Origin of the sequence: Nakamurella sp. A5-74 (assembly GCF_040438885.1) — a bacterium.
Lineage (GTDB): Bacteria > Actinomycetota > Actinomycetes > Mycobacteriales > Nakamurellaceae > Nakamurella.
The window spans coordinates 3,614,375-4,522,021 of the sequence record NZ_CP159218.1 but is presented as its reverse complement, the minus strand read 5'-3'; the positions used below and the strand labels follow the sequence as shown (position 1 = coordinate 4,522,021).

General features: G+C 69.0%; 843 protein-coding genes, 5 tRNA genes, 9 pseudogenes and 4 riboswitches (2 of these 861 only partly in view). Of the genes and pseudogenes, 453 read left to right on the top strand and 404 right to left on the bottom strand.

Translation table 11 applies throughout. The annotated features are described in order from the left end of the window. Positions 1–432: the end of a hypothetical protein gene (locus tag ABLG96_RS20810; RefSeq protein ID WP_353649212.1), read on the top strand. The gene continues 606 nt to the left of window position 1, outside the view; the window shows 432 of its 1,038 coding nt (coding positions 607–1,038); its start codon lies beyond the left edge, outside the window; the stop codon is at positions 430–432. A 341-nt stretch (positions 433–773) separates the two neighbouring features. On the opposite strand, the gene ABLG96_RS20805 is transcribed toward ABLG96_RS20810, so the two are convergent. Beyond that, the gene (locus tag ABLG96_RS20805; protein WP_353649211.1) at positions 774–1,715 is read right to left on the bottom strand and encodes a hypothetical protein; all 942 of its coding nucleotides are present in this window, start codon (positions 1,713–1,715) and stop codon (positions 774–776) included. Then, the gene (locus ABLG96_RS20800; RefSeq protein ID WP_353649210.1) at positions 1,712–2,233 is read right to left on the bottom strand and encodes a SigE family RNA polymerase sigma factor; all 522 of its coding nucleotides are present in this window, start codon (positions 2,231–2,233) and stop codon (positions 1,712–1,714) included. Before ABLG96_RS20800 ends, ABLG96_RS20805 begins: the two co-directional genes overlap by 4 nt. Positions 2,234–2,390: 157 nt before the next feature. Here ABLG96_RS20800 and ABLG96_RS20795 point away from each other — a divergent pair, with 157 nt between their 5' ends. Together ABLG96_RS20795 and ABLG96_RS20790 are read left to right on the top strand one after the other, a co-directional pair. Further along, positions 2,391–3,674, top strand: a complete 1,284-nt coding sequence (locus tag ABLG96_RS20795) for a mannosyltransferase family protein (protein WP_353649209.1) — start codon at positions 2,391–2,393, stop codon at positions 3,672–3,674. A 33-nt stretch (positions 3,675–3,707) separates the two neighbouring features. Next, positions 3,708–4,151, top strand: coding sequence for an HIT family protein (locus ABLG96_RS20790; protein WP_353649208.1), 444 nt, complete (start codon positions 3,708–3,710; stop codon positions 4,149–4,151). On the opposite strand, the gene pxpB is transcribed toward ABLG96_RS20790, so the two are convergent. The 4 genes from pxpB to ABLG96_RS20770 all read right to left on the bottom strand — a co-directional run bounded on the left by pxpB (position 4,135) and on the right by ABLG96_RS20770 (position 8,404). Beyond that, positions 4,135–5,775: a 5-oxoprolinase subunit PxpB gene (pxpB, locus tag ABLG96_RS20785; protein ID WP_353649207.1), complete on the bottom strand. Its 1,641-nt coding sequence runs from the start codon at positions 5,773–5,775 to the stop codon at positions 4,135–4,137. The two genes, ABLG96_RS20790 and pxpB, sit on opposite strands and share 17 nt — an antisense overlap. 11 nt (positions 5,776–5,786) lie before the next feature. Then, on the bottom strand, positions 5,787–6,554 hold the full coding sequence (locus tag ABLG96_RS20780) for a 5-oxoprolinase subunit PxpA (protein ID WP_353649206.1): 768 nt from the start codon (positions 6,552–6,554) through the stop codon (positions 5,787–5,789). A 90-nt stretch (positions 6,555–6,644) separates the two neighbouring features. Then, positions 6,645–7,397, bottom strand: a complete 753-nt coding sequence (locus ABLG96_RS20775; protein ID WP_353649205.1) for a class I SAM-dependent methyltransferase — start codon at positions 7,395–7,397, stop codon at positions 6,645–6,647. Between the two features lie 74 nt (positions 7,398–7,471). Further along, a complete protein-coding gene (locus ABLG96_RS20770) occupies positions 7,472–8,404 on the bottom strand; it encodes a WcbI family polysaccharide biosynthesis putative acetyltransferase (protein ID WP_353649204.1) in 933 nt (310 codons plus the stop codon). 196 nt (positions 8,405–8,600) lie between these two features. On the opposite strand from ABLG96_RS20770, the gene ABLG96_RS20765 reads away from it, so the two are divergent. Then, the gene (locus ABLG96_RS20765; protein WP_353649203.1) at positions 8,601–9,332 is read left to right on the top strand and encodes a GAF and ANTAR domain-containing protein; all 732 of its coding nucleotides are present in this window, start codon (positions 8,601–8,603) and stop codon (positions 9,330–9,332) included. Here ABLG96_RS20765 and ABLG96_RS20760 read toward each other — a convergent pair. The 5 genes from ABLG96_RS20760 to ABLG96_RS20740 are packed head-to-tail and all read right to left on the bottom strand — an operon-like array spanning position 9,329 to position 14,163. Beyond that, positions 9,329–10,225 (bottom strand): alpha/beta hydrolase, encoded by an 897-nt coding sequence (locus ABLG96_RS20760; RefSeq protein WP_353649202.1) that lies wholly within the window; start codon positions 10,223–10,225, stop codon positions 9,329–9,331. The genes ABLG96_RS20765 and ABLG96_RS20760 overlap by 4 nt on opposite strands. Further along, on the bottom strand, positions 10,222–10,944 hold the full coding sequence (locus ABLG96_RS20755; protein ID WP_353649201.1) for a TetR/AcrR family transcriptional regulator: 723 nt from the start codon (positions 10,942–10,944) through the stop codon (positions 10,222–10,224). Before ABLG96_RS20755 ends, ABLG96_RS20760 begins: the two co-directional genes overlap by 4 nt. A gap of 47 nt (positions 10,945–10,991) precedes the next feature. Continuing rightward, positions 10,992–11,984, bottom strand: a complete 993-nt coding sequence (locus ABLG96_RS20750; RefSeq protein WP_353649200.1) for a glycosyltransferase family 2 protein — start codon at positions 11,982–11,984, stop codon at positions 10,992–10,994. Then, a complete protein-coding gene (locus ABLG96_RS20745) occupies positions 11,981–13,027 on the bottom strand; it encodes a glycosyltransferase (protein ID WP_353649199.1) in 1,047 nt (348 codons plus the stop codon). The genes ABLG96_RS20750 and ABLG96_RS20745 overlap by 4 nt, the downstream gene beginning before the upstream one ends. Positions 13,028–13,071: 44 nt before the next feature. Continuing rightward, the gene (locus ABLG96_RS20740; RefSeq protein WP_353649198.1) at positions 13,072–14,163 is read right to left on the bottom strand and encodes a glycosyltransferase; all 1,092 of its coding nucleotides are present in this window, start codon (positions 14,161–14,163) and stop codon (positions 13,072–13,074) included. A gap of 88 nt (positions 14,164–14,251) precedes the next feature. Here ABLG96_RS20740 and ABLG96_RS20735 point away from each other — a divergent pair, with 88 nt between their 5' ends. Continuing rightward, positions 14,252–15,247, top strand: coding sequence for an FkbM family methyltransferase (locus tag ABLG96_RS20735; protein WP_353649197.1), 996 nt, complete (start codon positions 14,252–14,254; stop codon positions 15,245–15,247). 46 nt (positions 15,248–15,293) lie between these two features. Here ABLG96_RS20735 and ABLG96_RS20730 read toward each other — a convergent pair whose 3' ends face one another. After that, positions 15,294–16,568, bottom strand: a complete 1,275-nt coding sequence (locus tag ABLG96_RS20730) for a glycosyltransferase (protein WP_353649196.1) — start codon at positions 16,566–16,568, stop codon at positions 15,294–15,296. Beyond that, positions 16,565–17,659, bottom strand: coding sequence for a hypothetical protein (locus ABLG96_RS20725; protein WP_353649195.1), 1,095 nt, complete (start codon positions 17,657–17,659; stop codon positions 16,565–16,567). Before ABLG96_RS20725 ends, ABLG96_RS20730 begins: the two co-directional genes overlap by 4 nt. 97 nt (positions 17,660–17,756) lie before the next feature. Between ABLG96_RS20725 and ABLG96_RS20720 the strand changes: the two genes are divergently transcribed. The 3 genes and pseudogenes from ABLG96_RS20720 to ABLG96_RS20710 all read left to right on the top strand — a co-directional run. Continuing rightward, positions 17,757–18,857 carry a hypothetical protein gene (locus tag ABLG96_RS20720; RefSeq protein WP_353649194.1) on the top strand — a complete coding sequence of 367 codons (1,101 nt, stop codon included), beginning with the start codon at positions 17,757–17,759 and terminating at the stop codon, positions 18,855–18,857. A 143-nt stretch (positions 18,858–19,000) separates the two neighbouring features. After that, a complete protein-coding gene (locus ABLG96_RS20715; RefSeq protein WP_353651610.1) occupies positions 19,001–20,284 on the top strand; it encodes an MFS transporter in 1,284 nt (427 codons plus the stop codon). 60 nt (positions 20,285–20,344) lie between these two features. Next, positions 20,345–20,539: pseudogene (locus tag ABLG96_RS20710) on the top strand (cation transporter); the annotation flags it as partial. A gap of 27 nt (positions 20,540–20,566) precedes the next feature. Here the strand turns inward: ABLG96_RS20710 and ABLG96_RS20705 are convergent. The 14 genes from ABLG96_RS20705 to ABLG96_RS20640 form a co-directional block, all read right to left on the bottom strand. Beyond that, positions 20,567–21,169: a recombinase family protein gene (locus ABLG96_RS20705; RefSeq protein ID WP_353649193.1), complete on the bottom strand. Its 603-nt coding sequence runs from the start codon at positions 21,167–21,169 to the stop codon at positions 20,567–20,569. A 289-nt stretch (positions 21,170–21,458) separates the two neighbouring features. Further along, positions 21,459–22,661, bottom strand: a complete 1,203-nt coding sequence (locus ABLG96_RS20700) for an acyl-CoA thioesterase/bile acid-CoA:amino acid N-acyltransferase family protein (protein WP_353649192.1) — start codon at positions 22,659–22,661, stop codon at positions 21,459–21,461. 274 nt (positions 22,662–22,935) lie between these two features. Beyond that, positions 22,936–23,439, bottom strand: coding sequence for a 2'-5' RNA ligase family protein (locus ABLG96_RS20695; protein WP_353649191.1), 504 nt, complete (start codon positions 23,437–23,439; stop codon positions 22,936–22,938). Between the two features lie 626 nt (positions 23,440–24,065). Continuing rightward, positions 24,066–24,761, bottom strand: a complete 696-nt coding sequence (locus tag ABLG96_RS20690; RefSeq protein ID WP_353649190.1) for an N-acetylmannosamine-6-phosphate 2-epimerase — start codon at positions 24,759–24,761, stop codon at positions 24,066–24,068. Continuing rightward, a complete protein-coding gene (locus tag ABLG96_RS20685) occupies positions 24,758–25,714 on the bottom strand; it encodes an ROK family protein (protein WP_353649189.1) in 957 nt (318 codons plus the stop codon). The genes ABLG96_RS20690 and ABLG96_RS20685 overlap by 4 nt, the downstream gene beginning before the upstream one ends. Next, on the bottom strand, positions 25,711–26,673 hold the full coding sequence (locus tag ABLG96_RS20680; RefSeq protein ID WP_353649188.1) for a dihydrodipicolinate synthase family protein: 963 nt from the start codon (positions 26,671–26,673) through the stop codon (positions 25,711–25,713). The genes ABLG96_RS20685 and ABLG96_RS20680 overlap by 4 nt, the downstream gene beginning before the upstream one ends. After that, positions 26,670–27,770, bottom strand: a complete 1,101-nt coding sequence (locus tag ABLG96_RS20675; protein ID WP_353649187.1) for a Gfo/Idh/MocA family oxidoreductase — start codon at positions 27,768–27,770, stop codon at positions 26,670–26,672. Before ABLG96_RS20675 ends, ABLG96_RS20680 begins: the two co-directional genes overlap by 4 nt. Beyond that, positions 27,767–28,783, bottom strand: coding sequence for a Gfo/Idh/MocA family oxidoreductase (locus tag ABLG96_RS20670; protein WP_353649186.1), 1,017 nt, complete (start codon positions 28,781–28,783; stop codon positions 27,767–27,769). The genes ABLG96_RS20675 and ABLG96_RS20670 overlap by 4 nt, the downstream gene beginning before the upstream one ends. Next, positions 28,780–29,850, bottom strand: a complete 1,071-nt coding sequence (locus ABLG96_RS20665) for a Gfo/Idh/MocA family oxidoreductase (protein ID WP_353649185.1) — start codon at positions 29,848–29,850, stop codon at positions 28,780–28,782. The genes ABLG96_RS20670 and ABLG96_RS20665 overlap by 4 nt, the downstream gene beginning before the upstream one ends. 122 nt (positions 29,851–29,972) lie before the next feature. Beyond that, positions 29,973–30,965: an ABC transporter ATP-binding protein gene (locus ABLG96_RS20660; protein WP_353651609.1), complete on the bottom strand. Its 993-nt coding sequence runs from the start codon at positions 30,963–30,965 to the stop codon at positions 29,973–29,975. A gap of 125 nt (positions 30,966–31,090) precedes the next feature. After that, positions 31,091–33,061 (bottom strand): dipeptide/oligopeptide/nickel ABC transporter permease/ATP-binding protein, encoded by a 1,971-nt coding sequence (locus ABLG96_RS20655; protein ID WP_353649184.1) that lies wholly within the window; start codon positions 33,059–33,061, stop codon positions 31,091–31,093. Continuing rightward, positions 33,058–34,017: an ABC transporter permease gene (locus tag ABLG96_RS20650; RefSeq protein ID WP_353649183.1), complete on the bottom strand. Its 960-nt coding sequence runs from the start codon at positions 34,015–34,017 to the stop codon at positions 33,058–33,060. The genes ABLG96_RS20655 and ABLG96_RS20650 overlap by 4 nt, the downstream gene beginning before the upstream one ends. Before the next feature lie 95 nt (positions 34,018–34,112). After that, on the bottom strand, positions 34,113–35,768 hold the full coding sequence (locus ABLG96_RS20645; RefSeq protein WP_353649182.1) for an ABC transporter substrate-binding protein: 1,656 nt from the start codon (positions 35,766–35,768) through the stop codon (positions 34,113–34,115). Between the two features lie 234 nt (positions 35,769–36,002). After that, positions 36,003–38,498, bottom strand: coding sequence for a sialidase family protein (locus tag ABLG96_RS20640; RefSeq protein ID WP_353649181.1), 2,496 nt, complete (start codon positions 38,496–38,498; stop codon positions 36,003–36,005). Positions 38,499–38,882: 384 nt separating this feature from the next. Here ABLG96_RS20640 and ABLG96_RS20635 point away from each other — a divergent pair, with 384 nt between their 5' ends. Continuing rightward, positions 38,883–39,638, top strand: coding sequence for a FadR/GntR family transcriptional regulator (locus tag ABLG96_RS20635; protein WP_353649180.1), 756 nt, complete (start codon positions 38,883–38,885; stop codon positions 39,636–39,638). A 127-nt stretch (positions 39,639–39,765) separates the two neighbouring features. Here the strand turns inward: ABLG96_RS20635 and ABLG96_RS20630 are convergent, their stop codons facing one another. The 6 genes from ABLG96_RS20630 to ABLG96_RS20605 all read right to left on the bottom strand — a co-directional run bounded on the left by ABLG96_RS20630 (position 39,766) and on the right by ABLG96_RS20605 (position 43,912). Continuing rightward, entirely contained in the window at positions 39,766–40,371 is a 606-nt protein-coding gene (locus ABLG96_RS20630; protein WP_353649179.1) for a hypothetical protein, read from the bottom strand. Between the two features lie 143 nt (positions 40,372–40,514). Beyond that, positions 40,515–41,084, bottom strand: a complete 570-nt coding sequence (locus ABLG96_RS20625; RefSeq protein WP_353649178.1) for a thermonuclease family protein — start codon at positions 41,082–41,084, stop codon at positions 40,515–40,517. Further along, a complete protein-coding gene (locus tag ABLG96_RS20620; protein ID WP_353649177.1) occupies positions 41,084–41,395 on the bottom strand; it encodes a hypothetical protein in 312 nt (103 codons plus the stop codon). Before ABLG96_RS20620 ends, ABLG96_RS20625 begins: the two co-directional genes overlap by 1 nt. Before the next feature lie 450 nt (positions 41,396–41,845). Further along, positions 41,846–42,583, bottom strand: coding sequence for an SDR family oxidoreductase (locus tag ABLG96_RS20615; RefSeq protein ID WP_353649176.1), 738 nt, complete (start codon positions 42,581–42,583; stop codon positions 41,846–41,848). Positions 42,584–42,598: 15 nt separating this feature from the next. Then, positions 42,599–43,462, bottom strand: coding sequence for an SDR family oxidoreductase (locus ABLG96_RS20610; protein WP_353649175.1), 864 nt, complete (start codon positions 43,460–43,462; stop codon positions 42,599–42,601). Beyond that, positions 43,463–43,912, bottom strand: a complete 450-nt coding sequence (locus tag ABLG96_RS20605) for a hypothetical protein (RefSeq protein ID WP_353649174.1) — start codon at positions 43,910–43,912, stop codon at positions 43,463–43,465. 198 nt (positions 43,913–44,110) lie between these two features. Here ABLG96_RS20605 and ABLG96_RS20600 point away from each other — a divergent pair, with 198 nt between their 5' ends. Beyond that, positions 44,111–46,804, top strand: a complete 2,694-nt coding sequence (locus ABLG96_RS20600; RefSeq protein WP_353649173.1) for a LuxR family transcriptional regulator — start codon at positions 44,111–44,113, stop codon at positions 46,802–46,804. A 915-nt stretch (positions 46,805–47,719) separates the two neighbouring features. On the opposite strand, the gene ABLG96_RS20595 is transcribed toward ABLG96_RS20600, so the two are convergent. Then, complete coding sequence (locus ABLG96_RS20595; protein ID WP_353649172.1) at positions 47,720–48,115, bottom strand: RidA family protein; 396 nt, start codon at positions 48,113–48,115, stop codon at positions 47,720–47,722. A gap of 87 nt (positions 48,116–48,202) precedes the next feature. Between ABLG96_RS20595 and ABLG96_RS20590 the strand changes: the two genes are divergently transcribed. After that, complete coding sequence (locus tag ABLG96_RS20590; RefSeq protein WP_353649171.1) at positions 48,203–49,183, top strand: YafY family protein; 981 nt, start codon at positions 48,203–48,205, stop codon at positions 49,181–49,183. Positions 49,184–49,417: 234 nt separating this feature from the next. Here the strand turns inward: ABLG96_RS20590 and ABLG96_RS20585 are convergent, their stop codons facing one another. The 4 genes from ABLG96_RS20585 to ABLG96_RS20570 all read right to left on the bottom strand — a co-directional run bounded on the left by ABLG96_RS20585 (position 49,418) and on the right by ABLG96_RS20570 (position 51,431). After that, positions 49,418–49,759, bottom strand: a complete 342-nt coding sequence (locus tag ABLG96_RS20585) for a hypothetical protein (protein WP_353649170.1) — start codon at positions 49,757–49,759, stop codon at positions 49,418–49,420. A gap of 3 nt (positions 49,760–49,762) precedes the next feature. Continuing rightward, positions 49,763–50,221 carry an NUDIX domain-containing protein gene (locus ABLG96_RS20580; protein WP_353649169.1) on the bottom strand — a complete coding sequence of 153 codons (459 nt, stop codon included), beginning with the start codon at positions 50,219–50,221 and terminating at the stop codon, positions 49,763–49,765. Between the two features lie 98 nt (positions 50,222–50,319). Continuing rightward, a complete protein-coding gene (locus ABLG96_RS20575; protein ID WP_353651608.1) occupies positions 50,320–50,844 on the bottom strand; it encodes a pyridoxamine 5'-phosphate oxidase family protein in 525 nt (174 codons plus the stop codon). 128 nt (positions 50,845–50,972) lie between these two features. Further along, positions 50,973–51,431, bottom strand: a complete 459-nt coding sequence (locus ABLG96_RS20570; RefSeq protein ID WP_353649168.1) for a phosphotransferase — start codon at positions 51,429–51,431, stop codon at positions 50,973–50,975. A 53-nt stretch (positions 51,432–51,484) separates the two neighbouring features. On the opposite strand from ABLG96_RS20570, the gene ABLG96_RS20565 reads away from it, so the two are divergent. Continuing rightward, positions 51,485–52,750, top strand: a complete 1,266-nt coding sequence (locus ABLG96_RS20565; RefSeq protein ID WP_353649167.1) for an IS256 family transposase — start codon at positions 51,485–51,487, stop codon at positions 52,748–52,750. Between the two features lie 4 nt (positions 52,751–52,754). Here the strand turns inward: ABLG96_RS20565 and ABLG96_RS20560 are convergent, their stop codons facing one another. Further along, complete coding sequence (locus ABLG96_RS20560; RefSeq protein WP_353651607.1) at positions 52,755–53,267, bottom strand: phosphotransferase; 513 nt, start codon at positions 53,265–53,267, stop codon at positions 52,755–52,757. A 357-nt stretch (positions 53,268–53,624) separates the two neighbouring features. On the opposite strand from ABLG96_RS20560, the gene ABLG96_RS20555 reads away from it, so the two are divergent. Next, positions 53,625–53,789 (top strand): hypothetical protein, encoded by a 165-nt coding sequence (locus tag ABLG96_RS20555; RefSeq protein WP_353649166.1) that lies wholly within the window; start codon positions 53,625–53,627, stop codon positions 53,787–53,789. On the opposite strand, the pseudogene ABLG96_RS20550 reads toward ABLG96_RS20555, so the two are convergent. Continuing rightward, positions 53,790–54,192 (bottom strand): annotated as a pseudogene (locus tag ABLG96_RS20550) (class I SAM-dependent methyltransferase). On the opposite strand from ABLG96_RS20550, the gene ABLG96_RS20545 reads away from it, so the two are divergent. After that, positions 54,136–54,348 (top strand): hypothetical protein, encoded by a 213-nt coding sequence (locus tag ABLG96_RS20545; protein ID WP_353651631.1) that lies wholly within the window; start codon positions 54,136–54,138, stop codon positions 54,346–54,348. The pseudogene ABLG96_RS20550 and the gene ABLG96_RS20545 overlap by 57 nt on opposite strands. A 146-nt stretch (positions 54,349–54,494) precedes the next feature. Here ABLG96_RS20545 and ABLG96_RS20540 read toward each other — a convergent pair whose 3' ends face one another. The 3 genes from ABLG96_RS20540 to ABLG96_RS20530 form a co-directional block, all read right to left on the bottom strand. Further along, a complete protein-coding gene (locus ABLG96_RS20540) occupies positions 54,495–54,968 on the bottom strand; it encodes a 2'-5' RNA ligase family protein (protein ID WP_353649165.1) in 474 nt (157 codons plus the stop codon). A gap of 438 nt (positions 54,969–55,406) precedes the next feature. Then, positions 55,407–56,006 carry a phosphotransferase gene (locus tag ABLG96_RS20535; protein ID WP_353649164.1) on the bottom strand — a complete coding sequence of 200 codons (600 nt, stop codon included), beginning with the start codon at positions 56,004–56,006 and terminating at the stop codon, positions 55,407–55,409. A gap of 44 nt (positions 56,007–56,050) precedes the next feature. After that, positions 56,051–56,257, bottom strand: a complete 207-nt coding sequence (locus ABLG96_RS20530) for a hypothetical protein (protein ID WP_353649163.1) — start codon at positions 56,255–56,257, stop codon at positions 56,051–56,053. A 211-nt stretch (positions 56,258–56,468) separates the two neighbouring features. Here ABLG96_RS20530 and ABLG96_RS20525 point away from each other — a divergent pair, with 211 nt between their 5' ends. Next, on the top strand, positions 56,469–57,485 hold the full coding sequence (locus ABLG96_RS20525; protein ID WP_353649162.1) for a DUF932 domain-containing protein: 1,017 nt from the start codon (positions 56,469–56,471) through the stop codon (positions 57,483–57,485). A gap of 19 nt (positions 57,486–57,504) precedes the next feature. Here ABLG96_RS20525 and ABLG96_RS20520 read toward each other — a convergent pair whose 3' ends face one another. Both ABLG96_RS20520 and ABLG96_RS20515 read right to left on the bottom strand, forming a co-directional pair. Then, positions 57,505–58,062, bottom strand: a complete 558-nt coding sequence (locus ABLG96_RS20520; RefSeq protein WP_353651606.1) for a KUP/HAK/KT family potassium transporter — start codon at positions 58,060–58,062, stop codon at positions 57,505–57,507. Positions 58,063–58,936: 874 nt separating this feature from the next. After that, entirely contained in the window at positions 58,937–60,226 is a 1,290-nt protein-coding gene (locus ABLG96_RS20515) for an amino acid permease (protein ID WP_353649161.1), read from the bottom strand. 52 nt (positions 60,227–60,278) lie between these two features. Here ABLG96_RS20515 and ABLG96_RS20510 point away from each other — a divergent pair, with 52 nt between their 5' ends. Both ABLG96_RS20510 and ABLG96_RS20505 read left to right on the top strand, forming a co-directional pair. Beyond that, positions 60,279–61,280: a helix-turn-helix domain-containing protein gene (locus ABLG96_RS20510; protein ID WP_353649160.1), complete on the top strand. Its 1,002-nt coding sequence runs from the start codon at positions 60,279–60,281 to the stop codon at positions 61,278–61,280. Between the two features lie 324 nt (positions 61,281–61,604). Continuing rightward, positions 61,605–62,477, top strand: a complete 873-nt coding sequence (locus tag ABLG96_RS20505) for an aldo/keto reductase (protein ID WP_353649159.1) — start codon at positions 61,605–61,607, stop codon at positions 62,475–62,477. Between the two features lie 304 nt (positions 62,478–62,781). On the opposite strand, the gene ABLG96_RS20500 is transcribed toward ABLG96_RS20505, so the two are convergent. Next, entirely contained in the window at positions 62,782–63,282 is a 501-nt protein-coding gene (locus ABLG96_RS20500; protein WP_353649158.1) for a 2'-5' RNA ligase family protein, read from the bottom strand. 535 nt (positions 63,283–63,817) lie between these two features. On the opposite strand from ABLG96_RS20500, the gene ABLG96_RS20495 reads away from it, so the two are divergent. The 3 genes from ABLG96_RS20495 (at position 63,818) to ABLG96_RS20485 (ending at position 65,916) form a co-directional block, all read left to right on the top strand. Continuing rightward, positions 63,818–64,411, top strand: a complete 594-nt coding sequence (locus ABLG96_RS20495; RefSeq protein WP_353649157.1) for a TlpA disulfide reductase family protein — start codon at positions 63,818–63,820, stop codon at positions 64,409–64,411. Positions 64,412–64,567: 156 nt separating this feature from the next. Beyond that, on the top strand, positions 64,568–65,389 hold the full coding sequence (locus ABLG96_RS20490; RefSeq protein WP_353649156.1) for an alpha/beta hydrolase-fold protein: 822 nt from the start codon (positions 64,568–64,570) through the stop codon (positions 65,387–65,389). A gap of 260 nt (positions 65,390–65,649) precedes the next feature. Next, entirely contained in the window at positions 65,650–65,916 is a 267-nt protein-coding gene (locus ABLG96_RS20485; RefSeq protein WP_353649155.1) for a hypothetical protein, read from the top strand. Positions 65,917–66,153: 237 nt separating this feature from the next. On the opposite strand, the gene ABLG96_RS20480 is transcribed toward ABLG96_RS20485, so the two are convergent. After that, positions 66,154–66,357 (bottom strand): hypothetical protein, encoded by a 204-nt coding sequence (locus ABLG96_RS20480; protein ID WP_353649154.1) that lies wholly within the window; start codon positions 66,355–66,357, stop codon positions 66,154–66,156. A gap of 179 nt (positions 66,358–66,536) precedes the next feature. On the opposite strand from ABLG96_RS20480, the gene ABLG96_RS20475 reads away from it, so the two are divergent. Then, positions 66,537–67,055, top strand: a complete 519-nt coding sequence (locus ABLG96_RS20475) for a sigma-70 family RNA polymerase sigma factor (RefSeq protein ID WP_353649153.1) — start codon at positions 66,537–66,539, stop codon at positions 67,053–67,055. Further along, a complete protein-coding gene (locus tag ABLG96_RS20470) occupies positions 67,052–67,819 on the top strand; it encodes a hypothetical protein (RefSeq protein WP_353649152.1) in 768 nt (255 codons plus the stop codon). Before ABLG96_RS20475 ends, ABLG96_RS20470 begins: the two co-directional genes overlap by 4 nt. Before the next feature lie 392 nt (positions 67,820–68,211). Here the strand turns inward: ABLG96_RS20470 and ABLG96_RS20465 are convergent. After that, positions 68,212–68,699, bottom strand: a pseudogene (locus tag ABLG96_RS20465) (carboxylesterase/lipase family protein); the annotation flags it as partial. Between the two features lie 59 nt (positions 68,700–68,758). Here ABLG96_RS20465 and ABLG96_RS20460 point away from each other — a divergent pair. Continuing rightward, positions 68,759–69,061 (top strand): hypothetical protein, encoded by a 303-nt coding sequence (locus ABLG96_RS20460; RefSeq protein ID WP_353649151.1) that lies wholly within the window; start codon positions 68,759–68,761, stop codon positions 69,059–69,061. Between the two features lie 106 nt (positions 69,062–69,167). On the opposite strand, the gene ABLG96_RS20455 is transcribed toward ABLG96_RS20460, so the two are convergent. Then, on the bottom strand, positions 69,168–69,311 hold the full coding sequence (locus ABLG96_RS20455) for a zinc-binding dehydrogenase (RefSeq protein ID WP_353649150.1): 144 nt from the start codon (positions 69,309–69,311) through the stop codon (positions 69,168–69,170). A gap of 176 nt (positions 69,312–69,487) precedes the next feature. Continuing rightward, entirely contained in the window at positions 69,488–69,694 is a 207-nt protein-coding gene (locus tag ABLG96_RS20450; protein WP_353649149.1) for a hypothetical protein, read from the bottom strand. Positions 69,695–69,766: 72 nt separating this feature from the next. Between ABLG96_RS20450 and ABLG96_RS20445 the strand changes: the two genes are divergently transcribed. Then, positions 69,767–70,393: a WHG domain-containing protein gene (locus ABLG96_RS20445; protein ID WP_353649148.1), complete on the top strand. Its 627-nt coding sequence runs from the start codon at positions 69,767–69,769 to the stop codon at positions 70,391–70,393. A gap of 352 nt (positions 70,394–70,745) precedes the next feature. On the opposite strand, the gene ABLG96_RS20440 is transcribed toward ABLG96_RS20445, so the two are convergent. Beyond that, positions 70,746–72,089 carry a DUF6596 domain-containing protein gene (locus ABLG96_RS20440; RefSeq protein ID WP_353649147.1) on the bottom strand — a complete coding sequence of 448 codons (1,344 nt, stop codon included), beginning with the start codon at positions 72,087–72,089 and terminating at the stop codon, positions 70,746–70,748. Further along, a complete protein-coding gene (locus ABLG96_RS20435) occupies positions 72,067–72,435 on the bottom strand; it encodes a YciI family protein (RefSeq protein WP_353649146.1) in 369 nt (122 codons plus the stop codon). Before ABLG96_RS20435 ends, ABLG96_RS20440 begins: the two co-directional genes overlap by 23 nt. A 391-nt stretch (positions 72,436–72,826) precedes the next feature. Between ABLG96_RS20435 and ABLG96_RS20430 the strand changes: the two genes are divergently transcribed. Further along, entirely contained in the window at positions 72,827–73,465 is a 639-nt protein-coding gene (locus tag ABLG96_RS20430) for an SIMPL domain-containing protein (protein ID WP_353649145.1), read from the top strand. A gap of 33 nt (positions 73,466–73,498) precedes the next feature. On the opposite strand, the gene ABLG96_RS20425 is transcribed toward ABLG96_RS20430, so the two are convergent. After that, the gene (locus ABLG96_RS20425) at positions 73,499–75,529 is read right to left on the bottom strand and encodes a hypothetical protein (protein WP_353649144.1); all 2,031 of its coding nucleotides are present in this window, start codon (positions 75,527–75,529) and stop codon (positions 73,499–73,501) included. A gap of 147 nt (positions 75,530–75,676) precedes the next feature. On the opposite strand from ABLG96_RS20425, the gene ABLG96_RS20420 reads away from it, so the two are divergent. Beyond that, the gene (locus tag ABLG96_RS20420) at positions 75,677–78,073 is read left to right on the top strand and encodes an EAL domain-containing protein (RefSeq protein WP_353649143.1); all 2,397 of its coding nucleotides are present in this window, start codon (positions 75,677–75,679) and stop codon (positions 78,071–78,073) included. A 29-nt stretch (positions 78,074–78,102) separates the two neighbouring features. On the opposite strand, the gene ABLG96_RS20415 is transcribed toward ABLG96_RS20420, so the two are convergent. Continuing rightward, a complete protein-coding gene (locus tag ABLG96_RS20415) occupies positions 78,103–78,972 on the bottom strand; it encodes a protein phosphatase 2C domain-containing protein (RefSeq protein ID WP_353649142.1) in 870 nt (289 codons plus the stop codon). A gap of 143 nt (positions 78,973–79,115) precedes the next feature. Here ABLG96_RS20415 and ABLG96_RS20410 point away from each other — a divergent pair, with 143 nt between their 5' ends. After that, positions 79,116–79,952 (top strand): aldo/keto reductase, encoded by an 837-nt coding sequence (locus ABLG96_RS20410; RefSeq protein WP_353649141.1) that lies wholly within the window; start codon positions 79,116–79,118, stop codon positions 79,950–79,952. Positions 79,953–80,027: 75 nt separating this feature from the next. On the opposite strand, the gene ABLG96_RS20405 is transcribed toward ABLG96_RS20410, so the two are convergent. Then, a complete protein-coding gene (locus tag ABLG96_RS20405) occupies positions 80,028–81,149 on the bottom strand; it encodes a winged helix DNA-binding domain-containing protein (protein WP_353649140.1) in 1,122 nt (373 codons plus the stop codon). Between the two features lie 32 nt (positions 81,150–81,181). Here ABLG96_RS20405 and ABLG96_RS20400 point away from each other — a divergent pair, with 32 nt between their 5' ends. The 3 genes from ABLG96_RS20400 (at position 81,182) to ABLG96_RS20390 (ending at position 83,244) form a co-directional block, all read left to right on the top strand. Beyond that, a complete protein-coding gene (locus ABLG96_RS20400; protein WP_353649139.1) occupies positions 81,182–82,093 on the top strand; it encodes an alpha/beta hydrolase in 912 nt (303 codons plus the stop codon). Positions 82,094–82,189: 96 nt separating this feature from the next. Next, positions 82,190–82,720 (top strand): hypothetical protein, encoded by a 531-nt coding sequence (locus tag ABLG96_RS20395; RefSeq protein WP_353649138.1) that lies wholly within the window; start codon positions 82,190–82,192, stop codon positions 82,718–82,720. Positions 82,721–82,749: 29 nt separating this feature from the next. Then, complete coding sequence (locus ABLG96_RS20390) at positions 82,750–83,244, top strand: YetF domain-containing protein (protein ID WP_353649137.1); 495 nt, start codon at positions 82,750–82,752, stop codon at positions 83,242–83,244. A gap of 10 nt (positions 83,245–83,254) precedes the next feature. On the opposite strand, the gene ABLG96_RS20385 is transcribed toward ABLG96_RS20390, so the two are convergent. The 5 genes from ABLG96_RS20385 to ABLG96_RS20365 form a co-directional block, all read right to left on the bottom strand. After that, the gene (locus ABLG96_RS20385; RefSeq protein WP_353649136.1) at positions 83,255–84,562 is read right to left on the bottom strand and encodes a DUF6596 domain-containing protein; all 1,308 of its coding nucleotides are present in this window, start codon (positions 84,560–84,562) and stop codon (positions 83,255–83,257) included. Positions 84,563–84,604: 42 nt separating this feature from the next. Next, complete coding sequence (locus ABLG96_RS20380; protein ID WP_353649135.1) at positions 84,605–84,997, bottom strand: hypothetical protein; 393 nt, start codon at positions 84,995–84,997, stop codon at positions 84,605–84,607. Positions 84,998–85,074: 77 nt separating this feature from the next. After that, entirely contained in the window at positions 85,075–85,791 is a 717-nt protein-coding gene (locus ABLG96_RS20375; protein ID WP_353649134.1) for a DUF998 domain-containing protein, read from the bottom strand. Between the two features lie 149 nt (positions 85,792–85,940). Continuing rightward, entirely contained in the window at positions 85,941–87,125 is a 1,185-nt protein-coding gene (locus tag ABLG96_RS20370) for a zinc-dependent alcohol dehydrogenase (protein ID WP_353649133.1), read from the bottom strand. Further along, on the bottom strand, positions 87,122–87,628 hold the full coding sequence (locus ABLG96_RS20365) for an SRPBCC family protein (RefSeq protein WP_353649132.1): 507 nt from the start codon (positions 87,626–87,628) through the stop codon (positions 87,122–87,124). The genes ABLG96_RS20370 and ABLG96_RS20365 overlap by 4 nt, the downstream gene beginning before the upstream one ends. Positions 87,629–87,769: 141 nt before the next feature. On the opposite strand from ABLG96_RS20365, the gene ABLG96_RS20360 reads away from it, so the two are divergent. From ABLG96_RS20360 to ABLG96_RS20350, 3 genes are all read left to right on the top strand, one after another. Further along, the gene (locus ABLG96_RS20360; protein WP_353649131.1) at positions 87,770–88,714 is read left to right on the top strand and encodes an SDR family NAD(P)-dependent oxidoreductase; all 945 of its coding nucleotides are present in this window, start codon (positions 87,770–87,772) and stop codon (positions 88,712–88,714) included. Next, positions 88,711–90,321, top strand: coding sequence for an NAD(P)/FAD-dependent oxidoreductase (locus ABLG96_RS20355; protein ID WP_353649130.1), 1,611 nt, complete (start codon positions 88,711–88,713; stop codon positions 90,319–90,321). Before ABLG96_RS20360 ends, ABLG96_RS20355 begins: the two co-directional genes overlap by 4 nt. A gap of 119 nt (positions 90,322–90,440) precedes the next feature. Then, complete coding sequence (locus tag ABLG96_RS20350) at positions 90,441–90,602, top strand: hypothetical protein (protein WP_353649129.1); 162 nt, start codon at positions 90,441–90,443, stop codon at positions 90,600–90,602. 73 nt (positions 90,603–90,675) lie between these two features. Here the strand turns inward: ABLG96_RS20350 and ABLG96_RS20345 are convergent, their stop codons facing one another. Next, positions 90,676–91,062, bottom strand: coding sequence for a Rid family detoxifying hydrolase (locus tag ABLG96_RS20345; protein WP_353649128.1), 387 nt, complete (start codon positions 91,060–91,062; stop codon positions 90,676–90,678). A gap of 544 nt (positions 91,063–91,606) precedes the next feature. On the opposite strand from ABLG96_RS20345, the gene ABLG96_RS20340 reads away from it, so the two are divergent. The 4 genes from ABLG96_RS20340 to ABLG96_RS20325 all read left to right on the top strand — a co-directional run bounded on the left by ABLG96_RS20340 (position 91,607) and on the right by ABLG96_RS20325 (position 95,283). Next, complete coding sequence (locus tag ABLG96_RS20340; RefSeq protein WP_353649127.1) at positions 91,607–93,100, top strand: protein adenylyltransferase SelO; 1,494 nt, start codon at positions 91,607–91,609, stop codon at positions 93,098–93,100. 69 nt (positions 93,101–93,169) lie between these two features. Next, positions 93,170–93,811 carry a hypothetical protein gene (locus ABLG96_RS20335; RefSeq protein ID WP_353649126.1) on the top strand — a complete coding sequence of 214 codons (642 nt, stop codon included), beginning with the start codon at positions 93,170–93,172 and terminating at the stop codon, positions 93,809–93,811. Between the two features lie 7 nt (positions 93,812–93,818). Then, on the top strand, positions 93,819–94,259 hold the full coding sequence (locus ABLG96_RS20330; RefSeq protein ID WP_353651605.1) for an ATP-binding protein: 441 nt from the start codon (positions 93,819–93,821) through the stop codon (positions 94,257–94,259). A gap of 25 nt (positions 94,260–94,284) precedes the next feature. Further along, positions 94,285–95,283, top strand: coding sequence for an SDR family oxidoreductase (locus ABLG96_RS20325; protein ID WP_353649125.1), 999 nt, complete (start codon positions 94,285–94,287; stop codon positions 95,281–95,283). Positions 95,284–95,620: 337 nt separating this feature from the next. On the opposite strand, the gene ABLG96_RS20320 is transcribed toward ABLG96_RS20325, so the two are convergent. After that, on the bottom strand, positions 95,621–96,601 hold the full coding sequence (locus ABLG96_RS20320; RefSeq protein ID WP_353649124.1) for an NAD-dependent epimerase/dehydratase family protein: 981 nt from the start codon (positions 96,599–96,601) through the stop codon (positions 95,621–95,623). A gap of 91 nt (positions 96,602–96,692) precedes the next feature. Further along, a complete protein-coding gene (locus tag ABLG96_RS20315; RefSeq protein WP_353649123.1) occupies positions 96,693–97,709 on the bottom strand; it encodes an aldo/keto reductase in 1,017 nt (338 codons plus the stop codon). Positions 97,710–97,974: 265 nt separating this feature from the next. On the opposite strand from ABLG96_RS20315, the gene ABLG96_RS20310 reads away from it, so the two are divergent. Together ABLG96_RS20310 and ABLG96_RS20305 are read left to right on the top strand one after the other, a co-directional pair. Further along, on the top strand, positions 97,975–99,528 hold the full coding sequence (locus ABLG96_RS20310) for an alkaline phosphatase family protein (RefSeq protein WP_353649122.1): 1,554 nt from the start codon (positions 97,975–97,977) through the stop codon (positions 99,526–99,528). Between the two features lie 151 nt (positions 99,529–99,679). Continuing rightward, the gene (locus tag ABLG96_RS20305) at positions 99,680–100,168 is read left to right on the top strand and encodes a hypothetical protein (protein ID WP_353649121.1); all 489 of its coding nucleotides are present in this window, start codon (positions 99,680–99,682) and stop codon (positions 100,166–100,168) included. Between the two features lie 50 nt (positions 100,169–100,218). Here the strand turns inward: ABLG96_RS20305 and ABLG96_RS20300 are convergent, their stop codons facing one another. After that, entirely contained in the window at positions 100,219–101,700 is a 1,482-nt protein-coding gene (locus ABLG96_RS20300) for an MFS transporter (protein WP_353649120.1), read from the bottom strand. Between the two features lie 118 nt (positions 101,701–101,818). Here ABLG96_RS20300 and ABLG96_RS20295 point away from each other — a divergent pair, with 118 nt between their 5' ends. Further along, positions 101,819–102,541 (top strand): TetR family transcriptional regulator, encoded by a 723-nt coding sequence (locus tag ABLG96_RS20295; protein ID WP_353649119.1) that lies wholly within the window; start codon positions 101,819–101,821, stop codon positions 102,539–102,541. 9 nt (positions 102,542–102,550) lie between these two features. Here the strand turns inward: ABLG96_RS20295 and ABLG96_RS20290 are convergent, their stop codons facing one another. The 4 genes from ABLG96_RS20290 to ABLG96_RS20275 form a co-directional block, all read right to left on the bottom strand. After that, the gene (locus ABLG96_RS20290; RefSeq protein WP_353649118.1) at positions 102,551–102,757 is read right to left on the bottom strand and encodes a hypothetical protein; all 207 of its coding nucleotides are present in this window, start codon (positions 102,755–102,757) and stop codon (positions 102,551–102,553) included. A 276-nt stretch (positions 102,758–103,033) separates the two neighbouring features. After that, on the bottom strand, positions 103,034–103,225 hold the full coding sequence (locus ABLG96_RS20285) for a hypothetical protein (protein ID WP_353649117.1): 192 nt from the start codon (positions 103,223–103,225) through the stop codon (positions 103,034–103,036). Between the two features lie 72 nt (positions 103,226–103,297). Continuing rightward, positions 103,298–104,056: an SDR family NAD(P)-dependent oxidoreductase gene (locus ABLG96_RS20280; RefSeq protein WP_353649116.1), complete on the bottom strand. Its 759-nt coding sequence runs from the start codon at positions 104,054–104,056 to the stop codon at positions 103,298–103,300. Continuing rightward, complete coding sequence (locus ABLG96_RS20275) at positions 104,053–104,745, bottom strand: hypothetical protein (protein WP_353649115.1); 693 nt, start codon at positions 104,743–104,745, stop codon at positions 104,053–104,055. The genes ABLG96_RS20280 and ABLG96_RS20275 overlap by 4 nt, the downstream gene beginning before the upstream one ends. Before the next feature lie 53 nt (positions 104,746–104,798). On the opposite strand from ABLG96_RS20275, the gene ABLG96_RS20270 reads away from it, so the two are divergent. After that, entirely contained in the window at positions 104,799–105,350 is a 552-nt protein-coding gene (locus tag ABLG96_RS20270; protein ID WP_353649114.1) for a MarR family transcriptional regulator, read from the top strand. 25 nt (positions 105,351–105,375) lie between these two features. Here ABLG96_RS20270 and ABLG96_RS20265 read toward each other — a convergent pair whose 3' ends face one another. The 3 genes from ABLG96_RS20265 to ABLG96_RS20255 are packed head-to-tail and all read right to left on the bottom strand — an operon-like array spanning position 105,376 to position 109,234. Beyond that, entirely contained in the window at positions 105,376–106,803 is a 1,428-nt protein-coding gene (locus tag ABLG96_RS20265; protein ID WP_353649113.1) for a DUF1116 domain-containing protein, read from the bottom strand. Further along, entirely contained in the window at positions 106,800–108,347 is a 1,548-nt protein-coding gene (locus ABLG96_RS20260) for an FdrA family protein (RefSeq protein WP_353649112.1), read from the bottom strand. Before ABLG96_RS20260 ends, ABLG96_RS20265 begins: the two co-directional genes overlap by 4 nt. Continuing rightward, positions 108,344–109,234 carry a DUF2877 domain-containing protein gene (locus ABLG96_RS20255; RefSeq protein WP_353651604.1) on the bottom strand — a complete coding sequence of 297 codons (891 nt, stop codon included), beginning with the start codon at positions 109,232–109,234 and terminating at the stop codon, positions 108,344–108,346. Before ABLG96_RS20255 ends, ABLG96_RS20260 begins: the two co-directional genes overlap by 4 nt. Before the next feature lie 67 nt (positions 109,235–109,301). Here ABLG96_RS20255 and ABLG96_RS20250 point away from each other — a divergent pair, with 67 nt between their 5' ends. After that, positions 109,302–111,113, top strand: coding sequence for a PucR family transcriptional regulator ligand-binding domain-containing protein (locus ABLG96_RS20250; RefSeq protein WP_353649111.1), 1,812 nt, complete (start codon positions 109,302–109,304; stop codon positions 111,111–111,113). A gap of 115 nt (positions 111,114–111,228) precedes the next feature. Here the strand turns inward: ABLG96_RS20250 and ABLG96_RS20245 are convergent, their stop codons facing one another. Then, on the bottom strand, positions 111,229–111,531 hold the full coding sequence (locus tag ABLG96_RS20245; protein ID WP_353649110.1) for a thioredoxin family protein: 303 nt from the start codon (positions 111,529–111,531) through the stop codon (positions 111,229–111,231). Positions 111,532–111,538: 7 nt separating this feature from the next. Next, on the bottom strand, positions 111,539–111,838 hold the full coding sequence (locus ABLG96_RS20240; protein WP_353649109.1) for a hypothetical protein: 300 nt from the start codon (positions 111,836–111,838) through the stop codon (positions 111,539–111,541). 69 nt (positions 111,839–111,907) lie between these two features. Between ABLG96_RS20240 and ABLG96_RS20235 the strand changes: the two genes are divergently transcribed. Then, entirely contained in the window at positions 111,908–112,723 is an 816-nt protein-coding gene (locus ABLG96_RS20235; RefSeq protein ID WP_353649108.1) for a TIGR03619 family F420-dependent LLM class oxidoreductase, read from the top strand. A 165-nt stretch (positions 112,724–112,888) separates the two neighbouring features. On the opposite strand, the gene ABLG96_RS20230 is transcribed toward ABLG96_RS20235, so the two are convergent. Both ABLG96_RS20230 and ABLG96_RS20225 read right to left on the bottom strand, forming a co-directional pair. Beyond that, positions 112,889–114,055 (bottom strand): NAD(P)/FAD-dependent oxidoreductase, encoded by a 1,167-nt coding sequence (locus ABLG96_RS20230; protein ID WP_353649107.1) that lies wholly within the window; start codon positions 114,053–114,055, stop codon positions 112,889–112,891. Between the two features lie 247 nt (positions 114,056–114,302). Continuing rightward, positions 114,303–115,511 (bottom strand): ATP-binding protein, encoded by a 1,209-nt coding sequence (locus tag ABLG96_RS20225; protein WP_353649106.1) that lies wholly within the window; start codon positions 115,509–115,511, stop codon positions 114,303–114,305. A 160-nt stretch (positions 115,512–115,671) separates the two neighbouring features. On the opposite strand from ABLG96_RS20225, the gene ABLG96_RS20220 reads away from it, so the two are divergent. Beyond that, the gene (locus ABLG96_RS20220; RefSeq protein WP_353649105.1) at positions 115,672–115,902 is read left to right on the top strand and encodes a hypothetical protein; all 231 of its coding nucleotides are present in this window, start codon (positions 115,672–115,674) and stop codon (positions 115,900–115,902) included. Next, on the top strand, positions 115,895–117,748 hold the full coding sequence (locus ABLG96_RS20215) for an ABC transporter ATP-binding protein (protein ID WP_353649104.1): 1,854 nt from the start codon (positions 115,895–115,897) through the stop codon (positions 117,746–117,748). The genes ABLG96_RS20220 and ABLG96_RS20215 overlap by 8 nt, the downstream gene beginning before the upstream one ends. Before the next feature lie 646 nt (positions 117,749–118,394). Here ABLG96_RS20215 and ABLG96_RS20210 read toward each other — a convergent pair. Further along, positions 118,395–119,714, bottom strand: a complete 1,320-nt coding sequence (locus ABLG96_RS20210; RefSeq protein ID WP_353649103.1) for an LLM class flavin-dependent oxidoreductase — start codon at positions 119,712–119,714, stop codon at positions 118,395–118,397. Further along, positions 119,711–121,111, bottom strand: a complete 1,401-nt coding sequence (locus ABLG96_RS20205) for a PLP-dependent transferase (RefSeq protein WP_353649102.1) — start codon at positions 121,109–121,111, stop codon at positions 119,711–119,713. The genes ABLG96_RS20210 and ABLG96_RS20205 overlap by 4 nt, the downstream gene beginning before the upstream one ends. Positions 121,112–121,147: 36 nt before the next feature. Continuing rightward, positions 121,148–121,257, bottom strand: a riboswitch (SAM riboswitch). Between the two features lie 82 nt (positions 121,258–121,339). On the opposite strand from ABLG96_RS20205, the gene ABLG96_RS20200 reads away from it, so the two are divergent. The 3 genes from ABLG96_RS20200 (at position 121,340) to ABLG96_RS20190 (ending at position 124,437) form a co-directional block, all read left to right on the top strand. After that, positions 121,340–121,864: a hypothetical protein gene (locus ABLG96_RS20200; protein WP_353649101.1), complete on the top strand. Its 525-nt coding sequence runs from the start codon at positions 121,340–121,342 to the stop codon at positions 121,862–121,864. 34 nt (positions 121,865–121,898) lie between these two features. Further along, on the top strand, positions 121,899–122,744 hold the full coding sequence (locus tag ABLG96_RS20195; protein ID WP_353649100.1) for a TIGR03620 family F420-dependent LLM class oxidoreductase: 846 nt from the start codon (positions 121,899–121,901) through the stop codon (positions 122,742–122,744). Positions 122,745–122,958: 214 nt separating this feature from the next. Continuing rightward, positions 122,959–124,437 carry a solute carrier family 23 protein gene (locus ABLG96_RS20190; protein ID WP_353649099.1) on the top strand — a complete coding sequence of 493 codons (1,479 nt, stop codon included), beginning with the start codon at positions 122,959–122,961 and terminating at the stop codon, positions 124,435–124,437. Between the two features lie 90 nt (positions 124,438–124,527). Here the strand turns inward: ABLG96_RS20190 and ABLG96_RS20185 are convergent, their stop codons facing one another. Next, positions 124,528–125,856: a reverse transcriptase family protein gene (locus tag ABLG96_RS20185; protein WP_353649098.1), complete on the bottom strand. Its 1,329-nt coding sequence runs from the start codon at positions 125,854–125,856 to the stop codon at positions 124,528–124,530. A 323-nt stretch (positions 125,857–126,179) separates the two neighbouring features. Then, positions 126,180–126,770: a hypothetical protein gene (locus tag ABLG96_RS20180; protein ID WP_353649097.1), complete on the bottom strand. Its 591-nt coding sequence runs from the start codon at positions 126,768–126,770 to the stop codon at positions 126,180–126,182. Between the two features lie 216 nt (positions 126,771–126,986). On the opposite strand from ABLG96_RS20180, the gene ABLG96_RS20175 reads away from it, so the two are divergent. From ABLG96_RS20175 to ABLG96_RS20155, 5 genes are all read left to right on the top strand, one after another. Next, positions 126,987–127,868, top strand: coding sequence for an FAD binding domain-containing protein (locus ABLG96_RS20175; protein ID WP_353649096.1), 882 nt, complete (start codon positions 126,987–126,989; stop codon positions 127,866–127,868). Then, positions 127,868–128,422, top strand: coding sequence for a (2Fe-2S)-binding protein (locus ABLG96_RS20170; RefSeq protein ID WP_353649095.1), 555 nt, complete (start codon positions 127,868–127,870; stop codon positions 128,420–128,422). Before ABLG96_RS20175 ends, ABLG96_RS20170 begins: the two co-directional genes overlap by 1 nt. After that, entirely contained in the window at positions 128,422–130,830 is a 2,409-nt protein-coding gene (cutA, locus tag ABLG96_RS20165; protein WP_353649094.1) for an aerobic carbon-monoxide dehydrogenase large subunit, read from the top strand. The genes ABLG96_RS20170 and cutA overlap by 1 nt, the downstream gene beginning before the upstream one ends. A 190-nt stretch (positions 130,831–131,020) precedes the next feature. Beyond that, the gene (locus tag ABLG96_RS20160; RefSeq protein WP_353649093.1) at positions 131,021–131,653 is read left to right on the top strand and encodes a carbon monoxide dehydrogenase subunit G; all 633 of its coding nucleotides are present in this window, start codon (positions 131,021–131,023) and stop codon (positions 131,651–131,653) included. Positions 131,654–131,778: 125 nt separating this feature from the next. Further along, positions 131,779–133,311, top strand: a complete 1,533-nt coding sequence (locus ABLG96_RS20155; protein WP_353649092.1) for a peptidoglycan-binding domain-containing protein — start codon at positions 131,779–131,781, stop codon at positions 133,309–133,311. A gap of 18 nt (positions 133,312–133,329) precedes the next feature. Here ABLG96_RS20155 and ABLG96_RS20150 read toward each other — a convergent pair whose 3' ends face one another. The 4 genes from ABLG96_RS20150 to ABLG96_RS20135 form a co-directional block, all read right to left on the bottom strand. Next, on the bottom strand, positions 133,330–133,941 hold the full coding sequence (locus ABLG96_RS20150) for an MBL fold metallo-hydrolase (RefSeq protein WP_353651603.1): 612 nt from the start codon (positions 133,939–133,941) through the stop codon (positions 133,330–133,332). Beyond that, positions 133,938–135,026 carry an S-(hydroxymethyl)mycothiol dehydrogenase gene (locus ABLG96_RS20145; RefSeq protein ID WP_353649091.1) on the bottom strand — a complete coding sequence of 363 codons (1,089 nt, stop codon included), beginning with the start codon at positions 135,024–135,026 and terminating at the stop codon, positions 133,938–133,940. Before ABLG96_RS20145 ends, ABLG96_RS20150 begins: the two co-directional genes overlap by 4 nt. Before the next feature lie 39 nt (positions 135,027–135,065). Beyond that, complete coding sequence (locus ABLG96_RS20140; protein ID WP_353649090.1) at positions 135,066–135,788, bottom strand: lysophospholipid acyltransferase family protein; 723 nt, start codon at positions 135,786–135,788, stop codon at positions 135,066–135,068. Between the two features lie 84 nt (positions 135,789–135,872). After that, a complete protein-coding gene (locus tag ABLG96_RS20135; protein ID WP_353649089.1) occupies positions 135,873–137,063 on the bottom strand; it encodes a Fic family protein in 1,191 nt (396 codons plus the stop codon). Between the two features lie 201 nt (positions 137,064–137,264). On the opposite strand from ABLG96_RS20135, the gene ABLG96_RS20130 reads away from it, so the two are divergent. The 4 genes from ABLG96_RS20130 to ABLG96_RS20115 are packed head-to-tail and all read left to right on the top strand — an operon-like array spanning position 137,265 to position 141,831. Then, on the top strand, positions 137,265–138,188 hold the full coding sequence (locus ABLG96_RS20130; protein ID WP_353649088.1) for an MBL fold metallo-hydrolase: 924 nt from the start codon (positions 137,265–137,267) through the stop codon (positions 138,186–138,188). A 1-nt stretch (position 138,189) separates the two neighbouring features. Next, positions 138,190–139,221 (top strand): sugar ABC transporter substrate-binding protein, encoded by a 1,032-nt coding sequence (locus ABLG96_RS20125; RefSeq protein WP_353649087.1) that lies wholly within the window; start codon positions 138,190–138,192, stop codon positions 139,219–139,221. Positions 139,222–139,231: 10 nt separating this feature from the next. Then, the gene (locus tag ABLG96_RS20120) at positions 139,232–140,803 is read left to right on the top strand and encodes a sugar ABC transporter ATP-binding protein (protein WP_353649086.1); all 1,572 of its coding nucleotides are present in this window, start codon (positions 139,232–139,234) and stop codon (positions 140,801–140,803) included. Continuing rightward, entirely contained in the window at positions 140,800–141,831 is a 1,032-nt protein-coding gene (locus ABLG96_RS20115) for an ABC transporter permease (protein WP_353649085.1), read from the top strand. The genes ABLG96_RS20120 and ABLG96_RS20115 overlap by 4 nt, the downstream gene beginning before the upstream one ends. Before the next feature lie 39 nt (positions 141,832–141,870). On the opposite strand, the gene ABLG96_RS20110 is transcribed toward ABLG96_RS20115, so the two are convergent. Then, the gene (locus tag ABLG96_RS20110) at positions 141,871–142,860 is read right to left on the bottom strand and encodes a glycerophosphodiester phosphodiesterase family protein (protein ID WP_353649084.1); all 990 of its coding nucleotides are present in this window, start codon (positions 142,858–142,860) and stop codon (positions 141,871–141,873) included. 70 nt (positions 142,861–142,930) lie between these two features. Further along, the gene (pdxY, locus tag ABLG96_RS20105) at positions 142,931–143,833 is read right to left on the bottom strand and encodes a pyridoxal kinase PdxY (protein ID WP_353649083.1); all 903 of its coding nucleotides are present in this window, start codon (positions 143,831–143,833) and stop codon (positions 142,931–142,933) included. 74 nt (positions 143,834–143,907) lie between these two features. Here pdxY and deoC point away from each other — a divergent pair, with 74 nt between their 5' ends. Continuing rightward, complete coding sequence (deoC, locus tag ABLG96_RS20100; RefSeq protein ID WP_353649082.1) at positions 143,908–144,645, top strand: deoxyribose-phosphate aldolase; 738 nt, start codon at positions 143,908–143,910, stop codon at positions 144,643–144,645. 160 nt (positions 144,646–144,805) lie between these two features. Here deoC and ABLG96_RS20095 read toward each other — a convergent pair whose 3' ends face one another. Together ABLG96_RS20095 and ABLG96_RS20090 are read right to left on the bottom strand one after the other, a co-directional pair. Beyond that, complete coding sequence (locus tag ABLG96_RS20095) at positions 144,806–146,293, bottom strand: long-chain fatty acid--CoA ligase (RefSeq protein ID WP_353649081.1); 1,488 nt, start codon at positions 146,291–146,293, stop codon at positions 144,806–144,808. Between the two features lie 86 nt (positions 146,294–146,379). Further along, positions 146,380–147,396, bottom strand: coding sequence for an EamA family transporter (locus ABLG96_RS20090; protein WP_353649080.1), 1,017 nt, complete (start codon positions 147,394–147,396; stop codon positions 146,380–146,382). A 136-nt stretch (positions 147,397–147,532) separates the two neighbouring features. Here ABLG96_RS20090 and ABLG96_RS20085 point away from each other — a divergent pair, with 136 nt between their 5' ends. Continuing rightward, positions 147,533–148,087, top strand: coding sequence for a CGNR zinc finger domain-containing protein (locus ABLG96_RS20085; RefSeq protein WP_353649079.1), 555 nt, complete (start codon positions 147,533–147,535; stop codon positions 148,085–148,087). A gap of 15 nt (positions 148,088–148,102) precedes the next feature. Here ABLG96_RS20085 and ABLG96_RS20080 read toward each other — a convergent pair whose 3' ends face one another. Both ABLG96_RS20080 and ABLG96_RS20075 read right to left on the bottom strand, forming a co-directional pair. Then, positions 148,103–148,621, bottom strand: a complete 519-nt coding sequence (locus ABLG96_RS20080) for an SRPBCC family protein (protein ID WP_353649078.1) — start codon at positions 148,619–148,621, stop codon at positions 148,103–148,105. Beyond that, positions 148,622–149,050, bottom strand: a complete 429-nt coding sequence (locus ABLG96_RS20075) for a nitroreductase family deazaflavin-dependent oxidoreductase (protein ID WP_353649077.1) — start codon at positions 149,048–149,050, stop codon at positions 148,622–148,624. Between the two features lie 73 nt (positions 149,051–149,123). Between ABLG96_RS20075 and ABLG96_RS20070 the strand changes: the two genes are divergently transcribed. Continuing rightward, positions 149,124–149,882 carry a TetR/AcrR family transcriptional regulator gene (locus tag ABLG96_RS20070; protein ID WP_353649076.1) on the top strand — a complete coding sequence of 253 codons (759 nt, stop codon included), beginning with the start codon at positions 149,124–149,126 and terminating at the stop codon, positions 149,880–149,882. A 12-nt stretch (positions 149,883–149,894) separates the two neighbouring features. On the opposite strand, the gene ABLG96_RS20065 is transcribed toward ABLG96_RS20070, so the two are convergent. After that, entirely contained in the window at positions 149,895–150,170 is a 276-nt protein-coding gene (locus ABLG96_RS20065) for a GlsB/YeaQ/YmgE family stress response membrane protein (RefSeq protein ID WP_353649075.1), read from the bottom strand. Between the two features lie 360 nt (positions 150,171–150,530). On the opposite strand from ABLG96_RS20065, the gene ABLG96_RS20060 reads away from it, so the two are divergent. Further along, positions 150,531–151,163, top strand: coding sequence for a hypothetical protein (locus tag ABLG96_RS20060; protein WP_353649074.1), 633 nt, complete (start codon positions 150,531–150,533; stop codon positions 151,161–151,163). A 36-nt stretch (positions 151,164–151,199) separates the two neighbouring features. Here the strand turns inward: ABLG96_RS20060 and ABLG96_RS20055 are convergent, their stop codons facing one another. Together ABLG96_RS20055 and ABLG96_RS20050 are read right to left on the bottom strand one after the other, a co-directional pair. Continuing rightward, a complete protein-coding gene (locus ABLG96_RS20055) occupies positions 151,200–151,451 on the bottom strand; it encodes a DUF6458 family protein (protein WP_353649073.1) in 252 nt (83 codons plus the stop codon). Positions 151,452–151,579: 128 nt separating this feature from the next. After that, positions 151,580–152,509, bottom strand: coding sequence for a Ku protein (locus ABLG96_RS20050; RefSeq protein ID WP_353649072.1), 930 nt, complete (start codon positions 152,507–152,509; stop codon positions 151,580–151,582). A gap of 110 nt (positions 152,510–152,619) precedes the next feature. On the opposite strand from ABLG96_RS20050, the gene ligD reads away from it, so the two are divergent. Further along, positions 152,620–154,752, top strand: coding sequence for a non-homologous end-joining DNA ligase (gene ligD / locus ABLG96_RS20045; protein ID WP_353649071.1), 2,133 nt, complete (start codon positions 152,620–152,622; stop codon positions 154,750–154,752). 68 nt (positions 154,753–154,820) lie between these two features. Here ligD and ABLG96_RS20040 read toward each other — a convergent pair whose 3' ends face one another. Continuing rightward, positions 154,821–155,984, bottom strand: a complete 1,164-nt coding sequence (locus ABLG96_RS20040; RefSeq protein WP_353649070.1) for an anhydro-N-acetylmuramic acid kinase — start codon at positions 155,982–155,984, stop codon at positions 154,821–154,823. Positions 155,985–156,200: 216 nt separating this feature from the next. On the opposite strand from ABLG96_RS20040, the gene ABLG96_RS20035 reads away from it, so the two are divergent. Together ABLG96_RS20035 and ABLG96_RS20030 are read left to right on the top strand one after the other, a co-directional pair. Then, a complete protein-coding gene (locus ABLG96_RS20035; RefSeq protein ID WP_353649069.1) occupies positions 156,201–156,800 on the top strand; it encodes a sigma-70 family RNA polymerase sigma factor in 600 nt (199 codons plus the stop codon). Further along, the gene (locus ABLG96_RS20030; protein WP_353649068.1) at positions 156,797–157,549 is read left to right on the top strand and encodes a hypothetical protein; all 753 of its coding nucleotides are present in this window, start codon (positions 156,797–156,799) and stop codon (positions 157,547–157,549) included. The genes ABLG96_RS20035 and ABLG96_RS20030 overlap by 4 nt, the downstream gene beginning before the upstream one ends. An 18-nt stretch (positions 157,550–157,567) precedes the next feature. Here ABLG96_RS20030 and ABLG96_RS20025 read toward each other — a convergent pair whose 3' ends face one another. The 5 genes from ABLG96_RS20025 to ABLG96_RS20005 all read right to left on the bottom strand — a co-directional run bounded on the left by ABLG96_RS20025 (position 157,568) and on the right by ABLG96_RS20005 (position 162,165). After that, a complete protein-coding gene (locus tag ABLG96_RS20025) occupies positions 157,568–158,578 on the bottom strand; it encodes a hypothetical protein (protein ID WP_353649067.1) in 1,011 nt (336 codons plus the stop codon). Further along, positions 158,575–158,913, bottom strand: a complete 339-nt coding sequence (locus tag ABLG96_RS20020; protein WP_353649066.1) for a PadR family transcriptional regulator — start codon at positions 158,911–158,913, stop codon at positions 158,575–158,577. Before ABLG96_RS20020 ends, ABLG96_RS20025 begins: the two co-directional genes overlap by 4 nt. 77 nt (positions 158,914–158,990) lie before the next feature. Further along, positions 158,991–160,331, bottom strand: coding sequence for a DUF222 domain-containing protein (locus ABLG96_RS20015; RefSeq protein ID WP_353649065.1), 1,341 nt, complete (start codon positions 160,329–160,331; stop codon positions 158,991–158,993). A gap of 470 nt (positions 160,332–160,801) precedes the next feature. Then, entirely contained in the window at positions 160,802–161,686 is an 885-nt protein-coding gene (locus ABLG96_RS20010; RefSeq protein ID WP_353649064.1) for a hypothetical protein, read from the bottom strand. Beyond that, on the bottom strand, positions 161,683–162,165 hold the full coding sequence (locus ABLG96_RS20005) for a sigma-70 family RNA polymerase sigma factor (protein ID WP_353649063.1): 483 nt from the start codon (positions 162,163–162,165) through the stop codon (positions 161,683–161,685). The genes ABLG96_RS20010 and ABLG96_RS20005 overlap by 4 nt, the downstream gene beginning before the upstream one ends. 127 nt (positions 162,166–162,292) lie before the next feature. Between ABLG96_RS20005 and ABLG96_RS20000 the strand changes: the two genes are divergently transcribed. Beyond that, positions 162,293–162,517 carry an antitoxin gene (locus tag ABLG96_RS20000; RefSeq protein ID WP_353649062.1) on the top strand — a complete coding sequence of 75 codons (225 nt, stop codon included), beginning with the start codon at positions 162,293–162,295 and terminating at the stop codon, positions 162,515–162,517. After that, positions 162,514–162,921: a PIN domain nuclease gene (locus tag ABLG96_RS19995; protein ID WP_353649061.1), complete on the top strand. Its 408-nt coding sequence runs from the start codon at positions 162,514–162,516 to the stop codon at positions 162,919–162,921. Before ABLG96_RS20000 ends, ABLG96_RS19995 begins: the two co-directional genes overlap by 4 nt. A 126-nt stretch (positions 162,922–163,047) precedes the next feature. Here ABLG96_RS19995 and ABLG96_RS19990 read toward each other — a convergent pair whose 3' ends face one another. The 6 genes from ABLG96_RS19990 to ABLG96_RS19965 all read right to left on the bottom strand — a co-directional run bounded on the left by ABLG96_RS19990 (position 163,048) and on the right by ABLG96_RS19965 (position 170,740). Further along, positions 163,048–163,473, bottom strand: coding sequence for a pyridoxamine 5'-phosphate oxidase family protein (locus ABLG96_RS19990; RefSeq protein ID WP_353649060.1), 426 nt, complete (start codon positions 163,471–163,473; stop codon positions 163,048–163,050). 147 nt (positions 163,474–163,620) lie between these two features. Beyond that, positions 163,621–164,130: an adenine phosphoribosyltransferase gene (locus ABLG96_RS19985; RefSeq protein ID WP_353651602.1), complete on the bottom strand. Its 510-nt coding sequence runs from the start codon at positions 164,128–164,130 to the stop codon at positions 163,621–163,623. 175 nt (positions 164,131–164,305) lie between these two features. Further along, a complete protein-coding gene (locus tag ABLG96_RS19980; protein WP_353649059.1) occupies positions 164,306–165,637 on the bottom strand; it encodes an MATE family efflux transporter in 1,332 nt (443 codons plus the stop codon). A gap of 569 nt (positions 165,638–166,206) precedes the next feature. Then, on the bottom strand, positions 166,207–168,663 hold the full coding sequence (locus tag ABLG96_RS19975; protein ID WP_353649058.1) for an FtsX-like permease family protein: 2,457 nt from the start codon (positions 168,661–168,663) through the stop codon (positions 166,207–166,209). Position 168,664: 1 nt separating this feature from the next. Continuing rightward, positions 168,665–169,417 carry an ABC transporter ATP-binding protein gene (locus tag ABLG96_RS19970; protein WP_353651601.1) on the bottom strand — a complete coding sequence of 251 codons (753 nt, stop codon included), beginning with the start codon at positions 169,415–169,417 and terminating at the stop codon, positions 168,665–168,667. 216 nt (positions 169,418–169,633) lie between these two features. Continuing rightward, positions 169,634–170,740, bottom strand: coding sequence for a crosslink repair DNA glycosylase YcaQ family protein (locus ABLG96_RS19965; protein WP_353649057.1), 1,107 nt, complete (start codon positions 170,738–170,740; stop codon positions 169,634–169,636). Between the two features lie 368 nt (positions 170,741–171,108). On the opposite strand from ABLG96_RS19965, the gene ABLG96_RS19960 reads away from it, so the two are divergent. Both ABLG96_RS19960 and ABLG96_RS19955 read left to right on the top strand, forming a co-directional pair. Next, on the top strand, positions 171,109–171,786 hold the full coding sequence (locus tag ABLG96_RS19960; protein ID WP_353649056.1) for a ferritin-like domain-containing protein: 678 nt from the start codon (positions 171,109–171,111) through the stop codon (positions 171,784–171,786). A gap of 11 nt (positions 171,787–171,797) precedes the next feature. Continuing rightward, positions 171,798–172,556: a ferritin-like domain-containing protein gene (locus ABLG96_RS19955; RefSeq protein WP_353649055.1), complete on the top strand. Its 759-nt coding sequence runs from the start codon at positions 171,798–171,800 to the stop codon at positions 172,554–172,556. A gap of 21 nt (positions 172,557–172,577) precedes the next feature. On the opposite strand, the gene ABLG96_RS19950 is transcribed toward ABLG96_RS19955, so the two are convergent. After that, positions 172,578–173,243, bottom strand: coding sequence for a hypothetical protein (locus ABLG96_RS19950; RefSeq protein ID WP_353651630.1), 666 nt, complete (start codon positions 173,241–173,243; stop codon positions 172,578–172,580). Between ABLG96_RS19950 and ABLG96_RS19945 the strand changes: the two genes are divergently transcribed. Continuing rightward, positions 173,182–173,664 (top strand): class F sortase, encoded by a 483-nt coding sequence (locus ABLG96_RS19945; RefSeq protein WP_353649054.1) that lies wholly within the window; start codon positions 173,182–173,184, stop codon positions 173,662–173,664. The two genes, ABLG96_RS19950 and ABLG96_RS19945, sit on opposite strands and share 62 nt — an antisense overlap. A gap of 15 nt (positions 173,665–173,679) precedes the next feature. Here ABLG96_RS19945 and ABLG96_RS19940 read toward each other — a convergent pair whose 3' ends face one another. The 4 genes from ABLG96_RS19940 to ABLG96_RS19925 all read right to left on the bottom strand — a co-directional run bounded on the left by ABLG96_RS19940 (position 173,680) and on the right by ABLG96_RS19925 (position 178,853). Beyond that, positions 173,680–174,423, bottom strand: coding sequence for a response regulator transcription factor (locus ABLG96_RS19940; protein WP_353649053.1), 744 nt, complete (start codon positions 174,421–174,423; stop codon positions 173,680–173,682). Beyond that, positions 174,420–175,619, bottom strand: coding sequence for a histidine kinase (locus ABLG96_RS19935; protein WP_353649052.1), 1,200 nt, complete (start codon positions 175,617–175,619; stop codon positions 174,420–174,422). Before ABLG96_RS19935 ends, ABLG96_RS19940 begins: the two co-directional genes overlap by 4 nt. 91 nt (positions 175,620–175,710) lie before the next feature. Beyond that, entirely contained in the window at positions 175,711–176,769 is a 1,059-nt protein-coding gene (locus ABLG96_RS19930; protein ID WP_353649051.1) for an alpha/beta fold hydrolase, read from the bottom strand. Between the two features lie 383 nt (positions 176,770–177,152). Next, the gene (locus ABLG96_RS19925; RefSeq protein ID WP_353649050.1) at positions 177,153–178,853 is read right to left on the bottom strand and encodes an FAD-binding dehydrogenase; all 1,701 of its coding nucleotides are present in this window, start codon (positions 178,851–178,853) and stop codon (positions 177,153–177,155) included. A gap of 107 nt (positions 178,854–178,960) precedes the next feature. On the opposite strand from ABLG96_RS19925, the gene ABLG96_RS19920 reads away from it, so the two are divergent. Next, on the top strand, positions 178,961–180,049 hold the full coding sequence (locus ABLG96_RS19920; protein WP_353651600.1) for an FAD-dependent oxidoreductase: 1,089 nt from the start codon (positions 178,961–178,963) through the stop codon (positions 180,047–180,049). 305 nt (positions 180,050–180,354) lie between these two features. Here the strand turns inward: ABLG96_RS19920 and ABLG96_RS19915 are convergent, their stop codons facing one another. Beyond that, entirely contained in the window at positions 180,355–180,558 is a 204-nt protein-coding gene (locus ABLG96_RS19915) for a cold-shock protein (protein WP_353649049.1), read from the bottom strand. A 214-nt stretch (positions 180,559–180,772) separates the two neighbouring features. Between ABLG96_RS19915 and ABLG96_RS19910 the strand changes: the two genes are divergently transcribed. Beyond that, positions 180,773–181,456, top strand: a complete 684-nt coding sequence (locus tag ABLG96_RS19910) for an MSMEG_1061 family FMN-dependent PPOX-type flavoprotein (RefSeq protein ID WP_353649048.1) — start codon at positions 180,773–180,775, stop codon at positions 181,454–181,456. A gap of 329 nt (positions 181,457–181,785) precedes the next feature. On the opposite strand, the gene ABLG96_RS19905 is transcribed toward ABLG96_RS19910, so the two are convergent. The 4 genes from ABLG96_RS19905 to ABLG96_RS19890 form a co-directional block, all read right to left on the bottom strand. After that, positions 181,786–182,838 carry an NAD(P)-dependent alcohol dehydrogenase gene (locus tag ABLG96_RS19905; RefSeq protein ID WP_353649047.1) on the bottom strand — a complete coding sequence of 351 codons (1,053 nt, stop codon included), beginning with the start codon at positions 182,836–182,838 and terminating at the stop codon, positions 181,786–181,788. 267 nt (positions 182,839–183,105) lie between these two features. Further along, a complete protein-coding gene (locus ABLG96_RS19900; protein ID WP_353649046.1) occupies positions 183,106–183,879 on the bottom strand; it encodes an amino acid ABC transporter ATP-binding protein in 774 nt (257 codons plus the stop codon). Beyond that, positions 183,876–184,688 carry an amino acid ABC transporter permease gene (locus ABLG96_RS19895; RefSeq protein ID WP_353651599.1) on the bottom strand — a complete coding sequence of 271 codons (813 nt, stop codon included), beginning with the start codon at positions 184,686–184,688 and terminating at the stop codon, positions 183,876–183,878. The genes ABLG96_RS19900 and ABLG96_RS19895 overlap by 4 nt, the downstream gene beginning before the upstream one ends. Before the next feature lie 53 nt (positions 184,689–184,741). Beyond that, positions 184,742–185,812, bottom strand: a complete 1,071-nt coding sequence (locus ABLG96_RS19890) for an ABC transporter substrate-binding protein (RefSeq protein ID WP_353649045.1) — start codon at positions 185,810–185,812, stop codon at positions 184,742–184,744. Positions 185,813–186,011: 199 nt separating this feature from the next. Between ABLG96_RS19890 and ABLG96_RS19885 the strand changes: the two genes are divergently transcribed. From ABLG96_RS19885 to ABLG96_RS19875, 3 genes are all read left to right on the top strand, one after another. Continuing rightward, a complete protein-coding gene (locus tag ABLG96_RS19885; protein WP_353649044.1) occupies positions 186,012–187,574 on the top strand; it encodes an AI-2E family transporter in 1,563 nt (520 codons plus the stop codon). Further along, the gene (locus ABLG96_RS19880) at positions 187,571–188,449 is read left to right on the top strand and encodes an SDR family NAD(P)-dependent oxidoreductase (RefSeq protein WP_353649043.1); all 879 of its coding nucleotides are present in this window, start codon (positions 187,571–187,573) and stop codon (positions 188,447–188,449) included. The genes ABLG96_RS19885 and ABLG96_RS19880 overlap by 4 nt, the downstream gene beginning before the upstream one ends. Before the next feature lie 281 nt (positions 188,450–188,730). Continuing rightward, positions 188,731–189,411 (top strand): response regulator transcription factor, encoded by a 681-nt coding sequence (locus tag ABLG96_RS19875; protein WP_353649042.1) that lies wholly within the window; start codon positions 188,731–188,733, stop codon positions 189,409–189,411. Here ABLG96_RS19875 and ABLG96_RS19870 read toward each other — a convergent pair. After that, the gene (locus ABLG96_RS19870) at positions 189,375–190,796 is read right to left on the bottom strand and encodes a HAMP domain-containing sensor histidine kinase (protein WP_353649041.1); all 1,422 of its coding nucleotides are present in this window, start codon (positions 190,794–190,796) and stop codon (positions 189,375–189,377) included. The genes ABLG96_RS19875 and ABLG96_RS19870 overlap by 37 nt on opposite strands. 116 nt (positions 190,797–190,912) lie before the next feature. On the opposite strand from ABLG96_RS19870, the gene ABLG96_RS19865 reads away from it, so the two are divergent. The 4 genes from ABLG96_RS19865 (at position 190,913) to ABLG96_RS19850 (ending at position 195,371) form a co-directional block, all read left to right on the top strand. Further along, positions 190,913–191,647, top strand: a complete 735-nt coding sequence (locus tag ABLG96_RS19865; protein ID WP_353649040.1) for a phosphatase PAP2 family protein — start codon at positions 190,913–190,915, stop codon at positions 191,645–191,647. A gap of 205 nt (positions 191,648–191,852) precedes the next feature. Further along, positions 191,853–194,018, top strand: coding sequence for a heavy metal translocating P-type ATPase (locus tag ABLG96_RS19860; RefSeq protein ID WP_353649039.1), 2,166 nt, complete (start codon positions 191,853–191,855; stop codon positions 194,016–194,018). Positions 194,019–194,116: 98 nt separating this feature from the next. Further along, the gene (locus ABLG96_RS19855; protein ID WP_353649038.1) at positions 194,117–194,587 is read left to right on the top strand and encodes a hypothetical protein; all 471 of its coding nucleotides are present in this window, start codon (positions 194,117–194,119) and stop codon (positions 194,585–194,587) included. Positions 194,588–194,672: 85 nt separating this feature from the next. Beyond that, entirely contained in the window at positions 194,673–195,371 is a 699-nt protein-coding gene (locus ABLG96_RS19850; RefSeq protein ID WP_353649037.1) for a DUF305 domain-containing protein, read from the top strand. A 144-nt stretch (positions 195,372–195,515) separates the two neighbouring features. On the opposite strand, the gene ABLG96_RS19845 is transcribed toward ABLG96_RS19850, so the two are convergent. Together ABLG96_RS19845 and ABLG96_RS19840 are read right to left on the bottom strand one after the other, a co-directional pair. Beyond that, positions 195,516–196,004, bottom strand: a complete 489-nt coding sequence (locus ABLG96_RS19845; protein ID WP_353651598.1) for an N-acetyltransferase family protein — start codon at positions 196,002–196,004, stop codon at positions 195,516–195,518. A 5-nt stretch (positions 196,005–196,009) separates the two neighbouring features. Continuing rightward, the gene (locus ABLG96_RS19840; RefSeq protein WP_353651597.1) at positions 196,010–196,357 is read right to left on the bottom strand and encodes a metalloregulator ArsR/SmtB family transcription factor; all 348 of its coding nucleotides are present in this window, start codon (positions 196,355–196,357) and stop codon (positions 196,010–196,012) included. A 155-nt stretch (positions 196,358–196,512) separates the two neighbouring features. Between ABLG96_RS19840 and arsB the strand changes: the two genes are divergently transcribed. The 5 genes from arsB (at position 196,513) to ABLG96_RS19815 (ending at position 200,976) form a co-directional block, all read left to right on the top strand. Further along, positions 196,513–197,625, top strand: coding sequence for an ACR3 family arsenite efflux transporter (gene arsB / locus ABLG96_RS19835; protein ID WP_353649036.1), 1,113 nt, complete (start codon positions 196,513–196,515; stop codon positions 197,623–197,625). Beyond that, on the top strand, positions 197,622–198,035 hold the full coding sequence (locus tag ABLG96_RS19830; RefSeq protein WP_353649035.1) for a low molecular weight phosphatase family protein: 414 nt from the start codon (positions 197,622–197,624) through the stop codon (positions 198,033–198,035). The genes arsB and ABLG96_RS19830 overlap by 4 nt, the downstream gene beginning before the upstream one ends. Before the next feature lie 91 nt (positions 198,036–198,126). Then, positions 198,127–199,563, top strand: a complete 1,437-nt coding sequence (locus ABLG96_RS19825) for an NAD(P)-binding domain-containing protein (protein ID WP_353649034.1) — start codon at positions 198,127–198,129, stop codon at positions 199,561–199,563. 355 nt (positions 199,564–199,918) lie between these two features. After that, the gene (locus ABLG96_RS19820) at positions 199,919–200,251 is read left to right on the top strand and encodes a metalloregulator ArsR/SmtB family transcription factor (protein ID WP_353649033.1); all 333 of its coding nucleotides are present in this window, start codon (positions 199,919–199,921) and stop codon (positions 200,249–200,251) included. After that, on the top strand, positions 200,251–200,976 hold the full coding sequence (locus ABLG96_RS19815; protein ID WP_353649032.1) for a cation transporter: 726 nt from the start codon (positions 200,251–200,253) through the stop codon (positions 200,974–200,976). Before ABLG96_RS19820 ends, ABLG96_RS19815 begins: the two co-directional genes overlap by 1 nt. A 31-nt stretch (positions 200,977–201,007) precedes the next feature. Here the strand turns inward: ABLG96_RS19815 and ABLG96_RS19810 are convergent, their stop codons facing one another. Then, on the bottom strand, positions 201,008–202,306 hold the full coding sequence (locus tag ABLG96_RS19810) for an MFS transporter (RefSeq protein ID WP_353649031.1): 1,299 nt from the start codon (positions 202,304–202,306) through the stop codon (positions 201,008–201,010). A 75-nt stretch (positions 202,307–202,381) separates the two neighbouring features. On the opposite strand from ABLG96_RS19810, the pseudogene ABLG96_RS19805 reads away from it, so the two are divergent. Beyond that, positions 202,382–202,730 (top strand): annotated as a pseudogene (locus ABLG96_RS19805) (metalloregulator ArsR/SmtB family transcription factor). A gap of 116 nt (positions 202,731–202,846) precedes the next feature. On the opposite strand, the gene ABLG96_RS19800 reads toward ABLG96_RS19805, so the two are convergent. Next, positions 202,847–203,125, bottom strand: a complete 279-nt coding sequence (locus ABLG96_RS19800; protein ID WP_353649030.1) for a GlsB/YeaQ/YmgE family stress response membrane protein — start codon at positions 203,123–203,125, stop codon at positions 202,847–202,849. A 270-nt stretch (positions 203,126–203,395) separates the two neighbouring features. Here ABLG96_RS19800 and ABLG96_RS19795 point away from each other — a divergent pair, with 270 nt between their 5' ends. Further along, entirely contained in the window at positions 203,396–205,243 is a 1,848-nt protein-coding gene (locus ABLG96_RS19795) for a serine/threonine-protein kinase (RefSeq protein WP_353649029.1), read from the top strand. 215 nt (positions 205,244–205,458) lie between these two features. On the opposite strand, the gene ABLG96_RS19790 is transcribed toward ABLG96_RS19795, so the two are convergent. From ABLG96_RS19790 to ABLG96_RS19775, 4 genes are all read right to left on the bottom strand, one after another. Further along, entirely contained in the window at positions 205,459–206,259 is an 801-nt protein-coding gene (locus tag ABLG96_RS19790; RefSeq protein ID WP_353649028.1) for a copper resistance CopC family protein, read from the bottom strand. Beyond that, complete coding sequence (locus tag ABLG96_RS19785) at positions 206,256–207,074, bottom strand: YcnI family protein (protein ID WP_353649027.1); 819 nt, start codon at positions 207,072–207,074, stop codon at positions 206,256–206,258. Before ABLG96_RS19785 ends, ABLG96_RS19790 begins: the two co-directional genes overlap by 4 nt. A 91-nt stretch (positions 207,075–207,165) precedes the next feature. Continuing rightward, complete coding sequence (locus ABLG96_RS19780; RefSeq protein WP_353649026.1) at positions 207,166–207,735, bottom strand: hypothetical protein; 570 nt, start codon at positions 207,733–207,735, stop codon at positions 207,166–207,168. A 79-nt stretch (positions 207,736–207,814) separates the two neighbouring features. Continuing rightward, positions 207,815–208,438 (bottom strand): DUF6474 family protein, encoded by a 624-nt coding sequence (locus ABLG96_RS19775; protein ID WP_353649025.1) that lies wholly within the window; start codon positions 208,436–208,438, stop codon positions 207,815–207,817. 241 nt (positions 208,439–208,679) lie between these two features. On the opposite strand from ABLG96_RS19775, the gene ABLG96_RS19770 reads away from it, so the two are divergent. Further along, positions 208,680–210,368, top strand: coding sequence for a TM0106 family RecB-like putative nuclease (locus ABLG96_RS19770; RefSeq protein WP_353649024.1), 1,689 nt, complete (start codon positions 208,680–208,682; stop codon positions 210,366–210,368). 251 nt (positions 210,369–210,619) lie between these two features. Here ABLG96_RS19770 and ABLG96_RS19765 read toward each other — a convergent pair whose 3' ends face one another. Continuing rightward, positions 210,620–211,579: a hypothetical protein gene (locus ABLG96_RS19765; RefSeq protein ID WP_353649023.1), complete on the bottom strand. Its 960-nt coding sequence runs from the start codon at positions 211,577–211,579 to the stop codon at positions 210,620–210,622. A 227-nt stretch (positions 211,580–211,806) separates the two neighbouring features. Here ABLG96_RS19765 and ABLG96_RS19760 point away from each other — a divergent pair, with 227 nt between their 5' ends. The 4 genes from ABLG96_RS19760 (at position 211,807) to ABLG96_RS19745 (ending at position 216,894) form a co-directional block, all read left to right on the top strand. After that, complete coding sequence (locus ABLG96_RS19760) at positions 211,807–212,388, top strand: PadR family transcriptional regulator (RefSeq protein WP_353649022.1); 582 nt, start codon at positions 211,807–211,809, stop codon at positions 212,386–212,388. Further along, positions 212,385–213,959 (top strand): DHA2 family efflux MFS transporter permease subunit, encoded by a 1,575-nt coding sequence (locus ABLG96_RS19755; protein ID WP_353649021.1) that lies wholly within the window; start codon positions 212,385–212,387, stop codon positions 213,957–213,959. Before ABLG96_RS19760 ends, ABLG96_RS19755 begins: the two co-directional genes overlap by 4 nt. 443 nt (positions 213,960–214,402) lie before the next feature. Beyond that, positions 214,403–215,020 carry an RNA polymerase sigma factor gene (locus ABLG96_RS19750; protein WP_353649020.1) on the top strand — a complete coding sequence of 206 codons (618 nt, stop codon included), beginning with the start codon at positions 214,403–214,405 and terminating at the stop codon, positions 215,018–215,020. Next, complete coding sequence (locus ABLG96_RS19745; RefSeq protein WP_353649019.1) at positions 215,017–216,894, top strand: hypothetical protein; 1,878 nt, start codon at positions 215,017–215,019, stop codon at positions 216,892–216,894. The genes ABLG96_RS19750 and ABLG96_RS19745 overlap by 4 nt, the downstream gene beginning before the upstream one ends. A 217-nt stretch (positions 216,895–217,111) precedes the next feature. On the opposite strand, the gene argS is transcribed toward ABLG96_RS19745, so the two are convergent. Beyond that, positions 217,112–218,845, bottom strand: a complete 1,734-nt coding sequence (argS, locus tag ABLG96_RS19740; RefSeq protein ID WP_353649018.1) for an arginine--tRNA ligase — start codon at positions 218,843–218,845, stop codon at positions 217,112–217,114. Between the two features lie 168 nt (positions 218,846–219,013). Between argS and ABLG96_RS19735 the strand changes: the two genes are divergently transcribed. Continuing rightward, complete coding sequence (locus ABLG96_RS19735) at positions 219,014–219,889, top strand: endonuclease/exonuclease/phosphatase family protein (RefSeq protein ID WP_353649017.1); 876 nt, start codon at positions 219,014–219,016, stop codon at positions 219,887–219,889. A gap of 19 nt (positions 219,890–219,908) precedes the next feature. Here the strand turns inward: ABLG96_RS19735 and ABLG96_RS19730 are convergent, their stop codons facing one another. Further along, on the bottom strand, positions 219,909–220,655 hold the full coding sequence (locus tag ABLG96_RS19730; RefSeq protein ID WP_353649016.1) for an SDR family oxidoreductase: 747 nt from the start codon (positions 220,653–220,655) through the stop codon (positions 219,909–219,911). A gap of 106 nt (positions 220,656–220,761) precedes the next feature. On the opposite strand from ABLG96_RS19730, the gene ABLG96_RS19725 reads away from it, so the two are divergent. Continuing rightward, entirely contained in the window at positions 220,762–221,607 is an 846-nt protein-coding gene (locus ABLG96_RS19725) for a LysR family transcriptional regulator (RefSeq protein ID WP_353649015.1), read from the top strand. Positions 221,608–221,638: 31 nt separating this feature from the next. Here the strand turns inward: ABLG96_RS19725 and ABLG96_RS19720 are convergent, their stop codons facing one another. After that, positions 221,639–222,400 (bottom strand): SDR family NAD(P)-dependent oxidoreductase, encoded by a 762-nt coding sequence (locus ABLG96_RS19720; RefSeq protein ID WP_353649014.1) that lies wholly within the window; start codon positions 222,398–222,400, stop codon positions 221,639–221,641. 240 nt (positions 222,401–222,640) lie between these two features. Between ABLG96_RS19720 and ABLG96_RS19715 the strand changes: the two genes are divergently transcribed. Beyond that, positions 222,641–223,447 carry a hypothetical protein gene (locus ABLG96_RS19715; protein WP_353649013.1) on the top strand — a complete coding sequence of 269 codons (807 nt, stop codon included), beginning with the start codon at positions 222,641–222,643 and terminating at the stop codon, positions 223,445–223,447. A gap of 73 nt (positions 223,448–223,520) precedes the next feature. On the opposite strand, the gene ABLG96_RS19710 is transcribed toward ABLG96_RS19715, so the two are convergent. Together ABLG96_RS19710 and eccCb are read right to left on the bottom strand one after the other, a co-directional pair. After that, positions 223,521–225,473, bottom strand: a complete 1,953-nt coding sequence (locus tag ABLG96_RS19710) for a M13-type metalloendopeptidase (protein ID WP_353649012.1) — start codon at positions 225,471–225,473, stop codon at positions 223,521–223,523. A gap of 187 nt (positions 225,474–225,660) precedes the next feature. After that, entirely contained in the window at positions 225,661–229,965 is a 4,305-nt protein-coding gene (gene eccCb, locus ABLG96_RS19705) for a type VII secretion protein EccCb (protein ID WP_353649011.1), read from the bottom strand. Positions 229,966–230,232: 267 nt separating this feature from the next. Between eccCb and ABLG96_RS19700 the strand changes: the two genes are divergently transcribed. The 3 genes from ABLG96_RS19700 to ABLG96_RS19690 all read left to right on the top strand — a co-directional run bounded on the left by ABLG96_RS19700 (position 230,233) and on the right by ABLG96_RS19690 (position 233,749). Beyond that, entirely contained in the window at positions 230,233–231,567 is a 1,335-nt protein-coding gene (locus tag ABLG96_RS19700) for an EsaB/YukD family protein (protein WP_353649010.1), read from the top strand. A 254-nt stretch (positions 231,568–231,821) separates the two neighbouring features. Further along, complete coding sequence (locus ABLG96_RS19695; protein ID WP_353649009.1) at positions 231,822–232,628, top strand: sugar phosphate isomerase/epimerase; 807 nt, start codon at positions 231,822–231,824, stop codon at positions 232,626–232,628. After that, positions 232,628–233,749: a Gfo/Idh/MocA family oxidoreductase gene (locus ABLG96_RS19690; RefSeq protein WP_353649008.1), complete on the top strand. Its 1,122-nt coding sequence runs from the start codon at positions 232,628–232,630 to the stop codon at positions 233,747–233,749. The genes ABLG96_RS19695 and ABLG96_RS19690 overlap by 1 nt, the downstream gene beginning before the upstream one ends. A 163-nt stretch (positions 233,750–233,912) precedes the next feature. On the opposite strand, the gene ABLG96_RS19685 is transcribed toward ABLG96_RS19690, so the two are convergent. After that, entirely contained in the window at positions 233,913–234,743 is an 831-nt protein-coding gene (locus ABLG96_RS19685) for a UbiA family prenyltransferase (RefSeq protein ID WP_353649007.1), read from the bottom strand. A 101-nt stretch (positions 234,744–234,844) separates the two neighbouring features. Here ABLG96_RS19685 and ABLG96_RS19680 point away from each other — a divergent pair, with 101 nt between their 5' ends. From ABLG96_RS19680 to ABLG96_RS19660, 5 genes are all read left to right on the top strand, one after another. Next, positions 234,845–235,909 carry a 3-oxoacyl-[acyl-carrier-protein] synthase III C-terminal domain-containing protein gene (locus ABLG96_RS19680; RefSeq protein ID WP_353649006.1) on the top strand — a complete coding sequence of 355 codons (1,065 nt, stop codon included), beginning with the start codon at positions 234,845–234,847 and terminating at the stop codon, positions 235,907–235,909. Further along, a complete protein-coding gene (locus tag ABLG96_RS19675) occupies positions 235,906–236,418 on the top strand; it encodes an isoprenylcysteine carboxyl methyltransferase family protein (RefSeq protein ID WP_353649005.1) in 513 nt (170 codons plus the stop codon). The genes ABLG96_RS19680 and ABLG96_RS19675 overlap by 4 nt, the downstream gene beginning before the upstream one ends. Then, complete coding sequence (locus tag ABLG96_RS19670; protein WP_353649004.1) at positions 236,415–237,467, top strand: NAD(P)/FAD-dependent oxidoreductase; 1,053 nt, start codon at positions 236,415–236,417, stop codon at positions 237,465–237,467. The genes ABLG96_RS19675 and ABLG96_RS19670 overlap by 4 nt, the downstream gene beginning before the upstream one ends. Before the next feature lie 180 nt (positions 237,468–237,647). Continuing rightward, positions 237,648–238,421 (top strand): DeoR/GlpR family DNA-binding transcription regulator, encoded by a 774-nt coding sequence (locus tag ABLG96_RS19665; RefSeq protein ID WP_353649003.1) that lies wholly within the window; start codon positions 237,648–237,650, stop codon positions 238,419–238,421. Positions 238,422–238,470: 49 nt separating this feature from the next. After that, positions 238,471–239,484, top strand: coding sequence for an NAD(P)-dependent alcohol dehydrogenase (locus tag ABLG96_RS19660; RefSeq protein ID WP_353649002.1), 1,014 nt, complete (start codon positions 238,471–238,473; stop codon positions 239,482–239,484). Here ABLG96_RS19660 and ABLG96_RS19655 read toward each other — a convergent pair. From ABLG96_RS19655 to ABLG96_RS19640, 4 genes are read right to left on the bottom strand one after another with little or no spacing between them, the layout of a single operon-like run. Next, positions 239,447–240,019, bottom strand: coding sequence for a mismatch-specific DNA-glycosylase (locus tag ABLG96_RS19655; protein ID WP_353649001.1), 573 nt, complete (start codon positions 240,017–240,019; stop codon positions 239,447–239,449). The two genes, ABLG96_RS19660 and ABLG96_RS19655, sit on opposite strands and share 38 nt — an antisense overlap. A 44-nt stretch (positions 240,020–240,063) precedes the next feature. Next, positions 240,064–240,270 (bottom strand): hypothetical protein, encoded by a 207-nt coding sequence (locus ABLG96_RS19650; protein ID WP_353649000.1) that lies wholly within the window; start codon positions 240,268–240,270, stop codon positions 240,064–240,066. After that, positions 240,267–241,121 (bottom strand): hypothetical protein, encoded by an 855-nt coding sequence (locus ABLG96_RS19645; RefSeq protein WP_353648999.1) that lies wholly within the window; start codon positions 241,119–241,121, stop codon positions 240,267–240,269. The genes ABLG96_RS19650 and ABLG96_RS19645 overlap by 4 nt, the downstream gene beginning before the upstream one ends. Continuing rightward, positions 241,118–241,450 (bottom strand): hypothetical protein, encoded by a 333-nt coding sequence (locus ABLG96_RS19640; protein ID WP_353648998.1) that lies wholly within the window; start codon positions 241,448–241,450, stop codon positions 241,118–241,120. Before ABLG96_RS19640 ends, ABLG96_RS19645 begins: the two co-directional genes overlap by 4 nt. Before the next feature lie 253 nt (positions 241,451–241,703). Here ABLG96_RS19640 and ABLG96_RS19635 point away from each other — a divergent pair, with 253 nt between their 5' ends. From ABLG96_RS19635 to ABLG96_RS19625, 3 genes are all read left to right on the top strand, one after another. Further along, positions 241,704–242,750 carry a hypothetical protein gene (locus ABLG96_RS19635; protein WP_353648997.1) on the top strand — a complete coding sequence of 349 codons (1,047 nt, stop codon included), beginning with the start codon at positions 241,704–241,706 and terminating at the stop codon, positions 242,748–242,750. Between the two features lie 70 nt (positions 242,751–242,820). Next, entirely contained in the window at positions 242,821–243,156 is a 336-nt protein-coding gene (locus ABLG96_RS19630) for a WXG100 family type VII secretion target (RefSeq protein ID WP_353648996.1), read from the top strand. A gap of 100 nt (positions 243,157–243,256) precedes the next feature. Continuing rightward, positions 243,257–243,559, top strand: a complete 303-nt coding sequence (locus ABLG96_RS19625) for a WXG100 family type VII secretion target (RefSeq protein WP_353648995.1) — start codon at positions 243,257–243,259, stop codon at positions 243,557–243,559. A gap of 186 nt (positions 243,560–243,745) precedes the next feature. Here the strand turns inward: ABLG96_RS19625 and ABLG96_RS19620 are convergent, their stop codons facing one another. Together ABLG96_RS19620 and ABLG96_RS19615 are read right to left on the bottom strand one after the other, a co-directional pair. Continuing rightward, the gene (locus ABLG96_RS19620; RefSeq protein ID WP_353648994.1) at positions 243,746–245,410 is read right to left on the bottom strand and encodes an alpha-amylase family protein; all 1,665 of its coding nucleotides are present in this window, start codon (positions 245,408–245,410) and stop codon (positions 243,746–243,748) included. Positions 245,411–245,546: 136 nt separating this feature from the next. Then, complete coding sequence (locus ABLG96_RS19615; RefSeq protein ID WP_353648993.1) at positions 245,547–246,158, bottom strand: TetR/AcrR family transcriptional regulator; 612 nt, start codon at positions 246,156–246,158, stop codon at positions 245,547–245,549. A 123-nt stretch (positions 246,159–246,281) separates the two neighbouring features. Here ABLG96_RS19615 and ABLG96_RS19610 point away from each other — a divergent pair, with 123 nt between their 5' ends. The 3 genes and pseudogenes from ABLG96_RS19610 to ABLG96_RS19600 all read left to right on the top strand — a co-directional run. Continuing rightward, positions 246,282–247,229: a proline dehydrogenase family protein gene (locus ABLG96_RS19610; protein ID WP_353651596.1), complete on the top strand. Its 948-nt coding sequence runs from the start codon at positions 246,282–246,284 to the stop codon at positions 247,227–247,229. 156 nt (positions 247,230–247,385) lie between these two features. Then, on the top strand, positions 247,386–249,029 hold the full coding sequence (gene pruA, locus ABLG96_RS19605) for an L-glutamate gamma-semialdehyde dehydrogenase (protein WP_353648992.1): 1,644 nt from the start codon (positions 247,386–247,388) through the stop codon (positions 249,027–249,029). Positions 249,030–249,047: 18 nt separating this feature from the next. Further along, positions 249,048–249,158: pseudogene (locus ABLG96_RS19600) on the top strand (VOC family protein); the annotation flags it as partial. 132 nt (positions 249,159–249,290) lie between these two features. Here the strand turns inward: ABLG96_RS19600 and ABLG96_RS19595 are convergent. Next, the gene (locus tag ABLG96_RS19595; RefSeq protein WP_353648991.1) at positions 249,291–250,262 is read right to left on the bottom strand and encodes an aldo/keto reductase; all 972 of its coding nucleotides are present in this window, start codon (positions 250,260–250,262) and stop codon (positions 249,291–249,293) included. A 92-nt stretch (positions 250,263–250,354) separates the two neighbouring features. Here ABLG96_RS19595 and ABLG96_RS19590 point away from each other — a divergent pair, with 92 nt between their 5' ends. Continuing rightward, entirely contained in the window at positions 250,355–251,656 is a 1,302-nt protein-coding gene (locus ABLG96_RS19590; RefSeq protein WP_353648990.1) for a UDP-glucose/GDP-mannose dehydrogenase family protein, read from the top strand. Positions 251,657–251,800: 144 nt separating this feature from the next. Here the strand turns inward: ABLG96_RS19590 and ABLG96_RS19585 are convergent, their stop codons facing one another. Further along, complete coding sequence (locus tag ABLG96_RS19585) at positions 251,801–253,039, bottom strand: hypothetical protein (RefSeq protein WP_353648989.1); 1,239 nt, start codon at positions 253,037–253,039, stop codon at positions 251,801–251,803. A 42-nt stretch (positions 253,040–253,081) separates the two neighbouring features. Further along, the gene (locus ABLG96_RS19580) at positions 253,082–254,413 is read right to left on the bottom strand and encodes a cyclopropane-fatty-acyl-phospholipid synthase family protein (RefSeq protein ID WP_353648988.1); all 1,332 of its coding nucleotides are present in this window, start codon (positions 254,411–254,413) and stop codon (positions 253,082–253,084) included. Between the two features lie 317 nt (positions 254,414–254,730). Between ABLG96_RS19580 and ABLG96_RS19575 the strand changes: the two genes are divergently transcribed. From ABLG96_RS19575 to ABLG96_RS19545, 7 genes are all read left to right on the top strand, one after another. Next, positions 254,731–255,528 (top strand): pentapeptide repeat-containing protein, encoded by a 798-nt coding sequence (locus tag ABLG96_RS19575; RefSeq protein ID WP_353648987.1) that lies wholly within the window; start codon positions 254,731–254,733, stop codon positions 255,526–255,528. A gap of 301 nt (positions 255,529–255,829) precedes the next feature. Then, the gene (locus ABLG96_RS19570) at positions 255,830–256,345 is read left to right on the top strand and encodes a sigma-70 family RNA polymerase sigma factor (protein WP_353648986.1); all 516 of its coding nucleotides are present in this window, start codon (positions 255,830–255,832) and stop codon (positions 256,343–256,345) included. Beyond that, entirely contained in the window at positions 256,323–257,447 is a 1,125-nt protein-coding gene (locus ABLG96_RS19565; protein ID WP_353648985.1) for a hypothetical protein, read from the top strand. The genes ABLG96_RS19570 and ABLG96_RS19565 overlap by 23 nt, the downstream gene beginning before the upstream one ends. Before the next feature lie 49 nt (positions 257,448–257,496). Continuing rightward, positions 257,497–258,276, top strand: a complete 780-nt coding sequence (locus ABLG96_RS19560; RefSeq protein WP_353648984.1) for an SDR family NAD(P)-dependent oxidoreductase — start codon at positions 257,497–257,499, stop codon at positions 258,274–258,276. Between the two features lie 62 nt (positions 258,277–258,338). After that, a complete protein-coding gene (gene pyrE, locus ABLG96_RS19555; RefSeq protein ID WP_353651595.1) occupies positions 258,339–258,923 on the top strand; it encodes an orotate phosphoribosyltransferase in 585 nt (194 codons plus the stop codon). A 97-nt stretch (positions 258,924–259,020) separates the two neighbouring features. Next, entirely contained in the window at positions 259,021–259,641 is a 621-nt protein-coding gene (locus tag ABLG96_RS19550) for an RNA methyltransferase (protein WP_353651594.1), read from the top strand. Positions 259,642–259,728: 87 nt separating this feature from the next. Further along, positions 259,729–260,019 (top strand): putative quinol monooxygenase, encoded by a 291-nt coding sequence (locus ABLG96_RS19545; protein ID WP_353648983.1) that lies wholly within the window; start codon positions 259,729–259,731, stop codon positions 260,017–260,019. A 138-nt stretch (positions 260,020–260,157) separates the two neighbouring features. Here ABLG96_RS19545 and ABLG96_RS19540 read toward each other — a convergent pair whose 3' ends face one another. Beyond that, the gene (locus ABLG96_RS19540) at positions 260,158–260,973 is read right to left on the bottom strand and encodes a lysophospholipase (protein ID WP_353648982.1); all 816 of its coding nucleotides are present in this window, start codon (positions 260,971–260,973) and stop codon (positions 260,158–260,160) included. Positions 260,974–261,098: 125 nt separating this feature from the next. Here ABLG96_RS19540 and ABLG96_RS19535 point away from each other — a divergent pair, with 125 nt between their 5' ends. The 3 genes from ABLG96_RS19535 to ABLG96_RS19525 all read left to right on the top strand — a co-directional run bounded on the left by ABLG96_RS19535 (position 261,099) and on the right by ABLG96_RS19525 (position 265,035). After that, positions 261,099–261,365, top strand: a complete 267-nt coding sequence (locus ABLG96_RS19535) for a hypothetical protein (protein WP_353648981.1) — start codon at positions 261,099–261,101, stop codon at positions 261,363–261,365. Beyond that, the gene (locus tag ABLG96_RS19530; protein ID WP_353648980.1) at positions 261,358–263,649 is read left to right on the top strand and encodes an MMPL family transporter; all 2,292 of its coding nucleotides are present in this window, start codon (positions 261,358–261,360) and stop codon (positions 263,647–263,649) included. The genes ABLG96_RS19535 and ABLG96_RS19530 overlap by 8 nt, the downstream gene beginning before the upstream one ends. A 69-nt stretch (positions 263,650–263,718) precedes the next feature. Further along, entirely contained in the window at positions 263,719–265,035 is a 1,317-nt protein-coding gene (locus tag ABLG96_RS19525) for a TIGR01777 family oxidoreductase (RefSeq protein ID WP_353648979.1), read from the top strand. 122 nt (positions 265,036–265,157) lie between these two features. Here the strand turns inward: ABLG96_RS19525 and ABLG96_RS19520 are convergent, their stop codons facing one another. From ABLG96_RS19520 to ABLG96_RS19505, 4 genes are all read right to left on the bottom strand, one after another. Further along, positions 265,158–266,141: a hypothetical protein gene (locus ABLG96_RS19520; RefSeq protein ID WP_353648978.1), complete on the bottom strand. Its 984-nt coding sequence runs from the start codon at positions 266,139–266,141 to the stop codon at positions 265,158–265,160. A gap of 271 nt (positions 266,142–266,412) precedes the next feature. After that, positions 266,413–267,087 (bottom strand): DedA family protein, encoded by a 675-nt coding sequence (locus ABLG96_RS19515; RefSeq protein WP_353648977.1) that lies wholly within the window; start codon positions 267,085–267,087, stop codon positions 266,413–266,415. A 114-nt stretch (positions 267,088–267,201) separates the two neighbouring features. Further along, positions 267,202–267,438, bottom strand: coding sequence for a hypothetical protein (locus ABLG96_RS19510; protein ID WP_353648976.1), 237 nt, complete (start codon positions 267,436–267,438; stop codon positions 267,202–267,204). After that, complete coding sequence (locus ABLG96_RS19505; RefSeq protein ID WP_353648975.1) at positions 267,435–268,091, bottom strand: SigE family RNA polymerase sigma factor; 657 nt, start codon at positions 268,089–268,091, stop codon at positions 267,435–267,437. The genes ABLG96_RS19510 and ABLG96_RS19505 overlap by 4 nt, the downstream gene beginning before the upstream one ends. Positions 268,092–268,388: 297 nt before the next feature. Here ABLG96_RS19505 and fbaA point away from each other — a divergent pair, with 297 nt between their 5' ends. Continuing rightward, positions 268,389–269,417, top strand: coding sequence for a class II fructose-bisphosphate aldolase (gene fbaA, locus ABLG96_RS19500; protein ID WP_353648974.1), 1,029 nt, complete (start codon positions 268,389–268,391; stop codon positions 269,415–269,417). A gap of 117 nt (positions 269,418–269,534) precedes the next feature. Next, on the top strand, positions 269,535–270,131 hold the full coding sequence (locus tag ABLG96_RS19495) for a DUF2231 domain-containing protein (protein WP_353648973.1): 597 nt from the start codon (positions 269,535–269,537) through the stop codon (positions 270,129–270,131). Positions 270,132–270,205: 74 nt separating this feature from the next. Here the strand turns inward: ABLG96_RS19495 and ABLG96_RS19490 are convergent, their stop codons facing one another. Continuing rightward, entirely contained in the window at positions 270,206–270,700 is a 495-nt protein-coding gene (locus tag ABLG96_RS19490) for a winged helix-turn-helix domain-containing protein (protein ID WP_353648972.1), read from the bottom strand. A 434-nt stretch (positions 270,701–271,134) separates the two neighbouring features. On the opposite strand from ABLG96_RS19490, the gene ABLG96_RS19485 reads away from it, so the two are divergent. Continuing rightward, on the top strand, positions 271,135–272,358 hold the full coding sequence (locus ABLG96_RS19485) for a peptidoglycan-binding protein (protein ID WP_353648971.1): 1,224 nt from the start codon (positions 271,135–271,137) through the stop codon (positions 272,356–272,358). 124 nt (positions 272,359–272,482) lie between these two features. Here ABLG96_RS19485 and ABLG96_RS19480 read toward each other — a convergent pair whose 3' ends face one another. Together ABLG96_RS19480 and ABLG96_RS19475 are read right to left on the bottom strand one after the other, a co-directional pair. Next, a complete protein-coding gene (locus tag ABLG96_RS19480; RefSeq protein WP_353648970.1) occupies positions 272,483–273,979 on the bottom strand; it encodes an MFS transporter in 1,497 nt (498 codons plus the stop codon). Between the two features lie 266 nt (positions 273,980–274,245). Next, positions 274,246–274,908 carry a TetR/AcrR family transcriptional regulator gene (locus ABLG96_RS19475; RefSeq protein ID WP_353648969.1) on the bottom strand — a complete coding sequence of 221 codons (663 nt, stop codon included), beginning with the start codon at positions 274,906–274,908 and terminating at the stop codon, positions 274,246–274,248. Between the two features lie 477 nt (positions 274,909–275,385). On the opposite strand from ABLG96_RS19475, the gene ABLG96_RS19470 reads away from it, so the two are divergent. Then, positions 275,386–277,023, top strand: a complete 1,638-nt coding sequence (locus ABLG96_RS19470; RefSeq protein ID WP_353651593.1) for a molybdopterin-dependent oxidoreductase — start codon at positions 275,386–275,388, stop codon at positions 277,021–277,023. A 58-nt stretch (positions 277,024–277,081) separates the two neighbouring features. Next, the gene (locus ABLG96_RS19465) at positions 277,082–277,435 is read left to right on the top strand and encodes a cupin domain-containing protein (RefSeq protein ID WP_353648968.1); all 354 of its coding nucleotides are present in this window, start codon (positions 277,082–277,084) and stop codon (positions 277,433–277,435) included. Positions 277,436–277,608: 173 nt separating this feature from the next. On the opposite strand, the gene ABLG96_RS19460 is transcribed toward ABLG96_RS19465, so the two are convergent. Continuing rightward, complete coding sequence (locus ABLG96_RS19460) at positions 277,609–279,033, bottom strand: MFS transporter (RefSeq protein ID WP_353648967.1); 1,425 nt, start codon at positions 279,031–279,033, stop codon at positions 277,609–277,611. 76 nt (positions 279,034–279,109) lie between these two features. On the opposite strand from ABLG96_RS19460, the gene ABLG96_RS19455 reads away from it, so the two are divergent. From ABLG96_RS19455 to ABLG96_RS19420, 8 genes are all read left to right on the top strand, one after another. Beyond that, positions 279,110–279,742, top strand: coding sequence for a TetR/AcrR family transcriptional regulator (locus ABLG96_RS19455; protein WP_353648966.1), 633 nt, complete (start codon positions 279,110–279,112; stop codon positions 279,740–279,742). A 308-nt stretch (positions 279,743–280,050) separates the two neighbouring features. Further along, positions 280,051–281,070 (top strand): LacI family DNA-binding transcriptional regulator, encoded by a 1,020-nt coding sequence (locus ABLG96_RS19450; protein WP_353648965.1) that lies wholly within the window; start codon positions 280,051–280,053, stop codon positions 281,068–281,070. Between the two features lie 72 nt (positions 281,071–281,142). Further along, entirely contained in the window at positions 281,143–282,417 is a 1,275-nt protein-coding gene (locus ABLG96_RS19445; protein WP_353648964.1) for an ABC transporter substrate-binding protein, read from the top strand. Beyond that, the gene (locus ABLG96_RS19440; RefSeq protein WP_353648963.1) at positions 282,414–283,355 is read left to right on the top strand and encodes a sugar ABC transporter permease; all 942 of its coding nucleotides are present in this window, start codon (positions 282,414–282,416) and stop codon (positions 283,353–283,355) included. The genes ABLG96_RS19445 and ABLG96_RS19440 overlap by 4 nt, the downstream gene beginning before the upstream one ends. Further along, on the top strand, positions 283,345–284,193 hold the full coding sequence (locus tag ABLG96_RS19435) for a carbohydrate ABC transporter permease (protein WP_353648962.1): 849 nt from the start codon (positions 283,345–283,347) through the stop codon (positions 284,191–284,193). Before ABLG96_RS19440 ends, ABLG96_RS19435 begins: the two co-directional genes overlap by 11 nt. Further along, the gene (locus ABLG96_RS19430; RefSeq protein ID WP_353648961.1) at positions 284,190–285,524 is read left to right on the top strand and encodes a family 1 glycosylhydrolase; all 1,335 of its coding nucleotides are present in this window, start codon (positions 284,190–284,192) and stop codon (positions 285,522–285,524) included. Before ABLG96_RS19435 ends, ABLG96_RS19430 begins: the two co-directional genes overlap by 4 nt. Then, positions 285,521–286,456 carry a glycoside hydrolase family 43 protein gene (locus ABLG96_RS19425; protein WP_353648960.1) on the top strand — a complete coding sequence of 312 codons (936 nt, stop codon included), beginning with the start codon at positions 285,521–285,523 and terminating at the stop codon, positions 286,454–286,456. Before ABLG96_RS19430 ends, ABLG96_RS19425 begins: the two co-directional genes overlap by 4 nt. Next, entirely contained in the window at positions 286,453–289,266 is a 2,814-nt protein-coding gene (locus ABLG96_RS19420) for an arabinofuranosidase catalytic domain-containing protein (protein WP_353648959.1), read from the top strand. The genes ABLG96_RS19425 and ABLG96_RS19420 overlap by 4 nt, the downstream gene beginning before the upstream one ends. A 177-nt stretch (positions 289,267–289,443) precedes the next feature. Here the strand turns inward: ABLG96_RS19420 and ABLG96_RS19415 are convergent, their stop codons facing one another. From ABLG96_RS19415 to ABLG96_RS19360, 12 genes are all read right to left on the bottom strand, one after another. After that, complete coding sequence (locus ABLG96_RS19415; protein ID WP_353648958.1) at positions 289,444–290,226, bottom strand: SRPBCC family protein; 783 nt, start codon at positions 290,224–290,226, stop codon at positions 289,444–289,446. A gap of 5 nt (positions 290,227–290,231) precedes the next feature. Further along, positions 290,232–291,089, bottom strand: coding sequence for a xanthine dehydrogenase family protein subunit M (locus tag ABLG96_RS19410; RefSeq protein WP_353648957.1), 858 nt, complete (start codon positions 291,087–291,089; stop codon positions 290,232–290,234). Then, a complete protein-coding gene (locus ABLG96_RS19405; RefSeq protein ID WP_353648956.1) occupies positions 291,086–293,542 on the bottom strand; it encodes a xanthine dehydrogenase family protein molybdopterin-binding subunit in 2,457 nt (818 codons plus the stop codon). The genes ABLG96_RS19410 and ABLG96_RS19405 overlap by 4 nt, the downstream gene beginning before the upstream one ends. Next, positions 293,539–294,012: a (2Fe-2S)-binding protein gene (locus ABLG96_RS19400; RefSeq protein ID WP_353648955.1), complete on the bottom strand. Its 474-nt coding sequence runs from the start codon at positions 294,010–294,012 to the stop codon at positions 293,539–293,541. The genes ABLG96_RS19405 and ABLG96_RS19400 overlap by 4 nt, the downstream gene beginning before the upstream one ends. A 151-nt stretch (positions 294,013–294,163) precedes the next feature. Continuing rightward, positions 294,164–295,321 carry an XdhC/CoxI family protein gene (locus tag ABLG96_RS19395; protein ID WP_353648954.1) on the bottom strand — a complete coding sequence of 386 codons (1,158 nt, stop codon included), beginning with the start codon at positions 295,319–295,321 and terminating at the stop codon, positions 294,164–294,166. Beyond that, the gene (locus ABLG96_RS19390) at positions 295,314–296,453 is read right to left on the bottom strand and encodes a VWA domain-containing protein (protein ID WP_353648953.1); all 1,140 of its coding nucleotides are present in this window, start codon (positions 296,451–296,453) and stop codon (positions 295,314–295,316) included. Before ABLG96_RS19390 ends, ABLG96_RS19395 begins: the two co-directional genes overlap by 8 nt. 12 nt (positions 296,454–296,465) lie before the next feature. Further along, entirely contained in the window at positions 296,466–297,359 is an 894-nt protein-coding gene (locus ABLG96_RS19385; RefSeq protein ID WP_353648952.1) for a MoxR family ATPase, read from the bottom strand. Positions 297,360–297,662: 303 nt separating this feature from the next. Beyond that, entirely contained in the window at positions 297,663–297,845 is a 183-nt protein-coding gene (locus ABLG96_RS19380; protein WP_353648951.1) for a hypothetical protein, read from the bottom strand. Between the two features lie 116 nt (positions 297,846–297,961). Beyond that, positions 297,962–299,053, bottom strand: a complete 1,092-nt coding sequence (gene hpaD, locus ABLG96_RS19375; RefSeq protein ID WP_353648950.1) for a 3,4-dihydroxyphenylacetate 2,3-dioxygenase — start codon at positions 299,051–299,053, stop codon at positions 297,962–297,964. Beyond that, complete coding sequence (hpaE, locus tag ABLG96_RS19370; protein WP_353648949.1) at positions 299,050–300,585, bottom strand: 5-carboxymethyl-2-hydroxymuconate semialdehyde dehydrogenase; 1,536 nt, start codon at positions 300,583–300,585, stop codon at positions 299,050–299,052. Before hpaE ends, hpaD begins: the two co-directional genes overlap by 4 nt. Next, on the bottom strand, positions 300,582–301,295 hold the full coding sequence (locus ABLG96_RS19365; protein ID WP_353648948.1) for a GntR family transcriptional regulator: 714 nt from the start codon (positions 301,293–301,295) through the stop codon (positions 300,582–300,584). Before ABLG96_RS19365 ends, hpaE begins: the two co-directional genes overlap by 4 nt. Then, entirely contained in the window at positions 301,292–302,800 is a 1,509-nt protein-coding gene (locus ABLG96_RS19360; RefSeq protein WP_353648947.1) for a fumarylacetoacetate hydrolase family protein, read from the bottom strand. The genes ABLG96_RS19365 and ABLG96_RS19360 overlap by 4 nt, the downstream gene beginning before the upstream one ends. A gap of 66 nt (positions 302,801–302,866) precedes the next feature. Between ABLG96_RS19360 and ABLG96_RS19355 the strand changes: the two genes are divergently transcribed. Beyond that, positions 302,867–304,765, top strand: coding sequence for an FAD-binding monooxygenase (locus ABLG96_RS19355; protein WP_353648946.1), 1,899 nt, complete (start codon positions 302,867–302,869; stop codon positions 304,763–304,765). Between the two features lie 61 nt (positions 304,766–304,826). On the opposite strand, the gene ABLG96_RS19350 is transcribed toward ABLG96_RS19355, so the two are convergent. The 3 genes from ABLG96_RS19350 to ABLG96_RS19340 form a co-directional block, all read right to left on the bottom strand. Further along, entirely contained in the window at positions 304,827–305,450 is a 624-nt protein-coding gene (locus ABLG96_RS19350) for a GNAT family N-acetyltransferase (protein WP_353648945.1), read from the bottom strand. Positions 305,451–305,579: 129 nt separating this feature from the next. Further along, the gene (locus ABLG96_RS19345) at positions 305,580–306,233 is read right to left on the bottom strand and encodes a class I SAM-dependent methyltransferase (protein WP_353648944.1); all 654 of its coding nucleotides are present in this window, start codon (positions 306,231–306,233) and stop codon (positions 305,580–305,582) included. 27 nt (positions 306,234–306,260) lie between these two features. Continuing rightward, a complete protein-coding gene (locus ABLG96_RS19340; protein WP_353648943.1) occupies positions 306,261–307,109 on the bottom strand; it encodes a helix-turn-helix transcriptional regulator in 849 nt (282 codons plus the stop codon). Between the two features lie 101 nt (positions 307,110–307,210). Between ABLG96_RS19340 and ABLG96_RS19335 the strand changes: the two genes are divergently transcribed. Further along, a complete protein-coding gene (locus ABLG96_RS19335) occupies positions 307,211–307,981 on the top strand; it encodes an SDR family oxidoreductase (protein ID WP_353648942.1) in 771 nt (256 codons plus the stop codon). A gap of 21 nt (positions 307,982–308,002) precedes the next feature. On the opposite strand, the gene ABLG96_RS19330 is transcribed toward ABLG96_RS19335, so the two are convergent. Beyond that, a complete protein-coding gene (locus tag ABLG96_RS19330) occupies positions 308,003–308,344 on the bottom strand; it encodes a hypothetical protein (protein ID WP_353648941.1) in 342 nt (113 codons plus the stop codon). 96 nt (positions 308,345–308,440) lie between these two features. On the opposite strand from ABLG96_RS19330, the gene ABLG96_RS19325 reads away from it, so the two are divergent. The 6 genes and pseudogenes from ABLG96_RS19325 (at position 308,441) to ABLG96_RS19300 (ending at position 311,634) form a co-directional block, all read left to right on the top strand. After that, positions 308,441–309,739 (top strand): M18 family aminopeptidase, encoded by a 1,299-nt coding sequence (locus ABLG96_RS19325; RefSeq protein ID WP_353648940.1) that lies wholly within the window; start codon positions 308,441–308,443, stop codon positions 309,737–309,739. Positions 309,740–309,894: 155 nt separating this feature from the next. Continuing rightward, positions 309,895–310,197, top strand: coding sequence for a WXG100 family type VII secretion target (locus ABLG96_RS19320; protein WP_353648939.1), 303 nt, complete (start codon positions 309,895–309,897; stop codon positions 310,195–310,197). Further along, positions 310,194–310,478, top strand: a complete 285-nt coding sequence (locus ABLG96_RS19315; RefSeq protein ID WP_353648938.1) for a WXG100 family type VII secretion target — start codon at positions 310,194–310,196, stop codon at positions 310,476–310,478. The genes ABLG96_RS19320 and ABLG96_RS19315 overlap by 4 nt, the downstream gene beginning before the upstream one ends. A gap of 121 nt (positions 310,479–310,599) precedes the next feature. Further along, complete coding sequence (locus ABLG96_RS19310; RefSeq protein ID WP_353648937.1) at positions 310,600–311,004, top strand: DUF3151 domain-containing protein; 405 nt, start codon at positions 310,600–310,602, stop codon at positions 311,002–311,004. Between the two features lie 67 nt (positions 311,005–311,071). After that, positions 311,072–311,473: pseudogene (locus tag ABLG96_RS19305) on the top strand (DUF664 domain-containing protein); the annotation flags it as partial. Between the two features lie 74 nt (positions 311,474–311,547). Beyond that, complete coding sequence (locus ABLG96_RS19300; protein ID WP_353651592.1) at positions 311,548–311,634, top strand: DUF664 domain-containing protein; 87 nt, start codon at positions 311,548–311,550, stop codon at positions 311,632–311,634. 33 nt (positions 311,635–311,667) lie between these two features. Here ABLG96_RS19300 and ABLG96_RS19295 read toward each other — a convergent pair whose 3' ends face one another. After that, positions 311,668–312,360, bottom strand: a complete 693-nt coding sequence (locus ABLG96_RS19295) for a hypothetical protein (protein WP_353648936.1) — start codon at positions 312,358–312,360, stop codon at positions 311,668–311,670. Positions 312,361–312,438: 78 nt separating this feature from the next. On the opposite strand from ABLG96_RS19295, the gene ABLG96_RS19290 reads away from it, so the two are divergent. The 6 genes from ABLG96_RS19290 to ABLG96_RS19265 all read left to right on the top strand — a co-directional run bounded on the left by ABLG96_RS19290 (position 312,439) and on the right by ABLG96_RS19265 (position 317,161). Beyond that, positions 312,439–313,728: an adenylosuccinate synthase gene (locus ABLG96_RS19290; protein WP_353648935.1), complete on the top strand. Its 1,290-nt coding sequence runs from the start codon at positions 312,439–312,441 to the stop codon at positions 313,726–313,728. 64 nt (positions 313,729–313,792) lie between these two features. Beyond that, a complete protein-coding gene (locus tag ABLG96_RS19285; RefSeq protein ID WP_353648934.1) occupies positions 313,793–314,626 on the top strand; it encodes an aldo/keto reductase in 834 nt (277 codons plus the stop codon). 135 nt (positions 314,627–314,761) lie between these two features. Then, on the top strand, positions 314,762–315,091 hold the full coding sequence (locus ABLG96_RS19280; RefSeq protein WP_353648933.1) for a YciI family protein: 330 nt from the start codon (positions 314,762–314,764) through the stop codon (positions 315,089–315,091). A gap of 3 nt (positions 315,092–315,094) precedes the next feature. Next, complete coding sequence (locus tag ABLG96_RS19275; protein ID WP_353648932.1) at positions 315,095–316,324, top strand: DUF6596 domain-containing protein; 1,230 nt, start codon at positions 315,095–315,097, stop codon at positions 316,322–316,324. Between the two features lie 193 nt (positions 316,325–316,517). Then, positions 316,518–316,646, top strand: a complete 129-nt coding sequence (locus ABLG96_RS19270) for a hypothetical protein (protein WP_353648931.1) — start codon at positions 316,518–316,520, stop codon at positions 316,644–316,646. Positions 316,647–316,870: 224 nt separating this feature from the next. Beyond that, entirely contained in the window at positions 316,871–317,161 is a 291-nt protein-coding gene (locus tag ABLG96_RS19265) for a DUF2277 domain-containing protein (RefSeq protein ID WP_353648930.1), read from the top strand. Positions 317,162–317,173: 12 nt separating this feature from the next. Here ABLG96_RS19265 and ABLG96_RS19260 read toward each other — a convergent pair whose 3' ends face one another. Further along, positions 317,174–318,640 (bottom strand): MFS transporter, encoded by a 1,467-nt coding sequence (locus ABLG96_RS19260; RefSeq protein ID WP_353648929.1) that lies wholly within the window; start codon positions 318,638–318,640, stop codon positions 317,174–317,176. 112 nt (positions 318,641–318,752) lie between these two features. Here ABLG96_RS19260 and ABLG96_RS19255 point away from each other — a divergent pair, with 112 nt between their 5' ends. After that, positions 318,753–319,619: a helix-turn-helix transcriptional regulator gene (locus ABLG96_RS19255; protein WP_353648928.1), complete on the top strand. Its 867-nt coding sequence runs from the start codon at positions 318,753–318,755 to the stop codon at positions 319,617–319,619. A 201-nt stretch (positions 319,620–319,820) separates the two neighbouring features. On the opposite strand, the gene ABLG96_RS19250 is transcribed toward ABLG96_RS19255, so the two are convergent. Then, complete coding sequence (locus ABLG96_RS19250) at positions 319,821–321,881, bottom strand: glycogen debranching N-terminal domain-containing protein (RefSeq protein ID WP_353648927.1); 2,061 nt, start codon at positions 321,879–321,881, stop codon at positions 319,821–319,823. Between the two features lie 380 nt (positions 321,882–322,261). On the opposite strand from ABLG96_RS19250, the gene ABLG96_RS19245 reads away from it, so the two are divergent. The 5 genes from ABLG96_RS19245 (at position 322,262) to ABLG96_RS19225 (ending at position 328,196) form a co-directional block, all read left to right on the top strand. Next, complete coding sequence (locus ABLG96_RS19245; protein WP_353648926.1) at positions 322,262–323,362, top strand: ABC transporter substrate-binding protein; 1,101 nt, start codon at positions 322,262–322,264, stop codon at positions 323,360–323,362. Continuing rightward, positions 323,359–324,534, top strand: coding sequence for a sugar ABC transporter permease (locus tag ABLG96_RS19240; protein WP_353648925.1), 1,176 nt, complete (start codon positions 323,359–323,361; stop codon positions 324,532–324,534). The genes ABLG96_RS19245 and ABLG96_RS19240 overlap by 4 nt, the downstream gene beginning before the upstream one ends. Further along, entirely contained in the window at positions 324,531–325,424 is an 894-nt protein-coding gene (locus tag ABLG96_RS19235) for a carbohydrate ABC transporter permease (protein WP_353648924.1), read from the top strand. Before ABLG96_RS19240 ends, ABLG96_RS19235 begins: the two co-directional genes overlap by 4 nt. Beyond that, positions 325,421–326,422: a LacI family DNA-binding transcriptional regulator gene (locus ABLG96_RS19230; protein ID WP_353648923.1), complete on the top strand. Its 1,002-nt coding sequence runs from the start codon at positions 325,421–325,423 to the stop codon at positions 326,420–326,422. Before ABLG96_RS19235 ends, ABLG96_RS19230 begins: the two co-directional genes overlap by 4 nt. A gap of 253 nt (positions 326,423–326,675) precedes the next feature. Beyond that, a complete protein-coding gene (locus ABLG96_RS19225; protein ID WP_353648922.1) occupies positions 326,676–328,196 on the top strand; it encodes a glycosyltransferase family 39 protein in 1,521 nt (506 codons plus the stop codon). A 14-nt stretch (positions 328,197–328,210) separates the two neighbouring features. Here the strand turns inward: ABLG96_RS19225 and ABLG96_RS19220 are convergent, their stop codons facing one another. The 6 genes from ABLG96_RS19220 to ABLG96_RS19195 all read right to left on the bottom strand — a co-directional run bounded on the left by ABLG96_RS19220 (position 328,211) and on the right by ABLG96_RS19195 (position 333,786). Beyond that, the gene (locus ABLG96_RS19220) at positions 328,211–328,402 is read right to left on the bottom strand and encodes a hypothetical protein (RefSeq protein ID WP_353648921.1); all 192 of its coding nucleotides are present in this window, start codon (positions 328,400–328,402) and stop codon (positions 328,211–328,213) included. Positions 328,403–328,728: 326 nt separating this feature from the next. Further along, complete coding sequence (locus tag ABLG96_RS19215) at positions 328,729–329,829, bottom strand: Gfo/Idh/MocA family oxidoreductase (protein ID WP_353648920.1); 1,101 nt, start codon at positions 329,827–329,829, stop codon at positions 328,729–328,731. Between the two features lie 5 nt (positions 329,830–329,834). Next, a complete protein-coding gene (locus ABLG96_RS19210; protein ID WP_353648919.1) occupies positions 329,835–330,611 on the bottom strand; it encodes a ThuA domain-containing protein in 777 nt (258 codons plus the stop codon). Positions 330,612–331,095: 484 nt separating this feature from the next. Then, complete coding sequence (locus tag ABLG96_RS19205) at positions 331,096–332,109, bottom strand: beta-propeller fold lactonase family protein (protein WP_353648918.1); 1,014 nt, start codon at positions 332,107–332,109, stop codon at positions 331,096–331,098. 25 nt (positions 332,110–332,134) lie between these two features. Continuing rightward, positions 332,135–332,971, bottom strand: coding sequence for a maleylpyruvate isomerase family mycothiol-dependent enzyme (locus tag ABLG96_RS19200; protein ID WP_353648917.1), 837 nt, complete (start codon positions 332,969–332,971; stop codon positions 332,135–332,137). A 53-nt stretch (positions 332,972–333,024) separates the two neighbouring features. Next, on the bottom strand, positions 333,025–333,786 hold the full coding sequence (locus ABLG96_RS19195) for a class I SAM-dependent methyltransferase (RefSeq protein ID WP_353648916.1): 762 nt from the start codon (positions 333,784–333,786) through the stop codon (positions 333,025–333,027). Positions 333,787–333,882: 96 nt separating this feature from the next. Here ABLG96_RS19195 and purD point away from each other — a divergent pair, with 96 nt between their 5' ends. The 4 genes from purD to ABLG96_RS19175 all read left to right on the top strand — a co-directional run bounded on the left by purD (position 333,883) and on the right by ABLG96_RS19175 (position 338,286). Then, complete coding sequence (gene purD / locus ABLG96_RS19190) at positions 333,883–335,184, top strand: phosphoribosylamine--glycine ligase (RefSeq protein WP_353648915.1); 1,302 nt, start codon at positions 333,883–333,885, stop codon at positions 335,182–335,184. Between the two features lie 175 nt (positions 335,185–335,359). Further along, positions 335,360–336,496 (top strand): glycosyltransferase, encoded by a 1,137-nt coding sequence (locus ABLG96_RS19185; protein WP_353648914.1) that lies wholly within the window; start codon positions 335,360–335,362, stop codon positions 336,494–336,496. 11 nt (positions 336,497–336,507) lie between these two features. Then, entirely contained in the window at positions 336,508–337,674 is a 1,167-nt protein-coding gene (locus ABLG96_RS19180; RefSeq protein WP_353648913.1) for an aminotransferase class I/II-fold pyridoxal phosphate-dependent enzyme, read from the top strand. A 414-nt stretch (positions 337,675–338,088) separates the two neighbouring features. Continuing rightward, positions 338,089–338,286 carry a hypothetical protein gene (locus tag ABLG96_RS19175; protein ID WP_353648912.1) on the top strand — a complete coding sequence of 66 codons (198 nt, stop codon included), beginning with the start codon at positions 338,089–338,091 and terminating at the stop codon, positions 338,284–338,286. 155 nt (positions 338,287–338,441) lie between these two features. Here ABLG96_RS19175 and ABLG96_RS19170 read toward each other — a convergent pair whose 3' ends face one another. Both ABLG96_RS19170 and ABLG96_RS19165 read right to left on the bottom strand, forming a co-directional pair. Beyond that, a complete protein-coding gene (locus tag ABLG96_RS19170) occupies positions 338,442–339,305 on the bottom strand; it encodes a metallophosphoesterase (protein ID WP_353648911.1) in 864 nt (287 codons plus the stop codon). 231 nt (positions 339,306–339,536) lie between these two features. Then, positions 339,537–340,472, bottom strand: a complete 936-nt coding sequence (locus tag ABLG96_RS19165; protein WP_353648910.1) for a LysR family transcriptional regulator ArgP — start codon at positions 340,470–340,472, stop codon at positions 339,537–339,539. 70 nt (positions 340,473–340,542) lie between these two features. Here ABLG96_RS19165 and ABLG96_RS19160 point away from each other — a divergent pair, with 70 nt between their 5' ends. Next, positions 340,543–341,151, top strand: a complete 609-nt coding sequence (locus ABLG96_RS19160; protein WP_353648909.1) for a LysE family transporter — start codon at positions 340,543–340,545, stop codon at positions 341,149–341,151. Positions 341,152–341,183: 32 nt separating this feature from the next. Here the strand turns inward: ABLG96_RS19160 and ABLG96_RS19155 are convergent, their stop codons facing one another. Then, complete coding sequence (locus tag ABLG96_RS19155) at positions 341,184–343,019, bottom strand: molybdopterin-dependent oxidoreductase (RefSeq protein WP_353648908.1); 1,836 nt, start codon at positions 343,017–343,019, stop codon at positions 341,184–341,186. A 314-nt stretch (positions 343,020–343,333) separates the two neighbouring features. On the opposite strand from ABLG96_RS19155, the gene sigK reads away from it, so the two are divergent. The 5 genes from sigK (at position 343,334) to purB (ending at position 348,156) form a co-directional block, all read left to right on the top strand. Continuing rightward, positions 343,334–343,927 (top strand): ECF RNA polymerase sigma factor SigK, encoded by a 594-nt coding sequence (gene sigK, locus ABLG96_RS19150; protein WP_353648907.1) that lies wholly within the window; start codon positions 343,334–343,336, stop codon positions 343,925–343,927. Further along, complete coding sequence (locus ABLG96_RS19145) at positions 343,924–344,667, top strand: anti-sigma factor (RefSeq protein ID WP_353648906.1); 744 nt, start codon at positions 343,924–343,926, stop codon at positions 344,665–344,667. Before sigK ends, ABLG96_RS19145 begins: the two co-directional genes overlap by 4 nt. 289 nt (positions 344,668–344,956) lie before the next feature. After that, the gene (locus ABLG96_RS19140) at positions 344,957–345,529 is read left to right on the top strand and encodes a SigE family RNA polymerase sigma factor (RefSeq protein WP_353648905.1); all 573 of its coding nucleotides are present in this window, start codon (positions 344,957–344,959) and stop codon (positions 345,527–345,529) included. Beyond that, positions 345,522–346,676 carry a hypothetical protein gene (locus ABLG96_RS19135; protein WP_353648904.1) on the top strand — a complete coding sequence of 385 codons (1,155 nt, stop codon included), beginning with the start codon at positions 345,522–345,524 and terminating at the stop codon, positions 346,674–346,676. The genes ABLG96_RS19140 and ABLG96_RS19135 overlap by 8 nt, the downstream gene beginning before the upstream one ends. 61 nt (positions 346,677–346,737) lie before the next feature. Next, positions 346,738–348,156, top strand: a complete 1,419-nt coding sequence (gene purB, locus ABLG96_RS19130) for an adenylosuccinate lyase (RefSeq protein ID WP_353651591.1) — start codon at positions 346,738–346,740, stop codon at positions 348,154–348,156. A 48-nt stretch (positions 348,157–348,204) separates the two neighbouring features. On the opposite strand, the gene ABLG96_RS19125 is transcribed toward purB, so the two are convergent. From ABLG96_RS19125 to ABLG96_RS19105, 5 genes are read right to left on the bottom strand one after another with little or no spacing between them, the layout of a single operon-like run. Next, entirely contained in the window at positions 348,205–348,951 is a 747-nt protein-coding gene (locus ABLG96_RS19125; protein WP_353648903.1) for a response regulator transcription factor, read from the bottom strand. 55 nt (positions 348,952–349,006) lie between these two features. Beyond that, entirely contained in the window at positions 349,007–351,664 is a 2,658-nt protein-coding gene (locus ABLG96_RS19120) for an ABC transporter permease (RefSeq protein ID WP_353648902.1), read from the bottom strand. Next, on the bottom strand, positions 351,661–352,350 hold the full coding sequence (locus tag ABLG96_RS19115; protein WP_353648901.1) for an ATP-binding cassette domain-containing protein: 690 nt from the start codon (positions 352,348–352,350) through the stop codon (positions 351,661–351,663). Before ABLG96_RS19115 ends, ABLG96_RS19120 begins: the two co-directional genes overlap by 4 nt. Then, positions 352,347–353,015: an ATP-binding cassette domain-containing protein gene (locus tag ABLG96_RS19110; RefSeq protein ID WP_353651590.1), complete on the bottom strand. Its 669-nt coding sequence runs from the start codon at positions 353,013–353,015 to the stop codon at positions 352,347–352,349. The genes ABLG96_RS19115 and ABLG96_RS19110 overlap by 4 nt, the downstream gene beginning before the upstream one ends. After that, entirely contained in the window at positions 353,012–353,656 is a 645-nt protein-coding gene (locus ABLG96_RS19105; protein WP_353648900.1) for a hypothetical protein, read from the bottom strand. The genes ABLG96_RS19110 and ABLG96_RS19105 overlap by 4 nt, the downstream gene beginning before the upstream one ends. 122 nt (positions 353,657–353,778) lie before the next feature. On the opposite strand from ABLG96_RS19105, the gene ABLG96_RS19100 reads away from it, so the two are divergent. Beyond that, positions 353,779–355,092 carry an ATP-binding protein gene (locus ABLG96_RS19100; RefSeq protein ID WP_353648899.1) on the top strand — a complete coding sequence of 438 codons (1,314 nt, stop codon included), beginning with the start codon at positions 353,779–353,781 and terminating at the stop codon, positions 355,090–355,092. 36 nt (positions 355,093–355,128) lie between these two features. On the opposite strand, the gene ABLG96_RS19095 is transcribed toward ABLG96_RS19100, so the two are convergent. After that, positions 355,129–356,325 carry a hypothetical protein gene (locus ABLG96_RS19095; protein ID WP_353648898.1) on the bottom strand — a complete coding sequence of 399 codons (1,197 nt, stop codon included), beginning with the start codon at positions 356,323–356,325 and terminating at the stop codon, positions 355,129–355,131. A gap of 111 nt (positions 356,326–356,436) precedes the next feature. Between ABLG96_RS19095 and ABLG96_RS19090 the strand changes: the two genes are divergently transcribed. Together ABLG96_RS19090 and ABLG96_RS19085 are read left to right on the top strand one after the other, a co-directional pair. Next, a complete protein-coding gene (locus tag ABLG96_RS19090) occupies positions 356,437–356,676 on the top strand; it encodes a hypothetical protein (RefSeq protein ID WP_353648897.1) in 240 nt (79 codons plus the stop codon). A 76-nt stretch (positions 356,677–356,752) separates the two neighbouring features. After that, the gene (locus tag ABLG96_RS19085; protein WP_353648896.1) at positions 356,753–356,938 is read left to right on the top strand and encodes a hypothetical protein; all 186 of its coding nucleotides are present in this window, start codon (positions 356,753–356,755) and stop codon (positions 356,936–356,938) included. A 305-nt stretch (positions 356,939–357,243) separates the two neighbouring features. On the opposite strand, the gene ABLG96_RS19080 is transcribed toward ABLG96_RS19085, so the two are convergent. Further along, the gene (locus ABLG96_RS19080; protein WP_353648895.1) at positions 357,244–358,080 is read right to left on the bottom strand and encodes a lysozyme; all 837 of its coding nucleotides are present in this window, start codon (positions 358,078–358,080) and stop codon (positions 357,244–357,246) included. 315 nt (positions 358,081–358,395) lie between these two features. On the opposite strand from ABLG96_RS19080, the gene ABLG96_RS19075 reads away from it, so the two are divergent. From ABLG96_RS19075 to ABLG96_RS19065, 3 genes are read left to right on the top strand one after another with little or no spacing between them, the layout of a single operon-like run. Beyond that, positions 358,396–358,956, top strand: coding sequence for a DUF1453 domain-containing protein (locus ABLG96_RS19075; RefSeq protein ID WP_353648894.1), 561 nt, complete (start codon positions 358,396–358,398; stop codon positions 358,954–358,956). A gap of 51 nt (positions 358,957–359,007) precedes the next feature. Next, the gene (locus ABLG96_RS19070; RefSeq protein WP_353648893.1) at positions 359,008–360,249 is read left to right on the top strand and encodes a histidine kinase; all 1,242 of its coding nucleotides are present in this window, start codon (positions 359,008–359,010) and stop codon (positions 360,247–360,249) included. Continuing rightward, a complete protein-coding gene (locus tag ABLG96_RS19065) occupies positions 360,246–360,986 on the top strand; it encodes a response regulator transcription factor (RefSeq protein ID WP_353648892.1) in 741 nt (246 codons plus the stop codon). The genes ABLG96_RS19070 and ABLG96_RS19065 overlap by 4 nt, the downstream gene beginning before the upstream one ends. A 233-nt stretch (positions 360,987–361,219) precedes the next feature. Here the strand turns inward: ABLG96_RS19065 and ABLG96_RS19060 are convergent, their stop codons facing one another. Beyond that, the gene (locus ABLG96_RS19060) at positions 361,220–361,759 is read right to left on the bottom strand and encodes a hypothetical protein (RefSeq protein ID WP_353648891.1); all 540 of its coding nucleotides are present in this window, start codon (positions 361,757–361,759) and stop codon (positions 361,220–361,222) included. Positions 361,760–362,116: 357 nt separating this feature from the next. Continuing rightward, on the bottom strand, positions 362,117–363,241 hold the full coding sequence (locus tag ABLG96_RS19055; protein WP_353648890.1) for a DUF4185 domain-containing protein: 1,125 nt from the start codon (positions 363,239–363,241) through the stop codon (positions 362,117–362,119). A gap of 321 nt (positions 363,242–363,562) precedes the next feature. Between ABLG96_RS19055 and ABLG96_RS19050 the strand changes: the two genes are divergently transcribed. Further along, entirely contained in the window at positions 363,563–364,147 is a 585-nt protein-coding gene (locus ABLG96_RS19050; RefSeq protein WP_353648889.1) for a dihydrofolate reductase family protein, read from the top strand. 76 nt (positions 364,148–364,223) lie between these two features. Here the strand turns inward: ABLG96_RS19050 and ABLG96_RS19045 are convergent, their stop codons facing one another. Beyond that, positions 364,224–364,670 carry a hypothetical protein gene (locus ABLG96_RS19045; RefSeq protein WP_353648888.1) on the bottom strand — a complete coding sequence of 149 codons (447 nt, stop codon included), beginning with the start codon at positions 364,668–364,670 and terminating at the stop codon, positions 364,224–364,226. Positions 364,671–364,778: 108 nt separating this feature from the next. On the opposite strand from ABLG96_RS19045, the gene ABLG96_RS19040 reads away from it, so the two are divergent. Beyond that, complete coding sequence (locus ABLG96_RS19040) at positions 364,779–366,920, top strand: NAD(+) synthase (protein WP_353648887.1); 2,142 nt, start codon at positions 364,779–364,781, stop codon at positions 366,918–366,920. A gap of 184 nt (positions 366,921–367,104) precedes the next feature. Here the strand turns inward: ABLG96_RS19040 and ABLG96_RS19035 are convergent, their stop codons facing one another. After that, positions 367,105–367,668, bottom strand: a complete 564-nt coding sequence (locus tag ABLG96_RS19035; protein ID WP_353651589.1) for an XRE family transcriptional regulator — start codon at positions 367,666–367,668, stop codon at positions 367,105–367,107. A gap of 84 nt (positions 367,669–367,752) precedes the next feature. Between ABLG96_RS19035 and ABLG96_RS19030 the strand changes: the two genes are divergently transcribed. The 3 genes from ABLG96_RS19030 (at position 367,753) to ABLG96_RS19020 (ending at position 371,853) form a co-directional block, all read left to right on the top strand. Continuing rightward, positions 367,753–368,709, top strand: a complete 957-nt coding sequence (locus tag ABLG96_RS19030) for an NAD(P)/FAD-dependent oxidoreductase (RefSeq protein WP_353648886.1) — start codon at positions 367,753–367,755, stop codon at positions 368,707–368,709. Between the two features lie 151 nt (positions 368,710–368,860). Continuing rightward, complete coding sequence (locus tag ABLG96_RS19025; RefSeq protein WP_353648885.1) at positions 368,861–370,963, top strand: M3 family metallopeptidase; 2,103 nt, start codon at positions 368,861–368,863, stop codon at positions 370,961–370,963. Continuing rightward, a complete protein-coding gene (locus tag ABLG96_RS19020) occupies positions 370,963–371,853 on the top strand; it encodes a phosphoribosylaminoimidazolesuccinocarboxamide synthase (RefSeq protein ID WP_353648884.1) in 891 nt (296 codons plus the stop codon). The genes ABLG96_RS19025 and ABLG96_RS19020 overlap by 1 nt, the downstream gene beginning before the upstream one ends. Here the strand turns inward: ABLG96_RS19020 and ABLG96_RS19015 are convergent. Further along, entirely contained in the window at positions 371,802–373,526 is a 1,725-nt protein-coding gene (locus ABLG96_RS19015) for a GGDEF domain-containing protein (protein WP_353648883.1), read from the bottom strand. The genes ABLG96_RS19020 and ABLG96_RS19015 overlap by 52 nt on opposite strands. A gap of 62 nt (positions 373,527–373,588) precedes the next feature. Next, positions 373,589–375,295: a GGDEF domain-containing protein gene (locus ABLG96_RS19010; RefSeq protein WP_353648882.1), complete on the bottom strand. Its 1,707-nt coding sequence runs from the start codon at positions 375,293–375,295 to the stop codon at positions 373,589–373,591. A 536-nt stretch (positions 375,296–375,831) separates the two neighbouring features. Between ABLG96_RS19010 and cysK the strand changes: the two genes are divergently transcribed. From cysK to ABLG96_RS18990, 4 genes are all read left to right on the top strand, one after another. Next, positions 375,832–376,767: a cysteine synthase A gene (cysK, locus tag ABLG96_RS19005; RefSeq protein WP_353648881.1), complete on the top strand. Its 936-nt coding sequence runs from the start codon at positions 375,832–375,834 to the stop codon at positions 376,765–376,767. Positions 376,768–376,816: 49 nt separating this feature from the next. Next, the gene (gene cysE, locus ABLG96_RS19000) at positions 376,817–377,413 is read left to right on the top strand and encodes a serine O-acetyltransferase (RefSeq protein WP_353648880.1); all 597 of its coding nucleotides are present in this window, start codon (positions 376,817–376,819) and stop codon (positions 377,411–377,413) included. A 94-nt stretch (positions 377,414–377,507) separates the two neighbouring features. Continuing rightward, positions 377,508–378,140 (top strand): DinB family protein, encoded by a 633-nt coding sequence (locus tag ABLG96_RS18995; protein WP_353648879.1) that lies wholly within the window; start codon positions 377,508–377,510, stop codon positions 378,138–378,140. A gap of 71 nt (positions 378,141–378,211) precedes the next feature. After that, on the top strand, positions 378,212–379,069 hold the full coding sequence (locus ABLG96_RS18990; RefSeq protein WP_353648878.1) for a hypothetical protein: 858 nt from the start codon (positions 378,212–378,214) through the stop codon (positions 379,067–379,069). 129 nt (positions 379,070–379,198) lie between these two features. Here ABLG96_RS18990 and ABLG96_RS18985 read toward each other — a convergent pair whose 3' ends face one another. Further along, complete coding sequence (locus ABLG96_RS18985) at positions 379,199–379,828, bottom strand: MBL fold metallo-hydrolase (RefSeq protein WP_353648877.1); 630 nt, start codon at positions 379,826–379,828, stop codon at positions 379,199–379,201. Between the two features lie 23 nt (positions 379,829–379,851). On the opposite strand from ABLG96_RS18985, the gene ABLG96_RS18980 reads away from it, so the two are divergent. Beyond that, on the top strand, positions 379,852–381,189 hold the full coding sequence (locus ABLG96_RS18980) for a CAP domain-containing protein (protein ID WP_353648876.1): 1,338 nt from the start codon (positions 379,852–379,854) through the stop codon (positions 381,187–381,189). Positions 381,190–381,363: 174 nt separating this feature from the next. On the opposite strand, the gene ABLG96_RS18975 is transcribed toward ABLG96_RS18980, so the two are convergent. After that, entirely contained in the window at positions 381,364–382,110 is a 747-nt protein-coding gene (locus ABLG96_RS18975) for a CPBP family intramembrane glutamic endopeptidase (RefSeq protein WP_353648875.1), read from the bottom strand. A 130-nt stretch (positions 382,111–382,240) separates the two neighbouring features. Between ABLG96_RS18975 and ABLG96_RS18970 the strand changes: the two genes are divergently transcribed. Both ABLG96_RS18970 and ABLG96_RS18965 read left to right on the top strand, forming a co-directional pair. Continuing rightward, on the top strand, positions 382,241–383,527 hold the full coding sequence (locus ABLG96_RS18970) for an acyltransferase (RefSeq protein ID WP_353648874.1): 1,287 nt from the start codon (positions 382,241–382,243) through the stop codon (positions 383,525–383,527). 126 nt (positions 383,528–383,653) lie between these two features. Then, on the top strand, positions 383,654–384,619 hold the full coding sequence (locus tag ABLG96_RS18965) for a hypothetical protein (protein WP_353648873.1): 966 nt from the start codon (positions 383,654–383,656) through the stop codon (positions 384,617–384,619). 100 nt (positions 384,620–384,719) lie between these two features. Here ABLG96_RS18965 and ABLG96_RS18960 read toward each other — a convergent pair whose 3' ends face one another. Next, positions 384,720–385,253, bottom strand: coding sequence for a phospholipase A2 (locus ABLG96_RS18960; protein WP_353648872.1), 534 nt, complete (start codon positions 385,251–385,253; stop codon positions 384,720–384,722). A 129-nt stretch (positions 385,254–385,382) separates the two neighbouring features. On the opposite strand from ABLG96_RS18960, the gene ABLG96_RS18955 reads away from it, so the two are divergent. From ABLG96_RS18955 to ABLG96_RS18930, 6 genes are all read left to right on the top strand, one after another. Beyond that, complete coding sequence (locus ABLG96_RS18955) at positions 385,383–386,075, top strand: hypothetical protein (RefSeq protein WP_353648871.1); 693 nt, start codon at positions 385,383–385,385, stop codon at positions 386,073–386,075. Between the two features lie 219 nt (positions 386,076–386,294). Further along, a complete protein-coding gene (gene purS / locus ABLG96_RS18950) occupies positions 386,295–386,543 on the top strand; it encodes a phosphoribosylformylglycinamidine synthase subunit PurS (protein ID WP_353648870.1) in 249 nt (82 codons plus the stop codon). Beyond that, positions 386,540–387,241, top strand: coding sequence for a phosphoribosylformylglycinamidine synthase subunit PurQ (gene purQ / locus ABLG96_RS18945; protein ID WP_353648869.1), 702 nt, complete (start codon positions 386,540–386,542; stop codon positions 387,239–387,241). Before purS ends, purQ begins: the two co-directional genes overlap by 4 nt. Then, on the top strand, positions 387,238–389,541 hold the full coding sequence (gene purL / locus ABLG96_RS18940) for a phosphoribosylformylglycinamidine synthase subunit PurL (RefSeq protein WP_353648868.1): 2,304 nt from the start codon (positions 387,238–387,240) through the stop codon (positions 389,539–389,541). The genes purQ and purL overlap by 4 nt, the downstream gene beginning before the upstream one ends. Then, the gene (locus tag ABLG96_RS18935; protein ID WP_353648867.1) at positions 389,541–390,359 is read left to right on the top strand and encodes a copper homeostasis protein CutC; all 819 of its coding nucleotides are present in this window, start codon (positions 389,541–389,543) and stop codon (positions 390,357–390,359) included. Before purL ends, ABLG96_RS18935 begins: the two co-directional genes overlap by 1 nt. Before the next feature lie 27 nt (positions 390,360–390,386). Beyond that, on the top strand, positions 390,387–391,601 hold the full coding sequence (locus tag ABLG96_RS18930; RefSeq protein ID WP_353648866.1) for an SLC13 family permease: 1,215 nt from the start codon (positions 390,387–390,389) through the stop codon (positions 391,599–391,601). Positions 391,602–391,773: 172 nt separating this feature from the next. On the opposite strand, the gene ABLG96_RS18925 is transcribed toward ABLG96_RS18930, so the two are convergent. Further along, complete coding sequence (locus tag ABLG96_RS18925) at positions 391,774–392,409, bottom strand: alpha/beta hydrolase (protein ID WP_353648865.1); 636 nt, start codon at positions 392,407–392,409, stop codon at positions 391,774–391,776. Between the two features lie 352 nt (positions 392,410–392,761). Between ABLG96_RS18925 and ABLG96_RS18920 the strand changes: the two genes are divergently transcribed. Then, positions 392,762–393,070, top strand: coding sequence for a sterol carrier family protein (locus ABLG96_RS18920; RefSeq protein ID WP_353651588.1), 309 nt, complete (start codon positions 392,762–392,764; stop codon positions 393,068–393,070). A gap of 129 nt (positions 393,071–393,199) precedes the next feature. On the opposite strand, the gene ABLG96_RS18915 is transcribed toward ABLG96_RS18920, so the two are convergent. Then, on the bottom strand, positions 393,200–393,655 hold the full coding sequence (locus ABLG96_RS18915; protein ID WP_353648864.1) for a pilus assembly protein CpaE: 456 nt from the start codon (positions 393,653–393,655) through the stop codon (positions 393,200–393,202). A 92-nt stretch (positions 393,656–393,747) separates the two neighbouring features. Between ABLG96_RS18915 and ABLG96_RS18910 the strand changes: the two genes are divergently transcribed. The 3 genes from ABLG96_RS18910 (at position 393,748) to purM (ending at position 397,377) form a co-directional block, all read left to right on the top strand. Next, positions 393,748–394,530, top strand: coding sequence for a VOC family protein (locus ABLG96_RS18910; RefSeq protein ID WP_353648863.1), 783 nt, complete (start codon positions 393,748–393,750; stop codon positions 394,528–394,530). 181 nt (positions 394,531–394,711) lie between these two features. Then, positions 394,712–396,298 carry an amidophosphoribosyltransferase gene (gene purF, locus ABLG96_RS18905; protein ID WP_353651587.1) on the top strand — a complete coding sequence of 529 codons (1,587 nt, stop codon included), beginning with the start codon at positions 394,712–394,714 and terminating at the stop codon, positions 396,296–396,298. After that, positions 396,295–397,377, top strand: coding sequence for a phosphoribosylformylglycinamidine cyclo-ligase (purM, locus tag ABLG96_RS18900; RefSeq protein ID WP_353648862.1), 1,083 nt, complete (start codon positions 396,295–396,297; stop codon positions 397,375–397,377). The genes purF and purM overlap by 4 nt, the downstream gene beginning before the upstream one ends. Positions 397,378–397,613: 236 nt before the next feature. Here the strand turns inward: purM and ABLG96_RS18895 are convergent, their stop codons facing one another. From ABLG96_RS18895 to ABLG96_RS18875, 5 genes are all read right to left on the bottom strand, one after another. After that, entirely contained in the window at positions 397,614–397,856 is a 243-nt protein-coding gene (locus ABLG96_RS18895; RefSeq protein WP_353648861.1) for a hypothetical protein, read from the bottom strand. 170 nt (positions 397,857–398,026) lie between these two features. Further along, entirely contained in the window at positions 398,027–398,266 is a 240-nt protein-coding gene (locus ABLG96_RS18890) for a DUF3073 domain-containing protein (protein ID WP_353648860.1), read from the bottom strand. Positions 398,267–398,346: 80 nt separating this feature from the next. Beyond that, the gene (locus ABLG96_RS18885) at positions 398,347–399,309 is read right to left on the bottom strand and encodes an asparaginase (protein ID WP_353648859.1); all 963 of its coding nucleotides are present in this window, start codon (positions 399,307–399,309) and stop codon (positions 398,347–398,349) included. Positions 399,310–399,355: 46 nt separating this feature from the next. Then, positions 399,356–400,336 (bottom strand): pyridoxal-phosphate dependent enzyme, encoded by a 981-nt coding sequence (locus tag ABLG96_RS18880; protein WP_353648858.1) that lies wholly within the window; start codon positions 400,334–400,336, stop codon positions 399,356–399,358. 57 nt (positions 400,337–400,393) lie between these two features. Further along, positions 400,394–401,515 (bottom strand): folate-binding protein, encoded by a 1,122-nt coding sequence (locus tag ABLG96_RS18875; RefSeq protein WP_353648857.1) that lies wholly within the window; start codon positions 401,513–401,515, stop codon positions 400,394–400,396. Between the two features lie 245 nt (positions 401,516–401,760). Between ABLG96_RS18875 and coaA the strand changes: the two genes are divergently transcribed. The 3 genes from coaA (at position 401,761) to pgm (ending at position 405,596) form a co-directional block, all read left to right on the top strand. Continuing rightward, the gene (coaA, locus tag ABLG96_RS18870; protein WP_353651586.1) at positions 401,761–402,720 is read left to right on the top strand and encodes a type I pantothenate kinase; all 960 of its coding nucleotides are present in this window, start codon (positions 401,761–401,763) and stop codon (positions 402,718–402,720) included. A gap of 324 nt (positions 402,721–403,044) precedes the next feature. Continuing rightward, the gene (locus ABLG96_RS18865) at positions 403,045–403,893 is read left to right on the top strand and encodes an aminotransferase class IV (protein WP_353648856.1); all 849 of its coding nucleotides are present in this window, start codon (positions 403,045–403,047) and stop codon (positions 403,891–403,893) included. Positions 403,894–403,937: 44 nt separating this feature from the next. Next, on the top strand, positions 403,938–405,596 hold the full coding sequence (gene pgm, locus ABLG96_RS18860) for a phosphoglucomutase (alpha-D-glucose-1,6-bisphosphate-dependent) (RefSeq protein WP_353648855.1): 1,659 nt from the start codon (positions 403,938–403,940) through the stop codon (positions 405,594–405,596). A 57-nt stretch (positions 405,597–405,653) separates the two neighbouring features. On the opposite strand, the gene ABLG96_RS18855 is transcribed toward pgm, so the two are convergent. From ABLG96_RS18855 to ABLG96_RS18840, 4 genes are all read right to left on the bottom strand, one after another. After that, positions 405,654–406,556 carry a DUF559 domain-containing protein gene (locus tag ABLG96_RS18855; protein ID WP_353648854.1) on the bottom strand — a complete coding sequence of 301 codons (903 nt, stop codon included), beginning with the start codon at positions 406,554–406,556 and terminating at the stop codon, positions 405,654–405,656. Positions 406,557–406,802: 246 nt separating this feature from the next. Beyond that, entirely contained in the window at positions 406,803–407,444 is a 642-nt protein-coding gene (locus ABLG96_RS18850) for an FABP family protein (RefSeq protein ID WP_353648853.1), read from the bottom strand. Positions 407,445–407,626: 182 nt separating this feature from the next. Next, positions 407,627–408,328, bottom strand: coding sequence for a DUF2993 domain-containing protein (locus ABLG96_RS18845; protein WP_353648852.1), 702 nt, complete (start codon positions 408,326–408,328; stop codon positions 407,627–407,629). Between the two features lie 36 nt (positions 408,329–408,364). After that, positions 408,365–409,012, bottom strand: a complete 648-nt coding sequence (locus ABLG96_RS18840; protein WP_353651585.1) for an alpha/beta fold hydrolase — start codon at positions 409,010–409,012, stop codon at positions 408,365–408,367. A 320-nt stretch (positions 409,013–409,332) separates the two neighbouring features. Between ABLG96_RS18840 and ABLG96_RS18835 the strand changes: the two genes are divergently transcribed. Both ABLG96_RS18835 and mshD read left to right on the top strand, forming a co-directional pair. Then, complete coding sequence (locus tag ABLG96_RS18835) at positions 409,333–410,028, top strand: response regulator transcription factor (RefSeq protein ID WP_353648851.1); 696 nt, start codon at positions 409,333–409,335, stop codon at positions 410,026–410,028. Between the two features lie 25 nt (positions 410,029–410,053). Beyond that, entirely contained in the window at positions 410,054–410,989 is a 936-nt protein-coding gene (mshD, locus tag ABLG96_RS18830) for a mycothiol synthase (protein WP_353648850.1), read from the top strand. A 253-nt stretch (positions 410,990–411,242) separates the two neighbouring features. On the opposite strand, the gene ABLG96_RS18825 is transcribed toward mshD, so the two are convergent. After that, on the bottom strand, positions 411,243–411,602 hold the full coding sequence (locus ABLG96_RS18825) for a hypothetical protein (RefSeq protein WP_353648849.1): 360 nt from the start codon (positions 411,600–411,602) through the stop codon (positions 411,243–411,245). Here ABLG96_RS18825 and pstS point away from each other — a divergent pair. The 4 genes from pstS to pstB all read left to right on the top strand — a co-directional run bounded on the left by pstS (position 411,601) and on the right by pstB (position 415,885). Then, positions 411,601–412,632: a phosphate ABC transporter substrate-binding protein PstS gene (gene pstS, locus ABLG96_RS18820; RefSeq protein ID WP_353648848.1), complete on the top strand. Its 1,032-nt coding sequence runs from the start codon at positions 411,601–411,603 to the stop codon at positions 412,630–412,632. The two genes, ABLG96_RS18825 and pstS, sit on opposite strands and share 2 nt — an antisense overlap. A gap of 202 nt (positions 412,633–412,834) precedes the next feature. Then, positions 412,835–414,052: a phosphate ABC transporter permease subunit PstC gene (pstC, locus tag ABLG96_RS18815; RefSeq protein ID WP_353648847.1), complete on the top strand. Its 1,218-nt coding sequence runs from the start codon at positions 412,835–412,837 to the stop codon at positions 414,050–414,052. Continuing rightward, positions 414,049–415,095, top strand: coding sequence for a phosphate ABC transporter permease PstA (gene pstA, locus ABLG96_RS18810; RefSeq protein WP_353648846.1), 1,047 nt, complete (start codon positions 414,049–414,051; stop codon positions 415,093–415,095). Before pstC ends, pstA begins: the two co-directional genes overlap by 4 nt. Positions 415,096–415,105: 10 nt before the next feature. Next, on the top strand, positions 415,106–415,885 hold the full coding sequence (gene pstB / locus ABLG96_RS18805) for a phosphate ABC transporter ATP-binding protein PstB (protein WP_353648845.1): 780 nt from the start codon (positions 415,106–415,108) through the stop codon (positions 415,883–415,885). Positions 415,886–416,560: 675 nt separating this feature from the next. Here the strand turns inward: pstB and ABLG96_RS18800 are convergent. The 6 genes from ABLG96_RS18800 to ABLG96_RS18775 form a co-directional block, all read right to left on the bottom strand. Then, positions 416,561–418,066, bottom strand: coding sequence for a peptidase S10 (locus ABLG96_RS18800; protein ID WP_353648844.1), 1,506 nt, complete (start codon positions 418,064–418,066; stop codon positions 416,561–416,563). 36 nt (positions 418,067–418,102) lie between these two features. Then, positions 418,103–418,780, bottom strand: a complete 678-nt coding sequence (gene phoU, locus ABLG96_RS18795; protein ID WP_353648843.1) for a phosphate signaling complex protein PhoU — start codon at positions 418,778–418,780, stop codon at positions 418,103–418,105. A 117-nt stretch (positions 418,781–418,897) separates the two neighbouring features. Further along, complete coding sequence (locus ABLG96_RS18790; RefSeq protein WP_353648842.1) at positions 418,898–421,600, bottom strand: LCP family protein; 2,703 nt, start codon at positions 421,598–421,600, stop codon at positions 418,898–418,900. Between the two features lie 241 nt (positions 421,601–421,841). Beyond that, positions 421,842–422,480 carry a hypothetical protein gene (locus tag ABLG96_RS18785; RefSeq protein WP_353648841.1) on the bottom strand — a complete coding sequence of 213 codons (639 nt, stop codon included), beginning with the start codon at positions 422,478–422,480 and terminating at the stop codon, positions 421,842–421,844. Next, entirely contained in the window at positions 422,470–423,585 is a 1,116-nt protein-coding gene (gene dusB / locus ABLG96_RS18780) for a tRNA dihydrouridine synthase DusB (RefSeq protein WP_353651584.1), read from the bottom strand. The genes ABLG96_RS18785 and dusB overlap by 11 nt, the downstream gene beginning before the upstream one ends. 132 nt (positions 423,586–423,717) lie before the next feature. After that, a complete protein-coding gene (locus ABLG96_RS18775) occupies positions 423,718–424,665 on the bottom strand; it encodes a TIGR03560 family F420-dependent LLM class oxidoreductase (RefSeq protein ID WP_353648840.1) in 948 nt (315 codons plus the stop codon). A gap of 209 nt (positions 424,666–424,874) precedes the next feature. Here ABLG96_RS18775 and ABLG96_RS18770 point away from each other — a divergent pair, with 209 nt between their 5' ends. From ABLG96_RS18770 to ABLG96_RS18750, 5 genes are all read left to right on the top strand, one after another. After that, entirely contained in the window at positions 424,875–427,124 is a 2,250-nt protein-coding gene (locus ABLG96_RS18770; protein WP_353648839.1) for a peptidoglycan recognition family protein, read from the top strand. A 161-nt stretch (positions 427,125–427,285) separates the two neighbouring features. Next, complete coding sequence (locus tag ABLG96_RS18765) at positions 427,286–428,116, top strand: inositol monophosphatase family protein (protein WP_353648838.1); 831 nt, start codon at positions 427,286–427,288, stop codon at positions 428,114–428,116. Positions 428,117–428,293: 177 nt separating this feature from the next. After that, complete coding sequence (locus ABLG96_RS18760) at positions 428,294–429,355, top strand: InlB B-repeat-containing protein (protein WP_353648837.1); 1,062 nt, start codon at positions 428,294–428,296, stop codon at positions 429,353–429,355. A gap of 647 nt (positions 429,356–430,002) precedes the next feature. Next, on the top strand, positions 430,003–435,102 hold the full coding sequence (locus ABLG96_RS18755) for an ExeM/NucH family extracellular endonuclease (RefSeq protein ID WP_353648836.1): 5,100 nt from the start codon (positions 430,003–430,005) through the stop codon (positions 435,100–435,102). A 258-nt stretch (positions 435,103–435,360) separates the two neighbouring features. Continuing rightward, on the top strand, positions 435,361–436,215 hold the full coding sequence (locus ABLG96_RS18750) for a sigma-70 family RNA polymerase sigma factor (RefSeq protein WP_353648835.1): 855 nt from the start codon (positions 435,361–435,363) through the stop codon (positions 436,213–436,215). A 9-nt stretch (positions 436,216–436,224) separates the two neighbouring features. On the opposite strand, the gene ABLG96_RS18745 is transcribed toward ABLG96_RS18750, so the two are convergent. From ABLG96_RS18745 to ABLG96_RS18730, 4 genes are all read right to left on the bottom strand, one after another. Further along, the gene (locus ABLG96_RS18745; protein ID WP_353648834.1) at positions 436,225–436,917 is read right to left on the bottom strand and encodes a GAF and ANTAR domain-containing protein; all 693 of its coding nucleotides are present in this window, start codon (positions 436,915–436,917) and stop codon (positions 436,225–436,227) included. Next, positions 436,914–438,191, bottom strand: coding sequence for a potassium channel family protein (locus ABLG96_RS18740; RefSeq protein ID WP_353648833.1), 1,278 nt, complete (start codon positions 438,189–438,191; stop codon positions 436,914–436,916). Before ABLG96_RS18740 ends, ABLG96_RS18745 begins: the two co-directional genes overlap by 4 nt. 50 nt (positions 438,192–438,241) lie before the next feature. Then, positions 438,242–439,162: a PAC2 family protein gene (locus ABLG96_RS18735; protein WP_353648832.1), complete on the bottom strand. Its 921-nt coding sequence runs from the start codon at positions 439,160–439,162 to the stop codon at positions 438,242–438,244. A 279-nt stretch (positions 439,163–439,441) separates the two neighbouring features. Next, on the bottom strand, positions 439,442–439,933 hold the full coding sequence (locus tag ABLG96_RS18730) for a DUF2505 domain-containing protein (RefSeq protein ID WP_353648831.1): 492 nt from the start codon (positions 439,931–439,933) through the stop codon (positions 439,442–439,444). 96 nt (positions 439,934–440,029) lie between these two features. Here ABLG96_RS18730 and ABLG96_RS18725 point away from each other — a divergent pair, with 96 nt between their 5' ends. The 3 genes from ABLG96_RS18725 to ABLG96_RS18715 all read left to right on the top strand — a co-directional run bounded on the left by ABLG96_RS18725 (position 440,030) and on the right by ABLG96_RS18715 (position 443,244). Next, positions 440,030–441,091 carry a UDP-N-acetylmuramate dehydrogenase gene (locus ABLG96_RS18725; protein WP_353648830.1) on the top strand — a complete coding sequence of 354 codons (1,062 nt, stop codon included), beginning with the start codon at positions 440,030–440,032 and terminating at the stop codon, positions 441,089–441,091. A gap of 63 nt (positions 441,092–441,154) precedes the next feature. Continuing rightward, positions 441,155–442,459: an Ig-like domain-containing protein gene (locus ABLG96_RS18720; RefSeq protein ID WP_353648829.1), complete on the top strand. Its 1,305-nt coding sequence runs from the start codon at positions 441,155–441,157 to the stop codon at positions 442,457–442,459. An 86-nt stretch (positions 442,460–442,545) separates the two neighbouring features. After that, on the top strand, positions 442,546–443,244 hold the full coding sequence (locus tag ABLG96_RS18715; RefSeq protein ID WP_353648828.1) for a hypothetical protein: 699 nt from the start codon (positions 442,546–442,548) through the stop codon (positions 443,242–443,244). Between the two features lie 6 nt (positions 443,245–443,250). Here the strand turns inward: ABLG96_RS18715 and ABLG96_RS18710 are convergent, their stop codons facing one another. After that, positions 443,251–443,412 carry a hypothetical protein gene (locus ABLG96_RS18710; RefSeq protein WP_353648827.1) on the bottom strand — a complete coding sequence of 54 codons (162 nt, stop codon included), beginning with the start codon at positions 443,410–443,412 and terminating at the stop codon, positions 443,251–443,253. A 221-nt stretch (positions 443,413–443,633) separates the two neighbouring features. Between ABLG96_RS18710 and ABLG96_RS18705 the strand changes: the two genes are divergently transcribed. After that, the gene (locus ABLG96_RS18705; protein WP_353648826.1) at positions 443,634–444,143 is read left to right on the top strand and encodes a YbjN domain-containing protein; all 510 of its coding nucleotides are present in this window, start codon (positions 443,634–443,636) and stop codon (positions 444,141–444,143) included. Positions 444,144–444,154: 11 nt separating this feature from the next. Here the strand turns inward: ABLG96_RS18705 and ABLG96_RS18700 are convergent, their stop codons facing one another. Further along, complete coding sequence (locus tag ABLG96_RS18700) at positions 444,155–444,409, bottom strand: hypothetical protein (RefSeq protein WP_353648825.1); 255 nt, start codon at positions 444,407–444,409, stop codon at positions 444,155–444,157. Positions 444,410–444,930: 521 nt separating this feature from the next. Between ABLG96_RS18700 and ABLG96_RS18695 the strand changes: the two genes are divergently transcribed. The 3 genes from ABLG96_RS18695 (at position 444,931) to ABLG96_RS18685 (ending at position 447,438) form a co-directional block, all read left to right on the top strand. Then, a complete protein-coding gene (locus ABLG96_RS18695) occupies positions 444,931–445,722 on the top strand; it encodes a hypothetical protein (RefSeq protein WP_353648824.1) in 792 nt (263 codons plus the stop codon). Positions 445,723–445,783: 61 nt separating this feature from the next. Next, positions 445,784–446,527: a phosphoglyceromutase gene (locus ABLG96_RS18690; RefSeq protein WP_353648823.1), complete on the top strand. Its 744-nt coding sequence runs from the start codon at positions 445,784–445,786 to the stop codon at positions 446,525–446,527. Between the two features lie 236 nt (positions 446,528–446,763). Beyond that, entirely contained in the window at positions 446,764–447,438 is a 675-nt protein-coding gene (locus tag ABLG96_RS18685; RefSeq protein WP_353648822.1) for a class I SAM-dependent methyltransferase, read from the top strand. A 160-nt stretch (positions 447,439–447,598) separates the two neighbouring features. On the opposite strand, the gene ABLG96_RS18680 is transcribed toward ABLG96_RS18685, so the two are convergent. Then, positions 447,599–448,519, bottom strand: a complete 921-nt coding sequence (locus tag ABLG96_RS18680; RefSeq protein ID WP_353648821.1) for an aminoglycoside phosphotransferase family protein — start codon at positions 448,517–448,519, stop codon at positions 447,599–447,601. A gap of 28 nt (positions 448,520–448,547) precedes the next feature. Between ABLG96_RS18680 and ABLG96_RS18675 the strand changes: the two genes are divergently transcribed. The 5 genes from ABLG96_RS18675 (at position 448,548) to ABLG96_RS18655 (ending at position 453,248) form a co-directional block, all read left to right on the top strand. After that, positions 448,548–449,291, top strand: a complete 744-nt coding sequence (locus tag ABLG96_RS18675) for a class I SAM-dependent methyltransferase (protein ID WP_353648820.1) — start codon at positions 448,548–448,550, stop codon at positions 449,289–449,291. 150 nt (positions 449,292–449,441) lie between these two features. After that, positions 449,442–450,641: an ATP-binding protein gene (locus ABLG96_RS18670; RefSeq protein ID WP_353648819.1), complete on the top strand. Its 1,200-nt coding sequence runs from the start codon at positions 449,442–449,444 to the stop codon at positions 450,639–450,641. After that, positions 450,638–451,318, top strand: coding sequence for a response regulator transcription factor (locus ABLG96_RS18665; protein WP_353648818.1), 681 nt, complete (start codon positions 450,638–450,640; stop codon positions 451,316–451,318). Before ABLG96_RS18670 ends, ABLG96_RS18665 begins: the two co-directional genes overlap by 4 nt. A 170-nt stretch (positions 451,319–451,488) precedes the next feature. Continuing rightward, positions 451,489–452,421 (top strand): Ppx/GppA phosphatase family protein, encoded by a 933-nt coding sequence (locus tag ABLG96_RS18660; protein ID WP_353648817.1) that lies wholly within the window; start codon positions 451,489–451,491, stop codon positions 452,419–452,421. Continuing rightward, the gene (locus ABLG96_RS18655) at positions 452,418–453,248 is read left to right on the top strand and encodes a sugar phosphate isomerase/epimerase (RefSeq protein ID WP_353648816.1); all 831 of its coding nucleotides are present in this window, start codon (positions 452,418–452,420) and stop codon (positions 453,246–453,248) included. Before ABLG96_RS18660 ends, ABLG96_RS18655 begins: the two co-directional genes overlap by 4 nt. 54 nt (positions 453,249–453,302) lie before the next feature. Here the strand turns inward: ABLG96_RS18655 and ABLG96_RS18650 are convergent, their stop codons facing one another. From ABLG96_RS18650 to ABLG96_RS18640, 3 genes are all read right to left on the bottom strand, one after another. Beyond that, the gene (locus tag ABLG96_RS18650) at positions 453,303–453,776 is read right to left on the bottom strand and encodes a GNAT family N-acetyltransferase (RefSeq protein ID WP_353648815.1); all 474 of its coding nucleotides are present in this window, start codon (positions 453,774–453,776) and stop codon (positions 453,303–453,305) included. Positions 453,777–453,852: 76 nt separating this feature from the next. Next, entirely contained in the window at positions 453,853–454,308 is a 456-nt protein-coding gene (locus ABLG96_RS18645; RefSeq protein ID WP_353648814.1) for an SRPBCC family protein, read from the bottom strand. 5 nt (positions 454,309–454,313) lie between these two features. Further along, positions 454,314–455,144 carry a class II fructose-bisphosphate aldolase gene (locus tag ABLG96_RS18640; RefSeq protein WP_353648813.1) on the bottom strand — a complete coding sequence of 277 codons (831 nt, stop codon included), beginning with the start codon at positions 455,142–455,144 and terminating at the stop codon, positions 454,314–454,316. Positions 455,145–455,287: 143 nt separating this feature from the next. On the opposite strand from ABLG96_RS18640, the gene ABLG96_RS18635 reads away from it, so the two are divergent. Continuing rightward, positions 455,288–455,764: a hypothetical protein gene (locus ABLG96_RS18635; protein WP_353648812.1), complete on the top strand. Its 477-nt coding sequence runs from the start codon at positions 455,288–455,290 to the stop codon at positions 455,762–455,764. A gap of 27 nt (positions 455,765–455,791) precedes the next feature. Here ABLG96_RS18635 and ABLG96_RS18630 read toward each other — a convergent pair whose 3' ends face one another. The 5 genes from ABLG96_RS18630 to ABLG96_RS18610 form a co-directional block, all read right to left on the bottom strand. Then, positions 455,792–456,703 (bottom strand): sugar isomerase, encoded by a 912-nt coding sequence (locus ABLG96_RS18630; protein ID WP_353648811.1) that lies wholly within the window; start codon positions 456,701–456,703, stop codon positions 455,792–455,794. Positions 456,704–456,913: 210 nt separating this feature from the next. Continuing rightward, a complete protein-coding gene (locus tag ABLG96_RS18625) occupies positions 456,914–457,846 on the bottom strand; it encodes a carbohydrate ABC transporter permease (RefSeq protein ID WP_353648810.1) in 933 nt (310 codons plus the stop codon). 1 nt (position 457,847) lies between these two features. Next, positions 457,848–458,804, bottom strand: a complete 957-nt coding sequence (locus ABLG96_RS18620) for a sugar ABC transporter permease (RefSeq protein ID WP_353648809.1) — start codon at positions 458,802–458,804, stop codon at positions 457,848–457,850. A gap of 202 nt (positions 458,805–459,006) precedes the next feature. After that, on the bottom strand, positions 459,007–460,347 hold the full coding sequence (locus ABLG96_RS18615) for an extracellular solute-binding protein (protein WP_353648808.1): 1,341 nt from the start codon (positions 460,345–460,347) through the stop codon (positions 459,007–459,009). Positions 460,348–460,764: 417 nt separating this feature from the next. Then, positions 460,765–462,246 (bottom strand): Ca2+-dependent phosphoinositide-specific phospholipase C, encoded by a 1,482-nt coding sequence (locus ABLG96_RS18610; RefSeq protein ID WP_353648807.1) that lies wholly within the window; start codon positions 462,244–462,246, stop codon positions 460,765–460,767. Positions 462,247–462,480: 234 nt separating this feature from the next. On the opposite strand from ABLG96_RS18610, the gene cysS reads away from it, so the two are divergent. The 4 genes from cysS to ABLG96_RS18590 are packed head-to-tail and all read left to right on the top strand — an operon-like array spanning position 462,481 to position 466,369. Continuing rightward, positions 462,481–463,875, top strand: a complete 1,395-nt coding sequence (cysS, locus tag ABLG96_RS18605) for a cysteine--tRNA ligase (protein WP_353651583.1) — start codon at positions 462,481–462,483, stop codon at positions 463,873–463,875. A gap of 1 nt (position 463,876) precedes the next feature. Then, positions 463,877–464,839: a 23S rRNA (guanosine(2251)-2'-O)-methyltransferase RlmB gene (gene rlmB / locus ABLG96_RS18600; protein WP_353648806.1), complete on the top strand. Its 963-nt coding sequence runs from the start codon at positions 463,877–463,879 to the stop codon at positions 464,837–464,839. Then, complete coding sequence (locus ABLG96_RS18595) at positions 464,836–465,759, top strand: hypothetical protein (protein ID WP_353648805.1); 924 nt, start codon at positions 464,836–464,838, stop codon at positions 465,757–465,759. The genes rlmB and ABLG96_RS18595 overlap by 4 nt, the downstream gene beginning before the upstream one ends. Before the next feature lie 52 nt (positions 465,760–465,811). Next, positions 465,812–466,369 (top strand): hypothetical protein, encoded by a 558-nt coding sequence (locus tag ABLG96_RS18590; RefSeq protein ID WP_353648804.1) that lies wholly within the window; start codon positions 465,812–465,814, stop codon positions 466,367–466,369. 131 nt (positions 466,370–466,500) lie between these two features. Here ABLG96_RS18590 and ABLG96_RS18585 read toward each other — a convergent pair whose 3' ends face one another. From ABLG96_RS18585 to ABLG96_RS18575, 3 genes are read right to left on the bottom strand one after another with little or no spacing between them, the layout of a single operon-like run. Beyond that, positions 466,501–467,442 carry a metal ABC transporter permease gene (locus tag ABLG96_RS18585; protein WP_353648803.1) on the bottom strand — a complete coding sequence of 314 codons (942 nt, stop codon included), beginning with the start codon at positions 467,440–467,442 and terminating at the stop codon, positions 466,501–466,503. A gap of 1 nt (position 467,443) precedes the next feature. Then, positions 467,444–468,445 (bottom strand): metal ABC transporter ATP-binding protein, encoded by a 1,002-nt coding sequence (locus ABLG96_RS18580; RefSeq protein WP_353648802.1) that lies wholly within the window; start codon positions 468,443–468,445, stop codon positions 467,444–467,446. Beyond that, positions 468,442–469,410: a zinc ABC transporter substrate-binding protein gene (locus tag ABLG96_RS18575; protein ID WP_353648801.1), complete on the bottom strand. Its 969-nt coding sequence runs from the start codon at positions 469,408–469,410 to the stop codon at positions 468,442–468,444. Before ABLG96_RS18575 ends, ABLG96_RS18580 begins: the two co-directional genes overlap by 4 nt. Positions 469,411–469,579: 169 nt before the next feature. Here ABLG96_RS18575 and ABLG96_RS18570 point away from each other — a divergent pair, with 169 nt between their 5' ends. Then, positions 469,580–470,992 carry a serine hydrolase domain-containing protein gene (locus tag ABLG96_RS18570; RefSeq protein WP_353648800.1) on the top strand — a complete coding sequence of 471 codons (1,413 nt, stop codon included), beginning with the start codon at positions 469,580–469,582 and terminating at the stop codon, positions 470,990–470,992. A gap of 178 nt (positions 470,993–471,170) precedes the next feature. Here ABLG96_RS18570 and ABLG96_RS18565 read toward each other — a convergent pair whose 3' ends face one another. From ABLG96_RS18565 to ABLG96_RS18555, 3 genes are all read right to left on the bottom strand, one after another. Then, positions 471,171–471,779: a hypothetical protein gene (locus ABLG96_RS18565; RefSeq protein ID WP_353648799.1), complete on the bottom strand. Its 609-nt coding sequence runs from the start codon at positions 471,777–471,779 to the stop codon at positions 471,171–471,173. Positions 471,780–472,055: 276 nt separating this feature from the next. Continuing rightward, complete coding sequence (ugpC, locus tag ABLG96_RS18560; protein WP_353648798.1) at positions 472,056–473,198, bottom strand: sn-glycerol-3-phosphate ABC transporter ATP-binding protein UgpC; 1,143 nt, start codon at positions 473,196–473,198, stop codon at positions 472,056–472,058. Between the two features lie 289 nt (positions 473,199–473,487). After that, positions 473,488–473,868 carry a hypothetical protein gene (locus ABLG96_RS18555; RefSeq protein ID WP_353648797.1) on the bottom strand — a complete coding sequence of 127 codons (381 nt, stop codon included), beginning with the start codon at positions 473,866–473,868 and terminating at the stop codon, positions 473,488–473,490. Here ABLG96_RS18555 and ABLG96_RS18550 point away from each other — a divergent pair. From ABLG96_RS18550 to ABLG96_RS18535, 4 genes are all read left to right on the top strand, one after another. Continuing rightward, complete coding sequence (locus tag ABLG96_RS18550) at positions 473,855–474,154, top strand: hypothetical protein (RefSeq protein WP_353648796.1); 300 nt, start codon at positions 473,855–473,857, stop codon at positions 474,152–474,154. The genes ABLG96_RS18555 and ABLG96_RS18550 overlap by 14 nt on opposite strands. Next, positions 474,147–475,034, top strand: coding sequence for an FAD:protein FMN transferase (locus ABLG96_RS18545; RefSeq protein WP_353648795.1), 888 nt, complete (start codon positions 474,147–474,149; stop codon positions 475,032–475,034). The genes ABLG96_RS18550 and ABLG96_RS18545 overlap by 8 nt, the downstream gene beginning before the upstream one ends. Next, positions 475,031–476,575: an RnfABCDGE type electron transport complex subunit D gene (locus tag ABLG96_RS18540; RefSeq protein ID WP_353648794.1), complete on the top strand. Its 1,545-nt coding sequence runs from the start codon at positions 475,031–475,033 to the stop codon at positions 476,573–476,575. The genes ABLG96_RS18545 and ABLG96_RS18540 overlap by 4 nt, the downstream gene beginning before the upstream one ends. Before the next feature lie 141 nt (positions 476,576–476,716). Then, the gene (locus tag ABLG96_RS18535) at positions 476,717–477,343 is read left to right on the top strand and encodes an LON peptidase substrate-binding domain-containing protein (RefSeq protein ID WP_353648793.1); all 627 of its coding nucleotides are present in this window, start codon (positions 476,717–476,719) and stop codon (positions 477,341–477,343) included. Positions 477,344–477,492: 149 nt separating this feature from the next. Here the strand turns inward: ABLG96_RS18535 and ABLG96_RS18530 are convergent, their stop codons facing one another. Further along, positions 477,493–479,073 (bottom strand): family 10 glycosylhydrolase, encoded by a 1,581-nt coding sequence (locus ABLG96_RS18530; protein ID WP_353648792.1) that lies wholly within the window; start codon positions 479,071–479,073, stop codon positions 477,493–477,495. 136 nt (positions 479,074–479,209) lie between these two features. Here ABLG96_RS18530 and ABLG96_RS18525 point away from each other — a divergent pair, with 136 nt between their 5' ends. From ABLG96_RS18525 to ABLG96_RS18515, 3 genes are all read left to right on the top strand, one after another. Next, positions 479,210–480,652, top strand: coding sequence for a protealysin inhibitor emfourin (locus ABLG96_RS18525; protein WP_353648791.1), 1,443 nt, complete (start codon positions 479,210–479,212; stop codon positions 480,650–480,652). Between the two features lie 96 nt (positions 480,653–480,748). Beyond that, a complete protein-coding gene (locus ABLG96_RS18520; protein WP_353648790.1) occupies positions 480,749–481,822 on the top strand; it encodes a LacI family DNA-binding transcriptional regulator in 1,074 nt (357 codons plus the stop codon). 40 nt (positions 481,823–481,862) lie between these two features. Beyond that, positions 481,863–482,621, top strand: coding sequence for a class I SAM-dependent methyltransferase (locus tag ABLG96_RS18515; RefSeq protein WP_353648789.1), 759 nt, complete (start codon positions 481,863–481,865; stop codon positions 482,619–482,621). Here ABLG96_RS18515 and ABLG96_RS18510 read toward each other — a convergent pair. The 4 genes from ABLG96_RS18510 to ABLG96_RS18495 form a co-directional block, all read right to left on the bottom strand. Beyond that, complete coding sequence (locus tag ABLG96_RS18510; protein WP_353648788.1) at positions 482,538–483,230, bottom strand: GNAT family N-acetyltransferase; 693 nt, start codon at positions 483,228–483,230, stop codon at positions 482,538–482,540. The two genes, ABLG96_RS18515 and ABLG96_RS18510, sit on opposite strands and share 84 nt — an antisense overlap. Beyond that, complete coding sequence (proS, locus tag ABLG96_RS18505; RefSeq protein ID WP_353648787.1) at positions 483,230–484,657, bottom strand: proline--tRNA ligase; 1,428 nt, start codon at positions 484,655–484,657, stop codon at positions 483,230–483,232. Before proS ends, ABLG96_RS18510 begins: the two co-directional genes overlap by 1 nt. A gap of 159 nt (positions 484,658–484,816) precedes the next feature. Further along, a complete protein-coding gene (locus ABLG96_RS18500) occupies positions 484,817–487,171 on the bottom strand; it encodes a bifunctional alpha,alpha-trehalose-phosphate synthase (UDP-forming)/trehalose-phosphatase (protein WP_353648786.1) in 2,355 nt (784 codons plus the stop codon). Positions 487,172–487,208: 37 nt separating this feature from the next. Next, complete coding sequence (locus ABLG96_RS18495) at positions 487,209–487,781, bottom strand: peptide deformylase (protein WP_353648785.1); 573 nt, start codon at positions 487,779–487,781, stop codon at positions 487,209–487,211. 296 nt (positions 487,782–488,077) lie between these two features. Between ABLG96_RS18495 and ABLG96_RS18490 the strand changes: the two genes are divergently transcribed. The 3 genes from ABLG96_RS18490 (at position 488,078) to ABLG96_RS18480 (ending at position 491,040) form a co-directional block, all read left to right on the top strand. After that, complete coding sequence (locus ABLG96_RS18490) at positions 488,078–488,659, top strand: helix-turn-helix transcriptional regulator (RefSeq protein ID WP_353648784.1); 582 nt, start codon at positions 488,078–488,080, stop codon at positions 488,657–488,659. Between the two features lie 149 nt (positions 488,660–488,808). Continuing rightward, positions 488,809–490,758: a VanW family protein gene (locus ABLG96_RS18485; protein ID WP_353648783.1), complete on the top strand. Its 1,950-nt coding sequence runs from the start codon at positions 488,809–488,811 to the stop codon at positions 490,756–490,758. Between the two features lie 206 nt (positions 490,759–490,964). After that, a tRNA-Thr gene (locus ABLG96_RS18480) sits at positions 490,965–491,040 on the top strand. Between the two features lie 85 nt (positions 491,041–491,125). Here ABLG96_RS18480 and ABLG96_RS18475 read toward each other — a convergent pair. After that, a complete protein-coding gene (locus ABLG96_RS18475; RefSeq protein ID WP_353651582.1) occupies positions 491,126–492,367 on the bottom strand; it encodes a DUF4032 domain-containing protein in 1,242 nt (413 codons plus the stop codon). A gap of 362 nt (positions 492,368–492,729) precedes the next feature. Between ABLG96_RS18475 and ABLG96_RS18470 the strand changes: the two genes are divergently transcribed. After that, entirely contained in the window at positions 492,730–494,172 is a 1,443-nt protein-coding gene (locus tag ABLG96_RS18470; RefSeq protein WP_353648782.1) for an amidase, read from the top strand. Between the two features lie 33 nt (positions 494,173–494,205). Here ABLG96_RS18470 and ABLG96_RS18465 read toward each other — a convergent pair whose 3' ends face one another. Beyond that, entirely contained in the window at positions 494,206–494,601 is a 396-nt protein-coding gene (locus ABLG96_RS18465; RefSeq protein ID WP_353648781.1) for a VOC family protein, read from the bottom strand. A gap of 102 nt (positions 494,602–494,703) precedes the next feature. Between ABLG96_RS18465 and ABLG96_RS18460 the strand changes: the two genes are divergently transcribed. Both ABLG96_RS18460 and ABLG96_RS18455 read left to right on the top strand, forming a co-directional pair. Beyond that, positions 494,704–495,693, top strand: a complete 990-nt coding sequence (locus ABLG96_RS18460; RefSeq protein ID WP_353648780.1) for a WYL domain-containing protein — start codon at positions 494,704–494,706, stop codon at positions 495,691–495,693. A 199-nt stretch (positions 495,694–495,892) separates the two neighbouring features. Beyond that, positions 495,893–496,696 (top strand): alpha/beta hydrolase, encoded by an 804-nt coding sequence (locus tag ABLG96_RS18455; protein ID WP_353648779.1) that lies wholly within the window; start codon positions 495,893–495,895, stop codon positions 496,694–496,696. Positions 496,697–496,790: 94 nt separating this feature from the next. Here the strand turns inward: ABLG96_RS18455 and ABLG96_RS18450 are convergent, their stop codons facing one another. Then, a complete protein-coding gene (locus ABLG96_RS18450; protein WP_353648778.1) occupies positions 496,791–497,159 on the bottom strand; it encodes a DNA polymerase ligase N-terminal domain-containing protein in 369 nt (122 codons plus the stop codon). 343 nt (positions 497,160–497,502) lie between these two features. Between ABLG96_RS18450 and ABLG96_RS18445 the strand changes: the two genes are divergently transcribed. Further along, a complete protein-coding gene (locus ABLG96_RS18445; protein ID WP_353648777.1) occupies positions 497,503–497,805 on the top strand; it encodes a DUF3263 domain-containing protein in 303 nt (100 codons plus the stop codon). Between the two features lie 48 nt (positions 497,806–497,853). Next, complete coding sequence (locus ABLG96_RS18440) at positions 497,854–499,425, top strand: ATP-dependent DNA ligase (protein ID WP_353648776.1); 1,572 nt, start codon at positions 497,854–497,856, stop codon at positions 499,423–499,425. 17 nt (positions 499,426–499,442) lie between these two features. Here the strand turns inward: ABLG96_RS18440 and ABLG96_RS18435 are convergent, their stop codons facing one another. The 3 genes from ABLG96_RS18435 to ABLG96_RS18425 are packed head-to-tail and all read right to left on the bottom strand — an operon-like array spanning position 499,443 to position 502,269. Continuing rightward, a complete protein-coding gene (locus tag ABLG96_RS18435) occupies positions 499,443–500,492 on the bottom strand; it encodes a S66 peptidase family protein (protein WP_353648775.1) in 1,050 nt (349 codons plus the stop codon). A 53-nt stretch (positions 500,493–500,545) separates the two neighbouring features. Continuing rightward, on the bottom strand, positions 500,546–501,499 hold the full coding sequence (locus ABLG96_RS18430; protein WP_353648774.1) for a phosphatidylcholine/phosphatidylserine synthase: 954 nt from the start codon (positions 501,497–501,499) through the stop codon (positions 500,546–500,548). Next, positions 501,499–502,269 (bottom strand): phosphatidylserine decarboxylase, encoded by a 771-nt coding sequence (locus ABLG96_RS18425; RefSeq protein ID WP_353651581.1) that lies wholly within the window; start codon positions 502,267–502,269, stop codon positions 501,499–501,501. Before ABLG96_RS18425 ends, ABLG96_RS18430 begins: the two co-directional genes overlap by 1 nt. 134 nt (positions 502,270–502,403) lie before the next feature. Here ABLG96_RS18425 and rfbC point away from each other — a divergent pair, with 134 nt between their 5' ends. Beyond that, the gene (rfbC, locus tag ABLG96_RS18420; protein ID WP_353648773.1) at positions 502,404–502,973 is read left to right on the top strand and encodes a dTDP-4-dehydrorhamnose 3,5-epimerase; all 570 of its coding nucleotides are present in this window, start codon (positions 502,404–502,406) and stop codon (positions 502,971–502,973) included. Between the two features lie 152 nt (positions 502,974–503,125). Here rfbC and ABLG96_RS18415 read toward each other — a convergent pair whose 3' ends face one another. The 4 genes from ABLG96_RS18415 to ABLG96_RS18400 are packed head-to-tail and all read right to left on the bottom strand — an operon-like array spanning position 503,126 to position 508,932. Continuing rightward, positions 503,126–503,935, bottom strand: a complete 810-nt coding sequence (locus ABLG96_RS18415; RefSeq protein ID WP_353648772.1) for an HAD family hydrolase — start codon at positions 503,933–503,935, stop codon at positions 503,126–503,128. After that, positions 503,932–506,460 carry a phosphoribosyltransferase domain-containing protein gene (locus tag ABLG96_RS18410; protein ID WP_353648771.1) on the bottom strand — a complete coding sequence of 843 codons (2,529 nt, stop codon included), beginning with the start codon at positions 506,458–506,460 and terminating at the stop codon, positions 503,932–503,934. Before ABLG96_RS18410 ends, ABLG96_RS18415 begins: the two co-directional genes overlap by 4 nt. After that, a complete protein-coding gene (locus tag ABLG96_RS18405; RefSeq protein ID WP_353648770.1) occupies positions 506,457–507,659 on the bottom strand; it encodes an HpcH/HpaI aldolase/citrate lyase family protein in 1,203 nt (400 codons plus the stop codon). The genes ABLG96_RS18410 and ABLG96_RS18405 overlap by 4 nt, the downstream gene beginning before the upstream one ends. Position 507,660: 1 nt before the next feature. Next, complete coding sequence (locus tag ABLG96_RS18400; protein WP_353648769.1) at positions 507,661–508,932, bottom strand: hypothetical protein; 1,272 nt, start codon at positions 508,930–508,932, stop codon at positions 507,661–507,663. 249 nt (positions 508,933–509,181) lie between these two features. Here ABLG96_RS18400 and ABLG96_RS18395 point away from each other — a divergent pair, with 249 nt between their 5' ends. From ABLG96_RS18395 to ABLG96_RS18380, 4 genes are all read left to right on the top strand, one after another. Then, positions 509,182–509,757, top strand: a complete 576-nt coding sequence (locus tag ABLG96_RS18395; RefSeq protein ID WP_353648768.1) for a TerD family protein — start codon at positions 509,182–509,184, stop codon at positions 509,755–509,757. 193 nt (positions 509,758–509,950) lie between these two features. Further along, a complete protein-coding gene (locus ABLG96_RS18390; protein ID WP_353648767.1) occupies positions 509,951–511,156 on the top strand; it encodes a DUF475 domain-containing protein in 1,206 nt (401 codons plus the stop codon). 65 nt (positions 511,157–511,221) lie between these two features. Then, positions 511,222–512,190 (top strand): cyanophycinase, encoded by a 969-nt coding sequence (locus ABLG96_RS18385; RefSeq protein WP_353648766.1) that lies wholly within the window; start codon positions 511,222–511,224, stop codon positions 512,188–512,190. A gap of 384 nt (positions 512,191–512,574) precedes the next feature. Further along, positions 512,575–513,063 carry a GNAT family N-acetyltransferase gene (locus ABLG96_RS18380; protein ID WP_353648765.1) on the top strand — a complete coding sequence of 163 codons (489 nt, stop codon included), beginning with the start codon at positions 512,575–512,577 and terminating at the stop codon, positions 513,061–513,063. Positions 513,064–513,075: 12 nt separating this feature from the next. On the opposite strand, the gene ABLG96_RS18375 is transcribed toward ABLG96_RS18380, so the two are convergent. Beyond that, on the bottom strand, positions 513,076–513,870 hold the full coding sequence (locus ABLG96_RS18375) for a hypothetical protein (RefSeq protein WP_353648764.1): 795 nt from the start codon (positions 513,868–513,870) through the stop codon (positions 513,076–513,078). Between the two features lie 265 nt (positions 513,871–514,135). Here ABLG96_RS18375 and cphA point away from each other — a divergent pair, with 265 nt between their 5' ends. Beyond that, the gene (gene cphA / locus ABLG96_RS18370) at positions 514,136–516,892 is read left to right on the top strand and encodes a cyanophycin synthetase (RefSeq protein ID WP_353648763.1); all 2,757 of its coding nucleotides are present in this window, start codon (positions 514,136–514,138) and stop codon (positions 516,890–516,892) included. A 94-nt stretch (positions 516,893–516,986) separates the two neighbouring features. Here the strand turns inward: cphA and ABLG96_RS18365 are convergent, their stop codons facing one another. The 3 genes from ABLG96_RS18365 to ABLG96_RS18355 all read right to left on the bottom strand — a co-directional run bounded on the left by ABLG96_RS18365 (position 516,987) and on the right by ABLG96_RS18355 (position 520,363). Beyond that, positions 516,987–517,328, bottom strand: a complete 342-nt coding sequence (locus ABLG96_RS18365; protein ID WP_353648762.1) for a DUF6457 domain-containing protein — start codon at positions 517,326–517,328, stop codon at positions 516,987–516,989. Between the two features lie 34 nt (positions 517,329–517,362). Further along, positions 517,363–518,568 carry a gephyrin-like molybdotransferase Glp gene (gene glp, locus ABLG96_RS18360; protein WP_353648761.1) on the bottom strand — a complete coding sequence of 402 codons (1,206 nt, stop codon included), beginning with the start codon at positions 518,566–518,568 and terminating at the stop codon, positions 517,363–517,365. Positions 518,569–518,632: 64 nt separating this feature from the next. Next, on the bottom strand, positions 518,633–520,363 hold the full coding sequence (locus tag ABLG96_RS18355) for a Mur ligase family protein (protein WP_353648760.1): 1,731 nt from the start codon (positions 520,361–520,363) through the stop codon (positions 518,633–518,635). On the opposite strand from ABLG96_RS18355, the gene ABLG96_RS18350 reads away from it, so the two are divergent. Then, positions 520,362–520,499 (top strand): hypothetical protein, encoded by a 138-nt coding sequence (locus ABLG96_RS18350; RefSeq protein WP_353648759.1) that lies wholly within the window; start codon positions 520,362–520,364, stop codon positions 520,497–520,499. The two genes, ABLG96_RS18355 and ABLG96_RS18350, sit on opposite strands and share 2 nt — an antisense overlap. Here the strand turns inward: ABLG96_RS18350 and ABLG96_RS18345 are convergent. From ABLG96_RS18345 to ABLG96_RS18330, 4 genes are all read right to left on the bottom strand, one after another. Next, on the bottom strand, positions 520,477–521,538 hold the full coding sequence (locus ABLG96_RS18345; protein ID WP_353648758.1) for an NlpC/P60 family protein: 1,062 nt from the start codon (positions 521,536–521,538) through the stop codon (positions 520,477–520,479). The two genes, ABLG96_RS18350 and ABLG96_RS18345, sit on opposite strands and share 23 nt — an antisense overlap. Further along, positions 521,538–521,864 (bottom strand): hypothetical protein, encoded by a 327-nt coding sequence (locus ABLG96_RS18340; protein ID WP_353651580.1) that lies wholly within the window; start codon positions 521,862–521,864, stop codon positions 521,538–521,540. The genes ABLG96_RS18345 and ABLG96_RS18340 overlap by 1 nt, the downstream gene beginning before the upstream one ends. A gap of 77 nt (positions 521,865–521,941) precedes the next feature. Further along, a complete protein-coding gene (locus ABLG96_RS18335) occupies positions 521,942–522,205 on the bottom strand; it encodes a DUF6199 family natural product biosynthesis protein (RefSeq protein ID WP_353648757.1) in 264 nt (87 codons plus the stop codon). Next, a complete protein-coding gene (locus ABLG96_RS18330; protein WP_353648756.1) occupies positions 522,202–522,495 on the bottom strand; it encodes a DUF6199 family natural product biosynthesis protein in 294 nt (97 codons plus the stop codon). The genes ABLG96_RS18335 and ABLG96_RS18330 overlap by 4 nt, the downstream gene beginning before the upstream one ends. A gap of 219 nt (positions 522,496–522,714) precedes the next feature. Here ABLG96_RS18330 and ABLG96_RS18325 point away from each other — a divergent pair, with 219 nt between their 5' ends. Next, positions 522,715–524,151 carry a protein kinase gene (locus tag ABLG96_RS18325; RefSeq protein ID WP_353648755.1) on the top strand — a complete coding sequence of 479 codons (1,437 nt, stop codon included), beginning with the start codon at positions 522,715–522,717 and terminating at the stop codon, positions 524,149–524,151. A 235-nt stretch (positions 524,152–524,386) separates the two neighbouring features. Next, positions 524,387–526,015: a chaperonin GroEL gene (gene groL, locus ABLG96_RS18320; protein WP_353648754.1), complete on the top strand. Its 1,629-nt coding sequence runs from the start codon at positions 524,387–524,389 to the stop codon at positions 526,013–526,015. Positions 526,016–526,326: 311 nt separating this feature from the next. On the opposite strand, the gene ABLG96_RS18315 is transcribed toward groL, so the two are convergent. From ABLG96_RS18315 to ABLG96_RS18300, 4 genes are all read right to left on the bottom strand, one after another. Continuing rightward, positions 526,327–527,280: a hypothetical protein gene (locus tag ABLG96_RS18315; RefSeq protein WP_353648753.1), complete on the bottom strand. Its 954-nt coding sequence runs from the start codon at positions 527,278–527,280 to the stop codon at positions 526,327–526,329. A 229-nt stretch (positions 527,281–527,509) separates the two neighbouring features. Beyond that, positions 527,510–528,466 carry an aldo/keto reductase gene (locus ABLG96_RS18310; protein ID WP_353648752.1) on the bottom strand — a complete coding sequence of 319 codons (957 nt, stop codon included), beginning with the start codon at positions 528,464–528,466 and terminating at the stop codon, positions 527,510–527,512. A gap of 121 nt (positions 528,467–528,587) precedes the next feature. Then, positions 528,588–530,081 (bottom strand): hypothetical protein, encoded by a 1,494-nt coding sequence (locus ABLG96_RS18305; RefSeq protein WP_353648751.1) that lies wholly within the window; start codon positions 530,079–530,081, stop codon positions 528,588–528,590. Between the two features lie 73 nt (positions 530,082–530,154). Continuing rightward, positions 530,155–531,837 carry a DNA repair helicase XPB gene (locus ABLG96_RS18300; RefSeq protein WP_353648750.1) on the bottom strand — a complete coding sequence of 561 codons (1,683 nt, stop codon included), beginning with the start codon at positions 531,835–531,837 and terminating at the stop codon, positions 530,155–530,157. A gap of 280 nt (positions 531,838–532,117) precedes the next feature. On the opposite strand from ABLG96_RS18300, the gene ABLG96_RS18295 reads away from it, so the two are divergent. After that, positions 532,118–532,792: a hypothetical protein gene (locus ABLG96_RS18295; RefSeq protein WP_353648749.1), complete on the top strand. Its 675-nt coding sequence runs from the start codon at positions 532,118–532,120 to the stop codon at positions 532,790–532,792. Between the two features lie 98 nt (positions 532,793–532,890). Next, positions 532,891–535,476 (top strand): DUF3516 domain-containing protein, encoded by a 2,586-nt coding sequence (locus tag ABLG96_RS18290; protein WP_353648748.1) that lies wholly within the window; start codon positions 532,891–532,893, stop codon positions 535,474–535,476. Positions 535,477–535,613: 137 nt separating this feature from the next. On the opposite strand, the gene ABLG96_RS18285 is transcribed toward ABLG96_RS18290, so the two are convergent. Then, positions 535,614–537,872 carry a helicase C-terminal domain-containing protein gene (locus ABLG96_RS18285; RefSeq protein WP_353648747.1) on the bottom strand — a complete coding sequence of 753 codons (2,259 nt, stop codon included), beginning with the start codon at positions 537,870–537,872 and terminating at the stop codon, positions 535,614–535,616. A 139-nt stretch (positions 537,873–538,011) separates the two neighbouring features. On the opposite strand from ABLG96_RS18285, the gene ABLG96_RS18280 reads away from it, so the two are divergent. The 6 genes from ABLG96_RS18280 to ABLG96_RS18255 all read left to right on the top strand — a co-directional run bounded on the left by ABLG96_RS18280 (position 538,012) and on the right by ABLG96_RS18255 (position 541,875). Beyond that, on the top strand, positions 538,012–538,194 hold the full coding sequence (locus tag ABLG96_RS18280) for a hypothetical protein (RefSeq protein ID WP_353648746.1): 183 nt from the start codon (positions 538,012–538,014) through the stop codon (positions 538,192–538,194). Positions 538,195–538,229: 35 nt separating this feature from the next. Beyond that, positions 538,230–538,793, top strand: a complete 564-nt coding sequence (locus ABLG96_RS18275) for an NTP transferase domain-containing protein (RefSeq protein WP_353648745.1) — start codon at positions 538,230–538,232, stop codon at positions 538,791–538,793. A gap of 214 nt (positions 538,794–539,007) precedes the next feature. Beyond that, complete coding sequence (locus ABLG96_RS18270; protein ID WP_353648744.1) at positions 539,008–540,447, top strand: NAD-dependent malic enzyme; 1,440 nt, start codon at positions 539,008–539,010, stop codon at positions 540,445–540,447. A 14-nt stretch (positions 540,448–540,461) separates the two neighbouring features. After that, entirely contained in the window at positions 540,462–540,959 is a 498-nt protein-coding gene (moaC, locus tag ABLG96_RS18265) for a cyclic pyranopterin monophosphate synthase MoaC (protein ID WP_353648743.1), read from the top strand. A gap of 23 nt (positions 540,960–540,982) precedes the next feature. Next, on the top strand, positions 540,983–541,456 hold the full coding sequence (locus tag ABLG96_RS18260) for a MogA/MoaB family molybdenum cofactor biosynthesis protein (protein ID WP_353651579.1): 474 nt from the start codon (positions 540,983–540,985) through the stop codon (positions 541,454–541,456). Further along, positions 541,453–541,875: a molybdenum cofactor biosynthesis protein MoaE gene (locus tag ABLG96_RS18255; RefSeq protein ID WP_353648742.1), complete on the top strand. Its 423-nt coding sequence runs from the start codon at positions 541,453–541,455 to the stop codon at positions 541,873–541,875. Before ABLG96_RS18260 ends, ABLG96_RS18255 begins: the two co-directional genes overlap by 4 nt. 197 nt (positions 541,876–542,072) lie before the next feature. Here the strand turns inward: ABLG96_RS18255 and ABLG96_RS18250 are convergent, their stop codons facing one another. Then, a complete protein-coding gene (locus ABLG96_RS18250; RefSeq protein WP_353648741.1) occupies positions 542,073–542,375 on the bottom strand; it encodes a helix-turn-helix transcriptional regulator in 303 nt (100 codons plus the stop codon). 205 nt (positions 542,376–542,580) lie between these two features. Between ABLG96_RS18250 and ABLG96_RS18245 the strand changes: the two genes are divergently transcribed. From ABLG96_RS18245 to ABLG96_RS18235, 3 genes are all read left to right on the top strand, one after another. Then, positions 542,581–543,312: a class I SAM-dependent methyltransferase gene (locus tag ABLG96_RS18245; protein ID WP_353648740.1), complete on the top strand. Its 732-nt coding sequence runs from the start codon at positions 542,581–542,583 to the stop codon at positions 543,310–543,312. Further along, entirely contained in the window at positions 543,309–544,154 is an 846-nt protein-coding gene (locus tag ABLG96_RS18240; protein ID WP_353648739.1) for an MTAP family purine nucleoside phosphorylase, read from the top strand. The genes ABLG96_RS18245 and ABLG96_RS18240 overlap by 4 nt, the downstream gene beginning before the upstream one ends. 69 nt (positions 544,155–544,223) lie before the next feature. Next, positions 544,224–546,275 carry a prolyl oligopeptidase family serine peptidase gene (locus tag ABLG96_RS18235; protein ID WP_353648738.1) on the top strand — a complete coding sequence of 684 codons (2,052 nt, stop codon included), beginning with the start codon at positions 544,224–544,226 and terminating at the stop codon, positions 546,273–546,275. Between the two features lie 465 nt (positions 546,276–546,740). Here ABLG96_RS18235 and ABLG96_RS18230 read toward each other — a convergent pair whose 3' ends face one another. Further along, positions 546,741–547,148, bottom strand: a complete 408-nt coding sequence (locus ABLG96_RS18230) for a nitroreductase/quinone reductase family protein (RefSeq protein WP_353648737.1) — start codon at positions 547,146–547,148, stop codon at positions 546,741–546,743. A 49-nt stretch (positions 547,149–547,197) separates the two neighbouring features. Continuing rightward, a complete protein-coding gene (locus tag ABLG96_RS18225) occupies positions 547,198–547,770 on the bottom strand; it encodes a hypothetical protein (RefSeq protein WP_353648736.1) in 573 nt (190 codons plus the stop codon). Between the two features lie 380 nt (positions 547,771–548,150). Here ABLG96_RS18225 and ABLG96_RS18220 point away from each other — a divergent pair, with 380 nt between their 5' ends. Together ABLG96_RS18220 and ABLG96_RS18215 are read left to right on the top strand one after the other, a co-directional pair. Beyond that, a complete protein-coding gene (locus ABLG96_RS18220; RefSeq protein WP_353648735.1) occupies positions 548,151–549,014 on the top strand; it encodes an NAD(P)H-binding protein in 864 nt (287 codons plus the stop codon). A 261-nt stretch (positions 549,015–549,275) separates the two neighbouring features. Then, positions 549,276–550,067: a hypothetical protein gene (locus ABLG96_RS18215; protein ID WP_353648734.1), complete on the top strand. Its 792-nt coding sequence runs from the start codon at positions 549,276–549,278 to the stop codon at positions 550,065–550,067. Positions 550,068–550,109: 42 nt separating this feature from the next. On the opposite strand, the gene ABLG96_RS18210 is transcribed toward ABLG96_RS18215, so the two are convergent. Continuing rightward, positions 550,110–550,559 (bottom strand): nuclear transport factor 2 family protein, encoded by a 450-nt coding sequence (locus tag ABLG96_RS18210; RefSeq protein WP_353648733.1) that lies wholly within the window; start codon positions 550,557–550,559, stop codon positions 550,110–550,112. A 108-nt stretch (positions 550,560–550,667) separates the two neighbouring features. Here ABLG96_RS18210 and ABLG96_RS18205 point away from each other — a divergent pair, with 108 nt between their 5' ends. Then, positions 550,668–551,048, top strand: coding sequence for a helix-turn-helix domain-containing protein (locus tag ABLG96_RS18205; protein WP_353648732.1), 381 nt, complete (start codon positions 550,668–550,670; stop codon positions 551,046–551,048). Positions 551,049–551,063: 15 nt separating this feature from the next. Here the strand turns inward: ABLG96_RS18205 and ABLG96_RS18200 are convergent, their stop codons facing one another. The 5 genes from ABLG96_RS18200 to moaA form a co-directional block, all read right to left on the bottom strand. Beyond that, entirely contained in the window at positions 551,064–552,809 is a 1,746-nt protein-coding gene (locus ABLG96_RS18200; protein WP_353648731.1) for a pyruvate dehydrogenase, read from the bottom strand. 180 nt (positions 552,810–552,989) lie between these two features. After that, a complete protein-coding gene (locus ABLG96_RS18195; protein WP_353648730.1) occupies positions 552,990–553,850 on the bottom strand; it encodes a hypothetical protein in 861 nt (286 codons plus the stop codon). A 145-nt stretch (positions 553,851–553,995) separates the two neighbouring features. Further along, the gene (locus ABLG96_RS18190; protein WP_353648729.1) at positions 553,996–554,748 is read right to left on the bottom strand and encodes a hypothetical protein; all 753 of its coding nucleotides are present in this window, start codon (positions 554,746–554,748) and stop codon (positions 553,996–553,998) included. 198 nt (positions 554,749–554,946) lie between these two features. Beyond that, positions 554,947–555,246, bottom strand: a complete 300-nt coding sequence (locus tag ABLG96_RS18185) for a MoaD/ThiS family protein (RefSeq protein ID WP_353648728.1) — start codon at positions 555,244–555,246, stop codon at positions 554,947–554,949. Further along, positions 555,239–556,330, bottom strand: a complete 1,092-nt coding sequence (gene moaA / locus ABLG96_RS18180; RefSeq protein WP_353648727.1) for a GTP 3',8-cyclase MoaA — start codon at positions 556,328–556,330, stop codon at positions 555,239–555,241. The genes ABLG96_RS18185 and moaA overlap by 8 nt, the downstream gene beginning before the upstream one ends. Positions 556,331–556,430: 100 nt before the next feature. On the opposite strand from moaA, the gene ABLG96_RS18175 reads away from it, so the two are divergent. Continuing rightward, complete coding sequence (locus tag ABLG96_RS18175; RefSeq protein ID WP_353648726.1) at positions 556,431–557,804, top strand: MFS transporter; 1,374 nt, start codon at positions 556,431–556,433, stop codon at positions 557,802–557,804. Positions 557,805–558,015: 211 nt separating this feature from the next. On the opposite strand, the gene ABLG96_RS18170 is transcribed toward ABLG96_RS18175, so the two are convergent. Continuing rightward, positions 558,016–559,017: an LLM class F420-dependent oxidoreductase gene (locus tag ABLG96_RS18170; protein WP_353648725.1), complete on the bottom strand. Its 1,002-nt coding sequence runs from the start codon at positions 559,015–559,017 to the stop codon at positions 558,016–558,018. Positions 559,018–559,179: 162 nt separating this feature from the next. On the opposite strand from ABLG96_RS18170, the gene ABLG96_RS18165 reads away from it, so the two are divergent. Together ABLG96_RS18165 and ABLG96_RS18160 are read left to right on the top strand one after the other, a co-directional pair. Next, positions 559,180–560,019, top strand: a complete 840-nt coding sequence (locus tag ABLG96_RS18165; protein ID WP_353648724.1) for a DUF2786 domain-containing protein — start codon at positions 559,180–559,182, stop codon at positions 560,017–560,019. Continuing rightward, positions 559,988–560,545 (top strand): TIGR04338 family metallohydrolase, encoded by a 558-nt coding sequence (locus ABLG96_RS18160; RefSeq protein WP_353648723.1) that lies wholly within the window; start codon positions 559,988–559,990, stop codon positions 560,543–560,545. The genes ABLG96_RS18165 and ABLG96_RS18160 overlap by 32 nt, the downstream gene beginning before the upstream one ends. A 4-nt stretch (positions 560,546–560,549) precedes the next feature. Here the strand turns inward: ABLG96_RS18160 and ABLG96_RS18155 are convergent, their stop codons facing one another. Next, complete coding sequence (locus tag ABLG96_RS18155) at positions 560,550–561,263, bottom strand: PIG-L deacetylase family protein (protein WP_353648722.1); 714 nt, start codon at positions 561,261–561,263, stop codon at positions 560,550–560,552. 87 nt (positions 561,264–561,350) lie between these two features. On the opposite strand from ABLG96_RS18155, the gene ABLG96_RS18150 reads away from it, so the two are divergent. Then, a complete protein-coding gene (locus tag ABLG96_RS18150; RefSeq protein WP_353648721.1) occupies positions 561,351–561,983 on the top strand; it encodes a DUF2461 domain-containing protein in 633 nt (210 codons plus the stop codon). Between the two features lie 289 nt (positions 561,984–562,272). Continuing rightward, positions 562,273–563,544 (top strand): MFS transporter, encoded by a 1,272-nt coding sequence (locus ABLG96_RS18145; RefSeq protein ID WP_353648720.1) that lies wholly within the window; start codon positions 562,273–562,275, stop codon positions 563,542–563,544. A 51-nt stretch (positions 563,545–563,595) separates the two neighbouring features. Here ABLG96_RS18145 and ABLG96_RS18140 read toward each other — a convergent pair whose 3' ends face one another. The 3 genes from ABLG96_RS18140 to ABLG96_RS18130 all read right to left on the bottom strand — a co-directional run bounded on the left by ABLG96_RS18140 (position 563,596) and on the right by ABLG96_RS18130 (position 567,207). Next, entirely contained in the window at positions 563,596–564,678 is a 1,083-nt protein-coding gene (locus tag ABLG96_RS18140) for a class I SAM-dependent methyltransferase (protein WP_353648719.1), read from the bottom strand. A 166-nt stretch (positions 564,679–564,844) separates the two neighbouring features. Then, entirely contained in the window at positions 564,845–566,527 is a 1,683-nt protein-coding gene (locus ABLG96_RS18135; RefSeq protein WP_353648718.1) for an MDR family MFS transporter, read from the bottom strand. A gap of 74 nt (positions 566,528–566,601) precedes the next feature. After that, positions 566,602–567,207 carry a TetR family transcriptional regulator gene (locus tag ABLG96_RS18130; protein WP_353648717.1) on the bottom strand — a complete coding sequence of 202 codons (606 nt, stop codon included), beginning with the start codon at positions 567,205–567,207 and terminating at the stop codon, positions 566,602–566,604. 144 nt (positions 567,208–567,351) lie between these two features. Between ABLG96_RS18130 and ABLG96_RS18125 the strand changes: the two genes are divergently transcribed. The 6 genes from ABLG96_RS18125 to ABLG96_RS18100 all read left to right on the top strand — a co-directional run bounded on the left by ABLG96_RS18125 (position 567,352) and on the right by ABLG96_RS18100 (position 572,280). Continuing rightward, complete coding sequence (locus ABLG96_RS18125) at positions 567,352–567,849, top strand: hypothetical protein (RefSeq protein ID WP_353648716.1); 498 nt, start codon at positions 567,352–567,354, stop codon at positions 567,847–567,849. 116 nt (positions 567,850–567,965) lie between these two features. After that, on the top strand, positions 567,966–568,403 hold the full coding sequence (locus ABLG96_RS18120) for a TOBE domain-containing protein (RefSeq protein ID WP_353648715.1): 438 nt from the start codon (positions 567,966–567,968) through the stop codon (positions 568,401–568,403). Then, positions 568,400–569,368 (top strand): molybdate ABC transporter substrate-binding protein, encoded by a 969-nt coding sequence (gene modA / locus ABLG96_RS18115; RefSeq protein WP_353648714.1) that lies wholly within the window; start codon positions 568,400–568,402, stop codon positions 569,366–569,368. Before ABLG96_RS18120 ends, modA begins: the two co-directional genes overlap by 4 nt. Positions 569,369–569,442: 74 nt before the next feature. Continuing rightward, on the top strand, positions 569,443–570,204 hold the full coding sequence (locus tag ABLG96_RS18110) for an ABC transporter permease (RefSeq protein ID WP_353651578.1): 762 nt from the start codon (positions 569,443–569,445) through the stop codon (positions 570,202–570,204). After that, positions 570,201–571,373: an ATP-binding cassette domain-containing protein gene (locus tag ABLG96_RS18105; RefSeq protein WP_353648713.1), complete on the top strand. Its 1,173-nt coding sequence runs from the start codon at positions 570,201–570,203 to the stop codon at positions 571,371–571,373. Before ABLG96_RS18110 ends, ABLG96_RS18105 begins: the two co-directional genes overlap by 4 nt. A gap of 91 nt (positions 571,374–571,464) precedes the next feature. Beyond that, a complete protein-coding gene (locus ABLG96_RS18100; RefSeq protein ID WP_353651577.1) occupies positions 571,465–572,280 on the top strand; it encodes an HAD-IIA family hydrolase in 816 nt (271 codons plus the stop codon). Between the two features lie 245 nt (positions 572,281–572,525). Here the strand turns inward: ABLG96_RS18100 and ABLG96_RS18095 are convergent, their stop codons facing one another. Then, complete coding sequence (locus ABLG96_RS18095; protein ID WP_353648712.1) at positions 572,526–573,416, bottom strand: transglycosylase family protein; 891 nt, start codon at positions 573,414–573,416, stop codon at positions 572,526–572,528. Positions 573,417–573,423: 7 nt separating this feature from the next. Then, a riboswitch (cyclic di-AMP (ydaO/yuaA leader) is annotated at positions 573,424–573,569 on the bottom strand. Positions 573,570–573,946: 377 nt separating this feature from the next. Here ABLG96_RS18095 and ABLG96_RS18090 point away from each other — a divergent pair. Beyond that, a complete protein-coding gene (locus ABLG96_RS18090) occupies positions 573,947–574,567 on the top strand; it encodes a haloacid dehalogenase-like hydrolase (protein WP_353648711.1) in 621 nt (206 codons plus the stop codon). 19 nt (positions 574,568–574,586) lie between these two features. Here ABLG96_RS18090 and ABLG96_RS18085 read toward each other — a convergent pair whose 3' ends face one another. After that, a complete protein-coding gene (locus ABLG96_RS18085) occupies positions 574,587–574,898 on the bottom strand; it encodes a hypothetical protein (RefSeq protein ID WP_353648710.1) in 312 nt (103 codons plus the stop codon). Between the two features lie 220 nt (positions 574,899–575,118). Between ABLG96_RS18085 and ABLG96_RS18080 the strand changes: the two genes are divergently transcribed. Beyond that, positions 575,119–575,505: a cold-shock protein gene (locus ABLG96_RS18080; RefSeq protein WP_353648709.1), complete on the top strand. Its 387-nt coding sequence runs from the start codon at positions 575,119–575,121 to the stop codon at positions 575,503–575,505. A 128-nt stretch (positions 575,506–575,633) separates the two neighbouring features. On the opposite strand, the gene ABLG96_RS18075 is transcribed toward ABLG96_RS18080, so the two are convergent. Together ABLG96_RS18075 and ABLG96_RS18070 are read right to left on the bottom strand one after the other, a co-directional pair. Beyond that, positions 575,634–576,176, bottom strand: coding sequence for a DUF2771 family protein (locus ABLG96_RS18075; protein WP_353648708.1), 543 nt, complete (start codon positions 576,174–576,176; stop codon positions 575,634–575,636). Continuing rightward, positions 576,173–577,711, bottom strand: coding sequence for an MFS transporter (locus ABLG96_RS18070; RefSeq protein ID WP_353648707.1), 1,539 nt, complete (start codon positions 577,709–577,711; stop codon positions 576,173–576,175). The genes ABLG96_RS18075 and ABLG96_RS18070 overlap by 4 nt, the downstream gene beginning before the upstream one ends. Before the next feature lie 787 nt (positions 577,712–578,498). Here ABLG96_RS18070 and ABLG96_RS18065 point away from each other — a divergent pair. Beyond that, positions 578,499–579,866, top strand: coding sequence for a DUF3027 domain-containing protein (locus ABLG96_RS18065; protein WP_353648706.1), 1,368 nt, complete (start codon positions 578,499–578,501; stop codon positions 579,864–579,866). Beyond that, complete coding sequence (locus ABLG96_RS18060; protein WP_353648705.1) at positions 579,866–583,003, top strand: ATP-binding protein; 3,138 nt, start codon at positions 579,866–579,868, stop codon at positions 583,001–583,003. The genes ABLG96_RS18065 and ABLG96_RS18060 overlap by 1 nt, the downstream gene beginning before the upstream one ends. Positions 583,004–583,013: 10 nt before the next feature. On the opposite strand, the gene ABLG96_RS18055 is transcribed toward ABLG96_RS18060, so the two are convergent. Beyond that, on the bottom strand, positions 583,014–583,547 hold the full coding sequence (locus ABLG96_RS18055) for a DUF2530 domain-containing protein (protein ID WP_353648704.1): 534 nt from the start codon (positions 583,545–583,547) through the stop codon (positions 583,014–583,016). 88 nt (positions 583,548–583,635) lie between these two features. Between ABLG96_RS18055 and ABLG96_RS18050 the strand changes: the two genes are divergently transcribed. From ABLG96_RS18050 to ABLG96_RS18040, 3 genes are read left to right on the top strand one after another with little or no spacing between them, the layout of a single operon-like run. After that, positions 583,636–585,474, top strand: a complete 1,839-nt coding sequence (locus ABLG96_RS18050; RefSeq protein WP_353648703.1) for an MFS transporter — start codon at positions 583,636–583,638, stop codon at positions 585,472–585,474. Positions 585,475–585,497: 23 nt separating this feature from the next. Beyond that, positions 585,498–586,337, top strand: coding sequence for an RNA methyltransferase (locus ABLG96_RS18045; RefSeq protein WP_353648702.1), 840 nt, complete (start codon positions 585,498–585,500; stop codon positions 586,335–586,337). Between the two features lie 49 nt (positions 586,338–586,386). After that, a complete protein-coding gene (locus ABLG96_RS18040; RefSeq protein WP_353648701.1) occupies positions 586,387–587,031 on the top strand; it encodes a DUF2537 domain-containing protein in 645 nt (214 codons plus the stop codon). Positions 587,032–587,363: 332 nt separating this feature from the next. Here ABLG96_RS18040 and ABLG96_RS18035 read toward each other — a convergent pair whose 3' ends face one another. The 3 genes and pseudogenes from ABLG96_RS18035 to ABLG96_RS18025 all read right to left on the bottom strand — a co-directional run. Beyond that, positions 587,364–589,256 carry an ABC transporter ATP-binding protein gene (locus tag ABLG96_RS18035; RefSeq protein ID WP_353648700.1) on the bottom strand — a complete coding sequence of 631 codons (1,893 nt, stop codon included), beginning with the start codon at positions 589,254–589,256 and terminating at the stop codon, positions 587,364–587,366. Next, positions 589,253–590,032 carry an ATP-binding cassette domain-containing protein gene (locus tag ABLG96_RS18030; RefSeq protein WP_353651576.1) on the bottom strand — a complete coding sequence of 260 codons (780 nt, stop codon included), beginning with the start codon at positions 590,030–590,032 and terminating at the stop codon, positions 589,253–589,255. Before ABLG96_RS18030 ends, ABLG96_RS18035 begins: the two co-directional genes overlap by 4 nt. 201 nt (positions 590,033–590,233) lie before the next feature. Continuing rightward, positions 590,234–591,064: pseudogene (locus ABLG96_RS18025) on the bottom strand (ABC transporter ATP-binding protein); the annotation flags it as partial. A 359-nt stretch (positions 591,065–591,423) separates the two neighbouring features. Between ABLG96_RS18025 and ABLG96_RS18020 the strand changes: the two are divergent. After that, a complete protein-coding gene (locus ABLG96_RS18020) occupies positions 591,424–593,286 on the top strand; it encodes a Na+/H+ antiporter (protein WP_353651575.1) in 1,863 nt (620 codons plus the stop codon). 26 nt (positions 593,287–593,312) lie between these two features. Then, complete coding sequence (locus ABLG96_RS18015) at positions 593,313–593,681, top strand: hypothetical protein (RefSeq protein WP_353648699.1); 369 nt, start codon at positions 593,313–593,315, stop codon at positions 593,679–593,681. Between the two features lie 35 nt (positions 593,682–593,716). Here ABLG96_RS18015 and sepH read toward each other — a convergent pair whose 3' ends face one another. The 3 genes from sepH to ABLG96_RS18000 form a co-directional block, all read right to left on the bottom strand. Further along, positions 593,717–594,712 carry a septation protein SepH gene (gene sepH, locus ABLG96_RS18010; protein WP_353648698.1) on the bottom strand — a complete coding sequence of 332 codons (996 nt, stop codon included), beginning with the start codon at positions 594,710–594,712 and terminating at the stop codon, positions 593,717–593,719. 146 nt (positions 594,713–594,858) lie between these two features. Next, a complete protein-coding gene (locus ABLG96_RS18005) occupies positions 594,859–596,508 on the bottom strand; it encodes a fucose isomerase (RefSeq protein WP_353648697.1) in 1,650 nt (549 codons plus the stop codon). A 361-nt stretch (positions 596,509–596,869) separates the two neighbouring features. Continuing rightward, complete coding sequence (locus ABLG96_RS18000) at positions 596,870–597,712, bottom strand: SDR family oxidoreductase (protein ID WP_353648696.1); 843 nt, start codon at positions 597,710–597,712, stop codon at positions 596,870–596,872. Positions 597,713–597,903: 191 nt separating this feature from the next. Between ABLG96_RS18000 and ABLG96_RS17995 the strand changes: the two genes are divergently transcribed. Then, complete coding sequence (locus ABLG96_RS17995; RefSeq protein ID WP_353648695.1) at positions 597,904–599,184, top strand: L-fuconate dehydratase; 1,281 nt, start codon at positions 597,904–597,906, stop codon at positions 599,182–599,184. Then, positions 599,184–600,164, top strand: coding sequence for an aldo/keto reductase (locus ABLG96_RS17990; protein WP_353648694.1), 981 nt, complete (start codon positions 599,184–599,186; stop codon positions 600,162–600,164). Before ABLG96_RS17995 ends, ABLG96_RS17990 begins: the two co-directional genes overlap by 1 nt. Before the next feature lie 47 nt (positions 600,165–600,211). Here ABLG96_RS17990 and ABLG96_RS17985 read toward each other — a convergent pair whose 3' ends face one another. Then, positions 600,212–601,123 carry an amidohydrolase family protein gene (locus ABLG96_RS17985; RefSeq protein ID WP_353648693.1) on the bottom strand — a complete coding sequence of 304 codons (912 nt, stop codon included), beginning with the start codon at positions 601,121–601,123 and terminating at the stop codon, positions 600,212–600,214. Positions 601,124–601,222: 99 nt separating this feature from the next. Between ABLG96_RS17985 and ABLG96_RS17980 the strand changes: the two genes are divergently transcribed. After that, the gene (locus ABLG96_RS17980; RefSeq protein WP_353648692.1) at positions 601,223–601,906 is read left to right on the top strand and encodes a FadR/GntR family transcriptional regulator; all 684 of its coding nucleotides are present in this window, start codon (positions 601,223–601,225) and stop codon (positions 601,904–601,906) included. 199 nt (positions 601,907–602,105) lie between these two features. Here ABLG96_RS17980 and ABLG96_RS17975 read toward each other — a convergent pair whose 3' ends face one another. The 5 genes from ABLG96_RS17975 to ABLG96_RS17955 all read right to left on the bottom strand — a co-directional run bounded on the left by ABLG96_RS17975 (position 602,106) and on the right by ABLG96_RS17955 (position 607,194). Continuing rightward, the gene (locus ABLG96_RS17975; RefSeq protein ID WP_353648691.1) at positions 602,106–603,263 is read right to left on the bottom strand and encodes an ABC transporter substrate-binding protein; all 1,158 of its coding nucleotides are present in this window, start codon (positions 603,261–603,263) and stop codon (positions 602,106–602,108) included. Positions 603,264–603,382: 119 nt separating this feature from the next. Further along, positions 603,383–604,342 carry an ABC transporter permease gene (locus ABLG96_RS17970; RefSeq protein WP_353651574.1) on the bottom strand — a complete coding sequence of 320 codons (960 nt, stop codon included), beginning with the start codon at positions 604,340–604,342 and terminating at the stop codon, positions 603,383–603,385. Between the two features lie 128 nt (positions 604,343–604,470). Then, on the bottom strand, positions 604,471–606,036 hold the full coding sequence (locus tag ABLG96_RS17965) for a sugar ABC transporter ATP-binding protein (RefSeq protein ID WP_353648690.1): 1,566 nt from the start codon (positions 606,034–606,036) through the stop codon (positions 604,471–604,473). Then, positions 606,033–606,458 carry an RbsD/FucU domain-containing protein gene (locus ABLG96_RS17960; RefSeq protein WP_353648689.1) on the bottom strand — a complete coding sequence of 142 codons (426 nt, stop codon included), beginning with the start codon at positions 606,456–606,458 and terminating at the stop codon, positions 606,033–606,035. Before ABLG96_RS17960 ends, ABLG96_RS17965 begins: the two co-directional genes overlap by 4 nt. A 139-nt stretch (positions 606,459–606,597) precedes the next feature. Beyond that, on the bottom strand, positions 606,598–607,194 hold the full coding sequence (locus ABLG96_RS17955) for a glucose-6-phosphate isomerase family protein (protein ID WP_353648688.1): 597 nt from the start codon (positions 607,192–607,194) through the stop codon (positions 606,598–606,600). 163 nt (positions 607,195–607,357) lie between these two features. Between ABLG96_RS17955 and ABLG96_RS17950 the strand changes: the two genes are divergently transcribed. The 7 genes from ABLG96_RS17950 to ABLG96_RS17920 all read left to right on the top strand — a co-directional run bounded on the left by ABLG96_RS17950 (position 607,358) and on the right by ABLG96_RS17920 (position 614,166). Further along, positions 607,358–608,881, top strand: coding sequence for an FGGY-family carbohydrate kinase (locus tag ABLG96_RS17950; RefSeq protein WP_353648687.1), 1,524 nt, complete (start codon positions 607,358–607,360; stop codon positions 608,879–608,881). Then, entirely contained in the window at positions 608,881–609,921 is a 1,041-nt protein-coding gene (locus ABLG96_RS17945) for an NAD(P)-dependent oxidoreductase (protein ID WP_353648686.1), read from the top strand. Before ABLG96_RS17950 ends, ABLG96_RS17945 begins: the two co-directional genes overlap by 1 nt. Continuing rightward, the gene (locus ABLG96_RS17940; protein WP_353648685.1) at positions 609,921–610,850 is read left to right on the top strand and encodes a shikimate dehydrogenase; all 930 of its coding nucleotides are present in this window, start codon (positions 609,921–609,923) and stop codon (positions 610,848–610,850) included. Before ABLG96_RS17945 ends, ABLG96_RS17940 begins: the two co-directional genes overlap by 1 nt. Further along, positions 610,847–611,779, top strand: a complete 933-nt coding sequence (locus tag ABLG96_RS17935; RefSeq protein WP_353648684.1) for an aryldialkylphosphatase — start codon at positions 610,847–610,849, stop codon at positions 611,777–611,779. Before ABLG96_RS17940 ends, ABLG96_RS17935 begins: the two co-directional genes overlap by 4 nt. After that, positions 611,749–612,429, top strand: a complete 681-nt coding sequence (gene eda, locus ABLG96_RS17930) for a bifunctional 4-hydroxy-2-oxoglutarate aldolase/2-dehydro-3-deoxy-phosphogluconate aldolase (protein WP_353648683.1) — start codon at positions 611,749–611,751, stop codon at positions 612,427–612,429. Before ABLG96_RS17935 ends, eda begins: the two co-directional genes overlap by 31 nt. Beyond that, on the top strand, positions 612,426–613,253 hold the full coding sequence (locus ABLG96_RS17925; protein WP_353648682.1) for a GntR family transcriptional regulator: 828 nt from the start codon (positions 612,426–612,428) through the stop codon (positions 613,251–613,253). Before eda ends, ABLG96_RS17925 begins: the two co-directional genes overlap by 4 nt. 76 nt (positions 613,254–613,329) lie before the next feature. Then, a complete protein-coding gene (locus ABLG96_RS17920; RefSeq protein WP_353648681.1) occupies positions 613,330–614,166 on the top strand; it encodes a PfkB family carbohydrate kinase in 837 nt (278 codons plus the stop codon). Between the two features lie 196 nt (positions 614,167–614,362). Here the strand turns inward: ABLG96_RS17920 and serC are convergent, their stop codons facing one another. The 3 genes from serC to ABLG96_RS17905 form a co-directional block, all read right to left on the bottom strand. Beyond that, on the bottom strand, positions 614,363–615,490 hold the full coding sequence (gene serC, locus ABLG96_RS17915; RefSeq protein WP_353648680.1) for a phosphoserine transaminase: 1,128 nt from the start codon (positions 615,488–615,490) through the stop codon (positions 614,363–614,365). Positions 615,491–615,800: 310 nt separating this feature from the next. Continuing rightward, entirely contained in the window at positions 615,801–617,465 is a 1,665-nt protein-coding gene (locus ABLG96_RS17910) for a DUF2079 domain-containing protein (RefSeq protein ID WP_353648679.1), read from the bottom strand. Positions 617,466–617,528: 63 nt separating this feature from the next. Continuing rightward, positions 617,529–617,870 carry a YciI family protein gene (locus ABLG96_RS17905; RefSeq protein WP_353648678.1) on the bottom strand — a complete coding sequence of 114 codons (342 nt, stop codon included), beginning with the start codon at positions 617,868–617,870 and terminating at the stop codon, positions 617,529–617,531. 87 nt (positions 617,871–617,957) lie between these two features. Between ABLG96_RS17905 and ABLG96_RS17900 the strand changes: the two genes are divergently transcribed. Together ABLG96_RS17900 and ABLG96_RS17895 are read left to right on the top strand one after the other, a co-directional pair. Next, positions 617,958–618,704 (top strand): N-acetyltransferase, encoded by a 747-nt coding sequence (locus tag ABLG96_RS17900; RefSeq protein ID WP_353648677.1) that lies wholly within the window; start codon positions 617,958–617,960, stop codon positions 618,702–618,704. 24 nt (positions 618,705–618,728) lie between these two features. Beyond that, entirely contained in the window at positions 618,729–619,049 is a 321-nt protein-coding gene (locus ABLG96_RS17895; protein ID WP_353648676.1) for a hypothetical protein, read from the top strand. A 102-nt stretch (positions 619,050–619,151) separates the two neighbouring features. Here ABLG96_RS17895 and ABLG96_RS17890 read toward each other — a convergent pair whose 3' ends face one another. Next, complete coding sequence (locus tag ABLG96_RS17890; RefSeq protein WP_353648675.1) at positions 619,152–619,703, bottom strand: helix-turn-helix transcriptional regulator; 552 nt, start codon at positions 619,701–619,703, stop codon at positions 619,152–619,154. 47 nt (positions 619,704–619,750) lie between these two features. On the opposite strand from ABLG96_RS17890, the gene ABLG96_RS17885 reads away from it, so the two are divergent. The 6 genes from ABLG96_RS17885 (at position 619,751) to ABLG96_RS17860 (ending at position 625,153) form a co-directional block, all read left to right on the top strand. Then, a complete protein-coding gene (locus tag ABLG96_RS17885; protein WP_353648674.1) occupies positions 619,751–620,557 on the top strand; it encodes a class I SAM-dependent methyltransferase in 807 nt (268 codons plus the stop codon). A gap of 45 nt (positions 620,558–620,602) precedes the next feature. Then, on the top strand, positions 620,603–621,298 hold the full coding sequence (pdxH, locus tag ABLG96_RS17880; protein WP_353648673.1) for a pyridoxamine 5'-phosphate oxidase: 696 nt from the start codon (positions 620,603–620,605) through the stop codon (positions 621,296–621,298). Between the two features lie 22 nt (positions 621,299–621,320). Next, positions 621,321–622,634, top strand: a complete 1,314-nt coding sequence (locus ABLG96_RS17875; RefSeq protein WP_353648672.1) for an MFS transporter — start codon at positions 621,321–621,323, stop codon at positions 622,632–622,634. Positions 622,635–622,773: 139 nt separating this feature from the next. Then, entirely contained in the window at positions 622,774–623,487 is a 714-nt protein-coding gene (locus tag ABLG96_RS17870; RefSeq protein WP_353648671.1) for a hypothetical protein, read from the top strand. A gap of 152 nt (positions 623,488–623,639) precedes the next feature. Continuing rightward, on the top strand, positions 623,640–624,206 hold the full coding sequence (locus ABLG96_RS17865; protein ID WP_353648670.1) for a hypothetical protein: 567 nt from the start codon (positions 623,640–623,642) through the stop codon (positions 624,204–624,206). Beyond that, positions 624,203–625,153, top strand: a complete 951-nt coding sequence (locus ABLG96_RS17860) for an aldose 1-epimerase family protein (RefSeq protein ID WP_353648669.1) — start codon at positions 624,203–624,205, stop codon at positions 625,151–625,153. The genes ABLG96_RS17865 and ABLG96_RS17860 overlap by 4 nt, the downstream gene beginning before the upstream one ends. Positions 625,154–625,395: 242 nt before the next feature. Here ABLG96_RS17860 and ABLG96_RS17855 read toward each other — a convergent pair whose 3' ends face one another. Together ABLG96_RS17855 and ABLG96_RS17850 are read right to left on the bottom strand one after the other, a co-directional pair. Beyond that, on the bottom strand, positions 625,396–626,727 hold the full coding sequence (locus tag ABLG96_RS17855; protein ID WP_353648668.1) for a citrate synthase: 1,332 nt from the start codon (positions 626,725–626,727) through the stop codon (positions 625,396–625,398). After that, the gene (locus tag ABLG96_RS17850; RefSeq protein WP_353648667.1) at positions 626,687–627,526 is read right to left on the bottom strand and encodes a pentapeptide repeat-containing protein; all 840 of its coding nucleotides are present in this window, start codon (positions 627,524–627,526) and stop codon (positions 626,687–626,689) included. Before ABLG96_RS17850 ends, ABLG96_RS17855 begins: the two co-directional genes overlap by 41 nt. A gap of 7 nt (positions 627,527–627,533) precedes the next feature. Between ABLG96_RS17850 and ABLG96_RS17845 the strand changes: the two genes are divergently transcribed. Beyond that, positions 627,534–628,523 carry a polysaccharide deacetylase gene (locus ABLG96_RS17845; protein ID WP_353648666.1) on the top strand — a complete coding sequence of 330 codons (990 nt, stop codon included), beginning with the start codon at positions 627,534–627,536 and terminating at the stop codon, positions 628,521–628,523. A 105-nt stretch (positions 628,524–628,628) separates the two neighbouring features. Beyond that, entirely contained in the window at positions 628,629–629,813 is a 1,185-nt protein-coding gene (locus ABLG96_RS17840) for a polysaccharide deacetylase (RefSeq protein WP_353648665.1), read from the top strand. Positions 629,814–629,860: 47 nt separating this feature from the next. Here ABLG96_RS17840 and ABLG96_RS17835 read toward each other — a convergent pair. The 4 genes and pseudogenes from ABLG96_RS17835 to ABLG96_RS17820 form a co-directional block, all read right to left on the bottom strand. Continuing rightward, positions 629,861–630,351 (bottom strand): annotated as a pseudogene (locus ABLG96_RS17835) (AIM24 family protein). A 407-nt stretch (positions 630,352–630,758) separates the two neighbouring features. After that, positions 630,759–631,007 (bottom strand): winged helix-turn-helix transcriptional regulator, encoded by a 249-nt coding sequence (locus ABLG96_RS17830; protein ID WP_353648664.1) that lies wholly within the window; start codon positions 631,005–631,007, stop codon positions 630,759–630,761. A 174-nt stretch (positions 631,008–631,181) separates the two neighbouring features. Further along, positions 631,182–631,886 carry a class I SAM-dependent methyltransferase gene (locus tag ABLG96_RS17825; RefSeq protein WP_353648663.1) on the bottom strand — a complete coding sequence of 235 codons (705 nt, stop codon included), beginning with the start codon at positions 631,884–631,886 and terminating at the stop codon, positions 631,182–631,184. Positions 631,887–632,303: 417 nt separating this feature from the next. Then, positions 632,304–632,627 carry a hypothetical protein gene (locus ABLG96_RS17820; protein ID WP_353648662.1) on the bottom strand — a complete coding sequence of 108 codons (324 nt, stop codon included), beginning with the start codon at positions 632,625–632,627 and terminating at the stop codon, positions 632,304–632,306. Positions 632,628–632,789: 162 nt separating this feature from the next. On the opposite strand from ABLG96_RS17820, the gene ABLG96_RS17815 reads away from it, so the two are divergent. Continuing rightward, complete coding sequence (locus tag ABLG96_RS17815; protein WP_353648661.1) at positions 632,790–633,596, top strand: MerR family transcriptional regulator; 807 nt, start codon at positions 632,790–632,792, stop codon at positions 633,594–633,596. A 297-nt stretch (positions 633,597–633,893) separates the two neighbouring features. Here ABLG96_RS17815 and ABLG96_RS17810 read toward each other — a convergent pair whose 3' ends face one another. The 8 genes from ABLG96_RS17810 to ABLG96_RS17775 form a co-directional block, all read right to left on the bottom strand. Further along, positions 633,894–634,250, bottom strand: a complete 357-nt coding sequence (locus ABLG96_RS17810; protein ID WP_353648660.1) for a hypothetical protein — start codon at positions 634,248–634,250, stop codon at positions 633,894–633,896. Between the two features lie 288 nt (positions 634,251–634,538). Further along, positions 634,539–635,222, bottom strand: a complete 684-nt coding sequence (locus ABLG96_RS17805; RefSeq protein WP_353648659.1) for a WYL domain-containing protein — start codon at positions 635,220–635,222, stop codon at positions 634,539–634,541. Then, the gene (locus ABLG96_RS17800; RefSeq protein WP_353648658.1) at positions 635,219–636,160 is read right to left on the bottom strand and encodes an alpha/beta hydrolase; all 942 of its coding nucleotides are present in this window, start codon (positions 636,158–636,160) and stop codon (positions 635,219–635,221) included. The genes ABLG96_RS17805 and ABLG96_RS17800 overlap by 4 nt, the downstream gene beginning before the upstream one ends. Before the next feature lie 184 nt (positions 636,161–636,344). Then, positions 636,345–637,079 carry a class I SAM-dependent methyltransferase gene (locus ABLG96_RS17795; protein ID WP_353648657.1) on the bottom strand — a complete coding sequence of 245 codons (735 nt, stop codon included), beginning with the start codon at positions 637,077–637,079 and terminating at the stop codon, positions 636,345–636,347. 190 nt (positions 637,080–637,269) lie between these two features. After that, complete coding sequence (locus ABLG96_RS17790) at positions 637,270–638,841, bottom strand: HAMP domain-containing sensor histidine kinase (RefSeq protein ID WP_353648656.1); 1,572 nt, start codon at positions 638,839–638,841, stop codon at positions 637,270–637,272. Then, the gene (locus tag ABLG96_RS17785; protein ID WP_353648655.1) at positions 638,822–639,565 is read right to left on the bottom strand and encodes a response regulator transcription factor; all 744 of its coding nucleotides are present in this window, start codon (positions 639,563–639,565) and stop codon (positions 638,822–638,824) included. The genes ABLG96_RS17790 and ABLG96_RS17785 overlap by 20 nt, the downstream gene beginning before the upstream one ends. A gap of 514 nt (positions 639,566–640,079) precedes the next feature. Beyond that, positions 640,080–640,529 carry a Rieske (2Fe-2S) protein gene (locus tag ABLG96_RS17780; protein WP_353648654.1) on the bottom strand — a complete coding sequence of 150 codons (450 nt, stop codon included), beginning with the start codon at positions 640,527–640,529 and terminating at the stop codon, positions 640,080–640,082. A gap of 170 nt (positions 640,530–640,699) precedes the next feature. Further along, positions 640,700–640,772: transfer RNA gene (locus tag ABLG96_RS17775), tRNA-Arg, on the bottom strand. An 87-nt stretch (positions 640,773–640,859) separates the two neighbouring features. Here ABLG96_RS17775 and ABLG96_RS17770 point away from each other — a divergent pair. Further along, on the top strand, positions 640,860–641,261 hold the full coding sequence (locus ABLG96_RS17770; RefSeq protein ID WP_353648653.1) for an MmcQ/YjbR family DNA-binding protein: 402 nt from the start codon (positions 640,860–640,862) through the stop codon (positions 641,259–641,261). Positions 641,262–641,296: 35 nt separating this feature from the next. On the opposite strand, the gene ABLG96_RS17765 is transcribed toward ABLG96_RS17770, so the two are convergent. Then, positions 641,297–642,460 carry a hypothetical protein gene (locus ABLG96_RS17765; protein WP_353648652.1) on the bottom strand — a complete coding sequence of 388 codons (1,164 nt, stop codon included), beginning with the start codon at positions 642,458–642,460 and terminating at the stop codon, positions 641,297–641,299. Positions 642,461–642,716: 256 nt separating this feature from the next. On the opposite strand from ABLG96_RS17765, the gene ABLG96_RS17760 reads away from it, so the two are divergent. Next, positions 642,717–643,229, top strand: coding sequence for an O-acetyl-ADP-ribose deacetylase (locus ABLG96_RS17760; RefSeq protein ID WP_353648651.1), 513 nt, complete (start codon positions 642,717–642,719; stop codon positions 643,227–643,229). Between the two features lie 33 nt (positions 643,230–643,262). Here the strand turns inward: ABLG96_RS17760 and ABLG96_RS17755 are convergent, their stop codons facing one another. Genes ABLG96_RS17755 through ABLG96_RS17735 form a run of 5 tightly spaced genes read right to left on the bottom strand, consistent with a single transcriptional unit; the run spans position 643,263 to position 647,527 of the window. After that, on the bottom strand, positions 643,263–643,856 hold the full coding sequence (locus ABLG96_RS17755; protein ID WP_353648650.1) for an energy-coupling factor transporter transmembrane protein EcfT: 594 nt from the start codon (positions 643,854–643,856) through the stop codon (positions 643,263–643,265). Further along, entirely contained in the window at positions 643,853–644,533 is a 681-nt protein-coding gene (locus tag ABLG96_RS17750) for an ABC transporter ATP-binding protein (RefSeq protein ID WP_353648649.1), read from the bottom strand. Before ABLG96_RS17750 ends, ABLG96_RS17755 begins: the two co-directional genes overlap by 4 nt. Before the next feature lie 2 nt (positions 644,534–644,535). Continuing rightward, positions 644,536–645,654 (bottom strand): thiolase family protein, encoded by a 1,119-nt coding sequence (locus ABLG96_RS17745; RefSeq protein WP_353648648.1) that lies wholly within the window; start codon positions 645,652–645,654, stop codon positions 644,536–644,538. After that, positions 645,651–646,826 carry an AMP-binding protein gene (locus ABLG96_RS17740; protein ID WP_353648647.1) on the bottom strand — a complete coding sequence of 392 codons (1,176 nt, stop codon included), beginning with the start codon at positions 646,824–646,826 and terminating at the stop codon, positions 645,651–645,653. The genes ABLG96_RS17745 and ABLG96_RS17740 overlap by 4 nt, the downstream gene beginning before the upstream one ends. Beyond that, complete coding sequence (locus tag ABLG96_RS17735) at positions 646,823–647,527, bottom strand: biotin transporter BioY (protein ID WP_353648646.1); 705 nt, start codon at positions 647,525–647,527, stop codon at positions 646,823–646,825. The genes ABLG96_RS17740 and ABLG96_RS17735 overlap by 4 nt, the downstream gene beginning before the upstream one ends. Before the next feature lie 133 nt (positions 647,528–647,660). On the opposite strand from ABLG96_RS17735, the gene ABLG96_RS17730 reads away from it, so the two are divergent. Together ABLG96_RS17730 and ABLG96_RS17725 are read left to right on the top strand one after the other, a co-directional pair. After that, positions 647,661–648,536 carry an alpha/beta fold hydrolase gene (locus tag ABLG96_RS17730; RefSeq protein WP_353648645.1) on the top strand — a complete coding sequence of 292 codons (876 nt, stop codon included), beginning with the start codon at positions 647,661–647,663 and terminating at the stop codon, positions 648,534–648,536. 170 nt (positions 648,537–648,706) lie between these two features. After that, entirely contained in the window at positions 648,707–649,204 is a 498-nt protein-coding gene (locus ABLG96_RS17725; protein ID WP_353648644.1) for a molybdopterin-binding protein, read from the top strand. A 109-nt stretch (positions 649,205–649,313) separates the two neighbouring features. On the opposite strand, the gene ABLG96_RS17720 is transcribed toward ABLG96_RS17725, so the two are convergent. Then, positions 649,314–649,655, bottom strand: a complete 342-nt coding sequence (locus ABLG96_RS17720; protein WP_353648643.1) for a hypothetical protein — start codon at positions 649,653–649,655, stop codon at positions 649,314–649,316. A gap of 135 nt (positions 649,656–649,790) precedes the next feature. Between ABLG96_RS17720 and ABLG96_RS17715 the strand changes: the two genes are divergently transcribed. Next, positions 649,791–650,045: a hypothetical protein gene (locus ABLG96_RS17715; RefSeq protein WP_353648642.1), complete on the top strand. Its 255-nt coding sequence runs from the start codon at positions 649,791–649,793 to the stop codon at positions 650,043–650,045. Positions 650,046–650,072: 27 nt separating this feature from the next. On the opposite strand, the gene mscL is transcribed toward ABLG96_RS17715, so the two are convergent. The 4 genes from mscL to ABLG96_RS17695 all read right to left on the bottom strand — a co-directional run bounded on the left by mscL (position 650,073) and on the right by ABLG96_RS17695 (position 652,631). Then, positions 650,073–650,513: a large conductance mechanosensitive channel protein MscL gene (gene mscL, locus ABLG96_RS17710; RefSeq protein WP_353648641.1), complete on the bottom strand. Its 441-nt coding sequence runs from the start codon at positions 650,511–650,513 to the stop codon at positions 650,073–650,075. Positions 650,514–650,684: 171 nt separating this feature from the next. After that, complete coding sequence (locus ABLG96_RS17705) at positions 650,685–651,374, bottom strand: SAF domain-containing protein (protein ID WP_353648640.1); 690 nt, start codon at positions 651,372–651,374, stop codon at positions 650,685–650,687. 113 nt (positions 651,375–651,487) lie between these two features. Continuing rightward, complete coding sequence (locus ABLG96_RS17700) at positions 651,488–651,901, bottom strand: FmdB family zinc ribbon protein (RefSeq protein ID WP_353648639.1); 414 nt, start codon at positions 651,899–651,901, stop codon at positions 651,488–651,490. 100 nt (positions 651,902–652,001) lie between these two features. Then, positions 652,002–652,631 carry a 5-formyltetrahydrofolate cyclo-ligase gene (locus tag ABLG96_RS17695; protein ID WP_353648638.1) on the bottom strand — a complete coding sequence of 210 codons (630 nt, stop codon included), beginning with the start codon at positions 652,629–652,631 and terminating at the stop codon, positions 652,002–652,004. Positions 652,632–652,800: 169 nt separating this feature from the next. On the opposite strand from ABLG96_RS17695, the gene ABLG96_RS17690 reads away from it, so the two are divergent. The 7 genes from ABLG96_RS17690 to ABLG96_RS17660 all read left to right on the top strand — a co-directional run bounded on the left by ABLG96_RS17690 (position 652,801) and on the right by ABLG96_RS17660 (position 658,611). Next, positions 652,801–653,622, top strand: a complete 822-nt coding sequence (locus tag ABLG96_RS17690) for a transporter substrate-binding domain-containing protein (protein WP_353648637.1) — start codon at positions 652,801–652,803, stop codon at positions 653,620–653,622. 138 nt (positions 653,623–653,760) lie between these two features. Beyond that, positions 653,761–654,984, top strand: a complete 1,224-nt coding sequence (glp, locus tag ABLG96_RS17685; protein ID WP_353651573.1) for a gephyrin-like molybdotransferase Glp — start codon at positions 653,761–653,763, stop codon at positions 654,982–654,984. After that, positions 654,981–655,727, top strand: a complete 747-nt coding sequence (locus ABLG96_RS17680; protein WP_353648636.1) for a GNAT family protein — start codon at positions 654,981–654,983, stop codon at positions 655,725–655,727. Before glp (ABLG96_RS17685) ends, ABLG96_RS17680 begins: the two co-directional genes overlap by 4 nt. Next, the gene (locus tag ABLG96_RS17675; protein WP_353648635.1) at positions 655,720–656,259 is read left to right on the top strand and encodes a YbaK/EbsC family protein; all 540 of its coding nucleotides are present in this window, start codon (positions 655,720–655,722) and stop codon (positions 656,257–656,259) included. The genes ABLG96_RS17680 and ABLG96_RS17675 overlap by 8 nt, the downstream gene beginning before the upstream one ends. 493 nt (positions 656,260–656,752) lie before the next feature. Continuing rightward, a complete protein-coding gene (gene glpR, locus ABLG96_RS17670) occupies positions 656,753–657,658 on the top strand; it encodes a gephyrin-like molybdotransferase receptor GlpR (RefSeq protein WP_353648634.1) in 906 nt (301 codons plus the stop codon). A gap of 41 nt (positions 657,659–657,699) precedes the next feature. Beyond that, positions 657,700–658,458 (top strand): 2-phosphosulfolactate phosphatase, encoded by a 759-nt coding sequence (locus ABLG96_RS17665; protein ID WP_353648633.1) that lies wholly within the window; start codon positions 657,700–657,702, stop codon positions 658,456–658,458. A gap of 80 nt (positions 658,459–658,538) precedes the next feature. Continuing rightward, a tRNA-Ala gene (locus ABLG96_RS17660) sits at positions 658,539–658,611 on the top strand. Positions 658,612–659,270: 659 nt separating this feature from the next. On the opposite strand, the gene ABLG96_RS17655 is transcribed toward ABLG96_RS17660, so the two are convergent. Next, positions 659,271–659,981, bottom strand: a complete 711-nt coding sequence (locus ABLG96_RS17655) for a helix-turn-helix domain-containing protein (RefSeq protein WP_353648632.1) — start codon at positions 659,979–659,981, stop codon at positions 659,271–659,273. Between the two features lie 86 nt (positions 659,982–660,067). On the opposite strand from ABLG96_RS17655, the gene ABLG96_RS17650 reads away from it, so the two are divergent. Both ABLG96_RS17650 and ABLG96_RS17645 read left to right on the top strand, forming a co-directional pair. After that, on the top strand, positions 660,068–660,922 hold the full coding sequence (locus ABLG96_RS17650) for an NAD(P)H-binding protein (protein WP_353648631.1): 855 nt from the start codon (positions 660,068–660,070) through the stop codon (positions 660,920–660,922). 337 nt (positions 660,923–661,259) lie between these two features. Further along, positions 661,260–662,792: a stealth conserved region 3 domain-containing protein gene (locus ABLG96_RS17645; protein WP_353648630.1), complete on the top strand. Its 1,533-nt coding sequence runs from the start codon at positions 661,260–661,262 to the stop codon at positions 662,790–662,792. A gap of 37 nt (positions 662,793–662,829) precedes the next feature. Here ABLG96_RS17645 and ABLG96_RS17640 read toward each other — a convergent pair whose 3' ends face one another. Continuing rightward, positions 662,830–663,780 (bottom strand): phosphodiesterase, encoded by a 951-nt coding sequence (locus ABLG96_RS17640; protein WP_353648629.1) that lies wholly within the window; start codon positions 663,778–663,780, stop codon positions 662,830–662,832. Positions 663,781–664,238: 458 nt separating this feature from the next. Here ABLG96_RS17640 and ABLG96_RS17635 point away from each other — a divergent pair, with 458 nt between their 5' ends. The 8 genes from ABLG96_RS17635 (at position 664,239) to ABLG96_RS17600 (ending at position 675,867) form a co-directional block, all read left to right on the top strand. Then, the gene (locus tag ABLG96_RS17635) at positions 664,239–665,009 is read left to right on the top strand and encodes a DM13 domain-containing protein (protein ID WP_353648628.1); all 771 of its coding nucleotides are present in this window, start codon (positions 664,239–664,241) and stop codon (positions 665,007–665,009) included. A gap of 183 nt (positions 665,010–665,192) precedes the next feature. After that, positions 665,193–668,069 (top strand): phosphoenolpyruvate carboxylase, encoded by a 2,877-nt coding sequence (gene ppc, locus ABLG96_RS17630; RefSeq protein WP_353648627.1) that lies wholly within the window; start codon positions 665,193–665,195, stop codon positions 668,067–668,069. Between the two features lie 251 nt (positions 668,070–668,320). Then, complete coding sequence (locus tag ABLG96_RS17625) at positions 668,321–669,379, top strand: LacI family DNA-binding transcriptional regulator (RefSeq protein ID WP_353648626.1); 1,059 nt, start codon at positions 668,321–668,323, stop codon at positions 669,377–669,379. A gap of 91 nt (positions 669,380–669,470) precedes the next feature. Beyond that, a complete protein-coding gene (locus ABLG96_RS17620; protein ID WP_353648625.1) occupies positions 669,471–670,766 on the top strand; it encodes a sugar ABC transporter substrate-binding protein in 1,296 nt (431 codons plus the stop codon). A gap of 115 nt (positions 670,767–670,881) precedes the next feature. Beyond that, positions 670,882–671,754: a sugar ABC transporter permease gene (locus ABLG96_RS17615; protein ID WP_353651572.1), complete on the top strand. Its 873-nt coding sequence runs from the start codon at positions 670,882–670,884 to the stop codon at positions 671,752–671,754. Further along, the gene (locus tag ABLG96_RS17610) at positions 671,751–672,653 is read left to right on the top strand and encodes a carbohydrate ABC transporter permease (protein WP_353648624.1); all 903 of its coding nucleotides are present in this window, start codon (positions 671,751–671,753) and stop codon (positions 672,651–672,653) included. Before ABLG96_RS17615 ends, ABLG96_RS17610 begins: the two co-directional genes overlap by 4 nt. 2 nt (positions 672,654–672,655) lie before the next feature. Further along, entirely contained in the window at positions 672,656–673,738 is a 1,083-nt protein-coding gene (locus ABLG96_RS17605) for a glycosidase (RefSeq protein WP_353648623.1), read from the top strand. A 59-nt stretch (positions 673,739–673,797) separates the two neighbouring features. After that, on the top strand, positions 673,798–675,867 hold the full coding sequence (locus ABLG96_RS17600) for a hypothetical protein (RefSeq protein WP_353648622.1): 2,070 nt from the start codon (positions 673,798–673,800) through the stop codon (positions 675,865–675,867). A 222-nt stretch (positions 675,868–676,089) separates the two neighbouring features. Here ABLG96_RS17600 and ABLG96_RS17595 read toward each other — a convergent pair whose 3' ends face one another. Further along, positions 676,090–676,905, bottom strand: coding sequence for a hypothetical protein (locus tag ABLG96_RS17595; RefSeq protein WP_353648621.1), 816 nt, complete (start codon positions 676,903–676,905; stop codon positions 676,090–676,092). Between the two features lie 162 nt (positions 676,906–677,067). Here ABLG96_RS17595 and ABLG96_RS17590 point away from each other — a divergent pair, with 162 nt between their 5' ends. From ABLG96_RS17590 to ABLG96_RS17580, 3 genes are read left to right on the top strand one after another with little or no spacing between them, the layout of a single operon-like run. After that, the gene (locus ABLG96_RS17590; protein WP_353648620.1) at positions 677,068–677,439 is read left to right on the top strand and encodes a response regulator; all 372 of its coding nucleotides are present in this window, start codon (positions 677,068–677,070) and stop codon (positions 677,437–677,439) included. Then, on the top strand, positions 677,436–677,834 hold the full coding sequence (locus tag ABLG96_RS17585; protein WP_353648619.1) for a response regulator transcription factor: 399 nt from the start codon (positions 677,436–677,438) through the stop codon (positions 677,832–677,834). Before ABLG96_RS17590 ends, ABLG96_RS17585 begins: the two co-directional genes overlap by 4 nt. 23 nt (positions 677,835–677,857) lie before the next feature. Continuing rightward, entirely contained in the window at positions 677,858–679,345 is a 1,488-nt protein-coding gene (locus ABLG96_RS17580; protein WP_353648618.1) for a HAMP domain-containing sensor histidine kinase, read from the top strand. Here the strand turns inward: ABLG96_RS17580 and ABLG96_RS17575 are convergent. Next, complete coding sequence (locus ABLG96_RS17575) at positions 679,312–680,793, bottom strand: cryptochrome/photolyase family protein (RefSeq protein WP_353648617.1); 1,482 nt, start codon at positions 680,791–680,793, stop codon at positions 679,312–679,314. The two genes, ABLG96_RS17580 and ABLG96_RS17575, sit on opposite strands and share 34 nt — an antisense overlap. 45 nt (positions 680,794–680,838) lie before the next feature. Next, positions 680,839–682,743: an AMP-binding protein gene (locus ABLG96_RS17570; RefSeq protein WP_353648616.1), complete on the bottom strand. Its 1,905-nt coding sequence runs from the start codon at positions 682,741–682,743 to the stop codon at positions 680,839–680,841. A gap of 282 nt (positions 682,744–683,025) precedes the next feature. Here ABLG96_RS17570 and ABLG96_RS17565 point away from each other — a divergent pair, with 282 nt between their 5' ends. Together ABLG96_RS17565 and ABLG96_RS17560 are read left to right on the top strand one after the other, a co-directional pair. Continuing rightward, positions 683,026–684,177 (top strand): epoxide hydrolase family protein, encoded by a 1,152-nt coding sequence (locus ABLG96_RS17565; RefSeq protein WP_353648615.1) that lies wholly within the window; start codon positions 683,026–683,028, stop codon positions 684,175–684,177. A gap of 97 nt (positions 684,178–684,274) precedes the next feature. Beyond that, positions 684,275–684,862 carry an ABATE domain-containing protein gene (locus tag ABLG96_RS17560; RefSeq protein ID WP_353648614.1) on the top strand — a complete coding sequence of 196 codons (588 nt, stop codon included), beginning with the start codon at positions 684,275–684,277 and terminating at the stop codon, positions 684,860–684,862. Positions 684,863–684,867: 5 nt separating this feature from the next. Here ABLG96_RS17560 and ABLG96_RS17555 read toward each other — a convergent pair whose 3' ends face one another. Both ABLG96_RS17555 and ABLG96_RS17550 read right to left on the bottom strand, forming a co-directional pair. Next, on the bottom strand, positions 684,868–685,584 hold the full coding sequence (locus ABLG96_RS17555) for a hypothetical protein (RefSeq protein WP_353648613.1): 717 nt from the start codon (positions 685,582–685,584) through the stop codon (positions 684,868–684,870). Between the two features lie 175 nt (positions 685,585–685,759). Beyond that, positions 685,760–686,803 carry an LLM class flavin-dependent oxidoreductase gene (locus ABLG96_RS17550; RefSeq protein WP_353648612.1) on the bottom strand — a complete coding sequence of 348 codons (1,044 nt, stop codon included), beginning with the start codon at positions 686,801–686,803 and terminating at the stop codon, positions 685,760–685,762. 98 nt (positions 686,804–686,901) lie between these two features. Between ABLG96_RS17550 and ABLG96_RS17545 the strand changes: the two genes are divergently transcribed. After that, entirely contained in the window at positions 686,902–688,122 is a 1,221-nt protein-coding gene (locus tag ABLG96_RS17545; RefSeq protein WP_353648611.1) for a cysteine desulfurase-like protein, read from the top strand. 202 nt (positions 688,123–688,324) lie between these two features. On the opposite strand, the gene ABLG96_RS17540 is transcribed toward ABLG96_RS17545, so the two are convergent. The 4 genes from ABLG96_RS17540 to ABLG96_RS17525 form a co-directional block, all read right to left on the bottom strand. Then, entirely contained in the window at positions 688,325–688,774 is a 450-nt protein-coding gene (locus tag ABLG96_RS17540; RefSeq protein ID WP_353648610.1) for a class F sortase, read from the bottom strand. A gap of 341 nt (positions 688,775–689,115) precedes the next feature. Further along, on the bottom strand, positions 689,116–689,826 hold the full coding sequence (locus tag ABLG96_RS17535) for a CHRD domain-containing protein (RefSeq protein ID WP_353648609.1): 711 nt from the start codon (positions 689,824–689,826) through the stop codon (positions 689,116–689,118). 82 nt (positions 689,827–689,908) lie between these two features. Then, complete coding sequence (locus ABLG96_RS17530; RefSeq protein ID WP_353648608.1) at positions 689,909–690,565, bottom strand: zf-HC2 domain-containing protein; 657 nt, start codon at positions 690,563–690,565, stop codon at positions 689,909–689,911. After that, positions 690,562–691,113, bottom strand: coding sequence for a sigma-70 family RNA polymerase sigma factor (locus ABLG96_RS17525; RefSeq protein ID WP_353648607.1), 552 nt, complete (start codon positions 691,111–691,113; stop codon positions 690,562–690,564). The genes ABLG96_RS17530 and ABLG96_RS17525 overlap by 4 nt, the downstream gene beginning before the upstream one ends. 320 nt (positions 691,114–691,433) lie before the next feature. On the opposite strand from ABLG96_RS17525, the gene ABLG96_RS17520 reads away from it, so the two are divergent. The 7 genes from ABLG96_RS17520 to mmuM all read left to right on the top strand — a co-directional run bounded on the left by ABLG96_RS17520 (position 691,434) and on the right by mmuM (position 698,722). After that, complete coding sequence (locus ABLG96_RS17520) at positions 691,434–692,573, top strand: acyl-CoA dehydrogenase family protein (RefSeq protein ID WP_353648606.1); 1,140 nt, start codon at positions 691,434–691,436, stop codon at positions 692,571–692,573. Positions 692,574–692,650: 77 nt separating this feature from the next. Next, positions 692,651–693,442 carry an enoyl-CoA hydratase gene (locus ABLG96_RS17515; RefSeq protein WP_353651571.1) on the top strand — a complete coding sequence of 264 codons (792 nt, stop codon included), beginning with the start codon at positions 692,651–692,653 and terminating at the stop codon, positions 693,440–693,442. 121 nt (positions 693,443–693,563) lie between these two features. After that, positions 693,564–694,343: an electron transfer flavoprotein subunit beta/FixA family protein gene (locus tag ABLG96_RS17510; RefSeq protein WP_353648605.1), complete on the top strand. Its 780-nt coding sequence runs from the start codon at positions 693,564–693,566 to the stop codon at positions 694,341–694,343. A 70-nt stretch (positions 694,344–694,413) separates the two neighbouring features. Then, positions 694,414–695,373 (top strand): electron transfer flavoprotein subunit alpha/FixB family protein, encoded by a 960-nt coding sequence (locus ABLG96_RS17505; RefSeq protein ID WP_353648604.1) that lies wholly within the window; start codon positions 694,414–694,416, stop codon positions 695,371–695,373. Positions 695,374–695,633: 260 nt separating this feature from the next. Then, entirely contained in the window at positions 695,634–696,428 is a 795-nt protein-coding gene (locus ABLG96_RS17500) for a TIGR03084 family metal-binding protein (protein ID WP_353648603.1), read from the top strand. 13 nt (positions 696,429–696,441) lie between these two features. Then, positions 696,442–697,500 carry a TIGR03617 family F420-dependent LLM class oxidoreductase gene (locus tag ABLG96_RS17495; protein WP_353648602.1) on the top strand — a complete coding sequence of 353 codons (1,059 nt, stop codon included), beginning with the start codon at positions 696,442–696,444 and terminating at the stop codon, positions 697,498–697,500. A 256-nt stretch (positions 697,501–697,756) separates the two neighbouring features. Next, complete coding sequence (gene mmuM, locus ABLG96_RS17490) at positions 697,757–698,722, top strand: homocysteine S-methyltransferase (RefSeq protein WP_353648601.1); 966 nt, start codon at positions 697,757–697,759, stop codon at positions 698,720–698,722. A 206-nt stretch (positions 698,723–698,928) separates the two neighbouring features. Here mmuM and ABLG96_RS17485 read toward each other — a convergent pair whose 3' ends face one another. Then, the gene (locus tag ABLG96_RS17485) at positions 698,929–699,447 is read right to left on the bottom strand and encodes a hypothetical protein (RefSeq protein ID WP_353648600.1); all 519 of its coding nucleotides are present in this window, start codon (positions 699,445–699,447) and stop codon (positions 698,929–698,931) included. A 7-nt stretch (positions 699,448–699,454) separates the two neighbouring features. Here ABLG96_RS17485 and ABLG96_RS17480 point away from each other — a divergent pair, with 7 nt between their 5' ends. Beyond that, complete coding sequence (locus ABLG96_RS17480) at positions 699,455–700,474, top strand: Ig-like domain-containing protein (RefSeq protein WP_353648599.1); 1,020 nt, start codon at positions 699,455–699,457, stop codon at positions 700,472–700,474. Between the two features lie 511 nt (positions 700,475–700,985). Here ABLG96_RS17480 and ABLG96_RS17475 read toward each other — a convergent pair. Next, entirely contained in the window at positions 700,986–702,857 is a 1,872-nt protein-coding gene (locus tag ABLG96_RS17475) for a long-chain fatty acid--CoA ligase (protein ID WP_353648598.1), read from the bottom strand. A gap of 212 nt (positions 702,858–703,069) precedes the next feature. On the opposite strand from ABLG96_RS17475, the gene ABLG96_RS17470 reads away from it, so the two are divergent. Further along, complete coding sequence (locus ABLG96_RS17470) at positions 703,070–703,990, top strand: cation diffusion facilitator family transporter (protein ID WP_353648597.1); 921 nt, start codon at positions 703,070–703,072, stop codon at positions 703,988–703,990. Positions 703,991–704,021: 31 nt separating this feature from the next. Here ABLG96_RS17470 and ABLG96_RS17465 read toward each other — a convergent pair whose 3' ends face one another. From ABLG96_RS17465 to ABLG96_RS17455, 3 genes are all read right to left on the bottom strand, one after another. Continuing rightward, positions 704,022–704,447, bottom strand: a complete 426-nt coding sequence (locus ABLG96_RS17465; protein ID WP_353648596.1) for a VOC family protein — start codon at positions 704,445–704,447, stop codon at positions 704,022–704,024. Between the two features lie 249 nt (positions 704,448–704,696). Next, complete coding sequence (locus tag ABLG96_RS17460; RefSeq protein ID WP_353648595.1) at positions 704,697–706,253, bottom strand: catalase; 1,557 nt, start codon at positions 706,251–706,253, stop codon at positions 704,697–704,699. 48 nt (positions 706,254–706,301) lie between these two features. After that, complete coding sequence (locus tag ABLG96_RS17455; RefSeq protein WP_353648594.1) at positions 706,302–706,775, bottom strand: Fur family transcriptional regulator; 474 nt, start codon at positions 706,773–706,775, stop codon at positions 706,302–706,304. A 243-nt stretch (positions 706,776–707,018) separates the two neighbouring features. Here ABLG96_RS17455 and ABLG96_RS17450 point away from each other — a divergent pair, with 243 nt between their 5' ends. Beyond that, on the top strand, positions 707,019–707,327 hold the full coding sequence (locus tag ABLG96_RS17450; RefSeq protein ID WP_353648593.1) for a thiamine-binding protein: 309 nt from the start codon (positions 707,019–707,021) through the stop codon (positions 707,325–707,327). Next, positions 707,327–708,202 (top strand): DUF72 domain-containing protein, encoded by an 876-nt coding sequence (locus ABLG96_RS17445; RefSeq protein ID WP_353648592.1) that lies wholly within the window; start codon positions 707,327–707,329, stop codon positions 708,200–708,202. Before ABLG96_RS17450 ends, ABLG96_RS17445 begins: the two co-directional genes overlap by 1 nt. A gap of 163 nt (positions 708,203–708,365) precedes the next feature. Here ABLG96_RS17445 and ABLG96_RS17440 read toward each other — a convergent pair whose 3' ends face one another. Beyond that, positions 708,366–708,989, bottom strand: a complete 624-nt coding sequence (locus ABLG96_RS17440; protein WP_353648591.1) for a superoxide dismutase — start codon at positions 708,987–708,989, stop codon at positions 708,366–708,368. A 190-nt stretch (positions 708,990–709,179) separates the two neighbouring features. Then, on the bottom strand, positions 709,180–711,024 hold the full coding sequence (locus tag ABLG96_RS17435) for a phospholipid carrier-dependent glycosyltransferase (protein ID WP_353648590.1): 1,845 nt from the start codon (positions 711,022–711,024) through the stop codon (positions 709,180–709,182). A gap of 23 nt (positions 711,025–711,047) precedes the next feature. Between ABLG96_RS17435 and rsmI the strand changes: the two genes are divergently transcribed. From rsmI to gndA, 8 genes are all read left to right on the top strand, one after another. Continuing rightward, positions 711,048–711,878 (top strand): 16S rRNA (cytidine(1402)-2'-O)-methyltransferase, encoded by an 831-nt coding sequence (gene rsmI, locus ABLG96_RS17430; protein ID WP_353648589.1) that lies wholly within the window; start codon positions 711,048–711,050, stop codon positions 711,876–711,878. Between the two features lie 40 nt (positions 711,879–711,918). After that, on the top strand, positions 711,919–712,581 hold the full coding sequence (locus tag ABLG96_RS17425; protein WP_353648588.1) for a hypothetical protein: 663 nt from the start codon (positions 711,919–711,921) through the stop codon (positions 712,579–712,581). A gap of 346 nt (positions 712,582–712,927) precedes the next feature. Beyond that, complete coding sequence (locus ABLG96_RS17420; protein WP_353648587.1) at positions 712,928–713,398, top strand: GatB/YqeY domain-containing protein; 471 nt, start codon at positions 712,928–712,930, stop codon at positions 713,396–713,398. A gap of 116 nt (positions 713,399–713,514) precedes the next feature. Beyond that, complete coding sequence (locus ABLG96_RS17415; RefSeq protein WP_353648586.1) at positions 713,515–715,188, top strand: GGDEF domain-containing protein; 1,674 nt, start codon at positions 713,515–713,517, stop codon at positions 715,186–715,188. 8 nt (positions 715,189–715,196) lie between these two features. After that, on the top strand, positions 715,197–715,781 hold the full coding sequence (locus ABLG96_RS17410; protein WP_353648585.1) for a hypothetical protein: 585 nt from the start codon (positions 715,197–715,199) through the stop codon (positions 715,779–715,781). A 675-nt stretch (positions 715,782–716,456) separates the two neighbouring features. Next, on the top strand, positions 716,457–717,878 hold the full coding sequence (locus ABLG96_RS17405; protein ID WP_353648584.1) for a VCBS repeat-containing protein: 1,422 nt from the start codon (positions 716,457–716,459) through the stop codon (positions 717,876–717,878). A gap of 255 nt (positions 717,879–718,133) precedes the next feature. After that, positions 718,134–719,273: a hypothetical protein gene (locus ABLG96_RS17400; RefSeq protein WP_353648583.1), complete on the top strand. Its 1,140-nt coding sequence runs from the start codon at positions 718,134–718,136 to the stop codon at positions 719,271–719,273. Positions 719,274–719,401: 128 nt separating this feature from the next. Further along, entirely contained in the window at positions 719,402–720,886 is a 1,485-nt protein-coding gene (gene gndA, locus ABLG96_RS17395; protein ID WP_353648582.1) for an NADP-dependent phosphogluconate dehydrogenase, read from the top strand. Between the two features lie 174 nt (positions 720,887–721,060). On the opposite strand, the gene ABLG96_RS17390 is transcribed toward gndA, so the two are convergent. Further along, positions 721,061–722,575: an MFS transporter gene (locus tag ABLG96_RS17390; protein ID WP_353648581.1), complete on the bottom strand. Its 1,515-nt coding sequence runs from the start codon at positions 722,573–722,575 to the stop codon at positions 721,061–721,063. Positions 722,576–722,773: 198 nt separating this feature from the next. On the opposite strand from ABLG96_RS17390, the gene ABLG96_RS17385 reads away from it, so the two are divergent. The 9 genes from ABLG96_RS17385 (at position 722,774) to ABLG96_RS17345 (ending at position 734,509) form a co-directional block, all read left to right on the top strand. Then, positions 722,774–723,376: a helix-turn-helix domain-containing protein gene (locus ABLG96_RS17385; protein WP_353648580.1), complete on the top strand. Its 603-nt coding sequence runs from the start codon at positions 722,774–722,776 to the stop codon at positions 723,374–723,376. Between the two features lie 73 nt (positions 723,377–723,449). Then, positions 723,450–725,282, top strand: coding sequence for a methionine--tRNA ligase (metG, locus tag ABLG96_RS17380; protein WP_353648579.1), 1,833 nt, complete (start codon positions 723,450–723,452; stop codon positions 725,280–725,282). 3 nt (positions 725,283–725,285) lie between these two features. After that, positions 725,286–726,140, top strand: coding sequence for a TatD family hydrolase (locus ABLG96_RS17375; protein ID WP_353648578.1), 855 nt, complete (start codon positions 725,286–725,288; stop codon positions 726,138–726,140). A 270-nt stretch (positions 726,141–726,410) separates the two neighbouring features. Further along, a complete protein-coding gene (locus ABLG96_RS17370) occupies positions 726,411–727,991 on the top strand; it encodes a ubiquitin-like domain-containing protein (protein ID WP_353648577.1) in 1,581 nt (526 codons plus the stop codon). An 8-nt stretch (positions 727,992–727,999) separates the two neighbouring features. Beyond that, a complete protein-coding gene (locus ABLG96_RS17365) occupies positions 728,000–729,373 on the top strand; it encodes a transglycosylase family protein (protein ID WP_353648576.1) in 1,374 nt (457 codons plus the stop codon). A gap of 9 nt (positions 729,374–729,382) precedes the next feature. Next, positions 729,383–730,288 (top strand): 16S rRNA (adenine(1518)-N(6)/adenine(1519)-N(6))-dimethyltransferase RsmA, encoded by a 906-nt coding sequence (gene rsmA / locus ABLG96_RS17360; RefSeq protein ID WP_353648575.1) that lies wholly within the window; start codon positions 729,383–729,385, stop codon positions 730,286–730,288. Between the two features lie 35 nt (positions 730,289–730,323). Next, on the top strand, positions 730,324–731,241 hold the full coding sequence (locus tag ABLG96_RS17355) for a 4-(cytidine 5'-diphospho)-2-C-methyl-D-erythritol kinase (RefSeq protein ID WP_353651570.1): 918 nt from the start codon (positions 730,324–730,326) through the stop codon (positions 731,239–731,241). Further along, positions 731,238–733,106 carry an ABC-F family ATP-binding cassette domain-containing protein gene (locus tag ABLG96_RS17350; protein ID WP_353648574.1) on the top strand — a complete coding sequence of 623 codons (1,869 nt, stop codon included), beginning with the start codon at positions 731,238–731,240 and terminating at the stop codon, positions 733,104–733,106. Before ABLG96_RS17355 ends, ABLG96_RS17350 begins: the two co-directional genes overlap by 4 nt. 434 nt (positions 733,107–733,540) lie before the next feature. Then, positions 733,541–734,509, top strand: a complete 969-nt coding sequence (locus ABLG96_RS17345) for a DUF1731 domain-containing protein (RefSeq protein WP_353648573.1) — start codon at positions 733,541–733,543, stop codon at positions 734,507–734,509. Positions 734,510–734,836: 327 nt separating this feature from the next. On the opposite strand, the gene ABLG96_RS17340 is transcribed toward ABLG96_RS17345, so the two are convergent. The 3 genes from ABLG96_RS17340 to ABLG96_RS17330 form a co-directional block, all read right to left on the bottom strand. Then, positions 734,837–735,565 carry an alpha/beta fold hydrolase gene (locus ABLG96_RS17340; RefSeq protein ID WP_353648572.1) on the bottom strand — a complete coding sequence of 243 codons (729 nt, stop codon included), beginning with the start codon at positions 735,563–735,565 and terminating at the stop codon, positions 734,837–734,839. Positions 735,566–735,759: 194 nt separating this feature from the next. Beyond that, positions 735,760–737,415 (bottom strand): monocarboxylate uptake permease MctP, encoded by a 1,656-nt coding sequence (gene mctP / locus ABLG96_RS17335; protein ID WP_353648571.1) that lies wholly within the window; start codon positions 737,413–737,415, stop codon positions 735,760–735,762. Beyond that, a complete protein-coding gene (locus tag ABLG96_RS17330; RefSeq protein ID WP_353651569.1) occupies positions 737,412–737,621 on the bottom strand; it encodes a DUF3311 domain-containing protein in 210 nt (69 codons plus the stop codon). The genes mctP and ABLG96_RS17330 overlap by 4 nt, the downstream gene beginning before the upstream one ends. Positions 737,622–737,955: 334 nt before the next feature. Here ABLG96_RS17330 and ABLG96_RS17325 point away from each other — a divergent pair, with 334 nt between their 5' ends. Next, on the top strand, positions 737,956–739,605 hold the full coding sequence (locus tag ABLG96_RS17325; protein ID WP_353648570.1) for a fatty acyl-AMP ligase: 1,650 nt from the start codon (positions 737,956–737,958) through the stop codon (positions 739,603–739,605). A gap of 55 nt (positions 739,606–739,660) precedes the next feature. Next, on the top strand, positions 739,661–740,215 hold the full coding sequence (locus tag ABLG96_RS17320; RefSeq protein ID WP_353648569.1) for a hypothetical protein: 555 nt from the start codon (positions 739,661–739,663) through the stop codon (positions 740,213–740,215). A gap of 84 nt (positions 740,216–740,299) precedes the next feature. Here the strand turns inward: ABLG96_RS17320 and pth are convergent, their stop codons facing one another. Then, positions 740,300–740,896, bottom strand: a complete 597-nt coding sequence (gene pth / locus ABLG96_RS17315; RefSeq protein WP_353648568.1) for an aminoacyl-tRNA hydrolase — start codon at positions 740,894–740,896, stop codon at positions 740,300–740,302. Positions 740,897–741,016: 120 nt separating this feature from the next. Here pth and ABLG96_RS17310 point away from each other — a divergent pair, with 120 nt between their 5' ends. Continuing rightward, a complete protein-coding gene (locus ABLG96_RS17310) occupies positions 741,017–742,099 on the top strand; it encodes a 3-isopropylmalate dehydrogenase (RefSeq protein WP_353648567.1) in 1,083 nt (360 codons plus the stop codon). Positions 742,100–742,219: 120 nt separating this feature from the next. Here ABLG96_RS17310 and ABLG96_RS17305 read toward each other — a convergent pair whose 3' ends face one another. The 4 genes from ABLG96_RS17305 to ABLG96_RS17290 form a co-directional block, all read right to left on the bottom strand. Next, positions 742,220–742,897: a 50S ribosomal protein L25/general stress protein Ctc gene (locus tag ABLG96_RS17305; RefSeq protein WP_353648566.1), complete on the bottom strand. Its 678-nt coding sequence runs from the start codon at positions 742,895–742,897 to the stop codon at positions 742,220–742,222. A 371-nt stretch (positions 742,898–743,268) separates the two neighbouring features. Then, on the bottom strand, positions 743,269–744,324 hold the full coding sequence (locus ABLG96_RS17300; RefSeq protein ID WP_353648565.1) for a beta-eliminating lyase-related protein: 1,056 nt from the start codon (positions 744,322–744,324) through the stop codon (positions 743,269–743,271). A 51-nt stretch (positions 744,325–744,375) separates the two neighbouring features. Continuing rightward, positions 744,376–744,918, bottom strand: coding sequence for an NUDIX domain-containing protein (locus tag ABLG96_RS17295; RefSeq protein WP_353648564.1), 543 nt, complete (start codon positions 744,916–744,918; stop codon positions 744,376–744,378). Further along, entirely contained in the window at positions 744,918–745,673 is a 756-nt protein-coding gene (locus ABLG96_RS17290) for an SDR family oxidoreductase (protein ID WP_353648563.1), read from the bottom strand. The genes ABLG96_RS17295 and ABLG96_RS17290 overlap by 1 nt, the downstream gene beginning before the upstream one ends. Positions 745,674–745,865: 192 nt before the next feature. Here ABLG96_RS17290 and ABLG96_RS17285 point away from each other — a divergent pair, with 192 nt between their 5' ends. Genes ABLG96_RS17285 through ABLG96_RS17270 form a run of 4 tightly spaced genes read left to right on the top strand, consistent with a single transcriptional unit; the run spans position 745,866 to position 748,082 of the window. Further along, complete coding sequence (locus ABLG96_RS17285) at positions 745,866–746,174, top strand: PadR family transcriptional regulator (protein ID WP_353651568.1); 309 nt, start codon at positions 745,866–745,868, stop codon at positions 746,172–746,174. Continuing rightward, positions 746,171–746,524: a DUF1048 domain-containing protein gene (locus ABLG96_RS17280; RefSeq protein WP_353648562.1), complete on the top strand. Its 354-nt coding sequence runs from the start codon at positions 746,171–746,173 to the stop codon at positions 746,522–746,524. Before ABLG96_RS17285 ends, ABLG96_RS17280 begins: the two co-directional genes overlap by 4 nt. Then, positions 746,521–747,333, top strand: coding sequence for an ATP-binding cassette domain-containing protein (locus ABLG96_RS17275; protein WP_353648561.1), 813 nt, complete (start codon positions 746,521–746,523; stop codon positions 747,331–747,333). The genes ABLG96_RS17280 and ABLG96_RS17275 overlap by 4 nt, the downstream gene beginning before the upstream one ends. After that, the gene (locus tag ABLG96_RS17270; protein WP_353648560.1) at positions 747,330–748,082 is read left to right on the top strand and encodes an ABC transporter permease; all 753 of its coding nucleotides are present in this window, start codon (positions 747,330–747,332) and stop codon (positions 748,080–748,082) included. Before ABLG96_RS17275 ends, ABLG96_RS17270 begins: the two co-directional genes overlap by 4 nt. A gap of 142 nt (positions 748,083–748,224) precedes the next feature. Here the strand turns inward: ABLG96_RS17270 and ABLG96_RS17265 are convergent, their stop codons facing one another. The 5 genes from ABLG96_RS17265 to ABLG96_RS17245 all read right to left on the bottom strand — a co-directional run bounded on the left by ABLG96_RS17265 (position 748,225) and on the right by ABLG96_RS17245 (position 754,249). After that, positions 748,225–749,556 carry a DUF6421 family protein gene (locus tag ABLG96_RS17265; protein WP_353651567.1) on the bottom strand — a complete coding sequence of 444 codons (1,332 nt, stop codon included), beginning with the start codon at positions 749,554–749,556 and terminating at the stop codon, positions 748,225–748,227. Positions 749,557–750,378: 822 nt separating this feature from the next. Next, the gene (locus tag ABLG96_RS17260) at positions 750,379–751,536 is read right to left on the bottom strand and encodes a glycosyltransferase family 4 protein (RefSeq protein ID WP_353648559.1); all 1,158 of its coding nucleotides are present in this window, start codon (positions 751,534–751,536) and stop codon (positions 750,379–750,381) included. Between the two features lie 8 nt (positions 751,537–751,544). Next, the gene (locus ABLG96_RS17255) at positions 751,545–752,513 is read right to left on the bottom strand and encodes a ribose-phosphate diphosphokinase (protein WP_353651566.1); all 969 of its coding nucleotides are present in this window, start codon (positions 752,511–752,513) and stop codon (positions 751,545–751,547) included. Positions 752,514–752,515: 2 nt separating this feature from the next. Beyond that, positions 752,516–754,009, bottom strand: a complete 1,494-nt coding sequence (gene glmU, locus ABLG96_RS17250) for a bifunctional UDP-N-acetylglucosamine diphosphorylase/glucosamine-1-phosphate N-acetyltransferase GlmU (RefSeq protein WP_353648558.1) — start codon at positions 754,007–754,009, stop codon at positions 752,516–752,518. A gap of 169 nt (positions 754,010–754,178) precedes the next feature. After that, a tRNA-Gln gene (locus ABLG96_RS17245) sits at positions 754,179–754,249 on the bottom strand. A gap of 63 nt (positions 754,250–754,312) precedes the next feature. On the opposite strand from ABLG96_RS17245, the gene ABLG96_RS17240 reads away from it, so the two are divergent. Further along, the gene (locus tag ABLG96_RS17240; RefSeq protein ID WP_353648557.1) at positions 754,313–755,302 is read left to right on the top strand and encodes a glycosyltransferase; all 990 of its coding nucleotides are present in this window, start codon (positions 754,313–754,315) and stop codon (positions 755,300–755,302) included. A 176-nt stretch (positions 755,303–755,478) separates the two neighbouring features. Then, the gene (locus ABLG96_RS17235; protein WP_353648556.1) at positions 755,479–756,477 is read left to right on the top strand and encodes an acyl-CoA desaturase; all 999 of its coding nucleotides are present in this window, start codon (positions 755,479–755,481) and stop codon (positions 756,475–756,477) included. A 50-nt stretch (positions 756,478–756,527) separates the two neighbouring features. Here the strand turns inward: ABLG96_RS17235 and ABLG96_RS17230 are convergent, their stop codons facing one another. Beyond that, positions 756,528–756,893: a hypothetical protein gene (locus ABLG96_RS17230; RefSeq protein ID WP_353648555.1), complete on the bottom strand. Its 366-nt coding sequence runs from the start codon at positions 756,891–756,893 to the stop codon at positions 756,528–756,530. A gap of 329 nt (positions 756,894–757,222) precedes the next feature. On the opposite strand from ABLG96_RS17230, the gene mfd reads away from it, so the two are divergent. The 4 genes from mfd (at position 757,223) to ABLG96_RS17210 (ending at position 763,945) form a co-directional block, all read left to right on the top strand. Then, positions 757,223–760,789 (top strand): transcription-repair coupling factor, encoded by a 3,567-nt coding sequence (gene mfd / locus ABLG96_RS17225; protein ID WP_353651565.1) that lies wholly within the window; start codon positions 757,223–757,225, stop codon positions 760,787–760,789. Further along, positions 760,786–761,517 (top strand): polysaccharide deacetylase family protein, encoded by a 732-nt coding sequence (locus tag ABLG96_RS17220; RefSeq protein ID WP_353648554.1) that lies wholly within the window; start codon positions 760,786–760,788, stop codon positions 761,515–761,517. Before mfd ends, ABLG96_RS17220 begins: the two co-directional genes overlap by 4 nt. 503 nt (positions 761,518–762,020) lie before the next feature. After that, a complete protein-coding gene (locus ABLG96_RS17215) occupies positions 762,021–763,166 on the top strand; it encodes a DUF1972 domain-containing protein (protein ID WP_353648553.1) in 1,146 nt (381 codons plus the stop codon). Beyond that, positions 763,163–763,945: a CDP-alcohol phosphatidyltransferase family protein gene (locus tag ABLG96_RS17210; protein WP_353648552.1), complete on the top strand. Its 783-nt coding sequence runs from the start codon at positions 763,163–763,165 to the stop codon at positions 763,943–763,945. Before ABLG96_RS17215 ends, ABLG96_RS17210 begins: the two co-directional genes overlap by 4 nt. Positions 763,946–764,066: 121 nt before the next feature. On the opposite strand, the gene ABLG96_RS17205 is transcribed toward ABLG96_RS17210, so the two are convergent. Continuing rightward, positions 764,067–764,441, bottom strand: coding sequence for a hypothetical protein (locus ABLG96_RS17205; protein ID WP_353648551.1), 375 nt, complete (start codon positions 764,439–764,441; stop codon positions 764,067–764,069). A 151-nt stretch (positions 764,442–764,592) separates the two neighbouring features. On the opposite strand from ABLG96_RS17205, the gene ABLG96_RS17200 reads away from it, so the two are divergent. The 5 genes from ABLG96_RS17200 (at position 764,593) to ABLG96_RS17180 (ending at position 776,834) form a co-directional block, all read left to right on the top strand. Further along, a complete protein-coding gene (locus tag ABLG96_RS17200; RefSeq protein WP_353648550.1) occupies positions 764,593–764,997 on the top strand; it encodes a hypothetical protein in 405 nt (134 codons plus the stop codon). Between the two features lie 28 nt (positions 764,998–765,025). Next, positions 765,026–770,302 carry a PKD domain-containing protein gene (locus ABLG96_RS17195; RefSeq protein WP_353648549.1) on the top strand — a complete coding sequence of 1,759 codons (5,277 nt, stop codon included), beginning with the start codon at positions 765,026–765,028 and terminating at the stop codon, positions 770,300–770,302. Between the two features lie 342 nt (positions 770,303–770,644). Beyond that, positions 770,645–774,166, top strand: coding sequence for a PKD domain-containing protein (locus ABLG96_RS17190; RefSeq protein WP_353648548.1), 3,522 nt, complete (start codon positions 770,645–770,647; stop codon positions 774,164–774,166). Further along, on the top strand, positions 774,163–775,692 hold the full coding sequence (locus ABLG96_RS17185; protein ID WP_353651564.1) for a lipopolysaccharide biosynthesis protein: 1,530 nt from the start codon (positions 774,163–774,165) through the stop codon (positions 775,690–775,692). Before ABLG96_RS17190 ends, ABLG96_RS17185 begins: the two co-directional genes overlap by 4 nt. Beyond that, the gene (locus ABLG96_RS17180) at positions 775,689–776,834 is read left to right on the top strand and encodes a glycosyltransferase (protein WP_353648547.1); all 1,146 of its coding nucleotides are present in this window, start codon (positions 775,689–775,691) and stop codon (positions 776,832–776,834) included. The genes ABLG96_RS17185 and ABLG96_RS17180 overlap by 4 nt, the downstream gene beginning before the upstream one ends. Here ABLG96_RS17180 and ABLG96_RS17175 read toward each other — a convergent pair. Together ABLG96_RS17175 and ABLG96_RS17170 are read right to left on the bottom strand one after the other, a co-directional pair. Continuing rightward, entirely contained in the window at positions 776,801–778,105 is a 1,305-nt protein-coding gene (locus ABLG96_RS17175) for a hypothetical protein (protein ID WP_353648546.1), read from the bottom strand. The two genes, ABLG96_RS17180 and ABLG96_RS17175, sit on opposite strands and share 34 nt — an antisense overlap. 46 nt (positions 778,106–778,151) lie before the next feature. Then, positions 778,152–779,093: a glycosyltransferase family 2 protein gene (locus ABLG96_RS17170; protein ID WP_353648545.1), complete on the bottom strand. Its 942-nt coding sequence runs from the start codon at positions 779,091–779,093 to the stop codon at positions 778,152–778,154. Between the two features lie 190 nt (positions 779,094–779,283). Between ABLG96_RS17170 and ABLG96_RS17165 the strand changes: the two genes are divergently transcribed. Further along, a complete protein-coding gene (locus ABLG96_RS17165) occupies positions 779,284–781,248 on the top strand; it encodes a polysaccharide biosynthesis tyrosine autokinase (protein WP_353648544.1) in 1,965 nt (654 codons plus the stop codon). 46 nt (positions 781,249–781,294) lie between these two features. On the opposite strand, the gene ABLG96_RS17160 is transcribed toward ABLG96_RS17165, so the two are convergent. Continuing rightward, a complete protein-coding gene (locus ABLG96_RS17160) occupies positions 781,295–781,939 on the bottom strand; it encodes a hypothetical protein (protein ID WP_353648543.1) in 645 nt (214 codons plus the stop codon). 292 nt (positions 781,940–782,231) lie between these two features. Between ABLG96_RS17160 and ABLG96_RS17155 the strand changes: the two genes are divergently transcribed. The 4 genes from ABLG96_RS17155 to ABLG96_RS17140 are packed head-to-tail and all read left to right on the top strand — an operon-like array spanning position 782,232 to position 785,889. Beyond that, entirely contained in the window at positions 782,232–782,678 is a 447-nt protein-coding gene (locus ABLG96_RS17155; protein WP_353648542.1) for an adenylyltransferase/cytidyltransferase family protein, read from the top strand. Next, on the top strand, positions 782,678–784,204 hold the full coding sequence (locus ABLG96_RS17150) for a sugar transferase (RefSeq protein ID WP_353648541.1): 1,527 nt from the start codon (positions 782,678–782,680) through the stop codon (positions 784,202–784,204). Before ABLG96_RS17155 ends, ABLG96_RS17150 begins: the two co-directional genes overlap by 1 nt. 48 nt (positions 784,205–784,252) lie before the next feature. After that, positions 784,253–785,191 carry a hypothetical protein gene (locus tag ABLG96_RS17145; protein ID WP_353648540.1) on the top strand — a complete coding sequence of 313 codons (939 nt, stop codon included), beginning with the start codon at positions 784,253–784,255 and terminating at the stop codon, positions 785,189–785,191. 5 nt (positions 785,192–785,196) lie between these two features. After that, complete coding sequence (locus tag ABLG96_RS17140) at positions 785,197–785,889, top strand: MazG family protein (protein WP_353648539.1); 693 nt, start codon at positions 785,197–785,199, stop codon at positions 785,887–785,889. Positions 785,890–785,906: 17 nt separating this feature from the next. On the opposite strand, the gene ABLG96_RS17135 is transcribed toward ABLG96_RS17140, so the two are convergent. Further along, positions 785,907–786,953 carry a Gfo/Idh/MocA family oxidoreductase gene (locus ABLG96_RS17135; RefSeq protein WP_353648538.1) on the bottom strand — a complete coding sequence of 349 codons (1,047 nt, stop codon included), beginning with the start codon at positions 786,951–786,953 and terminating at the stop codon, positions 785,907–785,909. Between the two features lie 111 nt (positions 786,954–787,064). Here ABLG96_RS17135 and ABLG96_RS17130 point away from each other — a divergent pair, with 111 nt between their 5' ends. The 7 genes from ABLG96_RS17130 to ABLG96_RS17100 all read left to right on the top strand — a co-directional run bounded on the left by ABLG96_RS17130 (position 787,065) and on the right by ABLG96_RS17100 (position 795,703). Beyond that, positions 787,065–788,042 carry a sugar kinase gene (locus tag ABLG96_RS17130; protein WP_353648537.1) on the top strand — a complete coding sequence of 326 codons (978 nt, stop codon included), beginning with the start codon at positions 787,065–787,067 and terminating at the stop codon, positions 788,040–788,042. 46 nt (positions 788,043–788,088) lie between these two features. After that, complete coding sequence (locus ABLG96_RS17125; protein WP_353648536.1) at positions 788,089–788,706, top strand: bifunctional 4-hydroxy-2-oxoglutarate aldolase/2-dehydro-3-deoxy-phosphogluconate aldolase; 618 nt, start codon at positions 788,089–788,091, stop codon at positions 788,704–788,706. Positions 788,707–789,057: 351 nt separating this feature from the next. After that, positions 789,058–789,172: riboswitch (SAM riboswitch) on the top strand. Between the two features lie 239 nt (positions 789,173–789,411). After that, positions 789,412–790,725, top strand: a complete 1,314-nt coding sequence (locus ABLG96_RS17120; protein ID WP_353648535.1) for a bifunctional o-acetylhomoserine/o-acetylserine sulfhydrylase — start codon at positions 789,412–789,414, stop codon at positions 790,723–790,725. 59 nt (positions 790,726–790,784) lie between these two features. Then, entirely contained in the window at positions 790,785–791,966 is a 1,182-nt protein-coding gene (locus ABLG96_RS17115) for a homoserine O-acetyltransferase (RefSeq protein ID WP_353648534.1), read from the top strand. A gap of 155 nt (positions 791,967–792,121) precedes the next feature. Further along, the gene (locus ABLG96_RS17110) at positions 792,122–792,811 is read left to right on the top strand and encodes a succinate dehydrogenase cytochrome b subunit (protein WP_353648533.1); all 690 of its coding nucleotides are present in this window, start codon (positions 792,122–792,124) and stop codon (positions 792,809–792,811) included. A 16-nt stretch (positions 792,812–792,827) separates the two neighbouring features. Further along, on the top strand, positions 792,828–794,960 hold the full coding sequence (locus ABLG96_RS17105; RefSeq protein ID WP_353648532.1) for a fumarate reductase/succinate dehydrogenase flavoprotein subunit: 2,133 nt from the start codon (positions 792,828–792,830) through the stop codon (positions 794,958–794,960). After that, entirely contained in the window at positions 794,957–795,703 is a 747-nt protein-coding gene (locus ABLG96_RS17100; protein WP_353648531.1) for a succinate dehydrogenase/fumarate reductase iron-sulfur subunit, read from the top strand. Before ABLG96_RS17105 ends, ABLG96_RS17100 begins: the two co-directional genes overlap by 4 nt. Positions 795,704–796,230: 527 nt before the next feature. On the opposite strand, the gene ABLG96_RS17095 is transcribed toward ABLG96_RS17100, so the two are convergent. Further along, complete coding sequence (locus ABLG96_RS17095; RefSeq protein WP_353648530.1) at positions 796,231–796,677, bottom strand: SRPBCC domain-containing protein; 447 nt, start codon at positions 796,675–796,677, stop codon at positions 796,231–796,233. Next, complete coding sequence (locus ABLG96_RS17090; protein WP_353648529.1) at positions 796,674–797,015, bottom strand: metalloregulator ArsR/SmtB family transcription factor; 342 nt, start codon at positions 797,013–797,015, stop codon at positions 796,674–796,676. Before ABLG96_RS17090 ends, ABLG96_RS17095 begins: the two co-directional genes overlap by 4 nt. 79 nt (positions 797,016–797,094) lie before the next feature. Here ABLG96_RS17090 and fgd point away from each other — a divergent pair, with 79 nt between their 5' ends. Both fgd and ABLG96_RS17080 read left to right on the top strand, forming a co-directional pair. Continuing rightward, complete coding sequence (gene fgd / locus ABLG96_RS17085) at positions 797,095–798,096, top strand: glucose-6-phosphate dehydrogenase (coenzyme-F420) (RefSeq protein WP_353648528.1); 1,002 nt, start codon at positions 797,095–797,097, stop codon at positions 798,094–798,096. 41 nt (positions 798,097–798,137) lie between these two features. After that, positions 798,138–798,797 carry an NAD(P)H-binding protein gene (locus tag ABLG96_RS17080; RefSeq protein WP_353648527.1) on the top strand — a complete coding sequence of 220 codons (660 nt, stop codon included), beginning with the start codon at positions 798,138–798,140 and terminating at the stop codon, positions 798,795–798,797. 13 nt (positions 798,798–798,810) lie between these two features. Here the strand turns inward: ABLG96_RS17080 and ABLG96_RS17075 are convergent, their stop codons facing one another. Both ABLG96_RS17075 and ABLG96_RS17070 read right to left on the bottom strand, forming a co-directional pair. Then, the gene (locus ABLG96_RS17075; RefSeq protein ID WP_353648526.1) at positions 798,811–799,530 is read right to left on the bottom strand and encodes a sulfite exporter TauE/SafE family protein; all 720 of its coding nucleotides are present in this window, start codon (positions 799,528–799,530) and stop codon (positions 798,811–798,813) included. 221 nt (positions 799,531–799,751) lie between these two features. Further along, entirely contained in the window at positions 799,752–801,851 is a 2,100-nt protein-coding gene (locus ABLG96_RS17070) for a TerD family protein (RefSeq protein ID WP_353648525.1), read from the bottom strand. Positions 801,852–802,068: 217 nt separating this feature from the next. Between ABLG96_RS17070 and ABLG96_RS17065 the strand changes: the two genes are divergently transcribed. From ABLG96_RS17065 to ABLG96_RS17050, 4 genes are read left to right on the top strand one after another with little or no spacing between them, the layout of a single operon-like run. Next, a complete protein-coding gene (locus ABLG96_RS17065) occupies positions 802,069–802,452 on the top strand; it encodes a hypothetical protein (protein WP_353648524.1) in 384 nt (127 codons plus the stop codon). 14 nt (positions 802,453–802,466) lie between these two features. Further along, positions 802,467–803,351, top strand: a complete 885-nt coding sequence (locus tag ABLG96_RS17060) for an ABC transporter ATP-binding protein (RefSeq protein WP_353648523.1) — start codon at positions 802,467–802,469, stop codon at positions 803,349–803,351. Continuing rightward, complete coding sequence (locus tag ABLG96_RS17055; RefSeq protein WP_353648522.1) at positions 803,348–804,313, top strand: hypothetical protein; 966 nt, start codon at positions 803,348–803,350, stop codon at positions 804,311–804,313. Before ABLG96_RS17060 ends, ABLG96_RS17055 begins: the two co-directional genes overlap by 4 nt. A 40-nt stretch (positions 804,314–804,353) precedes the next feature. Next, complete coding sequence (locus ABLG96_RS17050) at positions 804,354–805,316, top strand: hypothetical protein (RefSeq protein ID WP_353648521.1); 963 nt, start codon at positions 804,354–804,356, stop codon at positions 805,314–805,316. Positions 805,317–805,513: 197 nt separating this feature from the next. Here ABLG96_RS17050 and ABLG96_RS17045 read toward each other — a convergent pair whose 3' ends face one another. Next, complete coding sequence (locus ABLG96_RS17045) at positions 805,514–805,894, bottom strand: NUDIX domain-containing protein (protein WP_353648520.1); 381 nt, start codon at positions 805,892–805,894, stop codon at positions 805,514–805,516. Between the two features lie 150 nt (positions 805,895–806,044). Between ABLG96_RS17045 and eno the strand changes: the two genes are divergently transcribed. The 3 genes from eno to ABLG96_RS17030 all read left to right on the top strand — a co-directional run bounded on the left by eno (position 806,045) and on the right by ABLG96_RS17030 (position 808,531). Then, positions 806,045–807,328 (top strand): phosphopyruvate hydratase, encoded by a 1,284-nt coding sequence (eno, locus tag ABLG96_RS17040; protein ID WP_353648519.1) that lies wholly within the window; start codon positions 806,045–806,047, stop codon positions 807,326–807,328. Positions 807,329–807,552: 224 nt separating this feature from the next. Then, positions 807,553–807,978, top strand: coding sequence for a septum formation initiator family protein (locus tag ABLG96_RS17035; RefSeq protein ID WP_353648518.1), 426 nt, complete (start codon positions 807,553–807,555; stop codon positions 807,976–807,978). Further along, entirely contained in the window at positions 807,959–808,531 is a 573-nt protein-coding gene (locus ABLG96_RS17030; RefSeq protein ID WP_353648517.1) for a DUF501 domain-containing protein, read from the top strand. Before ABLG96_RS17035 ends, ABLG96_RS17030 begins: the two co-directional genes overlap by 20 nt. 51 nt (positions 808,532–808,582) lie before the next feature. Here ABLG96_RS17030 and ABLG96_RS17025 read toward each other — a convergent pair whose 3' ends face one another. Continuing rightward, the gene (locus ABLG96_RS17025; RefSeq protein WP_353648516.1) at positions 808,583–810,055 is read right to left on the bottom strand and encodes an MFS transporter; all 1,473 of its coding nucleotides are present in this window, start codon (positions 810,053–810,055) and stop codon (positions 808,583–808,585) included. Position 810,056: 1 nt separating this feature from the next. Next, on the bottom strand, positions 810,057–811,427 hold the full coding sequence (locus ABLG96_RS17020; protein WP_353648515.1) for a M20/M25/M40 family metallo-hydrolase: 1,371 nt from the start codon (positions 811,425–811,427) through the stop codon (positions 810,057–810,059). A 132-nt stretch (positions 811,428–811,559) separates the two neighbouring features. Between ABLG96_RS17020 and ABLG96_RS17015 the strand changes: the two genes are divergently transcribed. Next, positions 811,560–812,663, top strand: coding sequence for a M48 family metallopeptidase (locus tag ABLG96_RS17015; protein WP_353648514.1), 1,104 nt, complete (start codon positions 811,560–811,562; stop codon positions 812,661–812,663). 325 nt (positions 812,664–812,988) lie between these two features. Continuing rightward, positions 812,989–814,182 (top strand): amino acid deaminase, encoded by a 1,194-nt coding sequence (locus ABLG96_RS17010; protein WP_353648513.1) that lies wholly within the window; start codon positions 812,989–812,991, stop codon positions 814,180–814,182. A 110-nt stretch (positions 814,183–814,292) separates the two neighbouring features. Here the strand turns inward: ABLG96_RS17010 and ABLG96_RS17005 are convergent, their stop codons facing one another. Both ABLG96_RS17005 and ABLG96_RS17000 read right to left on the bottom strand, forming a co-directional pair. Continuing rightward, the gene (locus ABLG96_RS17005) at positions 814,293–815,525 is read right to left on the bottom strand and encodes an alpha-hydroxy acid oxidase (RefSeq protein ID WP_353648512.1); all 1,233 of its coding nucleotides are present in this window, start codon (positions 815,523–815,525) and stop codon (positions 814,293–814,295) included. A 64-nt stretch (positions 815,526–815,589) separates the two neighbouring features. Then, a complete protein-coding gene (locus ABLG96_RS17000) occupies positions 815,590–816,261 on the bottom strand; it encodes a GPP34 family phosphoprotein (RefSeq protein ID WP_353648511.1) in 672 nt (223 codons plus the stop codon). A 57-nt stretch (positions 816,262–816,318) separates the two neighbouring features. On the opposite strand from ABLG96_RS17000, the gene ABLG96_RS16995 reads away from it, so the two are divergent. Then, positions 816,319–817,017, top strand: coding sequence for an FCD domain-containing protein (locus ABLG96_RS16995; RefSeq protein WP_353648510.1), 699 nt, complete (start codon positions 816,319–816,321; stop codon positions 817,015–817,017). Further along, positions 817,014–818,030 (top strand): exopolyphosphatase, encoded by a 1,017-nt coding sequence (locus ABLG96_RS16990; RefSeq protein WP_353648509.1) that lies wholly within the window; start codon positions 817,014–817,016, stop codon positions 818,028–818,030. Before ABLG96_RS16995 ends, ABLG96_RS16990 begins: the two co-directional genes overlap by 4 nt. A 139-nt stretch (positions 818,031–818,169) precedes the next feature. Here the strand turns inward: ABLG96_RS16990 and ABLG96_RS16985 are convergent, their stop codons facing one another. After that, positions 818,170–820,659 (bottom strand): DUF2156 domain-containing protein, encoded by a 2,490-nt coding sequence (locus ABLG96_RS16985; RefSeq protein ID WP_353648508.1) that lies wholly within the window; start codon positions 820,657–820,659, stop codon positions 818,170–818,172. 224 nt (positions 820,660–820,883) lie between these two features. Here ABLG96_RS16985 and ABLG96_RS16980 point away from each other — a divergent pair, with 224 nt between their 5' ends. From ABLG96_RS16980 to ABLG96_RS16965, 4 genes are all read left to right on the top strand, one after another. Beyond that, positions 820,884–821,630 carry a uracil-DNA glycosylase gene (locus ABLG96_RS16980; RefSeq protein WP_353648507.1) on the top strand — a complete coding sequence of 249 codons (747 nt, stop codon included), beginning with the start codon at positions 820,884–820,886 and terminating at the stop codon, positions 821,628–821,630. 7 nt (positions 821,631–821,637) lie between these two features. Next, positions 821,638–821,711 (top strand) — tRNA-Leu (locus ABLG96_RS16975). Between the two features lie 170 nt (positions 821,712–821,881). Next, positions 821,882–822,658: a Bax inhibitor-1/YccA family protein gene (locus ABLG96_RS16970; protein WP_353648506.1), complete on the top strand. Its 777-nt coding sequence runs from the start codon at positions 821,882–821,884 to the stop codon at positions 822,656–822,658. Continuing rightward, a complete protein-coding gene (locus ABLG96_RS16965; protein WP_353648505.1) occupies positions 822,655–823,002 on the top strand; it encodes a hypothetical protein in 348 nt (115 codons plus the stop codon). The genes ABLG96_RS16970 and ABLG96_RS16965 overlap by 4 nt, the downstream gene beginning before the upstream one ends. Here the strand turns inward: ABLG96_RS16965 and ABLG96_RS16960 are convergent. Beyond that, positions 822,992–823,894, bottom strand: a complete 903-nt coding sequence (locus tag ABLG96_RS16960; protein ID WP_353648504.1) for an SGNH/GDSL hydrolase family protein — start codon at positions 823,892–823,894, stop codon at positions 822,992–822,994. The two genes, ABLG96_RS16965 and ABLG96_RS16960, sit on opposite strands and share 11 nt — an antisense overlap. A gap of 196 nt (positions 823,895–824,090) precedes the next feature. On the opposite strand from ABLG96_RS16960, the gene ABLG96_RS16955 reads away from it, so the two are divergent. Both ABLG96_RS16955 and ABLG96_RS16950 read left to right on the top strand, forming a co-directional pair. After that, positions 824,091–825,455, top strand: coding sequence for a cystathionine beta-synthase (locus ABLG96_RS16955; protein ID WP_353648503.1), 1,365 nt, complete (start codon positions 824,091–824,093; stop codon positions 825,453–825,455). Beyond that, a complete protein-coding gene (locus tag ABLG96_RS16950; RefSeq protein WP_353648502.1) occupies positions 825,452–826,615 on the top strand; it encodes a cystathionine gamma-synthase in 1,164 nt (387 codons plus the stop codon). Before ABLG96_RS16955 ends, ABLG96_RS16950 begins: the two co-directional genes overlap by 4 nt. A gap of 256 nt (positions 826,616–826,871) precedes the next feature. Here ABLG96_RS16950 and ABLG96_RS16945 read toward each other — a convergent pair. The 4 genes and pseudogenes from ABLG96_RS16945 to ABLG96_RS16930 form a co-directional block, all read right to left on the bottom strand. Continuing rightward, a pseudogene (locus ABLG96_RS16945) lies at positions 826,872–827,615 on the bottom strand (glycosyltransferase 87 family protein); the annotation flags it as partial. 174 nt (positions 827,616–827,789) lie between these two features. Then, positions 827,790–830,195, bottom strand: a complete 2,406-nt coding sequence (locus tag ABLG96_RS16940) for a hypothetical protein (protein WP_353648501.1) — start codon at positions 830,193–830,195, stop codon at positions 827,790–827,792. Further along, positions 830,192–830,884: an ABC transporter ATP-binding protein gene (locus tag ABLG96_RS16935; RefSeq protein WP_353651563.1), complete on the bottom strand. Its 693-nt coding sequence runs from the start codon at positions 830,882–830,884 to the stop codon at positions 830,192–830,194. Before ABLG96_RS16935 ends, ABLG96_RS16940 begins: the two co-directional genes overlap by 4 nt. A 50-nt stretch (positions 830,885–830,934) precedes the next feature. Beyond that, complete coding sequence (locus ABLG96_RS16930) at positions 830,935–831,462, bottom strand: PadR family transcriptional regulator (RefSeq protein WP_353648500.1); 528 nt, start codon at positions 831,460–831,462, stop codon at positions 830,935–830,937. Positions 831,463–831,794: 332 nt separating this feature from the next. On the opposite strand from ABLG96_RS16930, the gene ABLG96_RS16925 reads away from it, so the two are divergent. Together ABLG96_RS16925 and ilvA are read left to right on the top strand one after the other, a co-directional pair. Then, complete coding sequence (locus ABLG96_RS16925) at positions 831,795–833,045, top strand: ROK family protein (protein WP_353648499.1); 1,251 nt, start codon at positions 831,795–831,797, stop codon at positions 833,043–833,045. Positions 833,046–833,107: 62 nt separating this feature from the next. Further along, a complete protein-coding gene (gene ilvA / locus ABLG96_RS16920; RefSeq protein ID WP_353648498.1) occupies positions 833,108–834,319 on the top strand; it encodes a threonine ammonia-lyase in 1,212 nt (403 codons plus the stop codon). A 93-nt stretch (positions 834,320–834,412) separates the two neighbouring features. Here the strand turns inward: ilvA and greA are convergent, their stop codons facing one another. Further along, positions 834,413–834,904, bottom strand: a complete 492-nt coding sequence (gene greA / locus ABLG96_RS16915; RefSeq protein ID WP_353648497.1) for a transcription elongation factor GreA — start codon at positions 834,902–834,904, stop codon at positions 834,413–834,415. 457 nt (positions 834,905–835,361) lie between these two features. On the opposite strand from greA, the gene mca reads away from it, so the two are divergent. The 3 genes from mca to ABLG96_RS16900 all read left to right on the top strand — a co-directional run bounded on the left by mca (position 835,362) and on the right by ABLG96_RS16900 (position 837,309). After that, positions 835,362–836,333 (top strand): mycothiol conjugate amidase Mca, encoded by a 972-nt coding sequence (gene mca, locus ABLG96_RS16910; RefSeq protein WP_353648496.1) that lies wholly within the window; start codon positions 835,362–835,364, stop codon positions 836,331–836,333. Further along, positions 836,330–836,671, top strand: coding sequence for a hypothetical protein (locus ABLG96_RS16905; protein WP_353648495.1), 342 nt, complete (start codon positions 836,330–836,332; stop codon positions 836,669–836,671). The genes mca and ABLG96_RS16905 overlap by 4 nt, the downstream gene beginning before the upstream one ends. Before the next feature lie 83 nt (positions 836,672–836,754). Beyond that, positions 836,755–837,309 (top strand): hypothetical protein, encoded by a 555-nt coding sequence (locus ABLG96_RS16900; protein WP_353648494.1) that lies wholly within the window; start codon positions 836,755–836,757, stop codon positions 837,307–837,309. A 182-nt stretch (positions 837,310–837,491) separates the two neighbouring features. Here the strand turns inward: ABLG96_RS16900 and ABLG96_RS16895 are convergent, their stop codons facing one another. From ABLG96_RS16895 to ABLG96_RS16885, 3 genes are all read right to left on the bottom strand, one after another. Next, positions 837,492–837,815: a hypothetical protein gene (locus tag ABLG96_RS16895; RefSeq protein ID WP_353651562.1), complete on the bottom strand. Its 324-nt coding sequence runs from the start codon at positions 837,813–837,815 to the stop codon at positions 837,492–837,494. A gap of 50 nt (positions 837,816–837,865) precedes the next feature. Continuing rightward, positions 837,866–838,552, bottom strand: coding sequence for a hemolysin III family protein (locus tag ABLG96_RS16890; protein WP_353648493.1), 687 nt, complete (start codon positions 838,550–838,552; stop codon positions 837,866–837,868). 282 nt (positions 838,553–838,834) lie between these two features. Further along, positions 838,835–839,272 carry an HIT domain-containing protein gene (locus ABLG96_RS16885; RefSeq protein ID WP_353648492.1) on the bottom strand — a complete coding sequence of 146 codons (438 nt, stop codon included), beginning with the start codon at positions 839,270–839,272 and terminating at the stop codon, positions 838,835–838,837. Between the two features lie 177 nt (positions 839,273–839,449). Here ABLG96_RS16885 and ABLG96_RS16880 point away from each other — a divergent pair, with 177 nt between their 5' ends. From ABLG96_RS16880 to ABLG96_RS16860, 5 genes are all read left to right on the top strand, one after another. Further along, complete coding sequence (locus ABLG96_RS16880) at positions 839,450–839,965, top strand: 2'-5' RNA ligase family protein (RefSeq protein ID WP_353648491.1); 516 nt, start codon at positions 839,450–839,452, stop codon at positions 839,963–839,965. Positions 839,966–840,000: 35 nt separating this feature from the next. Beyond that, positions 840,001–840,768, top strand: coding sequence for an isoprenyl transferase (locus tag ABLG96_RS16875; protein WP_353648490.1), 768 nt, complete (start codon positions 840,001–840,003; stop codon positions 840,766–840,768). A gap of 181 nt (positions 840,769–840,949) precedes the next feature. Continuing rightward, the gene (locus ABLG96_RS16870; protein WP_353648489.1) at positions 840,950–841,669 is read left to right on the top strand and encodes a response regulator transcription factor; all 720 of its coding nucleotides are present in this window, start codon (positions 840,950–840,952) and stop codon (positions 841,667–841,669) included. A 6-nt stretch (positions 841,670–841,675) separates the two neighbouring features. After that, positions 841,676–843,352: a HAMP domain-containing sensor histidine kinase gene (locus ABLG96_RS16865; protein WP_353648488.1), complete on the top strand. Its 1,677-nt coding sequence runs from the start codon at positions 841,676–841,678 to the stop codon at positions 843,350–843,352. A gap of 396 nt (positions 843,353–843,748) precedes the next feature. Beyond that, positions 843,749–845,026 (top strand): PhoH family protein, encoded by a 1,278-nt coding sequence (locus ABLG96_RS16860; protein WP_353651561.1) that lies wholly within the window; start codon positions 843,749–843,751, stop codon positions 845,024–845,026. 186 nt (positions 845,027–845,212) lie between these two features. On the opposite strand, the gene ABLG96_RS16855 is transcribed toward ABLG96_RS16860, so the two are convergent. After that, complete coding sequence (locus tag ABLG96_RS16855) at positions 845,213–846,526, bottom strand: hypothetical protein (protein ID WP_353648487.1); 1,314 nt, start codon at positions 846,524–846,526, stop codon at positions 845,213–845,215. Here ABLG96_RS16855 and ABLG96_RS16850 point away from each other — a divergent pair. Next, positions 846,516–847,241: a hypothetical protein gene (locus ABLG96_RS16850; protein ID WP_353648486.1), complete on the top strand. Its 726-nt coding sequence runs from the start codon at positions 846,516–846,518 to the stop codon at positions 847,239–847,241. The genes ABLG96_RS16855 and ABLG96_RS16850 overlap by 11 nt on opposite strands. 105 nt (positions 847,242–847,346) lie before the next feature. On the opposite strand, the gene ABLG96_RS16845 is transcribed toward ABLG96_RS16850, so the two are convergent. Further along, a complete protein-coding gene (locus tag ABLG96_RS16845) occupies positions 847,347–848,117 on the bottom strand; it encodes a GNAT family N-acetyltransferase (protein WP_353648485.1) in 771 nt (256 codons plus the stop codon). Positions 848,118–848,196: 79 nt separating this feature from the next. On the opposite strand from ABLG96_RS16845, the gene ABLG96_RS16840 reads away from it, so the two are divergent. Further along, on the top strand, positions 848,197–848,808 hold the full coding sequence (locus tag ABLG96_RS16840) for a DUF1684 domain-containing protein (protein WP_353648484.1): 612 nt from the start codon (positions 848,197–848,199) through the stop codon (positions 848,806–848,808). Positions 848,809–848,928: 120 nt separating this feature from the next. Here the strand turns inward: ABLG96_RS16840 and ABLG96_RS16835 are convergent, their stop codons facing one another. From ABLG96_RS16835 to ABLG96_RS16815, 5 genes are all read right to left on the bottom strand, one after another. Beyond that, positions 848,929–850,368 (bottom strand): class II fumarate hydratase, encoded by a 1,440-nt coding sequence (locus ABLG96_RS16835; protein WP_353648483.1) that lies wholly within the window; start codon positions 850,366–850,368, stop codon positions 848,929–848,931. Between the two features lie 84 nt (positions 850,369–850,452). Next, positions 850,453–851,190: a DUF4245 domain-containing protein gene (locus tag ABLG96_RS16830; RefSeq protein WP_353648482.1), complete on the bottom strand. Its 738-nt coding sequence runs from the start codon at positions 851,188–851,190 to the stop codon at positions 850,453–850,455. Between the two features lie 124 nt (positions 851,191–851,314). Beyond that, positions 851,315–851,584 carry an exodeoxyribonuclease VII small subunit gene (locus tag ABLG96_RS16825; RefSeq protein ID WP_353648481.1) on the bottom strand — a complete coding sequence of 90 codons (270 nt, stop codon included), beginning with the start codon at positions 851,582–851,584 and terminating at the stop codon, positions 851,315–851,317. Continuing rightward, positions 851,581–852,849, bottom strand: coding sequence for an exodeoxyribonuclease VII large subunit (gene xseA, locus ABLG96_RS16820; RefSeq protein ID WP_353651560.1), 1,269 nt, complete (start codon positions 852,847–852,849; stop codon positions 851,581–851,583). Before xseA ends, ABLG96_RS16825 begins: the two co-directional genes overlap by 4 nt. 14 nt (positions 852,850–852,863) lie before the next feature. Continuing rightward, a complete protein-coding gene (locus ABLG96_RS16815; protein WP_353648480.1) occupies positions 852,864–853,508 on the bottom strand; it encodes a lipid droplet-associated protein in 645 nt (214 codons plus the stop codon). A 106-nt stretch (positions 853,509–853,614) separates the two neighbouring features. Here ABLG96_RS16815 and ABLG96_RS16810 point away from each other — a divergent pair, with 106 nt between their 5' ends. Then, positions 853,615–854,643 carry a 4-hydroxy-3-methylbut-2-enyl diphosphate reductase gene (locus ABLG96_RS16810; protein ID WP_353648479.1) on the top strand — a complete coding sequence of 343 codons (1,029 nt, stop codon included), beginning with the start codon at positions 853,615–853,617 and terminating at the stop codon, positions 854,641–854,643. A gap of 71 nt (positions 854,644–854,714) precedes the next feature. Here ABLG96_RS16810 and ABLG96_RS16805 read toward each other — a convergent pair whose 3' ends face one another. From ABLG96_RS16805 to ABLG96_RS16780, 6 genes are all read right to left on the bottom strand, one after another. Further along, on the bottom strand, positions 854,715–855,203 hold the full coding sequence (locus tag ABLG96_RS16805; RefSeq protein ID WP_353648478.1) for a DUF6542 domain-containing protein: 489 nt from the start codon (positions 855,201–855,203) through the stop codon (positions 854,715–854,717). Continuing rightward, on the bottom strand, positions 855,200–856,453 hold the full coding sequence (locus tag ABLG96_RS16800; RefSeq protein WP_353648477.1) for a DNA recombination protein RmuC: 1,254 nt from the start codon (positions 856,451–856,453) through the stop codon (positions 855,200–855,202). The genes ABLG96_RS16805 and ABLG96_RS16800 overlap by 4 nt, the downstream gene beginning before the upstream one ends. A 61-nt stretch (positions 856,454–856,514) precedes the next feature. Then, positions 856,515–857,339, bottom strand: coding sequence for an inositol monophosphatase family protein (locus ABLG96_RS16795; protein ID WP_353648476.1), 825 nt, complete (start codon positions 857,337–857,339; stop codon positions 856,515–856,517). A gap of 91 nt (positions 857,340–857,430) precedes the next feature. Beyond that, the gene (locus tag ABLG96_RS16790) at positions 857,431–858,078 is read right to left on the bottom strand and encodes a lysoplasmalogenase (protein ID WP_353648475.1); all 648 of its coding nucleotides are present in this window, start codon (positions 858,076–858,078) and stop codon (positions 857,431–857,433) included. 29 nt (positions 858,079–858,107) lie between these two features. Further along, a complete protein-coding gene (locus ABLG96_RS16785) occupies positions 858,108–858,683 on the bottom strand; it encodes a methylated-DNA--[protein]-cysteine S-methyltransferase (protein ID WP_353648474.1) in 576 nt (191 codons plus the stop codon). Next, positions 858,680–860,236 carry an AlkA N-terminal domain-containing protein gene (locus ABLG96_RS16780; RefSeq protein WP_353648473.1) on the bottom strand — a complete coding sequence of 519 codons (1,557 nt, stop codon included), beginning with the start codon at positions 860,234–860,236 and terminating at the stop codon, positions 858,680–858,682. Before ABLG96_RS16780 ends, ABLG96_RS16785 begins: the two co-directional genes overlap by 4 nt. Positions 860,237–860,328: 92 nt before the next feature. Here ABLG96_RS16780 and ABLG96_RS16775 point away from each other — a divergent pair, with 92 nt between their 5' ends. The 4 genes from ABLG96_RS16775 to ABLG96_RS16760 are packed head-to-tail and all read left to right on the top strand — an operon-like array spanning position 860,329 to position 862,780. Then, a complete protein-coding gene (locus ABLG96_RS16775; protein WP_353648472.1) occupies positions 860,329–861,003 on the top strand; it encodes a methyltransferase domain-containing protein in 675 nt (224 codons plus the stop codon). 11 nt (positions 861,004–861,014) lie between these two features. Then, complete coding sequence (gene ychF / locus ABLG96_RS16770) at positions 861,015–862,094, top strand: redox-regulated ATPase YchF (protein ID WP_353648471.1); 1,080 nt, start codon at positions 861,015–861,017, stop codon at positions 862,092–862,094. 57 nt (positions 862,095–862,151) lie between these two features. Beyond that, positions 862,152–862,382, top strand: a complete 231-nt coding sequence (locus tag ABLG96_RS16765) for a hypothetical protein (RefSeq protein ID WP_353648470.1) — start codon at positions 862,152–862,154, stop codon at positions 862,380–862,382. Next, a complete protein-coding gene (locus tag ABLG96_RS16760; RefSeq protein ID WP_353648469.1) occupies positions 862,382–862,780 on the top strand; it encodes a TA system VapC family ribonuclease toxin in 399 nt (132 codons plus the stop codon). Before ABLG96_RS16765 ends, ABLG96_RS16760 begins: the two co-directional genes overlap by 1 nt. A 69-nt stretch (positions 862,781–862,849) precedes the next feature. Here ABLG96_RS16760 and ABLG96_RS16755 read toward each other — a convergent pair whose 3' ends face one another. Beyond that, entirely contained in the window at positions 862,850–863,731 is an 882-nt protein-coding gene (locus ABLG96_RS16755; protein ID WP_353648468.1) for an SDR family oxidoreductase, read from the bottom strand. An 86-nt stretch (positions 863,732–863,817) separates the two neighbouring features. Here ABLG96_RS16755 and ABLG96_RS16750 point away from each other — a divergent pair, with 86 nt between their 5' ends. From ABLG96_RS16750 to ABLG96_RS16740, 3 genes are all read left to right on the top strand, one after another. Beyond that, entirely contained in the window at positions 863,818–864,396 is a 579-nt protein-coding gene (locus ABLG96_RS16750; RefSeq protein ID WP_353648467.1) for a helix-turn-helix domain-containing protein, read from the top strand. Between the two features lie 8 nt (positions 864,397–864,404). Further along, the gene (locus ABLG96_RS16745; protein ID WP_353648466.1) at positions 864,405–864,731 is read left to right on the top strand and encodes a hypothetical protein; all 327 of its coding nucleotides are present in this window, start codon (positions 864,405–864,407) and stop codon (positions 864,729–864,731) included. 158 nt (positions 864,732–864,889) lie between these two features. Beyond that, positions 864,890–865,147 (top strand): hypothetical protein, encoded by a 258-nt coding sequence (locus tag ABLG96_RS16740; RefSeq protein ID WP_353648465.1) that lies wholly within the window; start codon positions 864,890–864,892, stop codon positions 865,145–865,147. Here the strand turns inward: ABLG96_RS16740 and ABLG96_RS16735 are convergent. Both ABLG96_RS16735 and ABLG96_RS16730 read right to left on the bottom strand, forming a co-directional pair. Beyond that, positions 865,084–865,710, bottom strand: coding sequence for a histone deacetylase (locus ABLG96_RS16735; RefSeq protein ID WP_353648464.1), 627 nt, complete (start codon positions 865,708–865,710; stop codon positions 865,084–865,086). The genes ABLG96_RS16740 and ABLG96_RS16735 overlap by 64 nt on opposite strands. Before the next feature lie 104 nt (positions 865,711–865,814). After that, positions 865,815–866,669, bottom strand: coding sequence for a DUF559 domain-containing protein (locus ABLG96_RS16730; protein WP_353648463.1), 855 nt, complete (start codon positions 866,667–866,669; stop codon positions 865,815–865,817). 276 nt (positions 866,670–866,945) lie between these two features. Here ABLG96_RS16730 and ABLG96_RS16725 point away from each other — a divergent pair, with 276 nt between their 5' ends. From ABLG96_RS16725 to ABLG96_RS16715, 3 genes are read left to right on the top strand one after another with little or no spacing between them, the layout of a single operon-like run. Then, a complete protein-coding gene (locus tag ABLG96_RS16725; protein WP_353648462.1) occupies positions 866,946–867,566 on the top strand; it encodes a GNAT family N-acetyltransferase in 621 nt (206 codons plus the stop codon). Between the two features lie 25 nt (positions 867,567–867,591). Beyond that, complete coding sequence (locus ABLG96_RS16720; RefSeq protein ID WP_353648461.1) at positions 867,592–868,854, top strand: glycosyltransferase 87 family protein; 1,263 nt, start codon at positions 867,592–867,594, stop codon at positions 868,852–868,854. Continuing rightward, entirely contained in the window at positions 868,851–870,080 is a 1,230-nt protein-coding gene (locus ABLG96_RS16715) for a glycosyltransferase 87 family protein (RefSeq protein WP_353648460.1), read from the top strand. The genes ABLG96_RS16720 and ABLG96_RS16715 overlap by 4 nt, the downstream gene beginning before the upstream one ends. 4 nt (positions 870,081–870,084) lie before the next feature. After that, positions 870,085–870,193, top strand: a riboswitch (TPP riboswitch). On the opposite strand, the gene ABLG96_RS16710 is transcribed toward ABLG96_RS16715, so the two are convergent. After that, positions 870,191–870,511, bottom strand: coding sequence for a hypothetical protein (locus tag ABLG96_RS16710; RefSeq protein ID WP_353648459.1), 321 nt, complete (start codon positions 870,509–870,511; stop codon positions 870,191–870,193). (Overlaps the previous riboswitch by 3 nt.) 16 nt (positions 870,512–870,527) lie before the next feature. Between ABLG96_RS16710 and ABLG96_RS16705 the strand changes: the two genes are divergently transcribed. The 12 genes from ABLG96_RS16705 (at position 870,528) to ABLG96_RS16650 (ending at position 887,763) form a co-directional block, all read left to right on the top strand. Further along, positions 870,528–871,445: a thiamine ABC transporter substrate-binding protein gene (locus tag ABLG96_RS16705; protein WP_353648458.1), complete on the top strand. Its 918-nt coding sequence runs from the start codon at positions 870,528–870,530 to the stop codon at positions 871,443–871,445. Positions 871,446–871,453: 8 nt separating this feature from the next. Continuing rightward, entirely contained in the window at positions 871,454–873,187 is a 1,734-nt protein-coding gene (locus tag ABLG96_RS16700; RefSeq protein WP_353648457.1) for an iron ABC transporter permease, read from the top strand. A gap of 1 nt (position 873,188) precedes the next feature. Continuing rightward, entirely contained in the window at positions 873,189–874,232 is a 1,044-nt protein-coding gene (locus ABLG96_RS16695) for an ABC transporter ATP-binding protein (protein ID WP_353648456.1), read from the top strand. 38 nt (positions 874,233–874,270) lie between these two features. Then, complete coding sequence (locus ABLG96_RS16690) at positions 874,271–875,125, top strand: (deoxy)nucleoside triphosphate pyrophosphohydrolase (RefSeq protein ID WP_353648455.1); 855 nt, start codon at positions 874,271–874,273, stop codon at positions 875,123–875,125. 191 nt (positions 875,126–875,316) lie between these two features. After that, complete coding sequence (locus ABLG96_RS16685; RefSeq protein ID WP_353648454.1) at positions 875,317–876,417, top strand: ABC transporter substrate-binding protein; 1,101 nt, start codon at positions 875,317–875,319, stop codon at positions 876,415–876,417. 31 nt (positions 876,418–876,448) lie between these two features. Then, a complete protein-coding gene (locus ABLG96_RS16680) occupies positions 876,449–877,315 on the top strand; it encodes an amino acid ABC transporter permease (RefSeq protein WP_353648453.1) in 867 nt (288 codons plus the stop codon). A gap of 1 nt (position 877,316) precedes the next feature. Further along, on the top strand, positions 877,317–878,198 hold the full coding sequence (locus tag ABLG96_RS16675; protein ID WP_353648452.1) for an amino acid ABC transporter ATP-binding protein: 882 nt from the start codon (positions 877,317–877,319) through the stop codon (positions 878,196–878,198). Between the two features lie 222 nt (positions 878,199–878,420). Next, a complete protein-coding gene (gene typA / locus ABLG96_RS16670; RefSeq protein ID WP_353648451.1) occupies positions 878,421–880,304 on the top strand; it encodes a translational GTPase TypA in 1,884 nt (627 codons plus the stop codon). A 152-nt stretch (positions 880,305–880,456) separates the two neighbouring features. Then, complete coding sequence (locus ABLG96_RS16665; RefSeq protein WP_353648450.1) at positions 880,457–882,475, top strand: ABC transporter substrate-binding protein; 2,019 nt, start codon at positions 880,457–880,459, stop codon at positions 882,473–882,475. 266 nt (positions 882,476–882,741) lie between these two features. Next, a complete protein-coding gene (locus tag ABLG96_RS16660; protein ID WP_353648449.1) occupies positions 882,742–884,844 on the top strand; it encodes an ABC transporter family substrate-binding protein in 2,103 nt (700 codons plus the stop codon). A gap of 232 nt (positions 884,845–885,076) precedes the next feature. Beyond that, positions 885,077–886,630, top strand: coding sequence for an ABC transporter permease (locus ABLG96_RS16655; protein ID WP_353648448.1), 1,554 nt, complete (start codon positions 885,077–885,079; stop codon positions 886,628–886,630). After that, entirely contained in the window at positions 886,627–887,763 is a 1,137-nt protein-coding gene (locus tag ABLG96_RS16650) for an ABC transporter permease (RefSeq protein WP_353648447.1), read from the top strand. Before ABLG96_RS16655 ends, ABLG96_RS16650 begins: the two co-directional genes overlap by 4 nt. 31 nt (positions 887,764–887,794) lie before the next feature. Here the strand turns inward: ABLG96_RS16650 and ABLG96_RS16645 are convergent, their stop codons facing one another. Further along, the gene (locus tag ABLG96_RS16645) at positions 887,795–888,412 is read right to left on the bottom strand and encodes a PH domain-containing protein (protein WP_353648446.1); all 618 of its coding nucleotides are present in this window, start codon (positions 888,410–888,412) and stop codon (positions 887,795–887,797) included. A 58-nt stretch (positions 888,413–888,470) separates the two neighbouring features. Between ABLG96_RS16645 and ABLG96_RS16640 the strand changes: the two genes are divergently transcribed. The 4 genes from ABLG96_RS16640 (at position 888,471) to dapC (ending at position 892,545) form a co-directional block, all read left to right on the top strand. Continuing rightward, positions 888,471–890,309, top strand: a complete 1,839-nt coding sequence (locus tag ABLG96_RS16640; protein WP_353648445.1) for an ABC transporter ATP-binding protein — start codon at positions 888,471–888,473, stop codon at positions 890,307–890,309. Continuing rightward, a complete protein-coding gene (locus ABLG96_RS16635; protein ID WP_353648444.1) occupies positions 890,287–890,979 on the top strand; it encodes a hypothetical protein in 693 nt (230 codons plus the stop codon). The genes ABLG96_RS16640 and ABLG96_RS16635 overlap by 23 nt, the downstream gene beginning before the upstream one ends. Before the next feature lie 67 nt (positions 890,980–891,046). Beyond that, on the top strand, positions 891,047–891,388 hold the full coding sequence (fdxA, locus tag ABLG96_RS16630) for a ferredoxin (RefSeq protein ID WP_353648443.1): 342 nt from the start codon (positions 891,047–891,049) through the stop codon (positions 891,386–891,388). A gap of 20 nt (positions 891,389–891,408) precedes the next feature. Further along, complete coding sequence (gene dapC / locus ABLG96_RS16625; protein ID WP_353648442.1) at positions 891,409–892,545, top strand: succinyldiaminopimelate transaminase; 1,137 nt, start codon at positions 891,409–891,411, stop codon at positions 892,543–892,545. An 82-nt stretch (positions 892,546–892,627) separates the two neighbouring features. On the opposite strand, the gene ABLG96_RS16620 is transcribed toward dapC, so the two are convergent. After that, entirely contained in the window at positions 892,628–893,203 is a 576-nt protein-coding gene (locus tag ABLG96_RS16620) for an SWIM zinc finger family protein (protein WP_353648441.1), read from the bottom strand. Continuing rightward, positions 893,203–894,819, bottom strand: a complete 1,617-nt coding sequence (locus ABLG96_RS16615) for a DEAD/DEAH box helicase (RefSeq protein ID WP_353648440.1) — start codon at positions 894,817–894,819, stop codon at positions 893,203–893,205. The genes ABLG96_RS16620 and ABLG96_RS16615 overlap by 1 nt, the downstream gene beginning before the upstream one ends. Positions 894,820–895,046: 227 nt before the next feature. On the opposite strand from ABLG96_RS16615, the gene ABLG96_RS16610 reads away from it, so the two are divergent. Together ABLG96_RS16610 and ABLG96_RS16605 are read left to right on the top strand one after the other, a co-directional pair. Beyond that, complete coding sequence (locus tag ABLG96_RS16610; RefSeq protein ID WP_353648439.1) at positions 895,047–895,799, top strand: TetR/AcrR family transcriptional regulator C-terminal domain-containing protein; 753 nt, start codon at positions 895,047–895,049, stop codon at positions 895,797–895,799. A gap of 89 nt (positions 895,800–895,888) precedes the next feature. Beyond that, positions 895,889–896,104, top strand: coding sequence for a hypothetical protein (locus ABLG96_RS16605; protein WP_353648438.1), 216 nt, complete (start codon positions 895,889–895,891; stop codon positions 896,102–896,104). 274 nt (positions 896,105–896,378) lie between these two features. Here the strand turns inward: ABLG96_RS16605 and dapD are convergent, their stop codons facing one another. Beyond that, positions 896,379–897,356, bottom strand: a complete 978-nt coding sequence (dapD, locus tag ABLG96_RS16600; protein WP_353648437.1) for a 2,3,4,5-tetrahydropyridine-2,6-dicarboxylate N-succinyltransferase — start codon at positions 897,354–897,356, stop codon at positions 896,379–896,381. Positions 897,357–897,422: 66 nt separating this feature from the next. Further along, entirely contained in the window at positions 897,423–897,662 is a 240-nt protein-coding gene (locus ABLG96_RS16595; protein WP_353651559.1) for a glutaredoxin domain-containing protein, read from the bottom strand. A 92-nt stretch (positions 897,663–897,754) separates the two neighbouring features. On the opposite strand from ABLG96_RS16595, the gene dapE reads away from it, so the two are divergent. Beyond that, positions 897,755–898,840 carry a succinyl-diaminopimelate desuccinylase gene (gene dapE, locus ABLG96_RS16590; RefSeq protein ID WP_353648436.1) on the top strand — a complete coding sequence of 362 codons (1,086 nt, stop codon included), beginning with the start codon at positions 897,755–897,757 and terminating at the stop codon, positions 898,838–898,840. Here the strand turns inward: dapE and ABLG96_RS16585 are convergent. Continuing rightward, positions 898,825–899,487: an NAD(P)H-dependent oxidoreductase gene (locus ABLG96_RS16585; RefSeq protein ID WP_353648435.1), complete on the bottom strand. Its 663-nt coding sequence runs from the start codon at positions 899,485–899,487 to the stop codon at positions 898,825–898,827. The two genes, dapE and ABLG96_RS16585, sit on opposite strands and share 16 nt — an antisense overlap. Positions 899,488–899,563: 76 nt before the next feature. Between ABLG96_RS16585 and ABLG96_RS16580 the strand changes: the two genes are divergently transcribed. Both ABLG96_RS16580 and ABLG96_RS16575 read left to right on the top strand, forming a co-directional pair. Then, positions 899,564–900,139 (top strand): TetR/AcrR family transcriptional regulator, encoded by a 576-nt coding sequence (locus tag ABLG96_RS16580; RefSeq protein WP_353648434.1) that lies wholly within the window; start codon positions 899,564–899,566, stop codon positions 900,137–900,139. 149 nt (positions 900,140–900,288) lie between these two features. Continuing rightward, positions 900,289–901,017 (top strand): TIGR00730 family Rossman fold protein, encoded by a 729-nt coding sequence (locus ABLG96_RS16575; RefSeq protein ID WP_353651558.1) that lies wholly within the window; start codon positions 900,289–900,291, stop codon positions 901,015–901,017. A 153-nt stretch (positions 901,018–901,170) separates the two neighbouring features. Here the strand turns inward: ABLG96_RS16575 and ABLG96_RS16570 are convergent, their stop codons facing one another. Both ABLG96_RS16570 and ABLG96_RS16565 read right to left on the bottom strand, forming a co-directional pair. Continuing rightward, entirely contained in the window at positions 901,171–901,923 is a 753-nt protein-coding gene (locus ABLG96_RS16570; RefSeq protein WP_353648433.1) for a ZIP family zinc transporter, read from the bottom strand. A 5-nt stretch (positions 901,924–901,928) separates the two neighbouring features. Further along, positions 901,929–902,231 (bottom strand): hypothetical protein, encoded by a 303-nt coding sequence (locus tag ABLG96_RS16565; RefSeq protein WP_353648432.1) that lies wholly within the window; start codon positions 902,229–902,231, stop codon positions 901,929–901,931. Between the two features lie 163 nt (positions 902,232–902,394). Between ABLG96_RS16565 and aroC the strand changes: the two genes are divergently transcribed. From aroC to aroQ, 4 genes are all read left to right on the top strand, one after another. After that, a complete protein-coding gene (aroC, locus tag ABLG96_RS16560) occupies positions 902,395–903,612 on the top strand; it encodes a chorismate synthase (RefSeq protein ID WP_353648431.1) in 1,218 nt (405 codons plus the stop codon). Then, a complete protein-coding gene (locus ABLG96_RS16555; protein WP_353648430.1) occupies positions 903,609–904,124 on the top strand; it encodes a shikimate kinase in 516 nt (171 codons plus the stop codon). The genes aroC and ABLG96_RS16555 overlap by 4 nt, the downstream gene beginning before the upstream one ends. Then, a complete protein-coding gene (gene aroB, locus ABLG96_RS16550; protein ID WP_353648429.1) occupies positions 904,121–905,269 on the top strand; it encodes a 3-dehydroquinate synthase in 1,149 nt (382 codons plus the stop codon). The genes ABLG96_RS16555 and aroB overlap by 4 nt, the downstream gene beginning before the upstream one ends. A 95-nt stretch (positions 905,270–905,364) precedes the next feature. Further along, entirely contained in the window at positions 905,365–905,796 is a 432-nt protein-coding gene (gene aroQ, locus ABLG96_RS16545) for a type II 3-dehydroquinate dehydratase (protein ID WP_353651557.1), read from the top strand. A 19-nt stretch (positions 905,797–905,815) separates the two neighbouring features. Here aroQ and ABLG96_RS16540 read toward each other — a convergent pair whose 3' ends face one another. The 3 genes in view from ABLG96_RS16540 to ABLG96_RS16530 are tightly spaced (at most 52 nt apart) and all read right to left on the bottom strand, a layout consistent with a single transcriptional unit that may run on beyond the window. Next, the gene (locus ABLG96_RS16540; protein ID WP_353648428.1) at positions 905,816–906,889 is read right to left on the bottom strand and encodes a DUF3626 domain-containing protein; all 1,074 of its coding nucleotides are present in this window, start codon (positions 906,887–906,889) and stop codon (positions 905,816–905,818) included. Then, entirely contained in the window at positions 906,886–907,527 is a 642-nt protein-coding gene (locus ABLG96_RS16535; RefSeq protein ID WP_353648427.1) for a nitroreductase family protein, read from the bottom strand. The genes ABLG96_RS16540 and ABLG96_RS16535 overlap by 4 nt, the downstream gene beginning before the upstream one ends. A 52-nt stretch (positions 907,528–907,579) precedes the next feature. Next, positions 907,580–907,647: the 3' end of a hypothetical protein gene (locus tag ABLG96_RS16530; RefSeq protein WP_353648426.1), read on the bottom strand. Its footprint extends 235 nt past the window's final position; 68 of the gene's 303 nt are visible here — the last part of the coding sequence; its start codon lies off the right edge, out of view; it ends in the stop codon at positions 907,580–907,582.

Genomic DNA, 907,647 nt, shown 5'->3' with positions numbered 1-907,647 from the left:
GGGGTGGTCGGTTCGGGAGTGGACACCGTCGGGCTCGGCGCGGTGGTCGAGGACTGGGTGCTGCTGGTCGGCGCCGTGGTGCTCTCGGTGGCTGTGGTGCTCTGGGTGGTCGGCGTGCTCGAGGAGGAGGAAGCAATCGGCTCGTCGCCCGGTGGATCCACGGGCAGCTCGTCGCGCGGCGGTACCCAGGGCAGCGGGCTCCGGTTCCGGTCGGCCCGCCGTGGCCAGGCGGATACGGATCCCGTGACCGTCACAGTGACCGGTAGTTCGACTGCCGTCTGCTCGGTGTCGGAGGTCGGTGGATCGGAGACGACCGGCGGCCCTGCATACCGCTCGGTGCCCAGGGAGCGCTGCGGGGCAGTCCCACCGGCCAGCGAAGCGCCGACGACCAGGACGGTCACGGCGCCGGCCATGGCCACCGCCGGGCCGTAGCGGGCGGTGCGGGTGGCCGAGCGCTGATTCGGCTGCTCGCTGCGGTGTCGTCCCATGGCGTCACCGTAACAACACATTTCCGCAGGTCAGACCGGGTAAGCCTGGCGGCGTAACGATTTGGTATCGGAGCGATACCGGCTCTCGTGATCTGCGGCCGAACGGGCGATCGGAGACGCACGGACCGAAGAGTGAGGTCTTCGACATCTGTGGATCCGAGGCCCGCCGGTCGTCGACGAGTGGACGGGAACCATCCGTTCCGGTGACCCGGCGGTGCGTCTCGCGCACGATGCTCGCCTCCGTGCAGGCCCGAGGAGGCCGTCCCGGAACTTGGGGCGGGCAGGTCAGGACACGGCGATCAACAGCGGACGCGCAGTGGCGACGGTGGCGTCGATCTCGCCGCCGGAGGGGCGGGTGTCGCGGAACACGGCGACCTCATAACCGCGGCCGTACACCCAGATCCAGAAGCCCTCCGCTGAGGATGAGGTGTAGGCATCCGACTGGCCGGCCACCGGTCGACATACCGGGCTCGCGCTCGCGCAACTCGCGTTTCTCGAGGTGCGGATGTTCACCAGCAGGCTCCCGGTGCTCGAGGGGAGCGACGTCGGATCCCGGCACAGGCTGATCCGCGCATCCTGGAGCACGGTTCCGAGCACGGTCGCACGCACCCGCGGCAGGTCCGCGGCGGCGGTCAGGGCGCACCGGTCAGGGACCGGTCCTGCCGTGCTCGACCCCGATCCGGCAGCCGACGACGAAGCCGCGGACGATGCCCCGATCGATGCACTGGTCGAGGCATCCGAGGAGGCCGGCGAGGGTGCCATCGAGCCGGACTCCGACATCGACCCTGCTGCGGTGGTCGTGGCAGCGACGGACGAGCCCGGCGCGGCGGACGATCCGGCCACCCCGGAGGATGCGGCGGCGGTGGTGGCTGCAGCGGAGGTTCGGGTCATTGCGGCGGTGTCCCCGGGGTCCGCCCGGATCAACAACACCGTCCCGGTGCCGGCCACCGCAACCAGGGCTGCGGCGAGGATGCCGATGCGCAGACGTCGCGCCGTTCGGCCGGCGGACTGACCGGCGGACCGCCCTGACGACCGCGCGCTGCGCTGCGTCGCGCTGAGGACCGTCAACGGGGTGACGGTCGTGGGCGGCTCCTCCGCGACCACGTCGCCGAACAGCGCCTCGAGTTGCTGCGCTTCCGAAGGGGTCACGTCATCCGCGGGGTGGGCCTGCGGAACGGGGTCGCGGTCCTCGCCGTCACCGGGCGGTCTCCTGGGATCATCGGTCATGACGCACCACCGATCTCATCGTGGTTCGAAACGGCGGCGAGCGCTCGTCTGAGCGCCGACAGACCTTTGACCGTCTGTGATTTCACGGTTCCCTCGGAACAGGTCATCAATTGAGCCACTTCACGCACGCTGAGGCCTTCGTAGAATCGGAGCACCAGGGTGGTGCGTTGTCCGGTGGGGACCTGGCGTAGGGCGTCCCGCATTTCCTCGCGGTTGACAGCGGCTTCGGCAAGGTCGAACCGGTCGACACTGTCCGGCAATTCCTCCGTCGGCTTTTCCCGTCGCCATGGCCGCCGTGATTCATCGATGTTCGCGCGTATGAGACAAGTGCGCAGATATGCCGAACGCGCCGATGGGTCGGCAATCTTCTCCCACGCACCGTGCACTTTGACGAAGGCGATCTGGGTGAGGTCGTCCGCACGGTCCCAATCCCCGGAGAGGAGGTAGGCGGTACGCCGGATACGGCCGCGTCGGGCGAGGACGAACTGCGAGAACTCCACCTCCTCCTCCGGTGTCACTGGATGCCCTCCTCGAAAGAGACGTGAGCGGGATGCTGTTCGGTTGCCCGGATCCGCACCTCCGATCGGGACGCCACTGCGGATCATCCCACGGGCGCGGTGGAGGAGCAGGTGCGCGTCGCGCAGCAGGCGGACCGTCGAGAAGATCCGCAACGGTGTGACGCGGGTCACTGCCGACGCGGACATCGACCGCCGCCGACGTTCCCGTCTCAACGATGTGACCGCCCTCGACCCGTTCGTCCGCCGACATTCCGGCGTCATTCCCGCCGTGGCGGCGCCGGCGCCGGACGGGATCCGTCGGAATGTCCGCCGGCCGATACCTGGCACCTGGTTGGCACGCCTTCGGTGCGTGATGCGTGCACTTCTTCCGGCCGTCATCTATCTCGCCGGACAAGCGCTGACGATGCGACTGGTGGCTTTTGTCGGAACGCGTCACGAGCAGGGCTTCGCCGAATTGCTGAACAGTTGGGACGGATTGCACTTCCTCGAGATCGCCCGGAACGGATACACCTTCGCGGTGGGACCGGACATCCGCAACTCCCCGGCGTTCTTCCCCGGGTATCCCGCTCTGGTCCGCTGGACCTCGGACCTGACCGGCGTGTCCCTGGAGACTGCTGGATTCTGCGCCTCCACCGTCTCCGGTGTCGCGTTCGCCTACGGCCTCGTCCGACTCGCCGGCCGGTTGCCGGGCGTCGATCGGCGCACCGCGATGCTGTGGGTGGGGCTCGTCTGCGTCGCGCCGCTGTCCATCGTGCTGGCGATGACGTACACGGAATCGTTCTTCTGCGCCCTCGCGGTCTGGTCGCTGGCCTGCGCCCTGGAGAACAGGTGGCTGTGGTGCGGTGCGCTGGCGCTCGTCGCCGGTCTGGTCCGGCCGACGGGGTTCGCGCTGAGCGGTGCACTCCTGCTGGTGGCGGTCATCGCCCTCGTCAGGAGACGGGCAACGGTCCGGCAGCTCATCGCCGCACTGGTGGCGCCACTGGGCACGATCGGCTACCTCGGGTGGGTGGGACTCCGGGCCGGCAGTCCGACCGCCTTCTTCGACACCCAGGCCAACGGGTGGGGGACGAAGTTCGACTTCGGTGCCGGGACGCTGCGCTTCGTCACCAAGGCACTGGACACCGCGCCGGCCGTGCTCGACCTCGTGGTCGTGGTGGTGATCGGAGCGTCGATCATCCTGCTGGGGCTGCTCGTGAGACAGCGCCGACCGCTGCTGCTGATCGCCTACACAGCACTGGTGATGGTGAGCAACATCGGCTCGGACGGGATCATGAACTCGAAGGTGCGGCTGATGGTGCCGGCGTTCCTGCTGCTGCTGCCGGTGGCGGTGTGGCTGGACCGGCAGAGCACAGCGGTGCGCTGGACCGGCATCACCGTGTTCGCCATGGCCGGCATCTGGTACAGCGCCTACGGGCTGATCATCTACCGCTACGCGATCTGATCGCTCCGCAGCCCACGCTCTACAGTCATCCGGATGGACAGCGCTGCGTCGACCGGCGGCTGTGTGTTCTGCGCCATCGTGGCGCCGGCTCCCGGGGTGCCTGCGGCACCCGCGGCCATGGTGCTCGACGAGCCGACCGTTGCCGCCTTCCTCGATGTGCGACCGCTCTTCGAAGGGCACGTGCTCGTCGTCCCGCGCGAGCATCACGTCACCCTCGGCGACCTACCAGCATCCCTGCTGACCGACGTCATGCTGGCGGCGCAGCGGGTTTCGGTCGCGGTGACCACAGCGCTCGGAGCGCAAGGCAGCTTCGTGGCGATGAACAACGTCGTCAGCCAGAGCGTTCCGCACCTGCATGTGCACGTCGTCCCGCGGATCCGGGGCGATGGTCTGCGCGGCTTCTTCTGGCCGCGGCGGAAGTACCGTTCCGAGCAGGACCTGCATGACTGGGCCGCTCGGCTCAGGGCCGTGCTGTAGCCGGCGCGTCAGGCAGCGGTGGGTGGGGCCCGGCGAGGGCGAATCGGATCGTCATCCCCGGAGTCACCTGGGCCAGCGCCGCCAGCGCGGCGCGCCGGACGACGCCGATCACCGGATATCCGCCGGTCAGCGGGTGGTCGGCGAGGAAGAGGATCGGCTGCCCGTCCGGCGGCACCTGGATCGAACCGGTGACGACGCATTCGCTCGGCAACTCCGCTGCGTCGATCCGGGCCAGCGGGTGCGCTCCGGCCAGCCGGATCCCGACCCGGTCGGCGCTGGTGGTCACCGTCCACGGGGCGCCGAGCAGTCGCGCGATCGACGCGTCATCGAACCAGTCGTCCCGCGGCCCCAGGTCGATGGGAACCGTGATCTGGTCACGGGGAAACTCCTGCCAGCCAACGGGTTCGGGCGCCGACCCTGACCTCGCGGCGGCGGCACTCCGAACGGCGAGCACGTCGCCCCGCGCGATCGGTGCCGGGCCCAGCCCTGCCAGGGTGTCCCTCGACAGGCTCCCCAGCACGGGAGCGACGTCGAAGCCGCCGCGCACCGCGAGCATCGTCCGGGCGCCCGAGAACGGCCCACCGAGGGTGAGCAGGTCCCCGTCCTGCAGCGCGATCGGCCGGCAGTCGCTGATCTCGGTCGTCCCTCGATCGTCCGCGCGGGCCACGATGATCGGAACCGGCGCCCCGGTGGCTGCGACCACCACCGACCCGCGGGCGACGGCCCGGAAGCGGCCGAACAGGATCTCCAGCACCGCCGTGTCGCCAGGATTGCCGACGAGTCGGTTCGCCAGCCGCATCGCCGGCAGGTCCAGTGCGCCACTGCCTGAAACCCCCAGCGCTGCAACGTCATCGCGGCCTCCGTCCTGCAACAGCGTGCGGGCGCCAGGTCGTTCGACGATCAACGCCGGTCCATGCGTGGGTGCTGCTGGACGCTGTCCGGCCGCAGTCGGGGTGACCTCGACCCGCCCTCTGGCCACGACGAAACGCACCCGGTCGCCGGGTCGCAGCGCGGCGGGTGGTTCGCGATCCACGTCCCACATCGACAGCGTCGTGGTGCCGATCAACTGCCACCCGCCCGGACTCTCGCGCGGGTAGACCCCGCTGAAGCGGCCGGCCAGACCGACCGACCCGGCAGGGATCCGCACCCGCGGCGAGGCGCGGCGGGGGACGTCCAGCAGCGGATCACCACCGACGAGGTATCCGAAGCCGGGTGCGAACCCGACGAACGCCATCGTGTATTCGGCGCCGGTGTGGCGCCGCACCAGCTCGGTCGGGCTGATCCGGAGCAGGCCGGCGACCTCGGACAGATCCTCGCCGTCGTAGACGACGGGGATCTCCAGCAGCGTCTGATCCTGCCCCGCATCCTCGTCACCGAGCGGTGCGGCGCTCACCGCGTCCAGCAGCTCGACGAGCATCGCCCGGCTGAGAAGTGCGGGGTCGAAATGCACCAGCACCGTGCGCGCGGCGGGGACCACCTCGCCGACACCGGCGATGGCGTCGGGACTCCTCTGCAGGGCGGCGAGGCGTCGCAGCAGACCCAGCGCGGCCTCGAGGTCGGGCAGCTCGACCAGCACGGCCCGCTCGCCGGCGACCATGGTCCGCCGATCCGATCGATCGGTCACGGAGCGGTCGGTCATGGAGCGGGGGCGAACGGACCGATCCGCACACCGGCGGACTCGAGTCGTCGTCGCAGGGCGCCGGCCATCGCCGCAGCGCCGGGGGTGTCGCCGTGCACGCAGATCGAATCGGCCCGCAGCGCGATCGTCGATCCGTCGACGGCGACCAGCTCGCCGGTCTCGACGAGCCGCAGCATCCGAATCGCGACCTCGTCGGGGTCGTGCAGCACGCTGCCCGGTGCGTTGCGCGGAACCAGCCGACCGTCGGCGGTGTAGGCGCGATCGGCGAACGCCTCGCGGGCGGTGCGCAGACCCTGCTCCTCGGCGATCCGCAGGACGACGCTGCCGGGCAGGCCGAGCAGCACCAGCGAGTCGTCGACGTCCCGTACGGCCCGCACGACATCCGCGGCCTGCCGCTCGTCGTGCGCGATCCGGTTGTAGAGCGCCCCATGGGGTTTCACGTAGCTGACGCGGCCACCGGCAACAGCGGCGAGCGCCTGCAGCGCGCCGATCTGGTAGACGATCTCGGGGACGAGGTCTGCGGAGGCGACGTCCAGGTCGCGCCGACCGAAACCGGCCAGATCCCGGTAGCCGACGTGGGCGCCGATACTGCTCCCGGTGCGCACCGCCGTCCGCGCGGTGGCGAGCATGCCGCGCGGATCACCGGCATGGAATCCGCACGCGATGTTCGCGCTGGAGACCACTTCGAGCATGGCCGCGTCGTCGCCGAGGGTCCACCGTCCGAAGCCCTCGCCGATGTCACTGTTGAGGTCGATGCTCGTCATCCGCGCGCCTGTCCGTGGTTCGCCACCGTCCCAGCATCGGTCCCGGATCGCCCGTTCCGCAAGCGTCGCTCTTCGGCGCAACGCGGCGGATCACGGTCTGCGTGCGTCCACGAGGTGACGCGTCGAGTGCGCGACGAACGGCTGCCCGCCACGCATCCGGGCATCGAGCTCACGCAGTGCGCTCTCGTATCCGGCAGTGGTGAAGTCCGGGACCCACCAGACGCACTTCCGCAGAATCCAGACGATGGCACCCACGTCGAAGAACTCCAGGCGACAGCGGGCGGTGCGCAGATCCTCGACCTCGAGTCCGGCGGCGGTGGCTGCAGCAACCTCCCGCTCGGGGTCACGTCCGGTCCGGTTCTCGGGCAACGGTCCGAGGAGGAACTCGATGAGCTCGAACGCAGAGGCCGGCCCGACGTGCTGCGCGAAGTACCGACCACCCGGACGCAGGACGCGGCGGATCTCGGCCCACGGCGGCGTCACCGGATGGCGCGCGGTCACGAGGTCGAACGAGGCATCGGCGAACGGCAGCGGGGCGCCCTGTTCGGTCTCGACGACTCGCACGCCCCTGTCCGCCAACCGTTCCCGAGCCCACTGCGCATTCGGCGCCCACGACTCGGTGACGGTCAGCTGTCGAGGCAGGAGGGGTATCTCGGAGATGAGCTCGCCGCCGCCGGTGTCGATGTCGAGCGCGCACTCGGCACGACCCAGGCGCTCGGCGAGCAGCCGGACAAATCTCCACGGCGGACGCTCCTCGGTCGCTCTGCCGTCCAACCAGGAGAAACCCCATCCGCTGACATCAGCGGATGCGGCTTCGGACACCAGTTCGTCGAAGGATCGCACGCTGGGAGGGTGTCAGCCCTGGGCAGGCAGCGCAATCCGTGCGGCGGCTCCACCAGGATGCGGTCCCGGCACGTTCATCGCTCGAGTGCAGCCAGCCGGTCCCGGTACCGGCCCAGAGTGCGCCCCACGAGATCGGGCCGCTGCCGGTACAGCTCCAGCACCGGCTCCGCCACGATCTCCCACGCGACCGGCTCGTCATCGATCTGCCACGACTGCGCGGCGGCAGCGGTCGGGAGGTGCAGCGCTTCGCGCACAGCGGGTGCAACCGGGGTACGGATCCGGCCGAGCATCTCGTACTCGGGGACGGCGGGTTCGCCCGACCATCCGAGCACCGACAGCACGCCCCGCCCCAACGCTCCCAGCACTGCGTTGGACGGGTGGTTGACGGTCCACATCGCTGACGCCCCGGCAGCGATCACCGCATCCACCGTGTCGACGTCCAGGCCCGCGGTGCGCCGACGGAGCTCGGTGATGCTCGCGGCCGACAGTTCCTGCACGGCTGCGGGGTCGGGGTCGCTCGCTGCGACGAGCTCCACCGCGCGGGCGACGTCCCACCCGCGATCGGCCGCGGTCAGCAGGCGCAGGTCGTGGTAGTCCACCAGCGGTGCGTCGACCGATCCGCCGGCCTCGTCGTGGGCGTGCACCTGCCATGGATGCAGGCCCTCGTAGTGCGTGCTCGGGACGGTGACGACCTGCCCGGAGTCGGCCAGCTTCTCGATCAGCTGTCGGGAGCCGCAACCTGGGATGCGGTATTCGTCCTTGACCGGTTGTGTGACGAGCACGCCGGCGATCGGCAGCAGCGCGTGCAGCCGAGCGACGTCGGCAGCGGACATCTCGAACACCGGCGGCAGCCGGACGAACCGCACACCGTGCTCGAGCGCGACCGGGGCGATCATCCGCCGGATCGATTCGGCCTGGCAGTTGCCCCAGACGAATCCCAGACTCCCGCGCGGGACGACGGCGGGATCCAGTTCCGTCCACGGGATCGCGTTCTCGGTGACCGGCATCGTCGGTGCTCCTCTGATCTGCCGGGGTCCGGGACCGCCGGGGGCTGCCAGGGTCCGGGACCGCCGGATTCCCCACCTTAACGGCCTGCGGGCGGCTCGGACCGGCCATAATCGTCGACCGCCGGGTCCGACGGGCGGTAGCTTCAGACCACGGCGGTAGGTCCGTTCCGCCACAGAGCACCGCCAGGAGGCACCGATGAGCACCCGCGCCGCTGCGCAACTGGCCGACCTCGTGTCGGCAACACGTGACTCGCCGGTCGTCCAGCCCGGATCCGGGCTGGACGCCGTCATCCGGGCGGTCGCGTCGCTGCAGGTGGCCGATGTCGTCACCATCACCGAGCGCATCCCCTCGAAGGCCTTGGTCGTGGTGGCGACCTCCGACCCTGCCGCCGCGCCGCTGGGCGACGTCTATGACGAGCACGATCCGAGCCCGTGCATCACCGCTGCGGCGACGGACACCGTCGTCTTCAGCTCAGACCTCGCCGTCGACCCGAGGTGGCCCGACTGGTCGGCCGAGACGCTGGGGCACGGGATCCACGCGGTGATCAGCGTCGTGCTGCATCGCCGGACCGGACCGCTTGGCTGCCTGAACCTCTACTGGCGGCAGCCACACCAGATCGATGCGGACGAGTTGGACATCGCGCAGCTCGGTGCGGTGCACGCCTCGCTCGAGTTGGCCCATCACCGGCAGGAGATCAACCTCTGGAAGGCGATCGACGCCCGCAATCTCGTCGGTCAGGCGCAGGGGATCGTCATGGCGCAGTTCGACATCGACTCCGGGCAGGCCTTCGCGCTCATCCGCCGACTGTCCCAGTCGAGCAACACCAAGGTGCACGTCGTCGCCGACCGGATCGTCCAGAATCGCCGGCTGGTGCTCCCTGATCCCGGTGTCGATGTCGTCGTCGGCGAACCTGCGTCGGCGCTCTAGCCGAGGGGACCGGAGCGCGCAGCCAGGTCTCGGACGAACCGGACGATCTCGGCCGGTTCCTCCTCGGCCATGAAGTGCCCGGCCTCGATGGGCTCGTAGCTGAGGTCGGGTGCCCACGCGCCCCAGAGCGCGGCAGCGTCGAAGCCGAGCTGGGAGCCCCAGTCCTGGGAGATGACGCCCACCGGCATCGTCAGCTGCCGTCCGGCGGCGCGGTCTGCCAGGTCCATCTCGAGGTCGATGCCGGCGGTGGCGCGGTAGTCGGCGACGATGGAGTCGACGGCGGCGATCGAGCTGTCGAGGTAGTGCCGGCGGACCTCAGGGGTGAACGTCGAACCGGTCGGGTCCCAGGCGTCCAGGAACGACCCGAAGAACTCGGGTGCGACGGCCCTGATCATCTTCTCCGGCAACCCCTTCGGCTGAGCCATCAGATACAGGTGCCAGGCCACCTTGGCGTTCACTCCGCTCAGCACGTTCCAGGTGTCCAGGGTGGGCAGCACATCGAGAATCCCGAGGTACCGCACGGTTTCCGGGTGATCGAGCGCCGCACGGACACCGACGAGCGCGCCGCGGTCGTGGCCGATCAGACCGAACCGCTCGTGTCCGAGGGCGCGCACGGCCTCGATGACGTCGAGGCCCATGGTGCGCTTGGAGTAGGTCTGCGGTCCCTGCTCCGGCGGCTTGTCGCTCCGGCCGTAGCCGCGCAGGTCGGCGAGGATTACAGTGTGGTCCTCGACGAGCTCGCCGGCGACGGCGCGCCACATGTAGTGGGTCTGCGGAAACCCGTGCAACAGAACGACAGCGGGTCCGGTGCCGGCGCTCGCGACACTGAGTTCCACCCCTTCGGCGCCCGGCAGGGTGGTGTAGTCGAATCCGTCGATGGTCAGCTCGATCATGGGATGTCCTTCGGGTCGGGGGTGCCTGAGTTGGGGGTGGTGGCCGGGGCGGGGTGCCCGGAGAAAATGCCGGCGGGAAGCGGTGGGGTGCCGGGGGTGGCTGACGCGCTCAGCGCCGGCAGCAGTACGGCGTCGACGAGCGCCTCGAGGTAGGGGTCTGCGATGTCGAGACCGTTCAGCCGCCGCAGCAGGATCGCGGAGCCGGCCACTTCCTCGTAGGCGAACGGGTCGGTGCCGGCCGGAAGCTCCCCGCGGGTGACGGCGGCCTCGACCACGTTGACCGGGAGCCGGGCCCCGGTGGGGCCGACCGATCGTTCGATCTCCTCGCACAGTTCGGGATCCTCCAGACCGGCCTGCAGGAGCAGCAGTGCGGCTCGGCTGTCGGCGGCCTGCATGGTCCTGGCCAGCCGGCGACACAGCGCGAGCAGGTCACCGCGCAGGCTCCCGGTGTCGATCTCGGTAGCGCCCTCGCGGGCAGCGGGTCCTGCCTTCAGCGCAGCGATCACCATGTCCCGCTTGGACTTCCATCGCCGGTAGAGGGTGGCCTTCGAGGCGCCTGCTCGTCGCGCGACCTCCTCGAAGGTGACGCCGTCGTACCCACGTTCCGCGAGCAGGGCATTTGCCGCCGCGAGGATCTCGCCCTCCCGTCGGTCATCTCGCGGACGTCCCCCGGTGCGGGGGGCGGGATCAGGAGGATCACCTTGCTTCGGATACGGCACGATTCGTATCGTAACAGGAGGAACCGTTCGTGTTCGTCAGGGACAGGTCAGTCGTGCGGGGGAGGCGGGTCCGCTGTCAACTCGAGGATGCCGTCGTCGGGTCGGTAGTCGATCGCCCCCGCTGCGGCGAAGGCCTCCAGCCAGCCCTCCATCGGGAAGGTTCCCCAGCGATCCCGGAACACATGGGCGTTGCGGACGATCGCGGCCAGGTGCTGCCATGGCGGGGAGCTGGTCGGGTGGTGCTGGTGGAACGCTGCTGCCCCGCCGATCCAACCGAGCCCGCCGCCGCGGGCCGCGACACCCCTCGCGAAGTCGGTGTCCTCGCCGCCGTAGCCGCGATACCCGGGGTGGAAACCGCCCGAAGCGTGCCAATCGCGCGCTGTGACGGCGAAGTTGAGCGACCAGAACAGCCGCACGTCGCGCGTCAGCTGGATCGCGCCGGGCGGCAGCACGGGGCGCGCCGAATGAGGTGCCGACCAGGAATCCAGGTCGATCAGCGGGTAGTCGGCGACGCCGGCGGGCAGCGGCGGCAGGTAGCTGACCTGGCCGCACCACAGGATCGGACCCGTGAGGTCGACGGGGTCTCGACTCGCTGCGCTGGCTCGACCAGCGTCAGGGTTGTGTGTTGGTTCGGGGTCTCGACTCGCTGTGCTCGCTCGACCACCGTGCGTCGCAGCGCGGTAGTCGGTGATCAGATCGGGATGCGCCAGGCAGTCGACGTCCAGGAACACCAGCAGATCAGCACCCCACTCGAGCCCGGCGCTCGCGCCGACGTTGCGGGCCGCCGCCAACGGCAGTTCGGCGTCTTCGCCGACCGGCAACTCGACGACAACCCGGTGGGCGACATCGACGGGGCCGTCCGCCGCGCGTGCGACCAACTGGGCCACGTCGCTGTCGGCCATCGCCACCACCACGTGCAGGATCGAGTCCGCGGTGACGAGGCCGTCCAGCGAGAGCAGCTGACGCTGCAGATGGCGGTGCCGGCCGTGGACGATGATGACCACAGCCGTGCGAGGCACGTTCAAGGCTGGACGTGTCATGTCGCCTGCTCGAGCAGCCACTTGGCTGCCCGACGGGCGCCGTCCTGGACGCTCCACGCCGACCAGTCGTCCGCCGGTCCGGCAGAGACCCTGTCCAGCAACGCGTCCCAGTCGCCGACTGTCGGCCAGTCGGGCAGCACCAACGATCCGATGCCGAGGGAACGCACCAGCTCGGCGGTGGCGTCCTGCTCGCCGAAGGGGCGGGGCTGCGGGATGATCACGGACCGTCGCCCGGTTACCGCGAGGTCGGCGATGGTGCCCAGTCCGGCGTGGGCGATGACCACATCGGCGGCAGCGAGCCGCTGCCGCCACTGCTGGACCGGGAGCAGCTCGGCGTCGAGCTGCCAGTTCCAGGTGCGGGATGCGGCCGCGGCTGCGCGCCACTGCTGCTGCGGGGCCGGGTCGGTGCCGAAGGCGGGAATCACCGTCCGTCCGGCCACCTGTCCTGCGGCGGATCGTGCGGTCGCCGCTACTTCGGCGCCGATCCCGCCGGCGAAGAACGTGCGGGACGCCCACGGCCGCAACCATTCCGGCGCGGTGGGCGGACGCGGCCACGGTGCGAGCAACCCGCGGCTCAGCTCGAAGGCCAGTCGATGGGGGGCGTCGTCACGTCGCCCTGGGAGCAGTACCGACACCACCGGAACGCCGGAAAGTCTGGCGACACAGGCGATCTCGGCGGACACGTCGGAGACCAGCAGGGCAGGTGAGTGTTCGGCGATCGCGGCCGTCAGCTGCTGGTGGCGCAGCTGCAAGCCGTGGTGACCGATCGGTACCCAGTGCAGCAGGCCGCCGGCGTCCGGGTCTTCGTAGCGGGCGGCGGCAGCGGGATCGGCGCCGTCGCCGGTGTCCCAGGCCAGCTCCAGCCAGTCACGGCGAGCCGTCGAGCCCGCCGGTACCCAGGCGTCCAGATCGGGTGGGCGCGGCAGCGAGCTCAGCAGGAAGACATCGGCCTCGAGGTGGCGCAAGATCTCCCGGGCTCGGCTGCGGTGGCCCCCGCCATGGTGATGGACGTAGTAGAAGATCTCACCCGGCACGGCCGTCATCCGGCACGTTTCTCATCCTGCACAGCTGTCATCCCGCACAGCTGTCATCCCGCACGGTCGAACCCGCGCAGGGCGTCCAGGCCGGCGAACAACTCCAGGTACTCGGATGCCATGCGGCGCAGAGAGAACAGGCGTGCCGCTGTCGCTGCCGTCGCCGTGCGATCGAGGTCGACGACCCGATCGACCGCCGCTGCCATCGCGGGGACATCCCAGGCCGTGACCAGCGAGCCCAGCTCGGGTCGGCAGATGACCTCGCCGAGACCTCCCACCCGGAAGCCGATCACCGGGGTGCCGCAGCAGACCGCCTCGGCCGCCGACAGCCCGAACGGCTCGGGCCAGACCGAGGTCATCAGGCAGGCCGCGGATTGCTGCAGGACGGCGGCCACCCCGCGCCGGTCGAGGTGCCCGAGGTAATCGATGGTGCCGCCCAGCCGGGGACGGACCTGGAGATCGAAGTACTCCCGGTCGCCGATCGGCCCCATCAGGCTCAGCGGGCGTCCAGCCGCACGAGCCGCGTCGATCGCCAGGTGGGGCGCCTTCTCCGGCACCATCCGGCCGGTCCAGGCCAGATCGTCGCCGCCGGGTCCTGGTCTGAACAGGGCCGTGTCGACGCCGTTGTGGATGACGTGCGCCGGGGTCGCCAGGAGCTCGGAGAACTCGTCGGCGATGTAGCGGGAGACGGCGACGAAGCCGGTGCCCCGACCTCCCGTGCGGATCGCCGACTCCAGCCAGGAGAACGGTGGGGTGTGCAGCGTGGTGACCATCGGTGGCAGCAGCGCGGAGGTCGCGATCGGCAGATAATGCAGGGTCTGGTTGTGGACGGCATCGATGCGGCTGTCCGCGGCGATCTCGGCCACAGCGGACATCAGGGCGTGGTGCTGGTAGAGCTCGAGATCGGACGGCCGGGTCTCGTCCCGCGCGGCTGTCGCGGAAAGGGTCAGCTCCGGGTAGGTGCGCAACTCGGAGGCGATCGACTGATCCGATCCTCGCGGTGCGTACAGCGTGGTGTGAGCTCCGAGCGCTGTGAGCTCCTTGCACAGATGCCAGGTGTGCGACTCCATCCCGCCGGCGAACGGTTCGGCGACGGGATGGCGTGGGTGTGCCAGCACGGCGAGGTGGGGGGCGGCGACAGTCATCCTCGTTCCACTGCCCGCTGGGGGCGGGGACGAAACGGGACAGAACCCCCGGGGTGACCGGGCTCGCCACCTGGCTACGTTGGTGCCCATGACCAGCGCAGATCGCCCCATCTCCGGAGGGAACGCCTCCACACCGCCGGACCGCTCGCTCGCCCAGGACGCAAATGCGGCCCTGCGGCACGGCGGGTCCGCTGCCGAACTGCGCGCTGCCACGGACGTGCGGGAACTCCTGGACCCGGCATTCGAGGACCGGACCGATGGCCGGCCACCGATCTCGGTGGTCGACATCGGAGCCAACCCGCTCGACGACGTCACGCCGTACACATTGCTGCTCGACTCCGGGGCCGCGCACGTCACCGGCTTCGAGCCGCAGACCGAGGCATTGGCCGACCTGCAGCGCCGGGCCGGTCCGCAGGAGACGTACCTGCCGCACGTGGTCGGCGACGGCAGGAGTGCGACGCTGCACCTGTGTGCGAGCTCCGGGTTCGCCAGCCTGCTGGCACCCGATCCCGCGCAGCTCGAGCTGCTCGTCGACTTCCCCGGGCTGGCGACCGTGGTCGACACCCTGCCGGTGGACACCCGTCGGCTGGACGACATCACCGAGATCGAGCACATCGACCTGCTGAAGATCGACATCCAGGGCGGCGAGCTCGCCGTGCTGCAGGCCGGTCGCCGCGCGCTCTCGGCGACCGCTGCCGTTCAGGCGGAGGTCGGCTTCCACCGGCTCTACACGGGCCAGCCGACGTTCGCGGACGTCGATCTGGAGTTGCGCGCGCAGGGCTTCGTCCCGCACCGTTTCGTCACCACCCGTACCTGGCCGATGGCTCCGGTGCAGTGGGCCGATCCGCTGGAGCTGGCGTCGCGGCAGCTGGTCGAGGCGGACGTGCTGTACGTCCGCGACCCGGTCCGGACGGATCTGATGACGGACGGGCAGCTGGCCAGGCTGGCGCTGATCGCCGACGCCGGCTACGGCAGCTTCGGACTGGCTCTGCGCTGCGTGCTGGAGTTGGTGCGCCGGGGGGTGCTGGACGCATCGGCCGAGGGTCGCTACCGCGCGCTGGCGGCGCAGCGACTGGCGCTCTGATCGCGGGCACCTGGCAGCGGAGCTCGGTGGCCGGACCGGCTCCCACTCACCACCCCGCCCACCAGCGCTCCAGGGAGACGTCCGCGTCGATCAGCCGGTACTCGACGGACCCCCGGCTGGTTAGGCTCTCATCGCGGGCAACGGAGCGGGCATGGCGGAGTTCCATGACGTCGGGAATGCTCAGATCCCCTGTGGCACAGGCGGTCTGCAAGGTGGTCGTCAGCTGGAGAGGCGCCCGGACTTCCGCCAGGTAGCGCGTGCGAGCGGCGATGTGCGGAGGCACCTCGCCGGCGTGCACCCGGGGGTCGTCGGCCAGCAGTGGAGGCAATCCCTGTCGGCCTTCGACATCGGGGAACCACACGGCTGCGTCCGAACCCTCCAGCAGCCCGGCCGCCGCGGCGATGACGGCGGCGTCGGCTGCGGTGCCGGTCACCGGCCCGAGATATCGCACGGCGATCTGCGGGATCTCGTGCCACAGCGCGGATCCTCGGGTGGACGGCAGCGGGACGAGGCGGGCGAGCCGGATCGTCTCCAGGTTCTTCGCGAGCGGGTCTGCCGGGCGGCCGCCGGCGTCCGGCCCGTCGTGCCACGCGACCGCTCCCGGTGCGTACCGGCGGTCGACCCCAGCCACCCACGAGCGCCAGGCCAGATCCCAGTCCTCGCCGCCGTACCCGACAAAGTTCTCGTCGAAGCCGCCGATGGCGGTGAACGACCGGCGGTCGATGGCGAGCACCGCCGAGATCACCAGGCGGAAATCGTCGTCGCCGGAGTGCAGCAGGTCGTCGGTCCTCGCATAGCCGTCCGCCAACCAGGCGGGCTCCGGCAGGGGTGTGACCCCGGCCGCCGCCAGATCGGCGCCGGCTAGCAGGGTCAGCACCGTGTCGGGCGTGAGACCGGCGAGGTCGATGTGGCGCCGCCGGGCGACGACCATCCCCCCGTGTCCTCGGTCGGTGTCGCGGAGCGCTTGCACCATGCGTACCAGGTAGTCGCCGGTGGGCAGGGTGTCGCCGTCCAGGAAGACCAACAGCTCCCCGGTCGCGGCGGCGGCACCGAGATTGCGCGCAGCTGCCGCCCGGAATCCGAGATCCGGCTGCCCGACCACCCTGCAGCGGAAGCCGAGTTCGTCCGGGATCACCGGTGACGCCGGTGAACCGTCGTCGGCCACGATCACCTCGAAGCGGACGCCGCCGACCTGCTGATCCAGGGCCCGCAGCAGCAGGTCCACAGTCGCCGGGTCGTCGTAGTACGGCACCACGACCGAGACCTCCGGTGGATCGTGCGGCGCGAGCGTCGGGGCATCCCACGGCGGGCGCCCGCTCACCGGAGCGCCCGGAGCGCCGCCGACCGGAGCGCCGCCGACCGGAGCGTCGCCGACCGGAGCGCTGCCGACCGGATCGCCGACGACTGGGCGGCAGCGGCCGCAGCACAACCCGCCCGCTCGAATCCGCTGGGCCGCAAGGCATCACACCAGGTCGTCGCGGGTCTCAGCAGTGCCGCGGCGATCGCCGACGACAGATCGTCCGTCAGGACGAGGCTTCCCGGCAGCAGCTCCGCGACCTCCCGGGTGTACGGGTTGTCGAGCGTCACCGGACGGCGGCCGCAGCCGATCCACCGATGCAGCGAGCCGGAGGCCGAGACGTGGCTCGGTGCGACCACGGGCACGGTGACGGCCGAGATCCGACGGTCCAGCTCCTCGTCGTCCAGGTAGCCGGTGATCTCGAGGGCGCGGCCGCCCGCCCGGTGCCGCAGGTCGTCCACGAGCCAGTCGTGTCCCGCGGACGGGCCCCCCAGAGCCACCAGACCGACTTCGTCCCGGCCCAGCTGATCGAGCACGGCCAGCACCTCCGCGTGACCCTTGCCCGGATACAGGTACCCGAGGATGCCGACGGTGGGTGCCGTCCGGACGGCCGCAGCCGCGGCTGATCGCCGCGCGGCAGGGCGTCCGGGCACCGGCAACGGCACCACGACTGTCCGCACCGCCGGCGCGATGGCGGCCAGCAGCGCCCGTTCGTGACGGCTGGACACCTGGACCGAGATCGCGGCTACGGCGATCCGGTGGTAGGCCGCTGCGCGGCGCGCGAACCGTTCGGGACCGTCGGAGGGTTGCGGCAGGTCGTGCAGGGTGACGCTGATCGGATGCACGGCGGCCAGGCCCTCGACCAGCGCCGCGGCGTCCGCCGGGGTCGCACCCAGCAGCCGATCGGTGACGTGCAGGTGGACGGGGGTTCCGGACGGCAGCGCCTCCTGGGACAGCGCCTGCAGCACGGCCCCGAGGGTGGGCGGTGCCGGACGATCGAGATGGCAGATCGGCTCGCCCGCCGCGGCGGCGAGTTCGAGAGCGTGCCGGGTGACGCCGTGCTCGGGTGGTCCGAACACCAGGTGCAGCGCCGCGGGCGCGGTCGGTGCGGTCATCCGGGTACCCGTTTCCGTGGACGCTGTCGGGGAACCGGTCGGTGGGGCGCTGTGTCCCGGCCGGCGATGGTGTCCCTGACGACAAGTGGGTGGTCTGGTGGTCGACCGGTTCCCCGAGCCGACGGCGATGACGCAACCTCGGCTCCGGGTGCTGCACGTCCCTGGCGAGCACGCCTACGTCCGCCATCTGGAGCCGGTCGCCGAGCGCGCTGCGCTCTTCAGCACCCTGCCCGATCCCACTCCGCCGGTCGTCCCGGGGAGCTGGCATCCGAGCGTGGTGCTGGATCCCGCCTGGCAGCAGGCACACGCGGGGACCTTCGACGTGGTCCACCTGCACTTCGGGTACGAACATCTGAGCCCGGCGGAGGTCACTGCCTGGTCAGCAGCGGTGCACACTGCGGGCGCGCTGCTCGTCGTCACCGTCCACGACATCGACAACCCGCACCTGACGGACCAGACCCGCCACCACGACAACCTGCGGGCGGCGCTCGACGCCGCTGATCGCATCGTCACCCTGACCTCGGCGGCCGCGTCCGTGCTGCGGCAGCGGTGGGGAGTCGAGGCCGTCGTCATCCAGCACCCGCACCTGCTTCCGCTCGAGCTGGTCGGGACCAGGGCCGCACCGCGCTCGCTCGACGCGCCGCAGATCGGCGTTTCGCTGGGCGCCCTCCGGGCGAACATCGACACCGCGGCAGTACTCGACTTCCTGGACGGGTGGCCGGGACCGACGCCGACCGTAAGGGTCTCGCAGCAGCTCTTCGACGGCCGAGGCCGTGACGACGGGGAGCGGAAGGCAGCGGGGGCGAGGCTGCTGTCAGGCGCACAGGAGGGCCGCTGGCGGTTGGATGTCGTCGCACCCGGGGTTCCTGACGAGCAGCTCTGGCGGTGGTTGTCGTCGCTGGATGCGCTGCTGCTGCCGTACCGCTGGGGGACCCACTCGGGTTGGGTCGAGGCCTGCGCGGACGTCGGTACCGCCGTCATCGCGCCCCAGCTGGGCTGCTGGGCGGACCAGCGCCCGGTGCTGACGGTGCCGCGGTGGGCCGAAGCGGGGGCGGTGGACGCCGCGGCAGTCCTGCATCGGTTGGGCGATCCGACCGATGGCGCGGGCGGTGGCCAGCGCCCGCTGGCCAGAACGGTCAGGGAGGCGGAACGCTCGGAGGTCCATCGTCTGCACGACGCCGTATACCGATCATCCTGATGTGCGTGCTCATCCGGTGAATGATGAGCGGCTGGATGGGGTGCACCACTTTCGGACCGCAGGCGGACCCCTCCTGACCGGTACCGTGACGAACCACGCCACTGGCTCCAGGTTGGTTACCGTGCAGCATCCCGAGGGTGGGTATGTCAGCGATGAGAAGTGCCGGGGTTCCGACCGGGAACGAACCTGGGCTGCGGCCGTGGCATTTCGTGTTGTCCTTCGGCCTGGTCAGTCTGCTGGCCGACATGGTGTACGAGGGTGCTCGCAGCATCATCGGTCCGTATCTGGCGACCCTGGGAGCATCGGCCACCATCGTCGGCGTGGTCGCCGGCGCCGGCGAGTTCATCGGCTACGGCCTGCGGGTGATCTCCGGGTACCTGGTGGCCCGCAGTCGGCACTACTGGGCGTGGACCATCACCGGATATGCGCTCACCGTGCTCAGCGTCCCGCTGATCGGCGTCACCCATCTGCTGGCCCCGGCCCTGGTGCTCTACGCCACCGAAAGGCTGGGCAAGGCCGTCAGATCGCCGGCCAAGGACACGCTGCTCTCGCACGCCTCCACCCGGACCGGCCGCGGAACCGCGTTCGGTGTGCACCAGGCGATGGATCAATTCGGCGCCGTCGTCGGACCGCTGCTGCTGGCAGCAGTGTTGTCCTGGCGCCAGGGTGACTATCGGCTCGCCTTCGGCGTGCTCATCGTCCCGGGTGTGCTGGTGCTGGTGCTGCTGCTGTGGTTGCGGCGCCGCGTACCGGACCCCGCCGCCTACGAACAATCGGCCAACCCTGCACCGACCTCGACCTCGACCTCGACCTCGACCTCGGCCGGCACAGACACCGCGGACCCGGCGAAGTATCAACGACCGGTACTTCCTGCGCTGGTGTGGCGCTACATCGCCGCCGTTGCGGTGTTGTCCTGCGGCATCGCCTCCTTTCCCCTGCTGGCCTTTCACGCCCAGACCAGGGGGCTACTCACCGAGGCGGCGATCCCGGTGCTGTTCGCGCTGGCCATGCTGGTCGATGGGATCAGCGGCCTGGTGGTGGGACGGATCTACGACCGGAACGGACCGCGGGTGTTGCTGCTGGTCCCCGTCGCAGCATCGTTTGCTGCTGTCGCCTTCACCAACACCCCGGCGCTGGTCTGGGTCGGGGTGGCCATCTGGGGCATCGTCAACGGCATCCTGGACTCCACCATCAAAGTTGTCGTCACCCAACTCGTTCCGTCGAACGCCCGCGCGGCTGCCTTCGGTTGGCTGGCTCTGGTCCGCGGGCTGGGCCTGCTCGTCGCCGGCGGCGTCCTGGGCCTGGTGTACGACCACAGCATCACCGCCGTCATCTGGCTGATCATCGCCGCCAACACCGTCGCCCTCCTCGTCTTGTGGACGGTGCTCCGACGGCTGACCGCACCTGCCGACACCCCGATCGCCTGATCCCGGGCTCCACGCGGCGAGGGGCACCCGATCATCAGGGGTAGGCGGGTGTGCGCCACCGGGCTGCTGCTGAACTCGCTGTTGGGCTGGTCCTGGGCTGATCCGATCGTCGCTCTCGTCATCTCTGCTGTGGCGGTCAGAGAGGGCCGCGACGCGTGGAAGGGCGATTCCTGCTGTTCGCCCATGGCTGCAATTCCCGTTGCGGTGGTGGAAACCTCGGGCTGCGACGGGTCGTGCGAGTGCTGCGCACAGTGACGCGCGCCTGACTGGTTGTACGGCACCTCAGGACGACGCTGCGGCCTCCAATTCGGTGGGTGCCGCGTCGAGGTAGCGGCAAATGGTGGGTCGGGCGACGCCGAACTCGGTGGCGATCTGGGCGACGGTGGAGCGGTGCCGGCCCTTCTCGACCATCTCCTCGTACATCTGCCGGGCCACCCGGGCCTGGCGGGTGCCGAGCTTGGGTTTCTGGCCGCCGGTGCGGCCGCGAGCCCGGGCGGCGGCGAGGCCGTCGTGGGTGCGTTCGGGCATGAGGGCGTGTTCGTATTCGGCGATGGAGCCGAGGATGTGGAAGGACATTCGGCCGACGGCGGTGGAGGTGTCGATGCCTTGATCGAGGACGACCAGGTCGACCGCGCGGGTGTTCAGGTCGTGGGACAGGTCGATGAGGTGTTCGAGGGATCGGCCGAGCCGGTCGAGCTTGGTGATGACGAGCTGGTCGCCCTGGCGGCCGGCGACGGCGAGGGCTTGCTCGAGCTGGGGTCGGCGGGCGAGTTTGCCGGAGGCGTGGTCGATGAAGATCTGGTCGCAGCCGGCGGCGGTGAGGGCGTCGTGTTGCGCTTCGGGGTGTTGGTCGCGGGTGGAGACCCTGCCGTAGCCGATGCGCAAGCCCGGACTGTAACGCAAACCCCCAAGCGCGTGACATAGGTGTCTACACGGGTTGCTTTACAAACTCGACCTGCTGCGACGGGTGGCGGGCCAGGTTGTAACGCGAACGATCGTTCGCGGACAGGCGAGCATGAGCGGTGTCGTCCACCGCGGTCTGAACCGTCCACCCCGACGGTCAACCGATGTGGGGGCGGACCCATCGGGTCTGCCCCTAGATCAGTTGACCGAGGGGGAAGCGGTTCTGGAGTTGAGGTGTCCGAGGCAACTGGGGAGTTCGGAATCGCTGGCGTCAGGACGACAGGAATGCCAGGATCTTCGGCCAGGCGTCGGCTCGTGCGGCTTGGTCCGCCTGGTAGCTACCGCCGGTGAGGAGGTTCTGCCCGTCGGCGGTGGTGGCGCTCGTAGCAGTGGACGGTATGTACGGCGCCGCGAACCCGACGAGGTGGCCTGCGTCCGGGTAGTTCAGGAGCTGTGCCGGGGTGCGATCGTGCTCCGTCAGGCGTGCGTTGATCGTCGTGCTGTTGGGGCAGGAGGACCACACCTCGTCATGCCCGCCGCAGATGAGCAGGATCGGGCCGGTGATGTTCTCGACCGGGATGGTGGCCGGGCTCGTCGATGACTGTTTCAGGGAGTCGGCGGCGGGGGCGGTCGGAACGGGCTGTTCGCTGAGCGTCCAGGCGGGGGCTGATCGGTCCGGTAGCCCGGGGGTTGCTTCGGCGCCCGGCACGGAGGCGATCACTGCGTGGACCTGGTCGGGGAAGTGGGCTGCGGTGAGGAGCGCGGCCTCGCTGCCGCGGGAGTCTCCCCAGAGCACGATGCGATGTGGGTCGACCCCGGGCTGCGCTGCGAGCTTGGTGATCGCGGACCGGAAGTATTCCAGTGGTATGCGCTCGAGGTTCGTGGGGAGTCCTGGTTCGTGGAAGTACGCCAGTGAGAGCGCCGGGTAGCCGCGGGATGCCAACGCGGCGGCCACGATCGATGAGCCGGCGTTGCCGCCCTCGGAGCCACCGATGACCAGGACCGCGGTCCGCGATGTCGTGGCAGACCGCTTGGGCTGGAACATGTCTGCGTAGAGGCCGCCGGATGCCGGCCGTAGCTGCGTCCGGGTGACGCCGGCACCGCTGGGCAGCAGTCTGGTGAGCGTGGTCGTCGCGACGGTGCGACCGTCCACCTGGACGCTCTCGGTCATCACCAACGGGGTCGGTCCGATGAAGCTTGCTCCGAGACGGCCGGGCGTCAGCGTCTCTGTCAGGCCCATCGGGTCGGCGGCACGGTAGTCGCCCGCGGACGGTACTTGGCGGGTGTTGAAGCCTCCGTGTTCGTCGGCGATGAACTCCGCCTGGGATGTCCAGTCGGTGCCGTCCGCAGCGGCGGTGTCCAGACGAAGTGTTGCCTGTTCGCCGGGTCTGAGACCGCTGACGGTGCTGATGAAGGGCACGTCGTACATCCCCGTCGATGGGGTGGCTTGAAGCCGGACCGTGTTGGGCTGCACGTCCGTGTTGGTGACCGTTCCGGTCGTTGTGATCGTGCTACTTGCGGGTGTCGGTGACGGCTGTCCGGAGGCAGCACCGCCGTCGCAGCTGGTGACGAGGGATATCAGCACCACCGTCGCAACGATCCAGTGCGCCGTCCTACCCAGTGGTCGGGATCGTCGGCTCTGCCCCCGCACGCTCATCCCTGGATCTTGGCACGGTGGTCAGTGCGAACGCACGTGCCTGTCCTCACCTGCGGCAATGGACTCGGTAGAAGCACTCTCGCTCGCGCGGTCACTGCAGCAGGATCCGGTGGCCGGTGTCGCCGTCCTCGATGCCGCCGCGAACCAGGTGTCCGCTAAGAGGGAGCGACGTCAGGGTGGCACTGACGGCGCGGCTTACTTGGTCGGAGTCCAGGCCCATGGCGATGGTGATGTGCGGCGTCCACTCGTCGGGTGCGAAATACGGCCACGGTTCGACGAGATACGGCGCGGCGGCGGCCTGGACGCGGCGGTGCTCTTCGAGCAGTGCGGTTGTCGGGCGGATGCCCAGGTGGACGATCCCGCCAGGGAAGACACCGATGGTGACGGCGTCGATCTGGATCGGCTCGCGGGGGACCGCGCCGCACGCTCTGGCTACCGCGTCGCCGTTGAACGAGTCGGCCACCACGAACGAGAGGTGGGGGATCTGCACTGTTCCGACGAGGGACGGGCAGCCAGCGTCGGCCACCGCGCGCCAGATCGCGGTTACGGCCCGCGACAGTTCGATGTCGGGCCACGCCACGACGCCGACGGTCATCGCGGTTTCTGCGAGACCGGGCTGTAGTGGCCATCGAGGGTGACGGTCATGGTGCGACCCTGCCAGATTGCGTCAGCCAATCATCACCCGGACGGGCGGGGCCGGTTCGGGCCTCGCTGATCGCGGCAGGCGGAGTGTGGCCATGGATGACTACGCCTGTTCCCCATCCCCGCGCGTAGGGGCGCTTCGGAGACCTCCGGCCCATACCGAGACAGTCCCGACCCGGCCATCCCGAGAACGGGAGTGACAGGAGAGAAAGTGTCGCGGAAGTCGTGTCCGCTTTACGTTGTAACGCAACCTCAGATTTGGCGCGTACACGGGAAGCTTTACAACTTGGCGCTGATGTAAAGGTAACGATCGGTTGCTTTCCACACGCGGGACAAGACCCTGCTGCGAACCTTGGACACAAGGGGTGGGGTCGCGATGATGATCAGCGGCATCTGAATGACAGTCCCGGTGGGGTCCTTCTGTCTGAGCGAGGTGACGAGAATCCTTGACGCGAAGGGCGCCGACGTCATTAGTCGCGCAAGCTGCCGGTGTGCCTGGTGGCCGATCAGGTGACGGGCAGAGGCAGGTTGTACAGGCCGAAGAGCGTTCCGGTCAGGACCTGGGGGCCTTTCCGTCACCTACCGGTGATTGGGAAGAGCGTTGACGAACCAACTGGTGATGGTGCTCGGGTGGGTAATCGCTGTACCGACGACCACGCTGTGAGCACCGAGCTGGAGCGCATTAGCTGCCTGTTCAGGGGTGTGAATGCGTCCTTCTGCTACTACCGGGGTGCCGGTGGAGTTCTTTATGGCGGAAAGCAGCTCGAGGTCAGGCCCGTCGGTCTTGTTGCTGTAGGGGGTGTATCCGGCCAATGTGGTTCCAATGACATCGACGCCGGCGTCGACAGCGTTAAGTGCTTCCTCCAGCGTCGAGATGTCCGCCATGACCATCGCGGAGGTGTCGGCGTGCAGACGTGTGACGACCTCGGTTAGGGAAAGTCCGTCGGGTCGAGGCCGTGTGGTCCCGTCGATCGCGACGATGTCAGCACCGGTCTGCGTGACTGCGAGAGCCAACTCAAGGGTTGGGGTGATGAAGACGCCGCGGTTGCCTGACTTGACCAGGCCGATGATGGGGTTGTCGGTGATCTTGCGGATGGCGTTCAGGTCTGAGAGACCTTGTGCCCGGATGCCTGCGGCTCCACCCATCAGACAAGCTCTTGCCACTCTGGTCATGGTGTCGGAGTGGCGCATGGGTTCCCCGGGGTATGCCTGACACGAGACCACGAGCCTGCCCTTGAGCATCTCGAGTTTGGCAGCATTGGTCAGGTAGTTCATGCTTCCTTCCAGATGAGGCTGGCGGCGCCTAGGATCGCAGCATCAGTGCCGAGACGTGCTGCTACGACAGGGGTGTCGCGCAGGATCGGGATCGCCTCCGTCCTGATCCCGGTGCGGACGGCGTCCCACCAGAGCTCCCCGAGCTGGGCGACGCCGCCGCCGATGACGACGAGGTCGGGATCCAGCACGTTGAGCAGACCACCGATCGCCTGTCCGAGTGCTGCGCCGCCTTCCCGAATCACTGAGATCGCGATCGGATCACCGGCGTCGGCTGCCGCCGCAACCTGTGGGAGTCCGCCCACGGCAGTCCCGCTGAGCGCTGTGTAGTGGGCGACCATGGCCGGTCCGGCGGCGACCGCTTCCAGATGGCCGGTTACACCGCAGGTGCAGACCCGAGTGCCGGCCAGGGGTGTTGGCAGATGCCCGATCTCGCCGGCTGCGTGCCGGGATCCGGAGACCAGTCGACGGTCGTGGACGATCGCTGCTCCCACCCCGGTTCCGACGGCGATGTACACCAGGTTCCTGGCCTCGCGGGCAGCTCCCGCTCGAAGTTCTCCCAACGCATGGGTGTCGACATCGTTGTCGACGGCCACCCGCACACCGGTGCGAGATGCGAGCTCCGATCGCAGGTCTATGCCCGCCCACCCGGGGAACGTGTCGGTGGAGGAGATGACAGTGCCGCGATCGGTGTCGATCACCCCGGCGCTGCCGACCCCGATGCCGATCAGCTCCACCGGCATCTCCGCGAGCAGGCGCTGGATGAGGGCCGCAGTGGCATCGAGGACAGCGGCCGCACCCGCAGCGCTCGGCGTGAGGATCTGAGCGCGGGCGATGATGCTTCCGTCGGCCAGGACGATGCCGGCGGCCGTCTTGCTTCCACCGATGTCGACGCCGACCACCGCCGCTGCCGGCGGCGTGCCGGCGCCGCATCGGAGGTCGTCGGGTCGCCTCACAGCAGTCCGACTGCTTCCAGGTGAACTCGCACCTTCTTGCTCTCGCTGTCGTCCAGCGCACGCATGGGGAGGCTGACCTGATTGCTGTCGATGATGCCCAGCAGCATCAGTGCCGTCTTGAAGGCGCCGACCCCGCGGGTCGCCCCGAACGTAGTCGCGGGATCCGCGGCATCGACGATCTTGAACAGCTGCGTGAGCCGATTCTGTTGCGCCGCAGCACCAGTCCAGTCACCGGCGGCCGCCATCGCGTGCAGCCGGACGTAGCCGGCCGGGTCGACATTTGCCAGACCGGGCACGGACCCGTCGGCACCGCCCAGCAGCATCCCGTCGACGACGACCTCGTGCCCGGTGAGCGCCGAGAAGCCGGTGAGCCCGAGATCGGTGAGCGTGAGCACGAGCTTGCGGAAGGCCACGTCATCGCCGCTGGAGTCCTTGACGCCGTCGATTACGCCGTCCCTTGCCAGCTCGACCAGCAGATCGTTGGTCAGCTTGGTGTGTACGCACACCGGGATGTCGTAGGCCAGCACCGGCAGTCCGGTGGCGGCGCGGACCGCTCGAAAGTGGCGATCGATCTCGTGGGCGCCGACCAACGCATAAAAGGGTGCGGTGATGACCACGGCATCTGCGCTGAGCTTCTCTGCAGCGCGGACCCTGTCGATGACGCGGGGTGTGGTGGTCTCGATGCTTCCGGCCAGGACGGGAACCTGTCCGGCAGCGGTGCGCACGACCACGTCGAGTACCTGGTCGCGTTGCCGATCGGTGAGGAACACGGTCTCCCCGGAGCTGCCGAGCGGGAACAGTCCGGAGCAGCCGGCGGTGAGCAGGTGCGCGACGAGCCGCTCCAGGGAGCGGACATCTACCTCGCGGTCGGCGGTCAAAGGCGTCACGACCGGCGGGATGACGCCGGTGTAGCGCGGCGCGATGGGATGGGCGTTCAGTGGCTGGGCGGTGATGGTCACGGACTCTCCTTGAGGACTGGTGTGGCGGTGCGAGCGAGCTGGACTGGTTGGCCGCTGCGGGTGGAGGCGTAAGCAGCCTCGATGACCCGCAGCGATGCGCAGGCCTGCGCGAGGGTGTAGCGAGGTGGCTTCTTGTCGAGCACAGCGTCGACGTGGTCGTTGAGGAACCTGCGCAGGATGGCTGTCGAGCTGGGTCCGTCGACCGGGACCGCACTGATCGATTCGGTCCCTGTTCCGTAGCGGGTCACCTGCGGGTGGTCGTCGTCGGCGACGGCGTGACCGTGGGATCCGAGCAGTCGGATGCTGCAGGACACCGGCCCCGATCCGGGCGCGGCCGGGATCCGGCCCAGGGTGACGGTGGCGGTGACCCCGTTCTGCAGGAGCAGGGAGACGATGGCGGTGTCCTCCACCCCCGCCTCCTTGTGTGCTGCGCTGAAGAGAGTCGCTGCCTCACAGTGGATCTCGACGGTCTCGAGCCCGGTGAGCTCGCGGATGTAGTCAACGGGGTAGAGCAGAAAATTGAGCAGTTCACCGCCACCGGACAACGACGGGTCGACGACGAGTTCCGGTCGTTCGACGGACGTCGCGAAGTGGGCGCCGGAAGCGAACCACTCGACGTCGACGTGCAGCGGCAGACCGAGGTGTCCGGCATCGATCCAGCGCCGAAGACGCTGCACCGCTGGGGAAGCCAGCCGGTTGACGACACTGACCGTGGCGCCGGACGCCGTGGCAGCTGCGGCGATCCGGTCGGCGTCGGCGACGGTTGTCGCGACAGGCTTGTCGATCAGCACATGTCTGCCGGCCTCGAGGGCGCGGATCGCCAGGTCTGCGTGGCGGGTCGGCTCACTGCACACGATCACCAGGTCGGCGGCATCCGCGGCCAGCAGGTCCTGGACGCGGGCAAAAAAGGGGATGCCGAGGGTCGCTGCCGCTGAGGCAGAGTCGTCCTGCATCCAGGAAGGGGTGTCAGGATCCTCGGCGACGCCGACCAGCTGCACGCGGGGATGGTCGGCCAGGATCTGCGCATACGGAACTGCGTGCCGGATCCCGGACAGAAAACCAACGCGGAGCTTCGGTGTCGGGACGATGGTGTTCATGAGGAAATCACTGCTTGATCTGCCATCCCGGTGTCGGTGATCTCCACGGCACGCCCGGTGTCCAGGGAGCGTTGGGCGGCCAGCGCGGTGATCAGGGCGGTGCGGACCTCTACGGCTCGGACCAGTGGGGCGGCGCGCCCGGTGATCACCTCCGCCCAGTGGGTCAATTGGGCTGTCATCGCGTTCTCGACCGAGCTGGGTGCCGGGCGGATCGCGTCGCTGTGCAGCCCGGGGTCATCCTCCGTGCTGTGCGCGAGCGTGCCTTCGGTTCCGGCAACCACGATGCGTCGCAACACATCAGCGTGCTTGCGCAGTGCATAGGAGATCTCCAGCAGCGCCAACGAGTCGTCGTCGAATCGCACCGTGAGGTGGAAGCTGTCGGGAACCTGCATCCCGGCAGCAAAGCTGGGGAAGGAACGCGCAAAGACCCGCACCGGCGCCCTGCCCAGCAGCCAGACAGCCAGATCGAGGCAATGGCTGCCGTTGTGCACCGGGTGGCCGCCGGACTTCTCGCGATCCAACTGCCATCCGCGCCACCCGCCGGGCCAGACGTAACCGGTGTACCAGCTGACGTGGGTCAGTCGGGGACGGCCGATCGAGCCGGCACGGACCGCGGCGGCCAGCGTGGCGACGGCCGGTTGGAAGCGGACGGTTTGGCCGACCATCAGGCTGGTCGCCGCGGTCGCGGCCGTCATGGCGTCGAAGTCCTCCACGTTCAGCGCGGCCGGCTTCTCGACGTGCACATGCTTCCCGGCGCGGCCCGCGGCCACGGCGACCCGTGCGTGATCCGGAGTGGCGTTGACGATGTCGACACCGTGCACCGCCGGATCGGCGAGGACCCGGTCGAGGTCGGTGGTGGGAATGGCGCCGGGGTAGTGCGCAGCCACGGCCGTGGCCCGAGAAAGATCGGACCCGTAGACGTAGCGGACGTCCAGTTCGGGGATCTGCGCGAGCGCGGCCAGATGGTCGCGGGCGATCGCTCCGCTGCCGATCACCGCGACGCCGACGCTCACGTGAGCACCACAGGGACCGCGGCGTCGCTGTCCTCGGCACGCAGTGCTGTCAGCACCGCGGTACCGGGCTGCGCCAGCAAGGCGCTGCTGCCTCGATGGATCGCCGCAGCAACCTCGTCGAGTTCGGCAGCGACGGCCTGCTGCATCCATTCCGGGGTCGTCGCGCCCGCGGCGTTGTAGGCCTGCCGGGCGCGGGAGGCCGCACGCAGCGAGTCGTTTCCGCTCGCTCCATTGAACAGTTCCCACTGCTCTGTCACGGTTCCGTCGACGTACTTGACGACCGTGGACGTGCGGAAGTCGGCGACCAGGGCCGCCTCCCTGCCGGTGACCCGCAGGGACCACTCCGGGTGATGGGCCGAGGTCGACACCTCGTGCACTGCGATGGCGTTGTTCTGGAAGGTCATCGTGGTGCGGTGCACGGTCGGGGCGTGATCCCCCGGTCGGTCGGGGGTGGCGCCGGCGACGCACCTGGTGGCGTCGGGTACACCGAAGATCCAGACGAGCAGGTCGAGTTCGTGGATCTCGTGGAGCAGCTCACCACCGCTGCGGCGTCGATCCAGCTTCCACCAGTCCGCTGTGTCTTCCGGCAGGTGGACCAGACGCGATCGCACGGCACGGCCCTCCAGGAGCTGACCGAGTGCTCCGCTGGTCGCCTCCCGATGGAGCCGTTGCACTCCGGGCAGGCAGCGCAGGATGTGGCCGACCATCAGGAGCCCCTGGCTGGTGTGCGCAGCCGCGAGGACATCCTCGACATCGGTTCGTGTGATGGCCAGCGGCTTCTCGACGAAGACATGTCGCCCGGCCCTGAGCAGCTCGATCGCAGTCGCGGCATGGGTGTGGTTCGGAGTGGCGACCATGACCAGATCGACGTCGTTGCAGGAGATCAGCTCCCGCGGGTTGGCGGTCCTGGCGCCTACCGCAGTGGCCAGCGCCTCCGCGGACTCGGCGTTCAGGTCGCTGACGGCGATCACGTCGAACTGCTGGTGCTGCTGTGCCGCTGTGGCCAGTGCGGTGCCGAAGAACCCGGTGCCCAGGACTGCCACGCGGATCGGTCTGACCTCGGCCATGTGATGCCTTTCCAGTCGGTGCGGTGCGGTGCGGTGCGGTGCGGTGCGGTGCGGTGCTGTGCGGAGCGGAGCTGTGCGGTGCTGTGCGTCGGTTGGGGCGAAGGACTGGCGGCAGCGCTTCGTCAGCCGGTCAGGGATTCTTCGGGTGCCTCTCCCGGCCTGGTCAGTTGGTGGAAGCAGCGCACTGTCCTCATCGGCATCCGGCTGAGTACTTCGACGGGCGGCATCGACGTGGCGCACTCAGCGCTGGCCTTCCAGCAGCGTGGATGGAACGGGCAGCCGCTTGGTGGGTGCACGGCCGAGGGCACGGGCCCGTCGAGGGGGATGGGATGGATCTCCTCGATGATGCTGGGGGTGGCGGAGAACAATGCCCGGGTGTACGGATGCCGGATCCCCTGTGGAATGTGTTCGCTGGGAAGCTCTTCGACGATCCGGCCGAGGTACATCGTCACGATCCGATCGCTCATCCGGCGCACGGTCTGGATGTCGTGGGAGATGAACACCAGCGCCAGGTGCAGCTCTTCCTTGAGTTGCAGCAACAGGTTCAGCACCTGTGCCCGGACAGAGACGTCGAGCGCGGAAGTGGGTTCGTCGGCCACCAGCAGGGACGGGTTCAGAGCCAACGCCCGAGCAATCGCGACCCGTTGGCGTTGCCCGCCGGACAGTTGCGTCGGGAGGGCATCGGCGGCGCTGAGCGGAAGGCCGACGAGGTCGAGCAGCTCGCGCACCCTGGCGTCGCGTGCGGCCGTGTCGCCCACGCCGTGCACGGTGAGCGGATCCCGGATGATCAGCCGCACCGGCAAACGGCGATTCAGCGCGGTGGAGGGGTCCTGGAAGATCATGCCGACATTGCGTCCGAACTCGACGCGCCGCTGTTGGGCGCTCATCTCCCAGAGAGCGTTGCCCTTGAACAGGACGCGGCCCTGCGCTGGTTGCTGGAGACCGACGATCGTCCGGGCGAGCGTGGATTTCCCGCAGCCGGACTCGCCGACGATGCCCACCGTCTCCCCGGCGCGCACGGTGAGGTTCGCGCCGGTCAATGCATAGACGGTGTCCTTGGAGAACAGCTGCGATCCGTTGATGCGATGCCGGACATTGACATCCTGCAGCTCCATCACCGGCACGCCGGACGGATCGTGGCGCGCGAGGACGTCGTGGAGATCCTGCGCGTCCGGGTTGACGGTGCCGTCGTTCGTTGCGGTGGCCGGGACAGCGATGGACGGATTGTACGGAGCGGGGTTCATACGAGCACTTTCATCCTTCCGGGGCGGTCGGGAGTGCTTGCGGGGTGGTGGCAGGCCACGAGATGGCCGTCGGGTGCCTGCACGGCCGGCGGCTGTTCGGTGCGGCATTCTGCCGTGGCCATCGGGCATCGTCCGGCGAAGCGGCAGCCGGGCGGGAAGTCCGCCGGTGAGGGCACCACTCCCTTGACCTGGGTGAGGGTGCGGTCGCCCACCTCCAGCGACAGCACTGCCGACAGCAGTCCTCGGGTGTAGTGGTGCTCAGGTCGGCCGATCACCTGGTCTATCGCGCCGGATTCGACGACCCGGCCGCCGTACATCACCACGATGCGGTCGGCGATGTCGGAGACCAGGGCGAGATCGTGCGAGACCAGCACCAGTGCGAAGCCGAGCTCGTCCTTGAGTCGCAGCAGCAGCTTCATCACCTGGGCCTGCACGGTGACGTCCAACGCGGTGGTCGGTTCGTCGGCGACTATCAGCTTGGGTTCCCGGGAGAGCGCCATGGCGATGAGCACACGCTGGCGTTGTCCGCCGGACAATTCGTGCGGGAACGCCTTGAGCGTCCGTTGGGGGTCGAGGTTGACCAGCTCGAGCAGTTCCGTTGCGGTGCGTTTGCCGCCGCGGCGGATGAACTGGCCCAGTTGTTGCTTGATGGTCATCGCCGGGTTCAGCGAGGACAACGCGTCCTGGTAGATCATGGCGATCCCGCGGCCCATCAGGGCGCGGCGCTGTGCCGGGTTGAGCGTCAGCAGATCGCGGCCGTCGAAGGTGATGCGTCCGCCGACCTCAGCGCCCCGCGGCTCCAGGCCCATGATCGCCAGTGAGGTCAGCGACTTGCCGCAGCCGGACTCGCCGATCAGTCCGAGCACCTCGCCGGGCCGGACGTCGAAATTGACCCCGTCGACCACGTTGACTCCGTTGTGGCGACCGGCGAACCGGATGGTCAGATCCTGCACGCTCAACACCGGTGCTATGTCGGAGAAGTCGCGCAGCCGTGGACGAATCCGGTCGGCGGCCTCGGCGAGGCCGGGAAGTTCCACCGGCGCTGCCGCTCCCGTCTGTTCGACGGCGTCGATCTCTTCTGCGACGGCAGCTACCTTTGCCGCCTTGGCGGCTTTCGCCGATGGGGCGGCGAGGGCGTCGGAGATTCCTTCGCTCAAGATGTTCAGGGACACCACCGTCAGGAAGATCAGCAGTCCCGGGAATGCGGTGGCCCACCAGCCGCCCAGCAGTAGAAGATCCTTGCCTTCGGCGATGACGCTGCCCCAGGACGCGAAGGGCTGCTGCACGCCGGCACCGATGAAGCTGAGCGACGCCTCGAAGACGATCGCATCGGCCACCAGGACGGTGCAGAACACCAGGATCGGAGCGGCGCAGTTGACCGCTACGTGGCGGACGAGGATGAAGAAGGAACGGGCTCCGATGATCTTCTCGGCAGCGACGTAGTCCTCGCCGTACTGGGCCAGGACGTTGGCCCGGACGATCCGCGCGACCATCGGCGTGTAGAGGAAGCCGATCGCGATGATCAGCACCGGCAGGGATCGTCCGAAGACGGCGACCAGGACCGCGGCCAGTGCGATGCCGGGGAAGGCCATCACTATGTCCAGCAGTCGCATGATGAGTTCGTCGATGATCTTGCGACTGGTCGCTGCCACGGCCCCGATGACGGCGCCGGCGACCAACGCGATGGCGGTTGCTCCCAGCCCGATCGCGAGGGACCAGCGGGCACCCTGCGCCAACCGGGCGAGGATGTCGCGTCCTTGACCATCCAGACCGAACAGGTGCTGGGCGCTGGGGGCCTTGTCGGCGCTGACGGTCTGCAGGTTGGGATCGATGCTGATCAGCATCGGCCCGAACAGCGCGCCGAGCACGATCAGGCTGATCACGAGGACGGCGATCCAGCCGACGGCGGTCAGCCGACCCAGTCGCATGCCGGGTGTGGAGAGCTTCTGTGCCAATTGGGATCTCATGCGTGACTCCGAAGCCGCGGGTTCGCCATCAACGAGAGGACGTCCACGATCAGGTTGATGACGACGAAGCCGAGGGCGATGGTCAGCACCGCGCCCTGCACGATTGCGGGTTCGTTGTTCTTGACGGCCTCGATCATGACCTGGCCCATCCCGGGCAGGTTGAACAGTTGCTCGATGACCACGGCGCCGCCCATCAGGTAACCGATCCGCAGACCCAACACGTTCAAGGGATTGATCAGCGCGTTGCGCAGCACATTGCGCCCGACCACCACGATCGGTGGCAGACCGCCGCCGCGGGCGGTGCGGACGTAGTCCTTGTCCAGTTCTTCGACCATCGACGTACGGATGATCCGGGTCATCTGGGCAGCGATCGGCAGGGCCAGGGAGATGGAGGGCAGGGTCATGGTCTGCAGCCAGCCGCTGATGGAATCGGCGGGGTTGACGTACCGGCTCGCGGGAAAGATCGCGTGGTCGATCGCCAGCCACTGCACCAGCAGCAGTGCCACCCAGAAGGACGGCGCCGCAACGCCGAGCAGGGTGACGATCCGGATCAGCTGGTCGGGCCACCGGTCGCGGAAGATCGCCGAGACGATGCCGAACACTGTGGCCAGCACCAGAGCGATGATCAGACCCAGGAAGGTCAGCTGCAGAGTCAGCGGCAACGAGGTTGCGATCATGTGGGTCACGCTCTCGCCGGTGGCAAGGCTCTTGCCCAACCTGCCCTGCACGAGTTGCCCGAGGAAGTCGAAGTAGCGGACGAAGAACGGATCGTTGAGCCCGTTGGCCTCACGGAACTGCGCGAGCTGGTCGGGGGACACGGGCGCATCGGCGAACACGGCGATGGCCGGATCCGTGTCGGAGAACTGCATGACGGTGAAGACGAACAGGATGATCCCCAGCACCAACGGGATGAGGAAGATCAACCGGCGACCCAGGAGGCGCAGCACCACGGCCATGATCCGGTTCTCCTTTCAGCAGATCGCAACGTCGGATGGGGCGAGCGCCGGCCGCACACGTCAGCGGCACGGGGCGCTCGCCCCCCGTTGGACGGTCAGGCGGTCCGCTTGGCCTTGGTGAGGTTGAGGCCGGGGATGTCCAATGGCTGCAAGCCGCTGAGCTTGGTCGGGTCCCACGCGGTGAACAGCTGCATGTGCATCACCGGGTAGATCACCGCCTGCTCGGCGATGAAGTCCATGGCCTTGTCGATGAGCTGCTTGTGCTTGGTGGCGTCGGCTTCCTCGAGCGCTGCCTGCAGCTGCTGGTCGAGTTCCTGGTACTCCGGAGTGTCGCCCCACTTGTTCCACGGCAGGAACGGCGTCGACTTCGAGTAGAACCACCGGATGTTGAGGTCCGCGTCCGCGCCGAACTGGTTCGGGTTACCCGAGAAGGTGAGCGCATCGGCAGGATCTCCCGCCGCCACCTTCGAGTTGAACGCGGCGGTCTCCTGGACATCAAGGGTGGTGTTGACGCCGATGGCATCCCACCCTTCCTTGATGGTGTTGACCGCGATCTTGGTCCAGGAGATGTTCGTCGAGAGCAAGCGCACCTCGAGCGACTTGACTCCCGCCTCGACCAGCAACTGCTTCGCCTTGGTCGGGTTGTAGTCGAACTGTGTCGCGGCCTTGGCGTAGTCGGGGCTGGCTTCGTGCAGGAATCCGGTGGCGGGCGTGCCCTTACCGGCGATGGCGACGTCGATCAGCTTCTGGGTGTCGATCGCCATCCGCAGTGCCTGACGAACGCGTTCGTCGTCGAACGGCTTCTTGCTCGTGTTGAACGCCAGGCCCAGCAGATTCATGCTGTCGGCGCCTTCGACGGTGAGGCCCTTGGCCTTGAGCGCATCGATGTTGTCCTGGGGGATGTTGTCGCTGACCTGCACACCGCCGACCCCGGAGGTGAGTAGACCGACCCGAGCAGCAGCGTCGACGGACACGTTCCACTGCATGGTCTTGAAGGCAGGCTTGAGGGGCCCGTTGTAGCCGTCGTGGGCGGCGAACTTGGTGAACGAGGTATCCTGGTGGCCGGCGACCTTGAACGGTCCGGAGCCCAGCGCGTTGGCACCCAGGTTGAAGAAGTCGTCAGCCTGCCCGTCGAAGTGGTGCTTCGGAATGATCTTGACGATCGAGAACCGTTGCACTGCGGCAGCGAACGGGAACTTCAGGGTGATCTTCACGGTGCTGTCGTCGACCTTGGTGACTTCCTTCAGCCAGCTGGCGAAGAAGGCGTTCGTCAGCACGGCCTTGTCGGTCGACAGGACGCGGCCGAACGAGTAGACGACATCCTCTGCGGTGACCGGCTTGCCGTCGTGCCAGGTTGCTCCGTCGCGGAGCTTGACCGTCCACTCGGTGGCGCCCGGGTCCTGCGGCATCTGTGCGGCCAGCGCGGCGAAGGGCTTGCGGCTGACGGCTTCGGCATCCCACAGGGATTCGTACACGTGGTTGTGCGCGGCCATCGCGAACGCTGAGCCGGTGTTCAGCGGATCCCAGCTGCTGTTGTTGTTATAGCCGATCACGGCGTCCACATTGTCCAGGCCCGATGCCGGGGTGCCCTGGCCGGCGTTGGAGCTGGACTCGGGACCACCGCAGGCCGCGAGGGAGGCCGTCAGAGCTCCGGCGACTGCGAGCGACCCACTGAACCGCAAGAAGGATCGTCTGCTCATGCCGGCGGCGGCGAGGGGGAGATCAACGGGGGTGGGAAGAGAACTGCTCATGAAGAACCTCCGGGTGCCTGTCGAGGACGGCCTTGTCCTCGCGGGGTAGGTGAGCTGGACGGGGGAGAGTTAGACGTAGGACATCCAACGTCGTATGCCTATGGGGACTGTGCCATAGCGGTAGGGGAGAGTGCAAGAGCCCCGCCTGAACAGATTCAGCACTTCACGCGCGTCACAGCGCCGCCGGACCGAATCGTGGTCCGGCGGCGCTGTGACAGTGGGTTTGCGGAAGGCTTAGGACTTGGATGCGGTGAGCCAGCTCAGCGGCACTCTGCTGAAGTTGATGCCGGTGTAGGGCTCTTCCCAGAACACGCCGATGTCGCCGCCGGGCAGTGTGATCATGCTGCTGTAGGCGTATCCGTTCGCTTTGAGCGTGCGGGAGTACTTCCAGGTGGCGCCGCCGTCCTCGCTCAGCCGGACGACGCCGTCGTTGCGGCCTGACCTGGTGGAGTTGGCGAACAGCATCCGGTCTTTCCCGTCGCCCAGGTCCGGGTAACTCAGAGCAGCTGGCTGGCAGAAGATGTCTGGCAAGGCCGCGTCGAACGTCACCTGAGACCAGCTCGCACCGCCGTTTGCACTGGTGGCGATGGCCACCTTGCCGGTTCCGCTGCTGTTGCGCATGAACATCCGGATGGTGCCGTCGGACTTCTCGGCTATGGCAGCCTCGTGCAGGCTCGCACCGGACGCGGTGGCAGTCTGCGACTGGATCGTTGCACCGCCATACGTGCGGCCGTCATTGGGTGAGGCGCCACGGTCCCAGGTGGCGCCGTTGTCGTCGCTGTAGATAGTCGAGGACGACAGCACGCCGTTACCGTTGGTGTAGTAGATCGGGAAGACCAGCCGGCCGGCGTGCGCGCCGTGCTGAAGTTCGATGCCATTGCCTGGAGAGGTCCCGATGAAGGTCATCCATGACTCCTTGACCTGCGTGTTCAGGTCGACCGGGTTCGACCACGTCACACCGTCATCGTCGCTGTAGATGAGTTTGAGGAAGAACGTGCGTGCCTCCAGCAGCGACTGGTTCGGGTCGGCGCCGTTCTTGAGGTAGATGTTGCCTCTCGCCGCCCCTGCCAGGGTCACGTTTCCGGCGGAGTCGACCGTATAGCCGGTCAGTGTTCCGCCACTGGTGTACACGGTGCCGTTGGGACGCAGGCTGTATGCGGCGCCGCCGGTGTCGGTCAGGACCTGATAGCCGTTCGCGTCGTACCCGGTACCGGCCTGGGCGTTCACCTGGCCGATGCCGCCGGGGGTGTGATCGACGAGCAGGAAGATCCGACCCGTTCCAGAGTCCTGGACCATCGCCGAGTCGATGGTGGACGCGCCGGCGGCGCCGGTTCCTGGGTAGTTGAGCAGTACCTGCGGTGATCCCCAGGTGGCTCCGCTGTCGGTGCTACGGCGAAGAATAGTGTTGATGTCGTTGGGGCTGTCGGCGGCAGAGGGGACCCGCTGATCGGCGGCGGCGAGGATGGTGCCGGCCTGGGTGCGGAGCAAGGCGGGGATGCGGTAGTTCTTGGACGAGGCGTACCCGTCGTCGAAGACGGACTGATAATTCAAAGCGCTCGCCCCGGAGATGTTCTTGACCTCGCTGTCGTTCAGTGTCGAGGAGTAGACGCGCACCCAGTTGATGGTGCCGTTGAAGTACCACTGCCCCCCACCGCTGTCGACATTCCGACCGATCCACATGCCGTTGAGACCGCTGATAGAGGAGAAGAAGCCCGCTGTGGAGACCCAGCCGACCCGGTAGCCGTCTGCGTACAGGTGGCCGCCTGTGGAGGTCATGGCGATCGCCACGGTGTGAACGGCGCCGTCGTTGTAGGAGCCGGGGACTTCGACCTTCGCGCTGTAGGTCCCGTTGCTGCGTGCCTCGTAGTAGAGGTTGCCGTTGTTGACCGACAGGGTGATGTTGCTGGACGGGTTCGTGGTGTTGGAGGCGCTCAGCAGGGTCTTGGTCACCGCCGTGCTGGTGGTGGAGAACTGGGCTGCGATGGTGCCGGACGACAGCCCGCTCACCGAGGCCAGATCGCTCGTCTTGTCCAGGAACGTCGACGAGCCGTTGAAGCTCTGGTTCACCGCGTAGCTCAGTAGAGTTGTCTGGCTCGGACTCAGAGTGAGGACATCAGCCGCGCTCAACGCGGTCGAGTAGACCCTCACCGAGGCGATCGTGCCACTGTAAAACCACTGGTTACCGGTGTCGTCGGCGTTTTTGCCGACCCACAGCCCGTCCAGGCCCGTGACGGACGAGAAGAAGGCGGTCGAAGTACCGGCGTAGACCTGGTACCCGTCGACATAGATGCGGGTTCCACCGGTTCCGACCGTGACGGCCACGGTGTGGAACTGGTTGTCGTTGTACGTCCCCGGCGCCGTCAAGTTGGTCGCGAAAGTCGTTGCGGCACCGACATTCTCGCGCACCTCGAAGTGCAGTGCTCCAGCGTTCACGGACAGCGTGATGTTACTGGAGGGATCAGCGACGTCCGAGGCACTGAGGATCGTCTTGGCTGCCGCAGTGCTGCTGGTCTTGAACCTGGCCACCACGGAACCGGTAGTGAGCGACCTGACACTGTTGAGATCGGCGGTGTGATCCACGAACTCGGAGGTGCCGTTGAAAGTGGTGCTGGACGAGTAGTCCAGCAGGGGCGCGGGTGGAGCCGCGCCCGCAACCAGCGGAAGAGCGACGGGGACCGCGGCGACTACTACGAACGCGGTCGCGGCGGAGATCAGGCGGCGCAGGAGCATGGATGATCCTTCGGAGGAGTTGAATTGGGCAGGCCGAATTCACCAATCCGCTGGTGTTCCCAGGACGACGATGGGCCGGACACGGGCGGATGGTGTGCAAGATGTGGGTCGAGCAGCCCCATCGGAGGGTGGCTCTTCGACCGAACTGTGTTGGCCGACTCGCCTCAGGTGGGCTTCGTCCCAATGCGTACGTCACGCGCAAGGGCGCCGTACCGTCCAGGCGATGAAGCGTGCGGCTATGCATGCAGGTGATCTCCCGGAAGCCGGCCCAGCCAGACAGTCCAACGACCAGCTGGCGAAAGTAGATGGCATCAGACGTATGACATCCAACGTCTGTGGTCTAGGGTTGAATGTGCCACAGCAGATCCACGAAGGGCAATAGCGATGACCCAACTGGCGTCAAGAGTCTCTCCCGCTCAGCGCGGTCCGCGGCATCCCCGCAAGGACAGCGTCGTCGAGCTCATCAAGGCCTACATCGTTCGCAACCAGCTACGCCCGGGGGACTCCATGCCCAACGAGCTGGAGCTTTGCGCTGAGCTCGACGTCAGTCGGGGAAGCTTGCGCGAGGCGATCAAGACGCTCTCGGCGTTGGACATCGTCGAGGTGCGTCACGGCTTCGGTACCTATGTCGGCAGCATGTCCTTCAGTGCTCTCGTGGAGTCGTTGGCATTTCGAAGTCTGCTCAGTAGCGCCGATGACCAGAGGGTGCTGCTTGATCTCGTCGAGGTGCGTCAGATGCTGGAACAGGGCCTGGCCGATGGCATCATCCGGGCGGCGGCCAGCGGCACCCTGAGTGACGAGCTACGCACAATCGCCAATGCGATGGCAACGAAAGCCTCTGCCGGAGAAGAATTCCTAGAAGAAGACCGGCAATTTCATCTACTTCTGATGGAACCTCTCGGCAACGATCTCATTGGGCAACTGACAGGGGCTTTTTGGGACGTTTTTGCCATCGTCGCCCCGGTTCTCGGCCCGGTTGATGACGATCTCCAGACCACTGCGCGGGCGCACGCACAGATCGTTGATGCTGCGGCCGCCGGAGATCTGGAGCAACTGCTGCAGGCCATCTCAAATCACTACGAACCTATCCGACGCCGGGTGCACGCTCTGTCCGACTTGCGTCGGCGCAGTGAGGTTTGAGAAATACCTTCTGTCTCCGCGCCTTCGAGCCCCTCCCGTCCGCCGCAAGCAAGCGCCGATAATAAATATTATGTCAACTAGTCTTGAATACTTTGCAGGACAACCACTCTCGCCCTCGGTTGTGCAGTCACCAGGTGCGTGCAGCCGGCGGCCGCCTGGCTGGCCACCAGTGCGACGAGAACGGGGAATGCTCTTGGAGTCCGGCGGCGAACCGCTGGATGTAATACGCATCGTTCTCGGGCGATCGCTTGATGTGGTCCCCAAGGTAGAGCTGCCGAAACTGGTCACCAGTGCCCTCTAGGACCTGGCCGCGCACGGCCGCCTTGCGGATCATCACACCGGAGGATGCACCCATCCTGCCGGCGCGCCCGTAGACGTACGCCGGTTCTTCTGCGTCGAAGAAATCCCACCCTGAGTTGAGATGGACGGCGGCCCCGATGACGACCATGCCGTCGTCCCGGGAGAAGGGCTTGGGGAATGTCGGGACGGCCCAGATCGCATCGTAGCCGGATTCGTCGTCGTTTTCCTGACGCACTGCGCCGGCGGGAGGTTTCGCTGCTCCGGCCGGCAGGGGCCGCGTCAGCGCCATCTTCTTGCGGGACTCGGCGTCTACGGCGTCCATGCCGGCGCGGATCACGGCCACCCGCCGGGCGGTCTCCGGATCCGCAAGCATGCGGTTGAGTCGATCGTTGCCGCGGACGAACGGTTCCGCGGTGCTGTGGTCGCTGGTCATGGGCGGGTCTCCTCTGCCAGGGGGAACATCGCTGCTGTCGTTGCGGTTACTGCCACTGCTCGATGCGGTGTCGGCGCAGGCACGGGCACTGTTGTACAACGCGTCGCCTGACCTCGATAGCGGTCTGCGCGCATTGACGCATCTCAGCACTCTCCCCACAGGCCCAGGTTCTGGTGGCGGGCGTAGTTCTGGAGCCGGACGTACTCGCTGCGCTGCTCGTAGAAGCTCGCGCCGTAGGTGTACTCGCGGGCGGCGCCTGCGCCGATCTGCTCGGCGCCCACGTCCAGGCCGCCGTGCCGGGCGTAAGCCAGGGTGCGGTCGTACTTGTCGGTGTCCGCCTGGCTGGCGTCGTGGGCGATCCGGATGGTCTGACCGTTCAGTGGCCGCAGGAGATCCCTGGCCATCTCAGCGCCGCACTGCGCCGGCTTCCCGTCGTGGGCCAGCTCGGGCGAGTTGATACCGATCAGCCGGACCCGACCGATCACCCCGTCGTCGCGTCGGACTTCGATGGTGTCCCCGTCGATCACCCGGGTGACGGTCACCTCGATACCGACGGCTGCCTCGGCCGCGTCCTGTTTCTCCGGGGTCGGGTCGTTGGCCATGCTGATCGGGATGAGGATCGCGCCGGTCAGCAACAGCAGGCCGCCCAGCACGCTGCCGAAGGTGGTTGAGGATCTCCGGATCACCCGCACCCTGGTCGGTTGCCGAACCATCACGAGTCCCGGTCGTCGTCGGTGGCGGGGTCCTGGCCGGCGAGGACCCGCAGCAGCACCCCGAGATCCTGATCAGTGACGAACCGGGACTGTTGCTTCACCCACGTCCAGAACATCTGCGAGGCGAACACTTCTCGCCGCCAGGCCGTCCGGTACGCCGCGTCACCCGCGGCCGTCCCGGTGTCCGGTGGGACCGGCTGACCCCCGACCGCCCCGATCCGGGTGGCCTCCCGGTTCAGCGCTGCGCTCGCCGCGGCAGCTTCACCGGCCAGCGACCGGCCCCGCTCGATCTCGTCGTCGTACTCGGTCATGAGGTCCCCCGACCTTCTCGACTACTGGTCGTCTTCGACGGTGAACGGCTGGGAGTCAAAGGACACCGGGCTGAGCGCCCGGTGAACAGTCTTCGTGCGCGCCACAATCGGAACGAATTCCCAGTCTAGCGATGCGGTCGTATCGACCGCGGTACCGGCCTTCGGCGATGACATCACGTCTCACCAGAGGCCGACCATCAACAGCGTCGACGAACGAGCAGCGGCCGCGTCGCGCACCCGACGGCGGTACCGGCGCAGCACCGCGCGGTGAACCCGCGAGCTTGGCGAAGCTGTCAATCCATCTCGCGGTCGAACCAGTCATCGAGGCCTCATGCGCCACATTCTGAAGGCCGAAGCACTGTCAGCTGACCTGGGGTCACCTGGCAGCTCGACAGCCGACATCGCAGTCTCGCTGCACGGCCAAATTACGGTCGTGCAGCGAGCGGGTGCCTACGCCTGCGCGGTAGGTCGCACCACCACTTCGCCGATGTCGACCCCGGATGGCTGTCCGATCGCGTACGCGATGGCGGAGGCGATGGCCGATGCGGGCATGGCGATCTTGTCGATGGTCGCCTGCAGCCCTACACGCACCTCGGGATCGGGGATGACGCCCATACCTTCGGTCGAGGTCATGCCAGGGGTGATGAGCGTGACCCGAAGGTCCGCGCCGGCTTCTTGGCGCAGTCCCTCGCTGATGGCGCGGACGGCCATCTTGGTGCCGGAGTAGACCGACATGGTCGGGACAATCCTGAGAGTCGCGGTGGACCCAACGTTGATGACGTGACCGGCGTTCTGGGCGCGGAACACCGGGAGTGAGGCGGCGATGCCGTAAAGGACGCCTTTGATGTTGACGTCGATCATGGCTTCCCAGTCGTCGACCCTGAGGTCGTCGATAGCGGAAATCGGCATGATCCCGGCGTTGTTGACCAGGACGTCCAGGCGCCCGTATGTCGTGGTGGCCAACGCGATGAGGGCCTCCATGTCGGCGCGTCGGCTGACGTCGGTGGGCAGCCAGACTGCCTCGCCGCCCGCCCCCACGATGCGCGTTGCCAGGGCCTCGAGTCGATCTGCCCGTCGGGCTCCGAGAACGATCTTGGCGCCGCGCTCGGCGAGGTGCAGAGCTGTTGCCTCTCCCATACCGCTGCTGGCTCCGGTGATGACCACGACCTTGTTGTTGATGTCATTCATGAGGTTCTCCTTCTCTCAGACCTGGGCCAGTCCGCCATCGGCGAACAGTTCAACCCCGTGGATGAAGCTGGCGTCGTCGGACGCAAGAAACGCGACTGCCTTGGCGATCTCGCTGGTCTGGGCTATGCGTCCGATGGGGCTTCCGGCGCCCATGCGTTCGATCCCGACCTGGACCTGGTCTGCGCCCTGTGCGCGGGCGAGGGCGTTGCGCAAAGATTCGGTGTCAACGGCGCCGGGACTGAGCACGTTGATGCGGATGCCGGTGCCCTTGATGTCCTGGATCCAGGACCGGATGAAGTCGCGGACCGCTGCCTTGGCGCGTCCGTACATGCTCATTCCGCGAGGGGGATTGATCGAGGCGGTCGAACCAACGATCACGACCGATCCGCCGGCCGACATGTGGGGGAGTGCAGTCTGGACGGTGAACAGGACGCCCTTGGCGTTGATGTTGAACGTGGCGTCGAACTCCTTCTCGGTGATCGCACCCAGCACCGAGTGGTACCCCGCACCTGCGTTGGCGATCACGATGTCGAGGCGCCCGTGCTTGGCAACCACGTCTGCGTAGACGGCAGCCATATCCTGCTCGCTGGAGACATCGGCGACCTGTCCCGTACAGGCAGGGCCGATCCTGTTGGTGGCGTCGTCGAGGGTGCTCTGGCGACGGCCTGTGATGACGACCGTGGCTCCAAGCTCGACGAGCTCCTCCGCAATAGCCAGGCCAATCCCTGAACCTCCACCGGTGACGACGGCGATCTTGTTGTTCATGTGCTGCATGGTTGTGCCTTTCGTAGGTTTCTGCGCACCGCTGCGTTCTGGTGGAACCTGCGCAGTGGGCGGTCGTGAGTGGGCAGGTCGCCGTAGTGGCAGCTGTCCGGCCAATCAGGCAGGCAGTTGCGGACTGCGCATCGCCGGCGCCGCCGCGTCATCGGCTCGCCAGGCCTGCCAGCCGCGGCACAGCACATAGGCAACCAGCGTTGCCACCACGAGGCTGCTGTCGCTGATGCTGTCCCGCACCGAGTCGGTAGCACCGAGGTTCACCAGAGCGAACACGGAGACGGCCGACTTCTGGATCAGCAGGAGTTCCCAGATGCCACGTTGCCGGCGAGGAGCCCACGCGAGCAGCAGCCACAATCCAGCGAAGACGAGGTAGGCGGTCGTGCGCCAGAACTCCGTCAACATGTACGCCTCGGGCGCGTTGGCGACCCGCGAGATCCCGTTGGCAAATGGAATGAGGGTCGAGAGTCCGGTGACGGCCATCAGCGTGCGGCCGGTATAATCCGCCCACCGTGCAGGGGGGGTGATGCTCTTGGAAGCGGTGAAGACTGACATGTCGATCCCTTCTTCGCGGCTACGGCCCTGGGCGGGCCACGGTCTCCCTCGGCTGGTGTCTCCGGTGTCAGGGGTTGTCCGCGATGCCACAACAACAATCGCGTGCCCGGTGGCGTCGTCGCGTCGGTGGAAACCACCTAGATCCGATGGCACCTACCGGTCCAGTGGCCACGTAGAAACAGAACTAGAATGCAGAACGTGCGGAACCCGGCGACGTCTTCTACCCCGGTCATTGGTAGGCGGGTCGAGATCGCCCGGATCGACGAGTTGCTCGACACGGCTCGCAATGGACGGGGAGCGGTTCTCGTCCTGCGCGGGCCTGCTGGCATCGGCAAGAGCCGACTGCTCGAGCAAGCCACCGGCGCGGCGACCGGATACGACGTCGTCACGGCCTGCGGAACGGAGTTCGAGGCCGACCTGCCGTTCGCCGCGTTGCACCAGCTCTGCGCCCCGCTGCTCTCCCAGCTCGACGACCTGCCTGCGCCGCACCGCGACGCGCTCCGGGTCGCGTTCGGGCTCGCCGCCGGCACCCCGGAGGTGTTTCGCATCGGCTTGGCGACCCTGGAGCTGTTGGCGCGAGCCGCCCGGAACCGGCCGTTGTTGTGCGTGATCGACGATGCCCACTGGCTGGACAGCGCGTCGACGCAAGCGTTGACGTTCCTCGCCCGGCGGATCACCGTCGAACGGATCGCCATGATGTTCGCATTCCGCACACCGTCTCCAGTGGACGAGCTGGATCGGCTGCCGGGCCTGGTGATCGATGGGTTGAGCGATGCCGAGGCGCGGACGCTCCTGGCGTCGCAGAGCCATGTAACGCTCGACGAACAGGTACGTGACCGGATCCTGACCGAGGCCCGCGGGCATCCGCTGGCGTTGCTCGAAATGCCTACCGCCGGCGGCTTCGCCCCGCTGGACTTTTCCTCGGTGCCGACCCGGATCGAACGCGGTTTCGTCGAACGGCTGGACACGCTGCCCGAAGGTGCGCAAATGCTCATGATCGTCGCAAGCGCCGATCCGACCGGGGACCCTGGCCTGCTCTGGCCCGCCGCGCGCCTGCTCGACATTGATGTGCCAACCAGCACTGCTGCCGCGACCGCCACCGGGCTGGTTGAGTTCGGCACCCGCATCCGTTTCTGCCACCCACTCGCGCGGTCTGCGGTCTACCGAGTCGCGGACGCGGAGCGGCGTCGCAGCGCCCATCGGGTGCTGGCTGAGGCCACCGACGCGATCGCGGATCCTGACCGGCGGGTCTGGCACCGCGCACAGGCCGGCACCGGCCCCGACGACGACGTCGCCTCCGACCTGGAACGGTCCGCCGCTCGGGCTCAGGCACGCGGAGGCGTGGTCGCCGCGGCGGCCTTTGCCGAACGCGCGGCCGAGCTGACGCTGGATGCGGCACGTCGGATCGATCGGACCATCGCGGCGGCGGAGGCCCATCTGGAGGCGGGCGCCACCGATACCGCGGCGAGCCTGCTCGCTACGGTCGAAACCACGGGCCTGGACGCGCTTCGCTACGCCCAGGTCGATCAGCTGCGCGGCCGGATCGCATTCCTGCGACACAACGACGGAAAGGGCCCGGACCTCATGCTGCGCGCTGCGCGGCGGCTGGCCGAGGTCGACCCGCAGAAGTCGCGGGAGTGTCTGCTGGATGCGCTGGAGATGAGCATGGTCGTGGGCCGGGCACACGGTGTCATGGACCGGGTCCTGGAAGCGGCTCGGTCCACCGCGCCGGCAGCCGGTACACCCGACGTGCTCGACGCCCTGGCCGTCCTGTCCACCCAGGGGCACCTTGCGGCCGCTCCGCTGCTACGCAAGGCTCTTGACGGCGGCGACGAACCCCTCTGGGTGCGGCGCCCCGCGCTCTCCGTCATGATCGCCGGGGAGCTGTGGGACCAGCCTGTGCACGCGGAGATCGTGGAGTGGCTGCTCAAGACCGGTCGCGAGTCAGGCTCCCCGATGGGTCTGCGGCTGGGTCTCGCCCAGGCGACATCGAGGGCGGTGCTCACAGGCGACCTCGCCGAGGCGATGGCTGCGGTCGCCGAGGAAGAGGCGATCGCTGATGCGACCGGGACGATCCCGCTGAGCTATCCACGCCTGCACCTGGCCTCGATACGCGGGAACCGCGAGAACGCGCTTGAGCTGTTCGCCGAGGCCACGGCAGCTGCGACGGCTTCGGGTTCGGGACAGCTGATGGCCAACGTGCACTGGGCGGCGGCCGTGCTGCACAACGGCCTGGCCAACTACCCGGCCGCACTGGCCGCTGCGCAGCAGGCCAGTGTCCACGGGGACCTTCTCCTTGCCGGACTGGCACTGCCTGAACTGATCGAGGCCGCGGTTCGTTGCGGAGACCACGCGGCGGCGACCGTGGCGTTGAAGTCGTTGACCGAACGGACCTCCGCAGGCGGCACCGGGTCCGGTCTGGGTATTGCCGCCTACGCGCGCGGGCTGGTGACTGGCGACGAGGAGCACTACCGGCAGGCTGTTGAGCTCTTGCAGGACAGCCCCCTGTTGCCCTACCGGGGTCGGGCGCTTCTGCTCTACGGGGAGTGGTTACGACGTGAGGGTCGTCGGCGGGACTGCCGCCTGCACCTCCGCGCTGCGCACGACCTGTTCTCCGGGGCGGGGATCGACGCGTTCGCCGAGCGCGCCGCCGGTGAGTTACGTGCCACGGGCGAGAGGGCTCGTAGTCGCTCCGGGCCTGCGCAGGACGAGCTCACCATGCAAGAGCTAAACATCGCGCGACTGGTCGCCACCGGCGCGACTTCCAACGAGGTGGCAGCTCGGCTGTTCATCAGTCCTCGTACGGTCGACGCCCATCTGCGCAACATCTTCAGCAAGCTTGACATCTCTTCGCGCAGACAATTGCGGGACCGGCCCAAGATCGGCTCCTGACGACCCGGTGAGTCGGGCTATCCAAGAGCATCAGGCCTAGCGCTTGCGAGCTCGCCGGCTCTCAGGTGCGGGGGCTCGTTTGGGTCGGGCGCGCGCGTGCGCGTGCGCGCATTGTTCCCTGAGTGCCCATCAGCATCAGAAGTTGTGTGGGTGTCTCTGCCGCGTTGGCGAACGAATGGGGGTGTGGATATCGAGGTGTGGATATTGAACTCGACGGCCTCGCCAGAGGTGAGCACGAGGTCGTGCTCACCGAGCAGCAGGCGTAGGAGTACGTAGCTCACCGTGCGTGCCCGGCTCCGTTCAGGTGCGCGGATCACGGAAGTCAAACCACGAGCTGCGCGCTGAACGCCACGTCATCCAGTCACCACGGTCAACACAGTAAGGCGACAACAACAATGATCGAATCGTTACTGCCGGTCTACGACACTCACGGCCGGATGATGGGTCTCATCACCACAGAAGACCTCGCTGTTGGATCTGATGGTCGTTGCGATCTGTGCGCCTCGTCGCGGCCGCCGAGCCTGCATGTCAGCGATCTCATGTGCTGGCGAGGGCCGGATCTCCGCCAAACCTGCCGGGAGAACGGCCTCCGGGTCTCCGGGACTAAACGTGACCTCGCGGCGCGCCTTCACGATGCCGCAGTCCTCCCCAGCGAGATCGTCAACGTCGGGGGTGTGTGGAAGTGGCGGCCCGCACTTGACAGGGCAGAAACAACCGTCACATTATCGCCGATAATAATGATTATGTCAACCTGAAGACCCATTATTGCAGGTGATGACCGATGCGAGCCTCTCCCCACACAACTCCCGCACCCCATCGGCCCGAGGCTGCTGACAGCGGAATGCACGGGTGCTCAGCCGTGCCGCTCGCGCCGAGGTGTCCGGCGTGAGCGGCACAAACAGCCGCCAGCCGAGGTCAGGCGACGGCCGTTCCCTCAAGCTCGACCATCTGGCCGGGTACGGCCAGCCGCGTCACTTCGAGCATGGTCGTGGCCGGTGCAACCCCGGCTGCTCCGAGCCGCCCCGCCAAAACGCCGTAGTGCGGGAAGAGCTGATCGATAGACGTGGTGAACACGTTCAACCGCACCAGATTCGCCAGGGCCATACCCGCGTCGTTGAGCACCGCCTCGACATTGTCCACAGCCAATGCCAGCTGCGCACCCATGTCGCCTTCATGCCGGGGCTTCCCGTCGCTGCTCATGGCCGTCTGCCCCGAGATGTACAGGGTCCGAGTGCCTTCGACGACGAGTTCACCCTGATTGAACCCCATCTCCGACGACCAGGTGACCGGGTTGATTGCAGTGCGTTCCATCTTGGTTCCTTTCGAGAGACCTGCTGACAAGCACGAACCTCTCAGGGCAAGGTGACACCCGCTGTCACATATGGCTAGCGTCGCTGTGTGCGTGCCGAACGGTTGATCTCGCTGGTGCTGATGCTTCGTCAACGTGGAGTCGTCACGGCTGCGACGCTCGCTCAGGAGCTGGAGGTGTCTCGTCGAACGGTGCTGCGCGACATCGAGGCGTTGTCCCTGGCCGGCGTTCCTGTCTACGCCGAACGCGGTCGGTACGGAGGATTCGCACTGTTGCCCGGTTGGGAAGCCGACTTCGCCGGCCTGAACCAGGACGAAGCTCTGGCATTGCTCGTCGCGGGGCAGGGCCGCGGCGACGGTGCGCTGGGACTGGGCGCAGCGCTGTCCACGGCGGTGCGCAAGGTGGTGGATGTGCTCCCCGCCGGACATCGGGTCAGCGCAGGTGCAGCGGCGCGGCGCCTGCTGATCGAACCTGAGGCCGACCTTGTGACACGCGTGCCCGAGGCGGGCAGTGCGTCCACGTCCGCACTCATCGAGGTCCGTCGTGCGGTGACCGCCGGACATCAACTCCGCATCCACTACGCAGCTTCTGGACGAGCACCATCCTGGAGGACGGTGCACCCCATTGGCCTGGTCACCGCGCGAGACCGGGCCTACTTACTGGCGACCAGAGACGGCGCCGACCGCACCTACCGGCTGTCCCGAATCCTGGCGGCGCAGGAGCTTCCTCTCCCAGCCGAGCGGCTCGACCGAGTCGATCTCGAGCGTCTGTGGCGCGATCGGTGCGCGCAGTACCTCTCCGAAGTCGATCAAGTCACCGCGGTGGTGACGGCAATCCCCGCTCGGCAACACGATCTGGCACGTGCCGCGCTGGCTGTCCGCGTCGGCGAACCCACCATGGACGGCACGGTCCGGTTGGAGGTCACCTTCCAGGACATCGAGCATGCCGAGTGGGCACTGTGGCAGGTGGTCGACGACGTCGAAGTGCTGGCACCCGAATCCCTTCGCGCTCATCTACGTGACCGCGCCAACCGCATCGCGGCCCGCCATTCGTCACCCGCGCATCGGTGAGCTCGCTGACCTGCCGCTATGACACGGAGCTTGCAACGGATGCACGATTCGGTCAGCTGGCGGAGGGTGGTCTCGGCCTGCGGCGAAGCTGGTTGGCGGGGCTTCGGGGCGAGGGTCTTGCTCGTGAGCCTGCGTGCGGAGCTAGCCAGATCATGTCCGACGGACGCGGCATACCAAGAGATCCGATATTGCCGGTTCCCACTTATGCCCGAGAGCTGCTGTCTCCCAACGTGTTTACGTCAGGTGGGCAGGTCTGATGGGATCGGTGAACGACACCGGCTTTCCGGTGTTGTGGGCGTAGGCGATCTCCCGGCGCGTGGACTCGCCGATGTACCCGCCGGGGTTCACCACCAGAACTCGGTCGGCTAGATCAATCTTCTGCAGGTGGAGTTCGCCCAGGGCGACCTTCTGTTCGCGCGTGAGGTTGTCATTCGGCTCGTGATCCTCTGTGCGGGCGAAGATGCCTGGCGCGACGACGATGGCGCCTGCGAGCGTCAGGTGGCGGTTCGCTGTGAGCATCTCTGCCGCGAACCGGACAGACCCGCAGATGCACACGATCTCAGGTCGGTCGGGCATGGATCAGTCCTTCGGACTGAGCGAGAGAACTGCACGACTGACGATGTCTGGAATATCGGGGTTCGCCACCGGCCCGCTGCGCAGGGCTTCTGGCTGCCACCATCGGCCTGCGGTGATGATCTCTCCCGCGCTTGGGCCGGCGGGCCGCACTGCGGTTTCCGAGGACATGGTCAAGGCGAAGTAGACCGAACTGGCTCGGATCTCGGCGCCGGCGTAGCTGTAGGTGTGGGTCTCACTGTGGAACAGCTCTCCGAGCGCGGTCCCAGGAACGTCGATCCCGGTTTCCTCCCACAGCTCTCGCTGCGCTGCGGCCCGGGCAGTCTCCCCCGCCTCGATCCCGCCACCGATCGTGAACCAGAACGGGGTACCGGGATGCGTCGGATCGTGTCCGCTCAGGAGCAGGACCCGACCCCTAGGGCTGACCGGGATGACGCGCGCTGTCTGTCGATCGATGACGGCCATGCCCCCAGTGTCGCAAAGGACTCTCACGGACCGAGAGTCACTCCGGAAGTCAGGCAGCGGCTGATTCCAAACTTGCAACGAGTGTCGACGCACTTCCCTCAAGTCGATCGCGGTGCCATCCACATCTGGCGGGGTGCGTGACCTGTGCGTCGGAGCCAATGCTCGGTGTAGACGATCCGGGACGGCGTGATGATCGTCAGTGGGTCGCCCGGCGGCTCTGAAAGGGATCGGCCGCGTTCCACGTGGTCGGATTGCCAACGCACTGCCTCCCAGTACACGTCAGCGTCGGGATCGTCGCGTGGGATGGTGCGGGCGGTGCCGAACAGCTGAGCGCCGCGGCTGCTGGCCAGACCAACCAGCGGAGAAACGATGCCGACCGAAACGCGGGGGTCTCGCTGTAGGTTGCGGGACTTCACCGAGGCATCCCAGCTGGTGTAGAAGATCTCGAAGGCCAGGTGGAAGTACCGCACCGGGGTGGCTGTGGGTGATCCATCGGTGTTGGTCGTGGCGATGACGGCCGTGTTGTGCGTCGAGAGCAGGTTCAGGATGCGTTCCTCAAGCGCCTCGCGCGTGAGCTCCCCTGTCGGAGACTCTTCTGCGAGCCATGGGTTGGTGATCGGCATAGTCCAGGATCCCATCGTCCTGCGGGGACAGCACCAGCATGAGCCGGCCGGTCGGCACATTCTTGCCCTTAGACAGCACTCGCGTGCCGCTCGGGAGTCCGCTCGGTACTTCGACCCCGCGGCCGCAGTTATCCCAAGCGCCGTAGCGCTGTCTCGATCACGACCTCGATCCGAGACGTCATGCCAGCCGCATCAACGGGACGACGCCCAGCAACCTGACCGCGGATCCACTTCGGCTGACTGTCGTCATGGTGCAGCAGCGCGTACAGGTCCCACCACGGATTGAGAGGCACGCCGGCGATTGACTCATAGAGCGATCGAAGCTGGTCGGACCACTCGGGCGAATAGAGCGCCGCCAAGTATCGCCGGCAGTGCCCGATGTCGATCGCTCGCGACCCCCGGTGGGCGCCGTTCCAGTCGACCAAGCCGGTGATTCTCCCGCGCGACCACAACATGTTGACGGGCAGGAAATCACCGTGCAGGAAGGCATCAGTGTCCCTGGGCGGAGGCGGGGTTGAGTCCTGCAGAGTGGTGTACGACGACGATGTTGCTGGTGAGCGTGTCCTGCCTGAGGTAGGCGCGGTCACCGGGTGATCCTTCGAGTGATCTGCGAAAACCGACTCGAAGAAGGAGCATCACGATGACCGCTGTGCCCAGTATCGACCCTGAACGGTTCCTGCACGAGCATCTGGCCCAGGCCAGCCCTGATCTGATGCGGGACATGCTGTCCACGTTCGTGAACGCGTTGTTGTCGGCGCAGGCCGACGGTGTGTGTGGCGCCGGCTACGGCCTGCGGGATCCGGATCGGACGAATCAACGCAACGGGTACCGGCATCGGGACCTGGACACCCGCAGCGGCACGATCGATGTGGCGATCCCGAAACTGCGGGAGGGAACGTTGTTCCCGGAGTGGTTGCTGACCCGACGGCGGCGGGCGGAAGCCGCCCTGACCAGCGTCGTCGCGACGTGTTACCTGCTGGGGGTTTCCACCCGCAGGATGGACAAGTCGGTCCAGGCGTTGGGGATCACCGGCCTGTCGAAGTCCCAGGTGTCCGAGATGGCGAAGGACCTCGACGGTCAGGTCGAGCAGTTCCGGACCCGCCCGTTGGATGCCGGCCCGTACACGTTCCTGGCCGCTGACGCCTTGTCGATGAAGGTCCGGGAAGGCGGCCGGGTGGTGAAGATCGCGGTCATGGTCGCGACCGGTGTGAACGCCGACGGTTACCGCGAGATCCTCGGCGTGCAAACATCTTCGACGGAATCTGGTGCCGGGTGGCTCGCGTTCTTCCGGGATCTGCACGCCCGCGGGTTGACCAAGGCCGGCAAGGTCGCGATGGTGACCTCCGATGCCCACCAGGGACTGATCGAGGCCGTCGGTGCCACGTTGACCGGCACGTCCTGGCAACGCTGCCGAACCCACTACGCAGCGAACCTGATGTCGGCCACCCCGAAGAGCAGCTGGCCGTGGGTGAAGACCCTGCTGCACAGCGTGTACGACCAGCCTGATGCCCCCGCGGTACACGCCCAGTTCGACCGGGTCATCGACGCGCTCACGCAGAAGCTGCCCGCCGTGACCGCGCACCTGGAAGCAGCTCGCGAAGACATCCTGGCCTTCACTGCGTTCCCGAAAGAGATCTGGCGCCAGATCTGGTCGAACAACCCCAACGAACGACTGAACCGGGAAATCCGGCGCCGCACCGACGTGGTCGGGATCTTCCCCAACCGCGACGCCGTGATCCGCCTCGTCGGCGCTGTCCTGGCCGAGCAACACGACGAATGGACCGAGATGCGCCGCTACCTCGGCCTCGACGTCCTGACCCGAGCCCGCGCTGTCCTGGACAACCACCCTCTGCCCGAGAAGGAGGCAACCACCGACCCCACCACCATCGGTCAGCTCACAGCCTGACCGATCAACCAGCACGAGGGACCACCCCCACTCGTACACCACTCCACCGGGCTTGACCCGGAGGCGGCGCCGCCGCCATGACGCCGAACGCCGCCATCCACACAGCTGGTTTCTGTGCACCGACCGGTATCTGAAACTGGCTCGGAGGAACGATCCAGGAGTCCGTCCAGGGCCTGAAGTCTTTAGCGGGGAGATCGAGGGAATGAAGCAGTACAGCAAGTTCCGCGATCCTCGTCATCCACGATCGAGGGTCCGCCGGGCTGAGGTCGACATGCCCCTGCAACCGTGTCATGAGCATCGACGGCAAACCTCCGGTCGCAGCACCGGAGACATCGGAAGCCAGGACGCTCGGAACCGGGAGCCTAGTTCTCGCCACCAGACCGAGGTTGGCAATCTCCTTCTCCAAGGTCCCCTGCAGGTCGACGCAGCCGGGGTACTGCCGCAGTACGACGAACGAGCGCGCTCCATCTCGTTCAACGGTCAGCCGGTTCACAGCCGATGAAACGCCCCCGGTCATGCGGCGGTAGCCGACGACGCGACTGCCCTGACCCATCGACGACGCAACCCAGGCGAGAGTCTCCCCAGAGGGCCGGCGCTGCCTGAACCCGCCATCCCTCCAGTCGCCGCCGGTCACGAGCGGGAGCTTATTCGCAAGGGCACGGCGGCGCGGTCGAGGTGTCAGCTCCTGGAGACCGCGACCTGCGCAGTTGCTGTGGGTGTTGAAGTAGCTCCGGTCTCCAGCGGCTGTCGAGTTCGGCTGATCTGGAATCGCCACCCGGCGTGACGCGGATCCGATGGGTAGGTTGCAGGCGTGGCCGCGTCCGATGATGATTGCGCTCGGACCGCCGGGCCGGGCGCATCCGAAACACCCTCCGTGACGACCACTCTCGACTTCGACGCGGCGACGCGGGATCTTCAGCAGCTGGTGGATGCTCTGGCTGCGATCGAACAGGACGCGGACTTCGGCCCGATGTTCGCCGGAGTGTGGTTGGAGGCCACAGCTCTACCGCTGTACCTGTCGCGAGATCGCGCATCGTGATCAGCCGATCTCGATGGCCGCCCACTGATAGTGACTTCCGTTGTCTAACCAACCCCAGGTCTCGAAGGTGATCAGGTGACCGATCCCGCTCAGGAGCGATTGAACCTGTTCGTCGGTTCGCTGCTGGAACAGGCGCTCGTGTTCGTCGATCCGGGTGATGGGAGGAGTTGATCCCCAGAGGCCGATCGCAAGAAGGCTGCCCGTCCGGAGAACGCGCCGGAACTCATCGAGGGCCTGGGTGATCTCGTCGTCCGGTAGGTGCATCAGTGTGCTCATGCTCCATCCGGCGTCGGCTGTCATCGTTGAATGGAAGGTCAGTCGCCGATGCGACGGAGGTGTTCAGCCCTTGCTCGCGGCAGAGGGTGACGCCGACCTCCGACAGATCCACTCCGGTGTACGTCAGACCAGCTCGTTGCAGAAGGAGCCCGTCGCGGCCGCCACCGGCGCCGACCTCGAGGATGGAGGAGATCTGCTGGTCTCTGCATGTGCTGATGAACCATTCGATCTGGCTGTCTCGTTCTTCGCCGGCGGGGCGGCCTACCCGCGTCGTCAGCTCTGAGTCGTAATACCTCCGCGAGGCGCTGTCGTCCCACATGTCCCTGAACGCTACTGGGATTCAGGACACCAAGACGCTTGGCCGTTGGTGCTCGTTGGTGCTGTGGGCGCCCAGCCGGTGCCTGACCGGGCCGTCGCGGATTCGGCGCACTAGCCGAGCGTCTGATCACCGACGGTGCATTCGACGGTGCGCAGGCCATCGGGGTGACGCCGGTAGATCGTCAGCGATCGCGCCCAGCCCTGGACTGCGAGGCCCGCCGCTTGTGCCAGCATGGTTTCGGTTTCGGCTCGTCGGCGTCCGATCGTCATGTGAGGAACGAATCGCGGGGGGCTGGGCAGTCGCAGCGCTTCATAGGATCTGCGGTGCAGGTCGACGATGTGGTCATTGCCCGTGTCGGCCGTGAGGAACAGGTACTCGTCGTCCCAGAGCAGCGGGGTCGCGAGCCGCACGGGGAACGGCTTCATGGCCAAGGCCCGCAGCGCATCGAGATCGGACTCTTCAGGTATGGGGAAGATGATCGTGATGTGCGCGGCGACCGCATCCGCGAGAGGGTCCCACCGACCACGAAATTCCTCGACCTCAGCCAGATCGGCGTCCGGGAAGATCACACCGACCAGACTCATGTCGGCAGGGTAGTGATTAGAGCGCTTGATTCACCAGCTGCGCTATTCGGGGTGGGCGTGGTGGCGGAGCCAGCCTGCAGTCTGCCGAGTTCGCGTCGCTTCGCTGGTGGAGCTGCGCTCGCCGGAGAGCAAGGCGGCGACGGAGTCGGCCTCGTCCGCCTGGTCGTCGAGCCACGCGGCCCGCGCGCTGTAGATCATCGGGGTTCGGCGTCGGCACTTGGGGTTGGGTCATTGGGCATCCTCAATGGTGAGCAGATGTGTTGCGGGATAGGTGATCCGTGGTGCAACGCCGGAACGACCATCCAACCGGGCCGAAGCTGCCAGGCCGGCACTGTCCTGGTGGTCATCGTGGCCCCCGCGAAGTTGTCATGCCGTGATGCCGCACCCCGAGCACCGACACTCTCGTGGTTGTAAGGAGGTGACCGATCCCTGCGACTGTCATGGCTGGAGCTCCGAAGGGGGAAGCTGCACCGCACTCAGGTCCAGGTGAGCCAGGACGGCATCGACGGTCTCTTCCGCCGTAAGTCGGGTGCTATCAATCCACCAGCCGCGCCGGGACGTCTGCTCACGCAAGATCCGGTGCAGCTCGGTCGCTCTCCACGCCGCGTTGTAGGCGTTCTTGGATCGCCCCTCCTCGCGCTTGACGATCTCAACCAGCTCCGGGTTGAGCACGACCAGGTGCACCTCCGGCCAGGGCAACATGGCAAGGAAGTGTTCGAGCATCTCGCCGATGATCACGTCCTCGATGACGACATCGAAGCCGCCGTCCGAGTATCGGGCGGCAACATCAACTGCAGCTCGGTAGCGCATGAGCAGCTGCGCCGTCGCCTCGCTGTCGGATCGGGGCGACATGTCGACCCTGCCAGTCACCACCATGGCCCTGATGCCGTCGCCGGCGACGTGCACGCCACGCTCGAAGCGTTTGGCCAGCAGCTCCCCAACCGTGGACTTGCCGGCGCCCGGGATCCCGGTCAGCACAAAGATGCGCGGCGATCTCCGCTTGAGATCAGAGGCAGGCAACGGCGCATCGGTAGACACCTAGGGCTCCCTTTTGCACTGCGGTCCCAGCCCTGCCGCGCGAACTACTGGCCAGGACGAGGGGTGGTGCCGCCTTCGTCGTCGTCGTTCGCGCTGAGCTTGTCCAGGGCGTCGTAGTTCAGTGTCCGTCCGGTCTCAGATGCCATCCGCTCGATGTCCGCGAGCTCGTAGATCCCGCCGAGTTTGAGCCGAGCGACGGGCTCAGGAAACCACGTCTTCGCCATCAGTTGCGTGACCCGCGCTCGACTCACGCCCAGGAGTGCACCAAGTTCCGCTGCTCCGAGTAATCGCACGGTGTTGATAGTAGCCATGCGCAGATGCTAACCCGCATAGTCCCTATCTGCCTAGCCTCAAAATACCTAGCGGTAGGTAGTTGCAGACTAGGCAGATGGGTAGTACTATTGAGGTATGCCGATGAGGCCGGATCGACCGGCCGAGGCAGACCGAAGGGGAGAGCTTCCAATGGCTCACAACATCGAGCAGTTCGCGGATGGCAGCAGCGCGTTCGTGTCGGCGCGGGAGCACGCGTGGCACCGGCTGGGCACGGTCGTGCCGCAGGAGTTCACCGCTGCCGAGGCGATGCAGTACGCGCATCTGGGCGGGTGGAACGTGCGGAAGTCGCCGCTCACCACGTCGGTCCTGTCGGCCGAGGGTGTGACCACAGTGGAGGTGCCGGACCAGTTCGCCACCCTCCGGACAAACCCGAAGACCGGCACCCCGGAGGCCCTGGGCGTGGTGGGCAACGGGTACCGGCCGATCCAGAACGAGGAACACGCGGACCTGCTCAATACGCTGGTTTCCGAGTCCGGGGCGCACTTCGAGACCGCCGGCAGCCTCAAGGCCGGCCGTCAGGTGTTCATCACCATGAAGGTCCCTAACACGCTGATGGTCGGTGGCCGCGACGCGGTCGATCTGTACCTGGTGGCCCTCAACAGCCACGACGGCAGCAGCGCGTTCCGGTTGCTGGTGTCGCCGGTGCGGGTGGTGTGCGCCAACACGCAGGCCGCCGCGATCCAGTCCGCGAAGTCGTCGTATTCGATCCGGCACACCTCCGGTGCCGCCGGGTACGTGGCGGAGGCCCGTAACGCGCTGGGTCTCACGTTCAAGTTCGCGGAGGCGTTCCAGGCCAAGGCCGACGCCATGATCAGCGAGCAGATCAGCCGCGACGAGTTCGACGCGTTGATCGGCGCGGTGTGGTCCTCCGATGCGGCGGACTCCGGCAGCAAGCGGGCCCGCACCATCCAGGCCGACCGCAGCCGGGAGCTGCGCCGCCTGATGTGGACCGCCGACACGAACGAGAACATCCGGGGCACCCGGTGGGCGGCGTACCAGTCCGTCACCGAGTACCTGGACCACACGGCCCCGGTGTCCAAGTCCGTCGGCCGCAGCGCCGCCGACGCTGCCCGCGCGGAACGGGCGCTGACGTCCTCGACCGTCGAGAGCGTGAAGGTCCGGGCGTTCGACCTGCTGACCGTGTGATCAGTGGCGGGCCAGGAAGTTAGAGTCCGCGCAGGATCCCGGGTCGGGCCACAATATGCGGCAGACCGGTCGCCGCCAGCACCACGAACCAGAGCACCATCACCGGCCCGAACAGCCGCCCGATGCGGTGGGTGCCCAGGCGCTGCACCAGAAACAACCCGGTGACGATGGCGATACCGATCGGCAGCACCACACCGTGCGCGCCCGGGGCGACCACCTCGACACCTTCGATAGCCGAGAGCACCGAGATCGCCGGCGTGATCAGGCTGTCACCGTAGAACAGCGACGCGCCGACCACCCCCAACACCATGGCCAGGGCGACTCGGCGGCTCCGGGCCCGCAACTTCTCCCGGATCAGCGCGGCCAACGCCATAATCCCGCCCTCGCCGTCGTTGTCAGCCCGCAGAATGTAGGCCACGTACTTGATCGACACGATCACCGTGACCGACCAGAAGACCAGCGACACAACGCCGTACACATCCTCCGCGGTGGGCTGGACCGCGTTGCCATCGATCGAAAAGACGGTCTGCATCGCATACAACGGGCTGGTCCCGATATCGCCGAACACCACTCCGATCGCGCCCAGGGCGAGCCCGAACAGTCAGCCGCTGTGCACCGCCGGATGATCCGGATTTCCCCGCTCCGCCCGCGGCCCAGCATCCGCATCTGCAGTCAGTTCGACGTCACTGGACGTCTCGGTCCCAGCTTCGCTCAAAACCCGGCCTGCGGCCTCGGAAGGTGGTTTGCGGTCATCAGCGCCGGTCATAACACGCAGTGTGCCCGACCACCAGCGCTACCCAGACACCCACCTACCAGGTCAGACCTGAGAGATCCTGGAGATACGGCACATACATCAGCGTCGGTGACAGCGCCTCCTGCGATGGATCGACGCGCTGGACCGCTCAGTCCGACAAGACCGGATGAGCGGCCTCGCTGCCAGATTCGATCCGGCATAGTCGACGTCCCGAGACTGTGCCGTGGCAGTAGACCGCGACCCGCAGCGACAACATCGACTGGGACCAGAGTGACGATGTCCGCTTGCCGTGTCCGGTTTACAACGTCTCACAACCTCGAATCGCATCCGGACACGGGAACCGTTACAACGTCTCGCAAACAATCGTTCGCGGACACAGGTAGCAGTTGGAAAGTGGTGTCCGGGGCTATTCGATCCTGAGATCGGAGTTGTCCGGGACGGCGTCGAGCGTCCGGGAAGCTGTGCGTCGAACTCGATCCACCGCCGAACGCGAGCGACCACGGTGGCGACCGTACGGGTGTCTTCGTCCTGCTCCGGAGGGGCAATCAGGACGCACTGGCACACGGCCAGTGGAGCGCTGTCGGGGTGCTCGCACACAGCCCTGAAAAACATCTGCTGCCTGCCCGGCCATTTGTCGAGGAGCGCGCACGTTGCCGATGAACCGAGAGCTGTGACAGCGAGCGTCGGCAAGCTGTCCTCATGTCGAGTGCGGGCTCGTCTGCTTCTTGTTGGATGGGTTGCTCAGGGACCGGGAGAGGAGCCGACTCAGGAGTGCCAGCACGACGACCGCCACCGGGATGAGCGCGTGCTGGGCCGCGGTCGGCACCACCAACACAGTGATCACGAGGGTGCTGATTGCCGCGACCCGGCCCCCACCGGTGAGTACCCGCACAGCGGCCGCTGCGGCAATGACGTAGACGGCGACGACCAGGGTCGACGGGATCACGACGAGGGTGTCGGTGCCCCAATCGCGCCAGGCGGCAATGGCAAGGCCGGCGGCGGCGATGCCGGACACCGCCAGAACCCCACCCACCGGCACTCCGTTGCGGTTGATGGTGGCGATCGGGGTCGGTAGCCAACGGTCGGCCGCGAGGGAGTGACCGAGCCGGGAGACGCCGGCGATGAACGCGTTGGTGGTGCCGAGGCTGATGACCACAGCGATCACGGCTGCGACAGGGCCGGCCGCCGCCCCGAGCGCCTCCTGCAGCAGGATGCCGATCGCGACGCGGTCCGTCGCGGGATCACCGTAGGTGCCGGTCAGGACGACAGCGCAGGCCGTCCCGAGGTACAGGACGCTGACGATGACAACCGTGGCTGCGACCGCTCGGGGCACGTCACGATCCGGATCCCGGAACTCTCCCACCAGGTGTGAGATGGCTTCCCATCCGGCGAAGGCGAAGAACAGCACAACCACCGCCGACCCGATGGGCGCAACTCCCTGTGGGGCAAAGGGTGTCAGCTCTTCGAGTCGCATGCGCGGCACCGTCACCGCGATGATCAGGGCGAGAGCAAGACCGACCGACCCTGCCAGCCACAGCTGTGTGCGCGCACTCACCCGCACCCCGAGCAGGTTCGCGCCGGTCGCCACCAGCAGGATCAGGACAGCCACCCCGATCGCCGCGCCCCCACCCAGATCGCAGGCGTCAGCAACGTAGTAGCCGCCGGTCAGCGGCACGATCGTCTGACCGACAGAGCCGGCGACGAAGAACAGCCATCCGGTGATCCCACCGGCCGTCGGTCCGAACCCCGCCCGCGCGTAGGACGCGACGCCCCCGGCATCAGGAAAGCGGCGCGCGAGAGCCGCGAACATCACCGCCAGCGGAACACCCAACAGGCTCGCGATCGCCCAGGACACCAGCGATGCGGGCCCCGCCATGGAGGCGACCTGCCCGGGCAGGACGAGTACCCCTGCACCCAGGATCGCCGATACGTACAGAGCGATCCCCTGCCCCACGCCGATGTGCTTGACGAAACCGTTTCCTGCCATGCGCCGACCATGGATCACCCGACAACGCCACGGAAGTGGCAGACTCGCCACCATGCGCAAGGAATCGGCCACCCGAGACCGGACGCGGCAGAAGTCGCGCAGTCGGCAGACGGACCCGCATCGCGTCGTCGTCATCGCAACCCAAGACGTGCCTCTGTTCGAGCTGGCGATCCCCTGCGAGATCTTCGGTGTCGACCGCACAGATCTGACCCCGGACTGGTACGAATTCGAGCTGGTCGCAGGCACGACCGGGACCACCACGAGCCGAGGACTGACGGTCCCTGCCGGGCGAGGCCTCGCGGCACTCGAAGACGCGGACACGATCATCGTCCCGGCCTGCAGCAGCATCCACACCGCAGCGCCACCCGAGCTGCTGGCCGCGTTGGTGGCGGCGAACGGGCGCGGCACACGGATCGCGTCGGTGTGCTCCGGCGCCTTCGTCCTGGCAGAGGCCGGCCTCCTCGCTGGCCGGCGCGCAACGACACATTGGATGCACGCCGACGAACTCGCTGCGCGCTACCCATCGGTGACGGTCGACGCCACCGTCCTCTACATCCATGACGGCCTCTGGACGTCCGCTGGCAGTGCAGCGGCGCTGGACATGTGCCTGGAACTCGTCCGCCTGGACCACGGCGCCGCTGTAGCCAACGAAGTTGCCCGCCGCATCGTGGTGCCGCCCCATCGCAGTGGTGGCCAAGCCCAGTACCTGCGTCCGCGACCGACATCGATCGGATCCGATCTCGCCGAGACATTGGACTGGGCACGCAGCAATCTCGCCACCGTCACGATCACCGCCATCGCAGACCACGCCGGGGCCAGCGCCCGCACCCTGCACCGGACCATCACCCGCCTCACCGGGAACTCGCCACAGGAATGGCTGCTCCGCGAACGCACCCACGCCGCTCAAGAACTACTGGAGAGCACCACCCTGACCATCGCAGCGATCGCCGCACGGACCGGACTCGGCAGCGCCGCCAACCTCCGCACCCACTTCGCCAACAACATCGGGATCCCGCCCAGCGAGTACCGCTCGAGGTTCTCAACGGTCGGCTGATCCGTCGGTCAAGCGGGTCTCCTTCAGTCGCTGATTCATGGGGAGGTGCGTGGCTCGAAGAGGCCTTTGGCTTCGAGGTTGCTGATGGACGGTGGCCATGGTCTGCGGGGTGGACCAGGCATGCTCTGGCGAGCTGCGCTGCGGAAGCTTTGGGGGTGGTGCCGAGGACGAACAGTGCGGCGTACTGGGGCACGATGAGCCCGAAGGGCTGTGTCGGGCCCGGGGATCCGACGTGGTGGGTGCCTCGAGCGAATGAGTCACGTACTGGTCCGCAAACCGGGCGGATTTGAGCTCAAGCGGGGATGAGGTTCTAGCCTTCCCGGCATGACAACGTCATCTCTGTGGTCAGTCAGTGGTGGACCCCGGCAGGGCCTGGGCCTGATGCGCCTGCGCGATCCGGAGCCGGGCTCGGCGCCCGACCCGGATCGTGACCCGGTGGGGCTCGTGCATGCCGCGCTGGACCAGGGCGTCACAATGCTCGACACCGCGGAGATGTACGGCAACGAGGCGCTGGTCGGGCGCGCGATCGCCGGACGACGCGACGAGGTGGTGCTGTGCTCGAAGTTCGGGGTTGTGTGGGGCACGTCCGGTCGCTTCGACGACTGGAGCGTTCATGCCGATGCCGCCACGGTGGTCAGGTCCTGCGAGGCGAGCCTGCGCCGGCTGGGTGTGGATGTAATCGACCTGTACTACTTGCACCACCGCTGTGAGCAGACGCCGATCGAGGAGACCGTTACCGCAATGGCGGGCCTCGTCGAGGCGGGAAAGATCCAGGCGATCGGGTTGTCCAACGTCAGGATCGACGATGTTCGCCGCGCCCACGCCGTGCATCCTGTGACGGCGCTGCAGGAGCAGTGGTCGCTGGCCGCGAACGCGGCTGAGGGGTTCCTGCCGATGCTGGCCGAGCTGGGCATCGCCCTCGTCGCGCACTCACCACTGAGCCACGGCCAACTCACCGGCAAGGATGCGCCCAGCGGTGTCCGGGAAGCGCTGATGGGACCCGCAGTGCGGCTCGGTGCGACGCCCGAACAGGTCGCTTTGGCCTGGGTGCACCACCAGCAGAGCAGGCACGCTCAGCCCATTGTTCCGCTGCCGGGAGCTACCAGCATCCGGCATCTGCGAGCGAACATCGCAGCCGCGTCGATCGAGCTGACCGACAGCGAACTGAACAAGCTGGACGACATCGCCGCTGTCTGAGAGCGACGCTTGTCACGCAGAGCTCGACCTGCCACATGGTCACCTGCGATAGCGCGAGTGATCGCTGGGGCCAGCGATGCCTGTGGGACTATGTTGCGATTGCCGTGTCCGCTTTACGTTGTAATGCAACCTCTTTCAGCATCCGGACACGAGTTCCTTTACATCTGAAACGGAAACGATCATTTCTTTGCTGTCGGTGTGTAGGTGCGATGTCCGAAGGGTCGGTCGGCGCGTCGCGCTGGTGCGTGTACACGGGGTCCAAGCGGTCCAACGCGTGGTTGTATGCCTGCTGCTCGCACGCTCACTAGAGCGGGATCCGGTGACCGGTATCGCCGTCCTCGATGCCGCCACGAACCAGGTGGCCGCTGAGAGGGAGCGACGTCAGGGCGGCACTGACGGCGCGGCTTACCTGGTCGGTGTCCAGGCCCATGGCGATGGTGATGTGCGGGCTCCACTCGTCGGGTGCGAAATACGGCCGCGGTTCGACGAGGTACGGCGCGGCGGCGGCCTGGACGCGGCGATGCTCTTCGAGCAGGGCGGTCATCGGGCGGATGCCCAGATGGACGACTCCGCCGGGGAAGACACCGATGGTGACGGCGTCGATCTGGATTGGCTCGCGGGGGACGGCGCCGCACGCTCTGGCTACCGCGTCGTCGTCGAACGAGTCGGCCACCACGAACGAGAGGTGGGGGATCTGCAATGTTCCGATCAGGGACGGGCAGCCAGCGTCGGCCACCGCGCGCCAGATCGCGGTCACGGCCTGCGACAGTTCGGCGTCGGGCCACGCCACAATGCCGACGGTCATCGCGGTTTCTGCGAGACCGGGCTGGCGTGGTCATCGAGGGTGACGGTCAGCGTGCGGGTCATGGTGCGACACTGCCAGATCGCTTCAGCCGATCACCACCCGTCGGGACCGTGGTACGGCGGGGCCGGTTCGGGCCTCGCTGATCGCGGCAGGCGGAAGTTGTCCCTGGATGACAACGCCTGTTCTACATCCCCGCGCGCATGGCCGCTTCGGGGGCTTCCGGCCCATCACGAGACAGTCCCCGACCCTGGCCATCCCGATAGCGGGAGCGACGGGAGACAGGAGTAAATGTGTCGCGGAACTCGTCCGCGTTACACGTCTCACAACCTCGGACATGGTGCGGACACGGCAACCTAAACAACTTGGAGCCGATGGCAAAGAAACGATCGTTTGTCACGCACATGAGGCTCCGGTCACGCCGCAGCCGTTCAGATCTGCTGCTCGGTGGGTAGCATCGGATCCGACCTGTGACGGGTGGGCACGGGGATCACACCCCCGCGAGCAGTATTCGCGTCGCGCACTGGAGGGGAATCGAGTGATCGGCAATTTTCGTCGCGTCGCTGCCGCCCTGCTGGCACTTGCGTGTTCGCTGTCTGCATGTTCCAGCGGCACCGACGTCAGCGTGCCCCAGGGTGGGGGATTCGAGCTCGTCTCCCCGGGCGGACTGAGTGAGTTCGACTATCCCGCAGCACAACGCAAGCCTCTGGGTGAGATCTCCGGTCCGACCCTGACCGGTGACGGCCGGGTGTCCGTTGCTGACTATCCCGACAAGGTGGTGGTGTTGAACTTCTGGGGTTCTTGGTGCACCGCGTGCCGGGCTGAAGCGCCCCTGCTGGCAGCGGCAGCGCGGGAGTTGGCATCGGACGGCGTCCAGTTCGTCGGCGTCAATGTTCGCGAGTCCGATCGGCAGAACGGAGCGGACTACGACTCGGTGCGCGGAACGCCGTACCCCTCCATCTACGACAAGCAGGTCCAGGTACTGGCGTCGATCCCCGGGTTCCCGATCACCGGGATCCCCTCCACGATCGTGCTCGACCGGCAGCATCGGGTGGCACACGTGTGGATCCGAGCCTTCGCATCCCCCTCTGAGCTGCAGTCAGTGGTCAAGATAGTCGCCGCCGAATCGTGACCAGCCGGTGCGGGAGCCCATTTCTTGCGCAACGATGCAGTCCGGCGCGTGGGGACGGAGTGACAGAGAGTCAGGTGTCGCGGAAGTCGTGTCCGGTGTGTCGGAGGGTCCGACGGCAGCGGCGTTTCGCTGCAGGAGTTCAGTACGTTGGACACCGTGACCGAGCCGAACGATGCCGCCGCCGAGCCCGGCATACCGCGGAACTACCCGCACGGACCTGATTCATCCAGACGCGACGGAGTGCCACGGGGTCGCATCGAAGGCTTCGCCTGGAACGACAGTGCGGTGTTCCCGGGCACCACCAGGATCGTCCAGGTGTACATCCCCGCGCAGTACTCGGGCGGCGAGTTGGCCGCGCTGATGGTGTTCCAGGACGGCCAGATGTACCTGGATCCGGACCTCGAGATGCGCGCGGGCATTGTCTTCGACAACCTCATCCACGATGGGTCGATGCCCACCACTATTGGAGTGTTCGTCGATCCGGGACAGCTCGGAAACCGCAATGCCGAATACGACCCGGCCGATGATCGGTACGCGGAATTCCTGATCACCGAGATCATTCCCGCGGTACGAGACCAGCTGGGACTGAACATCACCGAGGATCCGGACCTTCGGGCGATCTGCGGAGGATCCAGTGGCGGCAACTGCGCGTTCACGGTCGCTTGGCAACGCCCTGACCGGTTCGGCCTGGTGCTGGGATTCGTGTCGAGCTTTGCGCAGATCCCGGGAGGCAATCCATACCCAGAACTGATCCGCCGCACTTCACCGAAACCGTTACGGGTGTTCTTGCAGGCGAACCGGTGGGATCTGAACTTCGATCATTCTGACCTGAACTGGTACAGCAACAACCTTCTGGTCGCAGCCGCTCTTGCTGAGAACGGCTACGACCATCGCATCGAGCTTGGCGACGGTGCCCACAACGCCAACCACGGGGGTGTCATTCTTCCAGATGCTCTGCGCTGGCTCTGGAGAACATAGGCGCTAACCGGTTCCTGCTTGTGCTCCTCCGCGATGATCAGTGCGACGCTCTGCCGCTGACTGTCAGGTGCCGTCCTCGACCTGGGCCGATGACGGGGAGTGACAGGAGTGAAAGTGTCGCCGAGGTCGTGTCCGCTTTACAACGTCTCACAACCTCGGACTTGGCGCGGACACGGGAAGCTTTACAACTCTGTGCAGATGACAAGGAAACGATCGTCTCGCGAACATGAGCTGCGGTGGTTGGTGGCAGGATGCGAGCCATGGGTAGCCATGCAGGAAGAGCTGGTCCAGACGAAGTCCGAGTTCCGGTCGGCCAAGCCCTGCCAGGTTTGGAAATCCACGCCCTGGGACCGGCGGAGACTCCGCTGGAAGCGTTCGTTCTGATCAAGACGTTGGATGCCGATGGCTTGCCGAGCTGGTCGTACAGAACGTCGACGCGCTTGAATCGGGAGGAACTGCTTGGGGCCTTGACGGTCCAGGTGGACGTTCTGCGCAAGGAACTTCGAGATGAGTGGGACGACGACTGACGAGCGGTGAAGGTTCCGATTCCTGCCGGGCAGGGTCGGGCAGTCGCTGTCCGCCTCCTGACCGTCAGCTACGGCTGCAGCGGATCGCCTCGCAGCCGCCAGCGAGTGGGTCGGTTCTACCGCTCGGTGACTGCCTCGCCCAGCTCGACGAGCTGCGCACTCGCGGGCAGGTCAGTGACGCCGAGCGGGCCGCTGCGTGTCATTCACTGCTTGCCGGTGGCTGACAGCAGACTGCTGCTACCGCTCGAGGTACGAGGCGCCTCGCGAGATCTTCGCGTTGCGCCGAACCTCGGCGACGAAGGAAACGATGAAGCCGCTGATGCTGAGGCAGACCAGTAGCACCAGCCAGATCGGCGGATCCGGCGCAACAACGAGCAAGAAGAGCTGGAGCAGGATGTTGATAGGCGCGAGAACGATCATCACGTAGCGGGGCTTCTCCACTTCGGCAGTCTTTCGTCATCTCCAGTTATTACCAACCGGCGTCACCCGATCGGTGCGACTGACCGTCAAGACGACGAAGTGACCAGCTCAGACCCGCCCTTCTCACTGGTGTGCAACGCTGCGGGGTCTGGCGACCGAGAGTGGATATGGGCAGACGGCGCGGCAGTGACGACAGTGGCGTGGGGTTGCTGTTCGAGCAGCATCACGCGGCGATCTGGCGGTATCTGGCCGGCCGGGTCGGTTCCGCTCACGCGGATGATCTGGCTGCGGAGACGTTCCTGGCTGGACACCGCCGGTGGCACACCTACGACCCGGAGCAGGGCCCGCCGATCGCATGGTTGTTCGGCATTGCCACGAGAGCGGTGCACAGTCATCGACGCGATGAGCTGCGTCATCTCAGACGCATGCAGGCGATCGCGTCAGCGGGTGTGGACGAGCCGCCGGCCGATCAGAGCATCGATCAGGTCGATGCGCACCGGCGGTTGCAGCGTCTCATCCCCGATCTGCTGCAACTCGATGACACCGATCGGGACATTTTGCTGCTCATCGCTTGGGCTGGCCTATCACCGACCCAGGTCGGTGAGGCCCTCGAGCTGCTTCCGGCCACCGTCCGCTCCCGACTGCATCGAGCCCGCCGGCGGCTACGCCGCGCCGAAGAACTCCAACCTGTCACCGCCGAGAAAGGCGAAACCCTATGAGTTCCCAGCACGAAGACTTTGCGATCTGGAAGGACGCCGAGCTGGATGCCGCGTTGGACGATCTGCTGGCAGCGGGAGTGCGGTCCGGCGATGGACGAGATGCAACGCCGCGGCCGGCAGGTCAGGGTTTGCCTCTTCTCGGACGCCGGCGATGGCCGGTGCCGCTGATCGCTGCTGCCGCCGTCATCGCCACGATCGTCGGGGTGGTGGCCATCGTCGCGGACCGTCAGCGAACTGCGGAACGCCGCACCGCCGCGGCTGCGGTGTCCGTCAGCGACGGTGTCGCGGATGTCGGAGGTGTGCGGTTCCCGGTTCCCGCAGGATGGTCCGTGGCCGCCTACCCACGGGACGATGTGGTCGTTGCGTGCGTCGCCGCCGCACCCTCCGCCGACTGCGCGGGTGTCACCGTCACGATCACCGTGCCCGGCGGCCCGACCCTGCCGAACTCTTTCGACTTCCCGGTGTTCGGTGACAACTGCGCACCGGGCGACGGCAAGTACGTCCAGGTTGACACCTCGGTGGCTTTGGGTGGGCGGCCGGCGATCCACTACTGGGGGTACTGCACGCTGGACGCACCGCAGGCGCACCTGTGGATGTTGCTGGACCGATCCCTGGCGATCACCACACCGCGAGGGAAATGGGCCGACCAAGGAGCCTTGATCGCCGCAGGTGTTGACCTGCGCACCTGGTCACGCCAACCGGGGCCGCGGTTGATCGAGTGGGCTGAGGCATCCGAAGCGGTCAGCTCCACATCCGAGCGATAGCAGCCTCGGTGGACTGTCGACGTGTCACGGCGGGTGCCTGTCCGGGCGATGACCCCGGAGGCGCTCGGGGCCGTCGTTCCTGTCTTCCGGATCAGCAGACCTAGAGCATCCGACTCTCGTTCACCTGATGGGACCGAGGTGACGGAAGTGAAGGTGTCTCGATTGCCGTGTCCGCTTTGCGCTGTAATGCAACCTCTTTCAGCATCCGGACACGAGTTCCTTTCCATCTGAAACGGAAACGATCGTTCACGTTCGCCGGTGGCAGCGAGCGCCGCTTGGCAGACCGTTGCAGCCACGAGACGCAAACCGCGCTGAGCCCGGACATGCGGACGTTCTCAGAGCTGGTTGTCGGGGTGTGGACAATTAGCTGCGTCCCTGTCCGGTGGAAAGGCTCAGCCCCCGAGTGTCTCCGCTACGGGTCGTTGCGGGTGGTACGCGGCCCGACCCGGGTCCCCGGTGGTGGCGAACGCGACCCGGGCGATGTGCACCCGAGCCGCGAGGCCGGCCTGTGCGGGTCGGGGCCGAGTAGGCCTGTGTCTCCGTGCAGCCACGGCCTGTCGGCGATGTCGAAGACGAAGAGCAGCTCGACAGTATGGCCGGCGCCAAGTCACCCGTTCAGGGCCGTCGAACGGTACTTGAAGGAGTAGACGTATGTGCGGCCGTCCGAGGTCCGAGCATGGGCCTGCACCATGCGCGCCGTACCGGCCCCGAACAGGGCTTCTCCGAGCACGGCAGACCACAGTTCACCCTGAGTCGCGCCCGGGGCGCGGAGATCGCTGTCCCGGAGGTTCGCGGACGCACGCGCGGCAAGGGCGAGCACGTCGGGCTCCCTGGAGGACTCCAGGTTGCCCTGCGGCACGAGGTGGAGGTGCCCCTCTTCGGGCGGCTCGATGCGGTTCGACGCCGTCGACGTGGCCCGCATCTGGCGGTGGCTGCTGGATGTCGCACCGCAGGACGTCCGCCGCCCAACCTGGCCGGCACCGCGACGCCCAGGAGATCGCCGCCGATGGCGTCGATCAGTTCTTCGGAATCCCGGATGCGCTGCCCGGCAGCACCTGGTGGATCGAACAGGGCTGGGGTAGCGCGCGCGAACGCCGGATCATCAACACCAACGGAGTGATCGGGGACAGCCGGAGTCACATCCTGGTGATGCTCACGTCGCACCCCATGGCCGTCACCTTCTGGGTGGCCACGAGAGCGGCGACCTCCGGAGTTGCGGCACTGGCCGGCGCCGTGGACTGAACGGAGATCGTCTCCGGTAACACTTGATCACCACCGCTCAGGCTCCACGTCGGCGTGGTCGGGTGAAGTCGGGGACAGAATCCAGGATGTAGCGGTCCTGTTGGATTCAACAGCCAGCCGATCCACCGGGGTTGGGTTCCAGGATCACTTTGCCGGTGGTGGTGCGTGATTCGGCCAGTGTCAGCGCCTCCGCTGCTGCGGTGAGCGGGAATCGCGCGGCGATGTGTGCGGTCAGGGTTCCCGATGCCAACAGGGCCAGAACGGCGGTGAGGTCGGAGTTCAGACGCCGACGAAATCACCTGCGGGCCACGGTGTGTCCCGCCCAGAAGTTGTAGAAGGTGGCGCCCCGGCGGTTCGGCATCAGCTTCCAGTAGACGATCCGACCCATCATTCGCGCGAACAGCCCCAGCATCGAGTCGTCGTCGTTCAGGCTGGTCGCGGTGCCGTAGGCGGCTGGCCCGGATAGCGCCCCCGACGCATGCCCTGCTCGGCGAACGACACGCCGGTCGCCTCGACGCGGACGAGGACCTCTCGGCGGGTCGGTGGCGCAACACGGCGGGTGCGGATCTGCAATCCGTCCGGCTCGACGATTCCGGGAAGAACGACGTCGGTGGCAACAATTTCGGTGGTCATGTGGAGCTCTTCGTGATGGGCAGTCGCTGTAATTACAGACTATAACCGCAGGAGAGGAGGTATAACAACAGGATGATCACAGAGCCGGAACGCATGACCTCGGAAGGGCCCCGAGCTCGGTACCGGCAACAGGTTCGCGAGGAGATCCAGCAACAGGCCTGGCAGCAGATCGAGTCGGCCGGCGCATCAGCACTGTCGCTGAAGGCGATCGCCACCGGCATGGGGATGACCGCACCCGCGCTGTACCGCTACTACACCGGCCGGGACGAACTGCTCACCCAGCTGATCGTCAGCGCCTACCGGGACCTGGCCGAGCTCGCCGAGGCGGCGGCCATTTCCGCCGTAGCACCGCAATGCCTGATCGCCATCGCCGGTGCTCTCCGGCAATGGGCCCTCGCCCACCCGCAGCGATACCTGCTGCTGTACGGCACTCCAGTCCCCGGCTACCGGGCACCGGACGAGGCCACCGAACTGGCCCGCCGGATCTTCGCGCCGATCACCACGGCGTTCGACGCACTGCCCGGAACCGACGGCACGACGGCGGTAACCTTCTGGACCCGATTGCACGGCGTGCTCAGCCTCGAGTTGGCCGGCCACTTCACCACCATGAATTTCGACCCCGCTGAGCTCTGGGACGCTGAAGTGCGCTCGCTCATCCAGCCGGGCCGGGTGGCAGCTGGCCGAGCGAGCCGTCCGTAGAGGTCGAGCAGATCACGCTCGCGCGCCCAGGAGCGGCCGCAACTCGTCCAGCGTCAGTGCGGTCGAGGAACCCGCGCACCTGTGCGATCGCAGTCAGGACGAGTGCTGCACTGGGTACCCGGTCAGCAGAGCGGCGCCGGGGGCGGCCCGCCGGCCGCTACCGTCCAGAACAGCCGACGGGCCTGGGTCACCGCTGCGCTGTTGAACGAGCGACCTGGTGTTCCGTTTCCCATCGCAGCGGGGACTGATGCATGGAACAAGCTCCGATCGAAGAAAGTTCGGGCTGCCACCCCGGCCGACACGACGGGTGTGCCGGATGGCTCGAGCCGTGGAGAGCGCCGATCCGAGACCCTCAGGCACCGTGCCGCCGACCGGCACCGCCCAATCCGTCGCGCCGTGCGCGCAGGTGCTGTCGCTCCACGTCGTTGCGGGACAGCTCGATGGCGCGGTCGTAGGCGACCGCCGCACCGTCGAGGTCGCCCCACCGGGCCAGCAGCTCGGCCACTGCGGCCGGCAGGTAGGGGTAGCGAGCCAGCTGCGGTTCGCGCTCCAGTGCCGCCAGTTCCGCGCGCAGTTCGGGGCGTCGAGCGCCGGAGAGGTGGCTCCTGGCCACCAACGCGTTGAGCCGGACGACCGGGGTCGGCCAGCGCCGCAGCAGGGCCTCGTACCAGCGCACGAGCTCCGGCCAGTCGGTCTCGGAGAAGCTCGGGGCATTCATGTGCAGGCCCGCGATCACCGCCTGCACGGTGAATCGACCGGGACTGCGACCGCCGGTCGTGATGCTGGTGAGTACGGCGGTGATCAGGTCGAGACCCTCGTCGAGATCGGCACCCTGCCAGCGAGTCCGGTCCTGGTCGGCCATCAACACCAACCGCCCATCGCCATCGATGCGGGAATCGCCCCTGGCCCTGGTGAGCAACAGATGGGCGAGCAGTGCCCTGGCATCGTCCACCACCGGGTCGGGCAGTGCGGCGACGAGCAGTCGCGCTGCCCGGACAGCGCGTTCCGTCAGGTCGGAGCGCTGCAGGGTGCCGGCCACCGACGTGTGTCCGGCCGCCGACATCACCTGGAGCACGGTGAGCAGCGTGTCCAGGCGCTCCGGAAGCTCGGTGGGGGAAGGCACTCGGAACGGGATCCCGGCACGGGCGATCTTCTTCTTCGCGCGGGTGATCCGAGCAGCCGCCGTCGCAACCGGTACCAACAGCCCGGCGGCGACCTCTTCGGTGCTCAGGCCGCCGACCAGCCGCAGCGTCAACGCGACCCGTGAGTCCGGAGCCAGCGCCGGGTGACAGCAGATGAACATCAGCCGCAGGACGTCCGTCGGCTCGTCTGATGCGTCGGCGCTGTCCGAGGCAGCTGCGCCCAGCGGCGGACCCGGCTCCATCAGCAGCGGGAGCTTGCGCCGCAACAGATCTGCCCGCCTGAGGCCGTCCAGGGCGATCCGCCGCGCGGCCGTCGTGAGCCAGGCGACCGGAACGTCCGGTACAGCGCCGGGCCACGCCCGGAGTGCGCGGAGGTAGGCCTCCTGCGCGCACTCCTGGGCCAGGTCGAGATCCCGGGTGACCCGCACGGTGCTGGCCAGGACCTGCGACCAGTGGTCGCGGTGGGCTCGCTCGACGAGCCGGGTGACCTCGTCGCCGCCGGGACGGATCGGGCCCCCCGGGTCGGTCGGTTCAGACCGGGGGAGCCGAGTCATCGTCCGTGCTCATCACCGGCCGAATCTCCACGTGTCCGCTCGGGCACTGCTCGGCCAGTGCGATGGCCACGTCCAGGTCCGCGACGTCCACGACGTAGTAGCCGCCGAACACCTCCTTGGTCTCGATGAACGGACCGTCGGTGACGGTCGGCTCGTCGCCCGTGTTGTCGACGGTGGTGGCCAGCGAAGAGCGCTCCAGCGCCGCACCGTCCAGCACGGAACCACCGGCCGCTCGCACCGCATCGGAGAAGGCTCGGTGCTTGGTCATCTCCTCGGCCCACGTCTCCGGGCTGACGGTGTCGAACCAGGACTCGTCGTCGTGCAGCAGGAACATGTACGTCGGCATCGGGTACTCCCATCATCGGCGACGGCCCTGGGGCCGCCGCATGGTTGCTGTCATCGGGATGACGAACGGCATCGGCTCCGATCGACACCCGGCTCGGACGAGTTCCGCGGACGTCCGGGTCAGCGGAGGGCGTCTCCGGCCGTGCAGGGGGACAGGAAGATTCCCGTGCGCGACGAAGGTGCCGTTGGCTGCCGACACCCACCGCCCCGCGCCGGCCGTCCGATATCACCAGTGCTCCGCTCAGCAGGGAGCTACGGCGGATGCGATGGACCGCCGGACTGTGAGCGGGTCGTCATCGACTGATCCTGTCAGCGCGGTCAGGACCGCGCCAGACGACCGAACTGCGCTGCAGGCCGACCGGTCGCCGGTGGCAGGGGGCAGACTGGACGGCATGAGCGAGCCATCGGGTATCACCGTCAGCGCCACCGCCGTGGTTGCCGCCCCCGTCGACCGGATCGTGATCGATCTGGGCATCGAGACGCTGCGACCGGATGCGGGAGAGGCGTTCCGCGCGACGGCGACCGCCGTGGAGCGGGTGCTGTCGATCCTGGCGGACAACGGCGTCGATTCACGTTCGGTCCGCACCCGCGACCTGAGCTTCGGGCCTCGCACCAACTGGCAGGCCGATCGCGAGGTTCTCCTCGGATACGCCGCGTCGCAGCAGCTGCTGGCGACGCTCACCGACCTCGCTTCGGTCGAGAAGGTGCTGTCCGAGGTGGCTGCGCACGGGGGTGCAGGGGTGCGGATCAACAGCGTCGAGCTGACGGCAGCCGAACCGGAGCAGGCGCTCACCGATGCCCGCGAAGCCGCTGTGGCACAGGCGTTGTCGAAGGCTCGGCACTTTGCCGCACTCGCCTCCCGGTCGCTCGGTGCGCTGCAGTGGCTCACGGAGGGAGCCGGTGCCGCAGGTCCACGTCCGACGGCCGCGGCGTTCGCGCTCCGGTCTGCGAAGGACGCGACGATGCCGGTGGCCGCCGGCGACCGCGATGTTGCCGTGACCGTCACCGCCAACTGGGATTTCGCCGACTGACGCGCTGGTGCGACCCGCCGCCCCGGCGGCCGGTCATTCCGGGATGAGCTCCACGGACACCGTCTGGTTCTCGATGCTGAGCGGCAGTGCTGCCGAGAAGGTGATCCGCACCGATTCCCCCGGCGCGAGCGGGCCGATGGTGCAGGAGACCGATTTGGCCAGCACGCCGATCGGGCCGCACGGACGGCCGTCCGCTGCGAGAGTCATCAGCAGGGAGACGGAGCTCCTGGCGACGATGACCATCGGCGCGCTCGTCCGACCGGACTCGTTGAGCAGCCTGGTGGTCCGGCTGAAGCCCAGGCCTGGCGTGATCTCCAGGTCGGACCAGTCGTCCCCCAGTTGGACGACGAGCGGGGATGCCGGTTCGGTGACGGTCCTGCTGGTGACCGTGGTCGTGGTGGTGGGCGGTCGGGCCGACGACGATGCCGACGTGACGGGCGGCTCGATGCTGGTTCCGGTGGGGGCCGGAGGTGTCGGACTCGGACGCGGTACGGGCGGCGCCGTGAGAGCGGGCGGCATCGCGACGCCCGACGTCGGCAACGTTGTCGGAGTGGGCGCCGTCGTCTTTGTGGGCGCCGTTGTCGGAGTGGGCGCCGTCGTTGGAGTGGGCGCCGTCGTTGGAGTGGGCGCCGTCGTTGGAGTGGGCGCCGTCGTTGGAGTGGGCGCCGTCGTTGGAGTGGGCGCCGTCGTTGGAGTGGGCACCTTCGTTGGAGTGGGCGCCGTCGTTGGAGTGGGCGCCGTCGTTGGAGTGGGCGCCGTTGTCGGAGTGGGCGCCGTTGTCGGAGTGGGCGCCGTTGTCGGAGTGGGCGCCGTTGTCGGAGTGGGCGCCGTTGTCGAGGTGGTGGCCGTCGTCGGAGTGGAGGCCGTCGTCCGGGCGACGGAGGTGCCAGGGATGGCCGGGTCGGTGGTCGAGAGTGCTGGGGACGTCCAGGAAGTGACCGTGGAGCTCGCAGCGGCGGTCCGAGCCCTCCGGCTGGTGACCGCGCCTTCGGTCACCGCTCCCGCGCCGTCGCCCTGGGACGTCTCGGGATCGGTGGTTCGCGGACCGGTCCCAGCGGTCGACAGTCCGGACGGGGTCGGGTACAGCAGGGTGAGCCGGGTTGCGGACGGCGAGGTCTGCGTCGCCGCGCCATCAGCGGTGGTCGGAACGGGGTTCTGCAACAGCTGGGCCCTCAGCGTGCTGACGCCGGGGACAGTGACCGCAACCACCAGGAGGCCGAAGGCTGCCAGGACAGCGGTCGTCGTCACCAGCAGACCCCGGGAGTGTTCGGCCTGCAGCGTTGCGATGCGTGCCGGCCGGGGAGTCGAACTGCTCGCCGGCGTGGGCGCGGACCGCAGATAGGGCTGTGCGGCGCTCCCGAGCACGACCGCGGCCAGGATCACGCCCGGTGCGGAGCGGAACGACGCCAACCAGGCACCCGTTGCGCTGCATCCTTCACAGCGCGCGGTGTGGGCGGCGAGGAGATCAGCGGCGTCCTGGTCCAACTCGCCGACGGTGCGGTGTTCCAGCAGGCGGAGGAAGGGCGCATGCGAGCCGTCTGCGCGGGCCAGCGCACGTGCCACCACTCCGTTCGCGATGGCCTCCTCGGCGCGGCGGAGCACAGCCGTCGCCTCCTCGGTCGGGATGCCGGCGACCTGAGCGGCCCTGGCGAGCTCGACCTCCTCGACATGCACCGCCCACAACAGCATCTGCCACGAGGCGATCAGCTCAGCACTCGCCAGCGAGGCATCGTGCATCATCGCTTCCGACGCGGCACGTGGTCCTGCCGGCGTCCGTGCGGCGTCAGGCGCGCCGTCGGAGTCGTCGGCCAGCTCGTCACGGAGTGCCAGCGAGAGCGACGCGCCGAAGTTCACTCCAGCGGGACCGGGCGCCGTCACTGCTGCGACCGCCGCGTCGAACGTCCGATCGACGACCTCGTCGATCAGGTCCGGCGCGATCCGGGAGGCCAGCGCCAGCCGTCGGAGGAGGGAACGGTAGCGGGCATCGAGGGCGTCCCTGGCCGCGAGGTCTCCGGCGCGCAACGCCCGGATGAGCTCGGCGTCACTGGATGTGGGTGGAGCCACGATCGACGAGCCTCCTCACTTCCGCTCCCGGAGCGGACGTGGCCAGACGGACACCCTGCCCGGCGTTCCGGCGGGTCTCGGGGCACAATCTGGTCCCCGGAGCGCAGGCACGACCCGGATCCAGCGGTCCGATTGTACGCTGAACGGGTGGCGAGAGTCGGCCCGGCGGTCACCCCCGGAAACCTCCCGGGCGCCCAGCGTGTGCTGGCTGCCGTGGTCTCCGGACCAGGGGGGCGCATCGTCGAACCCGGTGCCCACGCCGATCATGCCGGTGCGCATCACCGCGCGGCCCGACCCGGTGGACAGCCGAGAACGTGGCGATGGGCGGCTGTCGCCGTCGCCGGTGCATCTGTCGTCGGCTACGCGGGCCACATCGTGCTCGCCGCCGGCGAACCCGCGGCCGTCGCGACCCACCGCTACCTGTGGATCTGGCTGATCACGGGAGTGCTGACCATGGCGCTGATCCTGATGGGCATCTGGGTCCATCGGCCACGGCGGGCCTGGCCCTGGCTGCTGACCGCGGCGACGGTCGGGTTGTTCACCAGCTGGCCGGCCAGGGCGTTGGGCACCGGGGTGCCGTCCGCCGATTTCACCGCCTTCGTGGTGGCCGGCTGCGCCCTGCTGCTGGGCGCGTCGGGGGTGGCCATGGTGTACGCCCGCGGGCACCCGTTCACCCTCGCGTCCGCGCTGGACAGTGCCGTCATCGGGATCGGCTATCTGGGGCTGCAGCTGCACAGCCGGACCCTGCCCGCGTTCGCGCAGTACGGCGACCTGGACGCCTGGCTCTACGGCATCGTCACGCCGATCGGGATGGCGATCAGCCTGGTCTCCGTCGCCCACCTGCAGTTCCACCGGCCCGCCCACTCGCGGAGCTTCCGTTACCTGCTCGTCGGATATCTCTTCGCCGCCGCGCCGATCACGGTCAGCGGTCTCGGCGTGGTCTCCGAGCCGATTCTTGTGCTTGCGCTGTCGACCGTTCCGTTCGTGTTGCTGCTGGGCGCGGCTGCCGTCGATCCGTCGATGGTCGACCTCACCGAGCCAGGTCGCTGCCCCACTGATGAGTTCGGCGGCGGCTGGCGGTTCGTCGTGATGGTGGCTGCCACCGCGCTGCCCTGCATCGGAGCGCTGATCCTGCCGCCCGACAGCGCCCCGCAGGCCTGGGTGGTCGCCGCCATCCAGGTGATGGTCATCGTGCTGGTCGTGCTCCGTTCGCGGCTTGCCGTCCGCTGGTGGGCGACCGCCACGGATTCGATGAGCCGGTTGGCGGTCACCGATCCGCTGACCTCGCTGGCCAACCGGAGAGGCCTCCACGAGGCGGTGGCCTCGCTGGAGCACCCGCGCTGCGCCGTGCTCTCGTGCGACCTCGACGGGTTCAGTCGCGTCAACACCGCGGACGGGCACCGAGTGGGCGACCTGATCCTCCGCACAGCCGCCGACCGCCTCCGACGCGTGGTGCCACCAGCGGCATTCGTCGGCCGGCTGGGCGGGGACGAGTTCGCGGTCGTGCTCCCCGGCCCCCTGTCGGCCCTGCTCATCGCGCAGGCCGCAGAACAGATCAGGGTGGCCCTCGCCGAACCGTTGGCGACCGGGACCCGCACCGTGGCGATGACGGTCAGCATCGGCACCGTCACCTCACGTCACGCGGAACCACCCGGCCTCGAGGGCTTCACCGAACTGCTGCGGGAGGCGGGCCTGGCGCTGCGGGCGGCGAAGGACCAGGGTGGCAACCGCGTCGTGCGCTACAGCGCCGATCTAGACCTGCGCGCCGTGCGGGAGAGCGCCGTCCAGGACGGGCTGGGCGATTCGCGGTGCTTGGACCTGCATTACCAGGCAATCGTCGACATGAACACCCGAACGGTCATCGGCGCGGAGGCGCTGCTCCGCCTGAAGACACCGGCTCTGGGTTCGGTCCCGCCGTCGGAGTTCATCCCGATCGCGGTGCGCACCGGGCAGATCATCGGGGTCGGTCAATGGGTCCTGCACCGCGCGCTCGACGATCTGCGTTCCGCGCGTGACGCGCTGCCGACCGATTTCCTGCTGTCGATCAACGTCTCCGCCCGTCAACTGGACTCCGGCGACCTGGTCGGTGACCTGCAGCGGGCGGTCGGCGACGACCGGTGGTTGGCCGAGGCCCTGCGGCTCGAGATCACCGAGTCCGAGATCGCCGGACCTGGTGCCATCGACGGTCTGAACAGGCTGGTCGACGCCGGCTTCCATGTCGTCATCGACGATTTCGGCACCCAGTACGCCAGCCTGCAGTACCTGACGAATCTGCCGGTGGAGACCATCAAGCTGGACCTGAGCTTCGTCGCCAGGATCGTGGAGAGCCGCGCCGACCGGTTGGTCGTCCAGCACGTCATCGCACTCGGCAACGACCTGGGGCTCACCATGGTGGCCGAGGGCGTGGAACGGCAGGACCAGGCCGATCTGCTGATGGAACTCGGGTGTCCGTCCGCGCAGGGCTATCTCTACGACCGGCCGGCTCCGGGACTCCGCAGGTTGGGCACGATCGGATCGACAGCCCAGGACCCGACTCCGAGCTGAGCGCCGATCGTGGGCTCGGGCCCCGACACTCAGGAGCGGGTGTCCTCGACGGCCGGGATGCGCATCGTGGGTGAGTCGTCTGCCGACGACCGGGCCGGGGGCTCCGTCAGGTGGGCCGAGGTCGGGTCAGCCGAGTTCGGGTCGGCAACGACGTCGGCGATGATCGCCGTGACGTTGTCGGGGGCGCCGGCCGCCAGGCTGAGCTCGATGAGCCGTTCGGCGGCGTCCTCGGCGTCGGTGCCGTCGATGGTCTCGCAGATCGAGTCGATGTCGACGTAGTCGGTCAGGCCGTCCGAGCAGAGCAGGTACCGATCGCCGATCCGCGGCGCGAAGGTGGTGTACGCCGGTGACACGGTGGTGCCGTTGAGCGCCTTGAGGATCACGTTGCGCCGCGGGTGGTGAGCGGCTTCCTCCGGTGCCAGCAGGCCCTGGTCGACGAGGTACTGGACGAAGGAGTCGTCCTTGGTGATCTGGATCAGGTCCGTGCTCAGGTCGGGATGCCGCTCGGCCTGCTCGGCGCCCTGCTCCAGGAAGTATGCGCGGGAATCGCCGATCTGGGCGAACACCAACCGGGTGCCCGACCAGATCATCGCCGTCACCGTCGTGCCCATTCCTTCCAGGCTCGGGTCGGCCTCCACCTGGTCCAACAGTGAGTCGGTCGCCCGGCGGACCGCCCCGGTGATCAGCTCGTAGACGTCCGCGTCGGCATCGACGTGGTCGAGGGCGGCGAACACCTCGACGACCGTCCGGGACGCGACCTCACCGGCCGCGCTCCCGCCCACTCCGTCGGCGACGACGGCCAGCCCGGATCCGACGTGGAACGCGTCCTCGTTGTTCGGCTTCACCAGCCCGATGTCACTGCGTCCGACGGCCGAGACGGTGTACGCGCGCACGCTCACCTCTCGGCTCGGTCCAGGACGGGCGGGTGGGCATCCGTCGACGAACTGCAGCAGCGTCTGTCGCTGCGACGTCCGCAATGGTAACGATCCGGCTACGCAGATGCGCGTGCAGCATCCCGCTGCTCGTTTGGTAGACCGGAGACATGACAGATCATCCAGTACCCACCATCACCCTCAACGACGGGACCACCATCCCGCAGCTCGGCTTCGGCGTGTTCAAGGTCGACCCCGACGAGACCGAGCGCATCGTCACCAGTGCCTTCGAAGCCGGGTACCGACACATCGACACCGCCGCCATCTACGGCAACGAGGAGGGCGTCGGCCGTGCCATCGCCTCCTCCGGGATCCCCCGCGACGAGCTGTACATCACCACCAAGCTGTGGAACGACCGCCAGGGCACCGAGTCCGCCTTCGCCGCTCTGGACGAGAGCCTCACGAAGCTGGGGCTGGACCACGTCGATCTGTACCTGATCCACTGGCCGGCCCCGGCGGGCGACAAGTACGTCGAGTCCTGGAAGGCGTTGGAGCTACTGCAGAAGGAAGGAAAGACGCGCTCCATCGGTGTCTCCAACTTCCTGCGACCGCACCTGGACCGGCTGCTGGACGAGACCGACGTCGTCCCGGCCGTCGACCAGATCGAGCTGCACCCGGCGCTGCAGTCGACGGATCTCACGGAGTTCGCCCGCAGCAAGGGAATCCAGATCGAGGCCTGGGGCCCGCTCGGTCAGGGCAAGTACCCGCTGCTCGAGGAGTCAGCAGTCACTGCGGCAGCATCCGCCCATGACGCGACCCCCGCTCAGGTCGTCATCGCCTGGCACCTGGCCAAGGGGAACATCGTGTTCCCGAAGTCCAGCAACGCCGGCCGGATTGCCGAGAACCTCGCGTCCGTGTCGGTGACTCTCGGCGCGGACGAGATCGCCGCCATCGATGCCCTCGAGAGCGGCAACAGGGTGTCCGGACACCCGGACGAGGTCAACTGATCCACTCGGTGATCGAGCGAACAGAGTGAGTCGAGATCCCGTTCGCTCGATCTCCTCCCAGCAGGCCGCGGTGGGTCAGTCGATCTGGACCACTGCCGGGACACTGGGAGCGGCGAACTCCAGGTAGCGCAACGCCTCCTGCTCCACCTCCCGGCGGATTCGCTGCGACCACCGGGAGGTGGGCGCGACGGTCAGCGTCGCCCGCTTCGGTGTGACGCGGAACCGCCACGTCCCGTCCACGAGTCCATCGACGAGCACTGTGGCCGGCATGATTCCGTTCTTGGTGTACACCAACGGTTTCCGCGCGGTCGGCACCAGTCGAGCGTCGTCCGTGCGGGAGTGCAGCGCCGAGTCCCATTCGGCCATCATCCGCACCGGCACCGGGATGTCGCCGCCGGGACGGGGCGCGTCGGGGAGGTCGACCAGATCGCCGGCGGGGCCCTCGAGATGGACGAACTCGTCGTCGAGCGCGCGGAACGTCCGGGGCCATCCGCTGACGCCGGTGAACGCGGTGAGAGCTGCCGCCGAGGTCGGGCCGTAGGCGGCGACGTAGCGACGGGCGAGATCTGTTCTGGCAGCAGCGATCTCGTCCTCGTCCAGCGGCAGGTGGTCGATGCTGGGATGCGGTCGGTACCGGCCGGGGGAGTTGTCGCCCCAGAGCATGCTCGGCGGGACGGCGATCATCGGCATGAAGTTCCGGGCCAGTCGCGAGAGCATCCGGACGTCGCTCTCTCCGGCCGCGTCGCCGACCGGGAACTCCGACAGGACCGCCTGCCCGAGTGCGCTCCAGGAGATCGGCCCGGACTCGGAAACCGCCCGCATCCGGGCGATCGCCGCAGACCTGTCGACCTCGGCCATCGCCGCTCTCATGTGCGGCGGGAAGTCCCTCTCCAGCAACGGCACGGTGAGGGTCCTCAGTGGGTGCACCTCGTCGCCGGCGATCACGTGGATCGTCGAGCGGAACAGCGCGAGCCGCACCAGTCGGCCGTCCGTGAACGCGGTGTCGATGTCGCGGGTGCTGATGTCCTGGATCCGGCTCCACAGCGCCGTGTAGGGCGGGTGGGTCGCCTGCCCCTGCACTGCGATCAACCGCCGGACGAGCGTCACCGGATCGACCAGGACCCGCTCGAGCAGTCCCTGTCGCGCGAGATAGGCGCGGTTGAGCGCGCGGGCGGTCAGCACCTGGTCCGAGTTCATCCGCCACCTCCCCACGAGTGCATGATCACGCCATGATGAACGACGCGCTGGCCGCTGGTCATGCGGACCGAGGGTACTTCGAGGGTTTCACCGAGCGTCTGATCGATGTCGGCGAGGCCCGGATCTTCACCAGGAGCGCGGGTGAGGGCCCCGCGGTGCTGCTGGTGCACGGACACCCCAGGACCTCGGGGACCTGGCACCGGGTCGCGCCGCAACTGGTGGCCGCTGGACACACTGTGGTCTGCGCGGATCTGCGCGGGTACGGCAGGTCGATCGGTCCGGAACCGACCCCCGATCATTCTGCGCACTCCAAACGGGTGGTTGCGGGTGATCTGCGGGCTGCGATGGATCAGTTGGGGCACAGTACTTTTGCCGTGGTCGGACACGATCGGGGAAGCTATGTCGCCTTCCGGATGGCGCTCGATGCGCCCGCGGTGGTGACCAGGGTGGCGTTGCTGGACTGCATTCCCATCATCGAGCACCTCGAACGCATCACCACACAGTTCGCCACCCGGTGGTGGCACTGGTTCTTCTTCGCCCAACCCGATGTGCCGGAGCGGGTCATCAGTGCCGACCCGGATGCCTGGTACCGCGGAGATCCAGCCGTGATGGGTGAGCAGAACTACGCCGAATGGCGGGCGGCGACGCGCGATCCCCGGGTCGTCAGGGCCATGCTCGAGGACTACCGCGCCGGGCTGGGCATCGACGCGCAGGACGAACGCGACGATCGGTTCGCCGGCCGGCGACTGCGGATGCCGACCCTGATCGCCTGGTCGCAGCACGACGACCTGGAGGAGCTGTTCGGGGACCCCGTGCGGATCTGGCACGGCTGGGCCGATGACGTCACCGGCGTCCGGATCCCGTCCGGTCATCACATGGCCGAGGAAGCTCCCGACGCCTTGGCGGCCGTGTTGGCCGAGTTCCTGCATCCGGAACGGGACTGACGACCTGGGTCCGGTGACGCACCCTCCTGGGCCGCAGTGCTTTTGCCTGCGGCGCGCCGTCGGCGCGATCGATCCTGCGCGGAGAACACTCGATCCGTGTCGCCCTCCGATGAAGCTGCGTCGACTCTGTCCGACATCCCGCGCGCCGGCCGCGGTCGGCCGGGGCTGGTGCTCCGTCGGATCACGCTCGGTCTGGTCGCGTTGGTCGTGGCCGTTGCCGCAACCGGTCTGCTGGGTGTGCACAGCACGTCCGTCGCGGCGACCCGGGGCGCGTGGACCCTGACGGTGGAGTACGCAGGGGTGGCCCGCGCCGGGTTGGACGTCCCGTTGCAGATCACGGTCCAGCACACCGGTGGATTCGCCGACGAGATCGACCTGGCGATCAACCGCGACTACCTGTTGCTGTTCGAGCAGCAGGGGTTCTATCCCGATGCGTCCGCAAGCACGTCCCTCGGCGATGACGTCCTGCTCACCTTCGACGCACCGCCTGAGGGTGACACCTTCGTCGTCGACTTCGACGCGTACGTGCAGCCCGCCGCGCAGCAGGGCGCCCGCGGCACGGTCGCCGTCCTCGACGGCACCGAGCGGCTGGTGCAGGTCGAGTTCCGGACCGCGCTGTTTCCCTGACCGACTGCTGAACCGAATAGAGGCCCCTGATGGAGATCGTCGTCCGTGCCGCCGTCATCTATCTGTTCCTGTGGATGATCACCCGGCTGGTCGGTCGCTCGACCGTCGGCGAGTTGAGCACCTTCCAGTTGATCCTGTTCATCACCATGGGCGACATGGTCCAGCAGGCGGTCACGCAGCAGGACTACTCGGTCACCGCCGGCATCCTGGCGATCTCGGTGTTCACCGTGCTGACGATGGGACTGTCATGGGCGAACGCGCGTTGGCCGGGGATCAGGAAGATCACCCACGGCGTACCGGTGGTGGTCTTGGAGAACGGCGCCACCGACCCCGCAGTGCTGCGGCGGGAACAACTGTCCATCGACGATCTCAAGGCCGCGGCGCGTCAGCAGGGATTCGAGGCCCTGACCGGAATCCGACTGGCGGTGCTCGAGGCCAACGGTCAGATCTCGTTCTTCGCCCGACAGGGCAGCGGCGGTTCGGACGGAACGTCCGGGGCGGCGCAGAAGCCGGCGGTCGGCTAGGACCGAGGTGTCATGGATCGGGACCCGATTTCACCGCCGGAACTGGCGGCCGCTGTGCGCGGATCTCCGCGGCGCGCCCTGCGAACAGCTCCCGCTCCTGCACATTGCGGGTCAGGGCGGCGGCCTGGTCGAACGCAGCGGCCGCTTGGTCCCGCCGGCCCGCCAGGTCGAGCAGCTCGCCGCGGACACCCGGCAGTTGTGGATAGCCCTGGAGCGCGGCTGTGTCCACGGTGTCGAGCAGCGCCAGCCCGGCGTCCGGCCCGACGGCGCGACCGTGCGCCATCGCGCGGTTGAGTTGGACGACAGGCGTCGGCCAGACCACTGCGAGTGCGTCGTACAGTGCAGCGATCCGCGGCCAGTCCGTCTCGTCCGCGGTCAGCGCTGTCGTATGTGCGGCGGCGATCTCGGCCTGCAGGGTGTACCTGCCGAACGGACCGTGGCAACCGTGAGCCTCGGCGAGCGCCGAGAGACCGCGACGGATCAGCAGCGGGTCCCAGCGTCGGCGGTCCTGGTGCTGCAGCAGCACCGGGCGGCCGTCCGGTCCTGTTCTGGCGGACGCTCTCGACTGGGTCAGCTCGAGCAGTGCGGTCAACCCGTGGGCTTCGGCCTCCGAGGGCATCAGTGCCGCGGTCAGACGGGCCAACCGGAGCGCCTCGATGCTCAGTGCGGGACGCATCCAGTCGTCGCCCGCGGTGGCGCTGTAGCCCTCGTTGAAGACGAGATAGATGACCTCCAGCACGGTGGCCAGACGGGTGGAAATCTCCTCGCCCCCGGGCATCTCGAACCGAACACCCTTGTCCCGCAACGTCTTCTTCGCCCGGGAGATCCGCTGCCCGGCAACGGACTCCGGGATGAGGAAGGCCCTGCCGATCTCATCGGTGCGCAGACCGGTCAGGCAGCGCAAGGTCAGGGCCACCCGGTACTCGCGGGTCAGCACCGGATGGCAGGCGGTGAACAGCAGTCGCAGTACGTCGTCGCCGATCGGATCGTCGAGCGCATCGTCCACGGCGTCCTGGTCGTCGATGGCACCAGGGGTCCCGCGGCCGATCGTCTCGACAGCAGCACGGTGGCGTGCGTCCCGTCGAAACCCGTCGACGGCACGGTTCTTCGCCGTCGTCATCAGCCAACCACCCGGGTTGGGTGGGACACCGGAGGTCGGCCAGTGCTCCAACGCCGCGACCAGCGCATCCTGGGCGAGATCCTCGGCCGTGCCGAGATCGCCGGTGATGCGGGCGAGGCCGGCCACCAGTCGTGCCGCCTCGATCCGCCAGACCGCCTCGACCCTTCCGGCGGGTGGGTCGTGGGTCGGGGTCGTCATCGATCCATCATGCAGACCCACAGACATCGGCGGCGTGAGCGGTCAGGACTGTGGCGAGCCGTGGGTGTCCGACGACGGCATGTCCTCCGAACCGAAGACCTTGAGTACCCGGGCTTCACCGACCCAACCGGGCCAGAGGTCGAGATGTAGCCGCAGGAAACGGGAGGTCCACTCCACCGCTTCCTGTTTCGTGCTGGTCTCGTAGACGGCGTAGCTGATCATCTCCTTCGACTCGGCGAACGGGCCGTCGGTGACGGTGAGACCGGAGCTGTCGACGGCGAGCCTGGAGCCGGCAGCGCTCGGGGCCAGGCCGGCGTTGTCCAGCAGGACGCCGGCGCGGGTGGCCTCCTCGCCGAGTTGCATGATGCCGGCCATCAGCTCGGTGGGTGGCGGGGTGGCGGGGGCGGTGCCTTCGAGCAGGACGAGGTGGCGCATGGGTTTTCCTTCCGATGGATGGTGCTCGGGTGATCGTCGTGAATCGCGTGCGGTGGGTCCAGCAGTGCGGGGCCCGCTCAGCGTCCCGCGGTGTCCGGCATCTGCCGGTATCGATGCACGGCCAGCGCACTGAGCAGGATCAGCACGCCGACCACACCGAGGGTGAAGGCGGGGATGCCGGCGGCGCCGAGCAGACCCGAGGCCATCCCGACGAACGTCAGCAGGAACAGCGGAGCAACGATGCGGCAGGCGAGGGCGAGTCCCTCGAAGCCCTCGCCGGACAGCCGGCCGGCCAACACGAGCAGGGCGACGGCCAGGGCGGTGAAACCCACACCACCAGCCGCGAAGTGCACCAGAGCACTGGTGCTCATCACACCGGTCTGTGGTGTGCCGACCGGGAAGCCGGCTGCCGGGTCGACCCGGAAGACCCCGGCCGTGACCAGGCTCAGACCGAACACTGCGATCAGCCGGGGGGCCCAGGTGACGGCGGCGCCGCCGGACAGCGCACGCCGCAGGCCCGCTGCGAAAGCGATGACCATGAGGCCGCTGAGCACGAAGTTGGTGGTCTGAATCCAGCCCCGGTCGCCGAGGGACAGTTGGCTCCAGGCGTGCCGCCGGACGTCGAACCCGTCGCGGGTGGCGGCCTGGAGGAGTGAGGTGAGGAGGTAGACCGGGCCGGCGATGACGCCGTACCCGAGCAACGACTTGGTGACGCGGTCGGCGGTCAGTGCGGCGGCGGTCGAGACGGTCCCGGCGCGGGTGGGGATCCGGTGGTTGCGGGTGGTGGTTGTCATGGAGGTCTCCGTCGGTGTCGGCCCCGGTCCTCCGGGGCGATCACCTACCCCACGAACGGGCCGCGCGCTTCTTGCACCATCGGCGGATCTTGTTCCCACCACCCCACCGCGGTCGGGCGAGCCCGAGCAGCTCACCCGACCATCCCGCGTCAGGGCTTGAGGACGACCTTGATGCAGCCGTCGGACTTCTTCTGGAACGTCTCGTAGGCCTGTGGCGCCTCGGTGAGCGGGACGCTGTGGGTCGTCAGGTCGAGTGTGCCGAGAGGGTCCGATGGGTCATTGACGAGCGGCAGCAGGTCGTCGATCCAGCGCTTGACGTTGCACTGCCCCATTCGCAGCTGCAGCTGCTTGTCGAACATGTCCATCATCGGCATCGGGTCGGCGGTGCCGCCGTACACGCCACTGACGGAGACGGTGCCACCGCGCCGGACGGCTCCGATCGCGGTGTGCAGCGCAGTGAGGCGATCGACGCCGACCTTCTCGATCAGTTTCTGCGCCAGCGTGTCCGGGAGCAGACCGACGGCTGCCTGGGCGATCTTGCCGACCGTTGCGCCGGCGCCGCCGTGGGCTTCCATGCCGACGGCGTCGATGACGGCATGCGGTCCATACCCACCGGTCGCCTCGCGCAGCGTGCCGGCGACGTCCTCCGCGGTGTCGAAGACCTCGATCCCGTGGCGCTCGGCGAGCGCGCGACGCTCCGGCACCGGATCGACCCCGATCACCCGATGGCCCAGGTGCCGGCCGATCCGGGCGGCGAACTGGCCGACGGGACCGAGTCCGAGCACCGCAAGGGTGCCGCTCTCCGGGGTGGCCGCGTACTGCACGGCCTGCCATGCGGTGGGCAGGATGTCCGACAGGAACAGGTACTTGTCGTCCGGGCCCTCCGGCGAGATCTTGATCGGTCCGTACTGCGCCTCGGGCACCCGCAGGTACTCGGCCTGACCGCCGGGGACCGAGCCGTACAGCGAGGTGTAGCCGAACAGCGAGGCGCCCTTCCCCTGGTCGCGGACCTGGGTCGTCTCGCACTGCGACTGCAGTCCCTCACCGCACATCGTGCAGTGACCGCAGGAGATGTTGAACGGGATGACGACCCGGTCGCCCTTGGCCAGGTGGGTGATGTCCGAGCCGACCTCCTCCACGATGCCCATCGGCTCGTGTCCGAGGATGTCTCCGGGGGCCAGGTAGGGCGCCAACACCTCGTACAGATGCAGATCGGAGCCGCAGATCGCGGTCGACGTCACCTTGATGATCACGTCGTTGGGCTTCTCGATCCGCGGATCCGGGACGTCCTCGACACGTACGTCCCGTTTGCCGTGCCAGGTCAGTGCCCTCATGACTTCTCCTCGCGCTCTGCTGGACCCTCGTCGAGGGAATGGGAAGACCGGTGGTGCACCGTGGGTCGGGCGGCCTGACCGACGGCGAGATACTCGAGGCGTCGTAGCGATTCGACGTTGCGCCAGTGCAGCATCGCCGACCGCAGCGGACGCGGGACCAACGTGCCGGGGCCCTTGACGGCGTCCTCGACGATGGTCACCCGGCAACCAGCTGCCCGGTCCTCGATGGTGAGCACGACCGACGCCTCGCCGGCCGGCCAGCCGCGGGCCAACAGCTCGATGCGCTGATCCGGTTGCCAGCCAAGACATTCCGTGACGTCGTCGATGAGCAGCGGCCAGACACCGAAGGAGTGGTGGATCTTCGCTCCCTCGGCGGGCCAGCCGGCGTCGACGTCCCGGATGCGGGACGACCCGACGACCCAGAGGCCGAACAGCCAGCCGTCGGCCAGCACTTCGCTGACCGCGCCGGATCCACAGGGCATGTCCCGATGCGTTGTTGCCATGGGAGTCTGTTGCCCGTTCGATCGCGCGCCAAACGATTCGTGGCGCTGCGGGGAGGGGTTGAGGCCGGGACCGCTGGGGCACCGTCGAGGGATGACGTCATCTGCGACCGACGCCCGCTGGTCCGCACCAGGGATCGCCCGGTGAGCCCCGACGGGCGCGGCTCGTCCGCGGGTTCCGCGACACGGACTGCCGTGGTGATCGGTGCCTCCAGTGGCATCGGTCGCGCGACCGCCATCGCTCTCGCCGCGGAAGGGTGGTCCGTCGTCCTCGCCGCACGGTCCCGGCAGTCGCTCGAGTCCGCGGCTGCGGAGTGCCGGTCTGCTGCACCTCTCGGTGAGTTCTCGGTGTTCGAGATGGACGTCACCGATCCGCCGACCGTGCAGGCTCTCCTCGACGACGCGATCGCCCGGCACGGGCACGTCGACGCGGTGGTGCACACGGCCGCTGTCATCGGGTACGGGAAGTTCGAGGACGTGCCCGCTGCCGAGTTCGAGCGGGCTGTCGTGACAAACCTGCTGGGCAGCGCCACTGTCGCCCGGGCGACGCTCGCGGTGTTCCGCACTGCGGGCCGTGGGCACCTCGTGCTGTTCGGATCCCTGCTCGGCAAGATTGCGGTGCCCTTCATGAGCCCGTACGTCGTGGGGAAGTGGGGGGTCCAGGCACTGGCGCGGACACTGCAGATCGAGACGAGAGACGCGAAGGACATCGACGTGAGTCTGGTCAGTCCCGGCGGTGTCGACACCCCTGCGTACCTCCATGCCGCCAACCGCGCCGGACGCGAAGGCCGCCCCCCGCCGCCGGTCGATCCGCCGGAGAAGGTGGCGCGCGCAGTGGTGAGGCTGATGGACCACCCGCGTCGGGACCGCTCGGTCGGGATCGCCAACGGCGCGATCGTGACCGGTTTCCGGTTCCTGCCCGCTGTCTTCGACCTGGCGGTGACCCCGCTGGTGAAGGTGGCTGCGCTGTCCCGTCGCTCGATGGCACCGCACTCCGGCAACGTCTTCGAAGCGCTCCCCGGCAGCGACACCACCCACGGTGTGTGGAACCGGGCGGGTCTGCGGCGCGAGCAGGAGCCGCCGTCATGAGTCGGCGGGGCGGGCCGACGGAGCGGGTCGACGCAGTGGTGATCGGCAGCGGACCGAACGGTCTGGTGGCGGCGAACGCACTCGTCGATGCCGGCTGGTCGGTGATCCTGGTCGAGACCGAGGACACCGTCGGCGGTGCCGTGCGGAGTGCTGATGACGTCACGGCACCGGGATTCACCACGGACCTGTTCAGTGCGTTCTACCCGCTGGCTGCCGCATCGCCGGTGATCCGCGGGCTCGATCTGCAGGACCACGGACTGCAGTGGAGCCAGGCACCGGTAGTGCTCGCGCATCCATTGGCGGACGGCCGGGTGGCGGTGCTGGAGCACTCCGCCGACGACACCGCTGCGGGACTGGATTCCTTCGCCGCCGGCGACGGAGCCGCGTGGACCGAACTGGTCGCACAGTGGGCTGACCTGCGTGACCCGCTGCTGGATGCACTGTTCACCCCGTTCCCACCGATCCGGGCGGCCACCAGGGTGCTGCAGCGTGCGCGGGTCAGGGGCACCCTCGACCTGGCGCGCCTGGCGGTGATGCCGATCAGGCACTTCGCGCAGGAACGGTTCACCGGCGACGGTGGGCCGTTGTTGTTGACGGGCAACGCCTTGCACTCGGACGTACCCGCTGAAGCAGCCGGCAGCGGCATCTTCGGCTGGCTGCTCAGCATGCTGGCGCAGGACGTCGGGTTCCCGGTGCCGGTCGGCGGGGCCGGGCAACTGGCCCAGGCGCTCCGTCGGCGGTTCGAGTCCCTCGGGGGACAGGTGCGTACTGGGACGCGGGTCACCGACATCCTGGTGACAGGGGGCCGCGCGATCGGTGTTCGCACGGCAGGCGGGTCGACGATCGGTGCGAGGGCAGTGCTGGCCGACGTCAGTGCGCCATCGCTGTACCGTTCGCTGCTGGACAGGGCCGTTGTGCCGCCGCGACTGCTGGCCGACCTGCGACAGTTCCGGCCGGACACCCCGACGCTGAAGCTGAACTGGGCGCTCGACCGGCCGGTTCCCTGGTCGGCGCGCGGGGCCCGCGGCGCGGGGACCGTGCACTTCGGGGTGGACGTCGACGGGTTCGTCGACTACGGCGCGGATCTCACCGTCGGCCGCGCTCCCCGGAATCCGTTCGTGCTGTTCGGCCAGATGACCACCGCGGACTCCTCGCGCTCGCCGGCCGGGACCGAATCGGCGTGGGCATACACCCACCTGCCGTCCGCGGTCGCCGACGATCCGGCGGTGGTCGCGCGCCAGGTGGCGCGGGTCGAGGAGCAACTGGAGGAGCTGGCACCGGGATTCGGCGGTTCCGTGCTCGGCCGTCTGGTGCAGAGTCCCGCCGATCTCGAGTCGGCCGATGCGAATCTGTTGGGCGGCAGCGTGAACGGTGGCACAGCGTATCTGCACCAGCAGCTGTTCTTCCGGCCGACGGTCGGCCTCGGACGGGCCGAAACGCCGATCGCCGGGCTCTATCTGGCATCCGCCGCAGCGCATCCCGGAGGCGGCGTACACGGCGCCAGCGGCTGGAACGCGGCGCTGTCGGCGATCCGGGACGCGGGACCGTGGGGGCAGGTACGCAAGCGCCTGACCCGGACTGCGTGGGGTCGGATCCTGCCCCGCTGACCGGTCCGGGGGCCACCCGGGGCCGGGGCGTGAATCCGTTCGGCGTGAAAACGCCGAATCGGTGCTGGGAACACGCATTTCTGCCGATTCGCTCAGGTGCCGCCCGGCAGGCGCAGGGGGTGGGCGGCGCCGTCGGCGGCATCGATCCGCTCATCGCCGCGACCGCTTTGCTGGGGGCGGCGGAGGGTCTGGGAGTTCAACTGGTGAGCAGTGGCCTGGCGTCGGTGGACGCACAGGCAGCGCTCGACGCCCAACTGGCACTGGTCTTCGGTGTGCCCTGACCTCGAGCCGTCTCGCGCCCCATGCGTCCGGGTGTCGTCCCCGGTTCCTCATCACCGCGCGGGCGGACGGCGTTCAGTCAGCCGGGGCAACCGCAATGGCCTCGATGGAGACGAGCAGCCCCCGGGGCAGGCGCACATGTGCGGGAGCCGATCGAGCCGGTGGCGGATCAGGCATGTGCCGGGCATAGACATCGTTGAGCCGCCCGAAGTCCTCCACGTCCGCGTAGAAGATCGTCGTCTTGACGACGTCGTCCATGGAAGCGCCGGCCGCGGCCAGCACGGCGGCAAGGTTGATGAGCGCCTGCTCCGTCTGCGCCTCGATGCCCTCCGGGACAGCACCGGTGGCGGGGTTGATCCCGGCCATGCCCGAGCAGAAGATGAAGCCGCCGGCGACGATTGCCTGGCTGTACGGTCCGAGCGCGGCAGGGGCCCGGCCACTCGTCACTGCCTGTCGCGTCATTTCGTCCCTTTCCCACCGGAGGCCGCAGCGTACGTCCGAGGACGGTGTCGTGTCACGGGTTCCGGGGTCGGACCGCCGCGAACTCCTCCACGCCATCACGTCCCGGAGCCGCTCGATCCGAATGGTCGGGTGAAGTGGGACCGCAGGTCGGCAGTCCCGTCCGCGCTACGCAGGACGACTGCGCCCGCTCCCAGTGTGATCGCTGGTCCGGCGAGAGGTGCCGCGCTGCCACGGTTGTGGACCGGACCGCGATCGCATCGACAAGACCTCCGGCGCCGACCGGGTGTGTCATCGCCTTCATCGACCGCCGGGTCGCCGCCGCCCAGCTGCGCACGACGGCGATCTCGTCCTGGAGGAGCGGATCGTCGCCGGGGCGCTGCGTCACGTCGGGGATGCGACATACGCGGTGCGCTTCCACATCACGTCGACGAGGGCACTGGCCGAGAACCTTGCCTGTCGAGAACCGTGCCTGTCGAAGAACCGTGCCTGTCGAGAACCGTGCTTGTGGGAGAGCCGTGCCGGCCGGAGAACGTAGCCTCGAGGGATGACCAGCACCCCGACCTCGACGGTGCAGCTCGCGCACACCTTCGCCGATGAGCTGCCGGAGCTGACCCTGGACTGGCAGGCAGCGGAACTGCCCGCGCCAGAACTGCTGGTGCTCAACGAGTCCCTCGCGCGTCAGCTCGGCTTGGACCCTGCCGAGCTGCGTAGCCCGGAAGGGCTCGGCGTGCTCACCGGAACCAGGCCGCCACCGGGTGCGCGCCCGGTCGCCCAGCTGTATGCGGGGCACCAGTTCGGCTCCTGGAACCCGCGCATGGGTGACGGCCGGGCGTTGCTGCTGGGCGACCTCACGGCACCGTCCGGGGCGCGATTCGACCTGCACCTGAAGGGATCCGGCCGCACCCCGTTCGCCCGCGGTGGTGACGGCTACGCCGCCGTCGGCCCGATGTTGCGCGAGTACGTGCTCAGCGAATCGATGGCGGCGTTGGGCATTCCGACCACCCGGGCGCTCGCCGTCGTCGCCACCGGGGCCGTCGTCCGGCGAGAACGGGCACTGCCGGGTGCGATCCTGGTGCGGGTCGCGGCCGGCCATCTGCGCGTCGGTAGCGTCGAATACGCCCGCGCCACCGGCGATGTCGCGCTGCTGCGCCGGGTCGCGGACCATGCGATCGCCCGGCACCACCCGACCGCCGCCGATGCTGCCCACCCCTACCGTGCCCTGTTCGAGGCCGTTGTTGCCGCCCAGGCCCAGCTGATCGCGCAATGGATGGCGGTGGGCTTCATCCACGGCGTGATGAACACGGACAACATGACACTGTCCGGCGAGACGATCGACTACGGGCCGTGCGCGTTCCTGGATGCCTACGATCCGACCACCTGGTTCTCCTCGATCGATGAGCTGGGTCGCTACGCCTACGGCCGCCAGCCGGCGATCGCCGAATGGGATCTCGCGCGTCTGGGGGAGGCCATGTTGCCGCTCCTGGGTGACGACCCGGAGGTCTCTGACGACCTGGACACCGCGGTCGCCTGGGCGACCGGTGCGCTCACCTCGTTCGGCGCCCTGTATCGCGCCGCGCGCAGAGCGCGCTACCTGGCGAAACTCGGCCTGCCGCAGGCGGTTACGGCTGACGAGACGGATCCCCTCATCGAGCAGCTGCTGACACTGCTCAAGCAGGGGAGGGTGGACTTCACCGGCTTCTTTCGAGCCCTGACCGCCGCGGCGTCCGGGGATGACGCGATGCTCAGTGGCCTCGGCGCCCCGGAGGTGGAGCTGCAGACCTGGCTCGGGCAGTGGCGACGGGTCGGCGCGGACAGCATCGATGCGGCCGCGATGGCGGCGGTCAACCCGGTGTACATCCCCCGCAACCATCTCGTCCAGGAAGCCCTCGACGCCGCCACCGCCGGGGATCTCGCACCGTTCACCACCCTGGTCGACGTGCTCCGGGACCCGTTCGTCGAGCGTCCGGGTCTCGACCGCTACGCCCTCCCGGCGGACGCCGACTTCGCGGCGGATTTCCAGACCTTCTGCGGCACTTGAGGTGGCCCGCGGAGGGTGGTCAGCCAGGCGACCTGGAGTGGGGTTGTCCGGTCTGAGAGGCTGACCTGCGTGAGCACCCTGCTGGAGTTGTTCCTCGACGCCGCGGACGGCCGGTTCCCACCTGCCGACGGCACCGTCTCGGTGATCCCGTCGTGGCGGGCGGGTCTCTCGGCGGTGGTGTCGTTCACCGCCCACACGATCATCGCCACCGACACCCCCGAGGTGCTCAAGGACGTGCGACCCGACGCCTACGGCGCGGCGCTGCATCCCGGCGTGCTGGCGACCCTGGCCCGCTACCCGGCACGGATCGGCGTCGCCGACGCGACCCTCGGCGGCCGAGGCCGGGGTGGGGGATCCGCTGAGCTCGTGGTGCGGACGGATCTCGACGACCACCCGCGGGTCGTCTACGCGCGCGCCATCAGGGACGACGTCACGGTGCACGGCGCACCGGAAGGTGCCGACGACCACGGACTGGTCACCGTCGGAACCGGTCTGGGCGGTCGACGGGAGATCTCGATCGAGCTGTTCGGCGATCAGCCCCCGGGAACGGGCCGGCGGCTGATCGACGAGGCGCTGCGGCTGATCCCCGATCAGCAGCCCGTGTTCGCCGCGGTCGCACCCGGCAACGCACGGTCGCTGCGTGCGTTCCTGGCCTCTGGATTCGCACCCATCGGGTCCGAGGTGATCATCGAGCACCACCCGGTGGGCTGAGCAGCCGCTGTCCGGCCGTCACTCCGATGGTCCACCATCAACCCGATGCCCCGCACGCCGACACCAGGTGACCCTGCTGCGCGCCGAGGTGGACAGTTCACTCACCAGCCATGGGGGGCTGGTGATCGTCGCCGGAGAGGTCGGCATCGGCAAGTCGGCACTGATCGGTACGGCGATGGAGCAGGCGCGTGCGGCCGGTTTCCTCGCCCTTGCCGGTACCTGCTGGGACTCCGACGCCGCCCCCGAACTCTGGCCGTGGACCCAGCTCATCAGGGCGATGCACCGGTCGTTGGGCGCCGCGGAGTTCCTGCGACATCAACGAGGCGCCAGATCGAGTTGCGCGGCCCGCCAGATCTGCTCTGGCCGGCTTCTTCCACGATCGAGCAGAGAGGAACGAACGAGTCGAGATCCCGTCACCTCCGCGACCGGCCCTACGATCGGCGCATGACGCCGAGACCAGTGGCACAGCAGCCGTGAGCGCACTCCGAGTCCTGTTCATCGGGGGGAGCGGGGTCATCAGCTCCGCGTGTTCCCGCCGGGCCGTCGAGCTCGGTCTGGACCTGACCGTGCTCAACCGGGGCGAGACGACGCTCCGCCCACTGCCCGAAGATGTCCGTGTGCTGCGCGCCGATGTGCGGGACGCAGCGGCCGTGCGGTCGGCGATCGGCACCCAGGAGTTCGACGTGGTGGTGAACTGGCTGGCGTTCACCCCGGAGCACGTGCAGGTCGACGTCGACCTGTTCGGCGGCCGGGTCGGTCAGTACGTGTTCATCAGCTCGGCGTCGGCCTACCAGAAGCCGTTGTCCCGCTTGCCTATCACCGAGTCCACGCCGCTGCGGAACCCCTACTGGACGTACTCACAGGAGAAGATCGCCTGCGAGGACCTGTTGGTCAGGGCATACCGTGACATCGCATTCCCGGTGACCATCGTGCGGCCGTCGCACACCTACGACCGGACCAAGCTCCCGTGCGAAGGCGGCTGGACGGTGGTCGAGCGGATGCGTGCCGGCAAGGAGGTCGTCGTGCACGGGGACGGGACGTCGCTGTGGACACTGACGCACCACGACGATTTCGCGCAGGGATTCGTCGGGTTGCTGGGCGATCAGCGGACCATTGGCGACAGCTTCCACATCACTTCGGACGAGGCACTGACCTGGGACCGCATCTTCCGGACCATCGCGACGGCAGCCGGTGTCGAGGCCAGGATCGTGCACGTCGTCTCCGACGCGATCGCAGCCGTCGACCCGAAGTGGGGGGCCGGTCTGCTCGGCGACAAGGCGCACTCGGTGGTGTTCGACAACAGCAAGGTGCGCGCGATCGTCCCGGACTTCCGGCCTTCCATCCCCTTCGATCGCGGGGCCCGCGAGATCATCGACTGGTTCGACGCGGATGCGAGCCGCCGCGTTGTCGACCACGAGCTGGACATCCGGATGGACCGGCTCATCGAGGCCTACCGCCCCCGCGCACTCTGAACCGGCGGGTCCGTGACCGCGGGTGGGGCGCTGCTCCGCGGCCCCAGCTCATCGGCCCACCCTCCCCGGCCCCAGCTCATCGCCCCACCCCCGCGGCCCCAGCTCATCGACCCACCCCCGCTGATCGAGCGAACGGAGTGAGTCGAGATCCCGTTGTCGTGCAGCCGGTCTCGTCAGCTCCTCTGATCGAGCAAGCGAGGAACGAGTGCGGCGAGATCCCCTGACTGTCCGCCGGTCTCATCACTTCCGCCGATCGAGCGAACGGAGTGAGTCGAGATCCTGTTGTTTCGCAAGAGGTCTCAGTCCGCCGATCGCTTGACGCGGAAGTCGCTCGCGCTCAGTCGATCTCGGACCGGAGAGGCCGGGCGACATCGAGCTGCCCGTGGTCGATGAGCCATCGGACGGCATCGAGGATCGCATCCTCGGGTTCGAAGGCCGGGGCGAACCCCAGCAGGGTGCGGGCCTTGTCGATCGAGGCGTACTGACTGCGCCTGAGGTGTTGCCAGCTGGTGTCCGCGAACTCTGGGGTGGTCCCGTCCTGGAACTCCGTCCAGCTGACGGAGCGGGTGCGCAGCGGTCGACCGAACCAGTGCGACGCCAGCTCGAGGTAACCGCGGACGGTCAGGGCCGACGGCGCGACCACGTTGAAGGCCTCGCCGGCCGACTCCTGTGGGTGCTCGACAGCGAGGGCGAACGCCTGGGCCACGTCATCGGCGTGCACGTGGTGCATCAACTCGGTCCCCAGGCCGGGGATCGCGATCTCCTCACCGGCCGAGATCGCGTGCCAGACCTGTGGATCCAGGTTCCCGAGCGGACCGATCGGCGTCCAGCCGGGGCCGCTGATGTGACCGGGGTGCAGGACGGTGGTGGCCAGGCCGCCGCCGCTCGTCTCGGCCGCCAGCAGGTCGGCGATGGCAGCTTTCTGGATCCCGTACTCACCGAACGGTGGTGAGGTGTCATCCTCGCGCACGGGCAGTTTTCGGCTGTTGCCGTACCGCCAGATGGATCCGCAGTGCAGCAGCTGCCCGGTGGCGCCGCGGATCGCCTGAACCAGCGCGGTGGCCGATGCGGGCGTGAAGCAGATCAGATCCACCACGACGTCCGCTCCCAGTGCGGCCACCCGCGAGCCGAAGGTTCCTGCGGCGTCCTCGGCCTCGCGGTCGACGGTGAGCGCGGTGACGTCCGTCCACGCGGGGTCGTCGCGATAGGGCCGGCTGGTGCCGCGGGAGAGGTTCAGTGCGTCGTGGCCGGCCCGGACGAGTCGGGGCATCAGGAAGGTGCCGATGTGGCCGCTGCCGCCGATCACTGCGATGCGCATGAGTGCCGACCCTAGCGGTGCGTGCTGCCCCGATCACCGCGGCATTGGTCTCGCCTTCTGAGTCACTCGACCGCCGTGGTGCGGGGTGTGCTCATTCGCGACCCGAGGAGATCCATCGCGGATCGCCGTTGATGTTCCGGTCGCCGACCACCAGATCGGCTGCGGATCCCAGCCGGGCGAGCTGGTCGTCGGTGAACGACAGGTCGATCGAGCCCAGGTTCTCCCGCACCCGCTCCACACGTCGGGTGCCGGGGATCGGAACCACGCTGAGCCCCAGTGCCTTTCCCTGGGCGAAGAGCCAGGCGAGGGCGACCTGGGCGGGCGTCGCGTCGAGCTCGTCGGCCACCCCTCGCACCACGTCCACCACGGCCTGGTTGGCATCGAAGTTGTCGTCGAACCGCGCCCGGCCGGCGAGCATGCCCGATTTGACCGTCTCGCGGGTCAGCGTCCCGGTCAGGAACCCACGCCCCAGCGGGGAATAGGGCACAAAGCCGATCCCCAGTTCGGCGGCGGCAGGCACCACCTGCGCCTCGACGTCGCGCGACCAGATGCTCCACTCGCTCTGCACGGCGGCGATCGGATGCACGGCGTGCGCAGCGCGCAGTTCGTCTGCGGTCACCTCCGACAGTCCGAGGTGGCGGACCTTGCCGGCGGTCACCAGCTCCGCCATCGCACCGACGGTCTCCTCGACCGGGATCTGCGGATCGCGGCGGTGCAGGTAGTACAGGTCGATGACGTCAGTTCCCAAGCGCCGCAGCGACTCCTCGCAGCACTGGCGGGCATAGGCCGCGTCACCGCGGGTGGCTGCGCCAGCGGTCGGATCGCCGGTGATGCCGAACTTGGTGGCCAGCTGCACCTGATCACGCCGGCCGGGCAGGATGCTGCCGACCAGCTCCTCGTTGGTTCCGGCAGGCCCCGACACCCCCTCGCGTGGCGCGCCGTAGACGTTGGCGGTGTCCAGGAAGGTGACGCCGGCGTCGATGGTCTCGATCAGCGTGGTGCGCGCGGCGTCGTCGTCGACGGTCCCGCCGTAGACGTGACTGAGCGCCATGCAGCCGAATCCGAGTGGGCTCACGGCGAGCGTGTCCCCGAGCTTCGTGGTGGTCATCAGATCCTCTTCTCCGGGCCGCACCTGCGGCCCGCTCTCCACGCTAGGACTGTGAGTGCACTCGAAGGCAAGTCGCACGGCTCGAGGATCGGTCTGAGGGCACGAGTTCGCCGTGGGAGCCCGTCGCCGACCCGCAGCACATCGGCGGATGTTCACCCACCAGCCATTTCCAGGACACCCGGCGCGATCCCCGCAGTCGTTGCCCGGAGAAACGATCTGGCAAGTGTCGGGGCACCATGATCCCGGCCGAGACCTCGGAGACAGCATGCTCGTCAGAACGATGCACAGTCGGTTCGCCATCCCCCTCCTCGCAGGCGTCGTGGCGCTGGCCACGGGCCTCCTACCGGCCGCGCAGGCGCCAGCCGCGGCACAGTCCCACCCGGTGGGCCGGTCCCACCCGGTAGATCAGTCCCACCCGGTAGACCAGTCCCACCCGGGCACCCAGTCCCACCGAGCGCCGACCCCCAAGATCGGGCACGTCTGGACGATCATCCTCGAGAACAAATCGTACGAGGCGACCTTCACCGGCTTGAACCAGAACAGCTACCTGTGGAAGACGCTGCCCAGCTACGGCGAATTGCTGACGCAGTACTACGGCACCGGGCACTACTCGCTGGACAACTACATCAGCGCCGTGGCCGGACAGGCGCCGGCGCCCGCCAACCAGGCCGACTGCCCGCAGTACACCGATGTGGCACCCGGTTTCCCCGCCGCCGACGGCCAGACCTATGCGGCCACCGGCTGCGTTTATCCGAAGCAGGTCTCGACGATCTTCAACCAGCTCGACCAGGTCGGGAAGAGCTGGAAGATCTATGCACAGGACATGGGCAACGATTCGACCCGGGAAAACGCCTACCAGTGCGGCATACCGGGCAGCCCCGCCGGCGCCGGTGTGGTGGATCCCGGCGGCGCCACGCCGACCGACCAGTACGTGCCCAAACACAACCCGGCGCCGTGGTTCCACGCGCTGATCGACAACCCGAAGGACTGCGCCCGAGTGGTGCCGCTGGAGGGTCTGCCGGCGGCCGGCGGGCACGCGACGGTGCCGTCGATCGAGCAGGATCTGAAATCGGTCAGGACGACACCGGCCTTCTCCTGGATCTCGCCGAACAACTGCTCGGACGCTCACGACGCGACCTGCAAGGGCGACAACCTCTCCGGCGACCCGGCCAACCACCAGGGCGGTCTGTACGCAGCAGACCTTTTCCTGGAGAAGTACGTCCCGATGATCATGGCCTCGCCCGCGTTCCAGCAGGACGGCGTCATCCAGGTCATCTTCGACGAGGCATTCCCGCCCTATCAGATGTACGGAAACTCCGTGGCTGACAAGGCTTACGCAGGCGACGCCGCCTTAGGCACCGACAGCGCGACGGGCAAGCCCGTGCAGGCCGAGGCCAACACGGCGCAGTCGGTCGTCGCCTGCTGCAACGAGCTGCCTGGCCCGAACACCGACCAGCCCGGTGACCTGGCGTTCAACCAGGACACGACTCCCGGTGGCGGTATCACCGGCGCCGTCTTCATCAGCCGTTTCATCACCCCAGGTTCCATCAGCAAGCAGCCGTACAACCACTACAGCTGGTTGCGCAGTACCGAGGACACATTCGGAATCCATACCGGTGGTATCGACGGCAAGGGGCACCTGGGATACGCCGGCATGGACGGACTCCGGACGTTCGGCGCTGATGTCTACAACAACCCGCAGGGTTGGGCGCTGCGGCCGGCACCCTCGGGCAGCTCGGTGTACCCGGCCACGGCGAGTGCGGCCGAGGCCGTCCACCCGAAGGTCGTGCGCCGCGCGGTCCGGGTGGCCGGACACTGAGCGGCACCCTCGCGCCTGCCGCGCGATCCAGACAGCCGGCGCGGTGTGCCTGTCCGTCGGTCTCGCGGCGTGCACCGGCAGTGCGACCAGCGGGGCGAGCACGGCGGCGCCGTCAAGCAGCGGCGCAGGAGGGATCGCCTCCCCTGCCGTGGTGAGCGCGCCGGCCTCCCAGGCCGGGTCCCCCGCCGACGTCGCGCGGGTCTACGGGTCGGTACCGATCCCGACCGCACCGTCGGCGCAGCCCATCGCGTCGGCGTCGGAAGGACATCCGACGATCCTCGAGATGGGCGCTCCCGTCAGGGTTTCGCTGCCTGGGTCGGTCCGGGCGGTCGTCACCGCGCTGGGCCCGGTCGAGCTGACACCGGCGCCCGGCACACCGAGCACTCCCGGGATCATCACCGTTGACGTCGTCACCGAGCAAGGAACGCTGACGGTTGCGGCCGGTGACTTCAGCTCACGCGATGAGACCGGCAGGGTGGTGACCCTGCAGCCCCGATCGGCGCGGTCGGTCACGGCGACCCCCGGGCACCCCGCTCGGGTCGTCGTCCGCGGGACTTATGACGGCGGTGCTGCGCAGGTGACCTGGCGCCACGACGGCCGCGTGGTTGCCGTGTGGGACTTCAACATCGAGCTCGACTGACCGAGACCGGTCTGAACCGCGGGCATTCCTCGAAGTGGCGAGCCGACCGGTCAGACGGACCCGGTCAAGGTCGGCGCCTCGGCGAAGTCGTCGATGTGGGAGTCGGCCGCATGCCGGCGGCGGACGCGAGCCGACGGAGCGGCGAGCGCGGCCAGCAACGCGAGCACGCCGACCACGGCACAGGCCCAGAATCCGAGGGTGAAGGCGTGATCCGTCGGCGCTCCCTGGGGAGTGACGTTCGAGGAGATCAGCGCTGCGATGACGGCCGTGCCGATGCTGCTGCCGACGGTCCGCACCACGGTGTTGGCACTGATGGCCTCGCCGGTCTGGGCCGCGGGGACGCTCTCCACGATGGCGTTCGACATGGCCGCCAGGGCCATCCCGATGGCGACACCGGTGAGCACACCGGAGAACACGATCTGCCAGAGCTGCCCGTGGCCGAGAGCCGGGACCGCGAAGGCGACGACCACCGCGACCGCGCCGACGACCATCGGGATCTTCGGACCCGCCTTGCGGATCAGTGCGCCGGCCACCACGCCGGTGATGACCATGGCGATGACGGTGGGCAGCAGGAACAATCCGGACTCGCTGACGGTCTTGCCGAACCCGTACCCGAGGACCGGCGGGAGCTGCAGCAGCGTGGGGATCAGGATGAACGTTCCGAACATCGCGAACCCGAAGCTGAGCGCCACCAGATGCGCGCTCCACACGCCGGGGTTGCGGAACAGTCGGACGTCGATCAACGGTTCCGCCACCCGCAGTTCGACCCGCACGAACACGACGAGCGCGGCGACACCGATCAGCAACAGCACGATCGTCCGGACGTCGCCCCAGCCCCAGGTCCCGCCCTCGCTGATGGCGAGCAACGACGCCACGAGGCCGACGGACAGGATGCCCGTTCCCAGCAGATCGAGCTTGCCGGGCGTGCGGACCGGGGATTCGGGCATGCCGAAGATGGTGCCCAGCAACGCGATCGCCACCAGCACGGCCGGCAGCCAGAACAGCCAGGGCCAACCGAGTCCCTCCACGATCGGGCCCGCCGCGACGATGCCCACGCCGGCGCCGATGCCGAAGATCGCCGACAGCAACCCGATGGTGACGCTCACCCGCTCGCGGGGCAGCTCGTCCCGCACGATGCCGATGGACAGCGGCAGCACCGCACCGGCTGCACCCTGCAACACCCGCGCGAGCACCAGCACCAGGAGGTTGGGCGCCAGAGCGGCGAGGATCGTGCCGGCCAGCAGCAGGGAGAGCACCACGATCATGATCTTGCGTTTGCCGACCATGTCGCCCAGACGGCCGAGGATGGGGGTCAGCACGGAGGCCGAGAGCAGGTAGGCCGTCAGGATCCAGCTGGTGCTGCCGGTGGATGCGCCCAGGTCGCGGCCGATCGTGCCCAGGGCCGGCGCGACGAGCGACTGCAGCACCGCGAACGACAGGCCACCCAACGACAGGTACGCGATGAGGGCGCCGGAGCGCGTCGTGTGCTCCCCGGGGCTCGGGACGGTCTTCGACAGTGCTGGGGACGACACGAGGGCACTCCTGAGGTGTGTAAACGTTTGCTGACTTCGCCACTGTAGGCCTCGCGCGGCCGATGTCAACGATGGTTTACTTCCTTGTGTCGGACATCGCACGGACAGGAGCGCCCACATGGCCAGTACGAGCGATGCCGCAGTCGACCCACCCCCCGCAGTCGACCCACCCCCAGCGGGCGACGGTTCGCTGCCGGACGCCGAGTTGATCCGACTCGGCAAGGACGCTGCCGGCACCCGTCGCGCGCTGCTGCGGGCAGCCCGCCGGCGGTTCGCCACCGAGGGTTACCGTGCTGCCACCGTCCGACACATTGCGGCGGACGCCGGTGTGAACGTCTCGCTGATCAGCCGCTACTTCGGTTCCAAGGAGGGTCTGTTCCAAGCGTGCATGAGCCGTAGTGCCGACGAACTGGACCCGCAGGCGGGCACCGAGCCCGCCGATCTCGACGCAGTGATCGCTCGCGTCGTCGCACACGTGCTCGACTCGCCGAACGCCGACGATCCCCTGCAGTTGCTGCTGCTGCTGCGGTCATCGGGTGACGAGAACGCGGACGCCATCCGACGCCGGACGCTCGAGTCCTTCACCGAACGGCTGGCGAACCGCGCAGGCTGGCGCGCCGACGATCCCACGACCGACGACCTGCTGCTGAGTGCCCAGATCGCCATCGCCACCATGCTGGGGGTGGTGATGTTGCGGGCCTCGACCGATGTCCGGCCGATGGCCACCGCCACCGCCGAGGAGCTCACGGCGCCATTGAGTCGCGTCCTGCGGTCCCTGTTGGCGGGGCCCGGCGTCGCCTGCGCGGACGGGAGAGATCCGGCGACGCAAGCGTTCCGGTAGGACGTCTGGTCAGGAGGCGCCGAGGGTCTTGGCCAACTCGTTCGAGAAGTCCACCACCGGCTTCAGGTCGTCGCCGGCGACGTTGATCACGCCGTCGGCGGTCTTCAGGTAACAGGTGTAGCTGCCCTCGACGCCGGTCCCGTCACACAGCCCAGAGGAGACCGGGGTCTTCTCGGTCTTGACGGCGGCGGAGATCCCCGCATGGTCCGACCCCACCAGGAACGAGATGACGACCGAGTCGCTGCCCTGGTCGGAGATCGATTCCGACCCGGACCCCGGTGTCTTGACCCAGCCAGCGACCTTGGCGGGGAACGACTTTCCGGCGCCGGCCTTGATGACGACCTGCTTGCCGGAGCCGGCGGAAGCGGCGGCTGACGATGAAGCGGTGGGCGCGGAAGACCCAGGGGCGGAGTACTCGTTCGTGGAGGACTCGGTCGTGGAGGACTCGGACGAGGTGGGCGACTCCGACGATGCCGTCGGCTCGGAGGTGGACTATTCGGTCGTGGACGATTCGGTCGTCGGAGAGCCGGAGGTGGTGGAATCAGCCGTCGAGGATGCGACGGCGGGGGCCGTGGTGGCCGGCGGTGTCGCCTGGGCGGGCTTCTCGTCCGAGCCGCAGGCGGCCAGGAACAGGGTCGCGGCGGCGAGGAGGGCAGGGGTGGCGGTCTTCAGCTTCGTGTTCACGGAGCAGGACGCCAGCAATTGTTGCCGTCCTGTCCTGGCCGTTCGGAGAAATGGATCCCGGCCCGCGGACCCTCATGCGCCGCGGGCACCCTTACCGCCGTCCACCGAGAGGATGGCGCCGGTGGTGAAGGAAGCGAGCGGCGAAGCGAGCCAGGTGACCGCGGCGGCCACTTCCCGTGCCAGACCCAGTCGGCCGAGAGGTGCGGATGCTCCGACCCGGTTCCGGACCGTCTCGTCCAGTGCGGTGATGGGTCCGGAGTCGATCGCGCCAGGTGCCACCGCGTTGACGCGGACCCCGCGGTCGGCGTGGTCGAGCGCCGCAGTTCTGGTGAGGCCGACGACCCCGTGCTTCGCGGCGACGTAGGCAGACATCCCCGGGGCGCCGGTCAGGCCGGCGGTGGAGACCACGTTGACAAGTGAGCCGCCGTCCTGCAGCGCACCGAGTTGGTACTTCATCGACACCAACACCCCGCGGAGAGTGACGGCGAGAACCTGGTCCACCACATCCAGGTCGAGGTGCTGCAGCGGTGCCGGCGGGTGGGCGACCCCGACGTTGTTGACCGCGACGTCAAGACCGTCTTCCGCTGCGATGCGGACCAACGCCGCGACCTGGTCGTCCTGCGTGACGTCGACGGGCACGGCGCGGCACACGTAGCCGGCGCCGACGAGCTCGCTCCGCAGGTCCTCGAGCCGGCCGCGATCGCGCGAGGCAATGGTGAGCCTGGCGCCGGCCGCACCGAGCTCATGGGCGATGGCAGCACCGATCCCGCCGTTGGCTCCGATGACGAGGGCCGAACGCCCCCGCAGGTCGGAGGGCCCGGGTGTCGTCACGACGGGCCGTCCTGGCGTTGGCGGGGGATCAGGAAGCCGGCGACCACCAACCAGACGAGGGATCCGAACCGGCCCACCGGAATGAGTATCTGCAAGGGATCGGCAACCATGGACAGGATGCTCAATTCGGCCAGCAGGGCCACCGCCATTCCTGCGAGACAGAGGGCCCGCGGCATCAGATCGAGCAGCAGCCCGGGAACGGCGATCCCGGCCACCAGCAGGCCCAGACCGATCACGTGGGCGAAACCGCCGGTGGCGAAGGAGAGGTGCGCGAGGGTGTCGATCGACCCGGGGACGGCGCCGCCGTCCGAGCTTCCCAAGGTCCAGGTGACGCAGGCCGAGATGATCAGCAGGACGGCCGCGACGGTGCCGCCGACCAGTCCGATGGTCGGTCCCGGAACGCGGATGCCCAGACGATGTTGCCGTGCGTGGAAGGCCGCCGTCCCGATTCCGAGCGGGACTGCTGAGGCGAGTTGCAGGAGTGCTGCGATCCGCACCGCGTCGCGTTGTTCGAGGTAGAACGCGCTGACGGTCGCGGCCGGACCGGACGGTGAGGGGATGAACTCTCCCCCGGTGAGGATCGCCGTGACGGCCAGACTCGCCACCAGGAACGCCAGGCTGAGCGTCATCAGCCAACCGGGGTGGGGGCCGAGCGGTGCTCGGGAGGCAGGAGTGCTCATTTGCGTCATGGCCTGAACCGTACACAAGGTGAATGATTCCGCAAGTGCTATAGCGTGGTGGCATGACTGCGCCGCAGCCGCACCGCCGGATCGCCTTCCTGCTGTCCCAGCTGGGCTCTGCTGCTGCAGCAGCCTTCGACAGCGCCGTACGGGAACTGGGGATCTCGCCGTCGGAGGCCGGTTTGCTGCGTCTCGTCGGCCGCGCTCCGGTGGTGAATCAGCGGTCGGTCAGCACTCAGCTGGGTGTGGGGCCGAGCCGGGTGGTTGCCGTCCTTGATCGGTTGGAGTCCGGCGGCCTCGTCGAGCGTCGACGGAGCGCCGGCGATCGCCGCAACCATGAGATCGCGCTGACCGATCGCGGGCGCGAGCTGCTGGGGCGGTTGCGCGCGGTTGCGGAACGTCATGAGCTCGCCTTCGTCGCGCCGCTGACCCCCGATCAGATCCGGCAGCTCGGGGACACCCTGGCAACGATCGCGGCAGCCCGCGGGCTGTCTGCGGACGTGCACCGCGAAACGGCGGTGGCGTCGACCGGGCCCGACGAGCGGGCCACGGTGCCGTCCGGGGACAACGCGGCGGCGGTGCGCCGGAAGTCCACCGTCCGCCACCCGGGGTGAGGAACTGCGAGACGACGCGACCGGATCAGGTCGACGGCACCGCCGCGGCCAGCGCAATGATCGCCTGCTCGAAGCAGTCCATCGGCGGCGTCACCAGACCGGCGCCGACCTGACCGGTGCCGGCAACCCGGCCGGCCATGCCGGTGTTGATCTGCGGGGCGATCCCGGTCCGGAGCACCCGGGTGACGTCGATCCCCGTCGGAGCGCCGCGGAACTCGAGGATCGGGACCGCGAAGGCCGGGTTCTCACCCAGGGTGATCTCGTACATCCGTCGGGTGACGGCCAGCGCATCCGGCACCGCCCCGCCGACCAACCGGACGATTGCCGGAGCCGTGGCCATCACCATGCCGCCGATCCCCATCGTCTCGGTGATCGCCGAGTCACCGATGTCCGGGTTGGCGTCGTCCGGCCCGAAGCCGGCCAGGAACAGGCCCTGCGGTGTGTTGGCCGGAGCAGCGAACCAGGCATCCCCGGTGCCGGAGACCCGGATCCCGAAATCCGTTCCGTTGCGGCACATCGCCGTCACCACCGCAGATCCGGGGATCCCGGCAGCGGCGTCACCCATCAACTTGCCGCACGGCATCACCAGGTTGAGGGCGAAGTGGTCGTTGCGGGACACGAACGCGGCCACCTGAGCCACGTCTGCGGTCGGCAGCCCCGAGTCGATGAGCGCCGGGAGGATCTCGCGCAGGAACATCAGCGTGCCGGCCCGGTTGCGGTTGTGCCCCTCGTCGCCCATCTGCACCATCTGGCCGACGATGGCCGTGATGTCGATCTCACGGCCACCGGCGATCGTGCCGCGGACCGCGGAAGCGAGAGCAGGCCCGAGGATGTCGGCCATCCAGCGCAGCCGGGTGATCACCTCGGGTCCGTAGGCGCCGTAGCGGAGCACCTTGCCGAGACCTTCGTTGAGCGAGCAGTGGGCCACGCGTTCGGGGTCGTTCGCGTCCACCAGCCGGAACATCCACATCGACGGTGAGACCACCCCGGCCATCGGGCCGACGGTACGGTGCTCGTGGCACGGTGAGAACGAAACACCTTCGCCCGCAGCAAGTTTCGCCTCAGCCTCTGCTGCACAGGTGGCGAGTCCCTCGAAGAGCATCGCACCGATCAGGGCGCCTCGCATCGGTCCCGATGCCCGCTCCCACTGCAGCGGCGGCCCGGCGTGCAGGAACTGTCCGGGTTGCAGACCCAACGCCTCCGATGCCGGCAACACGTCGACCAGCAGCGCACGGACGCCCATCATCGCTGCGAGGGCACGGGCATCGGCAGTGGGGCGGCGCGGATCCGAGAGCACCGTGTGCAGTGCGGCCGAGACGTCGTCCGACGTCTCCGACGGCCGGAAATCGACATCGAGCACCGGAACAGCCTGGCTCTGCAGGGCCTCGGTGAGTAGATGTGCCCCGGCGGCCAGCACGGACGGTGGAGTACCGAGCAGATCGGCAGGACTCATCGGACGCCTCCTCGGGCGATCGTGGCAGCGTTGCGGGCCGCTGCGGAGTTGGACGTGTACACGCGTGCGCCGGCGGCGACGAGCGCCTCGGCCTGCCGGCGTAGATCCTGCGGATCGGATTCGGTGCCGCACAAGGAGACCACCACGTCGAGCGCGGAATCGCGGTCGACGGCGGCGCGGATCGCAGGTGCCAGACCGGCTGCCGGGTCGGGTTCTGCGCAGTGGCCCAGCACCACGTCGAGCAGGATCACCCGTACCTGTGGATCGGCGGTCTGATCGGCGATCAGACCGAGCCGGACGGACGGATCGATCATCGGGTGCGGACGGCCGAGGGTGAACGCATCGTCACCGAGATCGACGACGACGTGTCCCTGGCCGGTGAGCACCGGACGTCCGGGTTGCAGTGCTTCGGTCGGCAGCGCGTCCGCGGGTCGCAGGGGGATGTTCGAACGAATGCTTCCCAGCGCCGCGGCAGCGACGATCATCGCCTCGTCGGCCAGCGTGCCGCCGGCGAACAGTCCGCGCAGATCGCCGGTGTCGGCGGCGATCTTGCGGTCGGTGCCCCACTCCGTCCAGTTCGGTGTCGGCACACCGAGGGTGGCCAGCAGCACCTCGACGGCACTGGTGATGTCGGGGTTGCCCGTGCCCAACAGAACGGTGCTGACCGGGGTGCGCAGCGAGGCAGCCGCGGCCAACACCTTCTGTGCGGTCGCGGGATGCGGCGGCTTCGACACCAGGACGATGTGGTCGGTCCCTGGATCGTCCTCGAGCAGCTGCAGGGCGGTCAGCGCGCTGGCCCCGCCCACCGCCTCCGACAGGTCGCGACCACCCAGGCCCAGTACGTGCGAGACCCGGACGCCCGCCGCATCCAACAGGCAGCTCAGCTGCTGGGCGCCGGTGCCCGAGGCTGCGATGATCCCGACAGCGGGACCGGATGTGCTGCCGCCCAACACGTTCGCGAACCCGAGGCCCACTCCGGCGATGATGGCGGTTCCGCAGTCCGGGCCCATCACCAGCACGCCGGCTTCGGCGGCCCGCCGCTTGAGCAGCACTTCGTCGGCAACGGGGACGTTGTCGGAGAAGATCATCAGGTGTTTGCCGGCGGCGATCGCATCCAGTCCCTCGGCCAGCACCTGTTGACCCGGAACGGAGAGCAGGGTGATCGTCGAATCCGGTTCGCTGCGGGCCGCGGACCGCACGGTGCGCGGTGGTTCGAGATCGGCTCGCGCGCCCGGAGCCGGTGCGGAGGCAGCTGCCAGGGCACCGTCGACGGCCTCGAGCGCCGCGGTCAGCGCCGCGTCGTCCACGGCACGGATCGCGACGATGAGCTGTTGCGGCGTGACTTCTTCCGGCACCGTGAAGCCCAGCCCGCGGGTGAGCTCGACGTTCAGCTCGGTGGCCATGGCCACCTGGGCTGCGCTGACCCCAGCCGTGCTCGCCGCCGCCTGGGCGACCCGCAGCAACGTCACCGAGTCGTGGTAGCTGCCGGGACGGAACTCCACCCGCTCGTGCGAGGTCGTCGCCGTGGTCTCGGTCGAACTCATCGGGTGGCCATCCTTCCGGTCTGCCTGGGGTGCATGGAGGTCGGGTCGGGCCGGGGTCCGATGTCGCGCGCGGCGTGGGCGGCGGCCGGTGCCGCAGCAATCAGCGCCCCGGTCAGTCCCAGCAGCAGGTCCGCGCCGGACGTGCTCCCCAACCCCAGTACGGCCTGGGTAGCTCGCCTGCGGTGCTCGTGGCTCGCTCCCGGCCGCAGGGTGAGCAGCAGCGAGCGGACCTCGGGTGAAGCATGGCCGGCCAGTGCGGCACGCAGCAGGTCCGCGGACAGCGCCGTCGTGCGGTCGTGCAGGTCAGGGGTGATCGCGCCGCGCAGCTGCCCCAGCAATCCAGGGCGGTCGGTCATCCGCAGGGCCAGGGCGACCCCGGCCAGGACGTCGTCACCCGCGGGGGTGGATCCGGGGCCGCGCCCGACCAACGATCGGGCCGCCTCGACGAGACGCGAGCCGGTTGCCAACGCGGTGAGTAGCGGAAACACGGTCTCGGTGCTGAGCCCGCGGACGGCGGTGGAGGTCAGCTGCGCCAGCTGCTGTGGTGCGTCCGGATCGACCGGCTGCGGGGCGGTCCCGCTCGGCCAGTACCGCAGGATCCGGTGCCGTCTGCCATCGACCGACAGCGTCCCGGCACCGACCTGCACCCGGCTGCCTGGTTCCGGTGGAGCGACCTCGGTGAGCAGGAGGGTGTTTGCAGTTCGCGTCGCATTCGCGGCGGACGTGATGGCGATCAGCCGGGCTCCGCCTCCGGTGTCGATCGCTGCCAGCGCAGCGCGGCTGCGGACCGCCACCACCTCGCCCGCGCGCTCGGGTCCGCGCAGCAGCTCGGCCAGGTAGTCGGCTGCGGCCGCTCCCGTCGGCATCGGCGGCTGCCGTCCACCCATCGTCACCCGGCCGACGGTAGACGGGCACGCAGGGCCCCTTCATGACAACTGTTGACGACCATCTGGCGTGGACCCCGTTGTTTCTGCTGAGATCATCGGGTTCATCCAGCGGGGGCTGCGCAGCGAGGAGCACGACATCACCACTTCGGACACGCCTGCCCGGCCCCGGTCGACAGCTCGCACGATCGCACGCCGCGGCTCGTCCGGCTCCGGCCCTGCCCGGACGGACGGCAGGACCGGCGTGTCGACCGTCGGCGAGATGCTCCGCGGGATCACCGTGCGCGAAGCCTTGAGCCTGCCGGTGCTGGACGGCTTCGAGGTGGTCGCCGGCGCAGCCGGTCTGGACCGGATGATCCGGTTCGTCAACATCATGGAGGTGCCGGACGTCCTGCCCTGGACGCGTGCGGACGAGTTGCTACTCACCACCGGCTATCCGCTGCGTTCTGATCCCGGGGCCATGACGACCCTGGTGGCGGCACTTCACGAGCGCGGGCTGGCCGCGTTCGCGGTGAAGCCGGGTCGCTACCTGCAGGAGTTGCCGCCGGCGATGATCGCCGAGGCCGACCGCCTGGGATTCCCGCTGCTGCTGGTGCCGGACGGCGTCGGATTCGACGTGATCCTCAACCAGGTGCTGTCGGAAGTGTTGGGACGCCAGGCTTCTGCGCTGTCCCGCGCCGCAGCGGCGCACCAGGCGTTGCTCGAGATCGTGTTGCACGGAGGTGGTCTGCCGGAGGTCCTGCAGGCGCTCCCGGACCAACTCGGCGATGCCGCCGACGGCGTCGGGGTCATCCACGTAGACCGCAGTGGCCGGGTGACAGCGGCCGCCGGAGCCGAACTCCCACCCGCCGCGGACGTGCTGTTCGACGATGATGCCCAGTTCCGTACCGCGGGCTACCCGCACGGATCGCACACGCTCACGGGCGGGGTTCGTGCGCTCGTTGCTTCCGTCGTCGCTGCCGAGGACCACGGTGACCTGATCGCGATCCGCACGGCCGGTGAGTGGGACGGTCAGGACGTCATCACGCTGGAGCGGGCCGCAACGGTCGCCGCCCTCGTGGTGGCCCGCGAGCTCGCGGTGGCCGCGGTCGAGACCAAGTATCGCGGTGACTTCCTCCGGGATGTGTTGTCCGGCAGGGAGTCAGAGACGGCGGCACGTTCAGGTGCGGAGGGATTCGGCTGGGATCTGACGGGGCCGCTGGTGGTGGTGGTCGCAGGGGCCGCGAACGAGGACGATCAGCATCGGCGCCGCCGGGCGGCCCAGCTTGCCGCCGCCTGGACGTCCCGGGTTCGTCGGATGGATCCGGCGGCCGCCTCGGCGACCTTCGCGATGGAGGCGGTCGCGGTGCTGCACGCGCCCGACGGCACCGTGCCCGACGTCGAGCGGATGGCTGAGCTGCGTACCGGACTCGCGGTTCCCGGTCTGCCGTTCGACGGTGTGCTCGGGGTGTCGCGGGTGGTGGCCGGGGTGGCCGGGCTCGCCACCGCCTATGCCCAGGCCTGGGAGGCGGTGCGGGTGGGACGGCGATTGGCCGGCCCGGGATCGGTGGCGCGATTCGACGACCTGGGTCTGTACCGGTTGCTGTCGTTGGTGCCGGATTCCGCCGAGTTGCGCTCGTTCCTGGTCGACACCCTGGGCCCGCTGGCCCACCCGGAGGGCGACGTGGAGAACGACGAACTGCGCCGGACCCTGCAGGTGCTGCTGGACACGAACCTCAACGTCGCCCAGACCGCCCGACGACTGCACTTCCACTACAACACGCTGCGCTACCGGATCGGCAAGCTGGAGCGGCTGATCGGACCGTTCACCGACGATGCGCGGCTGCGCGCCGATCTCACCGTCGCGCTGCACGTCTGGCAGATGCGCGTCGCCCACAACTGACGGCACAGGTGACCGACCGGCGGTGCTTTCCGACGCAACTCAGCAGGTGGCCGGGTTCTGCCGGCTCAGCGCAATTCAGGGTGTAGGCGGGCTGGGCCTTCCTCGGTGCGGAGCGTTATGGGTGGGACAGGGCTTCGACCAGCTGGTTCACGGTGGGGGAGGCGGCGATTCCGTCAGGGGTCCGGTACAGCCGACACGACAGTCCGACCTGTTCACCTGGCTGGGCGAAGGGGTCGCGGCCGTCGATGAGGACCGTCGGCGAGCCACGGAAGTTCCAGAGGTCGGCCTGCTCCGGGGTGGTCACGAGGACCTTCTCCACCTCGAGGTGCAGGGCGAGGGTCTCGAGCGCCTCACGCAGGCGCGCGTCGGCCAGCTGCCAGTTGGGGCACTCGTCGAAGTACAGCAGTTGGACGTGCATACCTGCATCATCCCCTTGCCACGCCTGACAGCCCGGATTCCTTCCCGCTCGGGAGTGAGGGCACGGCGGTGAGATACGACCCGAATGGGTCGCGCTGGTGTGAGCCCATCGCGAACCCGCCGCCGTACAGGTGCACGACGAGCGGAGCGGGCCGGTTCTGCGGGGCCGGGAGGAACAGGTCCATCTGCAAGGGCCGATAGCCGATGGGCCGGGCAAACACGATGTCGCGGATCGACTGCTCCCGGCCGTTGGCATCCAGCGGCGGCGCGTCATCGGGTGGGAGCTGATCGAGACCCGGGGCGCTCATGGACTCGATCGTGTCACCAGGTTCCCTCCCGCGGGGAATGCAGATCCCCGGGTCGGAGTTGCCCCGACCATGGAGTTACAGGTCGTGCTACCGGACGAATCACCCTCGATGGGGGTCGGCACGCTGGTCGAGCTGGCGCAGGCCGCCGAGGATCTCGGCTTCGGCACCGCCTGGCTGCCGGATCACATCCTGCCGCCCGGCGAGTACGGATCGGCATTCGGCGGTGTCTACGAGCCGCTGGTGACGATCGCCCATCTGTCCGCGGTCGCCCGGCGGATCCGCTTCGGCACCTCGGTGGTGGTCGTCCCGCTGCGGAACCCGTTCGTGCTCGCCAAGCAGGTGGCGACGGTGCAGGAGCTGTCGGCGGGCCGGCTGAGCCTCGGGGTGGGTGCCGGCTGGGCCGAACCCGAGTTCGCCGCCGTTGGCGCCGAATTCTCCTCCCGCGGCGCCGTCACCGACGACGCGCTCGCGCTGCTGCGGCACCTGTGGTCGGGTGACGGGGCTCCGTACACCGGCAGGCGGTTCTCCTACGAGCAGGGCACTTTCGCCCCGGTCCCGACGACGCCGGTGCCGATCGTGGTCGGCGGCAACAGCACTGCGGCGCTGCGGCGGGCCGCGCGGTTCGGTGACGTCTGGCAGGGACTGCCGGCCGATGTGGATGCCTTCCGGGAGCGCCGGGCCGTGCTGGCCGAGCTCGCCCGCGGGCGGACGGTTGCTGCCGCGCTTCGGATCTCCTGGGACGGGTCGTCACCCGTCCGGGCGGTGATCGAACAGGTCGATGCCTACCGCGAGGCGGGGGCCGACGCGGTGGCAGTGCACTTCGGTGCGGTGGCGGGAACCCGGGAGCGCATGCAGGAGTTCATGTCTGCGGCGACATCCGGTTGATCGCCCGGCCGTGTCGATGTACTGGTCGGCCTGTTGGGCGCCACCGCCTCGTTCCCGATGGCGTTCCCGGTGGGGATCATCGCGGTGACGCTGCTCGCCGCCCTCCACCCGCCGGCTTCCGCCCGGTGGTGCTCGGTCCGTGGCCGGTTCCGTAGCTTGCGTCGGTCAGCACCGCACGACCCCAGCGGGGGAAGCGGCGCACGCCCTGAGCAGTGCGACCAGATCGCGCGCGCCGAGTCGCCCGTCGGCGAGGCCGAACTCGACGAGGGAGGCGAACAGCCGCCGGTCGGAGCCGGCCGCTGCGGTCGCGACGTCGACGAAGCCTGACCGTCGGGTGGCCTTGTTCACCAGATCGCTCTGGCGCAGGTGCTTGTCCAGGGCCGTCCGCATCGACCGTCGATACTGCGCGACGGGGTCTGCGGCCAGCGCCGCGACGCCGGCGAGCGAGCCTGACACGACCGCGTAGTAGATGCCCTCGCCGGTGAGCGGGTTGATCAACGAGGCCGCGTCCCCGACCAGCAGCACCCGGTCGTGGCCGTAGTCCGGGCGTCCGGTCGACAGCGGCAGCCGGTGACCTCGCACCTGCGCACCGGCGGCGTCGGGCAACAGCTCACCCAGTCGCTGCGTGAGGTGGGCGCGACTGGGTGGCGTTCCGGTGAGCAGTTGGCCGTAACCCACGTTGGCGGTGCCGTCGCCCACCGGGAACGCCCACGCGTAGGCGGGCCAATCCGCGGTGGCCATCCGCAGCAGTTGCCGGCCGGCCGGCCACGGATCGGCGGCGACGTAGCCGCGGACCGCCACGGCCACCGTTCCGGCGGGCGCCGGTGCCGCTCCGCTCGTGCGGCGCACCACCGATTCGGCTCCGTCGGCGCCGATGACGACCCGTGCCCGGTATGAGTCGGCGACCAGGACGTGATCGCCGCGGCGGACAATCGATCGCACCCGGCAGCGGGCCAGCTGCGCGCCGGCGGCGAGCGCCGCACGGACCAGCCGTTCGTCCAACAGCTTTCGCGGGATCACCCGGGCGGGCCGGGCGAACGCACCGGAGGCGCGGACACCGCTGGGGGAGACCAGATCCAGCGAGGTGATCGGTGCGGTGCCGGCGACGAGCTCGTCGAGATCGACGCCGAGGGCGCCGAGCACGTCCAGGGCCTGGGGTGCGACGCCGTCACCGCACACCTTGTCGCGCGGGAACTCCGCGGCGTCGAGCAGCAGCACCGAGGCGTCGGGACGCGCCTTCAGGGCGGCGAGCGCTGCCGCCGCACCCGCAGGTCCGGCGCCGACGATCGCGACATCCCAGAGCGTCTCCGGGCCAGCGGTGTGCGCGTCCATCACCTGAGGTCTACCCACACCAGGTCACGGTCACCGCTGCCGGGGAATCGATCGTCGCGCCGATCCTGGTCGGTCGACCGGGGGTGCTCACAGAAGCGGTCGCCAGTGCGAGCAAGTTGCCACCCTCCGGCGAAAGATCGTCGCTGGGGACGGGTTCTGCGAGCGAGTCGGGGCGTCTGTACCCACGCGTGCCCGCCGGCGACGGCGTCGGCACCGGATGACGGGACTCGGCCCACGTCCGCGGTCATCAGCCCACCGACAGCAGGTACTGGCCGAAGTGCGGCACGGTGAAGGCGATCCGCCCGCGTTCGCCGGAGTAGATGAGGCCTTTCTTGAGCAGTGCGTCACGGGCCGGCGAGAGTGATTGTGGCTTGCGACCCAACAGGTCCGCGACCGCTGAGGTGGGGACGGAACGCACGTCGTCCAGCTCGGCGGGCTCGAGTGCAGCCGCGGCATCGGCCATCGCCCGCAGGTACTCACGTTCCCCGGGGGTGGCCCGCTCGTACCGGGATCCGAAGAACCCGACCGCCAGCTCGGCCTCGGCGCTCGGCGCGGCGACGACGATGTCGGCGGCGGTGATCGGCGAACCGGGGGCTGCGTCCCAGGCGACCTTGCCGTAGGCCTGGATGAAGTAGGGATAGCCGCTGGTCAGTTCGTACATGGCCGTCAGTGCCGCATCGTCGAACGCTGCTTGTTCCTGCAGCGCAGGTGATTGCAGCGCTCGGTCGGCCGCCTCGCGGGGAAGCCGATCGATGCGGGCATAGCGGAACAGTCGCTCGCTGTAGGACTTCGCCGCGCTCAGCACCGCGGGCAGGTGGGGGAGCCCCGCACCGACGATCAGCACCGGCAGACCCGCCTGACTGATCTCGTGGCAGGCCGCGCACAGCGCCGACACGTCGTCCGGGTGCAGGTCCTGCATCTCGTCGACGAACAGACCGACCCCGCGTCCGAGATCCGCTGCGGCGCCGCCGATCTCGGTGAGCAACTCGACCAGATCGATCTCGATGTCACCGGAATCGGCGCGGCCCGCGACGGCGGGAACATCGATGCCGATCGACCAGCGATCCCGCACCTTGCCACCCGCATCGATGGCATCCCGCTGCGCGAACGAGCGGAGCACCCCGAGGACGTGATCGGTGTCGGTGCGCTCCGACCGGCCCAGTTCCCGCACCGCCGTGTGCAGCGCAGCGGCCAACGGGCGACGCAGACGTTGGTCCGGTCGCGCCTCCCACTTACCGGTACCCCAGCCGGCGCGGACCGCAGCCGAGCGCAGAGCATTCAGCAATACCGTCTTGCCGACCCCGCGCAGTCCGGTGAGCACGACCGACCGCTCGGGACGCCCGTGCGCCACCCGCTGCAGGGTGATCCCGAAGGCGTCGAGCTGGTCGTCGCGTCCAGCGAGTTCGGGTGGGCGTTGGCCGGCGCCGGGGGCGTACGGGTTCTTGATGGGATCCACGATCGGACTGTATCTGCCCGTCTAGTGTCAGTCCGATATTTGGCTAGCGAGTCTGATCGAGTGGGCGGGATGCGGACTTGCGACGGACCGCCAGCCCGTCAACTTGCGTTGACGTCAGATGGGTGTCAATCTGAATTGACACGCCGATGACGGAGGTTCCATGGAGAGTCAGACGCTGCAGCAACTCATCGACGCTGCGGGAAACCCCGATCCGCTGGTGGCGTTGCGCGCCATCCCGCCGATGCAGCAGGAGATCTCCGGGTTGGAGGCGGTCGCGGTCCGCCGGGCAAGGGTCGCCGGCCTCTCCTGGGCGCAGATCGCCGGCGCTCTCGGAGTGAGCCGTCAGGCAGTCCACCACAAGCACGGTGGATCGAGATTCTCCCGTGGCTGAGACACCGGTGGTGGAGCTGCCCCCGGCAGGCGCGCGAGGGGCCGGGGCGCGAGAGCCCTCGGGAGGATCCGGGGTGCTGGAGGCCGAGGCGCGACCGGACACACCGGAGATCCCGGCGGCGCCGTTGCGCAGCCTGATCGGATACCTCGCCGAACACCGTCGGGTGCTCGTCGTCATCGTCGTGATGTCGCTGGCCGGGGCGGGCCTGACCCTGCTGCAACCGCTCCTGATCCAGCGCATCATCTCCTCCGTCGGCGGTTCGGGCTCGCTGAGCACGGCAGCTTCCTGGCTGGTGGCTGCCGTGCTCGGCGCGGCGGTCGCCGGGGCCATCCAGCAGTTCCTGTTGGAACGGACTGCGGAGGGGGTCGTGCTGTCTGCGCGTCGCCGGCTGGTGTCGCACCTGCTGCGCCTGCCGATCGCCGTCTACGACACCCGTCGGGCGGGGGACCTGGTGTCCAGGGTCGGCTCGGACACCACAATGGTCCGGACCGCACTCACCGGCGGGCTGGTCGACGCGCTCGGGGGCGGGGTGGTCTTCCTCGGTTCCCTGGTGGCCATGGTGTTCATCGACCCGGTGCTGCTGGGCATCACGCTCGCCGTGGTGGCGGTCGCAGCGGCCAGCGTGATCGTCGTGTCCGGACGCATCCAACGGTTGACCCGCTCGGCGCAGGACGCGGTGGGGCGGTTGGCATCCGGGGTGGAGCGCGGGGTGTCGGGGGTACGCACGATCCGCGCGGCCGGAGCCACCGAACGGGAAATCGACCGGGTCGGAGCCGAGGCCACCAGCGCGTACGACTTCGGGGTCAGGGTGGCCAGGATCGGTGCGCTGCTGTGGCCGATCAGCGGACTCGCCGTGCAGGGATCGTTCCTCGCGGTGCTCGGACTGGGTGGCTACCGGGTGGCCGCCGGCGTGCTGAGCGTCGCCGACCTGGTGCAGTTCGTGCTGTACCTGTTCATGATGCTGATGCCACTCGGACAGTTCTTCGGGGCGGTGACCACGGTCAGGGCGGCACTGGGCGCCCTGGCCAGGATCGACGAGATCCTGGCCGTCCCGGCAGAGCAGGACCACGAGCCCGCGGACCGCCGGTCCGCTCCGCCGGCCGCGGTGCGCAGCGGGGGTGTCGAGATCACCTTCACCGGCGTCGATTTTCGCTACCAGGCCGATCGGAGCGTGCTCAGGGAGGTGAGCTTCACCGTTCCCCGCGGATCGACGACCGCCGTGGTCGGACCTTCCGGAGCGGGCAAGTCGACGCTGCTGGCGCTCGTGGAGCGGTTCTACGATCCGACGGCCGGCTCGATCCGGATGGACGGCGTGGACCTGCGTGCGCTGCCGCGCAGCGTGGTGCGGTCCCGGATCGGCTACGTCGAACAGGATGCTCCCGTGCTGGCCGGCACGATCCGCGACAACCTCGTGCTGGCAGCGCCGGCGGCCGACGACGTCCGCTGCCGTGAGGTGCTGGCAGCGGTGGATCTGCTGGCGCGGGTGGAGGAGTACCCGGACGGGCTCGATGCCGTACTCGGGGACGACGGGGCCGGCCTCTCCGGCGGCGAGCGACAACGGTTGGCCATCGCCAGGGCCTTGATCACCGAGGCGCCGCTGCTGCTGCTGGACGAGCCGACCGCCAGCCTCGATTCACGGACGGAGCAGGCCCTCACCGCGGCCATCGCGTCCGTTGCCTCCCGGCGGACCGTGCTGATCGTCGCGCATCGACTGGCGACCGTGATCCACGCCGACCGGATCGTCGTGCTGGACCGTGGGCGGGTGGCTGCCATCGGTACCCATACCGAACTGCTCGACAGCAACGATCTCTACCGCCAGTTGGCTCAGCACCAGCTACTGGCCTGACGCTGGACGAGACCGGCTGTGGCACACAGGGATCTCGACTCGTTCCTCGCTGGATCACCGGCGGGCTGCGTCGGCTCCGGTGGTCCCCTTCGACTTCTTCGTCGCTCAGGACAGGGAGCAAGCGAGGAACGAGCGCGTCGAGACCCTGTCAGATCATCGACGGGCTGCATCGGGGCCGGCTGTGGCACAACGGGATCTCGACTCCTGCGTCGCTCGATCACTGCCAATTCCGCTGGTCCCCTTCGACTCCTTCGTCGCTCAGGACAGGGAGCAAGCGAGGAACGAGCGCGTCGAGACCCCGTCAGATCGGCCCGCCGGTTGTGACACAACGGGATCTCGACTCGTTCCTCGCTCGATCACCGGCGGGCTGCGTCGGCTCCGCTGGTCCCCTTCGACTCCTTCGTCGCTCGATCAGCGAGAGCCGCGCTGGTCGAGCGAGCGTCTGCTCCGCTGGTCGAGCAAGCGAGGAACGAGCGCGTCGAGACCCCGTCAGATCGGCCCGCCGGTTGTGACACAACGGGATCTCGACTCCTGCGTCGCTCGATCACCGAAGGTCACGCTGGTCCCCTTCGACTCCTTCGTCGCTCAGGACAGGGAGCAAGCGAGGAACGAGCGCGTCGAGACCCTGTCAGATCGTCGCCGCCGGTCAGAAGTCGAGCAGGTTGGCACGGAAGCCGCCGGCGCCGAACTCGTTGCGCAGTAAGCCTCTTCGGCGCAAGATCGGCACCAGGTCGCCGAGCATGCGGTACAGCGTCGTCGGGTGCAGGTCGCCGGAGAAGATGAAGCCGTCGTTGTCGGCGACCTTGCCGAACTCCTCGATGAAGTCCGCCACCTGGTCGGCCGTACCGACCAGACCCTCCCGGTCTGCGATCTTCCCCTTGCGCGCCAAACGGGTTCCGGCCTCCCGCAACGTCGGCCAGCCGGCTGTGCCGTCGCCCAGCAGGGCGCGGATGCTGCCACGGGAGACGTGCTCGGCGAAGAAGCCGGGATCGACGACGGTGTCCAGCCCGACATCGATCAGATTGGTCTCCAGATCGCTGGAATGACCTTCCAGTACCCGGATCAGGTCGGCTTCGGACGGCTCGCGGGATGCTGCCACCACCCGGTCGACGGTCTCGCTGTCGGCGACGATCTCCGGTTTGATGACGAACAGGATCCGGATGTCGGCGGCGCTGCGGCCGGCTTCGGTGGCTGCCTGCAGGACCTTCTCCCGGTACCCCCTGACGGCGGAGACGTCCATCGGCGCCAGGGCCAGCTGGACGTCCGACTGCTTCCCGGCGAACTGCAGGCCCCGCGGGGATCCGCCAGGAGAGACGATCACCGGGTCGCCGAGCTCGCCGAAGGGCAGCGCGTTGAGCGGTCCCTCGGCGCGGAAGTACTCTCCGTCGAACCGGGGGGCCCGGATCTTCGCGCCGTCGGCGAACCGGCCGGTCTCGACGTCGGCGATCAACGCGCCGTCGTCCCAGCTGTGCCACAGCTCCCTGATCACCTGCATCCACTCGTCGGCCCGGTCGTAGGCACCGTCGTGGGTGAGGCGCTCGAGCCCGTAGTGGTGGGCGCTGCCGACATCGGTGACGACGTTGATCCCGAACCGGCCGGCAGCCAGATGGGCCAACGTCGCGAACTGCCGCGCCGCCGGGTAGGGGTGGACGGTGCCGGCGTTGACAGTGGGCACGACTCCGATGTGGCTGGTGGCCGCCAACAGATAGGGCGCCAACAACAACGGGTCGTGCTTCGGACCGCCGTACGCCGCGCGGACCCGCAGGTCGAGTGTCCCCGGATGACCGATCGACGGTGCGTCCTCGATGATCACCAGGTCCATCCCGGCCTGCTCGAGTGTCCGGACCGACTGCTGGTAGATGTCCGGGCGCTCCCACCGGTAGTTCCAGCGGTAGTCGTCCCGGCCCCAGGCCTGCGGTCCGAATCCGCGGCTGAAGAACCAGCCGAAGTGCTGCAGCCGCGTCACGGGGCGCTGACCTCGGCGAACTGCGCGGACGCCACCGAGGACGCGGCATCCGTGGTTGGAAAGCTCTGCCACTGAACGATTCCGAGCTCAGTCAGCGCGACGGAGTCGAACGCCTGCTGCAGATCGTCCAACAGATCTCGGGCATCCTCGGTCCCGACGGAGACGCGGATGGTGCCGGCGTGGATGCCGAGTCGGGTGCGCTCGGCGTCGTCGAGCAGCCAGTGCGTGGTGGACGACGGGTGCAGCACCAGCGAGCGGACGTCGCCGATGTGAGTCATGTGCGAGAAAACCTGCAGCGCACCGATGATGGCGGCAGCACCAGCCTCGCCGCCGGCCACGGTGAAGGTGAACACCGACCCCTGGCCGGCCGGCAAGTACTTCCGGGCGAGAGCGTGGAAAGCGTTCGAGGCCAACCCCGGATGGTCCACCGACAGCACCTCGGAGCGGTCGTCGAGCCACTGCGCCACGGCGAGCGCGTTGCGGGAGTGCTGCCGCATCCGCAGCGACAACGTCTCCAGGCCCTGCCGGAGCAGGAACGCGTTGAACGGCGAGACCGTCGCGCCGGTCCTGGCGGAGACGACGTCACGGGCATACGCGGAGAACGCCCGTCGGCCGTGCACCTGCGTGAAGCTCTTGCCGTGCAACGCTGCAGACGGTGAGTTGAGGTGTGGGAACAGTGCAGGAACTGCGGCCCAGTCGAAGCTCTCGCCGCTGACGACCACGCCGGACAATGCCGCGCCCTGACCGGTGAGGAACTTCGAGGCGGAGTGGATCACCACGTCGGCCCCCCACTCGAGCGGGCGCAGCAGATACGGCGTGGCCAGGGTGTTGTCGACGACGAACGGCAGACCGTGGTGGTGTGCGACGCCCGCCACCAGCTCCAGGTCGATCAGATCATTGGTGGGGTTGGGAATGGGCTCCGCGAACAACAGGCGAGTGGTCGGTCTGATCCGACGCGCCCAGTCGTCGGGATCGGACGGATGGTCGACGAACTCGACCTCGATCCCGAATCGGGCGAAGTTCTCTGTGAACAGGTTGGCCGTGCCTTGGTACAGCGCCCTGGAGGACAAGAAGTGATCGCCCGCACCCAGTAGCGCGAGCAGGGCCACGTTCGTCGCCGCAGCACCCGAGGCGAGCAGGATCGCGTCGGTCCCGCCCTCGAGGTCTGCCAGTCGCTGCTCGACGACGCCGACGGTCGGGTTGCCCAGCCGGGAGTAGCTGTAGCCGGTGTCGTCACCGGTGAACCGCTCGTGCGCCTGCTGGTGACTGTCGAACACGTACCCGGCGGTGAGGTGGATCGGCGGGATCCGGGAGCCGTGGCTGCGATCGGGAGAGGCGCCCGCATGGATCTGCCGGGTGTCGAACCCGGACGCGGCGTCGGGGGTGGGTGCAGTCATGTCAACGGTCTTCCTGACGAGCCGCATCGCAGCGGACGGGTGTGCTTGCACGAGGGGCTCGTGCCGGGTCCTCACCTGGGGCACCCCGCCACATCCGTGAGGGTTGCCGTCCGACCAGCCAGGGCTGCGCGTCGGAACTCATGACCTGCGAGGAAGGTATGGCCGACACGCAGCCGCTGTCAACCGGACATCTCGGGCGAGCGAGGAGAGCCGTGCCACCATGGGGGCATGGCTGAACGTGGGGGTCGGGCAGATCACGCCGTCCCGGAGGTGCACAGTGAGCCGGCGGCCGAGCTGAAGGTCGTCGCCGTCGCCGCTCCGCTCTCGAAGGACGCCCGAGAACAGCTCGCGCAGCGGATGGGCCCCTCATTCCTGGTGTTGGACATCCGCGCTGCGCCGCGCTCGGCGGATCTGGTGATCGCACCCGTCGTCAGCCCGCAGACCATCGGCGCCCTCAAGCAGCAGTTCCCCCAGGCCCGGGTGGTCGTCGCCGAGATCACCGATCCGTCCTGGGGAGTCCAGCTGCCCGGCCCGGTGGGGCGGGCCGTCGATGCCGGTGCCGACGGCTATCTGGTGGCCGACAGCCTGCAGGACGTCGCGGCCTATGCGGCGTCGGAGGACCGACCGGTGCTGGCCGCGCCGGCCTTCGGCCAGCTCGACGTGCGGCGCGAGTCGCTCGACGAGATGGTCACCGAACTCCTCGCGCTCCGGCAGGCCGAACTGGGCCCCGGTACGGGCGCGGACACTGCTTGACCTGAAGTCGCCTTGAGCTTCTAACGTCCCGGGTATGACTGCCTCCGGACCCCGTCCTGCCCGCATCGTCGCCCAGCACATCGGGGGTGCGCACGGGGTCACGGTCGACATCGGGACAGACGGTCGGCACGGCGAGCGGGCACAGCAGTTGGCGACCGCCGGCTACGGCGCGCTGTGGATCGCCGGCGGGAGTCTGCACTCCCTCGATCTCGTGCTGGAGCTCCTGCAGGCGACCGAGCGAGCGGTGATCGCGACGGGGATCATTCCGCTGGACGTCTTCGGTCCCGACGAGGTGATCCGGGTGTACCGGCTCGCCGAGCAGCACCATCCCGGTCGATTCCTCGTGGGTCTCGGTGGACCGCAACAGTCGCGGGCGCTGGCGAAGCTCGGCGCGTTCCTGGATTCGCTGGACCGTGCGGGAGTTCCTGCTGATCGCCGCATCCTGGCTGCGCTGGGCCCGGTCAAGCTGCGACTCGCTGCCGAGCGAGCACTCGGAGCTGTGCCGCTGCTCGTCACGGCCGACTGGGTGCGGACCACTCGGGCCGCGCTCGGCGAGGCAGTGGCACTCGTGGTCTCACTGCCGGTTGCACTGACCGGCACCGCTGAGTCGGGGCGGGCTGCACTCCGCCCGATGCTGGATTTCCTGTTGCAGGTCAACGGGTATCGACAGAACCTGCTGCGCTGTGGATTTACCGCGGAGGAGCTCGACGGTCGGTCCGACAGGGTGATCGACGGGATCACCGCCCACGGCGACACGGGTGCGATCGCGCGTCGTGTGCAGGAGTACCTGGACGCTGGTGCGGACCAGGTCGATCTCTCGCCGGTGGGGGAGGCAGCGCACCGCGACTCGCTCGTGCTGGCGCCGGTGCTGCAGGCCTGATCCGTTCGGCTCGCGCCGGAGTGCGACTGCACGCGCGGCCGATGCGTGGACTCCACAACGCCGGACAGCCGAATCTGGCAGATTCCACCCGCCCGTCCGGTTCAGTGCAGCGCTAGCGTTCGCGCAACCCACCGGCGGTCGCCGGTTGCCACAGCACCAGCACCGGCGTGGCCGCTCAGTGGTCCGTGCATCGCCTCGACCAGGAGGATCCGTCATGGCATTCGGTTGGAAAGTGGTTCCCAGTGATGCCCCGCCCGGATCGGTGGTCAAGCCGGACGAACGCCTGAGTTGGCCGAAGACGATCGGCATCGGTGCCCAGCACATCGTGGCGATGTTCGGGGCGACCTTCGTGTTCCCGTTGATCATGGGCCTGAACGCGAACCTGGCCATCATGTTCTCCGGCGTCTGCACGATCATCTTCTTGTTGGTGGTGCAGAACAAGATCCCCAGCTATCTGGGCACCTCAGCCTCCTTCGTCGGTGCCGTGGTCGCGATCCGGGCCGCCGGCGGCGACAACGGAAGCGTCACCGGAGCCATCCTGGTGGCCGGTGTCGTGCTGGCGATCGTCGGCCTGATCGTGCACTTCGTCGGAGCCCGGGTGATCAGAAACCTGCTGCCGCCGGTGGTTTCGGGTGCTGTCGTGCTGCTGATCGGCTTCAACCTGGCGCCGGTGGTGGCCAACACCTATTGGCCCCAGGACATGACGGTCGCCCTGCTGACGGCGCTCTTCACGATCATCGCGGCGGTCGCGTTCCGCGGCTTCTGGTCGCGGATCGCGATCTTCCTGGCGCTCATCTTCGGGTATCTGCTGTCGTGGCTCTTCGATGGCGTCTTCGGCCAGATCACCTCTGTGCTGCCGGGCCAGGGCCTGTTGAACCAGGCGGGTGAGAAGTGTGCGGCCGCCGGTCCCTACTGCGTGGCAACACCTTTCGCCCACGACCGGGTCGACCTGAGCGGTGTCGGTGCGGCCGACTGGTTCGGACTGCCGACCATGCACGCGCCGACGTTCGGGGTGAACTTCATCCTGCTCGCGCTGCCCGGCGTCATCGCGCTCATCGCGGAGAACACCGGCCACGTCCGCGCGGTCGCCGAGATGACCGGCGAGGACCTGGACCCGTACATGGGTCGCGCGCTCTTCGGCGACGGCCTCGGCACCACGATCGCCTCCGCCTTCGGCGGGTCGCCGACCACCACCTACGCCGAGAACATCGGCGTGATGGCGGCGACCCGGGTCTACTCGACGGCGGCCTACTACGTGGCGGCGATCGTGGCGATCCTGTTGGGGCTGGTACCGAAGTTCGGTGCCATCGTCAACGCGACCCCGGGTGGTGTGCTCGGCGGGATCACCGTGGTGCTCTACGGGATGATCGGCCTGTTGGGCGCCAAGATCTGGAAGGAGAACCGGGTCGACTTCGGCAATCCGGTCAACCTGGTCCCGATCGCCGCCGGGATCATCTGCGGCATCGGCAACGTCACGATGGGTTTCGGCTCGCAGTTCGCCCTCAGTGGTATCGCGCTCGGCACCATCGTGACGATCGTCGGCTACCACCTCGCCCGCTGGCTCGCGCCGCAGGAGCTCAAGGAACCCCTCGGTGGCGGCAAGAGCTACGTCGGCGGAGCAGCGATCTCCACCGGCGACGTCGTGGACGATTCCGGGCGACCGGTGAAGGAGGCTCGCGGCAAGGAGGGCTGACGCCCGTCCATGGGGTGGGTTCGCAACCGTTGATCGGGCGGACCGACTCTGCGGCACGCGCACGATGGTGCGGCGGATTGTGTCGGGCCGTCAGACAGACCAGTCGACGGCTTCGAAGCTCGCGCGGAGGCGCGCTCCGCGGTCCGAGTTGGTGGAGGCGATCCAGGAGATCCGGCCCAGCAGGTGGGCGCGGAAGTCTGGCTGTCCGGTCCTGTTCGCCGCGCCGGGACCGCGCTGCCGTGCCTCGTGCAGCACCGCTTTCACCTGGTCGTACTCACTGCGGGCGACGTTGGTGCGCTGGTTGACCACGATCCCGGTGACGCTCTGCCGTTCATGTGCGTGTCGAACGCGGGTCTTGTCGGGGTGCACCCGGAACGCCTCCTCACGCACGATCCGGCCGACGGCGGCGATCAGGCCAGAGGCATTGCCGCGCAGTGCATGTCGGGTTCCGGAGAACGTCAGATCGTCGGCGTAGCGGGTGTAGGTGGCCCCGGCGGACTCGGCGAGTGCAGCGAGCCGGCGGTCGAGCGGGAACAGGACCAGATTGGCCAATTGAGGGGAGGTCGAGGCACCCTGCGGCAGGTGGGGCGCGGCCAGTCGGCGACGAAGACGGAAGTCGCGCGACGGGTCCCGCCCGGCAGGCATGGTCGTGAGAACGGCCACCGGGGTGGCGTGGGTGGTGAGTCCGGTCAACAGGTGGGCCACCGGTTCCGGGTAGCCGGCGGCACGCAGCACCCCCCAGACCCGGGCTGCGGTCACCGAAGCGAAGAAGTGCTCCAGATCCAAGGTCACCACCAACTGGGCGCCCACGTGCTCGCGAGCGCCGGTGATCGCCGACCGCCCCAGGACGAATCCGTGGCAGGCGGGATGCACCGGGATGGGGGCGAGTACCTCGTCGAGGATCTGTCGGTGGCAGGTCCTCATCCGTGGTTTCGGCACCTCGAGCAGCCGCGCACCCGCCGACCGCTTGACCCACTCGTAGCGGTAGTGGGCGATCCCGGCCGATCGGGCCCGGCGCGCGCGGAGACGGGTGTCGGCGTGGGCGTCGAGTTCCGCGATGGTGATGCCCAGCAGGTCGGCCAGTGCGCCCGCATCGTCGATGCGGGGGGTGCGGAACGGCCGATGGACGGTCGAGGTGGGCGCCGGCAGCACGAGTTTCGGAACGGGGAGCGGTCGTGGCGCCACTCGGGCGCGCTCGAATGCGGCGCTGGCCAGGATGAACATGGCCAGCTCGCGGGGGCGGTCCGCGGGGGGCCGTGGATGGGCCTCGAGTAGTTCCGCGGCCAGGTCCCTGAGCCAGGCCCGACGTCGCCCCACCACGCGGAACAGGCTCAGTCGCAGGTGGTCAGCGTCCCAGTCACCGGCCAGTGCGGCGTCCGCCAGCGTGGTCGCGAGCCGCTGAGCATTGTTCGAGGTCATGGGGCCGCCGCGAGGTCCGGCTGCGGTGTCCTCCGGCTGGACGGGAATGGCATGCGGCGGTGCTGGGCGACCGATCCCTGCTGGGCGGGCACCGTCCTGCGCGGAGCGCAGATGGGGTGCCTGCTCGGTGGTGCCAACTGCACTGTGCGCACCCCGGGGGTACCCCGGAGCGGTCGGGCCGTCTCCGGCCGACGTTCTCGTCCGCACCGCCGCATCGACCCACCATGCCACGGCGGGATGACCGCGGAACGATGCCCCGCGAACCGCGTGGGCATGATCTGTGACCGAAGATCCTCGACTCGTGCGAACACCGTCACGGCGGATCAGTCCCGGATCGTCTGCGTCCTTCGCCACCGAATCGGTCCGAGTTGTCCGAGGGCGGTGAGGCCGGCCACGCTTTCGCCACCACGGGCCATCGCCCAGTCGGCCCGCTCGGCGGCGGGTACCTCCGGGTCGACCTCCACCCGGGCGCTGAGCGCGAAGGCCGTGTCGCTGATCTCGGGTTCACGGTCGAGGTACCAGACCGTGCCCCGGGCCGCGGTGCGCACGGCATCCGCGCCCGTGGTGTCGGTGCGGAGGCCTCCGGCCAGGTCGAGCGTCCGTTCCAGCCAGTGCTCCTCGGGGAACTCGATGCCGGCGGCATCGGCGACGGCGAGGAGCGCCGCCCGCACCTCGTGGGGATCCGGCCCACCGCGACCGAGCGCGAGCTCTCTGCTTCCCCGGCGCCGGTCGGTGCGCACGATCAGGGTCACCTGGCCGCGGACGGCGGCCGGATGGATCGAGTGCAGCTCCGCCCATCGGACGTGGCGTCCGCGCTGCCTGATGCCGTGCTCGTCGATCACGATGTCGCCGTGCCACCCGACGTCGATCTCGACGTGCGTCGGGCCCACCCAGCGGATGCGGGGGTCAGGCATCGATGCGATCCTCGTCCTGGTCCATCCCAGCAGTGTGTCGTGAAGTGGACGCCCTGCGGGAGCGCCCAGCGACGGTCACCTTCTCCTCCGGCGCTCACCCCATCGGCCACGGGCCGCGCTGATGGTGATCCGGACGTCAGCTGTGACCGAAGAATCGCCCATTCCGTGGCAGTTCGTGCCGTACAGCAGAGGGGCTCGTGGGGCAGGATCGGGGAGATGAAGCCGCCCCCGTTCACCTGGCACGGGCCCCGGTCCGTCGACGAGGCGATCGCGGTGCTCGGCGAGGTCGGCAGCGAGGGCAAGGTGCTGGCCGGCGGGCAGTCGCTGCTGCCGGTGCTCGCCATGCGACTGGCCGCCCCGGCCCACCTGGTCGACATCAACGCCGTCGAGGGGCTCGACACGATCACCGTCGACGCCTCCGGCGTCACCATCGGCGCGCTGGTCCGGCACACCGGGCTGCTTCGGCATCCTGCGGCAGGCAATGCGCAACCGCTGATTCCGCAAGCCCTCAGCTGCGTCGCCCACGCCACCATTCGGAACCGCGGGACCACCGTCGGTTCGCTGGCCCATGCCGACCCTTCGGGTGAGATGACGAGCGTGCTGGCGCTCCTCGGCGGGAGCATCACGGCTCAGTCGACCCGGGGGGCACGCACCATCGCCGCCGCGGACTTCTTTGTCGGACCGCTCGAGTCGACCCTGGCTCCGGACGAGCTGGTGGTCTCGGCGCACTTCCCCGGCACCGTCAGGGAGCCAGGGACGACGAGCGGCACTGCGTTCGCCGAGATCGCCCGCAGGCACGGCGACTATGCCCTGTGTGGAGTGGCTGCGATCGCCAGGGTGGACGCCGGCGGTGCACTCCTGAGCCTGCGCTGCGGCTACCTGTCGGTGTCGGAGGTGCCGCTGGTGCTGGAGTTGACCGATGCCTGGAACGACTCGGAGCGCGCCGCCGTCGAGCTCGCGCGCGTCGGGGTCGACCCGTCGTCGGACATCCACGCCACTGCCGAGTACCGCCGCTCGCTCGCCGGGGTGCTGACGGCGCGGGTCGCCCGCACCGCCATCGCGAAAGCCCGGAGCGTCCCCGAGCTGCGGGCCGGTTGATGACGGAGAGCAGACCGGCCGGTCGACGTCTGCCGGTGACGGTCACGGTCAACGGTGTGGCGCGCACCGCCGACGCCGAGCCCCGGCGGACGCTGTCCGATTTCGTCCGCCACGACCTGGGTCTGACCGGTACGCACGTCGGCTGTGAGCACGGCGTCTGCGGCGCGTGCACCGTGCTGATCGACGGCGACCCCGTGCGCTCCTGCCTGGTGTTGGCGGTCAGCGCGCAGGGTCACGACGTCACGACCGTCGAGGGTCTCGGCCAGCCGGACACGGTTACGGAGCTGGGCCCGGTGCAGCGGGCGTTCCGGGACTGTCACGCTCTGCAGTGCGGATTCTGCACGCCGGGCTTCCTCACCACGATCACCGCCGGCATCGCCGAGAACCCGACGCCCACCCGCGACGAGGCCGTCGACATGATCGCGGGAAACCTGTGCCGCTGCACCGGATATCAGAACATCGTCGAGGCAGTGCTGACCGCGGCCCGGTACGCCGCGGGGGACGACACGCCCGGTGGCCCGGCCGGACACGGTGCTGCGGGGGTGGAGCACTGATGGCCACCCGCTACTTCGGCGCGCCGGTCAAGCGGACCGAGGACCTGCGGTTGGTCACCGGCCGCGGTCGGTACACCGACGACATCGGGGCCGGTTCGGCGGAGGGGCTGCTGACCCTCGAGGCGGCGTTCCTGCGCTCACCGCACGCGCACGCCCGGATCGTGGATATCGACGTCAGCGACGCGATCGAGATCGACGGCGTCATCGCCATCTACACCTACGAAGACCTGGAAGGTGCTGCGGCAGAGCCTCTTCCGGTGCTCATCCCGCACCCCGCGCTGCACGCGCCGCGGACCAACCACCCCCTCGCCAAGGACGTCGTCCGGCACGTGGGTGAGGCGATCGTGATGGTGGTCGCCACCGATCGGTACATCACCGAGGATGCGGTCGCGGCGATCGGGGTCAGCTACGAATTCCTACCGCCGGTGATCGGGCTGACTGCCGCGCGCGCAGCGCACCACTTGGTGCATCCGGATGTCCCGGACAATGTGTCCGCCCACCTCGTGCAGGAATCGGGTGATGCCCGAGCTGCCATCGCGGCCGCCCCGCACGTGTTGGAGTACACGCTCGAGATCGAGCGTTCGTGCTCGATGCCGTTGGAGGGCAAAGCTGTTCGGGCGCGGTACGACGTCGACGACCAATCGCTGCGGGTGTATTCCTCCACCCAGACCTCGACCAGTGTGCGGGCGGCGATCGCCGCGAAGTTGGGCATGCAGCTGGGCAAGGTCGAGGTGATCGCACCCGACGTGGGTGGCGGTTTCGGGGTCAAGATCATGCATCCGTGGCCCGAGGAGATCATGGTGCCGTTCGCTGCCCGGCAGCTGCAGCGGCCCGTCAAGTGGACGGAGGATCGCCGCGAGCACTTCATCTCCTCCTCGCACGAGCGCGCTCAGCAACACGAGGTCCGGGTCGGATTCGATGACGCCGGAAGGGTTCTGGGACTCGACGTCACCTTCTGGCACGACAACGGCGCGTTCACCCCGTACGGCATCATCTGCCCGATCGTCACGTCCACCCAGTTGCTCGGGCCGTACAAACCTGGCGCCTACCGGGTCGAGTTCTCCTCCGTCTACACCAACACGGTGATCGTCACCCCGTACCGCGGCGCCGGCCGGCCGCAGGGTGTGTTCGTGATGGAACGGACGATGGACCGGATCGCCGAGACGCTGGGGATGGACCGCACCGCAGTGCGTTCGGCGAACTTCATCCAGCCGGACGAGTTCCCCTACGACCACGGGCTGATCTTCCAGGACGGGCGCCCGCTGATCTACGACTCGGGCAACTATCCGGACCAGCTGACGATGCTCAAGGAGATGATCGGTTGGGACTCCTTCGACGCCCTGCAGGCAGCGGCGGCAGTCGACGGCCGGCGGTTGGGCATCGGAATCGGTTGCTACGTAGAAGGAACCGGACCGGGGCCGTACGAGGGCGCGCACATCCAGGTGCAGACGGACGGCACGGTCGATGTGGCGATCGGGCTCACCAGTCAGGGGCAGGGGCATCAGACGGTGTTCGCCCAGATCGTCGCTGACGAGCTGGGGGTGCCGTTCGAGAAGATCAGGGTGGTCACCGGCGACACTCGCCGTTTCGGCCACGCCGTCGGCACGTTCGCCTCGCGGGCTGCCGTGATGTCCGGGTCCGCTGTGGCGCTCGCCGCCCGCAAGACCCGTGCCAAGGCACTGGAGGTTGCGGCAGACACCTTGGAGTGCAGTGCGGACGACCTCCAGATCGAGGACGGGGTCGTGTCGATGAAGGGCAACCCGAGCGTGTCGATCCCGCTCGGGCAGGTCGCGGTGCTGTCGAACCCGCTGCGGTACGCCTTCGACGAGGCCGCGAAGGCCGCGACCCAGTTCGCTCGACCGACCGATCCGTCGGTGCCGCCGGTCCCCGCGGGCCGCGAACCGGGTCTGGAGGGCAAGGACTACTACTCCCCGCCGCGGTCGACCTTCGCCTCCGGTATGCATGCCGCGATCGTCGAGATCGACGACGAGACCAGCGAGATCAGGATCGAGAAGTACTGCGTGGTGCACGACTGCGGCAACCTGATCAACCCGATGATCGTCGAGGGTCAGGTGCACGGTGGCGTTGCCCAGGGCATCGGCGGCGCGCTGTACGAGATCATGGCGTACGACGAGCACGGCCAGCTGCAGAACGCTTCGTTCATGGACTTCCTGATGCCCTACGTGACCGAGATCCCGCAACTCGAACTCGGTCACCAGCAGACGCCGTCCCCGCTGAACCCGTTGGGGATCAAGGGGGCCGGGGAGGCCGGCGTCATCCCGGTCGCCGCGGTGATCGCCTCCGCCGTCGAGAACGCCCTTGGTATGCGGATCTCGGCCATGCCGCTCAATCCCTCACTGCTGCACGGCCTTCGGGCCGCCGCGGCTGCGACAGCGGTCGAATCATGACGGGATCTCGACGCGCTCGTTCCTCGCTCGCTCGATCACCGTGGGTTCGGTGGTCCGGTGGGCGCGGCGACAGTGGCGGATTCATGCGGGAGCGGTGGACTCATGTAGGCAGCGGTGGATTCGTGTCGGGCGGTCGCCGCGCTCGTTCCTCGCTTGTTCGATCACCGGGGCTTCACATACAGGAGAACTCATGAAGGTCAGCGGTTCGTCCGTCCTGCACGCCCCGCCCGCCCAGGTGTGGGCGGCGGTCAACGATCCGGCCGTGCTGGCCGGCGTCATCCCCGGCTGCGACGTGTTCTCCGAGATCGGTGACGGCCACTTCGGGATGACGGTGAGCCTCGGGGTGGCCGCCATCAAGGGCAGCTACTCGGGTGAGGTGAAGCTGTACGACAAGGTCGAGTCGGTGTCTCTGACGATGCGCGCCACCGGCGCCGGAGCTCCCGGCACCATCGACACCACCGTTGCGGTGCGGCTCACCGACGTCGGCGACGGCACCACGAAGCTCGACTACGACGCCGACGCCATCGTCGGTGGAATGGTCGGCGGCGTCGGACAACGTGTCCTGGCGTCGGTCGCGAAGAAGACGGCCGGCCTGTTCTTCGCCGCCATCGACGACGTGCTCACCGGCCGGAAGGAGCCGGGCAAGCCGGCGATCGCTGCCCCGTCCGGAGCTGTTGAGACCGGCACCACCCCGCCCGCGGTGACCGGACGCCCGGTCCCTGCGGCCGCGGCGGTCAACCCGTTGATGGCCGCTGCGTTCGGGGCGATCAGCGTGCTGATCGGCGTCCTGGTGGGCGCCAGGATCGGGTCCCGCCGGCCCTGAACCGCCTCCGACGGATGGCTTCAGGAAGGCCCGCGACCTGCGGTGATCATGGCTACGGCCGTCACGGAATGCGGTCGACGTTCCTCGATCGGCTAGCGTGGGCCGTTGCAACTCACCCTTTCGGGGTGACGCAACCGCAGATCAACGACAGCAGGGCCGGATCGGGACGGCCACCGAAGACCAACAGGCGACCAGGCGCACCGCATCCGCGGGTGGCACCGGATCGCCGGGTGGAGGATGACGTGGCCGACGATCGACCCGACGGGATGCCGGGCCAGCACGGCCCCCCCGACCGCTTCTCAGACAACGAGATCACCCTGCCGAACATCTTCGGCGGCGTTCCCCGGTCAGACGAGGATCCTGACCGCATCGTCGAGAACCTGCGGGCCAACGCCCACGGCACGGTGCCGACCCCACCGACTCCGCCGACCCGGGCGCTTCCGCCGTCCGCTGTTCGCCCCGCCGCATCGGGGCAGGGCTGGGGTGCCGGTCCGGTTCCAGGACCGTACGGAACACCCGGTCCCCACGTCTCCGGACAACCCGGGCGTCCGCAGTACGTCGGCGTTGCGCCCGTTCCGCCGGCACCCGATGCCGACGGCGGCCGGCGGCGGCGCTCCCTGTGGGGAGTGCTGGGTGTCGTCGCGGCCACCGTCGCTGTCGTGATGACGGCGATCTTCATCGCGCCGCAGTGGAGCGGCTCCCCTGCACCTGCTCCCGGGCCGTCGGTCACGACGGCGCCGACTGTGTCGACGCCCAGCATCACCGCAGCCACGACGGCCACCGACGCCCCGCCAACGGGCCGGAGCCCGTCGACCACGAAGCCGTCCCCTGCTGCTTCGACGACCCCCGGTGCGGCGTCCACCAGGGTGGTCACCCGGACCGTGACCGCCAGTGGCGCTGGACCAGCCCCGACGTCGGGTCCGTCCCGGCCGACGGCGGCGCCCGCGACGCCCAAGCCCACCCCGACGAAGCCGGCCGCCACCACACCGACCACGACCGGACCGACAACCACACCGACCAAGACCAGACCGACAACGACGAAGCCCACCCCCACCACGAAGCCGAAGCCCACGACGCCGGCGGTCGACAACTCGTTGGGAGCCCCGCGCCAGGACATCGCCTGCTCGAGCGGGTACCTCGTCCAGCTCGCGTCCGAACTGACTCCCGAGGCGTTCCGTGCCAGGGTTGCGGCGCTCCGCGCACAGGGGATGGTGCCGAGTGATGCGAAGGCCGCCGACTCACGCACCTCGTGTCGGATCTTCGCCAACCAGCGCAACACCTTTGTGCTGTACGCCGGCACCTATGCGGGCAAGTACGACGGGTGCGGCGCGCGGATCGGTGGACCGGCCGACTCGTTCATCAAGGGCGCCAACCCGTCCACCTCGGGGGAGTTCGTCAGCTGCGTGTGTGGCGTCGGTCCGGGTAGCCTCCCGCGGCTGGCCGGCGGGACCGATCAGCGCGGCTGGACGGGCGAGCTGCAGCGCTTCCTGGCCGGCAGGTTGAACATCTCCGTCGGCGAGCTCGGGGCCGATCAGTGGGGTGTGTACAACGCCGGTACCCAGGCTGCGGTGGAACGCTTCCAGCAGGAGAACCGGTTGCCGCAGACGGGTTCCGTCGACGAGCGGACCTGGCGGAGCCTCGAGAAGGCCGGCTGCTAGAGCGAACTGTCCGCCGGATCAGCGACCGAGTGCCTCGGCCTCCGTGCCGATGGTGGTCGAGTCGCCGTGCCCGGTGTGCACCACGGTGTCGTCCGGCAGGGCGAACAGCACCCGGCGGATCGACTCCTTGATCTGGTCCTCGTCCGAGAACGACCGGCCGGTGGCGCCGGGCCCGCCCTGGAAGAGGGTGTCGCCGCTGAACAGGACCCCGAGCTCCGGCGCGTACAGACACACCGCGCCGGGAGCGTGACCAGGGGTGTGCAGGACGGTCAGCGTCGTCCCGCCCACCTCGAGCTGCTGACCGTCCGTGAGCGCACCGTTCGGGGTGACGTCCGGGTGCGTGAGCTCCCAGACCGGGGAATCGGCCGCGTGCAGCAGGATCGGGGCGCCGGTCACCTCCGCCAGAGCGGGGGCGACCCGCACATGGTCGTCGTGGGCGTGGGTGCAGACGATCGCGGTGACCTTCCGATCTCCGACCACGGCGAGGATGTCCTGCACCGAGTGCGGGGCGTCGATCACGATGCACTCCGCGTCGTCGCCCACCACCCAGACGTTGTTGTCGACATCGAAGGTCTGACCATCCAGCGAGAACGTGCCGGAGGTGACGGTGTGGTCGATGCGTGCCATCAGAGCATCACGACACTGCGCAGCACGTCGCCGTGGTGCATCTTGTCGAATGCGGCCTCGACGTCGTTGATGCCGACGGTCTCGGTGACGAACGCCTCCAGCGGCAACCTGCCCTGCAGGTACAGGTCGATCAGCATCGGGAAGTCGCGGGACGGCAGGCAGTCGCCGTACCAGGACGACTTGAGCGAACCGCCGCGGCCGAAGATGTCGAGCAGCGGGATCTCAGGCACCTTCATGTCGGGCGTCGGAACACCCACCAGCACCACGGTTCCGGCCAGATCTCGGGCGTAGAACGCCTGCTTCCAGGTCTCCGGCCGACCGACGGCGTCGATCACCACGTCCGCGCCGTTGCCGTCGGTGAGCGCCTGGATGGCCTCGACCGGATCGGTGTCCTTGCTGTTGACGGTGTGCGTCGCCCCCAGCGATTTCGCGGTCTCGAGCTTCCGCGGGTCGATGTCGACGGCGATGATCTTCGAGGCTCCCGCCAGAGCGGCGCCGGCGATGGCGGCAGCACCGACGCCGCCGCAGCCGATCACGGCGATCGAGTCGCCGCGTCCCACCCCGGCGGTGTTGATGGCGGCACCGAGTCCGGCCATCACGCCGCAGCCGAGCAGGCCGGCGACCTCGGGCTTCGCAGCCGGGTCGACCTTCGTGCACTGGCCGGCGGCGACCAGCGTGTAGTCGCTGAAGGCGCCGATGCCCAGCGCAGGAGACAGTTCGGTGCCGTCCTGCAGGGTCATCTTCTGCTGGGCGTTGTGGGTGTCGAAGCAGTACCAGGGCTTGCCTCTGCGACAGGCCCGGCATTCGCCGCAGACCGCACGCCAGTTGAGGATCACGTAGTCGCCGGGAGCGACCTCGGTGACACCCTCGCCGACCTCCTCGACGATGCCCGCGGCCTCGTGGCCCAGCAGATACGGGTAGTCGTCGCCGATACCACCCTCGCGGTAGTGCAGATCGGTGTGGCAGACCCCGCAGGCCTGCACCTTCACCACGGCCTCCCCGGGCCCGGCATCCGGGACGTTGATCGTCACGACCTCGACGGGCGCGCCCTTGGTCCGGGCGATCACCGCGGTGCTGGTACGGGGCATGGACTGACTCCTTCGTCGGGGGGCTGCTCGCCGACCAGCCTAATGAGCGGGCGTGACGTCCGTGTCGGGGGCGAACGGCTTCCCGCGCACCTGCTCCACCAGTGCGGTGATGGCGCTCATGACCGCGGCCGTCGCTTCGACCGACGCCTGGTGGTCGCTCCGTCCTGCCCACCGCGACAGGTCCACCGGCTCCCCGACGAGGATGTCGACGCGGCGGCGACGAACCACGTTGCGCCAACCGGGCTTCGCACCCCACTGGCCGATCGGGATGACGGGAATTTCGGGCATGGTGAGTGCCAGCCTGGCCGCGCCACTGCGGGCCGGACCCGGTCGCTGGTCGGCTGCGCGGGAGATCCGACCCTCCGGGTAGATCACCACCAGGTGACCGCGGCGCAGCTCGGCGGCCGCGGCCTCCAGGGCCGCCGCCGCGTTCGTCGATCCCCGGTCGACGGGGATCTGCTTCATCGCGCGGCCGAGATGACCGAGCAGCGGCACCTTGAAAAGGTGGCCCACGATCAGGAAGTGCGGGAACCGGCGGTGCCCGATCACCATCCGGGCGATCGCGGTCGTCTCGGTGACGGCGAGGTGGTTGGGCACCAGAAGTGCCGGCCCGGAGCGGGGGATCGACGCCGAGCGGCTGAAGTGCACCCGGTGCGGCAGCACCGAGGCCAACCAGAACACCCCGAACCCGAGCCAGACCTTGAACCGGTGCCAGACGCGGCCCAGCCCCGTGCGTGGCTCCACGGACGCGGTCTCGGACATCGGTCTCCTCGGTTCGGTGGTGCCACCAGTATCGGTGACACCGCACGCGGGGTTCGCCGGTCCCGGTGACCGGCGGAACGAAGGTCAGCGCTCCCGGCGGGACCGTTCACTGAATGCGTCCAGAGCGTCCAGGACTTCGACCGCCGCCCAGGTCCGGTTGCGGCGGGTGCTACCGATCTGGGCCAGCACCCCGTCAGTGACCAACCGGTCGATCGCCAACTGGGCGTTGGGTGCGGTCACGCGGAGATGCTGGACGGCGAACCGAGAGTTGATCACCGGCTGACGTTCCAACAGCGGTACCAACCGGCGCGCTGCTGATCCCTGCCTGGCCGTCACCCGTGACTCCCATCGGCGATGGATGTCGGCCAGGTCGTCGATCAGCACCCGGCTCGAGGCGACGGCGGTCTGGGCGGCGCCGGCGAACACCTCAACGATCGGGGAGATGCGGCCCGCCCGGTAGTGCCGCAGGGCGTCGAAATAGGCCGCAGTGTCGAGCAGGAGCCCGGCCGACATCGGTGCGGTCAGCGTCCTGGTCACGTCGGCCCGACGCAGCATCGCCTGCATGAGTGCGCGGCCGGTGCGGCCGTTGACCTCCAGGAACGGGTGCACCGTCTCGTACTGCGCGTGGGCGATGGCGATCTGGGCCAGCGCCGGCAGGTCCGCACGCTGCACGAAGGCGACCAGATCGGCCATCAGTTCCGCCACCCGGGACTGGTGCGGTGGTACGAAGGGCGCCCGCTGGGGTCCCATCGAGCCGCCGCCGAGCCACACCTGCTGGTCGCGCCACCGACCGCGGCGGTCCGGGCGCGACGTGGCCATCAGCGTGCGTTGCACCTGCACGATCAGGTCCTCGTCGAAGCTGCCGGCTGCGGCCAGCGCGAGCTCGTCGGCCCGGACGTGGCTGACGATCTGGCGGGCGTGCGGCTCCTGGGTCTCGTCGATCTCGGCGAGCATCACCGAGCGGGCCGATGCGGTGACCCGCTCGATCGCCGAACTGGCGGTGCACTCCATCCGCAGCAACAGCGGCCGGATCGAGGCGTCCGCCCGACCGTGTTCGGTGTCGAACCGGATGAGCTCCGCCGTCGCCTCGGTGGCCAGGGCAGCGACGAGCGGGTCCAGCCGCACCTCGGCAGCGCTGATCAGGGGAGGGACGGACGCCCGGTACGGACCCGATGCCGTGACGTGGGCGCTCGCGGAGTCCCGGACGTCACTGGCCGGTTCCCAGTGACGCTCCTCGTAGGACACCGGTCGCCAGGCGTCGTCGGGCGTCGTCATCGACGTGCGGTCCACCTCTCCGGATATGTCGTCATCCGATAATAAGGGCCTTTGTGACTTCGGATGCTTGGCTTTCCGACCGCGGGCCCGCCGTTGCCATCGGTAAGAGCAGAACTGCGGCTCGACGCCGTTGACATCGATTTCTCGCTGCTCCTACCTTCGGCCGGACAGCTCACCGACGAGTATCGAAGGAGGCCACCGATGTCCTATTCCATCTGGATGCTGGAGTACTCGCACTGCAAGGAGCATCCCGTCGGATGCATCTTCTACGGCGTCTGGGACGGCACCACCCGGATGTTCGCGTACTCCTACGCCTACATCGAGGGCAACGGGCACAAGATCCTCGTCGATGTCGGCCACGACAACCGGGGATCGAACCAGGCCTACAACGACGCCAACGCGATCGTCGACTTCCAGGCCCCCGATGTCGTGCTGGCCAAGCTCGGGGTGACCCCGGAGGAGATCGACACGGTCATCCTCACCCACGCCCACTACGACCACGCCGGCGCGGCCCGCTGGTTCCCCAACGCCACCTTCCTGCTGCAACGCGTGGAGCTGGAATCCTCCCGCTGGGCGCTCGACAACGCCCACCTGTACGCGTCCATCATCGGCGCCCTCGATCCCGAGGACGTCACCATGCTGGAGGAGCTGGCCGCCTCCGGGCGGCTCCAGTTGCTCGACGGACCCGTCGAGAACCTGTTCCCCGGACTGCACATCCGGACTGCACTGGACACCCACACCATGGGCGGTCAGTACGTGGTGGTGGAGTCCGGCGGTGACAACTGGGTGGTCACCGGCGACGCGCTCTACTCCTACGAGAACGCCGAGGGCATCAACGGGTCCGGAGTACCGGTGAACATCGGCTTCGGTGGCGGCAGTGGCTGGCGTGGACTGCAGATCATCGACGAGATGACCCGCACCGCAGGCGATACGAACCGCCTCGTCATCGTGCACGAGTACGACACCTTCCGCCGTCATCCGTCCCGCAGGTACGACGACGAGCTGCACGTCGCCGAGCTGGTCCTGGCCCCGGGTGAGCAGTCCAGGATCGACGAGCCCGCCCGCACCACCGCGAAATCCCCCGCCCGCACCGCCTCGGGCACCGTCGCCCACAAGGAGCACTGACATGCGCAGGAACACAACACTTCTCGTCACCGCGGCCCTGGCCGCCCTGGTCTCGTTCACGGCCTGCAGCGTCCCGGACGGCGGTGCCACCGGCAGTACCGCGCCGGCACCTGCGGGATCCGCGGGAGCTGCCCCGGCCGGATCCGCAGGTGGTGAACCGGGGAGCAAGGTCGTCGGCATCGTCACCATCAGTGCCACCGACGCGAACAACGCCCGGGTGATCGCCGGTGCCACCGAGGCCGCGAAGGCCGCCGGCTGGACCGTCGAGGTGGTCGATGCCGCCGGCAACGCGGACCAGGCCAACACAGCCATCAGGAACTTCGTCAACAAGAAGGCCGGGATGATCTTCGACCTGGTGTTCCCGACCACCTCGCTGGGCAGTGGGCTGAACGCGGCCAAGGCGGCGAACATCCCGGTCGCCACCTGGGGCGGCGGTACCGGAACGGGCGTGGTGGTCACCACCGGCAACGGCGCCCCGTTCGCCGAGCCGGCCACCCAGGCCATGATCGATGCGATGGGCGGCAAGGGATCCGTGCTCGCGCTGACGTACCGGACCGGCCAGGTCTGTCGTGACCGGGAAGGGCTCTTCGACACCATGATGAAGGAGAAGGCGGCGGGCGTCACCGTGACCAAGAACGAGGTCAACATCCCCGGGTTCCTCCAGGACGGGGCCCGGTACGCCACGGCCTGGTTGTCCGGGCACCCTGCCGGCGGTGAGCCGCTGGCGGTGTGGGGATGCTGGGAGGATCCGACGCTCGGCGCCATCTCCGCCCTCAAGCAGCAGGGCCGGACGGACGTCCTCACCTACGGCATCAACGGATCTGCCACGGCCATCAAGGCCGTGCAGGACGGGTCGCTGACCGCGACGGTCTACGAGGACGGCAAGGCCGAGGGGGGCACCATGTTCAGCACCGTGCAGAAGGCGATCAGCACCGGTGACATGACCCCGCAGACGATCGACGTGCCCGGCATCCTCGTCACCAAGGACACCGTGAAGGCCTTCGTCGCCGAGCATCCCGAAGCCCTGAGCTGACGGTCGGACCATGACAGCACCACAGTCGGGCCCCATGAGCGTCGACGAGAGCGTCCCACCCCTGGTGTCGATCCGGGCGCTGAGCAAGAGTTTCGGCGGGGTGCACGCCCTGCGGGAGGTGACGCTGGACATCCGTCCGGGTCTGGTGCACGGGCTGATCGGGGCCAACGGCGCCGGCAAGTCCACCCTCGTCAAGTGCCTGGCCGGGATCCAGCCACCCGACTCGGGCGAGATCGTCATCGACGGGGCTCCGGTCACCATCTCCACGCCCGATCAGGCGACCGCACTGGGGCTGGCGTTCATCCACCAGGAGATGAGCCTCATCCCCGGCTGGAACGTGCTGCGCAACATGATGCTCGGGCAGCGGCCGCCGACGGTCGCCGGCCTCATCGACTGGCGCCCCGCCAGGGCCAGGGCGCGTGAGGTGGCCGGCCGGCTGGGGATGCAGTTCTCCCTGGCCACGAACGTCGACGACCTCAGCGTGGCCGACCAGTGGCTGGTGCTCATCGGGCGTGCGCTGTTGCGTGACGCCCGACTGATCGCGATGGACGAACCGACGGCGTCGTTGTCGGCCACCGAGGCCGAGCGGCTGCATCGGATCATCCGCGACCTCGCGGCCGGTGGCACCGCCGTCATCTTCGTGTCCCACCGGCTCGACGAGGTCAGCGACCTGTGCGAGGACATCACGGTGTTCAAGGACGGGGCGGTGACGGCCAGGACCATCGCCACCCGCACCTCGAAGGCAGAGCTGGTCAGGGCCATCGTCGGGCGTGATCTCGAGATCGCCGAGCACGGCCACGAACCGGCACCGCACGGTCGCCCGGTGCTGGAGGTCCGGGACGTCGGTGACGGTCGCCGAGTGCGCGACGTCTCGCTGACCGTGCACGCCGGTGAGGTGGTCGGGCTGGCCGGACTGGTCGGCGCCGGCCGGACCGAGCTGGCGAAGATCATCTACGGCGAGGCCCGACGCAGCACCGGTCACGTGCTGCTGGACGGCGATCCCGTCCACTTCGGCGAGCCGGCGGACGCGGTCGCGGCGGGCATCGGTCTGGTCCCCGAGGAGCGTCGCAGCGAGGGCCTGTTCCTGGAACGGTCGATCGACTTCAACATCAACGTCGCCCGGTTCGGATCATTGCGCACCTCCTCCGGCTGGCCCTGGCTGCGGATGCGCGAAGGGCGGCGGCGGGCGCGTGAGGTCGCTACCCGGGTGACCGTGAAGGCCGGCGACGTCGGTGACCCGGTGGGCTCGCTCTCCGGCGGCAACCAGCAGAAGGTCGCGATCGCCCGCTGGCTGCTGGACCGACCGAAGCTGCTCATCCTGGACGAGCCGTCCCGCGGTGTCGACGTGGGCGCCCGGTCCGAGGTCCACCGGGTGATCCGGGAGCTCGCCACCACCGGCACCGCCGTGCTGGCCATCTCCTCCGACAACGAGGAACTGGTGGGCCTGTGCGACCGGGTCGTGGTGCTGGCAGAGGGCCGCATCACCGGCGAACTGGCCGGACCCGCCATCACCGTCGACAGCATCCTCGCGCTCAGCTTCGCGCAGGATGACGACCATCGATCCGAGGAGCAGTCAGCATGACGAGCCTGATCAAGAGCGAGACCGGTTCCGGCGCATCGGATCCCGCGCCCGAGCCGGGTGCCCGCCGCCGGCACGGCCGGGTGACACCGCTGCTCATCGTGTCGAAGTACGGCACGTTGATCGCGATGGCGATCATGATCGTCGTCTTCAGCATCACCGTCGACAACGGTGCCTTCCTCACCGGCGGCAACCTCATCAGCATCGTCAACCAGTCGGCGCTCACCGCCATCATCGCGTGCGGCCTCACGATGGTGCTGGTGGTCGGCGAGTTCGACCTGAGTGTCGGGTACGCCGCCAGCCTGGCCGGCGTCCTGGTCACCGGGCTGATCGCGAACCAGGGTCTGCCCATCGCGGTGGCCGTGCTGGTCACCCTGGCGACGGGTGCCGGGGTCGGCGCCGTGAACGGCCTGCTGGTGACGAAGGCCAGGGTCAACGCGGTGGTGGCCACCCTGGGTGTCGGCACCATCCTGACCGGCCTGGCCTTCGGCTACACCGCAGGCTCGCCCATCGTCGCGGTCCCCCGGGAGTTCACCTACCTGGCCCTTGGCAAGCTGCTGGGTCTGGCGAACCCGATCTGGTTCATGCTGTTGGTGGTAGCCGTACTGTGGATCATCCTGAACCGCACGGCTTCCGGACAACGCATCCAGGCAGTCGGTGCGAACCGCAGCGCCGCCAGGCTCGCCGGGATCCGCACCGACCGCTCGAAGATCTCGGCCTTCGTCATTGCCGGCGTCTGCGCAGCCTTCACCGGGATCCTGCTCGCGTCGCTGCTCGGCAGCGGCACGGTGAGTGCCGCCGACAGCTACCTGATGGACTCCTTCGCCGCCGTCTTCCTCGGTTCGGCCACCTTGCGGGACGGCGAGTTCCACATCGTCGGCACCCTGATCGGAGTGCTGGTGGTGAACGTCGGTTTCAACGGCCTGGCGCTGCTGGGAACACCGACCTTCTGGCAGTACGTCTTCAAGGGCGGGATCCTGGTCGTGGCGGTCGCCCTGTCGACGATCGCGCGCAGGTACGCAAGACCCTAGCGGTGTCCCGACCCTGAACACGCCCGCACCGATGCCCGGTCAGGTGGGTGGGGGAACTGGGAAGCCGTTGCGCTGCAGCAGGTCGCGCAGGATCGACGGGTAGTTGGTGATGACGCCGTCAACCCCCAGCGCCAGCATGCTGGTCATGTCGGCCTCGGAGTCGACCGTCCACGGGATCACCTTCAGCTCCGCGGCGTGCGCCTCGCTGACGATCTCCGGTGTCAGGTCGCCGAGCTTGGGGGAGACGGCCGTGAGACCGTCGATCCTGGTTGCCGCAGCGACCAGTCCCGCGCCGATCCCGCTGGACAGGGCGACCAGCGGGAGCGACGGATCGATGCCGTGCATCACCTGCAGCGAGGGCCAGTCGAAGCTCTGGATCGTCACCCTCTTCGTCATTCCGGCCTTCGTGATCTGCTCCTGCAGCAGCTGGGCGAACTCCTGCCGGGGGACGGACTCATCGAGCTTGTCGGTGTCGATCTTGATCTCGATGTTGAAGCGGATCGTGCTGTCTCCCAACGACTTCGTCAGATCGAACAGCGCTGACAGCGCAACGATCCGAGCGCCGGCGGTGGGCTGCTGGGACGGGAACGTCGGGTTCTTCGTCGTCCCGCAGTCGAGCGTGGAGAGCTGGGCGAGGGTCAGATTCTTGATCAGCTTGCCGGCATAGGGGTACTCGGGATCTCCGGTGGTCGCCGGTGCCGTGTCCTGGCAGATCTCGTCGTTCACGTCGTTGTCATGGTTGATGACGACGATCCGGTCCTTCGTGATGTGCGTGTCGAGCTCGAGCGTCGTGACGCCGAGCTCCATCGCATGCTGGAACGCGGGCAGGGTGTTCTCGCTGCGTTCTCCCGCGCCACCGCGGTGGGCCTGGAGGTCGATCGTGCGGACCGTGCCCAGGTCGGCTGCGGTGCTGGTGGTGCTCGACGCGCTGCCGGGGCCGGCCGGCGGACCGGCCGTACTGCACCCGGTCAACGCGAGCGCACCGACAGCGCAGCGCAGGAGCAGCGGACGGATCAACGGTGAGCCCATCGCTCCACTCTGCCGCACCCCGTGATCGAGCAGCGAGGTACGAGCGTGACGAGATCCCGGTCGACGACCCTCAGGCGATCTTCTCGACGACGAACTCGCCGGCGGGATGAGCGATCTGCTCCTGGGCGTCGATCAGCCGGATCTCCCGCGACCCGGCCGCTGCAGTGGCCGTCATGACGGCGAAGACGGAGGAGGCGACCCGCCCCAGTGCTCCCTCGATGCCGTCCGGCAGGTGCGCCAGGAACAAGGCTGCCGTCATGTCGCCGAGCCCGTTGAGCGACAGCGGAAGGCGCGGGGTTCGCACCAGGTGAGCTCCCGAGTCGTCGACCGCGAGCATGCCGATCTCGTCGTCCCCCACGCCCGCCGCGTTGGCCGACTCGACCGAGGTCACCAGCACGGTGCCAGGACCGGTGGCTCGCACCTTCTCGACCGCGGCCAACACGTCGTCCAGCGAGGAGACGTCGGCGAAGCCGGCCAGCTCCGGCTGGCGTCCCTCGGGCGGGACGGCTCCGTCACCGGCCAGGAAGGCCAGCTCGAAGATGTTGGGGGTGATGATGTTCGCGGTCGGCACGACCTGGTCGCGCATCATCGCCGGGATGCCCGGCAACACGAAGAACCCTCGCCCGACGTCGCCCAGCACCGGGTCGCAGCAGTAGCTCGCCGCCGGGTTCAGTGCCCGCACCTGCGCGACCGTGTCGAGCACGACCTCGGCGACCCCGGGGCTTCCCTGGTAGCCGGTCAGGACCGCATCGACGGTCCCCAGCACACCGCGGTCGTCGATGCCGGCGATCACCTCCCGGACGTCGGCCGGGTCCAGGATCGGCCCGCGCCACCGGCCGTAGCCCGTGTGGTTGGAGAAGTGGACCGTGTTGACCGGCCAGACGTCGTGCCCGAGCCGCTGCAACGGAAAGGTGGCGGCGCTGTTGCCGACGTGGCCGTAGGCCACCGAGGACTGGATGGACAGGATGCGCATCGGGAGAGCGTACGACTCGGGCTCGGCCGCGACCGTGCGCGGCGGTCACGCGCGGGGCATGACATCCTGGATCCATGCCGCCCGGCGCCGATGGATCAGCCACGATCGAAGTGCACCCTGCGGCAACGATCCCTGCCGCACAGCTGGCCGGGCGGTTGCAGCACACGCTGATCGGTCAGGCGATCACCGAGGCAGAGGTACGCACGCACGCCCAGGAGTGCCTCGAGTTCGGCTTCGACGCCGCTGTCGTGCCACCGACCTGGGTGGCGGCCGCGCGCCAGGAGCTGGCCGGCAGCAGCGTCCGGGTCAGCTCGATCATCGATTTCCCCTACGGCATGATGACGACGGCCGGCCGGGTGGCCGAGACGAAGGCTCTGGTCGACGCCGGCGTCGACGAGCTCGACGCGACCGTCAACATCGCCCTCCTGCTGAGCCACCGGGTGGATCGGTTCGTCGCCGACCTCAGCGCGCTGGTGCAGGCAGCCTCCCCGGTGGGCGTGAAGGTGATGCTCGAGTTGCCGCTCCTCACCGCAACCCAGCGCGACAAGGTGGTGGCCGCAGCGGTGGATGCCGGCGTCGCCTTCGTGAAGAACGCCTCCCGGGGCGCGGTCGGTATCGCCGACCCGGCGACGATCAGCTTCCTGCGGCGCTCCGTGCCCCCGTCGGTGGGCGTGAAGGCCGCCGGCGGGATCAAGACCATCGAACAGGTGCGCGCGCTGTTGATCGCCGGCGCCGACCTGATCGGCACCTCGTCGAGCGTGTCGATCGTCGGCGGATCGGCGCGCGCCCGTGGGTCGTTGTACAGCTACTGAGCTGAACGACGGTAGGGAGATGACGACGGTCGGAAGATGACGACGGTCGAGCGACGAAGGTCTCGAGACCGGTTGCGCCCCAGGGGATCTCGTCTCGCTCGTCCCTCGCTCGATCACCGAAGGTCGAGATCCCCGTTGCGTTCGAGACTCCCGGTGCGCATCACGCCTGGCGGATCTCCCGCTTGAGGATCTTGCCGGTGGCTGTCTTCGGCAGAGCCTCGATGACGTTCACGTGCCGCGGATACTTGTAGGCCGCCAACCGGTCCTGGACGAACTGCGACACCTCTGCAGGATCGACGGTCTCGCCGGGCTTCACCACGATGTACGCAGCGACTTCCTCGCCGAGATCCTCGTGCGGCACGCCGATCACCGCCGCCTCGACGATCGACGGGTGCTCGTAGAGCACCTCCTCGACCTCCCGCGGGTAGATGTTGAGCCCGCCGCGGATGATCAGGTCCTTGATGCGATCGACGATGTAGTAGTAGCCGTCCTCGTCGCGCTTGGCGAGGTCGCCGGAGTGGAACCAGCCGTCGCGGATCGCGTCAGCGGTGGCGTCCGGCTTGTTCCAGTAGCCCTTCATGATGTTCTCGCCGCGGATGACGATCTCACCGACCTCGCCGTTCGCGACTTCGGTGCCCTGGTCGTCGACGACCGCCATCTCGACCCCGCGGATCGGGAAGCCGATCGATCCGGGCTTGCGTTCGGCGTCCGGATGGTTGAACGAGGCCACCGGCGAGGTCTCCGACAGACCGTAACCCTCGAGGATGGCGGCGCCGAAGGTGCTCTCGAACTTCCGCAGCAGCTCAACCGGCAGGGATGCGCCGCCGGAGGCACAGGTCCGCAGCGTCTCCAGGTCCTTCTCGCGGCCGGCCGCCTGACCGAGCAACGCGCCGTACATCGTCGGCACGCCCTGGAAGATGGTCACCTTGTCGCGGGGGATGACGTCCAGGGCCTTGACCGGGTCGAACCGCGGGATCAGGGTCAGTGCCGCACCGGCGGAGAACGCGGTGTTCAGGCCGCAGGTCATGCCGAAGACGTGGAACAGCGGCAGGCAGCCCATCACCACGTCGCCGGGACCCATCGGCATCAACGTCTCGAGGGTGGTGCCCGCATTGCTGCGCAGGTTGTGGTGGGTCAGCTCGGCGCCCTTGGGTCGGCCGGTGGTGCCGGAGGTGTAGAGGATGACGGCGGTGTCGCCGTCCGCGCGATCGACGACGTCGTCGACCGGCGTGGCCTCGCCGATGATCCCGCCCAGCGCCACGGCATCGGCCCCTTCGATGCCGACGAACCGGGCACCCGCTGCCGCTGCGCCGGCAGCAGCCTCGCCGGGCATCGCGAAGATGATCTTGGCACCGGAGTCGCTGAGGTAGTACTCGACCTCGCGCGACTTGAACAGTGGATTCATCGGCACGACGACTGCGCCCAGTCGCAGCGCGCCGAAGTAGATGACCGGAAATGCTGGGATGTTGGGCAGCATCAGGGCCACCCGGTCACCGGCTTCGATGCCCTGCGCGCGCAACCATCCGGCCATCCGGCGGGTTGCCTCCTCGACCGTGCGGTAGTCGAGGTGGACGTCGTCGAGGATCAACGCGGGCTTGTCCGGGTGGAGATCGGCGGTGTCGACGAGGTTCCGGGCGAGGTTGGTCATGGCACTCCTTCGGGCTGACCTGATGGTGACCCCATCATGCCTGGTACGCCGGCGGCAGCTCGGTGGATCCACGATGCCGCCGCGGTTCAGCCGGCGGGGGTGGCCTCGATGATCGTCGGGCCGCTCGCCGGATCGCCGTCGCCGAGAGTTCGTGACGTGCTGCCGTACTCGCCGACCCGGACCAGCACCACCCCGCCCAGGACCAGGACGCCGCCGAACAGTTGTAGCGCGGAAGGCTTCTCCCCCAACAACAACCAGGCGATCAGGACGGCGAACAGCACCTCGGTGAGGCCGAAGAACGAGGCCATCGTCGAGCCGAGGATCTTGGCTGCGGCGATGCCGACCTGGTAGGCGAGCAGGGACGTCACGAGGGACAGGTAGAGGACCGGCACGATCCAGCTCAGCTGCACGCCGACCAGGGTGACGGTGCTGGACCCGAAGTGGATCGGCAGCAGCCCGACGGCGGCGACGGCGAGCAGCACGAGCACCCCCACCACCATGCCCGCGCTGACGACCACCAGCGACGGGAGCCCGTCCTCGGTGCGGGCGCCGAGGACGAAGTAGACGGCGAGCCCGACCGCGGCGCCCAGACCCCACAGGATGCCGGGCACCGAGACGCTGGCCGCGCCGAAGACGTCGAGGATCAGCGTCAGGCCGACCACTGCGATCGCAGCGCCGACGAGCGTGGCGTTGGCGGGCCGCAGACGGGTCCGCAACCATTGCCAGGCGACGACCAGCAGGATGCCCGAGTACTCCATGAGCAGGGCGACGCCGATCGACAGGTACTGGACGGCATTGAAGTAGCAGACCTGGGCGGCGGCGATACCGAAGACTCCGAAGAGCGCAACGATGCCTGCCCGTTCGCGCAGGATCGGCCAGCGACCGCGCATCATCCATCCGCTGACCGGGAGCAGCAGGATCGCCGGGATCCCGATGCGCAGCAACACGATCGCGTCGGGCGTCCACCCTGCGTCCAGCAGCGGACGAGCCGCGATGCCGGAGCTGCCGAAGGTGGCGGACGCGATCAGTCCGGCGATCACACCGGTCAGTGGCATCGAGCGGGTCCGGGTCGTGGTGGGAGCGGCGGCAGTGCTGGCGGTCATGGCGGACCTCGGATGCAGGGGTGGATGCGGGATGATCGGGACGCCGGCCGGATGGCGGCAGACAATCCTGTCATGACTGAAAAAGCTTATGCTCGTGACATGAGCACTCTAGCGAGCGGAAACGTCAGGAGTCAACATGCTGTTCACCCATGACACCGACCTGATGCTGCAGTGTGCCGCCGCTCTGGTGAACACCGCGCCGAGCGACGCGAGCGGGGAGCCGGAGCGAATGCTGTCCCGGGACGACCTGTTCCGCTACTTCCGCTCCTGGCAGTACACCGGCGCCCTGCTCGGCACCGAGGCAGAACTGCAGGAAGTGCGCGCGATGCGGAGCCGTCTGCGGCGGGCCTGGCAGCTGGACACCGAGGCGCTGGTCGACGAGGTGAACCTGCTGTTGCAGGAAGGTCAGGCGCTGCCGCAGCTGGTGAACCACAGTGACCTGGGCTGGCACGTCCATGCGACCAGGGCGGACCAGCCGTTCGCTGTGCGAGTAGGCGTTGAATTCGCGGTGGCGGCGATCGACGTGATCCGGGCCGACGGCATCAACCGGCTCCGGGTGTGCGAGGCCGACGGGTGCGACGACGTACTGGTCGATCTGTCGAAGAACCGTTCCAAGCGGTTCTGCGACACCACCTGCGGTAATCGGGAGAACGTCGCTGCCTACCGTGCCCGGCAACGAGCCGCGGACTGATCGCCCTGGTGGGACTCAGCTGCCGGAGCGATCGTTCTCAGAGCTGATCGTGTCGGCCAGCCGCTGCAGGGTCCGCTCCATCGAGCCGACGGCGCGGCGCGGATACCCCAGCGCGCGGATCACCGGCGCGGCCAGCGCTGCGCCCCAGTCGTAGCTGTGCAGGACCAGGGTCGAGGTGCTGTCCTGGCCGGGGGCCGACTCCTGCGGGATCAGTTGGAAGCGCCAGCGGTGTCCGCCGACGAACCGCCGGCCGCGATACTCCCCGACGGTCTCCCAGGCCAGCGCCCGGCCTTCGTCGAACTCGATGACCCGGTTGAGCGAGCGGTAGTTCGCCCTGCCCTGCTGCATCGCCATCGAGAACTTCGCGCCGGCGGAGAGCCGAACAGGCCCGCGCGCCTCCCCCCGCAGAGTTCCGGAGCCGTCGAGGTCGCTGTGCCGGGACGGATCGGCGAGCACCTCGAAGATCGTGTTCGGGGTGGCGTCGATCGCGCGCTGGACCGTGACGGTTCGGTCAGCGCGCCCCGGAGCGCCCACTCAGCTGGTCGGTTCGAGAAGGAAGACGGGGATCAGGCGGTCGGTCTTCGTCTGGTACTCGGCGTACGGCGGGTAGGCGGCGACACAGCGATCCCACCACTGCGCCCGCTCGTCGCCGGTGATCTCACGTGACCGCAAGGTGTGCGACTGGGTACCGTCCAACACGGTGACGTGCGGGTCGGCCTTGATGTTGTTCACCCAGACCGGGTCCTTGGCGTCGCCGCCCTTGCTGCCGACGGCCGCGTAGTTGCCGTCGTGTTCGACGCGCATCAACGGGACTCGACGTGGCTGGCTGCTCTTGGCGCCGGTCATCGTCACCACGACGATCGGTAGGCCCATCACGTCGACGACGGAGGTGTCGCCACCGGCCGCGTCGATCTTCTCGAGCTGCTGCTGGACCCAGGGAGTGGCATTCGCGGGAGCGGTCATGTCCCCATTGTGCGCCCTTCGCGCCGGTCGCGTCCGTGCGAGATCATCGCTCTCTTTTCGATAGTCTGCTGCCATGTCCACCGAGCAGCCTGGATCGAGCGGGACCGGATCGAGCGGCAGCGGATCGAGTGGGACCGGGTCCAAGAAGCCGACAGCGCGGGCGATCGCTCGCGAGTCGCTCACGGCGGAGATCCTGGTGTTGGCTCGTCGTCATCTGGTGGAGCACGGAGCGGACGGGCTGTCGCTGCGCGCGATCTCGCGTGATCTGGGGATGGTGTCCTCCGCGATCTACCGCTACTTCCCGAGCCGGGACGACCTTCTGACCGCGCTGATCGTGCAGTCGTACGGAAATCTCGGCGACGCGGTGGCGTCAGCTGGGGATCAGCCGGATGCGTCCTTGCGACAGAGATTCATCGACATCTGCGGGGCGGTGCGCGTGTGGGCAAAGGGCCATCCGCAGGAGTGGGCCCTGATCTACGGCTCCCCGGTGCCCGGGTACCAGGCGCCGCAGACCACCATCGAGCCGGCAACGCGGGTGATCCTGCTGGTGTTCGACGTAGTGGTGGCGGCGTGGGGTGCCGGCCGGCTGGAGGTCGGAGACACCGAACTCGACCCGGTACTGGTGATGCAGGCGGCTCAGGTGCTGGACGGCCTGGGCCGCACGGCGGAGGTGCCGCCGATCGTCGTGGTGCGGGCCGCCGAGTGCTGGACGTACCTGCTCGGCGTGGTCAGCTCGGAGCTCTTCGGCCAGTTGGCGAACACGTTCGATCCGGCCGACCGGTTCGCCCTGTGGTGCTGGGCGAACCTGGCCGACCGGATCGGACTGCGCTGAGGTGGCTGCAGATCAGCTGATCGACTTCTTGCCGGAGAACCGGACGAAGAGGAAGACGACGATGATCGCACCGATGATGGAACCGATGATGCCGGAGGCCTGGAACCAGCCGTCCTTGGAATCCGCCCCGAAGAACAGGCGGCCGAGGAAACCACCGACGAAGCTTCCGATGATCCCGAGCAGGATGGTCAAGGGGATGGACATGCCACCGGTGCCCTTGACCACGAGACGGCCGATCGCGCCGGCGATCAGGCCGATGACGATGAGCATGATGATGAAGCCGATCATTGACTACTCCTCCTGTTGACGTGCGACTTTGGTCGCGCCGTCCAGGTGGTACCCCCCCTCCTCCTTCACGAAACGGTCACGGCGCTGGTTTCCGGGTGGCGGCCGACAGCAGTTCGGAGCAGTCTGGACGCGTCAGGAGCGGACCAGGTGATCGACTGTCGGGGTGCGGTCACCGGAGCAGGCGCAGTGCAGCTATGCCGGGCGTGGCCGGGATCGGCGTCCGGCAAGATCGGGAGCGGTGGTGCGCCCGCACATCGGCAACGAGCTGCGCCACCGATCCCGACCAGGCAGTGTCCCGTGACCGAACGAGCCGTGCCGGCCGCCGTCGACGGCGTGTGCCGCTGATCTCGAGGAGAGGCCATGAGTGTCGTACTGGTCGGGGCCAATCCCGGACTGCAGTTGTTCGACGACGCCGGCGTGGTCGCTGCTGCAAGCCTGTGGACCGTCGACTGGTCGGTGTGGGGCGTCGGGACGGCGATGATCGTGGCCGACCGCAGCGGGTGGCGAACGATCGGCACCGACGAGCATCTCGCGCGGATCCTGTTGGAGCGCTTCACCCGGCACTTCCCTGAATTCAGCGGCCTGGGTCCGACGGACGACATCACCCACCTGGACGACCGGGTGGAGATCTCCTCCGACCTGTTCTCCGGTCTGCGCGCCAGCGGTGGCGGGGTCCGACTCCGGATCGGCGGCGTCAAGGACCGTCGTCAGTTCGCGGATCCGTCGTTCCCGCTCGGGGACACGTCGCTGGCGCTCTCGAACGTCTACCTACCCTGCGAGCTGGGCGAACTCTCCATCGACGGCGCGTCGGTCGAAGGCGCCCCCAAGTGCGAGTACGTCGGGGGTCGCTGGTCGTCCACGAGTTACCTGGCCGTCGCAGAGGTGTGGAGCGAGAACGAGGAGCCGGCTGCGGTGGCCACGCTCAACGGTGCCGGGTCGACGGGTGGCTCCACCGGACCGCGGCGTCACCTGCGCGCGGTCCAGCCGCGCTGAGGTCTGCCGATCGCAGCGATGCGGGGCGTCGTGCCCTCAGATGCCGTCGATCCGATCGTCACGCTCGGTGACGTACTGGCGCCCGGCCTGATCAGTGGTGATCGCGGTCGAGCGATTGCGCCGGGTGCGCGGCAGCTGGACCGCCAGACCGAACAGCAGAGCGATCAGACCGCCGGCCATCACGATGTAGCCGATGATGTGGACGTCGATTCCACTGATGTCGAAGTTGACCGCGAAGGCGAGGATCGCGCCGATCACCAACAGCACAATGCCGATGCCGATACCCATGTCGATCTCCATCTCTCGGCCGCCCTCAGCGGCACAACGGCTGCGCAAATGCGACGGCCTTCGGTCTGCTACCCGTCCGCTTCGGTGACCAATCGTCCCGGATGGGTGATTGGCCGTGCCCGATCGGGTCAGCCGGCCTTCGACGACCGTCGACGAGCCGGCTTCTCGTCCTCGTCCTCGTCGTCGTCCTTGTCCGCGGCCTTCGCGCGGGCGGCCGTGGTCTTGGCGCCGGTCGCCTTCTTGGCGGGGGTCGTCTTCTTGGCGCTCGGTCCGCTGCCCGCTTCCTTCCGCTTGGCGACGCTGCGTTCGAGGGCGGCCAACAGGTCGACCACCTCTGCGTCCTCACCGTCGTCGTCGGCGGTCTTCGTCGGGAACGCCTCGCCGCCTTCCAGCTTCGCGTCGATCAGCTGCTGCAGTTCGGCGCGGTAGCTGTCGGTGAAATTCTCCGGGTGGAAGTCGTCGGCGAACGAATCGACGAGCATGGTGGCCATCTTCTTCTCGGCCGGGGAGAGCTTCACCGGGTCTTCGAGCGCCGGGAACTCCGCCTCGCGGACCTCGTCCGGCCAGAGCAGGGTCTGCAGCACCAGGATGCCGTCCCGCACCCGTAGTGCGGCGAGCCGCGTCTTCTGGCGCAGGGCGAAACTGACGATGGCCAGCCGATCGGTCTTCTCCAGCGTCTCCAGCAGCAGCTGGTAGGGCTTGGCGGACTTGCCGGCCGGCTCCAGGTAGTAGGCCTTGTCGTACATCAGCGCGTCCACCTGCTCGGTCGGGACGAAGCTCTGGACCGCGATCTCCCGGTCCTCCTCCGAGGGCAGGCTCTTGAAATCCTCCGCCGACAGGACGATGGTCTGCCCGTCCTCGCTGTTGTACGCCTTCTCGATCTCGGCGAACGGGACCACCTCGCCGTCGAGTTCGCAGATGCGTTGGTAGCGGATCTTCCCGCCGTCCTTGCCGTGGACCTGGGAGAACTTGACGTCCCTGTCCTCGGTCGCGCTGTACAGCCGCACGGGCACGTTGACCAGCCCGAACGCAACGGAGCCTTTCCAGATGGATCGCATGGAACCATGATGACCTGTCCCACCGACAGTAGCGAGGAGAATCGGGCGACGAACTTGTCGACCGGCAGGTCCGCACGTTCCGCACGGGCTGAAGGACGGAGGTGTCGTCGATGCCGCCGAGGTCTCGCGCCACCGGCTCCGACGAGCAGACGACCGTCCGGGTCGACGGTCGACAGCTGGCCGTGACCAACCTGGACAAGGTGCTGTACCCGGAGACCGGGACCACCAAGGCCGAGGTGCTCCGGTACTACGCCATCGTGGCGCCGGTGCTGCTCCCGGTGCTCGAGGGTCGCCCGGTGACCCGCAAGCGATGGCCGCACGGGGTGGCGAGCGACCCCTTCTTCGTCAAGAACCTGGAGCCGGGAGCGCCGTCCTGGATCGCGCGGGAGACTCTTCCGCACACCGACGGCCCGGTGACCTACCCCCTGGTCGACTCGCCGGCCGTGCTCACCTGGATGGCGCAGATGGCGGCGCTGGAACTGCACGTGCCGCAGTGGCGGTTCCACGACCACCTACCGGACCGTCCGGACCGGATGGTGTTCGACCTGGATCCGGGCCCCGGGATCGGCCTACCGGCGTGCGCCGAGGTGGCGCTGTTGCTCCGGGAAGTCCTGCAGCAAGCGGGCTCTGATGCCGTCCCGGTGACGAGCGGGTCCAAGGGTATCCACCTGTACGTCCCCCTCGACGGCCGGCGGACGTCGGACGAGGTGTCGGCGGTGGCCAAGGCCGTCGCCGAGGCGCTGCAGGCCCAGCGACCGGGCACGGTCACGTCCAGGATGGCGAAGTCGTTGCGGGACAGCAAGATATTCCTCGACTGGTCGCAGAACAGCGCTGCCAAGACGACGATCGCGCCGTATTCGTTGCGAGGTCGGGAAGCGCCGACGGTGGCCGCACCCCGAACATGGGAGGAGATCGCGGACCCGGCACTCCGCCAGCTCGATCTGGATGAGGTCCTCGAGCGCGTCCGGGGCGGCGACGATCCGTGGGGTGAGTTCTTCGCGGCGCCCGACGGACCGCAGCGCACAGATGAGTCCACCAGCCTGTCGGCCGATCCGGGCCGCACCGAGGATCGGCAGAGCGATGCCCGGGTGGCCGCGGCAGCGTATGCCGTGGCAGCCATGCAGTCCCGCGGAGCGACCGGCGGTGAGGACAAGGTGGTGAAGTACGGCAGCCACCGCTGGGCGGACCCGAACGAGGGGCCGCGCGGGAGGGTCGTCCGACGTGACCTCGCGCAGCCCCGGGAGAGGTCTGCCCGATCGGAGGTCGCACGGGTGGCCGGGGCCGCGCAGGTGCTGCCGATGGCGGCAGTTGCCGGTACGGCCGGCAGCGTGACGGGTGAACAGTGGCGGTACGAAGGGAAATGGGACGGGATCCGGGCGATCGCCGAGGTCGACGCCACGGTCGAGGGGCGCGGCTCGTTGCGATTGATCGGACGTTCGGGGCGGGATCTGACCGGCGGCTATCCGGAGCTCGTCGAACTGATCGAGCTCGTTGACGGCCACCGGGTGGTGGTGGACGGCGAGATCGTCACCCTCGACGGCGACGGGCGGACGAGCTTCCCGAGGTTGCAGCAACGGATGAACGTGAACTCCCCGACCCCGAGGCTGATCCGCTCGGTGCCGGTGCGCTATTTCGCCTTCGACGTGCTCGAGGTCGACGGGGTCTCGTTGCAGGGCAAGGCCCATGACGATCGGCGTCGGGTACTGGATGTGCTCGGGCTCGCCGGCGAACACGTCGAGGTCCCCGGCCGGATCGACGGGCCCATCGAGGCGGCGCTGCGGTTCACCGGGGAGCAGGGTTGGGAGGGTGTGATCGCCAAGCGAGGTGATTCGCTCTACCGCCAGGGGACCAGGAGTGCGGACTGGGTGAAGATCAAACACCAACGCGCGCAGGAGATCGTGGTGATCGGTTGGCGCCGCGGAGGTGGCCGACGTACCGGTGGTATCGGGTCGCTGCTGATGGCGGTTCCGGACGACGACGGCGCCCTGGTGTACTGCGGCCGGGTGGGAACGGGCTTCACCGACGCAGCGCTCGCTGCGCTCGAGAAGCAGTTGGGAGACCCCGTCGACCGGCCGGCCGCGGAGGTCCCGCGGGAGGACGTCAAGGACGCGGTGTGGGTGCGCCCGGAGCTGGTGGGCGAGGTGGCATTTCTCGAGTGGACCCCGGACGGCCGCCTGCGGGCGCCGACCTGGCGCGGGGTACGCCCCGACAAGGACCCGGCCGACGTGCGCCGGGAGAGCTGACCATGGCGGTGATCCAGCACGCTCGCTGATCGGGCGACGGAGGAGTCGAGATCCCGTCGGGTGATCGATCAGGCTGTGTGCAGTACCAAGGCTGTCGGCATCGGTGCCTGTTGCATCGCCCAACCGCTGCCGGCCGGCGTGATACTGCCGAGCACCCGTGGACCGGCGGCCCCGGTGCAGGACGGGACGTTTCCCGGGAGTCCGTGCGCGGTCAGGTAGCCGATCAGTGCGAACGCGATGGCCTCCTTGGTGTCCGACGGTGCGCCGAAGGTATCGCTGGTGGTGATCTCGACGCCCGGCAGCCGGTTCCGGATCATCGTCATCAGCGTCGGGTTGCGCACGCCGCCGCCGGACACCACCAACAACTCCAGACCGATCCGGATCGCCTCCGCAGCAACGACTTCCGCAGTGAGGGCAGTCAGGGTCGCAACCAGGTCCGCGCCCCGGAGGTGGGGGAACTGACGTGTGATCTCGGCCAGGTAGCCGGCGTGGAAGAGCTCCTTGCCGGTCGATTTCGGGGCCGGCAGGGCGTAGTACGGCTCGGCGAGCAGCCACCGGAGCAGATCCTCATCGGGCGTGCCTGCCGCTCCGAGTGCGCCGTCGGCGTCGAAGTATCGGCCGGTGAGCTGCAGGGCGGCAGCATCGATGAGAGCGTTGGCCGGGCCCAGGTCGTAGGCGTAGGGGAGGAAATCGTCGGACGGACCGGGGACGACCGTGACGTTTGCAATCCCGCCGAGATTCAGTGCGCTGCAACGCTTCCCGACCTGACCGAGCAGCAGCAGATCCAGGACCGGGACCAGCGGCGCACCCTGTCCGCCGGCGGCGATGTCCCGGCTGCGGACATCGGAGACGACGCTCGCTCCGGTGGCCTCGGTCAGGAAGGCAGGCTGCCCGAGCTGCAGGGTGCCGCGCGCGCGGCCCTCCTCGATCCAGTGGAAGACCGTCTGGCCGTGGGTGCAGACCAGATCGACCTCGCCGCAGTCGGCGATGGTGGCCGCCGCACAAGACGCGAAGAACTGGCCGAGCTCGGTGTCCAGAGCGCACACCTCGGCCATCGGCAGTGCCGACGGCGGGAGGGCTGCGACCAACCGTGCGCGGAGCGCAGCCGGGTAGGCCGTCGTACCGCTGGTGACGAGCGTTCCGTGCAGAACGTCGCCCTCGGCGGTGAACTCGACGACGGCGACGTCGACCCCGTCGTGGGAGGTCCCGGAGATCATGCCCAGTACGCGCATCGGTCCACCGTGGCACAGGACGCGATGATCGGCGCGACCGGCGAGGTCCCCAGGGAGCCGGGGCCGCCCTGGTGGCCAGGGATTCTTTCTCGAACTCGTCCTCGACTAGGCGCCGCGGAGGTCGACAGACGTGTAGACGTCGATGAGGCGGCAACGCGGAAGACTGATCGGGGGCAGCACGTGGGGACGGCAGAAGCGAGCTGGGCGCGAGAGCAGGTGCCGAGACGGCGGGAGCAGAGCCGGGTCGCGGTCGGGGAGCGCGTGAACGCCGGTGACGGCGCCGCGGGCGCTGCCGAGGCCGACCTCGTGGCGGTGCGTTTTTCCGAGTTCGTCCGGGCCGCCCGTCCCGGTTTGGTGCGCTACGCAGCGCTGCTGTGCGGCAGCTCAGGGCTGGCGGACGATCTCGTCCAGGAAGTGCTGGTCCGCATCCACCGGAAGTGGAACGCCATCGAGGGCAACCCGCAGGCCTATGCGCGGGCAGCCGTCACCCGGGAGTTCCTGTCGTGGCGACGGGCGCCGGCGCGCCGGCAGATCCCCATGAGCCAGTCGATGCCCGACGCCGCTGTCGGCGGCGACTTCGACGACGGCCCGGATCCGGCGGTATGGGCTGCGGTGCAGGCACTTCCGCCACAGCAGCGGTCTGCGGTCGTCCTGCGGTTCTACCTCGATCAGAGCGACGACCAGATCGCGGCGGCCATCGGCTGCCGGGCCAACACCGTCCGCACCCATGTCTCGCGGGCGCTGGTCGTCCTGCGCGGCGTCATGGGCGACTCGCGCGACGCAACCACACCTCGTGATGGAAGGGATCAGCGATGACCGACGACATCGAGCGGCGTCTTCGGGAGATGCTCCGGGCACGCGCCGACGCGATCGTGGTGCCGGACCGACCGTGGGTGCCGGGGCGGCGTGGGTGGGTTCGGGTGGTGGTCCCGCTCGGTGTCGCGGCGGCGGTGGCAGCCGCAGCGGTTGCCACCTCGACGCTGGTGCCGCCGGGCGCCGAGGTCGGCCCGGGTGCGCCGGCAACGCATGCGTGCCCGACGGCGGAGCCGTTCATGTTCGCGACCCCGGAGCCGATGGACACCCTGCCGCCCCGGTCGGTGGCTGTCCTCTCGGGCAGTTCCGTGGTGTCGTACAGCCCGCTGCCGCCGCCCCCGAGCACGTCTGAGGCCACGCCGGCGACCGGCCCCTCGGGTACCGCAGCCTCGACGTGGGTGACCGCGCCGATACCGGCTCCGGTGAGCAGTGGTGCAGACGTCCCCGAGTCCGGATCGGTGTCCTCGACGCCGGACTGGGAGAAGGCCGATCCCTGTGCGGCGGTGCTCGGGGGATTCGTGACGATGTGCGACGAGGACGGTCAGTTGTGGGCGGTTCCGGAGGTCGACGGAGTGATCCTCGAGCCGGCGGGCTCCGAGGGCTCGGTCACCGGAGCGTCGCACACCGCCGGAGCCCGCCGACCGGCGACGGTGTGGCGGACACCGTCCATCCGCAGCGTCCCCAACGGACCGGAAGGCTGGGCGACGGAATCCCCGCTGACCTGCGAGACGACGACTCCCTCCCGGCGGTGATCCTGGGCATCGCCGGGCTCACCCGGTGAGCGGAACCGTGTCGGTCGGACCAGCCGCGCGATCGACCAGTGCGGTCATGGCGCGCGCGGCGGCGAACACCAGCATCGGGGCCGCCACCAACTGCAGGAGAAGGTGTCCGACGGGGAGGTCGATCAGGGTGTATCGCAGATCAGAGTTCGGCCACAGGTTGGCTTCCAGCGCGGCCCCGACGTAGACCATGCCGAGGGCAGCGACGACGGGAACGGCGGCGCGCGCGGTTCGGGATGCCAGGCTCACCAGGCAGATCAGCAGCAGGAGTCCGCCGAGGAGAAGTCGGCTGTTGTGGAAAAGGAAGCCCAGCGGCCCGGGCATCGAGGCCGAGAGCGAGAACGGCCGCAGCGGGCCGGTCGCCACATAGGCCACCGCAGCGCCGGCTGTGACCACGGCAACGATGGCGAGACCGGGGGAGCCCAGCAGGCGGCGGCCGTCGCGAACCCGCCGCGGATCCCGGTTGAGCGCGGCGCTGGTCCCGAGCAACGGCAACCAGCCGAACTCTCGGACCGCTGCGTCGAGGTCCGTCGTGGTCACCAGGACGAGTAGTCCGCCGATGAAGAGCACGTTCGCGGCGATCGACGATCGGTGCGCCCACCGGCCCGCGCCGAGCAGCGTGAGAAGCCCGGCGAGTGCCGCGACGATCCACGCGGGCACCAGTGCGCTCAATCTCCAGAACAACCCCGACGGTCCCTCGAAGACAGGAAGGCCCAAGTCGATGGCGCGTGCGGCGGGGACGAGCAGCAGCACCGGCAGCACCACCGCAGCAATGGCGGCTGCCCGAGCCCGCGCTCGCGATGGCGGGGCCAGGAGCGATCGCCCGCGCACCCGGATCGACAACGCGAACAGCGCGATCGTCTCTGCGCTCACCGAAATCCGACCGGCATCCCCGGCGTCGGCCAGCGTGGCGCGGATCTCGGCGGCACGGTGCTCGCGGTACGACCGGGGAAGCAGCCGCAGTCCCGCTCGGATCGACCACGGGATTTCGGGGGCGCTCACGAGGACAGTCCTGGCTGGATGCGGCGGACCCTGGTCAGGGCGGCGCCGGCTTGCTCATGTCGCTTGGTTGCTTCCGTGTGGAGTACCTCGACCCCGCTCGCGGCGAGTCGGTAGTAGCGACGCATTCGCGAGTCGACCACTTCCTCACGATCGACCTCGATGAGCTGCTGTGCGCTGAGTCGATCGAGAATGCCGTAGAGCGTGCCGACGCGCATGGTCGTCTGTCCCCCCGAGAGTGAGCTGACCTCGCTGATCAACGCGTAGCCGTGGGCGGGGCCGCCGGCGAGAGCGCTGAGCACGAGGAACGTCTGGTCCGTCATGCTGCTGGGTGCCATGCGCTGAATATATCGTTCAACGGAGTATCCCGCCGCCTGACCCTTCGAAGCCCACGTGTTCTGGGTGGCGGACAGGGTCAGGTTCGTAGCGGCGTGGGCACGGATCGTGGGGCCGGTGGTCGGAATTCGGACGCGGCGGATTCGCAGGGCGGATCGGGGCGTCGTGTCGGTCGGTAGGAGCCGGGTCGTCGGTCCCAGATGACTTGTCCTGCAGTGCCTTCGCCGCTCAGCTCGTCGCGGTGGACGATCGTGTGGTGGGCCGGGCAGAGCAGGGCTGCATTGTCGAGGTCGGTGGGGCCGCCGTCGACCCAGTGCACGAGGTGGTGGGCGTCGCACCACTGTGCGGGGATGTCGCAGCCGGGGAATGTGCAGTGCCGATCACGGGCCCACAGCACCCGTTTCTGGGCCAGGGTGAACAAGCGCTGCTCTTTGCCGCAGTCCAGGACGGCGCCGTCGGCGCCGAGGACGAGAGGGATGATCGTGGCGTCGCAGGCGAGTTTGCGGACGGTGTCGGGTGCGAGCAGCGTGCCGTCGGCGATCGTCCCGGTGCAGGTCCCGGCTCCGGTGCGCTGCTGCAGATCATCCAGGTTCATGGTGACGTTGAGGGTTGCAGTCGGTGCTGCCGTGACGCCCTGTCCCTGGGCGAGGACGGAGCGGCGCAAAGCTTCGATCAGCGCCTCACCGCGGCGCCGATCGGCGGGCCGGTTGTCCCGTTCCTTCGTCTCTGCATCGGGTCGGGGTGCTGCGAGGGTTTGGATGGCTGCTTCGAGGATGCTGAGGCCTTCGTTGTCGACGACGAGTCGGTATTCGTGCAGCCCGGTGGACGTTTCGGTGGGCGATGAGAGTGAGATGTGGCGGCGGCAGCGGTCCTGGAAGTCAGCGAACTCGTCGGGCTTGCTGTGGTGCGCGATGATCCACTGGCGCAATTCCCGAACGCCGCGGGGTCCGTGTTCGGCGCCATGATTCACCAGTTGCTTCAGCACGATCGGGTGCGCACCTGGCAGCAGCTCCGGCGCCAGTTTGTCGTACTCGCCCTGCACGACGACGGCGGTGGGCAGGTCGAGGTCGGCGGTGCGGATGGAGTCGGCGATCTCTGCGAGCTCGGGGCGTCTCAGGATGTGCGCGGCTTTCGCGATGGTGGTTGCTTCGCGGCGGGAGTGCCAGCCGTGTTCGGCGATCCAGCCGCGGGTCGACGCCGACTGGGACGCTTCCACCACACCGCGGGTCTCGGCGTCCGCGGTGACGATCACGCTAGCAGCGCCGGCCAGAGCTCGCAGTTCCGCGAGCTCGCTGAGGAACTCACCCAATTCGCCGGTGGGGCATCGGAAGATGTTGGTGTGCAGTGTTTTCAGCCCGGCACTCAGCGCAGCGGCGTGTTCGCGGATGTCCGCGACGCTCGCTCCACTCGTGCTGTTCATGGGTACGACGCTACTCAGCAGGTCCGACAGTCAAGATCCCTGAAGTGCCTGTAGGGCATCAGGTCCGGTCACGATCCGGTCACGATCTCCGCGGACCTGGCAGTGCTTGCTGAGGTCGTGATGCATACCCGGTCCTGGCCTGGCCGGATCTCGACTCGGTCGTTCTTCCCTCGCTCGATCACCGTGGACTTCCGGAACACGAATGATCGACTCGGTCGGTCATCGCAACAAGGGTTGTCGAACGATGCAGGAGCCGAGATCCGCGGTGCGCCAACGGGATCCCGTCTCCGTCGTTGCTCCTGGGCTCGATCGCTGTGGTGATGGGATGGCGACTCGCTGCGCTCGCTCGATCCCGACGGACCCGGCAGACCACCCGGCGGCGCAGGACTCGGCTCCCGCCGGCGTGATGGGGTTGCGAATCCCTGTGCTCCGTCGCTCGCCATGGCAGCCATCGCTCCGCCCCGGCCTGGTCAGCGGAGCGAGTCGCGGATGTCCTGCACCTTCACCAGATCCACCGGTGCCGAGATGGTGACGGGCGGGATTGCCGACAGCACCAGCTCGACCCGCTCGTGGGTTGCAGGCAGACCCGCGCCGCCCCAGCAGCCCAGACCCACCACGACGCGATCGCCGATCAGCGGGATCGGGTTGACGATGATCCGGTCGCCTCTGTCCTGGTAGATCATGCCGAGGAACGCACCATCGGTGGCCCAGCCCTGGCTTCCTTCCCAGCCCAAAGCCGGCACTGCGGGCCCGGAGTCGGGTGGGACGCTCTCGGCCCCCGAGGACGGAGCCGGCGGCGGATTGAGGAAGACGACACCGCTCGCCACCCATCCGGTCATCGTCGTCTTGTTCACCCGTCCCGCCAGCACGGAGTCGATTGTGATCTCGACCTGCGAGGACTGCCACCCGAGGTCCCCGTCTTCGTCGGTGGACGTCGTCCCGGTCGGTCGCAGCGTTCCGGTCACCAGCGCATTTCCGCGCTGGACGGCTTCGTCGGCGTAGCTCTTGAAGTCGCCGTAGGCGCAGCTGGCTGCACTGATCGGCAACCCGGCCACCGTCACCACTGAGGGCGAGGTGGAGGACGTCGGGCTCAGGGGCGCCGCCGAACCTCCCGGGTCGGAGAGCCCGGAGCCGCCGTGACCGTTCAGGGACAGGACGGTCACCGCACCCCCGAGCACCAGCACGACAGAGGCGGCGGCCACCAGCATCGTCCGCCGAGAATGCCGAGGTGTCTGCGACGGCACCGTTCGGTCCCGAAGATCGGCAGCGTCCACCGACCGTGCCTCGGCGGCCAGGGCCGCCCGGACCCGGTCCTCGGTGCTCGCGAGATCGTTCAGGAGTTCGTCGTGGGTCATCGGGTATCTCCGATCCGAGTGCGCAGGGTGCGCAGGGCCTTGTAGGCGGACGAGCGGACGGCGTCGGCCCGGATGCCGAGCACCTCGGCGGTCCGTTCGACCGACCAGTCGAGGAAGTACCGCAGGATCACCACGTCGCGCTGCCGGTCCGGGAGGCTGCGGATGGCGGCGACGACGTCGCCGTCGGTCACCGTGGGCGGGGATTGGGCGGCGAGCGGCGCGGGACTCTGTCTCTCCAACCAGCGGCGGGCGACGATCCGCCGTCGGACCTGCGACCGTGCACGGTTGACGACGGCAACCCGGAGGTAGGCGAGCGGATCGCCGGTGATCCGCTGCGGCTCGAGTGCGGCGAACACGTCCTGCACGGTGTCTTCTGCGCTCTCGACGTCGCCGAGCCACATCACCGCCAGTCGTACCAGCTCCAGGCGGTGGGCAGCGAACAACTGTTCGCGGTCGGGGTGCGGTGACGCGGTGCTCACCAACGCAGTGTCGGGGTGGTCCACTTCAGGAGGTCGCGCGACGTGCCGCCGACGTGAACCGGCGGTGCGGGATCCACGAACGGAGGGTCGGTGCTACCCTGTGATATCAAATCGAGGTGGGTGAGCGATGCGCGATGTTCTAATCCGCGGCGTCCCGGACGACGTGCTGGCCGCCATCGACGCGCACGCCGGCCGACTGGGCTTGTCTCGCAACCAATACCTGCGGCGGAAGCTTGTGCTGGATGCCACTGGCTCCGGTGGGGCGACCGTCACCGCCAACGATCTGCGGATGTTCGCCGTGTCGTTCGGCGATCTGATCGACGACGACATGATGGGCGGCGCCTGGCGGTGACGACGAGTTGGCTCATCGACAAGTCCGCGCTCGTCCGTGTCGGCTCGAGCCCCGATGTCGACGAATGGGCAACGCGCATCGAGCGCGGCCTCGTGCACATCACCACCGTCACCCGGCTCGAAGTGGGCTTCTCGACCAGGACCGGGACTGACGCCCGTGCGGCGTTCCGGAACCCTCCGCTGGCCCAGATGCCGGTCGAGTACCTCACGCCCGCCATCGAGGATCGCGCTCTCGAGATCCAGTTGTTGCTCGCTGAACAAGGTCAGCATCGTGCTCCGTCGATTCCTGATCTCATCGTTGCGGCCACTGCCGAGCTGACCGACCTCACGGTGCTGCATGTGGACAAGGACTTCGACCTCATCGCCGCGGTCACCGGGCAGTCCGTGGAACGTCTGACCGGCTGAGTCCGACGCCGCGTTCGGCGGGCCCGGTGGGCAGCGAACACGCTGCGCCCGGCCGAGAGCATCCCGCCGACGTGAACCGAAGGCCACGACCCGCCACGAACGGGCCGGCTGTCCCGTGCGCACCCTCTATTCCGTGCGCACCCTCGACGGGGTCAGGACCAGTGGGACCGAGAAGGCCGCGGAGAACGCCGCCGCGTCGTCGAACATCGCGCCGATCCGTTCGGTGTACTTGGCGAGGTAGGCCGGATTGCGATCCGCAGGAAGTTCGTCCGGGGCGATGTTCACCACTCCCTCGATCCGGACGTTGTCCCGCCCGATGTCGGTGACGTCCAGGCCGAGCACCGCCCGGGGGTTCAGAGACAGGTTCCGCAGCTTTCGCGTGCCGGGCCGGGTGAACATGAGCACGTCGTCCTCGCGGGCCAGGAACCAGACCGGGATCGTCGTCGGCTGGCCGTCGTCCCGCACCGTGGTGAACCAGGCGATCAGGTTGCTGTGCAGGCGAGCCGCGACGTGCTGTCGGCGGGCCTCGGGGAGGAGATCCAGGTCTTTCATCGCGCGGTGTCCGTTCCTCGAATCGTCCCCGAACGCGATACCAGCGCTCGGCAGGACCAACTCTGCGGTTCTGAGGTACCCGCCGGGATCGGGAGAATGTCGGAGACCGCAGCGCTGCTACCTCAGATCGTGACGGCGAGCGAAGCGTCAGTAGTGACGCAGCGACCGCACCGGGATGCCGTACTCGCGCAGGGCTGCCCGGCCACCGAGCGCGTCGAGTTCGATGGCCACCGTGACCGAGGTGACCTCGGCGCCGGCGCGCCGGAGCAGCCTGATCGCGGCTGCCGCGGTGCCGCCGGTCGCCAGGACGTCGTCGAGCACGGCGATGCGCGCGCCGGTGGGGACGTCGTCGGGATGCGTCTCGATGCGGGCCGTTCCGTACTCCAGGTCGTAGTCCTCGCCGATCACCGCGCCCGGCAGCTTGCCGGCCTTTCGGACAGCCAGCATGCCGCGACCCGTGGTGGCAGCGGCTGCTGCGGCGAAGACGAACCCGCGTGCCTCGAGTCCGGCGTAGAGGTCGGCCGGTCCGGCCAACTCGAGCATCCCCGCAGTGAGCTCGGCCAACGCGACCCCGTCGGCGAAGACCGGGGTCAGGTCGCGGAAGAGCACCCCTGGAACCGGGAAGTCCTGCTGCAGACGGGTCAATCGATCGATCACGGCGCCTGCGGCCCGGACGGCTGGGCTCTCTTCGGAAGTCACCCGACCACTATGACGGGTGCTCGCCGGGCTGATGCACGTGCGGGATCTCGACTCGCTGCGCTCGCTCGATCAGCGTCGGCCGGGTTGCCGCGCTCGCTCGATCAACGTCGGCTGGGTTCGCGCGCTCGCGCGATCAGCGTGAGCCACCGAGCACCAGCCAGTCGTCGCGGCGGTATCGCAGCCCCTGCGCCAGTGCCCTGGCCATCAGGTAGACCCCGCAGTAGACGATCCACAGCCACAGCAGACCGACGGGACCGTCCGGCGCCCAGTGCCCCACGGCCCACGCGAACGGCAGGTAGCCGGCCACCGCGACCAGGCCGCTCCAGGCGAGAAACCGTCCGTCGCCAGCACCGATCAGCACCCCGTCGAGCAGGAACACGTACCCGGCCACCGGCAGGGCGATGCCGACCACGATCAGCCCCAGTGCCACCGCCCGGCGCACCTCCGGGTCCGGTGAGAACAGCGCACCGATGAACGGGTGGGCGAGCAGGATCGCCACCCCGATCGTCGCCCCGGCGACCAGCGACCAACGGACCATCCGGTCGGTGATCACCCGCACGTCCGCGGCATCACCGGCGCCCAGCGCTCGCCCGGTGAGAGCCTGCGCGGCGATGGCGAGCGCGTCCAGCCCGAGGGCCAGGAAGTTCCAGATCGTCGAGACCACCTGGTGGCCGGCCAGCGCGGCCGCTCCTTGGCCGACCGCGACGGCGGTGGTCGCGAGGATGCCGATGCGCAACGCAACGGTGCGGATCAGCAGCGGGACGGCGCTCGCACCGGCCCCCCTGATGCCGCGGACGTCTGGTCGCAGCGACGAGCCGTGCAGCCGGGCGTGACGGGCAACGACGACGACCAGCACCCCGGCCATCACCGTCTGGGTGATCGACGTGCCGATCGCCGATCCCGCCACCCCCCAGTGCAGGCCCAGCACGAAGACCAGGTTGAGAACGACGTTCAGCGCCGCCCCGCCGGCCGCCACCCACAGCGGGGTGCGGGTGTCCTGCAGACCGCGCAGGACGCCGGTCGTCGCCAGCACGACGAGCATCCCCGGCAGGCCGACCAGCGACCACAACAGGTAGACGGTGCCCTGATGGCTGACCCCCGGCTCCGAGCCGAAAGCGCGCACCAGCGGTCCCGCGGACGGGATGCCGACGAGCGCGATCGTCATGCCGATGGCCATGGCCAGATGGATGCCGTCCATCCCGAGGGACAACGCCCGGCGCAGATCGCCGGCCCCCAGCAGCCGCGACACCTGGGAAGTGGTCCCGTAGGCCAGGAACACCGACAGCCCGACCACGGTCAGCAGGATGGTCGAGCCGATGCCGACCCCGGCGAGCGGAGCGATGCCGAGATGGCCGACGATCGCGGTGTCGGCCAGCAGGAAGACCGGTTCCGCGAGCAGCGCGCCGAGGGCGGGGAGGGCAAGCCGGGCGATCTGACGGTTCAGGCTCGGTTCGGCGGCAGACACACTGCTGATCGTTCCAGAGGGCAGATCCGACCTCGGGCGGCAATCCGGTCAGGTCGAGCCGGGCGGTGGTGGACAGGTCGATCCGCGGACCGTGAGGCTCGGCCAGAAGTCGACCCGCTGCAACGAGCGTTCCGGTTGTGTCATCGGCCGCACCAGCAGGTCTGTAGCGGCGACACAGGCATTCTTTTCGTCAGCATCACCCTTGCCGGCGGCGACGACGTCGGGCGTGTCAGGGCCGGCCGGCGACGGGTGCGCTCCACCATCGGCTCCCTGAACTTGTCGCTGGTGTTGCGGGCAGTCGCTGGCTTCAAGGACGTCCGTGACGCCAGCGACTGCCCTTGTCACCAGCGAGAACACGTGCGAGCGCCTTGTCACCAGCAAGAACTCCCGCGGCGGGGCCGGGCTGGACCCCTCGACCAGCCCAGCCCAGCCCAGCCGCCCAGCGCACCGCCAGCCCAGCCACCCGACCGGGCCGACGCAGTGCGAAGGCGCAACGGCGTCACCGGCGACCCCATCGTCACCGGCGACCCCGGGGGCCGGCGGACCCCTGTACCGCCGGAGCCCCGGGGTCAGCCCTGCTCGGCCAGCGCAGCTGCCGGCGAGACCCGGGTCGCGGTGCGGGCGGGAAGTGCCGAGGCCAGCAGGCCGGCCACCAGGGCGGCCCCGATCACCAGCAGGATCTGCCCCCACGGCACCTGCCAGACCACGTCCCGGCCGATCTCCGCGGTGACCGACGAACTGCCCGCCAGCCCGTACCCGATGCCCAGTGCGGCACCGGTGAGCGCGCCGACCGCGGCCAGCAGCAGCGCCTCGACCGAGATCATCCGGCGGAGCTGGGACCGCTGCAGGCCCAGCGCCCGCAGCAGCGCCGACTCGCGGGTGCGCTCCAGTACCGACAGCGCCAGGGTGCTGGCGATGCCGACGAGCGCGATCAGCACTGCCACGGCGAGCAGCGCGGTGGCGATCGTCAGGACGGTGCCGAGCGCATCCTCGTTCATCGCACGTTCGGCTGCGCTGCCACCCACTTCGACGGCCGGCATCGAGGACGTCGCCCGACGCAGTGCCCCGTCGGCGGTGGCAGCGTCCACACCTGCCGGTACCGCGGCCCAGAGGGCGACCACCGGTGCTCCGGACGAGAGTCGTTGCAGCACAGCACTGTTGACCACCAGGACGCTGGCCCCGGCGGCGTCGCCGAGATGCCCGGTGCGTACCTGCAGGTCGACCCGGCCGGCGCCGGTGCCGAAGGCGATCCGGCTGTCGTTCCGCACGCCGCTGTCGGCCCACCAGTCGGGAACCTCCACCACGCCGTCGGGAACGGTGGTCCCCGCCGCTCCCAGTGCCTGCGCGGAGGGTGCGATGACGAGCGCCGGTCCGTCACCGAGAAGTTCGGTGAGCGCGCCGCCCGCCGGGGCCGTCGCGCGCAGCCGGGCTCCGCGGACCTCGCCGGGGTCGAGGCCGGCCACCCGCGCCGCCTGCAACACCGAGGACGGCAATGCTGTTCCTCGGGTGTCGGTCACTGCCAGTGGAACCGGGAAGCGTTGTGAGAGTTCACGATCGAGGGTCGCGCCGGCTGAGGCCGCGCCGACCTGCAGGGTGACGATGAGGGCAACGCCGACCAGCAATGCAGCACTGGTGGCCGCTGCTCGACCGGGTGTCCGGAGAGCGTTGGCAGTGGCCAGCCGGCCGGGGATGCCTGCCAACCGCGCCACCGGTCCGAGAGCACGCATCACCAGCGGGAGGGCGGCTCGGGTGAGCAGCAGTACGCCGATCGCCGACACCGCAGCCGTTCCGAGGGCGAGCGCGAACGATCCGGTGGAGGCTGCGTACAGCAGGCCGCCGGCCCCGCCGAGGGTGAGCACCAGGCCGGACACCACCCGCAGAATTCCCACCCGCCGGGTGGAGGCCTCCGGACTGATCGGTTGCAGCGCGGCCAGCGGAGCGACCCGGCCGGTCCGGATCGCCGGGAAGGCCGCTGCCCCGGTGGTGATGACGATCCCGGCCAGCAGCGCGATCAGCAGCCCGGCGACATCTGCGACGACCCCGCCCTGTGCCGATCCGAGCTGCGTGGTCAGCGCGGCTGCGGCACCGTACCCGGCCAGCACCCCGACGATCGATCCGAGGGCGCCGACCGCCAGACCCTCGAGCACCACCTGTCCGGTCACCTGACCGGAGGTGGCTCCGATGCAGCGCAGCAGCGCCAGCTCGCGTCGTCGCGCCGTGGTCAGGATCGTGAAGACGTTCGCGATGACGATTCCGCCCACCAGCAGGGCGATCGCCGCGAACCCGAGCAGCAGGGTGCCGAGCAGGTCGCTGCCGTCCGTCACCGCGGTGACCCGTTCGGCGGCGAACTGCGCGCCGGTCAGCACCTCGGACCCGCCGGCAACTCCGGACGGGACCACGGCGCGCAGAGCAGTGACGACCTGGGCGGGATCGACGCCGTCGGCCACGCTCACCGCGACGAGGTCGGGGTTGACCCCTGGGATCTTCTGCACGAGCGCCGGAGGTGCGAAGACGTCCGCGCCTCCGAGCCCGCCACCCGCAACGATCCCGGCGACCGTCAGCTGCTGATCGCTCGTCCCGGCACCTGCCAGGGTGAGCGTCGACCCCAGCCGCAGCCCGGCCGATGTCGCGAAGTCCTCCCCGACCACCACCTGTCGATCGTCGGGCCAGGTGCCGGCGGACAGGGTGAACCAGCGCAGTGACGGCGACGGGACGCCGGCGATGCTGGCGTATCCCTTGGCGGCGTCGGTGCGGTAGGCGGTGGATCCGCTCAGCGAGCTCTCGACAGCGGCGACCCCGCTCACCGCGAGCAGGGTCTTCGCCGGGACCTCGGGGGCCGGGACGATCAGCACGTCCGCGGTGCGCCCGATGCCGGCGACCTGGTGGGCCAGCGACGCCTTCGCGGTGGCGTTGTAGGTGATGCAGGCAGCGGTGAAGCCCACGCCGATGACGACCGTCACCAGCACCGAGATCAGTCGCCGCGGTCGGTGGGCGAGTTGTCGGCGCACCAGCTTCCAGAGCACCACCTCAGGCCCCCAGATCGCGCATGGCGGCGAGCACGTCGTCCGCGGTCGGCTGCTGCAGTGATCCGGCGACCCGGCCGTCGGACAACAGCACGGCCCGATCGGCGTAGGCGGCGGCGACCGGATCGTGGGTCACCATGACGATGGTCTGTCCGAGCTCGCGGGCACCGGCGCGCAGGAAGGCGAGCAGCTGGTGGCCGGTCCGGGTGTCGAGTGCGCCGGTGGGTTCGTCGGCGAACACGATGTCGGGGCGGGTGATCATCGCCCGGGCGATCGCAACCCGCTGCTGCTGGCCACCCGAGAGCTCGGACGGCCGGTGCTGCAACCTGTCCGAGATGCGCAGCGCGGCGGTGAGTTCGCGGTAGTGGTCGGGGTCCGCGCTGCGGCCGGCGAGCTCCAGCGGCAGCAGGATGTTCTGCGCGGCCGTCAACATGGGCAGCAGGTTGAACGACTGGAACACGAAGCCGAACCGGTCCCGGCGGATGCCGGTGAGCGCGCGGTCGTCGAGCGTCGTCAGCTCCACGTCGCCGAGCCGGATCGACCCGGACGTCGGAGCGTCGAGGCCCGCGAGACAGTGCATCAGGGTGGACTTGCCGGAGCCGGAAGGTCCCATCACCGCGGTGAACGAGCCGCGCCGGAAGTCCACGTCGACCCCGTCGAGCGCCCGCACCAGGGTGTCGTCGGTGCCGTAGGTCTTCCGCAGGTCCAGAGCCCGCAGGACGTGATCGTTCCCGGCCGGGTTCGGCGGCGGGATCATCCGGGTGCTCGTCTCGGTGGCAGGCATGCGATGTGCTCGTTTCGTGTCGTCGAAGTGGACACGGACAACGCTAGGAATTCGGGCCGCCTGCCGGATCGGAGCACGGGACGGGATCTCGGCGAGGGTGAGTGCGTCCGCGGGGGCAGTGGACGGGCGCCGGGTACGACCACGGTCTGATGCTCAGTGCGTTGGGAGTGCTCGGTGCGCGGAGAGTGCTCAGTCCGCGGGGAGCTCCAGGCCGAGGCCGAGCCATTCGGCCAGCGAGTCGAGCTCGGCGCGAACCGAGTCCTCCGCGTCGTCCGGGTACAGCGGGTCGCGGTGCAGGGCGGCGACCCGCAGCACCCCGGCGGCGCGATCCGCGGTGGCGTCCACCTTGCCGACCAGCTGGTCACCGACCAGGACGGGCAGCGCGTAGTAACCCCAGCGTCGCTGGGCAGCCGGCTTGTACATCTCCAGTTGGTAGTCGAAGGCGAAGATCTCCGTCATCCGCTTGCGGTCGAAGACCAGCCGGTCCAGCGGGGAGAGCAGTGCGGTCCGCCCGATGAACGGTCGGTCCAGCTGGGTCGGGTCGACGCGCCACTGGCCTCGCACTCCCTCGATCACGGCAGGCTCACCGACTCCTCCGACGCCGTTCGGTTCGATCGGAGTCTCCACGGCCTTCGCCCTGGCGAGGCCGAGCGCAGTGAGTCGCCGTTCGGCGAGCCGGTGCTGGGCCTGCTCGAGCGGCACCGACGGGAGATCCGGGTGGACGTTGCCGGCCAAGTCCCAGAGCTTCTCCCGACCACGGCGCCCGGCGACCGCGACCTCGCCGCGCCGAGCCATCATCTCGACCAGTCGACCGACGTTGCGATTGTTGTTCCACCCGGACGAGCGCCACGGCACGACGCAGGTGTCCGGAAGCTCCCCGATCACCTGGGGACCTCCGGTGGCCAGCGCCGCGAGGACGTCGCGGCGGCAGGCGTCGTTCGCGGTCACCCAGTCCCGGGATGCCCGCTGCCAGCCCTGCAGCGGCTCCGGGCCCGGCCACCCGGCCATCGCCGCGGTGAACAGCGGGAGGTCCGTTGCCGGACGGGCGAAGTTGTCGAGATCGAACAGGGTGCGGTCCGCGAGAGCCGCAGCGATCGTGTCGGTCGCGATCCAGGCACCCAGCCGGCTCCAGGCGACCAGTTCGGCGCTGGGGGCTACGGCCGACGTCGGGTCCAGCTGGAACGCCGTGAGGTGCTCGGTCAGCCGGAGGATCTGATCGGGGCGGTCGGCGTCCAGCAGCTGGGCGCGCACGGCGACCTGCCGCGCGTCGGTCAGCGTCAACCGGTGGGGGAGCACCGATAGACGGTAGCGCCGAGATCCGACGATTCAGCCCCGGGCGGTCGCGCTGAGTGACTGAACGTGGCTCTGGAGCCGACCCCATCCCTGCACACCACCCGTTCGGCGGGTTTGAACGACCGCACAGCGCCGATCTGTCTGCTTTGCACAGAATTGGCCGACCGGAAGTCCTCGACGGCGCCGGGTTCCGGTCCGTCCGAGTGAACCTGAGGGTTGCACCCATCCGTGACTGCGGCCACCCCGAACCGCGACTGTCCACTACGGACGTCACGCGTATCAGTTCCCGGCCCGGTTCGACCGGTTCGGCGCCGCAGCACCACTCCGCGACGACGCGAGAGCGTTCGTGACACGAGCGAAGGGAACACCCCATGGCAGGCGAAGAGAGGATCTTCGGCGGAAAGCCGGTACTGGAGTTCAGCACCAGCACCGACCGTCGCAAGTTCCTGAAGATGGCAGGACTGGTGGGCTTCGGAGCCACATTCGTGGCTGGCGGTCTGCTCGGTGGAGCCGGCGTCGCCGGTGCTTCACCGGCGAACATCATGCGCGGGGCCGCTCCGGCCGCGGGCACCGAGGGAGACGTTGAGATCCTCAACTACGCCCTCACCCTCGAGTTCCTCGAGGCCGACTTCTACTCCCAGGGCCTGGCCAAGGGTCTGCTCTCGGGTCGCGAACTCGAGCTGGTGACTCCGATCGAGGATCACGAGAAGACGCACGTCAGCGCAGTCTCCGACACCGTCAAGGCGTTCGGTGGCACCCCGGTCTCCAAGCCGAAGATCACCTACCCGGACGGGACCTTCGCCTCGCGCGATTCGTTCCTGAAGACCGCTTCGGCGTTCGAGGAGCTCGGTGTGACCGCGTACCACGGTCAGGTTCCGCTCATCAAGAGCGTGGACGTTCTCGCAGCCGCAGCTTCGATCGCGGGCGTCGAGTCGCGTCACGCTGCGGTGATCGCCAGCCTCATCGGCGGCAAGCCCTTCCCGTCCCCGTTCGAGGCGAAGGCCGACATGGCCACCGTTCTCGCGGCTGCCAAGCCGTTCATTTCCTGAGGAGAGCATCCATGACCACCACAGCACGCGATCTCGTGCACGGAAACGCTTCGGAGCTTTCCGGAGCTCAGGGCCTCAGCGCCCTGAACAACAAGTTCAACCTGGCCGGGGCACCTGATTTCGCCAACGACCTCGAGGTTCTGAACTACGCCCTGACGCTGGAGTACCTGGAAGCAGCGTTCTACAAGCAGGGCAATGAGGCCAACCTGCTCTCGGGCGTGGAGAAGGAGTACCTCGCCACCATCGAGTCGGATGAAGCGACCCACGTCAGTGCACTCACCGACACCATCAAGTCCCTCGGTGGGTCTCCGGTCGCCGCTCCCGGCGTCGATTTCGGTGAGTCGTTCGCCAGCCGTGACAGCTACCTGAAGACCAGCCACGTCTTCGAGAATCTGGGCACCAGCGCCTACCTCGGTGCTGCCGGCTTCATCAAGGACAAGGGCATTCTGCAGGCTGCTGCCAGCATCTTCGGTGTCGAGGCTCGGCACGCAGCTGTCGTCGGCAACCTGCTCGGCCTCAAGGCCGAGGGTGGCGTCTACATGGGGGCCTTCGAGACCCCCAAGGACAAGGCGACCGTCCTGGCCGCTGCCACACCGTTCATCAAGGGTGGCCAGATGGGCTCCATGCCCAACGGTGGCGTGCAGACCGGCGGCGGCAGCACTGCCGGTGGCCCGAGCACGGGTGCCATCGTCGGCGGCATCGCATTGCTGGGTGCGGCCGGTGCGGCTGCGGTCGCAGCGCGTCGCTACGCCCACGACGACGCCACCTGAGCCTTCCCGCTCACGGCGTCATCAGTAGTAGTTCCTGAAGTCCGGGACAGCGGGTTCTGAGAGCTCATTCGTCCCGTGCCGAAGCTCACCGGGCGGATCCGTTTCGACGGATCCGCCCGGTGTGGCACGGTGGGCAGGTCCCACCATCCCTACTTCGCGGAGTCCGGTTCCTGGACAGCACGCTGCCGGACCCGCACCGACCGACGGAGACTCCCCGATGAATGCCCGCCTGGCACCCCCCGAGCGTCGACGCCGGATGCGCATGCGGTTGTGGGCCAGCGGAGTGCTCGCGGCTCTCGGGGCTCTGCTGCTCGTCCTCGGCTCCTGCAGCAGTGCGACACCTCCCGACTCCCCGACGTCCGCCAACGCCGGCGTGATCGACGGCGAGGCCGGCACCGCGGCCAGTGCTCCGACGTCCAGTGCGATCAGCACCTCCGTCGAGGACAGCGGCACCCCCTCGAGCGCGTCCTCCACCGATCCGACCGCTGCGTCCGACCCCTCCACGTCACAGCCCTCCACCTCGGCGTCGGCCACCACGAAGCCGAGCACGAGCGCTCCCGCGTCGAGCACTTCAAAGCCCGCCGCATCGACGACCACCGCACCCAACACCAGCGTCACCCCGCTGGTGTCGGTGAAGGGGCCCATCCTGCCGGAATCGGAGCCGACGACACTGACGATCCCGGCCATCGGGGTCACCGATTCGCCAGTCCTGAACATGAGCGCGGCGGCCGACGGCTCCATCGAGGTTCCCCCGCTGGACGACACCAAGTCCAGCGGCTGGTTCAACGGCTCGCCGACGCCCGGCGAGATCGGCCCGTCGATCCTGCTGGGCCACGTGGACTCCAGGGCCAACGGTCCGTCAGTGTTCTACAAGCTCGGTGACCTCAAGCCGGGTGACGAGATCCAGGTGGCCCGCCGGGACGGCACGGTGGCGACCTTCAAGGTCGACGGCGTGCGGGAGTACGCCAAGGACAAGTTCCCGACCCAGGTCGTGTACGGCAACCTGGACCACGCCGGTCTGCGACTGATCACCTGCGGCGGAACGTTCAACCCGTCGGTCGGTCACTACGAGTCGAACATCGTCGCGTTCGCCACCCTGGTCTCCTGAGCCCGCGCGGCCCGGTCAGCTCCGGACCAGGCCGGTCTCGTAGGCCACCAGCACCAGTCCCACCCGGTCCCGAACCGCCAGCTTGGACAACAGCCGTCCCACGTGTGTCTTCACCGTGGCCTCGGCCATGTACAGCTGGATGGCGATCTCCGGGTTGGTCGCTCCGGCCGCGATCAGCTGCAGCACTTCCCGCTCCCGGGCGGTCAGCACGTCCAGTCGCGCGGCGGAGGCGCGGTCGGGGCCCGGCAACTGATCGACGACGGTGGCGATGAGCCTGCGGGTAGCGCTGGGAGCCACGACCGAGTCGCCCGCGGCCACGCTGCGGATCGCGCCCAGCAGGTCTTCCGGGCGGGCGTCCTTGAGCAGGAATCCGGACGCGCCGGCTCGCAGCGCAGCGAACACGTACTCGTCGATGTCGAACGTGGTCAGCACCAACACCTTCGGGCCGGAGCGCACGGGCGCCTCCGCCCCGGGACCGGCCGCTGCCGGTCCGCTGCGGGCGGGTGCGTCGTGGGCGGCGACGATCTCCTGGGTCGCCCTGACCCCGTCGAGCACCGGCATCCGGACGTCCATCAGCACCACCTCGGCGTCGGCTGCGCTCCCACCCGGAACCAGCGCGGCGATCGCCTGGCGTCCGTCCGGAGCCTCCCCGACCACCACCATGTCGTCCTGGGCCTCGACGAGCATCCGGAAGCCGGTGCGCACCAGCATCTGGTCGTCGACCAGGAAGACCTTGATCGGCGGCGCGGCCTGGGTCATCGGTGGTTCCCGGCGGGATCGGCGGCGGCCAGAGCGCCCTGCTGGGGGGTCGGGATCGTCGCGGTGACGATGAAGCCGCCGCCGGAGCGGGCGTGGGCGGCAACGGTTCCGCCCTGCAGGGTGACCCGCTCACGCATCCCGATCAGGCCGTTGCCCTGACCGTCACCGGCCGCGGCCGCACCCCGGCCGTCGTCCAACACCGAGACGTGGACCTCGCCCGGTGCGTAGTGCACGTTGACCTCGGTGCTCGCGCTCGAACCGGCGTGTTTGATGACGTTGGTCAACGACTCCTGGACCAGCCGATACGCGGCCAGACCGGCACCCGGCGGTACCGGGCGTTCCTCGCCGGTGATCTGCAGCTGCACCCGTTGCCCAGCGGCGCTGACCTGGGCGACCAGGTCGGCGACGTCTCCCAGCGTGGGCGCCGGCGCGAAGTCCGGATGGCTGGATTCCGGTTCGCCGCCGGTGCGCAACACCCCGACGAGTCGCCGCATGTCGCCCAGAGCGGCCCGCGCGGTACCGGCGATGGTGGCCAGCACCTCCGGTGCGAGCTCCGGCTTGGTCCTGGCCGCAGCGCGCCCGCCCTCGGCCTGGACGACGACCACCGACAGCGAGTGCGCCACGATGTCGTGCAGTTCCCGCGCGATCCGGGTGCGTTCCTGGGCCGCGGCCATCTCGCTGCGCCGGATCTGCTGTTCCTGCAGCAGCCGGTCCCGCTCCGCCACGGCAGCGGCGGAGTCCCGGGCGTGGGTCTCCTGTTGTCGACCCACCAGGAAGGCGACGGCAACGGTGGTGGCGGTGATGGCGCCGTTGGTCAGCGCGCCTCGTGGATCGTCGAATCCGAAGAACGCCACCGAGGAGATGGCGGCGCCCAACAACCCCAGCAGCAGCGCGCTCCAGCCCCAGCGGCGGTTGCGCGCGTACGCGGTCGCCGCGTGCACGACCAGCGGGACCGCGAGGTCGCCGACCTGGTATCGGTAACCCACCGCGACCTGGACCAGCGCCAGGGCGGCGACGATCACGGTGACGGTCTCCGGGAACGACCGCCGCCAGAACAACGGTGCGATCAACAGCATCGAGAACAGGGTGGTGCCGCCGCCCTGGGCTGCGGTCGCGAGGGCGAGGATGAGCAACACGGCGGGGATCGCCGCATCGCGCGCCCACACGTTCTGGGCCCAGAACTCTCGAAACGTCACGGTGTCCACGCTAGGCGGTCGCCCGCGACCTGCCATCCGACCGTGGTCGGAGTGCGATTCGGTGCGGCCGACGGCGGTGTCCTTCGTGTCGTCAGCGGTACGCGGTCTCCAGGTAGTGCGCCGCGGCGTCGCCGAGCACCGCCGGCCAGCGGGCGAACAGCTTGTCGGCCGTCGGTGCGGTACGGACACTCCACCCGGCCCGTTCGGCCGCGATGGCACGAAGCTGCCCCGGAGTGGTGCCGAGATCGTCGTCAGCCTGGATGAACTGCACCTCCGACGCGCCGGCCCACGAGCCCACCCAGCGGGGCGCAGGGCTGCCGCCGTCGGCGATCCACTGGCTCCCGACCTCGTCGAGATCGGCCGACACCGCGGCGCGGAAGGAGGGCGCGAGCCACCGGCCGCCGAGCGCCGAGAGTGCTCGGTCGTCCATCCGACCGCGCGCCCGGGTCCAGGCGCGCTCGTCGGTGAGCTGCTCTCCGGCGGCGGCCCGTGCCCAGGCCTCGAGCGGACCGCGCCAGGACTGCGTGGTGCCGGAACTGCGGCGCAACAGCGAGCGGCGCGCTCGGGGCGCGGCCGGCTCCGCAGTACCACGAGCGGCCACGGCGACCACCCGGCTGACGGCTCGCGGGCTCCGCTCGGCGACGTCCAGTGCGATGCTCGCACCTGATCCGACGCCGACCATCACGACCCGTCCGACGGCGAGGGTGTGGATCATCATCAGGATGTCGGCGGCCAGGTCGTCCCGGCCGCCCAGGCCGACCGGATCGGACCGGCCGATGCCAGGTCGGTCGATCGACAGCAGCCGTACGGACTCGGGCAGAGTGAGCTCGTGCATCATCCATCCGGGGGACAGCCTGGAGGAGGCGGTGTCCGGGACCACGATGCACGGCACTCCACGGGGGTTGCCGTACTCGGCCCAGGCCAGTGCGCGTCCGTCGACCAACCTGATCCCCGCGAACGGACGCACCCTGGGCGGTGCCACCAGGGGAGCTGCGTCGGGCGGCAGATCTTCCAGGGAATCCGGGACGGCCGACGCCAGGGACGGCCAGCTCAGCGAGACGTCGCCGAGTGACGTGGAGGTGGGGGAGGCGTGCTGGTACATCCCGTCTGATTCCCCCGAAACATCGACCGGACGAGCAACCTGCGTCATGACCCCTCGAACCCTCCGACTGCCACCGGACGCCTGATTGCGTCCAGATCCCGCGGCAACCGCTCTGTACAGATACCGACGTCTCAAGTGTGGGGCTTGGTGTCGTGGGGTTATCGAACCGTGACCGGCGTTTCCGCAGGTGGCGGCAACGGTGTGTGACGCAGGTCCGCCACTCGCGGGCGCGAGTGCGGATGAGGCACGGCGAAAGAGGACAATCAGCGGGCTTGTCGTCGAACATCAACTACGGAGCGAAGGCGTGGAAGCCACAACCGCCCGATCGGTATGGATGATCGCCTGTCTGGGTGAACTTCTGAGCCGCTGTGGTGTTGCTGCGGGTGTTCATCTGCTGTGCATCCGACACCCGGCGCCTGCATTCCGCGGCGTCACCCGACCGCGCGTCCGGCGGTACGCCCGGAGAGCAGGCAGCCGCCGAGGAAGGTGCCCTCCAGCGCCCGGTATCCATGCACGCCGCCGCCGCCGAATCCCGCCGCTTCACCTGCCGCGTACAGCCCTGGGATCACCTGTCCGAAGGGGTCGAGCACCCGCCCGTCGAGGTCGGTCTCCACGCCGCCCAGCGTCTTGCGGGTCAGGATGTGCAGTCGGACGGCGATCAACGGACCGTGCGCGGGGTCGGCCAGCGCGCAGTCGTCGGCCAGCCGCATCCAGCGGTCCCCGAAGAACCTCCTGGCCGCCGCCACCGCGGTCACCTGCGGATCCTTGCCGAGTCCCGACGACACCTGCAGGTCGCGCAGGCGGACGGTCTCCGCGACGAGCGCGGGGTCGACGAGATCCTCACCGACCAGGGCGTTCATCTTCGACACCAGCTCCTCGACGGTCTCGGCGGCGACGAAGTCGACCCCGTCGTCCAGGAATCTCTGCACAGCCGGGGTCGGGCCGGAGCCGAGCCTGGCCTTGGCCAGCTGGATGACCGAGCGGTCTGTCAGGTCGGGGTTCTGTTCGGATCCGGACAGGGCGAACTCCGGCCCGATGATGCTGCGGTTCAACACGAACCAGCTGTGTCCGTGCCCGGTCGCAGTGATGTGCCGGACGGTGCCGAGGGCGTCGAAGCCCGGGTACAGCGGGGCCGGCAAACGGTGACCGGAGGCGTCCAACCAGAGGGACGTGGGGCCGGCCAGGATTCGGATGCCGTGTTCCGTCCATACCGGCGAGTGGTTGATGATGCCCTCGGGGTAGTGCCACATCCGGTCCTCGTTGATCACGTGGGCGCCTGCCCTGGCCGCGTGTCCGATCATCAGACCGTCGGTGGAATCCGGCACGCCGGAGATCATCGTCCGCGGTGCCCCGCCGTGGCCGCCTGGCCAGTTCCTGCGCACCAGTTCGTGGTTCGCCCCGATCCCCCCGGAGGCGACGATCGTCGCGCCTGCGGTGATCGTGAAGCTACCGATCACGTCCCGGGACGACGGCACACCTCGAGCGACGTCGGACGGCGCGAGTACCTCGCCGACCGCGCCGGTGACCGCCCCGTCGGCACGGCTCAGATCGGTGACCCGGTGCCGGAACAGCAGCGTGGTCCGGCCGATCCGCGCGTGTTCGGTGACCCGGCGGACGAACGGTGTGACGACACCCGGCCCGGTACCCCAGGTGACGTGGAACCTCGGCACCGAGTTGCCGTGCATGGTGCCGCCGGGAGTGACGGGATAGCCGCCCCGCTCCGCCCATTGGACGATCGGGAACAGGCCGATGCCCTGCTGCTTGATCCAGCTGCGCATCTCGCCGGCGGCGAAGTCGACGAAGGCGTGGGCCCACTGCTCCGGCCAGTGGTCCTCCGGCCGGTCGAAGCCGGCGGAACCGAGCCAGTCGGCCAGGGCCAGCTCGGCGGAGTCCTTGATTCCCATCCGCCGCTGCTCCGGCGAGTCGACCAGGAACAACCCCCCGAACGACCAGAACGCCTGGCCGCCCAACGAGGCACCCGGCTCCTGGTCGACCACGACGACCCGCTTGCCGCTGTCGGCCGCCTCGGCGGCGGCGACCAGCCCCGCCAGGCCCGCTCCGATCACCAGCACGTCACAATCCAGGATGCTGTCGGCGGACCCGGACGCTCGGCCGGGGGTGTCGGGGCTCATACCTGCCATTGTGACGGGTGCGACTCCGGATCGCTGCGCCGTCGTAGCCTGGCCTGGTGCTGGTGGAGGACGGGCAGGTCAGGGACGCCCCGGTGACTGACGCGCTGATGACCGACGTGTTGGTGACTGATGTGTTGGTGATCGGCGCCGGGCAGGCCGGGCTGTCCACTGCTCATCATCTGTACCGCAGCGGGATCGACACGATCGTCGTCGACGCGGGCGAAGGGCCGGGTGGTGCCTGGCGACACCGGTGGGACACGTTGACGATGGCCGGGGTCAACGGCATCCGCGAGCTCCCGGGGACGACGCCGCCACAGGCTGATCCTCGGGAGCCGGCCAACAGGGCGATCCCGGCCTGGTTCGAACACTATGAGAGCGACCAGGGCATCGATGTGCGGCGACCGGTACGGATCGGGCGGGTCGAGTCCCTGGACGACGGGCGACTGCGATCCACCGGATCGGCGGCGGACGGGCGCGAGGTGGAGTACGTCAGCCGGATCCTGGTCAACGCCACCGGGACGTGGGACGCGCCGTTCTGGCCGTACTACCCGGGCAGGGAGAGCTTCGCCGGCCGGCAGCTGCACACTCACGACTACCGCGGACCGGCGGACGTCCGCGGTGCGCGGGTGGTGGTGATCGGCGGCGGGATCTCGGCCGTGCAGCTCGCGATGGAGATCGCGCCCGTGGTCGCCGCTCAACGCTGGGTGACCAGGCGCCCGCCGGTGTGGCTGGAGCGAAAGTTCACCCAGGAGGCGGGGAGGGCGGCGGTGGCGATGGTCGAGGAGCGCGTGCGCCGCGGACTGCCGCCCAGATCGGTGGTCTCGGTGACCGGGCTGCCACTGACCGCCGCGACCAGGACTGCGCGGGAATCAGGTGTGCTGCAACGGTTTCCGATGTTCACCTCCATCGATGCCGACGGGGTGCAGTGGGCGGACGGTTCCCGCTTCGACGCCGACATGCTGTTCTGGAACACCGGCTTTCGGGCGTCACTCGATCACCTGGCGCCGCTGCACCTGCGCGGCGCGGGCGGCGGGATCGCGATGGACGGGACCCGGGTGGTCGCCGACCCGCGGATCCACCTCGTCGGCTACGGGCCGAGCGCGTCGACCATCGGAGCCAACCGGGCCGGACGCGCCGCGGCCCGCGAGATCACGGCGTTCCTGGCGACCGAACCTGCTGCGCCGCAGGCGATCTGACGCCCGACGGTGATCGAGCGAGCGAGGGACGAGCGCGTCGAGACCCCGACCCGTCGTGATTTCGGTGATCGAGCAAGCGAGGCACGAGCGCATCGAGATCCCGACCCGTCGTGATTTCGGTGATCGAGCAAGCGAGGGACGAGCGCGTCGAGATCCCGTCCGATCGACAGCGGGGTTCCGACTCCTCCGTCTGCTCCCTGTCCTGAGCGAGGAACGAGACCTGGGGGACCAGCAAATCTACCCCGAGACAGCACTCAGGGCGCCGCTCGTGATGAGCGGCGCCCTGAGTGGATGTCTGAGGTGGATCAGACGGGGTTGACTGCGGTGGCCTGGGGACCCTTGTTGCCCTGGGTCACCTCGAACTCCACGCGCTGGTTCTCCTCGAGCGACCGGTATCCGGACGACTGGATTTCCGAGTAGTGGACGAAAACGTCCGGGCCATTGTCATCGGGAGTGATGAAACCATAGCCCTTCTCGGCGTTGAACCACTTGACGGTTCCCTGTGCCATGCAACTTCTCCAAAACAGTGGTGATGCGAGCCTGGAATGTCCCGAGCCCGGGTCCGCCAACTGATAACGACTTCTCAGGGAACCGAGACCCGCTGACCATCGACGCCTCCCCGACGGGGAGTGACCGAGAACAAGTGTCGCACGGATCACCGTGGCGGGCCAATCCGGGGGTCGGACTTTCACCCGGTTGCCGCTCGCCGCGTACCGTCGGCCCATGGACGAGCCCCACCCGGACACGCAGAGACTTGTCCAGGCGGCAGTCCCGGACCCGCACGCCGTGCGGTCGGAGGAACAGTTGCTCGCCCTGTACCCGACCCCGGTGGCCAGGTCCTGGGCCAAGGAGAGCAGCGTCGTCACCCCCGGCTATCGCGAGCTGATCGCCGCCTCGCCGTTCTGCGTGATCGCGACCAACGGACCCGACGGGATCGACTGTTCGCCGCGCGGCGATGCGCCCGGGTTCGTCGGCGTCCTGGACGAACGGACGCTGATGATCCCCGACCGGCGGGGCAACAACCGGCTCGACACCCTGCGCAACATCACGCGAGACAGTCGGATCGGGCTCGTCTTCGTGATCCCCGGGATCGGCGAGGCAGTCAGGGTCCGTGGCGTTGCGACGATCTCCACCGATCCGAATCTGTTGCGGGACAATGCTGTCCGTGGGATCGAGCCGGTGACGGTGCTGGTGGTGAGGGTGGACAGGATCTACTTCCAGTGCCGGCGGGCCACCCTGCGCTCAGCACTCTGGCAGGCGCCGCACGTCGACCCGGCGAGCCTGCCGACCCCCGGCCGGCTGCAGGCCGAGGTCGGAGCGATGAGCGAGCCGGACGCCCGCGACTACGACCGGTCGGTCGCCGCCTACGCCGCTGCGACGCTCTACGAAGGACCGTCGAAGCCGTAGACGGCACCGCGCCCTGAACGCCGGCTGGCGCCGCGCCGCCGGCCGGCGTTCAGGGCGGGCGATCCGCGCCGGCCTTGCCCCGCGCCCCGCTCTCGAGAACGCTGGCGACATCGACGAACGCTGGCGGAACTTCGCCAGCGTTCGCGGACTCGGCCAGCGTTCACCTACCGATCGCCAGCGTTCGCGGACTCGGCCAGCGTTCACCTACCGATCGCCAGCGGTCGCGGACTCTGCCAGCGATCGGGTACGGAACGACGAACGACCTGCCCGGTCCTCGCGGTCCTGGCAGGTCGTTCGACATCACGGTGGTGCAGTGGAACCGCGAGCGGTCAGCTCGCCGGGATGGTCTTCGTGTCGATGACGAACCGGTAGCGGACGTCCGACTTCACGATGCGGTCGTACGCCTCGGTGACCTCGTCGGCGCCGATGGTCTCGATCTCGGCGCCGATGTTGTGCTCCGCGCAGAAGTCGAGCATCTCCTGGGTCTCCGGAATGCCGCCGATGTTGCTGCCGGCCAACGTCTTGTTGCCACCGATCAGCGAGCCGACCCGCAGCTGCTGGGCGTCCGGGGGGAGCCCGACGAACACCATCGCGCCGTTGATCGCCAGGGTCGAGAGGTACTTGTCGATCGGCAGGTCGGCGGAGATGGTGCAGATGATGAGGTCGAAGGTGCCGCGCAACGTACCGAAGGTGTCCGAGTCGGAGAGGGCATAGTAGTGATCGGCGCCGAAGCGCTTGCCGTCCGCCTCCTTGGACATCGTCTGGCTGATGACGCTGACCTCGGCGCCCATCGCGGCGGCGAGCTTGACGGCCATGTGACCGAGGCCGCCCATACCGACGACGGCGACCTTCTTGCCGGGACCGGCGCCGAAGCGTGCCAGCGGCGAATAGGTGGTGATGCCGGCGCAGAGCAGCGGTGCCGCCTGGTCGAGCGGGATGGAGGCCGGAACCTTCAGCACGTAGTCGGCCTTGGCGACGATCTGCGTCGCGTAGCCGCCGTAGGTCGGCTCGCCCGAGTACTCCCGACCGTTGTAGGTCGCGACGTTCCCCTTGACACAGAACTGTTCGTTGCCGGCGGTGCAGTTCTCGCACTCGCCGCAGGAGTCGACGAAACAGCCGATGCCGACGTGATCGCCGACTGCGTGCTTGTCGACGGCCGAACCGACGGCGGCGATGGTGCCGGCGATCTCGTGGCCGGGGACCATCGGGAAGATGGCCTTACCCCATTCCTCGCGGGCCTGGTGGATGTCCGAGTGGCAGATACCCGCGAACGCGATGTCGATCAGGACATCGTCGTCACCGAGTTCACGGCGTTCGATCGTGCCGCGCTCGAACGAAGCTCCGGCGGACTTGGTGAGCAGTGCGGGGACGGTGATCGTCACAGGTGCAGCCTTTCAGTGTTCGAGGCCGAACGCCGGCCGCTCAGCGGAGCAGCTCCTCGGCGTGACCTGGCATCGCCAGATGCGATGCCGCGAAGTCCCACAACGGAGACTTTTCCATCCTACTTCTGTTGATACGTCATGTTGTCGGCCGCGAGAGTGGTGAATCCCACCGGTCTCAAGGGTGCCGAAGCCGCCACGATCGGGAAGGGTGCATCCGATGGACCGCTGATCGGTGCTTTTCGGGGGCGGATGATCCGGGGATGGCAGTCAGGGGGTGGGCAGGACCCGTCGCAAGAACCTGCGGGTCCGCTCGTCCTTCGGTGCGGTGAACAGCTGTTCCGGAGGACCCTGTTCGACGATCTCACCGCCGGAGAGGAAGACGACCCGATCGGCGACCTGGCGGGCGAAGGCCATCTCGTGGGTGGCCACCACCATCGACATGCCGTCGCTCTTGAGCTCGGCCATCAGACCGAGGACCTCACCGACAAGTTCCGGGTCCAGTGCCGAGGTGACCTCGTCGAAGAGCATCAGCACCGGATCGTTCACCAGCGCCCTGGCGATCGCGACCCGCTGCTGCTGACCGCCGGACAGGTCGTCGGGTCGGGCCGTGGCCCGATCCGCGAGACCGACCCGGTCGAGCATCGCGCGCGCACGGCGGTCGGCTTCGGCGCGCGAGAGCCCGTGCACCTTCCGGGGGGCGAGCGTGATGTTGTCCAGCACGCTCAGGTGCGGGAACAGGTTGAACGATTGGAAGACGATGCCCACCTGCGACCGGATGGCATCTGCGTCCACCCGAGGATCGGTGATGTCGGTGCCCTGCAACAGGATTGTCCCGTCCTGGACATCCTCGAGCAGGTTGATGCAGCGCAGCAGGCTGGATTTCCCGGAACCGGAGGCGCCGATCAGGACGACGCATTCGTGCTCGGCAACCTGGAGGTCGAGCGAACGCAGCACGACGTTGGCGCCGTAGGCCTTGCGGAGACCGGTGATCTGCAGCAGGTGGGATCCGGCCGCCGGCGTGCGCTTCGACTCCTCCGTCATACCGTCCCTCCGGTGCCGTTCCAGCCCTGCCGCTTGGCGACCCAGTCCGTGAGTCGGGTCAGCGGGATGGTGATCGCGATGAACAGCAGACCGGCGACGACGTAGGGCGTGTAGTTGTACGTCTGCGCCGTCTGGATCTTCGCGTTCAGGACGGCGTCGTAGACGACGCCGAGCACCGAGATGAGGCCGGTGTCCTTGGTGATCGCCACCAGGTCGTTCAGCAGCGGCGGCAGCACCCTGCGCACCGCCTGCGGCACCACCACGAACCGCATCGTCTTCGCGTGGCTCAGACCCAACGACCGGGCGGCCGCGCGTTGCGAAGGGTGGACCGACTCGATCCCGGACCGCAGCACCTCCGAGACGTACGCGCCGTAGGTGAGGATCAGCGCGACACAGCCCCAGAACAGCGCTGACCGGGGCAGCCAGTCGAGCCGCAGGCTGGGGACACCGAATCCGAGCAGCAGGAGGGTGAGGATCAGCGGCAGGCCGCGGAACAGATCGACGTAGACGACGGCCAGGGCGCGCAACGGGAACCAGACCGGCCCGCGCAGCGAGCGGAGCAGCGCCATTGCCAGCGCGATGATCAGCACGCCGATCTCGCAGACCACCATCAGTCGGAGGTTCAGCCACAGCCCCTCTGCGACGTCCGGCAACACCTGCCAGCCGTAGCCCAGATCCAGGAAGGTCGATCGGAACCGCGGCCACCCCGGGGTGTTCACCACCAGCAGCACGAGCGCCGTCAGCACCACCACCGAGGAGACAGCGCCGATCGCCACGGCCCGCCGAGTCCTGATGCGGCGGAAGGCCATCCGCTCCAGCTGGGTGTCGGACGGGATCCACCCGTCTGGACTGCTCACCTCGACTACTGGAGCACGGGCGCGACGTCCTTGCCGGCCAGCCACTCCGTGTTCAGCTTCGCGAGGGTGCCGTCCGCACGCAGGGCGTCGACGGCCGCGGACATACAGCTGGTCAGCGGGGAGTCCTTGGCCAGCAGCAGTCCGAACTGCTCGGACGACGCAGCCGTCCCGGCAAGCTGTCCGAGCACCGCACCGTCCTTGAGCTGGGCTCCGACCATGTAGAAGCCGGTGGGCAGATCGACGACCAGACCGTCGATCTGGCCGCCCTGCAGGGCTTGGGCGGCGAGGGCGTTGTCGTCGAACACGCTCGGCTTGTCGGTGGGGGCGATCACCGAGTTCACCGCATCCAGGCTGGTGGTGCCGTTCATCGCGCCGAGCTTGGCGCTCTTGAGGGCGGCCACCGTGGTGGCACCCTCGATCGGCGATCCCTTCACGGTGATGACGACCTGCGTGACGTCGTAGTAGCCGGTGGAGAAGTCAACCTGCTTCTTACGGGCGTCGCTGATCGAGAACTGGTTGATGTCGAAGTCGAAGCCGTCGGGCTTCGCGATCGCCTCGTCGAAGCCGACCCTGGTCCAGGCGACCGCGTCCTTGGTGTAGCCCAGTTTGTCGGCGACGGCGTAGGCGACGGCCGATTCGTAGCCCTTGCCGTTGGTCGGGTCGTTGTCGACCATCCACGGCTCGAACGCGGGCTCCGAGGTGGCGATCGTCAGCGCCCCGGATTTCAGGGTCTGCAGGCTTGCCGGTGTGCACTCGCTGCCCAACCCGGCGCTGGAGGTCACCGCGGCGCTGGACGAGCCGACCGACCTGCCCGCGCTGGACGAGCCGACGGAGGTGCCCGCGCTGGACGAGCCGACGGAGGTGCCCGCGCTGGACGAGCCGACGGACGACGGGTCGGATGACGCCGACGACGAGCTGGTCACCGCGGTGGACGGGGTGGTGCCGGCGCCCGTCGAAGCGTCGCTGCCGCAGGCGGTGAGAGCTCCGACGGCGATCACGGCGAGGGCGACGGCGGCAGATCGACGGCGCCCGCCGGGGTGTGGGGTTTGCCGGACGCGGACGAGGGAATCGGACATCTGGCTGCTCCTGGATGTTGTGGACCGAGTTCCGGCCGGCCGCTGGGTTCCCGCACCTGGACATCGATCACAGCCGACCGATCCGCGGAAACGAGGTCCGTCGTCGACGATCGGACCCGATCAGCATACGAAAGCGCGCCGGAAGCTCCGCCGTGTGTCACGATCGCAAGGTGGATCGCCCGATGAATCTCCAGCGCCGATGAGCCGGCCGCTCGATCCCGGCAATCCCGGCCCCGCTCCGGTGCCCTGGCCGATCCCCGGCCCCGGCCCGGGCAATGCCGACACCCCGACCGATGTCGACCGTCCGTTCCGCGACCCGGTGAGTGGTTCCGGACCTGCCCCGGTACCCGGACCCGGCCCAGCACCCGACCCGATCGTGGGCGATGCGCCGGACACGCCGCCCCGTCATCCGAAGCCGCGCGAGCTGGAACAGGACGACATGGACGCCCAGCGGGGCATCGACCTGCGTACCCGGGCCGTCGTTGCCGAGCTCGCAGCGGCTCTGGACGAGACTTCCGAAGACGGCGAGGACGGCTCGCCCCTGGGCAGCCCTGCTCGGGACGAGGGCTCCGACGAAGCACGGGGACGCAAGGACGGTTCCCGGCGCGGCGGCCTGCGCGACGTGGTGGGCCAGCTCGTCACCCGGGTGACTGCATCGGAGCGCGCGATGCGCGCCGCCGAGTCGGCCGCCGCGGACAGCCGGGCGGTGATGACGGCGGCCCACGAACGAGCCGAGGAGCGGCAGTTCTCGCCGTTCAAGGCGGGCTTCTTCGGTGGCGTCGGTCTGCTGCTGGCCTACACCACGTACCTCGCCCTCGACACGATCCGCTCCACGCTGATCGTGATCGCCGTCGCGCTGCTGCTGGCCATCGGACTCGACCCGGCAGTGCGCTGGTTCGAGCGGCGCGGCCTGCGGCGCGGCCTGGCGGTGCTGGTCGTGTTCCTGGTGTTGCTCGGCGCGATCGCCGGCGCGGTCTACGCCATCATCCCGCCCATCGTCGAACAGTTGACGGCGTTCGTCGTCAACCTGCCGACCACGCTGGAGAACCTGCAGCAGAATCCGACGATCAAGAACCTGGACGAGAAGTTCGGGATCATCCAACAGATCCAGAGCTCGAACTTCGTCCAACAGATCGGATCCGGTGCGGCGACCGGGATCCTGACCGGTGCGGCCACGGTCGCCGGCATCGTCTTCGACCTGTTCGTCGTCCTCATCCTGGCGCTGTACTTCGTTGCCGGCTTCCCGCGGATCAAGGCGGCCGGCTACCGGTTGGCGCCTGCGTCCCAGCGGCTGCGGGTCACCGACCTCGGCGACAAGATCCTCAAGCAGATGGGCGGGTACCTCTCGGGCGCCACGATCATCGCCCTGCAGGCCGGTCTGGTGGCCGGGATCTTCGCCACCGTCGTCGGTCTGCCGTACCCGTGGGCCATCGCGCTCGGCGCCGCGATGCTCGATTTCGTCCCCGTCGTCGGTCCGATCGTCGTCGGCATCTCGATGGCGTTGATCGGGTTCACCCAGTCCTTGACCATCGGTGTCATCGCCGGCGGTTTCTACCTGATCCAGCACCTGTTCGAGGCATATTGGTTGTACCCCAGGGTGATGCGCCGGACGGTGCACATCAACTCCGGGTCGGTGATCGTGGCGATCCTCGTCGGCGGCGCGCTGCTCGGGGTGACCGGCGCGCTGCTGGCCGTGCCGGTGGCAGCCGCCCTCCAGTTGATCGTCCGGGAAGTGTTGATGCCGGTGCAGGAACGCCGGTGACCGACGGCGCCCGTGCGGTGGTGACCGGCGCCAACGCCGGCCTGGGTCTGGCGACGACCCGTGCGTTGGTCGCCGCCGGGATCCCCGTCACGATGGCGGTCCGCAGCACGGACAAGGGCGCGGCCGCGGCCGCGGCGATCCGGGCGAGCGAGCCGGCTGCCGATCTGCGGGTCCAGCAGGTGGACCTCGGCGACCTGGGGTCGGTGCGGCGGTTCGCCGAGGGCAGTACCGATCCGATCTCGGTGCTGCTCTGCAATGCCGGGGTGATGCTCGTGCCGGAGCAGTCGCTCACCGCGGATCGCTTCGAGATGCACTGGGGCGTCAACTTTCTCGGCCACTACCTGCTCGCCGGGCTGCTGCTGCCAACGCTCACCGCTGACGCCAGGGTGGTCTCGCTCTCCTCGATCGCCCACCGGTCCGCGGGACGCCTGGATCGGCAGTTCGGCCTCGGTGCCGACTACGCGCCCGGTCAGGCCTACGGGCAGTCCAAGCTGTGCACGCTGATGTTCTCCCTCGAGCTGGACCGTCGGCTGCGCGGATCCGGCAGTGGAGTGAAAGCCGTTGCGGCGCATCCCGGTTGGTCGGCCACGGACGAACGGCCGCCGCGTGAGCGGGGTGACGCGCCCGGCCTCGGGCTGGTCTTCGCCCGCAGGATCAGCCAGCTGCTCGGGTCGTCACCCGCGCACGGTGCGCTGTCGCAGGTGCACGCTGCGATCGGCGCCGGGGTCGAGGGTGGCCAGTTCTGGGGACCTTCGCTGCTGGTTCGTGGAAAGCCTCACCCGGCGACCGTCTCGGCCGGGGCCCGCCGGGAGGATGACGCCAACTTCCTGTTCGCCCTGGCGGCCGAGCTGACCGGGTGCGAGATCCCGGGCTGAAGTCTGCCGGGAGCTCGGCCGCGATCCGCGTGGCCGCCGGTCGGTGGTGTGGTCCATTCGGGGTTCCGTTCTCGGCGAGTGGGCCTGGCGTACAGCTGGCGGCGGGGGCCTGCTGGGGCGTGCTGGGGCGATGGTGCCGCCGGCCTGCTGTGGGATTGCTGAAAGATCGGACCGCGTCGGAGCGTTGCCGGCCGCCCGATCGGACATAGTGGGGTCGGAGCGAGAGGTGCTGCAGCCCCGGACGGATACCCGCCCCCGACGTGAGAGAAAGCTGGCGCCTGATGCGGATCCTGGTGGTGGAGGACGAGACGCTGCTGGCCGCCACACTGGTCCGTGGGTTGACGGAGGAAGGGTTCCGGGTGAGCTCCGTCGGTGACGGCACTGCCGGACTCGAACAGGCCCTGACCGGCGAGTTCGACGTCATCGTGTTGGACATCATGTTGCCCGGGCTGAACGGTTACAACGTGGTCCGGGAGTTGCGCGCCGCGCAGGTCTGGACCCCGATCCTGATGCTGACCGCGAAGGACGGAGAGTACGACCAGGCGGACGCCTTCGACTTCGGTGCCGACGACTACCTGACCAAACCATTCTCCTTCGTGGTGCTGATCGCCCGGCTGCGAGCATTGGAGCGGCGCGGCGCCCCCGCGCGGCCGGTCATCCTGTCGTGCGGCGATCTCGCACTGGATCCGTTGCGGCACAAAGTGTCTGTGCGCGGTGCGGAGGTGACGCTCACCCCGCGGGAGTACGGATTCCTGCACTTCCTGATGAAGCGGCGCGACGCAGCGGTGAGCAAGGGCGAGATCCTGCGCGGGGTCTGGGACGAGCACCACGAGGGCTCGGAGAACGTGGTCGAGGTGTACGCCGGCTACCTGCGGCGCAAGCTGGATGGCAGCACCGCGCGGATCGTCACGGTCCGCGGTCACGGCTATCGGCTCGAGGCCTCCGGTAGGGGGTCCGGCTGAGCCGGTGGCAGCGGGATCCGTACGGTGAAACATGCTCCGCCGGAATCGGCTGCGCTGACCTCGACGGTGCCGCGGTGCGCAGCCACTACCTCGGCCACGATCGCCAGACCCAGCCCGGCGCCGCCGGCCGCTCTGGACCGGCCGGCATCCAGCCGGACGAATCGATCCAGCACCCGGACGCGATCTTCCGGGGCGATCCCGGGTCCGTCGTCGGCCACCCGCACCACCGCATCGGGGCCGCGCGAGCTCAGCTCCACGAGCACCCCGGAGTCGGCGTACCGCACGGCGTTGTCCACCAGGTTCCGCACCATCCTGGTCAATTGGTGGTGATCGCCGCTGACCCGGACGGGGGTTGAGCGCACCACGATCCGGGGTCGGCGATCCGAGCCGGCGAGGCCCACCCGGGTGGTGTCCGCCACGGTGTCGACGATGTCGTCGAGGTCGACGTCCACCACCACCGGATGCAGGCCCCGCTCGTCCGCGGTCGCCAGCAGGAGCAGGTCGTCGATCAGTGACTGCATCCGACGGGCTTCGGGCAGCAAGGAGCTGCCGATCACGTCCGCATCCAGTGTGCCCGGCCGGATCGTGGCCAACTCCAGCGCGGCGATGATGCCGGACAACGGACTGCGCAACTCGTGGGACGCGTCCCCGACGAACCGCTGCTGGGCTTGTCGGCCGGCCAGCAGGCGGTCCAACATGGTGTTCATCGTGACCGCCAGTCGAGCGATCTCGTCCTCGCTGGGCGGCACCGCTATCCGCTCGCCGAGATCCTCGGCACGGATCCGGGACACCGTCGCCGAGATGGTGTCCACCGGGCGGAAAGCCCTGCCCACCAACAGGTACGTGGCTGCCCATGCCAGTGCGATGGTGAGCGGCCAGGCGATCGCCAGCGCGCTGAACACTGCCCAGACCGTCGACTCGGTCGAGCCCTGGAACGAACCGGTGATCACGACGTAGGTGGCTGACCCGCTCGTCGCTCCGACGGAGACCACCCAGTAGTCGGCCAGGGCGCCGGGTACCTCGAGGAGTCCGCCGTCGGTCTCGACGCCGGGGCCGGGACGTTCGGTGGTGAGGACGACGCGCGGCGCCGACGGCGACTGACGCACCACGCGGCCGGAATCGTCGAGTACCTGCGCGACGACGGCCGACCCCGCGTCTGCGAACAGACCCTCGTCGAGGGCTGCGGGTCCTTCGCCGCTCAGAGCTGCGGCGATCTCGTGTGCCCTCGCCCTCGCGGCATCGTGTGACACAGCCTCCAGGGACACCTTCAGAATGAACAGCACCGCAGCAAAGACCAGGAACAGTGCGGCAGCCAGGATGAGCGCGGACGCCATCGCGGAGCGGGCACGCACACTCCAGCGTGAGGGAGCGGGGAGCCTGCGCATCACCCGGATCCGAGCGGTGCGTCTGCGAAGCACATCGCCACAGTCTGGCACCGCCCGTCTGCGGTGCCGGATCGTTCTCAGCGTCCTCTCAGCAGCAGGTCGGCACTGTTGACGGGATGACCGCCCACCACGCCAGCTCGCCGTTGCCCCGCGTCGAGCTGTCCACCCGCCCGAAGCTGAACCCGGTCGCAGCTCTGTACGTTCCCGGCGCGTTCGTCGCGGTGGCACTGTTCTGCTGGCTGGCCGCCCTGGTGGTGGATCACCCGGGACCGTTCGCCGCGGACGCGAATGTGATGAACGGGTTCATCCAGATCCGCACAGGTCTGTTGACGATCATCGCCCAGGCGATCGCCGTCGGCACGGATCCTGCGGTCACCGCAGGCGTCGTCATCGCGGCGGCGCTGTGGTTGCTGATGCGCAGCAAGGACCGGATGAGCGCTGCGTTCCTGGTGGGCGCCGCTGTGGCGACAGCTGTCGCACTCGAAGCGGCGAAACTGTGGGTGGACCGGCCCCGACCGCCGGCCGCGATGCAGCTGATGCCGGAGACGAACAACTCCTTCCCGTCGGGACACGTCACCGGGGTCGTCGCGGTGTTCGGCGCGCTGGCAATGGTGGCTGTTCTCCGCGGTGTCCGCAGGTTCCTGGTCGTCACGATCTGGTCGGTCCTCGTCGTCCTGGTGGTGCTCGATCGGCTGTACCTCGGCGTCCACTGGTCCAGCGACATCGTCGGTGCGCTCCTGTTGGGCACCGCCGTGCTGCTGCTGGAACTGGCCGTGCTGCGCCGGATGATGCCGACCCACCTCCCGAAGACGGACCCGGTGTCCGCGCATCACCCGTCCCCGGGGCGGTGACCTGACCGTGGGCCGTAGCAGGTGACCTGGTCAAGCCCCGGTTTTCCTCGTGCTGTCGTCCGGATTGCGGACTGCGGTGCTCCCCATCGACGCCCATACCCCTAGGGGGTATGGTGTGGGTTGGATACCTCCTGGGGGTATCTGCACAGAGCGATCACCGTCCGCCAACACCTGTCGGGCAGCGCTCTGACCGGAGGTGGATGAGATGAACGAACAGGGCGCGCACCACAACGGTCACGACACGGCGACAGTGGCGGACCGTCGAGACCCCGGAGCGGATTCCGGCAGTCGCGAGGGTCGCGCCGCGGCGACCGAACACGCCGGCCACGGCGGTCACGGCGGTCACGGCGGTCACGGTGATCACGTCGGGCAGTTCCGGCGGCTGTTCTGGATCATGCTCGTCGTCGCAGTCCCGGTGGTCGGGTTCTCGCGGATGTTCGCGATGCTGCTGGGCTACGAGCTACCACGGGGTGACGGGTGGAGCTGGATCTCCCCGATCCTGGGCACGCTCATGTACGGCTGGGGCGGCAAGCCGTTCCTCACCGGGGCGGTGAGCGAGCTGCGTTCCCGCAAGCCCGGAATGATGCTGCTGATCGCGTTGGCGATCACGGTGGCGTTCCTGGCGTCCTGGGGCTCCAGCTTGGGGATCCTGGATCACGAGCTGGATTTCTGGTGGGAACTGGCCCTGCTGATCGTGATCATGCTGCTCGGGCACTGGATCGAGATGCGTTCCCTCGCGCAGACCACGTCTGCGTTGGACTCGCTGGCCGCGCTGCTGCCCGACGAGGCGGAGAAGCTCGACGGCGAGCAGGTCGTCAAGATTCCGCCGGCGGAGTTGCAGGTCGGCGATCTGGTGATCGTGCGGCCGGGCGGCCGGGTGCCGGCTGACGGCCGGATCGTGCAGGGGTCGGCGAGCATGGACGAATCGATGATCACCGGCGAATCCCGCAGCGTGCGCCGCAGCGAGAACGACCAGGTCGTCGCCGGCACGGTGGCCACCGATTCCGGGATTCGGGTGGAGATCACCGCGGTGGGTGGTGACACCGCGCTGGCCGGCATCCAGCGGCTCGTCGCCGACGCGCAGAACTCGTCGTCCCGGGCGCAGCGGATCGCCGACACCGCCGCAGGCTGGCTGTTCTGGTTCGCGCTGATCTCCGGGGTGATCACCGCGATCGTCTGGACCCTGGTGGGATTGCCAGATGACGCCGTGGTGCGGACCATCACGGTTCTGGTGATCGCCTGCCCGCATGCCCTGGGGTTGGCGATCCCGTTGGTGGTGTCCATCGCCACCGAACGCGCGGCCAAGGGCGGCGTGCTCATCAAGGACCGCCTGGCCCTGGAGAGCATGCGCACCGTCGACACCGTGCTGTTCGACAAGACCGGCACGCTCACCAAGGGTGAACCGACCGTCACAGACATCCACACCGTCGGTGACCACGACGCCGACACGGTCCTGGCGGCCGCGGCCGCCGCCGAAACCGACTCCGAGCACCCGCTGGCACGGGCCATCGTTGGTGCGGCGCACGCGCGCCGGCTGAACCCCGGTGCCGCAAGGGATTTCAGCTCCGCGCCGGCCGTCGGGGTGTCCGCGCAGGTCGACGGTCACCGGGTCCAGGTCGGTGGCCCGAACCTGCTGGATCAGGAGAACGGCCACGAACTGGACGTGGCCGACGCCTGGCGGGCCGATGGGGCGATCATCCTGCACGTCCTGTTCGACGGGCAGGTCGTCGGCGCCCTGAAGCTGGCCGACGAGATCCGCCCCGAATCGCGCAAGGCCATCGACGCGCTGCACGCCCGGAATGTGCAGGTCGTGATGATCACCGGTGACGCCGAGGCGGTCGCGCACTCGGTGGCCACCGAGTTGGGCATCGACCGGTACTTCGCCGGGGTCCGCCCCGGGGACAAGGCAGACAAGGTCCAGCAGTTGCAGAGCGAGGGCCGCAAGGTTGCCATGGTCGGGGACGGAGTCAACGACGCGCCGGCACTCGCGCAGGCCGATGTCGGCATCGCCATCGGCGCCGGTACCGACGTCGCCATCGCCTCCGCCGGGGTCATCCTGGCCAGCGACGACCCCCGGTCGGTGCTGTCGGTGATCGAACTGTCCCGGGCCAGCTACCGCAAGATGAAGCAGAACTTGTGGTGGGCCGCCGGTTACAACCTGCTCTCCGTTCCCCTTGCTGCTGGGGTGCTGGCGCCGATCGGGTTCGTCCTGCCGATGTCCATCGGCGCGATCCTGATGTCGCTGTCGACGATCGTCGTCGCGCTCAACGCTCAGCTCCTGCGACGCCTGGACCTGCGACCGGAAGCCACCCTGCGCGCCGTGCTCGACCCGCGGGAATCTGAGCCCGCGACTCCTGCGGCGCGACCGTGACGGACAGCCACCGACCGCAGGTGATGCTGACAACTCCAGCGCCGCCATCGCTGCGGAAGTTTTCCGTGACCCGGTTGCGGGCGTGCACACTGGGAGGCGTGACCCCGTCAACGCCCGCTGCACCGCGCCCGAGCGTGCGGTCCGCAGTGCTGCGTTGGCTGCTGGTGTCGCTGGTTCTCACCGGTGTGATCGCGATGCATGTGCTCAGCCAGCACGACGCGGCGGGCGGCCATCACGGCTCGATGCTGGGTGATTCCCCGGCCGTGTCGGCTGTCTCCGACTCGCACGACGGGCACGGTGCTGTCGAGATGGCCGCGGTCATGCCCGTTGCCGGGGCAGCGATGGTGATGCCCGCCGCGCCGAGCGGGGGCGATCTTCCGATGACCGCCTGCATCCTGTTCCTGGTCATCGGGGCCGGCGCCGCCGTACTGCTTGCCGTGCTCGCGGCGGTGCGCCGCCGCATCGAACCCTTTGCCGCCCGCAGTTCAGCGAGCCTGGCGACGTCGATCCCGAGGGGCCCACCACTCATCGGGCCGCCTCGGATATCTCTCTGCGTGTTGCGGGTCTAGAAGAGCACCCACACCGACCACCTCCTGGTGATCAGTGTGTTCGCCGTGCTCCCACACCCCCCAACCACACAGGAAGACCTCTGTCATGAACGTTCGATCACGCGTCGGCGCATTCGCCGCCGCAGCAGTACTGACCCTGACCGCCGCAGCGTGCGGCACCGACACCACCACCGCCGGCGCCCCCGGCGCGACCTCGATGTCCATCACCATGGGCAACGGCGCCGGCAGCGCGACCGCCGGGTCCGCCGCGGGCGGCTCGTCAGCCGTGGACACTGCGCACAACGCCGCGGACGTGATGTTCGCGCAGATGATGACCGTCCATCACCAGGGCGCGATCGCGATGGCCGACCTGGCCCCGGACCGCGCCGAGAGCCCCGAGGTCAAGGCCCTGGCCGTGAAGATCAAGGCCGCGCAGGCTCCGGAGATCGAGCAGATGACCGGCTGGTTGCAGGCCTGGGGGATGCCCCCGATGACGCAGTCCTCCGGCATGGGCGGCATGGGCGGGATGAACCACGGCTCCAGCACCGGAAACGACGGTTCCGGTTCGGCGATGCCCGGGATGATGACCGATGAGCAGATGCAGCAGCTCACCGCAGCAACCGGCGCCGCGTTCGACAAGATGTTCCTCGAGATGATGATCGCCCATCACGAGGGCGCGATCGAGATGTCGAAGACCGAGAAGGGTTCCGGTCAGAACCCTGACGCCCTGGCCCTGGCCGACACCATCACCACCAGCCAGACCGCCGAGATCGCCGAGATGAAGGCACTCCTCCAGGGCATGTGAGTCCGGCCCGCCCCCACAGATGTCGCAGGGCGGCCGCGAGCAGCGGCTGGTCGGCTGAGTCGTCCGCAACGATCTGGCCGCTCGACGTCGTGCACCGGCCTCAACCGGCCGTTGGTCGACCACGGGCGACCGGATCGTTGCCTCTCAGCGCGCGCTTCGGCGTTCGATGAGGATGGTGTCGCGCCAGACGCCGTGGTGTCGGGCGATTCGTTCGCGGACTCCGACGGTGCGGAACCCGGCGCGGTGGTGCAGCGCGAGGCTGGCGGTGTTCTCGGGGAAGGTCGATGACTGGATGGTCCAGATGCCCGCGGCCTCGGTGGACGTGATGAGTGCGTCGAGCAGTGCGGCGCCCACTCCGCGGCCGGTGTGCGCAGGAGCGACGTAGACGGAGTGCTCGACCACGCCCGCGTAGACACTTCGTGCGGACACCGGGGATGCGGCCACCCAGCCGAGAACGGCGTCATCGTCATGAGCGACGAGGCGGTGGTCGGTCAGTTTCGACCGGTCGAACTCGTCCCAGCTGGGGGTGGACGTCTCGAAGGTGGCATTTCCCTGGGCGATGCCGGCGGCGTAGATCGCTTCGACCTCCGGCCAGTCCCGGCTGAGCAGGCGTCGGATCCGCACCTCCGGGATGTGGGTCAGTGCGTTCCCCCGGCCAACGCGCGGCTCGCGCCGAGGTCAGGGGAAACGAAGGGACCCGACTGGGTGTCGCTGGACAGCACGGCGGCGAGTCGGTCGAAGGTGGCCGGAACGACGGCGAAGAACGCCCAGACGCCGCGCTTGTCGCGGGTCAGCAGTCCGGCGTCGAGGAGCACCTTGAGGTGGTGCGACACGGTCGGTTGGGTGAGACCGAGGGGCTCGGTCAGGTCGCAGACGCAGGCCTCGCCGCCCTGATGTGCGGCGATGAGCGAGAGCAACCGCAGGCGCGCGGGGTCGGCGATGGCCTTGAACGCGCGGGACAGATCGGCTGCGGCCTCGGCCGTCATCGGCTCGCGTACCAACGCTCCCGCCGGAGACACGTCCGTGATCGGCAGCATCGTGGTCGGGCTCATCACTGCAGTATGCCGGTCACATTGACAGAAGTCGATGTCTTGGTGATGATGACGGACATCGATCAGCGTCTATGAGGAATGTTTGTCAGATGGTCACGACCACCGCCCCGGACGCCGCGCCGGGGATGCGGAAACTCTCCACCCTTGACCGTTTCCTCCCTGTCTGGATCATCGCTGCGATGGCCCTCGGTCTGATCCTGGGTCGCGTGATCCCGGGTCTGCCGACAGCGTTGGACACGGTGAAGATCGGGTCGGTCTCGCTGCCGATCGCGATCGGTCTGCTGGTGATGATGTACCCGGTGCTGGCGAAGGTCCGCTACCACGAGACCCGCAAGGTCACCGGCGACAAGCGGCTGCTGATCTCGTCGCTGGTGATGAACTGGCTGATCGGGCCCGCGCTGATGTTTGCGCTCGGCTGGCTGCTGCTGCCGGACCTGCCGGAGTACAGAACCGGCCTGATCATCGTCGGACTCGCCCGCTGCATCGCCATGGTGCTCATCTGGAACGACCTGGCCTGCGGCGACCGCGAGGCAGCTGCCGTGCTGGTCGCCATCAACTCCGTGTTCCAAGTGATCGCCTTCGGTGCGCTCGGCTGGTTCTACCTGCAGGTGCTGCCCGGTTGGCTGGGTCTGTCCACCACCAGCGTGCAGTTCTCCGTCCGGGCCATCACCGCGAGCGTGCTGGTGTTCCTCGGAATCCCGTTAGTGGCAGGGTTTCTCACCCGGCTCATCGGCGAGAAGACCATCGGGCGTGAACGCTACGAGGCCAAGGTGCTCCCCAGGATCGGACCGTGGGCGCTGTACGGCCTGCTGTTCACCATCGTCGTGCTGTTCGCACTGCAGGGTGAGCAGATCGCGAGCCGCCCGTGGGACGTTGCGCGGATTGCGCTGCCGTTGCTGGTCTACTTCGCCATCACCTTCGGCGTCAGCTTCTTCCTGGGCCGCGTACTGGAGCTCGGCTACGCCCGCACCACGACACTGGCATTCACTGCTGCCGGCAACAACTTCGAGCTCGCCATCGCCGTCGCGATCGGCACCTTCGGGGTGACGTCCGGACAGGCACTCGCAGGTGTCGTCGGACCGCTCATCGAGGTTCCCGTGCTGGTCGGACTCGTCTACGTGGCGCTGTGGGCCGGGCGCCGGTACTTCCCCGGCGACGCGACCGCGCCGCCGGCCCTCGCAGCGAAGCAGGCCGCCCGATGAGCAAATCCTCCCGTCCGTCCGTGCTGTTCGTCTGCGTGAAGAACGGCGGCAAGTCACAGATGGCGGCCGGCCTGATGCGCCACCGCGTCGGCGACACCGTGGATGTCTGTTCGGCCGGCACCAAGGCCGGTGACAAGCTCAACGCGCAGTCGGTGGAATCGTTGCAGGAGTGGGGGATCGACATCTCCGACCAGCACACCCGGCAACTCACCGACGACATGATTGCCGGTGCGGACCTGGTTGTGGTGTTGGGCCGGGATGCGCAGGTGTGGTCGGTCGGCGGGACCCCGGTCGAGGTGTGGGACACCGATGAGCCGTTCGAGCGAGGCATCGAAGGGATGCAGCGGATGCGGTTGGTCCGCGACGACATCGCCGCTCGCGTCGACGAGCTCGCCGATCGGCTGAGCTGAAGAAGTGCGGTCAGACCGGGACCAGTCCTCGGCCGAGAACATCAACCTGCCCAACGCCCGAGGCAGCAGCTGATCAGCAAGGAGAACAGCCATGACATCCACCATCCCTGAGAACGCCACACTTCCGGTCGTGGTGATCGGCGGCGGCCCAGTGGCACTGGCCGCCGCGGCGCAGCTGCTCGAGCAGGGTCTGGAACCGCTGGTCCTGGAGCAAGGGTCGGCGGTCGGTGCCGCGATCAGCCAATGGGGCCATGTGCGGTTGTTCTCCCCGTGGGCATACGACATCGACGCCGCCGCAGCACGGTTGCTGGAGCCCACCGGCTGGCAGCGGCCGGCCGGCGGTGGTCTGCCCACCGGAGCCGAACTGGTCGAGAAGTACCTCGCTCCGCTCGCCGCGACCGACGCCATGGCATCCCGGATCCGGACCGGAACGACCGTGACGGCGGTCAGTCGCCATGGGGTGGACAAGACCCGCACCATCGGCCGGGAGGGCCGCCCGTACCTTGTTCGCACCGTCACCACCGACGGCGCCGTGCAGGACAACATCCTGGCCTCGGCGGTCATCGATGCCTCCGGCACCTGGGGGCATGCGAACCCGCTCGGTGTGTCCGGTCTGCCGGCCCGCGGCGAGGACACCGGAGCCCCGTGGATCGCACCTGCCCTGCCCGACGTTCTCGGCCGCGACCGCACCCGGTTCGCCGGCAAGCGCGTCCTGGTGGTCGGCATGGGCCACTCCGCCGCCAGCACCCTGCTCGCCCTGGTGAGGCTCCGCAACCAGGAACCCGCGACCACCATCACTTGGGCCATCCGCGGACGCTCACCCGCCCGGTTGTACGGCGGCGGATCCGGCGACGGCCTACCCGCCCGTGGCGCACTCGGCAGCCACCTGAAGGACGCCGTCCGCTCCGGAAGCATCGTCCTGCAGAAGGAATTCACCATCACGGCGCTCACCGCGCCGGATGATCGTGCCGGCATGCTCACGGTCTCCGGTACCGGCCGAGACGGCGAGGTGACCTTCGAGGTCGACGTACTCGTCGGGGCGACCGGATTCCGGCCCGACCTGGCGATGCTCCGTGAAGTGCGCCTGGACCTCGACCCCGGCGTGGAGGCGCCGTCGCGGTTGGCCGGCTTGATCGATCCCAACTTCCACTCCTGCGGCACGGTGCCGCCGCACGGCGCGACGCTGCTGGCCCACCCCGACGAGAACTTCTACCTCGCCGGCTCCAAGAGCTACGGCCGCGCCCCGACCTTCCTGCTCGCCACCGGGTACGAGCAGGTCCGCTCCATCGCCGCCGCCCTGGCCGGCGACCACGAGGCAGCCGGGCGGGTCGAGCTGCAGCTACCGGAAACCGGTGTCTGCTCCAGCAACCCCACCGCCCCGGACGACGATGCCGCTCGCGGGTTCACCACCGGATCCGAGCACGACTGGTCCGGCGAGCAACCGACGGTCGTCAGTGCCCCCCCATCGGCCTGCTGCGGAACTCCCGCATCGGAGGACGAGGACGAACTGGCAAGCTCGCGCCAGTGACCGCTGCCCCATCGAACGTCGATCGGCGCCCGCTCCGGCGGGCGCTGATCACTGGTTTGCCGCACTGACCATCGCCACCGCGCTGGCACCCTGGGCCGGCACCGCTGTCGGGACGGCCGTCGGCAGCTTTCCACTGGCGTTCGCAATCTTCGCCGCGCTGATCGCCGGAGCCGTCGTCGCCGTGATTGCCTTCGGCAAGGGTATCGACGTCCACGAATCCCGGGCGGGATGAAACCGCCGGGGCGGTGACGAGGGCATTGAAAGCGGTCGAGGTCGGGCCCGGGGACCAGCAGGGTCTCGTCCGTCGGAAGGGTACATTCCCTGCTGGATACAGATATAGCTGTACAATGAGTCGGTGGCGACCCTCAGCACGACCCATGATCAGGTGCTGGCGCGGTTCGGGCATGCGCTGTCCGATCCGACGCGCACCGGGATCCTGCTGGCTCTCCGGACCGGTCCCGGCTACCCGGCCGAGCTGGCTGAACTGCTCGACGTCTCGCGGCAGAGCCTGTCCAACCATCTGGGGTGTTTGCGAGGGTGCGGCCTGGTCGTTGCGGTGCCCGAAGGCCGTCGCGCCCGGTACGAGCTCGCTGATCCGGGCCTGGGTCGTGCGTTGACGGACCTGTTGGGCGTGGTTGTCGCGGTGGATCCCGCTCATTGCGACGCCTCCGACCGCGGATGCTGCTGATGGTCGCCCGCGACTACCCGAGTCCGACGCTCCTGGAGCGTCGGGTTGTGCTCGGCCGACGCATCCGCTGGTTCGTGGCCGCCACCATCACCTACAACGTCATGGAAGCCGTCGTGGCGATCAGCGCCGGCGCTGCTGCGAACTCCGCCGCCCTGGTCGGGTTCGGATTGGACTCGGTCATCGAGGTGGCGTCCGCCGCGGCCGTGGCGTGGCAGTTCGCCGGTGCTGATCCGAAGGCGCGGGAACCGGCAGCGCTCCGGCTGATCGCGTGGTCGTTCTTCGCCCTGGCCGCGTATGTCGGGGTCGATGCACTCATCACACTGACCGGTGGTCGGCAGGCCGAGCACTCCACGGTGGGCATCGTGCTGGCCGGGTTGAGTCTGGTGATCATGCCGGTCCTGTCCACGGCGCAACGACGTGCGGGCCGCGAGCTCGACTCGCGCAGCGCGGTCGCCGATTCGAAGCAGACCATGCTGTGCACGTATCTGTCCGGCGTGCTGCTGGTCGGCTTGCTGTTGAACTCACTGTTCGGGTGGTCGTGGGCAGACCCGGTCGTGGCGCTCCTCATCGCGGCCGTGGCGATCAAGGAGGGCCGACTGGCCTGGCAGGGTGATGCGTGCTGCGCACCCCGGGTTCCGCACCCGGATCCGGCCGGGGCTGGAACCGACGCGCCATCGACGGCGGAGGCGGGCTGCTCCGGGACGTGTTCCTGCTGCGCCCACTGATCACGCACGACGACCACGGTGCAAGCAATCATCAGTCCGACCGCGTGATCGGGCTGCGGTCTGAGATCTGGCTGATCGATGAAAGCTGTTGTGGCGCAACGACGGAGCGCCCAGCCCGACCCGCGCTGGGCCACAGTGCCGCGGCAGTGATCGTGGCAACCGCTGCCACGACGGCCAGCACGCCGGCGGCCAGATCGAGGTCGATGGCGCCGAGCCAGCCGGCGACCGGATAGGTGATCAGCCAACAGGCATGGGACAGGGAGAACTGCGCAGCAAATGCTGCGGGGAGGTCGCGGTCGGCGACCGCTCGTCGGAGTATCCGACCGACGGGAGTCTCCGCACTGGCCCAGCCGATGCCGACGGCCAGCCACAATGCGCCGATCGACAGGCCCGCCGGCACCCCGGATGCCGTCAGGGCCAGCGGGACGGCGGCGACTGCCGCGGTCAGGACGACGGCGCCGCCGAGCATCAACCGCTTCTCCGGGACGGTGCGCAGCACCCGCGGCAGGACGAACGCGGCCGTCATGGAGCCGGCACCGTTGATCGCGAGCATGACAGCCACCAGACCGTCGCCCTGGTGGAGTAGTGAGCGGACGATGACCACCGTCTGGACGAGGACGAATGCGCCGGTCGCGGCCACCGCGAGGTTCAGGGCGAGGACCGGACGCAACGCCGGTGTCGAGGTGAACAGGACGGCGCCCCGACGCACCCGCGACCAGAACGGCGCGGGCACCTCGTCGGTGTCGGTGCCGCCGTCCGAGCGGCCAGGCAACCGCGAGCCCAGCACCAAGGCTGCGGATGCGGCGAAGCCGGCCGCAGTGCCGAAGAACAGCGCGGAGGACGGGATCAGCACCAGCAGCACCGCTGCAAGCATCGGGGACAGCACGGCTTCCAGGTCGTACGCCATGCGGGACAACGACAGTGCGGCGGTGTAGTCCTCCTCGTCGGTCAGGACGTCGGGGATGACGGATTGGAACGTGGGGGTGAAGGTGGCGGAAGCTGACTGGAGCACGAACACCAGCAGATACACCTGCCACGTGACCCCGACGAACGGCAGGGACGCGGCGACCAGCAGCCGCAGACTGTCGGATCCGATCATCACGGCCCGGCGGGGCCATCGGGCGACGACAGCTGCTGCGATCGGTGCGACCAACACATAGGCGATCATCTTGATCGCGAAGATCGTGCCCAGCACCTGCCCAGCACCCGCGCCGGCGATGTCGTAGGCCAGGAGCCCCAGAGCGACGGTGGCCAGGCCGGTACCGGCGAGCGACAGCACCTGCGCCAGGAACAGGCGCCGGTACAGCGGATGCGCGAGTGCTCGTTTCACCTCCCCATATTGCCGCGTTTCTGCGCAGATACGCAACTATGCACGGTTCGGAGGGCGTGGTGGGATCATCGTGGCATGGCACATGTACGGGCCGGAGATTCGGAGCCGGACAGTCAGCATGTGGAGCTGGCGGTCGAGGTGTTCGCGATGCTCGCCGACGTCACCCGGGTCCGGCTGATCCTGGCGCTGCGGGACCACGTCGAACTGCCGGTCAACCGGCTGGCCGAGCTGGTGGACAAGGCGGCGCCCGCGGTGTCCCAGCATCTGGCGAAGCTGCGCATGGCGCATGGTCACGACCCGGCAGGACGGGACCCGGGTGTACTACCGGCTGAGCGACGAGCACGCTGTCGAACTGGTGCACGCGGCCGTCCTCCAGGCAGAGCACGCCGTGGAATCCACCCCGAGACACCATCGGCAGGCCTGACCCGATCGCGACGTCGCCGACAGCGGTCGAGCATGTCGTCGATGCCCCACGAACACGGACGCCGCAGCCCCCCGAGGGAGTGCGGCGTCCGGCGACCTGATCGAGGTACTGCCCGACTAGCGGGTGACGTGCTTCTTGCCGGAGAAGCGGACCCACAGGAAGACCACGATGATGGCTCCGATGATGGAGCCGATCAGACCCGACGGTTGGAAGGCGCCTGCCTGGGCATCCTTGTGGAACAGCAGGTAGCCGAGAAAGCCGCCGATGAAGCTGCCGATGATGCCGAGCAGGATGGTGAGCGGGATGGACATGCCGCTGGTGCCGGACACCACGAGGCGCCCGATGGCACCGGCGATCAGGCCGACGACGATCATGCTGATGATGAACCCGAGCATGGGGACTCCTTCTGGCTGGTGTCGCGAACGGTTTTCGCGCGCTCTTTCAACTGATACCCAGAAGCTTCACATGCAAACCACATGTCCGTTTTTTGAGCTTCCAACCACCCTTCGGGAGTCGTGTGCTGCGGGGGGAATGCCGGCCATCAACGACCTTGGGGGCCAGGAACTTTCACCCCTGAGGACGGTGCCGCAGCAAGGGCAGCTGTCGGTAGCGTTCCAGGCGACCTGTGTCGCGACGCTGTACCCACGATCGACCGGAGGTGTTCGATGACGGCAGTCGGCGTCCTGATCGCGGGTCGCTACCGGCTCGTCCGGCCGGTAGGCGCCGGCGGGATGGGCTCGGTGTGGGAGGCCTGGGACGAGCTGTTGCAGCGTCGGGTCGCGGTCAAGCAACTGCTGCCGCAGCCGGGCCTGAGCGCTGATGACGCGGCCGTTGCGCGTGACCGGGTGATCCGGGAGGCGCGGAACACCGCCAGGTTGCACCACCCGAATGCGGTGACGCTGTACGACGTCGTCGGATACGACGGCCGGCCCTGCCTGATCATGCAGTTCGTACCATCGATGACCCTGAGCACGCTGGTGCGGATGGAAGGAACGATCCAGCCGCAGTTCGCCGCCCGGATCGGGGTAGAGCTCGCCTCGGCACTGGGCGCCGCCCACGAGGTCGGCATCATCCATCGGGACGTGAAGCCCGGCAACGTCCTCATCGCCGACGACAGTTCAGCGAAGCTCACCGATTTCGGTATCTCGCACGCAGTCGGGGATGCGACGCTGACCTCCACCGGCATGATCACCGGTACGCCCGCGTTCCTGGCGCCGGAGGTGGCTCGCGGCGCCGCGTCCGGCTTCGCTGCTGATGTGTTCTCCCTCGGCGCGACGCTGTACGCCTCGATGGAAGGCGGCCCGCCGTCCGGTACGGACGAGAATCCGATGGCAGTGCTGCACCGGGTGGCCTCCGGTCATCTGATCCCTCCTGAGCACACCGGACCGTTGACTCCGCTGGTCCTGCGGATGCTGGCCCACGATCCAGCAGATCGACCGACGATCACCGAAGTCGGCAACGCGCTGACGCGGCTCAACCAGGAGTTCGCGGGGGGTGCGGCATCGCCGCCGTCCGTCGTTCCCGTGCCTGTCACCAAAACTCTGCAGACTGTCCGGACGAACTCACCCGCCGCCGCGACGTCGGCCCACCCGCCCACCGTGTCGGAGGTACCCCAGGTACCCGTCGAACAGCCGCGCACCGCCACCCTGCTGGAACCGACCGGGCGGCGTCGGCGGATCGGCGGAGTGCCGCTCGCCATCCTCGCTGCGGTGCTGACCGCAGCGATCGTCGTCGCTGTTGTGCTCGTGTCGAACCGCGCCGGCAACGACCAGGCCGGACCGCCCGCACCGTCGCCGAGTGCGAGCGCATCCAGTGGCCGGACCACCCCATCGGGATCGTCCGCAGCGGGATCGTCCGTGGTATCCAGGCGGTCGGGTGTCGCAGTCGGGCCCCCAGTCACCGCACCCAGATCGACCGCAGCAACCGCGCCGTCGACCACCACACAGTCGACCACCGCGTCATCGACTCGGTCGGCGGCGGTGACCCAGTCGTCCAGCACAGCACGTTCGAGCACAACGTCGTCGAGCACAGCGTCGTCGAGCACAGCGTCTTCGAGCACAGCGTCTTCGAGCACCACGTCGTCGTCCACCACGTCGTCGAGCACAACGTCGTCGAGCACAACGTCGTCGAGCACAACGTCGTCCACCGAGTCGTCGACCAGCACAGCGACGAGCCCCGCCGGCGCGCCGTCGACCACCGAGCTGGCTCGCGCAGTGACCGACTACTACGCGCTGCTGCCCGGCGACACGGACGCGGCGTGGGAGCGGCTGACCCCTCGATTCCAGAGCGACACCGCGGTCGATCGCCAGTACTACCAACGGTTCTGGGACAGTGTCGATCGCGTCACGATCCGCGGCGCCGAGGGTTCGGCTCCGGACACGGCCGGCGCGGAGATCACCTACTACTTCCACGATGGTCGGGTCGCGGTCGAAGCGACCCTGTTCACCCTGGTGCGGGATGGCAAACAGCTCGACATCGACTACTCCCATGTGCTCACCAGCGAGGTGCACTGACCGCACCGCACCGGGCGCCACCGGGTCTGCTGACGAGGAGGAAGTCGAGACCCCGTCGAGACCGGTTGTCGCTGAGGGGATCTCGACTAGTTCCTCGCTCGATCATCGAAGTTCTCGGTGGTCGAAAGAGCAGTCCTGGCGCCGAGCAAGGGCCGAAACCGTTGCCCGGCAAGTGAGAACCGTTCGCTGCGCAGAGCGGGCGGGCCCGCCGGCGATCAGTCCTCGTGCGGCTTGCGCAGGGTGATGATGCCGGCGACGGCCAGGATGACGGCAGCCATCCCGATCGCGACCCAGATCCACCAGTCGGGACTCAAGGACGGTTGCTGCACCGGGCTCACGGCCGCCGGGTCGGCGGCGACCGGAGAGCTCGAGCCGGCAGTGACCGCGGCACTGCTGCTGCCGGCACTCGGTGCGGCAGTGCCGGAGCTGCTGGAGCTGCTGAGCGTCTGCGAGCTCCTGGACCCCGAACTGCCCGCGGCCGAGCTGCTCGATCCGGTCGCGCTCGGCGCACCGGGCGTGGACGGCGCCCTCGTCGACGACCCGGGTGTCGTCGAGCCCGACGTTCCAGCACCTGCTGAGCCGGACGACGACGATGCAGTGCTCGTGCCGGGACTGCTGGAAGGCGGTGCGGTGACGGAGAACTTCACCTCGCCCGTCACGGGATGTCCGTCGGCCGAGACCACCCGATAGGCCATGGAGTACGCACCAGTCGGCCCGTCCGTTGACACGGCGGTGCTCACCGCGTTACCGACCACCAAGACAGCGCCGGTGGCGTAGTTCTTGCCGTCCGGGCCGGTGACGACCACGACCGGCTCGAAGTTCTGGATCGTCTCGTTGAAGTCCAGGGTGGCGGTGGCCGGCAGCGTCTGGACGGTCGTCCCGTCGGCCGGATCGGAACTGCGCAGGTACGCGTGGGCCGAAGCGACACCGTTGCTGAGCAGGACCGCGATGGCGGCCAACCCTACGGCGAGCGTGGGACCCAGCAGGCGGGATCCTCTGCGGCGGGGGCCGCTCATCGGTTGCGCTTCTTCGGCCGGCTGCCGGTCCGGGGTGCCGAGGGCGCAGTGGGCGGTGATTTCGGTTGCGGCTCAGCGGATTCCGCAGCGAGCGCGGTCGCCGCAGCAACGGCCGCCGGGCGGCGGAGCGCGATGGCGCCCATCAGGACGGAGAAGGCCGCGATCACCAGAGCCGCGATGGCGGTGACCCGCGCGGTGGTGTCGGTGTTCGCCGCGACCAGTGCGGCCGCATCGGAGGCGTCACTGGTGACTGTTGCGCCATGGTGGTCCGTGCCGCTGTCGGCCGCAACGCCGAGCGTCAGCGTGGGGACCGGATGTTCGGGTTCGGCCGCCCCTGCGGCCTGGGCATCCGCCCACTTCACGACCGTGCCATCGGAGTACTGCTGGTCGACAGGGAACGCGAGCGCAGCGGTCTGCGGCAACGGACCGACGGAGAGCGCGAAGAAGCCGAACCCGCCCGGCGGGATGCCGCCACCCTGCTGGGCGGTCCAGCTGACCGAGGCGATCGCCTCCGTGATCGTGGTGTCACCCACCTTCACCGGGGTGGGTAGCTTCTCGGTGACGGCCTCGGCCGTCCAGCCCGGTAGCTGTTGGAAGCTCACGGATTCCAGCGGTGTGGCCGTCGGGAGGGTGATGGTGATGCCGGTGGTGGAGGCGGCGGCCGATTCGGTCGGCACCTTGAAGGTGAGCACCGAGTAGGCGCCAGGAACGGTGGTGTCGGCCGAGACCCGGACGTGGGCAGCGGCAACGCCGGTACCGATCGCGAGACCGGCCAGGGTGAGTGCGGCGGTGGCCGCGGTACGTCGAAAATTCATGCGAGTGCAACTCCTGGTGTGGATGCGCATGGGTACGCGCGAGGAACCCGTCGCGAGGGGTGACGGGTGCAGGACGGCTGAGGGCGCGTCACTACGCGCCGAGTACCTGCGGTGGTCCGCGGCGTCCGTGCCGAGCCGGGAGTGCGATCGACAACGGGCTCGGCAACCAACTGTCGTCCGGTCGCGGAGGTGCAGCTACCACGGGAGCCGGTGCGCCGGCCAGTGCCGTCAGCGCCGACACCACCCAGCCGGCCACCCGGCGGCCGGCCGACAACACCCCGGTGAGCGCCCGCTCGCCGCTGGCCAGCACCACGGCGCTGACCAGGGCCGCTACGGCGTGGAAGGAGAGCATGGCGACGGCGCCGGTTCCTACTGCGGCGTGCGGGACCGCGCTCTGCGGGGTGTCGATCACGGCGGCGGGGTGGTGGTCCACGGAGTGGCCGGCGGCGCCGGCGAACAGGGCACCGCCGAACTCGAGGACGACGTGCAGCACGGGTTGGGCCAGGGCGAGGACCGCGAGGATCGCCGGGAAGCCGCGGCGGACCGTGCTCAACTGCCAGCAGACCGGCCAGCTGAGGCCGAACGCGACGGCCACCACCGATGGCCCTGGCGCCATCCCGCCGCCCGTCAGGTGCCCCAGGACGGCGATATGGACCATCACGACCGCGAGGATCGACGCGCGCCACCGACGGTGCGGGGCAGACGCCCGTGCGGTCGGCGGGTTCACTGCGGGAGCGAGCTCAGCGGGTGACGAGGAACGTCATCAGATCGGCGTCGATCTGGTCGAGCTCCTTGTTGACGGCCGACAGGGTGACCCGACGGCGGCCGGCGGGCATGGTGATGGCGGCGCGCACGGCGGTGGTCAGATCGGCGATCCGGGTGGCGGCGACGTCGGAGAAGCGGGTGACCTGGAGATCTCCGGTGCGCCGTGCTCGCAGCTCAGCGATCGAGCCCTTGAGCCCCTTCAGACGGGCCTCGGTCGTGCCGGTCGGGCCGCGGAAGGCGCCGACCTCCTCGGGAGAGACACCCAGCTTGGCAGCCTTGCGGTTGTCCAGGTAGTCGCGGGTGGAGGTCGCCGCCTTGAGCGCGAACGGCGCGAGTGCCGGGCCGACGATCTTGGCGGCGCTCATCGCCCGACGCGCCGATTTCGGATCGGTGACCCGGTCGAACAGGCTCTTCGGCGCGATCTTCGCGGCAGCCTTGGCGGCCTTGCGGTCCGCCCGCTTCGCGACGGCGGTCGCCTTGCCAGTGCCCTTCTTCGCAGCCTTGTCTGCGGCGCGCGTTGCCTTCTTCTGCGCCTTCTCCGCGGCCTTGTCGGCCTTCTCCGCCGCCCGGGTGGATGCGGACTTCTTCCGGCCGAACATGATGGCTCCTCACTCCGCGGATCGACGAGCGTCCGACGGACGCGACGACCCTGCTGGACCTGTGGTCGTGCCGCGGCCTCGTACCGGCGCAAGACGACCGTCTCCACCCTAAGCGGTCCGCGCAGCGCTGTCTGTGACAGGGAGGGCTGGGAACCTGAGCTGACTCGGGCACGTTCCGGGATCCGGACGCGCCCGGCGGATCCTGAAGGACCGTCGGTGGCGGCGCCTACGCTCGACGACGATGGCCACCGACCCGATCATGACCGCCGCAGCCGCCCCGTCCGCGCGGCCCAGGAGCGCGCTGCGGTTGACGCCCACCGCGGCCGGGCGCTGCCGGCGGCGGGTGCATCTGGACCATGCACCTGATGCGGCGCGGACCGCGCGGTCCGAGCCCGACGACGGGCTGAAGATGCGGCTGGCAGACATGGACGTGCACGCCGTACAGGTGCTGGAGGTGCTGCCCGCGTTCTCGGGCGGCTGGACACCGGACGATCCGACCCGGCCGGCGATCGTCCGGTCGCCCGTACTTCGGACGGCGACCCGGTTCGGGACTCCTGACCTGCTGATCTGGGACGGCGACGGCTATCTGCCGGTGCTGATCCGCGGCCACCGCACGCTCGACCCCGGCTCGGGTGCCCGGGTCTCGCCGGTGGGTGATCCGCTCCGGACGGTGGTCGATCCCGGTCGGCGGGCCCGCAGGCATCCGGGCGACGAGCTGCAACTGGCCCATCACCGGGCGATGTTGCGCGAGCTGGGCCTGGCGTCGTCGTCGTCCAGGGGTGGCGTCATCGCGCGGGGCTCGCCGTTCCAGGGCGGTGAACTCGCGGCGGAGCTGGCAGCTGCCGGCGTGCAGGGGGTCGACGACGGGGCCGTCGTGCTCTGGCACGACCTCGACACCGTCGAGCTGGACTACCAGCAACGCTTCGACGACCGCTACGCCGTGGCCACCGCGGCGCGGGCCGGTGGTGAGCTGGCCCGCCCGTCCAAGGTCGCGGAGTGTCGCCGGTGCCCGTGGTGGCCGGTCTGCGAGCCGGAACTCGAGGCAGCCCATGATGTCTCGCTGTTGGCGGCGGGAGCGGACGTCGAGGCGCTGCACGCGGTGGGACTGCGCACCCTGGACGACCTGATCGCTGCACCTGCCGAGGTGCTGGCGGACCTCAAGTTGACGGCGGTGCGGGTCGACGAACTCCGGGTGAAGGCACGTGCGCGGCTCCAGGGTCGGCCGCTCGTGCGACGCCAGCGAAGTGGTGAGGCACGTCGGGCCGACGTCGAGCTGGACGTCGACATGGAGTCCTATCTCGATCAGGGCGCCTACCTCTGGGGTGCGCTGTTGCAGGGGCGGGACATCGGGATCGAGCACGGCTACCGCGGGTTCGTCCAGTGGGACGAGCTGCCGGACGGCGGCGCTGCTGCCTTCGCAGAGTTCTGGGCCTTCCTGACGCTGGTGCGCGCGGCCTGCGCCGAGCGGGGGCTGTCCTTCGCCGCCTACTGCTGGTCGCGGACCGCGGAGGAGCGGTGGATGTACGCCGTCCCCGCCCTGTTCGGCGACCACTCCGGGGTGCCGTCGACGGACGAGGTGCGCGCCTTCTGCACCTCGGTGCAGTGGATCGACCTGTTCGCGGAGGTGAAGCGGGTCTTCGTGGTGCCCGGCTCCATGCGGCTCAAGGCGATCGCCCCGGTGGCCGGATTCCGCTGGCGGGACGAAGCTCCCGGTGGCGAGAACTCGATGGCCTGGTTCCGGGGCGCGCTCGGGCTCGACGAGGCCAACGGGGAGGTGGACGAGGCACTGAGATCGTCGCTGCAGCAACGGATCCTGGCCTACAACGAGGATGACGTGCTGGCGACCGCCGCCATCCGCCGGTGGATGTCCGGGCCCGGCCTCGAGCTGCCGACGGTGTCCGACCTGCTGGATCAGGCCCCGCCCCAGTAGCCGGACAGGCTTCCGGTGCCGGCGCGAGTGCCGGTCGAGCGAGGCGATCGACACCGGGCGTAGCTCCGCGTGCAGGCGCTCCACGACTCGGTCGAAGCACTGCTGACCGAGCAGGCCGCCACAGCGGTCCGGCTGCCGGCGCCCGGACCGACGCGCTCCACACTCCGGGGCGTCCCCGAAGCGTCGGCCTCGATGCCGACTGCGATCCGGACACTGGGTGGGCGTCTTCGTTCGCCCAGAACGTGGGGGTGTCAGCCGATGGGCAGTGGGCGCTCGCCCAGTCCGACCAGGGTCATCGTGAGCACCTCGCCGGGAGCGACAGGCGAAACGGTGCACGTCACGCCGCCTCCTGCAGTGCGGGCCTGCTGGTAGTCGGCTTTCCGAAGGGAGCCGCCGTCGTCGTAGCGGTAAGCAATCAGCTCGACCCGCAGTCGTCCGTTCGCAGACGGATCCTGCAGTCCGGTCAGCTCGGACACCAAGGCCCGGCAGGATTCCAGGCCTTCAGCTTCGCTCGGTCCCAGGTTGAACCCGTCAGCGACCATCTCGTAGCGGTGCGGCCCGCCGCAGGGGGTGAACTCGGTCGACAACGGCGCATCCGAGCAGATCGCGAACGGGTCGAACGCGGTGCCGCCTCGCGTCGCCGCATCCCGGGCGCTCTCGATGAGGGGCCGTGGCCGGAAGTTCTCGGTGTCGAGGCCCACCAGCACGCAGGCGGACCAGAGCTGACCGGCCGCGACCTGCAGCGGTGACGGGCCGAAGGTGTAGCTCATCGCCGCTGTTCGGGTCTGCCATGCCGTCTCCGACTTCAGGAATGGGCCGGCCGTCGCGGGAACACCCAGATAGCCCAGCGTCGGGGTCCAACAGTCGCCCTGTGCGTACGCGCGCTGGTCCTCGAGGGACGCCACCTCGCCTGCGCGGGCGCCCTGGCAGGGTCCGGAGACGAGCACCGGAACCTCACCCTCGTTCATCTGCTCCAGTACCTGATCGGTGTCCGGGATCGAGACGCAGTCGCCGATCTGCGGCGGTGGAGGCACCACCGCCACCCCGGACACCTGCCGTGCACGTCCGGCCGTCAGCAGCATCATCGCGATGACGGCGACCGCGATTACCGTGAGTCCCGTCAGTCGCCGCCGACCGGTGACGTCCTGGGGAGTGCCGTCGCGCAGCTGGACGATGGTGCCCTGCGTCGGCGTCACGGGATCGTCGTGCATGCCCCCATCATCCCGCTTGGCCCACGGCACCGCGCTGTGTCTGCTGACCCCGTTCCGGCGTCGGACGCGACCGGCCTCGCCGATCCTCGGCCACCTCCCGCTCCCGGTTGGTGACCCCGGGCACAGACCTTGCCCGCGGGCCCTGCGATGTGGTCTCATACTCCAGGTCGACTATTCCAGTTGGAATAGTCGGCGCCGAACAGATTCTCGGGAAGGGGTTTCGAGTGATGAGCAAGTTGCTCGACGCGCAGCTGAGTCCGTTGGCGATCGCTGCGCTCGCCCTCATCGACGAGGAACCACGTCATCCGTACGACGTGTACCAGGTGATGATGCATCGCCGGGAGGACATCCTCGTCAAGATCCGTCCCGGTTCGCTCTACCACGCCGTCGGGAAGTTGGCCGAGAACAAGTACATCGAGGAGATCGGTACCGACCGCGAGGGCAACCGTCCCGAACGGACGACCTACCGGATCACCAGGGCGGGCGGAGTCGTCCTGAGATCGACGATCGCCGACCGCCTGGCGAACCCGCGCAAGGAGTACCCGATCTTCCCGTTGGCTGTCGCCGAGGCGCACCATTTGGCGAAAGAGGATGTGCTGCAACACCTCTCGCACCGCCGTTCCGTCCTCGCCCGCGACCTGACCGAGGTCGAGGACATCTACCGACACGTGATCGACGACCGCGGCAAGCCTGCGCGGTACGTGCTCGACATCGACCTGATCATCCACCAGATCCGGGCTGAGATCGCCTGGGTCGACACCACCATCGCCGCCCTGCAGGACGGCCGTCTCGAATGGACCGCATCATGACCTCCACCGACACCTCGTCTGCCGACGCGCAGCGACCGACCGGCGAGCCGACCCTCACCACGCCTGCTGGGCCCGCCCCTGCGGTGACCGACTCCAAGCGGTGGGCGGCGCTCTGGGCGCTCGTCATCGGATTCTTCATGATCCTCATCGACTCGACCATCGTGTCTGTCGCGACGAATGCGCTGCTGGAGGAGGTCGACCCGAACCTGAACAACATCGTCTGGGTCACCAGCTCCTACCTGCTCGCCTACGTCGTGCCGCTGCTGGTGAGCGGCCGGCTCGGAGATCAGTTCGGGCCCAAGCGGATCTATCTGATCGGCCTGACGATCTTCACCCTGGCCTCGCTGGCTTGTGGGTTCTCCGGGACCATCGGCATGCTGATCGCCGCCCGCGCCGTGCAGGGCCTCGGTGCCGCCCTGATGACGCCGCAGACCATGGCCGTCATCACCCGGACCTTCCCGCCGCACCAGCGCGGAACGGCCATGAGTATCTGGGGATCCGTTGCCGGCGTGGCGATCCTGGTCGGCCCGTTGGCCGGCGGGGTGCTCGTCGACAGCCTTGGCTGGGAATGGATCTTCTTCGTCAACGTCCCGGTCGGGATCGTTGCGTTCGTGCTGGCCTGGCGGTTGGTCCCGACGCTGCCGACCCACCGCCACCGGTTCGACTTCCCGGGCATCGCGCTCAGCGGGCTCGGATTGTTGGCCCTGGTGTTCGGGATCCAGGAGGGTCAGAAGTACTCCTGGGGCACCATCGCCGGCCCGATCTCCGTCTGGTCGTTGATCATCGTCGGACTGGTCTTGCTGGTCGCATTCGTGTGGTGGCAGACCCGCGCGCCCGAGCCCTTGATGAGCCTCTCGCTGTTCAAGGATCGCAACTTCTCGCTCGCGAACATCGGCATCGCGACGATGGGCTTCGCCATCACCGGCGAGGCCATTCCGCTGATGCTGTTCGCGCAGAAGGCGATGGGTCTCACCCCGACCCGGGCAGCCCTGCTGTTGGTTCCGCTCGCCGTGACCGCCGGCGCGCTGGCCAGGCCGGTCGGTACGCTCACCGACCGTGTCCATCCCCGCTACCTGGCCGGGGCCGGCTTCGTCCTGACGGCCATCTCGATGTTCTGGCTCGGCGCCGTCGTCAGCCCGACCGCGTCCGTGATCGCTGTGCTGCTGCCGATCACCCTGATGGGCATCGGCAATGCGTTCATCTGGGCGCCGCTGTCGGCAACCGCGACCCGCAACCTGCCGATGCAGCTGGCCGGGTCGGGCGCGGGCGTCTACAACATGACCCGTCAGGTCGGTGCCGTGCTGGGCAGCGCCGCCGTCGGGGTGCTGATGCAGAACCGGATCGCGGCCCAGTTGAGTGCCGCTACCGGTGGTGGTGGCTCGGGCGAGTCCGTGCAGGCGAGCACCGGTCCGTTGCCGGACTTTCTCAAGGCCCCGTTCGCGGATGCCATGGGGCAGAGCATCTTCCTGCCGGCAGCCGTCCTGCTCGTCGGTGTCGTCGCGGTGCTCTGCTTCGCCGCACCGACGCACTCCCGCGCCGGTCAGGGCGCTCCGGCAGCGGCCGGTCACTGACCGGCTCGTCCCACTCGACCACTGTTGCCGCGCCCGGGTGACGGTGGTCGAGCGGTTCACGCATGCTGTTGTGCCCGGCGCATGCTGTTGTGCCCGGCGCATGCTGTTGTGCCCGGCGCATGCTGTTGTGCCCGGCGCATGCTGTTGTGCCCGGCGCATGCTGTTGTGCCCGGCGCATGCTGTTGTGCCCGGCGCATGCTGTTGTGCCCGGCGCATCCTGGATGGTCGTCTGCGGGCGCTGAAAGCCCGTTCGACGACACTTCGGAATGCGCCATGGGGTTGCGGCCGGTTCGTCACGTCCGCTCGACGTGAGAATGCCGACCCGGCGCCGGGAGCACGCATCCGTACCGATCGGCTGGGCGCTCACTGATGTCCCAGCCACCCGACGAGTGAACTCCGGACCGTCGATAACCCGTACGCGTGTCCGTAGGCGTAGACCTCGTGTGACGATCGACGCGCACAGCTTCCTTCCCGCTGCGGGGACGCTACGTCGGGCGCTGGCGACGACCGGGGGAGGGCGACGGGTGGACGAGCTGGTGCCGGCCGCCCCGGAGCTGTCCCCGGTGGCGGGCACCGAGCTGTCGTTCGCCGACTGGGTGCAGCCGCACTGGCAGGTGGTGCAACGATTCGCGGCCAGGCTGGTCCCGGCCGATGATCGGGACGACCTGCTGCAGGACGTCCTGGAACGGGCTTGGCGGAAGCGCCACACCTTCGATCCGGCACGCGGTTCCGCGCAGAGTTGGCTGCTTGCGGTGACCGCCGATCGTGCCCGCCGGTTCCGGGTGCGTGCACGACCTCCGGTTGCGCTCGATGACCGCCGTGACGCCGCCGCTCCGACGACAGATCGGGACGACGACCTGGTGCTCCGCGCCGCAGTTGCGCTGTTGTCCGATCGGCGGCGGCTGGCCGTAGAACTGCACTACTACGTCGGTTTGCCGATCGCCGAGGTCGCCGCGGTGATGGGCTGCGCCGACGGCACCGTCCGCGCGACCCTCGCGGCGGCCCGTGCTGAGTTGCGAACCACTCTGGCCGAGCAGGAATCCCAGGAGCGTGCCCGATGAAGTTCCGCGATCGTGATCAGGGCGAGCCCGAACTCCAGGATGGTCTTGAGGCGCGGTTGACGGCCGATGCCGAGTCCTGGCTGCGGGGGACGATGCCGTCGTTCACCGAAACTCCAGCCGCGCTGCCGCCCGGCACTGTCGATGCTGCGGCTACCGGCCCCGAACCGCTCGTCGAGCGGGATGACGATCTGACGAGCGAACCGTCGGTCTCCGCTCCGACCAGAGGCGCGTGGGCCAGGCGGGCGCCGTTGCTCGTGGCTGCTGCCGTCATCGCGCTGGTGGCTGCCGTCGCCATTCCGTTGGTAGCCAATCGGTCCCACACTGCTGCGCCGATTCCGGGTCGGGATGACGTCGGATTGACGACGGTGGCTGCTTCGGCGAGTCCCGTTGCCGCGCCGCGGTGCCCGGGAACCGATGGCGGCCCGCTCGTCGATGCGGGATCGATCGACCCGGCAGCCGGCTCGTTGGTCCCGGCCGAGGTGCCGATCTCGATGCTGATCTGCGAGTACCCGCTGCCGCTGCATCCCGAGCCGACGGACGCGACGCACAGTGTCGGCGCGACCGTCGCCTTCGACTTCCAGGACCTGCGGAGCTCCCGCACGATCACCGCCGGGCTGTCATCGGTGCCGGATGACCTCTCCCGATTCGCGCTCAGCACTGAGGAAGGCTGCAGTTTCTTCACGGCGGGCGGCCTGGGAATGTCACCTCCGTCGGGATCGGATTTCCGGGTGGCCCTGAACTATGCGACGGGCACCGTCTGGCTCGCAGATTCGACCGGACCCGACACATGCACGGTGGCGACGGGAAGCGTCGCGATATCGACCGGTTCGTACGCCGACTTGTTCGTGCGCTCCGTGACAAGCGGTACCTGGCAACCGAGTGACCGAGCGAGCGTCGAATGCCCACTGCAGCTCGACGCCAGCCCGTTCGCCGGCCCGGAGGCACTGCCGAAGCCCACGGTGGTCACCGACGGCCGGCTGGTTCCGACGGACACGCCCGCGGCCGTGGTGCTCTGCGGGTACGGGCAGGTCCAGCCGGAGAACCAGCCCGAGGCGAAGGATGTGCCCGAGTCCGACCTACCGATCGGTTTTATCCAGCAACGCTTCGAGCTGCAGGGTAACTTCGTGCCACTGGTCTCCGAATTGCGTTCTTCGTCACCGGCTGATCCGTCGAAGATGCGGTGTCCTCGTCGCACGGACACCCCGACTCCCCAACTGCTGGGACTCACCTACGGAAAGGGCGGCCAGCGGCGAACCCTCTGGGTCGACGCGCGCATCGGCGGCACCTGCGGCCTCGCAACGAATGGCCTCATCTGGGCACAGGGTGACCTTGCCGAGTCGGTGCGAAAAGCTCTGTACGGCACGCCGTGGCTGGGGCTGAGGGCCGTCGACCTGCTACCGGACATGCCTGGACCCATGCCGTCGGCGCCGCAGACCTCACCGTCGACGGACCTCACGACGTCTGCCGGAGTCGGGTCGCTCGACGTGTCGTCCGGCACTGCGCCGAGCTCGCTCTCGCCGCAGAACGAGGCGTGTGTCAATCCGCGATTTGCAGGAGAAGGGCTGGAGCGGACGATGATCCCGGCCGGGTACCGCTCGGTCTTCAACTGTGCTGACGGAGCCGTACAGATGCCGGCGGGCCTGGTGGACAGGATCAACGGTCTGTCCGAGCCGGTCGACGCGTCAGGCTGCCCGGACGGCGACAGCCTCGAGCTCGTTCAAGGGGCACCGTTCCTGGTGTTCCTGTACGCCGACCGCCCTCCGGTCCTGCTGAACTTCGTCGACTCCTGCGCACCTACGGTCGGCAACGGCGTGCGCAATGTCGCCGCTCCGGATGACGTCCTCGATCAGCTGCGGGAGCTCGCCGGCTACTGACCCGGCCCGGCAGCTCATCGGGTCGGCGTAAACACGCCGAACGGGCGTCGGGAACACGCAAACGAGCCGATTCGATGCCGGGCGCCCGGTGCTGGGTTCCTATCGTCGGGGATCTCGTCACGCTCGTGCCTCGCTGCTCGATCACCGGGTCCGGCGATGGGCTCAGCCTTCCGGGGATGTCGTCACGCTCGTGCCTCGCTGATCGATCAGCGCGGACTCACATGCGGTCGGGCGCCGAGATGCCGAGCAGCCCGAGGCCGGTGACGATCACCCGCAGCGTCAGGGCGCACAGGGCCAGGCGGGAGTCCCGGACCGCGGCGTCGTCGGCCTTGAGTACCGGGCAGCTCTCGTAGAACCCGGAGAACGCCTGCGCCAGCGAGAACAGGTAGGCGCACAGTCGGTGCGGCTCGAGCTGGTCGCCGACCTGGGCCACCACGTCCCCGAAGCCCAACAGTTCCAGGGCCAGCAGACGCTCGGCCGGCTGGACGATCGAGATCGGCCCGACCGCGGACTCGGGGGCGAGCCCGGCGTTGCGGAAGATCGACCGCACCCGGGCGGTCGCGTACTGCAGGTACGGCCCGGTGTTGCCGGTCAGCGAGACCATCCGGTCGAGGTCGAAGACGTACTCGGTGTCGTGCGCCACCGACAGGTCGGCGTACTTGATGGCGGCGATGCCGACCTGCGGCGCGATGGTGGCGCGCAGTGCCTCGTCCAGATCCGGTCGCGCTTCGTCGATCACCTTCCGGGCGACCAGGGTCGCCTCGTCCACCAACTCCATCAGCCGCAACGGGTTTCCCGACCGGGTCCGCATCAGCTTGCGGTCCGGTCCGAGGACGTTGCCGATCTGGACATGCACCACTTCGACCCCGTTCGGCAGCCAGCCGGCCTTGCGGGCGGTGTCCCACACCATGTTCAGGTGCAGTGCCTGCGGGGAGCCGATGACGTACAGGATCCGGTCGGCGCCGAGGTCCTGCACGCGGTACTTGATGGTCGCCAGATCGGTGGTGCCGTAGCCGTAGCCGCCGTCCGACTTCCGGATGATCAGCGGTACCGGCTTGCCTTCGCGCCCGGTGTAGCCATCGAGGAACACGCACAGTGCCCCGTCGGAGACCTCGGCGATACCGCGGGTCTCCAGCTCGTCACAGATCTGTTGCAGCACCGGGTTGTAGCGGGACTCGCCGGCCAGGTCGACGTCGGTGAGGGTGACGTCGAGCGCCGAGTAGATCCGGTTGAAGTACACCTTCGACAGGTCCACCAGCCCCTGCCACAACTGCAGGGTCTCGGCATCCCCGGCCTGCAGGGCCACCACCCGGGACCGGGCACGGTCGGCGAACGCGTCACCGCCGTCGAACTTGGCGCGGGCATGCTGGTAGAACGCGTTCGGATCGGTGTTCACCAGCCCGGCCTCGTCGGACTGGACGCCCACGTCCAGCAGGTGCTCGATGAGCATGCCGAACGGGGTACCCCAGTCGCCGATGTGGTTCTGCCGGACAACCCGATGCCCGAGGTGCTCAAGGGTCCGCGCCAGTGCGTCGCCCACGACGGTGGTGCGCAGATGCGCGGCGTGCATCTCCTTGGCGACGTTGGGAGCCGAGTAGTCGATGGGAATCGTCTTCGTCTGCTGCACCGGCACACCGACGCGCTCGTCGGCGGACTGGGTCGCCGCCTGGGCGGACAACCAGCCGTTGTCCATCGTCAGGTTGATGAACCCGGGACCGCTGATCTCGACGGCGCTGCACACCCCGGCGACGTCGAGCTGCGCGACGATCTTTTCGGCGACCACCCTCGGCGGGACACCCACGCGCTTGGCCAGGGCGAGCGCGACGTTGGCCTGGAGGTCGGCGAACTGGCTGGCGCGCAGTACCGGATCCGTGCCGAGGTACGCGTCGCCGAAGGCGGCGGCGATGGCGGTGGAAATCCTCGGCGTGAGCTCTGCGGCAGGTGTCGGCACGTGTCCAGTTTACGAGCGAGTACGAACCGGTTCGGACGTGAGAGCGGTTGTCGAGCCGACGGAGTCCCGTGTCGGCCGTCGCTCCGACCGTGAGGTCGCTCGAGGGGCGGGCCCGGTGGATCCGTGGTCGGCTGGTCGCGAACATCCGCCACATCCTGGAGGTCTGTGATGAGTCGACGTCATTCGGTGACGTTCCTGTTGGTGGCGCTGGTCTCGGCGCTGCTCGCCACCCTGCCCGGGGTCACGGCCGCATCCGCCGCTGTACCGGCCGCGACACCAGCTCACCGTCCGCCGATGCCGAAGCTGACGGTCGTCGCCTACAACATCCACCACGCGGTCGGCGTCGACCAGCAGCTCGACCTGGAGCGGATCGCCCGGGTGATCGAGACACAGCATCCGGACGTCGTCCAACTGTCCGAGGTCGACAAGTTCTTCGGCGACCGCAGTGGCAACCTCGACCAGGCCGCCTGGTTGGGTCAGAGACTCCGCATGCAGGTGGCCTTCGGCAGGAACCTCGACCTTGACCCGCTGACTCCCGGCGCACCGCGCCGCGAGTTCGGAACAGCGGTCCTGTCGAGGTTCCCGATCGTCTCGGCCCGCAACACGCTGCTTCCGCTCGCACCCGGGGGCGAACAGCGCGGGCTGCTGCAGGTGCAGGTACGCACCCCGTGGGGTCCGGTCCGGATCCTGGGCACCCACCTGCAGCACACCAGCACTCAGGAGCGGCTCGACCAGGTCGCGGCGATCAAGGAGCTGACGAAGAACTGCCTGCAGCCGACGGTGCTGATGGGTGACCTGAACGCCTATCCGGACAGCCCGGAGATGGCGAACCTGCTGGAGAAGTTCCGCGACAGCTGGCCGGTGGTCGGCCGTGGTGCCGGGTTCACCTTCGACTCCGACGACCCGAAGGGCCGGATCGACTACGTGCTGACCCGCAATCTGGTGTTCCCGTTGAGCGCCAGGGTGATCGCGACCCAGGCCTCGGACCACCTGCCGGTCCGCGTCGATCTGGCGTTCGTCCCCTGGCCGCTCCGCGGGTGCTGATCGCGACGGCGCCGGCGGTTCACCAGGGCTGGATGCCCTCCTCGTCCCGGAACGTGCCGCTCGGTCCGCCGGCGGGGAGGGTGGCCAGCTCGAGGAAGATCGCCGCGCCCTGCTCCGGGGTGCGGTGTCCCTGGTGACCGTTGAGGTCGGTCGCGACGTAGCCCGGGCAGCCTGCGTTGACGAGGATGTCGGTGCCGGCCAGTTCCTTGGCGTACTGGACGGTGACGGCGTTGAGATAGGTCTTGGTGGGCGAGTACGCCGCCGAGATCGGCCCGACCGCGTCCGCCTGCGCGGTCTGCAGGGTGAGCGAGCCGACCGTGCTCGAGACGTTGACGATGCGCGGCTCGGATGCCCGCCGCAGCATCGGCAGCATCGCGTTGGTGACGCGGATGACGCCGATGACGTTGACCTCGACGACGGATCGGACCTGATCCGGGCTCACCAGGGTGGGCTCCTGCGGCATCCCGCCGGTGATGCCGGCGTTGTTGACCAGCACGTCGAGTCCGCCCTGCTGCTCCAGCTGCGTGGCAGCGGCTGCCACGCTCGCATCGTCGGTCACATCGAGCGGAACGGCGAAGACGTCGTGCCCGTCTGCCTGCAGCCGGGCCACGGCGGCGCCCCGGCGATCGGCATCGCGCGCGCCGACGCCGACCCGGAAACCGCGACGGGCCAGGCCCGCGGCGATCTCGTAACCGATGCCCTTGTTGGCGCCGGTGACCAGAGCGATCTTCTTCGTGGGGGTGGGGTCTGTCGTGTTCACTGTCATGTTCCGAGTGTGGGCCGAGGGCTCCGAAGAGCGCCAAGACCGATCGGGTGTGCCTTGATACCGCAGCGGTATGACGGCAGGTCAGACGCGGCGTATCCTCGTCGAGGTGGAGACCCGGGAACTGCGCTACTTCGTCACGGTTGCGGAGGAGTCGCACGTCGGCCGGGCGGCTGATCGGCTGGGCATTGCGCAGCCGCCGCTGTCCCGGGCGATCGCTCAGCTCGAGCGCCGACTCGGAGCGCAGCTGTTCGTCCGCACACCGCGGGGCGTCACGCTCACCCAGCCGGGGGAGACGCTGCTGCGGGAGGGACGGGCCGCGCTGGCCGCGGTCGAGGCCGCCGAGCGTCGGACACGACGGAGCGCGGTCGGCGTCGGTCGGTCCCCGGTGATCCTCACCGCCAAGGCCGGTGCCTCGAGCGAACTGATGCTCAAGCTGCTCGACTCCTACGCCGGCACACCCGACGCGGTGGCGGTCGAGGTCCTGCTGAGCGCGCCCGCGCACCAGGCGCCGATGCTGCGCGACGGACGCGCCGATGTCGCGATCCTGCACCGGCCGTTCGACGACACCAGCGGATTCGACGTCGTCGAGCTGCAGGTCGAGGAGCAGGTGCTGATCCTGCCCGGCGGACACCCTGCGAGCAGCCGCAGCTCGATGACCGTTGCCGAAGCCACCTCGATCCCCGGCCTGCCGATGCCGCGCTGGCCCCAGCTCGACGGCAGCTACCCGGACGGGCCCGGTCCCGAGCTGCGGGACCTGACCCAGGTGCTGCAGCTGGTGCAGCTCGGGCGCACCGCCGTCGTGCTGCCCGACTCGGCCCGCGCCGACCTGCGCGGCGGGCTGACCGTCGTCCCACTGTCGGATGCGCCGCAGGTCACCACCGTCCTGGCCTGGCCGCCGCACAGCACGTCGCTCGCCGTCGCCGGGCTGGCCCGCACCGCCGCCGAACTCTGATCATCAGCGACGTCCGGGGGATGCGCCGTCGTCAGCGCGGCGCCATCCGCAGCGACCCGTCCATCCGGATGACCTCGCCGTTCAGGTAGTCGTGCGCGACGATCATGCCGACCAGCTGCGCGTACTCCGCCGGCGTTCCCAGCCGAGCGGGGAACGGCACGCTGGCCTCGAGGGTCTTCTTGAACTCCTCGGTGATGCCCTGCATCATCGGCGTGTCGATGACGCCCGGAGCGATCGTCATCACCCGGATCCCGAACTGAGCGAGATCGCGCGCCGCAGGCAGCGTCATCCCAGCTACCCCACCCTTGGATGCCGAGTAGGCGATCTGACCGATCTGGCCGTCGAACGCAGCCACCGACGCGGTGTTGACGACCACGCCCCGCTGTCCGGACTCGTCGACGGTGTCGTTGGTGGCGATGGCCTCGGCGGCCAGTCGCAGCACGTTGAAGGTGCCGACGAGGTTGACGGCGACCACCTTCTGGAACAGACCGAGGTCGTGGACGCCCTTCTTCGACAGGATCCGTGACGCCCAACCCAACCCGGCGCAGTTGACGACGATGCGCAGTGATGCGCCCTCGTTCGCCTGTGCGACCGCCGCCTTGACGTCGTCCTCGGAGGTGACGTCGCCGTGCACGGCGGTCACGCCCTCGGCCGGGTCGCCGCCCTTCTCCCAACCGCCGGCCAGGTCGAGTCCGAAGACCTGGACTCCTTGCGCCGCAAGAGCTGTGGCGGTGGCGCTGCCGAGTCCGGAGGCGGCTCCGGTGACCAGTGCCGCGGTGTTCTGCACCTGCATGACGTGTTCTCCCGTAGGGTCTCGTCCCGCGCAGTCGGCTCGGCCTCGGTGTCGGCGCCGAGCGTGGTCCGGAGAGCTCCGGCGGCGCTGCGCGGGTGTCCGTCAGCGTAGACCGGCGCGCCGGGCACCCACCGTGACGATCGACACCGACGGGTGGTTGTCCGCATCACGGAACCGCGCGGTGCATGCGGTGGTCAGACGTTCACTGCACGGCTGTGTCTCGAGTGAAAGGGTTACCTGATGAAGACCGACTGGAAACGATCGATGGCTGTCCTGCTGGGAACGGGAGTGATCGCGCTGACCGCGGCCTGCGGTTCCGAGGTGTCCGGAACCGCCCAGGGTGGGATCCCCGCTGGTGCAGGTGTCGGGAGCGCGCAGCAGGGCACGACCACCGGCGAGAGCTCCGATGAGGTCACGATCTCGAGCAGCGAACAGGAGCCCGCACCGGCCACCAGCGTTGCCGATCCCCCCACCTCCCCCGACCCGACGTCGGACGGTGGCCAGACGGGCGGGGCGAACTCCGCCGCCCCGAACTCCGTGACCCCGCAGCCGGTGACGCCGCAGCAGTCCGAGACGACCTCCCCCGGTGACGAGAGCTCGGCGCCGGCCCCGACGTCCTCGAGCAGCAGCGCATCGGCCGAGGAGTACGCGTTCCTGAAGGACTACTGCCTGCTGATGCCCAAGTCGTACACCACGGGTCTGCAGAAGGACACCACTCGGAAGCCGGAGCTGAGCTGCACGTACCGGGCACCGGAGTCGTCCAAGACATACCGCGCCGTCACCGTGACCGGCGGCTTCGCCTTCAGCGACAACGAGTTGAACCAGTCGTACAACGTGGACGCGGCGAAGGTGAAGATCGACGGCCGCGACGGGTACACCTGGACGAACTCGTCCAAGTCGCTGTACTCCGCGACCTTCAACCTGCCCGAGCCGGACGGCGGTGAGATGTCGATCCTGGTGATCGTCAGCGACGACACCTCGCTTGCCGAGATGAAGAAGAAGGCTCTGGCGCTGGCCGCAGAGGTCTCCGAAGAAGTTCCTCGCTGAGCTGCGTGCTCCCGGAAACGAACGATTCTCCCGACCGCTTCGGTCGGGGAACTCGTCCCTGCTCACGTCGGAATCACCAGATGCGGACGCGCTCGCTCTCCGCCAGCCACATGCCGTCGTCCTCGGTGGTGCCGAACGCCGCGTGGAAGCCGTCGATGTTGCGTGCGATGTTGGTCCGAAGGTCCGGCGGCGAGTGCGGGTCGATCTGCAGGTACTGCCGGGCGAGCTGTTCGCGGCGCTTCGAGCGCCACGCGCGTGCCCAGGAGAAGAACACCTCGCGGCGGTCCTCGTCGGTGGCGGCGTCGCCGGCAGCGATCTCGTAGGCCTTCAGGCCGATCGTCAGACCGCCGAGGTCGCCGATGTTCTCACCGACCGTCAGACCGCCGTTCACCGGCACATCGGGCACCTCGATGCAGCGCAGTGCGGAGAACTGGCTGATCAGGGCCTCGGACCTGGCGGTGAAGGCGGTGCGGTCGGCGTCGGTCCACCAGTCGGAGAGGTTGCCGTCACCGTCGAACTGTGATCCCTGGTCGTCGAAACCGTGGCCGATCTCGTGCCCGATCACGGCACCGATCGCGCCGTAGTTGGAGGCGTCCGAGGCGTCAAGGGCGAAGAACGGCGGCTGCAGGATCGCTGCCGGGAAGCAGATCTCGTTGGTACCGGGGTTGTAGTACGCGTTCACCGTCTGCGGCGACATGAACCATTCGCTGCGGTCGACCGGACTCCCGATCTTGCGCAGCTCCCGGTCGGTCTCCCAGGCCCGCGCCCTGCGGACGTTGCCGACCAGGTCGCCGCGGTCGACGACGATCGCGCTGTAGTCCTTCCAGGTGTCCGGGTAGCCGATCTTGGGAGTGAACCGGTCCAGCTTCTGCTGGGCCCGCGACTGGGTGTCGGCGCTCATCCAATCGAGCGTGCTGATGCTCTGCCGATAGGCCTCGATGAGGTTCGCGACCAGCTCGTCCATCCGTTCCTTGGCCGCTGGCGGGAAGTGACGCTCGACGTAGATCTGCCCGACGGCCTCCGACAGGGTGGATTCCACCAGGGCGACGCCGCGCTTCCAGCGGTCCCGCTGGTCCTCGGCGCCGGAGAGGATCCGCGAGTAGAAGTCGAAGTTCTCGTCGACGAAGGCTTGCGAGAGGTAGGGGGCGTAGGCGTGCACCAACTTCCAGCTGAGCCACAGCTTCCAGTCGTCCATGGACGTGTCGGCGAGCACCGTCGAGAGCGTCTCCAGGTACGACGGCTGGCGCACGGTGGCTTCGCCGATGGTGCCGTCCGGACCTGGGGTGCCGCCGAGTGCCACTACCCAACCGGTCCAGTCGAACGCCGGGCAGAGCGCCTCGATCTCGGCGAGGGTGCGCAGGTTGTAGGTCTTCAGGACGTCCCGACACGCCACCTTGTCCCAGTGCCCAGCGGCCAGCTTCTCCTCGACGGCGTAGACCCTGGCAGCGGCGTCGGCCGGGTCGGCGATCCCGACAAGGGCGAGCATTCGCTCGACGTGGCTGCGGTACTGCTCACGGATCTCGGCGAACTGCTCCTCGCGGTAGTACGCCTCGTCCGGCAGCGAGGTGCCGCCCTGCAGGAGGTTGACCACATAGCGGTCGGAGTTGCGGTCGTCGTTGTCGACGTAGCTGCGCACGATCCCGCTGACCCCGGACCGCTCGAACTCGCCGAGCAGCCGGGCGAACCCACCCAGATCGGCCAGCGCCTCGATCCGGCCCAGGTCGGCCGCCAACGGGGTGGCGCCGAGCGCTTCGACCCGATCGGTGTCGACGAACGAGGCGAACATCGCACCGATCTGGTCGTACGGGCCGCGAGCACCCGGATCGGCGGCGGCGGCCTCGCGCAGCAGCTCGCCGACGTGCCGCTCGGACTCCAGCCGCAGGTCGACCATCGCCCCGATGGACGACAGGTCGCCGGGGATCTCGGCCTCGGCGAGCCAGTCGCCGTTGACGCTCAGGAACAGATCGTCCTGCGGGCGGACGGCGGTGGTCGTCGATGCCGCGGGGGTGCGGTCCGGTGAGGTCATGACGGCCAGCCTAATGACGCGCGCAGCAAGCCCGGGTGGGTGCGCCGGCAGAAGTGGGTCACCGGCACCCTCCCCGGTGCGATCGGCATCGAGCTGGCGTTCGACGCACCAGCCCCCGCTGTGTCCGGCTGACGTCGGCACGGACGCTGATCAGCCTCAGGCCTCAGGGCCTCAGGGCATCAGGGCCTCAGGCCTCAGGATCCGGCAGGTAGGCGACCTGCATGAGTTGCGGCTTGCGCCCGCGCCGGATGAGGGTGCCGCGGCCGGGGGGCTGCGGGCTCAGGTAGACACCCGGGAAGAGCTGCCCCTCCATCCGGTCACCGGACAGCAGCAGACCGGTCGCCCCGGTCTCCTTCATCCGTTGCGGCAACGGCTCGAACATCGCCCGGCTCGCTCCGCCGGAGCGACGGCAGATGAGCATGTGGAAGCCGAGATCCTTGGCCTGCGGCAGGAACTCCAGGAACGGCGACAACGGGCTCGGCCCCCCGGTCGCGAGCAGGTCGTAGTCGTCGCAGACCACCACGATCTCCGGCCCCTTCCACCAGGATCGGGAGCGTAGCTGAGCGGCGGTGACGTCATCGGGGGGCAGCCGCTTGCCGACCTCGGAGGCCACCGCCTGCGCGGTGGGTCCGGCCAGCTGCGCGGTTCCGGCGTACGCGCCCAGGTACTCCTCGGGGACGACGTCCAGCAGCGTGCGGCGGATGTCGAAGACGGCGAAGACCATCTCCTCGTCGGTGTACTTGCTCGTGAGGTCGGTGATGATGGCGCGCAGCAGCGACGTCTTGCCGGACTCGGCGTCGCCGAACACCAGCAGGTGCTGGTCGAGGCCCATCAGGTCGAGCACGACGGGCTTCAGCTCGGTGCCGTCGACACCGATGATCGCGCCCTTCGTCGGACCGGTCCTGGCGACCAGCTCGGCATGGTCGACGAGCGTCGGCACCATCCGGATCACCGGCACCCGTTCGCCGGGCCAGGCCCCGGCGATCCGGATGATCAGTTGCTCGGTGGCGCCGCTGCCGTCAGGTGCGCCGCCGCCGGGCGCCGGCTCCAGCAGCTCGTCCGGCTGCTCACCGGTCTGTCCGGGCGCGCCGTCCGCCGGGTCCGCGGACTCGCCACCAAGCAGATCCAGGGCATCGGCCAGCGCCGCCCGCTCGTCATCCGGCTCGGCGGCCGTCTCTGTCACTGGCGGCCCGAAGCCGTTGTCCTCCACCGGTTCTCCGGCGAGCGCGGGATCGAGAGCGCGGTCGGCCGCGAGGGTCGGCAGGCAGACGTGCACCTGCAGACCCGGATCGACGATGGCCCGACCGGGGGTGTCGGAGCGCAGGTTGGCAGAGAATTTCCGGCCGATCGTCGAGTCGATCGGGTCGTTGATCCGCAGTTCGATCTTGGCACCGATCGCGGCCTGCAGCACGGTCCGGACGTCGGCCCAGCGACCCATCGTCATGATGATGTGGATGCCGTAGCCGGGGCCGCGGGTGGCGAGGTCCTGGACCAGGTCGGCGAGGTCCTCGAAGTCGGCGCGCAGCACCGGCCAGTTGTCGATCACCAGGAAGATGTCGGCGACGTCCATCTGGCGGAGTCGGCCGGTGCGGAAGCGGTCGCGCATCTGCTCGACCGAGTCGATCCCCATGCGCGCGAACAGTTCCTCGCGTTCGGCGAGGGCGGTGGCGACCTCGGCGACGGTGCGCCGCACCCGGTCGGTGTCGAGCCGGGCAGCGACGCCGGCGACGTGCGGCAGTCCCTCGAGCAGCCGGAGCGCGCCGCCGCCCAGGTCGAGGCAGTAGAAGGCGACCTCGCCCGGCAGGTGCGTCATCGCGGCCGCGACGATCAGGGTGCGCAGCAGCATCGACTTGCCGGTCTGCGGAGCGCCGATGATGGCCAGGTGGCCGCCGGAGGAGCCCAGATCGATGAGGTACGGCTCCTGCTTCTGCTCGGCGGGTTTGTCCAGCATCCCGATCGGCACCCGGAGGTTGCCGCCGACCGGCAGTCGCAGCCCGCGGACCGGGTCCGCGATCGCGTCGCCGGCGAGCGTGTCCAGATCCAGCCGTTTCGGCAGCGGCGGCAGCCAGATCTGCGCGGTCCGGGTGCCGACCTCGGCCATCTGCCGGACAGCCACGTCGAGCACCGTCGGCAGCAGCGCCTCCGCGTCGTCGTCCTCCGGCTTCTCGACCACCGCATCCTCGGGCGCCATCGCGGCCAGATAGGCGGCGGTGTCGTTGAACAGCGGGAACGGGGCGACGATCGGATCGGTGTCGATCACGGTGTCGCCGGTGATCGGCGGCTTGTAGGTACCCGAGACGTAGCCGGCCTTGAACCGCTGGAAGACGGTGGTGTCCACGGCCAGGTACCCGGACCCGGGGATCGGCGGCAGCTCGTAGGCATCCGGCACGCCCAGCACGGCGCGGGACTCCTGCGGGTTGAACGTCCGCAGCCCGAGTCGGTAGCTCAGGTACGACTCGAGCCCACGCAGCCGACCTTCCTCGAGCCGTTGGGACGCCAGCAGCAGGTGCACGCCGATGGAGCGGCCGATCCGTCCGATCGCCAGGAACAGCTCGATGAACTCCGGCTTGGCGCTGAGCAGCTCGCCGAACTCGTCGATCACGCAGAACAGGTTCGGCAGCGGCTCCAGCTCGGTGCCGTTGCCCTCGGCGATGTTGGCGTCCCGGCGCCGGTTGTACTCGGTGACGTTGGGGACGTTGCCGGCCAGCGCGAGCAGCTGCTGACGGCGTTTCATCTCGCCGAACAGGGCGTCGTGCAGGCGGTCGACGAGCCCGTCGTCGTCGGAGAGGTTGGAGATCATCGCCGCGCAGTGCGGGGTCTCCTCGAGGCCGGCGAAGGTCGCGCCACCCTTGTAGTCGACCAGCACCAGCGCGAGCCGTTCGGGCGGATGGTTGATCGCCAGGCAGAGCACCAGCGTGCGCAGCACCTCGGACTTGCCGGAGCCGGTGGCCCCGACGCAGAGCCCGTGCGGGCCCATCCCGCCGAGGGCGTTCTCCTTGAGGTCCAACCGCACCTTCTCGCCGGACGGGCCGAGCGCGAAGGGCACGTTGAGGAAATCGGGCATCGACCGTTTGGTCCAGGCGGCGAGCGGGTCGAAGTGGCCGGGATCCTCGACGCCGGTGAGGTCGGACAGGGTCAGTGTCGACTCCAGCGGTGCCGCCGTCGCGCTCTCCTCGACCAGTCGGACTGCCGTCAGCTCCCGGACGAGGCCCTGCAGTACGGCGTCCTCGATGAGGTCGAGGTCGCCGGCCCTGGCGCCGGCTGCGCGGCGCTGGAGCTCGGCGTGCGTGTCGTCGGGGTCGACCACGCGCAGGTCGTCGACCCGGACGGCCGGAGCATCACCGTCCCGACCGCTCGGACCGTCCGTCGCCGGGTCACCGCAGGTCAGCCGGATGTCGCAGCGCTCGGGTTCGTGGCCGGGGTCGTCGACCAGGGTGATGCAGTGGATGTTGAGGCGGGCCGGCGAGATGTCCGGGGGCAGTGCGCCGAGCACGTCGGGTGCGCCGCCGCCGACCCCGTCGACGACGATCACCAACGCCGCGCCGAAGCTGGAGGGGGCGGCCGACCTGGCCCGGCCGCTGCGGGTGAGCTCGGCGACCCGGCGGGACAACTCGCCGGCCAGCCACTCCATCAGCTCCTGCGGGTCGGAGGTGACGTGTCGACGGGGTGCTGTGGCGTCCACCTCGTCGTCGGACAGCACGTGCGGCATCCACTTGAGCCACTCGACCCAGCGTGCGGCGTGCCGCGGGGTGAGCGCGAAGACCTTGACCTCCTCCGCGCCGTGGAAGGTGACGAGCTGGGCGAGCGCCGCGGACATCGTCCGGCGGACGAGGGCCGGCTGGCCCAGCACCGTCACCCGGCCGGCGATCGGCAGGCAGACCGGCATCCCGCCCACCATCCGGTCACGCTCGACGATCCGGTGCACCCCGGCGGCGGTCACGATGTCCGGTTCGGCCAGCGGATCTGCGGCGGCGGGAGCGGCGACCCGCTGCCAGAGCGGCGCAGCACCGGTGCCGACCCGCACGATCAGGAAGTCGGGGTCCGACGGCCGGCGTTCCCAGAGTCGCAGCGTGTCCCGGGCCAGGTCAGGCAGCAGATCGGGGCGCGGATGGTGGTACTCGGCGATCTCCCGCTGCACCTCGGCAGAGCCGGAGACCTTGCCGCGCACCTGCTCCAGGTACTCGAGGTAGCGCGCCCGCATGTCGGCGGCGCGCTTGGTCGCGCCGGTGCGCTGGGCGATGAACATGACGATGCCGCCGACGACGGTGACGACCAGCATGATTCCGCCGGCGATCAGCATGATCGGGTTCCGGTTGGCCAGGATCATCACCAGCGATCCCATGCCGCCCATGATCGGCATCAGCATCTGCATGACGCCCTGGATGCCGGCGCCGGCATCCGGCAGTCGTGGCGGCGGGATCAGCTCGATCGGCCGGAGGTCGGGCTCCGGCGGCCTGCTACGCGCCGGTCGGTGGACGAGTCGCTGCGTCACGGAGCCTCCTCGTCCTGTGCTGTTCGACCGATGTCCGCGGCGGAGCCGGTCGGGTCCGTCGTCGGTCACCCGACGGCCGTCGGTGCGGGCGCCGTCCCGAGCATGAGGCTCAAACGCCGGTTCCGGGCGTCCGGACATGCCTAGACTACGGTCGGCCCGGCGGCGCCACCGTCGTTTCGCCGAAGCCTGACAGGTGGCCGGACGCTTCGTCGCCCGGTGCTTCCGACGGCCGGCCCCTTCCTTTCGAGCAGGTGTGGAGAGACCGCGATGGCGACCCGCTTCACCAGGGTGACGATTGCCGCCACCGACCGTCAGGTGGACGTCTCCCTACCGGCCGCCGCCCCCGTGGGCGAGCAGCTGCCGATGGTGCTGCGCCTGCTGTCGGTCCCGACCTCCTCGACCCCGCGTCGGTGGGTGCTCTCCACGCCGGAGCTGGGTGTCATCCCGCGTTCGGCATCGCTGGACGAGACCGGCGTGCTCGACGGCATGGTGCTGCATCTGACCGAGGCACAGGAGGCGGCGCTGCCGCCGTTCGTCGACGACGTCGAGCAGACCGCCGGCGATCTGGTGGCGCAGGAGCCCGCGTTCTGCGCGGGTGACCGGAGCTCCGGCATCGCCGGCCTGCTGGCCGTCCTGCTGCTCGGGGCGTGCGGCCTGGGGTTGGTGGCTCCGTCGCCGATCGACTGGGTGGCCCCGGCGCTCGCGTTGATCGGCGCCCTGGGGATCGGCGCGACGATGACCGGGCTCGGCGCGACGCTCGCGGCGATGACGGCCGTGCCCGCCGCAGTGCTCGGCTTGTCGGCACTTCAGTCGGGTGCATCCGCGGGTGCGACGGTGTTGCTGCCGGTGGCAGCTTCGATCGGGTTGCTCGGTGCCGGCCTGGTGCGCCGGCTGCCGGTCGCCACCGCGGGAGGCATCACCGCCCTGGTGTTCTCGGTCCTCACCTGGGTGATGACGGCGACCGAGCTGCAGGGCTACCGGACCGCGGGCCTGATCGTCGTGCTCGGGGTGATCGTTGCCGGTCTTGCCGGTCAGTTCGCCCTCGGTGGAGCCGGTCTGGTGAATCTGCTGGTGGCCGACGAGCGTGGCGAGAAGGTGCCGCGGACCGCGGTGGTCGGCGCGGTGAACCGGGGCGGCGCGATCGCCACCGGCATGGTCTGGGCGGTCTCGGTCGCGGTGTCCGCGGCAGTGGTGCTGCTGATCACCGCCCCCGTCATCGGCATCAAATCCGGCTGGGCGATCCCTGGTGTCGGCATCCTCGGGGCGCTGGTGTTCGCGCTGCGCAGCCGGATGTATTCCCGGGTGCGTCAGGTGGTCCCCATGCTCGCGGTGCCGGTGCTCGCCGGCGCTGCCATCGGGCTCCGGATCCCGGCCTGGTTCGGCGTGACCGATGCCAGGACCGCCGCCGGCATCACGCTGGGGGTACTGGTGCTGATCGCCGTGCTGTTGCTCGCCACCGGCCTGAGCACGCTCGCCGAGGTGCCGAAGGCCCGGCTGCGCCGCTTCTACGAGGCGATCGAGTTCCTCGCCGTCCTCGCCCTGCTGCCCGGGCTGCTGCTGGTGTTCGACGTCATCGGCGCCGTCCAGCGCTGGCTCGCCTGAGCCTCCCGCGCGTTCATCCCGACGCTGATCGAGCGTGTGTCGGGGACGCTGATCGGGATCCGTCCTCGGATGTCATCCGATCGGCAGGAATGCGTGTTCCCGGGCCCCGTTCGGCGTTTTTGCGCCGACCGGAAGTGCCGGCGCGCCGCCGCCACGATGCCCGATCGCGCCCGCTCGAAGGGGTGGACTACCGGTACAGAAGAGCGCGGGGGATGATGGGGCGGTTCCCGAAACCACCACACTCTGGAGAGTCGATGCAGACCTCTGTCCAGCTGTACACCGTCCGTGAACCGCTCGTCGCAGACTTCGGCGGCACCCTCCAGCGCCTGGCCGACATCGGCTTCACCGCGGTGGAGGCGTTCGACTTCGTCGGCACCGTCGACGTGGTGGACACAGGCGATAACGGTGACGCGCCGGCCGCGGTCGAGGAGACCGACGCCACCGACAAGGCCCAGCGCTATGCGCAGGCGCTGAAGGCCGCCGGTCTGATCGCGCCGAGCGGGCACGCCCACCTGGTCGGACAGGACATCACCGCCGCCTTCGACGCCGCCGAGATCGTCGGGGTGAAGACGGTCATCGAGCCGATGGTGCGGGACGACAAGTGGGCGACCGCGGAGGACGCGGTACGCATCGCCGAGTCGCTGAACGCGGCCGCCAAGGTTGCCGCCCTGCGCGGTCTGCGCGTCGGCTACCACAACCACAACTGGGAGCTGGCGACGAAGTACGACGGCGTCCCGGCGCTGGAGTTCCTGGCCCAGCACCTGGACCCCGACGTGGTGCTCGAACTCGACCTGTACTGGGCCTGGGTCGGCGGTGTCGACCCGGTCGGCCTGCTCGAGCGGCTCGGCGAGCGGGTGCAGCTGGTGCACGTCAAGGACGGCCCGACCGGCGGCGGACTGGACGCGCAGATCCCGGCCGGCACCGGCGACGTTCCGCTACGCGCCGCACTGGCCGCTGCGCCGTGGCTGGATCTGGCGATCGTCGAGTTCGACGTCTACGGCGGCGACATCTTCGACGGTGTCACCAACTCGCTGCGGTGGCTCGAAGCCGCGACCGGCTGATGGGGGCTCCGCACCAGAACCGCACCGGGCCGGTCGGCGTCGCACTGGTCGGGACCGGCGTCATCAGCGGGGCGTACCTGGAGAACCTCACCAGGTTCCCGGACATCAACGTCGTCGCACTCACGGATCTGCTGCCCGAGGTCGCAGCGGCGAAGGCCGAGGAGTTCGGCATCGACCTCTCCGGTGCTCCGGAGCTGGCGTTCGAGCATCCGGACGTCGAGATCATCATCAACCTGACGATCCCGGCCGCTCATCTCGAGGTCTCCTCGCGTGCCCTGGCCGCCGGCAAGCACGTCTGGACGGAGAAGCCGCTCGCGATGAACAGCGTGGACGCCTCCACCCTGGTGGACGCGGCGGCCGCCGCGGGTCTGCGGCTGGGTTGTGCTCCGGACACCGTGCTCGGCGCCGGGATCCAGACCGCCCGCCGGGTGATCGAACGGGGCGACATCGGCGTTCCGCAGACCGGTTTGACGTTGTTCCAGACGCCCGGTCCCGAATCGTGGCACCCGGCGCCGGAGTTCCTGTTCCAACCCGGCGCGGGCCCGCTGTTCGACATGGGGCCGTACTACCTGACCACGCTGGTCGAGGTGTTCGGGCCGGCGGCCGGCGTGCTGGCGCTCTCCCGCAAGGCAAGGGCGACCCGGGTGATCGGCAGCGGTCCGAAGGCCGGGACGGAGTTCGAGGTCGGCGTGCCGACGCACGTGGGTCTGCAGACGGACTTCGTCGAAGGTGGTGCCTCGCAGAGCATCTTCAGCTTCGAGTCGCCGCGGGTGCGCGCCGGTTTCGTCGAGGTCACCGGCACCGAGGCGACGCTGTCGATCCCGGACCCGAACAACTTCGACGGCGAGCTGCGCATCTGCCGGACCGGTGAGGACGAGTGGAAGTCCATCCCGCTGGTCGGCCCGTCCGACGGCCGCGGCATGGGTGTGCTCGACATGGCCCGCTCGATCCGTGCGGGTGCGCCGCACCGAGCGACCGGCGAGCGAGCCAGGCACGTCACCGAGCTGATGGAAGCAGCGATCCGGTCCGCGGACAAGAAGGCCTACGTCCCGCTGACCAGCACCGCTCCGCGCAGCGAGCTGCTCCCCGACGGTTGGGATCCGGTCGCCGCGACGCTCTGAGATCTCCTGCACTGCAACACTTCCGGTCCGCACCAGAGCATCGGTGCGGGCCGGAGGTGTGCTGTCCGGACGCCTGGAGACCCCGATCCGTCGCGACCGGTCGAATCACGACGGGATCTCGACTCACTGCGTTCGCTCGATCGGCGCCGCCTGCAGCGGGCCGTCAGCCGCGGACGATCGTCGTCCCGGAGACGGCCAGCAGCAGCACGTCCAACGCCGCTGAGGCTGCCAGCACCCGGAACAGCGCCCGCCCCGGAGCCGCGGCCGACCGCGCCAGCACCCACACCCCCGCGACGACGAGCACACCGAACGCTGCCCAGCGCCACCAGGAAACCGGCCCGGCCGGCCCGAAGAGCAGAGCAGCAGCAGCGACCAGCACCAGCAGCATCGTCGCCGCCATGCTGCCGCGGACCCCGATCCGGTGCGGGAGTCCGCGGATCCCGTTGCGCAGGTCGTCGTCCAGGTCGGGCAGCACGTTGAGCAGATGCGCCGCGACGCCCAGGGCGGCGCCGGCGGTCATCGCCCACCAGAACGGCCAGGGCGCACCCGGCAGGGCCAGCGTCGGCACCGCGGGCAGGACGCCGAACGCGATGACATAAGGGACGAAGGACAGCGCGGTCGCCCGCAGGCCCAGGTTGTAACCCCAGCCGCACACCACGATCACCAACGCTGCCCCGCCGGCCGGGAAGCCCAGCAGTACCGACAGTCCGATCGTCGCGACCGAGGCAGCCGCGGTCGCGACCTGCAGGGTCCGCCGGTCGACGCCTCCGGTGGCCATCGGCTTGTCGGTGCGCTGTGCGGAGCTGTCCCGCTCGGCGTCCAGCAGGTCGTTGTGCCAGCCGATCGACAGCTGCCCGGTGAGTACTGCGCCCACGACGAGCAGCACGGTACCCACCGGCAGGCCGACGGCAGCAGCGAGGAAGGCCGCCATCACGGTCACCGCGAGCGTCGGCAACGGGTGACAGGCCAGCAGCAGACCGCGCACCCGGCTCATCCCTCGATGTTAGGGGGCACCGCTCCGCGGGTACCGCCGAGCGTGTCCACCCCCCAGCACTGCCGGCTCCAGCTCCTGGGTCGCGGCCGTACGGTGAGGGAATGACCACCCTCGTCGCCGTGCACAGTGTGGTCCCTCCTCACCGATATCCGCAGGCCGAGCTGACGGCCGCGTTCGCCGAGTTGTGCCTCCCCGACCCGACCCGACGCGGGGTCCTGGAGCGGGTGCACGCGAACGCCGGGGTGGAGTTCCGCCATCTCGCCCGTCCGCTCGAGGCCTATGCCGGTCTCACCGATGTGCGGTCCGCCAACGAGGTGTGGATCGAGGTGGCTTCCGAGCTGGGGGAGCAGGCGGTGAAGGGTGCGCTGGCCGTGGCGGGCATCGCGCCCGGCGAAGTCGATCTGATCATCTCGACGACGATCACGGGGGTAGCGGTGCCGTCCATCGAGGCCCGCATCGCCGGCCAACTCGGTCTGCGGCCGGACGTGGTGCGGATGCCGCTGTTCGGACTCGGCTGCGTCGCCGGCGCCGCCGGGGTTGCGCGGCTGCACGATCACCTGGCCGGACACCCCGACCAGGTCGCGGTGCTGCTGTCGGTTGAGCTCTGTTCGCTGACGGTCCAGCGCGACGACCCGTCGATGGCCAACGCGGTGGCGTCCGGCCTGTTCGGAGACGGCGCTGCAGCTGTGGTCGCGGTCGGGGCCGAGCGCGCCGCCGCCATGGGAGCGGACGGCCCGCGGGTGATCGCCTCCCGCAGTCATCTTTATCCGGACACGATGCGCACGATGGGCTGGGACGTCGTTCCGTCCGGACTCAAGATCGTGCTGGACGCCGGCGTCCCCGAACTTGTCGAGAAGTGCCTCGGTCCGGATGTCCGGGAGTTCCTGGCGGACAACGGCTTCACCATCGACGACGTTTCCGCCTGGGTGTCCCATCCCGGCGGTCCCAAAGTGATCAGGGCCATCGAGACGACCTTGGATCTCCCCGACGGCGCACTGCAGCCGACGTGGGATTCGCTGGCCAGGGTCGGGAACCTGTCGTCCGCCTCGGTGCTGCACGTGCTGGCCGACATCGAACGAGATCGACGGCCGGCACCCGGCGAGATCGGCGTGATGATGGCTCTGGGGCCCGGATTCTGCTCCGAGTTGGTACTGCTGCAGTGGTGATCGCCTACCTGGTGCTGGTCGTCGTCGTCGGACTGGAGCGGGTCGCCGAACTGGTGGTGAGCACCCGCAACCTGGCCTGGAGTCGCGCCCGCGGTGGCCGCGAGTTCGGCCGCGGCCACTATCCGGCCATGGTGGTGCTGCACGTCGGTCTGCTGGTCGGCTGCGTCGTCGAGGTACTCGTTGCCGATCGACCTTTCCTGCCTGCCCTCGGCTGGTCGATGTTCCTGCTGGTGCTGGCTTCCCAGGCGCTGCGTTGGTGGTGCATCAGCACTCTCGGTCGGCAGTGGAACACTCGGATCGTCGTGGCGTCGACCGTCCCTCTGGTGCGCTCCGGCCCCTACCGGTGGCTGCGGCACCCGAACTACGTCGCCGTCGTGGTGGAGGGCGCCGCGCTTCCGTTGGTGCACTCGGCCTGGATCACCGCGGTGGGCTTCACGGTCCTGAACACCGCCGTGCTCACGGTGCGCATCCGGGCGGAGAACGCGGCGCTGGCCACGGTGACAGCATGACCGACCTGGTGGTTGCCGGAGCCGGACCCGCCGGTCTGATGACGGCGTTGCACGCGCGGGCCGCAGGGCTCGACGTGCTGGTCGTCGACCCCCGCACCGGACCGATCGACAAGGCGTGCGGAGAGGGATTGATGCCGGGGGCGCTGCGCTCCCTCGAGTCGTTGGGACTGGATCTCCAACGGGACGTCCCCGGCCGTCAGATCCGCGGAATCCGTTACCTGGACGGCGATGTGCACGCCGAGGCGCACTTCCGGGGCAGACCGGGACGCGGAGTCAGACGCGACGTCCTGCAGGGCGCGCTCGCCCGGCTCGCCGCCGAACGCGGAATCCAACGGGTGGCCGGCCGCGTCGGTGACGTCCGGCAGAGTGCCGACTCGGTCACTGCGACGCTGCACACCGCGTCCGGGACGAGCGCCGTCACCGCGGACCATCTGGTTGCTGCCGACGGGTTGCACTCACCGATCCGGCAGCGCCTCGGTCTGCAGCTGCCGGCCACCGGCCCACCGCGGTGGGGCTTGCGTCGACATGTGGCGGTAGCTCCCTGGACGGATCTGGTGGAGGTCCACTGGGCCACCGGGGCAGAGGTGTACGTGACTCCGGTGGGGGACGACGAGGTGTCGGTCGCGGTGTTGAGCGGGCGCCGTGCGTCGTTCGACGAGCACCTGACCGCGTTCCCGGGGCTGGCCGACCGGTTGGCCGGGGCGAACGCGGATGACGTCCGTGGAGCGGGCCCGCTGCGGCAACGGGTGAAGGGACGGGTGTCCGGCCGGGTGCTGTTGGTGGGCGATGCCGCCGGGTACGTCGACGCCCTGACCGGGGAGGGCATCGACATCGCCGCCCGCGCGTCACTGCGGCTGGTGCAGTGTCTGGTGGCCGGGCGCCCCGACGACTACGAACAGGCCTGGCAGCAGGTCACCCGCCGCTACCGGTGGATCACCGGGTCGTTGCTCGCGGCGAGCAGGCAGAAGCCGGTGCGTCGACGGCTGGTCGGCACCGCAGCCAGGCTGCCCAGGGTGTTCGATGCTGCGGTCGACCAGCTGACCCGATGACGCTCCGAGACCATGCGGTGTCTGCTTGCGGGCGAATCGGGCAGCAAACGGGTCTGAAGCAGCTGCCTGCGGGCTTGTCCGGCAGGCCAACCGGATCGATGCTGGGTTGATGAACGGTCACCCGGTCGAGCGCCGTGCACGAAAAGCGATGCCGTCGGCCACGAGCGGAGGTGGTCGGGGATGAGTCGGGTCGTCAACGCCGAGCGTCGGCGCAGCATCGTGCTGGCCACCCGCGCGGAGGGGCACATCGAGGTCGCCGAACTTGCCGACCGCCTCGGTGTCGCGCCGGAGACGGTTCGTCGCGATCTGACGGCGCTGGAGGCGCAGGGACTGGTCCGACGCATCCACGGCTCCGCGTATGCGTTGTCCGGGGCGGGCTTCGAGACCAGCCTGGCATTCCGGTCCACCCAGCTGGTAGCCGAGAAACAACGGATCGCGGATGCTGCGATCGACCAGCTCGGGGCCGCGGAATCGGTGTTCCTGGACGACGGGTTCACCCCCCTCCTGGTGGCGCAGCGGCTGGTGACCCTCGATCGACCGCTGACGGTGATCACGACGTCCATCCCGATTGCCGGCACCCTGGCCGCCGCCGAGGGTCACACGGTGATCGTGCTCGGCGGCGCCGTCCGCTGCCGGACGCTGAGCACCGCGGGCCCGTGGTCAGATGACATGCTGGCCGATCTGGTGCTGGACCTGGCGATCCTGGGAACCAACGGGATCTCGCCGGAGCGGGGGCTGACCACTCCGGATCCCGAGGTGTCAGCATTGAAGTCCCGCGCGCTGAGACGCGCTCGGCGCAGGGTGTTCGTCGGCGTGCACTCCAAGTTCGGCGTCGACAGCTTTGCCAGGTTCGCCGACGTGGGCGACTTCCACGTGCTGGTGACCGATCGGGGCTTGCGCACGGTTGATGCAGCCAGGTATAGCGCCCTGGGGCCCGAGGTCGTCAGGGCCTGAGCAGCACCCCGGAGGCGACTGCCCCCGGCCCAGCGAGAGCAGGAGAACGATGAGCAATACGAGTGCGGTGCTGCACGGTCCGGGCGATCTGCGGATCGAGGACTGCCCGATGCCGGAGCCCGGCGCCGGCCAGGTGCTGGTCAGGGTCGTTGCGGTCGGCATCTGTGGATCCGACGTGCACTACTACGACCACGGCCGGATCGGCGGCTTCGTGGTCGAAGCTCCCATGGTGCTGGGGCACGAGTCCGCCGGACGGATCACGGCGGTCGGGTCCGGGGTCGACGTCGCCCGGATCGGACAGCGGGTCGCCCTCGAGCCGGGGGTCCCGTGCGGTCACTGCGTCCAATGCCGGGCCGGCCGCTACAACCTGTGCCCCGACGTCGTCTTCTTCGCGACCCCGCCGGTACACGGCTCACTGGCGGAGTACGTCGTGCTCGACGCCGCGTTCGCCCACCCGGTCCCCGCCGGCCTGACCGACACCCAGGCGGCGATGGCAGAACCGGTGTCGGTCGGGATCTGGGCCTGCCGCAAGGCCGCGGTCACCGTCGGCGACCGGGTGCTGGTGATCGGCGCGGGTCCGGTCGGTCTGTTCGCGGCGCAGGCAGCCCGCGCCTTCGGGGCCGCATCCGTCGCCGTCACCGACCTGTCGGAGCACCGCCTGGGCGTCGCCGCATCGTTGGGGCTGGACATCGTGCGACCGGATGACGTCGATGAGGGAAAGGTCGACGTGCTGCTGGAGTGCTCGGGATCGGCGCGCGCGCTGCAGGCGGCGTTCCCGCGGGTGGATCGCGCGGGCCGGGTCGTGCTGATCGGGATGGGACAGGACGAGGTACTGCTGCCGGTATCGCAGATCCAGAGCCGCGAGATCTGGGTGACCGGGACGTTCCGGTACGCGAACACCTACCCGGATGCGTTGCAGCTCATCGCGTCCGGGGCGGTGCAGGTCGATCCCGTCGTCAGCCACAGCTTCCCGCTGGCCCGCGCTGAGGACGCTCTGCTGGCGGCCCGCACCGACCCGACAGCGCTCAAGTCGGTCGTGCTGCTGGAGGCGCCGGAGTCCTGAGCGCCGGTGCCGGTGGTCGATCCGGACGGCGGGTCTTCGCAGGTACGGCCTCGGCGAGTTCGGACCACCAGTCCAGTCGCTGGGGCCGTCCGCCGTGGTCCTTGCGTTGGTTCGCGCCGCTACTGCTCGGCAGCACGAACACCCGCGAGCCGGCGAACATCCAGTCCTGGACGCCCAGCAGCGGTCGTGGTGCGCCGACGGTCAGCGCGACGGCGTCGGCGCCCACCCGCCCGTTGAACGCGATCCACCGCGGAGGTGCCTGGCGCAGGACGGATTCCAGGCGCGCCACGTCGAAGCCGCAGGGCAACGTCGAGTCCTTGACGAGGTCGACCAGCCCGATGTCGTGGTGCGGCAACTGCGACTCCTCGTCCGCGGCCAGCATTCGTGGCGTCAATCCACTGTCGTGCAGCAGTCGCCAGAATCCGTTGCCGCGCTGGGCATAGTGGTGGCCCCGCTGCACCGCACACTCGCCGACTGCGGTTCCGCAGACGACCAGGCCGACCCCGGGGCGCCAGATGTCATCGAGTACGTTCACGCCGCAGCCGATACCCGCTGCGACGGGGACGAAGCAGCTCGCAGTCACTTCTTCGGCAGCGAACCCAGCCGCGACGCCACGTAGAAACCGACCACGATGACCACGGCCAGCACCAGCCCGGCGATCAGTGCGGACATCGGCTTCTTCGCCTCCCGCGGCGACCGGTCGTGGCCGTGCAGCAACAGCGCCAGCGCGACCGCGCTGCGGGTGGCGTGAGCCTGCAGGATGATCTTCGGGCGGGGGTCGCTCACAGTGCGGCGCTGCCTGCCGGGCCGTCTGTCGGGTCCCCGTCGGACGATTCGCCCGCGTCGGTGGTGTCCGGGTCGGTGGCTACCGGCTCCGCGGTGTCCGGTCCGATCTTCTTGCGGATCAACGTGGTGAACCCGCGTTCGATGCCCGGCCCACGCGTCGACGAAGCCTGCTCGAACTGCTCGGCCGCCTCGTTGTCGTCACTGTGTTTGTCGTCGTCGGGGTCCGCATCGGGGTCCTCGGTGAGCCGCAGCGACACCGCGATGTTCTGCAGCAGCATGGTCACCGGTTCGGTGAGTTCGGGGTGGGCGCTGGCGGTGGCCAGCACTACGGTCCAGCTGGTGCCCTGGATCGGGGCGAAGATCTGGATGCTGGTCATCGACACCAGCTCACCGCTGCCCGGAGGCATGAAGGTGGTGCGTTCGGAGCGTTGCAGCGCCGGGCCCACTCCGGAGTCGAGCTCGACGACGGTCCCCGTGCGGGGCAGCGAATCCCGGATCCGCCCGACAGTGCTCTCGGTCTGCTCGTCGACGAAGGCGATGTGCACACCCAGGCTGGCGGCGACGCCTTCCCGCAACCGGCCGACCTGCAGGATGCTCAGCGCCGATCCCGCCTGCTGGCACTGCTCGACCAACTGTCCGAAGAACCCGATGACCTGCCGGCGTTCCTTACCCGTCACCCGGGAACCGTGGAAGGTCTCGTCCACAATGCTTTCAGCGGAGCGCTGCCAGGTGGCCGGGTTGGTGTCCAACAAGGTCCACGTGGTCGGAACGGCCAGGTACACCGGGAACGGTGGGTAGGTCGCATCCGGGTTGAGCTCGAGGCGGTCCGTCAGCTCGCTGAGCAGCGTCATGCGGGCGAGTTGCCGCCGCCACCGCTGCCGGAACCACCACTGGGCTTCAGACCCTTGGCCAGGTCGGAGTCGAAGCCCGCGACCATGGTGCCGATGTTGCCGGAGAGGGTGCCGAGGGTGCCGATGTTCTCCTTCAGCTTCTTGATGCTGGCGTCCCACTCGTCGCGGAAATCACCGATCTTGTCGTTGATGTCGCCCTGGTCGCCGGAGAGCCCGTCGACGTTCTTGGCGCCCTTGTCGTCCGAGTCCAACGTCTGGTGGATGCCGGTCAACTTGCTGCCGATCTGCGTCAGCGTCTCGTGCGGATACTGGGCGTTGGGGGTTCCCATGAAAACGTCCTCCACTCGTGATGAGCCTGTGAACCGAGCTGGGTGGATCCGGCCCGGTAGCGAACCCGAACTGCGGTGCCGACCCTGCGGGAGCATTCGCAACGCGGTCTGTCGAGGTTCAGACTAGGGGCAGTCCCGTCTCGTTCCACGGTGGATCGACCCAATTGGGGACAACTCCCCATGGCCCTTCACCGGACGTGCGACAGTCTGGTCCTGGAGCGGATCGACTGGATGAGCAGCGGGAGGGACAGCGGTGGACACGGAGTTCGGACGGGTGCGCGCGGCGGTCGCCGCTGCGATCAGACCGTCGTTGACCGAGGAACTGGCCGGCTTCGAGTCCGCCCGCACCGCTCTCGCCGCGACTCGCCCGGTGCCGACCACCGTCGCCGTCGTCGGGTTGACCCCCGGCGAAGGACGGACCTCCGTCGCCGCGCTGCTCGCGCTCGTGGTCTCCGGTTGGTCGGACCGCCGGATCACGGTGCTGGACGCGGTCGCCGCGCCCGGAGCGCGCAGGGATCCGGTCAACGGCGTCGCCGGAGTTCGCGACACCGCGGGCCGGTCGGTGACTTCGCTGCTCGCCGGTGACGTGGCCCAGGGGCGGCTCGCGGCGCTCGTCGACGACTCCTCGCGGCCCACCGCCACGTCCCGCAACCGAGGTCAGACCTCGGTCCTGGCCGCCAAGGCACAGGACGTGGTGCGCAGGGCGCGGATCCGTTCGGCGCTCACCCCCGGCACCGCGGTGCCGGTGTTGTCCCTGCCGGCCGGCCGGATGTCGGCAGGATTTCCTCCCCAGGATCTCGAGCGGGCGATCGCCAGGCTCGCCTTCCGATCCGACCTGGTCATCGTCGACACCCCGGCAGGTCCGACGGCGCCCGTGCTGCACGCGGCGCTGCGACACGCCGATCAGCTGGTCGGGGTGGTCCGCGGCGACGGTGACGTCGATGCCCGGCTCCGCGCGCTCCGGCAGTGGGCGGCGACCGCGCCCGGCGGGAACCCGGACCGGCCGCTCATCGGCGTGGTGGTGCAGCGGGGGCTGCGGCGCCCACGGTGGACCGACCCCGGTCATCCGGTGTTGCTGTTGGGTCGGGACGAGGGCCTACGTCGACGCTCGGTCGGCCGGATCTCCCGGCGCACCGTCACTACCGGCCTGGACCTGGCGGCAGCCGTCGCCCGGACCGCCGAGCGCTCGCGTGAACTTGTTCTTGCAGGTCCGGGGGCGGAAACTGCCGCCGGATCCGCGAACTTGATGGGGACTCCTCCCCATCTCGGTGGGATGCGGGAACCGGTCCCGCAGCACTAGCGTCGGTACCTGCAGGTGCGGGAAGTACTCGTACCGCGAGATTCCCCGACAGAAAAGGGTGTGACTGAAGATGGGTCCGAAATTCGCAGTCCGTGACAACTCCGTCAACCAGCACGGCTCCAACCTCCAGACCTCGGAGGATCAGATGAACCAGCGTGCCAAGGCCTTCATCGAGGCCATCGCGCCGCTGGAGGACAGCTGGAAGGGCACCTCGTTCGGTAGCTGGCAGGAGCTGACCAACGCCTGGAACGAGGCGATGGCCGGCCTGAACAAGGCGCTGACCGACGTCAAGACCCGCGTCGGCAACGCCGGTTCGCTCTACGACCAGTACCACGGCGAGCAGGCCGAGGCCCTCGCGAAGACCATGGGCGGCGCAGACTTCGGTGCCGCGAAGTTCAACGCCTGATCCACCCCCGGACACCGGTGCGCCCTCCTGGCGCACACCGGGACCGACCCCCACCAACCTCCCCGGCCGTGCGGCCGGAACTTCCTGAAGGGTGATACCCATGTCACAGATCCAGTCCTACGACGAGTCCGTCGCCCAGAGCGCCCACGCCGAGGTCCAGTCCGTCGTCACCGGCCTCGAGGGCTCGCTCGACGAGCTCGGTGGCTTCGTCAACAGCGTCAAGTCCGCCTGGGACGGCGACGAGATGGACCAGTACGCCTCGGTGCAGGCGAACTGGGACAAGTGCGCCGGCACGGTCAAGCAGATCCTGCAGCAGGTGCACACCGCACTGGGCTCCAACACCGAATCGGTGGGCGCGATGCGCGGCAAGGTCAAGAGCACGCTCAGCACCAGCGCGGGCTGATCCACACCGCGAGCACCATCCGGTCGCACCAGTAGCGGCCGCAGCACCATCTCCGGACCCCGACGCCCTGGCGTGGGGGTCCGGAGGTCGTTCCGGGGCGGAGTGCGAGATCCGGGTCGGCCGCGTGTCGACGGCGATCCGGAGTCATCGACACCGTCGGAGGGAGCACTGCACCACCCGCGCTGCTCAGTTGATCGGTTGACCGGCCGGCCGCAGGTGCATCCACCGGTGTCCGAAGCCCGGCATGCTCAGTCGCACCGCGTCGTCCTCCCCGGCGATGACCTCCTGGGTCAGCGGATCGACCAACTCCAGGCCGTCGCCCTTCCGGGAGATCGGCAGCTCGAGGGTCACCGGATCGGGGCCGAGGTTGTGCACGGCCACCATCGCGGAACCGTCCGCGTCGCAACGATGGGCGAATACCGACGGTTGGTCGTGGTCGATCACCGAGAACGCTCCCCAGCCGAACTCCGGACGACGTCGCCGCACCGCGATCAGCGCCCGGATGAACGACAGCAGGGATTCAGGATCGTGCCTCTGGTCGGCGACGTTGACGTGTTCGGGTGCGTATCCGTCCCCGACAACCGGTTGGACCAGCGCGCGTGGAGCCGCGGCCGAGAAGCCGCCGTTGTGCCCGGACGTCCACTGCATGGGCGTTCTGACCGCCATTCGCCCGTTCGCGGCGAGATCCTCCCCCATCCCGATCTCCTCGCCGTAGTACAGGCACGGGGTGCCTGGCAGCGAGAACAACAGGCTGTAGGCCATCCGTATCCGTCGGGGGTCGCCGGACAGCATCGGAGGCAGTCGTCGCTTCAGTCCTCGATCGAACACCTGCATGGACTCCTCGGGCCCGAAGGCGGCGAAGACCTCCTCCCGTTCGGAGTCGGTGAGCTTGTCGAGGGTGAGCTCGTCGTGATTGCGCAGGAAGGTCGCCCACTGGCAGGTCGGGTGCAGCACCGGACGCGCCTCCAATGCCCGGGCCAGCGGTGCAGCCTGCCCGCGGGCCATGGCCAGGTACGTGGCTTGCATCGTGATGAAGTCGAACATCATCTGCAGCTGGTCGGCGGTCTCGCCGCCGAAGTACTCCAGTTGCTGCTCGTGGGGGAGGTTCACCTCGCCCAGCAGCATCGACGCCCCGTTCCGTCGGCCCAGGAAGGCCCGGAGCTCCCGCAGCAGATCGTGCGGGTCGGCCCGCCCGGACGATCGGGTCTCCACGTCCTCGATCAGGAACGGGACGGCGTCGACACGGAAGCCGTCCACCCCGAGCTGGGTCCAGAACCCGATCACCCGCAGCAGCTCGTCGATCACTGCGGGATTGGCCGTGTTCAGGTCCGGCTGGTACGAGTAGAAGTGGTGCAGATACCACTGATCGGTGCGCTCGTCGTGCTTCCAGATCGAATCCTCGACGTCGGGGAACACCACCTGGTCGGACGTGTCCGGGGGCGCCGTGTCGCGCCAGACGTAATGATCGCGGTAGGGCGAGTTGACGCTGCGCCTGGCCGAGACGAACCAAGGATGTCGATCGGAGGTGTGGTTGACGAGCAGATCGGCGATCACCCTGATCCCCCGATCGTGGGCGGTGCGGATCACTTCGACCAGTTCCCCCAGGTTCCCCAGGCGCGGATCGACGCCGTAGTGGTCGGTCACGTCGTACCCGTCGTCCAGATCCGGGGTCGGATAGAAGGGCATCAACCACAGACAGCTGATGCCCAGGTCAGCAAGATGGTCGATGCTGCGGGTCAGGCCGGCGAGATCGCCGACACCGTCGCCGTTCGCGTCGAAGTACGTCTCGATGTCCAGGCAGTAGATGACGGCGCTCTTCCACCACAGGTCGCTCGTGTCGGTGATCCTCATGCAGACACCCTCCCGCAGCGGTGTCGTCGGCGCCATGGGGGACCCGGGACGGCGACGCGCTGGTGACAGGCGGAGCTGGGGGCCGCGGGTCTCCTCGGTGCGGGCTCACGCAGCGCAGGCGCCGCAGCAGGCAGACTCAGTTGCCCAGTCTCGCGCCCAGAATTCCTCGCCCGACGTCGGGGTTGATCGCGCCGTGCGGGAGATAGCACTGCACGACCAGTCCGTCGAGCAGTGCCACGAACGCCAGCGCTGCGGAGCGGACGTCAGCCGTGCCGGGCAGCGATCCGTCGTCGAGTCCACGCGTGAACGACTCGGCGATCAGAGCATGCAGGTCTGCGTAGATCGCCGACTGTCGCGATCCGTACAGCTCGTCGTGCGCCGACAGGGCCCAGAAGTCGAGCCACAGCTTCCAGTGGTCGCGGGCGGCATCACCGTCCGCGAGCAGCCCGTCGGTGATGATCAGGAGCGCATCCCGGCCGGTGGTCGCCGCACGGGCCTGCTCCATGATGGGCGCCGAGTAGGCACTCATCTCCGCATCGATGACGCCCGCGAGCACCTCGGCGATACCGGCGAAGTGGTAGGTGACAGTGCCGACGGCCACGTCGCCTGCCGCGGCGACGTCACGGATCGTGGTGGCGTGCAGGCCACGTTCGGAGATCACCGACCGAGCGGCCTGCAGCAACAGACGTCGGCGCACCTCGGGGGCGAGACGGTGTCGGGTCCTGCCGGGGGACGGTGGCCGGATCATTCGATCTCCCTCTGGTCGCCGTGGCCGGGCGCTGCTAGTCTGCAGCTAATCGTACAGTCGCACGATTAGCAACGGATGCCAGCAGCCGCTCGCCACAGCCCACCGTGAGGTCCCCCGATGTATCTGCTCCGCAAGCCGATCCTGGCGATCTCCGGCAACAGTGCCGTCCGCAGGATCGTCTCCTCGGCCCCTGTCACGCGCGACGTGGTGAACCGATTCATCGCCGGCGACACGACCACCGAGGCCGTCGCCTCGATCGTCGCCCTGCGCGCCGGCGGACTTCAGGTCACCTGTGACTTCCTCGGCGAGGACACCACGACCGCAGCTCAGGCGGAGCAAACCGTCACCGCGTATCTCGAGCTGATCGCGGCCCTGGACGCTGCCGGCTGTGCCGAAGGCGCCGAGATGAGCGTCAAGCTCTCGGCCGTGGGGCAGTCGCTGCCGGCCACGGCAGACGTACCGGAGGGTGGCAACGCCCTGGCCACCGACGCCGCCCGCCGCATCGTCGACGCTGCGTATGCCGTCGGGGCCAGGGTCACCCTCGACATGGAGGACCACACCACCGTCGATGCGACTCTCGGCACCCTCACCGAGCTGCGGGCGGACCAGCCCGACGTCGGTATCGCGATCCAGGCCATGCTGCTGCGCACCCCGCAGGATCTCGCCGGCCTCATCGGTCCCGGATCCCGGGTGCGGCTCGTCAAGGGCGCCTACAACGAGCCGGAGACCGTGGCACATCCCGACCCGGACCAGGTCGACCTCGCCTACGTGCGCGCGCTCAAGCTGCTGATGGCCGGCCAGGGCTACCCGATGGTCGGCTCGCACGATCCCCGCCTGATAGCGATCGCTTCCCAGCTGGCGAAGGACAACGGCCGTGGCAAGGACTCCTGGGAGTACCAGATGCTCTACGGCATCCGACCGGAGGAACAGACCCGATTGGCCGGCCGCGGCCACACCGTCCGGGTCTATCTCCCCTACGGCGACGACTGGTACGGCTACTTCACCCGTCGGCTGGCGGAGCGGCCGGCGAACCTCGCCTTCTTCCTGCGTTCGTTCCTCACCAAGAAGTAGCGCGGCACCCGGCACGACAGCTCGATCGAAGTTCCTCGGGATCTCGACTCCTTCGTCGCTCGATCACCGAGGCAGCACCGCTCGATCACCGAGGCAGCACCGCTCGATCATCGAGACAGCACATCCGATCACCGAAGCAGCACCGAGGAGTTCTCCATGAGCCTGTTGAGCGATGCCGTCACCCAGCCGCCGTTGCCGATCAACGAGAAGGTCCGCGACTACGCGCCGGGCAGCCCTGAACGCGCGGAGTTGGTGACTGCCTTGGGTGATTTCAGCTCCCCGCTGGAGTTGCCGGCCGTGATCGGCGGGAAGCGCATGCCGCCTGGTGGTGAAACCTTCGACGTCGTCGTCCCGCACGATCACCGGCGGGTGCTCGGCACCTCAGCCCACGCGACCGCTGCAGATGCCGAGAAGGCGATCGCTGCCGCGCTGGCCGCCCAGAACGACTGGCGCGCACTGGATTTCGACTCCCGGGCCGCGATCCTGCTGCGGGCCGCCGATCTGCTCACCGGACCGTGGCGGGCCAGGATCAACGCTGCGACCATGCTGGGGCAGGCGAAGACTGCCTACCAGGCCGAGATCGACGCGGCCTGCGAGCTGGCCGATTTCTGGCGGTTCAACGTCCACTTCGCGCGGCAGATCCTCGCCGAGCAGCCGATGGCGAACTCACCGGGGATCTGGAACCGCACCGACCATCGGCCGCTCGAGGGTTTCGTCTATGCCGTCACCCCGTTCAACTTCACCGCGATCGCCGCGAACCTGCCCACCGCGCCCGCGCTGATGGGCAACGTGGTGGTGTGGAAGCCGTCGATGACGCAGCAGCTCGCCGCCTCGCTGACGATGGACCTGCTGATCGAGGCGGGCATGCCGGCAGGCGTGATCAACATGCTGCCGGGCTACGGCCCGGAGGTGTCCGACGTCGTCCTTGCGCACCCCGACCTGGCCGGTATCCACTTCACCGGTTCCACCCCGACCTTCCAGAAGCTCTGGAGCACAGTCGGTTCCAACATCGCGAACTACCGCACCTACCCGCGGCTCGTCGGTGAGACCGGCGGCAAGGACTTCGTCGTCGCGCACCCCTCAGCCGATGTCGATGTGCTGCGCACCGCGCTGATCCGCGGCGCGTTCGAGTACTCCGGCCAGAAGTGCAGCGCCGCCTCCCGGGCCTACGTCCCGAAGTCGTTGTGGGGCACGCTCAAGGACGACCTGATCGCCCAGACCGAGGCGCTGACCGTCGGTGACGTCGAGGATCTGTCCAACTTCACCTCGGCCGTGATCGACGCGAAGTCGCATCTGCGCCTCAAGAACGCGATCGATCGCGCGCACGCCACCGCTGGGATCGACGTGATCGCGGGCGGCACCTACGACGACTCGACCGGGTACTTCGTCCGGCCGACCCTGCTGCTCGGCGGTGACCCGTCCGACCCGATCTTCTGCGACGAGTACTTCGGGCCGATCCTGTCGGTGCACGTCTACGACGACGCGAACGCCGGCTTCGCCGACATCCTGCAGGTCGTCGACTCCTCAGCGCCGTACGCGCTGACCGGTTCGATCATCTCCCGCGACCGCGCCGCCGTCGAGCAGGCCTCGACCGCGCTGCGCTACGCGGCCGGCAACTTCTACATCAACGACAAGCCGACCGGCGCCGTCGTAGGACAGCAGCCGTTCGGTGGCTCCCGGGCGTCCGGTACCAACGACAAGGCCGGCTCCCCGGCGAACCTGATGCGCTGGACGACGCCACGCTCGATCAAGGAGACGTTCGTGGCGCCGACCTCGGTGGGGTATCCGCACCAGGGCTGATCCCTGCAGGGCGACAAAATGCTGCTCCTGGACATCGAGACGGGGGACATTCCGGCCGAGGTCGCCCGGTTGACGGCTCTCGGCGCCACCGAGGTGGTCCGGCACCGCAGCTGGGTGGTGGTGGCCGACCCGGCCGGAACCCGGGCTCTGCCTGCCGCCCGAGTCCGACGAGTTCGCCGAACGGGCCGCAGTGGTGTCCGGCTGACCCGGGTCGGCGGTGTCCGGTGCACCCTCCGCAGGAGTCGGGGTGCAGCGCAGCCATCAGCCGAGGATGTCCTCCAGTGCGACCAGGTCGTCGTCGGAGGGCGCCCACTGGGCGGCTCGGGTGTTCGCGCGCACCTGCTCGGGGGTGGTGGCCCCGGCGATGACGCTGGCCACGGCAGGCTGTGCCAGTAGCCACCCGAATGCGACGTCGACCATGGCAATGTCGCGCTCGTCGGCGAAGGTCTGCAGGTTCTCCAGCACGTCCCACGGAGCCGATTCGAGCAGTTGCGGCTTGAGCTTGGTGATCCGCCCGTCGTCGGGCTTGCTGTCGCGGGTGTACTTGCCGGTCAGCAGCCCGTTGGCCAACGGGAAGTACGGCAGCACACCGACCCCGAACGCCTCGGCGGCAGGCAGCAGCTCTGCCTCGACCTCGCGCTGCAACATCGAGTACTCGTTCTGCGCCGAGATGAACGGCGTCCGGCCGTTGCTCTGCGCCGTCCAGGCCGCATCGGCGAGCTGCCAACCAGCGAAGTTGGAATGCCCGAGGTAGCGGACCTTCCCGTCCTTCACGAGCTCGTCGAGCGCGGCGAGGGTTTCGTCGATCGGGGTGTCCTGATCGGGTTCGTGCAGCTGGTAGAGGTCGATCCAGTCGGTGCCCAACCGGCGCAGCGAGTGCTCGACGGCAGTCCGGATGTAGCGGCGGGATCCGCGGGCGCCGTAGTCCGGGCCGTTCGCCCCGCGCGCGTCCAGACCGAACTTGGTCGCGATCACCACCCGGTCCCGGTCACGGCCGAGCGCCTTGCCCAGGAACTCCTCGGACCGACCCGCCGGCGCGCCGTACATGTCGGCGACGTCGAACAACGTGATGCCGGCCTCCAGGGCTGCTCGGACCACCGCTGTACTGCCCTCGAGCGATTCGGTGACGGTGCCGGTGCGGCTGAGGTTGTTGCAGCCGAGGCCGGAGGTGGACACGGCGAGACCGGACCCGCCGAGGCGACGGTGCGGAATGTCCGAAGTAGGGGTGCTCACGCGGCCCAGCGTACGATGTCCGGACACCATGGCTTCGGTGAGGCGCCGCTTCCGGTCCTCGCGAGCCCGCCTGGAACCAGGGAGATTCACGCATGTCAGACGGCCGTATCGCAGTGATCGGCACCGGCTACGTCGGTCTCACCTCGGGCACCTGCCTGGCAAGTCTGGGGCACGAGGTGGTCTGCGGGGACGTCGATCCGGAGAAGGTCGCCCGGATGTCCAGGGGCGAGGTGCCCATCTTCGAGGAGGGCCTCGAGGAGCTGATGCGAGCGGGGATCGCCGCCGGCAACCTGACCTTCGTGCACGGCGCCGCCGATGCGGTGCACGGCGCGAAGTACATCTTCCTGTGTCTGCCGACGCCGGACGGCGGCGACGGTCGCGCGGACCTGCGCATCGTCCACCAGGTGGTTGCGGAGATCAGCTCACTGCTCGATCCAGGGGCCATCCTGGTCACCAAGTCCACCGTTCCGGTCGGCACCGCCAAGGACATCCGCACCACCCTCGACCGGGACGACGTCTTCGTGGTGTCGAACCCCGAGTTCCTGCAGGAGGGCACCGCGGTCCGCAACTTCATGAAGCCCGACCGGGTGGTCGTCGGCTCCGACCACCGGCCCGCCGCAGAAGCAGTCGCAGCGCTCTACGAGGCGCTGGACGCTCCCGCGGTGATCACCTCCGCCGAGTCCTCCGAGCTCATCAAGTACGCGTCCAATGCGTTCCTGGCGATGAAGCTGTCGTTCATCAACTCGATCGCCGGGCTCGCCGAGGTGGTCGGCGCCGACGTCACCGAGATCGCCGGCGGGATGGGCTTCGACGACCGCATCGGCAACAAGTTCCTCAAGGCGGGTCCCGGCTGGGGAGGTTCGTGCTTCCCGAAGGACACCAAGGCGCTGGCCACCATCGCCCTCGACAACGGCGTCTCCTTCCCGCTGCTGACGGCCACCGTGCAGTCCAACGAGGAGGCCCAGAGCCGGGTCGCCGACCGGATCCGCGCTGCTGCCGGTGGGGATCTCGCGGGGGTGCCGATCGGGGTCTGGGGGCTCACCTTCAAGGCCGGCACCGATGACCTGCGTGATTCGCCGGCCCTGGAGGTCGTGCTCCGACTGGACACCGAGAACGCCGTCATCACTGCCTATGACCCCACCGTCGAGAAGAACCTGCCGGCGAAGAACGGCTACCCGGACGTCACCGTCGCTGCTGACGTCTACGAAGCCGCCAGGGGTGCCCAGGTCATCGTGCTGCTCACCGAATGGTCCGAGTTCACCGCGATCGACCTCGCCAAGGTCGCCGAGGTGGCACCCCGGGCGACGATCGTCGACTGCCGCAACATCCTCGACCCGGCCGCGGTGGCTGCCGCGGGCCTGAAATTCCAGCAGATCGGCCGCCCGATCTCCTGAGGTGGCGACCCACCCCACCGGTGATCGAGCGACGAAGGAGTCGAGATCCCGTTCATTCGCGACGGGTCTCGACTCACTCCGTTCGCTCGATCGACGATCTTCCCCGGCGGAATCCCGGCGGCGCCCGGCGGACCTGAGGCGAGGTCACAATCGCCGCTGCCACAGCCCTTCCCAGCCGGTCGGACGGAAGCCCATCTCGTCGTTGATGGCGAGCATGTGGCGGTTCTCGCCGGCGTTCCAGGTGTGTATCCGCTGCACGTCGGGACGGAACACCTTGAGCGCCTGCAGGTTCAGGGCCTTGGCGAGCAGACCCAAGCGGCGTCCGCGGTGGTCGCCGTGTACCAGGGTCTCGTTCTGGTACGCGAACCCGGCGGCGTAGATCGGGATCTCCAGGACCGAGAACGCGGCCGGATGTCCGGCACCGTCATGGATCAGGGTGGTGAGCAGGACGTGTCCGCCGGCGGACGCATCGGCGTCCCGCGCCCGGACCCGCTCCGCATCCCACACCTCTTCCTCGTACTCGAGTTCGGCGGTCGGTACGTCGACGCTCATCCGGCGGAACAGCTCGGCCAGATCGTCCTGCAGATGGTCCGGGGTGGCCCCGTGCCAGATCGTGGCGCGGTAGTCCGCGCCCGCCTTCGCGCGTGCGGCGACGATCCACTCCTCGGTCGGGGCATCCTCCGGCACCGTCATCATGGACAGTCGCTCGCACTGCTGCAACTCGAACCCCTTCGACAGCTGAGCGGCGACCGACCGGTCGCGATGCAGGCGGCCGAAGCCGGTCGGGGGCACCAGGTCCGCAGGTTCCTCGAGGCCGTCGAACCGCTGCGACTGGTAGGTGATGACGGTCCTGCGTTCCAGTTCGGCGGCCACCCGCAGGGTCTGCTCCCAGAGCTGCTCGTCGGCTCCGGAATCGACGTGGTCGGGATGGATCGCACCGTCCAGCTCGAGCAGGTGGGTGTTGTCCGATTTCGACGCCATCGCGAGGACGTGGCCCAGCACGGTGACGGGGTCGCCTTCCGGAGCGCCGGGCAGCGCCACCGTCGGGACGAGCGAGAGCCCGAGCGAACTCGTACCGATCGTGGCCGCTGGCGGGGACGACAACGCGACCAGGTACCGCAGGTGTTTGTATTCCTGCAGCGGGAACCGGGCGATGCTGGAGGCCTCGGGGGTGACGAAGTCGGTGTGTCCCAACAGGTTCAGCTGCTCCGCCCGGACTGCTTCCTTGATCCCGCGGAAGACCCACGAGGGATGCAGCGTCCCGGCAGCGTCGGTGGCGTCCAGCAGATCCGCTGCCGAAGGGATGGCCAGTTCGACGATGTGGATTCCACGCCTGCCCGCGAGGTCGCTGCTGAAGTCGCCTGAGACCTCGGAGTTCGTCATCCCTTCACTGTCGCAAGCGGGGCAAGCCGTTTCCGGCCCTGATCAGGTACGGGAGAGCGAGAGCTGCCAGTCGTCGATGTACTCGGAGCGGAATCCGGCTTCGCAGTAGGCCAGGTAGAAGTTCCACATCCGGGCGAAGGTCTCGTCGAAGCCGAGCTCACCGATCTCGTCCAGGTTGCCGTTGAAGCGGTAGCGCCACTGCCGCAGGGTGGTTGCGTAGGACGGCCCGAGTCGGCGGGATTCGTTGACCCGCAACGTCGTTCCGGCGCTGGCGCGATCGATCGCCTCGAGCGAGGGGAGGATGCCGCCCGGGAAGATGTACTTGTGGATCCAGGTGTAGCTGCGCCGGGTGACCAGCAGTCGCTCGTGCGGGATGGTGATGGACTGCAGGCCGAACTTGCCACCCGGCGCCAGCAGCTGGTCGATGGCCGCGAAGTAGTCGGGCCAGTAGCGCTCGCCGACGGCCTCGATCATCTCGACGCTGACCACCGAGTCGTATTCGCCGGCATGGGCGGCCGCGTGTTCGCGATAGTCCTCCAACCGCACCTCGATGCGGTCGGACAGGCCGGCTGCCGCGATCCGCTGCTCGGCCAGAGTCTTCTGTTCGGCCGACAACGTCAGGGTGACGACGCTCGCGCCGCGCTCAGTGGCAGCGCGGATCGCCAGTGCGCCCCAGCCCGAACCGATCTCGAGCAGGCGGGAGCCCTGACGGACTCCTGCCTGGTCGAGGATGCCGTCGATCTTGCGCAACTGCGCCGCTTCCAGATCGTCGGTCGCACGCGATCCGCTGTCGTACCAGGCGGCGCTGTAGGACATCGTCGGATCGAGGAACCGCTCGAAGAGGTCGTTCGACAGGTCGTAGTGCCGATGGATGTTGTCGCGCGCTCCCGTCGGATCGTTCTCCTCCTCGATGGGCTTGTGGCTCTCCCACAGTCGCCGCAGGCGTTGCAGCGGGATCGGCACCAAGGTGTCCATCCGCCGCGCCAGCACGGTCAGGGCCTCGACGAGCGTGTCGGTCGCGGAGTTCGCCAGCGCGCCGGAGCCGGGCTTGATCGCTCCGCCGACCCGGCCCGGATGCCAGTCGTCGGCCGTCAGATCGCCGGCCATCCACGCCTCGCCGAAACCGATCAGGCCGGAGCGACCCAACCGGTGGAAGAACGCCTGGGGGCGTACGACCTGCAGGCGCGGGCCGCTGGTGCCCCAGATGGTGCCGTCGGGGAAAGCGAGCTGCAGCGGCAACTTCTTGAGGGCGCCCCGCAGCACCAGCTCGGCGATCTTCGCGTGGATCGCGCCGCGCGGCGGGATCTCCAGTCCGGGCCAGATACCCGCCGATGGGCTGGGGATGACCCGTCGGGAGGGGCTGAGAAGCGCCATGGTTGAAATTCCTCGCGTTCTGCGTCGATGCCGCGGCCTTCCGGTCGCGACTTCATTCTGTTACCCCGTTGTCGGCGGGATGAGTCTGGGTCGGGGGTGTTGCCGTCCCGATCCCTGCCCTTGTCGTTCGGAGTGGGACGTCCCGGAGATGGCTGGGTGCAGGTTCGGGTCGAGTTGAACGGCCGGGCGCCGGCCCGGATGGGTACCGTCGACGCACTCAGCCTTGATCCTGCGAGCCTTGATCCTGCGAGCCTTGATCCTGCGAGCCTTGATCCTGCGAGCCTGCATCCTGCGAGAACCGGAGAGGACCGACCGCGATGTCACAGAGCCTGCGCGCCGACTGTGCCCGCTGCTTCGGTCTGTGCTGCGTCGTCCCGTTCTTCGGCAAGTCGGCGAACTTCGCCTTCGACAAACCCGCGCGCACCCCCTGCCGCAACCTGCTCGTCGACTCCACCTGCGGGATCCACGCGGAGCTGCGCAGCTCCGGGATGCCCGGCTGCACGGTCTACGACTGTTTCGGTGCCGGTCAGCAGGTGTCCCAAGTGACTTTTCGTGGAACGGACTGGCGCACCGACGGGAAGCTGGCCGAGCAGATGTTCGACGTCTTCCCGATCGTCCGCGAACTGCACGAGCAGCTCTGGTATCTCGAGGAAGCTGCCGCGCATCCGGCCGCCGCCTCGATCCGCGCAGGACTCCAGGATCTGACCGATCACGTCCGGGAGCTCACCGAGCTGGATCCGGTGGGGCTGCAGCAGATCGACCGGGAAGGCCTGCGGGACAGGGTGAATGCGCGGCTGGAGCAGGCCAGTTCGCTGGTGCGCGGTCGGCGCCGCAAGGGGAGCGACCGCCGCGGTGCCCTGCTGCTCGGCGTGTCACTGGTCGGGGCCGATCTGCGCGGGTTCGACTTCCGCGGCGCTTGCCTGATCGCCGCCGACCTGACCGGTGCGGACCTGACCGGCGCCGACCTGGTGGGCGCCGATCTGCGGGACGCCCGTCTGGCCGGGGCGTTGCTGGCCGATGCGCTGTTCGTCACCCAGTTCCAGATCAACGCCGCGCTCGGGGACGCCCACACCACCCTGCCGCCGCGGCTGACGCGCCCCGACCACTGGACCTGAACGGGCAGGCACGGCGATGCGCCGGGTCCCGCCCGGCGGGCTCCGCGAGATCGCAGGCTCACCCGCGGTGTCCCGCCCATGCCCGAGCCAATCCCTGACCCGGCACACCGCCGTCCCTTCGCGAAGATCGACCGTACGGAAGACCGCGACCGACCAGTGCACTGCGCGGCGATCGAGCGGCGAGGAACGAGCATGTCGAGATCCCGTCAGATCTCGACCGGTCCTCCCTGTTGAGGTTTTCGCCGCCGGTGCGTCTGATGGGTGAGGCCGCAGATCGTGGCCGGTTCGGGGGAGCGCAGCGGTGCTGATCGAGGACGTCGGTGCGACCGGGTCGGTCGCCGAGTTGTTCCGGCTGCACTACCTGCCGCTGGTCCGACTGGCGATCCAGCTCGTCGACACCCAGGCAGACGCGGAGGACGTCGTCCAGGACGTCTTCGCGGCCCTCGATCCGGACCGGATCGTCGGGACGGCCGAGCACTACCTGACCAGGGCCGTGCTCAATCGCTGTCGATCAGTGCTGCGCCGCCGCCGCACTGCGCGGCTGTTCCATCGCGCACCGCGGCCATCGGACGTCCCGGCCGCCGACGCCGAGGTGCTGATCCGGGAGCGGGCAAGGACCATCCGGGCCTGCGTCGACGCGCTGCCCACCCGCCAGCGGGAAGTACTGGTGCTGCGCTACTTCGCCGGCCGCTCGGTCGCCGAGACGGCCGAGCTGCTCGGCGTCACCCCGGGAGCCGTGACCTCGTCGGCCTCCCGCGCCCTCACCGCACTCGCCACCACCCTGGAGGACCACGATGTCCGATCGATCATCGGTTGACGATGCCGGCTCCGGCCTCATCGCGCTGGAGACGGAGCTGCGCTCGGCGCTGCACGAGCGCGGCGCCGCGATCACGACGGCGACCTTGCTCCGCCCCGACCCCCCTGGGCTGACCGAGTTCGTGCCGCACCGACCGGTGCCACGCTGGCGGATCGTCAGCGCGGTCGCCGCCGTGAGCGTGGTGATCCTGGCGGTGGTGCTCGGGCGCGCGGTGATGGCGCCACAGCAGGTCGAGCGCAAGCTGGCCGGTACCACGACAACCTCAGTCGCGGAGTCGTCGTTCGATGCCTCGCGAGTGACTGGTCGCTTGTGGGGCGCCACGTCGATCGTGACGGCCGGTGATTCCTTCTCTGTCTCGACCTGGGAGCCGACGGGATCTCGCACCATGACCGTCGAGTTCGCCCCGGACGGCACCGTCGTCTTCCACGACGGCAACCGTGAGTTGCGGGGCCCGTTCACCACCGATGCCCGCGGATTTGCCGTCGCCGAGATATCCGTCCGGGCGACCTCGACGGACGAGAACGACCAGTTCGCCCAGGAGTCGGCAGCGCTGGATGCACTGCTGTTCAGAATGCCGTCGCCGGGTCGCCTGACAGCCGTCCTGGCCGGTGATCAGCTCACTCTGGAGCACGGAGCGACCGCCGTTCACTACCGGTCGGCGGGCGTGACACCGCAGGCAGCCCGGGCTGCGGGCGCGGCGAAGTACCCGGTGGTGGCCGCAATCGGTGGGACGTGGCGCGCGGCCACAGTCCGGATCGGTGGACAGAATCGCGTCGTCTCCACGACCACTTCGGTGTCGTTCGAGCTTGCTTCCAATGGCTCCTTCTCGGCAGACCTCCTCGGAGCAGCGGCCACCGGACGGTGGTGGGCGACCGGACACGGTCTGGTCGTGACCGGCTTCTCGGAGACTTCAGGATCGCTCTCGCCGGGTGCGTCAAGCGGGCTGTACGCCCACGAGGTCGAGGTGCTCAACGGTTTGATGGGGGTCCGTTCGGCCCTCAGCTCGGGGGATGTCTCGGTCTCCTTCGCTGCGGAGGGGGCTCAGCTGATCGTCACGCCGACGGCCGGGTTCGGGCCCCCCGTGACCTTCGTACAGGGCTGATCTCGGCGCCTGCCGTAGCGTGACGTGACCGAGTAGCGGAGGGACCATCATGACAAACACGGCGTTGGTGACGGGTGCGACTGCAGGGATCGGCGAGGCGTTCTGCCGGGCGCTCGCCCAACAGGGCTGGCGGCTGGTCGCCGTCGCGCGGGACGAGGCCCGGCTGCACGAACGACGCGCCAGCTGGCTGAGCCTCGGGGCGCCGGAGGTCGAGGTGCTGTCGGCCGATCTGAGCACGCCGGGTGGTCGCGCCGAGGTCACCGAACGGCTTGCAGCACAACATGATCCGGTCGCTCTGCTGGTCAACAACGCCGGCTTCGCGGTCGGCTCGGCGTTCGAGGTGGCGCCGCTGCAGGAGCTGCAGGACCAGCTGGCGGTCAACGTCACCGCCGTGCTGGAGCTGACCCACGCGGTGCTGCCGGGGATGCGAGCTCGCGGTTTCGGCGGCGTCATCAACGTGGCCTCCGTCGCCGGGATGATCCCGGGACGCGGGTCCACCTACAGCGCGTCCAAGGCCTGGGTGATCTCGTTCTCCGAGGGCATGTCGGTCGCGCTGAGGGGCACCGGGGTCCGCATGCTCGCCCTGTGTCCGGGGTTCGTCCGCACCGAGTTCCACCAGCGGGCCGGGATCGACATGAGCACCAAGAAGTCGTGGATGTACTACGACGTCGACGCCCTGGTGGCGGAGGCGCTCGGTGCGATCCGTGAGGACGCCGTGATCCACATCGCCGGTGGCCTGCAGAAGGCGATCACGACCGCGGCGCGGTTGCTGCCCCGAGGTCTGATCCGGGCCGCTGCCAACAAGGTGGACAGCAAGCCGCGGACCTGAGCGGCTGCGGCCCATCCCACTCCCGCGACGGCGCGGTGGCCGCCTACGCTGGACTGGTGAGTATCGACAGCGCGCCAGGTCCCGCAACCCCCAGCCAGCCACCCCAGCCCGACGGCGCGGCCAAGGCCAGGCTCGCCCAGCTGGTCGCCGACCTGGCCGTGGTGCACGGCAAGGTGATCCTGTCGTCGGGCAAGGAAGCCGACTACTACGTCGACGGTCGGCTGCCCACCCTCCACCACGAGGCGGCCCCACTGATCGGTCAGCTGATGCGCCAGCTCACCGCCGACTGGGACTACGCCGCGATCGGCGGCCTGACGCTCGGCGCAGATCCGGTGGCGCTCGCGGTGATGCACGCGCCCGGTCGTCCGATCAACGCGTTCGTCGTCCGCAAGGAGACCAAGCAGCACGGGATGGGCAAGCAGATCGAAGGACCGTCGGTCGCCGGGGTGAAGGTGCTGGCCGTGGAAGACACCTCGACCACGGGCCAGTCGGTACTGAAAGCTGTTGATGCACTGCAGGAAGCGGGCGCGGAGGTGGTCGGGGTCGCGACCGTCATCGACCGCGGAACCGGAGCCGCCGAGGCGATCGAAGCCCGTGGCCTGCCCTACCGCTACCTGCTCGACCTGCACGATCTCGGGCTTGCCTGATACCGACGGGGCTGCGTCTGCGGACACCGCTTCGAACGGCACCGCGCAGGGCGCTCCGGACGACGAGACGGGACCGACGGAGTGGGTGGTCGGTGCGGTGATCGGGGTCGGCCCGTGGGCCGAGTCCCATCCGGGTGAGTCCGCTGACGATCCCCGCTACGACCCCGAGCTGCTCGCAGAGGGTGATCGCCGGAACGTGGTGGACGGCTACCGCTACTGGCGGCGCGAAGCGATCGTCGCCGACATCGACGCTCGACGGCACCCGCTGCACGTCGGGATCGAGAACCTGGGCTACGACTACAACATCGGCACCGTCGTCCGCACGGCCAACGCCTTCGCGGTCGCTGCCGTGCACATCGTCGGGCGGCGGCGCTGGAACCGTCGCGGGGCGATGGTCACCGATCGGTACCAGCACCTGCACCACCACCCGGAGGTCTCCGACCTGGTCGCGTTCGCGAACGACGCCGGCTTGAGCATCGTCGGGGTCGACAACACACCCGGTTCGGTACCGCTGGAGACTGCCGCCCTACCGCGAGATGCGTTGCTGCTCTTCGGGTCCGAGTCGGAGGGTCTGTCGCCGGCCGCGCTGGACGCCGCAGCGATGACGGTCTCGATCGCCCAGTTCGGCTCCACCCGCTCGATCAACGCCGGGGTGGCCGCCGGGATTGCGATGCACACCTGGATCCGGCAGCACGCGGACCTCGACCAGGCCTGGTGATCCCTGCCGCGGCGCGACGCGGCGCATGATGGTGGCACGCGCCGACGCGGTTCGGCGCCGTCCTGTTCGCCGACGAAAGGCTCATCGATGAGCTCGCTGCACGTGGTCGCCACCATTCCCGTCAAGCCGGAGTCAGCGGAGCTGGCCTCGGCTGGTCTGTCCCAGCTCGCGCAGGCCACCCGCGAGGAGGAGGGCTGCATCAGCTACGTGCTCTACGAGTCCGCCGCCGCGCCCGGCACCTTCGTCACCGTCGAGGAGTGGCGCTCACAGGACGACCTCGACGCCCACCTCGCATCGCCCCATGTCGCGCAGGCGTTCAGCGATTTCGGCGCGCACCTGACCGGTGAGGTCGCCGTGCACCCGCTCCGACTGGTCTGAGTTCTGCTCGCAGAAGTGGGCGCCAGTGCGCGAGATCAAGCGCTCCAGCCAGATTTCTGATCCCTTGAGACCACTTCTGTGAGAGCCCGTCGCGTCGCGTCGGGATCTCGACTCCTTCGTCGCTCGATCGGCGGAGCGTCAGATGTGCAGGCCGACGAAGGTCAGGACGTCGGCGAGCACCTCGTCCTTGTTGGTCTCGTTGAAGATCTCGTGCCGCGCGCCTGGGTACGACTTCGAGGCCGCTCCCTTCGGGGCGATCTCGGCGAAGCCGGCCCTGGACGGCCCGATGGGGACGAGCTGGTCGTCCTCGCCGTGCAACCACAGCAGCGGCGGCTCGGCGATGATGCCGGCCTCGCCGATGGTGGCCATCGAGTGCTGCAGCGCCAGCAACGTCGGTCGCTTGAACGGGCCGTGCCAGACCAGCGGATCGGCGACGTAGGCGGCGCCCACCGCCTCGTCCCTGGACAGCGTGCTGGGATCGATCGGGACGTCCGGGATCTCCTCCAGCGCCAGCAAGTCGTCCACCGCCGCCCACGATCCGAGCACCGGCCCGGACAACACCACAGCGGCCAGCTCGGCACCGTGACGCTGGGCGTAGCGAGCGGCGATCATGCCGCCCATCGAGTGGCCGATCAGCACCACCGGCAGGCCCGGCCGCGACCGGGCGACCGTGTCGGCCAGCAGGTGGAAATCGTCCACCACCTTCTCGAAGTCCTCGATCAGCACCGGCTCGCCGTCGCTGGTGCCGTGGCCGCGGTGGTCGAGCCCGTAGACGACGGCGCCTGCCCTGGTCAGCACGTCGGCCACCCAGTCGTAGCGCAGCACGTGCTCTCCGTAGCCGTGACACAGCAGCGCCACCCACGTCGGCTCGTCCTCACCGGACCAGCGCACGGTGTGCAGGGCGCCGGCGTGGCCGTCGAGTCGGAAATCGGTACTGGCAGCGGACGAGGGCATCCGCACATCCCACCACGTCCGGGCGGGTCCACCGCGGGCGAAGTCGATCAGGGTGAACCCTGATGTTCTGCTGATTCCGCCCCGAGCGGGGGTGATCCCGACGCGCCCACCGGTACCGTTGGCGCGTGGATCTCGAGAACGTGAAGACCATCGCCGTCTGGGCGACCGTGGCATTCGTGGTGATCGGTCTGCTGGCCGCGATCATCATCAAGAAGGTGATCGGCAAGATCATCTCGCTCGTGCTCGCCGCGGTGATCGTGTTCTTCCTGTGGCAGCAGCGCGGCAAGGTGGAGTCGTTCGCCAACGACGTGCACGGCGACATCTGCTCCTCGCAGCCGTCGTTCTTCGGCATCTCCGTCGACCTGCCCACCGGCTGGTGCACGGGTGCCTGACCCGGCCACCGGTTGGGCGCCTCGCCCGACCCGCAACCGGATCGTCGTTGCCCTGGGCTTCGTCCTGATCATCGGTGGCTGGCTCGCCGTCAGCGGGATCGGCGGACCGAAGATCGGCCAGCTGTCGCAGGTCCAGTCCAACAATTCGACGAGTTTCCTGCCCGCGAGTGCCGAATCGGTGCGGGCCGCGACGCAGGCCGCCGAGTTCTCACCGGCGAAGACCATCCCGGCGTTCGTGCTGTTCAGCTCGGACGGCGTCGCCTCCGCCGAGCAGCTCACCGCCTGGAACGCAGCGGCCGCAGCGCTCGGCGCAGCGCCCGTCACCGCAGACGGAGCCACCCTCGGAACGATCACGGACTACCTGCCCGACGGCGCGAAGATCGTGCCGATCCCATCCCAGGACGGCGCCGCGATCCTCGCGGTCGTACCCCTCGCCGAGGCGAAGCTGGTCCGTACCGCAGAGGGCCAGGATCCACCGCTGACGTTGGTCGTCGACAGCCTTCGCGCGGCGGCGGCACCCTCGGCAGCCGGCGGGAACACGCACGTCACCGGGCCCGCGGGCCTCGTCCGCGACCTGGGTGGGGCGTTCGCCGGCATCGACGGCATCCTGCTGCTGGTTGCGCTGGGCGTCGTGCTGCTCATCCTGCTGCTGGTGTACCGGGCGCTGGCGCTGCCGGTGTTCGTGCTGTTCTCCTCGGTCTGCTGTCTCGCGCTGGCCGGCTGGATCGTCTATCTGCTGGCCGACGCGGACGTCATCACCCTCAACGGCCAGAGCCAGGGGATCCTGTTCATCCTGGTGATCGGCGCCGCCACCGACTACGGACTGCTGCTCACCGCGCGCTACCGGGAGGAGCTGACCCGCATCCAGCGGCCGATCGACGCGATGAAGGTGGCCTGGCGGGCCTGCCTGGAGCCGATCGCTGCCAGTGCCGCAACCGTCATCATCGGCTTGCTCTGCCTGTTGTTGTCGGATCTGAACTCCAATCGGTCGCTCGGACCGGTCGCCGCGATCGGCATCGCCTGCGCCTTCCTCGGAACGATCACCCTGCTGCCTACGCTGCTGGCCACCGGTCGGTGGGTGTTCTGGCCCCGAGTGCCGGCCCTGCCGGCCGCTGCATCGGCCGCGGCTCCCGCTGCACACCGTGCCGCGCATGCCGCGGAACCCGAGGAGGACGGTCCGCTGCAGGGCACCGGCCTGTGGGTGCGCATCGCCCGCACGATCGGCGCCCATCCCCGACGGGTGTGGGTGGTGACCGGCATCGTCCTGCTGGCGATGTGTGCGGCGCTGCCGACGTTCAAGGGGTCTGGGGTGCAGCAGTCCGAAGTGTTCCTCGGCAACCCGGATTCGGTTGTCGGACAACAAGATCTGGAGAAGCACTTCCCCGGCGGCACCGGCAACCCGGTGGTGATCGTCGTCCCGGAGGCGTTGGCCGGCCAGGTGATCGCTGCCGCTCAGCAGGTGCCAGGGCTCACCGGCGCCCCCGTTGCCCAGGGTGCAGCGCAGGGGAGTGCCGCGACAGTCGTCGACGGCCGGGTGCTGCTGGACGCAACGCTCTCGGCGGGCGCGGACACCACCGACGCCAAGGACACCATCCGCGCGCTGCGGGCCGCGCTGCACCCGTTGGGCGCCGTGCTCGTCGGCGGGCAGACCGCCCAGCAACTGGACACGTCCGACACCGCCGCCCGGGATCTGCGGGTGATCATCCCGGCCGTGCTGCTCGCGGTGCTGCTGGTGCTGATGTTGCTGCTGCGGTCGTTGGTCGCGCCGCTGGTGCTGGTGGTGGCGACCGTCATCAGCTTCGGAAGTGCCCTCGGCGTCTCGGCCCTGGTCTTCAACCACGTGCTCGACTTCCCGGGCGCCGACCCCGCCGTGCCGCTGTTCGGGTTCGTCTTCCTGGTCGCCCTCGGCGTCGACTACTCGATCTTCCTGATGTCCCGTGCGCGGGAGGAGTCGCTGCTGCTCGGACCGCGGGCCGGCATCCTCGCCGCTCTGGTGACGACCGGTGGGGTGATCACCAGCGCCGGAGTGGTGCTCGCGGCGACGTTCGCCGCGCTGGGCATCATCCCGATCCTGTTCCTGGCGCAGATCGCGTTCATCGTCTGCTTCGGGGTTTTGCTGGACACGCTTGTGGTGCGCAGCCTGCTGGTGTCGGCGATCGCCACCGACCTCGGGCGGCTGATCTGGTGGCCATCGAAGCTGGGTCGCCGCGCCACCGGTGGGAGGCATGAGACCGGCGGAAAGCACGAGGCATCCGCGGATCCTGGCCGCGTCAGGACATCCTGACCCGGTGGACAGGTCCGACCGGTCCCCACACCGCTGGTGAACCGGTGTCCGGCGGGGAACAGTGGAGCCATGGGAATCGAGCACCGCGAAGTCGTCGACGCCTCCACCGACACCGTCTGGCAGTGGATGGCACGCTCCGGGGCCTTCCACCGGCTGGTCCCGCCGTGGCAACCGATGACTCTGGTGCAGGAGACGAGCTCGCTGCGTGACGGTACTGCCAAGCTGAAGATCGGCGGCCTGCCGTGGACGGCGCAGCACCAGCCGGACGGCTATGTGGAGGGCGAGCAGTTCGTCGACCAGCTGACCTCGTTCCCACTGCGACTGGTCTCACCGTGGAAACACACCCACCGCTTCGAGGCGGTCGGTGCCGGCTGCGCGGTGCTCGACCACGTGCAGACCCCAGCCCCGGAAGCGTTCTTGCGCAGCAACTTCCGCTACCGTGGCGCCCAGCTCCGGGGCGACCTCGCCGCTCATGCCCGGTGGTCGCAGAAGGCGTTGACGGTCGCGGTCACCGGCTCCTCAGGACTGATCGGGACCCAGCTGTGCGCACTGCTGTCGACCGGTGGGCACCGGGTGATCAAGCTGGTCCGCGGCGAGCCGTCGGGCGACGGCGAGCGGCGGTGGAATCCGGACGCACCTGCTGTCGATCTGCTCGCCGGGGTGGACGCGGTGGTCCACCTGGCAGGAGCGTCGATCGCCGGTCGGTTCACCGACGCGCACAAGAAGGCGGTCCTGGACTCCCGGGTCGGACCGACGAAGAAGCTCGCCGAACGCGCTGCGCAGCAGGGGGTTTCGGCTTTCGTCAGCTCCTCGGCGATCGGGTACTACGGTGCGGACCGGGGCGACGAAGTGCTGTCCGAGTCGTCGGCACCCGGCGACGACTTCCTGGCCGAGGTGGTGACGCAGTGGGAACAGGAAGCGGAAGCGGCCGGCACCGAGTGCACCCGGGTGGTGCAGGTGCGCACGGGCATCGTCGTCACACCGGACGGTGGATTCCTCAAGCAACTGCGGCCGCTGTTCGCCCTCGGTGTGGGTGGACGTCTGGGCTCCGGCGAGCAGTGGCTGAGCTGGATCGGCATCGACGACATGCTGGACATCTACCTGCGGGCGATCGTCGACGACGCGGTCGAGGGTCCGGTCAACGCGGTTGCCCCGAACCCGGTGCGCAACAGCGAGTTCACGAAGGTGCTGGGATCGGTCATGCACCGTCCGACGCTGGTTCCGACCCCGGCGTTCGGACCCCGGCTGTTGCTCGGCGAGGAGGGCTCGAAGGCCCTCGCCGAGGCGTCTCAGCGGGTCGATGCGGGGCGGCTGACGGAGCTGGCGCACCCGTTCCGTCACACCGAACTGGATGCGACGCTGCGACACGTGCTGGGCAAGGGCTGAGTTCGCAGGTAGGGGTTCTTGACGCTGGTCGAGTCTGCGCACGCTGGCGATGTTGATCCCGCGTTTGTCGATGTTGCCAGCGTTGTAGGAAGGCAACTCGGCGGCAGAACGCTCTTCAGCGCTCAGGAGCCCGGCGTGCGGTCGCTGGGATTCTTGACGGGTCGGAAGCTCGCGCTCACGAGGCCCTTCTCGCTCGCCCTGCGCCCCTGGTCGAGAGCGTCGCGCAGCAGGGCGGCGAACGTGGTGCGTGACCGGAGATCCGACCAGGTCCACCGCGCCATCACAGCGCCGGTGCGACGGATCGCATCTTCACGTCTCTTCTCACGGATCAATTCCTCGCGGCCCTTCGAACCGTCCGGGATGCTGCCGTACTTCATCAGGCCGTCGAACTCACCCACCGTCGCTGTGCCTTCGAACCAGAAGTCGCTGCGTCCGAGGAAGACTCCCGCGCGATCGAAGATCTCGACCTGATTGACCGGAAGGTCCACGCCGATCTCGTGCATCACCACGCGCGACGCAGACTCCCCGGGGCTCTCGCACCGAGCCTCCGCCAGCGAGAGAGCGAGACGCGCGCGATTGACCCCCCGCTGTCGACCCGCGTTCCGTAGTTCGGCCGTGAGCTGGGTCATTGACACGCCCGCCCGGTGCAGGACTGCGTCGAGGATCGGAACGGAGGTGATCAGAGCCTCGGTACGGGCGACGTCGATGAGTGTTCGGTGCAGGCTCGTGACGCGGAGTCCGTTCAGCTCGACGACCCTGTCCGGCCGATGGGCGACATGTCGGTGCACTCCTGCGCGGCGCTGTCCTCCGTGCCGCCGGTTCGTCGTGGTGTGGACGACGCTGCGATCGCCCCCGACGACGGGAAGATCGTGGACCGCTGCTGCCGAGAGATGACTGATGAGCGGGTCGCCGGCCTGGACTCCCACGGCCAACACGAGTTGGCGGTACCGGTCGGACGGGGTGCGCTCCTGTGCAGCGGGCGCATCGAAGACACCCCTGCGCAGCCGGGTCAGTTCTCCGTGGGTGACGGCGCGTTCGATCGACTGCTGCGGTGTGCCGGTGCGCAGCAACTGCTGCAATGCTCTTGTCTCGGCGTGCGGAGCCATGCCGGACACGATCCGGACGAACTGCGGCTCGCGTGCGATCCGCCGTGGTCCCTGTGCATGGCTGACCCGTCTGTGGACAACTTGCCCCGATGTCAGCGCTCACCGACCGCCAGCCGAGGGCTGGCGAAATCGAGGTGAAGGCTGGCGGACGCGACTGACGCTGGCGAAGTTTCGCCAGCCTTCGCCGGTTTCGCCAGCGTTCAGTGTGCGCCCGCCGGTTTCGCCAGCCCACGGTGGGTGCAGCGGGGCAGCGAGCTCCGAATCGCTGGGATCAGAGAGCCGGCGGGGCCTGCCGACCGGCCTGCTTGGCCTTGCGCTTCTGCAGCCAGTGGATCAGCGCGGGAGCGGCGGTGGCGAGCACCACGGCGACCACGGCGAGCAGCACGAGCAGGTCGACATGGTCGCGGACGAACTGGATCTTGCCGAGGTAGAACCCGGCGACGGCCACCGAGCCGCACCACAGCACGCCACCGATGAAGGAGTAGAGCGTGTAGAGCTTGGCGTCCATCTTCGAGGCACCGGCCATCACCGTGGCGACGGTGCGCACCACCGGCACGAATCGCGCCAGCACGACGGCGATCTTGCCGTGCTTCTCGAAGAACTGGTTCGACTTCTCGATGTACTCGGGCTTGAGGAACTTCGCGTCGGGTCGCTTGAAGACCGCGGGTCCTACCTTGCGACCGATTCCGTAGCCCACCATGTTGCCGACGAATGCGGCAATCACCATGAGGACGATCAGCAACCAGAGATCCGTGCGGATCAGGCCGGTGGACACCGACAGTCCCGCGATGAACAGCAGCGTGTCGCCCGGCAGGAAGAATCCGATCAGCAGCCCGCACTCGGCGAACAGGATGAGCATGATGCCCACCACCGCCCACGAGCCGAGGCCGGAGATGATGTTGGTGGCGTCGAGCCAGCCGGGCAGGAGGGCGAGGTCGGTCGTCACGATTCCCGAGCCTACCGGGAGTGATCGGCCACCCGGCCGGATCGAGGCCGATCGGGGCGAGCCTCACAGCACGTCAGGGGCGGTCGCACGGCTCGCACACAGGGCCAACGCTGGTCAGCCGGCCAGCTGCAGGAGGGCGATCCCGGCGCCGATCAGCAGCCCGATGATGGCTGCGATCAGCAGCACCTGGACGGTGGTGAGGCCGGCGTTGGCGTGCTGCGTGGTCGAGCCGGTGGCGGTGGGAGCCCGACCACCAACCTTCGCCCGCAGCGCCTGAGCCAGGACGATCTCCGGGTCCGCCGCGCCGCTCGTGCGCCGATCCGGCCCGGTGCCGCCGCTGGGCCCGTTCATTCCATCGCCGAGCGCATCAGCTCGCCCAGTTTGCCGACGGCCCGGCTCGCCGTCGACTTCACGGTGCCCTTCGACAGGCCCGTCGCCTCGGCGATCTCGGCCTCGGACAGACCGCCGTAGTAGCGCAGCACCAGCACCTCCCGCTGGCGGGGGGCGAGCCCGGACAGGGCTTCGACCACAGCACGGTGCTCATGCGACATGATCGCGAGCGACTCGGCCGAGCGGGCCGTCCCCGGATCCGGCGGAACGTAGGCGCGGGCCGTCCGTCGCCGGCGCAGCATCGACCGGCAGCTGTTCACCACCGCGGTGCGCAGGTATCCGACGGCTGCGCCCGTGTCGCGCAACGATCCCCACTGCTTGTAGAGCCCGGCGAACGCTTCCTGGACGGCGTCCTCGGCGCTGGAGATGTCGTCCACCAGCAGGATCGCCAGCCGCACCATCCCCATCCGATGGCTGCGGTAGAGATCGTCGATGGTCAGCGGGCCGGCGTCCGCCGCGTCGGGAACGGTGACTAGCGGATTGAGCGAGCGCAGGGTGCCGAGCGTCCGCTCGACGTCGCCGTGCCCTGTCTGATCTGCTGTCGAGGAGTCCGCGCCCGTTCCGATCACTGCGCTCTGCTCCCCTGGTCCGCCCCCGTTGGTCACGGTGCCCATCCTGCCAGTGCACACGGGCATCCGCTGGCCCCGGCATCGATCGGGATCTGGACTCGCGGGCTCGCTCGATCAGCAAACTTCCGGTGATCGAGCGAGCGAGGGACGAGCGCGTCGAGATCCGGTCCTGACCCAGCTGGTTCGATCGGGATCTCGCCCCCTGCGTCCGTCGGTCAGCGATCGGGGAGGGGCCGGATCGGCGGTGCACGGTCCGGGGGATACTGGTCAGACCATCTGAACCAATCCAGAAACAGGTCGCGCCCCGGCCCGACCTGAATCCCCCCTCGGAGGTCGCTCACCATGCCCATCGCCAACCCGGAGACCTACGCCGCGATGCTGTCGAAGGCGCGCGAAGGCGGCTTCGCCTATCCGGCCATCAACATCACCTCGTCCGAGACGATCAACGCCGCGATCATGGGCTTCGCCGAGGCCGGCAGCGACGGGATCATCCAGGTCTCCACCGGCGGTGCCGAGTTCGCCTCCGGCCAGCCGGTGAAGGACATGGTGGTCGGCGCCCGGGCGCTGGCCGAGTTCGCGCACGTCGTCGCCGAGAAGTACGACGTCACCATCGCGCTGCACACCGACCACTGCCCGAAGGACAAGCTCGACGGATTCGTCCGGCCGCTGCTCGCGATCTCCGCCGAGCGCGTCAAGAACGGTGGTCAGCCGCTGTTCCACTCGCACATGTGGGACGGCTCGGCGATCGACCTCGACGAGAACCTGTCCATCGCGCAGGAGCTGCTGCCGCTGTGCAAGGCCGCCAACATCATCCTCGAGATCGAGATCGGTGTCGTCGGTGGCGAAGAGGACGGGGTGGTCGGTGAGTCGAGCGACAAGATGTACACCGCCCCCGGTGACTTCGTGAAGACGGTCGAGGCTCTGGGCGCACCCGACGGCAGCTACATCGTCGCCGCAACCTTCGGCAACGTGCACGGCGTCTACAAGCCGGGCAACGTCAAGCTGCGTCCGCCGGTGCTGCGCGCGGGCCAGGACGCACTGGTCGAGCATCTCGGTCTGAACGCCGGTGACAAGCCGTTCGAGCTGGTCTTCCACGGCGGCTCCGGGTCCACCGCCGAGGAGATCGCCGAAGCCGTCTCCTACGGCGTCGTCAAGATGAACATCGACACCGACACCCAGTACGCGTTCACTCGCCCACTGGTCGGCCACTTCTTCAGCAATTACGACGGCGTGCTCAAGATCGACGGCGAGGTCGGCAACAAGAAGGCCTACGACCCGCGGGCGTACCTCAAGCTCGGCGAGAAGGGCATGGCCGCGCGCATCGTCGAGGCCTGCCAGCAGCTCGGATCGGCCGGTACCTCGAGCAGGTGATCATCCTGCACTCGTGACCGAGTGGGCCGGACGCACTGCGTCCGGCCCACCTGCGAATCCGGCCGGGTTTCCTGCCCTGTGGGTGTGGAATCTGCGTCGGGCGGGAATCGAACCGACATGGTCACCCCACGGAACACGGACGAGGATGTCTACACCGGTGCAGGACCCTGGCCGGTCCGGGCAGTGCGCCGGCTGGAGGGCGCCACCGGCCTGGACGGCGTGGTGCGGCTGCTGGGACCGGCGGCCACGGCACTCGCGGGATCCCGCCGGCTGGGCCCGCTGCTGCGCGGCGACTGGATGGGGCATGCCGTACACCCGGTGGCCGTGATGGCGCCCCTGGGGCTGTTCGGCTCCGCAACCGTCGTGGACGTCGTCGGGGGTGACGGGTCCGAGTCGGTGGCGCGCACGCTCACCCTGGCGGGGCTGCTCACTCTGTCGCCGGCGGTGCTGACCGGCCTCACCGAATGGGCTGCCACCGAGCCACGGGAGAGCCGTGTAGGTGTCGTCCACGCCGCCACCAACACGCTGGCTGCGAGTCTGTTCCTGGCCTCGTACCTGGCGCGACGGCGGCACCATGGGGTCGGCGTGGGGCTCGGCGTGGTCGGCAACCTGGTCGCCGGGGTCGGCGGACACCTCGGCGGTCACCTGGCGGCGGTGCGACACGTGGACAGCAGGCATCCGTCGTTCGACGAGGAGGATCGCCCTCGGGTCTGAGATCGGTCTGCCTGGGAAACGGCAGGGCACGGAACAACAGTGCGCGTCAGAGCCTCCTGCGGACCGGAGGGGTCTCAGTCCGCAGCGGCCGCCGGGCTCACCGCCGCGAGCACAGCCGCGAGCGCATCGCGTCGTCCGGCTGGGATCTCGTACCGCCCGCGACTGCTGGTCTGCAACCAGCCCGCGGCGACCAGTTGGTTGAGGTGGTGGTACAGCTGGCCGGTCGATCCGGTGCCCAGCTCCGCGGCGAGTTCGGTGGTGCTCGTGGCGCCTCGGACCACCCCCATGAGCAGCTCGAGCCGGCTGGGATGGCCCAGCGCTGCGAGCTGGGTCGCGACGACGCCTCGAGTGCTCCGGGCGGATCGCAGGTCGGTGACGACGCCGGCTTCGGTGGCCCAGGTCCGGGAGGTGGGCACAACGCCCTGCGCAGCCGACTCCAGCAGGCGGACCCGCTCCTCGAGCGCGCCCAGACGGATCGAGGTGGCGTTCTGGACACGGCGTTCCCGTTTGATCGGTGGCTCTCCCGCACGGTCGGTGGCCGAACGGTCGACGGGGAGCGGTTCGTCCATCTGCTCAGCGTATTCCAGTAGTCCGTAATTACGGAGTTGTCGAATTGATGAATCAGCGGTCTTCCGCGCCCGAGGTCGCTGATCTGCGGAACGACATGGGTGTGATTTGTAGCCCACATCCTGCGGCGTGTCGGAGACCGCAAGTAGATGTTCACGGGGCAGGATGAGTCTGCTGGGACGCTTGTGACTTGTGGGACTGCTGACTTACAGTCCACCCGTCCCCGACCCGGGGATGCTGCGGCACCCGGACACCCCCACTTCCGCGTGCCGAGTCACATCCCGGACTCCGCGTTTTTCGCGATGTCCCGGAAGCCGAAGCAGAGCGGTCCAGTGGGGGTGGTAGGTGTCGGTGCCCCCGGGGAAGGTGCACCGCCGCTCGCAGTCGCCCGGCTCCGGCCGCCGACGGCTCGCCGGCGACCGCGGGAGGAACGACAGTGCGTCGTGCGATCGGATTTTTCAGCGCGGCTGCGCTGGCCGCGGGCTTGGTGGTGCTCGGACAGGGAACGGCCTCCGCCGACCCGTCCTCCAATGACTGGAAGCAGCTGCGGCTGTGCGAGTCCAGCGACGACTACTCCGCCGACACCGGCAACGGCTACTACGGCGCGTACCAGTTCGATCTGTCCACCTGGCGCTCCGTCGGCGGCTCCGGTCGTCCCGACCAGGCCTCTCGCGCCGAGCAGGACCTGCGGGCGTTGACGCTGTACCGCATGCGCGGCTGGTCGCCGTGGATCTGTGCGGCTCTCGTCGGCCTCAAGGAGGACGCGGACGGCGGTAGCGGCGTCAAGCCCGGCGGGGTCACCACGCCGCGGCCGACGCCCACACCGGCGCCTACACCGGCGCCTACACCGACACCGACGCCGACACCGACGCCGACACCGTCCGGCAGGCCCGCCTATCCCGGTCTGATCAAGCCCGGCGCGTACAACGCCTCGCTCAAGGCATTCCAGAACCGCCTCGAGACGATGGGCTACGGCAAGTTCGACGGCACCGGCTGGCTGGGTGCGAAGACGATCGCCGGCATCAAGAAGCTGCAGCAGAAGATGAACCGTACTCAGGACGGTGTCCTCGGCTCGGCCGTCTGGGCCGGCGCCTGGAACAACGCCTACAACCTCAAGAAGCCGACCGTCGCGATCCCGAAGTTCCCGGGCGTGGTCAAGTTCGGCACCTACAGCGCCGCGTACAGGACATTCCAGAAGCGCTTGGAGACGATGGGCTACGGCACCTTCGACGGCACCGGCTGGTACGGCGAGAAGACCCGTGTGGCGGTGAAGAAGCTGCAGACGAAGATGGGCAGGTCGGCCAATGGCGTGGTCACGGCCGAGGTCTGGGCGGGCGCGTGGAACACCCGGTACAAGGCGAGCGCCGCCGGCTCGAAGCCGAGTACCCCCAGCAAGTACGTGCCGGCCACCGATGCCACCTGCCACGTGAGCTCGCGCACCCCGCTCGCCTGGGGCGGCGTCACGATGGTCAAGGGCAAGACCTACCGCGACCTGCAGTGCTTCCAGCGCGCGTTGGGCTCCTCCTACGGGCTGACCGGCACCGGCTACTTCGGGGCTTCCACTGCTGCAGCGGTCTCCAAGCTGCAGGCCATGGCCGACCTGCCGCGGACCGGCAAGGTCGACAAGGCCACCTGGAACGCGGCCTGGACCCGCGGCTGAGCATCACCTGAGAACACGCCACGACCCTCCACCGGCTGCGGGTGGAGGGTCGTGGCGTGTTCGGGGTGCGAGGCCTTGGATCAACAGCGACGCGGAACCCGGGCCGGGTTCCGGGGTGCCGGGATCAGACCATGCTCATGCCGGGTTCTGCGGTAGCGGCCTCGGTCTTGTCGGCATTGATCAGCAGGACTGATGCGATGGCCGCGACGAAGAAGAACACCGCACCCCAGACGAAGGCGACGCCGTACCCGTGCACCTGGGCGGCTGCCTTCTCCAGCGGAGTCGGTTCGCCGCCGGAGGAGTGGCCGATCAGATAGGTCGTCGCCGCACTGACCGCGAAGGTGCTGAGCAGGGCGGTGCCGAGGGCGCCGCCGATCTGCTGGGTGGTGTTGACCATTGCGCTGGCCACGCCGGCGTCCTCCGTCGCCACTCCGTGCAGGGCGACGTTCGTGGTCGACATGAAGATGAAACCCATGCCGATGGAGATCAGCAGGATGGCCGGCAGGATGGTGCCCAGGTAGCCGGTGTCCAGGGAGAGTCGGGACAGCCAGAGCAGACCGGCGACGCCCAGCAGCAGACCGGCCGGCACCACGATCTTCGCGCCCACCTTGAGGACCAACTGCGAACCGACGCCGGCGCCGATGATCACCCCGGCGCTGAACGGCAGGAAGGCGACACCGGACTTCACCGGCGACCACAGCAGCACCGTCTGCAGGTACAGGGTCAGGAACAGGAAGACCGCGAACAGGCCGGTACCGACCAGCAGGCCGACCACGTAGGCCCCGGCGCGGTTGCGGTCCCTGAGGATGCGCATCGGCAGGATGGCGTGCTCGTTGCGGCTCTCCAGCCACACGAACAGGACCAGGATCGCGATCGCGCCGACCAACCAGCCCCAGGTGGCGAACGAGGCCCACGGGTGCGAGGACGCCTGGTTGAAGCCCCAGACCAGCATGGCGAGCCCGGCGGTGCCCAGCAGGGCGCCGAGGACGTCGTAGCTTCCGGACCGGTCGGCCTTCGACTCGTGCAGGTAGAACCAGGTGCCGATGATCGCGACGACAGCGATCGGGATGTTCACCAACAGGCACCAGCGCCATGAGGTGTACTCGGTGAGCAGACCACCGAGCACCAGGCCGATTGCGGCACCGCCGCCGGCGATAGCGCCGAAGACGGCGAACGCCTTCGCGCGCTCCTTCGGGTCGCGGAAGGTGACGGTCAGCATGGCCAGGGTTGCGGGGGCGAGCATCGCGCCGAAGACGCCCTGCAGGGCCCGGGCGCCGAACAGCATCGCTTGGTTCTGGGCGATGCCACCGAGCGCCGAGGCCACCGCGAAGCCGCCGAGCGCGAACATCAGGACCTTCTTGCGACCGAGGTAATCGCCGATGCGTCCACCCAGCAGCAACAGCGCTCCGAACGGCAACGCGTACGCCGTCACCATCCACTGCCGGTTGGCGTCGGAGATGCCGAGGGCGGTGGCGGCGTCGGGGAGGGCGATGTTCACGATGGTGGCGTCGAGGATCACCATCAGCTGGGCGATGCCGATCACGAGCAGCGCGATCCAGCGTTTGGGATCGAGGGCTTCGGTTGATCCTGGCTTGTGCAGGTCTGTCTGAGGACTGGTCATCGGTTCTCCTGGAGAGGGGGACGCGAACCGCGCTGGTGTGCCGGTTCGGGAATCGTCAGGTCGTCGTCACTGACGACCGGGCATGCGGGTGGAACGGACCCCGACGATGGGGAGACCGCTGGGGGTGGTGTTGCCGCCAACCTCGGTGTTGGAGACTGCTGGTGGAACGCTGGGTGGTGTGCCGCTCGATCAACCGCCGGTCGGGACGAGCCCCCCAGCTCGGCGGCCTTCAGGGCAAGAATCTTTGTGGCACAACGGTTCCGGCCTCATCGAACGCGGCCGGCGTGAGTGATGACGGGAATGAGGATGTCGTCGATCACGTGCTCGATGTAGGCCGCGTCGATCGGTCCGGGCTGGACGCCGGTCCGCGCGCAGAACTGCGCCTGGGCGACCTTCCAGACCACTCGGGCCGGCACCGGCGTGGGGAAGTCGCCGCGGGCATGGGCCCGGCCCAGGAGCAACTGCCACGCCTGCAGCTGGGCATCCTCCAGGGTGGTCCGGATCTCGGCGGCGAACCGCGGCTGCGCGTCGGCCGCGAATGCCAGTGCCTTGATCGCCGCGATGTTCGTCATGACCATCACGGGATCGTCCGCCTGCGATGCGGACACGGACATCAAGTCACCGCGCAGGCTGCCGGTGTCCGGCACCACCGCGTCGCGGCCGGCGAACACCCGCCGTAGCGCATCGATCAGCAGCTGGTCCTTGTTGGACCAGCGGCGGTAGATGGTGGCCTTGGAGGCCTTGGCCCTGGCAGCGACGGCGTCCATGGTCACCGACTCGTAGCTGGCCTCGTTGATCAGTTCGAGCGCCGCCTGACAGATCGCAGCCTCCCGCCGGGCACCCCGTCCGGCGTCCGCGGGGCAGCCGAAGACGGCAGCGAAGCGCGAGTGTGCCACTTTCACCACTGACTGTCCCGCCTGCTCCCGCATGAACGAAACCGTACCGTACATTTGTTGCGGGATCCAGGCGGGTCGGTCGATGGTCCACCGGCCCGGGGCGGTCCTGGTGGTGGGTCCTGCCGATCCCGACGGTGACGAGGTCGACCTGCTGCCGGGCGAGGCGCTCGGCGAGAGCGCCGGACGGCCGATCGGCAGGCTGCGTCGAACGCCCGGGAAGGGACCTTCGACCCTTCCCCGGGGCGGCAAGCACCGTCATCGTGATGGAGGGTAGCCACCGACCGAACCGCGGAGATCCTTTGTGTGCACCGATGAACGGACCTGCGCACAGTGAGCACCCGAACTCCCACTCCCTCCTCGTCGCCCCGGCCCGACGATCGCATCGGACCTCACGCCGGCGAGGTACCGGACCGCGCCGGGGTTGACGCCGAATACCGGTTGCAGCTGTCCGCCGGTGAGGACAAGGTCGATCCGAGCACCTGGGCCGGTGCGGTCCCGCCGGATCACGGCATCGCGCCACGGGTGCGGATCGGGCACAACCGTTGGTTCAATCTGTTGTGGCTGATCCCGATCGGGTTCGTCGTGCTGATCGTCGCGGTCGCGGCCGCGAAGGGTCTGCGCAACGTCAACGCCGTCGAACAATTCATCACTGCCCACCCGGGGACGGTCGCCGACGGCGCCGGGCCGACGTCAGCCGCATTGCCGATCTGGGTCGGCGTCCAACACTTCTTCAACCTGTTCCTGCTGATCTTCATCATCCGGTCGGGTCTGCAGATCCTCACCGATCATCCGCGGCTCTACTGGACGCGGCACAGCACTCCCGGACGGGAGTGGTTCCGCATCCAGAAGCCCGTTCCGTCCGATCCGCTGTGGACGGCGAAGAAGGACTCGATCGACCTGCCCGGCCAGGTGGGATTGCCCGGCATCCGGCACTCCATCGGGCTGGCCCGGTGGTGGCACCTGGGTGTCGACGTGCTGTGGCTGGTCAATGGGATCGTGTTCTACGTGCTGATGTTCACGACCGGTGAGTGGCGACGGGTGGTGCCCACCAGCTGGGAGGTGTTCCCCAATGCGGCCTCGACGCTCGTGCAGTACCTGTCGCTGAACTGGCCGGCCGAAACCGATGTCGGGGGCTACAACAGCCTGCAGCTGCTGGCCTACTTCATCACGATCTTCATCGCCGCACCGTTGGCGTTCATCACAGGGCTGGGGATGTCGCCGGCGCTCTCGACCCGGTTCCGGCGGATCAGCTCGGTGCTGAGCATCCAGGCGGCACGGTCACTGCATTTCCTGGTACTGGTCTGGTTCCTGCTGTTCATCGTGGTCCACGTCGCGTTGGTGTTCATGACCGGGCTGTTGCGCAATCTCAACCACTTGTACGCCAACAACAATGGCGGCGGCTGGGTCGGGTTCTGGGTGTTCGCCGCGTCGATGGTGCTGGTGGTCGTCGGCTGGGTCGCTGCGACCCCGTTCACCTTCCGGCACCCCAGAGTGGTACAGCGCGTCGGGTACGCGCTGATCGGGCCGGCACAACGGTTGTTCGAACACCTCGACGCGAAACCAGGTCAGTACAGCGAGGCCGACATCTCGCCGTACTTCTGGCACAACGGCGTCTACCCCGATTCAGCGGAGTACACCGCGCTGCAGGACGGCGGGTTCGTCGACTACCGCCTGCGGATCAACGGTCTCGTCGCTCAGCCGGTCGAGCTCGACCTCACGCAGCTGCGCGCACTGCCACACCAGGAGCAGATCACCCAGCACTTCTGCATCCAGGGCTGGTCGGGTATCGCCAAGTGGGGCGGGGTGTCGCTGCAGACCCTCATCGATCTCGTCAAGCCCGCACCGGAGGCGGCCTGGGTGGTCTTCTACTCCCTCGGTGACGGTTCGGATGGCGGGATCTACTACGACGCCCACCCGATCGAGCAGATGTCGTACCACCTGACCATGCTCGCCTACGACATGAACGACGAGCCGTTGTCGTTCGGGCACGGTGCGCCGCTGCGACTGCGCAACGAGATCCAACTCGGCTTCAAACAGGTCAAGTGGGTTAAGGGCATCGAGTTCGTTGCGAGCATGGCCGATGTCGGTGGCGGCTACGGCGGCTACAACGAGGATCACGAGTTCTTCGGCTACCGCCAGACGATCTGACACCCGCGCCGCCACGCGCGAGCCGCACCTGGACCACCCTCACCGGAAGGATCACCCGATGGAGAAATGCTCGCTCACCGCGCAGGCCCGACAGTGTCTTGCGGCGGCGAAGGCTGCCTCCAGCGGGCGCAGTGCCCACACCGTGTACGGCGGCCACGAGCACACCCTGCGGCAGACCATGATCGCCCTCGGCGCCGGCCGCAGTCTCGACGAACACGAGAATCCTGGAGAAGCGACGGTGCACGTGCTGCACGGACGTATTCGTCTGGTCGCCGGCACCATCAGCTGGGACGGCACCCCGGGCGATCTACTGACCGTTCCCGACCGCCGGCACAGCCTCGAGGCAATAGAGGACTCCGTGGTGCTGCTCACCGTCGCCAAATCTCTGACGCCACCGAATCGAGCTCAGTGACATGCCTCGCGTGCTGGCCGCCCGATCGAGTCGGTGGCCGGCCGCGGGAGGTGACGCTGACCCATCAGTTCACGGGGTGAGCGCCCCGAGGATCTGTCCCTGAACAGGCCACCACCCTCCACTTCGTGTGCGGTGGAGGGTCGTGGTCCGTCCGGTTCAGCGGGCTGTACAGCTCAGCGGCGGATGCGACCCGGCGCGAAGCATGCCGCGACGACGGCCACCGCGACCGCGGCAGCTCCGGTGAGCAGGGCCGGTCCGATGGCTCCGGTGTAGCCGGTGGGGGTGAGCGCGCCGCCGTTGCCGAGGAAGACCGCCGTCAGCAGGGCGATCCCGAGGGCCACGCCGAACTCGCGGATCGTCGAGTTGGCCGAACTGGCGATGGCGAAATCGGCGTCGGGCAGTCCCTCCAGGACGGCCGTCGCGCTCGGCGCGAAGGTCAGGCCCATCCCGATGCCGGCCAGCACCAGCGGCAGCACGAACGACGAGTAACCCGAACCGTTCTCCGTGAGGACGGCGAACCACACCAGCGACGCTGTCTGCAGCGACAGGCCGGACACCAGCAGTGAGCGGAGGCCCACCCGGGCAGCCAGGGCGCCGGCGATCGGGGCGACGATCATCGGGGCAGCGGTCCACGGCAGCGTTCGCAGGCCGGCTTCCAGCGGGGTGTAGCCCTGCACGATCTGCAGGTACTGCGACAGCAGGAACACCGTGCCGAACATGCCGATGGTGAAGGTCAGGCCGACGACGTTGGCCACGGAGAAACCGCGGGAGCGGAAGAGCCGCAGCGGCAGCACTGCCTGGTCGCGACCGCGAGCCCGCAGTACGTAGGCCGGGATCAGGAGGGCGGCGATCACCAAGGGTCCCAACACTATCGGGTCGGACCAGCCGTCGTCGTTGCCGTGCACGATGCTCCAGATGCCGAGGGAGACCGTGCCGCCGAGCATCGCCGTGCCAACCAGGTCGAGGCGGGACCAGGTGCCCCTGGACTCCGGGACTGCGACCAGCAGCAGCGGCAGCGCCACCAGGGCCACCGGGATGTTGAGCCAGAAGGTGGCCTGCCAGTTGATGCCCTCGACCACGGCGCCGCCGACGACGGGACCGAGCGCAACACCCAACCCGGACACCCCACCCCAGATGCCGATGGCGATCGCCCGCTTGGCCGGCGGAACGGCCGCCGCGAGCAGGGTCAGCGACAGCGGCATGATGGCCGCCGCGCCCAGACCCTGCACGGCCCTGGCCGCGATCAGCATCTCCGAGGTGGTGCTCAGCGCCGAGGCGATCGAGGCGAGGGTGAACACGCCCACGCCGATCGACATCACCCGGCGCCGACCGAGCCGGTCGCCCAGCGTCGCCGCGGGGAGCATGAACGTCGCGAAGGTCAGTGTGTAGGCGTTCAGGAACCAGGACAGCTGAGCGACACTCGAGCTCAGATCCTCCCGGATCACCGGCAGGGCGGTCGTCATCACCAGGTTGTCCAGGGTGGCCATGAACATCGGCAGCGACACCGCGACCAGGGCGATCCAGATCGGGATCCGGCGTCGTTCCGAGGTCGGTGGTGGGGATGCTGCGGCCGGTGCGGCGGCGTCAAGAGTGGTCATGAGGATCTCCGTCGAGAAGGCATCGATTGATTACTTACAGCTGAACCGTAAGTAATCAAGTGATAATCTGTCAACCATGAGTTCCAGGAACACGTCCCACGAGCCCGCCGCGCCGACCGCTGTCACCCGGCGGATGTCGGCAGAACAGCGCCGGGAGCTCGTCCTGGAGGCTGCCACCCGAGCCTTCGCCCGCGGTGGCTACGCCGGGACGAGTACCGACGTGGTGGCCAAGGAGGCAGGCGTCTCACAGCCCTACGTGGTGCGGATCTTCGGCACCAAGCTGGAGCTGTTCCTGTTGGTGCTGAAGCGCTCCGTCGATCGCATCCGGCAGTCGTTCGAGGCGGTGATCGCTGCGTCCCCGTTCGATGCCGAGAGTGACGGCGACTGGGAGCGGCTGAGCCTCGCCTACTTCGAGCTGCTCAAGGATCGCGATTTCCTGCAGGTGATGATGCACGGTTTCGTGGCGAGCTCCATCGAGGAGATCGGCGAGGTCAGCCGCCGCTGCATGGGCGACGTGTTCGAAGCCCTCCGCGCCACCGGTGCGGACGACGACCGGATCCGGGACTTCATCGCCTACGGGATGCTGCTCAACATCATGGCGCTCATCGGCGCACCGGAACACGCCGCAGGATCTGATTCCCTGGCCGCGCTGACCCGATGCTCCTTCGGTGAAGGTCTGCCAGAACTGGTTGCGCACCTGGGCGTCTGATCTTCGCCGGCGGGGTGGACCGTGGTGACGGGGTGTGCCCGAGGGTGACAACTGCTCGACAGCGCTGCGCCACACAGAGTTCCGTCATCCCACCAGGCTCGAGGGGGCGCAGGGTGGTGCTGCCGAGACGGCTCCGCTCGCGCCGCGGGGCCCGAGAGCCTGAGTGCAATTCGGGTCCGAGGTGGTCTTGACATCAAGGGACGGGCGGACTACTTTCTGCTCAAACGTTACAGCAGATGCCTGCCGACCGGCAAGTCTGCTGAAACGATTGAGCAAAAGAGGCGGGTATGGCACGCAACGATGGGTCCGTGACTCTGCGTCACATCGCGGAACGGGCGAACCTGTCCGTCAGCGCCGTGTCGATGGCGTTGCAGCAGCACCCTCGAATCAGCGCGGACGCCAGGGCCCGGGTGCAGGCACTGGCCCGTGAGCTCGGCTACGTACCGAACACGGCCGGTCGTGCGCTCCGGTCGCAGCGATCGAACGCGTTGGCCCTGATCGTTCCCAACACCAATCAGCACGTCTTCGGACATGCGTACTTCATGCACGTGCTCAGTGGCGTGACGGACGTGGCCAACGAACGCGACTATCAGCTGCTCGTGTCGACCAACCCGGACGAGAAGCACGGCAAGGTGGCCTATGAGCGGGTGATGCGGGCCGGCACCGTCGACGGCGTCATCGTCACCAGTGCTCCGGTCGCGGACCCGAACATCGCTCGCCTGGTCGACAGTGGCCTGCCGGTGGTGCTGCTCGGTCGCTACGACCACCTTCCGCTGGCGGTCAGTGTCGGAGTCGACGACATCGCCGCCGCCGTCACGATGACCGAGCACCTGATCGTGGAGCACAGACGGAAATCCCTGGTGCACATCAGCGGTCCGCTCGAGCACCAAAGCGCAATCGACCGCCGCGACGGATTCCTGGCCGCATGCGCGGCGCACGGGGTCCGCGGCGAGGTCGTCGAGGGCGACTACAGCGAAGGTTCGGGAGCGGCGGCAGGGCACGTCATTGCGGTCGAATTCCCTGACACCGACGGGGTTTTCGCTGCCAACGACGAGATGGCGCTGTCCGCCATGCGCCGCGTGGCACTGACGGGTCGGAGCGTCTCCGGCGACGTCTCGGTCGTCGGATTCGACGATTTCGGTCTGAGCAGAGTCACCACCCCGTCCATCACCACCATGCACGCGCCGGTCGAGGAGATGGCCAGGCTGGCCACCCGGCGCCTGCTGGACATCCTGCGCGGAACCCCCATTGCCGAAGCCGACACCCATGCCGTGCTCGGCGCCGATCTCGTCCGCCGGGAGTCCTGCGGGTGCCCGCCACCACTCTGACCGTCCCGTTCGGCCCCATCTGCCGTACCCGTCTCGTCCCATCCTCGGTTGTCGCCCAAAGGAGAGCTGCACATGAGAAGAACCAGCATCAGCACCCTGATCGCGTCCATCGCGATCGCTGCCCTGACCGTCAGCGGGTGCGGAAGCTCCGCCGGGTCCGGTACCGGCTCCGGACCCGCGACCGCAGGCCCCGTCGAACTCGCGATGTGGACCGGCTTCACCGGCGGTGACCGGGCGGCCTACGAATCGCTGGTCACCCAGTTCAACAGTTCGCACCCGAACATCAAGGTCACGATGGAAGTCCAGCCGTGGGACACCATCGCGCAGAAGCTACCCTCTGCCTGGGCGACCGGCCAGGGACCCGACCTGGCCACGCCCAACTTCGACCCGAACGTGCTCGGGGAGTATCTCAAGTCCAATTCGCTGCTCGCGCTGGATGCGACGGGCGACGGCGACATGAAGATCAACGCGGACAAGCTGGCGCCGTCCGCCATCAAGGCCTTCACCGTGGACGGCAAGCTGTACGCAGTCCCGGCCAACATCGCCACGCTGCAGCTCTACTACAACAAGAAACTGCTCAGCGCCGCCGGACTGACGAATCCCCCTGCGACAGTGGATGAGCTGCGAACCGACGCACAGAAGCTGACCGGCAACGGCGTGTTCGGGCTGTCCCTCGCCGACCACGAGACCATCCAGATGTGGCCCGTACTCCAGTGGCTCGACGGCGGCGACATCGTCGGGACCGACGGGTGCTCCCAGCTCGACACGCAGGCCAACATCGACAGCCTCACCCGCTGGGCTGCGCTCGTCAGGGCCAAGGCTGCGCCGGTGGGTCTGACCGGCGCGGAGTCGGACGCACTGTTCAGCGCGGGGAAGGCGGCAATGCAACTGAACGGCCCGTGGGCGGCCGCCGGGTACACCCAGGCCGGTATCGATCTCGGCGTCGCCCCGGTGCCGACCGGGGTCAACGGCAAGGTGACGCTCGCATCCACCGTCCCGCTCGCGGTGTCGGCCAAGACCGCGCATCCGGCGGAGGCGCAGCAGTTCCTGGCCTGGTGGACGGGTAAGGACGCCCAGCGGACTTTCGCACTCGCCAGCGGATTTCCCCCGGTACGCACCGACATGGGTGACGACTCGAAGCTCGCCGCGAACGCAGTGGTGGCCAAGTTCGCTGCTGCACTGCCCGAAGCTCGGCTCTACCTGCCGGGCGTCATCGGCGCCCCGAAGGTCGATTCGGAGGCCTACATCCCGCTGATCGGTGCGATCACTCGCGGCAAGGACGTCGCGACCGAGGTCAAGACCGCCTCTGCCGCCATCAATTCCATCACCGGGTGCAGCGGCACATGACCTTGACTGCCACCCCGCCGGTGGTCGGCGCACTGGACGCCGACCACCGCGCGGCACCGACACCTCGCAGGGGCAGGACCCGATGGCAACCCGCCTGGCTGTTCGCCGCGCCGAGTCTGCTGATCCTCGGAGTCTTCATCGTGTATCCGCTGACCCAGTCGTTCTGGTACAGCCTGCACGACTGGCGCATCGGAGCGACCGACCAGATCTGGCTGGGAGCCGGCAACTATCGCCGGCTGCTGACGGACGATCGGTTCTGGAACGCGTTGCGCGTCACCGCGATCTTCTCGGTCGTCTGCCTGGCGGTCCAGCTGGTGCTCGGCTACTGCGCAGCCGCAGCGTTGCTCCGGGACACCTGGTTCAACCGGCTGGTCCGGTCGGCATTCTTCTTCCCCACCATCGTCTCACTCGCCAGTATCGGGATGGTGTGGCGATTCCTGCTGGATCCGAGCATCGGTCTGGTCGCCGGGTTGACCTCGGCCCTGGGGGCAGAACCGGTGTCCTGGCTGCAGGATCCCGACCTCGCACTGCCCACCGTGATCTTCGTCAACGTCTGGAAGAACCTCGGATTCACGATGATCATCCTGCTGGCCGGACTCAAGGGTGTTCCCGAGCACCTGTACGAGGCCGCAACCCTCGACGGTGCGAACCCGCGTCAACGCACCTGGCACGTCACGCTGCCCAGCATCCGGCCCACGCTGCTGTTCACGTCGATGATCCTGATGATCAACTCTCTGCAGGTGTTCGACCTGGTCTACGTGATGACCGACGGTGGTCCACTGTTCGCCACCGACACCATGGTGACGATGATGTACCGCGAGGGCTTCGAGAACTTCGACATCGGTTACGCCTCGGCGCTGGCCTGGGTGCTGTTCGCACTGATCCTGCTGCTGTCGGCGCTGCAGCTGCGACTGTTCAGGTACAACGATGTCGACTGACCTCCGCACGGGAGCAACCGGGTCGATCAGCCTGCGTGCCGTCGTGCGCTGGCCCGTCCTCGCCGTTGGCGTGCTGCTGGCCGTCGTCCCGTTCCTGTGGATGATCTTCGGCTCCTTCCGCAGTGAGGCAGACCTCTTCGAGAACCCCGCCGGGCTGCTGCCAACACACTGGACGTTGCACGGCTACACCGCCATCTGGCAAGAACTGCCGTTCCTGCGCCTGCTGTTCAACACCTTCGCGTTCGCCGGCGTCACCACTCTGCTCTGCCTGCTGTTCGACTCGATGTGCGCCTATGCATTGGCGCGCATCAAGTTCCGTGGATCGACCGTCGCATTCTGGCTGGTGATCGCCACCCTGATGATCCCGTTCCAGGTGACCCTGATCCCGGTCTTCATCGAACTGTTCCACCTCGGCTGGCTCGACACCTACCAGGGTCTGATCCTTCCGCGAGCGACCAGTGCGTTCGGCATCTTCATGCTGCGGCAGTTCTTCCTGTCCATTCCCCGCGAGCTGGACGAGGCGGCGCGGATGGACGGTGCGGGTCACTTCCGCATCTACTGGCGGATCATCCTGCCGCTGGCGAAACCGGCCCTTGCCACCCTGGCGGTATTGCACTTCATGAACCTCTGGAACGACCTGCTGTGGCCCCTGGTCGTGACCAGCTCGACGGACATGCGAACCCTCCCAGCCGGTCTCACCTTGTTCGGCGGTCAGCATGTCACCGATCACGCAGTGCTGTTGGCGGGTGCGACAATCTCGCTGCTGCCGCTGGCTGCGGCCTTCTTCCTGGCGCAGCGGTACTTCGTTGCAGGGATCGCCACGACGGGACTCAAATGACCAGCCGCGCACTCTTCGCCGTTGATTCGTTCAGCTGGCTGCTGGGTATCGAGGACACCTGCGTCTACCCGGCCGACGGTGGCGCTCCGCTGGACGAGCATGTCCTCACCGGACACTCGGCCCGCTGGCGTGCCGATCTGTCGGCGGCTCGCGACATGGGCGCCACCGCGGTGCGGTACGGCATGAGCTGGCCACTCGTCCACACCGCCCCGGGCACCTTCGACTGGGCGACGCTGGACGAGATCGTGACGTTCGCCGTCGACGAACTCGGATTGGATCTGGTCGCAGACCTCGTGCACTACGGCACGCCGACCTGGCTGGAACACTCGTTCGCCGATCCCGGCTACCCGGCGGCGATCGAGGAGTTCGCCGGCGCGCTGGCGACTCGCTATCGGGGTCGGCTGCGCGCCTACACCCCGCTCAACGAACCGGTGACGACAGCGTCGTTCTGTGGACTTCGCGGGGTCTGGCCGCCCCGACTCTCCGGCTGGCACGGTTGGACGACGGTCGTCCTGCCCCTCGCCGAGGGCATCGTCAGGGCCAATCGGGCCATCCGTCGCGCTGATCCCGATGCGGTGATCGTGCACGTCGAGGCCGCCACCCGGGTGCACACCACCGACGACGAGCAGGTCGAGCACACCGCGCTGCTCCGTGAGATCGGTTGGCTGCCCACCGATCTCGTCCTCGGAACGGTGGACAGCAGCCACTCGATGTACGGCTGGTTGCTCGAACACGGAGCCACGGTCGACCAGCTCGAACGGCTGCTGCGGCACCCGGCCCCACCGGATCTCATCGGGGTGAACTACTACCCCGATCTCACCCCCCGACGCATCGTCGCGGTGGAGGGAGCACCCGTCCAGGTCGCCTACAACGCGGGACCGGCCGGGCTGCGATCCGTCCTCGCGGGCTTCTCCACCCGGTACTCCTTGCCGCTCGCTGTGACCGAGACGAGCATCGAGGGTGACGACGACACCCGTTCGACCTGGCTACGTGACTCTGCAGCCGCCGTCCTGGACCTGCGCGAGCGCGGAGCGGACATCCGCGGCTACACCTGGTGGCCTTTGATGGATTTCATCGACTGGTCCTACGCCGCCGGCGGAGCCAACGTCGAGGAGTTCGCGGTCGAACTTGTCGCGCACGACGCCGCCTCCGTCGGGCCGGCGCCCTCCCTGGGCGCACCGGACGACGGCAAGACGCCGTTCCTGCGACGCATGGGGTTGCTGCGCCTCGAGGAGCAGGCGGACGGCACTCTCGACCGGGTGGCCACACCGACCGTCGCCACGTATCGACAGATTGTGACGGCCCGGACCTCGCTGGCGGTGACCCCGTGAATCCGTCCTACCCCGGGTATTTCGCCGACCCCTTCGTGACCAGGGACGCTGACGGCACCTACTACGCGTACGGAACCGCGCCGGCTGCACACCAGCCGCGCGTGTTCCCCGTGCTCTCGTCCGTCGACCTGCGCAGCTGGCAGCCGCACGACAACGCGCTCGTCCGACCGGACGACGACCTCGGAGACGCTTTCTGGGCACCGGAAGTCGTCTGGGCACAGGGGCTCTGGTGGATGTACTACTCGGTGGGGCGCGACATCGTCGGTCACCATCTCCGGGTGGCGTCCGCGGTCGGTCCGCTCGGGCCGTTCACCGATCTCGGGATCAACCTGACCCCGGACGAGCTGTTCGCGATCGACGGGCATCCGTTCCGGGACCGGGACGGCCGACGGTACCTGTACTACGCCCGCGATGTGCTCGAGGATGCACGGCCGGGCACGCATCTCGCCGTTGCTCCACTGCGAGCCGACATGACCGGGCTCGACGGGCCTGCCGTCCCCGTCCTGCAGCCGTCGGCGGACTGGCAGATCTACCAGCGTGATCGGTTGATGTACGGACGCACCCTCGACTGGCACACCCTGGAAGGTCCATCGGTCGTGTGGAGTTCCGGTCGGTACTGGCTCACCTACTCCGCCGGCAACTGGACCAACGAGAGCTACCGCGTCTCCTGGGCCGTCGCCGACCACCCGCTCGGCCCATGGACAGCGGCCCCCGACACCGCTCCGCCGTTGCTCGCCACCACCGACGATCTCATCGGGCCCGGTCACAACAGCATCGTGGCCGCCCCGGACGGACACCACGAGATCGTCTTCCACGCGTGGGACCACGGCCGGACCCGCCGACAGATGCACACCCGGCCCATCCGGTTCTCACCAACCTCCCCGTTCGTCGACCACCACGACACCCGGCCGATCCTGGAAGGATCCGCATGACCACCCACCCTCGCATTCCAGGATGGCGCAACCGTTCGCATCGCAACGTCGGGCGCCGAACCACCGGGCGAACAGCACGTCTGGGCCGATTGGTCGCGGTGGCAGCCCTGGTGGCTTCCGGACTGTTCGGAACGGCACCGGCGGTCAGCATCGCCGGCACCGGGGCACTGCCGTGCGACGCCTTCGCTGCCGGCGGAACGTCGTGCGTGGCGTCCTTCAGCACCGTTCGCGCGCTGTACGCCTCCTACAGCGGACCGCTGTACCGGGTGAGCCGCAGCTTTGACGCTGCGACCAGCAACATCGGTTTGCTCACCACCGGCGGCTACGCCAATGCCGCTGCCCAGGACAGCTTCTGCGCCGGCACCGTCTGCACCATCACGACGCTGTACGACCAGAGCCCGAACCACAATGACCTGACCGTCGCCGGGGTCGGTGCCGCCGGATCCAGTGACCGCGGTGCGCGTGCCGACGACCTGCCCGTCACCGTCGAGGGACACAAGGCGTACGGAGTCCTGGTGACTCCCCGGGTGGGATATCGGCGGGCATCCGGCACCGGGATGGCGACGGGTGCGCAACCCGAGTCCATCTACGCGGTGATGAGCGGCACGCTCGCGAGCAACGCCTGCTGCTTCGACTTCGGCAACGTCGAGACCGTCCCCGTCGACCACGGTCCCGGAACCATGGACGCGCTGATCGTGTCGACCTTCTGCGGATCCCCGCCCTGCGCGGGATCGGGCCCCTGGATCCAGGCGGACCTGGAGGACGGGGTTTTCATGGGCAACGGATCCAGCAACCCCAACGCCGCCAGCCAGACGAGCCCCTTCATCACCGCTGTACTGCGCAACAACGGGCAGAACACGTATGCCCTCAAGGGCAGCAACGCCACCGCGCCGACCCTCACCTCGCTCTACAGCGGAGCCCTCCCGGCGGGTTACGGACCGATGAATCTGGAAGGGGGCATCACCCTGGGGGCCGGGGGAGACAACAGCAACGCCGCACCCGGAGCGTTCTTCGAGGGTGCCATCACCTCCGGTTACGCGTCCGAGACCGCCATCACGAACATGCAGACCAACATCGCCTCGATGACCTACACCGGTACCTCTGGCGGCGGCGCGGGTGTCGGGGTCACGGGTCCCGGCGGCAAGTGCCTCGACGTGGTCGGCAACGACACCGGCAACGCCGGAAGCAATGTCGTGCTGTTCAGCTGCCAACACGATGCCGCCGATCAGCACTGGCAGTACATCCGCACCACCCCGACGGTGTTCGCGGGATCCGGCGCAGGGGAGTACGTGAACACGCTCAAGACTCTGGGCCGCTGTCTGGACATCAAGGGCAACAGCACGGCCGTCAATACCGAGGTCGAACTGTGGACCTGCAGCGACATCGGCGGCCAGAAATGGGTGCAGCAGGCCAACGGGTCACTCCTCAATCCGCAGTCGGGGCTCTGCCTGGCCAGCCCTGGCGGGAGCACCATCGACGGCGTCGTACTCCGGATCGAGACCTGCACCGGCGGCGCCTCCCAGCGCTTCGTCGTCACCCTCGGCCTGCTGATCCAGGGACAGACGATCGCCGCACCCGCCGGCAGATGTGTCGACGTCTCGGGCACCAACACCGGAGCGAACAACACCGACGTCGTGATGTACGACTGCCTGCGCGAGGCCACCGACCAGCAGTGGTGGCTGGACGCCGACCGATCCATCACCACCCTCGGCCGGTGCCTGGATGTCAAGGGAAATGCGACCGCAGTCGGGACCCAGGTGGGTCTGTACGACTGCAACGGTGTCGGTGGCCAGAAATGGGTGCAGCAGCCCAACGGCACGCTGCTCAACCCGCAGTCCGGTCTCTGCCTCACCGATCCGGCCGGGAACACCGCGAACGGGACGGTGCTGGACCTCGAGAACTGCCGGAACGCCGCGTCCCAGAAATTCTTCGTGAACAGCGGCCACCCTGTCACTACGCTCGGTGGCAAGTGCATGGACATCGGCGGGAACGACCTCTACGGCAACTGGCAGGTGCCCCCGGTGCAGATCTGGGACTGCATTCCCACTGCAGCGGACCAACATTGGGTACTCACGGTCGGTAACACCGTCGAGACGATGACGCGCTGCCTCGATGTTGCCGGCAACAGCACCGCTGCCGGAGCCAAGGTCGACCTGTTCAACTGCAACGGAGTCGGCGGTCAACAGTGGGCGCAGCGCGCGGACGGGACGTTGCTCAATCCGCCGTCCGGCCTGTGTCTGACCACCCCGGGCGGGAGCACCACCAACGGCACGCAGTTGACCATTGACGTCTGCACCGGCGGGGCGAGTCAGCAGTTCGGTGTCGTGGCAGCCACCGCACTGTCGCCGGGCGGCGCGATCTCACTGCGGTCGACCACTGCCTGCTGTGCCACCTCTTACCTGCGGCACCAGAACGGGGCGGCAGTATTGAGCGGCATCGCAGCGGGGAACTCGGTCGCCGACCGGCAGGATGCAACCTGGGTCGTACGGAACGGGCTGTCCAACAGTTCGTGCATCTCATTCGAGTCGAAGAACTTTCCCAACGGTTACCTGCGTCAGCAGAACAGATCCGTTCTGCAGCAACAGAATGATGGCACTCCGACCTTCGCCTCGGACGCGACCTTCTGCCCGCAACCGGGAAAGAACGGTCAAGGAGTCTCGCTGTCCTGGGTGGGGAACGCGGCCCTGTTCGTGCGCCACTACAACGGCCAGATCTACCTGGCGAGCAATGGCGGCGGCAACCCCTGGGACTCGGCGATCTCCTGGACGGCGGATGTCAGTTGGCTGCCGACGCCGGGGTGGGCGCCCTGACAACCAGCTCGGACTCCCTCACCCACGAGCACCCGTCATCATCTCCGGAGGCGGGCCACCGTGGCTCGGCTCCCGAACTTCTGCCCTCTCGCAGAAAGATCCTCCGCCCGCTACGGGGCGCAGGGTCGGTCTGCGTTCGGGGCGAATCGAGCAGGACCTCACCCGGGACGGAGGTTGTCACTCCTCGCGTTTGCGCAGCCGCAGCGCGACGAGCAGTCGGTGCCAGAGGCTTTTCAGCACGATCGGCACCAGCGCCAGGCCGTTGAGCGCATTGTCATCCATCACGGCTTGCTTGGTCGGCGTGGAATGAGCGGCCGCCGCCGGCTTCGGGGGCGCCGCAGGTCTCTCGGTAGCAGCTGCTGCCGGAATGGCTGCCGCCGGAGTTTCGGCCACCGTCTCCGGACCAACTCCTTCGGGGGTGGTAGCTGAGATGGCGGCGTCACCGTCCGTTGACGTCGAGACCGGCTCTGTTGCAACGGGTTTCGCAGGAGCAACCGCAGCAGCGGGCTGAGCCGGAGCATCTCCCAGCTTGCCCTCGATGCAGCTGACGAACTGGCCGAGCAGCTTGTCCGAGACGTCCTGCATGACGCCGCGCCCGAACTGGGCCGGCTTACCGGTGATGGCCAGATCCGTTGCGACGTCGACGTGGGTGACACCGTCGACCTCCGAGAGCTGGATCTTCACCGTGGCGCCGGCAGTTCCGTTGCCGCGCTTGTCCTTCCCGTTCGCCTTGATCACCGCGAGATGGGTCGCCTCGTCCTTCTCGACGAAGCTGCCCACCCCGGTGTAGACCAGCGCGATCGGACCGAGCTTCACCTTCACCGATCCGGCGAAACCGTCGTCACTCGCCTCGGTGACGGTGGCGCCGGGGAAGCAGCTCCCGACCAGGTCGAGGTCCATGAAGGTGTCCCAGGTCTGCTGCACCGAGGCCGGGACGGTGAAGGAGTGGTTGAGCTGCACCGGATCTAGCCCGCCGCAGCCGCGAGCACCGCGCGACGGGTGAGCACCGTGGCGAGGTGCTTGCGGTAGTCGGCGTCGCCGTTGAGATCCGACGGCGGGTTGGTCCCGTCCGCGGCCGCGGCGCAGGCTTCCCGCACGGCCTCGTCGGTTGCCGGCTTGCCGATGAGGGCCCGCTCCACCGCGGTCGCCCGCAGCGGGGTCGACCCCATGTTCGTCAGCCCGATCTTCGCCTCGGCGATCGTCCCGCCCTCGACCCTGACCGTCGCACCTACGGCCACGATCGACCACTGGTGCTTGACCCGCACGAACTTCTCGTAGTGGGCGCCCCAGCCGGTGTGCTTGGGGATCCGGATCTGGACGAGCAGCTCGTCCTCACCGACGGCAGTCTCGAACAGGTCGGTGAAGAAGTCCGTGGCAGCAACGGTCCGCCGAGTTCCGTCCTGGCTCGCGATGACGAACTCGCAGTCCAGCGCGAGCGCCGGCGCACCGACGTCACCCGCCGGATCGGCGTGCGCGAGTGCTCCGCCGAGGGTGCCGCGATGCCGGATCTGCGGGTCCGCGACCTCCCGGATCGCCTGAACCAACAGCGCAGCATGCTGCTGGATGAGCGCGCTGCTCACCACATCGGAGTGGGTGGTCATCGCCCCGACGACGACGTGGTCGCCGTCCTCGCTGATGCCGCGCAACTCCTCGATCCTGCTGAGGTCGATCACGGTGGACGGGGCGTTGAGCCGCATCCGCAGGATCGGCAGCAGGCTCTGGCCGCCGGCCATGATCTTGGCCTCATCGCCGCCCTCGGCGAGTGCCGACAGCGCCTCGGACAGGGTGGTGGGTGCGGCGTAGGCGAACGATGCGGGGATCACAGCGCTGCTCCGTTCTGGGTCTCGGACTCGTCGAAGTGCGGCTGGGCCGCGCCCACGGTCGGCGCCGACTGGTTCGCTCCGGCCGACCGGATGGCCTTCCAGACCCGCTCAGGTGTGCACGGCATGACGATGTCGTCGACGCCCAGGTGCCGGATGGCATCGATGACGGCGTTGACCACCGCCGGCGTCGAGGCGATCGTCCCCGCCTCGCCGACCCCCTTGGTGCCCAACGTGTTCGTCAGCGACGGGGTCGAGCGGTGGTGGACGTCGAAGCTGATGGTGTCGGCCGCCGTCGGCAGGGTGTAGTCGACGAACGAGCCCGACACGAGGGTGCCGGCATCGTCGAACACCGCGTCCTCCCAGAGCGCCTGGGCGATCCCCTGGACGAGTCCGCCGTGCACCTGGCCGGCCACGATCAGCGGATTGATGACGGTGCCGATGTCGTCCACGCAGGTGTACTTGCGCATCTTGATCTCGCCGGTCTCGGTGTCCACCTCGACCGCACACAGGTGGGTGCCGTGCGGGAAGGAGAAGTTGACCGGGTCGTAGACCGCGTCGGCGTCCAGCGTCGGCTCCATCCCGTCGGGGAGGTTGTGCGCCGAGAAGACGGCCATCGCCACCTCCTGGATCGCGAGGCCCTGATCGGTGCCGCGCACCCCGAAGCGCCCGGCGGAGAACTCGATGTCCTCCAGCGACGCCTCGAGCAGATGTGCCGCAACGGGTTTGGCCTTCGCGATCACCTTCTCGCTCGCCTTGACCAGTGCCTCACCGCCGACCACCAGCGACCGGGAACCGTAGGTGTCCAGTCCCTTCGGCGAGATCTGGGTGTCGCCGTGCAGGATCTCGACGTCGTCGAACGGCACCCCGAGCTGGTCGGCGACGATCTGGCTGAACGCCGTTTCGTGACCCTGCCCGTGGGCGCTGGCCCCGGTGACGACCTCGACCTTGCCGGTGGCCAACATGCGCACGCTGGCCGCTTCCCAGCCGCCGGCGCCGTAGTTGAGCGAGCCGAGCACCCGGGACGGGGCCAGGCCGCACATCTCGGTGAACGTCGAGATGCCGATGCCCAGCTGGACCGGATCCCCCGCGTCGCGCCGTTTCTTCTGTTCGGCCCGCAGCTCGTCGTAGCCGAAGCTCGCGGTGGCCTCGTCGGTCGCCGCCTCGTAATTGCCCGAGTCGTACTCCATCCCGCAGACCGTGGTGAAGGGGAACTCGTCGTTGCGGATCCAGTTCTGCTTCCGCAGCTCCAGCGGTTCCCTGCCGAGCTCGGCAGCGAGCTCGTCCATCATGCGCTCGATGCCGAAGGTCGCCTCGGGCCGACCGGCACCGCGGTAGGCGTCCGTCCAGGTCTTGTTGGTCAGCACCGTCTGGCAGGCGAAGTGGTAGGCCGGGAACTTGTAGATCGAGTTGAACATGAACGCCCCGAGCACCGGGACGCCGCCGCCGACGACGGCGACATAGGCGCCGAGATCCGCGGTCAGCTCGACCTTGAAGCCGGTGACGGTGCCGTCCTTCTCGGCGGAGAGGGTGAGCTTCTGCCACTGGTCCCGGCCGTGGTGCGCCGCAACCAGTGACTCGGAGCGGGTCTCGGTGTACTTCACCGGCTTGCCCAGCTTCCGGGCGACGCACCAGGTGATCCACTCCTCGGGGGTCACCTGGAGTTTGCCGCCGAAGCCGCCGCCGACGTCCGGGGCGATGACCCGGATCTTGGATTCGGGAACACCGGTGGTCGCAGCCAGCGCGAACCGCACGATGTGCGGCACCTGGGTGGCACTCCACATGACGTTCTGCTCGCCGGTCGGGTCGACGACGACGGAGCGCGGCTCCATGAATGCCGGGATCAGCCGGTTCTGCCGGAACTCCCGTTCGATGACGACGCCGTCGGTGCGGGCCTTGGTGATCGCGGCCTCGACATCGCCGCCGGTGCCGGCTGCCGCCGAGTCGAAGACCCAGTAGGCGGATTTGTTGGTGCCGAGCTCGGGGTGGGCGAGCACCCGGTCACTGAGCGCGTCCTTGAGCTCCAGTGCTGCCGGCAGTTCCTCGTAGTCCACGTCGACGAGCTCGGCGGCGTCGCGGGCCGCGGCGGCACTGCGGGCGACGACGCAGGCGACGATCTCGCCGGCGAAGGCGACCCGTTCGCTGGGCATCGGCAGATGGGTCGGGGTCTTCTGCTCGGGTGTGATCGGCCAGGCGTTGATCAGCACGCCCTGACCCTCACCCAGATCAGCACCGGTGTACACGGCGGCGACGTTGGGTGCGGCTGCGGCTGCGCTGGTGTCGATCGCGGTGATCTTCGCGTGGGCGAACGGGCTGCGCACCATGGCCATGTGCAACATGCCGGTGAGCTGGATGTTGTCGGTCCACTTGGTGCGGCCGGTGATCAACCGCTGGTCCTCCTTGCGGAGGCGGGCGGTGCCGACCTCGGTGGTCGGCCGGTCGTCGGTGACGGTCATGCCTGCGCCCCCGTCGAGCTCGCGACCTGCTGCACGGCCTTGACGATATTGTGATATCCCGTGCAGCGACACAGGTTTCCTTCGAGTCCCTCGCGGATCTGTTGCTCGCTCGGGGCGGGGTTCTCGTTCAGGAGGTCGATCGACTGCATGATCATCCCGGGGGTGCAGTAGCCGCACTGCAGGGCGTGGCACTCGTGGAAGGCCTTCTGCATGGGGTGCAACTCGCCGTCCTGGGCGAGACCTTCGATGGTGGTGACGTCATGCCCGTCGACCTGCACGGCCAGTACGTTGCAGGATTTCACGCTGCGTCCGTCGAGGTGGACCGTGCAGGCGCCGCAGTTGCTGGTGTCGCACCCCACGACCGTCCCGGTCTTCCCGAGCTGTTCCCGCAGGTAGTGCACGAGCAGGGTTCGAGGCTCCACGTCGTCGGTGTACGAGGCACCGTCGACGGACACGGAGATGCGGGTCATGAATCACTCCCTTGTGACAGCGCGGCCAGGTGTGCTCCCGGTCACTAGTTCGCAGTGTGCCCGGACCTACCGTGCGAGGCAACCGGCCGGACGACCAGGTAATAGCCCACCCCCGAGTGACGTAATGCAGATGCGGAGCCGGACCCGCTCTTCACTCCGCACCTGCGGAGTGGAAGCTCCCGGAGTGGTGGATCGGTCCACTCTCGGCGGCCAGACGGCTGCCCCTTCCGCCCCACCGCAGCGCAATGATCTCGGCTGCGATGCTCACCGCAGTCTCCTCGGGGGTGCGGGCTCCGAGATCCAGTCCGATCGGGCTCGACAACCTGTCCAGCTCGGCGGCCGTCAGGCCGGCCTCCCGGAGCCTTGCCAGCCGGTCCTCGTGGGTGCGACGGGAGCCCATCGCTCCGACGAAGGCGACCTCGGGCAGGCGCAGCGCCACCTCCAGCAGGGGGACGTCGAACTTGGGGTCGTGGGTCAACACGCACAGCACCGTTCGGTCGTCGATGCGGCCCGCCTCCGCCTGCGCCCGCAGATAACGATGTGGCCAGTCGACAACGACCTCGTCGGCTGCCGGGAAGCGACTCGCGGTGGCGAAGACCCCCCGCGCATCGCAGACGGTCACGTGGTATCCGATGAACGTTCCCTGCCGGGCCACGGCGGCGGCGAAGTCGATGGCCCCGAACACGATCATCCGCGGCTTCGGCGCGAACGTGGAGACGAAGACCCGCATTCCCTCGCCGCGCCGTTCGCCGTCCGGCCCGTAGGTGAGGGTGGCGCTGCGGCCTGCAGCGAGCAGCCCGCGGACGTCGTCCGCGACCGCGTCGTCGGCTCGGTCCCCACCCAGACTGCCGGTGCGTGGGGTGACAGCGTCCTCCGGGCGGACGATGATCCGGTTGCCGACCCGCATCGCTTCGGGATGCTCGATGACGGTCGCCACCGCCACCGGACGGGCCGCGTCGATGTCGTCGGCCAGCTCGCCGAATTCGGGGAACGTCGTGCGGCTGACGGTCTCGACGAAGACGTCCAGGATCCCGCCGCAGGTCAGCCCCACCGCGAAGGCGTCGGTATCGCTGACGCCATAGCGTTGCAGCACAGGGGATCCCGAGGCGACGACCTGCTGGGCCAGCTCGTAGACCGCACCCTCGACGCACCCACCGGAGACCGACCCGACCGCTTCTCCACCGGGTCCGACGAGCATCGACGCACCGGGCGGGCGGGGGGCCGACCGGAACGTCGCCACCACGGTGCCGACACCGACGTCGACCCCGGCCCGCCACCACTGCAGGAGTTCGGGAAGCACCTCACGCATGGGCCACCATTCCGATCAAATCCTCGAACGCCGCCATCGAATGGCCCGAGACGAAGTCGTCGACGAACGGCAGGGCGGCGACGATGCCCTGCTGTACCGGAAGATAGCCGTCCTTGCCGCGATGCGGGTTGGACCAGATCACCCGGTGCGCCAGCAGCTGCAGCCGGCGGACCTGCTCCCCCAGGGCCTGCGGATCGTCGCGTTCCCACCCGTCGCTGAAGAGCACGACGACAGCGCCCCGCGCCAGGCCGCGTCGCCCCCAGCGCTGCAGGAAGATCGCCAGCCCCTGTGCCAACCGGGTCCCGCCCGACCAGTCCGGCACCATCGACCCGGCAGCCACCAGCGCTCGTTCCGGATCCATCTGTCGCAGGGCGCGGGTGACATGGGTGAGCCGGGTGCCCACCGTGAAGACCTCCACCGGTGCTCCGCCGGCGACGTAGCGGTGGGCCAGCCGTAGCAGCGAGTCCGCGTAGGACGTCATCGAGCCGGACACGTCGATCAGCAGCACGATGCGGCGCGGCCGCAGACCCCGCCGCCGCCGACGGATGCTCCCTGGCTCGCCCATCCGGCGCAGCTCCTCGCGGAGCGTCGCGCGGGCGTCCACCCGGCCCCGGTGTGCCGGAGTGTGCCGGTGAGCTCGGCGTTGCGGCGCTCGTGGGACGAGCTTCGCGAACAGGCCGGCCAGCGCTGTGCGTTCGGCGAGGCTCATCGTGGCGACATCCCGGTGGCGCAGCACCTCCGTTGCGCTGGCGATCGCGTGGATGCTCTCGCCGGTCGCCTCGCCGTCACCCCCGCCGTCGTCCAGCGGTGCGACCTGCACCGAGGTCGCCGGCGGGGGCTTCGCCGAGTGCCCGGCACGGACTCCGCCGAACCAGGCGACGAACACCTGGTCGTAGCGTTCGAGGTCGGCCGGCGATCCGCAGAGGGTGGCGCGCGCTGCCAGATAGGTTGCTGTCATGTGGCCGAACCCCACTGCCGCAACAGCTTCCAGCATGGTCCGCTCGCGATCAGCGGTCACCGGGACCCCTGCGGCACGCAGCGCACGGGCGAACCCGAGCAGCAGCTCATCGGCCTCGTGCACGACCGGTCGCTGCGGCAGCAGTGCCGCAGGTCCAGGGGGTGATGAGCTCATCGGGACACGGCCTCAGCGGGCGAGGATGTGGTCGAGGGCGGCCCGCACCCGATCGGCATCCTCGCGGTACTTCACCGCAGCCCCCAGGCTCGCGGCGGCGGTCTGCACATCCAGGGTCGAGATGCCGAGTTCGTGCAGCGCGCGGGCCCAGTCGAGGGTCTCGGCCACGCCGGGGGGCTTGATGAGCTGGTGATCGTTACGCATCCGCTGGATCGCGGCGACCACCTGGGCGGCCAGTGCGGCACTGACCTGTGGTGCGCGGCTCCGGACGATCGCGAGCTCGCGCGCCAGATCCGGATGCTCGATCCAGTGGTAGAGGCAGCGACGCTTCAGTGCGTCGTGCAGCTCCCGGGTCCGGTTGGAGGTCAGCACCACGATCGGCGGCGTCGGCGCGGTGATGGTCCCGAGCTCGGGGATGGTCACCTGCCAGGTCGAGAGCACCTCCAGCAGGAAGGCCTCGAACTCGTCGTCGGCACGGTCGATCTCGTCGATGAGCAGCACGACCGGCGACTCGCGCAGCGCCCGCAACACCGGGCGCGCCAGCAGGAACCGGTCGTCGAACAGCTGGTCCTCCACTTCCTCCAGGTTGCCGGTGTCGCCGCCGCCGGTGGCCTGCAAGGCCCGCAGGTGCAGGATCTGGCGCGGGAAGTCCCAGTCGTACAGCGCCTGGGTGGCGTCGATCCCCTCGTAGCACTGCAGCCGCACCAGTGGGATGTCCAGCGTCTGCGCGATGGCCTCCGCGAGCGCCGTCTTGCCGGTTCCCGGCTCGCCCTCCAGCAGCAACGGGCGCTGCAGTCGCAGCGCCAACCACCCGACCGTCGCCAGGGCATCGTCGGCGAGGTAGCCGGTCTCGCCCAGCCGACCGGCAAGGTCGGCCGCATCGTGAAACGCTTCGCTGGGCTCCATGCAGCCAGCATGCACTGTGGCCGTCGCGCGCGGGAACGCCCCCGTTTGACCGACGCCCCGACGCCGACAGACCTGCTGTGTCATGTCGGGGTCTCGACGCGCTCGTCCCTCACGTGCTCCCTGTCCTGAGCGACGGAGCAGTCGAAGGGGACCAGCGAGGTTTTCGATGATCGGGCGAACGGAGTGAGTCGAGACCCGTCCCCGTTCGGTCAGCTCACAGAACCGGTCGCCAGTGAGCGGGAATCCAGCCCCGGCTCCGCTTTTCGGCCACTCGAGTCGACTTCTGTGAGCGGACGGCGGCAGCTACACCGGATAGTGGGAGATCTCGATCAGGCTGCCGACGGGATCACGGCAGTAGAGCGACGTCATCTCGCCCTGGGTGCCCGCCCGCTGGATCGGTCCCAGCTCGACCGGCACGTCGTGGTCGGCGAGGTGTCGCTGGATCTCCTCGACCCGTGGCGAAGGAGGGAGACGAGATCCCGTCATGACGTGCTCGGTCGTCGATGTGTCGGGTCTCGACGCGGTCGTTCCTCCCTTGCTCGACCACCGTAGTTCGCGCTGATCGAGCGACCGACGAAGCAGGGAGAGGAGATCCCGTCAGGTCAGAGTTGGTGGCCCAGCTTGTATTCGGGCATCGACTCGGTGTCGTCCTTGCGGGTGTAGGAGAAGCCGTCGGCGCCGATCGTCACCGCCATCTCGCTGGCACCGGTGCGGCTGGTCAGGGGCTGCAGCTCGCCGTCCAGGTCGAGCACCCTGGACGCCTCGGTGTACCAGGACGGCACCACCGGGTTGCCCCACCAGTCGCGGCGCTGGTTGTCGTGCACATCCCAGGTGACGACGGGATTGTCGGGGTCACCGGTCCAGTAGTCCTGGGTGTAGATCTCCACCCGGTGCCCATCAGGATCGCGGAGGTAGAGGTAGAACGCGTTGGACACCCCGTGTCGGCCGGGACCGCGTTCGATGGCATCGGACCGGCGCAGCGCACCGAGTCGATCGCAGATCGACAGGATGTTGTGCTTCTCGTGGGTGGCGAAGGCGATGTGGTGCATCCGCGGCCCGTCGCCACCGGTCATCGCCGTGTCATGGACGGTCGGCTTACGGCGCAACCACGCGGCGTACTGGACGCCATCGGAATCCTGGATGTCCTCGGTGACGCGGAAGCCCAGCGACTCCAGGTGCGCGACCGCGCGCGGGACGTCCGGGGTGACCTGGTTGAAGTGGTCCAATCGGACGAGCGCGCCCGGCACGTGCAGGTCGTAGCGCCAGGCCAGCCGCTCGACGTGCTCGACGTGGTGGAAGAACTCGTACGGGAAACCGAGCGGATCCTGCACCCGCACGGAGTCGCCCAGGCCGGCCCGGAACCCGTCGGCCCGACGCTCGACGCGGCATCCCAGCGCACGGTAGAACGCCTCGGCCCGGTCGACGTCCGCCGGCGTGCGTACCCGATAGGAGAAGGCCGCCACTGCCGCGACAGGACCCTGCCGGAGCACCAGGTTGTGGTGGATGAACTCATCGAAGCAGCGCAGGTAGATGCACCGCTGGTCCTCCTGCGTCACGACCAGCCCGAGCACGTCGACGTAGAACTCGCGGGAGCGCGCCAGATCGGTGACGACGATCTCCATCGCGGCGCAGCGGACGATGTCCGGCGGCTCGACGTCGGGGATCGGGATCGGCGTGCTCAGCTGTGTGTTCAAGGCTGATCTCCTCGGGGTGCAACGGCTTTGCCGAAGGTGGGCTGGTGGGCAGTACCCAGGCTGATGTGCACGGCCTGCTGGTCGGTGTAGAAGTCGATCGAGCGGTAGCCGCCCTCGTGCCCCAGGCCGGAGGCCTTGACGCCGCCGAACGGCGTCCGCAGATCCCGCACGTTGTTGGAGTTGAGCCAGACCATCCCGGCTTCGACGGCCTGCGAGAAGGTGTGTGCCCTGGTCAGGTCGTTCGTCCAGACGTAGGCGGCCAGGCCGTACCGGGTGCCGTTCGCGAGCGCGAGCGCCTCCTCCTCGGTGTCGAACGGGGTGATCGCGACGACCGGCCCGAAGATCTCCTCGGTGAAGATCCGGGCATCCGACGGCACATCGGCGAAGACGGTGGGGGCGACGTAGTTCCCGGTGGGGAATCCTTCCGGCCGGCCACCGCCGGCCACCAGGCGTCCCTCCCGCTTGCCGATCTCGATGTACGACATCACCTTCGCGTAGTGCTCCGGATGGACCAGCGCACCCACCTCGGTGGCCGGATCGCTCGGATCGCCGACGACCACCCGTTTCGCCTGTGCCGCATAGCGTTCGACGAACTCGTCGTAGACGGACCGCTCGACGAGGATCCGGCTGCCGGCAGTGCACCGTTCACCGTTGAGGGAGAACACGCCGAAGATCGTCGCGTCGATCGCGGCGTCCAGATCGGCGTCAGCGAAGACGATCGCGGGCGACTTCCCGCCGAGCTCCATCGACAGTCCCTTGAGGTGGGGGGCGGCGTTCGCGAAGATGAGCCGCCCGGTCGCACTCTCTCCGGTGAAGGAGATCAGCGGCACGTCGGGATGCTTGACCAGTGCGTCACCAGCAGCCTCCCCGATCCCGTTGACCAGGTTGAAGACCCCCGGCGGCAGACCGGCCTCTTCGAAGATCCCCGCCCACAACGACGCCGACAGTGGGGTGAACTCCGCCGGCTTCAACACGACGGTGTTGCCGGTGGCCAAGGCCGGCGCCAACTTCCAGGACTCCAACATGAACGGGGTGTTCCACGGTGTGATCAATCCGGCGACACCGATCGGTTTGCGGTTCACATAGTTGATCTGCCGCCCGGGGACCTTGTAGGTGTCGTCGGACTGCGCGACCACCAGATCGGCGAAGAATCGGAAGTTCTCTGCGGCGCGCTGGGCCTGCCCGAGGGCCTGCGAGATCGGCAGACCGGAGTCGAAGGACTCCCACTGCGCCAGGACCTCGTTGCGATCGGCGACGATGTCCGCGATCCGGTGCAGTATCCGGGATCTCGCCCGCGGCAGCATTCCTGGCCAAGGGCCGTCGGTGAATGCTCGGCGGGCCGCCGCGACGGCCAGATCGATGTCGGCCTGCTGACCGGCAGCGGCGGTGAGGTAGGTCTGATTCGTCACCGGGTCGAGGACGTCGAACGTGCGGCCGTCGACGGAATCCACTGCGACGCCGTCGATGTGGTGCTGCAGATGACCGGGGAGACCGGCGGGAACGGCGCGTTCGGTCTGCGGGGGAGTGGTCACGGTGCCTGCGGCCCTTCGTCGTGAGAGCTCTCGGATGCGAGCTGATGGTCCGGGTGTCGAGCGGCGAGGAATGCGTCCAGGGTCCGCCACCGGTGCCGGCGGGCCGCAAGCTCGATCTCCAGCGAATCGGCGCCGGTGCGGATCAGCCGGAGGATGTCCGTGTGCTCTCCGACGGAGTGGCCGGCCCGCTCGGGCACAGAGGCGAACGTGGAGTCACGGATGCCCGCGAGCCTGCCCCAACCGCGCTGCACCAGATCGAGGATGTGCGGGTTGGGGCACGGCGCGAACAGCACCGCGTGGAAGTCCTGGTTGAGCCGGGTGAAAGTGAGCGCGTCGAAGTCGTCCAGGAGCTGCTCGAGCTGGTGGTTGATGCGCTCCGCACGGGCCAGTTCGGCCCCGGTGAGCAACGGTGCCGACAGCGCGGTGGCCACCCCCTCGACGACGCCGAGCGTCTGCATCGTGAACTGGTACTCGCTCTCATCGACCATGGCGACCCGCGCTCCGACGTTGCGTTCGAAGCTGACCAACCCCTCGGCTTCCAGCCGCCGGATGGCCTCGCGGACGGGGACGACGCTCATGTCCAGTGTGTCGGCGATCGTGCTGAGTACCAACCGGTGGCCGGGGATGTATTCGTGCCGCGCGATCCGCCGGCGCAGCCAGTCGTGGGCGAGGGCGGACTTGCTCACACCGCCTGCGGTGGTTGTGGTCATGGCTGCTCGCGCTGGTCGAAACGGGCGCGCCACAGCGTGTTCATCGGGAACAGACCGTCCACCGCGTTGCCCTCGCGGACCCGATCGGCGATCCAGGCATCCTCGACCTCCTGGGCAGCCGCGGCGGCGGCCACTTCGGCCACCAGCGACGGCGGAATGATGATCACTCCGTCGGCGTCACCTACCAGGACGTCTCCGGGGAGCACTGTCGTTCCGCCGCACCCGATCGCGACATCGACGTCCCACGGCACATGTTTGCGGCCGAGCACCGCCGGGTGCGCACCGGCGCTCCAGACCGGGATGCCCACCGCGGCAACGGCATCGAGGTCTCGTACACCGCCGTCGGTGACGATCCCCGCGGCGCCCCGGGCGTGGGCGCGGAGGGCGAGGATGTCACCCAGGGTTCCCGAGCCGGTTTCGCCGCGGGCCTCGATGACGATCACCTCGCCCTCCTCGACCGAGTCGAACGCTCGCTTCTGTGCGTTGTAGCCCCCGCCGTGGGCGGTGAACAGATCCTCCCGGGCGGGCACGAAACGCAGGGTGCGTGCCGTCCCGACGAGCTTCGCGTCCGGATGCAGCGGGCGCACGCCGTCGATGGTGACGTCGTTCAGACCGCGCTTGCGGAGCTGGCCGGACAGCGCAGCGACCGGGATCTGCATCAGCTGCGCGCGCAGCTCCGGGGTCAGCACCGGCTGCGCCGCACCGGGTTCGGGTGCCTCCGGGTCGGGGGAGGCGGGCAGCCCGGCAGCCTTCCGCGATCCCCAGGCCTCGATCCGTTGGGTGTCGTCGACCTGCGGCAGCGATCCGAGCTCGGGGTCGAAGGGAACCTCGCCCTGGATGACCGTCGTGCGCAGCACGCCGGTGCTCGTACCCGAAAGGAGGTTCAGCACCTCGACCTCGACGACGTCGCCCGGGACGATGACCGACGATCCGGCGGGGGTGCCGGTGAGGATCAGGTCGCCCGGCTCCAGCGTGAGGTGCTGCGAGAGATCGGCGACCAGCTGCGGCAGCGAGAACAGCAGTCCTTCGGTGGTGTCGTCCTGCGCGAGCGCCCCGTTCACGCGGGTGGTGATGCGCAACCGGGCCGGATCGAGTCCGGCCGCGTCGAGCACCCTCGGCCCGACCGGGGTGAACCCGTCCCGACCCTTGGAGCGCAGGTTCGAGCCCTTGTCTGCGGCGCGCAGGTCGTAGACCCCGAGATCGTTCGCGGCGGTGACGCCGGAGACGTGGCGCCAGGCGTCCTGCGCGGAGACATTCCGGGCGACCGTGCCGATCACCAGCGCGATCTCGCCCTCGAACGCCAGCAGTTCAGTACCAGCAGGGCGTTCCACGGTGCCGTCGTTCGCGGCCAGCGAGCTCGTCGGCTTGAGGAAGTAGGAGGGCTGCTCCGGGCGGCGCCCGCGTTGCTCGGCTCGCGAGGAGTAGCTGAGGTGGACGGCGATGATCTTGCCCGGGTGGGTCGGCAGGACGCCCTCAGGAGCTCCATCGCCGCTCTGCGACATCATCAGCAGAACGTATATGATCTGCCGGAGTAGCGCCACGATCACTCGGAATCTCAACGCGGAGGTCCCATGCAGTTCCACCACCACGGCTATGTCTCTGGTGACCCCCGGGTTCGGCCGGCGGACGGCGCAGGTGTCGACAGACCGGATGAACTGCCGGACGAGATGGACGTGCTGATCGTCGGCAGCGGTCCGGCCGGAATGCTCCTCGCGGCGCAGTTGGCGCAGTTCCCGACGATCCACACCCGACTCGTCGAGCGACGGGACGGACGACTGGCCATCGGTCAGGCCGACGGCATCCAGGCGCGCAGCGTCGAGACGTTCCAGGCGTTCGGCTTCGCGGAGCGGATCATCGCCGAGGCCTACCGGATCACCGAGATGAACTTCTGGACGCCCGATCCGGACGCGTCCGAAAACATCCTCCGCAGCTCCCGCACCGTCGACGACGAGTTCGGCATCAGCGAGTTCCCGCACCTGATCGTCAACCAGGCCAGGGTGCTCGACCACTTCGCCGAGGTGGCCGCGATCGCCCCAGCGAGGGTGACCCCCGACTACGGCTGGGAGTTCGTCGGTCTCGAGGTGCCCGAGGAGAACGACGCCCCGGTGGAGGTGCGGTTGCGGCGGGCGGCCGGCCCCGACAAGAGCGCCGAGCGCACGGTCCGAGCGAAGTACGTGATCGGCTGCGACGGGGCGCGGAGCCGGGTGCGCGACGCCATCGGCCGCAAACATGTCGGCGCCCATGCGAACCACGCGTGGGCGGTGCTGGATGCGTTGGCCGTCACCGACTTCCCGGACATCCGCACCAAGTGCGCGATCCAGTCCAACGCCGGCAGCATCCTGCTCATCCCGCGCGAGGGCGGATTCCTGTTCAGGATGTACGTCGACCTCGGCGAGGTCGCTCCCGATGACGCGGGTGCCGTCCGCCGGACAACAGCCGAGGAGGCGACCGCCAAGGCGAACGCGATCCTGCACCCGTACACCCTCGAGGTGCGGGATGTCGCCTGGTACAGCGTCTACGAGGTCGGCCACCGCGTGACCGACAAGTTCGACGACGTGCCGGTGGAGCTCACCGATCAACGCACGCCGCGGGTGTTCATCGCCGGCGACGCCTGCCACACGCACAGCGCCAAGGCCGGGCAGGGGATGAACGTCTCCATGCAGGACGGGTTCAACCTGGGGTGGAAGCTGGCGCACGTATTGACGGGTCTGAGCCCGGCGGCGCTGCTGGCCACGTATTCGGCGGAACGGCAGGAGATCGCCCAGAACCTCATCGACTTCGACCGCGAGTGGTCCTCCATGATGTCTCGCAAGCCGGACTACTTCGCGAGCCCCGCGGAGCTCGGCGAGTTCTACGTGGCCACCGCCGAGTTCCCGGCCGGCTTCATGACGCAGTACCGACCGTCGATGATCGTCGGCGGAGGGAACCAGGCCGAGCTCGCCGCCGGGTTCCCGATCGGCAAGCGCTTCAAGTCGGCGCCCGTGGTGCGGGTGGCCGATGGCAATCCGGTGCAGCTGGGCCACCATGCCCGCGCCGACGGTCGGTGGCGGCTGTACGCCTTCGCCGACCGGGCCGCCCCGGCTGACCGCGACTCTGCGCTGTCCGCTTGGGCTGCTTGGGTTCTGACCGACCCGTCGTCACCCCTACTCGTCCACACCCCGGCCGACGCCGATCCGGACGCCGTTTTCGACGTCAAGGTGATCCACCAGCAGCTGCACACCGCGTTCGACACGTCGATGGTGTCGTCGGTGTTCCTGCCCAGGGTCGGACCCTTCGGCCTGATCGACTACGAGCACGTCTACGCCGCGGACCCGGCTGCGGACATCTTCGACCTCCGGGAGATCGACCGGGACGGCGCGCTGGTGATCGTCCGCCCCGACCAGTACGTCGCGCACGTGCTGCCGCTGCAGGCGACGGACGAGCTGGCTGCGTTCTTCGCAGACGTCATGGAGCGCCGGAACTCCCGCTGACCTGTGCAGAGGTGAACCGGTCCGCACGCCGCCGATGTCCCGGCGCATTCCTGGTGTTCGACTACGCCGGTGGCGGGAAGCCTTGCGACGAACGGTTCGGCCCGGCCGGGGGATCAACGAGTCGCGCCGCCTCCCAGGCGTCCCGGGTGATCGCGTACTCGACCCCGCCCTCCTCGGCGCCGGCGAGGTCGGCGAGTCCGTGGTCGTCGGCGAACGTCCGTTCGTACTGCAGGCCGACGGATGCCATCGTGGCGCGAGAGCCTGCGTTGACCGTCATCGTCAGGGCGAACACGCGGTGCATCCCCAGATCCTGGAAGGCGTGGCGCAGCAACTCCCGGGAACCCTCGCTCGCCAGGCCCTGCCGCCAATGCCGCCGCAACAGGCGGTAGCCGAGTTCGGCCTGCCCCTCGATCAGCTCGCCGTCGGCCCAGCCGGCCGGCTCCAGGAGCCACCAACCGACGAACTCCTCCTCCACGAACCCCATCCAGAACCCAAGTCCTGGCACCGGTTCTGCGGTCGAGAGCCGCATCCGGTGAGCTCTGATCACCTGCTCGCGGGTCCGCCCGGCGCCCGTGAGGTAGCGCATGACCTCGGGGTCGGAGTCCAGTTCGACCTCGAGCTCGAGGTGCTCGTCGCCGAGGGGTAGGAGCGTCATGCGGTCCGTGAACAGCGTCGTCTGGGGCACCCGATCATCTTCGCGATGCGCGTCAACCGCATTTCGGCGCAGCGGGACTCGGGCATCGACGTCGGCTGACGGGCTTGCCTGCCCCGTCGGTGGACGCCGAGCAGGGCGCCGGGCCCGGGCGCACGCTCCTCACGGTCGGTGCCGTGCGAGCAGATAGCCGGCCGGCGGTTTGTCGGCGGAGGACCCCTCCATCCGCAGGCGCACGAGTTCTGCGAATCCGCTCCGGCGCAGGCGTGCCGACAAGGCGTCGAGGTTCCAGCGGTAGGCAGCCGAGACCGGGTGGCCGTAGCGCACCCAGCCGTCGGGATGCGCATCGTCGGTGATCTGTACGCCGACGAGCAGCGGGGCTCCCGGCTCTGCGACACGGGCGAACTCGGCCAGGGCGGCGTCCACCAGCGGCGGCGGGAGGTGGATCAGGGAGAAGTGGGCCAGGATCCCACCGACCGATGAGTCCGCATCGCTGAGCTCGAGCACGGACCCGATCTCGAACCGGACGTCAGGCCTCCGGCCCCGGGCGATGGCCACCATCGCCGGTGACAGATCCATGCCGTAGGCAGGTGTCCCCAGCTCGACGAGCAAGGCCGTCCAGTGCCCGGGGCCGCACCCGGCGTCCAGCACCGGTGACAGGGATCCGTTGGCGCGCACCAGTTCAGCCAGGGCGGTGACCATCGCGGTCCCGATGGTGCGCGCATGGCTGACGTCATTCCGGATGAATGCGTCGTACGCCAGCGCGAAGGTGTCGTAGTCCTGCCGCGTGCGCTCGAGTGCACCCTCGCCGTCCATCGGAACAGGGTATGCCGGGGCCCGGGATCAACCCCGCTGCGAGGGTGCGTCCGCAGACCAACCGGCGAGGATCGGCAGCACAGCGGCCGTGGTGGAGTGTGGCTCGACGGTGTAGACGACCAACCGCTGGTCCGGATCATGGGGACCGACAACACTTTCGATGCCGAAGGTGAGTGGCCCGGCAACCGGGTGGGTGATGTTCTTGGTCAGTGAGGTGCGGAAGGTGACCCCCTGGTCGTCCCACCAGCGCGCGACGTCCTCGTCCCGCTTGCGGAGTTCGTCGACCATCGCGGTGAGTCGGCGGTCCTGCGGGCGCTGACCGACCTCGTAGCGCAGCGCCCCCACGGAAGCGGCAGCGAAATCGGCCCAGTTGCTGATGCGTGTCCTCGCCTCCGGATCGACGAAGAGCCACCGGACGAACGACGATCCCGGTTCCATCGGGTTGCCCAGGACCGTGGTCAGCAAGCTGTTGCGGGCCAACACCTCAGATCGGCGCCCCAGCAGCAGTACCGGAACGTGATCAAGCACGTTCATCAGCCGGAGCATGCCCGGTTCGGCGCGCTGGGACGTTTCGTGCACCTCGCGACGGCGCGAGGTGGGAGCGGCCAGGTCGCGGAGATGGGCCTGTTCCACCCCGTCGAGCTGCAGCGCTCGCGAGAGCGCCCGTAGAACCTCATCGGTGATGGTGTGTTGCCGGCCCTGTTCCAGGCGGCTGTAGTGATCGGAGCTCAAGCCGGCTAGCATCGCCAGCTCCTCCTTGCGGAGGCCCGGAACCCGCCTGGGACCGGGGAAGGCCGTCATGCCCGCGCGCGCAGGAGTGAGGCCGTCCCGACGGGAACGCAGGAACGCCCCCAGCGCAGTGCGGTCGGCGGTCATTCCTCCAGCGTAGGAGGAAGGGGGTGGTGCAGCCTGGGCATCCGGTGACCAGGCACCGCCCGGCCTGGTGCGCCGTCGACGGGTGGGCTGCACTGGTGGGCATGACCTCCATCGACACCGCGCCCGCCCCTTCGACCGTCCTGATCACCGGATCCACCAGTGGGATCGGCGCCGCCACCGCCCGCGCCCTGGCCGCCGAGGGATGGCGTGTCGTCGTCACCGGTCGGGACAGCGGGCGCGGCCGGGTGGTGGTGGACGAGATCGAGGCGGACGGCGGTCGAGCCGTGTTCCTGCCGTCCGACCTCACCGGGTCGCCGGCCGAATTGCGCGCGTTCGCTGCGGCCGCGGTCGACGCGGCCGGCGGCAACCTGGACGCGGTCGTCCACAACGCTGCGCTGTGTCCCGCGGTCGACAGCCTCACCCTGACCGACGACGATCTCGATGCGACGCTCGCGGTGAACATCCGCGCACCGCACGTGCTCACCGCAGCGCTCGTGCCGGCGATGATCGATCGCGGCCGCGGCGCGATCGTCGTCATCGGGTCCTGGATGGCGCACGTCGGGCACCCGTTCGTCGGCCTGTACTCGGCCACCAAGGCCGCCGAGATCCAGTTTGGCCGGAGCTGGGCCGCGGAGTTCGGACCGCGGGGGATCAGGGTCAACACCGTTTCACCCGGGGCCACCCGTACCCCGATCAACGCGGAAGACGGCGACATCATCGCCACCATGACCGGCGGCATCCCAGCCGGTCGGCCGGGCACCCCCGAGGAGATCGCCGCGGCGGTGGTCTGGCTGTTGTCGGACGGATCGACCTATCTGCACGGCGCCGAGCTGGCCGTCGACGGCGGGATCACCAGCACACGGTCCGCCTGACGGATGCGGTAGGTCCCCGGGTCAGCTGTCGTGGTGTGGGTGTGCACGACCGGGCCAGTCGGCGTCCGCCCACTCCGGCCAGGTGTCGTCGGACGCGGTGGGATCGGTGCCCGCCAGGCGGATGTGGGTGACGTCATCGCCGGAACCGGTCACCGCCCACAGGCTGGCCGGCCGGCCGTCGGCTTGCTCGTGCACCCAGGCGACCACATGGTCGATGTCGGCGCCGGTGAGCTCCCACTCGTCCGACAGCCACATCCGGTCCGGACCAACCCCTCGGGGCCGTGACCAGAAGAAGACGCGGTAGGCAGGCGCGCCTGACTCCCACCGCTGATCACGGGTGTCGACAGGCTGGGCACGCATCACCGGCCGATCATGTCACCGCAGGCATGCGCCGGGCACGGAGTTGCCGAAGCGCAGCGGCCGACGTGCATCGCGCCGGGAGAGTCCTAGAGTCGCAGGATGACCGCCGCCGCCTCTGCCGCCATCGTCGACGACCCGACCCTGGGGCTGCGGCAGTATCTCGACGCGTCGCCGACGCCGTTCCATGCCGGTGCCAGTGCTGCGGAGTTGTTGCAGCGCAGCGGGTATGTGGAGATCGACGAGGCGCGGCGGTTTCCGCGGGAGCCGGGCCGGTATCTGCTGCGGCGAGATGGTTCGTTGATTGCCTGGGACTCCCGCGGAGGTGCTGGTTCGTTCCGGGTGATCGGCGCGCACACCGACAGCCCGAACCTGCGGATCAAGCCGCAGCCCGAGGTGAGCCGTGCCGGGTGGGAGATGCTCGGTGTCGAGGTCTACGGCGGTCCGCTGCTCAATTCGTGGCTGGATCGTGATCTGGGGTTGGCCGGTCGGGTCAGCGTGCGGGACGGATCCGGCGTGCGTACCGAGTTGTTGCACTGCGCCGAGCCGCTACTGCGGGTCTCGCAGCTGGCCGTGCACCTGGATCGCGGGGTCAACGACCGCGGGCTGGTGCTCAATCCGCAGCAGCACCTGACGCCGCACTGGGGGAGCAGCTCGGCGCCGGTCGCGTTCGACGGTTGGCTGGGGGAGCAGCTGGGCGTCGACGCCGCAGACGTGCTCGCGTGGGAGCTGATGACCTTCGATCTGACGCCGGCGCGGCTGATCGGTCGGGACCAGGATCTGCTGGCCTCCGGGCGGCTCGACAACCTCGCCACCAGCCACGCCGCGGTGCAGGCGCTGTGCTCACTCGCCGACGACGAGACGGCGGACGGTACCCGGGTGATCGTGCTGTTCGACCACGAAGAGGTCGGCAGCACGTCGGCAACCGGCGCCGGATCGACCCTGCTGCCCGCGGTGCTCGAGCGCATCGTGCTGGCCGCCGGCGGCGATCGGGAAGACCTGCTCACGGCCCTGGCGCGGAGCGTCGTGGCGTCCGGCGACATGGCTCACGCCACGCATCCGAACTATTCGGAGCGACACGAGCCCGAGCATCGCATCGCCATCAACGGTGGGCCGGTGTTGAAGATCAACACCAATCTCCGCTACGCCACCGACGCTCCTGGCGCTGCGACCTTCGCGCTGGCGTGCGAGCAGGCGGGGGTGCCGATGCAGCGCTTCGTCACCCGCTCCGACCTGCCGTGCGGCTCGACGATCGGCCCGACCACCGGCGCGCTGACCGGCATCACCACCGTCGACTTCGGTGCCCCGATGCTCTCCATGCACTCGGCTCGCGAGGTCTGCGGAGCACTGGATCAGCCGCAGTACGTCGCAGCGTTGGCTGCCTTCCTCGCCCCGGCCTGAGCGGGCGCCGTTTCGCCGTTGTGTAGCCGCGGCGAGTTGTCCACAGGCCCGGAGCTGTCCACATCCCGGAATGCTGTCCTCGACCGGCGCGGCGGCACGGGCGAAGCTTCTCGGACGAGCGGGAACCGATCCCGCTGTACCGAGGGGGCACAGGGATGAACGGGTTCGTGGTCGAGACGCAGCGGGTGGCCGCCGCAGGGTCGGAGGTCGGTCGGGGAGCGGCCGCGCTCGGGGCCGAGATCCAGGCCATGCATCGCACGCTGGAGCAGATCCAGGCGGGCTGGCGGTCCACCGAGGCGGCGCCACGGTTCGCCGCCGCCATGCTCGCCCACCTCGAGCAGGTCGCGGCGATGAAGGATGCGCTGCTCGGTCAGAGCACGGCACTCACCGGAAGCGCACAGCGGATGGCAGCGGCCGAGGCCGCGCTGGCCGGCGCGATGGGTGGTGCACACCGATGACGGCGATCTCGGTGAACTACGCCGCGATGGCCGGCGGCGCGGATGCGCTGGTGGCCAGTTGGCGCCGTATCGAACAACACCTGGCCGAGTTGCAGAAGGTCGTCGGGAGCACTGCAGACATGGATGCAGAGACCCTGGTGCGCTATCGGGCACTGTTCACCCGGTGGAACGCCGCCGCGGACGACAGGCAGCGGACCCTGCAATCCCTTGCCCAGGCGGTGCGGTCGGCCGGCGAGCACTACCGCAGCCTGGACGCCGCGCTCGCCGCGCAGTTCGGATGACGCCCACCCGGCGGCGGCGGAGCTGCAGGCAGCACCTGATGATGATCGGGGCCCGGGGCCCGGGGCCCGGGGCCCGGGTCCCGGTGACCGTGGCGCGGGGTGGGCCGAGCAGGATGGACGGATGATGCACAACCTGCTGGGCCCCGATCCGATCCGTCTGCCCGAGGACCCGGCGGCCGCAGCGCTGGCGGCCGGCGAGAACCCGGCAGATGTCGCCCGCGCGAACCCCACGTCCAGCCTGGTCTGGGCCGTCCTCGCCGAGACGGCCCTCGACGCAGGTGACGACGTTGCCGGCTACGCCTACGCCCGCACCGGCTACCACCGCGGCCTGGACTCGTTGCGGCGCAACGGCTGGAAGGGTGCAGGCCTGGTGCCGTGGAGCCACGAACCGAACCGCGGCATCCTGCGGGCGATCTCGGCGCTCGGCCAGGCTGCCACGTTGTTCGAGGAGGACGCCGAGGTGACCCGGATCCGCGCACTGCTGCTGGACGCGGACCCGGAGATCCCCACCGACCTGCTGCCCTGACCGGTCGCACTGTCGGTCCTCGGTCCTAGATTGAGCGCACGCGACCACGCTCACCTTTGGAGGACCGATGTCGGATTCAGCGGGCACCGAACACACCAGTGCAACGTTCGGGGGCGCGTCGCCCGAGCAGGATCGGGCGGATCTGCTCGACATCCTGGGGTTCCAGCGGTGGCTGCTGTTGAGCACCGTTGAGGGCATCAGCGACGAGCAGGCGCGGCATCGCAGCACCGTCAGCGAGTTGACCCTCGGCGGGGTGATCAAGCACCTCATCGACACCGAGAACAGCTGGATGGACTTCGTCGAGGGAACGGCGGGCTCGATGTCCCGTGGCTTCGACGAGATGACCGAGGCCGACTGGGCCGCCAGGTCCGACAGTTTCACCCTGCTCGAGAACGAGTCAGTGGCCGGAACTGTCGCCGCCTACCAGGCGGTCGCCGAGCGCACCGATGCGCTGGTCCGCACCGTCGACCTGGACGAGGCACACCCGCTGCCTGCGGCGCCGTGGTTCCCGCCCGGCGCCGTGCGGAGCACCGTCGGGTGTTCATGGGCATGGTCTCGGAGCTCGCCCAGCACTCGGGTCACGCCGACATCATCCGCGAGGCCATCGACGGTAAGAAGTCGATGGGCTGAGGCGCGGGCTCCGGACAGGTCGGAACGCAGCGATCAGTCGACCGCGCCGCGGATCAGTCGCAGGGGCGACGTGTGGGCGTAGTAGGTCCACCGCTCCACCGGCCGGCCCCGGCTCCAGCCGTCGGCGACCAGCTGTGCTGCGGCGGTACCGATCTGGATGGCGCGGCCCTCGCGGATCACGGGACGGCGCCCGATCAGGCCGAACTTCTTGTACAGCACCGTCACTCGCAGGCCCTGGGCGGCGTCGGGCTCGATGACCAGCGCCCGACACCCTCCGGCGACCAGCTTGTGCTCGTCCAGGTAGACCGTGCCCAGGATCGGGCCCAGTGAGGCCTCGCCGATCAGCACCCCGCCGGCATCGTCGCGCACCAGCGGGGTCAGATCGGGATCGCCGAGGCGGGCGAGACGGATCGCGCGTGGACCGACCGGCAGCGACCACCGCTGCGCCACCACGCTCGGCCCGACGGTGGCGTACGCCACCTCCACGGCGCCGAGCAGCTCCTTGCGGATCAACCGCACGACCACTGCCGCCAGGTCGGCGTCGTCACCGATCACCAGCACCCGGCCGACCAGCAGCGCATCGATCTCCCGGCCCGGCCGCGGCCCGACATCGTGCACGGTGTCCGCGGCGACGAGTTCGGCCAGCAGCGGCGCGATCGGCGCCATCGCACCTTCGGGCACGCAGCACAGAACCGTCAGTGCAGTGGCCTCGTCCCAGTGGCTCATCGGTGCGCGGCTACCCTTCTACCGGTCGAGAAATCCCGACCGCTCGCGAGGAATCGATTCCCGGAAGGGGAGTGTGCCATGAGTGTCGTCGTCCTCATCGGCGCCCAGTGGGGCGACGAGGGCAAGGGCAAGGCCACCGACCTGTACGGGGAGCGGGTGAAGTGGGTCGTCCGCTACCAGGGCGGCAACAACGCCGGCCACACCGTCGTGCTGCCCGACGGGCAGAAGTTCGCCATCCGGCTCATCCCTTCGGGCATCCTGACACCCGGCATCACGAACGTGATCGGCAACGGCGTGGTGATCAACCCCGAGGCGCTGTTGTCCGAACTGGGCGAACTCGAGTCCCGCGGCGTCGACACCAGCGGCCTGGTGATCAGCGCCGACGCCCACCTCGTGATGCCGTACCACATTGCGATGGATCGGGTCACCGAGCGCTACCTCGGCAAGGCCAAGATCGGCACCACCGGGCGGGGGATCGGACCCGCCTACCAGGACAAGGTCGCCCGGATGGGCGTCCGGGTGCAGGACCTGCTGGATCCCTCGATCCTGCAGCAGAAGGTCGAATCGGCGCTCGAGCTGAAGAACCAGATCCTGGTCAAGGTCTACAACCGCAAGGCCCTGGATCCACAGAAGGTGGTCGACGAGGTGCTTGCCCAGGGCGAGCAGTTCGCGCATCGGATCGCCGACACCCGCCTGCTGCTCGACCAGGCGATCACCCGCGGCGAGCACGTCCTGATGGAGGGCAGCCAGGGCACGCTGCTGGACGTCGACCACGGCACGTATCCGTTCGTCACATCCTCCAACCCGACCTCCGGCGGCGCGGCTGTCGGCGCCGGACTGGGCGCCACCCGGATCACCGCGGTGATGGGCATCCTGAAGGCGTACACCACCCGGGTCGGCTCCGGCCCGTTCCCGACCGAGTTGCACGACCAGTGGGGCGAGTACCTCCGCAAGACCGGCGGTGAGGTCGGCGTCAACACCGGCCGCGATCGCCGGTGCGGCTGGTTCGACGCCGTCATCGCCCGCTACGCCGCCAGGGTCAACGGGATCACCGACTACTTCCTGACCAAGCTCGACGTGCTCTCATCGCTGGAGCAGGTGCCGATCTGCATCGGGTACGACGTCGACGGCGAACGGGTCGAGGAGATGCCGCTCACCCAGACCGGTTTCCACCACGCCCAGCCCGTGTACGAGTACCACCCAGGATGGTTCGAGGACATCACTGCCTGCCGCTCCTTCGACGAGCTGCCGGCGAACGCGCAGTCGTACGTCAAGCGCGTGGAGGAGCTGTCCGGATCGCGGATCTCGGCGATCGGCGTCGGCCCCGGTCGCGACCAGACGATCGTCCTCAACGACCTGCTGGCGTGAGCCCGGCCGGATTCGGGCACCGGCAGGACAGCCGACGCCCATCACTGATCACGGAGGATCTGACATGCCCACTTTTCCGAATGCCCTGACCGACCGCTTCACCCTGTCGAACGGGGTGGAGATCCCGCAGGTCGGCTTCGGTACCTGGCAGATCCCGGACGGTCCCGAGACGTACGACTCGGTGGCCGCCGCGCTCGCGGCCGGCTACCGGCACATCGACACCGCGCAGGCCTACGGCAACGAGGAGAGCGTCGGGCGAGCGGTCCGTGACAGTGGCATCCCGCGCGACGAGATCTTCGTGACCACCAAACTGCCGGCCGAGATCAAGGACGCCGACGAGGCCCGCGCGCGGTTCGCCAGGACCACGGGTGACCTGGATCTGGGTGCGATCGACCTGTACCTGATCCACGCGCCGTGGCCGTGGACGGAGATCGGCAAGGACTGCCGCGAGGGCAACATCGCCGTCTGGAAGGTCTTCGAGGAGCTCTACGGCTCCGGCGCCGTGCGGTCGATCGGCGTCTCGAACTTTCAAGTTCCCGACCTGGAGTCGCTGATCGAGGCCACTGACGTGGTCCCGCACGCCAACCAGATCCGTTACTTCATCGGCCACACCCAGCCCGAGGTCACCGCGTTCTGCGCCGAGCACGAGATCCTAGTCGAGGCGTACTCGCCGCTGGCCACCGGCGGTCTGCTGGAGAACGCGGAGCTGCAGGCGCTCGCCCGGAAGTACGGCAGGAGCGTCGCGCAGTTGTCGATCCGGTACGTGCTCGACAAGGGTCTGCTGCCGCTGCCGAAGACGACCACCCCGTCCCGGATCGTCGAGAACGCCGACGTCGACTTCGAGATCTCGGTGGACGACATCGCCACGCTCGACGCGATGGACGACCCGACTGCCTGATCGGCCCGACCGGTCCGGTGCGTCGGCGACTGCGGCGAGATTCCTCCGTGCGGGATGTCGGATCCGGAGATCCTCGTTCGTGGTACTGGTGAGTGGCGGCCCAGCGGGGCGGCCCCGACCGCGAGGAGATGCGCCATGCACTACCTGTTCAGCGTGATCGACGACCGAGCCAACTCGGGGACCCCCGAGGAGATGGCTGCGATCGATGTCTTCAACGAGCGGCTGCAGGCGCAGGGCCACTGGGTGTTCGCCGCCGGTCTGGGCGGACCCGACACCGCCACCACGATCGACAACCGGGACTCCGCCGGGCTCGTGACGGACGGACCGTTCGTGGAGACCAAGGAGCTCATGGCCGGTTTCTGGATCATCCAGGCGCCGGACCTCGATGTGGCGCTCGCGCTGGCCACCGAGGCATCCCTGCACTGCAATCGCAAGGTGGAAGTGCGTCCGTTGCTGGGTGAGTGACGGATGACGGACGTGCAGCAGGTGATCGCCCGGGTCCACCGGCAGGAGTGGGCGCGGGTGGTTGCTGCGCTCGCTCGGCGCTTCGGTGACCTGCACATCGCCGAGGAGGCGGCCGCCGAGGCGTTCGCGGTTGCCCTCGCCCGCTGGCCTGAGGATGGTGTGCCACCCAGCCCCGGTGCCTGGTTGACGACCACCGGCGCTCATAGTGCCATCGATCGAATCCGGCGCGACAGTGCGCGCCCGGCCAAGGAGAGGCAGGCGCGGGAGGTGAATGACACCGGACATCCCGAGCCGGCCGGCGTCGTCGACGACGACCGGCTGCGGCTGATCTTCACCTGCTGTCATCCGGCGCTGGCGCCGCAGACGCGCGTCGCCCTGACGCTGCGGATGGTCGGTGGCCTCACGGTGCCCGAGATAGCCCGCGCCTTCCTGGTTCAGGAGGATGCCATGGGCCGCAGGATCACCCGCGCCAAGGTCAAGATCAGGGCGGCCGGCATTCCGTACCGGGTGCCGGGCGCCGAGGATCTCCCGGAGCGGGTGGCCGGCGTGCTGTCCGTGCTGTACCTGGTGTTCAACGAGGGATATCTGGCCAGCGGTGCCGGTACTGATCCGATCCGCCGCGAGCTGACCGCCGAGGCCGTCCGGCTCGTCCGGCTGGTTCGCTCGCTGCTGCCGACGGACGGCGAGGTCGCCGGGCTGCTGGCGCTGATGCTCCTGACGGACTCCCGGCGCACCGCGCGGCTGACTGCCGACGGCGCGCTGGTCACCCTGGCACACCAGGACAGGAGCTCGTGGGACGCCGAACTGATCGCCGAAGGTCACCGGTTGGTCCGGGAACGGTTGGCCACCGGAGAGGCGCCCGGGCGGTACCAGGTGCTGGCCGCGATCAACGCCGTGCACACCTCCGCTGGGACCTTCCAGGACACCGACTGGTCCCAGATCGTGGCGCTGTACGACCAGCTGGTACGGCTCGAGAAGTCCCCGATCGTCGAGCTCAACCGGGCGGTCGCGGTCGCCGAGAGGGACGGTCCCCAGGTGGCGCTGGCCGTCGTCGACCGGCTCGAGCCGGTGCTCGCCGCCTATCACCCCTTCCACGCCACCCGCGCGGATCTGTTGCGTCGGCTGGGTCACCAGGAGCTGTCGCGGGTTGCCTACGACCGCGCCATCGAGCTGTCGGACAACCCGACCCAGATCGCACACCTGTCCGGCCGGCGGAACGAACTCGGACGCTGACCGCCGGCGGCAGAATCGAACGTGTGTGCTAGAAAGATCTCATGGCGGGCGGTGACGATCAGCGAGGTCATCCCCCGTCGCACTACCGCCGTGGCCGGCGCGGCGAGTTGATAGAGCTGACTCCGCTGCGGTGCCCGAACGGCCACGGCCTCGGCGCCGGGCGCTGCCTGGTCGGCTCCGAACCGTGCATCCGGTGCACCGGCCACCCGCACCGCACCTGGACGTGCCGGGCCTGCGGTGCGACGTGGATCTGGCCGTGGTGCGCCGACCGCGCGGACCTACCGGCGTGGGGTGGTCGCTGACGACCATCGACCCCGACTGAGCTCCGCCTGCAGCTCGTCGATCTGGCGGGCCGGTCCGGGGATGTCGCCGATGTCGGTTGTCGCGATGCGCGATTGCAGATCCCGGGCCCGGCGCGCCCACTCGGCGGCGGGTGCGCCCGAGCGTCGTGTTCGAGCCGGTTCTCCTGAGCTTGACCGTGGCCGGTTCCGCACGGTTGCGGAGGACAGGGGTGACGGGACCGTCGCGCAGTGCCACAGTGGACGCATGTGTCGAAACATTCGCCCCTTGCACAACTTCGAGCCGCACGCCACATCGGACGAGGTCCAGGCTGCCGCGCTGCAGTACGTCCGCAAGATCAGCGGCATGAACAAGCCGTCGGCCGCGAACCAGGAGGCCTTCGACCACGCGGTGTCCGAGATCGCCCACCTCACCGGGCATCTGCTCGAGGACCTGGTCACCTCCACCCCGCCGAAGGACCGCGAGGTGGAAGCGACCAAGGCCAAGGAGCGCTCGATCAAGCGGTTCGGCGAGCGGCCCGCAACGGTTGCCGGCTGACTCCGACGCCGTTCAGGCGTCGGAGCGCGGGAGCCGGAGCGCGGTGACGGTGAAGACGATCGAACCCAGCGCCTGGATCCCGAGGCAGACCGCGAACGCAACGGTGAAGTGCGATGGTTGCACCGCACCGGACCCGGGCTGCGCGACGGCGACGAACACCGCGCCGAGTGCGGCGACGCCCAGGGCCAGTGAACCCTGTTGGACGGTGGTGAACACCCCCGACCCGGCCCCGGCGGACGACGCGGGCACCTGCGCCAGGATGACGCCGACCAGTGGGCCGAGCATCATCGCCTGTCCGATCCCCATCACGAACATGGTGGCGCCCAACGAGATCGAGCCCAGACCGCCCGCCTCGATGAGCGACACGAGTGCTATCGCGACCAGCCCGACGAGCTGCACCAGACCACCGATAGCGAGGATGCGCCGACCGCCGAACCGCGGCACCAACCGCCCGGAAGCGATCGAGACTGTCAGGAACACCAGCGCGAAGGGGAGCGTCACCAGGGCGGCATGCAGCGGCAGCCAGCCCAACCCGGTCTGGGTGACGAGGGTGTACTCGTAGGTGAAGGCGCCGTAGCCGGACATCAGGATCAGCGCGAGCACCAGCCCCAGCCGGTAGCTTCGCAGCCGCAGCAGCGGCGGTGGTACCAGCGGCGGGGTGCCGGCGCGGTGCAGTCGCTGCTGGGTCCGCCAGAATTCCCAGCCGAACACTCCTGATGCGGCCAGGCTCACCCAGCACCACCACGGCCAGCCGAGCGCGCTGCCTTCGGCGAGCGGCAGCATCAGCGTCACCAGCGAGATGCCGAGCAGTGCGGTGCCGACCAGGTCCAGATGACGGTGACCCGGCTGCCGGGTTTCCGGCATCCAGCGCAGTGCGGCCAGGGTGGCGACCACCCCGAACGGGATCGCGAAGGCGAACACCGCGCGCCAGCCGAGGCCGAAGACGTTGCCCGACAACAGCAACCCGCCCAGGACCTGACCGAGCGCCGTGCCGCCGCCGGCCGTCGCGCCGAAGAGGGCGACGGCCCGCGACCTGGCCGTACCGGAGGTGGCGGCAGTGATGGTGGCCAGCACCTGCGGCACCATCATGGCGGCCGAGAGGCCCATGGCGGCCCGGGCGGCGATGAGCACACCGACGTCCGGCGACATGGTGGCCAGCACCGAGGTCAGGGTGAAGGCGATCATCCCGATCAGGAACAGCAACCGTCGACCGTAGAGATCCCCCAGCCGTCCGCCGACGACCATGAGGGTGGCGAACCCGACGGAGTAGGCGGCCATCACCAGCGACTGGGAGGCCGGGCTGGCGCCGAGCGCCAGGCCGATGTCATGCAGACCGACGCTGGTTGCCGAGAACGACAACACCGACATGAGCAATGCCGAGAGAGCTGTCAGCAGGCCAGCGGTGCTCAAGGTCGGTGGCGTGCCGGACGGGGTCACAGGAGTGGCGGTCCCGTCGCGCGGGGTCAGGAGTGCGGTCATGCAACCACTCTGACCGGTGCCGGATCCTGGTGGTGAGAGCCTGGTTATCCTGGTATCACCTGTACCCGGCTGGCGGGTGGGTACGCGCCAGGGAATGGGGGAGGGTGGAGTCATGGACGCACGACGTGAACTCGGCGACTTCCTGCGCAGCCGTCGCGAGCGGGTCACTCCCGAGCAGGCGGGGCTGCCGCTCAGCGGCCGCCGCCGCACACCGGGCCTGCGGCGCGAAGAGGTTGCGACGCTGGCCGGGGTGGGTGTCACCTGGTACACCTGGCTCGAGCAGGGCCGGTCGATCAACGCCAGCGCGCAGGTGCTGCAGTCGATCTGCCGGACACTGCAACTCACCGAGGCCGAGTACGCCCACGTCTGGGACCTGGCCGGATTGCCGTCGCGGGGCGCTGTTGACCCGACGGCCGCGGACGTCGCCGATCTGCGGACTGCCTTCCAACCGGTACTCGACAAGCTGGATCCCTATCCGGCAGTGATCCAGGACCACGCGTACTCGGTACTCGCCTACAACCGGGCCTATCGATTCCTGATCGACGACTTCGACGCCCATCCGGTCGGGGATCGCAACTGCATGAAGCTGTTCTTCCTGAACGACGCCTGGCGTGCCGGATACCTGGATCCGGACATCGTCGCCGGCCGGATGGTGGCCAAGTTCCGCGCGACCGCTGCCCGGCGGCTCAACGATCCGGGCATCGTCGCGTTGGTCGACGAACTCTGCTCCCGCTCGGCGCAGTTCGCCGATCTGTGGAGCCGCCACGATGTGCTGGTGCACAACTACGAGGTGAAGCGGCTGCAGTCGACGCGGGTGGGACTGCTGCAGCTCAACTTCGTCTGGACCTACGTCGACCAGCAGTCCGGCACTCGGATGACGACCATGACGCCGACCGACGAGGTGACGGCCCAGCGGCTCCAGCAGCTCGCCGAGCGGACCGCCGACATCCCGGACTCTGCAGTGGCCCTCGCCGGTTAGTGCCTGGGAGTTGGGGGCCGCGGATGAGGGCGCCGCTCCGCAGGCTTCGCTGGACGCGCCGGTTCGCAGGCTCACCGGCGCGTCTGGCGCTGCAGAGGGCTGCGCATCGCCCTCATCCGCGGCCCCCAGCTGCTGATCGTCATCCGACCCCCTGCGCCACCGTTCGTCGGTCGAGCGAAGAGGGAGTGAAGACCCGTCAGGTCAGAGGCCGCGGATCTCGATCCCGGCCAGGGGGCTCGCCTCGGCGACGCCGGAGCGATCGACGCGGACGGACCAGGGTTGGCCGGCGATCTCCAGCCCATCGACGGAGAATCCACCGATGAGCGGCGCCGGAGTGAGCGTGACGGTGCCCGCCGGGACATCCGCGGTGAGCCCGAGGAACGCCTGCAGCAGCACCACCGAGGCGGCAGCCGCCCAAGCCTGCGGCCGGCACGAGGCCGGGTAGGGCACCGGGGCAGGGGTGTCGTCGATCCCGAAGCCGCCGAACAGTTCGGGGAGCCGACCGTCGAAGGCGTCCGCGGCGGTCAGCAGTCCGCGGGCGAGCTCGGCGGCCTGTTCGGTGCAGCCTTCGCGCACCAGGCCGAGGATGGCGATCGCGGTGTCGTGCGGCCACACCGTCCCGCAGTGGTACGACAGCGGTGAGTACCCGCCCGCGGTGGTGGACATGGTGCGCAGTCCGAAGCCGCTGTTCATCGACGGATGCACCAGCCGGGCGGCGATCACGGCGGCCTCGTCGGGATCCAGGATGCCGGTACCCAGCAGATGACCCATGTTGGAAGCCGGGGAGTCGACCTTTCGTTTGGCGCCGTCCAGCGCGAGGACAGGGAACGGTCCGAGCTCGTCCTCGGTCCAGAAGTGAGCCCGGAAGTTCGCGCGCAGGTCCGCAGCCCGGCGGCGCCACTCGACCGCACCTGGTCGGCCGAAGGCCGCCAGCAGCTCGGCGCCGGCGAGCATCGCCTCGTACGAGTAACCCTGGACCTCGGCGAGCGCGACCGGGCCGGTGGCGATCGTCCCGTCGGCGAACCGCACCGAGTCGCCGGAATCCTTCCAGCCCTGGTTGGTGAGCCCGCCTGCTTCGTCGACGTACTCGAGGAATCCGTCGCCGTCGGCGTCCCCGTGGTCGCGGATCCAGCCCAGCGCGCGCTCGAGCGGGTCGAGCAGTGGCCTCACCTCGGCGGAGGTCAGCCCCCACTTCCAGGCATCCCGGAGCAGGCAGATCCACAGCGGGGTCGCATCCACCGTCCCGTAGTAGACCGGCGGCAGGAACGCGTCGACGGCCTGGAAGGCGGAGCGGCGCAGCTCGTGCAGGATCTTGCCGGGCTGCTCTGCCGTCCGCGGATCGACCCGTGTGCCCTGACGAGCGGCCAGCGTGCGCAAAGTTCCTCGGGCCGGACCGAGGCCCAGCGGCAATGTCATCCGCGCCGACCACAGCGAGTCGCGCCCGAAAAGGGTGAGATACCAAGGAGAACCGGCGGTCAGTACGGTGTCGGCCGGCGCTTCGACGGTCGCAGCGGCCAGCGCGGTGAGATCGGCGACGGACCGGGCGACGATGCGCCCGAGCCGTGCGTCGTCCGCGACGACGACGGGATTCTGCAGGCCGAGCCGGGTGGCCGGCCCCATCACCGCCCCCGGATCCTGCACGGTCAACGTCCATCCGACCGAAGCTGTTGCCCTGGAGGGGATCTGCAGGCTCCACCGCAGCATGTCGGCGGTGGCTTCGGCGTTGCCCTCAGCGCGGATCCGGATCCGGACATCCGCCAGCTCGGCGACCGCGATGCCGGCGTCGACCCGAAACCCGGTCTCGTGCTCGCCGGCCGGGCCAGCTCCCCCCAGCTTCACGGTCTCGATCGGTGCCAGATCGGCGGCGAACTCGAGTTCCAACAGGATCTCGAGCATCCCAGCTCCGACGTTCTCGACGAGGATCTCCTCCCGGAGTCCGTCCCGCAGGGCCGTGCGTCGCCGGCGCAGCCACACGGTCGGGTCCGGCCCCGGATCACCGAGACCGCGGCACACCCCGAGGAACTCGACGCAGTGCGCACCGTCGAGGTGGTGGGCCACCGGTTCGGGCGACCGTCCGTCCACTGTCAACAGGGATCGCGACAACACCCGCAGGTCCGCGGCGAACACGCCGGTTGCACCCTCGCCGGTGATGTCCCCCGAGGTCGCGGAGAGCGCCGTGACGGGAGCAGCGAGCACGGTCACCAACTCGTGCAGGGCCGGCTGCAGGTTGACGACGCGGGTCGCAGCGCTGTGTTCCACCATGGGTCCCCATCGTCGTCGGCGTGATCGCTGGAAGAGACCGGGGTCCCGGCTTGACAGCGACGTGTGACGCCGCTGACACTAGGCCCTCCCTTTTGATCGATCCAAACGCCAGCGGGGCTGAATTGGATCGTTACAAGCCAACGGAGGCGCGGATGTCCATACGGCGGAATGCTCACAAGACTGCTCGAACCAGGGTGGCGCTCACGGGCGCCGCACTCGGCGGAGTCCTGGTCCTGAGCGCGTGTGGCGGCTCGAGCTTCGACTCGGGAACGAGCGCTCCGGCAGCCGGTGGCGGGGGTGGCACTTCGGGGGCCGGTAGCGCCGGCGGGAGCTCGCAGCCCGCACCGACGTCCTCGGCCGGACCGGTGACGCTCAACTTCATGATCACCTCCAACGGTCCTGCGGACGTCAAGCTCCAGCAGGACACCGTCAAGGAGTGGGAGACCAAGACCGGCAACACGGTCAAGGTCGTGGCCGCCTCGGACATCAACCAGCAGCTGAGCCAGGGCTTCGCAGCCGGCAACCCGCCGGACGTCTTCTTCACCGATGCGAACGTGTTCCCGACGTATGCCAAGGCGGGCAACATGTATGCCTACGGCGACCAGCTCGACAAGAGCATCTTCTACGACGGTCTGGTGAGCACCTTCACCTACGACGGGACGTTCACCTGCGCCCCCAAGGACTTCTCGACCCTGGCGCTGGTCATCAACACCGATCTCTGGTCGGCGGCCGGCCTCACCGATGCCGCCTACCCGAAGACCTGGGCCGATCTGGAGAAGGTCGCCACCACGCTCACGAAGGGCAAGGTCAAGGGCCTCGTCATCGGCGACACCCGTGACCGGATCGGCGCGTTCATGAAGCAGTCAGGCGGTTGGATCACCAACGCCGACCAGACCGCGATGACCGCGAACAGCCCGGAGAACGTCACCGCGCTGCAGGAGGTCGCCAAGCTGCTGTCCAGCGGCAGCGCGTCGTTCCCGAAGGGTGTCGACGCCGGCTGGGGCGGCGAGGCGCTGGGTACCGGCAAGGCCGCCATGACCATCGAGGGCAACTGGATCAAGGGCGCCATGAAGTCCGACTACCCGAAGATCAAGTACCAGGCGGTCGAGCTGCCGGAGGGCCCGAAGGGCAAGGGCACGCTCTCCTTCACCCAGTGCTACGGCATCGCTGCAGCGAGCAAGAACCAGGCGGCGGCGATCGATTTGGTGAAGTACCTCTCCACCGACACGCCGGCCATGGCGCTCGCGTCCGGTCTGGGTGTCATGCCGTCGCTCAAGTCGGCGGATGCGGCCTACCGCAAGGCATTCCCGAACGACGGTGCCTTCCTGGACGGTGCCACCTACGCCCAGGGTCCGGTGACCGTCGCAGGAATGGATCCGGTGCTCAAGGACTTCGACGCCCAGCTCCAGGGACTGCCGAACGCGGACCCCACGACGATCCTGGCGCGGCTGCAGAAGAACGGTGAGGCAGTCCTCAAGTGAGCACCAGCACTTCGTCCGTGGCGCCGCAGAAGTCGAAGCGGCGCCACGGGGGGACGACGGTGGGCCAGAACCGGGCCGGCTGGTTGTTCGTCACCCCGGTGATCATCCTGTTGGGGCTGTTCCTGCTGGCGCCGATCGTGATGGCGTTCTGGGTCAGCCTGTCCGACTGGAGCGGAAAGGGATCGCCGCTGGGGTCGAACGTGTCGTCCGTGGGGTTGGACAACTACACCCAGCTGCTGGGCGAGGACTCGCTCACCCGCAGCGATTTCGCCACCTCGCTGCGCAACAACTTCTACTACGTGATCATCGTGGTGCCGATCCAGACCGTGCTGGCGCTGGGCCTCGCGCTGCTGCTCAACAATCGGCGGCTCAAGGGGCTGAGCTTCTTCCGGACGGCGTACTACTTCCCGTCCGTCACCAGCTCGGTGGCCGTCGCCTCGGTGTTCCTGTTCCTGTTCGCCGGCGGCGGCAGTATCAACGCCTTCCTCGGGTTCTTCGGGATCAGGGGTCCGCAGTGGTTCAGCGACCCGCGCGGGGTCGGACACATGATCCTGGGCTGGTTCGGCATCGGGAACGGTGCGGAGGGCGCAGGCCCGCAGGTGCTGACCGAACACGGCTTCCTGAGTCTGAGCTGGTGGGACTGGCTGGCCGGGCCCTCCGTCGCGATGACCACGATCATCATGCTGGTGATCTGGGTGTCGACCGGGGGGTACATGCTGCTGTTCCTGGCCGCGCTGCAGAACATCCCGTCCGAGATGTGGGAGCAGTCCTCCATCGACGGGGCGGGCACCTGGCGCCGCAACGTCTCGGTGATCATCCCGCAGATCAAGCCGACCCTGTTCACCGTCCTGACGTTGGGGCTGATCGGCACCTGGCAGGTGTTCGACCAGATCTACATCATGTCCAAGGGCAACCCCTCCAAGACGACACTGACGCCCGCGTTCCTGGCCTACGACCAGTCGATCAACAACGGGCAGTGGGGTACCGGTACGGCAATGGCATTCATCCTGTTCGCGATCATCCTGGTGATGACGGCGATCCAGCGGTACGTCATGCGGGACAGGGACAAGCCGAAGCGCCGCGGACGCCGCGGGGCGGGCGACAACACGTACACCGGACCGAAGGCAGTCGCTCCGCTGCCGACGACGAACATGTCGGGACCGATGTCATGACCACGACCACCGAACGTCCTGTCGAGCAGACGCCTTCTCATCCGGCAGTCGTCCCGGAGGCCACCCGGCTGCGAGTGGGCCGGATCGCCGGGTACACCGCCCTGGTCCTCATCGCGCTCATCTACCTGTATCCCTTTGCTCTCCAGCTCGGTACCAGCTTCAAGTTCGACGCCGAGGCGACGGCATCGCCGTTGAACCCGTTCCCAACGCACTGGACGGTGGCCGCGTACACCCAGCTGTTCCAGCAGGACCTCCCGCGCTGGTTCGGCAACTCCGTCGTGGTCGCCATCTTCGTCACGGCGGGGCGGGTGTTCTTCGACTCGCTCGCCGGATATGCGTTGGCGCGCTTGCGCTTCCGAGGGCGGACGTTCATCAATGCCGCGATCATTGCGACGATGGCGGTGCCGGGTGTGGTGCTGCTGATCCCGAAGTTCCTGATCATCAACCAGCTCGGGATGTACAACTCGTACTCCGGCATGATCATCCCGCTGCTGGCCGATGCTGCCGGCATCTTCATCATGAAGCAGTTCTTCGAGTCGGTCCCACCGAGCCTGGAAGAAGCGGCGCGCATCGACGGGGCCGGGGTGTTCCGGACCTTCTGGTCGGTGGTGCTCCCGGTGGCCAGGCCGGCGATCATCACGATCACGATCATGTCGTTCCAGTCGTCGTGGAACGAGCTGCCGCACTTCCTGATCTCGCGCTCCGACCCCGACCTGAACACGCTCACGACCGGTATCGCCGGTCTGCTGACGGGCGGGTTCGGTGCCGGTCAACGGTTCCCGTTGAAGCTGGCGGCTGCGGTGCTGATGACGATCCCGGTCGCGTTGATGTACATCTACTTCCAGAAGCGCATCGTCGCAGGATCACTCGAGGGGGCCGTCAAGGAATGAGGAAGGGTTCGGGAGCGCCGACGTTGGGCTCGGTGGCCGAGCGTGCCGCCGTGTCGCGGCAGACGGTCTCCAACGTCATCAACAACCCCGAACTCGTCGCCAGCGAGACGGCCGCCCGGGTGCGCGCGGTGATCACCGAGCTCGGTTACCGACCCAACCGGGTGGCCCGTCAGCTGCGGACCCGACAGTCGCAGGTGATCGGGCTGCGGGTGGAGCAGTCCAACAGGATTTCCATCCTCGACCGGTTCCTGCATGCGGTGACGGATGCGGCGAATTTCGTCGACAACCGGCTGATGCTCTACACCGCGCACGACGACGCCTCCGAGATCGAGGCCATCGACGAACTGGTCGGCCGTTGGGACGTCGACGGATTCGTGTTGACCGGGAGTCACGCAGAGGATCCCCGCCGATCCCACCTGACCGCGGGCGCCATTCCCTATGTGGCGTTCGGACGGCCGTGGGGTGCTGACGACGATTTGTGGGTCGACGTCGACGGCGCCGCCGGTACCCGGGCCGCCACTGAGCACCTGATCGCCGGTGGCCACACCCTGATCAGTTTCCTGGGCTGGCCGGAGGGTCCGGGGGTCGGTGAGGACCGGCTGTCCGGGTGGCGCGACGCGATGCACCGGGCCGGTCTGGCCGAGCAACGGATCTTCCGCTGTGCCAACGATCTGACCGAAGGCCGACGGGCGGCCGCGGCGATGCTCGATGCCGCCGGCCCGGTACCGACGGCGGTGGTCTGCGTGTCCGACGCACTGGCTCTCGGGGTACTGGCGGAGCTCTCGGCGCGCGGTCTGCGCCCCGGTCAGGACCTCTCGGTGATCGGGTTCGATGACACCGATGTGGCCGGTGTCATCGGGTTGACCTCCGTCGCCCAACCGCTCGTCGAGGCGGCCCAACGCTGCGTCAAGATCCTGCTGTCTGCTGTCCACGGCGAGCAGACTGCGGATCGCGCTGCCCTGCTCACGCCCCGGTTGGTCGTCCGCACCACCGGCTGACGCGTCAGGGCGGAGCGTCTCGGTCCTGCCGCACCAAGATCGGCGTCGAAACTGCCGACATCGCCGGAGCGACGTTCGGAGCGCTCGATCGCATCGGCCTGGCCGATCGGGTCGCCGATGATCGGGAACAACCTGGTTCGCCCGCTCAACCCAGCCGGTGGGTGCACTCTGCCGAGCGTAGGTGATGCGGTCGGCCATCGGGGATCTCGTCGAACCTCCCGGATCGTTCCCGACGGCGGTAGCGTCATCAGACGTGACCAGCGCGGCACCTGCCGACACCGATCCCCACCACCCTGCGGCGACCCGTCCACCGTTCGCCCGCCTCCCGGCGTGGTCTGCCGTGCTGACCGTCGCCGTGCTGCTGACGGTGTTGTCGTCCAGGTACGGATTCCACCGCGACGAGTTGTACTTCCGGATGCTCACCCCGGCGTGGAACTACCTGGACCAGCCGCCGCTCACGCCCTGGCTGGTGCGGACGATGACCTCGCTGGTGGCCGACGAAGCCTGGGCGGTCCGGATCCCGGCGACGCTGTTCCTGGCCGGCTCGGTGCTGGTGATCGCGGCGATCACCCGCGAGGTCGGCGGAAGTGCTGCAGCGCAGATGATCTCGGCGTGGGGCTACGCATTCGGTGCGCTCCCGCTGACCATGGGTCACGTCATGCTGACGGCCTCCGTCGACCTGCTGGTCTGGCCGCTGGTGGCGCTGTTCGTCATCCGGGCACTGCGGCGGGAGGACGCCCGCTGGTGGATCCCGGCCGGCGTCCTGATCGGACTGTCCACCTACAACAAGCTGCTGATCGCGTACCTGGTGATCGCGCTGCTGATGGGTCTGGCGGCATGGGGTCCGCGCCGGGTGTTCAGGTCGCCGTGGCCGTGGAGCGCGGCCGGTCTCGCAGTGCTGATCGCACTGCCGAACCTGATCTATCAGGCCACCCACGACTGGCCGCAACTCGCGATGGGAGCGGCACTCTCGGGGAACAACGGCAGCGACGTCCGGGTGCAGGCGGTCCCGTTCCTGGCGCTGCTGATCGGTCCGCCGATGGTGCCGATCTGGGTGGCGGGGCTGGTCGCTTTGGCCCGGCGCCCGGACTGGCGCCCGCTGCGGAGCCTCGTCGTGGCGCTGCTCGTCGTGGTGGCGTTGACGGTGATCGGCGGCGCGCAGGTCTACTATCCGCTCGGGCTGCTGGCCGTGGTGTTCGCGATCGGTGCGGTGCCGACCGCCGACTGGATCCACCGGGGACGGGGTCGCGTCCGGCGCGTGCTGGTGACGACGGCCGTCGCCCTCGATGTCGTTGTCTGCTCGGTCATCTCGCTGCCGGTACTACCGCTCTCGGTGGTGGGATCGACGCCCGTGCTCGACATCAACCAGACCGTCGGCGACCAGATCGGCTGGCCGACCTATGTCGCCCAGATCCGTTCCGTCATCGACAGCCTGTCGCCGGCGGATCGCGCCGGGGCGGTGATCATCGCAACCAACTACGGCGAGGCGGGCGCCCTCGACCGGTTCGGGCCGGCATCTGCGTTGCCGCCCATCCTGTCCGGCCACAATGCGCTGGCCGATCAATCCGCCGTGCCCGCGTCGGTGACGGTCGCCGTGGTGGTCGGTGAGCAGGTCCGGACCGCCGGCACGGTGTTCGAATCCTGCCGCACCGTCGCCGTGCTCGACAACGGGGTTGACGCCGACAACGAGGAACAGGACCAGCCGATCGCCCTGTGCCGCAACCCGATCGGCGGTTTCCCGGCGGCCTGGCGAGAGTTCCGGCACCTCGACTGAGTTGCCGAGCTGGATCAGGTGCGCCCGGTGTGGGACTTGTGGATCATCCCGGCGATCACGCCGGTGACCAGGGCCCCCACCACCACGAAGGCGAGCCCCACCAGCGCCGCGGTGGTCGGGCCCATCCCCGTCAGGTTCGAGATGAACATGAAGATGAACCCGGCGGCGAAGCCGCCGAGGAGGGCACTACGAAGATGTTCACCCATGAGGTCTCCCTGATTCGATTGACGACCTCCGGGGAGATCGACTCGAGCCGAGTGAACCATGACAACAGGACCGGCGCCCGTGACATCTGTCATCGGGCACCGGTCTGCGTTCGGCCTGCACTTGGGGCGCGCCGAGCTCTTCGGCCCGTGACTCCTCGTCGTGCCGCATGCGGCGGTCCGCCGCATGCTCGATGGTCACATTCGGCCCCGGTATGGCCCGGAACTGACCAGCTGGCATGCGGCTGACCTTCTGGCATGCGGGACGGAGGGGCGGTCACCGGCGGAGGGTGGCTCGGTCACGGGTGGTACGTGAGGTCGATCGGAAGTCAGCCGATCTCCGGCTGGGTCGTGAGCACCTCGCGCTGCTGCGCCGCGGATGCGTAGGCGGCGTCGATCAGCCCGGCCCGGGTCAGCGAGAGCGAACCGTCGACGCCCTGCCGGTCACCCGAGAGGACGAGGTCGCAGAACTCGGCGACGCAGGCGCTGTGGCCACCGTTCGCGGGGATCTGCGGGCGGATCTCCGCCGGCCGGCCCTGGACGTCGGTCATGATCACCAACTCGCCGCCGTCGCCCGAGGTGGGGGAGCCCCACTGCAGGTGCGCCCCCGCCTCGGACCCGTACAGATCGACGAAGCACAGATCGTGCGGCACCCACTGGGCCCAGCTGGCCTCGACGACGAGCGTGCCGCCGTCGTCGAGTCGGCAGAACGCGGTCGCCAGGTCCTCGACCTCGTAGTCGGTGGTACCCGCAGACGTGCCGCGGTAGCCGGTGGATCCGCCCAGCCCGCGCGGACCGAACTCGGCGTAGGTGTTGGCGCTGACGGCGGAGACGCCCGGCTCACCGAGCAGGTGCAGCGCCATGTCGACCATGTGCACGCCGATGTCCATGAACGGGCCGCCACCGGCGCTGTCCTTGCGGGTGAACCAGGTGCCCAGGCCAGGGATGCCCTGCCGACGCACCCAGCCGGCCTTGGCGTAGTAGATCTTGCCCAGCATGCCGTCGTCGATGGCCTGCTTGAGGGCGGTGACGACGCCGCGTCGCCGGTGGTTGTAGGAGACCTCGAGGACCCGGTCATTGCGGCGGGCGGCCGCGACCATCATGGCGGCGGTGGCCGCGTTCTCCGCGATCGGTTTCTCCGACAGCACGTGCACGCCCGCATCCAGGGCGGCGATCGCCATCGGGGCATGCAGCGACGTTGGCGTCGCGATGGAGACCACGTCGAGCTGCGCATCCCGCAACAGGTCGCTCACTTCGCGGTAGGTCTGTTCGACGCCGAACTGTCCGGCAAGCCTGGCCGCGACATCGCCCTCCTGACCGCAGATCGCCACCAGCTCCGCGTTCGCTGCCTCCAGGTAGCCCTGCATGTGCTGCTGACCGGCCCAACCCAGGCCGATGACGCCCGCGCGCAGCGGGGTGGTGGCGCTCATCCTCATCAGATGTTCCTGCCGTGCGGGCCGAACCACGGCTCTGCCCTGTCGACGACGGCTGGGACGGTGCGGTCGGAGGCCGCATCCGGCGCTGCCCAGCCGACCGCGTTGGCGAGCACCCGGCGGATGTCGGGGTGGTGGTAGACGGGGAAGGCCTGGTCGCCGGGGGAGAAGTAGAAGATCCGGCCCTTGCCGCGACGCCACGTGCAGCCGGAGCGGAACACCTCACCGCCGGTGAAGCTCGAGAGGAACACCTGCTCGTCGGGCTGCGGGATGTCGAAGTACTCGCCGTACATCTCCTGCTGCGGGATCACCAGCGGGTGCGGGACACCAGCGGCGATCGGATGGTCGGGAGCGACCGTCCAGACCAGTTCGGCATCGTCAGCGGAACGCCATTGCAGCGAGCAGGTGGTGCCCATCAGTCGCTTGAAGATCTTGGCGAAGTGCGCCGAGTGCAGCACCAGCAGGCCCATCCCGCCGAGCACCCGCTGGTGGACCCGCTCGACGACCTCGTCCGACACGTCCTCGTGGGTGATGTGGCCCCACCAGGTCAGCACGTCCGTCTCGGCGAGCACCTCTTCGGTGAGACCGTGCTCGGGCTGGTCCTGGGTGGCGGTGCGCACCCGGACGGTGTCGCCCAGCAGCTCCGTCAGGCCCTCGGCGATGGCACCGTGCATCCCTGTCGGGTATCGCTCAGCCATGCCCTCACGGTCGTGCTCGGTGGTCTCGTGGTGGTTCTCGCCCCAGACGACGACACGCAAGGGCGATGCAGGATTCCTCATGCGTCCCAGCATTCCGCATCGGTTCGCGCGGCGTCGGTCGGCCCCGATCACCGTGGTGAGCTCCGGCCTCGAGCAGCACGACGCCGACTCCTTCGGCTCTGTGCGAGTGGGCGCGGAACGCGGGTCGCGACCGTCCGCACAGCGCCTCAGAGCGGGTCGTTCCACGAGTCGAGCCGCGTCCGCAGTACTGCCGTTGTGATCCGCCTCCATCCCGGACGAGCCGCGGCAACACCGCGACCTCACGTGCCACGGCGGTGTCGGAGGGCGGGAAGCGCCTGACGACCAGCCGGTCCGCACCGTCGGTGACGACGACGGTCGTCGCGTGCTGCCCACCCGCCGGCACGCGCTCGAGCCGCAGCTGCTGCCCGAGCAGGTCGGATGCCGCGCCGACCACCGCGGCGGGATCCATCGGATCCGTCACCCGCGCCGGATCCGTCACCCGCGCCGGCGGTGCGTCCCCGGAGTACCGCTCACTGTGTGCCGCTCACGGGGCGTCGATCGCCAGGATGTGTGCCGGTGCCGGCGTCGAGATGCGTCCGACGACCCCGCCGGGAAGGTCGGTGGCCGGATCGATCTGCAGCACGCTGATCTCGTCGGACTCCTGGTTCGCCACCAGCAGCCGGTCGCCCAGCTGCCGATGGTGACGCGGCCACCGGGCGCCGCTGGGTGTCCGGCCGAGCACGGTGGTCGCGGTCGCGTCCAGGGTGACGATCAGATCGGGACCGCGCACTCCGGCGTAGAGCACCGCGCCGTCGCTCGAACCGGTCAGCTCGGCGCCGGCGGCGTCTGCCGGGACGTCACCCACCAGCAGTGAGACGGTCGAGAGGATCCGCCACGGGCCTTCGTTGATCCGCTCCACCGTGATCACCTGGCAGCTGTACTCGGTGATCACCGAGACCTTCGACGTGCTGTGCACCCACAGGTGGCGGGGACCGCTGCCCATCGGTAGGACGACCGTGCCGATCTGCTGCAGGATGTCGGCGGTGTCGAAGAACCGGAGCTGGTCATGTCCCAGGTCGGACACCACGATGTGCCCGTCGCCCAACGGCGCCGCACAGTGCGCCCGGGACTGCCGGTCGCCCTCCGGCGCATGGGGGTCGATCGACGGGACGGCCAGGCTGCGCTCACCGAACGAACCGTCGTCGTGCAGCTCCACCCGCACCACGTCGCCGTCGCCGTAACAGCAGGCGATCAGGAGATCCGGCCCGACGAGCAGGTGACAGACGGCCTCGCCGGCCGGGATCTCATCGAACGGGGTGAGCGTCGTGCCGACGATCCGGAAAGCGGCGAGCGTGCCGGCCGATTCCTGCGCTGCGTACAGCACCGCAGCGCTGTGGTGGCGGGCCAGCCAGGACGGCGACTCCGCGGCGCCGACCCAGCGGGTCTCGGCGGCCTCCCCTGCCTCGTCGGCCGTCAGCAGGCGTATGCCTTGCTGCCCGGTCCCGCTGTCTTCGGGGTAGCCACCGATCCAGGCCACTGCGCGTGCCTCGGTGCTCATGACGTCTCCTTCGTACCCACGGATCTCAGGCCCACGAGACCCGGACCTTGTCCCGCCAGATGCCCAGCAGTTCGGGTTCGCCGGTCACCGCCACCTCGTCGCCGCGGTTCCACAGCCCGAGGTACAGCGACGCTGCGGTCCCGGTGATCAGGGTGGAGCGGTCGTCGGGGGTTGCCGACCGGGCTGCCACCGGGGGTTCGGGCGAGAGCGTCAGGGTCCACGCGACTCTCGCGTCGGTGGGGGCGACCACCACCCGGTGCGGCACCTGCGCTCGCAGCTGCGACCGGGACCGGGTGATGAAGCCCGTCAACAGCTCGTCGAGACCGTCGACGGCCAGGGCCGGCGGCACGTCGGCCTCCCTGGTCGTCGGGATCCGGCCCAACCGCCCGCTCAGGCCGTCGATCGAGTGGATCAGCGTCTCGTGGGCCTGCCGACGGGCCCAGAACGACCGCGGCGCCGGCGCGTTCTTGAGGAACACCAGCGCATCGAGGTCGTCGGAGGCCCTCGCCAGCGCGTCCACCAGTTGGTCGGCGCCGCGGACCAGCCAGGCACCCAGGTCCTTGTCGTCCGGCGCTGCTGGTGGCGGGATGCTCACCGCGGCGCCGGAACCGTTGGCCACATGGTGCAGTGCCCAGCGGTGCACCTCACCGGCGTGCAGCACCAGATCGCGCATCGTCCACTCGGGGCAAGTGGGCACCGGCCGGCCGGGACCGGTGACGCCGAGGTGCTCGGCCAACGATCTGGCGGCTCGCCGGATGGTGGTGAGGTGGACCTCGAGCGGTACACCCGTGGCGACGTCGGGTGCATCGGGGTTCGTGGGCGCGGGGTTCGTGGGCGCGGCGTTCATGGGCGCGGCGTTCATGGCGACAGCCTTTCACGTCGGGCCGACTGCGCGAGTCGAGCAGATCCGGCGGCTCAGACGGCGATGAGGCCGAAGTACGCCATGCCGAGAACACCCCGGTACCCGCGGAAGTAGGCCTGCCGTTGCCGGTCCGCGCGCTGCCGGACGGCGTCGGCGTCCGGATGATCGCAGGGATGCCTGCTCAGCCAGGTGGCGTAGCAGGCCGAGTATCCCGATTCGAACTCGTCCCACTCGTCCTGGGACGCCTCGAACACGTGCACCGGCCGGAACCCTTCCGACACCGCGATGTCGAGCACGTCGGGGAGGGCGATGAACTCGTCGGCGCGGCCGGACAGCGCTGCGGTCGCGGCTGGGGTGGGCTCCCTCGACCACACTCCCTCGCCGTAGACCAGTCGCCCACCGCGGGTCAGCAGCGACCGCAGTGCGTGCAACGCCGCCCGGTAGTCCAGCGGCTGCGCCTGTTCGACGGGTGGCCCCCAGATCTGGCTGGCCCCGATGCAGATCGCCGCATCGACCCGGTCGCCAGGAGTCTCTGCGGCGTCGCCGACGCGGAGATCGACCCGGGAGTCCAGGTGCCGCAGCGCCGCCGTCGAGCGGCCGTGCTCGATCGCCGTCTGGTCCAGATCAATGCCCACTCCGCGAGCCCCCGGTGCCCCGGCGACCACCCTGAGCAGTAGTTCCGCCCAGCCACAGCCGACGTCCACCACCGAGTTCGTGTCACGGGAGGCGAATGCGACCAACCGGTCCGCATGCCCCTCCGACAGTGGGGTCATGAAGGTCAGGTCCTGATACGGCGGCGTGAGCTCGATCGGCATCCGCCCAGCTTTGCCCGCCGCTGCCGAACACGCCACGGGTTTGACGCGCGGAGGAGTCCTGCGGAGGTCGCGGGATCCACCACCTAGCCTGGTCGGGTGCGCATCCTCGTCATCGGCTCCGGAGCTCGTGAACACGCCTTGCTGCGCGGGCTGGCCCGCGATCCTCAAGTCCGGGAGCTGCACATCGCCCCCGGCAACGCCGGCACCCACGACCTCGCCACCGCGCACTCGCTGACGATCGCCGACCCGGCCGCCGTCACGGCGTTGGCGGTGTCGCTGGAGGTCGACCTGGTGGTGATCGGACCGGAGATTCCGCTGGTCGCCGGCGCGGTCGATGCCCTGCGGTCCGCCGGCATCCCGGCGTTCGGGCCGACCGCGGCTGCCGCGGCGATCGAGGGCAGCAAGGCGTTCGCGAAGGACGTGATGGCCGCCGCCGGTGTGCCCACCGGCCGCGCCGTCTCGCTGGCCGCCGACGTCCCCGCCGAGGCGGTCGATCGGGCACTGGAGGAGTTCGGCGCGCCCTACGTCGTGAAGGACGACGGGCTGGCAGCCGGCAAGGGCGTCGTCGTCACCATCGACCGGGCCGTCGCCGCGGCGCACGCCCACGACGTGCTCGCCGCGGGTCACCCGGCGCTGGTGGAGGAGTACCTGGCGGGCCCTGAGGTGTCATTGTTCGCCGTCTGCGACGGATCCCGCTGTGTTCCGCTGATCCCGGCCCAGGACTTCAAACGGGTCGGCGACGGCGACACCGGACCGAACACCGGCGGGATGGGTGCCTACGCGCCGTTGCCGTGGATCGCGGACGACCTGGTCGAGACCGTGCAGCGGGACGTACTCGACCCGGTGCTCGCCGAGATGGGCCGCCGGGGAACCCCGTTCGCGGGCCTGTTGTACGCGGGTCTGGTGATCACCGACGAGGGACCGAAGGTGATCGAGTTCAACTGCCGCTTCGGGGATCCGGAGACGCAGGTGGTACTGGAACTGCTCGACTCACCGCTGGCGCAGCTGCTGTACTCCTCGGCCATCGGTGAGCTGGGAACCGCTGCGCTGCAGTGGAAACTGGGTTCAGCGGTGACCGTGGTGATCGCCGCGGAGAACTATCCGGGGACGCCGACCAGCGGTGACGAGATCACCGGTGTCACCGCGCCGGCCGAAGATGCCGTGGTGCTGCACGCCGGGACGGCCAGGGATTCCGGCGGCCGATTGGTCAGCGCCGGAGGTCGGGTGCTGTCGGCGACGGCGCACGGGCCGGACCTCGCGACGGCCCGCGCCGCGGCGTACCGGATCGCCGAGTCGATCTCGCTGCGAGGCAGCCACTTCCGCCGGGACATCGCCATGGCCGCGGAGCAGGGCAAGGTGCAGGGCACTGTGCAGGGAGCGACGCACACCCCGCGCTGAGTCGTCGGCTGAGCGGGATCCGTCCGCATCCGGCGTATCCTGACGGGCGAACGCAAGCGTGCATGGTCGTCGTTCGGCCGCTGGCGCCGCTGTTGATCAGTGGTGCGCGAGGGGCTCGGCGACGAGCATGAGCGCCGTCCGGTCGGCAGTCACCCGAGAAGAAGAAGGTCATCCCGTGCGCCTGGTCGTGCAGATTCCGTGTCTGAACGAGGAAGAGACGCTCCCGATGGTGCTCTCCACCATCCCGAAGCAGATCGACGGGATCGACGACATCATCATCCTGGTGATCGACGACGGTTCGTCCGATCGCACTGTCGAGGTGGCCAGGGAGCACGGCGTCACCCACTTCGTCCGGCACGCCCGCAACCGCGGCCTGGGCCGGTCCTTCCACGACGGCGTGCAGCGCGCGCTGGAGCTCGGCGCCGACATCGTGGTGAACACCGATGGCGACAACCAGTACCCGCAGGAGATGATCGGGGAGCTGGTCCGGCCGATCCTCGAGGGCCGCGCCGAGATCACCATCGGTGACCGGCAGACGGCCGAGATCGAGCACTTCTCCGGCTTCAAGAAGCGGATGCAGAAGTTCGGCAGCGACGTCGTCAACATGGCTGCCGGGACCAAGCTCCCGGACGCCGCGTCCGGCTTCCGTGCCTACTCGCGCGACAGCCTGATGCTGCTCAACACGATCACCCGCTTCAGCTACTGCATGGAGACGATCATCCAGGCGGGCAACAAGAAGCTGAAGATCGTGAGCGTCCCGATCCGGACGAACCCGAAGACCCGCGAATCCCGACTGTTCAAGTCGATGCGCGAGCACATGATGAAGTCGGCCGGTGCCATCATCCGGGCGTACATCATGTACAAGCCGTGGGCGATCTTCTCCCTGTTCGGCGGGATCTTCGGTGCCCTCGGCATCATCCTGCTCGGTCGGTTCCTGATCCTGCAGTTCCAGACCAACCCCGGCCAGCACGTGCAGTCGGTGATCGTCGGCGCCGTGAGCATCGTGCTGGCCATCCTGATGCTCGTCATCGGCATCACCGCCGACCTCATCCGTACCAACAGGATGTTGATCGAGGACACCCTGGAACACACCAAGAAGATGCGCTTCGGACGGGACGAGTACATCCCGCTGAACGAGGAGCAGGCCCTGCACCGCGCCCAGCCGGTCGGCAGCCTGATGCCCCGCTCGCCGTTGGGCGTGAAGCGCACTGCGACCGAGGGTGGGCAGCCCGCGGTCGTCGAGTCCGGGAGCACTCCGGCGCCCGGCGACCCGAGCGGTGTGACCGAACCGGTGCGCTCGTCCGCCCGCTGACCGGCGCACCCGTGGTCGGCAGAGGACCCAGCGCCCGCAGCTCCGTCGACCCGTTCCGGGTGATGCAGGTGCTGGCGGCCGCGAGTGCCCGTCGGGCGACCGGTGCGGCGACCTACGATCTCACCGCCGGTCAACCGTCGACCCCGGCACCGAGCGCTGCCAGGGCTCTGGTGCACGAGTCGCTCGAGAGCCAGGTCCTGGGCTACACCCCGACCCCGGGCATCCCGGCCCTCCGGGAAGGCATCGCCGCGCTGTACCGCGACCGGTACGACCTGGTGGTCGACCCCGCGTCGGTGTTCGTCACCACCGGGTCGTCGTCCGGGTTCATCCTGTCGTTCCTGTCCGCGTTCGACGTCGGCGACGTCGTCGCGGTGGTCTCGCCGGGCTACCCCGCCTACCGGAACACGTTGCAGGCGTTGGGCTGCGAGGTGCTCGATCTGCCCTGCGGGCCGCAGACCCGCTACCAGCCGACGGTCGCGATGCTGGAGCAGCGGTTGGCGCAGGGGCAGCGCATCGACGGCCTCATCATCGCCTCGCCGGCGAACCCGACCGGCTCGATGTTGGCGCCGGACGAGGTCGCCGCACTGGCCGCATTCTGCGCGGCCAGGGGGATCCGGCTGATCTCCGACGAGATCTACCACGGCATCACCTACGGCACTCGTCAACAGTCGTGTGCGTGGACGACCGATCGGTCGGGCATCGTCGTCAACTCCTTCTCCAAGTACTTCTCGATGACGGGCTGGCGGATCGGCTGGCTGCTGGTGCCGGAGGATCTGCGGACGGCGGTAGATGCGTTGGCCGGCAACCTCTCGATCTGTCCACCGGCGATCTCGCAGATCGCGGCACTGGGCGCGCTGGACGCGATCGCTGAGTGTGACGCCCACGTGCAGCGGTACGCGGCGAACCGTCGGATCCTGATCGACGGGCTCGCTTCCGTCGGCATCACGGACGTCGCGCCCCCTGACGGCGCGTTCTACGTCTATGCGGACGTCTCCCACCTGACGGACGACAGTGCAGTCTGGGTCAGCCGGCTGTTGGCCGACACCGGGGTCGCCATCGCCCCTGGGATCGACTTCGATCTGCGGCGCGGGCACCGCTTCGTCCGGTTCTCGTTCGCCGGGTCGGACATGGATGTCGCAGCCACCCCTGCAGTCCTGGGTGAATATCTCACCCGGTAGGGCGGATCGTAGAACGCTGGACCCGCTCGGTCGCGTTGTCGGTAGCCCCGGGTGACCTGAACCCGTACGGATTCCAGAGCGTCGTCGCTCGGCAATCGCGGCCGGGCAGACGTCCTTCACGGTGCCGGGCGCCTTTCTGAGCCTGTTCGGTACCGGCCGGTTCGAGCTGCGTGCGTTCAACTCCACCTACGGGTGGTCCTCGGTGCCGGTCACCGCCACCATCGGGACCACCAGCGCGGCCGGTGCCGGCTTCAGTTCCTGTTCGGTTCCCTGGTCCCGCGGTGACGGGACCCTGACCCACCCCGAGCGGAGAGTTCAGGGTCGATCCCTGATGCCCCAACACCTTCCGCCGAGCACTCTGGAGTCAGATCGGCGCGGGACTGGCTCGCCGCCGACATCAAGGAGATGAGCTCGATGGACAAGATCCTCAAGGTCGCCGGCATCGTCGTGGTTGCCTGGATCGCCCTCGGACTGCTGGGGCTGATCTTCAAGTTCCTGGTAGGAGCGGTGTTCTGGGTCGGCCTGATCGCCGGCGGCATCTGGCTGTTCAGCGCGGTCACCGGTCGCAGCCGCCGGGCGATGGGCGCCGAGCGCCACAGTACGCTGCGCTGACCGCGATCCGGAGCGCAGCCCCTTTGGCTCGGAACGCCGGCGCAACCTCAGAACGCCGGCGGAGTGCTGCCGGCGTTGGGATGTTCCGCCAGCGTTCGGGTCGGGGTGCGGGAGTTCCGCCGGCGTCGAGCCAGGGCGGGCCGCAGGGTCCTGACTCAGGCGGCGTTCGCGCCCGGTGGGCCGGCCTGGGCCGCGATCGCTGCCACCTGGGCCTCGTCGAACTCGAAGACGATCTCGCCGTCGCGGTCGGACGGGGCGTTGATCACGGTGACCCGTGGATCGCCCTGTCCGACAGCGGGGATCTCGACGAGTGCGCAGGCCGATCCCACGACACTGCGGTGGCGTCCACGGCGGACGGTGATGTCGCAGGTCTCGGCGACTGCGGGACCGACCGAGACGGTGACGCCGCGGGCCAACGTGGTGAGCGGGTGGTGGTAGTGGCCGCAGAGCACCAGGCGCACACCACCGGCCGCGCAGATGTCGAGCAACAGCTGCGGGTACTGCAGTTCCAGGGAGGCCAGCAGGTGGGTCAATGCGGGGATCGGTGGATGGTGCACCAGTACGACCGTGCCCTGGTCGGATTCAGAGAACATCAGCGATTCGACCAGCCGGTCGAGTTTGTCGGGGTTCACCTCGCCGTACCCGAAACCGGGCACGGAACTGTCGAGCCGCACGATGCCGAAGCCGCGTACCACGTCGGTGCCGTCCCGGGGTCCGACGATCTGCTCGAAAGCCGCCCGATCGTCATGGTTTCCCATCACATAGAACGCCCTGGCCCCGTGCCGGGCGGCGAACGGCTCGATCAGGGCGACGAGCTTGCGGTAGGAACCGACGCTGCCGTCCTCACCCAGATCGCCGGTCACGACGACCAGATCGAGGTCTTCGAGAGTGTCTGCCCGGGCGAGCACCCGCTGCAGGGCGGCGGTGGTGTCCACGATGCCGTGATGCAGCGTGTCGTCACCGAACAGGTGGGTGTCCGACAGGTGCAGGATACGGAGCGGCTGCGTCCAAGGTGTCACTCGAGTGAGGGTAGAGAATCGAATGCAGTAAGTCACCGTTCACTTTGTTGCGTAACTCCGCGCCCCGTTGACAGCCACCTACATGAATTTTTGACGACGAGCGGCCCGTCGCAGGTCAGGGGCGACGGCGCTGCCCATGTTGGGTTCCCGACGCGGTGCCCTGACCCGCTGACGACTGTCAGAAGATGCCCCGAGCAATCGGTTTCATACCGCCCACCTGCGGTTTTGTTGTCAGTTGTCTGATCTGCCAATGGTCCGATCCGTCCGGATGCGGCTGCCGGCCGGGGTAGCCAGCCGAGCCCGGGCGGCCTCGCGGATCTGTCGGGTCAGCGCATCGATCCGGTCGGTGTGCAGGTTCCACACCTGCCAGTACAACGGAACCTCCAGGGCCGGCTGATCCAGCCGGACGACTGAGCCGTCTGCCACCGCACGGACGGCCTGGGCATCCGGCAGCACACCCCAACCGAGGCCGGCCAGCACGGCCTCGCGGTAGCCGTCCGCGGCCGGCAGGTGGTGCTGGGGAGGGTCCCACTCGTCGACGCAGTTCTGGCGCGACAGCTGTCGGAGCAGTCGATGCTGGAGGTCGTCCTTGACGTTGAACCGCACCATCGGCATCCGCGCCCAGTCGGGTCCCTCCGGCGTGTGGTGGGCGGCGAGCAGGGCCGGGGTGGCCACCGCCCGGTAGCGCTGCGAGCCCAGTGGGAGGACGGTGCAGCCGGCGACCGGTACCGGGTCCGAGGTCACCGCCCCCACGACCGTGCCGGCCCGGAGCAGGCTCCCGGAATGTCCCTCGTCCTCGACGTGGATGCGGAGCAGCGTGTCGCGAGCGGCGGCCACCGACCGCAGCACGGCGGTGAACCAGTCGGCGAGCGAATCGGCGTTCACCGCGATGGCCGTCACCGTCGGTCCCGCTGCACCCACCCCGAGCAGTTGATGCGTCTCGTCCTCCAGCGCCTCGAGTCGGAAGGCGTGGCGCAGCACCACCTCCCCGGCCTCGGTGGCCGTGCACGGCGTGCCGCGGCGCAGCAGCACCTTGCCGACCGAGCCCTCCAGGGCTTTGATGCGCTGGCTGACAGCGGACGGGGTGATGTTCAGTGCCCGCGCCGCGGCCTCGAAGGTTCCGGCCCGGACGATGGCGCTGATCGCCTTGAGCTGGTCGCGTTCCATGAAGCCCAGTTAATCATCGTGCAGAATCATTCGCTGGACTGTTCGCCACTCGTGACCGCACAGTGGACCGGTGCTCGCTCAGGTCGTCATCGGATTGCTCACCGGGTTGTCGCTCATCGTCGCCATCGGTGCCCAGAATGCGTTCGTCCTCCGCCAGGGACTGACTTCTCGCCACGTCGGGCTCGTGGTCACCATCTGCATCACCGGCGACGTGCTGCTGATCCTGGCGGGGGTGGCCGGCCTCGGAGCGCTGGTCGCCACCCATGCCGGCGTGCTCGCGGTGCTGAGGGTGGCGGGTGGGGCATACCTGCTGTGGTTCGGGATCCGTTCACTGCTGGCCGCCCGGACACCCACCGGCATGACGGGCTCCGGCGACGGAGCGACGGTGCGGGTGGTCGCACTCACCGCACTGGCGTTGACGTTCCTCAACCCGCACGTCTATCTGGACACGGTGTTGATGCTCGGCACGCTCGCCAATCGAGCGGGTGGGACCGGTCGTTGGTGGTTCGCCGGCGGTGCCGTGCTGGCCAGCGTGCTGTGGTTCACCGGCCTGGGGTTCGGGGCCAGGCGCGCCTCACGCTGGGTGTCCCGGCCACGGGTCTGGCAACTCATCGATCTGACCATCGGGCTGGTCATGATCGCCCTCGCCACGCTGCTGGTCCTGCCGCTGTTCGGCTGAGCCATTCCTCGACCGGCCCGCCGAGGAATGGCTCAGGCGGTGACCACAACGGTGATCTGGTGGTATCCGGTGGCCCCGTCGGGCAGCACGTCGGAGTCCTTGCCGATCTGCGCGTTGCCGAACCGGTTGATCGCCCGGCAGCGGATCTTGTACGTACCCGGGCTCGCCCGCCAGCTCGTCCGCCACTGCACCCAGGTGTCCACCGACACCGGCCGGGACAGCTCGCAGTCCAGCCACGCTCCCCAGCCGGATCCGCCGTTGATCTGGATCTGCGCGCCCTCGACACCCGTGTGTTGTGCCCAGGCCACGCCGGCGACCGTCACGGAGCCGGCAGAGACGGAATCCCCCGGGACGTCGATCCGCGACGACAGCTTCACCGGGCCGTGATCAGACCACCCGAGCCCGGTCCAGTACGCGGTGACCTCGGAGAACTTCGTCACCTCCAGATCGATCACCCACTTGGTGCCCGAGACGTAGCCGTACAGCCCGGGCACCACCATCCGCACCGGAAAGCCGTGCTCCAGCGGCAGTGGTTCACCATTCATACCGATGGCCAGCAGTGCGTCGCGGGAGTCTGTCAGGGCCAGCAGCGGGGTCGAGCAGGTCCAGCCCTGGGGGTCGGACGACAGCACGCAGTCGGCACCGCCGTTGGTTCCGGTCAACGCCAGGACGTCCGAGATCCGGACCCCCTGCCAGAGTGCGTTGCCGACCAGGTCGCCGCCGCGGACGTTCGACACGCAGGTGAGGGTGACCATCGCCTCGGTCATGGGCATCCGCAGCAGCTCGTCGTAGCTGAGCTGGATCGGGGTGTCGACGAGGCCGTGGATGTTCAGCGACCACTTCTTGGTGGTGATCTGCGGAACGTTGAAGGCGGTGTCGATCCGGTAGAACGAGCTGTTCGGGGTGACGTAGCTGCTCAGGCCGGGTACGTCGTCGAAGGTGCCCGCCTCGACGGTGGACGACGGGGTGGCCGAGGCAATGGCTGAGCTGGTGGTGGGCGTCGTGCTACTGCTCGCACTGGTGCTCGCACGGCTGCTCGCACTGCTGCTCGCACTGCTGCTCGTCGTGCCGGCCGCTGAGCTCCTGCTCGACGCCGCACTCGAGGTGGAGGCCGCGCGCGACGTCGTCCTCGGCGCGATGGACGGCAGCACGACCTCTGCGCGGGACGCCCGGACCGCTGCATCGGCGGGAATGATCCGGGAGAGGGCGCCTGCCGCCAGGGCTCCGAGGGCGCCGGTGCCTGCGACCTGGACGAACCGGCGGCGTGATCCGTCGCCGCTGCGGACCGGGGTCGCATCCGCGGAGCCGGACGCCCCCGAGTGCGCAGGAAGCCAGTCGGGGCTGGAGGTTCCAGATGGTGCGGCACTGGCGACGGATCGGTGGAACACGTGATGCAGGAACCAGATGCCTGCAGCCAGGCCCAGGGCCAGCGCCAGCAGATCGACCGGCCGGGAGTCGGTCCGCGCGACGATGGCGGATCCGGCCACCAGCGCGAGCACTGCGGTCAGCGTCATCGCCAGCCGGAAGCGGAACCGGGCGACGATGCCGACGAGCGCCCCGAACAGCAGCGAGACGACACCGATGCCGACGCCGAGGAAGATCTTGTCGCCGGGTGCGCCGAGGTTCTGCTTGGCCCATTCGACGAGCCAGCCGGGACTCACGTCGATCACCGAGGTGCCCAGGGAGAAGACCGGCGCCGCCGCCGGACCGAGCACACCGAGCCAGAAACCCACGGCTGCGACCAGTTCTGCGACGGCGACCGTCACCGCGACGGCTATCAGACCCAGGACGGCAGCGCGGAGCCTCCCGCGGGGTGCGTGGCCGGGCGAGCCGACCGAGTGGTGAACCGTCGGAACGGTGCTGGGCATGAGGCCCTCGTTCCCCCGGGAGGGTGGCGGATCCGGCGGATCGGCCCGGAATCGACCGCCTGCATCCAGGATGCCACTCGTTCGTTCACCCGACCGGCGGACGCTCCATCCGTTACCCATCCACAAGGTCCTAGGATCCGAACCACCGGTTGACCGGAGGAATGGCCAGGGTGCCGGGCTCGCCGAGGGCTCGATCGTCGTCACCAGCGGCCGGACAACTCGGTCATCACCGCGGTGCCCAGTTCCGTCACGTCGTACGACCCGTAGCACACCCGGGAAAACCGTTCCGGCCGCGTCCGTTGTCAGGAGATCCGATGCCAGCTCGATCATTGTCCGCTGTGCCGGACGACGGCGGTGGTGGCAAGAGCACCCCTGAGCAGCTCATGGAGCGAGTCGCGCGGGCAGACGAGCCGGCATTCGCCGAGCTCTACGATGCGTTCTCCGCCCGGGTGTTCGGCCTGGCCCGCCGGGTGGTCCGTGATCCGTCGCAGGCCGAGGACGTCGCCCAGGAAGTGTTCCTGGAGATCTGGCGACGCGCGACCCGCTTCGACGCGAAGAAGGGATCAGCGACGGCCTGGATCCTGACCCTCACCCATGCCCGGTCGGTCGACCGGGTCCGGTCCGCCCAGGCAGCCCTGGAGCGCGACACCAAGGTCGCCTCCCGCTCGACCGAGCGCGACGTGGACACGGTCGTCGAAACCGTCGAGTCCAACATCGAGCGGACGAACGTCCGGCGGTGTCTGTCCACCCTCACCGAATTGCAGCGGGAGTCCGTCGGACTCGCGTACTACAGCGGCTACACCTACGCCGAGGTCGCTCGCGTCCTCGGCGCTCCACTGCCCACCATCAAAACGCGCTTGCGTGATGGGCTCATCCGACTGCGCGATTGCCTCGGAGTGAACTCATGACCATCCGACCGCTGGGAAGCGGACGAGCGTCCGATCCGGAAATCCATCTGCTGACCGGCGCTCGCGCCCTCGGTGCCATCGATGTCGCGGAGGCGCAGAGCTTCGACGACCACCTGGCGGACTGCCCCACCTGCGCCGAGGAGTACTCCTCGCTGGTGGCCACCGCCGCCATGCTGGGTGCTGCCGAAGCCGCCAGCCCGCCGCGGTCCCTGCGCCGCCGGGTCCTGCAGGACGTGTCCCACACGCGGCAGCTGCCGCCCCCGGTGACGACCCTCGACTCCCGTCGGCCGGCCTGGCGCCGTCCGGTGACCTGGCTCGCTGCTGCTGCGGCGGCTGCAGTCATCGCCACCGGAGTCACCTGGTCGTTGTCAGGATCGGACGACCCGCGATCGATTGCGACCCTGCAGGAATGTGTGGCGTCCGCCACCGATGTCGTCAGCACGGCTCCGAGCGTCGGCACCGGCGGCGAGATCAGGACATCCCGCATCTGCAACGCCGTGGTGGTCCAGCTCCCGGAGATGGGCACTGTTCCTGCCGGCAGTGATTTCCAGATCTGGCGAGTGGATGCCACCGGCAAGCACTCGCTCGGTCTGGCGAAGCACGGCGCCGACGGTAGCGTGCCTGCCTCGATGGTCTCGTTCTCCCTGTCGGACACCGACAAGGCTGTTGCGGTGACCACCGAGCCGGCCGGCGGATCCGAACAGCCCCAGGGTGACATCTTCTGGCAGGCCGACCTCTGATCGAGCCGCAGCGGTAGCTGTACCGCCCACAGTCGTCGGCGGCCCGGGAACTCGCCTTCCCGGGCCGTCGGCTCTTTTCTGGGTCCGCCGGAGTGGTGTCCGGCCGGGCGCCGGGGCCAGGTCGGATCGAGCACCGAGCGCAGCACGACGTACCCCGGTTTCGCGCACCCAGCGGTCGGGTCGGTCTCGGGTTCGCGGATTCAGACTGCCGCATGTGGTGATCCGCGCCCGCATGCAACCCCGCTCGCGATAGGTTCCGTCCATCCGACAGCGGCTGGAGGCGACACTCGTGGACCCCGCGGAGGAGGCTGAGTTCACTGCCTACGTCGAATCGCGTCGCGCGCGCACCCGACGGACCGCGCATCTGCTGTGCCGGGACTGGCATCGCGCCGACGACCTCACCCAGATCGCGTTCGTGAAGCTCTACAGCGCCTGGACGCGGATCCGCGACAAGGCGGCCCGCGATTCGTACCTCCGCTCGTGCTTGGTGCGGGCGGTCATCGACGAGTCGCGACGACCGTGGCGCCGGGAACACGACACCGACGAGGTCCCGGACGGTGGCGGCCGGTCGTTCGCACCCGCCGGGTTCGGTGCGCCGGCCGCGCACAGCAGCGATCACTCCGGATCGGTCGCCGATCGTCAAGTCGTGCGCACCGCACTGGACGCGATCCCTCCGGGTCAGCGGGTGATCCTGGTGTTGCGGTACTACGACGGGCTGGACGTCGCGGCGACGGCGTCGACCCTGGGCTGCTCGGAAGGAAACGTGAAATCGCAGACCGCCCGCGGTCTGCAAGCACTCAAGGCGGCACTCGGGCCGGAAGGCCTGGCGGCATTCGGAAGGGAGGTGAACAAGGATGCCTGAGCATGACGGGAACGACCCGGTCGACCCGACTGATCCGTTCAACGAACTCGAGCCGATCGATCTGACCGCGCTGTTCGGCGACGAGCTGGACGACGAGCCCGACGACGGCGATGTCGAGCGGGACGATGCTGTCGGTGAGGCCGACGCGGCCGACGCCCTGCTGATGGCGCAGTTGTTCGCCGCCGACCTGGCCGACGAGCCGGCTTCCCGGTTCTCGGTTGCCGACCTCGTGGCCGCCGCTCGGCCCGCTGCGGGTTCCGGCTCCGGCGCCACTGCTGCAGCTCGCACGCCGGAGCGGTCCGTCGCAGATCCCGCTGCGAGGCGCGCCCGCGACGCAAAGGTGGATGAACTGGCACGCCAACGCCGGCGCCGCAGCTGGATGTCCCGCGGCCTGCTGGCGGCGGCAGCGGTCGCCGTGCTCGTCATCGGGGCCACCGCGGCGCTGAACTCCCAGGGCGGATCCGACACCGCGTCGTCGTTGCCTGCGGCCGGCACGGGGTACTCCGCAAATTCCGGGGCCGTCGCGGCCGGTTCCGCGACAGCAGGAGCCATGGCTCCAGAATCGGACGCTGGGAGTTCATCCGCGCCGGCGAAGGCCCCTGCAGCCCCGAGCTCGGCGGGGTCCTACGCCACGGCGATGAGCCCGATGGAATCGACAGGTGGTGGAAGCGCAAGCGCCCCGGACCAGGGCGGAACTGGATCTCGGTCCTCAGCAGGGAGCGCGAGCGAATCCAGCGGGACGTCCAGCGCGTCCGGCAGTGCCTCCTCGGCGTCTGCACCTATCGGTCGGTGTCAGGTTCCCCGGCTCTCCACCGCAGCGGTCGCCGCGGTGATGGGGGTCCCGGGCAGGTCGAGTTCCCTGCAGCTCGATGCGGCTGTCGATTCGGTGGGGGACTGCCGCGACCAGGTGCTCGCCGGGCAGGTCTTCACGACCACCGACGGCAGTCAGCTGACAGTGCTGTTGGCAAGAGACCCCGATGTCGAGCTCAGCGCCGGTGGTTCCACCAGTTCCAACGGTGCCGCGGTGCGGTCGGCGGAGCTCCGCAGCGGTGGTGTGCGGGTGCTGGTGACGACCCCGGCGGGCAGCTCGGTCACCGATCGACAGCTGACGCAGGTCGCGACCGCGGTGCTCGGCGCCCGACGCTGATCGGGGAGCTGCGGTTGTCAATGGCCTGGTCGGACTCTGGGAGAATCCAGGAGTGACGACCGTGACCCCCGATGTCCTTGCCCAGCGCTACGCGTCCGAGCAGATGCGCGCCATCTGGTCGGCGGAGAACAAGATCATCGCCGAACGACGACTGTGGCTGGCTGTGCTGCGCGCGCAGATCGCAGCGGGTGTGCCGACGGACGACGGCGCCGTCGACGCCTACGCAGCGGTCGTCGACCGGGTCGATCTCGCCTCGATCGCGCAGCGGGAGCGGGTCACCAAGCACGACGTCAAGGCGCGCATCGAGGAGTTCAACGCGCTCGCCGGTTTCGAGGTCATCCACCGCGGGATGACCAGCAGGGATCTCACCGAGAACGTCGAGCAGGCCCAGATCCTGCAGGCGCTCACCCTCGTCCGAGACCGGTCGGTCGCCCTGCTGCGCCGACTCTCCGAACGGGCCGTCGAACACGCAGACCTGGTGATGTCCGGTCGTTCGCACAACGTCCCTGCCCAGGCGACGACGCTCGGCAAGCGGTTCGCCTCGGCCGCAGATGAAGTGCTGATCGCCCACGAGCGGATCGAGTCGCTGCTGGGGCGCTATCCGATGCGAGGCATCAAGGGTCCGGTGGGCACCGCCCAGGACATGCTCGACCTGCTCGGTTCGTCCGCCGCCGTCGCCACGTTGGAAAATGCTGTGGTGCAGGAGATCTCGGGTACGGACCGAGTGTTGGACTCGGTCGGTCAGGTGTATCCGCGGTCGCTCGATCACGAAGTGCTCTCCGCGCTGGTGCAGCTGGCCGCCGGGCCGTCGTCACTGGCCACCACGATCCGCCTGATGGCAGGGGCGGAGTTGGCCACCGAGGGTTTCCGGCCTGGGCAGGTCGGCTCGTCGGCCATGCCGCACAAGATGAATGCCCGCTCCTGCGAACGGGTGTGCGGGCTTGCCGTCATCCTCCGCGGGTTCGCCTCGATGGCCGCCGAACTGTCCGGCGCGCAGTGGAACGAGGGCGATGTGTTCTGCTCGGTCGTCCGCCGCGTGGCCCTGCCGGATGCGTTCTACGCGATCGACGGGCTGCTGGAGACGTTCCTGACGGTGCTCGACGACTTCGGCGCCTACCCGGCCGTCATCGAGCGGGAGTTGTTGCGCTACCTGCCGTTCCTGGCCACGACCAAGGTGTTGATGTCCGCGGTGCGGGCCGGTGTCGGTCGCGAGGTCGCGCACGCGGCGATCAAGGAGCACGCGGTCGCGGTGGCGTTGGACATGCGGGAGCGGGGCCGCGCCGACAACGACCTGCTGGAGCGCTTGGCCGCGGACGACAGACTGCCGCTGGATCTTGCTGCGCTGCAAGCACTCCTGGCTGCCCCGCTGTCGTTCACCGGCGCCGCGCGGTCGCAGATCGACGCGGTGGCCGGGCGGATCGCCCGTCTCGTCCATGAGCATCCGGAAGCCGCCGCCTACACGCCAGGCGACATCTTGTAGCGACGGTCTCCTGGTGACCTGGCTCGATGTGGTCGGCCTCGATCAGCCTCAGGGAGTTGTCGATGTGACGCAGTTCGGTCGGTCGAGACGGTAACCGGCTCCTCGGAAGGTGGTGATCGTCGGGGGATGCGGTGTGTGCTGTCGGGCGGCCGCGTTCGCGAGCTGCCTGCGGAGCGCGGCGATGGTGACGTCCAGGACTTTGGTCGATCCGAACCAGTTCTCGTCCCAGACCTGCCGCATCAGATCTTCGCGACTGATGACCTCGCCGGCCTTGCGGGCCAGTGCGACGATCAACTCGAACTCCTTCAGCCTCAACGCCACTGGTGCTCCGGCCAACCGGCATTCTCGAGCTGCGATGTCGATCTCCAGGCCGGCGACGGTCAGGGTCCGGACATCCGCGCCGCTCCCCGCCGGTCGGCGTCGATGTGCGCGCAATCGCGCGAGCAGAACGGCCATCGTGAACGGCTTCACCAGATAGTCGTCGGCCCCGGCGTCGAGTCCGACGACGACGTCGATGTCGTCACTGCGCGCTGTCAGGATGACGATCAGCACGTCGGGGTGGTCGGATCGCAGTTTCCGAGCGACTTCGATGCCGTCGATGTCGGGCAGGCCGAGGTCCAACAGGACGATGTCGGGGGGAACGGCATCGGCTGCTGCGATGGCGGCCCGTCCGCCGCGCTTCCAGGAGACCGCGTAGCCGTTGGTCGTCAGCCCGGACTGCAGGTGCCGACCGATGGCGTCGTCGTCCTCCACCACCAGGATGCGGCCGGCCGCGTGACCGGGGTGCTTGGTCATGGCCGTGACCGTACCCCCGGACGGTGTTCGCGCTCTCGTGCACGAGTGGGCCGTTTCACAGGTCACGCAGTTCTTCGATCGGCGGGCGGTTCGAGCGTCGAGTGCTGATGACTGCTGCGAGACCGAGCGTGAGCACGGTCGAGACCAGCACCAGCGCCACATATGTCCACGGAACCGCGATCGAGGACGGGGGCGGGTCGAAAACCCCGGTGAGGACCTTCACCAGCATCTGGGAGAGCGCCCAGGAGATCACCAGCCCACCGAACGTGCCGAGTGCGGCGATGGGTATCGCTTCGCTGATCACCAGACCGGTCAGTTGCCGGCGGCGGGCACCGATCACCGTCATGATGGCCCGGCTCCGCCGCCTTTCTGCCAGTCCGATCCACATCACCAGTGCTCCGGCTGCGGCCGCCAGCAGGATGGCGAATGCCAGTTCCAACTGGGTGAGGCCGGTCAGGTTGACCGAAGTCAGGCTGGAGCCGACCTGCAGTCGGGTCTGGGTGATGTCGGTGACGGACGCCGATGTCCCGACGGCGGTACGGATGTCGGCGGCGACCGCGGCGGGATCCGCGCCGCTCGTGTCCAGCAGGAACGATCCGACGGCGTCGGACCCGGTGGCGGTGGCGATGTAGGCGGCGTTGGCGACGAAGAAGCTGTCCTTGGGAGCCGTGGGGAACTCGGTCACGATTCCGGCGTAGTGGAACGGAACGGTGATCAGGGCGTGTGTGCGGCTGTCCGGCAGGCGCAGGTTCACCAAGTCCCCGGGGGCGAGCTGGAAGTCCTTCACGGTTTCGTCGCTGACGAGGATCGAATCCGGTTTCGTCTGCAGGATGCCCATCATCTGCCGTGCCGACCCGCCGACGAAGTAGGCGTCCTGCAGTGCGGTGGCGTCGGTGATGGTGTCCGGACGGACTCCGTAGAGGTCCTGGAGGTCGGATCCGACGTAGGCAAAGCGATGTTGGAGTGGTTCGACGTGTTTCACCCCACGGATGGATGACAGCCGATCACCGGCGGACGGTGGGCTGATGGTTCCCGGCGGTTGGGTGACGGTGACATCGGCGCCGTTGGTGAGGACGGCATCGACCTCGGCCTGCTGCTGGTAGGTCGCAGTGAAGGTGGCGGTGGAGATGGCGAACGACACCGCGAGCGCCAGCAGGACGACAGCGGTGGCCAGCGGACGACGGCGTCGGGCCATGCCCGCTGCACCGACGGGTGCGAGCGCCCCGGCGACGGGGCGGAAGATCGCGGTCAGCGGGCGGCGGGCGGCGCGCAGCAGCAGATTCGTCAGGCGCCACAGCAGCAGCGACGTTCCCAACCACAGCAGTGCCGGTCCGAGAAATGCCCAGTAGGACACGGAGATCGAGGCCACCCCCTCCGGAGCCAGGACCAGCGAGTAGTTGTCCGATGCCGCGGCGCGGAAGATCAGCAGTGCGCTGACGATCAGCAGCACGTCCAGCCCGATCTTCGACCACCAGCTTCCCCGTCTCCTCTGGTGCTGCCGACGTGTGTCGACAACAGTTCGGCCGCGAAGATCTGCGGTCGCCGGCAGCAGCACGGTGATCGCCGTGACGACGAGCCCGGCGGCGACGGCGGCCACTGCCCACCCCACCGTCGGCAATCCGCTGGATCCGACCGACAGCGAACTGAACGCCCAGCTCCCGGCCACCGAGGCCAGGGCCAGCCCGAGGAGTCCCCCGACGACGCCCACGATCGCTGCCTCGACGGCTGCCAGAGTGGCGACGTCGCGAGGCCTGAGCCCCCTGAGCCGCAGGAGTGCCTGTTCTTCACGCCGACGGTTCGCTCCGGCTCCGACCAGGCCGGCCGTGATCAAAGCGGCGAGGATGACTCCCGGGAGTCCGAGGAACAGGAACAGGAGCTCGGCGTACCGGGCGTCCTTCCGGGCAGCGTCAAGGGCAGCTCCGACGTTGTTTCCCACCCGGGTTCCGCCGGTGGAGGCAGCTTCGAGATGGTGGGCCGCGGTGACCGTCGCGGTGTACGCCGCCGCTGGGTCGTGGGCCTGCAGCGGGTCCAGCGTGACGTGGAACTGTTCGGTCGTTCCGACGCTCGCGCCCGCTGTGCCTCCCAGGAGCGAGTTCAACGAGTTCTGGGGGAGGACGAGCACATTGTCCGGGGGGGCGGAGGGTTGCGACTGAGGTGGTGCGCCGATCCGCTGGAACAGTGAATCTGCCTGGGGCAGATCGATGATCCCGGCGATGGTCACGGCACGCCACGCTCCGCCGGCGAGCCGCACCCTGATGGTGTCCCCGGGGCCGGCGTGCAGATTGGCTGCTGTCTGTTGGGCGAGCAGGGCGCCGGTGGTCGCACCCGTCAGTGTCCGGAACTCATCGGGGAACGTGGATCGGTAGGTCGGGCTGATGCCCAGCACGACACCGGGACCGGTTGTCTGGGTGGTTCCGCTGCCCGTCGATTCGAATCCGGACGTCGACGCGAACTGGACCGCCTCGACCTTCGCCACCCCGGGCTCGGCCCGCACCAGGGTGCCCATGGCCGCTGCATCGGCGCCTCGTTGGACTTCTATCTGCCAGGGGACGATCACCGAGCTGACGGCTCGGCGGGTCATCGTGTTCTCGGACGCAGTGAGGAAGGTGCCCAGCGATGCCACCAGCCCGACCGCGAGGGCGATACCGGCGGCGGTTGCGCCGAGCCGACCAGCCCGGTGCCGGATCAGGCCCGCTGTCCAGGTGCCGATCATCGGGTGTCACCCCGGGGAGCCAGCCGACCTTCGTGCATGCTCCACGTGGTGTCCAGGCGGCCGGCGACGGTCGGGTCGTGGGTGGCGACCACCAGGGCGGCGTCCAATCGACGGGCAGCGCTGAGCAGCACGTCGATGACGTGGTGCGCCGTGCGGCTGTCCAGTTGGCCCGTCGGTTCGTCGGCGAGAATGAGTCGGGGTGCCTGGGCCAGCACCCGGGCGACGGCGACGCGTTGGGCCTGACCCCCGGAGAGCTCTTCCGGCAGCCGGGTGATGAGGTCCTCGACACCCACGTTCGCCAGGGCGTCCTTGATGAGCACGGCTGTTCGCTCGGAGCTGCGGTCGCCGGGGGAGGGCGCGATCAGCAACGGCAGTTCGACGTTCTCGAAGACATCCAGATCAGGGATCAGGCTGGGGCTCTGGAAGACGACTCCGATGCTGGCTGCGCGGTCGTAGTAGTCCGAGCTCAGCGCCGGCCAACTGAGCCGGCCGCTGGTGGGTTCTTCCAGACCAGCCATGAGGTGCAGCAAGGTGGATTTTCCGGAGCCCGACGGCCCGACCAGGGCGATCCGGTCCTTGTCCCGGACCACGCAGGTGGCGCCGTGCACGGCGACGATCGCAGCTGGCCCCGAGCCGAAGGTGTGTCCGACATCGTCGCAGCGGACGAGTACCTCGGCGTCGTTCATGTGGTGATCCGTCCGTCAGTCAGGGTGATGACCCGATCTGCGGCGGCGACTGTCGCAGCGCTGTGGGTGACGATGAGCAGTGCGGCACCCCGACCTGCCTGATCGCGGAGCAGCGTGAGGATGTGCTGCTCGGTGCGGCCGTCGAGCTCACCGGTGGGTTCGTCGGCCAGCACGATGTCCGGTGCGTTCGCCAGGGCCACGGCGAGCCCGGCTCGGGCGAGTTCGCCGCCGGACAGCTGTGCTGGTCGGGAGTGCCGGTGGGCCGTCAGCCCTACTTGGTCCAGCAGCAGGCCGACGGTGGGCCGGTTCCGCTGACGCCTGCCGGCGGTCTGGGCGATGCGGATGTTGTTCTGCACACTGAGGTGCGTGATCAAGTTGCGCGACTGCAGCAACACGCCGATACGGCGGCCGCGTACTCGTGCCCGGACGGCTTCGGGACGGTGACTGAGCTGCTCCCCGCCCACGGTCACCCTTCCGCCCGCAGGTTCGTCCAGACCGGCCAGACAGCTCAGCAGTGTTGACTTGCCGCTTCCGGACGGCCCCGCGACGACGACGGTCTCCCCGGATTCGACTGCCAGCGACACTCCGCGCAGCGCCAGGATCTCCTCACCACCGGTGCGGAAGAAGCGGTACAGGTCCTCGGCTCGGAGCGCTGAGGCAGTCATGGCCAGGTGATCGAGTCGGAGACGATCCGCCACGGATCGACGTTGTCGGCATTCGCCGGCCCGGTGAGGGTCAGCAAGACCTGAGTGCCGTTGTGGAAGAACACGTACAGCTCGAACGCGTCGCGAATGACCTTGCCGGTCACCGGGTCCTGGGCGGAGTCGCCCTGGTAGGTCACCAGAACCGCCGGGGAACCGGAACGGGTGATCTGCTGCACATCGCCGAGGGCGAACGCCGGCACCTTCGATGTCAGCTTCGCGACGACGGTGCTGCGCACCTGGGCCGGTGAGAGTCCGGACGGCGCAGCAGCGACCTGGAGCGCGATGCTGTTCAACTTGTCGGTGAATGTCGTCCCGCCATCGCCGCCGGCGGTCCGCGCCCACCCCTCGGGCACCTTCACGGTCACGGCACCGGAGGGGTCGGTGAAAGGCACGAAGGCCTGGTTGTCGGGGATGTCTCCCGGCGGGTTCGATTCGGTCAGCGGTACTGACGTCGGCGCAGAGGAGGAGATCTGGCCGGAGGGTGCACCGGTCGCGGGCGTTCCGGGTGCACTGCACGCGGCCAGGCTGAGCACCAGAGCTGCCGCACCGACCAGGACGGCGCCGGTCGACCTGCGCGCAGAGGGAAGGGGGTTCGTGTCCATTCCTCGACGGTAGGAACCGGCCGGCAAGGCAACGGCGAGGTGAAGGTAAGCGGTCGGCAAAATCCTGCATCCGTGATCGGAGGTCGCCCCGAACCTCCCGCAACGGCGACCATGATGGGGCGATGCGCCGGCTCGTGATCCGTACCGTCCTGATCGTCGTTGCCCTGGCGCTGCTGACGTTTGCGGTGCCGCTGGGTGTCGTCGCCCGGTTCTGGTTCTTCGACGATGAGCAGCGCGAACTGGAACGTGAAGCACTCAGCGCGGTGACCCGGGTGGGGCCCTCCTTCGCGGCGGGAGACCCGGTGGAACTCGCCCAGCTCGAGGCTGACACGAACGTCGCGGTCTACGACCAGGAAGGGCGGCGCGTCGTCGGCAGCGGTCCTGCGACTCTGGAAGAACCACTGGGGGTCGGTGTTCGGGCGGGGTCTGCGGTCGACGGGAGATTCGACGGGCAAGTGGTCGTCGTGGTGCCGGTCTCGGCGAACGAGACGGTGATCGCCGCAGTGCGAGCCTCGGTTCCGGTCGCGACGGTGTGGCGGCGGATCATCCTGACCTGGATCGCAGAGCTGATCCTGGTGCTGCTTGCGTTGACGGCGACACTGCTCGTCGCTCGACGGCAGGCCCGGCTGCTCAGCGAGCCGTTGGAGGACTTGTCGGCGGTATCGCTCCGCATCGCGGACGGCGACCTCACAGCGCGCGCGAGGACGAGCAGGATCCGCGAGATCGCGCAGGTCGCCGCCACCCAGAACTTCATGGTCGACCGGTTGTCGGAGCTGCTCGATCGCGGTAGGCAGTTCACGCTCAACGCCTCCCATCAACTCCGAACCCCACTGGCCGGTTTGCAACTGGGGTTGGACGGCGCGCTGGACGACCCTGAGTCCGGCTCGGAAGTGCTCAGGGAACACCTGCGGGACAGCCGCCGTCAGGTGGAAGAGCTGCACCGTCGTCTCGATGACGTCCTCCGGTTGGCCGGCGGCCGGGAGCAGCACTGGTCCTCCGGGCCGAGTGAACCGTTGGCGGATCTGTTGGATCGACGCGAGAAGCACTGGCACGGACGGTTCGCAGCGCACGGTCGCATCATCCGGATCGACGTCGCGACCTCCGTCGCCGGAACGCTGCTGCCCGGCCAGGTGCTCCGCCAGGTCCTCGACGCGCTGATCGACAACAGCCTCCGACACGGTCGCGGCACCCTCACCGTCACCGGGCGCGAACTCGGTGACGCCGCGGTGCTGATCGACATCGCCGACGAGGGTGCGATGGTGCTGGCGCCTGAGGACGCGTTCGAGCGGGGTGTGTCCGGGGCGGACGGGAGCGGCATCGGGCTGTCCGTCAGTCGTGAGTTGGTGGAGGCGGTCGGTGGTCGACTGCTCCTGAGCCGGACCGAGCCGACCACCTTCACCATCGTGCTGACGCCGCCCGCACCCCCGATCCGGTGAACCGGAGGGTCACGGGCTGCGCGAGGTAGGACCCGGTCAGCTGGTCGCGGCGATGAAGTCCTTCAGTGCAGCGGTCTCGCGGGTCACGTCCGGGTTGGTGGCGCGCAGCTCCCGCAGGACGACGTCGATCGTGTCGTCGACCTTCGTCCAGGCGGCCCCGTCGAGCGCCTTCAGTCGGGCCTGGGCCTGGTCCCAGGCGAATTCGAGATCGTCGATCCGGGTGGTGGCGCCGGCCTGGTCGCCCTTCTGCAGCAGCGCGAGAGAGTCCTGGCCGATGCTGCGGAACTGGGTCAGATCACCGAGAGGTGCTGCAGCAGTGACGGTTCCAGCTGCCGGTGGGCTCGCCAGGGCAGCCGACCTGGTTGCGTAGCCGACACTGCCGGCGGTGGCGAACAGCACGACGGCGATCGCCGTCTGCAGGATGCCGTGCCGCGGAGCATGCTGTGCCGGCCCATCCGGACGATCGATGACGTCTTTCTTGCTGATGGCCAGGTAGAGCACGATGCCGACGATCCCGACGCCGAAGATGATGCTGGTGACTGTCGCGCCGAGCCCCAGGCCTCCATGGTCGCCAGGCTGGGTCAGGTAGTCGCCGATCGAAGCGCCCAGCGGGCGGGTCAGGATGTACGCGATCCAGAACGTGAGGATCGGATTGGCTCCCAGTTTCCAGGCGATCACCGAGAGCGCGACGACGCCGGCGACGATCAGTCCGGTGGTCAGGTATCCCAGGCCGAGACCCTCGGCCATCAGGTCACCCGCGGCGGTACCGAGTGCGAAGGTGAACAGGATCGTCAGCCAGTAGTACGCCTCCCGTCGGCGGGTCAGGATGGAGTGGATGGACAGGGTGCGCTCGCTCACATACCAGACCAGGAAGGTAGTGGCGAGCAGTGCCGCGAAGATCAGCGTGCTGGCCTCCAGCGGAAATCCCGCGACGTCGGTGAGGTTGTCGGTGACCAGCGTGCCGAAGACGCTGATCAGCGCGACCGTGAGCCAGTACAACGCCGGGATGTACCGGTTGGCGCGGAACTGCGCCACCAGCACCAGCGCCAACAGGGCGCCGGTGACCAGCGATGTCAGTCCCAGGCCGAACCCGAGGTTCACGTTGAGGAAGTCCGCTGCTGTCTCACCGACGGTGGTGCAGAGGATCTTGATGATCCAGAAGAACAGCGTGACCTCGGGAACCTTGGAGAGCAGCACCTGACTGCGATGGGTTCGTCCGGTGATCGTTTGCATTGTTGACGTCCGTCCTGAGAAGTGGATCGTGCCCCTCGGTGATGATGGCTGTGCCCACCTGAGGGCTTGCTGAGAACAGCTGTCGTGCAACCGTTCGGCGGCGCACCACCGATGGGGAGCGCGATCCTGTTGCTGGCTCTGGGAATCACCCCACCTGAGGCCGCGCACCTGTCACCCGACGGGTCGGGTGACAGGGCGCCGCGTCGCGAGGCGGACGGTTTCGGTGCCACCATGGAGTTCCTCATCGCGGGCCATCCCGCCCTGTGGGGCCGCGCTCCGACCAGCCGAACCGAAGAACTCGCCACCACGAATCGGGCCCGGGTGATCGGTAACACCGCGATGGCTGAATGAGCTGCAGCGCAGCAACTTTCCACTCCCGCCCGGTACCACAGCTGGTTCGCCTCGTGTCACCGACGGCGCGGTTGTCGTGTCGCTCGACGGAGCGACTGCGGACGAAGCCTTGCAGTACTACCAGGACGCCCTCCCGGGAATGGGGTACCCGAAGTCCAAGAGCGTGGCCATCGACCCGCTGAGTTTTGCAGGCAACGGCGTCGACATCACTGTTGTGGGCGATGGGGGGCTCCACCCCACCGTCACGATCCGGCGGTCATGACGACCGGAACACCCAGGGCCTCGCCGCAGGCTCGGTAGCAGCATCGGAACCACCTGCGAATCTCGGCGCTGGTGATGGTGACGGTGTAGCGGGCGAGCGGACCGGGCCCATGGGCGCCCACCGGTGCCCCGACCGTCGGTGACGATCGGGGCATCGGTGCTGGTGTTCCGGACCGGCCGGGGTGGACGGGATCTCGTCTCGGTCCGCCCCGCATCACTCCGTGCCGCTGGGCCCATCCACCTCGACCACCGAGAGGTCGCCGGTCGTGCGAGCGACGGAGGAGGGCGTCGGAACCCGTCAGCCGCTCAGCCGGTGGCCAGGGCGATCAGACGATCCATCGTGCCGTTGAAGCGGTTCTGGTCGACCGGGTCGCTGCTGTACTGGTGGAAGGTGTAGTAACCCCAGCCGGCCGGCACCGGTGGTGTCGAGGACGAATAGTTGGCCACCCACAACGGGTTGGTCGCGCCGAAAGCTGACGAGTTGACGCACTGGTTCCACCAGCCGGTGTTCGTGTAGATCACCGCGTCCCGTCCGGTGAGGGACCGATAGGTGTTGGTGAAGTCCTTGATCCAGTTGGTCAGCGCCGCCTGGCTCAGGCCGTAGCAGGTGGCGCCGTACGGGTTGAACTCCATGTCGAGCATGCCGGGCAACGTCTTGCCGTCGGCGCTCCAGCCGCCACCGTGACTGACGAAGTACTGGGCCTGGCTGGCACCGCTCGATCCGTTCGGGATCCCGAAGTGGTACGCGCCGCGGATGAATCCCTGGTTGTAGGACCCGGTGTACTGCTGGCTGAAGTAATCGCTGGTGTAGTAGTCACCCTCGGTCGCCTTGGTGTACGCGAACCGGTAGCCCTGGTTCCAGTAGGAGGCCCAGTCGACGTTGCCCTGGTAGCTGGACACGTCGATACCGATCGGATTTGCAGCTGCGTTGATGTCCTGGACGCGTGCTCCGTCTGGCGTCGCGCCGTTGGCCGCCGTCGCTTCGTGCCAGCCCGCGTAGGCCTCACCGCGCTGGGTGACGGCGGGATGGCCGGGGGTCGCGGTGTTCTCGGCTGCGGAGGCCTGGCCGGCTGTTGTCAACAGTCCGGTCAGTACAGCCGCTCCCACGGTGGCGATCAGTCGTGCTCTGTGAAGTGCCCTCATGACGAACCTTCTCCTTCGTGCGCCGACCCGATGGTGGTCCGGTAGCGCGATCTCCGGTGGTGCGTCCGCCCCGACGGCGGGCGCTGCGGCGGTGTCACTGCAGATCGAACGTACGACTGCGGCCGGAGTCGCGCGACTCGAAACGCAAAAATCTTCTGCCCGAGGCAATCAATTGGTGGGAATCCACCCCGGTCCGTCCGGCTTCTCCACCCGGATCTCCACCCGTGCTCCGAGGTGACCCTGCGCCGATCTTCGTAGCGTCGTCGGCGGCAGATCGGATCATCCGGATCCGACCCGAGCAGGAGGCAGAACACCATGAGCCCCATCGGTATCGCAGCAATCGTCCTGGGCGTCGGCTATCTGTTCGTGCGCCGGCTGGCCGGCCAACGGGTGGAGCTCAAGTCGCTGCTGCTGATGCCGGTGATCCTGACGGTGATCGGCGCGACCGAGATCAAGAACCTCGGTTCGGCGAGCGCTGCGGCGATCGGGGTGGCCGCCGCAGGTGTGCTGGTGAGTGTGCTGATCGGCGCGGTACGCGGCGGGACCATCGGCTTCGGCGCCCGCGAGGGCCAGCTTTGGATGCGATACCGGTTCAGCACGATCCTGCTCTGGGTGGTCAACATCGCGGTGAAGGCCGCGCTCATTCCGCTGGCCGGGTTCGTCGGTGCAGGAGCGTCGACGCTGGCGGAGCAGTCGATCATGCTGGCGATCGGGTGCGGGATCCTCGCCGAGTCGGGGGTGGTCCACCTCCGCTCGGTGCGTGCGGCCCGCGAACTCGGTGTCGAGTTGGTCTGGTCGACGGATCGCGACGGTGCCGTGCGCACGGCGCCGACGAACCCGGCCCGCGTCGGCGCCGACACGACGTGGGCGTCGTGAACCGCGTACCTCGGTGCGCGATCCGCGCCCCGCGCGGTGGATCATGATGCGGTGAGCACGCCGTTACCGCTGCGACTGCCGCCACGGGACAACCCGTGGCGGCAACTCGCCGTCTCGGCGGCGATCGGAATCTTCACCCTCACGCAGTTCCTCGGAGCGGATGCGCCGCACCAGTGGTGGGTCTGGGTGCTGCTGGCGATCAACGTCGGCCTCAGTCTGGTGCGGATCGTGCCGGACGATCGGCTGTCAGTCGTCGCCCTGCGCGTCAACAGCGGCGCCTCGGTGCTCGCTGCGGCCGGGCTGATGGGCGTCGATCCGCACGGCGTCGCGTCGCTGTTCGGGTACTTCTTCGCCGGCCACATCGGCTACCGGCGCCCCGACTACGAAGGCGTCGGGTGGGCTGCGGCGATGTCGGCGGCAGGGGCGCTGGCACTGCTGGTGGGCGACCACGCCGGGGTGATCGACGTTCCCTGGTACGTCGGCGCGCTGACCGGACTCCCGGTCTTCGTCGGCGTCGCCAACCGCAACCGGGTCGAAACCGCGCTGGCGCTGCAGAGTGCGGCGGTGAGCGCTGCCGCGGCTGCGGAGGCGACCGCCGATGCTGCCACCCTCACCGAGCGGAACCGCATCGCCCGCGAGCTGCACGACGTGCTCGCCCACTCCCTCGCGGGTGTCAACCTGCAGCTCGAAGCCGTTGACGCACTGCTGGAAGCGGGCGCCACCGACAGAGCCCGAAGTGCGGTGGCCACGGCACAGGGTCTGGTCCGGGCAGGCATGCTCGAGGCCGGCAGCGCCGTGCGGGCGCTGCGGGAGGACTCCGGTCCGCTCGGCGACCGACTGCGCGACACGGTGGCGACGTCCGCGCCCGCAGGGACACAGCTCGAGGTGCGTGGCCGCGAGCAGGTCGTGGCAGCGCGAGCCGCGGATGCCGTCCACCGTGCCTTGCAGGAGTCGCTGACCAATGCCCGCAAGTACGCGCCGGGGGCCGCCGTGCAGATCGAGCTGGTGTTCGGAACGCTGTCGGCCGATGCCCATGCCGATGGCGGTGCGGACACCAAGACCGGCACCGTCACCCTGCGGGTGACGAATCATGCAGCGCCGCAGCATGTTCCGTCGCTGACCAGTGGATCAGGGCTCGGGCTGCTCGGGATGCGCGAGCGGGTCCGCGAGGTGGACGGCACCGTGCGAGCCGGTCCGGTCACCGGTGGCGACGCGGTGGACGGATGGCGGGTCGAAGTGACCGTCCCGGTCGGCGATTCGCCGTCCCCGATCCCAGGACAGGACAGTCGATGACGGAGGATGCTGCTGTGGGACAGGACATCTCGGTGCTGGTGGTGGACGACCAGACCGCGATCCGCGAGGCGATGGCGATCGTCATCGACCTGCAGGCCGACCTGAGGGTGAGTGGAACGGCAGCGGACGGCGAGCGCGCCGTCGAGGCAGCGGCGCTGCAGCGCCCGGACGTGGTGCTGATGGACCTCAACATGCCGGGCATCGGTGGCGCCGAGGCGACTCGACAGATCCTGGCGGCCGCCGACGAGATCGCGGTGGTGGTGTTGACCACCTTCGCTGACGAGGAATCGATCCTGACTGCACTCGGCGCGGGCGCGCGCGGCTACCTGACCAAGGACGCCGGACGGGCAGACATCCTGCGAGCCATCCGCAGTGCCGCTGCCGGACAGGCCGTTCTCGATCCCGCGGTCCAGGCGCGGCTGCTGGCTGCGGCCGGACGTTCCCGGTCCGGTCCACCCGTGTCGCCGGCAGCATCCGCCCCGCAGATGGATTCGTCCGGGAATCCGGGAAGCGTTGCGTTGCAACCGCTCTCGGCGGACCTGACGCCGCGGGAGCGCGAAGTGCTGGCGCTCATCGGTGAGGGACTCCCGAACCGGGCGATCGCCCAGCGGCTCTTCGTCAGCGACTCGACCGTGAAGACCCACATCAACAACCTGTTCGCGAAGGTCGGCGCCCGGGACAGGGTGCAGGCTGCGCGTCTGGCGATCGCCCACGGCCTGGTCACGCTCGAGCACTGAGCGATCCTGGTGGGCACCGGCAACCCACCAGCAAGAAACAGTTCGCGGACGCTACGGTCGCCAGTAGGTGTGCTCCGCGGATGCCACGGTCGCTGTCCGTCGTGCTGCGACGAACGGAGTGAGTGCTTCGTGAGCTGGGGAGTCGAAACCCCTCGCAGGCCCACTCGAGGAGAGCGCACGACAGGGCCGCCACCGGGATCCGGTGGCGGCCCTGTCGTGGGTCGGTGGTGGTGTCAGGCCGCGACCGTCCTGCGGGTCCAGGTGGCTCCGGAAACGCTGCTCCGGCGGATCCGGACCACCACGATGGTCAGCCGGACCACCACCATGGACAAGGCCATCAGGACGAAGAAAGGCGGCACCGTGTCGAACGAGATGTGGTGCGAGATCATGAAGGTCCCGAAGGCGTTGCGGAACGAATCGACGTGCTCCACCGCGACGATGAAGGCGATCCTGACCACCGACATCACCAGCCAGGTCGCCGCGAAGCCGGGGCCGCACACGGTGAATGCGGCGCCCTTCCCGTCCCGCTCGACACCGGTGACGCGAGCCGCGACCACGCCGGCACCCGCGCCGATGAGCGCGCCTGCCAGGTAGACCAGCCAGTCGACCGAGGCGGTCGGTGCGTCCTTGAGGTAGAAGAACCCGAAGGCAGCGCAGCTCATCAGCGGGTAGAGGAACTTGTGGAACGAGAAGGCTCGGCGCCCGTACCCGGTGATCATGATGACCGCGAAGATGCTGCCGCTGATGACGAGGGCCTGCTGAAGATCCGACATGGTGTTCTCCTGGAATCAGTGCCCGCCGGGGGACGGGTTTCGGCGCTCGCCGACTGACTCAAGATTCGTCCGACGCCCCCTTCTGCTGATCGGCCCACGGGTCGAGATCCGGGTGGAGAAGCTGTCGTGTGGGTGGAGATCGGGCTGGACCTGGCCGCACCGACCGGAGCGCGGGAGCACGTATTCGTGTCGACGTGCGAGCCCGTCATCATCGGGTCGGCGTGATGACGCCGACCGGAGCGCGGTCCACGTCATCCTGCCGATCTATGCGACGCGGCCCACCTGTGCGGCGCACGCACGCCGAACCGATGGGCCGCACCTGCGGCGGTGCTCGACAGCCAGCGCACCCTGCTGGGTTCAGGCGAGCCCGGACACCCGGAACTGCATCGCCTGATAGGGCGTGTTGTCGGCGCCGGCGGTGGTGTTCCACTGGCTGACGATCAGGTCGAAGTTCGAGATGGACCCGCCCGGGACCTGGTAGCCGCCGTAGAGCTGGGCCACGTGGGTGTTGTCCTCGGCGCCCCAGCTGCCGCCCTGGATCAGGGTCGTCTTCGTCGTGGTGACCAGGTTGTCGATCGGAGAGTTGAGCACCATCGCGTCCATCCGGTAGGCGCCGGCGTTGAACCAGGTCAACACGTACTTGCTGCCGTACCGACGCAGGCACATCTCACCGAACTTGCCGCCGAGCACCTCGGTCGCCGGCTTGCCCCAGCCCCAGCCCCCTTGGTAGCCCCAGGGCTGGTAGGCGGCCTTGTTCTCGAGGCTGTCCCTCTGCACGCGGCACAGGATCAGACCCTTGTCGCGCTGGAACCCGGTGCCGTAGAGGTAGACGAAGTCGTCGGGACCGAGCGCCCAGGTGATGAGCTGGAAGCGGCCGCCGTCCTGGGTGCCGTCGAACTTGACCCCGGTGTGCGTCCAGTTCTCACCCGAGTCGGTCGACTTCCAGATCTCCGTCCACCGGACCTGACCGAACGTCGGTCCGTTGACGATGGCCTGCAGATACATCGTGGAGCCGATGGTGATGATGTCGGACGGGATCACCGTCGCGAAGTAGGAATCGTGCGGGTAGTCCCACAGCTGCCTCGCGGTGGGTCCGCCGACCGCTCCGTTGAAGAAGATGGGGTTACCGGAGGAGCTCGGCGAGTACAGCCCCACCGGCGATCGCCAGTTGGCGCCGCCGAATCGGTCGGCGAAGGTGTCGCCGAAGATGTACAGGTTCCGGCCGTCCGGGCAGCGGGCCGGGATCCCGAGGTCGGTGGCCCCGACGCCGTAGACCGGGGCGGTACCGGTGCCCGCGATGACCTTGATCTTCTGCACCGACGGCGCAGCGGACGCCGGCGTTGCCGGCCCGAGCGCTGTCATCGCACCGGCACCGGCGACGGCGAGCCCTGCCGTCATCGAGGCACGGAGGAACGATTTGCGGCTGACGGGCATGCCCAGTCCGGTGGGTCGGTGGTGATCCTGCTGGGGGTGCTCGGTCATGGGTCGGTCTCCTCCGCGGCCGATCGGCCGCTCTGCCGGGTCTGAGATAACGATTTCTCAGGTTCCTTGTAGCCGCCTCTGGACCAACCCGCCATTCGAGGCTGCGGTCCTCCCGGATCTCGACCGCTTGCTCAACCAAAGGGTTGACAACGGGGACTGGTCATGCCTACGGTCATGAACAACCAAACGGTTGAAGACGGTGATGGCGGAGGTGTGATCGACGATCTTCACCCCCAGGGCTGATCGACTCAGCCGTCGGTCATCAGATGGGGCGCCGCAGCGGAAACAGCTGCGGCCCAACACATACGGAAGGAGAATCACATGACGAACGTGACAGCACACATGACGATGTCGCTCGACGGCTACATCGCCACCCACAGCGACGAGGTCGGCGCGTTGTTCGAGTGGTACAGCGCCGGCTCCGTGGAGGTCGAGAGCCGCAACCGAGACATCCGGTTCCGTCCGGACGAGCTGGGCGCCGCTCTGGTGCGCTCGATGATGACCGATGTCGGCGCACTGGTGTCCGGGCGGCGGCTGTTCGACATCACGGACGGCTGGGGAGACCAACACCCGGTCGGGGCACCGGTGGTCGTGGTCACGCACCGACCTCCCGCCGACGCCTCCCGCTGGCCGCGCACCACGTTCGTCGACGACGTGCCCAGGGCGATCGCCCTGGCGAAGGAGATCGCCGGCGACCGCGACGTGGCGATTGCCAGCGCGGATGTTGTCGGCCAGGCGCTCGACCTCGGGCTCGTCGATGAGGTGGCGGTCAGCCTCGTACCCCTGTTGATGACTTCGGGAAAGGCCTACTTCGGATCGTTGACGAGCGGACCGATCCTGTTGGAGGACCCCACCGTCGTCGCCGGCACGCGGGCGACGCACCTGCGATACCGGGTGCGCCGCTGAGCTGCCCCAGCACCCGGGCCGCCCCTGCCGAACGTTCGCTCCCAGGGCGTCGTGCAGTGCGTTCCAACCGTGGCGCTCACCCAGTGCGTGATCGGGCCAGGCCGAACAGTACGGCGGCAGTCGGCAGGCCGGCGATGCCGATGTGGGTCGTCGCGGTGGCCACCACGACGGCGGCAAGCACTGCTGAGGCCACCACCGTGGCCGCGGTCCTGGCATCGCGGCTGTTCCGCCGACGGGCAACCGCGCAGAGCGAAATGACCCCGACGGTGGCCGCGACCGGGGCCGGCGCCGCGATCAGGCCGGGGGCGCCGAACGCCTCCACCACGGTCGCACGGACGGATCCGCCCACCCCGTCGACGAGGTGCAGGCGGGTTGCCGGCACGACGACGGCGACTGCGCTCAGTACAGCGACCGCCGACAGCAGCCGGAAGGCCGTCGCGTCGAGCCGCCGGCCGCAGACAGCGCGCCGCCCGCTCCTCACAGGTTCCTCGCTCGTGGCCGGCGTGTCGCCGATCGAGGTCATGGACGAACCCTGGGCCCGCTCGCCGCCTCGCACGCAGCTTTGGAGCTCGGGTGCTGGTCGAGGTGCGGGGAGACCGCCGGGGATGTGTGTCGTGGAAGGATCGAGGGCGTGACCTACAGAGCCGATTTCGCCAGTCCGGCAGCGCACGGGTTCGTGCGTGTGGCGGCGTGCACGGTGCCGGTGGCGATCGCCGATCCCGCCGAGAACGCGCGCCGGACTGCAGCTGCCGCGCGCGCCGCGGCGGCGGACGGTGTGCAGGTCGCCGTCTTCCCCGAGATGGGCATGACCGGATATGCGATCGACGATCTGGTCCTGCAGGACGTCGTCCTGGGGCGCACGTTGGGTGCGCTCTCGCAGCTGTGCGAGGACACCCACGACCTCCCGACGCTGCTCGTGGTCGGCGCGCCGCTGCAGTGGGGCAACCGGGTCTACAACTGCGCGGTCGTCATCCATCGGGGCGTGATCCTCGGGGTGGCCCCGAAGTCGTACCTGCCGACCTACCGGGAGTTCTACGACAGTCGATATTTCGGCAGCGGCGAGGGTGTGATCGGCGAGGAGATCGAGGTCTTCGTGCCGAGGATCGGCACCACCGACGTCCCTCCTGACCTGCGGATCTCGGTGCCGTTCGGCTGCGATCTGCTGTTCCGCTCGACGGACGTGCCCGGGTTGACGATCTTCGCCGAGATCTGCGAGGACATGTGGGTCCCGGTGCCGCCGTCCGCGGAGGCCGCGCTGGCCGGAGCGAGCGTGCTGCTCAACCTGTCGGGCAGCCCGATCACCGTTGCCCGTGCTGAGGACCGTCGGTTGCTGGTGCGTTCGGCGTCCGCCCGCTGTCTCGCGGCCTACCTGTATGCCGCTGCCGGACAGGGGGAATCGACCACCGATCTGTCGTGGGACGGTCAGACGATGGTGTATGAGTGCGGTGAGCTGCTGGCCGAGGGTGAGAGGTTTCCGGACGGGACCCGGATCACCGTTGCCGACGTCGATCTCGGCCGGATCCGTCAGGAACGGTTGCGACAGGGCACTTTCGACGACAATGCTCGCTCCTTCTCGGTCCGCGCCGGCTTCCGGACGGTCGAGTTCGAGGGCCTGGGCGGGTACCAGGAGGGCTACCTCTCCCCACACCCGGAGCCCGACTTCCAGCGCGCCGTGGGTGGTCTGCGCAGGCCGGTGGACCGGTACCCGTTCGTGCCCAACGACATCGAGCGGCTCAACCTCGACTGCTACGAGGCCTACAACATCCAGGTCTCCGGGCTGCAGCGCCGGTTGGAGTCGATCGGCACCCCGAAGATCGTCATCGGGGTCAGCGGTGGGCTCGATTCGACGCACGCCCTGATCGTGGCTGCGCGGGCGATGGACCGGGTCGGCCGACCACGCACCGACATCCTGGCCTACACGCTGCCGGGCTTCGCCACCACCGAACACACCAAGCTCAATGCCGAGAAGCTCTGTGCGGCACTGGGTGTCGAGTTCGCCGAGATCGACATCCGACCGGCGGCAGAGCGGATGCTGGCCGACATCGGGCATCCGTACGCCGGCGGTGAAGCGGTGTACGACGTCACCTTCGAGAACGTCCAGGCCGGTCTGCGCACCGACTACCTGTTCCGCATCGCCGGCAATCGAGGCGGCATCGTGCTGGGCACCGGTGATCTGTCCGAATTGGCGCTGGGATGGTGCACCTACGGTGTCGGTGACCAGATGTCGCACTACGCGGTGAACGCAGGTGTGCCCAAGACCCTGATCCAGCACCTGATCCGGTGGGCGATCGCCCAGCAACTCTTCTCGGACGAGGCGGGTGTGGTACTGCGGTCGATCCTGGACACGGAGATCACCCCGGAACTGGTGCCGACGCGCGAGGGTGAGAAGCCGCAGAGCACCGAGGCGAGCATCGGCCCCTACGCCCTGCAGGACTTCACCCTGTACTACGTCCTGCGGTATGGGTTCCCGCCGTCGAAGATCGCCTTCCTGGCCTGGCACGCCTGGCACGACGCGTCATCCGGGGAGTGGCCGCCGGGGTTCGACGAGGACTCGAAGCAGCAGTACACGTTGGCGGAGATCCGGCACTGGCTCGAGGTGTTCGTGAAGCGGTTCTTCGGCTTCAGCCAGTTCAAACGATCCGCCATCCCCAACGGCCCCAAGGTGGCGGCCGGTGGCTCGCTGTCGCCGCGCGGCGACTGGCGAGCGCCGTCGGATTCGACCGCAGCCGTGTGGGCATCCGACCTGGAGTGGGTTCCGGACGAGATGCCCTGACTGGGAGGTGGAGTGCTGCGTCGGCGCTCGGCCGATGCAGGAGTCGAGTTGGTTCGGTGGTCGAGCGACGCAGGAGTCGAGATGGTTCGGTGGTCGAGCGACGCAGGAGTCGAGATGGTTCGGTGGTCGAGCGACGCAGGAGTCGAGACCCCGTTGCCGATCAAGGGTTCTCGTGAGCGTCCTTTCAGTGGTCGCCGTCGGGGGAGTGGACGTGCAGGCGATCGCCGTCCTGGTTGAAGATCGAGATGATCCGCGCCGGTCGGGCACCCGCGGCCCCCATGGCATGCGGCACCAGGGTGTCGAACTCGGCAGCCTCACCGCGAGCCAGCACGAGCTCCTGCGATCCGAGCTGCAGCAACAACTTTCCGCTTGTCACGTAGACCCAGTCGCGACCGGGGTGGGTGTTCGGCTCCGGTAACGGGACCCCCGGCTCGTAGTCGATGGCGTAGGCGAGCAGGGTCGAGTCCTCGGGTGCCAGCGGGCGCACCGTCATCCCGGGTCGTCGGAAGGAAGGGCGCGAGACCCGCGGATCGACCGGTGCCGGCACCAGCAGGTCGTCGACCCGGATCCCCAGCGCGCGGGTCAGCGGTATCAACAGCTCCAGGCTGGCCTGACGTTTGCCCGACTCGAGGCGGGAAAGGGTGCTCACCGACATGCCGCCGAGCGGTGCCAGGTCGTCGAGCGTCCACCCCCGTGCGGTGCGCGCGGCTCTGAGTCGAGCGCCGAGCTGCTGGAGTTCTGCCACCATGTCTGTTCCCGTCGTCACGCACCGGACTTGCCAATTCGGCAAGTATACTTGCCACTGTGGTGAATGCCGCGGAGGCTGGATCCCATGGACAACAACGAGTTCGATGTCGTGGTGATCGGTGGCGGAGCGGCGGGTCTGAGTGCAGCGCTGATGGTGGGTCGATCCCTCCGGTCCGTGTTGGTCGTCGATGCCGGCGAGACCCGGAACCGGTTCGCCGACGAGATGCACGGGGTGCTGGGGAACGAGGGCACCTCGCCGGCGGACCTGGTCGCCCGCGGGAGGGTGGAGGTGGAGCAGTACGGGGTGCAGTTCGCCGCAGAGCGCGTGGCCGCGGTGGCAGGACCAGCGGACGGACCAGTGCTCGTCACGGCCGAATCCGGGAGGCGCTGGTCGGCGCGTGCGGTGATCGTTGCGACCGGGGTCGGTGACCGGCTGCCGGACGTTGCTGGACTCGCCGAGCGCTGGGGACACAGCGTCCTGCACTGTCCCTACTGCCATGGCTGGGAGGTCCGGGGGCGCCGGCTCGGCGTGCTCGCGACCTCGGCCTTCGGTCTGCACCAGGTGCAGATGGTGCGACAGCTCAGCGACGATGTGGTGCTGTTCCTGCCGTCGGACGTCCCGCTGGCAGAGACGGACGAGCGGCGGTTGTCGGCGCGGAACGTGCGGATCGTCCGGACCGCTGTCGAGGAGATTCTGGGCGAGGGCCGGGACATCAGCGGCGTACGGCTGGCGGACGGGTCGATCGAACAGATCGAGGCGGTGTTCACCATCGGTACGCCGGTGCTGCACGACGGGTTCCTCGACGGGCTGGGTCTGCAGCGCACCGACGGTCCCTGGGGGAGTTTCCTGACGGTGGACGAATTCGGACGGACCACCCATCCCAGGATCTGGGCAGCCGGCAACGTGGTGAACCCGATGGCCAACGTGCCGCTGGCGATGGGCAACGGGTCGTTCGTGGGAGCAGCGGTCAACGGCTTCCTCGTGACGGAGGACTTCGACCTCGCATCCCGGACTGTCGGATCCATGGCCGGACGGCGCTGAAACCGACCATCCAGAATGCGGCTGGCCGTCCAGAATGCGGCTGGCCGTCCAGCATGCGGTTGGCTGTCCAGCGTGCGCCTGACCATCCAGCATGCGGTGAGCGGACGGCGTGGTTGGCGGGCTCGATGCGGTGCGTGATGGACTGTCTGTCATGTCAGCTCCTCCAGCACCGACTCCGCCCCTGCCGGCCGACAACCCGTTCGCGCGGCCGTCCGATCTCCCGTTCGGTCTGCCCCGGTTCGCCGACATCGAGCTCGAGCACTACCTGCCCGCGTGGGAGCACTTCGCGGCCGAGCACCTGGCCGAGATCGCCGCGATCGTCGCCGATCCCGCGGTGCCGGACTTCGAGAACACCCTGGTCGCCCTGGAGCGCAGCGGCCAGGGTCTGAACCGGGTGGCCCTGGTGTTCTTCAACCTCGTCGGATCGATGGCCACCGCCGACATGCAACAGCTGGAAGCCGAGCTGTCCCCGCGGCTGGCGGCGCACTTCGACGAGATCAAGCTGAACCCCGATCTGTTCCAGCGGATCGACGCCGTCCACCGCGGCCGCTTCGATCTGGCACTCGATGCGCAGCAGATCGCGCTCGTGGAGCGGCACCATGCCGATTTCGTGTTGGCCGGAGCGCGCCTCGACGCGCAGGGTCGGGACGAGCTGAAGAGCCTCAACCAGCAGGTCGCCACCCTGGGCAGCATCTTCCAGCGGCAGCTGCTCGCCGACACCGAGGCCAGTGCCCTGCTGCTGACCGGGGCCGAGATGGTCGGAGTCGGTGCCGACGCGATGGCGGCGACGGCGGCGGCGGCCGAGAAGCGTGGAGAGCAGGGGCATCTGGTTGCGCTGGGGTTGCCGAGCCAGCAGCCGTTGCTCGCCTCGCTCGGTGACCGGGACGTCCGAGCCCGGTTGTACGAGGCCTCGGTCAACCGCGCGTCTGCCGGCGAGACCGACAACGCCCCGATCGCGCAGCAGATCGCCGTGCTGCGGGCCCGATCGGCGCAGCTCCTCGGGTTCGACACCTACGCAGACCTGGTCGCCTCCGACCAGACGGCGCGCACCTCGGCCGCCGTCGACGCGATGCTCTCCCGGATGGTGCGGCCGGCGGCTGCGCGCCGAGCAGCTGAAGCGGAACTGTTGCAGGAGTTCGCTTCCCGTGACGGGATCGATCTCGAACCATGGGACTGGTCGTACTACGCTTCGCAGGTGGAGGCTGAACGGTTCCAGGTGGACACCGCGCAGCTGAAGCCCTACTTCGAACTCGAACGGGTGCTCGTCGACGGGGTCTTCCACGCGGCGGAGCGCCTGTACGGCATCACCTTCCGGCCGCGTCCCGATCTCGTCGGCTACCACCCGGAGGTGCGGGTGTGGGAGGTCGTCGATCATCCCGCATCCGGTGAGGAGACCATCCTCGGGCTCTACCTGGGCGATTTCTTCGCGCGCGACATCAAACGCGGTGGTGCCTGGATGACGAACTTCGTCGAGCAGAGCCACCTGCTCGGCACGAAGCCGGTGATCCTCAACGTCCTGAACGTGGCCCAGGCGCCGGAGGGCACGCCGACGCTGCTGACGCTCGACGAAGTCCGGACGTTCTTCCACGAGTTCGGACACTGCTTGCACGGACTGTTCTCCGATGTCACCTACCCGCGGTTGTCCGGTACCAGCGTTCCGCGCGATTTCGTCGAGTTCCCCAGCCAGGTGAACGAGATGTGGGCGCTGGAGCCGGAGATCGTCCGGAACTACGCGCGGCACGTCGAGACCGGCGAGGTGCTCCCGCAGCTAATGCTCGATGCGCTGCACCGGGCTTCGGTGTGGGGGCAGGGTCAGGGGACCTCCGAGATGCTCGGTGCGACACTGCTGGACCAGGCCTGGCACCGCATCCAGTCCGACGAGGACATCGACGACCCCATCGATTTCGAGGAACAGTCGTTGGTGGCAGCAGGGATTGCGGATGAACTGGTGCCGCCGCGGTACCGGACCACCTACTTCCAGCACATCTTCGCCGGGCTCGGCGGATACGCGGCCGGGTACTACTCCTACCTGTGGTCGGAAGTGCTGGACGCCGATACTGTCGAATGGTTCCGGTCCAACGGCGGGCTGACCCGTGAGAACGGGGACACGTTCCGCCGCAAGCTGTTGGCCGTCGGCAGTACGCGGGATCCGATGACCTCCTTCGCCGATGTCGTCGGCCGGGAGCCCGACATCACCCCGCTGCTGCGCCGACGTGGTCTGCTCGACGACGCTGATGGAGACGAAGGCGCCTGATGGCCCGACTGCAGGACTACCAGCATCTGGCCTCCGGCAAGGTCCGCGAGATCCACCGGGTCGACGAACAGACGCTGCTGTTCGTGGCCACCGACCGGATCAGCGCCTACGACCACATCCTGCCGACCCCCATCCCCGACAAGGGCCGGGTGTTGACGGCGATGAGCATGTTCTGGTTCGAACTGCTCGCCGATCTGGTGCCGAACCACGTGGTGTCCGTGCAGGATCCGCGCATCCCCGCCGAGGTGCTCGGCCGGGCCATGCTGGTGCGCACCCTCGAGATGGTCCCGGTCGAATGCGTCGCCAGGGGCTATCTCGCCGGTTCCGGGCTGCTCGAGTACCGCTCCAGCGGGACGGTCTGCGGGATCCCGCTGCCGGCCGGCATGACGGAGTCCTCACGGCTGCCGGAGCCGATCTTCACCCCGGCGGCGAAGGCCGACGTGGGACTGCACGACGAGAACATCGACTATGCGCACGTGGTCGGCATGGTCGGTGAGGCGGCGGCCGCCGAGCTCCGCGCGCTGACCCTCGCCATCTACGGTCGGGCCGCAGGACATGCAGCAGATCGCGGAGTGTTGTTGGCGGACACCAAGTTCGAGTTCGGCCGCACTCCGGACGGGACGCTCGTGCTCGGTGACGAGGTGCTGACCCCGGACTCCTCCCGTTTCTGGCCGGCCGCCGAGTACCGGGAGGGCCGGGCCCAGGCGTCCTTCGACAAGCAGTACGTCCGCGATTGGCTCACCTCCGCCGCGTCCGGCTGGGACCGGCATTCCGACACCCCGCCGCCGGAGCTCCCCGCGGAGGTGGTGACCGCCACCCGTGACCGGTACATCCAGGCCTATGAGCTCATCTCGGGATCGTCGCTCGCGGATTGGCCGGGCGGCCCCTGAGCGGCCTGCGCGTGCGCCAGGACGACGGCTCGATGGCGGGAATGCTTGCTGTGCAACAGGTCCTGGTCGGCCTGCAGCAACAGTTCGGACAGGTTGGTGCCCGTCCCGGTCTCGCTGATCCCCCGGCTGAAGGTCACCGGCCCATCGACGCCCGGAAGGGCTGCCGAGCTGTCGGCGAAGCGTGAGACCATCGCGTCGAGCAGCTGGTGGGTGCCGTCGAGCGATCGGCTGCGCAGCAGCACCACGAACTCGTCGCCGCCGTACCGGACGGCCAGATCGCCCGGCCGCAGGATGTGCCGGAGCTCCGCGCCGAACAGCCGGAGCACCTCGTCGCCCAGTTGGTGGCTGTGACGGTCGTTGAGCTGCTTGAGGTCGTCCAGGTCCAGGAAGGCCAGACACCCGGCTGATCCGTCGTCATTGGACTGTGCCACCAGCTGCTCGAGTTCCGGGAGAGCGCGGCGATCGCGGACCCCGGTGAGCGCGTCGATCGAGATGGAGGTCAGGTCAGCCGGGTTCAGGAGCAACCGGGCGCGTTCGGTGGCCTGGGCGTAGTCGGCGTCGAGTGCCTGTCGGTCGCGGCGGCGCTGGGCCACCAACACCTCGAGCGTGTCGACCAGGGCGTCGTCACGGGCGGGCGACGATGTCGCAGACTGTTCCAGCAGGATCGACTCGGCCCACACGGCGAAGCTGATGCTGCGGTGGGCATGCTGGGCGGGCAGCGACTGCTCGGCCCTGGCCAGTTCGATGGCTGCCTGTTCCGGGTCCCCGGAGAGCCGGCGGCGGCGGGCCGAGGCCAGTCGACAGATCGCCGCGTGATCAGGACGGAGGAAGTCCCCGCGCTGCAGCACCGCGTCCAGCGCCGCCGGCGCGCTCGGGTGGTCGGCCAGATCGCCGGCGGCCGCGCCCAGGGCCGAGGCGGCGGTGCGCAGCCACGAGCCCGGTGCCCGCAACACCGGTTCGTCGAGGGTCTGCGCGAACCATCTGGCCGATTCGGTGAAGCACCGCTTCGCGCGCTGTGCGTCCCCGCTCGTCGAGGCCTCCAGCCCGTCCGACAAGTGGGTCCAGCCGATGTTGAACCTGGCCACTGCCGGTGCCATCGCGTCGGCGTCGGCCAACACCTCCGGCGCCAGCATGGCCCGGAGATGGTTCCTGGCTTCCGCGTACAGCCCGCTGCGCATGAGTCCCAGCCCCAGCAGGTTCGCCGCCAGCGTCCGCACATACAGCTCCGCAGGTGTCTCGTCGTCCCGAGCGGCCGTCGAGAGGGCGCCGAGCAGGGCGGTCGCCCGCCCGAGATCGGCGACCGCACTTGCCGGTTGCCCGAGCGATGCCCTGGTGAGAGCCCTGGCGGCCCTGGCGACCGTCTCGGCGGACGTGGACCTGGTGCGCGTCGCCTCCTGGAGCATCCGCTCGGCCAACACCAGTGGGTCGCCGGCCCTCGCATCGCTCTGCACGGTCACGAACCACACCACCAGCACCCACCACCGGCGTGGGTCCTCGGGCGCCAGCTGCTCGTCCCATCGGCCGCACCGATCGGCCAGGTCGACCGCCCGACCCGATTGTGCTTCGTTGAACAGCGAACGCAACGACGTGACGTCGAACTCCGGCAGCGGAGGCGTCGAGGAGTCATCGGTGGAGGGCTGTGCAGCCTCGCCGTCGACCGATGGACACGTCACAGGCCCATCCTGCCCGGTCACCTACTCCGATGGGTAAGATTCACTCGAAAAGCGCATCCCGATCACCCGGACGGCGTAGGACGATCCAACTTCTGCTCCAGCATCATCCGGTCCGCGGATTCGATCAGTGCCTCCACCGTCGATGCGGCATCGACGGCGACCACCCCTCGGGTGAACGTGCAGCCGACCTCGGTGCCGAGGATCCTCGCGGTCGCGGTCGCGAAATCGGTCGCAGCCGTGTCCAGTGCGAGGCCCGCAGCGGCCGGCGACCGACGGTGGAACACCATCACGAACTCGTCGCCGCCGTACCGCATGACTAGATCGCCCGGGTGCATCGCCGATCGCAGGGACCGACCGAGCTGTCGGAGCACCTCGTCCCCCACCAGATGCGTGTGCTGGTCGTTGATCTGCTTGAACTCGTCCAGATCGATGAACACCAACGCACCGTTTCCGCCACTGCTGCGCATCTCGGTGAGCAACGACGCCATGTCGCGCTCCAGCACCCGCCGATTGTGGACACCCGTCAGGACGTCCACCGAGGCGAGCCGGCTGAGCTGGCTGTGTTCTGCGTACTGCAACTCGTGGGCGAGGGCCTCCTCGTAGGCGGTGTACCGGGAAGCCAACTCGCCCTGTCGCTCCTCCAGCAGTACCCGCAGCATCTGTTGGTGCGCCGATCCGGCGGGGTCCGGTTCTCGTCCGTCCGTCACGACCGCGATGGATTCCGTCATCACCAGAGCACTGATCGAGCGGAACGAGCGATCCGGGAGGAGCAGCGAGCGGGCCTGCTCCAGAGCCGCAATCGCCTCGACGTTCCGTGATCGCAACCGCATTCCGCGGCCCAGGGCGAGCAGCACCACTGCCCGGTGCTCGGGCCGCAGGTACTCGCCGTCCTCCAGCACTCCTCCCAGCTCGTCCAGCAACCCGTCGTCTCCTCCGAGCACGCCCATCGCCAGTCCGAGTGCGCTGATGGCCCTGACCATGGCTGGGGAAGCGAACTGCGGGTGCGCATCGGCGACCGCGGCATCGAAGGCGGACCTGGCCCGCCGGAAGGTCTGCTGCGCGTCCGCGGCCCGGTCCTCGATCAACAACTCGAGTGCTTCACCGAGATACGTCCAGCCGATGTTGCCGTCGGTGACGAACCGCAGTCCGACCAGGGTGGCATCGTCGGCCATCTCGCGCAGCAGCCGCAGGCGGTACCGGGCATGGTCGTTCAGGCCGTTGCGCATCAAACCCTGGGCCAGGGTGTTCAGCGCTGTCGCTGCAACACCGCGGGCGAACTCCCGATCGCGGGGCACCGGGGTGACCGAGTCCAGCAGCACCGTGGCCTTGGCCAGGTCGATGACAGCATTCGCGGCCCGCCCCTTCGTCCCGCCAACGATCGCACGGGCTGCCCTCGCAATGGACTCGAGCGCGGCATCGTGCAGTCGGACAGCGCGGTCGACGAGGGCCTCGGCCATCGCTTCCTCGTCCCCCAGGGTGGGTTCGGCCTGGATCGCGGTGAACGAGACGAACCGGAACCAGAACTGGCGGGGGTCGTCGTCCGGCAGTGCCGAGATCCACGTCCGGCCGGCCTCGATCACCTCACCGCCGTCGCCCGATTGCGCGCGGGTGACCAACCCGCGGATCAGCAGGTAGCTGAGCTCCGGTGGAGCTTCGGGTAGCCGGGCGCTGTCCGGCGATGCGTCAACCGGCTGCATGCTGGACGAATCGGTGCCCGACTCCGCCCGCGCAGTACCGGCCTGGGGGTCCCGCCCCGGGGTATCCACCACGTCCACTCCGCTTCCGACCCAGCCCCGGCCGTCCTGCTCAGGCCCGGCAGCCGTGCTCCCTCGGCACAGGGTAGTGCGCGGACCCGTTCGGCGGACCTGCTTGTCCACACCCCGCTCGACGGCCTTGCCTCACGTAACCTGGGAGCACGGGCCTGCGTCGAGTGCCCGACGAAACTTCTGGAGGTCGGCATGGGGTACTCGCCGTTCGACCTCGAAGCGATCCCGGTGGCCACCCGCACGGCGATCGTGCGCGCCGCCTGTTGTCCCTGTGCGCAGGGCGTCGGAGGCCGTCGACGGGTCTGACCCGTCATCACCCTCTCGGCAGTCCGTGCCGACCAGCCGGACCCCACGACGCCCGACCGTGCTGTGCTGCAACCCGTTACCGCGCATCACATCCGCTCCTGCCCCACCCCATCAGTTGTCTGCCCTGTCCGTAGTACCAACTGTCCGTAGAACCCACTGTCTGTAGTACCCACTGTCCGTAGTACCCACTGTGCCGACGGCGCCGCTGCCGGCCGAACCGGAGGACCGTTCCCATGCCCCAGATCTATGACGACGTCACCCAGCTCGTCGGTCGTACCCCGCTCGTGCGGATCAACCGTCTCACCGAGGGCGCCGGCGCCACCGTGCTGGCGAAACTGGAGTTCTACAACCCGGCCAGCTCCGTCAAGGACCGCATCGGGGTCGCGATCGTCGACGACGCAGAGGCCACCGGTGCGCTGCGGCCGGGCGGCACCATCATCGAGGCCACCAGCGGGAACACCGGGATCGCTCTCGCCATGGTCGGCGCGGCCCGCGGCTACGACGTCGTGTTGACGATGCCGGACTCGATGAGCAAGGAGCGCCGCGCGCTGCTGCGCGGTTACGGCGCCGAACTGGTGCTCACGCCGGCTGTCGAGGGGATGGCGGGTGCGGTCCGCCGCGCCGAGGAGATCGCCGCGGAGCGACCGGGATCCGTCCTGGCGCGTCAGTTCGCCAACGAGGCCAACCCGCGGGTGCACCGCGCAACGACAGCTGAGGAGATCTGGGCCGACACCGACGGGAACGTCGATGCGCTGGTCTCCGGGATCGGCACCGGCGGCACCATCACCGGTGTCGGTCAGGTGCTCAAGTCGCGGCGGGAGGGCTTCAAGGTCTTCGCGGTGGAACCGGCAGAGTCGCCCATCCTCAACGGTGGATCCCCTGCAGGACACAAGATCCAGGGTATCGGGGCCAACTTCGTCCCGGAGATCCTGGACACCGGCGTCTACGACGAGGTGCTCGACATCGATGCCGGCACCGCAGTCGCCTGGGCACGTCGCGCGGCGACCGAGGAGGGATTGCTGGTCGGCATCTCGTCCGGTGCTGCGTTGGCCGCCGCCGATACGATCGCCCGGCGCCCGGAGTTCGACGGCAAGACCATCGTCGTGATCATTCCCTCCTACGGCGAGCGCTACCTCTCGACCGTGCTGTTCGAGGGTTTGGTCGACTGAGATGTCCCGTAGCGCCGCAGATCTCACTGAACCGGAGACAGAACCTCTTGTGCTGCAGCAGGTTGTGGTCTCCGGGCAGAAGCCGTCGTTGCGGGCACTGCTGGTCGAGGATCTGCGGACGGCTCGCCGACGCGATCCGGCAGCCAGATCGCTGTGGGAGATAGCCCTGCTGTACCCGGGTGTGCACGCACTCTGGGCGCACCGGGTGGCGCACCGGCTCTGGACGTCATCCCGTCCGCTGCGCTTCCCGGCGCGCGTGCTGTCCCAGCTGAGCCGGTTGGCCACCGGCGTCGAGATCCATCCGGGTGCCGTGATCGGGCGACGGTTCTTCATCGACCACGGCATGGGTGTGGTGATCGGCGAGACGGCGACGGTGGGTGAGGACGTGCTGATGTTCCACGGCAGCACGCTGGGCGGTGTGTCGATGTCCCGCGGGCGTCGGCACCCGGCCGTTGGTGACCGGGTGCTGATCGGGGCCGGAGCGAAGGTGTTGGGGCCCATCACCATCGGTGACGACGCGAAGGTCGGCGCCAATGCCGTTGTCGTCGTCAGCCTCGGGTCGGGAATGGTGGCCGTCGGGCCGAAGGCGATCGTGGTCCGTGACCGGAAGGTGGACGACGCCGTCGACCCGGCGATCTACATCTGAGCCGTCGACACGGCGACGTACGCCTGGAGCCGCATCCGCCGGCCGGATCGGGTCACTGCTTGCGCCTCCGATCCGGTCGGTGTCGGATGGGTCGATGAGCACGGACCAGGATGATGCGGGGCACGGGCGCTGGGCGTCGTTGTACGGGCGGGTGCTGGATGCGCTGGAGGACCTGCTGGCCGGGATCGACCCGGCAACGGAGCAGGGAGAAGTCCCGGCAACCCCGGGCTGGACCGTGCGCCAGGTCGTCGCGCACCTGGCCGGCACCGCCTCCGACATCACCACCGGGCGGATGGCTGGTGCGCCCGGGTCGGCGTGGACCGCACGCCAGCTGGCCGAACGGGACGGGGTACCGATGGCAGAGCTGCTCGCCGAACTGCGCTCCACCCAGCGGTCGTTCGGGATCATCGCCGAGGGCGCGTCGGCGGGGGCGTTCAACGCGGTCGTCCATCATGCAGACCTGACGGAAGCCCTGGTAGCGCACCGGCAGGACGAGGCCCTGTTCCTGCCGGTGCTGCAGGATCAGCGGCACCGGTGGTCGACCTTGTCGCTGCGGCTACCCGACGACCCGGGTCTCGCGGGGCTTCGCTCGGTGGATCCCTACCTGCTGTCCAGGGCCCTGTTCACCCGCCTGGACCGCAGCGCCGTGCGGGCCCTGGTCGGTCCCGGCCCGACCGACGCCGAGGTGGACGGACTCGGGCTCTTCGGGCCGCCGGCCGACCGCTGACGGCAGCGCCGCAGCGGGTCGGAGCGGCTCGGGATCCGCACCGTCCTTCCGCCTGCTCCTACGATGACCCGATGGACAAGCGGGTGACGGGGGTCACCATCATCGTCGTCGGTCTGCTCGCCGTCGTCGTCCTGAGCGGCCTGCAGGGCCGGCTGGTGTCGGGCATCGCCGGGCACGGTCCGAGCGTCCGACCGGGTGACTGCGCCCGACTCGATCCGGCTCCCCAGCTCGGGAACTCCTCCGACATCCGTCGCTCCCCGGTCCCGGTTGCCACCTACGCCGAGTGTGCAGGGGCCGGTGTCGGCACCGTCATCGGCGGCACCGAGCGGCCCCAGCTGCCGGAGTCCGAGACCCCGATCGGTTACCAGGACCTGCTGAGCCAATGCAGGACTCCGCTGCAGAGCTACCTCTTCGGCCGGATCGGGGGCGGCTACTCGTGGGACGTCACCGGCACACATCTGACGTTCCAGCCGTCGACGGCCGCCGTCGCCGTGCCCGCGCGCGCTGCGGTGCAGGACGCGCCGGGAGTGTGTGTGCTCGCCCGCCAGGGTGCCGACGACGCGCTCGATCCGATCGCCGTCGACGAGGCACGGCCCGGCGACGTGCTCGGCGTCTGCGCCCCGTCCTGGGACGATCGGCAGTTCGCCGCCTGCGACCGACCGCACCGGGTGGAGATCATGGCAATGGTCACGGAGCGCCGGATCAGGATGGGGGTGGACCTGCGCGGACGCGAGGGGTGCGAGGCCTTCCTGGCGTTGGCGACCGGGCTGCCGGATCCCACACTGGGTGGCCGGCTCACCCTGCTGATGGATCCGATCCCCACGAACGCTGCTGCGCCGGTGATGTGCGCACTGGGGGTGACGGATCCGAACCAGGAGCTGCAGGGTTCGCTGGTCGGGATCGAGGACGGGCCAGTTCCGTGGGTATGACCGGAAGCGTCCCTCCGGTCCGGCGGTTGAGCTCCGGGCCGGGCATCCCCGCCGGAGGCATCGTGCCGCGACGGTGGTCGTTCTCGTCGATCGCCACCTGTCGCCGCTCCGAGCGATGAGCCACCAGCGTTACAGATCGACGGGCTCGCCGTCGTCGAGGTCGAGCCAGCGCAGACCCTCCGGGCCCATCTGGGCCAGTCGCGTGTAATACATGACCTTCGTCGACAACAGCGCATCGTGGATCGGGATCGAAGTCTTCGGGGCGACCGCCCGTTCGAAGTCGATGGCTTCCTTCATGGCCATCCAGGGCGCCATCACGGGCACCGCAAGGATCTCCACCTCGGCGTCCGGAACCTGCAGTGAGTCGCCCGGGTGGAAGAGCCGTCCGCCGACCAGGAATCCGACGTTGCCGAAGCACGGCAGGTCGGCGTGGATGATCGCGTGCTCGCCGCCGAAGGTACTGATCGGGATCCCGGCGTCGAAGCTCTCACCCGGGCCCACCACAGTCGCCTCGACACCGACTGCCGTGAGCTTCGCCGCCGCTGCCTGCTCGGCGTAGACGAGGACCCCGGGGTTGTTCCGGACCAGAGCGGCCGTGCGATCGGCGTCGACGTGGTCGTCGTGCACGTGCGTCACCAGGATCGCGGTCAGCGAGGTGAGCTCGTCGAAACCGGTGGAGAACGAGCCCGGATCGATGAGGACCGAGGTTGCCCCGTCGGTTACGGACAGACACGAGTGGCCGAACTTCTGGATGCGCATTCACCCAGTCGATCACAGCGGGGATGCCGATCACCAGAGAGGATCAGCGGGAGCACGTGAGTGCGGCGCGCGGGCAGCCGTTGGCCGGCCCGACAGCGACGACGACGGCAACGACGACGACGACGATGGCAACGACAACGACGACGGCAACGACGACGGCAACGAAGGTCAGGGGTCCCAGGGCGATGAGCGTACGAGGCAGAGCAAGGTCCGGGGCGGTCGGCGTGCTGTCGGCCGCACTGGTCGTCGGTGCGGCGCTGACCGGAGTGGCGACCGTCGGTGTCGGGACGGCAGCCGCGGCGCCCACCGGATCGCAGTACCTGGTGTGGAGTTCCGACGTCGCCAGCAACACCTTCGCCGGGGCGGCACTGTTCGGCTCGGCCGGGCAGCAGGTGCTGGTCGGGGACTGGAACGGTGACGGCAAGGACGGGTTCGCCGTGCGCAACGGCAACGTCTTCTCCTTCCGCAACAGCCCGACATCCGGCCCGGTGGAGTTCTCCGTGCGACTCGGATACCCCGGTGACGCGGTGCTGGTCGGCGACTGGGACGGCAACGGGACCGACACCATCGCCACCCGAAACGGGACGAAGTTCACCTGGATCAACACGCTCTCCACGAATGCCGGGACACGGTCGCTGAACTGGGGTCTGGCGTCGGACGTGCCGCTGGCCGGCGACTGGAACGGCGATCGCCGGCACTCCTTCGGGCTGCGTCGGGGCACCACCTTCCTGTTCATCAACACCATGACGAGCACGAAGATCAACTACAACGCGGTCGTCGGCCGGACCAGCGACCAGGTGCTGATCGGTGATTGGAACGGCGACCGTCGCAGCACCATTGCGCTCAAGCGGGGCAACCAGTACCTGTTCCACAACGCCATCGGCGCCCAGGACATCCCGGTGGTCAGCACCTGGGGCAGCGGCACGGGTCGGGTGTTCGCGGGCAACTTCGTCGGCCGGATCGCCGACGGACGGCGGATCGACAGCCTCGGCGCCGTGCGCGGCAACGACGCCAAGATCGACGTCTGGCTGCTGACCAACTCCGAGCGCGCGAAGCGCGGCTTGCGGGTGCTCAAGTACAGCCAGTGCCTGGAGACCAGGTACTCCCAGCCGGTGGTGGTCGAGAACGCCAGCCGCGGTCGGCTCCAGCACCAGCAGCTGGCCCGCGGGCTGTGCGTGAAGGACGCCTACGGCGAGAACATCGCCGCCGGCTATACCTCGCCGACGTCCGTCATGCAGGGTTGGATGAACTCCGCGGGCCACCGGGTGAACATCCTCAATCCGCGCTGGACCGTGATGGCCGCCGGCTACACGCTCTCGGGCAGCAGCTACCGCTACTGGTGGGCGCAGAACTTCGGCTGAACCGGCCCGGTCGTTCCCTGACGGGATCTCGTGGTCGATAACCGTTGTGGCGCACCGGGATCTCGACTCGCTCGTTCCTCGGTCGCTCGATCAGCGGAAACTTCGGTGGTCGAGCGACGAAGGAATCGAGACCCTGACGTGCGTCGAGACCGGTCGTGTCCCGTCGTGATCGCGTCAGTGCATGAGCAGCCAGGCGGCGACGAAGCCGAGTGAGTTCGTCGCCCAGTGCAGCAGCATCGTGGTCTTGATGCCCTTGCCCAGCCGGGCCAGACCGCACATCAGCACGCCGGCCACCGTCATCGAGACCACGGCGAGCACGGTCGCCACGAACTGGTTGCCGCCCAACACGTCCGAGACGGCAGCGTTCCCGGTGGCGATGCCGATCGAGGGCAGGATGTGCCACAGGCCGAACAGGAACGACGCTCCCATCACCGGCCCCCACTTCCAGCGGATGGCCGGGGACGCGCCCATCAGTGCGGGCAGCACCCCACGGAAGGCGACCTCCTCGATCACCACTGTGCCCAGCGGGATCCGCAGCAGGACCTGATAGAGCATCAGCCCGATGGAGGCGTCGCGGGCCCGGCTGTCGATGAAGGCGTCGCGGGTACTGGGGATGGCCATCCCGATGCCGAAGATCAGCGCGGTCCCCGCCGCGAGCAACAGCCCGACCCCGACCGGCCGGTGCCAGTGCCGGATGCCCAGCCCGGCCGCCACCGGCCCGGTCCCGGCCCGGTGCGCCACGAACAGCAGCGCCACCGCCATACCGAAGTTCCACGGGATGTACGCCCACCCGGGAATCACCCGGTTGGCCATCACGTTGCTCAGCACCAGCAGCGCGATCACCACCAGCAGACCGACGCGGCGTCGGCGAGATCCGGTCGACGGATCGACGAGGCCGGGGTCGGGTGTCAGCACACTCATCCTTCTATGGTGACGGCCGGAATCGTGAGGTTCCTGTGAGACGAGCTGATCCGGACCCTGCCCGATGGCTGATGGTCCCTCCGGGCCGGCGCAAGGGTGCGACGATGGTGCTGAGCGAGGGAGTAGCCAGATGGGTGACCAGGGGACCGTACGCAGCAGGGCCAGGAAGCAGCCGCCGGCCCAGCGTGACCCGTACGCCGATTTCCTGCGCTCGTTCTCGCTCCTCGTCGTCATCCTGTGGCACTGGTGTTTCACCATCCTCATCTGGCGGGCCGACGGTCCGACGGCCACCAGCCCGCTGGGCTTCACCGACGGCCTCTGGATCCTGACCTGGCTGCTGCAGGTGATGCCGATCTTCTTCTACATCGGCGCCTACGTGCACCTGCAGTCGTGGGAGCGTGCTTCCGCCCGAGGCGAGAAGTTCTGGCACTTCGCCGTGCGCCAGGCCAGGTCGTTGGCGGTGCCCTCCGGCGCGCTGCTGTTGGTCTGGATCGTCACCGGCATCGTCGTCACCAGCATCTTCGACATCGAGTGGATGTGGACAGCGGTCATCATGGTGGTCTCGCCGCTGTGGTTCGTGGCGACCTATCTCATGTTCATCCTGATGATGCCACTGACGGTCTGGTTGCACCGCCGCTACGACATGCTGGTGCTCGTGGTGATGGGCGGGCTGGCGATCATCGTCGACATCCTGCGCTTCCGCTACCAGATCCCGTATGTCGAATACATCAACATGATCTTCGTCTGGGGCTTCGCCTTCCAGCTGGGCTTCTTCCACGGCCGGATCACCGGTGTCCGCGACGCGCCGCGCTACTCGGACGGGCGGATCGACTTCGAGTACCAGGCAGAGCGGTCCCGGCAGCTGGGCAGGGTGATGACGGCGGTCGGCCTGTTCGCGCTGGTCGGCCTGGTGTTCTCCGGTCTGTATCCGGGTTCGATGGTGGGCGTACCAGGCCAGGGGTCGAACATGGCACCCCCGACGGTCTGCATCATCGCCCTGACGATCTTCCAGGTGGGATTCGTGGAGCTGATTCGCCCCGCGATCGTCCGAGCGCTGGCGAAGGACGGCTGGTTCGCCAAGGTGATGGGCGTCTTCACCCGGTTCTCGCTCCCGCTGTTCCTGTTCCACACCACCGGAATGGCGCTCTCCCGCGGCATCGAGTGGTCGATCTTCGGTCGGGACTCCGAGAGCACGGTGCCGGACCTGCAGTGGTGGCTGCTGCGCCCGGTGGCGATCATCGGACCGTTGATCTGCACCCTGCCGGTGATCTTCCTGTTCGGTCGGAAGTGGCAGAACAAGCCGTCGCCGGTGACGAAGCGGCCCGACCTCCGCGGCGACGACGACGTCGGTGACGGCGGAGATCAACCCGTGCACGAGAGCCGGGCCCACCGTCGGGAGAAGATCCCACCCGGCTGAGTCCCGCCGACCAGCATCAACGTTCCTGTATCGACGTCACTGCATTGACGTGCCGGGGACGACGGGCGACGATCCCACCGGAGGCATCGCGCCGGGTTCTCCGGACGGTCGAACAGGGAGGGCGTCATGCGTCGAGAGCTGCAGTCCGGGGTGCTGCTGGCGGTACTGGCGCTGACGGGTGCGAGCATCAGCGGCTGCGGCGCCGAGCCCTATCGGCCGGCCGACGAGCAGCAGGTCGGCGCGTGCGACGGGGTAGCGCGACCGGCAGAGCTGTCGTTGATCCCACCCGATGCCGTCATCACCGACGTGGCCATCTGCGTCGGACCGGTCGAGCAGTACGTCGGCGGCCAGGGTCTGTACACCTTCGACACGGTGCGGACCCTGCCGGCCGCGAAGATCCCGGAGCTGATGGCGGGCCTCACGCTTCCCGATGCGTCGGGCACCGCCGAGGCCTGCAGCTTGGTGCTGATCAGGGGCACTCCGGCGTTCACCGTGACCCTGGCTGACGGCTCCCGGATCAGGCCTGGAGTTCCCGGCGACGGCTGTCACCTCCGCGGCGAGGCGACGAAGGCATTCTCCGACCTGTCGTCGATGCCCGTCCGGAGCAAGGTGCGCGGCAAGCAGGTCAGTACCGAGTTCGAGATCGCCACCGGCTGCGAATCGTCGGGCAAGAGTGTCGCGATCCAGATCGATGCCCAGGACGGGACCCGAGCCCGGTTGCCGGGGTTGCCGTCCGGCGCGATCAGTGTCTGCCGGTACCGCAACGGCCAGGACCAGGAGGGGCCCCTGGTCGCTGCCGGACTGCCGAGCCGCGCTGCCGTCGTCGCGACCTGGCCGGTCGCGTCCGCGCTCAGCACGCCGACCTGCGCTAGGCCCGCGGACGTCATGACCGGGCCGGCGGTCGACTGGGTGACCGTCCGGCAGGCGGCGATCAAGCCCTACCGGTTCGACGGGACCGGCTCCCGACTGCTGGCCTTCGTCGAACTGGGCGGCTGCCGCCGACTGGTGACGTCCAGAGGCGGTGTGGCCGGATCGTTGGACCAGGCGACGGTGGAAGCGCTGGCAGCCCTCGCCGACACCCCGGTCGGCTGAGCTCCCAACCGTGCTCCTGGACCGGCCCCAGAAACGTCGATCACCCCGGCGGGAGTCGATCCCACCGGAGTGATGACGGTCTGCTGCACCTGCGAACGGATCAGCCGAAGAATGCCTTGCCGCCCGCCTTGTCCACCGCGGTGTAGAAGGTCCTTGCCGCGACCTTGCAGGCGCCGGTGGTGATCGGGTTGCCGTACTTCTGATCGCACTGGATCTTCATGTTCGAGTAGAAGCGGGAGTCGATCGCATGCTTGCGCGCGCTGGTCGGGTCGAACTTCGGGTGCACGCCCGGCGTCGTGGTGTTCTTGCCGTAGTTGCGGTAACCGAAATCGTGCCGGTCGCAGGACTTCTCGAAGACGCTGCCGTAGGCCCTGAGCACTCCGTACAGCGCCGGGCTGGCGGCGATGATGTAGGCCGGCACGCTACAGCCGTCGTTGGTGAAGTTGAGCGCGGTCGGGTACTTCGCCTTGACCTTGCCGTAGTTCGATCCGCCGACGACCTCGTTGACGACGGTGTCGGCTGCGGCCTTGAGGGTCGCGCGGGACGGTGCGGCGGAGGCGGTCCCGGCGGTGCCGAGGATCAACGTCGTCGCCAGCGAACCGGCGGCGAGGGAACGCAGGAGCAGTGTCTTCATGGCAGTCCTCTTCGGTGGGGTTCCGGCAGCCCGGGGGGTGCGTCGACAATGACTGATGGTTCGCCCGGGCGGGAGAGCTCCGGCCGATAAGTAAGTTACTTTTGGGGCCCCGGGCGAAGGGAGCCGACAATGGTGCGGCGCACGGCGGAGGAGACCCGCGAGCTGTTGATCGACACGGGCATCGAGCTCCTGCACGAGCGGGGTCCGTCCGCAGCCGTCCGGCACATCCGATTGCGGGATGTGCTGGATCGCGCCGACCTCACCACCGGCGCTGCCTACCGCATCTGGGACGACCAGGACGCCTACCACCGCGAGCTGGCCATCGCTGCCGTCCGTTGGCGGGACCGGACGTCGACCGCCGACACCATCGCCACCGTCCTCCCCGGCCTGGCGGCCGGAGTGAGCTGGCGGGAGATCGTCCGTCGGGGGTGCGAGGTCAACCTGTGGCGCTATCCGGACCACATCGGCTTTCTGACCATGCTCGCCCTGCGGGCCAGTGCCTACGGTGACGAGCAGCTGACGGCCGCGAGCCGGGAGCGGCACCACGAGGCGGTCGGCGCCTATGCCGCGGTCTACGACCAGGTGATCCGTGCCGTCGGCCGAGTGTTCCGGCCGGGGTTCACCGTCGATGACGCGGCGGCCGCGATGGCCGCGCTGTCGGAGGGCTTCGGGGTGCAGGGGTGCACCGGGGAGCCGCATCCGCGCAAGGCGTTGGACGCCGATGCCGCCGGCCCCGGTGATGTCGACTGGACGCTGCTCGGGGTCTGCGCGGTGGCCATCTTCGACCACATGACCGAGCCGGCCGACGCCGCAACGGGCTGATCCGCACGTTTTCGACGGCTCGCAGGTGATTCCGACCCGTGACGGGTCGGGATCCGCGACGAGCCGTCGATTGCGTGCAGCGTTTCTCCGGCCTCGTCGATCGGGCGCGTGACGGAGGCGATATCCGCGGACGCAGCAGGTCGGTCGGGAGGGCGCCGGTGGGCGACTAAACTGGAGCTGCCAGTCAACCGCTCTCCTCGCTGATCAGGAGCCCCGATCGTGGCCCGTGTGGCAGTCGATGTCGTCATCAAACCCGAGATCCTCGATCCGCAGGGCAAGGCGATCCTCGCCGCGCTCGGCCGGCTCGGACACCCGGGGATCACCTCGGTCCGTCAGGGCAAGCACTTCGAGCTGGAGGTCGACGACTCCGTCTCGGACGCCGACCTCGAGCAGATCGCCGGCGCCGTGCTGGCCAACCATGTGATCGAGGAGTGGACCGTCACCCGGCTCGACGTGGCCGGCGCATGACGATCCGGATCGGCGTCATCACCTTCCCCGGAACGCTCGACGACGTCGATGCGCAGCGCGCCGTCCGCTACGCGGGCGCCGAGGCCGTCCCGCTCTGGCACGCCGACGCCGAACTGCAGCAGGTCGACGCGGTGGTGATCCCCGGCGGGTTCTCCTACGGCGACTACCTGCGGGCCGGTGCCATCGCCGCCCAGGCCACGGTGATGCGTTCGGTGATCGACGCGGCGCGCGCCGGGATGCCGGTGTTGGGGATCTGCAACGGATTCCAGGTGCTGTGCGAGGCCGGCCTGCTGCCCGGAGCGCTGATGCGCAATGCCGGACTGAAGTTCGTCTGCCGCGACCAGCAGCTGCGCGCCGAGTCGATCGACTCTGTGTGGATGTCCGGTTACCAGCAGGGCCAGCAGATCGTCATCCCGATGAAGAACGCCGAGGGTCGGTACGTCGCGCTCGACGACGATCTCCGGCGACTGGAGGGTGAGGGCCAGGTGGTGTTGCGCTACACCGGATCTGCTCCTGCGCAAGGCAATCCCAACGGCTCCCTCGACGACATCGCCGGCATCCGCTCGGCCGACGGGCGGGTCGTCGGTCTGATGCCGCACCCCGAACACGCCATCGACGAGCTGACCGGACCGGGTCTGGACGGCCTGACGATGTTCACCGCCATGATCGCCGCCGGATCGAAAGTGATTGCCCTGTGACTCATCCGCCACAGCAGGACACCGTCGATCGGGCGGCCGCGTCCCCCGAGGACGCCCAGCCCTACCGTGAACTCGGCCTCAAGGACGACGAGTACTCCCGCGTCCGGGAGATCCTCGGTCGTCGTCCCACCGATGCAGAGCTTGCGATGTACTCGGTGATGTGGTCGGAGCACTGCAGTTACAAATCGTCCAAGGTGCACCTGAAGTATTTCGGGGAGACCACCACAGACGAGATGCGCAGCAAGATGCTGGCCGGCATCGGCGAGAACGCCGGCGTGGTGGATGTCGGTGACGGCTGGGCGGTGACCTTCAAGGTCGAATCCCACAACCACCCGTCGTTCGTCGAGCCCTACCAGGGTGCGGCCACCGGGGTCGGCGGCATCGTCCGCGACATCCTCGCGATGGGTGCCCGGCCGGTCGCCGTGATGGACCAGCTGCGGTTCGGACCAGCCGATGCGCCGGACTCGCAGCGTGTTGTCCCAGGCATCGTCGCCGGGGTCGCCGGCTACGGCGATTCACTGGGTCTGCCGAACATCGGCGGCGAGGTCGTCTTCGACGCCAGCTTCGCCGGAAACCCGTTGGTGAACGCAGGTTCCATCGGGGTGCTGCGCGCCGCCGACATGTACACCGCGCACGCCTCGGGCACCGGCAACAAGGTGATCCTCTATGGCTCGGCCACCGGGCTGGACGGCATCGGTGGTGTCTCTGTGCTCGCCTCCGAGACGTTCGCGGGCGACGAGCAGGGTGCCGGCAGAAAGAAACTGCCCAGCGTGCAGGTCGGCGATCCGTTCGCCGAGAAGGTGCTCATCGAGTGCACCCTCGAGGTGTTCGCCGCGGATCTCGTCGTCGGCATCCAGGACCTCGGTGGCGCCGGATTGTCCTGTGCCACTTCGGAACTCGCCTCTGCAGGGGACGGGGGTATGCACATCGATCTCGACCAGGTCCCGCGTCGCGCCGAGGGGATGACGGCCGCCGAGGTGCTCTCCAGCGAATCGCAGGAGCGGATGTGCGCGGTCGTCGAACCGTCCAAGGTCGAGGCCTTCCTGGCCGTCTGCGCCAAGTGGGAGGTGCAGGCCGCGGTGATCGGCGAGGTGACCGACGGCGACCGGCTGGTGATCACTTCCCGGGGCGAGGTCGTCGTCGATGTACCACCGCGGACAGTCGCCCACGAGGGTCCGGTGTACGAGCGTCCGATCGTCCGCCCTGACTTCCAGGATGCGTTGCAGGCCAACACTTCTCGATCTCTGGCTCGGCCGTCGACCGAGCAGCTCGGTGAGGTGATCACGGCCGTGGCCGCGTCGCCGAACCAATGCTCCAAGGAGTGGGTCACCAATCAGTACGACCGCTACGTGCGTGGCAACACCGTGCTGGCGCAACCCGCAGACGCGGGCATCGTCCGGGTGGACGAGTCGTCCACCCGCGGGGTCGCGATGGCGACCGACTGCAATTCCCGGTTCGTCGCCCTCGACCCGTACGTCGGCGCGCAGCTGGCACTCGCCGAGGCCTACCGCAACGTCGCGACCAGCGGGGCCGCACCGTTGGCCGTCACCGACTGCCTGAACTTCGGCTCACCCGAGGATCCGGGCGTGATGTGGCAGTTCGAGCAGGCGGTGCACGGCATCGCCGACGGTTGCCGCGAGCTCGGAATCCCGGTCACCGGTGGCAATGTGAGCTTCTACAACCAGACCGGCACGACGGCCATCCTGCCGACGCCGGTGGTCGGGGTGCTCGGTGTGATCGACGACGTCAATGCCAGGATCCCGTTCGGCCGGGCCGAGCCGGGCGACAAGATCCTGTTGCTCGGCGAGACCCACGACGAGCTCGACGGGTCCGCCTGGGCGCAGGTCGTGCACGACCACCTCGGTGGGTTGCCGCCGCAGGTCGACCTGCAGGCCGAGAAGCGACTCGCGGACGTGCTGATCGCGGCGGCAGTGGGGTCGCTGGTGACGGGAGCCCACGACCTGTCCGACGGCGGTCTCTCACAGGCCCTGGTGGAGCTGTGCGTCGCCGGTCGCAGGTCCACCGGACTGTCGGTACGGCTGCCCAGCGGCGATCCGTTCGTCGCGCTGTTCTCCGAGTCGGCCGCCAGGGCCGTGGTCACCGTGGCGCAGGGAGACCTGGACCCGTTCGTCGCGCTGTGCCGCGCACACGGGCAGAGCGTGGTCGAGATCGGCGCCGTCAGCGCAGCGTCCGAGGATCCCGAGTTGCTGATCTCCAGCGGCCACGGCCTCGTCGCCCAACTATCGGTGGCCGACCTGTCGGCCGCGTTCCACGGAACCCTGCCGGCCCTGTTCGGCTGATGGCCACCCCCGGTGCCGGTGTGCTCACCGAGGTCTGCGTCGACTCCGTCGCTGGTGTCCGGATCGCCGCCGCAGCCGGAGCCGACCGGGTGGAGCTGTGCAGCGGGCTCGAGGTCGGCGGTCTGACGCCGTCCGCGGCGTTGATCGAGCATGCCTTGGCCGCGACCGGTGGGTCCGGGCTGGCCGTCCACGTCCTGATCCGTCCGCGATCCGGTGACTTCCGGTACTCGATCGACGAGATCCGATGTATGGAACGCGATGTCACGGTCGCCGTCGAGCTGGGCGCGCACGGAGTGGTGATCGGCGCGCTGAACGTCGACGGTTCCGTCGATCTGGACGTCACGAGCCGACTGATGGCCGTGGCGCGCGCCGCCGGCCGCGCGGCGGCCGTCGCGCACCCGAGACGGTCGTCGCGGGTCGGCGTGACGTTCCATCGGGCGTTCGATCTGACCGCGGACCCGTTCGCTGCGTTGGAAGCTGTGCGGCGGTGCGGGATCGAGCGGATCCTCACCAGTGGTCAAGCTGCCGGAGCGGCTGCGGGGGCGGTATTGCTCCGTAAGCTGGTCTCCGCAGCTGGATCCGGCAGGACGCCGATCGCGATCCTCGCCGGCGGTGGCATCGGTGCCGACACCGTGGCGGAACTGATCCGCACCACCGGCGTTCGCGAGGTGCACTTCTCCGGCAAACGGCTGGTGCGCTCCACGATGCAGTTAGTACCCGAAGGGGTGAGCATGGGCGCGGCGGACTCCTTCGATCGCATGGCCACTGATCCCGACTTGGTCCGCGCCACGATCGCTGCCGCCCGTTCGGCAGGCTGAGTCGATGACGATACGCCGGGTGGCTGCATGCCCGCGGGCTGGCGGCTGCTGCGTGTCCCCACCCGCGGGCCGGCGATGAGGGCAGCGCTGGCCAGGGTGCCGTGGTGGACGGTGCCCGGCGTGCTGGCCGTTCTCGTGGTGGTGGCCGGCTGGCTGCCGCTGCCGGAGTTGCGTACGTTGGCCGGAACGACCGTGCCGGTCCTGGGGTTCGTGCTGGCGGTGACAGTGCTCGCCGGAATGTGCGCCACTGCAGGGCTTTTCGAGGCAGCGGGTGCTCTTGCCGTCCGCCTCGCCCGTGGCTCGAGACTGGCGCTCTGGTCGACGACGGTGGTGTTGGCGACGGTGTGTACGGTCGTGCTCTCGCTCGACACGACGGCTGTCCTGTTGACGCCCGTGGTGATCGCTGCGGGCCGCCGGGCCGGGGTGGCGGTGGCGCCGCTCGCGCTGACCGTGGTGGCGCTGGCCAACACGGCGTCGCTGCTGCTGCCGGTGTCGAACCTGACGAACCTGTTGGCGGAGAACGATTTCAGGGCTGCCGGCCTGTCGTACCTGGCAGTGATGTGGGCGCCGGCACTCGCGGTGCTGCTGGTGACGGTGCTGGTGCTGGCGTTGCTACATCGCCGCTCGCTGGCGGGTCGGTTCGAGGCCGCAGCGCAGGCCGACGTGGCCGACCGGTTCCTGTTGCGCTGGTGCACCGCGGTGATGGTGCTCGTGGCGCTCGGGTTCCTGGCCCAGTTGCCCGCGTGGGCGGTGGCGACCGGCGGCGTGCTCCTGCTGGGCATCGGTCTGCTGGTGCGCTGGACCCCGGTACCGCTGGGGGAGTTCGTCCCGTGGCGGATGCTGATCGCCGTCGCGGGGCTGTTCGTGCTGGTCCAGGCGGCCCAGACGCACGGCCTGCACACGCTGCTCGCCGGCTTCGCCGGATCGGGGGACTCCGGCGGCGCGCTGGCCAGGTTCGCCGCTGCCGGCGCAGTGACCGGCAACGTGATCGACAACCTGCCCGCCTTTCTCGCGCTCGCACCGCTCGCCGACTCGGCCGACCGGCTCGCGACGCTGCTGGTCTCGGTGAACGCCGGACCGATCATCCTGCCCTGGGGTTCGCTCGCCACCCTGCTCTGGTGGCAGCAGGTACGCAGGCACGGCGGCGAGGTCGATCGCTGGTGGACGGTGATCCGTCAGGGCCTGGTCCTGGCTCCCCTCGTGGTCGCGGCCGGCGTGGGTGCGACCCTGCTGGCCCGCTGAGCGCCGGCCCGCTACGCGCTGGCTGGCCCGCTCAGCGCTGGCCCGCCGGCAGCGCATGGCGCTCCTGTCAATGGGGCGGCAGCGCTGCGACGAGGGTGTCGGGCGCACCCGGAGACCTCGGCGCACGCGGGGGGGGCTCAGGTCCTGCCTGACGACAGCTCGAGGCCGAGGCTCAGGAGGAGAGCGCCCAGCGGATCCCGTCCCGAGCCAGTCGGCCCCAGGGCAGGAACGGCTTCAGCATGGGGTGGGTGCCGCCGGGCAGCGGGTGCCACCGGACCGAACCGGGGGTGCGCTTCTCGACCCGGTCACCCCACCGTCGGGTCGCGGCAGGGGAGGTGGTCCGATCGTTTGTGCCGTGCACGAGTGTCACCCTCGTCCCCGGCAGATCGGGGACCGTGGTGACGTGGTCCAGCCACGGAGCCAGCCCGACGAAACCGACCACGGCCGGATCCTCGAGGAAGTGTGTCGACACCCGGCCGCCCATCGAGTGTCCCACCAGCACGATGGGTGTCCCTGGGTAGCGACCGGTCAGGAACTCGAGTGCCCAGCGGGCGTCACGCACGGGGTCACCGCCGCCGTTCCACCCCTTGACAGCATGCTGCAGCCCGACCGTCAGCAGATCCGGGACCGCCTGGCGGATCTGCGGGGTGAGCAGGTACATCCGCAGCACCGGTGCCCACAGCGCCGACACCCGCGCGGAGTTGGTGCCGCCGTCGCCGCCGTGCAGCACGAGGGTGATCGCGGCGGGTTTCCTGCCGCGGCCCGACCACGACCTCAGGACGGCCCCGTCGGCCGAACGTTCTGTCACCCCACCAGTCTGCCCGCATGCAGGCCGGCTCAACCGCGCTCGCCCGGGCCGGCTCTACACCCCCGCCGCATCGGTTCGGCACGGATGCGTCTTCAGCGCTCGATCCGGCGTAAGAACGCCGACCGGATACGCCCAGCTGCGTCAGTGCATCGGATCGGCGCGGATACCTGTTCCCGGGCCTTGTTCGGCGCACTCACGCCGAACCGGCCCGTCGGGGTGGGTGAGTTCGGCGCGGATACCTGTTCCCGGGCTCGGGTCGACGTCATCGCGCCGACGAAGTCCGGGCCGAGTGCGCCGCTACGCTGGGTCCGTGCCGAAAGGGAAGGTCGACCGCGCGGAACTCGAGGTCGTCCTGATCGCGCTGCGCGCCGGCGACACCGGCGTCGGCGAGCGGTCGATGGTGCGGACCACGTTGCGCTGGCTGGCGCAGGAGCATCCCGGCAGGTCGGTGGAGATCCGGGTCCCGCCGCACTCGGCGGTGCAGGCGATCGAGGGGTTGCGGCACACCAGGGGGACGCCCCCGAATGTCATCGAGATGGACGCAGCGACCTGGCTGGCACTGGTCACCGGTGAGCTGGGCTTCGCGCAGGCGGTCGCGGACGGCCGGGTGCATGCCTCCGGAACCAGGGCCGATCTCAGCGAGCTGCTCCCGCTGCACTGAGCGTCCCGGCGCTCCAGCCGTTCGATCGGCACGAACGCGTGTTCCCGGCTTCGGGGAGGCGCAACAACGCCGAACGGGTCGTGGCCCCGGGCGACCGGTGCAGCTGGATCGAGCGTCGGACGCGCGCGGTCAGGCGAAATCGAGCACCGAGAGCAGCGCCGACGCGTAGGCGCTCTCGCAGTCGGTGTCGCGGAACTCGCGCACGTTCTCGTCAGGATCGACGTACCCCTCGGCCAGCTCGCGCTCCGGGATCCCCTGCGGCGCAACGTTCTCCACCGCAACTACCCACTCCTCGCCGTCCCGCCACAGACCGGCGAAGCGGATGCCGAGCTGTTCGCGCAGTTGGCCCTCCCAGGGCAGCCACAGTGCCTCGGTCAGCTCGAGCGAGTCCATCGCCCACTCGGTGGTGCCGTTGAATCCGATCACCCGGCCGCCCGGGAACTCGTGCACGTCGACGACCATCTGGCTGACCACGAAGACGTCGTCATCCATCTCGCGCCCAGGAATCACGAACCGGTCACCGGGGTGCGGATCCCACACCAGACCGGCGGCGAGTAGGCGCTGGGCGAGGGTGACGGTGACCATCGCCCCACCTTTCCAGAGAATTCGGCGATGCGACGAGGTCGCCGTTCACCGCGCCTTCGTCACTCCTGCACCGATCCCGGGAGCGTCGTCGGGTGGTCGAGCAGCGCACCGGCGACAATCGGGCGGTGCTGATCCGCTGGCTGACGGCCTTCCTCGACACCCCGCGCGACGATCCGGCGGACGACCGGGTGGCGGAGTTCTGGTGTGCGGTCACCGGCGGCACGCTGTCGCCCTGGCGAGGTGAGCGATTCGTCACGGTCATCCCGGCCGACGGCGACGCCACACTGCGTCTGCAACGCACTGATGGCGGCGTTCCCGGTGCGCATCTGGATCTGCACGTCGACGATCCGGCCGTCACCGTCAGCACCCTGACCGGCAGCGGGGCCACCGTGCTGCAGAACCGGTTCGACGACGTCACCGTGCTGCGCTCGCCGGCCGGGATCGTGTTCTGCGTCGTCGCAGCGGACGGTGCAGGAACCCGTCCGACCCCGCTGGTCGTCGACGGGGTGAGCTCGACCCTGGACCAGCTGTGTCTGGACATCCCGCACGAGCACTACGACGCGGAGGTCCGCTGGTGGGAGATGGCGACGGGGTGGGATCTGTCGAACGGCTCGCTGCCGGGGTTCCGGGTGCTGGAGCGGCCGGCGCAGGTGGCGCTGCGGATGCTGCTGCAGCGGATCGAGGAGGGGCCCGCGGGGATCCACCTCGACTTCTCGAGCTCCGACCGGCCGGTCACCGTCGAACAGCACGTCCGGCTAGGAGCCACCCGGGTGCGTGACGGAGCTGTCTGGACGGTCCTGGCGGATCCGGCAGCACGGCTGTACTGCATCACCGACCGGGACCCGGCGACCGGTCGTCGACCGTCCCGCGACTGACGGCCCTGCCCGCCCGGCGGGACGGGCAGGAGTGCAGGGAACGCGGCCATCCGGCCGGTAGAGTGGGGCCACGCGGTAGTACCGGACTTCCCCGACCCGCGTGAGGAGAGCGTTCGTGGCCGACAGCCCCGTCACCGACCTGACGAATCTGTACCCGACCCGCCCCGCTTCGGCGCCGAATCTGCTGATCGACCGGCAGCCCGACATTCCCGAGGACGCCCCCCGCGAGGAGTGCGGCGTCTTCGGCGCCTGGGCGCCCGGTGAGGACGTCTCGAAGCTGGCGTACTTCGGGCTCTACGCGTTGCAGCACCGCGGTCAGGAAGCGGCCGGGATCGCCGTCGCCGACGGCCACAAGATCGTCGTGTTCAAGGATCTCGGCCTGGTCTCCCAGGTGTTCGACGAGCAGACCCTCGCGTCACTCAAGGGTCACATCGCAGTCGGTCACTGCCGCTACTCCACCACCGGTGGAGCCAGCTGGGAGAACGCCTCCCCGACGTTCGCCACCACCCCGGTCGGATCCGGGATCGCCATGGGGCACAACGGAAACCTGGTGAACACCGCGGAGCTCGCGAGACTCGCCGGTGCCACCACCAAGGTCGGCCACCGTCCCGATCGTCCCAACTCCACCACCGACTCCGACATCATCTCGCGGCTGCTCGCCGCCGAGTGTGTCGACAAGAGTCTGGAGGCGGCAGCGCTGACGTTGCTGCCGAAACTCAAGGGCGCCTACAGCCTGGTGTTCTGCGACGAGCACACGCTGTACGCGGCGCGGGATCCACAAGGCGTCCACCCGCTGGTGCTGGGCCGGCTCGAGCGCGGCTGGGTCGTCGCGTCGGAGACTGCTGCCCTGGACATCGTCGGCGCTTCGTTCGTCCGTGAGGTCGAGCCGGGTGAGCTGTTGGCCATCGACGCCGACGGGTTGCGCAGCGAGAGCTTCGCTCCCGCGTCACCGAAGGGCTGTGTGTTCGAGTACGTCTACCTGGCCCGACCGGACACCACCATCTCCGGCCGCGGGGTGCACGCGACCCGGGTCGAGATCGGCCGCCGACTGGCCCGTGAGGCGCCGGTCGAGGCGGACCTGGTGATCCCCACTCCGGAGTCAGGGACGCCCGCCGCCATCGGGTATGCCGAAGAATCCGGAATCCCGTACGGCCAGGGCCTGGTCAAGAACGCCTACGTCGGGCGCACCTTCATCCAGCCCAGCCAGACCATCCGGCAACTGGGCATCAGGCTCAAGCTGAACCCGCTGCGGGACGTCATCCGCGGCAAGCGGCTGATCGTCGTCGACGACTCCATCGTCCGCGGCAACACCCAGCGCGCGCTGGTGCGGATGCTGCGGGAGGCCGGGGCCCTCGAGGTGCACGTCCGGATCGCCTCGCCGCCGGTGCGCTGGCCCTGCTACTACGGCATCGACTTCGCCTCCCGCGCCGAGCTGATCGCTGCGGCCGCCGACGTCGAGGAGGTGCGCCGATCGGTGGGTGCCGACTCGCTCGCGTACGTCTCGCTGGAAGCGCTGATCACCGCCACCGAACAGCCGGCCAAGCGGTTGTGTACCGCCTGTTTCACCGGTGAGTACCCGATCCCGATCCCGACCGAGATCGGCAAGCACGTCCTCGAGGGGATTGCCAGGGGTGTCCAGGCGGGAGTGCCGGCCACGCAGGCAGGCGGTTGTGACGGCGGGGAAGACCGAGTCTTGGACGAACTGGCGCGGGAAACCGTCAGCAGTGACGCCGCTCGGGCGTCGAGCGGAACGGGGAACCAGCAGTGACCGAAGCGCGGACATCGTTCGGATCGGGAGCCACCTATGCGGGCTCCGGGGTCTCGATCCAGGCCGGTGAGGACGCGGTCGAGCTGATCAAGCCGTGGGCCGGCAAGACCCGGCGGCCCGAGGTGCTGGACGGACTGGGCGGGTTCGCCTCGCTGTTCCGGCTGCCGATCCACAAGTACCGGGACCCTATCCTGGCTTCCTCGTCGGACGGTGTCGGCACGAAAACCGCTGTGGCCCAAGCGGTCGGCAAGCATGACACGATCGGGATCGACCTTGTTGCCATGGTCGTCGACGACCTCGTCGCCTGTGGTGCGGAGCCGCTGTTCCTGCAGGACTACATCGCCACCGGCAAGATCGTCCCGGAGCGCATCTCGACGATCGTCAGCGGCATCGCCGAGGGCTGCGTCCAGGCCGGTTGCTCGCTGGTCGGCGGCGAGACGGCTGAGCATCCAGGACTGATGGCGGCCGACGACTACGACCTCGCTTCGATGGCGGTGGGCGTGGTCGAGGCCGATGCGATCCTGGGGCCGGACCGGGTCCGTGCGGGCGACGTCGTCATCGGCATGGAGTCCTCCGGGGTGCACTCCAACGGGTTCTCGATGGTGCGGCACGTGCTGCTCGATCTGGCGAGGCTCTCGCTCGACGGGCACGTCGAGGAGTTCGGCCGGACGCTGGGCGAGGAACTGCTGGAGCCGTGCCGGATCTACGCGCTGAGCTGTCTCGCGGTGGCCAGGGACACCGACACCCACGCGTTCGCGCACATCACCGGTGGCGGCCTGGTGAACAACCTGGCCAGGGTGATCCCTGCGGGCCTCACCGCACGGTTGGACCGACGCAGCTGGACACCGTTGCCGGTGTTCAACTACATCGCCGGGCACGGCCGGGTGCCCCGTCCGGAGATGGAGAAGGCGTTCAACATGGGAGTCGGCATGGTCGCGGTGATCCCTGCTGACGACGCCGATCGCGCGATGGCCATCCTGACCGCCAAGCACGTGCCGACATACGCCCTGGGCACCGTCGAGGTGTCGTCCCGGGACGATGCGCGCGTGGTGCTGGAGGGGGACCACCCGCGGTTCTGATCGGGACGGCGAAGCCGAAGCGCGCTGCGAACGCTGGCGAACCGTGCAAACGTCGGCGAACCTTGCAAAACGCTGGCGAACCCTACGAACGCTGACGAACCCTACGAACGCTGGCGAAACGTCACCAGCGTTCTTAGGTTCCACCAGCGTCAGAGGCCCGGGGGCCTCACCGACCGATCGTCGAGACGGCGGCAGGCAAGGTGGCCCGTACTCGCTCGCGAGTAGGGGCTGTCGGGTCAGGGTGTTGGGATGCCCGGGTGCCCCGGCACGTCGCCGGGTGAGGGTTCCACGCCCGGGACGGGAGCGACGTCGGGCACCGGATCGGCATGCTCGGGCCCGGGAACGCCGGGCGGGGAGACATCGGGGTGCCCGGGATCGGGAACCGCCCCGGGGCTGACAGGGGTCACCGGGTCGACACCGGGGTTCTCGTCGGGCAAGGCGCCCTCGCGTCGGTTCGGATCGGGCTGGGAATCAGGCATGGTCATCACGCACCTCCACCTCGTCTGCGGATGGGCGGTTCGCCACGGAACCGCCCAATGTGTTCGGTACCCGGGTGGCGCAGACCACAAACCGGCCGCGGAACATCGCGGCGGACACGAGAAATCCCGCCATCACCCGGTCGGGCGGTGGCGGGATCTGCAGCGGTGTCTCAGCGAGCTGAGGCGTACTGGCCCTGGGAGCCGTCGTCGTCCTCGTCGTCGACGATGTAGGCCGCGTACGGGTCATCGTCGTCGTCGGCCACCTCCGTGCTCACCGGTGGCGGCGGGGGCAGATAACCGTGCCCCTCACCCAGCTCACGCTGGAGCGCCGTGACGTCGATCGAGGAAGTGTGGTACTTCAGCTCCCTGGCGACCTTCGTCTGCTTTGCCTTCTGACGGCCTCGCCCCATGGCGGACCCCCTTGCACGGTAGAAGCGGGGCGGCCGGCTGAGGGCGGCCCCGGAATCAGCAACTGTTCGTGCCCACGATCCTACAGGTCGTCAGCCACCCCTGGTGCGATGGTCACCGACCCGACCGGCCGGCCCCCACCGAGGATGCTGCCGACGGCCAGCTCGTCGAGTGCCGGCGAGTTCAGTCCGAGCCGCTGCAGCACCGGGACCAGCACCGGCATCCGGGCTCGGGCCGCGCCGTCGGAGATCTTCAGGGCCACCGCGGTGCCGTCCGGCAGGGACGCCACGTGCACCCCCTCGGCGCCGCCCTTCATCAGCACACCCGGGTGGGCGGCCATGATCACGGTGTCGTCGCGACCAGTGCCGGCGACCATCTCCGGGTGCGCACGCATCGCGGCGGCCACCGCATGTTCGGCGGTGCCGTTCGCGGCCTGCACCAGCGCGCCGAAGCCGCGGGCCAGGGCGGTCAGGCTGATCGCCGCGAGCGGTGCGCCGCAGCCGTCCACGCCGACCGCTGCCGGTCGCTCGCCGGTGATGCGGCCGATCGCGGCCAGCGCGGCCTGCTGGTACGGATGCGTGGGGTCCAGGTAGCTCGCGGTGTCCCAGCCGGCCGCAGTGCAGGCGGTGAGCATGCCGGAGTGCTTGCCGGAGCAGTTCATGTAGATCCGTCTGGGCGGCTCGTCGGCGCGGATCGCCGCAGCGCGGGAGGCCTCGTCCAGCGGCAGGTCGACCGGGCAGCCCAGGTCGTCCTCGGTGAGACCGGCCGCGGCGAGGATTCCGCGGGCTCTGGCGACGTGCATCGGTTCGCCGGAGTGGGACGCCGAGCTGAGCGCCAGATCGGCGCCCTCCAGCGCGGCGCCCGACTCGAGCATGGCGACGGCCTGGAACGGCTTGTTCGACGATCGGGGGAACACCGGGACAGTGACGTCGCCGAGCGCGTACCGGATCGAGCCGTCCGGCGCCGTCACCACCAGCGCTCCGAAATGCGTGCACTCGTGGAACCCGGAGCGGGTGACGTGGGCCAGATCGACGTACGGGTTCACAGATCTCCTCGATGCGGTGCTGGTGCTGGTGCTGGTGCTGGGCCGGTCAGCGCAGGATGTCGAGCAGGACGGCGGGATCGATGTTGCCACCCGACACGATTGCGACCCGCTTGCCGGCGGGCAGGTGCTCGCTGTGGAACAGGTGGGCCGCCACGGCGACCGCCCCGCTGGGCTCGGCGGCCAGGTGAGCCTGCAGGGTGAGCCTGCGGGTCGCCTCCCGGATCTCGTCCTCGGTGACGGTCAGGATGTCGCTCACCTGGGTCCGGATGTGCTCCCACGGCAGCTTGCCGACCGAGAAGGTCCGCAGGCCGTCCGCGATCGTGCGGGCGGTCTGGGCGGGCTCCCAGGCGGTGCGGACGCCGGCCCGGAACGAGGCAGCGGCATCGCCGGCGAGCTCCGGCTCGACGCCGACCACCACCGCGTCCGGCAACAGCGCCGCCGCCGCGGCGGCGACCCCGGCGATGAGGCCACCGCCGGAGACGGGCACCAGGATCACCGCGACATCCGGTGCGTCCTGGGCGATCTCGAGCCCGATCGTTCCCTGGCCGGCGATCACGAGCCGGTTGTCGAACGGCGGCACCAGGGGCATCCCGGTCTCTCGCTGCACCTCGAGCGGGCGGCTGAATCGCTGCTCGACCGGCACCAGTTCGACGGTGGCACCGAGTGCGCGGGTGGCGTCGATCTTGCGCTGCGGCGCGTTGTCCGGGATGACGATGTGCGCCGTCGTGCCGAACGCGCGGGCCGCCCACGCGACGGCCTGCGCGTGGTTGCCGGACGAATGCGCGAGGATGCCGCGGGCCCGGTCCTGCGGGTCCATCGCGGCAATGGCGTTCACCGCTCCGCGGATCTTGAACGCGCCGATCGGTTGCAGGAGTTCAGGTTTCAACCACAGCTCAGATGTGCTGTCCGGCAGATCGGCCCAGGTTGCCGGGACGAGCTGCGTGTGCAACGCGAACCCGGAGATCCGGGCAGCGGCGTCCCGGATCTCCTCGACGTCGACCAGCTGATGGGTGTCGGTGCTCGTCACGGTGCTCCCGGGTGTGCTGCGGTGAAAAGGGTGGACGATGCAGAGTGCAACGGGCGGTCAGCGACGGCGCAGGTCTGGCAGTGCGCGACGGTCGATGACCGAACGTGGTGGGGCATCCGCTGCGGTGTCGGCGTGGTCGGAGTACCCGTCCGGATCGATCAATGCGGCCACCCCGTCGACGGTCAGGGGGGTGTCCACCGGCAGGGAGCGTTTCACCAGAGCGAGCGCGATCGGACCCAGTTCATGGTGGTAGGCAACGGTTCCGACCCGGCCGACCGTCCGGCCGGCATCGGTGACGACGGCGTCGCCGGTGGCCGGCAGGCGGTCGACGGAGCCGTCCAGGTTCAGCACCACCAGTCGCCGCGGCGGACGCCCGAGGTTGCTGACCCTGGCCACCGTCTCCTGACCGCGGTAGCACCCCTTGTTGGCGTGCACCGCAGCTGCCAGCCACCGCGTCTCGTTGGGGATCGTCCGGTCGTCGGTGTCGACACCGAGCCGGGGGATGCGGGCAGGGATCCGGAGCGCATCGGCCGCCCAGCTGCCCGCTGCCCGCGCACCGGCGGCGAGGGCGGCCGCCGCCGCTGCCGCGAACCGGTCGCGGGGCACAGCGAGGGTGATTCCCTGTCCGGTCCCGATGACGGCGGCCGGATCGGCGCCGGACGTGCCGCGGACGAACAGCGCGAAGGCGGCGGCAGCCGTGACGACCTCGTCGGAGCGGGGCCCGTCTACCCGCAGCAGTGCGAGGTCGGTGGGCGCCACCTCGACTGCGGACCAGAACTGCATCGAGGTGAGGTACTTCATCAGAGCAGCGCCGTGGCCCGGCTCGGTGTCCAGATACAGGGTCTCCTGTTGGTCGGCCCCGGTGTGCCGGGTGACGGCGAAGTGGTGCTCGACGTGGCCCTGCGGGGAGAGGATGAGCGATTCGCTGCTCGCACCCGGTGCCAGGGACAGGAAGTCCTGTGAGGTCAACGAGTGCAGCCAGGTGGCCGCGTCGGCGCCGGTGACCGTCAGGATGTCGCGATGGCTGAGATCGAACAGCGCTGCTCCGATCTCCGCAGCGCGTTGTTCACCCAGCGGATCGCCGTAGTGCCAGGCGATGGCTGCGTCGGAATGCGGGGCTTCTTCACCGGCGGTGCCGCGGGCGATCGCCCCCGGGAGGTCGAGCAGGACGGAACGCATGACTCCATGCTAGGCGCCCGGCCCCGGCCACCGGGCGGAGCGACCGGATCGCCGGTGGGACAGGTCACAGCAGCGTGGGTCGGCCCGGCTGGGGTCAGCGGGCAGAATCAGCCGGTATGTCGACAGGCTCGATCGATGACGATCACAGCGTGACCGCCCAGGAGTTCGCGCGTCTTGCCGGGATCGGCACCCTCGAGGTGCCGGGGAACGCGGCCGGGGTGCCGTTCGCGCCCGTCGGGAGCGATCTGGCCGGTGGTCGGCAGGACGACGACCGTGACGGACCTTTCGTCACCCTCGACCGTGCCGGGTGGGCGGACCTGCGATCGAGCACCGAGATGACGCTCACCGAGGAGGAACTCGGGCGGCTGGGTGGCCTGACCGATCCGATCGACTCCGGCGAGGCGGAGGAGATCTACCTGCCGCTGTCGCGCCTGCTGAGCCTGCACGTCGCGGGCACGTCCCGGTTGCACCAGGTGACCTCGACCTTCCTGGGCACGCGCGCCCCCCGGACCCCGTTCGTCGTCGGCGTCGCCGGATCGGTCGCCGTCGGCAAGTCGACCACCGCCAGAGTGCTGCGCGAGTTGATGTTGCGCTGGCCCGAATCGCCCAGGGTCGAGCTGGTGACGACTGACGGGTTCCTGTATCCGAACGCCGTGCTCGAGCAGCGGAACCTGATGAACCGCAAGGGTTTCCCGGAATCCTACGACCGTCGGGCACTGTTGGCGTTCGTCTCGGACGTCAAGTCGGGCAAGCCGGAGGTGCGGGCCCCGCGGTACGACCACCTGACCTACGACATCCTCGCGGGCGACGAGCTGGTGGTGCACCATCCGGACGTGCTGATCGTCGAGGGGCTGAACGTGCTGCAGCCGGCGAAGGGCTCCGACGATCCCGAGGGTGCGCTGGCCGTCAGCGACTTCTTCGACTTCTCGATCTACGTGGACGCCGACACCGCGGACGTCCGTCGGTGGTACGTCGAGCGGTTCCTCACCCTGCGCCGCACGGCTTTCGCCGATCCGGACTCGTTCTTCCACCGGTTCTCCTCCCTCACCGACGAGCAGGCCAAGGATCTGGCGACCGAGATCTGGAAGGCGATCAACGAGCCGAACCTGCGGGAGAACATCCTGCCCACCCGCGGCCGGGCGGATCTTGTGCTGCACAAGGGATCCGACCATTCCGTCGAGCGGATCCGGTTGCGCAAGCTCTGACGGGATCGACTCTCTCCGTTCGCTGGATCGTCGAGATTCGGTGGTCGAGCGACGCAGGAGTCGAGACCCGCGTTCGATCTGCGACTTGGTTCTGACACGACGGGATCTCGACCCACTTCGTTCGCTGGATCGTCGAGATTCGGTGGTCGAGCGACGCAGGAGTCGAGACCCGCGTTCGATCTGCGACTTGGCTCTGACACGACGGGATCTCGACCCACTTCGTTCGCTCCATCACCACGGACATTGCTCGATCCCCGCGGGGGTGTCGCTCGAGCAGCGATCTGACAGTGCCGTTCGTCGACGGCAGAACTAGGCTGGGCGACTGTGACCGACACCATCATCGCGACCCTCGACGGACAGCTGCACCGGGCGGACGAGCCGCTGCTGCGACCGGACGATCTGGGGGTGCTGCGCGGGGACGGTGTCTTCGAGACCACCCTCGCCGTCGACGGCATCCCGCGTGATCTCACCGAACATCTGGAACGGCTGACGACGTCGGCCAAGCTGCTCGACTTCGACGTCCCGGCCGAGCTGGCTTGGCGGCCGGCGATCGACGCGGTGCTGAAGGCCTGGAAGGGCGCCGAGGGTGGCTCCGAGATGACCCTCCGCCTGATGGCCACCCGGGGAGCCGAGGCCGGCGGCGAACCGACCACCCTGGTGATCGGATCCGACGTCGCCGCCGCCACCCTGCAGCAGCGCGCAGGCGTGCGAGTGCGGGTGCTGCAACGCGGATTCGCCGGTCCGGACGTGGCTGCGATGCCGTGGCTGCTCCCCGGTGCGAAGACCCTGTCCTATGCCGTCAACATGGCGGCCGTGCGGCACGCGAAGTCGTGCGGCGACGACGACGTGATGTTCGTCGGCACCGACGGTCTGATGCTGGAAGGGCCGACCTCGACGCTGATCCTGGCCGAGGGCGACACCCTGAGCACGCCGCGCCGCGACGGCATCCTGGACGGCATCACCGTCCGCCGGTTGTTCGCCGCTGCCGAGCAGGCCGGCTGGCGAACGGCGTACGGGGACATCGCTCCCGAACGGCTGCTCTCCGCAGACGGGGCGTTCGTGGCCTCCAGCGTGCGGATGCTGTCGCCGATCGTCGCCGTCGACGGGACCGCCCGCGCGGTCTCGGAGCGCACCGGCGAGCTCCAGGAGCTGCTACGCCGGGATCCCGCCTGACGCTCGTGAACCCGCCCTCCCGGATCGGAAGTCCGCGGGGTTGAATGGCGCCCATGGATCCACGCGCAGGGCAGCCGGCCGAGCCGGTCGATCTGGTCGACCTCGACGCACTCCTGGCGGCCTACGACGAGCTCGAACCGGACCCGTCCGTGCCCGAGCAACAGGTGGTGTTCGGGACGTCCGGTCACCGTGGGTCGAGCCTGGACGTGGCGTTCAACCGTAATCACATCCTGGCGATCACCCAGGCGATCTGTGAGTTCCGGGCCTCGCAGGGCACCACCGGACCACTGTTCCTCGGCGCCGACACCCACGCGCTCTCCGGTCCGGCGACCCGCACCGCGCTGGAGGTGCTCGCGGCCAACGGCGTCACGGTGATGCTCGACTCGAACGACGGCTACACCCCCACCCCGGCCGTCAGCCACGCGATCATCAAGGCCAACCGCAAGCGCAGCGGTGCAGCGGCCGACGGGATCGTCGTGACGCCCTCGCACAACCCGCCCAGGGACGGCGGTTTCAAGTACAACCCGCCGGACGGTGGCCCGGCCGATTCCGACGCGACCGGCTGGATCGCCGGGCGGGCCAACGAGCTGCTGCGGGACGGCCTGCGCGGCGTCCGCCGGGTCTCCTACGACGAGGCCCAGCGCGCAGACACCACCGGCTTCTACGACTTCATGTCCGGCTACGTCAGCGACCTCGACTCCGTCGTCGACATCGAGGCGATCCGGGCCGCCGGCGTGACGATCGGCGCCGACCCGATGGGCGGCGCATCGGTCGCCTACTGGGGTGCGATCGCCGAGCGGCTCGACCTCGACCTGACCGTCGTCAACGACACCGTCGATCCCCGCTGGGAGTTCATGACGCTCGACTGGGACGGCAAGATCCGGATGGACTGCAGCTCGCCGCAGGCGATGGCGTCGCTGGTGAAGCGGATGGAGGGCGGTGATGCGGGATTCCAGATCGCCACCGGCAACGACGCGGACGCCGACCGGCACGGGATCGTCACGCCCGACGCGGGGCTGATGAACCCGAATCACTACCTTGCCGTTGCGATCGACTACCTCTACCGGCATCGCACCGAGTGGCCTGCGGACGCGGGGGTCGGCAAGACCCTGGTGTCCAGCTCGATGATCGACCGGGTGACCGCTGACCTCGGTCGCCGGCTGGTGGAGGTACCGGTCGGCTTCAAGTGGTTCGTGCCGGGCCTCATCGACGGTTCGATCGGCTTCGGCGGCGAGGAGTCGGCGGGGGCCTCGTTCCTGCGGCGCCGCGGGACGGTCTGGACCACCGACAAGGACGGCATCCTGCTCGCGCTGCTGGCCTCCGAGATCCAGGCGGTGACCGACAAGTCGCCGAGCGAACGGTACGCGGAACTCGTTGCACAGCACGGGGATCCCGCCTACGCCAGGGTCGATGCACCCGCCAGCAAGGCGCAGAAGAGCAAGCTCGCCAGGCTCTCCTCCGACGACGTGAAGGCCGACACCCTGGCGGGGGAGAAGATCACCGACCGGCTGGTGACCGCACCGGGCAACGGCGCGGCCATCGGTGGCCTCAAGGTGGTCACCGAGAACGCCTGGTTCGCGGCCCGCCCGTCCGGCACCGAGGACGTCTACAAGATCTATGCCGAGTCCTTCCGCGGGCCCGAGCACCTCGCTCAGGTGCAGGCCGAGGCTCGCGAGGTGGTCTCCGCGGCCCTGGGCGGCTGAACTTGCAGGAAATCGACGGCTCGTCGACGAATCCGACGCGTGTCGCGGCGGGATCGCTCACGACCCGTCGAAAACGTGCAGCCCTCGGGTTCGGCGGGTCTTCTGCAGGACGTCGCGGATGAGATCGACGCATCGCTGGGGGTCCACGCAGAGTTGGCGGTAGGTGAACCGCAGCACGATCCAGCCGTCGCGGACCAGGTCGTTCTGTCGGACGCGGTCTTGTTCGAAGACAGCCCGATCGAACTGATGGAACCGTCCGTCGATCTCGATCGCCACCATCACGCCCCGGAACCGGATGTCCAGGTAGTAGAGCTGCTGGTTGCTCGTGATCACCGGCGCGTTGGCGACCCAGCCTGTCAGTCTCCGCTGCCGGAACTCCCTGTGCGCCAATCGCTCTGCTGCCGACCACGGATTTGTGCGTGACTCGACCATGATCTGCCGACGATCCCGATTGCCACGACGGTGCGGCATCGACGCCAGTGCTTCCCACAGCTGGTCGAGGGTGATCCGGCGGGAGCGTAGCGCAGTGTCGATGGCATCGGGCCCGAGCCGACCGGAGAGGTCGATCGCAGCGGCGGCCGGCGCGAGAACGGTCAGTCCCCGGCGCCGTTGCACCAGTTCGGGCGGCACGATGACCTCCGAGAACGAGTAGCCAGGCCGTCGGATGCGGGTGGCTGCTGCCACCTCGATCACCGGGACCCGCAGCTCGGGCCAGAAGGTGGCACGGGCTGCCGCTGCGCCCAGGACCACGGCATCAGGATTCCAGGCGGCGACAGCGGCGAGTCGGAGCGCGGGATCGTTGGCCACCGCCGATGCGAGGTACACGCCGGGAAGGGGAGAGACGAGCGTCCCGGCCGCCACGGCGCGGGTGAGGGTGCTGGAAGCGACATCCGTGGTGTTGCTGGTCAGCAACGGTCCCTCGTCCTGCAGGAGTCGTTCGATCGCGGTGGCTCGGTGCATGAGTCGACCCTGGCCCGGACCGATCGATGACGCCGGCACGAAAGCTGGAGCAGTGGACAGCTTCGAGCCTGTGCACAACTGTGGCCGCAGGAATTCGACGGCTCGTCGTCGGATCCGGTCGTTCAGTCGGCCGACGGACCAATGACCCGTCGAAAACGTGCGCCGACCAGCTGACCAGCCGCTCAGCCGCTCAGCCGCTCAGCCGCTCAGCCGCTCAGCTGCTCAGCCGCTCAGCCGCTCAGCCGCTCAGCCGACCAGGCGCTCCAGCAGCGCGGAGGCATGCGGGGCCAGCTCGGCGTCGGTGTGCGCACGCTCCTCGACATAGGCAAGCCGGCCGTCGGGGGTGATGCCGTACAGCCGGGTCGCACCGATCACCGGCACCGCGGTGGGGGTGCGCCAGACACCGTCGGTGGTGAGCGCCCACGACGAGACCGAGCGCGACCGGCCGTAGAAGACCTCGATCCGGCCTTCGGCGTGCGCGAGCAGCAGCTCGACGGAGCCGTCGTCCTGCGGCCGGAACCAGCCGACCTCGCGGGCGCCGGCCATCGGTCCGTCCGCTCGGCGCAGGTCCCAGCTCACCGACTCGAAGCGCAGGAACGGCCGGCCGTCGTGGCTGACGCTGATCTGCTGACCGAAGTCGGCGACCGGGTCGTCGGACGTGCGCGTCTCGTTGCCGTAGGTGCCGGTGCCGCGCCAGACCCCCACCATCGGCAGGAGCCCGAGGCAGGCCGGGTGCAGCTCGGGCCCCAGTCGCAAGTTGGCGGTGTCGGCCGGGATCGGCAGCGGTGCCACGTCGAGAAGGTTGCGGTCCCGGGTGGTGCCGGCCCGTTCGTCGGCCGCAGCGATCGCCGCGTCGCCGGAGGGTCGGGGGGTGTCGCCGTCGGGCATCGGGTGGATCCTCAACTGTCGATGGGTTCGGGTGGGCTCAGCTGTCGGTGGGCTCAGTCGCGCCGCAGGGCTCGGACGGCGATCCAGGCGAGGGTGGCCGCGAGCGCGACGGCAGCCACCACCAGCAGGATGACGAAGATGGCCTGCCACATGTCAGGGACGGTACCGGTCGGCCTGCGAGCTCATTGCAGCAGCGAGCCGATCGGCACGTCGAGCGACGACGCGCTGAGCACCAGGGAGTCGCCGATGACGGTCGCCTGACCGGCGTCGATGGTCACCGGCAGACCCTGGAGCGGGTACTGCACGGTCAGACCGGACAGGAACCTGGTGGCCAGCGCGGCCGGGATCCCGCTGCTGTCCACCACCTTGTCGGCCTTCAGATACAGCACGTTCTTCCGGATCGTGGGGCTCACCTGGGCGGTGATGTCGTAGGTCCGGCCACCGGTCGCCAGCGTGCTCTTGATCAGCAGTGTCGAGGAATCCCCCGCGGAGAGGGTGATCTGTGGGGTGTCGAAAGCCTTGGCCAGCGAGGTGAACGGCACCGCGGCGCGGACGGTCACCTTCTGGGCGGTGACGGAGTCGATGTTGCCGCCGACCACATCGCCGATCGTCAGGGCGACACCGTAGGCATCGACGTCGGCGGCGACGTCAGCGAACTTGCCGACGGTGACGTTCGGGAGCGTCAGCGCGAGGTGCTCGTAGTTGCCGTCGACGACCTGCCAGAGAAAGGAGAACCCGCCGATGTCGAGCGTCGGTTCCGTGGGGAGTTCAGCCTGCTTGCCCAGCTCGGAGGCCAGCTTGTTCTCGGCGAAGATGCGCCCGCCGATGTCCAGACCGACCAGGATGACGGCCAGCACGGCGAGGGTGATGAAAAGTTTGCGCACCTGGTCAGTGTGCCTGCGGGGCTCAGCCGTGTCCGCTCATCCGGGAAGTACCTGCACCACCCAGCCACCGATCCGGCGGGCCAGCTCCCGGCTGGTGGCGTTCTCTGCGTGACCCATCCCCTGCTCGACCCACAGCTCCGCCCGGCCCACCGAGGCCCGCTGCAGGTCGATGCCGTGGGCGAGTGGGAAGTAGTGGTCGGCGGTGCCGTGCACCACCAGCAGCGGGACCTCGATCTCGCTGACGGCCACCAGCGGTGACGGCGGGACTGCGGTCCAGGGCGCCCCGAGTCGGATCCCGACGAGCGGCCCCACCAGTGCGCCGACCGGATGCTCGATCAGCCAGTTGACCCGGCGCATCGGGGCGGAGTCGCGGACGTACCAGCGGGACGGCGCGGACACACTGACCACCGCGTCCGGGCGGTGCGCGCCGAATGCTGCCTGCCTGAGGGCGACCGCTCCACCGAGCGAGAACCCCACCACCGCAACGGGTTCCTTCGCGCTCTCGCGGGCGTGGGCCACCGCGGCGTCGACGTCGAGGGTCTCCAGGTCGCCCACTGTCGACCCGCCGCCCGAGGTGCCGTGGCCGCGCAGGTCGAACGCCAGCACACTGCCGATCGCGGACAACTCCCTGATCACCATGGCGGTGCCGTCGGTGGTGATCGAATGCGTCATCCCGTGCACCACGACGAACGTCCGACCGGCGGGTCCCGCTACCCGGACACCGTGCAGCGGAACTCCGTCGACGGTCTCGGTGCTGACCTTCGTCGCACCCGGGAGGGCCCGATGCGCGGAGTCTGCATCGGAGCGGGAGCGCCGGAGGAATCGGTGGGGTTTGGGCAGCAGCACCACTTGATCCTGCCTGCTGTGCGGCCCTGCGCGGAGCGCTCGCCGCGCGCCGATAGAATCGGTGCTGACCCGGACCTCCCCGGAGTGCCCTCCGTGGCCACTCCCGGCGCGTGAGCGTCCGGGGCGACGACCGGCCGACGCGTGGGAAGGAGATCGAGATGGATCTTCTCCTGCTGACCACCGACAGCGATCCGGCTGCCGTCCTGCCCGCCGTCGACCTGCTGCCCATGACGGTGCGGGCCGGGGCTTTCGAGGCGGCGTCGCTGGTCACCGCCGGTCCCTACGACCTCGTACTGGTCGATGCCAGGACCAACCTGGCCGGCGCCAGGGCGCTGTGTCGCCTGCTCGGCGAGGACGGCCTGGCCATCCCGGTGCTGGCGATCGTCACCGAGGGCGGGATGGTCGCCATCGGGCCCGAGTGGGGAGTCTCGGACGTGGTGCTGGCCACGGCCGGGCCGGCTGAGCTCCACGCGCGGCTGCGGCTGCTCGCCGCCCGCGCGGCGACCACGGCCAGCTCCTCCGTCACCAGCCTCGGTGACCTGACCATCGACGAGGAGACCTACACCGCCCGGTTGCGTGGTCGCGTCCTGGAGCTGACGTACAAGGAGTTCGAGCTGCTGCGGTTCCTGGCGCAGCACCCGGGACGGGTGTTCACCCGCGAGCAACTTGTCACGGAGGTCTGGGGATACGACTTCTTCGGCGGCACCCGCACCGTCGACGTGCACGTCCGACGGTTGCGCGCGAAGCTCGGCGCCGAGCACGAGTCGCTGATCGGCACCGTCCGCAACGTCGGCTACAAGATGGTCCCGCCGCCGCGCGCGCTCGAGCGCGACGAATCGGTCCGCCAGGTATGACCGCGGCCCGGTACCGAGCACGGCGATGAGTCAGCGGCCGGGCGCCGACTGGGCTGCGCCCGACACCGACGCGATCGGGCGCATCCTCGACCTGGTCCGAGCGGCGCGGGTGACCGATGGCGTCGAGGCGCTGTCCGGCCACGTGCTGGACGCACTCGCCACCACCTCGGCGCTGCAGATCGTCGAGGGCGACGATCTGCTCGGTGTCGCGGTGATCAGCGGCGACGACCCCGCGGAGCTACTGGTCCACCCCGATCACCGTGGCAGGGGGATCGGCGGCAGGCTGTTGGACGCCACGTTGGCGCGACGACCTCGGGTCTGGGCGCACGGCGATCTGCCGGCCGCGCGAGCGCTGGCGGCCGCGCGCGATCTCGGGGCCGTCCGGATGTTGTTGCAGCTGCGCCGGACGTTGGCGGGGCTGCCGCCGCAGCCCGCCCTGCCGGACGGGGTCCGGGTCCGCACCTTCGATCCCGCGTCGGACCTCGCGCAGTTCCTCGGCGTCAACGCCAGAGCGTTCGCGTGGCATCCGGAGCAGGGCCGGTTGGACGACGCGGGGATGCGGCACGAGATGGCGCAGCCGTGGTTCGACCCCGCCGGATTCTTCCTCGCCGTCACCGACGAGGGTCGGGACGAGGTCGGCGGCTCCGACCGGGTGCTCGGATTTCACTGGACGAAGATCCACGAGGTGGATCCGACCCCGGTCCGTCCGGGCAGCGGCGAGCAGGCTGCCCCGTCCGGACCGGTCGGTGAGGTCTACGTGATCGCGGTCGATCCGTTGTCACCGGTTCGCCGGCTGGGCGAACCGCTGACGCTCGTAGGCCTGCATCACCTCGCCGGCCGCGGACGGCAGACCGTGATGCTGTACGTCGAGGGTGACAATCCGTCCGCGCTGGCGCTGTACCGGCGCCTCGGGTTCGGCGAATGGGCGACCGACGTCGTCTATGCGGACCAACGTTCCTGACTTCGCCGCTCGGGCGATCACGCACTGTCACAACCGTGCGATACGTCACTGCGATGCTCGCCCGGAGCGCGTGTTGCGACTGTTCGGTGACGTTTCATCGAAACCAGCCAACTCGCGTTCACCCACCGTTCACCTGCGACGGACCCGTCGTCCACAGGGCGCTCCTACCGTCAGCCGAGGGTCGCCGAAGTGCGGACGACCTGACAGCGCGAGCCCGTACGGGGATCCGCGGTCATCCAGTGCCCTGGGGCACTTATCTTCGAGGAGAACGCGTGAAGATCACGCACATCGGCGGCAAGGCCGCTTTCACCGCAGCTCTGGCAGCCGCGGCCATCGTGCTCACCGCCTGTGGGTCCAGCTCGGGCACCGCTGCGAGCAGCACCCCGACCGTCGCGAGCACGCCGGCGTCGAGCACCGCGATGTCCATGACGGAGTCGAGCATGGACTCCAGCACCAGCGAGTCGAGCATGGACTCCAGCACGAGCGAGAACCCGAGCTCGAGCATGGACCCGAGCTCGAGCATGGACCCGAGCTCGAGCATGGACCCGAGCTCGAGCATGGACCCGAGCTCGAGCATGGACCCGAGCTCGAGCATGGACCCGAGCTCGAGCATGGACCCGAGCTCGAGCAGCAGCACCCCCCCGGCCGGCGACGCGCCGACCTTCGAGGGCTCCGGCTTCGCCTGCGCCACCGGCGAGCTGCGCTCCTCAGGCTCCACCGCCCAGGGCAAGGCCATTGCCGCCTGGATCACCGCCTACAACGCCAAGTGCAAGGCCTCGATCGGCGACTACGGCGGCGGCGGCTCCAGCAAGGGCATCAGCGACTTCACGGCCAAGCAGACCGACTTCGGTGGTTCGGACTCCGCACTCAAGGACGACCAGAAGGACCCGGCCAAGACCCGCTGCGGCGGCGCCGACGCCATCGACCTGCCGATGGTCACCGGCCCGATCGCGATCGCCTACAAGCTCGAGGGTGTCACCGACCTGACCCTCACCCCGGCGATCCTGGCCGGCATCTTCGACGACAAGATCACCAACTGGGACGACGAGGCCATCAAGGCCGCCAACCCGGGTGCGACGCTGCCGAACACCCCGATCCAGACCGTCCACCGCAGCGAGGACTCGGGTACCACCGAGAACTTCACCAAGTACCTCAAGGCCACGGCCGACTGGCCGTACGACGCCGCCAAGGCGTGGGCCGGCGCGGGCGGCACCGGGGCCAACGGCAGTGACGGCGTCGCTGCGGCGATCGGCGGCACCGACGGTGCCATCGGCTACGTCGAGTGGGGCTTCGCGACCTCGAACAAGCTCTCGGTCGCCAAGATCGACAACGGTGGCGGCGCCGTCGAGCTGACCGCCGAGACCGCCGGTAAGGCAGTCGCGGCCGCCGAGGTCACCGGCACCGCTCCCGACCTGGCACTGAAGCTGGACTACGCGACCAAGGAAGCCGGCGCGTACCCGATCATCCTGGTCACCTACGAGATCGTCTGCTCCTCGGGCAACGGCGACAAGGCCGAACTCATCAAGTCCTTCCTCGGCTGGACCGCCACCGACGGACAGACGACTCTGACCGACGTCGGCGCAGCCCCGCTGCCCGCCGAGATCCAGACCAAGGTCATCGAAGCCGTCAAGGGCCTCAAGTGACCTGCAGCTGTCCCTGACTGACAGCACTGCCGACCACCAGCACGACCTGACGGAACGGGCCGCGGGACCGGGGGAGAACCCTCCGGCCCCGCGGCTCGACCCGTCAGCAGGATCCTCCGGCTCGATCGCCGTCCGTGCGGCGAGCCGGGTGTGGCTTCGCATTGACAACCATCAGCGCAGTGACCAGCCTTCACGAGGACAGATGCCGATCACACCGGGCAGGGGATCGATGACCCAGGACGGACGAGTACCCGGCGACGGGACCACGTCGGATGACGGCGCCGAGGACGCGCTGGCCGGTCCGTTGGCCGACGACGCCACCGACACGACCGCCAGCCGGGCGCTGTCGAAGGACCTGGCGGCTGTCGCCACGAGTCGCCCGGCGAGGAAGGTCCCGGCGTCACCCTCATCGGCGCCGTCCCGTCCCAGCTCGATCTCCGGGCACTCCGTCCGGATTGGCGACCGGGTGTTCAAGGGCCTGGCAGCCGGATCCGGCGGCGTGCTGCTGGTGGTGATGGCCGCGATCGCCGTCTTCCTGGTCTGGAAGGCCTGGCCGGCGCTGACCGCACCGTCCCCGGGCGGCGGCCTCAAGGACACCCTGACCAACAAGGGCAACCTGTTCACCACCCAGAGCTGGCAGTTCTCCAGCGAGGGACCGGCCAACTTCGGCATCGCCGCGCTGCTCTTCGGCACGGTCGTCTCGGCACTCATCGCGATGATCGTCGGGGTGCCGATCGCCATCGGCATCGCGCTGTACATCTCGCAGTACGCCCCGCGGCGTCTCGCCACGATCCTCGGCGGTCTGGTCGACCTGTTGGCAGCGGTGCCGTCCCTCGTGTTCGGCATGTGGGGCCTGTACCTGCTGGTGCCGAAGACCACCGGCTTCCAGAAGTGGTTGTCCGACTACTTCAGCTGGATCCCGATCTTCGAGAACTCACGGTTCAATGCGGCCAACCAGTACGGCCAGAGCCTGCTGATGGCCGGCATCGTGCTGGCCATCATGATCCTGCCGGTGGTCTCGGCCATCTGTCGTGAGGTCTTCCTGCAGACTCCGCGGGAGACGATCGACGCCGCCTACGCGCTCGGCGCCACCAAGTGGGAGGCCATCAGGACGGCCGTGCTGCCCTTCGGCCGCGCCGGCATGATCTCGGCCGCGATGCTGGGCCTGGGCCGCGCTCTCGGGGAGACGATCGCGGTCGCGCTGGTGCTCAGCTCGACGTTCCGGATCAGCCTGGAGCTCACCAGCAAGTCCGGCGACACGTTCGCCTCGACGATCGCCCTCAAGTTCGGTGAGGCTGCAGGAACGCCGCTCGGCATCGCTGCGCTGATCACCGCGGGGCTGTTCCTGTTCGTGATCACCCTGGTCGTCAACTCTGCTGCCCGGCTCGTGATCGCCCGCAAGAAGGAGTTCACCGCATGAGCACCGCGAGCGAGACCGTCACCCGTCGCGCGCCGTCCGCGCTGGTCGGCGCCCGACTGCCGAAGTTCGCCCCGCTGGTCGTCGCCGCGATCGCCATCGTGCTGGGGATCGGCGCCAAGCTGGGTCTCGGCTGGTCCGGTTGGTACACCACGTTCTTCACCGTCGTGCTGCTGTACATCGCTGTGCTGTCGGCCTGGTCGTTCTCCGTCGAGGGCCGTCGGCGCGCCAAGGACCGCGTGATGGGCACCGTCATCCAGGCCTGTTTCGTGGCCGCACTCATCCCGCTCGCGCTGATCCTCGTCTACATCGCCCAGCGCGGCATTCCCGGTCTCGGCGCCCTGTTCAACGGCGACAGCGAGCTCGGATCACTCCTCGGGGGTGCCGTCATCGGCACGCTCGAGCAGGTGGCGTTCGCCGCGGTCATCGCCCTCCCGCTCGGCATCTTCACCTCGATCTACCTGGTGGAGTACGGCAAGGGGGCCTTCGCCAAGGCGGTGACCTTCTTCGTCGACGTCATGACGGGAATCCCGTCGATCGTCGCCGGTCTGTTCGTCTACACCTTCCTGCTGCTCGGCTTCGGGGCCCGGCCGTTCGGCTTCGCAGGATCGATCGCGCTCGCGATCCTGATGCTGCCGGTGGTGGTCCGTTCCAGCGAGGAGATGCTCCGCCTGGTTCCCCGTGACCTCCGCGATGCCTCCTACGCCCTCGGCGTCCCGAAGTGGCGGACCATCATCAAGATCGTGCTGCCGACCGCCATGTCCGGCCTGATCACCTCGGCACTGCTGGCCGTCGCCCGGGTCGCCGGCGAGACCGCCCCGCTGATCCTGCTCGTCGGTTACGCGAGCAAGGTCAACACCAATCCGTTCTCCGGCGACCAGGCGACCCTGCCGATGATGATCTGGGATCTGCTCGGCAAGCGCACCGGCAACCCAGGCGTCGTCGACTGGGCCTGGGCCGGTGCGCTCGTCCTCATCCTGCTGGTGCTGCTGCTCAACATCGTCGCCCGACTGCTGGCCAGACTGGCCCAGCCGAAATCGAAGTAAGGACCTCCCCATGGCCAAGCGCATCGACGTCGAGGACCTCAACGTCTACTACAGCGATTTCCTCGCGGTCGAGGGTGCATCGGTGAAGATCGCCCCGCTCACCGTCACCGCCTTCATCGGACCGTCCGGCTGCGGCAAGTCCACCTTCCTGCGCACCCTGAACCGGATGCACGAGGTGATCCCCGGTGGCCGCGTCGAGGGCAAGGTGATGCTCGACGGCGAAGACCTCTACGGCGCGGGCATCGACCCGGTGAACGTCCGTCGCACCGTCGGCATGGTCTTCCAGAAGGCGAACCCGTTCCCGACCATGTCGATCTACGACAACGTGATCGCGGGCTACAAGATCGCCGGAACCCGCAAGGGCAAGAACGAGCTCGACGACATCGTCGAGCGTTCGCTGCGCGGCGCCAACCTCTGGGAAGAGGTGAAGCAGCGCCTCAACAAGCCGGGCGCCAGTCTCTCCGGTGGCCAGCAGCAGCGCCTCTGCATCGCGCGCGCGATCGCCGTCGAGCCCGAGGTGCTGCTGATGGACGAGCCGTGCTCGGCGCTGGACCCGATCTCGACGCTCGCCATCGAGGATCTGATCAGCGAGCTCAAGACCCGCTACACGATCGTCATCGTCACCCACAACATGCAGCAGGCCGCTCGCGTCTCCGACCGCACCGCCTTCTTCAACCTGGCCGGCGTCGGGCAGCCTGGCAAGCTCGTCGAGTACGACGAGACGGCCAAGATCTTCTCCAACCCCAGCCAGAAGGCGACCGAGGACTACATCTCCGGCCGCTTCGGGTAACTTCTCTGCGTGTGTCCTGACTTCCGGTCCCGCGGACGAGCACGCTGCTCCGACAGGCTTCGCTCGGCCGCGCCGGTTCGCAGGCTCACCGGCGCGGCCATCGCTGCAGAGGGCTACGCATCGTGCTCGTCCGCGGGCCCGGGTGGGCGAGAACTCTGACCCTGGGCAGAACCACGTCCAGTCACTCTCGTCAAGAACGAGGGACAAACGCGCGCCCCGGCGTTTGTTTCCGCTGGTCGAGCAAGCGAGGAACGAGCGCGTCGAGACCCCGTCGCCGGAGGTCGCTGCGGGACACATGATCTCGGCACACCGCCGTTGCCCCTTCCGTTGGCAAGCAAGCGAGGGACGAGCGTGTCGACACCTTGGTGGATGGGAAGTGACCAGAATGTGGCCCTCGACGCCCGTTTCGGCAGGACGTCCTGCGGTTTCCGCGATTGAGCGCCACCTCCTGGTCACTCGCTCGATGCAGCTGTCGCAGAGTGGCCGCTTGCTGAGCATTTCCGCGGAGCATCCTACGGCTTTCCGCGCAAGCGGCCAGTCTCCGTCACCGGCCTGGTGAGACGGATGACGCAGGCCCGGTGGTCCCCTTCGACTCCTTCGTCGCTCAGGACAGGGAGCAAGCGAGGGACGAGCGTGTCGAGACCCGTCGGATCAGCGAACGGGATCGACGCTGAGCTACGCCTCAGCTGCCGGCGGTTCCTGACGCTGCGGTACCGATCGGCGGACGAAGTCCGCGAGATCGCGGGACTGGCGCACTCGCGACTGCTCGTGCAGGTACATCATGTGACCGGCTTCGTAGTAGGAGTAGCTGATGTTCTCCCGCAGCTCGTCCGGCAGGTCCATCCGGGCGAATCCGTTCTCCGCAGCGGCGAACGGTGTGGCGCCGTCGAACCAGCCGAGACTGACGTGCACCTGCAGGAACGGGTTGGCGCGCAGCGCAGCGTCCAGGTCGGGGATGACGGTGACGCCGCGGCCCTCGAACTCCGCGTACGACCACGGCTGGACCCGGTCGGAGAGGATCTCGTACGGCAGATCGCTCTCGTACCCGAGCTCCGCCTGCAGGTAGTGGTTGACGGCAGCGGTGTACGGCGTCTGGAACGCCAGGTACGAGACGTCCTTGCGGGCAGCGTCGGCGTTGCGGTCGGCTGCCGGTCCGGTGAACCGGCCGTCCAGCCGACCGACGGTGACGCCCCGATCCCGCAGCAGTTCGGCGAAGAAGCGCTGGTGCTCGATGCGCAGGTTGGCCCGGTCGACGTACTCGGGCCGGAGCCCGGTGACGGCCGCGACCCGCTCGACGACGTCGGTGCGCTCTGCCGGGGAGAGCCGCGAACCGCGGGCCAGCGCCCACGGATAGTCCCGCTCGGCCAGCTCCCTGGCCTGCTGCACGACCTCGTCGAGCGACCGATCGCCGTGCAGTCCGTGGTAGTGCGCGTAGGCGGCGTAGGTGGGCAGGAATCCGGGGTACACGGCGTCGTTGCCGTCGGTGAAGCGGATGGAGCCCATGTCGAGCACCGTGGAGACGAGCATCAGCCCGTTCAGCGTCATCCCGATCCGCTCCGACAACCGCGCGGCCAGCGCGGCCGCGCGCAAGGTCCCGTAGGACTCACCGGCCAGGAACTTCGGGGACAACCAGCGATGGTGCCTGGTGGTCCACAACCGGATCATCTCGGCCATCGCGTCACGATCCGCGGTGTACCCGTGGTAATCGGCGGGTTTGCCGCCGACAACCGGTCGGCTGTAGCCGGTCGAGACCGGGTCGATGAACACCAGATCGCTGTGTGCCAGCAGACTCTCGGCGTTCTCGACGATCCGGTAGGGGGGAGCAACCGGTGCTCCCGCGTCGCCGGCCAGCACTCGTCGCGGTCCGAGCAGACCGAGGTGCAACCACACCGAGGAGCTCCCGGGGCCGCCGTTGAAGGCGAAGGTCACCGGCCGGGTGGCTGGGTCGACGCCGTCGACGGTGTACGACACCACGAACATCTCGATGGCAGGGCGGTAGCCGTCGAACGCGCCGTCGGTGTGCTTCTCCTCGCGCACCACCACGCGGCCGGCGGTGGCCGTGTAGGCGAGCTCGCCGTCCGGGGTTCGCAGGGTGTGTCGGGTGATCCTGACCTCGTCCGAGGGCGCGGGCAGGTCGGGTGCTGAGGTCTTGTCGGTACGGGCGGTGTCGGTGTTGGCCATGCGGCAGATGGTAGGCCGGACGGTTCCGAGCGGGTGTCAGTCGGGGGCGGCGAGCGGGATGGTGGTGTCGCCGCCGACGTTGTCACCCGTCACCAGGAAGACGATGCGACGGGCGACGGCGACGGCGTGGTCGGCGTAGCGCTCGTAGAAGCGGCCCAGCAGGGCGATGTCCACGGCAGCCGGGACGCCGTGCGACCACGCGGGGTTCATCAGCGCGGCGAACATCTGCCGGTGCAGGTCGTCCATCAAGTCGTCCTCGGACTCCATGCCCTTCGCGACGTCGAGGTCCCGGGTCAGCAGGACCTGCGAGGTGCGGCCGGCCAGGTGCAGCGCCACCGACGACATCCGCTCGAAGACCGGCCGGATCTCGCTGGGCAGCACGTTCTTCGGGTGCCGGCGACGGGCCGCCTTCGCGATGTGGATCGCCAGGGTTCCCATCCGCTGCAGGTCCGCCACGACCCACAGGGCCGAGACGACGGCGCGCAGGTCCGAGGCGACCGGAGCCTGCAGGGCGAGCAGCTCGAGCGCGGACTCCTCCGCGCTGGCACGCATCTCGTCGAGCCTGACGTCCATCGCGATGACGTCCTCGGCCAACGCGAGGTTGGCGTCCATCAACGCGGTCGAGGCGCCCCGCATCGCTTGGGCAGTGACCTCGCACATGCGGGCACCGTGCTCGCCGAGATCGGCGAGTTGGATCTGATAGGCCTGACGCATGCGACCAGCCTAGATCCCGCAGGGTCGGATCACCGCAGCGCTGCGTGAACGCGCCGTTAACGCGGCGCCGGCAGCAGGCGAACACTCGCGTAGATCAGGGCGGTCGGCCCCGGCAGCTCACGCGCAGGTGGCGTCCCCGGCGTTCACGGCCTGCACGTTCGAGGTGTCGATCGCGGCAGTCGTCGGCGTCGTGCTGGGCGCGGTGCTCCGACTCGTCGCTGCGCCCGCCGATTTCGGAGTGCTGGGAGCGATGCTGGTCGGTGTGGTGCTCGGCGCGGCCGGTGTGGTGCGGAACGGCTCCGGCACCGGATCTCCCACAGCGGCGGGACTGATGGTCCCGTTGAACGAGCTGCCCAGCACCAGTCGCACCCGCTTGCCCAACCCGTCGACCGCGACGAGACGGGAGTTCGGTACCGATGCGGCGACCATCAGGGCCGCGTCCCTGTTGGCGGCCGAGTACTCGACGGTGGTGGCGACGGTGACCTCGTCCGGCCTCAGCAGGTCGTCCGCGGTGATCTGGAAGCCACCCGCGTTCAGCGCCTCCATCGCAACGCCGGCCACCCCCACCCGCCCGGTCTCGTTGACCACCTGCAGGTCGACCTGCGCGGGGTCGACCGTGAGCGTCTGCGGAGCGGCGCTGGTGGTGCTCGTCGGGGTTGCCCTCGAGGAGCTCGCACTGGTGCGGGTGCTGGCGGCCGAGGTGCTGGACGGCGACCTGGACGACGGCGAGCTGCTGCTCGCGCCGGTGTCGCCGGTATCGGTGTCCTTGGTGGTGAAGGCCGGCAGCCGCTCGTCGGCGCGGATGGCAGCGAAGATGGCATCGGCACTCGGATCCAATTCGTCCCAGTCCTCCTTGGTGGGCGAAGGGTGGTGCGGGATCGAGTAGAAGTTCACCTTGCCGGGTTCCAGGTTGCCGAGCTGCTTGGCGATCAGGATCAACGAGTCGAGGGTGACGTTGACGGTGTGCGTGTTGTTGAAGAAGGCCGTCAGGAACGCGTTCAGCTCCACCGGGTTCAGCAGCGTGCCGGCGCTGGTGAGCTGACGCAGCATCGCCGACAGCACCACCTGCTGACGACGCATCCGGCCGTCGGTCCCGCTGGAGTCACCCTCGACCTTTCGGGCCCGGACCAGGTTGAGCGCCTGCACGCCGTGGATCACCTGCACGCCACCGGATTCGACCACCGTGTGGAGTTCGGCGTCGATGATCGGCCGACAGACGTTGACCGTGACGCCGTCGAGCGCATCGACCATCGCCTGGAAGCCGGAGAAGTCGATGTCGATGACCCGGTCGATGTGGATGCCGGTCGCCTTGGTGACGGCGGCGACCGCACACGCCGGTCCGCCGACGGCGTAGGCGTTGCTGATCCGCCAGCGCGAGGTTTTCGTCACCGGCTGGGTGTGGTTGGAAAGCTTGCGGGTCTTGAAGTCCCACGTCTTGCAGGTGGGCGCGGCGATGTCCAGATAGCGCGGGAAGCTGATGATGCTGACGGTCTGCCGGTCGCCGGAGATGTGGGCGATCATGATCGTGTCACTGTTCGCCGAGTCCTCGGTGCTCGCGTCGCTGTTGCCGGAATTGCCGTTGTCACCGGCCCTGCTGTCGGAGCCGAGCAGCAGGATGTTCTCCGGCGGGTACATCACGGTCTTCACGCCCTGGGAGTTGACCACCGTCGTCGGCCGGGTGTTGGTCGGCGCGTTCGGTGCGGTGTTCGACGGCAGGGTGATGTCGACGTCGCGGTTCCGCGCGAGACCCGCGTCCGCAGCTTCGAAGTTGCGCCACTGGTAGCCGCTGTACAGCAGGACGATGACGGCGATCGCGGCGATGATCGAGCGTCCGGCGACCAGGAAGCCGCGGTTGCTCCGTCGGTCGTCCTCCCCGTCGCCGCCCCCGGAGCGGACCGACCGGTTTGGACCACGCGGCGGCATCGGGGGCCCACCGGCCATCGCACCAGCTGCGCCCGGCTGGGCGCCGAGCAGCGAGGCGCGGATTGCGGCGACGTCATCGTAATACTGCGGCAGGGCGATGGTGGGGGTGTCGTCCGCCGGGTGGTCGGACGCCTGCTCGACGGGCGCGACCGACGTGTCGTGTTCCTGGACGTCGCGAACGATCGCTGCCGGGTCGATGCCCTGGTCGACTGCGTCCTGCGCCCGGTACATCGCCGGTCCGGAATCGCCGAGCGGTGCCACCGCGAACCGATCGTCCGGGTCGTCGGTCACCGGAGACGCCGTAGCGGCGGGGATCGATCGGTTCGGCGGCTGGAGGGCCAGTGTGGGCGGGCGCTCGACCCGCTGCTCCACCGGGAGCTGCTCCGTCGAGAACTGCTCCGTCGGGAACTGCTCCGTCGGGCTCGGATCTGCCGGGCTCGGATCTGCCGGAGTGGGATCTGCCGGAGTGGGATCTGCCCGCACCGCCGCTTCCGGCGCGGACTGCGTCCCGACGGCTGCGGGAGTGGGCAGGTCAGCCGGGTCGGAGGTGGCTGGGTCGCCGACGGCCTGCTGGTGCTCGGGCTGCTCCTGCGGTGTCGCGCCGGACGTCTCGACCGTCGACGTTTCGCCGAGCGCTGCGATCAGGTCGCCGGCCGAGATCGGGCCGACTTCCTCGGTCGGGTAGTCGGACCGGTCCGGAGATGCCGGCTCGGATTGTGCCTGCCGGCGGCGACTGCGCCGGCCGGTGACCTCGTCGCCGTTCGTGCCCAGCTTGGCCAGCAGGTCATCGACCCTGGTGGAATCGAGACCGCGATCACCCCAGCGGCGGGGACGCTCCCAGGGGGCCGAGCCGTCGGAGCCGGTGCCCGGATCGGTGGGACGCGGCGGCTCCGTCACTGCTGGCCTTCCCTCTTCGCTGACGGGGGTGGGCCCCTGGTGGTGACCGGGCGGGCAACTGGTGCCTGGCCGATCAGCGTGCTGGCCATCACCGATGGCATCCGGCGATGGATCGGGCGGCTGCCCGGTCCGGCTCACGCCGGAATGACGCTGCATGGAACAGCACCCGTCAGCGATGGTACGGATACTCTGCGTGGTCGTGCCAGGAGTCGGCAGGAACCACCTGGCGCTCGGTGCGTCATCAACTCACACAGAGCGCGGGAAGACCGGCCTGACCTGCAGTGATGGTGACATCGATGATCGCGACATCCGTTCCGGTGATCCGCGTTCCGGTGAAGACCCGCACCAGCGACGGAACGATCAGGTGCCCGTCCGACGCGACCCGCACCGCTGACCAGGCCGGAACCAGCCGGACGGTGGTGACCGCCGCCGCGCAGCCTCGCTGGTTCGCCTCCTGCGCCGGATCCACCACCCGCTCCAGCACGCCGCGCTGGCGTGCCGGTGAGCCGCCGGCCTCGGCATTGACCTGGTCGAACACCTGTCTGGCGGCCGCGAGGGCAGCCGGATCCGGGCGAAGCACCCCGCTCGTTGTCGGGCCGGGACCGCTCGCCCCGGTGGACGGACCGCCATCGGTCGAGGTGCCGTCATCACCCCTGCCCAGCAGCAGCACGGCAGCAACGATGACGAGCGCGAGCACCATGAGCCAGGACACGATGCCCGTCGGCGACGGACCTCGGCGCCCGGGTCGACGGTCGAGGACGTCGGAGGGGCCGGCGCCGGTCACCCGCTGCGGGTCCCATTCGGGACGCCAGGCGTCGTCGTCCTCGCCGCCGGTGGGTCGCTGCGCAGGCCCCGACGGGGACTGTCCGTCAGCCGCCACTGGATTCGAGTTCGGCGTCCTCGGGGACGGCGAGCTCGTCGGGATCGTCCAGCCAGCCGTGCGGAAGATGGACCGACCTCTGCGGTGACCCCTGTCGGCCGCGGGGACCTTCGGCTCCCTCCGGGAACCGTCGGTTCGGGTCCAGCTGGGCGATCAGCGCGTCCAGGTCCGCGAGGCTGTCGACCATCCCGAGATCCAGCCGGACCAGCGAGCCGACCGGGAAACCCTTGAAGTACCAGGTGATGTGCTTGCGCAGGTCGCGGATGCCGCGCTGAGCGCCGTGCTCCTCGATCAACAGTTCGGCGTGCCGACGGATCATCCTGCCGACCTCACCGAGCGTCGGTGATTCCGGCAGCGGGCGACCGTCGAACGCGGCGGCCAGATCGGCGAACAGCCACGGCCGCCCCTGGCAGCCGCGACCGACCACCACTCCGTCACATCCGGTGTGCGCCATCATGTCCAGCGCGTCCTGGGCCGAGAAGATGTCGCCATTGCCCAGCACCGGAATGCTGGTGACGCTGCGCTTGAGGTTCGCGATCGCATCCCAGTCGGCGGTGCCCGAGTAGTGTTGCATCGCGGTGCGTCCGTGCAGCGCGACGGCGGCCGCACCGGCCTGTTCGGCGATCCGGCCGGCCTCCAGATAGGTGACGTGGTCGGGGTCGATGCCGATGCGCATCTTGACCGTCACCGGGATGTCCGCCGGCGCTGCCGCCGCCACTGCGCGGCTCACGATCGCCTCGAAGAGCCTGCGCTTGTAGGGAAGTGCGGCCCCGCCACCGCGCCGGGTGACCTTGGGGACGGGGCAGCCGAAGTTGAGATCGATGTGGTCGGCGAGGTCCTCGTCCACCACCTTGCGGACGGCCTTCTCGACGGTCTCGGGGTCTACCCCGTAGAACTGCACCGACCGCGGGTACTCCTCCGGTCCGAAGCGGATCATGTCGAGTGTCTTCGGATTGCCCTCGACCAGCGCGCGGGTGGTGATCATCTCGCAGACGTACAGCCCGGCACCGTGTTCCCGGCAGAGCTTGCGGTAGCTGCGATTGGTGATGCCGGCCATCGGTGCGAGCTCGACCGGTGGCCAGACCTGGTAGCGACCGATCGTCATGGGCGCGGCCTTCGCCGTGTCCGGGCGCGGGGTACCCACCCGGATGAGCGTCTCGGCGGCCTGCGTCATGCTCCCAGTGTCCCAGCAGGTGGGCGGTGGTCCAAGTCGATGTGTGCCCGGCCGCCTGAACGCTCAGAGCAGTTCGGCACCGGCGAACGCGATGTGTTCGAGATCGGCCAGGTCCAGCACCTGCAGGTAGTACCGGTCGATGCCCAGCTCCGCCACGGCGGCGAGCTGCTCGCGGACCTGCTCCGGGGTCCCGGCGAGACCGGCGGCGCCCGGGTCCCGCGGATCGCGTCCAGTTGCCTCGATGCGGCGGGCGACCTGCGCGTCGTCACGGCCCAGGAACATCGTCTGGGCGAGCGAGAACGTCATCGTCGCCGGGTCGCGGTCGATCGCCTCGCAGGCCCTGATCACCCGATCTCGTTGCCGGACAACGGTTTCGCGATCACCGAAGGGTACGTTGAACTCGTCGGCGAAACGAGCGGCAAGCGCCGGTGTCCGCTTCGGACCGGTGCCCCCCATGATGATCGGGGTGCGCGGCGTCCCGGTGCGCCCGATCTGCGCCGGCTTGGGCAGGCCGGGCGAGTCGGTGAGGGTGAAGTGGTGTCCCGTGTGGGAGAAGGTGCCGCCGACCGGGGTGTCCCACAGGCCGGTGATGATCTGCAGCTGCTCGGTGAGCCGGTCGAAACGCTGACCGAAGGACGCACCGAAGTCGATGCCGTAGGCGCGGTGCTCCGCCTCGAACCAGCCGGAGCCGATCCCGAGTTCGAGGCGTCCGCCGGAGATCTCGTCGACGTTCGCCGCGGCCATCGCCAGCATCGACGGGTGCCGGAACGTCGCGGAGGTGACCAGGGTGCCCAGTCGGATGTCCGGGACCAGGGCAGCGATCGCGCCGAGGGTGACGAATGATTCGGACGGACCTGGCGCACCCGACCCCGGACCGCCGTCGCCCATGGCCAACAGGTGGTCGGACCGGAAGAAAGCCGAGAAACCGGCGTCCCTGGTCGCCCGGGCGGCGGCGAGCAAGGTCGCGAACGACGCGCCCTGCTGGGGCTCGGTGAAGATGCGAAGGTCCATGACGACCAATCTAGGTGCGGATGACGGTGGGTCGCTGTCGCCCGAACGGCCGATCGTGACCGGAGGCAACCGGGGCTCCGCAGATCTTGCGGGACGTATCTCGTGTCACCGGTGTTAATTTCGAGCGCACATCTGGCCGGAGGTGCACATTTGTGACACGCTTCACCGGTCAGGGCCGCAAGGCCACACTCTCGTTCGAGGTGACACACATGGGAATCAGATCCTCCCGACGTGCAGTCCCGAGCCGACGTGCAGCGGTCAGCGCCGCCGTTGGATTCGGACTGCTCGCCACCGCGGCCGTCACCGGCCAGGCCACCGCAGCGCAGCAGCCCGCTGTTGCCCCGGTCGGCTCGATCGTCAACTGCTCCTGGAGCACGGCCCCGGGCATCACGCTGGAGCAGGCCTTCGCCCGCTCTGCGCAGGCTGCCGGTGTTCCGGAGGCTCTGCTCAAGTCCGTCTCGTACCTCCAGTCACGCTGGGACGATCACGGCTCCGTTGCCAGCAACGACGGCGGCTACGGGTTGATGAACCTCACCGACCTCACAGGTCTCGGGGTGGAGCTGGACGGTGACGGCAAGGGTGACGGCACCGCGGGCAAGAAGCCGCAGTCCGCCGACACCGCTCGCATCGCCGCGCAGCTGACGGGTCTGTCGCTGCTGGCCGTCAAGTCGGTTCCGGCCGCCAACATCTGTGGTGGCGCAGCGGTTCTCGCCTCCTACGGTCCGTCCGGCGCGCAGGCGAAGGACGTGAACAACTGGGTCGGTGCCGTCACCCGCTACGGCGGTGGGGTCGAGTCCAACACCGAGCTCGCGCAGCAGGTGTTCGACCGGATGCGCTCCGGCGCGAGCCGGACGACCGCCTCGGGTCAGCGCGTCGAACTGGACGCCGTGCCGCAGGCGAAGCAGATAACCGTGGCGTCCAACTACCGCACCGACTGCCCGAAGAACCTGGGCTGCGACTGGATCCCCGCGCCGTACGAGAAGGGGGATGCCTCGCTGCCGGACAACACCGAAGACTACGGCAACCACGATCTCGGCGACCGCACCGGTGCCGGTGGCCCGAAGATCGACTACATCGTCATCCACGACACCGAGACCTCCTACGACACCACCCTGAAGCTGGTGCAGGACCCGACGTACGTGTCCTGGAACTACACGGTCCGCTCCAGCGACGGGCACATCGCCCAACATCTGGACCCCAAGGATGTCGGCTACCACGCCGGCAACTGGTTCGTGAACATGCACTCGATCGGCATCGAGCACGAGGGGTATGCCGGGAGCAACGGCTGGTTCACCGAGGCGATGTACGCCAAGTCGGCCACGCTGGTGAAGTACCTGGCCGAGAAGTACGACATCCCGTTGGATCCGGCCCACATCATCGGCCACGACCAGATTCCGGGCACCGTGCTCGGATCGACCAAGTCGGTGCACTGGGATCCGGGCCCCTACTGGAACTGGGAGCACTACTTCGACCTGCTCGGTGCGCCGATCGCCGGAACTGCTGACGCCACCACGCAGCTCTCGGTCGGTGACGTGGTCACGGTCAAGCCGGGGTACTCCGACAACCCGAACATCGTGACGCAGTGCAAGCAACAGTCGCCGCCGTCCCCGGACTGCGTGGCGGGCGTTGGCACCAACTACGTCGAGCTGCGCCAGGCTGCGTCGGACACCGCGCCGCTGGCGAAGGACGTCGGCTGGAAGCCGGACGGTTCGGCCGGCAGCACCGTGGTGAGCGACGTGTCGGCGAAGGCGCAGGCCGGCAACAAGCTGGTGGTCGCGGCGATCTCCGGTGACTGGGTGAAGGTGGCCTGGGCGGGAGAGTTCGCGTGGGTCAAGAACACTGCGGCCAAGCCGGTGCTGGTGCGGACACCGACCGCCACCGTCAGCGTGAAGAGCGGAGCGACCACCGCTCCGGTCTACGGTCGCGCCTACCCGGAGCCTGCTGCCTACACCGGCACCAGCATTCCGGTGCAGAAGCTGTCGCCGCTGGAGTACACCCTCAAGCCGGGACAGCAGTACGCCGTGCTCGACAGGACGGTCGTCACCGACTACTACTACGCCACCCAGTACGACGGTCTGGGCGCCGACCAGCGCACGGATCTGAAGGGTCAGCTCGTCTACTACGAGGTCGCCATCGCACACCGGGTCTTCTTCGTCCAGGCAGGCGACGTCACGCTGACCGAGTCCCCGGTGCTCGCCTCGACGGGTGCTCCGCGGATCGCCGGGACCCCCGTGAAGGGGTCGGCGGTCACGGCCCTCACCGGGATCTGGACCGGTGGCGTGAAGACGTTCAGCTACCAGTGGCAGCGCAACGGTAAGGACATCAAGGGCGCCGTCACGCAGACCTACCAGCTGCGCGGTGTGGACGTCGGCACGAGGCTGACGGTCGTGGTGAGCGCTCATGCGCCGAACGCGGTGTCGGTCTCCGCGGAGTCCGCCGCGGTCAGGGTCCGCGCCTGACAGCCGGGCTTCATCGCTGATCGAGCGAGCGAGGAACGAGCGAGTCGAGATCCCGTCCTGACCGGCGGGGTCTCGGCTCGTTCGTCGAATGAGCACCGCACCCGCGCCAGCGGGATGAGACCGGCGGCGTCATGGGCCCGGTCGGCTGCGAGGATGGGGCCATGAACCCCGATCCCGGTACCGGCCCGTCCACCGCGACGGTGTCGGACGAGCCGGATGAGTTGTTGGCACTCGCTGTGCGGGCTGCCCGGGCGGCAGGCGCGGAGCTGATGCGCCGGTACGGGCACATCGAGGGGCTCGAGACCAAATCGACTGCGACAGACCCGGTTTCGGACGCCGACAAGGCCGCTGAGCAGCTGCTGTCGGACCTCATCACCACTGCCCGACCGGATGACGCGATGATCGGCGAGGAGGGGACCGACCGGTCGGGTACCTCGGGCCTGACCTGGGTGGTGGACCCGCTCGACGGGACCGTGAACTACCTCTACCAGCTGGCGAACTTCTCGGTCAGCGTTGCCTGCGAGGACGCACAGGGCGGCCTGGTCGGGGTGGTCCTCGACCCCGTTGCCGACCGACTGTTCTCCGCCGTCCGCGGTGGCGGGGCGACCCGACTCGACCCCTCCGGGACCACCTCCCTGCGGGTGTCCGATCCGGTTCCGCTGGATCGTGCACTGCTTGCGACCGGATTCGGCTACGACGCGGGTCGCCGTGCGCTGCAGGGAGAGTTCGTGGCCGCCCTGTTGCCGCGCATCCGCGACATCCGCCGGTTCGGCGGCGCTGCGCTCGACCTGTGCGCGGTGGCCGCCGGAGCGGTCGACGGCTATTTCGAGGAAGGCATCAACCACTGGGACCACGCGGCCGGTGGTCTGATCGTGCAGGAAGCCGGCGGGCTGATGACGCACTTCGCGCCGACCGGGCACGAGCGCGGCTGGCTGGCGGCCGGACCTTCCCTGCACGCCGAGATGGCAGCCTTTGCTGCAGCTCCTCGCTGACCGGTCGCTCGACCACCGGAAGCACCGGTGATCGAGCAAAGAAACTTCCTCTTTCGGGCATCTCGACCCGCCTAGGAGTGACAACTGCGAGTTTGCGTTGCCCCGGACGGATGAACGTGTTGTGCTGGTCGACGTACAGGTGACCAGTCGGTCACCGCCGGCGACGGGGAGACACAGATGGTGCACGGTTCTCAGGCGGGCTCGGCATCCGACTCCAGCGAGGATCGTCCCGCTGCTGGATCGCGACGGGCCTCGGTCGTGCGGCGTGGCCTGGCTGTCGCCGGTCTCGCAGTGCTCACCGCGCTCCCCGCCGCCGCGGCAGCGCCGAGCGTCTTTGCCGCCCCCTCGTCGGCGACCCCTGCCTCCCGGTCGGCCGCGGAGCTGTACCTGATCTCGTACGAGGGCAACCATGGTGCCGGGCCCGCACCCGCGGACCAGTGGGTGGAGGTCGGAGCAGCGGCCCGGATCTCCGAGAACTCGTTCGCCCGCGAGGGGTACGCCTTCGTGGAGTGGAACACCCGCGGAGACGGGACCGGCACGAGCTACCTCCCCGGGGCCACGGTGACTCCGACGGCGAACGTGACCATGTATGCCCAGTGGGCGCCGAGAACCGAGGTGTACCTCGTGACCTCGGCTACCTCGCAGGTGTTCCGGGCGGTGGACCCCGCCCTGATCGGCGTCCAGGTCAACATCTATCGGGATGCGGCCGACCTCGATCAGGACGGAGGGCCGACCTCGCCGGGCACCCTGGAGATCCGCGATCACGACGTGCTGATCCGCAGGATCGCGGCGGATCCCTACGACCTCACGGTCCTGCCGATCCCGTCGAACCTGCCGCTCGGTCGAGCCGAGTTCACGGCCACGTTCATCCCGAAGGGTCCGGCCCGGACGACCATCACCTCGGACCCCGTCAAGTTCACCGTGGCACGCGCCAGCACGGTCACGAAGGTGACGTTGCGGCAGCAGTCACTCTCGGCCGCGGACCAGAAGAAGTACCAGGTCCGCAGCGCGGTCTCGGTGTCGGTGCAGGTGGTGGGGCGCGGCACCCGGACCGTCGCGCCCGGGGCGGTGGCCCTGACGGTCGATGGCAAGGTCACCACGCTGGAGCTGGTGAACGGTCGTGCGAAGACCGCACTGGTGCCGACCCCAGCCGGCGCCATGAGGATCGCTGCGACCTATCGACCCAGCGTCGATTGGTGGGTCCGCTCGACGGGCTGGGCCTCGATCACCGTTCGCTGATCACCCGCGACGCGCGACTGCGTCACCCTGCCGCCCGATCAGGTGGTCGGAGACCCCTCTGGAGTGACAGCGCCCTGTCCGCATTGCTCCGGACGGATGGTGCATTCGATCGGAACCAGCCGAGCGTCGACTGGTGGGTGCGTTCGACGGGACGGGCGTCGATCACCGTTCGCTGATCGCAGGGCTCGTTCCACAGCGCACCTCAGTACGCGCCGCACCTCAGTACGCGCCGCGGGCCGTCGCACTCTCCATGCCGGGGAGCGGCGGCCCGCCCTCGTCTGCCCGAACGTGACCCGGGCATTGCGCTGAGCGTTCTGCGACGAGCCAGCCTGTGCCACCGAGTGAGATCCGCACCTCCAGCTGAAGAGGTGCGCAGCGAACGGGTGATGCTGTCCGTCAGACGTTGTGTCAATCGCTGACGGCTGGTGGGCTGCACACCGGAAGTTCATGTCGTCGTGGCCTCGTTGTCGGTCCGACCTTCCACACTGATCCCGTTGTCGCCGCACGGCTTCCGGTCGCCCACGAGGCGTGCCGGTGGGCGCGCGAGGACGGCTGGGATTTCCCCCTGTGACGCCCGGCAGACCGCCGGGCCGGAGAAAGTGGTGTGCGTAGTGCAGAAATCGTGGACGCGGCGCTCGATCGCCGCGTTGAGTGCCATCGCTCTCGGAACCGGGGGTGTGCTCGCGGTTCCCGCGGTGGCGCAGGCCGCGGTCAGTGCTGACGCCCAGGTGGTGATCAGCGAGGTGTACGGCGGCGGGGGCAACTCCGGCGCCACTCTCAAGAACGACTTCGTTGAGCTCTACAACAAGGGCGCGACTCCCGTCGATCTGAGCACCTGGTCCGTTCAGTACGCCAGCGCCAACGCCACCACCTGGGCGAATACGCCGTCTGGCCGAACGAACCTCACCGGATCCATCGCGCCGGGTGCCTACTACCTGATCCAGGAAGCGGCAGGTGCCGGCGGCACGACCAACCTGCCGACTCCGGACGCCACCGGATCGCTGGCCTTGGGCGCGACGTCGTTCAAGATTGCCCTGGTCAACAACCAGGTGGCCCTCTCCTGTGGCGGGGACTGCGACGGCGCTGCGGCGGTGATCGATTTCGTTGGTGCAGGTTCCACCAACGACTTCACGGGGTCGGCCTCCGCTCCCGCTCCGTCCAACACCACCTCCGTCGCGCGCAACGCCGCGGTCGTCAACACCGCTGACAACGCCGCGGACTTCCTCGCAGGTACCCCCACCCCGAAGGCCGCCACCGGCGCCGTCGTTCCCCCGGTCGATCCTCCCGCTGCGGTCGCCAAGACCATCCAGGAGATCCAGGGCACCGGCCCGGCCTCCACGCTGGTCGGCACCAACGTCACCACCGACGGCGTCGTGACCGCGGCCTACCCGACGGGCGGCTTCAACGGCTACGTCATCCAGACCCCCGGCACCGGCGGCGCGATCGACTTCGCCACCCACACCGGCTCCGATGCGGTCTTCGTCTTCTCCGCGGCGACCGTCGGCAGCGCCGCGATCGGCCAGCATGTCGAGGTCACCGGCATCGTCGGCGAGTACGCCGGCCAGACCCAGGTGAACGTTGCCGCGGGCGGCCTGACCGTGCTGAACGACACCGTCGCGGCTCCGACCCCGGCCACGGCCACCCTGCCGACGACGGACGCGCAGCGCGAGACCCTCGAGGGGATGCTCTACGCGCCGTCCGGCAGCTACACGATCACCAACAACTTCTCGACGAACAACTACGGCGAGCTCGGCCTGGCCACCGGCACCAAGCCGCTGATCCAGCCGACCGAGATCGCGAAGCCGAAGACTGCCGAGTACGACGCGGCGGTGGCCGACAACGCCGCTCGGGGCATCGTGCTGGACGACGGCGCGTCGACGAACTTCCTGTCGGCGGCCGACTCCAGCAAGGTCCCGCCGTACCTCGCTGCAGCCGACGACCCGACGGCGATCGCGCCGCGGGTCGGTGCAGCCGTCACGTTCACCCAGCCGGTGATCTTCTCCCAGGGCGGCTCGACGTCGGCGCCCAGCTACCGTTTCCAGCCCCGGGGGCAGGCGGTCGGCGGCAACGCTGCCACCTACCCGGCGACCTGGACGAACACCCGCACGAACGCACCCGATGCGGCCAAGATCGGCGATGCCGACGTCAAGGTCGCCTCGTTCAACGTGCTGAACTTCTTCACGAAGCTGGGTGTGGACGTCGTCCCCACGTGCACCTCGTACAAGGACCGTGCCGGCAACCCGATCACCGTCAACACCTGCCCGGGCAACGGTCCGCGCGGTGCCTGGGACACCGCGAGCTTCAACCGTCAGCGGGCCAAGATCGTCGATGCGATCGTCGGGTCCGGCGCCAACGTCGCCGGGCTGATGGAGATCGAGAACTCGGCCGTCCTCGGCGAGGCCAAGGACGCCACGGTCAGTGCACTGGTCGACGCGCTCAACGCCAAGACCGCAGCGGGTACCTGGGCGTTCGTCCCGTCCTCGACCGATCTGCCGCCGACGTCGGAGATGGACGTCATCAACAACGCGATCATCTACCAGCCCGCCAAGGTGACTCCGGTCGGCGCGTCCCGTGCGCTCGGCACCCAGAGCGCTGCGGGTCAGGCGTTCGACAACGCCCGTGAGCCGATCGCGCAGAAGTTCCTGCCGGTGGGCACCGACACCGACCCGTTCCTGTTGGTGGTCAACCACTTCAAGTCCAAGGGCTCCGGCTCGGGTGACGACGCCGACCAGGGCGACGGCCAGGGTGCGTCCAACGCGTCCCGGGTGAAGCAGGCGACCGCGCTCAACACCTGGATCGACTCGATCAACACCGCTGACGACGCGGTGATCTCGGTCGGCGACTACAACTCGTACTCGCAGGAGGATCCGCTGCAGGTGCTGTACACGGCCGGTTACTCCGATGCCGAGCACGTCTACGGCCTGAACAAGTACTCCTACTCCTTCAGCGGCCGCTCGGGTTCGCTCGACCACGCCCTGCTGAATGCCAAGATGCAGGCCCGCACCACCGGCGCCGACATCTGGAACATCAACTCGGCCGAGTCGGTCACCGCGGAGTACAGCCGGTACAACTACCACGGCGCGCTGTACTACCAGGACAACCCGTTCGGCGCCTCCGACCACGATCCGGTCGTCGTCGGGATCAAGGCCAAGAACGCCTCGGTCACCAGCAAGATCACGCTGCTGAACATCAACGACTTCCACGGCCGGATCGACTCCAACACGGTGAAGTTCGCCGGCACGATCGAGCAGCTGCGGGCAGCAGGCGGCGAGGACAACACCGTCCTGCTGTCGGCCGGTGACAACGTCGGTGCGTCCGTGTACGCGTCGTCGTTCGAGAAGGACAAGCCGACGATCGACGTGCTCAACGCGCTCGATCTGAAGGCCTCCGCGGTGGGCAACCACGAGTTCGACGGAGGTTTCGACGATCTGAAGAACCGGATCACCCAGCCCTACGACGCCACCACCAACCCCCTCGGCGGCGCGAACTGGAAGTACCTGGGCGCCAACGTCTATCTCAAGGGCACCACCACCCCGGCCCTGCCGGAGTACCAGATCGTCACGGTCGGCGGCCTCCAGGTCGGCGTCATCGGTGCGGTCACCCAGGAGACCCCGACGCTGGTGAGCCCGGCGGGTGTCGCCGACCTGGACTTCGGCGACCCGGTCGTCGCGGTCAACCGCGTCGCTGCGCAGTTGACCGACGGCAACCCCGCCAACGGTGAGGCCGACGTCCTGGTTGCGGAGTACCACGAGGGTGCCGGTTCCGGCACTCCCGAGGGTGCGACGATCGAACAGGAGATCGCTGCCGGCGGCGCGTTCGCCGAGATCGTCACCCAGACCAGCCCGAAGGTGGCGGCGATCTTCACCGGCCACACCCACAAGCAGTACGCGTGGGAGGGCCCGGTTCCCGGGGTTCCCGGTGCTACCCGACCGATCCTGCAGACGGGCTCGTACGGCGAGTTCATCGGTGAGATCACGCTGACCGTCACCGACGGCGTTGTCACCGCGCACACCGTGCGTGACGTGAAGAGGGCCACTGCAGCGGACAACACACTGGCGGCCTCCTACCCGCGGGTCGCCGAGGTCCAGCGCATCACCAACGCCGCCATCGCCCGTTCCGCAGTGGCCGGCAACGTCCCGGTCGGTTCGGTGGCGGCGGACATCACCACCGCGTTCACCGGAGGTTCCTACGGCGGCACGGGCGACACCTATGTCGGCGGAACCCGGGACGACCGGGCCAACGAGTCCACGCTCGGTGATCTGGTCGCCGACTCACTGGTCGAGCAGCTCAGGGCTCCGCAGTACGGCTCGGCGGAGATCGGCGTCGTCAACCCCGGTGGCCTGCGGGCGGATCTGCTGCAGGCACCCGACGGCGTCATCACCACCTCCGAAGCCGTGAGCGTGCTGCCGTTCGCCAACAACCTGAACACGATCACCCTCACCGGTGCCCAGTTCAAGACGTTGCTCGAGCAGCAGTGGCAGTTGGACGCGGCCGGGAACGTTCCGACCCGTGCGTACCTGCAACTGGGTCTGAGCAAGAACGTCACGTACACCTACGACGCGGCTGCCCCGCAGGGCTCGCACATCACCTCCATCACGGTGAACGGCAAGCCCTACAGCCTGACCGCGAACTACCGGATCGGAACGTTCTCCTTCCTGATCGCCGGCGGCGACAACTTCCGGGCCTTCCTGGGCGGGACGAACAACCAGGACTCCGGTCTCGTCGACCGGGATGCCTTCATCAGCTTCCTGCAGGCGAACCCGGGTCTGACCCCGGACTTCGCGCGGCAGGCAGTGTCGCTGCCGCAGGTGCCGAGCACCGTCGAGGCGGGTCAGGAGCTGTCCTTCACCGTCGGTGGTCTGAACCTGACCAGCCTCGGTTCACCCAAGAACACCTCGGTGGACGTGAAGCTCGACGCGGTCACGCTGGGCAGCACACCGGTGTCGTCCACCACGCTGCCGGGCGGAGGTCTCCCCGACACCAGGCTGGTCGGCAACGGTTCGGCAGCAGTCCGGGCGACCGTTCCGGCCGGAACGACCGCGGGGGTCCACACCGTCACCGTGACGGCAGTCCCGTCGGGCACCACCGTCACCTTCCCGGTGACGGTGACCGCCGTGCCGCCGGTGGTGCTGGCGACCACGACGACGCTCACTGCGACCTCGGCCGTGCAGGTCTACCAGCCCACGAACTTGCAGACGCTGACCGCCACCGTGGCGACGTCGTCGAGGGCTCCGGGTGTGGGGATCGTCAGGTTCAAGCGTGACGGCGTGGTGTTCGGCACCGTTCGCCTGGACTCCACCGGCGTTGCCCGGATCCGGGTCCCGGCGGATCTGCTGCCGGGTGCGACGTCATTCACCGCCGAGTTCACGCCGACCACGGAGGCGCAGTCGGCGTCCGTCTCGGCCGCACTCGCATTCCGCGTCGCGCTGGTGACGACGACCGTCGCCGTCTCGGCACGCGGGGTCACGTTGTCCGCGGCCGACCAGAAGAAGTTCAAGGTCGTCTCCGGGCTGATCGTCACCTCGACGGTCAAGGGAACGGGCTCGACGTACGTGCCGGCAGGCAAGGTGCACGTCAACATCCGCGGCACGGTCACCACCGTGACCCTGTCGGGCGGGCGGGGTGTCACCCCGGTGATCCCGACCGCCAAGGGCACGGTGACGATCTACTCGACCTACGAACCGACCGGTACGCCGGTCGTGGCGACCAGGTCGCTGGGCCGGGTCACTGCGAGCGTTCGACGGTGACAGCAGCACACCGGGTCTGAGATCCGGTGGTCGTCCTGGACAGCGCCCCGATCGGTCTCCGGTCGGGGCGTTGTTGCGCTCTCAGCACAATCTGGTGACACGTCATCGGTGCAGGTGGGGGCTGGGCCCGTGGCAGCCGCAGGTGAACATACCCAGATCAAACGGCTGGATACGTTGTATCTTCGCCGATCCTGTGATGTCCTCGAGGAGGTCTAACAGCGGGCCCTCTGCGTGTAGGTGTTTCTCCTGAGGAGACGCATGACTCTTGCTGAAGCCATCCGTGACCCTTCCGGTGGCGACGTGACCACTCCCTTCTCCGGTTCCGTCGCGGAGCTCGACCCCGTTCAGGACGCCCGGCAGACGGCACGTGACGCCCGCGCTGATCAGGTGCGGGTGCTGCTGGCCGATCTGGACGGATGCGACGAGGATGCCGCCGACCGGATCAAGCAGCGGGTCGCCGAGCTCACGATGCCCGTGGCGCGCTCGATCGCCTCGCGGTATCGCAATCGGGGTGTCGACCTGGTCGACCTGGAGCAGATTGCGGCGCTGGGTCTGATGAAAGCCGTGCACCGCTGGAAGCCGGGTCTGTCCGAGGATTTCCTGCAGTACGCGGTGCCGACGATCAGCGGCGAGATCAAACGGTTCTTCCGCGATCGCTGGTGGACCGTACGGCCGCCCCGCCGTCTCCAGGAGGCTCGTGCCGCGCTGTCCCAGGCCGAGCACGATCTTCGCCAGGTCGGTGGCCGGGAACCCGCAGACGCCGAACTCGCCACTGCGATGGGCACTGATGTCGCGACCGTGCGGGAGGCCAAGCAGGTCCGTCAGTCAGCCCGTTTCACCTCGCTGGAGGATCCGGCATCCGACAACGGTGCCATCGACCGGTTCCTGGCCGGGGAAGACATCGAACTGGAGCGGGTCGAGTCCCGACTCGACGTCGCCCAGATGCTGGACTCGCTGGGCGAGCGCGATCGAAAGGTGCTGGAGCTGCGGTACTTCCGCGGGTTGTCGCAGGCGAAGATCGGTGATGCCATCGGCGTCAGTCAGATGCAGGTCTCGCGCATCCTGCGCGATGTCACCAGGAAGCTCCGGGAGGAGTGGACCGAGTCGGGTTGAGTCCGGGTCTCAGCTCGCGGGCGGAAGTTGCGCGTGGGGGAGTTCGCCGCGGTCGACCACCTGTCGGGCGACGATAGCCAGCTTGGTGTTGTTGTGCTGGGAGTACCTGCGCAGCACCGAGAACGACTGTTCCGGGTTGATCGCGTGGCGCTCCATCAGGATTCCCTGGGCCATCCCGATCAGGTGGCGGGCATCGACGGCCCGCCATAGATCCTCCTCGTGACGGAGTCTTGCCAGCGCGACCGAGGCATGGGCCGCCACCACCCGGCAGGCCACCAGTTCCTCCTCCGACCAGCCGCGCTGCTCGTCGTTGTAGAGGTTGAGCGCCCCCAGCGCGCGGTCCGCAGTGAACAGGTGCAACGACAGTACGCTGTTGATCCCGATCTGAGCCTTCACCGCCGGCGACCAGCGCGGCCACCGCGGATCGTCGTCCATGTCGCGGATGACGTACAGCTCGCCGCGCTCGGCGGCAGTCAGGCACGGGCCCTCCTGCAGCTCGTACTGCAGGGCATCGGCGCGTTCGGCGTGCTCGTCGGTGGCAGCGGCGGAGAAGAGGGCGCCGCCGGCCTCGATCAGGGTGACGCTCGCGTGGTCACAGACGGTCGACTCGACGGCCAATTGGGTGATCGATCGCAGGGTCGCTGCCGGGTCGTCCTTGACCGACAGGTGCCGCACCCGTTCGGCCAGAACCAAGTCGTTCATCCCTCATCGTCCCTGGGCGACGCGCGGCGACTGCGCCGGGCCGCCCGACCGTCGGGTTCGGTGGCCTCACTCTCGTACTCGCCGTCCGGATCGGCCAGCCCGGACTCGTCCTGCGCGTCGGGCTCGTCGGAGTCGTCGCCGCGATAGCGGGACGGTCCACGCCGCGGCTCGACGCCCCGCGGAGCGCTCCGGTCCCGGCGACCGCGCCGCCCCTGCTCCTGACGCTCCGCGTCGGCAGCCTGCTGCGCCCGGGCGGCATCGGTCGCTCGGATGACGACGATCCGGTCACCCGGCTGGAACACCTTGACACCGCCCGAATCGAAGCGGTGCGCGACCCCGCGACGGATCACCGTGAGCACGATCTCGCCCTGTGCGGTGAGTCGCGCTGGTGCCAGACCGACGTCCTCGGGACGCACATCCCGCTCCGAGATCTGCAGTCCGGCAACAGGTTCCAGCAGATCCTCCAGTACCTCGCCGGCGTGCGGCGCGATCGTCGACAGTCCGAGGAGGCGGCCGGCGGACTCAGCGGTGGGGATCACCACGTCCGCGCCACCCTGGCGCAGCACGCCGATGTTCTGTTCCTCCTTGGCGGCCGCGACGATGGTCGCGCGCGGTGAGAGGCGCCGCGCGGTGAGGGTCACCAGCACGCTGGTGTCGTCGCGATCCGCGGCCACGATGACCCGTTCCGCGGTGGCGACCGAAGCCTGGCGCAGCACCTCCTCGCGACGGGCGTCACCGACGACGCCGACACAGCCGTCACCGGTGGCGGCCTTGACCATGGTGCCGTTCTGGTCGACGACCACGATCGACTCGGCCTTGGCGCCCTGGTCGAGCAGCGCCTTCACCGCTGAGCGACCCTTCATCCCGTACCCGATCACCACCGTGTGCTTCTTCACGCGTCTCCTCCAGCGGGCATAGCGGAACTGTTGGCGACTGCGTTCGGTGAGCACCTCGATGGTCGTGCCGACCAGCACGATGAGGAACAGGAACCGCAGCGGGGTGATGACGATGATGTTGGTCAGCCGCGCCGCGGGCGAATCCGGAGTGATGTCGCCGTAGCCCGTGGTGGAGAGGGTGACGGTCGCGTAGTAGAACGCGTCGAGCAGGCTGTCGACCCTGCGGTCGAGATCGCGGTATCCGTCGCGCTCGAAGTAGACGATCATCGCCGTCGCCACGATGCACAGCAGGGCCACCACGATCCGGAGGAGGATCGCGCGCAGCGGTCCGTGCTCGCGTTCCGGCAGAGCGATCCGGACCGGGGTCTCCTTGGCCACGCACGCAGACTACTGCGCGCGACAGGCGCTCCCGGACCGTCCGGCTCGGCTCACTCCTGGTCGGCGAGGAACTTCTCGACCTGGGCCGCGAGTTCGTCGGCGGTGGGCATCGCCTCCGACGGGGCAAGCAGGCTCCGACCGTTGGCGGAGATGAAGGCGTCGTACTGCTGCTCCAGGGCCGTGACCACCTGCGCCACCTCCTCGTTGCCGGAGAGCTCCACCGCGAGCTGGGCATCGAACTGACCGATCGCACTGTTCAGTTCATCGGCCTCCAGAGCCAACCCGGTCGTCTCCTGGAGTGCCTGCAGCAGCCGCTGGGCGGTGACCGGATGGTCGCTGCGGGCAAGGTAGTGCGGGACGTGCGCAGCCAGTCCGATGGCCGGCAGGCCGAGCTCGCCGAAGCGGTATTCGAGCAGTCCGCTCACATGGCCGGGCACGCTGATCGTGCCCATCCAGGCCTCGTTGCTCTCGACGAGACCCGGGCGTGAGCTGTGGCGGGACATCCCGGCCGGGCGGGTGTGCGGAACGGCCATCGGGATCGCGAGCAGGTTGACCGTCAAGCGGACGCCGAGCTTCTGCACCAGGTCTGCCACATCGGCACAGAAACGCTCCCAGTGCAGGTCCGGTTCCGGGCCGGTGAGCACCAGGTAGTCGGTGCCGGCGCGGTCGCGGATCCGGCGCACCAGCAGCTGCGGCCGGGCGTAGGAGGTGAACGCGCCGTCGACATAGACCAGCGGGGGACGCCGCGAGCGGTAGTCGAGCAGTGCATCGACGTCGAACGTCGCGACCACGTCGCCCGCAGGTTCGGGGCGCCCGTCCGGATCGCCACTGCCGAGCAGGTGACGGATGGCCAGTGCGACGCCGTTGCCGGCGTCCACGTAACCGTCCAGCGCGACCAGCAGCACGGGCTCGTGCAGGCCCTCAGCGGCCTGTTCGTCGAGCACGTACAGCTCGTCGGGGCGGTGTGTCACCGGGCAGTCTCCTTCAAGGGGTTGCATCTCAGGTACTCCCACCCCAACGTACGGCCGCCGCCCCGGATTCCCCCACCCGCTCGATCAGCGCACAGCGGAAAGGCCTGACCCGTGACCGCGGCGGAGGGCGCCGCTGCGCAGGCTTCGCTGGACGCGCCGGTTCGCAGGCTCACCGGCGCGTCTGGCGCTGCAGAGGGCTGCGCGTCGCCCTCCGCCGCGGCCCCGGTGGTCGAGCGAGAGGAGCGAACGAGACGTGACACCGACAGATCATCGACCAGATCAGAGGGCGGCGGCGGTGTACTTCTCCTCGGCCACCAGCAGCTGCTCGACCTGCTCGACGATGACGCTCTCGATCTTGCCGCCGAACAGCGGGATCGGGACGCTGGCGGAGCCGTCGACCGTGAGGGTGCTCCCCGTCCCGGCAGGAGAGAGCGTCATGGTGCCCTTCAGGCTCGCCGGCGCACCCTTGATCACGACGTCGAAGTCGGCAAGGAACCCGGCGCCCTCGGCGCGCCACTTCTCGGTGCGGATCGTGACCGGGTCGCCGGGAATCAACGAGGCGACCATCGATGGCAGCGCTGACGCCGGGATCGACTGCTGCATCGAGAGAATCAGACCTTCGGCGGGGGATCCGGAGAGCTCGTTGACCGACGGCTCCAGCCCGCCGGCGGCCTGCAGCCGGCCGTCCAGGAACGCACGGTCGGCGAACTTCGCCATCACGGCGGACGGTGCAGCGGGGTAGTGCTGGACGACGTGCAGAGCGGTGGACATCGGTCTCCTCGGTGGACGGCTGCGGCTGACGTTCTCGCATCTGGTCGCCCTCATGCTACTGGGCGGTAACTTGAGCGCTGACGCTATGGTGTCGCCGTGCATCCTGCCGTCACGTTGGCCCAGCTGACCACCCTCGGTCTGGGTGGCCCGGCCCCGCGGTTCGCGGTCGCGTCCACCGTGGACGAGGTCCGGGACGGCACCGCGGAGCCCGGCGCACTGGTGATCGGTGGCGGTTCGAACCTGGTCGTCGCGGACGCCGGGATCGCGGGGCCCGTCATCAGGATCGGCATCGAAGGCATCGACCGCCGGGTGGCTGCCGGTCCCGACGGATCGGATCTGATCACGTTCGGGGCCGGCCTCGACTGGGATGCAGTCGTCGCCGAGCTCACTGCCGACGGCTACGCCGAACTCGCGCCGCTGTCCGGGATCCCGGGCTCCATGGGCGCGACCCCGGTTCAGAACGTGGGCGCCTACGGCCTGGAGATCGCGGAGATCCTGGATCGGGTGACGGTGCTCGACCGCTCGAGCGGCGAGCTGGTCACGATGACGCCGGCCGACCTGCAGCTGGGATATCGCAGTTCGGTGCTGCGGGGCACGGACCGTGCAGTGGTGATCGACGTGACGTTCCGGCTGACCCGTACCGCCACCATCGTCCGCTATGCCGAGCTGGCCAGGACCCTCGGAGTGCACGCCGGGGAGTGTGCACCGCCCACCGCCGTGCGGGACGCGGTCCTCGCACTGCGCCGCAGCAAGGGCATGGTGCTGGATCCGACCGATCCCGACACCCGCAGCGCAGGGTCGTTCTTCACCAACCCGATCATCGACGCGTCCGCACTGCAGGCACTGCGCGGGAGGGTCGAGGAGGCCACGGGCGGCACGGGGTTCCCCGCGTTCCCGGCAGGTACTTCGTCGGCGGGTGAATTGACCAAGCTGTCCGCCGCCTGGCTGATCGAACACGCCGGCTTCCACAAAGGCCATCCCGGTCCGGGAGCGCGGGTGGCCGTGTCGTCGAAGCACACCCTGGCGCTCACCAATCGCGGTGGCGCATCGACGGCCGACCTGGTGACGCTGGCCCGGGAGATCCGTGACGGCGTGCTGCAGCGCTTCGGCATCCGGCTCGAGCCGGAGCCGGTGATGATCGGCGTCTCGCTCGACTGAGCTCGCGGACCTGCACCGATCCACTCCCGGGAGCTCTCATGAACCCCCGGTATCGTCGTCGGGATGAGCTTGCTGCCAGCGCTGCGCCGTCGCACCCGTCTGATCGCCCTCGTGCCGCTGGCCGCCCTGCTGCTGACGGCGTGCGCCCACGAGGAGGTGGTTGTCGTCCGGACCACCGTCACCCCGGGCCAGCCGAGCAGTGCCGTCGGCGGTGGCGTCGCCCAACCGTCGAGTGACGCACCCTCCACGGTCGGCAGCGCGCAGCCCACCTCGAAGGGACCCGGGCTCGCCGCGCAGATCCAGGTGATCTCCAACCCGGAGTTCGGCAAGAAGGACATCGGCCCCAACGATCCGATCAGCGTCACCGTCTTCTCCGGCACGATCAGCGCGATGAAGGTCGAAGCCAGCGACGGCACTCCCGTCGCCGGTGAGGTTTCCGCCGACAAGACCATCTTCACCGTGAAGGACCGCCTCGCCTACGGCCTGACCTACAACTTCGCCGGGACGGCCACGGCGCCGGACGGGACCACGAAGAAGATCGGCGGCAAGCTCTCCACGGTCAATCCTGCAGACACCGTCCGGACCGCCGTGCAGATCCCCGAAGGTGGCACGGTGGGCGTCGGTGCCCCGATCTCGGTGACGTTCTGCCCGGCCGTCCAGGACAAGGCGGCAGCCCAGAAGGCGCTCGAGGTGACCACCGACAAGAAGGACATCCCCGGCAGCTGGGGGTGGCTCGCCGACGAGGAGTTCTCAGCGGGCGAGGGCGTGTGCTCCCAGGCGCACTACCGGACGAAGGACTACTGGCCGGCGAACACCAAGGTGAAGCTGACTGCGAACCTCTCCGGGGTCAACTACGGAAACGGTTGGGGCCGTGAGGACCTCGTGCGCAACTTCACCATCGGTCGGTCGCTGATCATGAGGGCGGAGGTGTCCACGATGCGTCTCGTGGTGATGAAGGACGGCGCCGTCTTCCGCAACTACAAGGCCTCCTACGGCAAGGAGTCCGTCCCCGGCCGGACGACGGTCAGCGGTATCCACATCGTCCAGAAGACCTATCCGACGTTCAAGATGTGCAACCCCGCGTACGGCTACTGCAACCTGCTCGAGCGCTGGGCGATCCGCATCAACAACAACGGCGAGTTCATCCACGAGAACGAGAAGGTGGAGCAGGCGGGGCTGCTGGGCGTGCAGAACGTCTCGCACGGTTGCATCAACCTGGGCGGGGTGGACGCCAAGGAGCTCTACGACACGGTCATCTACGGCGACCCGGTCGAGGTGAGCGGCACCAGCGTCCAGATCAGCGCGAAGGACTACATCTACGACTGGGGCTACAGCTGGGACGAGTGGCAGACGCTGTCGGCGCTGTGATCCGGACGAGAGTGGCCCGACTCCACGCGAGAACTGATCCGCTGTACGACCCGCAAGCCGACCAGCGCTACAGCGCGGGCTGAGTGATGTCGCCGGCGCCGGGCAAGGACGCTCCGGATGATGCGTTGGTGGCGGCGGTCGACGAGGTCCGGGGCTTGTGGCGCACGTTGTTGCAGGAAGGCCCGGACGCGCTGACCGAGATCCGCGTCGTCGTGCAGGAGTTGCTGCTCCGAGGGCGGGACGACATCGAGATCACGGAGGGTCTGCTGGGGCTGTGGGAGATCGCGCCGTCGCCCAGTCGGGACGACGTCCTGGCCGCGTGGCGCAGGTGGGAGAAGCAGGTCGCCCTCGAACGGCAGTATCCCGGAATCCTGGCGGTCCTGAAGGGGCGGAACGCGGTCGGGTCTCATCTGTCCACCTTCGGCTACGCAAGGGCCCGCTCGTTCAGCGGCAAGATCGCCGGGGACCTCGAGGTCCCGGTGGAGGTACTCATCGGCCCGGTCGACGACTTCCCGAGTGATGCGTGGGACAGCCCTGGTACTGACCTGCCGGCGCGCCTGACCAGATGCCCGGCCCGGGTCTCACCGGCGGGGAATCAGCCACCGCACGAGTCCGTAGGCGAAGAGCGCGAGGCTGGTGAGAGCGGTCGCGCTCAACACGATGGAGGCGATCGACCAGACTCGACGCCGGCGCCCACCACGTCGCTGACGAAGACGATCTCCGCTGCCAGCACCAGGCGCCGCCGGCCACCGGAGGCCAGCGGAGCGTGGGGCTCCAAGAGCTGAACCCAGTCACGCGAACTCCTGCCCGAACGTGGGCAACCCGTGGAAACCCATGGCTGTGCTGGGCGATTCGGTCGGTGCCGCCGGACCACCCCACCGAAGTAGCGCGGCGATCAACATCTGTCGCTCCGCGTCGGAGAGCTCGACATGGATCAGCGTCGCTCGGTCCATCGGCACATCCTCGCAGGGGTACGTCGCCGACAGCCGCGCCTATCATCGGAAGATGTACCCGACACCCACGTGTTCTGCCGGCGACAGTCAGGGTGCGCGACCCCGTGCTCACAGAACTGGTCGCCAATGAAGATGAATCGGCAGCTCGAGGCTTATTTCGCTCGCTGGAGACCGATTCTGCGAGTGATCCTCCCGGTAGTCGCCTTCAAGTGGGTCCGTTGATGGCCGGCCCGGACGTCCTGTCAGCGCAGGGCGTCGCGGCCGCGTTGACCGAGCTGGACGTGCGGTTCCACACCGAGCCGGACGGCGCCTCGTTCCTGGTGACGTTGCCGGGGGAGCGCAAGCACAAGACGCTGGTCTGGTTGTCGGTGGGGACGCACGAGCTGTTGGTGGAGAGCTTCGTGTGCCGCAAACCCGACGAGAACGCCGAGGGTGTCTACCGATTCCTGTTGCAGCGCAACGCTTCGCTGCGCACCATCGCCTACGCCCTCGACCAGCTCGGCGACATCCACCTGGTCGGGCGGCTGGGACGGTCCGGGATTCCGGCGGACCGGGTGACGCAGGAGATCGACACCGTGCTCGGTCTCGTGCTGGCCACCAGTGATGACGATTTCAACCTCATCCTGGAGCGCGGCTTCGCCTCGGCCATCCGGCGGGAATGGGCCTGGCGCACCGCGAACGGCGAGTCGGCCAAGAACCTGCAGGCGTTCCGGCACCTGATCGAAGCCTGAGGGTCAACGACTCAACCGGTCTCCTCGAAGATCCACGCCGTGTCGTTGCCGAGCACGAGACGTGACCCCTTCAGCGACACCCCGAGGTCGCCGACCGGAGGTCCCTTCGGGTTCTCTCCGACGGCACAGGCCTCCCCGTCCGGTTCGCCCAGCTGGAGCCGCTCCGAGTTCTCGAGGGGTGAGACGGTGTAGCGCAGCGTGCAGTCGCCGGTCACCGTCGCTGTCGCCCCGGCGAACGACATGGTGAACTCCAGGCCCCGACTCATCAGATTCTGTGCACCACCGTCGATGAAGGTGCTACGCAACGCGAAGGTGCGGCCTGAGAGTCGTTGTACGATCGAACCGGATTCACCGACGTCGGTCGGCGACTCCGGTGGGGGAGTCGAGGACCCTGCGAGCGATGAAGGTGGGGCTGTGGGACTTGCCGACATCGTCACGGAGCCCATCGTCAACTCGCTCGGCGGCGGGGCCGAGCTGACGTTCCGATCTCCACACCCGGATGCCATCACCAGAACCGTCAGCAGGGCTGACGCTCCGCCCGCTCGACGTCCCCATCGGACTCCGGTGTGTCCGACCCGTTGCTCTTTCATCATTGTCCCCGTTTCGATGACGGCCGAACGCCTGACTGCGTCGACTCCCACCGACCGGACGAAGCTCCGGGCGCCGGGCGTTGCACCGTGCCCTGATGCAGACCAATTTCCCCCTCACGCAACCCGTATCGGTGCCAGGCGTCCTGCTGACGTACGAGGAACACCTCGTGGCACCCGATGAGCGAAGGAGCACCGTCATGATCAGGACGATCTGCAGGGCAACAGGAATCACCGGGATCGCGGCAGGACTGGTGGTGGCGATGAGCCTGCCCGCCGGGGCCGCGCCGGTCTCTGCAGCGCAGTCGATGCTCACGGCCAGTTCATCTGCTGCCGCCGAAGCTGCTGTGGCACAGCGTATCTCGAAGCAGGTCGAGGTCGGCGACCTGGTGACGAAGGCGCAGGCGCAGCGCGCATGGGTGGCATCCACCCGTGGCGACAAGCGCATCTCGGTGGTGCGCGAGAGCGCTCCGGCTGCCTCGACCGGATCGGGCTCGCCGTACCACCTCGGCAACTTCCGGCAGTCCGCGGTCGCGTCCGCCGTGGTGCGCTACCGCGCGTCATCCAACGCCGGCCTCCCGTTCGGTCACCTCACCGAGCAGCGCACATTCGCCTACCCCGATGCGGCCACGGCCTCACGCGCGCTGACCCGCGATCTCAACTACCTCCGCGCGCTGAAGGTGAGCCCGCAGTGGGTGGAGGCGGAGGGCCTGTCGGTGAAGCTGGCCACCGGGGTCGGTGACGACGCCTACTGGCGCACCGTCAAGGGCTCCCCGGGTCTGGAGACGGAGCTGGTGTTCCGTCAGGGCAACGTCGTCACCATCTTCTCCACCTGGGAGTACGAGGTCGACACCGTCCAGCAGACCCGGACCTCGACCCTCACCCTGGCCGAGGAGCTCGTGCAGCGGCAGCGGACGGCACACGGCAGCTCGGCGGCGACTGCAGCGGTGCAGCTGCTGGGATCTGACCCGATCCGTACCGGCAAGATCTGACAACTGCACGTCCTGACCTCGCCCGGTGGGCCATCCAGCCGGGTGAGGCAGGATGGGCGGTATGACCAGCACACTGATCCTGCTCCGCCACGGCGAGAGCGTGTGGAATGCCGAGAACCTGTTCACCGGCTGGGTGGACGTGCCGCTGTCGCAGAAGGGTCAGGCCGAGGCCACCCGGGGCGGCGAGCTGCTCAAGGAGCGCGATCTGCTGCCCGACGTGCTGCACACCTCTCTGTTGCGCCGGGCGATCTCGACTGCCAACCTCGCCCTGGACGCTGCAGACCGGCACTGGATCCCGGTCCGTCGGCACTGGCGGCTCAACGAGCGGCACTACGGCGACCTGCAGGGCAAGGACAAGAAGCAGACGCTGCAGACGTACGGCGAGGAGCAGTTCATGCTGTGGCGTCGCAGCTACGACGTGCCGCCGCCGCCGATCAGCGCCGACAACGAGTACTCGCAGGCCGGCGATCCCCGGTATGCCGATCTCGGTGCCGACGCGCCGCAGACCGAGTGCCTTGCCGACGTCGTCACCCGCCTCGAGCCGTACCTGTACGGTCCGATCGCCGACGACCTCAAGGCAGGCAAGACCGTTCTCGTTGCGGCGCATGGCAATTCACTACGTGCCACCGTCAAGCTGCTCGACGGGATCGACGACGCCACCATCGCCGGACTGAACATCCCGACCGGGATCCCGCTGGTCTACGAACTCGACGCCGAGCTCAAGCCGCTGACGCCGGGCGGCACCTACCTCGACGCAGCGGCCGCGGCCGCCGCGGTCCAGGCGGTCGCCAACCAGGGACGCTGACCTCGGAAGGCCGGGGGTGCGCCGGGTCCCGAGCTCGGTTGACGAGAAAATGGCCCTCGATCGACGTTCCTGCAGGAGTACCTGCGGATTCGGCGATCGGGGGCCATCCTCTCGTCACGGTCCGGGAGTCGGTGTCGTGCGCCGCATTGATGTCGCCGTTGAGCGCAGGCCGCGCTGGTTTGCCATATCAGCAAACGCCCTTGCAGGTCACGCAGTGATTCATGCACTGTGCAGACATGACCGACTCACACCAGCATTCGCACGACGATCGCCGACCATCCGCTGAAGCGGTGGCCGTCGAGTGGGACGCGCGCTTCAGCAGTTCCGACCGCCTGTTCAGCGGCCGGGCCAACGGATCGCTCCGTGCTGAGGTGAGCGGGCTTCCGGCAGGGCGCGCGCTGGATGTCGGCTGCGGTGAGGGCGCGGACGCGGTCTGGTTGGCCGAGCAGGGCTGGGCGGTGACCGCACTGGACGTGTCGCAGGTGGCCCTGGACCGTGCAGCACATGCTGCGACTCGGGCAGGTGTCGAGGTGGCCTGGATGTGCACCGGCCTGGTGGAAGCATCGCTGGGTGATCGGTTCGACCTGGTCTCCGCGCACTACCCGGCGTTGCCGAGCTCGACGGGTCACGAGTGCGAGCGCGCTCTCCTGGCCGCGGTGGCTCCGGGCGGGGTCCTGCTGGTGGTCCACCACGCCGATCCAGGCGGCGCAGCAGCACGCTCACACGGGTTCGACCCCGCGGATTACGTGGGTCCGACGGATCTGGTCGGGGCGCTGCTCACCGAGGACTGGCACGTCCGGATCGACACCTGGCGACCTCGGGACATGCCGACCGGCGGTGGTGGACACACCCATGACGTGGTGCTGCGGGCGCATCGCGCACGGCGTGCTCTTGTGGCTGACTTGAACTAAGGACAGCCTTACCTCAGCAGGTGTTCACGGTACCTGCTCACATCCGGCGGCGGTCGGAACGAGATGTGGTGATGCGTCTGTCGGGACGCGGCTTGTTCCGCCGCCGCTGACGTCTGCCCAGCCAGCGCGGAGTCGCCCGCACGGACGTGCTGTTCTCCGGCTACTGGAAGCTCGGCGCTGCCCGCAACTGAGCTGCCCGCACCTGAACCGTCAGAAGGCTCGGTCGAGTACCCGCCGCATTACGCCGCGTGCCTCGTCGGCGATCGCTGGATCGCTGTCGCGGTGCTCGGCGATGGTGATGAGCGCTTTCCACAGCGCCCATCCGCGACCGCGGTCCCAGCTGTCGTCGTCCAGGCCGAGCACGTCCCGGTAGCACCGCGCCGCGTCGTCGGGCAGCAAGGTCCAGTCGATCACCGTGTCGCAGGGCCGGGTCCCCGACCCCGCTGGTTCCGAAGTCGATGACGCCGCCGAGTCGACCTCCGGCCACCAGCAGATTTCCGCGGGCGACGTCGCCGTGGAACCAGACCGGCGCGCCGGGCCACTCCGAGTCCAGGGCACGCTCCCAGACAGCCGTCACCCGGGGCACATCGATCTCGTCGCGGAGGTGCTGGATCGTCGACCGGGTCTCGTCGTCGTAGGCGCGAGGATGGGCGCCGCGATGGAAACTCTGCACGCCCGCAGCGGGAGCTCCGGTCGTCCCGGCACCGCGCAGCGCCGTGAGGAAAGCCGCGAGATCGCCGGCGAACCGGGCGAAGTCGTCGATGCGCGCGAGCGTCGGGGTCTCGCCGGCGATCCAGCGGCGCACCGACCACGGCCGGAGGAACTCCGGCGCCGGAACACCCTGGCCGACGACCTCCGGGATCGGTAGCGGAAGCTGCGGGGCCAGTTGCGCCAACCACGCCTGTTCCTTGAGTTCTCCGGCGACGTAGCCGTCATCGGTGGGCAGCCGGATGGTCAGTTCAGAGCCCAGCCGGAACGTCCGGTTGTCGTGACCCAGCGCGCTGTTGACCGATCCACCCGATGTCTGTCCGGGCCGTGGCCCGCTCCTTCTCGTGCGCTCGAGCAGGAACTCGGTCGCCATCGGGGCCGGGAGTTCCTACCATCGCCGGATGCCGGATCCGATCTTCGCCCACCCGCGCCTGGCGCGGATCTACGACACCTTCGACGGGCCGCGCGACGACCTCGACGCGTACCTGGCCATCGCCGACGAGCTCGAGGCCCGGCGGATCGTCGATCTCGGCTGCGGCACCGGATGCCTGCCACTGTTGCTGACGGCCACCGGACGGGAGGTGATCGCCGTCGATCCGGCCGGAGCATCCCTCGACGTCGCCAGGGCGAAGCCGGCCGCGGACACGGTCACCTGGATCGACGGCTCTTCCTCCGCGATCCCCGCCGATGCTGCTGCGGACCTCGTTTTCATGACAGGCAACGCCGCGCAGGCCGTGCTTGCCGACGACGAGTGGGCAGCGCTGCTGCGAGACGTGCGCGACGCGCTCGGCCCCGGCGGGTTCTTCGTCTTCGAGAGCAGGCGTCCCGAACGGCGAGCTTGGGAGGAATGGGCGGTGCAGACCGATCCCGTGCGCGCAGAGGTGCCGGGGGTGGGGCTCGTCGAACAGCGCAGGGAGGTCACGGCCGTCGACCTGCCGTTCGTCTCCTTCCGCCACAGCTACCGATTTCCGGCTGAGGATCCGGCGGACGATGACACCGAGCTGACCTCGGATTCCACCCTGCGATTCCGCAGTCGCGACGAACTCACCGCCTCGCTCGAGGCTGAGGGCTTCATCGTCCACGACATCCGTGAGGCGCCGGATCGATTGGGCCGGGAGTTCGTCTACCTCGTCCGCCGCACCTGACCTCGACGGCCCCTCGCCCACCGGCCTCGTTCGGGCCGCCCCCGCAGGAGTGAACTGCGGATGTACGGCTGCGCAAACTCCGGATGAACCCTCAGCTGCGTGCACCGTTCGTGGTCGGGGGCTGTTCGGGGGCGACCTTACGATGAGCGGGTGCCGTGGGTCGGATATCTCGCCGTGGGAGTCGCCGGACTCCTCATCGGCTGGTTGCTGGCCGCGATGCTGATCCGCCGGGCCGATGCGCTCCGCGAAGATCCCGTGCCCGCCGATGCCGAACTGGCCGCCGAAGTGGTGCGGAACTCCGACACCGGGTTCGTCGTGACCGATCTCGACGGCAACGTGCTGCTGTCGAACGCCCGCGCCGTCGAACTGCGGGCCGTGCGGGCCGGGATGTGCGACAGCCGCATCGCCGCAGCGATCGAGCGCACCGTGATCTCCGGCGAACCCATCGACGTCGAACTCGGCCACCTTGACCCGCCGCCCGCCGGTGACGCGGACGCCGTCGTACGGGCCGTGGTGGAACCCCTCGCTCAGGAGTGGGTGCTGATCAGCGTGGTCGACGAGTCCGCAGCGCGACAGGTCGAGACCATCCGGCGCGACTTCGTCGCCAATGTCTCGCACGAGCTCAAGACCCCGGTCGGTGCGATGGCCCTACTGGCAGAGGCTGTGCTGGATGCTGCAGACGACGAGGAAGCGGTACGGCACTTCTCGGCGAAGATGCTCCGCGAGGCCACCCGGCTCGGTGCCCTGGTGGGCGAGCTCATCGCGTTGTCCCGGCTGCAGGGCGGCATCCACGTCCAGGATCTGGCCGTCGTCGAGATCGACGGGGTGATCTCCGAGTCGATCGGCCGGCTGGCCACCAGCGCCGAGAGCGCCGGCATCGACGTGGTCACCGACACCCCGAGCGGCCTACTGGTGCGCGGTGATCGGACCCTGCTCGTGACGGCGCTGACCAACCTCATCGACAACGCCATCAGCTACTCGCCCGCGCACACCTCCGTCTCGGTGGCCCGTCGCCGGACGGCGGACGGCATCCAGATCTCGGTCACCGACCGTGGCGTCGGGATCGCACCCGAGCACCAGCGGCGGGTCTTCGAACGCTTCTTCCGGGTCGACCCCGCGCGCTCCCGCTCCACCGGTGGCACCGGACTCGGTCTGGCGATCGTCAAGCACGTCGCGGCCAACCACGGCGGCCGGGCGCTGCTGTGGAGCAAGGTCGGCACCGGGTCCACCTTCACCCTCCAGTTGCCCGCGCTCGCGGGCGATGACCCCGGGGCGGACACCGCGCATCCGGTCGGCCCTGCGCGGCTCGCCGCGCTCACCCCAGCAGTCCGAACCGAAGGAGCATCGTGACCAGAGTCTTGATCGTCGAGGACGAGGAGTCGATGTCGGAGCCGCTGTCGTTCCTGCTCAAGCGCGAGGGCTTCGACACCACCGTCGCGGATAGTGGGCCGGCGGCTCTCGTCGAGTTCGACCGCAACGGCGCCGACATCGTCCTGCTGGACCTGATGCTGCCTGGGATGAGCGGCACCGAGGTGTGCAAACAGTTGCGCGCCAGGGCATCCGTGCCGGTGATCATGGTGACCGCGCGGGATTCGGAGATCGACAAGGTGGTCGGCCTGGAGCTCGGCGCCGACGACTACGTCACCAAGCCGTACAGCGCCCGCGAGCTGATCGCCCGGATCCGGGCGGTGCTCCGACGCGGCATCGAGGCCGAGGACATCGAGGAGACGGTGCTGCAGGTCAACACCGTCCGGATGGACGTCGAGCGGCACGTGGTGAGCGTCGGTGGCGCGGAGATCCCGTTGCCGCTCAAGGAGTTCGACCTGCTGGAGTACCTGCTGCGGAATGCCGGCCGGGTGCTCACCCGCGGTCAGCTGATCGACCGGGTGTGGGGCAGCGACTACGTCGGCGACACCAAGACGCTGGACGTCCATGTCAAGCGGCTGCGCGCCAAGATCGAACCCGACCCGGCCAACCCCCGGCATCTGGTGACGGTGCGCGGCCTCGGCTACAAGCTCGAGGCCTGACCCCACCCTTCGCGGTCGTGACGGTCGTTTGCGGCCCGGGTTCGCGGTCGTGACGGTCGTTTGTGGCCCACCTTCGCGGTCGTGACGGTCGTTTGCGGCCCACCTTCGCGGCCCAGGTGGTCGGTTCGCCGCCCGCGGGGGCAGCTCGAGGCACGGACTAGGGTGAGCGCATGCGACTCGGTGTTCTGGACGTCGGTTCGAACACGGTGCACCTGCTGGTCGTCGACGCCCACCGCGGCGGGCATCCCACTCCACAGCTGTCGGAGAAGTCGCCGCTCAAACTGGCTCAGCACCTGGATCGGGGCGGCGCACTGACCCAGGCCGGCGCCGATGCGCTGCTCGACTGTGTGCGCACGTACCAGCGGTCCGCCCGCAAACTCGGTTGTGGTGAGCTTCTCGCGTTCGCTACCTCAGCTGTCCGCGATGCGACCAACTCCGCCCAGGTGCTCGCCAGGGTCCGGCAGGAGACCGGGGTGGACCTGCAGGTGCTCTCCGGGGCCGACGAGGCACGGTTGACGTTCCTGGCCGCCCGCCGCTGGTACGGCTGGAGCGCCGGGTCGATGTTGATGATGGACATCGGCGGCGGGTCGCTGGAACTGGCTGCCGGGCAGGACGAGGAGCCCGAGGTCGCCGTCTCGATGCCCCTCGGTGCAGGGCGTCTGCAGCGGGAGCGCCTACCGACGGATCCACCCGACCGCAGCGAAGTGGAAGCGTTGCACCACTGGCTCGGCCGCACCCTCACCGCGCCGGCACGCAAGATCGCTGCAGCAGGTCCGTTCGACACCGTCGTGGCCACCTCCAAGACCTTCCGCACGTTGGCCCGACTGACCGGCGCGGCACCCAGCAGGGACGGAATGCGCGCACCCCGGCAGCTGACGCTCACCGCGCTGCGCCAGGTGACCGCCTTCCTGCAGCGGATGGCGGCCGATGACATCGCCCAGCTCGATGGTGTCTCGTCCACCAGAGCCGGTCAGATCGCCACCGGCGCACTGATCGCCCAGGCAACCATGACGGCGCTGCATGTCGAGGTCGCGCAGATCTGCCCGTGGGCGCTCCGGGAGGGCATCATCCTGCGCCGCCTCGACCATCTGGCGTTCGCGTGAGCGATTCCGAACGCCCCGGCTATCCGCACGGCAGGGCACCCCGGCCGCCGATCCGCGTCACCCTGTCGACCGCATCGGTGTACCCGGAGCTCCTGGCCGCCGGCTTCGAGACCGCCGCCGCGACCGGTTACGACGGCGTCGAGGTGATGGTGACGGCCGACCCGCTCACCCAACGCGCCGAGATCCTGCAGGAGCTCAGCTCCCGGCACGGGATGCCCATCGACTCGATCCACGCACCGTGCCTGCTGATCTCGGCCCGGGTGTGGGGAGTGGATCCGCTCGTCAAGCTGAGCCGGTCGATCGAGCTGGCGGAACGCGTAGGGGCACGGGTGGTGGTGGTGCACCCACCCTTCGTCTGGCAGCGGGCTGCCGCCGCGGACTTCACCGGTTCCGTCGCCGAGCTGCAGACACGTACCGAGGTACGGATCGCGGTGGAGAACATGTTCCCGTTGACCGTCGGCCGGGGTCGCTTCTCGATGAATGCCTATCGCCCGCACTGGAATCCGGTTCCTTACGACCATCGGTGGTTCACCCTCGACCTGTCGCACACCGCCACCGCCGGGATCGATGCGATCGAGCTGTTCGAGGCGATGGGGGACCGGCTCGGGCACCTGCACCTCGCCGACGGCTCCGGCTCCGGGTCCGACGAACACCTGGTCCCCGGACGCGGGACGCAACCAGGCACCTGGGTGCTGGAGGCCTTGGTGCGCAACGGATATGACGGTTCGGTCTGCCTGGAGATCAACACCCGGGGGCTCTCGAAGAAGGCCCGGCTCGACGACGTCCGGCAGTCCCTCGCGTACGCCCGCCTCGCCCTGGGGCAGTAGTTCTCACGCCGATCGAGCAGGTCCGCAGCGTGCGGATCACCGGATCCACCGGCGTCAGAGAACCTTCTCGAAACACAGCGAACCCGGCACGTCCCCGTACGGGTCGTAGACGGGGATCGGGGTGAATCCGTGACGCTCGAACATCCGCACCGCAGCGATCTGGCGGTCGCCGGTGTGCAGGATGACGCGCGCTGCGCCCCGGTCCCTGACCTCGCTCAACAGTGCGGACATCAGGGCGTCGGCGGTTCCACGTCCCCGCAGATCGGGCACGACGAACATGCGCTTGATCTCCAGATCCTCCCCCAGCCGCCGCACCAGAGCATGTGCAACAGGACGGTCGCCCACCCGACCCACCAGCGTGACGACCACAGACCGGGGATCGATCCGATTGGTGCGCGCATCACCGACCTCGTCGCGCAGTGCGGCGTAGAGATCGGAGACCTCCGCGATCATCGCGGCTCGGAGGGCGACCGCGTCGGGGTGGTCGTGGGGGACGCCCTCGAGGTGGACGGACTGATCGGTGGTCACGGGGTGATTGTCCCGCGACCGTTGTTTCCTCCCGATCAGCGGGGGGTGAGGCGAAGGGATCACCGGAGGCGCGAGATCATGCCGAACGCTGGAGCTCCTGACGCAACCACTCGTTGCGGGTCTTCAGCAGGCCGTGCAGATAATGACGCACGACGGCGCGATCGGCGAAACGCCCGAGAATGCCGAGCGGAGAACGCAACTGCACCTCGTCGATCATCTCGGTACCGCCGTCGAACGGCCGGAACAGGTGACGATGGTGCCAGCTCCGGAACGGCCCTCGGACCTGTTCGTCCACGAACATCGTCGGGCGCTCGTACTCGGTGATCTTCGATGTCATGGTCCACGGCACTCCGAAGTGCCGAGCCCGCCAGGTCACGGTGTCGCCGAGCGCCATCACCCCCGATCGCACCCCGTCGACGATGCGTTCACCGGAGGCGCGCATCGAGGAGGTGTGGGCATCGACCGACAGCGACAGCTCGAAACATGCCTCGGGCGAGGCGTCGATGACGGTGCGCAGCCGGAGCGAGGACATCGGGCTCAGCCGTGGATGACGCGGATCAACCGCGCTGTCTCGGCAGTCAGCGCAGCCCGAGCCGCGCCGAAGTACTTCCGCGGGTCGACCACGGACTCGTTGTCCCGCAGACTCTCTCGGAGAGCAGCGGTGAACACCTTGTTCAGGTGCGTTGACACGTTGATCTTAGTCAGCCCGGCCTGCACACCGGCGGCGATGGCGACATCAGCCACCCCGGACGAGCCGTGCAACACCAGCGGTACCTGTACGGCGGCGGCGATCTCAGCGATGCGCTCGAGGTTCAGGGTGGCGGTGCGTTCGGTCATCGCGTGCGAGGAACCCACCGCGACGGCCAGCGCGTCGATGCCGGTCGCGGCGACGAACGCTGCCGCCTCGTTCGGCTTCGTCAGCACCCCAGGGGCGTGCGCACCGTCCTTGCCGCCGACCTGGCCCAACTCGGCCTCCACCCAGACGTCGGCGTCGTGGGCCCTTCGGACCACGGCTGCGGTGCGGTCCACGTTCTCCGCCCAGGGCAGGTGCGCCCCGTCGAACATGACGGAGGTGAAGCCCAGCGTGATCGCCTCGTCCACCAGCTCCTCGTCCATCGCATGGTCGAGGTGCAGCACCACCGGAATCGTTGCGGCAGCGGCAATCTCGCGGGTGGCGAGGGCGATGGGGGCCAATGCCCCGTGATAGCGGGCTGCATTCTCCGAGATCTGCAGGATCACCGGCAGCTCCACCTGTTCAGCGGCGGCGACCAGTGCTTCGGCGTGCTCGATCTGGATGACGTTGAACGCCCCGACGCCGACCCCTGCGGCACGGGCGGTGACGAGCAGGTCGCTGCCGGACAACGGCATTCAGGGCTCCAGGGTTGTCGAGTGGATCGGGTGCCGCGGGTGGTGCGCACTTCCCACGGTAACGGGTCGGTCCGGGTGGACGGGCGGGGCTGGCATGAGCGCGCTGCCCTGGGATCTGCGAGTGTGCACGAACTCATCCTGTGGTGCGGATTCCTGGGCGTTGGCTGCTCTTCGCCGGCCCCGTCTACCAGGCCGCCCTGGAGCTGGACGAGGAACGCAGACGCGGTCCCGATCTCGCTGCGATCGCTTCGAGGGTCGCCGAACCCGAACACATCTCGCCGTGGTGGTGGCTCGTCCCGCCGCTCGGATACGTTTTGCAGCGCAGGCGCTCCCGCCAGTACCGCGATGCGTTCATGGCGACGCTGAGCCCGGGGGACCTCCGCACGATGGTCACCTACATGCACAAGGCCAACGGGTGGATCTTCGTCGCGGGCGGAGCACTGCTGATCGCCACCAAGGAGACCTACGAGCTGGCCGAGCACCATCATCTCCCGCTCTGGGTGTTCATCGTGATGGTCGTGGTGATGGCGATGCTGGCCGCGTCCTACACCGCGGTGCGCCTGGGCGCCGGCCGCGAGCTGCTCGGCGAGAACCGTCGCCCGTCCCGCCGCGACCCCTGATCCCGGTCGGGACCCGCGGCCCGGCGGTCACGGCTCCAGGATGATCGAGCGCGTCAGGTGCCGAGGCTGGTCGGGGTTGTACCCACGGTGCAGGGCCAGCTCGACGGCGAGACGCTGGGCGCGCACGAGCTCGGCCAGCGGATCGACCGCGGGCAGGTGTGCGACGGATGCGCCGGTCGATTCGATCTGCACAGTCAGCCCGTCCGGCTCCGACCCGAAGATCCACACCAGGGTGTGCTCCTCGGCGACCGCGATCGGGCCGTGCCGGTAGTCGTAGGCGGGGTAGCTCTCGGCCCACGCGATGGCCGCTTCCCGCATCTTGAGGGCCGCCTCATGGGCCAGCCCGACGGACGCGCCGTGGCCCAGATAGGTGAACTGCTGCTTGGTTTCCCAGCCCTCCGGCAGATCGGCGTCCAGAGCCGCCCGACCGTCGTCCAGCAGGGCGGACAGGTCTTCACCGAGAGAGGCCCGCAACAGCACCAGGGCGGTGGTCGCGAAACGGGTCTGCACCACCGACTGCTCGTCGGCGAAGTCCAGCAGCACAGCGCCATCGGCGGCGGTGGCGCCCGGAGAGGTCGGATCGCCGACGATGATGCTGGTGCGCTGATCGTCCGGCAGCGAGTCCAGCAGCTCGAGCACCTCGGTGGTCGTGCCGGAGCGGGTGATCGCCAGCACCAGGTCGTAGTGACGACCAGCGGGGTACTCGGAAGCGGCGAAGGCGTCGGTCTCGCCGAGGCCGGCTTGCTCGCGCGCTGCGGCATACGACTGAGCGATGAACCAGCTCGTCCCGCAGCCGACCACCGCGACCCGCTGGCCCGGCTGGGGGAGGGTCGCGGCCACCGACGGCAGCAGATCGATCGCGCGTTGCCAGCACCCCGGCTGACTGGCGATCTCCGCGAGCACGTGTGCGGCAGGTGCCTGGGTTTCGGTCATGGACATCAGCGGCTCCTCGTGATTGATCATGCTCAGTATAGCGGCTCAGCGAGCATGCATGCGCAAGCAGTGAGTCAGAGCCCGGTGTGACTCGACTCCTCCCTCGCTCGACCACCGGTTCCGGTGATCGATCAACCGAGGAACGAGCACGTCGAGATCCCGCACCGTGGTGAATCGGGCCTCGACCCCTTCGACCACCGGAACAACGCCGCGGTGCTACTTGACGGCGCCGGCCGTCAGCCCGCCGATGAGCCGTTTCTCGATGAAGCCGAACAGGATGACGACAGGCACGATGGCGACCGTGGCCACGGCGAACACGTACTGCCAGTCCTTGACGTACAGCCCGAAGAACTTCGGCAGCGACACCGTCAGCGGCTGCAGCGCGTTGTCCTGCACCAGCACCGAGGCAGCCGCGTATTCGTTCCAGGAGTTGACGAACACGAACACCACGGCGGTCACGATGCCCGGCCAGACCAACGGCAGTGAGATCTTGAACAGCACCTGGAAGCGACCGGCGCCGTCGACCACGGCCGCCTCGTCGATCTCCTTGGGGATGGAGGCGAAGAACGCCTGCATGATCCAGATCGCGAACGCCAGGTTGAAGGCGCCGTTCACCAGGATCAGTGCAGCCCAACTGCCGTGCCCGGTCCACGACTTGAACTCGTTGAACAGGCCGATCGCCAGCACGGTGGGCTGCAACATCTGGGTGATGAGCACCAGCAGCAGGAAGGCCAACCGACCGGGGAAGCGGAATCGTGCCAGGTAGTACGCGGCGGGGGTGGCCACCAGCAGCACCAGCAGGGTCGCGCCGACCGAGATCACCACGGTGGCGACCAGACCGTTCAGCGGAGCGACGGAGGACGACCAGACGTCCACGTAGTTGTTGAAGTGCGGCCCGGACGGCAGGCCGTAGGGCGGCGGGATCTTGGTGATCTCGGCCTGCGTCTTGAGCGATCCGAGCAACATCACGACGTACGGCGCGACGAAGACACCGATGATCACCACGGCGCCGATGATGATGCCGATCGGATTCGGCCGGGCGTTGGGTCCGGTGGACGATCCGGCGCGGGAAGCCCGCGAGTTCCGGGGGGACCGTTGCGCCGCAGCATCTTCCGGCGCGGGGATCGGGGCGAGGGTGGGGGTGCTCATCTCACTGCTCCCTGGTGGGGCGGACGGTGATCAGGTAGATCGCGATGATGACGATGCAGAACAGCAGGTTGATCACCGAGAGCGCGGATGAGACGCCGGGACCGAGGCTGCTCTTGTAGGCGAAGACGAGCGGGGTGGTGGTCAGGCCTTCGTTGTAGCCGGGGGTCCGGTTGAGGATCTGCAGCACCGGCAGCGAGTTGAAGACATTGATGATGTTGACCAGGGCGGCCACCGCGATCGCCGGCCGGATGATCGGCAGCACGATCTGGCGGTAGCGCTGTCCGGCGGACGCGCCGTCGACGTGCGCGGCTTCCAGCACGTCGCCGGGGACGGCCTGAAGTCCGGCCAGCAGTGTGTACGTGGTGAACGGCAGGGAGACGAACACGGCGACCACGACGGCGAGCCAGAACGCCGTGGTCGGGTCCTGAGTGAGCGCAGTGCCGGAGTCCAGCAGCCCGAGCCGATGCAGGATGTCGCTGAACAGGCCGTAGTTCGGATCGAGAGCGTTGAGGAACACCGAGCTCGTCATGACAACCGATGCGGCCCATGGGATGACGATCGCGAGCCGGACGATCTTGCGGCCGGGAAAGGTCTTGTTGAGGAACTGTGCCAGGCCCAGCGAGATCAGCAGGGTGGCGATCACGACGACCACGACCCAGACGACGGTGTTGAGCATGATGCGGGCGACCGGCACGCCGGGGAAAGTGAGAGCGGTCTCGAAGTTGTTCCAACCGGCAGCACCCTGCTCGAAGCCGTACTTGGAGAACTTCCGGAAGGCGTTGTAGACCATGAGCACGGCCGGATAGAGCACCACGGCGGCGATCAGCACGATCGCCGGGAGCAGCCAGGGCAGCGCCATCCCGAAGCGGGCAAACCCGCTGGTGCCGCGGTTCTTGTCGGGTGCAGGGGCCCGCTCGGTCGGGGGGCTGGATGTCGCTTCTGTCGTTACCGACGTCACCGTCGTCCCTTTCGCGCAGCAGTAGTTCGGTGATCACCCCGAGCGCCCAACGACACCGGGGCACAGGGCAGGTGATGGTTCATGAAGGGCGATCCCGATCGTAGGAGCACCCCGACACCGCGCTGCCGCAGGAGCGGGATGCTCCCGCGGCAGCGAGGTGAGCAGCAGGATCCGTGGATCCGGTGTCGGACGGCAGGCCGGATCAGCCGGCCGCGTCGACCTGTGCCTGGATCTCCTTGAGGACATCCGCGGCGGACGCGCTCTGCAGCTTGCCGGCCGTGGCCTGCAGCGCGCTCTGCAGGGCGGACCACTGCTTGTAGCCGCTCGGGGTGAACTGGACGGTCTTCAGCGCCTGGTAGAACGGCGCGTTCACCGCGTCGTCCGTGGTGGCCGAGGCGATCGCGTCGGTGGTCGCCGGCAGCAGACCGGTGCCCTTGTACCAAGGTCCGTACTGGGCCTCCTGGTAGAAGAAGTCCAGGAAGGACTTGGTCGCGGCCTTGCGAGCCTCGTCCTTGTTGTTGAACGCGAGGATGAAGTCGGTGACGCCGTAGCCGACCGGGGTTCCGCTCTTCGACGGGATCGGGGTCTCCGCGAACTTGATGTCCTTGAACTTGTCGCGGGTCGTCGCGGTCAGGCCCGAGTGCGAGACGTACATGCCGACCTTGCCCTGGTTGAACAGATCGGCGACATCCTGACGGTTCGAGGAACCCGGGTTCGCCTGGGTCAGGCCGCCGTCGATGAACTTCTTCATCTCGGTGAAACCTTCGGCGGCAGCAGGGGTGTCGGCCTTGAGGCCCTCACCGTCGATCCAGGTACCGCCCGCGCCCCACAGCCACAGGGTGGATTCGGCCTGTGCCTCCTCCTTGCCCAGCGGCATGCCGTAGCCGGCGACACCGATGGCCTTGAGCTTGGTGGCTGCGTCCTCCATCTCGGTCCAGGTCTTGGGCGGCGCACTGATGCCCGCCTTCTTGAACAGGTCCGTGTTGTAGACCAGCAGCCGCGAGGTGGCGATGTCCGGTGCGGCCCACTGGGTTCCGTCGGTGCCGACGCCGTTCTTGAGCAGTGCGGGCTCGATGGTGGCCAGCGTCTCGGGGCTCATCACTTCATTGACCGGGTAGAGCAGATCGTCGGCGGATTCGCCGTAGTTGTTGTCGTTCAGGATGTCCGGCATGTCCTGGGCCTGGATACGGGCCGCAACCTTGTCCGAGAACCCGTCCCACGCCTCGATCTGCAGGTCGACGGTGACGTTCGGCTGGACCTTCTTGAAGGCACCGATGATGGTCTTCCAGTCGGCTTCGCTGGAATCGGCGTAGGACGGAGCCAGCACGGAGATCGTGGTGGCAGGCAGGGCTTCACCGCCGCCGGCGCTGGAACTTCCGGTGGGACCGGAGCTCTCGCCATCCGAGGTGGGGCTACCGGCGGCCGACGAGGTCGGAGCCGGGGTGGTGGTGCCGCTGGCGGCAGGGGTGCTGCTCGACCCGCAGGCGCTGACGGTGAGACCACCGGCAACGAGTACTGCGATCAGGGGGACGGACTTCTTCACAAGCGCCTCCGTGCTCTAAGTTGAATGCAAACACGCAGATACGCGCAGCAATATGCATGCTCGGTGCTCGGAGGGCTCGCTGTCAAGACTCTCTGCGGGATTGTGACCATCACGTGGCCGGCCGGCGAACAGCCCGTGCCCATGGGGCGACCGAATCGTCGGAGCGACCGCTGACGCCTTCGCTGCGACCATCGCATCCACAACGATCGAGCAGCGAGGGACGAGCGTGTCGAGATCGGGTCAGGACACGACTGCCGGACTGGCGTGATCGACAAGCGCATCCGGTGATCGAGCAGCGAGGGACGAGCGTGTCGAGATCGGCCAGGACACGTCCGCCGGACTGGCGGCGATCGACAAGCGCATCCGGTGATCGAGCAGCGAGGGACGAGCGTGTCGAGATCCCGTCCGGCGACCGGGTCAGAAGTTGGTCTGCGCCCAGCCGGCGACCGGGGTCAGGGTGAACTTCTGACCGGCGGTGCCGGAGCAGGTCGCCGTGGTGAACTGCGTCCCGATCGAGCTGCCGCCGCCGGCGATCGTCAGGCACCAGGACTGACTCGTGAAGGCGCGCACCACCCCGGTCGCGTCGATCGTCCACTTCTCGCTGTCGCCGCCGTCGCAGTCCCAGAGATGGATCTTCTTGCCGGCGCCCGCAGTACCGCCGGAGATGTCCAGGCAGCCGGGGTTGTCGTGCTGGGGTCGCAGCTGCCCCTCGGCGGTCCAGACGAACCGCTGGGCCGTCGAACTGGAGCAGGCGGCGATCTTGGCGGCGGTGCCGTTGGAGGTGCCGGCGCCGTCGATCGTGAGGCAGTTTGCCGGTGCGGAGTCCGGTCGCAGCTGGAAGTAGCCGGGCAGCGATCGGCGCTTGCCGACCGGCGGGATCAGACCGCGATGAGTGTCGACGGCGTCGGATTCGCGACCGATGGCGCTGGCCCCATGGGCGACGGCAAGCATGTTGTACGCAGCCGAGTCGGCGCCGAAGACGTGATCGCCCCACAGGTGCAGCAACTGCTTGCGGGTCGCCGACCGGTTGGCTGTCACCTGATAGTTGTCCTGCGACTTGAGGTTGCTGCAGACCGCCACCTGTGAGGTGGCGAGCGTCATCCCGTCGACCGTCGCGCCCGGATCGAGCTCGCTCGGATCGGCCTCGACGTCCGGGCAGAAGAAGCCGGACGGGAGCCGGGACGCAGCCAGGATGTGGGCGATGCCGTCGCTCTGGGTCTGGTTGGCGAAGCCGATCCGGCCGCCGGTGTAGGCGACCACGATGCGGTTGTCGAGGGCCGAGAGTGCCGGCCAGCCCGCCGTGTTGACGGCGTTCCGCAAGGTGGTCCCGCCGGGAGTCCAGGCGTTGCCGGTGGCATAGGTGAACAGCTCGGCAGCGGTGTACATCCGGCTGCCGAGGATGCTGCGGACCTTCGCGTCCAGCAGATCGACCTCGTCGGCCTGCCAGGCGTTCGCCGGATCCCACGACGCCTTGAGGTCCACGAACACGATCAGCGGCCCGGTGCCGGGGTGGCTCGTCTGCCAGGCGGCCAGGTCGCGGAGGCAGTTGCCGAGCCGGTCCGGGTTCGCGCTGCAGTTCTTGTTCGCCGACGAACCGTCGTGGGAGACGTAGGGACCGTTCGCGTCGTTCTCCCAGTCCTCCTTGTCGATGATGTCCAGCTCGACCGATCGCAGGCCCTGATCGAGCCAGCCGGTGAGCGTGCTGCCGTAGTCGAACGTATTGTGCTGCAACGTGTAGTAGACGTCGTTGAGCTTGTCCGTCCCGGAGGCCATGGGCGCGGCCAGCGCCGGCGACTGGGCCTGGGACGCCCCGGCCCCGCCGATCAGGCCGGCGGCGACCACGGCACCGACTGCGACGGTGGCGAGAAGGCGGCGGGCTCGGGTCGGGCGGTGGACCATCGTTGCTCCTGGGCTCACGTCATTGATCGGGCGCGGGTGGGTCTCGACTCGCTGCGCTCGCTCGACCACCGGGAGGGTGCTCGCCGGCCCGCCGAGATGCTCAGCATCCGACGGGTGACGCGATGTCGCCAGTCGAGAAAACGATGACCTGGTCCGATGACGGTGGCGCAGACCTGGGACTTCGCCGGGATGAACGGTCGGCAGCGCTCGTGGCTGTCCGTAGAATGGTCTGTCGTGACCCTGCACCTCTACGACACCGCTACCCGCAGCGTGCGGCCCTTCGTGCCGCTCGTTGCCGGCGAGGTCACCCTGTACCACTGCGGCGCGACCGTGCAGTCGGCTCCGCACATCGGCCACCTGCGTGGTGCCGGCATCGTCTACGACGTCCTGCGGCGGTGGCTGGAGTGGTCCGGGATGCACGTCACCCAGGTCCGCAACGTCACCGACATCGACGACAAGATTCTCGCCAAGGCCGCCGAAGCAGGACGTCCCTGGTGGGCCCATGCCGCGCTCAACGAGCAGCTGTTCTCGGATGCCTACCGGGCCCTCGGCTGCCTGTCACCGACCATCGAACCCCGGGCCACGGGGCACATCCCGCAGATCGTCGAGCTGATCGACGAGCTGATCCGCACGGACGCTGCCTATGCCGCCGACGGCGACGTCTACTTCGCGGTGCGCAGCCAGGACGACTACGGCTTCCTGTCCGGTCAGAAGATCGACGAGCTCTCGCAGGGCGAGTCCGGGGGCAAGGGCAAACGCGACGCTGCCGACTTCACCCTCTGGAAGGCCGCGAAACCCGGTGAACCGCACTGGAGCTCCCCGTGGGGACCAGGGCGCCCCGGCTGGCACATCGAGTGCTCGGCGATGGCGCGGACCTACCTGGGCGACACCTTCGACATCCACGGCGGTGGTCTCGATCTGGTGTTCCCGCACCACGAGAACGAGGCCGCCCAGTCGCACGGTGCGGGCCTCCCGTTCGCGCGTCACTGGATGCACTCGTTCTGGGTGACCCAGGCCGGCGAGAAGATGTCGAAGTCGCTCGGCAACACCATGACTGTCGAAGCGATCACCCAGCTCGTCCGGGCGATCGAGTTGCGCTACTACCTGCTGAGCGTTCACTACCGCAGTTCCATCGAGTACTCCGAAGGTGCGCTGCAGGACGCTGCCAAGGCGTTCGGGCGGATCGAGGGACTGGTGCGACGGGTCGCCGATCGCTTCGGCGAGGTGACGATCGACGAGGACCTGCCCGCCGACTTCGTGACGGCGATGGACGACGATCTCGGCGTCCCGCGGGCGCTCGCGGTGGTGCACGACCACGTCCATGCAGGCAACAGCGCGCTCGACGGCGGTGACGAGGAGGCGGCGCACGCGATCGCCTCCAGCGTGCGCTCGATGCTCGCGGTGCTGGGCCTCGACCCGTACGACCCCGCGTGGCAGGGTGGCACCGCCGCCTCCGAGACGGATGCCGTGCTCGCCGCACTGGTCGAGCAGCTGCTGCAGGCCCGCCGGGATGCGCGCGCCGGCAAGGATTTCGCCCGCTCGGATGCCATTCGGGACCAACTCTCCGCTGCCGGGATCGTCGTCGAGGACGGCGCATCCGGCTCCACCTGGACGATCGGAAGGTCCTGACATGGCCGGCAACTCACAACGACGCGGTGCGATCCGCAAGGGCAAGAAGGGTGCGGCGGTCGGCTCCGGCGGGCAGGCCCGCCGGGCGCTGAAGCCCAAGGGGCCGACCCCGGCCGCCACCGAGCGCACCGGGCATCCGGCGGCGCGCCGCTCTGCGCTGGCTGCCAAGCGCGCCGACAACGGCAGCCGGGTCGCCACCCGGAGGGCCAAGGAGCTGCCGGAGACGGTGGTCGGCCGCAACCCGGTGGTCGAGGCCCTGCGGGCGGGTGTCCCGGCCACTGCGCTGTACGTCGCCCAGGGCTTGCAGGCCGACGACCGGGTCACCGAAGCGATCCAGACAGCGGCCGGCAAAGGTATTGCGCTGCTGGAGATCTCGCGTCCGGAGCTCGACCGACTCACGGATCGCGCGATCCACCAGGGCCTGGCATTGCAGGTGCCGCCGTACACCTACGCGCATCCGGACGATCTGCTGAAGATCGCCCAGGAGTCCGGCGCCCCGGCGCTGCTGGTCGCGGTGGACGGCGTCACCGATCCCCGCAACCTCGGGGCGATCGTCCGCTCGGCCGCGGCGTTCGGTGCGCACGGAGTGCTCGTTCCGGAACGTCGATCCGCCGGTATGACCGCCTCGGCCTGGCGCACCTCCGCCGGCACCGCGGCCCGGCTGCGGGTCGCGCGCTGCACGAACCTCGTCCGCACGCTCAAGGAGTGGGCCGACGGCGGAATCATGGTCGTCGGGCTGGACGCCGACGGCACGATCGACACCGACTCGTTCGAGCTGGCCACCGATCCGCTGGTGCTGGTGGTCGGATCCGAGGGTCGCGGATTGGCCCGGCTCACCCGGACCGTCTGCGATGCAACGATTTCCATCCCGATGTCGCGCAGTGTCGAGTCGCTCAACGCATCCGTCGCGGCCGGCGTCGTGCTGGCCGAGGTCGCGCGACGCCGGCGGGCGAACGGGGTGTGACCGACCCTTATCGCTACCCGGGCACCGGTGCGACGGTCGTGGCGCCGGCGCCGGGATCCGGTCCGGGCAACTGGTCGGGTGCGGCGTCGGCAGTCGTGCACGACGGGGCGGTGTACCTGACCTGGCGCTCCCGGCGGCCGCTCGCCGATGGCCGCGGGGTGAGTGTGCTCGTCGCCAGCTCTGTCGACGGGGTGACGTTCCAGGAAGTCTGCCGGATCGACCGGGACGCCTTCGGTGCAGAGTCGTTCGAGCGGCCGGCTCTGGCTTTCCTGCCGGACGGCAGCGTCCGGATCTACCTCTCGTGTGCGACCCGGCAGTCCAAGCACTGGTGGATCGACACCCTCACCGCTGCGTCCGTCGCGCAGTTGCCGTCGGGCGTACGAGCAATCGCGGTGCCGGGCACCGAGGTGATGGCGGTCAAGGACCCGGTGCTCTGGCGTCAGGAAGCGGACACCGAGCGGCCCTGGCGGATGTTCGTCTGCTGCCACCCGCTCACCGACCAGGGCGAGGAGGACCGGATGACGAGCCGGCTGTTCAGCTCGGCCGATGGTCTCGACTGGCGGGACGACGGTGAGGTGCTGCGTCCGACCGTCGGGTCGTGGGATGCACGCGGCGCACGCATCGCTGCGGTGATCCCCGGCGGCTCCGTGGTGCCCGACGTCATCTACGACGGGCGTCCGGATGCGGACTCCAACTGGTTCGAGACCTCCGGGCTGGCCCGGTGGGACGGCGAGCGGTACCGTCCCGTCCCCGACCTGCGGTGGCAGTCGGAGGATCCGGCGCGCGAAGTGGATCCGCACGGGTTGACCGACGCCGCCCTGCGCTATGCGAGCGCCGTCGAATTCCAGGGTGTGGTGCGGTGGTACGCCGAAGCGGCCAGGCCCGACGGTGCACACGACCTGGTCACCTGGACCCGTTGAGCGTTCCCGGCAATCGCCCGATCGAGCCGGGTGCGCCGGCTGGGGTCGCTGGATGACGACGATGCCCGGCTGGACGGTGCGCCGATACCAGACCGACGGAGTGCGCGGGGTCGAAGTGCTGGCGCCCGACGGCACGCCGCAGTTCCTGGTGACCGTGGATTTCGGCAGTACCGCTCCCGGGAAGCTGGGCAAGTTCTTCGACTCGCTGTTCAGGGACGGCCGGGTACCCGGCGATCGGCCGTGCATCGTCACCCCTGTCGATGGCGTGCCCGTGGAGTGCGCGCCGCTGAAGAAATCGCCGTTCCGTCGGCGCTCGCACACCAGGACGCTGTACCTCGCAGGCCGGGAGTACCGCTACGTCCACCGCACCGATCGCCGCGCCATGGTGTTGCGCGACGGGGAGGTGATCGCCCGATTGCATCGGACGTGGCAGTGGGGGCGGTTCAGTCGGCGCGGCACCTTCGATGATCCCGGCTTCACCGCGACCACCGTGTCGCCCTGGGACCGGGTCGACGAAGGGGTGGTGTTCCTGTACGGCACCGTGATCGGGCCGCCGGGTCGCGAGGGAGCGATCGGCTACTTCGGCCAGGAGCTGGGCTCCGGCTTCTGACCGCCCTCTCCTACCCGTCCCCGCCGTCGTGCCCCAGACCCGTGCGAAACGGCGTTCCAGCACCTTTTCGAGCCAGCCAAGGGTGGATATCGGCGTTTCGCCAGCCGTGGCGGTCGTCCGGTGGGCGGCGATCAGGCAGCAGCGGCGACCGGCTCGGCGGCGGCAGTGGGAGCGGGAGTGCGGGTGTTCCAGCCCCGACGATGCCGCGCCGCCCCGATCACCCGGCACACCAGGTAGATCAGGAACGACAGCGTGGTGACACAGGGCGAGATCGGCAGCTCCGGGGTGAGCGACAGGATGATCCCGCCGACCGCCGAGAAGACTGCGAAGAGCACCGACAGCAACGTCACCATGGCGGGCGATGCGGTGACCCGGCTCGCAGCGGCAGTCGGCGTGATCAGCAGCGAGAGCACCAGGATCGCGCCGACGATCTGCACCGCCATCGCCACCGCCAGGCCCAGCACGATCATGAACAGTGCGGACAGCAGTCGCGTCGGAACACCCCGTGCCACAGCGACATCGGGATCGACCGAGGCGAAGAACAGCGGCCGCCAGATCGCCGCCAGCACCCCGAGCACGACCACCGCGACCGCTGCCAGCAACCAGATCTGGGTGGTGTCGACGGCGACGATCTGGCCGACCAGCAGGCCGAACTTGTTGGCCGCGCGACCCGGGTGGAGGAACAGGAACAGCACCCCGAGGCCGAGACCGAACGGCAGGATGACGCCGATCGCCGAGTTCCGTTCCCTGGCCTTCGCCCCCAACACACCGAACAGCACCGCCGCGATCACCGAACCGACGATGGAGCCGACCCCGACGATCGTCGCCGTGCTCGCGGCAGCGACACCGCCGCCGAACAGCAGCAGCGCAGCGGCTCCGCCCGCGAACGACAGCTCGGAGCTGCCGTGCACAGCGAAGGCCAGGTCGCGTGCCTGGATCATCGGGCCGATGACCCCGGCGACGATGCCCAGGATCAGACCGGCGAACAGCGACCCGGTGACGTAGGGCAGCACCTCGCGGATGCCGTCGATGGAGAACCACTCGACGGTGGCGAAGCCGGTGGGGGCGGCCATCTCAGTGGGTCCCGTTCTCGTCGTGATGGTGCACGTGGCTGTCGGTGCCGAGCACGATGATCCGTCCTTCTGCGCGCAGTACCTCGATGTGGCTGCCGTAGAGCTCGGAGAGCACAGCGGTGGTCATCACCTCGTCGGGTGTGCCGATGCGGAACTTCCCGTCGACCAGGTAGATCACCCGGTCGACCATCCGGAGCACCGGATTGATCTCGTGGGTGACGAACACGACCGCTGTCTGCGACTCGGTGCGCCGCCGGTCGATCAGGTCGCTGACGGCCTGCTGGTGGGTGAGGTCCAGGCTCAGCAGCGGCTCGTCGCAGAGCAGCACGTGCGGATCGGTGATCAGTGCTTGCGCGATCCGCAGCCGCTGCTGCTCGCCACCGGACAGCAGCCCCACAGGTGCGTCGGCGAACGCGGACGCGCCGACCGACGCGAGCGCTGCGTCGATGGCGCGGCTGCGGGAGCGGGACGGCAGACCGAATCCCCAGCGGTGGCCGTCGATGCCCAGACCCACGAGGTCACGGGCACGGACCGGCAACCCGGGATCGAACGCGCGTTGCTGGGGGATGTAGCCGATCCGCGACGACCCCGTCCGGACCGGACGGCCGTTGATCTCCGCGGTCCCGGCCGACAGCGGTTGCTGGCCGAGCAGGACCTTCAGCAGGCTGGTCTTGCCGGCGCCGTTGGGGCCGAGGACGACCACGAACTCGCCGGCGGCGACGTCCAGATCGAGGCCGGCCCAGAGGATCCGGCTGCCGAAGGACAGGGCGGCGCCGCGGAGCGAGACGGCCGGAGCAGTGGCCAGCGCGGCGGCCGATCCCACGACCGGTGCCTCGGTGGGCGGCGGGGTGACGGGCACGTCGTCCATCATGGCGTATCGGGGATGGGAACCGGTCGCATCATCACTGTCGGCAACACCACGCGCAGGACGGGGGCGGGTGCGGGTCCCGGCGGCCGAACGGGCGCCCGACCGGTGATTCGGCCCGGCGTCGGACGACGTCATCCGAGTTCCTTCTCCAGGGTGTCGAGCGTGCCGTTGATCCACGCCAGATAGTCGGTGACGCCCTCGGGGAACGTCTCGGTGACCGGCAGCACCGGCACCCCGGCCTTCTCCGCCGCGGACCTGACCTGCTCGACGACCGGGCCCGAGGTCTGCTCGTTGTAGGCGACCAACTGCACCTGCTTGCCGCTGACCAGCTTGTCGATGTCAGCCAGGTCCTTCACCGACGGGTCGTTCTCCTCCTCGATCGCTTCGGCGAAGTCCTTCGGCGTCACGTCCTGGAAGCCTGCCGCTGCGAGCAGGTAGTCGGCGACCGGCTCGGTGACGACGGCCTTCAGGCTTCCCGGGTGCGCCGCCTTGATGGCTCCGGTGCGCTGGTCGATGGCGGCCAGGCCGGCGTCGAACTCCCTTGCGTTGGCCGCGAAGGTCGAGGCGCCGGCCGTGTCGAGAGCGCTGAGGTCCTTGACCAGCTCGGCGGAGAGGGTGCGCATCGCAGCAGTCGAGTAGAAGACGTGCTCGTTGAACGCCTTGCCGTCCTCGACAGGTGCCGACTTCTCGAGCCCGGACAGCTCGACGACGTCGATCTGGGTCGGGGAGGTGTTGGTGGCCTTGACCATGGTCCCGACGAAGTCGTCGTAGCCACCACCGTTGGCAATGACGATCTTGGCCTTCGCGATCGCCACCTGGGTCTGTGGGTCGGCCTCGAACGAGTGCGGGTCGGCCGACGGATCGGCGATGATCGAGGTGACATCGACCCGGTCCCCGCCGATGATGCTGACCACCGAGCTGTAGACGTTGGTCGAGGCGACGACCGGGATCGGCGACGTGGCGCCGGCACTGCCCGCGGAGCCGGCGGACGGCGACGTGGTGGCCGGTTCACTCGAGCCGCAGCCGGCGAGCAACAGGGATCCGGCGGTCAGGGTGATGCCGAGCAGGCGCACAGAATGCCGGCGGGGAAGAACAGTCACGGTGGTACTCCTGGGTGGCGTTCGTGGGGCGGGCGGCAGACACGGAACGGCACTAATAAGAACCGTTCCCATTCACAGTAGCAGGACGCCGGGGAGTCGAGCGGGAGTGCGACAGGTCGGGGGATACCCTCGCAATCGATCGCTCGCCCGAGGAACAGGAACAGATTCCGTGAACCATGACGTCGACCGCGTGCACCTGGTCGGGGAGAGTTGCCGGCGCACCTTCGCCGAGCGGGTGGAGTCGGGCACCTCGCCCGGTGCGGGTTGGGCGGTGTTCGTCGGCGGTACGGTGATCGCTGCCGGCGGGGCGGGCGTCGTCACGCCGGGAGGAACACCCGTCACTGCCGACACGGCGTTCCGGATCGCTTCGTGCACCAAGAGTTTCACCGCTGCGATGGCGCTGCGGCTGCGTGACCGGGGGCTGCTGGACCTCGATGCACCCATCGATCGTCACCTGGACCTCGGTCCGTCCTCGGGTCATGACGACAGGATCCCCACCGTCGCGCAGTTGCTGTCGATGGCGGGCGGACTGCCGGGAGACGATCCCTGGGCCGATCGTCAGGAGTCGTTGGGTCGCGACGAATTCCGGACCCTCCTTTCGGCGGGTGTGCGCTTCGCCCGTCCGCCCGGCGTCAGTTTCGAGTACTCCAACCTCGGCTTCGCGATGGTGGGTGCCGCGATCGAACGGGTCACCGGACGCGACTTCACCGAGCTCGTCACCGCAGATCTGTTGCGCGCCGGTGGGTTCGGCGGAATCGGGTTCGACTCGGCAGTCGCCGACGTCGATGGCGTGGCGATCGGCCATCGTCGACTCGACGGCACATGGCTCGCGCTCCCGTTCAGCGACCCCGGTGCGTTCTCCCCGATCGGCGGAGTGTTCGCCTCGGCGTCCGCGCTGGCCCGGTGGGCGGGTTGGCTGGTGACGGCCGGGACGGACGAGGGACTGCAGGAGGACGACGCGGAGCAGATCCTGTCCGCCGCGAGCAGGCGCGACATGCAGCAACCGCACACCGCGACCGGTGCGGCGGGTCGTGACTACGCTTTGGGGCTGGTGACCGAGGACGGGCGGCACGGGCGGATCGTCAGCCACTCGGGCGGTTATCCCGGGTTCGGCTCCCACATGCGCTGGCATGCGGCGACCGGCATCGGGATCGTCGGGCTCGAGAACGCTCGCTATTCCGGCGCAGTGACCGCGGTGACGACACTGCTCGACGCGGTGCTCGATGCGCTTGTCGTCCCCGACGCGGTGCCCACTCTCTGGCCGGAGACCATCGCGGCCAGACTGAGCCTCGAATCGCTGCTGCGGCAATGGGATCCGGTGGTTGCCGACGCGTTGTTCAGCGACAACGTCGATCTCGACGAGCCGTTGCCGAGACGTGTCGCCGAGATCGGGCGGCTGGCGGACGCCGTCGGACTGGCCGGCTCCGCGCCGGTGACGCTCGAACACGCCTCGCCGCGCAGCACCTCGCCGGCGAACCTGAGCTGGACGTCCCCAGGGCGGACGGGGCTGCTGCGCTGCGCGATCAGCCTGACGCCGCAGAGCCCGCCCCGGGTGCAGACGCTCTCGGTGCACCAGGTCTGAGCGCCGTTACAACCAGGTCCATCAGATCCTGGCCCCTGTCGTTCGAGGATGGGATCTCGACTCACTGCGTTCCCTCCATCGGCGAAATCTCCGCTGGTCGAGCGACGAAGGCGCCCTCGACCCTGTCCGTTCATCGACCCGGCGGAATCGAGCGAGGTCCGCGGCCGGGGTGCGGGTGTCAGGAGGAGGTCGTCGCTTCCGGGTGCTTGCGCTGTGGTGCCGCGGGCGGTTCCTCGTCCGCGCGGTAGGCATCCTCCTCGTTCTGCTTGTCCTCGACCCGCCGTTTGATCCCGCGCAGCCCCGGCACCGATCCGATGATCTCGTTCAGCTCGCGGGAGACGTCCAGCAGATCGCGCAGGTCGGGCGCAACGGTGGCGAGCGTGTCCATGATCGGCATGATGTCCGTGTCCAGGCGGTCGACGATCGGCGGCAGCGCATCGACGAGCTTGACCAGGGCAGCCACCTCATCGGCGCTGGTGGTGCGCGACAGCGTTTCGAGCACCGGCAGCAGGTGGGTGAGGACGGGCTCGAAGCGGTCGACGAGTGTCGCGACGCGGCTCTGGATTCCGGCGGCGCCCGCGACGACACTCTCCACCTGGGTGACCGCTGCTGCAGCCCGTCGCTGGGTCACCTCGACCTCGCCGATCAGGTTGTTCACCCGCAGCACCAGCCGCTCGACATCGGTCAGCAGCGACGTGACCCGCGGGATCAACTTGACGGCCTGCTCCACCGCCCCGTACGCGGTGGAGGCGAGGCGGACGGCGTCGAGCGGGTTGGGAATGGCCATACCTGATCATGCCCGATGGCCCGGGGCGATCGGTGGTGGTGGAGCGACCGTGGGGTCCGCGAAGGTGGTGGTGGAGCGACCGTGGGGTCCGCGAAGGTGGTGGTTGAGCGACCGTGGGGTCCGCGAAGGTGGTGGTGGAGCGACCGTGGGGTCCGCGAAGGTGGTGGTGGAGCGACCGTGGGGTCCGCGAAGGAGTGGGCGGCGACAGCAACAGGGGCAGGTCCGATGATCCGGACCTGCCCCTGTCGATGCGGTGGCCTGATGGCCGGGTGAGGACTACTTGATGAGCGAAGCTGCGGTACCGGCCGCCGGCGAGGAGTCCGGGGTGACGGCACCGGACGCCTTGAGGCGCTCACCGGTCTCGGAGTTGAAGACGTGCACGTGGTCGCCGTCCTGCACGGTGGCCCGGACGACAGCGCCCTGGCTCAGCTGTACCCGTGCGTCGGTGCGGATGACGAGGCGCTCGCCGTCCGGGCCGTGGCCGTGGACGTAGGAGTCGGCGCCGAGCTCCTCGACGAGGTCGACCGTCACCGGGATGCCGGTGCTGCCCAGGACCAGGTTCTCCGGACGGACGCCGAAGGTGACCGACGACAGGCCCGCACTGCTCGCCTCGGAGAGCACGTCACGCGTCAGCGGGACGACGGTCTCGCCGAGCTTGACGCCGTCGGAGGCCAACGGCAGCTGCATGATGTTCATGGCCGGGGAGCCCATGAAGCCGGCGACGAAGACGTTCTGCGGGCGGTCGTAGAGCGTCCGCGGGGTGTCGCACTGCTGCAGCAGACCGTCCTTGAGCACCGCGACCCGGTGGCCCATCGTCATGGCCTCGACCTGGTCGTGGGTGACGTAGACGGTGGTGGTGCCCAGGCGGGCCTGGAGCTCGGCGATGTTGGCGCGGGTCTCGACGCGCAGCTTGGCGTCGAGGTTCGACAGCGGCTCGTCCATGAGGAACACGGAAGGCTCACGCACGATCGCGCGACCCATGGCGACACGCTGACGCTGGCCACCGGAGAGCGCCTTGGGCTTGCGGTCCAGGTACTTCTCCAGGTCGAGCAGGCCGGCAGCCTCGCGCACCTTGGAGGCGATCTCCGTCTTGTTGACGCCGCGCAGCTTGAGCGCGAAGCCCATGTTGTCGGCAACCGTCATGTGCGGGTACAGCGCGTAGCTCTGGAAGACCATCGCGATGTCGCGGTTCTTCGGCGGGACGTTGGTGACGTCGCGGTCGCCGATGAGGATGCGGCCTTCGTTGATGTCCTCGAGACCGGCCAGCATGCGCAGAGCCGTCGACTTGCCCGACCCGGACGGTCCGACGAGGACGAGGAACTCGCCGTCGGTGATCTTGAGGCTGAGCTGATCGACAGCGCGCACCGGCGGGTTGCCGGGGTACACGCGGGAGGCGGCGTCGTATTCGACCTGTGCCATCGAGGTCCTTCCGATCGGGCAGCCGCAGTGTGCGGCCGCAGTGGCGGACGGCATCGGCGCCGTCGCTCCCTGAGGACGCTAGCGGGCGTCGGGCTGGATGGGAAGGGCCTGTGGAAAGCGTTTTCCAAACGGGCGGATCGCCGTGCCTCCCCGCGGGCGGCGTCGGTCGAGTGGGCCGGGGCCATCCGGGGATGCGCCGGTGGCGAAGGACACACATGAGCAGCTCAGGAAGTCGCCGGTCGTACCTCGCGGCGCTCGGCACCGGGATCGTCGTCATCGCGGCGTCCACCTACGGGGTGAGCCTCACCCGCGCGGCCGAGAGCCTGCCGGACACTGCTACCTCCGCCGGTGTGACGGCATCCGCGGTCGGCCCGGCGTCGATGACGGTGCAAGCCGGCACCACGACCGCTGCGCCGTCGCCCGCTGCACCGTCCTCCGCTGCACCGTCCTCCGCAGCACCGTCAGCGACGTCGTCGGCCCCGTCGTCTGCGTCGGCGCGGAACCCCAGCACTCCGTCTCGGACGTCCTCCGACGCGCCCTCGTCGAGCATGCCGCCCTCACGACCGGTCCCCGCTCCGAGCAGCCAGACCCCGGTGCCCGCATCGACGCCGCCTCCGTCGCCGCCTCCCCCACCCACTACCGCCGCACCGGCACCGGTGACCCAGTTCAAGGACGGCACCTACTCGGCCACGGCCGAGTACAACAGTCCCGGCGGCGTCCAGAAGGTGGGCGTCACCCTCACTCTCGCCGGCGATGTGGTCACCGGTTCGTCCCTGGAGTTGTTCGCCACGGGAATCGCCAAGGCATACCAGAATCTGTTCCAGCAGAACTACTCTGCGCAGGTCACCGGCAAGAAGATCGACACCGTCCAGCTCGGTGCGGTGGGCGGCTCGTCCCTCACCTCCGGCGGATTCAACGATGCCCTGAAGGCGATCGAGGAGCAGGCACATGCCTGACCTGGGGCGGCGGCGCCCCCTCTCGGCGCAGTACCGGTTCTCCGCTCTCGGTACCCACTGGCGGATCGCCTCGCCGAACAGCTTCGATCCGGAGATCCGCCGACAGGTCGACGAGCGGGTGGCAGAATTCGACGCCGCCTGGTCCCGCTTCCGATCGGATTCCCTGGTGTCCAGGATGGCCCGTGAGCCGGGGACGTATGAGTTCCCGCCGGAAGCCGCTGCGGTGATGTCTTTGTACCGCACCGTCTACGAGCTCACTGCAGGTCGGGTCACACCCCTCGTCGGAGCAGCTCTCGAGCATCTCGGCTACGACGCGCAGTACACGTTGCAGCGCCGTCCTGGCGTCAGGGCCACCCCGTCGTGGGATGACGCCCTCACGGTCACCGGATCGTCGATCACCACCACGGCTCCGGTCGTGCTCGACATCGGGGCGGCCGGCAAGGGGATGCTGGTGGACCTGGTCGCGGAGTTGATCGATCCCGATCACGACGGCCGCATCCTGGTGGACGCCAGCGGCGACCTGCTGCACCGCGGTCCGGTGCCGTGCCGCGTCGGGCTGGAGCATCCGCTGGATCCGACGATGGTGATCGGCGTCGCGGAGCTGCGGGATGCTTCGTTGTGCAGCTCGGCCGTCAACCGTCGCCGCTGGGGCGCCGATCTGCACCACGTGGTAGATCCGTTCACCGGTGAACCGGTGCGCGGCACCCAGGCGACCTGGGTGGTCGCCGAGAACACTGCGCTGGCAGACGTTCTCGCCACCGCACTGTTCTTCACCGAGCCGTCGGTGCTGGCCCAGCGGTATCCCTTCAGCTACGTACGGATGTCCGACGACGGCAGCATCGACTGGTCGCCCGACTTCCCCGGCGAGTTGTTCCTGTGACGCACACCCTGCCCGTGGCCCGCACGTTGCCTGTGACGCACACGCTCGACGGGCTGCTGGGGCGCACGTCGATGTACCGACTTGTCCTCAACTCGCTGATCGTGCTCGGAGTGGTCGCGTTCATCCTGTCGTTCACCGGGACGCTCGAGTTCCCGGCAGCGGACCTCGGCGCGTCGCTGCTGATCGTGATGGTGTCGACCGTCGGCTCGAACCTGTTGTTCGCCTTGCTGTTCCGAGTGCACCCCCATCCCGAGTCGTCCGTCATCACCGGGCTGCTGCTCTGGTTCATCCTGCTGCCCACCTCGGATCCGAAGCTGCTGCTGCAGGTCGCGCTCGCCGGGGTGATCGCCTCCGGATCGAAGTACGTGTTCGCCATCCGTGGCCGGCATGTGGTCAACCCGGCAGCGATCGGTGCACTGTGGCTGGCGCTGTTCGAGTTCGACGTGTTGGGTCTGTGGTGGGTGGGCACGAAGTACCTGGTGGTCGTCGCCGCGGTCGTCGGCTTCCTCATCGTCCGACGCACCCGACGCGTGGCTCTGGTCGCGACATTCCTCGTCGTCGTCGTGGTGGTCACGATGGCGCGGTTGCTGATCGACGGTGGCGGCATCGGGGCATCGCTCGAATACACCCTCCTGTCCACGCCGATGGTCTTCTTCGCTGTCTTCATGCTGACAGAGCCGCTCACGTTGCCGCCGACCCACCGTCAGCAGCTGGTGGAAGCTGTCGTCGTCGGGGTGCTGTTCGCGATCCCGATCACCATCGCCGGCTACAGCTTCGGGCCGGAGACCGCGTTGGTCATCGGCAACCTGCTGGCCTTCGCCCTCGGTCAGCGGTCCGGCATCCGGCTCACCCTCACCGGGCGGCGAGCCGCCGGCGGACGAGCGACCGAGTTCGAGTTCCACTCCGCGCGGCCACTCCGATTTGTTCCGGGGCAGTACATCGAGCTTTCCGTTCCGCATGCGCGCGCCGATCGCCGCGGCAGTCGACGCACCTTCAGCATCGCCTCGCCCGATCGGGATCCGCATCGCCTACTGGTCGCGATGACCATGGCGCCGGACGGCAGTACCTTCAAGAAGTCGTTGGGCGCCATGGCCATCGGCACGAACATCTCTGCGACGGGCATCGCGGGCGACTTCGTGCTGCCCGTGGATCGCGACCGTCCGGTGCTGCTGATTGCCGGCGGGATCGGCATCACACCGTTCCTGGGTCAGCTCGACGGCCTGGCTGGTGGCAGCCGGTACGACGTGGTGGTGGTCTACGTACAGCGCGATCCGGCTGACCTGGCGTATCTGGATCTGCTCGACGACTCCCGCGCTCGGGTGATCGTCGTGACCTCCACCCCGGCGACCGAGCTGCCGCCGAGCTTCGAGAACGTGATCGGTCCCCGGATCGATCGGACTTCGCTCGCTGCCGCCGTCCCGGACCTGGAACGACGCGACGTCTACGTCTCGGGACCGCCGGCGTTCGTCGACGTGGTCTCCCGGCTGGCCGCCGATCTGGGTGCCACCCGGATCAGGCGGGATCACTTCGCCGGGTACTGATGACGAGCGATGTCGGTCGCAGCCACCAACCCGAGCGGAGTGGGACATACCGGATGAGCGAGGACAGATCTCGCGATGGGACCTGGTGTCGCCACTTCCGACGCCCGGCCGCCGTACGGTCCGAGGTCTAGCGTGGAACCGGTGACCCTGCTGCCGATGTTCCCGCTCGGCTCGGTGCTGCTCCCGGCGATGCCGTTGGCACTCAGGGTGTTCGAACCCCGGTACCTGGAGATGATGGTCGACGTGTTGGCCCAGGAGCCCGCCGAGTTCGGGGTGGTGCTCATCGAACGCGGGCAGGAGGTCGGCGGTGGGGACCGACGGTTCGGGATCGGCACCGTGGCCAGGGTCACGGAGATCGAGGAGGGTGACGGCGTGGTCGGGTTGATCGCCCGGGGCGCGTCCCGGATCGAGGTGATCGCCTGGCAGGCCGAGGATCCCTACCCGCGGGCCGAGGTACGAAAGCTGCCGGCACTGATCTGGACGGAGCAGTGCAGGACGTCTTTGGTGGAGGCCGACCGCTTGGTGCGGACCGCGCTGGCCCTGGCCTCTGAGTTCGTCGAGGCGTCCTGGTCCTCCGACATCGCGCTGGCCGACGAGCCCGGCGATCTGGTCTGGCAGCTCGCGGGGATCACACCCGTCGGGCTCATCGATCGGCTGGCGTTCCTGCGTGCGGGAACCACCGAGGAGCTGCTGAGCATGCTGATCGCGGAGACGACCGGCGCGGTGCAGGCGCTGCGCGCCGGCTGGTCACTCGGCGGCCTCGGCTGACGCGCGGCCTGCAGTTGCTCGGCTGACGCGCGGCCTGCAGTGCCGCGGCGCGACAGCCGGGGAATGGAAGCAGCCCTGGACGAATCCGTCGTCGCCATGCCCGCACCGGGGAGCGGGTGGCGAGGTCGATCGGTGCTGAGCTGCCGTTGTCAGATCTGCAGGGATGCTGGAGAACTCTCGTGCCACAGCCGATCCAGCGCGGTGACGACGTACCGGTACCGACTGTTCGGGTCTGCGGTGGTGTCCAGATAGCTCTGCCGGTCGTGGCCGCTGCGCCGCACCGTCGCCAGCAGGTGGGTGGCGTCCACGAGGTCGCCGGGCCTGATGGGCCCGTCCAGCCGCCAGATCGCGTACGAGGTGGCGACCGCGGATTGCGAGTTCTCCTGGGAGGACGTCCACTCGAGCTGCACGCCGCCGGCGCGGCGTCGACCGTGCAGCCCCACCGGGCGCCGCGGCGCGCGTCCACCCAGGTGCTCGATCACCGGCACGATCGCCGGCCGGCTGTAGTGCTCCGACACCATTGCAGAGGTGGAACCCTGGGCGTCGCTGCGGACGTCCTTCGCACTGAAGAACACGTCGCCGTCGACCTGCGGGTATGCCTGGTTGAACGTCAGATGAGCAGACAGCTCGTCCGGGCCGAAGACCTTGCTGGTCTCCTTGTACGTCGCCTGGCCGATGTACAGCGCTACGTCGGTGCCGTCAACCACGTCCGCCCACCACGGGACGAGCGCTGCGTAGTCGGCGACCGCGAGGCCGATCTGCCAGTAGATCTGCGGGTTCAGGTAGTCGACCCAGCCCTCCTTCACCCAGCGGCGGGTGTCGGCGTAGATCGCTTCGTATGACTGGGTGCCCCCGGTGGCCGAGCCATCCGGGTGCTCTGCCGAGGAGTTGGCCCAGATGCCGAACGGGCTGATGCCGAACTTGACCCACGGCTTGGCGTGCTGCACGCGCCGGTGGAATTCCGAGACCAGCTTGTTGACATTGTCCCGCCGCCAGTCGGCGATGTCGTCGAACCGGCCGCCGTAGGCGCGGAAGGTGTCCTGGTCGGGCAGCGGGGTGGTGCCGGACGGGTACGGATAGAAGTAGTCGTCGAAGTGGGCGCCGTCGATGTCGTAGCGCCGCACCGCGTCGAACATGGCGTCCTGCACGAACCTGCGCACCTCCGGGATCCCCGGGTTGTAGTACAGCTTTCCGCCGTACGGGAACACCCAGTCCGGGTGCACGCGCGCCGGGTGGGTCGGCACCAGGGTGTTCGGGTCGGTTCCCATCGACACCCGGTAGGGGTTGAACCAGGCGTGGTACTCCAGGTTGCGCGCGTGCGCCTCGGCGATCTGGAAGGCGAGCGGGTCGTAGCCGGGATCGGCGCCCTGGGTGCCGGTGAGGTACTGCGACCACGGTTCGTGGGGCGAGGGCCAGAATGCGTCGGCCGTCGGCCGGACCTGGGAGATGACGGCGTTGAGGTTCAGCCGTTCGGCCAGGTCCAGCCAGCCGATGTACTCGAACTGCTGCTGCTCGATCGACAGTCCGGTGCGGCTGGGCCAGTCGATGTTGACGACCGAGGAGATCCACATCGCCCGGAACTGCCGTTTGGGCCTGTTCGGGTCACCGACGGGCGAACCCGCGGTCGCGGCCGACGCCGGCAGGGTGCCGATGGTGACGGCAAACGCACCGCCGACAACCGTGGCACCGGCCAGCCCGAGGAAACTGCGTCGATCGATCGCTGAGGACATCATTGTCTCCATCAGGTCCGGGAGTGGAAGATTTTCACACTCTCATGCCGTGACGGAGCCGACAACCCCCCGACGGCGCCCGGATCTGCGGTGAGCCCGTCGGGACACCGTCGGACCGCGGGTTCACACTGATGGCATGACCGGCTTCGCGGTGTCCCTGCACCCCACCCGCTGCTGCGGCATCGTGCCGCCGTACCTGCTCGATGCGCTGTCCCGCTCGCCCGATCGCACGGTCGCCGGGCGTGCCGCGAGGACGTTGCTGCGGGACGAGCGGATGCGGCGCGACCGGGTGTCGCCCGGCCAGTCCGTGCGCGGAGCAGCGCCAGCGCCGAGAGCTCCTGGAAGGACTGCCCGGACAGTGGGGCCGCGGCGCTCGGTGCACGACGCCGAGCACGGTGCGCAGTTGCCGGGCGATCTCGTGCGGGACGAGGGCGCCCCGGAGGTCGCCGACGAGGCGGTGAACCAGGCCTACGACGGCCTCGGCGACACCTGGCGGTTGTTCCACGATGTGTTCGGCCGCAACTCGTTGGACGGCAAAGGATTACCGCTGATTGCGTCCGTCCACTACGAGCGCGACTACGACAACGCGTTCTGGAACGGCGAGCAGATGGTGTTCGGTGACGGGGACGGGCGGATCTTCGGCCCGTTCACCGCGAGCATCGACGTGATCGGCCACGAGCTGACCCACGGCGTCACCGAGCACACCGCGGGCTTGCGGTACCAGGGCCAGTCGGGAGCGCTCAACGAGAGCATCTCCGACGTCTTCGGAGTGCTGGTGAAGCAGTACGTGCTGGGCCAGACGGCCGATCAGGCCGACTGGCTTATCGGCGCAGATCTGTTGCTGCCCAGCGTGAACGGTGTTGCGCTGAGGTCGATGGCCGCACCGGGGACGGCGTACGACGATCCCGAGCTGGGCAAGGATCCGCAGCCGGCGACGATGGCCGACTACGTCGAGACGAGTTCCGACAACGGCGGCGTGCACATCAACTCCGGGATCCCGAACAAGGCCTTCCACCTGGTGGCCACCGCAATCGGTGGGAACGCTTGGGAAGCGCCGGGGTCGATCTGGTTCGAGGTCCTCACCGGCGGGCCGATCAGCGCCGACTGCGACTTCGTCGAGTTCGCGCGGCTCACCGAACAGGCAGCGGTGCAGCTGTACGGCAACGGCTCTGCGCAGGCCGTGGCAGTGGCGGCCGCCTGGCAGCAGGTGGGTGTCACCGACATGACAACCGGCGAGGCTGCCCCCTCGGGCAACACCCCGTCGGCCGATGGACCGAGTGCAGCGCCGGCCGCGGTTGTCGTCACCCGCACCGGTGGCTTCGCCGGCACGTCGGTGTCGCGGACGGTCGATCTCGCCGGGGTCCCCGCTCCGGAGGTAGCGGTGTGGCGGGGCCTGCTGGCCGCCGATCCTGCCGTCACCGGGGCGCGGCAGGGCGCCATCCCGACGAGCGCGCGCCTGCCCCACCCGGACGCCTTCAGCTACGAGATCGCGGCACCGGGCAGCGCCCCGGCGGTCTACCAGGAGCACCAGCTGTCGCCGGCCGCGCGCGACTGCTTGCTCCGCACCTTCCGCGGGTGAATCGACGCCGCCACCGGCCGGCGGGTGGTCCGGGCGGCGGCGGACGTGGCGCATGTCGTACCGACTGCCCTCGGCCCGCGGGATAGCGTTGTCCGGATGGAGCGCCACCGCAGTCGTCAACAGGCGACGCTCGCCTCGCTGGCCAAGGAGCTCGGAGTCTCCAGGACCACCGTCTCCAACGCCTACAACCGCCCTGACCAACTGTCGCCCGCGCTGCGACAGCGAGTGATGGACGAGGCGACGCGGCTCGGATACTCCGGCCCCGACCCTGTCGCCCGGTCACTGCGGACCCGCAGGGCCGGCGCGATCGGTCTGCTGCTCACCGAGCAGCTCTCCTACGCCTTCCGCGATCCGGCGGCGGTCGCGTTCCTGGAAGGTCTGACCCTGGAGTGCGATCAGGCCAGGATCGGGCTGCTGCTGGTACCTGCGAGCCCGGGTTCGGCGGATGTACAGAGCGTCAGCAGCGCCGCGGTCGACGGCTTCGTCGCCTACTCGATGCCGGCGGACGACCCGTACCTGGCTGCGATGCTGTCGCGTCCCGTCCCGACGGTGATCTGTGACCAACCGTCCCTGGACACCACCGATCTGGTCGGTATCGACGATCGGTCCGCTGCCCGGGAGATCGCCGATCACCTGGTCGAGCTGGGCCATCGCCGGATCGGTGTGGTGTGCATGCGGCTCGGGAGGGCCCGCAACGACGGGCCGGTGGACCTGGTGCGCCAGGCGACCGCCGACTACCACGTGCAGCGCAACCGGTTGGCGGGGCTGCGGGACGGCTTCGAAGCGGCAGGGGTGTCCTGGGACCGGGTGCCCGTCATCGAACGGTTCGACCACACCCGGGCGGCCGGCGCCGAGGCCACCGCAGAGGTACTGGCGCTCGATCCCGGGATCACCGCGTTGGTCTGCACCTCGGACGTGTTGGCGCTCGGCGGTCTGGAGGAGCTGGCCAGGCGCCGTCGCCGGGTCCCTGAGGACGTCTCGGTCAGCGGGTTCGACGGTGTGCGGGCAGCTGTCGATGCCGGGCTGACGACCATCTCGCAACCGGTCGTGGAGAAAGGCCGTCAGGCAGGCCGGTTGCTGTTGGAGGAGTCGATCCGCCATCAGGCCCAGCGGGTGATCCTGCCGACGACCTTCCTCGCAGGTCGCACCACCGGCCCGCCGCGGATCTGATCCTGGTAGCGGTCGCTGTTCTGGAGTACCGTTGAGCGCCATGGGTTTCTCCGTCAGCGCGGACGCATACGGCGCTTTCATGGGTCGCTACGCCGAGCCGCTCGCGGACGCCACTGTCGCCGAGCTGCAGCTTCGAGCCGGTCAGCGGGCACTCGATGTGGGGGCCGGTCCCGGCGCGCTGACCGCCAGGCTGGTTTCAGCGCTCGGCGTGCATGCGGTCGCGGCCGTCGATCCGTCGGAGACCTTCGTCGCGGCGCTGCGGGCGAGGTTCCCGGGGCTGAGGGTGGAGTGCACCACGGCCGACCGGCTGCGGTTCCCGGACGCCTCGTTCGACACCACCGTTGCCCAGCTGGTGGTGCACTTCATGCCCGATCCGGTGCGCGGGTTGACCGAGATGGCCAGGGTCACCCGGCCCGGAGGTCAGGTGGCGGCGAGCGTCTGGGACTTCGGGGGCGGGCGGCACCCGCTCGGGGTGTTCTGGCGTGCGGCCAAGGATCTCGACCCGGACGCACCGGACGAATCCGACCTGCCCGGCACCCGCGACGGGCAGCTGGTTGCGCTGTTCACGCAGGCCGGACTGCACGACCTGCGGCCGCTGACGCTGCCCTCGACGCGCACGTTCGCGGGCTTCGAGCAGTGGTGGGAGATGTTCGAGTTGGGCGTCGGACCGGCGGGCGACTACGTCGCGGCGTTGGACGCCGTGACCAAGCAGCGATTACGCACGCGGTGCGCGGAGTTGCTGCCTGCCGGTCCGTTCGACATCGACGCCGTCGCGTGGACGGTGATCGGTCGCCGCTGACGGCTGCTCCGGGGGGTGCAGATCCACGGCTCTCAGGCCGGTCGCCGGCGGCAGCGTGATCGGATCCCCGGTGGGATCGTCGAGCACCATGGCAATCACCGGCGGCTCGTCGGCGGGTAGCCACGGCGGGCGTACTTCGCCGACCTCGCGCCAGCCACGGTGCCGGTAGATCGCCAGCGCGTCTCCGTGCCGCTGCACCACGTCCAACACCGGCAGCCGGCCCTGCAACCGGAGCAGTGCGACCGCCCGGTCCAGCAGACCACCGCCGATGCCCGAGCCGCGCCGGGTCTCGTCGACGAAGAACGCCGAGACACAGCCCAGACCGGACGCGGCCCGTCCGGTCGCCGCGGTCCAGACCCGGCTGAAGTCGTCGTCGATCACCTCGGTGACGGCGATGTGGCCGGCCGTCGTGCCGTCGACAACGGCGACCCACGAGTGTCGCTCGGTCTCGCGCGCAATGAACTGCTCGGGCGGGAACGGCAGCGGCCAGCGGAACGGATAGTGCGAGCGTGCTTGCTGCGCGGCCAGCAGGGTCACCAGCGTCGGCAGGTCGGCCGGTTCGCGGGGACGGAAGGTGACCCCGCCGCCGGCCGGGTGCGTCGGAGCCATCAGTAGGCGCGCGCCAGCACGGCGATCAGGTCCGGATCCTGTGCCGGGTCGTCGGTGTCGGGCACCGACCCGTCGGCGCGGACCAGGCAGCGGACGGTCACGCCCTGCCCGGCGATCCGGGCCTCACCCTCGTCGCCCAGCGCGCTCCACGGCAGCCGCGCCCAGCCGTCGGCCGTGGCGGCAACGGCGTCCTCGACGGTGTCGACCTCGGCGGTCCGATCGGTCAGGCGTTGTTCGGCCTGGCGGTACAGCTCGGCCTGGTCTGCCGTGATCGCCGCCGTGATCGCTGCGGCGACCGCGGAGATCGGGTGCTGCTCCTTGGTCCCCAGGACCCGCCGGGCGAGCGTCACCCGGCCCTCGGCCAGATCGCGGGGACCGACCTCGACGCGGAACGGAATGCCCTTGAGCTCGGCGTCCACCGCCCGCCGACCGAACGGGGTGTCGACCCGATCGTCCAGCCGGACCCGGACCCCGGTGGCCGCCAGCTCGGCGTGCAAGCCCCGCGCCGCGGCCTCGACCGAACCGTCGTCGCTACCCTTGACGACCATCACCTGCACTTGGACGGCGGCCAGCTTCGGCGGCACCCGCAGGCCGGCGTCATCGCCGTGGGACATGATCAGGCCGCCCAGCATCCGGGTGGAGGATCCCCAGGACGTCGTCCAGACATGCTGCTGGCGCTGATCGGCGTCGGTGTAGGAGATGTCGAAGGCCCGGGCGAAGTTCTGTCCGAGCTCGTGGCTGGTGCCCATCTGCAGGGCCTTGCCGTCGCCCATCATCGCCTCGAGCGCGAGAGTGTTGGTGGCGCCGGCGAAGCGCTCCCGCTTGGTCTTGCGACCGACGACGACCGGGATGGCCAGCTCCGTGCGCATGAAGTCCTCGTACACCTCGTGCAGGATCCGGCGCGCATAGGCGGCGGCATCCGCCTCCGAGGCGTGGGCGGTGTGACCCTCCTGCCAGAGGAACTCGCTGGTGCGCAGGAAGATCCGCGGCCGGAGCTCCCAGCGGACCACGTTGGCCCACTGGTTGAGCAGCAGCGGCAGGTCGCGGTGGGAGTTGATCCACTTGCCCATGAACTCGCCGATCACCGTCTCGCTGGTCGGCCGCACGACCACCGGCTCCTCGAGCTGCTTGCCGCCCGCGTGGGTGACGACTGCGAGTTCCGGCGAGAAACCTTCGACGTGTTCGGCCTCGCGGTGCAGGTACGACTCGGGGATGAACAACGGGAAGTAGGCGTTCTCCGCACCGGTCGCCTTGATGCGGGCGTCCATCCCGGCCTGCATCCGTTCCCAGATCCCGTAGCCGTACGGACGGATGACCATGGTGCCGCGCACCGGCCCGTTGTCGGCGAGCTCGGCCTTGGCGACCACGTCCTGGTACCAACGGGGGAAGTCCTGGGCGCGCGGGGTCAACACAGGAGTGCGGGGCATGCGGAAATCCTAGTGGCGGCAGCTCCTCCTCCAGGAGGAGACGCCGAGGACCTGTGCCGGTGGTGTGGCCGTGGTGGGGGGCGATGCGCAGCCCTCTGCAGCTGGCGAAGCCTGCGCAGCAGCGTCCCCCACCACGGACACCGAACGCGTCGACAGACCTCAGGCGTGGATGACGTACCGCTGACGTTCGGCGGCGAGCATCGTCAGCAGATCGGCGACCTGGCGGGGATCGGCGATCCGCACCGTCGCCAGCGTCTCGCCGGGTCCGACCTTCACCCCGACTCCCGCGACGGCGGGTGAGTCGGGATCGGTGAGCCGGTCGCTGTCTGCGGGGACGATCAGGGCGAAGGCGTGCTCGTCGGTGACGTCGTCGCCGAGGAACAGCGTTGCGGTGGCTTCCAGCGCTCTGGACAGACCGGAGATGGCCTTGCCCTTGTCGGTGGACACCACCGACAGCTCCAGGACCTTCTTGCCCCGCAGTAGACGCACCCCCTCCCACTCCGCGACACCGCTGAGGATGGCCTGCTCGACCGCCTTCTCGACGGCCGCCGCAGTCCCGCGCAGGTGTACGGCCACCCCGGTGGGTTTGGTCTCGAGCCGGATCGTCGGGTGCAGCTGCTGCAGGTCCTCCATCGCGGCGATCACCCGCTCGTTGAGCGCAACCTGTTGCGGCGTCAGCTGAGCCGGGGTGGCAGCGGAGTCGGTTGCCTGGACCGGGATGCCGGTGATCCCGGCGTCCTCCGCGCCGTGCGACCCGATCATGTGGACCGGGCCGATGTCGCCCACCAGCGTGCGCAATGCCGCCAACGAACGTCCGGAGATGACGGCGACGGAGGTGTTGGGCAGCACCGCCAGCGTGCGGACTGCATCCACCGACTCGACCAGCGGTCGGGCGGCGGCCGGGTCGTCGACGATCGGGGAGAGCACGCCGTCGAAGTCGGTACCGACGAGCAGGTATCGCGTTCGGGCGAGCTCCTCGACCGCCTTCACCGCCGTGGCCGGCAGCCGGGACCGGGCTGCGGCCACCGGATCCTTGGTGTCCTCCAGCGTCGACAGGAAGGACTCCGCCCACGCGTCGACGTCGTGGGTGAGCACCTGACGGCGCAGCGCGCGCATCCGTCGCCGTTGGTCGCCGGCCGGCATCTGCAGAGCCTCCCGCAGCGCGTCCTTGACGCCGTTCGTGTCGTACGGATTGACCAGGACGGACTGCCGCAGCTCGGTGGCAGCGCCGGTGAACTCGCTCAGCAGCAGCACCCCGTCGCCGGCGGAGCGGCAGGCCACGTACTCCTTGGCCACCAGGTTCATCCCGTCGCGCAGCGGGGTCACGGCCATCACGTCGGCCGCGACGTAGAACGAGGCGAGGTCCTCCCGGGGGAACGACTGGTGCAGGTAGTGCACGGCGGGCCGGCCGATGCTGGCGTGCTCGCCGTTCATCGCCCCGACCTGACGCTCGATGTCCTCCCGCATCCGGATGTAGGAGCCCAGGCGTTCGCGGGACGGGGTGGCGATCTGGATCATCACCGCGTCCTGCACGCTGGGGTCCTTCTCGTCCAGCAGCTCGCCGAAGGCGCGCAACCGGACGTTGATGCCCTTGGTGTAGTCGAGACGATCGACACCCAGGATGATCTTGCGGGGACGCCCCAGGTCCGCCCGGAGCTTCATCGCTGCGCTGGTCACCTCGGGCTCGGTGGCCAGCTCGCTCTGGGCCTGCGAGTCGATCGAGATGGGGAAGGCGCCCACCCGGCTGGTGCGGCCCTCGTGGGAGAGCGTGGAACCGGAGACGGTGACGCCCAGCAGGTTCTTGGCAAGCCGGCTGAAGTTGCGCACGGCGCCCGGCACCTGGAAGCCGATCAGGTCGGCACCGAGCATCCCCACCAGCACCTCCCGCCGCCACGGCAGTCGCATGTACAGCTCGACCGGCGGGAACGGGATGTGCTGGAAGAACCCGATCCGGACGTCCGGCCGCAGCTCACGCAACAGCTGTGGGACGAGCTGCAGTTGGTAGTCGTGGATCCACACAACGGCGCCGTCGGCGGCAACCGCGGCGGCCCGTTCGGCGAAGCGCTGGTTGACCCGCCGGTAGGCGTCCCACCAGTGGCGATGGAACTCCGGCTCGGCGACTGCGTCGTGGTAGAGCGGCCACAGGGTGGCGTTGGAGAAACCTTCGTAGAACTCCTCGATCTCCTGCGCCGAGAGCCGCACCGGGTGCAACGTCAACCCGTCCGACCGGGTCGGTTCGAGGTCGAGGTCGGGTTGACCGGGCCAGCCGATCCAGGCACCGTCGCGTCGCGACAGGATCGGTGCGAGCGCGGTCACCAGACCGCCGGGTGCCTGATGTGCGGTGGTGGTCCCGTCGGCGTTCTTCCGCAGGTCGAAGGGCAGTCGGTTGGCCACGACGACCATGTCGGCCCGCTCGTGGCCTGCGGGTTCGGCGGTTCCGTCGGCGGAGTCCCTCGGATGCAATTGGGGGCGTCGTGCGGTCGGCCGATGTGTCTGGGGATCGTCGTCGCTCACGTGCCCGACCCTAGTCGCCACCCGCAGGACCGGTCGGTCAGTGGCCGAAGGGGTCCTCGTCGACACCTGGCTGCCAGCTGTTGCCGGGTACCCCCCAGCCGTTGGCCTTGATCATCTTCCGGGCTGCGCGCGCGTTCCTGCCGACCAGTCGGTCGAGGTAGAGCAGGCCGTCGAGGTGATCGGTCTCGTGCTGCAGGCAGCGGGCGAAGAAGCCTGTGCCCTCCACCTCGACCGGATCGCCGTGCACATCCACCCCAGTCACCTTCGCCCAGTCGGCGCGGCCCGTCGGGTAGTTCTCGCCGGGCACCGACAGGCAGCCCTCGTAGTCGTCGTCCGGGTCCGGCATCGTCTCCGGGACCGGTGAGGTCTCGATCGCCGGATTGACCACATGGCCGCGCCGGCGGACGCCGGTGTCGTCGGGGCAGTCGTAGATGAAGACCCGCCGGTCGTCACCCACCTGATTGGCCGCCAGACCCGCGCCGTGGGCTGCAGAATTGGTCTCGAACAGGTCGTCGAGGAACACTGCGAGAGCGTCGTCGAACACGGTCACCGGGATCGTCGGCCGGTGCAGGACCGGCTCTCCGCAGATGACGATGGGGCGAACGGTCATGGCCTCCAGACTAGGTCGGCATCTGCCTGCACCGTCCGGGAGGGTCCTGGGTCGACCCGGGCGTGGGCCACCGACCAGCTGCGGGCACCACGGTGCGCGGACCGCACCTGCGGGCCGGTGACGTTACGTGTTGGTCATACACTCCACTGCCGGGAGACGGGGGCCCGGGCCGTGGTCGGAACGTACACAATGTGACCAAGAGTTACGAAAGCTTCCACGAATCACCCAATGGGTGTAATGTGGGTTGTGTGCTTACCGCGGCTTTCAATGCCCCATCCCAGACAGTAGGTAGTGCCATGCCTCCAGTGGATGCCGACCAGCAGGCCGGCTTTGCTGCAGCGCTCTGCGCGCAACTCAGGGAGTCACGCCGTCGCCAGGGCCTGACCCAGGCGCAGGTCGCCACACGTACCGGCGGTCAGGTGTCCAAGGCCGCACTGGCCAACTACGAGACCGGACATCGTTCGCTGCGGATCGACGTCTTCTGGGTCATCTCACGGGCTCTCGGTGAGGACTGTGGCAAGTTGATCGCCGGCGCCGAGCGCTCGACCGTGCCGATGTCCTCGTTGCGTGGTCGGAGCGCCATCTCCGTGCGCGTCGCCGACGTGTTGGCCACCACCGACGAGTCGTTGGCACCGGTGCGCCGCTGGTTCTCCATCCGCCACCCCGACGGGGCATTCGACGACATCACCGAGAGTCTGGGTGAGGGAGCACTGCGCGCGCTGTCCAACCTGACCGGTATGACCGTCGCGGAGTGCCGCGACCGGCTGCTCGATCTGGCCGTCGTCCCGCCGGTGGCCCATCTGCCCTCCCCTGCCACCTCCGATTCGGACGAACGGGTCGCATCACTCGCCCGCGATCAGGAGCGCACCCACCTCTGAGCCCGAACGTGGCCCGGATCGCTCCGGATCAGCTCCATCGGAGCGTCCCGATCAGCCATGATGGTGCGTGGGTGCCCGCTCGATGCGTCGAGGCGTGCCCGGTGGGGTCGATCGTGTCGGCCCTCCAGCAACGACCCGAAGGGTGAGGTGTGGGTTCCGACCAGCCGTCCGGATCCGGGTTCGGTCGCAGCAGCGACGACCCGACGACCGTGATCCCTGTTTTCTCCGAGCCCCACACCGACCCGCACGCACCCGCGCAGGAGCGCCGCTCCCGTGGCCTGCTGTTCGGGTGGCTCGCCGTCGCAGTGGTCGTGATTGCAGTGGTCGGCTTCTACCTCATCGACGTCGCCCACACGAGTGGTGAGATCGAGCGCAACACCCAGATCGCCGGCATTGAGGTCGGCGGACGCACTCCGGACGATGCGCGGGCACTGCTGCGTCAGGAACTGCAGGCCGAGTACACGGCGGCGGTGACCGTCGACGTCCATGGCACGGACGTCCGGCTTCCGCCGGCCGAGGCGGGACTCGCCCCGGACATCGACGAGGCCATCGCTGCCGCGGGGACCAGCTCGGCCTCGCCGCTTGCCCGGTTCACCTCGTTCTTCCAGTCCACGTCCGTGCCGGTCAAGGTTTCCGTGGACAAGACCGCCCTCCGGAAGTGGGTCACCGCTCAGGCTGCGAAGACCGACATCGACGCCGTCGAAGGGTCGGTCACGCTCTCCGGGGCGACGGTCAAATCCATCCCACCCGTGACGGGGCGGTCCCTCGACATCGACGCCTCAGTGCGCGACATCAGCGCTGCCTGGACCAGGGGCGGCCCCGAAACCGTTGCCTCCTTGAAGCTTCCGGTGACCGAGCGCAAGGTCCGGGCCACGGCGAAGGAGACCACCGCGGCGGTCGCGACAGCCAAGCGGATCCTGTCCGGCCCGGTGGAGGTGGAGGCTGCCGACGTCCGCGCGCAGCTCACCCCTGCCGAGATCGCCCAACACGTGACGATCAAACCCGCCGGCACCGGGTTCTCCGTGTCTGTCGACGTCGCCGCTCTGCGCGCGCCGCTGACCGCCCGGATCGAGGCCACCCAGACTACGCCGCAGGATGCCGTCATCTCGTTGATCGACGGACAGCCGAACATCACCGAGGCCGTCACCGGTCGCAAGGTGGTCTGGGACTCCAGCGAGCGGGCCCTCCGGGCGACCCTGGACGCTTCCGGTACCCGGGTCTGGAAGGTGGTCTACACCGCAACCGACGCCGACCTCACCACCCAGGAGGCCAAAGAACTCGGCATCAAGGAAGAGATCAGCACCTTCACCACCAACGACTTCGCCTATGCGTCGGGGCAGAACATCAAGGTGCTGGCCGAGAAGATGAACGGTGTCATCATCCAGCCGGGAGAAACGTTCTCGCTCAACGACTTCACCGGCCCGCGCGGCACCGAGCAGGGGTACATCGAGTCCGGGATCATCGAGAACGGGCGTCCCGGCAAGGCCATCGGCGGGGGATTGAGTCAGTTCACCACGACGTTCTACAACGCCACCTACTTCGCCGGTCTGCAGCAGATCGAGCACCAGGCGCACTCGTACTGGATCAGCCGCTACCCGGCCGGTCGGGAGGCGACGATCTTCATCCCCGACATCGACTTCGTCTTCAAGAACGACTACCCGACTGCGGTCCTGGTGAAGACCATCTGGACGGAGTCGTCGATCACGGTGACGTTGTTCGGGACGAAGCAGGTGGAGGTCGAGTCGGTGGCGAGCGATCGCTATGACATCACGCCACCGCCCACGACGACGATCCCCTACGGCGAGAGTTGCAATGACTCCGACGGCACGTCGGGTTTCTCCATCGACGACACCAGGATCATCCGCGACCTGGCCGGCAAGGAGCTCAAGCGGGAGAAGCAGACCACTGTCTACAACGGCCAGTTCCAGGTGATCTGCGAGCCGCCCCCGCCGGCCCCGACCACGCCCGAGTCCAGCGAGCCCGTGTCCAGCGTGCCCGTGTCCAGCGTGCCCGTGTCCAGCGGGCCCGTGGCTCCGTCCTCCGGGCCGGCGCCCGGCCCCGGCGCCACCGTTCCGACGGTCCCGCCGAGCAACAACTGAACTGCGGGTTACTGAGGCCCGACCGGCGGCACGTGAGCGAACGTCATCTGGTGACCAGGCGACGTGGCGACGAGCCCCGGGGTCGATCCGCTCACGTTCGGCGCCCACGCTCGACCGTGAGCGGCTGGCTGTCACGTGAGCGAACGCCACAGGGGGACCAGCGCCCGTGCGCACTCGGTTAGGCTGGTCGCGCCGGATTCCGGCAGGCCACCATGGCGCAATCGGTAGCGCAGTGCTCTTGTAAAGCAAAGGTTAGGGGTTCAAGTCCCCTTGGTGGCTCCACGTCTGACCTGCACGAATGTGCTGAAGCTCGCTCCATGACGCCCGTAACAACGGTGCCGGAACGCGACGGGATTCGCCGACGAGCTCAGTCCGGGGCTTCGTCCACCGAGCCGACGCCCATCAGGGCGGTGTCCAGCATGGACTCCTCGTGCGGACGGAAGGGCAGCACGGTCTGCATGTAGGAGCGAGCAGCGTCGTCCATCGAGACCTCGCGGCCGGCGGCCTCGGACAGGAACCAGCGGTGCTCCAGCACCTCGTGGAAGATCTCCGCCGGTTCCAGGGTGTCCCGCAGCTCTCGTGGGACGGCCTCGATGACGGGCTCGAAGACGTCCATCAGCCAGTGTTCGGCGACGGTGAACTCGTCGATGTCGTTGCCGGGCATCACCGCCTGGCTGCGATAGGTGTCCAGGTCGTTGAGGATGCGCCGGGCCTGGTTCTCCTGGACCGACAGGCCGGTCAGCTCGGCGAGCCGACGACGATGATGCCCGGCCTCCACCACCTGGGTGCGCAACAGCGGGCCCGCGTCGGACTCGTCGACCTGGATCTCGCCGACGTCGTAGCCGAGTTCGTTGAGGCGACGCATCTTCCGCTCGATCTGCCACCATTCGCCGGCGCCGAGCTGTTGTGGTGCGGTGAGCTCGTGCCAGAGCCGCTCGTACCGGTCGACAACGGACAGCGCGGTCTCCAGCGGGTCCACCGACTCGGGCAGCAGGCCGGACATCTGCAGGTCGAGCAGCTCACCGGCCAGGTTGGTCTCGGCGATGTCGAGATCGCCCTGCCGTTGACCGTCGGACAGCGATTCGCGGATCGACCCGGTCTCGGCGTCGACCAGGTAGGCGGCGAGCGCTCCGGCATCGCGGCGGAAGAGGGTGTTGGACAGCGAGCAGTCGCCCCAGGCGAAGCCGACCAGGTGCAACCGGACGAGAAGTTCCGCCAGCGCGTCCAACAGCTTCGGCTCCAGGTCCGGGTCGAGCCGCCGGGAGAACAGGGCGCGGTAGGGCAGCGAGAACCGCAGGTGCTTGGTGACGAGCGCGGCATCGAGCGGTTCGCCCTCGGGGGTGGTGCGCGAGGCGACCACGCCGACCGCCTCGACCACCGGGATGCCGGTGCGAGCCAGCGTGCGCAGCAGGTCGTACTCCCGCTCGGCGAGATCGGCGGAGATCTCCTTGATGGCGTAGACCAAACCGCCGATGCGCGCGAAGCGCACGATGTGCCGCGAGATCCCGCGCGGCAGACTGACCAGGACGTCCTTGGGCCAGTCCTGCAATGCCGTCGACCACGGGAGGGTCAACAGGTCCGTCGGGTCGGGTCCCGCGGTGAATTGCATCCGCACCCGGTCAGCGTCCCACAGTGGGGCTTGCCGGAAGCTCTTCTACGGGCGCGAGTGGTGGTGTGCCGGGTCCCGCCCGGCGGGCCCCGCGCGTTCGCAGGCTCACGAGCGGGGTCCCGCCCATGCCCGAGCCACTCCCTGACCCGGCACACCACCCCTCGCGGTCACCGCCGTCGAGACACCGGGACCACCGGAATCGCCGGCGGTTGAGCGAACTGCCCAGCCGAGCGCCAACGAGGTGGAGAGGGTCGGAGGAGTCGAGATCGTGCCGATGATCGAGCGAGGAACGAGTCGAGATCCCCTCCTTTGTCACACAGTGCCCAACTCCTCTGATGCCCGAGTGGGGCAGGCTGGAGCCCATGGACCAGCCCGACGCGAGTGCCGAGGTTCCGCTGCACGAGTGGACGGCCACCGCGCTGGTGGCCGCGCTGCGCAGCAAGGAGATCTCGGCCCGCGAGGTGCTCGCGGCGCACCTGGAGCGGATCGAACAGACGAACCCGCGGGTGAACGCGATCGTCACCCTGGTCGCCGATCGCGCGATGGCACAGGCGACCGCTGCGGACGAGGCTGCCGCCCACGGTGAGTGGCTGGGTCCGCTGCACGGGATCCCGATGGCGCACAAGGACAATCACCTGACGGCCGGGATCCGCACCACCTTCGGTTCGCAAGCGCGCGCGGATTTCGTGCCGGACACGGACGACCTGGTGATCGAACGGCTCAAGGCTGCCGGGGTCGTCACGCTGGGCAAGACGAACGTCCCGGAGTTCGTCGCCGGTGGGCACACCTTCAACCGGGTCTTCGGGATCACCCGCAATCCCTACGACCTGTCGGTGACGGCCGGCGGATCGTCCGGTGGGGCCGCCGCCGCACTCGCAGCGGGCATGCATCCGCTGGCCGACGGCAACGATTTCGGCGGCTCGCTGCGACTGCCGGCGAGTTACTGCAACGTGATCGGACTGCGGCCGTCGGCGGGTCGGGTGCCGGTCCATCCGGCTGCGGACGGATATGCGGGATTCAGCGTGCAGGGCCCGATGGCCCGCACCGTGGACGATCTGGCGCTGCTGTTGTCGGTGATGGCCGGTCCGGATCCTCGGTCGCCGATATCGTTGGAGCGCACTGGATCCGAGTTCGCTGTGGTGCCATCGAGCGGATTGCAGGGCAAGCGGATCGCCTTCTCGGTCGACCTCGGAGGCGCGGTCGAGGTGGAGCCGGAGATCGCCGACATCGTCCGGCGCGCAGCGGCTTCCGCGGCGCGCGCCGGTGCGGAGATCCAGGAGATCAGCCCCGACTTCTCCGGCGCGGACGAGTGCTTCCGAACCCTTCGGGCCTGGCAGTTCGAAGCGACCCTCGGCACGTTCCTGGACGAGCATCGCAGCCAGGTAAGAGAGAGCCTGTACGCGAACATGCTCGCCGGCCGGGAGCTGACGGGGGCACAGGTCGGTGCGGCGGCCATCCACCGGACCGCGCTGTTCCATCGGATGCGGACGTTCCTCGACCGCGAAGGCGGATACGACGCGCTCATCCTGCCGGTGACGCCGCTGGCGGCCTTCGATGCCGAGATCGAGTATCCGGAAGTGGTTGCGGGACAACAGCAGCCCGACTACCTGGGTTGGATGCAGGCAGTCTGCGCGGTGACCGTCACCGGACATCCGTCCATCTCGATGCCGGCCGGTTTCACCGCGGCGGGAACGCCGATCGGAGTGCAGTTCGTCGGCCGGCACCGCGCGGAGGACGAGCTGCTCGGCCTGGCCAAGGGATTCGAGGCAGTCACCGGGTACGGGCGGCAGCGGCCCGTGCTGTGAGCGTCGGAACCGCCGGTCGAAGCGCATGACATCTCAGGCGTGGGCGGCCGCCCAGTGCGGGCTTTGGATCAGACCGATCAGGTTGCCGAACGGGTCGACCACCGATGCGGAGATGAATCCGCCACCGCGCGGCGTCACCGGGTCGTGGGCAGTGGCGCCGAGTTCCAGGAGTCGGTCGAAGGAGGCCTTGATGTCGTCGACGTGCATCGAGACGAGCGCCCCGCCCGGTTCGGCGAGGACGGGCCGGAACGTGGAGTGCATGAGCGCGAACTCGTCCTCGTCGTCGCCGAAACGCCATTCCGCGTACTGCGGATCACCCTGTTCGGGTCGGACGAAGTAGGGGGCGGCGCCGAGCACCGAGGAGTACCAGGCGATCGCGGCCGGGATGTCGTCGGTGACGAGGTTGAGGTTGGCGAGTCCACGGAACATGGGGTTCTCCTTCGAATGATTCTCGCGGTCGATCCGCGGTAGTTCCCATGGTGCTCGTTGAAGTGATCACCAAATGATCGCTTCTACGGCCAGAATCAGCGGATGCGCGCAGACAGGTTGATCCGGGTGCTGCTGATGCTGCAGTCGCGACCCGCCATCACCGCGGCAGCCCTGGCGGCAGAGCTCGAGGTCTCCGTGCCCACTGCCCGCCGAGATCTGGAGGCGTTGATGAGCGCCGGGGTTCCGGTGTATCCCCAGCGAGGTCGGGGCGGTGGCTGGGCGTTGGTGGGCGGCGCACGAACCGACCTCACCGGCTTGACCGAGCCCGAAGCGCAGGCGCTGTTCGCCCTGTTCGGCGAGCTGGGCGGCTCTCCGGGAGAGGTCTCGTCGGCGGTGTCCAAGCTGTTGCAGGCTCTGCCGGCCACCTTCCGCGCCGGCGCCGAGCGTGCGGCGGCAGCTCAGGTGGTCGGGCCCCGCTGGGGACGGGACGACCGGACGCCGCCGGCGGTCCCGGTCCTGCGATCGGCCATCGTCCGCCGGCGACTCGTGCGCTGGCGCTCCGGAGACCCACCGGTCTCCACGCCTGCCGTGGTGCCGCTCGTGGTCGCCCGGCGGGGTGAGCAGTGGTACCTGCTCGCGGCGCCCGCCGGCGCCGACGGTGTGGCGGACGTCGCCCGGGCCAGGATGCATCGCGTGCAGGGGATGGCGGATCTGGTGGGTACGCAGGAACCCGGTGGTTGGCCGGCCGACTTCGACGCCAGGGCGAGCTGGGCGGTCGCGGTCGACGAGGTGGAGTCGCTGCGGAACGCGGTGCGAGCCGAGGTGCTGGTTGCAGCGCGGGCCGTCGGGCCGATGACCGACGTGCTGGGCGATCGAGCCGTCCAACGGGCGGTCGGTCCGCCCGAGCCCGACGGGCGGGTCCGATTGACGGTCACTGCCCATCGCGTCGATGCGCTGGCCGAGCAGTTGGCCGGGTGGAGCGCGGTCGCGGAGGTGACGGGTCCGCCTGAGGTCAGAACAGCGCTGGCGGAGCTGGGCCGCCGACTCCTGACTGCCTACGGACCCGTTGCGGCGCCGGAGGCCTCCGAATGACGGTCGTGATCGCCGTGGGGCGATCGGATCGGGGCATCGCATGTCGAGCACCAAGCCATCGTCCGACCCGGGCAGCGGACTCAGCCGACGAACGCTGCTGGGGTCCGCGCTGGTCGCGCCGGTGCTGGCTGCGTGCGGCGCGGCGTCCGGCTCGGGGGCGACGGTGAGCAATCGGTCTGCGGCGGGTACAGCTGGAAGCATGAACACTGCGTCTGCCCGGCCCGGCGACCCGATCCGGATCCCGTACGGTTCCGACCCCTCGCAGTTCGGCGAGTTGCACCTGCCCACCGGCACCCGCAGGCCCGGCACCGCGGTCGTCATCCACGGGGGGTTCTGGCGCGCGGCCTACGGGCTCGACCTGGGCACGCCGCTGGCGGCCGACCTCGCCGCGCGTGGCTGGGTGGCCTGGAACCTGGAGTACCGCAGGGTGGGTGACGGGGGCGGGTGGAGCGCCACCTTCGACGACATCGCCGCCGGGATCGACGCGTTGGCCGGTATCGCGTCCTCGGGCGCGCACGGTGCGCTCGACCTTGCGCGGGTGGTGGCGATCGGACACTCGGCAGGTGGCCACCTGGCCACCTGGGCGGCGGCTCGTCCGGCACTGGGATCAGGTTCGCCGATGGACTTCGCCGCTGGTTCCGTCGCGCTGACCGGGGTCGTCTCGCAGGCCGGCGTGCTCGACCTGGAGAAGGCCGTCCGGGGCGGCGTCGGCGGGACCGCGGTCCAGGACCTGCTCGGCGGCGAGCCCGGCGACGTGGCCGACCGGTACCGGATCGCGGACCCCACCCGGCAGCTGCCGCTGGGCATTCCGGTGCACTGCGTGCACGGTGATCAGGACGGCAACGTCCCGCTCGACCAGAGCGTCGACTACGTCGCGGCCGCTACCGCCGCCGGGGACACCGCAGTGCTGCACGAGATCCAGGGAGACCACTTCGCCCTCATCGACGTCGGGTCGCCGGCTTGGACAACCGTCGTCGAGCTGCTGCCGTCGTTGCTGGGTTGATCCGGTCGGTACGCCTCTCGTGCGCACAGCCGCGTGCGCACATCGGAGGGAGCGGAGCTCGGGTCCGCGCCGATCCGGGCGTCCTGGGCGGGGTTCATCCCTCCGGCTGCTCCTTGGTCCGGTGCAGCAGCCAATCGCGTCCGGTGTCGATGAGCGCGTAGCGCACGACCTCCCGCTCACCGTGCAACTCGAACACGAAGCGCCGGTCGGTGCGGTCGAGCAGCTGCCACCATCCGTGGTCGGCGATGTCCTTGTCGGCGTCGGTGTACGTCGCGTGCTCGAGGTCGTGGTCGCCGACCGCGACGGCGAGTCGATCGTGCTGGTGATCCACCGGAAGGCCTCTGGGCACCGCCCACGACCGCAGCGCCCCGTTCTCCTCCAGTCGGAGGTCGAAATGCGGGCGCGGCTTGCGGTGACGGTGGAGTACGAAAACCGGACGCACCGGGGGAAGTTGCTCGGTCACGGAGTCGCTCCCTTTCGGTGCCGTCGCGCCCTTTCGGTGCCGTCGCGCCAGAAGATGGCGCCGGCCCGTCGTCCAGTCCTGGACAGCGTGCCATCAGTCGGCAGATGCGGGCCCCGGCAGTCCCATCCGACTCAGGATTCCCACCAGTCACACGGTCCCTCGCCTGCGCAGATGCCCGGACGCGCCGGTCTGCGACACTCCGGGACGGGTGGACGGGATGGGCCGATCGTGATGGGATCGTGGAACGAATGACACGGCTGTGATTCCCTGTGCGGGAGTCCGGTCGTGCCTGTAGACGGGCCGCCGGATGGTGGCAGCGATATCGAGAGGCCAGGGCACACGGATGACGAGTCCTTCTGCAGCATCACCCGCAGCGGAGGACTCCTCCGGCGGCCTGTCCCGGCGAGACCGCGACATCCTGCAGTTCGAGCGCCAGTGGTGGCAGTATGCCGGCGCGAAGGAACAGGCCGTCAAGGACATGTTCGGGCTGTCACCGACGCGTTACTACCAGGTCCTCAACGCGATCATCGACAATCCTGATGCGCTGGCCCACGATCCGCTGCTGGTCCGTCGTCTTCGCCGGATGCGCAAGTCGCGCCAGCAGGCCCGTTCCATGCGGCGCCTGGGGATCGATCCCGAAGCCTGACCGGCTCCACGGCCCCCGTTGTCGGTGGCCCCTGCCAGGATCGACCGCATGACGCACCCCGACGTTCGCGGCCGGCAACTGCTGGTCGCCGAGCTGGTGCGCGTCCTGGACGCCGTCACCGTGACCCGTTCCCGGACCGCGAAGATCGCCGCCATCGCGGAGCTGCTCGCGGTCTGCGCGATCGACGAGCTCCCGGTGCTCATCGGGCTGTTGCTCGGAAAGCCGCGCCAGGGCCGACTCGGTATCGGCTATCGCTCGCTGCAGTCCGCCATGCCCGAGCCCGCCGCCGCCCCGAGCCTGGCGCTGATCGATGTGGACGCCGCCTTCACCGCGCTGTCGGCCACGGTCGGGACCGGGTCGGGGTCCACCACCCGGCGCGCTCAGATCCTGGGAGAGCTGCTGGCCAGGGCCCCGGCCGTCGAGCAGGAGCTGATCACCCGGGTGATCGTCGGCGAGGTGCGGACGGGCGCTCTGCAGGGATTGGTCACCGATGCGGTGGCCCGTGCGTTCGAGGCGCCGGTCGCGCAGGTCCGGCGGGCAGCGATGCTCAGCGGCCACCTGGCCGTGGTGGCGATCGCAGCTGCTCACGGCGATCCCCTGGACACGATCGGACTGGTGCCGGGGGTTCCGGTGCTCCCGATGCTCGCTGCTTCGGCGCCCAGCGCTGCGGCAGCGGTGGAGCAGATCGGTGGGGCAGTGGTCGAGTACAAACTTGACGGCGCGCGCTTGCAGGTGCATCGGGTGGCCGGCGTGGTCAGCGCCTGGACCCGCAGCCTGGCGGACGTCACCGAGCGGGTCCCGGAGCTGGTCGAGTTGGTGTCGACGTTCCCCGGCGGCGATCTCATCCTGGACGGGGAGACTCTCACCCTCGACGAATCCGGCGCGCCCCGTCCGTTCGCGGACACCATGAGTCGCTTCGGTGCTCGAGCGGCCCGGGAGGCCTCCCTGCAGGTGCAGTTCTTCGATGTCCTGCACGCGGGCGGACGCGACCTGATCGACGAGCCGTTGCGCGAGCGGCGTGCGGTGCTGGAGCAGATCGCCGGCGCGGCCGTGGTGCGCTCGGTGCCGACCACAGATCCGGAGGCGGCCGAGCAGACGTTCCGCGAGGCCATCGCCGCCGGGCACGAAGGGGTGATCGTCAAGTCGATCGACGCACCCTACGCGGCCGGCCGGCGTGGCTCCGACTGGATCAAGGTGAAGCCCGTGCACACCTACGACCTGGTGGTGCTGGCCGCCGAGTGGGGCTACGGCCGACGCTCCGGCTGGCTCTCGAACCTGCATCTGGGCGCCCGCGATCCGGACGGGCGATTTGGCGAGCCGGGTGGATTCGTCATGCTGGGCAAGACGTTCAAGGGATTGACCGACGAGATCCTCCGCTGGCAGACCGAGTACTTCCCGCAGATCGAGACCCGGCGCACCGCCGGCACCGTCTTCATCGAGCCGACCACCGTGGTGGAGATCGCGATCGATGGCGTCCAGCGCAGTTCCCGCTATCCGGGCGGTGTCGCGCTGCGGTTCGCGCGGGTCAAGCGCTACCGCGTCGGTGACGAGGGGAAGCCGGCGGCGGAGGCCGACACCATCGACACCCTGCGCGCGTTGTTGCCGGAGCCGCCCGACTGAACGACACCTCCGGGGGCTCAGCGGTAGTCGGCCCAGATCTCCTGCCGAGCACCGTCCACCGTCATCGTCCCGCCGTGGGGCAGCACCCACTGCGGACGGGTGTGACCGAACGGCACCCCGACGCAGACGACCGCCTCCGGGTGGTAGCGGCCGATGATGTCCACCGCGACGTCGCGTTGCTCTGCGCGATGCGCCGCGCGCTCCGCAGAGGATCGCACCACCTCGAAACTCGATGTCGGTGGACGTGCGACCACTACGGCGCCGACAGCAGCCAGCAGCCCACGTTCGCCCAACGACCGCAGGATCCAGCCGAACTCCCGGGCCGCGATCAACTCCTCGCTCGTCTCCAGGAGCAGCACGCCGCCGGCCAGCACCGCCGGATCCGGGGGGAAACGGCCCGCGGTGAGGATCCACTGCAGCACCTCGATGCAGCCGCCCCAGGTTCGTCCGGTGACGGAGCGGGTCGGGCCGGCCCAGGTCCAGGGCTCGGTGAGCTCCCGATCGCCGAACTCGGTGAGCGCAGCGGGATCGGCCCAGTCCTTGCCGATGTCCTCCGATTCCCCTGGATCGGCGATCTGGAGTCGCTCGCCGGTCAGCAGCGCTGCCCGCAGCGACGCCTCGTGGCACGGGTCCAGCCCAGGGCCGGGGCCGAGCTGGACCTGGGTGGAACCCCCGTAGAAGCCTGCTATCCCGTTGCCCCACAACCAGTTCAGGATGTTCGTGTTGTCGCTGTAGCCGATGAACGGCTTGGGATCTGCCCGCACCAGGGCAGCGTCGAGGTGTGGGACGACGGTGATCTGGTCCTCCCCGCCGATCGTCGACAGCACCGCTCGGATGGACGGGTCGGCGAACGCCGCATTGAGGTCCGCAGCCCGGTCCCGGGCACTCGCACCCACCTGGCGGGTGGTCGGGTACTCGATCGGGACGAGGCCGAAGACTTCCTCGAGGCGCCGCATCGCCTGCTCGTGCACCGCCGGTGCGACGCCGGGAGCGGCGAAGGACGGCGACACGACGGCGATCCGATCGCCGGGGCGGACGGTGGGAACCGGCAAAAACTCTGGGGCCATCGCCCCACTCCATCAGATCTCGCGGTCGTCGGCGCGGCAGTTCCCGAGAGTGTTCAGCGCAAGCGCCGACGTCCCAGCGGCCGCGGGCGGTCCGGCTGGTCGGCCACCGGTCGGGGCCGGGCGGCGCGGGGCAGCGGCCGCCCGTCGCGGTAGCGGCCGGCCACGCGCACCTTGCCCGGGATCCGCGGCCGCATGCGATTGTTGCGACGAGCTCGTGCCCGGGCGCGGCGACGTGTGGGGTCCTCGAACAGTTCGGGGTGTTCCCGCAGGTGGCGCCGTTTCCAGGCGGCGTACGGCAGGTGCGCCACGTAGACGAACAACCCGAGCGCGAACATGATCTGCGGCTCGTAGAACGCCGCCGTTACGGCGATCACCAGCAGGATCAGCGAGGGAAGGATCAACCTTGCCGGGATGAAGACGTTCTTCAGCGCGATCGACGGCACCTTCGACACCATGAGGATCCCTATCAGCACCAGCCAGATCCCGATCACCCACGAGTTGGTCCACCAGAAATCACCCTCGGGTCGATCCGGATGGCCGAGGCGGACGTCCAGGCTCAGCGGTTGCAGCGCGAGCAGCGCGCCGGCCGGTGACGGGATTCCGGTGAAGAACAGCTTGGACCAGGCCGGCGGAGCTTCGTCGTCCAACGCCGAGTTGAACCGCGCCAGACGCAGCGTCGTGCACACGGCGTAGACCAGACAGAACGCCCAGCCCAGCGGATTGTCGTCCAGCGCCCACAGGAACATCACCAAGGCCGGCGCGATCCCGAAGCTCACACAGTCCGACAGGGAATCCAGTTCGGCGCCGATCCGGCTGGAGGCATCCAGCAACCGGGCAGCAGGTCCGTCCAGCGAATCCAGCACCGCCGCGGTGGCGATCATGACGACGGCCAGGAACCATCGCTCGCGGAGGGCGAAATTGACCGATGTGAGCCCGGCGCACAGCGCGAGCACCGTGATCGCGTTCGGCAGGAACTTGATCCCGGGCGGCGCCGCCAGGGCTCTCATCACGTGGGCGTGCCGTCCAACACGGCGAGCAGCGTCTCGCCGCCGATGGTGCGCTGGCCCGGGCGGACGACGATCTCGGTGCCGACCGGCAGGTAGACGTCCACCCGTGAGCCGAACCGGATCAGGCCGTAGGTGCTGCCGAGGTGGGCCGCTGCGCCCGGTTTCAGGTCGCAGACGATGCGCCTGGCCAGCAGGCCGGCGATCTGGGTGACCACCACCTCCCCGGCCGGCGCCGCGATCAGCATGCTGTTGCGTTCGTTGTCCTCGGAGGCCTTGTCCAGATCCGCCGAGAGGAACGTGCCGGGCCGGTAGGCGATCTTGGTGACGACACCTTCCACCGGGACCCGCTGGACGTGCACGTCCAGCAGCGACAGGAACACCGACACCCGCGGCCGCGGGCCCGGCTCGAGGCCGAGCTCGATCGGCGGGACGGCCTCGTCGACCAGGGCGATGAGTCCGTCAGCGGCGGCCACGACGGCGTTGCGAGTGGCGGGAGCCACCCTGGCCGGAGCACGGAAGAACAGCGCGGTCGCGGCGGTGCCGGCCAGACCGAATCGGCCGACCACCCCGCCTGTCCGACGCAGTCCGACCCGGCGCAGCAGGGTGCGCGTCAGCAGGGTGATGCCGGCGGCACCGAGCACCAGCGGCCGACCGCCACGATGGATCGGCGGGATCGCCTGACGGACGAGGTCGAGCACGTGTCCGAGTGAGGTGCCGGTGGTCGGGTCGGTCGCAGCAGGGCCGGTGGGCGAGGTGTCGGGTCTGGCCATCGGGGTGCGGGGCTGTCCTTCGTGGTGGGTGACGGGGAAGCGCGTGCTCGAGGCGGCCGAGATGCAGCCGAGCAGGCTCGAACGACTCACACGGTAGTCGACGGGCTCCGGCGGGGTCATGGGATGATGGCCGGGTGAGCGATCCGCGGCCCTTTCCGCACCTCGTAGACCTCCGGATCAGCGACACCGCCATCGACGGTGTGCACCTGATCACCCAGAAGCAGATCACCGACGGTCGCGGCACGATCCGGGAGTTCTTCCGGATGTCGACCTACTCCGGGATGCTGCCGGCCGGCCGGACCTGGGAGCAGATCAACGTCACCCGGACCCATCGGGGGGCGATCCGCGGGCTGCACGGCGAGGCGATGGTCAAGCTGATCGCCTGCATCTCCGGGGAGGCGTTCGGCGTCTACCTCGATGCCCGCGATGACTCACCCACCCGTGGCACGGTGCTGCAGGTACCGCTGCGCCCCGGTACCCAGGTGCTGGTGCCGGCCGGGGTCTGCAACGCCTTCCAGGCCACGTCGGGCGACGGTTGCGAGTACCTCTACTGCTTCACCAGTGAGTGGACGCCCGGGATGGTCGGCGTCGCCTACTCGCCGCTGGATCCCGGTCTCGGAGTCGAGTGGCCGATCCCGGTCGACGTCACCGACACCGACCAGGTCTCCGCCAAGGATGCCGCCGCGGCACCGTTCTTCGGCTGACGGCCGAGACCGGCGGAATGACGACGGGATCTCGACTCGTTCCTCGCTCGATCACCGACAATTTCCGTTGGTCGAGCGACCATGCGGTGACCGTCATTTTCCGTTGGTCGAGCAAGCGAGGGACGAGCGCGTCGAGACCCTGTCGGGCAGGGTCAGGAGACGCCCAACTCCGCGGCGTACCAGCGGACCATCTCCTCGCCGGCCAGGATGCCGCTCGAGTCGGTGAGGGTGACGCCGGGGTGTTGCCAGCCCTGCTCCCACAGCTCACCGTGCCGGGGCCGGATGGCGGCGTCGGCCATCTCCAGGACGTCGGCGTCGAGCGCTCCATCGCCGGCCGCGAGCAGCCGACAAGTGCCCGCCAGCTCCCGAACACGCTGCACCGCAGCGGATTTCTTCAGGTGCACCGGCAGCGTGTAGACCTTGCGGCCCTGCACCGAGATCCGCCATTCGCGGGCCGCGCACCACTCTGCGAGTTCGTCGATGAAGCCGTCCGGGTAGCCGTCCGCCCGTTCGCAGACCAGGTAGTAGAACAACTCGTCCGCCGATCGCACCGATCGCACCCAGCCCTGCTCGGTGAGCGGCATCAACCGGCCCAGGATCTCCGCCCCGTCGGCGGCCGCAGCGATGTCGCGACGCACCTGGGCCGTCCATCGGATGTCGGGTCGACCGTCGATGAGGATCGTCCCGCCGTTGCTGGTGACTGCGTACCGCCCGGGCGGTCGGGGGAGGGAGATCCGCCGGTACTGCTTGACGGTCCGGGTGGTCGCCGGAACCAGGACGTCGGCCGGCAACCGCCAGATCAGTTGCGCCGCAGCGAGAGTCAGGAACGACAGCGGCTTGCCCTCGTGGAACTCCGCGGTGACCAGCGTGGGGGCATCGGCGTCCGGCACCCGCACGTCCATGGCTGAGTTCGAGTAGATCAGCGTGCGGTCGAGGTCGGTCACCACCATCGTGTCGCTCATGTACTTCCGATCGGTCGGATCAGCCCCATGCAGGCATAGGGCAGATCGGGGACGTGTTCGACCGGGACGGCTCTGTCTGCGGCCAGCAGGCGGATGTGCAGGTGATCGGGTGAATCCGGCTCGCGGACGAGCACCTTCCACGGCACCCGGCGCAGCAGCACCCGGGTCGTCTCGCCGACTCCAGGCTTCACCAGGTTGACCGACGGCAGACCGTATCGCTGCCGGACCTGTTCGACGGCGGCCATCCCGGCGAAGCTGGGCGTCCGGTCCGAGGCCTGCAGTTCGGCCAGGGCAGACGGCACCCGTGCTGCGATGTCGTCGAAATGCGCGGAAACGGTGTCGACAAAGGTGTTCGACAGATCGACCTCGGCGAGATCGGCGTAGAACTTCGCGCCGTGGAACTGCTGGGGCGAAGTGAGGTCCGGGTTCAGCACGGTCCTGGACACCAGCCCGGACACCGTCGAGTTCAGGCAGGCAGAAGCGATGAGGAAGTCATCGCGGGTGCCGTGCAACGGCGTGCACGAACCGGGATCCGCGAGCACCGCGATCGTCGGGTCGAAGCGCGCCCCGGTCTCAGCGCGGAAGGATTCCAGCGCCTGGGCGAGCTCCACGGTGATCGCGCCCTTGCCGGTCCACCCGTCGACGAACACCACGGTGGACGGATCGTGGTGCCGGGCCAGGTGTTCCAGGGCCACCGGATCGATCCCCCGGTCACGGACGATCGACACCGAGTAGTGGGGGAGTGTGAGCCCACGCCTCGCTGCCCACCGACGCATGAGCACGCCGACGGGCGTCCCGGCCCTGGCCAGCGACACCAGGGTCAGCTCTTCACCGCGTTCGGCGATCACCAGTTCGGTCAGGGCAGCCACTGCCAGGGCCAGCCGGTCGGCCGAGGTCTGCAGCATCCGGTGGAACAGCTCGGTGTACTCCGGGCCCGGCTGATATTCGACGGGCAGTGATTCGGCGTAGTGCTCGGCACCGGACTGCACCCGCTGCTCCCGCTCGCCGACGGCGCCCTCCAGGTCGGCCGCGCTCAGATCGGTCAACAGCCAGCTGACCTCATCGCCGCGATAGCTGCCGAAGGTCGGGCCGGTCAGTGCCGGCGGCCACGGACGATCGGCGGGCAATCGGGCCACCAGGTACGGGATCTGCAGGGTTGCAACAGCTCTCACCGCATCGGCCGGAGCGTCGTCACAGATCAGGACGATCGCATCGGCCTCCTCGGTCCAGCCGTCGGCGACCGGCCAGTCTGCGTTGTAGAGGAAACGGGCCGCCTCACCGTCGTCGGCGCTGCCGCCCGGCCGATCACCGAACCGCAGTCGTCGACGGATCGGGTAGCCGGCGGTGTGTTCGGCATGGACAGGCGAGCGGGTGGTGGACTGGAAACGCACGTCGTGGTCTTTCGCCAGCTGCCCGGCGATGAGCAACGGCAGGTAGAGAAACTCTTCGGTGCCGATCACCAGGATCCTGCGGGCAGCTGCCGGGAGCGCGGCCCGCAGGCGTGCTGCCGCCTGAGCCGCGGCCCGATGTCGGGCGGGCAGACTGCCGCCCGCGGTCCCGAAGCGTCCGCCCTGCCGCAGACCTTCCGGCCAGTCGAGGGTCAGGTCGGCGATGGGGGCGGTCGGTGCCAGGTCGGTCGCCTCCACCGTCTCGATCGGCGGCACCTCGGGGGTGATGGCATGCAGGGCCGCGATGTGGGCTGCTGCTCGGACCGCGAGATCGGCGGGAATGGCGGCTGTCGCGGCGACCAGGCTGACCACGTCAACCCGGAGGCCCTGCTCGTCCGCCCACTGCTGCAGGGCATCCCGATCGGCGTCGGAACGCAGGTCCACCAACGTCGCGACGACGTAGTGGGACCGGCCGGGGAACTGCGCGTGCAGCTGCCCGATGGTGGCGCGCGCGGTGTGACCGGTACTGAGCTCGTCGTCCACGAGCACCAGCGGATCGCCGCCGGCGAGGCGGTGCGAGGGCCACGGCGTCAGCAGGTGGGTCGTGGCGTGGCTGTGGCCCTCCTCGAAAGTGCCAGCCGTGGGCACGAGTTCGCTCGGGCGTCGGGTCGAGTGCAGCGAGAACCTGGATCCGAGCGCTTCGGCGACCGTGCTGCCGAGCGCCGTGGCTGTCTCGGCGAACCCGATCACCACCGGCCCGTCCGCACCCCGCCAGGAGGTGACGGTCGGTGCGTCGGAAGGCACTGCAGCACAGGGAATCTCACGGACCAGTGCGGACGGGTCGATGTCCGACAGGGCGACGACGGCGGCAGCAGCCCACCGGTCCGGCACCGGACGGTCGTGCAGCAGGGCATCGACGAGTCCGCCGAGCAGACGACCACAGCCGAGTGCGATGTCCGGATGGACACCCACATGCTTGCCGAGCACCTTCGACACCCACAGGTGTGCGCGCCTGGGGTTGTGCCGCAGGGCCAGCGAGATCAGGTCGGACACGTCCAGATCGACCGGCGACGACCGGGTGACGAGCTCGATCTGCGGTAGCCCGGGGGTCGGCACCGAGTTCGTGTGCAGCGTCACACGGACTCCACGGCGGCCAGCAGTCGCGGCACGGTCACACCGGGTGCGAGGACCCCGAACACCTCGGCGCGCAGCATGATCCGCTCCGCCCACCGGCGGTGCGGCCGGAACTCGTTCATCTTGTTGCGGTACTGGGAGGCGGCAACCCCACCGGACGATCCGCCTTGTGCCACAGCGGATCCGGTCTGCAGCGCCGACGGAGTTGCGGCTGCCAGCACGGCCTGGGCATCGACGTACTCCTCGTGCGAGACGGTCGACATCGCGTGCACCACGGGCACGTGGGTCGGATGGATGACGGTTTTGCCGGTGAGGCCGTTCGAGCGGTCGAGCACGATCTCCCGGATCAACCCGTCGAGATCCTCCTTGAGCAACCGGTCGCGGAGTTTTCCGGCGCGCAGCAGTTCGAACGGGCTGGCGCGCAGGCGCGGCTTCATCAGCCGGTCCTGCGACCGGAAGTACTCCCAGACCGGTCCGGAGATGACGTGTCCGGTGCCGTCCATCCGGCCGAAGTGGTTGACCAGGTCGCCGATCAGGTCCGCGACGATCTGCACCTCGTAGATCGACAGGTCGCGATCGCGGCGGATCCCGTACAGGCCGCACAGGTCGGTGGCGCCGAGCCGCAGGCACAGGATCTGGTCCCGATTTCTCGTCAGGATGTCCCGGAGTTCCTGCAGCGCAGGCTCTCTGGTCTCCCGGTACAGCAGGTCGGGGGTCTCCAGCACGGGCATCAGGAACATTCGCGAGCCGCTGCGCTGTGCTGCTTCGGCAGTCGCGTCCAGGTAGGCGACGGCGTTGGCAGGGGTGAACTTGGGGGCGACGAACCCGGTCAGTGCCTCGCCGTACTTGCCGAGGTGCTCGGTGATCTGTGGGATTTGCTCGGGGACCCGGGTGCGGACGAAGAGCAGCGCGCCGGCCCGCCGGGCGGACAGCCGGGCGATGGCCCGGACCGTGTTGTCCTCGGCCTGCGCGAGGTCGTCGTCCCGGACGGCGTCCTCGAGGTCGATCACCATCGACCGCACGCCGGCCGCGACCCGACGCTCGATCACCTCGGCCAGATCGTCCCGCGTTCCCGGTACGTAGAGGGTCGCGCCGAGCGCGTGCGCCAACACCTGGTGGGAGGAGTCGCGGTCGAACTCAGCGGGCGCGCGATGGAACAGCTCCCCCGAGGCGGCAGCGGGAAGCTGGGAGAAGTGCCGCACGTCATCGACCTCCGGGTCCGGCGCCGCCCTGACGGGCGCTCTGTCGCACTCGTTCCACGACGTCCCTGACGAAGTCGTGTACCGCGTCCAGTTCCCGGACGAGCGCCCAGTAATCGGGATGCACACCCTGCAGGGCGGCGACGGCGCGATCGACCCGGGCGGTCTGGGCGTCCAGCACCGACCCCCACTCGCCGGCCAGCCCGCGATCGACGACCAGGCGCTGGGCGTCCCGGATCGAGAAGCGGACCTTGGCCTCCGCCTGGCCGGGATCGTCGCGGATCGCCCGCAGGCGCTCCAACCGGTGCGTGACGTCGTCGATCAGCCCGTCCACCTGGTGCGCGAGCCGGCGGGCCGCGTCGATGGCGTCGTGCGCGGACTCGGGGTCACCGTCGCCGATCGCCCGCTCGGCGTCCGTCAGCGTGCTGCGGGCCTCGGTCAGCAGGTGCTCGGCGCGGTGGTGGTGTTGCGCGAGATCCGCGGACGAGGCCTGGTTGAACTCCCGCCACAACGCCGACTGGGCGACCGGAAGCCGCTCGAGTCGGGTGTCCAGAGCCTGCAGCCGGGTGCGGACGGACGGCACTGCCGACCGCGCCCGCTCGGCCAGTCGGGGGGCGTCGTCCAGAGCGGCGCTCAGACGTTCCGCCGCTTCGGTCACCGCCAGCGCAGCGGTCTGCTGGGCCCGCGGATGGGTGGCGGCTTCGAGCGTCGCGAGCGCAGCGGTCAGTGCGTCCAGTGACCCGGTGACGGTGCGCAGGTCCAGCAGGGCGGGGTTCGCGCTGCCGACCTCGCCGGCCTGTTCCACGACCTTGTTCGCTGCCCGGCGGGCCGCGGCGATCTGGCTGGGGACTGCGGCGGCCGCCCTGGCCGCCGCGTCGATCCGCTCCCGATGGGCCCGGTAGAAGGAGTCGACCGCGGTCGAGGCGTCCGCCATCGCCCGGTGCGCGTCGAGGAAGGCGCGGCGGGCGGCGCCGACGTCCAGCACGCGGTTGTCCCGGCCCATCGAGTCGACCAGCGGGAACTTCGCCGTCGCGTCCAGGTAGGCGGCCGAGGCGGCGAAGCACTTCTCGGTGATCGTCCGCCACTGGCGCTGCAGGTCGTCGGTGGACATCGGGTCGGCGAACTCCCTGGCCGTCCGCAACGCATCGTCGACGTACCCCTGACGCGTGTCGAGGTCCAGCAGCGCCTGCGCGGCGCCGTCGATCGCCGACCGGGCAGCATCCAGGTCGGCACCGCTTCCTCGGCTGGTCCCGCCGCCGAACCATGCGCTCGTCATCACGACCGATCGTAGTTCGCTCCCGCACCGGAGGAAGAGGCGAGCGGTGCACCTCGGGGGTGGGACCAGGGACATTCCCTGATGGCACTCGGCGCGGCGACGGTACGCTCGCAGGTAGCTGAGCACAGTGCGTGCTCGAGCCGACAGGCGCGGCGGCCGGGGGATTCCCGGCGGCATCGTCGCTGGATCCGGCAGCCGCCGGACCGAGCAGTCGACACGATGAACCACCGACGAGAGGATTTGGCAGACATGGGTGTGAGCCTGAGCAAGGGCGGCAACGTCTCGCTGACCAAGGAAGCCCCGAACCTGACGGCCGTGCTGGTGGGTCTCGGATGGGACGTCCGGACGACCACCGGGGTCGACTTCGACCTCGATGCCTCGGCCCTGGTGCTGGGCGAGGACAAGAAGGTGCTGTCCGACAAGCACTTCATCTTCTTCAACAACCTGAAGTCCCCGGACGGCTCCGTCGAACACACCGGTGACAACCTCACCGGTGAGGGCGACGGCGACGACGAAGCCATCAAGGTGGATCTGCAGGCAGCACCGGCCGAGATCTCCTCGATCGTCTTCCCCGTCTCGATCTACGAGGCGGACGCCCGTTCGCAGTCGTTCGGTCAGGTGCGCAACGCCTTCATCCGCGTCGTCGACCAGGCCAACGGCACCGAACTGGCCCGCTACGACCTCTCCGAGGACGCCTCCACCGAGACCGCCATGGTCTTCGGTGAGCTGTACCGCTCCGGCGTCGAGTGGAAGTTCCGGGCCGTCGGTCAGGGTTACGCCTCTGGCCTTTCGGGCATCGCGCGGGATTTCGGCGTCAACGTCTGACGCACGTCACTGCAGCTGCACCGGCCGACGCGCCCTGTTCGGGAACCAATCCCGAACAGGGCGCGTTTGCTCTTGTGGAATCATTGCGCGCCGTTCCATCCGGTCGCCGTTCCTCCCTGCCGGGCGACGTTGTCCGGCACTCAGACCCTCGTGCGCACTGTGCGCACCCCGACCTGAACTCAGAGGCAACTTCGTGACCATGCGGATCTTCTTCTGGTCCTTCCTGCTGTCGATCGTGGCGCTCGTCGTCGCGTTCGTCTACGGCGGCTGGACCGCTCTGGCCCTCTGTCTGATCCTCGGCATCCTCGAGGTCTCGCTGTCCTTCGACAACGCAGTGATCAACGCGACCGTGCTGGAGCGGATGAGTGAGTTCTGGCAGAAGATCTTCCTCACCGTCGGCATCGTCATCGCGGTCTTCGGCATGCGACTGCTGCTGCCGCTGCTCATCGTCTATGTAGCGGCGGGTCTCAACCCGGTGCGGGCCTTCGACCTGGCGATGAACCCGCCCGCGGACGGCGCCGCGTACTTCGCCGACGGATCACCGTCGTACGAGACGCTGCTCACCGGTGCGCACCCGATCATCGCGTCGTTCGGCGGGATGTTCCTGCTGATGCTGTTCCTGAGCTACATCTTCGAGGAGCGCGAGATCACCTGGCTGTCCTGGCTGGAGAAGCCGCTGGCCAGGATCGGCAAGCTCGACATGCTCAGCGTCGTCATCGCCGGCGCACTGCTGGTGATCCTCACCGAGACGCTGATCACCACGGACAAGATGATTGCCGGCGAGCTGGTCACGGCGGGCGAGGAACGCAACACCGTCCTGGTCGCCGGCATCCTCGGCATGGTGCTGTTCATCGCGGTCAACGGGCTCGGGCAACTCTTCGAGTCCTCCGGTGAGGACGACGAGGAGGCCACCACCCGGGAAGCGGCCGACGAGGTCGCGGTTGCGGGCGGGGCCACCACCGTCACCAAGAAGTCCGGCCGCCCGTCGAAGTTGGTCAAGGCCACCGGCAAGGCCGGGTTCTTCCTGTTCCTGTACCTCGAGGTCCTGGACGCGTCGTTCTCCTTCGACGGTGTCATCGGCGCGTTCGCCATCACCTCCGACCCGATCATCATCGCGCTCGGCCTGGGCATCATCGGCGCCCTGTTCGTGCGTTCGTTGACGATCTTCCTGGTGCGCAAGGGGACCCTGTCCGAGTACGTGTTCCTCGAGCACGGTGCGCACTGGGCGATCTTCGCTCTGGCCGTCATCCTGCTGATCTCGGTCGGCGGGCTGCACGTACCCGAGGTGATCACCGGTCTGGTGGGTGTCGCGTTCATCGGTGCAGCGCTGCTGTCGTCCTTGGCGCGCAATCGCAGGTTGCGGGCGCAGGGCGTCGAACCGAGTCAGGTCCACGCCTGACGCCACCCGGGCGCGCCGGGTCCCGGTGACCCGGCGCCTCCGGTGCGACGACTAGGTTTGTTCGGATGACCGCACCTGCAACACCCGAGCACCCCTGGGTCCCGGGGGTCGTCATGCCCATCGGCGGCGCCGAGGACAAGCTGGGTCGGATGACCATCCTTCGCGAGGTCGTCCGGCATGCCGGCGGGGCCTCCGCAAAGATCGTGGTGCTGTCGACGGCGTCGTCGCTCGGCGACGAGGTCACGCACGCCTACCTGCGGCTGTTCGCCAATCTGGGTGCTGCGGACGTCAAAGGCATTCGCCCGGAGACCCGCGCACAGGCCGCCGAGGCGGAGATCATCGCGGCCATCGACGCGTGCACCGGTGTCTTCATGACCGGTGGCAACCAGGTGAAGCTGGCAACGTTGATCGTCGGTACGCCGTTGGGTGAGGCCATCCTGCGGGCGCACGAGCGCGGCGCCGCGGTGGCCGGAACCAGTGCGGGGGCGAGCATCTGCTCGCTGCACATGGTGTCGTTCGGCAGCGGCGGCGCGACGCCCAAGTTCCGCGTCGGTCAGATCTCCGAAGGGCTGGGGCTGCTCACCGGAGCGATCGTCGACCAGCACTTCACCCAGCGGAACCGGTTCGGCCGGTTGCTCGCGCTGGTCGCCGCCAACCCGGCGCAGCTGGGGATCGGCATCGATGAGGACACCGCCGCGATCGTCACACCGGACGGGAAGCTCACCGTGAAAGGCCGTGGGGTGGTGACGATCTTCGACGGATCCGAGCTGACCACCACCGCCTACACCGCCACCGGCACCCAGCCGCTGATGATGTCCGGCATCAAGCTGCACACCCTCCCGCGGGGTGCGGTGTTCGATCTCGGTTCGCGGTCGCTGGTGTTCGCACCCGGGCTGGAAGGATCCGACGAGGCGCACCGGGTCTCCACCCTGCAGGACGTGACCGACGAGGTGCGCCCGCGCACCCGCCGGATCGCTGCGGAGGGTCGTCACGAGACCGCCACCGAACTCCGCCGGCGCGCCGCCAGCAGCTGATTCCGCCGACCCCCTGTCCGGCGCCGCGGCGGAGGCCGGTGCTCCGACAGGCTTCGCTCGTCCGCGCCGGTTCGCAGGCTCACCGGCGCGGACATCGCTGCAGAGGGCTGCGCACCGACCTCCGCCGCGGCCCCGGTGAGCGACGACCGCGGACCCGACGCTGATCGAGCAGGCGAGGAGCGCGTCGGGATCCCGTTGGGTGGTGAGAAATGCTGACCGGATCTCGACTCCACGTTGCTGTGGATCAAGGGGCGACCCGTTTCGGTGGTCGAGCAGCGAGGAACGAGCGTGTCGAGACCCCGTCGTGTCCGGATCGGTTGACTGCTGACGGGATCTCGACCTCTTCGCTCGATCGCCGTGGAGCACGACAGCTACCCTCACGCCATGATCCGTACCGCCACACCTGCTGACGTCCCCGTGCTGGTCGAGCTGATCCAGGAGCTGGCGCTCTATGAGAAGGCGCCCGAGGAGTGCCACGTCACGACCGCAGACCTGCAGCGGGAGTTGTTCGGAGATGATCCCAGCGCCAACGCCTTCGTCGCTGTGGACGACCGGGAAGACGGCACAGAAGCCGTCGTGGGCACGGCGATCTGGTTCCGCAGCTTCTCCACCTGGGAGGGTACGGCGGGCATCTACTTGGAGGACCTGTACGTCCGGCCCGCGGTGCGCGGCCGCGGCCACGGCCTGGCGCTGCTGGCGGCGCTGGCGGACGAGTGCGTCCGGCGCGGCTGGAGCCGGCTCGGCTGGGCGGTGCTCAACTGGAACACCCCGTCGATCCAGTTCTACGACGCACTCGGCGGTGCGCCGATGAACGACTGGACGACCTACCGCGTCGAGGGTGATGCGTTGGCGGACCTCGCCGCCCGCGTCTGACCCCTCGGACGGTCAGTGGGATCGCTGGGCCGCCGCTGCCGTGTTCTCAGCGGTGACGACCAGCTCCCCGAGCCGCTCGATCTGCTCGGCGGTGAGCACCGCCTGCAGGTCGGCCAGCAGGGCCGCATCGGTGGCCTCCTCGACGGCGTCGCGGCGCGCCTCGAGGTCCGGGACGACGCCGGCGAGCTGTTCGAGCTCGGCGATCTGCTCCGGTCGCCAACCGCGCCTGGCCAGTACCTCGGGACCGACGTGCGGGTCGGCCCAGGACGCGGCCCCGGTGTCCAGCCCCGTTGCGTCCAACGCCTGGAAATGCCTGCTGCCACGTAGTTCTCGCAACAGCACCAACGCCCAGTAGGCGCCGAGCGGACCGTCGAGGGCCGGCCAGCGACGATCCCGCCAGATCCGCGTCACCGTGGTGGCGTCGATCTCCGGCAGCTGCGCCACGGCCAGTACGGCGCGGACGAGCGCCGGCAATTCGTCGAGCTCGGGAGTGTCCCGATAGGTCGGCGCGAGCAGTCGCTGCGCCGCATGCGCGGCCGCCTGTTCGTAGGCGGCCGCGGCCGTCGCCGCGTCGAGGCCGGCCGTCGAGCGGAACACGTGGTCCAGCAGCCCCGGCGGGAAGATCCGGTACACCGCGGCCGCCCGGGCGCTGTCGGCTCCCGCGAGCGGTCCGATCCGCCCCCGGAAATAGAGCGCGCCACCTTTGATGCCGAGCGACGCGGCCGCCGCCTCCTGGTCCTGCCCGACCATGAAGTACGAACCGACCCGGACCAACGGTGTCCGCAACCCTGCGGGGAGTGTGCTCATGGATGCACCGTGGCACGGCCGCGCCCATAGCTCAACCCCGGGGGCCCGCGGCGCGCTGGGCAGGGTCCGCACCCGGCGTGGATCGTCCCGAACGTGCGGTTCCCACTCGGCGGGTGCCACCGCGCGTGGGGTGGTGACCTCCCGGTACCGTCGGGCGGAACGTACGGGCAGAATCGTGCCCACCTGCAGCGTCATGTGTCCGGGCGGTCGTCCTGCCGTGCACACGTCCCGCCGATCCGGTTCCGCCGGAGGATGAGAGGTCGCGATGCCCGTGGAAGAGTCGTCCGGAGTTCGGAACGAGGGAACGGGTGGTCGCCGGTCGGTCGTCATCAAGGAGGCCCGCGTCCTGCGTGGACCCAACTACCACTCCTACGAGCCGTGCATCCACATGGTCGTCGACATCGGGGCGCTCGAACAGGAACCGACGAACCTGCTGCCGGGTTTCCCCGAGCAGTTGGTCGACCTGCTGCCGGGCATCCATGACCACCAGTGCTCCCGCGGTCGCGACGGTGGCTTCGTCGAGCGGTTGTACGAGGGAACCTGGGCCGGTCACGTCGCGGAGCACGTCGCGTTGGAGATCCAGCGAACCGCAGGTCACGAGATGACCCGCGGTAAGACCAGGTCGGCCGGAGAGGCCGGGATCTACAACATCATCTACGGCTACTTCGACGAGACGGTCGGCATGCTGGCCGGAAAGCTGGCCGTGCGGCTGGTGAATCACCTGATCCAGCCGGAGGAGGGATTCGACTTCGAGGCGGAGCACGAGACCTTCCTGCGCACCAGCCAGCGGGTGGCCTTCGGCCCGTCCACCCAGGCAATCCTCGACGAGGCCATCTCTCGCGACATCCCTTGGCAGCGGCTGAATTCGGCGTCGCTGGTACAGCTCGGACATGGCGTCCACGCCCGGCGGATCCGGGCGACCATGACGTCGGTGACATCCTCCCTCGCGGTCGACATCGCTTCCGACAAGGAGCTCACCAACCGATTGCTCGCTGCAGCAGGGCTGCCGGTGCCGAAGTCGGACGTCGTCCGCGATGTGGACGAAGCGGTGCGGGTTGCCGGTCGAATCGGCTATCCGGTCGTGGTGAAGCCGTTGGACGGCAACCACGGTCGCGGTGTCGTGATCAACCTGACGAACGAGGCGGAGGTACGCAAGGCGTACCCGGTCGCGGACTCCGAGTCCCGACGCGGCCAGGTGCTGGTCGAGGCGTTCATCACGGGCAAGGACTACCGCTGCCTGGTGATCGGCGGCAACATCGTGGCGATCGCCGAACGGGTGCCGGCGCACGTCATCGGTGACGGCACGCACAGCGTCACCGAACTGGTCGAGATCACCAACGCGGATCCACGCCGCGGGATCGGCCACGAGAAGGTGCTGACGCGGATCGCGGTGAACGATGCCGCGGTCGAACTCGTTGCGGAGCAGGGCTTCTCGATGGAGGACGTACCGCCGGCCGGGTCGATGGTGAAGCTCGCGTTGACCGGCAACATGTCCACCGGCGGGATCTCCATCGACCGGACCTGGGAGGCGCACCCGGACAACATCGACATCGCCGAGGAGGCCGCCCGCGTCGTCGGTCTCGACATCGCCGGCATCGACTTCCTCTGTCCCGACATCACCCAGCCGGTCCGCGAGACCGGCGGCGGCATCTGTGAGGTGAACGCCGCGCCGGGCTTCCGGATGCACACCCACCCGACCATCGGCGAACCGCAGTACGTCGCGAAACCCGTTGTGGACCTGCTCTTCCCGCCGGGGACGCCGGCCCGGATCCCCATCGTCGGCGTCACCGGCACCAACGGCAAGACCACCACCAGCCGGATGATCGCCCACATCTTCAAGGGCATGGGCCGCAAGGTCGGCATGACCTCCACCGACGGCGTGGTGATCGACGACCGGCTGGTGATCCGTTCCGACGCCTCCGGTCCGCGATCCGCCCGGATGGTGCTGCAGAACCCGCGCGTCGATTTTGCCGTGTTCGAGGTGGCCCGCGGCGGGATCCTGCGGGAGGGTCTCGGCTACCAGCGCAACGACGTCGCCGTCGTGTTGAACGTCGCTCCCGACCACCTCGGCCTGCGCGGGATCAACACGGTCGAGCAGTTGGCGAAGGTGAAACAGGTGGTGGTGGAAGCGGTTCCGCGCTCCGGTGCTGCCGTGCTCAATGCCGACGACGAGCTGGTGGCCCAGATGCGCCGGGCCTGCTCAGGTGAGGTGGTCTGGTTCTCGGTGAAGCCGGACAACCGGCAGATCGCCGACCACTGCCGCCGCGGCGGCAAGGCAGTCATCCTGGAGAAGGGTGAACTCGGCGACCTGATCGTGTTGGTTCACGGCCGTCGCCGGATGCCGATCGCGTACACCCACCTGTTGCCGGTGACGTTCAACGGCAAGGCGATGTTCAACGTGCAGAACGCCATGGCCGCCGCTGCCGCCGCCTACTGCAGCGGCGCTCCGCTGCACGACATCCGCGCGGGTCTGCGGTCCTTCACCCCCAGCTACTACCAGGCGCCCGGCCGGATGAACCTCACCGAGGTGCAGGGCATCAAGGTGATCGTCGACTACTGCCACAACGCGCCCGGCATGAAGGCGCTGGGTGATTTCGTCGACAAGTTCTTCGACGACGTCACCGGTTTCGAGAAGCCGCAGCGCATCGGTGTCATCGCCACTGCAGGCGACCGTCGGGACCAGGACATGCTCGACCTGGGCCGGGAGGCGGCCAAGCACTTCGACCTGATGATCATCCGCGAGGACGTGACACTGCGTGGCCGCAAGGCGGGCGCAACGGCGGCACTGATCGAACAGGGCGCCAGGGAGGGTGCGGATCCACACCGCGCCAAGGGGATCGAGGTCGTGCTGGACGAGATCGATGCCACCAAGGTGGCGATGTCCAGGGCGAACCCCGGCGACCTGGTACTGCTGTGCGTCGACCGTGCGCGGGCCGTCTGGGACGAGCTGCAGTCCATCGGTCACGTCGCCCAGGCGGGTGCCGAGTCCGACGACAGTGACGACGGTCCGGGCGCTCCCTGAACGCGGAGCTGACCCGCGGGTGACGACCGTCGGCCGCCGGGTGGCAGGACACCGCCGGCACGAGCAATTCGGGGCGACGCCCCGAGGGTCCGGATCAGTGCGATCGATCGTCGGTGGTGGCCGCGTCCCTGGCCAACGGCACCGAGGTGTCCGCCCCGGGTGCCGGCTCGAGGGGCTCGGTGGACGCGGGCGCGTGCTGGTCCCGGTGCGAGACGAGCACCGAGCGGATGGTCTCGACCGCACCACTCGGGGCGATTCCGCGGCCCACGGCGACCCCGAGCAGCAGACCGGTCATCGGGCCCGCTGACGGTCCGATCAGCTCTTCGATCTCCCGGGTCAGGTCGAGCAGTCCGGCGCGCAGGTCGGCGGGTACGTCGGTGGCCGGGATTCCCAGGGCCGCCGCTACGTCCAGTACCCAGGGGTCGAGTGCGCTCACGGCGCCCACAGTAGCGGTGGCACGGGGATCCGCATCAGGAGAGTGTCCAGACCTGTACCGGGGCGCCGGCGGGCAGCTCCGTGACGTCCTCCTCGATCACCAGCAGACTGTCCGCACCGGCCAGCCAGCCGAGCAGGTGGGAGGACGGTCCGCCGTGCGGTGCGACGGTTCCGGACTGCGGGTCGACCACCGCGCGCCGGTACTGCCGCTTGCCCAGCACGCTGGTGAGCGGCGACTGCAGCGGTAGGTGCCGGACCACCCGATCCAGATCTGACCGACCGAGCGCCGCGAGGATCGCCGGCCGCAGGAACACCTCGAAGGACACGAACGTCGACACCGGGTTGCCCGGGAAACAGACGATCGGCACGCTGCGCTCGCCGACGGCCACCCGGCCGAGCCCTTGCGGCATTCCCGGTTGCATGGCGACCTTGACGAAATCCACCCCGTGGCCGGTGAGTGCATCCTTGACCACCTCGTAGGCGCCGGCCGAGACACCGCCCGAAGTGACGATCAGATCGGCGTCCGCCGCCGCACCGGCGATCAGCCGCTGGAACTCGGCGACGTCGTCGGCCACCACATGGCCGGCGATGGCCACGGCTCCGATCTCCTCGAGTGCCGACACCAACATCGCAGCGTTGGACTCGTAGATCTGCCCGTCCTGCAATGGTTTCCCGGGACTGACCAGCTCGTCGCCGGTCGACAGCACCAGCACCCTGGGTCGTCCGACCACGCTGACCCGGTCGACTCCGAGGGCGGCGATCAGCCCGATCCGCGGCGGTGTCAGCACGATCCCGGCACCCAGCACCACAGTGCCGGCGGCGACGTCGCTGCCGCGGGGCCGGACGTGTCGGCCCGGCTCGATGGTCATCGTCCCGGTGTCGATGAGCACTCGTTCGGTGCCGGCGTCGGTGAACTCGACCTGCACGACGGCATCGGCACCCGCGGGCATCGGCGCGCCCGTCATGATCCGGGCGGCACTGCCGGGCAGCAGCGGTCCGATGTCCAGCCGTCCGGCCGGGATGTCCTGCGACACAGCCAGTTCGGTGGAGCCACTGCCGAGGTCCGAGGCGCGCACCGCGTAGCCGTCCATGGCCGAGTTGTCGAAGGGCGGGAGGTCGAGCGGGGAGCGCAGGTCCGCCACGAGCACCCGACCGGTGGCCTCCGCGAGGGGGACGACCTCGGCGGGGACCTGGGGGACCAGCGCTGCCACGGCAGCGGCGTGGTCTGCAACACTGAGCACGGGGACAATCCTTTCGACGGCACAGGCTTTCAGCGCAACGGGATCAGGGCACCAGCGGGAGCTGTCAGCCGGCCCCGACCCGGGCGGCGATCTCGGCGGGGGTTGCTTCGTGCCCGCCCCGTCGGATGATCTCGCTGCTCATCTCCGAACGTTGTTCCAGGGTGCAGACCGCGATCGCCGACCCGACCGGGAGTGCCGAGTCCAGCAGCGTCCGCAGGGCAGTGACCTCGTCGTCGGCGCGCTCGACGTCCGTCACCCCCGCCTCGGCAGCACCCGAGGCCCAGACCTGCTCCATCTCGCCCGCCGAGCGACCTCGCTGGTACTTGGCCTTGCCGGCGATGACGATCCGGTCGGAGCGGGTCGCCGCCATGGCGCCCATCGCGTGGATCGCCTCGTCCGACCGGTCGCCGGCGGTCGAGGTGACCACCGCGAGCGTCCCGCCGGGTCGCCGCAGGCGGTCGGTGACCTCCAGCAGTGAGTCGAGCGACGCCTCGTTGTGGGCCAGGTCGAGGACGATCGCGGTGTCGCCCAACAGGTAGGTGTTGAGCCGACCGGCATTGTGCTCGGCGTCCGCCGCGAAGGTCTGGAGGCCGGCGCGCACGTGCTCACGCCGGACACCGAGCGCCAGCGCGGCGGCGGCGGCGGCGAGCGCGTTCTGGATGTTGACCCTGGACGCGCCTGCCATCGTCAGTGGGATGTCCGTCACCGCGATGATGCGGACCGGGTCGGAGCCGCGGGCCAGCACCACCATCTCCCCGTCGATGACGGTCATCACCCGCCCACCCGCATCGAGAGCCTCGTGCAGTACCGGGTTGCCGGGGTCGGGGGAGTAGAACCACGGCCGCGCCCGGGTGAAGCGGCGCATGCCCAGCACGAGCGGGTCGTCGGCGTTGAGTACGCACCATCCGGTCGGCTTCGTCACCCGGACGATCACCGACTTCACCTCGGCGAGCTGCTCGACGGTGTGCACCCCGAGCTGGCCGAGGTGGTCGGCGGAGATGTTGGTGACGACGGAGACGTCGTTGCTCGCAGTTCCCAGGCCGCGCAACAGGATTCCGCCGCGGGCGGTCTCGGTGACGGCCACCTGGACCGCCGGATCGGCGAGCACCCTGGCCGCTCCGCCCGGGCCGGACCAGTCGCCGTCATCGACGCAGGCACCGTCGATGAAGATGCCGTCGGTCGATGACCAGCCGGGCGTCCGGCCCCCCTCGCGCACCAGGTGGGCGATCAGCCTGGTGGTGGTGGTCTTGCCGTTGGTGCCGGTGACGGCGACCACCGGGATGTGCGGCCGGATCGGCGTCACCCGGTCGCCGGGATCGTGCCCGGCCAACGCGGGCGCCACCCGGGCGAGTGCGGTGCGCACCCTGGTGCCGGCCGCGATCGCACCGAAGGCCCGCGCCACCTCCTCCGCGAAAGCCTGTGCGGTGCCGGTGTTGCGGAACGGGAAGGCCACCACGACGGTGTCGTCGTCGGCGGGGTGGGCGACCGCCGGGATCCGGCTGCGGACGGCGGCGGCAGCCCGCCGGACCAGGGTCGCGGCCATCTCGGCGACACCTTCGGCGCGGGTCTCCGATGACGCCATCCCGACCGGCACGCCGTGCATCCGCAGCGCCTGCTGCCAGTGCACGACGGTGTCCGCATCGGCGTTCAGGGCGAGGCTCGCATCCAACGTCAGCTTGACCGTCGGTCGGGTGAAGTACAGGTTCGCTCCGGTGAGCAACCGGACTTCGATCGGGCCGGGGACGTGTGCCGGAGATGCGGTGGACGGGGCTGCGTCGACGGACGGGGCGGCCATGGTCCAGACCCTAGTGGAGATGGTCGATGCCGTCGGCGCCGAACCCGGCCCCGGTGCCGCGCGGCCGCCGGTGCAGGCGAGCAGCGCAGCTCCGGAGCCGCGGCGGCGCGAGGTCAGGACCCTGACGTCCAGCTGACCGATCGATCGGCCGACTTCCAGTGCAGAGCACCGAGTTCGAAGTTCTGACGAACTCCGCCCGACTCGGCGATCTCTCCGCTGGTCGGGTAGCCGAACGTGCCCTCGTACCCGTTCGCCTCGAAGTACTTCCGGATGTCGCCGCTGATGATCTGTGCGCCGGTCGGCTGGGACCACAGGATCAGCGCGTTGTCGAACGTCTGGAAGCGGCCCTTGGTGCCCGTCGGCGATGCCGACGCGTCGAATTCGTCCTGGGTCGGGAAGCCCCAGACGTCCTCGGAACCGGTGTTGCGGTAGACGGTCAGGATCGTGCCGTAGACGGCCCAGGCCTGGTTGTCGGCCCGGTTCCAGATGATCATGCCGCGCTGGAAGTCCTGGAACCGTCCGCCGCGCTTGCAGTCGAGCTCGGGGACAGTGGGCTCACCGACCCAGCTGCGGGTGGCGCCCGCCAGCCACTTGACCCGGATCGTGCCGTACGGATCGAGCTCGTTCACGTTGTTGTAGCGCGCCGGATAGTAGTTACCCGGGATCGACGACATGGTCTGGAGGTCGGGCGGCTCGATGCCGGAGTTCCCGCCGCCGTGTTCCATGATCTGGAACTGGGTCTTCGCCGCGCCGGTCCAGCCGAGGAAGATCTGGACGTGCCCGCTGCCGACGTTCGGATCACCGACGTACAGCAGGATGTCGCCACCGCGCAGGTCGTCGTGGTTGATCCGATGGGTGATCTGCGGCAGCGAGTAGGTCGTCCAGCCGTTGTTGCCCTGCGGCAAGGTGTTCCAGGCGTAGGAGACGAAGCCGGAGCAGTCGGAGCGGAAACCGTCGAGGGACCCGCCCTGGTTGTACCGAGGACGCTGGTTGAACCGGTACCAGGACCGGTCGATGATCTTCTGCCGACCGATCGATCCGTTGAGAGACGAGGCGGCGGCCTCGGTCGCTGCCACCACGGCGGGGATGTTGAGGGCGGCGACGCCGGCAGTGAGGGCGAGCGCGAGCTTCGCTGAGTGCGAGAGGAGCGTGCGGCGGTCCAGGAGGTGGCTCATCACTTCCCGGTCCAGGTGACGGTGTTCGTGGCCGACGCCCAGTGCAGGGTGCCCTGCTCGAAAGTCTGGAACTTGCCCGTCGGCTCATCCTGCTCGTCGCTGGTGGGGTAGCCGAACTTCACCTCGAAGCCGGTGTTCTCGAAGTAGCTGCGGATGGTGCCGCCGATGAGGTGTGCGCCGGTGGGCTGGGACCACAGGATCAGCACCCGCTCGAACTTCTGGAATCGACCCTGGGGGCCGCGTCGGCGGCGTCGGCCCGCACCGTCGCAGGCCGGCCCGTCAGCCGCATTCTGGTTGGTCGTTCTTGGGGTGTTCCGGTGCCGGATCTGACCATAGAGAATGCGCCGGGCTCGGCCGGAGCCGGCGAGTCGGTCCCAGCCAGGTCCTGCACAGCGGGGTCGGATCAGCGGGTGAGCGCGAAGATGATGATGCCCACGCCAACGACCACCAACACGCTGTTGACGATGCGGGTCATCCGGAGCCCGTACTCACTCGGCTCCGACGCCGCCGGATTCTTCCGCGTCCACTTCGACATCTGCCACTGCATCTTCGGGTTGATCGCGTTCGTCCCCGAGATCGCCACGAAGAGCAGGCCGAAGGCGGCTACCCCCCAGTTGGGACCGGACGCGGAAGCGGCGTCTGCGGCGCGGGCCAGTGCCTCGATCACGAGGGCTTCACGATCGCGACCACGAACAGGGTCGTCGCGATCCCCATGCCGATGATGGCGCCGATCCGAATCGCCCACTCGCCGGCCCTGCTCGGCTCCATCGCGTCCGGGTTCTTGTACATCCTGCGGTTCAGCTTCCAGGGCAACCGCGGGTTGACGGCCACCGTGAGGGCCACCAGGAACACGATGGGTCCGATGACGAAGAACGGCCAGGTGGGCCCGTCGCCATCGCCCCCGGTGGCCGGAGCGACGAGCAGCGCCCCGACCATGCGTGCATACACGTCGTTCATGGATCCCCTCCACCCCGCGGCCGGTTCGGCCGACCCAGTCCGATGGCAGCGGCTGCCTGCGCAGGACGGTACCGAACCCGTGGGGGTGCGGCATGAACCACCCGATCCTGTCGGCGATGGGCGTGAGGAGTCGGACGGCACCGCCCGATGGCGGAGTTCCGGCAGCCGGCCCCGGCCGAGCTCCCTCGGCAGACTGCGGCCGCCGGTTAGGGTCGTGGGGTGTCGGCGGACCTGACCGGGCAGCGCCTGGGCCACTACGAGATCGAGTCCATCCTCGGTCTCGGTGGGATGAGCACCGTCTATCGCGCGATCGACACCCGGCTCGATCGGCCGGTGGCACTCAAGGTGATCAGCGAGAACCTCTCCGCCGACGAGGAGTTCCGGCAGCGTTTCGTCGAGGAGGCGAAGGCCGCTTCGGCGATCGACCACGTCAACGTCGTCCCGCTGTACGACTTCGGCGAGGCGGACCCATGGCTGTTCATCGCCATGCGGCTGGTGGACGGCACGGACCTCGCACGGGAACTGGTGGACGGGCCGCTGCGCCAGCGACGGGTGCTGGATCTGTTGGGGCAGGTCGGGGCGGCGCTGGACATGCTGCACGGCAGGGGGTTGGTGCACCTGGACGTCAAGCCGGCCAACATTCTCATCACCCGCAACGAGTCGATCGGTCGGGAACACGTCTACCTGGCCGACTTCGGGCTGACCCGTCGCGGGGCCGCAGGTCATCGGACCGCGTCCGGCGACTTCCTCGGCTCACCCACCTACGCCTCGCCGGAACACCTCCGCGGGGATCCCGTGCTGCCCTCCTCCGACCTGTACTCGCTGAGCTGCGTGCTGTTCAGCTGTCTCGCGGGGCGTGCGCCGTTCGTCGGCACCGTCAAGGAGGTGGTGGCCGGCCATCTCAAGGGCGAGGTCCCCTCCCTCTCCGCGCTCACGGACCTGCCCTCGGCGATCGATCGGGTGATCGCACGGGGGATGGCCGGCGATCCGACCCTGCGCTACGGCACTGCTGCTGACCTGCTCGGGGCCGCTCGTCGCGCGATCGCCGATCTCTCCGACGACAACGTGGCCGGCCCCATCGGCGTGGACGCTGCCGACAGGTCCGCCGGTGACCTCGCCTCCGACTCGTTCCGTCCGGCCCCGAACCCGTTCCTGGACCCCGGCTCGGCGCGGACCGGATCGGACCGTGCCGGATCGGGTGGTGTCGGATCGGATCGTGCCGGATCGGGTGGTGCCGGATCGGGTGGTGCCGAGCCGTCCGCCGCGGGGCGCGCCGCCTCCCCTGTCGACGTGCCCCCCTCGGTACGCATCTATCGACCGGCCGCGGGTTCGTCGGGCGCCGCAGTTCGGCAGACCTCCTCGGCCCCGGCGCGTAGGCAGACGCCGGATGGTCCATCCGTCGCCGCCCCCACGCAGCTCACCGGTGGTCCGTCCTACGGCATCGCCCTGCCCGGGCAGGGGGTTGCAGCGCCGGCCGGCCCCAGCTGGGGTGGTCGGAGCACCGAGCTCCCCACGGGAGAGATCGATCGACAACGAGCCGCGAAACGTCACCGGGCCGCGAGTTCCACCCGTCGACCGTGGCCATGGATCGTCGTGCTCGTCGCCCTGCTCGCCGCCCTGGCGGTGCTCGTCGTCATCCTCGTGAACCGGGGCTGAACGGCACCCTGCTGTTCTTGCACTCTCGCCCATCGAGTGCCAAACTCGAACTGGCACTCGCGTATCGTGAGTGCCAGGTCGGTCAGATGAGGTGCCTCGCGCCCGCCCCCATGGGTGCGTCGTGGGCCACCGTCCGTCGCGGGCGTCGAGCCGATCCGAAGACAACCACGGCATCCCCGCTCGACCGCATCTGGCGGCCGTCACCGGGGCTGATCACTGGAGGATTGACCAACACATGTCCAAGCTGATCGCATTCGACGAGGAAGCGCGTCGCGGTCTCGAGCGCGGGATGAACATCCTCGCCGACGCCGTCAAGGTGACCTTGGGGCCGCGCGGCCGCAACGTCGTTCTGGAGAAGAAGTGGGGCGCTCCGACCATCACCAACGATGGTGTGTCGATCGCCAAGGAGATCGAGCTCGAGGATCCGTACGAGAAGATCGGCGCCGAGCTCGTCAAGGAAGTTGCCAAGAAGACCGACGACGTCGCGGGTGACGGCACCACCACCGCCACCGTGCTCGCCCAGGCGATGGTCCGAGAGGGCCTGCGCAACGTGGCCGCCGGCGCCAACCCGATGGGCATCAAGAAGGGCATCGAGAAGGCCGTCGAGGCCATCTCGCAGCAGCTCCTCGCCGATGCCAAGGATGTCGAGACCAAGGAGCAGATCGCGGCCACCGCGACCATCTCCGCAGGTGGCGACTCCGCGATCGGCGAGCTCATCGCAGAGGCGATGGACAAGGTCGGCAAGGAAGGCGTCATCACCGTCGAGGAGTCGAACACGTTCGGCCTCGAGCTGGAGCTGACGGAGGGCATGCGCTTCGACAAGGGCTACACGTCGCTGTACTTCGCGACCGACCCCGAGCGTCAGGAAGCCATCCTGGACGACCCGTACATCCTGCTCTACAGCGGCAAGATCTCCACGATCAAGGACCTGCTGCCGATCCTCGAGAAGATCATGCAGGCCTCCAAGCCGCTGCTGATCATCGCCGAGGACGTCGACGGCGAAGCGCTGGCGACCCTGGTCGTCAACAAGATCCGTGGCACCTTCAAGTCGGTCGCCGTCAAGGCCCCCGGCTTCGGTGACCGCCGCAAGGCCATGCTGCAGGACATCGCGATCCTGACCGGTGGCCAGGTCATCAGCGAGGACGTCGGCCTCAAGCTCGACAACGCCGACATCTCGCTGCTGGGTACCGCTCGCAAGGTCGTCGTCACCAAGGACGAGACCACCATCGTCGACGGTGCGGGCGACGCGGCCCAGATCGAGGGACGGGTCAACCAGATCCGCGCCGAGATCGAGAAGTCGGACTCCGACTACGACCGCGAGAAGCTGCAGGAGCGCCTGGCGAAGCTGGCCGGCGGCGTGGCCGTCATCAAGGCCGGTGCCGCCACCGAGGTCGAGCTCAAGGAGCGCAAGCACCGCATCGAGGATGCTGTCCGCAACGCCAAGGCGGCTGTCGAAGAGGGCATTGTCGCCGGCGGTGGTGTCGGCCTGCTGCAGGCCGCTGCCAAGGCTCTGGCCACGCTCGATCTCGTCGGTGACGAGGCCACCGGCCTCAACATCGTCCGGGTCGCCGTCGAGGCTCCGCTGAAGCAGATCGCGATCAACGCCGGCCTCGAGGGTGGCGTCGTCGCGGACAAGGTCAAGAACCTGCCTGCGGGCCAGGGTCTGGACGCCGCGACCGGCGAGTACAAGGATCTCGTCGCTGCCGGCATCATCGATCCGGCGAAGGTGACGCGTTCCGCGCTGCAGAACGCCGCGTCGATCGCCGCGCTGTTCCTGACGACCGAGGTCGTCGTCGCCGACAAGCCGGAGAAGGCCGCACCGGCCGGCGGTGGCGACGGTGGCATGGGCGGCATGGACTTCTGATCTGCGACTGAAGCGGACGTTGTCGCGAGCGCGAGCGAGCGGCGGCCGAAGTGGAAGCAAGGTAGAAGTCAGTCCAGCACTGACCTTCTGATCCGCCAGTAGTACGGCAGTCGTTTCGCAGCAGGCCCGTCATCCTCGGATGGCGGGCCTGCTGCGTTGCTGTGTGGCTGGGTGGCGGCGAGCACTCCGGGTTGTCGCTGGCATCGAGGCAGGCGCTCTCGGCAACCCGGGTTGCCGCTGGTGTTACGGGCTGTTGCTGGTAGGCGGGACGCCCTCGTTACCAGCAACAGCGCGTTTCGCCAGCGGAAATCTCAGGTGACGGGTCGGAACGTCAGGGTCGAATGTCCGGACTCGACGGAGCGTCGCCCGATTTCGATTGCCCGACGGATGCGGCTGGCCAGCTCGTCGGCTCGGTACAGGTCCCGCCAGATCCACCGGGCCAGGATGCCGCCCTCATCCCGGATGGCGTCCTCGCGGAGCTTCTCGTCGATGAGCGCGGTGCGAGCATCTGGGCCGTCAGGGATCTGCCCGTACTTGACCAGGCCGTCGAACTCCCCGATGGTCGCGGTGCCCTCGAACCAGAAGTCCGACCGGCCCAGGAACCTGCCAGTACGGGAGAAGATTTCGACCTGACTGACCGGCAGCGCGATGCCTGCGGCGTGGAAGATGACCTTCGACACGGACTCGCCGGGGCTCTCGCTCCGCCCATCGGCCAACCGAAGCGCTACCCGAGCTCGCGGCAGCCCATGTTGACGACCACAGGAACTGAGCTCCTCGGCGAGTTCGCTGCGCTCCACCAGACCGGTGCGCACGGCCTCGTCCATGGCCGATACGCCGGTTCGCCACGAACTGGTGCGAGCGAGGTCGACCAGGGTCCGTGCGGGGCTGGTGACGCGCACCCCGTCGATCCTTCGCATGCCGTCGAGTCGATGTCCGACGTGACGGTGGACGCCGCCCTTGCGCTGACCGCCGGCTGTGCGTGCGCAGGTGGTGTGCACCCAGTCCAGGTCGGCATCCACCAGTGGCAGGTCGTATATGGCCGCGGCCGAGACATGGCTCACCAGCGGGTCACCGGCCTCGAGCGCGGTTGCGATGACCAGTTCGCGGTAGCCGACCTGCCGGTCCGCGGGCACCGGGCCGACGCGGAACACGCCTCGTCTCAACCGCTGCAGTTGTCCGCTGCGGGCGGCGCGCTTGAGGCCGTCTGCAGTCCAACCGGAAGCGATGAGTTGGTCGAACGGCCTGATGGCGGGGGACGAGTCCATCGGAGCAGGGTGTATCGGGACGCTGCCAAAGGCTCCCCGGTTCACCAGGAATGTGGACGAATGCCCGACCTGTGGACAGCCGACGCTGGGCGTGAGGGTGACGGTCAAACCCTGGAAACCGTCCCGTCGCTGGCGTTACGCGCTGTTGCTGGCTTCAAGGGCGTCCTTGAAGCCAGCAACAGCACTCGTCACCAGCGACGACGCAGTGGGGGACAGCGGACCGCAGCGATCAGGCGGAGGCGGCGCTCAGCTGCGTGAGCTCGGAGTCCGACAGCTCCAGCGTCACCGAGGCGATCAACGCGGGCAGCTGCTGGGCCGTGCGGGCACTGGCGATGGGCGCCGTCACGCCGTCCTGCTGCCGCAGCCAGGCCAGGGCGACCGAAGCGACCTCGACGTCGTGCGACGCAGCGATCTCGTCGAGCGCGTCGAGGGTGGCGCGGCCGCGGTCGTCGAGCAGCTTGCCGGCTCCCTCGGCGCGGGCGCTGTCGACGGTGGCGCCGTCCCGGTACTTGCCGGACAGGAAACCGCTGGCGAGCGAGGAGTAGGGCAGCACGGCGATGCCGGCAGCCCGGGTCAGCGGCAGGGTGGTCGGCTCGATCTCCCGGGAGACCAAGTTGTACTTGGGCTGGTAGGCGACCGGCGCGTGCAGTCCTTCGCGGTCCGCCGCGTCGAGCCAACCCTGCAGGCGCTCGTCGCTGAAGTTGGACGCCCCGATCGCACGGATCCGGCCGCTGTCGACGAGGCCGGAGAACGTGCGGGCGATGTCGTCGATAGCCACGTCCGCGTCGTCCGCGTGGGCGTAGTACAGGTCCACGGAACCGACTCCGAGGCGTCCCAGGGAGGCGTCGACCGCGCGGTCCACGTTCTCTGCGGTCAGACCCTTGAACTCGGGGTGCATGCCCACCTTGGTGGCGACGACCAGGTCGGTCACCCCCCGAGCTGCGAGCCACCGGCCGATGACGGCCTCCGACTCGCCGCCGGCGTTCCCGTCGGCCCAGACCGAATAGACATCGGCAGTGTCGACGAAGTTGCCGCCGGCAGCGGTGTAGGCGTCCAACACCTCGAAGGACTGCTGCTCGTCGGCCGTCCAGCCGAAAACGTTGCCGCCGAGATTCAGCGGGTAGACCTGGAGGTCGGACGAGCCGAGGGTGACCCTGGAGGTGGTGTCGATCGGTGCGGTGCTCATGTGTTTCCTTCCGGTGGAGGTTCCTCCGGTGCAACTCCCGTGCCTGCTTGGTGTTCCGTCCTACGGGCGTGCTCGGCGGGCCGGATGGGATGAATCACGTCCGGACCCCGTCGGATCGGCCTCAGCCCGTGGCGCGATAGGCGCCGATGTCGGACGCCGACTCGAGAAGGGTCAGCGGTCGCACTCCGGTGTCCTGGGTCGGATCCACCACGGAGAGGGCCGACACCCGGCTGTTCGGCAGGGTGGCGGTGAGTTGGTTGGACGGTTGGGTCGGCCCGATGATCGAGTCGGCAGCAGCCGGGGCGAGATCGATCCACTGGGCGGTGCTGGCCGAGCGGGTCAGCGTCCGTGCTGCGCACATCGGGCCCAGCACCCGTCCCCATGCCTCACCCATCGCGTAGCCCTCGAACGAGCGGAGACCGGGCGAGAGCCCTGCGCTCGCGAAGGCCTGCGCCAGGGCGCTGCCGATCGGGTGCACCGCCGGGTAGGCCGGCGTCACCGAAGCAACCGTGACCGCTCCGACCGCTGTCGGCGATCGGAGTACATCTCCCACCCCGTCGACGTCGGTCGCGATCGCGATCGGACCGCCGGCGGCCGTCGGCCGCGGGCCTGCGCCGCTCGGGCCGCGGGTCACCGGAGTTGTGCTCGAGGGTGCGGTGCGGGAGGGGGTCGTGGTGGAGGGAGCCGTGCTGGAACCGGCGGAGCCGACACCACCCGAGCCTGACGTCGGCACCCCACTGGGCACACCCGGGGCGGTCGGCGTGGTGGCGAGGCCGGTCGGCACCGCGGCGGCCAACCCGCGGCCGCCAGCCACCCGGGTGACGAGCTGTTCGACCCCGGCAGCCGAACCCGGTGCATAGATGGCGCTGACCGCGGTCGGGATCTGCTCGCCGGGTCGGATCACGACGAGCTCGACCTGGGCGCGGGTGGCCCACCATTGCAGCGCGGCGGCCGCATCCGTCGCGTCGAGGTCACCGTCCGACAGGTCGAGGTAGACACCGACCGTCGATCCCGGTGCGAGCGTCCCGTCGGCGATCCAGTGCGCCGCGGTGTTGATGGCCAGGATGTCGGAGGTGGCACCGAGCACGATCGGTCCGCCGGTCGTCTCCAGGTCCGACAGCGCGCCCTCCGGGGTGACCGCCGGGAGCCGGTCGGCGGCGATCTTCGCGCCGAGGTCCGCTTTGTCGTCCAGGGCCGGCAGCGTGATCAGCCCGAGGCTGCTGGCGGCGAGGTACCGGTAGGCATCCGCGCCGCGCTGGGCGGACGAGGCTGTGATCAGCTCGACGGTCCGTCCGCAGACCCCGCCCGCGCCGTTGAACGCCCGGGCCCACAGCCGTACGCCGGTGCTGAAGCCCTGGTCACGTTCGGCGTCGACCACCAGGCCCAGCGACAGTGCCGCATCATCCACCCCGGGCCCGGTGACCAGGCCGGCGTCGGTGACGGGCGTCAGCGACGGCACCGTCTCGGCGACCGAGGCCAACGACGGCGCGGACGACGCCACCGATGCGGAGCTGCCGCCCACGCTGCTCGGCGGCGCGCTGTCCGCCCCCGTGCACCCCGTCACGAACACGCAGGCAGCGCACAGCGTGGCCGCGAGGCGGGGACGGCGGATCACCGCCCCAACCTACTGCGCGGCGTTCCGCGGACAGGCCGTGGTCAGCGCGGCCCGCTGTCGGACGGGAACGGACTCAGCTCGGGTCGTTCTCGAGCGGATCGTTCCCGCCCACCGGCGGACCCAGCAGCTCGTCGGCGTCGATGATCCGATATGCATACCCCTGTTCGGCGAGGAAGCGCTGACGATGGGCGGCGTAATCGGTGTCGACGGTGTCCCGGGTGACGACGGAGTAGAAGTGCGCCTGCTTGCCGTCGGCCTTGGGTCGCAGCAGCCGACCGAGCCGCTGTGCCTCCTCCTGGCGGGAACCGAAGGTGCCCGACACCTGCACTGCGACCGATGCCTCCGGCAGGTCGATCGAGAAGTTGGCGACCTTGGACACCACCAGGGTCGGGATCTCGCCCGACCGGAACGCGTCGTACAGCCGCTCCCGCTCGGCGTTCTTGGTCGACCCCTGGATCACCGGCGCTCCCAGCGCTTCACCCAGTTCGTCGAGCTGGTCGAGGTAGGCGCCGATGACCAGCGCCGGCTCACCGGGATGACGGGCGAGCACGGCCTGCACCACGGGCAGCTTTGTCCGCACGGTGGCGGCCAGCTTGTACCGCTCCTCCGGCTCAGCGGTGGCGTACTGCAGACGCTCGTTCTCGGTCGGCGTCACCCGCACCTCGATGCACTCCGCCGGCGCGATCCAGCCCTGTGACTCGATGTCCTTCCAAGGCGAATCGAACCGCTTGGGCCCGATCAGCGAGAACACGTCACCCTCGCGGCCGTCCTCCCGGACCAGGGTGGCGGTGAGGCCGAGACGACGCCGGGACTGCAGGTCGGCCGTCATCCGGAACACCGGGGCTGGCAACAGGTGGACCTCGTCGTAGATCACCAGGCCCCAGTCGCGGGAGTCGAACAGGTCGAGGTTGGTGTACTCGCCGGCCTTGCGGCGCGTCATCATCTGGTACGTGGCGATGGTGACGGGGCGGATCTCCTTGCGTTCGCCGGAGTACTCGCCGATCTCCTCCTCGGTGAGCGAGGTCCTGGCCAGCAGCTCGCGCCGCCACTGCCGCCCGGCGACGGTGTTCGTGACCAGGATCAGCGTGGTCGCCTGCGCCTTGGCCATCGCCGCCGCGCCCACCAGCGTCTTGCCGGCCCCGCACGGCAACACGACCACCCCGGATCCGCCCGCCCAGAAACCCTCGACGGCGTCCGATTGGTAGCCGCGCAGCTGCCAGTTCGCGGTGTCCAGCTTGATCGGGTGTGCCTCTCCGTCGACGTACCCGGCCTCGTCCTCCGCCGGCCAGCCGACCTTGAGCAGGATCTGCTTGAGGCGACCGCGCTCGGACGGGTGGATCTGCACGGTGTCCGGATCGATCCGGGCGCCGAGCATCGGTGTCACCTTGCGGTTGTGCAGGATCTCCTCGAGCACGGCCCGATCCGTCGTCACCAGCACCAGACCGTGCGCCGGGTCGGTCCGCAAGATCAGTCGTCCGTAGCGTGCCATGGTGTCGACCACGTCCACCAGCAGCGCTTGCGGGACGGGGAACCGCGACCAGCGGACGAGTGCGTCGACCACCTGCTCGGCGTCGTGCCCGGCCGCTCCCGCGTTCCACAACGCGAGGGGTGTGATGCGGTAGGTGTGGATGTGCTCGGGCGAACGTTCCAGCTCCGCGAACGGAGCCAGCGCGGACCGCGCCGCCGATGCGTCCGGGTGGGCGATCTCGAGCAGCACTGTCTTGTCGGACTGGACGATGAGCGGTCCGTCGGTCACGTAGGGGCCTCCTGGTGGTGTGCCGTCCATTGTCCAACCTCGCACCGACAGTCGGGCATTCCCACCCCTTCGGAATGTCGACAGGCACGGAAGAGCACGAGATGCAGTCGGCGCGGCCGATGATCGCATCGACCTGCTGCCCGTCGGACGGCACGAGCGGTACCACCGTCTAGGGTCCTCGTGGGTCTGCGCAACTGACGACGGGTGACCGACGAAGTGCGACTGGCGACGAGCGACGGACGACTCACGGCGAGCGACGGGCGAGCAGGAGAGGGCCACCGTGACCACACCGCAGCGGCCGTCCGATCCGCACCAGTACGGCGCCGGCGGACAGCCGCCGCAGCCGGATCCGGATCCCCGGCAAGGGTGGCTGTACGGCCTGCCCGCCGGTCAGTTCCCGCCGCCTCTTGGGTCACCCGTCGGCCCGGTACCGGGCAGGTCGGCGTTCCCGCGCATCCTCATCGCGGTGCTGCTGGCCGCCGTCGTGGGGTTGGGTGTGTTCCTGTTCGTCCAGAGCAGCAGGAGTGACCCGACGGCGGCCCCGGTCGGAGCGTGTCTGGAGGTCGTGGGAACGACCACCGTCGGCAATCCGGAGTCGGCGCAGACTGACTGCGGCGACCCGGGGGCGCAGTTCGAGGTCACCGAGACGGGTTCGTCCGTCAGCTGCGACCGGCTGGAGCTGTCGTACGTCCGGCATCAGGGCGACGGCGAGAGCGAGGTGACCAGCACGGTCTGCCTCCGACCCCACTTCGAAGTGGGGGAGTGTTACGTCCGACCGACGACACAGACCACTCTTCCCAGGGTCGGTCCCTGCTCGGACGTCGGTTCGAACACCGAGGTGAGGGTGGACTCCCTGCACCAGAACAGCACGAGCGGTTCGGTGTGCTCGAGTCCGTCGCTGTCCTACACGTATGTCAAGCGCAGGCTGGTCGTCTGCTTGTCAAGGGTGCGGTGAGCAGGCGCGGTACTTCTCGGGCGGTCGCGCGCCACCGGTAGAGTCCCCCTGGGTGGGCTGATCGGTCCGCTGCAGATCACCGGGACGGGGGCGCGCCCATGGTTTCCGCGCTGTCCGAACGCATTTCCGCACTGCGGCACGATCGCGACTCCGTCCTGGACGTGTTCGCGGAGTGGGCCGCGTCCTCGGGTCGGCCGCTGTACACGCACCAGGAGGAGGCGCTCCTGGAGATCGTCGGCGGCGCCCACGTGATTGCCGCGACACCCACCGGTTCGGGCAAGAGCCTGATCGCCACCGCAGCCCTGTTCACCGCACTGGTGGACGGTCAGCGGGCCTACTACACAGCGCCGATCAAGGCGCTGGTGAGTGAGAAGTTCTTCGATCTCGTCGAGATCTTCGGCACCGACAACGTCGGGATGATCACCGGCGATTCGTCCGTCAACCCGCACGCCCCGATCATCTGCTGCACGGCCGAGATCCTCGCAGGGGTCGCGCTGCGCAGCGGTGGATCTGCGAACCCGGAGGTGCCGGGCCACGAGGGCCGCAACGCCGTCGGGGTCGCCGTGCTCGACGAGTTCCACTACTACGGCGATCCGCAGCGGGGATGGGCCTGGCAGGTGCCGCTGCTGGAACTGCCGCAGACCCAGTTCGTCTTGATGTCCGCGACTCTCGGGGACGTCACCGAGCTGGCTGCCGACCTCGCGGACCGGACCGGCCGCGAGGTCGCCACCCTCGACGGGGTGGAACGCCCTGTGCCGCTGCACTTCTCGTACGTCGTGGAGTCGCTGCAGGACCACCTGCAGGAGCTGCTGCACACCCAACGCGCGCCGGTGTACCTGGTGCACTTCACCCAGGCGGCTGCCCTGGAACGTGCGCAGGCGCTCAGCAGCATCAATGTCGCCAGCCGGGAACAGCGGGACGAGATCGCTGACGTCATCGGTGATTTCCGGTTCTCCTCGGGCTTCGGCCGAACCCTGTCGAGGCTCGTCCGGCACGGCATCGGTGTGCACCACGCCGGTATGTTGCCGAAGTATCGTCGGCTGGTCGAACGGTTGGCCCAGGCCGGACTGCTGAAGGTGATCTGCGGGACCGACACGCTCGGCGTCGGCATCAACGTGCCGATCCGCACCGTGGTGTTCACCGGACTGGCCAAGTACGACGGCATCAGGACCAGACACCTGACGGCCCGTGAGTTCCACCAGATCGCCGGTCGGGCGGGCCGCGCCGGATACGACACGGCCGGCGACGTCGTGGTGCTGGCACCGGAACACGACATCGAGAACGCGAAGGCGCTGGCCAAGGCCGGCGACGATCCGGTCAAGCGGCGCCGAGTGGTGCGCCGCAAACCCCCGGAAGGTTTCGTCAACTGGACCGAGAAGACGTACGACCGGCTGGTGTCGGCCGAGCCGGAGCGGCTCGTTCCGCATCTGCAGATGACGACGACCATGGTGCTGGCGCTGCTGTCGCGACCGGGGGATGTGGTGTCGGCGATCCGCCGGTTGGTCGAGGGATCGCACGAGCCGCGTCCGGCGCAACGCCGATTGTTATTGCGCGCCATAGCGATCGGCCGCGCGCTGATGGACGCAGGGGTGGTCGGCAGGCTGGACGAGATCGACGAGTTCGGTCGACGGTTCGTGCTCACCGTCGACCTGCCGCAGGATTTCGCCCTCGACCAGCCGTTGTCGCCGCTCGCGCTGGCGGCGATCGAGCTGTTGGATCGGGACGCCGAGACCTACGCGCTCGATGTCGTCTCGCTGTTCGAGGCCACCCTCGATTCGCCCGGCACGGTGCTCTCGGCGCAACGGTTCAAGGCCCGCGGCGAAGCGGTGGCGACGATGAAGGCCGACGGCATCGAGTACGAGGAACGGATGGAGTTGCTCGAGGACGTCGAGCACCCTCGTCCGCTCGCCGAGCTGATCGACGCCGCGTACGAGACCTACCGCCGTGGACATCCGTGGGTCATCGAGTACACCCCGCAACCCAAGTCGGTGGTCCGCGATCTGTACGAGCGCGCGATGACGTTCAACGAGTACGTGTCGTTCTACGGTCTGACCCGATCCGAGGGAGTGCTGCTGCGATACCTGACGGACGCGTTCCGGGCGATGCGGCGCTCGACCCCGACCGCTGCCCGGACCGAGGAGCTCGACGACCTGATCGCCTGGCTCGGCGAGCTGGTGCGGGGGGTCGACTCGAGCCTGCTGGACGAGTGGGAGGCGTTGGCGCACCCCGAGGACGCGGTCGTGCAGGGCGGGGAGATCCGTCCGCCGACTCCTCGTCGCGGGATCTCCGCCAACGTCCAGGGCTTCACCGTGCTCGTCCGCAACGCGCTGTTCCGCCGGGTGGAGCTCGCGGCCAGGGATGCCTTCGATCTGTTGGGGGAGATGGACTCCGCTGCCGGATTCAACTCCAGCAGGTGGGCCGAGGCGATGGACGCCTACTACGACGACTACGACGAGTTGGGGATCGGCGGGCAGGCTCGCAGCGCGGCGTTGCTGACGATCGACCGCGGCACGGAGCAGTGGCGGGTGCGCCAGGTGTTCGACGACCCCGACGGGGATCGCGACTGGGGCATCACGGCCACCGTCGACCTCGCCGCATCCGACGAGGAAGGCGAGGCGGTGGTGGCGGTGCTGCACATCGGCCCTTTCTTGCAGGGACCGCCGCAGGCGACACACGCCTCCTGATCCCGGAAGGAGAAACTGACGCCCCGCAGGCGACCCCCGGCCCCTGATCCGGTGAGGAGAACTCTGGCGCCCCTTACTCCTGACGCAGCTCAAGGGGCGGAGCATGGCCGGTGGCGATCACGTCCTGGGGCGCCTGCTCAGGGAGGCGGCGGGAGACTCACTTCGTCGTCCAGCTGTGCCTCGGTGATGCGATGCAGCGCAAAGGTTCTCATCGCCGACCGGAGGGAGTCGTGGGCCACCATCATGCCGCCGGAGACGACTACGGGTTTCACCATCCGGCGCGAGGTACCGCCCTCCGCGTCGACGTAACCGATCCAGGCCGAGCGGTTCTCGGCGGCGGCCCTGCGCAGCACCACCATCGCCTCGGCGGCGGTCTGTGGAACGGTCGTCGGGCGCACCCGGTCGCCCTGCACCATGCGTTCCACCAGGACGCGCAGTTGACGCTCGTCCGGCGCTGCGAACTCGCGTTGGGGTTGCGGTGCGGCACGGGTCGCGCGCGCGCGCGGACGTGCCGGACGCAGGTCGATCAGGCCTCCCGCAGCATCTTCGGCTGCGACCGCAACTCCCTTGTCCCCCAGCACCTCCAACAGGTCGAGCAGATCGACGGAGCTCACCGCAACGGTCGGGGCGAGTCGTCGGACGGACAGCCCGGCGGTCTGCGCGACCCGGATCGCCTCGCTGATCAGGGCTGGGTCGTCGCTGCGCAGGTAACCGGCCGCGGCGCCACCGCGCAGGACCCCGTGACGGCGGGCGGTGTCGTCGATCAGGTAGGTCAGCCCTTGTGGCACGCCGGTCGCCGACCGGGCGGCGAACAGGCTGTGCAGGTCGGCGGCCGTCAGTCCGCTGTCCAGTGCGCCGCGCAGGGTGTCCGGGGTGACCCGGTACACGCTGGCGCTGCCGGCGGACTCCAGTCGTGCCACCTGCTCGAGCTGTTGCCGCACTGCGGGTTCCAGCCGACCAGGAGCCACCATCGTCAGGTCGGCCTGGATCAGCACCCGGTCGACGGGCTTCGGCAGTGCGCTCTCGAGAGCGGTCGCGGCAGCCTCCAGATCACCGTCCAGCACCTGCCTGCCCGCCGAAGACAGCGCGTCGAAGGCCAGCAGCCCCAACCAGGTGCCCTCCGTGACGGTCGTGCGGGCAACGGATTCCCGTCGGGTGGCCGATCGCATGGGCGCCCGCCAGGCGAAGGTCGCCAGCAGCTCCTGGGTGCCGAGACCGATGCCGGACGGCAGCGTGGCGAGCATGCTCAGCACGAAGCGTCGGTCGGCCGGACCCCGCACCCACGACAGCTCCGGTGAGAGCGGCGCCAACACCTTCTGCGACTCATCGCGTTCGCCCGTCCGGGACGGGTCGCGGCGCATCTCGAGCCACCAGGAGACCAACGACGCCCAGGCCGCGGCTTCCGGACGCTCGAGGTACTCCTCCGCGGCGAGGGTCGCGTGCCAACCGGCAGGAGCGCCGATCCGTTGGCCGTCGACCTGGGTGATCAGCCCGCCGACCGCGGCCAGCTCCAGCAGCAGGGACGTGTGGTGGTCATCCACGTCCAGATCGCGGGCGATCCGGCGCAGCTCGCGGATCCCGACGGCTCCGGACTTGAGGGCGGTCGCCGGCGCACGCTCCAACATCCGCAGCAAGGCCGCCATCCGGCGCAGCGTGGCCAGTGCCTCGCCGGCTGCGGTGCCGTCCACCCTGCGGTGATCGCCCCGGCGGATCCCGGCATCCGGTGCGATCGGGACGACGCCGAGCGGGGCATCACCCCGCAACACCAGAGCGACCTCCCGTGGTAGTTCCACGGTGGTGCGGTCGACCGCCGTCAGCAGGGATCGCTCCACCAACGAGTGCGCCAGGGCGGCGGCGGCGGAGTCCGGCAGGAAGGTCCCGCGCGGATGGCCCTGGTCCAACCTGTGGAGCAGGCCGAGCGCCGAGTCGTCCAGCCCGGCCACCGCCTTGCGCGCCTGTGCCGGGGACAGCCGGCCGGCCGCGCCGAAGCCGGCCGGGTAGGGGCCGACCGCGTCGATCACTGCGCTGGGAGTGGACAGCCGTCCGCCGCCCGTGGAGCGGACGAGAGCGAGCGACTCCAGCGCGCGCAGCCGGGACGTCACCTCGGACGACCGGTCGGACGGGAACAAGGCCCGCAGCGCAGTGGAGGTCACCGGTGCACGGTGCGCCTCGAGCACGGCCAGCGCACGCAGCACGAGGATCGCCAGTGCGTCCAACGACTCCAGCACCCGGTGTACCGAGGTCGGCGTGTCGAGCCGACGGCCCAGCACCTCGAGATCACTCGGGGCCGGAATGGCGAGGTCTGGCCGGGTGCGCAGCAGCTGGACCAGCGCGGCCTCCTCCTGCCGGCGCAGCCAGGAGGCGGCCGTCTCCGTGGCAGGTCGGGAGGAAGGCATCCCCACAACGGTACGCAGGGTTCCGCGAGCGTCCGACGGTCCTGTCCGATCCGCTCCGACCTGCGTCGGGTGACCTATCATCGGGAGCAGCAGGCCGGCCGATCCGGACGGCCGACGAGCACGGGATGAGGCAGAGCTGATGGCCGGCAAGCGTGGCGTAGGAATCGATCCGACCTGGCCGCAGGTTCCCCAGGGTGAACACGCACTGAGCGAGTTCACCACCGACCGGGTCGGCGCGCTGTCCCCCTTCGGCGAGATCGAGTTCCCGGTCGATCCCTCGGAGATCACATACATCCATCCGACCACGGTGATCAACCGCTGAACCCGTCGGTCGCTGAGCCCGTCCGGCTGGTCGGGGTGTTGCTGGCAGCGGGCAGCGGCCGCCGCTACGGCGGTCCGAAAGCCCTGGCGGACACCGGCTCCGGGCCGTGGGTGTTGCACGCGCTGGACGTCCTCGCAGCCTGCTCGACGAAGATCGTCGTGGTCGGTGCTGCCGCCGACGCAGTGACTGCGCTGGTCCTCGGGCGCAGCACGATCGCAGTCAATCCGGACCACGACGCCGGCATGGCCTCGAGCCTCCGGGTGGGGCTGGGCGCCGTCCCCGATGACGTCGACGCGGTACTCGTGATGCTCGTCGACCTGCCGGGTGTCACCGCAGCGGTGTCGGAGCGACTCCTTGCCGAGGCGGGACCCCGGCCGCGCGGCGCACTGATCAGAGCCGCCTACGGAGGCCTGCCCGGTCACCCGGTGTTGATCGGGAGCGACCATCTGGATGCGCTCCGACAGAGCCTGGCGCGCAGTGAACCCGACGCCGGCGGGTCCCGCCATCTGACGGCCAACGGGGTGCGGTTGATCGAGTGCGGCGACCTCGCCGACGGCGCCGACGTCGATCGGCCCCCCGGATCCGACCAGGACGACTGAACCCGGCTGGGACGGTCGGACCCGGCTGGGCAGGCAGACCGGGCGCGGGCGGGACGGTCAGACCCACGGGGCGGCGGGCCGAACCCGGCACGACCGAGGTCGCGGGTTCCCCGCAGTCGGCGGCGGTGCGACGAATCGGACGGGCCGACTAGGCTCGTGCGGGCGTCCGGTCGTGCCGGCGGGGCGGAACGGCTGCGAAGGAGTTGTACCCCCGATGGCTGTACCCGGTCCCGGATACTCGATCACGATGCGGATCGCCGCGCCCCCGTCGGCGACGGCGGCAGGCGATCTGACGATGGCCGTCGGGAGGGCCGGCGGGGTCATCACCGGGTTCGACGTCGTCGAGTCGACGGCCGGGCAGATGGTCGTCGACCTCTCCACCAACGCCCAGTCGCAGGACCACGCGAACGCCATCACCGACGCGGTGAACGAACTCCCCGGGGTCGAGGTCCGCAAGGTCTCCGATCGCACCTTCCTGGTACACCTCGGAGGCAAGATCGAGGTCAACTCCAAGGTTCCGCTGCGTACCCGCGATGATCTCTCCCGGGCCTACACCCCCGGGGTGGCGCGGATCTGCATGGCCATCGCCGCCAACCCGGACGACGCCCGCCGGTTGACGATCAAGCGCAACACCATCGCGGTCGTGACCGACGGCACCGCAGTGCTCGGCCTCGGCAACATCGGTCCGGCCGCGGCGCTGCCGGTGATGGAGGGAAAGGCCGCGCTGTTCAAGAAGTTTGCCGGTGTCGACGCCTGGCCGGTCTGTCTGGACACCACCGACACCGAGGAGATCATCCGCACCGTGCAGGTGCTGGCGCCGGTCTACGCGGGGATCAACCTCGAGGACATCGCCGCGCCTCGGTGCTTCGAGATCGAGGCGCGATTGCGGGAACTGCTCGACATCCCGGTCTTCCACGACGACCAGCACGGCACCGCGATCGTCGTGGTGGCCGCGCTGCGCAACGCATTGCGGGTGGTGGGCAAGAAGATCCAGGACTGCAAGATCGTGGTGTCCGGCGTCGGCGCAGCCGGTAGTGCGATCATCCGGCTGCTGCTGCGGTCCGGTGCCGCCGACATCATCGCCAACGACATCCGCGGGATCGTCACCCGCGACCGGGCCGACATGGACCCGAACATGGCCCAGATCGCCGAGGTCACCAACAAGGGTGATCTGCACGGGAAGTTGGCCGACGCGGTTGCCGGCGCCGATGTGTTCGTCGGGGTGTCCGCCCCGAACATCCTGCACGGCAAGGATGTCGCAACGATGAACTCCGACGCGATCGTCTTCGCCCTCGCCAACCCGGATCCGGAGATCGATCCGATGGAGGCCCAACAGCACGCTGCCGTGGTGGCCACCGGTCGGTCGGACTACCCGAACCAGATCAACAACGTGCTCGCCTTCCCCGGCGTCTTCCGCGGGTTGCTGGATGCGCAGGCGCACCAGATCACCGACGAGATGCTGCTCGCCGCAGCGGAAGCGCTCGCCGATGTCGTCTCCGACGATCAGCTCAACGCCTCGTACATCGTGCCCAGCGTGTTCGACGAGAAGGTCGCCCCCGCGGTGGCCAGGGCGATCGTGAGTGCCGCCGGGGTGCACCACGGCGGCGGCGCCAAGGAATCGGCGCTGATGGCTGCCGCCGGTACCGGCGACTGACTGATGATCCCGCGATGACAGCGCCGGAGGCCTCACCGGGCTCGCTGACCCACACGGACGACGCGGGCGCCGCGCGGATGGTGGACGTGTCCGGCAAGGACCTCACCGATCGCGAGGCCGTGGCCACTGGCGTCCTGCGGACGACTTCTGGTGTGGTGCAGCTGATCTCCTCGGGCGGACTGCCCAAGGGTGATGCACTGGCGACCGCCAGGATCGCCGGCATCATGGCGGCGAAGCGGACCTCCGAGCTGATCCCGCTGTGTCATCCACTGCCGATCTCCGGCGTGCTGATCGACCTGCGCCCGGTGGGTGACGAGGTGCGGATCACAGCGACGGTGCGCACCACCGGCCGCACCGGGGTGGAGATGGAAGCGTTGACGGCGGTGGCCGTTGCGGGGCTGACGTTGCACGACATGGTCAAGGCGGTCGATCCGGCCGCGGTGCTGGACGCCGTGCGACTGGAGACGAAAACCGGCGGCAAGACCGGGATCTGGACCAGGCCGGCGGGTTGATGAGCGAGCAGCGCACAGCCTCGGTGATCATCTCCTCGACCAGGGCCGCGACCGGTGTCTACTCCGATCGCACCGGACCGGTGATCGTGGACTGGTTGCAGGACAAGGGATTCACAGTCGCCGATCCGATCGTGGTGGCCGACGGTGACGCGGTCGGGGAGGCCCTGCGTGCAGCTGTCGTCGGGTCGGTGGTGGTGATCACCTCGGGCGGGACGGGGATCTCGCCGACCGACACCACCCCCGAGCAGACGGCACCGGTGCTGGACCGGGAGATCCCGGGCCTGGCCGACGCCATCCGGCGATCCGGGCTCGAGGCCGGGGTTCCCACGGCCGTGCTGTCCCGGGGCTTGTGCGGCGTCGCCGGCAGTGCGCTGGTCGTCAACCTTCCTGGCTCGACAGGCGGGGTGCGTGACGGACTCGCCGTGCTGGACGGGGTCCTGGAGCATGCACTGTCCCAACTCGCCGGCGGCGATCACCGCAGCGGTGGGGGCGTGTGAACGGGGTCGCCGTCGCCGGGGTGTCCGCCGATCCGATCGATGTCGACGCGTTGGCGGTGGCGGTGGGAGCGGCGACAGCCGGTGCCCTGGTGACGTTCGCCGGTGTGGTCCGCAACCACGACCGGGCACGCGCCGTCGACGCCCTGGAGTACCACGCACATCCGACCGCCGACAGTGTGGTGGCCGAGGTCGCCGCCGAGATCGTCGCCCGGTACCCCGCCGTCAGCGTGGCGGTGCAGCACCGCATCGGGACCCTGGTGGTCGGTGACGTTGCGCTCGGAGCTGCCGTCTCCTCGGCCCATCGCCGCGAGGCGTTCGCCGCCTGCAGCGAGCTCGTCGACCTGGTGAAGGAACGGTTGCCGGTCTGGAAGCGCCAGCTCTTCGCCGACGGCACCGACGAGTGGGTCGGCTCGACCTGAGTTTCCGGTGGTCGGTCGGCCCCACGCCGATCGGGCGGCCCTGCGCTGATCGGGCGGCCCTGCGCTGATCGGGCGACCCCACGCTGATCGGGCGACCCCACGCTGATCGGGCGACCCCACGCTGACCGAGCGACGAAGGAGTCGAGATCCTGTCCTGTCCGGTCTGGGCTGGCATGGGCCCTCGCGCGGGCATCCGATCAGGTCAGGTCGCTGACGTCGATCTCGACGTTCGTCGGCGGACCGAAGACATCAACCGTCATGGTGCTCAACGAGATCCCCAACGCGTCGCACAGCGCCAACAGCGTCGACAGGTGAGGATTCCACGGCGTCGCACGCGCGAGATCCGACAGACCTCGCTCGATCGGCTCGAGATGATTGCGGCTCGGACCCGCCGAATGCGCCGGCTGATCCTGGGTGCGTCCCGTCTGTCCCTGAGCTCCCGGATCCTGCGCCCCGAGCGCCGCTGCCACATCGGCATCCAGAGGGGCCAGAGCGGGCACGCCTCGATCGGGTTTCGCAAGACCACGCAGTAGCACAGTGGAGATCTGCCGCTGGTTCGAACTGGGTGGTGAGGCCACCGAGCATGTTGGCATTCCGTAAGAACCGCCCCCCGGTTCCGTTCTCTCCGGTCTCTAGCGTTCGAGGTGTGCGCAACAGACCGGATGCTGTCGATGTGGTGCCGTCATGCCGGCCGGGTGCGAGCGGGTGACGGCCCCCGGCGCTGCGGCGGTCGAGTACTTCGGACACGGCGCGGCGAGTCCCTACGAGCGGGCCCTGCGGCAGGCGGGCGGGAACATCCAACTGATCGCCGTCGACGATGCCCGGATGCCACAACCGATCGACGTCACCGCGTTCCTGGCGGATGCCGACGCCGTGGACATCGATGCCCTGGAACGTACCCGCGGCCCGATCCTCGACGTGGGGTGCGGGCCGGGCCGGATCGTGGGCGCGGGCGCGTCCCTCGGGCGACCGACGCTGGGAGTCGACATCTCGGCGCACTCGCTGGCGATCGCACGGCGCAAGGGTGCGATTGTGTTGCGCCGCTCGATCTTCGACCGGGTGCCGCGCGCCGGTCATTGGGGCGCGGTGGTGCTGTTCGACGGGAACATCGGCATCGGCGGAGACCCGGTCGGCCTGCTGCGTCGGTGTTCGTCCCTGGTGGAGCCCGCGGGTTCGATCCTGGTCGAGACCCACCGCGATCCTTCCCGGAGTGCGCGGTTCCGAGCCAGGCTCCTCGACGAGGTGGGCCCGAGTCTGTCGTTCCCGTGGGCGGAAGTGGGCGACGCCGCGCTGCCCGCCCTCGCGCAGGACTCCGGCCTGGTCGTCGCCTCCCGCTGGGCGGTACCGTCCGGACGACGGTTCGCGCTGCTCGAACACCCTGGGGCAGCCCAGCTCGTGCCACACAGCACCACCCCAGCATCGAGGGGACACTCGTGATCGACGACCGGCGTCCGAGGATGGCCGTGATCGGCGGCTCCGGCGTGTATGCCCTGCTGGCGGAGCAGTCCGCCCGCGAGGTCGAGGTGCCGACCCCGTTCGGCCCGCCGTCCGGACCCATCACGCTGGGCGTCCTCGACGGGCGTCCGATCGCGTTCCTGGCCCGCCACGGCACGGGGCATTCGTTGCCTCCGGGCGCGATCAACTACCGGGCGAACATCTGGGCGTTGGCGAAGCTCGGGGTGCGGGCCGTGATCGGGTCCGCTGCCGTCGGCAGCCTGAACTCCGGCATCGCGCCGGACGCCTTCGCCGTCCCGGATCAGCTCGTCGACCACACCAAGCACCGTCGCGACTCCTTCTTCGACGGCACGCTGCCGGACGCCGGTGTGTCGCACCTGCCGGCGGCCGATCCGTACTGTCCCGTGCTGGTCGCGCTGGCCGTCGACACGGTGCGTGGGCTGGGTGAACAGGTGCATTCACCGTGCACGACGGCGGTCATCGAGGGACCGCGGTTCGCCACTCGCGCCGAGTCCCGCTGGCTGCGTTCGACGGGAGCGGACCTGGTCAACATGAGTCAGTACCCGGAGGCCGTGCTGGCCGCCGAGCTGAACATCGGCCTGGTGAGCCTGGCATTCGTGACGGATCGCGACACCGAGGATTCGGCCGACGGTGTCGAGGCCTCGGTGGTGTTCGAGCGGATGCGGCGCGCCGAGCCGAGGATCCGTGCTGCGCTCCTGGCGGTGGCCGTCGCCATCGACGACAACTATGTTCCGCGGATGCTCACCGATCCGGACGCTGTCGACCGGGTCCTCGCCGCGTTGCCCACTGGCCGGGCCGGCTGACCCGGTGGTGGCGGTGAACGAGGTCCCCGGTGCGAGCGCTTGTCGGAGATCAGTGCCAGGATCGATGCTGTGACCGACTTCCAGACCCCGTTCCATGATCTCGACATCTACAACGCGCTGCCCCGGTTGAGTGGACTGGCCATGAGCCCGGACGGCGAGCGGTTGGTGACCACGGTCCAACTGCTCGACGAGAAGAGCACGAAGTGGATCAATTCGGTGTGGGAGATCGACGCTCGCGACCGGCGCCCTGCCCAGCGGCTGACGCGCAGCACGAAGGGCGAATCGTCGCCGGCCTTCACCGCCGACGGCGATCTGCTGTTCGTCTCCGCGCGCCCCGACCCGGACAAGTCCGACGACGAACCGCCTGCCCAGCTGTGGACGCTGCCGGCGGCCGGCGGTGAGGCCTCGGTCCTGCTGTCCCGCAAGGGCGGCATCGACGGCGTCCATCCGGCCCGCACGGCTTCGACGGTGCTGGTGAGCGCCGGTGTGCTGCCCGGGGCGGATGGTGCTGACGACCAGGAGAAGCTCGACGCCGAGCTGCGGACCGCGCGCAAGGACAACAAGGTTGCGGCGATCCTGCACACCGGCTACCCGGTGCGATTCTGGGACCACGACCTCGGCCCCGCCCAGCCGCACCTGCTCGACGTGGACGGCTGCCGTGACCTCACCCCAGGGATCGGCGTGGCGCTGCAGCATGCCGAACCCCGGGTGTCACCCGACGGCACCGTCGTCGTGACGTCCGTGATGACTCCGCTGGCCAGGGGCACCTCCGCCTTCGACCTGGTGCGGATCGACGTCGCGACCGCCGAGCGCACCACCCTGCTGTCCTCGAGGAACGCCGACAGCGGCCCCGGTGAGTTCGACTATTCGGCCGGACCGATCAGCCCGGACGGTGCCACCGTCGTGGTGTCCGTCGAACGGCGCTCCACCCCGGAGACCGCCCCGGCCACCACGCTCGGCCTGCTCGACGTGACCGGGGGTGAACTGCGCCCGCTGGCCACCGACTGGGACCGCTGGCCGACACCGGTCGCATGGTTCCCCGACGGGTCGGCGATCCTCGTCATCGCCGACGACAACGGCCGCGCGCCGCTGTTCCGCATCGACGTCGCCACCGGCGAGGTCACCGCGCTGACCTCCGACGCAGCGGCGTACTCGGCTGCGCACATCCATCCCGACGGGACCACGATCTTCGCCGTCCGCAGCAGCTATGCCTTCCCGCCGGAGGTCGTCCGGATCGACGTCGCGACCGGACAGGTGACGCGGCTGCAGAACCCGGCCGAGCGACCGGTGCTGCCCGGCACCCTCACCGAGGTCGAGACCACGGCGGCCGACGGTAGCCGGGTGCGCGCCTTCATGGCCCTGCCGGACTCAGCCTCCGCGAGCGAGCCGGCTCCGCTCGCCCTCTGGATCCACGGCGGCCCGCTCGGCTCGTGGAACTCCTGGACCTGGCGCTGGTGCCCGTGGAACTTCATCGCCCGCGGCTACGCCGTCCTGCTCCCCGATCCGGCGCTGTCCACCGGCTACGGTCAGGAATTCGTGCAGCGCGGGTGGGGGCGCTGGGGGAGCGAGCCGTTCACCGACCTGATGAGCATCACCGACGTCGTGGAGGAACGCGACGACATCGCCGGCGACCGCACGGTGGCGATGGGCGGTTCCTTCGGCGGCTACCTGGCCAATTGGGTGGCCGGCCACACCGACCGGTTCGCGGGCATCGTCACCCACGCGTCGTTGTGGGCGCTCGACCAGTTCGGCCCCACGACCGACATCTCCTCCTACTGGGAGATCGAGATGACGCCGCAGATGGCCGCCGACAACTCGCCGCACCTGCACGTCGACAAGATCGTCACCCCGATGCTGGTGATCCACGGTGACAAGGACTATCGCGTGCCGATCGGCGAGGGCCTGCGGCTCTGGTACGAGCTGCTGGCGAAGTCCGGGCTGCCTGCGGCGGCGGACGGCAGCACCCAGCACCGGTTCCTCTACTTCCCGGACGAGAACCACTGGGTGCTCAGCCCCCAGCACGCGAAGGTCTGGTACGAGGTGACGCTCGGCTTCGTCGATGAGCAGGTGCACGGGACGACGCCGAAACTGCCCGCGGTGCTGGGTCTCGGCGCGCCCTGACCTGGCTGTCGAGGGCCGCCACTCGGTCGGCCTTGTGTACGCCGAACCAATCGATCCAGCGCGCATTGGTGCCGATTCGGCGGGTACGGCCCGGGTCGGCTCCGGTGCGCGGCGCGTCCGTTCGGTGTCATTGCGCCGAGAGGCGCGGCCCAGCACGCGCTCGGGCCGATTGGGCAGGTACCGTCCGGTCGGCACGAGTGCGCGACCACCACCGGCGGCTGACGGTCCGGATCGACTGACGGAGAATGGCCGCGCGATGCGGATTTCGGCGATCGCTCCTGCACGAATGCTCGGTGCGTGGCCGTTCTCCGACACTGGGCCCATGCTCGAGCTGGTTGACCTCGCCCCGGTTCAGCGCCGGTTGACCCCGCTGCGGGTCAGCGCCGGCGGAGCCTGATTGCTCGGTTGACTTCGCTGCGGGTCAGCGCCGGCTGACCCGGATCGCCCCGGTTGACCTCGCCGCGGTCAGCGCGGGCTGAGCCGGATCACCGGGATGGTGCGGCCGGCGCTCTTCTCGTAGTCGGCGAAGCCGGGCGAGGCATCGGTGAACTGCTTCCAGGCGTCGGCGTGCTCCGGCCCCGGAACCTCCGCGGCGTGCGCGTCGACGGTGCCCTGCGGCGTCTCGATGGTGACATCGGGATGCGTGAGCAGGTTGTGGTACCAGGCCGGGTCCTTCGGACCGCCGCCGGCGGAGGCGGCGATCAGTCGGGAGCCGTCCGGCTGCGGGATCGCCATCAATGGCGCAATGCGTTCGGTGCCGGACTTCGCCCCGAAATGGTGCACGAGGACGAGTCGGTCGCCGAAGCCGGCGGTGCTGACGTTCCCGTCGTTCGCCCGGAACTCGTCGATGATCTGTTGGTTGAAATCACTCATGCGGTCCAGTGTGCGCCGCGGAGTTCGCACGCGCTCGGCTGGTCTGCAATCAGTTGAACAGGTCGTCCGGGTCGTCGGCGCGGCGGAGCGCCGGGTCGATCATCGCGGCCGCCAGCAGGAATCCGGTGAGCACGAGGCCTGCGACCAAGCAGGTCCAGATCCCCCAGGCATTTCCGTTGCCGGGGATGGTGGCGATCGGAATCCAGACCGCTGCTGTGCACAGCAGCAACGGCAGCAGGGCGCCCACCGCCTTGTCCGCCGGCGGCAGCAGCCGCGCCAGGTGGAACGCTGCGGCGAGGAACCCGAGGACGCCGGCCGGCCAGGTGCCGGCACCCCACGCCGAGGGGGTGGTGCCGAAGTCGTTGCTGCCCCAGGACAACCAGGTCGAGATGAGCGTGACGACACCGGCGATGCCGATGACGACGTCGCCCCAGCCGATCCGACGCCATTCCGGGAGTGGCGGGTTGGGGTTCAGCACCACCGTCGGGTGTGCCACCGGTGTGACGGTGCGCTGGGCAGGGTCTGCCGGTCCGCCGGGCGGCGGTGTGCTCGGGCTGGCCGGGATGCGAGACCCGGTCCGGTGATCACCGGCTCCGGGTGCTGTGGTTTGCTCGTCGCTCATCGACGTCCCTCCTGCGGTCACGGATGCTGTCTCGATGCACCCGCAGTCTGCCGCATGAGCGGCCCCCGGGTCGCGGCAACCGGGCGAGCCGCGAAAAATGCTCGCTGAGGCGGCGGAGTCTGCACCAGGGGTGACAGCCGAGCACCCATTGAGAAGGGGTCGCCATGACCGGCCGCGGGCCCGAACGCCCGCGGTCCGCCTCGAGCACCATTCTCTGGGTCACGCTGCTCAGTCGGTGGTGCGTCGACGGTGAGCGCGACGGGCCAGCGGCGCGAAGATCGCCATCAGCAGCACCGACCAGCCGATACTCACCCGGGATCGCGGTAGTTGCCGGTGTCGGCCCGGGGTCGCAGCGGCGGCGCCCGGCCTAGTGTCAACGGGTGGCTCCTGCAGCAGGGACGGGCGTGGTCCTGGTCTGCGGCGCGACGGGAACGGTGGGCCGGCCACTGCTCGAGCACCTCGTAGTCGCAGGGCACCACGTGCGGGCCGCTGTCCGTGATCCCGAGACGGCAGCACTGCCGGCCGCGGTGGAAGTGGTCCGATTGGACTTCACCGACCCGGCCACCGTCGGCCCCGCCGTCGCTGGGGTCGACCGGGTCTTCTTGATGCGGCCACCGGCGATCAGCGATGTCGCCACCGCGATGGCGCCCTTGATCACCGCTGCGGCCAACCAGCAGGTCCGTCGGATCGTGGTGCTTTCGGTGATGGGCGTCAACCCGGCGCTACCGCACTGGCGGATGGAACAGCTGGTCAAGGCCTCCGGCGTACCGATGACGGCGTTGCGCCCCGCCTACTTCGCCCAGAACTTCCTCACGGCATTCGGCCAGGACATCTCGCTGCGTTCTGAGTTGCCGCTCGCGAGCGGCAGCGGGAGGGTGTCCTTCATCGACACCCGGGACATCGCCGCGGTCGCGGCCACCGTGTTGTCCGACCTGGATGGGCATGGCACCGACCCACTCACCCTGACCGGTCCTCAGGCCTTGACCTTCACCGATGCCGCTGGTCTGTTCAGCAGGGAACTCCGCCGGCCGGTCCGGTACCTCCAGCAAGGTCTGTGGCAACGACGGCGCCAACTGCGCGAGCGCGGGATGGACCCCGCTTACGTCAGGGTGCAGTTGATCATCGACATCACCACCCGGCTGGGTCTGGTCGGGAAGATCACCCAGGACATCCCTCGGATCCTGGGTCGGCCGGCCACCACCCTGCAACAGTTCATCCACGACCACCGCGACGCCTGGACCTGACCGTCGCCCCGAAGGGCGAAGGATGCCGTTCAGCTCCGTGCGCGGAGGGCCGCAATGACGAGCCGGAGCCGAGTCGGGGCAGCAGGGCCGCAGTCAGCCATACACCTCGGGATGGAGGACGGCTTCGTCCCGACAGCCGGCTGGAGTTCCTCGAACCCCGATGAGATCGGCGGGTCCGGCGGTCGGCTGTCGGTGGCGGCGGTCAGACTTGTCGGGACGTTCCTGCGCGGTCAGCGCATTCCCGCTCGAGAGGCTCCATCCATGGCACGCACCCCCGCAGGTCTCACCGAAGAACAGGTCGGAGGGCTGCGATCCGCACTGGAACAGAACAAGCGTCCGAAGGTGACGGTCGCCGGCCAGCAGTTCGGTGGTGAGACCACCGGTCAGGTCGTGACGGTCGGCGAACCGGAGATCGAGGGGCCGGAGTTCATCCAGGTTCGCGTGCGGCTCGACGGGTTGACCGACGTACTGCGGTTCGCGCCCAGGGAGTTGCGGCTCCCCCAGCGGGGTCGCGCCGCAGCACTCGCGTCGACGGCCGGAGCGGGAGCACCGGTGGCCGGCAGAGCGCCGCGCCGGGCTGCCACCCCGAAACCCCGTGCAGCAGCCACTGCCGGAGGCGTGGCAGCTGCGCCGACCCCGCCGACACCCGCGGGCGCCACGCAGTCAGCCACGGCGTCGACAGCAGTCACGACATCGGCGGAATCCACGAAGTCGCAGCCGGTCGCCAGATCGGCAGTGGCTCCGAAGTCCGCCGCACGCCCCAGGAAGGCCGCCGTCCGTCCGCCGACGGTGACGATCACCATGTCCTCTTCAGGTACCGACTGGACTGTGACGGCGAACCGCGGTGGCAAGTCGGTGCTCAAGGCCGCGGCGATCGCGCCCGGGGTCGTCGCAGCAGCGGTCGAGCTGTTCGGCGAACCGACGGTGAGTGCCGCGGTCGACGAGGTGAACGGCGCTGCGCTCAGCCTGGCCCAGCAGCGCGCCGAAGAACTACGTGCAGAATTGGCGGCCGTCGAGTCGCTGTTGGCCGCCCACCGCGCGCCCCGCAGTTGATCTCGGGAGGGTTCATCGGTCGGGTCGCGGGCGTACTTCAGATCACGCCGGTACCTCTGTCGAGGAGCGTGTGCTCCCGTACAGGACTTCCCGGACGTGATCGGTGTCGAAGTACTCGCGCACGGCGTGGATGCGCTTGTTTCTGATGACGAAGATGCCGCAGTAGTCGTTGTCGTAGCGGCGATGCGTTGCGGAGCCGGTGCCGGTCACGTTCCACTCGAGGGCTGCTGTCTCGCCGTCGGCGACGACGGCGCCGAAGGTGAACGCTTGCGTACCCGGCTCGAAGAGCCCGCCCAGTGCCCCGGACAGGAGCGTCATGATCTCCTCGCTGCCGCGGTAGATCCCGCAGAGCGGCATTGTGCCGTGGATCTGCCAGGTCGCGTCGGGGGCAAAGAATGCGCCGATGCGGTCGAGATCCCCGCTGACCAGCGCATCGAGGTACCCCTGGAGGGTGGAAGCAGTGTCGGCAGTAACGCTTCGTTGGTCGGTCATGCTCGGGTCCTCTTTACGATGTCGGGTGCCGACGGTCGGCATGTCACTACCCTGGCAGCGTCGGATCCGGTGCGGCAGTAGGCACTTTTCGGTAACCAGGAGGCTGTGATGGCGGGAGCACCTTCGGCAGACGGCAGGTTCGATGTCCTGGCCGAAGCCTGTCCGACGCGGCAGGTGGTGTTCCGGCTCGGCGAGAAGTGGACCCTGCTGGTGTTGTACGCGCTCGACCGCGGCCCTCATCGATTCGGTGAGCTGCAGCGCAACGTCGAGGGGATCAGCCAACGGATGCTGACCCAGACCGTGCGGAACCTGGAGCGGGACGGTCTGGTCCGGCGATCGGTCGTCCCGACCGTTCCCTCGCAGGTGACGTACTCGCTTAGCCCGCTCGGCGCTTCACTGAGCGCGGCGATCTCGACCATCCGGACTTGGGCGTACGGACACATGGACGAGATCGCCTCCGCCCGCATCAACTACGAGAGCGCCGAGTAGGGCCGGCGCAGAGGATCAGCCTCGCGGGATGTTGCGCAGGTTCGATCTGGCCATCGCGACCGCTTCTCCGGCGCCGCCGTTCATCACGATCTTGCTCATCGCCGTGGCGAAGCCGAAGACCTGACCGGAGCTGATCTTCGGTGGAACCGACAGTGCGCGCGGATCGGTGACGATGTCGATCAACGACGGACCGCGGTGTGCGAGCGCCTCCGCGTAGGCGGCCGCCAGTTGCGTCGGCTGCTCGACCCGGATCGCGTGCCAGCCCATCGCCCTGGCGATCGCCGCGTAGTCGGTCGCGGGGACGTCCACCCCGAAGTCCGGGAGCTTGTCGACCAGCATCTCCAGCTTGACCATGCCGAGGGTGGAGTTGTTGAACAGCGCAACCGTCAGCGGCAGGTCGTACATGACCGGCGTCAGCATGTCGCCCATCAACATCGCCAACCCGCCGTCGCCGGACATCGAGACGACCTGGCGATCGGGGAACGCGAACTGGGCTCCGATCGCCTGCGGCAATGCATTGGCCATCGACCCGTGCAGGAACGAGCCGATCAACCGGCGTCGAGAAGTGGGGTTGATGTAGCGCGCCGACCAGACGTTGCACATGCCGGTGTCGGCCGTGATGATCGCGTCGTCTGCCAGTGCCTCGTCGAGCAGCGAGGCGGCGTACTCCGGATGGATCGGCACCAGGGCGTCGGCCTTGCGGGTGTACGCGCCGACGGATTTCGTCATCAGCTTGTCGTGCTTCTTGAGGGTCTTGTCCAGGAATCGGCGGCTCTTCTTCACCTCGACCTGGGGGATCAACGCGGCCAGCGTCGCGCCGACGTCGCCGTGCACCGGCAGGTCGACGGCGGTCCGGCGCCCGAGCACGGCTGGGTTGCGATCGACCTGCGCAGTGGTGACGTCCGGCAGGAACTGGTCGTACGGGAAATCGGTGCCGAGCATGAGCAGCAGGTCGGCGTCGTCGATCCCGTCGGAGGCTGCGCCGTAACCGAGCAGACCCGTCATGCCGACGTCGAACGGGTTGTCGTACTGGATGAAGTCCTTGCCGCGCAACGAGTGCCCGATGGGTGCGCCGATCTTCCCGGCCAACTCGATGACCGCGTCGTGGGCGTCCGCGACGCCCGCACCGGCGAAGATGGCGACCTTCGAGGCTGCATTGATGGCTGCCGCGAGCGACGCGACCGCTGCCGGTGACGGGGTGAGCGTGCCCGGGTCGAAGGGCACGAACTCCGGGAGCTCACCGACCGCCGGTTCGTCGGCGACGTCGCCGGGGAGGGTGATCACCGCGACGCCGCCGATGCCGACGGCGTGCTGGATGGCCGAACGCACGACCCGTGGCGATTGGACAGGGGTGCTGATCAGCTCCGAGTAGACCGAGCACTCGGTGAACAGCCGATCCGGGTGGGTCTCCTGGAAGTAGCTCTGGCCGATCTGCGCGCTCGGGATGTGGCTGGCGATCGCGAGAACCGGTGCGCCGCTGCGGTTCGCGTCGTACAGGCCGTTGAACAGGTGCAGGTTGCCCGGGCCGCAGGACCCGGCGCAGACAGCCAGTTCGCCGGTGAGCTGGGCATCTGCGGACGCGGCGAACGCTGCAGCCTCCTCGTGCCGGACGTGGATCCAGTCGATCCCGCCCTTGACCGATCCGCCGGTGCGCCGCACTGCGTCCACGATCGGGTTGAGGCTGTCGCCGACGATCCCGTAGATCCGGCGCACGCCCGCTCGGCGGAGTTGATCGACGATCTGATCGGCGAGTTTCGGCATGGGGGTGATCCTCCTGGATGCTGGACTGCGGTGTGCTCCACCGTTACCCAGCCTGCCTGCTCGGCAGACCCGACGCACTTGGCGGCGCTGAGGCGCTGATCACCCACGCACGCGGAAGGCCGCGAACGCGGGTGCGTTCGCGGCCTTCCGGGTTGGTGCGATGAGTGCTGCCGAGCGAGGTCAGCCCCAGGGCTGCTGGGCGCCTGGCTGCGGGTAGCCCTGCTGCGGGTACCCGCCGGCCCCCTTCGGCTTGCTCTGCCGGGCATACTCGAACGTGAAGTACGCCAGGGCGAGCGCGGCGACGAGTGCGAGCCAGAGCGCCCAGCCCGGGCCGAGGGAGAGCTTGATCCCCACGCGCTCGAGTTGCTGTGTCGCTGCATCGATGTCCATCCCGCCGGCCGAGATCGAGGGACCGACCAGAGCGTGGATGACGACACCGATCATCGTCACTGCAACCAGCGCCGCGCCGTAGAAGATCCACATCGGCTGGAGCTGGCGGCTGCTCAGGACGCGGAACACGACGAGTCCCAGCGCGACCGCGACCAGAACCGCCAGCACGATGGGCACCCACCACCACAGGGTCCAGGCGTTGGTGCTCTTCGGCACAGATTCCAGGGAACGTTCGATCTGTGTGCGGATCTCGGCGGGGGCGCCGGAGGTGTCGACACCGAGCGAGTAGAACGGCAGGAACCCTGCGACGAAGACCAGCAGGGCCGCGCCGATCGCCGCCAGACCCGACCAGTGGGGCGGAGCTTTCGGAGCGGTGGGCTGGCCGTACCCCGGTGCGGCATAGGGATTCTGCTGGCCGTAGCCGGGGCCCTGATAGCCGCCGGCCGGGGGTTGGTAGGCAGGCGGAGCACCCTGCTGCGGGTAGCCGGGCGTGGCACCCTGCTGCGGCTGGCCGTACTGACCGGGCTGCTGGTACCCGGGCTGTGGATATCCTTGCTGCGGGGGATAGCCGCCCGGCTGACCGGGCTGCTGCGGGTATCCGCCCGGCTGACCGGGCTGCTGCGGGTAGCCACCCTGCGGGGGCTGCGTCATGACGGGATCCTCCTGAGATCTGGTGCGCTGACGAGGTCGCGCCGGAGGTGGCCGACCCTGCGACAGACAAGGTAACGCGACCGGCCGGGTCGGTGGAGGACATCCACCAACCCGGCCGGGGCTCGGACGACTGCTGCGGTACCGGTTACAGACCGGCTACGCTCGGCACCTTGAAGGGCAGCGGGCCCTCCTTCTGCTTGGCGAGCGTCAGCAGGTAGCCGAGCACGATCGCAAGGATCAAGTAGGCCCAGATGCCGAAGCCGGGGCCAGCGGAGATGCTGCCGGACCCGGTGTCGACGGAGTCGGAGTTCGCGAATGACTGGATCAGCGCAATGATCGTCAGCAGGATGATCAGGCCGACAGCCGCAACCTGGGCGATTCCCGGGATCTGCGTGCGCAGGTTGCCGGTGAACACCTGGACCGCGCGGATCACCAGGGTCGCGAGCAGCAGCAGCTGGATAATGGTCCACCAGCCGTTCCAGCCGCCCTGGCTGTAGCCGCCGGTGTAGGCGGCCATCTCGCCGGACGTGCTGACGGAGTACCAGCCGAAGAAGCTGAAGATCAACATCAGCACACCGACGCCGAAGAAGGCCCAGTCGGCGTTCGTCACCTTGGAGGCGTCGAAGGACATCTGGCTGCCGCCGGCGGGTGCCGGGGGCTGGCCGTACGCGCCGGGGGTGGCGGGCTGGCCGTAGGCGCCCGGCGCTGCGGGCTGCCCGTAGTTCGCGGCAGGGGGCGGCGGCGCGGCCGGGTATCCCTGCTGCGGAGTCTGCTGGCCGGGAGGCGGGGGTGCCGCCGGGTAGCCGGCCTGCTGGCCGGGGTCGGAGGGCTGCGGGGGAGGGCTGGACGGATAGCCGCCCGGATCGTTCTCGGATCCGGGGGGAGGTGCCTGGGTCATCGGTACTCCTGGCGTCTTGCCGGGTGGCGCGGCGGATGGGAAGAGGCGTGCAGCGGATGCCTCGACCCGACGATCACCGCGCAAGGTCCCTCGGATCGTCGGATCGCATTATCCAACGGACCGAGCGCAGAAACACGCAGGTGGATACATTCCGGCCTGTTTTCTTTCGCGCCCGGGTGATACGGCCGATCGCCCTGATCAGCCGCCGGCGAACGGCGGCAGGATGTCGAGTCCCGCCGCGGCCCCGATCCGGTTCTCACGCTCGACCCCGATGCCGTCCAGCAGGAACGAGCTGTGGGCGACCACCCCGCCCAGCTCCGTGCCGTAGCGCTCTGCGAGCACGCCGAGCAGGTCGTCGACGGTGGCATCGGGTGCCACCGGGATCCGCACCTCGCCGGTTCCGGCGGCGGCCTTGGCCGCCGCGAAGAAACGCACGGTCAGCGACCTGGTCGACAGCTCGGGGTCGCGGCCGGTGCTGCTCACCGTGGGCTCAGCCACCGATGGCGCTCATCGGTCGATCGGGTTGGCGGAAGTCGGGGTTGTCGATGCCGTGGCCGAACCGCTTGCCCCACATGGCGATCCGCCAGGTCTCGGCAATCTCCTCGTCGTCGGCACTACCGCGCAGCAGAACCCGCAGATCGGTCTCCGACGTCGAGAACAAGCAGGTCCGGACCTGGCCGTCGGAGGTCAACCGGGTGCGGTCGCAGTCACCGCAGAACGGCTTGCTCACCGAGGCGATCACCCCGACCGTGCCCAGCACGTCGCCCCCGGAGCGGCTCCGGACGTCGAACAGTTCGGCAGGTGAACCTTCGCGGGGGGCTCGGTGCGGGGACAGGGCGAACCGGGTGGCCAGCGTTGCGTGGATCTCCTCTGCGGTCACCATCTCCGACCGGTGCCACTGATGACCGGCGTCGAGCGGCATCTGCTCGATGAAGCGCAGCTGGTATCCGCCGTCGACGGCGAATGCGAGCAGGTCCGCCGCCTCGTCGTCGTTGACCCCCCGCAACAGGACAGCATTGATCTTCACCGGCCCCAGGCCGGCCTCCTGCGCTGCGACGAGCGCGCTCAGGACGTCGTCGAGCCGATCCCGGCGGGTGATGGCGAGGTAGCGGTCGCGGCGGATCGTGTCGAGGGAGATGTTGACCCGGTCGAGGCCGGCGGCGGCGAACTCCGCAGCCCGTCGGTGCAGACCCAGGCCGTTCGTGGTCAGCGACATCATCGGCCGGTTCGGCAGCGCAGCTGCGGTGCGGATGATCGCCGGCAAGCCCTTGCGCAGCAGCGGCTCGCCACCGGTGAAGCGGATTTCCTCGATGCCGAGGCGTTCGGTGGCGATCCTGATCAGCCGGCCGATCTCCTCGTCCGACAACAATTCGGACGTGGGCGCCCAGTCGAGACCCTCCGCCGGCATGCAATAGGTGCAGCGCAGGTTGCACCGGTCGGTCAACGAGATGCGCAGGTCGCTCGCGCGGCGACCGTACGAATCGATCAGACCGGGAGAAATCGGGCGGTCGGCGAGCGGGGGCAGTTCGCTGTCACCCGGAGCGGTCCGGATGACGGGCACTCCCAACGCGATCGCCGTCATGCTGCCAGGGTAGTCGCGTCGGGAGCCATCGTGTCGTCACCGGTGCGGGTCGCCCGGTCACCGTTGACCTCTCGCGCGGTTGAACTTCTACAGTCGCTGCGTGGCCACCCGTGCATCCGATCCCGCGGCGATCGCCGACCGCCCACCTTCGCTGTTGTCGCGCGAGTACCGCTCCACCGGGATCGGCATCTTCGCCCTGGTCGCGCTCACGGCCTTCGAAGCGCTCGCGCTCACCACGGTGATGCCGGTGATCTCGGCCGACCTCGACGGCGCAGCGCTGTACGCGGCGGCTTTCGCCGGAACGCTGGTGGCCTCCGTCGTCAGCGTGGTGTGCGGCGGCAACCTCGTGGATCGACGCGGACCGCGACCCGCATTCGTACTGGGCCTGACCTTATTCGCCGCCGGCCTGGTGCTCGCCGCGTTCGCTCCAGGCATGGTGGTGTTCGTCGTCGCCCGGTTGTTGCAGGGGCTCGGCGCCGGTCTGACCAACACGGCGCTCTACGTACTGGTGATACGCGTCTACCCGGAAGCGCTGCGCGTCAAGGTGTTCGCCGGGTTCAGTGCTGCGTGGGTGTTGCCGTCGATCTTCGGTCCGTTCCTGGCCGGCGTCATCGCCGACACCCTGGGGTGGCGGTGGGTGTTCGGGGTGTCGATCCTCATCCTGGTGATCGCCGCGACCCTGCTGGTGCCGATCCTGAAGGGCCTCGCGCCGGAGCGGACCGCTGTCCCGTGGCGGCACACGGCGATCATCTCGGCGGTGGTCCTGGCGGTCGCCGTCATGACGCTCAACACGGTCGCCGAACATCCGGCGATCGGCTGGATCCTGGGCGGTGCAGTGGCGCTCGCGGTCGCTGCATGGTGCGTCACCCGGCTGACCCCGCACGGCACCCTGCGAGCCGCGACCGGCCTTCCCGCAGGCGTCCTGGCCCGGGGGTTGGCCTTCGGATCCTTTGCAGGAGCGGAGATCTACATCCCTCGTCTGCTCACCGCGCGCGACGGCTATCCGCCGACGCTGGCCGGGCTGGCGCTCTCGATCTGCGGCGTGACCTGGTTCCTCGGATCGACCGTGCAGGGCCGATTCGCCGACCGCATGACGGTGCGGACGGCGGTAGGTCTGGCCGGCCTCGCAGTCCTGGTCGGCATGTGCGGCATCGCCGCGTCGGTCCTGCTCTCCGCACCGGCCTGGACGATCATTGCGATCTGGCCGCTGGTCGGCTTCGGACTCGGTTCGGCATACCCACGGGTGACGGATTTCGCGCTGGCCAGGGCGGTCGACGACGAGGAGGGGTTCGTCAGCGCTGCGCTGCAGATCTCCGATTCCACCGCTGCCGCAACAGCTCTGGCGGTCGCAGCCGTCGTGTTCACCCTGCTCTCGACCCAGGGATCCACGATCGCGACCAGTTTCGGCGCGGTGTTCCTGATCGCCGCGGTCCCCGCCCTGCTCATGACTCTGGTCTCGCGGCGGGTCCGCTGAGCGAGTGGTCGATACTGGACCGGGAGGGGATTCGGACGAGGGCGATGCTGCGCAGGCTTCGCTGGACGCGCCGGTTCGCAGGCTCACCGGCGCGTCTGGCGCTGCAGAGGGCTTCGCATCGCCCTCGTCCGAATCCCCGAACGGTATGAATCCCCGAGGATCCAGCGGACACACGCTTCGCCCAATGAGGAGGGAAGAACCTCCGTGGTGCTCAGCCCTGGAGTGCGGGGATGACCTTCGAGGCGAACAGGTCGACGCCGGACAGGTCGAAGGCTGCCTCCGGGAAGTAGGTGATGAAGTACGACGCGCCCAGTGCGCGCGCCGCCTGCAGCTTTTCGATTACCTGGTCGGGGGTGCCGCAGCCTGGTGAGCTGCGGTACGCGGCCACCACCTCGTCCGCCTTCTGTGCGTTGACGTGGCGGGTGTAGCGATCGTGCAGCCAGGACAGCCGGTTCTCCACCTCGTCCTCGGTCTCGGCGATCGCCACGTCCACATTGGCGGACCGGGTGATCGCGTCGAAGTCGGTGCCGACGTCCGCGCAGTGGGCGCGCAGGATGTCCGACTTCTCCTGGAAGACCGGGATCCCGAAGTTGGTGTACTGGGCGTACTTCGCGGCGATCTTGAGCGTGACCTTCTCGCCGCCACCGGCGATCCACAGCGGGATCCCGCCGTCCTGCAACGGTTTCGGCTGGATGATCGCGCCGTCGACCTGGTAGTGCTTGCCGTCCAGGGTCGCGATGCCCTCGGTCCAGCCCTGCCGCATGATCTGCACTCCCTCGTCCAGCATGCCCAGCCGGACGCCGGCGCGGGGGAAGCCGTAGCCGTAGGCCTTCCACTCGTGCTCGTACCAGCCACCACCGATGCCCATCTCGGTACGGCCACCCGAGACGATGTCGACGGTCGCGGCCACCTTGGCGAGATAGGCGGGGTTGCGGTAGCCCATGCAGCTGCACATCTGGCCCAGCCGGACCCGTGAGGTGGAGGCGGCGAAGGCCGCCATCAGCGTCCAGGCCTCGTGGGTGGCGTCCTGGGACGGCAGCGGCACGGTGTGGAAGTGGTCGTAGACCCAGATCGACTCCCACGGACCTGCGTCGGCGTGCTGGGCGATGGCGGACATCGCGTGCCACTGCTCGTGGGGTTCGATGCCGGCCAGGTCCATTTTCCAGCCCTGTGGCACGAACAGTCCGAATCGCGTCGTCGCGGAGGAAGTCATGGCTCCGAATCTACGCCGGGCCGTCCTGCTCCGACTCCTCGGGCAGCAGCGAGCTGCGCGCCAGCGGCGGCGCCAGGGTCCACTGTCCGACCCGTCTGGCACGCTGCTGAGGTCGGGATGGGCGAGCCGACGCACGGAACTCGGGAGCGGGAGAATGGACGCGTGACGGACAGAGCACTGGGTCGCATCGCGGCGCTGCTACGGCAGGCCGAGGGGACCGACAACGAACACGAGGCGGCCACTTTCATGGCTGCCGCCCAGCGACTGGCGACGTTGGAATCGGTGGATCTCGCCATCGCCAGGGCGCACACCGAGCGGCGCGAGCGGCGAGCAACCCCGGAGCAGCGCACGATCACCATCGGCGAACCCGGTAAGCGGGGTCTGGCGACCTACGTGCAGCTGTACGTGGCCATCGCCAGGGCGAACGGGGTGACGTGCGACATCGCCCGCAACTCGACCTTCGTCTACGCCTACGGGTTCGCAGCCGACCTGGAGGTCTGCGAGGCGCTGTACTCCTCGTTGGTGGTCCAGATGGTGGGCGCTTGCGAGCGCTATCTGCGCACCGGCGCCCACCGCGCCGAGGTCACCTACAAGCGGGACTCGCGCACCGGTCGCGCGGTGCGTCGCCCGGTGCACGCCACCACGGCACGGATCAACTTCCAGAACGCATTCGCCCTCGAGATAGGCCGACGGCTGGCCGCAGCACGTGAGGACGCGACCGCTGAGGCGACCCGGGAGGAGCAGCGCGAACGGCTCCCCGAGCTCGAGCCCGGTGTCCCGGCGGCAGGGACCACCGGCGTTGCGCTCGCGCTCCGACAGAAGGAGCTGGAGATCAACGACTTCTATCGGCAGACGTCCGAGGCGCGCGGTGCCTGGCGCGGCAGCAGCGTCGGCAGGGCGGAAGGTGCCCAGCGCGCAGGGAGATCGGCGGGACGGCAGGCCCAGCTCGGCGGCCGGACAGCGATCGGCGGTGCTCGGAGGGCCGTCGGACGTGGTGGCTGAGGGCGCCGGGGGCTCGTCGACCCCGCCCCGGGACGCCGACCGGACCGCCGTCTACGAGGCGGAGGATCTGGTGCACCGGTTGATGGACCGGTCGCTCGACCGACCATCGCTCCAGGTGGCCGGGTCGACGCTGACGCTGCCCGGTGAGCGGAAGTTCGCCTCGCTCGAATCCGTCCAGCGGTACGTCGATGCCGTGCTCGCCCTGCCGCGGGTGCGGGCCGAGTACTCGGAGCCGAGCGCTGCTGGGGTCACGGTGCGCCGCCGCCGCGGAAACACCCAGGCGCACTATGAGTTCGGCACTGCCACCCTGGCCCTCCCGACAGGTCTGGGCACGGCGGGGTGGGCGATGCGGGAGCTGGTGGTGCTGCACGAACTCGCCCACCATCTCGCCGGAGATGCGGTCGCCAGGCACGGGACGCTGTTCCGGCGGACCCTGCTCGATCTGATCGACGCGGCGCTCGGTCCTGAGGTGCGGCTGCTGCTGTACGTCACCTACGTCGACGTCGGGATCGATCCGGTGCTCTGAGGTGTCAGGCAGTGGCCGGCAGCGCCTCGGCAGTCAGGGCACGCAGCCGCACGCCGCGCCGTCCGCCGAGCGCCTCGAGCGGGGAACAGGTCTGCTCGACCACCTTCCGTGCCTGGTCCCGCACCGGAGTGTCCGGATCCAGGACGGCCAGGTACTCGTGGTGGGCAGCCAGCGAGTCGACCGCCGCGGCGAGATGATCCTGCACGTCGATGAGCACCTGTCCGTGCGGATCCTGCTCGTAGAGCCTGATCCCACTGCCCTGCAGCGCAGCGATCGAGGCGAGCCCGGCGGCGATGTGGTCCGGGTGGTTCGAGGCGCCCGGTCCCCACTCCGCACCGGAGAACTGGACGATCGCCACCTCGGGAGCGCGCTCGGCCACCGCAGCGGCGATGCGCTCGACGAGGTCGGGTGCGTCCTGCAGCCCGCCGTCCGGCAGATCCAGATAGACGATGTCGCTGACACCGACATGGACGCCGGCCGCACGTTGCTCCTCCTCACGCAGCGGGCCCGCGATCTCGGGTGCCACCCCCTCGATGCCGGCTTCGCCGCGGGTGGCGAGGAGGTAGCTGACCTGCTTACCCATCGACGTCCACCGCGCGACGGCGGCGGCCAGCCCCCATTCGACGTCGTCGGGATGAGCCACGATGAGCACCACTCGCTCGAAGTTCTCGTCGAGCACGATGAACGGAGCGTGGGTGTCGGCTGCTGGTTCGGACATTCCTCCAGAGAACACCCTGCACTGCGCATGAGGTCAAGGGCTGTGGGTGCGGATCGCGCACCGAGAGAGAATCTCTACGCTCGGGGGATGGCATTCCCCGGATTCCCCGAAGCGGCATTCGACTTCTACGACGACCTCGAGGTCGACAACAGCAAGTCGTTCTGGGAGGCCCACAAGCACGTCTACCTCGAGGCGGTGAAGGACCCGATCACCGCGCTGGTGACCGAGTTGGAGCCGGAGTTCGGGCCCGCCAAGGTGTTCCGGCCCTACCGGGATGTCCGCTTCGCCAAGGACAAGACCGCGTACAAGACACATCAGGGCGCCTACGTCGAGGTGCGCGACTCGACCGGGTACTACGTGCAGATCGGCGCCCCCGGGGTGCGGGTGGGCGTCGGTTTCTACTACGCCGAAGGCGAGGCGTTGCGGGCCTATCGGGACGCGGTGGCCGGCCCGGACGGCGCTGAGCTGGAGAAGATGGTCAAGCGGATGACGAAGGCCGGCTGGGAGGTCGGCGGCGAGACGCTGAAGACCTCCCCGCGCGGCTACCCGGCCGATCACCCGAGGATCGACCTGTTGCGGCACAAGGCGTTGACCTTCGGTCTCGACTACGGGTTCGACACGGTGGTGCACACGCCGGGCCTCGTGGACAAGGTTCGCCAGGACTGGCGCAAGGGCCGGCCGTTCGTCGAATGGGCGCTGGCGCACCTGCATCGCGGCTGAGTGCTGCCGACCCGCGTTCGCTCACGTTCGAGCGCTCCGCTCACGTCCGACCGTGAGCATCTAGGCGCAGCGTGAGCGCCGCGGGAAGCGAGCGCAAGGTAGGCCGTGAGGGATCCGACAGTCCCCGGCGGGTGACGAGCGCGCGCGGCACCGGGGTGCGCCTGTAGCGTGTTGATCGGTACAGAAGTCGATCGACACCGCAGCCCGACCGCAGCAGTACGCGGGGGCCTGCCCATCCCGCCCGGCGGCGTAGCCGGTTCCACCACCGAGCACCGTGAAGAGCCCAACCATGCCTGCCAGCGCGTCCCGCGCCCTGTTCGCCCTTGCCATTGCCGCCTTCGGCATCGGCACCACCGAGTTCGTCATGATGGGCGTCCTGCCCGAGGTCTCCCGCGATCTCGGCGTCGACATCCCCACCGGCGGCTACCTGATCACCGCGTACGCGCTGGGTGTGGTCGTCGGCGCCCCGCTGATCACGGGCATCTGTTCCCGGCTGCCGCGCAAGACGCTGCTGATGGCGATGATGGGGCTGTTCATCCTCGGCAACGGCCTGTTCGCGATGGCGCCCTCGCTCGAGCTGGGTATCGTCTTCCGTTTCGTCGCCGGTCTGCCGCACGGCGCGTTCTTCGGAGCCGGCGCGATCGTCGCCGGTCAGCTGGCCGGGCCGGGCCGGCAGGGCAAGGCCATCGCTCGGATGTTCGTCGGGCTCACCCTGGCCAACGTCCTGGGTGTACCACTGGGCACCCTGCTCGGCCAGCAGTTCGGCTGGCGGATGACCTTCGCCGTCGTCACCGGACTCGGCGTCATCGCGCTCATCGCGATCCAGCGCCTGGTTCCCTTCGCCCCGGCCCCGGCCAACGCGGGGATCCGCAGCGAGCTCGCGCCGTTCCGCAGCCCGCAGGTGTGGCTGGCGCTGGCCATCGTGATGTTCGGCCTCGGCGGCACCTTCGCGACCATGAGCTACATCGCGCCCATGCTCACCGACGTCGCCGGCTTCGCCCCGTCCAGCGTCACGCTGATCCTCGGTCTCGCCGGGATCGGCATGACGATCGGCGTGATGGTCGGCGGCCATCTGGCCGACAAGCGCCTGATGCCCGGCATGTACGGCGCACTGGCGCTGCTGGCCCTGGTGCTCGGGCTGTTCACGCTCACCGCCAACTCCAAGACCGGGGCGGTGCTGACGCTCGTCGCGATCGGCTTCGCCGGCTTCATGATCGGGCCGATGGTGCAGGCGCGGGTCACCCAGAAGGCCGGCGGCAACCCGTCGCTGGTGTCGGCAGCGGTGCAGTCCGGCTTCAACGTCGCCAACTCGATCGGGGCGTACCTCGGCGGCATGGTGATCGCCGGCGGTTTCGGCCTGTTGGCACCCAACGTCGTCGGCTCGGTGCTGTCGATGGTCGGGCTGTCGCTGGCGGTGTTCTCCGGGCTGCTCGACCGTCGGGCTCCGCGGCCGGTCGAGCTCGGCGAAGCGGGAGATGTCACCGACGCAGCTTGCGGCGAGTCGTCCGCCGTGACCGCCCGGGTGCCGGTCCCTGCGGTCGTCGGCGCAGAGGGGGTCTGACCGCAGGTCCCCCCGCTGGGTGTGGAAGTTGACGGCCGCCCGGACCCTGGGTCACCGCAGGCGGTAGAAGCGCCAGAATCCGGTGTCCGGCAGATCCAGGGCGGTGGCGCCTGCGAACCCACCCCGGCGCGCGTAGTCATCCAGAACCGCAGGTCGTAGCAGCGTGCCGGAGGCCACCGAGCGGTCGACGCTGCGGGAATCGGGAAGGCAGACCAGCAGGCTGAAACCGTACAGAGCCCGCTGGATCTCGTCGCCAGGGGTCCGGAGCTCCGGATCGGCGGCCATCTCGACCACGAGAACCACCGCGTCGTCGGCACCGGCGCCGGCCATCACCTGCAGGACGCCTACCGGATCGGGGAGGTCGTGCAGGCATTCGACCGCGATCACGACGTCGTACCCGTCCTCAGGGAGCGGGTTGCTGACATCCAGGTGGTGGAAGCGCACACGGTCGCCGACGCCGGCTGCGACCGCGTTCCGGCGCGCCTGCTCGATTGCGGGTCCGTCGAGGTCATAGCCGTCAACGGTGATGCCGGGGTGGGCCAGAGCCAACCCGATCGCGGCCCAGCCGTGCCCGCAGCAGATGTCGGCCACCCGGGCACCCGATCCGAGACGCGTCATCAGGCCCGGAATCTGTGGGACCCACTCCTCGGGAAGGGTGTGGAGCAGAGCCGGTCGGTTGACGTCGCCCTGTGCCTGCGACATGTCCGCGCCGTAGTCCGACCAGCTGAGTCCGGTTCCGGTCCGATAGGCGTGCTCCAGCTCGGGCAACCGGAGCACCGCGGCCATCATCTGCCTCAGGAGCGGTTCGGTCCACCACACGCTGTCGCGATCGAGCAAAGCTTCGGCATGGCCTCCGGGGAGCGTGTACCTGTCCCCGTCCAGCACCAGGATCCCGGCGGTGGCCTGCTGTGCCAACCACTCCTGGGCGTACCGGGCATCCGACTGGGTGCGAATGGCGAGATCGGCCGCGGTGAGGGGGCCTCCGTCGCGCAGCGCCGCGTACCAGCCGAGTCGTCCGCCCAACCAGATCGCGGCGGACTCCATGAGCGCGAGAGTCTGATCGAACACTCGGCCGGACAGGTCCGGAGCGCTGTGGTCCGGTCCGACCATCGTGGGTCCAACGGTCTCTGACATTCCGATCACCCTGGTCCGAACAGGCCGTGCTCCGAGAACGGCGCCTGCTCTTCCGGAGGCTCAAGGGACGCCGCCGGATACATCGACATCTCGATCCCCTGACCAGCAGAGCCCCGCTCTTTGCGATCGAACGAGCGGGGCTCAGGAGCCGGGCGGGGCGTGTCCGTCAGACACGTCCCGCTGCGGTGGACGCCTCCGCATCGGGCCTGGCGGTTGCGTCGAGCGCCGCGAGCTCGGTGTCGGCGTGGGAACCAGCGGGAGCCCTCCCACCGGCAGCGACCGCCTCACCGCGGGCGACCATCCCGGCGACGTCGGACAGTGGGATCTGCTTGATGAACACAGCCAGCGCGAGCGCGATGAGCAGGAACGGCACCAGGTACCAGAACACTGGCGCGAGGGCGTCGGCGTAGGCGTTCACCACACCGTCCCGCAGCGGCCCGGGGAGCGCGGCCAGAGTGGCCGGATCCAGACTGGCGCCGGCGCTCCCGGCCTGCTCGGCGGTGGCGCCCGCTGAGGTGAACACTGCGGTCAGGTTCGACGACAGGTTCGCGCTGAAGATCGATCCGAAGATCGCCACCCCGAGCGAGGCACCGACCTCTCGGAAGTAGTTGTTGGTGCTCGTCGCGGCGCCGATGTCCTTGGCGGGCACCGCATTCTGGGCGACCAGCACGATCACCTGCATGATGCAGCCCAGACCGAGACCGAACACGAACAGCATCACGCAGATCAGCCAGATCGGGGTCGAGGCCGTGAGCGTCGTCATCCAGACCATGGCCAGCGCGGTGATAGCGGTGCCGGCGATCGGGAACATCCGGTAGCGACCGGTCTTGCTGATGGCGATCCCGCTACCGATCGCGGTGATCATCAGGCCGGCCATCAGTGGCAGCATCAGCAGCCCGGACGCGGCGGCCGAGGTGCCGGAGGACATCTGCAGGAACGTCGGCACGAAGGCCAGGGCAGCAAACATCCCGAGTCCGAGGACGAACCCGATGGCGGTGACGTTGACGAAGACCCGGCTGCGGAACAGCGCGGGCGGCATCACCGGATCCTGGGCGCGACGCTCGATGGCGATGAAGGCGATGACGGCGGCGAGCATGCCGGCGAACACCAGCCAGGTCACCGGGCTGCCCCACCCGTAGGTGTCATTGCTGCCGAAGTCGGTGAAGAAGATCAGGCCGGTGGTGGCCAGCGACAGCGCGGCGATGCCGGTGATGTCGATCTTGTGCTCGGGGCGCTTGTTGGGGAGCTTGAGCGCGAACCAACCGATGGCGAAGGCGATCACGCCGACCGGCAGGTTGATGTAGAAGCACCATTCCCAGCTGAGGTGGTCGACGAACAGGCCACCGAGCAGCGGGCCGGCGACGGCTGAGATGCCGAAGACGGCACCGAGCGGACCCATGTACTTGCCGCGGTCCTTGGCGGGCACGATGTCGGCGATGATCGCCTGCGACAGGATCATCAGACCGCCGCCGCCCAGACCCTGGATGGCGCGGGCCGCGATGAAGGTCCAGAAGCTGCCGGCGAACGCGGCACCCGCAGAGCCGAGGGTGAAGATCGCGATCGCGATCAGGAACAGCCGCCGCCGCCCGAGGACGTCGCCGAGCTTGCCGTAGATCGGCATCACGATGGTGGTCGCGAGCAGGTAGGCGGTGGTCACCCAGGCCTGGTGCTCGACGCCGCCGAGCTTGCCGACGATGGTCGGCAGCGCCGTCGAGACGATGGTCTGGTCGAGGCTGGAGAGCAGCATGCCGGCCAGCAACGCGGAGAAGATGATCCAGATCCGTCGCTGGTCGAGGACGAGCGGGCCGGCGTCCTCCTTGCTGGTGGTGCTGGTGGTGCTGGTGGTCATGGTGGTGTCTCTCGGTGAGAAGGATTGGGGGAGAAAGGTTCCGGCGATGACGGATGTCCGGGTCGGAGCGGTGCTCAGGTCAGCAGTGCTCGAGCGGCCGCCAGGTTGGTGCGGAGCACATCGCTGAGCGGGGCCGGGGTGTCGTCTTCGACGAGCTGTTTGAAGGAGCGACCGAGCAGGGCCCCCATCAGCTCGACGGCGAGCTTGATGCGCGGGTCCTGGGGGGTGGTGCCCTCCCGCTCGGCGGCGAGTTCGGCGATGTCCCGGGCGCGCGCCGCGAACCGCTTCATGAACATCGGGACCAGGCGCTGCTCGCGTTCCAGCACCTGGTGGAACAGCTCGACGTCGGCCAGGTCCACGTCCCCGCCGTCGTTCGCGGACGCGACGAGCTCCACCAGGTCCGGGAACAGGGAGCCCTCGGGCCCACCGGCCAGGAAGACCGCTCGTGCCGCGGGAGACAGGCCGTCGTGCGGGTTGCCCAGCAGGGCGTCCTCCTTCGACGGGAAGTAGTTGAAGAACGTCCGACGCGAGACCCCGACGACCTCCGCCAGTTCCTCGACGGTGAAACCGTCGAACCCGCGCTCCACGGTGAGGCGCAGCGCGTGCCGGTTGATCCGTCGCTCGGTCTTCCGACGACGGACCTCCCGCAGCCCGCCGACTTCGATTGCACTCTTGTCCATAGAGTGCAGAATTGCACTTCAGCCCGAATAGTGCAAGTTGTTGTGACGTGCGGGACAGGGTTCGGCACCGGTCTGTCGGTCCCGTCGGGCAGGATCACGGGCAGTGGCCGACACCCAGCGGCCCGACGGGTGAACGGGCGGCGCATGGACCTGCATGTGGTTACTGATCTGGAAGACGAACCGGGTGGTCTGGAGAGTTCGCTGGTCGTGCGGACGGATTTCTCCGACCAGGCCGCCTGGTTGCGGACCCAGACTGCGTTGATGCAGCCCGGCCGACTGGGCGAGGATGCGCAGGACGACGGCGACGAGGACTTCGGCCCCGCGTTGACGTTCGTCGACCATCCGCGGTTCGATGGATTCACCGCGCAACAGTTCGTTGCCGAGGTGGCCCGGATGCGTCTGTCGAGAAACCACCTGTTCTTCGCCGATCGCCGCGCCCAGATCGATGACGACCATCCCGTGGTGGCACTGGATCTCGAGAAGGATGCTCCCGGGGGTGAGGAGAACGCCCCGGGCCGGTCGTTCCGGGTGCGGGCCTACGAGGTCGGATCCGTAGGCGCGAACCTGTCACTGATCAACATGGACTTCCGCGAGTTCGCCGACGCCACCCCGGACGGAGTGTTCCGCGGCTTCCAGGAGTAACGCTCTCAACGGGGTTGGGCGCCATGGGTCCTCGATGCCGCATTCACGACCACAGATCCGCATCTGCGGTCTGATACCCATACCTGGAACCGCACCCGCGTGTCTATGATCGACCCATGAGCTCACCCGATGGCACCAGCTCGCCGCGCTACCGCGTCAGCCAGGCGGCGGATCTGCTGGGAGTCAGCGACGACACCCTGCGCCGCTGGATCGACGCCGGGACGTTCCCCACCGAGACCGACGACGCGGGTCGCGCTGTCGTCGCCGGCGACGCGTTGGCCGTGGTCGCCCGCGATCTCGCGGAGAAGGCCCCGCACCCCGAGGACCCGTCGGGGGTCGGCCGGTCGGCCCGCAATCGGTTCGTCGGTCTGGTCACCGCAATCACTGCCGACACCGTGATGGCGCAGGTCGAGCTGCAGTGCGGTCCGCACCGGGTCGTCTCCCTGATGTCGTCCGAGGCCGTCCGTGAGCTCGACCTCCGGGTCGGCTCCTTGGCGGTGGCCGTTGTGAAGGCGACCACCGTGATCGTCGAAACCCCCAGGAGCACAGCATGATCCGAACCACCCGTGCGTTCCTGGCAGTCCTGGCAGCTGCTGCGCTCGGTGTCGCCGGGTGTGCGGGCTCGTCCGGGAACGTCGCAACGTCGACGCCCGTCGCCACGTCCAGTTCCGTCGGTTCGGCCGGCGCGGCCCCGAGCACTGAGTCTTCGAGCAGCAGCGCCCCGAGCAGCAGCGGATCCAGCAGCACAGCCCCGACCAGCACAGCCCCGAGCAGCACAGCCCCGAGCAGCACAGCCCCGTCCAGCAGCGGATCCAGCAGCTCGGCGCCCAGCGGCGGCGAGCTCAGCGGTACCGTCACGGTGTTCGCCGCCGCCTCGCTGCAGAAGACTTTCGACGACCTGACGGCGACCTTCGAGAAGGAGCATCCCGGCGTCGACGTCCAGGTCTCCTACGACGGCAGCTCGACCCTGGTCACCCAGCTCACCCAGGGCGCGGAGGCGGACGTGTTCGCCAGCGCCGATCAGAAGAACATGACGAAGGCCACCGACGCCGGGCTGGTCACCGGTACTCCGACGATCTTCGCCACCAACACCCTGCAGATCGCGGTGAAGCCAGGTAACCCGAAGGGCATCACCGATCTCGCGAGCCTGGCGAAGAGCGGCGTGGCGACCGTGGTCTGTGCCCCGGAGGTGCCGTGTGGTTCCGCCGCCCGGACGGCTCTCGACGCTGCAGGGGTGACGCTCGATCCGGCCAGCGAGGAACAGAAGGTGACCGACGTCCTCACCAAGGTCGCCGAGGGCGACGCGGATGCCGGCCTCGTCTACAAGACCGACGTCTCCGGTTCTGGGGGCAAGGTCGAGGGCATCGACTTCAAGGAGTCGGCCGAAGCCGTCAACTCCTATCCGATCAGCGTCCTGAAGGCCGCACCGAATCCCTCCGCCGCGGCAGCGTTCGTCGACGTCGTCACCGGCGCCGAAGGGCAGAAGACGTTGACAGCAGCAGGATTCGGGGCACCCTGATCCGCGTGGGTCGCACGGTCGACAGCGCCCGGGTCCGCGCGGCCGTCGGCACCGTCGGCCCGCCGCGCTGGGCGCTGGTCCCGGCCGGGCTCGGCATCGCCCTGCTGCTGCTGCCGTTGGTGGCGCTGCTGGCCAAGGCCGACTGGGCGCAGCTGCCCGCCGCCCTCGGTTCCCGACCGGTGCTGCTGGCCCTCTGGTTGTCGCTGCGGTGCGGCCTGCTGGCGACCGCGGTCTGCCTCGTCCTGGGGATCCCGCTCGCCCTGCTGTTGGCGCGCCGCGAGGGTTGGTGGATCCGGCTGCTCCGCACCCTGGTGACGGTGCCGTTGGTGCTGCCGCCGATGGTGGGCGGCATCGCGCTGCTGTACCTGCTGAGCACGCAGGGTCTGATCGGGCAGTACCTGTTCGAGTGGTTCGGCACCCGGATCGCGTTCTCCACTCTCGCCGTCGTGCTGGCGGAGACCTTCGTCGCTCTCCCGTTCCTGGTGCTCACCCTGGAGGGTGCGCTGCGATCGCTGGGCGACCGCTTCGAAACGGTCGCCGCCACCCTCGGCGCCGGTCGAACCACGACCTTGTTCCGGGTGACGTTGCCGCTGCTGCGACCCGCGCTGCTGTCCGGGACCGCGCTCTGCTTCGCCCGGGCGCTGGGCGAGTTCGGCGCGACCGCGCTGTTCGCCGGCAACAAGGAGGGCGTCACCCGCACCATGCCGCTGGCCATCTACACCGAGTTCAACGGTGGCGGCGACGGTACCGATACGGCGGTGGCGATGTCGCTGCTGCTGGTGGTGGTGGCGCTGCTGATCCTGTTCGCCGTCCGCCCGCGGAGATCCGTGTGGTGACCGGGCCGGCGGACGGGTCGGCGGCCGACATCGTGGGCGGGACGAGTGACGCCGTCGCCGGCAAGTCGTTCGTCCGGGCGCGCCTGCTGGTGCCGCGCGCCGCGTTCGACGTGGTTGCCGACCTGACTGTGGAGCGCGGTGAGATCGTCGCGCTGCTCGGACCCAACGGCTGCGGGAAGTCGACGATCCTGCAGGCACTGGCCGGCTTGCTCGTGCCCCGGGAGCTGGAGCTGCGGGTGGCCGGCCGACACATCGCCGGCGGCGGGGTCTTCCTGCCCCCCGAGCGACGCAGGATCGGTCTGATGGGTCAGGACCCGCTGCTGTTCCCGCATCTCTCGGCTGTGGAGAACGTCGCCTTCGGCCCGCGCGCGGCAGGAGTGCGGGCGCCGGCGGCGCGAGCGGCGGCCCGGGAGTGGCTGGGCCGGCTCGGGCTGGCGGCGATGGTCGACCGTCGCCCGGCGGACCTGTCGGGCGGGCAGCGTCAGCGGGTGGCGCTGGCCAGGGCGTTGGCCGCCGAGCCTGATTTGTTGCTGCTGGACGAGCCGCTGGCAGCCGCCGACATCGGTACCGCCGGCGAGATCCGACACGTGCTGGGACAGCATCTGCGCGAGGCAGGCCAGACCACCGTGCTGGTGACCCACGAGATCCTGGACGCGGCGATGCTGGCCGACCGGGTGCTGGTGATGGATGCCGGTCGGGTGGTCGACTCGGGCCCGACCCAGCGGATGCTCACCGAGCCAGGATCACAGTTCGGGGCCGCCCTCGCCGGCCTGAACCTGTTGCTGGGCACCGCATCCGACGGAAGCGGGTTGACGGGCGCCGGAGGCTTGCAGGCGTTCGGTATCGCCGAGGAGCCGCTCTCGGACGGGGTCGCGGCCGCGGCGGCGTTCCCGCCGGTCGCCGTGTCGGTGAGCGCGGTGCCGACGGCCACCGGATCGGTGCGCGTCAGCGAACAGCCGGCCGCCACCAGTGTCCGGAACCGGTGGACGGCCGAGGTGGTGGCGATCGAACCGGGCGCCGGAGCCGTCCGGATCCGTACCCGACTCCCCGGTGGGGTGATGATCGCCGCGGACGTCACCCCCGCGGCCGTGTCGGCGGTACCGATCGTGCTCGGGGCGACGGTCACCCTCGGTGTGAAGGCGACCCAGGTGCGGTTGTTCGCCCGCTGACTCCGGCTGCGTCCGACCTGGGCCGCTGGAGGACACTGGTGGGGTGAGCGACTCCGACACCAGTCCCGACCCGACCGCCCCTGATCCCACCATGCAGGCGCCGGATCCGGCCCAGTGGTCGTACCTGATGGACATGGACGGCGTCCTGGTGCACGAGGAGCACCTGGTGCCCGGAGCGGACGAGTTCTTGGCGGAGCTCACCGAACGCGGCGTGAACTACCTCGTCGTCACCAACAACCCCATCTTCACCCGGCGCGACCTGGTGGCCAGGCTCTCCTCCAGCGGGCTGCACATTCCGGAGAACCGGTTGTGGACCTCGGCCCTGGCGACCGCGGAGTTCCTGAAGGCGCAGCGGCCGCATGGATCGGCGTTCGTGATCGGCGAGGTGGGGCTGACCACCGCGCTGCACGAGGCCGGGTTCGTGATCACCGACCGCGACCCCGATTACGTCGTGCTGGGGGAGACCCGGAACTACTCGTTCGAGGCGCTGACGACAGCGATCCGACTGATCAACAAGGGCGCCAGGTTCGTGGCGACCAATCCGGATCCCACGGGACCGTCGCGCTACGGCGTGCTGCCGGCCGCGGGGGCGGTCGCTGCGCTGATCGAGAAGGCGACCGGCCGGACGCCGTACTTCGTCGGCAAGCCGAACCCGTTGATGATGCGGTCCGCGTTGCGGTCGATCGGCGCGCATTCGGAGTCGACGTTGATGATCGGGGACCGGATGGACACCGATGTGATCGCCGGTCTCGAGGCCGGGCTGGCGACCATCCTGGTGCTCACCGGGATCTCCACCCGCGAGAGCATGGAGCGATTCCCCTACCGCCCGTCCCTGGTGATCGACTCGGTGGCCGATCTGGTCGGCCGCACCGCATCCCCGTTCGGAGCGGACAGCCCGGCGCGCTAGATGCGGGTGGCCGGCCTGCACCCTTCTGGCTGGCACCGGCCAGGTGTCGCCGGCCGAGGGTTGTTGCTGGTGTCAAGGGTTGTTGCTGGCGCGAAGGACGTCCTTGTTGCCAGCAGCAGCACTCATCACCAGCGACAAGGTCTTGGGGTGGCCGCGTCTGCTTGTCACCAGCGACCAGTCCGAGGAACGCCGAAGCCCCCCGACCCGAAGAGGATCGAGGGGCTTCGGCAGTTCGGGTGGCTGGCTCAGCCGAGGACGAGCTGCTGACCCGGGAAGATGACGTTCGGGTCGGACAGCACGCTGGCGTTCAGGTTGAACAGGTGCTGCCAGCTGGTGCCGTGGGCGGAGGCGATCCGGCCGAGGGTGTCGCCTGCCTTGACGCTGTAACCGCCGGTGGCGGCGGCGCTCGGCGCCGCTGCGGCAGCAGGAGCTGCGGAAGCAGCCGAGCCGGTGACCTTCAGGACCTGACCGACGGAGATGACGTTCGGGTCACCGATGGTGCTGTTGTTCAGGCTGAACAGCGTCTCCCAGCTGGTGCCGAACCGCGAGGCAATCTCGAAGAGAGAATCGCCCGAGGCCACCGTGTACGAGCCACTGGCGGTCGCGGTCGAGGCTGCCTTCGGGGCGGCAGCGACGGGGGCGTCAGCAACGGGGGCGGCAGCGACGGGGGCCGCAGCTGCGACGGGGGCCGCAGCTGCGACGGGGGCCGCGGCGGCGACCGGAGCCGCGCTGGAGCCTGCGGTGGCGTTCGAGTCGCCCGAGCCGGTGGCGCCGACGTTGTCGGCACAGGCCCACGCACCCCAGCCCTGGCCGGCGAGGGTGCGCTCGGCGATGGCGATCTGCTGGGACTTGGTGGCCAGGTCGGCGCGGCTTGCGTACTCGGCGCCGCCGAAGGCCTCCCAGGTGGACTGGGAGAACTGCAGTCCGCCGTAGTACCCGTTACCGGTGTTGATGGACCAGTTGTTGGTGGATTCGCACTGGGCGACGGCGTCCCAGACGGCGGCCGGAGCGGCCGAGGCATCGGTGGCGGCCAACGCAACGGCGGGGCCGCTGACGAACAGGCCAGCGGTCGCGGTGCGGATGGCGATGGTCTTGGTGGTGGACGGCTTGCGATGACGGCCCAGGTGACGGGTCATGTTCTTTTTCTCCCACGTGCTGCGCCTACGAAGTCAGCTGTCGGGTTCGAGCTGTGGGCAGCCCGGCCGGCTCTCGCCGGCTTCACCCCGAGGTGGTCTCGTGACCACCGGAGAACCTTGGGTCCCCCGCCACTGTCCTGGCATTGCTTGTACGTACCCGGGAGCGCGGACAGTGCTCGGCGCCGCTCCCAAGATGGTCTCCAGGAGGTTCCTGCGACCTCGGCCGACGATACGGATGGCGAAGCTTTCTGGGTATCGCGTCGGAATGTGGTAACGAACGGGTAACTTTCGTGATCCAACCGAGATAATCCGCATCGCTGCAGGTGGGAACCCCTGCGGGAGTTTCAGGTGGCACTCCGGACGGGTTGCGTGTAACAGATGAAGTTCACCCGATCGGGGGAGCCGTGTCCTGGCCGTTATCAGCGTGTCGCAACCCGCAGGTCACGCTTCGGTCTCCGTCCGGAGACCGATTCATCTCGACGACCCTCTCGATTCCAACGTTCGCGGCGTCGGCGCCTAGTGTCCGGAGCGTGAGTTTCACCGTCGGTTTCGACCTCGACATGACGCTGATCGATCCCCGTCCCGGGATGGTCGCGCTGTTCGAGGCGCTCTCGGCCGAGACCGGGCATCCGTTGGACGGAGCTGCCTTCGCGTCCCGGTTGGGACCGCCGCTCGTCGTCGAGCTCGGCCGGTACGGGTTCGACGCGCCAACGGTGGAGGATCTGGTCACCCGATTCCGTGCCCGCTACTGCGAGATCGTCATCCCGATGACGGTCGCACTGCCGGGGGCCGCCGAGGCGATCGACACCGTCCGGGCGCACGGCGGCCGGTCGCTGGTGGTCACTGCCAAGAACGAGCCGCATGCCAGGGTCCACCTCGAGCGGCTGGGCCTCGTCGTGGACGACGTCGTCGGTTCGGTGTTCGGTGCGGAGAAGTCCGCCGCGCTGCGCTCGGCGGGCGCGGAAGTCTATGTCGGCGACCATCTGGGCGACATCAACGGAGCGCGCGGTGCGGACGCGATGGCCGTCGGGGTGGCCACCGGGCCGATCTCGGGTGAGGATCTCGCCTCCGCCGGCGCGGACGTCGTCCTGGGCGATCTGACTGCTTTCCCGGCATGGCTGAGCAGCTACCTGCTGGCAACGGTGCACTGAGCGCGGGCAGGTGGCCAGGTCAGTCGACCGACAGACCGGCTTGCCGGATGCGGAACGCGGAGATACCCAGCCCGATCGGAGCCAGCGCCACCACGAGCCAGAACCAGACCGGGAAGTCGCGGGCGCCGGAGGCGAACAGCACCAGCATCACCAGCAGGGCCGACGCGCCGATGCAGAACACGACCATGCCGATCCGCATGACCACCGGCGAGCGCCGCAGGGTGGCCGGACGCGGTGAGGTGCCGGAGACCTTCTCGACCGGGGTGCGGGACGGACGGCCCGCACCGGCGGGTTCGTCGGCCGGAGTTGAGGGCGCGCTGGACGAGGTCACCATCCCAGGATAAGCACTGCGGACGGGCGGGTCGCTACGCTCGGCGCAGCTCGCCAGGAGCGGAGAAATCGGGTACTCCGCCCGCCGTAGTGTTGACACCTCCGGTGGACACGGGCGATTCCGCATCCCGGAACTCCGTACGCCAGGCGCCCCCGACGAGGCGCAGACGATCCGGACGACAGGTAGTTCCAGTACAGCCGATGAGAAGCAGGTGGATCTGATGCCCAGCGGACGGGTGAAGTGGTACGACGCGGAGAAGGGGTTCGGTTTCATCGCCCAGGAAGACGGACCGGACGTGCACGTCCGCACCTCCGCGCTGCCGAGCGGCACCGAGGCCCTCAAGCCCGGTCAGAAGGTCGAGTTCGGGGTGGCCGACGGGCGGCGTGGCCCGCAGGCCCTGCAGGTGGTGCTGCTGGAGGCGCCACCTTCGGTCGTGGTGGCCCACCGGCGTCCGGCTGAGGAGCTGCACGGTCTGATGGACGACATGATCAAGCTGCTCGAATCCAAGGTGCTGCCCGACCTGCGGCGCAACCGTTACCCGGACCGCGCCATCGGTGGCCGGATCGCCGGCATGTTGCGAGCCGTGGCGAACGAGCTCGACGCCTGACGGCCGATGCAGTGTGGTGCCCAGGTCCGGATCCATCGGACCGGGGCACTGCTGCGTCGGCGGTTCGACGACCGGAGCCGCTCGATGGCCGGGTCGCTCGACCACTGAAGCCGGCCGGTCGGGGCTGGTCAGGCTGCGACGATCAGCACGACCCAGGTGTGCAGCGCGGCGTAGTCGACCCCGTTGCCGGTCGCGGTCGCCATCGGCGTCAGCCCGCTCTGCACTTCCACGCGCAGCAGCTGATCGGTCGTCGCCGGCGGCTTCAGCTCGTACTGCTGACGGGCGTCGGAGGAGAACAGCTCGCTGCGGAGTTCCTCCTGCTTGCCCGCAGCAGTGCGGAAACGGAAGACGACGACCCAGGGAGCCAGGCCGATCGCTGCGGGGACGTTGACCGAGACGCCCTGACCCGGTCGCAGGGTCATCTGCGGTGCACTGGCGTCGGAGCGGGTGGCCAGACAGTCGAGCGCCTCGGCGGTCGAGTCGGCGGAGCACCACAGTGTCGGGGCAGCGGAGACCAGTGCGCCGTTGCCGAAGAAGCTCACCGAGGGCAGCGGCCGGGTACAGCCGGAGAGCGCCAGGGTCGCGAAGACCAGCACGGCCACGAGCGCCCGCCGGCGCCGAGCACGCGTACGAGGGATCGACGGGTCCGGCGTGCCGGGGAGGGACGTCATCGGCGCGGTCGACCCGCCTTGCGCGGGCGACGGTCCCGGGTGGCCGACGTGGCCGGAGGTTCGTCGGTGGGCAGCTGCTGGGTGCGCGGTCCCTGCTCAGCGTCGCCGGCTGCGGGGACGGTGAACCGCGCCGTCCGGGGAGCGCTGGTCTGGCCGGCGCTGCGGGACTTGGCGAAGCGGCGGTTGGCGCGTCGGTCCCAGGCGGCCGCGAGTGCGGGCACCAGCGCTCGTCCGGAGCGGGAGAGCCAGCTCTGCGTCACGCCCAGGCCGACCATCAGCGTCACGACGGCGAAGCCGAGCATGTAGACGCCGTCGCCGGACAGGTGCAGCACGCCGCCCAGCAGCAGGCCGACCACCCCGCCGGTGACCCAGGCGAGCTGCAGCAGCGATTCGCTCATCCCGAACGCCGACGCCCGGCTGGCCTCGGGGAGCCGGTCCTGGATCACCGAGTCGAGGCAGACCTTCGCCAGCGAGGACGACGTGGAGCCGACCAGCCCGACCACGGCCGCCATCGCGATACCCGGGATCATGATGGCGACCAGGCAGGTGACGCCGACGGCGACCACGCCCCAGGCGGCGATCACATCGGGCCTGGTCAGGGTGATCTGGGTGCCAAGGGCATTGCCGACGAACCCGCCGAGACCGGCTGCGGCACCGACGATGCCGAGCACGAGCAGCTGCTGGAAACCGGACAGGTGCGAGTACTCAGTCTTGACGACGAACGCGATGAACAGGGCGAGGAAGCCGGTCTCGATCCGGTTGGCCATGTTGGCCCACAACGTCGCCGAGACGCCCGGCGGGAAGCGGCGGACGCGGCCCCTGGTCAGCACCTCGCTGTGCTGGACCGGCACCTCACCCTCGGTGGATTCCACCCAAGCCGGGATGCGCAGGCAGAGCACGCCGCCGGCGACACCGCACAGCGCCGTCCAGATCAGGGCTCCCGAAGCGTTCGTGACCCCGGCGAACGCTGCCGCGATGCCGCCCGCGACACCGCCGGCAACCAGGCCGAACACCGTCAGCCGGGAGTTGGTCTTGACCAGGGTGATCTGCTCCGGCAACACCCGTGGCGTCAGCGCTGCCTTGAGCACGCCGAACGATTTCGACAGCACCATCATCCCGAGAGCGCACGGGTACAGCACCCAGGAGTTGAAGTTGAAGGCCATCACGATCGCCAGCAGGCTGCGCCCGAAACTGGTGGCGGCCAGCGCGATCCGGCGGCCGTGCTGGATCTTGTCGAGCAGCGGACCGATGAACGGGGCGATCACCGCGAACGGGGCGACGGTGATGAGCAGGTACAGCAGTACCTTGCCGGTCGACTCGGCCGACGCCGCAGCGAAGAACAGCGTGTTGGCCAGTGCCACGGTGAGCGCCGCATCGACGGCGTAGTTCGCCATCACCGCATAGGTGAGGTGCGTCAACCCGGACCGGTCCGCGCCGTCCGCGGTGGCCGCCTTGCGGAACAGCTCGACGCCGCGCGAGGTCAACTGCCTGCTCCGCATGGCCGCGATCCGGGTGACGGTCAGTTTCCGCGGCATTCCGGGCGTCCCCGGTACCGGCGGGGCGAGGTCGGGCTCTGCATAGTGCGGTAGGTGCCCGCCCCTGACTTCCGGCCCGCGCGGTGAATCCGGGGACCGATCCTGCTGCCGGGGTTGGTCGGTCTGCGCGCCACGATCCCGTCGATCGAAGGCAGCTCGCCGGTCCTGGGCTCGGCGGTCGGCTGCTGCTCGGCGGTCATCGCTGTTGCCGCGGTCGTCCCCCGCCCGGCGGTCGTTGCTGTTGCCGCGGTCGTCGTCCGCTGCCCGTTCGGGCAGCGCACGGCCGGGCCGCTGCGGGGCTGGGCTGGGTGGGGCTGGGCTGGGTGGGGCTGGAATGTGTGAGCCGGGCCGCTGGGAGTCCGGGCGCTGGGACCTGTTGCGGGGGTCGACGGGGCCCTCGTCCACCGATCGTCGGCCGCCGGTGCCGCGGGGGAGCTGCTCGGTCGGCAGCACGTCGGGTCGACGACGTGGCCGCGGCGTGGCAGTCGGTGCGGCCGGACGCTGGCCACCCGTGCCCCGGGGGATCTCGTCCGTGCGGTGGTCGGCGGAGCGCTGCTCCCCGGAGCGGGGCTCTCGCGACGCGGGTGACCCGGGAACCGCATCGGGGTCGTCGTCGTGCGGCATGGGTTCATCCTGCCGCACCGCACCCTGCCGAAGGCGGGGGACCGCGGAACTGTTTCGCGCCGCGGCGTTGCTGTCGTCCACGGCGTTCAGCCGCCGGCGTCCAGAGGTGTCGGTGCCGAAGCACGAATACTCTCGGAGGGCCCTCGTCAGGCATCATGGCGTGGTGATCTCCACCGATGACGTTCCCACCGACGAGCAGGTCGAGACTGCTGGATCCGCTCCGGTCGCTGACGAATCCCAGGTCGTCGACGAAACCCGGGTCGCTGACGAAACCCGGGTCGTCGACGAATCCCCGGTCGCCGAGAACGACGAACACACCGCCGACCGTGGTGCACCGCTCTCGCGGCAGGCGGTCGCGCTGACCACCGCGGCGATCGAGCTGGCGCTGGCTGCTGCCCGGTCGGTCGCCGGCGACGAGGCCGGTGGGGTCGAGAGCGTCGGCGACTTCCTGGGTGCGTACGCCGAGGACGGGATCGCCGTCACCGCAGGCTTCCAGGCGAAGATCCGCGGCTATCACGGGTGGCAGTGGTCGGTGACGCTGGCGTCCGTGTCCACCGACAGCTGGACCGTCAGCGAGGTCGTCCTGCTGCCTGGTGACGCGGCGCTGGTGGCCCCGCCGTGGGTTCCGTGGGACCGACGCGTGCGCGGCGGCGACCTCGGGGTCGGCGATCTGCTGCTGACTCCGACGGACGATCCGCGACTGGTGCCCGGGTACCTGCTCTCCGACGACCCGGCGATCGAGGACGTGGCCCGCGACTTCGGGCTCGGCCGCACCCGGGTGTTGAGCCGCGACGGACGTGTCGATGCCGCCGAGCGCTGGTACGCCGGGCCATTCGGGCCGTCCGACCCGATGGCCCAGCAGGCTCCCGGTCGGTGCGGCCAGTGCGGGTTCTTCGTGCCGCTGGCCGGTGCGTTGGGCGGACTCTTCGGTGCCTGCTCCAACGACATGGCGCCGGGCGACGGCAAGGTGGTCGCGGTGGAGTACGGCTGCGGTGCGCACTCCGAGGCCGTTGCCGCCATCCTGGAACCGTCGGGACCGGGCGAGAGCGACAGCACCCTCATCGACGGTCTCCGCATCGACGAGGAGCGGATCGACATGCATGTCCGCGAACAGGCCGAGCTCGCCGACGTTGGGTCCGCCCGGACCCTTCTCGACGAGCCGACCGAACCCGTTGCAGCCGAACAGGATCCGGTGGATGGAGCCGTTGAACCCGGTGCGGGTCAGCTGACCGCCGCGCAGGATATGAACGCGGAGCGGATCCTGGACGCCGAACCGGAGCCGACCGCGGGTCTGTCGTCGGACGCGGACGCGGACCAGGACCCGGCCGACGGACAGCCCACTGCGGCGAATGCCCAGCCCGCAGCTGTCGACCCCGACGAGGACTCCGAGCAGGTGGCGGGGGCGAACCCGGACGAAGACGCTGCGTTGCATGCGGTTCTGGAGTTGCTGCCGCCGATCAGCAGTTCCGTCGACGTCGACAGCACTGGAAGCGATGATGCCGATCCCGACGCTGGGGTCGTCACCGTCTGATGGCTCCGGATCCCGTCGATCCGCTCGATCCGCACCGGACGGCCGCCCTGCGGCGTGCGGTGCTGCAGACCTGGACCGCGTCGACAGCGCGGTTCCGGGAGGACGCCAACGCCGAGGAGCTGCTGGCGCGCGGCTATGCCGACCGGGTGCTGATGGAGTTGGCGGCCAATGCCGTCGACGCCGCGCGATCGGCAGGGGTGCGGGCCGTACTGGCCGTCGAACGGATCGACCTCACCGGCGGCGCAGTGGAGATCCGGGTCGCCAACACCGGGTCGCCGCTGACGTCCGACGGCGTTCGGGCGTTGGCCAGCCTGCGGGCATCGGCCAAGCGCGACACCGCCTCCACCATCGGGCATTTCGGGGTCGGCTTCACGGCGGTGCGCGCGTTGAGCGACGAGCCCGCGCTGCTGTCGATGAGTGGCTCCGTCCGGTTCTCGGCCGAGCGGACCGCGGAAGAGGTTGCGGCCCTTGGTATTCCGGAGCTCGATGCGGAACTGCGCCGTCGGGACGGCGTCCTGCCCGCGTTGCGGCTGTGTTGGCCGCTCCCGGACGCCACGGAAGACGACGTACCGCAGGGGTTCAGCTCGCAGGTGCGGCTGCCGCTCCGACCCGGGGTGGGTGCCGATGCGGTGCTCGACGGATGGCGCAGCGCGGTGCTCGACGAGCTGTGGTGGGCGCTCCCGGCGCTGGACGAGGTTCGGCTGCCGGATCTGACGATCACCCGCGAGCGCGACGAACCCCGCACGGCCCGAGGTAGCCCCGTGCTGGTGCGCCGGGAGCAGCTGCTCGAGACCGGGCCCGCCGCGACCGCAGCGCGTCGCTCGTTCCTGACGGCGGAGAGCCACGGCGAACTGCCTGCAGCGCTGCTCGCGGATCGCCCGGTGGAGGAGCGGATGCGTGCCGACTGGCGGTTGTGCTGGTCGTTGCCGGAACCCCCGGGCGAGGCCGGCGGTGCTGTCGGTGCCTTCGACCCGTTCGCCGAACGCGGCACGGATGCCGAGACGGTCCATGCGATCGGCGCACCGACCGCGACCGACGATCTGCTCACCCTGCCGGGCCGACTGGTCGGCACCTTCCCGGTGGACGAGACCCGTCGACGCATCACGGTCGAGCCGCTCACCGACCATCTGCTGGCACTGTCCGTCGATGCCTACCTCGCCCTGGCAATGGCACTCCCGCCGGAAGCGCGCTGGGATCTCGTTCCGCCGCAGGACTTCCCGGCCGGTGACCTCGATGCCCGCCTGCGGGCACTGGTTGTCCGGCGACTCGCCGACGCGCCGCTGCTCGTCGGGGTGCTGGGTGATCCGGTCGAACCGCGCACCGCCCGCTGCTGTCCGGAGCTGGACGGCGCGACGGCCGCAGCGGTGGCCGAGGCGATCCCTGCGCTGGTGGAGGTGCCGGTGTCCGCGCGGACAGCTGCCCGGATGCTCGGCGTCACCATGCTGTCGCTGTCCGAGGCCGTCGACGCGCTGTCGTCGGTGGTGCGACCGCCGCGGTGGTGGGCGCAGCTCTACCGAGGGTTGGCCGGCTCCGATGCCGATGCGCTCTCCGGGCTTCCGGTCCCGCTGGCCGACGGGCGACAGGCGATCGGCGCCCGGGGCGTCCTGCTCCCGACGCCGGCACTGCAGGAGTTGACGCAGGCCGTCACCGCAGTGCTGCCGGCCATCCGCTGGGTCGCGGCCGAGGCCGCCGACGATCTGCTGCTGCGGATCGGCGCAGTGCCCGCCGATCCGGATGCGATCCTCGCCTCGAGCGCCTTGCGCGCAGAGATCACCGCGCTGGCCGGGGACCTGGAGGCGGACCTGCTCGAGGTGATCGTGCTGCCCGACACGGCCACCCCGGATGCCGACGATCTCGCACACGATCCGGCGGTCGCGGCCGGCGCGCTGGCCGCCCTGGTGCTGGACCTGATCGCGGCCGGCGGGGTGCCCGATCCTCAGCTGGTGAGCGACCTGGTGCTCGGCACCGAGGACGAGGAGCCGTGGCCCGCAACGGAACTGCTGCTGCCCGACGCGACGCTCGGTGCGGTGCTCGTCGCCGATGCCTTGCCGTTGATCGGTCGGGCGTGGGTGCAGCGGTGGGGGGCTGCGGTCCTGGAGCGCGCGGGGGTACGCGCCGGTCTGCTCGTCGTACCGCTCGACGATCCGCGGGCGGACAAGCTCCTGCCCGATCTCGACGACTACCCGGGGTCCGGCGAGCTCGGGTCCCCGGATCGGGACGACGGGGAGCTCGGGGTGGCCGACCTCGACCTGGTCGACGACTGGCCGGCCTTCCTCGCGCTGCTCGACGCGGACCCCGAGGCCCGGGCCGCGGTGCTGACCCGGCCGGGTACCCGCAGCTACACGGGTTGGTGGATCGCCGAGCACGCCTCGATCGACGGAGTCGCCCCCGATCGGTTCCGGACCGCCGACACCCCGTCGGCCGGATCGCCGCTGCAGCTGCTGCCACCGCTGCCGACTGCCCTCAGCCCCCAGGTCGCCGCCGCCATCGGGGTGATCGGCTCCGACGAACAGTTCGCCGCGCTCGTCGACGACGATCCGCAAGGCGTGCTCGATCGGTTCTGTGATCCGGCGGTGGCCCTCGACCCGGCGGCGGTGACCGCGGTGGTGGCCCTGCTGGTGGCGAGATTGGCCGACGACGACAGCGTGCAACTGCCCGATCGGATCCGGGTCTGCGACGGCTCGGTGAGGTCGGCCGACGAGGTGATCGTGCCGGACGGCCCCTGGTGGGCGCAGTGCCTGGCGCCGTCAAGGGTGCTCGCCACCCGGAACGATGCCGAGCTCGCCGCCGAGGTCTTCGGGCTCCCGCTCGCCGCCGCCGACGGCGCACTGACGTCGTCCGCCGCATCGCAGGCAACGTCGGGCGCCGCAGAGAAGATCCCGGCCGTGGTCGCGCTGCTGGGTCCCGATCACCGCACGCCGCAGGTCGCAGCGACGCTGACCGTGCGCGACCCCGACGGTGTCGAACACCGGGTGGCCTGGTGGCCGGTGGGCACTTCGGCGATCTGCGACTCCTCCGAGCTCGGCCTCGCCTCTGCGTTGGCCTGGGCCAACGGCCGCTGGGCGGACCGGCGACGGATCCTGGCCGCGATCCGTGGCGACGACGCCGGAGAGCTGCTTGCCAGGGTCTGGGACTGAGCGCTTCCGCTCAGTACTGCTCGTCGAGTGCCATCGAGCTCGCGCCGCGGTGCCCCCGTCGCGCGGAGCGTCGCTGCCAGCCGTAGATCGTCAGGCCGATCAGGCCCAGCACCCAGCCGGCCAGGAACGTCCAGAGCCAGATCATCGCGTGGTGCTCACGCAGTTGCGGGATGAAGAACAGCAGGACGACGAATCCCACGAACCAGATGCCGGTCCCGGGCACCACCACCTGACGCAGACCGGCGCGTGCCGGCGGCAACGGGAGCACCGCATCACCGGGGAGCACCGCATCACCGGGGAGCACCGCATCACCGGGGTGCACCGCATCACCGGGGAGCACCGCATCGCCGGGGAGCACCGCATCACCAGAGTGCACCGCATCACCAGGGAGCACTACCTCCCCAGGGGACCCCGCATCTGCAGGTGACACCGCATACCCAGGAGACTCCGCACCGCCGGGCCGCTCCGCGGCGGTCGGCTGCCGGGCGGCGACGTCCGGATCGGGAACGTCCGGGTCGGGAACGTCCGTCGGCTGTTCGCTCACCCCCCGAGCGTAGGCGAGGGTCGGACCCTCGGTCCTTCGTGACGCCGACCGGGCGTAGATTCGTGAGGGAACCTAACGACGTCACGGGGTGGTGAGAGCAACGGATCCGCACAGCGCCTCCGGCGAGGACGATCCGTTGCGGTCCGACGACGGGGGCCGTACTGGTTCGCAAAGTGCTGCAGCCCAACGGAAGGCGCCGACGAGTCGGGCTCGCCCGACGGATCCGGACCGGCCGGAGCGTCCCGTCCGTCCGCCGGGGCGGCGCGCAGACGCGGCGGGGCAGCAGCGCACGAACGGCCGTCGGCAGAGTTCGGACGAGCGTGCCTCGCTGCAGCGGTCGGATCAGGACCCCCGACCCCCGGCTCACCCGGCTGACCCGTCCGGACCGTCCAGACCGCCCGGACCGCCCGGACCGCCCGGGGAGACTCCGGCGTCGGAACCGTCGAGTGCGCCGGCGGTTGGCACCGACCCGGCGATCGCCGAGGCGGCGACACCGCAGGAGCGGGTCGCCCGCAGCGGTACCTTCCGGTCGCTCAAGATCCGCAACTACCGGTACTACTTCACCGGCAACGTCGTCTGCCAGACCGGAACCTGGATGAACCGGGTCGCCCAGGACTGGCTCGTCCTGCAGCTCACCGACGACAGTCCGGTGGCGCTGGGCGTCGCGGCGGGCCTGCAGTTCGGCCCGACCCTGCTGCTGTCGTTGTGGGCCGGCACGATCGCCGACCGGGTCGACAAGCGCCGCGCGCTGCGCTGGATCCAGGTGGTGCTCGGCCTGGCCGGCGTCGCCCTCGGGGTGCTCGCCTGGCTGGGGATTGCCGAGGTCTGGCACGTCTTCCTGGCCTGCGTGGTGGTGGGGACGGCCGCGACCTTCGACGGTCCGATCCGGCAGTCCTTCGTCGCCGAGCTGGTGCCGGCAGCGGAACTGTCGAACGCGGTGTCGCTCAACTCGCTGGGCTTCAACGGCGCGCGCATCGTCGGCCCCGCCGTTGCCGGGGTGCTCATCTCGCTGGTGGACACCGGTCCGGTGATGACGATCTCCGGGTTGTCCTACATCGCCGTCATCATCGGGCTGACGAAGATCGACCCGGCCGCGCTGCGCCGGTCGCCGCCGGTCGCCCGGCGCAAGGGTCAGACCAGGGAGGGACTCGCCTATGTGCGGGGTCGCCCCGACCTGATGCTCGTCATCGGTCTGCTGTTCGTGGTGGCCACCTTCGGGATGAACTTCCAGGTGACGTTGGCGATCATCGCCCGGATCGTGTTCGAACGCGGCGCCGACTCCTACGGACTGCTGTCCACAACGATCGCGGTCGGTGCGCTGCTCGGTGCACTGGTCTCTGCGCGGCAGCAAAAGACCCCGCGGCAGCGGCTGTTGATCGGCGCCGCGTTCGCCTTCGGGGCGATCGAGGTGGTGCTCGGTCTGCTCGGCTCGTACCTGATCCTCGCGGTGTTGCTGGTACCGCAGGGCATGGCGATGCTGATCTTCATCAACGCCGCCAACGCCATGGTGCAGGCCTCGACGGTGCCCGCGATGCGGGGTCGGGTGATGGGGATCTACTCGTTGGCCTTCCTGGGTGGCAACCCGTTCTTCTCGCCCCTCATCGGTGTCATCGCCCAGCACTTCGGTGGCGGGGCACCGCTGATCTTCGGCGGAGCGGTGTCGGCGGTGGCGGCCCTGGTGATCGGGTTCTGGTTGTGGCGCACCACGCCGGTGACGTTCCTGATGCGGATCGGCCCGGTCCCGCACGTGCACGTGTTCAATCCCCGGTCGGACGACGACCCGGAGTCGCACGTCGCCGAGTCGATCGCCGAATCCCTGCACCGCATCGGTGGCGGGGCCCGGCGAGCTGGGCGGCCGGCGGTGCGCGCCGCTCGACGGGTGCAGCGGACCGGGCGGCGTGTGGTGCGGCGGCCCGGGCGCCGCTGACCGTCGGTCCCCGGTACGGCAGCATGACGTGGGTGAGCGCACGGATCGAGATCGACGACCCCGCAGATCCTCGGGCGGACGACTTCCGTGATCTGAACAGGGCCGATCGGCGACCCGATCGACCGGGTGGTCGCGGACTGGTGATCGGGGAAGGCGCGATCGTGGTCCGTCGATTGCTCGCCTCCCGCTACCCGACCCGCGCCCTGCTCGGCGTGGCCAGTCGCTACGACGAGCTCGCAGACGACCTGGTATCCGTCGACGCGCCGTTCTACGTCGCCGCTGCCGACGTGATGGCGCAGATCGTCGGCTTCCACCTCAACCGCGGCGTGGTGGCGACCGCCGACCGGCCGGTCACCCGCGACGCGGAGATGTTGCTGAAGGCGTCGCGATCGGTGGCGGTGCTGGAGGGGGTGGGCGATCACGAGAACCTCGGCAGCATCTTCCGCAACGCTGCGGCGCTGGGCATCGACGCGGTGCTGCTGGGGCCGGGATGCGCGGATCCGCTGTACCGCCGCAGTGTGCGGGTGTCGATGGGTCACGTCCTCGCGGTGCCGTTCGCCGACCCCGCGGCCGGATCGGTGGCCGCGGTGATCGAGCTGGTGCAGCGGAACGGATTCATCGTGGCCGCGCTGACCCCGCGCAGCGATGCGATCCTGTTGGCGACAGCCGCGTTGCCGGGCCGCAAGGTCGCAGTCCTACTGGGCTCGGAGGGTCCGGGACTCACCGAGGAAGCGCTGCGGGCTGCCGATCTGCTGGTGCGCATTCCGATGTCCGGCGGGGTCGATTCGCTCAACGTCGCCACCGCGGGAGCTATCGCGTTCGCCGCGCTGAGCGTCGGGGAGCCCGGCGACGCGTCCGGTTGAGGTGGCCGGACCCACTGCCCGGTCGGCGTCCGGATGAGAGACTTCCCGCATGCAGCCGAGTGACCCGACCGTCGATCCCACGCGGGTCCGCCCCGACCGTCAGGCTCCGGCGGGTGGTCCCGAGGACTCCGATGCTGCACCGACCACCGTCCGCCCCCGGTTCTCGTCCACCGATCCGCCCGGCGGCGACGACGAGCACACCGACCTGATCCCGCAGGCAGCGGGGTTCTGGGGCGAACCGACGCGCGCCGGTCACCGAGTCGATCCTGATGCCGATCCGGTGGCGTTCGCTCCGGGCCGGACGGGGTGGGAGCAGGCCGACGACGAGGGCCCGGAGGATCCCGACGGGGGGCCGACCGCGGTTCTGACGGTGGCGCACGACAGCGGGCGACGACACCGACGTCGCGACTGGGCCTGGGTGGAGGAGTGGCGTGCCGAACGGTCTGCACCTGCCTGGGGACCCGGGATCGCGGTGGGCATCTTCGTGGCGCTCATCGTCGCGGTCGCCCTGATCGTGCTGACCTCGGGAGTGTCGGACAGTCCGGTGCTCGCGATCGTGTTCAACGTCGTCATCGCGGCCGGGATGGCGCCCGCGCTGTGGCTGTGTCGCTCGCTGCCGGTGCTGCGCTTCCTCGCCGCTGGAGCGGCCGCCGGCATTCTGTTCGGCTGGATCGCCATGCTCAGCACCTTCTGAGGCAGCCGACTGTTGTCGCTGGTGATGAGTGCAGCTGCTGGCGACAAGGACACCCCTGGTGCCAGCAACAACCCCTGACACCAGCGACAACCCGTGGGCCTGCGCGTTCGCTCACGTTCGGCGCATTCGCTCATGGTCGAGCGTGAGCGAACGGCCCGAACGTGAGCGGCTGTGTCCGAGGGCCCCGTCGCCGGTTTGTTGCTGGGGACAGGGGCAGCCGCTGGCGGGAAGGACGTCCCTGGTGCCAGCAACAACCCCTGACACCAGCGACAACCCGTAATGCCAGCGACAACCCGCAACGCCGGCGTCGGGACTGGGGCTCAGCCAGGGACTCAGACGAGCGACTCGCGCCAGGCCTCGTGCAGGCCGGCGAAGTGACCGTCGCCCGCGATCAGCTCGGCGGGCGAGCCGTCCTCGACGATCCGCCCCTGTTCCATCACCAGCACCCGGTCGGCGATCAGCACGGTGGACAACCGGTGGGCGATGATCATCGCTGTCCGGCCCGCCAAAATCGAGCCGAGAGCCACCTGCACGGCACGCTCCGACGGGATGTCCAGCGACGCCGTCGCCTCGTCCAGGATCAGCACCGCAGGGTCGGCCAGGAACGCGCGGGAGAACGCAACGAGCTGACGCTGCCCGGCCGACAACCGACCGCCGCGCTTGCGGACGTCGGTGTCGAAGCCCTGCGGCAGCGCACGGATGAACACCCCGGCGCCGATCGCATCGGCGGCCGCCTCGATCTCGGCGCGGCTCGCCGACGGCCGACCCAGCGCGATGTTGTCGGCCACCGACCCCGAGAACAGGAACGACTCCTGGGTCACCATCACGACGCCGCGGCGCAGGTCGGATGTCGACAGGTCACGGACGTCGATGCCGTCGAGCGTCACCGAACCCGCCGTCGGGTCGTAGAAGCGGGACAACAGCTTTGCGAGCGTCGACTTGCCGGCTCCGGTCGAGCCGACGACGGCCACCGTCTGACCGGCCGGGACGTGCAGATCGAGCCCCGGGATGATCGTCCTGCGCTCGGAGTACGCGAACGTGACGTCCCGGAAGTCGAGCCGCCCCTCGATCCGCTCGCCCAACGGAGTGGGTCGTGCCGGATCGGGAACCCCCGGCTTCTCCTCGAGCAGACCGGAGATCTTCTCCAGCGCGGCCGTCGCCGACTGCAGGCCGTTGTAGAAGTACGCCAGTTCCTCGAGCGGGTCGTACATCCGGCGGACGTAGAGCAGGAACGCCGCGAGGTCGCCGACGGAGAAGGAACCGTCGATCACCCGGACCGCGCCCAGCACCATGACGACCGTCAGCGAGATGTTGCCGATCAGCCGGAGACCGGGGGTGTATATCGCCAGCACGACCATGCTGTCGCCGGTCGCCTTCGAGTAGTCGTCGTTCAGGTCACCGAAGATGGCCTTGTTGCGCGGCTCCCGACGGAACGCCTGCACGGCGCGCATCCCGTTCATGGTCTCGGCGAACTGGGTGATGACGGCCGCGATCGCGCTGCGCGTCCGGCGATAGATCTTCTGCGAACGCCGCTGGTACCAGCGGGTCAGGAAGGCGATCGGGATGAACGCGGCGAAGGCGATCAGCCCCAGCTGGACGTCGTAGACGATCAGCGTGACGGAGATGAACAGCACCGAGAGGATGGCGTTGGTGAGCTGGTCCAGGCCTTCGCCGGCCAGCTCCTGGAGGGTTTCGACGTCGCTGGACAGACGCGAGATGAGCTTTCCGGAGGTGTACTTCTCGTGGAAGTCGATGCTCAGCCGCTGTGAATGGTCGAACACCCGCTCCCGTAGCTCGAGCAGGACCGCCTGGGTGATCCGGGCGCTGTAGCGGGTGAACACCGCGCGGCTGAGCGCGTTGAGCACGCCGGCCAACAGGTACCCGGAGGTGATGACGACGATCGGGGTCGCATCGCCCCGGACGAGCGCCGGGATGGCCAGGTTGATGCCGGCGGCGACGATCAGCGGACCGGCGAGGAAGGTGAGCTGCTCGACCAGGGTGATGAGCAGCAGCACGAACAGCTTGCGGCGGTGCGGACGGACCAGCGATCCCAGCAGCCGACGCGACCGCGCCTGCAACCGGACACCCGCCTCGGCGCTCACCTCGGCGGTGTCCTCGGCGGCAACGCCGCGCCACTCCGCGTCGGAATCGGTCGCCACTGCGGCGTCGGGGTCCGGGGCGTGGCCGGGGCGCAGCGGCTCCTGCGGTGGCTGCGGGGCGCTCATCGGTGGTCCTCGGAGGGGTCGGGTGCGGGCGCGGCGTGGGTTTCGGGGTTCGCCTCGGGGTCGAGTACGTCTGCGCGCAGCTCGCCGGGTGGGCCGAGCTCGTCGTCCAGTTCGGTGGCGAGCAGGTGTCGGTATTCAGGGTTGTTCGCCATCAGCTCGCTGTGCCGCCCGACCGCCGTGATCCGGCCGCCGGAGAGCAACGCAACCTGGTCGGCGAGCATCACGGTCGAGGCGCGGTGCGCGATCACCAGCGAGGTGGTGGTGCTCAGCACCGACCGCAGCGCCGACTCCACCTGCGCCTCGGTGTGGATGTCCAGCGCCGACAACGGATCGTCCAGCACGAGCAGCGACGGTCGTCCGACGACGGCACGGGCCAGCGCCAGCCGTTGACGTTGCCCACCGGACAGCGACATGCCCTGCTCGCCGATCCGGGTGTCCAGCCCCCAGGGCAGGTCGTCGACGAAGTCCGCCTGGGCGATCTGCAGCGCCTCGCGGACCTCTGCGTCGGTGGCCTTCGGCCGGCCGAGGGTGATGTTCTCGCGGACGGACGCCGAGAACAGGATCGGTTCCTCGAAGGCGATCGACACCCGGTCGCGCAGGTCGGCCAGGTCCAGATCGCGCAGGTCGACGCCGTCGAGCAGGATCGAGCCTTCCGTGACGTCGTAGAGCCGCTCCACCAGCGAGGTCAGGGTGGTCTTGCCCGTGCCGGTCGCGCCGACCACGGCCATCGTGCTGCCCGCGGGAACGTCGAGATCGAGTTCGCGGAAGATCGGCATGCTCCCCGGCCGGGCGTCGGCGAAGTGGAACCCGACGCCGGCGAACCGCAGGTGGCCGGAACGACTCGACGGGCGCTCCGGGCGCGGCGACGACTCGATCTCCAGCGGCGCGTCGAGCACCTCGAAGCACCGGTCGGTGGCGGCGGCGGCGTTGTTGGCCTCGGTGAGCAGCCAGCCGATGGAATCGATCGGCCAGCGCAGGGCCATGGCGATCCCGAAGAACGCGAGCAGATCACCGACCGTCATCGTCCCGTCGGCCACGTGGTGGACGCCCAGGAAGAGCACGACGGTGAGCGCGATCTCCGGCAGCATGATGATCACCGCCCAGAGCAGGCTGATCACCTTGGCCTTCGTCAGCTCGGTCGTCCGCAGATCCAGGGCCTTGTCCAGGAACTGCCGTCCGAGATGACCGCTGCGACCGAAGGCCTTGATGATGCGGATGCCCAGCACCGATTCCTCGACGGTGGTGGTCAGATCGCCTGCCTGGTCCTGCGACCGGCGGGCGAGCACCTGGTAGCGGTGCTCGTAGCTGCGGGTCAGGAGGACGAGCGGGATCGCCAGCGCGGCCACGATCAGGCCCAGCGGGACCGAGATCGTCAACAGGATGACGACTCCGACCACGAACGTCATGATGTTGACCAACAGGAACACGGCGCCGAAAGCCACGAACCGGCGGATGGTGCTCAGGTCGGACGAGGCGCGGGTGATGAGCTGCCCGGCCGGCTACCGGTCGTGGAAGCTGACCGGTAGCGACTGCAGCTTCTCGTAGAGCCGATCCCGGATGCGTTGCTCGATCCGGACCGCGGGGCGCGAGGAGAGCAACCGGCGCACGTTGAACAGGACCGCTTCCAGGATCCCCAGGACCAGCAGCACGATGCCGGGCCACCACAGACCGCTGGGGTCGCCGTTCTTGATGGGTCCGTCGACGATCCAGCGGATCAACAGCGGGAAACCGAGGCCGGCGAGCGAGGCGAGGGCGGCGAGCACTCCCGAAGCGATGAGAGCGGGGAGGGCCGGCCGGATGAAGGGCATCAGCCGGCGCAACGACTTGAGGACGTTGGTGGTCCCGGGGTTGGTCGGAGGACCCACGGAGTCTTCCGTGGGATCTGGAACGGGGAGGGTGGCGGCGGCAGTCATGTCGGTCTCAGGTTAGATCTCGTCTCCGACGGTCCCGAAACGCTTTTCGGGTGGCCCGGCATACGAGGGGCGAGGTTCCGCCCGTGGGAATGATCAGCTGCCCGACGGTACGACCTGCAGCACGGTTGAGGTCAACTCGGCGAGGGACTCGCGGCGGCCACGGCCACGGTCGAGCAGGTCGAGCCCGGCGGCCCCGTTGCGCCGAGGGTGGAACCGTGCGATGTCCTTCGGCTGCGGTGGTGAACAATCTCGACGTGGAGATCACGCTGTTGCTGTGCGGCCTCGCGATCGGTGTGCTGGTCTGCGCCTGGCTGGCCGAGCGGTTCGACGTCCCCGCACCGTTCCTGCTCATCCTGGTCGGCGTCGGCGTGTCCTACGTCCCCGGTGTGCCGGTGGTCGAGCTGACCGAGCACGTGGTGCTGTTCGGGTTGCTGCCGCCGCTGCTCTATGCCGCGGCGCAACAGACCTCGCTGGTCGACTTCAACGCCAATCGCCGGCCGATCCTGCTGTTGTCGGTCGGGCTGGTCATCTTCACGGCCGTCGGGGTCGGACTCGTCACGCACCTGTTGCTGCCCGGCGTGAGCTGGTCGGTGGCACTGGCGATCGGTGCTGTGGTGGCGCCCCCCGACGCGGTGGCGGCGACGGCGATCGGTCGCCGGATCGGGCTGCCCCGGCGGATCGTGACGATCCTGGAGGGCGAGTCGTTGCTGAACGACGCCACCGCGCTGGTGGCCCTGCGGACGGCGGTCGCGCTCTCGGTGGGCACCGGCCTCGATGCGGGCGGGGTGACGCTGGACTTCGTGATCGCCGCCGGTGGCGGGGTGGCGATCGGGCTGGTCTTCTTCGTCGTGGTCGCCAAGATCCGCCGGCACCTCACCGATCCGGTGCTGGACAGCGGGTTGTCGCTGGTCGTGCCGTTCGCCGCCTACGTCGCAGCGGAGGCGATCCACGCCTCCGGGGTGGTCGCCGTAGTGGTGGCCGGACTGCTGCTGGGACACAAGGCGCCGGTCGTGCAGACCGCGCAGTCCCGGATCGCCGAGCGGCTGAACTGGCGCACCATCTCCTTCATCCTGGAGAACGCCGTCTTCCTCCTCCTCGGGTTGCAGGTGCGGTGGATCCTCGAGGGAGCGGCCGCCGGTCCCATCGCAGGCGGGCGCATCGCCGTCATCTGCCTGGCCACCCTCGGCGCCGTCATCGTGCTGCGACTGGTGTGGGTGTTCCCCGCCCGATACCTGCTGGTGCGTCCGCGGCCCGATGTCGACGGCCACAAGCCGCCGCTCGCGTTCACCTTCATCCTGGGCTGGGCAGGGATGCGCGGCGTCGTCACCCTGGCCGCCGCGTTCGTCATCCCCGAGGACACTCCCAACCGGGAGGTCCTGCTGATGATGGCGCTGACGGTGGTGGCCGGAACTCTGTTCCTGCAAGGGTTGTCGCTGCCGTGGCTGGCGCGGCGCCTGCGGGTGCCCGGGCCGGACCCGGCGGAGGACGCACTGGCCAGGGCCACCCTGCTGCAGCAGGCGTCGAAGGCGGCGCTGCACCGGCTGGACGAGCTGGAGTACCACGACGCCCAAGGGGTCGTCGAGTTGATCCGGCAGCGACTCGATCAGCGCAACTTCGCCGCGTGGGAACGGCTCGGGACGGTCTCCGACCAGGAGGCACCCAGCGAGACATATGCCCGTGTCCGCCTCGAACTGCTCGAGGCGGAGCGTGCCAGGGTGCTCGAGATCCGCGGTACCGGCACGGTTCCGTCCGAGGTGGTCGCCGATGTGCTGGCGATGTTGGACGTCGAGGAGTCGATGCTCGACATGGCGACCGAGGAGCGACGTGACCTGAGACCGACGAGTTCGATCCGGGCCACCGGTGGGACGTGCGACGATCTCGACCGGTATCCGGTGGACGACACCCCGACGGTCGATTTCTGCCAGCGGTGTCTGGACGAAGGAATGACCTCGGTGGCGCTACGCCGCTGCCTGGAGTGCGGCAACGTCGCCTGCTGCGACTCCTCGATCGGTCGGCACGCCACCGCGCACTTCCACGACACCACCCACCCGGTGATGCAGTCCGCCGAGCCGGGTGAGGACTGGCGCTGGTGCTACGTCCACCACAAGACGGCCTGAACGCGCCCCGTTAGGCTGAACCGGACATGATCACCCGACGAGAAGCTGCGGTCCGGCTCGACATCCCTCCGGAGATGGCCCTGCGCAACGGACTGCCGGCGCGGATGTCCGAGGCCGAGGTCGCCCGGCTGGACGCCGACCCGCCGGCCTGGCTCGGCCAGTCACGCGCCAACCGGACCGGCCGGAAACCGGTGTGGGTCGAGTTGACCTGCGATGTCTGCGGGAGCTCCGAGACAGCCCGACCGAAGAAGTGGTGGCCGGCCTTCACCTACGTGAGCTGCGACACGCATGATCGCGACAAGTTGCCCGACGTGGCAACAGGTTTCGTCCGTGGCGACTACCCCGGCGTCGGCACGCACTTCATCGGGATCCTCGACGAGGCCATCGAGCGCTGACGGTCGAGCGTATCGGCGCGGAGACAGGCAGGCGATCAGCGCTTGCGAGTGCCGCCGAGCAGGACGTCGTCCCAGCTGGGCATGGACGGCTTCGCCGACTTGGCCGAGCGGGAGGCGGGGCGAGCGGAGCTGTGGTCGGTGCCGGTTCGGGCGATCTGCTCGCGGGGGGAGTGATCAGGACGGGCGCCGGCGCGTTCGTCCTCGACCGTGTCGGCCACGAGCTGCTCCGCGTCGGATTCGACTCCGGAGGAGTTCGGTTCGGTCGCCGTCCGGGCAGCGAGGTCGCGGTCCGGAATCCGAGCTGTCCGATCGGCGGCAGGCTCGTCGCGTGCGACGGCGCTCGATGATGCAGGCGTCGGCGCCACCTTCCCCAGGACCGGCGCCGCAGGTGCCGCAGTGGGGCCGGTGACCAGTGCGCGCCCGAAACCGGAGGTCCCGCCGGCCTGGACCGTGCGCAGCGGCGAGCGTTCCGGCCGGACGAGCTCGGTGGCGATGTCGTTGCGGGCGATCACCGTGCCGCCGCCGGCGATCGGGTGATAGGTGAACTCCGCCGTGTTGCGGCTGCGTCCGACGCTCCAGCGAGCGGTCAGCACCCAGCCGTCCGGCGCGCGATGGGCGTCCCAGTCGACCTCGGTGGCCTGGCCCAGATCGGCCAGTCGGGCGGCGATCACGTCTCGCACGGGAGTGGTGATGGCCGAACCGTCGATCATGCAGACCGTAGCGCGGGCGGCCATCGCCGATCGCTCCATGAGCACCGGATGTGCGAAGGTCTCGATGCGGTTGATCGACGTGCCGGCCTGCTTGGCCACTTCGGCAACGCTGGCGCCGGCGCGGATGCGGGCCTGGATGTCGCGCGGCCGGAGCTGCGATTGCAGCTCGATCTCGAGCTGGCCGATGCGGCTCAGATCACCGCGAGCGGCCGCGCGCAACTTCTCGTCGGCGGCGACCGAGAACTCCTCGCCGTTCAGTGGGTCGTGGCAGACGATCCGAGCACCGTCCTCGTTCAAGCCGAGGACATCGAGTTCCCGCACCTACTCACCTCTTCCGCCGAGCCGTGTCGCCCAGACTACGCACGACGACGAGGGCGCCGCCGCTGCCACGCCGGGCGCGTCCGAGGAGATCGGAAGAGCTCGGCAGGGCAGCGACGGCGCCCCAGGAGCCTGTCGTCGACCGGAGGTCAGACCGCGACTCGACCGCACAGGTGGACGGTGATGCCCAGGGCGTCGAACGCTGCGGCCTTGGCGATGAGCGCCTTGTCGGCCGTGGCGGCGTCGGGTGCGTAGACGACGTTGAGGTGGTTGGCCTTGTGCTGGGCCATGAGCTGGTCGCGGTCCACCCCGTGCAGTACGGCGTGCATGATCGGCCACTCCTTGTCGGTGGCGTCCAGACGTCGCTGGGTCTCCTCGGCGGGCAGGGCGACGGCCGTTCCGCGACCCAGGTCGGCGTGCAGCACGTCGTCGGAGATGTAGACCCGCGACCAGACGATCTCGCCAGGCTTGGACACGCCTGAGAGGGTGCCGCCGCCGAGCGGGAAGAACATCTTCGGCTGACGCATCGAGTACGACTTGTCGTACCCGCCGTTGTGCGAGGCCGGCACCGAGCCGGAGATCTCGAACACCCAGACGAACTCGGTCGTCCCGTCGGAGAAGGCGTAGTCCTCACCCCACCGGATGTCGTGCAGGGTGGTCGCCGGGTCGAGGCCCATGGCCAGCCAGATCCGGTTCGTCACCAGGGAGTCGACCGCCACGCCCTCGTCGACCTCGTTGAAGTGCGGGAGGGCGGCGCCGGCGAACAGCTCGCGGGAGCCGTCGCGGGAGGTGACCGGCGGACGTTCGACGTTGTTGAGCAAACCCTCCACCAGGTCGGAGGCCGGGACGGTGTCCTTGAGACCCTGCTGGTACTGGATACCGACGGCGTCGAGCCCGTAGTCGTCCGAGATCCGCAGCGCCGCAACGTACATCTTGAACTGGCTGTGCAACTGTGCGTCAGTCAGCTCGGTCGCGTCGTCGGTGCCGGTGCGGAAATCGAGGCCCGCATCGTCCAGCCAGCTGCGGACTCGGGCGGCTTCCTCGTCGGTCACCTTGTTCATCTCGGCGACGAGCGCCGACTGGCTCAGGCGCTCCTTGAAGATGCCCAGCGGGGCGAGCAGCGCGTCGTCGAAGATCGCGTTGTACATGCCCATGCAGCCCTCGTCGAACACCCCGATGATGGCGCGGTCGACCTGCAGCTGGTGCGCAACTGCCTGTCCCAGTTCGGTTTCCGGTGAATCAGTGAGCGCGGGCAGATCCTGGACATGACTCAGGTCGTGCTCGATCGTGCCGGTCTCCAGCCAGGTCTTGAGGTTGTCCAGAGCCCACTGGTCGGTGAAGTCCTCACTCCAGAGGGTGGAGTAGGCGCGACCGGCCTTGGTGAGCGAGCCGGCGAGGTTGAGCATCCCGACCAGGCCGGGGAACCGCCCGGACCAGTTGGCCACCAACAGGATCGGTCCGCGATGGGAGAGCAGTCCGGCCAGCACGAACTGGCTGTACTGCCAGACCGCGTCGACGACGATCAGCGGGGCGTCGTACGGGACGTTCCGGAACGCCTCGATACCGGCCCGCTGGCTGTCGATGAAGCCGTGGCCCTTGACCGGATCGATGTCGTGCCCGCGACGCACGGTCCGCCCGAAGGACTCGACGGCCTTGCCGACGTCACCCTCGAGCTGCTGTTGGGTCGGCCAGCAGATGGTGTTGGCAGCCGGCCGGAGGTCGCCGCTGGCAACGGTGTAGACCACGCCTGCCTCTGCCTCTGGACGACTCACGGCGGTGGGGAGGGTGTAGCTGGCCATCGTTGGCGCTCCTTTGCCTGTGCTGCTCGGTTCATTCGCTGTTCAGGTGCCCTGTCGGGCTCGAGGCGCTGCAGTCGGCGGCCGGATGGGCGCCGATCGGTGTCCGAGCACCGCGGGGGGACACCTCCGATGAATCAACGGATCCCGGTTCCGGTGGCGTCACCGGATCAAGGGTGTTGAGACCATCCGGCGACTGATCCCCGTCGTGCCTGACACGTTTCTCTCGGTACGGTGCCTGAAATCGATTACTTCGTCAAGCTCACGCTGGTTGAATCCGGTACTCGGGACGCTGGGGGCAACGACCGCACCGTCCACGTCGACAGTTTCCCAGCACCGCCGTCGTCCACGAGGACAAGAGCGCTCAGGACGGGAGCGGGCGCAACCGCAGCTCGTGCATGCCGCCGTCGACGGCGATCGAGGTGCCGGTGGTCGACCCGGAGAGCGGCGAGGCGAGGTAGAGCACCGCCCTGGCGATCTCGTCGGCCGACACCAGACGACCGTGCGGTTGACGGGCGTTCAGGGCCGCTCGCTCGGCCGCCGGGTCGGCCGCCGAGTCCAACAGTCGGCCGATCCAGGGGGTGTCCGCGGTACCGGGGTTGACGGCATTCACCCTGATCCCCTCCCGCAGGTGGTCCGCGGCCATCGATCTGGTCATCGACAGCACGGCGCCCTTCGTCGCGCTGTAGAGGACCCGTTCGGGCAAGCCGGCGGTGGCGGCGATCGAGGCGGTGTTGACCACGGCCGCGGAGGACGAGCGTCGCAGCAACGGCAGCGCGGCTCGCAGCACCCTGGCCATCCCCAGCACGTTGATGTCGAACACCCGGTGCCACTCGTCGTCGGAGTTCGTCTCGACCGTCCCCTGGGCGCCGATCCCGGCGTTGTTGACGACGAGATCGAGCCCACCGAACCTGCTGCCGACCTCCTCGATCGCGGCGCGCACCGAACGGTCGTCGCTCACGTCGCAGGTCAGCGGCAACGATGGCTCCGGTGCGCCGGCGGGATCCCTGTCCAGGACGGCAACGGTGGCGCCCGCTCCGGTGAAGGCTCGGACGATGGCGGCCCCGATCCCGGAGGCGCCCCCGGTCACCACGGCCTTCAGGCCGGCCAGCTCGCCGACCGGCGGCGCCGGCTCGGTTGCCGGAGTCGGTCGCCGGGTGGCATCGGGGTGGGGGGGCTCGGGGTGGGACCGTTCGGGATGGGACATGGCGCCTCCTTGCGCTGGAACTGATGGTGATGATCATCTTGACCAGACAAACATCGGATGTATAGCGTACCCATGGACCGGGTCGCAGTGATGGCGGTCACTGGAGCACCACCGCTGACCCGACGCAGACCAGATCGACTTCGATTCCCGGTGGCCACGCGGCCGTCGCGCACCAGCAGGAGCACTCGACGATGAGCACCGTGACCAGGGCCGAGACGATCGATGTCCGGTTCCCGACGTCCACCACGCTGGACGGGTCCGATGCGATGAACCCGGATCCCGACTACTCCGCGGCATACCTGATCATCGAGACCGATGCCGACGACGGACTGTCCGGTCACGCCTTCGTCTTCACCATCGGACGGGGCAACGACATCCAGCTCGCCGCGATCCGTTCGCTCGCCGACACCCTCATCGGCCGCGAAGTCGAACCGCTGCTCGCAGACCTCGGAGGGTTCTGGCGCGAGCTGGTGCACGACTCCCAGCTGCGGTGGCTGGGCCCCGAGAAGGGCGTCATGCACATGGCGGTCGGCGCCGTGGTCAACGCCTGCTGGGATCTGGCGGCCAAGCGCGCCGGCCTCCCGCTGTGGCAGCTGCTCGCCCAGCTCTCCCCGGAGCAGATCGTCGATCTCATCGACTTCCGCTACCTCACAGACGTCCTCACCCCGGAGCGGGCGCTCTCGATCCTGCGGGCCGCCGAGCCCGGCCGGGCCGAGCGCACGCAGTACCTGGTGGACAACGGTTACCCGGCCTACACCACGACCCCCGGCTGGTTGGGCTACTCCGACGAGAAGCTCGCCCGGTTGTGCCGGGAGGCCGTCGCCGACGGCTTCAGCCAGATCAAGCTGAAGGTCGGCGCCGACGTCGAGGACGATCGTCGGCGGATGCGGATCGCTCGCGACACGGTCGGTCCGGACATCAGGATCGCCGTCGATGCGAACCAGCGGTGGGAGACAGCAGAGGCGATCGAGTGGATGCGGCAGCTGGCGGAGTTCGACCCGGCCTGGATCGAGGAGCCGACGAACCCGGACGATGTGCTCGCGCATGCCGCGATCGCCAGCGGGGTGGCGCCGATCCCGGTGGCCACCGGTGAGCACATGGCCAACCGGGTGATGTTCAAGCAGTTCCTGCAGGCGGATGCGCTGCAGGTGCTGCAGATCGATGCCACCAGGGTGGCCGGCGTCAACGAGAACATCGCGATCCTGTTGCTGGCAGCCGTCTTCGGGGTGCGGGTCTGCCCGCACGCGGGCGGCGTCGGGCTGTGCGAAGCCGTCCAGCATCTGTCCATGTTCGATTTCGTCGCGGTCTCGGGCACCCAGGACGACCGGGTCATCGAGTTCGTCGATCACCTGCACGAGCACTTCGTCACCCCCACTGTGATCAAGGAGGGTCGCTACCGCGCTCCGCTGGCGCCGGGTGCCGGGACCGAGATGCTGCGGGCCTCGATCGACGCCTACACGTGGTCGCCCTGATGAACCTGTCCTCAGGCCTCGCGGCGATGACGCCGCTGGGATACGGCGCCGCGAACGTCGGCAACCTCTACCGCGAGGTGTCCGACGAACAGGCACACGCTGTACTGCAGGCGGTCTGGGACTCCGGCGTCCGCTACTTCGACACCGCACCGCACTACGGGTTGGGCCTGTCCGAGCGACGACTCGGTGCCTTTCTGGCCACCAAGCCGCGGGAGGAGTTCGTGGTCTCGACGAAGGTCGGCAGACTGCTGGTGCCGCAACCGAATCCGGACGGTTCCCTTGATCTGGAGGCCGACTTCGCGGTTCCCGCTGACCTGCGGCGGGAATGGGACTTCACTCGGGCGGGCATCGAGCGCTCGGTGGAGGAATCGCTGCAGCGGCTGGGTCTTGACTCCGTCGACGTGATCTACCTGCACGACCCCGAGCGACACGATCTGGACCGCGATCTGGAGTCGGGGCTCGCCGCGGCCGCGGCGCTGCGCGATGCCGGTGTGGTGCAGGCGATCGGTGTCGGCAGCATGACGACGGCGGCACTTGCCGCTGCCGCCGGGACCGGGCTGGTCGATCTGTTGATGGTGGCGGGTCGGTACACCCTGCTCGACCGTTCCGCTGCCGCAGTGCTGGACACCTGTGCCGAGCGGGGGATCGGGGTGGTGGTGGCTTCGGTGTTCAACTCCGGTCTGCTGGCCGTCGACGAGCTCGGACCCGACGCGCGCTACGAGTACGGCCCGGTGCCGCCGGAGCTGCGACGTCGACATCACGAGCTGGCCGCCCGCTGCCGGCAGTACGGGATCGCCCTGGCGGCGGCGGCGCTGCAGTTCGGAATGCGGCATCCGGCCACCCGCTCCGTGGTCGTCGGAACCGCCCGAGCGCACCAGTTCCGCGCCAACGCGGCCGCATTCGCGGCCGACATCCCGGCCGAGTTCTGGGCCGAGCTCGTGCGCGAGGACGTCCGGGCGGCGGACTCTTACATGGTCTGACCGACGACGTGGTCCCGCAGCGGGAAATGATCGCCGGTCACCGCCAGTCAGAAGCCGTAGATCCGAACTGCGTTTCCGGACAGGATTGCCTGCCGATCGAGCGCCGCCAGTCCGGCGAGGGTGTCCGTGGTGGTGGACCACGTTCGTGGGTAGTCGCCGGCGAGCAACGCGACCGGCCAGTCGCCACCGACCATCAGCCGGTCCGGGCCGAACGTGACCAGCGCATGGTCCACGAACGGCTGCCAGGTCTCGGAGTTCCAGCCGGGAGCCGAAACTGTGCCGAGTCCGGAGATCTTCGCCAGCACAGCGGGTTCGGCCGCCGCGGCTGCGAGCAGATCGCGCCAGCGTCCCGCGTCGCCACCGGCAATGGGGGGCTTGCCCAGATGGTCGAGGACGATGGTCAGACCCGGATGGCGCCGCGCCACCTCAGGCACCAGCTCCAACAGATCGAGCCGCTCGGCGACGGCTTCCCAGATCAGGCCCTGCTCCGCCAGCAGGTCCAGACCGCGCGCCACGTCGGGCCGTAACATCCACCGGGGATTCGGATCGTCGTGGATGGGATGTCGGACGCCGCGCAGCAGGTCGCTGCCATCCGGGCCACGACGGAGCTCATCGATCTCTGCTAGCAGAGCCACCGTGGCCTCCCGGTCCTCCAGGGGAAGCCATGCAGTCACCCTGGCGGGCAGGTCCAGGTGGCGGGCGGTGTGCAGCAGTAGTCCGACCTCCGCCGGGTCGCTGGCGGCCTGGACGAGCACGATCCCGTCGACGTCCGCTGCCTGCAGGTGTGGTCGCAGTTCCGTGATCGGGTAGGTCCGGTTCAGCAGCGGCTGCTGGGGTCCCAGCCAGGAGTAGGAGACCGGAGGATGGCCGTGTGGGCCGTCCTGCTCCAGATGCCACAGATGGACGTGGGTGTCGATCGCCCGCGGGAGGTTCTCGGCGGAGCTGACGTCGCTGGTCACCGGAAGAGTCTTGCATCCGCCGGTGCCCGGGCGGCCGACTCGTGAGAGCATCCTGCCAACCCACCGGCGAGCAGCCGACGGTGCGAGGAGAGGGAGCACGTGGCACTGACCGACGAAGCGATCGCAAAGATCAAGGACATGATCGTGTCGGGCAGGCTCGCCCCTGGCGCAAAGTTGCCACGTGAGCCAGACCTGGCCGCTGAGCTCGGGTTGTCCCGCAACTCGTTGCGCGAGGCGGTGAAAGCCCTCTCGGTGTTCCGGGTGTTGGAGGTACGTCAGGGGGACGGAACCTACGTCTCGAGCCTCGAGCCGGCGATCCTGTTGGACGCCATGGGCTTTCTGATGGAGTTCCACTCAGACGACTCGATCCTGCAGATCCTCCAGGTGCGGCGGATCCTGGAGCCCGCAGCGACGGCGATGGCCGCGCGTACCCGCACTGCGGAGCAGGTGACCCGGTTGCGGGAGATGGCCGGGCAGGACACCCTCGGCACCCCGGTACAGGATCTGGTGGCCCACGACCTCGCATTCCACTCCGCCATTGCCGCGACCTCCGGCAATCCCGTGCTGGCGGGGATGCTCGACTCGATCGCGATGCCGACCAGCCGGGCCAGGGTGTGGCGGGGGCTCACCCAGCAGGATGCGGTCGCCAGCACCATCGAGCAGCATCTGGGGATCGTCGAGGCGATCGCGGCGGGCGATCCCGTGCTGGCGCAAGCCCGCGCTGTCGTGCACATCGCCGGCGTCGAGGAGTGGATCACGTTGGCCCGCAACCTGACCAGCTAATTCGGTCCGCGGGGACCGGCGCTCTGCGAAGGACGGGTCGGAACTCGTCGTGGGTCTGATGGGATCTCGACTCGTTCGTTCCTCTCTCGCTCCATCAGCGTTCAGTTCGGAGCCGGCCGGAACGCCACCGAGGAGCCGCCCGGTCAGGCGACTCCTCGGTGTCAGTGGGTCAGCGGCCGATCATCGACCCCCTGCTGCGTTACTTGTACAGAACAGCTGCGATCTTCGGATCGTCGAGGTTTGTCTTGTCGTACCAGAAGGAACCGGTGTCGACGATCTTCTCGGGGGTCTGGCCCTCGAGCACCTCGACAGCGGAGAGCACGGTGCTGCGGCCGATGCCGAGCGGGTCCTGGGTGATGGCCCCGGCCATCGCGCCCGACTTGATGGCGTCGATCTGGGTCTGGCCGGAGTCGAACCCGACGATGGTGATCTTGCCCGCGGGCAGGCCCAGTTCCTTGACACCGTTGACGATGCCGATGGCCGAACCCTCGTTGGTGCCGTACAAGCCCGTCAGGTTCGGGTGCGCCGCGATCATGGCCTTGGCAATGTCGGCCGACTTCAGGTGGTCACCGTCGCCGTACTGGATGTCGACGATCTTGATGTTCGGGTGGTTCGTCTCGATCTCCTTGACGAAGCCGTCCCGCCGTTCCACGCCGGTCGAGTTGATCTGGCTGTGCCCGACGATGCCGATCTCACCCTTGTCGCCCATCAGCTTCGCCATGTTGGTGGCGGCCAGCGCACCGGCCACCAGCGAGTCGGTCTTGGAGATGTTTGAGGGGTACTCGCTGTCGCAGCCGGCGTCGAACTCGACGACCGGGATCTTGGCGGCCTGGGCCGCCTCCATCAGCGGTACGCACGCCTTGGGATCCAGGGCTGCGAACCCGATGGCGTCCGGCTTGCGGTCGATGGCGGCCTGCAGCATCTGCAACTGGCCCTGGAGGTCGGTCTCTGCGGCCGGGCCCTCGAAGGTGATGGTGACACCGAGCTTGTCGGCCTCCTCCTTCGCGCCGGTGTTCACGGCCTGCCAGAACTGGTGCTGGAAGCCCTTGGAGACCAGCGCGATCTTGTAGGGCTTCGACGCCTTGGTGATCTCGGCGCCGCCCGAACCGGAAGCCGAGCTCTCGGGTGCCGAGGACTCGCCGGACGCCGAGGTGGACGCCGAGGTGGACGCCGAGCCGGAGGTGGATGCCGAGCCGGAGGTGGATGCCGCGGCGGAGGTGGACGCAGCTGCGGTCGGCGTCGCCGAACCGGCTGCGGGGGTGGCGGTGTTGGCATCGGAGGCCTTGCCGCAGGAGGACAGCACCAGCACGGAGACGAGGGCTCCGGCCAGCAACGCGGTGAACTTCTTTGTTCTCACGATGGAGAGCCTTTCATTCGGGGGTGGGGGGGTTCGGTCGGTGGAGCGGGGCCGTTCGGTACAGCGGTAGAAATCGGGAGAAGCGGTGCACTGCTGAGGTTGCCGGGCAGCCGGAGTGGCTAGCCGCCGCCCTCTGCGCGTCGCTTGCGGAGCTGGTCGGTGAACACGGCGAAGAGGACCACCGCGCCGACCACGACGTTCTGCCACTCGGGCTGGATCGACAGGATCCGGAGGCCGTTGATCAGCACGCTCATGATCAGCGCGCCGATGACGGTGCCGAGGATGGTGCCGCGGCCGCCGAGCAGTGAGGTGCCGCCGATCACGACGGCGGCGATGGCCTGCAGTTCGTAGCCCATGCCGGTCTGCGGCTGGGCCGAACGCAGCTGGGAGGCGATCACCACGCCGGCGAGACCGGTGGCCACCCCGGCGAGGGCGTAGATGGCCAGCGTCCAGCGGCGGGTGTTGATGCCCGAGAGTCGGGTGGCCTCCTCGTTGCTGCCGATGGCGTACGTCATCCGGCCCAGGGTGGTCTTGGACAGAATGAGTCCGAAGACGAGCGCCAGGGCGAACAGGATGTAGACCGCGTTCGGGATCTTGAAACCGATGCTGCCCAGGGCGATCTCGGGGAAGCCCGGGACCGTGTCCAGGTAGATCGGCTGGACGTCGGCGAAGACCAGTGCCAGACCGCCGGCGATCAGCATGGTCGCCAGTGTGGCGATGAAGGCTGGCAGCTTGAGGTAGGCGACGTTGAAGCCGTTGATCAGGCCGATCAGCGCGCCGGTCGCGACACCGCCGAGCACACCGACGAGCACCGTCACGTCGGCGTCTCTGAGCAGCAGCCCGGTGATCACCGCGCTCAGCGCCATGCCGGTACCGATCGACAGGTCGATGCCGCCGGTGATGATCACCAGCGTGGTGCCGACGGCCAGGATGCCGATCACCGTGGTGGACAGCAGGATCGAGGTGATGTTCGACTCGGTGAAGAAGTTCGGGCTCCTCCACGAGAAGAAAGCCAACAGCACGATCAGGGTGCCGAAGGCCAGCAACTGCTGCAGGCCCTGACTGATTCGGGTGGCCATCGTCGACTGCGGTCTGCGGGCGGCAGCCGACTTCGGGTCGATGGGTGGGAGCTCCTCGTCCAGTGGGATGCCGCCGGCCGGGGTGCTGAGGCCGAGGTCGGATGGTCCCTCGCTCTTGCGCATGTCGGTCATGTCGTCTCCAGCGGATCGACGAGCTTCGTGGCCAATTGCATGACTTTCTCCTGGTCGGCGTCGATGGCTTCCAAGCGGCCGGTGATGCTGCCGTTGGACATCACGATGATGCGATGGGCGAGCCGCAGCACCTCGGGCAGTTCCGAGGAGATGACGACGACGGCCTTGCCGTCGGCGGCCAGTTGCTGCAGCAGCTTGTAGATCTCTTCCTTGGCGCCGACGTCGATACCGCGGGTCGGCTCGTCGAAGATCAGCACGTCGCAGTCGCGCGCCAACCACTTCCCGATGACGACCTTCTGCTGGTTGCCGCCGGAGAGGTTCTTGACCTTGGACCGGGCGGACGGCGTCTTGATGCGCAGAGCAGCGATGTACTCCTTGGCGACCTTCATCGCCTTGCGCACACTGAAGATGCCGGGCGGGACGATGTAGCGCTTCATCGACGACATCGTCAGGTTGAACATCACGTCCTGGTCGAGCATCAGACCTTGACGCTTGCGATCCTCGGGCAGGTACCCGATGCCGTTGCGCACGGCGACGTCGGGTCCGGTGATCCTGACCCGACGGTCGCGCACCCAGATCTCGCCGGCGGTGATCGGATCGGCGCCGATCACGGCCCGCGCGGTCTCGGTGCGCCCGGCGCCCATCAGACCCGCGAAGCCGAGGATCTCGCCCTTGTGCACGTCGAAGGAGACATTGTTCAGCAACTTCTTGGTGCTGAGCCCGCGGACCGACAGCAGGACGTCGCCCGGATCGGGGGAGGCCGGTGCCTCCTGCTTCTGGTGTGCCGCGAGCGTCCGGCCGACCATCATGCTGATCACCTGGTCGTCGGTGACGTCGCTCAGCGTCCGGGTGCCGACGTACTGACCGTCGCGCAGCACCGTGAGCCGGTCGGCGATCTGCCGCAGTTCGTCCATCCGGTGCGAGATGTAGACGATGCCCACCCCGCGCGAGCGGAGCGAGCGGATCAGGGTGAACAGCACCTCGGTCTCGGCCAGGCTGATCGCCGAGGTCGGCTCGTCCATGATCAGGATCCTGGTCGAGTCGTAGGAGAGGGCCTTGGCGATCTCCACCATCTGCTGCTGCGCCACCGTCAGCGAACCGACCAGGAGGTTCGGTCCGAGGTGGATGTCCAGCCGGTCGAGCAGCTCCTGGGTCTTGGTGCGCAGCGCCCGCTCGTGCAACCACGGGCCGGTCTTCGGCTCGCGGCCGATGTAGATGTTCTGCGCCACCGTCAGGTGCGGCAGCAGGTGCATCTCCTGGTGGATGATGCTGATGCCCAACTCGTGTGCGTGGGCAGGGCCCGCGATCTCGACCCGTCGGCCGTCGATGACGATCTCGCCGGAGTCCTTCGAATAGATCCCGGAGAGGATCTTCATCAGCGTCGACTTGCCGGCGCCGTTCTCGCCGACCAGGGCCAGCACCTCGCCGCTGTGCAACTCCAGGTTGACGTCCAGCAGGGCCTGCACGCCAGGGAACGCCTTGGAGACGTCGGTGATCTCCAGCAGCGGGATCCCGCTCTCGTCACCGGTTGCCGGATCTGCGGTGGCCATGGTGTCGCTCATACGACGCCCTTCTTCAGCAGGTAGCAGCTGTACGGGACGGTCTCGCCGGTTTGAATGATCACCATCGCGCGGTCCGCCTGGTCGTAGAACGCGAACCGCTCCACCCCGGCGACGTCGACGACCCGTCCCTCGGCGGCATGGGCGGCTGCCCCGAGAGCGGCGGTGGCAGTAGTGATCTCTTCGGGTGCGCCGTCGACCTGCATGCGCCGGATCGAATCGTCGACGTAGGAGTCCAGTGGGAACACCGACAGCACGGCGGATGCGGCCGTGGCGGTGTCGGCACCGCGCAGATCGATCACCGGCACCTGGTAGCGGTAGGCCGGGAAGTTGCGGTCGACCAGGCCGAGCACATCGCCGTGCCCCATCTCGTCCAGCAGGTGCAGCAGCCGTCCGGTGAGTAGCGGATCGATGTTCTTCAGCACGGGGTCGCCTTTGACAGGGGTGGGTGGGTGGGCCGGAAGAGGGGTGGGTGGGTGGGCCAGAACAAAGGGGGGTGGGCCAGCAGGGAGGCTGGGTGGGCCAGCAGGGAGGGTGGGTGGGCCAGTAGAGAAGGGTGGGTGGTCACAACGAGTACCCGGTGTGGTCGGGATTCGGCAGAGCTTTCCACCCGTCGCCGTCCCTGACCACCATTGTGGCCATTCCGCCGGCACGCGAGATCAGATCGTAATTCTGGCCGGCATCGGCGGAATAGCAGAACAAGGTGACGAAGGGTTCGGCGCCGACGTTGATGCTGCGGTGCACCCAGTGTCCGGGTACGTGGACAGCTTGTCCGGCGACGAGTTCCACCGCCCGGCTCTCACCGTCGACGGTCTCGAGCAGCATGACGCCGTGCCCGGACAGACAGTGGTACAGCTCTGCGCGATCGGCCTTGGCGTGCAGATGCCCACGGGTCACGGCGAACTCGTCGCCGTACGCGCCAGGTAGCAGAGTGCTGGTGCCGACGATCAGTGCGCCGGGGCCGTCGTCGGCGCGGTGTTCGGCGACGGAGTACACGAGGTGATCGGCGCCGTGTTGATCCAACTGCTCGGCGAACGCGCCGCTGTCGCAGTAGACGCCGGTCATGTCGCCGAGAAACTTCTCGTAACCGGCGGTGCGGCCCAGCATCGAACCGTCGGTGCCGAGAGTCAGGTTGCCGGGTTCCGTGATCACTGCGTTCATGCGACTCCTTTGTCACCGACTGTCGATCACCCTGCGCACTGCACGGCAACACAGCCGTCCGATGATTCTAGGCACACGTGAAAGGTAATGACAAGGTTGACTTCCTGTCATGACAGGTTCGATACTGAGCCGGTCAGAACCTCCAAGGAAGGCGGTTGCCGAGGTGATCATTGCCCACGACCTCGGCACCACCGGGAACAAGGCCTCGCTGCACAGGGACGACGGCAGCACCGTCCACGCCGTCACGGTCAGCTATCCGGTCGATTTCCGTGTCGGTGGAATCGCCGAACAAGACCCTTTGACCTGGTGGAATGCCGTGGGCGAGGCCACCAGATCGTTGCTGGCCGTCACCGGGGTCGGACCGTCCGAGGTCTCCGTCGTGGGGATGTCCGGTCAGATGATGGGCGCCGTGTTCCTGGACGGAAATCACCGTCCCGTGCGCCCGGCGATGATCTGGGCCGATCATCGCAGTGTCGCGCAGGCCGTCGAACTGCAGCGCCGGGTCGGCATGGCCGCCGGATACGTGGAACTCGGACACCGCATAGATCCGACCTATTCGCTGACCAAGGTGATGTGGTTGCGCGACCACGAGCCGGACAGTTTCCGCCGGACGCGGTACGTATGCCAGGCGAAGGACTATGTGGTCGCCCTGATGACCGGAACCCTGGTGACCGACCCCTCCGATGCCTCGAGCACCAACGCCTATGCGCAGCGCACCGGTGTCTGGTCCACCCTGCTGCTGGACGCTGCCGGGATCGAGGCGGAGCTGTTCCCGCCGATCGTCCCGGCGACGACGGTGGTCGGTGGTCTGACCGCGCCGGCCGCGGCCCACCTCGGTCTGGTGCAGGGAACCGCGGTGGTGATCGGCGGCGGCGACGGTCCGATGGCCGCTACCGGGGCCGGTGTGATCGCCGCGTCCGATCCGCCCTACGTCAGCATGGGTTCCTCCTCCTGGATCTCGTGTGCCGCAACGTCTCCACTGCACGATCCGCAGATGCGCACCATGACCTTCGACCACGTCGTGCCCGGTCACTACGTGCCGACCGCGACCATGCAGGCCGGCGGCGCCAGTCTGTCCTGGGTGATGGATCTGTTCGGCGGGACCGACGAGGTGTACGCGCGGCTGTTGGCCGAGGCGGCCGGCGTGAGCGCCGCCGATGAGGACCTCTTCTTCCTGCCGCACCTGCTGGGTGAGCGGTCGCCGTACTGGAATCCGCGGGTGGCCGGCGGGTTCATCGGCGTGAAACGCCACCACGGCCCTGCGCACCTGGTGCGCGCGGTGCTGGAGGGTGTTGCGTTCAACCTCCGGACCTGCAAGGACGCCCTCACCGACAACGGCATCACGGTGGGTGCGATGGATGTAATCGGCGGCGGCGCCCGCAGCGACACCTGGATGCAGATCTTCGCCGACGTCTGGCAAGTGCCGGTCCGGCGCCGCAGCATCGTCGAGGAGGCGAACAGCCTGGGCGCCGCGATCACCGCGGCGGTCGGTGTCGGTCTGGTCCCCGGTTTCGACGCCGCACGGTCGTTGTCGCACCTGACGGCCACATTCGAACCGGACACCAGCCGGGCGGCAATCCTTGCTGCCCAGTACGAATCGTTCGTCGACTCCTATTACCGACTCGAGCCGTGGTTCGCCGGCGATCGCCAGGACAGGGCCCACGCCGGCGCGACGGAGGGGCACTGATGACCGCGACCGCTGCGCCGACGGTGCTGGTCAGCACGCGGTCCTTCTCGACCGGTGATCGAGACCTGGTGGGCGAGTTGACCGCGGCCGGCCTGCGCGTCGTCCGCGTCGCCACCGATCACGATCCGTCCGCACTCGCACCGGACCTGCGCACTGCGACGGCCTGGATCGCCGGGACGGCTCCGGTGACCGCTGAACTGGTCGCTGCAGCGCCGGCGCTCCGGGTGATCGCCCGCTATGGGGTGGGGGTCGAATCTGTCGACGTGGCCGCCGCCGACCGGGCCGGGGTGATCGTCACCAACACCCCGGGTGCCAACAGCGAGGCGGTCAGCGAACACACCGTCGCCCTGGTGTTCGCCGCCCTGCGACGCGTTGCCGACGGCGACGCCCGGGTCCGCTGCGGTGACTGGACGGTGAGCCGGGGACGTCAACTCGCCGGGGGCGTCGCTGCGGTGATCGGATTCGGCCGGATCGGCCGTGGTACCGCCGGCCGGCTCACCGCCCTCGGCTGCCGGGTGCTCGTGCACGACCCGTACGTCGACGCTGCTGCCATCAGCGCGGACGGGCACGAGGCGTCCGACCTGGACGGCATCCGTCGGCGCGCCGACGTGGTGGTGCTGCACTCACCGGGCGGCGCGCTGCTGGTGGACCGCGCGTGGCTGGCCGATTGCCGGGAGGGCCAGCTGATCGTCAACACTGCCCGTGCCGACCTCGTCGACGAACATGCGCTGGCCGAGGCACTGCACGGCGGTCGGCTGTTCGCTTATGCCGCAGACACTCTCGGTTCCGAGTCGCGATCCGATCACGTCTCCCCACTGCTCGATCCGGCGCTGCACGACCGGGTGACGATCACCCCCCACCTGGGGGCCCAGACCACCGAGGCGGTCGACGGGATGGGCGGGATGGCGGTGGAAGCGGTGCTGGCGGTGCTGGCCGGCCGAGCGCCGGAACACCGGGTCCACCCCCCGACCTCCGTCGCATCTGCGACCTCGACGCCGCCTGACCCCATCGGCCGGGGTTCGACGCCCCTGGAGGCCTGATGCCGACCGCTGCGCGCCCGTCCGCCTTGCACCGCATGCGGTTCGTCGGAGCCGACACCGGCAAGTCATCGATCCTGACGCTGTTCCCGGTGTGGTCGCAGATGCTCGGTCTGGACGCCGAGTTGCTCCCGCTCGACATACCTATCGGAGCTCCGGCCGGTCGCTTCCGCGACGCCGTCACCGCCATGCGGTCCGACGGACAGTGCGTCGGAGCGCTCGTCACCACCCACAAGATCTCGCTGTACGCGGCGGCCCGTGATCTGTTCGACGAGGTGGACCCGTTCGGGACGGAGTGCGGCGAGGTGTCCTCCATCGCCTTCCGTGACGGGCGCACGCTGGGTGCCGCCAAGGATCCGATCACCGCGGGCCTGTCGTTGCGGGAGTTCCTGTCCGACAACCACTTCGCGGACGGTGCCCAGGTGCTGTGCCTGGGCGCCGGTGGTGCGGGTACGGCGATCGGCTGGTACCTGGCACAGCGGAGGGACGCACCCTCACGGCTCACCTTCGTCGACACCGCGGCCGACCGACTCGATCACCTGGCAGCCGTGGTGGCGCCGCACGCCACCCGCTCGACGCTCGAGACGCTACGCCCGGACGAGGTCGACATCTCGGCGCGGCTGGGAGCACTCCCGTCCGGTTCGGTGGTCATCAACGCAACCGGGATGGGGAAGGAACGTCCCGGTTCACCCGTGCCGGGCTCCGCGGTGTTCCCGGCGGACGCGGTGGTCTGGGACCTCAACTACCGCGGCAGCCTGGAGTTCCTGGTCCATGCCCGCACCCAGGAGCAGGATCGCCGGTTGACGGTCGTCGACGGATGGCGCTACTTCATCCACGGCTGGACGCAGGTGATCGCCGAGGTGTTCGGGATCCCGATGCCTCCCGAGCGGGTCGAGGAACTGGCCGCGGCGGCGGACGGACTGCGACGGTGACGCCGGTGATCCGCACGGTGCTCGGCGATGTCGATCCGGCCTCGCTGGGCCCGACCGATTACCACGAGCACCTTTTCCAGCGGACGCCGCTGCTGCCGGGAGACGACCTCGACGACGCGCGCGCCAGTGGAGCGGAGGCCGCCCTGCTGCACGCGGCGGGTGCAGCGGCCATCGTCGATGCGACGCCCATCGGACTCGGTCGCCGGCCGGCGGAGACGGCGGCGATCTCGCAGGCAACGGGACTCACGGTCGTGCACGTCACCGGGGTGCATCGCGGCGCGCACTATCCGGCCGACTTCCCGCTCCTGTCAGCCCCGGTCGACGAGTTGGTGGAGCGATTCGCATCGGACCTGCTGCACGGCATGGACTCGACCCAGGTACGGGCCGGGGTGGTGAAGGTCGGCGTGAGCCTGTGGGAGTTCACCGACTTCGAACGCCGCGCCCTGCAGGCGGCCGGCAGTCTGGGCGCTCGGTGGGGGGTGCCGTTGATGGTGCATCTGGAGAGCGGCAGCGCGGCGCACGAGGTACTGGACGTGTTGGCCGCGGCCGGATGCCCGCCGGAGCGGGTCGCCCTGGCGCACGCCGATCGCAATCCGGATCCCCACCTGCACGGCGAGTTGGCCTCCCGCGGTGCCTACCTGGGGTACGACGGCGCCGCCCGGCACCAGCGGTGGCCCGATTCCGTGTTGATCGACTGCCTGCGGGCCGTGGTGGACGCCGGCCACGTCGACCGACTCCTGCTGGGCGGGGATGTCGCACGCCGCCGCCGCTACGTCAGCTACGGCGGGATGCCCGGCCTGGCCTACCTCTTCGACCGCTTCCTGCCGCGGGTCCGCGCCGCTGTCGGCGATCTCGCCACCGACCGTATCCTCATCGACAATCCCTCGCACTGGCTGCGATGGGAACCACCCATGACGAACGGAAGCTGATGCTCTCTCCTGCAACGGATCCCACCGACAAGAGTCTGGAGCTGCTCTTTGTCAGCCCCGTCATCCCCGTAGTGGTCATCGACGATGTCGAGGCCGCGGTCCCGCTGGCCAGGGCGCTGGTGGCGGGCGGGATCCGGATCATCGAGGTCACCCTGCGGACCGCTGCCGGTCTTCCCGCGATCCGGCGCATCGCGGAGGCCGTCCCCGAGATCCGGGTGGGGGCGGGCACGGTGACGGACGTCGGTCTGCTCGACGCGGTGGTCGAGTCGGGGGCCCAGTTCGTGGTGACACCCGGCAGTCCGAGCGAGCTCATCGATGCGATTCTGGACCGCGGGCTGCCACTGCTGGCCGGCGCCGGGACCCTCACCGAGATGATGACCTTGACCGCACGCGGGCATCGAGCGCTCAAGTTCTTCCCCGCCGAACAGTCCGGCGGGGCCGGATTCTTGAAGGCGGTCGCCGGCCCACTGCCGGGGGCGATCTTCTGCCCGACCGGCGGGATCACCCCCGCCAACGCGCGGGGCTACTTGGCAATGCCCAACGTCGGCTGCGTCGGCGGGTCCTGGCTGAGCCCGCCCGCGCTGCTGACAGCAGGCGACTGGCCGGCGATCACCGTTCTGGCCCGGCAGGCCGCCGAGCTCCGATCGTGACGGTCCCGGTGTCATCGCCCGCCCTCCGCGACGCGGGAAGCGCCGGCCCGACCGTGGAGATCGACCGCGGCTCGATCGCACCGTTGTACCTGCAGTTGAAAGACGTCCTGCTGACCCAGATCAGGTCGGGAAGCATCAAGCCCGGAGAGCAGCTACCCGGCGAGCACGTGCTGTGCACGATGCACGGCGTGTCCAGAACCGTTGTCCGGCAAGCCCTCTCCGATCTAGAACTGGAAAGCGTGGTCGAACGCCGCAAGGGTAAGGGCACCTTCGTCGCACACCGGCGAGTCGCGCAGAGCCTCGTGCAGCACCTGGGCGGGTTGCACGACGACATCAAGGCGATGGGTCGGACGTTGCGCAGCGACGTGCGACGGCAGACCATCGAGCTGGCAGATCCGCAGATCGCCGACCGGCTGCGCGTTGCGGTGCGGACCCCGGTGGTCGTGCTGGAACGGTTGCGGTTGGTCGACGGGGAGCCCTGGGTGTACGCGACCAGCCATGTGCCGGTCGCCCTGGCGCCCGATCTGGTGACGCTGGACATGTCGGAGCAGTCGCTGTACGAGGTGCTCCACCACCGCTATGGGCTCAGTCTGGCCAGCAGCGACCGGTCGGTGGAGGCGGTCCAGGCCGGGTCGGAACTCGCGGCAGCGCTGGGGATAGACGAGAGCGACCCGATCCTGAAGCTCACCAGCGTCAGCTACGACGCGGACGGCGTCCCGGCGGAGACGTTCGTGGCCCATCACCGCGGTGACCGGTCGCGATTCGAGGTCCATCTGACACGCACCGACGACGCGGCGGTCAGTACGCCGATGTACCTGGTATGAACGTCCGTGGGCCGGTCGTCACGATGACGTCCCGAGTTGGCACCCACTGCATTCTTCGACATCAGGAGATCTCGTCATGACTGTCCGCGTCGGATCGGTGGTCGTGTTCGGATCGCTCAGCCAGGACCTCCATCTGGACATGCCGCGGCATCCCCGCAGCGGCGAGACGGTGATGTCGGGCGACATCGAGTACCGATTCGGCGGCAAGGGTGCGAACCAGGCCATCGCCGCCGCAGCGGCCGGGGCGGCCTCGGTGTTCATCGGCAAGGTCGGCGACGATCCGCACGGGCACGAGTACGTGGATCGGCTGGGGCGATTCGGTGTGGACACCTCGGAGATGGAGATCGTTGCGGGGGCGCCGACCGGCACCGCGATCATCTACGTCGACGAGGGCGGCGAGAACATGATCGTCGTGGCACCGGGCACCAACTTTCGGAACGGGCAGGACGACCTGGCGCGGTTCGCGTCGTACGGCCCCGGTGACGTGTTGCTGATGCCGCTGGAACTGCCGCTGGACGTGGTCGCCGCAGCCGCCCGTCAGGCTGCCGCGCAGGGCATGCGGGTGATCATCAACCTCGCGCCGTACGCGGAGATGCCGGCCGACGTGCTCGCGCTGTGCGACCCGGTGATCGCGAACGAACACGAGGCGCAGCTGCTCGGGGAGTCGGGCGCGCAGGCCGGTTCGCTGCTGGTGACTCTCGGCGCCGACGGTTCGCAGTGGGGTGAGGACCGGGTGGATGCAATCAGCCTGGAGCCGGTCGACACCACCGGCGCCGGTGATGCCTACTGCGGCACCCTGGCCGCGAGACTTGCGCTCGGCGACACCGCGGAGCAGGCGATGACCGCGGCGTCGCGGGCGGCAGCCGACTGCGTGCTGCACGTCGGCGCGCAACCCGATCTGCCGCCGGCCTGACCGTTGTGGCCCCGGGCGGCGGTCCTGGCGGCCCCCGCGCTCCCCCCGGCGTGACGAGCTTCTGCCGGCGTGACGAGCCCCTCCCTCCGTTGTCGCTGGGGTAACGCGCTGTTGCTGGCGACAAGGACGCCCATGTCGCCAGCAACAGCACGTGTCACCAGCGACAACCGTTGGGGCGCAGCCAGTCACCGGCAGTTCAGAGTGCCCCGACGACGTGGTCGATGCAGGCGATGAGCGCGGACACATCGTCCGGATCCACGGCCGGGAACATGCCGATGCGCAGCTGGTTGCGCCCGAGCTTGCGGTAGGGCTCGGTGTCGACGATACCGTTGGCGCGCAACACTTTCGCGACTGCGGCCGCATCGACCGAGGCGTCGAAGTCGATGGTGCCGACGACCTGCGAGCGCAGCGCCGGATCCTGCACGAACGGCGTGGTGAAGCTGGTGTTCTCGGCCCAGGTGTACAGCCGCTGCGAGGAGTCGGCCGTCCGGCCGATCGCCCAGTCGAGCCCGCCGGCGGCGTTGAGCCAGTCGAGCTGCTCGGCCAGCAGGAACAGCGTCGCGACCGCAGGCGTGTTGAGGGTCTGGTCCTTGGTCGAGTTGTCCAGCGCGGTGGCGATCGACAGGAACTCCGGGATCCAGCGGCCGGAGGTGGCGATCTCGTCGATCCGGGCCAGTGCCCGCGGCGACGCGATCGCGATCCACAGCCCGCCGTCGGAGCCGAACACCTTCTGCGGCGCGAAGTAGTAGACGTCGGTCTCGGCGATCGAGACCGGCAGGCCGCCGGCACCCGACGTGGCGTCGACGAGCACCAGCTGGTCGTCCCCGGCCCCGTCCGGCCGCACCACCGGCACGGCCACGCCGGTGGAGGTCTCGTTGTGCGCCCAGGCATAGGCGTCGACAGTCGGGTCGGCGACGGCCACCGGCGCCGACCCCGGGTCTGCGCTGATCACCGACGGCTCTCCGAGGAACGGGGCCTTCTTGGCAACGCCCGCGAACTTGGCGGAGAACTCGCCGAACGTCAGATGCTGGGCCCGGTCGCGGATCAGACCGAAGGCGGCGGCGTCCCAGAACGCGGTCGAACCGCCGTTGCCCAGGATCACCTCGTAGCCGTCCGGCAGCGAGAACAGCTCACGGATGCCGCTGCGGACGCGGCCGACGAGGTTCTTCACCGGCGCCTGCCGGTGCGAGGTGCCCAGCACCGACGAGCCGGACGCCGCCAGCGCGGCCAGCGCCTCCGGGCGGACCTTGGAGGGTCCACAACCGAATCGTCCGTCGACGGGCTTGAGTCCGTCCGGGATGACGATCGCGTCGGGTGTGCTCACGGATTTCTCCCATTTCTTCGGTGCTGCCTGACTGGACTGGCCAATGGGCGGTGCTTCGGGGTCATCCTCCCACCGGTGTCCGCCCGGGTTCGGACCGGGCGGCGGTCCGCTCTGCGCCGCCGAGGTCGCGGGATCTCACAGAACTGGTCGCCAGTGGCGATCGATGGCCTGTGGCAGACCGACTTCTGCTCACTGGAGACCACTTCTGTGAGCGGACTGGTTCGACGGTGAGGATGAGGCCGGCAGAGATGCGTCCGTGCACGGACTCCCGCGCCGTGGGGACCTGGGCGGGTGCGCCCGCGCCGCCTGATCACGGGCGATAGGGCTTGAGGTACGCACCCGGCGGGCAGCGGTGCACCGTATGCGGTGGTTCCACCGTTCCGCACCACGCTGTGCGGGTGCGATAGGTGTCATCCCCCGGGGGTGTGGTGCACAGTTCTGCCTCCGCGGTGCTGGCCGCGCAGGCGACTGTGCCGTACATGTGGAGAAATGCCTTGGCAGCGGCCGGGTTTCGACGCAGCAGGATGAAGCCGGTGGTCGATGCCCACACCGGCACGTACCCGGAGCTCTGCGCAGCGTTCGCTCCCCACCAGTATCCGGCGCTCTCGTGTGGGAACGTGCCGCGGTTGCTGGTGTCCAAGGCGATCCATTCCGCCTCGATGGGGTGGCCGGTGGAGTCGAGGAGGTTCTCCGCAACGAGGTGGACCCTGGTCCGGCTGACGAGTTGGTCGACCAGGAAGGTGTCGGCCATGACGGTTGCGCCGTCCGGGATCCGCGCCAGGATCTCGTGCGCGGCCGAGCACCGGTCGCCGCAGCGGTAGGCGTCCGGCTCGATGATCGTCCGCAGCGGTGTCCACCAGCCGATCACCAGGGCCAGCACGAGTGCCGTGGCGCCGGCGGTACGCGCGCTGATCCGGCCGGGCATGCCCGACAGCATCGATCCGTGCCGTCGCCACCCGTCGAGGGCAGCAACGAACACGACGACCATCAGGGTCGCGTTGTAGTGACTCTCAGGACCCCAGTACTCGGGCCGCGCAGAAGTGAACCTGACCAGCAGCGAAGGGACCGCCACCCACGCCAGCGGTGATCGCAATGCGAGGAACCCGGTGCAGGCCATCGCGAGCAGCACGGTGACCGGAGCCGACCCGGAGGTGAGCGCTGTCCACAGATTGCCGAGCATTCCGATCGGCGAGCTGACCGGGCCGCGGGCATCGCCGGTGACCGCCCAGTAGGTGTAGGTCCCCGAGTACGACAGTGCAGGGATCACGACGCCTACCACCAGCGCGAACCCGGCGACCGCCGCTGCCATCGCAGCAATCGCGAGCCGGCGGAGGCCCACCGTCCAGCAGGCGATTGCCAGGCCGGCGATCAGGAACGCGCTGTCCTCCTTGACCAGCAGCAGTGGCAGGGACCACAGCACGGCGGCACGCCATCGAACGGCGAGAGCTCGGTCGAGGCAGGCAGCGAGCAGCGGCAGCGCGAAGGCGACCTCGTGGAAGTCGAACAACGCCGCCCCGGTGACGCCCCAGGACAGACCGAACGCTGCGGCAACGGCGCACCCAGCGCCGGCGTGGTCGAACACCCGGATTGCCGTGCGGCCCACCACGGTCACGGCGAGCCCGATGAGCACCGCCTGGGCCACGATCAGCGTCTCCACGTGCGGCCATACCCGGTACACCGGCCCGAGGACCGCAACGATGGGCGTGAAATGGTCGCCGAGCAAGTTGAAGTCACCCTGTGCCTTCAACGGTGACCAGGGCCACTGACCCCGCGAGTAGTGCTCGACCGCCTGCGCGTACAGACCCAGATCGATTCCCGTCCGCATAGTCCACTCACGCATCAACCCGGCCCATGCCCACAGCGCCGCCACCGCGCCACCGACGAGCCAGGGACCACCGGTCCGCGAGAGCCCCGGCAGCCCACGACCGCGCACTCGAACGGCCGATGCCGGTTGTCCCCCCACCACGACGGTCACGGCCGGAATTCTTTCACGTAATCCACGCTGTCGCGGTGGTTGTCAGCACTGCAGGCTGGACCGTCAGCTCTGCGGGTCGTACTGGAACGCGCGCACCTCCTGCGCGCACCGGCAGGCCGCCGCGATTTTCGAGGCCCACTCCAAGGCGTCCCCGCGGGAGGAAACCTCGAGCACGGTGTAGCCGCCCTCGATCTGTCGGGTCTGCGGGTAGGTGCCCTCGGTCACCGTGCCGTTCCCGGCGACCATGACGGGCGGGACGCTCTCATCGATGCCGCCGCCGAACACCCAGACGCCGGCGGCCTTCGCCTCTGCCACCACGGCATGCGCGGCGTCCGCGACCGCAGGCAGCTCCCCTTCCGGGATCACCATCGCGCCACTGGGAAACGAGATCAGGTACTTCGTCATGGCGCGCTCCCTCGGGTCGGATCTGGATATCCTTCCCGATTCCTTCGCCCTCGGTAAGGCTTTGACCCGCGGACGACAATCGGGAGCGTGACGTTGACGATCCACAACCGTGCCCAGAACCCCGAGATCTTCCAGACGATCGACCACGCCGCGTTCGACCGGTCGTGGCCGCTGTTCATGCAGCACGACCCGACCGCGCAGTGGTACTACAGCTACCTCGACGACGTCGCCGAGTACGTACTGCTCGCGACGGATGGTGAGCAACCGGTTGCCAAGGCCTACTCGACGTCGTTCGCACTCGGGCTCACCGGGCGGGAGGAGCTGCCCGACGGCGGCTGGGACCAGGTGATCAGGTGGCAGCACGCGGACCGGTTGGCCGGGCGGGATCGCACCGCCGCGACCGCGCTGGAGATCGTCATCCTGAAGGACCGCCAGGGGCAGGGGATCTCGTCGGTGATGTTGAAAGCTCTGCGGGACAACGCGTTCAGGCTCGGTCACGACGTGCTCTATGCGCCGGTGCGACCGTCGCAGAAGTCGGACGAGCCCGAGACTCCGATGAGCGAGTACGCGTTCCGGGTGCGGGACGACGGGCTGCCCTACGACGCCTGGCTGCGCACCCACGTGCGCGCCGGGGGCCGGATCGTGAAGGTGTGTCCGCTGTCGATGACCATTTCCGGCACGCTCGCCCAGTGGCGGGAGTGGACGGCGCTGCCGTTCGACACCGACGGCCCGGTGCTCGTGGCGGGCGCGCTCAGTCCCGTACAGGTGTCGCTCGCGCATGATGTTGCCGTGTACGTCGAACCCAATGTCTGGGTCGAGCACCGCAGACCCTGACCCTGGGCCGGTTAGGTTCTGGGGGTGGGGATCTCCGCGGTCTTGCCGGAAGCGCACGTGGTGCACCTGGTGCAGTACTGGGACGACGGGGTCGTTCCGAGCAACCTGCGGGTACGGCCGCGTGCGAGCGTGGGTGCCCGGACCGTTCTCGGGGTGCTGATGGGGGTGGGGACCGTGGCTGCGGCCGTCCCCAGCGTGATCCTGTGGACGTTTCCGACCCCCGGTTGGTGGTTCTCGCTGACGTTCGCCGTCTTCATCGGATTGCTGGTGGTCGGGTGCTGGGCCGGGTTCCTCGATTCGCTGCGCCGCGGCCGGAGCCGCGAGTGGACAGCGGGCAGATGGTGATCGAAGCCCTCGACCCCAGCGTCACCCTGAACCCGGTGGCGCCGGGACTCGACAAGTACGTCGACTGACGCCGTCTCCCGGAGCCGTCGCTCGGAGAGCAGGTCAGGCCAGGTGGGCGCGCCCGCCGTCGTGGTCGAGGATGCAGAGGATCTCGGCCGGCTCGCCGTTCGCGCCGAAGGCGTGCGGAACCATCGTGGAGAACTCGGCCGCCTCGCCGGTCCGGACGGTGATGGTGCGCGTCGCCAGCCGCAACACGACGCTGCCGGACAACACGGTGAACCAGTCGCGCCCGGGGTGCACCCGCAGTTCTGTGGGAACGGGCCGGGTGAGGCGCAGCTTCGCGACGGTCTTGCCGGCGCCTTCGCGGGACAGCAGCCAGGTGGTGACGCCGCCGCGGCTGTTCCGGTGCGGACGGATCACCACATCCTCGTCCCGACCGGACTCCACGAGCTGATCGAGCGAGGTGTCCAGCGCCCTGGCGATCGGCGCGAGCTGATCCAGTGCGATGCGGCGGTGTCCGGTCTCGATCCGGCTCAGCGTGGATGGACTGAGGTAGCTGCGCGTGGCCAGGTCGTCGAGCGACCAACCCCGGGCCGTCCGCAGGCTGCGGATGCGTTGCCGGACCAGGGCATCCAGATCTCCGTCTTGCGTCATACGCAAAAGCATAGGCCTCTCAAGCAAAAGCGGGCTACGGTCGAACCATGGCACACCAACACCTGACCGAGATGCTCGACCTCGACGTGGAGGTCCTGCACGACCACCACCGGGAGGTGATTGCCCTGGCCGGAACGCTGGTCCCGGCGGAGCCACACATCATCGACCTCGGCGCGGGCACCGGGGCCGGCACGCTCGCGCTCGCCCGGCAGCTGTCGGACGCGCAGCTGACCGCGGTCGACATCGACGACGAGATGCTGGCCCACCTGCGTCATCGAGCCACCGAACTGGGTGTGGGACAACGCATCCGCACGGTCCGGGCCGATCTGGACGACACCTGGCCGACAGATCTGGGACCGGCCGATCTGATCTGGGCATCGGCCGCGATGCACCACTTCGCCGATCCGGCTCGGGCGCTCGGCCAGGCCCGCGCCGCGCTGCGTCCCGGCGGGGCGATCATGATCACCGAGCTGGACTCGTTCCCGAAGTTCCTCAGCGACCCGGTCGGCTCTGCCATCGAGGACCGCTGCCACGACGAGATGGCTCGGCACCGCGCGGCCGCCGGCATGCACATGAACGAGGACTGGGGTGCGCACCTCACCGCGGCCGGCTTCGTCGCCGAGGCCGAGCGCCGCTTCGACATCGATCTGCGAGCGCCGCTGCCACAGCGTGCGCTGCGGTACGCCCAGGTGTGTCTGTCCCGGATGGGGGAGCGGCTGGGTGACCGACTGTCCCGGGTGGACCTCGCCACTCTGGGCGACATCGCGGCGAACCTCTCCGAGCAGGACCTGGTCATCCGCGCGACCAGGCTGGTCTGGATCGGGCGCGTGCCGCGATCGGTGCCGAGTCCGTGAACCATCCCTGACGGCCCTCGTGCGTCGCGGCGTACGGTCGCAGGCATGTCCGACCCCACCGGCGAGCAGTCCCGTCCCGAACGCGGTACGTCCGAGGAGCTCGCGAGGATGCGCGTCGACTACGACCGCGGCGGCTTCGACGAGGCCGACCTGGCTCCCACCTGGTGGGAACAGTTCGACGGTTGGTTGCACGACGCGATCGACGCCGACGTCACCGAGCCGAACGCCATCGTGTTGGGCACTGCGTCCCGGGGCGGGGACGTTGCGACACGCAACGTGCTGGCCAAGGGCGTCGACTCACGCGGCCTGGTCTTCTACACCAACTACGCCTCGGACAAGAGCGCCCATCTGCTCGAGAACCCCAGGGCCAGCGCGACATTCAGCTGGCTCCCGGTGTACCGACAGGTCCACCTCCGGGGCCCGGTGGAGCAGGTGGACCCGGAGACCACGCTCGCCTACTGGCGTCAGCGCCCGCGCGGGTCGCAGTTGGGCGCCTGGGCGAGCACCGAGCGTCCGCAGTCGAGCCTGCTGTCCTCCCGGGCCGAGTTGTCGGAGGTGCTGGCGTCGCTGGAGCAGCGCTTCGAAGGGATGGACGAGGTTCCGCTGCCGCCGCAGTGGGGTGGCTGGCTGCTCCGTCCCGAGACGGTGGAGTTCTGGCAGGGCCAGCGGTCACGGGTGCACGACCGCCTGCGGTTCCGGTCGATCGGCGATGCCTGGGTCGTCGAAAGATTGGCGCCCTGAGCACGCCGTAGAGTACGGGGACGTGAGTGCACCAGCAGGCCCGGAAGCTGCTGCCCCGGGCAGCGGATCCGCGGAACTCCCGTCCCGCAACAGGTTCGGACCCGATCTGCGTCCGTTGCGCTTCCCCGCCTACCGCCGGCTGTTCCTCGGTGGCGTCGTGGTGGCGATCGGATCGCAGCTCTCGGCGGTGGCCGTCATCCAACAGATCTACGACATCACCGGCAACAACGCACTGCTCGGCACCGCATCGATCGTCGCGCTGGTCCCGCTGATCGTCTTCGGGCTGTGGGGCGGCGCGATCGCCGACCGGCACGACCGGCGCACCGTGCTGTTGATCACCTCCGGTGGCGTCACCGTCACCGCGCTGCTGCTGTGGCTGCAGTCGATCCTCGGCCTCGACTCGGTGATCCTGGTGATGGCGCTGCTGGCGCTGCAACAGGGCTTCTTCGCCGTCAACCAACCGACCCGCTCGGCGATCACCCCACGGCTCGTCCCCGCCGAGTTGGTTCCGGCCGCGAACGCGCTGGGGTTCACGGTGTTCGGGTTCGGCGTGCTGGGTGGCCCGTTGCTGGCGGGCCTGCTCATCCCGTTGATCGGCCTGCCGTGGTTGTTCTTCGCCGAGGCGGTCGGCATGGTCGTGATGCTCTACCCGGTGTTCCGGCTGCCGTCGATCCGTCCCCTCGCGGAGGAGGGGGCGCCGCGTGCCGGCGTGCTGGACGGACTGCGATACCTGCGCCTGCAACCGCTGATCCTCATGACCTTCGTCGTCGACATCATCGCGATGGTCTTCGGGATGCCGCGCATCCTGTTCCCCGACATGGCGCAGAACATCTTCGGCGGCCAACCGGGCGGCGGGATCGAGCTGGGACTGCTCAACGCGGGGATGGCCGTCGGGGTGCTGGTGGGCGGCCTCACCAGCGGGTGGTTGGCGAAGATCCGTCGCCAGGGCGTCGCGATCATCGTCGCAATCGTGGTCTGGGGCGCGGCGATGCTGCTGCTGGGTCTGACCGCCTCGCTGGTGATGGCCGTCGTCTGGCTGGCGCTCGGCGGTTGGACCGACATGGTGAGCGCGACCTTCCGGTCGTCCATCCTGCAGACCGCGGCACCGGACAACATGCGCGGGCGAATGCAGGGCGTCTTCACCGTGGTGGTCGCCGGCGGACCGCGAGTGGCGGATCTGGTCCACGGTTTTGCGGCAGATCTGACGACCACCCAGTGGGCCATCACCGGCGGCGGAGCGCTGGTGATCGTGTTCACGGTGATCGCAGCGGTCGCCGGTCCGTCGCTCTGGCGGTTCGACACGCGACGCCTGCCCGACGAGGTCCCGGCACGTTGACGGCGGGCGCATCCGGGACTGCTGGCCCGGAAGTTCCTGGTGTTCCGTTCCGCCCGACCCGCAGGTCGGGCACAATCACTCTCCGAACGACCAAGGCGTCCCCTCCGCCGGTGGGGGGAGCCGCAGCCGGGAGGATCCGATGAGTCAGCCGTGGGACAGCCAGAACAGCTCCGATGCAACGCAGGGTGGTTCTGCTCAGCCTGTTGACGGTCGACAGGGCCCCTCCGGTGCGCAGGATCCGGCCCAGCAGCAGTACGGCCAGCCGTACCAGCAGTACGGGCAGCCCACCCAGCAGTACGGCTCGGACCCCCAGTACGGGCAGCCCTCGCAGCCGTACGGTCAGGCAGCGACGCCCTACGGTCAGCCGCAGTACGGCGCACCCGGGCAGCAGTACGGCCAGTTCGGACAGCCCTACCAGCCGCCGGTCGCCGGACCGAAGCGGCCGGGCGCCGTCACCGCGGCCGCGGTCCTCGCCTTCGTCCACGCCGGTCTGCTGCTGATCGGCGGCATCGCTGCGCTCAGTGGGGGGACGAGCATCCTGGACGTGTCGTCGAGTGAGGGCACGACCTTCGCCACCATGCTGACGATCCTCGGGATCATCGGACTGGCCTGCGGCGGCGTGCTGATCGGCGGCGGGGTGCAGAGCTACGCCGGGAAGTTGAACCTGGTCGTCATCGGGTCGGCGGTCGCCGTCCTGCTGTGCATTGCCTGGTTCATCCTGCTGATCTCCAACAATCTGCCGACCGGCGTGGCGCTCGTCTGGCCGCTGCTGTACGCGGTGCTGCCGATCATCTCTATCAGCCTGGTGATGGGTGCTTCGGCACAGTTGTGGGCGAAGTCCAGGACGGTCTGATCGCGCCTGTTCGCTGACGGCGTGAGGCTGCGCCCCGACCCGCTGACGCGGACTATGGTCGGTGCGGAGTGCGCAGGTTTCTGGTGTTCCACCCTGCCGAGCCCGCCCCCGCGGTGCCCAGGGCCGAGGAGAGAATCGAAGGAGATTGCCTGATGACGTCCCCGCGGCACCCCCAGGACTGGGCCCCCTACCAGCGACTCGACGAGGCCGTCCGGGCCTACATCCGTGACGCCGATGCGGCGCTGGAGGCGTTGTCCGGGGTGATCGACGTGTCCGCGGTGCAGGCCTTCACCCTGGAGCGGGTCGCCACGCCGCAGGAGTGGGGCGAGACCCTGTGGCAGGAGGTCGCCATCACCGATGGTCGTCGGCTGATCCTGTGGCACGGGGACGACGAGGTCGACGAGGGATCCGGCGAGCGGATGTTCTCCAGCTCGGTCCGGACGATCCCGCTGCCGGCGATCGTCGACCAGGGCCTGCGCACCAGGTTCCGGACGGAGCCGAACGGTCAGCGCACGCTGTACGCGGTCATGCTGTACCTGTCGACGCAGACCCCTGAGCGCTCGATGACCGAGCTCTCCGATGCCAACGAGACCCGCACCACGCAGTTCGTGGAGACCTACCGTTTCTCCAAGTCGGTCGACGACGGCGGGCTGGCCCAGATGCAGCGGCTGTTGCAGTTCGGTCGCGCGCTGTCGCACTTCTCCGCAAGCGCTCGGTGAGCGGCGGGTCTGTCGCCCCGCGACCGGCCAGCGGGGACACCAACGTCATCACCTTCGGCGCCCACCGGGCGGTCGTCGGTCGGGTGGCGGCCGTGCTGCGCGAGTACACCGTCGACGGTGAGCGGGTCACCGAGTCCTGGTCCGACGAGGTCGTTCCGCCGATGGGCGCCGGCATCGTGATGGCGCCGTGGCCGAACCGGATCGAGGACGGTTCGTGGACCGCTCCCGACGGTTCGCACCAGCAGCTCGACATCACCGAGGTGGCCAGGAACTGTGCGATCCACGGTCTGCTGCGCTGGACGGCCTACGACGTCGTCGAGCACACCGAGTCGTCGATCCTGTTGTCTGCGGAGCTGCACCCGCAGCACGGGTATCCCTTCAGCCTCGACGTCACCGTCCGGTACACGGTGTCCGCCAACGGGTTGCGGGTGGATCACGGGGTCGTGAACCGAGGTACGGGGCCGGCCCCGTTCGGTGTCGGAGCCCACCCGTACTTCCGCCTCGGTGAGCGGTCGATCGCCGACCTGACGCTCACCATCTCTGCGCGGACGCATGCCTTCATCGACGACCGGTGGATCCCGCAGGGGCTGGCGCCGGTCGGCGAGCACGGCCCTGACCTGCGCTCCGGCCAGAGACTGGGCGACGTCAACTGTGACATCTCGCTGACCGACTTCGCGGTGGTCGAATCCCCGGCCGGACCGCGGCACGAGCACGTGCTGTCCGCCGCCGACGGCGCATCGGTGACGGTCTGGACCGATCCGGCCTTCCGCTGGGCCCAGCTGTACACGCCGCCGAAGTTCCCCGGCTACGGACCCGACCAACGTCTCGCGATCGCCATCGAGCCGATGACCTGCAATGCCAACGCCTTCCGCACCGGTGACGACGTGTTGGTCGTCGACCCCGGCGAGAGTTGGTCCGCCGCTTGGGGAATCACTCCCGCCCTCTGACCCGTCCTCCCGCAGCGGGATCTCGACTCGTTCCTCGCTCGATCACCGGATTCTCCGGTGGTCCCCTTCCACTCCTTCGTCGCTCAGGACAGGGAGCAAGCGAGGAACGAGCGCGACGAGACCCGTTGTGCTCGGCCACGGAAGTTTCCTGACACTCTCGGCTGGCGACCCGGCACCCGGGCACGCGACAGGCCCGGACCGTTGCCGGTCCGGGCCTGTCGTGATGTTTCGGGCGAGCGCGCTCAGCGCTCGCTGATCGAGCGGTAGTCACGCTCGGTGTGGCCGGTGTACACCTGACGGGGGCGGCCGATCTTGGTGGCCGGGTCGTTGATCATCTCGCGCCACTGCGCGATCCAACCGGGGAGCCGGCCGATCGCGAAGAGCACGGTGAAGAACTTGGTCGGGAAGCCGAGAGCCTTGTAGATCAGGCCGGTGTAGAAGTCGACGTTCGGGTAGAGCTTGCGTTCGATGAAGTAGTCGTCGCTGAGCGCGACCTGCTCGAGCTGCTTGGCCAGGTCCAACCGCGGATCCGAGGTGCCGAGCTCGGCGAGGATGGTGTCCGCCGTCCCCTTCACGATCGCGGCGCGCGGGTCGTAGTTCTTGTAGACCCGGTGACCGAACCCCATCAGCTTGACGCCGGGCTCCTTGTTCTTGACCCGCTTGACGAAGGCATCGACGTCGCCGCCGTCGGCCAGGATGCCGTCCAGCATCTCGAGCACCGCCGAATTGGCGCCGCCGTGCAGCGGGCCGGCCAAGGCGTGGATGCCTGCCGAGATGGAGGCGAACAGGTTGGTGTGCGCCGAACCGACCAGTCGGACCGTCGAGGTCGAGCAGTTCTGCTCGTGGTCGGCGTGCAGGATGAACAGCTGGTCGAGGGCCTTCGCGACGGTCGGGCTGACCTGATAGGGCTCGGCAGGGAAGCCGAAGCACATCTGCAGGAAGTTCTCCACCAGCGACAAGGAGTTGTCCGGGTAGAGCATCGGCTGGCCGACGGACTTCTTGTGCGCGTACGCGGCGATGGTCGGGAGCTTGGCGAGCAGCCGGATCGTCGAGAGTTCGACCTGCTCCTCGTTGAACGGGTCAAGTGAGTCCTGGTAGAACGTCGACAGCGCCGAGACGGCGGAGCTGAGCACCGGCATCGGGTGCGCGTCACGGGGGAAGCCGTCGAAGAACCGCTTCAGGTCCTCGTGCAGCATCGTGTGCCGGGAAATCTTTTCGCTGAAGGCGTCCAACTCGGTCTGCGACGGCAGTTCGCCGTGGATCAGCAGGTGGCTGACCTCCAGGAAGGTCGACTTCTCGGCCAGCTGGTCGATCGGGTAGCCGCGGTAGCGCAGGATCCCGGCGTCACCGTCGATGTAGGTGATCGCCGAGGTGGTCGATCCGGTGTTGGTGAAACCCGGGTCGAGGGTGACGACCCCGGTGGAGCTCAGCAGCTTGGAGATCTCGACACCGCTGGCCCCCTCGGTGGCCGGTACGAGTTTCAGATCGAGGGATTTGTCCTGATAGTTCAGAGTGGCGCCGGCGGGCTGGGTCTCAGCGCCGTCCTCGGTCGCCGTGGAGGCAGTGTCCGTCATGGTTCGTTCGCCTTTCGTTGCTCCCCGGACGAGCGACCCGGTGGTTTCCGGGCGTGTCGGTCGGCGACGCCCCACCACGTCGAACTGCAGCGACGGCGGCGTCGGTCGGTACCGTCGAGATTACTGTCCGGCGGCGGCGCGCTCGACCGCGGGTTCCTCGATACCTCGGTGACGTATCCCTCATCGGCGCCCAGAACCAGTGCGATCGCAACCTCCGGGAACCTCGGACGTCTTCCCGGACGTTGGGCCCGGTGAAGCGGAAACCGGGGGATCGGGTGCTGCCCGACCAACGCCGGAAGCACGACAGCCGCCCGAGAGCGCACACGACACCGAACGCTGCAGCTGTGCAGCGCACACAGGAAGAGCTCCCTATGCGGACCCGCACCAGGATCCATGCCGTGATGGCGACACTGACCGCGACGGTGGTGCTCGCGTCCTGCACCTCGACCGGTGAGGCCGATCCCACCACCGTCACCGTCTCGAAGACCGTGCCGGGCTCGAGCGGGCCGTCGATGAGTGCGTCCTCCGGGTCGTCGACCTCCCGCCGACCGCCCAGCTCGGCGGCTTCGAGTGCCGCACCGTCGACCACCACGCCCTCGAGCAGCGGCTCGTCCAGCACGAACCCGTCCAGCCCGGCACCTTCGAGTTCGGCACCTTCGAGTTCGGCACCCTTGAGTTCGGCACCCTTGAGTTCGGCACCCTTGAGTTCGGCACCCTTGAGTTCGGCACCGTCGAGTTCGGCACCGTCGAGTTCGGCACCGTCGTCGTCCGCTCCCGCCGACGGCCGACCGGCTTCCAATGTGCCGATGCGGAAGCTGGCACCGGGAGAGAAGGCGCCGCAGTTCGTGATCTTCTCCTTCGACGGTGCCGGTAGCCACGAGAAATGGCAGGAGTTCATGGCGGCAGCCGAGCCGACGGACTCCCGCTTCGTCGGGTTCCTGACCGGGATCTATCTGCTGGCGTCGGCCAACAAGGAGAAGTACCAGGGCCCTGGGCATTCGGCCGGCAAGGCGTCCATCGGCTTCGGTGGTGAGAAGGACGAGATCATCACCGAGATCAACGATCTCAACCAGGCCTACGCAGCCGGACACGAGATCGGCACGCACTACAACGGCCATTTCTGCAGCGACAACCCGCCGTCCGGTGCCACCTGGAGCGCCGCCGACTGGGAGTCGGAGCTCGGTCAGTTCATGAGCTTCCTGACCGACTACAAGAAGCTCAACGGCTGGGGTGACGAGGTCCCCGACCTGAAGGTGACCCCGGCAGCCATCAAGGGCGGCCGCACCCCCTGCCTTGAGGGTGCGCTGGACGCGATGGCGCCGGCGTGGAAGAAGTTCGACCTGACGTACGACAGCTCGTTGAGCACCAAGTCGGGGATCAGCTGGCCGGTGAAGATGCAGGGGATCTGGGAGTTCGAGATGCCCTACATCTACTCCCCGGGGTTCGAGAAGATGATCCTGGCGATGGACTACAACTTCATGTGCGAGGTCGCAGCCTGCGATCAGACCCAGGACGTCGCCGCGGCCACTCGACCGAAGGTGCGCGCCACGTACGACTTCATGTACGAGCAGGCCTACAACGGCAGCCGCGCTCCGGTGTTGATCGCCAACCACTTCAACAAGTGGAACGGCGACGCCTATAACAAACCCGCGCTGGAGTTCATGCAGGACACCTGCGGCAAGAAGGACACCTACTGCGCCACCTATCAGGACGTCATCGCCTGGATGGAACTACAGGATCCGGCTGTGCTGGCGAAGCTGCAGGGTCTGCCCGCTGTCGCCGCCGCTGCGGGCTGAGCGGCGCGCGTCCCACTGCTGCCGAGCGGCTCCTGAGACCCTGGGTCGGACGTGACAGGTGGGGCTGCGCAGGCCCCGGTCCAGCGAATCCGGGTGGGTGCAGAGATGACAGGGATGTCGGCGACGCGCAGGTATGTCGGCCTGTCGGCGGCGCTGGTGTTCGCCGTCATCACCGGCGTGCTCGTGTACCAGGGCCGGACCCCGCCGCCCACCGCTGCGGCGGTGGCGGCGAGTGGACCGAGCAGCAGTGCTCCCAGAACGCCTGCCGCGCCCGCCCGCAAGGCGACCAACCTGCCGATGCGGAAGCTGAAGCCGGGCGAGAAAGCACCCCAGCTGATCATCTTCTCCTTCGATGGTGCGGGCGACCACGAGAAGTGGCAGGAGTTCATGGCGGCGGCGAAGCCGACCGACTCCCGGTTCAACGGGTTCCTCACCGGCACCTACCTGCTGACCGACGAGAACAAGGCGAAGTACACCGGCCCCGGCCACGCCGCCGGGAAGTCATCAGTGGGATTCGGCGGCACCGCCGCCGATCTGAAGACCAGGATCAACGACCTGAACACCGCGTACGCGGCGGGGCACGAGATCGGCCTGCACTACAACGGTCACTTCTGCGCGGGGGCCGAACCGAGCGCTGCGGCCTGGAGCACCGCCGACTGGACCGACGAGATCGGCCAGTTCCTCGGGTTCCTGAAGAACTACCGGGCCAACAACCCCGAGGCCAAGAACCTCCCGGCACTCAAGGTCCCCGCGTCGTCCATCAAGGGTGGCCGGACGCCCTGCCTGGAGGGCCAGTGGGACCAGCTGGTCCCGGCGTGGAAGAAGGCGGGCCTCAGCTACGACTCCTCGATGAACGCGCCGACGTCCGGCATCAGCTGGCCCGAGCAGGTCGACGGCATCTGGGAGTTCTACATGCCCTATGTCTATTCGCCGGGGTTCGACGGAATGGTCGTCAACATGGACTACAACATGTGGGTCAAGTTCAACGGTGGTGCCAACGACGCGTCGTCGGCACCCGTGTTGCGGGACAAGGTGTATCAGACCTACAAGTCCTTGTTCGACGCCACCTGGAACGGTAACCGCGCGCCGTTGCTGATCGCGAACCACTTCAACACCTGGAACGGCAACTCCTTCAATCCGTCGGTGCTGAAGTTCATGACGAACTACTGCGGTCGCAAGGACGTCCACTGCACCACCTATTCGGATGCGATCGCGTGGATGAAGCTGCAGGACCCGAAGGTGCTCGCCGCCCTGCAGGCGCAACCGGCGGTGGCGGCGGAGAAGCCCTGACGTGTGTCCCACCCGGCAGGGGCAGCGCCGTCGCGGCTGAACAACGGTCAGGAACGGGAAGGTGCGATGAGCGAGCGGATCCAGGAGACGAACGCATCGGGATTGCGGGTCTGCATCAGCACGGGTCCCGGCCCGGCGAAGTCGAAGACGAATCCCTCGCCGGACTTCATGGAGTTCAGGACGCCGGTTGCGGCCTTGCGCATGCGGAAGCTGATGCTCAGGTCGTAGGCGACCACATGGCCGGTGTTGATCGTCACCTGCTCGCCGGCCTCCAGATCGATCCGTACACGCTCACCACCACCTGCCCGTCGCCGGCGGCCCGCATCCCGAAGCCGCCCTCGCCGCCGAACAGGCTCTTCATGCCGCCCCAGTCGGTGTCGACACTCACGCCGTTCGAGTTGGCGATCCAGTTGCCCTTGGCCACGTAGCAGGGTGAATCGCCGGTGGCGTCGATCGGCACGATGTCGCCAGGAGCGATCCGGTGATGTCCACCCAGCCCGTAGGCGCAGTGTTTTGCCGGGATCCATACGAGAACCATTGCTGTGGCGAACATCTGCCGGGTTGCGTACCTGAGTGGCCTGCTGGCGCCCGACCCGGCAGCGATCTTCGAGCTGGCGCCCCCCGCGAGGACCTGACGCTCCACGGCGACATCTCAACCCTCGGAGTTCGTATCGCAGTCCTGGTCTACCCCCGACACCTCGACGTGCATCGTGTGGACCTCATCGCGGCCGACGGCGCGCGGCAGCCCGAAGCGACGGGCTGACTGCTACCCGCTGCTTCCGCGTCCATCGACGGTGTGACGTTCACCAGCCCATGCCCCCGGAGCCCAGGAACTGGAAAGTTGCCTATCCCTGGCCATCCGGTATCCATCTACGTCTCGAGAGCCGACGGGCTATTGAGACGCCGGTCAGTTCGGGCTTCGCTCGCTGCGCGAGCACGGCGGACCTACTCGTACTTGTTGCCCCACCGTCCGAGCGCGACGATTGCCTCACGCAGAGCGAACCCGCGATCGGTCAGCGCGTAGGCCCGGGTGTTGTGCCGCAGGGGCAGACGAGACAGCACGCCGGCCGCTTCTAGTTCGCGTAGCCGGGTTGCCAGCATGTTTGTCGGCACTCCGAGCTCGCGCCGCAGATCGCCGTATCGCTGCGGCCCGTCGAGCAGCTCGTGACAGTCGCTTTTACTGGAGCGTCTCAACAGTGGATCGTGAAATGACACACCCGCATGATCCGGTGGAGTTGTCGCTGTCCGACGGCGTGTGCGTGCACGCTGACCAGTACATTCGCCTCTACGGGCAGGCAGATGCGGACAGTGGAACGCCGTGTCAATGTCCGTGGTCGCGTGCACTCCCAGCAGATCTGAGCTGCGAGCTCATGATGCTGTGAGCACGAAGAAGATAAAGCACAGGAAAGCTGTCCGTTCTCCGGCAGCAATGCGTGGGGTAAGGAGGTGGTGGGGCGTGTGCGGGGAGGGTTCCGGTTCGTCCAAAACGGAGATGTTGAAGCCCGCATCAGTGAAGGCGCTGGTCATTGCGTGCAAGGGTCTGTGCCAGAACGTCAATACCGCTGGTTCACCGTTGAAGTCGTAGTCCTCGGAGTACTGCCGGGTGGCGAAGTAGTCTTCGTCTGGGTAGTTGAAGAGGTGGACGGTGGGGTGGTTGACCGAAAGGATGAGTCGGCCGCCGGGCTTCAGTACGCGCTTGAACTCGGTCAAGGGCGCCTCCCAGTTCTGGAGGTAGTGCAGTACGAGCGAGGCCGTGACGTCATCGAATGTGTCGGTCGCGAACGGCAGCGGCTGGGCGAGGTCTGCTACGTGGAGGGGCACATCGTCGCCGAGTCGGCTGCGCGCGAGCTCGACCATCGCTGGGCTGCCGTCCAGACCGGTCATGACGGCACCTTTGCCACGCAGCTCAGCTGTCAAGAACCCTGATCCGCAACCGGCGTCGAGAATCTGTCGGCCGCTCACATCGCCGGCAAGACGAATCATCGCCGGTCGTTCGTAGTACGCGTTGAGCAGGCTGGAAGCGTTCTCAGCCTCGTAGCTCGCCGCGAAGGCGTCGTAGTGGTCGGCTTTCATGAAGTCCTCCGCTTGTGCTGGTCCTGTCCCGCGGGAGCGGGCTACTGCCGCGCGTGCGATGAGCTGTGATCGACAGTCCGGCCCCCGGACACCATCTCATCTCACGTTCCATCGCCGCGTCTACGCCGGCTCGCGGCTGGGCGTTGGCTCAGCCGGGCGTGGAGTCGCAGATGACTGGTCCGGGGCTTGTCTCATCGGGGGGTGCTCACTTGAGACGAGTGTTCAGGGCGTGGCCGCGGGTTGCAGCTCGTCCGTGGCCGAACGGCGCACCGGTGTGGTGCGCCTGCGTCTGCGGCACGCATCCGCAATGGGGACCGTGATGCGGCTGCGCCGCAGCGATTTCGCAATAGCGAACGGCAATCGCAGGGCAACATGTAGGTGGGCTCAAGGTCGGCGACGTCAGCACACCCCCGCGGATCAGTAGGTCTTCGACGGCCCGACCTCGAACAACGCGAGCGCGCCGAGCGAGATCACCAGCGCCACCAGCGCGACGATCAGGCACGTCCGCGCCGACCGCGGCGAGCGGAGCGCGAACAGAGCCGCGCCGAGCGAACACAGTGCGCTGATCGCGCACACCGCGGCTGCTGCGATGCCGCCGCCGAGGACGTCATGGCCGACGCCGTTCGGCAGCGCGTAGGTGACGTGCGCGTCGGTCCAGGCGATGACGGCGGCAACGGCGCAGACGACGGCTGCCGTCAGACCGACCGATGGTGCGCGCCACGAACCCGCTCGACCTCGCATGCCACTGACGCTAGAGGTCGACAGGATCCCGCGCAGTCGAACAACTTTCTGAGTTGATCTGCTTGACCCTGACGTAGCGTCAGGAAGCAGAGTCGTCCTCGGCGCCGGAAGATCCGGCCCCGGGGAGGCTGTTGCCGAGCCGCGTGAGGAGAGGAGCCTCGGATGTCCGGGACCCGCACAGCATCCGCCGAGTACTCGGTGGGGCAGGTGGCCCAGATGTCAGGGGTGACGGTGCGCACGCTGCACCACTACGAGCAGATCGGTCTGCTCGCACCGGATCGCAGCCGTTCCGGGTATCGGCAGTACAGCTCTGCCGATCTCGACCGGTTGACCCGCATCCTCTACTACCGCGAACTCGGGTTCACCCTCCCTGACATCGCGAGCCTGCTCGACGATGCCGCTCTGGACACCGCCGAACACCTGCGCCGGCATCGCGCGCTGGTACAGCAGCGGTTGGAGCGGCTCGGTGATCTGCTCGCGGCGATCGACAAGGAGTTGGAGGCAACGACCATGGGCAACGAACTGACACCGCAGGAGAAGCTGGAGATCTTCGGTGACGGGTACGACCCGTCGTGGGAGACCGAGGCGGAGGAGCGCTGGGGTGAGACGCCGGCCTGGCAGGCATCGCAACAGCGCACCAAGAAGCTGTCCAAGGACGACTGGAAGCGGGTCAAGGCCGACGGCGACGCGCTGATGGCGAAGTTCGCCGACGCGAAGGTCCGCGGCGTCGCCACCGACAGCGACGAGGCCGCCGTACTCGCCGAGGAGCACCGCCGGGGCGTCGAGCAGTTCTACCCCTGCTCGCACGCCCAGCAGCGGGGCCTCGCGGAACTGTTCGTCACCGACGAACGGTTCGCGAAGACCTACGACGACCTGACGCCCGGTCTCTCGCAGTGGGTGCACGACGCGATCCAGTCCAACGCGGACCGGGTCGGTGCCCCCGCCAACAGCGCGGAGGCCTGGAAGTAGGTCACCGGCTCGCACAGAATCGACGTCCCGATCTCGGAATTGCTCTCCCGCAGGGTATTTCAGAGAACGGGGCGTCGATTTCGTGCAATGGATCGGCAGATCGATCGAGCGAGGGACGTGTGCGTCGAGATCCCATGGTGCAGCATCGGTCTTGACTCCTTTGCCGCCCGACCATTGAGTATTCGGCGGCGATCCGGACGCACGGCACCCCCGGAGCTGGTGCGGGATGGGGGTCCGCACCGGTCCGGGGGTGGAGTGTCCGCGGGTGGGAGCGCGGGGCGCGCCCATCCGTGGGGGTCAGGACGTCGAGGTTGCGCTGCTCAGGTCGTACACCGTGGTGCCGCCGACGGTGGAGGAGGTGAAGTTCGCCTCCACCCAGGTGGTGATCTGCGAACTGACCCCCGAACCGTTGCCGCCGCCACCCATGCCGCCGCCGGCGATGAAGTAGCTGATGTCACCGTCTTCCACTTCACGCTGGAACTGCGCCAGGGTGATCGAGGGATCCGCGCCGCTCCAGCCGCCGATCGCCATGACGGCGGTGTCGGTGGACAGGATGTAGCCGCTGGAGTTCTGGTCACCGATGACGGCCGCCGACCACCGGCTGGTCGTCCCGTCGAGACGGTCGACCAACTCCGTGTTGGTGGAGCCGCTCACCGCGCCGCGACCGCTGAACCCGCCGGTTACGGCCGCACCGGATGTCCAGGACGGTGGTCAGGGGCAGGGAGGTCGCCGAGCCCTGCTGCGGCAGGGTCGTTGCCGCAGGTGCGCCGCTGCGGATCGCGCTGTCGAGCGCGATCCGATCGGTGCGGGCCAGGTGGGCCGTGGCGTGGTCGGTGGTGGTCATGACGTAACCATCGGGCGCGCGACTGTGGCTGCCTGTGGTCGTCGCTGTGCACTGTCTGTGGTTCCCGGCGGTCCCGTCCAGCCGCCGTCAGTCGGTGGTCAGTCCAGCGGCACCCCGGAGGCGATCAGCGATGCCTTCAGGTCACGCCGCTGCACGACGTCGGGCAGCAATTGCGCTGCGCGGATCCGATCCAGACGGAAGCCCCGATCCGCCCGGCGCAGCCGGCACCAGGCGATCAGGTACCAGTCGCCCCGGGCGGTCAGCAACCCGACGGGTTCCACGTCCCGCTCGGAGACCGCGCCGGAGCTGTCGGCGTAGTGCAGGTGCAGCAGCTGCGACGCGGTGACGGCTCGTTCGACGGTCGAAGCGATCGCTGCCCGGTCCGGATCCACCTCGCGGACGGCGACCTTGCTCTCCCATTGCCGGACGGCGGACGACCCGGCCGCGTCCAGGGCGGCGGTGATCTTTCCCCACGCCGACTGCGCCGCGGGCCACAACGGTGTCGCCCCCGATGCCGCGCGCACGGCGAGCAGCAGCGCGGCCGCTTCGTCCTCGGTGAGGTTGACCGGCGGGAGCGTCATGCTCGCCTCCACCGTCCATCCGCCACCCCGGCCGTCCTGCCAGCGCACCGGGACGCCGGACTCCAGCAATGCTTGCAGATCACGCTGCACCGTGCGCCCGGACACTGTGTGCTCGGCGGCGAGCTGGGCCACCGTCACCAGCCGGGGCGCCGCGGCGCGCAACGTCTCGGCGATCGCGTACAACCTGGTGAGACGGTTCACCCCGCCATCGAACCAGTGAGCGCCCGCCGCAGGAAGCCGGCCTCGGCGCGTCGGGCGTTCTCGGTGGTCGGCCCGGGCATCAGGGTGAATGCATGGTCGGCAGCGGCCACCAGATCGAGCTCGGTGGGCGCGACGACCCGCCAGCGGGCCTCCAGCAGCAGTGTGTCCTCGAGCAGCGCATCCCTGGTGCCGCAGAGGAAGCGAGCAGCCGGCATGCCGGTGAGGTCGGCGAACATCGGGGAGATCTCGGGATTCCGCAGCGCCTCCGAGTCGACACCCGGAAGCACGATGTCGGCGAGCCGGTCCACCTCGACGCGCCTGCGGGCCCGCCGCCCAGGGGTGCCGGTGAAGTCGTACACGCCGTACGTGAGGACTGCGGCCGAGAACGGCTGCAGCCCAGCATCTCTGAGCCCCAGCAAGGTGGTGACAGCCAGGTGGGCGCCGGCCGACTCGCCGCCGATGGCCCAGAAGCCGGCGTCGCCGGTGAGTGCCCGCGCGACCGTGCGGCAGGCATCGACGATCTCCGGGAGCAGGTGCTCGGGGGCGAGCGGATAGCCGACGGTGATCACCCGGAGGCCGGTGTCGCGGGCCAGTTCGGCGAGCCGTTCGTCGGAGAACCGGTGCGAACCCAACGACCAGCCGCCACCGTGCAGGTGCAGGTAGCTGCCGTGCGCCGACGGTGGTTCGATCACCCGGCAGGGAACGCCGTCCACCGTCGTGTCGGTCAGAGACACTCCGAGCGGAGCGGCGTCGGTCGGGTCGGACAACGGTCCGGCGGACCGTCGTGCTGCCCAGGCCGCCGCATCGTCCCGCGCCGGGTAGGGCTCCAGGTACGTCTGCAGGGTCGCGTCCTGCTCGATGGTGTTGTCGAGGGTCGACAGCCCACTGGTGGCAAGGGCGATCTCGCGGGTGGTCAGGGTGTCCAGGCTGTTCGTCATGGATGTGACCCTGGCAGCATGTTGCGACAGCAGTGTGTCACCGTTGATGTGTGCGTGAGCCAGTTCACACACCGAGGCCAGTGTCGCTGGTGACAAGCGCTGGTGCTGGCGTTGAGGACGCACTTCTCGCCAGCAGCAACACTTCTCACCAGCGACAGTGCTCGGCGGGCGGGCCCGACCGGTCTCAGATCGCGGTGGCGGTGGTGATGATCGACGGGGCTGCGGGCGACACCGCCGCTCCGGTCCAGTCACCGAGCTGCTCGTCGACCGTGAACCCGGCCCCGGTCAAGGCTGCGGTGATCTGGGCGGCGCTGAGGAAACGCACCGTGGCGTGATCGCGGCGGAGCAGCTCCCCGTCGGGGGTGGTGATGCTCTCGCTGAAGCTGACGGTGGTCCGTCCGGGCTCGTCGATCACCTCCGTCAGGTCGTGGACGACCCGCACGAGCAGCCCGGCCGGATCGGTGACCTCCGTCGCGTGCGCCGGAGTCCAGCTCTCCCAGCGGCGCGCCTCGGGATTGCGGCTGTCGAAGACTACCCTGCCTCCGGTGCGCAGCGCACGTCGCATGGACCGGACCGACGCAGTGATCTCCCCGTCGGTCATCAGGCACTGGAAGGCGTTGCCGCCCATGGTGATCAGGTCGAACTCCGCATCGGACGTCATCGTGGCCGCGGTACCATCGCGCCACTCGACGCGATCGTCCCGCCGCGCAACGGCCAGGGCGAACGGGTCGGGGTCCAGGCCGACCAACCGGCCGCGGTGGCCCTGCTCGACTGCCGCGTGAAGAACGGCTCCGGTACCGCACCCGATGTCCAGCACGTCGTCGGCGCCGACGACCCGGTCCAGGTAGAACTGGTCGCTTGCGTCCCAGGGGTTGAGGATCTCGTACAGGTCGGCCGCTTGTTGGTCGGTGTAGTCCACGGCGCGGAGCGTGCCACGCCGCCGGGTGTCCGTCCACCTGATTTCTAGCCGCGACATCCGTTGCCGCTGGTGACGAGCGCTGTTGCTGGCGAGAAGGACGCACTTCTCGCCAGCAGCAACACTTCTCGCCAGCGACAACACCTTTGGCCAGCGACGAGGCCGACGGGGGGCGGACCGCGGGGCGAACCGGTCAGACGAGGGGGAGCCGCACGGTGAACACGGTGCGGCCGGGCTCGCTCTTGACGCCGACGGTGCCGTGGTGGGCGGCCACCACAGCAGCGACGATGGCCAGGCCCAGGCCGGTGGAACCTGCTGCGCGGGAACGCGACTGTTCGCCGCGGACGAAGCGACCGAAGATCTCAGACTGCAGCATCGCGGGGATGCCGTCACCGTTGTCGGTGACGGTGACGACGGCCATTCCCCGCTCCTCGCGGACCGCTGTCACCACCGTCGTCCCGGCCGGGGTGTGGGTGCGGGCGTTGGCGAGCAGATTGGTCAGCACCTGGCGGAGGCGGTGGTCGTCACCCACGACGGTCACCGGCTCCTCGGGGAGTTCGAGCTGCCAGTGGTGCTCGGATCCCGACACCCTGGCATCCGACGTGGTGTCGATCGTCAACAGCGTGAGGTCCACCGGATCGCGATCGAGCGGTCGGCCGGAGTCCAAGCGCGCCAACAACAGCAGGTCGTCCACCAGCGTTGTCATCCGCTCCGATTCCGAGCGGACCCTGCCGAGGGCATGCGTCACGGCGGGGGCGTCCTCCGGGTTGCGCCCGGCCAGTTCCGCATAGCCCCGGATCGCGGCCAGCGGGGTCCGCAGCTCGTGGGAGGCGTCGGCGACGAATCGGCGCACCCTGCTCTCGGACTCGTGGCGGGCACCCAGGGCGCTCTCGACGTGGACGAGCAACTGATCGAGCGCGGCGCCCACCGCGCCGACCTCGGTGCGGTCGTCGGTGAGCTTGCGGGGGACCCGGACGGTGATGTCGACCTCGCCGCGGTCGAGCGGCAGTTCGCTGACGGCGCGGGCGGTCGCGGCCACCTGCTCGAGCGGACGCAGCGAGCGGCGCACTCCGAGCCAGACGATTCCGGCCCCGAGAAGCACGGCGCCGGCGGCGACCGCGCTCATCACCACCAGCAGGCGGAACTGGGTCGCCTCGACCTCGGCGGTGGACAGGCCGGAGACGAGGATCTGTCCGTCGGGGGACTGATCGGCGATCACCCGGTACTGGCCGGCGTCGGGGATGGTCACCTCGGTGACGGTGCGGCCGGTGGGGACGTGCGCCAGCGTCACGGCGGTGTCGGCCGTGAGATCGGTGCAGCCCAGTGCGGTGTCCCGCACCGTTCCGGAGACGAAAGTGCCGGTGCTGTCGAACACCGCGAACACGGCGGGTTGCGGCGCGGGGGCCCGTCGCCCGCTGGTGGTCTCGGTGGTCGAGCTGGAACACGCGTCGGTGACGCCGGGGGGTGAGCCCGGCGTGCTGTTCCCGACCGCACCGGATCCGCCGGCGTCGTCCTGGTCGTTCTGGCCGCCGAAGAACCGCACGTTCGACTGGATGCGCTGGTCGAGCTGGGCGGTCAGGTAGTCGGAGATGAGGATCTGGGTGACCACTCCGATCAACACCGAAACGGCGAGAATAGCCGCGCTGACCCCGGCGATCAGCTTGGTGCGCAACGTGATCGCGCGATGCGCCGGGCGATGACCCGACCTGGTCAGGTTGGCGGAATCATCCTGGTCCACCGCCGGATCAGGCGGGTTTGAGGACATAGCCGAAGCCGCGCATGGTGTGGATCATCGGTTCCCGGCCGGAGTCGATCTTCTTGCGCAGGTAGGAGATGTACAGCTCCACGATGTTCGCCTGGCCGCCGAAATCGTAATTCCACACCCGATCGAGGATCTGGGCCTTGCTCACCACCCGTTTGGCGTTGCGCATCAGGTACCGCAGCAGCTCGAACTCGGTGGCGGTCAACGAGATCAGCTCCGCGCCGCGATGCACTTCCCGGGAATCCTCGTCGAGCGTCAGGTCGCCGATCTGCAGGGTGGGCGACTCGGCCTCGGTCGCGACCCGGGCCCGCCGCAGCAGCGCCCGCAACCTCAGGACGAGTTCCTCCACCGAGAACGGCTTGGTGACGTAGTCGTCGCCGCCGGCGGTCAGCCCGGCGATCCGGTCTTCCACGGCATCCTTCGCGGTCAGGAACAGCACCGGAACGGTGATCTGCTCGGCGCGGATCCTGCGCAGCACCTCGAACCCGTCGAGATCGGGGAGCATCACGTCGAGCACGATCACGTCCGGCTGGAAGTCACGCGCCTGGGCGACCGCACCGACGCCGTCGTGCGCGGACCGGATCTCCCAGCCCTCGTAGCGCAGCGCCATCCCGACCAACTCGGCCAGGGTGCGCTCGTCGTCCACCACGAGCGCGCGGATCGGTCGGCCGCCGGGGCCCGACAGCAGAGCGGGCCGGGGGGCGGTGTCGGTGTGGTTGCTGACCATGCACTGATCCTCTGGTGGCGAAGTGGGTCCGCGCTGGGCGCCTGCTGTGTGGTTCCTGTGTACCCGAGCAGCGGTGATCCGGACAGCAGGGCGGCCCCGTTCGGATTCCGGCGGCATCCGCACAGGGTCTTTGACGGCCGGCTCACAGGCTCCGGACAGTCCGTCGGCGAACCGTCGGCTGGGTCGGTGGACTCCGACCGGCGGCGTGGCAGCTCTGCCTCGCCGCCGACGACCGATCGATGGATCACAGCAAGGAGCGAGCAGATGGACGAGCGCGAACGGCAGACCTCCGGGTCCGATCAAGGAGGAGACGAACTCTCGGTGGAACGCACCACGAGTGGTGGTCGGGACGAAGCGGGGTGGTATCCGGCCGGTGGCGACACCTCCCCGATCGTGGGTGAGAACGGACCGGGTGTGAGCGGTACCGGTCCTGACGGGGCCCCTGCAGGTGCCCATCAGGCCGGTGTCGGACAACCTCCGCACGGCGCTGGACCATGGCCTGGTCCCGGGTGGCTCAGGCCTGCAGGACGGCTCCGTCCTTGACGGTCACCGCGACCTCGGCCAGCGGCTGGGTGGCCGGGCCTTTCAGTACGGCACCGGTGGTGGCGTTGTACTGCGATCCGTGGCAGTTGCAGTCGGCGTTCGCGCCGGCCGCCTGGACCGGGCAGCCGGCGTGGGTGCACACCACGCTGTGTCCCACCACGGCCTCGCCGGTGCGGGCCAGCAGGACTTGGCCGACCACCAACGATCCGCCGTCCGGGATGTCGGCGACCTTGGCGAGCTCGGTGCCACCCGAGGCTGCGCTGCTGCCCCCGGTCGCGGGAGTGGTCGAGGTGGGGGTGGTGTCGGAGCCACAGGCGGCTGCGACGGTGGCCACGGTCAGACCGCCCACGGCCAACGCGGTACGCCGGGTGAAAGGAGACAGGGTCGGGGCCGGTGCTGAATCGGGGGTGTTCACGGTCATCGCGGTCCTCTCGAGGGGCCCGTATGGGCGGGCGTGTCCTTCGAGGATGTCAAAGAACGACGTCGATCAGTTGAAGGTTCAACTGTGAACCTCATGGGAGAGCGCCGGGAGTTCCCAGCCAGCGGGACCCGAACATCGCTGTGAAACGTATTCTGCCTGATCAGATCGTGTGCCCCCAGTAGGATTCGAACCTACGACACCCGCTTTAGGAGAGCGGTGCTCTATCCCCTGAGCTATGAGGGCCCTGCTGCGCGTCCAGCGGTGCGCGCAGCCGAGATTACCGTGTCCGGTCAGGTCGACGGACCGCGTTGTGCGTCCTACGGTGATCCGATGGCTCATCCAGCGCGCTTCCGGGACGACGATCCCATCCTGGTGCGGGTACGGAAGATCGCGCTGTCTTTCCCCGGCAGCGCGGAGCGGATCTCGCACGGCCGGCCGAACTTCTTCACCCGCAAGACCTTCGTGCACTTCGGTGCGACGGTGAAGGGTGATCACGAATCCCGACAATGGGAGCACGCGATCCAGGTGCTGCCGGAGCCGCAGGAACGCCGTGCCCTGCTCGAGGACGATCGGTTCTTCGTCCCCGGGTACATGGGCCCGTCCGGTTGGGTGGGGATCGATCTGGCGCCGGCGTCGACGGATTGGGACGAGGTCGTCGAGCTCATCGACATGTCGTATCGGACCACCGCGTCGAAGAAGCTGATCGCGGAGCTCGACGCCCGCGGCCGGTGATCTGACGGGGCCTCGACCACCGGACGCCCCGCGGATCAGAGGGTATCGGCGACCAGGGTGGTGCCCGCGAAGCGTCCGCGCAGCCCGGTGTCGACGGCGCCGAGAGAGCCGTCGCGGCGGTGGCCCCTGGTCAGGATCCGATCGCCGTCGATCAGCACCCGCACGCCGGGAACCACCTCACCCAACAGCGCTCCCGGTCCGTCGAACGACACCAGCTCGGCGCCCGAGACGACGGCGACCGGGAGCAGGCCCTCGCGTCCGGAGAGCACGAAGAGCCGACGCTCGGCCACGACGCGTCGTGCCAGATCGCTGCTGATCGGCCCGTCCCGGACCACCACCCCTGCCGTGCTGCCCGCTGCCGTCAGCGCAGCGCACGTCTGCTCGACCTGACTGCCGGCGATCCCCACCAGGCTCACCTTCGCCAGATCGCGACGACCTGGCGCAGCCGGCCCGATCCGCCACTGCGCACCGACCGACAGCGCGGCGAGGCCGAGTACCGGATCGTCGGTGACCAGCCCATCGACACTCTCCAGCCCGACCTGTCGGGACAGCCACCGGACCGCGATGCCGAGGTCCGCGCGGGTGTGGGTGACCGCACCGGTCGTCCTGAGCACCGTCACCGCTGGGTGGTCCGATGTCGGGACAGTGCCGTCGAACATCGCGCCGGATGCCAAGCGGCGCAACGACAGTGCCGTTCTGGGCACACCCGGCAACCACGCGCCCACATGGATGGTCCGATCGGGGGTCGGCCATCCGACTCCGGGGTGTGGCGAGGCGCTGGCCGCGGTGCTGCCGGTCGACGGGTGCCGGGAGGAGGAGGAATGGCGGCTCAGCGTTGCGGAGACCAGAGCCATGGAATCGGCCGCCACCCAGGCGTTCGGCGTCCCGGACAGGCGGGCGTGCAGCCGTCCGCCCCGATCGAGCACGGCGCTCCCGCCCGTCAGTACCGCGGCCAGCGCCAGGGTGACCGAGGTGACACTCGGGCCCAACGCCAACCGAAGCTGCTCGCCCTCGCCGAAACCCTGGCGCGACAACCCCCCGGCCACGGCGCGGACCCGGCTGGCCAACTGACCGACCGTCAGCGGGCGGGAGGTGCCGTCCGCGAGCGCGGGTGCCTCCGGATGGGCGAAAGCCCCCGCCAGGATGCCGGCGAGCGCATCGGTGCTGTCGGGGTCGTCGTCGGGGAGCCTTGCAGACACTGCTGGTCCTCCCGAGGTCCGAGGTCGCTGTTGTGGCGACCCTAGGCGTCCGGTGTGCTCCGCTGCGGTGGATTCACCGGAACTCACCCGTCCGAATCCGCTCGCCGCCGAGGTGGTCCGCCGGCCGAGCTCGGACGGGTGAGCCGCAGCAGCCCGCGCTCGCCCCGCGTAGGTGTCCAAGGCCCTGCGACCCGAAGGAGCACTCCCCTGGACGAGGAACTCCCCGCAGCGGCCACCAGCGGAGCACACTGGGCCGATGGAGCTCACCATCGTCCAGGGGGACATCACGACCGTGGCGGCGGACGCCCTCGTCAACGCGGCCAATTCCGCACTGCTCGGTGGTGGCGGGGTGGACGGCGCGCTCCACCGGGCAGGTGGACCCGAGATCCTGCAGGAGTGCCGGGAACTACGCAGAACCGCCCTGCCACAGGGTCTTCCGGCTGGTGAAGCCGTGGCCACCGGTGCCGGGCGGCTACCGGCGCGGTGGCTGATCCACACGGTCGGGCCGGTGTATTCACCAGGGCTGGATCGCCGTTCGGTGCTCCGCAGCTGCTACACCTCCAGCCTGCGGGTCGCCGACGAGGTCGGTGCAGGGTCGGTGGCGTTCCCGTTGATCTCCGCCGGTGCCTACGGCTGGCCCCTCGAGGATGCACTGGTGCAGGCCTTCAGTGCGCTCTGCGCTGCCGACACGCAGGTCGAGCAGGTGCAGCTGGTGCTGTTCGATGCGGCAACGGCGGCGCTCGCCCACGAAGTGCTGTCGCAGGACTGACCGCCGTCTCCTCGGGGGGTCGGTCCGGCCGACTCAGTCGTCCACTCCGCGGGCGATCAAGGCGTCCCCCATCGCATCGGCCTGCCGCAGCGCCCGGACCACGGCCGGCACGGCCATCGCGCGCAGGGAGAAGCCCGCGCCGCGCGCCGTCCTGGCCTGTCGGACGTCCTGGACTATCGACACCATCAGCGGGACCGCGCGGATCGTCATGGCCAGCACGAGCCCCACCCGATCGGGATCCACGAAGCGGCGCAGCGGATGCAGAAGCTTCACGGACAGATCGAGCATGGCGGTGACGCGGGTGGTCAGGGTGAACAGCGCGGCCAGTGCGACCGAGACGATCAGGGTCCCGCAGACCGTCAGTGCAGCCTGCCAACCGGTCGTGATCCACTGCAGCACACCGATGAACAGCACCACCCAGCGCAGCGGACGCACTTGCTGCCAGAGGGCCGAGGTCGGGATCCCACCCACTGCATAGAGCGCCAGGGTCGCAGCGGCGGCCACCCCGAGCGTCCACCACGACCTGGTCACGGCGATCGCGACGAGCGCCACGATCAGGCCCAACAGCTGTTGTCCCGCCGCCATCCGGTGCAGCAGTGAGGATCCCGGCCGGTACGCGCCGATCATCCGAGCAACGCCCGGTACGAGGCGAGCGCGGGCGCCGGGGTGTCGTCCGCGGCCACCCGTCCGCCGTCGATCACCACCACCCGGTCGAAGTCGTGCAGCAGGTCGAGGTGGTGGGTCACGAGGACGAGCTGTTCGTCGAGCCCGGCCAGCAGCTCGCCCACCATCCGGGCGTTGCGCAGATCGAGCAGGGTGGTCGGCTCGTCCGCCACCAGCAGGCGTGGCCGGCGGACCAACACCGCGGCCAGCGCGAGCAGCTGCTTCTGACCACCCGACAGCAGGTGCGGCGGATGGTCGGCGTGTTCGCCCAACCCGAAGCGCCGCAGGGTGTCGTGGACCCTGGTCCGGCGTTCAGCCTTCGACAGGCCCGATCTGCGCAGGGAGAACGCGACGTCCTCCTGGACGGTCGGCATCACGATCTGGTTGTCGGGATCGGTGAAGACGAATCCGACCTGGGCGCGTACCCCCTTGCCGTCGCGATGGGTGTCCAGCCCATCGACGCTCACCGTGCCACCTGTCGGCATCACCAGCCCGTTGATCATCCGGGCCAGTGTCGACTTGCCGGATCCGTTGCCACCGACGATGCCGATCCTGCGCTCGGTGAGCTGCAGGTCGATGCCGTCCAGGACTACGCGCTCGGCGTAGGCGTGACGGACGCTGTCGAAGCGGATCTCCGGCATGCTCAGCCCACCCGTTCGACGAGCATCGCGATGCCCTGGCCGCCGCCGATCGCGCAGGCGGCGACACCGACCGTCTGGTCGTCCCGCTCCATGCGGTGCAGCAGTCGCACCAGCAGCACCGCGCCGGAGGCACCCCACGGGTGGCCGTAGCCGATGGCTCCACCGTCGGTGCAGACCCGTTCGGGATCCAGTCCTGCGAGGTCGATGGTGGCGAGCGCGACACTGGCGAACGCCTCGGTGATCTCGATTGCTTCGAGGTCTCGGGACGCCAGTCCGGTGGCGTCGAGAACCCGGTGGATCGCTTGTCCTGCAGCAACTCCTGGCAGTCCCGGATCGCCGCCGACGGTCGCGATCCCGCGGACGGCCAGGCCCGCTCCACCCGAGGTCACGGTCAGCACTGCGGCGCCGTCGGAGATCCCGCACGAATTGCCGGCGGTGGCCGTACCGTCCGCGGTGAACGCGCGCGGCAGCCTGGCCAGACGCATCGTCGAGAGACCGGGTCGAGGTCGTTGGTCGTGATCGAGTTCGGCCATCGGCAGGATCTCCCGGACGAAGGCGCCGGACAGTACCGCTGCATGCGCCAGTCGGTGCGATCGCTGCGCCCACTCGTCCTGGCGTGCACGGCTGATGCCGAGGTGCGCCGCGACCCGGTCGGCCGCTTCGCCCATCGACGGGTCCGGAAAACCCCGTGGTGCGAACGGAGCTCGCATGTAGCGGCGCGGTTCGGGATCGTCCACGGTCGGTGGCCAGTAGCGCCACGGGGCGGTGCTGGCGGATTCCGCGCCTCCCGCCAGCACGATGCTTGCGCGGCCGGAACCGATGAGAGCTGCGGCCTGGGCCACCGCCTCCAGCCCCGATCCGCACTGTCGGTCGACCGTGACCGCCGGCACCGACGCATCCAGACCTGCTGCGAGACCGGCGGATCGGGCGATGTTGCCGCCCGGACCCAGACAGTTGCCGAGGATCACCTCGTCGATCCGGCTGCCGGGTGACTCCGCGGCGAGGACGCGGATCAGCGGGGCCGCGAGATCGACGACCGGCACGTCGACGAGTGCCCCGCCCGCGGTGCCGATCGGGGTCCGGCGACCGGCGCTGATGACGGCGGTGCGGCCTGGGTTCACGGGGTCATCGCCGCCCGCACAGCGCGTCGGTCGATCTTGCCGGGAGCGGTGCGCGGTACGTCGTCGACGACGACCCAGCGCCGGGGCAGCCACTCGGGATCGAGGACGGCCCTGGCCCGGTCACGTACCCCGGGCAGCGACGCGCCGTCGGTCAGCGCCACCATGGCGACCAGGGTGGCACCCAGCCGTGCGTGCGGTTGCGCGGCCACCGCGACGTCGCGGACGCCCTGCAGTGAGCCGATCGTTGCTTCCACGTCTTCGACGATCACGGTCCGACCGCCCACCAGGACCGCTTCCGAGCCTCGCCCGAGGATCGTCAGCGAGCCGTCGGCGTGCAGCCACGCGACGTCGCCGACAGTGGCAAAACCTGTTGCGTCGCTGCTGAATCCACCTGGTGTGCCCGCGATCTGCAGGCAGTGGAAAGCGGACCTGGACCACAGTTGCCGGTCACGGATCTGCACCTCGACGCCGGGGAACGGGGTCAGCCGCTTCGGCCAGCGCCGCGCGGCCACGAACGACAACTCTGCCGCCCCGTAGTACTCGGCAACGGCGATCCCGGCGTCGGCGGCGCGGTGGGCTGCCTGCTCGGAGAGCCGGGCCCCGGCGACCACGACGGCGCGGAGGTGCGGGGCGGCGGCCACGACCGCATCCAGTCGCGCCGGCACACAGACGGCGGCGTTGGCGACGGCAGGTTCGTCGGTGACGAGCACCCCGCAGGCGAGCGCATGGACCGCCGCGAACAGTTGCAGCGTCGAGCTGAGCGGACCGGTCAGCAGGAGCCGGTCGCCCGCGCCGAGCCCGGTCAGCGCGCTGTACCCGGGATGCGAGGACGTCCACGACCGCAGGGTGCGCACGACCGTCCGCGGCGCCGCGGACGAACCGGATGTCGCCACCACCAGGAATGCATCCGCCGGCAGCGAACCGGGCGGCGGCGCCAGGGTGTCGGGACCCGCCCCGATGACCACCGGGACCCGCGCCCTGGCGGCGGCGACGACGCGGGTGAGCATCTCGGTGTGCGGGCGGCCCCGCGCGTCCACCAGCCCTTGCGAGACGTCGACCCGGTCGGCAGCCCTGAGCAGCGCAGCCTTGGTGAGCGCGGTCCCGTCCAACTGCAGGGCAGGACTGCTGCCGGCCCCTGGCAGGGTCAGCGCCGGGGTCCATGGGTCGGTCACCTGCGGTCGGTCCGGCCGATGTCGTCGGCCTGCTCCCCACCGGAGGTCGTGGGAAGTGCCGGAGGGCTCGTCGGTGCCGGGAAGGCTGCCGGCGCGGCTGCCGGAAGAGATTCCCGAACTTCCGGAGCGTTCGGACGGGACCGGGCGATCAGACCGGGGTACGCGCGGTGCACCTGCGTCGCCACCACACTGGCGATCACCACCTTGAATGCGTCGCCGGGAAGGTAGATCCCGTTGCGCACCAGTGCAGTGCCCAGCGCTGCACCGGTCCCGATCCAGACCCACAGAGTGCCGATCAGGTAGACGACGAGCACGCCGCCGACCGCGTTGGCGACCAGGCCGAACCACAACCGGTAGCGGGGCATCATCTGCTGGGTGAGCAGGCCGATCACGAACGCGCCTGCCAGGAAACCCCAGGCGTACCCCGCAGACGGTTCGACGGTCAGGAACTGGATACCGCCACGCCCACCGGCGAGCAGTGGCAGACCGCAGGCCACCAGCGCGAGGAAGGTGGCGACGGCCAGGGCGCCCTTGCGCGCGCCGAGCAGCGAACCGGCGAGCATCACCCCGAGGGTCTGCAGGGTGATCGGCACTGCGTTGCCGGCCAGATGAAGGGTGCCGGGAACGCCGAGGGCAGCGATCAGGGCGGCGAAGATGGCGATCTGGGCGAGATCACGGGCGGTGCTGCGGCGGGCGGCCATCAAGGGGTTCCTTCTCTTCCGGCGGACGATACGAAGGTGCGGCGTCACGGGAGCGCCGGTGGGGTGGACGGACGAACCCTAACCGGAGGGCGCCGACGGGCGAGTTGGAGGAACCCGACAGACTGTCCGCGTGATGTCTGGATCGGAGCACGGGGTGCACAGCACCAGGACGACCGTCGAGGTGGCCGGGACGCGGGTGAGCGTGCTGGTGGCCAGGCCGGAGGTCGGCGGCGACGCCAGGGCGGCGGCCGCGGGGCTGCCGCCGGTGCTCGCCGTCCATGGCTTCGGCTCCTCGGCCCACCACACCTTCGACGTCACCGGTCACCTGCGCGAACTGTGCCGGGCGGGCCGCACCGTCCTCGCCCCTGACCTGCCAGGACACGGGTTGTCCGAGAAGTCCCACGACCCCGGCAAGTACCGCCCGGAGTTCCTGCTCGACCTGCTGGCCACACTTCCGCAGCGAGTGCGGGACGAGCTCGGGCCCGGTGGTGGGATCCCCTCGGCGGACCTCGACCAGGGCTGCGATCTGCTCGGGTACTCGCTCGGGGCCCGGCTGTCGGCGGGGTTGCTGCAGGAGCGGGCTCCCTGGCGCCGCGCGGTGCTCGGCGGTTACGACGGACGTCGACTGTTCGAGGGCGTGGATGTCCGGGCGCTGCGCGCCGCGCTGGCCACCGGTTTGTGGGAACCATCCCAATCCGCCACCCCCGGCCTTGCCGCCCAGACGCTGCGGATCGTGACCGTCGCGGCAGCGGTGCCCGGCAACGATCCGGCCGCGCTGACCGCCCTGATCGAGGGACTCGACGGGCTACCCGCTGCGCCGGTGCTGGCGGACCGGCCGGTGCTGCTGGTGGTCGGCGAGAGAGATCCGCTGGCTGATCGGGCCGCCGCGTTGGCCACCGCGTCACCGCGGGCAGAGCTCGTCGTGGTGCCGGGTCGCGACCACGTCAGCACCGTGCCGGCGAAGTCGTTCCGCGCGGCGGCGGCGGCATTCCTCGGCCGCCGGGACTGAGCAGGTACCCGGTCCGCAGCGCGGAGCGCTCCGCGGTCGCCGGACTCAGGCGGTACCCATACCGCTCACAGGTCCTCCGACCTCCCGCGGCTAGGCTGTGGCTCCACGCACCGGGATCGGCGGGCACTCCTTCACGCTCGTCCGACCGGGTCCGAAGGAAGAGAGCCCCAGTGACTACTGCCGCCGCATCTGTCGGACGCGCACTCATCGTGTCGGTCACCGACGATCAGGTCCACGGGGACGGCGATCACGGGGCCGGCGCGTTGGTCACCGAGTTGCTCGTCGAGGCGGGCTTCGTCGTCGACGGCTCGGTGACGGTGCCGTCCGAGGCCCTGGACATCCGTTCCGCGCTGAACACCGGCGTCATCGGCGGCGTCGATCTGATCGTCACCGTCGGCGGGACCGGGGTGCGGCCCCGCGACGTGACGCCGGACGTGACCGACGAGGTGGTCGACCGGAGCCTGCCGGGGATCGCCGAGGCGCTCCGCTGGTCAGGGATGGCCGCCGGGGTGACCGATGCCGTGGTGTCCCGTGGTCGCGTCGGGGTGTCCGGCTCCACCGTCATCGCGAACATCGCCGGGTCCAGGCCCGCCATCCGCGACGGTCTGGCGACCTTGGTGCCGCTGGCCGTCCACGCCATCGAGCAGCTCTCCGATCCGTTGCCCTGATCTTCCGGACACACGACAGCGGCCGCCCGTAGGGGCGGCCGCTGTCGTCGGTTCTCGGGTCTGCGCTGCGGCACCACATCCCGGCCGGGTCCACCCGGCCGTAGCGGATTCAGGACTTGAGGTCGTCCGCCACGCCGGAGGCCTTGGCGCCGACCTCGTCGCTCACCTCGGATGCCTTGGTGGACGCTGCATCTCCGCCGTCGGAGGCTGCGTCGGCCGCCTTGTCCGCGGCGCCCTCCACCTTGTCGGACGCGTCGCTGCCGGTCACCTTGTCCTTGATGTCGCCTGCCACGTCGCTGACCTTCTCGCCGACGTCACCCGCGACATCCTTGATCTTCTCGACCGCGTCACCCGCGAAGTCCTTGGTCTTGCCGTAGACGTCGCCGGCCACATCCTTGGCCTTGTCGATGGCGTCCTCGGCGAAGTCCTTGGCCTTGTCGATGAAGCTCATGGTGGATCTCCTTCTCGCATGTTGTCCGGTCCGGTGAACTGCACGGCTGGTGAGGTGCCCTGTCGCCGGTGCCCCCCGCTGGTGAGATGCACTGCGCAGCACTCGTCAGCCCATGCGGGGTGGCAGGCTGGTGTGGTGAATGTACCGCCGAACTCCTCCGCCGCACCGGCAGGTCCGCCGGAGGGTGCCGCGCCGACCCGACCTCCAGCGCCGGCCGCCGAGGACGTCGACGCCGAGAGTCTGGCACGCGAGCGGCGGCAGCGGCTGGCCGAGCAGATCGTGGCCGGGATGCTGCCGGAGACGACGAGCGATGAACGGCCGAACGGGTCCGATCCGTCCGGGCTGTCCGAACAGTGGTACCGCGACAACCGCCCGCCACACCACGGGTGACTGGGTACGCGGACGGTCGGCACGCGGTCAGATCTTGTCCTGCTTCACCAGCAGGTCGCGGATCTCGGTCAGCAGGTCGAGCTCGCTGGGCGGGCTGACCGGCTCGGGGATGCCGGCGGCCTTGCGCTGCGCAGCCTTCTTGGCTTCGCGGCGCGCGTTGAACTTGTTCATCGGCGCCACGAAGATCGCGTAGACCACCAGCGCGGTCAGCAGGAACACGATGATCGCGTTGATGATCGTCGACAGGTTGATGAACGTCGGGTCCACCCCGCCGGGCGGGGTGTCGCCGGACTTCAGGTCGAACCCCAGCCCGGCTGCGCCTGGCTTACCTGCCGCGCTGATCAGGGGTGTCACGATTCCACTGACGAAGGTGTCGACAACCTTGCCGAACGCTGCTCCGATGACCACCGCGATCGCGAGATCGACGACGTTCCCGCGCATGATGAATTCCTTGAAACCCTTGATCATTTCGGTCCCCCGGCAGACGTGTGCCCGTGACGGCACAGTGGGTAGCGGTCGCCGACCTCGGCGACCGGTGGAGCATTTCCGACGTACCGTAGCGCGCGGGCGCGCTCGAGACTCCGGGGGAGCAAGGTCCGTTCACCGATCGTGCGGACCAGCACCGGCTCGGCAGCTGGGTCACCGGAACGTGAAGGTGACGTCACCCGACAGCGCGGAGCCGGCCACGGTGCGAGCGTCACCGTCCCGGACGGCGAACACGACCACCGGCGTCGCTCGCCCCGCTGACAGCGGCGCGGTTGCCGGGGCGCGAATGCCGAGCACCACTGCATCCTCGGCCAGGGTGGTGCTGCCGCTCGTCTCGTCCACAGCGATCAGCGTGACGTGCATGCCGGGGGCCAACAGGTCGACCGACTGTTGATCGGCGAGGCGGACAGGGGTGGCGACCCGGTCGGGACCCGGCTGCGGACCGTCCCTGGCGACGATCCGTGCGTCGGTCAGCAGCTCGCCTCGGCGGACCGCCGCAGACAGCGTGCGGCCGGTCGCACCAGCCGAGGCGTCGATCGCGCCGTCGGGAAGATCCGCACGCCGGACGGCCTGCAGATCCGACTCGGCCAGGACGTGGCCGGCGGGAAGGTCTGCTCGAGCGATCACCGCGGCAGCGCCGACCGGTCCATCCGTCGGCCGCACCAGCGCGAGTGCTCCGGCGAGGGCGACCAGGACCAGTGCGAGGGTGCGGCGAACGACGCGGTGACGGCGGCCGGCGGTACGGCGGGAGCGCAGTGCAGCGACCACCCGCTCAGGAATGGGCGGATCGAGTGCCGCGGCGCGCGGGGCACGGCGGCCTGATCTGGTCGGAAGATGCTTCACCCGGCCGACGGTAGGCACCGCCCGCGGGTGCCGGGTGCGGTGTGACCGGGGTGTGGACAGTTTCGGGGTGTGTGGACAGATCAGGTCGGTGCCGGCCAGGTCCGGCTACAGGCTCAGCTCTTGCTGGTGCCTGACGAGCCGCTGGAGGACGAGCCGCTGGAGGACGAGCTGCCGGAGGTGCTCGTGGCAGCCGCCGGGGTCGACGGCGTCGAGGTCTTCGGCGCACTGTCGGATCCGCCACCCGAGCCCTTGTCGGATCCCGAAGACGTGCTCTTGCCGTCGCCTCCGCCGTCCGACTTCGCTCCGCCTTCGGCCTTGGCTCCGCCTGGCGTGGCCGCAACCGCCGGCCCGGAGCGAGAGTCCGTCCGGTACCAGCCGCTGCCCTTGAAGACGACGCCGACCGAGCCGTAGATCTTCCGCAGCACCCCACCGCATTCGGGGCACACGGTCAACGAGTCGTCGGTGAACTTCTGCACGGCCTCGAAGCGGTGACCGCAGTCGGAGCAGGCGTATTGGTACGTGGGCACGAGATCCTCTTCTGACGAACCGGGGGCGCCATGGAACTGGCACTCCAGCGTCCAGAGTGCCAACCAGGGGTGGGTCGGCGCAAGTGCAGCCCCGAGGCACTCACCGCAGCGGCAGCATGCGGACGCCGGCGAGCGGGCTGACGAGCGCGGTGACCCGGATGTCGTGAGGATCGTCGGGGAGCGTGTCGACGAGTTCGTCGTCGAACACCACCGTCATCCGGACCGCTGCCGAACCCAGAGCAGTGCGGGCGAACGACCGGTCGTAGTGGCCGCCGCCGCGACCGAGTCGCGTCCCGTCCCATGCCACCAGCAGCGCAGGCACCAGCACCAGCGATACCCGAAGTAGAGCCTGGTGCTGCTCTGCCGGTAGAAGTGCCGGTCCAGGGTCCGGGACCCGGCCGACGCCGAGGGGGCGATCGCCGTCGGGTCGGTACTGCGCCCACCGCAGTGGCTGGTCGAGAACGGTCACCGGCACCAGCACCTGTCGCCCCTGCCGGTGCAGCGCCTCGGAGAGGTCGGCTCCCAGTGGTTCGGTGCGCAGTGGGAGGTAGGTGCAGACGGTGGTCGCCGATGCGAGCGGCGGCCAGCGGAGCAGGTGGTCGGTGATGGCGGCCCGCGCGTCGGCGATCTCCGCGGCGCTGCGAGCACGTCGACAGTCCAGAGCCCAGCGGCGCCACTCGTCCTTGCCTGCGCGCTCGTCCGGCCGCGGCGCTGCTGGGGGAGTGACCACATCCGACACGGTAGAGCGAGCACCGTTGCTCTGCGAGCACCGTTGCTCTGCGAGCACCGCTTCTCTGCGAGCACCGTTTCTCTGCGAGCACCGTGCCGACAGGCCGGATCGCCGCAGCCGTGCCAGAGTCGAGGTCCCCGCAGGATCAACAACGGAACAGGAGTGCCGGATGCGTCACGCTCGGATCGCTGCAGCCGCCCTCGGTGTCGTGCTGCTGGCCAGTTGTTCAGCCGGGCATCCCGACCCGTCCGCTCCCGTCCCCGCCCCGTCCGGCCAGGCGGGTTCGGGCTCGCGACTCGACAGCGTCTCCGGGAGCAAGACGTTGGTCGTCTGCACCACCGGCGACTACCGCCCGTTCAGCTACCTGGATCCCGCGACGCAGCAGTACACCGGCATCGACATCTCACTCGTCGAAAAACTCGCGGAATCCCTCGGCGCACGGGTCCGCTACGTGAAGACGTCCTGGTCGAACCTGATGACCGACTTCCTCGCGAGCTGCGACATCGGCGTCGGCGGGATCTCGATCAGTGCGGAGCGGGCTCGCCAGGCGTTCTTCAGCGTCGCCACCCTCACCGAAGGCAAGACGCCGATCACGCTGTGCCGCAACGAGAAGAAGTTCTCGACGATCGAGTCGATCAATCAGCCGGGGGTGCGCGTCATCACCCCGATCGGCGGCACGAACGAGAAGTTCGCCGACGCGAACTTCCCGAAGGCCACCATCACCCGCTGGGACGACAACAACACCATCTTCGACGAGATCGTCGCCGGTCGGGTCGACGTGATGGTCACCGACGCCTCTGAGACGAAGTGGGTGGCGCACGGGAAGCCGGAACTGTGTGCCGTGCACCCCGACGCCCCGTTCAACTTCTCACAGAAGGCCTATCTGCTGCCCCGCGGCGACGTCGCCTTCCAGCAGTACGTGGACCAGTGGCTCACGCTCGCCCAGCACGACGGCAGCTACGCGGCCGCCGAGCAGCCCTGGTTCGGCTGATCCGGGTGTCGTGACGGGTGTGCAGCGGCAGACACACCCACGGGTCGGGGCCACCGCAGCAGCGGCCTGATCACCGCGCCCGCTAGCGTGGAGCCCAGCCACGGCCCTGCGAGATGAGAAGGAATGGTCGAACTCCGCATGCGATCGGTCAGCGAGCAGCTGGATCTGGTGCTGGGCGCTGCCGTTCCGCCGCGTCCGGTCCGGGTGGCGATCTCGGAATCGCAGGGCCTGTTGTGCGCCGAGGAGGTCGTGGCGTCGGCTGCCCTGCCAGCGTTCGACCAGTCGGCGGTCGACGGGTACGCCGTCCGCTCGATCGACGTCCGGCATGCGGACGAGGCCGTTCCGATCTCGCTCCCCGTGGTGGGCGAGATCGCCGCCGGCTCCCGATCGCCGGCCCGACTACAACCGGGTCAGGCGGTGTACGTCGACACCGGGGCGCCGCTGCCGACCGTCGCCGACGCCGTGGTCCCCATCGATCTCGGCACCGCCAGCGATGCCAGGGTCATGGTGCGGGCCGCCGTCCGCTCGGGTGCGTATGTGCGTCGCATCGGCGAGGACGTCCAACCGGGGGACGTCGCTGTTCGCGCCGGGGCGTTCATCGGGGCCGCCCAGGTGGGCCTGCTGGCCGCGGTGGGCCGGGACAAGGTGCTGGTGCATCCGCGGCCACGGCTCACCGTCATCTCGCTCGGTGAAGAACTCGTCGACGTCGCCAGGACCCCCGGCCCCGGCCAGGTGTACGACGTGAACTCCTTCGCCCTGGCCGCGGCTGCGCGCGACGCCGGCGCCGAGGTGACCAGGGTCGGCATCGTCGCCGACGACGAGAAACGACTGTCGCAGTTGGTGGAAGCACGGTTGCTGCTGTCCGAGATCGTTGTCATCGCCGGCGGAGCCGGCGGGCGGTACGGCGACCACATCGTCCGAATGCTGGGCGGTCTCGGCGAGTTCGATCGCACCCGGGTTGCGATGCAGCCGGGTTCGACGCAAGCCTTCGGGCTGCTCGGGCACGACCAGGTGCCCGTCTTCCTGCTGCCCTCGCATCCGGTGTCGGCGCTGGTGGTGTTCGAGGTGATCGTCCGACCGTTGGTGCGGGTGATGTTGGGGCGCCGCAACCCCTATCGCCGGACGATCACTGCCCGCACCCTGTCGCCGATCACCTCGCCCGACGGTCGCCGACAGTTCCTCCGTGGGCAGCTGATGCGCGACGAGGACGACGAGTATCTGGTGCACATCCTGGGTGCCGGCGGTACGCACCTGCTGGCCTCGCTCGCCGAGGCGAACTGCCTGGTCTTCGTCGACGAGAACACGACATCGCTGCCGACCGGTGCGGAGGTCACCGTGTCGTTCCTGGCCCAACGACCATGAACGAGCGGTATTCGTCGCTGCCGCAACGGGTCTCGGCGCTCGGGCCGGTCGCCTGTCGACGGGGCCAGGTGCTGCTCCGACCGCTGACCCGCAGCGACGGAGCCCGCTGGCGACACCTGCGGCTGCAGGACGAGCCGATCCTGCGGCCGTGGGAGGTCAGCAGCGCAATGACCTGGGACGAGCGACACGACGGCGGGGCCTGGCGACGACATCGGCGTGAGTTGCGTTCCGCCGAAGTGCGCGGTGAGGCGATCGCACTGGCGATCTGCCTCGACGACGAGTTCGTCGGCCAGGTGACCGTCGGCGGGATCCAGCGGGGCGTGCTGCGCTCGGGATGGATCGGCTACTGGGTCGGGACCCCGTGGAACGGACTGGGGGTCGCCACCACCGCGGTGGCGTTGGCTGTCGACTTCGCGCTCAGCCGCGGCGGCCTGCACCGGGTCGAGGCAACGATCGCGCCGGGCAACGTGGCCAGCCGGAAGGTGGTGTCGCGCTTGGGGTTCCGGCAGGAAGGTCTGCTCGAGCGCTATCTGGACGTGGACGGGCGCTGGCAGGACCATCTGCTGTTCGCGATGACGGCCGAGGAACTCGTCCGGCCGCTCGCGGAGCGGGTTGCGGAGATCCTGGCTGCGCCGCGGCATTCCTCGGGGTCGTCCTCCGACCCGCAGCACTCCGTCCCCGCGCCCCGCCCGGACGCCGAACCGATCATCACCAGAGCGAACCGGGAGATCCCCCATGACTGAACCGTTGCAGCGGGATTCGTCGGTCGATCCCGTCGAGGCCAGGGTTCGCACGATCGTCGGCGGACTGAGCACGCCCGGAGTCTCGGTGATGGACTGCGATCCGGATCTGGCGGACACCGCGGAGTTCTGCCGCGCCTACGACATCAATCCCGCGGACAGTGCCAACGCGATCCTGGTGATCGGCAAGGCCTCCTCCGCGGAGGTGTCGCCGTCGTACGTGCTATGTCTGGTGCTGGCCACCCACCGGCTGGACGTGAACAAGGCCGTCCGCAAGAGGTTGGGCGTGAAGAAGGCGTCGTTCGCGCCGGCCGACCTGACCCGCGAGTTGACCGGCATGCAGATCGGTGGGGTGACGCCGTTCGGCATGCCCGTGGACATCCCGGTCTGGGTCGACGCAGCGGTGATGCAGCGGTCCCGGGTGGTGGTGGGTGGCGGCAGCCGAGCCGCAAAGGTGATCGGCCCACCGGCGATGCTGCTCGAGCTGCCCAGCACCGAGGTCGTCGAGGGTCTGGCGAACCCGATCCCCGACTGACTGCCCCGGCCGCGGCGGTGCCCCCGGTCTCGCCCGGCGGGATCCGAGGGTTCGCAGGCTCACCCGGCGGATGCCCGCCCATGCCCGAGCCACTCCCTGACCCGGGGCACCGCCGCGTCCGGTCACCGTCGTCGATCTTGCAACTTCCGATGATCGAGCGAGGAACGAGTCGAGATCCCGCCCTGATCCACCGGTGATCGAGCAAGCGAGGAACGAGCGCGTCGAGATCCTGTCCTGACTCGTTCGGTCTCGACTCACCGCGTTCGCTCAGGCAGCGCCTCCTGCGAGCACCCCCACCCCGCGTGTCGCCCCGGGCGTTGGGACGGCTGTGACTAGCGTGACGGATGGGCTTGTTGGACACCGCTGCCGACCATCGTCATGCCTGTGCGTGACGGTGCTGTGAGCGGTTGTTCCCAGCCCGTCAGCTGCTTCCGATCCCGGCGGGCAGATCGACTGCGCAGGACGTCTGGGCAGTGACCGAGAGGAGTGGCAGGTGCCGAACGTCCCCACCTCGCTGCTGCTGGGGTTCCTGGCCCTGTGCTGGATCTTCGTCCTGGTCCCGATGTTCGCCCGGAGCAGGGAAGCCGTGCCGGAGACCGACGACGGAGTGGGCGCCTTCCGGGTGGTACGCAGAGCCGGAGCGCGACAGAGTCACCACGACTCCCGCCTCCAGGACGAGCAGTCGAGGGGGAGCGCCATGACAGAGATTCAGGGGTCCGAGGACTCGGATGCTCTGGCGGAGGACCTGATCGACGAAGAGGTCGACTGGGATTCCTTCGCCGATGACGACGACGAGGATGCCGGCCAGAACGACGATCACCGCCGGTTCTCGACCGAGTACCCACCGGTCGTGGCGCGGACGGCGCCGACCCGGACCGCTGCGGCCCCGCCGGTCGAGGACCGCCGCGACCCGCGGGCGCACCGGCCTGGTCGTGGTGGGTTCGATCCCGAGCATGCCAGGGCGACGGCCGACTACCGGTTCCGCCGGCGTCGTACGGTGTCGCTGGCGCTGCTCGTGCTGGCCCTGGCCTGTGCCGCGGGCGCGGTGCTGATCAACCCGATGCTGTGGACCGGAACCGCAGTGTTGACGCTGACTCTGGTCGGTTTCCTGTCGTACCTCAGCCGCCAGGTGAAGGTCGAACGGGCGATCCAGGAGCGGCGAATGGCGCGGTTGCAGCGGGCCCGGGAGATCCGGCCGCCCGCTCGCCGGAGCGCTGCGGTGTCGCCCTACGGTCGGCAGGCCGAGCGGCTCATCGAGGACGAACCGTCGGCTCACACGCACGTACCCACCTCCTCGCGGGGGCCGGGCATCGTGGTCGATCTGGACGACGACGACCCAGCGTTCGACGATCTGGAGTACTACGAGCCGATCGTCTACCGACGCGCGGCAGGGCAGTGACCGATCGGCCCACAGGTCGATCGCGGGGGAGTGAGCCGCTGATGCGGGAACCGCACAGCCAGGATGTCTCGGACGTCAGGTTCGACTGGGGACTCACCGGTGCCCTCGCGATCTCCCAGGGCGCCGCCGTGGTGGTCGTGGTCGACGTCCTGTCGTTCACCACCACGGTCACGGTGGCCGCGGAAGCGGGCGTCGAGGTCTTCCCGTACCGGATGCGTGACGCGTCAGCTGCCACCTTCGCCGCCGACAAGCAGGCAGTGCTGGCCGTCGGTCGCACGGAGGCAGGCAGCTCCGGGGTGAGCCTGTCACCGCTGTCCGTGCAGGCCGCGACCGAGTCCGGTGGTCCACTCGCAGTCGGTGCCAGGCTCGTGCTCCCGTCTCCCAACGGTTCGACGATCGCCAGGACCTTGTTCGAGCAGGGCGTGGCCGTGGTCGCCGCTTGCCTGCGTAACGCGGCCGCGGCAGCCGTGTGGGCGCAACGCGAGGCAGCCGGCGCTCCGATGGCGGTGATCGCGGCCGGCGAACGCTGGCCCGGCGACACGCTGCGGCCGGCGGTCGAAGACCTGTGGGGCGCCGGCGCGGTGATCGCGGCCCTGTCCGGCCGGAAGTCCCCCGAGGCAGAGGCGGCCGCGGCAGCCTTCCGAGCGGTCGCCCGCTCGATGCCCGAGTCGATCGCGGCCTGTGCTTCAGGACGTGAACTGATCGACGACGGCTACGGGGACGAGTTGCCGCTCGCCGCCGCCGCCGGCGCATCGAGCGTGGTACCGGTGTTACGCGGGGGCAGCTTCCAGCCGGCTTGATCTGCACCTCCGCCGCGGACCCCGGTGGTGGGTCGCGGGGCCCGACTCGGCTGATATCCTTGTCCAGCCCGCGAGGGCATGGGGCTGTAGCGCAGTTGGTAGCGCGTCTCGTTCGCATCGAGAAGGTCCGGGGTTCGATTCCCCGCAGCTCCACACGACTGAGGACCAGGACACGCTCGATGTCCTGGTCCTCAGTCGTTCGTCTTGCCGAGCCGGACCGGATCGCGAGCGCAGTGAGTGGTGGAGTTCTGAGCCGACGCGGCGGAGCGCAGTCGGAGCCGTGGGGCTTCCCGCAGCTCCACCACGATGTCGCATCGTCGGACGCGTCGAGCGATCGCAACAGAGGCAGCATGGACCGGTGAACTGAAGAATACCTGCATTTGAACCTCGACAGGAGGTTGTCGGGCAGGCAGCCCCGGGGAGAACTCATCCAGTACTCGTTGAAGTCACCAGCCTGACTTGCTACGTTTCGTCTCAGGTCACTCATCTATGTCACAGGTATCGCCGGAGCTGGTAAAACTACCGTCCAGACGGAGCTGGTGCGTCGTGGGTACGACGCCCGGGACATTGATTCTCCTGACATCAGTGGTGCGTATGACCCGAAAACAGGAATGCAGGTGGAAGTTCCGAGCGCAGAATCAAGGTCAGAGAGATGGTTCGAGACACACCCGTGGCGAATTCATCCAGGTGTGCTCCACAGCATTCGGAGCGTTGCCGATAGTCGTCAACAGGGATTCTGTTGGCTCGCCCTACTTGTCTGGGGCGCGATTGGTAGGCCCGCCGGCCTTCGCTCAGGTTGATCCCCGCGAGCGTCACTCATCGATGGTGCGGTCGAGCCACTCGAGAAGCAACTGGCGTTCGGCGGCGCTGAGTCCAGGCAGGTCCGGTGCCAGGGCGCGGAAGGCAACCGTTGCTGCTCTGGGTCTGTCGTCACCGGTGGCCGGCGCATCGGTGAGAATGCGGCCGAGTACCGCCTCCAACATCTCCTCGTGCAGACCCGCATCGCGGTGTGCGACCGGTGCCGCCAGCAGCGTCTGGATCACACCCGTGCCGGCGGCGTGGACGAGTTGCACCGCCCGCTGCTCCGTCACCCGCAGTCGTCCGGCAACGGCGATGCGATGCACCCGCGCCGTCAACACCTGCCAGCCCGACTGCGCTGCCGGTGAGGGGTCCGTGCGAGCAGGATCGTTGAGCAGGGCGAACACGGCAGGGTGAGTGAGGCCGAACTCCACCTGGATGCGCCAACCCGCGCGGAGGTCGTCGACAGGATCCGTGCCACCCGCGGCCTCGGCGCGGACTGACTCGGCCTTGGTGGACACGAACTCGGCGAGCACATGTTCGGCCACCGCCTGCAGCAGCCCGTCCTTGTCGCCGAAGAGGCGGTAGAGCGCGGGTGCCTGGACGCCGGCCGCCTCGGCAACCGCGCGGGTGGTGACGGCGGACGGTCCCTGCTCGTGCAGCAGTCTGGCCGCGGCCTCGACGATCGTCGTGCGGGTGTCGCTGCGGCTGCTTCTCTCGGCCATGTATCAATGATAACGCACTGTTGCTATCGACGAAGTTCCGCAGATATCATCAGACGGATACCACTGATACCGACCTGGAGCTGATCATGATCGTCGTCACCGGAGCTACCGGAGCTACCGGTGCACTGAACGGTGCGACCGTCGACCACCTGCTGGACCGGATCCCGGCGGACCAGATCACCGTGGTCGTCCGGGACCGGGCGAAAGCCCAGCGGTTCGCGGACCGCGGGGTGGCCGTTCGCCCCGCCGGCTACGCCGACCCGGCCGAACTACCCGCCGCTTTCGAGGGCGCGGACCAGCTGCTGTTGGTGTCGTCGAACGACCCCGGAGCCGACGCAGTCTCGTTGCACCGCAACGCGATCGAAGCTGCCGTCGCGGTCGGTGTCGGTCGCATCCTGTACACCAGCCACCAGGGCGCAGCGGCCGACAGTCCGTTCGCGCCGGCGCAGGTGCACGCGGCGACCGAGCACCTGCTCGCGGAGTCCGGAGTGGCCTGGACGTCGCTGCGCAACGGCTTCTACCTGCACAGCCTCGACTGGCTGGCCGGACCGTGGCGCGAGACCGGGATCATCAGTGTGCCGGCCGACGGACCGGTGTCCTGGACTGCTCGCGAGGATGCTGCTGAGGCGGCCGCCCTGATCCTGACGGCCGGGACCCCGCTGGAAGGTCCGGTCGTCATCACCTCGCAGGAGGCGATCAGCTTCGAGCAGGTCGCTGTGACGGCCTCCGAGCTGACGGGCCGCAACATCGGGTTCGAAGTCGTCGACCAGCAGGACTGGGTCGCTGCGCAGGTGGCGGCGGGATCGCCCGAGGGAATGGCGCGGTTCACCCTGGGGATGTTCAGGGCGGCAGCAGGGGGCTGGTTCGCGGGCGTCGACCCGCTGCTCGAGGAGTTGCTCGGTCGGAAGCCGCGGACCGTACGCGCGCACCTTGACTCCTGACGGGATCTTGACTCCTGACGGGATCTTGACTCCTTCGTCGCTCGATCGGCGTCGGGTGGCGCTGGTTTCCCGTGGGTCGTCGTTCGATCAGCGTCGGGTGGCGCTGGTTTCCCGTGGGTCGTCGATCGATCAGCGTCGGGTGGCGCTGCATCCCCGTGGGCCGTCGCTCGATCACCGGTGGGTGGCTGATCGCGTGGCGGGCGGAGGGCGCGCGGGCCCCCTTAGACTGGGGCTGACCAGCGAACACGTTCTGCGCAGTGAGGATCCACCCATCACACGATCAGCAGCCCCTCAGGACGTCTACTTCGTTCCCCCGGAGCAGGTCTCCGTCGACGCGGTGCGTCCCGGCACCGTCGCACTCGAATCCCGGCTGCTCGATCGTCCGGATGTGGTGCGGCACCGCGGCCGGGTGGCCATCGCGATCACCGACATCACCCCGCACGAGGCGCTGGTCGAGGACCTGCTGTTCATCCGGCAGGTGCTGGATGATGCCGGCCTCGAGTACCTGCTGGTCCGCGGCAACGACGAGCGGCCGGTGATCGCGATCGACCGGATCCAGCGCCGCAGATTGCGCGACGCGCTGGTCGAGGCCTGCCGGAACGAGCCGTTCTACTCCAAGACCGTCGACGGAAAGGGCAAGGCCCGACTGGTCGCCGACGGCAAGTTGGCCACCTCCGGCAAGGCGCGGATCTTCCGGCTGTTCCGGCCTCGGGTCGTGGTGGCCAGCGGCCTGTCCTACGGTGCGTCCAGCGGTGTGCAGATCGAGCTCTGGGTGTTCGACGGCGACACCATCGAGCTCCCGGCGGAGAACTCGTTGACCCGTCGGACCATGCGGTCGGACGAGGCGGAGCGGGGCAGCGTCGAGCGGTTCGGACAGAGTTGGCCGACCATCGTCAACATGTTCGCCGACCACGCGTCGGACATCAGCTTCGACATCGACCTGGTGTTCTCCTGGGTGGACGGCTCGTCCCCGGAGTACCGGGCGGCGCGGGCCGCCAGAGCAGCGGGTCATGTGGTGGGCGAGGGTGACGACTCGGAGGCCCGCTACCGGCAGATCGACGAGCTCAAATACGCGCTGCGCTCGATCCACATGTATGCCCCGTGGATCCGGCGGATCTTCGTCGCCACCGACTCCGAGCGTCCCGAGTGGCTGGCCGACGACCCGCGGGTGACGTTCGTGCGCAGCGAGGAGTTCTTCGCCGATCCGTCTGTGCTGCCGACCCACAACTCGCATGCGGTGGAGTGCCAACTGCATCACATCCCTGATCTCGCAGAGCATTTCATCTACTCCAACGACGACATGTTCTTCGGTCGTGCGGTCTCGCCGCAGATGTTCTTCTCGCCCGGCGGCATCACGATGTTCATCGAGGCGGGTCTGCGGATCGGGTTGGGGCACAACGACGAGGAGCGCAGCGGGTACGAGAACGGCGCTCGCGTCAACCGTCGGCTGCTGTTCGAGCGGTTCGGCACCCTCACCACCCGGCACCTCGAGCATGCGCCGACCCCGTTGCGGCGCAGCGTGATGCAGGAGTTGGAGGAGACGTTCCCCGACGCCTTCGCCGCCACCGCTGCCAGCACCTTCCGGGCCAGCGACAACATCTCGGTGACGAACTCGCTCTACCACTACTACGCACTGATGACCGGCCAGGCAGTCGCCCAGACCGCGGCCAAGGTCGCCTACGTGAACTCGACGTCGTTGGCCGGGTTCCGGGAGATGGACACCTTGTTGGAGAAGCGGTCGACGGACTTCTTCTGCCTGAACGACAGCAGTTTCCCGGAGGTTGATCTGGACGAGCGCAAGGAGTTCGTCACCGATTTCCTCGAGCGCTACTACCCGTTGCGGGCGCCGTGGGAGGCCCCCGGCACATAGCGGCCGCCGCGCGGCACACTCACTGCGCGGCGGGTGTTCACACGGGGCTGACGGCCACCGAGGTGATCTCCAAACCGTGTGGGCTCCGGGTTTGTCGGACGCTGTCGGCGATCCGCACGCCGGCTGCTGCCAGCCGCCGCTCGGTCTCCTCCGGCTGGACGTATTCCCCGACCGTCGGGTCGTTGCTCATCGGCACCACCGAGCTCACCACGGTCTCGGGATAGACGTGCACCATGTTGAAGCCCTGCGCCCCGTCGCGGCCACGCAGTGCCCCCGCCGGGATCACGAGGTCCTGGGTGTAGCAGGTGGCCGACGCCACGGATACCGGGATCCCGGCGAACATCGCGGTGGTGGAGTAGTGCAGGTGGCCGGCCAGGATGGTGCGGATGTCCGTGCCGCGGATGACGGCGGCCAGTGCGGGTTGGTCCCGCAACTCGACCAGCGCAGCCAGGTCCAGCACGCTCGGGACCGGCGGGTGGTGCAGGGCGAGGATGGTCCCGCTCGGCGCCGGGGTCTCGAGCTCGTGGGAGAGCCAGCGCAGCTGCTCGTCCGCGAGCGCGCCGTAATGGTGACCGGGGACAGTTGAGTCGAGGGTGATGATGCGCAGACCGTCGACGTCGGTGATGGTGTCGACGGGAGCGGTGGACGGCGTCTGGTCGAGCAGCCCCGCGCGGAACGCGGCCCGGTCGTCGTGGTTGCCCATCGCCCAGATCACCTGCGAACCCAGCGATCTGACCACCGGATCGACGATCGCGCGCAGGTTCTCGTAGGCACCCGGCTCGCCCTTGTCGGCCAGGTCGCCGGTGAAGACGATCGCGTCGGGTCGGGCGTGCGAGGCCTCGACCTCCGCGAAGATCTGCCGGAGCCGAGCGGCACTGTCCACGGTGCTGCCGTACAGCTGGCCAGGACCGGCAACGATGTGCGTGTCGGTCAGATGCAGCAGGAAGTGGGTCGGGCGCGGGTACTCAGCCGTGCGCAGACTGCTCATCGCTCGGTCATCTCCATTGCAGCGACGTCGTGTCCCGGGTCGAAGTCGATCCGGTGACAGGTACCAGCCAATCAGACGTCGCGCAGATGTGAGACCAACCCGGGGCTCGCGTCGGAGAACGATGGGAGAACTTTCGGCTGTTCATGGACGGTCAGGGCGTGCGTCGAAGCGACGGGCTCCGGGCGAAGGCGTCCGGAGGCCAGGATCTGAGCTGACGCCACGTCACGTCACGTCACGTCACGTTGCCATGATGGGAGACACCCGGGATGCGCTCAACCGACTGTGCCCCGGCACCGGGATGAGGGCGAGCCTGCGGTTCGACACCCACCAACGGCCGGTCGGCCGTCAGGAGGGGTGGCGGGCATCCGGAATTTCCTCTCCTTCCGGGACCCTTACGGCTCCGTGACGGATCCGGTCGGTGCCGGAGTGCGTGGGCGCATCGGCCCTAACCTGGGCAGATGCGCCTCGTCCGGCTACTCCGACGTCACCCGGCCGGCACCTCGATCACGGCCGTCGTCCTGGTGGCCGCGATGGTCTTCGGCCTGTACTGGTTCCAGCCGTGGAAGCTCTGGACGAACACCACCGTTGACGAGGCGATCCCGAGCGTGGCAGAAGCAGCCCAGACCCTGCGGGCACCATCGGAACCGACCATCCGGACTGTGGCGAGAGTCCCGGGGTCTCCGACCACGACCTCTCCGGCCGCGCCCACCGCGACCGCACCGACCCCGACCGCGACACCGACGGCACCGACAGCCTCATCGACCCCACTGCGCGCCACTCCGGCCGACCCGGAACCGTCGAGCGCACCCGAACCCGCCCCGGCCGGTCCCACGGCGGCCGAGCCCGGTCCGACGAGCCCTGGTCCGGATCCCGAACCCGAAGCCGTGCAACTGTTCAGGGGCGAACTGATCTCCCACGAACACCAGACCTCGGGCACCGTCAGGGTGATCAGGCTTGCGGACGGCAGCAGGGTGCTGACCCTGGAGAACCTCGCGACGTCGGACGGCCCCGACATTCACGTGTGGCTGGCAGCTGCGCCGGTGATCCCGGGCGACGACGGCTGGTACGTGTTCGACGACCAGCCGCGCGTCGACCTCGGACAGCTGAAGGGCAACCTCGGAAATCAGGTGTATCCGGTACCGGCAGGTGTCGATCTGGACAGTCTGCCCAGCGTCACCCTCTGGTGCGAACGGTTCGCGGTCTCGTTCGGCGCGGCCGCGCTGAGCTGACCCACTGCCGGCCGGCAGGACCGGGTGCCAGGGTCGCCGGCTGTCGGATCGCAGTCGACGATCCGCACGACCGGCTCGGTCCGCGGCACCCGGACGTCCCGGGCGTCACCCGGACGTCCGCTCGGGTGCCCGGCCGCGAGGGCTGTTCTCGACCCCGTAACACCCGACCGTCACACTGTCCGCATGACGAGCGACCCCCAGCCGACGGCGAACGATCAGACCGGGCAGCCCAGCGGTGCACCGCCGTCGGCGCGGCACCGGCTGCAGACGGACCGGCGGGATCCGGATGCGGGAGTCTTCGGTGGCGCGGTCACGTCGGAGTCGCTGCACGCCTCCTTGCGATCGTCCGTGCGACGCTTGTCGACGCTGCTGGGGGAGTCGCTCGCCCGGCACGAGGGCGACGATCTGCTGGCGCTGGTCGAACGCGTGCGCCAGCTGGCCCGGCAACCGGACGACGCCGAGCTGCACGAGTTGCTCGCCGGAGTGGACGACGCCACCGCGGTGATCCTGGCCCGGGCGTTCACCGGCTATTTCCAGCTCGCCAACACCAGCGAACAGCTGCACCGCTGGCGGGAGCTGACCGCGGAGACGTCGCCGTTCGCCGCCACTGCCGGGCGGATCTCGGCGGCTCTGCAGGACGGATCGCTGGATCACCAGGTGCTGCAGGACGTGCTCGCCAGGGTCGAGTACCGCCCGGTCTTCACCGCCCACCCCACCGAGTCCAGTCGACGATCCGTGCTGCGACTGCTGCGCAAGGTGGCCGAGACGGTCGACGCCCTGGAGGATCCACGCAGCCGCCCCGCCGACATCGCGCGCGAAGGTCGGCGGTTGGCCGAACTGGTCGACCTGCTCTGGCAGACCGACGAGCTGCGGGTCGTGCGACCCGAACCCTCGGACGAGGCGCGGACTGCCGTGTACTACCTGCGTTCGATCGCCTCCGAGGTCGTCCCGGATCTGCTGGAGGAGTTGGACAGACAGTTCGCCGAGCTCGGCGTCAGCCTGCCGGTGACCGCACGGCCGCTGCGGTTCGGCACCTGGGCCGGTGGCGATCGCGACGGCAATCCGAACGTCACCCCTGCAGTCACGCTGGAAGTGCTTCAGCTGCAACATCTTGCGGGACTGCGCGAGCTGGAGAAGCTGATCGCCGATCTGTTGACGGAGATGACCCAGTCGACGCGGGTCATCGAGCCGAGCGAAGATCTGGAGGCCTCCCTGCAGGCGGACGCGGCGGCGCTGCCGATCACCTGGAGCACGATCAAGCGGCTCAACGTAGAGGAGCCGTACCGCTGCAAGATCAGCTTCGTCCGGGTGCGCATCCAGCGGACCAGGGACCGCATCCGCAGCGGGGCACCGCACGAACCGGGACGCGACTACGCCGATTTCGACGAGCTCGTCGCAGATCTCGTGCTCGTCCGCGAGTCGATGCTGACGGCCGGGGACGAACTGACCGGCAACGGCGCCATCCTGCGCTTGATCCGCACCGCGGTGACCTTCGGCGCCGGTCTCGCGACGATGGACGTCCGCGAACACTCGGCCAAACACCATGCAGCGCTGGCAGAGTTGTTCGACCGCATCGGTGAACTGCCGACCCCGTACGCCGAGCTCGACCGTCCGGCCCGGATCGACCTGCTGTCGCGGGAGATGAACTCCCGTCGACCGCTGATCGGGGCAGGAGCGCCGCACCTCGGCGACGCCGCAACGGCTTCGCTGTCGTTGATGGCGGCCGTGAAGCAGGCGGTCGACACCTACGGCGACGGCGTCATCGAGACCTACATCGTGTCGATGACCCACGACGTCGACGACCTGTTCGCCGTCGTCGTGCTCGCGCGCGAGGTCGGCCTGGTGGATCCGGGAACGGTCTCGACGGCGGCAACCGCGCGGATCGGCTTCGCCCCCCTGTTCGAGACGGTTGCGGAGCTGGAAGCAGCCGGACCGCTGCTCGAGGCGCTGCTCGACGATCCCGCCTACCGCAGGGTGGTGACCGCCCGCGGCGACGTGCAGGAGATCATGCTCGGCTACTCGGACTCGTCGAAGGACGCGGGCATCGCGGCCTCGCAGTGGCAGATCCATCGGGCGCAGCGCGCACTGCGCGACGTGGCCCGCAGGCACGGTGTGCTGCTGCGGCTGTTCCACGGACGGGGAGGATCGGTCGGCCGCGGCGGCGGTCCGACCGCCGAGGCGATCATGAGCCAGCCGTACGGCTCGCTCGACGGCCCGATCAAGATCACCGAACAGGGCGAGGTGATCTCCGACAAGTACGCGCTGCCCGGTCTCGGTCGGCGCAACCTGGAGGGCGCGCTGGCCGCGGTCATCGAGGCCTCGACACTGCACCGGAACTCGTTGCTGCCCAGCGACGTCCTCGATTCGTGGAACTCCACGATGGATCTGGTCGCGAGCGCCGGTCAGACCGCCTACCGGTCGTTGGTGCGCGATCCAGCACTGGTGCCGTTCTTCGTCGCCGCCACACCGGTCAGCGAGCTGGGAAAGATGAACATCGGCTCCCGCCCGGCCAAGCGACCCGGCGGCGACGGCGGGCTCGACGATCTGCGAGCGATCCCTTGGGTCTTCGGCTGGACCCAGACGCGGATGATCCTGCCCGGTTGGTACGGCGTCGGCTCCGGTCTGGCGGCCGCCCGCGAAGACGGTCGCGGCGAAGCGCTGCGCGAGATGTACGGGTCGTGGGCGTTCTTCCGGACGTTCCTGTCGAACGTGCAGATGACGCTCGCCAAGACCGATCTCGACATCGCCGCCGAGTACGTGAACGCACTGGTACCCGAGGAGCACCGCTGGCTGTTCGATTCGATCAGGGCCGAGCATGCCCGCACCGTCGAGGAAGTGCTGCAGGTGACCGGCGAGCAGTCGTTGTTGCACTCGGCGCCGATGTTGCAGCGGACCCTCGAGTTGCGTGATTCGTACCTGGCGCCGCTGCATGCTCTGCAGATCTCGCTGCTGTCCCGCGCCCGTACCGCCCTGGAGGACGAGGGCGGCCGATCAGATCTCCAGCGCGCCATGCTGCTGACCATCAACGGCATCGCGGCGGGGCTGCGCAACACCGGCTGACGGTGCTCGAGATCCAGGCGCCCCAACGGTTCTCGCTGGTGACGAGTGCTGTTGCTGGAGAGAAGGACGTCCTTCTCGCCAGCGAACGCCCGTATTGCAAGCGGGAGTGCCCACCGGCCGCGGTCGAGCATGTCAACGGTGCGCCACCCCTCGCCTCGGATCGCTCCGCCGACCGGGTGACACCCTTGTGCAATCGCCGCTAAACCGGTTTGATCGGCACTCTAAACCGGTTTGAACGCAAGGAGGCGTCGGTGGCTGATTCTGCGTCGTCCCGCGCTGCAGTGGCCCGTGCCGCGACGTCCCGATCGGTCACCATCGCCGATGTCGCTTCGCGGGCAGGGGTGTCCAAGGGCTCCGTGAGCTTCGTGTTCAACGATCGACCGGGCATCGCGCCCGGTACCCGGGAACGCATCCTCACCGCGGCGCGTGACCTGGGGTACGTTCCCAGCCGCGCTGCCCGGTCGCTCTCGAACCGCCGCTCGGATGCGGTGGGACTGGTCCTGAACCGCCCGCACGACGTGCTGCGCGCCGACCCGTTCTTCCCGCCCTTCATCGCCGGCGTCGAATCGATCATCTCCCCGGCCGGATCGGCGATCGTGCTGCGATTCGTCCGGCCCGACGAGGAGGCCGAGGTCTACACCACGTTGGCGGGGACCGGCCAGATCGACGGGGCGATCCTCACCGATCTGCGGCGCGGTGACCCCAGGCCGGCCCTGCTGGACTCGCTCGGGCTGCCCTTCGTCAGCCTCAACCGTCCCCCGAGTGCCAGTTCGGGTCCGGCGGTCCGGCTCGACGATCGACCGGGGGTGCAGGCCGCGGTCCGTGCGCTCGCCGACCTCGGCCACCGGCGGATCGGCCACGTCGCCGGTCCCGCGGAGTTCCTGCACTCCGGCGCCCGCCAGGACGCGTGGGAGCAGGCGCTGCACGACTGCGGGCTGACCACCGGGCCGGTGGTCGCTGCGGACTTCTCCGCTGCGGGCGGAGCCGCCGCCACCGAGACGCTGCTCGACAGCGCGCAGCCGCCGACCGCGATCGTCTACGCCTCGGATCTGATGGCGATGGCCGGCATGGCAACCGCGCAGCGGCGGGGTCTGCGGGTGCCGGGAGATCTGTCCGTCGTGGGGTTCGACGACACCGACCTGGCAGCGCACCTGCACCCCTCGCTGTCGAGCGTCCGGACCGACGCCTTCGGCTGGGGTGCCGCCGTCGGCACGCTGCTGCTGTACGTCGTCGGGGGCGGGTCTGCCGACGACCTCGACCTGCCGCCCGCCCAGTTCATCCCCCGCGGCTCACTCGGACCGCCGCACTGATCAGCACCCACCGACCGCCGACCGTCACCGACCGACCACCGACCAACACCTGAGCCACCCACGCACCACCACCACGAGACAGGAGTCAACGATGACCATCCGTCACCCCCGGATCCTCGCTGCCGCAGCGGTTGCAGGATCACTGCTGTTGGCAGCATGTGGATCCTCTTCAGGAGGATCTACCGCCGCAGGCACCACCACCGGGCCGATCACGGTCTGGTACTCCAACAACGCCGCCGAGATCGAGTGGGCGAAGCAGGCGATCGCCGGCTGGAACGCGGCGCACGCGGACCAGCAGGTGACCGGGAACGAGATCCCGGCAGGCAAGTCGTCCGAGGAGACCATCGGCGCCGCCATCACCGCGGGCACCACCCCCTGCCTGATCTTCAACACGGCACCGGCCGCAGTGTCCGGGTTCCAGAAGCAGGGCGGCCTGGTCGATCTCAACACGTTCGCCGACGGCGCGAGCTACATCGAGAGTCGCTCGGGGACCGATGTCGCCAAGCAGTACCAGAGCGCGGACGGGCACTACTACCAGCTGCCCTGGAAGTCGAACCCGGTGATGATCTTCTTCAACAAGAAGATCTTCGCGAAGGCCGGTATCGACACGAAGAAGCCGCCGCTCGCGACGTATGCCGAGTTCCTGGCGACGTCGAAGAAGATCGTCGCGTCCAAGGCCGCGCAGTACGCGATCTATCCCTCGCCCAGTGCCGACTTCTACCAGCCGTGGTTCGACTTCTACCCGATGTACGCGGCCGCCACCGGCGGCAAGCAGCTCGTGGTGGACGGCAAGTCCGGCTTCACCTCGGCCGAAGGCATGAAGGTGATCAACTTCTGGAAGCAGCTCTACGCCGACAAGTTGGCCGGAACCGAGGTGTACCAGGGCGATTCGTTCGCCGAGGGCAAGGCCGCGATGTCCACCGTCGGCCCGTGGGCGATCTCGACCTACAAGGGCAAGGTCGACTGGGGCGTCGTACCGGTGCCGACGCCGGATGGCATGGCCGCCGACCAGGTGCACACCTTCTCCGATGCGAAGAACGTCGGGCTGTACTCCTCCTGCAAGGCCAAGGGAACGGCGTGGGAGTTCCTCAAGTTCGCCACCTCGCAGGAGCAGGACGGCAAGCTGCTCGACCTGACCGGTCAGATGCCGATCCGCACCGATCTCACCACCACCTATGCGGACTACCTAAAGGCCAACCCCGACTACCAGCTCTTCGCCGACCAGGCGGCCCGCACCGTCGAGGTTCCCAACGTCGCCAACTCGGTCGAGATCTGGACGACCTTCCGCGCGGCCTGGACGTCGTCGGTGATCTTCGGCAAGACCGATCCCACGAGTACGTTCACGGATGCCGCCACCAAGATCGACCAGCTCGCTGCGTCGAGCTGAGGGATCCGTCGTGACCATCTCCACGACTCGTGAACTCGGGGACTCCACCCGGGCTGTCCGGGCGGCAACCGTTCACCGCCCGGGCCGTGCCGGGCGCGGTGGCCACGGGGGCGGGCTGCTCGGACGGCAGCCGATCGGTCTGCTGTTCTCCGCGCCGTACGTCGCCTTCCTGCTCGTCGTGTTTGCCATCCCGCTCGGCTTCGCCGTCTGGATGAGCTTCCACGACTTCTTCTTCACCGCACCGGGTGTCGCCGTCCCGCACCCGTTCGTCGGCTTCGACAACTACCGGGCGGTGCTCAGCGATCCGGCCGTGCTGTCCTCGTTCGCGCACGTCGGCGTGTTCATGCTGATCAACGTCCCGCTGACGGTGATCCTCGCGCTGGTGCTCGCGGCGGCCCTCAACCGCGCGATCCGCGGCCGGGTGTTCCTGCGGGTCGCCTTCTACGTCCCTTACGTCACCGCGAGCGTTGCGGTGGTGGGAGTGTGGCTGTACCTGTTCAACTCCGGCGGCCTGGTCAACAAGGTGCTGGGGCCGTTGGCCCCGGATCCGAGTTGGTTGGTCAACAGCACCTGGGCGATGCCGCTGATCGCGCTGTTCGTCACCTGGAAGCAGTTGGGATTCTTCATCCTGCTGTATCTGGCTGCGCTGCAGAACATCCCGAAGGAGCTGTACGAATCCGCCGCGACCGACGGGGCAGGGACCTGGCGGACGTTCTGGTCGATCACCGTGCCAGGTGTCCGCTCGGCCACCGGTCTGGTGGTGCTGCTCGCGATGATCACCGGTGCCAACCTGTTCACCGAGCCGTACCTGTTCACCGGAGGCGGTGGGCCGGACGGCGCGTCGACATCGCCGGTGCTACTGATGTACCAGAAGGGAATCCTGCAGGGGAATCCCGATGTGGCAGCGGCCATCGGCGTGATTCTGACGGTGATCGTGCTGATCATCGGCGCCGTCAACCGGTGGATCTCGGAGCGGGGCGAGCGATGACCGACACCGTGCAGGAGACGGCCGTACAGGAGAACGCGGACCCGAGCCAGGTGGGCGTCGGCCCGCCGAAGCGGGCCCTCGGCATCCTCAGCACCGTCGCGCTGGTCGTGGCAGCCGTCGTCTCGCTGTTCCCTTTCTACTACATGGTCGTCGGCTCGCTGCAGAGTGAGCCGAACTCCGGGGTCAGCGGGGCGTTCCCGAACCCGGGCAACCTGACGCTGGGCAACTTCAGTGCCATCGACGACCGGATCGACCTGGTCACCGCGCTCGTCAATTCCGGGATCTTCACCGGCGGGGTGCTGCTGTGCACGCTGTTCTTCGGAGTGCTGGTGGGATATGCGTTGGCGCGCCTGCAGTTCCGTGGGCGCGGCATCGTGTTCGCCATGTTGCTGCTCGTGCAGGTCGTGCCGTTCCAGCTGCTGATGATCCCGCTCTACGTGCTGATCGCCCGGGACTACGGGCTGTCGGACAACTACCTCGGGATGATCCTGCCGTTCGCCATCAACTCGACGGCGGTGTTCATCTTCCGGCAGTACTTCCTGCAGTTGCCGGCCGAACTCTTCGACGCGGCTCGCATCGACGGTGCCGGGGAGATCCGCACGTTGTGGTCGATCGCTCTACCGCTGGTCCGGCCGGCCATGTTGACCGCGGTACTGCTGACGTTCATCGGCCCGTGGAACGAGTTCCTCTGGCCGTTCCTGATCACCAAGGATCCGGCCAAGCAACCGCTCGCGGTGGCCCTGGCCAACTACATCTCCACCGTCGCCTCCAGCGTCGCCAACCCCTTCGGTGCCATCCTCGCCGGAGCGGTTGTGCTGGCCGCGCCTGCCGTCGCGCTGTTCATCGCCTTCCAACGACACTTCGTCTCGACCGATCTCGGATCGGGCGTGAAAGGATGACCATGACCCCCAGTTCGGCCGTCACTTCCACAATTCCCTATGTGCTGCAACGCATCGGGATCGTCATGACGCCGGAACCCGGCAATCCGCTGGAGGCGGAGGGAGTGCTCAACCCCGCATCCGGCCGCGCTCCCGACGGCACGCTGTACCTGCTCCCGCGGCTGGTGTCCGACGGGAACATCTCCCGAGTCGGGCTGGCGAAGCTGATCATCGAGGACGGCGTGCCGGTCGGGGTGGAACGCGAAGGGGTGGTGCTGGAACCGGACCGCGGCTGGGAACGTGGTGCCGACCACAGCGGGGTCGAAGACCCGCGCACGACCTACCTGGCCGAACTCGGCGTGCACGTCATGACCTACGTGGCCTACGGCCCGCTCGGTCCGCGGGCCGCGCTGGCCGTGTCGGAGGATCTACGCAGCTGGAAACGCCTGGGCCCTCTGCACTTCCACTACCAGGACGATCTCGACACAGATCTGAACCTGTACCCGAACAAGGACGTACTGGTGTTCCCGGACACGGTCACCGGGCCGGACGGTGTCGAGTCTTTCGCCGTCCTGCACCGTCCGATGTGGGACCTGAGCTGGATCGCCCCGGGCGCCGGTGAACCGCTGCCCGCCGGGATCACCGATCCCCGGCCCGGCATCTGGATCAGCTTCGTCCCGGCCGCAGCAGTCCGCGATGACATCCGAGCGCTCACCTCGCTCGGGGGTCATCGGGTACTCGCGATGCCCGAGAAGGAGTTCGAGGCCCTCAAGATCGGTGCCGGACCGGCACCCATCAGGGTCCCCGAAGGCTGGCTGGTGATCCACCACGGGGTGACCGGTGAGCTGATCGAGGGCACCGACCAGCAGCCGAAGGTCAACTACGCGGCCGGCGCCCTGCTGTTGGACGGGGACGACCCGACGCGGGTGCTCGCCCGGTCGGAAGAACCACTGTTGTCGCCGGAGACGGCGGACGAGAAGGACGGCATCGTCCCGAACGTCGTGTTCCCCACGGCCATCGAGACCATCGGCGCGCGCACCTTCGTCTTCTACGGCATGGCCGACTCCAAGATCGGCGTCGCCGAGCTCGTCCGCACCGATGCCTGAGGCGGCCGCTCCCGCAGCCCGCCGCACGTCCACCATTCCCGACCCGGAGGCCTGAGACAATGACGTCGTCACCGCACTCTTCATCAGCAGCACTGTCCCGGCGGGCTGTGATCGCCGCAGGCGGCGTGCTCGCCGCCACCGCAACCCTCGCGGGTACCGCCGCCGCCGCACCGGCCGGCACGGTGTCCACCGGTGGCCGGAAATCCGGTCGGAAACGGCTGACCAACCTGGCGCACCTGGACTTCCTCACCGATCGGGTCGCGGTGACGGCAACGGCGGCCCACAGCAGCTACCGGCTCGACAGCGATCCCCGGGTCGGGGTGATCTGGGTCTACGCGGACGCAGTGGACGGCGGGGGTTTCCGCCGGGTGGGCGGCGGCCCGTACGACGCTGCCACCGACACCTGGGGACAGGGCGCCTACGACAGCGACGACATGACCCGCGCCGCCGTCTGCTACCTCCGTGAGTGGCAGGCGACCGGCTCGCGCCACTCGAGAGAGCAGGCCTACCAACAGCTTCGGGGCGTCGCCTACTTCCAGACGTTGACCGGACCCTCAGCCGGCAACGGCATCCTGTGGATGCAGCCGGACGGTTCCTTCAACCGCGAACCCACTCCGCCGGATGATCCCAACCCGGCCGACAGTGCCGTCAGCTACTGGACGGCGCGCACCCTCTGGGCCTATGGAGAGGGCTACGCGGCCTTCCGGCGGCACGATGCGCACTTTGCGAAGTTCCTGTCGGACCGGGTCGCACTGACGCTGACGGCGCTCGAGCGAGATGTCCTCGTGCGGTACGGGAAATATCAGCTGATCCACGGGACCAAGGTCCCCGACTGGTTGATCGTCGACGGTGCGGACGCGACCTCCGAGGCCATGCTGGGGCTGGCGGCATACGTCCGCGCCGACGGGCCGCACGCCCGTCGGGCGGCCACCGCGCTCGAGAAGTTCGCCCGCGGTGTCGCCGAGATGGCAGACGGCACGACCACCCGTTGGCCGTTCCGTGCGGTACTGCCCTGGGCGCTGTCCCGATCCGACTGGCACGCTTGGGGATCGCAGATGTCATCGGCGCTCGCGGCGGCATCGAGTGCGCTGAAGGACAGGGCGTTGCTGCCGGCGGCCGTCGGCGACACTGCCGGCTTCACCGCGCACCTGCTCACCTCCACCGGACCGGTGAACGGACTCCTGCCGACCCCGGGCGACAAGGTGATCATCGCCTACGGCGTCGACGCCCGACTCCAGGCCTGCGTGAGGGTCGGTGAGGCCACCCGACGGCCTGCCATCAGCGCACTCGGGGGCCTCGCGGCAGCGTGGTACTTCGGCGCGAACGCCGCCGGAACGCCGGTCTACGACCCGCAGACCGGTTGGACCGCAGACGGGGTGGCACCCGATGGCACCGTCAACCGCAACGGCGGCGCCGAGTCCACCATCCACGGGGTGCTGAGCATGCAGGTGCTCGACGCCCATCCCGAGCTGGCAGCGTTGGCCCGGGCCGCGGCCGGGAACTCGAGGACCGATGGCCTGCAGGTGCTGGAGGCCGAGTCTGCCACGCTGGCGGGCGCGGCGCGGGTCTTCACCCCCGTGTCCGCGTGGACCGGCGAATCACTCTGGAGCGGCTCCGCCGTCGAGCTCGGCGCGGGCGGAACCATCACGTTCACCCTGCCTGCATCCGATCAGGACCGGCTGGTGCAGCCGGTGATCGCCAGGACCGCCGGGAGCGACGGCCGAGCCAGGGCGAGCGCCGGTTCCCGCAGCCTGGGCACCGTCGACTTCGGCACCGGCGCCCAGGGCACCGCGCCGTCACCCGACGAGCTGTTGCCGGTCGAGTTGCTGGGCACGGTCGGCGGCAGCGCCCGCAGCGTGGTGTTCACCGGTGCCCGTGGGACCGGTCGGGTGGACGCTCTGCAGGTCATGCCGGAGCTGGCCACCCTCACTGCCACCGGAGACGGCCGGCAGGTCTGGTTGATCAGTTCCAAGGCTCCGCAGTCACGGACCAAGCAGCTCACGGTGCAGCGCTCCGGCCGCGCCTGGGTCTGCGACAAGGACGGCCGGACGGTCCGGGAGCTGCGGCTGAAATCGGGTCGGAACAGGCTTCCGGTGCCGGCGGGCGGGTTCCTGCTGGTCGTCACCTGATCGGTGTCGACCGGTCACGCAACGAACGGTCTGGAGCGACGATGTCGGGCCGTGAACGGCCGGGTCTCGATCGCTGGAGACCAGTTCGTTGCGTTCACTACCCGAAAGTAGAGCGACGCAGGCGCGAGTGACGGGTGCTCCGGCCCACCGGAACACCCGTCACTTCGGTATCGCTCCGCCGGCCCGATCCGTGACCGGGCTGGTGCGCTCACCGCCGGAAGATCACCCGGTAGTGGTCGGTGCCGACGACTCGGTCGACGGAGCGGGTGCATCGTTGGGTGCAGCCGGTGCATCGGTACCGGTCGGCGCCTTCGGAGCATCCGCACCCGGCCCCTTGGCGCCACCCGGCCCCTTGGCGCCACCCTGGCCCTTGGCGCCACCCTGGCCCTTGGCGGCGCCGGGCCCCTTGCCGTCACGGCCCTTGCCGTCAGCTCCGGGGCCACCGGCCGGCGGGGTCGGCCGAGCGCCGACCTCGGTGGCATCCAACGAGATGCCGTCGGCGTTGACCGTGCCGATCGCGTGGATCTCGGAGCCGCCCGCTGGGGTCGCGGTGAGGTCGTCGGTGAACTTGGTCGATTCGCTCACGTTGATCACGCGGGTGAAGCCCTCGCGGTCCTTGATGGTGATCGCGCCGTCTGCAGTCCCGGTGACGGTGCCGTCCAGGTGAGGTGCGTGCTTCGGCGGCGTAGGCATCGACGCATCGCCGTCCTGCGGGGCCGGAGCTGTGCCGGCATCGCTGGTCCCGATGGAGCCCGAGTCACTGTCGGACGAGGTGCTCGGCGCGGCCGCCGTCTCGCTGGGGTCGACGGCCGGTCCGGCCTGGTAGCCGGCGACCGCACTGTGCGCGGCGGGGGTGCCGGCGTTGGCCAGCGCGGTTCCACCGGCCACGCCGCCGACGGCGAGCAGTGCCGCTGCGCCGATGATGATCCTGCGGCGGCCACCGTTGGACCGCGCGGGGGCCTGACTGCTGCCGGTCCGCTCCGCGGCGTGGTCGGCCCAGGAGTTGGTGCGGTTGCCGTGCTGGTGGTTCTCGGTCACGATGTGTCCTCTCGTACTCGGGCACCGATCATCCGGTGGCCCGCGGACCGCTCTGGTCCACTGATGACCACCGTCGGCGCCGAAGCTGAAGATGGGCTGAATGAGCGGCCATCCCGCGTGGTCTTCAACCGACTTTCAGGAAACCGGAGCAGGCTCGATGTCATGACAGGGACAGGCCTCGGCCCAGCAGCCACGGGTGCGCGTGCCGGCGAGCGATCGGACATCCGACCCGACGCGGTGCGGGTACTCGTGATCGAGGACGACGACACGTTGCGGGCGGCCCTGGAGGCAGGCTTGAGCGGGGCGGGATACCGGGTGGATGCCCGACCCGACGGCACCGACCTCGACGAGATCGCCGGTGACTTCCGGCCGGAGTTGGCCGTGCTGGACGTGATGGTGCCCGGCGTCGACGGATTCCGGCTCGCCCACCGTCTGCGGTCCATCTCGGAGTGCGCGGTCGTCTCCTCACGGCCCGCGACGACGTCGCCGATCGCCTGCACGGCTTCGATTCCGGTGCCGACGACTACCTGGTGAAGCCCTTCGTGATGGCGGAGCTGCTGGCCAGGATCCGGGCCGTGTTGCGGCGTGCCGGGCATCTGCGGGAGCCGGTGGTACAGATCTCCGACCTCGTCGTCGACGAGAACACCGGCGAGGCCTCCAGAGCCGGGTCGTTCCTGTCGCTGACCGCGACCGAATTCCGGCTGCTCGCGTTCCTGGCCAGGCATCCCGGGCGGGTGTTGTCGAAAGCGCAGATCCTCTCCCAGGTCTGGGGCTATGACGCCTACGACCCGAACCTGGTCGAGGCCTTCGTCTCGGCCCTGAGACGCAAGATCGAGGCGCACGGGCCGCGGCTCATCCATACCGTGCGGGGGGTCGGGTACCGGATCGGCGAACCACGCACAGACCCGGCCGACGGGACCACCTCATGACAACGGCTCCCCAGGATCCAGCCATGGTTCCGCTCTCGCCGATACCTGCTGGAGCACAACCGGATCGCCTTGTCGAGCAGAACCAACCGGTGCGGACCGGTTCGCTGCGGCGGCGCGTCACGGTGGCCACCCTGGCGCTGCTGACCATCGTCCTGGTGATCGCCGGCGTGCTGATCCACTCGCGGCTGGCTTCGCAACTGCGTTCCGACCTGCAGAGCCGGCTGGCCGACCGGGCCGACTTCGCTGCCGTCCTGAACCAGCAGGGCGTGCGGGGTCAGAGCCTCGCGAATGCGACCACGGGCGCCGGCGTGGAATCAGTGGTGGTGCAGGGAGATCAGACGTACCGGGGCCAGGACCTGGGCAGCGCCCCCGGCAAACCCGGTGGGCCGCCGGAACCGGGTGGCCGTCCCCGGCCGGAGGTGGCTCCGGCCATCAGCTTGGCGGAGTCGAACGGCGTGCTCACCGCGACCATCACGCTGGACACCACGCGGGTGACGTTGTCGGCGGACGAGCGGCAGATCGACTTCACCCTCGCCGAACTACGCAAGATCGAGCTGATCGCCGGCGCGGTGGTGGTCGTGGTCACCGCCGGTCTGCTGTGGCTCGTGGTCGGCGGCTCGCTCCGGCCGCTGGGCCGGATGACCGGTGTCGCCCGCAGCATCCGGGACGGGGCAAGGGGCCGGCGCCTCCGACCGACCCGACCGAGGACCGATCTGGGCCGCACCGCAACGGCTTTCGACGAGATGCTCGACGCGCTGGAGGCAGCGGAGTGGCGAGCCCAGCAGGCGGAGGATCGGATGCGGCAGTTCCTCGCCGATGCCTCCCACGACCTGCGGACGCCGATCGCGGGCGTGATCGCCGGCAGTGAGCGGCTGCTGCTGGACGAGAACATCGGGCGCCCGGAACGGGAACAGAGAACGCTGGACGTGATCCGCCAGGCCCGCCGGGCCGCGCGGCTGGTCGATGACGTGATGCTGGTGACCAGACTCGAAGCCTCGCCCCAGGGGCGTCCGGCGCGGGAGCTCGATCTCGCCGGGCTGGTGCGGCAGGAGGTGGACGCCGCGCGCACCCGCTCGACCGACGGCCGTCCGGAGATCGGATGGGTCGAACCTGCCGGCGTGGCCCGAGTATTGGGGGACGCAGACTCGCTGCGGCGAGCGGTGAGCAACCTGCTCGACAATGCGCTGCGCTTCGCTGCCGACAGAGTCGAGGTGCATCTCGGATCGGACGGTCGGATGCTGACCGTCACGATCGCGGACGACGGCCCAGGGGTGCCGGCCGACCAGCGCCGCCGGATCTTCGAACGGTTCGTCCGGCTGGACGCGGCGCGCCAGGGTGAAGGGTCCGGGCTGGGACTACCGATCGCGGCGAGCATCGCAACGCAGCACGGCGGGTCGCTCGAATACCGTGAGAACCCCCGCGGTGGAGCATGTTTGGTTCTGAGACTGCCGGTCGCCGGTCGATCCGCCGACCGGGATCAGGGCGCGGTCGATCCTCTGCGGTCCTCCTGATCGATAACCGCATCGAGGTCGGCGAGTCGCTGCAATCCCTTGAGCGGCTGCGCCAGCCGGAAGTTGCCCTGCAACCGTTCGGAATTGCGGGACAGGAACCACCAGTACCCGGCCGTGAACGGGCACGCCTTCTCGCCGACCCGGATCTTGGGTGAGTACCGGCAGCCACCGCAGTAGTCGCTCATCCTGTTCACGTAGGCGCCGCCGGAGGTGTACGGCTTGGTGGCCATCACCCCGCCGTCGGCGAACTGCGACATGCCGATGACGTTGGCGAGCATGACCCAGTCGTAGCCGTCGACGAAGCACCGGTGGAACCAGTCGAGGACCTCGGCGGGGCTCCATCCCCGTTGCAACGCATAGCTTCCCAGCACCATCAGGCGCGGGATGTGGTGCACCCAGCCATGGTCACGGACGCCGGCCAGCACGTCCTTGAGGCAGGCCGCCTCGACCGCGTCGGCGTCCAGTTCGGCGAACCAGGCGGGCAGCTTCCGGCGGGCTGCCAGGTGGTTGCGCGAGCGGTAGTCGCGCGGCAGGTACCAGTAGAGGTGCCAGACGTAGTCCCGCCAGCCGATCAGCTGCCGGATGAAGCCCTCCGCCGACTGCAGGGGGACGTCACCGGCGGCGTGGGCCTTCTCGACGCGGTGCACGACCTCCATGGGGTCCAGCAGACCGAGATTCAGTGGCGCGGACAGCAACGAGTGGGCCATCCACGGATCGCCGGACAGCATCGCGTCCTCGTACGGACCGAACTGCGCCAATCGTCCTTCCAGGAAGCCGCGGAGCACGTGCAGCGCCTCATCGCGAGTGGCGGCGAACCTGCGAGGTCCGTCGCGGCCGACGAACTTCATCCCGTCCTGCTCCATCGCGTCCAGATCGGCCCGCACCTGCTGGTCGATCTCGTCCTCGGCCGGCCACCAGGGTTCTGCCACATCGAGCACCCCGGAGGCGGGCGGCGGTTCGCGGTTGTCGGCGTCGAGGTTCCACCGGCCCCCGACCGGCTCGTCGCCGTCCATCAGCACGTCCAGGCGGCGCCTGGCATCGCGGTAGAAATCCTCCATCAGCAGCCGCTTCTGCCCCCGGCCGTCCGCCCAGCGCCGGAACTGATCACGATCGGAGGCGAACCCGCGTGGTTCCGCCACGGTGACACGGTCCATGCTGCGGACGAACTCGTCAGCGGCGTGCGAGGTGGGCCCGCAGACCGACAGCGGACCGTCCACCTGGGCCAGTCCCTCGGCGTAGGTGTCCGCGACGACGTACTGGCAGCGATCACCCAGCTCCACTGCTCGATGGCGCATCGCGGACAACACCAGGTGCGCCTTGGCTCGGTGGAACGCCTTGCGTCGGAAGACAGCGCGGCTCTCGATGATGACCACCCGTTGGTCGGGTGCGTCCAGGAAGTGCGGTCCCAGTTGGTCGCCGAACAGCCAGCGGGTCGTGGTCTGCGTCATGGTGCCGCAGTTCCCCGTCCGGACGCCGGGCACACCCCGGGCAGGTCACGAGGAGGACGGCGAGGTCAGCACCTCCGTCAGGGCCTGCAGGACAGCCGGATCCTCGATGGTGCTCGGTACCGGCGCCGGCACGCCGTCGGCGATCTGCCGCATCGTGCGGCGCAAGATCTTGCCCGACCGCGTCTTCGGGAGAGCATCCACCACGTCCACCCGCCGCAGCGATGCGACCGCACCGACCTCGTCCCGGACCCGTTGCACCAGTTCGGCTCTCAGCGTCGCCACCGCGGCGGGATCGAGCTGGGTCGCGCCCTTGAGTACGACGAGTGCCCTGGGTACCTGCCCCTTGAGCTCGTCGGCGACACCGATCACCGCGCACTCGGCCACTGCCGGATGGCCGGCCAGGGCGGCCTCCAACGAACCGGTCGACAGCCGGTGGCCGGCGACGTTCAGTACATCGTCGGTACGGCCCATGATCCACAGGTAGCCGTCGTCGTCCAGATAACCGCCGTCACCCGTGGAGTAGTAGCCGTCGCAAGCCGCAAGGTAGCCGTCGACATATCGATCATCGTCGCCCCAGAGGGTCTGCAGGGTGCCCGGCGGCAGCGGCAGCTTGATGCTGACGGCGCCCTCGACCCCCGCGGCCACCGGCGTGCCGCGAGCGTCGAGCACCCGGACGTCGTAGCCGACGCTCGGGAAGGTCGCCGATCCGGGCTTGACCGGGAACATCTCGGTGCCGACCGGGTTGGCGGCGATCGGCCAGCCGGTCTCCGTCTGCCACCAGTTGTCGATCACCGGGACGTCGAGCAGATCCGTTGCCCACTGCCAGGTGTCGGGATCGAGGCGCTCGCCGGCCAGGAACAACGTGCGGAGCGCGGACACATCGTGCCCGGCCAGCAGAACCCCGTCCGGATCGTCCTTCTTGATCGCCCTGATCGCGGTCGGGGCGGTGAACATACCGCTCACCCGGTGCTGGGCGAGGACCCGCCAGAATGCCGAGGCATCCGGTGTGCCAACGGGTTTGCCCTCGTACACGACGGTGGTGCAGCCCGTGAGCAGCGGTGCGTAGACGATGTAGGAGTGGCCGACCACCCAGCCGACGTCGGATGCGGTGAACCACACCTCGCCGGGCCGGATGCCGAAGATCTCCGTCATCGAACGCCGCAGCGCCACGGCGTGGCCGCCGTTGTCCCGGACGATTCCCTTCGGCTTCCCGGTGGTGCCCGAGGTGTACAGGATGTACAGCGGATCGGTGGCCGCCACCTCGGTGCACGCGAGCACCGGCTCGGCGCCGGCGAGTGCCGTCTCCCAGTCGATCTCGTGGTCCTGCAACGGTTCCACCTGCTGGGGGCGGGCGATGACGATGACCGTCGGCTCGCGTGCGGAAGAGCGCTCGACCGCCGCCCGCACCAACGGGAGGTAGGGCAGCACCCGTCCGCGCTCGATGCCGCAGGTGGCGGTGATCAGCACCGTCGGGAGGGCGTCGTCGATCCGCGCCGCGAGCTCTGCCGGGGCGAACCCGCCGAAGACCACCGAGTGCACGGCGCCGATCCGCGCGCAGGCCAGCATGGAGATCACGGCCTCGGAGGCCATCGGCAGGTAGATGATCACCCGGTCGCCCCGGCCGACGCCGTGCGCCACCAGTACCCCGGCCGCCCGCTGGACTTCGACGAGCAGTTGCCGGTAGGTGAGGGTCGTGACGGCATCGGTGACCGGGCTGTCATGGATCACCGCCGGCTGGTCACCTCGTCCTGCGGCCACGTGCCGGTCGACCGCGTTGAAACAGGTGTTGAGGGTGCCGTCCGGGAACCAGCGGTAGAACGGTGGGCGGGAGTCGTCCAGCGCTCGCGTCGGTGCGGTGATCCAGTCGATCTCCCGGGCGGCCTCCAGCCAGAACCCCTCGGGGTCGGCCATGCTGCGGTCGTAGGACTCGCGGTAAGCGCCGGTGCTCATGGGCCGATCTTGGCATCACTGCGCCGATGCGTCACGGCTGCCGCGTCCAGGACGGTCCGGCATGACCGCGGTCCCGCTCGCGGACGCCGCCCATGCGCTCGAGGCGTCCCGCAATGAAACCGGTATGACCGGTTGCAGTAACCGGTCAGAGCGGTTACGGTTCGGCTGCTGATCACCCCGGCGCGAACCGGACCCGACCCCCCGGTGCCGGCGGGTGCGCTCGGTAATCCCGCATGCGAGCAGGACCCACACCCGGCACGACCGAGACCTGAGGAGACCCACGTGTCCGACGACGGGGTGCGACCGTTCCACCTGCACGTCTCCGATGCCGAGCTGACCGATCTGCGCGACCGACTACGTCGTACCCGGTGGCCGGACGCCGAGACCTCACCCGGATGGAGCCAGGGCCCGCCCATCGGCTACCTGCGTGAGTTGGTGCGCTACTGGGCCGACGAGTACGACTGGCGTCGCGTCGAGGCGGAGCTCAACGGGCACCAGCAGTTCCTGACCGAGATCGACGGCCTGGACGTGCATTTCCTGCACGTGCGGTCGCCCCGCGCCGACGCCCGTCCGCTGGTGATCACCCACGGCTGGCCGGGGTCCGTCCTCGAGCCACTGGCCGTCATCGACGCACTCACCGATCCGAAGTCCTCCGATTCCCCGGCGTTCCACGTGGTGGCTCCATCGCTGCCGGGGTTCGGATTCAGCGGAAAGCCGACCGGGACGGGCTGGGGTGTGCGTCGGACCGCCGATGCCTGGGCGATCCTGATGCAGCGGTTGGGGTATGACCGCTGCTGGGCAGCGGGCGGCGACTGGGGCGGCCGGGTCACCCAGTCGCTCGCCACCAGGCACCCCGACCTGGTGGCGGGCCTGCACACCTACACGCCGTACCCGCGTGAGCCCGTCGAGAGGCCGGGCACGCTCACCGAGTTGGAAGGCCGCTGGGTTGCCGACACGCGACGTTTCGCGCAGTTCGGCAGCGGCTACTCGCTACAGCAGTCGACGCGGCCCCAGACGGTGGCGTATGCGCTCGCCGATTCCCCGGTCGCCCAGCTGGCATGGATGCTCGACAAGATCCACGCCTGGACCGACCACGCCGGCGAGGTGCAGGACGCCGTGTCCGGGGATCAGATCCTCGACATGGCGACCCTGTACTGGTTGACCGACACCGGTGGATCCTCGGCCCGCTTCTACTGGGAGAACTCCCCGGCAGGTCGCAGCGTCGAGATCGTCGAGGTGCCGGCTGCGATCACCGTCTTCCCGGCGGACATCGAGAAGTTCCCGCGCCACTGGCTGGAACCGACCTTCCCGCAGCTCACCTCCTGGAGCGAGTCGGAGCGCGGCGGGCACTTCCCTGCACTGGAGGTACCGACGGTGTACGTCGCCGAGCTACGGGCAGCGTTCGGCAGCATGGAGCTGGAGGCTCGTCGATGATCGAGAAATGTTCTGACGATCGAACAGCTCTGCAACCCAGCACGTCACGGCGATCCAGCACGTCACGCTGATCGACCGACGAAGGAGTTGAGATCTGTTGTCCGGCACCGACCCCGCACCACCCCGGCGAATGGTCCCCGCGCTGGGCAAACGGTTCCGTTCGGGCCGGCCCTGCCTCGACTTCGCCCACACCGCAGGGCCCCGTGAACTGGCCGAACCGGAGCTGATCCTCGACGCCGCGAGCCTGCAGCGATGGCTCGGCCACGTCCTCGGGGTGGACGGGGTGCGCGCGCTCGCCGGGGACGTGGCGCGGGCACACCGGCTCCGCACGGCAATCCTCCGGGTGGCCCGGGCTCGGGCCACGGGTGCCGGGCTCGACGCGGAGGACATCCAGACCATCAACAACTTCGCGGACGCTGCGACACCGGTCCCGCAGCTCGGTGTCTACGGCACGCTGGAACTCAGTCCGCGGGTGACGGTGGCAGCGGCCCTGTCGGTCCTGGCCCGCGATGTCATCGATCTCGTGACTGGTCCGCTCGGCAGCCGGATCCGGGTCTGTGCCGCAGAGGGCTGTGCGTTCTTGTTCGTCGATGCATCCCGGCCGGGTACCCGGCGGTGGTGCTCCATGCAGCGTTGCGGCAACCTCGCGAAGGTGCGCACCCACCGGGGTACCCAGGGCCGGTAGGCGCCTCAGCGGCCCGCGTCGACGGCGAATCCCACCCGGTCGACCCTGCGGTGATAGCGGGTTCCCGCGATGCCGCCGAGGATGGCGCCGCCGAGTGCCGCGAGCAGGGCTGCGACGGCGGCGATGATGCCGGCCGTGGTGACCGTTCCTTCGTCCACCGGGATCCGAGGCAGGTTGAGCTGCGCGAGGATGTTGTACTGACTCCCGGCGATCCAGCCGACCAGCGCGAGGATCACGATGATGACGATCGCCCAGATCCACACGGCCAGGCCCTGCTTCGCGCCGTTGAAGCGGGCCATCCGCCCGGCTACGTAACCGCCGCAGTAGTAGGCGACGAACAGGATGACGAGCAGCACGATGCCTCCGACGAGACCGACGGTCTTGGCGGTGCCGGTGTTGCCTTGGGCAGCGGCGATGGAATCCTGATTCGTCAGGCCGAAGGCAACCCCCGCACCGGCCAGGATGGCCAGGACGATGACGGAGAGGCCGGTCGCGGTCAGCCACCCGAAGAACCCGGCCCCGAACTTCATCCCGCCGAACTCGTCCCGCTCCCGGGCCAACACACCTTCCTGGTCGAATCTGGCGGGTCCGTCGTGGACAACGACCGTGTCCTGCGGTTTCGTGGTCGGATTGCCCGCCGCATAGGTGGTGCGATCGGCGGCCGCAGCGTCGAGTCGGTCGTCGTGACGGGGATCATCGGAGGAGTTCAGCGGAGTGCTCATGGGTGGAAGTCCTTGGTCTCGACGAGAATGACGGGTGACGGTGGATCCCGTGTGCACGTCAGTTGTCCCCGTCGGCGCCCGATGGCAAACCTGTGCCGCACACCCACCGGGCACGCTGCCCGGTCTGCCCGGTCCGCGGGTTTGTTCCCGGCGGGCGCGCCGACCGGCGAGCTCGTCACGCCGGTGTGGTCCAACCCAGCGCGGGCCCCAGGTCCGTCGCCAGATCGGTGAGGATCTGGACGTAGTCCTCGTGATCCAGGGTGAACGGCAGTGCGAACGCGACCTCGTCGACCAGTCCGAATGCCGTGCGGGCGTGGAGCATTTCGGCGATCTCGTCCGAGGTTCCGACCAGGTCGGGGGCGAACAGCATTCGTGCCGGCCCTTGCGGTTGCCGCGTCCGGGGCAATCGTCCGGCGGCGTAGGCGTGGTACTTGTCGCGTTGGGCAGCGGTCGCCGAATCCGTGGGGATGACGACCAGGCCCTGGGACACGCGGGCGGACTCACCCAGAGGGTGGCCGGCCCGGAACCCGGTGATGTGCTCGGTCTGGATCGCGTCGAAGAGATCGATCCCCCGGTCGGCGTCGACCGGACCGTCCTCGGCCCGGACAACGCTGCTGGTGAGCAGGTTCAGGCCGACCTCGCCCGCCCACCGGGTGGACCCTCGGCTCGCCCCGCCGTACCAGAGTCGATCGGCCAACCCGGGGGAGTGCGGCTCCACTCGTTCGGAGAACGTCTCGATGCCCTGCGACCCGGAACAGGTGCTCGCGCGGTCGCCGCGCAGGAACCTCTGGAGCCGCAGGACCCGCTCGTAGCTGAAGTCCTCCTGCTCAGCGGTGTCCGGGTAGAGGGAGGCTTCGACTGCGTCGAACTGCATCGGCGGCCCGACGCTGACACCAGGGTTGATCCGGCCACCGGCGAGGACGTCGACGGTGGCGAGATCTTCCGCGAGCCGCAGCGGGTTCTCCCAGCCGAGCGGCGTGACGGCAGTGCCGAGTTCGATGCGGCTGGTGCGCTGGCTGGCCGCGGCCATGATGGCGATCGGTGATGAGATGCCGTACTGCAGGTGCCGGTGACGCAGCCACGCGCTGTCGAACCCGAGCCGTTCGCCCAGCTCGATGATCTGCAACGTGCTCTCGTGTCCGGGACCCGGATCGGCCCCGTCGAAGAGGCCGATGGTGAGGAATCCGAGGCGGCGCAGCGGGAATCCGGGACGAGGCATGACTGTTCTCCTGCGGTCGGGGTGTGCTGGCCGAGCGGTGGTCGAGCCCGAGGGGCGTCTGGGCGATACGCTCCGGACTTCCGACGTGGAGGATCCAGATGAGCACAGCCGCAGCAGTCACAACCCCGTTCTCGGTCGGATCCTTCCGTGCCGCGTTCCCCTCGCTCGCGTCGGGGATCGCGCACTTCGACGGTCCGGGCGGCACCCAGACGCCGGCCGTGGTCGGGCAGGCGATCGCCGACACCCTGACCGGTCCGCTGTCGAATCGCGGGACCTCGGTCAGCTCGGAGCGCAACGCCGACGCCGTCGTCGGTGCCTTCCGGGCGGCATATGCCGACTTCCTGGCCCTGCCGGCCGGGGGGATCGTCTACGGACGATCGGCGACCCAGCTCACCTACGATTTCTCCCGGGCGTTGGCGAAGACCTGGACGACTGGCGACGAGGTGCTGGTCAGCAGGCTCGACCACGATGCGAACGTCCGGCCATGGGTGCAGGCGGCCGAGGCTGCCGGCGCCGTCGTGCGATGGATCGACATCGACCCGGCGACCGGCGAGCTCGATGCAGAGAGCATGGGCGCGGCGATCGGAGAGCGGACCAGGCTCGTCGCGGTGACCGCCGCCTCGAATCTGATCGGCACCCGGCCCGACATCGCTGCCGTGGCTGACCGGGTGCACGCGGTCGGAGCGCTGCTGTACGTCGACGGGGTGCATGCCGCGGCCCACACCCTGATCGACGTCCCCGCACTCGGGGCCGACTTCTTCGTCTGCTCGCCGTACAAGTTCTTCGGCCCGCACTGCGGGGTGCTCGCAGCCTCTCCGGAGCTGCTCGACTCGATCCACCCCGACAAGTTGCTGCCGTCGACGGACGTGGTGCCCGAGCGGTTCGAGTTCGGCACGTTGCCCTACGAGATCATGGCCGGCGCGACGGCGGCGGTCGATTTCATCGCTTCCTGGGGCGCAGGCGACTCCCGACGTGCACGGCTGGTGACGGCGTTGGAGATCTTCGACGACCGGGAGACCGCTCTGCGGGAACGGTTGGAAACCGGACTGGCCGAGCTGGGTGCGGTGCTGCACTCCCGGGCGAGCAGCCGGACCCCGACCTTGCTGGTCACGTTTCCCGGCAGCTCGATGCAGGAGGCATCTGCATTCCTTGCGGCACAGGATGTCCTGGCCCCGTCCGGCACGTTCTACGCCCTTGAGCCGGCGCAGCGTCTGGGGCTGCCCGCCGAGGGTGGCCTGCGAGTGGGGGTTGCGGCCTACACCTCGGACGACGACGTCGACCGACTGATCGCCGGGTTGCGGAAGTTCCGGGCCCGGTGACCGAGCAAGCGAGGAACGAGCGCATCGAGATCCCATGGTGTTCGGAACCGGTTGTGCTGCAACGAGGTCTCGACCCGTTCCTCGCTCGACCACCGTGCCTCGCTCGACCACCGTTACGCGCTCGACCGGCTCACTTCTCCGTGATCGAGCGACCGAGGAACGAGGAGTCGAGATCCCGTCCGGATCGAGATGTGCTGCTGCGTCAGGCGATCCGGTCGGCAGTGACCACGATGTTGTCGGTGTAACTGCCGGCGGCGCGGTCGAATTCGCCGCCGCAGGTCACGAGCCTGACGACGTCCCGCGGAGTAGCTCCGTAAACGGCGAAGGTGGGGAAGTCGTCCTTCGAGTAGCTGTCGACGGCGGTGATGGCGTAGGTGGCGTTGCTGCCGTCGGCCAGCCCGAGGCGTACCTCGGCGCCGACCTGCAACTCACGCAGTCGGAAGAACACGGCCGGTCCGGTCTTCGAGTCGACGTGACCGAGGATGACGGTCGGACCGATGGTGCCCGGGCGGCCACCGCCGGAGAACCACCCCGCCCTGGCGTAGTCGGTCGGCACCTCGGCCGCTCCCTGGTCGGTCAGCCCCAGAGTGATGATGGGCTCCGAGACACCGATGGAGTCGACACGCAGCGACACCGGTGCGGGCACGCTCACGGACGCAGCGGAGGGACCGGTGGGCGTGGGTGTCGACCGGGCAGCGGAGGTGTCCGACGCGTCAGCGCTCACCGACGACGGGGTTGCTGGGGCGGTGGAGGTCGAACGGGTTCTCGATTCCTGCGTCGCTCGACCAGCCTCGGTCGGATCGGCGAGGGTCTGACGAGGTCTCGACTTCTGCGTCGCTCGAGCACCGTCGGTCGCTCGAGCACCGTCGGTCGCTCGAGCACCGTCGGCGGCGCAACCGGTTCCGATCAGGACGATCGTCATCAGCAGTGCCACCAAGGGAGCCCGCCGACCGCTCCTGTCCGGAGTGGGGCGGTCGGCGGACGTCACCATGATCAGGCCGTTGCCTTGCGGTGCAGCATCACTCCGGCACCGAGCAGGACGGCAAGGCCGGCACCGATCGGCAGCAGCGGGAGCTCGGCCGGGTCACCGGCCGCCGTACCACCGGCACCGGTCTCGACGCCGCCCAGTGGCACTGCGGTCAGCTGACCGCGGACGGCGCCGACCGGGTTCGCCTTGGTGTGGGTGTCGGTGAAGAACGCCACCGGATCATCTTCGATCTGCTGGACGGTGAAGCCCACACCGGTGTCGATCCCGGTGTCGACGTTCTTGACCCCGGTGGTGAACGGGCCCTTCAGGCACCCGCTGGACTGGAAGGCCCCACTCGGCTGCTCGATCGGGTTCGGGAACGCGATCCGCGGCGGTCCGGGCTTGCCGGCCGGTGCCTGGTGGATGTGCGTCGCGGTCTTGGCGGGGCTCTGGAACGGAGCGGTGATCCCCTCGACGGTGATGTCGTAACAGATCACGTCCAGATCCGAGTTGATCCGGTAGTTGAACGTGCCCCAGGCCCCTGCGGTGCCGGGAGTGAGGACGCCGTCCGGATTGATCACCATGTCCGGGGTGGCCATCGCAGTGAAGGCAGAGGTGAACGAATCCGGTTCTGCCACCATGGTTTCGGCACTGGCCGTGCCGATGGGAACGAAGGCCGCTCCGAATGCGAGTGCTGCTGCTGAGCAGAGAACCGCTCGAGTCCTGCTGGCGATCATGATGCCTCCTGATGGTGCTCGGTGGTTGACATCGGTGACTACGGAAGCGAACCCGGAAGTGTTCAACCGTCGGCAGAAGAAATCAGAACGAGCTGGAGACCACCACGGCGCCGCTGTCGTCCAGGACGCGGAAACCGGTCGCGTCCGAGCGCAGCACGGGGGAGTTCAGGTTGCAGTGCATGCTGCGCTCGCCCACGCCGATGAAGGCTCCGGCACCAGGACGCGTGCCGTCGGCCGAGAGCACCTCAACGGTGTAGCGTTCTCCGGAGGAAAAACCTGTTGCGGTGAGCTGGATCTCGACCCCCCAGGTGTGCGGGATGAGTTCGGCGCTCGCTCGCACGGCATCATCGTTCGATGTCACGGCGACCAGTTCGAGCGGGACTGCCACCGTTGCCGGCACCGGTCGGAGGAGCCAGCCGCCGACCCCGCCGAGCCCGAGTACGACGGCGGCCGCAGCCGCCACCAGCCAGCCTGTTCGACGACGGGGACTGCCGGAGCGCAGGGCCGCGGCGATGACCCGATCCCCCAGGTCCGCCGGGGGAGCCGGCAGTTCCTCGAGACGATCGACATCGACGAGCTCGAGTCGGCGGGTCGTGGCCTGCAGATCGGCGAGCTCCGCGCGGCATGCGGTGCAGCCGTCGAGGTGGGCTTCGATACGCGCGCGCTCGGCGTCGTCGACGCGTCCCAGCGCCAGCCAGCCGAGCGACTCCCTCAGCGCACGGTGGGTGCTCTCGTTCACGGCTCGACTCCCATCTCGTCCATTGCCAGCTTCAAGGACTTCAGTGCATAGAACACCCGCGAGCGGATCGTGCCGGGCGGAACGCCCCATTCTCCGGCCACTTCGCTCGCGGACCGGCCGCGGAGGTGGACCTCGACGATCACGGCCCGGTGCTCGGGGCTGATCTTGCGCAGCGCTTCCTCGACGATCCACCTGTCCAGGACGAGATCGTCGATCCGCAGGGTGGAGGCGACCTGGTCGTCGATCGGGGTGTCGGCGCTGATCGGACGCACCGAGCGCCGGCGCGCTTCGTCGATCACCGCGTTCCGGGCGATGGCGTAGAGCCAGACGCGCAGGCTGGCAACCTCGGGATCGAACGACGACGACGAGCGCCAGGCCCGGAGGAACACTTCCTGGACGACGTCCTGGGCGGCTCCGTCGTCGCCCAGTTGGCGGCGGGCGAAGCGGTACAGCTCACTGCCGTGCGCGTCGTAGGCCGCGCGGAGGGCCTGCGGGTCATCGAGCCGGGAGCCGGCGGCCTGGGCGCGCAGGATGCTGCGGACACGCATGCTCGCCCTCCTCCGGGTGGGTCGACGTCTCCGGAGGTGTTCCGGACATAGGTGCTCGGATGTGGATACGCAGCGGCGCCCAGAAGTGTTCAACAGGCGTCAGGGGGTGGTTCGGGACTGCTGCGCGCCCGGACGGCGATCGGCAGCAGGCGTGCCTGTTCCCCTGCGCTGCCCACCCGCGCCGACGGCTGGGCCTGCGGTGTGACGGGATCGATCCGCGACCCGCCGCCACCTGGTCCCAGAAATAGTAGGATGTCCAACAGTTGGATCTCCGCGTATCCGCGGGGTCCGACCTCATCACTGGACCAACGGAGGACCCCGTGTTCGATCTCACCGCCGACCAGCGCGAGCTGCGCGCCGTGGCCCGTCAGTTCTCTGCCGAGTTCCTGGTGCCGAATGCCGCCGAGTGGGATCGCACCAAGCACTTCCCGGTGGACGTCCTGGCGAAGGCCGGCGAGCTGGGGATGGGCGGGATGTACGTCCGCGAGTCGTCGGGCGGATCGGGACTGAGCCGGCTCGATGCGGCGCTCATCATCGAAGCGCTCGCGACCGGTGATCCGGCACTGGCCTCCTACATCTCGATCCACAACATGGTCGCGTGGATGATCGACGCCTTCGGCAACGAGGAGCAGCAGGCCAAATACCTACCGGCGATGTCCGCGATGCAGTCGCTCGGGTCCTACTGCCTCACCGAGCCGGGGGCCGGCTCCGATGCCGCGGCGCTCAGCACCCGCGCGGTCCGCGACGGCGACCACTACGTGCTCAACGGAGTGAAGCAGTTCATCTCCGGCGCCGGCTCGACCCAGGTCTACCTGGTGATGGCCAGGACCTCCGACGACGGTGCCAGGGGGATCAGCGCATTCATCGTCGAGGACGGCGCCGCGGGCCTCTCGTTCGGGCCCAACGAACACAAGATGGGCTGGAACTGCCAGCCGACCCGCCAGGTGATCATGCAGGACTGCCGGATCCCGGTGAGCGCCCTGATCGGCGTGGAGGGGCAGGGCTTCAAGATCGCGATGAGTGGTCTCAACGGCGGCCGGTTGAACATCGCAGCGTCCTCGCTCGGCGGGGCTCGCGGCGCCTTCGAAGCAGCCCTGCGGTACGCCTCCGAACGCGAGGCGTTCGGTGCGCCGATCGACCGCCTGCAGAGCATCCAGTTCACCCTCGCGGACATGGCGACCAAGCTCGAAGCAGCTCAGCTGCTGCTGTACCGGGCCGCTGAGATGCTGGACAGCAACCACCCGGACAAGGTGGCCCTCTGCGCGATGGCCAAGAAGTTCGCCACCGACAGTGGGTTCGAGGTGGCCAACGCTGCGCTGCAGATCCACGGTGGCTACGGTTATCTGGCCGAGTACGGCATCGAGAAGATTGTCCGCGACCTGCGCGTGCACCAGATCCTCGAAGGTACGAACGAGATCATGCAGGTCGTCATCGCCCGCAGTCTGATCCCGACCCGCTGACCCGGGCCCGTCGCAGGACGGGCGTGGCCGAAGAGATCAGTGAGAAGAACCCGAGGAGGATCGTGTCCGAGACCGAATTGCCCCCCAACGACTTCGAGACCATCACCGTGAGCCGACCTGATAAAGCGGCCCGGGTCGGTCTGATCACCCTGGATCGCCCGAAGGCGCTCAATGCGCTCAACAGCCGCCTCATGCACGAGGTCGTCAGTGCCGCAGCGGCTTTCGACGCGGACCCGGACATCGGCGCCATCGTCATCACCGGCTCCGAGAAGGCCTTCGCGGCCGGCGCGGACATCAAGGAGATGCAGCCGTTGGGGTATCCGGAGGTCTACACCGATGACCTGTTCGGACGGTGGGACGACCTCACCCGACTACGGACGCCGATCATCGCTGCCGTGTCCGGGTATGCCCTCGGCGGTGGCTGCGAGCTGGCGATGATGTGTGACTTCATCCTGGCCTCCGACACCGCGGTCTTCGGGCAGCCGGAGATCAAGCTGGGCGTCATCCCTGGGATCGGCGGCTCCCAGCGCCTGACCCGGGCGATCGGCAAGGCCAAGGCGATGGAGCTCATCCTCACCGGCCGGACCATGAAGGCGGAGGAGGCCGAGCGGGCCGGGCTCGTCGCCCGCATCGTGCCGGTCGCCGATCTGCTGGACGACGCGCTGGCCACCGCCACCACCATTGCCTCCTACAGCGGGCCGATCGCTGCGATGGCGAAGGAGGTCGTGAACGGAGCATTCGAGACGACCCTGGCGGAGGGTCTCCGGCTGGAGCGCCGCGTCTTCCACGCCACGTTCGCCACGCACGATCAGAAGGAAGGGATGGCGGCCTTCGTCGAGAAGCGTCCGGCCACCTTCACCCACGAGTGACTCCCGTGCAATCCCTCGCAGCGTGGGTGAGGGAACGCACAGCCAGCCTGCTTGCACCAACTGCCTACCGACCAGTAACAACGAAGGCGACGCACGATCGCGCAAAGGAGCGAAGAACCTCATGGATATCGCTGTTCTCGTCAAGCAGGTCCCCGACACCTACGGGGTCCGCAAGCTGACCACCGACACCTGGGTCCAGGACCGCGCAGCATCCGATCAGGTGATCGACGAGATCGACACCAAGGGCGTCGAGATCGCCCTGCAGCTCAAGGAGAAGCACGGCGGTGAGGTCACCGTCGTCACGCTCGGACCGGCCTCGGCCACCGACGTGCTGCGCAAGGGACTCGCGATGGGTGCGGACAAGGCCGTGCACATCGTCGATGACGGACTCGCCGGCTCCGACGCGCTCGGCACTTCCGCAGCGCTGGCCGCGGCACTGGCGACCCTGTCGGTCGATCTCATCATCACCGGCAACGAAGCCACCGACGGTCGCACCGGCTCGGTGCCCGCCATGCTGGCCGAGCGTCTCGGACTGCCGGCGGTCACCTCCGTCCGGACGATCGAGATCGACGGCACCACCATCACCGCAGAGCGGGTGATGGACGCCGGCTACAGCGAGGTGACCGCATCGCTGCCGGCCGTCGTCTCGGTCAACGAGAAGGTCGGTGAACCGCGCTACCCGAACTTCAAGGGCATCATGTCGGCCAAGAAGAAGCCGGTGACCACGCTGTCAGCCGCCGACCTCGGGCTCGACCTCGCGACCGTCGGCCTGGCCGGTGCCTCGACCCAGGTGGTCGACGGAATCCCGCGTCCGCCGCGCAGCGCCGGGCAGAAGATCACCGACGACGGCAACGCAGGCAAGGCGATTGCCGAGTACCTGGCCGCCCAGCGGCTGGTCTGACCTTCGTTCTTCGTCCTTGATCTCGACTCACTGCGTTCGCTCGATCAGCGGACAGGAAAGGTAGTGCCCCATGAGTGACGTTCTCGTTCTCGTCGACCACCTCGGCGGCGAGCTGCACAGTTCCGCCGGCAAGCTGTTGGCCGCTGCAGCCACTATCGGTACCCCCGTTGCCGTCGTCGTCGGCAAGCCCGGCAGCGCCGCCGCGCTGACCGCTCCGCTGGCCGAAGCGGGTGCTGCCAAGGTCTTCGTCGCCGAGTCGGACGACGCCGAGACCTTGTTGATCACCCCCGAGGTGGCCGCCTTGCAAGCCGCGGCCGCAGCTGCTGACGACGTTGTGGCGATCCTCGTCCCGCCGACCGTCGACGGTCGGGAGATCGCCGGCCGGCTGGCGGTGCGCCTGGAGTCGGGTGTGCTCACCGACGCCATCGCGCTCGAGCTCGTCGACGGCGCCGTCGTCGCGACCCAGTCGGTACTCGGCGACGAATACACCATGCGGTACAAGGTGACCCGCGGTATCCCGGTGATCTCGGTACGGGCCAACGCCATCGACGGTGCAGCGGCGCCCGCGGACGGCGCCGTGACCACCATCGACTTCTCGGTCGACGTCGCAACCGGTACGACTGTCAAGGCCGTGCACCTGGAGCCGACCGGTGATCGCCCCGAACTGGGTGCGGCGCAGAAGGTCGTCTCCGGCGGTCGCGGAGTTGGCTCGGCCGACAAGTTCTCCGTGGTGGAAACCCTGGCGGACAAGCTCGGCGCCGCAGTCGGTGCCTCCCGTGCTGCGGTCGATTCCGGCTACTACCCGCCGCAGTTCCAGGTGGGCCAGACCGGTACCGCCGTCTCGCCCCAGCTGTATGTCGCGCTGGGGATCTCCGGCGCCATCCAGCACCGCGCCGGCATGCAGACGAGCAAGACCATCGTCGCCGTCAACAAGGATCCGGACGCCCCGATCTTCGAGATCGCCGACTTCGGGGTGGTGGGTGACCTGTTCGAGGTCGCGCCGCAATTGACCGAGAGCCTGCCCAGCTGAGCTGAGCCGGCACTGTCGAACTGGACCGATCCTCCGGCAAGGACCGGGCCCGTTCCGTCGGTGTGGCGATCCGCTGCCCAGACCGCCGACGTGGCACGGCGCGGTGAGTGACGGGAAGTGGTCCCGCGATCTCCGTTCCTGCAGGGCGTCCTGCGGGAAGGGGGATTGCGGGGCCGATCTGCGTCACCGGCGCACCAGTCCTGCAGGTCGTCCACAGGCGTTGCGTGGATGATCATGGCCTGCGAGAGAGGCGGTGCCGAATGAACGACGACGACTACCGAGCGCTGCTGGACGACCTGCGGGCCGAGCACGACGAGCTGTGCTCGCTCATCGACGGTCTGACCGACGAGCAGTGGCAGTGGCCGACTCCCGCGGAGGGTTGGCAGATCCGTGACCAGATCGTGCATCTCGCCTTCTTCGACGACCTGGCGGTGCTCGCCGCCCACGACGAGCAGGCGTTCGGGACGGCCGCGGCAGAGTTGGTTGCCGGTGGGCCGGGCTGGATCGATGCCATCAGCTTCGATCGGCGGAACTCCGGCAGTGCAACGCTTCTGACGTGGTACCACCGATCTCGCAGCACTCTGCTCGACGTGTTCTCGGGCCGCGGCCCCCGGCAGCGAGCGCCGTGGTTCGGTCCGCCGATGAGTGCGGCCTCGTCCGTCACCGCGCGGCTGATGGAGACCTGGGCGCACGGCCAGGACATCGCCGACACGCTCGGCGTGGAACGGGTGCCGACCACCCGCGTCCACCATGTCTGCCACCTCGGCGTGCTGACCCGCACCTTCAGCTACGCCAACCGCGACCGCACACCGCCGAGCGATGCGATCAGGACCGAGCTGACCGGCGTCGACGGCACCATCCTGCGCTGGGGACCGGAGGACGCCGAGCAGCGGATCGTCGGCAGCGCAGTCGATTTCGCGCTGGTGGCCACCCAGCGGCGCGCGTTCGCCGACACCGCCCTGCGGGCCACCGACGGCGCTGCCCGCGACTGGATGGCGATCGCCCAGGCCTATGCCGGGCCTCCCGGACCCGGCCGAGGGCGGCAATCCACATGATTGACTGCACGTCATGAGCGCCCCCGCGGAACCCGTCCTGCTGGTCGACCAGGGCAGCGACGGGTTGCCGGGACTGGACCTGGTGGAGGGGCTGGCCGCCGCGGCCGAGGAGCAGGGTTATGCCGGGTTCCAGGTGCCGGAGACCAACTGCGACCCCTTCATCGCCGCTGCGCTGGCCGCCCGGGCGACGAACGACATCCAGATCGCCACCGGCATCGCCGTCGCGTTCGCTCGCACGCCGATGACGGTGGCCATGTCGGCCAACGACGTGCAGCAGCTCAGCCGGGGCAGGTTCACCCTCGGCCTCGGCTCCCAGATCCAGGCCCACATCGAGAAGCGCTTCAGCATGCCGTGGTCCAGGCCTGCGGCACGCATGCGGGAGTTCATTCGGGCGACCAGGGCGATCTGGTCCGCCTGGGAGACCGGCGAACGGCTGCAGTTCCGCGGCGAGTTCTACACCCACACCCTGATGACGCCGTTCTTCACGCCCCCCAAGAACCCTTGGGGGGCGCCGCCGATCGCGCTCGCCGGGGTCGGACCGCTGATGACGGAGGTCGCCGGCGAGGTGGCCGACGCCTTTCTCGCGCACGGCTTCACCACCCGGAAGTACCTGGAGGAGGTCACGATCCCGGCTCTGCAGCGCGGCCGGGCGACCGCCGGGCGGCCGGCCGGCAGTGTGCTCGACCTCGGTATCTCGATGCCCGCGTTCGTGGTGATCGGCGACGACCAGGCAGCCCTGGATGCCGCCGCTGCGGGGGTGCGCAAGCGGATCGCGTTCTACGGTTCGACGCCCGCCTACCTGCCGGTGCTGGAGGTGCACGGCTGGGGCGGTGTCCAGGAGAAGCTCTACGCCGCATCGAAGCGTGGCCAGTGGGACGAGATGGCCGGCCTCATCACCGACGAGATGGTGGAGGCCTTCGCGGTCATCGGTGACGCGCCGACGGTGGCTCGGGAGCTCGTGTCCCGGTATCGGGGCGTGCTGTCCCGGTTGTCGTTCTACGCGCCGTACGAGGTCGATCCGCAGACCTGGGTCACGCTGCTCGCCGAACTGCATCGGGTGACACGTCCCTGATCTCCCGCAGCGCACTGGCGACCCGGCTCACCGGCGAATGCCGGTCCCGTCGCGACCGGCGCGCTGATCTGGCAGCCGCTCTGGGCACCGGGCGGTCGCGCGCTGCCGACCGGCACGTACCAGGTCGGTACCTGGCGGTTCGGCGCCAGCCCGATCGGCAACGACGACACCCTGGGGGCCCGGCTCGCCTCCTGAGCCGCTGGTTCCGCAGACCTGCCATGGGTGGCCGATGCCGCCGGTGGCAGAGTCGTCCGGCATGGAGACCGGAGCATCCCTGCCTGCCGCGATCGCCGCCGGCGGGAACCTCGTGCTGGACGGTGGCCTCGCCACCCTGCTGGAGCGACACGGACACGACCTGACGTCGCAACTGTGGTCCGCCCGATTGCTGCACGACGATCCGGACGCGATCGGACGCGCCCACCGGGAGTTCTTCGACGCAGGCGCGGAGGTCGCCACCACCGCGTCCTACCAGGCGTCCTTCGACGGTTTCGCGCATGCCGGGATCGACCGGGATGGCGCCGTCGCGCTGATGCGGGCGAGCGGCGAGGTCGCCGACCGCGCACGTCGTGACCACCGGGACCGCACCGGGCGGCCGGCGTTCGTCGCTGTTTCGGTCGGTCCTTACGGAGCCGCACTGGCCGACGGATCGGAGTACCGGGGCGACTACGGGCTCACCGTCGACGAGTTGCGTCGCTGGCACCACGACCGCCTGCAGGTGCTGTGCGAGATCGTCGCCGACGGTCTGGCCGACGTGCTCGCCGTCGAGACGATTCCCAGCGCCGCCGAGGCGGACGCGCTGCTGCGGGAGATCGAGGGCACCGGGATCCCGGTCTGGCTGAGCCTCACCGGCGTCCTGGTGGCGCCGGGGGGAGACGCTCCCGACGCCGAACGCCGCATCGCCCGGACCCGGGCCGATGAACCGCTGGACGAGTCGTTCCGAGCCGCTTCCGAGGTGCCCGAGGTGATTGCCGTCGGCGTCAACTGCGTGGACCCGCGGGACGTCGCCGGTCTGCTGGCCGCCGCGGACGGCACCGCGCTGCCGCTGGTCTGTTACCCGAACAGCGGCGAGCTCTGGGACTGTGCTGCCCGGAGTTGGTACGGCGACGCCACGATCGACGCAGCTGTGCTGCGGACCTGGTCGGCCGGCGGCGCGCGGCTGGTGGGCGGGTGCTGTCGGGTGGGTCCCGAGCTGATCGAGCAGCTGGCCGCCGCCCTCGGCTGAGCCGGCGCGCGTAGCACCGGGGACTTGTTCGACGCCCGTGGCCGGGGACGAACCGGACGACACGCCCGCACGACACTCCGACAACCGGCCGATGCGGTTACGAAGGGGTGACAAAGTGCCGCCGCTCCGGGCGATGCGCTCGAACTGCGCGCTGCTGGTCAGGACACTGGGGAGATGAGTTCCCGATCCGAAGTTCCCGGCCGGCGTCATCCAGCGGTACCCCTCGCGCGCGGCGCCGCTGCACTGACGGCCCTGGTGCTGCTGGTGTCCGGGTGCACCACCGGAGCTGCGCAGCCGGCGGTGACCGTGCTGACCACGGCGGGCGACGGTTCCGCCACCGGGCCCACCGGATCGCAGCCGGCCTCCGGCAGTGCCGGGACCACCGGTGCGCAGGTGACGGTCGGCTCGAGCACCTCCTCCGCCGGCAGGATCGTCGTGCAGGCGCCGGGGGAGTCCGCCAAGCCGGCGGGCGACCCGTCCCGGGAGCCGGTCGACCTGACCACCACCGGTAGCAGTTCGGCAGGCGCGGGCTCGTCGTCGTCGGGATCGGCGGGTTCCGGGTCGCCGAAGCCTTCTTCGGGCTCTTCGGGCCCCTCCTCCGCGCCGTCATCTGCCCCGTCCTCGGCTCCGTCCTCGGCTCCGTCCTCGGCCCCGTCATCTGCCCCGTCCTCGGCTCCGTCCTCGGCTCCGTCTTCGACCTCACCAGCCGTCGTTCCGGCGGCCATTGTTTCCGTGACACCGGGCAACGGTGCGACCAAGGTCGACCCGTTGGCGCGGATCACCGCGCGCGCGACCGGCGGCGTGATCACCCATCTCAAGATCATCAACCCGGACGGAAAGGTCGTCTTCCACCAGTTCAAGATCAACAAGAGCAGCTACGCGCTGATCCCGGAGCTGGGCTTCGAGCGGCGTTACACCGTCCAGATCGGGACGAAGAGCGCGGGCGGCCGTGCGGCCGTCACCACCTCCACCTTCGTGACCGTGCGTCCGAAGGCCAAGATCACCACGTCCATCACCCCGAACCAGGGCGCCCTGGTGGGCACCGGTCAGCCGATCGAGATCACCTTCAGCCGGCCGATCGCCGACAGTGCGCGACGCTCCGTCGAGAGCCAGATCTCGGTGACGTCGACCAGCAAGCAGGGCGGCGCCTTCCGTTGGTACTCCTCGACAGTGGTGCGCTGGCGGCCGGCGACGATGTGGAAGGCGAACACCCGCGTCACCGTTGCCGCCGAGATCTACGGCAAGCAGCTCACCCCCGGTGGCTACGGAGCCGAGGACCGGCTGCTGACGTTCAACGTGATCCGCGACGTGCGCTCGGTCGTCAACGCGCGCACCCACCTGATGTCGGTGTACTCGGGCGGCCGACTGGTGCGGGAGATGAAGGTGTCGCTGGGGAACGACAAGTACCCGACACCCAACGGCATCTACGTGGTCACCCAGAAGCTCCCGACGCACGTCATGGACTCCTCGACCTGGGGTCTGCGCGGCGCGGGTGCCTACCGGACCAAGGTCAAGTGGGCGACCCGCGTCTCCAGCGGCGGCATCTTCGTCCACGGCGCCCCGTGGTCGGAGTACGCGCAGGGCAAGGACAACGTCTCGCACGGTTGCATCAACGTGACCGACGCGCTGGCGGAGTGGTACCAGAAGTACTCCTACCCGGGCGACACCGTGAAGGTGATCAACTCCAACGGCCCGGCGCTCCAGCCGTGGGACGGTTTCGGCGACTGGAACATCCCGTTCGCCAAGTACTGATCCCAGGTGCCGCGGATGAGGACGCTGCTCCGCAGGCTTCGCTCGGGCGCGCCGGTTCGCAGGCTCACCGGCGCGCCCATCGCTGCAGAGGGCTGCGCATCGCCCTCATCCGCGGCCCCTGGTGGTGCGGACCGCTGAGAAGATCTTCGGCGATCGAGCGAGCGAGGAACGAGCGCGTCGAGATCCCGTCACGACACGACCTGGCATCGAACAGATGGGGTCTCGACTCGTTCCTCGCTCGACCACCGTCGCTGCGCCCGCTCGACCACCGACCAATCCGGTGATCGAGCAAGCGAGGAACGAGCGCGTCGAGATCTGATGTGCCGCAGCTGTTCTGGTGTCTGGCGGGTCTCGACTCCTCCGTCGCTCGTCCACCGACCAATCCGGTGATCGAGCAAGCGAGGAACGAGCGCGTCGAGATCTCGTCTGGACACGACCTGGCATCGAACAGATGGGTCCCGACTCGTTCCTCGCTCGACCACCGTCGCTGCGCCCGACCGACCACCGGAGCTCAGTCGGTGTAGAAGCCGTCCAGGATCTCCCGGTGCGCGGTGATGACTTTCTTGCGGCGCACCTTCATCGACGGGGTCAGCTCGCCGGAGTCGACGCTGAGGTCGCGGGGCAGGATGGCGAACTTCTTCACCGTCTCCCAGCGCTCCAACTTGGAGTTCAACTCGTCGACGTACCCGGAGATGAGGGTGCGCACCTGATCGGAGCCGGCGATCTCCTCGACGGACTTCCCGGTCAGCCCGTTCTTCTCGGCCCAACCGGCGATGGCCTCCTCGTCGAGCGTGACGAGCGCGGAGACGAACCTGCGCCCGTCGCCGTGCAACACGATCTGGCTGATGTAGGGGCAAAGCGCTTTGAAGATGCCCTCGACCTTTTGCGGCGCAACGTATTTGCCGCCGGAGGTCTTGATCAGATCCTTCTTGCGGTCGGTGATCTTGAGGTAGCCGTCACGAATCTCACCGATGTCGCCGGTGGACAGCCAGCCGTCTGCGGAGAGCACCTCCCCGGTGGCTTCCTCGTTGTGGTGGTAGCCGCGCATGATGCCCGGGCCGCGGAGCAGGATCTCGCCGTCGGCGGCGATTCGCACCTCGGTGCCCGGTCCGGGCGGGCCCACCGTCCCGATCCTGTTGTCGTGCGGCAGGTTCACGAAGGAGAATGCGCTGGACTCGGTGAGGCCGTAGCCCTCCAGGACCGGGATCCCCGCGGCGTCGAACCACTCGGCGACCTCCGGCGACAACGGCGCGGACCCGGAGACGAAGAACCGGGCGTTGCCACCGAGGATCGACTTGATCGTCGAGAACACCAGCTTGTCGGCGATGCCGTACTTGACCTTGAGCAGACCGTTGGGTTGCTTGCCCTGCTGCTTCAGCCGGGAGACGGCGATACCGGTGTCGAACGCCCAGTTGAAGATCTTCGCCTTCAGTCCGCCGCCGCCCTGCGCGGTGAGCGTCACCTTGTTGCGCACCTTCTCGAAGATGCGCGGGGCGCCGCCCATCCAGGCGGGTTTCACCACGGACAGGTTCTCGACGATCTTGTCCAGGTTGCCGTCGACAGCGGTGAGGAAGCCGATCCGGATCTGGGCGACGATCAGCACCTTGCCGAGCACGTGCGACAGCGGCAGCCACAGGTACTGGGTGTCGTCCGGCCGCAGGATGCCCAACGCTTCGATGGCGGTGGCCTCGTAGGCCCAGTTGTCGTGCACGAGGCGGACACCCTTGGGGCGGCCGGTGGTGCCCGAGGTGTAGATCAGCGTCGCGAGGTGCTCGGCGGCGACAGCCGCGATCCGGTCGGAGATCACCGTCGGTTGTTGCGCCAGCAGTGCGTTCCCCTTGTCCTGCAACTGCTTCAGCGACATCACCGGGATCGCCGTGTCCGTGGCAGGGACCCCGTCGAACTGCACGATCGCGATGACGTCCGGTACCGAGGACTGCAACACCTTGGTGGTCTGCTCGGCGCTCTCGGTGAACACGACGCGGGAACCCGAGTCGGCCAGGATGTACTCGACGTCCTCCGCGTGGGTGGCCGGGTACACGGTCGTGGTGGCGGCACCCGCACACATGATCGCCAGGTCCGCGAGGATCCATTCGATGCGGGTGGACGCGGCGATCGCGACCCGTTCCTCGAGTTCGACACCGAGTGAGACCAGACCGGCCGCGATGGCGTAGGTGCGGTCTGCCGTCTGGTGCCAGGTGATCGTGTCCCACGCATCGCCGCCCGACGGGTACTTGAACGCCGGACGGTTCGGGGTCGCGGCAACCCGATCCGCGAACATCACCCCGAACGACACAGGGCGATCCACCACCGAGGCCGGTGCCGGGACTGAGGTCGAACGGGAATCCCCGTCGTACTGGGACCGGTCGGTCTGGGTGGGCATCGGCGCCTCCGTCTCGAGATGGGTTCGGGGTCGAGTCTAGTGCGCGGGCATCGAGCTCCCTGCGGACCGGAGGTCCGCCTGGTGCGGGAACGAACGAGGGCGGTGGCGAGTTCCGATGCTGCCGGAGTGATGCGCGTCCGCATCGACCGATGCGGTGGTCGGGCCGGGCTAAGGTGCTCCTCGGATCAGCGACCAGGACGGGACGGGCACACATGAGCACCGAGGGTGGGAACAAGGCGATCATCGCCGCCCTGCTGGCCAACACCGGGATCGCCGTGACGAAGTTCGTGGCGTTCCTGATCTCCGGGGCATCGTCGATGCTGGCCGAATCGGTGCACTCGCTCGCGGATGCCGGCAACCAGGTGTTGCTGCTGATCGGCGGGAAGCGGGCGAAACGCGCTGCGACGCCGGAACACCCCTTCGGCTACGGCCGCGAGCGGTACGTCTACGCCTTCATGGTCGCGATCATCCTGTTCACCGTCGGCGGCATGTTCGCCATCTACGAGGGTGTGCACAAGATCCAGCATCCCGAGCCGATCACCAAGGCCTGGCTGCCGATCACAGTGCTGCTGGTCTCGATCGTGCTGGAGTCGTTCTCGCTGCGCACCGCGCTGCGCGAGTCCGCGCCGTACCGAGAGAACATCTCGATCCTGACGTTCGTGCGCCGCCACAAGTCACCGGAACTGCCGGTGATCGTGCTGGAGGACATCGCCGCGCTGACCGGTCTCGCGCTGGCGCTCGCCGGTGTCTCGGTCGCGGTGATCACCGGCGACGGCGTCTGGGACGGCGCCGGCACCATCGCCATCGGCGTGCTGCTGATCGGTGTCGCGCTGTTGCTGGGTGTCGAGGTGAAGTCGCTGCTGATCGGTGAGGGCGCCACCCCGGCGGACGTCCGGAAGATCGCCGACGCGATCACCGCCGGGCACGAGGTGGAGAGCGTCATTCACATGAAGACTCTGTACCTCGGGCCCGAGGAGTTGCTGGTCGCGGTGAAGGTGGCGGTTCTCGCCACCGAGACCGTTGGCGAGGTGGCCGATGCCATCGATGCCATCGAGACCCGCATTCGGGCCGCAGTCAGCGACGCCCGGGTGATCTACATCGAGCCGGCCGTCCGGCGCGCGGTCAAGGCCTGAGCCGGTCCGCGCGCCGAACCGATCGCTTCCGTCAGCTCTTCGGAGCCCACAGCTCCAAAGCGATGTTGTCGGGGTCGCGGAACTCGAGGAAGAGGGCAGCGCCGCCGTCCTTGATCCCGCCGTGCGCGACGCCCAGGGCGTCGAGCGTCTTGATCGACTCGTCCAGCTGAGCGGTGGAGTCGACCCAGAAGCTGAGGTGATCCATCCCGACGTTGTCCTCGTCGAACCGCGAGCCGGCGGGAGCGACCGGCCGCAGTCCCATCAAGCTGCCGTTGGGCAGCTGGTAGATCACTCCACCGAAGAGGAACGCGAGCTGTTCCCGGGTCTGGTCATCGGCGTCGGCGGGCAGCTCCATCGCGATCGGCAGTCCGAAGACGTCGTCGTAGAACTTCCGGGAGACATCGATGTCGGTGACGGTCAGGCGGACGTGGGCGTAACCAGAGATCTTCAGTGTCATACCTGCAGTGTGCCCTGAATGCGCTGGATCGGGTTCGCCACGCCGCTTCGGGGTCGGCGGGGTGTCCGGGGAGCCAGGCGGAACGATGCGGACCCGACCGCGCGGAGCGCAGCGGGATCTCGACTCCCTTGTTGCTCGATCGCCGGCGGGTTGCGCCGCTCGGTCAGCCGGTGCCCCAGCGGCCCCCGCCGAGCCGGAGCTCGACGGGGGCCGCTGATGGGTTGTGCGGGTGGTTCAGGTGGGGATCGGTCAGTGGGCTGCGTGGGTTGCGGTCTCCCGCACGGCCCCGTTTGCCTCAGCCTTTGCGTCAACCGGGTCGCCGCCAGGGTTCGGGGCGCCGGCGGCGGCCTTCACCTCGGCCTCGATGGCAGCGCCGGTGGTGGCGTCGACGCTCTTCCAGTACTGGAACGCGCGCTCCAGGACCTCTCCGGTGACGCCGCCCAGCAGGTGTCCGGCGACGGTGGCGACGAAGTCGTTGCGCTGCTGGTCGTTCCAGACGTTGCGGACCAGAGCGCCGGCCTGCGAGAAGTCGTCGTCATCGGCGCGCAGCGTGTATGCCTCGCGGGTCATCTCACCGTCGACCTCCCAGCTGTCCTCCACCGGACCGGTGAGGTCGGAGAACGGTCGACCGGCGGTGTTCGGTGCGTACTTCGGGGCATCGCCTGCATGGTCGTAGGCCATCGGTCCGTCGAAGGTGTAGCTGTTGGTCTCGACCTTCGGCTTGTTCACCGGCAGCTGCAAGTAGTTCGGGCCGATCCGGTAGCGCTGGGTGTCGGCATAGGCGAACGCCCGGCCGAGCAGCATCTTGTCCGGCGACAGACCGATCCCCGGCACCAGCGCACTGGGCGCGAAGGCGGCCTGCTCGATCTGCGCGAAGAAGTTCTCCGGGTTGCGGTTCAGCGTCATCACGCCGAGCTCGATCAGCGGGAAGTCACTGTGCGGCCAGATCTTGGTCAGGTCGAACGGGTTGATGCGGTAGGTCTTCGCGACCTCGTACGGCATCACCTGGACCGACAGCTTCCACCGCGGGTGCTCGCCCGACTCGATGGCCTGGAACAGGTCGCGACGATGGAAATCGGCGTCCCGACCGGCGATCTCCTCGGCCTGCGCGCCGGTCAGGCTCTCCACGCCCTGCTGGGTGTGGAAATGGTACTTGACCCAGTGCTTGTCGCCGGCCTCGTTGACCCATAGGTAGGTGTGGCTGCCGTAGCCGTTCATGTGCCGCCAGGTGCGCGGGATCCCGCGGTCACCCATCAGGTAGGTCACCTGGTGGGCGGACTCCGGGTTGAGACCCCAGAAGTCCCACTGCATGTTGTTGTCGCGCAGCCCGCTACCGCCGCGTCGCTTCTGACTGCGGATGAAGTGCGGGAACTTCATCGCGTCCCGGATGAAGAAGACCGGGGTGTTGTTGCCGACCAGGTCGTAGTTGCCTTCGGACGTGTAGAACTTCAGCGAGAACCCGCGGGGATCGCGCCAGGTGTCCGGGCTGCCCTGCTCCCCGGCCACGGTGGAGAACCGGGCCAGCATCTCGGTCTTCACGCCGGGCTGGAACAACGCCGCCTTGGTGTAGGCGCTGACATCGGCGGTGGTCTCGAACTCGCCGAAAGCGCCGCCGCCCTTGGCATGCACGTTGCGCTCCGGCACCCGCTCGCGGTTGAAGTGCGCCATCTGGTCGACGAGGTGCACGTCGTGCAGCAGCGTCGGACCGTTCGCCCCGACGGTGAGGGAGTTGCGATCGCTCGGTGTCGGCGCACCGGTCGAGGTCTGGGATCCGGACGCGTCGGCGCCCTGCGGAAGGTCGGTCAAGGGGTGCTCTCCTCTGGGTGCTGCCGGGACGGATGTCCCGGCTGATGGTCACGCTGGATGGTTTGATTGCACGCCCGGCCGCTGCGCGGCGGGATCGGAGCAGGAGGCGCAGGTCCCCCAGAACACCACCTCTGCCTCGTCGACAGAGAAGCCTTGCGCCGCAGACGGTTCCAGGCAGGGTGCATGGCCGACGACACAGTCGACATCGGCCACGGCGCCGCACGACCGGCAGATCACGTGGTGGTGGTTGTCACCCACCCGGGTCTCGTACAGAGCGGCGGAGCCTGCGGGTTCGATCCGCCGCAGCAGGCCGGCCGTCGTCAGTGCCTTGAGCACGTCGTAGACGGCTTGGGTGGACACCGCACCGATGCTCGCGCGGACGGCGGCCACGATGGTCTCGACGTGGGCGTGCGGGAGGGAGCGCACTGCGGTGAGCACGGCCAGCCGTGGCGCGGTGACCCGCAGTGCGGCGGCGCGCAACTGTCCCTCGGGAGAGGGGAGCGCTGCTGGGTCGATGTTCATGGGCTCCACTCTGGCACCTGATCTGGAATCGGTCAAATGAACGATGCATTCCGATCAAGCGACCTGCAGGTGCGCGGACGTGGCGGTCGTTTGTCGGCCTGGTTCGCGGATGTGGCGGTCGTTTGTGGGCCTGGTTCGCGGTTGTGGTGGTCGCTTGTCAGCGAGATTCCTCGCTCCGGGGGCACCCAGACAGCGGTCCCACCAGGTCCCACCCGGCGGGCGCCGTCGCCGTACGGTGGAGCCATGCTGATCGCCTTCTCCGTCGCCCCGTCCGGTACCGGCGAGTCGGTGGCCGATGCCGTCGCGGATGCCGTGCGGATCGTCCGCGAATCCGGCCTGCCGAATCGCACCGACGCCATGTTCACCACCATCGAGGGTGAATGGGACGAGTGCATGGACGTCGTCCGACGAGCCTGCGAGGCAGTCGGCAAGCATGCCGGTCGGGTTTCGTTGGTGCTGAAGGCCGACATCCGTCCCGGACACGTCGGCGAGCTGGACGGCAAGCTCGAACGGTTGGAGGCGGCCATCGAGGCCGGCGACAGGCAGAGCTGATGGCCGGAGCCGCGCGGATCCGGATCGGGACGTCGGGCTGGACGTACCCGCACTGGCGCCATGGCGCGTTCTATCCCGAAGGGCTGCGGCAGCGCGAGGAACTCGCACACCTCTCGCGCCGGATGGACACCGTCGAGATCAACGGCAGCTTCTATTCGCTGCAGCGTCCCTCGAGCTATCGGACGTGGCTCGAGACCGTTCCGGACGACTTCGAGTTCGCCGTCAAGGGCGGCCGCTTCATCACCCACCAGAAGAAGCTCAGCAACGTCGAGCAGCCGCTGGCGACGTTCTTCGGCTCGGGATTGTTGATACTCGGCCCCGTGCTGGGCCCCGTGTTGTGGCAACTTCCGGCGCAACTGCCCTTCCACCCGGACCGGATCGATCGCTTCCTCGGTCTGCTCCCGCGCACCCACGGCGACGCCGCCGACTTGGCGCAGCACGCGGACCGCGCCAAGTTCGATCGCTGGGACACCGATCCGGTGGCGACAACGGACGTGCCCGATCTGTCGATGCGCCACGCCCTGGAGGTGCGTCACCCGAGCTATCTGGTTGAGGAGTTCCTGGCGATCTGCCGCAGCCACGGTGTCGCCGTGGTCTGTGCCGACACCGCCGGCCGGTTCCCGTGGATCGACCAGCCGGTCAGCGATCTCGGCTATTTTCGCCTGCACGGCAGCCGCGAGCTGTATGCGAGCGACTACACGGGCGCCGAGCTGGACGGGTGGGTCGACCGCATCCGGGGCTGGATGTCGGTCCCGGAGGTCCGGCAGATCCGGGTCTACTTCGACAACGATGCCCAGGGTTTCGCGCCGCGCAACGCGTTGGCGCTGGCCGCCCGGCTGGAAGTCGGACCCGGTGAGGCTTCGCAGCGGAACTGATGTCGCTGGAGTCACGGGCTGTCGCTGGCGAGAAGTACGTCCCTGATGCCAGCGGTAGCGCTCGTCACCAGCAACGAGCGGTAGCGGCTCGATCACTGGAACAGCACGGCGCGGCCACCCCAGAAAGGGATGGCCGCGCCGAGAAGCGTTGCAGCGCAACAGCTCAGCCGGTGATGAGACCCGCCGTCTGGGTGCGCGCACGGGTGAAGCGCTCGGTCGCGTCGGCCCAGTTGACGATGTTCCACCACGCCTTGACGTAGTCGGCCTTCACGTTCTGGTAGTCCAGGTAGAAGGCGTGCTCCCACATGTCCAGCAACACGATCGGGACCTGGGCGAACGGGATGTTGCCCTGCTGGTCGAACAGCTGCAGCACGTTGAGTCGCTGGCCGAGGGTGTCCCAGGCCAGGATCGACCAGCCGGAGCCCTGGATGGCGTTGGCGTTGGCGGTGAACTGCCGCTGGAAGCCGTCGAACGAACCGAAGAACTCGTCGAGCGCGGCGGCCAGCTCGCCCTCGGGCTTGTCGCCACCCGCGGGGGACAGGTTGTTCCAGAAGATTGAGTGGTTGATGTGTCCGCCGAGGTGGAACGCGAGACTCTTCTCAAGCCCGTTCACGTCGCCGAAGGCGTCCTTGTCGCGGGCCTCGGCCAGCTTGTCGAGGGTGGTGTTGGCGCCGGTGACGTAGGCGTTGTGGTGCTTGTCGTGGTGCAGCTCCATGATCTTGCCGGAGATGTGCGGCTCGAGAGCGCCGAAGTCGTAGGGCAGATCGGGCAGGGTGTACACAGCCATGGTGCGACCTCCAGGAGATGTCGGGTCGCGGATCCGCGGTGTGGAATCCGGCGGCGTCGACTGGTTGCGGTGGAAGAACTTCCTTCACCTCGACCCTACCCGCGGGCCCGGCGAGGCCACGCGCGAGGATCGCCACGTCCGCTATCCCTTGACCTCAACCCTGGTTGAGCCGGTAGGGGCGATCAGCAGCTCAGCCCCAGGACGGCAACCAGGTCTGCGCCCTGAGCATCTCCTGGGTCATCGGATCGCCGTTCAGCATCGGCCAGAGCCAGATGAAGTTCGCCACCACCAACCCCACGTACAGCGCGACGAAACCGAGCGAAAGCATGCGTCTCTCCACCCCGAAACGTCTGCTCCCCAATACGTCCCCGAGCACCAGCACGATTCCCAGCACGAGGAACGGGGCCAGCGGGGTGGCGTAGAAGAAGTACATCTGCCGGTCGAGGTTCGCGAACCAGGGCAGGTAGCCGGCGCCGTACCCGACCAGGATGGCCAGATAGCGCCAGTCCATCCGGCCGATCGCCCGCCACAACGCCCAGCCGGCGACGAACAGTGCGATCCACCACAGCGCCGGGGTGCCGATCAGGAAGATCCGGCGGACGCAGTTCTGCAGCCCGTCGCCGCAGCCCGGAGCGGGTGCGTCGGCCGGTGCGTAGTACAGGACGGGCCGGGTGCCGATGGGCCACGACCAGGGTTTGGACTCCCAGGGGTGACGGTCCGCCGGATTCGAGTCGGTGGCTCCCGGCGCACCGGGGGACAGCAGTGAGGAATGGAAGTCGAGCATCTTCCAGGTCCACTGCCACAACGAGTTGTGCCAGACCCCGGCCAGGCTCTTGAGCCCCTCCGAGTTCCAGGTCTGGGTCTCGGCGACCAGGATGTGCCGCGCCCAGGCCGACTCGGATGCGAACCAGGCCCACCAGGAGGCGATGTAGGTACCGATCCCGATCACGACGTACGACCAGAGCGAGGGCAGCAGATCGCGGCGCACCACCCCGGCGACGGGGCGGCGGACGCCGTACTGCCGACGGGCGGTGATGTCCCAGACGACCGACAGCACGCCGAAGAACGCGATCCAGTAGACGCCGGACCACTTGATCGACGTCGCCAGACCGAGTGACAGACCGACCCCGAACCGCCACCAGCGGGCACCCAACTTGGCGCCGAACCTGGTGGCAGCGCCGGGGTGATCGTTGGGTGCCAGGGCCGCGGCCGCGAATCGGCTGCGCACCTGGGCCCGGTCGGCGATCAGGCAGGCGAAGGCGATCAGGACGAACATCTCCTGGAAGATGTCCAACAGGGCAACCCGGGCGTTGACGTGGCTGACGCCGTCGCAGATCAGCAGAACGCCCGCGATGCCGCCCAGCAGCGTCGAGCCGGTGAGCCGCCGGGCAACTCTGATGATCACGAAGATGCAGACCGTGCCGGCGACCGCGGAGGCGAACCGCCAGCCGAAAGGCGTGTAGCCGAACAGCATCTCGCCGAGCGCTATCAGCTGTTTGCCCAGCGGCGGGTGCACGACGACCCCGTAGGCGGGGTTCTCCTCGATCCCGCCCAACCGCCAGACCTCGAACGCGTTGAGCGCGTAGTACTTCTCGTCGAAGATCGGCGTCCCGACGTCGGTCGCCATGCCGAGGTTCCAGAACCGTACGACGCAGCCGACGGCCGACAGGACCAGCGTCACCATCCAGCCGCGCAGTGTGTCAGTGGGGACGGCCGGCGCACGGAACCGCTTCGGGGTGACGGGTGGGCGGACTGCGGGCACGGCGCCGATCGGCACCACGTCGGTGTCGTCGCCAAGTGCGTCCTCACGGTCGAGCACGGCGACAGCGCTCGGGCCGCGGAGACGCTGCGAGCCGTCGGCGAGATCGACCGCAGGCTCGGTGGCGCCGCGGCGCGCGCGGTGCCGTCGACCCGGGGTGACCTCGCTGGCCGACGACCCGTCGCGGGCCGCTGGGGACACTGGCCCGTCGAGGGCCGGAGATCGCTCGTCGGCACCCCCCGTGGTGGCCCCCGTCCCGGGGTCGCTCTGCTGCATGCGGTCGATCGTAGGGTGGGACGGTGAGAACAGGGCGCTTGGTGCTGGCGGGCACGCCGCTCGGGCGCATCACCGACGCCTCGCCCGGTCTCATCGATGCGCTGCGGAGTGCCGACGTGATCGCCGCCGAGGACACCCGACGGCTGTACCGGCTGGCCGGGGAACTCGGTCTGCGGATCGAGGTCGACGTCGTGTCGTACTACGAATCGGTGGAGCAGGCCCGCATCCCCGGCCTGTTGGCGCGGATCGCCGACGGCGACACGGTCGTGCTCGTCACCGATGCCGGGATGCCGGCAGTGTCCGACCCCGGGTACCGGCTGGTCGCCGCGGCGGCCTCGGCCGGGGTCCACGTCACCTGCGTGCCCGGCCCCAGCGCGGTGCTCACCGCCCTCGCACTGTCCGGCCTGCCGAGCGACCGGTTCACCTTCGAGGGCTTCCCGCCCCGCAAACCGGGTGACCGCCGACGAGCGCTGACAGAACTGGCAGCCGAGCGCCGCACGATGGTGTTCTTCGAGTCGGTGCACCGACTCTCCGAATGCCTCGCCGCGATGGTGGAGGCCTTCGGCGGCGATCGACCGGCGGCCCTGTGTCGGGAGCTGACGAAGACGTACGAGGACGTCAGGCGCGGTTCGCTGGCCGAGCTCACCGCCGGTGCCGACGACGTGCGCGGTGAGGTGACGCTGGTGATCGCCGGCCGCACCGGATCCGCCGAGCGCCCCTCCGACGACGAGCTCGGGCTGCGGATCGGCGAGCTGGTGGCGAAGGGCTCGTCCAAGCGTGATGCGGTTGATCGGGTGGCCGGCGAGTTCGGCCTCGCCCGGCGCGAGGTCTACGACGTGGCCAATCGTCGCTGATCGGGGTCCGGGTCGAGCGGGTGCGGCTACCGTGGGGGTCGTGCACGGGATCTGGGGTTACTGGTGGGTGATCTTCCCGCTGATGGGCGTCGCCGGCGGCTGGTGGTCCCGGTTCTCCAGCTACAGCGAGAAGCGCCGCCAGGACAAGATCGAGATGCTGCGCATCACCCACGGCACCGCCACCGCCGAGGTCGAAGCCCGGCAGGCCACCCGGAGCGGTATGGACCGGGTGCTGGCCACCCACGACGACGTCACCCGCCGATGGTTCGAGTACGAGACGAACCTGCAGACCATCATCGACTTCCCGATGATGACGAACGTCCGCGAGCCGCTGACCGCCGACTTCCATCGGGCCAGGGTGGTTGCCGACGACCTCCGCCCTGCCGATCCTGCCGAGCTCACCGATCACGCGACCTTCGTCGAGTACCGGGACGCGGTCAACGCCTACCGGGTGGCCTTCGAGATCGCTGAGCGGGAGGCCCAGCGCCGCCGTCGGTCCGACTACTCGACTGCTGAGCAGTCGGCCATGGCTCGGGCCGGCAAGTTGGTAGCCGTCGCCGACGACGAGAGTGCCACCCGAGCGGAGCGGCAGAGTGCGTACCGGCATGCGCGACGCGAGCTCGAAGGGGTGCTGCTGGTGCCCGAGCGGGCCGCCCTGCAGCTGGAGCGCCGGATATCGGGTGTGCTGGAAACCGGTCACTGACCACGCAGCTGCTGGTGCGAGCTGACCGTCAGGTCCGCGAGCGTGCCCTGCAAACGACCGTCAGGTCCGCGAGCGTGCCCTGCAACCGACCGTCAGGTCCGCGAACGTGGGCGGCAACCGACCGTCAGGTCCGCGAACGTGGGCGGCAACCGACCGTCAGGTCCGCGAGCGTGGGCGGCAACCGACCGTCAGGTCCGCGAGCGTGGGTGGCAACCGACCGTCAGGTCCGCGAACGTGGGCGGCAACCGACCGTCAGGTCCGCGAACGTGGGCGGCAACCGACCGTCAGGTCCGCGAACGTGGGCGGCAACCGACCGTCAGGTCCGCGAACGGGAGATACTGGCGACGTGGACTCGATTCTCAAGCAGCAGCTGCGTACCGACCTGACCGCCTCGATGAAGGCCAGGGACACCCTGACCACGGGCACCCTGCGGATGGCGATCACGGCCGTCACCAACGAGGAAGTCGCCGGCAAGGAGGCCAAGGACCTCTCCGACGCCGACGTGCTCCGGGTGCTGCAACGCGAGGTGAAGAAGCGGACCGAATCGGCGGAGGTCTACGCCGGCGCCGGTCGTCCCGAGCTCGCCGAGCAGGAGCGGGCCGAGATCGGCGTGCTGACCCGATATCTGCCGCAACCGCTCACCGGCGATGAGCTGGCTGCGGTGATCGCCGAGGCCGTCGCCGAGGTGCAGGGTGACGCTGCCGAACGGCCGACGATGAAGCAGATGGGGCTGGTCATCAAGGCTGCGAATGCCCGCGCGGTGGGTCGCGCCGATGGGGGCGCCGTCGCCGCCGCCGTGAAGGCGGCCCTGGCCTGACCAAACAGATCCGGACGGGTGACAGCGATCACAGCAGCGGGACGTAACCTGGTCGTGTCACATCAAGCTCCCGTCGTCGTCGGGACCGGCCGGATGCGTGCTGGGGGAGGTGCTGGATGGGACGCAGTGCAGCGCTCGTCGATGCCCTGATGATGCAGGCCCAGATCACCCCGAGCGGGAACGTCGACGACTGGATGCGGCGACTCGACGGGAGCGAGGACTGGACTGCCGAGGACGGATGGGACCGGCGCAGGGCCTGGGCCCTCTGGCTCACCTTCCTGGGCGACTTCTCCGAGCACCGGATGGCGCACGCCGAGGGGGCCCTTGATGCCCTGCAGGCAGAGACGCAGGGCCGTGAGCGCGAGGACTGGGCGCTGCTCATCTCCACCTCACGTCGCGCGGTGTCCACCGTCGAGACGGTCGTCGGGCCGATGGATTCGCTTGTGCTCGACCTGGTGCGGATCGAGGAGCTGGCGGCCGACCTGCCCGCCGGCATCGATCCGCGGGTGCTGGCCTACGCGCTCAACGGCGCGATCATCACGATGATGCGGAGCATGCTGCACGGTCCGGCCAGAGTGTGGCAGCGCAAGCTCCGCCGGCTCGCCGATCTGGCTGGGAGCGAGCGACTGCAGGGCGTCAGCTTGATGAACGAGGCCGAGAGCGTGCTGGATCTCGCCTTCGCCGCCGCTGCCGAGCGCAGGGACCCCACGCACGTCCGATCCCTGATCCGGGACGCCCGGTCGATGTTCGAGACCGGGGCGGAACAGCTGGCCGCAATCGGTCTCATCGCTCCCGAGCACATCGAACTGCTGCGCTACGGCCTCGCCATCCGAGCCATCGACGACCCGAACACACACAATCTCGATCGCGCGTACGAGGAGGCGATCAACCTCGCGGCCCGAGGGAATTGGGACGTGGCCAGCACGCTGGTGGCCGGGTTGCTGATGGGATCGACGGCCGTGGGGGACGATCGACGCCGGGATCGTGCCCGTGAGTTGTGTGTCCGGGCCTTCGCCGCCACTCCTCGGGCGACAGGAGCACTCACCTATCTGTTGGAGCATCTCGCTTCGCGCTTCGACGCCACGGGTGCCGAACGGGAGCAGGCAGCGGCCGAGGCCTCCCGGCTGGGCGTCAGGTGGCGGCTCGATCGGGCCCGCCTGGCTGCGGGCTCCTTCGACACCCAGTGCGAGCTGGCGCGCACCGTGGTGCGCGCCCAGCGTGCGGCCAGCCTGGCCATGCGCGACCCGCTGACCGGTGTCGGCAACCGGCGCGCACTGCACGAGCGGGTGACGGCGGCCATCGAGTACTGCTCGGTCGACGGCCGCCCGACGGTCGTCGCGTATCTCGATCTCGACGACTTCAAGATGGTCAACGACCGGCTCTCCCACCAGGGAGGCGACGCAGTGTTGACCGCGTTCGTCGCCTCGCTGGACGCCCGGTTCGCCGCTCCCGATTCGCTCTACCGCTACGGCGGCGACGAGTTCGTCCTCGTGCTCGACGGGTTGACGGTGGACCGTGGCCTGGAGGTCGTCGGTGCAGCGCTGCACGTGGTCGGGCTGGAATCGGCGAACCTGATCGACGGTGGGATCTCGGCCACTGTCGGGATCACCGCGGTACTGCCGACCGACGACGTCGAGTCCGTACTGCACCGCGCGGATCTGGCACTGCTGCGCGCCAAGAGATCCGGCAAGGGGTCGGTGGTTTCCGCCGATCACCCCGAGCAGCCTGCTCGGGACGGCACCTCGGCGTTGTGGAGCCCGCCGCCCGCAGGATCAGTCGGACCGCGATGATCCGTCGCGTGGTGCTGCGTAAGTTCCGCTGGCTCGTGCTGTTGATCGCGTTCGGGTTGGCCGGCTGCAGTGCGGTCGCCGGGACATCTCCTGGCGCCACCCCGGCGGCGGCGTCGAGCACGGCTGTTTCCTCGCCCTCCAGCACGCCGACGGACCCCTCTGCTGAGGTCCTCGTGCTGCACTACCTGCGCTCGACCATCGCCGGGCGGCAGGCCGAGCACACCGCCACCGTCCGCGGTGACGGCCAGGTCGCGCTGGCGGACGACATCGACGGCTCGGAGCGTCGCTTCACGTTGACGCAGCCGGAGTCGGCCCGCGTGGGTGAGCTGCTACGGGTGCTGGCGGACGCGCCGGAACCGACCAACGTCGTGTCGGATGTGGGACGTATCGACGCGCGCTTCCCGGTGGGTGGCCGGGAGGTCTCCGTCTCGGTCGACGACTGGTCGATGGCCGGCGGCACGGCCCGTCTGCCGGCCGACGAGCGGGTGGTGGCGGACGCGATGATCGAGCTGCGCGATCTGCTGATCCGCGAACGGGTTGCCGGGTCGGCGCCTGGTTCTGCTCCGAGCACCGGGGCAGCGCCGACGAGCTGACCGGCTCGTTGACACATCCGCCCGATCCGGCGGACAGTGGGCACCTCGCCGATGAAGGAACGTGGACCATGTCAGAGCCGACGAACGCCCCCACCGAGCATCGATCTGCGGACCCTGCAGCTGAGGATGCGGTGAAGTTCCACCAACCCGGTGCGCCGACACCGCCTGGGGACGAGAACGACGACTCGGCCCCGTCCGAGCACGCGAGGGACGCTGCCGGCGAGGAGGCGGTCAAGTTCCGTCACCCCGGCGCGCCGACGCCTCCCGGGGACGAGGACCACGAAACGGCCACGTCCGAGCACGCCCGAGACGCCGCCGCCGAGGAGACCGTGAAGTCCCATCACCCAGGTGCACGGACGCCTCCGGGAGACCGGTCCGCGGATACGGTCGGATCGGAGCAGGCGAGAGACGCCGTGGAGGAGGAATCGGTCAAGTACTCCCACCCGGGATCGCCGGTCCCTCCGGGTGACGTCTCTAGCTGAACCGGGGGCATCGTCCCCGTGGTTCCGCTCAGATCGCCGCATTCGGCTCGTGCGGCGTCACGGTCCACCACCCGACCCGCTGAGCAGTCGGTCCCCTCGGGCAACTTTTCCTGACCGTGGTGCAACGCTCAGCACCTGCGCGCCGATAGACACAGGGGAGCGCAACGGCGCGCACCGGACTGGGGGAGTGGTCATGAAGATTCGATTTCGTCATCTCACGTCGGTGCTGGGCGTCATCTTCATGGTCTCGGTCGGGGTGGGAACGCCGATGCCCGTTGCTGCTGCGGCACTTCCGATGGCCGAGCGTCCAGTGATCCCAGCCGCTGCGCCGGCTGTCCAGCGGCACGTCGACGGGGGCCAGCGGTATGGGCGTCGGGCCCTTCAGTACGCGATCGGCGCGAGCGTCGGCGATCCTGACGCCTGGGAGCGGCGGGTCGTCCGGGAAGCCTGGAACCAGGCAGGGATCGCCGATTCGGTGCCCCTGACAAGGGCCATCCTCCGGAGCGGAAGTCTCGCGATCGGCGACTTCGTGAGTAACAGCCAGTACTCCGAGGACTTCAGCTGCGATGTCTGTCCTGACGGGCCCCACATCACCACAACCACCACGGCCTTCACTGCCGTGGTCACCTCGATCAATCCGGTGCTGGCCAGAGGAGTGATGACCACGCGCACGAGCTACAGCTGGCCCGACGCGCCAGTTGAGTCGTACGACATCTCTGACCTCTCGGAATTCAGTCTCACTTCCAGCGGGAGGGCGCACCGCTATCCGATGCCGTTGAACCGTGCGTTGGGGGCAGCGGGAGTCTGGTACTCGACACTTCAGCCGGCGGGAACTGCGGTGGCGGGTGACTGGAATGCCGACGGTGTCGATGATGTCGGGGCTGCCGTTGATTCGGGGTTCCTGGTCGGAGGTGCTCGGTCGGTGTGGGGGTACGGCCTGACCAGGGGTGACGTTCCGGTGACGGGAGACTGGAACGGTGACGGGCGTGACGATGTCGGGGTCTACCGAGGGACGCAGTTCCTGCTGGCGACCAGGGCGGCGAACGGTGCGGTGACGCGGTACCGCACGACCACCTGGGGTCGTGGCACGACCATCGGGGGTGACGTGCCGGTGGTGGGTGACTGGAATGGCGACGGTGTCGATGATGTGGGTGTGTACCGGGGAACGCAGTTCTTGTTGGCGCTCAACACGTCTGCGGGGGCGAAGGCGTACCGGACGGTGAGTTTCGGTCAGGGTGTCGCGCATGGTGATCTGCCGGTGGTGGGTGATTGGAACGGCGATGGTGTGGACGACCTCGCGGTGGTCAGGGGTGGTGCCGGTTCGTCGCCGATGACGTATGTGATGGGGCTGGTGTCCGCGACGGATGGCAAGGCGCATGGGTATCGCACGGTGGCCTTTGCTGCCGGGGTTGCCAACGACCAGCCCCTGGCGGGTGACTGGAACGGGGATGGCCGGGACGAGCCGGCGTTGACGAACACCGGTGCCACGGTGTTCCTGAGCACGCTGCGGGCGACGGGGTCGTCGGCGACGTTGTACAAGCGGGTCCAGCTCACAGCCCCCTACGCGGTGGATGCCCTGCGCTGCACCGGTACCGGTTGTGGCAGCATCGCCTGATCGCCGACACCGGTGTGCGGCACCGGTGTGCACAGCAGTTCCCCGTCGGGGGGCCACAGGACAAAGGCGGTGCGATGCCTCGGATCCTCGTGTCGACCGGGATCCCGGGTGCCGGCACGTCGACTGTGAGTGAGCTGCTGGCGAAACGGTTTCCGACCGTGGCGTGCTCATCTCCGGCGACAGCTTTCGGGGGACGGCGGTGATGAGCTGACGCAAGGATGCAACCGCTGGGCACCATGGCCGCGTCCCACCGACATGAGAAGCCCACTCGCCCTGCTGGCGACCGTAGTGCTGGCCATCGCCGCTGTCGGCTGCGGCGCCCAGACCACCTCCGGTTCGCCCAGGACGCCGGGCCCGCACACGACCGGAGCCCCGACGGCGCCGCAGTTCGACCCGGCGCCCTCGACGGTAGTGATCGAGGTGGCCGCCGGGCGCGCAACCGTCGCCGGTCCGCAGGGCACCTCTCGGCTGCGGGTGTACGGCGACGGGCGGGTGGAGCGCACGGCCCCGGACGGCATCGGCACCGTGCGGTTGAAGCTCGACGGCGACGGGGTGGCGACCTTGCTCGCGGCAGCCCATCGGCTCGGCATGCTCTCCGACCCGGATCTGGGTGACGTGATGATCACGGACGTCGGCAGCACCTCGCTGACGATCCGGCTGCCGGACCGGACCATCGATCTCGACGTGATCGGGCCGGGCATCAAGGGCGCCGGATCGCCGTCGGTCGAACAGGCGCGCGCCGACTTCAGCGCGTTCGTGGCGCAGCTGTGGAGCCTGGACGGGGTCGGCATCGCCCAGCCGCCGCGGACGCAGTACCCGCAGACGGTGGCCGTCAGCGCGTTCACCGACCACGACTCGTCCCCGGGCGCCCCGTGGCCGCTGGTCGACCCGGCGCGTTCCGTCTTCGCCGCATCATCTTGTGCGTTGGTCTCCGGTGCAGACGTGAAGCGGCTCGCCGGCCTACTGACGGAGCAGCAGCGCTCCGACGGCCGGGACGGCGACATCACCGTTGCCACCGGCGACGTCGGCGTCCCGGCGCTGGTGCTGCACGTGTCGTCCGAGCATCCGCAGTGCACGCCGGCACCGACGGTGCGCACGCCGTTGCCGGAACTGCCGTGGACCGCCGACGGCCGTGAGCACGCCGGACAGTGGCAGCGATGGCAGGCCGACGGCGCGCTGGATCGCGCGGGGGATCGCGGCGCGTTCCCGGCATCCGACCTGGACGACTACGAGCTCCAGTACATCTCAGGCACCGTCGACGGCACGCCGGTGGTCGATGTGGTCGGAACCCCGGACGACGAGCACGCAGGCCGCGACGACATCCCCGCCTTCGTGTCCCGCGTCGACCTGTCACCCGCCGACGGGCCGGTGGTCACCCGGACGCTCAGGAGTTGACCCGTCCGCCGGCTCACCTGCCGCCGGCCGAATCGTCGTGGATCCCGTGTGCGGGCTCGCAGGGCACCGTAGGACAATGGGGTTCTCAGCACCCAGTCTGAAGAGCACACACTGAAGGGCGGTACCCCATGGCCACCGACGAACAGCCCAGGGCCCAGATCGGCGTCACCGGCCTGGCCGTGATGGGCGCGAACCTGGCCCGCAACCTGGCCCGCAACGGCTACGTGACCGCGGTGCACAACCGCACGAACGCACGCACCCAGAAACTGATCGGCGACCACGGTGGCGACGGCGATTTCGTGCCCAGCGACTCTGTCGAGGGATTCGTGGCATCGCTGCAGAGCCCCCGGACGGTGCTCATCATGGTCAAGGCCGGCGCCCCGACCGATGCGGTGATCGACGAGCTGGTGCCGCTGCTGGACGAGGGCGACATCGTCATCGACGGCGGTAACGCACTGTTCACCGACACCATTCGTCGCGAGAAGGCGTTGCGGGACAAGGGGATCCACTTCGTCGGCTGCGGCGTGTCCGGCGGCGAGGAGGGTGCACTCAACGGGCCCTCGATCATGCCGGGTGGATCGAAGGAGTCGTACGAGACGCTCGGTCCGATCCTGGAGAAGATCTCCGCGCACGTCGACGGTGAGCCTTGCTGCACGCACATCGGCACCGACGGTGCCGGGCACTTCGTCAAGATGGTGCACAACGGCATCGAGTACTCGGACATGCAGCTGATCGCGGAGGCCTATGACCTGCTGCGCCGAGGGCTCGGGTTGGATCCGGCGAAGATCGCCGACATCTTCCGCGAGTGGAACACCGGTGAGCTCGACTCGTTCCTGATCGAGATCACCGCCCAGGTGCTCGCGCAGGCCGACCCGCGCACCGGCAAGCCGCTCGTCGACGTGATCGTCGATGCCGCTGGGATGAAGGGCACCGGCACCTGGACCGTGCAGAACGCGCTGGACCTGGGCATTCCGGTGTCCGGGATCGCCGAGGCCGTGTTCGCCCGCGGTCTGTCGTCGTTGTCCGACCAGCGCGCCGCTGCCGCGGGCGAGCTCTCCGGTCCGGACGGGAAGATCGACGTCGACGACGTGGACGACTTCGTGGAGGACGTCCGGCAGGCGCTGTACGCGAGCAAGATCGTCGCCTATGCGCAGGGGCTCGACCTGATCGTCGCCGGCGCCGCGAAGTACGACTGGGACATCGATCTCGGTGCCGTCGCCCGGATCTGGCGGGGTGGCTGCATCATCCGAGCCCGCTTCCTCAACCGCATCACCGAGGCGTACGAGGGCGTTGCCTCCGCTGAGACCCATGACGACGACGCGACCCATGCTCCGGCGAGCCTGCTGCTGGCGCCCTACTTCACCGAGGCGATCGGCAAGGCGCAGGAATCCTGGCGGTTCGCGGTGGCGCAGGCCACCTTCGCCGGGATCCCGGTGCCGGGCTTCTCCTCGGCGCTCGCCTACTACGACGGGCTGCGGTCACACCGCCTGCCCGCCGCGCTGATCCAGGGGCAGCGAGACTTCTTCGGAGCGCACACGTACCACCGCATCGACGACGAGGGTGCCTTCCACACGCTGTGGTCCGCCGACCGCAGCGAGATCGCTGCCGATTGAGAAGACAGAGCCGACCGCAGCGAGATCGCTGCCGATTGAGAAGACAGAGCCGACCGCAGCGAGATCGCCGCCGACTGAGCTGCGTCGGCGGCGATCTCGGGCATGCCCCTCGGCTGTGAGCGCTCTCAGGGTGGGAGCGTTCTCACGCAGTGGCGCTGCCGGGCGGGAGCATTCTCAGGCTGCGGCGGGCTCGACGACCGGGGCCGCCGTGGCTGCTGCGGGTGCGGGCCGCGGACGGCGCCGCACCAGGGCGAGCACCAGCACGACGGTGAGGGCGAGAAACCCTGCGGCCCAGCCGAAGGCTCGCTCCGCCCCGGCGACGAAGGCCTCGTGTGCCTGCGCGATCACGGCCGGGTCGGCTGTTCCGCCGACAACAGCGGCCGCGAGCCGGTCGTAGCCGGGTCCTGCCGCCTGGGCGAACACCGTCACCAGGACGGCGAGGCCGAGCGCGCCGCCGATCTGCTGCGTGACGTTGACCAGACCGGAGGCGGCGCCGGCGTCCTGCGGTTCGACCCCGGACAGCGCGAGCTGAGTGAGCGGGACGAAGGCCAACCCGTTACCGATGCCGAACAAGAGGATCGGGAACAGCAGCGAGCTGTAACCACTGGTCGCCGAGAGATCACTGAGCCAGAACAGCCCGCCCGTCGAGACCGTCAACCCGCCGGCGATGAGGGCCTTCGCGCCGATCCGCTGGATGAGCACCCTGGCGGTGAGCTGGGACATCGTGAACAGCGCGATGGTCAACGGCAGGAAGGCCAGTCCGGTGACGATGGGGCTGTAGCCCAGCACGTTCTGCAGGAACTGGGTGAGGAAGAAGAACATCCCCATCATCCCGGCCACCAACAACAATCGCGCGACGTAGGACGTCACGCGGTCGCGATCGGAGAACAACCGCAACGGGGTGATCGGTGAGCTGGCGCGCCGTTCCACTGCGACGAAGGTCGCGAGCAACACCACAGCGGCACCGAAACCGCTGAGAGCCAACGGATCCGACCAGCCGTCACTGCCGACCCGGACCAGCGAGTACACCAGGGTTGCCGTTCCGAGCGTCGCGGTGATGGCCCCGGCGAGATCGAATCGTCCCGGCCGGCGGGGCGTCTCGGGGATCACCCGACGCGCGGCGACGAGCAGGGCGATGCCGATGGGCACGTTGATGAACAACACCCAGCGCCAGGACGTCCACTGGGTCAGCATGCCGCCGATGATCAGGCCGAGCGCGCTGCCGCCGATGGACACTGCGGTGTAGTAGCCAAGGGCCTTGGCGCGCTCCTTGGCCTCGGGGAAGAGTGTCATCAGCAGGGCAAGGGCCGAGGGGGCCGCGAGCGCAGCGCCGACGCCCTGGGCCGCCCTGGCGATCAGCAGTTCGGCCGCGGTGCCGGCGAGACCGCCGACCAGCGAAGCGACCGTGAAGATCGCGATCCCGGCGAGGAAGACCCGTCGGCGACCGAGCACGTCGCCGGCGCGGGCACCCAACAGCAGCAGGCCGCCGAAGACGAGCGTGTAGGCGTTGATCACCCAGGACAGGCCGGTCGGGGAGAAGGCGAGCGCGGTGGAGATGTCGGGCAGCGCGATGTTCACGATGGTCGCGTCGAGCACGACCATCAGCTGGCTGATCAGGACGACGCCGAGCACCAGGCCGGCGGAGCGGACCTTCGGGGCCGGCGGTGTGGACAGGACAGGAGAGGACATGCGGGTGCTCCTCGAGCAGGGGGACGGTTGCCACTCGCGACTGCAGCGGTGGCGGGTGGGATGTGCGTAGGATGGCTAAACGGATGGGCCCTCCGGTAACTATACGGAGGTCGCCTCCACTTAGCAAGACGTGCTGTCGACCGTCGGCTGCGACGCATCCGCGATCGCTGCGGACATCGGACGAGGAGGGCGACCCGCGTGACGAGTACGGACATGGCAGCGGGCGTGGGGGGCAAGCCGCTGCGCGCCGATGCTCGCCGGAATCGGGAGGCGGTGCTGGTCGCCGCGGCCGAGGCGTTCTCCGAACGCGGCGTGGAGGCCTCGCTCGAGGACATCGCTCGCCGGGCCGGCGTCGGGATCGGCACGCTCTACCGGCACTTCCCCACCCGCGAGGACCTCGTCTTCGAGGTGTACCGCCGCGAGGTCGAGCGGCTCTGCGAAGCAGTCGAAGACCTGTCGGCCGCGCACCCGCCGGACGAGGCGCTGCGGCTGTGGATGGAGCGGTTCGTGAGCTATGCCGCAGCCAAGCGTGGGATGGTCGGTCTGCTCCGCACGATGATGCAGGACGAGCGGGTCGAGCTGCTGCGGGGTCTCAAGGGCGACATCCACGACGCCGCCGGCACCCTGCTGGATCGAGCGGCCGACGCGGGTCTGATCCGCGCCGACATGTCGTCGGACGATCTGCTGCGGGGTCTGGGCGGGATCTGCATGGCGAACGACACCGGTCCATCGGACACCGCGCTGCGGCTGGTCTCGATCATCTTCGACGGCATGCGCTACGGCGCGGCCGGCCATTGCTGACGTGGTTGCGCCGGTCGGCACCTGCGGAGCCGGCCGGTCGAACCGGGTGGCCGGCACTCACTAATCTGGAGGAATGAGCACCCCCATCCTCTCCGCGGTCGCCTGGCCCTACGCGAACGGCCCGCGGCACATCGGACACGTCTCCGGCTTCGGCATCCCCGCCGACATCTACTCCCGCTACCAGCGGATGGCCGGCAACGACGTGTTGATGGTGTCGGGGACGGACGAGCACGGGACGCCGATCCTGGTGCTCGCGGAGGAGGAGGGCGTCACCCCGCGACAGCTTGCTGACCGGTACAACCGGGTCATCGTGGAGGACCTGCAGGGGCTCGGCGTCAGCTACGACCTGTTCACCCGCACCGAGACGCGCAACCACTACGCCGTCACCCAGGAGATGTTCCGCACCGTCCACCGCAACGGCTACTTGTTCTCCGAGACCAGCAAGTCGGCGATCAGCCCGTCAACCGGCCGGACGTTGCCCGACCGCTACATCGAGGGCACCTGCCCGATCTGTGGCTACGACGGCGCCCGCGGCGACCAGTGTGACAACTGCGGCAACCAACTCGATGCGATCGACCTGAAGAACCCGCGGTCCCGGATCAACGGGGAGACGCCTGCGTTCATCGACTCCGAGCAGCTGATGCTCGATCTCCCAGCGCTGTCGACGGCGCTGGGTGACTGGCTGCACGGCCGCGACGGCTGGCGGCCCAACGTGCTCAAGTTCTCGTTGAACCTGCTGGACGACATCCGGCCGCGCGCGATGACCAGGGACATCGACTGGGGGATCCCGGTTCCGCTGGACGGCTGGCGCGATCGCTCGGACAAGAAGCTGTACGTCTGGTTCGACGCCGTGATCGGCTACCTGTCGGCCTCGGTGGAATGGGCACGGCGGTACGGCACCGACGCCGATCAGTGGAAGCACTGGTGGGCCAATCCGGAGGCGCAGCACCGGTACTTCATGGGCAAGGACAACATCACCTTCCACAGCCAGATCTGGCCGGCGGAGCTGCTCGCCTACAACGGCGAGGGCATGAGCGGCGGCGAGCCCGGTGCGTTCGGCCACCTGGACCTGCCCACCGAAGTGGTCTCCAGCGAGTTCCTGACGATGTCCGGTTCGAAGTTCTCCACGTCCCGCGGCACGGTGATCTACGTCCGGGACTTCCTGCGGGAGTTCGGGCCGGACGCGCTGCGCTACTTCGTGGCCGCGGCCGGACCGGAGACGCAGGACGCCGACTTCACCTGGGAGGAGTTCGTCCGCCGGACCAACTTCGAGCTGGCCAACGAGTGGGGCAACTTGGTCAACAGGTCGATCTCGTTGGCGCACAGGAACTTCGGTGCCGTGCCGGAGGCCGGTACGCTGACCGATGCCGAATCGGCACTGCTGGCCACGGCAGCCCAGGCGTTCGACACGGTCGGAGATCTGTTGGCTCGCAACCGGGTCCGGCAGGCTTCGACCGAGGCCATGCGGGTGGTCTCGGCTGCCAACAAGTACCTCTCCGACACCGAGCCGTGGAAGATCAAGGACGACCCCGCCCGGCTGGGCACCGTTCTGAACACCGCCCTGCAGGTGGTCGACGACGCCAAGACGCTGCTGACGCCGTTCCTGCCGCACTCCTCGCAGCAGGTCTTCGCCGCGCTCGGCGGCGAGGGTGTGTGGGCGGCCGAGCCGGTGATCGAGGAGGTCGAGGACTTCGGCGAGTTCCCCACCCCGCTGGAGGGCGTCGGTGTTCCCGAGGTGGCGACCTACCCGGTGATCACCGGCGACTGGAAGGCGCAGCAGGCGGTCTGGGCGCGACGGGACATCGTCGCGGGGACTCCACTCGCCAAGCCGTCGCCGCTGTTCACCAAGCTCGACCCGAGCCTGGGTGAGACCGGCCCCGAGTGGGCCCCGATCGTCACCGACTGACCCGTGCCGCTCCCCGCCTCGTTCGCAGATCGCCCGCCGGTCCCGGCGGCCGACCCACTGCCGTCGCCGATCGTCGATGCCCACACGCATCTCGATGCGTGTGGCGCCGACGAACCCGCAGCCGTGCGGGCCGCCCTCGACGCGGCGACCGCAGCCGGGGTGCGCGCGGTGATCACCGTCGGGGACGGCCTGGGCTCCGCCCGGTGGGCCGCAGCGGCCGCGCAGTGGGACGACCGGTTGTACGCGGCGGTCGCCGTCCACCCGACCAGGGCGGATGAGCTCGACGAGGCCGCGAGGGCCGAGCTGGCCGCCCTGGCGCGACAGGACAGGGTGGTGGCGGTCGGCGAGACCGGCCTGGACAACCACTGGCCCGCGCGTGGGGTGGGCGCCGCGCCGGCGCTGCAACGGGAGGCCTTCGCCTGGCACATCCAGCTGGCCAAGGACGTCGGCAAGACGTTGATGATCCACGACCGCGAGGCCCACGACGAGATCCTGCAGATCCTGGACACCGAGGGGGCGCCGGAACGTGTTGCGTTCCATTGCTTCTCGGGTGATGTGGCGCTGGCGCGACAGTGCGCCGATCGCGGCTTCGTGATGTCGTTCGCCGGTCCGGTCACCTTCCGGAACAACCACGAGCTGCACGCGGCGGCCCGATTCGCCCCCGCAGACCTCATCACCGTCGAGACGGATGCGCCCTACCTCGCGCCGCACCCGTACCGCGGCAGCACCAACTCCCCGGCCGCGGTCGCCCACACGGCCAGGGCCATGGCCGCCCTGCGCGACGTCGAGCTGACGGACTTCTGCCGGCAGCTCTGTGCGACGACGGCACGGCTGTACGAGGTGCCGACAGCGGGATGACCCGAATGGTCCCCCCGTCCCGCGGCGCTCGTCGGGACGCGGACCACACGGACGTCCGAGGGTGATGTGGGTTGCATCCCGGCTGCGGGAGTTGCCCGGACCGTTGCCGGGCCGTTACTGTCCCGTGATATCAGCCGGGATGGGGAAGTCCTGGGTGGTGTCCGTGGTGTCGGTCGCTGTCGGGGCGATCGCAGTCGCCGTGCGTGCACGGCCGCGATGCCTCTGGTCACTCCCTTGCCCCTGCCCGGGGACACCGAATCAGGGATCTGAGTGACCGACAGCGCAGCCTTCGACGCCTCCGAGCGTGAGCACACCCCCGAGCAGGACCACAGCACCGAGGAGATCTCCCCGGTCGCCGACGGAACCCCGACCGTCGCTGTGGACAGCTCCGCTCCCACGGAACGCCGTCGCACCTTGCGCAAGCCGGTACTGATCGGCGCCGCAGTCGTGGTGGCACTCGTCGCCGCCGGCGGCGGCATCATGTCGGCCCTGTCCAAGGACGTGACGATCACCGTCGACGGACAGGCGCAGCAGATCAGCACCTACGCAGGCACCGTCGACGGCGCGCTCGCCGCGGCCGGCCTGCAGGTCGGTGCGCACGACGTCCTCGCCCCGGGCGGCGCCAGCTCGCTGCTGGACGGCACCGCCATCGCCGTCCAGCGCGGCCGCCTGTTGACCGTGGACGTCGACGGCCGCAAGCGCTCGTTGTGGACCACCGCGCGGACCGTCGATGCAGCGATGTCCGAGCTCGGGCTGGGTGGGTCCCGATTCCAGGTCTCCGCAGACCGCAGTCGGTCCATCACGCTGAGCGGGATGACCGTTGCAGCGCGCACGCTGCGCACCGTGTCGCTGCAGCAGGACGGCCGGGTCGGCTCGGTCACGTCCACCGCGACGACCGTGCGCTCCCTGCTGGCGGAGCGACGGATCACGCTGGCGCGCAACCAGCGCATCAAGCCGGCCCCGGACAGCAAGCTGACCGCGGGTCAGAAGATCGTCATTCGTACTTTGCCGAACGTCCGGTTGACGGTCGGCGGCAAGAAGATCGGCACGGTGGCGACCGAGGCCCGCACCGTCGGCGAGCTGCTGCGTTTCAGCAAGGTGCGCATCGACGGCGATGACATCGTGGTGCCTGCCCGCTCGACGAAGATCGCCTCCGGCATCGCCGTCGTCGTCAAGCGGGTGTCGGTGAAGACGGCCCAGCACGACGAGCAGATCACCCAACCCGCCGACGAGACGGTGGACGACGCCGACCTCGCGCAGGGCAGCACCGAGATCGACTCGGAGGGCAACCCCGGGCTCGTCCGGGTCGTCACCCGCACGGTCGTCACCGATGGCAAGGCCGCGAAGGCCACCGTCGTGTCGAGAACGACCGTCACGCAGGCGCAGGCGAGGGTGACCCGTGTCGGTACGATGGTGCCGGAGCCGGTGGTCGCTGCGGCCCCCGCCGAGACGGCCGTGACACCCGCCGCCGAATCCGACACCAGCACTGCTGCCCCCGCCGAGACGGCCGTGACGCCCGCCGCCGAATCCGACACCAGCGCTGCAGCTCCCGCCGAGACGGCCGTGACACCCGCCGCCGGATCCGACACCGGCGCTGCGGCCCCTGCGTCGAGCTCAGGCGTGAACTGGGACGGCATCGCCTCCTGCGAGTCCGGCAACAACTGGTCCATCAACACCGGCAACGGGTACTACGGCGGGCTGCAGTTCAGCCAGGGGACCTGGGCCGCCAGCGGCGGTCTCGCCTATGCCTCCCGCGCCGACCTTGCCTCCCGCGAACAGCAGATCGCAGTCGCCGAGAACACCCTGCAGTCGCAGGGCATCGGCGCGTGGGCCTGCAGTGGTCACGGCTGATCCGCTCCATGTCCCTGCCGCCGACCAGCACTTCCCGTCCGATCCCGCCTGCGCGGGATCACCGGGTGCTGCCCGGCGGGTGGATCCTCCCTGAACACCGGGATGCCGTCCTGGCAGACCAGCTGGTGCGCGGCGACCTGCTCGCGCCGGAGCGGGCCGCCGCCGTCATCGAGGGTGCGGCCGCTACGCCTTTCGTCGGCGGCCGTATCGCCGGTGCGTCCGCCCCGGAGGCGGCGGGGGAGTTGCTCCCCGAGACGCCACGGAGCTCTCGACGCCGGCCGGCCATGGTGGCGATCGCCGCGTCCTTCCTGGTGCTGGTGACTGCCGCGGGGCCGACCTTCGGCGACACCCCCAAGACGGTGACGCTCAGCCTCGACGGCGGTCAGCGCATCGTGGCCACCAACGGTGGTTCGGTCCGCGACGCACTGCTGGCCGCCGGAGTGGACGCCGGACCGCGCGACCTCGTGGCGCCGGCGCTCGATGCCCCCATCGAGAACGGCTCGCGGGTGACGGTCCGTCGGGCCCGGCTGGTCACCATGCAGATCGAAGGTCGTGCCCGCCAGTGGTGGACGACCGCGAAGACCGTCGACCAAGCTCTGCTGGAGATGGGGGTGCGCGCCGGCGACTACCGGTTCAGCGCCGATCGCAGCCGGGAGATCTCCCTCGCGGGCACCATCATCGTCGGCGAACCGCTGCGCTGGGTCACGGTGGTGGACGGACGGCATGCCGCGGTCCGTACCCGGCTGGCAGCGAGCACGGTGCAGCAGGTGCTGGCGGAGCGGAAGATCAGCATCGGCAGGTACGACCGGGTCGCACCGACCGTCGGGTCGGCCGTCCACAACGGCCAGCGGATCACCATCACCCGCGTCCGACGGTCCCAGCGCATCGAGCACACGACGGTCCCGCAGCCGGCTGCCGTCGTCGAGCAGGACGCGACGATCGGCAAGGGCAACACCGTGCAGGTCAGCAAGGGATCGCCCGGTCTGCGGACGATCACGGTGAGCCGGACCGTCACCAACGGATCACCCGCGGACAAGATGCTCTCCGACACGCTGACCCGGCAGGCGGCACCTGCTGTCACGAAGATCGGCACGAAGGAGACCGGGCTGCCGGAATCCTGGAGCGTGCCCTGGGACAAGATGGCGTTCTGTGAATCGACGAACCGCTGGGACGTCAACACCGGCAACGGCACCTACGGCGGGTTGCAGTTCATGACGCCCACCTGGCTCGAGTACGACGGCGGCGAATTCGCTCCCCGAGCGGACGAGGCCAGCAAGGAACAGCAGATCATCGTCGCCGAACGTCTCTACGCCCGCGAGGGGCTCGCACCCTGGCACTGTGCACGCCTGCTCGGCTGGGGCTTCGACAAGTACGAGGGCTGACCGTCTCCCGTGAGCTCCCTGCTGGGCGCCGTCGAGATCCGCCGACTGGCCGCCGAACTCGACCTGCGCCCGACGAAGACCCTCGGGCAGAACTTCGTGCACGATGCCAACACGGTCCGGCGGATCGTGGCAGCGGCCGCGCTCGGGGGCGATCGACCTCATCGGCACGTGCTCGAGGTCGGTCCCGGTCTGGGTTCGTTGACGCTCGGTCTGCTGGAGCAGGTGCCGTTCGTCACCGCGGTGGAGATCGACCAGCGGCTGGCCGCTCTGCTGCCGACAACCGTTGCGGCACACCATGAGCGACCCGAAGGGCTGACCGTGGTCGCGGCCGACGCGATGACCGTCACCGCCGCTGAGCTGCCGGACAGCGAGCCCGCGGGGCCGGTGACCGCGCTGGTGGCGAACCTGCCCTACAACGTGGCAGTGCCGGTGCTGCTGCACCTGCTGGAGGTGCTGCCGGCACTGCGGCGGGTGCTGGTGATGGTGCAGGCCGAGGTCGCCGACCGGCTCGCCGCCCCGCCGGGGTCTCGGACCTACGGCTCACCGTCGGTGAAGGCCGCCTGGTACGGGACCACGAAGCGCGCTGGAGCGATCGGACGGAACGTCTTCTGGCCGGTTCCCGGTGTCGACTCGGCGCTCGTCGCACTCGATCGACACCAGAAGCCGTTGCCCGGCATCAGGTCCGAAGTGTTCGCGGTGATCGACGCAGCCTTCTCCCAGCGTCGCAAGATGCTGCGTTCCGCGCTCGCCGGATGGGCCGGATCCGCGGCCGCTGCGACCGACATCCTGCAGCGGGCAGGTGTGGATCCGACTCTGCGTGGTGAAGTAGTGGATGTGGACGGATACATCGCGATCGCCGACGCCGCGCACCGCGTGCGCGCCGAGGACCCTCCTGCTGCCGGTGGCGAACGGTGAGCGGCCTCGGATCGGTGCCCAGTGCCGACGGGGTCATGGTGCGGGTACCGGCCAAGATCAACCTGGCGCTGGCCGTCGGTGACGTCCGGGTGGACGGCTACCACGAGCTGACTACGGTGTTCCACGCCGTCGATCTGTACGACGAGGTCACCATCCGGCCGTCCGGCAGTTGGTCGGTCCGGGCCGGTGGTGTGCCGGGAGTGCCGACCACGAGGTCGAACCTGGCGCTGAAAGCGGCGATGGCGCTGCACGCGCACCTCGTCCGTCGCGGCCGTCGACCCGGCGAGGTCTCGATCGAGATCGACAAGAAGATCCCGGTCGCCGGTGGGATGGCCGGCGGGAGCGCCGATGCGGCCGCGGCCCTGGTCGGCTGTGCGGCGTTGTGGGACGCAGATCTCTCGCGGGACGACCTGATCGGGATCGCCGCCGGCATCGGATCGGACGTCCCGTTCGCGCTGACCGGCGGGACCGCCCTGGGGACCGGACGCGGCGAAGTGGTCTCGCCGGTGCTGACCAGGATGACGCTGACCTGGGTGCTCGCGATGGCCGGATCCGGTCTGTCGACGCCCGAGGTGTTCGCCGAGTGCGATCGGTTGCGGGCCGGTGTCGACGACTCCGCGCTGTCGGTGCCCCGCGCCGATGCCGATGCGATGGTGGCAGCGTTGCGCTCCGGCGATGTCGACGAGGTCGGCGCCGCGCTGGCCAACGATCTGCAGCCTGCGGCATTCTCGCTGTATCCCAAGCTGCGACGCACGGTCCGGGCCGGAGTGGACGCCGGGGCGGTGGCCGGGGTCGTGTCCGGTTCTGGTCCGACGGTGGCGCTGCTGTGTCGCGACCTGCCGCAGGCCTCGGACGTGGCGGCAGCGATGTCGTCCTCCGGCACCTGCGAGGGTGTGCGGGTCGCCTCCGGCCCCGCGCACGGTGCGCGACTGATCGGCGGGTCGCTGCGATGAGCAACCTGGTCAATCTGGAATCCGTGGGGATCGTCCGGGGTGTCACCCCGGTGCTGACGGGGGTCTCGCTCGGGGTGCAGTCCGGTGATCGGATCGGTGTGCTGGGTCTCAACGGGTCCGGCAAGTCGACCCTGATCTCGGTGCTCGGCGGGCGCCTGCGTCCCGACACCGGCCGGGTGTCGACCGCCGGCGGAGCCAGGATCGAGGTGGTCGACCAGAGCGTCACCATCGACGGCGACGCCACCGTCCGCGACGTCGCGCTGTTCACCTTCGCGGGTGAGGGTGAGCACGAGTGGGCCTCCGACGCTTCGGTCCGCGGGGTGCTGGACGGCCTGGGGCTGGGCGCCATCGGGTTGGAGTCCCGGATGCGTGACCTCTCAGGTGGCGAGCAGCGGCGGGTGACGTTGGCGGCCGCCCTGGTGACCGAAGCCGACCTGCTGATCCTCGACGAACCCACCAACCACCTCGACATCGAGGGCGTCAACTGGCTGGCCGAGCACCTGCTGTCGCGGCGCAGCGCGCTGGTGGCCGTTACCCACGACCGGTGGTTCCTCGACGCGGTCGCGCAGACCACCTGGGAGGTGGTCGACGAAGGTGTCGAGATCCGCGAGGGCGGGTACTCGGACTGGGTGTTCGCCCGCGCCGAGCGGCTGCGGCTGGACAAGGCGGCCGAGGAACGACGGAAGAACCTGGCGCGCAAGGAACTTGCCTGGTTGCGCCGTGGAGCGCCGGCGCGGACGTCGAAGCCGCGCTACCGCATCGAGGCGGCCGAGGAGCTCATCGCCGACGTCCCCGAACCCCGCAACGCCGCTGCGCTGCACCAGTTCGCGACCCGTCGGATCGGCAAGGACGTGATCGACCTCGAGGACGTCACGGTGGGGATCACCACCCCCGAGGGAGCGCGGCGCACCCTGCTGGACGACGTCACCTTCCGGATCGGACCGGGGGACAGGATCGGCATCGTCGGCGTCAACGGATCGGGGAAGTCGACCCTGCTGCGAACCATCGTCGGCGAACTGCAGCCGGACAGTGGCCGGGTGAAGCAGGGCCGCACCGTGGCGCTGGGGTTCCTGCGGCAGGCCCCCGAGGAGCTGCCTGCCGGTATCCGGCTGCTGGAAGCCGTTGCCGGAGCGAGTGTTCCGGGATTGTCGCCGGACCTGGCCCGCAGCGTCGACTTCGGCGGCCGGTCGATGTCGCCGTCGCAGTTGGCCGAGGAGTTCGGCTTCACCAACGCCCAGCAATGGACGACGGTCGAGCGGCTCTCCGGCGGTCAGCGCCGCCGGTTGCAGCTGATGCGGATCCTGATGGAGTCGCCCAACGTGCTCGTGCTCGACGAACCGACCAACGATCTGGACGTCGACACGCTGACCGCGCTGGAGAACCTGCTCGACAGCTGGCCCGGCACGCTGATCGTGGTCTCGCACGACCGCTACCTGGTGGAGCGCGCGACCGATTCGGTCTACGCCCTGTTCGGTGACGGGGCGGTCACCCACCTGCCCGGTGGGATCGACGAGTACCTCAGGCGGCGGGCCGTGACCGGTGGCTCCGGCCGGGTGGAGGCGGTGGCCGCGCCGGTCGCTGCCGATACCGGTGCTGGTCCTGGTGCAGGTTCGGGGGTCGCGTCGGACTCCGTGCCGGCGCTCTCCGCAGCTGTTCTGCGCGACCTGCGCAAGGAGCTGCAGCGACTCGACAAGCGGTTGGAATCGTTGCGCCGCAAGCAGGAACAGCTGCGCTCGCAGCTCGAATCCGTCGGCGCCGACTACACCAGGGCGAGCGAGCTCGATCGCGAGTTGCACGCCGTCGGTGACGAGCGTGACGAGACCGAGCTGGCCTGGCTCGAGGTGGCCGAGCAGCTCGAAGGGTGAACTCCTCGCGGTGGGGGATGGGGCTGTGCCCCGCCGGTTGTCGAGCGAGGAACGAGACGAGACACGCCCGGCGGGTTCCGCGGGTTCGCAGGACGCTCCTTGAGATGTCACACACGGCGGCGCCCCTCGGGTCCCGCCCGGCGGGCTTCGCGGGTTCGCAGGCTCACCCGCGATGTCCCGCCCATGCCCGAGCCGATCCCTGACCCGAGGGGCGCCGCCGAGTACGACCCCGGTCGTCGATCGGGAGAATTGCTCGCGCACTCCGTTGGTCCCCTTCGTCTCCTACGTCGCTCAAGACGGGAGTAGGCGAAGGACAAGCGCGTCGAGACCCTGTCACCTTGATTTGTTCGGCGTCATTGCGCCGTGTCGATGCTCTCAGCACGCATTCCTGCCGATTCGATCTCCGGGTCGACTGCGGTCCCTACGGTGGAGGCATGACGGACGAGCAGCGGACCGCGGTGGTGGCGGGAGCCTCTGGCTTCCTCGGACCGAAGGTGGTGGCCGCACTTCGGGCGGACGGCTACCGGGTGCTGACGATCGGCCGAGCCGGCGCCGACGCCAGCTGGGACGCCCCGGCTGCAGTGGCACGCGTGGTGGACGGTAGCGACCTGCTGGTGAACCTGGCGGGCAAGAGCGTCGGGTGCCGGTACACCGACGCCAACCGCGACGAGATCCTGCGGTCCCGGGTCGCCACCACCCAGGCTCTGCACGACGCCGTGGCAACCGCAGCCGCACCGCCTGGGCTGTGGCTCAACTCGAGCACCGGCACCATCTACCGGTACGCGATGGACCGTCCCCAGGACGAGACGAGGGGGGAGCTCGGGACCGGGTTCTCCGTCGACGTGGCCCGGAACTGGGAGGCAACCCTGTTCGCAGGAGAGCTTCCCGGCACCCGGCGGGTGGCGCTGCGGATGGCGATCGTGATCGGTGACGGTCCGGCGACCACCATGCTCAAGCGCGCGGCGAAGCTCGGCGCCGGCGGACCCAACTTCGACGGCTGGTGCCCGCCGCATCGACGCTACCGAGGCATCGGACCGGACCCGAGCGGCGACGGTGGGGTGCCGCAGCACCGTTCCCACGGACGGCAGCGGTTCAGCTGGATCCATGTCGACGACGTCATCGCGGCGATGCGATTCATCCGAGACCACGACGAGCTGCAGGGGCCGATCAACCTCGCCACAGCGACCCCCAGTGACAACCGCACGTTGATGGCTGCGGTCAGACGAAGGGTACGGATGCCGTTCGGCCTGCCGACCCTGCGCTGGATGCTGGAGATCGGGATGCTGCTGCTGCGCAACGAGTCCGAGCTGGTGCTCAAGAGCCGCTGGGTGCAACCGCAGCGGCTGCTGGACGCCGGCTTCGAGTTCACCCACACCGACCTGGACGAAGCCCTGCGCGTCTGACCGGTCGACATGACGGCATCTCGTCGCTTTGCTCGATCAGCGTGGGTGGAGACCTCATCGCAGATCTGACGGAATCTCGTCTCGGTCGTTCCTGCCTCGCTCGATCAGCGAGATGTGCGGTGGTCGGGTGATGAGGACCGAGACCTGTGGTGCGGCAACAGGATCTCGACTCACTTCGTTCGCTCGATCGGCGGAGGGTGTGGTGGTCGGGTGATGCAGGAATCGAGGCCGCGTCGTGAATCCATCAGGATCTCGACTCACTTCGTTCGCTCGATCGGCGGAGGGTGTGGTGGTCGGGTGATGAGGACCGAGACCTGTCGTGAGGGATCAGTGGACGTCGGCGAGGAAGCTGGTCACCACATCGGCGAACAGCTGCGGGGCGCTGGCCCAGGGGCGGGCACCGGTGGTCAGGCTGACACGCTTCGCGTCGGGGATCGTGTCCGCCATCGCGTCCAGGTCGACCAGGTTGGCGGCGTGGCCGTGGCCGCCGTCGATCAGCAGCGTCGGACAGTTGATGTTCGCCAGACCCTTCCACCAGATCGGGTCGGCCGAGCGCAACTGGTCGAGGACGGAGTGCATGCGGCCGAGCCCGTGCCGGCCCTGACGGAGCACGGTCAATGCCCCGCGGGCTCGTTGCGACACCGGCACGATGCTGCTCGGCGCTCGCCCGGCAGCAGGTGGAGCGAGGGGCTCGACGACGACCAGCGAGCGCACCCGGGTCGGGAACAGCGCAGCGATGCTCAGCGCCAGGAAACCGCCGTAGTCGACGCCGACGATGTCCATCGGCTCAGCCGTCACCTCGTCCAGCGCACCGGCGACCGCCCAGGCGTTGCCGTCCAGATCCGAGCCGGGCACCGCGGACGAATGGCCGTGGCCGGGGAGATCGAGCACAACGACCTCTCGACCGGTGGCGATCAGTGGCTCCACCAGCGACAGGAACGTCCGCGCGGACCCGGCGAGCTCGTGCAACAGCAGCACCGGCTTGCCGACTCCGCTCGACTGCAGGCGCATGTCGCGGTCGTCGACCACGAAATCCCGTACAACGCTGTACCCCATCAGCACATCTTGCCGCACGGAGTGGCGTGGAGCACATCGGCCCCAGGGTTTGACCCGGTTGCCGACCTCGAGGTATGTCCGACTCGTCGGGGATCGGGGTCCCGGTGGCTTCGAGCGGCCACGCGGGTGGCGTGGACGACGAACGGGCCGCGGCACCCGAAGGTGTCGCGGCCCGTTCTCGTGCACTGCTGCCGTCAGTGAGCGGCGATCTCCTTCAGATCCGCGTCACCGTCATCAGCGTGGTAGTCGATGCCCTTCGTCTCGTCAGCCCCCTCGGGGGTCTTGAGAGCCCGCAACACGAACGTGACGATCACTGCGACGACCAGGTTGGCGGCCAGCGCAACGATGCCGACGTAGATCTGCGTCGTCGAGGTGCCGAACGGGTGCCAGCCGAAGATCGACAGCTTGCCCAGCGGCAACGCTGAACCGGCGAAGTGCTGCTTGCCGGTGGCCTTGTTACCGATGCCGTAGAGCAGCAGCATCCCCCAGCCCATGCCGACCACCCAGCCGGCGACCAGCGCCCACGAGTGGAACCAGCGGGTGTAGAGCGCGATCGCGACAGCCGGCAGGGTCTGCAGGATCATCACCCCGCCGATCAGCTGCAGATCGATCGAGAACTGCGGATCGATGAACAGGATGAAGGCGACAGCGCCCAACTTGACCACCAGCGAGGCCCACTTGGCCTGCTTCGCCTCGGCCTGCGGTGAGGCGTCCTTGCGGATGTACTCCTTGTAGATGTTGCGGGTCCACAGGTTCGCGGCGGCGATCGACATGATCGCAGCCGGCACCAGAGCACCGATGCCGATTGCGGCATACGCGATCCCGGCGAACCAGTCCGAGAACTGGCTGTCGAACAACAGCGGCACCACGGTGTTCGTGTCCGCCTTGTTGGTGGCGGCGTTGGTCAGCGGGGTGACTCCGGCCTTGATGGCGATGAAACCGAGCAGCGCCAGCAGTCCGAGCAGGAACGAGTAGGCCGGCAGCGCGATCATGTTCTTCTTGATCGTGTTGCGGCTCTTGGAGGCCAGGATGCCGGTGACCGAGTGCGGGTACAGGAACAGCGCCAGCGCGGACCCGAGGGCCAGGGTGGCGTACTGCAACTGGTTGTTGCCGGTCAGCAGGGTGCTCCCGGCGGGAGCCCCGGTCTTCTCGTTGACCTTGCTGAGCTTCGCGTCAGCGGCCTCGAAGATGCTGCCCCAGCCGCCCAACTTCGAAGGCAGGTAGACCACCGCGACGATGATCACGATGTAGATCAGGATGTCCTTGACGAACGCGATCAACGCAGGGGCACGCAGGCCCGACCTGAACGTGTACAACGCGAGGACCAGGAACGCGATGAACAGCGGCAGGTGGCCGGCGATCCCACTCGCGTTGATGCCCATCGTCCGCAGCACGGCTTCGAGGCCGACCAACTGCAAGGCGATGTAAGGCATGGTCGCGACGATGCCGGTGACGGCGATCAGCAGCGCCAGGGTGCGGTTGGTGTAGCGGCCGCGGACGAAATCGGCGGGCGTGACGTAGCCGTGCATCCGCGACACCGACCACAACCGCAGCACCGGCAGGAAGACGATCGGGTAGAGCACGACCGTGTACGGCAGCGCGTACATGCCGAGCGCGCCGGCACCGAACATCAGCGCAGGCACCGCCACGAAGGTGTACGCGGTGTACAGGTCGCCACCCACGAGGAACCAGGTGATCCAGGCGCCGAACTTCCGGCCACCCAACCCCCATTCGTCCAAGTGGTCCATGGTGTCGCCCTTTTTCCAGTTGGCGGCCCAGAACCCCATCCCGGCGACGCCGAGGAACAGCACGGTGAAGACGATCAGCTCCACCCAGTGGATGTTGCTCATTTCTCGGTCCCCCCGGTGCGGCGCGAGATGTGCTTCGTCTTGGCGTAGACGATCGCGACGCAGGCGACGCCGACGAAGACGAACACGAACTGGAACCAGTAGAAGAAGGGCAGTCCGAACAGCTCGGGTCCTCGCTTGTTGTAGATCGAGGTGACGAGCATCAGCAGCGGCACCAGCAGCAGCAGGTTCCACCAGGAGGCCCGGATGTCGTTCGGCCCCCTACCGCGGGGACCGCCCTCGTCGACGGGGTGATCGAGCTGGTGATCCGGAGGGAATTCTCGGGGGTCCGACGTCATCGGCCGACCTTTCGACAGCGGGGTTTCATGAATGAGACCGTCGCACTCTAAACGCTCATGCCCCTCACAGACGATCCCCACGGTCTCGGGTCGGTCTCGATCAGCGGGGTTCGTTGCTGGCCCTTGACGGAGCGACCGTCGGAGAAGCGGTGGTCCCTTCGACTCCTTCGTCGCTCAGGACAGGCGACCTGACGACGGAGTCGAGACCCTGACGGAACCTTTGATCGGCACTAGGTTGAGCGGCATGAGCAGGTTCATTACCGCCCTCGCCGACGCCGCCCAGGGAGGTCAGGGCATCACCCTCGGGACGACCGGCGAGCACCGTTCTTGGGCGGGGGTGCGCGGGCAGGCAACGACGATCGCCGGCGGTCTGACGGCAATGGGGCTGGAACCCGGTGCGGCCGTGGCCATTCTGGCTGGATCGCCCGTCGAAATCGCTCCGGCTGCGCAGGCAGTGTGGATGACCGGTGCGTCGGTGACCATGCTGCACCAGCCGACGGCCAGGACGGATCTGCGTCGGTACGCCGACGACACCGCGCAGACCCTGCGGGTGATCGGGGCATCCGCGGTGATCGTGGGGGAGCCGTTCACCGAAGCCGGTCGCGCATTCGCCGCCGGGGGTGTGCCGGTCCTGACGATGCAGCAACTGCTGGAAGCGGACCCGGCCACCGACTTCCCCGAGGTCCGCGAGGACTCGACCGCTCTGCTGCAGCTCACGTCCGGCTCGACGGCGACACCGAAAGCGGTCCGCATCACCCACGCCAACCTCTGGGCGAACCTGGAGTCGATGTGCCAGGCGGCCGGTCTCACCCCAGGGACTGACGTCATGGTGTCGTGGTTGCCGTTGTTCCACGACATGGGCATGGTCGGGTTCCTGACGCTACCGATGTGCCGGGGGATCGATCTGGTGACGGTGACCCCGACCGACTTCCTGCGGTCGCCGGTGCTGTGGCCGCAGCTGATCTCCCACTACCGCGGAACCTGCACGGCCGCACCGAATTTCGCCTATGCGATCACCGCCAGGACGTTGGCCCGGCTGACTCGGGACGAAGCCGACCTCGATCTGTCGTCGCTGCGGTTCGCGCTCAACGGCGCCGAGCCGATCGACGTCGCTGCTGTCGAGGCGTTCCTGCGCGCCGGCGCGCCGTTCGGGCTGCCGGCCACCGCGATGGTGTGCGCCTACGGCATGGCGGAGGCGACCCTGGGTGTGTCGTTCCACCCGTGGGGGACTCCGCTGCAGATCGACCGGGTGGAAGCCGTGGCCCTGGAACAGGATCGTCAGGCCGTTCCGACGGACGACGACGCCTCCGAGAACTCGGTCCGCAGCTTCCCGGTGCTGGGTCCGCCGCTGCCGGGGATCGAGGTGCAGGTGCGTGGCGCCGACGGAGAAATGGTGCCGGAACGCAAGATCGGCACGTTGATGGTGCGCGGTGACGCGATCACCGAGCTCTACTTGACCGTCGAGGGACCGGTCCCGACCAGGGGCGCCGACGGCTGGCTGGACACCGGCGACATCGGCTACCTGATCGACGGACGGGTGGTTGTCTGCGGGCGGCAGAAGGACGTCATCATCATGGGCGGCAGGAACATCCACCCGACGGACATCGAACGGATCGCCACCTCGGTGGAGGGGGTACGCGCCGGCAATGCGGCGGCAGTCGGTTGGCGGACATCTGGTGGGCGGGAGTCGTTCGCGGTCGTGGTGGAATCCAGGAGCGCGGGTGACGAGGACGCAGCGCGCGGCATCGCGGACGCGGTGCGCTCGGCCGTGACCTCCGATCTCGGGGTGCGGCCGGCCCGGGTGGTGGTGCTCCCGGTGGGTGGGTTGCCCAAGACACCCTCCGGCAAGATCAAGCGGGCAGCGACCGCCGCGCTGCTGCGACACCAGGACTGACCGGCGGATCGGGAGCGAGGGGAACCTCCGCAGCTCATCGCGCATCGAACCGCACATGTCACTGATCAGCACCGTCCGAGCACGTGCGGCGACGCTCGCCCTGGTGGTCGGCACCGTGGTTCTCACCGGTTGCTCGACCACCCCCGGCGTCAGCGCAGCAACGACCACCACCCCCACCTCCGGCGACGACGGCTCCTGCACGTCGGTGGTGATCCGGATGCGGTCCGGCAGTGTGCCGGACCCGTACAACTACCGGTGGGAACTGACGCTCGACGGCGAGCAGGGGGCCATCAACGCCGAAGGCAGCGCGCAGGGAGCCACCCCGTGGAAACGGAGCTTCGTCGCCGACGCCGACTCGCGGGCCGCCCTGTGCGTCTACGCAGCCGAACTCGCCCAGCAGGGTCCGACCGACGGGGTCGGGGGATCCACCGTCCAGGCCGAGTACACCCCGGAGGGTGGCAGTCGGGTGGTCGGCCCGGAGGGGGTCGACGGCTCCGACGTGCCGGAGCGGATGACGCCAGCGCTCCCCGCCGGGGAGTGGGCCGCGCTGAAGGACCAGCTCGATGCGTGGAGCAACGGCGAGCGGATGACGGCTCCACCCACCAGCTGACGGTCGGATCCATCGAGCCGGCACGGTGGATCGCGGGCAGATCGAAGGTGTCCCGCGCAGCACTGCTCGTCGGCCGGAGACGACTCAGTGCAGGCGGTTCTGGGTGTCGAGCAGCCCGAGCCTGATCAGCGATTCGACCGCGTCGGCGGCATTCTCGAGGTCGATCGGGAGCTCCTTCGACTCGGTCGAGGAGAAGTTCTTGAGAACGAAATCCGCTGGATCCTGGCGACCGGGCGGTCGACCGATGCCGAAGCGCACCCGCAGATAGTCCTTGGTGCCCAACGACTGCGAGATCGATCGCAGGCCGTTGTGACCACCCTCGCCGCCGCCCTGCTTCACCCTGATCGTCTGCGGGTCCAGGTCCAGCTCGTCGTGCACGACGATGACGTGCTGCGCCGGCACCTTGAAGAAGCGAGCCAGCGCCGCGGTCGGTTGCCCGGAGACGTTCATGTACGAGCGGGGCTTCGCCACGATCGCCTGCGCACCTGCGAGCCTGCCGGTGACGATGTCGGCGCCGGCCTTGTGCGAGGAGAACCGCCCGCCGAGCCGGCCGGCCAGCACGTCTGCCACCATGGCGCCGACGTTGTGGCGGTTGCCGGCGTAGCCGGGACCGGGATTGCCGAGGCCGATCACCAGGACCGGATCGATGACGGGGTCGGGCGGGGCAGCTGCGCTGGTCACGGTCGTCAACGGTAGCTGCTGCGGCGGCGCCCTCAGCATCGTCCGTCGGCCGGAGCACCCGTGCGAACCCGGTCCGGGGGCGACCGTTGGGGGCGATCGGGCAGTTGGGAGGATGGCGGCATGACTTCTGCCCCGTCGGCCGCCGCGCAGCCGACCACCGCTCAGCCGACCACCGCCTCCGTCGCCCGCCGTATCTCCGTCGTCGGGGGTGACGGCATCGGACCGGAGGTGATCGCCGCGGCCCGTCAGGTGCTCGACGCCACCGGCGTCGCGCTGGACTACATCGACGTGCCGGTCTCGGCCACCAGGTACCTGCAGACCGGCGAGCTGCTGCCGGACGCCGACCTCGAGACGCTCCGCGGGACCGACGCGATCCTGTTCGGCGCCGTCGGTCATCCCGAGGTACCGCCCGGCATCATGGAGCGGGATCTGTTGCTGCGCCTGCGGTTCGAGTTCGACCTCGGCCTCAACGTCCGCCCGGTCAAGCTGCTCCCCGGACAGTCCTCGCTGGTCTCGACCGCGACCCCGGAGACCGTCGACTGGATCTTCGTCCGGGAGAACACCGAGGGTCCGTACGTCGGCACCGGCGGTCGGTTCCGCCGCGGCAGCGAGCACGAGGTCGCCGTCCAGGACTCGATCAACACCCGCCACGGGATCCGCCGGGCCGCCGAGTACGCGTTCGGGCTGGCCGAGTCACGCCGCGGCAAGCTGACCTGGTCGCACAAGACCAACGTCATGCTGCACGCCGGCGGCCTGTGGGCCGATGTGATCGCCGAGGTCGCGACGCTGCACCCCGGTGTCGAACTCGAGTACCAGCACGCGGACGCGATGACGATCCACCTGATCCGCCGGCCACAGGACTTCGACGTGATCGTCACCGACAACCTCTTCGGCGATCTGCTCACCGATCTCGGCGGCGAGATCGGCGGCGGGGTCGGCTTGATGCCGTCCGCCAACTTCACTCCGGGCTCATCGCTGCCCGGCCTGTTCGAACCGATCCACGGGTCGGCGCCGGACATCGCCGGCCAAGGGATCGCCAACCCGACAGGTGCCGTGCTCTCGGCGGCCCTCATGTTGCGCGCCTTGGGTTTCCAGGCGGAAGCAGCGTCCGTGGAGCAGGCTGTGCTTGCTGCCGCTGTGGCCGGCGGACTGAGCGGGAGCACCGACAGGGTGACCGCCGCGATCATCGCCGCTCTGGTCTGACTCCGCCGGCCGACCCGTCCAGCGCGGGTCGGGTCCGGCCGGGGGGCGGAGCAGTTCCCACCGGAACGCCGAAGGGCGCCATCCTCGCGGATGGCGCCCTTCGGTCGATTCTGGAACAGCTCAGCTCTCGTCGGACTTCTCGTCCTCGGACTTGTCCGAGCCGGACGCCTCGCCCTCGGCGTCCTCGGAGTCCGGTGCGTCCTGCTCGATGCCCAGCTCCTCCATGACCTCGGCGTCCTCGGCCTCGAGTTCATCGGCGGTCGGAGCGTGCTGGATGCCGACGACCAGGGCCTCGGGATCGGTCAGCAGCTCGACGCCGTTCGGGACCTTGACCTGGCCGGCCAGGAACTGGGTGCCGACCTCAGCGCCGGTGATGTCGACCTCGAAGTGGTCAGGGATGTTCAGTGCGTCGACCTCCACCGAGAGGCTGTTCGCTTCGGTGATGACCAGCACGCCGGGCTCGGGTTCGCCGACGACGACGACCGGGATGTCGACGGTGACCTTCTCGCCGCGCCGCACCAGCAGCAGGTCGATGTGCTCGTAGTAGTCCTTGACCGGGTGTCGGACAACGGACTTCGGCAGGGCCAGGGCCTCTTCGCCGTCGACGTCGAGGGTCAGCACGGTGTTGGCGCCCTGCTTGATGACGCGGGTGAACTCGCGCGCATTGAGCGCCAGGTGGCGAGGATCGGTGCCGTGGCCGTACAGGACGGCGGGAATCTTGCCGGCCTTGCGGGCGCGACGGGCGAAACCCTTGCCGAACTCGGTGCGGGTTTCGGCGGTGAGACGGTTCTCGGCCATGGTGTGACAGCTCCTCGGTTCACTTCTGATGTGCGGTGGGTCTGCTCGGCAGTGGATCGCCTCGGCGCCGGATCTTCATCCAGCCGACTCGTCGGCAATACGACACAGGCGGGAGCACCCACCGCGTCGATCACGACACACGAACACCGATGGATGCAATCCGGGATTCGTCGTCCTCGCCGAGGCAACCTGCTCAATCTACTCGTGACCGGCGGACGGGGCCAAATCGGGTTCAGGGTTCCGAGGGTGAGCGCGAGGACGGGTGTCACAGGGTGGCCGCTCCCGCCCGGTTCCCGCAGGGTGTTCTGAGGTTTCGCCGAGCGGGCGGTCGTTCTCCGACACCGGCGCCGTGGAGCCTGCGCCGGCACTGGTCAGAGCGCAGCGCGCAGAGCAGCGACGAAGGAGTCGACATCGTCCTCGGTGTGGTCCCAGGCGCACATCCAACGCACCTCGCCGGTGGCCTGGTTCCAGTCGTAGAAGCGGTACTGCTCACGGAGCCGGTCGGCCGCGGCCCGGTCGAGCACGGCGAACACGGCGTTGGCCTCGACCTGTTGGGTGACCGTGACGCCCTCCACCCCGCCGACGGCGGCGGCCAGCCGGGCGGCCATCGCGTTGGCCTGCCGAGCGGACCGGAACCACAGGTCACCCTCGTAGAGCGCGATGAGCTGCGCGGCAACGAAGCGCATTTTGCTCGCGAGCTGCATGTTCATCTTGCGAAGGAACGGCATCCCCAGATCGCCGAGCTCGGGATTGAGGATCGCCACCGCCTCGGCGCCCATCGCGCCGTTCTTGGTGCCGCCGAGGCTCACCACGTCCACCCCGACGTCCGTCGTGAACGACCGCAGGTCCGTGCCCAGAGCGGCGGCGGCGTTGGAGATGCGGGACCCGTCCAGGTGCACCATCAGGCCGAGCGCGTGCGCGTGCTCGGCGACGGCGCGGATTTGTTCCGCGGTGTAGAGACTGCCGAGCTCGGTGGTCTGGGTGATCGACACCGCGGCGGGTTGCGCACGGTGCTCGTCGCCGAAACCCCACGCCTGACGGTCGATCAGCTCGGGGGTGAGCTTGCCGTCCGGCGTCGGGACGGTGAGCAGCTTGAGCCCGGCGACCCGTTCCGGGGCGGCGTTCTCGTCGGTGTTGATGTGCGCGGTCTCGGCGCACACCACCGCCCCCCAACGGGGGAGCAGGGCTTGGAGGCTGAGCACGTTCGCGCCGGTGCCGTTCCAGACCGGCCAGATGCCGGCCTGGTCACCGAAGTGCCGTCGCGCCACCTGCTGCAGGCGCTCGGTGTAGACGTCCTCGCCGTAGGCCACCTGGTGGCCGCCGTTCGCATCGGCGAGGGCCTGCAGGATCTCGGGGTGGACGCCGGCGTAGTTGTCGGAGGCGAAGTGTCGACGGTGCGGATCGTGGAGGGGGGTCGCGGTGCTCACCGCTCCAGTTTCCTCCACGCGAACCCGGTCGCCGCACCGGCCCGAGCTGGGTCAGTGCGATTCGAGCGTCACCATGCGCGGCGCGACCTCGTCGGCCAGGGATGCGTCGATGCGGGCCAGGATGCTCGGCCGCACCGCGGGATCGAGCGCGGACAGTGCTGACCGGCGCACCCACCTGGCCTCGGTGTTCTCGCCGTCGGCGGGATACGGGTCTGCCGCGGTGCCAGGGACGACCCGGCAGCGGAACGTCAGATCCAGATACTGGGCGGGGTCGCCGTTCGCGTACACCACGGGGCCGGTGACGCCGACCTGGGCGAGCCGTTCGACCACCACGGTCACGGCGGCCTCCTCCGCCACCTCGCGGGCGGCCGCGACCGCCGGATGCTCGGCGGGATCGACGATGCCGGTGATCGGTGTCCAGGCGCCGTTGTCGGCTCGCCGCACCATCAGGATCTCCGGATCACCGGTGTCGGCGTCGGTGTCGGTGTGCGCGGGGTCTCCGGGACGGACCACGACTGCAGTACAACCGATCAGCCACAGCGGCATCGCGCCCACCCGCTCCCGCAGCGCCACGATGAAGTCCGGGATCGCCATCAGGCTGTCGCCGGTGCGGTGAGATCGATCCGGGTGCCGTTGATGCCGGCGGCATCGGCGTCGAACAGCCCTGCGATCCGGGCGGCGAGCGCGTCGGGTGCGGTGAACTTCGGGTTGTCGCCGATCGCCGTGATCACCAACACCACCGCTGCGGACGTCTGCGGGAGCGGATAGTCCTTGCGACCGGACTGGTTCTTGCGCAACGAATCCGCCAGTGCCAGCTGCCACGCCTCGGCGGCTGCCTTTGCGGTGGCGTAGACGGCGTTGCCCGCGGTCGGCTTCGCGGCCGCCTTCGCGCTGACGATCACGGCGCGCCCGTGCTGCGAGGCGACCAGGTCGTCGTGGATCGCCAGGGTCACGTGCCGGAGGGTGTCGATCAGGTTGGTGGACAGGAACTTCCAGTCATCCTCGGTGGCATCGGTGAACTTCTTGCCACCCCGCCAGCCGCCGACCAGATGCACCAGACCATCCACCGGGCCATGGCTCGCGCGGACCTCGTCGAGGACTCGGCGGACGTCGCCGGAGTCGGCGAGATCGGCGGCTGCGGTGAGGACCCCGGGCGTCTGCCTGGCGAGCTCCGCGAGCTTCTGCCCGGATCGGCCGATGGCGATGACCCGCTGGCCGCGGGCGAGCAGTGCGCGACAGACCTCCGCTCCGGCAGCTCCGGTCGCGCCGGTGACGAGCGTCGTGACGGTGGGGGCGTCGGCATCGGGGTGGACGGTCGTATCACGGGGCTGGGAACTGGGCTGGGACATGGTCCAAGCCTAGGGCGAGGTCGCAGGGTCGGCGGGAGGTGTTGACGACCCCGCTAGTGAGTGATACAAAGTACCGGTACCGAGTAACACTGCATACCGGTGGTGCTGAGTACCGGAATCAATCGGCAGTCCTGCACCGATCGGCGGTGCACGACCGACAGGAGGAGGTGGCCGCCTGTGGACCTCACGGAGATGCTCAAAGGGGTGCTCGAGGGCTGTGTGCTCGAGATCATCAGCCGCGGGGAGACGTACGGCTACGAGATCGCCTCGTCGCTGCGCGAGCTCGGGTTCGCGGACGTCGTGGAAGGGACCGTCTACACGATCCTGCTGCGGCTGGAGAAGAACGCGCTCGTCATGATCGACAAGCGTGCCTCGACGCTCGGCCCGCCGCGGAAGTTCTACTCCCTCAACGACAGTGGCCGCGCGGAACTCGCCAACTTCTGGGCGAAGTGGGAATTCGTCTCACTCAAACTCGATGAACTGAAAGGCGCACAGCGATGACCAACTTCCTCAAGAAGATCCTGGGGGACAAGAAGGAATGGCGAGCCATGGAGGCCCGGGCCAAGCAACTTCCCGAGGACTACCGGGTGATGTACAGCGAGATCCAGAAGTACCTCTGGAAGTTCTCCGCCGGCAGCGGGATGACCACCATCGCCGTGCTCAAGGACCTGCTCGGACTCTTCGAGTCCGGTGCGGCCGACGGCCGACGGGCGTTGGAGGTCACCGGCGACGACGTCGCTGCGTTCTGCGACGAGCTGCTCACGCATGCCCACACCTACACCGAGGATTGGCGGAAGTCCCTCAACCGGAATGTCACCGACAAGCTCCGCAATCCGCAGGATCCGTCGTGACCGGGGCGGCGGTGCACGCACCGACCATCTCGATCTCCGGTCTGCGCAAGGCTTTCGGCGAAACGACGGTCCTGGACGGTGTCGACCTGCAGATCCAGCGCGGCGAGATCTTCGCGCTGCTCGGGTCCAACGGCGCCGGCAAGACGACGACGGTGACCATCCTGGCGACGCTGCTCCTGCAGGACGCCGGGACCGCGACCGTGTGCGGTTTCGACACCACACGGGACGCCGACAGGGTGCGCGAGCGGATCAGCCTGACCGGCCAGTTCGCTGCGGTCGACAAGATCCTCACCGGTCACGAGAACCTGGTGCTGATCGCCAAGCTCCGCTCGGTCCCCGACCCCGGGCAGGTGGCGGACCGACTGCTCGAGCAGTTCGGGCTGACGGACGCCGGAGGCAAGCGGGTGGCCACCTACTCCGGGGGGATGACCAGGCGACTGGACATCGCCATGAGTCTGGTGGGCTCGCCCGAGGTGATCTTCCTCGACGAGCCCACGACCGGCCTCGATCCGCAGGGCCGGCTGGAGGTGTGGCGGACCATCAAGGCGCTCGCCGGTGGTGGGACGACGGTGCTGTTGACCACGCAGTACCTGGACGAGGCCGAGCAGCTCGCCGACCGGATCGCGATCCTGCACCAGGGACGGATCATCGTCGAGGGCACCCTCGCGGAGCTCAAGAAGCTGCTGCCGCCCGCGAAGAAGGAGTACGTCGAGAAGCAGCCGACGCTCGAGGAGATCTTCCTGTCGGTCATCGGTGCGCCGGCCGCCGCGTCAGCAGCAATCACGTCAGCAGGGGCGGAACCGAGATGAAGACGCTCAACGAAACCGTTGTCCTGTTCGGGCGCTCCATGCGGCACATCCAGCGGAGCCCGGACACCATCATCACGGTCGCGATCATGCCGATCGCGATGCTGTTGTTGTTCGTCTACGTCCTGGGCGGCGCCATCAAGACCGGCAGCGACAGCTACGTCAACTACCTGCTGCCCGGCATCCTGCTGATCGCCGTGGCCACCGGGATCTCCTACACCGCGGTGCGGATCTTCGGCGACACGAAGGAGGGCATCATCGCGCGGCTGCACTCGATGCCGGTGTCGCGGTCAGCGGTCCTGTGGGGCCATGTGCTCACTTCGCTGGTGTCGACGGCACTGTCGCTGGTGGTGATCTTCGGAGTGGCGTTGCTGATGGGGTTCCGCACCGGTGCGGGCATCGGGAGCTGGGCGGCGGTGGCCGGCATCCTGGCGTTGTTCACCCTGGCGCTGACCTGGCTGGCCGTCATTCCCGGGCTCACCGCGAGTTCGATCGACGGAGCATCTGCGTTCGCCTACCCGCTGATCTTCCTACCGTTCATCAGCTCCGCGTTCGTGCCGACCGACACGATGCCGGGCCCGGTGCGGTTCTTCGCCGAGCACCAGCCGGTCACCGCGATCGTCGAGAGCATCCGTGATCTGTTCCGGGGAGTCCCGGTGGGCAGCGACATCTGGATCGCGTTGGCCTGGTGCGTCGGTGGCGCATTGATCGCCTACTTCTTCGCCATGCGGGTCTACCGCAGGGTGCGCTGACGCGTTCCGCGCTGCTGCGTCGAGCGAGAACGCCACCGGCCCGTCCCCTCACCGAGGAAACGGGCCAGTGGCCTTTCAGCGGGTCAGCATGTCCGTGGTTCAGCCGGTCGGTGCTCAGCAGTTCAGGCTCGGCAGGTCAGGCTCAGCCGGTGATGCCGGCCGTCCCGGCGACGACGTCCTTCATCTTCTTGTCGAGTGCCTCGAAGAACATCGACAATGGGAACTCGTCGGGCAGCACGTGATCGGTGAGGCCCTTGGGCGGACCGTCGAGCGGGAGCGCCTCGCGGTCGCCGGCGGTGTACCGGGCCCAGGCGGACAGCGGATGCGGGGTGACGACGGAGGACACCAGCTCGTAGGCGGCCAGCCAGTGCGCCACCTTCGGGCGGTCGATGGAGCGCCAGTAGAGATCCTCGATCCGTCGACCGAGCTCCAGCACCGGCTCGGTGACCTTGTCCCATTCGATGGTGAGCCGGTTGTCGGTCCAGTGCAGGACGCGGTGCTGGTGCAGCCAGGCGAACAGCAACTGGCCGCCGAGGCCGTCGTAGTTGCGGACCCGGGCCCCGGTGATCGAGAACCGGAAGATGCGGTCGAAGATGACCGCGTACTGGACGAGCCGCGCGTACGGGTTGCCCTGCTTCTCCAGCTCCACTGATTCGCGGAAAGCTGTGAGGTCGCAGCGCATCTCCTCCAGCGAGTAGAGGAAGAACGGCATCCGCTGCTTGATCATGAACGGGTCGAACGGCAGGTCTCCGTGCATGTGGGTGCGATCGTGGATCAGGTCCCACATGACGAACGTCTGCTCTGCTAGATCCTGGTCGGCGACCAACCGCGCGGCGTCCGGCGGCAACTGCAGGCCGGTGACCTGGGCGGCCTCGGCGACCACCCGACGGAACCGGGCAGCCTCGCGGTCGGCGAAGATGCCGCCCCAGGTGAACTTGGGCAGCTCGCGCATCGCGATCGTCTCCGGGAACAGCACCGCGGAGTTGGTGTCGTAGCCGGCGGTGAAGTCCAGGAAACGGATCGGCAGGAACAGCTTGTTCGAGTAGTCGCCGGCCTCGAGTTCAGCGACGAATTCCGGCCAGATCACCTGGAGCAGAACAGCTTCCACGTTGCGATCGAGGTTTCCGTTCTGGGTGTACATCGGGAACACGACCAGGTGCGGCAGCCCGTCGACCCGGTTGTTCGCGGGTGCGAACGCCACCAGCGAGTCCAGGAAGTCGGGGACGGCGAAGCCGTCATCGGCCCACCGACGGAAGTCCGCGACCAGGGCGGTGAGGTAGGCATGGTCGTGCGGGAACTCCGGAGCGAGCTCGGTGATCGAGGTGGAGATGCGGTCGACGAGACCCGTTGCGAGAGCGTGGTTCTCGGCGTCGGGGATGGAGCCGTCCTTGATCTGCAGCGGGCGGATGCTGCTGACCGCGTCCTTGAGGGCCAGCCAGCGGGTGTCGGACACCAGCGGGTGCTGGGACCGCATGCGACCCGATGCGCTGTTGCGAGCGGCATGGATTGCGGCGTTGCTGATCAGCGTCCGGAGCGCTTCGGGGTGACCCTGGACGCCGCCGACGACAAGCACCACGACGCGCCCGGCTCCCAGGCTCGACACCGCGGCGACCGGACCACCGGCGGTCTCCAGCAGGGGGGTGGCCGGCGCGGAGAGCGTCAACCGGCCGAGCACCGAGAGGTGCTCGGTGTCCACCCGGGCCAGCAGATCCTCCGTCAGGGTCTGGGCCACCTCGGTGCTCCGTACGGCTGAGACTGTCTCGTCGTCCTGGCCGGTGATCCCGGCGCGGGACAGATCGGCGCCTGCCCCCACCACCACCAGGCCGGTGCCGGCGCTGACCAGCTCGAGCAGCGCGGCGTCGACCTCGGCGGCAGCGACGACAATCACGTCGGCGTCCGCAGGGGCGACGCTGTCGCTCGCATCGAAACCGTGACCGGAGGACGTCGCGCTGCGAGCGACGGCGAGCAACGTGCCCTCACCCAGCACGGCGACACGCGGGAAGATCAGGTGACCGGAGAGCATCTCTGATGAAGATTTCACGCTGTCGAGGCTATCAGGCAGTGGATCTTCCTGTCTGCCGGTGCCCCGGCAGGATGCGCCGAGGCCGGCAAGTGACCGTGGGGTCCGCGAAGGTGGGGTGCAGGCGACCGTGTGGTCCGCGAAGGTGGGGTGCAGGCGACCGTGGGGTCCGCGAAGGTGGGGTGCAGGCGACCGTGGGGTCCGCGAAGGAGGGGTGCAGGCGACCGTGGGGTCCGCGAAGGTGGGGTGCAAACGACCGTGGGGTCCGCGAAAGGGTCAGGCTTTCAGCAGCGCGCCGATGGCGGCGGCGATCTCGCGGCGGTAGCGGGAGATGGTGAACTTCTCCTCGGCCGAGGCCAGGCCGCGCTCGGCCAGGGCGCGGGCGAGTTCCGGATCGTCGATCAGCCGGCTGACGGCTGCTGCGAGCGCCGCTGCATCCCCCGGCGGCACCAGCAGGCCCGTCTCGCCGTCCTGCACCGTCTGCTGATGACCGGCATTGACCGCCGCGATCACCGGCCGCCCCGCCAGTTGGGCTTCGACGACGGCATTGCCGAAGGATTCGCCGAGGGACGGTGCGATGGCCACATCGCTGTCCTCGAGCACCGACCAGACGGGGGCCACATAGCCCTCGAAAACGACCGAGCCGGCCAGATCCGGTAGGGCAGCGCGCTCCCTGAGCTGATGCTCGAACCATTCGTATCCCGGGTACGCGGTACCGACGACGTGCAGCGTCACGTCGCGTCCATCGGCACGGAGCAGCGCGAGCGCCTCCAGGGCGACATCCAACGCCTTGCGGGGCGAGAGCCTGGAGATGGCGATGAGCCGCAGCGGACCGGTGGTGTGTTCCGTCAGCCGGGCGGCGGTGGGCGGCGCCGACACGCCGTTGAACACCCGGGTCGTCCTGCCCCCGAGGGAGGGATAGACCGACACGAGCCAGTCGAGGGCCGCCTGGGAGTTGGCGATCAGCCCCGTTGTCAGACGCACGGGGGCGAGCAGTCCCTTGAGCAGCAGCATCCGATCAGCCGTCTCGGCCTCGTGGACGTGGCACACCACCGGCACTCCGGACAGTCGGGCGGCGACGATCCAGGTCGGCAGGATGACTGTGTTGACGTACACCAGGTCGACCCGCAGCCGACGGATCAGCGAACGGGACCGCGACACGGCCGCGGCAGATCCGCCGGCCAGCCTGACCAGGCCGCGCGGGGACAGTGCTGCCCGTTGGACGGGAGGAACGGCGGTGAAGACGACGACCGCACCGCGGGCGCGGATCTGCGGTACCAGCGGTCCGTCGGTCGGCACGCTCACCGTCACCCGGTACCCGGCCTCCATCAGGGCGGTGATGCTGTCCAGCATCTGCAGGTCCGACCCGTACACGTCGGCGGACGGGTTTGCGATCAGGATGTGGCGCTGTCCTGCGGGTGCACGCCGGCTCATCGCGCCGGTCAGCTCTCGAACAGGCTGGTGACGGAGCCGTCGGTGAACGCCTGTCGGATGGCCTGCCCGATCAGCGGCGCCACCGACAGTTCGGTGAGCTGGGGGAAGCGCTGGGAGTCGGTGATCCGCAGGGTGTTGGTCAGTACGACCTCGACGGCGCCGCACTGCGAGAGTCGCTCCGCCGCCGGATCGGACAGCACCCCGTGCGTCGCCGCCACGACGACCTTGGTGGCACCCGCCTCGAGCACCCCGGCGACGGCCTTGGAGATGGTGCCGCCGGTGTCGATCATGTCGTCGACCACGATGCAGGTGCGGCCGCTGACGTCGCCGACGACCCGGTTGGCGACCACCTGGTTCGGGAGGTTGGGATCGCGGGTCTTGTGGATGAAGGCGATCGGCGCCCCACCGAGCCGATCGGCCCAGCGTTCGGCGGTGCGGACGCGGCCGGAGTCCGGGGACACGACGGTGAGCGCGTCGCCGGAGTACTTCTCGGCGATGTAGCTGGTGAGCAACGGCTGGGCCCACAGGTGGTCGACGGGGCCGTCGAAGAACCCCTGGATCTGGTCGGTGTGCAGATCGACCGTCATCAGGCGCTGGGCGCCTGCGGTCTTGAGCAGATCAGCGACCAGACGGGCCGAGATGGGCTCGCGGCCACGGTGCTTCTTGTCCTGACGGGCATACGGATAGAACGGCAGGACGACGGTGATCCGCTTGGCCGAGGCGCGCTTGAGCGCGTCGATCATGATCAGCGTCTCCATCACCCAGGTGTTGATCGGCACCCCGCACGACTGGATCAGAAAGGCGTCACTGCCGCGGACGCTCTCCTCGAACCGGACGAAGATCTCGCCGTTGGCGAAGTCGTAGGCCGACTGGGGCGTGATGGAGACGTCCAGGAAGTCGCCGATCTCCTCGGCGAGTTCCGGGTAACCCCGGCCGGAGAACAGCATCAGGCTCTTGCTGTTCGTCATGGAGATCATGTTCACGCGGGGGAGTCCTTGTCGTCGGCACCATCGGGTTGTCCTGCGGGCTGCTGGGCACCGTTGCCTGCCCCGGCTCGTCTGGCCGCGTCGGCGTAGCGGGAGTCCGCCCGACGCCGCAGCACCCAGCCGCGCGAGTCGTGTTGACGTCCCCGAGCGACAGCGAGATCCCCGGCGGCGACGTCCTGCGTGACGGTCGACCCGGCCGCGACGTAGCTGCCGTCCGCCAGCGTCACCGGGGCGACCAACGTGGAGTTGGTGCCGACGAAGACGTGCTCGCCGATCACGGTCGGGAACTTGTGCACGCCGTCGTAGTTGGCCGTGATCACGCCGGCCCCGATGTTGCTGCCGGCCCCGACCTCAGCATCGCCGAGGTAGGTCAGGTGCGGCACCTTGGCGCCCGGTCCGATGGTCGACTTCTTGATCTCGACATGGGCACCGACGTGCGCCCCATGGTGCAGCACGGTCTGCGGACGCAGGTAGGCGAACGGTCCGACGTCGGCGCCGTCACCGATCCGGGCGTCGATGCAGTGCGAGCGGGTGATCGTCACGTCGTCGCCGAGGGTGCAGCCGTTGAGCGTCGAGTCGGGTCCGATCCGGCAGTCCTGACCGATGCTGGTGCCCGCCTTCAACTGCACACCCGGCTCGAGCACGCTGTCGGCGCCGATCGTGATGTCGGCGTCGATCCAGGTGCTGATCGGGTCCAGGATCGTCACCCCGGCGAGCTGATGCCGGCGGACGATCCGGTCGTTGAGGACGCGGGCCAGCGCCGCCAGCTGGGTGCGGTCGTTGACGCCCTCGGTCTCGACAGCGTCGTCGGCGAGCTGGGCGCCGACCCGGTGCCCGTCCCCGCTCGCGAGGGACACGACGTCCGTGAGGTACTGCTCGCCCTGGGAATTGCTGGTGCCCACCCGGGGGAGCGCTTCGGTGAGCACTGCCGCATCGAAGACGTAGATCCCCGAGTTGATCTCGGTGATCTCCCGCTGCCTGTCGTCCGCGTCGCGATGTTCGACGATCGACGTCACGGTGCCGTCCGCGTCGCGGATGATGCGCCCGTAGCCGGTCGGGTCGGTGACGTGCGCGGTGAGCACGGTCACGGCGTTGCCGGACGAGCGGTGACCATCGACGAGCAGCTGCAGGGTCTCGGTGCGCAACAGCGGCACATCCCCGTAGGTGACCAGCACGATGCCCTCCGGCGCAGTGGGCAGTGCCCTCAGCCCACAGGCCGCGGCGTGGCCGGTACCGAGTTGCTGCTCCTGGACGGTGGTGATCACGGCAGGCAGGTCGTCTGCGCCGGCGAGGAATTCGGTGACCTGGTCGCGACCGTGACCCAGCACCGCCACCAGGTGGGTCGGCGCGATCCCGGCGGCGGCAGCGAGCGCATGCCAGACCAACGGGCGGCCGGCGAGCGGGTGCATCACCTTCGGCGTCGCGGATCTCATCCGGGTACCGGCACCCGCCGCGAGGACGATGACGGTCACGTCCGGTTGGGGCACGGTGTCTCCCTGCTCGGCTGTCGTGGTTCGGCCGTCGGCGGCACCGGCCGATGGTATCCCTGCGGGATGGGCGCACGCTGACGGCAGCAAGGGGTCGGTCGACCTCAGGGAGTGCCGCTGTCGTCGCCGCACACCGTCCTCGCTGCACCGTCGTCGCTGCACACCTGCGCTCCGCCGCCAGGATTCGAACCTGAACCATCTGAACCAAAATCAGAGGTGCTGCCGTTACACCACGGCGGATCGGTGGACCTCACGGGCGACCGGTGCTGCCATCATCCCACGCCGGGGTGCGACGATCATCGGGTGTCAGCCGACCCGCCGCCGAGCGATCCGTCCACCCGTCCACCGGCTCCCGGTTCGGACGGCCCGGTCGCCGTGACGGTCGGGATCCTGACCTTTCGCCGCGCCGAGCAGCTCGCGGCACTGCTGCCGCTGGTACTGGATCGGATCGACCGCGAGGCGCCCGCAGACTTCACCGCGGACGTGTTGGTGGTCGACAACGACCCGGCCGGCTCGGCGCGCGTCGTCGTCGAGGAGTCGGCGGACGCGCGAGTGCGGTACGTGCTCGAGTCGACACCCGGCATCGTGGCGGCTCGCAACCGGGTGCTCGCCGAATGCGACGACGCCCGACTGCTGCTGTTCCTGGACGACGACAACCTGCCGGGGGAGCAGTGGTTGGGTCCGCTGCTGCAGACCTGGCGGCAGCATTCGCCGGCGGCGGTCTGCGGCCGGATGGTGGTGCAGTTCGACGGCAGTGATCCGTTCTTCGCGGCCGGTGGCTTCTTCGTCCGGCGCAGCATGCCTACAGGTACCGAGATCGCGGTCGCCGGCACCGGGGCGCTGCTGGTGGACCTCGATCGGGTGCGGGCTCGTCGGCTCGAGTTCGATCCGCGGTTCGGGTTGACCGGCGGGGAGGACACCATGTTCACCAGCACGCTCACGGCCTCGGGGGAGCGGATGTTGTGGTGCCAGGAGGCAACCGTCTTCGACCCGATCCCCGCGGACCGGTTGACCCGGCAGTGGGTGCTCGACCGGGCTCGCAGTCACGGGAACTCGAGCGGGGTGGTGCGCATCCTCACTGTCGCCCCCGGTCGACGGCCGGTCGTCCGGGTGGTGGTCGCGGTGTCCGGCGCGGCGCGCTGGGTGCTCGGGAGGCTCCGGCAGGGAAGGGGAGTTCTCCGCCGATCCATGGTCGATCGGGCGCGAGGCGCTCGGCTGGCCCACCGCGGCCTCGGCATGCTGCAGGCGGCCCGCGGTCACGTCATCCAGGAGTACCGCCGATCCGAAGGCTGAGCTAGGCTTCTCGAGGTGAGGGCACCCTTACCGAGGATGTCCCGCCGTTGACTCTCCGACCATGAGGCGCATGTGCCGGTAGCGTTCGGGGCACCAGCATCACGACCCCGTCGGCCACCTCGATCGGATCCAGGTTCGATCCCCAGCCTGACGGGCCTCCGTCACGAAGGACTTCCATGACTCCACCGCCGTCCGCGGCCACGGCCACGGCTCCCGCCATCTCCGCGTCCGCCGCGGCGCCCGACGAGAGGGGCCCGAAGCCGATCATCGACGGGCACCGGGGCAACTCGGCCCAGTTCGCCATCTATGCCTTCACCCTGGTCCCGCTGGTCGCCGTGGCGATCGCGATCCCGTTCGCGTGGGGCTGGGGTCTGAGCTGGACGGACGTCATCATCGGTGTCGTCTTCTACTTCTTCACCGGCATGGGGGTGACGGTCGGATTCCACCGGCACTTCACCCACGGCTCGTTCAAGGCCAACCGCGCGCTGCGCAACACGCTGGCGATCGCCGGCCAGATGGCCGTCCAGGGCCCGGTGATCATCTGGGTCGCCGACCATCGCCGGCACCACGCCTTCTCCGACCGCGAGGGCGACCCGCACTCCCCGTGGACGTTCGGCACCTCGGTGCCGGCGCTGGCAAAGGGTTTCTGGCACGCGCACATGGGCTGGCTGTTCGAGCGCGACTCCACCAACCAGAAGCGCTTCGCCCCGGACCTGTTGGCGGACAAGAGCCTCGTCAAGATCGACAAGTACTTCTGGGCCTGGACCATCGTGTCGGTGTTCGGACCCGGTGTGATCGGTGGCCTCGTCACCATGAGCTGGCACGGCGCGCTCACCGCGTTCTTCTGGGCCGGACTGGTGCGGATCGCTCTGCTGCACCACGTGACCTGGTCGGTGAACTCGATCTGCCACATGATCGGGGAGCGGCCGTTCGCCGCCCGCGACAAGTCGGCAAACTTCTGGCCGTTGGCGATCCTCAGCTTCGGTGAGTCCTGGCACAACCTGCACCACGCTGATCCGACCTGCGCGCGGCACGGTGTGCTCCGCGGCCAGATCGACATCTCCGCCAGGGCCATCTGGCTGTTCGAGAAGTTCGGCTGGGCGACCAACGTTCGCTGGTCCTCACCGCAGCGGCTGGCCAGGATCCAGGCGACCGCCCACGAGATGGGTCACTGACCCTTTGCACCACGTCATCATCGCGAGACAGCCCTCACTCCGAGGCAGCATCATGCTGTGACCGAGGCCCTCGCCGCCGACACCCCGGCGGCGAGGGCCTCGCTCCATCGACGCGCGGTGTCCGGATCCCCTCCGAACGGCAGCCCGATCCAGGCCTTGGCGATGCCTCGTCCGATGTGGACCGGGACGGTCGGGCCGGCCGTGCGGACGTCTCGCAGCCCGGCGGGATCGAGCTTCACCACCAGCTGACCCTCCAGCCCCACGAAGCCGACGATCGAGCCGAGGTGGTTCAGGCCGGTGCTGCCGAACATCGTCGACCGGCCGAGGTCCTCCTCGTGCCGGTACGGCTCCGCCAGCCGGTCGAGGAGATCCTGCCCACGTGCCCGCTGTGCACGTCCTGCTGCGTCCAGGGTCATCGGTCGATCCTGCTCCGTGCCCGCTCGCAGCGCCAGATCGGCGCCCGACCCGGTCTCGGAGGTCCGGCTCTGTTCTTCCCCGCGAGTGCCCGAAGGCCAGATCCGGGCCGAACCCGGTGTCGGAGGTCCGGCGTACTCTTGGCCTGAGCACCCCCCTCCGCACCCGGATCGGGGGTTTCTGCCGTGTCGCCGTATCGGGCGGCCGGCCAGTGGTGAGGTGGAGATCGCACGTGAGCAGCGCACTGAAGTCCCGTGGAGCCCTGGCGGATCCGGCCGCCCTGCACACCCTGCGAGATGTGGTGCTGGCGGATCCCTGGTTCCAGGCTCTCATCGCCGCTGCCGACAGCCCGGCGCGCACCTTCGTCGCCCCGCCCGGTACCAGGCCGTTCGTGGTCGCGGCGCTCGCGGGCGCTGATCGGCCCGTGCTGCTGGTGACGGCCACCGGGCGGGAGGCCGAGATCGCCGCCACTGCCGTCGACGACCTGCTCGGCGTCGGTGCTGCGATGCTTTTCCCGAGCTGGGAAACCCTGCCGCACGAACGTCTTTCGCCCCGCGCCGACACCGTCGGTGCGCGTCTGGCCGTGCTCCGACGGCTGGCACATCCCGACGAGTCGATGACGATCGGAGGGCACGAGTCCGCCGGCCCGGTCCGGGTGATCGTCACCACCGTTCGCTCGCTCATCCAGCCGATGGCGCCGAACCTGGGCGAGATCGTGCCGGTGCGGTTGAAGGTCGGGGACGAGATGGAACTCGAGAAGCTCACCGCGCGGTTGGTCGACCTGGCCTACACCCGGGTCGACATGGTGGAGAAACGCGGCGAGATGGCCGTCCGCGGCGGCATCGTCGACGTGTTCCCACCGACCGCGTCGCACCCGATCCGGATCGAGTTCTGGGGCGACGAGGTGACCGATCTGCGTGAGTTCGCCGTCACCGACCAGCGATCGCTCGGCACCGTCGACGCCGTCGAGGCGGCCCCGTGCCGTGAGATCCTGCTCACCGAGGAGGTCCGTCGGCACGCGGGCGACTTGTCGGCGGCGGCCACCGGCGATCCCACCCTCACCGAGATGCTCGCCAAGATCGCCGATGGGATCGGTGTCGAGGGGATGGAATCCCTGTTGCCCGCGCTGATTCCCGGCGGTCTGACCTTGCTGACCGATCTGCTCGACGCCGGTACCCACGTGCTGCTGGCCGATCCGGAGCGGATCCGCTCCCGCGCAGACGACCTGGTACGGACCGGCAACGAGTTCCTGGCGGCGTCCTGGATGGCGGCGGCCACCGGCGGCAAGGCGCCGATCGACCTGGGCGCATCGGCCTATCGCGATCTGGATGCCGTTCTGGAGAGCGCTGTCGACCGCGATCTCCCGGTGTGGCGGTTGGCCGCCTTCGGCGTCGATGTCCCCACCACCGCCGCGGCGGTCGACGCGCCCGAAGCGCCGAGCGTCCGTGCATCCCACGCGTACCGCGGCGACATCGCCGCTGCCGTCTCCGATGCCGCGCAGCGTTTCGCCGACGGTGGCCGCACCGTGCTGGTGGTTCCGGCGGCCGGGACGGCGCAGCGCGCCGTCGAGCGGCTGCGGGAGGCGGACCTCGGCGTCCAGCTCGCGACCTCGCCCATGACGGGCGAGCTGGGGAACGACGCGGTGACGGTGGCAGTCGGCCGGCTGGACGACGGATTCGACCTTCCCGCAACACATCTGACGGTGCTCACCGAATCCGATCTGACCGGCACCAGGGGAGTGGCCGGCGGCGAGTCGGTGAAGATGCCCTCGCGCCGGCGCAACGCGATCGACCCGTTGTCGTTGGTGCCAGGTGATTTCGTCGTCCATGCCAAGCACGGCATCGGCAAGTTCGTCCAGATGGTCACCCGGACCACTTCCGGCGCCCAGCGGGAGTACCTGGTCGTCGAGTACGCGCCCAGCAAGCGGGGCCATCCGGGTGACAAGTTGTTCGTCCCCACCGATGCCCTCGACCAGCTCTCGAAGTATGTCGGCGGCGAGTTGCCGCCGCTGTCGAAGATGGGTGGCTCCGACTGGGCGAAGACGAAGGGCAAGGCGCGCAAGGCTGTTCGGCAGATCGCCGCCAAACTGGTGCAGGTCTACGCCGCCCGTGCTGCGGCTCCCGGCCACCCCTTCGCGCCCGACACCCCGTGGCAGCGGGAACTCGAGGACGCCTTCCCGTTCACCGAGACCCCGGACCAGCTGGCCGCGATCAACGAGGTCAAGGCCGACATGGAGAAGCCGTCGCCGATGGACCGGGTGATCTCCGGTGACGTCGGCTACGGCAAGACCGAGATCGCTGTCCGGGCCGCGTTCAAGGCCGTCCAGGACGGCAAGCAGGTGGCCATCCTGGTGCCGACAACCCTGTTGGCACAACAACATCTGTCCACCTTCGGCGGTCGGATGTCGGCGTTCCCGGTGAACATCAAGGGGCTGTCCCGGTTCACCGACGACGCCGAGGCCAAGCAGACCGTTCTCGGACTCATCGACGGCAGCGTCGACATCGTCATCGGCACCCACCGGTTGCTGCAACCCTCGATCCGCTACCACGACCTCGGTCTGGTTGTGGTGGACGAGGAGCAACGGTTCGGGGTGGAGCACAAGGAACACATCACCGCGCTGCGGGCGCACGTGGACATGCTGACAATGTCGGCGACGCCGATCCCGCGCACCCTGGAGATGAGCCTCGCGGGGATCCGCGAGATGTCCACCATCACCACTCCGCCGGAGGAGCGGCACCCGATCCTCACCTACGTGGGCGCCTACGACGACGCACTGGTGGCCGCCGCGATCCGCCGAGAGCTGCTGCGGGACGGCCAGGTCTTCCTGGTGCACAACCGGGTGTCGGACATCGACGCGGTGTCCAAGCGGATCCGGGACGCGGTCCCGGAGGCGCGGGTGGCGGTCGGTCACGGCCAGATGGGCGAGGGCGCCCTGGAGCAGGTGATCGACGGTTTCTGGAAGCGGGAGGTCGACGTGCTGGTGTGCACGACCATCGTGGAGACCGGGCTGGACATCTCCAACGCCAACACGTTGATCGTCGACCACGCGGAGATCCTCGGCCTGTCGCAGATGCACCAGCTCCGCGGCCGGGTCGGCCGCGGACGTGAGCGTGGCTACGCCTACTTCCTCTACCCGGCCGACAAGATCCTCACCGAGACCGCGCACGACCGGCTGGCCACCATCGCCCAGAACTCCGATCTGGGTGCCGGAATGGCTGTCGCGATGCGCGACCTGGAGATCCGCGGCGCCGGCTCGATCCTCGGCGCCGAGCAGTCGGGCCACATCGCCGGCGTCGGCTTCGACCTCTACATCCGGCTGGTCGGCGAGGCGGTCACAGCGTTCAAGAAGTCGGCGAAGGCGGCCGGCGAGGAGGTTCCCGAGGAGGAGGAGCCGATCGAGGTGCGCATCGAGCTGCCCATCGACGCATCGATCCCGCACGACTACGTCCCCACCGATCGACTCCGGCTGGATGCCTACCGCAAGATCGCCGGCTCGACCGACGAGGAGCAGCTCACCGCCGTCGCCGATGAGCTGGTTGATCGCTACGGTCCGTTCGGGACGCAGGTGGAGAACCTGTTCGCGGTGGCCAGGTTCCGGTTCGTGGCCGCGGCCGCCGGCGTGAGCGAGGTGATCCTCGGTCCGCAGGGACTGCGGTTCGCGCCGATCGTGCTGGCCGAATCGGCCCAGCTGCGCGCTGCCCGGCTGTACCCGGGCAGCAAGTACAAGGAGCAGACGCACGCGCTGACCCTGCGCGCACCCACGGAGCGCAGCGGTGGGCTGGGCGCTCCGGGGCTGCGGGACGTCGCGCTGCTGGAGTACTGCGCCCAGGTGTTCACCGAGCTGACCCATGCGCCCGCGCTCGCCGGCGACGCGGCTGCCACCGGGCCCCGCCGATGAGCGCTCTCGATCGGGTGTCGACCGCGGTGAAGTCCGGCATCAAGAGTCGCCTGACGTTCATCGGGTCGATGGTCTCGGTGCAGACCGACCGGAACGAGTTCGCGCTGACCTTCGACGACGGACCGGGGCCCGGCGGGACCGACCTGCTGTTGCCGGTGCTGGACAAGCACGGTGCCAGGGCGACGTTCTTCGTCCTGCTCACCGCGGCAAGGCGGCACCCCGCCCTGCTCCAGGAGATCGTCGCTGCGGGTCACGAGGTCGCACTGCACGGCGTCGACCACCGTGCTCTCACCTCTGTGCCGCATTCCGACGTCGTGGTCCGACAACAGGAGGGCAAAGCCGAGCTGGAGCAGCTCGTGGGCGCGCCGGTCCGGTTCATGCGCCCCCCGTACGGCAGTCAGAGTCTGCGCACCTGGCGGGCCACCAGGGCCGCCGGATTGACGCCCGCCCTGTGGGGGCCGACGACCTGGGACTGGCGGGACATTCCGCAGACCGAGCGGATCGAGCACTGCCTCGCGTCGCTGGAGCCGGGTGCGATCCTGTTGGCCCACGACCGATTCGCCGACGGCACCGACGGTGTCGACGACGGCCCCGGTCCCGTTGTCGACCGGGTCGCGCTGATCGACTCCGTGCTCGCCGGGGCGCGCGAGCGGTCGCTCGTGGCCCGCTCGCTCGGCGACCTGCTGGCGGTCGGGCGGCCGGTGCTGTCCGCCGTCTTCAGCCGCTGACGGGGTGCCCGGCCCGTTCCCCTCGCTTCGATGATCCTGTTCGCCCGATTCGGGGATCGGTGATGCAGGATGACGCCTCCCGCTCTTCGCTCGGAAGCGCATGACGCCCCCTCGACAACGATCGAGTGACCACTTCCGCCGGCCCCGCAGTGCGTTGCGGACCACGATGTGCTGACGCCGCGAGGCTGAATTGGTCTGTTGCGCCCATTTGCCGCGCCCGAACGGGTTCCCAATGGTCTCGTAAGGGTTACGCCAGCAGAATTCTGGCTACAATCTCGCTCTGAGTGGTTGTCCGCTGCTAGATTCATGTTCACCTAGTCCGAATGAGCACTTAGTGTCGGTGGATCGACACTCTCGGTCACCGATTGACGCCGAGGTCGGTGAGTGCGACGGAATCCGGTGCCGCGCCAAGGCGGCTCGGCCAGCATCACAACCTCGAGGAGAGCAGTGAACGTGTCGGTGGACGTCCGTGTTGTGAGCGCCCCCGTGTCCCGGGTCGCCGCATGAGGACGAGCACCGGATCGGGTGCGCTGTCCATCGCGCTGGTCGGTACCCGCGGGGTGCCTGCGCGCTACGGCGGCTTCGAGACCTGTGTCGAGGAGGTCGGCCGACGGCTGGCCGATCGTGGACACCGCGTCGTCGTGTACTGCCGCTCCGCGGGGGACGCCGAGCGTCCGGCGGAGTATCTCGGTATGCAGCTCGTGCATCGACCTGCCATGCGCAAGCGCAGCCTGGAGACACTCAGCCACACGGCGCTGTCGGTTGCGCACCTGGCCCGCCACCGGGTCGACGCGGCCGTGGTCTTCAATGCCGCCAACGCGCCGTTCCTACCGGTGCTCCGGGCCGCCCGCATCCCGGTCGCCACCCACGTCGACGGCCTGGAGTGGAAGCGGACCAAGTGGAGTGGCGCCGGCCAGCGCTATTACCAGGGCGTCGAGAAGTTGTCCGTCCGCTGGTCCGATGCGCTCATCGCGGACGCCACCGGGATCGCCGAGTACTACCGCAACACGTTCGGTGCGCGCACCGAGCTGATCGCCTACGGCGCACCCCGCACGGCCGGAACGAGCACCGAACGCCTCGCCGAGCTCGATCTCGAGGCCGGCCGCTACCACCTGGTGGTGGCTCGGTTCGAGCCGGAGAACCACGTCCTGGAGATCGTCCAGGGTTACGTGGCCTCCGACGCGACGATGCCCCTGGTGGTGGTCGGATCCGCGCCCTACTCCGACGCGTACACCGCGGCGATCTCCGCGGCCGCCGATCCGCGGGTGCGGTTGCTGGGAGGCGTCTGGGACGCCGAACTGCTCGACCAGCTGTACGTCGGCGCCCACACCTACCTGCACGGACATTCCGTCGGCGGGACGAACCCGTCGCTCTTGCGCGCGATCGGCGCGGGCACCGCGACGACCGCCTTCGACGTGAACTTCAACCGTGAGGTCCTCGGCGACTCAGGCGTGTACTTCGCAGGCCCCGCCGACGTCGCAGCGCACCTGCGTCGCGCGGAGACCGACACCGATGACGTGGCCCGTCGCAGCGCGGCCGCGCTCGATCGGGCAAGCCACTACGACTGGGACGACGTGACTGACAAGTACGAGGACCTCTGCCGCCGACTGGCGGCCCGCCGGACCACCCGGGCGCAGGTGACGGCATGACGATCTCCACCGATCAGCAGGGGTCCCGCTCCCAGACCCCGCTGTCGCACCGCGCCGTGGTCGCACAGCTGGCCGGCGCACAGAAGAGCGCCAAGGGAGCTCCCGCCTACTCGCGCTTCGTCAACCGTCCGCTGGGGCGGCAGTTCGCGGCGCTGGCCTTCCGGGCCGGCCGCACCCCCAATCAGGTGACGGTGCTGAGCGGGGTGCTCAGCTTCGCCGGCATTGCGACCATCGCGCTGGTGTCGCCCTCCTGGTGGTCCGGGCTGCTCGTCGGCGTGCTGCTGGTGCTCGGCTATGCGCTGGACGCGGCGGACGGTCAGCTCGCCCGACTGCGCGGCGGTGGCAGCTATGCGGGCGAGTGGCTCGACCACATGGTCGATGCGGCGAAGATCGTCTGCCTGCACCTCGCGGTGCTGATCGGCCTGTACCGATTCACCGACCTCGCCGGATCCGGCTGGCTCCTGGTGCCGGTCGGGTTCACCGTCGTCGCCTGCGTCAGCTTCTTCGGGATGATCCTGAACGATCAGCTGCGCCGCGGACTGGCGGCCGCCACCGGGGTGACCGTCGATCGCGGGCACACTTCGCCGCTGCGCTCGTTGCTGGTGATCCCGACGGACTACGGCTTGCTCTGCGTCGTGTTCCTCACCTTCGGCCTGACCGACGTCTTCTTCCCCGTCTACACCTTCCTGGCCGCGTACTCGGCCCTGTATCTCGGCGCGGCAGCGGTCAAGTGGTACCGCGAGATGTCGCGGCTCACTCCTGGAAAGGCCGTGTCGTGAACCGCCCCCGCACTACCTCGCTGATGTCGCTCGCGCTGCGGTCGGCCCTCACTCGTGCCGTTCCCGCGGCAGTTCTGCTGGCCGTGGTCGCGGGTTGCACGTCGACGCCGGCCGCTCCCGGTCAGTCCTCGGCCATCTCGGCGGGGTCGACGGCATCGACCACGACGACCGGCAGCGCCGGTCCCACCGAGAGCACCGGCAGCGCCGGTCCCACCGAGAGCACCGGCAGCGCCCGTCCCACCGAGAGCACCGGCAGCGCCCGTCCCACCGAGAGCACCGGCAGCGCCCGTCCCACCGAGAGCACCGGCAGCGCCCGTCCCACCGAGAGCACCGGCAGCGCCCGTCCCACCGAGAGCACCGGCAGCGCCGGTCCCACCGAGAGCACCGGCAGCTCGGCGGCCGATCCGTCGGCGACCGACCGGACCACCGCATCCGGCGGCTCACGGTCCTCCACTGCCGGGGGCTCGACGAGCGGCACCGGTTCTTCGGTCGACACGACCGGGAAGTCCGGAACCGCGACGGATCCGGGCAGCTACTCCGGCGGCTCCGCGACCGACACTGCCGTTCCGACCACCTCGCTCCCGCCGGCGGCGACCACCAAGGTCCCCGCGCCGGGCAGCGGCAACATCAACCAGACCGTGCCGAGCGTGGCCGAGACCACCGCACCCAGCCGCCAGTTGACCCAGACCGCCGAGTTCGGCGGGAAGGTCACTGCGCAGATCGTGTCGCTCAAGGCGGTCACCGGCGTGGCCAACGGCCCCGGCGAGATCGCCGGTCCTGCCTTGTCCGTCACCCTCAGGGTGACCAACGGCTCCACGAAGGCGATCGTCCTCGACGGGGTCGGCGTCACCCTCACCGATTCCACCGGGGGCCCGACCTCAACGCTCGCCGGACCGCCCTCCGCCCCGTTCACCGGCACGCTCGCCGCCGGCGACAACGCCACCGGCAGCTATGTCTTCACGATCGCCGCCGACAAGCGGCGGCCGATCAAGTTGTCCCTGAGCTACAGCACCGAAGCACCGACCGTTGTCTTCGCCGGCAACGCACCCTGACCCACTCCTTCTCACCCCGGGACCATCGATGTCGTCGTTCACTCGCTTGCGCCGCACCCTGTCAAGTCTCAGCTCCGGCGCCCTCGTCGTCAGCGCTGTGATCGTCGCGCCGGTGGCGGTGACCCTGGCGACCGCTTCGAGCGCGTCCGCCGACGTGTCACCGATCGCCCCGGAGCAGTCGCAGCTGGCCACGGCCGATGCGCTGCCCACTGCCCAGATCAACGGGGTCGCCTGGACCCAGGCGCTGACCGGCAACACGGTCTTCGTGGGCGGCAGCTTCAGCACCGCCCGGCCGGCCGGAGCCGCTCCCGGCAGCCAGCAGGTGACGCGCAACAACCTGATGTCCTACACCCTGTCCACCGGCGTGATGACGTCGTGGGCTCCGGTGCTCGACGGCCAGGTGCGCGCGATGGCGATCTCACCGGACGGGACGAAACTGTTCGTCGGCGGTGACTTCAACAATGCCAGCGGCCAGGTACGGAGCAAGATCGCCGCCTACTCAACCTCGACGGGGGCGCTGCTGACGACGTTCGCGCCGTCGTTCTCCGGCTCGGTGCGCTCGCTCGTCGCCACCAACACCACCGTCTATGCCGGCGGCGACTTCACCAAGGTCAACGGCAACTGGCGGCTGCGGCTCGCCGCGATCCGCATCTCGGACGGCGCGCTGCTCGGCTGGAGCCCGCAGGCCGAGCGGGTGGTCACCGCGCTGGCGATCTCCACCGACACCACCAGGGTGATCGCCGGTGGTCAGTTCACCACCATCAACACCGCAGCGTCCTACGGCCTCGCGGAGATCGACGCGAGCAGCGGTGCGCTGCTGCCCACGAACATCGACCAGACCGTGCGGGTCGCCGGCCCGAACGCCGCCATCACCTCGCTGAAGGTCAGCGGCGACTTCGTCTACGGCAGCGCATTCACCTTCGGTACCGGCGGAAACCTCGAGGGCATGTTCAAGCTCGACGTCGCCACCGGCAACGTGGTCCTGCTCGAGGACTGCCACGGCGACACCTACGACATCGCGCCGATCGGTTCGATCATCTACACCGTCAGCCACGCCCACTACTGCAGCACCGTCGGCGCCTTCCCGCAGTCGGATCCGTGGGCGACGAACATGCGGCACGCGCTGGCGTTCACCGACCAGGTCACCGGCACCCTCGGCCACAACATCTACGGCAGCTACACCGACTGGTTCGGCACCCCGAGTCCGTCGATGCACCAGTGGTTCCCGGACATGACGAACGGAACCGCTTCCGGGCAGTCCCAGGCTGCCTGGTCGGTCACCGGCAACTCCGGTTACGTGGTGCTCGCCGGCGAGTTCCCCACCGTCAATGGTTCCGGTCAGCAGGGCCTGGTGCGCTTCCAGCCGAGGGCCACCGCAGCCGCCAAGACCCAGGGCCCACGGCTCTACGGCTCCACCTGGCCGCTGCGCCTCACCGCGCAGGGCGGCACCCGGGTGCGCATCGCCTGGGAGGCCAACTGGGACCGCGACAGCCGCAAGCTCACCTACACCCTCTCGCGCAACGGGACGGTCATCTCGACCCAGCAGCTCGACTCGAGCTTCTGGGAACTGCCGGCGATGATCTTCACGGACACCAACCTCACACCCGGTCAGACCTACACCTACCGGGTCACCGCGACGGATGCCGACGGCAATCTGCAGCGCACCGACATCGTGCCGATCACCACGCCGACGACGGGCGGCTGGAGCAACTACGCCCAGTCGGTCGTCGACGACGGTGCCTCCCTCTACTACCGCCTGGGTGACAGCTCGACGAGCGCCGAGGTCGACTACGCGGGGCTGAACGACGGCGCCGTCACCGGGGTCACCCGCGGGACCTCCGGCGCCATCGCCGGTGACAGCGATGCTTCCAGCACCTTCACCGGCAACGGCGGTTCGATGATCGCCTCGTCGAAGCAGCTCACCGGACCCAACGTGTTCACCACCGAGGCCTGGGTGCGGACGACCTCGACCTCCGGTGGCAAGATCATCGGGTTCGGCAACTCCGCGACGGGCGACTCGAGCGGCTACGACCGTCACACCTACATGGACAACGCCGGGCACATCTTCTTCGGCGTCTACCCGAACACGGTGGCGGTCCTCTCTTCGCCCGATACCTACAACGACGGTCAGTGGCACCAGATCGTCTCCTCGCTCGGGGCGGGCGGCATGCAGCTGTGGATCGACGGTCGGCTGATCGCGAGCAGGGCTGACGTCACGTCCGGTCAGGAGTACGGCGGGTACTGGCGGGTCGGTGGGGACAACCTCGGTGGGTGGCCCAACCAGCCGGGCAGCAACTACCTCGCGGGCGACATCGACGAAGTCTCCGTCTACCCGACGGTGCTGAACAAACTGACCGTGCAGAAGCACTTCACCCAGGCCGGTGGCTCGCTGCCGACCGCGCCCGCCGATGCCTATGGCGCCGCGGTGTTCAACGACTCGCCGTCGCTGTACTGGCGGCTCGGTGACGCGGCCGGTGCGACCGTCGCCGACGCGAGTGGCAATGCGGATCCGGGCGTCGTGTCCGGTGGTGTGACGTTCGGGCGTCCCGGCGCCCTCGACCTGAACAACACTGCAGTGGCCACCGACGGCACCAACGGTGTCGTCGCCTCCAGCAAGGCGTTCAGCAACCCGACCACCTACTCCGAGGAGTTGTGGTTCAACACCACCACCACGAACGGTGGCAAGTTGATCGGCTTCGGAGACCAGCAGAGCGCATCGTCCAACAACTACGACCGCCATGTCTGGATGCAGAACGACGGCACGCTGGTGTTCGGTACCTACACAGGTGACCTGAACACGATCACCAGCCCCGCTTCCTACAACGACGGGACCTGGCACCACATGGTCGCCACCCAGGGCGGCGACGGTATGAAGCTGTACGTCGACGGCGCACTGGTCGGCACCCACCCGCAGACCGGCGCCCAGTCGTACACCGGGTACTGGCGGATCGGCGGCGATCCGGTCTGGTTCGGCTCGAACAGCTGGTACTTCGCCGGCGACATCGACGAGGTCGCGGTCTACCCGAGCGTGCTGTCGGCGAGCGCGGTCGCGCAGCACCACAGCCTCGGTGCAGCCGTGAACCAGCTGCCGACGGCGTCCTTCACGTCCTCTTCGGTGAATCTCGCGGTGTCGGTCGATGGGTCGGGTTCGACGGATCCGGACGGCACTGTGGCCTCCTACTCCTGGAACTGGGGTGACGGTTCCGCCGACACCACCGGGACGTCGGCGACGGCGACGCACACCTACGCCGCTGCGGGTACCAAATCGGTGACGTTGACGGTGACCGACAACCGCGGTGGGAAGTCGACCGCGGTGTCCAAGGACGTGACGGTGACGGCGGCGAACCAGCTGCCGACGGCGTCCTTCACCTCGTCGTCCGCCGATCTGGTCGCGTCGGTCGACGGCTCCGACTCGTCGGATCCGGACGGCACTGTGGCCTCCTACTCCTGGAACTGGGGTGACGGTTCCGCCGACACCACCGGGACGTCGGCGACGGCGACGCACACCTACGCCGCTGCCGGTACGTACACGGTGACGTTGACGGTGACGGACGATCGTGGTGGGAAGTCCACCCCGGTGTCGAAGCAGGTGACGGTGTCGGCTGCGAACCAGGTGCCGACGGCGTCGTTCACGGCGTCGTCCGCGAACCTGGTCGCCTCGGTGGACGGTTCCGGTTCCTCGGATCCGGACGGCACCGTGGCGGGTTACAGCTGGAAGTGGGGCGACACGTCGGCGGACACCACTGGTGCGTCGGCGACGGCGACGCACACCTACACCGCTGCCGGTACGTACACGGTGACGTTGACGGTGACGGACGATCGTGGTGGGAAGTCCACCCCGGTGTCGAAGCAGGTGACGGTGTCGGCTGCGAACCAGGTGCCGACGGCGTCGTTCACGGCGTCGTCCGCGAACCTGGTCGCCTCGGTGGACGGTTCCGGTTCCTCGGATCCGGACGGCACCGTCGCGAGCTACAGCTGGAACTGGGGAGACACCACGCCCGCCGGCTCCGGCGCGACGGCGACGCACACCTACGCCGCTGCCGGTACGTACACGGTGACGTTGACGGTGACGGACGATCGTGGTGGGAAGTCCACCCCGGTGTCGAAGCAGGTGACGGTGTCGGCTGCGAACCAGGTGCCGACGGCGTCGTTCACGGCGTCGTCCGCGAACCTGGTCGCCTCGGTGGACGGTTCCGGTTCCTCGGATCCGGACGGCACCGTCGCGAGCTACAGCTGGAACTGGGGAGACACCACGCCCGCCGGCTCCGGCGCGACGGCGACGCACACCTACACCGCTGCCGGTACGTACACGGTGACGTTGACGGTGACCGACGATCGTGGTGGGAAGTCCACCCCGGTGTCGAAGCAGGTGACGGTGTCGGCTGCGAACCAGCTGCCGACGGCGTCGTTCACGTCGTCGTCCGCGAACCTGGTCGCCTCGGTGGACGGTTCCGGTTCCTCGGATCCGGACGGCACCGTGGCGGGTTACAGCTGGAAGTGGGGCGACACGTCGGCGGACACCACTGGTGCGTCCGCGACGGCGACGCACACCTACACCGCTGCCGGTACGTACACGGTGACGTTGACGGTGACGGACAACAAGGGCGGGAAGTCCGCTGCGGTGTCCAAGCAGGTCACGGTCACCGCTCCGGCGGGACCGGTCGTCGTCGCGCAGGACACCTTCACCCGCACCGTCACCAACTCCTGGGGTACGGCGGAGACGGGTGGGGCATGGACGGCGAGCAACGCCTCGCAGGTCTCGGTCGGCTCCGGCGTCGGCGTCATCCGGATCATCACCAAGGGCACCGGCCCGACCATGTCGTTGAACGCACTCAGCGCGCAGGGCCTCAGCGGCGCGTTCGAGTTCTCCGGCGACAAGGTCGCGACCGGCGGCGGTACCTACATCACGGCCATGGTGCGTCGCAGCGCGGCCGGTGACTACCGGGTCAAGGTCCGGTTGGTCGCCGACAACACCATCCAGCTCTCGGTCGGCCGGCTGCTCGGCAGCACCGAGTCCGCGTTCCAGACGATCACGGTCCCGGGAGTCACCTACACCCCGGGCGCCAGGATCAAGGTCTCGTTCGAGGTGACGAACAGCAGTGCCACCGTCACCACGCTGCGGGCGAAGGCCTGGTCGGCTGCCGGCACCGAGCCTGCTGCCTGGCAGGTGAGCGGGACGGACTCGTCCGCCGGACTGCAGACCGCGGGGTCGCTGCAGCTGCAGACGTACATGTCGGGTACGTCGACGAATGCGCCGCTGGCGCTGTCCTTCGACAACCTCGTCGTGCGCCGGTTGCCTGCCTGATCGTCGTTCGCCGCTGCGCCCCCCTCGACCGTCCCCGGACGTCCGAGGGGGGCGCAGTGCGTTGCCCGAACGGATCACCCCCGGTGGACGATCTTCCCGAATCCTGCATTTCGGCTCCAGGACGAGGGACCTGACCACGCTGGGAAGGTCGAGTGGCCACAGACGACACCCGTTCGGGTGATTCAATGACGGATCGCACGAATTTCGTTGCCGCTTGGCCGCCAAATGGCTACTCTGAGTATCAGTCAGGGGTGCGACAGAGGCCGTGTGGGTGTCTGTCGAACTCCGTTCATCACGCAAAGTGATTTCCTACTCAAAGTCTGCTGTTCGAGGAGCAAGTCGATGTTCGGTACCGGCCGTCGTGTCACCGCAATCGTTGCTGCCGCTGCCCTCGTGGCGGGGAGCCTGACCGCCCTGCTCGCAGCTCCGGTCGCAGCGGCGCCGGCGGCCCCGGTTGAGGCGGATTCGTCGATCTACACGACCGATGCCCTGCCGACCACCCAGATGGACGGGGTGGCCTGGACGCAGGTGATCGTCGGGAACACCGTCTTCGTCGGCGGCAATTTCGCCAACGCCCGTCCGGCCGGCGCTGCCGCCGGGGTGAACACCACCCCCCGCGGCAACTTCCTCGCCTACTCGCTCAGCACCGGCGTGCTGAACACGTCCTGGGCCCCGTCCTTCAACGGTCAGGTCCGCACGATCGCCGTCTCCGGCGACGGCGCGACGCTCTACGTCGGCGGCGACTTCACCGCCGTCGACGGTGTCGCCCGCAGCCGCGTCGCCGCCTTCGACATCGCCACCCGTCAGCTCAAGGCCAACTTCGCGCCGGAGGTCAACAACTCCGTGCGGGCGATCGTGGTCAACGGCTCCACCGTCTACCTCGGCGGTGACTTCACCAAGATCAACGGCATCTGGCGTCTTCGGCTGGGTGCGGTTGCCGCCGTCAACGGCGTCGTCAACGGCTGGAACCCGCAGGCCGAGCGGGTGGTCACCTCACTGCTCGTGGCTCCGGGCGGTTCCAAGATGGTCGTGGCCGGCCAGTTCCAGTACCTCAACAGCACCGTGCTCGCCGAGGGGATGGGGGCCGTCGACCTGTCAACCGGTGCCGCCCTGCCGTGGAACGACGGCATCATCTCCTACGGTCCCAACGACGGTTTCACCGACCTGGCCACCGACGGCACGTCGGTCTTCGCGACCTCCTTCCAGTACGGCGCGCCCCCCGGGACCTCCCAGCACCAGTTCGAGGGCACCGTGAAGCTCAACTCGACCGATGGTTCGATCGCCTGGATGGAGGACTGCCACGGTGACTCCTACAGCACCTATGCCACCAGGACAGCTGTCTACACGGTCAGCCACATGCACGACTGCAAGACGGTCGGCGGCTTCCCGGAGATCACCCAGGCCACCGCTGACTCGGTGCACCTCGGCGACAGGTGGCAGCGGGCGATGGCCTTCACCAACGCGACCACCGGGACCCTCGACACCAACACGAACACCAACTACAAGAACTGGGCCGGGACCCCGAGCCCGTCGATCGTCGCGTTCAGCCCGTTCCTGCAGTCCGGCACGTTCACCGGCCAGTCCCAGGCCGCATGGACCCTCACGGGCAACAGCCAGTACCTGGTGATGGGCGGCGAGTTCCCCGCGGTCAACGCCAACGCGCAGCAGGGCCTCGTCCGGTTCGCGGTGCCGTCGATCGCTCCCAAGAAGCAAGGCCCCCGGATGTCGACGGCCCAGTCGTGGACGCCGACGGCGACCGCTCTCGACGGTGGCCGGGTCAAGGTCACCATTCCCGCCAACTGGGACCGCGACGACCAGACCCTGACCTACCAGCTCCGCCGCGCAGGCGTCACCACCGTGCTGGACCAGGTCACGGCGGGCAGCCAGTGGTGGAACCGTCCGACGGTGACCCTGATCGATCGCAGTGGGGTGGCCGGAGCGGCGAGCTACACCGTCGTGGCTGTGGACGCCGACGGCAATTCCGCATCGAGCGGTGCCGTGGCTGCGAACGTCGCTGCTGCGAGCAGCTACGCGACCGGCGTGCTCGCCGACCAGGCGTCGCTCTATCTGCGACTGGCCGAGACGAGCGGTACCAAGGTCGTCAACGCAACCGGTGGCGCCGACGCGACGATCTCGGGCACCGTGACCCGCGACGTGGCGGGAGCGATCGTCGGCGACGCGGACAAGGCGTACACCTTCGCCGGTGCCCAGGTCTGGAGCGCCCCCACGACCATTGCGCCCACCAACGCCTACAGCCTCGAGGTGTGGGTGAAGTCGACCAGCACGCTCGGCGGCAGCATCGCGAGCTTCGGGACCGGGACGAACGCCGTCTCCGCCACCGTTGCCCGCGTGCTGTACTTCGACACCAGCGGTCGGATCCACTTCGGTACGACCGACGGCACCACGAAGAGCCAGGTCGCGAGCACGGCGGCCTACGGCGACGACAAGTTCCACCACATCGTCGCCACCCAGGGGCCGGCCGGGACGACCCTCTTCGTCGACGGCGTCCAGGTTGCCCAGCGGGCCGATCTCACCACCGGCATGTCGTTGTCCGGCTACTGGCGGATGGGCGCCGAGAATCTGACCGGCTGGCCGTCGGCCCCGGCCCGCAACTACCTGACCGGCACCTTCGACGAGTTCGCCACCTACCCGACGGCGCTCAGCGCTCGCACGGTCGCCCAGCACGCCAAGGACGGCGGGATCGTGCTCGCGGTCCCGAACACCCCGCCGACCGCCGGCATCACCGCCACCGCCAGCGGTCTCACCGCGTCCGTCGACGGCAGCACCAGCACGGATCCGGACGGCACGATCGCCACGTACTCCTACAACTGGGGTGACGGCGCCGCCGCCACCACGGGGAGCGCAGCGACGGCCACCCACACCTACGCAGCCGCTGGCACCTACACCGTCACGCTGACCGTCACCGACAACGACGGTGCGACCGCGACCGGATCCACCTCTGTCTCAGTGGTGAAGCCGAATGCCGCGCCGGTCGCCGCCTTCACCTCGTCGGCCGCGGGTCTGGTGGCCTCGGTGGACGGCAGCACCAGCACTGACAGCGACGGCACCATTGCGTCGTACACCTGGAAGTGGGGCGACGGCTCCGCGGACACCACGGGTGCCGCAGCCACCGCCACCCATACGTACCCGGCGACCGGTGGTCACACCGTCACGCTCATCGCCACCGACGACAAGGGCGCCACCGACACGGTCACCGGAACGGTCTCGGTCCAGGCCAGCAGCGCCGAGGTCGCCACCGACACCTTCGGCCGGACGGTCGCCTCCGGCTGGGGCAGCGCCGAACTCGGTGGCGCCTGGACCCTCGTCGGCAGCGCGGCGCGGTTCAGCACCGACGGTTCCACCGGAAAGATGCGGGTGGCTGCGGCGGCCAGCGGGCTGTCGGCCTACCTCGACTCGGTCAGCGCTGCCGATGTCACGGCCACCGTCGACGTGCAATTGGACAAGACGCTCATCGCACCGACGCTCATCTCGAGCGACGTGCGACGCAACGCCACCGGTTCCTATCGGGTGAAGGCTCGCATCGCCGCGGACGGCAGCGTCCAGTTGAGTACAGTCCGGGTGGTGAACGGCGCCGAGACGAACCTGAAGACAGTCACCGCCGCGGGCCTGACGGTCGCGCAGACCGACATCCTGCGGCTGTCGGCGACGGTCAACGGGAGCACGGTCTCCGGATCGGTCTGGAAGGTCGGCGGCACCGCGCCGACCACCCCGCAGGTCTCCTCGGTCGACACCGTGGTCACTGGCGCCGGCTCGGTCGGACTGGTCACCTACCTGTCGTCGACCGCGACCAATGCGCCGATCGCCTTCGCGTTCGCCAACTACCGGGTGGTGAAGGTCGGCTGAGCAGGCTCCCCGACTCGAGCGCTGAGCGGGTTCCCGACGACGAGGCCGAACCGCCCCCCGCGCCGGCCGGGGACGGGCTCGGTACCACCGCCTCCAGGGGCGCCGCCGTCACCCTTGCCGCGCAGGGCGTCCGGTTGGTGCTCCAGGTCGGTTCACTGGTGGTGCTCGCCCGTCTGCTCACCCCGGCGCAGTTCGGTCTCGTCGCGATGGTCACGGCGATCACCGGGATCGCCGAGATCCTGCGCGACTTCGGCCTCAGCTCCGCGGCCATCCAGGCGAAGAACATCAATCACGCAGAACGGTCGAACCTGTTCTGGGTAAATGTCGGCATCGGCACGGTGGCGGCAGCGGTCGCCGCCGCGCTGAGCGGCCCGATCGGCGCATGGTACGGCCAGCCGGAGATCCCGGCGATCGTGCTGGTGCTCGCGCCGTTGATGATCGTCAGCGGGGCCACCACCCAGTTCCGCGCCGACCTGTCCAGGTCCATGCGTTTCACCGCGCTCGCCCGGACCGACATCACCGCCCAGGTGGCGAGCATCGTGGTCGCGATCGTCGCGGCCGCTCTCGGCGCCGGCTACTGGGCGATCGTCGCGCAGCAGGGCGCCTTCGTGATCACCACGTTCGTGATGTCCGCAGCCCAGTCGCGGTTGCGCCCCCGGTGGTACCGCCGGGGGGTTTCGCTGCGACGGTTCTTCCGCTTCGGGGGCGGCCTGCTCGGCATGCAGTTGCTGGGCTACACCACCAACAACGTCGACACTGCAGCGCTCGGCGCGGTCTGGGGACCGAGCCAGGTCGGCATCTACGGCCGGGCCTACCAACTGTTGATCGTCCCGCTCAACCAGGTGGCCAACGCGCTGCTGCGGGTGATGCTGCCGGTGCTGTCGAAGGTGCAGGACGACGACGAGCGGTTCCTGGCCTATGTCCGCCGGGCACAACTGATCTGTGGTTACGGCTTCGGTGGTGCGTTCTCCCTGGCGGCCGGCCTGGCTGGCCCGTTGGTCGCCGTTCTGTTCGGTCCCGGCTGGGACGGGGTCGCACCGGTGTTCGCCATCCTCGCGATCGGCGGGGTGTTCCGCGGCCTCGCCCAGGTGACGTACTGGATCACCCTGGCCAAGGGCCTCACCGGCAGCCAGTTGCGGTTCTATCTGATGGCCAGGCCCTTCATGATCCTGTGCCTGCTCGCCGGACTGCCGTGGGGCGCGGTCGGGGTCGCCGTAGGTCACACGGTGGCCTTCAGCGTCGAATGGCTGGCGTCGTTCTGGTGGGTCGGCCGCGCCTCCGGGCTGTCGATCTGGCCGTTGGCCGGCCGTGCGGTGCGGATCATCGGGCTCGTCTGTCTGCCGGCCGGTGCCGCCGCCTATGCAGGCACTCTGCTGCCGCTGCCGGCCGGGCTGCAGCTGCTCGCCGGGATCGTCTGTGCCACAGTCCTTCTGGCGGTCGTCATGACCGTGTCACGTCGCGAACGCGCCGACCTGAAGGAGATGCTCGAGTTCGGTCGTCGGGCTGTGAAGAAGGGGGCATCGTGACGTACGACGAGTCCGACGCACGCCCGGCGGTGGGCATCTGGCGGTCGAGTTGGTTGCCCGCTTCCGAGACCTTCGTCGCGCACCAGACGGACGCGCTGCGTCGCTGGCGGCCGTTCCGGATCGGCCTGCGAGCGCTGGCAGACGGGCTGCCGGTGACCCCCGATCTGGCGCCGTTCGGCCCCGACCTGCTGGGACGTGTCCGGCACCGGATCAGCCGGGCCACCGGCTATCGATTCCCCTACGACCGCTGGCTGTCCCGGCACCGGATCTCGTTGTTGCACGCCCACTTCGGGCCGGGCGGGGTGAAGGTGCTGCCGATCGCGCGGCGGACCGGGATCCCGCTGCTGGTCACGTTCCACGGATTCGACGTCACCGCTGCGGCTTTCGCCCGCGATGCTGCCGGACAGCGCTACCGGGCGGAGCTCACCGACCTGTTCGCCGGTGCCCGCGGTCTGATCGCGGTGAGCGAGTTCGTCCGCGAGCAGCTGCTGGCGCTGGGTGCCCCCGCGGAGAAGATCCGGGTGTTGCCGATCGGCATCCCGCTGGCCGGATCCCCTGCGGCGCAACGCCCCGAGCATCCCGTCGTCACCTATGTCGGCCGACTGATCGAACGCAAAGGTGCCGATCACCTGCTGCAGGCGGTCGATCTGCTGCCCGAGCCGCTGCGGTCAGGCACCCGGGTACGGATCGTCGGGTTCGGGCCACTGGAGCCCCGGTTGCGTGAGCTCGCGACGAGCACCGGCCTGCAGGTCGAGTTCCTCGGACGCCGCACCCCTGCCGAGGTGGCCGCAGATCTGGCGTCCTCCACCGTGTTCAGCGGGCCGTCGCGGTCGATCGGCGACGAGGCCGAGGGTTTCGGCCTGGTGTACCTGGAGGCGGCCGCCGCCGGACTGCCGGTCGTTGCCTATCGCCATGCCGGCGTCACCGAAGCCGTCGCCGACGGGGTGACGGGACTGCTCGCCGCGGAGGGCAACGTGCAGGAGCTGTCGGTCGCCCTGGCGCGGGTCCTGCAGGACGCCGCGCTGGCCTCGGCGCTGGGTACCGCCGGACGGGAGCGGGTGAACCGGGAGTTCGAGATCGGGGTCCGCACCGAAGCCCTGGAGGACTACTACGACGAGATGCGCGGGCGCGCAGACACCTGATCGCCCGGGACGCCGACGAGCTGTGGCGCCGGCCGGCTCCGCTGTCGCACCGACGGCAGCCGGCCTGACGCGATGAGCGCAAGCATCAGCCACAGCAGCGGACCGCAGGCGCTCTCGGTCCCGAGCGAGGAGAACGTCTGCGGCATGATCAGCACCACCAGGCCGGAGACGAGCACGCCCCGGAGGCGGTCGCTGCCGAGCGCGGAGAGCACCAGCGCCACCTGGGCGCCGAAGTAGATCAGCGTGGCGATCACCCCGATCCCGATGGCGTACATCAGGATCGAGCTCTCCAGCGACGTCTTCAGGCCGCCGAGTGCCGCCACCTTGAAGCTGGTGGTGATCCCGTCGCCGTAGACGATGAACTGGTTGATGGAGTCCAGGAAGAACAACGCTGCCCTGGTGCGGGCGTCGGTGGAACCGGAGTCGTTCGTCAGCCGGTCGGCCAGGCCGGTCACGAGGGGTGAGGCGAGGATGCCGGCGGCACCGGCAACGACCGCCGTGGTCAGCAGGACCTTCGCGCCGGCACCGGCCCTGGATCTGAAGATGACGTAGACGACGGTCACCGGGAGGATGAGGGCCGCTGTCCTGGACTGGGTGATGAGCACGCCGATGGCCATCAGGCCCAGCAGGCCCACCTGCAGGCTCGCCCGGCGCAGTCCGGCGACCAGCGGCGCCGAGGCGCAGAGCAGCATCGAGAGCACCAGCGGGTGGTCGGTGGTGCCCATCCATCGGTTCCACGAGTCGGTGAACCAGTAGTTCGTGTGATAGCGCCCGCTGAAGACGATCGTGCTCTTCAGCACGAACTGGGCGATCGCGATCAGCGACTGCACCGCGGCCACCGCCAACACGACGTTCCGCAACACGACCCGGGCGCTGCCCGCACGTCGGATCGCGACGGAGGCGAACCAGAACAACATGATCGGCCCGGTGATCTGGTCGGTCACCAACACCACGCCGGGTGGCTGGCTGCCCATCAGCGACATGATCGAGGCGGTGAGGATGACGAGCACCAGGGTCAGGTACAGCGGCCACCTGGCCGCGAACTCGCCCATCAGCTCGACCGGGCGGCGGATCAGCAGGACCACGAAACACGCCAGGATGAACCAGGTGGCCGGATGCAGGGCAAGCAGCCCCTCGCCGCGGCCGGTGAACAGCACCCCGGCCACTCCGGGGATGAAGACCCACAGCCCGAAACCACCGCAGGCCATCCACAACGGCCGGTCGTGCAGCAGCAGCGCGCCGCCGAGGCAGAGCAGGATCCAGATACCCATCAACACCGCAACTCACCTCCGGGGCACTGGCGTCCACTTGCTCCCGTCATGATGCGCCGGGTCGCGCATACTCCGTGCGGGTCCGACCGAACACACCCTCCAGCACCCCGCGGGCCGTCGCGAGATCGCAGCGCGCGGCGCCCCGGCGTCCGGCATCACGGCGGGCAGCTCCCATCGCGGACCCGATCACCCCCCGCACGGCACGGCGGACGCCGGTGACGACGAGTCGAAGCCGCGCCGGGAGCTGCTCCCGGCGACCGTCGGCCAGTGCCAGCGTGACGCGACTCCAGTCGTTGCCCGTCCTGCGGTGTCGACTGACGATCCAGCTCCGACGGGTCCTGGCGACCGGGACCACCTCGCGCACCACCGCCTCGCTCGTCCAGCGGATCTCGAGGCCCTGGTGTGTCATCGCCCTGGTGAGCATCGAGTCGCTGCCACCGGTGAGCCCGAACGCGTCGTCGAAGGCCAGCCCGCGATCGTCCAGCACCTCGCGGTCGATCAGCAGATTGTTGGTCGCGGCCCCCCGGATCCGAGCGCCGTGCGCATGGGGACGCGATTCGAAGGTCCCGCTGCCGCGCACCCATGCGTCCGGCTCCTGCTCGAAGACCGAGATCACCGGGCCGCTCACCGCGGCCGGCCGCCACTCCTGCATGGCCCGCACCAGAGCGGCCAGCCAGCCGGGATCCGGCCGCTCGTCGTCGTCAAGGAACGCCACCCAGGCGATTCCCCGCTCGCGGGCCGCCGCCAGCGATGCGTTGCGGGCGGCGGCGATCCCCGGTCGGGGCTCGTGGCGGTACGTGACGCCGGGGTGCAGGGCGATCTGATCCCGCGCGCAGGCGTCCGGATCGTTATCCACCACCACGATCGCGGCGGCCGGAGAGATCTCGGCAGCCGCGCGCTCCAGCAGCGGGAGCAGTGCCGCAAGGTCGGCCGGTCGACGGAACGTCGCGACCGTGAGCAGCACACGGGGGGTGGGCGCGGCGGGCATCCTTACAGTGTCGCTCACCCGCGAGCCGCGCGGCGTGCATCGCCCGACTCCGAGCCGACGACGATGTCACGACGTTGGTGTCGAGATGCGTGGAGAACCCGGACCCACACGCCCGGGCCGATATGCTGGGCCGATTGTTCAGGCGGCGCCCATCCGGGGCGCGGACCGCTGCGACGTGAGAACAGGGACGATGGACCTACAGACGTTCCTGAGGGCGATCCGGAAGTTCTGGTGGGGGATCGCCGTGCTCGCGGTGCTGGGGGCGGTCGGCGGCTTCGGCTACGCAGCCCAGGCGACCCCGGTCTACGCCAGCACGGTCACGTTCGTCGCCATCACCCATCCGACCTCCGAGTCGGCGAACCCGCTGGCCGGTGAGCAGTACGCGCAGCAGCGGGTGGCCACCTACGCCGACGTCATCTCCACGGATCGGCTCGCAGGTGCGGTGCTTGCGGCGGCCCCTGGCCTGGGTCTGACGCCGACCTACCTGACCCAGCACATCGCCGGCAGTGCCCGCGCCGACACGGTGCTGCTGACGGCCACCGTCGACGACGCGGACAAGGATCGCTCGCTGCAGATCGCCACCCTGGTCGCGAAGGTCTTCCCGGAGATGACCGATGCGATCGAGAGCGACAACGGCACCAGGCAGGCGCTGCTGTCGTTCGACGTGGTGGACGGTCCGACCCTGAACCCGGTGCCGATCAGCCCCCGGACCAAGCTGCTGATCGCCCTCGGGCTCGTGGCCGGCCTGATCCTCGGCATGGCCATCGGGCTGCTCCGCGAGGTGCTCGACAACAGCGTCCGGTCGATTGATCTGCTGCGTACCATCACCGACACGCCGGTCCTCGGCGTGGTCTTCCGGTCGGACCCGTCGGGCAAGGGTCCGGTCGTGATGGCCCAACGGGCCAGATCGGTGCAGGCGGAGGCGTACCGACAACTGCGCACCAACCTGCAGTTCGTCGACGTCGACCGGCCGGCATCGATCATCGTCGTCACCTCCTCGATGCCGAAGGAGGGCAAGTCGACCACCGCGACAAACCTGGCCCTGGCCTTCGCCGAGTCGGGTCGCCGGGTACTGCTGATCGATGCAGACCTGCGGCGCCCACGGATCGGTGAGTATCTCGGGCTGGAGGGCGCCGTCGGCCTGACCAACGTGCTCGCCGGCCAGGTGGTGTTCGGGGACGTCGCCCAGAACTGGGGGACCCAGGGTCTGGTGGTGCTGCCGTCCGGCTCGATCCCGCCGAACCCGTCCGAGTTGCTCGGGAGCAAGCAGATGGTCGACCTGCTCGCCCACCTGCGCACGCAGTACGACAACGTCGTCATCGACACCCCGCCGATCCTCCCGGTGACCGATGCCGCGGTGGTCGGCCGGTCCAGCGACGGGGTGGTGGTCGTGGTGCGCCACGGACATACCCGGCGGGCGGAGATCAAGAGGGCTGTCGGCATCCTGCGGGGCGTCGACGTGCGAGTGCTGGGCTGCGTGCTGAACGATGCCCCCACCAAGGGCGCCGATGCGCAGTTGCGCTACGGCGAGTACGGCTACCAACAGGAACCGGTGGCCCGGCCCGGCAGGCTGCGGCGTCTGCTGGGTCGGCTGCGCCCGGGGTCGCGGCGCGCGGCAGAGCGGGCCGAGTTCAGCCGCTCGGCGGGCGCGGCGACGGTGGGCGATGTGTTGGCCGCGGAGCTCTCGCTGCCGGACGTGCACGCGACCGGAGCCGGTCGGCACAGCGCCACCTGGGCCTCGGTGGTCAGGGAATCCGCCGAGGACGAGCGGACGGAGGACGCGGGAGCCGGCGTCCAACAGGACCCGACCACCGCAGACACCACGGAGACGCGGGTGGAGTCGGATGCCGCCGGGGCCGATGACGAACCCGCCGCGCCCGACTGGGACGCGCCCGTGATGCATCCTGTCGAGACTTCGGATCCTGCTGCCGAGGCTGCGGATCCCGCGGACACTCCGGACGACGACCCTGCGAGCCCGGCACCGGTCGGCGACGGGGATGTCCGGGAGGATGTCGAGGAGTCCCAGGACCGGGCGGCAGCACCCAACGGCGCCGCCCCGTCCGGCAACGGTGGTCACGGGGGAGCAGCAGGGCAGGCACGCGACGAGCGGGCGATCGCGAAGCAGCGCGCCCTCCTGCGTCGTCAGCGCAGCTGACGCTCGCTCGCTGGAGCCGCTGAGTCGGGCCGGTGTCTGTCAGCTGTCAGCGACGCCGCAGGTGCGACCACCGCGATCGACGATCCTCGACCGCCAGGGGCGCCGACGAGATCCCGAACATCTCGAGCGACCTGGCGACGGCCAGGCCCGTCGACCGGAGCTCGCGGTGGGTGCCGCCCACCGGATCCGGGATGTCGTCCGCCGACGGATCCATCATCGCGAACAGGTGACGGCGTGATCGGGCATGCTCACCGAGCTTCTCGCCGCCCTGCCGGGAGTACTCGATCGGGTGACCCACGTGCACGAGGTGGGCGAACTGACGCAGCGTGAAGGTCCGATGGACCGCACGGGGGTCGAGGGACACCACCGCGGAGCGGTGAGCACGCTCCGCAGTCAGGATCAGCCCGGCCTCGGCAACGTCATCGGCAGTGAGCTGATGGGTGCGCAGGCCCGAGGTGTCGATGTCCCATCGCCGCAGCAGCTCGGTCACCCCTGGGTGCACCCGCGTGCCGGCATGGGCAGCAACACCGGCTGACCGAGTACTCCAGGTGAGCGGAGTGCTCGTAACGCGGAGTCCATCACCGATCTGCCGCAACCTGCGCGCCATCAACTGTTCGGCGATCACGGAGCGGATCTGGTTCGCGCGACAGACGAACAGAACGACGAACTCTGAAGTCGGATCGGTGTCCATGGCCAGCTTTCTCTATGAGCCAACTCACTGTATCCACCGAACGAGGCACGCCCGAACGGGGGAAGTTGTCGTAATGAAATCATCCGTGTCCACCGGTCGGGCACTGATCTGATCACCGAGTGTGAATTGCTGGGGAACAGTTCGTACATGCATTAGAGTGATACATGGATCTGGAAGTCAGTGTAGATGACTCTCGGTAGTTGACAAGATCCTCCTGGGTCCGGATGCGGGCCTGTGATCACCCGGTTGAGCTCAGAGCAGAGCCACGGACCCGAACGGAACGGACTCAGCAATGCGGATCGGTTACGCCCCGGGGGTGTACGACATGTTCCACGTCGGCCACCTCAACATCCTCAAGCACGCTCGCTCGAACTGTGACTTCCTGATCGCCGGCGCCGTCTCCGACGAGATGGCGTTCCAGGCCAAGGGCCGCTACCCGATCGTGCCGCTCGCCGAGCGTCTGGAGATCCTCTCTGCCATCAACTACGTCGACCAGGTCCACGCCGAGTTGGTGCCGGACAAGCTGGAGACCTGGCGGGAGCTGCAGTTCGACGTGATGCTCAAGGGTGACGACTGGCGCGGCACCCCCAAGGGGATGAAGCTCGAAGCCGATTTCGCGGCCGTCGGGGTGGAGATCGTCTACTTCCCGTACACCGTGCACACCTCCAGCACGCTGCTGCGCAGTGCGCTCACGGCGACCCTGCCCACGCAGAACAACGGCGAAGCGCGCGTCAGCTGATGACCACCGCCGAGCGTCGTCTCCCGACCGCAACCCTCCCGCAGCGTGCGCCGACCCGCCCGCGAGTCGAGACGCGCCCCACGGTCGGACGCACTGTCTGGGGTCGACGCTTCGCCCGCCGGCTCGCCGTCACCGACCTCGTGATGATCGCCGCCGCCGGTATCGGAGTCCACCTGGCCGGGTTCAGCGGGAGGTCCGTCGAGCGCTATGGCGTGGGCGTTGGCCCGGTCGCCATGACGGTGCTGTTCGCAGCTGCCTGGTTCGCAGCCCTCTCCTTCACCGGCACCCGTCGGCCGTTGGCGATCGGATTCGGGCCGGCCGAGTACAAGATGGTGATCCGCGTCAGCCTGGCCGTCTTCGGCGCTGTTGCCCTGATGTCCTACCTCGCCGCGTTCCCGGTGCCCAGGGGCTACATGCTGCTGATGCTGCCGATCGGGCTCTTCTCCTTGCTCGCCGGCCGCTACGTCTGGCGGCGTTGGCTGCAGGCCCGCCGTGACTTCGGCCACTACCAGTCCGCAGTGCTCGCCGTCGGCAGCCGCTCCACCGTCACCGCTCTGGTGCGCGATCTGCAGAAGATGCCGCGCGCCGGATACCGCGTGGTGGCCGTCTGCCTCACCGATCGACACCTGATGGACGTCGACGAGACGCTCGACGGCCTGCCGGTGGTGGGTGGCGTCGACGACGTGAAGGCGGCCGTCCGTCGCTCGGGCGCCGACGCGGTGGCCGTCACCGCTTCGGCCGAGATCGATCCGTCCGTGGTCCGGAAGCTGTCCTGGGACCTGGAGGACACGAACGCCGGACTGATCCTCGCTCCGGCGCTCACCGACATCGCCGGTCCGCGGGTGCACACCCAGCCGATCAACGGTCTCCCGCTGATCCATGTCGATCGACCGACGTACCGGGGCGCCAACAAGGTCGTCAAGAAGTCGTTCGACTTTCTCGGCACCGCCCTCATCCTGGTGCTGTTCAGCGTGCCGATGCTGCTCATTGCGCTGGCCGTCAAGCTCACGAGCGACGGTCCGGTCTTCTTCCGGCAGAGCCGGGTCGGCCTCAACGGGTCGATGTTCAAGATGGTCAAGTTCCGCACCATGGTCGTCGATGCCGAGTCCCAGCTCGAGGAGCTCAAGCGTCAGCGGCTGGCAGCCGAGACCGGCGAGGCGGGCAACGACGTCCTGTTCAAGATGAAGGACGACCCGCGGATCACCCGGATCGGCAAGATCCTGCGCCGCCTCTCGCTGGACGAGCTGCCGCAGCTGTTCAACGTGCTCACCGGCTCGATGAGCCTGGTCGGACCGCGTCCGCCGCTGGCCGACGAGGTGGCCCAGTACGAGTCCGACGCGCGCCGACGCCTGCTGGTGCGCCCCGGGATGACCGGCCTGTGGCAGGTCTCCGGCCGCAGCGATCTGAGCTGGGACGAATCCGTTCGCCTCGACTCGTACTACGTGGAGAACTGGTCCATCACCGGGGATCTGGTGATCCTCTGGAAGACCGCGAGGGTGATGCTCAGCAGTGACGGCGCGTACTGATCCTGGTCCGGCGCACCCGGCCTCGTGCCGCGTGAGAGAGTGGCAGCTGTGACTCAGCGCACCACGATCGTGGCCGTCCCCGGATCCACCCCAACCCTGCGGAACGACCTCGTGCCGACCCGATCACGTCGTGTGCGGGGGGTGGCAGTGCTCGCGGCCGCAGCGCTGCTGCTCGGCCTGACCGGATGCAGCGACCAGGTCGGCTCGGCAGCATCCGTCGGCGGGGTGCAGATCGCCGAGTCGGCTGTGCTCACCGACTCCACCGATCTGACGGCGGGTGCAGCGGCCTCGGAATCGTCCGCTCCGGCATCGCCGCAGTTCGACGTCCGGCAGCTCGACAACCGCCAGGTCCTCACCTATCGCATCCGGCACCAGTTGCTGCAGAGCGCCGCCGGTCGCGTCGGTGTCACCATCGACGAGGCTCAGGTGACGAAAGCGCTCGCGCACGGGACCGAGAACTTGTCCCAGCAGCTGGGCGTCCCGCAGAGCCTTGTCCCGCAAGCGCTCCGCGACACGTTCACCGTGCTCGCGCTGGCGCAGAAGACGCCGACCGTCACCGACGTGAAGGTGACCATCACCGAGCAGCGGTTCGCGTCCCGCGCCGAGGCGGTCACGGCCCGGGCGAAGGCCCAGGCAGACCCGGTCTCGTTCACCGGCGAGGGCACCGAGATCAACCTGGTCAGCAGCGCCGGACACCAGATCGCTCCCTTCGGGGTGTTCCAGGTTCCCGACGGTTCGTTCGTACTCGTGCAGCAGCCCGCTCAGGACGCCTGGTTCGTGGTGCGGGTGGACGGTCGCACGGAGAGCAAGGGGGAGCTGGCCAAGACGCTCACCACCATGCTGCAGAGCCAGGACCAGGCCGGGGTGCTGGGACTCTCCTGGGTCGCGCTCGCGCCCCTCATCAGCGGCGTGCAGATCGAGGTCAACCCGCGGTTCGGCGTCTGGGATCCGCTGAGCCTGCAGGTCGTCCCGGCGCCCGGATCCTGACCCGGATGGCCGAGCAGGTCACCCCGGGTGCGGGGCTTGCGCGGGCTGCGGCGATCACCGATCGGCTGCGATCGCCGGGTGGCTGCCCGTGGGACGCCGAACAGACCCACACCTCCCTGGTGCGCTACCTCGTCGAGGAATGCTTCGAGCTGGTACAGGCGCTCGAGGACGATGACCCGGCAGCGGTGCGCGAGGAACTCGGTGACGTGCTGTTCCAGGTGCTCTTCCACGCCCGGATCGCCGCCGAAACTCCCTCTGCCGCTGGCGGTTTCGACATCGACGACGTTGCCGACGGGCTGGTCGACAAGCTCGTCACCCGTCATCCGCACGTGTTCGCCGCCGGGTCCGGATCTGTGGGGGAAGCGCCCGTGAGCGCCTCCGACCAGGAGGTCCGCTGGGACGAGATCAAGAAGGCCGAACGCGCCAGGACCCAGGGCCGCGCCAGCGTGCTCGACGGTGTCGCTCTCGCCCAGCCTGCGCTGGCGCTGGCCGGCAAGCTCGGCTCGCGGGCCGGGAAGTTCGACGTGCACGCGCCGCTACCTGCCGACGATTCTCCGGCCGCGACCATCTTCCGGTTGGCCTACGAGCTCGGTCGCTCCGGCGCGGACGTCGAGGGAGCGGTCAGGGCCATCGCCCGCGGCCATGCGGCCGCGATGCTCGACGCGGAATCGTCTGCCGACGAATCCTCTGCCGGCTGAGCGCTCCCGGGCCGGGATCACTCGCCGGGCAGCGTCACCCCGAGCTGACGGCGGACCTCGTCGATCGTCTCCAGGATCGAGATGGTCTCCTCCAGCGGCAGCAGTGGTGATTCGGTCCGGCCGTCAGCCACGAGCTGGGCCAGGTGTGCCGCTTCGTGCACCAGCGCGAGGTGCCCGCGGATTGCTCCGCCGTCGTAGCTCAGCTCGCTGCCGTCGCGGTGCCGGTAGGTCAGCGTGGTCGGGGCGTAGAAGTCACTGGCCAGGAACACCCGCGCCTGCCGACCGACGATCGACGCTGTCGTGTCGGTGCGGGCGAACAGGTTGGTGTTGATGACGCTCTGGGCCGTCCCGGGTTCACCCTGCAGCAGCATCGACACCTGGCCGTCCACGCCGGTGAAGGCCCGGTCGCCCAAGGCGAGGATCCGCTGCGGCGTCCCGGCCACGAACGAGGAGAACGAGATCGGGTAGATGCCCAGGTCCAACAGGGCGCCGCCGGCCAGTTCGGGGTTGAACAGCCGGAAATCGGGGTCCTCGTCGAAGTACTGCCCGTGGTCTGCGGAAACGGTGGTGAGCGCACCGAGCGCGCCGTCGGCCAGCAGTTGCCGCAGGATGTCGATGTGCGGCAGGAACCGGGTCCACATCGCTTCCAATGCCGTCACCGACTGCTCGCGTGCCGCGGCCACCACTTCGCGGGCTTCTGCGGCGTTCCGGGTGAAGGCCTTCTCGACCAGGATGTGCTTGCCCGCGGCGACCGCCGCCAGCGCCTGGGCGTGGTGCTCGGAGTGCGGTGAGGCGATGTAGACGGCGTCGACCGTGTCGTCGGCCAACATCTGCTCCAGCCCCACGTGCCGGTGCTCGATCCCGAGATTGTCGGCGAAGGCGTCTGCGGTCTGCTGCTGCCGGGACGCCACCGCGACCACCTGTTGACGCGAGTGCTGCTGCATCGCGCCGACCATGTTGGCCGCGATGCCCCCGGTGCCGGCGATCCCCCAGCGCAGCGGCGGCGCGTCCTGCGGGTCGGGTGTGCGGGGGGTGGGCAGGGACGTGAGCGGGCGGCTGGTCACCCTGCTGAGGGTAGGTGGTGCCGCCCTCGGGATGTGGGCGGGGGAGCAATCGCTAAGGTCGAGCAGCAGGTGCTCCGGTGGGAGCACGGCAACCACATGCGAAGGGCTCCGATGACGGCGGCACAGCAGGCCCCGGTTCTGGTACTCGGCGAGGTGATGCGGGTCCTGGTCGCCGAGCCGGGTGACGCGGTCGACCGGGCCGAGAGGTTCCGCTCCACCATCGGCGGCGCCGAGGGCAACGTCGCGGCAGCGCTGGCCCGCCAGGGAGTTCCTGCCTGCTGGGTGGGCAGGGTCGGGGACGACGACGCGGGGCGGTACGTGCTGCGCCGGATGCGCGCCGAAGGGGTCGACGTCGTCGACGTGGCGGTCGAGGAGTCCTCGTTCACCGGGATGCTGATCCGCAACACGTCCGCACACGGGGCGATCTCGGTGACCTACCACCGGGCGGGCTCGGCGGGTTCGCTCGTCTCCGCGACCGATGTGGCGCGGGCCTGGGAGCGCCGGCGTCCGGCGCTGGTGCACGTCACCGGGATCACGGCGATGCTCTCCGACGGTGCGCTCGGCGCGGTGGTCGAGTTGCTCGACCGGGCAGCCGCCGACGATGTCCCGGTGAGCTTCGATGTGAACCTGCGCCTGCGACTGGCCGCCGCCGACCGTTGGCGGACGGTGCTGCCGGCGCTGGTGTCGCGGGCGCGGATCGTCTTCGCCGGGGACGGTGAGATCGACGTCCTGGCACCGGGTAGACCGCAGGCGGAGGTCGTGCGGGAGTGGCTTGCCGGGGCTGCCGAGGTGGTGATCGTCAAGAATGGCGATCACACCTGCACTGCCTTCACCGCCGGCGGTGAGCTCACCCGACCGAGTCTGGTGCGCGCAGTGATCGACCCGGTCGGCGCGGGCGATGCGCTGGTGGCCGGCTTCCTGGGTGCGTACCTGGCGGGTGCGGATCCGGATGGTTGTCTGACCCGCGGCGCCGCGTCTGCGGCCTTCGCGGTGCAGCACTGGTCGGACACCGAGGGCCTGCCCACCGGACCCGAACTCGACGCATTCGTGGCAGCCATCGGCAACGCCCGCGAACAGGTGCTGCGGTGAACCACCGGGATCGTCCCGGACCCGGACTCGAACCAGGGAGATGCGCGTGTACGGCTGGCAGATGATGGAACGTGCTGTGGCGCAACGCGTGATCGGGATCGTCCGCACCCCTGACTTGGAGTCCGCCGTCGCGGCCACCACGACGCTGATCAACGCCGGACTGCAGTCCGTCGAGATCACCCTGACCAATCCTGCAGCGCTGCAGGCGATCTCGGAGATCCGGCGGCGTTTCCCGGACGCCGTCGTCGGGGTCGGCAGCGTGCTGGACAGCGACTCGGCGGTAGCCGCGATCCGCGCCGGGGCGCAGTACCTGGTCTCGCCGACCGTTTCGCCGGCGACGATTGCCGCAGCCAACCGCTACGGCATTCCGGCCGTGATCGGGACGAACACCCCGACCGAGATGTTGGCAGCCCTCGAGGCCGGCGCATCGGCGGTGAAGCTGTTCCCCGCATCATCGAGTTCGCCGAAATGGGTCAGCGATGTCCGTGCCGCGCTGCCCCAGTTGCCGATCATCCCGACCGGGGGAGTGACGCCGGAAACTGCTGCCGACTGGATCGCTGCCGGCGCCGTCGCGGTCGGCCTCGGCTCGGCGCTGACCAGGGGCACCCCCGAGGAGTCCGCCTCACGCGTCGCCGACCTGCTGCGCACTCTGGCAGCCTTCTGACTCCTCTCGGCGAGACCTGTCGTCGATCTGGCGGGATCTCGACTCACTCGTTCTTCGCTCGCTCGATCGGCGGTGCGTTCGACTCCTTTTTCGCTCAGGACAAGCGACCCGAGGATGCAGTCGGGACCCTCGTGTTCTCCCCGTCGGGATCTCGGCTGGTTCCGTTCTCGGTCGCTGGGGGGTGGGGTCGCGGAGGAGGACGCTGCGTAGCCCTCTGCAGCGATGGACGCGCCGGTGAGCCTGCGAACCGGCGCGACCGAGCGAAGCCTGCGGAGCGGCGGCCTCCTCCGCGGCACCGCCGTGCAACCCTCCTCTGGCATGGCGGAACCCCAGCCGTTACACTCGGCGCCAGGTCATGAGTGCCAGCGTCAAGCCCCGGCTCGCTGGACGGCAACCCTTCTCCGCGATGGGGTGCCCCGGGTGATGACCGGGCTGAATGCCGTCCGGCGTTCGGCAAGCGTGGGCCTCCTCCATCGACTGGCCCTTGGATGCTCGAAGGAGCGCACTGTGTGCCAGGAAATGTGTAGCCGGTGACGGCGAGCGCGACGGTCTGATTCGCCGCCGGCCCGGAGTGACACCCGGTCAGGCCGAGATCGCAGCCCCTTCACCAACGGAGCGCGCAGAATCCCCTGCGCTGCACCGCTTCTCCCGCACCATCCCGTATCCACCCGGGTCGATCCCGGGCACCCTCCAGGAGCACACACCATGAGTTGGTCGTTCGAAACCCGCCAGATCCATGCCGGCCAGAGCCCGGACAGCCAGACCGGCGCCCGCGCCCTGCCCATCTACCAGACCACGTCGTTCGTCTTCGAGAACACCGCACAGGCTGCGGGCCGCTTCGCGCTCAGTGAGTTCGGTCCGATCTACACCCGGCTCAACAACCCGACCACCGAGGTGGTGGAGAACCGGATCGCCGATCTCGAAGGGGGTGTCGGTGCGCTCGTCGTCGCGTCGGGTCAGTCGGCCGAGACCATCGCGATCCTCAACGTCGCCGAGGCCGGTGACCACATCGTCTCCTCGCCGAGCCTCTACGGCGGCACGTACAACCTGTTCCACTACACGCTTCCCAAGCTCGGGATCACCGTCGACTTCGTCGCGAACCCCGATGATCCGGAATCGTGGCGGGCAGCCGTCAGGCCGAACACCAAGGCTTTCTTCGCCGAGACCATCTCGAACCCGAAGCAGGACGTGCTCGACATCGAAAAGGTGTCGGCAGTGGCCCACGAAGCCGGTGTCCCGCTGATCGTCGACAACACCATCGCCACCCCGTACCTGTTGCGGCCCTTCGAGTTCGGTGCCGACATCATCGTGCACTCGGCGACCAAGTACCTGGGCGGACACGGCACCGCCATCGGCGGCGTGATCGTCGATTCGGGGAAGTTCGATTTCGGGGTCGATCCGGAGAAGTTCCCGAATTACAACACCCCCGACCCGAGCTACCACGGTCTGGTCTACGCCCGCGATCTCGGTGTCGGTTCCGCGCTCGGAGCGAATCTGGCGTTCATCCTCAAGGCCCGCGTCCAACTGCTGCGCGACCTGGGCGCGGCGATCTCGCCCTTCAACGCCTTCCTCATCGCCCAGGGGCTGGAGACGTTGTCGCTGCGGATCGAGCGGCACGTCAGCAATGCCAAGGCGGTTGCCGAGTGGCTCGAGGCCAGGGACGACGTGCTGAGCGTCAACTACGCGGGTCTGGCGTCCAGCCCGTGGCACGAGCTGGCACAGAAGTACACGCCGAAGGGTCCCGGCGCGGTGCTCGCCTTCGAGGTGGCCGGTGGTGCCGAAGCAGGGCAGCGGTTCGTCGACGGCCTGCAGCTGCACTCGTTGGTCGCGAACATCGGCGACGTCCGGTCGCTGGCGATCCACCCCGCGGCGACCACCCACAGCCAGCTCTCCGAGGACGAGCAGCGCTCGACCGGCGTCACTCCCGGCCTGGTGCGGTTGTCGGTGGGCATCGAGCACATCGACGACATCCTGGCCGACCTGGAGCAGGGCTTCATCGCGTCCAAGGGCATCGACTGACCGTCGAGGCGGGCGTCGAAGGAGCAGGGCACGAGAAGTACTGGGACAGAAGAGGACTCATGACTCATGTGCAGCAGCGTCGCGGGAGCACGTCACGTGATCCCGCGGCGCTGTCGCGCCTCGTGCACGGCACCGAGCCCGGGTTCAGAGCCGTGGCTCGGGTGGGAGCGCTGGTCACCGAGTCCGGCACCGAGCTCGACGTCTCCCTCGCATACGAGACGTGGGGAACGCTCAACGCAGCCGGCGACAACGCGGTCCTCGTCGTGCATGCCCTGACCGGCGATGCCCACGTCGTCGGTCCGGCCGGTCCCGACCAGCCGACGCCCGGGTGGTGGGACGGGCTCATCGGTCCGGGTGCACCGCTGGATCCGGCGCGGCACTTCGTGGTGGCCGCGAACGTGCTCGGCGGCTGCCGCGGCAGCACCGGTCCCTCATCGTCCGCCCCGGACGGCCGGCCCTGGGGCTCCCGGTTTCCGCGCATTACCCCGCGCGACCAGGTGGCCGCAGAGGCGGCGCTCGCCGACCACCTCGGCATCGCTTCCTTCGCCGCCGTCATCGGCGGCTCCATGGGCGGCATGCGGGCGCTGGAGTGGGGCGTGCTGCATCCCGACCGGGTGCGGCATGTGGTCGCCATCGCCACTTGCGCCGCGTTCTCCGGTGACCAGATCGCCTGGAGCAGTGCCCAACTGGCCGCCATCACCACCGATCCGCTGTACCGCGGCGGTGACTACTACTCCGCCTCCGGAGGTGATGGCGCTCCGACCGCCGGGATGGCCGTTGCCCGGCAGATCGCCCACGCCACTTACCGTTCGGCGCAGGAACTGGATACCCGCTTCGGTCGCATCGAACAGTCCGGCGAGGACGTGCTGCGCGGTGGTCGGTTCGCGGTGCAGTCCTACCTCGACCACCACGGCGACAAGCTGGCCCGTCGGTTCGACCCGAACTCCTACGTGGTGCTGACCGAATCGATGATGCTGCACGATCTCGGTCGCGATCGCGGCGGTCTGCAGGCCGCGCTGCGGCGGATCACCGCGCCGCTGACGGTGGCCGTGGTGGACTCGGACCGGTTGTTCCCGCCGGCCCAGGGCGAGCTGATCGCCCGGCTCGCACCCACGGCCCGGGAACTCCGCGTCATCCGTTCCGGCCATGGCCACGACGGGTTCCTGATCGAGGCCGAGCAGGTCGGCGCCATCGTGCGCGACGCGGTGGACGCCACCACCTCAGGTGCCGGCGAACACTGAACAACCGGCTCGCATCGGCGGTATGGCCTGATTCGGGCGGTGTGCCGCCATCGGGTCTGTGACGTCGATGACGTGGGGCCCCCTGAGGCTGTCCTGACTTCGTCCGTGTGTGTCTCCGGGGCTACGGTGATGCGGTGTCCACGAACACTCGAGCGGTGTCCAAACCCGCAGGCCCACCGAAGGGCCGACGTACCACGGTCGCCCTGAAGTTGTTGATGGCCGGTACCGGCATCATCTTCATCGGCTACGTCCTGCTGCACATGTACGGCAACCTCAAGGCGATCAGCGGCAAGGAGTCCTTCGACACCTACGCCGAGCACCTGCGGACCTTCGGTGAGCCGATCCTGCCGTACTCCGGGCTGCTCTGGATCATCCGGGCGGTGCTGATCCTCAGCCTGGTCGGTCACGCGTATGCCGCCTTCAAGCTGTGGAAGCGCGCGCAGGACGCCCGTACCCAGCGGTACGCGGTGAAGAAGGCGGTCAGCTCATCGCTGTCGTCCCGCTGGATGCGCTGGGGTGGCGTGGCGCTGCTGCTGTTCATCGTGTTCCACATCCTGCAGTTCACCACCAGGACCATCACCCCGGGCGGGGATGCGGGCAGCCCCTTCGACCGGCTGGTCAACGGGTTCTCGCTGTGGTGGGTGTTCTTGATCTACCTGGCGGCGATGTTCGCCCTGGCGATGCATCTGCACCACGGGGTGTTCAGTGCCAGTCAGACCCTCGGATGGACGAGCTCGGCGTTGTCCCGTCGGGTCGCACGGATCACGGGATGGGTGATCGCCCTGGTGATCTCCGTCGGGTTCACCATCCCGCCGTTCCTCATCCTCATCGGCGTCATCAAGTAGCGGGAGAGGTAATTCCATGGCAGACCCCCGGTCCAACGTCGACGACCCCGATTCGGCCGTGCTGGCCCCGGTCCAGGTGGCCACCGACGGCCCCTCCGACTCGCCGATGGCAAACCCGACCTCCGCTGAGCCGTCGGTCTCGGCACCCGTCGTCCCGGATGCGCCCGATCGCCCCCAGGCGCAGATCGGCGACCTGGTGGCGGGTCTCTACCGGCTCGGCGAGCCGATCGCGGACACCAAGGCCCCGGACGGTCCGATCGAGCAGAAATGGACCAAGCGCAAGTTCGAGGCAAAGCTGGTCAATCCGGCGAACCGCCGCAAACTCAAGGTGATCATCGTCGGCACCGGCCTCGCCGGCGCCTCTGCCGCTGCCACCCTCGGGGAGGGCGGCTACCACGTCACCTCCTTCTGCTACCAGGACTCCCCGCGGCGGGCACACTCGATCGCCGCCCAGGGCGGCATCAACGCGGCGAAGAACTACCAGGAGGACGGCGACTCCGTCCAGCGGCTGTTCTACGACACGGTCAAGGGCGGCGACTACCGGTCCCGGGAGACGAACGTCTACCGGCTGGCCGAGGTCAGCACGAACATCATCGATCAGTGTGTGGCGCAGGGGGTTCCGTTCGCCCGCGACTACGGCGGCCTGCTCGACAACCGCTCCTTCGGCGGCGTGCAGGTCTCCCGCACCTTCTACGCCCGCGGTCAGACCGGACAGCAGTTGCTGATCGGCGCGTACCAGGCTCTGGAGCGTCAGGTGGCGGCCGGCACCGTCACCGTGCACACCCGGCACGAGATGCTGGAGGTCGTCGTCGTCGACGGCAAGGCGCGCGGCGTCATCGTCCGCGACATGGTGACCGGCGAGATCGAGACCCACCTGGCCGACGCGGTCGTGCTGGCCAGCGGCGGCTACGGCAACGTCTTCTTCCTGTCCACGAATGCCATGGGCTGCAACGTGACCGCGAGCTGGCGTGCGCACCGCAAGGGCGCCCACTTCGCCAATCCCTGCTACACGCAGATCCACCCGACGTGCATCCCGGTGTCCGGCGAGCACCAGTCGAAGCTGACGCTGATGTCGGAATCGCTGCGCAACGACGGCCGCATCTGGGTTCCGAAGAATCGCGAGGACTGCGAGAAGCATCCGCGCGACATCCCGGAAGACGCCCGCGACTACTACCTGGAGCGGATCTACCCGGCCTTCGGCAACCTGGTCCCGCGCGACATCGCCTCCCGGCAGGCGAAGAACGTCTGTGACGAAGGACGTGGTGTCGGGCCGAAGGTGGGCGACTTCCGCCGCGGTGTCTACCTGGACTTCACCGAAGCCATCGATCGACTCGGACTGGCTGCCGTGAAGTCCAAGTACGGCAACCTCTTCGACATGTACGCCCGCATCACCGGCGAGGATCCGTACGCAACGCCGATGCGTATCTACCCGGCAGTGCACTACACGATGGGCGGTCTGTGGGTCGACTACGACCTGCAGTCCTCGATCCCCGGACTGTTCGTGACCGGCGAGGCGAACTTCTCCGACCACGGTGCGAACCGACTCGGCGCCTCGGCCCTGATGCAGGGCCTGGCCGACGGATACTTCGTGCTGCCCAACACGATTCGCGACTACCTCGCCGCGGGACCGTTCGAGAACGTCGAGTCCCGTCCGGAAGTCGCCGAAGCCAGGGCGGACGTCCAGCAGCGCATCAAGCTGCTGCTGGAGATCAACGGCGACCGGACCGTCGACTCCTTCCACCGCGAGCTCGGCCACATCATGTGGGAGTACTGCGGCATGGAACGCAGCGAGGAGGGTCTGCGCAAGGCCGTCGATCTCATCCGCGGGCTGAAGGCCGAGTTCTGGCGCAACGTCAAGGTTCTCGGTTCCGGCGAGGAACTGAACCAGGCGCTGGAACGCGCCGGCCGGGTCGCCGACTTCATCGAGCTCGGCGAGCTGATGTGCATCGACGCCCTGCACCGTCGCGAATCGTGCGGCGGACACTTCCGCACGGAGAGTCAGACGGAGGAAGGCGAGGCACTCCGTCACGACGACGAGTATGCCTACGTCGCTGCCTGGGAATGGGGCGGCGACGACGGAGATCCGGTGCTGCACAAGGAAGATCTCGTCTACGACTTCATCGAGTTGAAGCAACGGAGCTACAAGTGAACCTCACCCTGCGCATCTGGCGCCAGACCGCTGCCGCCACCCAGGGCAGCTTCCACACCTATCAGGTGGACGACATCTCCGAGGACATGTCGTTCCTGGAGATGCTGGACGTCCTCAACGAGCGACTCACCGCGAAAGGTGAGGACCCGGTCGCGTTCGACTCGGACTGTCGCGAGGGCATCTGCGGCACCTGCGGCCTGATGATCTCCGGCCAGGCCCACGGTCCGGAGGTGACGACGACCTGTCAGCTGCACATGCGCAGCTTCCCCGACGGCGACACCATCACCATCGAGCCGTGGCGCGCCGATGCTTTCCCGGTCGTCAAGGACCTGATCGTCGACAGATCGGCCTTCGACCGAATCATCCAGGCCGGCGGCTACATCTCGGTGAACACCGGTGCCGCTCCTGAAGCGCACTCGGTTCCGGTGCCGAAGGCGCAGGCGGACAGGGCTTTCGACGCGGCGACCTGCATCAGCTGCGGTGCCTGCGTCGCAGCGTGCCCGAACGCCTCCGGCATGCTCTTCATGGGCGCCAAGGTGACCCACCTCGCCGAGCTCCCGCAGGGTCAGCCCGAGCGTGCAGCCCGGGTGGTCAAGATGGTCAATCAACACGACCACGAGGGCTTCGGCGGCTGCACCAATATCGGCGAGTGTGCGGGCGCCTGCCCCAAGGAGATCCCGCTCGACGTGATCTCCACCCTGAACCACGACCTCCGCAAGGCGATGCGACACAACCCCAGCTGATTTTCCCTGTCCGTGCCCACGGATGAGGGCGCTGCTTGCCCCGGTTGTCGAGCAGCGAGGAACGAGCGTGACGAGACACGCTGGACGCGCCGGTTCGCAGGAAACTCTCTGGGGGTCGGCCGCGGCTGTGCCCCGGGTCCCGCCCGGCGGGATCCGCGGGTTCGCAGGCTCACCCGGCGGATACCCGCCCATGCCCGAGCCACTCCCTGACCCGGGGCACAGCCGCGTCCGGTCACCGTCGTCGACGACGGCAACAACCCCATCGGTGATCGAGCGACGGAGGAGTCGAGATCCAGTCGCGGGTTTTGGTGATCGAGCAAGCGAGGAACGAGCGCGACGAGATCCTGTCGCTCTGTTCCGAAACGAGTGACGAGGATATGGCCGTCGATGGGCGATTCCGCAGGGCGTCCTGCCGAAATTCGAGTCGGCGGCCATCTGCTGGTCACGACGTGACGGCGCCCTCGGTGCGTGTCGCACAGTGGCCGCTCGCTGAGCATTCCCGCACTGGCTCCTGCTGTTTTCCTCCGTCAGCGGCCGTCCTCCGTCACGTTCTCGTTTCGGAGCACCCCGGGCAGCCGGGCGAGCACGTCCTCCCAGCCCTGGCGGTAGTTCTCGGCTGCGACGCCGGTGGTGTGGACGATCGTCACCGTCGTGCCGGCGTCGGTCGCGGTGAAGCTGACCTGCACGGTGTCGACCGACTCCGGTTCGGCCGGGGGAGTCTCGCCGTCCTCGACCCAGACCCAGGTCATGGTGAAGCCGGCCGGCCGGTCGACGGCCATGTACTCGCCTCGGATGCCCATCCCGACCTGCGAACTGTGGATCCGGTAGCCACCGCCCACGCGGACGTCCAACTCGTACTGGGTGTCGGGCCACTGTGGCCACCACCAGCGGGCCAGCTCGGCGGGATCGGTCCAGGCGTCGAACGCGCTGTCGGGGTCGGTGGCGACGGCGCGCGTGAAGGTCAGTGCTGTCATTTCGGGCCTGTTTCGGGTCGGGTCGGTGAGACGTGGGCGGCGAACCGGTCGAGGTGACCGGTCCAGAACAGGTGACTCTGGAGGGCCCATTCCTGCAGCGGCGCAAGGCTTCCGGGGACGAGCGCAACCGTCACAACCCGTCCGGTCTTGTGTCGGGCGACGATGCCGGCGCGCTCGAGGATGCCGAGTTGTTTCAGCACTGCAGGCAGGGTCACCTCGAGCAGTTCGGCCAGGGTGCTGACGCTGGTCGGTCCGGTGGCGAGATGCTCGATCAGCTGCCGACGCGTCGGGTTCGCGATCGCCGTTGCGGCGGCGTCGAGAGCGGCGTTGGTGGACATCGTCCGACTGTACCAACACTGTACCGATTGGTGAAGTGTTCTGTGGGACGGATCCGGTGAACGCTCGTAGGGTGGAGGCATGGCACTCCGCTTCGGGTACAAGGCATCTGCAGAGCAGTTCGGTCCGCGCGAGCTCGTGGACTTCACCGTGATCGCCGAACAGGCAGGTTTCGAGTCGGCGTGGATCTCCGACCACTTCCAGCCCTGGCGGCACGACGGCGGCCACGCGCCGGCCGCGCTGCCCTGGCTCGGTGCCGCCGGAGCGAAGACCGAGAAGATCATCCTGGGCACCTCGGTGCTCACACCCACCTTCCGCTACCACCCGGCCGTCATCGCCCAGGCATTCGCGACGCTCGGCGTGCTGTTCCCGGGGCGCGTCATCCTCGGCGTCGGGTCGGGGGAGTCGCTCAACGAGGTCGCGCTCGGGCTCGAATGGCCCGACGGCAAGGAGCGCTTCGCCCGTCTCAAGGAGGCGATCGCGCTGATCAAGCAGTTGTGGGACGGCGAGCGCGTCACCTCGGAGGGCACTTACTACACGGTCGAGAACGCCACCATCTACGACCGCCCGGACTCACCCGTGCCGATCTACATCGGTGCGTCGGGTCCGGCAGCGACCCGGATGGCCGGCCGGGTGGGTGACGGCTTCATCACCACGTCCGGCAAGGCGCCCGAGCTCTACTCCGACACCCTGCTGCCGGCGCTGGCGGAAGGTGCGGGCAAGGCGGGGCGGTCGCTGGACGACCTCGACCTGATGATCGAGATGAAGGTGTCCTTCGACCACGATCCCGAGCGCGCCCTGCAGGACACCAAGTACTGGGCTGCGCTGGCGTTGTCGCCCGAGGAGAAGACGCACGTCCACGACCCGATCGAGATGCAGCGGCTCGCCGATGCGCTGCCGGTCGAGCGGGCTGCGTCCCGGTGGATCGTCTCGGCCGATCCGGACGAGCACGTGGAGAAGATCAAGACATACATCGACCTCGGCTTCAAGCACCTGGTGTTCCACGCCCCCGGGCCCGACCAGGCCCGCTTCCTGGAGCTCTACGGCGCCGAGGTGCTGCCCAAGCTCCGCGAACTCGGCTGAGCCCCGCAGACAATTCATTGATCCCTCGAAGGGGCAAACGCATGACTCGTGTTGTCATTCTCGGCGGCCACGGCAAGATCGCTCTCCGGCTGGCGAAGTTACTGAGCGCCGACGGAGCCGAGGTCGACTCGGTGGTCCGCAATCCGGACCACGGGGTGGACGTGGCCGAGGCCGGGGCTTCGAGCGTCGTCGCCGACATCGAGTCGGCGACGGTGGATTCGCTCACCGCCGTGATTGCCGGTCATGACGCCGTCGTGTTCAGCGCCGGCGCCGGCGGCGGGGATGCCGCGCGCACCTTCGCCGTCGATCGTGACGCTGCGATCCGGGCGGTCGATGCCGCGGCAGCAGCCGGCGTCGCCAGGTTTGTGCTGGTGTCGTACTTCGGTGCTGGGCTCGACCACGGTGTCCCGGAGGAGAATTCCTTCCACGCCTATGCCCAGGCCAAGGCGGAGGCCGACGAGTACCTGCGCGCGAGCGACCGGGAGTGGACGATCGTCGCCCCGAGCTCGCTGACCCTCGACGCCGGCACCGGGTTGATCGAGACGGCCGACGCCGGCGCCTCAGCGGGCGAGGTCAGCCGCGACGATGTCGCCGCCGTCATCGCGGCGGTGCTGCAGACCCCGGCGACCATCCGGCGCACCATCGAGTTCAACAACGGTGCCACCCCGATCGACGAGGCGCTGGCCGCACTGCGGAGCTGAGGCCTTCGCAGCCTCAACCCAGGATGGCCTGCACGACCGCGAGCGTTCCGGTCGCCACCAGCAGGGCCAGCACCAGCCGCCGGAAGGTTTTCGGATCGATTCGGCTGAACACCCGGTCGCCGATCAACCAGCCGACCGCGAGGCCGGGGATGCCGGCGGCCACCACCGTGAGGGCGTCGGATCCGATCCGGCCGACCACCGCGAACCCGATGATCGCCGCGATGTCCTGGAGCGCGAAGGCGGCCTGCAAGCAGGCGCGGAACGCGCGTGGCGTGAGCCCGGCGCCTTGGAGCGCGAGGACCAGCGGCGGGCCGTTCATCCCGGTGGAGGTGAGCAGTGCACCGCTCACCACGCCGGCCACCCCGACTGCTCGGCCAGGGACGGGCCGGGTGCGGGGCCGTGCGATCAGCACGGTCATCCCGATCACGACACAGCCGATGAGCAGCGACAGCCAGCGGGCATCCAACAGACGCAGCGCCAGCAGGCCGACCGGCAGGCCGATCAATGCGGTCGAGGAGACCACCACCACCGTGCGCCACGGAATGTGAGCACGCTGATGGACGCTCGTGCCGACGGAGAGCACGAAACCCAGCCCGGTGGCGGCGACCACGGCTGCCGGCGCCCCCACGAACGGGACGAGCAGTGGCACTGACAGCAAAGCGAACCCGAAGCCGGACACCGATTGTGCGAAACCCGCGACGGCAGCGATCAGCACCGCAGCGAGAACCGTCACCTGACCATCAGATCATTGCCGCGCGGGCGGCAGGACCGGATCGCCCCGCGTCATCCAACGAACGCGGCGCATGCCCATCCGGTCCGGCGCATGCTGATCGGCCCGGCGCATGCTGAATGGTCGGCTGTGGCCCGATTCGGGGCTGGAGACGACCATCGAGAATGCGGCTGCGCTGTAGTCGGCCCCGTGGGCAGCGCAGTCGGCTGTGGACGGCGATCGGCTCAGTCCGGCGTTGGTGCGGTGAGCTGTGGGGGTTTCGCGTTCCACGGTCGCAGGTGCTGCACGACCTCGGCGTAGAGGTGAGTGGTCGCCTGATGGACCGAGCGGATCACGCCGCCGGTCCCGGAGTTCCGTTTGGTCCCCATCGGGAGTTCCAACGTCAGGCGGAACGCCCTGATGTCCCGTCCATCAGCGGGCACCAGCAGTTCGGGCTTCTTCCGGACCGATCCGAGGAGCTCCGCGGTGGAGAGTCCGCGGCCACCGGCGAGCAGTGCCTCGACACGCAGAGCATCGCGGGCGTCCGGGATCTGACGGAGCAGCCAATTGATCCGCGTCAACGGGCGGCCATCGCGGGGCGCATCGACCTGGATCGAAACCCCCACTCGCTCGGACCGCAGGTCGTTGGTGATCACCAGGGCGTCGACTGCGCCGGGGACGCGGATCGACCCGAACAGCTGACCCGAGTCGGCCAGCTGTTGAGGCCGGGTGGTCCCGTCTGCCCGTGCCCGCGGGGGCTGGATCGACGTCTCCACTCCGAGTAGACTGGTCAGCTGCAACCCGATGTGCCGCACCAGTTGATCGAAGTGCGCGATCACCTCGGCGCAGCCCTTGTCGCTTGCCCGGAGTGTGCGGTGTTTGACGGCATCGCGGATTTTGACCCATTCGGGGCCCATGTCGGTGAAGCCGTGCAGACCGGATCGCGGGTGCTCCATGTAGCGGAGGAACTCGTCCAGCACCACGGCCTGTGTGTTGTCGGCTGCCCGGGCATGACGCGACAGCAGAATCGCGTCGGTCCGGATCTGTTCCCAGGAGAGATGGTGGAGCGAGACCTTCTTGAGTTTGCGGCGGTCGAAGGCGATCGGGTGCTCGTCGTTGGATCCGGCGAGCTGATTGCTGATCGTGATGACGGCATCGAAGTTCTTGGCGCGCGCGATCTCGACGTAGTGATCGACCTGTTCGAAGTTCAATTTCCCGTCCGAAGTCTTGACCTCGACGAGAGCGCGCCATTCGCGTTGTCCCCGCTTGACGGTGATCACCCCGTCCGGCCGGTAGGCCTGCTCGTCGAGTCCGAAAGGAACTTCGATGAACGTCGTCACTGCTCCTGCTGGGGCTCCCACTCGCGCGGTGACCGCCCGTCCGAATTCCCTCACGATGCCGAGAACCGCGAGCAGTGCCGAGGTGGCGCGCCTCTCCTGCTCCTCGGCTCCACCGATGCCGGCAACGGGGAACAGCCGGGCACGTTGCCAGTCGGCGTCGGTGTCCGCCGGGATCGTCCGATCCCAGTCGGTGGGGAGTTTCGGCGCACGGGTGGATCGGCGCACCGAGACCTTGGCCGTACGAGCGGGTTCGGGGGCGGTGTCGTCCCGCGTCGTCCCAGCGGGCACCGGGGTGATCTCGACCGGCAGCGCCTCCTCGGTCATGACCGGGGAGGAGGGGTTCGAAGTGTTCGCCTCGGCAGATGCATCCGAAGTCGAGTCATCTGCGCTCAGGTCCTCCCCGAGTGCCGGCTCGGAATTGTCGACGTCCACGCCGAACTCGGTGACCAGCGCCGTCAGCCCGTCGGCGAATCCCTGACCGATGGCCCGGATCTTCCACTCGCCGGCCCGGCGGTAGAACTCTCCGAACAGCATCGCAGTCTCGGAGCTCAATGCCTCGAGGCCGAAGATCACGAGTTCTTGGGCGTCGGACGACCGGGCAATCCTCAACGTCACCGACGATGCTGCGGCGAAGGTGATGCCGAGGGTGGGATCCAGGCTCGCGGACAGCACGATGCGGGCGACGTCGTCGGGGAGGTCGTCGAGTTCGACGGTCACCACGTCACTCGCAACGGGCGTCGATTGGTGGTCGGTCCTGATTTTGTCGCGCAGGTGCACGGCTCCGTCGGCGCCGACCGGCTGGTTGTAGAAGATCAGGTCGTCGTTGGACCGCACCCGCCCGTCGTCGCCGAGCAGCAGGACACTGACGTCGGCGTCGACGGCCGTTCCCTCACTTCCCTCGGTCTCCAGGATGACGGTGACCGAGCCGAGCTCCTCATCGAGCGATCGCAGGGCGAGATTCGCACCCTTGGACAGATGGACCGGAAGTTCCCCTGCGGATGGCATGAGTCAGAGAATGGCACGCTGTCTGATCGGGACCCCTGACAGGCGCGCCGCCGCCGGAGCGGATGCAGAGGTCTCGAGCGGTCGAGGTCCTGCCGGACGGCCGGGCGTGCGCGCACAGGCAGGCTCAAGGGTCAGTTGCCACCGTCATCCAGATGCGTGTGGTAGCTTTCTCCCGAACCGGGGGGGGGAGTCCTCCGACCAAAGAATCGGGGATCGTGTGAACGGCAAACTCAAGCGAATTGCGGCAGTGGCTACCATGACGTCATCGGCGGTGATTGCTTTCGCAGCTCCGGCCCTTGCTGCGACCTACAGCGGTCGCGGTGACTACACTCGCGAGCTGGACACTGTCTCGTTGAACGCAACGGCAGCGGGGCGACATTTGGCGTATACCGAAGCGACGTGCACGGGCGCGACCATCTCAGTCGAGCTCTACCAGGACTTTTTCTTCGAGCCGAACAATCCGCAGGGCCGAAAAGGTATCGCCTGCGGAAGGAATGTTGGTGCGGCATGGAACTCCGATGACAACGGCGATCATTTCCTCCGCTTTCGCAGTAACGACCGAGCGGTAACCGTCAAATTCACGTGGACCTATCCTCGCTGACGCGGGCAAACAGAATGCAGCAGGAGATCTCCGACATTGAGCGTCTGGGCATTGTCGCTCGGGCCACCGCCCTCACACAGAACTTCCGCGGCCATGGTGCGGCGCTCGTCGACGTGTCGATGGAGATCCGTGGTTCGTCTGTCACCGGCCTGCTCGGCCCGAACGGAGCGGGCAAGAGCACGCTGATGCGCACTCTGGTCGGGCTTCTCCGCCCTACCGCAGGATCCTGGGAGGCGCCGCCTCGCGAAGACATCGGCGTGCTCATCGACGAGCCCGGTCTGTACCGATGGCAATCGGTGAATGCAGAACTCAACTACTGGCGGCTGATGAAGGGCCGCACGCAGCAGGATGTCGAGGATGTTCTGGAAGCCGTTGACCTGACAGAGTTCCGGCGTCGCCGGATCAGCCGACTCTCGCACGGAATGCGTCAGCGTCTGGGCGTGGCGATCGCCATCCTGGGCCGTCCTCGGTTGGTGGTGCTCGACGAGCCGTTCAACGGACTTGACCCCGAGCAGACGGACAGCATGGTGAGCCTGATCCGCGGGCTCGCAACGAACGGCTGTGCGGTACTGGTCTCGACCCACCAGCTCGCCATCGCGGAGCAGTGCTGCGACGAGATAGTCGTACTGCAGGGCGGAGTCATCCGACGACAGCTCGACCGATCGAGTATCGACCGGCGCAATGCGAGCTTCCGCATCGACCCGTCCGCTGACGCGAATGCCGTGGCCGCCGATCTAGGCGATGTGGTACTGAAGGTGCTGGGAAACGTGCTCTATGTCGAAGTGGGTGCTGCTGACTCCGTGCGGCAGAGACTTCGCGAGCTCCAAATCACGGTGTCCCAGGAATCTGTCGGATCCGATCTCGAGCTGTTCTATCGGGAAGCGGTGGGTGACAGATGATCACCGGAGCCGAGATCAGAGCGGATCTGTCTCTCTTTCTTCGCAGGCGGGCGTTCTGGTTCGTCTATGTTGCGGTCTTCGCGTTCGCTGGAATGACGTCCTGGATCACCAGGAATGCAGGGGTCCGCGTTTTGAGTACCATCCGTAAGGGGCTGGCCGAGAAAGGTGGTGTCGCCGACAACACTTCGGGTCCGTGTGCGCTGCTGTTGGATTCCTGGAACGCCTCTGCGTGTCTGGCGACCCTGGGGCCAGGAAGGCATACGTACTTCGGTAGCCTGATCGAATATCACCAGCTGGTGGAAGAAAGCGTGTCCTCGACGTCCCTTTCAGGGGCCCTGGGATTCGCGTCCAGGCAGAGCGCATCAATGGTGGGTTTCATCGCTGTGACCCTGTTGGTGGCGCTACACGTCACGTCACTGTGGAGTTCGGGTGTCGCGCGTCCGGCGATTGCCGCGCTCGGTACCAATCGCATCGTCGTTCTCAAGAGCGTCACAGCACTGGTCGCACCCGTGTCTGTCCTGCTGGCGAGCACCCTGGGAGTCGTCGTCGCCGGGATCGTTCCCATTTCCGAGCCATTGCCCGCACCGGACAATCTCCTGCAGCAGTCGTTGATCGATGCGGTTCGTGGCTACTTGATGATGTGTGCGGTCGCCCTGCTCGCGGTCGCATTCGCGGTCTTGACACGCCAGCTGGTGCTCGCCTTCGTGGTCGTGATGGCTCTGCTCGCCCTGAGCTTCGCCTCCACATTCGACAACGCGCTGTACCCGTACTCACCGGCCGGGTGGGTCGCCACGGTCATGCACTTCAGCGCCGACGCCAACCGACAAGTGGTCGACTCGTTCTGGGCGGACGAGTACGGCAGTTACAGTGCCGCACACATGGGCTTGGCGATGACCAGCCTGGTGGTGGTGGCGCTCGGCGCGGCCACGCTCACGCTGGCGTGCCGCAGGCAGAAGGCGTGACGCTCCAGTCCGGCCGTCCGAGCGAGATCGCGGTGATCGGGTGATCACCGTCGGGCAGCTGCGAGCCGATCTCGGGCTGCTGCTGCGCAACGGAGCCGGCAGAGCTGTCTGGCTGGCGGTGTTCCTGTTCGCTGCGGTGACGTCGTGGATCACTCGGCATTCGGCGGCGGACCAGCTCGCGGAGCTCAGGACCTTGCTGCGTGAGTCGGGTTCCGATCCCGACAACGGTCGGTGTGCGCTCCTCGCGCCGCGCTTCGACATGGGCGACTGTGTCGCCGCACTCCGCCATCACGCGAGTGATGTCTCGGCCGAGGTTCTGCGCACCCAGTACGCGGAGCTGATGGACTCGGTAGCAGCCACCTCCTGGGAGGGTGCGCTCGGCTTCGCAGCCAGGCAGAGCGCCTCCATCGTCGGATTCATCGCCCTGGGAATGGTGCTCGCGGTCCACGTCTCGACCTTGTGGGAGACGGGTGTGGCGCGGCCGGCGATCGCTGCTGTTGGCCCGGCCAGGATCGTCGTCCAGAAGAGTGTCGCTGTGTTCGTCGCCGCTCTGGTGGTGCTCGTGGCGAGCACCCTGGGCGCGCTGACCGGCAGGGTGCTTCCAGTGCCCGGATGGTTGCCTCCCGTGGCGGGGGACATCGGGCGGTCGGTGGTCGATCTGGCCCACTCCTACTGGATGCTCTGCGCGCTGGGACTGTTCACCGTGGCCGTTGCGATCGTATCCCGCCAGTTCGTGAGCACCTTCGCGGTGGTGATGGGCCTGATGGCGGTGTGTTTCGTGGCGACGCTCGACCGGGATCTGTATGCGTTCTCGCCTGCCGGGTGGATCGCGACGGTGATGGGATTCAGTCGCCGAACCCGTCATACGGTGATCGACTACTTCTGGACAGCCGAGGTAGGAAACCATGACCCAGTGCTGATGGGCCTGGCCATGACTGCTTTCGGACTGATTCCGCTGGTGGGGGCGGGCTGGCTGCTCTGGCGCCGCAAGCCCAGAGCCTGACGAAACCGACCGCGCATGCCAGGCTGGGGCGCGGACGGCGCCGAGACCCTCTGCGCGTCCCGCGCCGCATGCTGATCTGTCAGCCGCATCCCACACTGTCGGATTCGGCGCGTATCGGCGCCGAAAATGACCATTCAGAATGCGCCACCCCCTGCAGCCCCGTGGAGTCGACCCAGCAGCTCGAAATCTGCTTCGGGTCAGGCCTCGAGCGCCCGCACCTTCTTGATCAAGGCGGCCGGCACCAGTCCGATCTCGTCCAACTGAGCCAGCGGTACCCAGGTCGGGATGTGTTGGTTCGTCTCGCTCTGCTCCAGTGCCTCGGGTCCGCCGAGCGCGAGGGTGCCGGTCGCCGGACCCATCAGGAAGAAGAGCTGCGCATCGGCGGCGTTGTCCCAGAACAGCCGGTCCACACACGCCGTCAGCGAGGTCTCCTCGGCCAGTTCCCGCACGGCGGCCTCGGCCGGCGTCTCACCCGGCTCGACCTTGCCGCCGGGTATCACTGCCCGCCACTGCCCGTCCTTGAAGCGGCGGATCACCAGCAGGCAGCCGTCCTGCACGACCACGGCGCGGGCACCCATCCGCCGAGCGTACGACGCACGACAACCCCGTGCGCGGACCCGAACCGGGCCGGACACCTGATGAGCCGGGCAGCGTCGGACGCTAGGCTGGTCTCGCACCGTGGCACCGGGGCTCCCCTCGGTCGGAATCGATTCAGAAAGGGTGTGCCTGTGGCCGCCATCGAAGTCATCGGAGCTCGCGAGATCCTCGATTCTCGGGGCAACCCGACCGTCGAGGTCGAGGTCGCGTTGGAAGACGGATCCGTCGCCCGCGCCGCCGTTCCCTCGGGAGCCTCAACCGGCGAACACGAAGCCGTCGAACTGCGTGACGGGGATCCGAAGCGCTACCTGGGCAAGGGCGTGGAGAAGGCAGTCGAGGCCGTCCTCGACGAGATCGGCCCGGCCCTGATCGGCTACGACGCCACCGAGCAGCGCGTCATCGACCAGGTGTTGATCGACCTCGACGGCACCCCGGACAAGGGCCGGATCGGCGCCAACGCCATTCTCGGCGTCTCGCTGGCCGTGGCCCGCGCAGCCGCCGACTCCGCCGATCTGGACCTGTTCCGCTACCTCGGCGGCCCGAACGCGCACATCCTGCCCGTCCCGATGCTGAACATCCTCAACGGCGGCTCGCACGCCGACAGCGATGTCGACGTCCAGGAGTTCATGATCGCGCCGATCGGCGCCGCCACCTTCAAGGAGGCTCTGCGCTGGGGCGCCGAGGTCTACCACTCGCTCAAGGCAGTGCTGAAGAAGAAGGGCCTGTCGACCGGCCTCGGCGACGAGGGCGGCTTCGCCCCCAACCTGCCGTCCAACCGGGCGGCGCTCGACCTGATCGGCGAGGCCGTCTCCCAGGCCGGCTACACCCTGGGCTCCGACATCGCCCTGGCGATGGACGTCGCGGCCAGCGAGTTCCACTCCGGTGGCAGCTACACCTTCGAGGGCAAGCAGACCTCCGCCGAGCAGCTCACGGCGTACTACGCCGACCTGGTCGCCAACTACCCGATCGTCTCCATCGAGGACCCGCTGTCGGAGGACGACTGGGAGGGCTGGATCGCGATGACGTCGCTGCTCGGCGACAAGATCCAGATCGTCGGCGACGACCTGTTCGTCACCAACCCCGACCGGCTCGAGGAGGGCATCCGCCGGCACGCGGCCAACGCGCTGCTGGTCAAGGTCAACCAGATCGGCACCCTGTCCGAGACGCTGGACGCCGTGACCCTGGCGCACTCCAGCGGCTTCCGCTGCATGATGAGCCACCGCTCCGGTGAGACTGAGGACACCACCATCGCCGATCTGGCGGTGGCGACCGGGTGTGGCCAGATCAAGACCGGTGCGCCGGCCCGTTCCGAGCGCGTCGCGAAGTACAACCAGCTGCTGCGGATCGAGGAGAACCTCGGTGACGCGGCGCGTTACCAGGGTGAACTGGCCTTCCCGCGGTTCACTGCTGGATGACCTCCGACGAGGTCTGATCTTCGAGCACCCAGGACGACATGACTCATCGCAATCCAGGACGCCGTCCTGACCGCACCGCCCGGTCCAGTGGACCGGGCGGTGCGGCGCGCTCGGGCTCTTCCGCCCGACGCGGCCCGAGCGGACCCGGCGGACGGTCCGAACGCCCCCGTTCCCGCAACGATGCGGCGCGGAGCTCGGACGGGCCCACCTCGCGGCTGCCGAAGTTGTCCGTCGGTGGACCGGCCGCGCCGGCAGCCCGCGCCGGGCTGCTGCGCCAGACGCTGGCCCTGGGCCTGGCACTGGCCATCGTGGCGGTGGCCGTCGCCGGCCCGCTGCGCAGCTACATCGCCCGCCAGAGCGACCTGGCTGCGGCCCAGCAGCAGATCGAGCGACTGCAGGCGCAGAAGGCCGCCCTGGAGGAGCGAAAGCGCGCCCTTTCCGACCCCGACTATGTGGCTGCCGAGGCTCGACGTCGGCTGCAGTACGTCTCGCCCGGCCAGACCGTGTACCGGGTGATTCCGCCGAAATCGGCGACCCCGACCAGCAGCGGTTCGACGACCGATGCGAAGACTGCGACACCTCCGGCCGCGGGGCCCTGGTACGCCAAGCTCTGGGACACCGTCAGCGCCGATGTCCAGCCCGGTGGCTGACCTCGCCTGGGGAGCGCCCCAGCAGGTCGAGCCGTGGACCGAGGCGGATGCCGAACTCGTCCTCGGCCAGCTCGGCAGACGGCCCCGCGGGGTTGTCGGTACGGCCTATCGCTGCGGACACGGCGTGCCGGCCGTGCTGCAGACGGCGCCCCGGCTGGAGGACGGGACGCCGTTCCCCACGCTCTACTACCTGACCTGCTCGATGCTGGCGACGATCGTCAGCCGGATGGAGTCGGAAGGTCTGATGGCCGAGATGACCCACCGGCTCACCGAGGATCTCGACCTGGCGGCCGACTACCAGCACGCCCACGACAGCTACCTCGCCACCCGCAACGCCCTGGGAGAGCTGGGCCAAGCGGTGACGGCCGGCGGGATGCCCGACCGGGTCAAGTGCCTGCACGTGTTGGTCGCGCACTCGCTGGCTGTCGGCCGGGGCGTCAACCCGTTGGGCGATGAGGCCGTGGACCTGCTCGCCGAGTACGCCGTCAAGGGCGAACTGGTGTGTGCGCAGCTGCCGCGCGAGCCCGGGGCCGACCCTGAGCCCGAGGCCTGAGAGCCGCGCCGGTTGTCGCTGGTGTCACGGGTTGTTGCTGGCGAGAAGGCGCTACTTGTCGCCCGCAACAACACCTTTCGCCAGCGGTACGCTCGCGCCCTCGCCGCCCCGCGCCAGCGCCACCAGGCTCACTGCCGCGATCAGGGCCGTCACTCCGCAGATCGTCCACACCGTCAGATAGCCGCTGAAGGGCGGGTAGATGCCGCGTTCGTCGACGTCCTGGATGGAACCGGTGGCGGCCAGCGCGATCGCGAAGATGCTGGAGGCGATGGCGCCGCCGATGGTCTTGGTGGTGTTCGTCATCCCGGCGGCGAAGCCCGAGTGTCCGCTCGGGGCGGCGGCCACCGCGGCGGCCGGCAGGGCGGCCACCAGGGCGCCGGATCCGAGCCCGGCGATCACCATGTTGAGCGTCAGCTGCCCCATCCCGCTGTGCAGCGGCAGGAACAGCAGGTAGCCGACCCCGACCAGCACCGCGGCGCCGGTCATGGCGCTCCGGCTGCCGGTGCGGCGCGCCACCAGCGGGTATGTCAGCGCCCCGACCGCCAGTGCGAGCACGTACCCGCCGATCAGCAGCGACAACGTCGACGCGCTCGCCCCCAGCCCGTAACCGGCGACGGCCGGATCTGTTCTGGCGTAGGTGGACAGCGGGATCTGGGCGCCCAGCACCGACGCGCCGAACAGGAAAGCGGTCAGCTGGATCGGCCACTGCCCGCGGGCACCGAGTACTCGCAGATCGACCAGCGGCGCCGTGGCCCGCAATTCCCACCGGACGAACGGCACGCCGATGGCCGCGGCCGCGATGATCACGATCCACGGTCGCAGGTCGGCCGGTCCGGTGAGGCGCAGCACCACCAGTCCGGCCATCAGCAGCGCGAGCGCGACGGTGAGCAGGGCGAATCCCCGCCAGTCGATCCTGGCTGCGCCGGGGGTCCGCGGCTCGTGCACGCCGAAATAGATGGCGACCGCTGCGAGCGTGACGATCACCGCGGGGATCATCAGCACGGTGGTCAGCGACATCGACGTGACCAGCGCGCCGCTGGCCAGCGCCGCGATGATCACGCCCAGCTCGAGCGCGCCCACGAGAATGCCTGCAGCGCCGCGGGTCCGACGCTCGTCACCCGCAGTCCGGCGGTGGATGATCGCCACCTCCAGAGGCAACCACACGACGTAGAAGCCCTGCAGGGCCCAGGCAATCAGGAAGGTGCCGAAGCTCGGCGCGAACGCCACCGCCCACGACGCCAGCGCGGTGACGACGGTGGAACCCAACAGGATTGCGCGGTGACCGACCAGATCGCCGAGCCGCGAGAGCACCGGCACCACCAGCGCCGAGACCAGCAACTGCGCAGCCTCGAACCAGTTCACGTCGCCGTGGGCGATCGACAGTCGGTCGGCGATGTCGGTGAAGATCGGTGTGTAGAAACCCTGCAGCACACCGGAAGCGAGCTCGACGCACACCAGGAAGCCCACGATCCCGGCCAGCGGGACGGCGGCAGACGGGACCGAGCGGGCGCCACGACCGGACATGTCAGAGCCTTCCGAGAAGTGCTGCATACCAACGGATTCCCTCGAGGTAATCCGCCACCCCGATACGTTCGTCGACGTTGTGCAGGGTCCTGCGCAGATCGACGCTCATCCGGAACGGGTTGAATCGGTAGACACGTGGGAAGCTCTGCTGGAAGAACCGACCGTCGGTCGCGGCCATCACCACGTACGGGGCGGGAACGACGTCGGGCATGACGGCGGCGAGCGTCTCACCGAGCAGCTCGAACGCCTCGTCCACGGGCGCGACCGCGCTCGGTTCGCTCGACGACAGCGCCGTCAGCGTGACGTCATTGTCGCGCACGATCCGCCGTACCTGCTCGATGGTCCCCTCCACGGTCTCGCCGATCATGATCCGCAGGTTGACCGTCGCGGTGGCAGTGGTGGCGATGACGTTCGCTCCCCGAGACCCACGGAGCTGGGTGATCGCGGTGGTGGTCCTGGTCATCGCCGCCGGTTCGGCGCCGGCGCGCTGCAATGCCGCTGCGAGCAACCGGGGCCGCTTCGTCAACAGTGCCAGCGCCCGGCCGAGCGGCGCCCGCAGCCGGGTGGCCATCACCTCGAGCATCGCGACGGTCGCGGCCGGCACGTTGGTGGGGAAGGGATGCTCGTCCAGGCGCACGATCGCCCGTGCGAGGGTGGCGGTCGCACCGCCCCGGGTCGGAGTGGAGGCGTGCCCGCCAGCGGCCTCGGCGCGGAGTTCGAGATCGAGCAGGCCCTTCTCCGCGACCCCGATCATCGCGATCGGACCTGTCATCCCCGGGAACCCGTCATCGACAACGGCGCCCCCCTCGTCGAGCACGAACCACGGCCGGACATCTCGCGCCTGCAGCAGCTCGATGGCGGAAGTCGCTGCGGTACCAGCGATCTCCTCGTTGCAGCCGAAGGAGAACCAGATGTCGCGCCGGGGTGAGAAGCCCTCGGCCAGCAGCCGTTCGGCGGCGCTGCAGAGCGCAATCAACGAGCCCTTGCAGTCCAGGGTGCCCCGGCCCCAGATGAAGCCGTCTGCCAGGTCTGCGGAGAAGGGCGGATGCTGCCAGTCGTCGTCCGGGTCGATCGGGACGACGTCCGAATGTGCCATCAACACCACCGGGCCGGCCGTGGCGTCCTGGTGTGCCGGGCCGCGACCGGGCCAGCGCAGCAGCAGCGCGTGCCCGCAGTGCTGGGTGATCTCGCAGGCCTCGTGCAGCAGCGGGAACCGGCCGGCCAATTCCTCCACGAAGTCGTCGAAGGGCTCCGGGTCGTGGACGTCGGCGTCGCGGTGCGCGACGGTCGCAATGCGGACCACCGCACGGAGCGCCTCCACCGCGGCCTTGTCCTCGTGCCCCAGTACGGAGTCGGACGGCGCGGTGCTCATCCGGGAAGACTAGATCGCAGAGTGGGTGGCGGGATGATGATGGGCACCGGACAACCGCTACCTTCCAGGACAGATCGACCTACAGTGGTCGAGAGGGCGCCGACGAGGGGGCCGCGGGACCGGGGAGAGCTCATGGCAGACCAGAACAGCGGCAACGACGCGGGCACGGGCGGCGCGAAGGGCGGCCGGAAGCGGCCGTCGAAGGCTGTCACTCCCAGGCCCGGTCGGGTGACGTTCCCCGGCATCAGCCCGCGCGCCTACGAGCATCCTGCGGATCGCGGGGTGCTCGCCACCATGCGAGCCGTGCCGGGGCTGTCGGACATCCTGCGCACGCTGTCGGGCATCTTTCCGGAACGCGGCGAGCGGCTGATGGCGCTGGCGAGCTCGATCCGGGTGGGGGAGAAGCAGTACCCGCGGATCGAGGCGATGCGTCAGGAGTGTGCCGCCACCCTCGACCTGGACGCCGTCCCGCACGTGTTCATCGACCGGAATCCGGTCGCCAACGCCATGACGGTCGGCATCGACGAGCCGTTCATCGTGCTCACCACCGGCCTGGTGGAGGCGCTCGACGACGAGAGCCTGCGGTTCGTGATCGGGCACGAGATGGGCCACGTGCTGTCCGGCCATGCGGTGCTGCGTACCCTGCTGCTGCGGCTGCTCAGCCTGCAGCACACAGTGTCCTGGGTGCCGGCGGGTGCGCTCGGACTGCGCGCGATCATCGCCGCGTTGCGTGAATGGTTCCGCAAGGCCGAACTGACGGCCGACCGGGCCGGCCTGCTCTGCAGCCAGGATCCGGGAGCGGCGCTGCGGACTCACCTGTTCCTGGCCGGCGGGACCGACACCGACGAGATCGACATTCCGTCGTTCCTGCAGCAGGCCACCGAGTACGAGAATGTCGGTGACATCCGCGATTCGATCCACAAGTTCCGCGCGGTGGAGGGGATGAGCCATCCGATGGCCGTCGTGCGGGCCGCGCAGTTGCAGCGCTGGGCCGCTTCCGAGGAGTACCGCGCCATCATCGGCGGTACCTACCAGCGCCGCGACGCCGACAAGCCAACCGATGACCTGGGCGAGGATCTCGGCTCGGCCGCGAAGTCGTACAAGGATGCCGCCGCCGATTCGACCGACCCGATCATGACCACCCTCAACTCGTTGGGCGATCAGCTCGCGAAGGCCGGATCGAAGATCGGCGAGGCCGCCGGGAAGATGTTCAACCGGGGCAACGACTCCGATTGATCGGTGCCGACGGGACCTCGACTCCTGCGTCGCCCCTGTGCTGATCGAGCAAGCGAGGAACGAGCGCGACGAGATCCCGTCCGACTCACCCCGTCCGCTCGATCACCGAGTCTCCGACGGTCGAGCGAGTGACGGACGAGCGGGTCCAGACCGTGACTGATCGACGCGCCGCGGCAGCTCGACCACGGCCTCGCCCTACGCTGATCGAGCGAGTGAGGAACGAACGAGTCGAGATCCCGTTGCGACACGACCGAGCCCGACCGAGGAACCTCGCGTGATCACCGGCGATTCTCGGTGTCACCGTCGACACGATCAGGAGAACTCCGTGCACTGGTACCAGCTCGACGGCGTCGAGGTCCCGACCGATCCGGCGGTGACGCAGCTGTCGACCCCGTTCGCCACGGTCGATGCCGGGCGGATCGAGCACAACGTGGGCGTCATGCACGAGGTGCTTCGCGGCGCAGGTGCGGTTCTTGCCCCGCACGGCAAGACGACCATGGCGCCGTCGCTGTGGCGTCGACAGCTCGACGCCGGCGCCTGGGCGATCACCGTCGCCACCCCGGCGCAGGCGAGAGTGGCTGCTGCGCATCGGGTTCCGCGGATCCTGCATGCCGGGGCGGTGGTGGTTCCCGCGGACATCAGGTCACTGGGAGCGCTGGCGGTCGGTGGCGCCGAGGTAATCGTGTGGTGCGACGACCCGAAATCCGTCGAGCTGCTGGCCTCCCACTACCCGTCCGACGCACCGGCGCTCGGAGTGCTGGTGGACCGCGGAACGGCGGGGGCGCGGACGGGTGCGCGGACCGTCGGCACCGCGCTGCGGACGGCAGAGGCGGTGCGCGCCTGCGACCGGCTCACCCTGCACGGGGTCGCGGCTTGGGAGGGGTCGCTGCGGACGGCGAACGGACCGGCGACAGGCGACGACGTCGCCGCGTTCTGCCGGGAAGTCGTCGAGACCTTCACGGCCATCGAATCCGCTGGGCTGTTCGAGGTGCCACGTCCGGTGATCTCCGCAGGCGGCAGTCAGTTCCCGGACGTGGTGGCGGCGAGCTTCGCCGGGCTGCGTGAGCGGGCCCTGGTGGTGCTCCGTTCGGGCTGCTACCTGACCCACGACGACGGGATGTACCACCGGTCGTCACCCTTCGATGCGGACCGGCGAACGCCGGGACTGCTTCCGGCAGTTCATGTCTGGGGATCGGTGGTGTCCCGACCGGAACCGGGGCTGGTGCTGGTCAACGTCGGCAAGCGCGACATCGGTTCCGACGAGCCGCCGCGGGCGACCCAGTTGCGCCGGGACGGCCGTGTCACGGAGTTTCCGGGCGACGGGATCGCGAGGCCTCTCAACGACCAGCATGCACATCTGCAGGTGATCGAGGATGCCGACGTCCGGCTGGGTGACCTGGTCAGGTTCGGCATCTCCCATCCGTGCCTGACGTTCGACAAGTGGCGGACGCTGCAGGTGATCGACGATTGCGGGGCACCCGTGCCGGCGGTGATCGGCGGGATCCAGACCTGGTTCTGAGCCCGCATGGCGAGACCCGGCTCGCGTCGTCCAATCGGCACGATTACGTGCTGGCTCGCTCCGTTCGGCGCAATAACGCCGAACGGATGCGGGGGCGGATGCGGAGGGCCTCAGAGCTGGCGCGCGGTGACCCGCTGCAGCTGGGTGACGTGCCGCGGCTCGAGCTCGTCCAGCGAGGCGACGCCCAGCAGGCGCATGGTGCGCTCGATCTGGCCCTTGATGATGCCGATCGCCCGGTCGACGCCGTTGCGGCCCCCGGCCATCAGGCCGTAGAGGTAGGCGCGGCCGATCAGGGTGAAGTGGGCGCCGTGGGCGACCGCGGCGACGATGTCCTGGCCGGACATGATCCCGGTGTCCAGGTGCACCTCGAGGTCCTTGCCGACCTCTTTCACCACCTGCGGCAGCAGGTGGAACGGGATCGGCGCGCGGTCGAGCTGGCGTCCGCCGTGGTTGGACAGCACGATCGCATCAACGCCGGCGTCGGCGAGCCGCTGCGCGTCCTCGACGGTCTGCACCCCCTTCACCGAGACCTTGCCTGGCCACTGGTCGCGGATCCACGCAAGATCCTCGTAGGTGACGGTCGGGTCGAACATCGTGTCGAGCAGGTCGCCGACGGTGCCCGACCACGAGTCGAGCGAGGCGAAGGCCAGCGGCTCGGTGGTCAGGAAGTTGATCCACCAGGCCGGCCGCGGGATCGCATTGAGGATCGTCTTCGGCGTGAGGGTGGGCGGGATCGTCATGCCGTTGCGGGCATCGCGCAGGCGCGCGCCGGCGACCGGCACGTCGACCGTCACCAGCAGGGTGTCGAAGCCGGCCTTCGCCGCCCGATCGACCAACGCCATCGACCGCTCGCGGTCCTTCCACATGTACAGCTGGAACCAGTTGCGGCCGTGCGGGTTCGCGGCGGCAACCTCCTCGATGGAGGTGGTACCCATGGTGGACAGCGAGAACGGGATCCCCGCTGCCGCTGCGGCGCCCGCGCCGGCGATCTCGCCCTCCGCCTGCATCATCCGGGTGAAGCCGGTCGGCGCGATGCCGAACGGCAGGGAGACCTTGCCGCCCAACACGTCCCGAGTGGTGTCGACCTTGCTGACGTCCCGCAGGATGGCTGGGTTGAACTCGACGTCCCCGAACGCCTCGCGGGCCCGCGCCAAGGAGACCTCGCCCTCGGCAGCGCCGTCGGTGTAGTCGAACGCAGGCTTGGGGGTGCGCCGCTTCGCGATCGTTCGCAGGTCGTCGATGGTCAGCGCAGACGCCAGCCGTCGTGTCTTGGGGGACAGCTCCGGCTTCTTGAACTTCAGCAGCGGGGCGAGGTCGTGCGGCTTCGGCAACTGGCGCTTCATCGAGATGCTCCCGGGCTCTGGATCGGCTGTGGTCTGACCACAGCATAGGGCATCCGTCAGCTCCTCAGGAGGTGGTGCTGATGAACACCGGGACCATTACCGCTGTCATGACGGCAGCGTTGACGGCCTGCACCGCCTGGCGGACGGCAGCGCCGGCCCACTCGCCGTCACTGACCTCGGCTGCACGGGCCTTCAGCTGCTTGCGATCGGCATCCGGGAACAACGCCTTCAACCCGTCGGCGGCACTCAACAACGAGATCAGCACGGCCGAGCGCGGGTCGGGGTCGGTGCCGTCCAGCACGCCGGCGATCCGGCCGCGCAGTTCGGCCTCGTGGCGGGGGTCGGCCTCGGGGAACTTCGTCGACGGGAAAATGCCCAGGATCTTCGAGCGCTCCTCGCGCACCCAGCCCTTGGCCACCAGCCGTTCCAGCAGCGGTTCCTTGATCTTGGAGTCGATCGCCTGGATCACGGCGGAGGCGCCACGCGGCTTGTCGCTGAACGCGTTCCAGGCCAGCGCGAGGATCGGATCGGCGAGGGCGGCACCGATGGCGTGGATCTTTCCCTTCCCCTTGGCCTGCTTCTCGGGCGGGCTGTCGGATTCGACCAGGCCCTGCAGGCTGAGCTCCACCAACAGCGCCCCGGCCAGCGAGTGGGTGAACTGCGGGCCGCCGACGGTCGGCCTGCCCTCCTCCTCGTCGAGCATCAGCAGCATCAGGTCTTCGGCGATGAGGTCCATGGGGCCGACGGTACCGAGCCGGAACGCACCTCGCCCGACGATCCCTAGACTCCGGACATGCGCGCCTACGAGCAGGTCCTGGACCGGATCGAACAGGATCTGGCTGCCGGTCTGGTCGACGTCGGTGGTCGGCTGCCGCCGGAACGGGCGCTCGCGGAGCGGTACCAGGTGTCGCGGGCGAGCGTTCGCGAGGCGATCAAGGTGCTCGAGGCGATGGGCCTGATCCGCACCGGTGTCGGCTCCGGACCGGACGCCGGGGCCGTGGTGATCGCGGACGTGTCGGCGCCCATCGGCTCCGCCCTGCGGTGGCACCTGGCGAGCAGGCATCTGCCGGTCGGTGACCTGGTGGCGACCCGGGTGCTGCTGGAGACCTGGGCGGTGCGGGAGGCCGCTGCCGGCGCCTCCGACGAGTCGTCGTTACGCGTGGCGGGTGAACTGCTCGATCGGATGGACGGGGCTGATCCTGCCGACCAGGAGGGGTTCCTGGATCTCGACACCCGGTTCCATCTCGCGTTGGCCGAGGCGACCGGCAACACGGTGGTGATCGCCATCATGCAGGCGATGCGGTCGGGGGTACGCGCGTATGTCACCCGGGCGGTGGCCGACTTCGCCGGCTGGCCGCGGCTGCGCGAGCGGCTCGCCGCCGAGCACCGGCAGATCCTCGAGGCGATCCAGGCGTCCGACGGTGACGCGGCCGCGCAGTCAGTGGCAGCCCACATCGACGGGTTCCACCAGGAGACCGGCGTGGGGCAGTGACGCGGGGCCGGTTGCCGGCGGGAGTCTCCGTACGGGTCGCGGCGATCGACTGCGGTACCAACACCATTCGGCTGTTGGTCGCCGAAGGCGTGCCGGGCGACGGCACCTGGAAGGAGATCCATCGGGAGACCCGGACAGTCCGTCTCGGGGAGGGCGTCGACGCGACTGGTGCGCTCACCACCTCGGCACTGGACCGGGCTTGGTCCACGCTGGCCCACTATGCGTCGGTGATCCGTGCGTCGGAGGTGCTCGATCTGCGGGTGGCAGCGACGTCAGCCTTGCGGGACACCAGGAATCCGGAGGCGTTCGTGGCGCTGGTGCGATCCGTGCTGGGCACCGGCGTCGACATCCTGTCCGGTGATCAGGAAGCGGTGATCGGCTTCCGCGGCACCGTTGCCGCGCTGGCCCCGGGACCCGGTCGAGTGGTGACCATCGACATCGGCGGCGGTTCCACCGAGATCGTCCTCGGGCGTCGGCCCGTTGTGGATGGCGCGGGACGACCGGCTGCGGGGGCGGTCGAGGCCGCCGCGAGCATCGACATCGGGGCGGTGCGGATCACCGAGCGGATGCTGGCCGGTGACCCACCGTCCGCGCCGGAGATCGAGCGGGCGCGGGGCCACTGCGCCGCGACGATCAGCTCAGCGATGCGCAACTGGCCGCCGTCGCTGCTCGCCGGGGTCGACACCGTCATCGCAGTCGCAGGAACGGCGCTCACGGTGGCGGCGGGCGCCCTGCGTCGGTCCCGGCTGGATCCGGCCCAGCTGGACGGGGTCACCGTCGAGTATTCCGGGATTCAACGGTCCTGTGAGAACCTGTTGCACGCCAACCGGTCTCATCGAGCAATGCTCGGCTATGTGCTGCCCGGCCGGGTCGACGTGATCGGCGGCGGCGCGCTCGTGCTGTCGCAGGTACTGCAGGAGTTCGAGCGGCGCGTTCCGGTCCGGGAGCTCACGATCTCGGTGGCGGACATCCTCGACGGGCTGGTGCTGTCGGTGTTCGACAGGGTCGGCTGAGCCCGTCGGCCCCAGGTCTCGTTGCAGAGGGTCCGGACCAGTGCGACGACGACGATCACCGTCATGACGGTGATCCTCACTCACCCCAGGGCCGCCGCGGCATGCCCGCCGTGCGCAGCAGACCGCTGACGACGACCGATCAGGCGACCGGCTGACGCTCCACAGCGGCGGGCCGAGCGGCCGGGTCGGCGCCCTCGCGCCGTGGACGCAGCGCCCTGGCGATCGACAGGGCCTGCCCCGCAGACAGTTCGGGCAGGTAGGCCCGGCCGATGGCGACGGCGATCTCCGCCAGGTCCATCTGGGAGAAGTAGGCCAGGTGCACGGTCTCGAACCGCGGATGGAACTTCGTCTTGTACTGCAGCAGTGAGCGGAAACCGTAGGCAGGCTCCAGCATCTCGCCGAGACGGTCCAGCGCCTTCGACAGCAGATCTGCGTCGGCCGTGGCGACGCAGGCCGGCCGGGCCAGAGGTGCGACAGACAGGCTGGCGATGTCGTAGCCCTCGGCCTGGAACTGCAGCACGCACTCCGCGATCAGGAACTCCATCACCGGTCGGAAGCCGTCGCAGCGTCGTCGCATCACGTCCAGCGTCCATCCGACGATCTTCCCGCCCCGGTGCACCGGCATCCAGGTGGTGACGCCGTGAACAGTCCCGGCGGCGTCGAGGGCGACATAGGTGCGCATCATGTCGTCGTCGGCGATCGCAACCGTGCCAAGGGTGAATCCCATCTCCGGCAATGGTTTTCCGTTCACCCAGCCGAACGACACCTCGTCGATCCCGCGGCGCAGTGCCGGGTCGCAGGTGCGCAGATCGATGCGCTCGCACCGGATCCCGTCACGATCGGCGCGGTTGCGCGCGGTGCGGACGTCCTGCCAGGACTTCCCGGTGAAGGCGAGCGCCGACAGATCGATCACCGCGTCCTCGCCGAGGACGGTATGTCGCCACTCATCGCCCATCACCTCGAGGAAGCGGTCGCTGACGGTGTACCAGGCCGGAGTCCAACCGTTGCGCAGACAGAACTTCTGGAACTCCGCGACGCCGGCGCGCCAGCGCAGCAGCGGACCGACGGGGTCACCGATCGCGATCGCCACCCCGGAGACGACCTTGTAACCGACGCCGACGTCGCCGGTGCTACTGATCCAGGCGGTGAAGCCCGGCCAGGTGCGCTGCCAGCCGAGGGTGCCGCCGCCGTGCCGGACGACGAGATCGGTGAGCACCTGTTCGTCGGTGCGGCCGCCGGACCGCCGACGGTGAGGCGTGCGGCTGGACGACTGGGCCGAGTAGAGCAGCGGCAGCGCGACGGCCAGCAGTGCGATCGCCCAGATCACCGAGGTGGCCGTGAGCAACGCCTCCGCCGTCCCGGTCCTGGCGAGGATGGCGTGCTCCTCGAAGAGTGCCCGATGCACGATCTGGTGCGGGTGGATGCCCCCGTCCAGCTGGCTGCGCAGCAACCACCAGGTGAGAACCGAGAGCGCGAGGAAGCCGCCGACGGCGACCAGCATCCGCGGCAGTGCCCGGGCCAGCGCACCGGCCGGCAGCCGCCAGGGCCAGTAGCCGCGACCGGCGACGAGGCCCGCCAGCAGCAGCCCCCACAACAGCAGATCGGCGGTGTAGCGGGTGCCGGTCATCAGGCCGGCGCTGGTGAGCCCGACGACGGCGAGCCCGACAGCTGCCCACCAGGCAAGCGGCAGACCGCGCCGCAGGGCGTTGCCCACGAGCAGAGCCAGGGCGAGCAGTACGGCAGCACCGACGATCCGACCGGGCAGGGGGAGCGACGGTGGGAGACCCGGGCCGAAGATCCCGCCGTTGCCGGGATAGAGCGCGGTGACGAACTTGGAGACGGCGAGTACCACCAGGGTGCAGGCCAGCGCTGCGCGTACCCGCTTGATGCGGGGAGCGCGGCCGGCAATTGCCTGCGGGTCCCCGTGTGCGGTGCGGTTCACCCGACGGGCGAGTCTCGGTCCGATGACGAGGCCGGCGGTCCACCCGAAGAGGTGCTCGGCGTCCCACAGCAGCCCGGAGCGCAGAACCATCACAACCATGTAGGTGCTGCCGATCCACCGGATCCGGCGGCCCAGCGCACCGGGCATCACCCAGGTCGCGGCGGCCAGGACACCGATCGTTCCGGCGGAGATCCCGAGATCGGTCTGCCGGGCGAGCAGGGCGGCCCACGGCCACTCAGCGTCCGTCAGTGCCAGCAGTGCGGTGATCCCGACAGTGCTGACCAGGTGCGTGAGCACCAGGGTGCCGATCGCACGCGGCGCTCCCACCCGACGCTCGAAGTAGCCGACCGCAAGAACGACCAGCGGGCCCATGACGACGTACAGCTCAGGGGTGGGGAGCACGAGTGCGCCGGTCAGGTAGTGCAGCGGGTGTCCCTGCTGCCAGGCGGGGAGGCCGTAGCCGAGCTGGGTCAACAGCGCATCGGGGTTCGTTCCGGAGACGACAGTGACAGCGGCGGCGACGATCATCACGGCGCACAGCACCGAGGTTGCCGGCGCGCTCCGCACCAGGGCCGACAGCCGACCGGCCACCGCGCGCACCTTGGCTCCGTGGGTCATCACGTCGCTCTGACGCAGGAGCGCGGCGACGGTTCCGCCAGCAGGCTCCCGATTCGGGCGAATCGTCATGGTTTCTCCGTCGGGCGATCGTAGGAATGGTGACCTCGACAACCAGAGGCAATTCGAGGCTACGGAGATAGCGGCACGGCGATGATCCAGCTGTCCGGTGTGTTCGTTGTCCGCCTGGGTGGGGGGAGGCGTCCGGCAAGCACAAAATTACTCCATATGGGTGACAAGAGAAAGGTTTGTTGCCGCCGATCGGGAAGGGTCTGGTTGCTGGCACGATCGCTGCCATGACATCGCCAAGATCGCGAGCCTCGGACCTCCCGGGACGAGCCTCCGCCGCGCGGTCGATCGCCGAGCTCGATCACCTGGTGACCGGGTGTCGGGCCTGCCCGCGGCTCGTCGCCTGGCGGGAACGGGTGGCCGCCGAGAAGCGCGCATCCTTTGCCGACGAGACCTACTGGGGCCGGGCGGTGCCGGGGTTCGGGCCATCCACCGCCCGGATCCTGGTGGTCGGTCTGGCGCCGGCCGCCCACGGCGCGAACCGCACCGGTCGGATGTTCACCGGGGATCGCTCGGGCGACTTCCTGTTTGCGGCCCTGTACCGCGCGGGCCTGGCCTCCCAGCCGGGGTCGGTGTCGATCGACGACGGCCTCCAGCTGGCCGAGGTGCGCATCACCGCGCCGGTGCACTGCGCGCCGCCGGACAACAAGCCAACGCCGCAGGAGCGCGACACCTGCCGGCCATTCCTGCAGCGGGACTTGGAGTTGGTGCGGCCGCGGGTCGTCGTCACCCTCGGCGGGTTCGGCTGGCAGACCCTGCTCAGTTCGCTCCAGGCCATCGGCTGGCAGATCCCTCGGCCCCGACCGGTGTTCGCGCACGGCGCCGAGGCCACCATCAACCACCCGGACGGCCGGAGCCTGACCGTGTTGGGCTGCTACCACGTGAGCCAGCAGAACACCTTCACCGGCAGGCTGACCCCGCCGATGATCGACGAGGTGCTCGAGCGGGCGAAAGCGCTGGCGGAACTAGGCTGACCGGCACGCCCCCGTAGCCCAATCGGCAGAGGCAGACTCCTTAAAAGGGTTTCAGTGTGGGTTCGAATCCCACCGGGGGCACTGCTGGTCTCCTCGGACATCGCGAGCCCGGCCGCCGATGCCCCGACCACCGCGGAACTCCCATCCGAGGCACATGCTCGTCGGGAACCTTCGGCAGGGGGATGTCGTTGAGTAGAGGTGTACGTCCCAGGACGCGCACACCAGAACCACTGCCACCAGCGGAGGACCCCGTGCCCAGCAGCAACCCGGCATTCCGGAACATGAACAAGGTGCTCGACGCGCAGCGCGCCGCTGCTCCCAGCTCCGAGTACCTGCAGAACATCTACGACCAGCCCGCCTACCAGGCGCCGCCCGCCGAGCGTGGGCTGACGGTCGACGACGTGGTGGCCAAGACCGCCACCGTGCTCGGCGTCGCCATCGTCGCCGGTGCGATCACCGCCTGGACCGGCGCCTACCAGCTGGCCATCCCGGCACTGGTGGTCGGTCTGGTGCTGTCGCTGATCGTCATCTTCAAGCAGTCCACGAACCCGGCGCTGATCCTCGGCTATGCGGTCGCCGAAGGGGTGCTGCTCGGCGCCATCACCGGTGTCTTCGAGAACAGATACAACGGCATCGCCATCCAGGCGGTGCTCGGCACGCTCGGTGTGTTCGTCGGCATGTTGGTCGTCTACAAGACCGGCGCGATCCGGGTGACGCCCAAGTTCACCAAGATGATCATCGGCGCGATGATCGGGCTCGTCATCATGATGGTCGGCAACCTGCTGATCAGCATGTTCGGTGGGGTTTCGCCACTGCGCGACGGCGGCACGTTCGCCATCATCTTCTCGATCGTCTGCATCGCGATCGCGGCGTTCAGCTTCCTGCTCGACTTCGAGGCCATCGACCAGGCCATCAAGGCCGGCGCTCCGGCCAAGACGTCGTGGTACTTCGCCTTCGGTCTGATGGTGACGCTGGTCTGGCTGTACCTGGAGATCCTGCGTCTGCTCGGGTACATGCGCAGCGAGTGACACCGGATGCGGAGCGGGACGGGATCTCGACTCCTTCGTCGCTCGATCACCGTCAGCCGCTCGATCAGCGCCCGCAGCTCGACGATCTTGTTGGTCGTCTGCGGGCCTGGTCGTCTGCGTCCTGGGGTCATGGCGATCGGCTGAGAGTTACCCGTCTCGAGCTGCAGGAACTCGCCGACGCCTCCGCTCTGGCCGCCGGTCGCGCGCCGCTGCCGGTGCCGCTGCTGGAGACGACCGTCATCCCCGATCAGCTCGTGGTGCTCGCTGACCAGGCGATGCAGGACGGTGTCGATCCGGCGCCGTACCTGGCGCGGATCGCCACGGCGCTGGGGTTCAGCCGCTGAGGCCGGGCTGCGCAGCAACCCGGTCGAGGCGAATCCTGGTGGCTGCCGTAGCCACGGCGGGGAGCAGCGCCCCGACAGCCGTTAGGTAACCGGCGGCGCTGGGGTGGAAGCCGTCCGCGTAGAACAGGTCCGGCTTCCCGCGGAAGAACGGCGACACCAGTTGGGCCATCGCCACCGGCGTCCCGTCCGCGGCTCTGACCGCCCTGGCCTGGGCCGCGGCCAGTCCGCGCGACCAGCGGGTGAGCACGGTGCGCAGCGGCTGCGGGATGGGCGCGATGACCCCGAAATCCGGGCAGGTCGCGACCACCACCTCCACCTGCGCCGCGCGCAACCGACGAACTGCGGCGCCCAGCTGCGAGGCGGCTCGGGTCGGAGCCACCTTGGCGGTGATGTCGTTGGCGCCGATCACGATCACCGCGATGTCCGGGCGCTGTTGGAGGGCGGTCGTCACCTGGTCGTCCAGGTGGACCGACTCCGCCCCGACGACGCCCACCGTCAGCAGTCGCACCGGATCTCCGGTCAGCGCGGCGAGGCCACGGGCCAACAACACGCCTGGCAGGTCCGCGGACCGCGAGGTGCCATAGCCGACCGCGGTCGAGTCGCCGATCATCGCCAACGTCAGGCCCGGCTCGACGGTCGGGTCATCGGTGGGACCGCTTGCCAGCAGCACCCCGTCGCCCAGCGGTGGGGGCACGCGTTGGGCGTCCGCACCGTCCGGCGGAATCAGCCCCGCGTCGATCGCCGCGTGCACGGCCGCTTCCTCGATGCGTCTGGTCGCCCCGGCAGCCTGCGCGGTCAGCCCGACCCACGCCAGGCCGGCGGCGCCCATCACCCCGGTGACCCCTGCCGCCGCGGCGATCAGCGCGGTGTGGTGGACCGACTTGCTCTTCATGATTGCTCCCCCAGCGATGCGTACGACGCCTCGACGCCTCCACGCCTCCCAACACCCTGACCTACCGTTCCATGCCGCGGTGTCCGATTCCAGGAAGTTGCGGCGGCCACCGCCGGGGCGGTCCGCGCCGCTCGCGCCCGATAGCCTGAGGACAGACAGGCCGGGTGGACCGGTGCCCGGAAAAAAGGAGTCAGGCGTGAAGTACGCACAGTCGGTGATCGAACTGGTCGGCGGCACTCCGCTGGTCAAACTCAACTCGCTGACGAAGGGGCTCAAACCGCTGATCCTCGCCAAGGTCGAGTACGTCAACCCGGGCGGCAGCGTGAAGGACCGCATCGCCCTGAAGATGGTGACGGCCGCCGAGGAGTCGGGCGAGCTCCAGCCGGGCGGCACGATCGTCGAGCCCACCAGTGGCAACACCGGCGTCGGACTTGCGCTCGTCGCCCAGCAGCGCGGCTACTCCTGCATCTTCGTCTGCCCGGACAAGGTCAGTGAGGACAAGCGCAACGTGCTGCGGGCCTACGGCGCCGAGGTCGTCGTCTGCCCGACCGCGGTGGCCCCCGGGGACCCCGACTCCTACTACTCCGTCTCCGACCGGCTCGTCCGGGAGACCCCGGGAGCCTGGAAGCCCGACCAGTACTCCAACCCGAACAACCCGGCCAGCCACTACGAGTCGACCGGTCCGGAGATCTGGGCCGACACCGACGGCCGGGTCACCCACTTCGTGACGGGCGTCGGTACCGGCGGCACCATTTCCGGCACCGGTCGGTATCTGAAGGAACAGTCGAACGGCGCCGTGCAGGTGATCGGCGCCGACCCCGAAGGCAGCGTGTACTCGGGTGGGACCGGTCGGCCGTACCTGGTCGAGGGCGTCGGCGAGGACTTCTGGCCCAGCGCCTACGACCGCACCGTCACCGACGAGATCGTGGCTGTGTCCGACGCAGAGTCGTTCGAGATCACCCGGCGGATGGCCCGCGAGGAGGGGCTGCTCGTCGGCGGGTCCTGTGGGATGGCCGTCGCGGCGGCTCTCAAGGTGGCCGAGCGGCTCACCGAGGACGACGTGCTGGTCGTGCTGCTGCCGGACAGCGGCCGCGGCTATCTGTCCAAGATCTTCTCCGACAGCTGGATGGCCTCCTACGGATTCCTGGCCCGCGGCGACTCCGCCACGGTCCGGGACGTGTTGCGCTCCAAGGGAGCCGAGCTCCCGTCGTTGGTGCACACCCACCCCGGCGAGACGGTGCGTGACGCCGTGGAGATCATGCACGAGTACGCGGTCTCGCAGATGCCCGTGGTGAACGCGGAGCCGCCGGTGATGGCCGGCGAGGTGTCCGGCTCGGTGTCCGAGCGCGCGCTGCTTGATCTGTTGTTCACCGGAAAGGCCTCCCTGGCGGATCCGGTGCGGCAGCACATGGACGCGCCGTTCCCCCTGGTCGGCTCCGGTGAGACGGTCGAGACCGCGCGGGCGACGCTCCAGAAGGTCGACGCGATCATGGTCATCGACGACGGCAAGCCTGTCGGCGTGCTGACCCGCGCGGACCTGCTGGCCTTCGTGGCCCGATGACCGCCGAACATACTGCAGCCCAGGGTTTCTCGACCCGCGCGATCCATGCGGGTCAGGATCCGGAAGCGGTGACCGGAGCTGTGGTGGTGCCCATCTACCAGACCTCCACCTATGCGCAGGACGAGGTGGGCGTGACCCGCGCCGGGTACGACTACTCGCGCGCCGGTAACCCGACCCGCACCGCGCTGGAGACGGCGCTCGCCTCGGTGGAAGGCGGGACGGCGGCGGTCGCGTTCGCTTCCGGCATGGCCGCCGGCGACACCGCACTGCGCAGCATGCTCAAGCCGGGCGATCACGTGATCATCCCGAACGACGCCTACGGCGGCACCTTCAGACTGATCGACAAGATCTGTGTGCCCTGGGGGATCGAGTACACGACCGTTCCGCTCGGCGACCTCGAGGCAGTGTCGGCCGCACTGCGGCCGACAACGAAGCTGATCTGGGTGGAGACACCGTCGAACCCGCTGCTGGGCATCGCCGACATCGCCGCGTTGGCCGGTCTCGCCCACGGTGCGGGCGCGAAACTGTTGGTGGACAACACGTTCGCCACGCCCTACCTCCAGTTGCCGCTGGCCCTGGGTGCGGACGTGGTGCTGCACTCGACCACCAAGTACGTGGGTGGGCACTCGGACGTGATCGGGGGGGCCCTCGTCACCTCCGACGACTCACTGGCCGAGGACTTCGCGTTCCACGCCAAGTCGATGGGCGGCATCGCCGGTCCGTTCGATGCCTGGCTCACGTTGCGGGGCCTCAAGACCCTCGCGGTGCGGATGGATCGGCACTGCGACAACACGGAAGCGATCGTCGAGCTGCTGCTGTCGCACCGCGGCGTCGTGGAGGTGTTCTACCCGGGGTTGCCCAGCAACCCTGGACACGAGGTGGCCGTCCGTCAGATGCGCCGTTTCGGCGGGATGGTCTCCTTCCGGGTCGCCGGGGGCGCCGCCGCTGCTGCTCAGGTCTGCAAGTCCACGGAACTGTTCACCCTGGCCGAATCGCTCGGCGGCGTGGAGTCGCTCATCGAGCTCCCCGGTGTGATGACGCACGCCAGCGTTGCCGGCTCGATGTTGGAGGTACCGGACGATCTGATCCGGTTGTCCGTGGGGATCGAGGATGTCGCCGACCTGGTCGCCGATCTGCGGACGGCGCTCGACGCGGTCTGAGCTGTCGGGTCGGTCGCGAGGTCCAGAGGGTGGCCGCCGTGAGCAGTCCCAGCAGCGCATAGGCGTTGCCGCACAGCTGTTGCCACCACGACCAGTGGTGTTCGCGGTGCTCTGCCGCCGGTGCCCACCAGATCGTCCAACAGACGGCGACAGCGACCCACGTCGACGCCAGCAGGGTGCGTCCGGATCCGAGCATCAGCCAGATGATCGGCAACACCCACACCCAGTGATGGCTCCACGAGATCGGCGAGGCCAGCAGACCGGTCAGGGCCATCGCCACCATCGATTCGCCGGGCCTGCCGCTGCGGATGCACCGGAGCGCGACGGTCGATCCGACGAGCACCACCAGAGCAGTCGTGAGGTGCCAGTGCGCGCGAGCCGTCGCCGGGTCGGCGAGTCTGGCCACCAGGCCGGTGATCGACTGGTTGGCCAGGTAGTCGATCCCGCCGGTCCGCTCGGGATCGAGAGCGCCGCCGAACCAGAAGGCGGCCGAGGACCGTGGCAGTACCAGCCACCCCAACACAGCGGTGCCGGCCGCCGTCCCCGCGGCTGTCCGGGCTGCTCGGAAGCGTTTGTGCAGGATCAGGAACACGATCCAGATGCCTGGCACCACCTTGATCCCGGCGGCGAGTCCGATTGCCAGACCGGATCCGCGTCGGCCCGGGCGGTGCAGATCCTCCAGCACCAGCCACATCAGGATCAGGTTGATCTGACCGAACGACAGCGTGGAGACGACCGGCTCGAGCAGTAAAGCGCTGTACAGCACCAGGTTCCGGTGTGCACGCCGGATCCGGACGGCGTGCCCGATCAGCTGGGTGCAGCGAGCCAGCGCGATCACCGACGCAGCGGTCAGCAGGACAGCGGCCGCGGCTTCCGGGAGGGCGGCGAGCGGGGTGAAGACGGCAGCGGCGAAGGGTGAGTAGGTGAAGCCCAGTCCGCTCGCGGGATCGGCGACTGCGTACAGCCTGTCGTCGCCACCGAGCAGCGACCACCCACCCATCCGGTAGATCTGCAGATCGAGCAACGGACCGTGCACCAGCAGCCAACCCCAGCCGAGCGCCAGTGCTGCGAGGATCGTTCGCGGACCGAGCGGTGGTGCAGGGAGCGGATGTTCGGTGGTGAACGACGGGGGTCTCCGACGCGCGGCAGGGGAGGGCGAGATGCCTGCCACCGATCACTCCGTGCGCATCGCGGCCGGACGGGTCGAGCGCTGCAGCGACCAGCTCGCCCCGAGCGCCACCAGTACTGCCGCCAACACGGCCGCTCCGATCCCGACAGCGATCAGCGGCCAGCCGATCGCCGCGTGCTGGATCTGGAGCAGGTCACCGAGCACCAGGTTCAACAGCAGTCCGGCGCCGACGGCCGCGACCATCGTCACCAGGATCGGCACGATCAGCGAGAGCCCGATCGACAGTGACAGCAGCGACAGCGGCAGCCCGGCCGCCCGTCCGAGCGCATAGGGCCGCTTGCGTTCGCGGGTCTGCTCCACGGTGGTCAGGATCTGGGCCAGCGCGCTGATCAGCAGGACGAGTGCTGCGACAGCGACCAGTGCGCCGGTGATCAACGGCCGGAACGGGGTGACGGACTGGGTGTCCGACGTCAGGCTCATCAGGGCGAACGCACGATCTCCCAGCGGCGACAGTGCCAGTTGCTCCTGGGGGATGCTGCCGGGCTCGAGTTGCATGGCGACCGTCAGGGAGAACGGGGTCGTCGCGAGTTGTGGGAACTCGCGGGCGGCAGCGGCCGGCGTCAGGAGGAAGTCGGAGTAGTTCAACCCGAACCATGAGCCAGAGTCCTGCGCCGCCACTGTCAAGACCCTGGTGCGTGCCGGGGGCGTCCAAACGCGCGTCGCTCCTGGCTGGTCTGTAAAACCTTGCTCTGTGACGAGCGTGATCCGGTAGGGCGGCCGGGACAGCGGATCATTGGTCGGATCGGCTCTCGGAACGCGAAAGACATCGCCGTCTCGGCAGGCGGAGCTCGGATCGAACAGCTGCACCGCGCTGCAGTTGACGACTGCCACGCTGGGTCCGTGACCGTCGCCGGTGGCGTCCGTGCCGATCTGGCCGCCGATACCGACAAACCGCAGGCCATTCGACCGACGTGCTGCCAACTCCGCCAGGGGAATGTCTCGCACTGTGCCGCGGAGCTGACCGTAAGTCTCGGTCAGCGCGGCGTCGGCCCCGGCCTGGGAGCGATCGCTGGAGCCGTTGCTGAGCAACGGCATCAGGGTGATGACGCCGGCCAGGACGGTGGCCAGCGCCGCTGCCGAGCGGGTGGTGAGCGTGCCGGCGGCCAGGATGCGTCCGCGGGCCAGCTGGCCGGCTGTGGACGAAGGTCGCCAGAACCGGCCAACGACAGCGACCAGAGGCGCGCTGATGGACACCAGCGTGAGCAGCACCAGCAGCGTTGCGGCGCAGGGCAGCAGCACCCTGAGAGCCTCCGGCCGGTACCCGAGGCCACCTGACCGATTCAGGGCCAGCATCCACCAGAGCGATCCGGCGGTGACGGCCAGCAGCAGCACCCGCCACCACCAGCGGAACGGCGTGCGGCGCAGCGGGATCGAGCCCTGGGGCCGGGCGGCGTCGGCCGGTCGGTAGCCGATGAACGAACCACTGACAGCCGCCGCAGCGACGATGCCGATCGACACCCACCACAGTCCGGCCGCAGTGGGGCCGATGTCGTCCGAGCGGATGCCGACACCCTCGAATCGCACCCGGTTGGCGAACTGCCGCAGCAGGAGAAGAGCTCCGAGCCCGAGCCCGACGCCGAGCAGTCCGGCCACCCCCGACTCGACAGCGCCCAACAGTCGGATCCTGCCGAAGCCGGCACCCAGAAGGGCCAACACCCCGTTGCGCCGTTCGCGGCGTGCCGATCCGAGCCGCGAGGCGAGCCCGACGAACAGCATCAGCGGAATGAGCATCACGATCGAGCCGGTGGCCAGCAGCATCCACAACTCGGGGTCAAGGCCTTCGTTGCTCGGGTCCCGACCCCAGCCGGAGGCCGGATCCAACCACGAGAGCGCGACGGTCGGGTCGGTTGCCCGGTAGAAGAACAGATCATCGGCACCTCGGAGCCGGTCGACCGGCAGCACGCCGACCACCCGGCCGGGCAGCAGGGTGCGCAGATCTGCGCCGTCGGTGGCCGCGAGCGCAGCGGCCAGCCGCGGCGACACGTACATGTCCCCGGACTTCGGAAAGGTGGCCGCGCCCGGCGGTGGTGGCGCCTCGGCCGAACCGACCAACAGCAAGCCGGTGACCGTCTCACCACCCGCTGCGAAGCTGACGGACTGGAAGGAGAAGGCTCCCGGCCGGGAGGAGGCAGCGGTCGGCAACAGCGCCGCGCTGTCGGCCGCCATCCGATCCAGGGTCGGGGGGATCGACACCAGCGCCAGCAGTGCCAGCGAGCAGATGCCGATCCCGACGGCCATCGTCAGCAGTCGACGCCAGACGGCACGGTCGGCGAACGTCATCGTGAAGGCCCACCCGAGCGCCCGGCCCGGACGCGGGCGGGTGTCGCGGTCGGCTACCTCGTCGGAGGGCTGGTCTGTGAGCTGAACCGTCAGCTGGGCGGGTCGGCTCATGCGAGGTCCCTGGTCTCGCTGGTCCGGCCGTCCCGCATGAGGATCTCGCGGTCGGAGTAGGCAGCGACCCGCGGCTCGTGCGTCACCAGGACCATGGCGAACTGAGTGTCCCGCACCGCTTTCGCCAACAAATTCATCACCTTCTCCGCCTGCAGCGAGTCCAGTGCGCCGGTCGGCTCGTCGGCGAAGATGATCGAGGGCCGAGCGATCAGAGCACGGGCCACGGCGACCCGCTGGGCCTGCCCACCGGACACCCGGCCGGGGACCACGTCGGCCGTGTCTGCGACGTCGAGCCGGGCGAGCTCCTCGAGCGCCACCCGCTCCGCGGCCCGGCGACCGATTCCGCCCAGCCGCAGTGGTAGCGCCACGTTCTGCACGCAGGTGAGCTCGGGGAGCAGCTGCCCGAACTGGAAGATGAAGCCGAAATCGTTGCGGCGCAGCGCAGACCGATCCCGCTCGTGCATCGTGGTCACGTCCGCGCCTCGGTAGGTGACGGTGCCCGAATCGGGCGGGATGATGCCCGCGAGCACATGAAGCAGGGTCGACTTCCCGGACCCGGAGGCTCCCATCACTGCGACGATCTCGCCGGGCATCACCACCAGGTCCGCACCCCGCAGCGCCGGCGTCACGCCGAAGTCCAGCACCAGATCGCGGCCGGAGAGCAGCGGTGACGACCCCTCGTCCGTCACCGCTGCCTGCCTGCCTCCCGACGGCTGATCGCCGGCCGATCTCGTGGAGGTCATCCCTTCACCTGCGCCGCGAGCTCGGCCAACCGCGCGGCCGTGACGTCCAGCCAGCGCAGGTCCGCTTCCAGGTGGTAGAGCGCGTGGTCACAGATGAGTTGATCGGCCAGATCGCCGGAAGCCTTGCGGCGGTTGAACTCTCGCATCGCAGTCAGATGCTCGGCGCGTTGCGCATCGAGGATGTCTGCGGCTGATCGGTCGGCCATGAGGGCGAGCACCACCTTGGTGTAGAGCGTGTTGTGCAGGTACTCGGTCGGCTGCTCGGGCGAGGACAGCCAGGAATCCAGATCGGTGACGCCGGCGTCGGTGATGCTGTACAGCTTGCGATCGGGGCCATCGCCGCTCTCGGCGCCGTCGATGCTCACCATCCCGTTCTTGAGCAGGCGCGCGAGTGTCGCGTAGACCTGCCCGTAGGCGAGGGGTCGTTCGGAGCGGAACAACTCGTCGTGCGTGCGCTTGAGGTCGTAGCCGTGGGAGGAGTTCTGTGCCTGGAGCAGACCGAGCAGGGTGCGGGGGACTGACATGCGGTGACCATACATGGCATATAGATACGGCATGTATAGCTTGGCGGCGTGTCGCTGAAACCGGCTGTAGAACGGAAATTGTGGTTCGCCACAACCCGGGGAGTGGCGGACCACTGGAACGGTTCTGCAGCCGCGTGTGTGGGCGGGGATCTCGACGCGCTCCTTCGTCGCTTGCTCGATCATCGGAAATCTTGCTGGGCGGGGTGTGGGATCTCGACTCCTTCGTCGCTCGATCACCGTTGACTCCTTCGTCGCTCGATCACCGTCAACTCGTTTCTGCAGCCGCGCGGGTCTCGGGGAACCGATCCGCGCGGTCGGCAGTCCGACCGGGCATGGCAGCCCCGGATGCACTGACGCGGTCCACCCTCGGCGGCGACGATCGCTCGGGCCAGCCCGACCGGGTCCAGGTCATTCCGCTGTCCGTGCTGGCCCGGATCATCCGCGGCCACCAGGACGAACAGCGAGCCGCCGCCGCAGATCATGACGACCAGCAGGCCGAACAGGACGCCGACCAGGACGTCCCGAACGACTCGAACCTCCTGGTCGATCTGTCCACCGACCGGTACGACGTCGACCCTGTCGTGCGGAACCGGCGTGGCTCGCTGGACCCGGCCGACTGCGCTCTCGCGATCGGCGTCACCACCGACGGCATCCAGGTTGCGATCGTCACCGAGCGCGGGGTGGTGGCCGCCTCCTACCGCCGCCCGTCGACCGCGCAGAGTCCAACACCCCCGACCGGCGAACCGGTCGCCGGAGAGCCCGCCGCAGAACGGATGTTCGCCGCGGTCTGCGCCGGCGCCGACGCAGTACTGCACGCCGTCGGGTTCGACCCCGACCGCCCCACCGGGCTGCGTGGCGTCGGGGTACTCGTCGCCGGCCGGATCGACCAACACGCCGGATCGGTGGAATGCGGCCCCTGGCATGGCTTTCCGCTCGGCGAACGACTGGCCGAACAGTACGACCTGCCCGTCGCGCTGACGACGCCGGCGCCCGCGCTGTTGGCCTCAGAGCACTGGCGCGGCGCAGCCAGGGGGCGACGCGGCGTGCTCGCCATCGACTGGGACCGCGAGATCAACGGCGCGCTGGCCCTGGGCGACCGGCTCCTGGCCGGCACCACCGGCAACGCCGGCCACATCGGCCACATCTGTGTCGACCCCTACGGACCGAAGTGCGCCTGCGGTGCGCGCGGGTGTCTGCAGGCTGTCGCCGGGGGGGCCGCGATCTGCGAGTGGTACTCCTCGCACGGCGGCATCGAGGCCGGGAACGACGTCACGCGGATCGCGCGGGCGGCCGGCCGGGGCGATGCCATCGCGCAGGCGACGCTCCGTCGCGCCGGCGAGGCGATCGGTCAGGCCGTCGCCGCAGTGGTGACGCTGCTGGACCTGGACGTGGTGGTGATCGGGGGACCGCTCGGCGCGCTGGGACCGCCGGTACTCGAGGCCGTCGGCGACGGGTACGCGGCACACGCAGCGCTCGGGTACGCCGCGGCCCCGCGGGTGGTCCCCGCCGTGCTGGGTCAGGAGAGCGTCCCGCTCGGTGCAGCCGCCGCGGTGTTGCACCCGCAGTCCTACCGCTCCGGTTGAGCGGGCCGATCGCCCCGCCAGACCTGGCCCGACACCGTCGGGAGCGTGGCAGGATCGGCATCATGCAGCACGTCAGCGTCGAGGAGATCCGCGAAGCCCAGCTCCTGTTGGCGCCGGTGATCCGGCGCACGCCGATGGAGTCCTCCCGGCCGCTGTCGGAGAAGGTGGGCGGTCCTGTCCACCTCAAGTGCGAGAACCTGCAGCGCACCGGTTCGTTCAAGATCCGCGGCGCCTACACCCGGATCTTCCGGTTGTCCGACGCGGAGAAGGCGGCCGGCGTGGTGGCCGCCAGCGCCGGCAACCACGCCCAGGGGGTGGCGCTGGCAGCGGCGCTGCTCGGTGTCCAGGCGACGGTCTTCATGCCGGTGGGTGCGTCGATCGCCAAGCTGCAGGCGACCAGGGCCTACGGCGCCACCGTCCACCTGCACGGACCCACGCTGAGCGAGGCCCTGGAGGAGGCGATCCGGTTCGCGGAACAGACCGGCGCCACCTTCGTCCACCCCTTCGACCATCCGGATGTGTTGCGTGGTCAGGGGACGGTCGGGCTGGAGATCCTCGAACAGGTTCCCGACGTGCAGAGCATCGTCGTCGCCCTCGGCGGCGGCGGACTGATCTCGGGGATCGCCGCGGCCGTCAAGCAGGTGCGCCCGGGAGTCCGGATCATCGGCGTCCAGGCGGAACAGGCAGCGGCCTGGCCGGAGTCGTTGCGTCAGGGTCGACCGGTGCGACGCCTGGACCTGACGACGATGGCCGACGGCATCGCGGTCGGCGAACCCAGTGCGCTCTCCTTCGCCCACGTCGTCGACCTGGTCGACGAGATCGTCACCGTCACCGAGGACGAACTGTCGCGGGCCATGCTGCTGTGTCTGGAACGGGCGAAGCTGGTCGTCGAGGCGTCCGGCGCCGCAGCGGTGGCAGCCATCATGACCCGGCCCGAGCTGTGTGCGCCGCCGACCGTCGCCGTGCTGTCCGGGGGGAACATCGACCCGCTGCTGATGGTGCACATCGCCGAGCACGGCCTGGTCGCCGCGGGTCGGTTCCTGTCGCTCCGGGTGGAGATCTCCGATCGCCCCGGCACGCTGGCCGCGTTGCTCGCCGAGGTCGGGGCGCTGGGCGCGAGCGTGGTGGATCTGGAGCAGTCGCGCCTGGGCAGCGGTCTGACCCTCGGCAACGTCGAGGTCTCGCTCCGGCTGGAGTGCAAGGGGGCAGAGCACCGTGACCAGATCCTGCACCGACTGGTCACCAGCGGACATCGGATCCTGGACTCGCACTAGGCGAGGCGACCGGGACCCCTCGGATGCGCGAAGGCCGCCGAACCCGACGGGTCCGGCGGCCTGCTGCGACTGCGGCCCTCGGGCCGGAGAGGATCAGCCGGTGAACGGCTTGGCCTCGATCACCGAAACCTGCTGCATCTTGCCGTTGGGCAGTTCGTACTCGCGCGACTCGCCGGGCGCCGCTCCGAGGATGGCGGCACCGATCGGCGACTGCGGGGAGTAGACCGACATCGAGCCGTGGCTGCCCTCCTCGCGGGAGGCCAGCAGGAAGGTCTCCTGGTCGTCGTCGTCATAGGCCACCGTCACGACCATGCCCGGCTCCACGACGCCGCTGTCCGAGCTCGGGCGGATGCCGACCTGCGCGTTGTTGAGCAGCTCCTGGAGCTGACGGATCCGGACCTCCTGCTTGCCCTGTTCGTCACGGGCGGCGTGATAGCCGCCGTTCTCCTTGAGATCGCCCTCTTCGCGGCGGGCATTGATCTCGGCCGCGATGATGGGGCGGTTGGCCACCAACTCGTCCAACTCGCCCTTCAGGCGGTCGAACGCTTCCTGCGTCAACCAGGTGCTGGTTGCGGTCTCGCTCATGGTGACTCCTCACTGATCGATCGTCCGACTGACGGTCGATGTACTTCGGTGGTAGGCGACCCGGGAGGGTTGCCGACATCCGCAACGGACGCGAATGTGAGTGTTCCCCCCGGAACAGCGGACGCGGCCCCTGAAGCGCCGTGGTGGCGGGCTGCAACAGACGGTGAAGTCGCACAGGCACCACCCGGCGGCAGGGAGCCGCGGTTGAACAACAGGTTATCACGCACCGTGTGACACAGACCTCCTGCATTCGAAGTCTGCTGTGTCGGCGCAGGTCGGAGGGGGTTTCCCGAGGAATGGGGGCGACCCAGGGGAACGCGTGTCGGAGGCGCGCGCGACAATGGCAGATGGACCCAGCAGGGCCGTCCGCAGCGTCAGGTGATCCGACGCCGCGGAGGCGGACACCTTCTGGAGCCGCTGCCGATGCGAGCCACGACGACCATTGACGAGGACCAGGGTGAACCAACCCGTTTCTGACCCCATCTCCGAGCCGCTCCGGTTCTCTGCCGAGCATCGCTGGCAGCGTGCGCACGACGCCGAGCTGCGTCTGATGGCGGTGCACGCGCATCCCGACGACGAGTCGAGCAAGGGCGCCGCAACGCTCGCCCGCTACTCGGACGAGGGCGTGGGCGTGCTGGTCGTGTCCTGCACCGGCGGTGAACGTGGTGACATCCTCAACAAGAAGTTCGTCGACGCCGAGGTCGACATGCCGTCGCTCCGGCTGCGCGAGATGGCCAGGGCCGCCGAGATCCTGGGTGTCGCGCACCTCTGGCTGGGCTACCAGGACTCCGGCTACCACGAGGGCGACCCCGACACCTGGGAGCTGCCGCCGGACTGCTTCGGAGCACTGCCGATCGACGCCGAGGTGGAGACGTTGGTCAGGGCCATCCGACAGTTCCGTCCGCACGTCATGACGACGTACGACGAGAACGGCGGATACCCGCACCCCGACCACATCCGATGCCACGAGATCTCGGTCGCCGCCTTCGAGGCGGCGGGCGATCCTGATCGGTTCCCGGACGCCGGCGAGCCGTGGACGCCGCAGAAGCTCTACTACAACGGCGGATTCTCGGCGAAGCGGATGACGGCGATCAACGACGCCGTCAAGGAGGCGACCGGGGTCGGCCCGTTCGACGAATGGGTCGCCAGGATGAAGGAGAACAACCGTCCGGACCGCAGCGATCGGATCACCACCCGGATCCCGATCGGCGATTTCTTCGACCGCCGTGATCAGGCGTTGCTCGCCCACGAGACGCAGATCGATCCCGACTCGCACTGGTTCGCCGTACCCCGGGAGATCGAGGCGCACGTCTGGGGGACCGACGACTACGAACTGGCCCAGTCGCGGGTCCCGGTGACCCTGCCGGAGGACGACATGTTCGCCGGCATCAGAGAGCCGGCCCGGGCCCTCGACGGGAGCGATCGATGACCGCGGGCGCCCACCTGATGGCAGCCTTCCTGGCCGCCCCGCCGACACCTCCGCCGGGCAAGGGCGCCGAGTGGGGCAAGGCCGCCCCGATCGGCCTGCTGGTCCTCGTGCTGCTCGGGGTCGCGCTGTACCTGCTCATCAAGTCGATGAACCGGCACATGCGGAAGGTGAGCGGCCTGACGTCGTTCGACACCACAGACGGGACGACTGCCGGCGCCCGCCCCGCGGACGGCGGACCCGCCGGTGCGGCCCACTCCGGGAGTCCGACGCCCGTCTCCGATCCCGAGCAGCGGTCGCCGAACGACGCCCCGCCGGTCTCCACGGACCCGAACTCCTGATCCGTTCGCCCCATGGCGAACATGGTTGCCAGCTCCTCGGCGTAAGCCTGTAATGGTGTAATCAACCCCTACAGGAGGACGTCATGAAGGACGACAGCAGAGGCCGATCGCGGCAGGCAGCACCGGAGCCCCCGGACGGATCCGACGCGGCCGGCTGGTTCGCCGGGCGGCTCCCGGAGGACTGGTTCGTCGGGGCCGCCGAGGCGCGGGTCGACCGGGACGAGATCCTGGTGATCGGCGAGATCCGCGCCCCCGAAGGCGAGTTCGACACCGACGCGGCACGGGCCGCGGCAGCGTCGGGCCGGATCAGCCGGTTCCGCGAGGACACCCGGGAATTGCGGATCGAGATCGCACTGCAGGCAGAGCACCGCTACCGGCGGCAGGTGTCGTGGGGGGTCAGGATCGGCGACGAGCTGGAGCTGTTCACCACGCTGTCGACCCCGGTGATGACGCGGCTGCGTCAGCCCGAGCGTCAGGTGCTGGACACCCTGGTCGCGGCCGGGGTCGCCCGATCCCGATCCGAAGCACTGGCCTGGTCGGTGCGGCTGGTCGGACAGCACGCGGACGCCTGGCTCGAGGAGCTGCGGACCGCGATGCAGGAGGTCGACCGGCTGCGGGGTTCCGGGCCGGAGCTGTAATCGGTGTGGCGGGTCGGCGGAAGCCGGCCCGCCCACCGTCCTACGCATCACGCGGTGCTGGCCGACCAGGACGTGGTGGCAAACCCGCTTGGAGGATCGCAGCGAGGTTGAGTCCGGCGTGGAGTTCCGCGCGGTCTTGTCAGCTCGGGCGGCGACGCCGCGCGCCGCGAAGCGTCGGTCGGTCAGACGGGATCGGTGAATGAGATCGGCTTGCCGGTGGCGCGGGCGTACGTGATCTCCCGGCTCGTGGACTCGCCGACATACCCGCCGGGGTTGACAACCAGAACTCGGTCAGCCAGGTCGATCTTTCGCAAGTGGAGGGCGTCCAGCGCAGTCTTCTGCTCCTGGGTGAGATTCTCGTGGGTCTCGCCATCCTCGGGGCGGGTGAAGACGCCTGGTGCGACGACGATGACACCCGCGAAGGTCAGGTCGCGGTTCGCCTCTAGCAGCTCTTCGACGAACCGGGTAGAACCGCAGATGCAGACGATCTCAGGTCGGTCGGGCACGGCTTGTCCTTTCGGGTCGCACCGCATGACCATCAGTGCGCGCAACCGCCTCAGCGGAGGACGATCAGCCAGATCGCGATGGCGTGGCAGGCAGCGGCCAGCGAGACCAGGGCGTGGAACACCTCGTGGTAGCCGAACGTCCCCGGCCACGGATTGGGCCGGCGGGTGCCGTAACAGATCGCGCCGATCGTGTACATCAGCCCGCCAGCCAGGATCAACACCAGCGGAGCGGTACCGGCCCGCGCGAGATCCGGGATGACGAAAACGGCCACCCAGCCGAGCGCGAGATAGATCGGCACCCCGAGCCAGCGCGGCGCGTGCGGCCTCAGCATCTTCAGCGCAACGCCCAGCAACGCCCCGCCCCAGGCGATCGCCAGCACCCAGACCCTGGTCGGCATCGGCAACGCCAGCACGGCGATCGGGGTGTACGTGCCGGCGATGAACAGGAAGATCATCGAATGATCGGCCCGTTTCATCCAGGTCCGCGCCCGCGGCGACACCCAGGTGTGCAGGTGGTAGGTGGCGCTGATGGTGAACAGCCCGATGATCGTCAGCGTGTAGATGGTGCTGGCGACCGCGGCGGCGAAGCCGTTCGTGGTGGCCGCGACCACGATCAACGCGATCCCGACCACGCCGGCGACGAAGGCCGAGTAGAGATGGATCCAGCCGCGAGCGCGCGGTCTGGTCGACGCCACAGGGGCGTCCGTTCCGGGCGCAGCAGGTGCCAACGAAGACATGTGTCCATGATGCGGCGTGATGCGGTCAGTTCGCCAGGGGCCCGGACAGGGCTCACAGCCGGCACGTCGGCGGCGGTGGCCCGAGGACGCAGATCCGGGCCCGGGAACTGAGCCAGGACACCTTCGGATCGGTCGTCCGACAACGGCGCCCGCGACCCACTCCGACGCGGCGCGTTCGCGATCGGAGAGCATCGCGGACTACCGCGCGCTCCGGTCCACCGTCATCCACAAGCTCTGCCGATGGGACGACTGGAGGGTTCGCAGAGACCTGACGAACACGACTCAGGTGAGCAATCCATGGATGCGGGCTTCGATCGAAGCGGCACGGACGCGCAGACATTCAACGGTCGGGCGAGTGTCACCGGCACTGATGTCAACGTTCTGAAAGGGATCGTTGTGCTGGTACTGGGGATAGACATGGCAGTGGAGGTGCGGACATCGATGGCCCATCGACAGATGGTTCAACTTGACGGGTGAGAACAGCTCCGCGATGGCGCGACTGGTGACCGCAACTTCCATCCAGAACGCCGTCAGCTCTCGGGGTTCGAGATGGTGGAGCTCAGTGACGTGGTCTTCCAAAATGACTACGCAGTAACCGGTCTGACTCTGGTTTCGTACCAGGCGTACGTAGCTGGTCGGCAGCTCTGTGACGAGCACACTGTGCAGGTTGAGGGGCTCAGAGGCGTCTGCGCACAGACCGCAGTCGACGCCAGCAGTCATCCGTTCCCAGCTCCGCTCTGACCACCACGGCACCCGTCCAATCTAGTTCAGCTGCAGGCCATTCCAGATGACGATCATGTCCGCATCTCTGCCATGCTCAGCACGGGGTCAGGATGTCGGGCGCCTCATTCAGCAATCGTTCGACATTCAGCGTCCCGGGGCCGCTAGCCTGCGACCATGAGCCTGGTGGGCGCCATCTTCCCGGATGCCGACCTGACGGAGGTCGAACAGTTCCGTGTTCAGTGGGATCCGCTCGCGGACTCGGTTGCGGCCCACATCACGATCGTCTTCCCCTTCTCCGAGGTGAACGATCTCGAGGCCCTTCGCACGCTCTCCATGGAGCCGTTTCCGGTGCGTTTCGGAACTCCGTCGCTGTGGGAGGGCGAGTACCTGTTCCTCACGGCCGACGTGGGTGATGAGCACATCGTCGACCTGCACCGCAGGTCGTATGGAGCACTACAGCTTCCTCTGCCTGCAGACTTCGTCCCCCACATGACCATCGGGCGACGACCAGCAGGGTCCGAGGCCAAGCACATGCTGGCCCGGGCGACGGGCTTGGTCGTCGAGGGGTGGGCGCGATCGATGACGATCTACCGGCGTCACCTGGATGGCCGACGTACCTTCGAATGCACCGTGGGTGATGGGCCGAGCTCCGCCGCCGGCCTACGGGACCGCGGGCTTCCGAGCGGCTGAGAGGCGGCGGCGCCACGGATCGGTAGGGTGGCGCTGTGCGACTCCCCGCCCTTCTCTACCGGGTCTATGAGCGGAAACTGACCAGGGAACTGATCGGGGCGCAGATCCCGCACCACGTCGGCGTCATGCTCGACGGCAACCGGCGCTGGGCCCGCAAGGCTGGGTTCGAGAACGTCTCGCACGGGCACGTCGTAGGCGCGCAACACATCGCCGACCTGCTCGTCTGGTGCCGTGCCGCAGGGATCGGCACCGTGACCCTGTGGCTGCTGTCCACCGACAACCTGCGTCGCGAGGACGACGAGGTCGCGACGTTGTTGCAGGTCATCCCCGATGTCGCCGACGAGCTCTCGGCGCCGGGCACCGGGTGGCGGCTGCGGGTGGTCGGGTCGATGGATCTGCTGCCGCAGGCCGTCGCTGCCCGGCTCGCCGCCGCGGAGCTTCGCACCCGTGACCGCACCGGGCTGCAGGTCAACATCGCGGTCGGCTACGGCGGGCGTCAGGAGATCGTCGATGCGGTGCGGGCGCTGATCGACGAATCGGTCGAGGCCGGGGCCACCGCAGCGGAACTCGCCGAGCGGGTGACGATCGAGCGGATCGGCGAGCACCTCTACACCTCGGGGCAGCCCGACCCCGACCTGGTGATCAGGACCTCGGGGGAGCAGCGGTTGTCCGGCTTCCTGTTGTGGCAGAGCGCGCACTCGGAGTACTGGTTCTGTGAGGCGTACTGGCCGGACTTCCGGCGCGTCGACTTCCTCCGGGCGCTGCGCGACTACGCGGCTCGGCACCGCCGCTTCGGCGCCTGACGTCCAGCGGCCCACATCCTCGGACTCCGAGAACCGGAGTCGACACTCATGCAGCTCCCACCGGACGGCCATCGGTCGTGGGTACTGGGATGATGGGCTGAGCCCGGATCACGGGTGACGTGGGTGCCTGCGGCGACTGCCGAGCAGGACCCGCGGGACGAACTGCGAAGGGGACCTCGACATGCCGACCGGTGCGCGACTTCTGGTGGTCGACGACGAGCCCTCCCTGCAGGACATCGTCGCAACCTCGATGCGGTTCCTCGGCTACGAGGTGAGCGTCGCCGCCACCGGCAGGGAGGCGGTCCGCGCAGCGGTCGACGCGCAGCCCGACCTGATCATCCTGGACGTCATGCTGCCGGACTTCGACGGTCTCGAGGTGATGCGGCGGGTCCGGGCTGCGGGCGTCGACGCCGGGGTGGTGTTCCTGTCCGCGCGGGACACGCCTGCCGACAAGATCGCCGGCCTGCAGGCCGGCGGCGACGACTACGTGACCAAGCCGTTCGGTCTGGAAGAGCTGGCGGCGAGGGTCAGCGCCGTGCTGCGGCGGGTGCGTCCGGAGAACGAGAGTGACGGTCAGCTGATCGTCGCCGACCTCGTCCTGGACCCCGACACCTACCAGGTGACCCGCGCGGGCCAGGAGATCGACCTGGCACCGACCGAGTACAAGATGCTGCGGCACCTCATGCACAACTCCGGTGTCGTGCTGTCCAGGCGTCAGCTGTTGGACGCCGTCTGGGGGCCGGACTTCTACGGTGACGACTCGGTGGTCGCCACCTACATCTCCTACCTGCGCCGCAAGGTCGATCTCGACGGTCTCGAGCCGCTGATCCACACCCACCGCGGGTTCGGCTACGTGCTGCGCGCGCCGCGGCGGAGCGCCACGCACGACAGCGCTCGGTGACCTGCTGTGCGTGGTGATCCGACCCTGGACGAATCGGGTCGCGGCGATCAGGTCGAGTCCGCCGGATCGACCGACGAGGCGCCGCTGTCGCTGACGAAGCGAGCGCGGGCCCGCATCGAGGACGCGGTCACCGGCCCGATCCCGATCGTGACCGAGATCGGTCCCGAAGGCGCGCCGGGGAGCGGCGACTGGCCGCCGGCCGAGGACTTCGACGTCGGTGAGCCTGTCGACCAGACCGGTGAGCCCGGCGACACGGAGCGTCGGTTCACCCTGCGCACGAGGTTGATCGCGCTGGTGCTCGGGGTCGCGGCGATCGCACTCGTCGCGGTCGACATCCTGATCCCGCTGAACGTGCGGTCCAGCCTGATGGAGTCCAAGGACCTGGCGCTGCGGAGCCAGATCTCCGCTCTCGACGGCAGGGGCGGGGATCTGTTCACGCAGATCCAGGCGGGCCCTTTCGCCAAGAGCGAGGTGGGCGTCACTGCGGTCTACACGTCCGGCAACGTCGTCATCCTGCCGTTGGCGAGCGACGAGAGCGCGAACCCGCTGGTCGGAAAAAGCCCGTCGACGTCGACTCCGGAGACCGTGCGGGATGCAGATGGTCAGGGCACGTTCCGCGCCCTGGCGTACCAGGGTGTCGATCCGACGGGACACACGGCGTTCCTCGTGTTCTGGGTGCCGCTCGCCGACGTGACTAAAGCGGTCGGCAGTGTGGTGTTCACCGAGCTGCTGATCAGCCTCGCGCTGCTGGTGCTCCTGGGAACGACGGCGAGCGTCATCATCCGCCGGGAGCTGCGGCCGCTGGAGGCGATGGCCACCGCGGCCGATGACATCGCCGGCGGTGATCTGGATCGACGGGTGTATCCCGGCGACCCCGGTACCGAGGTCGGCCGGCTCGGGTTCGCGTTCAACGGGATGTTGGACGGCATCTCGACGTTGATCGCGGAGCGGGACGCCAACGAGATCCGCATGCGGCAGTTCCTGGCCGATGCCTCGCACGAGTTGCGCACCCCGGTCGCCGCAGTCCGGGGGTACACCGATCTCTACCGCGCCGGTGCGCTGCCCGACGAGGCGGCTGTCACCCGGGCGATGGCGCGGATGGGCTTCGAATCGGAACGGATGGGCGCGTTGGTCGGCGACCTGCTGATGCTCGTGCAGGCCGACGCGGAGTCCGACACCCGCCGGGAGGTCGTCGACCTGTCCGACGTGCTCACCGGGGTCGTCGACGATGCCGCCGTCATCGACCAGACCCGCATCTGGCGCCTTGTCGGCGCCGATACGCGTGGCGCCGACCTGGTGCAGGGCGACCGGTTGCGTCTGCACCAGTTGTTCGCGAACCTGTTGGGCAACGTCCGCACCCACACCGACCCCGGCACCACGGCCACCGTCACCCTCTCCTCCGGTCTCGGCGAGCTCACCGTGACGGTCGCCGACAACGGTCCGGGTGTCTCCGGCGCCGAACTGCCGAAGCTGTTCGACCGGTTCTACCGGGTCGACGCATCGCGCAGCCGGATCAAGGGCGGCACCGGGCTGGGGTTGTCGATCGTCGCGGCCATCGTCCGTTCGCATCGTGGCCGGGTGCTGGCCGGGCACACCCCGGGCGGCGGCCTCACCACCACGGTGGTGCTGCCCCGGTGGACGCCGACCACTCCCGACGCGCAACCTGAAGTTAACCGGACGTGAATGCGTGTCGCTCCGGGTTCCGGGGACTGCGCGCGTAATTTCGGCAGTGCGGGCCGTGGGGAAGCGGACCGCACGGGAGGCCCCGAAAAATGATGGAGCGCAACGCTCTTCACAGAAGGGGGCCGGTACCGGGCCCTCGCGGGAGCCGACGCCAGTAGTCACTGGAGTCGTCCCCGATCGGGGCCCACCGGCCACCTTGATGTCACGGATGCGCGGAATCCAGCATCCACCAGGAGCCGACACGTGCCTGCTCGTCGCTCGACCCAGTCCCCGTCCGCCGCTGCCGATCCGACGGCAGAGCAGCCCGCCCCCGCCGCCGGGAAGCGCGCACCACGCAATCCCAGTCGGACCGCCCGCCGCGCCGGCCGGGCAGCGGAACCAGGACGCCGGACCTATGTGATCGACACATCCGTCCTGCTGGCGGACCCGTGGGCGATCACGAAGTTCGCCGAACACTCGGTGATCATCCCGCTGGTGGTGATCGGTGAACTGGAGGACAAGCGGCACCATCCCGAGCTCGGGTACTTCGCCAGGCAGGCACTGCGGTTGCTGGACGACCTGCGGATCGAACACCAGCGGCTCGACCGGCCGATCCCGGTGGGCGACGCGGGCGGCACGGTGCACATCGAGCTCAACCACACCGACCCCGCCGTGCTGCCGGCCGGCTTCCGCGATGCGTCCGCCGACTCCCGGATCCTTGCCTGCTCGATGAACCTGCGGGCGGAGGGGCTGGACGTCACCCTGGTCTCCAAGGACATGCCGCTGCGGGTCAAGGCGGCCTCGGTCGGGCTGGCCGCCGACGAGTACCGCGCACAGGACATCCTGCCGTCCGGCTGGACCGGCATGGAGACCGTCGAGACGGCCAAGGAGAACGTGGATGCGTTGTACTCCAGCGGTCTGATCGATCTGGACGAGATCCGCGAGATGCCGTGCAACACCGGGGTGAAAATGATCGGCCCCAACGGTTCTGCGTTGGGACGGGTGACTCCGGGAAAGCAGCTGCGACTGGTCAGGGGGGAGAAGGAGGCGTTCGGACTGCGCGGACGCTCGGCCGAGCAGCGGATCGCCCTCGACCTGCTGATGGACGACGAGGTCGGCATCGTCTCGCTCGGCGGTCGGGCCGGCACCGGCAAGTCGGCGCTGGCTCTGTGTGCCGGCCTCGAGTTGGTGATGGAGAAGCGTGCGCACCGCAAGGTGGTGGTGTTCCGGCCGCTGTACGCCGTCGGCGGGCAGGAGCTGGGCTATCTGCCGGGCAGTGAGGGCGAGAAGATGGGCCCCTGGGCGCAGGCTGTCTTCGACACCCTCTCGGCGATCGCCTCGCCGCCGGTGATCGAGGAGGTGATGGCCCGCGGGATGCTCGAGGTACTGCCGCTCACCCACATCCGCGGTCGCTCGCTACACGATTCGTTCGTGATCGTCGACGAGGCCCAGTCGCTGGAGCGCAATGTGCTGCTGACCGTGCTGTCGCGGCTCGGCACCAACTCACGCGTCGTGCTCACCCATGACGTGGCCCAGCGCGACAACCTGCGGGTCGGTCGGCACGACGGCATCGCCGCGGTGATCGAGACGCTCAAGGGGCACCCGCTCTTCGCCCACGTCACGCTGACCCGCTCCGAGCGCTCGCCGATCGCAGCGCTGGTGACGGAGCTGCTGGAGCTGCCCGACCTCAACTGATCCGGGTGGTCCGTTCCTGCTCGAGCCCGACCCTTCTCCGCTCGGTCCCGCCCTGCCGCGCCTGCCTGCCAGGCGCGGCAGGTACGGCTCGCGCTTGGCATCGGGAACAATGTCCGGTGGTGCCCCTCTCCTCGGGTCGCCACCGGATGAGGAAGGTACCTGCATGCGAGTGCACCGCAGAGTGAGTCAGCACGCGATCCGCCGCGCGGCGTCACCGCGGTCCCGGGTCACGGCGGCCGCCGGAGTGCTCGCGGTGGGCGGCCTCGTCGTCGCTGCTCTGATCGCACCGGTCGCTGCGCAGGCCCGGCCGGCCACCCAGCTCGAGGTCCAGGCGGCAGCGGTGGCAGCTCCCGCGACCACCTCGGTCGGTCGGGCCAAGTTCACCGTCAAACCGGCCACCGACATCAAGGTCGCACCGAACGCAAGCACCGCGATCACGATCACCGGCACCGGGCTGGACCCCCAGCTCTCCCTGGAGATCGCTGTCTGCCAACGCGACTCGGACGCCCCACGGGACCTCACACAGTGTCTCGGTGGCCCGATCCCGGACGACAACGCCACCACGTCCTGGGCAGTGATCAGCAGCGACCAGGGCGCGACGCCGCCCGGACCGGTCCAGGGCGCGATCGATGACAACGGAAAGTTCTCGGTGACGTTGCAGCTGCCCGGGATCGCTGATGCCGCAGCGGATTGCCAGTCGGCGGAGTGCTCGGTCGTCATCCGTGAGCAGGGCTCCGACCAGGGCCTGCTGGTCCCGGTGACCTTCGACGCTCCCGGCGGGTCCTCGTCGGGGCAGTCAAGCTCCCCGACCACCCCAACGACACCGACCACTCCGACCACGCCCACCACTCCGACCACCCCCACGTCGACGACCCCCACGTCGACGACCCCGACGTCGACGACCCCGACGTCGACGACCCCGACGTCGACGACCCCGACGTCGACGACCCCGACGTCGACGACCCCCACGTCGACGACCCCCACGTCGACGACCCCGACGTCGACGACCCCCACCACGCCCACCTCGACGACCCCCACCACCACCGCACCCGTTGCCACGACGGTGGAGGCCGCCAGCATTCTGGTGCCGCGGGTGCGGGCGGGCGCCACCCAGGTGGTCGTGTTCGACGGGTTCACCCCGGGGGAGACGGTGACGGTGTCGTTGGCAGGCAACCCCCAGGTGAGGTTCCCGGAGCTGACGGCCGACGACAGCGGGCTGGTGCGCGTCGAATGGGCGGTGCCGACTGACTTCGCGGCGGCCCGGTACTCATTGCGGGTCGACGGGGCCGAGTCGCTGCGGGTGGGAGTCGCCGACTTCCAGGTGTTGGCGGTCGTCGTGCCCTCGTCGTCGACGTCCGTGTCGGCGCCGAGCACCACGCCGTCGCCGTCGCCCAGTTCGACCACCCCGAGTTCGACTGCCTCGAGCACGACCGCATCCTCGACGTCCAGCTCCCGCAGATCGTCTTCGACCGCGTCCTCGAGCACCGCGGTGACGACCACCGGGGCCGGTGCGGGGCCGGTGCAGGCGAGCAGCACACCTTGGTGGCTGTGGATCACCCTCGGTCTGCTGCTGATCGCCGGTCTGGTGGTGGCCGTTGTCCTGATGGGCAGGCAGCACCGTCAGCAGGCGCTCAAGGAGCAGCAGGCCCGGGAGCGCCAGCTCGCCTCGGCGGCGGAGACACAGAGCCTGATCCCGATGCCGCCGACCCCGGCACCGCCGACCCCGCCGGCCGGTCTGGGCGAGTACGCCGAGGACCCGCAGCGGCCGATCCTGTTCTCCCACCGGCAGGCCGAGCAGTACACCCCGCCGACCGATCCGATCGACTCGGCACCGACCCAGCAGATCGACCCGCGTGGGCTGCCGACCCAGGCGATCAACCCTCAGCAGCCGGGATCCGGCAGCGCTCGCAAGCCGATGGCCGACCCGGGTCCGGCGACCGGGGCGTGGACTCCCGACTTCGCTCCCGGGCAACCTCCTGCCGGTCCGGGGCCGGGAACCCAGCAGTTCGACCCGTTCGCCGACGACGCCGACGGTTCCGGTGATGCGGGGCCTGCGGCCGGCGCTGTGGCGGACCCCGGGCCGGGGACGCAGCAGTTCGACCCGTTCGCCGACGAGTCGGACCCGGGTCAGACCTCCGGGTCGGGCGCCGACGGGAACGACGAGCTGGGACCGAAGCATTCGGCGGACGACTGGGACACCCCGCCCCCGCGCTGACGGGACGGCCCAGGGTGGCCACTTCACCGGTTTCGGTGGTACCGGTCTCCGGGTGAGCGCCGTTCCCGGCGGCAGGGTATGTCGAGAGGTCCGCTCGGCCGATCTTCAGCGCCGCCAGAGGTACGGCGTCGTGGTCGAGACCTTGACCAGGCCCGCCCGCTCCAGGATCGGGCGGGAGAACTCGGTGCAGTCGACGTTGACCAGCGTGATGCCCTGCTCCAGCGCCGACCGCGCACGGGCGGCGGTCAGTGCCCGGTAGATCCCGCGGCCCCGCCACTCGGGTCTGGTCGCGCCACCCCACAGTCCGGCGAAATCGGTTCCCGGCACCGGCTCCAGCCGGCCGGCGCTGACGATCTGCCCTGCAACTTCGGCGACCCAGTATTCGATGCCGCCGCTGGTGGCGGGCAGCGGGGCATCCGGTGTCCAGTCCTGGTCGTCGAAGACCTCCGCCTGCATGGCGTTCATCGCGCGGATCTCGTCCTCGGCGGTGGTCCGGCGCACCGTCACGCCCGTCGGCAGTGCGACCTCGTCAGCGAGTACTGCAACTTCCCCGATCAGGATCGACTCCGTCGCCTCGGGACGGAATCCGTTCTCCAGCAACGCATCCTCGAGGCCAGGAGCGTGGTCGTGGCCACGGGTCTTCCACTCGACCCGGCTGATCGCCGGATCGTCGCGATAGTGGGCGAGCGCTCGCACGACCAGGTCGCGGATCTCGCCGGCGCCCCCGAGATCCCGATAGGTGATGAAGCCGCGACCACCCGCCAGCGTCGCCAGCAGCAGCGGACCGAGGTGGGCCACGTCGATCGCAGTCTGCGTCTCCGCATCGGTCCTGAGCTGATCGTCATAGCGTTGCAGGAGGACCGCAGGCTCTGTCACGGTCCCGACAGTGCCCGGTGAGCGGCCGACCGGCAACCGGATTCGACGTGGCTGCACCCGGAGGTCCACCATCATCCCCATGGACATCACCGCTGCGCACCAGCTCACCGACTGGCGGCGTTCGATGGCCCGGCTGTACGAACAGGTGCGCGGTGCCCAGGATCCGCAGACCGGTCATGAGCTGTGGCGCGCCGGCCGGGACGAGCTGTTCCGGCACCATCCGCAGAGTCCGCTGCCGGCGGAAGATCCGTTGCGCCGCAGCGGGATCCCGTGCTGGCCCTACCGCGCTGAGCTACGCTTCCAGCTCCCGATCACCCCGGTCGACGACCCGCTGCACTACGAGGTCGACACCGGCGTCGATGGGGTGACGGTGCTCGAGCAATTGGGGACAGTGCGGCTCCCGGACCCGCTCGCAGCCACCATCGCCGTGTGGTGGCTGCCGCAGTACGGTGGCGGCCTGTTCCTCCCGTTGCGGGACGGGACGGCGGGCGACACCAGCTACGGCGCGGGCCGGTACCTGCTGGACACCGCCAAGAGCGCCGACCTCGGCGGCACCGAGGACGGGCTGGTCGTCGACCTCAACTTCCTCTACCACCCGTCGTGCCGCTATGACCCGTCGTGGGTGTGTCCGCTCGCGCCACCGGAGAACAGGATCAGCTCGCCCGTCCAAGCGGGCGAGCGACTGGCCTGAGCTGCCCCGGTGGGTCGCTGTTCGGCGTAGAAACGCCGAATCGATGACGGTTCGGCGTAGAAACGCCGAACGGATGACGGGCCTCGACCATCGGCGGCCTGCTCGCCGATGGTGGGACGACTACGGGTGCGTCATGGACAACACGTCGAGCGCTGCATCGAGCTGCTCGGCGGTGAGCTTTCCGGCCTCGACGTGGCCGCGCTCCAGCACGACCGTCTTGATGGTCTTGTTCTGCTTGAGGGCCTGTTTGGCGACGGAGGCGGCCTCCTCGTAGCCGATGTACTTGTTGAGCGGCGTGACGATCGACGGGCTCGACTCGGCGAAGGCCAGGCAGCGGGCCACGTCCGCGACGATCCCGGAGATGCAGCGATCGGCCAGTAGGCGGGAGACGTTGCCGATCAGCCGGATCGATTCGAGCAGGTTGCGGGCCATCACCGGGAACATCACGTTGAGCTCGAAGTTGCCCTGACTGCCGGCGAACGCCACCGTCGCATCGTTGCCGATCACCTGCGCGGCGACCATCAGGGTGGCCTCCGGGAGCACCGGGTTGACCTTGCCCGGCATGATCGAGCTGCCCGGCTGCAGATCGGGAAGGTGGATCTCGGCGAGACCGGCGCGCGGGCCCGATCCCATCCAGCGGATGTCGTTGCAGATCTTCGTCAGGCCGACGGCGATGGTGCGCAGCTGACCGGACGTCTCGACCAGCGAATCGCGGGCACCCTGCGCCTCGAAGTGATTGCGGGCCTCCGTGAACGGCAGGTCCGTCACCGCAGCAAGCTCGGCGATCACTGCTGCGGAGAAGCCCGGCGGGGTGTTGATGCCGGTGCCGACGGCGGTGCCGCCCAGCGGCAGCTCGGCCAGCCGCGGCAGCGACGACTCGAGCCGCTCGATGCCGTAGCGGACCTGCTCGGCGTAGCCGCCGAACTCCTGGCCGAGGGTGACAGGGGTGGCGTCCATCAGGTGCGTGCGACCGGACTTGACCACCGTCGCCCACTCGTCCGACTTGGCCTCCAGAGCCTCGGCCAGGTGCGCGAGCGCCGGGACGAGCTCCCGCACGACGGCCTCGGTGGCGGCGACGTGGATGGACGTCGGGAAGACGTCGTTGGACGACTGGCTGGCGTTGACGTGATCGTTCGGGTGCACCTTGCCGCCGAGGGATTCAGTGGCGACGGTCGAGATGACCTCGTTGGTGTTCATGTTGGAGCTGGTGCCCGAGCCGGTCTGGAAGACGTCGATCGGGAAGTCGCCGTCGAACACGCCGTCCGCGACCTGCGCGGCAGCGGCCTGGATGGCGCCGGCGATGTCGTTCGGGACCACACCGAGACCCGCATTGATCTTGGCGGCGGCGCCCTTGATGAGGGCGAGGGCGCGGATCTGGCCGCGCTCGAGACCGCGGCCGGAGATCGGGAAGTTCTCCACGGCCCGCTGGGTCTGCGCCTGGTACTTGGCCAGGCGGGGCACCCGGACGTCGCCCATCGTGTCGTGCTCGATGCGGAATTCGTTTCCGGCGTCTGCAGTGGGGCCGGTGGTGCTCGGATCGACGTCGTTGTGATCAGCCATGGGATCAACCGTAATGGCAGCGCCGCGACGGTCGGAACCGCAGATCGGTACAGGTCGGGCGAATCACACCCAGGCGGACGCGGGTCAGCCGCGCACGGCCGCAGCCAACGTGCGGAAGGCGGAATCCTCCGCGCTTCCGGTGATCAGGTACGTCACGTCGCCCGCGGTACGGAACCAGGCGGGCTCACTGCGGACGCCCGTCCCGACCGTCCAGGTGACGCCGTCGACGTCGACGGTCCCGACATCGGCGCCGACCGCGCCGAACTCCGAGCCGAGCAGCGCGGTGGGCTCGGCGTTGCTGGCGATGAGGCCGATGAACTTGCCGTCCGGGATCAGCCAGCCGGCGCGCACCGTCAGGGGTGTCCCGGCCGGTGCGGTGTCGGGATCGGTCTGCGCAGCGCTGTTGGGGTGCCAGTCGTCCGGGATGCCCTGCGGGACGATCGGGGTGAACGGCAGCAGCCGCGGGGCCTTGGCGAACTGGCCGGTGGCGTCCGCGCTGGGGACCGGGCCGGTGTCCGTCGGGGTACCGGGAGAGAAGGTGAATCCGCCGTTGATGCCGACGAACAACAGCACGACGACGACCAGCAGGCCCATCGACAGGGCCATGTCGCGCATCGTCTTGTTGCGCTTGGTCTTCGGGACGGCGATCGGGTTGGACTCGATCGTGATGCTCTGACCCGCGGCCGCGGCCGCGACCGTGGTCTGTTCTGGGGCGATGCTCGGCTCGGCGGCGTTCCCGGGCCGCCCGCTGACGGGAGCTGCAGGGTCAGAGTTGCCGGAATCTGCGCTGTCGGGCCGGGGGTCGTGGTGCGGGGAACTCACGGCTTCATTGTCCCACGCGCTGTACGTCGGCCTGGCGGCTCGTTGCTCACAGAACTGGTCGCCAGTGCACGATTTCGGCGGGGGACCGCTGGGTCTCGCTCACTGGAGACGTGTTCTGCGAGCGTCACCCTTCGGGCTCGTCCAGCTCCTCGTCCTCGACCCGGTCGAGGACGGCCCGCACCCGCGCCTGGGCGCCGTCCAGCAAAGCTTCGCAGCGACGGGCGAGTTGCTCGCCGCGCTCCCACAGGATCAACGACTCCTCGAGGTCGAGCCCGCCGGACTCGAGCGTGCCGACCACCTGGGCCAGTTCATCCCTGGCCTGCTCGTAGCTGAGCGTTGTGTCGGGATCCTCGGACGTGGCGTCGGTGGTGGGTGCCTTCTTGGCGGGACTCATCGCTGTTCCTTCGGCAGTGGTCGGTCCGGGTCGGTTTCCGGGCCGGTGCTGGTGGCGTGCAGGACGCCGTCGCGCACGCGGATCCGCAGTCCGGTACCCGACGGCGCCTGGTCCGGGGAGACCAGCAGTGCGCCGGCGGCCTGGACCACGGCGTATCCGCGGGCCAGGGTGGCATTCGGGCCGAGGGCAGCGAGCTGCGCCCGTCGGTGGTCCAGATCGCGGCCGGCGCTGGTGAGGCGTCCGGTGATCGTGGTGCGGGCCCGGTCGCTCAGCCGATCGACGACCGCTCGGCGCTCGGCGATCGGCACCAGCGGCCTGGCCAGTACGGTCGCCGACGCGATGCGGTCCAGCCGGAGACGTTCGCGCTCCACCCAACCGGCCAGTGCGCGACGGGACCGCCGACGCAGCCCGTCGATCCCGGCCAGCTCGGCGGCGACGTCCGGCACGATCCGTTTGCCGGCGTCCGTCGGGGTCGAACAGCGCAGGTCGGCAACGTCGTCGAGGATGGGATGGTCCGGTTCGTGACCGATCGCCGAGACCACCGGGGTGCGGCAGGCAGCGACCGTGCGGCAGAGCAACTCGTCGGAGAACGGCAGCAGGTCCTCGACCGAGCCGCCGCCGCGGGCCAACACGATCACGTCCACTCCTGGATCTGCGTCCAGGTTCTTGACCGCCTCGATCAACTGCCCGACGGCCTGGTTCCCCTGCACTAGTGAATGGGCGACGCGCACCGTGACTGCCGGCCACCGCAACCGGGCGTGGGTGAGGAAATCGGTCTCGGCGGCCGAGTCGCGGCTGGTGATCAACCCGATCCCGCGTGGCAGGAACGGCAGCGGCTTCTTGCGGGAATCAGCAGTCAGCCCCTCGGCGGCCAGGAGCGCCCGCACCCGCTCGAGCCTGGCCAGCAGCTCGCCGATCCCGACCGGGTGCAGCGCGTCGACCCGGAACGACAGGGTCCCGCGAGCCGCCCAGTAGTCGAACTTGCCGTGCACCACGATGCGGCTGCCGACCTTCGCCGACGCGGCCTGATCGTCGATCAACCCGCGGGAACACGTCAGCCTGAGCGACATGTCGACTGCCGGATCCCGCAGGGTGAGGTACGCCGTCGATTGCCCTGGCCGAACGCTGAGCTCGGCGATCTGGCCCTCGACCCAGGCGGCAGGGGCCTTGCCGATGTAGTCCACCATTCGCTGTGACAGGGAGCGGACAGGCCAGGGATTCTCCCGCGAGGTGTCGCTCGCCAACCTCGGCGGGGGCGCCGGCATCGCGGCGGAATCGGTCACGATCCGGTGCGCTCGAGGGTCGCGATGCGATTGCTGATGAGCGTCAGGAACGCCGGACGTCGCGCATCCCGCTCCTCGGCGGCGAGCAGCGACCGCAGGTCGCCGAGCTGCAGCTCGGTCAGCCGACTCCGCAGCTGACCGAGGGTCAGCGAGCCGTATCCCGCGACGATGGTGTCTGCCGAACCCGCAGCCGGTGCCGGGGTGCTGGTGAGCGGATCGGACCAGCCGGGTGCGGCGTCGCCGAGCTCTGCGGCGGCGGCCTCGGGAGGCGTGCTCACACGGATCCTCTTCGGCCGGCGCGCCGGGGGAGCGACGACCGTCGCGGCATCCGGGTCCCTTCCGGGGGCGTGATCGGCACGGCCGTCGGCACCGCTGTCAGCGGGGGGCTCGGCAGGGTCGGTGTCATCGTCGAACCGGGCCCAGGTGGGATTCGCCTGTGCGGCGGGGGTGCCCTCCAGGAGTTCGTCGCCGCGGATCACCAACTCGGTGATCTCGTTGCGGACCTGCAGGGCGAGCTTGGCGGCGGTGCCGGCCAGCCGCACCCCGAGTGCCGGGAGTTCTTCGGGAAGCCTGCGCACGGTGTCGATACCGGTGGCAACGACGCCGGCCGCGAGCCGGAGCGGGAACGGCAACGAGGACATGTGCCCAGCGTGCCGCATTCGGTGCGGCGATGCGAACGCTCCCGCCCGTGCCGAGTGTGAGCGGCCGAGCGTGAGCGGCCGCGCGATCGGTCCCTACGATGGAGGGATGCCCTCCGACCCCTCCGCGCCGAACCCGCCGACCGCTCCCGCAGCGACCGGCGTCGTCCGCGCTCCGGACACCGGCGGCAAGCGCGTGTTGCTCGCCCGCCCGCGTGGCTACTGCGCCGGTGTCGACCGTGCAGTGGTGACCGTCGAGAAGGCACTGGAGCAGTACGGCGCACCGGTCTACGTGCGCAAACAGATCGTGCACAACAAGCACGTGGTCGCCACACTGGAGCGCCGCGGCGCGATTTTCGTCGAGGAGACCGGCGAGGTTCCCGAGGGTGCGTTGGTGGTCTTCTCCGCGCACGGGGTGTCGCCCGCCGTCCACGCCGAAGCCGAGCAGCGCAAGCTCTCGGTGATCGACGCGACCTGCCCGCTGGTCACCAAGGTCCACAAGGAGGCCACTCGGTTCGCCTCCGAGGACTACGACATCCTGCTGATCGGTCACACCGGCCACGAAGAGGTCGAGGGGACCTACGGCGAGGCGCCGGAGTCGATCCAGATCGTCGACAGTGCGGCGGACGTCGATGCGGTCACCATCCGGGATCCGGAGAAGGTGGTCTGGCTGAGCCAGACGACGCTGTCGGTGGACGAGACCCTGGAGACCGTCGACCTGATCCGCAAGCGGTTCCCGCTGTTGATCAGCCCGCCCAGCGACGACATCTGTTATGCGACCCAGAACCGCCAGGAAGTGGTCAAGCAGATCGCGCCCGAGTGCGATCTGGTGATCGTCGTCGGTTCCCGCAACTCCTCGAACTCCGTGCGGCTCGTCGAGGTCGCGCTCGATGCAGGGGCGCGCGCATCGTTCCTGATCGACTATGCCCACGAGATCGACGAGTCGGTGCTCGACGGGGTACGCACCGTCGGCGTGACCTCGGGGGCGTCGGTGCCGGAAGACCTGGTCGAAGGCGTACTGGACTGGCTGGTGGAGCGGGGTTATGCCGACGTCAGCGAGATCACCGCGGCACAGGAGACGTTGACGTTCTCGCTGCCGAAGGAACTGCGGCGCCGTCAGGTGCCGTCGGCGAGCTGACCGCCGAGGCAGGATCCGGGGCCGCAGGTCTTGGGTCGCTCGCGTCCGGGACCGCTCGAGTCCAGGTCCGCTCAGCGCAGGTCGGCGTCCGTAGTGTCGGCCGGCCGGGCCACCTCTTCACGGCGCGAGGTGCGCAGCGGCTGGGTGAACACCCGGATCATTCCGATCACCAGGCAGGCCGTGGTGGCGATCGCGACCATCGGGAAGATCTTCACCACGTTGACCGCAGCGTCGATGGTCCCGGAGCTGGTGAAGAACCTGGCGTAGACGAACACGACCAGCACGCCCACCAGGGGCGGCTGGACGATCGCGGTGAACACCGCGCGCCGCCGGACGGCGGCGACCGCCAGGACGCACCCGACGATGTAGGCGATCCACAGCACGGTCGGAACTCCATCGCTGATGAAGTCGGCGCCGCCGACGATCGCGCCGATCAGCGTGAGGACCACGGCGGCGGCCACCGCGCCGTACCAGGGGATGCCGCGGACGGCCGGCACGATCGAGGCGAGCGCCAGCTGGTCGGCGAAGTCGGGCTCGGGGCGCACAGTCGCAGTCGTCACCGGTCCACGGTAGCGCCCCGATCTCGCAAATCGGCCGGACCTGCCGTCGTTCGGGTGCCTAAGCCTGCCAGGCGCTGCTCGAAGTCGTCGTCGTCGGCCGGTCTCTTTGATGCCGCACTGTCCCGTTCGCGATCTTCACCGTCCGCCGGCTGTACGGAACCCGCACCCACCGGCACCGTCGTCAGCGGTGGGACGGTGAGGTCGTCGTCGGCGGCACCGGACATCTCCCCGAGACGCCGGGCGGTCACCACCAGCCGACTGTCGTAGGAGCGGACGGCCGCGTTGTAGGCATCGACCGACCTGGCCAGGCCACCGCCGAGATTGCCCAGGTGGTTGCTGAAGACGCCCAACCGGTGGAACAGCTCCCGGCCCAGCCGGTGCACCTCCGCCACGGATTCCGAGAGCCGCTCCGATCGCCACGTCACTGCGACGGCCCGCAGCAGGCCGAACAGCGTCGAGGGCGTGGCGATCACCACGTTCTTGGCGAACGCGTACTCGGTGAGTGCCGGATCGACCTGCAGGGCGACGTCGAGCAATGCGTCCCCTGGCACGAACATCACCACGAACTCGGGCGTCGGGTGGAATTGACGCCAATAGGCCTTGCGCGCCAACGCATCCACGTGCAGCCGGAAGGCCCTGGCATGCTCGGCCATGGCCGCGCGACGCCGACGGTCGTCGACCACCGGGTCCACCGGGGACCCGGCGCGGGCGTCGACATCGTCGGTCGCAGCCAGCCAACTCTGCAACGGAACCTTGGCGTCGACCGGGATGTTCCGGTCGCCCGCCAACCGGATCACCATGTCGGGGCGCAGGCTGCCGTCGGCATCGAAGGCATCCGGAAGCGTGGTCTGGGTGTCGAAATCGCAGTGCTCGAGCATGCCGGTGAGCTCGACGATGCGCTGCAGTTGCAGCTCGCCCCAGCGGCCCCGGGTGCCGGGATGGCGAAGCGCGTCGGACAGCGAGCGGGTCTGTCGGCCGAGGTCGGTCGAACTGCGGTGCAGGGCCGCGATCTGTTCACGCAGCCCCGCATAGCTGCCGATGCGCTCCCGTTCGACGCGGTGCAGCTCGGCCTCCACCCGGCCGAGCGCTGCACTCGCCGGGCGGAGCACCTCGGCCACGGCCAGTACCGGGTCAACCGCTCCGGCGGGCAGCGGGGCGCCCCGCAGCCGCGCGAGGCGCAGTCCGAGCAGCAGCCCGATCAGCAGGCCGGCCAGCAGCAGGGCCGCGCCGATCAGCGAGGACGAGTTCATGCCCAGGACTGTCGCAGAGGGCTCCGACAGTGGCAGCGACCTGGGCTGACGGGGTAGGACGTCAGGCGCGGGTCAGCAGGTCGATGACCTGCTCGACGACCAGGCCGTTGCCGGCCACGTGCCACCGCAGGCCGCGATGCAGATGAGTGCGTGCGACGCCTCCGGCGCCGCGCACCAGAGCGGCGCCGGGGAGCCAGTCCCAGGACGGTGTGGAGTGCTGCGCCCAGACGCCGAGTCGACCGGAGGCGACCCCGGCGAGATCCATCGAGCCGGAGCCGAGCATCCGGACCGTCGCCGCGCGCGACGCCATGGCCAGGAACGGTTCGCGGGCGTGCGGGTCGTGCAGCAGCGTGGGGTGCAGGTAGGTGCTCAGGCTGATCTGATCCAACGGTCGGTCGGCGAGCCGCTGCACCGGAGCGCCGCGCAGGGTCGTGGGGTGATCAGGCCCGCCGAGCCAGCTCTCGCCGGACGGTTCGTGCGCCACTGCGCCCAGGATCACCGCGTCCTCGCCGGTGGGGGAGGTCGCGTCCGGCCCGCGCAGAGCGAGTGCCGAGCACCAGTAGTCCAGTCCGGAAGCGAAGTTGTAGGTCCCGTCCACCGGATCGATCACCCAGGTGCGCCCGGTGCTGCCGGCCACCGCGGTGCCCTCCTCGCCGACGATCCCGTCATCCGGACGGAGCGCGGTCAGGGCCTCGGTGACCAACTTCTCGGCAGCCAGGTCGGCGGCGGTGACGACATCGGACACCGACGTCTTGGCCTTGGTCGTCAGTCCGCCGCGGCGCATCTGCGCGGCCAGCGTCGATGCGTCCAGCACCAGCCGGGTGGCCAGCTCGGGATCGGTCGGATCCTGGTCGGTCAGATCGGGGGCCGTTGCCTGGTTCTGCACCTGCCCAGGGTAGGACCAGCGGCCTGCCCGCGGTTCAGCGGCGGCGGGGACTGCGCTCGATCTCCGACCCGGGTCGGTCGCGGGATCGATCTCAGCCGTTGCCGGGTGACTCGAGCAATGATCGGACGATCAGCTCCTGCGCGGCGCAGTAGGTGAGCATCACGACCGCGTCGACGACCGACTGCGGGAACGGCAGCGTGCGGAACCGGGACAGACCCAGCAGTAGATCGGACGCGCAGAACAGTGCTGCCCCGGCGATCGCGGTCGGTCTCCGGGTGCCGATCGCAAGTGCGGTCATGGCCGTGATGACGCCGATGTAGCCGGCCACCGGCGCACGCAGACTGCCGGCGACGGGCAGCAGGGCTGCTGCACCAGCGCCGGCGACGGCGAGTGCGGGAACCCCGAGCAGCGGAGTTTTCCGGAGCCCGTCGACGCCGCCCGCGGCGCCGAAGCCCGCCCCGTAGGCGAGGTGTCCGCCGAGAAAGGCTCCCAACCCGACGACGAAGGCGTTCTCGTCGGTCCGCAACAGTGCAACGTCGCCGCACCAGGACAATCCGAGTCCCACGGCCGCTGTCCCGGCGCCCCGGCTGCGGGTGCCAGGGCCCCGGCGCAGCGCCGAGAACCCGAGCACGGGCATCAGCGCGGTCTTCGTGAACGACCTGGCGCGACGCGCTGTCGGCGTCCCGACCGCTGCCGCAACAACATCCAAGGTGGCCGTCACTCGGAACAGGGTGGGCATCCGCCCAGTGTTGCAGGATCAGTGGCCGGTCAGATCGGGAGCGCGGGTTGCTGCTGTTGCACTCCGACCGCTGCCCCTTCGTGCTCCAGCAACCAGTGCTTCACCGGTAGACCCCACCGGAATCCACCCATGGTGCCGTCGGTCCGGACCACCCGGTGGCACGGCACGAAGAGAGCAGCGGCATTGAATGCACATGCTCCGGCGGCAGCGCGGACCGCTGCCGGGCGACCGGACAGCGCTGCGTACTGGGTGTAGGTGACGACAGTGCCGGCCTGCACGGTCCGCAACATGTCCCAGGCGTGGGACCGGAACTCGGCCGAGACCTGGTGCACGGCAACATCATCGATCGCAGTGAGATCACCCTCGTGGAAGGCGATGACGGCATCGGTGATGCCGGTGATGTGCGCGCGTTCGGTGAACGTGTCCGGGCGCAGCGAGGGGTGGATCTGCGGTGTCAGCGTCGACAGGTCGTCGGTCCAACCGGAGGCCAGAACCATTGCGCCGTCCGGGTTCTCATCGCCGGCCGGGGCGACGATGACGGTGAACGGGCCGACCGGGGTGGCGGTGGTGGTGGTGAGTGCGGTGCTGGTGAGCGCGGTGCTCATGGGGTCCTCTTCCGGGTCGGGCGGGCGGTGGCGGTTCTGGTGGCAGCAGTGCGGATGGCAGCAGCGCGGGCACGCTCCTGCAGCGCGATCCGCCACAGGTGCATGCCGGCGTAGGAACGGAACGGGCTCCAGTGGCGCCCGGCGGCGGCGAACGCGCGGTCGGTCGAGGGCACCCCGATGAGCGCCGCGCCTTGACGGAGCACGAGATCACCCTCGAGCAGGACGTCCGGATCGCCGAGCACCCGCATCGCGACGTAGCCGGCTGTCCACGGGCCGATTCCCGGCCGCGCCGTCAGCGCCTCCAGCAGGTCGGTCGTGCGTCGGCCGGCGTCCACGGCCAGTTCGCCGGACGCCATGGCTGCGGCGGTGTCGACGATGGTGGCCGCCCGTCGACGAGGACCGCCGATCGCCTCGGCGCCGAGTGCGGCGATGGCGGCGCTGGACGGGAACAACAGCGTGATGTGATCGTCCGTCACCGCCGGCCGTTCGCCGATCCGCATCGCCAGGCGAGCGCCGGTGGTGCGAGCCGCGGCGACCGATACCTGTTGTCCCAACAGGGTTCTGACCAGCGTCTCCGGACCGTCCACGGCACCGGGCAGACGGAGCCCCGGCAGGTCCGCGATCTCTGCGGCGAGCGCCGGATCGGCCGCAAGGGCAGCATCGATGCCCACCGGATCGGCGTCCGCGTCCAGTAACCGGCGGCACCGGTCGACGGCGGGCGCCAGATCCGAGAGGTGCTCGAGCCGCAGAACCGCATCGACGTGGGTCCTGGGTCCTGGTTCCGGCGCGTCGGGCGGGAACACGAGTTGGACGACGCCGGTTCCGGCGGGCAGTCGCAACGAGCGGGAGTACGTGCGGCCCTCGACGTGCTCGACCCCGGTGAGCGCATGGTCGGCGAAGAAATTCAGCAGGGCGGTGGACGCGAACGGCGTCCGGACCGGCAGCCGCAGCCGGATCGTCCCCGGAGTTCCGGCCGCCGGTCGACCGGCCCGGCGCAGCATGCTCGGATCGGTGTCGAACACCTCCCGCACAGTGTCGTTGAACTGTCGGATGGAGGAGAAGCCGGCCGCGAAGGCGACGTCGGAGATCGGCATCGCCGTCGAGGTGAGCAGCACGCGGGCGGTGTGCGCGCGCCGTGCGCGGGCCAGGGCGAACGGCGAGGCTCCGAGTTCGGCGGCCAGCAGCCGTCCGAGGTGGCGCGGGGTGTAGCCGAGTCTGCGAGCAAGGCCGGGGACCCCTTCGCGGTCGACGACCCCATCACCGATCAGCCGCATCGCCGCGCCGACGGTGTCGCGGCGGACGTTCCACTCCGGTGAACCGGGAGCGGCGTCGGGCAGGCAGCGCTTGCAGGCCCGGTAGCCGGCGGCCTGCGCGGCTGCCGAGGTGGAGTAGAAGTGCACGTTCTGTCGCTGCGGCGTGCGCGCCGGGCAGCCCGGCCGGCAGTAGATCCGGGTGGTGCGGACGGCGGTGAAGAACTGGCCGTCGAAGCGGGAGTCCTTGGTCTCGATCGCCCGATAGGCGGTATCGGGGTCGGGGAGCAGATCGGTGGTCACAGCAACCACTCTGCCCGTTGGCAGAGCGGTGTACCAGCGGGATTCGGACATGGCAGTGGAGCTTCATCGTTCGCATCCGGGATGATCGCCGGATGGTGCACACAGGAGACTCTCCGGAGCCCACCCCGACCCGGTGGGCGCAGGAGCTCATCGGCGACGACTGGCAGGCGTACTCCGACCGGTTCGCGAAGCTCTTCGCCGAGGGCGCCGATGTCGACGGTGAAGCGCGGTTCGCCGACATGCTCGCTGCTCCGGGGTCGCGCATCCTCGACGCCGGCTGCGGTCCCGGCCGGGTGACGGCGGCACTGCAGGCACGTGGTCACGACGTGATCGGGGTGGATGCCGACGCCGGGTTGGTGGCCGACGGCCAGGCCAGGTATCCGGGGGTGGCGCTGTTCCACCGGGATCTGCTCGAGCTCGACGCCGACTGGCTCACGCAGGCGGGCGGTCCGACGGAGTTCGACCTGATCGTCTGTCCCGGCAACGTCATGGTCTTCCTGGCTGCCGGCAGCGAACGGCAGGTGCTGCACCGGATGGCTGCGGTGCTGCGTCCCGGTGGCCGGGCCGTCTTCGGCTTCGCCACCGGTCGCGAGTACACGATCGACGACCTGGACAGGGATGCCGCATCGGTCGGCTGGGTGTTCGAGCACCGGTTCGCCACGTGGCAGCTGGATCCGTTCACCGCGGGGGCCGGCTGGGCGGTCACCGTGTACCGCGCGCCTTCTACGGCCGCCGACGCGGCGGATGCGGGTGCGCCGAGCACCTAGAATCGGGACCTGTGAGCCTCACCCTCGGAATCGTCGGCCTGCCCAACGTCGGCAAGTCGACCCTGTTCAACGCCCTGACCAAATCGGACGTGCTCGCGGCGAACTACCCGTTCGCCACGATCGAGCCCAACGTCGGCGTCGTCCCGCTGCCCGATCCACGGCTGGCGGATCTCGCGAAGATCCACTCCTCGGTCAAGATCGTCCCGGCGGTGGTGTCGTTCGTCGACATCGCCGGCATCGTCAAGGGCGCCAGCGAAGGGCAGGGCTTGGGCAACAAGTTCCTGGCCAACATCCGCGAGGCGGACGCGATCTGCCAGGTGGTGCGGGTCTTCGACGACGGCGACGTGATCCATGTCGACGGACGGGTGGATCCGCTGGCCGACATCGAGACCATCAACACCGAGCTGATCCTCGCCGACTTGCAGACGCTGGAGAAGGCGATCCCGCGGCTGGAGAAGGAGGCCCGCAACGCGAAGGACCGCAAGGCGGTGCTGGAAGCGGCGCAGGAAGCCAATGCCGTGCTGGACAGCGGGAAGACGTTGTTCTCCCAGCGCGCGACGCTGGACCTGCCGCTGCTGCGCGAACTGTCGTTGATGACGGCCAAGCCGTTCCTCTACGTGTTCAACGCCGACGAGGGCGTGCTCACCGACGAGGCCCGTCGCGCCGAGCTGACCGCCGCGGTCGCGCCTGCCGACGCGGTGTTCCTGGACGCCAAGGTCGAGGCCGAACTGCTCGAGCTGGACGACGAGTCGGCGCTGGAGCTGCTGGAGTCCGTCGGCCAGAGCGAGCCCGGCCTGTATGCATTGGCGCGCACCGGTTTCCACACCCTCGGGCTGCAGACCTACCTGACGGCCGGCCCCAAGGAGTCCAGGGCCTGGACTATCAAGCAGGGTGCCACCGCCCCCCAGGCGGCCGGCGTCATCCACACCGATTTCGAGCGCGGCTTCATCAAGGCCGAGGTGGTCTCCTACGCCGACCTGATGGCCGCCGGTTCGATGGCCGCCGCCAAGGCCGCCGGCAAGGTGCGCATCGAGGGCAAGGACTACCTCATGCACGACGGCGACGTGGTCGAGTTCCGCTTCAACGTCTGAGCGCGTTCCGCAGTGGAGAGCTGTCTGCATCGCCAGTGATGCAGCTACGATGCAGTGATGAGAACCACTGTTGATCTGCCGCCTGCACTGCATCGGCGCGCTTTGGAGTTGGCGAGGCTCCGGGGTCAATCGTTGTCGACCACATTGGCCGAACTGGCCGCCCGCGGCCTGAGCGAGCTGGACGAGCCGGTTGTCGTCCGCACCGATTCCGTATCCGGCTTCCCGGTCATCAGCGTCGGGCGCCGGGTCACGTCGGACGAGGTCGCCCATGCCCTCGACGAGGACTGATGATCCACCTGCTCGACGCAAATGTCCTGATTGCGATGAGCATCGCCGAACACGAACATCACGCGCGGGTGTCGTCCTGGCTGTCGACGATCGATCGAGTGGCTGTCTGCCCGATCGTCGAGGGCTCGTTGGTCCGGTTCCTGGTGCGCGTGGGAGAGACGGCAGCTGCCGCGCAACAGGTACTGCGCGCGCTGCGCGCCGAGCCGAGGTGCGAATTCTGGGCCGATGATCTGTCGTTCACAGACGCTGACATCGGTCACGTCCGTGGCCATCGCCAAGTGACCGACGGCTATCTCGCGGCACTGACTGCGACCCACGACGACGCGCTGCTGGCGACGCTCGACGAGGGCCTCACCCGCGTGCGACCGACGCTCACCCTGCTGGTGCCGCCGCTTTGACGGCATTGCGTCAGCAACAGTCGCGGGCTTGCCTCCGCTTCCGGAAGCGGGTCGGGACGACACCGGCGGTCAGCGCTCGACGTTCTCCAGATCGTCCAACAGCGACGGGTGGATCGGCGTCCAGCCCAGGGCCTCACGGGTGTGCGCACTGGAGGCCGGTTGGTCCATCGCGAAGATCGCGCCGAACGGCCCGAAGCTCTCCTCAGGCATCGACCGCACCGGCAGCCCGAGCCGTCGACCGATGACCTCTGCGATGTCCTTGACGGCATCGCCTTCGTCGGCCACCGCATGCCAGCAGGTGCCGGCCGGCGCGGATTCCAGCGCGATCCGGAACAGTGCCGCCGCGTCCCGAGCATGGACCGCCGGCCAGCGCTGGGTGCCGTCACCCGGACAGCCGGAGACTCCGGTGCGTCGAGCCTGCGCGGTGAGCATTCCGGCGAACCCGCCGTCACCGTTGTCGTGCACGGTGCGCGGCAGCCTGATCGCGGTCGCTCGCACGCCTCGATCGGCCAGCGCGAGCAGCGCGTTCACCGATCGACCACGCCCGCCGACCGGTCCGTCCAACGGGAGCGGGTCGGCTTCGGTCGAAGCGCGACCCGGAATCCACGGGGTTCCCGAGACGGTGACGATCGGCCGGTCGGTACCGATCAATGCCTCACCCAGGGCGTCCATCGCCGCGCTCTCCTCGGCGATGGACGCCACCACCGCTTCGGGAGTGCCGTAGTCGCGCCCGAAGGCCAAGCTGATCACCCCGTCGCTCTGCTGGGCTCCCTGCCGGAGGACGTCGAGATCGGCCAGGCCGCCGCGGAGCACCAGTGCCCCTGCGTCGAGCAGCGTGCTTTCTCCCTCGTCGGAACGGGCCAGGGCCAGCACGGTGTGGTCGTGGTCGAGCAGTTCGGCGACGACTGCCGAGCCGATGGTGCCGGTGCCGCCGGTGACGAAGACATGCATGGGGTGCTCCGAGTGGTGTGATGGGACTGTTGTCCCATCACCGTAGCAGCTGTACGGGACAAGTGTCCCATCACTAGGATGGTGCCATGGCGCGATGGCAGGCGGATGCGAGAGGGCGGCTGGTGCTCGCGGCGGTCGACCTGTTCACCGAGCATGGATACGACTCGACGACCGTCGCGCAGATCGCCCAGCGCGCAGGCGTCACCAAGAGCACGTTCTTCCGGCACTTCAGCGACAAGCGAGAACTGCTGGTCGCGGGTCAGCAGACGCTCAGCCGGTTGCTCGCTGACGGGATCACCGAGGCTCCGGCCACTGCCACTCCGCTCGAGGCCGTCGCCCGAGGTCTGGAGCGGGCATCGAGCGAGCTGGGTCCGGCCAATCACGACCTCGGTCCGCGTCTGGCTGCGGCCGTGGCGGCCAGCACCGAGCTGCAGGAGCGTGACGCGCTCAAGAGCGTCGGCATGGCCGTCGCGATGCGCGAGGCGCTCGTCGGCAGGGGCATCGCCGATGCCACCGCTCAGCTCGCCGCCGAGCTGGGGGTGCTGGCGTTCAAGCGAGGTTATGAACGGTGGGCGCAGAGTTCGGCCGAGGAGGCCGGCGACCTCGCACCGCATGCCCTGGCCGCGTTGCAGGAGCTGCGGGCAGCGACCGCGGCTCTCGGGTGAGGCGCGACATGACCAGACGGGTGATGTTCGTGCAGCTCAAGACCGGCTTCGACACCGACCGCGGTCCCTCGTGGATCTGCTGGGTCGACTTCAATCGTTCCTGGAAGACTGCCCGGTTCCACGGCCGTGAGCTCCGGCGATTGCCGCCCGGGGGTGCAGGCGATGGCAACTTCATCGACGTCGGGACGGACGAGCTCTTCTGGTTGTCCGGCCCGAAACGTGATCGCTCCGATCTGCGATACGGTCCCGGATCTCCAGAGGTCGACGATGATGTCCAGGACGAATATCGGGCGTTCCTCGACGGCGGACCGCTGCCGGGCCGGGAGCAGGGTTGATCGTGCGGACTCGATCGACGGGTGGCGACAACACATGGGACTGGATGACGATCCCTTCGAACACCGGATCACCAAACCGGCGCTGGTGCAGATCAGCCGGGAGGTGCCCCCGGTCATGGGCTTCACCCTGCTCACGCCAACACGGGGACGAGACGGCCGTGTTGCGGATGCACGCCGGCAACGGCGAGCACGTCGAGATGGACCGGCGCGCCGACGACGCCTTCGATGCTGCGTTGGCCGACGTGGGCTCGCCTGTCGGGACCTCGCTGGGGGACACTCTGAGCGCCTACTTCCGGTGGGCCAATGTGCGGATGGCTGCTCATCACCGCAGTCCGGACGAGGTGGCGCCCGGTCAGTCGATCCCGCGCTGGTCGTGGGACGGACCGGTGACGGGCGACGTGATCCGGAAGAAGTAGCTGTCGATCCGGGCCGGATCCCAGTGGTGCGATTCGGCGAGGCCGGCGGCGATGAGCGCCCGATAGGTGGCCGACGGTGCGGTGTGCGACACCGCGCCCGCGCCGTGCGGGGAGGTGAACGTCAGCATCCGGACCCCATCGCGGACGCCCACCTCGATCAACGTCTCGTACCGGCCGGGGCCTGCTGTGTGCCGCCCGCCTTCGAACTCGTCGATGACGATGCGCTGCAACGGATCCGCCGGATCCGGCAGGCGGTGCATCTCCTGCGCGGCGACGTCCGCGAACTGGGCAGCGGTGATCAGGTACGCCCGCGCGGGCGTCGGTCCGTGCTCGTCGTGGTCGTAGAAGGCCATCCCGCCGCCCCAGGTCTTCGACTCGCCCGCAAAGTAGATGCGGCCGGGCAGTTCGACCGCCGCGTCGTCGAGCGGTTCCGTGCGATCGAACGCCCCCGCATACTCCCGGGCCGAGCCGGCGATCCGGCCGCCCTGCAGATAGGCCAGGAAGCGGGCGCGAGACAGGTTGGAGCCGTAGCTCACGTACCAGACCAGCGCGCTCGGTTCCACGACTGCAGAGACTAGGAGATCCGCTCACAGAAGCGGTCGCCAGTGATCGAAATCCGCCCCTGGGAGCCGAATATCGGTCACTGAGGACCAGTTCTGTGAGCAGTTCAGCGAGCAGCCAGGGCGGCGCGGATCTCGGCGATGAAGTACGTGGGGCTGTTGGTGAGCATCGCCATTGTGAAGCGCAGTACCCGCCACCCGGCTCTGATCAGCGCATTCTGCCGGGTGCGATCGGTCTCGAAGATGTCCGGATCGTCTTCGTGCAGTCGGCCGTCGATCTCGACGGCGAGCAGTTGGCCGCGGAAGGCGATGTCGATGCGGTAGAGCTGACCCTGCACCCAGACCTTGTGGTTGGCCTTCCAGCCGGAGCGGATGCCTGCCGCATCGAGCAGCTGATGGGCAAGTCGTTCGGCATGGGACCACGGCTTGTGACGCGACCGGACAAGGGCCCGGCACTTCTCTCGGTTTCCGGCACGGTGCGGGGTGGCGCGCAGCGCGGCCCACAGGTCGTCCAGCGATACGCGCCGGGAACGAAGCGCTCGATCGATCGCGTCGGTGCCCTGGGTCCCGACCGTATCCAGCGCCGCCAGAGCGGGAACCGCGAGCCGAACCCGCCGTGAGTCGTCGATCAGGTCGGTCGGCAGTGACCGCCGGCTGAAGCGGTATCCGGGTGATCGGGTCGCACTTCGCGCAGCCACCTCGATCTCGGTGACCCGCAGCTCCGGCCAGAAGCTGACCTCGGCAGCAGCCTCGCCGACGATCACCGCGTCCGAGTCCCAGGCTGCGACCGCAGCCATCCGCCAGCGCAGGTCGTCGGCGATCTCCGGGACCAGTAGAACGCCGGGCAGGGTGCGCACCAACTGGCCGGTGCGGAGTGCCCAGCCGATCGCTGCGGTGTGCTCGGGGTGGTCGCGCCGGGCGATGATCGGTCCGTTCGCGGTGAGGAAGTCGGCAGGTCGCATGAACAGCAGGATCGGCCGGTTCCGCGACGTGGCGAGGTCATGTCGATCGGAATGTGGAGAACTCAGTGACTGTGGACAACCGCGACTCCCAGGCTGCGCTCACAGAAGTGGACCGCAGCAATCAGGAAGTCCCCGCGGAGGGCAGGTTTTGATCACTGGCGACGTGTTCTGTGAGGAGATCTCGTCGCACTTCGTTTGTTCGATCAGCCGCGGTGGCACGAGGGGACGGGAGGCCGCTCGATGAGCAACCAGGGAGCAGATCACTACCCTGCTCGGATGGACTCCACCAAGTCGGCGTCACCGGCGCAGATCGCTCATCCTGTCCCCACCCCACCCCAACCGACCTCGCTGCCACCACTGCCGCTGCACACCGAGCGATTGTCGATGCGGGGCTTGCTGATCGACGATCTCGACGACGTGCACGCGTACCAGAGCCTGCCGGACGTCGCCCGGTATCTGTACCGGGATCCGCAGACCCTGGAACGGACCCGCGAGGTGCTCGCGAAGGTGTCTGCGCTGCGGTTCTCCGGGGAGGGCGACGCCCTGGTGCTGGGCATCCAGCAGCGCGGCTCCACCCGGGTGATCGGTGAGGTGATCCTGAAGTGGACCTCCGGACCGGCGCGGCAGGCCGAGGTCGGCTATGTCTTCCACCCCTCGGTCGCCGGCCGCGGGTACGCCACGGAGGCCGCCAGGGCCGTCATCGACATCGCCTTCGGCCACTACGGTTTCCACCGCGTGTACGCCCGGCTCGACGAGGAGAACAACGCTTCGGCGGCGGTCTGCCGCCGGTTGGGGATGCGCCAGGAGGCCAGGCTGGTGGAGAACGACGTGCGCGAGGGGGTCTGGGGGACGGAGCTGATCTTCGGAGTCCTGGAGAGCGAGTGGTCGTCGAGGTAGGCCACCTCTGGGGCAGGATCAGGGCGTGATCGATCCGCACGCCGCGACTGCCAGGCTCTGGTATCGCTCTCCTGGCCGGCTGGTCGTCGCGTTCATCGCCGCCTGCGCGATGTCCGTGCTGGTCGCTCTGACCGCCTCGACCTGGCTGCACCAGTTCGATCTGCGGATCTACTTCGATGCGATCGCCTGGTGGCACCGGGGCAACGACGTCTATTCCTACAGCCAGCCCGACGCACTGATGGGCAGTCTGGGATTCACCTATCCGCCGTTCGCGGCCGTCGTGCTGTGGCCGATCGGGTGGATGACGTTCCCGGCGCTGCAGATCGTCATGCTCGCGCTCATCGTGGTGTGCGGAGCTGCGTGCGTTGCCCTGGTGATCGCCCGCACCGCTTTGATCAGGGGCAGGTCACTGGCCGCTGCTGTCCTGGTCGCCACCCCGCTCGCCTTCACTCTCGAACCGTGGCGGCAGAACCTGTCGCTGGGCCAGATCAACCTGGTGCTGGCGGCGCTGATCACCGTCGACCTGCTGAGGGTGTCGGTGCACCGGCCGCGGTGGACCGGGATGGGGATCGGGTTGGCCATGGCGCTCAAGATCACCCCCGGCGTCTTCCTGCTGCCGCTGCTGGCGACCCGACGCTGGCGAGCCCTGGCAGTCGCTGTCGGTACTGCGGCGGTCGCCACTTCTCTGGCCGCGCTGGTGCTGCCGTCCGCCAGTTGGCGGTTCTTCACCGACTACCTGTGGGACACCGCCCGCGTCGGCGACGTCAGCAACATCCAGAACCAGTCGGTGCGCGGCTGGATCAGCCGGGTGATTCCCGACCAGCTGGTCCAGGCGATCCTGTGGGCCGTGGTGTCGGTGGTGGTGGTGCTGCTCGCTCTCGGCGCCGTCGTCAGGACGGAGGCCCGATCGGCGCCGGTTGCCACGCTGGCCGTCACCGGACTCGCCGGGATCCTCGTCGCCCCCGTCAGCTGGATGCACCACGCGGTCTGGGTGATGCCCGCGCTGGCCTGCCTGGTGCAGCGCTTCCTGGAGATCCGGCGGACGACGGGCCAGCCTGCCGACCGCCGGCTGGTGCTCGCCCTGGTGATCAGCGGGGTCATCGTCTGGTGTCTGCACCCGGGGACGTACCTCAGCCCCGACACCGACTATGCAAGCGCCGGTCTCGGGATCCGGCTGCTGTCCGGACTGCCGGTCCTGTGGTGCCTGGTGTTCCTCGTGGTGGCGCGGCTCCGCCCGGAGCTGCTGGCGGCGCGACCGGCCGCGACCAGCGGCGCGGGGACGCGATGAGTGCGACGAGGTCGAGGTGGTCGTGGCTGGAATCCCCGGTCATCCCGGTGTTGGTGCTGCTGGTCTCGCTGTGCCTGCATCCGTTGGTCATGGCACAGGGAGTCGACGGGTTCCGGATGATCGATCTGCGGGTGTACGTCGCCGGTCCGCTGCATCTCGGGGACGGCATGCTCTACTCCTTCCTGACGCCGAAGGAGGATCTGCCCTTCACCTATCCACCGTTCGCCGCGATGGTGTTCTGGCCGCTGGCCCAGCTGCCGTTCGCGGCCGCCGCGGTGATCTGGCAGGTGCTGAGCGTCATCCTGGTGGCTTGTTCGCTGTATCTGACGCTGCGGCTGCTCGGGAAGACCGGACCCGGCGGGCATTGGGCCGCGCCTCTGGTGCGCGGGGTCGTGCTGTTCGGGACCGCGGTCGCGCTGTGGGTGGAGCCGGTGCGGACCACCTTCAACTACGGGCAGATCAACCTGCTGTTGATGACGGTGCTGCTGCTGGGCGCGGTGGCGACCAAGGACTGGGTCGCCGGTGTCACTGTCGGGCTGACCGCGGGCATCAAGCTGATCCCCGCCGTCACCGGCCTGTTCTATCTGCTCTCCCGACGGTTCTCCGCGGTGGCCGCAGCGGTGGCGACCTTCGTCGCGACGGGACTGCTGGCGCTGCTCGTCGTCCCCGATCTGACCGGGCGGTACTTCACCGAGCTGATCTTCGAACCGGAGCGCACAGGAGTGGTCGCGGCGGTCCGAAACCAGTCGTTGCGGGGAGCGATCGACCGGCTGGCGGGGGAGGACTCGACCGTCCTCTGGGCCGTCGCCGTGGTCGGTGTGATCGTGCTGGGGATCCTGGCCGCCGTCGGGTCGCTGCGGGCCGGCGACCGCCTCGCGGCCTTCCTGGCAGTGCAGTTCATCGGTCTGGAGATCTCGCCGATCTCCTGGAACCACCACTGGGTGTGGGTCCTGCCGCTGGTGCTGTGGTGCTGGTGCGGCCCTCGGCGTGCGGAGCGCGCCGTGCAGTGGCTGGCCGGCAGCTGGGCGGTGGTGACGTTGGCATTCCTGATGCCGCTCCTCGCGGCCCAGGAGGCGAGGACCTGGGGAGCCGGGGAGCCGCTGGCGCTGTGGGTGAGACTGCTCGGTGCCGTCTATCCCGTGCTGGGGATCGCGACCCTGGTGGTGTTGCTGACAGTCGGACGCAGAGCGGTGGCCGCTGCGACCCAGGTCCCCGCAACCGCGTAGCGTCACAGGAGACACGGGAGTCCGGTGCGCCGGGCTGAGAGAGGGACACGAAGTCCCTGACCGTCGAACCTGATCCGGATCATGCCGGCGCAGGGACGTCCTCTCATCGATCACCCGTGCTGACCTTCGGGAAGGCACCCCATGACGTACTCCACCCTCCGGTGGCGCGGCCGCCGCGCTGCCCTGGCGCTCACCGCCGCAGCGTTCACGCTGACCGCCTGCGGTTCGGCCGCGACACCGGCACAGAGCGGTGGCCCGACGCCGTCGACGAGCGCAGCGGCGAGCTCGCCATCCAGCATTGCGTCCAGTGCTGCGTCGAGTTCCCCGTCGAGCACTGCGTCCAGTGCTGCGTCGAGTTCCCCGTCCAGTACGCCCGCCGGCACCGGATCGACCCGCAACGCCGCCGGCGGTGGTGAGGTCACGCTCGTCACCCACGACTCGTTCAACATGACCAAGGACGTCGTCGCGAAGTTCCAGCAGGACACCGGGATCACCCTCAAGATCATCGCCCAGGGTGACGCCGGTGCGATGGTGAACCAGTTGGTGCTCACCAAGAACAAGCCGCTGGGCGACGTAGCGTTCGGCGTCGACAACACGTTCGCCTCCCGCGCCCTGGACGAGGGTGTGTTCGCGCCCTACACCTCGCCGGCGGCCGGTAACGGCAGTACCACCTACTCCGCCGCCACTGATGGCCGGCTGACCGCGGTGGACTACAGCGACGCCTGCGTCAACGTCGACGAGAAGTGGTTCGCAGGCAAGAACATCCAGCCGCCGACCAGCTACGAGGATCTCACGCAACCGCAGTACAAGAATCTGTTCGTGGTGCCCTCGCCCGCGACCAGCTCACCGGGTCTGGCGTTCCTGCTGGGGACGATCGCGCACTTCGGCGCCGACAAGTGGCAGGCGTATTGGCAGCAGCTCAAGGACAACGGGGTGAAGATCACCGCCGGCTGGAACGATGCGTACACCGTCGACTTCTCCGGCTCGACCGGTAAGGGTGACCGGCCGTTGGTGCTGTCGTACGCCTCGTCACCGCCGTTCGAGGCCGCTGCCGGGGACACCGCGGCGCCGACGGCTGCACTGCTGGACACCTGCTTCCGCCAGATCGAATACGTCGGAGTGCTCGAGGGCGCGCAGAACCCGACCGGCGCCCAGAAGGTCGTCGACTGGATGCTGAGCAACGGGTTCCAGGCTGCTGTCCCCGAGCAGATGTACGTCTACCCGGTCGATGCGCACACCGCGCTGCCGGCGGACTGGAAGAAGTTCGCACCGGTGGCCACGGCGCCGGCGGAGATGGATCCGGCCGAGATCACCGCGAACCGGGAGGGCTGGATCTCGTCCTGGTCCGATCTGATGGAGAGCTGAGAACGCCGATGTCCGCCCTGGCGGGAACCCTGGAACGGGCGCGGCCGCCGGTCGGCCTTCCCCCGTCCGGTTCCCGACGGGCGACCGGACTGATGGTCCTGGCCGCGCTGCCGGTCGCGGCACTGGGGCTGTTCTTCCTCTATCCGGTGGGCACGCTACTGGGCCGTGGGCTGCTGGAGGACGGATCCTGGCAGCTGGGGGCATTCGGTGAGGTGTTGGGACGCAGCAGGATCCGGCAGATCCTCTGGTTCACGGTGTGGCAGGCGGCAGCCTCCGCCGGGCTGTGTCTGCTGCTCGGAATCCCCGGTGCGTACGTGCTGTACCGCTGTTCGTTCCGCGGCAGGGGAGTGGTGCGCGCCCTGGTCACGATTCCGTTCGTGCTGCCGACCGTGGTGGTGGGATTGGCGTTCCGGACGCTCTTCGCAGACGACGGTCCGCTCGGTTCCTGGGGGTGGGACGGGACCGTCGGCGCCATCCTCGCGGCCCACGTGTTCCTCAACTACGTCGTCGTCGTGCGCACTGTCGGCGCATCCTGGGCGGGTCTGGACGATCGGGAGGTGCTCGCCGCACGCAGCCTGGGGGCCGGACCGGTACGCGCGTTCGCCACGGTGACACTGCCCGCACTGATGCCAGCCGTACTGGGTGCCGCCTCGATGGTGTTCCTGTTCTGCGCCACCAGCTTCGGGATCATGCTGGTGATGGGTGGCGGCCGCTACCGGACCCTGGAGACGGAGATCTACCGGCAGACGGTCGTCATCTTCGACCTGCGGACGGCGGCGGTGCTGTCAGTCGTGCAGATCGTCGCCGTCGCGGTACTGCTGGCGATCACCGGGCTGCTCCGGTCGCGGGCCGAGGCGACCTGGCGGACGGCCTCGACGCTGCGGCGCGGGATCACCAGGGGCGCCGTCCCCGCGGTACTGATCACTGCCGTCACCGTGCTGGCGATGGTGGTGCCGATCGCCGTGCTCGTGGTGCGGTCACTCCGCACGCAGACGAGCACGGGAGCAGGATGGGGGCTGGACAACTACCGGGCCCTCGGCACCCTGGGGGCGGACAACATCATGCTGGTGCCGGTCACCACGGCGCTGGGGAACTCGTTGCGGGCAGCGGTGTTCGCGGCCATCGGCGCCCTCGTGGTCGGCCTCGCGGTGAGTGCACTGCTCGCCCGACGCCCGCGCAGCACGGCGGGGCGACGACTGCTGTCGAGCGTCGATGCGGTGATGATGCTGCCGCTCGGGGTGTCGGCGGTGACGGTCGGCTTCGGGTTCCTGATCGCCTTCGATTCCGCGCCGCTGGACTGGCGGGGTCAACCGTGGCTGGTGCCGGTGGCGCAGGGATTGGTGGCCATGCCCCTGGTGGTCCGGATGATCCTGCCGGTCCTGCGCTCGACCGATGACCGACTGCGACAGGCGGCCGCGGTGCTCGGGTCGTCACCGCTGCGGGTGTGGCGGGACGTCGACCTGCCGATCGTCTCGCGAGCCCTGGCCGGAGCTGCTGCGTTCGCGTTCGTCATCGCGATGGGCGAGTTCGGCGCCAGCAGCTTCCTGGCGACCCCGCAGAATCCGACCCTGCCCGTCGTCATCGGCCGGTTGATCAGCAGGCCCGGCGCGGCGAACACCGGTACTGCGCTGGCTGCGGCGACGGTGCTGGCCGTGACCTGCGTGCTCGCCGTGCTGCTGGTGGAGTCGTTGGTGCGGCGCGGCGACCGACGCAACGCTGCCGACCACCTGGGAGGGTTCTGACGTGCTCGAGATCGATGCGCTGAGCGTCCGCTTCGGGTCGGGGGCGCAGGCCGTCACCGCCGTCGACGCCGTGGATCTGACAGTGCCGGACGGCGAGGTGCTGGCCCTGCTGGGTCCGTCGGGCTGCGGCAAATCGACGCTGCTGCGGGCGATCGCCGGAATCGAACGACCCACGGCGGGCCACATCTGCTGGGACGGAACGGATCTCGTGCACACTCCCATCCATCGACGGCGGTTCGGGCTGATGTTCCAGGACGGTGCGCTGTTCCCGCACCGCACGGTGGCCGGCAACATCGGGTACGGCCTGCCGTCGGGGGGCGACCGACCTGCCGAGATCGACCACCTGCTGGAGCTCGTCGGGCTGCCCGGGTACGGGCAGCGCAGGATCCATGAGCTGTCCGGTGGCCAGGCCCAGCGGGTCGCACTGGCCAGGGCGCTGGCGGCGAAGCCGCGGCTGCTGCTGCTGGACGAGCCGCTCGCCGCGCTGGACGCCGCACTGCGCGGCCGGATGCTCGAGGTGATCCGGGAGGTACTCGACACCACCGGGACCACGGCGGTGTTCGTGACCCACGATCAGCAGGAGGCCTTCGCCGTCGCGGACACCGTTGCCCTGATGCGCGACGGCCGGATCCACCAGCGCGGCGCCCCGGTCGATCTCTGGCGCGCACCGCTGGACGAATGGTCGGCCCGGTTCGTCGGCTACCAGCTCATCCTGCCTGCGGCACACGGTATTCGGGGGTTGCCGCGGGGTCCGCTCGCGCTGCGCCCCAGTGCACTGCGGGTGGTCACCCCCGCGCCGTCCGGGTCTGCACCGTTCGGGTCTGCACCGGCCGGGACTGCTGCAGTGCTCGCCGGCGTGGTGAGCCGGGTGCGCGCCACCCCGGACGGCGTGGTGCTCGCTGTCAGGGTCGGCGGCCACCTGCTGCCGGCGATGGCGTCCGAATTGCCCGAGATCGGGGACGAGGTCCGGTTGACGGTCGATCCGGCGGGGATGGCCCCGCTGCCCACCGACCCCGGGCCGGCGCAGCGGCAGCCACCCAGCTGAGGCAATCGACACGGGTGCGGCTGGCAGAGTTGACCCTCGTGACAAGCCTTCGTGTCGGATCCCTGCTCGACGTCCCGGTTTCCGCGCTCGGCCACGCCCTCGGCGAGGCGGACACCTTTCGCCGCGCGGCCCGGGCGGCCGGCGGGCGGGCCCGGGTGCTGCGCGACGGTGTCCCGATCGGGGAGACAGCGTTGGGAGACGCCAGTGCCGTGCTCCAGGACAGGGACGTGGTCAAGCTCTCGGGCGGGGCCCGGTTCGACTCACCGGTACCCGGATCCACCGCGTGGACGGTCACCACCGAGCCGGATGGTCTGCCGGTACTGCGGGCCGGGCACGGCGGCATCCTCGGGTTCGAGATCACCGCCACCGCCGCCGGCGCCCTGACGGAGGTGGCGGTGACGCTCCATGGCGGCAACGTCCGAGCCGCTGCGGTCCGTCGTCGGGTGCTCAGGTTCGGCGAGCTGCTGCTCGGAATCGCGCTGCTGATCGCCGAGCAGACCCCGATCGTGGTGGCGGGTGCCGTCGTCGCCGAGCGCGACGGGCGGCCGAAACTGCTGGTGGCGCAACGAGGTCCGGCCAGGTCAGGTGCGGGCCGGTGGGAGCTGCCGGGCGGCAAGGTCGAGCTGGGGGAGTCCGAGCAGCAGGCGCTCACGCGGGAACTGCGGGAGGAACTCGCGCTGCAGGTGACGGTGCAGCACCGGTTGGTGGTGGAAGTGCCGGGGCTGCCGGGCGGCGCGGTGCTCCGCGTCCACCGCTGCGCCACCGACGACGAGCCGGTGCTCATCGAGCACACTGCCGTCCGCTGGCTCGCCGGCGACGAACTGGCCGACGTCGACTGGCTGGATGCCGACCGGGTCCTGGTCCCGGCACTGCAGGAATTGCTGCGCCGCTGACGGCGAGGTGATGAGGTGGCCGACAGAGGACAGCTGCATGAATCGTGATGGACACATGCCCGTCATCGTGGGCATGGCACCATGTCACGATCACGCGCACCGCAGCACGACCGAACACCAGCATCGAACAGTCCGATCGACGTTCCGACCACCGCCTGAGGTGGTCGTCCCCGAAGTAGACGGAGAACAGCATGCGGAATTCGACCACCCAGCCCCGCGGCCTGCGGGCCGCACTGATCGCCGGCGGCCTCGCCGTCGTGCTGACCACTGCCGCCTGCGGCAGTGACGCTGCCCCCGGTTCGAGCGGCTCCACCCCGGCGGCCAGCACCACCGCGGCCTCCATGACGGAGTCCAGCAGCACTATGGAGTCCAGCAGCGGTATGGAGTCCAGCAGCGGTATGGAGTCCAGCAGCGGTATGGAGTCCAGCAGCGGTATGGAGTCCAGCAGCGGTATGGAGTCCAGCGGTACGGAGTCCAGCTCCGGCGAGTCGAGCTCCGCGGGATCCAGCAGCGGCGGGACCAGCGCCAGCGTTGCGATGACCGGGTCAGCGCCGACCGCGCTGACGGATGCCGAGAAGACCGCCGCCAAGGCGACGCTGGTCGATCCGGCGTCGCTGACCGTGTGCACCTCGCTGCCGTACCCGCCGTTCGAGGGTGACGACGGCACCGGCAAGGTGACCGGCTTCGACATCGACTTCATGGACTGGATGTCCGAGCAGCTCGGGGTGACCACCAAGGTCGTCTCCATCGACTTCTCCGGCATCAAGTCGGGCCAGGCGATGGCCTCCAAGAACTGCGACATCGCCGCGGCTGCCATGACGATCAACAAGGAGCGTCAGGCGGTCATCGAGTTCTCCGACCCCTACTACGACGCCTCCCAGGCACTGATGGTGCTCAAGGACAGCCCCGTCACCGACCTGTCCGGGCTGAAGGGCAAGAAGTTGGGCGCCCAGACCGGCACGACTGGCCTCGAGTACGCCAACGCCAACGCTGCCGAGTCCGGTTACACCGTCGTTGAATACCAGAACATCTCGGACGAGGAGCAAGCACTGCAGACCAACGCGATCGATGCGGCGATCCACGACCAGCCGGCGCTGAACGACTACGTCAAGCAGCAGGCGGGCGCGGTCCAGATCGTCAAGAACTTCAACACCGGCGAGCAGTACGGTTTCGGTGCCGCGAAGGGCAACACTGCACTGATCGCGGTGGCGAACTTCGTCATCAAGCAGTCGCAGTCGGACGGCAAGTACGAGGCCAGCTTCAAGAAGTGGATCGATTCGAGCGCGGGCTGATCGGGTCGTCGGAAGACGGAGTGGGATTCCGATGACTGAATCCGGTGCGGGTCTCGGTGGTCCGCCCAGCACGGACGCCCGACGTAGGGGACTCACCCGCAGCCAGTCCACGTTCGTCGTGCGTTCGGCGCAGTACCTGGCACTGATTGCCGTGATCGTGGTGATCGCCCTGATCGGCGATTGGTCCCGCTTCAACACCCAGTTCCTCAACCTGGACACGGTGGGGAAGACCTTCCCGCGGATGCTCAAGGTCGGTCTGGTGAACACGCTGCTGTTCACCCTGGCCGCCTTCGTGGTGGCGCTGGTGGTCGGGCTGGTCGTTGCGCTGATGAAGATCAGTTCGTTCTGGCTGTATCGGGCGCTCGCGAACATCTACATCGAGATCTTCCGTGGGCTGCCCGCACTCGTCGTGCTGTTCCTGGTCAACTTCGGGTTGCCCGTCGTGTTCCCGGACTCCGAGTTCGTCCGGAACTTCTACGTGAAGGTCGGTCTCGGGCTGGGGCTGACCGCGGCGGCGTACGTCGCAGAGACGATCAGAGGTGGAATTCAGGCCGTCCCGCGCGGGCAGACGGAGGCGGCCCGGTCACTGGGTATGTCCCAGGGGCGGGCGATGGCGACGATCGTGCTGCCACAGGCCTTCCGGATCATCATCCCGCCGATGACCAACCAGCTCATCTACCTGGTCAAGGATTCGTCCCTGGTCTACGCGCTCGGAGTCACGGCGCAGCAGTACGAGCTGACGAAGCTGGGTCAGCTGTTCGCCACCGGCGGCGTGACCGGTATCAACGCCGGCTCCACCCCGCTGATCCTCAGTGGCGTGTTCTACCTGGTGATCACGTTGCCCCTGTCGCAGGTCGTCGCGGCACTGGAGCGGCGCCAGGCGAAGAGGAGGTTCTGAGATGGCCATCCGTCGTGGGCAGGACATCGAGGCCGGCAGGGCCGGGACCATCTCGGTGCGGGGATTGGTCAAGAAGTTCGGCGAGGTCGAGGTGCTCAAGCAGATCGACCTCGAGGTCGGTCAGGGCGAGGTGGTCTGCGTCATCGGGCCGTCCGGGTCCGGCAAGTCGACGCTGTTGCGCTGCGTGAACCTGCTGGAGCAACCCACGGCCGGGCAGATCATCGTGAACGGTGCGGACGTCACCGACGTCGAGTGCGACATCGATTCGGTACGCCGCTCGATCGGCATGGTGTTCCAGCAGTTCAACCTGTTCCCGCACCTCACGGTGCTGGACAACCTCACCATCGCGCAGCGACGGGTGCTGGGGCGCAGCAGGTCGGAGGCAGAGAAGGTCGCCATGGCGAACCTCGACCGGGTGGGGCTCGCCCACCGGGACAAGGCCTTCCCGGCCCAGCTGTCCGGTGGCCAGCAGCAACGTGTCGCCATCGCCAGGTCGCTGTCGATGGAACCGGACCTGATGCTCTTCGACGAGCCGACGTCAGCGCTGGATCCGGAGCTGGTGGGCGAGGTTCTCGCGGTGATGAAGGGGCTGGCCAAGGAGGGGATGACGATGATGGTCGTCACCCACGAGATGGCATTCGCCCGCGATGTGGCCGACCGGGTCGTGTTCATGGACGGCGGCTACCTGGTCGAGCAGGGAACCGCGGAACAGGTGATCGGCAACCCGCAGGAGGAGCGCACCAAGAGTTTCTTGTTCAGAGTGCTGAACCCGACGGCGATAGAGGAGGGCGATGCCCGGGAGGGCACACCCTTCGGCGGGCCACCCGGCACGTATCCGCCGGCCGGCCTGGACACGAGCCTGAACAAGTCGTCGGGACGCTAGTTCGTCCGACCTCCCGGCGCGGGTCCGGCGAAGGGGTCCTGCAGCACGCACCGGTACCCCACCGAGAGCCATCGGTGGGGTACCGCTGCTGAGGGACTGGTCACGTCGGAGCCCGCGGACACCCCGACTGATGGCGGCGGCCCGGTAAGTTGGTCAATTGGCCTGCCCTCAGGGCGGCGCCGATCCCGAGACCTTCCCCGAGCTCCAGGAGTACCCAGCCACATGGCCATCAGGTCCGATCTTCGCAATGTCGCCATCGTCGCCCACGTCGACCACGGCAAGACGACCCTGGTCGACGCCATGCTGTGGCAGTCGGGCGCTTTCCGTGAGGGCAGCGCGCACACCGACCGGGTGATGGACTCCGGCGACCTGGAGCGCGAGAAGGGCATCACCATTCTCGCCAAGAACACCGCGGTGCACCGCACCATGCAGACGCCCGGCGCTGCGCCGGGCGAGACCACCGAGATGATCATCAACATCGTCGACACCCCGGGCCACGCCGACTTCGGTGGCGAGGTGGAGCGGGCGCTGATGATGGTCGACGGTGTCGTGCTGCTCGTCGACGCCTCCGAGGGCCCGCTGCCGCAAACCCGCTTCGTGCTCCGCAAGGCGCTGCAGGCGCGGCTGCCCGTCGTGCTCGTCATCAACAAGACCGACCGCGCCGATGCCCGGATCGACGAGGTGGTCGACGAGACCTACGGCCTCTTCATCGATCTGGACGCCGACGAGGAGCAGATCGAGTTCCCGATCGTCTACTGCGCCTCCCGCGCCGGCCGCGCCAGCATGAACAAGCCGGGCAACGGCGAGATGCCGGACCACGAGAACCTCGACCCGCTGTTCGACACCCTGCTGGCCGCCATCCCGGCGCCGGAGTACACCGAGGGCGCGCCGCTGCAGGCGCAGGTCACCAACATCGATGCCTCGCCGTTCCTGGGCCGCATCGGCATGTGCCGGATCATCGAAGGCACCATCACCAAGGGCCAGCAGGTGGCCTGGATGAAGCTCGACGGCACGATCGAGCGCACGAAGATCACCGAACTGCTGATCACCGAGGCCCTGGACCGGGTGCCGGTCGAGTCGGCCCGGGCCGGCGACCTCATTGCGGTAGCCGGGATGGCAGAGATCACGATCGGCGAAACCCTCGCGGACCCGGAGAACCCGGTCGCACTCGAGCCGATCACCGTCGACGAGCCGGCCATCTCGATGACCGTCGGCATCAACACCTCGCCGCTGGCCGGCCGCGACGGTGGCAAGAAGCTCACCGCCCGCCAGGTGAAGAACCGCCTCGACCAAGAGCTCATCGGCAACGTCTCGATGCGCGTGCTCAACACCGACCGACCCGACACCTGGGAGGTGCAGGGCCGCGGCGAGCTCGCGCTGGCGATCCTCGTCGAGCAGATGCGCCGGGAGAGCTTCGAGCTCACCATCGGCAAGCCGCAGGTCGTCACCCGCGAGATCGACGGCAAGCTGCACGAGCCCTTCGAGCGACTGACGGTCGACGTGCCCGAGGAGTACCTCGGCGCCGTCACCCAGCTGCTGGCCGTCCGCAAGGGCCGCATGGAGACCATGACGAACCACGGCACCGGCTGGATCCGGTTGGAGTTCCACATCCCCTCCCGCGGCCTGATCGGCTTCCGCACCGAGTTCCTCACCGACACCCGCGGCACCGGCATCGCGTCCACGCTGTTCGACGGCTACGGCCCGTGGACCGGACCGATGCGCACCCGGCCGTCCGGGTCGCTGGTCGCCGACCGCGCCGGCCGGGCCACGCCGTTCGCGATGTTCGCGCTGCAGGAACGCGGTGCCATGTTCATCCCGCCGACCACCGAGGTGTACGAGGGCATGATCGTCGGCGAGAACTCCCGCTCCGAGGACATGGACGTCAACATCACCAAGGAGAAGAAGCTCACCAACATGCGGCAGTCTAGTGGCGACGAGCTCGTCCACCTGGTGCCGTCGCGGGCGCTGAGCCTCGAGCAGAGCCTGGAGTTCTGCTCCGACGACGAGTGCGTCGAGGTCACTCCCATCTCGGCCCGCATCCGCAAGCTGGTGCTCAACGGGAGTGAGCGGGCCAGGACCCGTTCGCGGGCCAAGAACCAGACCTGAGCGCGCCGGGGCCGGAGCCGTGCGGGGACGGGATCTCGTCTCCTTCGTCGCTCGATCACCGTGGGTCGCTGCGTCCGGGGTCGTGCGGGGACGGGGTCTCGTCTCCTTCGTCGCTCGATCACCGTGAGGACGCTCGCTCTACCCTGGTCACTGTGAGACGACCCGTGCGTGCGCCCGTGCTGCGGGCGCTCGCCCTGGGTGCCGCACTTGCGCTGGCCGGCTGCACGCCACCCGGTCTGCCGGTCCCGCAGCCACCGGATCCGTCTTCCAGCAGTGCGCCGAGCGTGTCCACCGGCGGCTCCTCGCCGAGCCCGTCGGTGAGTGTTTCGGGCCCGGTCACCACCCCCGCGGCGGAGGATCCGTCGCTGACGATCGGCCTGGACGCGGTCGTCACGGGATTCAACCCGTACGCGATCGCCGACGCGTCCACCGCGACCACCGCGGTCGCTGCGCTCACCCTGCCGTCGGTCTCGGTGGTCGATGAAGCGGGACGACGGCAGCTGGACGGCACCGTTGTCACGTCGGCGTCGGTCACCTCCACCGATCCGTTCACGGTGACCTACGAGATCTCCCGGGCCGCGTCCTGGTCAGACGGAACACCTGTCACCGCAGAGGATTTCCGGTATCTGCGGGACCAGCTCCAGCAGCAGACCGGGGTCCGCGGCGCGGCTCCCTATGCGCTCATCACCGGCATCGACTCAGCGGCGGCCGGCAAGCAGGTGAGGATCACGTTCAGCACTCCGGTCGCCGACTGGCAGAGCATGTTCTCGCCGCTGTTGCCCGCACACATCCTCAAGGACGCCCCCGGCGGGTTCCTCGGCGGGCTGTCCGGAGGGGTACCGGTCACGGCGGGGCCGTACCGGTTCTCCGGTTTCGATGCGGTCACCGGCCAGATCACGTTGCGCCGCAACGACAAGTACTGGGCGGCCCAACCGGGCCCCAACGGCGTGGTGCTCCGGCTGGGAACCCCGACCGAGCTGGTCGCCGCACTCGGACGGGGTGATGTACAGGCAGTCCTCCTCGAGCCCGGAAACGCTGCTGCGCAACAGCTCTCGGCATTGATCCCACCGCCCGACCGCACAGTGGTACCGCTCGCCGCCTCGGTGACGCTGGTGATGGACACCACTGCCGGGGCCACTGCGTCGGCGGACGTCCGGCGGGCGATCGCTGCCGGGCTCGTGCCGGACGTACTCGACGACGCCTACACCGGATCACGTCCGGACGGTCTGCTCCCCAAAGGCTCGCCGGTGCAGCTGCCGGCCGTCGACGCGGCTGCCGGCACGCGGCCGCCGGGGGTCTTCGCGGACCCCACGGCTGCGGCCGCTGCCCTGGCCGCGGCCGGATGGGAGCGCGGAGCGGGGGCGGCCGTGCTCAAGGACGGTCTCCCGCTGACGCTCACCCTCGGCTATCCGACGCGTATCCCTGCGCTGGCCCGCACGGCCCGGCTGATCCAGACCCAGCTGGGCCGCATCGGGATCGGTGTCGACGTGGTGGCCGACAACGACGTCATCGCCCGGCTGGGGCAGCCCGCTGCCGGCGGGCGACACGTCGACCTGGCCCTGCTGGAAGTGCCACGCGGAACGTCGGATGCGATCGAGGCGATCTCATCCTACGGCTGCCCGGTCGGAGGTGCGGCGCCGGCGGTCACCACCCCGCAGTCGACCGGCGCATCGACCAGCTCATCGGCCGGTGCGAGGACGACGGCAGGCTCCGGTACGAGCGGCGCAGCGAGCGGGACCGGCGCGGCGAGCGGGACCGGCGCCACCCCGCCGACCACCACTACCGGGATCGCCGACCCGCCGGTCTCGACGGTCGGCACGACCGTCGAGGAGAGCCCGGGCACGGCCGGCACGACGACCGAGGACCCGCCCGGATCCGGGGGAGCGGTCGCCGACCTGCGGCACGGCGCCAACCTCGCCGGCTGGTGCAACGCGGATTTGCAACCCACGCTGCTGCAGCTGCTCGCGGACGGCACGGAGGGCAGCGCTGGCCGGCAGGTGCTCAGCGACGTCGGCGCTGCGGTACTCGCCGCGCTGCCGGTGATCCCGCTCGGCCAGCCGCAGGCTGTGTTCGCCGTGGCGCCGGAGCTCCGGTCGGTGCTCAGCGGCAGCCGCGCCGGCTGGCTGTGGACCGGTCCGCTGGCCGGCCTGGCCGGTTGGGACCACCGCTGAGGACAAGGAAGATCTGCGGTCGCTCTGCAGCTGCGCAACAGATCCACCGCTCACAAGGTGACTTCGATGTAAACCAGTTGCGCCGAATGGACGCTTTGCGGTCACCCTTTGGTCACGATCTCCGCACGGGGGTTCCAACAGGCGGGATGGTCCGCCATTGTCGGCGGGTCAGATACGACAAGGGAGCAACCGCGCGCCCGGCACATGTCTACGGTCGATGGGGGCCGCAGGATGGGGTCCGTCGGTCTCCGAGGAGGACTTGATCCATGAGAAGAACACGCGCAGTGGCCATCACTGCTCTCGCCGCAGTCTCTGCATTGGTGGTCTCCGCCTGCGGCAACACCGGCCAGCAAGGCGGTGCGAGCTCGCCTGCGGCAACGTCCGCGACCTCTGGCCCGGCTACCTCGGCGGCCACCTCTGACGGCGGGGGTTCCACTCCCTCCACCAGCGGCAGCGATGGTGCGGGAACCGGCAGCAGCGGGAGCGCGGGAACCGGCAGCAGCGAGTCTCCGAGCAGCGGGGCCACCCCGCCCGGCGGCGAGAGCGCCTGTGGCACGCCGCACGGCGCGTATCCGGCGCCGGCCACCAAGGGCGGCAACGTCAACGTGTCCTTCAACGAGGGCATCTCCTCGTGGAACAACACCACCTCGCACGGCAACTCGACGTACAACGCCAACGTCGCGTACCTGACCCAGGCCCAGAGCTTCTACTACAACGACAAGCTCGAGTTGGTCAACAACGACCAGTACCTGCAGTGCTCGCTGGTCTCCAAAGACCCGCTGACCATCAAGTACACACTCAACAAGGCCGCCAAGTGGTCCGATGGCACCCCGGTCGGCGCTGCTGACCTGTTGCTCTCCTGGGCCGCTCAGGGTGGGCATTACAACACGGGCGTCCTGGCCACCGACGACAACGGCGTGCCGCTGCCCAGCAGCGCGATCGCGTTCGACTCCGCCGCGCCGTCGATGGAGCTGGTCACCAAGTTCCCGGAGCTGTCCGATGACGGCTTCTCGATGACGATCGTCTACGACAAGCCCTTCGTCGACTACCCGTTCCAGTTGCAGTCCGGCATCGCCGCGCACGCCGTGGCTCAGAAGGCGCTCAAGATCGACGATCCCGCCGCCGCCACCGCCAAGCTGATCGAGGACCTGAAGGCCTTCGACGGCAAGACGACCGAGAAGACCGACGCGGATGGCGTCAAGTTCGTCGACGCCTCCAAGGTCGACAAGGCCGCCGTCGCCGACGTGAAGAAGATCGCCGACACCTGGAACACCGGCTTCGACTTCACCGAGCTGCCGGGTGACAAGTCGCTGTACCTCTCCACCGGCCCGTACGTGCTGTCGGAGATCAAGAAGGATCAGTACATGACCTTCACCCGCAACCCGAACTACGACGGCAGCTGGGGACCGGTCCCGTCGGTCGACCAGATCACCTACCGCATCATCGGTGACGCCATGGCTTCGGTGCAGGCGCTGGCGAACCAGGAAGTCGACATCATCCAGCCGCAGGCGACCGTCGACGTGCTGGGTGCTGCCAACAACCTCAAGGCCCAGGGCGTCACGGTGCTGACCGGCGACGGCGCGACCTACGAGCACGTCGACCTCGCGCAGAACAACGGCGGTCCGTTCGATGCCAAGACCTACGGTGGCGACAAGCAGAAGGCGCTGGAGGTCCGTCAGGCCTTCCTGAAGACCGTCCCGCGTCAGCAGATCGTCGATCGACTGATCAAGCCGCTGAACCCGGACGCCGTTCTGCGTCAGTCGTTCAACGTCGTGCCCGGCTCGCCGGACTACGACAGCGTCGTCGCCGACAACGGCTCCAAGGACTGGAGCACCGTCGACATCGAAGGCGCGAAGGCGCTGCTGGCCAAGGCCGGCGTCACCAGTCCGAAGGTCCGCTTCATGTACGCCGACAAGAACGTCCGTCGCGCGAACGAGTACAAGCTGATCTCCGAGTCGGCCGCCCAGGCCGGTTTCCAGGTCGTCGACGGCAAGAACGCCGACTGGTCGTCGCAGCTGACGAACACCAAGATCTACGACGCCGCCCTCTTCGGATGGCAGTCGACGTCGATCGGTGCTTCGCAGATCCCGCCGAACTTCATCACCGGCGGTCAGAACAACTTCTACGGTTACTCGAACAAGACCGTGGACGGTTACCTGAACGAGCTGAACATCACCCCGGATCCTGCCAAGCAGAAGGAGCTGATCCTGAACGTGGAGAAGGCTCTGTTCGAGGATGCCTTCGGCACCGTGATCTTCCAGTTCCCGGACATCACGGCGTTCAACGCCAACAAGGTCAAGAACGTCTCGACCATCTCGCTGGCACCGACCTACTTCTGGAACTTCTGGGAGTGGACGACCGCGAGCTGATCTCGCACTGACACCCACCGGCCGGCGGGCGGAGTTCGCTCCTCCGCCGGCCGCTGGGTGTCGCACGCAGACAAGCGGCGTGCACGGGCAGCATCGTGGCCCGGCACGCCGCTTTCGTCCGTACTGAGCCAGATCGGAAACTAGCCGGATCACAAGTAGGGCGTCGGCGCCTGCAGTGCGCTAACGTGACCCGACGCCTCCATCCCCCACACCCCTGGGAGCACCGCCTCAGATGGTCACGTTCATCGTTCGGCGCATCATTGCCGGATTCTTCATCGTCCTCGGGGCGAGCTTCATCGCCTACATGCTCACCTCGTTCGCGGGCAACCCGCTCGAGTCGGCGCTGAACATCTCCAACCCCACCGCGCGCCAGCAGCGCATCCGTTACGTCACCGACGCGCTGAACCTCGACCAGCCGCGGATCGTCCGCTACTGGGAGTGGCTAAAGGGCATCGGCGGGTGCTTCGTCGGGAAGTGCAACTTCGGCAACTACACCGCACCGGGCACCACGGGATCGGTCAACGACAACCTGGGCAACTACCTCGGGGTGTCACTGAAGCTGGTCAGCTCCGCGACCGTGCTGGCGATCTTCCTGGGCATCACCATCGGCATCGTCACCGCCCTGCGGCAGTACTCCGGCTTCGACTACGCCGTCACCTTCATGACGTTCCTGTTCTTCTCGCTGCCGGTGTTCTGGGTGGGCATCCTGCTCAAGGACCTGGTGGCCATCAAGTTCAACAACTTCGTCCAGCAACCGGCAGGCCCGACGTTCACCCTCACCTGGATGCTGATCATCGCCCTGTTCTTCGGGCTGGTGTCGTTCTCGTTGCTGCGCGGGGGGTTCCTGCGCCGGCTCGGGATCGCCGCGCTCGTCGCGCTCGTGTTCGGGTTGCTCACCTGGTACGTCTCCGCGTCGCACTGGCTGCTCGACCCGGGCTTCGGCATCGTGGTGATCGCCGTCCTGGCGATCGCCATCGCGTTCGGCATCACCACCCTGACTGCCGGCGTCGGCAACAGACGAGCCCTCTACTCCGCGCTGACCACCGCGGTCATCGGCATCGCCATGTACTACCCGGTGCTGATCTTCGTGCGAGACGACATGTCGTTCCTGAAGCTGCTGATGCTGCTCGCGATCGCCGTCGTCGTCGGCATCGTCGTCGGCTACGCCTTCGGTGGTGACGACCGCGGCCTCAACGCCAGGACCGGCGCCTTCACCGCGTTCGGCGTCGCGGTGATCATCTTCATCGACCGCTCGATGCTGGCCTGGAAGACCTACTCGCAGTTGACGTTCAACCGGCCGCTCGCGACCATCGGCTCCTCCACGCCGAACCTCAAGGGCGACTTCTGGATCGGCGTCAACGACACGTTCAGTCACCTGCTGCTACCGACGATCACGCTGATGTTGATCTCGTTGGCCGGCCACTCCCGCTATGCCCGGGCCAGCATGCTGGAGGTGCTCAACCAGGACTACATCCGCACTGCCCGAGCCAAGGGCCTCACCGAGCGGACCGTGGTCATGCGGCACGCCTTCCGCAACGCGCTGATCCCGATGACCACCATCGTCGCGTTCGACATCGGTGGTCTGCTCGGTGGCGCGGTGCTCACCGAAACGGTGTTCGGCTGGCGGTCGCTCGGCTACATGTTCCAGCAGGGGCTGACGAACTTCGACGTCAATCCGGTGATGGCGGTGTTCCTGGTGACCGCGATCGTCGCCGTCCTCTTCAACATGGTCGCCGACATCGCCTACGGCTTCCTCGATCCACGAATCCGGGTGACCTCCTCATGACCATGATCCCGCACCAAGCTCCCGACTCGGCTCCCTCCGACAGCGGCGCGGGGGTGATCCCCGACGAGTCGTCCTTCGAGCAGAAGGAGACCGCGGGCCTGTCCCAGGGCCAGATCGTCCGCAAGCGGTTCCTGCGCCACAAGGGCGCGATGATCTCGCTGGTGGTGCTGGCGCTGGTGATCCTGCTGGCCGCGACCTCGATCGGGTGGGGTCCGATCCCCGGCTGGTGGAAGTGGGCGTACAGCCAGACATCGGACGGTGGTCTTCCCGGCGGCGTCTCCACCTTGAGCATCCCGCCCTTCGCCGATCACTGGGCCTGGGGTGATCACCCGTTCGGTCAGGACGAGACCGGGCTCGACATGTTCGCGGCCACCATGCGGGGAACGCAGCAGACCCTCGTCGTCATCGTGGTGCTCGGCATCCTGGCCACCACGATCGGGACCGTGATCGGCGCCGTCGCCGGCTACTACCGCGGCTGGGTCGACTCGGTCTTGATGCGCTTCACCGACCTGATCATCACGCTGCCGATCATCCTGATCACCGCCGTCGCCGGGTTCGTGTTCGGCGTCCGCGGCATCTGGCCGGTCGCGCTCGCCCTCGGGTTGCTGTCCTGGACCGGCCTCGCTCGGCTGGTGCGCGGCGAGTTCCTCTGGCTGCGGGAGCGCGAGTTCGTCGACGCGGCCCGGGTCGCCGGCGCCTCGGACATGAGGATCATCTTCAAGCACATCCTGCCGAACACCGTCGGCGTCATCGTCGTCAACACCACTCTGTTGATGGGCGGCGGCATCCTCACAGAGGCGGCGCTCAGCTTCCTGGGCTTCGGTATCCAGTTCCCGGACCAGTCCCTGGGCTCACTGATCAGTGCTTTCGCCCAGTCGTTCCAGACCAGGCCGTGGCTGTTCCTGTGGCCGGGCGTCTTCATCATCATCATCGTGCTGGCCATCAACTTCATCGGTGACGGTCTGCGCGATGCCTTCGACCCGCGTCAGAAGCGCATCCCCAAGCGCAAGGATCTGGAGTTCGCCGCCGGCACCGGTGTGTCGTCGCTCCCGGCGGCTGCGGGCGCCGGCGATCCGGGTCTGCTGTCCGGCGGTGACCGCCCGACGGTCGCCCCGCCCGAGGACAAGGTGTGACGCCGGACCTTGCTCGAGCGTTGTCAGCCGCTCACAGGAGCACGGCGAGCATGCCCCACAACAGCAGCGCTGCGCCGACCGCGAGCGACTCGACGTGCCAGCGGCTGGGAACCTTGTCGGTCTCCAGCCTGGGGTCGTCCAGATGACCGGCCCTGCGCAACTCCTCCAGGCGGCGACGCACCATCATCGCCACCTGACCGGACGGCGAGTTCGGCGAGTCACCGGGACGGATCGAGCGGCCGGGTCCGAACGTGGACTCGGGGAGGTCGGTGACGTCTCCCGGCGAGAGCTGGCGACCGGATCGCCGACTCCCGGCCGGTGCCGCCCAGGCCGTGTAGGTACCCCAGCCGGTCACCACCGCGAACGCCCATTTGGTGTCGACCGCTCGGATCGACGGCCAGGGCAGGTGCAGCGTCCTGGTCACGTTGACCAGATGTACGCCCGCGTCGTCGACGCGTACCTCGGGTGCCCAGAACAAGGCCCACACCACCCAGGCGACGAGCAGCATCCACGGCGCGAAAGCGCCGGCGGCCGTGAAACCGTCCTGGAACAGCGTCACCACCACCGCCAGCGCACAGACGACGGCGACAGCGATCGCCAGACCGCGTCCGAAGGCGGGACGATAGGAATACGTGGGTGTCGTGGTCACCTCGTCATCGTCCCATCCGTGTCGCCGTCCCATCCGTAGAGAAGAGGAACTGCCGACCATGAGCAGCCCCGACCTGATCAAGCCGACATCGGCCAGGACCCCCATCCTGACGGTGCGGGATCTGTGCATCGACTTCTGGGTCGATGGTGTCTGGTACCCGGCCGTCGTCGACTCGAGCTTCGAGATCGCCCCCGGTGAGGTGCTGGCGATCGTCGGCGAGTCCGGTTCCGGCAAGTCGACCACCGCGATGGCGTTGCTCGGCCTGTTGCCGAAGAACTCGCACACCCGCGGATCGGTGACGTTGGGCGACAACCAGCTGGTCAATGCCTCTTCGCGGACGTTGCGCCGGGTCCGCGGCCAGGAGATCTCGATGATCTTCCAGGAGCCGATGACGGCCCTGAACCCGGTCTACACCGTCGGATTCCAGATCGCGGAGGTGCTGCGGAACCATTCGGCGATGTCTCCTGCGCGGGCTCGCGTGCGAGCGCTCGAGCTGCTGAAGATCGTGGAGATCCCCGACCCTGATCGCCGGATCGACTCCTACCCGCACGAGCTCTCGGGTGGTCAACGTCAGCGCGTGATGATCGCGCAGGCGTTGGCCCTCGATCCCAAGCTGCTCGTGGCCGACGAGCCCACCACGGCGCTCGATGTGACGGTGCAGGCCGAGATCCTGCGGTTGATGCGCAACCTCAAGGACCGGGTCGACGCCGGCATCCTGCTGATCACCCACGACATGGGCGTGGTCGCCGACATGGCCGACCGGATCATGGTGATGAAGGACGGCAAGGTTGTCGAGTCCGGCACCTCGCACCAGGTCTTCAAGACGCCCCAGGACGAATACACCATCCAGCTGCTCGAGGCGGTTCCACACCTGGGCGGCGCCATCAAGGACGGCGGGACCACCACCGAGAGCCGAGCTGCCCACTCGGTCGGCATCGACGCGGTCGGCGCCGACATCGTCGTGTCGATGAAGGATGTGGCCGTCGAGTACCCGAAGCGCGGCCGCAACCCGGCCTTCCGGGCGGTCGACAAGTTCAACCTCGACATCCAGCAGGGCGAGGTGGTCGGTCTGGTCGGTGAGTCCGGCTCCGGCAAGACCACCATCGGTCGCGCCCTGGTGGGCCTGCTGCCCTTCGTCGAGGGCGAGGCAACGGTCGTCGGCACCAACATGGTCGGGGTGCACAAGAAGGACCTGCGGACGGTCCGCCGCAACGTCTCCTTCGTCTTCCAGGATCCGGGCAGCTCCCTCAACCCGCGGTTGCCGGTCGGCGAGTCGATCGGTGAACCGCTGCTGCTGCACGGACTGGCCAAGGGCAAGGACCTGTCGAACCGGGTGGAGGCGCTGCTGGACCAGGTGCATCTGGCCAGGGCGATGCGCAACCGCTACCCGCACGAGCTCTCCGGCGGTCAGCGTCAGCGGGTCGGCATCGCTCGTTCGCTGGCGCTGCAGCCGAAGCTGCTGATCGCCGACGAGCCCACCTCCGCGCTGGACGTCTCGGTCCAGGCCAAGGTGCTCGACCTGTTCCAGGAACTGCAGCGGGAGCAGGGCTTCGCCTGCCTGTTCATCTCGCACGACCTCGCGGTGGTCGAGATGCTGGCTCGGCGGATCGCGGTGCTCCGGCACGGCGAGCTGGTCGAGGTCGGGAGCCGCGAGGAGATCCTCACGAACCCGCAGCACGACTACACCAGGCGCCTGCTGTCGGCGGTCCCGGTGCCGGACCCGGACGAGCAGCGCCGCCGCCGCGAGGAGCGCGACGCCATCATCGCGGCGGGCATCGGGGTGGACGACGACGAGACGGTGTTCGGCACCGACTCGCACGCTGCCGATGCGATCACCGGCGTCTCGGTGCAGGCGGACAAGCCGAACGACGGTCGTGCCGGACAAGCCGGATCCTGACCCGACCGTCGGATCCACCCCGTTGTCCGAGCCGGTGACCTCCGGTCCGGCAGCCGAGGAGCGCCGGTCGTCAGGTACCGGGCCTCGGTGGCCGGACGTGCTGGTCGTCATCGGTCTCGTGCTGGTGGCGGCATTGGCAGCTGCGCTCGGTTTCCTCCATCTCGCCTGGCGGTGGGGGACGGTGCCGGTGCCGGTCAGCCCGATCGTGCTCGCGGCACTCGTCTGGCTGCTCGCACGGATGGCCTTCGAGCTGACCGTGGCTGTGTGGACGGCAGCGCTGCCCTGGGCGGGGTGCCTGGTGGTGGTCGTGTTCCTGTACTTTGCCGGCAATCCAGGATTCAGCCTGCCGCTGCGCGTGGTGACGATGAACTACCAGACCAACCAGGCGACCGACGGCGACTTGCGTGGCCTGCTCCTGCTGGGCGTGCTGGTGCTGACCGCGGCGGTGCAGCTGGCGTTGCTGTGGGCGACCTCGGTGTCCGCGCGAGTCGCGCGGCAGACTGATCCGCCGTGGCCGGCCGGCCCGGTTGATCCGTCCGGTCCGTCCGATCCGTCCCCAGTCGGCGGCACACCGGACGACGTGGTCGCACCTGCGCAACACGTGACGCCCACTACGTCCGGGCCTTCCGGGGGCGGTGTGCCCAGGACAGGGGTGGATACTGGATCGTGACAGTGCTGCTGCCTCGGGTGGCGGCACCGCAACCGATGGAACCCCGCAACAGCAGGAGAGCGCAGAAGTGACCTATGTGATCGCCGAGCCGTGTGTCGACCTCCTCGACCGCGCCTGTGTCGAGGAATGTCCGGTCGACTGCATCTACGAGGGCGACCGGATGCTCTACATCCACCCAGACGAGTGCGTCGACTGCGGTGCCTGTGAGCCGGTGTGCCCGGTGGAGGCCATCTTCTACGAGGATGACGTACCGGCCGCCTGGGCCGACTACACCCGCGCCAACGTCGACTTCTTCGACGACCTGGGATCCCCGGGTGGCGCCGCCCGGACGGGCAAGATCCACAAGGACGATCCGCTGATCGCTGCGCTGCCGCCGATGGGTGGACACGGCAGCACCGACGGCTCCTGAGCCGGAACGGAACTCCCCTCGTGCCTGGAACCTCCTGGTTGCCGCTGGACCGGCGCCCGCCTGCCACCGTGCTCCCGGATTTCCCGTGGGACAAGCTGCTGGTCGCCAAGCAGCAGGCAGCCGCGCACCCGGACGGCATCGTCGACCTGTCGGTGGGCACCCCGGTCGATCCGGTCTGCACACCGGTGCGCTCCGCGCTCGCCTCCGCCGCCGATGCCCCCGGCTATCCGTCGGTGTTGGGCCGCGGTGAGCTCCGACGCGCGTACATCAACTGGCTGCAACGCGCCCATGGGGTCACCGGCCTCGAGGAGCACGCTGTGCTGCCGACGATCGGCTCCAAGGAACTCGTGGCCTCGCTGCCCCGGCAGCTCGGGGTGCGGTCCGGCGACTCGGTCGTCATCCCGGTGCTCGCCTATCCGACCTACGAGGTGGGGGTGCTGGACGCCGGCGCCACCGTGGTGCGCTCCGACATGCCCTGGTCATCCGGCATCGACCGCCCGGCGATGGTGTGGATCAACTCGCCGGGAAATCCGTCCGGGATCATCTGGTCGGTCGAGGACCTGAGCCAGCTCGTCGCCTGGGCGCGCGAACGCGGCACCGTGGTGGTGTCCGACGAGTGCTACCTCGACCTCGGGTGGGATGCGCAGCCGATCTCGATCCTGCACCCGGAGGTCTCCGGTGGCGATCACACCGGACTGCTGGCCGTGCATTCGCTGTCCAAGCGGTCGAACCTCGCCGGCTACCGGGCCGGCTTCGTCTCCGGCGACCGCGGGCTGGTCGACGGCCTGCTGGCTCTGCGCAAACACCTCGGCCTGATGATGCCCACCCCGATCCAGGTTGCCGCCACCGCTGCGCTGCAGAACGACGCGCACGTACTCGCTCAGTCGTCCCGCTACCGGGATCGGCGCACGAAGCTCTGGGATGCGTTCTCCGACAACGGGTTCTCGATCGGCGACGACCACACTTCAGCCGGTGGGCTCTACCTGTGGGCGACCGAACACCGGGAGGCCGCAGACACGGTCTCCCGGCTCACCGAGCGCGGAATCCTGGTGGCGCCCGGTTCGTTCTACGGTCCGAGTGGCGCCCGGCACGTGCGGATCGCCCTCACCGCCACCGATGAGCGGGTCGACGCCGCCGTGCAGCGGCTGGCGCGCTGAGTCGGTCCGGTCGGGTCAGCCGCGCACGCGATCGATCCGGCAGCAGACCCGACGTCGACCCCCAGCAGCACGCCGCTGCCGCTCAACCAGCGGAGGGCGGGTCCCAGTAGTCACCGATGCCCAGTCCTCCCAGCGGAGTCCACCGCGCGATCGGCTGCGGCTGCGGTCCTGACCCCGACCCCGGCTCCGACCGGGCTGCCAGGAATCGGTCGAAGCCCTGCAGCTCCAGGGCCAGCGCGGGTCGGTGGTCGATCGCCGCGGCGAGGGCGTAGAGGGTGGCGAGGACGTGCACACACCGATCGCCCCGCGCGCGGCACGAGCAGTCCGCGGCCGCGATCTGCGGCCCCGCGCCGCTGCCGGCGGTCCTCGCGCGCTGGTGGACGTCGTCATCCGGTTCAGTGGCGGAGCCCAGCAGCGCGCGGATGGTGCCGGCGGAGTCGTTCGACATGGCGGCGAACTCCAACCGTGCGATCGAGGCCCGGGCGCCACTGCTCACCAGGCCTACCACCGCGCTCCCGGTGACCGTGAGCTCCACGCCCTGGTTGCGCGCGAGGCTGCGCGCCCGGGGCGCGAGCGGGTTGCGCACCCGCGCACTGAGCGGCTCGGCGAGCCGGACCACGTCCGCGCCCCACCGACTGAAGCCGAACTCGGCCGACATCAGCTGCCCTCCCGTCGACGGCGCAGTAGGTCGAACAGCCGCTCGTCGTCATGTCCCGCCAGCTCGGCGACCAGCGAAGTGCTGCGCGCGTGGGCGTTCAGGGACGCCTTGCGCTGATGCATCGCGTCGATGTGCTCCTCCAGGGTGGTGGCACAGGTGAGGGTGGTGATCGTGACGGTGCGCTCCTGTCCCAGCCGGTGGACTCGGTCGGAGGCCTGTGCCTCAACGGCCGGATTCCACCAGCGGTCGAAGTGGATCACGTCGCAGGCTCTGGTCAGGGTGAGCCCGACGCCACCGGCCTTGAGGCTCATCACCATCAGTTCCGCTGTGCGACCGGCCTGGAAGTCGTCGGCGAGCGTGGCGCGCGCTGCCGCGGACATCCCGCCGTGGAAGAACGGGACGTCGATCCCCAGCGTCTCTGAAGCATGCCGCGCCAACAACTCCCCGGTGTGCCGGTACTGCGTGAAGACCAGCGTCGGCGAGCCTGATCGCACGTTCGCGGTGAGGATGGCCAGGCAGACGTCGAACTTCCCGGACCGCCCGGCGATGTCGCGGATCTCGGCTCCGCCGGCAAGCTCCCCGGTGACCAGCGCCGGATGGTTGCAGATCTGCTTCAACTTCGTCAGGGCTGCCAGCACCCGGCCCTGACGCTCGAACCCGGTACCGAATCCATCGTCGGCGAGCTCCGCGAGATGGGTGTCGTAGAGCCTCGCCTGCTCGTCGGTCAGGTCGCACAGGATCGGGTTGAACAGCTTCGGTGGTAGTGCGTTCAACAGCTGACTCTTCCTGCGCGCCAACATGACCGGGGCGACCGCGACCTGCAGCCGGTCGAGCGCTCCGCGGTCGCCGGCCTCGACCGCGCGGGTGAAGCGGCGGCGGAACACCGCCTGGTGCGGGAACAGCGTCGGCGCCACCACCCGCAGGATCGCCCAGAGTTCGTCCAGGGTGTTCTCCACCGGAGTGCCGGTGAGAGCGACGAGCCCGTCGGCCTGCAGCCGACGGGTGGCGCGGGCGAGTTGCGTCCGCGGGTTCTTGAGCGCCTGCGCCTCGTCGAGAACGACTGTGGTCCAACGGGTGTCAGCGAGTGCGTCGATCCGCAGGCGCACCCCGGCATAGGAGATGATGCAGACGCGGCCGGGTTCCTGCGGGCCCGTGGTCGGGTCGGTGTCCACGATCAGCCCTGGGGCGAACCTGGCGATCTCCCGCGTCCAGTTGCTGATCAGTCCGCTGGGGCACACCACCAGCTGCGGACCCTGCGATGCGCGCAGCGTCATCAGCCCGATCGCCTGGACGGTCTTGCCCAGACCCATCTCGTCCGCCAGCAGCGCACCACCCGATCCGGCGACCACCCGGTGGAGCCAGGCGATGCCGCGCTGCTGATAGGGCCGTAGCGACGCCGGGACGACCCCGCTCAGCGCGCTCTCCGCAGCCACCGTGTCGGCAAATGCGGTGCGGGCGTACTCGGCGGTGGTCACCGCAGTGCCGGTCGGATCGGCCTCCGCGTGGGCTGCGAGGGGGAGAGGCACATTCGGGTCCGCCCGCTGCACCGCGCGTTGCCATGCGAGCACCGACGAGCTGGTCGCCGGGAGGGCGAGCAGCTCGTGCCCGTCGATCACCTCGCAGCGGACGTCGCGGACGACGAGGGCGGAACCGTCCGGTACGGCCAGCCGGCGGCTGTCGCGACCCGGCCCGTCGAGATCCAGCGCCGACCAGACGGCGAACTGGTGGAGGTCGGGCAGGTAGGTCGCTTCGGTGCTCAGTGGTGGAGCTCCTCTGGGTACGGTGTACGGAGTCGGGCCAGATCAGCGTACACCGTACGTAGTAGTTCGCGCGAGGAGGACAGATGACTGCCGAGGACGAGGCCCGGATGCTGGTCCGGCTGCTCTGGCGCGATCCCGACCCGGGGACGGCCGTGGCGGGCAGGCGGGGCCCGAAGCCGCGGGTCAGCGTCGATGAGGTCGTCACCTCAGCCATCGGGCTCGCGGATGCCGAGGGGCTCGCGGCGGTGTCGATGAGAGCGCTGGCCGCCCGGCTCGGGCTGGGTCCGATGAGCCTGTACACCTATGTGCCGACGCGCGACGTCCTGCTGGCGCTGATGGTCGACCAGGTCGCCGCCGATACTCCGGTGCCCGTCGCGGGCGCCGTGCTGGAGTCCCTCGACGCGATGGCCAGAGTGCTGCGGGAGGAGTACCTGGCGCACCCGTGGCTGCTGGAGGTCTCCCAGTGGCGGCAGGTGCTCGGGCCACATCGGTTGCAGCGCTATGAGTCCCAGTTGCAGATCATCGAATCGGTGCCGATGTCAGATCTCGCCAGGGATCACGTGATCGGCGCGCTCGCCGCCTTCGTCATCGGCAACGCCCGCGAGAGCATCGGTGCGCGCACGGCTGCCGACAGCGGCCTGACCGATGAGGACTGGTGGGCGGTCGTCGGCCCCGCACTGACGTCGGTGATGCCTCCGGACCGGTTCCCGCTCTCCGGTCGCGTCGGGACGGCGGTCGGTGAGCACTACCGGGCCCCGAGAGATCCCGACAACGGGTTCGACTTCGGGCTGGCCCGGCTGCTGGACGGGCTGCGATCAACGCTGGGTGTGCACTGATCGGGCAGCTTGGCGTCAATGCAGATTGACACCTACTCGGGTGTCAATGTAGATTGACATCCCGGATGGACGTGGCGACAGGAGCAGCGATGAGAACCCAGGTGGCCGGAGCTGACGGCGACGATCCGCTGGCCGTGCTGCAGGCTGCTGCCCGGCTGCAGCGCGAGGTCGATCAGATCCAGGAGGTCAGCGTTCGCCGCGCACGAGTCCGCGGGCTCTCCTGGGAGCAGATCGCCGGTGCGCTGGGCGCGCCCCGGCAGGCGGTGCGCCGCCGGTACGGCGGATCACGATCCGCCCGCACCTGACCGGCACCGAATCTGCGGTGCGTCGTGACCCCAGCAGATCAACGCGGAAGCAGTCTCTGCAGAACAGTTCTCGCGGCGAGCACTCCGCCGGGGCGTTGCTCAGCGCGAAAAGTGTTCTACAGCCGGGTGTGTGGGAGATGGGATCTCGACTCCTGCGTCGCTCGATCGCCCTTCCCGGTGATCGAGCAAGCGACGAATGACCGCGACTTTCCGGTGATCGAGCAAGCGACGAAGGAGCGCGTCGAGATCCCGGAGCAGAACGACCTGGCCCCGATCAGGCGTTGCTGTGCAGCACGTCGTTCAGGCCGCCCCAGGAACCGGAGCGGGGGACAGCCTCGACGGCACCGCTGAGGGAGTTGCGACGGAACAGCAGGCCCGACATCCCCGAGAGCTCGCGAGCCTTCACGGTCCGCGGCACGGACCCGGATGCGGAGCCGCCGGCGAGCACCAGCTTGGTGCCGGCGGTCAGGTACAGCCCGGCCTCCACCACGCAGTCGTCGCCGAGTGAGATCCCTACCCCCGCGTTGGCGCCGAGCAGGCAACGCTCGCCGATGGTCACCTGCTCGCTGCCCCCACCGGACAGGGTGCCCATGATCGAGGCGCCGCCGCCGACGTCGGTGCCGTCACCGACGAGCACGCCCTGGCTGATCCGCCCCTCCACCATCGAGGAGCCCAGGGTGCCGGCGTTGAAGTTGCAGAAGCCCTCGTGCATGACGGTGGTGCCCTCGGCCAGGTGGGCGCCGAGCCGGACGCGGCCGGCGTCGGCGATCCGGACGCCGCTGGGGACGACGAAGTCCGTCATCCGCGGGAACTTGTCGACACCGTTGACGGTGACCAGCTGGCCCGCGGTGCGCGCCGTGAGCAGCACCGCCGGAAGATCGGCCGGGCGGACCGCACCGAGGGAGGTCCAGACGTTGTTGGGCAGCAGCCCGAAGACACCCTCCAGGTTGATGCTGCGCGGCTGCACCAGACGCGCGGACAGCAGGTGCAGCCGCAGGTAGATGTCGGCGGTGTCGACAGGGGCGTCGGCGAGGGACGCGATCACGGTCTCGCGGACCTCGATCCGCACCCCACGGATGCGATCGGTCCGGGTGGCGGCGGCCAGTTCCGGCTGGCTGCTCGGATCCGACCCGAGCGCCGGCTCCGGGTACCAGACGTCCAGCACCGAGTCGTCGGCGGTGGCGATCGTGGCCAGGCCGCGGCCGCAGGCGGGAGAGGACGTCAAGGCCGGGGAGGGGGTCTGCTCAGGCATGGCGTCAGGGTAGTGCGGCAGCGCAGAGGTCTGGTCGGGCGCGGCGGCCGCCACGACGAAGGTCACTCAGCCGATCTTCGTGCGTACCTGCTCCAGGCTGGGGTTGGTGAGCGCTGATCCGTCGTCGAACACCAGGGTGGGGACGGTGCGGTTGCCACGGTTGATGCCCTCGACGATCGTCGCGGCCTCGGGGGTCCGCTCGATGTCGATCTCGGTGTATTCGATCCGGGCCTTGTCCAGGTCGTACTTGAGCCGGTTGGAGAACGGGCACCACGAGGTCGAGTACAGGGTGAAGTTCTGGGACACGGACAACTCCTTCGTTGCGGGATCTACTCCCAGCTGCAGCAACCGGAGGTCCTCGAGCATTCCCCCTCGCAGCGCTTCGATACCCTCCGCTGGTGGAGAACCCATCTGAGAACGACACCGTGCAGCTGGATCTGACCGCCGACCCGGCCGACCTGACGGCGACGCTGGTCGACATCCCGTCCGTCTCCGGCTACGAGCAGGTGATCGCGGACGCCGTCGAGGCGGCGCTGCGACAGCTGGGCCGCTACGAGGTGCTGCGTGCCGGCAACTCGGTGCTCGCCCGCACCCTGCTGGGCCTGCCCAGCAGGGTGCTGCTCGCCGGGCATCTGGACACGGTGCCGATCGCGGACAACGTCCCGTCCAGGTCGGAGGGTGACGCGATCCACGGCTGCGGGACCACGGACATGAAGTCGGGTGACGCGATGCTGCTGCACCTCGCGGCGACCGTCACCGAACCGACCCGCGACCTGACGTTCGTGTTCTACGAATGCGAGGAGATCGACCACGACCGCAACGGGCTGACGCACATCGAACGCGAGCTGCCCGAGTGGCTGCGCGCAGACCTGGCGCTGCTGGCCGAGCCGACCGACGGACAGGTCGAAGCCGGCTGCCAGGGCACCCTCGCCTTCTCCGTCACCACCCGCGGAACCCGGTCACACTCCGCGCGATCCTGGTTGGGGCACAACGCGATCCACGATGTCGCCGGGGTGTTGGAGCGGATCGCGTCGTTCGACGTCCGCAGCATCGACATCGACGGTTGTGCCTACCGTGAGGGCCTCAATGCGGTGAAGATCAGCGGCGGGGTGGCCGGCAACGTCATCCCCGACGAGGCCGTGGTGCAGATCAACTTCCGCTACGCGCCCGACCGGAGTGCGGACGCTGCTGCGCAGGCCGTCCGCGACCACTTCGACGGCTTCGAGCTGGCCTTCGCCGACAATGCTGGCGGGGCACTTCCGGGTCTCTCGCAGCCGGCGGCCGCCGCTTTCGTCGAGGCGGCGGGCGGATCGGTGAAGGGGAAGCTCGGCTGGACGGACGTCGCCCGGTTCGCCGCGCTCGGCACGCCGGCGGTCAACTACGGGCCCGGCGACCCGATGCTCGCGCACACCCGGGGTGAATGGGTGTCGCGCACCCAGATCCTCCAGATGACGGAGAACCTGCGCGGCTACCTGACCAGCTGAGTCGCTCGCTCGTGCACCGGCGTACTCGCCTGCGCTGCGCCGTTGCGCTCCCCACCCCGGGCGATGCGTGCCGCGACGTGTTCACCGAGCTCCAGGATCTCCGGAGCGAGCACGTCGCGTGACTTGGTGTCCGACTCGTGCAGGAACGTCGTCGATCCGAGGGTGGCGCCGCAGTACTCGACGATTCCGCGCTCGATCTGGGTGCTGAAGGCCTCGAAGACAGCGTGCCGCTCGAAGGTGTCGGCGTCATCGCCGGTCACCGGGACCAGGTGGACAGTGAGGCGATCCAGCTTCTTGACCAGCCCGCCGCCCGGAACCAGGTCGTAGGCCCAGCCGCTGACGAAGACCCGGTCGATCCAGCCCTTGAGCAGGGCGGGCATCGACCACCAGTACATCGGGAACACCAGCACGAGGTGCTCTGCGCGATCGATCCGCTCCTGCTCCGAGCGCACGTCGGCAGGAGTGATTGCGTTGCCCCGGAACAGGTCCAGGTCGCCCTGCGAGAACCGCGGGTCGAATCCCTCGGCGCTGAGGTCGGCGAGCTCGACGCGGTCGCCCGTGGCGCGGATCGCCTGCACTGTCGCCCGCGCAACGTTCTGGGTGAGGGAGTCCGGATCGGGATGGGACACTACGACGAGGCTGGACATGGATGGTTCCTCTCGGGGCAGACGGTTATGTACCAAGAGTAAGTTACGACTAGTACATAGCGCAAGGAGGTGCCCGATGGTGCGACAGCGGCTCTCGCGCGCCGACCGGTACGACCAACTGGTCGCCGAGGCGTGGGCGCTGGTCAGAGCCGAGGGAACGGACGCGCTCACGCTCGGCCGGCTGGCCGAGCGCGCCGGCGTCGCGAAACCCGTGGTGTATTCCCACTTCCCGTCCCGTCCTGCGTTGCTGGCCGCGCTGTTCACCGAGTTCGACGATCGGCAGACCGCCATGCTGCAGGAGTTTCTCGCAGCCGCCGAGGATTCGTTGGACGGCCGGGCGAACGCCATTGCCGATTCGTATGTGGGCTGCGCGTTGGCGCAGGGGCGGGAGCTGACCGGCGTGCTCGCCGCGTTGCAGGGATCCCCGGAACTGGAGCGGGTCAAGCGGGAATCCGATGCGGCGTACGCGAAGACCTGCCGAGGGATCCTGGCACCGTTCGGCGGGGCCGGCGGGATCGCTCCGGCGTCGATCACCGCGATCTTCGGTGCCGCCGAAGCACTGTCGCAGGCCGCAGTGTCCGGAGCGCTTCCGCCCGAGCAGGCCAGGAGTGAACTCGCCGCGCTCATCGTCTCGGTCGTCGGCAGGACGTGACCCACGGGTCGCCCGGTGCTCGAGACCCACCGTTCGGGTCGATCTACGCTGGGCCGGTGACCGAGATCCAGCAGCCCGCCGACCCGAGCGCCTTCCGTCCCGACGAGCGCGCACCGAGCGGCTCGTCCACCCATCAGTCGGGTGAACGGATGCGTGGCCCGGTCCGGTTGCGGGGCGAGCAGACCAAGGAGGCGACCACCACCGATCAGCGGCTGCTGGACTCCCGCGGTCCGACCGACTGGATGCACACCGATCCGTGGCGGGTGATGCGGATCCAGGCCGAGTTCGTCGAGGGCTTCGGGTCGCTGTCCGAGCTGCCCAGGGCCGTCACCGTGTTCGGGTCGGCCAGGACGAAGCCCGAGGATCCGCACTACGCAGCGGCTCGCGAGATCGGCGCCGCACTCGCGGATCAGGGCTTCGCGGTGATCACCGGTGGTGGGCCCGGGGTGATGGAGGGCGCCAACCGGGGCGCCAAGGATGCCGGCGGCATGTCGGTGGGCCTGGGCATCGAGCTGCCGTTCGAGCAGGGCATCAACGAGTGGGTCGATCTGGGCATCAACTTCCGCTACTTCTTCGCCCGCAAGACCATGTTCGTGAAGTACTCGCAGGCATTCGTCTGCCTGCCGGGCGGCTTCGGCACCCTAGACGAGCTCTTCGAGGCGCTCACCCTGGTCCAGACCCGGAAGGTGACGAAGTTCCCGGTGATCCTGTTCGGGTCCGCCTACTGGAGCGGACTCATCGACTGGCTGCGCACCTCCGCGCTGGGCGCCGGCAACATCGGTGAGGCGGACCTCGCACTGCTGCACGTGACCGATGATGTCGCTGACGTGGTCGACGTGGTTCTGACCAGCTATCAGGCCTGGCAGCAGGAGCACTGACCGGCTGGACCGGTTGCTGCACGAAATCGACGGGTCGTGGTCGGAAGATGGCCCCCTACAAGCCTTGTGGGCAATGACCCGTCGAAAATGCCCACCGCGCGGATCGCTCGATCAGCGCGGCGGCAGGTCGGGTGGTAAGCCGGCGCTTTCTGTTCAGCCGGCTCGCGAGATGACGAAGGCCGTCAGGAATCCGAGAGTCGTGATGAGACCCGCGTACAGATGGGTGCGTTCGAAGGCTTCGGGGATCATGGTGTCGGCGATCATGGCGAGGATCGCGCCGGCGGCGAGCGCGGTGATGCCGGCGATGAGTTCGGGTGCAGCGTTCTGCAGGAGCAGGCAGCCCAGTAGTCCTGCGGCGCCGCTGGCGACGGCGATCCCGCCCCAGACGCCGAAGACGTACCGGGCGCTGCGGCCGCTGCCCTTCATGCCGGCGACGCTGGAGAGGCCCTCGGGAATGTTGGAGATGATGATCGCCGCCAGCACCGGCACGCCGACGCCGTGGCCGCTCAGCAGCGAGAGTCCCAGAACGATGGACTCCGGGATCCCGTCCATCAGAGCACCGATGGCGATTGCCGCCCCGCTGCCCTGCTGATCCTCCTCCGAGGGCTGGTGCTCGCTCGAACGTTTGCGGTGCCGGGCGCCGCGACGCGCCAGCACGGCGTTCGCCAGCACGTACACGCTGGCGCCGACGAGAAATCCCAGCGCGGTGGCGACCAGGCCGCCCTTCGTCTCGGCCTCGTCCACGAGATCGAAGGCCAGGGCAGAGATGAGCACGCCGGCCCCGAACGCCATCACCGACGCCGAGACTCGTTGCGGGACCCGGACGAACCAGGCGATCACCGCCCCGACGACGAGCGCGCCTCCCGCCAGCAGACCCCACAGCCCGGCTTGCAACCAGATCGGCATGTCCCTCACCACCCCCCGGTGCTCGGGTGATCGGCGGACGTCGCAGGTCCGTCCGGTGCGCGCAGAGCCCGTTCTCGGGTCAGACGGGCAAGCAGTGCGGGCCGCTGCCCGGCGGGAGCAGCATCCAACTCGTCACTGCAGACGTCGACGACGGCGAGGATGAGCAGACGCGCCGGTCCTGGCCCGAACTCGGCGTGCAGACGCTCCACCGTCTCGAACATCCGGTGGTCGGAGTCGGACCGGTCGGCGCCGACGGGAGCAGGCCCTGCGACGTCGTCGTGGATCCCGGTGGGACCGTGCTCAGGCATGCCGTACTCCTTCCGACCCCCAGGGTGTGGTGCCCGCGTCCGCGACGGCGAAACCGATCTGGCGCGCAGGTCCGGGAGATCGAGCTTCTCATGCCGAGCGGCGCGGAGCCCTGGTGCACGCCGCCTGTCGGGCTGCGCGGCCCGTCGTGGGATCATGGCGGACGTGCTGCGTTGGATCACTGCGGGAGAATCCCATGGACCTGCCCTGGTCGCCGTCCTCGAGGGGCTGCCTGCCGGCGTGCCCGTGACGACCGCGGACATCGCCGAACAACTCGCCCGTCGCCGCCTCGGCTACGGCCGCGGCGCCCGGATGAAGTTCGAGCAGGACCAGGTGAGCATCCTCGGCGGGATCCGGCACGGGATCAGCATGGGCGGACCGGTGGCCATCCAGGTGGGCAACACCGAATGGCCCAAGTGGGAAACCATCATGTCGGCCGACCCGGTCGATCCCGACGTGCTCGCCGGCCTCGCTCGCAACGCCCCGCTGACCCGGCCGCGGCCCGGTCACGCCGATCTCGCGGGGATGCAGAAGTACGGCTTCCACGACGCCCGCCCGGTGCTGGAGCGCGCCTCCGCCCGGGAGACCGCTGCCCGGGTGGCGCTCGGCACCGTCGCGCAGCACTTCCTGCTCGCGACCGTCGGCGCGAGCGTCGTGTCGCACGTCGTGTCGATCGGTGAGGCCGATGTCGCCGACGCCCACGATCCGCAGCGCCGGCTGCCGACCCGCGAAGACCTGGCCGCCATCGACGCGTCCCCGGTGCGGGCACTGCTGCCCGCCTCCGAAGCGGCGATGATCGCCGAGATCGAAGCAGCGAAGGCCGACGGCGACACCCTCGGCGGCGTTGTCGAAGTGATCGTCCACGGCCTACCGCCCGGCCTGGGCAGCTACGTCCACGGCGACCGCAAGCTCGATGCCCGGTTGGCGGGTGCGCTGATGGGGATCCAGGCGATCAAGGGCATCGAGATCGGTGACGGTTTCCGGACCGCCCGTCGACGTGGATCGCAGGCCCACGACGAGATGGATCCTGCTGCAGCACAGGGGATCTCCCGTCGCTCCAACCGCGCGGGTGGGATCGAAGGTGGGATGACCAACGGTTGGCCCGTCGTCGTCCGCGCCGCGATGAAGCCGATCTCCACCGTTCCGCGGGCTCTCGCGACGCTCGATGTCGCGACCGGTGAGTCCGCGCAGGCGATCCACCAGCGCAGTGACGTGTGCGCCGTCCCGGCGGCCGGCGTGGTCGCGGAAGCCATGGTGGCCCTGGTGATCGCCGATGCGGTGAGCGAGAAGTTCGGCGGCGACTCGGTTGCCGAGGTGCGCCGCAACGTCGAGTCGTACCTGGCGACGATCACTGCGACCCGACCGGTGTTCGGCACGTCATGAGCGCGCCGCTGGTGGTGCTGGTCGGTCCGCCCGGAGCCGGGAAGACCTCGGTCGGCGCCGCGCTGGCCGCGTTGACCGGTGCGCCGTTCCGGGACGTCGACGCAGACATCGAGGCGAGCAGCGGCCGCAGCATCCCGGACATCTTCACGCTCGACGGCGAGGACGCCTTCCGGGCACTCGAGCGAGCCGCGGTGGCCGCGGCGCTCACGGAGCACACGGGCATCCTGTCGCTGGGCGGCGGGGCGGTGCTCGATCCGGGCACCCGGGAACTGCTGCGTGGCCATCGGGTGGCGTTCCTGCACGTCTCGATGTCGCAGGGGGTCCAGCGGACCGGGATGGCCACCAACCGCCCGCTGCTGGTCGGGATCAATCCGCGGGCCACCTTCAAGGCACTGTTGGACGCCCGGTTGCCGCTCTACCGCGAGGTGGCGTCGATCGAGATCGCCACCGACATCCTGACCGTCGACGAGGTGGCGGGCAGGATCGCCGCCGAACTGGAGCTGGCGCCGTGAGTATCCCGACGAGCCCTGCCACGGCCGCGCCGCTGTCTGCGCCGCCGGTGCGGATCACGGTCGCCACCGCGGCACCGTACGACGTGGTGATCGGCCGAAATCTGGGCGAGGCCCTTGACGGTGCCCTCACGCCGTACCGCACGGCCGCGCTGGTGCACCCGGTGGCGCTCGTCGAGATGGCGAAGACTCTGCGGGATCGCTTGCAGGGCAACGGGATGGCCGTGCACCTGGTCCAGGTGCCGGACGCCGAGGAGGCCAAGTCGCTGGGTGTGCTGGCCTTCTGTTGGGACGTCTTCGGGCAGGTCGGCCTGACCCGTCGCGACGTGGTGATCGGACTCGGCGGCGGCACCGTCACCGATGTGGCCGGCTTCGCCGCGGCGACCTGGATGCGCGGCGTCGACGTCGTGCAGGTCCCGACCACGCTGCTCGCGATGGTCGATGCCGCGGTCGGCGGCAAGACGGGGATCAACACCGGGGCCGGCAAGAACATGGTCGGCGCGTTCCACGAGCCCGCCGCCGTGATCGCCGACCTCGCGCTGCTGGACACCCTGCCGCACGCTGAGCTGGTCTCAGGTCTGGGCGAGGTGGTGAAGTCCGGCTTCATCTCCGATCCGGTGATCCTGGAACTCATCGAGAAGGACCCGCATGCGGCGACTGATCCGCGCTCGCCGGTGCTGGCCGAGCTGGTCGCCAGGACCGTCGCGGTGAAGGCCGCAGTGGTCGCGGCCGACCTGCAGGAGTCCGACCTGCGGGAGATCCTCAACTACGGGCACACCCTGGCGCACGCGATCGAGAAGCGCGAACAGTTCCGACGGCGGCACGGTGAAGCCGTGGCGATCGGGATGGTGTTCGTCGCCGAGCTCGCGCACCGCCTCGGCCGGCTGGATGCGGCGACCGTGCACCGGCATCGCGCGGTGCTCGAGGCGGTCGGCCTGCCGACCGGCTACGAATCCGGCGCCTTTCCCGAACTGCTGGAGTACATGGGTTCGGACAAGAAGGCCCGCAATGGGACCCTGCGATTCGTGGTGCTCGACGGGCTGGGCCGGCCGGGACGGCTCGACGGACCGGGTGCGGACGATCTGGCCATGGCCTACGCCGCGATCAGCACCGACAGCACCGACAGCACCGAGGAGGGAACCCCATGACCTCGACCCCCGACCGTGATCCGTCGTCGGAACCAGGATTCGACCAGGCACTGGAGAGTCTCGGCGAGGACCTGCTCGCCGGCTCCCTGCGCCCGGTGTTGATCCTCAACGGAGTGAATCTCGGACGGCTCGGCGTGCGCGAACCGACCATCTACGGGTCCGAGAGCTACCCCGATCTCGCCACCCGATGGGCCGCGGTGGGGCTCACGCTGGGGCTGCGGGTGGATGTGCGGCAGACCGATGCCGAGGACCAGCTCGTGCGGTGGCTGCACGAGGCCGCCGACGAGCAGCTCCCGGTGGTGCTGAACCCCGGTGCCTGGTCGCACTACTCGATCGCGATCCGGGACGCCGCTGCCCAGCTGCGCTCCGATCTCGTCGAGGTGCACCTGTCGAACATCCACGCCCGGGAGGAGTTCCGTCATCACTCCGTCATCTCGGCGGTGGCCGCCGGGGTGATCTGCGGGCTCGGCCCGCTCGGCTACGAGCTCGCGCTGCAGTTCATCGCCGCTCGGTCGGTGGATCTGTAGGCACGGTCCCGGCCGCAGGTCAGCGGAAGGGTCCGCCGAACTCGACCAGGGCATGCCAGAGGTACTTGAGCTGCTGACCGGGGTCAGCAGCTCCGGGGGAGTCGAGGTCCGTCCCGCTCGTCGGCTCGCCGACGGTCGCCCAGCGTCGATGCGCCCGGCCGATGGTCTCCGGGGTGATCACGCCGAAGGTGCCCTGCACCCGCCGAGCCATCTCGACGGTCCCGGGCCCGCGGAACTGCGGGTCGATGTCTTCCGGGGTGGTCCGGAACCCTCGGTGCCACCGCACCCGCACCCCGTGGGTGGCGGCCGCGTCGGTCAGTCGGTCGCCGATGGCGGTGCCACGGAACGACGGGTCGAGCACCATGCCGACCACATCGCTGTCGAGGTGGACCGGGCCGTGCACCTGCACCTCGAGATAGTCGTCCAACGCGCGACCCGGCTCGGTGATGCGCGCTGAGGCCCGTGGGGCTCGCAGCAGGTCCACCAGACCGCCGACCGAGCCCGACGGTAACCGGAAGACGCCGCCGGTGGCGTCCGCCCGCTCCAACAGCCCGGCCAGCACCGGCATCGACTCGTCGATCGTGCCGATGTCCTCGGGCAGCGTGTGCGAGTCGCCGACCGCCAGTGTGCTGCGGGTCAGCGTCCTGGGGTTCAGCTCGAGCACGCAGGAACCGAATCGTGGAGCTGCGCCGTCCGGATGACCGGCCATGTTGAGGCCGCCGTAGCGAGGCCGATGCACCGGATCCACCGACTCCAGCCCGAACAGCGTCCGCTCCCACTGCGCGCGGGCACCGGTGGGCTCGGGGGAGTAGCTGCCCGCACTGGTCCCGGTCTCGAACTGGGTGCGGAACACGCCAGTCACCTGCAACGATTCGGCGGCCGTGTGGCCGTCAGCCGCGACCCGGTCGGGGTGGAAGTTGACCGTCACCGGGAACCGGGCGAACTCCCGCACCAGCGAATGCGGATCGGGGATCGTCCTGAACGTCCACGGGTGGTGGCGGCGCAGGACGTGCAGGACCCGCTCGGTGTCGATCTCCCGTCGCTCCGCGGCACGCTCGCGGATCCGCTCGACCGAACCGTAACCGGTGATCATCGCGACCCCGGTGCGGGCGCGATCTCTGCCGGCGATCCGAAGGTTCCGGCGAAGACGAAGCCCTGCAGGGGATTGCGGTCCCGGAGCCGGCGTTCCCGTTGCGCCAGTGAGGGTTCGGCGTCCTCGATGCTCTCCACCGGTGCCGGCCGACCGATCGCGACGGCGGTGGTGACGGTCCAGTTGTCGGGGACGCCGAAGGCGAGCGCGGTCGCAGCGTGGTCGAAGCCGGCGAACTGGTGGACCTGCAGCCCTGCGGCCAGCGCCTGCACGGTCAGGTGGGCAACGGATTGGCCGAGATCGTAGGCGGCATAGTCGGAGTAGAGCATGTCGCTGCCGGGATCGGTGGCACTGCGGTGCAGCGTGATGATCACCGCTGAGGCGCGCGGCACCCAGAACGCGTTGCCCCGGGAGAGCAGCGGGACGAACGCCCGGTGGGTCTCGTCGTCGCGCAGACCGACCAGGAACGCCCACGGCTGGCTGTTGCCCGCCGAAGGCGCCCAGCGGGCGGCCTCCAGCAGCGGACGCAGGTCATCAACACCGAGTGTGTACCCGGGGTCGAAGACGCGGGTGGAGAACCGTTCCTCCAACAGCGGCGTCAAGCCCCGGGCGGACGTGGCGTCGGCGCGTTCCCATCCCATCGGTGCCCCCGTCTCGATCGGCTGCTGCTGTCGGCTTCGCGTGCGGTGCGGTTCAGTTGGCGTCGCCCGGGCGGGTCGCCCCGCCCGCGGCATCGCGATGGTGTCTGGCCACCATGCGCT

Bases quoted from the DNA above. Each gene is read 5' to 3' on its own strand.
- ABLG96_RS17780 (WP_353648654.1), bottom strand. From the start codon at position 640,529: ATGACCGTGAACACCCCCGATTCAGCACCGGCCCCGACCCTGTCTCCT.
- ABLG96_RS20620 (WP_353649177.1), bottom strand. From the start codon at position 41,395: ATGACCGAGTACGACGACGAGATCGAGCGGGGCCGGTCGCTGGCCGGT.
- ABLG96_RS16535 (WP_353648427.1), bottom strand. From the start codon at position 907,527: ATGGGATGGGAACGCGCCGACGCCACGTCCGCCCGGGGCTTGACGCCG.
- ABLG96_RS17445 (WP_353648592.1), top strand. From the start codon at position 707,327: ATGGCCGGAGCCGCGCGGATCCGGATCGGGACGTCGGGCTGGACGTAC.
- ABLG96_RS17090 (WP_353648529.1), bottom strand. From the start codon at position 797,015: ATGTCCACCAACGCCGCTCTCGACGCCGCCGCAACGGCGATCGCGAAC.
- ABLG96_RS17640 (WP_353648629.1), bottom strand. From the start codon at position 663,780: ATGAGCAGTCTGCGCACGGCTGAGTACCCGCGCCCGACCCACTTCCTG.
- ABLG96_RS20010 (WP_353649064.1), bottom strand. From the start codon at position 161,686: ATGACCCACGACGAACTCCTGAACGATCTCGCGAGCACCGAGGACCGG.
- ABLG96_RS18000 (WP_353648696.1), bottom strand. From the start codon at position 597,712: ATGTCCCATCCCGAACGGTCCCACCCCGAGCCCCCCCACCCCGATGCC.
- ABLG96_RS17785 (WP_353648655.1), bottom strand. From the start codon at position 639,565: ATGGTCAGCAACCACACCGACACCGCCCCCCGGCCCGCTCTGCTGTCG.
- ABLG96_RS19525 (WP_353648979.1), top strand. From the start codon at position 263,719: ATGGGAATCGAGCACCGCGAAGTCGTCGACGCCTCCACCGACACCGTC.
- fgd (WP_353648528.1), top strand. From the start codon at position 797,095: ATGGCACTCCGCTTCGGGTACAAGGCATCTGCAGAGCAGTTCGGTCCG.
- ABLG96_RS17030 (WP_353648517.1), top strand. From the start codon at position 807,959: ATGTCCAGCCCGGTGGCTGACCTCGCCTGGGGAGCGCCCCAGCAGGTC.
- ABLG96_RS20740 (WP_353649198.1), bottom strand. From the start codon at position 14,163: ATGACTGTCGCCGCCCCCCACCTCGCCGTGCTGGCACACCCACGCCAT.
- ABLG96_RS19785 (WP_353649027.1), bottom strand. From the start codon at position 207,074: ATGAATTTTCGACGTACCGCGGCCACCGCCGCACTCACCCTGGCCGGT.
- ABLG96_RS17355 (WP_353651570.1), top strand. From the start codon at position 730,324: ATGGTGCGGGTACCGGCCAAGATCAACCTGGCGCTGGCCGTCGGTGAC.
- ABLG96_RS17060 (WP_353648523.1), top strand. From the start codon at position 802,467: ATGCAGCAGGAGATCTCCGACATTGAGCGTCTGGGCATTGTCGCTCGG.
- ABLG96_RS20180 (WP_353649097.1), bottom strand. From the start codon at position 126,770: ATGCCTGACCCCCGCATCCGCTGGGTGGGCCCGACGCACGTCGAGATC.
- ABLG96_RS18955 (WP_353648871.1), top strand. From the start codon at position 385,383: ATGGTGCGGCGCACGGCGGAGGAGACCCGCGAGCTGTTGATCGACACG.
- ABLG96_RS18430 (WP_353648774.1), bottom strand. From the start codon at position 501,499: ATGAGAGCCCTGGCGGCGCCGCCCGGGATCAAGTTCCTGCCGAACGCG.
- ABLG96_RS20265 (WP_353649113.1), bottom strand. From the start codon at position 106,803: ATGAGTCCTGCCGATCTGCTCGGTACTCCACCGTCCGTGCTGGCCGCC.
- ABLG96_RS19105 (WP_353648900.1), bottom strand. From the start codon at position 353,656: ATGGACACGAACCCCCTTCCCTCTGCGCGCAGGTCGACCGGCGCCGTC.
- ABLG96_RS18140 (WP_353648719.1), bottom strand. From the start codon at position 564,678: ATGTCAGAGACCGTTGGACCCACGATGGTCGGACCGGACCACAGCGCT.
- ABLG96_RS19320 (WP_353648939.1), top strand. From the start codon at position 309,895: ATGAACGGGTTCGTGGTCGAGACGCAGCGGGTGGCCGCCGCAGGGTCG.
- ABLG96_RS19940 (WP_353649053.1), bottom strand. From the start codon at position 174,423: ATGACCCAGGCCGCGCCGCCGATCAAGGTCTTCCTGGTCGACGACCAG.
- ABLG96_RS18155 (WP_353648722.1), bottom strand. From the start codon at position 561,263: ATGTCCGAACCAGCAGCCGACACCCACGCTCCGTTCATCGTGCTCGAC.
- ABLG96_RS18800 (WP_353648844.1), bottom strand. From the start codon at position 418,066: ATGGCCAACACCGACACCGCCCGTACCGACAAGACCTCAGCACCCGAC.
- ABLG96_RS20635 (WP_353649180.1), top strand. From the start codon at position 38,883: ATGACCCAACTGGCGTCAAGAGTCTCTCCCGCTCAGCGCGGTCCGCGG.
- ABLG96_RS17655 (WP_353648632.1), bottom strand. From the start codon at position 659,981: ATGGCCGAGAGAAGCAGCCGCAGCGACACCCGCACGACGATCGTCGAG.
- ABLG96_RS20140 (WP_353649090.1), bottom strand. From the start codon at position 135,788: ATGTCCGAGACCGCGTCCGTGGAGCCACGCACGGGGCTGGGCCGCGTC.
- ABLG96_RS20580 (WP_353649169.1), bottom strand. From the start codon at position 50,221: ATGGCCGTCATCGATCGACAGACAGCGCGCGTCATCCCGGTCAGCCCT.
- ABLG96_RS20655 (WP_353649184.1), bottom strand. From the start codon at position 33,061: ATGAGATCCCAATTGGCACAGAAGCTCTCCACACCCGGCATGCGACTG.
- ABLG96_RS17680 (WP_353648636.1), top strand. From the start codon at position 654,981: ATGAACGAGCGGTATTCGTCGCTGCCGCAACGGGTCTCGGCGCTCGGG.
- ABLG96_RS19495 (WP_353648973.1), top strand. From the start codon at position 269,535: ATGGTCACCCCACGGAACACGGACGAGGATGTCTACACCGGTGCAGGA.
- ABLG96_RS19345 (WP_353648944.1), bottom strand. From the start codon at position 306,233: ATGGACGGCGAGGGTGCACTCGAGCGCACGCGGCAGGACTACGACACC.
- groL (WP_353648754.1), top strand. From the start codon at position 524,387: ATGTCCAAGCTGATCGCATTCGACGAGGAAGCGCGTCGCGGTCTCGAG.
- ABLG96_RS19910 (WP_353649048.1), top strand. From the start codon at position 180,773: ATGGACGAGCCCCACCCGGACACGCAGAGACTTGTCCAGGCGGCAGTC.
- ABLG96_RS18690 (WP_353648823.1), top strand. From the start codon at position 445,784: ATGACCAGCACACTGATCCTGCTCCGCCACGGCGAGAGCGTGTGGAAT.
- ABLG96_RS20185 (WP_353649098.1), bottom strand. From the start codon at position 125,856: ATGACCTCGAACAATGCTCAGCGGCTCGCGACCACGCTGGCGGACGCC.
- ABLG96_RS18980 (WP_353648876.1), top strand. From the start codon at position 379,852: ATGCCGATCACCAGAGAGGATCAGCGGGAGCACGTGAGTGCGGCGCGC.
- ABLG96_RS20205 (WP_353649102.1), bottom strand. From the start codon at position 121,111: ATGACTGCACCCACCCCCGACGCCGCGTCCGGGTTCGACACCCGGCAG.
- ABLG96_RS18310 (WP_353648752.1), bottom strand. From the start codon at position 528,466: ATGAGCACCGCACCGATCGACACCACCTCCAGGGTCACCCTCGGCTCG.
- ABLG96_RS19235 (WP_353648924.1), top strand. From the start codon at position 324,531: ATGACCACGACCACCGAACGTCCTGTCGAGCAGACGCCTTCTCATCCG.
- ABLG96_RS18060 (WP_353648705.1), top strand. From the start codon at position 579,866: ATGGCTCCGGATCCCGTCGATCCGCTCGATCCGCACCGGACGGCCGCC.
- ABLG96_RS19290 (WP_353648935.1), top strand. From the start codon at position 312,439: ATGAGTGTCGTCGTCCTCATCGGCGCCCAGTGGGGCGACGAGGGCAAG.
- ABLG96_RS19395 (WP_353648954.1), bottom strand. From the start codon at position 295,321: ATGCGTGAGGTGCTTCCCGAACTCCTGCAGTGGTGGCGGGCCGGGGTC.
- ABLG96_RS18355 (WP_353648760.1), bottom strand. From the start codon at position 520,363: ATGGCCGCCCCGTCCGTCGACGCAGCCCCGTCCACCGCATCTCCGGCA.
- ABLG96_RS20220 (WP_353649105.1), top strand. From the start codon at position 115,672: ATGGAGAGTCAGACGCTGCAGCAACTCATCGACGCTGCGGGAAACCCC.
- ABLG96_RS16610 (WP_353648439.1), top strand. From the start codon at position 895,047: ATGACTGCCGAGGACGAGGCCCGGATGCTGGTCCGGCTGCTCTGGCGC.
- ABLG96_RS20460 (WP_353649151.1), top strand. From the start codon at position 68,759: ATGTCGCACCGCAGGACGTCCGCCGCCCAACCTGGCCGGCACCGCGAC.
- ABLG96_RS16790 (WP_353648475.1), bottom strand. From the start codon at position 858,078: ATGCCCACCCTGTTCCGAGTGACGGCCACCTTGGATGTTGTTGCGGCA.
- ABLG96_RS19435 (WP_353648962.1), top strand. From the start codon at position 283,345: ATGTCGACTGACCTCCGCACGGGAGCAACCGGGTCGATCAGCCTGCGT.
- ABLG96_RS16800 (WP_353648477.1), bottom strand. From the start codon at position 856,453: ATGAACTCGTCCTCGCTGATCGGCGCGGCCCTGCTGCTGGCCGGCCTG.
- ABLG96_RS19280 (WP_353648933.1), top strand. From the start codon at position 314,762: ATGCACTACCTGTTCAGCGTGATCGACGACCGAGCCAACTCGGGGACC.
- ABLG96_RS19815 (WP_353649032.1), top strand. From the start codon at position 200,251: ATGGTCGCCCGCGACTACCCGAGTCCGACGCTCCTGGAGCGTCGGGTT.
- ppc (WP_353648627.1), top strand. From the start codon at position 665,193: ATGACGAGCGACCCCCAGCCGACGGCGAACGATCAGACCGGGCAGCCC.
- ABLG96_RS20070 (WP_353649076.1), top strand. From the start codon at position 149,124: ATGTCCACCGAGCAGCCTGGATCGAGCGGGACCGGATCGAGCGGCAGC.
- ABLG96_RS16985 (WP_353648508.1), bottom strand. From the start codon at position 820,659: ATGACGATTCGCCCGAATCGGGAGCCTGCTGGCGGAACCGTCGCCGCG.
- ABLG96_RS16785 (WP_353648474.1), bottom strand. From the start codon at position 858,683: ATGAGCACCGCGCTCACCAGCACCGCACTCACCACCACCACCGCCACC.
- ABLG96_RS17535 (WP_353648609.1), bottom strand. From the start codon at position 689,826: ATGATCGCCAGCAGGACTCGAGCGGTTCTCTGCTCAGCAGCAGCACTC.
- ABLG96_RS17650 (WP_353648631.1), top strand. From the start codon at position 660,068: ATGATCGTCGTCACCGGAGCTACCGGAGCTACCGGTGCACTGAACGGT.
- ABLG96_RS19265 (WP_353648930.1), top strand. From the start codon at position 316,871: ATGTGTCGAAACATTCGCCCCTTGCACAACTTCGAGCCGCACGCCACA.
- ABLG96_RS19745 (WP_353649019.1), top strand. From the start codon at position 215,017: ATGAAGTTCCGCGATCGTGATCAGGGCGAGCCCGAACTCCAGGATGGT.
- ABLG96_RS19055 (WP_353648890.1), bottom strand. From the start codon at position 363,241: ATGACCGAGCACCCCCAGCAGGATCACCACCGACCCACCGGACTGGGC.
- ABLG96_RS17450 (WP_353648593.1), top strand. From the start codon at position 707,019: ATGCTGATCGCCTTCTCCGTCGCCCCGTCCGGTACCGGCGAGTCGGTG.
- ABLG96_RS16900 (WP_353648494.1), top strand. From the start codon at position 836,755: ATGAAGGACGACAGCAGAGGCCGATCGCGGCAGGCAGCACCGGAGCCC.
- ABLG96_RS17435 (WP_353648590.1), bottom strand. From the start codon at position 711,024: ATGCAGCAGAGCGACCCCGGGACGGGGGCCACCACGGGGGGTGCCGAC.
- ABLG96_RS19475 (WP_353648969.1), bottom strand. From the start codon at position 274,908: ATGCGGGAGCAGGCGGGACAGTCAGTGGTGAAAGTGGCACACTCGCGC.
- ABLG96_RS19135 (WP_353648904.1), top strand. From the start codon at position 345,522: ATGCCTGAGCATGACGGGAACGACCCGGTCGACCCGACTGATCCGTTC.
- ABLG96_RS16750 (WP_353648467.1), top strand. From the start codon at position 863,818: ATGGCGCGATGGCAGGCGGATGCGAGAGGGCGGCTGGTGCTCGCGGCG.
- ABLG96_RS17465 (WP_353648596.1), bottom strand. From the start codon at position 704,447: ATGACACTGAAGATCTCTGGTTACGCCCACGTCCGCCTGACCGTCACC.
- ABLG96_RS16905 (WP_353648495.1), top strand. From the start codon at position 836,330: ATGACCGCGGGCGCCCACCTGATGGCAGCCTTCCTGGCCGCCCCGCCG.
- ABLG96_RS19125 (WP_353648903.1), bottom strand. From the start codon at position 348,951: ATGACCAAGCACCCCGGTCACGCGGCCGGCCGCATCCTGGTGGTGGAG.
- ABLG96_RS20695 (WP_353649191.1), bottom strand. From the start codon at position 23,439: ATGACCGTCGGCGTCGTGGCGTGGCCCGACATCGAACTGTCGCGGGCC.
- ABLG96_RS19825 (WP_353649034.1), top strand. From the start codon at position 198,127: ATGACATCCACCATCCCTGAGAACGCCACACTTCCGGTCGTGGTGATC.
- ABLG96_RS17055 (WP_353648522.1), top strand. From the start codon at position 803,348: ATGATCACCGGAGCCGAGATCAGAGCGGATCTGTCTCTCTTTCTTCGC.
- ABLG96_RS17855 (WP_353648668.1), bottom strand. From the start codon at position 626,727: ATGACGGACACTGCCTCCACGGCGACCGAGGACGGCGCTGAGACCCAG.
- ABLG96_RS20485 (WP_353649155.1), top strand. From the start codon at position 65,650: ATGGGTAGCCATGCAGGAAGAGCTGGTCCAGACGAAGTCCGAGTTCCG.
- ABLG96_RS19465 (WP_353648968.1), top strand. From the start codon at position 277,082: ATGGAGAAATGCTCGCTCACCGCGCAGGCCCGACAGTGTCTTGCGGCG.
- ABLG96_RS20130 (WP_353649088.1), top strand. From the start codon at position 137,265: ATGTCCTATTCCATCTGGATGCTGGAGTACTCGCACTGCAAGGAGCAT.
- ABLG96_RS17025 (WP_353648516.1), bottom strand. From the start codon at position 810,055: ATGTCCGGTCGTGGCGCCCGCTCGGTCCCGTCTGCCGCCGTCCCGCTG.
- ABLG96_RS17610 (WP_353648624.1), top strand. From the start codon at position 671,751: ATGACCGACACCGTGCAGGAGACGGCCGTACAGGAGAACGCGGACCCG.
- ABLG96_RS18070 (WP_353648707.1), bottom strand. From the start codon at position 577,711: ATGCCGCGGAAACTGACCGTCACCCGGATCGCGGCCATGCGGAGCAGG.
- ABLG96_RS17675 (WP_353648635.1), top strand. From the start codon at position 655,720: ATGACTGAACCGTTGCAGCGGGATTCGTCGGTCGATCCCGTCGAGGCC.
- ABLG96_RS16730 (WP_353648463.1), bottom strand. From the start codon at position 866,669: ATGCGACCTGCCGACTTCCTCACCGCGAACGGACCGATCATCGCCCGG.
- ABLG96_RS18495 (WP_353648785.1), bottom strand. From the start codon at position 487,781: ATGACCGTTCGCCCCATCGTCATCTGCGGAGAGCCGGTCCTGCACCGG.
- ABLG96_RS19840 (WP_353651597.1), bottom strand. From the start codon at position 196,357: ATGACGGCCGAGGCCGCAGCCGATCTGTCCCGCGCGTTCAAGGCCATC.
- ABLG96_RS17525 (WP_353648607.1), bottom strand. From the start codon at position 691,113: ATGCGTGTCCGCAGCATCCTGCGCGCCCAGGCCGCCGGCTCCCGGCTC.
- ABLG96_RS16930 (WP_353648500.1), bottom strand. From the start codon at position 831,462: ATGTCAGTCCCCCGCACCCTGCTCGGTCTGCTCCAGGCACAGAACTCC.
- ABLG96_RS18915 (WP_353648864.1), bottom strand. From the start codon at position 393,655: ATGGTCACCGTCACCCTCGCCCAGCGCCTACTCGCCGCCGGTCTGGTG.
- ABLG96_RS20525 (WP_353649162.1), top strand. From the start codon at position 56,469: ATGGCTCACAACATCGAGCAGTTCGCGGATGGCAGCAGCGCGTTCGTG.
- mshD (WP_353648850.1), top strand. From the start codon at position 410,054: ATGAGTCAGCGGCCGGGCGCCGACTGGGCTGCGCCCGACACCGACGCG.
- ABLG96_RS17345 (WP_353648573.1), top strand. From the start codon at position 733,541: ATGACGGACGAGCAGCGGACCGCGGTGGTGGCGGGAGCCTCTGGCTTC.
- ABLG96_RS19915 (WP_353649049.1), bottom strand. From the start codon at position 180,558: ATGGCACAGGGAACCGTCAAGTGGTTCAACGCCGAGAAGGGCTATGGT.
- ABLG96_RS17310 (WP_353648567.1), top strand. From the start codon at position 741,017: ATGACTTCTGCCCCGTCGGCCGCCGCGCAGCCGACCACCGCTCAGCCG.
- cysK (WP_353648881.1), top strand. From the start codon at position 375,832: ATGCCCCAGATCTATGACGACGTCACCCAGCTCGTCGGTCGTACCCCG.
- ABLG96_RS17305 (WP_353648566.1), bottom strand. From the start codon at position 742,897: ATGGCCGAGAACCGTCTCACCGCCGAAACCCGCACCGAGTTCGGCAAG.
- ABLG96_RS19720 (WP_353649014.1), bottom strand. From the start codon at position 222,400: ATGCAGGTGCAGAACACCGCGGCACTGGTCACCGGAGCCGCCTCCGGA.
- moaC (WP_353648743.1), top strand. From the start codon at position 540,462: ATGACAGCGCCGGAGGCCTCACCGGGCTCGCTGACCCACACGGACGAC.
- ABLG96_RS20315 (WP_353649123.1), bottom strand. From the start codon at position 97,709: ATGACCACCACGAAGCTCGGGGACACGCTCGCCGTGAGCCCACTCGGA.
- ABLG96_RS20470 (WP_353649152.1), top strand. From the start codon at position 67,052: ATGAGTTCCCAGCACGAAGACTTTGCGATCTGGAAGGACGCCGAGCTG.
- ABLG96_RS19615 (WP_353648993.1), bottom strand. From the start codon at position 246,158: ATGATCCGGCCACCGTCCCCCGGCAGGACCCGACACCGTCTCGCCCCC.
- ABLG96_RS17545 (WP_353648611.1), top strand. From the start codon at position 686,902: ATGAGCACAGCCGCAGCAGTCACAACCCCGTTCTCGGTCGGATCCTTC.
- ABLG96_RS18195 (WP_353648730.1), bottom strand. From the start codon at position 553,850: ATGACGCAGCCCCCGCAGGGTGGCTACCCGCAGCAGCCCGGTCAGCCG.
- ABLG96_RS20640 (WP_353649181.1), bottom strand. From the start codon at position 38,498: ATGCTCCTGCGCCGCCTGATCTCCGCCGCGACCGCGTTCGTAGTAGTC.
- ABLG96_RS20000 (WP_353649062.1), top strand. From the start codon at position 162,293: ATGCGCGATGTTCTAATCCGCGGCGTCCCGGACGACGTGCTGGCCGCC.
- ABLG96_RS17235 (WP_353648556.1), top strand. From the start codon at position 755,479: ATGACTCCACCGCCGTCCGCGGCCACGGCCACGGCTCCCGCCATCTCC.
- ABLG96_RS17995 (WP_353648695.1), top strand. From the start codon at position 597,904: ATGAGCACCGTGACCAGGGCCGAGACGATCGATGTCCGGTTCCCGACG.
- ABLG96_RS17325 (WP_353648570.1), top strand. From the start codon at position 737,956: ATGAGCAGGTTCATTACCGCCCTCGCCGACGCCGCCCAGGGAGGTCAG.
- deoC (WP_353649082.1), top strand. From the start codon at position 143,908: ATGCCGCCCGGCGCCGATGGATCAGCCACGATCGAAGTGCACCCTGCG.
- typA (WP_353648451.1), top strand. From the start codon at position 878,421: ATGGCCATCAGGTCCGATCTTCGCAATGTCGCCATCGTCGCCCACGTC.
- ABLG96_RS20375 (WP_353649134.1), bottom strand. From the start codon at position 85,791: ATGACAACCACCACCCGCAACCACCGGATCCCCACCCGCGCCGGGACC.
- proS (WP_353648787.1), bottom strand. From the start codon at position 484,657: ATGCCCCGCACTCCTGTGTTGACCCCGCGCGCCCAGGACTTCCCCCGT.
- ABLG96_RS20245 (WP_353649110.1), bottom strand. From the start codon at position 111,531: ATGCACGTCCAACTGCTGTACTTCGACGAGTGCCCCAACTGGCAGCTG.
- ABLG96_RS19025 (WP_353648885.1), top strand. From the start codon at position 368,861: ATGTCAGCTCCTCCAGCACCGACTCCGCCCCTGCCGGCCGACAACCCG.
- ABLG96_RS19625 (WP_353648995.1), top strand. From the start codon at position 243,257: ATGTCACAGATCCAGTCCTACGACGAGTCCGTCGCCCAGAGCGCCCAC.
- ABLG96_RS17210 (WP_353648552.1), top strand. From the start codon at position 763,163: ATGACGATCTCCACCGATCAGCAGGGGTCCCGCTCCCAGACCCCGCTG.
- ABLG96_RS20765 (WP_353649203.1), top strand. From the start codon at position 8,601: ATGAGCACCCGCGCCGCTGCGCAACTGGCCGACCTCGTGTCGGCAACA.
- ABLG96_RS19325 (WP_353648940.1), top strand. From the start codon at position 308,441: ATGACCGCCGCCGCCTCTGCCGCCATCGTCGACGACCCGACCCTGGGG.
- ABLG96_RS19165 (WP_353648910.1), bottom strand. From the start codon at position 340,472: ATGGAACGCGACCAGCTCAAGGCGATCAGCGCCATCGTCCGGGCCGGA.
- ABLG96_RS20500 (WP_353649158.1), bottom strand. From the start codon at position 63,282: ATGACCGTCGGCATTGTGGCGTGGCCCGACGCCGAACTGTCGCAGGCC.
- dusB (WP_353651584.1), bottom strand. From the start codon at position 423,585: ATGACGATCGGTCGCTACCAGGTCTGGCCACCGGTCGAGCTCGCACCG.
- ABLG96_RS16675 (WP_353648452.1), top strand. From the start codon at position 877,317: ATGGCCATCCGTCGTGGGCAGGACATCGAGGCCGGCAGGGCCGGGACC.
- ABLG96_RS19790 (WP_353649028.1), bottom strand. From the start codon at position 206,259: ATGAGCGGCCCCCGCCGCAGAGGATCCCGCCTGCTGGGTCCCACGCTC.
- ABLG96_RS20660 (WP_353651609.1), bottom strand. From the start codon at position 30,965: ATGGAGCTGCAGGATGTCAATGTCCGGCATCGCATCAACGGATCGCAG.
- ABLG96_RS19060 (WP_353648891.1), bottom strand. From the start codon at position 361,759: ATGTCGGATCTTCAGCAGGCCCTCGTCATCAGCGGCAGCATCTTCGCG.
- ABLG96_RS18100 (WP_353651577.1), top strand. From the start codon at position 571,465: ATGCAGGCGCCGGATCCGGCCCAGTGGTCGTACCTGATGGACATGGAC.
- ABLG96_RS18345 (WP_353648758.1), bottom strand. From the start codon at position 521,538: ATGAGCCACCTCCTGGACCGCCGCACGCTCCTCTCGCACTCAGCGAAG.
- ABLG96_RS18210 (WP_353648733.1), bottom strand. From the start codon at position 550,559: ATGACCGACCAACGAAGCGTTACTGCCGACACTGCTTCCACCCTCCAG.
- ABLG96_RS19455 (WP_353648966.1), top strand. From the start codon at position 279,110: ATGAGTTCCAGGAACACGTCCCACGAGCCCGCCGCGCCGACCGCTGTC.
- ABLG96_RS17270 (WP_353648560.1), top strand. From the start codon at position 747,330: ATGAAGACGCTCAACGAAACCGTTGTCCTGTTCGGGCGCTCCATGCGG.
- ABLG96_RS19275 (WP_353648932.1), top strand. From the start codon at position 315,095: ATGACGGACGTGCAGCAGGTGATCGCCCGGGTCCACCGGCAGGAGTGG.
- ABLG96_RS20595 (WP_353649172.1), bottom strand. From the start codon at position 48,115: ATGGAACGCACTGCAATCAACCCGGTCACCTGGTCGTCGGAGATGGGG.
- mscL (WP_353648641.1), bottom strand. From the start codon at position 650,513: ATGATCAAGGGTTTCAAGGAATTCATCATGCGCGGGAACGTCGTCGAT.
- ABLG96_RS16725 (WP_353648462.1), top strand. From the start codon at position 866,946: ATGGACTCCACCAAGTCGGCGTCACCGGCGCAGATCGCTCATCCTGTC.
- ABLG96_RS19775 (WP_353649025.1), bottom strand. From the start codon at position 208,438: ATGTTCGGCCGGAAGAAGTCCGCATCCACCCGGGCGGCGGAGAAGGCC.
- ABLG96_RS18645 (WP_353648814.1), bottom strand. From the start codon at position 454,308: ATGTCCTCGCTCCGGCTGCGCACCGTCATCGACGCCTCGCCCGAGGCA.
- ABLG96_RS18770 (WP_353648839.1), top strand. From the start codon at position 424,875: ATGGGAATCAGATCCTCCCGACGTGCAGTCCCGAGCCGACGTGCAGCG.
- ABLG96_RS18205 (WP_353648732.1), top strand. From the start codon at position 550,668: ATGGCGGGAGCACCTTCGGCAGACGGCAGGTTCGATGTCCTGGCCGAA.
- ABLG96_RS17150 (WP_353648541.1), top strand. From the start codon at position 782,678: ATGACCACCGCCGAGCGTCGTCTCCCGACCGCAACCCTCCCGCAGCGT.
- ABLG96_RS17890 (WP_353648675.1), bottom strand. From the start codon at position 619,703: ATGACGCAAGACGGAGATCTGGATGCCCTGGTCCGGCAACGCATCCGC.
- ABLG96_RS19640 (WP_353648998.1), bottom strand. From the start codon at position 241,450: ATGGGAACCCCCAACGCCCAGTATCCGCACGAGACGCTGACGCAGATC.
- ABLG96_RS17295 (WP_353648564.1), bottom strand. From the start codon at position 744,918: ATGGCGATCCCGGACTTCATCGTGGCGCTGCGGGAGCGGGTGGGCGCG.
- ABLG96_RS16570 (WP_353648433.1), bottom strand. From the start codon at position 901,923: ATGCCGATCTGGTTGCAAGCCGGGCTGTGGGGTCTGCTGGCGGGAGGC.
- ABLG96_RS20585 (WP_353649170.1), bottom strand. From the start codon at position 49,759: ATGCCCGACCGACCTGAGATCGTGTGCATCTGCGGGTCTGTCCGGTTC.
- ABLG96_RS16705 (WP_353648458.1), top strand. From the start codon at position 870,528: ATGACCAAGGACGTCGTCGCGAAGTTCCAGCAGGACACCGGGATCACC.
- ABLG96_RS18215 (WP_353648734.1), top strand. From the start codon at position 549,276: ATGGCACGCACCCCCGCAGGTCTCACCGAAGAACAGGTCGGAGGGCTG.
- ABLG96_RS20230 (WP_353649107.1), bottom strand. From the start codon at position 114,055: ATGGACGCGCACACCGCTGGCCCGGAGACGCTCTGGGATGTCGCGATC.
- ABLG96_RS17815 (WP_353648661.1), top strand. From the start codon at position 632,790: ATGTCCGGGACCCGCACAGCATCCGCCGAGTACTCGGTGGGGCAGGTG.
- ABLG96_RS17400 (WP_353648583.1), top strand. From the start codon at position 718,134: ATGAGAAGCCCACTCGCCCTGCTGGCGACCGTAGTGCTGGCCATCGCC.
- ABLG96_RS18190 (WP_353648729.1), bottom strand. From the start codon at position 554,748: ATGACCCAGGCACCTCCCCCCGGATCCGAGAACGATCCGGGCGGCTAT.
- ABLG96_RS17575 (WP_353648617.1), bottom strand. From the start codon at position 680,793: ATGACGCAGACCACGACCCGCTGGCTGTTCGGCGACCAACTGGGACCG.
- ABLG96_RS20160 (WP_353649093.1), top strand. From the start codon at position 131,021: ATGAAGGTCAGCGGTTCGTCCGTCCTGCACGCCCCGCCCGCCCAGGTG.
- ABLG96_RS19115 (WP_353648901.1), bottom strand. From the start codon at position 352,350: ATGAACGACGCCGAGGTACTCGTCCGCTGCGACGATGTCGGACACACC.
- ABLG96_RS17905 (WP_353648678.1), bottom strand. From the start codon at position 617,870: ATGACGAAGTACCTGATCTCGTTTCCCAGTGGCGCGATGGTGATCCCG.
- mctP (WP_353648571.1), bottom strand. From the start codon at position 737,415: ATGAGCAACATCCACTGGGTGGAGCTGATCGTCTTCACCGTGCTGTTC.
- ABLG96_RS20390 (WP_353649137.1), top strand. From the start codon at position 82,750: ATGGAGATCGTCGTCCGTGCCGCCGTCATCTATCTGTTCCTGTGGATG.
- ABLG96_RS18855 (WP_353648854.1), bottom strand. From the start codon at position 406,556: ATGCACCGAGCCACCGCGATCGAACGACTCCTGCAGGACGAGGGACCG.
- ABLG96_RS17475 (WP_353648598.1), bottom strand. From the start codon at position 702,857: ATGCCCACCCAGACCGACCGGTCCCAGTACGACGGGGATTCCCGTTCG.
- ABLG96_RS16605 (WP_353648438.1), top strand. From the start codon at position 895,889: ATGAGAACCCAGGTGGCCGGAGCTGACGGCGACGATCCGCTGGCCGTG.
- ABLG96_RS18385 (WP_353648766.1), top strand. From the start codon at position 511,222: ATGACCGCACCTGCAACACCCGAGCACCCCTGGGTCCCGGGGGTCGTC.
- ABLG96_RS18995 (WP_353648879.1), top strand. From the start codon at position 377,508: ATGAGCACGGACCAGGATGATGCGGGGCACGGGCGCTGGGCGTCGTTG.
- ABLG96_RS20135 (WP_353649089.1), bottom strand. From the start codon at position 137,063: ATGACGACGCCCGACGACGCCTGGCGACCGGTGTCCTACGAGGAGCGT.
- ABLG96_RS18375 (WP_353648764.1), bottom strand. From the start codon at position 513,870: ATGAGCACACTCCCCGCAGGGTTGCGGACACCGTTGGTCCGGGTCGGT.
- ABLG96_RS17280 (WP_353648562.1), top strand. From the start codon at position 746,171: ATGACCAACTTCCTCAAGAAGATCCTGGGGGACAAGAAGGAATGGCGA.
- ABLG96_RS19340 (WP_353648943.1), bottom strand. From the start codon at position 307,109: ATGACCGCCGACCGCACTGCGCTGGGGGCGTTCCTGCGTTCCCGTCGG.
- ABLG96_RS20120 (WP_353649086.1), top strand. From the start codon at position 139,232: ATGACAGCACCACAGTCGGGCCCCATGAGCGTCGACGAGAGCGTCCCA.
- ABLG96_RS19175 (WP_353648912.1), top strand. From the start codon at position 338,089: ATGGACAAGATCCTCAAGGTCGCCGGCATCGTCGTGGTTGCCTGGATC.
- ABLG96_RS16870 (WP_353648489.1), top strand. From the start codon at position 840,950: ATGCCGACCGGTGCGCGACTTCTGGTGGTCGACGACGAGCCCTCCCTG.
- ABLG96_RS19250 (WP_353648927.1), bottom strand. From the start codon at position 321,881: ATGGTGGAACACAGCGCTGCGACCCGCGTCGTCAACCTGCAGCCGGCC.
- ABLG96_RS18400 (WP_353648769.1), bottom strand. From the start codon at position 508,932: ATGACGAGCGCATGGTTCGGCGGCGGGACCAGCCGAGGAAGCGGTGCC.
- ABLG96_RS18145 (WP_353648720.1), top strand. From the start codon at position 562,273: ATGCCTGCCAGCGCGTCCCGCGCCCTGTTCGCCCTTGCCATTGCCGCC.
- ABLG96_RS17080 (WP_353648527.1), top strand. From the start codon at position 798,138: ATGACTCGTGTTGTCATTCTCGGCGGCCACGGCAAGATCGCTCTCCGG.
- ABLG96_RS18680 (WP_353648821.1), bottom strand. From the start codon at position 448,519: ATGGCGACCGAGTTCCTGCTCGAGCGCACGAGAAGGAGCGGGCCACGG.
- ABLG96_RS16890 (WP_353648493.1), bottom strand. From the start codon at position 838,552: ATGTCTTCGTTGGCACCTGCTGCGCCCGGAACGGACGCCCCTGTGGCG.
- ABLG96_RS20440 (WP_353649147.1), bottom strand. From the start codon at position 72,089: ATGACTCGGCTCCCCCGGTCTGAACCGACCGACCCGGGGGGCCCGATC.
- ABLG96_RS18970 (WP_353648874.1), top strand. From the start codon at position 382,241: ATGGGTGACCAGGGGACCGTACGCAGCAGGGCCAGGAAGCAGCCGCCG.
- ABLG96_RS17470 (WP_353648597.1), top strand. From the start codon at position 703,070: ATGAGCACCGAGGGTGGGAACAAGGCGATCATCGCCGCCCTGCTGGCC.
- ABLG96_RS19970 (WP_353651601.1), bottom strand. From the start codon at position 169,417: ATGATCCCGCCGCCGAACCCGGCCGGGAACGATCACGTCCTGCGGGCT.
- ABLG96_RS20310 (WP_353649122.1), top strand. From the start codon at position 97,975: ATGCTCGTCAGAACGATGCACAGTCGGTTCGCCATCCCCCTCCTCGCA.
- ABLG96_RS19080 (WP_353648895.1), bottom strand. From the start codon at position 358,080: ATGAGGGCACTTCACAGAGCACGACTGATCGCCACCGTGGGAGCGGCT.
- ABLG96_RS19020 (WP_353648884.1), top strand. From the start codon at position 370,963: ATGGCCCGACTGCAGGACTACCAGCATCTGGCCTCCGGCAAGGTCCGC.
- ABLG96_RS17140 (WP_353648539.1), top strand. From the start codon at position 785,197: ATGGCCGAGCAGGTCACCCCGGGTGCGGGGCTTGCGCGGGCTGCGGCG.
- ABLG96_RS20365 (WP_353649132.1), bottom strand. From the start codon at position 87,628: ATGGCAACAACGCATCGGGACATGCCCTGTGGATCCGGCGCGGTCAGC.
- ABLG96_RS20255 (WP_353651604.1), bottom strand. From the start codon at position 109,234: ATGGGTGGACGGCAGCCGCCGATGCCGACGGGAGCGGCCGCAGCCGAC.
- ABLG96_RS19460 (WP_353648967.1), bottom strand. From the start codon at position 279,033: ATGACCACTCTTGACGCCGCCGCACCGGCCGCAGCATCCCCACCACCG.
- rlmB (WP_353648806.1), top strand. From the start codon at position 463,877: ATGGCCGGCAACTCACAACGACGCGGTGCGATCCGCAAGGGCAAGAAG.
- ABLG96_RS17870 (WP_353648671.1), top strand. From the start codon at position 622,774: ATGAGTCAGCCGTGGGACAGCCAGAACAGCTCCGATGCAACGCAGGGT.
- ABLG96_RS17130 (WP_353648537.1), top strand. From the start codon at position 787,065: ATGACGGCGGCACAGCAGGCCCCGGTTCTGGTACTCGGCGAGGTGATG.
- ABLG96_RS18990 (WP_353648878.1), top strand. From the start codon at position 378,212: ATGGACAAGCGGGTGACGGGGGTCACCATCATCGTCGTCGGTCTGCTC.
- ABLG96_RS19540 (WP_353648982.1), bottom strand. From the start codon at position 260,973: ATGCCCTCGTCCGCTGCCAGTACCGATTTCCGACTCGACGGCCACGCC.
- ABLG96_RS20445 (WP_353649148.1), top strand. From the start codon at position 69,767: ATGATCACAGAGCCGGAACGCATGACCTCGGAAGGGCCCCGAGCTCGG.
- ABLG96_RS18415 (WP_353648772.1), bottom strand. From the start codon at position 503,935: ATGAGCGACACGATGGTGGTGACCGACCTCGACCGCACGCTGATCTAC.
- ABLG96_RS19230 (WP_353648923.1), top strand. From the start codon at position 325,421: ATGAGGAAGGGTTCGGGAGCGCCGACGTTGGGCTCGGTGGCCGAGCGT.
- ABLG96_RS17260 (WP_353648559.1), bottom strand. From the start codon at position 751,536: ATGAGCCGGCGTGCACCCGCAGGACAGCGCCACATCCTGATCGCAAAC.
- ABLG96_RS16745 (WP_353648466.1), top strand. From the start codon at position 864,405: ATGACCAGACGGGTGATGTTCGTGCAGCTCAAGACCGGCTTCGACACC.
- ABLG96_RS16715 (WP_353648460.1), top strand. From the start codon at position 868,851: ATGAGTGCGACGAGGTCGAGGTGGTCGTGGCTGGAATCCCCGGTCATC.
- ABLG96_RS18705 (WP_353648826.1), top strand. From the start codon at position 443,634: ATGGCCGGCCCGGACGTCCTGTCAGCGCAGGGCGTCGCGGCCGCGTTG.
- cphA (WP_353648763.1), top strand. From the start codon at position 514,136: ATGCCCGTGGAAGAGTCGTCCGGAGTTCGGAACGAGGGAACGGGTGGT.
- ugpC (WP_353648798.1), bottom strand. From the start codon at position 473,198: ATGGCACAGGTCGAATACGACGCCGCCTCCCGCGTGTACCCCGGCAAC.
- ABLG96_RS16575 (WP_353651558.1), top strand. From the start codon at position 900,289: ATGCGTGGCCCGGTCCGGTTGCGGGGCGAGCAGACCAAGGAGGCGACC.
- ABLG96_RS18875 (WP_353648857.1), bottom strand. From the start codon at position 401,515: ATGCGTTCCGTCCTGCTCGACCTCCCGGGGGCGATCGCCCGCGGCACC.
- ABLG96_RS18425 (WP_353651581.1), bottom strand. From the start codon at position 502,269: ATGGCCAGACCCGACACCTCGCCCACCGGCCCTGCTGCGACCGACCCG.
- mmuM (WP_353648601.1), top strand. From the start codon at position 697,757: ATGGAGACCGGAGCATCCCTGCCTGCCGCGATCGCCGCCGGCGGGAAC.
- ABLG96_RS19440 (WP_353648963.1), top strand. From the start codon at position 282,414: ATGACCTTGACTGCCACCCCGCCGGTGGTCGGCGCACTGGACGCCGAC.
- ABLG96_RS18520 (WP_353648790.1), top strand. From the start codon at position 480,749: ATGGAGCGCCACCGCAGTCGTCAACAGGCGACGCTCGCCTCGCTGGCC.
- ABLG96_RS20380 (WP_353649135.1), bottom strand. From the start codon at position 84,997: ATGCGCCACCTCGTCCTGCTCGAAGGCACCGCCCCCGCCACCCCGCCA.
- ABLG96_RS17105 (WP_353648532.1), top strand. From the start codon at position 792,828: ATGGCAGACCCCCGGTCCAACGTCGACGACCCCGATTCGGCCGTGCTG.
- ABLG96_RS16585 (WP_353648435.1), bottom strand. From the start codon at position 899,487: ATGTCCAGCCTCGTCGTAGTGTCCCATCCCGATCCGGACTCCCTCACC.
- ABLG96_RS16680 (WP_353648453.1), top strand. From the start codon at position 876,449: ATGACTGAATCCGGTGCGGGTCTCGGTGGTCCGCCCAGCACGGACGCC.
- ABLG96_RS16765 (WP_353648470.1), top strand. From the start codon at position 862,152: ATGAGAACCACTGTTGATCTGCCGCCTGCACTGCATCGGCGCGCTTTG.
- ABLG96_RS20565 (WP_353649167.1), top strand. From the start codon at position 51,485: ATGACCGCTGTGCCCAGTATCGACCCTGAACGGTTCCTGCACGAGCAT.
- ABLG96_RS19930 (WP_353649051.1), bottom strand. From the start codon at position 176,769: ATGACGCAGGTTGCTCGTCCGGTCGATGTTTCGGGGGAATCAGACGGG.
- ABLG96_RS17170 (WP_353648545.1), bottom strand. From the start codon at position 779,093: ATGCCCGCCGCGCCCACCCCCCGTGTGCTGCTCACGGTCGCGACGTTC.
- ABLG96_RS18985 (WP_353648877.1), bottom strand. From the start codon at position 379,828: ATGCGCATCCAGAAGTTCGGCCACTCGTGTCTGTCCGTAACCGACGGG.
- ABLG96_RS20145 (WP_353649091.1), bottom strand. From the start codon at position 135,026: ATGCCCCGTACCAGCACCGCGGTGATCGCCCGGACCAAGGGCGCGCCC.
- ABLG96_RS20505 (WP_353649159.1), top strand. From the start codon at position 61,605: ATGACAACGTCATCTCTGTGGTCAGTCAGTGGTGGACCCCGGCAGGGC.
- ABLG96_RS18315 (WP_353648753.1), bottom strand. From the start codon at position 527,280: ATGGACTCGTCCCCCGCCATCAGGCCGTTCGACCAACTCATCGCTTCC.
- ABLG96_RS18965 (WP_353648873.1), top strand. From the start codon at position 383,654: ATGCGTCGAGAGCTGCAGTCCGGGGTGCTGCTGGCGGTACTGGCGCTG.
- ABLG96_RS17570 (WP_353648616.1), bottom strand. From the start codon at position 682,743: ATGAGCACCGGCGCTTACCGCGAGTCCTACGACCGCAGCATGGCCGAC.
- ABLG96_RS18695 (WP_353648824.1), top strand. From the start codon at position 444,931: ATGATCAGGACGATCTGCAGGGCAACAGGAATCACCGGGATCGCGGCA.
- ABLG96_RS18460 (WP_353648780.1), top strand. From the start codon at position 494,704: ATGCGCGCAGACAGGTTGATCCGGGTGCTGCTGATGCTGCAGTCGCGA.
- pdxH (WP_353648673.1), top strand. From the start codon at position 620,603: ATGTCCGACCCCACCGGCGAGCAGTCCCGTCCCGAACGCGGTACGTCC.
- ABLG96_RS16980 (WP_353648507.1), top strand. From the start codon at position 820,884: ATGACATCGCCAAGATCGCGAGCCTCGGACCTCCCGGGACGAGCCTCC.
- ABLG96_RS17965 (WP_353648690.1), bottom strand. From the start codon at position 606,036: ATGAGCGACACCATGGCCACCGCAGATCCGGCAACCGGTGACGAGAGC.
- ABLG96_RS17495 (WP_353648602.1), top strand. From the start codon at position 696,442: ATGAGCGCCCCCGCGGAACCCGTCCTGCTGGTCGACCAGGGCAGCGAC.
- ABLG96_RS19715 (WP_353649013.1), top strand. From the start codon at position 222,641: ATGAAGACCGACTGGAAACGATCGATGGCTGTCCTGCTGGGAACGGGA.
- ABLG96_RS19255 (WP_353648928.1), top strand. From the start codon at position 318,753: ATGGACGCACGACGTGAACTCGGCGACTTCCTGCGCAGCCGTCGCGAG.
- ligD (WP_353649071.1), top strand. From the start codon at position 152,620: ATGCCGCCGAGGTCTCGCGCCACCGGCTCCGACGAGCAGACGACCGTC.
- ABLG96_RS19420 (WP_353648959.1), top strand. From the start codon at position 286,453: ATGACCACCCACCCTCGCATTCCAGGATGGCGCAACCGTTCGCATCGC.
- ABLG96_RS19430 (WP_353648961.1), top strand. From the start codon at position 284,190: ATGACCAGCCGCGCACTCTTCGCCGTTGATTCGTTCAGCTGGCTGCTG.
- ABLG96_RS18895 (WP_353648861.1), bottom strand. From the start codon at position 397,856: ATGCCTGATTCCCAGCCCGATCCGAACCGACGCGAGGGCGCCTTGCCC.
- ABLG96_RS20430 (WP_353649145.1), top strand. From the start codon at position 72,827: ATGAGCGAGCCATCGGGTATCACCGTCAGCGCCACCGCCGTGGTTGCC.
- ABLG96_RS20060 (WP_353649074.1), top strand. From the start codon at position 150,531: ATGAGTGTCGTACTGGTCGGGGCCAATCCCGGACTGCAGTTGTTCGAC.
- ABLG96_RS19690 (WP_353649008.1), top strand. From the start codon at position 232,628: ATGGGGGCTCCGCACCAGAACCGCACCGGGCCGGTCGGCGTCGCACTG.
- ABLG96_RS20735 (WP_353649197.1), top strand. From the start codon at position 14,252: ATGACCAGCGCAGATCGCCCCATCTCCGGAGGGAACGCCTCCACACCG.
- ABLG96_RS20805 (WP_353649211.1), bottom strand. From the start codon at position 1,715: ATGACCGATGATCCCAGGAGACCGCCCGGTGACGGCGAGGACCGCGAC.
- ABLG96_RS17255 (WP_353651566.1), bottom strand. From the start codon at position 752,513: ATGATCTCCATGACGAACAGCAAGAGCCTGATGCTGTTCTCCGGCCGG.
- ABLG96_RS17390 (WP_353648581.1), bottom strand. From the start codon at position 722,575: ATGTCCTCTCCTGTCCTGTCCACACCGCCGGCCCCGAAGGTCCGCTCC.
- ABLG96_RS17605 (WP_353648623.1), top strand. From the start codon at position 672,656: ATGACCCCCAGTTCGGCCGTCACTTCCACAATTCCCTATGTGCTGCAA.
- ABLG96_RS20400 (WP_353649139.1), top strand. From the start codon at position 81,182: ATGATGAACGACGCGCTGGCCGCTGGTCATGCGGACCGAGGGTACTTC.
- ABLG96_RS17790 (WP_353648656.1), bottom strand. From the start codon at position 638,841: ATGTCCTCAAACCCGCCTGATCCGGCGGTGGACCAGGATGATTCCGCC.
- ABLG96_RS17340 (WP_353648572.1), bottom strand. From the start codon at position 735,565: ATGGGGTACAGCGTTGTACGGGATTTCGTGGTCGACGACCGCGACATG.
- ABLG96_RS20015 (WP_353649065.1), bottom strand. From the start codon at position 160,331: ATGAACAGCACGAGTGGAGCGAGCGTCGCGGACATCCGCGAACACGCC.
- ABLG96_RS18130 (WP_353648717.1), bottom strand. From the start codon at position 567,207: ATGGACAAGAGTGCAATCGAAGTCGGCGGGCTGCGGGAGGTCCGTCGT.
- ABLG96_RS16775 (WP_353648472.1), top strand. From the start codon at position 860,329: ATGGTGCACACAGGAGACTCTCCGGAGCCCACCCCGACCCGGTGGGCG.
- ABLG96_RS19560 (WP_353648984.1), top strand. From the start codon at position 257,497: ATGACAAACACGGCGTTGGTGACGGGTGCGACTGCAGGGATCGGCGAG.
- ABLG96_RS19490 (WP_353648972.1), bottom strand. From the start codon at position 270,700: ATGGACGAACCGCTCCCCGTCGACCGTTCGGCCACCGACCGTGCGGGA.
- ABLG96_RS19860 (WP_353649039.1), top strand. From the start codon at position 191,853: ATGAACGAACAGGGCGCGCACCACAACGGTCACGACACGGCGACAGTG.
- ABLG96_RS20125 (WP_353649087.1), top strand. From the start codon at position 138,190: ATGCGCAGGAACACAACACTTCTCGTCACCGCGGCCCTGGCCGCCCTG.
- ABLG96_RS20790 (WP_353649208.1), top strand. From the start codon at position 3,708: ATGGACAGCGCTGCGTCGACCGGCGGCTGTGTGTTCTGCGCCATCGTG.
- ABLG96_RS19990 (WP_353649060.1), bottom strand. From the start codon at position 163,473: ATGAAAGACCTGGATCTCCTCCCCGAGGCCCGCCGACAGCACGTCGCG.
- ABLG96_RS20235 (WP_353649108.1), top strand. From the start codon at position 111,908: ATGGAGTTACAGGTCGTGCTACCGGACGAATCACCCTCGATGGGGGTC.
- ABLG96_RS18730 (WP_353648831.1), bottom strand. From the start codon at position 439,933: ATGTCCACCGCTCTGCACGTCGTCCAGCACTACCCCGCTGCACCGTCC.
- ABLG96_RS18455 (WP_353648779.1), top strand. From the start codon at position 495,893: ATGAACACTGCGTCTGCCCGGCCCGGCGACCCGATCCGGATCCCGTAC.
- ABLG96_RS19700 (WP_353649010.1), top strand. From the start codon at position 230,233: ATGGCGACCCGCTTCACCAGGGTGACGATTGCCGCCACCGACCGTCAG.
- ABLG96_RS18350 (WP_353648759.1), top strand. From the start codon at position 520,362: ATGGTCCAGACCCTAGTGGAGATGGTCGATGCCGTCGGCGCCGAACCC.
- ABLG96_RS19755 (WP_353649021.1), top strand. From the start codon at position 212,385: ATGACCTCCACCGACACCTCGTCTGCCGACGCGCAGCGACCGACCGGC.
- ABLG96_RS17825 (WP_353648663.1), bottom strand. From the start codon at position 631,886: ATGAAAGCCGACCACTACGACGCCTTCGCGGCGAGCTACGAGGCTGAG.
- ABLG96_RS20065 (WP_353649075.1), bottom strand. From the start codon at position 150,170: ATGATCGGCTTCATCATCATGCTCATCGTCATCGGCCTGATCGCCGGC.
- ABLG96_RS17550 (WP_353648612.1), bottom strand. From the start codon at position 686,803: ATGCCTCGTCCCGGATTCCCGCTGCGCCGCCTCGGATTCCTCACCATC.
- ABLG96_RS18230 (WP_353648737.1), bottom strand. From the start codon at position 547,148: ATGAGTGATTTCAACCAACAGATCATCGACGAGTTCCGGGCGAACGAC.
- ABLG96_RS18835 (WP_353648851.1), top strand. From the start codon at position 409,333: ATGGATCTTCTCCTGCTGACCACCGACAGCGATCCGGCTGCCGTCCTG.
- ABLG96_RS18515 (WP_353648789.1), top strand. From the start codon at position 481,863: ATGGGTTTCTCCGTCAGCGCGGACGCATACGGCGCTTTCATGGGTCGC.
- ABLG96_RS19890 (WP_353649045.1), bottom strand. From the start codon at position 185,812: ATGTCCGATTCCCTCGTCCGCGTCCGGCAAACCCCACACCCCGGCGGG.
- ABLG96_RS16660 (WP_353648449.1), top strand. From the start codon at position 882,742: ATGAGAAGAACACGCGCAGTGGCCATCACTGCTCTCGCCGCAGTCTCT.
- ABLG96_RS19050 (WP_353648889.1), top strand. From the start codon at position 363,563: ATGACGAACGTGACAGCACACATGACGATGTCGCTCGACGGCTACATC.
- ABLG96_RS20270 (WP_353649114.1), top strand. From the start codon at position 104,799: ATGACTGCGCCGCAGCCGCACCGCCGGATCGCCTTCCTGCTGTCCCAG.
- ABLG96_RS17120 (WP_353648535.1), top strand. From the start codon at position 789,412: ATGAGTTGGTCGTTCGAAACCCGCCAGATCCATGCCGGCCAGAGCCCG.
- ABLG96_RS19200 (WP_353648917.1), bottom strand. From the start codon at position 332,971: ATGAACGCCGCGCCCATGAACGCCGCGCCCACGAACCCCGCGCCCACG.
- ABLG96_RS17720 (WP_353648643.1), bottom strand. From the start codon at position 649,655: ATGAGCTTCATCGACAAGGCCAAGGACTTCGCCGAGGACGCCATCGAC.
- ABLG96_RS20370 (WP_353649133.1), bottom strand. From the start codon at position 87,125: ATGAGGGCACTGACCTGGCACGGCAAACGGGACGTACGTGTCGAGGAC.
- ABLG96_RS16620 (WP_353648441.1), bottom strand. From the start codon at position 893,203: ATGTCGGCCGAGTTCGGCTTCAGTCGGTGGGGCGCGGACGTGGTCCGG.
- ABLG96_RS19480 (WP_353648970.1), bottom strand. From the start codon at position 273,979: ATGACCAGTCCTCAGACAGACCTGCACAAGCCAGGATCAACCGAAGCC.
- ABLG96_RS18395 (WP_353648768.1), top strand. From the start codon at position 509,182: ATGGGTGTGAGCCTGAGCAAGGGCGGCAACGTCTCGCTGACCAAGGAA.
- ABLG96_RS18750 (WP_353648835.1), top strand. From the start codon at position 435,361: ATGACTCTTGCTGAAGCCATCCGTGACCCTTCCGGTGGCGACGTGACC.
- ABLG96_RS20340 (WP_353649127.1), top strand. From the start codon at position 91,607: ATGACCAGCACCCCGACCTCGACGGTGCAGCTCGCGCACACCTTCGCC.
- ABLG96_RS18640 (WP_353648813.1), bottom strand. From the start codon at position 455,144: ATGCCGTTGTCCGGCAGCGACCTGCTCGTCACCGCCCGTGCCGCAGGG.
- ABLG96_RS20560 (WP_353651607.1), bottom strand. From the start codon at position 53,267: ATGACCGGGGGCGTTTCATCGGCTGTGAACCGGCTGACCGTTGAACGA.
- ABLG96_RS18225 (WP_353648736.1), bottom strand. From the start codon at position 547,770: ATGAGCGACGAGCAAACCACAGCACCCGGAGCCGGTGATCACCGGACC.
- ABLG96_RS17285 (WP_353651568.1), top strand. From the start codon at position 745,866: ATGCTCAAAGGGGTGCTCGAGGGCTGTGTGCTCGAGATCATCAGCCGC.
- ABLG96_RS19630 (WP_353648996.1), top strand. From the start codon at position 242,821: ATGGGTCCGAAATTCGCAGTCCGTGACAACTCCGTCAACCAGCACGGC.
- ABLG96_RS18490 (WP_353648784.1), top strand. From the start codon at position 488,078: ATGCCTCCAGTGGATGCCGACCAGCAGGCCGGCTTTGCTGCAGCGCTC.
- ABLG96_RS19585 (WP_353648989.1), bottom strand. From the start codon at position 253,039: ATGACGAACTCCGAGGTCTCAGGCGACTTCAGCAGCGACCTCGCGGGC.
- ABLG96_RS18530 (WP_353648792.1), bottom strand. From the start codon at position 479,073: ATGTCCTCAGCGATCGATCGACGCAGTTTCCTCGGGCTGGCCGGTGCC.
- ABLG96_RS17755 (WP_353648650.1), bottom strand. From the start codon at position 643,856: ATGATCGGCGCGTACCGGCCGGGATCCTCACTGCTGCACCGGATGGCG.
- phoU (WP_353648843.1), bottom strand. From the start codon at position 418,780: ATGCGTCAGGCCTATCAGATCCAACTCGCCGATCTCGGCGAGCACGGT.
- ABLG96_RS19110 (WP_353651590.1), bottom strand. From the start codon at position 353,015: ATGACTGCCTCAGCGCTCCGAGCCGAGGACCTGTACCGCTTCTTCCGC.
- ABLG96_RS17005 (WP_353648512.1), bottom strand. From the start codon at position 815,525: ATGAAGCGCCAGTTGCCGAAGCCGCACGACCTCGCCCCGCTGCTGAAG.
- ABLG96_RS18200 (WP_353648731.1), bottom strand. From the start codon at position 552,809: ATGCCGAAACTCGCCGATCAGATCGTCGATCAACTCCGCCGAGCGGGC.
- ABLG96_RS18285 (WP_353648747.1), bottom strand. From the start codon at position 537,872: ATGCCTTCCTCCCGACCTGCCACGGAGACGGCCGCCTCCTGGCTGCGC.
- ABLG96_RS16950 (WP_353648502.1), top strand. From the start codon at position 825,452: ATGACCGCCGAACATACTGCAGCCCAGGGTTTCTCGACCCGCGCGATC.
- ABLG96_RS19045 (WP_353648888.1), bottom strand. From the start codon at position 364,670: ATGACCTCGATCGGCGACACGCCGGCCACGAGCGAGGAACCTGTGAGG.
- ABLG96_RS16835 (WP_353648483.1), bottom strand. From the start codon at position 850,368: ATGGCTGATCACAACGACGTCGATCCGAGCACCACCGGCCCCACTGCA.
- ABLG96_RS18710 (WP_353648827.1), bottom strand. From the start codon at position 443,412: ATGGACCGAGCGACGCTGATCCATGTCGAGCTCTCCGACGCGGAGCGA.
- ABLG96_RS20020 (WP_353649066.1), bottom strand. From the start codon at position 158,913: ATGGCACCCAGCAGCATGACGGACCAGACGTTCCTCGTGCTCAGCGCT.
- ABLG96_RS17160 (WP_353648543.1), bottom strand. From the start codon at position 781,939: ATGGACACCGATCCGACTTCAGAGTTCGTCGTTCTGTTCGTCTGTCGC.
- ABLG96_RS19925 (WP_353649050.1), bottom strand. From the start codon at position 178,853: ATGAGCCCCGACACCCCCGGCCGAGCGTCCGGGTCCGCCGACAGCATC.
- ABLG96_RS18890 (WP_353648860.1), bottom strand. From the start codon at position 398,266: ATGGGGCGAGGCCGTCAGAAGGCAAAGCAGACGAAGGTCGCCAGGGAG.
- ilvA (WP_353648498.1), top strand. From the start codon at position 833,108: ATGCAGCACGTCAGCGTCGAGGAGATCCGCGAAGCCCAGCTCCTGTTG.
- ABLG96_RS19210 (WP_353648919.1), bottom strand. From the start codon at position 330,611: ATGAGGAATCCTGCATCGCCCTTGCGTGTCGTCGTCTGGGGCGAGAAC.
- ABLG96_RS17750 (WP_353648649.1), bottom strand. From the start codon at position 644,533: ATGCCGGAGATCCGCTTCGACAGCGTCCGTCACGCCTACGCCGAGCGC.
- ABLG96_RS17580 (WP_353648618.1), top strand. From the start codon at position 677,858: ATGGTTCCGCTCTCGCCGATACCTGCTGGAGCACAACCGGATCGCCTT.
- ABLG96_RS18930 (WP_353648866.1), top strand. From the start codon at position 390,387: ATGCCCGCGGGCTGGCGGCTGCTGCGTGTCCCCACCCGCGGGCCGGCG.
- ABLG96_RS20450 (WP_353649149.1), bottom strand. From the start codon at position 69,694: ATGACCACCGAAATTGTTGCCACCGACGTCGTTCTTCCCGGAATCGTC.
- ABLG96_RS19205 (WP_353648918.1), bottom strand. From the start codon at position 332,109: ATGAGCACCGAGGCACGCGCAGTGGCCTGGATCGGTGGCTACCCCGAA.
- ABLG96_RS19155 (WP_353648908.1), bottom strand. From the start codon at position 343,019: ATGCCCAGCACCGTTCCGACGGTTCACCACTCGGTCGGCTCGCCCGGC.
- ABLG96_RS19075 (WP_353648894.1), top strand. From the start codon at position 358,396: ATGAGCCCCATCGGTATCGCAGCAATCGTCCTGGGCGTCGGCTATCTG.
- ABLG96_RS16960 (WP_353648504.1), bottom strand. From the start codon at position 823,894: ATGAAGAGCAAGTCGGTCCACCACACCGCGCTGATCGCCGCGGCGGCA.
- ABLG96_RS19685 (WP_353649007.1), bottom strand. From the start codon at position 234,743: ATGAGCCGGGTGCGCGGTCTGCTGCTGGCCTGTCACCCGTTGCCGACG.
- ABLG96_RS17350 (WP_353648574.1), top strand. From the start codon at position 731,238: ATGAGCAACCTGGTCAATCTGGAATCCGTGGGGATCGTCCGGGGTGTC.
- dapD (WP_353648437.1), bottom strand. From the start codon at position 897,356: ATGCCTGAGCAGACCCCCTCCCCGGCCTTGACGTCCTCTCCCGCCTGC.
- ABLG96_RS18040 (WP_353648701.1), top strand. From the start codon at position 586,387: ATGCAGCCGAGTGACCCGACCGTCGATCCCACGCGGGTCCGCCCCGAC.
- ABLG96_RS16700 (WP_353648457.1), top strand. From the start codon at position 871,454: ATGTCCGCCCTGGCGGGAACCCTGGAACGGGCGCGGCCGCCGGTCGGC.
- ABLG96_RS20190 (WP_353649099.1), top strand. From the start codon at position 122,959: ATGGCATTCGGTTGGAAAGTGGTTCCCAGTGATGCCCCGCCCGGATCG.
- ABLG96_RS20575 (WP_353651608.1), bottom strand. From the start codon at position 50,844: ATGCCGATCACCAACCCATGGCTCGCAGAAGAGTCTCCGACAGGGGAG.
- ABLG96_RS20750 (WP_353649200.1), bottom strand. From the start codon at position 11,984: ATGACACGTCCAGCCTTGAACGTGCCTCGCACGGCTGTGGTCATCATC.
- ABLG96_RS17800 (WP_353648658.1), bottom strand. From the start codon at position 636,160: ATGACGAACAGCCTGGACACCCTGACCACCCGCGAGATCGCCCTTGCC.
- ABLG96_RS17045 (WP_353648520.1), bottom strand. From the start codon at position 805,894: ATGGGTGCCCGCGCCGTGGTCGTGCAGGACGGCTGCCTGCTGGTGATC.
- ABLG96_RS20055 (WP_353649073.1), bottom strand. From the start codon at position 151,451: ATGGGTATCGGCATCGGCATTGTGCTGTTGGTGATCGGCGCGATCCTC.
- ABLG96_RS19765 (WP_353649023.1), bottom strand. From the start codon at position 211,579: ATGCACGACGATCCCGTGACGCCGACGCAGGGCACCATCGTCCAGCTG.
- ABLG96_RS18015 (WP_353648699.1), top strand. From the start codon at position 593,313: ATGATCACCCGACGAGAAGCTGCGGTCCGGCTCGACATCCCTCCGGAG.
- ABLG96_RS20085 (WP_353649079.1), top strand. From the start codon at position 147,533: ATGCTGTTCACCCATGACACCGACCTGATGCTGCAGTGTGCCGCCGCT.
- ABLG96_RS16925 (WP_353648499.1), top strand. From the start codon at position 831,795: ATGGCAGCCCCGGATGCACTGACGCGGTCCACCCTCGGCGGCGACGAT.
- ABLG96_RS16840 (WP_353648484.1), top strand. From the start codon at position 848,197: ATGGACATCACCGCTGCGCACCAGCTCACCGACTGGCGGCGTTCGATG.
- ABLG96_RS16815 (WP_353648480.1), bottom strand. From the start codon at position 853,508: ATGTCCTCGTTGCCGTTCCCGCTCCGGCTCGCGGCCGGCGTCGTTGCC.
- pstA (WP_353648846.1), top strand. From the start codon at position 414,049: ATGAGCACCGCGAGCGAGACCGTCACCCGTCGCGCGCCGTCCGCGCTG.
- ABLG96_RS18045 (WP_353648702.1), top strand. From the start codon at position 585,498: ATGACGTGGGTGAGCGCACGGATCGAGATCGACGACCCCGCAGATCCT.
- ABLG96_RS18005 (WP_353648697.1), bottom strand. From the start codon at position 596,508: ATGGCCAGCTACACCCTCCCCACCGCCGTGAGTCGTCCAGAGGCAGAG.
- ABLG96_RS19520 (WP_353648978.1), bottom strand. From the start codon at position 266,141: ATGGCTCCGCACGCCGAGACAAGAGCATTGCAGCAGTTGCTGCGCACC.
- ABLG96_RS20770 (WP_353649204.1), bottom strand. From the start codon at position 8,404: ATGCCGGTCACCGAGAACGCGATCCCGTGGACGGAACTGGATCCCGCC.
- ABLG96_RS19885 (WP_353649044.1), top strand. From the start codon at position 186,012: ATGAGCCGGCCGCTCGATCCCGGCAATCCCGGCCCCGCTCCGGTGCCC.
- ABLG96_RS18715 (WP_353648828.1), top strand. From the start codon at position 442,546: ATGTCGCCGGCGCCGGGCAAGGACGCTCCGGATGATGCGTTGGTGGCG.
- ABLG96_RS19900 (WP_353649046.1), bottom strand. From the start codon at position 183,879: ATGACGGAGGAGTCGAAGCGCACGCCGGCGGCCGGATCCCACCTGCTG.
- ABLG96_RS18960 (WP_353648872.1), bottom strand. From the start codon at position 385,253: ATGAAGACACTGCTCCTGCGTTCCCTCGCCGCCGGTTCGCTGGCGACG.
- ABLG96_RS18510 (WP_353648788.1), bottom strand. From the start codon at position 483,230: ATGGCTCCGACGCACCCGGCCGGCGGCGGGGTCACCTTCCGTCCCCGC.
- ABLG96_RS17190 (WP_353648548.1), top strand. From the start codon at position 770,645: ATGTTCGGTACCGGCCGTCGTGTCACCGCAATCGTTGCTGCCGCTGCC.
- ABLG96_RS17195 (WP_353648549.1), top strand. From the start codon at position 765,026: ATGTCGTCGTTCACTCGCTTGCGCCGCACCCTGTCAAGTCTCAGCTCC.
- ABLG96_RS17020 (WP_353648515.1), bottom strand. From the start codon at position 811,427: ATGAGCACCGCGCCGTCCGACTCCGTACTGGGGCACGAGGACAAGGCC.
- ABLG96_RS16640 (WP_353648445.1), top strand. From the start codon at position 888,471: ATGAGCAGCCCCGACCTGATCAAGCCGACATCGGCCAGGACCCCCATC.
- ABLG96_RS19565 (WP_353648985.1), top strand. From the start codon at position 256,323: ATGTCCGATCGATCATCGGTTGACGATGCCGGCTCCGGCCTCATCGCG.
- ABLG96_RS17015 (WP_353648514.1), top strand. From the start codon at position 811,560: ATGGCAGACCAGAACAGCGGCAACGACGCGGGCACGGGCGGCGCGAAG.
- ABLG96_RS20040 (WP_353649070.1), bottom strand. From the start codon at position 155,984: ATGCGCGTACTGGGCATGATCTCCGGGACCTCCCACGACGGGGTCGAC.
- ABLG96_RS17820 (WP_353648662.1), bottom strand. From the start codon at position 632,627: ATGCGAGGTCGAGCGGGTTCGTGGCGCGCACCATCGGTCGGTCTGACG.
- ABLG96_RS18445 (WP_353648777.1), top strand. From the start codon at position 497,503: ATGACGAGTCCTTCTGCAGCATCACCCGCAGCGGAGGACTCCTCCGGC.
- ABLG96_RS17290 (WP_353648563.1), bottom strand. From the start codon at position 745,673: ATGTCCCAGCCCAGTTCCCAGCCCCGTGATACGACCGTCCACCCCGAT.
- ABLG96_RS20605 (WP_353649174.1), bottom strand. From the start codon at position 43,912: ATGTCAGTCTTCACCGCTTCCAAGAGCATCACCCCCCCTGCACGGTGG.
- ABLG96_RS17115 (WP_353648534.1), top strand. From the start codon at position 790,785: ATGACTCATGTGCAGCAGCGTCGCGGGAGCACGTCACGTGATCCCGCG.
- ABLG96_RS17175 (WP_353648546.1), bottom strand. From the start codon at position 778,105: ATGGGTATCTGGATCCTGCTCTGCCTCGGCGGCGCGCTGCTGCTGCAC.
- ABLG96_RS19445 (WP_353648964.1), top strand. From the start codon at position 281,143: ATGAGAAGAACCAGCATCAGCACCCTGATCGCGTCCATCGCGATCGCT.
- ABLG96_RS20195 (WP_353649100.1), top strand. From the start codon at position 121,899: ATGACTGCCTCCGGACCCCGTCCTGCCCGCATCGTCGCCCAGCACATC.
- sigK (WP_353648907.1), top strand. From the start codon at position 343,334: ATGCCAGCTCGATCATTGTCCGCTGTGCCGGACGACGGCGGTGGTGGC.
- ABLG96_RS17945 (WP_353648686.1), top strand. From the start codon at position 608,881: ATGACCGCGACCGCTGCGCCGACGGTGCTGGTCAGCACGCGGTCCTTC.
- ABLG96_RS17510 (WP_353648605.1), top strand. From the start codon at position 693,564: ATGGATATCGCTGTTCTCGTCAAGCAGGTCCCCGACACCTACGGGGTC.
- ABLG96_RS20780 (WP_353649206.1), bottom strand. From the start codon at position 6,554: ATGACGAGCATCGACCTCAACAGTGACATCGGCGAGGGCTTCGGACGG.
- ABLG96_RS17500 (WP_353648603.1), top strand. From the start codon at position 695,634: ATGAACGACGACGACTACCGAGCGCTGCTGGACGACCTGCGGGCCGAG.
- ABLG96_RS19575 (WP_353648987.1), top strand. From the start codon at position 254,731: ATGTCACAGAGCCTGCGCGCCGACTGTGCCCGCTGCTTCGGTCTGTGC.
- ABLG96_RS20175 (WP_353649096.1), top strand. From the start codon at position 126,987: ATGAAGCCGCCCCCGTTCACCTGGCACGGGCCCCGGTCCGTCGACGAG.
- ABLG96_RS19875 (WP_353649042.1), top strand. From the start codon at position 188,731: ATGCGGATCCTGGTGGTGGAGGACGAGACGCTGCTGGCCGCCACACTG.
- greA (WP_353648497.1), bottom strand. From the start codon at position 834,904: ATGAGCGAGACCGCAACCAGCACCTGGTTGACGCAGGAAGCGTTCGAC.
- ABLG96_RS16685 (WP_353648454.1), top strand. From the start codon at position 875,317: ATGCGGAATTCGACCACCCAGCCCCGCGGCCTGCGGGCCGCACTGATC.
- ABLG96_RS20050 (WP_353649072.1), bottom strand. From the start codon at position 152,509: ATGCGATCCATCTGGAAAGGCTCCGTTGCGTTCGGGCTGGTCAACGTG.
- ABLG96_RS19120 (WP_353648902.1), bottom strand. From the start codon at position 351,664: ATGATCGGCACCTGGACAGCGGGCCTGATCCGGCACCGGGCTGGTCGG.
- ABLG96_RS18035 (WP_353648700.1), bottom strand. From the start codon at position 589,256: ATGAGCGCCCCGCAGCCACCGCAGGAGCCGCTGCGCCCCGGCCACGCC.
- ABLG96_RS20075 (WP_353649077.1), bottom strand. From the start codon at position 149,050: ATGACCGCTCCCGCGAATGCCACTCCCTGGGTCCAGCAGCAGCTCGAG.
- ABLG96_RS19335 (WP_353648942.1), top strand. From the start codon at position 307,211: ATGACCTCCATCGACACCGCGCCCGCCCCTTCGACCGTCCTGATCACC.
- ABLG96_RS19220 (WP_353648921.1), bottom strand. From the start codon at position 328,402: ATGGGTGAACATCTTCGTAGTGCCCTCCTCGGCGGCTTCGCCGCCGGG.
- ABLG96_RS18135 (WP_353648718.1), bottom strand. From the start codon at position 566,527: ATGACCACCAGCACCACCAGCACCACCAGCAAGGAGGACGCCGGCCCG.
- ABLG96_RS20095 (WP_353649081.1), bottom strand. From the start codon at position 146,293: ATGACCAACCTCGCCCGGAACCTCGTCGACACCGCCGATCTCCACCCG.
- ABLG96_RS18470 (WP_353648782.1), top strand. From the start codon at position 492,730: ATGGACCAGCCCGACGCGAGTGCCGAGGTTCCGCTGCACGAGTGGACG.
- ABLG96_RS20510 (WP_353649160.1), top strand. From the start codon at position 60,279: ATGCGCAAGGAATCGGCCACCCGAGACCGGACGCGGCAGAAGTCGCGC.
- ABLG96_RS19505 (WP_353648975.1), bottom strand. From the start codon at position 268,091: ATGGGCACCGTGACCAACGGGGGCGGACCAGGGGAGCAGAGCGCAGTG.
- ABLG96_RS17665 (WP_353648633.1), top strand. From the start codon at position 657,700: ATGCGGGAACCGCACAGCCAGGATGTCTCGGACGTCAGGTTCGACTGG.
- ABLG96_RS19215 (WP_353648920.1), bottom strand. From the start codon at position 329,829: ATGAGCGCCACCACCCCGCTGCGCGCGGGCGTCATCGGCCTGGGTTGG.
- ABLG96_RS20295 (WP_353649119.1), top strand. From the start codon at position 101,819: ATGGCCAGTACGAGCGATGCCGCAGTCGACCCACCCCCCGCAGTCGAC.
- ABLG96_RS17215 (WP_353648553.1), top strand. From the start codon at position 762,021: ATGAGGACGAGCACCGGATCGGGTGCGCTGTCCATCGCGCTGGTCGGT.
- ABLG96_RS19660 (WP_353649002.1), top strand. From the start codon at position 238,471: ATGAGCAATACGAGTGCGGTGCTGCACGGTCCGGGCGATCTGCGGATC.
- ABLG96_RS19870 (WP_353649041.1), bottom strand. From the start codon at position 190,796: ATGCGCAGGCTCCCCGCTCCCTCACGCTGGAGTGTGCGTGCCCGCTCC.
- ABLG96_RS19310 (WP_353648937.1), top strand. From the start codon at position 310,600: ATGATGCACAACCTGCTGGGCCCCGATCCGATCCGTCTGCCCGAGGAC.
- ABLG96_RS17600 (WP_353648622.1), top strand. From the start codon at position 673,798: ATGACGTCGTCACCGCACTCTTCATCAGCAGCACTGTCCCGGCGGGCT.
- ABLG96_RS17730 (WP_353648645.1), top strand. From the start codon at position 647,661: ATGTCTGGATCGGAGCACGGGGTGCACAGCACCAGGACGACCGTCGAG.
- ABLG96_RS18585 (WP_353648803.1), bottom strand. From the start codon at position 467,442: ATGGCCGCCCCCACCGGCTTCGCCACCGTCGAGTGGTTCTCCATCGAC.
- ABLG96_RS17620 (WP_353648625.1), top strand. From the start codon at position 669,471: ATGACCATCCGTCACCCCCGGATCCTCGCTGCCGCAGCGGTTGCAGGA.
- ABLG96_RS18120 (WP_353648715.1), top strand. From the start codon at position 567,966: ATGAGCTCACCCGATGGCACCAGCTCGCCGCGCTACCGCGTCAGCCAG.
- ABLG96_RS19795 (WP_353649029.1), top strand. From the start codon at position 203,396: ATGACGGCAGTCGGCGTCCTGATCGCGGGTCGCTACCGGCTCGTCCGG.
- ABLG96_RS19760 (WP_353649022.1), top strand. From the start codon at position 211,807: ATGAGCAAGTTGCTCGACGCGCAGCTGAGTCCGTTGGCGATCGCTGCG.
- ABLG96_RS19090 (WP_353648897.1), top strand. From the start codon at position 356,437: ATGGGGAGCGCGATCCTGTTGCTGGCTCTGGGAATCACCCCACCTGAG.
- ABLG96_RS19260 (WP_353648929.1), bottom strand. From the start codon at position 318,640: ATGACCGCACTCCTGACCCCGCGCGACGGGACCGCCACTCCTGTGACC.
- ABLG96_RS20115 (WP_353649085.1), top strand. From the start codon at position 140,800: ATGACGAGCCTGATCAAGAGCGAGACCGGTTCCGGCGCATCGGATCCC.
- ABLG96_RS20200 (WP_353649101.1), top strand. From the start codon at position 121,340: ATGGCTGAACGTGGGGGTCGGGCAGATCACGCCGTCCCGGAGGTGCAC.
- ABLG96_RS18660 (WP_353648817.1), top strand. From the start codon at position 451,489: ATGCGACTCGGTGTTCTGGACGTCGGTTCGAACACGGTGCACCTGCTG.
- ABLG96_RS19035 (WP_353651589.1), bottom strand. From the start codon at position 367,668: ATGGTGGCAGAACTCCAGCAGCTCGGCGCTCGACTCAGAGCCGCGCGC.
- ABLG96_RS19735 (WP_353649017.1), top strand. From the start codon at position 219,014: ATGAGTCGACGTCATTCGGTGACGTTCCTGTTGGTGGCGCTGGTCTCG.
- modA (WP_353648714.1), top strand. From the start codon at position 568,400: ATGATCCGAACCACCCGTGCGTTCCTGGCAGTCCTGGCAGCTGCTGCG.
- ABLG96_RS19245 (WP_353648926.1), top strand. From the start codon at position 322,262: ATGATCACCTCCAACGGTCCTGCGGACGTCAAGCTCCAGCAGGACACC.
- ABLG96_RS16580 (WP_353648434.1), top strand. From the start codon at position 899,564: ATGGTGCGACAGCGGCTCTCGCGCGCCGACCGGTACGACCAACTGGTC.
- ABLG96_RS18290 (WP_353648748.1), top strand. From the start codon at position 532,891: ATGGTTTCCGCGCTGTCCGAACGCATTTCCGCACTGCGGCACGATCGC.
- ABLG96_RS19960 (WP_353649056.1), top strand. From the start codon at position 171,109: ATGGCAGGCGAAGAGAGGATCTTCGGCGGAAAGCCGGTACTGGAGTTC.
- ABLG96_RS19580 (WP_353648988.1), bottom strand. From the start codon at position 254,413: ATGGCGCTTCTCAGCCCCTCCCGACGGGTCATCCCCAGCCCATCGGCG.
- ABLG96_RS16940 (WP_353648501.1), bottom strand. From the start codon at position 830,195: ATGAGCCGACCCGCCCAGCTGACGGTTCAGCTCACAGACCAGCCCTCC.
- ABLG96_RS18125 (WP_353648716.1), top strand. From the start codon at position 567,352: ATGGACCTGCATGTGGTTACTGATCTGGAAGACGAACCGGGTGGTCTG.
- pruA (WP_353648992.1), top strand. From the start codon at position 247,386: ATGAGCCTGTTGAGCGATGCCGTCACCCAGCCGCCGTTGCCGATCAAC.
- ABLG96_RS20645 (WP_353649182.1), bottom strand. From the start codon at position 35,768: ATGAGCAGTTCTCTTCCCACCCCCGTTGATCTCCCCCTCGCCGCCGCC.
- ABLG96_RS20275 (WP_353649115.1), bottom strand. From the start codon at position 104,745: ATGACGCAAATGAGCACTCCTGCCTCCCGAGCACCGCTCGGCCCCCAC.
- ABLG96_RS17365 (WP_353648576.1), top strand. From the start codon at position 728,000: ATGTCCCTGCCGCCGACCAGCACTTCCCGTCCGATCCCGCCTGCGCGG.
- pdxY (WP_353649083.1), bottom strand. From the start codon at position 143,833: ATGCGCATCCTGTCCATCCAGTCCTCGGTGGCCTACGGCCACGTCGGC.
- ABLG96_RS18170 (WP_353648725.1), bottom strand. From the start codon at position 559,017: ATGACTTCCTCCGCGACGACGCGATTCGGACTGTTCGTGCCACAGGGC.
- ABLG96_RS20650 (WP_353649183.1), bottom strand. From the start codon at position 34,017: ATGGCCGTGGTGCTGCGCCTCCTGGGTCGCCGGTTGATCTTCCTCATC.
- ABLG96_RS20410 (WP_353649141.1), top strand. From the start codon at position 79,116: ATGACAGATCATCCAGTACCCACCATCACCCTCAACGACGGGACCACC.
- ABLG96_RS20760 (WP_353649202.1), bottom strand. From the start codon at position 10,225: ATGATCGAGCTGACCATCGACGGATTCGACTACACCACCCTGCCGGGC.
- ABLG96_RS19800 (WP_353649030.1), bottom strand. From the start codon at position 203,125: ATGCTCGGGTTCATCATCAGCATGATCGTCGTCGGCCTGATCGCCGGT.
- ABLG96_RS19030 (WP_353648886.1), top strand. From the start codon at position 367,753: ATGGACAACAACGAGTTCGATGTCGTGGTGATCGGTGGCGGAGCGGCG.
- ABLG96_RS19955 (WP_353649055.1), top strand. From the start codon at position 171,798: ATGACCACCACAGCACGCGATCTCGTGCACGGAAACGCTTCGGAGCTT.
- fbaA (WP_353648974.1), top strand. From the start codon at position 268,389: ATGCCCATCGCCAACCCGGAGACCTACGCCGCGATGCTGTCGAAGGCG.
- eda (WP_353648683.1), top strand. From the start codon at position 611,749: ATGGGAACCACCCATGACGAACGGAAGCTGATGCTCTCTCCTGCAACG.
- ABLG96_RS19095 (WP_353648898.1), bottom strand. From the start codon at position 356,325: ATGCAAACGATCACCGGACGAACCCATCGCAGTCAGGTGCTGCTCTCC.
- ABLG96_RS18745 (WP_353648834.1), bottom strand. From the start codon at position 436,917: ATGAACGACTTGGTTCTGGCCGAACGGGTGCGGCACCTGTCGGTCAAG.
- gndA (WP_353648582.1), top strand. From the start codon at position 719,402: ATGGCCACCGACGAACAGCCCAGGGCCCAGATCGGCGTCACCGGCCTG.
- ABLG96_RS19895 (WP_353651599.1), bottom strand. From the start codon at position 184,688: ATGGCCTTCCGCCGCATCAGGACTCGGCGGGCCGTGGCGATCGGCGCT.
- ABLG96_RS19670 (WP_353649004.1), top strand. From the start codon at position 236,415: ATGACCGACCTGGTGGTTGCCGGAGCCGGACCCGCCGGTCTGATGACG.
- ABLG96_RS18270 (WP_353648744.1), top strand. From the start codon at position 539,008: ATGGCTGTACCCGGTCCCGGATACTCGATCACGATGCGGATCGCCGCG.
- ABLG96_RS20110 (WP_353649084.1), bottom strand. From the start codon at position 142,860: ATGGGCTCACCGTTGATCCGTCCGCTGCTCCTGCGCTGCGCTGTCGGT.
- ABLG96_RS18760 (WP_353648837.1), top strand. From the start codon at position 428,294: ATGGTGCACGGTTCTCAGGCGGGCTCGGCATCCGACTCCAGCGAGGAT.
- ABLG96_RS18150 (WP_353648721.1), top strand. From the start codon at position 561,351: ATGGCATTCCCCGGATTCCCCGAAGCGGCATTCGACTTCTACGACGAC.
- ABLG96_RS17760 (WP_353648651.1), top strand. From the start codon at position 642,717: ATGGAGCTCACCATCGTCCAGGGGGACATCACGACCGTGGCGGCGGAC.
- ABLG96_RS19355 (WP_353648946.1), top strand. From the start codon at position 302,867: ATGCAGTTCCACCACCACGGCTATGTCTCTGGTGACCCCCGGGTTCGG.
- ABLG96_RS18850 (WP_353648853.1), bottom strand. From the start codon at position 407,444: ATGCCCGACGGCGACACCCCCCGACCCTCCGGCGACGCGGCGATCGCT.
- ABLG96_RS17095 (WP_353648530.1), bottom strand. From the start codon at position 796,677: ATGACAGCACTGACCTTCACGCGCGCCGTCGCCACCGACCCCGACAGC.
- ABLG96_RS18825 (WP_353648849.1), bottom strand. From the start codon at position 411,602: ATGCTCGAGCTCGGGTCCATGCTCGAGCTCGGGTCCATGCTCGAGCTC.
- ABLG96_RS17955 (WP_353648688.1), bottom strand. From the start codon at position 607,194: ATGAACGCAGTGATCACGGAACCCGGCAACCTGACTCTCGGCACCGAC.
- ABLG96_RS20355 (WP_353649130.1), top strand. From the start codon at position 88,711: ATGAGTCGGCGGGGCGGGCCGACGGAGCGGGTCGACGCAGTGGTGATC.
- ABLG96_RS20745 (WP_353649199.1), bottom strand. From the start codon at position 13,027: ATGACGGCCGTGCCGGGTGAGATCTTCTACTACGTCCATCACCATGGC.
- ABLG96_RS18280 (WP_353648746.1), top strand. From the start codon at position 538,012: ATGGCCGGCAAGCGTGGCGTAGGAATCGATCCGACCTGGCCGCAGGTT.
- ABLG96_RS17505 (WP_353648604.1), top strand. From the start codon at position 694,414: ATGAGTGACGTTCTCGTTCTCGTCGACCACCTCGGCGGCGAGCTGCAC.
- ABLG96_RS19830 (WP_353649035.1), top strand. From the start codon at position 197,622: ATGAGCAAATCCTCCCGTCCGTCCGTGCTGTTCGTCTGCGTGAAGAAC.
- ABLG96_RS17165 (WP_353648544.1), top strand. From the start codon at position 779,284: ATGGACCTACAGACGTTCCTGAGGGCGATCCGGAAGTTCTGGTGGGGG.
- ABLG96_RS17230 (WP_353648555.1), bottom strand. From the start codon at position 756,893: ATGACCCTGGACGCAGCAGGACGTGCACAGCGGGCACGTGGGCAGGAT.
- ABLG96_RS17070 (WP_353648525.1), bottom strand. From the start codon at position 801,851: ATGCCATCCGCAGGGGAACTTCCGGTCCATCTGTCCAAGGGTGCGAAT.
- ABLG96_RS19770 (WP_353649024.1), top strand. From the start codon at position 208,680: ATGGCCACCGACCCGATCATGACCGCCGCAGCCGCCCCGTCCGCGCGG.
- ABLG96_RS17155 (WP_353648542.1), top strand. From the start codon at position 782,232: ATGCGGATCGGTTACGCCCCGGGGGTGTACGACATGTTCCACGTCGGC.
- ABLG96_RS18675 (WP_353648820.1), top strand. From the start codon at position 448,548: ATGCCGGATCCGATCTTCGCCCACCCGCGCCTGGCGCGGATCTACGAC.
- ABLG96_RS17320 (WP_353648569.1), top strand. From the start codon at position 739,661: ATGTCACTGATCAGCACCGTCCGAGCACGTGCGGCGACGCTCGCCCTG.
- ABLG96_RS19950 (WP_353651630.1), bottom strand. From the start codon at position 173,243: ATGGCCGGGATCGTCAGTGTCGTCGGCTCCGATTCCGGCAGGATGGGC.
- ABLG96_RS20320 (WP_353649124.1), bottom strand. From the start codon at position 96,601: ATGCGCATCGCAGTGATCGGCGGCAGCGGCCACATCGGCACCTTCCTG.
- ABLG96_RS19850 (WP_353649037.1), top strand. From the start codon at position 194,673: ATGAACGTTCGATCACGCGTCGGCGCATTCGCCGCCGCAGCAGTACTG.
- ABLG96_RS17865 (WP_353648670.1), top strand. From the start codon at position 623,640: ATGACGTCCCCGCGGCACCCCCAGGACTGGGCCCCCTACCAGCGACTC.
- ABLG96_RS19400 (WP_353648955.1), bottom strand. From the start codon at position 294,012: ATGACCCGCATCTCCGTGTCCGTCGACGGTGCCTCGTACACCGACGAC.
- ABLG96_RS20665 (WP_353649185.1), bottom strand. From the start codon at position 29,850: ATGGCCGAGGTCAGACCGATCCGCGTGGCAGTCCTGGGCACCGGGTTC.
- ABLG96_RS18700 (WP_353648825.1), bottom strand. From the start codon at position 444,409: ATGAGTCGGGGCCTGGAGTTCACCATGTCGTTCGCCGGGGCGACAGCG.
- ABLG96_RS18075 (WP_353648708.1), bottom strand. From the start codon at position 576,176: ATGACGTCCCTCCCCGGCACGCCGGACCCGTCGATCCCTCGTACGCGT.
- ABLG96_RS19695 (WP_353649009.1), top strand. From the start codon at position 231,822: ATGCAGACCTCTGTCCAGCTGTACACCGTCCGTGAACCGCTCGTCGCA.
- ABLG96_RS16810 (WP_353648479.1), top strand. From the start codon at position 853,615: ATGCCCTCCGACCCCTCCGCGCCGAACCCGCCGACCGCTCCCGCAGCG.
- ABLG96_RS18545 (WP_353648795.1), top strand. From the start codon at position 474,147: ATGCCTGACCTGGGGCGGCGGCGCCCCCTCTCGGCGCAGTACCGGTTC.
- ABLG96_RS18685 (WP_353648822.1), top strand. From the start codon at position 446,764: ATGACCGACTCACACCAGCATTCGCACGACGATCGCCGACCATCCGCT.
- ABLG96_RS17455 (WP_353648594.1), bottom strand. From the start codon at position 706,775: ATGAACATCGACCCAGCAGCGCTCCCCTCTCCCGAGGGACAGTTGCGC.
- ABLG96_RS17920 (WP_353648681.1), top strand. From the start codon at position 613,330: ATGACTGTCCGCGTCGGATCGGTGGTCGTGTTCGGATCGCTCAGCCAG.
- ABLG96_RS18720 (WP_353648829.1), top strand. From the start codon at position 441,155: ATGAGCTTGCTGCCAGCGCTGCGCCGTCGCACCCGTCTGATCGCCCTC.
- ABLG96_RS19100 (WP_353648899.1), top strand. From the start codon at position 353,779: ATGCGCCGGCTCGTGATCCGTACCGTCCTGATCGTCGTTGCCCTGGCG.
- ABLG96_RS17940 (WP_353648685.1), top strand. From the start codon at position 609,921: ATGCCGACCGCTGCGCGCCCGTCCGCCTTGCACCGCATGCGGTTCGTC.
- ABLG96_RS19730 (WP_353649016.1), bottom strand. From the start codon at position 220,655: ATGACAGTGAACACGACAGACCCCACCCCCACGAAGAAGATCGCTCTG.
- ABLG96_RS16655 (WP_353648448.1), top strand. From the start codon at position 885,077: ATGGTCACGTTCATCGTTCGGCGCATCATTGCCGGATTCTTCATCGTC.
- ABLG96_RS18435 (WP_353648775.1), bottom strand. From the start codon at position 500,492: ATGGCCCCAGAGTTTTTGCCGGTTCCCACCGTCCGCCCCGGCGATCGG.
- metG (WP_353648579.1), top strand. From the start codon at position 723,450: ATGAGCACCCCCATCCTCTCCGCGGTCGCCTGGCCCTACGCGAACGGC.
- ABLG96_RS19590 (WP_353648990.1), top strand. From the start codon at position 250,355: ATGTCAGACGGCCGTATCGCAGTGATCGGCACCGGCTACGTCGGTCTC.
- ABLG96_RS16825 (WP_353648481.1), bottom strand. From the start codon at position 851,584: ATGAGTCCCGCCAAGAAGGCACCCACCACCGACGCCACGTCCGAGGAT.
- pstB (WP_353648845.1), top strand. From the start codon at position 415,106: ATGGCCAAGCGCATCGACGTCGAGGACCTCAACGTCTACTACAGCGAT.
- ABLG96_RS20345 (WP_353649128.1), bottom strand. From the start codon at position 91,062: ATGACGCGACAGGCAGTGACGAGTGGCCGGGCCCCTGCCGCGCTCGGA.
- ABLG96_RS18525 (WP_353648791.1), top strand. From the start codon at position 479,210: ATGACCGGCTTCGCGGTGTCCCTGCACCCCACCCGCTGCTGCGGCATC.
- ABLG96_RS18475 (WP_353651582.1), bottom strand. From the start codon at position 492,367: ATGCAATTCACCGCGGGACCCGACCCGACGGACCTGTTGACCCTCCCG.
- ABLG96_RS19145 (WP_353648906.1), top strand. From the start codon at position 343,924: ATGACCATCCGACCGCTGGGAAGCGGACGAGCGTCCGATCCGGAAATC.
- ABLG96_RS16540 (WP_353648428.1), bottom strand. From the start codon at position 906,889: ATGATCACCGGTTACGGTTCGGTCGAGCGGATCCGCGAGCGTGCCGCG.
- ABLG96_RS18935 (WP_353648867.1), top strand. From the start codon at position 389,541: ATGGCCACCCCCGGTGCCGGTGTGCTCACCGAGGTCTGCGTCGACTCC.
- ABLG96_RS16565 (WP_353648432.1), bottom strand. From the start codon at position 902,231: ATGCCTGAGCACGGTCCCACCGGGATCCACGACGACGTCGCAGGGCCT.
- ABLG96_RS19865 (WP_353649040.1), top strand. From the start codon at position 190,913: ATGACCGCCCACCACGCCAGCTCGCCGTTGCCCCGCGTCGAGCTGTCC.
- pgm (WP_353648855.1), top strand. From the start codon at position 403,938: ATGGCGCCCATGGATCCACGCGCAGGGCAGCCGGCCGAGCCGGTCGAT.
- ABLG96_RS17405 (WP_353648584.1), top strand. From the start codon at position 716,457: ATGAAGATTCGATTTCGTCATCTCACGTCGGTGCTGGGCGTCATCTTC.
- pstS (WP_353648848.1), top strand. From the start codon at position 411,601: ATGGACCCGAGCTCGAGCAGCAGCACCCCCCCGGCCGGCGACGCGCCG.
- ABLG96_RS19295 (WP_353648936.1), bottom strand. From the start codon at position 312,360: ATGAGCCACTGGGACGAGGCCACTGCACTGACGGTTCTGTGCTGCGTG.
- ABLG96_RS20170 (WP_353649095.1), top strand. From the start codon at position 127,868: ATGACGGAGAGCAGACCGGCCGGTCGACGTCTGCCGGTGACGGTCACG.
- ABLG96_RS20725 (WP_353649195.1), bottom strand. From the start codon at position 17,659: ATGACCGCACCGACCGCGCCCGCGGCGCTGCACCTGGTGTTCGGACCA.
- ABLG96_RS18330 (WP_353648756.1), bottom strand. From the start codon at position 522,495: ATGAACGACGTGTATGCACGCATGGTCGGGGCGCTGCTCGTCGCTCCG.
- ABLG96_RS18440 (WP_353648776.1), top strand. From the start codon at position 497,854: ATGACGCACCCCGACGTTCGCGGCCGGCAACTGCTGGTCGCCGAGCTG.
- ABLG96_RS19380 (WP_353648951.1), bottom strand. From the start codon at position 297,845: ATGACGGGATCTCGTCTCCCTCCTTCGCCACGGGTCGAGGAGATCCAG.
- ABLG96_RS17485 (WP_353648600.1), bottom strand. From the start codon at position 699,447: ATGGCCGCCGGAACGACGGCTGGTGAGGTCGAAGACGGAGCCGAGGAC.
- ABLG96_RS18080 (WP_353648709.1), top strand. From the start codon at position 575,119: ATGCCCAGCGGACGGGTGAAGTGGTACGACGCGGAGAAGGGGTTCGGT.
- ABLG96_RS17440 (WP_353648591.1), bottom strand. From the start codon at position 708,989: ATGGCTGTGTACACCCTGCCCGATCTGCCCTACGACTTCGGCGCTCTC.
- ABLG96_RS17990 (WP_353648694.1), top strand. From the start codon at position 599,184: ATGAACCTGTCCTCAGGCCTCGCGGCGATGACGCCGCTGGGATACGGC.
- ABLG96_RS17840 (WP_353648665.1), top strand. From the start codon at position 628,629: ATGACAGGGATGTCGGCGACGCGCAGGTATGTCGGCCTGTCGGCGGCG.
- ABLG96_RS19285 (WP_353648934.1), top strand. From the start codon at position 313,793: ATGCCCACTTTTCCGAATGCCCTGACCGACCGCTTCACCCTGTCGAAC.
- ABLG96_RS17555 (WP_353648613.1), bottom strand. From the start codon at position 685,584: ATGAGCACTCCGCTGAACTCCTCCGATGATCCCCGTCACGACGACCGA.
- ABLG96_RS17415 (WP_353648586.1), top strand. From the start codon at position 713,515: ATGGGACGCAGTGCAGCGCTCGTCGATGCCCTGATGATGCAGGCCCAG.
- ABLG96_RS19645 (WP_353648999.1), bottom strand. From the start codon at position 241,121: ATGACGCTGCTCAGCGAGCTGACGGACCGCCTCGAGCTCAACCCGGAT.
- cutA (WP_353649094.1), top strand. From the start codon at position 128,422: ATGGCCACCCGCTACTTCGGCGCGCCGGTCAAGCGGACCGAGGACCTG.
- ABLG96_RS16555 (WP_353648430.1), top strand. From the start codon at position 903,609: ATGAGCGCGCCGCTGGTGGTGCTGGTCGGTCCGCCCGGAGCCGGGAAG.
- ABLG96_RS18975 (WP_353648875.1), bottom strand. From the start codon at position 382,110: ATGAGTGTGCTGACACCCGACCCCGGCCTCGTCGATCCGTCGACCGGA.
- ABLG96_RS19405 (WP_353648956.1), bottom strand. From the start codon at position 293,542: ATGACCGTCACCGACGACCGGCCGACCACCGAGGTCGGCACCGCCCGC.
- ABLG96_RS17770 (WP_353648653.1), top strand. From the start codon at position 640,860: ATGGCTCATCCAGCGCGCTTCCGGGACGACGATCCCATCCTGGTGCGG.
- ABLG96_RS19365 (WP_353648948.1), bottom strand. From the start codon at position 301,295: ATGACCACAACCACCGCAGGCGGTGTGAGCAAGTCCGCCCTCGCCCAC.
- ABLG96_RS19545 (WP_353648983.1), top strand. From the start codon at position 259,729: ATGAGCTCGCTGCACGTGGTCGCCACCATTCCCGTCAAGCCGGAGTCA.
- ABLG96_RS20615 (WP_353649176.1), bottom strand. From the start codon at position 42,583: ATGAATGACATCAACAACAAGGTCGTGGTCATCACCGGAGCCAGCAGC.
- glp (WP_353651573.1), top strand. From the start codon at position 653,761: ATGCGATCGGTCAGCGAGCAGCTGGATCTGGTGCTGGGCGCTGCCGTT.
- ABLG96_RS16995 (WP_353648510.1), top strand. From the start codon at position 816,319: ATGCGCGCCTACGAGCAGGTCCTGGACCGGATCGAACAGGATCTGGCT.
- pstC (WP_353648847.1), top strand. From the start codon at position 412,835: ATGCCGATCACACCGGGCAGGGGATCGATGACCCAGGACGGACGAGTA.
- ABLG96_RS17845 (WP_353648666.1), top strand. From the start codon at position 627,534: ATGCGGAAGCTGGCACCGGGAGAGAAGGCGCCGCAGTTCGTGATCTTC.
- ABLG96_RS17000 (WP_353648511.1), bottom strand. From the start codon at position 816,261: ATGGACCTCATCGCCGAAGACCTGATGCTGCTGATGCTCGACGAGGAG.
- ABLG96_RS17220 (WP_353648554.1), top strand. From the start codon at position 760,786: ATGAGCGCTCTCGATCGGGTGTCGACCGCGGTGAAGTCCGGCATCAAG.
- ABLG96_RS17635 (WP_353648628.1), top strand. From the start codon at position 664,239: ATGCGCCTCGTCCGGCTACTCCGACGTCACCCGGCCGGCACCTCGATC.
- ABLG96_RS20715 (WP_353651610.1), top strand. From the start codon at position 19,001: ATGTCAGCGATGAGAAGTGCCGGGGTTCCGACCGGGAACGAACCTGGG.
- ABLG96_RS19665 (WP_353649003.1), top strand. From the start codon at position 237,648: ATGAGTCGGGTCGTCAACGCCGAGCGTCGGCGCAGCATCGTGCTGGCC.
- ABLG96_RS19315 (WP_353648938.1), top strand. From the start codon at position 310,194: ATGACGGCGATCTCGGTGAACTACGCCGCGATGGCCGGCGGCGCGGAT.
- ABLG96_RS20515 (WP_353649161.1), bottom strand. From the start codon at position 60,226: ATGGCAGGAAACGGTTTCGTCAAGCACATCGGCGTGGGGCAGGGGATC.
- ABLG96_RS20690 (WP_353649190.1), bottom strand. From the start codon at position 24,761: ATGAACTACCTGACCAATGCTGCCAAACTCGAGATGCTCAAGGGCAGG.
- ABLG96_RS20625 (WP_353649178.1), bottom strand. From the start codon at position 41,084: ATGGTTCGGCAACCGACCAGGGTGCGGGTGATCCGGAGATCCTCAACC.
- ABLG96_RS20240 (WP_353649109.1), bottom strand. From the start codon at position 111,838: ATGAGCGCCCCGGGTCTCGATCAGCTCCCACCCGATGACGCGCCGCCG.
- ABLG96_RS17885 (WP_353648674.1), top strand. From the start codon at position 619,751: ATGGCACACCAACACCTGACCGAGATGCTCGACCTCGACGTGGAGGTC.
- ABLG96_RS20090 (WP_353649080.1), bottom strand. From the start codon at position 147,396: ATGACCGCCAGCACTGCCGCCGCTCCCACCACGACCCGGACCCGCTCG.
- ABLG96_RS20385 (WP_353649136.1), bottom strand. From the start codon at position 84,562: ATGACGACCCCGACCCACGACCCACCCGCCGGAAGGGTCGAGGCGGTC.
- ABLG96_RS19920 (WP_353651600.1), top strand. From the start codon at position 178,961: ATGACCGACGTGTTGGTGACTGATGTGTTGGTGATCGGCGCCGGGCAG.
- ABLG96_RS18610 (WP_353648807.1), bottom strand. From the start codon at position 462,246: ATGGTCCACCGCCCGACCCGAGCCCGCCGCCTTCTCGCCACCGTCGCA.
- ABLG96_RS17590 (WP_353648620.1), top strand. From the start codon at position 677,068: ATGACAGGGACAGGCCTCGGCCCAGCAGCCACGGGTGCGCGTGCCGGC.
- ABLG96_RS18580 (WP_353648802.1), bottom strand. From the start codon at position 468,445: ATGACGTCGTCCGACGCCGGGCCGAATCACCGGTCGGGCGCCCGTTCG.
- ABLG96_RS18625 (WP_353648810.1), bottom strand. From the start codon at position 457,846: ATGAGCACCCCCACCCTCGCCCCGATCCCCGCGCCGGAAGATGCTGCG.
- ABLG96_RS17970 (WP_353651574.1), bottom strand. From the start codon at position 604,342: ATGGCCACCCGAATCAGTCAGGGCCTGCAGCAGTTGCTGGCCTTCGGC.
- ABLG96_RS18095 (WP_353648712.1), bottom strand. From the start codon at position 573,416: ATGACCCGTCACCTGGGCCGTCATCGCAAGCCGTCCACCACCAAGACC.
- ABLG96_RS19300 (WP_353651592.1), top strand. From the start codon at position 311,548: ATGGGCATGGTCTCGGAGCTCGCCCAGCACTCGGGTCACGCCGACATC.
- ABLG96_RS20630 (WP_353649179.1), bottom strand. From the start codon at position 40,371: ATGACCAGCGACCACAGCACCGCGGAACCGTTCGTCCGCGGCAACGAT.
- ABLG96_RS16885 (WP_353648492.1), bottom strand. From the start codon at position 839,272: ATGACTGCTGGCGTCGACTGCGGTCTGTGCGCAGACGCCTCTGAGCCC.
- ABLG96_RS18380 (WP_353648765.1), top strand. From the start codon at position 512,575: ATGATCCGTACCGCCACACCTGCTGACGTCCCCGTGCTGGTCGAGCTG.
- ABLG96_RS20260 (WP_353649112.1), bottom strand. From the start codon at position 108,347: ATGAGTTCGACCGAGACCACGGCGACGACCTCGCACGAGCGGGTGGAG.
- ABLG96_RS19385 (WP_353648952.1), bottom strand. From the start codon at position 297,359: ATGGAGCCCAGCGAAGCGTTTCACGATGCGGCCGACCTTGCCGGTCGG.
- ABLG96_RS18775 (WP_353648840.1), bottom strand. From the start codon at position 424,665: ATGGACCTTCGCATCTTCACCGAGCCCCAGCAGGGCGCGTCGTTCGCG.
- ABLG96_RS20540 (WP_353649165.1), bottom strand. From the start codon at position 54,968: ATGAGTCTGGTCGGTGTGATCTTCCCGGACGCCGATCTGGCTGAGGTC.
- ABLG96_RS16880 (WP_353648491.1), top strand. From the start codon at position 839,450: ATGAGCCTGGTGGGCGCCATCTTCCCGGATGCCGACCTGACGGAGGTC.
- ABLG96_RS18465 (WP_353648781.1), bottom strand. From the start codon at position 494,601: ATGTTCCGTGGACTCGCCAACCTCAACCTCGTCACCGACGACATCCCG.
- ABLG96_RS19510 (WP_353648976.1), bottom strand. From the start codon at position 267,438: ATGAACGGGCCCAGCGGCGGCACCGGGCCGGATCGGCGCACGAGCGGC.
- ABLG96_RS19390 (WP_353648953.1), bottom strand. From the start codon at position 296,453: ATGAGCTCATCACCCCCTGGACCTGCGGCACTGCTGCCGCAGCGACCG.
- ABLG96_RS20405 (WP_353649140.1), bottom strand. From the start codon at position 81,149: ATGAACTCGGACCAGGTGCTGACCGCCCGCGCGCTCAACCGCGCCTAT.
- ABLG96_RS17690 (WP_353648637.1), top strand. From the start codon at position 652,801: ATGCGTCACGCTCGGATCGCTGCAGCCGCCCTCGGTGTCGTGCTGCTG.
- ABLG96_RS17265 (WP_353651567.1), bottom strand. From the start codon at position 749,556: ATGCGGTCCCAGCACCCGCTGGTGTCCGACACCCGCTGGCTGGCCCTC.
- ABLG96_RS19680 (WP_353649006.1), top strand. From the start codon at position 234,845: ATGACCACCCTCGTCGCCGTGCACAGTGTGGTCCCTCCTCACCGATAT.
- ABLG96_RS20030 (WP_353649068.1), top strand. From the start codon at position 156,797: ATGACCGACGACATCGAGCGGCGTCTTCGGGAGATGCTCCGGGCACGC.
- moaA (WP_353648727.1), bottom strand. From the start codon at position 556,330: ATGACGGCGATCGCGTTGGGAGTGCCCGTCATCCGGACCGCTCCGGGT.
- ABLG96_RS19620 (WP_353648994.1), bottom strand. From the start codon at position 245,410: ATGAGGATCACCGACACGAGCGACCTGTGGTGGAAGAGCGCCGTCATC.
- ABLG96_RS17735 (WP_353648646.1), bottom strand. From the start codon at position 647,527: ATGGCCGCCCGCCGCAGCACCGCCCGTGATCTCGCCCAGATCGCCATC.
- arsB (WP_353649036.1), top strand. From the start codon at position 196,513: ATGGTCACGACCACCGCCCCGGACGCCGCGCCGGGGATGCGGAAACTC.
- ABLG96_RS19360 (WP_353648947.1), bottom strand. From the start codon at position 302,800: ATGATGTCGCAGAGCGGCGATGGAGCTCCTGAGGGCGTCCTGCCGACC.
- ABLG96_RS16760 (WP_353648469.1), top strand. From the start codon at position 862,382: ATGATCCACCTGCTCGACGCAAATGTCCTGATTGCGATGAGCATCGCC.
- ABLG96_RS18765 (WP_353648838.1), top strand. From the start codon at position 427,286: ATGAACCCCGATCCCGGTACCGGCCCGTCCACCGCGACGGTGTCGGAC.
- ABLG96_RS16650 (WP_353648447.1), top strand. From the start codon at position 886,627: ATGACCATGATCCCGCACCAAGCTCCCGACTCGGCTCCCTCCGACAGC.
- ABLG96_RS18565 (WP_353648799.1), bottom strand. From the start codon at position 471,779: ATGGCCATTCCCAACCCGCTCGACGCCGTCCGCCTCGCCTCCACCGCG.
- ABLG96_RS19065 (WP_353648892.1), top strand. From the start codon at position 360,246: ATGACGGAGGATGCTGCTGTGGGACAGGACATCTCGGTGCTGGTGGTG.
- ABLG96_RS18030 (WP_353651576.1), bottom strand. From the start codon at position 590,032: ATGCCGATCTTCCGCGAACTCGATCTCGACGTTCCCGCGGGCAGCACG.
- ABLG96_RS20675 (WP_353649187.1), bottom strand. From the start codon at position 27,770: ATGAACACCATCGTCCCGACACCGAAGCTCCGCGTTGGTTTTCTGTCC.
- ABLG96_RS18630 (WP_353648811.1), bottom strand. From the start codon at position 456,703: ATGTCCATGACCGAAACCCAGGCACCTGCCGCACACGTGCTCGCGGAG.
- ABLG96_RS20435 (WP_353649146.1), bottom strand. From the start codon at position 72,435: ATGCCGACGTACATGTTCCTGCTGCACGACGACGAGTCCTGGTTCGAC.
- ABLG96_RS18590 (WP_353648804.1), top strand. From the start codon at position 465,812: ATGACGACGATGCCCGGCTGGACGGTGCGCCGATACCAGACCGACGGA.
- ABLG96_RS19195 (WP_353648916.1), bottom strand. From the start codon at position 333,786: ATGCCGATCGAGCTCACGCCGCCGTATCAGGACCTGACCTTCATGACC.
- xseA (WP_353651560.1), bottom strand. From the start codon at position 852,849: ATGCCGGCGCCCCCGCCGAGGTTGGCGAGCGACACCTCGCGGGAGAAT.
- ABLG96_RS19710 (WP_353649012.1), bottom strand. From the start codon at position 225,473: ATGACCTCACCGGACCGCACCCCCGCGGCATCGACGACCACCGCCGTC.
- purQ (WP_353648869.1), top strand. From the start codon at position 386,540: ATGACGATCCGGATCGGCGTCATCACCTTCCCCGGAACGCTCGACGAC.
- ABLG96_RS16755 (WP_353648468.1), bottom strand. From the start codon at position 863,731: ATGCATGTCTTCGTCACCGGCGGCACCGGCACCATCGGCTCGGCAGTC.